Below are 890,207 nucleotides of genomic sequence, written 5' to 3' on the forward strand. Positions count from 1 at the left end.
CGGCCGTTCAGCGATCCGTCGGGGGACCGGCTGCGCGACTGGATGGGGATCGGGGCCGAGGCGTTCTATGACCGCGCGCGCGTGGCCATCATCCCCATGGCCTTCTGCTTTCCCGGCTATGATGCGCGCGGGGCCGACCTGCCGCCCCCGCCCGTGTGCGCGCAGACATGGCGCGCCCCGGTTCTGAAGGCGCTTGGCCCGGTCGATCTGACGCTTCTGGTGGGCGGGGCGGCGCAACGCTGGCACTTGGGCACGCGCAACGTGACGCAGACGGTTGCCGCATGGCGCGCGCACGCGCCGCACGTCTTTCCCTTGCCCCATCCGTCCTGGCGCAATACGGGTTGGCTGAAACGCAATCCGTGGTTCGAGGCCGAGCTGATCCCCGCCCTTCGCGCCCGTGTGCAAGAGGTACTGCGATGACCCCCTATGACCGCGCCCATGCCGCGATGGAAGCCGCCCCCGAGGATGAGCGGCTGCGCCTTGCCGTCTATGACCGGCTGGCCGATGCCGAGCTGTTCGTCCTCTTGGAGGCGGAACCCGAGGGCGCGGATATCACCCCGCAGCTTTTCAGCACGGATGAGGGCGATTTCGTCCTTGCCTTCGATCTGGAAGAGCGTCTGGCCGCCTTCTGCGACGGCCCGGTGCCGTATGCCGCGCTGCCGGGCCGGGTGATCGCGCAGAACCTTGCCGGTGAGGGGATCGGGCTTGGCATCAACCTGGGGGTTGCGCCCTCGGCCATGCTCTTGCCGCCCGAGGCGCTGGAATGGCTGGCCGATACGCTCAGCCATGCGCCGCAGGCCGCGGCGGGCCGCCCGGTGGCGTTTCACGAACCGGCCCTGCCGCCGGCGATCCTGGGCGCGCTTCTGCCCGCCTTCGAGGCCAAGTTCGCGCAGCTTGCGGGCCTGGCAAGCCATGCGCTTCTGGGCGGCGTCACCTATGAGGACAAGCGACGCGGCCATGTGCTGGCCTTTCTGGGCGCGCCCGAGGCCGCGCAGCCCGGCATCGCCAAGGCCATGTCCGAGGCACTGGCCTTTTCCGGGCTCGAGGCCGGAGAGATCGACGTGACCTTCCTGTCGACTGAAGATCCCGCCGCGCGGGCCCTGCTGGAAAAGGCGCTGGTGCTGGCCCTGCCCGAGCCGGAACAGCAAGAGGTGCAGGAACTGCGCGCGACCGCGCCGGGGATGGACCCGGCGCGGCCGCCGATCCTGCGCTAATAGCCCCGCCCGCGATCCACGAGATAAAGGAACGGCTCCCCGGCCTCGCCGCGGCGGATATTCTCGGCGATGATGCGCGCGGCCGAGGCGGGGCGCGTCTCGGCCGCGATATGCGGCGTGACGGTCACGCGCGGATGGTCCCAATAGGGATGATCGGGGGGCAGCGGCTCGGTGCGGAACACATCGAGCGTGGCCTGCGCCACATGGCCGCTCTCAAGGGCCTCCAGCAGGGCCGTATCGTCGATCAGCGTGCCCCGGCCGGGGTTCAGGATCACCGCCCCGCGCGGCATCCGGGCAAGGGCGGCCGCGTCGATCACGTTCTCGGTTTCGGGCGTATGGGGCAGGACGGTGACAAGGATCTCGGCGCGCGCCAGGGCGGCCTTCAGCCCCTCGGGGCCGGACAGGCAGTCGATCCCGGCCAGCGATTTCGGGCTGCGGCTCCAGCCGGTCACGCGGAAATTGAGCGTGCCGAGCATGGCCGCGCAGGCCGCGCCCAGCTCGCCCAGCCCCAGAACGACGACTTGCCGATCGCGCGCGAGGGGTGGGGTTTCTCCGTTGCGCCAGATGCCGTCCTGCGCCCCCAGCCAGCGGTCGATCCCGAGATGGCTGCGCAGAACATGGCCGGTGACCCATTCCACCATGCCCTCGCGCAGACCGGTATCGACCATGCGGCACAGCGGCTGGGTCAGGGTGGCGTTGCCCACGATCCGCTCGACCCCCGCCCAAAGGCTCAGGACGGCGCGGGCGCGGGTGAAGGGGGTGAAATCGGAAACGGGGCCGTTGGGGGCATAGATCAGATAGTCGACATCTGCGGGGGCGGTTCGGGGGCCGGCCATCGTGACCGAAAGCCCCGCCTCGGCGAAGGCTGCGGCAAGGGCCGGTTCATAGCTCGGCCAAAGCCGCTCGGGTGCGGCGAAAAGGACGGTGGGCATGTTACCTCGGGCGGTGAATATGGGCGCTTTGCACAAGCCCGAAGGCCATCAGCAGGATCATCATCGCCGTTCCGCCATAAGATACAAGGGGGAGCGGCACGCCCACTACGGGCATCAGCCCCGTTACCATCGCCATATTCACCGCGAAGAAAAAGAAGAACGTGCCCGCAATGCCAAGCGTCAGCAGGGCGGCGAAGCGGTCCTTGTTGCTGAGTGCTGAATGGATGCAGAAAGCGATGATCCCGGCATAGATCAGCAAAAGCGCGATCGCCCCGAGAAAGCCGAACTCCTCGGCCAGCGTGGTGAAGATGAAATCGGTGTGCTTTTCGGGCAGGAAGTTCAGCCGTGACTGGGTGCCCTGCATGAAGCCGCGCCCCGACCAGCCGCCGGAGCCAAGCGCGATCTGCGCCTGGGTGATGTTGTAACCCGCGCCAAGTGGGTCCGAGGACGGGTCGAGAAACGTGTCGATGCGGCGGAACTGGTAGTCCTTGATCAATTGCCAGCTGGTGCCCCGGCTTTCGAGCACGGCGAAAACCAGCCCCACCCCGGCCGCCATCACGGTGCCGAAATACCAAAGGCTGACGCCCGCGCAGAACATCACCAGCCCGCCCCCGGCCAGCAGCAGGATCGCGGTGCCGAGATCGGGCTGCTTGAGCACGAGGGCCGTGGGCAGAAGGATCAGCGCAACCGGGATAGCGACCCAAAGCGGGCGTGACACCTTCGAGACATCGAGCCAGTCGTAATAGGCCGCAAGCAGCATCACGAGCGCGATCTTCATCAGCTCCGAGGGTTGCAGGCGCAGGGGGCCAAGCTCGATCCAGCGCTGCGCCCCCATCCCGATCGAGCCGAACAGCTCGACCGCGATCAGCAGCAGAAGCGAGACGATATAGGCAAGGGCGGAAATGTTGCGCCAGAACCAGATCGGCACGAAGGCCACGATGAACATGGCCGCCATGCCGAAGCCGAAGCGCTTCATCTGCGGCTCGGCCCATGTCTCGATGCGTCCGCCGGCCACCGAATACAGCATCAGGAACCCGGTGCAGGCCACCGCTGTCAGCAGGATCACCAGCGGCCAGTTCAGGTAAAGCACCTTGCGAAAACCGGTGGGAACCGTCTTGAGGTTGGACTCGAGATAGCTCATGCGCGGGTCTTTCCGTCGCCGACGGTCTCGGGATCGACCAGATCGAGGCTTTCCTGCATCGAACGGATCCGCCCGCGCTGGCTTTCGGGATAGGCGGTCAGTGGCGGCACACCCCCGTTCAGTGCGAACAGAAGGATGTCGCGCGCGACCGGCGCGGCCGCGGTCGAGCCGCCGCCGCCATGCTCGACCACGACGCTGACCGCATAGCGTGGATTGTCGACCGGGGCGTAGGCCACGAACAGGCCATGGTCGCGCCGGTTCCAGGGCAGCTGGTCGTTGGAGATGACGCCGCGTGCACGCTCGGCGGCGGTGATGTTGCGCACCTGGCTGGTGCCGGTCTTGCCTGCCATGGTCCATTCCGCGGCGACGATGCGCGAACTTTTTGCCGTGCCGCGGCGGGAATTGACGACAGCGTCCATCCCCTTGCGCACATTGCCAAGCCAAGCCGGATCAAGGCCCAGATCCGCGGCCTGCGGCACCGGCATCTCGACCCCGTCGATCGAATGGATCAGCCGCGGCACCACCGCCTTGCCCGAGGCGATACGCGCCGCCATCACCGCAAGATGCAGCGGCGAGGATAGCACGAAACCCTGTCCGATCGAGGCGTTGATCGTATCACCGATCAGCCAGTCCTTTCCGTAACGCTCGGATTTCCAGGCCTTGGTCGGGGCGAGTCCTTCGGCCACGGCGGACATTGGCAGATCGTGGCGCACGCCCAAGCCAAGGCGCTGCGCCATCGCCGAGATCCGGTCGATCCCGACACGCTGCGCGATGTCGTAGAAGAACACGTCGCAAGATTGCTCGAGGCTCTGGATCAGGTTCATGCGGCCGTGGCCTGCGCGTTTCCAGCAATGGAATCTGCGCCCCCCGACCTCCAGGTGACCGGGACAATAGACGGTTTCATCGGGCGTGATAACGCCGGCCTCAAGAGCGGCAAGCGCGGTGACCATCTTGTAGGTCGAACCGGGGGGATAGACGCCCTGCACCGTCTTGTCGGCCAGCGGGCGGTGGTCGTCTTCGGTCAGCGTGCGGTAATCCGCACTCGAGATGCCGCGCACGAACAGGTTGGGGTCGAAGGACGGCGCCGAACTGATGGCGATCAGATCGCCGTTCTGCACATCCATCACTACGGCGGCGGCGCTTTCCTCACCCAGCCGGGCAAGCGCGTAGTTCTGCACGCGGTAATCGACGGTCAGTTGCAGGTTGACGCCGGGCGCGCCCTCGCGCCGGCCCAACTCGCGCATCTCGCGCCCGGCCGAGTTCACCTCGACCCGGCGTTGCCCGGCGCGGCCGCGCAGCCGGTCTTCCAGCTTCGCCTCGACCCCCAGCTTGCCAAGCTGGAACTTGGGGATGTTGAGCAGCGGATCGGGATTCTCGATCTGGCTCAGGTCATAATCCGAAACCGGGCCGACATAGCCAAGGATATGCGCGAAATCCTGTGCGCGCGGATAGAGGCGCGACAGCCCCACATCGGGCGTCACGCCGGGCAGGGCAGGGGCGTTGACCGCAACGCGCGAGAACTCTTCCCAGCTCAGCCGGTCGGCCACGGTGACGGGGGTGGTGGGCGCGCGGCGGCGAAATTCGGCCAGCAGCTCTTCGGTTTCGGCCTCGCCGATGGGGATCAGACGGCGCAGGTCGGACAGGACCTGTTCGACATCGCCCGCATCCTCGCGCGTGATGGTCACGCGGTAATTCTGCTCGTTTCCGGCCAGAAGCACGCCGTTGCGGTCATGCACCAGCCCGCGCGCAGGGGGGATCAGCCGGATCTTGACCGAGTTGCCCTCCGCCAGAAGGCGGAACTGATTGGCGCGCTCGACCTGCATGGTGTGCATACGCGTGCCGAGCACTGCCACCATCGCCGCCTGCGCCCCGCCCAGCATCAGCCCGCGGCGAGTAATCATGCGGGCGCTTTCCTGCGTGTCCTTGGGCGAGCGTCTCATAGCCGGTGCCCCAATGCATCCACCTCGCCCGGTGCCGCGCGGCGCAGGCCAAGCGCCAGGCGCGAGGCCACGACCACCAGCGGATAGGCCGCCAGCGTCACCAGAAGGCGCAAAAGCTCCATCCCCAGGGGCGGCTGCTCGATCATGACCAGCGCCAGAACCAGCCGCCGGGCAATCAGCATCGCCACCATGAGCCCGCCGACCACCGCCAGTTCAAGCACATGCGGCAGGTCCCGCAGGCCCTGTTCGCGGGCGCGCAGAAGCTCGGTCCCCAGCAGAACGATCAGCGGCCAGAGCCCCGGCGGGCGCATATACATCAGATCCTCCAGCAGGAAGACCGCGACGATCAGAAGCGCGGGCACATAGTCGGGCCGGCGCAGCACCCATGCAAGCGTCAGGGCCAGCATAAGGTCCGGCCCCGGAATGCCGCCCGCACCGGAGGACAGCGGCAGAAGGTGCAAGAACAGGATCACCGCGGCGATGCCGGCGAACAGCGCGCGGTGCAGGATGCGGCGGGTGGTCAGCGGATCAACCATCGCCCTCGCCCTCCGGGGCGGTCTCGGCGGTCAAGTCGGGGTCGGGCAGCGTGGCGGGCGGGATCAGCGGGCCCGCATCGTGCAACTGCTCGGCCGGGTGAGAGCGCAGCACGCGCAGGAAATCCAGCCGCTCGTAATCGGCCGACAGGCGCACGCGCAGGCGCTTGTCCTGGCCCTGAAGCAACTGCCCCACCAGAAGCCCGGCGGGAAACACCCCGCCATCGCCCGAACTGATGACCCGGTCGCCCGGCCGCACCTGTTCGGGGCTTTCGAGAAAGTCGATCAGCGGCAGCGCGGTATTGTCGCCCGCAAGGATGGCGCGCTGTCCCGACGGCTGGATCGTGACGGGGATGCGGCTGGAGGGGTCGGTCAGCAGGATCACGCGGCTGGTGGTGCGCCCCACGCCCGAGATCCGCCCGACAAGGCCCAGCCCGTCCATCGTCGCCCAGCCATCCACGATCCCGTCGCGCGACCCGACATTCAGCAGCACCGACTGGCGGAACGGGCTTCCGCTATCGGCCAGAACGACGCCCGAGACCGAGGTCAGCTTGGGGTCGAGCCGCACCTGGTTCTGCGCCAGCAGCTTGGCGTTCTGCTGCTCAAGCTGGACCGCGGCTTCTTTCCAGGACTTCATCTGCTGCAACTCGCGCCGCAATTCCTGGTTCTGCTGATAGATGCGGGCGTAGGACTGGAACCCCTCGACCATGCCAAGGAAATGCGTCACCGGCACCATGGCCCAGTCGAAGGTGGGCACGAAACGGTCGATGAAGGCCGCGCGCAGCCGCTCGACCCGCGGGCTGTCGATGCGCCAGACCACAAAGGTGGTGGCCAGCAGCAGAACCAGCACCGTCACAAGGATGCGGCGCAGCGGTCCTGCATAATCCTGATCGTCGCGATCTCTGGCCAAGGCGTCCTCGCGTCAGGCGCCGGTGCGGCGCTCAGCTGTCGTAGTCGATCACATGCCGGAGTTGCTTTTCATATTCCAGCGCCTTGCCCGTCCCGAGGGCCACACAATTCAGTGACTGGTCGGCGATGGAGATCGAGAGCCCGGTCTGTTCGCGCAGGCTCAGGTCCAGCTCGCCCAGAAGCGCGCCGCCGCCCGTCAGCATGACGCCGCGGTCGACGATATCGGCGGCCAGATCGGGGGGGGTGGCTTCAAGCGCCTGCATCACCGCATCGCAGATCTGCTGCACGGGTTCGGCCAGGGCTTCGGCAACCTGCGCCTGGTTGATCTCGGTTTCCTTGGGCACGCCGTTCAGCAGGTCGCGCCCGCGTACCAGAAGGCTGGCGCCGCGCCCGTCATCGGGCATGCGCGCGGTGCCGATGGTGGTCTTGATCCGCTCGGCGGTGGATTCGCCGATCAGAAGGTTCTGGTTGCGGCGCAGGTAAGAGATGATCGCCTCGTCCATGCGGTCGCCCCCCACCCGGACCGAGCGCGCATAGACGATGTCGCCAAGCGACAGCACCGCCACCTCGGTCGTGCCGCCGCCGATATCCACCACCATGCTGCCGGTGGGGTCGGTGATCGGCATGCCCGCGCCGATGGCGGCCGCGATCGGTTCCGCGATCAGGCCCGCGCGGCGCGCCCCCGCCGACAGGACCGATTGCCGGATCGCGCGCTTTTCCACCGGGGTCGCGCCATGGGGCACGCAGACGATGACCTTGGGCTTGGAGAAGGTCGTGCGCTTGTGCACCTTGCGGATGAAATGCTTGATCATCTCTTCGGCGCTGTCGAAATCGGCGATGACGCCGTCGCGCATCGGGCGGATCGCCTCGATCGAGCCCGGCGTCCGGCCCAGCATCAGCTTGGCATCCTCGCCCACGGCCAGCACCTGCTTCTTGCCGTCCTTGACGTGATAGGCCACGACCGAAGGCTCGTTCAGGATGATCCCGCGTCCCTTCACATAGACCAGCGTATTCGCCGTTCCGAGGTCGATCGCCATGTCAGACGAAAAGATACCGCCAAAGCCCGCCATTTGATTACCGTCCCCGAATGTCTGCTACAGGAAGATCCGGGGTCTGCTGGCGCGGGCCCCGTCATTCATCCCTGCACGATATAGGCAAAGCCCGCGAAATCTGGAAGGGGAAACCCTTTGGGGCGCCGCATGGGCAGCGGCGTTCCGCTTGGGGCAGGGGGATAAAGTTTCATTTATCAATCAAAGATGGTGATTAGTGGGAAGTTTGACGCACTGAATGTCACTTATCGAACAACTCACGAATCCGCGCGCAAAGCGCCGCATTCCGGGGGCATGGCGTTCAGGCAAGGCGCGCAGCCGAATCGGCCATGTCCGCAGGCATGAAAAAAGGGGGCCGTCGGCCCCCTTTCCGCGTCGCTGTCCGCCCGGATCAGAGCTTGTAGCTGACCTGCTTCATGTCCGCGTCGGGCGCGGTCTTCTCGCGGCGCAGGCGCAGCCGGTTGAGCGCACCGACATAGGCCTTCACGCTGGCCAGGATCGTGTCGGTATCGGCGGCCGAGCCGGTGACGATCCGCCCGTCCTCTTCCATCCGCACGCTGACGGTGGCCTGCGCATCGGTGCCTTCGGTCACGGCATGCACTTGATAGAGCTGCAACCGCGCGTCATGCGGATAGATCTGCTGCACCGCGCGGAAGGCGGCATCGACCGGCCCGTCGCCCGAAGTGTCGGCATAATGCTCGACCCCGTCGACCAGCAGCTTGATCTCGGCCGACTGCCCTTCCGAGCCGCAGATCACGCGCAGCCATTTCACCTGCAGGTAATCGCTGTCGGTATTGGCGGCCTGATCGGCCATCAGCGCGACAAGATCCTCGTCATAGATCTCTTTCTTGCGGTCGGCGAGCGCCTTGAAGCGCACGAAGACATCGTTGAGCTGGTTTTCGGCCATCTCGAAGCCCAGCTCCTTGAGCTTGGAGCGCAGCGCGGCGCGGCCCGAATGCTTGCCCATGGCGATGTTGGTTTCGGTGATGCCGATATCGGCGGGCTTCATGATCTCGAAGGTCTCGACATTCTTCAGCACGCCGTCCTGATGGATGCCGCTTTCGTGCAGGAAGGCGTTCTTGCCCACGATCGCCTTGTTGAACTGCACCGGAAAGCCCGAAACCTGCGCCACGCGGCGCGACAGGTTCATGATTTTGGTGGTGTCGATGCCGGTCTGGTAGGGCATGATGTCCTGGCGGACCTTCATCGCCATCACCACCTCTTCCAGCGCGGTGTTGCCCGCGCGTTCGCCCAGGCCGTTGATCGTGCATTCGATCTGGCGCGCGCCCGCCTCCACGGCGGCCAGCGCGTTGGCCGTGGCCATGCCCAGATCGTTGTGGCAGTGGGTGGCGAAGACGATCTCGTCCGCGCCGGGCACGCGCTCGATCAGCATGCGGATCAGCGCGGCCGATTCCATGGGCGCGGTATAGCCCACCGTGTCGGGGATGTTGATCGTGGTGGCGCCCGCCTTGATCGCGATCTCGACGACGCGGCACAGATAGTCATGCTCGGTCCGCGTCGCATCCATCGGCGACCATTGCACGTTGTCGCACAGGTTGCGCGCCTGGCTGACCGTGTCATGGATGACCTGCGCCATCTGGTCCATGTCCAGGTTCGGGATCGCGCGGTGCAGCGGCGAGGTGCCGATGAAGGTATGGATGCGCGGCCGGCGGGCGTGTTTCACGGCTTCCCAGCAGCGGTCGATATCGGCGGGCTTGGCGCGGGCGAGGCCGCAGATCACCGCATTGCGGGCGTTTTTCGCAATGTCGCTGACCGCCTCGAAATCGCCTTCCGAGGCGATGGGGAAGCCGGCTTCGATGATGTCCACGCCCATCTCGTCCAGGAGCTGGGCGATTTCCAGCTTTTCGTCATGGGTCATGGTGGCGCCGGGCGATTGTTCGCCGTCGCGCAATGTGGTGTCAAAGATCAGAACGCGGGATTTGTCGGTCTTGGTCATGGGAATCTCTCTTGTGTCCTCAGCTGTGGCTGTGGGCGCTGGTCACCTCTGAGCGGTCGCACCCGGGGGCACGCTCAGAGGCAGCTAAGGAGAAGCAGACCACGGAGAGACGGGGCGCGGGATGCGCCCAAGGCTGCGATGATATGCAGGGTCCGTGTCATGGAACCGGACTATAGGCCCCCGAACGGAAAAGAAAAGACCAAAACCGCAGCGGGAAGGGAAAGACCCTGGCGCGCAGCTATGGCTCAATTCGCGGGGGCGGTGCCTTCCGGCGCGGGCTCGGCGGGGGCGTCGGACGGCATCTCGGCGGCGGGATCGGCCGCCGGGTCGTCAGGCGCGGGGCTTGCCGTATCCGCCGAGGTTTCGCGCAGCGTGTTGTCCGACCATGTTCCCGAGGCGACCTCGCCGGTCTTGTAGCGCATCACGCCCGCGCCCTGCCGTTTGCCGCGCACGAAGCTGCCCTCATAGACATCGCCATTGGCATAGGTGGCCACGCCCTCGCCGTCGATCTCGCCATCGGTCCAGCCGCCCTCATAGACGAAGCCGTCGGGCATGGTGATCCGGCCCTGGCCTTCACGCTGGCCGTTCTGGAAGCCGCCTTCGTAGACGGTGCCGTCGGCATAGGTGGCGCGGCCCTGCCCGTGGCGCTGCCCGTCGGCCCAGTCGCCCTCGTAGACATAGCCGTCGGGATAGGTCATGCGGCCCTTGCCATGGTTGCGCGCGGCCAGGAACGCGCCTTCATAGACAAGGCCGTTGGCATAGGTTGCCATGCCCTCGCCCTCGATCACGCCCGAGACCCAGCCGCCTTCATAGCTTGATCCGTCGGGATAGGTGATCTTGCCCCGGCCATGCGGAACGTCCTGCGCGAATTGCCCCTGATAGACCGAACCGTCGGGATAGGTGACGGTGCCGACGCCCTCGATCCGGCCCTCGGACCAGTCGCCGTCATAGACATAGCCGTCCGTGCCGCGGAAGACGCCCTTGCCGTGGCGGCGGTCCAGCACGAAGCCGCCTTCGTAGATGTCGCCGTTGGTATAGGTCACCTTGCCCGGCCCCTGCCGCTTGCCGTTGACCATGGTGCCCTCGAAGACATCGCCATTGGCCTGCACAAGGCGGCCCGCGCCGTCCATCTGGCCCTCTTTCCAGCTGCCCTCATAGGTCAGCCCGTCGGCCATCGTCAGCGTCCCCTGACCGGCGCGCGCGCCTGCCAGCATGTCACCCTCGTAGACCGCGCCGTCGGGATAGGTGATCCGGCCCTTGCCCTGCTTCACGCCGTTGACCCAATCGCCCTCGTAGCGGTAGCCGTCGGTGCCCTCCATCACGCCGGTGCCGTGATGCAGCGCGTTGCGGAAGCTGCCGGTATAGCGCGTGCCGTTGGCATAATGCGCCACGCCCTCGCCCGAGATTTCCCCGTCAAGCCAGTCGCCTTCGTAGGTACCGCCATCGGCGAAGGTGATCTTGCCCTTGCCGTTGGGTTTTCCCTGCGCGAACTGGCCCTGATAGACCGAACCGTTGGGAAAGCGCGCCTGGCCTTCGCCAAGGATCTCGCCCATCACCCAGTCGCCTTCGTATTCGTAGCCCGAGGGCAGGGTGTATGTGCCACGCCCGTGCTGCTTGCCGTCCTTGAAGGTGCCGGTGTAAAGCCCGCCATCGTCATATTGCTTCGTCACGACCTCTTGGGCCGTGACCGGCGCGCCCGCCCCCCCCGCCAGAGCGGCCGCGAGTGCGATGCTTGCAAGCTGCCTGCGCAACATGGATGACCCTTTCCCGTTTCCTTGCGGCACCGCGCGGGGGCAACCCCTTGCGCCGCCGGTGAGATCAGAGATTAATGGCAGCGCGGGACAGTGACAAGCGCCGCGGCCCGCCGGGTCATGCTTGCGCTTTCCCTTGCCGAAGCATCTGCTAAATCAGGGGGGATGTGAAAGGACCGCGCGCATGACCGACCGTTTCCGCCTGACCCTGGCCCAGCTCAACCCGACGGTTGGGGCCCTTGCCGCCAATGCCGAGAAGGCGCATGAGGCCTGGCTTGCCGGGCGCGCGGCGGGGGCCGACATGGTGGCCCTGCCCGAAATGTTCCTGACCGGCTATCAGACGCAGGACCTGGTGCTGAAACCCGCCTTCCTGGCCGATGCCATGGCGCATCTGGACACGCTGGCCGCGCGCATCACCGATGGCCCCGCGCTCGGGATCGGCTGCCCCTATGTCGACGAGACCGGCAGCTACAACGCCTGGTGGGTGATCCGCGACGGCAAGGTCGTCGCCCGCATGCTCAAGCATCACCTGCCGCATGACGATGTGTTCGACGAGATGCGGCTGTTCGATGCCGGGCCGATTTCGGGGCCCTACCGGATCGGGCCGCTCAGGATCGGCACGCCGGTGTGCGAGGATGCCTGGCACCCGGACGTGGCCGAGACGCTTGAGGAAACCGGGGCCGAGATCCTTCTGGTTCCGAACGGCTCGCCCTATCGGCGCGACAAGCTGGGGCTGCGCATGAATGTCACCGTGGCGCGGGTGGTCGAGACGGGCCTGCCGCTTGTCTATCTCAATGCCGTGGGGGGGCAGGACGATCAGCTCTTTGACGGGGCAAGCTTCGTGCTGAACCCGCATGGCGCGCTTGCGCTGCAACTGCCGCCCTTCGAGGAGGTGATCGCGCATGTCGATTTCGTCCGCGGGGCCGACGGCTGGCGCGCCGAGCCGGGGCGGCGCGACCCGCAGCCCGACGGCTGGGAGCAGGATTACCGCGCCATGGTTCTGGGGCTGGGCGACTATCTGCGCAAGTCCGGTTTCTCCAAGGTCTTGCTGGGTCTTTCGGGCGGGATCGATTCGGCGCTGGTGGCCACCATCGCGGCGGATGCGCTTGGGCCGCAGAACGTGCGCTGCGTGATGCTGCCCTCCGAATACACCTCGCAGGTTTCGCTGGACGATGCGGCCGATGTGGCGCGCCGGCTGGGATGCCGCCTGGATACCGTCTCGATCGAGGGCGCGCGCGATGCGGTCGAGGGCGCGCTGTCACATCTGATGGAGGGCACGGCGCCCGACGTGACCGAGGAGAACATCCAGTCGCGCCTGCGCGGGCTGATGCTCATGGCGATCTCGAACAAGTTCGGCGAGATGCTGCTGACCACCGGCAACAAGTCCGAGGTCGCGGTGGGATATGCCACGATCTACGGCGATATGGCGGGGGGTTACAATCCGCTCAAGGATCTTTACAAGACCCGCGTCTTCGAGACCTGCCGCTGGCGCAACGCCAACCACCGGCCCTGGATGGCCGCGCCCGCGGGTGAGGTGATCCCGCCGCGCGTCATCGACAAGCCGCCATCGGCCGAGCTGCGCGAAAACCAGAAGGATCAGGACAGCCTGCCGCCCTATGAGGTGCTCGATGCCATCCTCGAACGCCTGATCGAGGGCGATCAGTCCGTGGCCGAGATCGTGGCGGCGGGGTTCGACCGCGCCACGGTCAAGCGGGTGGAACATCTGGTCTATATCTCGGAATGGAAGCGGTTCCAGTCGGCCCCCGGCCCGCGCCTGACCACGCGCGCCTTCTGGCTTGACCGGCGCTATCCGATGGTCAACCGCTGGCGCGATCCGGGCTAGGTTCCGAGCCTCAGATCGGTGTCACCGGACTGAGCGGCAGCAGCCGGCGCACGTCGCGCGCGCGGCACAGTTCCGTCGCGGGCGTCATCACGGCCGCACTGGCCGCCGCGGCGCCGTGTTGCAGCGCCTCGGGCAGCGATTGGTTGCGCGCAAGGGCCAGCACGAAGGCGGCCACGAAGCTGTCGCCCGCCCCCACCTTGGAAACCGGCTGGACGCGGGCGGCCTCGGCGTGCCAGCGCCCGGTTTCGGTGGCAAGGATGTTGCCGTCCCGGCCCCGCGCGACGATCACGGCCCTGGCCACCCCGCGCAACACCAGCGATTGCGCGAAATCCGCGCTGTCGCTGCGCGTGCTCAGGGGCTGGCCGGACAGATCCTGCGCCTCGGCGTCGTCCATGCGCAGCACATCCGCCGGGCGCGCCCCCGAATCGACCAGGCAATGCAGGGCCTTGCCCGAGGTATCCAGAACCAGCCGCGCCTTGGTGCGGGCGATGCGGCTTGCCAGGCGGGCGGGGAAATCGGCCGGGATGCCGGGCGGCTGGCTGCCCGACAGCACCACGAGTCCGTCCTCGGGGGCCACGCGCACGATCCGCGTGAGAACCCGCGCCGTATCGCTGGCGGACCATCCCGGGCCGGGCATGACGAAACGATACTGCTCGCCGGTGCTCATGTCGGTGGCGGTCAGGCTCTGGCGGGTTTCGCCCGGCGCGGGGAAGGGCACAAGCCCGATCCCGGCCTCGGCCAGAAGGCGCATGACCTTGTCGCCGGTGGGGCCGCCCACCGCCACGAAGGCGGTGGAGCGCCCGCCAAGCGCCATGATCGCGCGGCTCACGTTCAGCCCGCCGCCGCCGGGATCGGTATCGGGGCGGGTGCAGCGCAGCTTGCGCTCGGGCAGGATCGCGTCGGCCGCGATCGACAGGTCGACCGTGGGGTTGAGCGTGATCGTCAGAATGCTGGTCATCGTGGCCCCTTCCGCGCGGTCGGGGCAGAGTGCCAGCTTTGCCCTGTCATTCCAAGGATGCTTCGACCGTCCGCTACAGGCTGAGCTGGTAGGATGCGGGCACGAAGCGGAAGCCCGGCCCCCTGGCCTCCAGATAGCCCATGGCGGGGAAGGGCATGTGATAGCCGACGAAGGGCAGCCGCTCGGCGGCGATCATGCCCAGCAGTTCCTTGCGCGTGGCGGCGGCCTGGGCCTTGTCCGCGTCGAAGCGCACCTCCCAGTCGGGCTGTTCCAGCGACCAGACGTAATGGTTGGCCGCATCCGCGATCAGGATCAGGGCCTGCCCCTCGCTTTCGATGCGCCAGGCCATATGGCCGGGGGTATGGCCGAAGGCCTCGATCGCGGTGATGCCGGGGGCGGCCTCGGCGCCGCCCTCGACGAAGGTCATCTTGTCCCCGAGCGGCCTGACCTTCGTGTCGAATCCCTCGTCGCCGGCGGCCGACCAGTGGTTGTGCTCGACCGCGCCGGTGACGTAGCGCGCATTGGCGAAGGTGGGCGCGGTGCCGTCCGACAGCCCGCCGATATGGTCGCCATGCATATGCGTCAGCACCACGATGTCGATCTGTTCGGGGGTGACGCCGGCCGCAGCCAGTGCCGCGGTCATGCCGGCGGGATCGGTGCCGGTATCGAACAGCACCAGCCCCGCCCCGGTATTGACCAGCGTGGGCGTGAAGTAGAAGCGCGCGGCATCGGTGGGAATGAACGCGGCCTCCGAGGCAGCGGCGAATTCCTCGGCGCTTGCGTTCAGCCCGAAGATCTCCTGGGGTTTCTCGACGATGCGGGTGCCGGCGAGCAGCGTCGTGACCTCGTAACTGCCAAGCGTCGTGCGGTGGAAGGGGGCGATCATGGGGCCTGCCATCGGCGCCTTGGCGCGCGCCGGGCGCGCGATCAGGGCGGGCGCCGCGGCAAGGAAGGGCAGGGCGGCTGCGCCCAGAAGGGCGGTGCGGCGCGTCGTCATCACTTTGGTCATCTTGTCTTCCCGTCATGGTGTCATGGGAGGAGGATAGGGCAGGCGGGCCTTATGGCAATGTCGCGCGGGTGCACAGGTCTGTGTGCGGTGCCGCGCTATTCCCACCAGCGGTCTATGGTGGCGATGTCGTCATCCGACCAGCCGAAATGATGCGCCAGTTCGTGGACATAGACATGCGCCACCAGCCGGGCCAGCCCGATATCGCCTCGTGCCGCCCATTCATCGAGGATCGGGCGGCGGAACAGCCAGATCACATCCGGGCCGCCGCCTGGGTCCATCACCGATTTCTCGGTCATCGGCACGCCTTCGTAAAGCCCGGTCAGCTCGAACGGATCCTCGATCTCCAGCGCGTCGAGCAGGGCCTGGTCGGGAAAATCCTCGACGCGCAGCACCACATCGCGGGCGGCGTCGAGGAACGCGGCGGGCAGGGCCGCGCGCGCGGCTTCGGCCAAGGCCTCGATCGTGGCAAGATCCGGTGCCGCCTTTTCCTGCCAGTCTTCCATCACGATCCTCCTTCGGCCTTGTCCCGATATGGACAAAAGCGGCGCCTTGTGAAAGAGCGGAGACCAACAGGAGTTGCACCCATGACCACCGTTACCCGCTTTGCCCCTTCGCCCACCGGCTATATCCATGTCGGCAACCTGCGCACTGCGCTGATGAACTATCTGATCGCGCGCAAGTCGGGCGGCACCTTCATCCTGCGCATCGACGATACCGACCAGGAACGCTCGAAGCAGGAATATGTCGATGCGATCATGGAAGACCTCGAATGGCTGGGCCTGCAATGGGATCGCGTGGAGCGCCAGTCCGAGCGGCTGGACCGTTACGAAGCGGCGGCCGAAAGCCTGCGCCGGTCCGGCAAGCTTTACGAATGTTTCGAAAGCCCGACCGAACTGGACCTGAAGCGCAAGAAGCTGCTGAACATGCACAGGCCCCCGGTCTATGACCGTGCGGCGCTGTCGCTGAGCGCGGAACAGATCGAGCGTTACCGCGAAGAGGGGCGCGAGGGGTATTGGCGCTTCCTTCTCGATCAGGTGCGCACGGAATGGACCGACGGCATCCTCGGGCCGATCTCGATCGACGCGGGCTCGGTGTCGGACCCGGTGCTGATCAAGGCGGGCGGGCAGGTGCTTTATACCTTCGCCAGCTCGGTCGACGACATCCAGATGGGGGTCACGCATATCGTGCGCGGGGCCGACCATGTGACCAATACCGCCACGCAGATCCAGATCATCGAGGCGCTTGGGGGCAAGCCGCCGGCCTTCGCGCATCACAGCCTGCTGACCGGCGCGCAGGGCGAAGAGCTGTCCAAGCGGCTTGGCACGCTGTCGCTGCGCGACCTGCGCGCGCGCGGGATCGCGCCCGAGGCGCTTCTGAGCCTGATGGCGCGGCTTGGTTCCAGCCAACCGGTCGAGCTGCGCATGAGCCTGGACGAGCTGGCCGAGGGGTTCGATCTGGGCCAGTTCGGCGCGGCCCCCACCAAGTTCGATGCCGAGGATCTGATCCCGCTGACCCGTGCACGCAACCAGCATCTGCCCTTCGATGCCGTGGCCGAGCATATCCGCGGGCTGGGAATCCCCGACGATCTTGCGCCGCGCTTCTGGGCGGTTGCGTCGCAGAATATCGACACGCTGGAGGATCTGCGCCATTGGGCCGAGCTGGTCCTGGAAGGTGCCGCGCCGGCGATCGACGCCGAGGATGCCGATTTCGTGGCGCAGGCGCTTGCGATGCTGCCTCCGCCGCCCTTCACCGAGGCGACCTGGGGCGAATGGACCGCGGCGGTCAAGGCCGCGACGGGGAGGAAAGGCAAGGGGCTGTTCATGCCGTTGCGCAAGGCGCTGACGGGGCAGTCGCACGGCCCCGAGATGGCCGACCTGATGCCGCTTTTGCAAAAGGTGCGTGCAGCGTCCTGATCCGGTCATCGGGCTGCAAGGGCGCCGGGGCTCTGCCCCGGACCCCGGGATATTTCCGCGAAGATGAAGAGCCTGTGTACCTGTCGGGGGTCGTTTTTCGTGCCCGATGGGTCGGAAGCGATTTAGCCGCTTGCGCGGGGGCGCGCGCCTCGGGTAGCAAGGAGGGGTCAGGATCGGGAGAATCCGGCCGGGCCCTTCGGGGGCCGTCCGGTGCCGAAGGAGCAACCGCCCCGGTAAACTCTCAGGCGCAAAGGACCGTTCTGGCAACGGACTCTGGAGAGCGGCCTTGCGGCCCGCCGAAGGGATAACGATCTCAGGCGCCCCGGAACGGGCAGGGACAGAGGGGGCATCGGGTTGGACGGGAATGGCCTGTCCGGGATTCGGTGCCGGGATACGACCGGCGAACATAAGGGGGCGGCGATGGCTGACTTGTTGCGGACCGGTCTTCATGACCTGCATGTCGAACTGGGTGCGAAGATGGTGCCTTTCGCGGGCTACGAGATGCCCGTGCAATACCCGATGGGGGTGTTGAAGGAGCATCTGCACACCCGTGCGGCGGCGGGGCTGTTCGATGTCAGCCATATGGGGCAGGTGATCCTGAGCGCGCCGGGGGGTGTTCCGGCGGCCGCGCTTGCGCTTGAGGCGCTGGTGCCGGTGGATATTGCCGGGCTGGCCGAGGGGCGGCAGCGCTATGCGATGTTCACCGGTCCCGAGGGTGGCATTCTTGACGATCTGATGGTGGCCAACCGGGGCGATCATCTGTTCGTCGTGGTCAACGCGGCCTGCAAGGCGGCCGATATCGCGCATCTGCGCGCGCATCGGGGCCTTGAGGTGATCGAGATCACGGACCGGGCCTTGCTGGCCTTGCAGGGGCCTGCGGCCGAGGCGGCGCTTGAGCGGCTGGTGCCCGGCGTGGCCGTGATGCGGTTCATGGATGTGGCCACCTTCGGCTGGAACGGTGCGGAGCTGTGGATTTCGCGCTCGGGCTATACGGGCGAGGACGGGTTCGAGATTTCGCTGCCTGAAGAGCGTGCGGTGGAATTCGCCCGCGCGCTTCTGAAGGACGATGCGGTCGCACCGATCGGCCTTGGCGCGCGCGACAGCCTGCGCCTTGAGGCGGGGCTGTGCCTTTACGGTCATGACATCGACACCACGACCAGCCCGGTCGAGGCGGAGCTGAGCTGGGCGATCCAGAAGGTGCGTCGGGCAGGCGGCGCGCGCGCGGGCGGTTTCCCCGGCGCCGCGCGGATCCTGGGCGACCTGGCCGGGGGCGCGGCGCGCCGGCGGGTGGGCCTTTTGCCCGAGGGTCGGGCGCCGATGCGCGAAGGGGTGGAGATCTTTGCCGGGCCCGAGGGCGGGGCGCCGATCGGCACGGTGACCTCGGGCGGGTTCGGCCCCTCGGTCAACGCGCCCGTCGCCATGGCCTATCTGCCTGCCAGTCTGGCCGAAGGGGCCACCGTCTATGGCGAGCTGCGCGGCAAGCGTCTGCCTGCGCGGATCGCGGCCATGCCCTTCCATCCTACGAATTACAAACGCTGAGGAGCGACCCCATGAAATATACCGAAGATCACGAATGGCTGCGCGTCGAGGGCGACCTGGTCGTGGTGGGCATCACCGCACATGCAAGCGAGCAACTGGGCGATGTCGTCTTTGTCGAACTGCCCGAGCCCGAGACCGTGGTCGCCAAGGGCGACGAGGTGGTGGTGATCGAGTCGGTCAAGGCGGCCTCGGACATCCTGGCCCCGGTCGATGGTGAGATCGTCGAGATCAACGAGGCGCTGGTCGACAATCCGGGCCTTGTGAACGAAGACCCGACGGGGGCGGCGTGGTTCTTCAAGATGAAGGTCGGGGACATGGCCCAGCTTGACGATTTCATGGACGAGGACGCCTATAACGACCTTGTCGGATAATGGCGCCGCGCCGGGGGGCTCCCCCCGGCATATTCCCCGCGCGCGACACGCGGACCCCAGTTGACCGAGGTTGCTATGGCTTTCACCGCGACGAACTACAACACCTACGATTTTGCCAACCGCCGCCATATCGGGCCAAGCCCGGCCGAGATGGCCGAGATGCTGAAGGCGGTTGGCGCGGCAAGCCTTGATGCGCTGATCGACGAAACCGTGCCGGCATCCATCCGGCAGGCGCAGCCGCTGTCCTGGGCGCCGCTGACCGAACATGCGCTTCTGGCGCGGATGCGCGCGGTGGCGGCGAAGAACCGGGTGATGACCTCGCTGATCGGGCAGGGCTATTACGGCACCGTCACCCCGCCCGCGATCCAGCGCAACATCCTTGAGAATCCCGCCTGGTATACCGCCTATACCCCCTACCAGCCCGAGATCGCGCAGGGCCGGCTTGAGGCGCTGTTGAATTTCCAGACCATGGTGTCGGATCTGACCGGCCTTCCGGTCGCCAATGCCAGCCTTCTGGACGAGGCGACCGCCGCCGCCGAGGCGATGGCCATGGCCGAGCGCGTGGCGAAATCGAAGGCGCGCGCGTTTTTTGTCGATGAGAACTGCCACCCCCAGACGATCGCCGTGATCCGCACCCGCGCCGAGCCGCTTGGCCTTGAGGTGATCGTCGGCGCGCCCGACGATCTGGTGCCCGAGCAGGTCTTCGGGGCGATCTTCCAGTATCCCGGCACGCTTGGCCATGTGCGCGACTTCACCGACACGATCGCGGCGCTGCATGCCGCCCGGGCCGTCGCGGTGATGGCGACCGATCTTCTGGCGCTGTGCCTTCTGAAAGAGCCGGGCGCGATGGGGGCCGATATTGCCGTAGGCTCCGCGCAACGCTTCGGCGTGCCGATGGGTTATGGCGGGCCGCATGCCGCCTTCATGTCCTGCCGGGACGCGTTCAAGCGTGCCATGCCGGGCCGGATCGTGGGCGTTTCGGTCGACACGCGCGGCAACAAGGCCTACCGGCTTAGCCTTCAGACCCGCGAACAGCATATCCGCCGCGAAAAGGCCACCTCCAATGTCTGCACCGCGCAGGCGCTTCTGGCGGTGATGGCCTCGTTCTACGCGGTGTTCCACGGGCCGGTCGGGCTGCGCGCGATCGCCGAGATGGTTCATTTCAACGCCATCCGCCTGCGCGACGCGCTGCGCGCGGCTGGCGCCGAGGTCGGACCGGAGGCGTTCTTCGACACGATCACCGTGCATGTGGGGGTCGGGCAGGCCGGCATCCTTGCCGCGGCTGCGCAGCGCGGGCTGAACCTGCGCAAGGTGGGGCGTGACAGCGTCGGCATCTCGGTCGATGAGCTGACCGATGGCGACATCATCGCGCGGGTGCTCGATGCGTTCGGCATTGCCGATCCTGCGCCCGAACCCGCCGCGCCGGCCGTTCCCGCGGCGCTGCTGCGTCAGTCCGCCTACCTCACCCATCCGGTGTTCCACATGAACCGCGCGGAATCCGAGATGATGCGCTATATGCGCCGCCTGTCGGACCGTGACCTCGCGCTTGACCGCGCGATGATCCCGCTGGGGTCGTGCACGATGAAGCTCAACGCCGCGGCCGAGATGATGCCGCTGACCTGGCCCGAATTCGGCTCGCTGCATCCCTTCGCCCCGGCCGATCAGGCGCAGGGCTACCATGAGGCGATCGCGGATCTGACCGAAAAACTGTGCGAGATCACCGGCTATGATGCCTTCTCGATGCAGCCCAATTCCGGTGCGCAGGGCGAATATGCCGGGCTTCTGACGATCGCCGCCTATCACCGCGCCAATGGCGAGGGGCATCGCAAGGTCTGCCTGATCCCGGTCTCGGCCCATGGTACGAACCCCGCCTCGGCCCATATGGCCGGGATGGAGGTCGTCGTGGTCGGATCCGCCCCCAATGGTGACGTGGACCTGGAGGATTTCGAGGCCAAGGCACAGGCCGCGGGCGACCGGCTGGCCGCCTGCATGATCACCTACCCCTCGACCCATGGCGTGTTCGAGGAAACCGTGCGCCAGATCTGCAAGATCACCCACGATCTGGGCGGACAGGTCTATCTGGACGGCGCCAACATGAATGCGCTCGTGGGCCTCGTGAAACCCGGCGAGATCGGCTCGGACGTAAGCCACCTCAACCTGCACAAGACCTTCGCCATCCCGCATGGCGGCGGCGGGCCCGGCATGGGGCCGATCGGGGTCAAGGCGCATCTCGCGCCCTTCCTTCCGGGGCATCCCGCGACCGGCGGGGCCGAAGGGCCGGTCTCGGCCGCCCCCTATGGCTCGGCCTCGATCCTGCTGATCTCCTGGGCCTATTGCCTGATGATGGGCGGCGCGGGGCTGACCCAGGCGACGCGCGTGGCGATCCTGAATGCCAATTACATCGCGGCGCGGCTGAAATCGGATTATCCGATCCTCTTCATGGGCAATCGCGGCCGCGTGGCGCATGAATGCATCCTCGACACCCGCCCCTTCGCCGAAGCCGGCGTAAGCGTGGACGATATCGCCAAGCGCCTGATCGACAACGGCTTCCACGCCCCGACGATGAGCTGGCCCGTCGCGGGCACGCTGATGGTGGAGCCCACCGAATCCGAAACCAAGGCCGAGATCGACCGCTTCATCACCGCGATGCTGGCGATCCGCGCGGAAATCCGTGCCGTCGAAGACGGCCGGATCGCCCCCGGGGAGTCGCCGCTGCACCACGCCCCCCACACGGTCGAGGATCTGGTCGCCGAATGGGACCGCGCCTATAGCCGCGAAGAGGGCTGCTTCCCGCCGGGCGCCTTCCGGGTCGACAAATACTGGCCCCCCGTCGGGCGCGTCGACAACGTGTTCGGAGACCGCAATCTCGTCTGCACCTGCCCCCCGCTCGAAGCCTACGCCGCCGAGTGACTTCTTCAGAGCCGAAATATCCCCGCCGGAGGCCTCCACGGATTTTCACCCGCGCTTCCGGCGGAGGGCAGCACAGGCCGTGTCCCCCTTGAAAGCACGCCCGGGGCTTCCAATGTATTCGGAAAGCTGAATGCAAAAGGGTGCCATGACCGATTTCGTGAAACTCACATGCCTCGACTGCGGGCAGGGCAACCGCGTCCCGGCGGGCAAGCTGTCGGAGGCCCCGAAATGCGGGGTCTGCGGGGCGGGGCTCGTGTCGGGCAAGGTTGCAGCACTTGATCTGAAAACGCTTGAAAAGGCCGCCAAGGTCGACGGCCTTCCTCTGCTCGTGGATTTCTGGGCGCCCTGGTGCGGCCCCTGCCGCGCGATGGCGCCCGAGTTCCAGAAGGCCGCCCGGATGCTTGCGCCGAAGGTGCGGCTGGCCAAGGTCGACACGCAATCCCACCCCGACGCCGCGATCCGCTACGCCATCCGGGGCATCCCGGCCTTCATCCTGTTCCACAAGGGACGCGAGGTCGTGCGGCTTGCGGGCGCCCGCCCCGCCGCAGACCTCGTGGCGCTGGTCCACAGCAAGGTGCACGATCCCGCCTGACTGCGCCCGATTGGCGCGGGGGCGCCAAAAAAGCGAGCGGCGCAAAGAGCATCGCTTGACAACGCCCCGTGCTTGAGCGAAACACCCGCCCACGGTGAGGGGCAGTAGCTCAGTTGGGAGAGCGCGTCGTTCGCAATGACGAGGTCAGGGGTTCGATCCCCCTCTGCTCCACCAAACCGTCTCTGAAAAACACCGCATAGCCTTCCCTTTCGCCACAGACACTGCCTCTGACGGGGGCCATCGGCGTTGAAACGGCCTGCGCCGCATCGGGCATGGGCGGCAGCAGCGCGGACGGATGCGCGTCTGGCAGGACCATCCGCGTTCACGAGGATGTCGCGTTCCGAAAAACCTCGTATTGCGCGGCGAATGCGCGCTTGTAGGCGGGCCGGGCCTCGGCGCGGGCGATGTAGTCCATGAACACCGGATACGCCTCGAGCAGCCCCGAGCCTTCCAGCCGGCGGAGCGCATGGACCATGAGAATGTCGGCGGCGCTGAAAGCGCCGACCAGCCATTCCGCGTCGCCAAACGCGGCGGCAAGCTGATCCAGCCGTATCCTGATACGCGCGTCCACCATGGCGAAGCGCTCTGCCTGCCAGCTCTTGTCCGCTTCGAAATACGTCACATACTCGCGCTCCGCGATTGGCGGCTCGACAGTGTTCAGCGCGGCGAAGATCCAGCTTGTTGCCCTGGCGCGCGCGGCTTCGCCTTTGGGCAGAAGGCCATCGTGACGTTCCGCGATATGAAGGACGATGGCCCCCGACTCGAACAGGCAGATGCCCTCATCCTCGAAGGTCGGTATCTGCCCGAACGGCTGAAGCGCAAGATGCGCCGGTTGCTTCATCTCTTCAAACGTCACCAGGCGCAGGTCGTAAGGCTGCCCCACCTCTTCCAGCGCCCACCGGACACGCATGTCGCGCGCCAGCCCTGCGCCTTTGTCGGGCGAGGCCTTGAATGCCGTGATCGTAGGCATGTCATTCCCCCCAAGGCATGAAGTCGCGTTATCTTGCCAGTCCTTCCTATAACCGACATCCGTCAACTGCGCAGCATTGCCCAAAGCGGACCCCCGGCCGACTTTCGCCGTGCCTTGCACGGCCGGCCGCCTGGCTCGGGAATGGGCGCGGCAAGGCCGGCAAGGGGCAAACCTGTCTGATAGGCGCGGCGATCCCGGCTCTGCGCCGCCAGCCAGAGCCCCTTCACCATGTCTTGTCATTTCTCGGCGCGCGGGCTTGGATGAGCGGACATGCGGGAAGAGGGGGGGCATCGGCGCAATGGGTTTCGAAAGCTGGGCGGCCTATGTTCTGGCCTATGTCGTGATCTCGGCCTTGCCGGGGCCAAGCGTCCTGATGGTCGTGGGGCAATCCCTAGCGCGGGGGCGGCGGGCCGCCCTTGCCTGCATCGTCGGGGATCTGGCCGGAGGGGTAGTGGTCATGGTCACCTCATATCTGAGGCTGGGGCTGATCCTGTCGGTTTCCGGCAGCGCGTTCCATGCACTCAAATGGGCGGGGGTGGCCTATATGGCATGGCTCGGGATCGCGCAGATCCGGGCGGCCGGGCAGGCCGGCACGCCGGACGCATCACCGGCACGGGGCAGCCTGCGGGCGGGGTTCCTGACCGGGGTGCTCAATCCCAAGGCGATCATGTTCTACATGGCATTTCTGGCGCAGTTCATGGATCCCGGCGCCCCGCAACTGCCGCAATTTCTTATCCTCATGGCGACATCTTCGATGATCGTCGCGGGGGTGCTTGGGGGCTATGCCTGTCTTGCAGTGCGGATCGGGGGGCGGCTGCAATCGGCACGGGCGCGCCGGCGCATGGGGGTTGCGGGCGGATCGTGCCTTCTGGGCGGCAGCGCGGTGATGGCGATCAGCCGTTAGCTTGCCTTGCCGGGCAAACTCGGAAATGTTGGAAGGCGATAATTCTGTCGGCGTCATGTGGAACGTGTAGCAGCTTCGGCGCCGGAAAATGAAAAGACCGGGCTGCGCGCTGCATCCCGGCCATTCGGCGAATCTCCATGCAAGGCAGCGTGGCCGCCTGTCCTCAGCGGGAATAGCAGCGCGACTTGCGTCCGAACCCAGCGGGCGAGCAGACGTAGCGCCCTTTGCCAAGCGTGCGTGTCGGCGCCTTGGGCTTCGCGGGTGTTGTCGCGGCAGCGTTGCTCAGCTTGCCGCGCTTTGCCAGCCAGTCGAAGGTGGCGGTGCCTTTTCCGGCAACGCTCGAGGCCAACATCGGAAGCGTCCGTAGCTCGGCGAAGCCGCCCTGGGCGAGCGCTGCGCCCGAGGCGCCGATGCTGATGGCGGAGAACAGAATGATACCTTTGAGCGCGCGGCGGCCACGGGCTTTTACGTTCGTCATTTCTTGTTCCTCGCATTTCGGCATGCAACCACAGGGAGTGCCCGGGCAGGGGGCTCTTGAATTTCCGTGGGCATCTTTCAGGTTTGACGCAGACTATGTTTCCCGATGGCTAATGTGCAACTGCGGCAAAAATGCGAAGTTTTATGGGCCGCCCGCGATTTTCGTGGGCGGCCCATAATAATTAATGAAAGCAGGATGTTGCAATCATCACTCGTGCAGGCGGATTGTTGCCGCCTTGTGATCAATAGGCGCGGATCACTCCAGAATCTGGTTCTTGACCCGCCAGTCGGGCGTGCCGAATCCCTCAGGCCAGGGGTAAACCTCAAGTTGGTTGAAGTAGGAAATGCCCACAAGCGCCGGGTATTCGGGCTTGACCTGCCGGACCGAATTCTCCCACATCGCTACATAATCCGCATCGCCGACATAGCCAAGCTCGGCTACCACGACGGGTTTTCCGAAGGCGGCCGCGCGTTCATAGCGGGGGGCGAAGATCTCGTCGAAGGTGCGGTCATGGCCGTATTTGGCCTGATCCCAAGCTTGCAGGCCAAAGACCGAAACGCCCACCAGGTCGACATATTCGTCGCCGGGATAATAGTCCTGCATGCCCTCATCCCCCAGCGGCGACCACATCACGGTGATCTGGGGGGCGGATTTGCGGCAAAGGTCGACCACATGGTGATAGGCCGCGATGTAATCCTGGGGCTCCCAGCCGGCCCAGATGAACTGGCCGTTGTCATCATCCATTTCGTGGCCCCAACGCAGCGTGACGGGGCTTTTCAACGTGGCCAGCACGTTGCACACGGCGGCGACGTTCGCGTCATATTCCCCCGAGGAGATGCCGTTGCGCAGGTAGCGCGCGGTGTTGCGTTCGCTGCGCGACCAGGTCCACGGCTCCAGCGTCACAAGAAGCGCGCGGTTGCGTTCCTGGGCATAGGCATCGGCATCGTTCAGCGAGGGAAGGTAGACATCTTCCCACGGCAGGAAAAGATGCTCGATGACCACTTCGGTGTCGCGCGCGAAATCCCCGTCGGGATCGTAAACGCCGAAGGGCACCTCGCCCGGTGGCGCGGCAATTCCCGCACCCGCCGCCAGGATGATTGCGGCCGTCAGTGCCGCCGCCAGCCCCTTCCGGCCATGGCCGTTTCGGTTTTTCTGGTCAATTCCCTTCATGATCCAGTCTCCTTGCTTGCCCAATGTCGTGCCTTGCGCACGGTTCAGTTCCAATGCGGGTCAAATCTAAATCTGACCTCGCCCGTCTTTTTGCTGCCCGCCCCCGAGGCCGCATATTCCACCCTTGAAAGGCCGAAAGGCTCCAGCCCCACCAAGAGGGCGTGCAGGCTTTCCTTGCCGCGCAGGCCCACCGCGCCGATCAGCAGGGCCACCAGCATGACGAACACTCCGATCTGGCCGATGGCCGCACGCTTTTGCCCCTGCCAACCGGCGCCGTTGTCCCAAAGGTGACGCAACACGATCACCCCCACAACAATTGTGTAGAGAAGCGCGTTAAAAACAGAGAGAAGATAGAAACCGCGCGCCTCTGTCACACCCCCCACCAGTAGGACCGGCAAAAGCAGGAAGGCGGCAAAGCCCGCATAGACTGCGACGATGCGCCATGGCAGGCTGTGCCGGGCCGCCGCACCCTTCGGGGTAATGCGGAAATCCACGAATTTTCCGGTGATCCGGTCGCGGATGGCCATCGCGCAGCCCCAGAACACCCAGGGCCATTTCAGCGCAAGAAACAGCGCATGTTCCCACGCGATGACATGCGCGTCGCGCGGCCGGAAAAAGCCGTCCCGGCGCAGGGAGTAGGCGAAGACGATCATCGCCGTGACGGCAGGCAGCGAATGCCCGATGAAGCCCGGATAGGTGACATCGGCAAAGCGGATGTCGAACAGGATCGCCGCGATCGGCATCACGAACATCATCCCGATCACCGCCGCGAAGATCGGATACCAAAGCTGGCACAGCACGAAGAGGAATTTCAGCCGCAGCGGAAGTTTCGGCAGATACCGGGGCGTATAGCGCAGGAACAGCGACAGCAGGCTGCGCGACCACTGGAATTCCTGCGTGGCAAGGTCGGCCACATTGGCCGGCCCGTCGCCATAGGCGATCGCGTCGATCGCATGCACGCCCCGCCAGCCGCCCGCATTCATCAGCATCGTGGTCGAATGGTCCTCGGCCAGTTCGGGGCCAAGCCCGCCGACCTCTTTCAACGCGGCGGTGCGCACGGCGTAATGCGAACCGATGCACATCGGGGCAAGCGCGCCGGTATAGCCGGACTGGAAAACGCCATGAAACGCGGCTTCGGAATAAAGCCGGGTGCGCGCGGCCCAGCTTTGCCCCGCATTGGCCGAACAGATCGAAGGCGCGGTGACATATCCCACGCCGGGATCGGCGAAGGGCCGCAGAACCTCGCGCAGATAGCCCGGCTGGGGAACGTGATCGGCATCGAGCTGCGAGACGATATCGTAATCGCGATAGCCCCAGTGATCGTAGAAATAGGCTAGGTTGCCTTCCTTGCAGCGGGTACGGCGCGGCCATTCGGCGCGGTGGTATTCCGCCACGCCTTTGCGCGACGAGATCCGCACGCCATGCGCGGCGCACCAGGCCTCAGTCTCGGGCTGGGGGTCTTCGTCGGCCAGCCAGGTGTCATGGGGATAGTCCTGCGCCAGCATCGCCTGAAGCGTGTGGCGAAGCACCTCGAAAGGCTCTGACGGGGTCTTGGTGACGATCATCGCCACGCGCCAGCGGCCCGGCTCGGGCAGCGGCGCGACCGAGCGCTGCGCCATCAGGAACACGGTCATGAAATAGAACTGCATGGCATAAAGCCAGATCAGCGCCAACGTGGCCGCCCAATAGGCATAGGGATTGAGGATATGCCCCGGCTGTAACCACCAACCCCAGAAATATCCCGTTCCGATAGCCCAGAGCACCCCAAGCACAGTATATTTGAAGGCCCGGCCGCCTTGCAGGATAGGTGCAAGATAGACAGGCCGGTCCGGATCAGCCGCGGCGCGCATCGTCGGGCTCGGCGTCGGGCAGGGGGCCGACGAACCAGGGGGCCGCGTGGGCCACGATCGTGTCTATATCGGTGAACTCGGCGCGAAAGCCCAAAACCTGCGCGGCGCGGGCGGGATCGGCCGTCAGTTCGGGCGGGTCGCCGTCGCGGCGCGGCGCCTCGGTCACGGGAACGGGCAGGCCGGTCACACGCTCGACCGCGGCGATGATCTCGCGCACGGACTGGCCCTGGCCGGTGCCAAGGTTCAGCGCGACGCTGTCGCCTCCCTTTGCCAGGTAATCCAGCGCCATCACATGCGCACGCGCCAGATCGGCTACGTGGATATAGTCACGGATGCAGGTGCCGTCGGGGGTGGGATAATCAGTGCCGAAGACCTGGAGCGCAGGGCGAAGCCCCGCCGCCGCCAGAAGGGTCAGCGGCAGAAGGTGGGTTTCGGGCGTGTGACGTTCGCCAAGCGCGCCGCCGGGATCGGCGCCGGCCGCGTTGAAATAGCGCAGCGCGACATGGCGCATCCCGTAGGCCGGCGCGTAATCGCGCAGCATCCATTCGCAGACCAGCTTGGTGCGGCCATAGGGGTTGATCGGCGCCTGCGGCATGTCCTCGTGGATCGGCAGGGCGGCGGGCGTGCCATAGGTTGCGCAGCTTGACGAGAACACGATCTGATCGACGCCCGCCTCGCGCGCGGCCGACAGAAGCGACATCATGCCGCCCACGTTATTGTCGTAATAGGCATGCGGATCGGCCACGGATTCGCCCACATAGGCCGAGGCCGCGAAATGCAGGATGCCCTGGATGTCATGCGCCTTCAGCGCCGCCAGGACGGCCTCACGGTCGCGCAGGTCCGCCTCGACCAGCGGGCCCCAGCGGACATTGTCGGCATGCCCGGTCGAGAGGTTGTCGATCACCACGGGAACGGCCCCCGCCTCGGCAAGGGCCTTGCAGCTGTGTGAGCCAATGAATCCGGCGCCGCCGGTTACAAGAATGCGTCGTGCTTGTGGCATCAGGATACCCGCGCAGGGGCCTCTTTCTTCTGGCGCAGTTCCTGGGCGAAATGCGCGATAGTCCGGTCCAGTCCTTCGCTGAGCGGAACCGTCGGTGCCCAGCCCAGCCACGCTGCCGCACGGGAAATGTCGGGGCGGCGCTGGCGCGGATCGTCTACCGGCAGGGTTTCGAATACAAGCCCCGACGACGCGCCGGTCTTGTCCAGCACCAGACGGGCCAGTTCCAGAATGGTGAATTCGCCCGGATTGCCCAGGTTGACGGGGCTGACGCGCTCGGGCGGGGTGGCCATCAGCGCGATGAGGCCCGCGACCAGATCGTCGACATAGCAGAACGAACGGGTCTGCGCGCCATTGCCGTAAATCGTGATGTCCCGCCCGGTCAGGGCCTGCATGATGAAGTTCGACACGACCCGCCCGTCATCGGGGTTCATCCGCGGACCGTAGGTGTTGAAGATCCGTGCGATCTTGGTCACCACGCCGTAGCGGTCGTTGTAATCGTGAAACAGCGTTTCCGCGCCGCGCTTGCCTTCGTCATAGCAGGCGCGCGGGCCGAAGGTGTTCACCGAACCGCGGTAATCCTCGACCTGGGGCGAGATTTCGGGGTCGCCATAGACCTCCGAGGTCGAGGCCTGAAGGATCCGCGCTTCTTTCTCGCGCGCAAGATCGAGAAGGTTGAGCGCGCCCACGACCGAGGTCTTGAAGGTGTGGATCGGGTCGATCTGGTATTTCGGCGGCGATGCCGGGCAGGCCAGGTTGTAGATTTCATGCACATCGCCGGAAACCTGCAACGGCACGATCACGTCGTGCAGGCGGAATTCGAACCGCGGATGGGCGGTCAGATGCTCGATATTCGCCATGCGGCCGGTTTCGAGGTTGTCGACGCACAAGATGTTGTGGCCTTGCGCAATCAGCCTGTCGCACAGGTGCGATCCGACAAACCCCGCGCCGCCGGTAACGACGATACGCTTCTCGGACGGCGCAGACTGTCCGCCATCCCGCTTGGATGTTGCGCTGATCTTGACGACTTCACCCGCCATGGTAACCCCCCTCGGCCCCTCGCCGATACTGACAAACCGTTTTGAACCCGCTTTCCCCTTTTGTCCGCTCTCGCGGTCCGTCTGTTGCCGTTCGTAAGACAATTGGCCCACGGAAATGGGGTTAAGTGGATAAAAATCAACAGTATTTACGCGTTCACAATTTGATAACCAAAGCCTATCAACTGCCCGGTCGGAGTCAATGTGACGACATATTGCCGCCGCAAAAATGCTTCGAATGTGACATCGACTATCCACATTTTGTGGTGTGAAGCACGAATGGCGCAGGCCGACCTGTCTAAAAAGGCCGGTTCGTGAATCCGACTTCCCGTTGGGGTTGTGAGGCGCGTCGCTAGAACACCTTTGTCGAAGATTCGTTTTCCGGCAGAATCACCCGGTGCCGCCTTTGTGCCACCATATCTGGTAGCCTTATTCCGCGACACATCCCGAAAATCCTGTGGATGACTGGCCCCTCCGCCCTGCCGGCCGCCAGAAAGGGCTTTACAGAAGCGGCCTTTGGCTCCACCATATGTAGTAAGAAGAGGGCAGAAAACCTCCTCTTCTTGTAGGGGCGACAAGCCATTGGGGTGCTGCAACCCAAGGCGCAGACAGGCAGGAGAACGGGCATGGCGTTGAGCGAGGATTTCCTCCAGACCGAAGACCTACATCCGATCGACATCGTCGAAAGCCTGGCCGAACATCACGAATGGGATTTCGACCGCGTGACCGACGACCAGATTGCCATGTCGGTCGAGGGGCAGTGGCGCACCTATTCCATCACGCTCGCATGGTCCGCGCTGGACGAGACCCTGCGCCTGATCTCGACCTTCGAGATGGACCCGCCCGCGGAGCGCGAGGCGGCGCTGTATGATCTGCTGAACCGCGCGAACGATCAGGTCTGGACGGGCGCCTTCACCTTCTGGGCCGAACAGCGGCTGATGGTGTGGCGCTACGGGCTGGTCCTGTCGGGCGGGCATGTGGCGGGCCCTGAACAGATCGACCGGCTGATCGGTTCGGCCGTGGCGGCGGCGGAACGCTTCTACCCGGCGTTCCAGCTGGCCTGCTGGGGCGAGGAAAGCCCCGAGGCGGCGATGAATGTCGCCATTGCCGAAGCCTACGGCCGCGCATAGTCTGGCCCCCGCAAGAAGGGGGACGCGATGGATTTTTCAGAACTTTCGAAACGCGGCCTGGTCATTCTGGGCTGTGGCAAGATGGGGTCGGCCATGCTGGAACGCTGGCTGCGGCAGGGGCTTTCGCCCGATGCCGTCTGGGTGCTGGACCCGAACCCGTCTGACTGGCTGAGGGGCACGGGCGTTCATGTCAATGCGGGTGTGCCGAAGGCGCCTGCCGTGGCGCTGATCGCCGTCAAGCCGCAGATGATGGCCGAGGCGCTGCCGGTGTTGCAGCCCCTTGCGCAGGCGGGGACGCTGTTCATCACGGTGGCGGCCGGCACGCGGATCGCGGCCTATGAGGGCACGCTTGGCGCAGGCACGCGGCTGGTGCGCGCGATGCCCAATACCCCGGTCGCGATCGGACGCGGGATCACCGCGCTTTGCGGCAATGCCGCTTCGGGCCCCGCGGATCTTGACCTGGCCGAGGCGCTTTTGTCGTCGGTCGGGCAGGTCGTCCGCCTTGAGGGCGAACACCAGATGGATGCGGTCACCGGGGTGTCGGGCTCGGGTCCGGCCTATGTGTTTCACCTGATCGAGACGCTGGCCGCCGCGGCCGAGGCCGAGGGCCTGCCCGCGCCGATGGCGCTGCAACTTGCGCGCGCCACCGTTGCCGGGGCGGGAGCCCTGGCCGAGGAAAGCCCCGACGACCCCGCGCAACTGCGCCGCAACGTGACCTCTCCGGGTGGAACGACGGCGGCGGCGCTGGAGGTGCTGATGGAGCCGCAGACCGGGTTTCCCGGCCTGATGAAACGCGCGGTGGCAGCCGCCGTGCGCCGTGGAAAGGAGCTGGGCGGATGACGATCTCTTTCGACGATTTCATGAAGGTGGACATCCGTGTCGGCCGCATCACCCGCGCCGAACCCTTCCCCGAGGCGCGCAAGCCGGCCTACCGGCTCTGGGTCGATTTCGGCCCCGGGATCGGCGAGAAACGATCCTCCGCGCAGATCACGCGGCATTACGAATGCGACGAACTGGTCGGCCGTCAGGTTCTGGGCGTGGTCAATTTCCCGCCGCGCCAGATCGGCCCGGTGAAATCCGAGGTGCTGGTGCTGGGCGTGCCCGACGAGGCGGGCGAGGTGGTCCTGATCGGCCCCGGCCATGAGGTGCCGATTGGCGGGCGCCTGTTCTGATGCGCGTTCTGGTGACGCGCCGGATGACGCCACGGGTCGCGGCGGTGCTTTCTCAGGAATTCGGGGCCGAACTGAGCGACGATCCCGCGCCCCTGTCCTTGCAAGAGGCGCGCGCGGCCCTGGCCGGATATGATGCGATCCTGCCGACGCTTGGCGATGATTTCCGCGCCGAGGCCTTCGCGGGCGCGCCCCGCGCCCGGCTTCTGGCCAATTTCGGCGTGGGCTTCAACCATATCGACGTGGCCGCCGCGCGCGCGGCCGGCATCGCGGTGACGAACACCCCCGGCGCGGTCACCGATGCCACCGCCGACATCGCCCTGACGCTGATCCTGATGAGCGCACGCCGCGCCGCCGAGGGAGAGCGTCTTGTGCGTGCCGGAAACTGGGGCGGCTGGCAGCCCACGCAGATGCTTGGCCAGCAGGTCTCGGGCAAGCGGGTGGGGATTGTCGGCATGGGGCGGATCGGCAAGGCAGTGGCGCGGCGCTGTCATTTCGGCTTCGGCATGGAGGTGGTGTTCCACAACCGCTCCGAGGTGGCCGCGCCGGGCTGCCCCGCGCGTCAGGTGCCGCTGGCCGAGGCGATGGCGGCGGATTTCGTGGTGATCGCCGTGCCCGGCGGCCCCGCGACCCGTCACCTGATCGGCGCGGCCGAGCTGGCCCGCATGGCCCCGCATGCCCATCTGATCAATGTCGCGCGCGGCGATATCGTGGACGAGGCCGCGCTGATCGCCACGCTGAAGGCGGGCCGGATCGCCGGGGCGGGGCTGGATGTCTACGAGCGCGAGCCCCAGGTGCCCGCCGCGCTGCGCGCGCTTGGCAATGTCACGCTCTTGCCGCATCTGGGCACCGCCGTGGAAGAGGTGCGCGACGCGATGGGCATGATGGCTGTTGAGAACCTGCGCGCCTTCCGCGACGGCAGGGATCTTCCGAACCCGGTTTGACCGCTTGACCTTGCCCCGTGAGGGGTGGATTCTCGGGCGATACGAGGAGGCGCGGATGCACAGGCCGGTCATTGCGGGGGCAGGGGTCTTCACCCCGTCCGAGGTTATCTCGAACGACGAGCTGGTCGTGGCGTTCAATGCCTATGCCGACCTGTTCAACGCCGACAATGCCGCGGCGATCGCGGCTGGAACGCTGGCGCCGCTGGAGCATTCGTCCAGCGCCTTCATCGAAAAGGCCTCGGGGATCCGGCAGCGCCATGTAATGGACAAGAGCGGCGTGCTTGATCCGCGGCGGATGTATCCGCGCCTGCGGCAGCGCAGCGATGACGAACCCGGAATCATGGCCGAAATGGCGCTGGAGGCCTGCACCGGGGCGCTTGCCGCGGCCGGGCGCGACGGCGCCGCGGTCGACCTTGTGATCTGCGCGGCCTCGAACATGGAGCGGCCCTATCCCGCCATCGCGATCGAGATCCAGAAGCTTCTGGGCGCGGGGGGCTTTGCCTTCGACATGAATGTGGCCTGTTCCTCGGCCACGTTCGGCATTCAGGCCGCCGCGGACATGATCCGTGCGGGGTCTGCGCGCCGCGCGCTGGTGGTGAGTCCCGAGATCTGCTCGGGCCATCTGGAATGGCGCGACCGCGATTGCCATTTCATCTTCGGCGACGTGGCGACCGCGGTGCTGATCGAGCGCGCCGAGGAGGCAGAGGGCGGATTCGAGATCATGTCGACGCGCTGCGCGACCGAGTTTTCCAACAATATCCGCAACAATAACGGCTATTTGCGGCGCACCCGCCCCGACGGTCTGGCCGATCGGCGCGACATGCAGTTCATGCAAGAGGGGCGCAAGGTCTTCAAGGAGGTGCTGCCGATGGTCTCGGCGCATATCCTGGCGCATCTGGATGAAAGCGGCATCGCGCCGGATCGGCTGGCGCGGCTGTGGCTGCATCAGGCGAACAAGACGATGAACGATTTCATCGGCCGCAAGGTTCTGGGGCGCGATCCCTTGCCGGGCGAGCAGCCCAATATCCTTCAGGATTATGCCAACACCTCTTCGGCCGGCTCGATCATTGCTTTCGCGCAGAATTCGGACGATCTGGCGGCGGGCGAGCTGGGGCTGATCTGTTCCTTCGGTGCGGGCTATTCGGTGGGCTCGGTCATCCTCAGGCGGATCTGAGGACGGTGGGCGCAGGAGCCTCCGGCGGGGATATTTGAGCGAAGATGAAGATGGATCAGGGGGCGCCCACGGCCGCGCGCCAGTGGCGGCGGCACAGCGAGACATAGGATTCGTTGCCGCCGATCAGGATCTGGTCGCCATCGCGGGCGAAGCGGCCGTCGGCCCCCTTGCGCGCGACCATCGTCGCCTTCTTTCCGCAATGGCAGATCGTGCGGACCTCGCGCATTTCGTCGGCGAGGGCGAGGAGGGCGGCCGAGCCGGGGAACAGCTCGCCCCGGAAATCGACGCGCAGGCCGTAGCACATGACCGGCAGGGTCATGTCATCGACGGCGCGCGCAAGCTGCCAGACCTGTTCGTGGCTGAGAAACTGCGCCTCGTCGAGGAAGACGCAGGCGCAGGGGCCGGCCTTCAGCCGGGCGGAAAGCAGGGCGAACATGTCGGTCGTGGCATCGAAGGTATCGGCCTCGGCCCCGATGCCGATGCGGCTTGCGATGCGGCCGGGGCCGGCGCGGTCGTCGAGGCGCGCGGTCACCAGGTAGGGGGCCATCCCGCGTTCGCGGTAGTTATGTGCGGCCTGAAGCAGGATCGTGCTTTTGCCGGCATTCATCGTGCTGAAGTGGAAATATAGCTTTGCCATGGCGCGCGACTATCGTTTCCTTGTCCGGATTGCGCAAGCCCCGGTGCTGTTGGAATTCCCCGGCAGACGTGGTCTGCCGGGGATGACCATCAACAAGACACCATGAAAATCGTTATAAAAAACGGCCACCACACGACTGCGGTCTGCACCGCCCTGCCATCCCAAGCGGCGGGAATGCGGGGCCTTACTCTACCGACGCTGGGTCACCGGTTACTCTTTACGCGTTCCGGGTTACGGAACAATTTATGAATGACAAACTCTTGGCGGGTGATTAATGGGAAAGACCGGCATGATTTCCCCGCCGGAGAGTGCAATGTATGCGGAGTGCGGCGCGTGACGGACAAGATCGGCAGCTATCTGAAGAAGCACACAGAGGCGCTGGTGAAGGATGTGGGCGTCGAGGCCGCGGCCGAGGTTTCGGGCAAGTCGAAGGCGACGCTGGGGCGGTATTATTCCAACGATCCGGCGCATGGCGATCGTTATATGCCGATCGACGTGGTGGCGCGGCTTGAGACGGCGGCACGGTTTCCCCATGTCACCCATGCGCTGGCGGATCTGCGCGGGATCACCCTGTCCTATGACGAGGAGCGACGCAACGTCGCGCCCTCGGGCGGGATCAACTCCGACGTCGTGGCGCTGAGTCAGCGCTTTGCCATGCTGATGAGCGAGTATCACCAGTCGATCCAGGACGGCAAGATCACCATAAACGAGGCCAAGCGCCTTCTGGCCGAGACGCAGGCGATCCAGCGGGTCTTGCTGGATATGAAGCTGCATCTGGAGGACGAGACCGTCCAGAACTGAACAGGGCGCCCCGCGGGGCGCCCTTCGCTTATGCCGTCTGCGTGCGCTTGCCCTTGCGGGCGGGGCGCCGGGTCGGACGCCCTTCGCCGCCACCGCCACCGCCACCGGCCTTGGCCGTCTTGGGGGCGCCGACCGGCTTTGCAGGGCGTGCGGCGGGTTTGCCGTTGCCGCCGCGATTGCGGCCGGGGCGTTGGCCGGGCTTTGCGGCCTGCGTGGCCGCGGTGGAATGCGGCTCTCCGCCGATGACGGGGATCTGGGCTTTCATGGCCTTTTCGATGGCGCGCAGATCGCCCATTTCCAGCGGTGCGCAGAAGGCGACCGCGCGCCCGTCACGGCCCGCGCGGGCGGTCCGGCCGATGCGGTGGACATAGTTCTCGGGGACGTTGGGCAGGTCGTAGTTGTAGACATGCGCGACCAGCGGAATATCGAGCCCGCGCGCGGCCACATCGGTGGCGACGAGCACCTCGACATCGCTGGCGCGGAAGGCGGCAAGGGCGCGTTCGCGCTGTCCCTGAGACTTGTTGCCGTGGATCGCGGTAACCGAGAAGCCCCATTTGTCCAGAAGCTTCGCCAGCTTGTCCGAGCCGTGCTTGGTGCGGTTGAACACGACGGCAAGCTCTCCGGGGTGGCGCGAGAGGTATTCGGCCAGCAGCGTCGCCTTGTCGCCCTGCGAGACGAAATGCACGCCTTGGTCGATCTTTTCGGCCGCCTTTCCAGGGGCCGCGACCTGCACCCGCACCGGATCGGTCAGATAGCTTGCGGCAAGTTCCTCCATCAGCTTGGGCATCGTGGCCGAAAACAGGAGTGTCTGGCGTTCCGCGGGGATCAGCTTGGCGATCTTGCGCAGCGAGTGAATGAAGCCGATGTCGAGCATCTGGTCTGCCTCGTCCAGCACGAGGTATTTCGTTTCCGCCAGCGTCAGCGCGCGCCGGTCGAGCAGATCCAGAAGCCGCCCGGGCGTGGCGATCAGGACATCCGTGCCCTTGGCCAGCCGCTCGGCCTGCACATTGATCGACGCGCCACCCACGACGCGGAAGATCCGCACCGGAGAGCCGGCGGCGAAGGCGGTCAGGTTATCGTGGATCTGGGTCGCCAGCTCGCGCGTGGGGGCAAGAATGAGGGCGCGCACGGTCTTGGGCGCGGGGCGTTTGCCATAGGCCAGGATCTGGGTCAGCATCGGCAGGCCGAAGGCCGCGGTCTTCCCCGTTCCGGTTTGCGCCAGGCCAAGCAGGTCGCGCCCCTTGACGATATGCGGGATGCCCTGGGCCTGAATCGGCGTGGGTTTGACCAGCCCAAGCGCGTCCAGATTTTTCAGCAAGGCCGGAGCCAGGCCAAGGTTTTCAAAGTTTTCCAATAGTCTGTCCTTCACAGCCATGACTTCGCATGGCGAAATTCATCACGCCCCTTCGAAAAGGGGACGGTCTCTTGCGGGTGCGGGCCACCGGCCTGCTGGACCCCCGCGTGATTTGGGAACCGTTTCCCCGCGTCGGGCGCCATTCGGGGCGTGGCTGCTCACGCGGCAGCGGACATCGGGTGAGTGGCACATGCGCCCTGAGGCGGGAAAAGTCAAGGCTCTTGACCGATTTGCGCGAAGGGTCAGGCCCGTTCGGCGGTGTCCATCCAGATCGTGATCGGCCCGTCATTCACAAGCGCCACCGCCATGTCGGCCCCGAATTCGCCATTGGCGACGGCAAGGCCCTCGTCGCGCAGCGCCTGAGAGAACAGAAGATACAGCCGCTCGCCCTCGGCCGGGGGCGCGGCAGTGGAAAAGCCGGGGCGGTTCCCGCGCGAGGTATCGGCGGCCAGCGTGAACTGGCTGACGACAAGCGCCGCCCCGCCGGTATCGCGCACCGACAGGTTCATCTTGCCCGCCGCGTCCTTGAAGATCCGCAGCTTGGCGATGCGCGCGGCCAGCTTTTGCGCCTCGGCCCCGGTATCGCCGGCCATGGCGCAGACAAGGATCAGAAGGCCGGGGCCGATCTCTCCAGTCCGGCGCCCGTCCACGGTGACGCTGGCTTGTGTGACGCGCTGGATCAGGGCCCTCATGCCAGATCCTCCGCCCATGGCGGGTTGGCGCCCGCGCGTGCGACCGTGACCGCCGCGGCCGCGATGCCGCGTTCCAGCGCGCGGCGGATCAACGCGTCGTCCGCCACCTCAAGCGCGCGCTTGTCCAGCGCCCCGGCGCGGTCGAGCGCGTTCAGGACGCCCGCGTTGAACGTGTCGCCTGCACCGACCGTATCGACGACCTTCACCGCCTGGGCTGGCGCGAAAACCGCATGCCGGGCGGAAAACCCGTGCGCCCCCCGCGCGCCTTCGGTCACGAAAACCAGCTTCGGCCCGCGAGCAAGAACCCCCTTCGCGGCCGCGTCGATCGGCTTGTCCCCCTCCAGCCACCGAAGATCCTCGTCCGACAGTTTCACGATATCGGCCACCGCCATCATCCGGGCCAGCCGGGCGCGATAGGCGCCTTCGTCGCTTATGAAACCGGGGCGGATATTGGGGTCGAGCATCGTCACGCGGCGCGGGGCCTCTTGCAGCATCAGCACCTCGTAGGTGGCGCCGCAAGGCTCGACCGGAAGCGAGATGCCGCCGAAGAACAGCGCCCGCACCCGCGCGGGCAGGTCCGGCAGGTCGGCGGGGCTCAGCATGCGCCCGGCGGTGTTTTCGTCATAGAAGGCGTAAGAGGCCTGCCCGTCGCGCAGCGTCACGAAAGCCAGCGTCGTGGGCCGGTCCGAGCGATGCGCAAGGCGGGCGTCGACCCCCGAGACCTTCAGCGCGCTTTCCAGCATCTGCCCGAACAGGTCGCGCGACAGGCCCGAAAAGAACCCGGTTTCGGAGCCGAGCCGCCCGAGCGCGATGGCGGTGTTGAACACCGCCCCGCCCGGGTAGGGGGCAAAGGCGGCCTCGTCCGCGCGGGTTTCGCGTGGCAGCATGTCTATCAGGGCTTCACCGCAACACAGGATCATGGGGCCTCCCGCCTCTTTCCGTTATCGCTAACGCCATACATGCCGCCGAGCTTTCCGGCAATGCCGCGACAGGGGGAAAACGGCCTATCCCTGCTGCATCTGGCCGATATAGGCGCCAATGGCGAGTATGATCGCAACGGCGATGACCGCAAACGCGATTTTCCAGGCCGACCAAGGCCGCTCGCCCTGCACGCGCCCGGTCTGGCCGTTGACCACGAAGCGGAAGCTGCGGCCGCGATACTTGTAGGCGGCGGTCCAGACCGGCAGCAGGACATGCTTGAACGTCTCGTCCGAGAAATCCGTGTCGATGCGGTCTACCCGCTGCTCGTCGCCGCCGATGTCGCGGCGCACATCCGAGGCGATGACATGGGCCATCTCGGCCCGCGCAAGGTAGTGCCCCTCGCGCAGCTCGACCGTGTAGCCCTCGGCCTCGAAGCCGGACAGGTAGTCGGGGCGGTAGGGGCGCAGCGCCGAAAGATCCCAGGGTTTCAGTGCGTCGGTATAGCGCGTGGGAAGCGAGCGGGCGGCATAGATCAGCACATCGTCGAAGGCGCGCGCGACACGGCCGGCAACGCGGTGCCAGCGGACCTTGCGCACCTGCTGGGTGCGCCGCTCGGTCCGCCCGTCGACCCGCACATTGACCGTGCGGGTTTCGTAATAGTAATCGCCCCGATGCCCGGCATAGGCCGAGCGGGTGCTGGCGTCGAAGGTCCAGAACGGGGCATAGACGCCGCGCATCCGCCGCCCCTTGCGGGCATATTGCGTCAGCCCCGAGGGTGCGAACCACAACCGCCCCAGCCAGTTGCCAAGCGCCGCGCGGGCCTGCGCCTCGGGGAGGACGAAGGGGATCACGCCCTGGGGCTTGATCAGCCGCCGGCTGCCCGTATCCACCACGACCGGAGTTGCACAAAACGGACATTCCGACGCGTGATGCTCGCCCTCCAGGTCGAACTGGGCACCACAATTCGGACAGGAAAGCGTCTGACGCTCTTCCATCTCGGGTTCGGGAAGCTCGGCGCGCAGCGCGGTTTCCAGGTCCAGCTCGTGCAGATGCGCGACGCCGCGCCCGGTGGCGCGGGGGATGTCCTGGACATGGCCGCAATGGTCGCAGACCAGCCGCGTCTCCCCCGGAGAGAAGCGCAGATCCGCGCCGCAGGATTCGCACGGATAATGATGTTCGTCGCGTGGCCCAGCCATGGTGCTTTCGGCTTAGCCCGCGGCGGGGGGCGGGGGCGGCGCGATGGTGAAAAGCTGCGCCAGCTCGGCCACCTCGTCGGCGGGTTTCCAGCCATCGAGGCCGGGCGTCCAGACCAGCGTTTCGCGCGTGAAAGCGCCCTCGGCCACCATCCGGCCCAGATGGCCGCGCCCGTAGGGGCCCTGCGCCTGGCCGCCCTGCGCGATATGCCAGACCTTCTCGGCCACCGGGGGCAGGGGCGGCGGCGTTACGGCGGCGGGGGCCGGGGCCGCGCCCCAGGGGCCGGGCTGTGCCATCTGCTGGCCGAAGCCTGCCCCCATGCCCATACCGATCCCGGCGCCCACGGCCGCGCCCATCGCGCTGCCCGCGGCCCCGCCCGCGCCAAGCGCCTCGGCCGCGTTGAACTGCGCATAGCGCGTCAGATCGCCCACGATCCCCATCGAGGTGCGCTTGTCGAGCGCGGCCTCCACCTCGGCCGGCAGGCTGATATTCTCGATGTAGAATTCGGGGATCGACAGCCCGTAATTGGCGATGGTCTGGGTGATGGCCTTCGTCACCAGCCTGCCCAGATCGGCCGTATTGGCCGCCATATCCAGCACCGGGATCCCCGATCCCGCGATCATGCGCGAGAATTCCTGCACGATCACGTTGCGGATCTGGAAGCTGATCTCGTCGGCGGTGAATTCGCCATCCGTGCCCACGATCTCGGCTAGGAAACGCGCCGGCTCGGATACGCGCATCGAATAGGTGCCGTAGGCGCGCAGCCGCACCGGGCCGAATTCCGGATCGCGCGCGATGATCGGGTTGCGCGTGCCCCATTTGAGGTCGTTGAAGCGGGTGGTGTTGACGAAATAGACCTCGGACTTGAAGGGCGAGCGGAAGCCGTGGTCCCAGTGCTGAAGCGTGGTCAGCACGGGCATGTTGTTCGTTTCCAGCATGTAAAGCCCCGGTCCGAACACATCCGCGATCTGGCCTTCATGCACGAAAACGGCCGCCTGGCCTTCGCGGACGGTCAGCTTGGCGCCGTATTTGATGGCGTGCCCCTCGCGCTCGAAGCGCCAGACCATCGTGTCGCGGGTGTCGTCGGTCCAGTGGATGACGTCGATGAACTCGCCCGTCAGGAAATCGAGAATGCCCATGATTGGCCTCCTTCAGCTTTCTCCGCCAAGCATTTCGGCGGCAATCGTTTCGATGACGGGGCGCGCGTCGCGCTCGGTCATGCCCGGTGTCAGACGTGGGTCGTAAAGGATCTTCAGCAGCATTTCGTCATGCCGGGTCAGCAGGGCGAACTCCTCGTCGTCGTTGAAGATCGAGGGGCGCGCGCGCGGGCTGTCATTGGCAAGGCCCATGCCCTGCGCCAGTTCCTCGTGAAGGCATGACAGGCGCAGCGCGTCGGGATGTTCGCCCCGGATTACCGCGACCGCGCGGGTATAGCTGGAGGATTGCCCCTCGGAAAAGGCAAAGACCACGCAGAAGGTTGCGGGCGAAAGGTCGGTGATGGCGCGCACCGAGGCGCCGTCGATCCCCGGCACCAGTTCGCGCAGCCGTGGTGCAAGGGCGCGGCGTTCGTCCTCGTTCACCACGAAGATCGAGAAATTCCCGCCCGAGGGCACGAAGCGGACCGAATGCCCCGTCGCGCGCCCCAGACGCCCGGCGTAAGAGGATATCGCGGCGCTGTCGCTGCGGCGCTGCGCAAGCGGAACCGAGGCCCCGAACTCGACCGACATGCGCACCGGCCCGCCCCAGCGGCGCAGATGGCTGGGGCTTTGCCGCGCGACGATATTGCCGCCCGCGCTGGTATATTCGTCGTAAAGCGCGATGCGGATGAAATTCTCGGTCAACTGCCTTGCGCCGAAAGGGGCATCGCGGGGGGCGACATCCTGGCGCAACAGCCCCTGATCCAGAAGCGTCGCCTGGATCTGCGCGTAATAGGTGCGCATCGCCTGCGACTGGGCCGAGGGCGCGACGGGCGGCGGGTTGCCGATCCCGCCCGAGGGGGCGGGCACCGGGCGCGGCGTGGAGGCCGGGGCAAGGCCCGAGCCGTCGGCCACGCATCCCGCCAGCATCAGGCACATGCCCCACACCCCCGCCACCCGCGACAGGTGCCCGCCTTTGGGATGGGCAGAGGTCCGGCCGCGCCCCATGTTCAGACGGAACCGCCGATGGTGGCGCCGGTCTTGTCCGCGCGGGCGGTGGCCGAGGCAAGCGTTTCGCGCAGTTCGGATTCCATCTTGCGCAGGTCTTCTTCCGCGGCGGCGCGCTTGCGCTTGCCCTCGTCGGCGATGCGCAGGCTGTCCTCGATCGTGGCGATCAGTTCGGCATTGGCGGTCTTTACCGCCTCGATGTCGAACACACCGCGTTCCATTTCCTCGCGCACGATCTGGTTGGCTTCGCGCAGGTTCCTGGCATTCGCGGTCAGCAGCTCGTTGGTCAGGTCGTTGGCCTCGCGCACGGCGCCCGCGGCCTCGGCCGAGCGCTGGATCGTCACCGCCTGCGCCAGTTGCGTTTCCCACAGCGGCACGGTGTTGACGAGGGTCGAGTTGATCTTGGTCACCAGGCTCTTGTCGTTTTCCTGCACCAGCCGGATCGAGGGCAGCGACTGCATCGTGACCTGCCGCGTCAGCTTCAGGTCATGCACCCGGCGTTCCAGATCGTCGCGCGCGGCGCGCAGATCGCGCAATTCCTGCGCGCGTATGACCTTGGCCTCCTCGGCCGCGCCCTCGACCGCAGCCTCGAGCGCGGGGATCTCGGTCGCGTCCAGCGCGCGCAGCTTTTCCTCGCCCGCGGCGATGTAAAGCGCAAGCTCGTTGTAGAAATCGAGCGTCTTGTCATAGAGCATGTCGAGCGACTTGATATCCTTGAGCAGCTTGTGCTCGTGGCTCAGAAGATCGTCGGTGACCTTGTCGATCTGGCCCTGCACCTCTTCGTAGCGGGCGACGAACTTGCTGAAAGGCGCCGCGCGGCCCAGAAGCTTGTCCCAGAAGCTGCGCTTGCGCCGCACGTCAAGCTCGGAGACCGAGAAGCCGCGGATCGTGGTGACGATGTTGCGCAGGCTGTCGCCGGCGGGGCCGACATCCTTGTTCTTGACGCCCGAAAGCATCTCCTGGCTGATCGTCTGCAACTCGGCCTGCGCGCGCGAGCCGAACTGCACGATCGAGCCGGTATCGCTCATGTCCAACTCGGCCATGCGGGTGCGGATTGCCTCGGCCTTGGCCGGGTCGGCCTCGCCCAGTGCCACCACGGCGCCCGCATCCTCGGGCTCGGGCAGGATCACCGCACTCACGCTTTCGATTTCGGCCAGGGCCAGTGCAGCCTTTTCGCGGGTGGTCTCGGTCATCGCCATTCCTTTCGCGGCGACGATGCCCGGCGCCTCTGTGCCGGCCTGTCGCCCAACATACCCATTTACTGCCCGGTTCGCGTGACGCCGCGGCCCGAAGCCTGTTCACACAGCCCTGCGCCGCCATCGTCATCCGGCCCAAGGCTGCCAAGCGCATCTTCGTTCGGCCCGGCGGCAAGGACAACCGAAACTTTCCCGGCGATGCGTTCCGGCGCCCGAAGTTCAGGGCCGGCAGGCGCGCAGGCCCGGCAGGCGGGACCGCCGGGTCCGGCCATGTCGCGCAGATCGCCCAACTTAGCCCGTAACCCGCCGGTTCCGCCTGCAACAGGGGCGGCTTGCGATTCGATCTGCCGGCCGGTGCTGTCCCCGAATGGTCCGATTCCCGATGTCGATGCGCCTGCCCTCGGGGAACGGAGGCTAACCGCCGTTCTGAAGGCGCACGCCCTCACGGGCAAGACGCTCGCGCAGCACGTCGATTTCCACGTCCAGCCCCTCGCGCCCGTTTTCGATCAGGCTGCGGGTGCGGGCGTTGAAATTGCGCTCAAGATCGCTCAGCAGCGCCTCGTAATCGGTGCGGGCCTTGCTGTCGCGGGTGGCCGTCCACAGATCGACGAACTTCACCGTCGCGTCGCGCGCGCCCATCAGGTAGACGCCCATGTAGCGCCGCGCCGCCGTCAGGTCCGAGGGGTCGGATTCGACCGCCTCGAAGAGGTTGCGCGCACTGGCCGCAAACAGCGCCACGCGCGCCTCAAGCTGACGGTCGCGGGCGCGGGCGATGGCATCCTTCATCGCGGCAAGGTGCTTTTCGCCCTCTTCGATGGCACGGGCAACGCGGTCCTGCTGGTAGGGGTCGATCCCCTCCATGCCCTTGTCCTTCATCGGGTCGGGGCCGAAGGTCAGCATATGCACGAAGCCGCCCACAAGCCCCAGGATCGCCGCGCCCACAGGCCCGGAGGTCAGCCAGGCCCCCGCACCAAGCGACAGCGCGAAGATCAGGGCGCCAAGCGCCTTGCGCGGCAGGGCGGGGCGGCGCGCGGTGCGGCGCGCCTCATATTGCACTTGCGCCCGAAGCCCCTCACGCGTGAGGAACGAGGACAGCGCGATCCCGGCAAAGGCGCCAAGGCTGAGGACAAGCGAAACCGGCCCGTCGCCGAATGCGCCAAGAAGGAAGGGTGTCGCGCAAAGCACAACCCAGAAGGGGCGCCCCTCATGCGGGTGGCGCAGCGGCGCCACGGCCAGTTCTGCCGGGATCTCGCGCCCCGCAAGCGGCGGGTCCGTGCGATCGGTTCTGCCGGGGGGCGGGCTGTATTTTCCGCCGAAACGTTGGGCCATCGCTCTGCCTTTCAGACGCTGCCGGTCAGCGCGACCGACAGGGTCAGCGCCAGAAGCAGGTAAAAGGAGATGCGCCTGACAGCGGATTGAGACATGAGGCCCCCGATGGTCCGCGCGGGTCTGAACGCCCCGCCTTCCCCGTGTTATAAGCACGTTTCCCGTGTTATAAGCACGAAAACGCCCATCTTCCAGTGGCATGCGCCGATTTCCGCCGGGAAGGGCGGAGCGCAATTCATGCAGGCCCCGTCCCGCGCCTATTCAGAGCTGCGCGGCTTGGGCCGTCCGCCGGGCTTGCCCGCGCCGCCATCCTTGCCACGATGTGATTTGAACCCGGCCGAGCGCCCGCCCGCTCCGTCACCCGGCTTGCCGCCATGCGAGCGGTATCCGGCAGATTTGCCGAAGGGTTTTGCCCCCGGTTTGCCGCCGCCCTCGGGCTTGCCACGCGCGCCCGAAGGGGCGGGCTTGCCCGTCGCCCGCGGCTTGCCGCCAGCCGGCCGACCGGCCCCGTCCCGGTCATCGCGGTCCGCATGTGAGCGGAACCCCTCGGCGCGCGCCTGCGGCTTGCCCTTGTCCGACCAGCGCGGCTTGCGATCATCGCCCCCCGCGCGCTTGGCATAGGGTTTACGGTCCCCGTCCTCCCGCCGGGCATAGGGCTTGCGATCCCCGTCCTCACGCTTGGCATAGGGTTTACGCTCTCCATCCTCGCGCCGGGCGTAGGGTTTGCGATCCCCGTCCTCCCGCCGGGCATAGGGCCTGCGCTCTCCGTCTTCCCGCCGGGCGAAGGGTTTCCGGTCTCCTTCCCCGCGCTGCGCATAGGGCTTGCGTGCAGGGCGGCTTTCAGCGCCGTCCGAGTCGCCATCGAACAGGCCGCCAAGCTGGTCGCGCAGGATCCGCCGCTTTACCTCGACCACATCGCCGGGCTTCATGGTATTAAGGCGGAAGGGGCCGTAACTGACCCGGATCAGCCGGTTCACCACCAGCCCCACAGCCGCCATCGCGCGGCGGATCTCGCGGTTCTTGCCCTCGCGGATGCCGACGGTCAGCCAGGCATTGGCGCCCTGCTGGCGGTCCAGCGTCACCTCCATCGGCTGGAACTCGTCGCCCTCGATGGTGATGCCCCGGCGCAGCGGATCGAAGGTGGCATCGTTCGGGCGCCCGTTCACGCGCACGCGGTATTTGCGCAGCCAGCCCGTTTCGGGCAGTTCGAGCCGCCGCTTGAGCCCGCCATCGTTGGTGAGCAGAAGCAACCCCTCGGAATTGAGGTCGAGCCGCCCGACATTCAGCACCCGCGGCATGCCCTCGGGCATTTCGTCAAAGATCGTGCGGCGGCCCTGCTCGTCCTTCTCGGTGGTCACAAGGCCAAGAGGCTTGTAATACAGCCAGACGCGGGTCTCCTGCGGCGCGTCGATGGGTTTGCCGTCGATCGTCACCCGATCCTTCGGCCCGACATCGAGCGCGGGGCTGAGGATCGCCTTGCCATTCACCGCCACGCGCCCGGCCAGAACCATCTTCTCCGCATCGCGGCGCGAGGCCACGCCGGACCGCGCGATGACCTTTGCGATGCGTTCGGTGGCGGGGGATGTGTCGTCGGCGGCCATGTCGGGCTCCTGTGGGCGGGTGCAAGGAGCCTCTCTAGCGCGAAGCGCGCGCAAGGGGAAGCATCTTGCACAAGCCGGGCGGCGCCGTCATGAAAGATGTCATGAGCCGTTTCACAAGTTATATGGAGATCGCGCTGGACGAGGCGCGCGCCGCCGCGTCGCGGGGCGAAGTGCCGGTGGGCGCGGCCGTGATCGCCCCGGACGGGCAGGTTGTGGCGCGCGCGGGCAACCGCACCCGCGAGCTGAACGATCCCACGGCACATGCCGAAATCCTCGCGCTGCGTGCAGCCTGTGCCGCGGCGGGGTCCGAACGGCTGCCCGGATACGATCTCTATGTCACGCTCGAACCCTGCCCGATGTGCGCGGCCGCCCTTGCCAATGCCCGTATCGCGCGGATCTATTACGGCGCTGCGGACCCGAAATCCGGCGGGATCGCGCAGGGGCCAAGGATTTTTGCGCATCCGCAATGCCACCACCGCCCCGAGGTCTATGACGGCATCAACGCCGCCGAGGCCGAGCGCCTGCTGAAAGACTTCTTTCAGGAAAAACGCTGATCCCGTTCATCTTTGCATAAATATCCCGGGGGTCCGGGGGCAGCGCCCCCGGCCTTGGCGCGAGTTACGAAGGCCGGGGGTTTTGCACCCCCGGACCCCCGCAGGATATTTGCACGAAGCTGAAAATGCGGTCCGGTATTCCTAGAAGGAGATCGGTTCCATCACCTGCGGTTCGATGACCTTCACGCCCGGCAGGCCCGCTATCAGCGCGTCGGCGGATTGTTCGAGCAGCGGGAAGGTGCGGTAGTGGCAGGGGATCACCGTATCGAAGTTGAAGTAGCGCCTTGCCGCATAGGCCGCGCGTTTCATGTCCATCGTGTAATGCCCGCCCGCGCAGAGGATGCCGATATCGGGTTTGTGATAATCGCCCATCCATTCCATGTCGGCCATGATGTCGGTATCGCCCGACACATAGATCGTGTGACCCTCGCCCGCGATCATGAAGCCCGCTTCGCCGCCCGCCGGATGAAGCCCGCCCTGCTGGAAGTCGATGCTGTTGGAGTGCGAGGCATTCACCATGGTGACCCTTGCGCCGTTCAGCTCGATCGTGCCGCCCTTGCCGAACCCGTTGGCGGTGACGCCTTCCTTGCCGCCAAGCGCGACCGAGAGTTCATGTCCGCAGGCGATCGGGATGCCGCGTTCGGCGGCGATGGTGATGGCGTCGCGGGCGTGATCGCCATGCCCGTGGGTCAGCAGGATATGGGTTGCCCCCGCGATCGCCTCGGGGCGGCGGTCCTCGGGGAATACGGGGTTTCCGGTCACCCACGGGTCGATCAGGATCACGGCTGTCTCGATCTCGAGGCGGAAGCCGGAATGTCCAAGCCAGGTCAGTTTCATCGGGGTCCTCCTGATTTGCCTTGCCCCAAGACTACCGTGGCGGGCGCGAAAGGGAAGCCGTGCTTGAAGTGCCGCCCCTTGGGCGCTAAACCCGGCGCCGAGAACAGCGGAGAGCCCAATGTCCATTGACATCGACACCGCCCGCAAGGTGGCGCATCTGGCACGCATCGCCGTGGCCGAAGAGGACCTGCCGGCGCTTGCCGGCGAATTGTCCGGCATCCTGACCTTCATGGAGCAGCTCAACGAGGTCGATATCGACGGGGTGGAGCCGATGACCTCGGTCACGCCGATGCGGCTCAAGCGGCGCGCGGATGTCGTGACCGACGGGAATTACCAGGACAAGATCCTGTCCAATGCGCCCGATGCCCGCGAGGGTTTCTTTGCCGTGCCGAAGGTGGTGGAATGAGCCTGAACGAACTGACGATTGCCGATGCCCGCGATGCGCTGCGCAAGGGCGATGTGACCTCGGCCGAGATCACCGAAACCTGCCTGAAGGCGATCGAGGGGGCGGGCGCGCTGAATGCCTTCGTGCACCACACGCCCGAGATCGCGCGCGAACAGGCGCAGGCGGCCGATGCGCGGATCAGGGCGGGCGAGGCTCCGGCGATGTGCGGCATCCCGCTTGGGATCAAGGACCTGTTCTGCACGAAGGGCGTGCCGTCGCAGGCGGCGTCGCGCATCCTGGAAGGGTTCCGGCCGGAATACGAATCCACCGTGACGCAGAACCTGTGGGATGCGGGTGCGGTGATGCTGGGCAAGCTGTCGATGGACGAGTTCGCCATGGGCTCGTCGAACGAGACCGCGTGCTATGGCAATGTGGTCAACCCCTGGCGGCGTGGCAATGACCCGACGGCGCTGACGCCGGGCGGGTCTTCGGGCGGTTCGGCCGCGGCGGTGGCGGCGGATCTGTGCCTTGGGGCGACGGGCACCGATACCGGCGGCTCGATCCGGCAGCCGGCGGCCTTTACCGGCATCGTCGGGATCAAGCCGACCTATGGGCGGGTGTCGCGCTGGGGTGTGGTGGCCTTTGCCTCCAGCCTCGACCAGGCGGGTCCGATGACCAAGACGGTGCGCGATGCGGCGATCATGCTGGGGGCGATGTGCAGCCACGATCCGAAGGATTCCACCAGCGCCGACATCCCCGTGCCGGATTTCGAGGCCGCGCTGAGCGGCGACATCCGCGGCAGGAAGATCGGCATCCCGCGCGAATACCGCATGGACGGCATGCCCGCCGAGATCGAGAAGCTGTGGTCCAACGGGGCGGCGATGCTGAAGGATGCAGGCGCCGAGATCGTCGACATCTCGCTTCCGCATACCAAATACGCGCTGCCGGCCTATTACGTCGTGGCCCCGGCCGAGGCGTCCTCGAACCTCGCGCGGTATGACGGGGTGCGCTATGGCCACCGCGCCCGGCTGGGCAAGGGCGACGGCATCACCGAGATGTATGAAAAGACCCGCGCCGAGGGGTTCGGCAAAGAGGTCCAGCGCCGGGTGATGATCGGCACCTATGTGCTGTCGGCGGGCTTCTACGACGCCTATTACAACCGCGCGCGCAAGGTCCGGGCGCTGATCAAGCGCGATTTCGATCAGGCCTTCGCGGCCGGCATCGACGCGATCCTGACGCCCGCCACGCCGTCCTCGGCCTTCGGTCTGGGCGAGATGGCGGATGCCGATCCGGTGGCGATGTATCTCAATGACGTGTTCACGGTGACGGTGAACCTTGCCGGTCTGCCCGGGATCTCGGTCCCGGCCGGTCTGGATGGCAAGGGGCTGCCGCTGGGGCTGCAATTGATCGGCCGCCCGTGGGAAGAGGGCGATCTGCTCAACCATGCCTATGTGCTGGAAAAGGCGGCGGGTTTCTCGGCCAAGCCGCAGCGCTGGTGGTAAGCGGGACAAGAGGAACGGAAGGGACAGGCGATATGCGGGCTTTCTGGGCGGTTCTGCCGATGGTCGTTCTGGGCGCGTGCAGCCCGGTGCCAGGCAATCCCGATGCCGGGGTGGGGTTCTCGGATTACGAGACCTACCTGCAACAGCGCGAGGCTGCGCTGCGCGGGAACCGCCCGGCGCCGGCCCCGATCCTGTCGCCCGCCGTCGCGGCAACGCCCGCACCGCAGAGAGCGCCGGTCGCGGCTGTGCCGACACGTATGACGCCCGGCCAGCCGATGTCGGCGCTTGCGCCGGGAGTGCTGCCGGGGGCGACGACACAGATATCCGACGAGAACAGCTTCGAGGCGGTTTCCGGGCGCCGCTCGATCGCCGCGGATGCCGAACGCATCGCGGCCAACCGCGAGATGTATCAGCCGGTGACGGTGACTGCGCTGCCCGCGCGGCCGGGCGACAGCGCGCCCAACCTGGTGGCCTATGCGCTTTCCGCGCAGAACCGGCTGGGTCAACCGGTCTGGAAGCGCGGCGGGTTGAGCCTTGCGCGTCATGACAAGGCCTGTGCGAAATATACCTCGGCTGATCTGGCGCAGATGGCGTTCCTCAAGCGCGGCGGCCCGGAGCGCGATCCGGGCAATCTCGACCCCGATGGCGACGGCTTTGCCTGCGCATGGGATCCGACGCCGTTCCAGGCCGTGCGCAACTGATCCGATGGCGGGGGGCGGCTCTCCGAATTTCGGCGAAAGGCGCGGTGGCGCGACCCCCGAACTGATCGTGATCCATTACACCGCGATGGAAAGCTGCGCGGCCGCGCGTGCCCGCCTGTGTGACCCGCAGGCCGAGGTGTCGGCGCATTGGCTGATCTCGGAAACTGGCGAGGCGATCGCCCTCGTGGCCGAGGAGATGCGCGCATGGCATGCCGGGGCAGGGGCCTGGGGCGGGCTTGAGGATGTCAATTCGCGCTCGATCGGGATCGAGCTGGCCAATCGCGGCGATGCCCCTTTCCCCGAGCCGCAGATGGCCGCGCTGGAGCGGCTGTTGCGCGCGATCATGGCGCGCTGGGGTATCCCGCCCGAAGGCGTGATCGCGCATTCCGACCTTGCGCCGGGGCGCAAGTCCGATCCGGGCCCGCGCTTCGACTGGCGCAGGCTGGCGCTTCAGGGGCTTGCGGTCTGGTCCGATGCGCAGAGCGGGCCTTTGCCCGCACTGCCGGTCTTTGCCGCGCTTGCCCAGACCCTCGGCTATCCGCCCGTGGCCGATGACACGCTGCTGGCCGCCTTCCGGATGCGCTTCAACCCGCGTGCCGAAGGGCCGCTTTCGGATCTCGACATGGCGCGCATGGCCGATCTGGCCGCCCGTTTCGGCGCCGATGGCGATCAGTGGCGCGGCGCCTGACGGGGCGGCGGGCTGCGGGGGGCCATTGACGCCGTGCGCGCGCCCGCCTATCTGGGCGCTGCGCGGATCGCTGGATGACCGCGCGCATGCATAGGTCCGGGTTCGCCCCGGATACCTGCCTGCGCGAGGAAAGTCCGGACTCCATGAAGTGACGGTGCCGGGTAACGCCCGGCGGGGGCAACCCCAGGGAAAGCGCCACAGAAAACAGACCGCCCTGCGTGCAGGGTAAGGGTGAAACGGTGGGGTAAGAGCCCACCGCGGGACTGGCAACAGGACCGGCACGGCAAGCCCCACCGGGAGCAACGCCGAATAGGGACCGCAGGCGGGCCGCAAGGCACCGCAGGGGAGCTTCGCCCCGGGCGGTCCGGGTTGGCGGCTTGATCCCGCAGGCAACTGCGGGGCCAGAGGAATGGTCATCCAGAGGGGGCAACCCCTTGGACAGAATCCGGCTTACAGGCGATCCGCGCATTTCCGCCTGCGACAGGGTGGCGCCTTGATCGGGCGGCGCGCAGCCCCCAAGTTTTCTTTCATGAACCGACGGAAGGACGGCGCAGCCATGAGCTATACGATTGATCGCATCATCGCGGGGCAGGATCTTGAGGCCGTGGAGGCCCGCCTGCGCAAGGCGCTGTCCGAAAAGGGGTTCGGCGTGCTGACCGAAATCGACGTGGCCGCGACGATGCACAAGAAGCTGGGCCGCGACATGGCCCCTTACCGCATTCTGGGCGCATGCAATCCCGCGCTTGCCTGGGACGCGATCGGGCATGAGCCGAAGGTCGGCGCGATGCTGCCCTGCAATGTCATCCTGCGCGCGGTCGAAGGCGGGGTCGAGGTTTCGGCCATCGACCCGGTCGCCTCGATGCAGGCGATCGACAACCCCGCGCTGACCGAGGTTGCCGCGCGCGTGCGCGGCCTTCTGGGCGAGGTGGTCGGCGCGCTCTGAGCCCTTTCGCGTCACGGGAATTTTTGTCTTGGCGCTTTCGGCGCCACACGGCAATATCGCCACATCACTGCAATCCGGGGGATTTCATCATGAGTTTCGTCAAGACGCTTGCCACGCTGGCCGTTGGCTTTGCCGCTGCGCGCGGCGTGGACAAGTTCCGCAAGGGCGGCGGCATGGAGGGCATGAAGGACGCCCTGCGCAATGCCGGCAAGGCCGGGGGCGTGGCCGACCAGATGGGCGATTTCGCCGAGAAGATGGGCGTGCCGGGCGGCAAGGATGCGGTGCGCGACATGTTCACCCGTTTCGGCACCCAGGCCGCAAGCGCCACCGAGGCGACCGAGGCGGGCCTTGGCAGCCTGATGGATGCGATGACCGGGGCCGCCACGGCGGGCGCCAAGGGGCTTGGCGACATGATGAGCGCCGTCACCGGCGCGATGCCCGGCAATGCGATGCTTGAGGAAAACGCGAAGCTGATGATCCGTGCGATGATCCAGGCCGCCAAGGCCGATGGCGAGATCGACGCGACCGAACGGGCCAAGATCATGGATCACCTCTCGGATGCCTCGGACGAGGAGATCGCCTTCGTCGCGGCCGAGCTGGATGCCCCGATCGACATCGACGGGCTGGCGCGCGCGGCCGGCGACAGCGCCAAGGCGCAGGTCTATTCCGCCGCGCTGATGGCGATCAGCGTCGATACCGACATGGAGCGGCAATACCTTGCCAATCTTGCCGCCGCCCTCGGGCTGGAGGCCGGGAAGGTGCTCGAGATCCACCGCGCGATGGGCAAGCCCGAGGTTTGAGCCGGGGCCCATTTTTCTGCGCGCGGCACGGGTTTCCCGGTTGACTCTGGGCGGGGCCTCGCTAAAAGGCGGGCTTCAAGGATTTCGCGGGCGGCTTTCCGCCCGACTCTAGGAGACGTAAGATGGCGAAGCCGACGACGATCAAGATCCGTCTGAACTCGACGGCGGGCACCGGGCACTTCTATGTGACCAAGAAGAACGCCCGCACCATGACGGAAAAGATGACCGTGAACAAATACGATCCGGTCGTGCGCAAGCATGTCGAATACAAGGAAGGCAAGATCAAGTAAGATCTGCCGACCGATCCGGTTGAACAAGGCCGCGCCCCCGGGTGCGGCCTTTGTCGTTTTCACGGGCGGCAAAAGAATCTGACTGAAAAAATCGGGTTTACATTTCCGACTTTTTGACTAGGTTTTGGCGAAATGCCGCTGGTCAAAGGAATCCCCCTCGTATGAAACCCGTCCTGTTCGCCTTGTCCGCCACGACCGCACTTGCGGCTTTCCCCGTTTACGCGCTGGAGAAGGCCGATGTTCTTGCGCACTACGCGGATATCGCGGCCGCCGGATATGCCGACAGCCTGGCGACCGCGCAGGCGTTGCAGGCTGCGGTCAGTGCTTTCATCACCGCCCCGTCCGAGGAAAGCCAGGCGGTGGCCAAGGCGGCCTGGGTGGCAGCGCGCGTGCCCTATCAGCAGACCGAGGCGTTCCGCTTCGGCAATGCCATCGTGGACGACTGGGAAGGCCGCGTGAACGCCTGGCCGCTTGACGAGGGGCTGATCGACTATGTCGACATGGACTCGGCCGCGGTGAACGAAGAGAACGAGCTTGCGCTGCTCAACATCGTTGCCAACAGCACCGTGACGATCGGCGGCGAGGCGATCGACGCGACCGAGATCACCCCCGAACTTCTGGGCGAGGTGCTGCATGAGGCCGAGGGGATCGAGGCGAATGTCGCCACCGGCTATCACGCGATCGAATTCCTGCTCTGGGGGCAGGATCTGAACGGCACCAAGGCCGGGGCAGGCGCGCGCCCCTTCACCGATTTCGTTGTGGGCGAGGGCTGCACCGGCGGCAACTGCGACCGCCGCGCCGCCTATCTGAAGGCCGCGACCGACCTTCTGGTGGCGGATCTTGAAGAGATGGCCGCGAACTGGGCCGCCGACGGCGCCGCGCGCACGGGCCTTCTGGACGATCCCGATGCGGGCATTTCGGCCATCCTGACCGGGCTCGGCTCGTTGTCCTATGGCGAGCTGGCGGGCGAGCGGATGAAGCTGGGCCTGATGCTGCACGACCCCGAGGAAGAGCATGACTGCTTCTCGGACATGACGCATCTGAGCCATTATTACGACGGTCTGGGCATCCGCAACGTCTATACCGGCAGCTATACCCGCGTGGACGGAAGCGTGGTTTCGGGGGCGTCGATCTCGGATCTGGTGAAGGCGGCCGATCCGGCGGTGGACACGCAGCTGCGTGCCGAGCTGGACGCCTCGGTCGCGGCCTTGGGCCGGCTGAAAGAGACCGCCGAGGCGGGCATGGCCTATGACCAGATGCTGGGCATGGGCAACGAAGAGGGCGCCGCGCTGATCAACGCCTCTGTCGAGGCGCTGGTGACGCAGACCCGCTCGATCCAGCGCGCGGTTGCCGCCCTTGGCGCCCAGATCGAGGTCGAGGGCTCGGACAGCCTCGACAATCCCACGGCGGTTTTCCAGTAGGAGAGTGCGATGATCGTCTGCCAGTGCATGCATATTTCCGACCGCGATATCAATGCCGCGATCGAATGGATGCGCGCCGCCGACCCGGCGACGATCATCACGCCGGGCAAGATCTATCACGCCCTTGGAAAGCGGGCGGATTGCGGCGGATGCATGCCGCTGTTCCTTGACACAATGCGCCGAAACGGCAGTCTTGAAGTGCCACTGGAGCTTCGCGGCATGCGCCGCAAGCGGGTAGCGAACAGAAAGGAAAGATCATGAAGGGCGACAAGAAGGTCATTGATTACCTCAATGCGGCGCTGCGCTCGGAACTGACGGCGGTCAGCCAGTATTGGCTGCATTATCGCCTTCAGGAGGATTGGGGCTATGGGCGCATCGCCGCCAAATCCCGCGCCGAAAGCATCGAAGAGATGAACCATGCCGACCGGCTGATCGAGCGTATCCTGTTCCTGGAAGGGCATCCGAACCTGCAAAAGCTTGATCCGTTGCGCATCGGGCAGGATCTGCGCGAAACGCTTGAATGCGACCTGGCGGGCGAGCATGACGCGCGCACGCTTTACATCGAGGCGCGCCAGCATTGCGACAAGGTGGGCGATTACGTCAGCCGTGCCCTGTTCGACGATCTGATCCAGGACGAAGAGGGGCATATCGACTTCCTCGAAACGCAGATCGACCTGCACGACAAGATCGGTGCGGAACGCTATGGCCTGTTGAACGCCAAGCCCGCGGACGAGGCCGAATAGCGCGCAACCTTCCCGCCCGCGCTGTCCGGGCAAAGATCAAGGACCCGGCGGCCCGCACAGGGCCGGATAGTTCATGGCATCCTTCGACAACATGCTCTCGGCCGCGCGGGCGATGCTTCTGGTCGCCGGCGCCGGATTGATCGCGGGGGCGGGTGCGGGGCCGCTGGCCGAGCCGCATCTGCGCCCCGTACCCCGCACCGGGGCCGAGGCCGCGCGGATCGCCGCCGCGATCGGCGCGCCTGCGGGGTTCGATGCGGCCGAAGCTTACGAGGCCCTGCCCGCGGGCGCGGCCACGCTGCGCGGCGGGGCGGATTTCGCCTCTCCCGCGCCGGGGATCGCGGATGCGCGGCGGATGGAGTTCGAGCTGGGCAAGGCGCTGTTCGAAAAGCTCTGGGTCGCCGCGCCCTCGGCCACGCGGGCCTCGGACGGGCTGGGGCCGCTTTTCAATGCGCGCTCTTGTGCGGGGTGCCATCCGGGCAATGCGCGCATGCCGATTCCTGAGGCGGGGGCGGAGAATACCGGCCTCGTGCTCAAGCTGTCGCGCAGCGCGCCCGCGGTTGACGCGCCTGCGATTGCCGGCTGGCACCCCACGATGCCCGATCCCGCACTTGGCCGGCAGGTGCAGGACCGCAGCCTGCCCGGCCTGCCCATCGAGGGGCGTCTGCGCGTGGCCCATGACGAAATCGCGGTGCCGCTTTCGGGGGGCGAGACGGCCATGCTGCGCGCGCCCCGCTACGGGCTGGAACGTGCGGGGGACGGGGCCGGGCAGGGCGACGATCCGGGGCTGATGCAATCGGTGCGGCAGGCGCCGCAGCTGATCGGGCTGGGACTGCTGGAGGCGATCCCCGCGGCCGATCTGCTGGCCGCCGCCGATCCCGAAGATGCGGATGGCGACGGCATCTCGGGCCGTGCCGCGGTGGTCTGGTCGGCCGCGCACGGGCAGGCGATGCTTGGCCGGTTCGGCTACAAGGCGGGGACGGCCACGCTGCGGGACATTGCCGCGATGGCCTTTGCGGACGATCTGGGCCTTTCCAGCCCGCTGCGCCCGGACCCCTGGGGCGATTGCACCCCGGCCCAAGCGGCCTGCCTTGCCCTGCCCTCGGGCGAGGATGCGGGCCTGCGCGACGGGCGCGAGGTGTCGGGCGAGGCGCTGGATCTTGTCGCCTTCTACACCGCCTCGCTTGCGGTGCCCGAACGGCGTGCGCCGGGCGATCCCGAGGTGCTTGCCGGCAAGCGCGCCTTCCATGCGGCGGGCTGCACCGCCTGCCACACGCCGCGCCATGTGACCCATCGCCTGCCCGACAGCCCCGAACGGTCGTTCCAGTTGATCTGGCCCTATAGCGACCTGTTGCTGCACGACATGGGGCCGGGCCTGGCCGACGGGCGGCCCGAAGGGCTTGCGACTGGCCGCGAATGGCGCACCGCGCCGCTGTGGGGCATAGGGCTGAATGACGCGATGCGCGCGGGCGGCGTGGGCTATCTGCATGACGGGCGCGCCCGGACCCTGCTGGAGGCGATCCTGTGGCATGGTGGCGAAGCCCGTCTGGCGCGTGATAAGGTGGCCGCGATGCCGCCCGAGACACGGGCCGCCCTGATCCGATTTCTGGAGAGTCTCTGATGCGTTCTGCACTTGTGGCCCTGTTCCTGCTGGGCGCCTTGCCCGCCGCCGCCGATACCGCCGAGGCGATCTCGGACCATGTCCTGCCGGGCTATGCCGAGTTCGCCCGCGCAAGCACGGATCTGGCCGGGGCGGCCGCGCAGGATTGCAGCGCCGCGCCGCTCAAAGAGCCGTGGAACCGTGCCTTCGATACCTGGATGGGCGTGGCCCATCTGCGGCTTGGCCCGGCCGAGGATGGCGGCCGCGCGCTTGCCATCGCCTTCTGGCCCGACCCCAAGGCGACCGGCGCGCGCCAGACGGCGGCGATGATCGCGGCGGCCGATCCCGCGCTTGCCACGCCAGAGGGGCTTGCCGGGGCATCGGTTGCCGCGCGCGGCTTTTACGCGCTGGAGCGGCTGCTTTGGGGCGCGCCCTACGGGCCGGGGGACTACAGTTGCGCGCTGGTGCGCGGGCTTGCGGGCGATCTGGCCGGGTTGGCGGAGGCTCTGGCGCAGGACTGGGGGCAGCCGGGATCGGGGGGCTATGCCGATCAGCTTCTCAGCCCCGGCGCCGAGGGCAACACCCGCTTTCTGACCCCCGATGAATCGCGTCAGGCGCTGTTCACGCAGCTGATCACCGGCCTTGAGTTCAACGCCGACCAGCGTCTGGGCCGCCCCCTTGGCAGCTTCGACAAGCCGCGCCCGGAACGCGCCGAGGCGATCGCCTCGGGCCGGTCGCTGCGCAATGTCACTCTGTCGGTGATCGCGCTCAGGGATCTGGCCCGCAGCCTTGCCGGAGAGCATCCGGCGACCGAGGCGGCCTTTGCGCGCGCCATCGCGCTTGCGCAGGATCTGGACGATCCGGTCTTTGCCGGCGTGGCCGAGCCCGCTTCGCGCCTGAAGGTCGAGATCCTGCAACAGGCGATCCGGGCCGCACAGGAGGCGGCCCTTGCCGAAGTGGGCGGCGCGCTTGGCGTCGGGGTCGGGTTCAATTCAGCGGACGGAGATTGACGGGATGCGGCGGCGGATGTTTCTGGCGGCCCTTGCGGCCTCGGGCGGGATGCCCCTTCTCAGCTGGGCCGATGCGGGCAGTCCGGCATTCCTTGCGGCCGCGAAAGAGCCGTCGGGCGGATATGCGCTGTTCGGGATCGGCCGTTCGGGCGCGGTGCTGTTCCGCCAGCCTTTGCCTGGGCGCGGCCATGCCGCCACCGCCCATCCGACCCGCCCCGAGGCCGTGGCCTTTGCCCGCCGGCCGGGCACCTTCGCGCTGGTTCTGGATTGCGTGACCGGGGCCAGCCTTGCCCGGCTGACGCCGCCCGAGGGGCGCCAGTTCAATGGCCACGGAGCCTATTCCGCCGATGGCGCGGTGCTTTACACCTCGGAGGTGGTGGCCGAAGGTTCCGAAGGGCGGATCGGGCTGTGGGATGCGGGGCGCAGCTATGCGCGGATCGGAGAGTTCGCCTCGAACGGGATCGGCCCGCATGAAATCCGCCGACTGCCGATGTCGGACATGCTGGTGGTGGCGAATGGCGGGATCCAGACCGACCCGCTGGACCGCACGCCGCTGAACCTTGACAGCATGCGCCCGAACCTGAGCTACCTGTCCCCGGAGGGCGTGGTGGAAGAGGTCGTGGAACTGCCCGATCTTGCGCAGAACTCGATCCGCCATCTGGCGCTGCGCAGCGACGGGCTGGTGGGGTTTGCGATGCAGTGGCAGGGCGATCTGGCCGAGCCCGTGCCGCTTCTGGGCCTGCACCGGCGGGGCGAAGACCCGACTCTCGCCTGGCCCGCGGATGCCGAGATGTTTGCGATGAAGGGCTATGCGGGCTCGATCGCCTTTGCGCCGGGCGGGCAGGAGGTGGCGATCACCTCGCCCCGTGGCGGGCGCGTGCAGGCCTTCAGCCCCGAGGGCGCACCGCTTTGGAGCGTGGCGCGTGGCGATGTCTGCGGCATCGGCCCGGCGGCGGGTGGGGACGGCTTCGTCATCACCGACGGGCAGGGCCTTGTGGCGGGGCTGGCGGGCGGGCGCATCGCGCCCCTTGCGCAGGCCGGGCTGGCCTGGGACAACCACCTGATCGCGCTGTGAAGATCGCGCCGTGAAGACGGCGGCGGGCCGCCGGGGCGCAGATTGCCCTGTTGCCTGCCCCTGCCTGCGGGGCTAGTCTGTGGCAAGCCCCCGTCACGGAGAAGATTCATGCGCCTTCCGGCCCTTGCCATCGCCCTTTCGCCGCTGCTTGCGGCCTGCATCCCGATGAAGGATGCGGTGTCGGTTCCAACCGCGGCCGAGGATTATTCCGACATGTGCGCGGTTTGCCATGGCCCCGCCGGCAAGGGCGACGGAGAGGTCGCGCGCGATCTGGGCCTGACGCCGCCCGACCTGACGCGGCTTGCGGCCGATAACGGGGGCGTCTTTCCCAAAGCGCGGGTGATGTCGCAGATCTATGGCTATACCCAGAAGGGCCCCACCGGCGAGATGCCCGCCTTCGGCGAGCTTCTGGAGGGCGAGACCGTGCTGGTCGATACCGGTGACGGCATTGCCACGCCCACGCCGCTGCGCCTTGTGCAACTGGCCGAATATATCGAGGCGCTCGGCCGTTAGTCAGGCCGCGCGCGCAGGCGCCGGATCAGACATCCAGCTCTTCCACGAACTGCGCGTTCTCCTGGATATACTGAAAGCGCAGTTCGGGCTTCTTGCCCATCAGCCGTTCCACCAGATCGCCGGTTTCGCCGGGGATGTCGTCATGGATCGTCACGCGGATCAGCTTGCGGGTCTCGGGGTTCATCGTCGTGTCCTTGAGATCCTTGGCGTCCATCTCGCCCAGACCCTTGAAGCGCTGCACGTCGATCTTGCCCTTGCCGCCCAGGCCCTTGGCCAGCCAGGCCTCTTTCTCGGCGTCGTCGGCCACATAAAGGCGGCGCGCGCCCTGCGTCAGCCGGTAAAGCGGCGGGCAGGCCAGATAGAGGTGCCCCTTGTCGATCAGCGGGCGCATCTGGGTGAAGAAGAAGGTCATCAGCAGGCTTGCGATATGCGCACCGTCGACATCGGCATCGGTCATGATGATGATCTTGTCGTAGCGCAGATCCTCGATGTTGAAGCGCGTGCCAAGCCCGACGCCAAGCGCCTGGGACAGATCGTTGATCTCCTGGTTCTGGCCCAGCTTGTTCGAGGCCGCGCCCAGAACGTTCAGGATCTTGCCGCGCAGGGGCAGCAGCGCCTGGTTCTTGCGGTCGCGCGCCATCTTGGCGCTGCCGCCGGCCGAGTCGCCCTCGACGATGAACAGCTCGGTTCCTTCACGGTTGGTCGCGCTGCAATCCACGAGCTTGCCCGGTAGGCGCAGCTTCTTGGTCGCCGATTTGCGCGCGGTTTCCTTTTCCTGCCGGCGGCGCAGCCGTTCTTCGGCGCGCAGCACGAGGAAATCGAGGATCGCGCCGGCCGATTTCGTATCCGAGGCCAGCCAGTTGTCGAAATGGTCGCGCACCGCGCCCTCGACCAGGCGCTGCGCCTCGACGGTGGCAAGGCGGTCCTTGGTCTGGCCCACGAATTCGGGCTCGCGGATGAAGCACGACACCAGCGCGCAGCCGCCCGCGATCAGATCCTCGCGGGTGATCTGTTCGGCCTTCTTGTTCCTGACCAGATCGCCATAGGCGCGCACGCCCTTGAGGATCGCGGCCCAGAAGCCCGCCTCATGGGTGCCGCCCTCGGGCGTGGGCACGGTGTTGCAATAGGACTGGATGAACCCGTCGCGCGACGGGGTCCAGTTGATCGCCCATTCGACCGAGCCGGGAACGCCGAACTTTTCCTGGAACTGGACCTTTCCGGCAAAGGGCCGGTCGGCATAGGTCGAGGCCTTGCCAAGGGTCTCGGTCAGATAGTCGGCCAGGCCGCCGGGAAAGTGGAACACCGCCTCGGCGGGTGTTTCGCCGTCGTCGATGGCGGTTTTCCAGCGGATCTCGACGCCCGAGAACAGGTAGGCCTTGGAGCGCACCATCTTCAGCAGCCGCGCGGGCTTGAAGCGGTGATGGCCGAAGATCTGCTCATCGGCATGGAAGGTGACGGTGGTGCCGCGCCGGTTCGGCGCCGCGCCCAGCTTTTCAACCGGGCCAAGCGGGATGCCCCGCGAAAAGCGCTGCTCGAACAGCTCCTTGTTGCGCGCGACCTGCACCACCATCGAATCCGACAGCGCGTTCACCACCGAGGCCCCAACCCCGTGCAAACCGCCCGAGGTCTGATAGGCATCGCCCGAGAACTTGCCCCCCGCATGCAGGGTGCACAGGATGACCTCCAGCGCCGATTTGCCGGGGAACTTGGGATGCGGGTCGATCGGGATGCCGCGCCCGTTGTCGCGGATGGTGATCGAATGATCCTCGGCCAGTTCGACCTCGATGCGGGTGGCGTGGCCTGCCACGGCCTCGTCCATCGAGTTGTCGAGAACCTCGGCCACAAGGTGATGCAGCGCGCGTTCATCCGTGCCGCCGATATACATGCCCGGCCGCTTGCGCACCGGCTCCAGCCCTTCGAGCACCTCGATGGAAGAGGCGTCGTAGGTCTCGGGCTGGGAGGACAGAAGGTCGTCGGCCATGCTGTTCGTCTTTCTGTAGTAGGACTGGCCCGAAGGGATACAGCATCTGCCGCCCAAGGGGCAAGGGCGGCTGGCCGGTGCGCTGCCGGCTCAGGCCGGTTCGGCCTCGCGCAGGGTCCACATCTTCTTGAAGGTGGCGCGGTTCTGGCACAGTTCCAGCCAGCTTTTCACCCGCGGGAAGCGCTGCATCAGCGCATCATGCGGCTGTGCGTAGCGCACGATTTCGGCCATGTCGATATCGGCCGCCGTGAAACGTCCGCCGACCATGTGGCTGTGCATCGACAGGTGCTTTTCCAGCGCGCCGAACGGGCGCAGCAGCTTGTCCGCAAGCGCCGCGACGGCGGCCTGCCCGGCCTTGGTTCCGGTTTCCTTGCGGGCATAGGCCATCATGATCTCAAGCGCGGGGGTTTCGATCCAGGTCGCCGCGAACAGCGCCCATTGCACCATCTGCGCATCCTCGCGCAGGTCCGCGGGGGCCAGCGGTCCGCCATGCTTGCGGGCGATGTAATGGTTGATCGCAAGCGATTCCGACAAGATGAGCCCGTCATCCTCCATGACCGGGATCGCGCCCGCGGGCGAAAGCTTCAGGAACTCGGGGCTGAGCGTGTTGAGCGGGGCGTCCGGCGCCTTCGGATCGGGCAGGCGATAGGCCTGGATGATCGGCTTGAGCACATATTTCGCCCCCAGCTCTTCCAGCAGCCAGATGTTGCGCGACGCGCGCGAACGATACATCCCGTAAAGTGTAAGCATGGCCTCTCCTGTTAGCTTTGCGGCAACTTTGCCTTGCGGCCCGGCAAATGGAAAGGGGCGCTTCAACCGGCCGGAAAGCAGTTTGAAAGATGCGCCTTTTTGACACGCATCAAGGCGGCAAAGCTGGAACCGTTGTAAAATGGTTGGGTAAATTGTTTGGAGGGAGCGCATGGAAGATCAGATCGGAAAGGAAGCGGTGCAGGCCAAGCCTGAGGCGCCGCAGGGCGTGGTGACTGCCGCCAAGACCGATGGAGCGCAGAAGCCTGCGGCAAAAGCCATCCGGCCGAAGGCGGCAGTTGCGAAAGCGGCGCCCGAGGCGGTGCCCGGACCGGTGGATGAGCCGGCCGGGGAGGCGTCGCAGGGGCCGAAGACCTTTCCTCGTGTCGATCCCAACCAGATCCGGCTTGCCTTCGAATCCGGCCGCTACCCTTACGCGCATCGCATGGGGCGCGCGGCATACGAGAAGGAAAAGGCCAGGCTTCAGGCCGAGCTTCTGAAGGTTCAGAAATGGGCGCTCGAGACCGGGCAGAAATTCGTGATCCTGTTCGAGGGCCGCGATGCGGCCGGCAAGGGCGGCACGATCAAGCGCTTCAACGAACATCTCAACCCGCGCTTCGCCCGCGTCGTGGCGCTGAACAAGCCCACCGACGAAGAACGCGGCCAGTGGTATTTCCAGCGCTATCTGGGCCATATGCCGACGCGTGGCGAAATGGTCTTCTACGACCGCAGCTGGTATAACCGCGCGGGGGTGGAGCGCGTGATGGGCTTTTGCACGCCCACCGAATACCTTGAGTTCATGCGTCAGGCCCCCGAGCTGGAGCGCATGCTGGTCCGTTCGGGGATCCGGCTTTACAAATACTGGTTCTCGGTCACGCGGGACGAGCAGCGCCGCCGCTTCAAATCGCGCGAGACCGATCCGCTCAAGCGCTGGAAGCTGTCGCCCATCGACCTGGCCTCCCTTGACAAGTGGGACGACTATACCGAGGCGAAAGAGGCGATGTTCTTCTATACCGACACCGCCGATGCGCCCTGGACCATCGTGAAATCCAACGACAAGAAGCGCGCGCGGCTGAACTGCATGCGGCATTTCCTGTCGACGCTGGATTATCCCGACAAGGACCTGTCGATCGCTACGCCCCCAGATCCGCTGATCGTGGGCAAGGCGAGCCATGTGGTGCATCAGGCCGACCATATTCTGGGCGCGTCGCTGCATCCCGATCAGCGCCGGGTGCGCGCCAGGGACGAGGCACCCGAAACCAAGGCCTGACGGGCCGCACGATTCAGGATTGATCCTTGCGCGACGGGGGCGGGCCGGTGACAGGCCCGCCCCAGGTCGCTTGGCGCTGGACGCGGATCACGCCGCTCTGTAGCGTCGGCGCCATGAGCAACCCCGCCCCCCTGAGCACGGGCGCGCATCTGCGTGCCACGCTGAGCCTTGGCCTGCCGCTTGTCGGCTCGCATCTGGCGCAGATGCTGCTGCATGTCACCGATACGGTGATGCTGGGCTGGTATGGCGTGACCGAGCTTGCCGCCGTGGTGCTGGGCGCCTCGGTCTTCTTTATCGTGTTCATCCTTGGCTCGGGTTTCGGGATCGGGGTCATGGGCATGGTGGCCAACGCCCTGGGCGCGGGCGACGATACGCAGGTGCGGCGCGACACGCGGATGGGGCTGTGGCTGTCGTTGCAGTTCGGCGTCCTCTGTATGCCGGTCATGTGGTGGTCGGGGCCGCTGCTGATTGCGGCCGGCCAGCAGGCCGATGTCGCGGCGCTCGCGCAGGATTACCTGCGCATCGCGGGATGGGGCATGGTGCCCGCGCTTCTGGTGATGGTGCTGAAAAGCTACCTTGCCGCCAATGAGCGCACGCAGGTCGTCCTGTGGGTCACGCTGGCGGCCGTCGTGGTGAATGCGGCGATCAACTGGGTGCTGATCTTCGGCAAGCTCGGCGCGCCCGAGATGGGCGTGCGCGGCGCGGCCATCGCCTCGCTCGGGGTGCAGTGGCTGACCTTCGGCTTCCTGGCGCTTTATGCCGCGTGGGAACCCTCGCTGCGCCGTTTCGCGCTGTTTCAGCGCTTCTGGCGGCCCGACTGGCCCGCCTATGCGCAAGTCTTCCGGCTGGGCTGGCCGATCGGCCTGACGGGGCTGGCCGAGGGTGGGCTGTTTCAGGCCTCGGCGCTGATGATGGGCTGGATCGGCACGCGGGAACTGGCCGCGCATGGCATCGCGCTTGAGATCACGGCGCTGACCTTCATGGTGCATCTTGGCCTGTCCAACGCGGCCACGGTGCGCACGGGCCGCGCACTTGGCGCGCGCGATCCGCGGGGCCTGCGTGACGGGGCGCTGGTGGCGATCGGCGTTTCGGCGCTGTTCGGGGGCGCGATGGTGGTGCTTTTCCTGGCCGTGCCCGAGTTTCTGGTGGCGCTGTTTCTGGATGCCTCTGACCCCGAAAGCCCGCCGATCATCGCCTTCGGCGCAAGGCTTCTGGCGGTGGCGGCGCTGTTTCAGCTGTTCGATGCGATGCAGGTGATGGCGCTTGGCCTGCTGCGGGGGGTGCGCGACACGCGCGTGCCGATGTGGATTGCGGCCTTCAGCTACTGGTGCGTAGGGATCCCCGCAAGCTATCTGCTGGCCTTCCGCATGGATCTTGGCGGGGTCGGGCTGTGGCTGGGGCTGGTGGTGGGGCTGGTGCTGGCGGGCGGCCTTCTGATGGCGCGGTTCTGGCGCGGCGGCTGGACGCGCGCGCAGGTCCTGGCCTGAGCCCTAGGCCTCGTCCTCTGCGGGGGCCGCTTTCATCAGCCGGTCGGCCTTCTTGCGCACCAGGACCGAGCGCAGGTCGTGCATCGCCAGCAAAAGCGCATCCGTCACCTCGTCCAGTTGCGCGTCGCTGGCTTTCGATTGCACCCATTGCGTCGTCAGGTTGAGGTGATCCACCGCGCGGTGGATATCGTCCATGTCGCGCGCCGCCAGTTGGGCGATGCGGCGCGCGAGCCAGTCGCGGATCACGGCCAGGTCGGCCTCGGACAGCGTGCCATCGCCCTGCGGCTTGATCTCGCCGTTGCGGACATTGACGACGGCGATCTGGTCCATCTCGATGCGGCGCTGACGGTTTTCGGTATCGACCCGAAAGACCGCGGCGCCATTCTCGCGGATACGAAAGTAGTATTCCGGCAGATCGCCCGACATCTGGCCCCCTGGGTGCTATTTCAGGCCTTCGCAGAAGGTCTTGATACGCGCGCAGGCCTCTTTCAGCGCGGCGTCCGAGGTAGCGTAGCTGATCCGGAAATTGGGCGAAAGACCGAAGGCCGCGCCGAAGACCACCGCCACGCCGGTCTCGTCCAGCAGGGCCGAGGCGAAGGCTTCGTCATCGGTGATCTTCCTGCCGCCGGCCGAGGTCTTGCCGATCAGCGCACGGATCGAGGGATAGACATAGAACGCGCCTTCCGGGGTGGGGCATTCGATGCCGGGGCAATCGTTCAGCGCCGCGACCACCAGATCGCGTCGCCGTGCAAAGGCCACGCGGCTTTCGGCGATATAGTCCTGCGGGCCGTTCAGCGCCTCGACCGCGGCGGCCTGGCTGACCGAGCAGGGGTTCGAGGTGGATTGCGACTGCACCTTGCCCATCGCCTTGATCAGCTCTTTCGGGCCGCCGGCGTAACCGATCCGCCAGCCCGTCATCGCATAGGCCTTGGAGACGCCGTTGCAGGTCAGCGTGCGGTCGTAAAGCGCGGGTTCCACCTCGGCAGGGGTGACGAATTCGAAATCGTCGAAGACGAGGTGTTCATACATGTCGTCCGACATCACCCAGACATGGGGGTGACGCAGCAGCACATCGGTCAGCTCTTTCAGCTCGGCCCGGCTGTAGCCCGCGCCCGACGGGTTCGAGGGCGAGTTGAAGATGAACCATTTGGTCTTCGGCGTGATCGCGGCCTCAAGCTGCTCGCCGGTGATCTTGTAGCCGGTCTGCATCGGCCCCTCGACGAAGACGGGCGTGCCGCCGGCCAGCAGCACCATGTCGGGATAGCTGACCCAGTAGGGCGCGGGGATGATCACCTCGTCGCCGGGGTTCAGCGTGGCCACCAGCGCGTTGTAAAGCACCTGCTTGCCGCCCGAGCTGACCGTGATCTGGTCGGGCGCATAGCTCAGCCCGTTTTCGCGGGCGAACTTCGCGCAGATCGCCTTCTTCAGTTCGGGGGTTCCGTCGACGGCGGTGTATTTCGTCCGGCCCGCCTCGATCGCGTCGATGGCGGCGCGCTTGATATTGTCGGGGGTGTCGAAATCGGGCTCGCCCGCGCCAAGGCCGATCACGTCGCGCCCGGCCTCCTTCAGCTCGCGTGCCTTGTTGGTTACGGCGATGGTCGGCGAGGGTTTTACGCGCGCCAGCGTGTCAGAGAGAAAGGCCATGGCGAAGCTCCGGTTTGTATCTGCCGGAGGCATGTCTTAGGCTCTGCCCCGACATCGTTCAAGCACGAAGAGGAGAATTCGCCATGAGTGCAGACAAGGGAACGGACTGGTATGGCCCCGAAACCGCAACCTTCGGGGACCGTCTGGCGGACGCGCGCGAGGCTGCGGGGCTGAGCCAGGCGGATCTTGCCGCTAAACTGGGCGTGCGCCTTGAAACCCTGGAAAGCTGGGAGGACGACGCCTCGGACCCCCGTGCCAACCGGCTGTCGAAGCTGGCGGGGCTTCTGGGCGTGTCGATGATGTGGCTTCTGACCGGAGAGGGAGAGGGGCTGGAAGGCCCGCCCGAGGCCGGGTCCGATCCGGGAAGCGAACGCGAAACCGTGCGCGAGATCCGTGCGATCCGCGCCGTTCTCGAAGAGCTTGACGCCCGCCTCGGGCGGCTTGAGCGGCGCCTTGTGACGGGGGACGCATGATGGCCGAGACGGCGCAGGAACGACTGAAGCGGATGGCGATGCGCAGCTGGCGCCGCGGCACCAAGGAGATGGACCTGATCCTCGGCCCCTATGCCGAGGCGAACCTGGCAGGGATGGCGCCGGCGCGGCTGGACCTGTTCGACGCGCTTCTGACCGAGAACGACCAGGACCTTTATCCCTGGATCACCGGCGCGGCCCCGTGCCCCGCGCAGTACCGCGACCTGCTGGATGAGATCGGCGCCTTCGCCCGCACCCGCCACGGCGCGGCCTGAGGCCTGTCAGGTCGTGATTTGATCGGCATTTGATCCCTATTTGTTTCGTTTAACGAAAAGTTTGGTCTTTTCCGTCAGGGTCGCCTTCGGGCAGCGACGCTGACGGAGAAGACGATGACCTTGCAACGAAACGTGGATGGGGCCCCGGGGCCGGGGCTGATGGCCACCTATCTTGAAACCCTCGCTCTGGTAGAGCGGCTGCACCGCCTGCTTCTTGATGTCATCAAGGATGAGTTCGAGCGGCTTGGCATCCTTGAGATCAACTCGGTGCAGGCGCTTTTGCTGTTCAATATCGGCGACAACGAGGTCACCGCCGGAGAGCTGCGCTCGCGCGGGTATTACCAGGGGTCGAACGTGTCCTACAATCTCAAGAAGCTGGTCGAGACGGGCTACATGCACCACCAGCGCTGCGAGATCGACCGCCGTTCGGTCCGTGTCCGGCTGACCGCGAAGGGCAGGGCGCTGCGTGACGCGGTGGGCACATTGTTCGAACGCCACGCCACGGGCCTCGACGACCAAGGGGTGATCGGCCAGGCCGGCATGGAAGAGGTGAACCAGGTGCTGCGCCGGATGGAACGGTATTGGGGCGACCAGATCCGCTATATCTATTAGGCGCCCCGTGCCGCCCGCCTACCAGTGGCCGGTATTGCCCATGCTGGCCCAGGGTTCGGCCGGGGGCAGCGCCTCGCCCATCTGCAACAGCTCGACCGAGATATTGTCGGGGCTGCGCACGAAGGCCATGTGCCCGTCGCGCGGGGGGCGGTTGATCGTCACGCCGTTATTCATCAGATGCTCGCACATGTCGTAGATATTCTCGACGGCATAGGCGAGATGCCCGAAATGGCGGCTGTCCGAGGGCAGGCCGGTATCGCCGTCCCAGTTCCATGTCAGCTCCACCGGGCAGTCCGGCTGGCCGGGCGGCGCCATGAAGATCAGCGAAAAGCGCGCCGCCTCATTGTCGATGCGGCGTGTCTCTTCCAGACCGAGCAGCCGGAAGAAGGCCATGGATTTCTCAAGGTCCAGAACGCGGACCATCGTGTGCAGGTATGTCACTTTCATCGCAATCTCCCTTGTAATCGGTGCCGGCGCGGGGCCGCGCCGGGCGGGCAGGCGGCCCGGCCTAGAAGGCCGAGCGCAGGCCGATGCTGACGCCAATATCGCGCGTTTCGAACAGGGCGACGTTCGAGTTGGTGCGCGTGGCGTTCAGGGAAACCTCGGGTGCAAAGCCCATATAGTCAAGATCCTGCAACAGGGCCGAGACGCCGATGCCCAGCTTCAGATCCTCGCGCCCCGACGGATCGTAGGGAGAGGCGTCGTAATCGCGGGCCTCGGCACTGGCATGCAGTCCGAGCCGCGCCCCGCCCACCGGCCGGGCAAGCGCGTAATCCGCGCTGAGGCCAAGCGCGGTGTGGTCGATCGAGCTTGAGGCAGAGCGCACGCGCGCGGCCTTTACCCCGAAGGCCAGCCCGCCCCCCGCGACCGCGCGGCCATAGCGCGCCTGAACCGTCTGCACGGTGGCCGAGCGGTCCGCGCGATCCTGCCGCCATTGCCGTTCGAGCCCCGCCGACACGCGCGCGCTTTGCTTGCCCTCAAGCGCCAGATCCTTGCCCAGGTCGACGCGGGCATAGTTCGACAGCGCCGCGCCGCCATAGCTGTTATGGCCAAGCGTCAGCCGCACGTCCCATGGCGCCTTCCAGTCCGCGGGCCGCGCCTCGTGTGATACGAAAACCTCGGCGGCGGCGAAGGCATAGTCGTCCGCATCCGCCATGGGCGCCTGCCGCCTGGCCTCGGAGGAAAGCCAGTAGCGCTGCGAGCTGAGATTGGCGCCGATCCGGGTCTGATGCGTCTTGTCGGACGAAATCCGGTAATCGACGCCGAAAGACAGCCGCGCCTCGGTACCCGACAAGGCCTGGGCATCGCCCGACAAGGTGAAAGGAATGCCGTAAAGCCAAAGTGTCTCTGCCGACGATCCGCCGTTGATGTTCGACGAGGGCGCGATCCCGAAGCCGAAGGACAGCCGCAGCGGATTGCGCGCACGCACATAGCGGAAATCGCGCATGGCCTTGGCATGTGCGCGTTCGTCCGGTGCTTCCTGAATGGCGCGGCGCAGCCAGAACTGCGAGGTCGTGCGCCGCCCGTCCGAGGCTTCGGCCTGTGCGCGGGCAAGGGCGGCCTCATGCCGTTCGGGTCCGGTCCGAGCCTGCCCCCAAGCCGCTTTCGCAAGGGCGCGGGCTTCGTCGAACCGTCCCAGATCGCGCAGCGCCTGCGATTTCAGCACCAGTGCCCCGGTATCCTCGGGGTTTCGCCGCAACAGTGCATCGGCGATCTGGGCCGCCACATCGGGGCGGCGCGCGTCGATCGCCATCTGCCCGGTGCGCAGAAGCTGTTCGGGCGTCAGGGCAAGTTCCCCGGCGGGCGCGGAATGCACCCCGCCGAGAAGACATAGCGCGCAAATGGCAAGAAAGCGCCGCATCGGCTCAGGGGCGGGTCAGGATGAAACCGCCGGTTTCGCGCACGACGACCCCTTCGTAACGGGCATCGGGCGCCTGCGCGACGATCACGCCGACGATCTCGTCCACGCCTTCGCCCGACAGCAGCGCATAGTATTTGCCGCTTTCAAGCCGCACGTCCGCACCATCGCCGTTGACCACGGTCGAGTATATGTCGCCTGCCATTTCGCCATTCCTGTCGACATGGCCGGGACCGACCTCGAACCTGAGGTTCGGGAGCACGGCGATCGCCGGGTTGTCGTATTCCGTCCGCAACCCGGCGAGGACCGAGTCGGTGATGTCGGTGCCGTCCACGTCATAGACCCGGCGGTTGAACACCGCCCCGTTGACCGCATCGCCATCGTTGAAGTCTTCGAAGTCGATGTCGATATACATGTCGCCCGAGGCATATTCGAGGCCGCCGCGGTTCTGGAAGTCGCGCAGCGCGCGATATTCGCCTTCGAAATGCGCCTGCCCGGTGGCCGGAAGCGGCAGGGTTACGCGGCCCTCGCGGCTGTAGATGAAGCCGCCGAAGCCGTAATCGACGTAAGAGCCGGTGCGCACGATGGCGAATTCGACCTCGCCGCTGTCCGAGGTGCCAAGAATCGCGCGATGCAGGAATTGCTCGATCGGCGCGCCGGTCACGTCATCCGCATAGGTCGAGGGGCCTTCGTAAACGCGGAAAGGGCCCGGATCGAAGGCGCCCAGGGTGGTGACGGGTATATAGGGGCTGTTGGCGCCGTCGAAGGCAAGGTTATCGACATAGAAGCGGTCAGTGCTTTCTTCGTAGCGGAAACTCTGGGCGAAACCGTTGCCGTTGGTTTCGTCCCGCGCCTCGTAGCGGGTGATGCCGCTGTTGGCCGAGGGGTTTTCCGTCCCGGGGGGAAGCTCGTCAGCGATCGGGGATGTGGAAGAGCCGTCATCATCAAGGGCACGTTCGACCACTGCCGGGCCATCGCAGGCCGCAAAGGCAAAAAGTGCCGCGAACGGCAGTGCATATCTCGACATTATTGTTTCTTTCGTTGAACCAGCCTCAGGGCGAATGCTGTCGAAAATGTCGAAAAAAGTCAATTATCTGTGGTTCCGGCGTGTTGCCGCGTCACGACCCGTGCCTGATCTGCGACACCTTGCATGGCCTGCCACATCATCTCGCGGTTTCGTGACGGCGATTGGGAAGATATAGTTGCGGCGATTCTTGGATTGGAGGACCCCATGCCGCTTACCCCCGAGCAGACCGCCGAAATCGAAGCCCAGAGGGCGGAGCGGAGCGAGACCCTTCGCTCCACCGCGCCGGGGATGGAGGCGCGCCTCTATACCGCGCATGAGGTGCTTGATCATGGGCTGGTCCGCGTGATCGACTATATGGGGGACGATGCCGCAATCTGTCAGGCCGCCCGCGTCAGCTATGGCCGCGGCACCAAGGCGGTCAGTGATGATCGCGGACTGATCCGTTATCTTATGCGGCACTGGCACTCGACCCCGTTCGAGATGTGCGAGGTCAAGTTCCACATCAAGCTGCCGGTCTTCGTGGCGCGCCAGTGGATCCGGCACCGCACGGCGAACGTGAACGAATACTCGGCCCGCTACTCGATCCTCGACCGCGAATTCTACATCCCCGCGCCCGACGCGCTTGCCGCGCAGTCCACGGTCAACAACCAGGGCCGAGGCGAGGTTCTGCAAGGCGCCGAGGCGCAGCGCGTGCTGGACATCCTGCGCGACGACGCGATGCGCGCCTATGACCATTACGAGGATATGCTGACCCCCGACGAAGGCGCGGGCAAGAAGGGGCTGGCGCGCGAGTTGGCGCGCATGAACCTGCCCGCCAACGTCTATACGCAATGGTATTGGAAGACCGACCTGCACAACCTCTTCCACTTCCTGCGCCTGCGCGCCGACCACCACGCGCAATACGAGATCCGCGTCTATGCCGAGACGATGTGCGAGATCGTCAAGGACTGGGTGCCCGCCGCCTACGAGGCCTTCGAGGATTATCGCCTGGGCGGCCAGACCCTGTCGGGCAAGGCGGTCGAGGTGCTCAAGCGCCGCCTGGCAGGCGAGACCGTGACGCAGGAGACGAGCGGCATGAGCAAAGGCGAATGGCGGGAGTTCGTGGGGGTTTGGGGGTGAAGAACCAAATAACCTTCTGCGTCTATATCGACGAGAGTGGCGATACCGGTCTTCAAAAGGTGCGGAGCGATAGCTCACCCTGCGCTAAACTCATCCAATGGTGATCCGCTTCCACGCCCCCCAAGGCCGTGACTACCCCACCGCCCTCGCGGAACTTCGGGCGGGGCGTAAGCTGACCCACTGGATCTGGTGGATCTTTCCGCAGCTTACCTCCCTCGGCCATAGTCCGCGCGCAGTGGAATACGGCCTCCGTGATCTGGACGAAGCGCGCGCCTATCTCGCCGATCCGGTTCTGCGCGCAAACCTGATCGCCGCGGCCGAGGCCGTGCTGACCCACCCCGAAACGCCCATCGAGGACATCATGGGCCCGGTCGACGCGCTCAAGCTGCGTTCATGCGCAACCCTGTTCAAGGCGGCCTCGGAGGGGTGTGAGCCGGTTTTCGCGCGCCTTCTCAATACCTTCTACGCGGGGGAACGCTGCCCGCTCACGCTTGCGGCGCTGCGCGGACACGGTCGATCCAGGCGCTGATCGCGGCCACCGCCTCGGGTTCGTCCAGAAAGGGGATATGCGCGCGGTCGGGCACCTCGGCGAAGATCATGTCGGGGCGGCGGGCGCGCATCTCGGCGGTGGGGCCGGGGCCCAGCAGGTCGGAATTCGCGCCCCGGATCAGGCAGAGCGGCAGGCCCGCACAGGCGTCGAACAGCGGCCACAGATCGACTGGCGGCCCCTGGAAGGCCGCAAGGAAAGCCTCGCGCAGGGCAGGGTCGTAGTTGATCCGCAGGCCCTGCGGGGTTTCGTCGTAATGGTGGCGCACCTCTTCCAGCCAGCGGGTGGCGGGCACATTGGCAAAGCCCGGCATCAGGCCGGGCAGGCGGGCGGCGAATTCCTCGGCCGTGCGGGCCGAGGGGCTGCGCCCGACATAGTCGAAGATCCGCTCCAGCCCCGCGCGCTCGATCACCGGGCCGACATCGTTCAGGCACAGGCCCGTCAGCCGGTCATGCGCGGTCGCGGCCAGATACATCCCGATCAGCCCCCCGCGCGAGGTGCCAAGGATCGCCGCGCGCTCCAGCCCCAGGTGATCGAGAAGCGCAAGCGCATCGGCGGCCTCTTGCGGGACGGTATAGCTCTCTGCGCCGGTCTGGGCCGAGGCCCCCCGGCCGCGATAATCGGGCCGGATCAGGCGGATGCCCGCGGGCAGGTGCGCCACGAGGTAGTCGAAATCCCGCCCCGTGCGGGTCAGCCCGGCAAGCGCCAGAATCGCCAGCCCCTCGCCCTCGTCCCGATAGGCCAGACGGGCGCCATCATCGGCGGTAAAATAGTGCAAATCCATGGCGTTACCCCTTTGTTTCGGCGCATCCTTGCACGGATTTCCGGCTTGGGAAACCCCGCCTCTGGCGATGTGCCCGCCTCGCGTCCATACTGGGCCGATCGCGGAGGGCGGAATGACCGAGACACTGGAAAAGCTTCAGCAGCGTCTGGCGCAGATCGAGGATCAGATCGAGGCCGAATTCGCGCGGCGGCGCGCAGAGCTGCGCTATCACCTGGACCGCCGCCGCGTGGTCTTCGAGGAAGGCGTGCGCGAGGCGCATCGCGCGGCCCGGGTGCGGCTGTGGCTGTTCCTGCGCCGGACCCGGCCGATGGTGGTGCTGACCGCGCCGGTGATCTACATGCTGATCGTGCCCTTCGCGCTGCTGGACCTGTGCGTGACGCTGTATCAGGCGATCTGCTTTCCGGTCTACGGCATCGCGCGCCTGCGCCGAAGGGATTACATCGCCATCGACCGCCAGCATCTGGCATATCTGAACGGGTTGCAGAAGCTCAACTGCATCTATTGCGGCTATTGCAACGGGGTGATCGGCTTCGTGCGCGCCGTGGCGGGCCGGACCGAGCAATACTGGTGCCCGATCAAACATGCCCGCCGGGTGCGCGGGACGCATGACAACTATGCCGGCTTTACCGATTACGGCGATGCCGAGGTCTTCGTGTCGCAACTGATGCCGCTGCGGCGCGCGCTTAAAGAAGATCCGGAATCGCCGTCAGATCGGCAAGCTGATGATGCGGGCGATGGGGCAGACGCTCCATCGGGGCCCCCGCGCGATTGACCCAGGCGACGCGGAAGCCCGCCCGCGCGGCCCCCGCCGCATCCCAGCCGTTGGACGAGACGAAAAGCACCTCGGCAGGGTCGAGGCCGAAACGCTCGGGGATCATGCTGTAGACCGCCGCGGCGGGCTTGTAGCGCCGCAGGTCGCTGACCGAGATCGTCGCATCCAGCATCCGGTCGATCCCGGCCGAGACGATCGCCGCGGTCAGCATCTCGGGCGAGCCGTTCGACAGGATCACGCGGCCCACCCCCATGTCGCGCAGCCGTTCTAGCATCGCGGGAACCTCCGGATAGGCCGGAAGCTCGCGGTAAAGGCGCATTAGGCGGGGGTGCAGGTCGGGGCCGGACAGGCCCGCGGCCTCAAGCGCCCAGTCCAGGGCGTCCGAGGTCAGCTGCCAGAAATCGGCATATTCGCCCATGATCTCGCGCAGCCAGCTGTATTCCAGCTGCTTGCGGCGCCAGTCCTCGGCCAGGCGCGGCCAGACGGCGGCAAGCGCGGGATCGTCCTCCGCCGCGATCCGCGCGGCCGCGTTCACGTCGAACAGGGTGCCATAGGCGTCGAACACGCAAAGCCTGAGTGTCATGCGATCCTCCCTCGGATGCGGGGCCGCGGCAGGGTATCACGGCGGGCCCGCGCGACCAGGCGCAAAGTGACGCGTCAGATATTGTCGGGCTGCGGCATGCCCAGGACGTGATAGCCGCTGTCGACCATCAGGATTTCGCCCGTGGTGCAGGCGCCCAGCTCCGAGCACAGATAGACCGCCGTGCCGCCGATCGCCTCAAGCGTCGCGTTGTGGCGCAGCGGCGCGTTCGCCTCGGTATGGCGGAAGGTCTTGCGCGCGCCGCCGATTGCCGCGCCGGCCAGCGTCTTCATCGGGCCGGGCGAGATCGCGTTGACGCGGATGCCGTCGGGGCCGAGGTCGTTGGCCAGGTAGCGCACCGCGCTTTCCAGCGCCGCCTTGGCCACGCCCATCACGTTGTAATAGGGCGTCACCCGGTTCGATCCGGCATAGGTCAGCGTGATCAGACTCCCGCCCTCGGGCATCAGTTCGGATGCGCGCCGCGCCACGTCGATGAAGCTGAAGCAGCTGATGGAAAGCGAGTTCTTGAAGTTCTCGCGCGAGGTGTTGATGAACCGGCCGGCAAGCTCGTTCTTGTCGGAATAGGCGATGGCATGGACCAGGAAATCCATGCTGCCCCATTCGGCCCTGATCTTGGCGAAGGCCGCGTCGAGGCTGGCATCGTCGTTCACATCGACATCCACCAGAAGGCTGGAGCCGACCGAGGCCGCCAGCGGCTCGACCCGCTTGCCGAAGGCCTCTCCCTGATAGGAGAAGGCAAGCTCGGCGCCCTCGGCGGCAAGTGCCGCGGCGATGCCCCATGCGATGGAGCGGTCATTGGCGACACCCATGACAAGCCCGCGCTTGCCCTTCATCAGATCGGCCATCTTTTGCCCCCCGGCGCAGATCAGTCGTTGAACTTGCTCATGACGAGCGTGGCATTGGTGCCGCCAAAGCCGAAGCTGTTGGACAGGACCGAGTCGAACTCCACGTTCTCACGCAGGGTCGTGGCAATTTCCTCCGGGCGGATCGCCGGGTCCAGCTGGGTGACGTTGGCCGATGCGGTGATGAACCTGCCCTGCATCATCAGCAGGCAATAGATCGCCTCGTGCACGCCGGTGGCGCCCAGGCTGTGGCCGGTCAGCGACTTGGTGGACGAGATCGGCGGCACGCCATCCTCGCCGAAGACGCGGCGCACGGCCTCCACCTCGGTCACGTCGCCCGCGGGGGTCGAGGTGCCGTGGGCGTTGATATAGCTGATCTTGCGCCCCTGCGGCAGCGTCGAAAGCGCCAGCCGCATGGAGCGTTCGCCGCCCTCGCCCGAGGGGGCGACCATGTCGTAGCCGTCCGAGGTGGCGCCGTAGCCCGTCAGCTCGGCATAGATCTTCGCGCCGCGGGCCTTGGCATGTTCCAGTTCCTCAAGCACCACGACGCCGCCGCCGCCCGCGATCACGAAACCGTCGCGCGTGGCGTCGAAGGCGCGGCTGGCCGTGGCGGGGGTGTCGTTGTATTTCGACGACATCGCCCCCATCGCGTCGAACAGGCAGCTCAGCGTCCAGTCAAGCTCTTCGCCGCCGCCGGCAAAGACCACGTCCTGCTTGCCCATCTGGATCAGCTCGGCCGCGTTGCCGATGCAATGCGCGCTGGTCGAACAGGCCGAGGTGATCGAGTAGTTCACGCCCTTGATCCGGAACGGCGTCGCAAGGCAGGCCGAGTTCGTCGAGGACATGCAGCGCGTCACCATGAACGGGCCCATCCGCTTGGGGCTGCCCTTTTCCATGACGATGCGATGCGCCTCGAAGAAGTTCGAGGTGGACGGCCCGCCCGAGCCCATGATCAGCCCGGTGCGCGGGTTCGACACATCGCCGTCCTCAAGCCCGGAATCGGCGATCGCCTGCTCCATCGCCAGGAAGTTGTAGGCCGCGCCGGGCCCCATGAAGCGCAGGTTGCGCTTGTCGATATGGTCTTCCAGCACGATCTGGGGCATGCCGTGGATCTGGCTGCGGAAGCCGTGCTCGGCATATTCCGGGGCAAAGACAATCCCCGAACGGCCGGCGCGCAGGCTGGTGGATACTTCTTCGGCATTGTTGCCGATGGGCGAGACGATGCCCAGTCCGGTGATGACGACGCGGCGCATTGAGGCCTCCTTGTTGGCGTTCGGTCTCAGCTTTCGGAAAGCGCGACCTTCATGTCCTTGACCTGATAGATGACCTCTCCATCAGCCTCGACGATCCCATCGGCCACGCCCATGGTCAGGCGGCGCGTCTGGATGGCCTTGGTGAAATCGACCTTGTAGGTCAGCATCTTGCGATCGGGGCGGACCATGCCGGTCAGCTTGACCTCGCCCACGCCAAGCGCGTAGCCGCGCCCCTGCCAGCCGCGCCAGCCAAGGTTGAACCCGGTCAGCTGCCACAGCCCGTCCAGTCCCAGGCAGCCCGGCATGATCGGGTTGCCGGGAAAGTGGCAGGCGAAGAACCACAGGTCCGGCGTGATGTCGAATTCTGCGACGACATGGCCCTTGCCGTGCAGGCCCCCATCCCCGGAGATCTCGGTGATGCGATCCATCATCAGCATCGGAGGCTCGGGGAGCTGGGCGTTGCCGGGGCCGAAAAGCTCGCCGCGTGCACATTTCAAAAGATCCTCGCGGTCGAAACTTGTCGCAAAGCCTGCCATAAGCACCTGTTCCTATCCGGTGTTGCCTTTCCAACCCTCTAGCACCGGGCCGCCCGCGCACGCAAGTGCCACCGCCTGCGGCGTGATGCTTCGCAACGGGTTCTGCCGCGCGGCCATTGAAATTCCGCCTGTCTTCTGCATATAGTGCGACAGGAAAGCACATGGACACGCCCATGAAGAAACTATCGTTCGAGCGCGGCCAGGACTGGCTGTCGAAGGGGGGGCTTCGCCCGACCCGCCAACGGCTTTCGCTTGCCTCGCTTCTGGTCGGGGACGGCATGGACCGCCATGTGACCGCCGAGGGCCTGTTCGCCGCCGCGCAAGAGGCCGGGGATGGCGTGTCGCTTGCCACGGTCTACAACACCCTGCGCGCCTTTTGCGATGCGGGCTTGATGCAGGAAATCACCGTCGACGGCACGCGCAGCTATTTCGACACCCGCATGGACGACCATCCGCATTTCTACTGGGAAGACAGCGCCGAGCTGAGCGATGCCCCCAGCGACGAACTTGAGATCACGCGCGTGCCCCGCGCCCCCGAAGGCGCCGAGGTGACGCGCGTCGACGTGGTGATCCGGGTGCGCAAGACCTGAGGGTCACGCGGCGGTTTCGGGGGCACCCCGACCAATGCCGCGTTTCGCATGAATGTCAGGTTTCGGGTTACTTTTTGCGCCCGGGTTCATTCGGCTCGTTGGAAAATAGCGCAATCTTGTTGCCATGCGGGTCACGAAGGTAGGCGACATAGAAGTGGGGGCTATACGAAGCACGGAAGCCAGGCTGCCCCTCGTCAGAGCCGCCCGCAGTCAGCGCAGCCTCATGAAGGTCTCGGACCTGTTTCTGTGACCTCGCCTGAAACGCGACCATGACGCCATTCCCTGCCGACGCAGATTGTCCATTGAAGGGCGACTTGACATAGAATTCTGGCTGAACGGAGGATTGATCTGGCTCTATGGGCAGGATGTAACTCAAGTCTCCATGATACTTTTCAAGCCTGTAGCCAAGAGCTGGGAGGAACGCTGAGTAAAAGCGCTCTGCCTTCGTAATATCGTCTGCTCCGACCGTGACGTAGGCAATCATGCGGTGGACCCCTCCAATAGTTTGCGCGATGGCAGTTGGATCGCCGTAAATCAGGAGGGTAGCATAGTCGGAAGCGGCCATTAGAGTAGCCGTAACGATGGCTCACTCCGCCCCGAACGCCCCCGTCAAACCGAAAAAGGCGCCCTGCGGGGCGCCTTCGTTACTAGATCGGGCCGAAAGGATCAGTCCTTCGCGCGCTCGACGTAAGAATTGTCTTCGGTGTTGATGACGATGCGCGTGCCCGCCCCGATATGCGGCGGCACCATCACGCGGATGCCCCCCGTGCAGGTCGAGGGCTTGTAGCTTGACGAGGCGGTCTGGCCCTTCACCACCGGTTCGGTCTCTTCGACCTCGACGGTCACCTTTTGCGGCAGTTCGATCGCGATGGCGACCTCTTGGTAGGTTTTCAGCCAGACGCGCAGCCCGTCGCGCAGGTGCACCTTGGCATCGCCCACCACATCCTCGGAAACGGTAAGCTGTTCATAGCTTTCGGGCTCCATGAAGTGATAGCCCTCGCCGTCTTCGTAAAGGAAATCGTATTCCTTTTCCTCGACATGGGCGCGCTCGACCTGTTCGGTGGTCTTCCAGCGTTCCGACACCTTGGTCCCGTCCGAGATGCGGCGCATGTCGACCTGGGTCACGGGGGTGCCCTTGCCGGGGTGGAAGTTCTGGGCGGTCAGAACGACATAAAGATGGCCGTCGATCTCGACGACATTGCCCTTGCGCAGCGAGGAGGCGATGACTTTCACGGATGCTCTTCCTTGTGATGGTTCGGCCCGCGGCGTAAGTCAGGCGGGCGCTTGGCACCGCGCCTAGCGCATCTGAACCGGAATTTCCAGCCGAAAGCCGCAGCGATGACCGATACCCCCTGGTGGAACCGCGATGCCCATGCCGACCGGCGCCCGCTTCTTCTGGCGCGCAACCGCATCCAGGCGGCGATCCGGGGCTGGCTGGCCCAAGAGGGCTTTGTCGAGGTCGATCCCGCCGCGCTGCAACTCAGCCCCGGCAACGAGGCGCATCTGCATGCCTTTTCCACCGAGGCGATCGGCAATGACGGGCAATCGCGGCGGATGCATCTGCATACCTCGCCCGAATTCGCCATGAAAAAGCTGCTCGCGGCCGGTGAGACGCGCATCGCCGCCTTCGCCCATGTCTGGCGCAACCGCGAAAGGGGCGTGTTGCACAGCCCCGAATTCACCATGCTGGAATGGTATCGCGCGGGGCAGGACTACGCGGTTCTGATGGAGGATTGCGCGACCCTTCTGGCCCTTGCCGCGCGTGCCGCGGGAACCGGCCTTCTGCGCTTTCGCGGGCGGGAATGCGATCCCTTCGCCGCCCCGGAACGGCTGAGCCTGGCCGAGGCCTTCGCGCGCCATGCCGGGATCGACCTGCTTGCCACCGTGGCTGGGGATGGCCGGACCGATGCGGCGGGCCTGCGCGAACAGATCCTGCGGGCGGGGCTGCGGGTGGCGCCCGATGACACATGGTCCGACATGCTCAGCAAGGTTCTGGTGGACCGGATCGAGCCCCGCCTGGGGCTGGGCCGCGCCACGATCCTTGACCGCTATCCCGTCCCCGAGGCCGCCCTTGCCCGCCGCGCGCCCGACGATCCGCGCGTGGCCGAACGCTTCGAGCTTTATGCCTGCGGGGTCGAGTTGGCCAATGGCTTCGGGGAGTTGACCGACGCGGCCGAACAGCGCCGCCGTTTCACCCAGGAGATGGACGAGAAACAGCGCGTCTATGGCGAGCGCTACCCGCTGGACGAGGATTTCCTTGCCGCCCTTGCGCAGATGCCCGAGGCGTCGGGGATCGCGCTCGGCTTCGACCGGCTGGTGATGCTGGCCACTGCCGCGCCGCGGATCGACGCGGTGATCTGGGCGCCGGTGCCGGGCTAGGCGCCCTCGGCCGCGTATTGGCGTAGAAGGGCCAGCGGCACGACCTCCAGCGCACGCTGATGGGTGGCGGAAAGCACCACGCGCGGGGCGCAGCCCTCGTCATGCGCCTCGAGGAAGCGCGCGGCACACAGGCACCAGCGATCGCCGGGGTGCAGGCCGGGAAAGGCGAATTCCGGGCGCGGGGTGGTCAGGTCGTTGCCGATATAGCGCGACCAGGCAAGGAATTCGGCCGTGGTGATGACGCAGACCGTGTGGCTGCCGCGATCCTCCCAGCAGGTATTGCACAGCCCGTCGCGGAAAAACCCGGTGCGCGGGCGCATCGAGCAGGGCTCTAGCACGGTGCCGAGCACGTTGATCGAGGGGACCATTTCCAAAAGGCAGCCTCCGTTGGCCAAGCTTCGGCCAAGGCGGGGGCCGTGACAAGCCTTTCCGTGACGCGGCGGGGGATCTAGCGGCGGAACCTGTCCACCAGGCGTTCCAGCGGCGAGCGGGCCTCGGGTTCGGGCGTTGCGGCATCCGCGGCGTCCGGGGCGGGCTTGTCCGGGGCGGCGGGCTTGCCCTGCTGGCCGCTTGACGGGCGCGGCGGCGCGGTGCGCAGCGCGACGGCATTTAGAAACCGCGCGCCGTCATCGGCCGCAAGGGCCGGCGCCCCGTCCGAGATCCCGCGCAGCAGGTCGTCCAGCCAGTCCTGATCGGCCTTGGCGAAATCGGCCAGCACATAGCCCGAAACGCGGTCCTTGTGGCCCGGATGGCCGATGCCCAGGCGGACGCGGTGATAGCCCTCTCCGATATGGGAATGCAGCGAGCGCAGCCCGTTATGGCCCGCATGCCCGCCCCCCGTCTTTACCCGGCAGCGTCCGGGGGCAAGGTCCAGCTCGTCATGGAAGACGGTGACATCGGCGGGGTCGATCTTGTGAAAGCGCATCGCCTCGCCCACCGATTGCCCCGAAAGGTTCATGAAGGTGCCGGGCTTGAGCAGCACGATCCGCGCCGCGCCGATCCGGCCCTCGCTGATCTGGCCCTGGAACTTGGCGCGCCAAGGGCCGAAGCCGTGATCCTCGGCGATGCGGTCCACCGCCATGAAGCCGATATTGTGCCGGTTTCCGGCGTATTTCGCCCCCGGATTGCCCAGTCCTACCCAGAGTTTCATCGCGCCCTCCGATTGCGGCGCGACTTTAGGGGCGGGCGGGGGCGCGTGCAAGCATGCTTGCACGCGCCCCCGGGGCGGCGCCGTCAGGCGGCGCAATGGTGACACGGCGTATCAGGCGATGGGGAAATGAAAACGCGGGGTCCACACATTTGCGGCCCCGCGTTCGGCAGTTCTGTCGGCAATGCCCGCAGATTATTCCGCGGTGTCGCCCTCTTCGCTGTCGGCTTCGTTATCGGCCGACCGCAGGCCCGAGGGCGCCGCGATGTTGGCGATCACGAAGTCACGCTCGATCGTCGGCTTGGCGCCGGCGGGCAGTGCGACATCGCTGATGTGGATCACGTCACCGATCTGCTTGCCGGTCAGGTCGACCACGATCTGCTCGGGGATGTCACCGGCCAGCACGTCAAGCTCCACCTCGGGGCGCACGATGGTCAGCGTGCCGCCGCGCTTCAGGCCGGGGGCCTGTTCGTGGTTGATGAACTCGACATGGATGAACAGCGCGATGCGCGAGTTGCGATGCGTGCGCATCAGGTCGATATGCGTCGGCAGGTCCTTGACGACATCGCGCTGCACGCCGCGGCAGATCACGCGCACGTCTTCCTGGCCGTCCACCTTGAGGTTGAACAGCGTCGACATGAAGCGGCCCTTGCGCAGGCGCGTCAGCAGCTTGTTGAAGTCGAGGCTGATCGGCATGGGGTCTTTGCCGTCGCCATAAACGATACCGGGTACGTTGCCCTCACGACGAGCTTGACGAGCGGCCCCCTTGCCTGTCCCCGTCCGCACCACAGCTTCGAGATTCTCGATCTCTTTGGCCATTGGTCTCTCCATAGGTCAATAGGTTACCGGGCCTCCTCCAAGGGTGCAGGCCCGCAAGGCCGCCCGGTTATCCGCCTTGGCGGGGAAAGGCAAGCGGAATGTCATGGCAAGGCGCGCGGGTGGAGGGGTGCTTGGCAGCGCCCCGCGCGCATGATAGCGCAAACGTCAGGTGGGAACGACAGTCCGGGGGCAGGAACATGCAGCTGATCGCGGTGGCGCGCTCCAGCCGCGCGGCGGGCGCGGGGTTGGCGGCAATCGGCATCTTCTGGGGCGGGTTTGCCGCCTGCCTGCCCGAATACAAGGCGCGGGCGGGGGTGGATGACGCGGGGCTGGGGGCGCTTCTGCTGTTGGCCGCCGTTGGCGGGATGACGGCGATGGCGCTTGCGCCGCGCGTTCAGGCCCGGCTGGGCGGCGCGGTTCTGCCGGTGCTGGCGGCGGGCGTGGTTCTGGCGGCGCTTGGCCCGCTGCTGATCGCCTCGCCCGCAAGCCTTGGCGCGGTGCTTCTGGTGATGGGGCTGGCGATGGCCGCGCTCGATATCGCGGCGAATGTGCGCATTTCGGTCGATGAGGCGGAGACGGGGCTGCCGCTGATGAACTTCAACCACGCGCTGTTTTCCTTTGGCTTCGCGGGGGCGGCGGCGCTGACGGGCCTTGCGCGGCGGACAGGCGCCGGGCCCGAACTGATCGCGCCGGCGCTTGCGGGGGCGCTGGCCGTCTTCGCCCTCTTGATGATCGAGCGTTCGCGGCGCCCGGTGCCGCCCGCGCCCGCCCATGACAGCGCCCCGGCATCGCCATGGCGGGCGATCCTGCCCGCGGCGCTGATCCTTTTCGCGGCCTTCGTGGCCGAGAACGCCACCGAAACCTGGTCCGCGCTGCATATCGAGCGCACGCTTGGCGGCCCTGCGGGCGAGGGCGCCTTCGGCCCCGCCATGCTGGGGCTGACCATGGGGATCGGGCGCCTGTCGGGGCAGATGCTGGCCTCCCGGCTGGGCGAGGCGCGGCTGGTCGCGTTCTCGGCGGCTCTGGGCATGGCGGGGGCGCTGGTCGTGGCGCTTGCCCCGGTGCAATGGGTTGCGGTGCTGGGAGTGGCGCTGATCGGGCTTGGCTGCGCGGTCGTGGTGCCCTCGGCCAATTCGCTTCTGGGGCGGGCGGTGCGCGCCGATCAGCGCGCCTTCGCCATCTCGCGCGCGTGGCTTCTGGGGTTCACCGGCTTCTTCATCGGGCCGGTGGCGATGGGGCTTATCGCGCAGGGCGCGGGGCTGCGCTGGTCCTTCGCGGCCATCGTTCTGGTGCTGTCGCTGATCCTGCCGGGCCTTGCGCGGCTGTGCGGGAGGACAGAGCAATGAGCCTGAAGATTGAAATCTGCGATCCGCGCGATGCCGATGCGCTCTGGTGCCTTGGCCAGTATTACGCCGAACTGAACCGCCGTTTCGCAGGCGGTTTCGACGTGAACCTGTCGCGCGATCCCGAGGCGGGTGCGATGGTGGCCCCGCGCGGTGCCTTTCTGGTGGCGCGCGATGCGGCGGGGCCGCTTGGCTGTGTCGGGCTCAAGGGGGGCAAAGATTATGCCGAGATCAAGCGGCTTTGGGTTGCGCCGCACGGGCGGGGCAGGGGGCTGGCACGGGCGCTGATGGCGGCGGTCGAGCAGGCGGCGCGCGGGCTTGGCATCACGCTTCTGCGGCTCGATACCAATTCCGCCCTGCCCGAGGCGGCGGCGCTTTATCGTGCCACCGGCTGGATCGGGATCGCGCGGTTCAACGACGATCCCTATCCCGACCTGTTCTTTGAAAAGCGCCTGACGCCCGGACCCGGCCCGCGCGCTCAGGAATAGCAGTCGAAAAACCCGTTGGGGATCAGCAGGTTGTCGCGCGACAGCTCGGTCACCTTGCGTTCGCCGCAGAGCGCCATCGAGATATCGAGCTCTTTCTGGATCACCTCAAGGGCGCGGGTCACCCCGGCCTCGCCCATCGCGCCCAGCCCGTGCACGAAGGCGCGCCCGATGAAGGTGCCATGCGCGCCAAGCGCAAGCGCTTTGAGCACGTCCTGGCCCGAGCGGATGCCGCTGTCCATATGCACCTCGATCCGGTCGCCGACGGCTTCGACGATGCGCGGCAGCATGCGGATCGCGCTCAGCGCGCCGTCAAGCTGACGCCCGCCATGGTTCGACACCACCAGCGCGTCGGCCCCGAAATCGGCGGCGATGCGCGCATCCTCTTCGTCAAGGATGCCCTTCAGGATCAGCTTGCCGCCCCATTTGTCGCGGATCCGCGCGATCTTGCCCCAGTCGAGCTGCGGGTCGAACTGCTCGGCGGTCCAGCTCATCAAAGACGCCGTGTCGCCCACGCCCTTCGCATGGCCCACGATATTGCCGAAGAAGCGCCGTCTGGTGCCCAGCATCCCAAGCCCCCAACGCCATTTCGTGGCCAGATCCAGAAGCACCGGAAGTGTCAGCCTGGGCGGGGCGGAAAGGCCGTTCTTCAGATCCTTGTGGCGCTGCCCGAGGATCTGGAGGTCCAGCGTCAGCACCAGCGCCGAACAGCCGGCCTTCTGCGCCCGCTCGATGATGGCATCGACGAATTCCTCGTCGCGCATCACATAAAGCTGGAACCAGAAGGGCTTGTCCGTATGCGCCGCGACATCCTCGATCGAGCAGATCGACATGGTGGAAAGCGTGAAGGGAACGCCGAAGGCCGCGGCGGCGCGCGCAGCCTTGATCTCGCCATCGGCATTCTGCATGCCCAGAAGCCCCACGGGCGCAAGGGCCACGGGCATTGCCACATCCTGCCCGATCATCGTCGAGGCGGTCGAGCGGCCGGTCATGTCCACCGCCACCTTCTGGCGCAGCCGGATCTGCGCGAAATCGGTCGTGTTCTCGCGGAAGGTCTGTTCGGTATAGGACCCGCTTTCGGCGTAGTCGTAGAACATCCGGGGCGTGCGCCGCCGGTGCAGCCGCTTCAGATCGTCGATGCAGGTAATCACAGGCATGTCGCGCACCCTCCCTATTGGTAAGTTTCCTTTACCAAAGCTGGGGTGCCCTGCGCAACCGTTCTGATCGGCCGAGACGGGCGAAGGCGGGTTTCCGCGTGCCTCAGGCCGAATGCGCGCCTTCGGCAAGGGCCGCGACGCCGGCCAGAACCTCGGCCACGGGCTTGCCCTCGCTGATCTGCTTGACGATGGCCGAGCCGATCACGCAGCCATCCGCGACCCCGGCGATGGCGCGCGCGGACTCGGGGGTGGTGATGCCGAAGCCGACGATCACGGGCAGGTCGGTCACCGCCTTGATCCGCGCAACCTCGGGGGCAACGTCGCTGGCCTGCGCCGCGGCCGCCCCGGTGATGCCGGTGATGGAGACGTAATAGACGAAGCCCGAGGTGTTCTGCATGACCTTGGGCAGGCGCTTGTCATCGGTGGTGGGCGTGGCCAGCCGGATGAAGTTCAGCCCCGCCGCCTGGGCGGGCAGGCACAGCTCCTCGTCTTCCTCGGGCGGCAGGTCCACGACGATCAGCCCGTCGATCCCGGCCGCGCGCGCATCCTGAAGGAACGCCGCGATCCCGCGATTGTAGATCGGGTTGTAATAGCCCATCAGGACGATCGGCGTGGTGGCGTCGGTCTTGCGGAACTCGGCGATCATGTCGAGCGTGCGTTGCAGCGTCTGCCCGCCCTCCAGCGCGCGCTGACCGGCAAGCTGGATCGTCGGGCCATCGGCCATCGGATCGGTGAAGGGCATGCCCAGCTCGATGATGTCGACCCCTGCGCCGGGCAGGCCCTTCATCACCGCAAGCGAGGTCTCGGCATCGGGGTCGCCCGCCATGATATAGGCGACGAAGGCTTTCTTCCCCGCGGCCCGCAGGTCCGCGAATTTGGCGTCGATCCGAGTCATGGCATCCCCTTTGGCTGTCGCAAGGGGTTTGCGGTATGGGCGGCGGAAAATCAAGCGCCGCGCGACGCTCAGGCGAACTCCTTCATGGGGCCGCCGATCATCCAGTGCGTGCCGAACCTGTCGCGCACCATCCCGAAGCCCTCGCAAAAGAAGGTTTCGCCAAAGGCCATGATTTCGGCGCCGCCCTCGGACAGCGCGTCAAAGACGGCGCGGGCCTTTTGCGCATCGGGCAACGTGTGGCTAACGGACACGGACTGCTGCGGCAGGCCTGGCATTCCGGGCGGGTAGTCCGACGCCATCAGCACCCGCCCGCCAAGCACCAGCGACGCATGGAGGACAAGATCGCTGCCGGCAAATTCGGGCGGGCCGTCGGGGGTCTGGCTGTAGCGCATGATCTGCAGGTCGTCGGCGCCGAACAGGCTGGAATAGAAGGTCATTGCCTCGGCGCAGTTGCCCTGGAAGTGGATATAGGGATCGAAGCTCATCGGAACCTCCTGATCTGTAGGGCCAGTGTGCCAGCGGCGCGGGCGCGTGGCAATGCGGGAAGGTTGGGACGGGAATATCGGGCGGGCAGGTGGCGGGGCGGTCCTTGCGCGGTGGGACGCGCTTGTCTATGAAGCGGCGGATCATTCAGCAGGGGAACGCGATCATGGGCTTCAAGATGGGCATCGTCGGGCTGCCGAACGTGGGAAAATCCACCCTGTTCAACGCGCTGACCAAGACCGCCGCGGCGCAGGCCGCGAACTTTCCCTTCTGCACGATCGAGCCGAATGTGGGCGAGGTTGCGGTGCCCGACGAACGGTTGGATCAGCTGGCCGCGATCGCCGGCTCGAAACAGATCATTCCGACGCGCATGACCTTCGTCGACATCGCGGGTCTGGTGAAAGGCGCGTCCAAGGGCGAGGGTCTGGGCAACCAGTTCCTGGCGAACATCCGAGAGACCGACGCGATCGCCCATGTTCTGCGCTGTTTCGAGGATGATGACGTGACCCATGTCGAGGGCCGTGTCGATCCGATTGCCGACGCCGAGACGATCGAGACCGAGCTGATGATCGCCGATCTCGAAAGCCTCGAGAAGCGGCTGGCCAACCTGCAGCGCAAGATCAATTCGGGCGACAAGCAGGCCAAGGAGGATGCGCGCCTGATGCAGGCCGCGAAAGAGGCGCTCGAGGCAGGGCGCCCCGCGCGCACCGTTGCGGTGGCCGAGGATGACCGCAAGGCCTGGGGGATGCTGCAACTGCTGACCGCCAAGCCCGTCCTCTATGTCTGCAACGTCGAGGAAGAAAGCGCCGCCAAGGGCAATTCGAAATCCGACGCCGTGGCGAAGATGGCTGCCGCCAGCGGGGCTGCAAGCGTCGTGATCTCGGCCAGAATCGAGGAAGAGATCAGCCAACTGGACGCAGAGGAAGCCGAGATGTTTCTGGGCGAGATGGGCCTGCAAGAGGCAGGCCTCGACCGTCTGATCCGTGCCGGTCACACGCTTCTGGGCCTTCAGACCTATTTCACCGTCGGCCCCAAGGAGGCCCGCGCCTGGACGATCCGCAAGGGTACGCTGGCGCCGCAAGCCGCCGGTGTGATCCACGGCGATTTCGAACGCGGCTTCATCCGCGCCGAGACCGTCGCCTACGCCGATTACGTGCAGTACAAGGGCGAGGCGGGCGCCAAGGAGGCGGGTAAGTTCCGTGTCGAAGGCAAGACCTACGAGGTCAAGGACGGTGACGTTCTGCACTTCCTGTTCAACGCCTGAGGGGATGCTGGTCTGGAAAAGTGTTTGGCGGATTGGAATTTTCTCTGCTCCCCACCGCGCCTTTCCCCTTGCCCCCGCCGTTGGCCCCGATTAAACGGGTCGGCGGAGACGTGGCCGAGTGGTCGAAGGCGCTCCCCTGCTAAGGGAGTAGACGGGAAACCGTCTCGAGGGTTCGAATCCCTTCGTCTCCGCCACATATCATTGAAAATTAAAGAAAATTTCAGTGTTGTGAGGAGCTACCCGCCTAAGCGCCCGCCTTTGATTTTGCGCTTGGCCGCGACCAGTTGCGACAACCGTCGATCAAGATTCGGGCTCGGCCACATTGGCGCACCGGTGCGGCAGGGTACAACGTTCATCGAAACTTCTCTCGAATGGCGGGCATCGGGGCGTTGCCATGCTCGTCCTCGAAGAAGTCGTACGCGCTTCCCGTCCCGGGCGGCACAGCTGATAGGTTTCAAGCTGCTTCGACTGAATTCAGCCCCCTCACTATCTCGATGATCTGCGTCGCTCGGTCCTTCGGGAAGACGCTGACGATGCCCTGACTGTCGAACTCCGTGAGGGGGTTTCGACAGTGGCGTACATGGTGCCAAGAACGTCCTGCGCCTTGGAGATCCGCTGTTCTGCGACGAAGCAGATCAATCCAAATCACCTTCGTTGGGGCTAGAGATGACGAAGCGAGACTTTCCGATCTTCTTATGAATGAAAGAAACCGTTGTTTTCGTGTCATTCTGCTTCTTGCGAAACTTCGCGACCTCCTCAGGGGACATAGCCGCGAGTAGTTTCTTACGCCGCCGCCGCTGGGCCGCTCGGCTAGGTTGCCTTTCCATTCCAGCCTCACCAACAGTTTCCATGCAAATTCTGTATAGAGATTTTGTCTCCTTAGTATTTTTCTGCACCCTTGCGCATTTCCGCAAGTACACATGTGTGAAGACATACACGCTTCACGCGCGAAAAAGTTCATAATGAGAACGGCGGTGAGAAAGTCGACCACGGTAGCGGCGGGATGAGCCCGCTGCGGGCGGCGTAAAAGTCGTCCACCTTTACCCTTTCTGGCGACAGGGAGGGCGGGAGGATTTTCACCGTGGATTTGTATCGGAAGGTTCGCCTGGCTTGTTCAGAAGGCATGAGCCAGCGCGAGGCTGCGCGTCAGTTTGGGGTTTCCCGCGACAGCGTTCGGAAGATGTTGGCGTTCTCGGTTCCGCCTGGATACCGGCGGACGGCGCCGGTGAAGCGACCGAAGCTGGATGGGTTCACCGAGATCATCGATGGCTGGCTGGAAGGGGATCGCGAGGTCCATCGAAAGCAACGGCACACGGCGAAGCGGGTATTCGAGCGGCTTCGCGATGAGCATGGCTTCACCGGCGGCTATACGATCATCAAGGACTACATGCGGGAGCGCGAGCGGCGCGGCCGAGAGATGTTCGTGCCGCTGGCCCATCCGCCAGGACATGCCCAGGCCGACTTCGGCGAGGCTGTGGTCGTCATCGGCGGCGTCGAGCAGAAGGCGCACTTCTTCGTTATGGACTTGCCGCACAGTGATGCCTGCTTCGTGCGCGCCTAGGCATGGCGAATGTTGATACAGAAGAGTTACCACTGCTAAGCGCCATTTAGAGATGGCTAGTAGAAGCGACTGCTTGGACGAAATAGCCCCTACGGATGGTCGGGGACACTGAAGCAAGCCTTGCTACCTTTGCTTTTTAAGTACCCGCATCCACGCCAAAGCAAGGGAATAGCGAATACGCCAGCAAACCCGCATCAGATCAGCGATCAACTGCCCCTGCAGTCCGAGCCAGCATCCTTTTCAACTCGGGCCGGCATGATCCGCAATTCGTCCCCGCACCCAGGGCAGCGCCGATTTCATTAAGGGTAGCTGTTTTCCGGGTCGCGATGAAGCGCGCGATCCTGTTAGCACCGATTCCAAGACAGGCGCAAACGACAGCGCCTTCGTCCTGCCGATCGCCTCCCGGCCTGCCCGCAAGGATGTCTGCAGTCTGATCGCTGTCCAATGCCTCGGCGATATGACTGCGGGACAGGGCCACTGGCCCGGGCGAAACAAACAGAGCTGCCTGCAGGCGGCCGTCTTGAAGAAAGGCCAGCCGGACAGTCCCGTGATGGCGGTCACGCATGATCATTGGCGTGGTATCCAGGCCGAAAAGTTTTGCGGCCTCTTCTATCCAATCACGGGGGGGTTCCTTCCACGCAAGTTCTGCCTGATGGCCTTTAGGAAGTTTGGCGATGGCCAAGTAATCGCCGGCCGCGTTGATCTCTGATTTCGACACGGCAAACCCGTAACAGCCTGCCCGGAAGGCGCTTATATTCACGGCGGCGGATTTCAGGGCGGGCTGCCCCGAGATCGGATCGGTCAGACCCGGAACAAGCGAAGATACACGACCCGCCGATGACGTCTCGCCGGTCCAATGAATGGGCGCAAAAGGATGGCCGGGTGCTGCACGATCCGTGATCAGAACCCGCAGGATTGCGCGGCCATGTTCGTTCTCGACCTGCGCCAGACCGGCCGGGGCAAGACCCAGCCGCTCGGCATCGCGTGGGTGAAGCTCAAGGAAAGGCTCGGCGATATGGCGGGACAACCTGGCAGCCCGTCCCGTCCGTGTCATGCTGTGCCAATGGTCGCGCACGCGCCCGGTATTCAGCGTGAAGGGTGCCGCAATATCGACCGGCCGCCGGTTGGCGGGAAAGATCGCGACCATGCGCCCGCGCCCCGATGGCGTCTGAAAAAGCCCGTCTCCGAAAAGGCGCCCACCCTGGCGCGACGGAGATTGCGGCCAGAGGAACGGCTCCATCCTGTCATATTCAGGCGCTGTCGTCTCACGATAATCCGAGATGTCGAAGTCGCTGCCAAGCCCGCCAGCCACGCCGGAAAGCGCCGCATGTTCCGCGAAAATCTGCGCAGGCCCCGTCCAATCAAAGGCATCGGCCCAGCCCATCCGCTTGGCCACATCCGCCATGATGCGCCAGTCGTCCCGGGTCTGCCCCGGAGCGGCAAGAGCACGGCGCTGGCGGCTGACCCGGCGTTCGGAATTGGTGACGGTTCCGTCTTTTTCCGCCCAGCCGGTCGCAGGCAACAGCACATCCGCCAGACGCGTTGTGTCGGTTTGCGCCACAATGTCTGAAACGACCGTGAAGTCGCAGCCCTTGATGGCACGGGCCACGCGGTCGGCCTCTGGCATGGACAGGGCGGGATTGGTGCACATGATCCAAAGCGCCTTGATCCTGCCTTCTTCGACGGCCCGGAACATGTCCACCGCTTTCAAGCCCGGTTTCTCGGCGATACGCGGCGCCTGCCAGAAACCCCGGACGGCGTCGCGGTGATCCGGGTTGTCGATATCGAGATGGCAGGCCAGCATATTCGCAAGCCCGCCAACCTCGCGCCCGCCCATGGCATTGGGCTGACCGGTGACCGAAAACGGCCCCATGCCGGGCTTGCCAATCCGGCCGGTGGCAAGGTGACAGTTCAGGATCGCGTTGACATTGTCGGTCCCGCTTTCGGATTGGTTGATGCCCTGGGAATAGACCGTCACCACACGCTCGCTTGCGGTCCACAGGTCCAGAAAGCGGGTCAGATCGGCATCGGGCAGACCGGTCGAGGATAGCGGAATTGCCTGTGCTGCGGCCAGCGCATCCTCCATCCCGTCCAGATTGGCGGCGAAACCGTGATCGATCAGGCCACGGCGCGCGATTTCCGCCAGCAACAGGTTGAACAGGACGGTATCCGTTCCCGCTTTCAGCGCAAGGTGCAGATCGGCGATGTCGCAGGTGGCCGTGCGCCGGGGATCGACGACGACGACCTTTGTCCCGCGCGTCTCTCGTGCCGCGGCCAGACGCTGATACAGGATCGGGTGACACCAGGCGAGGTTCGAGCCGACAAGGACCACCGTATCGGCAAGCTCAAGATCCTCATAGAGCCCCGGCACCGTGTCGCTGCCAAAGGCGCGCTTGTGACCCGCCACCGACGACGCCATGCAAAGCCTTGAATTGGTGTCGATATTGGCGCTGCCGATAAAGCCCTTCATCAGCTTGTTGGCGACATAGTAATCCTCGGTCAGCAATTGCCCCGAGACGTAGAAGGCGACCGAATCCGGCCCATGTTTGGCGATGGCATCGCTGAAACGCTGCGCGACCAGATCGAGCGCCTGATCCCAGCTCGATCTTTTGCCGTGGATATAGGGATCGAGCAGGCGTCCCCGCAGGCCCAATGTCTCGCCAAGCGCGGCGCCCTTGACGCAAAGCCGGCCCTTGTTCGCGGGATGATCGGGATCGCCCTCGATCGCCAGCCCGCCATTGGCCAGCGGCGTGGCCAGAACGCCGCAGCCCACTCCGCAATAGGGGCATGTCGTCCGGATCGGTTTGGTTGCGGGCTGCATGTTCATGGTCCGGGCCCTTTATTCGGCGGGCATGACGGCGGGTTGCGGCTTGACCGGCTCATCCCGGTCAAGCTCGGGCGAGGTCTTGTAATGCGTGGCATAGATCATTGCGCCGACAAAGGTCAGCCCGCCGACCAGATTGCCGATGACCGTCGGGATCTCGTTCCAGATCAGATAGTCGGCGATGGTGAAATCGCCGCCCAGCAGCAGCCCCGAGGGGAACAGGAACATGTTCACGATGGAATGTTCGAAGCCCATGTAGAAAAACACCATGATCGGCATCCACATCGAGATGACTTTGCCCGACACGCTGGTCGACATCATCGCCGCGACCACCCCGGTCGAGACCATCCAGTTGCACATCACCGCACGGACAAAAAGCGTCAGCATGCCGGCCGCGCCATGTGCCGCATAGCCGACGGTCCGTCCTTCGCCGATATGGCCGATCCGCTGACCGACTTCGTTCGGGGCCTCGGACCAGCCGAAAGTGACGATGATCGCCATGAAGATCGCCACGGTGAAGGCGCCAGCGAAGTTCCCGCAGAACACAAGGCCCCAATTGCGCAGCATCCCCTTCATGGTGACGCCGCGCCGCTTGTCCAGCAACGCCAGCGGGACCAGCGTGAACACCCCCGTCAGCAGGTCGAAGCCCAGCAGATAAAGCATGCAGAAGCCGACCGGAAAAAGTAGCGCACCGATCAGCGCATTGCCGGTATTGACGGTGACGGTCACGGCAAAAGCCGCAGCAAGCGCCAATATCGCGCCTGCCATAAAGGCGCGGATCAGCGTGTCCTTGGTGGACATGAAAACCTTCGCCTCACCGGCATCGACCATCTTTTTCGCGAAATCGCTGGGTGTCACGTAAGACATCTTGAAACTCCTCAGGCTACGCGGCGGGCCATCAGCCCCGCGCTGATCAGAATGCGGCCATGCTCGACACGGATCGGATAGGTTCGGACATGGCCTTCATCCGCGCCCTGCGCTTCGCCCGAATTCATGTCGAAGACCCAGTTATGCAGCGGACAGGTGACCGAGCTGCCATGCACGATCCCCTCAGAAAGCGGCCCGCCCTTATGCGGGCAGCGGTCGTCCAGCGCGAAGACCTGGTCATCCGCGGTGCGGAAGACGGCGATGCAGCCCTGCGCGGTATTCACCACCCGTGCGCCCTGTTTCGGCACATCATCCAAAGCTCCGATATCGACGAAATGGGTCATTCGGCGGCCTCCAGTGTGAAATCGGCAAGCGGCGCCCATTTGGGCGTCTCCAAGGTGGTGGAATGCTCGGCCCAGGGATCCTTGCGATAGACCGACTGGCTGATCTCGAACCGCGCGACCAGATCGCGGCGATTGTCGAGATCATCGACGACCTGTTCCTTCACCCAGTCCAGCCCGACCTTTGCGACCCATTTCCAGGGGCGATGCAGATATTGCGCATGTTCGCGGTAAAGCTGGACAAAGGCGGTGATGATCTCGACCGTTTCGTCCTCGGTCGCGGCATCGGCCAGATGTTCGGTTTCCTTCACCTCCATCCCGGCGGCACCGGCCACGCTGATCTTGAAGCCGGAATCCACGCAGATGACGCCGACATCCTTGCAGGTCGCCTCGGCGCAGTTGCGGGGGCAGCCAGAGACACCCAGCTTGACCTTGTGCGGCGTCCACGAGCCCCAGAGCAGCTTTTCCAGACGGATGCCCAGCCCGGTCGAATCCTGCGTGCCGAAACGGCAGAATTCCGACCCGACACAGGTTTTGACGGTGCGCAGCCCCTTGGAATAGGCGTGACCGCTGACCAGTCCGGCCTGGTTCAGATCGGCCCACATATGCGGCAGATCCTCTTTCTTCACGCCCAGCAGATCGATCCGCTGACCGCCGGTGACCTTGACCATGGGAACGTTATATTTGTCCGCCGCATCGGCGATGGCGCGCAACTCATCCGGGGTGGTCACACCTCCCCACATGCGGGGCACGACCGAATAGGTGCCGTCTTTCTGGATATTCGCATGGTTGCGTTCGTTCACAAACCGCGACTGGCGGTCGTCCCGATATTCCAGCGGCCATTCGGCCAGCAGATAGAAATTCAGCGCCGGACGGCAGGAATGGCATCCGCCGACCGATTTCCACCCCAGTTCCTGCATGACGGCGGGGATGGATTTCAGACCCATCGACTTGATCAGGCGGCGCACATCCTCATGCGTGTGATCGGTGCATTTGCACATGCCTTCCGGGGCCTCGGCCACGTCACCGCCAAGGGTAAAGGCCATGACCTGCTGCACCAGTCCGGTGCAGGTGCCGCAGGAACCGCTGGCCTTGGTGGTTGCGCGCACCGCATCCAGCGTGGTCGCGCCGTTCTGGACGGCCTCGACGATCGTGCCTTTGCATATGCCGTTGCAGCCGCAGATCTCCGCCTCAGGCGGCAATGCTGCAACGGCCGCCATAGGGTCCGGTGCGGCACCCCCCTGATAGGCCGGACCGAAGATCAGCGTGTCGCGCATCTCGCCTATATCCGTGCCCTCCTTCATCAGCCCGTAGAACCAGTTGCCATCCACTGTGTCGCCATACATGACGACGCCGATGATGCGATTGTCCTGAAGGACCAGGCGCTTGTAGATACCGCGCCCCGGATCGCGGAAAACGATATCCTCGCGGCCTTCTCCCTCGGCAAAATCGCCGGCGCTGAAAAGGTCGCAGCCGGTGACTTTCAGCTTGGTCGCGGTCTGGACGGGCTGGAACGCGGCCTCTTCTCCCAGCAGAGTTTTCGCCAACACCTTGGCCTGATCGTAAAGCGGCGCCACCAGCCCGAACAGCTGCTGACGATGTTCGACGCATTCGCCAAGCGCGAAGATATGCGGATCGCTGGTCCGCAGCGCGTCATCGACGGCAATCCCGCGTTCGACATCAAGATGCGCGTCGACGGCGATGCGGGTTTCGGGGCGGATACCGACCGCCATACAGACCAGATCGGCGGGATAGACGGTGCCGTCTTCCAGCAGCACCGCCTCGGCCCGGCCGTTGCCCATAATTGCCTTGGTCGCGCCCTTGCAGTGAACGGTGATACCGCGCTTTTCCAGATCCTTTTGCAGCAGATAGCCTGCGGCCGGATCCAGCTGACGCTCCATCAGGTGATCCATCAGATGAATGACGGTCACTTTCGCCCCGCGCGACGCCATGCCGGCGGCGGCCTCCAGCCCCAGCAGGCCGCCACCGATCACGACGGCATCCTTGCCGGCCATGCCCGCCTCGATCATGGCATTCGTATCCTCAAGGTCGCGATAGGTGACAACGCCGGGCAGTTCTTTTCCTGCCACAGGAATGATGAAAGGGGCTGAACCCGTCGCAATCACAAGCGCATCATATTCCGCGCTGGAATGGTTGGAATGAACCACGCGGTTCTTGCGGTCGATCCTGACCACCGGCTGCCCGAAGCGGCAATCGACGCCATGCGCGACATACCAGTCTTCGTCATGGGTGACGATGTCGTCGTATGTTTTCTCGCCCGACAGAACCGGGGACAGCATCAGCCGGTTATAATTTCCGCGTGGCTCGCCGTTGAACAGCGTCACGTCATAGGCGTCCGGATTCGCGTCAAAAAGCTGTTCCAGCATCCGGCCAGAGGCCATGCCTGCACCGATGACAACCAGTTTCCTTTTCATCGCTCGTTCTCCTTCAGGTCAGGCGGCTTGCGGCGCGGCAGCACGATCCATCAGGCGGATCGAGGCATGCATCCAGATCAGGCAACCGATCACCAGCACGAAGATCACCATGAAGCAGGTGGACCAGAGGCCGGTTTCCTCTTTCAGCCAGCCGAACAGCAATGGCAGGACAAAGCCGCCCAACCCGCCGATCATGCCGACAAGCCCGCCGACTGCGCCGACATTGTCGGGGTAATAGCTGGGGATGTGCTTGTAGACGGCGGCCTTGCCCAGGCTCATGAAGAAGCCGAGGATGAAGATCACGATCAGGAAGATGGCCACCGAAACCCCGGCGGGTATCGACAGGATCGCCGCGCAGGCCGCCGAGACGAAAAGCGTCCAATACATGACCATTCGCGCGCCGACGCGGTCCGACAGCATGCCGCCCCAGGCGCGGAAGATCGAGGCCGGGATCGAATAGGCTGCACCGACAATGCCGGCGGTTTTTACGCCAAGACCGTATACCCCGATCAGATAATGCGGCAGCCACAGAGCCAAAGCGACGAAGCCGCCGAAGCTGAAGAAGTAATATGCAGAGAACCGCCAGACCTGCCCATTCTTCAGCGGGGCCAGTTCGGCCTTCATACTGCGCAGCGGGGCCTTGCCTTCATGGCGCGCAGAGGTGACCGGATCATCCTTGCTGAGAAGCCAGAAGAGGATCGCCGTAACGACCAGCACCGCGGCCCAGATTTGCGCCGTGGCCTGCCATCCGAAGGCGACCATGACGAAGGGTGCGACGAATTTCGTGACAGCCGCGCCGACATTGCCGACGCCAAAAATGCCAAGCGCGGTGCCCTGCTTCCTGCCATCGAAGAAGCGCGAGACATAGGCGACCCCGACGGCGAAGGACCCTCCTGCAAGCCCGACGCCAAGTGCTGCGATCAGCATTTGCGCATATGTTTCGGCCCAGCCCAGAAGGAATGTCGCAAGCGCGGCGGCCAGCATGGTCAGCGTATAGACAAGGCGCCCGCCCAGCCGGTCGGTCAGCACGCCAAGCGCAAGCCGGACCAGCGATCCGGTCAGGATCGGCATCCCGATCAGCAGGCCGAATTGCGTTTCAGAGAGGTTAAGCTGTTCTTTTATCTGCAGACCGATGATGGAGAAGATCGTCCAGACGGCGAAGCAGATGGTGAAGGCGATGGTCGAAAGCGTCAGTGCCTGACGCGATTCCCTAGGGGATGTGGTTGTCATTATTGCGGTGCTCCGATGGCAAAACTGGGTTTCAGTGGCTGTCGGAAAGCGCGGCCATACGGCAAAAACCTGCCGGAATTGGGACAAAACGGCGAACCGCAGTCACGCTTTCATGAAGAATACCGCATCGTTGCGAGCAGACTGCAGGTACGCCATTGCACCAAGCCTTGCCTCAACATCGCCCCCCGGCCGCCGCCGCCGCAAGCACCAATGCTGCAGAGCAGCAATTTTTGACAGGCGAGAGGCGCCAGCGCTGAGAATTCATGCGGCAAACGCGCGGCCTGCCTAAATTTTGATCAGCTTATTGACGAAAACTGTTCCGGCGGCTCGAATGTGAAGCCGTCGAAGAACCCGTCGGCGCGCAGAATCATCTGCCCGCTTTCGGCTGCGACCATACGGTCCTCGACCAGCATTCCTTCCAGCCGCGAGGACGCACCAGGCAATGCCGCCCCCGCCGGACGAAGATGCTTACGATAAAGATCGGTGCGGAAATGCTGCATCGCGCGGGCCATGGCAACGTCAATGTCTTTCCCATAGCGCAGCGCGATCCGCTTTGCGATCAGGGCGGCAATGCTGCGCCACGGGAAACTGGCGGCACCCGCATTGAATGCGATGAAACGTGGCGCCTCTCGCAATTCGCCATCCGCACACAGCAGCAGACGCCCGCTCAGGCCCCTGTCCGCCAGTTCCGGCGGCAGATCCAGATATCCGGCGCGCGAGATGATCTCGGCGGCGAGGCCACGCTGGTCGGGCTGATCCAGCCAGCGCCCCGCCCGCCAGACCGCCCGCATCAGCGCGCCGGTCTCATCCGGGCGTACGGCGGTGAAATCGCGCCGCAGGACAAGGCCCTTTTCCGGAGGCGCAGCCCAGATAGAAGTTCCGGGCAGCAACAGCGCTGCGGCCTCTCGTTCAACCGCGAAAGAGGCCCAGGGTTCGCCCACGCAGAACATGTCCACCTCGCCTGCCGCCATGGCATCGGTCATCCGCGGCGGCGGCACGGTGATCAACTTGACCTCTTCCGGCGCAAAGCCACTGACCCGCAGCCAGTAATCCGTCAGCTCCAGATGCGTTGAGAAGGTGAACGGGACACCCACGCGCAGAGGTGCCGCAACCACATTACGCAAGGCCTGCCCTGCGGCGCGAGGGTCGGCAAAATCGAACCCATAACCGATCCCGCGCAGCCGCGCCTCGATCGTGCGATTGACCGCGATGACCTGCCCGCCCTGGGACATGAACATCACCAGATCCATAGGCGGCAGCGGCGGCCCCAGCCCAAGCGCCTGACCAATGGGTATCGGCATCAGCATATGGGCTGCGTCGATCATTCCAGCGCCCAGCATGTCGCGAGCCTGCGTCCAGGCGCCCAATCGCACCAGCTCCAGCCGCAGTCCCTCTTCGGCGGCAAAGCCAAGTTCCTGGGCAACGATCAGCGGTGCCGCGTCGATCAAGGGCACATAGCCAAGGCGCAGCGAGATCATTTGCCCAACAGTCCCGCAGCCATGACCAGTTGCTCCGCGATCTCAGCGAGGCGTTTGCCCTGATCCATCGCCGCCTTGCGTAACAGTGCATAAGCTGCTTCCTCGTCGATTCCCCGCACCTTCATCAGCACCACCTTGGCACGGTCAATGACTTTTCGTTCTTCCAGCGCGGCGCGCGTCGCAGCCAGTTCGGCCTTTATCCGTTGCATGATGTGAAAGCGCGCGATGGCGGCGTCGAGGATTGGCTTGATCCGTTCAGGCCGCAGCCCATCGACGACATAGGCCGATATTCCCGCCTCTATGGCAGAACGCGTCAATTGCTCATCCGTGCTGTCCGTGAACATCGCGACCGGCCGCTCGGAAGGCCCCGAGGCCAATGCCAGTTCCTCAAGAACGTCCCGGGACGGATTGGCCATGTCGATCAGCACCACATCCGGCTGCAGGCTGGCAACCTGGCGGGCCAGTCCGGCCTGCTCGGCCATCACACGAATCTCATGATCCCCAGCTTGACGAAGCCCATCGACGATGGACTTGGCCCGGTCGGAATCGGGCTCAACGACAACGATCAAAAGCTTCTTGTGCATTTGGATCGCAGATTGCTGTTGCAGTAAGCTGAATACAATATCGAGAACGATATGTAGTTGCCGCTGGACCATCGCTGCCCAATTTTTCGACGGTTGCTGAAAATTGCATCAACAGTTCAACGCGACCACGACACTGCGCAGGTTCGGCGGAAAAAGACCTGTCGCGGTACAGTATAACATCCGCAGCGATTGGGGTAAATTTCGTTCCAGAGCCGCGTAGCAGAATAGGGGCGATTACAGGTCCGGCCGGTGTAAAGCCGACATCGGCGGGTTGTGCGGCGAAAGTCCGCTGTCCGCCCTTTCCGGCAGTCGCCCGCGTTGGACAACGCAAGGCATTGCGCCACATTGAAACGTCACCTCCATTTCAGCTAGCTGGCTTCAGGCTCATCTGCTCATTTGGATACCTCCCGATCGGGCAGTGCCACGGGAACAGCTTATGATACTCTGCCAGCGGTAGCTTCGCCGCGATCTTCTCGAACACCCAAGTCAAATAGGCATACGGTTCGACACCGTTGAGCTTGCAGGTGCCGATAAGACTGGACAGCATCGCCCAAATCTCGCCGCCGAGTGTTGAACCCGCAAATAAGGAATTCTTCCGGATCAGCGCCAAAGGGCGGATCACGTTTTCCACGAGGTTGTTATCCATTTCGACCCGCCCATCGGAAAGGAATATCCGCAGGCCGTCTCGCAGTTTCAGTGTGTAGTTGATCGCGTCACCAAAGGCATCTTTCATCAAAATTTGGCCTTGGATGGCACCCAGCTCCAAGAAAAGCCTATCGACAATAGGCTCACTGAGACGCTTCCGCTCAGCCAGTCGAACGGCTGGTGCCTGCCCCTTCAGTTCACGCTCGATCTCGAAAAGTCTGTCTATGGTTTGAACGACTTTCTTGGCATCGGCCCATCTTGGCCCCCGGACCTCCCACGCGTGGTGGAATTTACGGCGCACATGCGCCCAACAATAGGCGAGCACCATCGGCCCTCGATCCCGGTCAAGGGCCATCAGCCGATTGTAGCCCTTGTAACCATCCACCTGAAGAATGCCGGTGGAGTTCTCGAGAAGGGCTTCGGCATGCAGGCCGGCACGAGAGGGCGCAAAGCGAAAAACCACAGCTGGGGGCTGCCTGCCTTTTGAACGCCTATCGTCTCGACACATGGCCCACATATAGCAGGTCTTGGTCTTGCCCCGCCCGGGGTCCAGAAGCCGTGCCGTCGTTTCATCCATGAACAATTTCGTGCAGGCTTGCAGATCCGCAAGTAGTGCCTCGTAGAGTGGTTTCAGCGCTTCGCCGGCACGTTTGACGAGGCGCCAAAGGGTCGATCGATTTATCTGCACTCCGTTACGCCCGAAAATCTGCTGAAGACGATAATGGGGGAGGAAATCCGCGAACTTTGAAATCACCGCGGCCAGCGACATGCTGTCGTCATAGCGCGAGTAATCAAACACCCGCTCCGGAACCTTGGCCTGAACAAAATGACCGCATTTCCGACAGGCGTATTTGGGGTATCGCTCCTCGACGACGTAAACTTCTGCCGGCTTGTAAGCCAGTTTTTCAATGACCTGCTCGCTCATTCGAGCGGTTGCACACCCGCAGGCGCAAAATTGCTCGACCTTCGGTTCGCGGACGACGATCTCGCGCCGAAGATGGGTGGGAATGCAACCGCCGCCGCCGACCTTATGTGCGCCTTCGTCCTGATAGCCGTGAAATCTGGTGGCGACCCGGAAAAGGCGCTGGCGGCGATGTGGGACAACGCGAAAGTCGTGGTGTCCGACTTTTGGCCTGACGCCAAGATCAACTGAACTAAGCCAACCCCCGGAGACCTTATGAACCGCGCTCGATATACTCGCTTGCTGGCCAACCTGAATTCCAGGGTTGCCTCGGCAGTCTCCAACAGCGGGGACATGTTGGAGGTAGACGAACCTCCTTCCGAGGTATCGCAGGAAGAGGTTCTGCGGTTCACCGATGACATTCGCAAGACGCTATTGTGGATCGAGCGGGCGAGTGCCGGGGTGAACTGACATCATCCTCCATATAGCGCAGGAGGCTGATCACCGCGCAGGCGCTGGTTCAGCTTCGGGTTCAACGCCACGCCCATCTCGTTTCTCTGGCTGGCCCGCTGTCGCGACCGCACAGACTGGCGGATCGTGTCTGCGGTGATCGCCCATTCAGGGATTTCAGAGTTGAACTGGCCCATGCGTTCCAACGCATCCTGCGGGATCTCTTCACCCGCCCGCACCGCGTCACCGATTTCGCGAACAATGTCCTTGCGGCGGTCCTCGATGCGGTTTTGCTTGTTGCGCAGGCGGTTGTTGATCTTGTAGCGCTCTGCGACCTCGGCCGGTGTGAACCCCTGCAACTGCATGAGCAACTGCCAGGCGCGCCATCTGGTGGGCGCCATGGAACATCGAGGATGCGAATGCGCGCACCGCATCCTTGTTGTAGCCCTTGCGGCCCTTGCGGTGGATCTTGTTCGTCCGAACCGACTGGTCGGGCAGGGTTTCCAGCCAGCGTTGCCAGACCTGATCCATCAGCTCTTTCGAGGCCCCGGCGTCAGCCAGAAGGTCTTCCACATCAGCGAGGAAGCGCGGATCGACCTGTTCGCGCAGATCGACATCGCCACCAAGCACGCCGCTTTCCACCTTGCCCAGCCCGTCCTTCTCGGCCTGGGCCATCCATTCCTTCTGCTGGCGCGCCGTCTCAAAGCGCGAGAAGGAGGTGACCTTGCCGGCCGCGTCACGGATCGTGACGAAGTAGTTTCCGAAGCGCGCCAAGGGGAAATAGGGGCCTTCCAGCCGGTTGGCCTCGAACAGCTGACGCAGCTGCTTCAGTTTGGCCCCCTCGCCGCGGGCGGCGCGGGCATGGGCGGCGGCCTTCTTCTCATTGGCCTTCTCAAGCGCTTCGGCGCGGGCCTGTCCGGTCAGGCCTTCGTCGCGGATACGATCCAGTTCCTTGCGGTGTTCCCGGTCGGCCTTCTTGATCAGGATCTTCGACATGGAGCGGATATTCTCCATGAGCGCCGCATCCATCGCGTCAGCCATGGCCGAGTATTCATCGCGGATCTCGGCATAGAGATCCTTGAAGGGTTTCGGCAGGCGGTCATAGGTGGCTACCAGATCACCATGGGTCTCGCGGCGTTCGGCGGCTTCCTTCCTGACCTTCTTCGCCCATTCCTGCCGTTCCGAGCTATCCTTGGCGGTGACGCGCGCGGCCTCGTTGTCCACCAGGCGCTTCCAGCCATCTTCCTTGGTCGGGTCGATCCCTGTCAGGGTGGAATCGTGCATCAACTCCATGAGCGCCTGATTGGCTTCCGGGTTGCGCCGTGCTGCGGCGGTCCACTTGTCCACCATCTTGGCGGAACGGGCCTGCCAGTCGTTGCGATCGGCGTCCATGCGCTCCTTCAGCCCAAGATACTCTGCGGCGGCCGGCAGGTTCTTTCCGAGTTCGGCGAAGAGAGCGCGACCGGGAACCAGCCCAAGGACGTTCCAGCGCGCATCCTTGCCCATCGCGTCAGACAGCCAGTTCGAGAAGAGGGCAGGGGTGGTCTTCCATCCGTCCTTGCCGATCATGCCCAGCGCCCGGCCCTTGGATCGCGACAGGCGCGCCTTCAGCGCGGAGAGATCGCGCTGTTCCTTGGCCACGATCTCAATCGTGCTGTCGTCATAGACCACAAAATTGCTTGTGCCCGAACTGTCCGCTCGCGAACCGGCATCGAGGTAACGGTGACCGGGAATGCCCGCAGCGCGCAAAGCCTCTGATGCGGCGCGATCCGGGTGATCATATCTGCCTCTGATTTCCTGATAGCGGGCCATGTTTTCCGGCGTCCAGCCTTCACGGGTTCGCGCCATATCCGCGGTCATGGTCAGCCCATCATCATAGGCGCGATCTCGGAACTTCTTGGCCAGGTCTTCGTAGATCTCAAAGCCGGGCTTGCGTTCATCTACGGGCCCGTCGAAGGCCTTTACAAGCGCCTTGTAGATATGACCGGGCTGGGCGGCAATCGGCTTTTCCCAATCCAGAAATTGATCGGGTTCGGGGATTTCAACCTCATACAACTGGCCAACAGGGGTTTGCCGGTAATCATCGAGGGAAAGGCTTTCCAGCATATCCAGCGCGGCGTTCAATTCTCCCACATCATCGCCAAAGCGCGCGGCGTTTTCCTTCCTGAACTCAAGATCGCCCCGGATTTCGGCCTTGGAGTCGGCGATGGATTTACCTGCCTTCACATCATCCATGATCGTTCGCAGGATCGAGTATTCCCAACTATCCGGGTTGACCTCTGTGTCGCCGCGCATCAGTTTTTGTCGAGATCCCGACAGTTTGGATCGGTAGAACTGCGCAACGTCCTTATTCTCGGCAAAATACAGGCCCCATCCGAAGGTCTGATTGCCTTCGCCGGAACCAATGCTGTTCAGGGAGAACCGATCAAAGAGATGCGGCGTGCCGTGATAGGCGCGCTGTTCCTTGGCTACGTCTTGAGAAGTTCCTTGATCCGCACGCGCGCCTCCGCGGCGTCCTTCCTCAATGACTCGATCTCGGAGTCGCTCAGCCGGTTTGAAATTCGTGAGGTATCGGGCTTCGGACTCGGTGAGCGCGTCGAAGCCGTGGCCTGTTGCCGCGATGAACTCTTGCTCAAGGTCGCCATGTTTCTCACGAAGCGCGGTAAGGGTATCGGGATCGGGTTGCAGTTTCGCGCTATATTGCTTCCCGGTCAAGGCCAGGGCGCCGACAACACGGCCGCCACCTGCCTCGATGTGGCTTGAAAGCGCCGCGAAGGTGGCGCCCTGGGTCAGGGTGTCGTCCAGGATCAGATAATCCCGCCCGGCAACGACATCCCCATCGAACACTGGCGAGGCAAAGATTCGGTCGAGACCGGACATCGCAGTGCGGCGCGGCGCGTTTGCTTGCACGATTTCTGCATTGATTCCAGCGCCGAGGCGCGCTGCCAGAACCTCGGCGGCCGCGAGCGGGATCTTGTTCCTGCCGCTCGCCTCTTCCGACACCACCGGCACGACAAGGGGATCTGATTTGCCAATCATGTCACGCACGCGCTGCACCAGATCGTCTGTCACGATGTCGCGCGCGAGGCGAACCGCAGCTTCCACGTCGCCAGCCTTTGCTGCGGCATAGTCCGGATGGCTGGACAGGGACGCAAGGTCTCCGCCGATCTCTGCGGGACGAAGGTGAACCGGCGTGCGCTGATACATGTTCCGCTCTTCGGAACCGGTCTCGAGCCCGCCATTCGGCCCGTCCGGTCCTCTGTCCCCGATCTCGCCATTGGCGATACGGCGCATGACGGCGGCGGCATCCACGAACCCTTCGCCGCGCAGGGCTGAGGCCATGGCGCGGAAGAAGGATTGCATGCGTTCCAAGGCGCGGCCGAGAAGGCCGGGTGGCGCGGCATCGCGCGCGCGTGCCCAGTCGGCATACATCTCGGCCACCATCTCTTCGGTCTGGGCGGTTGCGCCCTGATCGGCATAGGCGGTCTCCACGGCCTTGCGCAGCGCCGTGTCGGCGCGGGCGGCGCGCACCAGTGCCTGCCACTCTCGCTGGGTAAAGAGGCCATGGGGCGTGCCCCAGAGGCGCGCATCGCGCAGGGCGTGGATGATCTCGTGCCGCACGACATGTGCTGGGTCTGCGGCCAGCGCGTTCACCCTCATGGTGCCGGCACGATATGAACCCAGAACCGGCACGCCGGAGGATGACAGAATGCCCCGCACCACGCGGGGCGAGATCTTGGCGCCCAGCCCATGCGCGTCGAGGATCTTGCCCACCAGTGCGCCGATGTCGCGCAGGGAAGCGGCGGGCACGCCATTGATTTTGGGGCCTGCGAAGGCTCTATTGAGGGAGACGGAGGGGCGATCGCTCATGTCGCGTTGATAGAGTTCGATCCCCTGATCGGTCTCGCGGGTCTGGATCGTCTCGAAGAGCGCATCGAACGCCGGGCGCACGATGTCGATCTCGTCGTTCTTCAGGTATGGATAGCTGTCGCCGGTCTTGTCAGAGGAACTTGTCTTGAGGCGGGCAGGGGGCTTTCGTAGCCTTTGAAGATGACCAAACGCTCGCCTTTCAAGTACTTCAAAACCAGCCCCGAGATCATCCGCCTGGCGGAGATTGGTGCTAATGGACATGTCAAAGGAACTTGGCTTGCGGCGGGGCAGGGGGCTGGATAGCGTCCCGGTATGACGAAACGCGATCCATTCAAGTACTTTAAAACCAGCCGGGAGGTCATCCGCCTGGCGGTGATGTTGTACGTCCGGTTCCCGCTGTCGCTGAGAAATGTCGAGGATCTGCTCCATGAACGGGGTATCGATGTCAGTCACGAAGCCATTCGATTTTGGTGGCATCGGTTCGGGCCGATGTTTGCATCGGAAATCCGAAAGCGGCGGATTGCCAGGATGAAATCCAGCCACTGGCGCTGGCACCTGGACGAGATGTTCGTGAAAATCAACGGTGAACGCCATTACCTCTGGCGGGCTGTGGATCACGAAGGCGAAGTCCTGGAAAGCTTCGTGACCAAGACGCGAGACAAGAAGGCGGCGCTAAAATTCTTAAGGAAAGCAATGCGCAAGCACGGGCGCCCAGACGTCATTGTTACGGACCGGCTGCGCTCATATGGCGCCGCACTGAAGGAGATCGGCAACGCCGATCGACAGGAAACGGGGCGTTGGCTGAACAACAGGGCAGAGAATTCACATCTGCCGTTTCGGCGACGGGAACGGGCCATGCAACGCTTCCGCCGGATGCGAAGTTTGCAGAAATTTGCCTCGGTCCACGCCTCGGTCTTCAACCTGTTCAATTCGGAACGCAGCCTCACCACAAGATCACATTTCAAGCTGAACCGAGCCGCCGCCCTGGCTGAGTGGCGCGGTCTCTGTGCGGCATAAGGGACAGGTCTACTGTCCTTGCGGAGACTGGTTCGAATTTGTCTGGCAGCACCTGCCGAGGCGCTCGAGATCAGCGGATTGCGGACATCGCATCTTGACAGACATGCTTCCGTCAATCAGACGTATGTAATTACTTACTCACTTATCAACGTCCATGCGAAAGTCAGCTGAGCGGCGCAAGGCCGAGATCGTCACCGTAGTTCTCGCTCTGGCCGACAGGATCGGGCCGGACCGGGTGACGACCGGGGCGGTGGCTACGGCAATCGGGGTGACGCAGGCGGCGTTGTTCCGGCATTTCCCCACCAAGGCCGCGTTGTGGCAGGCCGTCGCCGAACATGTCGCCGAAGGGCTGGCAGCGGCCTGGAAGGACGCGCTTAGCCGCGGCAATGGGCCGATTGTCCGGCTGCGCGCGCTGATCGCGGCGCAATTCGCGCAGATCGCCGCGACGCCAGCGCTGCCGATGCTGCTGTTCTCACGCGAGTTGAACGTCACCAACGCGGAACTGCGCGCCACGTTTCATGGCCTGCTGACGGCTTATCGCGGCTTGCTCGCGCGCGAGGTCGGCGCCGGGCAGGAAGCGGGCATTCTGCGCGGCGACATCGAGACGGTGGATGCGGCGGTGCTGCTGACCTCGCTGGTGCAGGGTGTGGCGATCCGCTGGGCATTGGGTGCACGCGATTTCGACCTGCAGGGTGAGGGGTTACGGCTGTTCGAGGTGCAATTGCGGCTGCTGGCCGCGAAAAGGGAATAGGCGATGCGGCGCGTCTGGCTGTTCGGGTTCCTTGTGGCGCTGGCGATCGCAGCGGGCTTCCTGTTCCTGACCGAAAGGCCGCTGACGGTCACGGTCGCGCAGCCCGAAAGCGATGTGGCCCTGCGCATCTACGGGCTTGGGACGGTGGAGGCGCGCATCCTCAGCCGCGTGGGGTTCGAGGTCGGCGGGGCGTTGACGGCGCTGGCCGTCGATGCCGGCGACCGGGTGGCATCGGGTCAGGAACTGGCCAGCCTGCACGCCGCCGAACAGGAGGCGCGCGTGGCTCGCGCCCGCGCGGCGGTGGCGGCGAACGAGGCCAGCCTTGCCAAGGCAGAAGCGGCGGTCGTGCGCGCCCGCATCCTGCTGGCGCAGCGCGAGGCGGCGAACCGCCGCCAGCAGGGGTTGGCGCAGCGCGATGTCGCCTCGGTTCAGCGCGCCGAGGAGGCGCAGCGCGACGAGGACGTGGCGCGCGCCGACCTGGCCGTGGCCGAGGCCGATGTCGCGGTGATCCGGGCCCAGGGCATGGATGCGGCGGCGGGATTACGCCAGGAGGAAACCCTGCTGGCCCATCACCGCCTGATCGCCCCTTATGAGGCACTGGTCGTAGCCCGGCAGGTCGAGGCGGGAACCGTGGTCAAGGCGGGCGATCCCGTCCTGACCCTGATCGACCCGTCGTCGATCTGGATCCAGGCCTATGTGGACGAGGAGCGCGCCGGGCAGCTTGCCCTTGGCCAGCCCGGCACGATCCGGTTGCGCTCGCAGCCCGCGGCCGAGTTTCACGGCAGCATTGCCCGCATCGGCATCGAAAGCGACCGGGTGAACGAGGAACGCCGCGTCTGGCTGACCTGCGCCGACTGTCCCGCCGAGATGTTTCTCGGTGAACAGGCCGAGGTGCGCATCCTGACCGGCACCCGCGCGACCGCGCTGATGGTGCCGGAACTGGCGATCACCGGCTTTGACGGGCATCGCGGCACGGTCTGGACGGTTGCGGATGGGCGCCTGAACCGCGCGGAACTGACCTTCGGCGCCCGCGACGATCGCGGTCGGGTCGAGGTCATCGGCGGCCTGCCCGAAGGGGCCATGATCGTCGCCCGGGTGCCGAAGGGCGCGGCCGAGGGGCGGCGGGCGCGGATCGCGGAGGCGCCATGAACCTCGCGCTCAAAGACATCCGCCACGGGCTGTTCCGCTTCGTGCTGACCTGTTTCGGACTCGGGCTGCTGATGACGGTCGTCCTCGCCATGATCGGTATCTACAACGGCCTCGTCGCGGACGCGCTGGCTGTGGTGGAGGCGCCGGCGGCCGATGTCTGGGTGGTGGAGGCCGGCACCAAGGGCCCCTTCGCCGAAGCCTCCAGCATTCCCGCCGACACCCGCGATGCGGTGGCGCGGATGCCCGGCGTGGCCGAGGCCGGCGCGGTCAATTTCCAGAACATCGAAGCGCCCCATGGCGGACAAACGCTGCGCCTCTACGTCGTCGGATACGAGCCGGGTCGCCCGGGCGGGCCGCAGACAATCGCCGAGGGGCGCGGCATCGGCGCCAGTCATTTCGAGCTGGTGGCCGACCGCAAGACCGGCCTTTCGCCCGGCGAGACCATCCGCCTCGGGCGCGACCGCTTCACGGTGGTCGGGCTGGTCGAGGGGGCGATGAACTCGGGCGGCGATCCGGCGGTCTATGTGACGCTCTCGGACGCGATGGCGCTGCAGACCGAACTCGACCCGGCGGCCCAGCGGGTGCAGGCGGCGCGTGGCGCAACCTCCGTCAAGTCCGCCTCGGTCGCCGCGGTGATCGCCCGCATGGCGCCGGGGGCCGATGTCGAGCTGCTGACCGCGACCGTGCGCCAGTGGAAGCACCTTGCCGCCATGACCCAGGGCGAACAGGAGGAATTGCTGCTGGCCTCCGTGGTGGACAAGGCGCGCAGGCAGATCGGCCTCTTCCTCGGCATCCTGCTGTCGGTCAGCGCCGTGGTGATCGCGCTGATCATCTACACCATGACCATGGAGAAGCTGAAGCAGATCGCCACCCTGAAGCTGATCGGCGCGCCCGACCGCACCATCGTCGCACTGATCGTCGAGCAGGCGCTGATCCTCGGCGCCGCGGGCTGGGGGATCGGGCTGGCGCTGATCCTGACCGTCAAGGACTACTTCCCGCGCCGCGTGGTGCTGGAGCCGTTCAACGTCATGGTGCTGGCCGGTATCATCGCCGCCGTCTGCCTTCTGTCCTCCGCGCTCGGCGTGCGGGCGGCGATGAAGGTCGATCCGGCCACCGCGCTCGGGAGCTGACATGGCGCTTGGCGACACGCTGATCGAGGTTGCGGCCGTGGCCAAGCATTTCGGCGAGGGTGAGACCCGCGTCGATGCCCTGCGCGAAATCAACCTTACCGTGCGCGCCGGCGAGGTGATCGCGCTGCTTGGCCCCTCCGGCTCCGGCAAGACCACGCTTCTCAACATCATCGGCTGCATCCTTGCGCCCTCCTCGGGGAGGGTGGTGCTGGACGGAGAGCCGGTGTTCGACGGCAGATGGCTCAGGCGCGACCTGCGACGCCTCAGGCTCGACAAGATCGGTTTCATTTTCCAGGCCCACAATCTCCTGCCGTTCCTGACCGCCGAAGAAAATGTCGCCGTCGTCCTCGACCTTGCCGGGCGGCCCGCTGACGAAGGCCGGGCGCGGGCGCGTGAACTGCTGGACTATCTCGAGGTCGGTCACCGGGCGCGCGTCAAGCCCGCGCTCCTGTCGGGCGGCGAGGCGCAGCGCGTGGCGATCGCCCGCGCGCTGGCCAACCGCCCCCGCATCATCCTGGCCGACGAGCCGACCGCCGCGCTCGACAGCGCGCGCGCCGGGTTGGTGATGGACCTGTTGCGCAAGCTGGCCGTCGAGCAGGAGGCCTGCATCGTCACAGTCACCCATGACGAGAAGATCTTCGACCGTTTCGACCGCCTGATCCACCTGCGCGACGGCCGCCTGGCCGACGCCTGACCCGGAGGAACCCCATGAGCCGCCGCCCCCTCTCGCTGACCGTCGCCGCGGCCGTCGCCGTGATCTTCGGCCTCTTGACCATCGTTTCGGGAGGCCGCGCGCTTTTTGGCGGCGTCGACATGGGCGCGGTGGTGCCCTTCGTGCTATGGTTCAACTTCGGTGCCGGCTTTGCCTATGTCCTGGCCGGGATCGGACTTTGGCGCGGCGGGGCTTGGGCGCCGATGCTGGCGCTTGGAATTGCCGTGGCGACAGCGCTGATCTTCGCCGCCTTCCTCTGGCATGTCCTGACGGGCGGCGCCTGGGAGGCGCGCACCATGGGCGCAATGATCCTGCGCACCGGCATCTGGACTGCCATCGCCGCGCTTGCGTTGCGGGGCAAGAAGCCCACCTGAACGATTCTCGAACCCAGCCAGCACTTGTGCCAGCCAGGAGCCTGACATGAAGCGATCCCTGCCCGTGGACCTGTCGCTGGTCCTCTCGCTCGCCACCGTTCTCGGCATGGCGATGGCCGTGGCCGGACAATGGCCCGCGCACGAGCTTCTTGGCGCCTTGCTGGCTCCGGGGCTGGCTCTGGTCTATCTGGCGGGCGGGTTGCCAACCGCTTGGCGCGCGGTTTCGGAGCTGTGGCGCGAGCATGTTCTCGACATCGACCTCCTGATGATCGCCGCCGCCATCGCCGCGGCGGTCGTCGGCGCGCCGTTCGAGGGCGCGGTGCTGCTGACGCTGTTCAGCATCTCCACCACGCTTGAGGAGCGCGCACTCGGCCGGGCGCGGCGCGCCATCGAGGCGCTGATGGCGCTGCGCCCCGAGACGGCGCTGCGCAGGACCGCGGGCGGCGCGGTCGAGGAAGTCGCCGCCGGCGAACTGGCGATCGGCGACGTGGTGGTGCTGCGCCCCGGCGCCCGGGTGCCCACCGACGGCGTGATCGTCGCCGGGCGCGGCGGCGTCGACGAGGCCAACATCACCGGCGAATCCATGCCGGTTTCCAAAGAGGCGGGCGCGCAGGTCTTCGAGGCCACGGTCAATCTCGACGGCGTGATGGACATGACCGTCACCAGGACGGTCGGCGACAGCACCATCGCCCGCATGATCCGGCTGGTGACCGAGGCTCAGGCCGCCCGCGCCCCCTCCGAGCGGTTCAGCGAATGGTTCGGACAGCGCTATACGGTCGCGGTCATGGCCGGGGCGGTGATCGCCTTCGCCGCCTTCTGGTGGATGGGCCGCGACTGGGAGCAGGCGCTCTACCGGGCGGCGACGCTGCTGGTCGCGGCCAGCCCCTGCGCCATCGTCATCTCGGTTCCGGCCGCGATCCTGTCGGCGCTCTCGGCGGCGGCGCGCGGCGGCGTGCTCTTCAAGGGCGGGGCGGCGCTGGAAACCCTGGCCAGTGTTGACACCTTCGCCTTCGACAAGACCGGCACCCTGACCAACGGCCGCGCGGAGGTGACGCGGGTGGTGGCGCTCGACGGCGACGAGGCCGACTTCCTGTCGCTGCTGGCCGGGCTGGAGGCCGGGTCCGAACATCATATCGCCGCCGCCATCGCCCGCGAGGCCGGGGCGCGCGGGCTTGCGGCGGCGAAGGTCGTGGACGCAACGGCGCGACCCGGGTTCGGCATCCTCGGGCGGGACGATCACGGCCCCCTCTGGGCCGGCAACCCCTATCTGGCCGAGGAGATGGGTGCCCGGATCGACCGGCACGAGCTTCGCGCGCTGGCGGATACGGCGCAGACCGTGGTCTATTTGGGGCGAGGCCAGAGGGTTCTCGGCGCAGTCTGCGTCGCGGACGAGGCGAGGCCGAGCTCGGCCGCCGCCTTGGCCGCCCTGCGTCGGGGCGGGGTTCGTCGCATCGTGATGATGACCGGCGACCGTCGTCCGGTGGCGCTGCGGATCGGCGGCGAGCTGGGGCTCGCGCCCGACGAGATCCATGCCGGGATGCTGCCCGAGGACAAGGTGGGCCGGATTGCCGAGCTGACCCGAGACGGCAAGGTCGCCTTCGTCGGCGACGGCGTCAACGACGCGGCCGCGCTCGCCCGCGCCGATGTCGGCATCGCCATGGGCGCCGCCGGGTCGGAGGTCGCGCTTCAGGCGGCCGATGTCGCGCTGCTGTCCGAGGACATGGAGCGGCTGGCCGACGCGCACCGCCTGTCGCGCCGCGCTTCCGCCGTCATCCGCCAGAATCTGGTCTTCGCCATCGGCGCCATGCTGGTGCTGGTCACCGGCGGCCTCTTCTTCGACCTGCCGCTGCCCTTGGCGGTGATCGGCCATGAGGGCGGGACGGTGCTGGTGGTGCTGAACGGGCTCAGGCTCCTGTCCGACCCGATCCGCCGGCCGAAGCTGCGGGCTGAGCCGACTGCGGCGCCGGTCGCCCAGCCGTTGCCGGCGATGGCGACGCAGAGCGACGGCGGCGATCGGGCCTGCCCAGAACGGGTACGCGAGGCCGGATAGCAGGCCGCCGACCGCGGATCAGCCGGGCGCGGCGGCGCCGACCATCGCGTCGCCGCCGAACAGGGCGCCGATGGCGCGGGGTCGGATGCCCTCCGCCTCGCGCATCAGAAACAGCGCGTCGAGTCCGAGGCGCGCCGCCAGGTCCCCGCTTACCCGGGGACCCAGCACCATCAGCGCGGTCGCCCAAGCATCGGCCCTGGCGCAGTTGCGGGCAAGGACGGTGACCGAGGCGGCGGAAGCGCGCAACGGTGCGCCGCGCCCGGGGTCCATGGTATGCGAGAGGCTCTGCCCCCGAACCTCGACGCGGTGACGGTAGTCGCCGGAGGTCGCAACAGCACAATCCTCGAGCGCGAGGATCGAATGCGCCGCGCGTCGCTCCGGGTCGGGGGCTTCGACCGCGACGGTCCAGGGGCTGCCGTCGGGGCGCAGCCCGGTGGCGCGAATCTCGCCGTCGATTCCGGTCAGCGCGGCGGTGATGCCGTGGTCGCGCAGGGTTTCGGTCAGCCGATCTACGCCGTAGCCCTTGGCGATGGCGTTGAGATCGAGCGCGATGGGAGCCCGTTTGCGCACAAGCTGGCCGTCGATATCCAGCACCTCATGCGCGGGGCGCCGGGGCGCGGCCATGGCGGCGCAGATCGCCCGAGCCTCGGCCGCATCGGGTCCGAAGCCCCAAGCGCGCACGGCATCGCCCATGCCGATGTCAAAAGCGCCGCCCGAGGCGCGGCCGATCTCCAGCCCCAGCCGCAGCACCTCGGCCAGCCGGGCCGGAACGGCAAACCATTCATCCAGCGGGGCGCGGTTCAACCGCATCAGCGCGCTGTCCGGCTTCCAGGTGGACATTTGTGCGTCCACCTCATCGACGGCGGCCTGCAGCGCCGCGCGCAGCGGGTCCGGATCGAAGCCGGGCGCGGCGTGGAACACGGCTTGCCAGCACGTGCCCATGGTCGGGCCGTTGAGGGCATGGCGGACCGGATCAGAAGACGTCTTCGACATAGCGTCCCTCGGCTTTCAGCACCGCGGGCGTCAGACCCGCCGGGGCAAGGATATCGGTCAATGCAGCGGTCACGCCCTCCGCCATCGCGCGCCCGCCACAAACCATGATGCGGGCGCCCGAGCCGATCATCGCCAGCACCTCGGCCGCCTCATGGCGCAGCGCGTCCTGGACGTAGTACGGGCGCGGCCCGCGCGAGGTGGCGGTGGTCAGCCGGGCAAGGCGGCCGTCCCGCTGCCAGCCGGCGAGCTCGTCGGCAAAGAGGAAGTCGCTATCTCGGGCGCGCAGGCCGAAAAACAGATGCACCGGCCGGGCGTGGCGGTTGGCGCGGATCATGCCCGCCAACGGTCCGATTCCGCTGCCGGCGCCGATCAGGATCAGCGGGGCGCGCCCGTGGCCGGCGTGAAACCCGGGGTTGGGGCGGATGAAGGCGCGGATGCTGTCGCCGGGCTCCAGCGCCACCAGTTGCCGCGAACACAGCCCGCCTGGCTGCTTGCGCACGACGATCTCGACAAAGCCGTCGCGGCGGCCTGAGGCCAGCGAATAGAGGCGCGGCATGGGTGCGGCGCCCGGCGCGCCCACGGGCAGCACCGCCAGCAGATCGCCGGCCTGGAACCGCACGAATCCGCGCCGCATCAACCGCTGCCAAAGCCCCGCGCGCGGCAGGGCAAAACGCAGGATCGCGGTCGGGGCCTGAACCTCCGCGCCGTAGTCGCGCCGCGAGACCAGTGTCAGCGCCTCGGTGGCGGGCTGGACCGGCAGATGGACCAGTTCCAGCGCGAGGCCGAGTGTCCGCCCGAGCGCGCGGCCCCAGCGAGCGAAATCCTGCGGCGACTGGCGGTCCACCGCGTCAGGCGGCAGAAGTTCCGTCCAGCCCTTCGCGGTCAGCAGCTGCGCGACCTCGTCGGCAAAGGCGCAGAAGGCCGGAAAACCGCGATCACCGAAGCCCAGCACCGCGACCGGTACGCCGGAAAGGGCCGGCGCATGTTCCAGCCGCTCGATGAAACCCTTGGCCGAGGCCGGGGCCATCCCGTCGCCATAGGTGGCGGCAAGGATCAGCAGGCGCTCTGCCGCCCGGTAGCCTGCGGGATCGAAGGCGGTCATGGGCGCCACATGGACGGACTGCCCGGCCTCGCTCAGCGCGCCGTGCAGCGTGGCGGCAAAGCCCCAGGTGCTGCCGGCCTCGGAGCCGACGAGGATGACAGTCTCGGCCCGGCTCACAGACGCGTTTCCGCGGATGCGCGGGCGTGCCCGCCAGCCTGCCAGCCAGAGGACAAACCCGCTCACTGCCAGTGCCGGCACCGCGAGCGCCATCAGACCCAGGACGAGTCCGATGACCGCCGCTCCGCGCCCGGTATGCAGCATCGTGATGGTATCCGTGACCCGCGACAATGCCGGAGCATCGGTCCAGGCCAGCACCTCGCCGCTGCCTTGGTCGAGATAGCCCGCGCCCCGGTCGGTCTTCAGCGTGAAGGCGTCGGTGGGATCGGTCGGGTCGGGAAAGCTCAGATCGCGCAGGCTATCCACCGGCAACGCGGCAAGCGTCGCGATGTGGTCGGGGGCGATGCCGGTCTGGCCGCTGGTCGTGGCCGGAAAGCGCGGCGCCCTCGCCTGATCGGGCAGCAGCCCGAAGGTCGAGGCGGTCATCCACAGCGCGGTCAGCGCGGAAAGCGCCAAACCCCCTACCGCGATACGCGCCAGTTCGACATGCAGCCGGGCCGTCAGCCCGCCGCGCGTTGGGCCGAACCAGCGGCGCCAGCCGCCCATGCGCCGCGCTATCAGAACCGCACCCGAGGCGCACAGCAGCAGCATGACCCCCGCACCCGCCGCCATGACCAGTCGGCCGGTATCGCCCGCGAAAAGCTGCCGATGCAGGTTGACCAGCCAGCGCTCGGCAGGACTTGCGTCGGCCGGAGCCACCCCTTGTCCGGTCGCCGGGTCGATCACCGCCGCGCCCGGTGTGCCATCCTGAAACCACCAGGCGATGATGCGTCCCGAGGGCGCGCGGCGGATCTGCTCGACCCCCGGATACTCGGCCTGCACGCGGGCGGCGAGCTCGCCGACGCTCAGCCCGGCCGCCGCCTGCGGCGAGGCAAGTTGCTCGATCGCGGGAAAGACCGACAGCGCCGCGCCGCTCACCGCGAGGAGGACGACAAGCAGCAGGCCGGCCACCCCCGGCCAGCGGTGAAGTACACGGATCATCGGTCGGCTCCGTCACATGTCGTATTTGAGGCTGGCGACGTAGCGGCGGCCTTGCGTGGCCTCGCCTGCGCCTTGCGTGGTCAGGGGCACCGCCACGTCATCGGGGCTGTCGCGCATATCCTCGACGGCGGCATCGACATGCAGAACATAGCCTGCGTCAAACAGCGCATCGGCCAGGTCGAGGGTGATTTCCAGCGTCCGGCCCGCGCCGACACTGGCGCCGGTGATGCCGTCGATCTGCGCCGGATCGCCACCAGTGGCGCGATACCAGCCGGCAAGCGAATCGTAATACTTCGACTTGCCCCCGGCCACCCACAACGTGCCGGCATAGCCGCCCGACGCGTCGGTGAGGTAGAGCGCCAGATAGGCGCCGTCGCCGCCGTAGCTGTTCAGCGTAGTGGTGAAGGTGACTGGCTGGGCCGCGGCGAGGCCGGGCGCCACGAGGGCCGAGGTCAGTGCAAATGCTGCAATAGCGGATTTCATCTTGTTATCTCCCTTCATTGGGGGTGTCAGTTCACCTGCACCACGGGTGGCTTGCCGTTCTGGAACAGCGGATTGGCGGGCGGGGCGGCCAGGGGGGCGGCCGGTGCGCGCACGTCCTCGCGCCGGCGGTCGTGCTCGCCGTCGCGGTGGCGCAGCCTGACGACGTTCAGCGTGGCGGGGTCGAGCTTTGCCTTGATGCGCCGGCCTTCGGCATCGCGGCCCTCGATCTCCCAGCAGCCGTCATCGGCCTCGATTTCCTCGACGCGCCAGCCAAGGCGGCTCGCGGCCTGCATGGCCGCCTCGCGCGGCTGCCAGGCGGCACGAGGCGCATGGCAGTCATCGTCCGCCAGCGCCACCGTTGCCGGCAGCGCCGCAAGGCAAGCGGCGGCAATCCACGGAATCCTCATGGTCAGTTCATCCTTTTGAAGTGTGTGTGGGGCGACCTTCCCGATCACCGATCTGAAGGCTGGCGCCCGATTGAAATGGCTCCGCGACAACGGGGCCGCGGAGCACTGGCGGGATCACTTCGTTTTTTCGGGCTTGGTGCCGTCGCTCCAGCGCTCGACCTTGCCGTCGATGACGTCGAGCGTCTGGGGATCGACGATCATCTCCAGGTGATTGCCGCCCTGATCGATGACATTGAGTTCGTAGCAGCCATCGTCGAGCTCCATCTTCGAGATGGACCAGCCGAAATCCTTGGTCAGCTGGATGAGCGATTCCCAGGACTGCATGTTTGCGGTCGGCACGTCGCAATGGGTGTCCGCAAGCGCCGCCCCGGCCGGGATCGAAAGGGCAAGTGCAGCGGCGGTGAGCAGGGTCTTCATGGCGTTTCTCCTCGGTTCGGGTTGCCTGATGTGACCAACCTGGAGGGCGTGACTGACGGGGTGCTGACGCCTGCCGGGAATCTGCTTCAGCTTGCTGTCAGGGCGGCGGGCGAACCGAGGGGTTCTTCCGCGCCGAACCGGGGGCGGAGGTCGATCTTTGTTTCCTGCGTGATCCCGATGCAATCTTTAACGCCGAGGGCAGAAGGATTTCGCAATGAGACTGATTCTGATGCGCCACGGCGAAACCATCTGGAATGCCGAGCAGCGTCTGCAAGGGCATGACAACGCGCCGCTTTCGGCGCGGGGGCGGGAACAGGCGCTGGCCTTCCGCCACCTGCTTCACGAACTGCGGTCGAAGGCGGTGGTGTCCTCGGACCTCGGGCGCTGCCGCGAGACGGTGGGGCTGATCGGCTTTCCCGAGGCCCCTTCCGATACCCGCCTGCGAGAGTTGAACATGGGCGAGTGGACCGGGCGGCGCAAGCCCGACCTGATCGCCGAGCATCCGCGCGAATATTGGGCGTGGCGTGCGGGCACGCATTATCCGGCGGGCGGTGAAAGCTGGCAGGATTTCCGTGCGCGGGTCGAGGAGGGGCTGCGCGACTGGCTGGCCCGTACCGGGGGAGATCTGCTGGCGGTCGTTCATAGCGGCGTGATCCGGGCCGCGCTGTCGGCTTTTCTCGACCTGCCGCAGGGACGGATCGTGCCGGTCACGCCTGGCACGGCGACGATGTTGCAATTCGGCGCTGCTTTTGATGAGGATGTGAAGCTGGAAGGCTATAACCTGGGCCTTTTCGCGCCCCAGGGTGCGGAAACCGTTCCGGATTGATCCCACCCGCGCGGGCGCGATCCCCTTGCCTCCGTTCCGCGCGGCGCAAGGGGGGCTATCGAAAGAAGGAGGCGCGGCGATGTCGGTAAGCACGGTTGTCATCATCGAGTTGCTGGGCGGTATCGCGCTTCTGCTCTGGGGGGTGCGGATGGTGCGCACGGGCGTGGTGCGGGGCTGGGGCGACCAGCTCAGGATCCTTCTGGAGCGGCAGTTGCGCACCCGCCTGCGCGCCTTCGGCAGCGGCGTGGCCCTGACCGCGATCCTTGGCAGCTCGACCGCGATGGTGCTGATCGTCACGGGGCTGGTGGGCGGGGCGACGATGACGCCGCTGACCGGGCTGGCGGTGATTCTGGGGGCCGATGTCGGCTCGGCCCTGATCGCGGCGGTGCTTGCCTCGGGGGCGGGATATACCGCGCTTCTGGCGCCGGTCGCGCTGTTTGCGGGCTATGTCGTCTTCACCTTCTCGACCGGGTTCCGGCCCCGCGCACTTGGCCGCGTCCTGCTGGGCCTTGGCATGATGCTGTTCGCGCTGCGCCTTGTGGTGGGCGCGGCCGACCCGCTGCGCGAGGCGACGATGTTTCACGCCGTCGTCCAGGCCCTAGCAGCCGAGCCCTTCCTTGCCTTCCTGATCGCGGCCTTGCTGACCTGGCTTGTCCATTCCTCGCTGGCGATCCTGCTCATGTTCGCCTCCTTCGTGCTGACCGGCAGCCTCGAGGCCGCGCAGGCGGTGCCGTTCATCCTCGGGCTGAACCTCGGCGCGGGGCTGCCGGCGGTGACGGCGTCGCTGGACCAGCCCCCGGCGGCACGGCGCTTGCCCGTCGCCAATCTTTCGGCCCGCGGGGGCGTTGCCATTGCCGGGCTGGTTCTGTCGCCCGAGCTGCGCTTTCTGGCCGGGGCGACCGGGCTGCACGGCATGACCCTGCTGGCGGCCACGCATCTTGCCTTCAACCTCGTGGTCGCGGCGATCTTCGTGCCGCTGGCGCCGCTGGTCCTTGGTGCGGTCGAGCGGCTGATGCCCGACAGGGAACAGCCCGCCGACGCAATCGGCCCGCCGCGCTATCTCAATATCGAGGCGGTCATCGGCCCGCAGCAGGCGCTGTCCAACGCCTCGGTCGAGACGCTGCGCATGGCCGAGATCGTGGAGCGGATGCTGAGCCTTGCGATCGCGGCGCTGCGCGGCGGGCGGCTGGAAAACCTTCGGCAGGTGAACGAGGCACATGACCTGCTGCAAAGCTATGCCGGGGCGGTCAACAACTATCTGGGTGCCTTGCCCGATGCTTCGTCGGCGGATGCCCGGCATGCCTTCGTGATCATGAATTGCGTCAGCAACCTTGCCCACGCGGGCGACGTGATCAAACGCAACCTGTCGCGGCGGATCACGACGAAAACCCGCATGGGCGTGGTCTTCGACGACAGGCAGGAGGCCGAGATCGACCGCCTGACCCACATCATCGGGGATTCGCTGCGCCTTCTTGCTCCGGCGCTGACGGCGTCCGATATCGAGACCGCCGCAGAGCTTGCCCGCCAGAAGGACCGCTTCCGCGCCGCCGAGAACGAAATCGTCGAAACCTATCTGACGCTTTCGCAGCCGCACGCGAACCCCGCCGCCATCTCGGTCACCGTGTTCATCGACATCGTGCACGACCTGCACCGCATCAATTCCCATGTCGCCTCGTCCGGCTATCCTGTCGTCTCCGCCGCCGGAAGGCTCAAGGAGAGCAGGATCGCCGACCCGGCCGATGAAAGGCTCGGATGACCACCTCTTCTCATGTGCGCGCAGTATGTCGAAGGGGAAAACGGCGCCATCCATGATATCGGCTTTCAGGTCATGGCCTAGTCATGTCAGAGGAACCTTGATTGATGCGCGGCGATGCGCCGGCTGGCCTCCGTTCATGATCAAACCCCGCCCTTTCAAGTGGTTCAAGATGAGCCCAAAGATCATCCCTTTGGCGGTGATGTTGTACGTTCGGATCCCGCTGTCGCTTCACAATGCTGAGGAATGGCTGCACGAGCGAGGCATCGATATCTGCGATGAGACAGTCTGATTTTGGTAGCATCGGTTCGGCCCGATATTCGCCTCGGATATTCCACGGCCCACCCGCTGGCCTGACCCCTACAACCCGAGGAGAGAACCATGGCACGAGCCCAAGGGGCGCGAGCGCAGATGGCGCTGGCGTTCGAGACGACATACGGCACGCCTCCGGTGAGCGGCTTCACCAAGATGCCTTTTGCCAGCACGACGCTGGGGGCCGAGCAACCGCTGCAAACCTCGGAACTCTTGGGCTACGGCCGGGATCCGCAGGCCCCTATCAAGGATGCGGTGACGGCGGATGGCGATGTTGTCGTGCCACTGGATGCTGAGGCTTTCGGCTTCTGGCTGAAGGCTGCGTTCGGCGCCCCGACAACCACCGGGACCGGATCCTACACCCACGAGTTCCGCTCTGGAAACTGGGCACTGCCGTCGTTCTCGGTCGAGTCCGGAATGCCGGAGGTGCCGCGCTATGCCATGTATTCCGGCTGCATGGTGGATTCCTTGAGCTGGCAGATGGCGCGCTCCGGGCTGCTCACCGCGACGGCCAGCATCGTGGCCCAAGGCGAAGCGGTCGCCACGAGCACCGCGGCGAGTACGCCCGCCAATATCGCCCTGAAACGGTTTGGTCATTTCAACGGTTCGATCACGCGGGATGGGGCCAACATCGGTAACGTTGTCTCTGCCGACCTTACCTATGCCAATAACCTCGACCGGATTGAGACGATCCGTGCCGATGGGAAGATCGATGGCGCGGACCCGTCGATCGCTGCGCTGACCGGTAATGTCGTTGTCCGCTTCGCCGATCAGACTCTGGTGAACCAGGCGATCAACGGCGAGGCCTGCGAGTTGGAGTTCTCCTATACCCTGCCCACCGGCGAGACCCTGACCCTGACGGCCCATGCCGTTTACCTGCCGCGCCCCCGGATCGAAATCTCCGGTCCGCAAGGTGTACAGGCCACCTTTGATTGGCAGGCGGCCAGCGATCCCGTTGTGGGTCGTATGTGCACCGTCACGCTCACCAATGACCGCGAGGTGTACTGACCATGCTGCGCTTGAACCTTTCGACTGAGCCGCGCTGGCTCGACCTTGGTCATGGTGTCCGCCTGCTTGTCGAGCCGCTGACCACGGCCATCATGCTGGCTGCGCGGAGCGACCCGGCGATCATCGCCACAGCAGCCGATGCTGAAAACAGCGCGTCCAACGATGACCTCGCCCGGATCGTTGCCAAGGCCGTCGCGCGCATCGTTGTAAAGGACTGGGAGGGCGTCGGCGACGAAGATGGGAAGCCGCTGACGCTGACGCCTGAGGGCATCGACGCGCTGCTCGAACTCTGGCCGATCTTCGAGGCCTTCCAGACCAAATATATCGCTGGCGCGCTCATCCTGGATGCGGAAAAAAACGCCTGACCGCTCTCGCCGAATGGGCGTTCGGCGGGGGCGGAGACTATTGCGCGGCATGCCCATCTGTTTGCGCGGAATGCCCACGCACTCTCCATCAACCCATGACCCTCGAGGGCTGGCAGATCTGGGATCTGGTGCAGCGCCTCGGTGGACAGGTGCGCGTTGCTGGCGGCATGAGCGGCGGCGCTGTCCTCGGCTGGGACATGGGCGCAGCCCTCCAACTCGGTGCGGCCCTGGGGCTCTCGCCCCTCATCATCGCGGAACTGCTGCCGCCGATTGAGGCGGTGATGGTGCGCAAGATCAGTGAAACCCTGCAGGCCAGATCAGGCCTGACCTGACCTCGTTTCCATTGGGAACGAGGTGTGACCGACCAAGGAAATGTTCCGATGGCAGAAAAGCGCGTTTCCGTCCGGCTTTCCGCGACGGGCGGCCGCCAAGTGCGCGCCGAGCTGGAAGGCGTCGGCGAGGCCGGGTCGCGGGGCTTCGGCCGTCTCAGCCGTGAAATGGAACTCGCAAACGCCCGTATAGCCGCCTTCGCGCGTCGGGCCCGGATCGCGGCGACCGCTGCGGCCACGGCGCTCGCTGCTGCCGTCGTGTCGATGACCCGCTCGACAGTCGCGGCCGCAAATGAGATCGGCCAACTCTCCCAGGTTGCTAATGCCAATCCGGAGATGTTCCAGCGCTGGTCGGCTGCATCCGCCACCGTCGGCATCGAGCAAGAAAAGCTGGCCGATATCCTGAAGGACGTGAATGACCGCGTGGGGGATTTCCTGCAGACCGGCGGCGGCCCGATGGCCGACTTTTTCGAGAACATCGCGCCAAGAGTGGGGGTGACGGCGGACCAGTTCGCCAGGCTTTCGGGGCCGGAAGCCCTGCAACTCTATGTCGACAGCCTCGAGCGCGCGGGAGTCAGCCAACAGGAGATGACTTTCTATCTCGAGGCGATGGCCTCGGACGCGACGCGGCTGATCCCGCTCTTGCAAAACGGCGGGGCAGAGATGACCCGGCTTGGGGCACAGGCGCAGGCCCTTGGGGCGGTGCTCGACGCTGATGCCATCGCCGCCATGCGCCGTTCCGAATTGGCGCTCGTCAGCATTGGGCAAGTCTTCACCGGCGTGCGCAACCGGATTGCCGTGGCGCTCGCCCCGTCGCTGGAGGCAGCGGCCAATGCGTTTGTCGCCCTTGCGTCCAGTACCAGCCCGATCAGTCGGGCGTTCGATTCGGTACTGGCCAACCTTGACCGGCTGGCGATCTACGCTGGGACTTTCGCCACCTTCCTCGCTGGTCGCTGGGTGGCCGCGATGGCTGTCGCGGTGCTCTCGGTCCGCGGGCTTGCCACCACGCTGGTGGTCCTGAAGGGCGCGCTGATCCGCACCGGCATCGGTGTGCTGATCGTGGGCGCAGGCGAACTGGTCTATGTGGTGATCGAAGGCCCAGGCGAAGAACGGCGTGACGATAACAATGCCGATGAACTCGAAACTGAGAGCTTGGCGAATTCGGTCTACGGCGCTGCACATGAGGGCTCCGATTGTTGTTCGGGCCATCCCGCGTGTCGACCATCTGGCCGGCGAGGCCGTCCTCGCTTGTCGATAGGATGTGTTCGGGATGCTTGCTTTTCGAGCGACCTTCATGCCGCAGAGCGTTCCTCTGCCCCAGCAAGCAGTAGCCGCATGATATCGGATCGGGTCAGGATCCCGACCAGTCGCTGCTCCCGGGTGACCGGCACCACCTCGCTTCCCTGCGCCGCCAGCCTGTTGAGGAGCACGCCAACAGGCATATCGTCCGGCACCGCACGGTCGGGGGGTCGCATCACGTCTGATATGGTGCGACGCCGAGATCTCTGCCGCCGGGCCGGCGGGCGGTCCTGCGCCGCGACGGCGTGCAAAAGATCGACCTGGAGCACGAGGCCGCGCAGTATCATGTCTTCGTCTACGACCGGGAGGCTCTTGATAGAATGCCTGCGGAAAAGCCGTGCCGCATTCGAGAGCGGCGTGTCGGGCCGGACCGTAATCAGACCGGTGGTCATGACGTCAGCACAGGTCGTTCCGTCAAAACGGTGCTGGGCCGCCTCTGCTTCGGCAGCCGCCAGCAACCGGCCGAGGTCTGCCACACCAAGGTTGGTCGTCTGGTTGAAGCGGTCGAGCAGCTCGCCGAGTTGCTCGGTCGTCAAACCCAGGCGCAGCGCGGGATTTCCCGTTTCGTCCGTCTCAGGCTGGCGGAACGGATATACCCGGCCCGTTGCCTTGTTGTAGACGACGGCGGCAAGGACCAGCACGGCGGTGGTCAGCCCGACCGGCATCAAGACGAAAAGCGGTCCCGCTTCCAGGGCCACGCCCGGATCGAGGGCGGTGAGCAATGCCACTGCCCCTCCCGGCGGGTGCAGGGCACGAACGAACATCATGGCGGTGATCGCTGCGCCGACGGCGACGCCGACAGACCAGGGAGCGGGCACGATCTGGAGAACAAGGAGGGTGACAAGTGCTGCCGTCATATTGCCGACGACCGCCGACCATGGTTGGGCGAGGGGCGAGTTCGGAACGCAGAATACAAGCACTGCCGTCGCCCCAAGCGGTGCCATCAAGAAGAAGGACGATGCACCCAGCCCGGCAGCCAAGCTCACTACGAGAGCGCACAGGCTGATCCCGAGAACCGCCCCAAGGCCAGCCCGCAGCTGCTCGCGACCGTGGAATGCCGGCAGCGCCGGGTAGAGATAATGCCAAGCCCGCATTTGAAGGACTCCTGCGCCGCCCGAAAAGAGAGCAACATCCGCCTCCTATGCCTCAAATGGTGGCGGAATGTGAACACCGGAAACCGACGAAAAGGACATTAGTCCTATCTGCAATTGAATGGGGGGATCGAGGTCCCGCGTAAAGGTCAGGATCGAAACGACCGATCGCGCGCAGGCTCCCGCTTGTCTTCAGTAGTGAATGGTCTGAATATTGGCCTGGATGGGGGATGGCATGCGCACAGACAAGGAGACGGCGCGGGCGCGCCTCTGGCAAGTGCTCGAAGAACGTGCGCCGGCGTCGGGAGATCGGTTGCCACCAGAGAGGGTGCTGAAGGATCTCGTTGGATGCAGTCGTGAGACGCTTCGTGACGCACTCGCCGCCCTCGAGGCGCGCGGGGAGATCTGGCGTCATGTCGGACAAGGAACTTTTCGGGGCCGAGCGCCCCTGGGTCGTCCGGTGAAGGATACGCTCCTACTCGAGGCGACAACACCCGCGGACCTGATGGACGCACGCCGTCTACTTGAACCGCAGGTCGCAACGGCTGCCGCGATGCGGCGGGCGCCGGAGGACGTTGCCCTGCTGCGCCAGCACGTCGCCAACGGACGTGCCGCACGAGATCGCGCCGAATGCGAACGTGCCGATGACGCCTTCCATCAGTCGATCGCGCAGGTCGCTCGCAACCCGCTCTTGATGGTGTTGTCACGTTAACTTGGCTTCGTTGAGAAATGAGGCGGATCTTCCGGATTTCAATCGAGGCTGGCTGCGACCTTCCATGCGTCGAAGGCCTCGAGACGATGGCAACGGGTGGCGATGGCGCTGCGGCGGCTGGCGGGGACGGAGAAGCAGTTTCGGATGGCGGAATGCGCTGACACGAAGCGCTGCAATCCGCCGGGCGAGCGGAAGCCTTGCATCGTTCGTTCTCGTTTCCGGAACGGTAGGTGGCTGTTTTCGGCCCGATTGTTGAGGCCTTTGTGGGAGCGATGCTCCAAGCTTGGCACAATCGCGCGCCTGGCCGCGCCGTAAGACGCCAATTTGTCGGTCACGATGCGCTTTGGCACAAAACCATGTCGCTTCATCAGCTTAACCAGCAGGCGTCTGGCAGCCCGCGTATCCCGCTTGCGTTGCAGGATTTCCTCCAGCACGACGCCATGCTGATCAACCGCCCGCCACAGCCAGAATTTCCGGCCGGCAATCTTTACCTGCACCTCGTCCAGATGCCAAATATCACCGGGTCGCGCTTGTCGGCGACGGAGGCCTTGGGCAATCCGTGTGGCGAACTTGTCGATCCATCGCCGGATGGTCTCGTAGGAAACGTCGACCCCGCGCTGCATCAGCATCTCTTCGACCTCGCGTAGGCTGAGGTTGAAGCGGACATAGAGCCAGACGGCATGTGCGATGATTTCGGGCGGGAAACGGTGACGTTTGTAGCTGATCGGCGGATGGGTCATCCGCATCGGCTACGCCGAAATCGGGCCGACGCCAATGAACCGATGAGTTAACGTGACAACTCCACTGATAATGGGTTGAAAACACATATCAGCACTATGAAGCTTCGGACGGCTGCACTCCAATCCATATGATCGGGCTCCTAGGGTTTCGGTAACGGCTTCATTCTGCCGATACAATCAAAGTACAATTCACGACGTTTTTTGGCTGAAGGTACTCATTCCACCACTACCACGATCATCATGCCCCTTGAGCCTCTTCCGTTTCGATGGACGGGATCTCGGTCCGCTCTTCCTCCGCTGCGCCGCAGAGCAGGTCTACTGCACGGTCGGCCGCGTCCTGGAACGGCTCCAGCACCATGTCCGCGCCGGAGGCGAAGAGTTCCTCGGTGTCCTTGGGGTGATGAGATGCGACCGCCACGCGCCCGCGGAACCCCGAAGTCCGTGTGAGTTGGATCAGTGTCGTGCGCGTGTCCTCGTGGCTGAGGCCGGTCGGGTGAATCGGCACGGTCGAGACGATCCATTCAGCCCGCGACAGAGGAAGCTCGGCCACGAACTCCGGGTCAGTGGCATCGCCGAACTCGGTCTCGAGCCCAAGTTCCCGCCAGCGCCGGACCGCGAGCGGGTTGAAGTCGACCCCAAGCACCCGGATGCCCCGCTTCTTCAGGCGCATCCCGATGGCGGTGCCGAACCGCCCCAGCCCGAAGACGATGACATTGTATCCGTCATCGCGATGGGCGCCGGCCTCAGAAGGCTCGCGCGGCGTGCCCTTGCGCTCGAATACACCCAGGAACCTCTCGAACACGGCATAGAGTTGATGTGAATAGGTGATCATGTAGGTCGAGGCCGCGATGGTCACGAGGCCGACCATGGTGACGAGGCCGAGCGCGTCCTCCTGCACATGGCCGATCGACACGCCCATAGCAATGAAGATCAGGGAAAATTCGCTGATCTGCGCCACCGTCAGTCCGGCCAGGAAACCCGTGCGCTTGCGGTAGCCCATCGCCCCCATGATCGCCAGCACGATGAGCGGGTTGCCGATGAGCACGAAAAGCGAAAAGATGATCGCCCCGCCGACATGCGCGCCCAGTAGCGAAAGGTCGAGTGCGGAGCCGAGCGCGATGAAGAAGAACAGGAGCAGGAAGTCGCGCAGCGGCGCCAGTCGTGCGGCGATGGTCTCGCGATAGGGTGTCGAGGCAAGCGCGACGCCTGCCAGAAGGCCGCCCACCTCCTTGCCCAGCCCAACGATGTCGCCGGCCGCCGCGAACATCGCCGCCATGGCGATTGCGAAGATCACCAGAAGCTCGGGCGCGCGCGCCAGCCGCTCGGTCAGGGGATTGGCGACGTAGCGTACGAAGAGGACGACCAGCGCCACCATTGCCACACCCGAGGCCAGGACCAGCGGGACCGACCCGCCGCCATGGCCGCCATCCGCCGCACCGATGCCGATGGCCGAGAGCACGATCATCGCCAGCACGACGACGAGGTCCTGCACAATCAGGAAGCCGAGCGCGATCTGGCCGTGCAGGCTGTCGATCTCTCGTTTGTCCGAGAGCAGCTTCACGATGATGATGGTCGAGGAGAAAGTCAGCGCCACGGCGACATAGAGGCTGGTAACATGTCCGAGTCCGAGCGCGAGCCCGATCAGGTAGCCAAAGATCGACGTGAACGCGACCTGGCCGAGTCCAGTCAGAAGCGAGACCGCCCCGAGAGAGCGGATGAGCTTAACGTCAAGTTTGATCCCGACGAGGAAAAGAAGCACCGCAATCCCGAGTTCGGAAAGAAGGCTGATCTGTTCGTCCGACCGTACCAGGTCAAGCGCCGAAGGGCCCGCGATCAGGCCAACGGCGATGAAGCTGACGATAAGCGGCTGGCGCAAAATAATCCCCAAAAACCCGATCACCGCCGCCAGCACGAGCAGTGCCGCGATCTCCGCAAACGGCGACTGAACAATAACTTCCATCAATTCTTCTGTTCCTTCGTGTTCTTTGCTTCGGTCAAATCCGGGGCAGTATTCGTCGCGCCATTAGGCCTGGCGGCTGGCCGCGTCGCGTGACCTTCCAGGAAGGCATAGAGGTCCTCCGGGCCGATCCGCCATCCCTTGCCGATATCGATCGCCCGAAGCTCGCCGTCCTTGATCCAGCGTCTGACCGTGGCCTCATTGACCTTCAGAAGATCTGCAATTTCCTTGACGGTCTGATATTGCTCGCGTGACATGTTGAACGCCTTTTCACCGGGTTTAGCTTAATATAGCGTATTATAGGACAGATAAGATGATTCAGACAAAGCTTGATGCGTCGCAGCGTGTCGCTCGCAGATGAGAGGCCACGGCCCGGGACCGGAAACGATGAAGACAATGATGGTGGCGACGGACTTTTCGGAACGGTCGGATCGGGCGCTGCGGCGTGCGACCCTCCTGGCCCGTCAATTCGAATCCGCCATCCTGCTCGTTCATGTGGTTGACGACGATCAGCCGCGCCGGATCGTGGACGCTGAGCGCGACGAGGCCACGACGCTTCTTCGCCAGATGGCCGCCACACTGCGCGACGTGGACGGTGTGACCACCGAGACGCGGGTCATACTCGCGTCCCCATTTGTTGGCATCGCCCAAGCCGTGAAGGACGTGACGCCCGACCTTCTCGTCATCGGCCCGCATCGACGCCAGGTGCTCAGGGACGTGTTCGTCGGCACAACGGCGGAGAGGACGATCCGGTCGGTGGATTGCCCGGTCCTGATGGTGAATGCCACCCCGGCCGGGCACTATCGCCATGTGCTGCAGACAACCGACCTGTCCGACAGCTCCCGCGACGCGTTGCTGCGATTCCGAGAGCTGGGGCTTGCCGACCAATCCCGGACGTCGTTGCTCCATATCTTTGATGCTCCTGCGCTCCGTCTTGTCTTCAGTCATTCGATTCCGAAGGACGATCAGAAGCACTACCTCGAGGAAGAACAGCGCGATGCTTCCCTCGATCTTGCTCGCTTCCTCTCCTCGACAGATCTGGGCCGTCTGAGGCAGATTGTGCGCTATGAGGCTTCTCCAGCACAGCACGAAATCCTGAAGGCGGCCGGTGAAGAGCAGGCAGACCTGATCGTGATGTCGACGCATGGCCGCAGCGGACTGGCCAGGATGCTCATCGGCAGCGTCACGGAGCAGGTGCTCAAGACAGCGCAGATCGATGTCCTCGCCATTCCTTCACAACGCGGAGAATGAGCCAGGCGTCGGGTTTGGCAACACCGAGTGCGGGTCGTGGGTCAGTCTTCGAGTGCCAACCAGATTTGCCGTGCGACCGTCCGCGGTCCGCGGAGCGCGTCCCGCAAGGTCATGAGGCGTTGTTCTAGGAGCTGAGAAGCGGTGGCATTTTCGGGGTTGTGAGCCTCGAAGAGAATCTTGCGTTCCCCACCGACCTCCACGAGGGACCACTTCTCATGCCGCGATGCGCCGCCTTCACCGTGCGACCGTTCGTGCAGCGTCCTGATGCGGGTCAACGAGCGGTGAGGCGCGTGGAACTGTCTTCCGCCGCCGCCTGTCATGTGCCGAGTAGCGGATTGCCAAAGATCGTCGCGAGCAGATTACCGACCTGGATCCCCAGCAGATGCAGGAAGATCGCCTCCACGAACGCCATCGACCAAACCCGTCTGGCGAACATGCCATCATAGTAGGACCAGACGAGGGCAACGATGTAGGAAACGCCGTTGAGCTTGAGGTTGGCTTCAGGATCCTCGCCGAGAAGCAGATAGAACGCGGTTCCAAGCAGAACGCCACGCCAAAGCAGCGCGCCGGTGGCACGCAGCGTGTCCGCGCTGATCCCGGCTTGCTGTAGACGTTCTACGGTTGTGGTGAAAGGTCTCGTGTTGCTCATATCTTTTTCTTACCACAATAACTTATAGAAGGACACCACCACGGTGGTGTTCCGTCAGCCACGAGGTGCTTGGGACACCCTGTTCGAAGGATTACATAGATTCTGATGTTCAGCGGTCATGAACTACAGGGAACGAGGCTGCTCGGTGACTCCAGCCATGCTGGACACCGGGTCCTTACGCCACGTTTCTGTCAATATTGGCCCAACTGCAGCTCATGTTGAACTCCAGTTCTGAAAGCTGCCGTCCACCGCAGCACCGTTGGCGGCACTGTCGAGAGACGGTTCTGGACCGTTCATGATCTGGTTGCGGACGATGGCTCCCGGTTCCGCAAAGCGCGCTTCCTGCGCATCGCTGCCGCCTCCGAAGCCACCATGACTTCCAATTTTACTCTGTTGCGCATTGCAATTGAATCAACTTGCGAAAAACGGTGTTGTCACGTTAACTTGGCTTCGTTGAGAAATGAGGCGGATCTTCCGGATTTCAATCGAGGCTGGCTGCGACCTTCCATGCGTCGAAGGCCTCGAGACGATGGCAACGGGTGGCGATGGCGCTGCGGCGGCTGGCGGGGACGGAGAAGCAGTTTCGGATGGCGGAATGCGCTGACACGAAGCGCTGCAATCCGCCGGGCGAGCGGAAGCCTTGCATCGTTCGTTCTCGTTTCCGGAACGGTAGGTGGCTGTTTTCGGCCCGATTGTTGAGGCCTTTGTGGGAGCGATGCTCCAAGCTTGGCACAATCGCGCGCCTGGCCGCGCCGTAAGACGCCAATTTGTCGGTCACGATGCGCTTTGGCACAAAACCATGTCGCTTCATCAGCTTAACCAGCAGGCGTCTGGCAGCCCGCGTATCCCGCTTGCGTTGCAGGATTTCCTCCAGCACGACGCCATGCTGATCAACCGCCCGCCACAGCCAGAATTTCCGGCCGGCAATCTTTACCTGCACCTCGTCCAGATGCCAAATATCACCGGGTCGCGCTTGTCGGCGACGGAGGCCTTGGGCAATCCGTGTGGCGAACTTGTCGATCCATCGCCGGATGGTCTCGTAGGAAACGTCGACCCCGCGCTGCATCAGCATCTCTTCGACCTCGCGTAGGCTGAGGTTGAAGCGGACATAGAGCCAGACGGCATGTGCGATGATTTCGGGCGGGAAACGGTGACGTTTGTAGCTGATCGGCGGATGGGTCATCCGCATCGGCTACGCCGAAATCGGGCCGACGCCAATGAACCGATGAGTTAACGTGACAACTCCTCTCCGTCCCCGCCAGCCGCCGCAGCGCCATCGCCACCCGTTGCCATCGTCTCGAGGCCTTCGACGCATGGAAGGTCGCAGCCAGCCTCGATTGAAATCCGGAAGATCCGCCTCATTTCTCAACGAAGCCAAGTTAACGTGACAACACCCTGACGGGCTGGGTAGAGGGATGACGGTGCTGGACGCCCCGAGTTCCCGATCACGCGTGACCGACCGCATGCGCCATGAGATATGACGAAAGGACCGCCCGAAGGCGACCCCGTTATGGCCATCACGCGCCCAAGCTGTCGAGCATCCCCCTGGTATCAGGCATTCGGTTCAGCGAGTTGCCGATGTGTTCCCGCCAGCGCGGCCCAACCTCCAATGCGGTGGCATAGGCCCGAGCCAGATCATCGGGCCGGTCCTCGGCCATCGCTTCGATAAGGAAAGCCGCCTGCTCGCGGTCCTTCGCGGATTTCAGGCTTCCTGCCCCATCACGGCGCCGGTCGGCAATGATCAGTTTGTGGACTGCATAACGCTCCGGGCGGGGCACCTGCACCAGAACGCCGGATCTATAGATCGCCGCCGCGTGGATCGGCTCAGCGATCAGGAAGTTGAGATAGTTCAGTCCTTGGGCGTTCACGCCCAAGGCTGGCAGATCACGGAGGGTCTCATCTCCGAACGCCGGTGTGAGAAACTCGACCAACTGGCCGCTGCCACCCTGGGCCCATCGCCATGTCCGACCTTGGTCAAGAGATGGCAGAGGATCGAATTTGAGCGCCGAGAACGTCTCGGCAAGACCCGGGTCGACCTGATCCTGCAACGCAACGCTGAGCTTCTCGAACTGCGCGATGTCGATGTCGCCAGTATTGGCCATACCGCCAATTGGCAGACGGATACCAAGCTCGCCTTCATAGAGGCGAAATGCATTGGTTCCGACGATGGTGCCACCCAAACGGAAGGTTCCGGCTGCCGCCATGGCCGACAGGATGGACCCGGTTGCCCGGTCGGTGGGGGTCATGCCTTCGGCGCGCAAGAGGCGGACAAGCCGAGACCGTTCCGCCTGCCGATCCTTGGCCGTTGCGCGCAGCTCTTCGATCCGGTCGATGCGCGCGCGCGTCTCGTCGCTGTCTTCGCCGATATAGATGAACCGCATCTCCGTCCCGACACGGCGCGCGGCGTACCAATAGGCCTTGTCGCCGCGTTCCTTGAGCGTGGGCTTGCCTTCGACACCGGACAAAGCGTCGTCCTTTAGAAGACGCACCAGGTCGGTATAGGCGCTCATCGCGATGCTGCTGAGTGGGGTCATGCCTATCATTTCCAAGTTTTGCTTGGCATACATATACCTATCAAAACAGGAAAATGCTAGGCAAAGCAATTTGGGCCCCGCCACGCGCATGAGAAACAACGAAAGGGCCGCCCGAAGGCGACCCTCGCAACGGTGTTGTCACGTTAACTTGGCTTCGTTGAGAAATGAGGCGGATCTTCCGGATTTCAATCGAGGCTGGCTGCGACCTTCCATGCGTCGAAGGCCTCGAGACGATGGCAACGGGTGGCGATGGCGCTGCGGCGGCTGGCGGGGACGGAGAAGCAGTTTCGGATGGCGGAATGCGCTGACACGAAGCGCTGCAATCCGCCGGGCGAGCGGAAGCCTTGCATCGTTCGTTCTCGTTTCCGGAACGGTAGGTGGCTGTTTTCGGCCCGATTGTTGAGGCCTTTGTGGGAGCGATGCTCCAAGCTTGGCACAATCGCGCGCCTGGCCGCGCCGTAAGACGCCAATTTGTCGGTCACGATGCGCTTTGGCACAAAACCATGTCGCTTCATCAGCTTAACCAGCAGGCGTCTGGCAGCCCGCGTATCCCGCTTGCGTTGCAGGATTTCCTCCAGCACGACGCCATGCTGATCAACCGCCCGCCACAGCCAGAATTTCCGGCCGGCAATCTTTACCTGCACCTCGTCCAGATGCCAAATATCACCGGGTCGCGCTTGTCGGCGACGGAGGCCTTGGGCAATCCGTGTGGCGAACTTGTCGATCCATCGCCGGATGGTCTCGTAGGAAACGTCGACCCCGCGCTGCATCAGCATCTCTTCGACCTCGCGTAGGCTGAGGTTGAAGCGGACATAGAGCCAGACGGCATGTGCGATGATTTCGGGCGGGAAACGGTGACGTTTGTAGCTGATCGGCGGATGGGTCATCCGCATCGGCTACGCCGAAATCGGGCCGACGCCAATGAACCGATGAGTTAACGTGACAACTCCGATCGATTAGGCATCGAATGGAGAAACCAATACAACATATTTCGCTATTACTAAAATCTTTTTTAGTTACCGTCCAAATTTCACGACCCGCCGGCCTGCTCCTATCTTGAGAACGCGCCGAGGCTGCTTGAAAGCGCACGGCTGGGTGTCGTGCTGACCCACAGTTCGGTGGTCTCGATGTCGCCCGTAACACGGGAGAAATGAGGCTTTTCGGTACTGTGATGGATCGTGTCACCAGCCCGCATCTGGAAGATCTCGTCACCGAGATGATATTCCATTTCGCCAGCCATCAGGTAGCAGAACACCTCGCCGGGGTGGCACATGTGCTCCGACTCGTGGCCGGGCGGGCGATGGATGAGTAGCGGGTAAAACAAGGCACCGGAGAAGCCTGGACCCAGTCTCTCATAGAGTCGGTTATCAGCGCCGATCGCGTAGGTCTGGCGCCTGTTCGCGGGAATGTATTCGCGAAACTCTTCCTTCACCCGCACCAGTTCTTCAACACTTGTATCGAGCGCTGTAGCGATCGCCATGAGGGAGCTGACCGAAGGCGCGCTTATGTTTCGCTCCACCTGCGAAATGAAACCGATTGTCAGTTCCGCTGTCTGAGCCACCTCGCTCAGTGTCTTTCCCAATGCCTTGCGCCGCTTGCGAATCGTGGCGCCGATGGTGGGGGCGGTATCGGTTGGTGTGGAGACCGATTGGTCGGACAAGGATTGGTTTGAGAGGGGTGTTTTCTTTCTTGGCATTATCGGTCCCTGAAAATTGTGTCGCCTCGCGGAGACATAGCATGGAAATCTGCTTTCCTCCGGGAGCATGAAGCGAATGTAAGGGGGGGGCTTTGATCCGTCACTAAAAAATGTTTTAGTGGCGTTCCCATGCGTTTTTCGCGGGGTGGGTGAACCCTGGCCTTGGGTCAGATCAGGAACCGCAACAGAAATCAATGCATCCTGACCCTAGCCGTCAGCATCGCTCGGGCCTGCATCCGGCGCGGCAAGCGGGGGCGCTTCTTCAATGTCGTAGACCTGGTAAACAAGCTCGATGCCGAAGCCCGTGCCGATCGACAGGGGCGCACCGCAGACCTGCTGTGCCGCCTCGACTTCCTGATCCTTGACGAGCTCGGCTATCTTCCCTTCGCTCAGACCGGTGGCCAGCTGCTGTTCCATCTCATCAGCCGCCTCTACGAGCGCACCTCGATCATCGTGACAACCAATCTCGACTTCGGAGAATGGCCTTCGGTCTTTGGCGACGCCAAGATGACCACTGCGCTGCTCGACCGCCTGACCCATCACTGCGACATCGTCGAAACCGGCAACGAGAGTTGGCGCTTCAAGACCCGTGAATGACCGAGAACCCGCTGGCCCGATACGGCTGCGCTGTCTGAGGGCTACACCGCATCGGGCCAGCTACCCGGGCGCTCCACGGGGGGCATTTTTGGATGCCGATAGGGGGTCACGATTGGCTGCCGATTGACAAGAGTCGCAGACTGCGTCTTCCTCTTGATAAACACACGCGGAATGCCGATATCTCAGTCATGACCGTGTTCCTTCTTCATACGAGGTTCCTGCTCAACGCAGGAAACACACTGAACCGCCGGTAGCCCCGGGCGGGATCAGGCCGCGTGCCGGTCCGCGCCTCGGGGTCTTCTCGATCTCTTAAAGATCAGTCGAAGTGACAAACGCGCCAACCTGGCCGGAAGACCACGCCTGTGCGGGTCGTCCGGCTGACGTGGTGCGTGCGTCTCGGTTCAGTTTCTTCGTCATGGAGCATGACATGCACCCCCACGTCTTCAAATCCAATAACCATCACTTCCCACCCCCTCGAGCGGCCAGTCCGCGCAACCGCAAGCCCGGAGCGTTTCGACATTGGCTCCGGACCGCATTCCACCGCTGGCAACGCCGGAAGATGATCGAAACTCTTCGAGGCATGGACGATCGCCTGCTGCGCGACATCGGAATTGATCGCAGTGATATCCCGCGCATCGTCGATGGTCTCACGGATCGCGAACTGAGCATGCGTCCAGTTTCTCCGGATGTGGAGGTCGATGCGCGGTGGCGCGGCGGCCGAGCGGCATAGCCGGGCCAATTCTCGAGAACCCGCACCACGGTACTACCGTGGTGCGCAGCCTTCGCCGTGTAGTAGCTCTCTATGCAACGATGAAAAGGAGTGACAAAATGATGATTTGCAAGGCAGATTTCGAAGAACTGTTTCCGGAGCTTTTCCGGCCAAGTGACATGGAGAGGTCGGTCGCTGAGCCGAGCGCCAAATGCCTGGCGCAGTGGGAAGACGATGGTGGTCGCACGACGTCGACAAACATCATCCCGCTGCCACACCGCTGGCGGATGCAGGAAGCTCGACGTGACTCAAACTTCGAGGTGCGTAGTCGGTGACCCCCTGACGTCGAAGTCCGCCTCATGGACCTCGTCAATAATCCGCCTTCTTCACCTTTGCGGGATCTGTGCATCCTTGTCCGTTCCAATACCCGCCCGGTCTCGATGATTGACCGGTTGCGCCCAAAGACTAAGGTCTCCTCATGGTCACGCACGAAAACCTCTTCCGGTTTCTGCTTCTGAACCGCCCGGGGACCCGGGCGGTCTGCGCATAAGCGCGTCTTCGACCACCCGGGGCTTTCTCACATCCTTGCATCTGAGAACGCGGGCTTTACCGCTCCGGGAGACATATCATGACCATTACCAGGATCACCCACCTGCCTGCTGGCAGTGACTTTCGATCGCTCTTTGAACGCTCCGCTGTCGAGACAGGCTTTCTTCTCACTGTCGACGACCGGCTCGGTATTGATCGCCTGCTCCGCCATCGCGGAACCAGGAATTCGCCAAACCCACCTCTTCTAAATGGGCTGCTGCGCCACAAGCTGCGGATCTCGCGCGGAACTCCCGAGCCGGCCTCGCCTGATCTTGTCGTGGCCGGATGCCACGTCACCTACATGATCAGCGGTGAGGGCGCTCGCAGCGGCGTGCTCTCCATGAACCCCACGCCGGTCCCGGGACATATTCTCGTTGCTTCATTGCTTGGGGCGACCCTGATCGGGATGCGAAAACTGCAGAAGGTTCCGCTTCTGCGGGACGACGGTCAGATCGAAGTCGTCGTGGTGTTGGATGTGCATCCGTCTCCGGACCAAGCCGCGGCCTGATGCTCTGATCCACTCCTGGCGGATCAGGGACCATGGCCACCTATAGTTCACTCACACCACCAGGTGGTGGAAAGGAAACTACGATGAACAAACAATTCTCTACGTCACGCGGCACCGGCCGGCGGCCCAGGGTCGTCATAGGTGCGGACTGCCTGGAAAGGCTCGAGGCACTTGCGGAGGGCGCGATCCAGCGCAATCCGGACCTTGCCGACCGGCTGCTCGGCGAAATCGGCCGGGCCCGTATCGTTCCGGCGGCGAAACTCCCGCAGAACGTCGTGGCCATCGGTCGCGCGGTCACCTATCGGGATGAGTCGACCGGCCAGGAAAAGATGGTAACGCCCGTCTATCCAGAGGACGCCGACATCGCACGCGGGCGGATCTCGATCCTGACACCGATCGGGGTTGCCCTGATCGGACTGGCAGAGGGCGCATCGCTCCACTGGGATACCAGGGATGGAATGCGGCGGGTTCTGACCGTGCTCCACGTCGCGTCCCAGGATGCCCCCGAAGGCCTGGAGGCACAATGAACGGACATTCCCTGGGCCCTGCCGAAGCCCATGCTCTGCCCGGAAGGAGCCGCTCGATGCGCTGACGAAGCCACGACGCTCCTTCCGGGATATCGGCAATCGCCGCTTCGGCGTCTTTTCTTCCCGTTGAAAGAGGGTCTCATGATTCGTCACCTTCCGCTTGCCTGCCCGTCCTGCAAGACATCGCTTCCCCGGGCGGCCGCCCATCGGTGTCCCAGCTGTCGGCACATTCTCGGGGGCAATACCCCCACTATCCGAATTTCCTGTCGTCGTTGTGGCTCTGCCGTCGAGCGACATGCCGGCGCTGCCGTGACCTGCCTCCAGTGCCGGTCTCGCCGACCATCGCGGCACCAGCAACAGGGCTGCTGACATGAGACGTCTCTCTTTTCTCCGTCGGCTGATGTGGCCTACCGTTCTGCTTATTGTCGCCGCCGGTCTGGTATTCTTCGACCAGGATGTCGAGCAGCGGGTCGGACTATCTCTCCGCCTGCTTGGCGGCGTTGTCAGCTGCCTTGCTGCGGCCTGGCTCGGTAGCCGACTGTTCGGCCTGTTCGCAGATCGCCGGAGACGCGACAAGCGCCCATACCCGCGCCTGTTTCGGGATCTCGTGGCGGTTCTGCTGTTCTTCGCCGCCATCGTTGCCTCTGCCGCGCTTTTGCTGGAACAAGGTCTCCTTGGCGCGCTTGCTGGATCGAGCTTGATACTCGCGGTGCTGGGGTTCGCAATTCGGAACGTCGTGGCTGACACGCTGTCCGGCATTGCACTGGGGGTCGAGGCCCCCTATCGGATCGGTGACTGGGTCGATATCGAGCAGGTCGCACGAGGCAAGGTCATCGAGATCGGCTGGCGCACGACACGGGTGTTGACCTTGGACTCGACCTACATGATCCTGCCGAACAGCCAGATTGCGCGCCGACGCATCATCAACTACTCCGCTCCGAAACCGCAGTATCGTGCGCAGCTGTCTCTGAAGCTATCGCATGAGATTTCCGTGGACACCGCCAAGGAAATGATCCTGAAGGCGGTGAGAGAAGCGCGCCTGATCCAGTCCGAACCGGCACCGGATGTCCGCGTTCAGGAGCTGGGGAGCGACGGCAATTCCTATGCGGTCCGGTTTTGGCTGTCGCGCTTCGAACGGGACGTCGACTGCCGGGACGAGCTTCTATCTCTGATCGACCGCGCGATGCGGCAAGCGAAAGTCCCGACCCCACGCATGCAGATCGAGCTGAACCGTCCCCACGGGAAAGCCATGCTTCCCGTCGATCATGAAACGGAGGTCGCAGGGATATTCGCAGCGCCGCCCAAGGCAGAGCACATCGGGGCGTGAGGAGCGGCTGACAACATGGCGAGACATCCGATGAAAACGGCCATGGCGGCCAGCACGTGGTCCTTTCCGGCTGCTCGGGAGGGGCGGGAAGTCGACGTTGCTGGCCGAACTTGCTTCACGAGGCTTCGAAACTCTCCAGGAGCCTGGCAGGAAGTTCGTGTGGCAGGAGCTGAACGGCGCAAGCGTGGCATTTCCCCGGGGTCTATCTCGAAGGCTTCGCAAGACGCGCCATCGACATGGCGACCGGAGACCGCAACCGCGTCGCGTCTTCGCAGGGTTGGGTGTTCTTCTATCGCGGGCTGCTGGGTGCGTCCATCGCGCTGGAACATGCAACCGGATTGGCGGCCTCCTCCACCCTGTCGGGACACGCCCGCTTCCACCACCACGTGTTTCTGGCCCACCCCGCCCAGAAATCCACCACAGGGACAGTGAACGCCTACAAGACGTGAAGGACAGTATCCACGAATATCATTGGCTGATCGAGGCTTCCGACTGGCTTGGATAAGATCCGGTCATTCTGCCAAAGCCCAAAATCGAAGCGCGCGCCGATTTCATTCTGAACGCTCTTACCTGACGCCACGGGCCTTGCTGAGCAATTGGACCAGAGATCTGCTTGCTCCCGGATTGGACAAAACCTTCGAAGATCCCTATACGCTCGTTGTAAGGCAGCATGCGATGGCGTCGCGAGTCCGCTGCCCAGCCCCTGTATTGTCAACCGATGTCCTGAACGCCCGGACTTGCTCCCGCGCATACCGTGCGGAGCCTGAAGTGATGAGGTGTCCTATGTCTCTTGCCTTGCTCGACAGGTCGCAGACCATGTGGACGGGATCTTTCGCAGGAATGACCTGCATGGCCGCGGCGATGCTCCTACTACCATTGGGCGACACATTGTCGAAGCTTCTGACAGAGAAACTGAATCCGATTGACGTCGCGACCGCGCGCGTTCTTGCCCAAGCGGCCTTCCTCCTGCCGGCGGCGGTGTTACTACGCAGGCGCCTCCGTGGCGCAATGCTCTCTCCGATTGTCGCGCTGTCCGGTCTGCTGGTGATAATCACCCTCGTCTGCCTGATAGGCGCCTTCGCGGTCATGCCGATTGCCACCGCGATCGCCATTTTCTTCGTTGAGCCATTGATCCTGACGTTGCTGGCAGCTCCACTCCTGGGCGAGACAGTCGGACCGCGGCGTCTCGCAGCAGTCGCCGCAGGGCTCGTCGGTGCCCTTATCGTGATCCGGCCGGGACCAGAGTTCGAGATCGCCGCGCTACTCCCGCTCCTCGCTGCCGCCTCCTATGCGCTCAACACGATCGTCCTCCGCCGTGCCTCGCGCACGCGCTCCGGGTTGACCATTCAGTGCGGCGCCACAACCTATGCCTGCCTCGGGATGTTAGCGCTTTCGTTCGGGCTTCACGCATCGGGGTTTTCAGCCCCGGACCATGGCGCCCTTACGACTTCGGCCTGGGCCCTGATCTTGGGAAGTGGCCTCCTCGCCGCTGCAAGCTATGTGCTGATCGCCGAAGCCTTTCGCAACGCTGAAGCCGGTCTCCTGGCTCCATTCCAGTATCTCGAGATCATCGGCGCCACCGCCGCCGGCTTTCTGGTTTTCGGAGACTTTCCAGATCGGATGACCTGGCCCGGGATCGCAGTCATCCTCGCCTCGGGCCTTTACGTCGTCTACCGGGAGAGATCACGTGCACCGGCCTCTATGCTGCCGACCGCCCACAAGACCCGGAGAGTCCGGCCTCGGTGATAGTGTCATCATCAGCGTGACGGCATGGGGCTGAGAACGCCCATGTCGATGCTGACAGCCTCGAGATGATGGGCCATGGCATGATGAGCGGCTCTCCCGTCGCCGGCGGCAATCGCGTCGACGACCTGTTCGTGATGATCGCCATGCACCCGAGTGAATTCTTCCACGCCAACTCGCCGATAGGTGCGATCCCATTCCCTCTGCCAGACCGCACGGCATCGGGCACTCGAGAAATGACGCAGGAGGGCAATCAAGAGGGAGTTGTCACGTTAACTCATCGGTTCATTGGCGTCGGCCCGATTTCGGCGTAGCCGATGCGGATGACCCATCCGCCGATCAGCTACAAACGTCACCGTTTCCCGCCCGAAATCATCGCACATGCCGTCTGGCTCTATGTCCGCTTCAACCTCAGCCTACGCGAGGTCGAAGAGATGCTGATGCAGCGCGGGGTCGACGTTTCCTACGAGACCATCCGGCGATGGATCGACAAGTTCGCCACACGGATTGCCCAAGGCCTCCGTCGCCGACAAGCGCGACCCGGTGATATTTGGCATCTGGACGAGGTGCAGGTAAAGATTGCCGGCCGGAAATTCTGGCTGTGGCGGGCGGTTGATCAGCATGGCGTCGTGCTGGAGGAAATCCTGCAACGCAAGCGGGATACGCGGGCTGCCAGACGCCTGCTGGTTAAGCTGATGAAGCGACATGGTTTTGTGCCAAAGCGCATCGTGACCGACAAATTGGCGTCTTACGGCGCGGCCAGGCGCGCGATTGTGCCAAGCTTGGAGCATCGCTCCCACAAAGGCCTCAACAATCGGGCCGAAAACAGCCACCTACCGTTCCGGAAACGAGAACGAACGATGCAAGGCTTCCGCTCGCCCGGCGGATTGCAGCGCTTCGTGTCAGCGCATTCCGCCATCCGAAACTGCTTCTCCGTCCCCGCCAGCCGCCGCAGCGCCATCGCCACCCGTTGCCATCGTCTCGAGGCCTTCGACGCATGGAAGGTCGCAGCCAGCCTCGATTGAAATCCGGAAGATCCGCCTCATTTCTCAACGAAGCCAAGTTAACGTGACAACACCCTTCCGGTAATACCAGCGGTCCGTCATCCCATACCCGTTCTTTCCTCGACCCGGCTGCCGTTTGGGGTCGAGCGCACGTAAAAGCCTTGTGGAATAGCCTCCTGCACCAGCGCGACATGCGAGATCAGGCCCACAGCCCGGCTGCCCTCTGTCAGCGCAGCAAGAACTTGGATCACCTGATCCAGCGTGCCCGCCCCACTCGCGACCACCTTCTTCAAGTGGGATGCTCGCGCATCAATCCTTCCTTTGAAAGCCGTTTTGAGCGGCAAGGCTCATAATGGAAGGGCGGTCGCCATGGTAACCCCTACCACTATTTCATATCCAGCATCTGTGTCTTTATTCCGGAAAAGAAAGTTTTTACAACTCTGGTTACGGTATCATCAATGTTCAAGGGAACTGGGGTAGTATAAATATACTTGCGTATAGCCAGATAGAATACCCCGCCATGCAATCCCCAAAACAACTCTTCCTCGACTTCTGATGGGACGCCGTCAGGGAGATTCAATTCACGCCGCATCTCAACGACTGCAGGACGTAGGACACGACTACGAATTATTGCAAGATAACGTTCGGGCAAGCCATATGATTTAAGCCCCGACGAAATGAATATCCTTACCCATTCGTATTCAAAGACGCACTCCGCATACTCGCGATAAAATCGAATCAGGCGCTTCTCCAGTGGAATGCTTCTATCGACAATCAGTTCGTCCCAACTCGCGCGCCAGCGGCTAGTATAAACGCGCTCGTAAACACGCTCAATCAGCTCCTCTTTGCTGGAAAAGTGTCGGTAAATGGCCGCATGCGACAAGCCAAGTCGCTTGGCAAGTTCTCTTGTCTGCCCTTCGAAACCACACTCAGCGAAGAACCGTACGGCCTCGTTGAGGATCTGCTCTCCTCGTTCCTCAGCCCGCATGTTCTTACGGCGCGAAGGCTTTTCGATCTGTTGTGTCATCACCTCACCTCCCGATGCGCCAGACTACCGCCAGCGCAAAAAAATTACCAAGTGGTTACTTTTTTGCTTGCGCCGAATCGCTCCGAGGCTCACTTTGTTACCAGATGGTCACAAGTGGGCGGAGGAGCTCGCGACGACCACATTACGGGGGGGAAGATGAAGCCGCCACCTTTCGGCTACAGGCTTGCGGAGAGCATTCCGCAAGCCCTGGATTGGTATGCAGAATTTGAGGGTGAAGCGATCTGGCTTTCGGGGGGGCACAGTGTCGTGCCCTCGCTGGCCCTGAGACTCCAGGCGCCCGCGATGCTTATCGACATCTCGCGCCTGCCCGATCTTGCGGGGATCACGTCGACCGAGGCCGGCCTCAGAATCGGCGCCGCGACGACGCATGCGGAAATCCTCGACCATCCCTCGATACGCGAACACGCCCCCATGCTGGCCCAGGCCGCGCATTTCGTCGCACATCCTGCAATTCGCAACAGGGCAACCTTCGGCGGCAACCTTGCGCTGGCGGATCCGGCCTCGGAATTCCCCGCCGTCGTGCGCTGCCTTGGCGCGGTATTCGACATCGTCGGACCGGACGGCGCCCGCGAGGTCGAGGCGGAGGAGTTCTTCATCGACCTGTTCACCACGGCAATCGAACCCGGCGAGATCCTGCGCTCGATCCTCATCCCACCGCTCCCCGCCGGCGCGCTGACACATTTCGACGAACTGGCGCGGCGTCACGGCGATTTCGCCATGGTGGGGTCGGCCGTGCGCCTCCAAGTGGAAGCGGACAGCGTCGTCGATGCTAGGATCTGCTTCCACTCGGTGGGGAGCACGCCCATGCGGGCCGATGCCGCCGAGGCCGCCCTGGCCGGCCAATCGCTTTCGGATGCCGCCATCGAGGCGGCGACGCAAGCACTGCCCGAAGACCTGGAACCGGCAGACGACGCGAGCTTGCCCGGATCCGCCCGGTTGCATCTGGCCCAGGTCCTTCTTGGCCGGATCCTGCGCCACCTCGCCGCACAACTTCAGGAGAAAGCATCATGAAGATCGCCGTCGAGATGACCGTAAACGGCGAGGAGGTGATCGAGCTGATCGAGCCTCGGATGAGCCTTGCCGATCTTCTGCGAGATCGGCTGCGTCTGACCGGGACGCATATCGGCTGCGAGATGGGGGTCTGCGGGGCCTGCCTGGTGATGCTTGACGGCAAGCCAGTGCATGGCTGCCTGGTCCTGGCTGCGCAGGCCGCAGGCGGCTGCGTCCTTACCATCGAGGGCCTGGCGGAAAGCGGTGCCATAGCCGATCTGCAAGCGGCCTTTCATGACCGCAACGCGCTGCAATGCGGCTATTGCACGCCGGGGATGATCGTTACCGCGCACAGCCTGCTGCAGAAGCAGCCCCAACCCGACCGATCGGCGATCCGCACCGCCCTGTCGGGCAATTATTGCCGCTGCACCGGCTACGAAGCCATCGTCGATGCCATCTCCGCCACCGCCGCGGCCCGTGCCGGCGGAGCTGCCGAATGACCATGCGCGCACCCTATCAGGATCGGCCCGGCCATATCGGTCATCCTCACCGGCGCCAGAACGCGCTACGCCATCTGTCCGGGCGCGGCAATTACGTCAGCGACCTGAAATTGCCGCGCATGGTGCATGCCGCGTTCCTGCGCAGCCCCATGGCGCGCGCGCGCATCGTCACCATGGATGTAGAAGACGCCCGCACGGCACCGGGGGTCGTCGCGGTGTATACCGCCGTCGACCTGAACCCACTTTGCGAAAGCTGGACCAGCAATCTCGACCATTTCGCCGGAATGATCAGCACGCCGCAGAACATCCTGGCCGAGGAAGACGTGCTTTGGACCGGCCACCCCGTCGCGATGATCCTGGCCCGCAGCAGGGCCGAGGCCGAGGATGCGCTGGAACGTATCGAACTGGACTTGGAGGAACTGGAGCCAGTCTGTGGCGTCGAGCCCGCGCTGGATCCGCATATCGCCCCGGCCGCGTCCGGTCTTCAACACAACATCTGCTATCGCAACGAGCTGGCCACCGACGGCGTGAAGGCGGCCTTTGCCGCCGCGGCGCTGGTGGTCGAGGAGGAGTACACCTTCGGGCGCCATACGGCGGTGACGCTGGAGCCGCGCGCCATCGTCGCCGATTTCAACCCGTCGATCGGGCAACTGACGGTGCATCACGGGACGCAGACGCCGTTCCAGTTCCAGGACATATATGCCCGTCATTTCGGCCTGCCCGATCACAAGGTGCGGGTGGTCACCCCTGATGTGGGCGGCAGCTACGGAATGAAGCTGCATCTTTACAACGAAGAGATGGCGGCAGTCGCGGCCTCGCTGAAACTGCATCGACCGGTGCGGTTCGTGGCAGACCGGCTGGAGAGCTTTCAGTCGGACATCCATGCCCGCGATCATCACGTCAAGGCCCGGATGGCGCTGGATGGCGACGGCGTCATCCTAGCGATGGATGTCGATGACTATGCCCCAATCGGCGCCTTTTCCGCCTATCCCCGCACCTCTGTCGTCGAGGGCAATCAGGCATATCGCCTGATGGGCGCCCCCTATCGGATGAGGGAGTATCACGGGCGGCTGAACGTCCTGTTCCAGAACAAGGTGCAAACCAGCCAGTATCGGGCGGTGGGCCATCCCATCGCCTGTTCGGTGACTGAAGCCCTTCTGGATCAGGCCGCGGACAAGCTGGGCATCGATCCGTGGGAAATACGCGCACGCAATGTCATTCCTGATGACGCCTATCCCTGCGCTTCGGCCACGGGCTACAAGTTCGAGAAGCTTTCCCATCAGAAATGCCTGCGCAAGCTGCGCGAGTTGATGGACTATGACGCACTGCGCAAGCAACAGGCGGAACTGCGCGAAAAGGGCATTCATCGCGGTATCGGGCTTGCCACATTCGTCGAAATCACGAACCCTGGGGCGGCCTTCTATGGGGTGGGCGGCGCCCGCATTTCGGCTCAGGACGGCGCGGTGGTCCGGCTGACGCCCGGAGGCGAGGTTCATTGCGCGATTTCGGTCAGCGAACTCGGGCAGGGGACGGAAACCATCGTCGCCCAGATCGTGGCGGATGAGCTGGGCGTTTCCCCGGATGACGTCAAGGTTGTGACGGGCGATACCGACGCCACGCCATCGGGCGGCGCGACGTGGGCCTGTCGCGGGGCTGGGATCGGCGGCGAAACCGCGCTTCGGGCGGGACGCGGGCTGGCAGAGCGGATCATCTCGATTGCCGCCGCGGTGCTGCAGGCGGATCCGAAGACGCTTGCCTTGCGGGGCGGCGCCGTGGTCGATGCCGATACCGGCAACCCGCGCCTGCCGCTCGGCGAAATCGGCCGCATCGCGACCTATCGTCCCGATACCCTGCCGGAGGGTGTCGACAATTCGTTGACCGTCGCCAGGCATTTCGCGCCCTCGGGCTATCCTTTCGGCTTCACCAACGGCATCCAGGCCGCTTGGGTCGAGGTGGATCCCGAAACCGGCCTGGTGCGGCTATTGAAGCATTGGGTGGTCGAGGATTGCGGGCGCATCATCAATCCCTTGCTGGTCGATGAGCAAATCCGGGGCGGCGTGGTGCAGGGCATCGGCCCGGCCCTGTTTGAGGAATGCCTTTACGACGAGACGGGGCAGCTTCAGAACGGTTCGCTTGCCGATTACCTGGTGCCGATGGCCTGTGAAATGCCCGACATCGAAATCGGCCATGTCGAGACGCCGACCGAGGACACGATCCTGGGGGCCAAGGGTGTCGGAGAGGCAGGCACTGCAGCCGCCGGAGCGGCCGTATTGAATGCGGTGAACGATGCCCTGTTGCCGTTCGGCGCGAGGCTTACGCAAACACCAATGACCCCGGCGCGCATTCTGGCCGCACTCGGGATCGGAGAGCTCTAGGAGGAGGAAATATGGAACTGACCGGAACACATGAACTTAACCAGCCGCCGGAAGTCGTCTGGGCCGCCCTGTTCGATCCCGATACGCTGCGGAGCGCAATTCCTGGCTGCGAGGAACTCGACCAGACGGGTGAGAATGCCTTTGCGGCCACCGTCAGGGTCAAGATCGGACCCGTCAAGGCTCGGTTCAAGGGAGAGGTCGAGCTTTCGGAAATGGTCCCGCCGCAGTCCTGCCTTCTCTCGGGTAAGGGTTCGGGTGGAATTGCGGGATTCGCCAAGGGTTCTGCCAGAGTCGAATTGACGCCACAGAATGGCTGCACCGTGCTGACCTATACGGCCGATGCGGCTCTTGGCGGAAAGCTTGCCTCGCTTGGCAGTCGCCTCATTCAGTCAACCGCCAACAAACTGTCGAATGAGTTTTTCACCAGCTTCAGCCAGGCATTGAATGGTGAAGTCAATACCGAGAAGCAGGCAGACCAAGACTAAAACATTTATACTTGGGCCACTTCCCGGAACCATAATCCGAAGCGCAGGCCCGCACATGGGAGGATGCAACATGAATACCACGAGACGGACTTTCCTGACCGCCAGCACCAGTATACTTGCCCTGCCGTTCCTTGGTCGGCGGGTCAACGCGGCAGAGACAATCAGCATTCAGATTGGTTCCAGCCATCCGACAACCAACATCTGGGCCCACGCTATGCAGGCCGCCCTGCAGCCGGAGGTGGATCGTATCCTGGCCGAAAAGGGCAACTATCAGGTCCGTTGGCATGAAAACTACGGTGGCACGCTCTACAAGTTCAGCGATACCCGCGCCGCGGTGCGGGACGGGATCGTCGATATCGGCATGGTGGGCACTCTCTGGGAGGGCTCGGCCATGCCGCTGCAGAATATCACATACTACACCCCCTTCGCGAATTCTGACCATGTCGCAGTGATCGAGATTTTCGATGAACTGACAGCGAACCTTCCCGAACTGAAGGACGGCTGGACTGCGCAGAACATGCTGCATCTCTCCTCTCTGATAACCGACAGCTACGATATCTACGCCAACTTCCCGATCCGTTCGGTGGCCGATGTTGCCAACCGTCGGCTCTCGGCGCCCGGCAGTTCGGCCAACTGGCTGGGAGGAACTGCCGCAACCCCGGTCGATGGTGCGCTGACCACATACTACACCGATATCCAGACCGGTGTATCCGAGGGAACCCTTTCCTTTGCCTCTGGCATCCAGCCCACCCGTGTCTACGAAGTTGCTCCACACCTTGCTCGAGTCGGTTTCGGAGCGATGTATTTTGGGGGTATCGCAGCCAATCTCGATTTCATGAAGCGCATTCCGGAAGAGGTGGCCCAGGCCATTGTGGAAGCTGGCAAACGCACATCGATCGCCCATGGCACCTATGTGACCGAGCGCACGACGGCCGCGATTACCGAAATGCAGGAAGCCGGATTGGAGATCATCGAGTTCGATGCATCGGCCCGCGCCGAATGGGCGGAAAAGCTGCCCAATATCGTTCGGCCTTGGGTTGATGCCAATGGCGAAGCAGCGGTCAACGTATTGCATGCCTATTTTTCCGCCCTGTCCGAGCGCGGGCTTACGCCCGCCCGTGATTGGACGGCCGGTTTCTGAGTTAGGGAAAGGGAGACGGTGATGGCTACTCCATCATTGGTCCATGGGGCCGGCAATCTTCATCCGTTCCGACGGAGGCTTCAAGCCGTTCTCGACGTCATGGCAGCGGTCGGGACTTTGTGGATATTTGCGCTCATGCTCATGATCATGACGGATGTCATGGGACGAAACCTGCTGCAGATGCCGGTCACCGGTGTGGCCGAAATCGCTTCGCGATCCGTTGTCGCCATCGTTTTCCTCATGCTGCCGGCAGCCGCGCTGCGCGGAAACATGATCCGCGCGGATTTCCTGGTCACCCGCCTAGTGAGGTTCTTTCCGGGCTTCATCCGCACGCTTGACTGGCTGTTTTGCCTGGTGGGTGCCGCAATCTTCGTGCTGGTTGCGCTTTCTGCCTGGCCCGATACGGCTGATGCGTGGCACAGCCGCGAATTCTTCGGTGTTCAGGGTGTCTGGACGCTGCCGACCTTTCCGTTCCGATTGATCATCGTGGTCAGTGGCTTTGCCACAGCCCTTGCCCTTCTGGTCGCGCAAATCCTGCCCGTCGCGTATCCCGAAGCTCCTGCGGAGATTTGACATGAGCAGCATTACCCTTGGCGTCCTGCTGATCGCACTTCTTCTGGTTCTGATCCTTCTGGGGATGCGGATTGCCATCGCCTTGATCTCCGTCGCCTTTCTTGGAGTCTGGTTGATCCGGGACAACTTCACCCTGGCGATGAAGCTGATGTCGATGGCGACGTATAACGGCGTTGCCAACTATCTCTTCGCGACGATCCCGCTTTTCGTCCTAATGGGCCAGCTCGTCAGCGTTTCGAATGTCGGCAAGGATACATTCGAGGTGGCCGACACGCTTCTGCGGCGCATTCTGGGCGGGCTGGGCATCGCCACCGTGGCCGCCAATTCCGTCTTTGCCGCCGTGACCGGGGTCTCCATAGCTTCGGCTGCGGTGTTCACCAAGGTCGCCGTCCCCGAAATGACACGGCATGGTTATCGTGCCTCGTTCGCAACGGGGACGGTTGCAGGCAGCTCGGTCCTCGGCATGTTGCTGCCGCCCAGCCTATTGCTCATCATCTATGGCGTCTTGGCCGAGGTCTCCATCGGCAAGATGTTCATCGCTGGGCTGGTGCCGGGCCTGCTTCTTGCCATGGGCTTTATCATCATGATCATGACGGCCGCACGCCTGTCGCCGAACATGGTGTTCGATACCGCGAGGCTGCAGGAAAAGCAGCGGATCGCGGCAGAGCTACCGCGTCTTACCGTCGTCCAGCTTCTGGGCAAGAGCCTGCCGATCCTGCTGCTGGTGTTCCTGGTGATCGGCGGCCTTTACAGCGGTTACTTCACGCCGACCGAGGCGGGGGGCGTCGGCGCCTTCGCGGCGCTGCTGGTGGCCCTTCTGCGGCGCAGCCTGACCGGGACGAAACTGTGGCGGGTCATGACCGACACGGGCGCGGTTTCCGTCAGCATCCTCATCCTGCTGGTGGCGGCAAGCTTCTACGGGCAGATGCTTGCGGTCGCCGGAATCCCGGCGGCAATCAGTGACTTCGTTCGCGACATAGGACTAGGGCCGGCGGGCTTTCTTGTCGTCCATATCCTGCTGGTGCTGCTTCTGGGCATGATCCTCGACAGCAGCTCGATTCTGCTGATCTTCGTGCCGATCGCTGCGCCGATCGCTCAGAACCTCGGCTTCGATCTGATCCAGTTCGGCATCCTGACCGTCATCGCCGTCGAAGTGGGCCTGCTTACCCCGCCTTTCGGCATCTCGATCTTCACGGTCCATGCCGCCCTGGCGGATCGAAGGGTTTCCCTGGAATCGATCTTCGCCGGGGCCTTGCCCTTCACAGGGGTCATGCTGCTGGTGCTGATACTGCTGGCGGTCTTTCCCGGGCTGATCGTCTATTGACCGCAGTGCCCTACCCCTTTCCGGGGTAGGGCTCGACCGTCTCCCTGGAGGACTTGCCGTTGTCTGCTCCTGCCATGATCCTTCCCTTTGCACATCCCCCCGGCTCCGCCGGCCCGCCTCCCTATGCCGATCCCGTGCAAGCGCTGGCATCCGAGCAGGCCGAAGGGATCCTTGCAATGATCACTGGCATAGACGGACCCTCGTATCGCCCTCTCGGCGCGACCATGGCCCTTTTTCCAGATGGGCGGCGCGTTGGCAGCCTTTCGTCGGGCTGCATCGAGGCCGATATCCATCGCCATGCAGAGCAGGCGCTGATCGACGGCCGCCCGGTGCAGCTTCGCTATGGCAAGGGCTCGCCCTATTTCGACATCCGCCTGCCCTGCGGCGGCGGGTTGGAGATCATGCTGCTGCCGCGCCCACCTCTCGTGCTGCTCAACCGGGCGGTGGCGCTTCGGCAGGCTCGCCAGCCTTACGCCCTCTCGGTTTCCTACGACCGCGGATTGTGCCACATCGCTCCGGACCGGCCGACCGGGTTCGAGAACGGTCTGTTCCACGCAGCCGTCCGCCCCGAGCCACGGTTCCTGATCTTCGGAAAGGGCCCTGAGACGATCGTCTTCGCCGGCCTCGTCCGATCCGCGCATTTTCCCTGCCTTCTCTTGTCGCATGACCCCGAGACGCTGGAACTGGCCGCGCAGGGCGGTGTGCCGACGCGCTGCCTTTCGCGCGACGGGCTGCCGACCGATGTTGCGGTCGATCGCTGGACAGCCGCCATTCTCTTCTATCACGACCATGATCACGAGCCTCCGATCTTGAGGGACTTGCTAAAAACGGATGCCTGCTATATCGGCGCGCAAGGCAGCCGCCGGACCCGTGACAACCGCCTGGTCGCTCTGCGCACGCTTGGGGTCAGCGATATCGATATTGCCAGACTGAAGGGGCCGATCGGGCTGGTGCCCTCGGCACGAGATCCTCGGATCCTTGCCATCTCGGTCCTCGCCGAGGTTCTCAGCCTGATATAAGTCGTCTGTCGCGAAGAATTGGAAAGGCAGATGGAGCCCAATTCCCCGTTGCATATCCTGATCCTGGCGGCGGGCCTGTCCGTTCGCATGCGCGGCGCGGACAAGCTCCTCATCGAGATCGACGGCGTGCCGCAGCTTCGCCGTCTTGCAGAAGCGGCACTGGCAACGAAATCCCCCACGCATGTGGTTCTAGGTCCGGCGCAAGAGGAGCGGCGAAGGGCCTTGGCCGATCTTCCCGTCAACCTAAGCGAGGTGCCTCCGCCGGCGGGCAGCATGGCGGAAAGCCTGAAGGCTGGCCTTGCGGCGGTTCCCCCGCGGTCGGCCGTCATGCTACTGCTTGCCGATCTACCCGACCTCGGCGCACGGGAGATCGCGGCCCTGGTCACTGCGCACGCAGCTGATCCGGCCGCCATCCTGCGCGGCGGGACGATTTCGGGTCGACCGGGACATCCGGTCATTCTGCCCGCATGGCTTCGCCCCGAGCTTTGCGGATTGGAAGGTGACATCGGCGCGCGCGAAGTGCTTGCCGGACACGCAGACCAGATCCAACTGGTGGCACTTCCTGATCAGGTCGCAACTACCGATCTCGACACTCCTGAAGACTGGGCCGCCTGGTGGGCCCGGCGGCGAGCGAAGTTCGATGGTTAGGTAAGGATGTCCCAAACCCGACTTCCGACCGGCATTGCGGCGCTTAATCAACGGATTGCCCGATGGCCCATGCGAGGTTCCAGATGCGCCGATGCGGGTATGAATCACCGTCGGGCTGCAAGATTCGGCATCGCCGGCTCGGCCTAGCCCGACCTTACAGCAGTTGCCCTGCCATCCATCTGCCTTTTTGTGCGTCCTTGAATGACACTCGCGGAAATTGCCCCCGGATCAACCAATTCGAAGCAGGATCTCGTGCCGCAAAGAAGTCGGACCAACCTAGCACTACTTTGGCAGAAGTGCATTTTCAGGATTGAACGAACCCGCTGACGCGGGAGAGGCCTCCTGTCGCGTAGCCCTTAATTGTGAGATGAGAAATCCAACGAAATCAACGGCCACCCTTTGCCCTTAAATATGAGATTTTGTCTTCAATTCCGATATTTTGCCCTTAAACCTGAGACAGGGTTCGGCCAGATACTCTATGGTAAGACGCGGAAACTCCGCTCGAAGGCGCTGGAATATCGTATTTAAGGGCAAATTTGACGCTCAAAGCGTCATGTCTCGGAATTAAGGGCTACGCGACACAAGGCATCAGTTTTGCATGTAGATGCTCACAAGGGGTCCGTTCAGACCGTCTGTCGTGCAGCGGCTGGAAGGCGACGCATCGAAATGGTGACCGTCCGCCCGACGCCGCGACTTCGTGCCTTGGGTGTGGTATCCTTTTTGGGTCGGCGTGACCGAAGAAGGGTGGGCCCGGTGGACTGGAGGTGTTCTCATGTCCGTCGATTTTCTCCCCGCTCTCCGTCCCGCTCGCGTCGCTTGGAACAAGGGCCGCATCGTTGGGCAGAAACGCCCGCTCTTGCCGCGACATGTCTGGTCGATCCGCGTCCGGCTCGAAATGGCGTGCAACGCCCGTGACCTCGCGCTGTTCAACATGGCGGTCGACAGCAAGCTCCGCGGGTGCGACCTCGTGGCCCTGCGGGTCCGGGATGTTTTCGCGGCAGGTCATGTGAAGGAACGCGCCTCGATGACCCAAAGCAAGACAGGCAAGCCTGTCCGGTTCGAGATCACCGAGACGACCCGTCAATCTCTGGAGCGCTGGATCCGGGACCCCGAGATGATCGGCCTCGAATTCCTGTGGCCAAGCCGGATCCACGGCAGCCCGCACCTGTCGACACGGCAGTATGCCCGGATCGTCCGGGGCTGGGTCATGTCGCTGGGTCTGGAGCCGAGCGCCTACGGCACCCATTCGATGAGGCGCACCAAGGTGGCCCAGATATACAAGAAGACGGGTAACCTCCGGGCGGTGCAACTGCTGCTGGGCCATACGAAGATGGACAGCACGGTGCGCTACCTCGGCGTCGACATCGAGGACGCACTTTCGTTGTCAGAGGGAATCGACCTGTAGCCATCCCGCCGACGGGCACCTTCTGTGCCGGTCGGCCCAAAGCTGCCCCTCGATTTGCTCTGCGGAATTCACCAGAGCGGCCATTCATCTTTTTTGCCGCAATTGCTAAAGGCACCCCAAGCCACTGAGTGTGATACGGGGCAGCAGTGCATCGCGAGTCATCAATAGTCGTGTGAGACGCAGTCCGGAAAGTTTCGACGCGCTGATGCGAAGCTATATCAGAAGGGCAGGACCAGCGGAACCAGGACCACACTGGTGGCCATGCAGATCGCGGCGAAAGGCACGCCGATCCGCACGAAATCTGCGAACCGGTAGTTGCCAGGCCCCACGACCAGCGTGTTCACCGGCGAGGAGACAGGGGTCATGAACGCAGCCGATGCCGCAAGCGCGACGGTCATGGCGAACGGATAGGGCGAGGCGTCGAGGGCGCTTGCGACGGCCAGCGCCACCGGGGCCATAAGGACGGCCGTGGCCGTGTTGGAAATGAACAGCCCGAGCAGCCCGGTGACAGCGAAGATCGCGGCCAGCACCAACCGGGGCGAGGCCCCGTCGAGCGCGCCGAGCAGCGCCTGCGCCGCGATCTCGACCCCGCCGGTGCGTTGCAGCGCCAGCGAGAAGGGCAGCATGCCGACGATCAGGATCAGGCTCTGCCAGTGGATCGAGCGATATGCACCCGCCATGTCGATGCAGCGAAACAGACCCAGCAGCAGGCAGCCGAACAGCGCCGCCTGCACATTCGGCACGATTCCCCAGACCATCAGCACCACCACCAGTGCCAGAACACCGACGGCCAGCGGCGCGCGGTGGCGCGCAGGCACGGCCTCATCCGACTCTGCCGGCAGGTCCAGCAGCACCAGATCGCGCCGTTCATCGGCCAGCTTGCGGATCGCGCGCCAGGGACCGACGGTCAGCAGCGTGTCGCCTGGGCGCAGCGGCTCGTCGATCACACGATCGGGCTGGGGTTTTGTGCCATGCTTCATGCCGATCACTGACAGGTCATAGGTGCTGCGGAATCGGGCCTCGGTGACAGTTTTGCCGATCAGGCGCGACGTCGGCGGCACAATGATCTGCGCCATGCCGATTTCCTGCGCCGTGTCCGTGAACCACTGACCAGAGACCGGCAGCGCGATCAGATCGTGCGCCTTCGTGAGGTTGTCCAGATCGAAGCCAGCAGAGCCATTCGCGCGCCGGTCGATCAGCAGGATGTCGCCCGCTTCCAGCACTGTCTCGGCGCGGGGCTGGATAAGCTTGCGACGGAACCGAGTGCCGCGCTCGATGGCGACGATATTGATGCCCGCGCTGGCGCGCAGGTCCAGGGCGTCCAGCCGCATTCCGGCAAGGTCAGAGCCCGCGCGAAGTTGCAGCCTGTGCTCGCGCCCGGCAAGACAGTAATCCGCGACCCAGCCCGTCAACGCGGCGCGCTTGGGCAACTCGGGTGCCGGGCCCGGGGCGAGGAAGCGGCGTGCGACCAGCATGTAAAGGATGGCCAACACCAGGATCGGGACGCCGAAGGGGGTGAAGGCGAAGAAGCCGAAACCTTCGTGCCCCTGCCGCATCAGTTCGGAATGCACCACCAGATTGGGCGCCGTGGCGACCAGCGTCATCATCCCGCTGATCAGCGCGGCCATCGAGAGCGGCATCATCAGCCGGCCCGCAGGAATGCGGGCGTTGCGAGCGATGCGCAGGACGATGGGGATGAAGATCGCCACGACGCCGGTCGAGGACATGAACGACCCCACGCCCGCCACGATCACCATCAAGAGGAAGATCAGCTTCGCTTCGCTGGCACCGGCGCGTGCCGTCAGCCAGTCGCCAAGGCGTTGCGCAACGCCTGTGCGCACCAGCGCCTCGCCGATCACGAAGAGGGCTGCGATTAATACGATATTCGGGTCCGAAAGACCCACCAGCGCCTCGGACATGGTGATCACGCCTGTCATCGGCAGCGCGACCATCATGATCACCGCCACCACATCCATGCGCGGGCGGTTGAGCGCAAACATGACCACCGCCGCGCCCAACAGGGCCAGCACCATTGCGAGCGGAGACATCAACTACACCTCGGGCAGCGGCGCGGTGCAGCGCGGGATATCTGTGATACAGCCGATCATGCCTGCGGCGGAACCGCGAGCACGTCGATCTCGACGCTACCCATTAGTTCTTGCGCCACGCTGCCGAGGAACAGGCGCCTGATCCCGGATAGCCCGCGCGTCCCGATCACAAGAAGATCGGGCTTCGCCTGTTCGACAAGACCGGCGATGGCATCCGCACCTACCCCCTCGATGATGCGGGCATTGTAGTCCAGATCACCAAGGTCGAGGCTCTGAATGAACCGGCCAAGCTCGCGGCGTGTGGACTGGAAGTCCCGCTCGGCCTCCTCATGAACCCGCTCGGCCGGGATGCCGGCATGGGTCATCATCTGGCGCGAAATTGGCGCGTAGCCATGGACGAAGGAGACATCGGCATCGTTCAGCAGGCCAAGGTCATGGGCCTTGCGGGCTGCATGGCCCGAGGCTTCGGACATATCCGTTGCGATGAACACCTTCCGCCACCGCGCGGCAGTCTTCGAATTTGCCATCAGAACCGGTCGCCCCGCCGTGCGGGTGACACGCTCGACCGTCGTGCCGACAAACACGTCGCGCAGAAACTGGCGCCGATGCGCGCCCATGACGATCAGATCGGCCTCGCGAACGCGCGCCTCTTCCCCGATGACATGGAAGGCGTGGCCGGTCATGACCGCGACCTCGCCGCTCTGCGGCTTGCCGAAACCCGCGACCTGATCGGTCAGGTAATCCTCGGCGCTCCGGATCTCATCGCGCATCCGGTCTTCGAACAGGTCGTCCTCGACCACATGCAGAACGCAGAGCGCCGCGTCGAAACCCTGGGCAAGCTGCACGGCGCGCTGGACAGCGGGCGTGGAGCGGGTCGACAGGTCAGAGGCGGCGAGGATCGATTTCAGCATGGCATGCGGGCTTATGGTCAAACATCGGATATCCCGGCAGTATGGCAGTGAAGCACAAATGATAAAACCCGAAAGCGCCCGGGGCCCATGCATGGATTCCCCCCATTCGTGATCGCGCTGGCGATGATCCGCTCGGGTCTCTCTGTGCTGTCTGCAGCGATTGTGACCGAACGCATGCGCCGCAGGGTGCCAATCGCCCGCGATTACGAATGGGAGAATCCATGACATTCCAGCTGATCCTTGCCTTCCTGCCTGACGATCACCTTGATGAGCTGCTCAAGGCGGCGCGCCGCCGGGATTGCCGGTCAGATCGACGTCGAGGAAGCGGTCGGATTGATGCGGCAGATCAAGGCACTGGAAGGCAGAAATCAGATGCGTGAGGATTGACCCAGAGGGCGAAACAAAGCATCTGGGGGCGGGCTTTCCGATCTTGTCGTTTACATGACAGCAATCGCAGTCACCGGGTCTGTCATGGACGTCATCTCGCTCGTCAGCATCGTTGCTGCGTTGTTCATCGTCATCTCCCTGAGCGAGCCCCTGGCCGACCGCACCCGGCTACCTTACACGGTGGTTCTGGCCATCATCGGCACGCTGATCGGCCTTGGTGCGGTCCTGCTGGTCGAGCATGGCCGTGAAACCCTCGGCCTGCCGCTTGCCGTCGAAATGTTCGAGATCAACATCCGCGCCAGTGTCTTCCTCTATGTCCTGCTGCCGACGCTGCTGTTTCAGGTTTCGCTGGGGCTGAACCTACGCCGGATGGCCGATGACTGGTGTCGCGTAGCCCTTAATTGTGAGATGAGAAATCCAACGAAATCAACGGCTATGCTTTGCCCTTAAATATGAGATTTTGCCTTTAATTCCGATATTTTTGCCCTTAAACCTGAGACAGGGTTCACAGATATGTGCGGCAAATGTCGATGGATAGTGATGACGAAGACTCCGTTGCCGTTGGTGCTGAAGAGGCGCGCAGGGCCGTCGTGCTGCGTCCGCTTGTTCAGGCATATCTGAAAGGTACTGGCAGTCTGGAACGTGGCATCAATGACGCCGTTTGGGAGCTTGGCGTCAGCAGGGCGACGGTCTGGCGTTGGATAAAGCGGCTGGTCGAAGAAGGTGGACGCACCAGTGCCCTTGCTCCGCGGAAACGGGGTCGTCCAGCCGGTACGGCCTTGATATCCAGCAAGGTCGAAGCGGTGATCGAAGAGCACCTTCGCCGCTATTTCTTGCGCCGGGAGCGTCCGAGCCTCTCGCGCGTCGTGACAGAAATCCGCAGCGCGTGCTGGCAACAGGGCTTGCAGCCGCCGACACGGCGGACCGTTCAGCGTCGCCTGGATGCGATGGATGCCCGCGAAGTTGCGAAGGCACGAGAGGGCGCAAAGGCGGCCCGCCAGAAGTTTGCGCCGGTCACGGGTGAAAACAAGGCAAATCATCCTCTGGAAATCGTGCAAATCGACCATACGCCGGCGGACATCATTCTTGTCGACAGCTTTGAACGCCAACCAATTGGGCGGCCTTGGGTCACGCTGGCGATCGACATCGCAACGCGGATGGTAACCGGATACTACACTTCTCTCGAGGCGCCTTCGCGACTGTCAGTGGCGCTTTGCCTGACACAGGCGGTTGCCCCCAAGGCGGAACTTCTGACGGAATTGGCGTGCAATATTCCTTGGCCCGCACAGGGCAAACCGCAAAGCATCCACGTCGACAATGGCCGCGATTTCCGGTCGCGGGCCTTTCGGTCGGCATGCGCGGAATGGGGGATCGATCTGGTCTATCGACCGCCGGGAAGTCCTCACTTCGGTGGTCACATCGAACGGTTGATCGGGACGATGATGGGGGCCGTTCACCTGTTGCCGGGAACAACGCAAGCCTCGATCGCGGCGAAGGGCGACTATGACGCCGAAGGCATGGCCACAATGACCTTGAGCGAATTCGATCGCTGGTTTGCTTTGGAAATCTGCCGCTACAACAATAGCATTCATTCAAGTCTTGGCTGCACGCCCGTTGCCAAATGGGAGGCGCTCTCAGAGCAAATGACGGGCGACATCCCCTTCGAGATGGAAGCCTTTCAGGTGAGCTTCCTGCCCAGCGAACCGCGCAAGATCAGGCGTGACGGCATCCATCTGTTCCAGATACGGTACTGGTCCGATGCCCTTGCAGGCCACATTGGGCGCGGGGATGGAAAGGTAATCGTTCGCTACGATCCTCGCGATATCTCGATGATCTGGGTCGAACTCGACGATCGCCGATATGTTGAGGCGCGGTACAGAAACCTGGAAATTCCGCCCGTGTCACTCTGGGAATATCGCGAAGCCATGAGGAAGGCTCGGGCCCTTGGCAAGTCCGGGTCCAATGAGCTGGTTCTGGCTGAGCTGATCCGACAGCAACGCCAGATCGAAGCTGAAAGCCGTGGCCTGACGAAGGCCGAACGCCGATCCCGTGAAAGAAAAGGGACATTGGAGGGCGCCAACTCGGCCGTCTCGTCAACCGAAGGGCTGCGCCCAATCGATACGGGTGATACATCGCGCCCATTGTTCAAGGTGGAGAGATGGTGAATTGAGGGCAGGAACAACTGAACAAGACGGCCGGATCGCCCTCATTCAATCGGATATCTGGATCGGCTTTCCACGGGCCGAACAGGTGTTGGACCGCTTGCAGGGCATGATCGAAGCGCCACGACAAACCCGTATGCCTGGGCTTCTTGTGCACGGCGCCTCTGGGATCGGAAAGACGATGATTGCCCGAAACCTGTCGCGCAAGTACGCACCAGAATACGATCCGGCGTCGGGCATCACCCGCACACCGCTTCTGCTGTTGCAAGCGCCGCCCGCACCTGACGAACGGCGGTTTTACCTGCACATCCTGGCCGCGGTCGGCGCCCCTGCGACGGCACTGAGCGCGCGCGCTCAAAATGTGGCTTCCCTAGAGGTCCGTGTCATCGCGCTCTTGCGCGACCTTGGCCTGCGGATGATCATGATCGACGAGGTTCACAATCTCTTGGCCGGGACCCACCGCGAACAGCGCCGCTTTCTCAATGTTCTGCGGTATCTCAGCAATGAACTCGAAGTGTCGCTGGTCTGCCTCGGGGTCAGCGAAGCCGTCGATGCCATCCGTGGTGATATCCAGCTTGCCAGGCGGTTGGATGAACATCACCTGCCGAACTGGCGCGACGATGCCGAGTTCTCGGACATGATCCAGACACTCATCGCGGCAATGCCCCTCGAGAAGAAATCCAATCTGAAGGTCAAGTCGCTCAAGCAGATACTGGCGCTGAGCGGCGGGGTGACTTCGCGCATCTTCGCCCTGATCAAAGATCTTTCCATCGACGCCATTGTCACCGGTGAAGAATGCATAACTGATGACGCGATCGGAAAATGGACACCGGTTTGGTCGCGCCATGCGAAGGCCCATCGGCGGCTCGAGAAATCCGGCGTGTGAAGCCGCTGCCCAAGATTGTCGCACCGTTGCCAGACGAGTTGTTGTCAGGTTGGTTGTCTCGCTTGGCTGCGGCCAACTACTGTGATGACGCCGAACTGCTGGCTCATATCGAAGTCAATATCACGCATGGCACCGCCTTGGACTTCAGCATCGATGCGGCAACGGCGGAGAAGATTGCCAACGCCGCACGGGTCGCCCCAGATGTTGTACAGGCTTTGGTCTTTCCGGCCATGACGCCACGCGAAGCCTCGCTGACGGCCCAGATGCCATTCCAGCATTGTCTGCAATGCTCCCGAGAGGGCCTTTCGCTCAGGCATTGGAGGCGGGCCTGGGCATTCGACTGTCAAGTTTGTGGGACGAGACTTGTGCAGACCCTCGGCAAAACCGGTGACGAACAAGTATCCGAGAAACTGATATACCGCGCGCGCCGCGGGGCAGGGATGCTTGAATGCGCCGCGCGATCGCAAGGCCCCAGGCAACTTCGGCGCGCAATGCGCGCGGTCACCTTTGCCATGTCACTTAAGGGCTGCCACGGGGGGCCGTTGTTTGCTCTTCAGAGCCACAAACCGGAAGTGAGGCTGTTCTGCCTTGCCGCAATCGCCGCCGCGCGATCTCATCCCTTGGCTAAGGCAGCCATCGTCAGCTCCGCCATAGACGACTTTGCCAAGGTTGCTCTCTTGCGCGCCTTTGAGAAGGAGCATCGATTGCTAGCCGCGGTCGATCACATCGCGCAAAGGCACGCGAGAAGCAAAGGCCCCATGACAGCCGAATCTCGCATTTAAGGGCAAAACACGATGCCGAAAGCGTCTCGTCTCAGAATTAAGGGCTCTGCCTCAACAGGAAATAGCCCTTGATGCAGTTGAGGCCCCGGTTCACCGGCGCTTCCGGGTCGCCCTGGGTGGCGACGACGCGGCCGTCCTTGACGCCGACCAGAACCGAGCAGCCCGTGCCGCAGAACCGGCACACGGCCTTGTCCCAGCGGATATCCGCACCCGGCGCGGCCGCCTGCGCGCCAACGGGAAGCGAGATTCCGGCAGCCGAGGCGGTCGCGGCCGCGGCGGTTGCCTTGAGGAAAGAGCGGCGAGAAGTTTCAAGGGTCATGGGTCAGTCTCCCGGTCAGGAAAGGGTCTGGGGCGCGTTTTCGTCTTCAAGCGCCTCGAAATGGTGGTAGGTCAGCGTCACGGCGAGCACGCCGGGGATCTGGTGCAGGGCCATGATCTGATCGGAGGCCAGGCAGGAGGGGGTATCCTCGACGGTCACGACGATGCGGGCATCCTTGTGGGCGTGCACCTCTCCGCCCTGTGTGGCGTTGATCGCATTGATGACGGCCTCGGTATGATCCGGGTGGGTCCGGACAAGGCAGCCGCAGATGTTCAGCATGGGCGGGTCTCCATCGGCTCGGAAACGGGAAGGGGGGTGGCGCGGACGGTGCCGATCGCGCCGCCGGGGCAGGCGCCGATGCAGGCGCCGCAGCCGGTGCAATCGTCCGTCTCGATGATCGGCATGGCCCGCCCGCCGGTCAGCAGCCGGAAGCGGATCGCCTGTTCCGGGCAGAAGGGCGCCGGCGGTGCAGGCCTCGGTGCAGGCGCCGCAGAAGGTGCAGGCACCTTCGCGTAGATCCACGACGGGAAGCCCGTCGGCATCTTTAAGAATGATGGATGCGGGGCAGGCGCGGGCGCAATCGCCGCAACCGGGGCAGGCCTCACCGAAGGCAAGGCTTGCCAATGCCCCCGGCGGGCGCGGAACCTGAGGATCGTTCGGCCGACCGCGCAGCAACGCACGCCGGTCCGGCATCGCGTCAGCACGCGCAGCTTGCGGATTTTCGGAAACACCACCCCGTATCGCTGCGCCGCGTGCGGCAGGATTTGACGAGGTGATACACATGGCTGGCCAGACATTCGTTAGGCGTGCCGATTGCCATGTTCGCTATCAACATCTTGTGAGCCCCTCCTTGACCAAAGTCATTTGGGTGGGGTTCTATTTTCTGGCACCGATGTGACGGGATGGCATTCCGGCGTCCGGGCGCATCATTTCGGATCGCCTCTTGCGTCCGGCTCTGGCATTATGGCGTCCTGATGCAAAAGAATTGACAACGGCAGAGAAAGAATGTCGCAGCCACAGCCGATCGTCCCGCTTGGGGCGGCCTATTTCCCCCTGTCCACCCGCGAGGGCACCCGGAAATACGCCTTCGTCCTTGTGCCGGGGTTCACGCTGCTTGCCTTCAGTTCGGCAGTCGAGCCGCTGCGCATCGCCAACCAGCTGTCCCAGCAGCCGCTTTATCAATGGCGGCTCTTGTCGGAAACCGGCGCGGCGGTCAGCAGCTCTTCGGGGATTTCGGTTTGCGTCGATGGCCCTTTGGAGGCATTGCCGCGCGACACGGGGCTGTTCGTCTGTTCGGGCAACCCGGCCCGCGCGGCGGCGGCCCCCGCCGTCGTCGCGGCGGTCAGCCGCCATGCGCGGTTCGGCGGCGCGGTCGGCGGGATTTGCACCGGTGCGGTCGCCCTGGCCAAGGCCGGGTTGCTGAACGCGCGCAGCTTTACCCTGCACTGGGAAAACCAGCCCGCCTTCTGCGAGGATTTCCCCACGCTGATGCCGACCTCGGGCATGTATGAGATTTCCGGCCGGACCATGACCTGCGGCGGCGGCGCGGCCTCGACCGACATGATGCTGTCGGTGATCGCGCGCGATCACGGGGCGGAATTCGCGGCCATGGTGTCGGACATGTGCCTGCGCAAGGTGATGGTGGGGGTCGAACCGGAACAGCGCAGCTCGCTTTCGGTGGTGATCCGCTCGCGCAATCCGGGCCTGCTGGCGATCGTCAACCTGATGAACACCCATCTCGAAGACCCGCTGACGCTTGAGGAGCTGGCGCAGGTGGCGGGCTATTCGCGCCGCCATATCGAGCGGCTTTTCACCTCGGTTCTGGGCGAAACCCCCGGCGATTTCTACCGCGGCCTTCGGCTGGATCGCGGCCGCAACCTGATGAGCACGACCAACATGAGCCTGCTCGAGGTCGCAACCGCCTGCGGGTTCAGCTCGGTCGCGCATTTCTCCAAAAGCTTCAAGGCGCGCTTCGGGATCGCGCCCACGAAATACAATCACAGCATCGGCACGCTGCGCAGGCGCGACGGCTGAGGCCGGGCAGGCGGCTTGCCTGTCGTGCGGATTTCTGTCCTACTCCGGCGCGGAGGAGGGGCCATGATGCTGAAATCCGGTCAGAGTTTCGAACAGGTGCGCGCGGCATTTCGATGGGAGGTGCCGGAGTTCTACAATATCGGCGTGGATGTCTGCGACAAATGGGCAAAGGCCGATCCCGGCCGCCTTGCCATCATCGACGTGGACCCGGCCGGGCAGGCGCACGATTACAGCTTTGGCGATCTCAAGGAGATGTCGGACCGCCTGGCCAATGCGCTTGTGCGGCGCGGCGTGCGCGGGATCGGTGCCGCGCCGGGGGACCGGGTGGGCGTGCTTCTGCCCCAGCGGGTCGAGACGGCGGTGACGCATATCGCAGTTTCCAAGCTGGGCGGGATCTCGATTCCGCTGTTCACCCTGTTCGGCCCCGAGGCGCTGCTGCACAGGCTGCGCGATTCCGGCGCGAAAGTGGTGGTGACCGATGCCGCGGGCGTGGAAAAGCTGGCCCCGCTTTTGCCGCAGCTTCCCGATCTGCAAACCCTGCTTTGCGTCGACGGGGCCGTGGCGGGCGCCGAAAGCTATGCGCAGGCCTGCGCGGCCGAACCCGCGCAATTTGCGCCCCTGCGCACGCGGGCCGACGATCCGGCGATCCTGATCTACACCTCGGGCACGACCGGCAACCCCAAGGGCGCGCTGCATGCCCATCGCGTGCTGCCGGGCCATCTGCCGGGGGTCGAGATCAGCCACGATTTCCTGCCGCAGCCGGGTGACAGGCTCTGGACGCCGGCCGACTGGGCCTGGATCGGCGGCCTGCTGGATGTGCTGATGCCGGGCCTGCATCACGGGATCGCCGTGGTCGCCTGCAGGTTCCAGAAGTTCACCGCCCGCGCCGCGGCAGAGCTGATCGTGCGGCACGGGATCCGCAACGTCTTTCTGCCGCCCACCGCGCTGAAGATGATGCGCGCCGATGAGGGGATTGCCGATCTTGGCGTCGATCTGCGCTCGATCGCGAGCGGGGGCGAGACACTGGGCGCCGAGCTGATCGACTGGGGCCGCAAGACCTTTGGCGTGACGATCAACGAATTCTACGGCCAGACCGAATGCAACATGGTGGTGTCGTCCTGTGCCGCGCTGGAACCTGCGGTGCCCGGCGCCATGGGCCGCGCGGTGCCCGGCCATGTCGTCGAGGTGGTCGACGCCGAAACCGGCGCGGTCCTGGCCGATGGCGAGGAAGGGGCGATCGCCGTGCGCGCCCCCGATCCGGTGATGTTCCTTGGCTACTGGAACAACCCCGAGGCGACCGAGGCGAAATTCGTGGGCGGCAGGGCGGATGGCTGGCTGCTGACGGGCGATTGCGGCATGCGCGGGCCCGACGGCCGGCTGCGCTTTGTCGGGCGCGACGACGATGTGATCAGTTCGGCCGGCTATCGCATCGGCCCGGCCGAGATCGAGGATTGCCTGATCGGCCATCCCGCGGTCCGGCTGGCCGGGGTCGTCGGCATGCCCGATCCGGTGCGCGGCGCGGTGGTGGCGGCCTATGTCGTGCTCAATGACGGCCACGCGCCTTCGGAGGCTCTGGCCGGGGAAATCGCGGCCCATGTGAAGACGCGGCTTGCGGCCTATGAATATCCGCGCGTCGTGCGCTTCATCGACGAAATGCCGATGACCACCACGGGCAAGATCGTGCGGCGAAGCTTGCGCGAACTGGCCGAGGCAGAGGCGCGCGGCCGGGGCGGGAACTGAACGGAGGCAGGCATGCAGACAGGAACCGAGATCGAATTCGAGACGCGGGGGCCGGTGGCGCTCATCACCCTCAACCGGCCGGGGCGGCGCAATGCCGTCGATGCGGCCACCACCCGCGCCTTGCGCGCGGCGCTGGAGCGCCTCGAGGCCGATGACGGGCTGGCCGTCGGCATCCTGCGCGGCCATGGCCCGGTTTTCAGCGCGGGCATGGACCTGCGCGCCTTCGTCGATGGCGAGGCCGACGAGATCCTGTTCGGCCCCGGCCGCTTCGGCGGCTTCGTCAGCCATGCGCGCAAGAAGCCACTGATCGCGGCGGTCCATGGTGCGGCTCTTGCGGGCGGGTTCGAGCTGATGCTGGCCTGCGATCTGGTCGTCGCGGCCGAGGGCTGCCGCTTCGGCCTGCCCGAAGCGGGGCTCGGGCTGGTGGCGGGGGCGGGCGGTGCCTTCCGGGTGGCCGCGCGCCTGCCCCGCGCGATCGCCAACGAAATCGTGCTGGGCGGTGCGCTGTTCGATACCGAACGCGCGCTGCAATTCGGCCTGGTCAACAGGGTCGTGCCCGAAGAAGACCTGCTTGAGGCGGCACTGGTCCTGGCCGAACGGCTTGCCGCGAATGCGCCCCTGTCGCTTCAGGCGGGGCGCGCGCTGGTCGAGGCAGGGTCTGCGGGCGGGCGCGAAGATGATCTGTGGCGGCTTAACGACGAATGGCTGCGCCGCTGCATCGCCTCCGAGGATGCGCGCGAGGGGGCGATCGCCTTTGCCGAAAAGCGCCCGCCCGTCTGGCGCGGGAAATAGGCGCGATCGGGCCCGCCCGGCTGTGCGTCAGCCCTCGCCGGACGTTTCGTCCGTGGCCTTCTTGAGCAGCCGGTAGGTGTTGCGTTCCGAAATGCCCAAGGTGCGCGCCAGCATCTGGCGGTTTCCGCCGAACCGGTCGAGCAGAAGTTGCAGGTAGCTGTCGCGGATCTGGTCCAGCGTCGGCGGTTCGGCAAAGCGCAGCACGACGCCGGTTCCGGTGACGGGCGTGGCGGCGGTGCTGCGCCCGGCAAGGCCCACGTCTTCGGGCAGGATCTCGGCGCGGCCGGCCGACATGATCAGGCCGCGCTCCACGGCGTTGCGCAGCTCGCGCATGTTGCCGGGCCAGTCGTAGCTTTGCATCGCCGCGATGGTTTCGCGCGCCAGATGCTTTTCCACGCCGCGCTGAAAGCCGCGTTTCTCCAGAAGGAAAGCCACAAGCTCGGGGATGTCGGCGGCGCGTTCGCGCAACGAGGGCACATGCAGCGTCAGGCCCGACAGGCGGTAGAACAGCTCGGCGCGAAAGCTGCCTTCGCGGACCGCCTCTTCCAGGTTGACCGAACAGGAGGCGATGATGCGCACCGGGCAGCGGATCGTGACGGCCGAACCCGCGGGCCGGTAGCTGCCCTGTTCGATCACACGCAGCACCTGCCCCTGAAGCGCGGAGGGCAGCTTTTCCACCTCGTCGAGGTAGAGCGTGCCGTTCTCGACCGCCGCGATCAGCCCCTCGTGCCGGGGGCCGCCGGCCGAGGGCAGGGTGCCGAACAGATCGGCCGCATCCAGCCCGGCATCGCAATCCACGCTGAGAAAGCGGGCATTGGCGCGCGGGCTCTGAGCGTGGACCGCCTCGGCCACCGCCGCTTTGCCCGAGCCGTTCTCGCCCGAGATCAGCACCGGCGCGTCCGAGGCCGCGATCAACCCCACGATCCGGCGCAGCTCGTTCATCGCGGGGCTGTCGCCGATCAGGACCGAAGGCTCGGTGCTTTGCGCCTTGGCCTGCCAGAAGGCCAGGTCGCGGCGCAGGGCGGCGGTCTCGAAGAACCGCGCAAGCGCGAGTTCGAGCCCCTCGGAGGTGATCGGCTTGACCAGGTATTCCACCGCGCCCGCCTTGACCGCCCTGACCGCCTGATCGATCGAGCCATAGGCCGTCAGGATCATCACCGGGCTGTATTCGCGCAGCTCGGGCAGGAAGGACAGCCCGTCGGTATCGGGCAGCCGCATGTCGAGGATCGTCAGGGTGGGGACGAAATAGCTTAACGCGTCCAGCGCCTCGGCGCGGCTGCGCACGCCCCGCACGTCATGGCCCAGCCCGCCAAGCTGCGTGCACAGCAGGCGGTTGAGCGTCGGATCGTCCTCGATGACGAGGATCGGGCGGCTTTGGGGGTGTTCAACTGGCGTCATGGGGCAAATGTTTCGGGTTGCCGGGGGTGTCTTGCACGGGGTCGGGGGCGTCGGGGTCGGGGAAGGATACGGTAAAGGTAGAGCCGGCCCCGAGGCGGCTGTCCACGACAATGCGCGCCTTTTGCCGTTCGAGGATGGCGCGCACGATCGACAGGCCAAGGCCGCGCCCCGAAGAGCTGTCGGCCCGGCGCGACCAGAACGGCATGAAGATGCGCTCCAGATCGGCCGGGGCGATGCCGACGCCGGTATCCGCGATGGCCAGGTGCACCTCGTGTCCGGCGCGCCAGCCGCGCACGAGAACCTGTCCGCCGCCGGGCATCGCGTGGAAGGCGTTGAGCAGAAGGTTGGTCAGCAGCATCCGCAAGTCGCTGTCCGAGGCGATGACGCGCAGACCGGGTTCCAGCGCGACCCGCACCGCGATCGCGCCTTGCCCGGCCTGATAGTTGAGCAGCGACAGCACCCCGTGCACGACGCGCTCGAACTCGACCAGGGTGCGCCCCTCGCCGGGCGGGGCGGACAGCAGCAGCAGGTTGTCGGTGATCTCGATGCATTTGGCGATCTCGGCGCGGATCGCGTCGAAATGCTCGGCCTCGGGGCCGGCCTCCACCGGCATCGCCCGGCGCTCGATCTCGGACAGAAGAAAGCCGACCGAGGAAAGCGGGTTGTAGATCTCATGTGCAACGCCGGCGGCCAGAAGGCCGATCTCGCTCAGCCGTTCTTCCTGCGAAATCCGCGCCTGCACGTCGAGATCGCGGATCGCCTCAAGCACGCAGGGCAGTTCCGCCCCGTCTTCGCGCAGGGTGATCCGGGCCGAAGACACCTCGACCACATGGGCCTTGCCGTCCGGGGCCGCGGTAAAGTGGCGGTCGCGGAAGGTGACTGCCCGGCCGCCCTTTTCGATCAGCTCGACGACCGGGCAGGTCACCAGCGTATGCGGGCAGGGCGTGTCGCGGCCGTGGCTGACCGCATGGCAGGGGGCGCCCAGAACCTGCTCGGGGCTTTGGCCGACCTGTTCGCAAAAGGCGCGGTTGGCATGGCGGATGCGGAAATCGGGTCCGATCACGCGCAGCCCGTCGGGAACCGCGTCGATCAGCGCCTGAAGATCCGCCTCGGAGCGCGAGATCGTGTCGAGGTGGTGCGATATCTCTTGCGACATCTGGTTGAAGGCGCGGCCAAGCCCGGCCATCTCGTCGCGGCCCCTGACGGCGATCCGGGTGCGCATCTCGCCGCGTCCCAGGGCGTCATTGGCCCGGGTCAGTTGCGCAAGCGGCCGCAGCACCATGCGCCGCAACGCCACCCACATCGCGCTTGAGGCAAGGGTGATGGCCAGCAGTCCCAGAACCGCCAGCCCGAACGCCCCGCCAAGCGCTTCGCCGCGGATCCTGTCGGCGCGGTAATCGACCACCAGAAGCCCGTTGACGGGATGGGTTTCCTTTTCGTCATGGCAGGCGCGGCATTCGTCGCGGTTGAGAACCGGATTGACCGAGCGCAGCACCGTCTCGGTTCCTCCATGCCCGGTTTCGGCCAGATAGCGGGTTCGGGGGGTTCGCTCTGTCAGCGCGCGGGCCGTGTCCGCATTGTCCAGCACGGTGCCCACACGGTCCGGATCGGTCGAGAAGCGCACCTCGAACTCGGGGTTGAGGATCATCACCCTTGCGATATCGTCCTGCCCGCCCACCCCCTCGAGGATCGCTATCAGGCCGGGGATGTCGCGCTTGAGCATCGCGTTTTCCAGCGTGCCCTGCATCAGTTCGTTGATCTGGCTGGCGGCGCGGGCATGGACCGAGATCAGCTGATGGCGGTAGATCGCGCTGACCAGAACCAGAAACAGCGCCGAGACCAGCACCAAGGGAATGCCCAGCGCCAGGACAAGCTTGCGCTGGATACGGGTCTCTGCCCAGTTGGCAAGCCGTGTAACGATCATTCCAGCACCAGAACCGGCTGGCGATGACGGGCAGAGCGGTGGCAGGCAGGGCATAGGCCCTTTGCCGCAAATCGGGCGGAAGGGTGGTGCATCTGCGCGCGGCAACTGCGGCAGGTATACGGAAAAAGGGTCACTCTCGAAACTGTCCCGGCAGGCCGCTGCACATCCACGGCGTCTTCGTCGCAAATCTCCTCACATAGCCCACAACCGGTGCAGGCCGGGGCGTCGATATCGTAGCGCATTGTGCTATTGCTGTCTTTGACAAGGATCAGGGCGCCCTCGGGGCAGATCCGTGCGCAGGCATCGCAGCCCGTACAGTGTGCGGGCGCGATCCGGGGAGCGGCGGCGAAAAGCGCCGCCTGCCCGGGGGCGGGGGGCAGGTCTTGCAGGCGGCGCAACGCTCCGGCAGGGCCGAGGCCTGCGGCGGTGTCCGCGGTGCTGTGGCGGGGAAGGCCCAGGGCCGCGCGGCGGGCGGTGTCGTCGGCGTGGTCCTGCGGAAGGGCAAGCCTGCGGATCAGCGCCGGCGGGGCGACGCGGGCATGCAGAGGGGGGCGCCCGCGCGTGGCCAGCAGTGCGTCCAGAAGATCAATCCGTTCGGCAAGCCCGTCCCGACCGGCGGGCGTGGCCTCGGGGCAGGTGCCGCAATCGCCGGTGGCAAGCGCCAGCACCCGCACCCCGTCCAGCCAGAGCCGCGCCAGATCGCCCAGCCCGAGCGCCTGCGCGCAAGGGGCAGCGTGCGCGGGCGCGTGGGCTGCACGGGCGCAGGCGATCAGCGCGACCTGCCCGGCCCTGGCCCGGATGGGGGAGGGGAGGGCCGGGGCCAACGACAGCGCGCCCGGCGGGCAGGCGGCAGTGCATTGGCCGCAGCCGGTGCAGCGCGCGGGATCAAGCGCGAGCCCCGCCCCGGCGGTGTCCAGCGCGTCATGCGGACAGGCCAGGACACAGGCCATACAATCCGACATCGGCATATGCGCCGTCACGCACCGGCCTGCGGCAAGTTCGACCGGCCCGCGCGTCTGCGCCGTGCCGCTCACCAGCTTTCACTCAGCCCCGGCACATAGGGGCGTTCGGCGGGGACAATACCGCAGGTCTTTTCCGCCACGGCCCGCGTCACCGGGCGCGGGTTCGGCGCTTCGCCGGTGATCTGCTCCAGTTGCGCGCGCAGCGCCTCCAGAAGCTCGGCGGTCAGCATACCGGTTGCGGCGTAAAGCTGCGTCTCCGCGCGCTGCGCCACGCGGCGGCCCATCTGCGGCACCCAGGGCAGCACGCAGCGGTCTAGAAACCGCGCAGCGTCGCGGATGGCGACCGCGCTGCCCTCGGCCAGAAGGAAGGCCACGAACTGCAATTCGTGCACGATGTGATCGTCGGCGCGCTTGCGCCAGTCGGGCACGGCGATGCCGTAATGGGTATACCAGTCGCGCACCTCGAACATCGGCTCCTGCCGCTCCAGCCCCTCATCGGTCAGCCAGACCGAGGCCTCGGGCGCGATGCGAAAGCCGTTGGTCAGGTAGATCTCGGCATAATCGACGGCCAGACGGTCGAGCACATGCGGATCGGCCGCCTCGGGCAGCGCATCAAGCGCCGATTGCAGCAGCCCGGCCGCCTGCTTTCCGATGCGCGAGCCCAGAAGGGCCGCGAAAAGCATGCCGGCCTGGATGCCCTTCAGCCCGGTGATCAGCGCGGCATCGGCCTCGCGGTCATGCAGGCGGATCAGGATCGCAAGGGCCTCTTGCGCGGCATCCAGGGCCGCGCGGGCCGCAGCATCGGGTTCGGGCAGGGCGGGCGCGCGTTCATTCATCGACGCGGCCCTTCGAATGCGGCACGAAACGGATCGAGGGGTTCGTCAGTTCGGGGCTGGCCATCGACCTGACCTGGCGGACGATCTCGTCATTGGGCCCGCGCGCCTTGGTCTCGAGGCTGCCCGCATCCATCTGGTCGATCGGCCCGATATCCAGCACCCGCATCATGCAGGCCGAGACGCAGTAGGGATCGCGCCCGGCCTCCAGTTCGTCGATGCACATGTTGCACTTCTGCACGATGTTCAGCTCGACATTGAATTGCGGCGCGCCGAAGGGGCAGGCGGCTTCGCATTTGCGGCAGCCGATACACAGCGTGCTGTCGATGTCGACCACGCCGTTATCGGCGCGCTTGAAGATCGCGCCGGTCGGGCAGGCCGGCAGGCAGGCCGGTTCCGCGCAATGGTTGCACGACATGTTGATCTTGAAGGCAAAGACCTCGGGATAGGTGCCGCCCTCGATATACTGCACGCGGCGGAAGCGCGGCCCCGCGGTAAGGCCGTTCTTGTCCTTGCAGGCGATCTCGCAGGCGCGGCAGCCGATGCAATCCACGTTGTTGTGGATGAAGCCAAGCTGAAGGTCGGGCACCACGGGGGTATAGCCCTCGCGCTTGCGCCGGGCGGCATTGGCCTTGATCTGTTCCTTGTTGATATTGCCCATGGCCTGCCCTCCTTACTCGTCGCGCCGGAAAATGAAGGACCGGGCCGTCGCCAGCTGGTCCCAGCCGGGCCGGTGGGCCAGCTCGGTCTTGCGGATATCGCACAGCACCGTGTTGTAGGCGAAGGCGCCCGAGGGGCTGGGATCGTCCTTGGTCAGGAAATCGGGGTTGCCCGAACGGTCCACGCCGTCGCTGTCCAGATCCATCCAGGCCCCTTCGTGCAGGACCGCGACGCCGGGCATGCAGCGCTCGGTCACATAGACCGGCACCACCACGCGGCCGCGGTCGTTGAACAGTTCGACCGTGTCGCCGGTTTCGACGCCAAGCCTGCGCGCGTCGGCGGCGTTCAGCGTCACCTCCTGGGTGAAGGTTTCGCGCAGCCAGGGGATGTTGTTGAATATCGAATGCGTGCGCCAGCGGGGATGCGGGCTGATCAGGTGGAAGGGGAACTGTTCGGTCAGCGCGCTGTTGAGGCTTTCCCACGGCTCGATCCATTTCGGGATCGCGGGGATCTCGTAGCCGTATTGCGTGCGCGTCCAGTCGTCGATCTGCGCAAGCTGGCCCGAGAGGATCTCGATCTTGCCCGAGGCGGTCTGGAACGGCAGCCCCTGTTCGATCTGCGCGCGGAAGGCCACATGGGGCTGCGGCAGGATGAACTTGTAGACGCCGCGGCGCTTGAACTCTTCCCAGCTTATCTCGACATGCTGGTGGTCCTGCACACGGTGCCACCAGTCGACCAGATAGGCCTCGTCCACCGCGTCGGGATTTTCGAAATACGAGGCATCGGCCTTGGGATTGTATCCCGGCCCGAACCCCAGCCGCCAGGCAAGCGCGGTATAGATCTGGAAGTCGGTCTTGCTTTCGCCCAGGGGCTCGATCACCTTCGGGCGGTGGATGTAGTAATGCCCCTTGTACCAGGGCAGGGCCACGTCGTGGCGCTCGAAATGGGTGGCGACGGGCAGCAGGTAATCGGCCCAGATGCCGGTGGGCGTGATGGTGCTGTCGGAACAGACGAACAGGCTTTCGCTCTCGCCCTCGGCATCGAGCTTGCGGATCGCCTCGATCTCCTTGTTGATGTTGGTGAGCTGGTTGAACCAGTCCGAGCCCTGCCAGAAGATGCCGCGGATATTCGGCACCACCCCGTCCCACTGGTCCGAGCGGGGCCAGAGGCCGATCTCCTCGCGCCTCACATCGGGATAGTTGAGCACCGCATGCGCCCAACGGTCCGACTTGATCGAGGCGAACCAGACATTGGCGAACTGGTCGTAGGGATAGGCCACCGCCTCGGCATGCCAGCCCTTGCCCACGCCCTCGGCGCAGCCGCCCAGGATGCCGATATTGCCGGTCATCGCCTGAAGGGCGGCGGCCATGCGGTTGTATTGCTCGCCATAGGCGTTGCGGCCGGGCGCCCAGCTTGCCTTCAGCGCGGCGGGCTTGGTGGTGGCATACATCTCGGCCAGCTTGCGGATGTCATCGGCGGGAGCGCCGCAGATCGCGGCGGCCCAGTCGGGGGTCTTGGGCACCCCGTCATTGGTCCCCTCGATATATTCGCGGAAGCTTTCATGCCCGCGCTGATAGGCCCAGTCGGGCGTGGTGCCGGGGTCCATGCCCTGCACGAAGCGGTCGATGAAGCCCTGGTCGTGCCAACCGTTGGCCCAGATGTGATGGGCCATGCCCGCCATCATGGCGGCATCGGTGTTGGGTTTGATCGGGATCCACCAGGCATCGTAGGCGGCGGCCGAGTCGGTATATTGCGGATCGACCAGCACGAACTTGCAGCCGCGCTGCTTGGCCATGCGCAGGTAATAGAAAGTATTGCCGCCGTGGAAGGTGTAGGCCGGGTTCCAGCCCCACATGATCATCAGTTTGGAATGGGCATAGGCATCGTCTTCGTTGCCGTCCTCGATCGTGCCGAAGGTCATGCGGCTGGAGAATGTCGTGGCCTGATACGAGGGCACCGACCAGCTTGAGGTGCGGCAGCCGAACATGCCCAGAAAGCGGCCCAGAAGCCCCTCGATCTGGTCGGACTTGTGCAAGACGCCATAGGAGGCGCCGGCATAGCTTTGATCGAGCAGGGCCTGGGGGCCGTATTTGTCGCGCAGATAGACCATCCGCTCGGCGATCTCGGTCAGGGCCTGATCCCAGCCGATGCGCTTGAACTTGCCCTCGCCGCGCCGGCCGACGCGCTTCATCGGATACAGCAGCCGCTCGGGGCTGTAGAGACGCGAGCGGTAGCTGCGTCCGCGCAGGCAGGCCCGTAGCTGCGGCTTTTCCTCGGTATCGGTGCCATAGGCATCGCCCTGATAGCTGCCGTTATCGGTGGACAGGCGCACGATCACGTCGCCCTTCTTGTGCGCGACCAGCATGTGCCGCGAGCCGCAGTTATGCGCGCAAGAGGTGACGACCGTCTCGAGATCGTCGTCGCGGGGATAGGGCTCGTAGGCGAAGGCCCCGGCCCGGCGCGCGGTGGCGGGCAGCACCAGCGTCGTGGCCGCCACGGCGGCCGAGCTGCGCAGGAACTCGCGCCGCGTGGGGGTAAAGAGCCGCGCCCAGGCCGAGGGGTTGAAGCTGTTCATGGCGCTCTCCTGTTACTGGCCGGCTGCGGTAGGCAGGCGATAGGCTTCGTCGGATTGGGTGGGGCGGCCGGCGACCCATTCGGGCGGCTCGGGGTCCATGCCGGGCCAGGCGTGGCGCGGATAGGGATAGGCCGTGCGATACCATTGCCGCCCGCCGTGGCAGCCGTGGCAGGTGTCCGAGGAGACCTCTTTCGCAAGCGCCTCGATATTGGCGGCCCTGAGATAGGTGACGTTGTGGCGGTTGGTGCGGAACAGCTCGGCATGGCAGCTCAGGCAGCCGTTCGTCATGTCGGGGTCTTCGGGATCCTCCAGGTCCAGCCGCGCCTCGTGCCAGGGACCCGGCAGGCCCATGATCCCGACCGGATCGGGCATCGCGCCATGGCAGCGCAGGCAGGTGGTTTCGGGGTTCACCATCTTGCGGTTGGTAAATTCGGGCTGCGGCCCGGCCGAAAAGGCCGCGCGCAAGGGCATCATGTCGGGGCTTTCCTCGCGCGGGTCATTGCCGCGGTGGCAGAAGTTGCATTTCAGATCCATCACCTCTTGCGCGAAGTCGCTTTGCAGGTGGCGGAAGTGAAAGCTTTCCTGATCGCCCATGTAGGTATCGAGCGTCTGATACCAGGCCAGGCTGTCGGCGGCCTTCACGCCCGCGGGGCTTTCGTCGCGGGGCTTCGCGGTCATGATCTCCTGGTGGCAGACAAGGCATTCCGCGTTCGAGGCGCTGTCGATCGCGGGCGGGAAATGCAGCGGGTGATGGCGCGCGCGCTCATAGTCGAGGCCGGGCAGTTCCCCGGTCAGCGCGGCGACCTTCGCGGCAATCGCGGCCAGCTCTTCGGCGGTCGGGTCGGGCGGGTTCGCATAGGCGATCTGGGCGATCGGGTCTTCCTCGGGTTCGGTGGGGGCTTCGGCGTTGTCCGCAACCTGCGTTGCCCCGCCGAAGGGCAGGGCGTCGGGGGCTACCGGCGTGTCGGATTGCGCGCCGAGCCAGGCGATCAGGTTGTGCCGGTCGGCGGATTTGGGCAGGCCCGCAAAGGCCATGCTGGTGCCGGGCACGATATCCTTGGGTTTGCTCAGGTAGATGTCCAGACGCTCGGCGCTCCAGCTTTCGCCGGATTGGGCGGCCATCGCCTCGGAATAGGCAAAGCCCGCATGCGCGGCCACGGGGCGGTTCAGGATCCCCCAGAGATTGGGGCCGGTGCGGTTCGCGCCGTCCTTTCCGGCAGTGTGGCATGCCGCGCATTTCTTGAAGACCTTCTCGCCTGCGGCAAGGTCGATCCCGGCCGCAGAGGGTGCCGGGGGTTCGGCCGCGGCGACCGTTCCCGGGGCGGGTTCCCCTGTTTCTTCTGCGCCCTGGTCTTGCGCGTCTTGCCCGGCCGGTTGCGCCAGTTCCGCCTTTGGTCCATCGCCGGTCGAGACCCGGTAGATCAGGTTCGCGGCCGCGTTGAGCGAAAGAAGGACCGTTCCGGCGAAGCCGATACCGGCAAGAAGTCCGAGAAGGTGTTCTAGCTTTTTCATGGCGAGATTCCAGACAGGGGGGTGCCAGAGGCGGCAAGCCGCCTCTGGCTGTTTTTGACGGGCGATCCGGGGCTTACTGCGCCCAGCTGGTGCAGACCCAGCCATCGCCCATACCGGACATCCCCGACATGCCGCCCATGCCGGATATACCGCCCATGCCGGACATCCCCGACATACCGCCCATGCCGGACATGCCACCCATGCCAGACATTCCCGACATGCCGCCCATTCCGGACATACCGCCCATACCGGACATGCCGCCCATCCCCGACATGCCGCCCATGCCGGACATACCGCCCATGCCGGACATCCCCGACATGCCGCCCATGCCGGACATGCCACCCATACCGGACATTCCCGACATGCCGCTCATGCCTTGCATGGCGGGGGCGTAGGTCCATTGCACGCAGGTGCCGCTGCCCGACATCCCCGACATGCCGCCCATACCCGACATGCCGGACATGCCGGACATTCCCGACATACCGCCCATGCCCGACATGCCATCCATGCCCGACATCCCGGACATGCTGTCGGCATGGCCGGCCGTGGCCAGAGCAGCGGCGCTCACGGCGACGGCAACGGCTCCCTTGATCGCTTTCATCATGTCTCTCGACTCCTTGTTGATGTTGCGTGGCCGGGGCTCCGGCCCACGCCTGTTTCCCGGGTCTCTCCGGATCTCTGCTGCGAGGGGGTGCGCCGAGGCACGGCCCCGCCTATTGCGGGCTGTGCCAGCCGCGAATGTCGTAAGGCCCGGTCATGCCGGGATGGATGAACGGGGTGAACCAGGCCCCCTGATCGTCCAGCCAGGACAGGCTGGGCGGATAGGGCTGCGCGACGCCGTGCAGCGCCTGCGCGCGCCATTCCGGCGCGGGCGTGAAAACCGTGATCTGCGGCGCCTCTGCGGGGCGGGCCGAGGGGGCCGTCCCGGCAATGAAGCTCGTCTTTTCCGCCGCGGCGCTCGTTACGCAAAGTGCCATCGCAATTACTGCGGCGGTCCCTTTCAAAGCGAATTCACGGATCACGTTCGGCCCCCTCTTTGATCGGCTCCGATGTGGAGGCGGAGCAAGCAAACAATAGCATCCGATGTGCGACGATGTTAAAAAATTATTTAATAACAGTATGTTGCTGGGTATTTTGGCAGGATTTCAACCTGCCAAATTGGCACGCCGCGATGCGGCAAGCGGAAAAATCCTTTCCGTCGACATGTCGCCGGCTGCCAAATTGGCAGTCGGTGAGTCAGGAAACCGGCATGCGACAAACCGCCGCATATCCTTTGCGGATGCGGGAAATCGCGTCCTGCGCGGACCAGAGGGCCGCGCGGGAGGGGGGAATCGCTGCCCCGAAGCTTCAGTGGAAGTCGCGCGATTTCGGGATGATCCGAACATTGCGGGGATGGCGATGCGCGGGGGGCTGTGCCGAACGGGCAAGGTGGTCGGCGCGGGCGGTCTGGACGGGCAACGGATCATCGGCCAGCCGCCACAGCGCATCGCTGCGATCGCAAAGCGCGCGCACCACCACATGGATCACATCGCCGTCACGCTGGACATAGCCCCGCACATCCATCAGCCGTGCGGTCATGATCGTCTTGCGAAACCGTGCCATCACCTTGGGCCAGACCACCAGATTGGCGATGCCGGTTTCGTCCTCGAGTGTGATGAAGCACACGCCCTTGGCGCTGCCGGGACGCTGGCGGATCAGCACAATCCCGGCCAGCCGCACATGCGCGTGGTTGCGCAGGCTGACCAGATCACGGGCCGGGCGGTAGCCCTGCCGTGTCATGCTGGCACGCAGGAAGGATATCGGATGTGCCTTCAGCGACAGGCGGAGCGTCTGGTAATCGGCCACCACCTGCTCGCAGACCGGCATGGCGGGCAGGAGGGCCGGCGGTTCGTCGCCCTCGTCCTGCGTTTTGCGGAACAGCGGCAGGTCGGACGTGTCCCTGAGCGCATGCGCCTGCCACAGCGCGGCGCGCCGATCGAGCGATAGCGAACGGCAGGCATCTGCCGCGGCAAGCCGGTGAAGAGAACCCGCATCCACCCCGGCCCGTGTCCGGATATCCTGAAGGTCGCGGTAGGGCCGATCCCGCGCGGCGATGATGGCATGGGCACGCGCGGCCTGCATCCCGTCGACCTGACGCAGCCCCAACCGCAGCGCCCATCCGGTGCCTGCCGGTTCAAGCGTATTGTCCCATTCGCTGAAGTTCACATCGGGCGCGCGCACCTCGACCCCATGTTCGCGCGCATCGCGCACGATCTGGGCGGGCGCATAGAACCCCATCGGCTGGGAATTCAGAAGCGCCGCGGCGAAGGCCGCCGGATAATGGCATTTTAGCCAGCTTGAGACATAGACCAGAAGCGCAAAGCTGGCGGCGTGGCTTTCGGGAAACCCGTATTCCCCGAAACCCTTGATCTGGTTGAAGCAGCGTGCCGCGAATTCGGGGTCGTAGCCGCGCTCGACCATGCGCCCGACCATCTTCTCCTCCAGCTTGTGGATCGTGCCGCGCGAGCGGAAGGTGGCCATCGCCTTGCGCAACTCGTTGGCTTCGGCGGGACTGAAGCGGGCGGCCTCGATCGCGATCTTCATGGCCTGTTCCTGAAAGATCGGAACGCCCTTGGTGCGGCCAAGGATGTTGCGCAACTCGTCCGGATCATGCGGGGGCGCAGGGGCGGGATAATCCTCGGGTTCCTGCCCGTTGCGGCGGCGCAGATAGGGGTGGACCATGTCGCCCTGGATCGGGCCGGGCCGGACGATGGCGACCTCGATCACCAGATCGTAGAACACGCGCGGCTTCAGGCGCGGCAGCATGTTCATCTGTGCGCGGCTTTCCACCTGAAAGACCCCCACGCTATCGCCCCGGCAAAGCATGTCGTAGACCGCCTCATCCCCCTGCGGGATCGAGGCCAGATCGTGCTTGATCCCGTGATGCACGCGCAAGAGTGCAAGGCATTTTCGGATGCAGGTCAGCATACCAAGCGCCAGCACATCGACCTTGAGGATGCGCAGCTCGTCTATGTCGTCCTTGTCCCATTCGATGAAGCTGCGCTCGGGCATGGCGCCGTTGCCGATCGGCACGCTTTCGCTCAGATGCCCTTCGGTCAGAATGAAGCCGCCGACATGCTGGGACAGGTGCCGCGGCATGCCGATCATCTGTTCGGCCAACACGATCGCGCGTTTCAGCACCGGATCGGACAGGTCCAGCCCGGCCTCGTTCACATTGGCCTGCCCCATCTCGCGGCCATGGCTTCCCCAGACGGTCCTGGCCAGGGCCGAGGTCACGTCCTCGGACAGGCCCATGGCCTTTCCGACCTCGCGGATGGCCGAGCGGGGGCGGTAATGGATCACGGTGGCACACAGGCCCGCGCGATGGCGGCCGTATTTGCGATAGATGTGCTGGATCACCTCTTCGCGCCGTTCGTGCTCGAAATCCACGTCGATATCGGGCGGTTCATCGCGTTCTTCGCTGATGAACCGTTCGAACAAAAGCTCGTGTTGCGCGGGGTCGACCGAGGTGATCCCCAGCACATAGCACACCGCCGAATTGGCGGCCGAGCCGCGCCCCTGACACAGGATGCCCGCGCCGCGTGCGAACTGGACGATTTCGTGGATGGTCAGGAAATATTGCGGGATCTTCTTCTGCGCGATCATCGCAAGCTCTTTGACAAGCGTGGCGCGCACCTTTTCGGGCAGGCCTTCGGGATAGCGCGTGGCCGCGCCGGCCCATGTCAACTTTTCCAGCTGGCTTTGCGGGGTTTCGCCCGGCGGGATGGTCTCGTTCGGGTAGTGATAGGCCAGTTCGCGCAGGTCAAAGCGACACATGTCGGCCACCGCGCGGGTGGCGGTGATCGCATGGGGCCAGTCCGCGAACAGGCGGCACATCTCTTCGGGCGATTTCAGGTGCCGTTCGGCATTGGCATGCAGCAGGAACCCGGCCTTGGCGATGGTTGTCTTTTGGCGGATGCAGGTCATCACATCCTGCAAGGGGCGACGTTCGGGGGCATGGTAATGCACGTCGTTCGTGGCGAGGATGCCGATCCCGTGGGTGCGCGCCAGCCGGTCCAGCCGGTTGATCCGCGCCCGGTCGTCCCCCCGATAGAGATAACTTGCCGCGATATGGCGCAGCGTGGGCAGGCGGCGCAGCAGGCCGGGCAGGCGGTGGGGCAGATCATCGCCGGGCAGCACGATCAGCTCCACCCCCTCGGCATGGGCGGCCAGATCCTCCAGCGAGATGTCGCAGCGCCCCTTGGCTTGCCATGTGCCCTGCGCGTCATGCATCTTACCCTTGGTCAGCAGTGCGCAAAGCCGGCCATAGGCCGCCCGGTCGCGCGGATAGGCCAGGAACTCCTCGCCGCTTTGCAATTGCAGGCGGCAGCCGATCACCGGGCGCAACCCGGCCTTCAGGGCTTCGCAATGTAGCCGCACGACGCCCGCCATCGTGTTCAGGTCGGCAATGCCGAGCGTGTCATACCCGTGGGCGTGGGCCTCGGATGCCAGATCCACGGCATCCGAGGCCCCCCGCAGAAAGGAAAAGCAACTGCTGACGCCCAGCTCTACGAAAGGCGCGCGCGGATTGGGGGGCAGCGTTTCGGTCAGGCTGCGGCGGGGGCGGTGGTTGTACATCTCGGGCATCAGAAGAACATCCCGTGCAGGAACCAGCGCGGAGGGCCGCCGCGCCCGTCGGCAGGCAACCCCTCTCGGTAAAGCCACAGCCGCCGACCGTCATGATCCTCGACCATGAAGTAATCGCGCAGGCGGGTGCCGGGGCGGTCCTGCCACCATTCCGGTGCGATCCGTTCGGGGCCCTGATAGCGCGCCACCCGGTGGGTCTGTCTGCGCCAGACGAATTGCGCCGGCGGCCCTTCGGGAACCGCGTATAGCACGCGGATTTCCTCGGGATGATCCAGCAGCCGTGCGGGGCGGTTCGGTAGGGGCGGGCTATCCTGGGGGGGGGCCAGCAGCGGGGCCGTGACCTCTGCCCGTTCGGGGATGTGGCTTTGCCGGGCTGCAGGGCGCGAAAGTGCGCGTGCGCCGAAACGGGCGGTCAGCCGGTCGATCAGGCGCGGCAGTTCCAGCGCGGCATCCTTCCGTCCACCCAGCATGGGCTGCGTCCGGTCCAGTAGCTCTGCCCCCGGCGCCTCGAGCGTGATCAGGTCGAAGCCAAAGCCGGGGTCGATCCGTTCCAGCCGGTCGCGGAAAAGGCTGTGCAAATGTGCGGGGTCACGGCTTGGTGCGGCGGTCGAGACCTCGATCCGGCGCCGTTCTCCGTCTGTGCGGTAGACGCAAAGTGACAGGCGCCTTGCGCCCTGTCCGGCGGCTTCAAGCCGGGCGCAGAGGTCGTGGCACAGGGCGGGCAGGTGGTGCGCGGGGTCCATGATCGGCTCGGCCAGCCGGGCAATGGCGCGAAACGAGGGGGGCGCATCGGGCGGGGCCAGCGGTTCGCCCATGCGTCCCGTCGCCTGATCGAGACGCAGCAGCGGATTTGCGTCCAGCTTCGCGCGCGAGAACCGTCGCGCCAGCGACAGGCGCGGCATCGCGGCCAGGTCGCCCACGCATTTCAGGCCCAACCGGTGCAGCAGCAACGCGGTGTCCCCGTGCAGGCGCAGCGCGGCGACGGGCAGGGGGGCCAGGTCGGCCGTGTCATGGCAGATGGCGCGCACCGGACCAAACCGCGCGAGCGCCCATGCTGCGCCCCAAGTGGGCGCGAGGGCAAGCTGCGCCGAAAATCCAAGGCGGGACAGGCGGGTTTCCATATCCACCAGCATCGCGGCCTCGCCCCCCCACAGATGGTCGGCGCCGGTCGTGTCCAGAACCAGCCCGTTCGTGCCGTCGACCGCGCTCCAGGGGCACCAGCGCCGCATCCACAGGTTCAGCCGCGCAAGCAGCCGGGAATCGCCCTCTGGGTCGGCGTGTTCGACCCGCAATCCGGGGCAAAGCGCCTGCATGTCCGTCACGCGCGCGCCTTCGCGCACGCCCGCCAGCCGGGCGGCCCTGTTCGTGGCATGGATGACGGGGCCGTGCGGGCCTTCGGTACGCAGCGCCACGGGCACCTCTTGGGGGGGCGGATCACCCGCCTGCGTGGCCTGCTTTTGCCAAAGCTCCATCGGCAAATGGGGCAGAAAGATCGACACGATCCGTCGCCGGGTCATAACACATTACCCATGTTCCGGGACGCCTGTCGCGGGCGCGGAACAGTTCCGCCCGCCAGCGTGGTGCGCCCGGTGCGGCCGGATCGTCGGGATGGGGCGCCGATGGCAGGGAGACCACGCGCCAGCGTTCGCGCGCCGCGCTGAGATCGGGGCTGGCGCCGCGCCGGATCAGCCAGCAGGGCAGGCCGGATGCCTCGGCGCGCAGCGCCAGGCGCTTGCTGGCGGTGAAGCTCAGTGCCGGGGGATCGCCCCAGATTTCGGCCACCACGGCCGAAAGCGCGGTGCAGTGCAGCCCGTCTTCGGCCGCGCTGAGTACATCGGCCGCGCGCGCCACATCCACCCGCAGGATGGGGCCCGGCAGACCGAGGCCGGGCAGATAGGGCCGCCCTGCCTCCTGCCGCGACACGCGGTCCTGCACCCATAAAAGCGGCGCGGGACCGCGTGGAAGTTGTGCCAGAACAAAGCCCGAGGCGGCCCCGTCGCCGGGCGTGAGCGCAAAGACCTCTGAAAGCATCGCGCGCCCGGGCATTACCGCGTAACGGCCAGCCCTGGCGGGCAGGGCGACGTTTCGAAGGCGGTATATCCGGGGCATGGGGCACAGAATCTCCGACTCGCATGTTCATGAAATGTTCTCATTGTTACCGCACCGTTCCCTGTCCCGCAAGGTCGCACCTTCATGGTACGGGCATGCGGGGCAGGGGTGTCGATGTCAGGGGGCGATGCCGAATGCCGCGTGATGCGCGATCTCGCCCTGTGGCGGGCGGCCGTGAAAGACAAGGGCCTGCACGGCCTCATCGGGCACGCCCGAAAGGGTCAGGCCGGGCAGGGCGCGGAACCCGAAGCGGCCGTAATAGGCCGGGTCGCCCACCAGAACCACGCCGCGAAACGCCCCGCGCAACTGCCCGAGTGCTGCCCGCATCAGCGCCGAGCCGACCCCCTGGCGTTGCCTGTCGGGCAGAACCGCAAGCGGGCCGATCAGTGCCCAGCCCGCCTCTCCGCCCACCTCGGCCGATGAGGCGGCGACATGGCCGAGGATCCGCCCTTCCCCCTGCGCCACCAGCGACAGCGTCAGCGCATCGGCGGCGCGCAACGCCGCAACGATGCGCGCCTCGTTCCCGCCGGAATGGGGTGCGGTGCGGAATGCCGTGTCGACGACATCGGCGATCGCGCCATGGTCGGCCGCGGTTTCAGGTCGGATCGTCAGCATTTCGTTCCCCCTTGATTGTCAAGCTGTGCCCGGACCGAGCGCCGCCCGCGATAGGAAATCGTGTAAGGCGCGCCGTTGCGGGATTCGATCAGCCGTTTTCGGCGAAGGCTTTGAAATGTCCTCAGGTCGCAATCGTCAAGGATCATCCCTTCGCGCGTCACGCAGGTGACATCGACGATTTTGCGGCCTGCGCCGCGTTCATGCAGGATGCGGCCCCCCAGGGCCAGAACGTGCAGCGCACGTTGTTCGCTTCGGGAAATATTCATGGAAGTCTCGTGTGATTGTATGAAAAACAAGGCCAGCCGCCGTGCGGCCCGCCGTTTCCGGATCACCTGGCTCTCTGATCTTCAGAGAACCCGATCACACAAGCTCTGACATCCAGTCTCCATCATTGCGCAACAAGGGCGCGGGGACATCATATGCCGGTGCGTCCGAGAATCAATGCCCGGCGCCGGATCCCCGTTCTCAAGCGGGGATTGCGTCCGTTCCGCCACGTTTCGTCGGGCCGCCGTCACCGATCCACGGGGCTGGATGTGGGTCTCGAAGGCGCAAAGTGCTGATTTTCAACGGTAGTTGCACCGTATCTGTAGAGGGAAAATGATGCTTGACGTATCTTATACATAACATGTTACATGTTTTGCGGGAGGAGATGGCATGTATGATGCAGCACCGGATTGCGGGGCGATCGGATGACGATGTCGGCAAAACGATTCCGGCAGCGGCTGTCTGATCCGCGTATTCTTGCGGCGCCTGGCGCGATTGACGCGCTTGGAGCACGGCTGGTCGCGCAGGCAGGGTTCGAGGCGGTCTACATGACCGGGCTTGGCGCGACGGCAAGCCGGATCGGCATGCCCGATCTTGGCCTCATGACCCAGACCGAAATGGCCGAGCATGCCCGCGCGATGTGCCGTGTGGCCGGGGTTCCGGTGATTGCCGATGCCGATACCGGCTATGGCGGGCCACTTAACATTCGCCGTGCCGTGGCCGATTACATCCAGGCCGGGGTTGCTGCCCTGCATCTCGAAGACCAGGTCTCGCCCAAACGCTGCGGCCAGCTGGCCGGCGTGAGGGTGGTGCCCGTCTCCGAGGCCGAGGCCCGGCTTAAGGCCGCGTTGGCCGCGCGCGAAGAGTTTGGCGACATCGTCGTGATCGCGCGCACCGATGCACTGCCCGGGCAGGGGCTTGACGCCGCGCTCGAACGGGCGAAGCGCTATGCAGGCCTGGGCGTCGATCTGGTTTTTGTCGACGGGGTGAAAACCCGAGCCGAGGTAGAAGGCATCGCGCGCGGCCTTGCCGGGCGCAAGGTCATCAGCATTGTCGATGGCACCGATGCGGCACAACTGTCTCTGCAAGGCCTTGAGGAGATGGGGTTTTCTATTTGCCTCATGGCGGTGCACGGGCTTTTTGCATCGCTTGGCGCGCAAGCCGCAAGCCTTGCCGAACTGGCCCGCAGTGGCCGCCTGCCGCAAACGGGTTATGACTATGCCCGCTTCTGCGACCTGATCGGTCTTGGCCCCCATCAGGACTTTGCCCACCGCTTCGAGGTGGATGAGGAAGTCGGGGGGGCTTGATGATGCAGGATGCGGTCGTTCTGATTACTGGCGGAGCAAAGGGGATCGGCCTGGCGATTGCCGAGCGCGTGATCGCGCGGGGGGCGCGGGCAATCCTTTGGGATGTCGACCCTGCGGCCCTGGACCATGCGGCGGGGCATCTTGGCGCGCGCGCGCTTGTCCAGCAGGTCGATATTTCCGACCCCGAGGCGGTTTCGCGTGCCGAACTCGCCCTGACTGTCGCTCCCACGCATCTGGTGAACAATGCCGGCATCATCGGACGGAAGATGGATCTTGCCGCACTGGATGTGGCCGAGGTCGACCGGGTGCTCGGCATCAATCTGCGCGGCACGCTTCTGGCGACGGCGGCGTTTCTGCGGGCCCGCAGCGCACATCCGGCTGCCGGCATCGTCAATATGGCCTCGATCGCAGGGATGAACGGCGGCGCGCCCGGCCACGCGATCTACGGGGCGACCAAGGGCGCGCTTCTGGCGCTAACGGCGGCCATGGCGCGCGATCTGGCGCCTGGTCTGCGTGTCAATGCCCTGGCGCCGGGCATCATAGATACCGAGATCCAGACTCAGCTTTTTGCCAGCCGCACCGCGCTCGAGGCGACAACCGCGGGCATTCCTGCCGCACGGCTTGGCACTGTGCAAGAGGTGGCCGAGGCGGCCGAATGGCTGCTGTTCGGCGCGGCCTACGTCTCGGGCGAGGTGATCCGCGTTGCAGGAGGCCGCAAATGAAACAGATCGAGATCCTGTTCTTTCGCCTTGTCGACATTGCGCTGGTGGGGCTCTTGGCGGCGATGACCGTGATGGTCTTCGTCAATGTCGTGCTGCGCTACGGCTTCGGTTCAGGCATCGATATCTCGGAAGAGATGTCGCGCTTTTGCTTCGTCTGGCTAATCTTCCTGGGGGCGATGACGGCCAGCAGGCGCAACCTGCACATGGGGTTTGACCTGCTTGTCACCACCGCCTCGCCGGGGATGCGGCGGGTGCTTCTGACCATCGCGAATGCGCTGGTGCTTGGGGTTTGCCTGCTGATCCTGGTCGGCACGATCCAGCAATGGCATGTCAACGCCACCAACACCGCGCCTGTTACCAAGCTTCCGATGATCTGGGTCTTTGGCGTGGCGCTTCCCATGAGCTTCGTGATCGGGCTGATCGCGGCAGCGCGGATGCTGGGCTATGCGACCGGACGGCTGGTCGATCCGCCGCGCCCCCTGGGAGAGTTGCACCAATGAGCCTGATTATCTTCATCGCAACCCTCGGGGCGACGCTTGCGACGGGTGTGCCGGTCGCCTTCGCGCTGGTGATCTGCGCGGTCACGATGGGGCTTGAGCTGGATCTGTTCGATCCGCAGATCATCACGCAGCGGCTTGTCGTGGGGGCCAACAACTTCTCGCTGCTGGCAATTCCCTTCTTCCTGCTGGCGGGCGAGTTGATGAATGCAGGCGGCATGTCCAAGCGCATCATCGCCTTTGCCATGGCCTTCGTGGGCCATCTGCGAGGTGGGCTTGGCGTGGTGGCGATCTTTGCCGCGATTATCCTGGCCTCGCTGTCGGGCTCGGCCGCGGCCGATACGGCGGCGCTGATCTCGATTCTGGTGCCGATGATGCGCGCCGCAGGTCATGACGAGGCGCGCTCGGTCGGCCTGATGGCTTCGGGGGGTATCATCGCCCCGATCATTCCGCCGTCCATCGCCTATATCATCTTCGGTGTGGCCACCAACCTGTCGATCAGCCAGCTGTTCATGGCAGGGATCGTGCCCGGCGCGATGATGGGGATCTCGGCGCTTGCGGTGTGGATTTTCGTCGCCCGGCGCGAGAATGTGAAACCGCTGCCGCGCCAGCCCTGGTCCGCGCGCCTCAGGGCCACGCGAGAGGCGGTTTGGGCGCTTGGCCTGCCTGCGATCATTCTTGGCGGTATTCGCTTTGGTATCGTGACCCCGACCGAAGCGGCGGTCATCGCGGCAGTCTATGCGCTGTTCGTCGGCCTCGTGATCCACCGCGAGCTGAAGATCGCCGAATTGTTCATGGTGTTCCGCAATGCCGCGCTGACCACTTCGGTGGTGATGATGCTTGCGGCGGCGGCCCTGGCGACATCGTGGTTCATCGCCATTGCGGATCTGTCGGGGATCGTTCTCGATCTGGTCGCGCCGCTGGTCGATCACCCCCGGATTCTGCTGCTGGCGATCATGGCGCTGATCCTTGTCATCGGGACCATGCTCGACATGGGGCCGACGATCCTGATCCTGGCGCCGGTACTTTTGCCGGTGGTGGAGGAAGCCGGGATCGACCCGATCTACTTTGGGGTGATCTTCGTGATCAACACGGCCATCGGCCTTGTGACGCCGCCCGTCGGCATCGTGCTTTCAGTTTCCGCCGGAGTTTCGGGTGTGCCGATGCACAAGGTTGCGCATGGCTCGCTGCCGTTTCTTGCCGCGCAGGTCGGTGTGCTTCTGCTTCTGGTCATGTTTCCGCAACTCGTGCTCACCCCGCTTGGGTGGCTGCGATAACTGCCGCTTCCCGCGGCCTTTCACACGACATATCCATGGGAGGAAAGTCGATGAACACCAAGATCACCAAAGGGCTTCTGGCCGTAGCCCTGACCTGTTCGGTTGCGTTCCCGGCCTCGGCCGAGATTGGCAGCCATACGTTCAAGGTCTCTAACGGCGCGTCCGAGGATCATCCGGTTTCGGCCGGGATCGATGGCATGTCGGCCTGCCTTGAGGCGGGCTCCGAGGGCAAGATGAAGCTCAAGGGTTTCTATAACGGCCAGCTTGGCGACGATGCCGAGGCGACGCAGTCCGTGCGCTCGGGCTCGATCGAGATGGTGGTGACGGGCGCGGCGGCGATCGGCGGGATCGAGCCTGCGATGTCAGCCTTCGAGTTGCCTTTCATGTTCGCCTCGGACGAAGAGGTCGATGCGATCATGACCGGCCCATATTACGACCATGTCGCCGCCAAGATGCCGGCGCATGACCTGATCTTGCTGTCGATCTGGGAAAACGGCTTCCGCAATGCCACCAACTCCAAGCATCCGATTGACGAGGTCGGGGGGTTCAGCGGGCTGAACTTCCGCGTGATGCAAAACCCGATCTTCCTGGATACCTTCCGCCGGCTTGGCGCAAACCCGGTGCCGATGGCCTTTGGCGAGGTCTTCACCGCGCTGGAAACGGGCGCCGTGGACGGGCAGGAAAACCCGCTGCCCCTCATCCTCGCGACCAAGTTCTTCGAGGTTCAGAAATATCTGACGCTGACCCGTCATGCCTATTCTCCGACACCGGTACTGATGTTCCGGCAAGTCTGGGAAGGGCTGAATGCCGACGAGCAGGCGCTGGTGCAGCAATGCGCCGACGAAGGGCGCGATGCGCAGATCGCCCGATCGCGTGCGGCCACGGGCGAGGCGCTCGAGGAACTCAAGGCGCATGGCATGGAAGTGTCCGAGCTGTCGGCCGAGGAAATGACGAAGCTGCGCGAACTGGTCGCCCCGGTCTATGAAGCCAGCCTCGAAAGTGTCGGCAAGGAGAACTTCGACCTGCTGATGGCAGAGCTTGCCAAGCTGCGCGGGCAGTAAACCCGATCACATGTCCGGCGCCGCCTTCCGATGCGGCGCCGGACCATTCTTTGATGGATCTCCGGATGACCCAGATGCCCCCTCTGTCTTCTTCGCGCGGCGACGCCTGCCTGGCCGCATTGCGTGCCACGTTCGACGCGCGCGCGCTGCTGTGCGGCGATGCGATCCCGGCGCGCAACCTTCAGGACACCAGCTACCTGGCGCCGGTGCGTCCGCTTGCGGTGGTGCGCCCCGACAGCGCCGAGGGTGTGGCCGAAGCCATGCGTATCTGCGCCGCGCACGGTGTGGTCGTGGTGCCGCAGGGCGGGCTGACCGGTCTGGCCGGCGGCGGGCATCCGATCGCCGGTGCGGTCATGCTCTCGCTCGAACGTTTTGCCGGCGTGGAAGAGATCGACCCGGCTTCGGCCACGATCACGGTGCGAGCCGGCACGCCGCTTGAGGTGATCCAGAAGGCGGCGGACGAGGCCGGGTTTTTCATCGCGCTCGATCTGGGCGCGCGCGGTTCGTGCCAGATCGGGGGGAATCTGTCGACCAATGCCGGCGGCAACCGCGTTATCCGCTATGGCATGGCCCGCGAGATGGTGCTCGGGCTGCAATATGTGCTGGCAGATGGCACGCTGGTCACCAGTCTCAACAAGATGCTCAAGAACAACGCGGGCTATGATCTCAAGCAGCTGATGCTGGGATCCGAAGGCACGCTTGGCATCATCACGCGCGCGGTGCTGCGGCTGCATCCGAAGCCCGGCTCGACCCATGCGGCGCTGTGCGGGGTGGAAAGCTATGACGATGTCATGGCGCTGCTTGCGGCGGCCCGGCGCGGCCTTGGCCCGATGCTGTCGGCCTTCGAGGTGATGTGGCCCGATTACTGGCACGAGGCCACGGTCACCGTGAAGGGCGTTCGCCGCCCGGTCGAGGGGGCGCATGCGTTCTATGTGCTGGTGGAGATGCAGGGGTTGGGCGGCGAGGTGGACGCGCACCGCTTCATGGGCTGGATCGAGGGGCTGTTCGAGCAGGGCGTGATTGCCGATGCCGCGATTTCGCAAAGCGTGGCCGATGTGGCCGCATTTTGGCGCACCCGTGATGCGGCCGCGGAATTCGGCACCGTACTTGGGCCGCATTGCGCCTTCGACATCGGCTTGCCGGTCACCGCCATGGACGCCTTTGCCCGGGCTTGCCGTGCACGGCTTGCGGCGGAGATCCCGCAGGCGCTGTCGGTTTATTACGGGCATATCGGCGACGGCAACCTGCATATCGTGGCGTTGTCGCGCGGTGCTGCACAACAGCCGATGGCTGCGATTGCGGGCATCGTCTACAGCACCGTGCGCGAATTCGGCGGCACCGTTTCAGCCGAGCATGGAATTGGACTGCTCAAGAAGCCTTATCTGGGCTATACCCGATCTTCCGAGGAGCTTGCCCTGATGCGCCGCCTCAAGGCTGCGCTGGATCCCGCGGGGGTGCTCAATCCGGGCAAGGTTTTTGACATGACAACAGGTGACGTATGAGAAACCGTCTTAAATCCCGCATGCAGGCAGGAGGGATGATTCCCGCCTGCTGGATCGAACTGATCAACCCGGACGTGGCCGAGATTCTGGTCCGCCACGGCTGGGACGTGATGGTGATCGACGGCGAGCATGGCCGCGGAGAGCTGGAAGACTGGGTCGCCTGTGCCCGCGCCATCGAGGCCGCCGGGGGCGAAGTCGTACTGCGCCTGCCCGATGGGTCGGATACGCTGATCAAGCGCGCACTCGACCGGGGGTTCCGGTCCTTCATCGTGCCGATGGTCAATACCCGCACGCAGGCCGAACATATCGTCTCGGCCTTCCGCTATCCGCCGCGCGGCCATCGCGGCTATGCCGCGCCGATCGTGCGCGGCTCGGACTGGGGGGCGCGGCCGGAATATGCGCGCGATCAGGCGCATGACGAACTGGTGCTGATGTTGCAATGCGAGCATGTCGAGGCAGTCCGCAACCTCGAAGAGATCGTCACGGTGCCGGGCATCGACGCGATCTTCATCGGCCCGAACGATCTTGCCGCATCGGCCGGTCATCTGGAGCGGATGGAGCATCCCGAAGTGCAGGCGCTTCTGGCGCGGATCGAAGAGATCGCCGCACGTCACGACATGCCGCTGGCGACCGTGCGCGGGGCGGGGCGCGACTGGGCCGATCTGGAGCGTCTGGGCTATCGGCTGGTTGCCGGGATCAACGAGGTTTCGCTGCTGATCGAAGGTGCGCGCCGCGCGCATGACGAGTTGACGGGCCAAAGCCCCAAGGTCGCGCTGCGGAGCTACTGAGCGGGCCCTTGTAAAGTGCGTCGCGCGAGTTTTGCATAATTGACGTCGGCCCCGCTGCGCGTCGTGTCATGAATAACAAGGGAGAGCTGCGAAAGCCGAGGCTTCGCCACGAGACCACCATGCCGCTCAAACGTATCGAACCCCAGCCGTCTCTGGCCCAGATCGTCGCCTCGCAGGTCCGCGAGGCGATCATCACCGGCGCGTTGCATATGGGCGAGAACATCTCGGAGGACCGTCTGGTGGCGCAGTTCGGCGTTTCGCGCACGCCCATCCGGGATGCGATGGCGGCGCTGTCGAAAGAAGGGCTGGTCGTGGTGCTGCCCAAGCGCGGCAGCTTCGTGTTCCAGACCTCGCCCGAGGATATCGCGCAGATCTGCGACTATCGCCAGATGCTTGAGGCCCAGGCCGTGCGCGCCGCGCTGTGCCATGCACGCACAGCTTATCTCGACGACATGTCCGGGGTTCTGACGAAAATGGACGAAGCCCTCGGGCGCGGTGACGATTGCGGCTATAGCCTGCTGGATGACCGCTTTCATGCGCTTGCCTTCGAACATTGCGGAAATAGCTACCTGCGCGACGCCTTCAGCCTGATTTCGGGGCGTATTTCGGCATTGCGGGCCAACGTCACCGCGCCCTATGCCGAACGGCGCGCGGAATCTCTGCGCGAGCATCACGCGTTGCACGGGATGCTTGTCGACGGGCGTCTTGAGCAGTTCGATGCGGCGCTTGCGGTCCATGTCCAGCGCACGGGCGAGGTCTATCTCCAGGCGCTCAGGGACGGGCATCTGCGGCAGGCGGATGTCATGGCCGCGGCCGGAGGGACGGCCGCACCGCGGGGCTACTGACTCAGGCCCTCGCCCGGTCTTCGGCGGCCTTCGCATCGAAACCGAAACGGGCGTGAAAACGGGCCAGTTCGCGCGCGTCCGGCGGCTGGCCGGAATAGGTTTTCACATAGGCGGGGATGCGCGCCATGCGCGTGGCAAGGCTTTCGCGGGTTTGCAGCGCGATATAGCCGATCTGCACAAGATAGACGGTGCGGGCGCGCACATCGGCCTCGTCCGGGTCAAAGCCGAAACGCCGGAACATGGCGCGGATCGCATCCAGCCGCGCCTCGTCGGCGGCGGTGACACGGGCCATGACGGCATCGGACCGATGCGCCCATCCGCGCACCGCGAAATCGAAGCGCGGCTCGAAGCGGGTTTCGTCCAGAAACACCCCGATCACGTTCAGGACGGCCTCGGCGATCGTGTCGGCATAGGCCTCGCAGGCGGCGATCAGCGCGCGGGTATTGGTGGCCTCCCAATCCTCGAGAAGCGCATCGAGAATGGCCGCCCGATCCTTGAAGAACCAATAGAAACTGGTGCGCGACAGGTTCAGCCGGCTGGCCAGGGGCTGGATCTTCACCGCGTCGATCCCGCTTTCCAGAAGCGCCGCGCGCGCCGCCGCCAGCCACCCCTCGCGCGAGCCGCGCCAGCCCGAGGGCCTTGCCGCCTCATCATCGGTTTTCTGCTTGTCCATGGGGGCACTCTAGGGCCGCGGCGCGGTGGGCTCAAGGAAAATGGTCATCACTGAACAAAAACTTGACGTATGTGAACATTTTTGCAAATCTCCGCTGGAACCGCACGGAGAGCCCCATGTCCGCCGATCCGCTTTTCCAGCCCTATGCGCTGAAGCACCTGACGCTGAAGAACCGGCTGATGATCACCAGCCACGAACCCGCCTATCCCGAAGACGGCATGCCGAAGGAACGCTACCGCGCCTATCATGCCGAGCGTGCGCGGGCGGGGGTTGCGCTGACGATGACGGCGGGGTCGGCCTCGGTCTCGCGCGATAGTCCGCCGGTCTTCAACAACATCCTGGCCTGGAAGGACGAGGTGGTGGGCTGGATGCGGCAACTGACCGACGAATGCCACGATCACGGCTGCGCCGTGATGATCCAGTTGACCCATCTGGGCCGCCGCACCCGCTGGGACAAGGCCGACTGGTTGCCCGTCGTCTCGGCCAGCCACGCGCGCGAGGTCGCGCATCGCGCCTTCCCCAAGAAGGCCGAGGACTGGGACATCGCGCGCATCATCCGCGACTATGCCGACGCGGCCGAGCGGATGAAGGAAGCCGGTCTCGACGGGATCGAGCTTCAGGCCTATGGCCACCTGATGGATCAGTTCTGGTCGCCGCTGACCAACGATCTTGACGGACCTTATGGCGGCCCGCTGGACAACCGGCTGCGCTTTACCTTCGATGTGCTGCGCGCGATCCGCGAACGGGTCGGGCCGGATTTCATCGTGGGCGTGCGCTATACCGGGGACGAGGATCTGCCCGGCGGGCTGACGCGCGCGGACGGGCTTGAAATCTCGCGCCGGCTGAAGGCCTGCGGGATGGTCGATTTCCTCAATGTGGTGAAGGGGCATATCGACACCGATGCGGGGCTGACCGATGTGATCCCGGTGCAGGGCATGCGCAGCGCGCCGCATCTGGACTTTGCCGCCGAGATCCGCGCGGCGACCGCCTTTCCCACCTTTCACGCCGCCAAGATCCAGGACGTGGCCACCGCGCGCCACGCCATCGCCAGCGGCAAGCTGGACATGGTGGGCATGACCCGCGCGCATATGGCCGATCCGCATATCGTCGCCAAGATCCTGCGCGGCCAAGAGGACCGCATCCGCCCCTGCGTCGGCGCGAATTACTGTCTCGACCGGATCTATCAGGGCGGCATGGCGCTGTGCCTGCACAACCCCTCGACCGGGCGTGAACTGGAACAGCCGCATGAGGTTGCCCCGGCGGGCCGTGCCGCCCGCGTCGTGATCGTGGGCGCCGGTCCCGCGGGCCTTGAGGCGGCGCGCGTGGCCGCCCTGCGCGGGCATGAGGTCATCGTCCACGAGGCCGCGAACGATCCCGGCGGGCAGGTCCGCCTGACCGCGCAGACGCCGCGCCGGGCCGAGATGATCCAGCTGATCCAGTGGCGCTTCGAGGAATGCCGGCGGATGGGCGTGACCTTCCGTTTCAACAGCTTTGCCGATGCCGAAACCGTCCAGGCCGAGGCGCCCGATGTGGTGATCGTGGCCACCGGCGGGCTGCCGCATACCGAAGTGCTGGCCGAGGGCAACGATCTGGTCGCATCGGCCTGGGACATCCTGGCAGGCGATGTGGCGCCGGGGGCCAATGTGCTGATCTATGACGATGCGGGCGATTACGCCGCCCTTCAGGCCGCCGAGAAGATCGCGGCGACCGGCGCGCGGCTTGAAATCGTGGCGCGGGACCGCATCTTCGCGCCCGAGGTCATGGCGATGTCGCTGACCCCGGCGATGCGCGCGCTGCAAAAGCATGATGTGACCTTCACCGTGACATGGCGCCTTGATGCGGTGCGGCGCGAGGGGAACGGGCTGATCGCCACCCTTGGCAGCGACTATGGCGGCGTCGCTCAGGAAAGGCGGGTCGATCAGGTGGTGATCAATCACGGCACGCGGCCGCTGGATGACCTGTATTTCGATCTGCGTGCGGCCTCGGTCAACCTGGGCGAGGTGGATTACGACGCCCTGATCGCCGGGCATCCGCAGACGGTTTGCCGCAATCCTGCGGGCCGGTATCGGCTGTTCCGGATCGGGGATGCCGTCGCCGCCCGCAACACCCACGCGGCGATCTATGATGCCCTGCGGCTGGTGCGTGGTCTTTAGCGCCCGAAGCCTGTCACAAAGGTTAACAGAATGCTGGTCAAGCCGATTCGGGCATGCTAGATATTGCGTGGAACGGGCCAAAAAGGTTCGAAATATACAAGAAGCGGCGGGACAGGCGGCATGAGAACGGGCTATCAAGGCACGTTTGTCATATCTTGGGGGCAGACCGATCTTGACGGTGTCTTGGCGCCGCCGATCGAGGCATTGACGATTGGTGCCTCCTGGCGCTGGACGGGCGAAGCGGTGCGTGTCGACGGACCGCAAGACGTTCTGATCCTGACCGGGGCCGAGGGCGAGGCCGAGATGCGCCGCCGCGCGGCCAGAACCGTGCGCCGGCTTCTGGGGGCCGCGATGGAGGGTCGCGCCTTTTCAGACCTCGAGGATGATCCCGGTCTTCCCGAACAGGGCTTTACCGTGACCGACGGCCATCAGGCCTGGGTGGTGGGGGTGGTGGAAACGCCCGATCTTGCCGCGCGGCTTCTGGTCTTTACCGGTCAGGTGCCGCCGGTGAACGCCGATCTGTGGGTCGTTGACCGGATGGTCGAGCTGCGCCCCGCCCCGGCGGGGCCCGAAGGGGCCGGCGTCATCTGCTTCACCCCCGGCACGCTGATCGACACGCCCGAGGGGCGCCGCCCGGTCGAGGCGCTGCGGCCCGGCGACCGGGTGCAGACCCGTGACGACGGCGCGCAGGACATCCTGTGGGTCGGATCGCGGCGCATGACCGGCGCGCGGCTTTACGCGCTGCCGCATCTGCGGCCCGTTCGCATCCGCTCGGGCGCGCTTGGCCTTGGCCGCCCCGAGGGCGACCTGCTGGTGTCGCCGCAGCACCGCATGCTGATCCGGGGCCCCGCCGCCCGCGCATTGTTTAACGAGCCCGAGGTTCTGGTTCAGGCCATGGACCTGGTGAACGGCGCCTCGGTCCGCATCGAGCAGGGCCTGCCCGAGGTGACCTATATCCACCTTCTGTTCGCGCGCCATCAGGTGCTTTGCGCCAACGGGCTCGATTCGGAGAGCTTTCACCCGGCCGGTACCGCGCTTGGGATGGTGGCCGAGGATCAGCGCGCGGGCCTTTTGTCGATCTTCCCCGATCTGGCGCGCGACCCGCTGTCCTACGGCGCATTCGCCCGGCGCGCGCTGCAACCGGCCGAAGCCGCGATCCTGCGCCACGATCTGGTGGCATGACCGGCCGCCGAGGCTGTTGACACCCCCGTCCGTGCCTGTATAAGCCCGCCATCCCGGGCCGCAGCCGCGTCCCGGGGCTTTCATTGGTGTTGGTGGACCCCGCAAGGGGAAGCCTGTCGCCCAAAACCCTCGCGGATGGGGGTGCGGGAAAGGACAACGCCCTTCTGAAGACTGAAGAAGGAGATCAGCCGTGACCAAACGCACGTCTGCCAAGTACAAGATCGACCGCCGCATGGGCGAAAACATCTGGGGCCGCGCCAAGTCGCCGGTCAACAAGCGCGAATACGGCCCCGGCCAGCACGGTCAGCGCCGCAAGAACAAGCTGTCGGACTTCGGCACCCAGCTGCGCGCCAAGCAGAAACTCAAGGGCTATTACGGCGACCTGACCGAAAAGCAGTTCCGCCGCATCTATGGCGAAGCCGAGCGTGTGAAGGGCGACACCGGCGAGAACCTCGTGGGTCTGCTGGAGCGCCGCCTGGACGCGGTTGTCTACCGCGCCAAGTTCGTGCCGACCATCTTCGCCGCGCGCCAATTCGTGAACCATGGCCATGTCACCGTGAACGGCAAGCGCGTCAACATCGCGTCCTACCGTGTCAAGGAAGGCGACGTGATCGCCGTGCGCGACCGCTCCAAGCAGCTTGCCATCGTGCTCGAGGCCGTGCAGCTGGCCGAGCGTGACGTGCCCGATTACCTGGAAGTCGACCATTCGAAAATGACCGTGACCTTCGTGCGCACCCCGGCACTGTCGGACGTGCCCTATCCGGTCGTGATGGAACCGAACCTGGTCGTCGAATTCTACGCGAAGAACTGATCCCTTACAGTTCACCGAAATTCGAGAAGGGTCGGGTTTTCCCGGCCCTTTTGCTTTGCGCCTTTCCGGCTGCGGTTTGGAATATGCCGCTGGAAATGTGACCGCCCGCCCGCTAGAAAGCCCTCACATCCTGGAGACCGCCATGAACGATCACATCCGCCCGCAGCCCGGCATCATGGAAATCGCGCTTTACGAAGGCGGGGCCGCCCATGTCTCGGGGCTGTCGGATGCGGTCAAGCTGTCGTCCAACGAAAACCCGTTCGGCCCTTCAGACAAGGCGAAAGAGGCGTTCCAGCGCGCCGCGCACAAGCTGCACCGCTATCCCAATACCGACCATGCCGCGCTGCGCCAGGCGATCGCAGAGGTGCACGGGCTGGACCCGGACCGCATCATCTGCGGCGTCGGCTCGGACGAGATCATCCATTTCATGTGCCAGGCCTATGCCGGCCCGCGCGACGAGGTCGTGTTCACCGAGCACGGCTTCCTGATGTATCGCATCTCGGCCCATGCGGCGGGCGCGAGCCCCGTTCAGGTCCGCGAGCGCGAGCGGACGACCGATGTCGACGCGATCCTTGCCGCCTGCACCAAGCGCACGCGGCTGGTCTTCGTGGCCAACCCCAACAATCCCACCGGCACGATGATCGGCCTGGCCGAGCTGGAGCGGCTGGCGCGTGGCCTGCCGAAACAGGCGATCCTGGTGCTTGACGGGGCCTATGCCGAATATGTCGAGGGCTATGATGGCGGCGCCGAACTTGCCACGCACCTGCCCAATGTCTTCATGACGCGGACCTTCTCCAAGATCTACGGGCTGGGCGGGTTGCGGATCGGCTGGGGCTATGGTCCGCGCCAGATCATCGACGTGCTCAACCGTATCCGCGGGCCTTTCAACCTGTCGAACGCGCAGCTTGACGCCGCCGAGGCCGCGGTGCGCGATCAGGACTGGGTCACCCGCTGCCGCGATGACAATACGCGGCTGCGCGCGTGGCTGGCCGAGGCCCTGGCGGAGAAGGGCGTGCCGTCCGACACGTCGACGGCAAACTTCATCCTTGCGCGCTTCGCCTCGGAAGCCGAGGCCGGGGCCTGCGACGAATTTCTCAAATCCGAGGGGCTGATCGTGCGCCGGGTTGCGGGCTATGGGCTGCCCAACTGCCTGCGCATCACGGTGGGCGACGAGGCGTCGTGCCGCCGCGTTGCCTATGCGATCGGTCAGTTCAAGGCCGCAGGCGCGCAATCATGAGCGCGCCGGTCTACAACCGGGTGGCGCTGGTCGGGCTTGGGCTGATCGCCTCGTCCATGGCCCATGCCATCCGCTGGAAAGGGCTGGCGGCCGAAATCGTGGGCCATGCCAAATCGCCCGAAAGCCGCGCCACGGCGCTGGAAATCGGGCTGTGCGACCGTGTCTGCGACACGGCGGCCGAGGCCGTGAAGGGTGCCGATCTTGTGGTGCTTGCGGTTCCGGTGGGCGCGATGGGCGACATCGCGGCCGAGATCGCGCCGCATCTGGCCGCGGGGGCGACGGTGACCGATGTCGGCTCGGTCAAGCAGGCGGTGATCGAGGCGGTTGCCCCGCATATCCCCGAAGGCGTGCATTTCATCCCCGGCCACCCGCTTGCGGGGACCGAGCATTCGGGCCCGCGCTCGGGCTTTGCCACGCTCTTCGTGAACCGCTGGTGGCTTCTGACCCCGCCCGAGGGCTGTGACGATGCGGCGCTGTCGCGCCTGATCGCGCTGTGTCAGGGCATGGGCGCCAATGTCGAGACGATGGAGGCCGGGCATCACGATCTGGTTCTGGCCGTTACCTCGCACACGCCGCACCTGATCGCCTATACGATGGTCGGCGTTGCCGATCACCTGCGCCGCGTGACGCAATCCGAAGTCATCAAGTATTCCGCAGCGGGCTTTCGGGATTTTACCCGGATCGCAGCCTCGGACCCGACGATGTGGCGCGACGTGTTCCTGACCAACCGCGAGGCGACGCTGGATATCCTGGGCCGCTTCACCGAAGAGCTGTTCGTGCTGCAACGCGCGATCCGCATGGGCGACGGGCCCTTGCTGCACGACTATTTCACGCGCACCCGCGCGATCCGCCGCGGCATCATCGAGGCGGGCCAGGACACGGCCGCCCCGGATTTCGGCCGTGGTGCCCCGGTCCCCGCCGAGGGGGAAACCCCGTGATCGCCGCCGCCCTGCGCGGGGCCGCGCTTGCGGCCATGCTGGGCTCGGGGGCGATGGCGTTCGCGCCGGCGGATTCGCCCCGTCCCGTCCCGCGCCCGCACGGCGCGGTGGCCGCGGATGCAGTGCAGGAAACGGCGCCGGCCGCCACGATCCCGGTATTGCGCCCGCTTGCCAAGCCGCGCGGCGGGGCCGTCAGGCTTGCCGCCGCCGCGGTGGCGGCCAAGCCCGGCAAGCCGGGGCGCAAGGGCGCGGTATGCGGCGTGCCGGGCATTGTCGGGGTGCCGGTCGCGGCCATTCCGGGCAAGGCGAAGGGCTGCGGATTGCAGGACGGCGTCAAGGTCACCTCGGTCGCGGGCGTGCCGCTTTCGCAACCGGCCACGATCGATTGCACCACGGCGCGCGCGCTGCATGACTGGGTCGAGAAGGGGATCCGCCCCGCTATCGGCAAGACCGGCGGCGGGCTGGCGGGCCTTGAGATCGCGGCCAGCTACAACTGCCGGCCGCGCAACAACCAGAAGGGCGCCAAGATCTCGGAGCATGGCCGGGGCCGCGCGGTCGACCTGTCGGGCGTGCGGCTGGCCAATGGCGAGGTGATCTCGGTCCTCAAGGGCTGGAGCGCGCGCCCCAAGATCGTGAAGGCGATCCACCGTTCGGCCTGCGGCACCTTCGGTACGGTCCTGGGCCCCAATTCAGACCGCTTCCACAAGGACCACATCCACGTCGACACCGCGCGCTATCGCAGCGGCTCCTATTGCAGATAGGGCGCGGGCCCCAGGGGAAGGGGGCCAAGCGACGTCATTCCGTTGTGAAAGCTCAGCGGCAGTTCGACTGCCCCGTCATCGGTCTGCGCGGCCATCTGCCCGGCGATCGCCCCGAACATGATCATCCGCTCGGGCGGCACGAGGCCCGCCTGCAAGGCCAGTTGCAGCATCTTCTGCCAGTCATGGGTGCGCAGCATGATCCGGCCCTCGGGCTGGCCGGTGGCGGTGATCTCGACCTGGCCATGGGCCAGAACCGACAGGCCGGCCCAGTCCAGCCGCGCCTCGGCCAGATCGAAGGCGGTCATGCGGGGCAGGGCGGCCCATTGCACATGACGGTCAAGCGGGGCCGAAAGGCGCATGCGCCCGTCCAGATGCAGCCGCGCGATCCGCCCCGACAGTCCGGTCTCCCGGCCAAGGGCGGCAAGGACGGCGGGCGGCAGGTCGAGGTCAAGAACCTCCAGGCCGATCTCATACGCGTTCGGGGTCTCGACGGCGCGGATCGCGGCGCGCAGCTCGCGCGCGGCAAGGGTCTGGGCGGGATCGCCGCCATCCGCGGGCGCAAGGCGCGGGGCGGTGACGATGGCGGTGGCGCGGTCCAGGGGCAGATCGCCGCCGATGCGCAGCGCTGCCGAGGCGCGCATGTCCTCGTTCAGCAGCCGGAACTCCCCCGCGCCGATGCGCAGGCTCTGCTCGGCCGGGGCATAAAGGATCACCTCGTTCGGCCGGTAGGACAGCGCGAAGACCTGCGCGAAAGGGGCGGACCAGGCGATCGCGCCATCGCCCGATTGCAGGCGCGGGGCCTCGAATGTCAGATCGAAGCGCGAGGGGAAACCCGCAAGCGATACCCCCGCCGCATCGGCCCGCCCATCGGCGCGCGCCAGCTCCAGCGCCGCTTCGGCGCCGCGCTCCACCGCCCGCGCGCCCACGAACCAGTAGCCGCTGTAAAGCGCCATCAGGGCAATCACCAACCAGATCAGACGCCGCATGGCTTCCCTTTCCATCCATCCGGATTGCGTGTTTATCTTGACCCGGACAGGAGGGCCAGTGCCATGGCGGACACATTATGGGTATTCGGCTACGGCTCGCTGATCTGGCATCCGGGGTTCGAGCCGGCCGAACGCGTGCTTGCGCGGGCCGAGGGCTGGCACCGTTCGTTCTGCATGCTGTCGGTGCATTACCGCGGAACGTCCGAGCGGCCGGGCCTTGTGCTTGCGCTGGATGCGGCCGAGGCGGCGGCCTGCGCGGGGGTGGCCTTCGCCGTGCGCCACGGCGAAGAGGCGCGGGTGCTGGAAGATCTGCGCGCGCGCGAGCTGATCTCGTCGGCCTATCTGGAACAGACCCTGCCCTTGCAGCTTGCTGACGGGCGGCGGGTGACGGCGGTGACCTATGTGATCAACACCGCACATGCGCAATATTGCGGCGGGCTCGATCTTGAACGGCAGGCGCGGATGATCGCCGCGGCCCATGGCGGGCGCGGCCCGAATGCCGAATACCTGTTCAACACGGCCGAGCATCTGCACGCGCTCGGCATCGCCGATCCCGATATCGACTGGCTGGCCGAAAGGGTGCGGGCCTTGCGCGCTTAGCTCTTGGCACGGGCTTCCGCCCCGCCTATCCTCGCAGCCAAACAGGCATGTGAAGGGGCAGTCATGCGTGCGCCGGTCCGGCAAGCAGAGCCGCAATTTTCCCAGCCCGTCCGTCAGGTTACGCTGATGATGGTGGTCTTGGGGCTGGTCGGCATGGGGGGCTGGTTCGCCTATGCCCGCATCTATCCGATCTTTCTGGCAAATCCCTATCTGAACGGGCTGATCCTTGCGGTCTTCGTTCTGGGGGTGCTGTCGTGTTTTTGGCAGGTGGTGCAACTGGTCAAGTCGGTCAGCTGGATCGAAAGCTTCGCCGCTGACCGGCCGGGCCGGCCGCAGATCGCCGCGCCCTCGCTGCTGGCGCCGCTGGCGGCGCTTCTGGGCAGCCGGGGCGCGCGCCACCAGATCGCCAACTCGTCCGCGCGCTCGATCCTCGAATCCGTCGCAACCCGGATCGACGAGGGGCGCGACATCACGCGCTATGTCTCCAACCTGCTGATTTTCCTTGGTCTTCTGGGAACGTTCTACGGGCTTGCGACGACCGTCCCGGCGGTGGTCGAAACGATCCGCGCGCTTGCCCCGCAGGAGGGCGACAGCGGCATCGCGGTGTTCGACAAGCTGATGACGGGGCTGGAGGCGCAGCTTGGCGGCATGGGCACGGCGTTTTCCTCATCGCTGCTGGGGCTTGCGGGCTCGCTGGTGGTGGGGCTGTTGGAGCTGTTCGCAAGCCACGGCCAGAACCGCTTCTACCGTGAGCTGGAGGAATGGATTTCTTCGATCACGCGGCTGTCCTTTGCCGCCGGCGATGCCGAGGGCGAGGCGAACATGGCCGTGGCCGTCCTGGACCACATGTCCGAGCAGATGGAGGGGCTGCGCGACATGTTCGCCCATTCCGATGCCGGCAACCGCGAGCTTGGCGAACGGGTCGGCCATCTGATGACGGGGGTCGAACGCCTGACCCACCGCCTTGAGGCCGATACCGGCCTTGGCGAGCAGATGACGCGGCTGGCCGACGGGCAGGAGCGCCTGATCGCCGCCTTCGGCGTGCTGGCCGAGCGGCTTGATACAAGTTCCGAGACCGAGGCAGAGATGCGCATGCGCCTGCGGTCGATCGACGTGCAGCTTCTGCGCCTTCTGGAAGAGGTCTCGGCCGGGCGGCAGGAAAGCATGGCCGAGCTGCGCCATGACTTTGCCGGGCTGACCCGCGCGATCCTGTCGCGGCGCAACGACCAGGGCCAGGAGGGCTGAGGCGATGGCCCTTGCACGGCGCGGCGGGCAGCAACGCTTTTCGGCCACGATCTGGCCGGGCTTCGTCGATGCGATGACGGCACTTCTGCTGGTGCTGATGTTCGTGCTGACCATCTTCATGGTCGTGCAATCGGTGCTGCGCGAGACGATTTCGTCGAAAGAGGACGAACTTTCCGCGCTGTCGGCGCAGGTGGCGGGGCTGGCGCAGGCGCTTGCGCTGGAGCAGACGCGGGTGTCCGATCTCCAAGGCGATCTGGCGAACATGCGCACCGAGGCCGCGGCCCAGACCGCGCTGATCGCAACCCTGAGTTCGCAGCTGGAAACGCGCGAGGCCGAGCTGGCCGAGGCGGGGCAGAAGATCACCGCCTTCGAGGCGCAGGTCGCCACGCTTCTGGCCGCGCGCGCCGCCGCCGAGGACGCCGCCCGCAGCACCGCCGAGGAATTGCGGCTGGACCGCGAAACCATTGCCGAGCTGCGCGCCAAGCTGCAATCCTCGGGCGACGAGCTGGCGGCGATGACGCTTGCGCTGGAGGAAAGCCGCCGCAAGGCCGAAGAGACGCTGACCCTTCTGGCCGCCGCCGAAGCCGCGCGCGACAAGTTGCAGCTTGATCTGGAAAGCGGCACTTCCGAGGCCGAACGCGAAGCCGCCCTGCGCGCCGTGGCGGAACGGGCGCTTGCGAACGAGCAGGAAATCTCTGCCGAAGCCGCGCGCCGGGTGGCGCTTCTGAACGAACAGATCGCCGCGCTGCGCGGCCAGCTGGCCGAGTTGCAGGGCATTCTGGATGCCGCCGAGGCGCGCGATTCCGAAGCGCAGGTTCAGGTCGAGGCCCTGGGAACGCAACTGAACGCGGCACTTGCACAGGTGGCGGCCGAACAAAAACGCCGCGCGGCGCTGGAAGAGGCCGCCCGCCTCAAGGCCGAGGAAGAGGCCCGCGATCTGGCGCGCTACCGTTCCGAGTTCTTCGGCCGGCTCTCGGCGCTTCTGGAGGGGCGCGAGGGCGTGCGCGTGGTGGGCGACCGTTTCGTCTTTTCCTCGGAGGTGCTGTTCGAGCCCGGCTCGGCCGATCTTGCCCCCGAGGGGCGCGCCCAGATCGCGCAGGTGACCGCGATGCTTCAGGATCTGGCCGACCAGATCCCGCCCGAGATCGACTGGATCATCCGCGTCGATGGCCATACCGACGATGTGCCCCTGTCGGGCGCCGGCGCGTTCGCGGATAACTGGGAGCTGAGCCAGGCGCGCGCGCTGTCGGTGGTGCGCTACATGATCGGCCAGCTTGGCTTTGCGCCGCAGCGCCTTGCCGCGACCGGGTTCGGCGAATTCCGCCCTGCGGTCGAGGGCACCTCGGCCGCCGCGCGCGCGGCGAACCGACGGATCGAACTCAAACTGACCGAACGATAGGCGCGCCGGGCGCACGTTGCGGCACGATGAAAAAGGCCCGCCGGAATGGCGGGCCTTTCGTGTCTGCGCTTACTCGGCCGTCAGAAGGGGTGGCTTCGATCCGGTCAGGCGCGGTTTTTGAGGCTCTTCCACGTTCAGAACGATCGCGCCGTCCTTCACCGCCACCTTCACCACGCCGCCCTTGGTCAGCTGGCCGAACAGAAGCTCTTCGGCCAGCGGCTTCTTGATGTGCTCCTGGATGACGCGGCCAAGGGGGCGGGCGCCCATCTTGTCGTCATAGCCCTTTTCGGCCAGCCAGTCGGCGGCTTCCGGGGTCAGTTCGATATGCACGTTGCGGTCGATCAGCTGCGCCTCGAGCTGAAGGACGAATTTGTCGACCACCTGAAGGATGACCTCACGCGACAGGGGCGCGAAGCTGACCACCGCATCCAGACGGTTGCGGAATTCGGGCGTGAAGGTGCGCTCGATCGCGGCCGTATCCTCGCCCTCGCGCCGGTCGCGGCCAAAGCCGATCGCGGCCTTCTGCATGTCCGAGGCGCCCGCGTTGGTGGTCATGATCAGGATCACGTTGCGGAAATCCACCTGCCGGCCGTTATGGTCGGTCAGCTTGCCGTGATCCATCACCTGCAACAGGATGTTGTAGACATCCGGATGCGCCTTCTCGATCTCGTCCAGAAGCAGCACGCAATGGGGGTGCTGGTCGACGCCATCGGTCAGCATGCCGCCTTGATCGAAACCGACATAGCCCGGAGGCGCGCCAATCAGGCGGCTGACCGCGTGTTTCTCCATGTATTCCGACATGTCGAAGCGCAGAAGCTCCACCCCCAGCGTATCGGCCAGTTGCTTGGCGACCTCGGTCTTGCCGACGCCGGTGGGGCCGGCAAAGAGGTAGTTGCCGATCGGCTTTTCGGGTTCGCGCAGGCCCGCGCGGGCCAGCTTGATCGCCGAGGACAGCGCCTCGATCGCCTTGTCCTGACCGAAGACCACGCGCTTGAGCGTCTTTTCCAGATCGCGCAGCACCTCGGCATCGTCCTTCGAGACGTTCTTGGGCGGAATGCGGGCGATCTTGGCCACCACGGCCTCGATCTCTTTGGCGCCAAGGGTCTTGCGCCGCTTGCTTTCGGGCAGCAGGTGCTGCGCCGCGCCGGCCTCGTCGATCACGTCGATCGCCTTGTCCGGCAGCTTGCGGTCATGGATGTAGCGCGCCGACAGCTCGACCGCCGTCTTGATCGCGTCATTGGTATAGCGGATGTCGTGATGCTGTTCGAAATAGGGCTTCAGCCCCATCAGGATCTTGATCGAATCCGCCGTCGACGGCTCGTTCACGTCGATCTTCTGGAACCGGCGGCTCAGAGCGCGGTCCTTCTCGAAATGCTGGCGGAACTCCTTGTAGGTGGTAGAGCCCATGCAACGCAGCTTGCCGCCCTGCAACGCGGGCTTGAGCAGGTTCGAGGCATCCATCGCCCCGCCCGAGGTCGCGCCCGCACCGATCACGGTGTGGATCTCGTCGATGAAGAGGATCGCGTCGGGATGGTCTTCCAGCTCCTTGACCACGGCCTTAAGGCGTTCCTCGAAATCGCCGCGATAGCGGGTGCCGGCCAGAAGCGCGCCCATGTCGAGCGAGTAGATCGTGGCATCCTTCAGGATCTCGGGCGTTTCGCCGCGCGTGATCTTGAGCGCGAGCCCCTCGGCGATGGCGGTCTTGCCCACGCCGGGATCGCCCACCAGAAGCGGGTTGTTCTTGCGCCGGCGGCACAGCACCTGGATGCAGCGCTCTACCTCGTCCCCGCGGCCGATCAGCGGATCGACATCGCCTTTCATGGATTTTGCGTTCAGATCCACGCAATACTTGGCAAGCGCGGATTCCTTGGCTTCGCCCGGCGGGGTTTCGGCCTTGGTTTCCTCTTCGGTGCCGCTGACCTGCCGGAAATCGCCGAATTCGGGGTCCTTGGCCACGCCATGGGCGATGAAATTCACCGCGTCATAGCGCGTCATGTCCTGTTCTTGCAGGAAGAAGGCGGCATTCGATTCGCGTTCGGCGAAGATTGCCACAAGGACGTTCGCGCCCGTCACCTCGCTGCGCCCCGAGCTTTGGACATGGATCGCCGCGCGTTGGATTACGCGCTGGAAGGCGGCGGTGGGTACGGCTTCCGAACCCTCGACCTCGGTGATGAGCGTCGAGAGATCGTCGTCGATGAATTCGGTCAGCGTCTGGCGCAATTCCTCAAGATCGACCGAGCAGGCCTGCATGACGCGCGCGGCGTCGGGCTCGTCGATCAGGGCCAGAAGCAGGTGTTCCAGCGTGGCAAGTTCATGGCGGCGTGCATTTGCAAGCGCGAGTGCACCATGAATGGCTTGTTCGAGTGTGGTCGAGAACGAAGGCATCTGGTGCTCCTTTCCTTCGGGGCAGGTGCGATCCGGGGAAGCCCCGGGTTTTTCCTGGCCTCATACAGTTAAACTTCGGTGGAAATTGCCGGGCTTCAAGTCCTTTCTCACGCAAAATTCGGGTTCGAACAGGTTGTTGCGTGAAAAGTGAACAATCGGGCCGGGAAATGCGGGCGGATTGGGTCGGGTTTGCGCCATTCAGATAGGTGCGTCCCCGGAACTTTCAATGGGCGCCCCACCCCGATCAAGCAGAAGCCGGATCAGATCGGTGCGGGTAATGATGCCGATCAGCCGGCCCGCTTCGGTCACGGGAACGACGCGCGCGCGGCGCATCGCAAGGCGTTCCAGAAGCGCGCCCACCGTGGTTCCCCGTTCGACCGGCGCGATGCCGGACACCATGATGGAGGCCGCCTCGGCCTCGGTCGGGGAGGCGCGCAGGCCGGCAAAGCGGCGCCGTTGCGCGGTAAGGTCCTGCGCAAGGCGGACCATTACCGCCTCCTGGTCGACAAGGCCCAGATAGGTGCCCTCGCTGTCGGTCACGGGCAGGCTTTTCGTGCCAAGATCGGCCAGCCTGCGCACGATCTCCGAGATGGGGGTGTCCGGGCCGATGGCCACGGGGGCGGGGGTCATCACCTCTTCGACCAGGGTGCCGGTGAACAGGATCGCCTCAGCGCGCGCTTCGGCGGCTTCGAGCAGGCGCGCAAGATCGGCCGGGCCGAGGTTTGCGGACTGGTTGAATTCCAGTAGCAGCGCTTCAAGCGTATCGCGCGGCAGCGCGCTTGCCCTTGCGCGCGTGCCGGGGCTGGTCCTGGGGGCGTCGGGGGCCGCCGCCTTCAGCCGCCGCAGCGGATAGACCCGGCCCGTTGCCGCATGCCACAGCGTCCCGAGCAGCACGAGAAATACCGTGATGGCGGCCACGGGGGTGAAGGCAAAGCCGAAGCCCAGTTGCCGGCCGGCCTCGAATTCCAGCACGGCCAGCAGCGCGATCCCCGCCGCCGGCGGGTGCAGCGCGCGCAACGCCATCATGGCCACGATCGCAAGCGCGACGGCCAGCCCGTCGGCATAGGGCGGGGGCACGACATATAGCACCGCCACCGAGACCAGCGCCGAGACGGTATTCCCGACAAGCGCCGACCAGGGCTGCGACAGAGGGCTGTTTGGCAGCACGAAGATCAGCACCGCCGTCGAGGCCAGCGACGACACGAGGTAGATCCCCGTCACCCGCGATCCGGGCATCGCATAGACCAGAACCGCGGCGGCCAGCAGCCCCAGCCCGGTGCCCGCCGCGGTGCGCAGGATGTCCACCATCGGCCGGCGCCCCATCGCGGGGGCGAAGCCGCGGGAAAGGCGCGCAAGACGGGCAAGGATTTGGCGGCGATGGGCGATCTGCGGGGCGCTCCGTTGCGGATTGGCCTTTGGGGGGGCGGTCTTCGGACCGGGGGTCAGAAACGGTCCTTGCGGGCGCGGGCCTCGGTAAAGACCGCGAGGTCGGTGGCGGTCTCCATCCCCAGGGCGCGGCGCAGGCCGGGATCGGCGGCGCGCAGGAAGGGGTTCGTCGCCTTTTCCAGTGCAAGCGGCACCGGAACCGTCGGCGCGTTGCGCGCGCGGCGGGCGCGCGTGTCGGCCATGCGCGCCTGAAGGGCGGGGTTGTCGGGCTCCAGGCTGAGGGCGAAGCGGCCGTTCGCCTCGGTATATTCATGGCCCGAACAGATCAGCGTGTCGTCGGGCAGCGCGGCCAGGCGCGAGAGCGTATCGAACATCTGCGCGGGGCTGCCCTCGAACAGGCGCCCGCAGCCCCAGCTCATCAGGCTGTCACCGGTGAAGGCCAGCCCCGCATTGGGGAAATAATAGGCCAGATGCCCGACGGTATGACCCGAGGCCGCGATCACGCGCACGGCCTCCATGCCGATATGAAGATCTTTACCGGGCTCTGCCTCTTCGGTCAGGCGCGGCAGGCGCGGCGCATCCGCCGCGGCCCCGATCACCCGTGCCCCGGTTGCGGCGGCAAGGGCCCGGACGCCGTCGATATGGTCATGATGGTGGTGGGTCAGCAGGATATGGCTCAGTTTCCAGCCACGCTCCGACAATTCACGGAGCACCGGGACGGCATCGGGCACGTCGACGGCGGTCGTGGTGTCGGTGGCGGGGTCATGCACGATATAGCAGTAGTTGTCCGCAAGACAGGGGACGATGGCCAGGTCAAGGGGCATGGTGTTTCGTGTCCGTTTCCGTATTCTGGGCACAGCTTCGCCCAAGGGACCGCCGCGTGCAATGCATCTTGATGTACTTGACCTGCGTAATTTCTACTATCGCACGCAACTCGGCCGTGCCGCGCAAAAGGCGGTGCGCGACCGGATGCTTGGCCTCTGGCCGGCCTCGGCTTCGGAAAGCGCGGGCCAGACCTATGTCGGCTACGGATTCGCGGTGCCGCTGCTGCGGCCTTATCTGGAACATGCGCGCCGGGTGATCGGGTTGATGCCGGGCGAGCAGGGGGTGATGCCCTGGCCGGCCGGCATGCCCAATGTCTCGGTCCTGTGCGATGAGATTCGCTGGCCGATCGAAACCGGCATGGTGGACCGCCTGGTGCTTCTGCACGGGCTTGAGACCTCGGATCATCCGGGCGCGCTGATGGAGGAATGCTGGCGCGTCCTCGGCCCCGGAGGGCGCGCGCTTTTCATCGTGCCGAACCGGGCGGGCCTGTGGGCCCCGCGCGAAACGACGCCCTTCGGCTTTGGCCGCCCTTATACGCCGGGGCAGCTGGATGCACAGGCGCGCCGCGCCGGGTTCGTGCCCGAACGCCACGCGGCGGCGCTTTACATTCCGCCCTCGGACCGCCGCTTCTGGCTGCGCTCGGCCCCGATGTGGGAACGGATGGGGCAGAAGGTGTCGGGCTTCCTGGCGGCGGGCGTCATCATGCTCGAGGTTTCCAAGCAGGTGCATGCGCCGCGCCGCCCCGGTCTTCCCGCCGCCGTTCGCAAGCCGCTGTCGATTCTCGAAGGGGCCGCAAAACCCGCCGCGGACCCGGTCTGAGCGGGCGCGAGGCGACTCGGGCGGCGCCACTTTTGCGTGCATCGGGCGGCCGCTTGCCGCCGTTAGCGCCGCAACCTTTCGGACGAAACCGGAACGGGCCGGGATCCGCCCCAAATAAGCGCATCTCGCATTCACATTCTGTTGTCCAAGACGGTTGCGAGGGGGGGATTGCTCTGCTACATGCGAGGCCGATTGAGGCGTGCGGAGCACTGCACGCCACTGGGGGCCTCTGGCCCGGCGCCATCCGGGCCGGGAGCATGGGGCGAAGTCATCGGAAGGGTGGACGTGTCCGAACCAGCTTCGATTTCCGCAGCCATCGCCGAGCGTTATGCTACGGCTGTTTTTGAACTCGCACGCGAAGCCAAGGGCCTCAAGGCGCTCGAGGCCGATGTGGAGGCGCTTGGCGCCGCCATCGACGCCTCGGCCGACCTGCGCGATCTGATCGGCTCTCCGATCTATCCGCGTGAGGCGCAGGAAAAGGCGATCGGGGCCCTTGCGGCCAAGATGGGCCTGTCGGCGCCGGTGGCCAATGGCCTGGCGCTGATGGCGCAGAAGCGCCGGCTGTTTGCGTTGCCGCAACTGCTGAATGCGCTTGCAGCGCAGATCGCAGAAGAAAAGGGCGAGGTGACGGCCGTCGTCACCGCCGCCACCGCGCTGAGCAAGGCACAGGCCGACAAGCTGGCCGCCGCCCTCAAGGCGCAGACGGGAAAAACCGTCAAACTCGCCATGTCCGTCGATGAAAGCCTTATCGGCGGGATGATCGTCAAGCTGGGCTCGAAAATGATCGACACGTCGGTCAAATCGAAACTCGCATCTCTCCAGAATGCCATGAAAGAGGTCGGATAATGGGAATCCAAGCCGCAGAGATCTTCGCTATCCTCAAAGAGCAGATCAAGAATTTCGGGCAGGACGCCCAGGTTGCCGAAGTCGGCCGCGTGCTGTCGGTCGGTGACGGTATCGCCCGTGTGCACGGGCTCGACAACGTCCAGGCGGGCGAGATGGTCGAATTCCCCGGCGGTATCCGCGGGATGGCACTGAACCTCGAGATCGACAACGTCGGTGTCGTCATCTTCGGTTCGGACCGTGACATCAAGGAAGGTGACACCGTCAAGCGCACCCAGTCCATCGTGGACGTGCCGGTGGGCGAGGGCCTTCTGGGCCGCGTCGTGGACGGCCTTGGCAACCCGATCGACGGCAAGGGCCCGATCAAGGCTGAAAAGCGCCTTGTGGCCGACGTCAAGGCGCCGGGCATCATCCCGCGCAAATCGGTGCACGAGCCGATGGCGACGGGCCTGAAATCGGTCGACGCCATGATCCCGATCGGCCGCGGCCAGCGGGAGCTGATCATCGGCGACCGTCAGACCGGCAAGACCGCGATCGCGCTCGACACGATCCTGAACCAGAAATCGTATAACGACGCCGATCCCAAGAACAAGCTGCACTGCTTCTATGTCGCCATCGGCCAGAAGCGTTCGACCGTGGCGCAGCTGGTCAAGAAGCTCGAAGAATCCGGCGCGATGGAATACACCACCATCATCGCCGCGACCGCATCCGACCCCGCGCCGATGCAGTTCCTCGCGCCCTATTCGGCGACCGCCATGGCCGAGTATTTCCGTGACTCGGGCCGCCATGCGCTGATCATCTACGATGACCTGTCGAAACAGGCCGTGGCCTACCGCCAGATGTCGCTGCTGCTGCGCCGCCCGCCGGGCCGCGAAGCCTATCCGGGCGACGTTTTCTACCTGCATTCGCGTCTGCTGGAACGTTCGGCGAAGCTGAACGAGGATTTCGGCGCCGGCTCGCTGACCGCGCTGCCGGTCATCGAAACCCAGGGCGGCGACGTGTCGGCCTTCATCCCGACCAACGTGATCTCGATCACCGATGGCCAGATCTTCCTTGAAACCGAACTGTTCTACCAGGGCATCCGCCCGGCCGTGAACACCGGTCTGTCGGTGTCGCGCGTGGGGTCCTCGGCGCAAACCAACTCGATGAAGTCGGTGGCCGGCCCGGTGAAACTCGAACTCGCCCAATACCGCGAGATGGCCGCCTTCGCGCAGTTCGGCTCGGACCTCGACGCCGCCACGCAGAAGCTGCTGAACCGCGGCGCGCGCCTGACCGAGCTGATGAAGCAGCCGCAATATTCGCCGCTGACCAACGCGGAAATCGTGGCCGTCATCTTCGCGGGCACCACCGGCTTCCTCGACAATGTCGCGGTGCGGGATGTGGGCCGTTGGGAAAAGGGGATGCTCACGCATCTGCGCACCAACCGCAAGGACATCCTCGAGTGGCTGACCAACGACGATCCGAAGATCAAGGGTGAGGCTGCGGACAAGCTGAAGGCCGCGATCGAAGAATTCGCCAAGACCTTCGCGTAAGCGCCTGAAAGGACAGGGAAATGCCCAGCCTTAAGGACCTTAAGAACCGGATCCAGAGCGTCAAGAACACGCGAAAGATCACGAAGGCGATGCAGATGGTCGCGGCCGCAAAACTGCGCCGCGCCCAGGAAGCCGCCGAGAACGCCCGGCCCTTCGCCGAGCGGATGAATGCCGTCATGTCGGGGCTTGCCGCCTCGGTCGGCGGCTCTGACAGCGCGCCCCGGCTTCTGGCCGGGACGGGCTCGGATCAGACCCATCTTCTGGTGGTGATGACCGCCGAGCGTGGCCTTTGCGGCGGCTTCAACGCCAACATCGCAAAGCTGGCCCGCGTTCGCGCCAACGAATTGCTGGCCAAGGGCAAGACGGTGAAGATCATCACCGTCGGCAAGAAGGGCCGCGACGCGCTGCGCCGCGACCTGGGGCAGTATTTCGTGGCGCATGTCGACCTCTCCGAGGTCAAGCGCATCGGCTATGCCAATGCCCAGGACATCGCGCGCGACATCCTCGGCCGCTTCGAGGCCGGCGAGTTCGACATCGCGACGATCTTCTACTCGGAGTTCGAAAGCGTGATCAGCCAGGTGCCGACCGCGAAACAGATCATCCCCGCTTCGTTCGAAGCCGGCGGCGAGGCCGGTGCCTCGGCCGTCTACGACTACGAGCCGAGCGAGGAAGAGATCCTGGCAGACCTTCTGCCGCGCGGTGTTGCAACTGCGATCTTTGCCGCCCTTCTGGAAAACAACGCCTCGTTCAACGGCGCCCAGATGTCGGCAATGGACAACGCGACCCGCAACGCTGGCGAGATGATCGACAAGCTGACGATCGAGTTCAACCGCTCGCGTCAGGCCGTGATCACGAACGAGCTCATCGAAATCATTTCGGGCGCCGAGGCGCTCTGACGGAATCGGAGATAGGAAAATGGCAATCAAAGGCAAAGTGACCCAGGTCATCGGCGCCGTCGTCGACGTGCAGTTCGAAGACGGTCTCCCCGCGATTCTCAACGCGCTGGACACGACCAACAACGGCAAGAAGCTGGTGCTCGAAGTGGCGCAGCACCTGGGCGAGAACACCGTCCGCACCATCGCCATGGACGCGACCGAAGGTCTCGTGCGGGGCGAGACTGTGGTCGATACCGGCGCGCCGATCACCGTTCCGGTGGGCAACGCGACGCTGGGGCGCATCCTGAACGTCATCGGCGAGCCGGTGGACGAAAAAGGCCCGGTCGCCAAGAAAGAGGCCCGCGCCATCCACCAGCCGGCCCCGGAATTCGCCGAACAGTCGACCGAGTCGGAAATTCTGGTCACCGGCATCAAGGTCATCGACCTTCTTGCGCCCTATTCGAAGGGCGGCAAGATCGGCCTGTTCGGCGGCGCCGGCGTGGGCAAGACGGTTCTGATCATGGAACTGATCAACAACATTGCCAAGGTGCACTCGGGCTTCTCGGTCTTCGCCGGTGTGGGCGAACGGACCCGTGAGGGCAACGACCTTTACCACGAGATGATCGAATCGGGCGTCATCAACACCGACAACCTCGAGGAATCGCAGGTGGCGCTGGTCTATGGCCAGATGAACGAACCTCCGGGCGCGCGGGCGCGCGTCGCGCTGACCGGCCTGACGCTGGCCGAGCAGTTCCGCGACCAGTCGGGCACCGACGTTCTGTTCTTCGTGGACAACATCTTCCGCTTCACCCAGGCGGGGTCCGAGGTGTCGGCGCTTCTGGGCCGTATCCCTTCGGCCGTGGGCTACCAGCCGACGCTGGCCACCGACATGGGCGCGCTTCAGGAGCGCATCACCTCGACCAAGGCGGGCTCGATCACCTCGGTGCAGGCCATCTACGTTCCGGCCGACGACCTGACCGACCCGGCGCCGGCGACCTCGTTCGCGCACCTCGACGCCACCACGGTTCTGTCGCGTGCGATCTCGGAACTCGGGATCTACCCGGCGGTGGACCCGCTCGACTCGACCTCGCGGATCCTGGATCCGGCCGTTGTCGGTGACGAGCATTACCAGGTTGCCCGCGACGTGCAGGGGATCCTTCAGCGCTACAAGTCGTTGCAGGACATCATCGCCATTCTGGGCATGGACGAGCTGTCCGAAGAGGACAAGCTGACCGTGGCCCGCGCGCGCAAGATCCAGCGTTTCCTGTCGCAACCCTTCGACGTGGCCAAGGTCTTCACCGGCTCGGACGGGGTTCAGGTTCCGCTGGAAGACACGATCCGTTCGTTCAAGGCGGTCGTGAACGGTGAATACGACCACCTGCCCGAGGCGGCCTTCTACATGGTCGGCGGCATCGACGAGGTGATCGCGAAAGCCCAGAAACTCGCCGCTGCGGCGTAAGGAGGCTTGACCATGGCCGATATGATGCAATTCGACCTGGTGTCGCCCGAACGGAAGCTGGCTTCCGTTCAGGCGCGCGAGGTTCGCATTCCGGGCGCCGATGGCGACCTGACCGCGATGCCGGGCCATGCGCCGCTGATCACGACGCTTCGTCCGGGCCTGCTGACGGTGGTCGGCAGCGACGGCACCGCCGATTATGCGGTGACGGGCGGTTTTGCCGAGATCGGCCCCGAAGGGGTGACCGTTCTGGCCGAACGCGCGCTGCCGAAATCCGAGCTGAGCGCGGTGATCCACGCCGAGATGGTCGAACAGGCCCGCGCGGCAAAGGAAAAGGCGCCCTCGGACGCCGTGGACGCCGCCGCCAAGCTTCTGGCGGATATGGAGGCCCTTGGCACCCATATGGGGATCTGACCCGCCTGGCGTTACTGCCTTGAATAGGCCCCGGCATCAGCCGGGGCTTTTTTCTTTTACGCGGCGGGGTTACATCTTTTGACAGGAGGCGGCATGCAGCGGTTCACCAGTCATAGTGTCGGGGTCGATCACGGCTCTCTCGTGCTGTTCTCGGACTTCCAGGACGGCGGCGCGATGTGGACGGGCGAGGGGCCGCGCCTGTTGCGCCGCAAGGTCGCCTTCTCGGGGTCGTTCCTGGCGCCGCCGGTCGTGCAGGTCTCGTTGTCGATGTGGGATCTTGACAGGAAGCATAACGGACGGGTGGACATTTCCGCCGATGCGATCACGGCGGCGGGGTTCGAGATCGTGTTCCGCACCTGGGGCGATACGCGCGTGGCGCGGGTGCGCGCCGACTGGCTGGCGATCGGCGCGCTTGCCAATGAGGATGACTGGGAAATCCGCTAGCCGAGGTAGTCGTCGATCACCGCGCGCGCGCCGCGCGCCCAGATCGCGGAGAGCGTCTGCCCGAAGGCCTTGGACAGCCCATTGTTCTGCCCCAGATCGCCATAGATTTCAGGCATTTCCAGCCAGGCTTCGGGGCGTTCGCGTGCCCGCCGGGCCTGCGCCTGCAAGCGCTCCCAGCTGGGATCGTTCGGCGCGATGGCAGCCCCCGCCTCGGTCGTGCCGTAGCAATAGCGGCACCAGAGCGCAGAGGACAGGATCAGGCCCGGCGCCGGCGCCCCCGCCGCAAGCCTGTCGCGGATCGAGGGGATGATGAATTTCGGCTGCCGGTTCGATCCGTCAAGGCACAGCCGGCGCACCGTATCGGCCACTTCGGGGTTCGAGAAACGCTCGATGATGAGCGCCTTGTAGTCGTTGAGGTCCTGTCCGGGCACGGGCGGCACGATGGGCAACACCTCGGTGCTGAGCACCTTGTCGAGAAAGGCACGGATCTGCGCATCAGCCATCGCCTCGTGCACATGCTCGATCCCGGCCAGCCCGCCGGGATAGGCGATGATCGCATGCCCGCCGTTGAGGATGCGGATCTTCATCGTCTCGAAGCGGTCGACATGGGGGGTGAAGGTCACGCCCACCTTTTCCAGCGCGGGCCGGCCGGCGGGGAAGTTGTCCTCCATGACCCATTGGCGGAAGGGTTCGCAGGTCACGGGGGCCGCGTCCTCAAGCCCGAGCGCGGCCGCCATGGCGCGTTCGCGCGGGCCGGTGGCGGGGGTGATGCGGTCCACCATCGAGTTCGGAAAGGCCACATGGGCGGTGATCCAGTCGGCCAGTCCGGGGTCCGACAGGCGGCACAGGCCGGTCACCGCATCGCGCGTGACATGGCCGTTATGCGGGACGTTGTCGCAGCACATCACCGTGAAGGGGGCGATGCCCGCCGCGCGCCGGGCCTTCAAGGCGGCAATGATCGCGCCGAAGGCGGTGCCGGGGCTGTCGGGATTGGCCGCATCCGCGCGGATTTCGGGATGGTCGGGGCTGAAGGTGCCGGTCTTGGGGTCGATGAAATAGCCCCCTTCTGTCACCGTCAGCGAGACGATGCGGATCGCCGGGTCCGACATCGCGGCGATCAGCGCGGCATTGTCGGGCGCCACCTCGACAAAGCCGGTCATCGCGCCGATCACGCGGGCGGAATGCGCGCCGGGGGCCAGCTCGATCACGCTTGAAAGATAGTCCTGCGCGCCAAGGGCCGCGCGCATCGCCGCATCGCCCGCCCGCACGCCCGCGCCCAGCAGGGCCCAGTCCTGTCCCTCGCCAAGGTTGAACAGATCGTCAAGGTAGACGGCCTGATGCGCGCGGTGGAAATTGCCGCAGCCGATATGCACGATGCCGGGTGTCAGGCCCGCGCGGTCATAGCGGGGGCGGGCGATCCGGCCGGGCAGGCCGGCAAGCGTGGCGTTCGAAAGTTTCATCTCAGCTCATCCAGTTCCCGCCGTCGACATTGTAGGTTTGCGCGACGATGTAATCGGCCTCGGACGAGGCCAGGAAAACGGCCATGCCGGTCAGGTCTGCCGCGGTGCCCATGCGGCCGTAAGGGACTGCCTGGCCGACCTGGCGTTTCTTTTCGCCGGGGGCGAGGCCCTCGTGGCGCGCGAAAAGCGCATCGACCCCGTCCCAGTGATCGCCTTCGACCACGCCCGGCGCGATGGCGTTCACGTTGATGCCATGCGCGATGAGGTTCAGCCCCGCCGATTGCGTCAGGCTGATGACGGCGGCCTTGGTCGCGCAATAGACGGCCACCAGCGCCTCGCCGCGCCGCCCGGCCTGGCTGGCCATGTTGATGATCTTGCCGCCGCGGCCCTGCGCGATCATTAGCCGCGCGGCGGCCTGAAGCGTGAACAGCGTGCCCGCCACGTTGATCGAGAACAGCCGGTCATAGCTGTCGCGGGTGATCCCGACGATCGGGGCCAGATCGAAAACGGCGGCGTTGTTGACCAGGATGTCGATGCCGCCGGTGGCCTCCATATGGGCGAAGGCGCTGTCGATGCTGTCCTGCCGCGTCACGTCAAGCGCGACGGCGGTGGCGCCGATGCGTGCGGCGGCGGCCTCGGCCGCGGCGGTGTTCACATCGCCGATCATCACCTCGGCGCCTTCGCGCAGATAGGCCTCGGCAAAGGCCAGCCCGATGCCGCGCGCCGCCCCGGTGATCAAAGCGCGTTTGCCCCGAAGTCTCATCTGATGGCCAGCCCCTGCGCGTCGAAGCGGTGCAGTTGCGCAAGGTCCGGGGTCAGGAACACCGTGTCGCCATGGTGCAGGTTGACCTCGCCCCCGCCGCGCACGTTGATCAGCCCGTGATCGGTGTTCACATGCAGGAACGTGTCCGAGCCGAGATGCTCCGAAACCCCGACCGTGCCCTTCCACATCCCCTCGGTGCTTGAAATGGCGATATGTTCGGGGCGGATGCCGATGGCGTCGGCGCCGTGCCGCGCGGCCTCGGCCCCGTCGATGAAGTTCATCTTGGGGCTGCCGATGAAGCCCGCGACAAAGCGGTTGGCCGGCGTGCGGTAAAGTTCCAGCGGGCTGCCCACCTGTTCGATCCGGCCGGCATGCAGCACCACGATCTTGTCGGCCATGGTCATCGCCTCGACTTGGTCGTGGGTGACGTAGATCATCGTGGTCTTGAGGGTCTGGTGCAGTTCGGAAATCTCGAGGCGCATGTTCACGCGCAGCGCGGCGTCAAGGTTGGAAAGCGGCTCGTCGAACAGGAAGGCCGCGGGTTCGCGCACGATGGCGCGCCCGATCGCCACGCGCTGTCGCTGCCCGCCCGAAAGCTGGCCGGGGCGGCGCGAAAGATAGTCGGTCAGGTTCAGCACCTTGGCGGCACCGGCGACCTTGGCGTCGATCTGGTCCTGCGGCATGCCGGCCATCTTCAGCGGGAAGGCGATGTTGCGGCGCACCGACATGTGCGGGTAAAGCGCGTAGCTTTGGAACACCATCGCCAGCCCGCGTCTGGCCGGAGGCAGGGCGGTCGCGTCCTTGCCGTCGATCTCGATCATGCCGCCCGAGACATCCTCGAGCCCCGCGATCAGCCGCAGCAGCGTGGATTTCCCGCAGCCCGAGGGGCCGACGAAAACCACGAACTCGCCATCATTGATCTGCAAGTCCAGCGGCGGGATGACTTCGGCCTCGCCGAACCGTTTGGTGACGCCTTTGAGAGTGATCTGTCCCATGCTTTTTCCTTATTTCACGGCGCCGAAGGTCAGACCGCGCACCAGTTGTTTCTGCGAGAACCAGCCCATGATCAGGATCGGTGCGATGGCCAGCGTGCTGGCGGCAGAGAGTTTCGCGTAAAACAGCCCCTCCGGGCTTGAGTAGCTGGCGATGAAGGCGGTCAGGGGCGCGGCCTTCGCGGCGGTCAGGTTCAGCGTCCAGAAGGCCTCGTTCCAGGCCAGGATGATGTTGAGAAGCAGCGTCGAGGCAATGCCGGGCACCGCCATCGGCGTCAGCACATGGATGATTTCCGCGCGCAGCGAGGCGCCGTCCATGCGCGCGGCCTCGAGGATCTCGGAGGGGATTTCCTTGAAATAGGTGTAAAGCATCCACACCACGATCGGCAGGTTCATCAGCGTCAGCACGATCACAAGGCCGATGCGCGTATCCAGCAGCCCGAAATCGCGGAAGATCAGGTAGATCGGCACCAGAACGCCCACGGCGGGCATCATCTTGGTGGACAGCATCCACATCAGCACGTCCTTGGTGCGCCGGCCCGGCACGAAGGCCATGGCCCAGGCCGCCGGAATGGCGATGGCAAGCGCGCAAAGCGTGGAGCCGACCGAGATCACCACCGAGTTCCAGAAATGCCGGAAGTAGTTAGAACGCTCCTGCACGGTGAAATAGTTCTCAAGCGTCCAGTCGAAGAACAGGAACTTGGGCGGGCTTGCGATCGCGTCGCCCTCGGTCTTGAACGAGGTGAGGATGGTCCAGAGGATCGGGAAGAAGATCGCCAGCCCGATCCCCCAGGCCAGGACGGTCACGATGGCCTTGCGGCGGGTGGAAACTGCGCGTGCCATGGGTCAGGCCTCCAGGTTCTTGCCGATCATCCGCATCAGGAAGATCGCAACGATATTGGCCAGAACCACCGCAACGATGCCGCCCGCGGCCCCGCCGCCCACGTCGAATTGCAGAAGGGACTGCACATAGACAAGGTAGGTCAGCGTGGTCGACGCCGTTCCCGGCCCGCCATTCGTCGTCACGAGGATCTCGGCGAAGGTCGACAGAAGGAAGATGGTCTGGATCAGGATCACCACGGTCGCGGCACGGGCAAGGTGCGGCAGCATGATGTGGATGAAGCGCGAGACATGCCCGGCGCCGTCCATCTCGGCCGCTTCAAGCTGCTCGCTGTCAAGGCTTTGCAGCGCGGTCAGCAGGATCAGCGTGGCGAAGGGCAGCCATTGCCAGGCGACGATCAGGATGATCGAGGCCAGTGGCGCCTGCGACAGAAAGTCGAAAGGCTGCATTCCCAACGCCTTGGCCAGATAGGCGAAAAGGCCGTTCACCGGGTTCATGAACATGTTCTTCCACACCAGCGCCGAAACGGTCGGCATGACGAAGAACGGGGCGATCACCAGAACCCGCACGATGCCCTGGCCCCAGAACGGCTGGTCCAGCAAAAGCGCAAGCGCCATGCCGCCCACGACCGTGATGACCAGCACCCCCCCCACAAGCAGAAGCGTGTTCTTCAGCGCCGCGAAGAAGGCGGGGTCGGTCAGGAAGTAGCGGTAGTTCGTCAGGCCCGTGAACTCTTCCATGCCGGGCATCAGCAGGTTGTAGCGCTGAAGCGAGAACCAGAAGGTCATGCCAAGCGGCACGATCATCCAGGCCAGCAAAAGCAGGACCGCGGGGGATATCATCAGGCGCGCGGCGGCGCGTGAGGCTTGCGTGGCCATACGGGATCTCCTGACGGGGTGGAAAGGGCAGGGCGGTATGCAGGCCGCCCTGCCAGTCGGGGAGGAATGCGGTTACTTGATGTAACCGGCCTTCGTCATTTCACGCGTGGTCAGGTCCTGCGCGTTCTTCAGCGCATCCTCGGCCGAGGTGGTTCCCGCAAGCGCCGCCGAGAACTGTTGCCCGACCGCGGTGCCGATGCCCTGGAACTCGGGGATGGCCACGAACTGCACGCCGACATAGGGCACCGGGTCGACCGTCGGCTGCGTCGGGTCGGCCGCGTTGATGCTTTCCAGCGTCATCTGGGCGAAGGGCACCTTCTGATATTCGGCATTCTCGTAAAGCGAGGTGCGCGTGCCCGGCGGCACGTTGGCCCAGCCCTCTTTCTCGGCCACCAGCGCAAGATATTCCTTCGAGGTCGCCCATTCGACGAATTTCAGCGCCGCGTCGGCCTTTTGCGTGCCCGCGGGGATGCCCAGGCTCCAGGCCCAAAGCCAGTTGCCGCGCTTTCCAAGGCCCTTGTCGGGCGCGAGGGCGAAGCCCACCTTGTCGGCCACGGTGGAATCGGTGGGGTTGGTGACGAAAGAGGCCGCGACCGTGGCGTCGATCCACATGCCGCATTTGCCCTGCTGGAACAGCGCGAGGTTTTCGTTGAAGCCGCTATTGGCCGCGCCCGGCGGGCCGTATTCGTTCATCAGCTCCAGATAGTCGGTCAGGGTCGCCTTCCAGGCCTCGCCGTCGAATTGCGGCTTCCACTCCATGTCGAACCACTTGGCGCCATAGCTGTTGGCCATGGCCGACAGGAAGGCCATGTTCTCGCCCCAGCCGGCCTTGCCACGCAGGCAGATGCCGTAGATCTCGGCGCCCTTGTCGGTCATGGCTGCGGCGGCGGTCTTGATCTCGTCCCAGGTGGGGGCGTCGGGCATGCTCAGCCCGGCCTTTTCCATCAGGTCGGTGCGATACATCACCATCGAGGATTCGCCGTAGAACGGGGCGGCGAAAAGCTGGCCGTCGACCGTCAGCCCGCCCCGGATCGCGGGCAGCAGATCGTCGACGTCATATTCCGCCGAAAGCCCTTCAAGCGGCATCAGCCAGCCCTGCTTGCCCCAGATCGGAACCTCGTAGGTGCCGATGGTCATCACGTCATACTGGCCGCCCTTGGTGGCGATGTCGGTGGTCACGCGCTGGCGCAGGACGTTTTCTTCAAGTGTCACCCATTCGACGTCGATATCGGGGTGCTTAGCCTTGAAGGCATCCATCAGGCCCTGCATGCGGATCATGTCGCCATTGTTCACGGTGGCGACGGTGATGGTTTCGGCCGTGGCGGCGCCTGCAATGGCCCCGACGGCGCAGGCGCCAAGAAGCGCCGCAAACTTGAGTTTCATGTCTTCCTCCCAATGGTATGAGCAAATGCCCAACCAATGGGAAAATACTCACTTAACCCCGTAAGTGAGTCAACGACAAATTTTGTCGGGCCTTAAGCGGGCCATCCTGAAGGGGAATTAATCCAGGAGCGCGCGGGCGGTGCGTTCGTCCGTGATCAGGCCGTTGATCAGCCGGCCGGCAAGCGCGCCGCGAATCGCCGGCACCTTGGTGGGGCCGGCGGCGATGCCGATCACCGGGGCGCTGCGCCCGGCCTCGATCCGCACCGACCCGATCAGCGAGGTCGTCTCGGTTTCGATATATTGCCCGGCGCTGTCGAAGACGCCGCCCACGATCTCGCCCACCGCGCCGGCCTGCTGCATCTCCAGAAGCTGGTCGCGGGTGATGAAGCCGTCCAGGAACAGCGGCGCGTCCTTGCCCATCTGCCCGATGCCGACGAAGGTGGCATCCGCGCCGCTGGCAAGGCTGAGGACCGATTGCACCGGGCGCAAGGCGTTGAACAGCGCGCGCTCGGCCGGGGTTTCGCTGATGACGGGGACCAGCATCGGGTAATGCGGCACCTTCAGCTTGTCCGAGATACGCATGATCACGTCGTAGAAGCTGGCCGATCCGTCCGGGGCGATATTGCCGATCAGCGAGACGACCTTGTGCTGGCTTGCCGGTTGGGGGGCCAGCTCCTCGACCATCGCGCTTAGTGCGCGGCCGGTCCCGAAGGCGATCACCTGCGGCTCGGCGCGCGCAAGGAAGCGTTCAAGCAGCGTTGCCGCGATCGGGGCGGTGGCGCGGGCAGGGTCGATGCCCTCGGCCAGGGCCGGGGCGACGCGGCACCGGCTTAGCCCGAAGCGCCGGGTCAGCGCGGCCTCGAGTTCCAGACAGGCGCTGATGCGATGCTCCAGCCGCACATGCACCAGCCCGTCGGCGGTGGCGCGGCTGACCAGCCGCTGCGCCCGCTGGCGCGAAACGCCAAGCTCGGTGGCGATTTGGTCCTGCGTCATGCCGCCGACATAATAGAGCCACCCTGCGCGGGCGGCCTCGTCTTGCAGGCTCGGCTCGGTTTCGGCCATCCGGTTCACGACACTGATTGCTTCAGACCCGGATCAATCTGGAAGATTTCCCCGAAAGTTGCAAATGTGCGGTGCGGCCGGCTGCCTTCGGGTGCGGTCAGATCGCGCCCGGCAAGGTGGCTTCCGCCGGTGAAACGCCAGACCGTCATGCCCGCGGCAAGCCCCGCGCGGATGCCGTTCAGGCTGTCTTCGATGACAAGGCAGCGGGCAGGGGCGACGCCCATCGCCTGCGCGGCCAGCAGGAAAAGGTCGGGGGCGGGCTTGCCCTGCGCGACCTGGCTGGCCGTGAACAGCCGCGCGCCGACACGGCCGGCAAGACCGGCGATCTGCAACGAGCGTTCGGCCCGCGGGCGGCTGGACGAGGTTGCCACGCACCACGGCACCGAAAGGCGGTCGAGCACCTCCACCGCGCCCGGCATCACCTGCAACCCCGCCTCGAACGCCTGCAACAGGCGCGTGCGATACTGCATCTCGAACGCGGCGGGCAGATCCAGCCCGAATTCCTTGCGGATCTGCTGCATCACGGTCGGATAGCTGCGGCCCAGAAAGTGCCGCGCGACATAATCGAGGTCGATCCGCACCCCAAGGCGCGCGAGTTCCTTCACCAGCATTCGGGCAGAGATGATCTCGGAATCGATCAGCACGCCGTCGCAGTCGAATATGATCAGATCGAACATTTCCTGCCCGCCTTGGCCGATATTCCGGGGATATATTGCATATTTCCAACCTTCATGCGGTTCGCGTGCGGCCCCCTTTGTCCCCAAGGCTACTGCCTTCGCGGGCAAAGAAAAAGGGCGCCCGAAGGCGCCCTTTCCCGTCATGCCTGTGGCAATGGCTTACATCATGCCGCCCATGCCGCCCATGTCGGGCATGCCGCCCGCGGCGGGCTTCGGCTCGGGCTTTTCGGCCACCATCGCTTCGGTGGTGATCAGCAGGCCCGCAATCGAGGCCGCATCTTCCAGCGCGGTGCGCGTGACCTTGGCCGGGTCGATGACGCCGAACTTGAACAAGTCGCCATATTCCTCGGTCTGGGCGTTGAAGCCGAAGGTCAGGTCGGCCGACTCGCGGATCTTGCCGGCCACGACGGCGCCGTCGACACCGGCGTTCTCGGCGATCTGGCGCAGCGGGGCTTCCAGCGCGCGGCGCACGATGGCGATGCCCGCTTCCTGGTCCGAGTTCGCGCCTTTCAGGCCTTCGAGCGATTTGCCGGCCTGAACCAGCGCCACGCCGCCGCCCACGACGATGCCTTCCTGAACGGCCGCGCGGGTTGCGTTCAGCGCGTCATCGACACGGTCCTTGCGCTCTTTCACTTCGGTCTCGGTCATGCCGCCGACGCGGATCACGGCAACGCCGCCGGCAAGTTTCGCCACGCGCTCTTGCAGCTTCTCGCGGTCGTAATCCGAGGTGGTTTCCTCGACCTGGGTGCGGATCTGGGCGACGCGCGCCTCGATCTCGGCCTTGTCACCGGCACCGTCGACGATCGTGGTGTTGTCCTTGGTGATCGAGACTTTCTTGGCCGAACCCAGCATGTCCATGCCGACATTCTCAAGCTTCATGCCCAGATCTTCCGAGATCACCTGGCCGCCGGTCAGGATCGCGATGTCCTGCAGCATGGCCTTGCGGCGATCGCCGAAGCCCGGCGCCTTCACTGCGGCGATCTTCAGGCCGCCCCGCAGCTTGTTCACCACGAGGGTGGCAAGCGCTTCGCCTTCCACGTCCTCGGCGATGATCAGCAGCGGCTTTTGCGACTGGATCACGGCTTCGAGCAGCGGCACCATCGGTTGCAGCGACGAAAGTTTCTTTTCGTGCAGCAGGATGAGGCAGTCTTCCAGATCCGCGACCATCTTGTCGGGGTTGGTCACGAAGTAGGGCGACAGGTAGCCGCGGTCGAACTGCATGCCTTCGACGACTTCGACTTCGGTCTCCATGCCCTTGTTTTCTTCGACAGTGATCACACCCTCGTTGCCGACCTTCTGCATCGCGTCCGCGATCTGGCGGCCGATGAAGGCTTCGCCGTTGGCCGAGATGGTGCCGACCTGCGCAACCTCGTCGCTGTCCTTGACCGGACGCGCCGCGGCCTTGATCGTCTCGACCACTTTCGAGGTGGCCAGGTCGACGCCGCGCTTGAGGTCCATCGGGTTCATGCCCGCGGCCACGGCCTTCAGGCCTTCCTTGATGATCGCCTGCGCAAGCACGGTCGCGGTGGTGGTGCCGTCGCCGGCCTCGTCATTGGTGCGCGAGGCGACTTCTTTCACCATCTGCGCGCCCATGTTCTCGAACTTGTCCGAAAGTTCGATTTCCTTGGCGACCGACACACCGTCCTTGGTGATGCGGGGCGACCCGAAGGATTTTTCGATCACCACGTTGCGGCCTTTCGGGCCGAGCGTGACCTTGACCGCATCGGCGAGGATGTTCACGCCCTTGAGCATGCGATCGCGGGCATCGGTCGAGAATTTGACGTCCTTGGCTGCCATATCATTGGCTCCTGTCTGTCTGTAATTGCGTTGGAAAAGGGCTCAGGGGGACGGCGTTCAGCCGATGATCCCCATGATGTCGCCTTCTTTCATGATCAGCAGTTCTTCGCCGTCCAGCGTCACTTCGGTGCCCGACCATTTGCCGAACAGAACGCGGTCGCCTGCCTTGACGCTCGGTGCGATCAGCTCGCCCGAATCCTTGCGTGCGCCTTCGCCAACGGCGACAACTTCGCCCTCGGCGGGTTTTTCCTTGGCGCTATCGGGGATGATAAGCCCGCCCTTGGTCTTTTCGTCGCTCTGGACGCGGCGAACCAGCACACGGTCATGCAGCGGTTTGAAAGCCATCTGGTAACACTCCCTTAGGTTCCAGGTTCAATGAGATTAGCACTCATCCTCGGTGAGTGCTAACGGCAGGAGAGTTAGGCAGACCCGGCGCGGCTGTCAACGGCCCCGCGCAGAAAAAAATCATCCCTTGGCCCTGCCGGGCGGGCATGGCAGCTTGGGGCCGGAAAAAGCCGGAGGTCTTCATGCTGCGCTGGGTTCTGCTGTTTGCGCTTCTTCTTGTCAGCCCGGCCGCGCGGGCGGCCTGCGCGGGCGAGAACCTGTTCGATCGGCTTGATGCGCAGACCCGTATCGCGCTGCGTGTGCGTGCGGATGTGGCCCCCTTCGCGCGCGGGCTGGTCTGGCGCGCGACGCGGGGCGATCAGGTGCTGACGCTGGTGGGAACCTATCATTTCGACGATCCGCGCCACGCCGCGCTGCGCCGGACCGTCACGCCGCTTCTGCGCGATGCCGCGCTGCTTCTGGTCGAGGCCGGCCCCGAGGAAGAGGCCGCGCTGATAGCCGAGATCGCGCAAAATCCCGAGGCGGTGTTCGAAACCGGCCCGACCCTGCCCGAGCGGATGGAGGAAGCGGACTGGAAGCGGTTGTCCGCAGCGACCGCCGAGCGCGGCATCCCCGGTTTTCTGGCCGCGAAGATGAAGCCCTGGTATCTGGCGATGACGCTTTCGATGTCGCCCTGCGCGATGGCCGAGACCGCCAAGGGCGTGCGGGGGCTGGACGGGCAGGTGATCGCGCTTGCCCAGGCGCAGGGCCTGCCGATCCGCGCGCTTGAACCCTATGACACCGTGCTCGGGCTGTTCGCCCGGATCCCCGACGAGGATCAGATCAACATGATCCTGGCCGCGCTTGCCACGACCGGCATGGCCGACGACTATACCCGCACCCTTGCCGACGCCTATTTCGACGAGGAGCCCCGCCTGATCTGGGAATTCACGAAACACGAGACCGAGCGCCATTCCGGCCTGTCCCCCGAAGAGGCCGCCGCGCAGATGGAACTGACCGAAGACCTTCTGATGACGCAGCGCAACATCGCCTGGCTTGCGGTGATCGAAGAGGCGCTGGACAGCGGCCCCGTGGTTCTTGCGGCCGGGGCGCTGCACCTGCCGGGCAGGACCGGGCTTCTGGCGCTTTTGCAAGAGCGGGGCTTTGCGCTGGAACGGCTGCCGCTTGCCAGACCCTGAGCGGTGCGGCGGGCGCGAATTCCTGCAGCCCACGGGATGACAAGCCCCGCGCCACGGCCTATAACCCGCGCGAAACACACCCATCCCGAGGTTCTCATGACGATCAAGGTTTTCGGCCACAAATCCCCCGATACCGATTCCACCGGCTCGCCCATCATCTGGGCGTGGTATCTGAGCGAGATCAAAGGCACGCCGGCCGAACCCGCCCTGCTGGGCGAGCCGAATACCGAAGCGGCCTTCGTGCTGAAGCGCTGGAACCTGCCCAAGCCGCAGATCATCGCCGATGTCGCGGCGGGTGAGGCCTGCGTCGTCGTGGATACCAACAACGTGGCCGAGCTGCCCGCCTCGATCAACGAGGCCAATGTCATCCAGGTGATCGACCACCACCTGCTGGCGGGCGGGCTGAAGACCAAGGGTCCGATCGACATCACCATCCGGCCGCTGGCCTGCACCGCCACCATCATGCACGACCTGATGGGCGCCGATGCCGCGAAGATGCCCGAGGCGGTCAAGGGCGCGATGCTGTCGTGCATCCTGTCCGACACGCTGGAATTCCGCAGCCCCACCACCACCGCGCATGACCGCGCCGTGGCCGAGGATCTGGCCGCGCAGCTCGGGATCTCGATCCCCGGCTATGCCGAAGAGCTGTTCGCCGCGAAATCCGATGTCTCGGCCTTTGCCGATGCCGATCTTCTGCGCATGGACAGCAAGGAATACGAGGTGGCCGGCAAGCAGCTTCGCGTGAGCGTGCTGGAAACCACCGCGCCCAAGGTGCTGCTGGAGCGCAAGGCCGCGCTGATGGCCGCCATGCCGGGCGTCGCGGCCGAGGACGGCGCGGATCAGGTGCTTTTGTTCATCGTCGACATCCTGAACGAAGAGGCCACGCTTCTGGTGCCCAACGATCTGGTGAAGCAGATCGCCGAAGCCTCGTTCCCCTGCAAGGTTGCGGGTGACAGCGTGGTCCTTCCGGGCATCATGAGCCGCAAGAAGCAGATCATTCCGGCGCTGAAACTCTGACCGGCGGGCGGGGGAAGGGGCATCGAGCCCCGCCCCCCGCCACGCGCTTTCGCGCGTATCGGCGGATGCTGCGCCGTCACGATACGCATCCCGGCCGCAGCAACAGGGTAGCAACAGGGTTGGCTTCGATGACGCAACTGATCGCCTCGCTTTCCGAAATCTCGGGCCGTTATGACGCGCTTTTCTGCGATCTGTGGGGATGCCTGCACAATGGCGTGGCCCCGTTTCCCGGCGCGGTTGCCGCATTGCGGGCGTTCCGCGCGGCGGGCGGGAAGGTCGTTTTGCTGACCAACGCGCCGCGCCCGGCGGCGGCGGTGGCGGCCGGGCTCGACCGTCTGGGGGTTCCGCGGGAGGCCTGGGATCTGATCGTGTCTTCGGGCGATGCGGCGCAGGATGCGATGTTCGCGGGCGCCGTGGGGCGCCGGGTCTGGCACCTTGGCCCCGAAAAGGACAGCGGCTTTTTCGACGACGTGCCAGCCGAATGGGCCGATGCGCCCCCGATCCGACGGGTCGCGCTGGACGAGGCCGAGGGCATCGTCTGCACCGGCCCCTTCGACGAGATCAACGAAGTGCCCGAGGATTACCGTCCGCAATTCCTGCTGGCCAAGACCCGCGGCCTGCCGATGCTTTGCGCCAATCCCGATATCGTGGTCGATCTTGGGCACCGGCGGATCTATTGCGCCGGCGCGCTTGCCGCGCTTTACGAGGAGATGGGCGGCACGGCGCTTTATTTCGGAAAGCCGCATCCCCCGATCTATGACCTTGCGCGCCGCCGCATGGCCGCGCTTGGCGGTGTGGATGACGGGCGCATCCTTGCGATCGGCGACGGGATCGCCACCGACATTGCCGGGGCCGCGGGCGAGGGGATCGACGCGCTGTTCGTGACCGGCGGGCTGGCCGCGGATCAGTTCGGCCCCGATCCCGCGCATCCCGAACCCGAGGCGCTGCGCGAATGGCTGAGCACCCGCCAGCAGGCGCCGCAATACGCGATCGCCTCTCTGCGCTGATTCGCTTCCATCCCCCGATTGCCGGAAAACGCAGGGCATCCGCGCGCAGCGGGGGCTTGGGGAATGGCGCGTTGCGCGGAGTCGGGCAAAACAGTGCGGCAATTTTGTTGCGCACATTGGCACCATTCGATACATATCTTGCGCGATGGCTTGCGCGATCCGTGCTGCATGTGCTATGCCGCAGTGCAACATAACTCTCTGGCAGGGACCCGATGACGATGCTCGACAACCTTCCCCGCGGCACGATCTGCATCGAAGATCTGGAAATCGGCATGGTGCGCTATCTGCGCAAGGAAGTGACCGACCGCGATATCGAGATGTTTGCCGAGGTGTCGACCGACCGCAATCCGGTGCATCTTGATGACGATTACGCGCAGGACACGATCTTCGAGGGCCGCATCGCGCATGGCATGCTGACCGCCGGGCTGATTTCGGCGGTGATCGGAGAGCAGCTTCCCGGCCACGGCACCGTCTATCTGGGGCAGTCGCTGAAATTCATGGCGCCGGTGCGGCCGGGCGATGTGGTCTATGCCGAGGCCAAGGTGACGGCAATCGACCATGCGCGCCGCCGTGTCACCCTTGAAACCCACTGCACGGTGGGCGATACGGTGGTGGTGAAAGGCGAGGCGCTGGTTCTGGCGCCCTCGCGCAAGTTCGACTGACCGGCGGTTCCCGCCGGCAAAGGCGGGAATGATGCAGATCTTTACCCATTGGCGGAGCCTTCCCGATGCTGCGCGTGGCGCCTCGGTGGCCATGGGGAATTTCGATGGCGTGCATCTGGGCCATCAGTCGGTGATCGACGCGGCGCGCGCGCATGCCCCCCTGGGCATCATCACCTTCGAGCCCCACCCGCGCGAGTTCTTTGCCCCCGGCGCGCCCGCCTTCCGGCTGATGAATGCCGAGGCGCGCGCGCACCGGATGGCGAAGCTGGGGGTGGAGCGGCTGTATGAGCTGCCTTTCGGTGCCGATCTGGCCGCCATGACGCCCGAGGAATTCGCCCGCATCGTGCTGTCCGAGGGGCTGGGGGTGTCCCATGTCACGGTGGGGCAGGATTTCTGCTTCGGTAAGGGGCGCGCAGGCGGGGTGGCGGATTTGCAGGCCTTCGGGGCGCGCTTCGGCTTCGGCGTCACCATCGCGCCGCTTCTGCATGTCGAGGGGGTCGAGATTTCCTCGACCGCGATCCGCAACGCGCTGTCCGAGGGGCGCCCGCGCGATGCCGCCGCCATGCTGGGCCATTGGCACCGCATCGAGGGTGCGGTGATCCACGGTGAAAAGCGCGGCCGGGAACTTGGCTTTCCCACCGCGAACATGGGCGTGCAGGGGCTGCACCTGCCGCGCCTTGGCGTCTATGCGGTGAAGGTGGATGTGATGGGCGGGCCGCAAGCGGGCAGCTATTCGGGCGCGGCCAGTCTTGGCGTGCGGCCGATGTTCGGCGACAACCTGCCCAATCTTGAAACCTATCTGTTCGATTTCGACGGCGATCTTTACGGCCAGCACCTCTCGGTCGCCTTCGTCGAATATCTGCGCCCCGAGATCGCCTTCGACGGCCTTCCCGCGCTGATGGCGCAGATCGCGCAGGATTGTGCCCGTGCGCGCGATGTGCTTTCCGCGCTCTGATCCCTGTTCATCCATGCCGCGATCAGGCAGGTTGCCCCGATGACCAAGCTGCGCCCCGAATTCTGGAAACTGCCGCTGCGCGCGCTGACCCCGCCGGAATGGGAGGCGCTGTGCGATGGTTGTGGCAAGTGCTGCCTGAACAAGCTGGAATACGAGGATACCGGAGAGGTCGCCTTCACCCGCGTCGCCTGCCGCCTTCTGGACGGCGAAAGCTGCCGCTGCATGCAATACGACACCCGCCACCAGTTCGTGCCCGAATGCGTGCGCCTGACCCCCAAGAGCATTGCCGACATCGCCTACTGGATGCCGGCGACCTGCGCCTACCGCCTGCGCTTCGAGGGCAAGCCGCTGGAAGACTGGCACTATCTCATCTCGGGGGACCGGAACTCGATCCACGAGGCGGGCGTTTCGGTGCGCGGCTGGACGGTGCCCGAATTCGAGGTGCCCGAGGAGGAGTGGGAAGATTATATCATCGAGGATCTGTCATGAATTTCGCATCCGACAACACTTCCGGCGCGGCGCCGCAGATCATCGAGGCGGTGCTTGAGGCCAATCGCGGTCATGCCTCGTCCTACGGGGCCTGCCCCCTGACGCAGCGCGTGGGCGACATGCTGCGCGAGATTTTCGAGGCCCCGCAGGCGGCCGTTTACCTCGTGCCCACCGGAACGGCGGCGAATGCGCTGTCCTGCGCGGTGCTGACGCCGCCCTGGGGGGCGATCTTCTGCCACCGCAACGCCCATATCGAAGAGGACGAATGCGGCGCGCCCGAGTTCTTTACCGGCGGCTCGAAACTGGTGCTGGTGGATGGCGGGCATGCGAAGATGGCGCCCGAGGCGCTTTCACGGGCAATCTCGCATACCGCGCGGGCCGGGGTGCATAACGTGCAGCGCGGCATGGTGTCGATCACCAACGCGACCGAGGCCGGCACGATCTACCGCCCCCAAGAGGTGCGCGCGCTGTGCGAGGTTGCGCGCGGCTTCGGCCTGCCGGTCCACATGGACGGCGCGCGCTTTGCCAACGCGCTTGTCACCGCCGGGTGCAGCCCGGCCGAGATGACGTGGAAGGCCGGGGTGGACGTGCTGTCCTTCGGCGGCACCAAGAACGGCTGCATGGGGGTCGAGGCGGTGATCCTGTTCGATCCCGCCCGCGCATGGGAATTCGAGCTGCGGCGCAAGCGGGCGGGCCATCTTCTGTCGAAGCACCGCTATCTTGCCGCCCAGATGGAGGCCTATTTGCGCGACGGGCTGTGGCTGAAGCTTGCGCGCCACGCCAACGAGGCCGCCGCCCGCCTGTCGGAACGGATCGCCACCCTGCCGGGTGCGGGGCTTGTGCACCCGACCGAGGCGAATGCCGTTTTCGCCCGTTTCCCGCGCCGGGCGCATCGCAACGTGATGGCCCGGGGGGCGCAATATTACCTCTGGCCTTTCGACCAGCCGCTCGAGGGCGACCCGGAAGAGGCGCTTGCCGCGCGGCTGGTCTGTTCGTGGTGCACCGCGCAGGAAGAGATCGACGATTTCCTGGCGGCGCTTGACGGCTAGGCGCGCTCCAGGTTCAGCGCGATCAGCTCGGCCACCTGCCGGACATGCGTCATCGGCGCCATGTGCCCGGCACCGGGAATGCGCGCGGTTCCGACATCGGCCAGCCGCGCGGCCAGGGCGGCGTTGATGCGATGCACGATCGCGGGGCTGTCGGCGCCCTCGATCAGCATGACCGGCGCGTCGATCGCCTCGAGCCCGCCGGGGCGCAGCACCTGCCCGGCATCGTCGAAGGTGGCCGCCCCCGCCGCTTCGACCAGCACCATGCGCTCGGCCATTGCCGCCTGTTGCGCGGGCGACAGCCGGTCCCATGGCGCGGCGCCCCAGCGGGCGACGAACCGGGCCGCGGCCCCCGCCGGGTCCAGCCCGCGCAGACGCGCGCGCTCTTCGTCCTCGGCCGCGCCTTCGGGGGTGCCGCGCGCGGCCGCGAAAAGGACCGGTTCGATCAGCGTCAGGCTGCGCACGGCCTCGGGGGCGGCGACGGCAAGGCGCAGGGCCACCGTCGCGCCGAAGCTGTGCCCGATCAGGTCGACCGGACGCGAGACGAAGCTGGCCAGGATCTGGGTTGCCAGCTTCTGGTAATCCTCGCCCCCGTCATAGGGGCCGCTTCGGCCATGGCCCGGCAGGTCGAAGGCCGTCAGGGAAAGCTGGGGAAGCGCGGCCGCGATGGCCGTCCAGTAGCTTGCGCTTGCCAGCATGCAATGCACGGCAAGCGCGGGGCGCGGCCCGTTGCCCCAGCGATGCCAGTGCGCCTCGTGCCCGGCCCGGATATCCTGCGCCATCAAAGGCTTCCCAGATGATGGTCGAGCATGTCGAGCCGGTCCTGCCCCCAGAACCGCTGATCGGTTTCGCGCACGATATAGAAGGGCGCGCCAAAGACCCCGCGCTCTACCGCCTCTTCAAGGTTGCGCGCATAGGTTTCCGCGCCGACAAACAGGCCCGAGCTGACAAGCCCGCCGTCAAAGCCGTTCGCCTCAAGGCATGCGCGGATCACGTCATCCTCGGCGATGTTGCGCTCTTCGGCCCAGCAGGCGCGCAGGACGGCGTGGCACAGCCCGCCCAGATCGCCCCCGCCGCCTTCCCCGAAAGCCTTTTGCGCCGCGATGATCGCGTAAGAGGCGGGCGCGGCATTGGCCGGGAAGAAGGCCGGTTGCAGGGTGATCGGCATCCCCAGACGCTCTGCCCATCTGGGCAGTTCCTGCATGCGATAGGCGGTGCGGCTGGGATGGCGCTCGGCCGGGCGCTTGCCGCCGGTGCGGTCGAACAGCGCCAGCACGTCCACCGGCCGGTAATGGACCGTCGCGCCGTGGCGCGCCGCGATTTCCTCCATCCGAAGGCCCGCCAGATAGCACCAGGGCGAGATCGTGGAGAAAAAATAGTCGATATGCGCCATTCGATGTCCTTTCACGCGCGCGTGACGTTTGCGGGCAGGCTAGCCGGGTGCTAAGGCAGGCGCAATCTTCCCGAATCCGCCGGGCATGCCCGGCGCATGTGCCAAGGATGCCCAGGATGCCCGCCATGACCGAACCGAAGCTTATCTCCGGCAACGCAAACCGCCCGCTTGCCGGCTCGATCGCGCGGCGCATGTCGATGCATCGCGGCATGAGCGTGGGCCTTGTCGAGGCGCGCGTTGAACGGTTCAACGATCAGGAGATCTTCGTCGAGGTCTACGAGAACGTCCGCGGCGAGGACATGTATATCATCCAGTCCACCTCGAACCCGGCCAATGACAACCTGATGGAACTGCTGATCATGACCGATGCGCTGAAACGCTCGTCGGCGGATCGCATCACCGCGGTGATCCCCTATTTCGGCTATGCCCGGCAGGACCGCCGCGCCAAGGCGCGCACGCCGATTTCGGCCAAGCTGGTGGCCAACCTGCTGACCGAGGCGGGCGTGGACCGGATCCTGACGCTGGACCTGCATGCCGCGCAGATCCAGGGCTTTTTCGACATCCCGGTGGACAACCTCTATGCCAGCCCCGTCTTCGCGCTGGATATCCTGCACCATTTCAAGGGGCAGCTTGACGACGTGATGGTGATCTCGCCCGATGTGGGCGGGGTGGCGCGCGCGCGCGAGCTGGCCAAACGGATCAGCGCGCCGCTGGCCATCGTGGACAAGCGCCGCGAAAAGGCGGGGGAGGTTGCCGGCATGACGGTGATCGGCGACGTGTCGGGCAAGAAATGCATCATCGTCGACGATATCTGCGACACGGCCGGTACGCTGTGCAAGGCGGCCGAAGTGCTGATGGAGGCGGGCGCGACCGAGGTGCACGCCTATATCACCCATGGCGTGCTGTCGGGCCCCGCGGTCGAGCGTGTGACCAATTCGGTCATGAAGTCGCTCGTCATCACCGACTCGATCGAGCCGACCGACAAGGTCAAGGCCGCCCGCAACATCCGCATCGTGCCGACCGCCCCGATGTTTGCCCAGGCGATCCTTAATACCTGGTCCGGCACCTCGGTCTCTTCGCTTTTCGAGACCGACACCCTGGTTCCGATCTACGAAGGTTTCTACTCGCAGGGCTGAGGCGGATGCGCGCGGCGCGGCAGTTGCTGCTTCGGGCCGGGGCGTTTCTTCTGGCCTGCCTGATGCCCGTGCCCGCGATGGCGGCCGATTGCGTGGTGCTGCTGCACGGGCTTGCGCGCAGCGCACAAAGCCTGAGCGTGATCGAAGAGGTGCTGAAGCGCCGTGGCCTGCGCGTGATCAATGCCGGTTATCCCTCGACCAAAGAACCGCTGGAGGTGCTGGTCGGACATGTCGGGCAGGCGGTCGAGGCCTGCGGCAGCGCGCCGGTGGATGTGATCACGCATTCGATGGGCGGCATCCTGTTGCAGCTTTGGGCCGCGCAGGAGGACAGCGCGCGCCGGATCGCGCGCGCGGTTATGCTGGCGCCGCCCAATGGCGGTTCGGAAATCGTGGATGCCTTTGGCGATCAGGCCTGGTTTGCCTGGATGAACGGCCCGGCGGGGCTGCGACTTGGCACCGATGCCGAGGGCGTGGCGGCAAGCCTGCCGCGCCCGGAGTTCGAATTCGCGGTGATCGCGGGCAGCGACAGCCTGAACCCGGTAACCTCGATGCTGATTCCGGGGGCGGATGACGGCAAGGTCTCGGTCGCGCATACGAAGGCGCCGGGGATGGCCGCGCATCTGGTGCTGCCCGTCACCCATACCTGGATGATGAACGATCCGCGCGTGATCCGGCAGGCGCTTGCCTTCCTGCAAGAGGGCGCCTTTGCCCCGCCCGCCACATGGGGCAAAGCCTTTGCAGAGCTGATGCGGGGCGCGCCGGCGCGCTGAGCGGCCTCAGAGTACGCGGTTCACATGGCCCATCTTGCGCCCGGCCTTAACCTCGGCCTTGCCGTAAAGATGGATCGCGCAGTTCTTCTCGCGCGCAAGCTGCGGCACCTGCGCCACGTCTTCGCCGATCAGGTTCGTCATCTCCACATCGGCAAAGCGCGATCCGTCGCCAAGCGGCCAGCCCGCAACGGCGCGGATATGCTGCTCGAACTGGTCGACGGTGCAGCCCTGCTGCGTCCAGTGCCCCGAATTGTGCACGCGGGGCGCGATCTCGTTGACCAGAAGGCCCTGCGGCGTGACGAACAGCTCCACCCCCATCACGCCGACATAATCGAGCGCGTTGAGGATGCGTGCGGCGATCAGCACCGCGTCGCTGCGCAGCGCGGGCGGGATGCGCGCGGGCACCGTCGTGGTATGCAGGATGCCGTCGCGGTGCACGTTCTCGCCGGGGTCGAAGCAGGCCACCGCGCCATCGGCCCCGCGCGCCGCGATGACCGAAATCTCGCGGCTGAACTCGACGAACCCTTCCAGCACCGCCGGCGCGCCCTGCATCGCGGCCAGGGCGGCGGGCGCGTCGGCCGGGGTGATGATCCGCGCCTGCCCCTTGCCGTCATAGCCAAGCCGCGTGGTCTTGAGGATCGCGGGCATGCCGATCTGCCCAAGCGCGGCCTCGAGGCTGGCGGCATCGCGCACCTCCGCCCAGGGGGCGGTGGCAAGGCCGATCTCGTTGAGAAATCCTTTCTCGGTGATCCGGTCCTGGCTGACGGCAAGCGCGCGGCGGCCGGGGCGGATCTGGCGGGTCGCCTCCAGGATGTCGAGGGCGGCGGTGGGGATGTTCTCGAATTCGTAGGTGATGACATCGACCGAGGCGGCGAACTCGGCAAGCGCCACCTCGTCGTCATAGCCGGCGGTTGTCACGCGCTCGGCCACATGGCCGGCGGGCGGGTTCGCGCCGGGTTCGTAGATATGCGTGCGCAGCCCCAGCCGGGCCGCCGCGACCGACAGCATCCGCCCCAGCTGCCCGCCGCCAAGAATGCCGATCACCGCCCCGGTGCGCAGAGCCTCAGGCATCGGAGGGCTCATCGGGGATCGAGGCCGACAGCGCCGCGCGCCAGGCATCAAGCCGCGCGGCAAGCGCCGGATCGCCGATCGCCAGGATCCCGGCGGCCATCAGCCCGGCATTGGCCGCGCCCGCCGCCCCGATCGCCATGGTGGCCACCGGATAGCCCTTGGGCATCTGGACGATGGAATACAGGCTGTCCACCCCGGAAAGGGCGCGCGTCTGGACCGGCACCCCGATCACCGGCACCCGCGTCTTCGAGGCCATCATGCCGGGCAGATGGGCCGCGCCGCCCGCACCCGCGATGATGACATGCAGCCCGCGTCCGGCCGCGGCCTTGCCATATTCCCACAGCCGGTCGGGCGTGCGATGCGCCGAGACGATCTTGGCCTCATAGGCCACGCCAAGCTCATCGAGGATTTCTGCTGCCTCGCGCATCGTGGGCCAGTCCGACTGGCTGCCCATGATGATTCCAACCTTCACGCCCATTGCGGCCCCTTGCGTCACTTTGCGCGCACTATAGCCACGGGGCGGCGCGGTGCAATGCTTGCCCGTCAGGCGATGATGTCGGGGGTCAGCTGGTCTTCCAGCCGCGCGATCCTGTCCTTGAGCGCGAGCTTTTGCTTTTTCAGCCGCACAAGGGACAACTGGTCGCCGCGCCCGCCTTCGGCGAGGGCGTGAATGGCGGCATCGAGATCGCGATGCTCGCGCCGCAGCACTTCCAGCTTCACGCGAAGCACCTCTTCGGGGTTCATCTCGATATAGGCATTCATGTCCGGTTTCCGGCTGGCTGATCTGACCCTTGCCGCGCATCGGGCGCATCAGGACTGAGTCGCGTGCAGGGTGTGACCGATAATATAGCAATTTCCACGCATTGCGGCATGAAAATCTGTGTGCGTCGGAACGGTGCCGGCCCTTGCGGTGGGGCGCCGCGCTGCCCATATTCATTGCAGGGCCGCCGATGACCGGGGCCAGACGATACGCAATGTCGCTTGTTGAAGGGCTTGCAGATGACAAAACCGAGCTTTGGAGCACATCCGCACCTGCTGGGCTTCGACCAGTTGGAGCGGCTTGTGGAACGGACCGCGAAAAGCGGGTCGGATGCCTATCCGCCTTACAATATCGAACAATCCGGCCCCGATGCGTTTCGCATCTCGCTTGCGGTTGCGGGGTTTTCGGATGCCGATCTGACGATCACCATGGAGAACCGCGCCCTCGTGATCCGCTGCCGCCAGGCCGAGGATGCGGCGGAACGGGTGTTCCTGCACCGCGGGATCGCGGCGCGGGCCTTCCAGCGCAGTTTTGTGCTGGCCGAGGGGATTGAGGTGACGGGGGCAGCGCTGTCCAACGGGCTTTTGCATATCGACCTGCAACGGGCAGAGCCCGAACCGGTCGTGCAGACCATCCCGATCCGGCGGCGTTAGGTTGATGAAGGAGATGTGCGATGGATACGAAATACGATTTCGGCACGCCCGAGGCTGGTGAACGGATCGTCTATGTCCGCCCCGTGGCGGTGGCCGATCTGCCCGAAGAGATCCGCTCGCAGGCGATGGGGCTGAACACGCTTTACGCGCTGCACGATGCCAGCGGCGAAAGGCTTGCGCTGGTGAAGGACCGCTGGATGGCCTTCGCCCTGGCGCGCGAGAACGACATGGCGGCGGTGAACGTGCACTAGGCCGCAGGCCCGCCACATGATCCGCAAAAGGAAAACGCCGCCCCCGTGAGGGCGGCGTTTCGCATTCCGGGTGCGGGGGCCGCGATCAGGCCCGGATCAGCCCCATCGATTCCAGCTTCAGCACGACCTGATGGGCGCAGTGATCGACATCGACATTCTCGGTATCGACCACGAGTTCGGCCTGGACCGGCGCCTCATAGGGGTCCGAGATGCCGGTGAACTCTTTGATCTTGCCCTCGCGCGCCAGCTTGTAAAGGCCCTTGCGGTCGCGGCGTTCGCATTCCTCAAGGCTGGTGGCCACATGGACTTCGACGAAGGCGCCATATTGCTCGATCATCTCGCGCACGGCCCGGCGGGTCGCGGTATAGGGCGCGATCGGTGCGCAAAGCGCGATGCCGCCGTTCTTGGTGATCTCGGAGGCGACATAGCCGATGCGCTTGATGTTGATGTCGCGGTGCTCCTTTGAGAAGCCCAGCTCCGAGGACAGATGCTTGCGCACCACATCGCCATCAAGCAGCGTCACCGGGCGGCCGCCCATCTCCATCAGCTTGACCATGAGCGCGTTGGCGATGGTCGACTTGCCCGACCCCGACAGGCCCGTGAAGAACACGGTAAAGCCCTGCTGGGCGCGCGGCGGGCTGGTGCGGCGCAGTTCCGTCACCACCTCGGGGAAGCTGAACCATTCGGGGATCTCAAGGCCTTCGCGCAGGCGGCGGCGCAGTTCGGTGCCCGAAATATCCAGCACGGTGCAGCCCTCGGGCACCTCATTGGCGGGATAATATTGCGCCTTTTCCTGCACGTAGACCATGTGCTTGAAGTCCACCATCTCGATGCCGATCTCTTCGGCGTGTTTCGAGAACAGCTCTTGCGCGTCATAGGGGCCGTAGAAATCCTGGCCCTGGCTGTTCTTGCCCGGTCCGGCATGGTCGCGCCCCACGATCATGTGGGTGCAGCCGTGATTGCGCCGGATCAGGCCGTGCCAGACGGCCTCGCGCGGGCCGGCCATGCGCATGGCAAGGTTCAGCAGGCTCATCGTCGTGGTGGACGAGGGGTATTTGTCCAGCACCGCCTCGTAGCAGCGCACGCGGGTGAAATGGTCCACGTCGCCGGGTTTCGTCATGCCGACCACGGGATGGATCAGCAGGTTGGCCTGCGCCTCGCGCGCGGCGCGGAAGGTCAGCTCCTGATGCGCGCGGTGCAGCGGGTTGCGGGTCTGGAAGGCCACGACCTTGCGCCAGCCCAGTTTGCGGAAATAGGCGCGAAGTTCGTTGGGCGTGTCGCGGCGGGCCTTGAAGTCATAGTGCACGGGTTGCTGGATGCCGGTGACCGGGCCACCCAGATAGATCTTGCCTGCGGTGTTGTGCAGATAGTTCACCGCAGGATGGGCCAGATCGTCCGCACCAAAGACCTTTTCGGCCTCGTGCGCCTTGTTCGGTTCCCATTTGTCGGTGACCGACAGGATCGCAAGGATCACGCCTTCCTGATCGCGCAGCGCGATGTCCTGGCCGGGCTCGATCGTTTCGGCGAAGGCCTCGGAGACATCAAGCGTGATCGGCATCGGCCAGAGCGACCCGTCGGACAGATGCATCGTGTCCACGACGCTGTCGTAATCGGCCTGCGACAGGAACCCCTTGAGCGGGTAGAAACCGCCGTTCATCAGAAGTTCCAGATCGCAGATCTGGCGCTGCGTCAGATCCCAGGAGGGCAGATCGCCGGCCTCGGCCTTGAGCTTCTGCGCGGATTCATACGAGACGTAAAGCTCGGGGATCGGGGCAAGATTGGGGAGGGACATCGTTCGACCTGCGTTTTCTGCCAAGAACATGACGCGGCCACGATGCCGCGCTTGCGCGGGGGCTTAGCCCGTGAATGCGGCCGGATTCAAGCGAAACAAGGGATTTTACAGCAAAGAAGGCGGTTATGCCCGGATGCTGCGCCGCGGCGGTAATTCATTCCTTGCCCGGCGGATTGCGCAGGCCGGATGTTTTCCGGCCCGCCCGATAGATGGGGGAACGGTTCCGGGCCTAGGCCTCGGCGGCAAGGAAGTGCTCGGCGTCAAGGGCTGCCATGCACCCCATGCCCGCGCTGGTCACGGCCTGGCGGTAGGTGTCGTCGGTCAGATCGCCGGCGGCGAAGACGCCCGGCACCGAGGTGCGGGTCGAGCCCGGTTCGACCTTCACATAACCGCCCTCGTGCAGATCGAGCTTGCCCTTTACCAGTTCGGAAGCCGGGGAGTGGCCGATCGCCACGAAGAACCCGTCGCAGGGCACCACGGTCTCGGCGCCGGTGGTAACGTCGCGGGTGCGCACGCCGGTCACGCCAAGTGGTTCCGTGTTGCCCAGAACCTCCTCGACGGTGTGGTTCCACAGGATCTCGACCTTGGGGTTCTTGAACAGGCGGTCCTGCATGATCTTTTCCGCGCGCAGGCTGTCGCGGCGGTGCACCAGCGTCACCTTGGTGGCGAAATTGGTCAGGAAAAGCGCCTCTTCCACGGCGGTGTTGCCGCCGCCGATCACCACGACCTCCTTGCCGCGGTAGAAAAAGCCGTCGCAGGTCGCGCAGGCCGAAACGCCGAAGCCCTTGAACTTCTCTTCCGAGGGCAGGCCAAGCCATTTCGCCTGCGCGCCGGTGGCAAGGATCACCGCATCGGCGACATAGGTGTTGCCCGAATCGCCCGTGGCGGTGAACGGCCGTTGCGACAGGTCGAGATCGCTGATGTGATCGCCGATGATCTCGGTGCCCATGGCGCGGGCGTGCTCTTCCATCTTCACCATCAGGTCGGGCCCCTGGACATGGGTTTCGCCCGGCCAGTTCTCGACCTCGGTGGTGATGGTGAGCTGTCCGCCGGGCTGGATGCCCTGCACGAGGATGGGCGAAAGCATGGCGCGCGCGGCATAGACCGCCGCGGTATAGCCCGCAGGCCCCGAGCCGATGATAAGCACCCTGGTCTTCTTCGTGTCCGACATGTCCCGCCCCTTGCTGGTGTTCGATCCGTCCGCATATAGGCCTTGGGGCAGGGCGCGAAAAGCCCCGTATCGTCGCATGCCCGCGCGGCGCCGGTTCGTTTCCGCGACGACCCGTTCAGCGAAACAATATTGCGCATCCTTCAGGTCGCGGATAAGTTCCGGCAAAATTTCGGAGGACACCATGGCCAACACCAAGCTTGACGAGATCGACCGGAAGATCCTGGCCGAGCTTCAGGCCGATGGCCGCATGACGAATGTGGAACTTGCCAAGCGTGTTGGGATTTCCGCGCCGCCCTGTCTGCGCCGGGTGCGGACGCTGGAAGAGGCGGGCTATATCCGGGGCTACCATGCCGATGTCAATCCGCGCGAGCTGGGCTTCGAGGTGCAGGTGTTCGCCATGGTGCGCCTGCACAGCCAGGCCGAGACGGATCTTTCGGCCTTCGAGGCGCGCTGCCGCGCCTGGCCGCTTGTGCGCGAATGCCACATGCTGAACGGCGAGATCGACTTCGTGCTGAAATGCGTGGCGCCCGATCTGTCCACCTTCCAGAGCTTCCTGACAGGCGAGCTGACCGCGGCGGCCAATGTGGCCAGCGTCAAGACCTCGCTGGTGATCCGCTGTGCCAAGGATGAGCCGGGTGTGCCCTTCGACGTGCTGGAAGACCGGCTGGCGAAGCTGGCCTGAGAGGGCCCGGGCAGGGGGCTGTCTGCCCCCTCTGGGCTGCGCCCATTCACCCCCGAGGATATTTGCGGCGAAGATGAAGGTCAGATCTCGCTTGCGAAGATCCGGTCGATCATTGCTTGGCCGGCGCGCGCATCTTCGAGCGTCCAGGGGTAGGGGGTGCCGTCGCGGATCGTGCGGACGGCGTTTTCGACCTGAAGGATGTATTGGTTCACCATCGGGTAGCGGATCACTTGGGTCGGCTTGCCCGGGCGTTCGAGATGCAGTTCGGCCTCGCGGAAGGTGCCGGCGTTGAACGGGGTAAGGACGCGGATTAGGCCGGCATCGCCCTGGAAGGTGGCCTCCTGGCGCGGCGCGAGGCGGGTGGAGGTCATCGCGCCATAGGTGAAGGTTCCCTTTGGGCCCTCCATTTCGCCGATGATCTGGGCGAAGGTGTCGACGCCGTTTTCGCGGTGGATGGAGGCGTGCATCTGCCGCGGTTCGGCCCGGGCGGCAAAGCGCACGGAAGAGCAGGCATAGACGCCGATATCGGGAAGCGCGCCGCCGCCGGTATCGGGGCGGTTGCGGATATTCGCGGGGTCGGGGTTGTTGAAGCTGAAGGCGACATCGGCGTGGCGCAGGGTGCCGATCGCGCCGTCGTCAAGCAAGGTCCGGACCTGGTGCCATTGCGGATGGTGGACGATCATATAGGCTTCGGCCGCGAAAAGGCCGGTCTTGTCGCGCAGGGTGATCAGCGGGTCGATCTCGGCTGCGCCGAGGGCCAGCGGCTTTTCGCACAGCACATGCTTGCCCGCCGCGAGGGCCTTCATCGTCCATTCGACATGGAGCGTGTTGGGAAGCGGGATATAGACAGCCTCGACCGCCGGGTCGTCCAGCAGGGCGGCGTAGCTGTCATGCACCACGAGATCGGGGCAGAAGGCGCGAAACGGCCCGGCCTTTTCGGCATGTGGGGTGGCAAGTGCGTAAAGGCGCGCCCCGGTTGCGGCATGGAGCGCAGGCCCCATATGCCGCAACGCGAAATTCGCAGCCCCGAGGATCCCCCAGTTCACCGGTCCCATGGTCTTCCCCCGTCGCCTCCCCCGTATCAGGCAAGAAGCCTAGCGGGGGTGCCTTGCGGTTTCAATGCGGCGCCGGGGCTCAGGACGGGATGGTCATGCCCTTGTCGCGGGCCAGGATCCGCATCCTGTCCTGAAGCTTTTCGAAGGCACGCACCTCGATCTGGCGGATCCTTTCGCGCGACACCTCGTATTGCGTGGACAGCTCTTCCAGCGTGACGGGGTCGTCGCGCAGGCGGCGCTGCATCAGGATGTCCTTCTCGCGCTCGTTGAGCACGTCCATCGCGGCCACGAGCATGGCGCGGCGGATCTCCAACTCGTCGGATTCGGCGTAGGCCTCGGCCTGGTCGGCATCCTCGTCCTCGAGCCAGTCCTGCCATTGCGTGGCGCCATCGCCATCGGCCGCCCCGACCTGCGCATTGAGCGAGGCATCGCCCCCCGACAGGCGGCGGTTCATCGAGATGACCTCATCCTCGGTGACGTTCAGGTCATGCGCGATCTGGGCCACGTTCTCGGGCCGCAGGTCGCCCTCTTCCAGCGCGCCGATCTTGGATTTCGCCTTGCGCAGGTTGAAGAACAGCTTCTTCTGCGCCGAGGTGGTGCCCAGTTTCACCAGGCTCCAGGAACGCAGGATATATTCCTGGATGGCGGCGCGGATCCACCACATCGCATAGGTGGCCAGACGGAACCCCTTTTCGGGGTCGAAGCGCTTGACCGCCTGCATCAGGCCCACATTCGCCTCGGAGATCACTTCGGCCTGCGGCAGGCCATAGCCGCGATAGCCCATGGCGATCTTGGCCGCCAGCCGCAGATGCGAGGTGACAAGCTTGTGCGCGGACTCCGAATCCTGATGGTCGACCCACGCCTTGGCCAGCATGTATTCCTCTTCCGGTTCCAGAAGCGGGAACTTCCGGATTTCCTGCAGGTAGCGGTTCAACCCCTGTTCGGGGCTGGGGGCCGGAAGATTGGCGTAACTGGTCATGGATTCTCCTTCTTCCTTGGGCCGCATCGAAGGGGGCCGCGGACCCGGACGGATGTGAAACGAAAAACCGGCGGGAAAGTTCCCCTGATCGTGCTGCTGACACAAGATCCTTAACGAATGATGTCGCGCATTCCGTCGCTTCGCAATAACTGAACAGGTCGGTTCACGTCTTTATGACCCCGTGTCATCGCCGCGCAGCCGGGCGATCAGGCCGCGGATATCGGCGGGCAGGGGCGAGGAGAACGCCATCTCCTCTTGCGTGACGGGATGCGTGAAGCCAAGCGTCGCGGCATGCAGCGCCTGACGCGGGAAGGCGGCCGCCGCCGCCGCACCATCCGCGCCGATCGCCCCGCGCGGCAGCTTGCGCCGCCCGCCATAGGTCTGATCGCCGATCAGGCCGTGTCCCGCATGGGCCATATGCACCCGTATCTGGTGCGTCCGGCCGGTTTCGAGCCAGCAATCGACCAGGGCGGCAGCCGGGGGCGTGCCGAAGGCCTCGACGACGCGGGCGCGCGTGACCGCATGACGCCCGCCCTGGAACAGAACCGCCTGGCGCTGCCGGTCGGTCTTGTGCCGCGCCAGATGCGAGGTGACCTTCAGCACGTTGCCGCTTTCGAAACTGACGCCCCGCGTGCCGCGCAGGCGCGGATCGGCGGCATCCGGCACGCCATGAACCACGGCCATGTAATGGCGGTGCACGCTGTGCTTTTCGAACTGGGCGGCAAGACCGTGATGCGCGCGGTCGGACTTGGCCACGACCAGCAGGCCCGAGGTGTCCTTGTCGATACGGTGTACGATGCCGGGGCGGGCCTCGCCGCCCACGCCCGAAAGCTGCCCGCCGAAATGATGCAGCAAGGCATTCACCAGCGTGCCATCGGCCGATCCTGGCGCGGGATGCACGACCATGCCCGCCGGCTTGTCGATCACGATCAGGTCGTCATCCTCCCACAGGACCGTCAGCGGAATGTCCTGCGCGATGGTCTCGACCGGGCGCGCCGGTTCGAGGGCGATCTCATAGACCTCGCCTTCCGCGACCCTGGCCTTCTGATCCACCACCTGCACGCCATCGCGCGTGATGGCGCCCCCGGCGATCAGCCGCGCCAACCGCGAGCGTGAAAGCGCCGCCGCCTCTGGCACTTCGGCGGCAAGCGCCTTATCAAGACGGTCAGCCGGGTCCGGCCCGATCACAACCCGAAGGATACGCTGTTCCATGTCCGACATGATGCCTTCCGACGGACCCCAGGCCCCGTTGCCCGAAATCCGGTTCCTCAAGATACTTGTGACGGCGCTCACCGTCACGATGATTGCGGGGCTTGTAACGATCGTGGCGCTGCTTGTCATCCGCCTGCCCGACGGCGCGCCGCTTCCCGAACTGCCCGCCGCGATCCGCCTGCCCGATGGCGCAAAGGCCGAGGCGGTGACGTTCGCGCGCAAGGCGCTGATCGTGCTGACCGACCGGGGCGACGTGCTGGTCTATGCGCCCGACGGGCAGCTCTTGCGGCAGATCCGGCTCGAATAACTCCGCCTGCTTCTTCAGAGATCCAAATATCCCCGCCGGAGGCTCCCCTGATCTCCGTTTGCGCAAGCGGGTAAGGTAGAACGCTCCGCGGGGGATATTTTTGCTCTGAAGAAACGCTCAGGATTCGGATTTGCGGGCGCGCGGTTTGGGGGCGGGTTTGGAGGTGGCTTCGAGTGCGGCGATCCGGGCCTTCAGCGCCTCATTCTCCTCGCGGGCCTTTTGCGCCATGGCGCGAACGGCATCGAATTCCTCGCGGGTGACGAAGTCACGATCGGCCAGCCAGCGGTCCATCCAGGATTTCATCGCGGTTTCCGCCTCGGTCCTGGCGCCCTGCGCCACGCCCATGGCATTCGTCATCAGCTTGGACATTTCGTCGAACAACTTGTTGGGCGGCTGCATGGGGATCTCCGGTCACGGGGTTTTGGTCACGGGGTTTTGCCTTATATGGGACGTTGGGCGGGAAAGCTCAAGGTTGACTTCGGCGCGGGGGCGGGGCTTTCTCCGCGCGATCCAAGAGGACCGAGATGGCCATTCCCTTTCCAGATATCGACCCGAATGTTTTCGTGATCCCGGGGCTTGGGCTGCCGCTGCGCTGGTATGCCCTGGCCTATATCGCGGGTCTGGTGATCGGCTGGCGTCTGATCGTGGGGCTGATGAAGCGCCCCGCGCTGTGGGGCGGGCAGGCGCCGATGGAGCCGCGGGCGGTCGAGGACCTTCTGACCGCTGTCATCCTTGGCGTCGTGATCGGCGGGCGGCTGGGTTTCGTGCTGTTCTACCAGCCGGCCTATTACCTGGCGCATCCCCTTGATATCGTGAAGGTCTGGCAGGGCGGCATGTCCTTTCACGGCGGGTTTCTCGGGGTGGTTCTGGCGGGGCTGTGGTTTTGCCGGCGGCGGGGCATTGCGCCCCTTGCGGTGGCCGATGCCTTTGCGCTGGTTGCGCCTGTGGGGCTGTTCTTCGGGCGGGTTGCGAATTTCATCAATGCCGAGCTTTGGGGCCGCCCAACGGATCTGCCATGGGGGGTGATCTTTCCAGGGCAGGCGGCGCAGGATTGCCCCGGTGTGGTGGCCGGGCTGTGCGCGCGCCACCCCTCGCAGCTTTACGAGGCGAGCCTTGAAGGGCTGCTTCTGGGCGCGGTCCTGTGGCTTTTGCTGGCACGCGGGGCGCTGTTGCGGCCGGGGTTGCTTCTGGGCCTGTTTCTGGCCGGATACGGGCTTGCGCGTTTCGTGGTCGAGTTCTTCCGCCAGGCCGACGGGCAGTTCATCACGCCCGAAAACCCGATGGGGCATGTCCTGTCGCTGGGCGGTTTCGGCCTGTCGATGGGGCAGATCCTGTCCTTGCCGATGATCGCGATCGGGGCGGTTTTCGTGATCCGCGCGTTGCGCCGCGAGCGGGTGGCGCCGTGACGCTGCTTGCGGGCCTTCTCGGGCGGCGGATCACGGCCGAGGGGCCGCTGCGGCTGGATCAATACATGGCCGAATGCCTGCTGCATCCGCGCCATGGCTATTACGCCACGCGCGATCCGTTCGGGCAGGCGGGCGATTTCATCACCGCGCCCGAAATCTCGCAGATGTTCGGCGAGATGCTGGGCCTTGCGCTTGCGCAGGTCTGGGCCGATGAGGGGCGCCCCGACAGGTTCGTTCTGGCCGAGCTGGGTCCGGGGCGGGGCACGCTGATGGCCGATGTGTTGCGCGCGATCGGGGCCTTGCCGCAGATGGCGGCCGCGGCGCAGGTGCATCTTGTCGAAGCGTCGCCGGCCCTGCGCGCGGTGCAGCGGGCGCGGCTGGCCGGGCAAGAGGTTGTCTGGCACGACACGGTGGACAGCCTGCCCGATGCGCCGCTTTACCTTCTGGCGAACGAGTTCTTCGACGCCCTGCCGATCCGCCAGTTCCTGCGCCGGGGCGGGGCCTGGGCCGAGCGTCAGGTCGGACTTTCGCCCGAGGGTCTTTTGCAGCCGGGGCTGTCGCCCGTGCATCCTGTGGCCGCGCTGGAGCATCGCCTTGCCGACACGCGGGAAGGCGATGTCGTCGAGATCTGCCCGGCCGCGGCCCCGGTGATGGCCGCGCTTGGCGCGCGCATCGCGGCGCGGGGGGGCGTGGCGATCGTGATCGACTATGGCAACTGGCGCAGTCTGGGCGATACGTTCCAGGCCCTGCGCGGCCATCGCCCCGAGGACCCCTTTGCCCATCCCGGTGAGGCCGACCTGACCGCGCATGTCGATTTCGAGGCGCTTGCCATTGCCGCGCGGGGCGCGGGGGCGGCGGTCTCGGGGATGACGGCGCAGGGGGTGTTGCTGGAACGGCTGGGAATTACGGCACGCGCCCGCGCGCTTGCGCCGAAACTTGCAGGTCCGGCGCATGAGGCGCATGTCGCGGCGCATCGGCGCTTGACCCATCCCGAGGAAATGGGAAACCTGTTCAAGGCGCTTGCCGTCTTTGCGCAGGGCGCACCGCTGCCACCCGGTTTCGATCAAGGTTAGCCGATGTCGCATACGCTGGAAATACTGACCTCGCCCGCGCTGGACGGCGTGCACCACGGGTTCTTCACCCGCAAGGGGGGCGCCTCTTCGGGCGTGTTCCAGGGGCTGAATTGCGGCCATGGCTCGTCCGATCAGACCGAGGCGGTCGCGCTGAATCGTGCCCGCGTGGCCGCGGCGATGGCGGCGGCCCCCGAACAGCTTGCCGGCGTGCATCAGGTGCATTCGGCCGATGTCGTGACGCTGGCGGCGCCGCCCGAGGCGCCGCAGCGCGCCGATGCGCTGGTGACCGCGACGCCGGGCGTGGTGCTGACGGTTCTGACCGCCGATTGCCAGCCCGTTCTGTTCGCCGACCGCGAGGCCGGGGTCATCGGCGCGGCCCATGCCGGCTGGCGCGGGGCGCTTGACGGCGTGCTCGAGGCCACGGTCGACGCGATGGAGGATCTGGGCGCAAGGCGCGGGCGGATCGTGGCGGTGGTCGGGCCCTGCATCTCGCAGGCGGCCTATGAGGTCGGCCATGACTTCATGGAGACCTTCCTGGTCGAAGACCCGGAATACGGCCGCTTCTTCTCGGGCGGACCGGGGGGGCGGCCGATGTTCGACCTGCCGGGATTTGGCCTGCACCGGCTACGTGCGGCGGGCGTGCAAGAGGCGCTCTGGATCCGCCACTGCACCTATGGCGATGCCGAGCGGTTCTATTCCTACCGGCGCACGACTCATGCCCAAGAGGCCGATTACGGGCGGCTGATCTCTGCCATCCGGCTGTGATTGCGGCCTGATTGTGCCCGATCTTGCCGTGGTGCTGCCATTGTTGTGGCCGCCTGATCGCCAATACCCGAAAAAACCCTTGATCTTGCAGGTTTGGGAACCGGCGGCTTTGCCTTGATTGGGCGCACCGAATGTGGCCGCGTCCGGCCGCCGCGTCAAACCCATGCCGCAAATCTCTGGGACAAAGGGGGCAGGGACCGGGCGGCTGCCACGCCCGTCCAAGCAGGAGAAACCCGATGACCCAAAGACCTCAGAGCCGCTGGATGAAGGCATTGCTGAGCACCAGCGCCGATGCGTTTTGTGCTATGCCGTGGAAGCGCGGGGCCGGGCGTGTCCGGGCGGGGCGTCCTTGAGGGGGGCACGCGATCCCGCAAACCCATCCCGTTCGTGTCCGGCGGCCGGGGCCGGGGGCTGCCATCCCCGGCCCGTGACGGATACGGGCGACATCAGGTGGCACGCCTGGACTATTGGCAGGCCACAGGTCCGTCCGGCCATTCCATTCGCCCGCGATCCGAACACGCGCGCGGCACAACGTCACTCTCAATTGGTCGATCTGCACCCGGTGGGGCCCGGTGCGACCATGACCAGACTGAAAGGCTGAGCCTATGTCATTCCCTCACCGCACCGGCCCCGGAAACGCCGTGCTTCGCCCCCGGACGGCCGATGCCGGGCCGGGTATCCGCCCCGTCGAAGGGCCCGATCCGCGCGCACCGCGCGCCACGCCACTGACCCGGCGATACGAGGCAAGTTGGCTGGCACCGGACGGCGAGGTCCGCTCCAGCGCGCGCATCGCGCCTGCGACACCGCTCTTCGAGGCGGCCTTCGCGGCCCTGGCGCGCGGCGCGGTGGTGCAGACCGACGAGGGCCCCGTCGCGGTCGAGGATCTGGTGCCCGGCATGCGCGCCCAGACCGTCGAGGGCGGGGCCGAGACGATCACATGGATCGGCGCGATGACCCTTTATCCCGCCCGAATGGGGCCGGACCCCCGCGCCGCCGCCGCGCTGGTGCGGGTGACGGCCGAGGCGTTCGGCCTTGGCAGGCCCGCGCAGGACGTGGTGCTTGGCCCCTATGCCCGGCTTTGCCTGCAAGGCGCGCGCTTGCAGGCGCGCACCCGGATCCCCTCGGCCTATATACCCGCGCGGGCCTTTCTGGATGGCCTCGGCGTGATCGAGCTGAGCCCGGCCTCGCCGGTCACGGTCTATCATGTCGCGCTTGCCCGGCAGGCCTCGTTGCGCGTCATGGGCCTTGAGGTCGAAAGCTTTCACCCCGGCGAAGCCCTTGCCGAAACCATCGACCCGCGCATGCTTGCCCTTTACGAGGCGCTGTTTCCCCATCTTGATCGGCTGTCCGATTTCGGCCCGATGGCGCATCCGCGCCTGACCCGTTCCGAGATCGAGGCGTTCTTCGGCTGAGCCTCAACCCTCGGGCAGGGTTTCGGCCAGATAGCGCATCATGTTGCCGCCCATGACCTGCGCGATCGCGGGTTCGGGCAGGCCCTCGTCCATCAGCGCCTGCGTCAGCGCGGCCAGTTCCGAGGAATCGAAGGCGGTTTCCACCGCGCCGTCGAAATCCGAGCCGAGCGCGACATGATCGGCCCCGACAAGCGCAACCGCCGCCATGATGGCGCGGGCGACGCCCTGCGGGCTTGCATCGCAGGTGACATCGGCCCAGAAGCCGATGCCGATCAGCCCGCCCTTCGCGGCGATCGCCTGCATCAGCTCGTCGGGAAAATTCCGCTGCGTCGGGCAATGGCTGTAGATCCCGGTATGCGACACGATGGGCCGCGCGCCGTCCTGCGCCAGCACCTCGCGGGCCATCTGCGGCGAGGCATGGGCAAGGTCGATCACCATGTCGCGCGCGATCATCTGCGCCAGCACCTCATGGCCGAACGGGCTTAGCCCGGCGCCGCTGCCGCCCTCGCCATGCAGGCTGCCGCCCAGTTCGTTGTCGAAGAAATGCGTCAGCCCCAGAAGGCGGAAGCCCGCGTCATGAAGCCGGGCCAGATTGTCGATATCGCCCGAAAGCGCGTGCCCGCCCTCGGCGCCAAGCAGCCCGCCCGTGACCGTGGCGCCGGCCGCGCGCGCATCGAGCAGGGCCTGAAGATCGGCCCGCGTGCGGATGATCCGCAACTCGTCCGGCGCCTGTCCGGCAACGCGGGCCAGCCGCGCGGCCTGGTCCAGCGCGCGTTCGGTCAGGTCGAACCAGCTTGTCGGGGGGCGCAGCTGCACCATCACCAGCGGGGTGATGTTGTCGGGCGCGTCGGCGGTGTTGTGTTCGTAATTCTGGCCCTTGGGGCTTTTGGTGACGGTGGTGAAGACCTGAAGCGCCACATTGCCGTCGCGCAGGCGCGGCAGATCGACATGGCCGCGATCGGTGCGGCGGCGCAGGTCGCGGTCCCACAGCAGGGCATCGGAATGCCAGTCCCCGATCACCAGCCCGGCATGCAGCTTGCGCGCGGCCGCCGAGACCGGCCAGGGCTCATGCGCCGTGGTGCGGTTCTGGCCGTTCTCGACGATCCCCGGCGCAACACCGAAAAAGGCCACGACGCCCAGTGCCACAAGGCCCGTTCCGATCTTCACCCATTTGCGCATGATGCCCTCCGCCCCTTGGGCGGAAGGCTAGCGTGCGGGCGCGCGGGCGCAAAGTGCCGCGCGCCCTGACGTGGGGTCACGCCTCCATCGCCTCCAGCTCGTCGATGAACCCCGCGATCATCGACAGCCCCTTGTCCCAGAAGGCCGGATCGCTTGCGTCAAGGCCGAAGGGCGCGAGCAGTTCCTTGTGATGCTTGGAGCCGCCGGCCCTGAGCATGTCGAAATACTTCTCCTCGAAGCCGGGAAGCCCGCTTTCATAGGCGGCATAAAGCGCGTTCACCAGCCCGTCGCCGAACGCATAGGCGTAGACATAGAAGGGCGAGTGCACGAAATGCGGGATATAGGCCCAGAAGGTCTCGTATCCGGGCATGAACTCGAAGGCATCGCCAAGGGATTCGCCCTGCACCGACATCCACAGCGCATTGATGTCCTCGGGGGTCAGCTCGCCCTCGGCGCGCGCGGCATGCAGCTTGCATTCGAAATCGTAGAACGCGATCTGGCGCACCACGGTGTTGATCATGTCCTCGACCTTGCCCGCCAGCAGGGTCTTTTTCTCGGCCGGGGTGGCGGCCGCTTCCAGCAGGCGGCGGAAGGTCAGCATTTCGCCGAAGACGCTGGCGGTTTCGGCAAGCGTCAGCGGGGTAGAGGCCAGAAGCTCGCCCTGACCGGCGGCCAGCACCTGATGCACGCCGTGGCCCAGTTCATGCGCAAGGGTCATCACGTCGCGCGGCTTTCCAAGGTAGTTGAGCATCACATAGGGATGCACCGTCGTCACCGTGGGATGCGCGAACGCGCCCGGCGCCTTGCCGGGCTTTACGCCCGCGTCGATCCAACCCCTGGAAAAGAAGGGCAGTGCAAGGCGCGCCATTTCCGGGCTGAAGGCGGAATAGGCCGACAGCACCGTTTCGCGCGCCTCGTCCCAGTCGATCTTGCGCGGGGCTTCGGTCGGCAGCGGCGCGTTGCGGTCCCAGATCTGAAGCTTCTCAAGCCCCAGCCATTTCGCTTTCAGCCGGTAGTAGCGATGCGACAGCTTCGGATAGGCCGCAACCACCGCGTCGCGCAGCGCCTGCACGACCTCGGGCTCGACATGGTTGGACAGGTGGCGGCCATGCTGCGGGCTGGGCATCTTGCGCCAGCGGTCCTCGATTTCCTTTTCCTTGGCCAGCGTGTTGTGGACCCGCGCGAACAGCTTGATTTCCTGCCCGAAAACCTGCGCAAGGGCCTTCGCCCCCGCCTCGCGCCGCGCGCGGTCGTGATCGGACAGCAGGTTGGTGGTGGCCTCAAGGTTGAGCGCCTCGCCCTCGACCTCGAATTCGAGGCCCGCGACGGTTTCGTCGAAAAGCCGGTTCCAGGCGGCGGCGCCCACCACGGACTGGTCGTGCAGGAACTTCTCCAGCTCGTCCGAAAGCTGGTGGGGTTTCATTGCGCGCATCCGGTCGAAGACGGGCTTGTAGCGCGCGATCCGCGCATCGGCGAAAAGCGCCTCATAGGCGGCATCGCCGATGCGGTTGAACTCGAGGCTGAAGAAGACAAGCGGCGTGGTGAAGCCGGTGATGCGGTCCTGCGCGTCGGCCATGAACTTGGCGCGCGCGGCATCGGTGGTGTTCTGGTAGTAGCGCAGCCCCGCATAGGACATGAGCCGCCCGGCCGTGATGTCGATTTCCTCATAGCGGCGGATGCATTCGGCCATGCCCGCGGCATCAAGCCCTGCAAGCCTGCCTTCGTAATCGGTGGCGAAACCGGCGCAGGCGCTTTCAAGCCAGGCCATGTCCCGCGTGAATTCGGGGGCGTCGGGGGCGGCATACAGATCGCTCAGATCCCAGTCCGGCAGGTCTCCGAATCCGCCCGAAGTTGCGTTGGCATCGAATACGGGGCGGGGCAGGGGCAGGGTCATGGCGTCCTCTTGTCTGTTGCATCTCTCAGATAGGGGCAGGGGGGCGCGCAGCGCAAGGGCCGCCACCCCTGCAACATCTGCCCGATTTATGCGCATTCGGGTGCCGGGCGCCCGCAAAATGGGCGGTGAATTGCCCAAGAACCGGGCAGCGCCGTGCCCGAACCGGCCGAAGCGCTTTCTTTGCGGGCACTGGCTGCCTAAGCTTTCCCTACAGGTCCGAGGAATCAGTGCAGCATGTCCCCAAGCTATTTCAACGAGATGTTCGACGGCGATCAGGTCCGCCCCCCCTATGCGCGGCTGGAAGACTGGACCCGGCAGATGCCCGCCGAGCTGCGCCAGATGAAACAGGCCGAGGCCGAGGTGCTGTTCCGCCGTATCGGCATCACCTTCGCGGTTTACGGCGAGGGCGGCGATCCCGACCGCCTGATCCCCTTCGACATGTTTCCCCGCGTCTTCACCCAGCCCGAATGGCGCCGCCTGGAAAAGGGCATCAAGCAACGCGCGCGGGCGCTCAATGCCTTCCTGCTTGATGTCTATGGCAAGGGAGAGATCGTGCGCGCGGGGCGCGTTCCCGCCCGGCTGGTCTATCACAACGAGGCCTATGAGCGTGCGGTTGCGGGCTTTACCCCGCCGCGCGGGGTGTATTCCCATATCGTGGGGATCGACCTCGTGCGCACCGGCCCGGACGATTTCTTCGTGCTCGAGGATAATTGCCGCACGCCCTCGGGCGTCAGCTACATGCTGGAAAACCGCGAGATCATGATGCGCATGTTCCCCGACCTGTTCGGCGAGAACCGCATCGAGCCGGTGGACGGCTACCCCGAGCTTCTGCGCCGCACGCTGAGTTCGGTCGCCCCCGCGAAATGCGACCGCGATCCGACGGTGGTGATCCTGACGCCGGGGCATTTCAACTCGGCCTATTACGAGCACAGTTTCCTGGCCGACATGATGGGTGTCGAGCTGGTCGAGGGGGCGGACCTGTTCGTCGAGGGCGGGTTCGTCTGGATGCGCACGACCGAGGGGCCGAAGAAGGTGGATGTGATCTATCGCCGCCTCGATGATGCCTTCCTTGATCCGCTGTGCTTCCGGCCCGATTCCATGCTGGGCGTGCCGGGGCTGATGGATGTCTATCGCTCGGGCGGGGTCAGCATCTGCTCGGCGCCCGGCGCGGGTGTGGCGGACGACAAGGCGATCTATACCTATGTGCCGGAAATGGTGCGCTTCTATCTGGGGGAAGAGCCGATCTTGCAGAACGTGCCGACATGGCAATGCGGCAAGGCCGGGGATCTGTCATATGTCCTCGACAACCTTGGGGAACTGGTGGTCAAGGAGGTGCACGGCTCGGGCGGGTATGGCATGCTTGTCGGGCCGCGCGCCAGCAGCGACCAGATCGCGCTGTTCCGCCAGAAGATCTCGCAGGACCCGGAGAACTATATCGCGCAGCCGACGCTTGCCCTGTCGACCACGCCGACCTTCGTGGAAGAGGGGATCGCGCCGCGCCATGTCGACCTGCGCCCGTATTGCCTTGTGGGCGACACGATCGAGCTGGTGCCGGGCGGCCTGACGCGGGTCGCGCTGACTGAAGGCTCGCTTGTGGTGAACTCGTCCCAGGGCGGGGGCGTCAAGGATACCTGGGTTCTGGCGGAGTGACCTGACATGCTGAGCCGGACGGCGGAAAATCTTTTCTGGATCGGGCGCTATATCGAGCGCGCCGAAACCATGGCGCGCCTGCTGGAAGTGGGCGGGCGGATCGCGCTCATGCCCTCGGCGGGGCGCGGGTATCGCAGCGAATGGGAAAGCCTGCTTCAGGCCTCGGGCACGGCGGCGGGCTTTGGCGCCAAATATGACGATGCGGTGCAGCGCAATATCGAAAGCTACCTGTTCTTCGATCTCGACAACCCCTCGTCGGTGGCCTCCTGCATCGGCAAGGCGCGCGAGAATGCGCGCATCGTGCGCACCGCGCTGACGACGCAGGCCTGGGATGCGATCAACACCGCCTTCCAGGAGATGCGCGGCCTGGAACGCCGCCCCAGATCGGACCTGAGCCTGACCGAGATCACCGAATGGACCATGCGCAAGACCGCGCAGATCCGTGGCGCGATCGACGCCACGCTCTTGCGCAATGACGGGTATGACTTCCTTGGCCTCGGGCTTGCGCTGGAACGGGCGGACAACACCGCGCGGCTGATGGATGTGAAGTATTTCGTGCTGCTGCCGGATGTCGATCTGGTGGGCTCCAGCCTTGATCGCTATCAGTGGCACACGCTTTTGCGGGCGCTTTCGGCGCATCGGGCCTTTCACTGGGCCTATGGCGGAGAGATCAGCGCCGGCAAGATCGCCCATTTCCTGATCCTCAATCCGCAGATGCCGCGCTCGCTTATCGCGGCGTCAAGCGTGGTGCTGGAGCATCTCAACCGCCTTGCGCGCGATTACGACCGCCGCACCCCCGCCCAGACCCGCGCCCGCGCCTTGCAAAGCGAACTGACCGATCTGACCGTGCAGGAGATCTTCGACGAGGGCCTGCACGAATTCCTGTCCCGCTTCATCGGCGAGATCGGAGAGCTGACCGAACTTGTCCAGCAGATCTACCTGAGCGGAGAAGCGCGATGATCCTGACCGTCAATCATGTCACGCATTACCGCTACGATGCGCCGATGCGTTCGGCCGTCCAGTCGCTGCGCCTGTTTCCGACGCGCTTTGCCGGGCAGCGCGTGCTGGACTGGAAGGTCGAGATTCCGGGCGGAACGCGGGGCGGCGCCTTTCGGGACGGGGCGGGGGACCGGGTCGAAGGCTGGTCCGTGCGCGGCCCGGTGACGGCCCTGGCCGTCAGCGTCACGGGAACCGTGGAAACCGAGGACACCGCCGGGGTGCTGCGCGGCCACCGCGAAACCGTGCCGCCGATGGTCTATCTGCGCGACACGCCCGCGACCGAGCCCGACATGGCGATCCGTGATCTGGCGGCCGGGGCCGTTGCGGGCGCATCGGACGATCTGGACCGTGCGCACCGCCTGGCAAGCGCGGTGCGCGCCGCGGTGGCCTATCGTCCGGGCGTGACGCATGCCCATACCTCCGCCGCCGAGGCGCTGGAGCTGCGCGAGGGCGTTTGCCAGGACCACGCGCAGGTTCTGATCGCGGCGGCGCGCAGCCTTGATCTGCCCGCGCGCTATGTGTCGGGGTATCTTTATGCCGCCGAGGATGGCACCCCGCACGAGGCCGCCCATGCCTGGGCCGAGATCCATGTGCCCGATCTGGGCTGGATCGGGTTCGACGCGGCCAATGGTTGCTGCCCGAACGAGCTTTATGTCCGCCTCGGTTCGGGCTATGACGCCGCGGATGCGGCACCGATCCGGGGCATTGCGCTTGGTGCCGGACGGGAAAGCCTTGACGTGACGGTTGCACTTGAGGCGACGCAGCAATAATCTGCCGGGCGCGCCGGTGCCGAGGAACGAAGATGACCTATTGCGTGGGCCTGCTGCTGGAAGCAGGCATTGTGCTTTTGTCCGATACCCGCACCAATGCCGGGCTCGACAATATCTCCACCTATCGCAAGATGTTCACCTTCGAGGAACCGGGGGAGCGGGTGATCGCCATCCTGACGGCGGGCAGCCTGTCGGTGACGCAGACCACCATGGCGCGCCTGCACGAGGCCGCCGAGGATGCCGAGGCCACGCCCGACAGTTCGGTCCTGCTGGCGCCGACGATGCTCAAGGTGGCCGAGATCGTCGGCAACACCCTTGCCTCGGTGCGTCAGGACATCGAGCACAAGATGAACGCGACCAAGGTCTCGACAGCGGCCTCGATGATCGTGGCGGGGCAGCGTGCGGGCGGCGCGATGCGCATGTTCCTGATCTATCCCGAGGGCAATTTCATCGAGGCGACCACCGACACCCCCTTCCTTCAGATCGGCGAGCATAAATACGGCAAGCCGATCCTCGACCGGGTCGTGTCGCGCGAGACCTCGCTGGCCGATGCGCAGAAGGCGGTGCTTCTGTCGATGGATTCGACCCTGCGCTCGAACCTGTCGGTGGGGATGCCGCTGGACCTTGCGGTGATCGAGCGCGATGCCTGCCGGATGAGCATGATCCGCCGGATCGAGGCGGGCGACAAGGATTTCGCCGCGATGAGCGGGGCCTGGTCGCGGGCGCTGCGCGACGCCTTTTCGCAGATCGAGCTTTAGCGCGGGGCAGCGTCGAAAAGCGCCGCACAGGCATCGTAGAACCGCGCGCGGGCGGGGGGCGTTTCCATCATCAGCTCGTGCTCGGCCCCGGTGATGATTTCAAGCCTGCCCCCGGGCCAGCCTGCCATCCGCCGATGGACCGAGCCGATCTCGACGATCTTCTCAAGCCCGCCAAGGGCGCAATAGCAGGGCAGGTCCGGCGCCGGCAGCGCGGCAAGCGCCGCGCATTCGTGCAGCGACTGCGTCAGCCATCGGATCGTCGGGCCGGCAATCGTCAGCTCGGGCTCGGCCGCGACCTGCTCGATCATGAAGGCCCACATCGCCGGGTCCGTGGTCAGCCGGTTGCGGTTGAAGGCGGTGCGCAGCACATAGGTTTCGGGCGAGGTCGTGGGAACATAGATCTCGTCCAGCCCGACCCGTTCGAGCGTGCGGGCAATCGCGCGCGACAGGGGCGGCAGGGGCAGGCGAATCCCCCACATCGGCGCCGAGAAGGCCGCCGCCGCGAAGGGATTCGTATCCATCAGCCGGCGCAGGCCGATCGCGCCGCCCATCGAATGGCCCAGAACGAACCACGGCCGGGGCAGGCCAAGCGTTTCGACGCAGCGCAAGACCGCGTCGAAATCCAGCTGATATTCCGGGTAGCGGGACACATGGCCCTTGGCCGGGTCCGCCACCAGCCGGTCGGCAAGCCCCTGTCCGCGCCAGTCCACCGAGATCATGGCATAGCCGCGCGCGGCGAATTCGCCTGCGGCGGGGCCGTATTTCTCGATGTATTCCGTGCGTCCAGGCAGCAGGAATACCGTTCCCCTGGCCGCCTCCGGCCCCTGCCACGCGGCCAGCCGGATGCGCACGCCATCGGCGGCGCGCAACCAGAAGGCGCGTCCGCCCGCGGGGGCGCGGGCGATCGCATCGAACAGGGGGGCCGGGTCCATCACGCCAGGGCGGCGCCCAGTTGCATCGCCAGCCCCATCGCGCCGTCGACCTTCAGCTTGCCGCTCATGAAGGCCATCGTGGGGTTCACGTCACCCTCCAGGATGCCCTTGAAGGTATCGGCCGAGGCGGTCAGCGTCACGTCCGCCTCATCGTCGCCGATGCGCACGCCCTCGGGGTCCGCGATGATCGCGCCTTCGCCTTCGATGCAGAATTTCGCGGTGGACGAAAAGCCCTCGGGCAGTTTCGCCTGCAATGCGGCCAGTGCGGTGTCGAGAACGTCGCTCATGAATTCCTCCGATTGTGAATGCCGGGCTATCGCATTTTCCGGCAGTTAGGTTACATCTTAGATATGCGTGAGCGATCTGCCTTCTACAAATGTGCCGTGGCGGCATTTTTTGGCGCACTGGTTGCCGGTGCGCCCCTGCGCGCCGAAACCGATGGGCTGGATCGGTATTTCGAGGAACTGGCCGATCCCGACTATCCGGGCTGGGCGCGTGCCGAATCCGACATCCGCAGGGCGTGGTCGCGTTCGGGCTCTCCGGCGATGGACCTTCTGCTCAAGCGGGGCGAAGATGCGCTGGACGGCGGCGATGCACAAGCCGCGATCGAGCATCTGACCGCGCTGACCGATCATGCGCCCGATTTCGCCGAAGGGTGGAACGCGCGCGCGACGGCCTATTTCCTGGCCGGGCAATATGGCCCCTCGCTGTCCGACATCGCACGCACCCTTGCGCTTGAGCCGCGCCACTGGGGTGCGCTTGCCGGCCTTGGGGCGATTCTGGACGAGATGGGCAACCCCGAGGGCGCGCTCGAGGCGTTTCGCCGCTCTTATGCCTTGCACCCGCATCAGCAGGATGTGAAAGACGCCATCGACAGGCTGGAAAGACAGCTCGCGGGCATTACGCTCTGAGCGGGGAACGGAATGGCGCAGGGGCGGATCACCGCGGTCCTCGGGCCGACGAATACGGGCAAGACCCATTACGCGATCGAGCGGATGCTGGCGCATCGCACGGGCATCATCGGCCTGCCGCTGCGCCTGCTTGCGCGCGAGGTCTATGACCGGATCGTGAAGGCGCGCGGCCCCTCGGTCGTGGCGCTGGTCACGGGCGAAGAGCGCATCGTTCCCGAACGCACGCAATACTGGGTCTGCACCACCGAGGCGATGCCCGAGGGGATGGGCGCGGATTTCGTTGCGCTGGACGAGATCCAGCTTTGCGCCGACCCCGAGCGCGGCCATGTCTTCACCGACCGGCTGCTGCATGCGCGCGGCCTGCACGAGACGCTTCTGCTTGGTTCGGAAACCATGAAGGGGGCGATTGCCGCTCTGGTGCCGGGCGTGCAGTTCACCCGGCGCGAGCGGTTTTCCGAATTGCGGTGGGCTGGTTCGAAAAAGACAAGCCGGATGCCCGCACGCAGCGCGATCGTGGGATTTTCGGTTGATAATGTCTATGCCATCGCCGAACTCGTGCGCCGCCAGAAGGGCGGTGCCGCGGTGGTGATGGGGGCGCTCAGCCCGCGCACGCGCAACGCGCAGGTCGAGCTGTATCAGAACGGGGATGTGGATTACCTGGTCGCCACGGATGCCATCGGCATGGGGTTGAACCTCGATATCGACCATGTCGCCTTCGCGGCCACCTCGAAATTCGACGGCCGCCGGATGCGCCACCTTTTCCCGCATGAGCTGGGCCAGATCGCGGGCCGCGCGGGGCGGCACACGCAGGACGGCACCTTCGGCGTGACGGGCGACGCAAGCCCGTTGCCGCCCGAGGTTGTCACCGCCGTGGAGGAGCACCGCTTTGCCCCGATCCAGCGGCTGCAATGGCGCAATCCGCAGCTGGAATTCGGCACCGTCGCGCGGCTGATCCGCAGCCTGGAAGAACAGCCGCAAGAGGCGTGGCTGACGCGCGGGCGCGACGCGGATGACCTGATCGCGCTGCGCACGCTGGCCGAATATCCCGAGATCCAGGACAGGATCGGCCACCCCGCCGATGTGCGCCTGCTGTGGGATGTCTGCCGCATTCCCGACTTCCGCTCGATTTCGCAGACCGAACATGCGACCCTGCTGGCGCGGATCTTCGGGTTCCTGCAAGGCGGCAAGGGTGTTCCGTCGGACTGGCTTGCCGGGCAGATCGCCCGGATCGACAAGACACATGGCGATATCGACGCGCTGTCGCGCCGGCTGGCGTTTATCCGCACATGGACCTATGTGGCGCAGCGCAGGGGCTGGGTCGATGACGAAAGCCATTGGCGCGGGGAAACTCGCGCGGTAGAAGACCGCTTGTCGGATGCGCTGCATGGCGCGCTGACCCAACGATTTGTGGACCGGCGCACCTCTGTGCTGTTGCGCCGGCTCAAGCAGAAGGAGACCCTCGTGGCCGAGGTGAACGACAAGGGCGAAGTGACGGTCGAGGGCGAATTCGCCGGCCGTCTTGAGGGGTTCCGTTTTCGGCAGGACGACACGTCCTCGCCCGACGAGGCGAAGATGCTGGCGCGCGCGGCCTATGAGGCGCTGCGCCCCGAGTTCCACCTGCGTGCGGACCGCTTCTACAACGCGCCCGATACTGAGATGGACTTTACCGAACAGGGCGGCCTGATGTGGGGCGAGATCGCCGTGGGCAAGCTGGTGAAGGGCGCCGAGGCGATGCGCCCCTCGGTCGAGGCTTTCGTGGACGAAGAGGCGGGCGCGGATGTGGCCGAGAAGGTCAAGCGCCGCCTTCAGCACTTCATCGACCGCAAGGTCGCCACCCTGTTCGAGCCGCTTCTGGCCATGGGGCGCGATGAAACGCTGACCGGCCTGCCGCGCGGCTTTGCCTTCCGCCTGGTCGAGGCGCTTGGCGTGCTGCCGCGCGAAGGCGTGGCGGCCGAGGTGAAGGAACTGGATCAGGATGCGCGCGGCGCGCTGCGCAAGCATGGCGTGCGGTTCGGGCAATACACGATCTTCCAGCAGGCGCTTTTGAAACCCGCGCCGACGCGGCTGCGGCTGGTTCTCGCATCGCTTTGGGAAGGGCTGGACGAGTTTCCCGAAAGCCCGCCGCCCGGTCTTGTGACGATCCCGAACCTGCCCGAGGTTCCGGCCGCGGCCTATACGCTGTCGGGCTATCGCGCGGCGGGCGCGCGTGCGATCCGTATCGACATGCTCGAACGTCTGGCCGATCTGCTGCGCGGCCAGGATACGCGCGGCGGGTTCGAGGCCACGCCCGACATGCTGTCGATCACCGGCATGACGCTGGAGCAGTTCGCCGACCTGATGGCCGGGCTGGGCTACAAGGCCGAACGCGGCGAGCGTGAGAAGGTGAAGCCCCCGGCCGAGCCGGTGCCGCCCGCCGAGGGCGCCGAGAACCCGATCCCCGAGGAAAGCTCTCCGGTGGCCGAGGCTGCGGCGGATGCCGAAGCGGCCGCGCCCGAGACCGAGGTGTTCTATACCTTCGCATGGGCGCCGCGCCCGCGCGCCCCGCGCCCCGACCGCGCGCCGCGGCGCGAGGGGGCCGAGGGGCGCAATGCCGGCGGCAAGTCCGGCGCCCGGCGCGAGGGCGGCAAGCCTGAGGGCAAGCGCGGCGGCAAGGGCAAGCATGGCAAGGGCGGCAAGCCCGACGAGCAGCCCCGCAACTTCCAGGCCCGCCCGCCCAAGAAGGACCGCCCGATCGACCCCGACAGCCCCTTCGCGGTGCTGGCGGCGCTGAAAGGCAAGACCTGATCCATGACCGGGGCCGTCGACCGGATCCGGATCGACAAATGGCTCTGGCACGCGCGGCTGTGCAAGACGCGCGGGCTGTCGGCTTCGGTCGTCAGCGGCGGACGGCTGCGCCTGAACGGGCAGCGGATCGAAAAGCCCGGCCGCGCGGTGGGGCCGGGCGACGTTCTGACGCTGCGCCTTGCCGGCCAGGTGCGCGTGCTGCGCATCCTGGCCTGTGGCACCCGCCGCGGCCCCGCGCCCGAGGCCGCCACGCTTTACGAAGAGATCGCCCCCGCCGGCGAAACCGCCGTTCCGGGGGAGGCATCGGTTCAGGAAGATCCGTCCGCGGACAGCGCCGGATCGCCGCAGGATGCCCTTTCGATATCGCAGCGGCTTGATTGATCGGCAAGTCAGGGCTAGGTAACGGGCGAACGAACAGCCTTCGGGGTTATCCATGACCTATGTCGTCACCGACAACTGCATCAACTGCAAATATACCGATTGCGTCGAGGTATGTCCGGTCGACTGCTTCTATGAAGGCGAGAATACGCTTGTCATCCATCCTGACGAATGCATCGATTGTGGCGTTTGCGAGCCTGAATGCCCCGCGGATGCGATCCGCCCGGATACCGAGCCGGGAATGGAGGACTGGGTCGAGTTCAACCGGAAATACTCGGAGCTTTGGCCGGTCATCACCCAGAAAAAAGACCCGATGGACGAGGCCGAAAAGTTCGACGGCGAGGCCGGCAAGCTGGAGAAATACTTCAGCCCCAAGCCCGGCACGGGCGACTGATTCCCGGCACGCAGGCCGGTCCGGGGGGCGATTCGGGATGAACCGATCGGTTCGGATGGGGTTGCGGCCCGCCAAGCCCCTGATTTCAAAGGGAATTGAGGCCTGATCGCAGAGCCGTGCTTTGAAGGCGGGCTTTTTCGTGTTATACTACCGTCATAAAGGTTCCCAAATCCGGATCCACCGCAGGTCCACTCGCTTGCGGTGGTTTTTCAGTGACAGTCGGCACCGATGCGAAAGCCCTGGCTTTCGTAAAGGTGCGGTGCGGTTTCTGAGGCGTATTTCGGCAACCGAACCCGTGGCCGCCTGTTAAGGAAGCGAAATGACCAAGACCAAGAAGAACGAGTTCCACCCCAACGACTTTGTTGTGTATCCCGCCCACGGCGTCGGAAAGATCGTGTCGATCGAAGAACAGGAAATCGCGGGCATCCGGCTTGAGATGTTCGTCATTTCCTTCGAGAAGGACAAGATGACGCTGCGCGTGCCGACCAACAAGGCCAGCGATGTGGGGATGCGCAGCCTGTCCACGCCCGACATCGTCTCGAAGGCGCTCGATACGCTGCGGGGCAAGGCCAAGGTGAAACGCGCGATGTGGTCGCGCCGCGCCCAGGAATACGAGCAGAAGATCAACTCGGGCGATCTTCTGTCGATCGCAGAGGTGGTGCGCGACCTGCACCGTAACGACGATCAGCGCGAGCAGTCCTATTCCGAGCGTCAGCTTTACGAAGCCGCGCTGGAGCGTCTGACCCGCGAAGTGGCCGCCGTTTCGGGCACCGATGAGGTCGGCGCCGCGAAGAAGGTCGACGATGTGCTTCTGAGCCGCGCCGCCTGAGCCACACCCCGGCACGACATTTCAACCCGCATGCGCCCGAGGGTGCGTGCGGGTTTTCATTTGCCCTGTTCGGCGCCGCCCGGAACAGAGGGCGGGCCTTGGAACCGCTCCATCAGCGCGTTCTCAAGCTCTTTGTTCAGCTCATGCGTCCGCGCGATATATTCGTCATTGTCCTCGATGGCGACGCCGGGCTTCCAGACCTGCGCAAGGTCGCGTACCGCGGCGCGGTCCAGCTTGAAGAAGATCTTTTCAAGCTCGGCAGCTTCGAATTCGGACAGCCCCACGTTTTCAAGGACATAGCGCCCGACCCTCAGGCTTGAATCGAACATTTCGCGCACGATGTCATCGGCCCCCGCGCGGTAAAGCTCGAACACATGGATGCGGTCGCGGGCGCGGGCGATGATGTGCAGGTCGGGGCGGATGCGGCGGGCATAGGTAACAAGCCGCGTGGTCGAGTTCTTGTCGTCCAGGCACACGACCAGAACCTGCGCCTTCGAAAGGCCCGCCGCCGCCAGAAGATCGGGGCGCGAGGGGTCGCCGAAATAGCCCTTGAAGCCGAATTTCCGCATCAACTGGATGGTTTTCAAGTCGCCGTCCAGAACCGTGGTGCGAAAGCCCGACATGGTGACCATGCGGTTCACCACCTGCCCGAAGCGGCCCACGCCGGCGATGATGATGGGCTGCTGGTCCTCGATCGCATCGGCATCCGGCCCCTTGCTGGAGCTTGTGAACCACTTGGCGATCCGGTCGTGCAGGATGAACAGCAGGGGCGTGATCAGCATCGACAGTGCAACCACGACCAGAACCTTTTCCGCAATGGCGGTGGGCAGGATGCGCTGCGAGACGGCGAAGGACACCAGGACAAAACCGAACTCGCCCGCCTGGGCAAGGCCAAGGGTGAACAGCCACTGGTCGCGCTCTCGTAACCCGAAGGCATGGCCCAGAACGAAGAGGATCGCGGCCTTCAGCGCCACCAGGCCAAGCACCAGCCCTACGATCTGGAATGGCGCGGCGGTCACGATGCCAAAGTTGATACCCGCGCCGACGGTGACGAAGAAAAGCCCCATCAGAAGGCCCTTGAACGGCTCGATATCGCTTTCAAGCTCGTGCTTGAATTCGCTTTCGGCCAGCACGACCCCGGCCAGAAACGCCCCGAGCGCGGGCGAAAGCCCAACCAGCAGCATCAGCGAGGCGATGCCGACAACGATGACCAGCGCCATGGCGGTGTTGATCTCGCGCAGCTTGGCGCCCTGCACGAAGCGGAACAGCGGATGCACCAGATAGCGCCCCATCAGGATCACCGCGCCGACCGCGGCGATGGTGACCAGCGTCACCCCCCATCCCGGCAGGCTGTGGATCAGGTCGGCGGCAACGTGATCCGCGCCGTTCTCGGCCTTGGCAAGGGCGCGCGCGCCCGGCAGCGCCAGCAGCGGCATCAGCGCGAGCATGGGAATGACCGCGATGTCCTGCATCAGCAGCACCGAAAAGGCCGAGCGCCCGCCCGCCGTCTGCATCAGCCGCTTTTCGTTCAGCGTCTGAAGTACGATCGCGGTCGAGGACAGCGCGAAGATCATCCCGAGGGGCAGGGCTATGCGGAACGGCTGCCCCATGAGCATCGCAACGATCGTCACCGCTGCCATGGTCAGCACCGTTTGCAGCCCGCCAAGCCCCAGAAGCTTGTCGCGCATCGCCCAAAGCGCGCGCGGCTCAAGCTCCAGCCCGATCAGGAACAGCATCATGACCACGCCGAATTCGGCGAAATGCTGCAAATCGTCCATCTCGGACCCGGACAGGCCCAGTGCCGGACCGATCAGGATGCCTGCCAGAAGATACCCCAGAACCGAGCCAAGCCCCGTCCGCGTGGCAAGGGGCACCGCGATCACGGTGGCCAGAAGATACAGGGTTGCCTGAAGCAGAAAGCTTTCCATTCCCTCGAATTCCGCTGTGGCAGGACTGCCGCCGATCCCGTTTTGGCCCGCCGCGGCAGGGCAGCGGGTTCGGGATACGTTCTATGGTCTAAACGTAACGGTTGGCCGATCAGGCGCAAGCAGCAACGGCGCCAGATTTCAGCGCTGTTACCAATATTGAACATAGAACGCGATCAGCTGCCCTTCAGAAGCTTGAGAACGATGTTGCGTCCGCCCTTCTGGTAGGTCAGTTCGCTGTTGCCGATGCCGGTGACGCGCCCGCCATCCAGCCTGTCCCCGACCGAGACCTTGACGAAGCGCCCATTGGGCATTCGCACCAGGGCGCGGCGCTTGTTCGAAGAGCCGTAAAGCCCGATCAGGTTCATCTTGCCAAGGTTAAGCACGTTCTTCTGGGTTGCCTGCTTGGCGACCGAGGCGCTGGTGGGAACCTTCGGGGCGACGGCAACGGGTTCGGGCTCGTCGATCTCTTCGGGTTCGGGGGTAGGGGCGGCAGCGGCGGCGGCCTGTTTCGGGGCAGCCCTCGGGGCAGGTTCCGGGGCGGGGGCCGAGACCCGGATGGTCGTTTCGGCCACCGCAGCGGCTACTGCCGCCGCGACAGCATTCGAGAAATCGCGTGGCTTCGAGGGCGGCCTGCGCGACACGGCAACGGCCAGTTTCGTGGCGCTCTCCATCGCGGCGCGGCTGGCTTCGGCGGCGGCTTCTTCGGCTGCGCGCTGTTCGGCCAGGCGGGTATTGGCGATCGCCACGGCCTGGGGGCGGGCGCGGGGCTTGATGGCCGCAAGGCGTTGCTCTTCGGCAGAAGAGGGGGCAGGGACAAGGGCGGCGCCATCATCCTCGGCGGGGAGGGCGCCGGTGTCGGGCGCCGCCTCTTCGGGCGCCGGTATCGCAGGCACGATCGCGGCCGGGCGTGCCGCGGGCCGGAAGCCGGCAAGTGCCGGATCGGCATAGGGCGCCTCTTCTGTTGCAGGCGCGTCCTGTGCCGCTGGTGTCTCTTCCGCTGCGGGCGGGGGCTCGGTAGCGGGCTGAAGCCCAGCGGCAATCGCAGCGGCGGTGACGGCCTCGGGGCGGGGGGCCGGCACAAGATCGGGCTGGCCGGAATAAAGCGTGAAGCCGCCCGGCATCGCCACACCTTGTGGGGTTGGTTCGATCTCGCCGTCCGGGTTGATGCGGGCAAGCTGCTCGAACGGGGCGGGCAGCGGCAGCGGCGCAGGCACGGCGTCGGTGACAAGGCTTTCGACCGGAGGCAGTGTGGTTTCGGAAGCTGTGGGGCGGCCCGGATCGACGCTGCTCGACACCGCCGAAAGGCCAAGCTGCGGCGCGCCTGGGGCGTTTCCGCTGGCCAGTTCGCCCCAGACATCGGGGGCCTCGACCGAGGGCATGGCAAGTTCGGCCGGATCGGGTTCGGCCTCTGCCGGTGGTTCGGCCACGACGGATGCGGGGGCTTCGTCCGGAACGGTGTCGGCCGTCTGTGTTTCGGGCGCTGGCTGGGCGGGATCGGTCTGTGCGCTGTCCGGTTCGGGCGTGGTCGCTGCCGGCAGCGGGGCAGGTTCCGGCGGAAGCTGTCCGGTGCTGGCGGTCTGCTGCGGTTCGGGGGCGTCGCTGCCGAGGAAATTCGACCACAGAACGACGATGCCCATGAAGATGAGCAGCCCGAGTGTCAGCGCAAGACCAAGGAATTTCGGCTTACCGCCAACGGGTTGCAGCTTGCGGCTGCCAAAGACCGTGCGATCGGGATCCGTTGTGCCGGCCGTTGCAGGGGCCTTGCCGGTTACCGGGGCCGCAGGCGTTTCGGGTTTGGCTTTCTTGCGGTTTGCAATGCCACGAGCAAGCGCCTTGCCCGCCGCGCCGCCAATGGCCGCTGTGCTGCGCGCGGCCGAAACGAAGCGCGCGCGGGCCTCGGCCTTTGCCTTCTTCACGCCGCCGCGCCGTGCCGGTTTGGCCGGTTGCGGCGGATCTTCCTTGGGCAGGGCAAGTCCGGGGGCGACGACGCTGGCATCCGTTGCCGATCCGTCCAGGGACAGCCGTTTGCCCTGTGGCAGCGGCGGCAGGCTGTCACGCGCCCCGGCGCCGCCAAGACGCCGCGCCCCTGCCGTGCCGAGAGGCGGCAGCGGCGGGATCTTTGCCGCCGTATGCCCCAAAGCCGCACCCTTCGGATCCGCCGGAGTTTCGGGTTCGGTGAGGGGCAGGTCTTCGGTGCCGGTGCCCTTCTCCGGATCGGAGGGGACCTCTGCCGCAGGGGGGGCGGCGTTGTCGGGAATTCCGGTGCGGGCATCCGGTGCGGGGTCGTCGGCCTCGGGTTCGTCGGCTTCGGGCTCGTCGACCGCCACGAAAGGCGCTTCGGTTACGGCTTCGGCCTCGGGCAGGGGCGCGTCGGCCTCTGCCTCAGCCACGGCTTGCGGCGCGTCGAGGCTGGCGGCCTGTGACTCATGGGCCTGCGGCGCGTCCGCTTCCGCGGGGGGCGCTTCCGCGTCGGTCATTTCCGGCGCGGGGGAAGGGGATGGGGCGGCCGTGTCGGTAGCAACCTCGGCAGGCAAGGCTTCGAGGGTCTCAGGTGCCGGCACCGGCCCGGCCTCGGGTGCCGGCTCTGCTGCCGCCTCGGCCAGGGGCTCGGGTGCTTCCGAACCCTCGGGGTCCGCCGGGATCTCCGGCTCGGGTTCCGGGGCGGTTGCTTCCGGCTCGGGCGCGGGTTCTGCCGGCGCTTCCGGTTCGGGTTCCACCTCCGGCGCGGGTTCCGGTTCGGCCATCACCGCAGGCGTCGGTTCCGGGGGCGCGGTCATCTTGGGCGCGGGCGGCGCCTCTGCTTCGATCTCTGCCACCGGTTCGGCAGGGGCTTCGGCCAGGGTGTCCGCCGTCGCCGTGGCGATGGGTGCGCGGATCACGCCGCCGGGGCGCACCGGGTCCTGATCGCGATCCAGCCGCGCCCCCTCGGGCAGGTGTTGGGCCGCGCGCGAGGTCAGGCCGAAGAACGGCTCGCCCCCGAATTTTCCAGGTGCGGGGCTGGCGACGAAAGCTACCGGGCAAAAGCCGTAGGTCTCGGCGAAATCCTCGGCCTCGGCCAGGGTGTCGCGCGCGACGACGGCCACCTGGACCACGTCGCCATGGCCCGACCAGTCGAAGACCAGATCCTCGACGGCATAGGGCGTGCGCCCTTCAAGGGCCGCCGCGATCTGGGCGCGCCGGGCGGCCGCATCGGGGCCGGGGGCCTCGATCTCGCTGTAAAGGATCTGGGTGTCGGGGATGATCAGCTTGCTGGTCAGGCCCTTCGGCTCCAGCTCCAGCGCGGTGCGCCGCAGCCGTGCAAGCGCCCCGGCCAGATCGGCATCGTCAAGCGATACCTCGCCCACGGTGAACCAGCCGGGCCCCGCGCGATGCAGAAGGCCGATACCGTCATGCGAGAGATTGAGCGTGAAGCCTGGTTTCATTCCGCGGATCTAGCACAGAGTTTCGGGCCGCCGAAACCGGCGGAAGCGACTGCACCCTTTGGTAAAGCAGTTTTCCGCGCATGGAAAGACGCGGCCCGGAACGGTTGCGTGACCGGCAGCCGGGGCAGGGGCCGGGGGACGGGCGCGCGAGGGTGCGCCCGTCGGGGAAAATTCAGGCCGTTGCGGCGCTCAGCGCCTGGTCGAGATCGGCGATCAGGTCGTCCGCATCCTCGATCCCGATCGACAGGCGCACCACGTTCGGCGCGGCACCCGCGGCGCGCTGCTGATCCTCGGTCAGCTGGCGGTGCGTGGTCGAGGCCGAATGGATGATGAGCGAGCGCGTGTCGCCAAGGTTGGCCACATGGCTGAACAGCTTGAGGCTGTCGACCAGCTTGACGCAGGCCTCGTATCCGCCCTTGACCGCCACGGTGAACAGCGCGCCCGCCCCCTTGGGGCAGACTTTCGCCACGCGCCCGTGCCAGGGCGAGGAGGGCAGCCCCGCATAGGTGACGAAGTCGATGCGCGGGTCCTTCTCCAGCCATTCGGCCACCTTGCGGGCGTTCTGCACATGGCGCTCCATGCGCAGCGACAGGGTCTCGATCCCCAGCAGGGTGTAATGCGCGCCCTGCGGGTTCATCGTCATGCCCAGATCGCGCAGGCCCACGGCGATCGAATGGAAGGTGAAGGCCATCGGGCCAAGCGCCTCGTGGAATTTCAGGCCGTGGTAGGCGGGCTCTGGCTCGGAGAGCGAGGGGAACTTGCCGCTGGCCGACCAGTCGAACTTGCCCGAATCCACGATGATGCCGCCGGTGACGGTGCCGTTGCCGGTAAGGTATTTCGTGGCCGAATGCACCACCAGCGTCGCGCCATGTTCGATCGGGCGGCACAGATAGGGCGAGGCCAGCGTGTTGTCCACGATCAGCGGCAGGCCGGCCTTGTTGGCCACCGCCGCGATGGCGGGCAGGTCGGTGATGTAGCCGCCGGGATTCGAGATCGACTCGCAGAAGATCGCGCGGGTATTGTCGTCGATGGCCGCTTCCAGTGCGGCGGTATCGTCGAAATCCACGAATTTCGCCGACCAGCCGAAGCGCTTGATGGTCTGCCCGAACTGCGTGATCGTGCCGCCGTAAAGCCGGGTCGAGGCAACGATGTTGCAGCCCGGCCCCATCAGCGGGAAAAGCGCCATGATCTGCGCCGCATGCCCGGACGAGCAGCACACCGCCCCCGCGCCGCCTTCCAGCGCCGCAACCCGGTTGGCAAGCGCCATGACGGTCGGGTTGGTCAGCCGCGAATAGATGTAGCCGACCTCTTGCAGGTTGAACAGGCGCGCCGCATGTTCGGCGTCTTTGAACACATAGGCCGTGGTCTGATAGATCGGAACCTGACGGGCGCCGGTCGCGGGGTCGGGCTCGGTCCCGGCATGGACTTGCAGCGTGTCGAAGGAAAGGTCGGTCATGTGCGGGGCTCCCTTGAAGAAATCGGGCGGAGCCTAGCCGCGGCCCTCATGGGCTTCAATCATATTCGCATCGTCGCATGTCGCAGGCTCAGCGCAGCCAGAGCCCCTCGCGCCGGATGGCATTGCGCAGCGCCTGTTCGCGCCGGGGCAGGGCCTTGCGGTCGAACAGGGCGCGCAGCTTCTGCCCCTTGCCTTGATAGACCAGCTTGCGCATCGCCTCGGACCCGCGCAGCACCTTCTTCACCGGGTTCGGGCGCGCGATCTCTTTCAGCACCGCGACCGCGCGGTCGCTTTCGCGCGCATAAAGCAGCGGCAGCGCGCGCCAGTGGCAGCTGACATCGCCGTCAAGCCCGTCCAGATCCGGTCCCGGCCTGCCGCCGCCAAGCGCGTGGATCACCAGCGGCAGGGCGATCTGGTCAAGCCAGGGAAACAGCGCCTGGCTGGCAAGCGCGTCGGGCGGGTCGTCGCGGATGGATTGCGCGTAACGCAGGAAAAGCGTCCCGAATTCCGCCGGGTCCGCGCCGAAGAACCAGCCCGCATTGAAATACAGGTAGCGCCGCCAGTATTCGTCGGGTTGCGACAGATCCAGCGAGCTTTCGAATTCAAGGCCGAAGCGGTCGTAAAGCGATTTCCAGATCGCGCCGAAGCCGGGGCCGTAAAGCGGCGGATCGGGCCAGGTGCCCTCGCGCCGCATCGAGGCCGAGGGGCGGGTGAAATCGAAGCGCACCGTGTCGATCGGCGCGGTGAAAAGCGTGTCGGTGTCGAAAAAGACGAAGGGCTCGTTCGCGGGCAGGATGCCAAGCGCCTCGATCTTGTTGCCCTGCGGATAGTCCTGCCCGAAGACGCGGGCCTCGAAGGGCAGGATCTCGGCGCCGGCGGCTTCAAGAAGCGCGCGCACGGGCGAAGAAAGGCGCGTCTCTCCCTTCCACAGGGGGCCGGGCTGCGGCTCGGCCACGATCAGGCGGCCTTTGAAGCCGGGATTGGCCGCGCGGAACGACAGGGTCAGCAGGACGGCCTCGTATTCAAGGCGGCCGGCCTGTGCCACGCATAAAAGGTTAAATGCTTGCCCCTTCACCCGTTTGCCCGCCATAGTGCGCCTTGCCTGCCGATTTTGCGTTACCTTAACGGGGAATGGGGCCGGGCAAAAGGGATCGGAAGGAATACGGATGCGCATTCGGGCGGCTTTCTTGCTTGGCCTGTGTCTGGCGGCGGGCGGTGCCGCGGCGCAGAACTTCACCACCGCGGCCGAGGTGCGCCCGGTTCTGGGCATGACGCGCGCCAACTGGGTGACGCTGCGCGAATATAACGGCCGGGACCTGATCTATTTCTCGCATCTTCTTGCCTGGCGCTGCGGCCTGTCGGAAATCCGCTATGGCCTGAACGGCGCGGCCGCGCAGCAGGTGCTCAAGATGGAGCCCTGCCACGAGGGATCGGCCCAGCCCAATGCGCTGTCGGGCGATGGCGTCTTCGTGGCCGCGCCGCCCGGTTCGGTCGCCTCGGTCCGGGTGCGGCTGATCTATGACGACGGCGGCAGCGACGAGGCCGCCTTCGACCGCGCCGACATCCTGCGCCGTTAGGCCGCCCGCCGCGCCAAAGCTGTTGACGGGCGCGGCAATAAGTGCGACCCGTTGCCCTGCGACAGGGGCGCCCGCACTGCCGGGCTGAGAAGCACCCTTTGAACCTGAACCAGATAATGCTGGCGGAGGGAGGCGCGGGTGCAATGCCCCGGTTCGGCGGATTTGGACCCAGGTCTTTCTCTTCGGTGGCACCGAAAGGAAGACGCGATGATCGACACCGGGGCCTCGCTTGCGCGGATGCGCCAGACCGCGCCGCTTGTGCAGAATATCACCAATTACGTTGCGATGAACGTCATGGCCAATGTGATGCTGGCCGCGGGTGCCTCGCCCGCGATGGTGCATGCGCGCGAAGAGGCGGCCGAATTCGCCGCCATCGCCTCGGCGCTCAGCATCAATATCGGCACCGCGTCTGCGCATTGGGCCGTGGCGATGGAAGAGGCCGCGAAGGCGGCGGTCGGGGCGGGACGGCCCTGGGTGCTTGATCCCGTCGCGGTGGGGGCGACGGCGTTTCGCCGCGATCTGGGCGCGCGCCTGCTGGCGCTTTCACCGACGATCCTGCGCGGTAACGCCTCTGAAATCCTTGCGCTGTCGGGGGCCGCGGCGGCGGGCAAGGGCGCGGATGCCGCCGATCCGGTGGCGGCGGCCGAAGCGGCCGCAGGGGCGCTTGCGCGCCGCCACGGGGCGGTGGTCGCGGTGACGGGGCCGGTCGATTTCGTCACCGACGGTGTGCGCGCGGCGCGGGTGTCGAACGGCCACCCGACGATGCCGCTGGTCACGGCGCTCGGCTGTTCGCTGACCGGGATCATGGCCGCCTTCGCCGTTGGGCAGGACCGGTTCGAGGCCGCGGTTTCCGCCCTTGCCTATTTCGGCCTTGCCGGAGAGGTCGCGGGGGCCTCCGCCTCCGGGCCGGGTTCGTTCCAGGTGGCGTTCCTCGATGCGCTGCACGCGATCACGCCCGATGATCTTGGGGCCCGCGCGCGGATGGCCGCGGCATGATCCCGCCCCTGTGTTTTGTGACCGATGCCGGCGCGCCCGCGGCGATGGTGGATCAGGCGCTTGCGGCGGCGCAAGGCGGCGCGCGCTGGGTGCAGCTGCGCCACAAGACGCTGCCGGACCCGGAATTCGCGGCGCTTGCCCGCAGCCTGATGCCGCGCCTTGCCGCATTCGGCGCGCTTCTGGCGGTCAATGACCGTGTGGGGGTGGCCATCGAGATCGGCGCCCCGGTGCTGCATGTCGGGCAAGGCGATGGCGATCCCGCCGCGATCCGCGCGCGGCTGCACCCCGGAACGATCCTTGGCCTCTCGGTCGAGACGGCCGGGCAACTGGCGGCGGTCCCGGCGGGGGTGGATTACCTGGGGGTCGGACCGCTGCGCGCCACGGCCTCGAAACCCGATCACGCGTCGCCGATCGGCCTGGACGGCTTTGCCGCAATCGCGGCGCGGACCACGCTGCCCTGCCTTGCCATCGGCGGGATGGGGGCGGCGGATGCGGGCGCCGTGAAGGCCGCGGGCGGGGCCGGGATGGCCGTCGTCTCGGCCATTTCGCGCGCACCGGACATGCGCCGCGCCACGCAGGAGATTCTGGACGCATGGAGGCGCGCATGATCCCCAACATCCTCAGCATCGCAGGCTCGGACAGCTCTGGCGGGGCCGGGATCCAGGCCGATATCAAGGCGATTTCGGCCAATGGCGGCTATGCGATGACGGTGCTGACCGCGCTGACCGCACAGAACACCCGCGGCGTGAGCCGGATCGAGCCGGTCTCGACCGCGATGATCCGCGCGCAGATCGCCGCGCTGCGGGCCGATCTGCGCATCGACGCGGTCAAGATCGGGATGCTGGGCACCGGCGCGATCATCGCCGCCGTGGCCGAGGGGCTTGAGGGGCTCGACTGTCCGGTCGTGCTTGACCCGGTGATGGTGGCCAAGGGCGGCGACCGCCTGCTGGATGCCGAGGCCGTGGCGGTGCTGCGCGATCTGTTGTTGCCGCGCGCCACCGTCATCACCCCAAACCTGCCCGAGGCGGCCGATCTTCTTGGCCGCCCCGAGGCCCGCGGCGCCGATCAGATGCTGGCCCAGGCCGATGCGCTGATCGGGATGGGCCCCAGGGCGGTGCTGCTGAAGGGGGGGCACCTTGGCGGGGCGGAAAGCCCCGATCTGTTGCTGGGGGCGGCCGGGCCGCTTTGGCTGAAGGCGCCGCGCGTGGCCACGAAGAACACGCATGGCACGGGCTGCACGCTGTCCTCGGCGCTTGCGACATGGCTCGGCCGCGGGCTGCCGATGGCGCAGGCGGTGCAGGCAGCGAAACGCTATATCGGCGGCGCCATCGCCGCTGCCGACCGGCTGAGCGTGGGGCAGGGCCATGGCCCGGTTCATCATTTCCATGCATGGGACAGGGGCACGAGATGACATTCACCCAAGAGCTGTGGCGCGAAACAGAAGCCTTGCAGCACAAGATCCGCCACATGCCCTTCAACCGTGAGCTGGCCGCGGGCACGCTGCCGCCCGAGGTCTTTCGCGGCTATATCGTTCAGGATGCGCATTACCTGGAAGGTTTCGCCCGTGCCCTTGCGGTCGCGGCCGCGAAGGCGCCCGATCCGCAAGGCGTGGCGCAGCTTGCAGCTTCGGCCGCCGGGGCGATCGCGGTCGAGCGCGGGCTGCACGACCACTATCTGGGCCATTTCGGCGTCAGCCCCGAGGCCTTCGCGCAGGCCGAGATTTCGGCCGCCTGCGACCACTACCTGTCCTTCCTGTTGCGCACCGCCTCCCTGGGCGATTTCCCCGAGGCTCTGGCGGCACTTCTGCCCTGTTTCTGGATCTATCACGAGATCGGAACCGGGATCGCGCGCGATGCGGCCGGGGCCAACCCCTATCGCGCATGGATCGACACCTATTCCGGCGCGGCCTTTGCCGAAAGCGTGGGGCGGATGCTGGCGCTGGTGGATCGGGTGGCGGCCCTTTCCGACGCTGCCACACACCTGCGCATGCATCGCGCATTCGCCACAAGCAGCTGGCACGAGTGGCATTTCTGGGACAGTGCCTATCACATGCGAGGTTGGGCGGGGTGAATGCGCCGCCGGCTTGCCCCGCGCGCAAATGACAAAAGGCGCCTTTCTCGGCGCCCTTTGCAAACACGATCCCGATCCCTGATTACCAGGCCATGCGGAAGCCGCCCTCGACCGACAGGCCGTGATTGTCGGACCCGCCGTCAAGCGAGGTGCGATAGGCCGTTTCGGTATAAAGCGTCTTGTTGCCGTCCCAGACGATCGAGCCGCCAACGCCAATCTCGGCCCATGTCCGGCCATAGTCGGCGGCAAGCTCGGTCCCGCTCAGCGTGACGCGGCTGTCGGCCGAGAAGTCGCGCAGCAGGTTGCCGATCACATAGGCCTTTTCGCGGTGACGCTGCGGGCCGGCCGCCTTGCGGTCTCCGAACAGCCAGCCTTCGCTGTATTCGTATTCATAGGCAAGGCCGACGCGCCCGGTCAGGCTTGTGTTGTTGCCCGGATCGACAGAGTTGCCGAGGCTGTCGGTGAAGGCGTCGCCGGATAGGCGCGCCCAGCTAAGCTGGGCCTGCGGCACAAGCGCGGTATTCGGTCCGGTAATATAGCGATGACCCACTTCGGCACTCAGGGCTAGGGCGGTGGCATGCGTGCCGTCGGCCAAGGTGCCGAAGCTTCCGGCCTCATAATCGGCACGGATCCGCGTCACCTGCGTTTGCAGGTCAAGATAGCTGCCCGCATCGCCATACCAGGTGCCGGTCAGGCCAAGCCCGAGGCCGCGCCCCGAGATCCGCCCGGTGCCGACCGAATTGCTGACATCGCCCGTGATCCGGCCGAATTGCGCGGTCGCGCCCAGAACCCAGACGCCGTTCTCGCCCTCGCGGACCAGCGCATCGAGCCCCGCCTGAAGCTGCCAGCTTGTGGTTTCAAAGCTGGCGCTGGAGGCGCTTGTGTCGGGCTTCACATCGCTCCTGTCGCCGCTCAGCCGCAGCCAGGCGCCGCGTCCGGGTTCAAGCGGCCCGCGCGTCGCACTGTCGCGGCCAGCCCATTGGCGTTGTCCGACGCGCTGTTCCAGCGTCGGCAGGTCGGCAAAGCCCATGAGAACCCCGGGCGCGCTTTCATAGATCGAGGCGTTGCCACCCATTACCTCGGTCGAGCGCAGATACCAGCTTTGGTCAAGCGCATCGGCGGGGTTGCCGAATTCAAGTGCGTAGACGAAGGCTCCGCGTTCAAGCGGCGCGCCATTGGCAAGGAAGAAGGCGTCCGCCGAAGACGTGCCCCCCACCGCGACAAGCTGGATGCCCAGGGCCGTTTCGGCCCCCGCGCCGCCTGCCGGGCTGACCAGAAGGCCAGTGCTGCCGGTGGCGTCGCCGCTGATCGTGACCCGGTCGGTGGCCGAGGAATCGCCCCCCAGAACGGTGTCGAGCGTGATCGTGCCACCGGTGCCGGTATAATCTCCGGCAATGGTCAGCCGGTCGCCCACGGCGCCGTCGCCAAGCGCGATGATGCCGCCGTTAGATACGTTGCCGGTGATGGCGAAGCTTGTGCCCAGCTCGATCGCGCCACCATTGGCAAGTGTCAGGCCGAAGCCCGGCTCTGCCCCCACGGCAAGCGCGCTGTCGGTAAAGCGCAGCGCACCCCCGTCCACGAGAACGCTTTCCCAGCCCGTCAGGTTCGTGCCCGCAGGTGCCCCGGTGACACCGGCGAAGGTCAGCCTGTCGATGGCGCCATCGGCCGTGGACAGATCGTCACCCCCGTCGAGAAGCGTGACCGCAGAGATGTCGGCCCCGTCGAAGGTGAGTGTATCGCTGCCCAGCCCCAGCAGGAACTGCCCCGCAACGCTTGCGCCGCTTTCCACCAGGACCGTGGAATCGCCCGGATCGTTCACGACGGCCACGCCAGAGGCCGCGCCCACATCCGCGCCGCTGCGCAAGGTGATGGTCGACAGGGCGCCGGCCCCGGTCGTCGTGGTGATTGCCGCCCCGCCGCCCGAGCCACCCGTGACCGTGCCGGCAACATCGACGGTAATGCCGCCGACCGCCAGAGCGGAAATCCCGTCTGCATCCGCGCCCGAAGCGGTGATCGTGCCGCCCGCGCCCTGCGTGACAGAGGCGCTGTTGAAGCTCGACACTGCCAGAATGCCGCTGGAGCCCGCGCCACTCGTCGTGATGCTGCCGGCGTTCTGTTCGGCCATGGCATCGCCCGAGGAAACCGCGACGATCCCGTAGGCGCCCTGGAAGGCACCGCCAAGTGCGCCTCCGGTCGTGCTGATCGTACCGCCATTCTGGACCGCCTGTGCACTGCCGCCCGTCGAGGTGACGAAATTGCTTTGCGCGACGATCCCGGCCGAGCCGTCGCCGCCGGTGGAAATGCTGCCCGCATTCATCTCGACACTGGCGTCGCCCGTCAGGAGTGTGGAGACCACGGAGACAAGGCCTTCGGAATCCACCCCCGAGGTGGAAACCGTGCCGCCATCCATGGTGATCGAGGCCGCCCCGGTGCCCGCCGTAACATGGGCATAGGCGCCCTCGGCATTGTCACCCGAGGTGGTGATCGTCGCGCCGGGGCCGATTTCGATATCGGCGCTGCCGCTGCCGGCGGGGGTGGTGACCCGCGCATAAAGACCGTGCGCGTCATCGCCCCCGGTGGTGAAGTCGCCGTGCCGCGCGACGATCAGCGTGTCCGCGCCGCCCGTGCCGTTGCTGGCCGTCGGGTCGACGATCACATTGCCGCCGTTCTGCGCGTGGGCGGCATGCCCGGAATCGCCGGTCGTCTCTACGTCAAGGGCGCCGTTCACGACGATGGAGTTGTTGAACGGCCCCTCTGCATGCAAGCCGTTGCCGACCGAGGTGCTGTCGAGTGAGTTCAGCCAGACGAGCGACGATCCCGCCGTGCCGCCGCCCGGCATCGTGCTGGTGGGGGCAGAAGTAACACCGCGCCCGGTTGAGACAATCGTCGTATGTCCGCCGATCCCGATGACGCTGCCGGAGTTGGCGAAGATACCATGCCCGCCTGCCATGTTTTGCGAGGTAACGGTTGCATCCCCCTCGACCACGATGCTTGATCCGCCCGAGGCCTCAACCACGGCCGACGCCGGTGTGCCGAACAGGAAGAGGTCTGCGGTCAGATCGCCCTGGAACAGCATGGAGGAGCCGTTGGAGGCAAGGACGGTTCCGCCCCCGAAGCCAAGCCCGAAACCTTCCGACCACGCGGTCATATCGCCTGTTGCGACAATACGTCCGCCGAAATCGGCCCAGAGGGTGGTTTCGATGGACCAGGTCTCGACCGTGGGGGAGATGTAGGTCAGGACAGATCCGGGATCCCTGGCCTCGCCGGCGGGGAACGTGTCGAAATAGGCCCCGCCGACCGCAACGCAGGTGTCACCGGCCGTCGCAATTGCAACCACACCCGGAAGGTCGATGCAAGCGGCCTGGGCGGTGCTGCCGATGCCCGTGGCGATGGCGAAGGCCAGCGGCGCGATGCTGACGACCCGCCCTTTCCATTTTACGATCCGGCCGCCCACAAGGGACGTGCCGCCCAGTTTTGATCCACTCATACTGCCCGCTTCTCCGATGCAATCGTCGCGCGGTTCCCGGGGCTTTTCCCCCGCTGTAGCGCGCCCGATCGCGGTTTTTTCTGTTCTTGCCGGAGTATCCGTTCTGCTTCGTGGCGCAAAATGCGAGAAGGCTTGACGGATGACCTGCCAGAAATTTCCAACTTCGTTCAAACATTAGTCTATTGCTGATAATATTGACAAAAGTAAGATCTGCCCTGCGGATTATTGGCTGAGTCTTGTTGGAAATCGGCAACGATCTTGCCACCTTAGCGGGTGTTTTGTCCTGCGGGTGTTGCTTTCGGGGCAGTTCGCAACCACGCCCAAAGGGAGAAACGCATGACCACCATCCTTGGCCTCAGCGGTAGTCTGCGCCGCGCCTCCTACAATGCCGGCCTGTTGCGCGCGGCGCGCGAGGTGGCCCCCGAAGGGGTCGAGATCGTCATCGGCGATATCCGCGGGGTGCCGCTTTACGATGGCGATGCCGAGGCGGCCGGGGGCACGCCGCCGGCGGTTGCGAAGCTGAATTCTCAGCTGGCTGCGGCGGATGGGTTGCTGCTGGTTTCGCCCGAATACAACAACGGCATTCCGGGCGTTTTCAAGAACGTCATTGACTGGATGTCGCGGGGCGAGGGTGCGCGGGGTTTTGTGGGCAAGCCTGTCGCCGTCACCGGTGCCTCGCCGGGGAATTTCGGCACCGCGCATGCGCAATCGCACTGGTTGCCGGTGCTGCGCACGCTCAAGACGCGGTCCTGGCATGAAGGGCGGCTGATGGTGTCGGGTGCGGGCAAGCTGTTCGATCAGGACGGTAACCTGACCGATGACGCTACCCGCACCCGCCTGGCCGAGTTCGTCGCGGGTTTCGCCGCGGCGCTCTGACCGCCCTTTCACGGATGGCCACATATTCGCACAGCCCATGCGCGGCGCGGCACAGGCGCGGGTGCTATGCGCCGGGCGGCGCGGTGCCTATCTGTGCCGGGCAGATGCAGCGGCGTTTTGCCCTGCGGGCGGGTTCTGCCTGAAAGGAAAAGGTCATGACCACGAAATCCATCGACCACGTCGCGCTGAGGGTGCGGGATCTTCCCGGCATGGTGGCATTTTACCAAACGGCGCTCGGGCTGCGCCCCCTTGGGGGCGGGGACGGGGCCACGCGCAGGCTTGGCGCGGGGGAAAAGGTGCTGCTGGAGCTGCGCGGCGATCCGGCCGCCACGTTGCGAGATCCGCGTCAGGCCGGGCTGTTTCACACCGCGTTTCTCTTGCCTGCACGCGCCGATCTGGGCCGCTGGCTGCGCCATGCCGCCGAGACCGGCGTGCAGTTGACGGGCGCGTCCGATCACGGCGTGAGCGAGGCGATCTATCTTGACGACCCCGAGGGCAACGGCATCGAGATCTATTGGGACCGCCCCGAAAGCGCCTGGAACCGGCAGGGTGACCGGGTCGAGATGTTCACGCGCCGGCTGGACCTGAACGGGCTGGCGGCGGCCGCGCCGGGCACCTGGCAGGGCGCGCCCGAGGGCGCCACCGTGGGCCATGTCCACATGCAGGTGGGCGATCTGGACACGGCGGATGCCTTCTTCCGGGGCGATCTGGGGCTGACGCGCAGCTTCGACGGGCCGGGCGGGGCGTGGTATGGCTGGAACGGCTATCACCACCATCTGGCGGGCAATGTCTGGAACAGCCGGGGCGCGGGCCCCCGCGATCCCGCCATGGCGGGGCTGGCCGAGGTGGTCGTCTCTGACCCCGGCCGCGCGGGCCGCCATGCCGCCGACCCCTGGGGCACGGCCTTCCGCTTCGTCTGAACGCGTGGCGCGCGCCGGAGAAGAGGTTTCCGGCCGCGGTCGTCTGGGCTAAGGTTCCCCCCTGCGGCACGCCCCGATCCCCGCGCCGCCATGGAGCCCCCCGATGCGCCTTTCCACCGTGATCCTGTGCGACATGGTCTTGCAGCAGAACGGTATCCGCGCGGCCGGACGCCTGGTCGTGGCGCCGCCCTCGACGGTGACCGCGGCCCTTGCGCGGCTGGAAAAGGAACTGTCGGTCGCCCTCGTGCGGCGCGGCCCGGCAGGGATGTCGCTTTCGGTTCAGGCCGAGCAGATCCGGCCGCAGCTCCACAAGCTCGCCCTGCTGTGCCGCAAGGTCTATCGCCTGGGCCCCGAAGCCCCGGCCGAGGGGGCGCTGCAAAACCCGGTCACCTTCGAGGCGCTGTTCCGCCTGCAAGAGGTGCTGCGCAGCGGCAGCATCCGCAAGGCCGCGCAGATCCTCCGGATGGGCCAGCCGCAGCTGACGCGCACCGTCACCCAGATCGAGGCCCGCCTTGCGCGCCAGTTCCTGCTGCGCACCCCGCAGGGCACAAGGCCGACCCCGGCCGGGGTCGCGCTCATGGATACGATCGAGGATATCCGCGCAAGCTGGAACCGCCTGCGCGCGGCCTCGGACATCCGCTTCGAGCGCAGCCTGCGCGAACGCTCGCTCGGCTCGGTCATCCCGTCGGGCGCGCATAGCGAGATCGCGGACATGATGGCGCGCGTCTCGCTGCAATGGCACCACCGTTACAGCACCTCGTTGCTGGTGGCCTCGGCCACGGCCGAGGAGTTGCTGGCGGGCCTGGACGAGGGGCGTTTCGATGCGGTCCTGCTGGATGGCGAAACGGTCGAGCGGCGCTATCACTGCACGCCTTTCCTCGCCGGGCGGCTGGCGCTGTTCGGCCATGAGCTTCCCGACGAGGCGACCGATCCGGGCCTGCTCGAGGCGCTGTCGCGCCGCCCCATGGCGATGCAAAGCCTGCGCAGCGGGTTGCGGCAAAGGTCGACCCAGTTCCTTGAGGATGTCTGCGGCCCGGACTGGCGCCGGCGGATCCCGCTGATGGAAATCGACTCGGTTCCCGTCACGCTGAACGCGGTGCTGTATCAGGGGGTGAACTCGATCCTTCCCGCCTCGCTGATCCTTCCCAAAGGGGTTGACGTGCAGCGCAGGATCCTGCCCACGGGCTATTTGCAGTCGCTCTCGCTGATTTCGCGCACCGACGCGCAAAGCCTTCGTTTCATTGACAGATTGCTGGAACTGTTCTGACGGAAAGGGGCCTTGCGCCCGATCTTTTCCGCCCGGATTCCGGCCCGCCGAATGCGCTGCGCGTAACATCGCATCGGGTGTTCACATTTTGGGATATGCCATCTTCTCTTTCGGCTCGCTAGCCTTCTGTCATCCACTGGCAATGAAAGTGTGCGAACGTGTCCGACTTCGATCTGGTTCTGACAGGACGGGTAATTCTGACCGACCGCGAGGTCGAGGGCGGCTTTGTCGCCGTGCGGGATGGCCGTGTGGCGATGCTTGGCCAGGGGGCGGCCCCGGCGGCGCGGGAACGTCACGATCTGGGTGCCGCGCTGATCCTGCCCGGTGCAGTCGATGCGCAGGTCCATTCCCTGTCGCAACGCGGCGCCGAGGGGTTCGCGGCCTCGACCGCGGCGGCCGCGGCTGGGGGGGTCAGCACCATCGTCGACATGCCCTATGACGAAGGCAATCTGGTCTGTTCGGCCGAGGCGGTCAGGCGCAAGGCGGCCGAAGCCGAGGCCGAAGCCCGCGTGGATGTGGCCCTTTACGGCACGATCGCGCCGGAGGAAGGCCCTGCGCGGATCGCCGAGCAGGCCGAGGCCGGGGTTGCAGCCTTCAAGTTCTCGACCTTCGGGACCGATCCGAAGCGCTTTCCGCGCATCCCGCCGCAGCTTTTGATGGATTGCTTTGCCGCCGTGGCGCGCACCGGCCTTGCGGCGGGCGTGCATAACGAGGACGACGCCTTCGTGCGCGAGGCGATGGCCGCCGTCGCGGCCTCGGGCATCACCGACTGGCGCGCGCATGGCCTGTCGCGCCCGCCGATGACCGAGATCCTCGCGCTGTTGCAGATCTACGAGACCGGTGCCGCGACGGGCTGCCCCGCGCATGTGGTGCATTGCTCGCTTTCGCGCGGATACGAGATCGCGCGGCGCTACCGCGACGAGGGGCATCACGCCACCGTCGAATGCTGCATCCACTATCTGGTGCTGGACGAGGAAAACGATGTCGCCCGGCTGGGCGGCAAGGCCAAGATCAACCCGCCCATCCGTCCGCGCGCCGAGGTGGAGGCGCTGTGGCGGCAGGTCGCGGCGGGCAATGTCAGCATGGTGTCCACCGATCACGTCAGCTGGACCGAAGAGCGCAAGACCGACCCCGATATGCTGCGCAACGCCTCGGGCGTGCCGGGCCTTGAGGTGATGGTGCCGCTGTTCGTGAAGGGCGCCGAGGCGCGCGGCATTCCGCTGACCTGGGCGGCGCGGCTTCTGGCCGAAAACCCCGCGCGGCATTTCCGCATCGACGACCGCAAGGGCGGGATCGCCGTCGGCCGCGATGCCGATCTTGTCGTGCTTGAACCCGTGTCGCGGGTCTATCAGGGCGCGGCGTCGCGCCATTCGGTGGCCGGGTGGTCGCCCTATGACGGGATCGAGCTGCCCTGGACGGTGGCGGCAAGCTGGCGGCGCGGCGCGCAGGTCTTCGACGGGGCCGAGGTGCTGGCCGCGCCCGGCTCGGGGCGATTCGTCCGGCCGGGTCTTCCGCTGGCGCTCAGAAAGCCGGTGCACTGATGCGCAACCTTCGTGTCAGCCCTGCGCGGATCGAGGCCGATCTTCAGGCCATGGCCGCGATCACCGATCCTGGCCGGCCCTGGACCCGGCGCGCCTTTTCGCCGCGTTTCGACGCAGGCCGGGACTGGCTGCGCGCCCGTTTCGGCGCGGCCGGTCTTGCGGTTTCGGTCGATGCGGGGGGCAATCTGCTGGGCCGGCTGGCCGGAAGCGCGGGCTGCGGCGCGATCATGCTGGGATCGCATTCCGACACGGTGCCCGATGGCGGCCGGTTCGACGGAATCGCCGGGGTGATCGTCGCGCTCGAGGTGGCGCGCGTGCTGCAAGAGCGGGGCATCCGGTTGCGCCATGACCTCGTGGTGGCCGATTTCCTGGCCGAGGAGGTCTCGGTCTTTGGCGTGTCCTGCATCGGCTCGCGCGCGATGGCGGGCGTGCTGCCGCAGGACTGGCTTTCGCTGAGCCATGAGGGCCGCGACCTGGCCCGCGCCCTTGGCGATGTGGGCGGGGATGCCGCGCGCATCGCCCCGCGCGACGATGTGAGGGCCTTTCTGGAGCTGCATATCGAGCAGGGGCCGGTGCTGGAGAACGGCCCCGAGGATATCGGCATCGTCACGGCCATCGCCGGGATCACGCGCATCGAGATCGTCATCGAGGGGCGGCCCGATCATGCGGGCACCACGCCGATGACCGGCCGGGCGGATGCGCTGGTCGCGGCCGCCGCGCTGGTCGGCGCGATCGAGGCCGAGGCCCGCCGCCGCGCCGGGGCGGCCAGCCATTTCACCGCGACGGTGGGCGAGTTCGCCATCGAACCCGGCGCGGCCAATGTCGTCCCCTCGCGGGCGCGCCTGCTGATCGACGCCCGTGCGGCCGAACGCGAACAGATGCAGGGGTTCCTTGGCTGGCTTTCGGCCCGTGCGGGTGCGCTGCCCGAAGGCGTGTCGGCGCAGGTGAAGGTGTTGTCCGACAATCCCCCGGTGGCGATGGATGCGGGTCTGGTCGATCAGTTGGGTGCGGCGGCCGGGCGCTGCGGCGCAAGCGGCCGGCGCATGGTGTCCGGGGCGGGGCACGACGCGGCCTTCATGGCCCGCATCGCCCCCGCCGCGATGGTCTTTGTCCCGTGCCGGGGCGGGCGCTCTCATTGCCCCGAGGAATGGGCTGAAACGAACGATATCGCCCTTGGGGCGGAGGTGCTGGCCGAGGCGGTCATCGCGCTAGATCAGGCATAAGCAGGAGAACAGGATGCGCCGGATACTTACCGAAAAGGATGTGGAGCCCGCGGTTCGTGGCGGCTCGGTCTATGCCGCGGGTGGTGGCGGATGGGCCGATCATGGCCGCAGGCTGGGCTATGCCGCGGTGGGGGCGGGCACGCCCGAGCTGGTCTCGGTCGACGAGCTGCGCGAAGAGGACTGGATCGCCACGGCCGCGGCCATCGGCGCGCCGGCCTCGACCACCCCCTGGGAGATGCAGGGCGTCGATTACGTCAAGGCGGTGCGGCTTCTCAACGAGGCATTGGGAACCCCGGTCGCGGGGCTGATGGTGGGCCAGAACGGCAAATCCTCGACGCTGAACGGCTGGCTGCCGGCCGCGATCCTGGGTTGCAAGGTGGTCGATGCGGTGGGCGACATCCGCGCCCATCCGACGGGCGACATGGGCTCGATCGGGATGGCGGGGTCGGACGCGCAGATGATCCAGACGGCGGTGGGCGGCAACCGCGCCGAGAACCGCTATATCGAACTGGTGGTGCGGGGCGCGACGGCGAAGGTCTCGCCGGTGCTGCGCACGGCGTCGGACATGTCGGGCGGGTTCATCGCCTCGGCGCGCAACCCGCTGCGCGCGTCCTATGTGGCGCAGAACGCCGCCCTTGGCGGGATCTCGATGGCGCTTGATCTGGGGCAGGCGATCCTTGCGGCCGAGCCGAAGGGGCCGGGCGCGATGATCGACGCGATCGTGGAAAAGACCCGCGGCGCGATCCTGATCGAGGCCGAGATCACCCGCAAGGACGTGCGCTATACCAACGAGGCCTTCGATATCGGGCAGGTCGTCGTGGGCCATGGCGACAAGGCGCTGACGCTGCATGTCATGAACGAATACATGGCGATCGACGATGCCGGCGGCAACCGCATCGCCAGCTTCCCCGATGTCATCACCACCCTGTCGGCCGAGGCCGAGCCGCTGTCCGTGGGCCAACTTCGGGTGGGCATGCGCGTTCATATCCTGCATGTGCCCAAGGCGCTGATCCCGCTGGGGGCGGGCGTTCTGGACCCGGCCGTCTATCCGCCGGTGGAAAAGGCCATGGGCATTGATCTTGCAACCTATGCGCTGGAGGGCCAAAATGGCTAAGCCGAACCCGCGTCACCCCGATTTTCCGATCCCCGGCGGCCCCGAGATGCGCGCGGCCGACTGGCGCAGCGAGGGGCTTTTGCGGCTTCTGGAGAACGTCCTTGCCGTGGGCGAGGCGCCCGAGAAGCTGATCGTCTATGCCGCCCTTGGCAAGGCGGCGCGCAGCTGGCCCGCGCATGCGGCCATCGTGCAGACGCTGAGCGATCTGCAAGAAGACGAGACCCTGATCATCCAGTCCGGCAAGCCCGTGGCGCGGCTGAAGACCGGAACCGCCGCGCCCAAGGTCATCATGGCCAACTGCAACATCGTGGGCCAGTGGGCCAAGGCCGAAACCTTCTACGAGCTGGAGCGCAAGGGCCTGATCTGCTGGGGTGGGCTGACCGCCGGCGCCTGGCAGTATATCGGCAGCCAGGGCGTGATCCAGGGCACCTACGAGATCTTCATGCGCATCGCCGAGCGCCGCTTCGAGGGCAGCCTGAAGGGCCGCTTCATCCTGACCGCCGGGCTTGGCGGGATGGGGGGCGCGCAGCCGCTGGCCGGGCGGCTGGCGGGGGCGGCCATCCTGTGCGTCGATGTCGATGCCGAGCGCGCGCGGATGCGCCAGCAGATCGGCTTTCTCGACGAGATCGCGCCCGACCTCGATGCCGCACTTGCCAGGATCGCCGCCGCGCAGGCCGAGGGGCGGGCGCTGTCGGTCGGCCTTGTGGGCAACGCCGCCGAGATCTACCCCGAGATTGCCGCGCGCGGCATCACGCCCGACATCGTCACCGACCAGACCTCGGCCCACGATCTCGTCTTCGGCTATGTGCCCGCGGGCTATGATCTGGACCGGGTGCGCCGGCTGCGCGAACAGAACCCGGACGAGCTGATCGCGGCGGGGCGGGAAAGCATCGCGCGCCATGTGACGGCCATGCTCGAATTCCAGAAGCGCGGCGCCGAGGTCTTCGACAACGGCAACCTGATCCGCACGCAGGCACGCGAGGGCGGGGTTGCCGATGCCTTCGACATCCCGATCTTCACCGAGGCCTATCTGCGCCCGCTTTTCGCCCGGGCCATCGGCCCGTTCCGCTGGATGGCGCTGTCGGGCGCGCCGTCGGACATTGCCCGGATCGACGATCTGGTGCTTGAAATGTTCCCGCAGAACGCCATCGTTACGAACTGGATCCGTCTTGCGCGCGACCATGTGCCCTTCGAGGGGCTGCCCGCGCGCATCGCCTGGCTAGGCCATGGCGAACGCACGGCCCTTGCGCGCGCGGTGAACGCGCTGGTGGCCGATGGCACGCTGGCCGGTCCGGTCGCGTTCTCGCGCGATCACCTCGATGCGGGGGGCATGGCCCACCCGAACATCATGACCGAGAACATGCGCGACGGATCGGACGCGGTCGCAGACTGGCCGCTGCTTGACGCGATGACGCTTTGCGCGTCGGGGGCGGACCTGGTCGCGGTGCATTCGGGCGGGGGCGGCTATGCCGGCTACATGACTTCGGCCGGGGTGACGGTCATCGCGGACGGAACCGATGCCGCCGACCTGCGGCTGGACCGTGCGCTGAGCAACGACACCGCGCTGGGGGTCGTGCGCTATGCCGATGCGGGATATCCCGAGGCGCTCGACGAGGCCCGGACGAAGAAGATCGGTCACATTCCGACCTGACAGAACAGGCGGCAGGCGACATAAGCCGCCTGCTGCCGCCAACATCCAACAACGGGGAACCAAGATGTCCAAACTTGCGAAATTCGTGACGGCCGCCATGCTGATGGCCACGCCGGTCCTTGCCGAAGATACGGTGACGCTGAAATATTCGTCCTTCCTGCCCGCGGCGACGGTGAACAATGCACTCTCTGCGCCCGCGCTGGTGGCCAAGGCCGATGAGCTTTCGGGCGGCACGCTGAAGATCGAGCTTTATCCCGGCGGCTCGCTGGTGTCGGGCGGTGAGGTGCAGCTGAAACTGGTGCAGGACGGCGTGGCCGACATTGCTGAGATCCCGATCCCCTACACGCCTGGCCGCATCAGCGGGCTGGACGTGTTCGAACTGCCCAACCTTGCCAAAAGCAACTCGGACGGCGCGCTTGCCAGCATCAAGCTGATCGAGGACGGCCTGATCGGGGGGATGGACGATCTGGTGGCGCTTGGCATGCTGCAATCGGGGCCCTACTACATCCACACCAAGGACCCGATCGAGAACCTGGCCGACCTGCGTGGGCTGAAGCTGCGCGTCTCGGGCAAGACCCAGGCGCAGATCGTCAGCCGCCTTGGCGCGGTTCCCGTTTCGAACATCGCCGCCAACGCGATGGCCGAGAATGTCAGCCGCGGGCTGATCGACGGGGCGCTTGTCGATACGGGCAACCTTTACAACTTCGGCGTGGGCGACTTGCTGAAATACCATGTGACCAACCTGCCGCTGGGGTCTTTCGCGGTGCTGTTCGGCATGTCGAAGGCGCGCTATGACAGCCTTCCCGAGCAGGCGAAAACCGCGATCGACCAGATCAAGGGCGAGTGGTATACCACCGAGCTTGGCCGCAACATGGACCAGCAGACCGCCGATGTGACCGCGCGCCTTGAGGCGGCGGGCGATCACCACTTCGTCGAGCTGAGCGCCGAAGACCTTGCCCATGCCGACGAGGTTCTGGCCGAGGTTGCCGAGGACTGGGAAGCCCGCTCCGACGCGAACCCGGCGATCCTTGCGGCCGCGCGCGCCGCGCTTGGTATGTGACCGGAGGGCGGGGCGGTGCTGAAACTGGCCAACATGATCGCAGTGATCGGCCTGACCGCCCTGCTTGCGGTAACCGGGCTGGTGCTTTTGGAAGTGTTGTTGCGCACGGGTCCGGTTCTGGCGCTGCGCGATGCGCTGCCGGGGCTGGACACGGTGCTGCGACGCTGGGGGATGGACGGGCTGTCCGATCTATATGCCCCCCTTGGCATCGTCGCGGTTGCCGCCTGCCTGCCGGCGATGCTGGCCACGCGCAGCGCGATCACCGTGCGCTTCATCGCCCAGGCCCTGCCCTGGCGGCTGCGCGAAACGCTCGAGGCGGCGGGGGCACTGCTTCTTTTGGCGATGTTCGCGCTCATGTCCTGGTGGCTGGGGCTTTACACCGCCGATCTGTGGCGCTCGGGTGAAACCACCTGGCTGCTGGAGATCCCCCGCTGGCCCGCCTTCGCCATCGCCTGCGCCTGCCTTTGGATCGGCGTGGTCATTCAGGCGCTGGTTTGCGTGCAACAGATTTCGCGGATGCTTGCCGGAACCGAGCCCGAACCCCTGCCGCACAGCGCCGGCGAAATGGAGTAACCCATGTCTTCAATTCTTGTCGGTGCACTGGGGCTTCTGGTCCTTCTTGCGGTGATCCTGCTCAACGTGCCGATCGCGGCGGCGATGGCGCTGGTGGGGGCGGTGGGAACGCTGGTTCTCGATGCGCATGCCTCGGTCTTCTCGCTGTTCGGGACGGCGACGGTGCAGGCGCTGTCCTCGCAGGATCTGATCGTCATTCCGCTGTTCATCCTGATGGGGGGCTTTGCCATCGTGGCGGGCCTGTCGAACGAGATCTACCGCCTGGCCCATGCCTGGTTCGGGCATCTGCGCGGCGGGCTGGCGATGACGACGGTCGGCACCAGCGCGGTGTTCGGCGCGATCTGCGGCTCGTCCGTGGCCACCACCGCGACCATGGTGCAGGTGGCGCTGCCCGAGATGCGGCGCCGCGGCTATTCCGATGCGCTGATCGCGGGGTCGATCGCGGGGGGCGGCACGCTCGGCTCGCTCATCCCGCCCTCGGTGATCATGGTGGTCTATGCCATCCTGACGCAGCAAAGCGTGCTGGACCTGTTCCGCGCGGCCATCGTGCCGGGCATCGCGGCGGTGCTTCTCTATTTCGTGGCGATCCGCATGTTCATGCTGTGGAACCCCGGCGACGGGCAGGTCCTGCCGCGCGCTACCTGGCGCGAGCGGGCCTCGGCCACGGGGCAGGCGCGGCTGACGCTGATGGTGGCGGGCGTGATGCTGGGGGGTATCTATTCGGGTGTCTTCACGGTGAACGAGGGGGCTGCGGTCGGCGTCCTGCTGGTCTTTGTCGCTTGCCTCTTGCGCCGCCGCCTGACGCGCGAGAACTTCGTGCAGACGCTGATCCGCGCGGCCTCGAATATCGGGATGATCTACCTCATCCTGATCGGCGCCGAGATCTACAAGAGCTTCCTGACGCTGTCGGGGCTGCCTGCGGCCACGGTGGCCTGGGTGGGCGGGCTCGATCTGCCGCCGATGCTGATCGTGGCGGTGGTGATCGTGCTCTACATCGCGCTTGGCTGCGTTTTCGACGCCATGGCGGCAATGATCCTGACCATGCCCTTCGTCTTTCCGCTGGTCGTGGGGCAGCTTGGCTTCGATCCGGTCTGGTGGGGCATCATGAACGTGATGATCATCGAGATCGGCATGATCACGCCCCCCGTCGGCATCAACATCTTCGTGCTGCACGGCATGCGGCCGGACCTGAAACTGGCGCAGATCTATCGCGGCATCGTGCCCTTTATCGTGGTCGATGTGGTGCGGATCGCGATCTTCTTGCTCTTCCCCGGCCTGATGCTGGTCTTCGTCTGAAGGAACCTGACATGAACACTGTGACCCGCCGCCCTCTGGACGGCGTGAGGATACTTGACCTCACGCGGGTGCTTTCGGGGCCGTTCTGCACCGCACTTCTGGCCGATATCGGCGCCGAGGTGATCAAGATCGAAAGCCCCGCAGGTGACGATCAGCGCCATATGGGGGCGATGCGCAACGGCCGCTCGATCAATTTCGAGCTGATCAACCGCAACAAGAAAAGCCTCTGCGCCGATCTGAAATCCGCGGCGGGGCAGGCGGCCATCGCCGATCTGGTGCCGCATTGCGATGTGGTGGTGGAGAATTTTCGCCCCGGCGTCGCCGCCCGCCTCGGGCTTGGCCCCGACGCGCTTTGCGCGCTGCGCCCAGACCTGATCCATTGCTCGATCTCGGGCTTCGGCCAGGCGGGCCCGTTGGCGGCCCGGCCCAGCTATGACGTGGTGGCCCAGGCCATGAGCGGCTTCATGAGCGTGACCGGAGAGCCCGACGGCCCGCCCGTCTTCGCCGGCGATTCCATCGGCGATACCGTGCCGGGGCTATACGCGGCCTGGGCGATCTGTGCGGCGCTGTTCCGCCGCGAAAGAACCGGGCAGGGCGAGCGGATCGACATTTCGATGTTCGACAGCCTGTTCTCGCTTCTGCCCACGGCGCTGTCGCAATACCAGTTGACCGGAAAGGCCCCGCCCCGCACGGGGGCGAACCATCCGCTTTCCGCGCCCTTCGGCGCCTATCGGGCGGGGGATGGCTATTTCGTTCTGGCGGTGGCCAATGGCGCGCTGTTCCGCAAGCTCTCGGCCGCGATCGGTGCGCCCGAGCTGCCCGATGATCCGCGTTTCGCCTCGGATCAGGCGCGGAGGACGAACGAACCCGCGCTGCGTGCCGTGATCGAGGCCTGGGCCGCGCCGCTAGGCGCCGCCGAGGCGATCGCGCGGCTGGAGGCCGAGGGCATCCCTGCCGCGCCGATCTGGGATCTGGCGCAGGCCGCCCGCAGCCCGCAGATCGCCGCGCGCCAGTTGCTGTGCCGCCGGGAAACCGCCGCGCTTGGCGCGCTTGATCTGCCCGAACAGCCCGCGCTTTTCGCAAGCTATGCGCGCGGCGCGCAGGCCCCGGCCCCCGATCTGGGCGCCGATACCGCCGATATCCTTGCCACCGTGGCGGGCTGGGACCAGGCCCGCATCGCCGCTTTCGTGGATCTCGTCTCGACATTGAAGGAGACCGACTGATGGATCTTGCATTCTCCGCCGGGGATCAGGCCTTCTTCGCGCAGGTGCGCGATACGCTGGCCCGCGAAGTGCCCCCCGACATCTCGGCAAAGGTGCGCCGCAACGAGGTGCTGGAGCGCGCCGACTATCTCCGCTGGCAGGACGTGCTCGTGCGTTATGGCTGGTTCGCGGCGGGCTGGCCGGCCGAATATGGCGGGCCTGGCTTTTCGCCCACGCGGCGCTACCTGTATGAGCAGGCCTATGGCGCGACCTATGCCCCGCCGCCGGTGCAGTTCGGCATCACGATGGTGGGGCCGATCATCTTCACCTATGGCACGCCCGCGCAGAAAGAGCGCTTCCTGCCCGACATCCGGCAGAACCGCGCCTGGTGGTGCCAGGGCTATTCCGAGCCGCAGGCCGGGTCCGACCTTGCCGCGCTGCGCAGCTTTGCCGAACGCGATGGCGACAGCTATGTGGTCAACGGGCAGAAGATCTGGACGACATGGGCGCAATGGGCGGACTGGATGTTCTGCCTGGTCAAGACCGACCGCAGCGTCAAGCCGCAGGCCGGGATCAGCTTCCTGCTGATCGACATGAAATCGCCCGGCATCACCGTGCGGCCGATCCGCACCATCGACGGCGATGCCGAGGTCAACGAGGTCTTCCTTGATAACGTGCGGGTGCCCGCCGAAAACCTGATCGGAGAGGAAGGCGGCGGCTGGACCTATGCCAAGGTCCTGCTGGAGCATGAGCGGTTCATCATGTCCGGTGCCGCCCGGTCGCGCCGCGACCTCGAGGCGCTTCGGGTGCTGGATGCGGGGGGCGCGTTCGCGGGGCGCATCGCGCGGCTCGATACCGATCTGCTGGCGCTGGAATATCTGGAGCTGCGGCTGCTTTCGACGATGAATGCCGGGCAGAATCCGGGGCCGCGCGCCTCGGCGCTCAAGATCCGCGGAACCGAGATCGCGCAGGCGATCTCGCGGCTGCGGCTGGACATGGCGCGGGCCACGCGCGGCCCGCTGCCCGATGTTCTGCACAATGCCGAAGAGATGTGGCTGAACCTGCGCAAACTGACGATCTGGGGCGGTTCGAACGAAATTCAGCGCAATGTCATGGCCAAGGCCGTGCTGGGGCTGGGGGGCTGAGGGTCATGGATTTTGAACTGAACGAAACCGAACGACTTTTGCACGACAGCCTGCTGCGCTTTGTCCAGGCCGAGGCGCCGCGCGATGCGGCGCAGGACTGGGGGCATGCGGTTGCGATGGGCTGGCACGCGGCGGCCACGCCCGAGGCGCAGGGCGGCTTCGGCATGGGGCTTGTCGGCGCGATGCTGATCGCCGAAAGCCTTGGGGCGGCGCTGTCGGCGCTGTCGTGGCGCGACGCGGCGGTGGTGCCGGCCCTGGCGCTTGCGGCCCTGGCCGACGAGGGTGATGCTGATTGCGCGGACTGGCTGGAAGGTTTCCTGGCCGGTGATCTGGCGGTGCATAGCGCGTATCTGGACGCGCCGCCCGCCGCCGGGGAATTGGTTCTGGAGGTGGTGCCCGAGGGGCCGGAAATCGGGCTGGTCCTGCTGCGCTATCGCAAGGGCGGGCAGGGCCATGTCGCGCTTGCCGGGGCGCCTGCGCTTCGGCGCGACGGCCCGTCACGCGGCAATCTTCGGGTCGATCCGACCGGGCTGCGCTGCCTTGCCCTTCCCGCGGCGCTCGAGGGGCGGCTCGATACGGCGGCCCGCATCACCGCGGCGGCCGATCATCTGGGGGCGATGCAGGCGCTGATGGACATGACGCTGGACTATGTGCGCACGCGCCAGCAGTTCGGCCGCCCGCTTGGCGCGTTCCAGGCCTTGCAGCACCGTCTGGTGGACATGTTCGTGGCGCTGGAAGAGGCTCGCGCGCTGATCATGGCCGCGGCGATGGCGGCCACGGCAGCGCGCGCCGATGCCGCGCGGCTGGCGGCGGCGGCATGGGACTGCGCGCGCCGCGCGGGTGCGAAGATCGCCGAAGAGGCGATCCAGATGCATGGCGGGATCGGCATGACCGAGGAATGCCGGGTCGGCGCCTATGTCAAACGCATCCTGCGCAACGAGGCGTCCGTTGCCTAGCTCTGCCCGGCGATGGCGGCAGCGATACGGCGGATGCCTTCGGGAATGCGGCTGGCCGCGATCGACGAATAGGCCAGCCGGTAAAATCCCGCGCCCTGGGCGGGATCGTTGAAGAACGGCGCGCCGGGTTCGATCAACACGTCATTCCGGCCAAGGATACGCGCCAGCTTGGCGCTATCGAGCCCCTCGGGCGTCGCCATCCAGAAGCTCGATCCGCCCGCGGCACCCTGGAGGGCGGGGCGGAGCCCTTCCTGCAAGATGGCCTCGCGCATGACCGCGCGGCGGGTAGCATAAGCGCGCCGCATCCGGTTCATCTGGGCGTCGTAATGGCCAAGTGCCAGAAAATGCGCCAGCGTGCGCTGCATGTGCCCGGGTGGGTGGCGCAGCACAAGGCCCCGCAGCGCGCGCGCCTCGGCGATGAAGGCGGGCTCGGCTACGATGTAGCCGAGGCGTAACCCCGGAAAAACCGATTTCGAGAACGAGCCAACATAGATCACCGTCCCGGCCGCATCCATCGCCTTGAGCGCGGGCGAGGGTGCCCCGGCAAAGGACATCTCAAATTCGTAATCGTCCTCGATGATCGCGAAACCGCGGGCCATCGCGTGATCCAGAAGCGTGCGGCGGCGCGCAAGCGGCATGGTCGAGTTCGTCGGGCATTGGTGGCTGGCGGTGGTAAAGACGGCGCGAACCCCTGCAGGGATGGCCTCGGGGGGCAGGCCCGCGGCATCGACGGCAACGGCGCACAGTTCTGCCGGGGTTTGCGACAGGATCTGGCGCAGGCCGGGATAACAGGGCGCCTCGATCGCACAGCGCCCGCCCGCACCCAGAAGGATCTGCGCGGCCAGCCATAGCCCGTTCTGCGCCCCCAATGTCAGCAGGATCGCTTCTGGCGGGGCGTGGATGCCGCGCCGGGGAAGGATGTGGCGCGCGATGTAATCGACCAGTTCGGGGTCGTCCTCGTCGTAAAGGTCGCCGGTCAGGCTGTTGAACTCGCGCCGGCCGAGCGCCCGCATCGCGCAGTGGCGCCATGCCGCGTGATCGACAAGGTCGGGATCGGCCTGGCCATAAACGAATGGATAGGCGAAGCGGCGCCAGTCGGGGCTTCGGTCGGTGCGCCTTGCACGGCTGAACTGGCCGCCAAGATGGGCGGCCCAGTCGAAGCGGGGTGTGTCGGGTGCGCGCGGGCCGATGTCGAGCCGCGCCTCGATCCGGTCAGAGATATAATGGCCTGACCGTGCCCGGCTGGTCAGGTAATCGGTTGCCAGAAGTTCGGCGAATGCCTGCGCCACGGTGACGCGCGCCACGCCGAGATGGCGCGCCAGGCGGCGGCTGGAGGGCAGCTTTTCGCCGGGGCGAAAGCGCCCCTCCAGGACGCCGCTGATGATCTGGCGGCGCAACTGCACCTGAAGCGGGATTGCGGCGTTGCGGTCAAGAAAGAAGGCGTCGGCGGGGATCGGCATCTTGGACCTTTCGGGCAGGCCGGGCCATCAAGCCCGACCCATGCGCCGCGATCAACCCCGCAGGCCGCGCCCTCAGCCGAAGACGCGCGTCAGCGCGGCGTCGATCGCGCCGGTGATCTGGTCGATATCGTCCGGCGTGGCGATCAGCGCAGGGCTGAGGCAAAGGACATTGTTCATTCCCGGGATCGAGCGGTTCGTGGCCCCGATGATCACGCCTTGCGCCATGCAGTCGGCCACCACGGCCTGCACGCGCTTTTCGTCCACGGGTTCCTTGCTGGTGCGGTCGGCGACCAGCTCGGCCCCGCAAAACAGCCCCTTTCCGCGCACATCGCCGATAACGGCGTGTTTTTCCATCAGCACCTCGAGATTGGCAAGGCAGCGCGCGCCCATGGCAAGCGTGTTGTCCAGAAGGCCCTCTTCCTCGATGATGCGCATGTTTTCCAGTGCGGCCACGGGGCCCGCAGTGCAGCCGCCGAAGGTCGAGATGTCGCGGAAATAGCCAAGCTGGTCTTCCGGGACGTCCTTGAACATCTCGAAGACGCGCTCGGTCGTGACGGTGCAGGAGATCGCGGCATAACCCGAGGCGACACCCTTGGCCATGGTCACGAAGTCGGGCTCGATGCCGTAATGCTGATAGCCGAACCAGGTGCCGGTGCGGCCCACGCCGCAGACCACCTCGTCGATATGCAGCAAGATGTCGTATTTGCGGCAGATGTGCTGAACACGCTCCCAATACCCCTTGGGCGGCACGATCACGCCGCCGCCTGCGGTGACAGGTTCCAGAACGATCGCGCCCACGGTATCGGGGCCTTCGCGCAGGATGACCTCTTCGATGGCGTCGGCCGCGCGCTCTCCGTAATTCTCGACATCCCATTGCTTGCGGTATTCCAGGCAGTGGGGCACGCGCACGAAGCCGTCGGGGAAGGGGCCGTATTGCATTGCGCGCTGATCCTGCCCCGAGGTGGCAAGCGTGCCGATCGTGGTGCCGTGATAGTCGCGGTCGCGGTAGAGGATCTTCCACTTGCGCCCGCCGTGATGGCGCTGTGCGATCTGGCGCACCATCTTGTAGACCTTCTCATTCGCCTCGGAGCCGGAGTTGGAGTAGTAGACCCGGCTCATGCCCGGCATCTTGCCGATCAGTCGCTGGGCGAAAAGTGCCCCCGGAATACTGCCGGCCGAGCCTGCGAAATAATTGAGCTTCAGCAGCTGGTCGCGCACGGCGTTGGCGATGCTTTCCCGCCCGTAGCCCACGTTGACCGTCCAGACCCCGCCCGAGACCGCATCAAGATGCTCCTTGCCTCGGGCGTCCCAGATGCGCATCCCGCGCCCTTCCACCATGACCCGCGGGTCGATCGTCTCATAGGGTTTGTGCTGGCTGAGGTGGTGCCAGATATGGGCGCGGTCGGCTTCGACCACCTTGCTCAGGTCATTGGGGGAAACATCAAGCGACATGGCGGGCTCCTGTGGGAAGGGGTTGTGCCAGTCTCGGCCCCCTTCATGCGCGCGAATAGAGCCAGTTGAAAAGAGCTGATGGGGCCAGTTTTCCGTGTGTCGTCCGATAGGTCTGTGCGACAGGGTGGAGACATGCTTGGAACACGATTCCGGCATTTTCGAGAGGGAGGGTGACAAATAAGAACGCTGTTCTTCCGTTCGGGGTGTGGTGGAACAAACGTCCCGGACGATCCCTGCCACAAAACCCCGATTTCATGCGCCCCGCGCCTGCGCGAATTTTGGCCTTGGTGCAACCGGCCGAGCCTCCCCCGCCGGGCTTGCCGCGCGCGCGTATTGGCGCCAGATGCAGGACAGACCGATCAGGAGCTTCCGATGAAAACGCTTACCATGTCCACGGCCGTCGCGCTTGCCTTCGCGCTGCCCGCCTTTGCCGAAACGGACGGTTTCGGCCCGCTGCTCAGCCCGACCGAGCTTGCCCAGGTGCTTGAGGCGGGCGATCCGCTCGTGCTCGATATCCGCCCCGCCGATGACGAGGGCTATGCCAGCGGCCACCTGGCCGATGCGGTCAGCGCGCCCTACGGGCTGTTCCGCGGCCCCGAGGACAACCCCGGCCAGCTGCCCCTGGACGCCGATCTGACGCAGGTTCTGCGCGGCCTTGGCGTGCGGGCCGACCTGCCCGTGGTGATCGTCAACCAGGGCAAGGACGCCACCGATTTCGGGGCCGCCGCGCGGGTCTACTGGACGCTGAAATCCAGCGGTGTGCAGGATCTGGCGATCCTGAACGGCGGCGTGAATGCCTGGACCGAGGCGGGCTATGCGCTGGAAAAGGCCCCCGTCGCCCCGCAGCCCAGCACCATCGACGTGCAATTCTCGCACCAGTGGCTGGCCACGACCGAGGATGTCGCCGCCGTGGTCGAGGGCAAGGACAGCGCGCTGTTGCTGGATGCGCGGCCCGAAAGCTTCTGGAAGGGCGATCAGGGCCATCCGGCCGCCGCCAAACCGGGCACGCTACCGCAGTCGCAGTATTTCACGCATAGCGGATGGTTCTCGAACGGTCCGGCGATCGTGGATGCCGAGGCCGCCAGGCGCCTTGCGCAGGAAAACGGGCTGTCGGAATCGGATCAGCTGATCTCGTTCTGCAATACCGGCCACTGGGCCGCCACCAACTGGTTCGCGCTGAGCGAGCTGGCCGGGGTGGAGAACGTCAAGCTTTACCCGGACTCGATGGTCGGATGGTCCAATGCGGGCTATGAGATGGCCAATGTGCCCGGCGTGTTCCGCAACCTGTGGAACCAGGTTACCAGCGTTTTCTGAGGCTGAGCGATGACCGACCAATCCGTTGAGCTTGCCGCGCGGCGGCCCTTTGCGGCGATCCTGCCGCGGGGCGCGCTGATTGCCGCCGCGCTGCTGGCCTGCCTGTTCGTCGCCGCCACAGCCGGGGCGCGCTACGGCCTTCTGCTGCTGCTGGGGGTCGGCTTCGGCGTCACGCTCGAGGGGTTGCGCTTCGGCTTTGCCGGGCCGTGGCGCGCGATGATCCTGCGCCGGGAGCCGGCGGGCATTCTGGCGCAGCTTCTGTCCATCGGGATCGTGGCGGTCGTGGCCTTCCCGCTGCTGGCCAGTCACGGCGCGGAACTGAGCGGCGCCCACGCGCCCGTGGGCTTTGCCATGATCGGCGGGGCCTTCGTCTTCGGGGCCTGCATGCAGATCGTCCTGGGCTGCGGCTCGGGCACGCTGGTCAATGCCGGAAGCGGCAATCCCGTCAGCCTGCTCGCCTTGCCTTTCTTCATTCTGGGAAGCTTCTTCGGCGCCTCGCATCTTCTGTGGTGGACGGGGCTGGGCAGTGCGCCGGTGGTCGCGCTTGGAGGCACCGAGGGGCTTGTCATCACGCTGGCGGGGCTGGTTGCGGTGGCAGCACTTCTGCTTTGGCTGGCCGCACCGGGCAACCGCAAGATCCCGCGCCGGATGCTTTGGGCGGCCGTCCTGCTGGCGGTGCTGGCGCTTGGCAACCTTGTCGTGGCGGGCCAGCCCTGGGGCGTGGTCTACGGGCTTGGCCTTTGGGCGGCCAAGGGGGCGACGGCGCTTGGCGTGGATCTGTCGGGCTCGTCCTTCTGGGGCGCGCCGGGCAATGCCGCCCAGCTTGGCCAGAGCCTTCTGACCGATGTCACCTCGCTGACCAATATCGGCATCATTATCGGTGCCTTCGTCGTGGCCGCGTGGCGCAAGGGCCTGTCGCAAGGGCTGCCCGCGCTTCCGCTGCGGGCCTGGGGGGCGACGGTGGTCGCGGGGTTCTTGCTGGGCTATTCCTCGCGGCTGGCCTTCGGCTGCAACGTGGGGGCGTTCTTCAGCGGCATTTCCACCGGAAGCCTGCATGGCTGGGTCTGGTTCGTGGCGGCCTTCGCGGGCGCGTTCCTCGGGGTGCGCCTGCGCCCCGTGCTCGGACTGGAGGGACGCTGATGAAGACCCGCCGTCTGACGGCCATCGTTGCGCTTGCGTCGCTTGGGGCGCTGATCGCGCTGGATCTGGGCTGGAGCAAGCCCCTCGATCCCTACAAGGCGCCGCCGCTGCTGGCGCTTGGCTCGGGGCAGGCCGCAAGCGGGGCGCATTGCGCGGCGCTGCCACACTGAACGCGACAGGCGCGGGGGGACGGGTGCCCCCCCGCGCCTGTCCCTTGGCCATGTGAGCACGGCTTGCGGGGTTGATTTCTGCGCAGCAGCATGCGAACAGGCGCCCGCGAACATGGATCCCGGGGATGCGCCCGGGTGGCTCTTCCGGCCGCCGATCCGCCGGACAACAGATCAGACCCGAGCTGACACAGACCTGCGTGGCCGATCCGTCACCGGGCCATGATGTGGACACCTGCATGATTTCCCTTGCTTCCTACCGGCGCCAGTGGACCGGCAACATCCGCGGCGACCTTTTGTCGGGCCTTGTCGTGGCGCTTGCCCTCATCCCCGAGGCGATTGCCTTCTCGATCATCGCGGGGGTCGACCCGAAGGTGGGGCTCTATGCCTCTTTTTCGATCGCGGTGATCACCGCCATCGTGGGGGGAAGGCCCGGCATGATCTCGGCCGCGACGGCGGCGACGGCGGTGCTGATGGTGACGCTGGTACGCGATCACGGGCTGCAATACCTGCTGGCGGCAACGGTTCTGGCAGGGCTTTTGCAGATCGGGATGGGGGTGCTGAAGCTGGGTTTCGTCATGCGTTTCGTGTCGAAATCGGTGATGACGGGCTTTGTCAACGCGCTTGCCATCCTGATCTTCATGGCGCAACTGCCCGAGCTTGATCCCGCGCGGGTCACTTGGCTGACCTATGCGATGGTCGCGGGCGGGCTGGCCATCATCTACCTGTTTCCGCGGCTCACCCGAGCGGTGCCCTCGCCGCTGGTGACGATCGTCGTGATGACCGCGCTTTGCCTTGGCTTCGGATGGGATGTGCGGACGGTGGGCGACATGGGGGCACTGCCCGACACGTTGCCGGTCTTCCTCTTGCCACAGGTGCCTTTGACCCTCGAGACACTGACCATCATCTTTCCCTATGCCCTGGCGGTGGCTGTCGTGGGGCTTCTGGAAAGCCTGATGACGCAGCAGATCGTGGATGAACTGACCGACACGCCAAGCGACCGAAACCAGGAATGCGTGGGGCAGGGGGTGGCGAATTCGCTGACCGGGTTCATCGGCGGCATGGCGGGATGCGCGATGATCGGGCAATCGGTCATCAACGTGAAATCCGGCGGGCGCGGGCGGCTCTCGACCTTCACCGCGGGGGTGATGCTGCTGATCTTCTGCGTGGGGCTTGGCGATTGGGTCAGCCGCATTCCGATGCCCGCGCTGGTGGCGATCATGATCATGGTGTCGATCGGCACGTTCAGCTGGTCTTCGATCCGGGCGCTGTGGACGCATCCGAAATCCTCCTCCATCGTGATGCTGGCGACGGTTGCGGCGGTGGTCTGGACCCATAACCTTGCCATCGGCGTGCTGACCGGGGTGCTTTTGTCGGGGCTGTTCTTCGCCGCCAAGATTGCGCAGCTGTTCCGCGTCAGCGCAGATCTGAGCGCCGACGGGCGGGTGCGGACCTATGTGGTCGAGGGGCAGTTGTTCTACGGCTCGGTCGAGGATTTCATGGCCGCCTTCGATTTTCGCGAAGTGCCCGAGCGCGTGGTGATCGACGTCAGCCGCGCCCATATCTGGGATATCTCTTCCGTGGCGGCGCTTGACATGGCGGTGCTGAAATTTCGCCGTGAAGGGGCCGAGGTCAAGATCATCGGCCTGAACGAAGCCTCTGAAACCATCGTCGACCGGCTTGCCATTCACGACAAGCCAGGCGCGCTGGACAAGCTGACGGCGCATTGAAAGGATGGCAGCCATGACCGACAAGATCATCGCCCTTGTGGATGGATCGGCCTATGCCGAAAGCGTGTGCGAACATGCCGCCTGGGTGGCCCGCTTTACCGCGCGGCCGGTCGAGCTGTTGCATGTTCTGGGGCGGCGCGAGGTGCCGGAAAAGACCGACCTGTCCGGTGCGATCCGGCTTGGCGCGCGCAGCGCGCTTCTGGCGGAACTGGCGGAACTGGATGAGGCGCGGGCGAAGCTGGTGGCGCAGAAGGGCCGCGCCATTCTGGACGATGCGCGCGCGATCGTCATGCATGCCGGGGCAACGCAGGTAAGCGCGCGGCTTTTGCAGGGCGATATCGTCGAGACCCTCGCCGCCGAGGAAACCGGCGCGGGTCTGATCGTGATCGGCAAGCGCGGCGAGGCCGCGGATTTCGCGCGGGGGCACCTGGGTTCGAACCTGGAACGGATCGTGCGGGCCTGCCACCGGCCGGTGCTGGTGGCTGCGCGCGCGTTCCGGCCCATCGGGAAGGTGCTTGTTGCGCAGGACGGCGGGGCTTCGGCGCAAAAAGCGGTCGCGCATCTGGCTCAGGACGCTCTTTTCGCAGATCTCTCCATCGAGCTTGTCACCATCGGTGCCGAGACGCCCGAAACCCGGGCGCAGCTTGAAGCGGCCCGCAAGGTTCTGGCCGATGCCGGACGGGCAGCCACCGCGCGTATCCTGCCCGGCCAGCCCGAGACCGCCCTGGGCGATCTGGTCGAGGCCGAGGGCTTCCACATGGTGGTGATGGGCGCCTATGGCCACAGTCGCATCCGCAGCCTGATTATCGGCTCGACCACGACTGCGATGATCCGTTCGTGCAAGGTGCCGGTCTTGCTGATGCGCTAGGCCCGCGCCCGCGCGCCCGACCAGTTCGCCCCGGCCGAGCCATCGAGGAAGCCGTCCGACAGCGTGCCGCCCGGCACCATGCCGCGCAGGCTTTCGGCGAGGTCGCCGGGGGCCGTGCGCCCGGCCAGAAGATCGGCATAGCCCCGGCAGATCGCGCCGAAATCGCGGCTTTGCGGCGACAGGCGCAGGGCCGAGACGCCGGCCGCGGCCAGGTCCGCGGCATGGTGGACCATGCTGGCGGTGCTTTGGCTCAGCGTCTGCACGCCGTTCACCACAAGGAATTTCTGCCCGTCCAGCGTGTCGACCTCGCGCCCGTCGGGATCGTCGCCGCAGACGAACTGGCAGCTGTCCTTGGCGCGGTCGTGCAGCCTTGCGTGATAGCACCGCCCCGAGATCGCAAGCGGCAGGCGGCCATGCCCCCAGACCTCGATGGCAACGCCCGCATCCTGCCCCGCGCGCGCCAGCACCGCGACCGAGTCCAGCGTCAGTTCGGGCGGCAGGCAGATCCGCGTGGCGCCGCGCCGGGCCAACCATCGCAGCGTGCCCTCGTTATAGACATTGACCAGCGGGCCCACCCAGAAGGGCGTGCCCTCGGGGATATGGTGCAGCGCGCTGAGGTCGTTGATCTCGATCGGCAGGCCCATGTCCGGCAACTCGCGCGTCAGCTTGCGTTCGCGCGGCAGGGTGATGAGGCCGAGCGAGCTCAGCGCGACCTCTTTCCCGGCGGCCTGAAGGGTTTCGATCGCGGTGGGGATCTCGGCGGCCCAGAAGGGCAGGCGCTTGGAGCAGACCTGCTCGCCCAGCACCACGCGCGCGACGGGGGCCTGGGCAAGATCGGCATAGAAGGCGCGCACGGCCTCGGCGGTCCAGAAGAACGGGTTGGCCCCGACGGTCAGATCCATGGGGTCACCTCCAGGTCTTGGCATAGGCGCCGGTGGTGGCGGCCTGCCCCTCGGTCAGGCGCGCCAATGTGCTTTCGGGAAGCGGCAGGCCCGCGGCCTGCGCCTCGACGGCGGTGCGGAAGGCGCGGACCACCTGGCCCACATAGGCGCGCGAGCGCTGCCGCCCCTCGATCTTGAGGGCGCTGACGCCGGCGCGGGCAAGCGCGGGGATCAGCCGCGTCGCATCGAGGCTGACCGGGTCTTCGAAGATATGGCCGGTCTGCGCGCCCGAGGTGAAGCAGCCCTTGCACAGCGTGGGGTAGGGGGCGGGGGCGGATTTCGGCGTGCGGTGGATGGTAAAGCCCCCCAGACGGGCGGCAAGTTCGGGCCCCTCTTCGGCATAGACCACCGCCTCGGCGGGCGAGCAGACGCCGTTCATGTTGGGCGATTTGCCGGTGGCGAAGGAGGACAGCGAACACCGCCCCTCGGCCATCACGCACAGGCCACCAAAGACGAAGACCTCGGTTTCCACGTCGATCTCGCGGTTGATGGCGGCGATCTCGTCCACGGTCAGGACGCGCGGCAGCACCACGCGGCGCACGCCGAAGGCGCTTGCATAAAGGTTGATCGCATCGGGATTGGCGGCGGCGGCCTGCACCGACAGATGCAGCCGCAGGTCCGGATGCGCCTCGGCGGCATGGGCCAGCAGGCCCGGATCGGCAAGGATCACCGCATCCGCCCCGGCGGTTTCGGCGTCGCGCACCGCGGCATGCCACAGCGCCTCGGCCCCGGCGCGGGGGAAGGTGTTGATCGCCACCAGGACCTTCGCGCCGCGCGCATGGGCGAAGGCGACCGCCTCGGCCAGCTCCTCGCGCGAGAAGTTGAGGCCCGGAAAATTGCGCGCATTGGTTTCGTCGGCAAAGCCGCAATAGACGGTATGGGCCCCGGCCTCGACTGCGGCGCGCAGGGCGGCCGGGGTGCCCGCGGGGCAGACCAGTTCCATCATGCCCAGGCCTCCGTTTCGGTGCGATGCAGGGAAAGCCCGGTCAGGCGTTCGGTCCGGCCAAGCGTGTGGCGCGCAAGGCTGGCAAGGGGGCCGGCCATCGCCGCGATCTCTTCGGTCAGGTCCAGTTCGCTGTCGTCGATGGCGTTGCGCAGCGCAAGCACCGCGCCGGTATCGCCCTCGATCACCAGATCGCGCGAGAAGAACAGCGCATCGCCGTCCTGCGCGCCATGCATCATCGCCAGAAAGGCCGAAAGCGGCCCGGCGATGCGCGCGGCATGATCCAGCCCCTGCCCGCGCCGATGTGCACTGACCTCGGCCGTCTGCGGCACGATCAGCAGGACGAAGGGCAGGTCGGTCGGGTCCACCAGGAAGCGCTGCGCGGCATAGGGGCCAAGGCGGCGCAGAAGGCCCGGATGCCTGGCGCTGACCCGGCGGCCAAGGCGGCCAAGCCCAAGGCTCAGCGGCGCAAGCGGCAGGGGCCGCGCGGCAAGAAACAGGGCGCGCGGAAAGCGCGGCAGGGGGGAAGCGGTCATGGGCACCTCTTGCGTGGCTCCGGCGGTGATAGACCGGCACGGAGCCGAAGGACTTGACGTATATCAAGACGATAGCGCAGGCGCTCTGCTAACCCGATGCGGCCCGTCACCGCAGGAGGCCGCCATCCGCTCGCTCCCCGTATTTGCCGATCTGCGCGCCTTCCTTGGCTGGGCCGAGGCGGGGGGGCAGCTTCTGACGCTGCGCGATCCGGTGGCCCTGCGCCACGAGATGACGGCACTTCAGCAAGGCGCGCTGCGGGCCGCAGGGCCGGTCTTGCGCTTTGACAATGCACGGGACGCGGCGGGCAAGGCGGCGGCGATGCCGGTCGTGGCCAATCTGTTCGGAACGCCCGATCGCGTGGCCGCGGGCCTGGGGCTGACGCGGGCCGAGCTGCCGGAATTCGGTGCGTTCCTTGCCGCCCTGCGCAGCCCGCCCCCGGTCGAGGGGATGCGCGACGCGCTGTCACGCTGGCCGATGCTGAAGGCCGCGCTGTCGACCCGGCCGCGCCTCATGCAGCGCGCGCCCGTGCAGCAGGTCCAGCCCGAACCCGACCTGCGCGCGATCCCGGTGCAGACCTGCTGGCCGGGCGATGCGGGCCCGCTGATCACCTGGCCCGTCGTCGTCACCCGCCCGCATGACAGCCAGCCGGGGCAGGTGGCGCGCTACAATCTTGGGGTCTACCGCGCGCAGGTGCTTGGCCCCGACCGGCTGATCCTGCGCTGGCTTGCGCATCGTGGCGGGGCGGCCCATGCGCGCGGCTGGGCGCGGGCGGGCGCGCCGATGCCCGTGGCGATCGCGCTTGGCGCCGATCCCGCGACGCTTCTGTCCGCCGCGCTGCCCCTGCCTGAAACCGTTTCCGAGATGGCGTTTTCGGGCGTGCTGCGCGGGGCGCGCGCCGATCTGGTGCCCGCGCGCACCGTGCCGCTTCTGGTGCCCGCGCGGGCCGAGATCGTGCTGGAGGGCTGGGTGCATCCGGGCGAGACCGCGCCCGAGGGGCCGTTCGGCGACCATACCGGCTATTACAACGCGGTCGAGCCGTTCCCCGTGATGCGCCTGTCCGCCATCACCCACCGGCGCGATCCCTTGTATCTGACCACGGTGACGGGCCGCCCGCCGGACGAGCCCTCGGTCATCGGAGAGGTGTTCAACGAGCTTGCCCTGCCGGTGATCCGCGCCCAGATCCCCGAGGTGCGCGACCTGTGGCTGCCGCCGGCGGCCTGTTCCTACCGCATGGCGGTGGTGGCCATCGACAAGCGCTATCCGGGCCAGGCGCGGCGCGTGATGATGGCGCTTTGGGGGATGCTGGCGCAGTTCAGCTATACCAAGACGATCGTGGTGGTGGATGACGATATCGACCCGCGCAACTGGGACGATGTGGTCTGGGCGATGGCCACGCGGATGGACCCGGCGCGCGATGTCACGGTGATCGACGGCACGCCGATGGATTACCTCGATTTCGCCTCGCCGCGCGAAGGGCTGGCGGGCAAGCTGGGGATCGACGCCACGAACAAGATCGGGGCCGAGACGACGCGGGAATGGGGCCGCCTCATGGCGCTGGACCCCGCGCATGAGGCGCGGGCGGCCGACATCCTTGCGCGCCATCTGCCGAAAGACGGGGGGAGGGCATGAGCGTGCGCGTGGTGCTTGGGGTGTCGGGGGCGTCGGGGGCGGTGCTGGCGCTGGAATGCGCGCGCGCGCTGCATGCGGTCGGCGCGGCGGTGGATCTGGTGCTCTCGCCCATGGCCAAGCGCACGCTGACGCTCGAGATCGGCCCGGATGCGGGGGCAGAGCTGCGCGGGCTTGCGGACCGGGTGCACGGGATCGGAGATCTGGGGGCGGCGATCGCCTCGGGCTCGTTTCCGGTGGCGGGGATGATCGTCGCGCCCTGCTCGATGCGCAGCCTGTCGGCGATTGCGCAGGGGCTGGACGACAACCTGCTGATCCGCGCCGCCGGGGTGCAGCTGAAAGAGCGCCGCCCGCTGGTCCTGCTTGCACGCGAGGCGCCGCTGACGCTTGCGCATCTGCGCAACATGACGGCGGCGACCGAGATGGGCGCCATCGTCCTGCCGCCGGTTCCGGCCTTCTACCTGCGCCCCGCGACCACCGAAGAGATCGCGCGCCAGATTGCCGCGCGCGCGGTCGACCTGCTGCGCGTCGCGCCGCCTGCGGCCAGGGCCTGGACGGGCGGCTGAATCGTCCTGCGACGGCCCCTGATTTTTCAACATGTTGAAAAGGCAGGCCGGGCCGTTTGCGGGGCACATGTGTCGCTTCCTTGCCGTCCCCGGGCCGCAGCCATGCGAAAGATGACCGTGAAATGTGCAATTGGCACGGCCAGGGCTTTATCCTCCGACGGATTTCTGCCAATGATCCGCCCCAGAAGGGAGCGCGCCATGGACACCGAAATCTTCAGGATCGCCCGCAAGTCGCTGTTGCTTGCCAGCCTGCCCGAAGCGGCGGTCAAGAGCGTCATGGCCACGGCGCGCGTGCGCGACATCGAGCGCGGCACGACCATCTTTCTGCAGGGCGAACGCGCGGCCGCGATCTATGTGGTGATCGAAGGCTGGGTCAAGCTTTACCGGATCGCGCCGAACGGGGCCGAGGCCGTGGTGGGCGTGTTCACCCGCGGCCACTCCTTCGGCGAGGCCGTGGCCTTCACGCAGGACAACTATCCCGTCTCGGCCGAATGCGCGACGGATTGCCGGCTGGTGCGGATCGAGACCGAGGCGATCCTGCGCATGGTGCGCGAGCATCCCGAGATGTCGCTGTCGCTTATCGCGGCGACCTTCGCGCATCTGCACCGCCTCGTGGCGCAGATCGAGCAGCTCAAGGCGCAGACCGGCGCACAGCGCGTGGCCGAATTCCTGCTGGAACTGGCACCCTGCGGCGAGGGCCGGTGCGAGGTGACGCTGCCCTATGACAAGGTTCTGATCGCCGGGCGCCTGGGGATGAAGCCCGAAAGCCTGTCGCGCGCCTTTGCCAAGCTGCGCGAACAGGGCGTGCAGATCCGCCAGAACGTGGCGGTGATCGACGATGTGGCGGACCTGCGCGAATTCGCGGACGAAGACCCGGCGGGGGCCTGGTCGCGGGGCTGAGGCTCAGCCCATCAGGTAAAGCGCCAGAAGCAGCAGCGCATAAAGCCCGAGCACGATGGCAAAGCCCCGGTTCCAGAACGGCGCCTGCGCAAGCCCCAGATAGCTGCGCAGGATGACCCGCGCCTTGGCCCAGGCCAGAAACAGGATCGCGGCCCCGCCCGCGGTGATCCCCGCACCGTCGATTCCCCCGCGCGACACGGCAACGGCAAGCGCGGTGGACAGCGCGGAAAAGGCAAGCAGCCAGCCCCAGGCCCGGATCAGCGGATCTTTGGTCATGGCTTACCTCAGCAGATAAATGACCGGGAACAGCAGGACCCAGACCAGATCGACCATGTGCCAGAACGCGGCCCCGACCTCGACGGTGCGCGGCACGCAGCGCAGCGAGACAAGGCCCAGGATCACGATGCCCGCCACGACATGGGCGGCGTGAAAGCCGGTCAGAAGGTAGTAGAAGGTGAAGAACGGGCTCGTCTCGATCCCGATCCCGCTGCGGGCCTTGTCGGCATATTCGATCCCCTTGAGCACCAGGAACACGACGCCCAAGGCGGCGGCGGCGGCCAGCCACATCCGGGTGGCGGCCTTGCGCGCGGCCTCGGCGGCGCGCACGGCCAGGGCCGCGAAGAACCCCGATGTGACCAGCACCAGCGTGTTGATCCCCGCGCCGGTGCGGTGCAGATGGTCCTGCGCCGCGGCAAAGCCCGCGGGGTCGGTGATGCGCACGCCCAGAAATGCCGCAAGCCCCGCGCCGAAGACCAGCAGCTCGGACACGATCAGCACCCACATCATCAGATCGCCGGGCAACTGATCCAGTGGATGGGCCTCGGGGGCGGGTCCGGTCGCGGATGGGGGGCGCGGGCTCATGCGCCGACCAGCTGGCGATAAATCTCGGGCAGGGCGGCAGTCAGGTGGTCGGCATGCGGGATCACGGTGAACCCGCCCCGCCCGAAGATGCGCGGGAACCACGATTTTCCCTGCCGGTCGATGGTGATGCCAAAGACCGAATGCCCCGCCCGGCGCGCCTCGAGCACGGCCATGCGGCTGTCCTCGATCCCGTGGCGGCCCTCGTAATGGTCCAGGTCGTTGGGCTTTCCGTCGGTGATGACAAGAAGCAGCCGCCGCTTGCGCGCCTGTTCCGAAAGCTCGACCGAGCTGTGGCGGATCGCGGCGCCGAGGCGGGTGTAGAAGCCCGGCCTGAGGGCGGCGATGCGCGATTCGACCGTCGCGCTCATGGGTTCGCCGAAGCGCTTGCAGTTCATCACATAGACGCGGTGCCGCTTGAGCGAGGAGAACGCGTTGACCGCGAAATCGTCGCCGCAGGCATCAAGCCCCCAGGCAAGCGCGGCAAGCGCCTCGTGCTCAATCTCGATGACCGACCGGCCCGCCACCGCGCTTTCGGTCGAGCGCGAGACATCGAGCAGGATCGAGACCGCAAGGTCGCGTTTCTGCGGGCGGCTCTGGCGCCAGATGCGGTCGCGCGATGCGCCGGTGACGCTCAGCTCGACCTGCGCGCGCACGGCGGCTTCCATGTCCAGCTCTTCCCCGTCCAGATGGCCGGTGGTGAAGACGCGGCCGGGGCGCAGCGCCTCGAACTGGCGCTTGACCGCGCGGATGCGGCGCATGCTGCGCGGATCGGCGCGGAAATCGGGCAGGCCATCGCCGGGCTCGACCTGCGAGGCGAGAACGCACGCATGGGCCGGAAGATAGGCACCGCTTCGCACGTCCCATTCAGGATAGGTGAAGCGGCCGGACACGGCTTCGCGGTCGACATCCTCGGGCGCGAGGTCAAGATGCAGCTTCAGCCGCGTGGCGGGCGCCTTGGAGATCTGGCCAAGGCCGATCTCTTCCTGATCGTCGGCGGCCTTCTTGGCGCTGTCGGGATCGTCGTCCTCGACGCGGCGGTTGAGGTTGATGAATTCGGCCCAGCTCAGGATCGCCTCGAACTTGTGCAGGATGAAGCTGTCCTTGCGCTCGGCCTGATCAGCGCGGCGGCGGCGGGCGCGGTGCATCATGTTGCCCTCGCCCTCTTCGGGGGTGCCGTCGGTGGCGCGGGTCTCGACCTCGGTGGGGGCGGACCAGCCGGCCTCGCGCAGATCGGGCCAGAGCGTGACCGGGCGGAAGGTCTGATAGCCGCGCGGGGCCTGAAGGGCCGCGATATCCCCCGCGACAAGCGCGTCGCGCAGGCGCCGTGCCTCGGGCGGCAGGGGGGCGGGATCGCCCAGCTCTGCGCGCAGGATGGCCTCGACCGCAGCCTCGGTCGTGGGCAGCTTGGCAAGGGGGCGCAGCGAAAGGGTTGCGGCGCACAGGTCGGTGTAAAGCGCGCGGAACCCCGGCGCATCTTGCAGCGTGGCGCGCACCATGCGGTTGGCGCGGGCGATACGTTCCAGGTCGGCTTGCAGCGGATCCTCGGGCAGGGGGGATTCCGCGCTGCCCTGGGCATGCGCGGCCATGCCGGCAAGCCAGACATAGGCGGCGGCATTCGCCTCGCGCGCGGGGAAAAGCGCAAGCGAGGCGGGCAGGCGCAGTGCCGCGCCGTCGAAACTGGCGCGCGGGGTGGCCTCGGCCTCGGTGCCCAGCCGGCGCAGGAAGGACAGCCGATGGCGGCTGACCTCCTCGGCGACGGGTTTCACCTCGACCGATGGCGCACCACCAAGCGCGCGGAAAAGGACAGCCAGCCGTCCGCCGACCTCGGAAAGGTCGACACGGGCTCCGTCATACGCCTCGGGGGCGTCAAGACGGCTGGCCAGGACGTGCCACAATTTCCCGACGGATTCTTCGGGTTCCCATGGCTCGAACTCGATCCTGGTCACGGCCTGCCTCACCCGAAAACGGCCGTTACAAGATCGCGGAGCCCGCGTTTGACATCCGCATCATCGCTGAGCGGTTCAATCATCGCGGCCGTGATCGCACGTTCGACCGGCATGCCACCCGCGATCAGCGTGGCTGCATAGACGACAAGGCGGGTCGAGACGCCTTCCTCCAGATCCTGCCCCTTGAGCGCGCGCAGCTTGCCCGCCAGACGCACCAGCGGCTGGACGCGGTCTTCGGGAAGGCCGCTTTCGCGCGCGACCACCGGCACTTCGTGCGCGGGGCCGGGGAAGTCGAATTCCATCGCCACGAAACGCTGCCGGGTCGAGGGTTTGAGGGTCTTGAGGATGTTCTGGTAACCGGGGTTGTAAGAGGCCACGAGCATGAAGCCGGGGGCGGCCTCCAGTTCTTCGCCGGTGCGGTCGATCGGCAGGATGCGCCGGTCGTCGGTCAGCGGGTGCAGAACCACGGTCACGTCCTTGCGGGCCTCGACCACCTCGTCGAGATAGCAGATCGCGCCCTCGCGCACCGCGCGGGTCAGCGGGCCGTCGACCCAGACGGTTTCGCCGCCCTTCAGAAGGTAACGCCCGATCAGGTCGGCCGCCGACAGGTCGTCATGGCAGGCCACGGTGTAAAGCGGCCGGCCAAGCCGGGCGGCCATATGCGCCACGAAGCGGGTCTTGCCGCAGCCGGTCGGGCCTTTCAGAAGCACGGGCAGATCGTTTGCCGCCGCAGCGGCAAAGATGTCGCATTCGTCGCCCTGGGGCAGGTAGAAGGGGGCATCAGCCGCCCCCTTCAGGTTGATATGCGCGTTCATCGCCATCACTCCGCCGCGACGTGCTCGGCGTCCAGCCGGGCCTGTTCGGCCGGACCGGGCTCGATCACTTCGCGCCGCGGCACGAGCAGGGCGTAGATGAACAGCAGCGCACCCAGCACCACCGCAACGCCCGAGCCGAAGCGCATCGCGTAGAAGACCCAGATCTGGTCCTGCACGTCCATGTAGAACTCGCCGTTCACGCGTTGCAGGTGGGTTTGCACCGTGCCCGCGAAGGTCAGCGTGAAGGTCATGAACAGCATGCCGCCCGACATCAGCCAGAACGAGGCCATGTTGAGCACCTGGTTGTAGGGATCGCGGTTCTTCAGTAGCGGCATGGCATAGGACATGATCGCCAGGTTCAGCGCGACATAGGCCCCGAAGAAGGCCAGGTGGCCGTGCGCGGCGGTGACCTGCGTGCCGTGGGTGTAGTAGTTGACACCGTGCAGCGTGTGCAGGAAGCCCCAGACACCCGCGCCGAAGAAGGCCAGCGTGGCGCAGCCAAGGCTCCACAGCAGGGCGGCCTTGTTGGGATGGTCGCGGCGCCCTTTCCAGACCATGACGAAGGCAAAGGCCATCATGGCGAAGAACGGAATCACCTCGAGCGAGGAGAAGATCGACCCGATCCACTGCCAGTAGCCCGGCGCGCCGATCCAGTAGTAGTGGTGCCCGGTGCCAAGGATGCCCGAGAAGAGCGCGGCGGCGACGATGACGTAAAGCCATTTCTCGACGATCTCGCGGTCCACGCCGGTCAGCTTGAGCATCAGGTAGGCCAGGATCGAGGCCATGATCAGTTCCCACACGCCTTCGACCCACAGGTGGACGACATACCACCAGTATTGCTTGTCGAGCGCGACGTTACCGGGGTTGTAGAAGGCAAACAGGAACAGCAGCGCCAGACCCCAGAGGCCCAGAAGCAGGATGTTGCTGATTGCGGTCTTGCGCCCTTTCAGCACCGTCATCGAGACGTTGTAGAGGAAGATCAGCGCGGCCACGACGATGCCGGCCTTGACCCAGCGGGGCTGCTCAAGGAACTCGCGCCCTTCCTTGCCCAGAAGGAAGTTGCCTTCGAAAAGGTTGAACAGGTAGGTCACGACGACGCCCGCCGTGCCCAGCACGAGGATCGCAAGCTGAATATAGGCCAGCTTGGTCGAGTGGATTTCCCGCTCGGATTCCTCGGGGATCAGGAAATAGGCGGCGCCGAAGAAGCCGGTGATCAGCCATACGATCAGGCTGTTGGTGTGCAGCATCCGGGCCACGTTGAAGGGCAGGATCTCGGACAGGAAATTGGGTGAGACATAGATCCACCCAAGAACCAGCCCCATCGTGACCTGCACCGCGAAGAGTGCGAGCGCGGTCGCCATATAGACCAGCGCGATTTTCTGCGATTGGTATTTCATCTGGTTGCTCCTTCCCGCTTAGCCGGCGTCATTCGGCGGCCAGTCCTGCGCGTCGATCGTGTCGACCCAAAGCAGGAAATCGGCGAGGTTCTGGTATTCGTCGTCGTTCAGGTTGAACTGCGGCATCTGCCGGCGGCCTTCGATGCCCGTGGGCATCGCATCCATCCAGGCTTTCAGCGCCTCGGTGCCGCCTGCATGGTCATCGCTCTCGATCCCCCAACGCGTCATGACGTTCATCAGTTCGGGCGCGAAGTAGGCGCCTTCCCCCATGAGCGTGTGGCAGTTGATGCAGCCGTGCTTTTCCCACAGATGCTTGCCGGCAATCACCGACTCGGTCAGCGTCGCCTCGTTGGTCGAGGTGTTTCGGATGTAGAAGTGGCTGTGGGCCGATAGCCCCAGGAAGATGAGAATGAAGAACAGTGATCCGCCGTAGAAAATATTGCGGGCCATGCTCTTGGTCATGACTTCGCGCATTGCGCTCTCCTCTTTGTGGAGCAGTTGAAGGTGCCTCACATGATCGTGACGGGGGGCGACTCGCCTTAACGAAAGTCAATCCCCCGCCGAAGACCGGGCGTTTTGCTCAAGTTTCGCCGGGACGGGGCAGGCGGGGGCCCAGCAGGATGGGCAGGAAGGCGGCCAGGAACAGCGTGAAGGCAAGGATCCACAGCGCCCCCGAGGCCAGCACCGCGGGGTAGTAAAGCCCGATCTCCGTGGAGCCGATCCAGCGCAGCGCGGCGGCCCCCGCAACAAGCCCGTATCCCCATGCCAGCGAGGCCGGGGCGATCAGCGGGCGGCCCGAATGGCCCAGGCTTGCGCGGCTCATCACCGCAAGGATCATGCCCCCCGCCGCGCCGATGCCCAGGACGTGCAGGGCCGCGATCTCGGAGCCGTGGCCGAATGCGGCCAGCCCGACCAGAACGTAGCCCAGCCCGAGCGCGCCATAGGCGACATGCATCGCCCAGAGAATCGGGTAGGGCAGGGTCCAGCCCGGCCGCCACAGCGACAGGCGGACAAGCGCGCCTGACCCCGCGACAAGGGCGACGGCGCCGCTCAGCGCCTCGGGGGCGTCGGCCAGAACGACGAGCGGCAGCGCGACGGCGCCGATCATGGTGGCAAGCTCGACGGGTTTGCGCGCCTCGGGCAAGCCGATATGGCGGCCGGCGCGCTGCATCGCGTTGCGCGTAAAGGCCGGGGTGATCCGGCCACCAAGCACGGCGATCAGCGCGACGACGCCGAACAGGCCCGCGCGCAGGCCGCGGGCCTGATCGCCCCAGCCGAAGCCCATCCAGTCCGCCTGGACCAGAAGATCGGCCAGCCAGATGATCGCCAGGATCCCCAGGAACATGATGTTCTGCGGCTTGGGCCGCCGCACCAGCTGCACCGCGATCTGCGCCGCCAGCACGGGCAGGAAGGACAGCGCCGCGGCCGCGACCAGCGCGGGCGGCAGGCTGGCCGAGAACCAGACCGCCAGCCGCCCGGCAAGCCACAGCGCCGAAACCAGCGCGATGAACATGTGCCGCGCGGCGGGCGCCCCGGTCCAGTTCGGCACGGCGGTCAGGAAAAAGCCGCCAAGCGCCGCGCCGGCAAAGCCGAAGATCATCTCATGCGCGTGCCAGACATGCGGGGCCGGCGCGAAGGGCGTCAGAGAGACCATTCCCCCAAGGGCATGGACGCCCAGCCACCCCTCCCACACGATCAGGGTGAAGACGGCGTAAAGCCCCGCCGCAAGAAAGAAGATGCGAAAGCCTTCGCCGAACAGGCGAGCCAGCATGGTCATGGGAAATCTCCTTATCCGTATGGCCCTTGGCCAGGGCGCCGGAACCGCGCGTCTTGGCATCAGGATGGGGCCCGCGCGGCGGCGGAACCTTAACGAAAGTCAAGCTGCGCGGCGCTCATAAGGTGAATCTTGAAAATACATTTAAAACAAGGAGATGGGCGGAGGATTTTCTGGCTTTCCGGGCTGCGACACCTTGCTCACGAATTCTTGACTTTTATCAAGGTCGGTCCGGGGGATCGCAGGCAGGTTCCGGGGGCCTCATTTGCCCACAGGAGAGTGATGATGTCACCAAAGACCATGAACAAACCTCGAATGGCTCTCGGCGCCGGGCTTGCGATATTTCTGACGAGTGTCGCGCTTCCTGCCCTTGCGCAGGAACAGCCGACCTTGAGCCCCGAAGCCTTCGAACACTCCAAGGAGATCTACTTCCAGCAATGCGCGGGCTGCCACGGCGTGCTGCGCAAGGGCGCGACGGGCAAGAACCTCGAGCCGGCATGGAAACAGACCGCCGCCGATGGCACCGTCACCGAAGGCGGCACGCTGAAGCTTGGCCAGGAGCGTCTTGAAAAGATCATCGCGTTCGGGACCGAAGGCGGGATGAACAACTTCTCGGACATCATGACCGAAGAAGAAATCAAGAACATGGCCACCTATATCCAGATGGATGCGCCGAAACCGCCGGAATGGTCGCTGGAGCAGATGAAGGCTTCGCGCAAGGTCTATGTGGAGCCCGAAGACTACCCGACCGAGCCGCTGCACGGCCGCAACTGGGAAAACTTCTTCGTCGTCATCGAGCGTGATGTCGGCAAGGTCGCCATCATCGACGGCGATACCAAGGAAGTGCTGACCCACATCCCGACCGGCTATGCGGTGCACGTCATCAAGGCCTCCGAGCACCACAACGTGGAGCACATGGAGAATCCCGGCCGCTTCTGGTACACGATGGGCCGCGACGGCAAGATGACCAAGATCGACCTCTGGCAGACGCCGGACAAGATGCTGGTCGCCGAAGTGGACATCGCCCATGACGCGCGCGACGTGGCGGTGTCGGGTGACGGCAAATACGTCATCGGTGGCGGTTACTGGCCCCCGCATTTCGTGATCGCCGATGCCCATACGATGGAACCGCTGAAGGTCGTCTCGACCCGTGGCGTGAACATCGACGGCAACTATGTCGAAGAGGCCCGCGTGGCCGCAATCTACACCACCCCGAACGAGCCGACCTTCCTGGTCGCCGTGAAGGAGCTGGGGCAGATGTGGCAGGTGGACTATTCCGACCTCGACAACCTGCGCATCGAGCAGATCAACTCGTCCAAGTTCCTGCATGACGGGTTCTTCGACACCACGGGGCGTTACTTCCAGATCGCCGCGAACGCATCGAACCAGATGGTCGTGGTCGACACCAAGGAGCGCAAGCTTGAAGCGCTGATCGATGTGGGCGCGCTGCCGCACCCCGGCCCCGGCGCCAACTGGGAAGATCCCAATTGTGGCCCCGTTGCCGGCACCACCCACCTGGGTGAAGGCACCGTGACCGTCTGGGGCAACGATCCCGAAGCCCATGCCGATCAGGCCTGGAAGGTCTGCTACACAGTCGAGACGGACGGCCCCGGCCTGTTCATCCGCACCCATCCGAATTCGAAATATGTCTGGGCTGACCAGACCAAGCACCCGGATCCGGAAGTGCAGCAATCGATCCAGGTGATCGACAAGGCCACCGGCGAGATCGCGAAGACGATCATGGTGACCGAGGATGAAGGTTCGGCTGCGGTGCACTTCGAGTTCAACAAGGACGGCACCGAGGTGTGGGTGTCCAAGTGGAACATGTCCGACTCGAAAGAACCCAATGGTCAGATGGTGATCTACGACGCCGAGACGCTTGAGGAAAAAGCCCGGATCGACGGCCTCTATGCGCCGACCGGCAAGTTCAACGTCTTCAACCGCACCAACCACGTCACCTGATGTGACTGATCCCGGGGCAGGCCGCAGTGACGCGGCCTGCCCGCCCTTACCGGAATTGACAGACAGGGCGGCGTCCGCATGGCGGCGCCCCTGTCCGCGCAGGAGCCATCGCCGATGCCGAATGAAAGCAACGACACACCGAAAACCGGCAGCCTGTGGCGCCGCTATGTCTATTTTGGCGTCCCCGTGGTGGGCGCCGCTGCCGCGTTTGTCGCCGGCATCCTTTTCTGGGGTGGTTTCAATACCGCCATGGAAGCGACAAACACGATGGATTTCTGCATCTCGTGCCACGAGATGGAGGATACCGTCTATCAGGAATACACCGGCACGATCCATGACGTGAACCGCTCGGGCGTGGGGGCTGTCTGTTCGGACTGCCACGTTCCGAAGGACTGGACGCACAAGATCATTCGCAAGATCCAGGCCTCGAGAGAGCTTTACGGCAAGGTTGTCGGCACGATCAGCACGCCCGAGAAGTTCGATGCCAAGCGGCTCAGCCTTGCGATGCACGAATGGGAGCGGATGAAGAAGACCGACTCGCGCGAGTGCCGCAATTGCCACGACTTTGAATCGATGCTGCCCGAAAAACAGCGCCCCCGCGCGCGCCAGCAGCACCTGAACGCGATCGAGACGGGCCAGACCTGCATCGACTGCCACAAGGGGATTGCCCACAAGGATCTGCGCGACCGCGCGGATGAGGAATACCTTGAGGCGCTGGAAGCCCCGAACCCGAAATTCGCGCGCGACATTCCGCAGCTTTATCTGGATAGCCTTGAGCGGGTAGAGGCCATGGAGGCCGCCGAGGTCGAGGCCGCCGCCGCCGCAACCAAGGCCGCGGAAGAGGCCGTTGCCGCGCGCATCGCCTCGGCCGTCGAAAAGGCCGTCGCCGAAGAGCAGGCCAAGGCCGGCGCTTCGGGCGGAGAGGCCGCGTCCGCGGCAACCCCTGCTGCCGCCGCTGCTTCCGGATCGGGGCAGGAGGTTGCCTCGGATGTCGACTGGTCGGCCGTCGCGCCGATTGCGATGACGATGTTCTATCCCGGCCAAGCCTCGTTTGAATGGGTGCAGAACGGCAAGGAACATGGCGGCGCACGTCCCTTCACGAAGGGCGGCGACAACTGCACCACCTGCCACGGCAAGGAGCTGAAGGATATGGGGCAGCGGATCGTCACCGGCGAGAAGCTTGAGCCCACCCCGATCCCGGGCAAGCGTGGCTCGATCGACGCCACTGTTCAGGCAACCCACGACAACGAGAACCTGTATATCCGCCTGCAATTCCAAGCCGCGCCGCATACCCCGGTGCCGTTCGTGGATGGCGGCATGATGGACCCCGACAATCCGGTCAAGGTGGCGATGATGATCGCCGGAACGGGGATCGAATATGTCGAGCAGGCCGGTTGCTGGGCTACCTGCCACAACGACAACCGCTTCATGCCCGATGCACCCGACGGGGCGGCCTTGTCTGCGGCCGGGGACATGGCTGCGCGGATCGGCGCGACCGAGTATGTGACCAAATACATCCCGGAAAGCCGCACCGAGATCGAGCTGAAGGGGCGCAACGACAAGCCGCTTGGCGGTTGGGACAAGCTGAAGGAAGAGGCCGAGATCACGGCGCTTCTTGAAGGCGGAACCTTCATGGACGTGCTGCGCGCAAATCCTTCGGGCGGTGACAACGGGCATATCCTCGATGCACGCCGGAGTGCGACCGGCGGTGAGATTGAGACTTCGGTCACGCAGGACGGGGATACCTGGACCGCGGTGATCAAGCGCCCGCTCGATACCGGCGCGCCCGGCGACATCACGATCGAGCCCGGCAAGACCTACACCGTCGGGTTTGCGATCCACGATGACTACACCATCGGCCGGTTCCACCACGTCTCCATGGACTGGCACATGGCGCTGGATAATCCGGAAGCGACGATCAACGTGGTTGCACGCTAAGCGCATCCGCTAAAGAATGGGGGCGGCCGGGAAACCGGCCGCGCCCTCTGCATTCATGAAGGGGAGTGAACGCCATGAAACCGGCCATGAAACTGATTGTTCCGCTGATCCTTGCCATCGGGATTGCACTCCCGGCGCTGGCGGAAACCGACCCCGACAAGATTGCCGCGATTTGCGCCGAGGCGGATGCACGCTATGCCGAAGCCTATGGTCATCCCGCCGCAGAGGAAGAGGGCGTGGCCGTGGTTTTGATGTATAAATACACCTTCTGCCCCGAGCGGGTCGAGGTGCCTGTCGGCGGCACCGTGCGTTGGGTGAATGTCGACAAGCGCACCTCGCATTCGACATGGTTCCGCGATGCCGGAGAGGCCGAGAGCGACCGGCTTTTCCCCGAGGAATCGGCCGAGCAGACCTTCGAGATTCCGGGCGAGTTCGATTATCTCTGTGGCCCGCATTGGGAAAGCCACGATATGATCGGCAAGGTTTTCGTGACGCCCTGAGGGGCATTCGCGGTGCATTTTTTGCAATCAATCTGATCGGCGGGCGCGCTTATTGACTTCTGTCAAGGGCGCGCCCGCCGCCGTTTGGCATGGTTCCTCAACGGCTGGAAACGTGAAAGGAGCGTCGCATGCCAAGTGTTGGAATGGTCACGCTCGTCGGTGCGGGACCCGGGGATCCGGAACTTCTGACGATGAAAGCGGCCCGGCTGATCCAGACTGCCGATGTCGTGGTCTATGACCGCCTGGTGGCGCCTGCGATCCTTGCCCTGGCTCCCGTCGGGGCAGAGATGGTGAATGTGGGCAAGCGCACCCATCACCACCCCGTCCCGCAAGAGGAGATCAACGAGATCCTCGTGCGTTATGCCCAGGCCGGGCGCGACGTGATCCGCCTGAAGGGGGGCGATCCGTTCATCTTCGGGCGTGGCTGCGAGGAAACCGCACGCCTGTCCGAGGCGGGGATTCCCTTCGATATCGTCCCGGGGATCACCGCCGCGCAGGGTGCCTCGGCCTCGACGGGGGTCCCGCTGACGCATCGCGGGCTTGCGCGCTCGGTGCGTTATGTGACCGGCCATTGCAAGGCGGACGAGATCCTTGACCTCGACTGGGACGGGCTGGCCGATCCCGAAACCACGCTGGTGGTCTATATGGGTAAGGCATCGATCAACCTGATCGCCACGAAGCTGATGGCGCACGGGTTGCAGCCGGACATGCCGGTTCTTGCGGTGGCGTCTGCCACCTCGCCCAAGGAGCGCAGCGTGACAACCCGGCTGGACCGGATCGAGGCCGATATCGCCGAATCCGGCCTGGAAAGCCCGATCGTCTTTATCATCGGTCATGTCGCGGGGCTGGCGGAATCCCGTATCCCCATGCGCCTGATCTCGCAGGCGCGCGCCATGCGCGAGGCGGAGACGTTCCATGCCTGACCCGCGCGCGCTCTTCATCCTGATGTGCCTTGGCGCGGTGCAGATTTCTGCGGCCGCGGCCGAAGGGATCGCACCCGACCACGCGGCCCGGCTGGAGCGCCTTGTCACGCAGGATTGCGGCTCGTGCCACGGGCTGACCCGAAAGGGCGGCCTGGGCAGTCCGCTGACCACCGAAGCGCTTGACGGCGTGGATCGCGAAACCCTTGCAACGATCATCCTCGATGGTGTGCCGGGAACCGCGATGCCGCCTTGGCGCCCCCTGATGACCGAGGCGGAAGCCTACTGGATTTCGGACTATCTTCTCAAGGACACCACGCAATGACCCGTTTTGCCGCCCTGCTGCTTTCTTCCGCCCTGAGCCTTCCTGCCATGGCCTCGGATCTGCGCGCGACGGGCGATCTGGGCGTGATCGTCGAACGCGCCACGGGATCGGTGCTGATCGTCGATCAGTCCGAACATGCCGCGATCGGCCGGATCGAGGGGCTGGGCGATCTGTCCCATGCAAGCCTCGTCTTTTCGCCAGATGAACGTTTCGCCTATCTCTTCGGCCGCGACGGCGGGCTGACCAAGATCGACATCCTGGCCCAGACGGTCGTGAACCGTGTCATCCAGGGCGGCAATTCCATCGGCGGGGCGATCTCGGATGACGGCAGGCTGGTGGCGGTTGCCAATTACGAGCCGGGCGGGGTCAAGATCTTCGACGCCGACACACTGGAGCTGGTGGCCGACATCCCGGCCGAGGGCAAGGCGCTTGGTCTTGAGGACGCGCCGGGGCGCCGTTTCGTCTTTTCGGTCTGGGACACGAACGAGACCCGGATCGTCGACATGTCCGGCCCCGAGCCGGAGGTGACCGTTCTGCCCGAGATCGGGACCAACCCCTATGACGCGCTGATCACCGATGACGGACGCACCTATATCGCGGGGCTGTTCGGCGAAGACGGGCTGAGCGCGATCGATCTTTGGGAAGAGCCGCCGGTGGCACGCCGTATCCTGCCGGGATATGGCCGCGGGCAGGTTGAAATGCCAGTTTACAAGATGCCCCACCTTGAGGGGTGGGCAAAGGCGGGCGAACAGATCGTGTTGCCAGCGGTGCATCACGCCGAGGTGCTCTGGGTCGATTCCCGCACGCTCGAGGAAACCGGCCGCACCGCCACGCATGGCCAGCCGGTCTTTGCCATGGCCCGGCCCGGCGGGCGGCAGGTCTGGGTGAACTTCGCCCATCCCAAAAACGACACCATCCAGGTGATCGATTCGATGAGCCACGAGATCACGGGCGAGCTGAAACCCGGCCCGGCAGTTCTGCATATGGAATTCACCTCGCGCGGGACCGAAGCGTGGGTTTCGGTCCGCGACGACAACAAGGTGGTGATCTACGACACCACGACCCTTCAGCAGATCGGCGAGATTGCGGCGGAAAGCCCCTCGGGGATTTTCTTTACCGCGCGCGCCCACAGACTCGGGCTTTGATGATGACAGTTCTGACCCCGGCCGCATCCCGCATCCTTGACGACTGGCAGCGTGACCTGCCGTTGCGATCGCGTCCCTTCGCAGTCATGGCCGAGCGATCGGGGCTGAGCGAGGATGAGGTTCTGGCGGAACTTGCCGGGATGCAGGCGAACGGGACGATTGCCCGTGTCGGGGCGACGGTGCGGCCCAATACCGTCGGGGTGTCCACACTTGCCGCGCTTGCGGTGCCGGATCTGCGCGTCGAAGAGGTCGCGGCGCTTGTCGGGCAGGAACCGGGCGTCAACCATTCCTACCTGCGCGAACATGAATGGAACCTGTGGTTCGTGGCCACCGCCCCGGATGCGGAGGAACTGGCCGCGACGCTGGCGCGGATCGAGGCGCGCAGCGGACTGCCGGTCCTGAACCTGCCGCTGCGCCGCGCCTTCAACATCGACCTCGGCTTCGCGCTGGAAGGCCCGCGCCACGCGATGCAGCAGGACGCCGCCCCCGACATCTCGGTCATCGAGCCGCGCGACAAGGCGCTGCTGCATCGCCTGACCCGCGGGCTGCAAATCGTCGAGTGCCCCTTCGCCGTGCTTGCCGAACAGCTTGGCCGCAGCGAGGAGGAGGTGCTGGACCGGATCGCCGTGTTGAGCGCGGCGCGGATCATCACCCGGATCGGGGTGATCGTGCGCCACCGCGCGCTTGGCTGGCGCTCGAACGCGATGGTCACCTGGAACCTGCCCGATGCGCGGATCGAGGCCGCCGGCAAGGCGCTGCTTGGCCATCCGGGCGTGACGCTGTGCTACGAACGCCGCCGGATTCCGGGCATATGGGAGTATCCGCTGTTCTGCATGATCCACGCAAAAAGCCGCTCCGAGGCGTTGCAGATCCTTGAAACGGCGGCCGCGCTGCCGGAACTCGCCGGGGCCACGCATCAGGTGCTGTTCTCGATCCGCTGTTTCAAGCAGACCGGCGCGATGATCGTGCCCACAGCTGCCGAGGCCGTGTCATGAGATTGCGGCGCGACCCTCTGCCTGCCACGGCGCTTGATGCGACCGACAGGAAGATTCTTAATGCGCTTCAGGCGGGTTTTCCGATCTCGTCGCGCCCTTTCGCAGAGGCCGGGGCGGCGCTTGGCATCGAGGAAGAGGATCTGATCGCGCGCATCCTCAACATGCGCGAAATCGGAGCGATCACCCGGTTCGGCCCGTTCTACGACGCCGCCGCCATGGGGGGCGCGTTCTGCCTTTGCGCGATGGAGGTGCCCGCCGCGCGTTTTGACGAAGTCATGACTTTGGTCAATGCCCATCCCGAGGTTGCGCATAATTATGAACGTAATCACCGTCTGAACATGTGGTTCGTGCTGGCCGCGGTAGCTCCGGAAGGTATCGAACAGGTGGCGCGTGAGATCGAGGGGGAAACGGAGCTGTGCGTCCTCCGTTTCCCCAAACTCGAAGAATTCTTCGTCAACTTCAGGGTTGAGCTATGAGCATTGATGCGATCGACCGGCGCCTGATCGGGGCCACGCAGGCAGGGCTTCCGCTGACCCCCGCACCCTATGCCGCCATCGCGCAGCATATCGGCCTGAGCGAGGATGAGGTGATTTCCCGCATGCAGGCGTTGCAGCACCAGGGCGTGATCCGCCGCGTGGCGCTTGCCCCCAATCATTACGCGCTTGGCATGACCGCGAACGGCATGTCGGTCTGGGACGTAGAGGATAGCCATGCCCACGACCTTGGGGCTGCGGTCGGTGCGCTCGATTTCGTGTCGCATTGCTATCTGCGCCCGCGCGCCGAGGGCTGGCCCTACAATCTTTTCGCCATGGTCCATGGAAGCACCGGCGACGAGGTCGAGACCAAGCGCGCCCAGATCGCGGCGCTTCTGGGCGCGCATTGCCGCGCCAGTGATATTCTTTATTCAACGCGGATCCTGAAGAAAACCGGGATGCGCATCAAGGAGGGCTGAGCCATGTTTCGCCTGACACAGTACATGCGCGAGCTGGTCGCGCCGACACCGGTGCGCGTGCGCGGACCTGGCCCGGTCAAGCCGGTGGTCATCTGGAACCTGACGCGACGCTGCAACCTGCGTTGCCGGCACTGCTACACGACATCGGCCGATACGCATTTCCCCGGCGAACTGAGCCACGAGCAGGCGATGTCCGTGCTTGATGATCTTGCTGGGTTCGGGATTCCCGCGTTGATCCTGTCTGGGGGCGAGCCGCTGTCGCGTTTCGATTTCTTCGAACTTGCCGAACGCGCGCGCGCATTGCGTTTCCGCCATCTGTCGCTGTCGACCAACGGCACGCTCATCAACGCGGAAAATGCCGGACGTATCGCGGATCTGGGCTTCGACTATGTCGGGATCTCGCTTGACGGGATCGGGGCCACGAATGACTGGTTCCGCGGCTTGGACGGGGCGTTCGATGCGGCACTTGGCGGCGTGCGCGCGCTTTTGGCGCGCAACGTCAAGGTCGGGCTGCGCTTCACCATCACCGCCGACAATGCCGAGCAGCTTTCCGCGATGATGGACCTGTGCGACCGAGAGGGCGTGGACAAGTTCTACCTGTCGCATCTTGTCTATGCCGGGCGCGGGGACAAGCATCGCGGCGAGGATACCGAGCACCGCCGCACCCGCGAGGCGATGGACGAGCTGATCGACCGCGCCTGGGTGGCCGTGGCTGAAGACATGCCGCTGGAAATCGTCACCGGCAACAACGATGCCGACGCGGTCTATTTCCTGCGCTGGGTCGAGAAGAACTTCCCCGACAAGGCCGACCATGTGCGCGCCCATCTCGAGGCCTGGGGCGGCAACAGCTCGGGTCTGGGTGTAGCCAATATCGACACGCAGGGCCGCGTTCACCCCGATACCTACTGGTCGGACTACACGATCGGGTCGGTGAAGGAACGCGCCTTCTCGGAACTCTGGACCGGCGATGACCGCATGCTCGCCACCCTGCGCCAGCGGCCCCGCCCGCTCAAAGGGCGCTGCGGTGCCTGCGCCTATCAGTCCGTCTGCGGCGGCAATACCCGGATCCGGGCGCTGCAATTGACCGGCGATCCCTGGTCGGAAGATCCGGCCTGCTATCTTTCCGCTCAGGAAATCGGCCTTTCGGCCGAGGCCGAGCGCGTGACCGTGACCCCCTTCCGAGGCAAGAGCCATGACCCGCAGCACCGCTTCTTCTGAAACCAATGCGCCGGTGACGGGCTTGGGGAGCCTCCGGCGGGGATATTGGGGCAAAGATGAAAGCCCCTTTCAGCTTCGCATAAATATCCCCCGCGGAGCGTCGGTCCTTCTGGGTCTCGTTCTGGGGCTGGGCGGGGGCGCGGCCGGCGCGACCGAAGCCGGTGCCGATGCGCCAGCGCTTTATCAGGAGCATTGCGCGGCCTGCCATTCGGAAAACCGGCTGGGCGGCACCGGCCCCGCGCTGATCCCCGAGACGTTGGGCCGGATGTATGGCCCGCAGCTCGAGAAGGTGATTTCCGAGGGCCGGCCTGCCACGCAGATGGAGGGTTTCGGCGCCGTTCTGAAAGCCGAAGAGATCGCCGCGATCGCCTCGTGGCTGGAGACGCCGCTGGCCGATGCGCCGGACTGGACGGTCGAGGATGCCAATGCAAGCCGAGATATGGCGGCGGATTACACGCCTGCGGACGCACCGGTCTTCGCGGCCGATCCGATGAACATCACGCTGGTCGTCGAGACCGGGGATCACCATGTCAGCGTGCTCGATGGCGACACGTTCGAGGTTCTCGACCGGTTCGCTACCCCCTTCGCGGTGCATGGCGGCCCGAAATTCTCGCCCGACGGGCGGTTCGTTTTCGTCATGTCGCGCGACGGGTGGGTTCAGAAATACGATATCTGGTCGCTGTCGGTCGTGGGCCAGGTGCGCGCCGGGCTGAACGCGCGCAACATCGCCATGTCGGGCGACGGCAATTGGCTGGCCGTGGCCAATTACCTGCCGCAGACGCTGGCCATCCTGTCGACGGAGGATCTTTCGGTCGTCAAGGTGATCGACGTTGCCGGTCCGGATGGCGTTCCCAGCCGGGTTTCGGCGGTGTATCAGGCCCCCACGCGGGAAAGCTTCGTTCTTGCGCTCAAGGACATCCCCGAGGTCTGGGAGGTGTTCTACGGCGCGAACCCGCCGCATTACGGGTTTGTCCATGACTACCGGATCGAGGGGGCGCCGAAGCCCGCGGGCCCGTTCCCGCTGCGCAAGATCAAGGTCTCGGACATCATGGACGATTTCTTCTTCGACCTGTCCTACGAGCATCTGATCGGCGCCTCGCGCGATGGCGAGCGCGGGCTCGTGCTCGACATGGTGCTGGGCAAGGAAGTGGCCGAGATCGACCTGCCCGGCATGCCGCATCTGGGGTCCGGCATCACATGGGAGCGGGACGGAACGACCGTCATGGCGACGCCGCACCTGAAAGAGGGCGTGATCTCGGTCATCGACATGGAGGGCTGGAAGACCGTCAGGCAGATCAAGACCATGGGGCCGGGCTTCTTCATGCGCAGCCATTCGACATCGCCCTATGCCTGGGCGGATGTGTTCTTCGGGCCGAACAAGGACAAGATGCACATCATCGACAAGCAAACGCTTGAGATCGTGCGCACGCTCGATCCTGCGCCGGGCAAGACGGTGGCGCATGTGGAGTTCACGAAAGACGGCAGCCACGCGCTTGTTTCGATCTGGGAAGACGATGGCGCGGTGATCGTCTACGATGCCAGGACGCTTGAAGAGGTCAGGCGGCTGCCGATGAAAAAACCCTCGGGAAAATACAATGTCTGGAACAAGATCAGCTTTGACGCCGGAACCAGCCACTGATCCGCACCGCGCCGGGCGGTGGCCGGTCTGGAAGCTGGGGGTGCTGCTTTACCCGTTCTCGGCCGCGGCGGTGGCGATCAACCTGTTCATGCTGTCGCTGATGTGGCAGGCGATCGGCTGGTCCGCGATTGCGCCGATGACGGCGATCTGGGTCTCGGTCGGGCTGGGCCTGCCCGCGACATGGGCGGCGGCGCGCTGGACGCGCCACCTGATCGACGAGGCCGAAGGCTGGTGATGGGCGGGGCCGTTCTTGCGGACAGGGCGGGGCGGCCGGTCACGGTGGAAGGACAGTTCATGCAGCTTGCCTATGTGGATGCGCCCCTGCGCGGAGAGACGAACCGTCTTCTGGCCGGGCTTGCCGGGGCGGCGTTGCGGCGCGGCCTGCGGGTATGCGGCACGGTGCAGTTCAACCATGACCAGGCCGACGGACATCATTGCGACATGGATGTCGAGGTGCTGCCCGCCGGCCCGCTGTTGCGCATTTCGCAATCCCTGGGCACGGGCGCGCGCGGCTGCCGGCTGAACCCCGAAACGCTGGAACAGGCCGTCGAGATCACGCGGCAGCGCATGGCGGCGGGGTGCGACCTGCTGATCGTCAACAAGTTCGGCAAGCACGAGGCCGAGGGCCGCGGGTTCCGCGCGCCGATCGCCGAGGCGCTTGGCCGTGGCATTCCGGTGATCGTCGGGGTGAACGGCCTCAACCGCGCGGCGTTCGAGGGGTTCTCGGAAGGCCTCGCGCAGCTTTGCGCGCCGCAAGAGGCGGCCCTTGCGGCCTGGCTTGACGGGGCGTTGGCGCAGCCCGCAAGCGGTTAAAGGCGCTGCCCCGCCCGCCAGACGCCTTGCAGCGACCAGTCGGGCCCCAGATGGACGAAATCCGCGCCGCGGCCCGGCGCAAGATGGCCAAGCGTGTCCGCGCGTCCGATGATGCGGGCGGGGGTGGCGCTTGCCATGGCAAGGGCGCGGGGCGCGGGCAGGCCCACCTCGTTCACCAGATAGCCGATCGCGCGCGGCAAGGTCAGGTCGGCCCCGGCCAGCGTGCCATCGGCCAGCGTCAGCCGCCCGTCGCGGCGCAGGATGCGCCGCTGGCCAAGCGTCATCTCTGTCATCTCCGTGCCCGCGATCGCCATGCAATCCGAAACGAGGAACATCCCCTCGGGGCGCGCGGCAAGCGCCACGCGCAGCGCGGTCGGCGCGACATGGATGCCATCGGCGATCAGCCCGCAGGCGGCGTCCGAGGCAAGCGCCGCGCCGACAAGGCCGGGGGCGCGGCTGGAAAGCTGGCTCATCGCGTTGAAAAGATGCGTCACGGCGCGCGCCCCGGCGGCGAAGGCGGCGGCGGCCTCGGCATCGGTGCAATCGCTGTGGCCAAGCGACACGATCACGCCCGCGCGGGCAAGCGCGCCGATCTGGGCGGGGGTCGCGGCTTCGGGCGCGACGGTCAGCATGAGCGTGGGCAGTTGCGCCGCCGCGTCCACAAGCGCCTCCAGATCGGCGCCGGACATCGGGCGCAGAAGGCGCGCGTCATGCGCGCCCTTGCGGCGCGGGTCGAGATGCGGCCCCTCAAGATGCAGGCCGAGAAAGCCCGGTATCCGCGCGCGCGCCGCCGCGATGCCTGCACGCAGCACATGGGCGGTGGCCTCGGCGCTGTCCGAGATCAGCGTGGGCAGGCAGCCGGTCGCGCCAAGGCGGGCCTGCGTGGCGCAGATACGCTCCAGCGCCGCCGGATCGGCCGTGCCGTCGACCGCGATCCCGCCCGCGCCATTGACCTGAAGGTCCAGAAATCCGGGGGCGAGCGTGCCGCGGGGCAGCTCGACCCGGTCGCCCTCGGGCGGGCCGATGCCCAGAACCCGGCCCCCGGCGACGATCAGCGCGGCATCGTGGTGCAGCCGGGTGCCGTCGAAGATTGCCGCGCCGGTATAGCTGATGCGCGTCATACCCCCCCCTCCCGCGCAAGCGCGAGCGCGCCGTCAAGCGCCGTGCCTTGGGCCGGGCGAATCTGCCACCGCGCCGCAAGCCGTGCGGCGAAGGCGGGACCGAGCCCGCCCAGAAACACCACCGGCAGCGCCGCGCCCTGCTGCAAAAGCGCGATGGCGGCGTCGATCTCTTGCGTGGCGGCGGCCATGACCGATTGCGCGGCCGGATCGTCGCTGTCCGCGATCCGGGCGGCAAGGGCCGCGAAATCGACCGGACGCGCCGAAAGGGATTGCAAAACAATGGCTTCCGCGCCGCCTGCCTCGTCCAGCAGCGCCGCCAGAAGGGGGGTCATCGGCACGAACCCGTCCAGTGCGCGCAAGGCCCGCGCCATTACCGCGCGCCCGATCCAGGCGCCGCTGGCCTCATCCCCCAGCACGAGCCCCCAGCCGCCGATCTGGCGGACCTGCCCCGCGCGCTGCACCGCAAAGACCGAGCCGGTGCCGATGGCCGCGACGATCCCGTCCGCCCCGCCAAGCGCGCCTTTCACGCCCGCCACGGCATCGGTTGCGATCGTGGCATGGGCGAAGGGCAGGGCCTGTTGCAGGCGCTCGGTCCGGCCCGCCGCGTTGACGCCAGCCAGCCCCAGCCCCGCACGCAGGGTAAAGATCGTTTCGGCGCGCGCGCCCGCGCGTTCCAGTGCCGTGCGCGATGCCGCCAGGATATTGGCAAGCGCCCCCTCGAAATCCGAGGCGATATTGGCCGGACCCGCCTCGGCCTGCCCAAGGATGGTGCCCGCCGCATCGGCCACCGCCGCGCGGCAGCCGCTGCCCCCGCCATCGATTCCCAGCCAAAGCCGCATGTTCCGAACCTCCTGCGGGCGAAGGTCTCAGAACCGGGGGGAAAGGGAAAGCCGCGTTTTGCCACGGGCGGCGTTTTGTGGGCGGGTCCGTGCCGGGGCGCGCGGATCGGGCCGGGGGCATCTTGGCGCGGGGCGCGGGGCTGGATAGAAGGGGCTTTCCCGCAACACAGGAAACAGGCTGCCCGTGGATACCGCAAAACGCATTGCCCAGACCATCGCCCAGGAAATCAACGCGCGCGCCGATCAGGTTTCGGCCGCGGTAGAGCTGCTGGACGGGGGCGCCACGGTGCCTTTCGTCGCGCGCTACCGCAAGGAGGCGACGGGCGGTCTGGACGACACGCAACTGCGGCTCTTGTCCGAGCGGCTGGCCTATCTACGCGAGATGGAGGCCGGCCGGGCGACGATTCTGGACACCATTCGCGGGCAGGGCAACCTGACCGACGCGCTGGAAACCGCGATCCTGCGGGCCGCGACCAAGGCCGAGCTTGAGGACATCTATCTGCCCTACAAGCCCAGGCGCCGCACCAAGGCGACGATCGCGCGCGAAAACGGGCTGGAGCCGCTGGCGCAGGCGATCCTTGCCGATCGGGGTGCCGATCCGCAGGCGCTTGCGCAGGGCTATCTGTTGGACGCCGTGCCCGAGGCGAAGGAGGCGCTGAACGGCGCGCGCGACATCATCGCCGAGGGGCTGTCCGAGAATGCGGCGCTGCTGGGCGATCTGCGCGCCTTCATGCACAAGGAGGCGTGGATCTTGGCCAGGGTGATCGCGGGTCAGGAAGAGAAGGGGGCGAAGTTCTCGGACTATTTCGCGCATCGAGAGCGTTGGGCCGATGTGCCAAGCCACCGTGCGCTTGCGATGATGCGCGCCGCGAACGAAGGCGTGCTGACGCTGGACATCGCCCCCGAGCCCGAGACGGGGGCGGCGCGCGCCGAGGCGATGGTGGCCGCGGCACTTGAGGTGCGCGCGGGCGGTCCGGGCGATCAGTGGCTGCGCGGCGTTGCGGGCTGGACTTGGCGGGTCAAGCTGAGCCTGTCGATGATGCTGGAACTGATGGGCGATCTGCGCGCCCGCGCCCAGGATGAGGCGATCGCCGTTTTCGCACGCAACCTCAAGGATTTGCTTCTGGCGGCACCGGCCGGCGCGCGCCCCACGCTGGGGCTTGATCCGGGGATCCGGACGGGGGTGAAGGCGGCGGTGGTCGATGCGACCGGCAAGCTGGTGGACACGGCCACGGTCTATCCGTTCCAGCCCAAGAACGACCTGCGCGGGGCCGAGGCCACGCTGGCCGCGCTGATCGTGAAGCACGGGGTGGAGCTGATCGCCATCGGCAACGGCACCGCCAGCCGCGAGACCGAGCGCCTGGTGGCGGACCTTCTGAAAAAGCTGCCGGGCACGAAAAAGCCGACCAAGGTGATCGTGTCAGAGGCGGGGGCCTCGGTCTATTCGGCCTCGGAACTGGCCGCGAAAGAGTTTCCCGGCCTCGATGTGTCGCTGCGCGGCGCGGTGTCGATCGCGCGGCGGCTTCAGGATCCGCTGGCCGAGCTGGTGAAGATCGAGCCGAAATCCATCGGCGTGGGGCAGTATCAGCACGATGTCGACCAGCACCGTCTTGGCCGTTCGCTGGAGGCGGTGGTCGAGGATGCGGTGAACGCGGTGGGGGTGGATCTCAACACCGCGTCGGCGCCGCTTCTGGCGCATGTCTCGGGGCTGGGCGAGGCTTTGGCCGAGGCGATCGTGGCGCATCGTGACGCGCAGGGCGCCTTTGCCAGCCGCAAGGACCTGCTGAAGGTGGCGCGGCTTGGCCCGCGCGCCTATGAGCAATGCGCGGGCTTCCTGCGCATCCGCGACGGGGCGGAACCGCTGGACGCTTCGGCCGTCCACCCCGAGGCCTATGGCGTTGCGCGGCGCATCGTGCAGGCCTGCGGGCGCGATATCCGCGCGCTGATGGGCGACACGGCCGCGCTGCGCCGCATGCGGCCCGAGGAGTTCGTGGACGACACCTTCGGCCTGCCCACCGTGCGCGACATCCTGGCTGAGCTGGAAAAGCCCGGCCGCGACCCGCGCCCCAGCTTCGTGACCGCGACCTTCGCCGACGGGATCGAGGAGATTGGCGATCTGCGTCCGGGCATGTTTCTGGAAGGCACGGTGACCAATGTCGCGGCCTTCGGCGCCTTCGTCGATATCGGCGTGCATCAGGACGGGCTGGTGCATGTCAGCCAGCTTGCCGACCGTTTCGTGAAAGACCCGCATGAGGTGGTCAAGGCGGGCGATGTGGTGAAGGTGCGCGTGGTCGAGGTGGACGTGCCGCGCAAGCGCATCGGGCTGAGCATGCGCAAGGACGGTGGCGGGCGCGAGGATCGTGCCGCGCCGAACCCGCGCGACGACAGGGGCGCTCGGCCGGGCAAGGCCCGGCACACGGCCGCGCCGAAATCCTCGGGGGACGCCGGGACGGGCGCGCTTGGCGCGGCGCTGCTGGATGCGATGAAGCGCCGCTGATGCGCGGATGCCGTCGCGGGGGGGCCACCCCCCGCGACGCAGCGTCAGCCTTTGCATGCGCGCGCCGGTAGGGACAGACTGGCGCGAAAGTTCAGGGGGAGGGGAGAACATGGACAGGATCGACGCGCTCGGGCTGGTCAATCTGAAGGTCACGATGGACGGGCAGGGGATCTGCACCGTCACGCTGGACCGCGCGGCCAAGCGCAACGCGCTGGATGCCGCCACGATCGAGGAACTGATCGCGCTGTTTTCGCTTTTGCCGCGCGCCGGGGCGCGGGCGGTCGTGCTGCGCGCCGAGGGCCCGCATTTCTGCGCCGGGCTCGACCTGGTCGAGCATCACCGCGAGGATCGCCGCCCCGAGGCCTTCATGCATCTGTGCCTGCGGTGGCACGAGGCGTTCAACAAGATGGAATATGGCGGCGTGCCGATCATCGCCGCGCTGAAGGGCGCCGTGGTGGGCGGCGGGCTGGAGCTTGCCTCGGCCGCGCATGTCCGGGTGGCGGATGACAGCACCTATTTCGCGCTGCCCGAAGGCCAGCGGGGCCTGTTCACCGGCGGCGGCGCGACGATCCGCGTGGCCGATCTGGTGGGCAAGGCGCGGATGATCGACATGATGCTGACGGGCCGGGTCTATCGCGGGCAAGAGGCGGTTCAGGTGGGCTTGTGCCAGTATCTGGTGGAGGATTCAGAGGCGAAGGCCCACGCGCTTGCCGCGGCCGCGGCCGGCAATCCGCCGCTGTCGAACTTTGCCATCTGCTCGGCCATCAGCCATATGCAGAACATGTCCGCGCTGGATGCGGCCTATGCCGAGTCGGTCGTGGCGGGCATCGTGAACACGCAGGAGGCCGCGCGTGAACGGCTTGCGGCCTTCGCGGGCGGCACGGCGGCAAAGATCCGGCCGGAATAGCGCCCCGGCCCGCAATCTTGCGTTCGTGTGGGGGCGCACCCTTGCGGCCCCCGGATCGCGACACTAAGACTCCGGTAAAGTTTCGAAGGCTATGGACCCCCAAGGCAGCAAGAGGCAGCGCGATGAAAGACCCGATCGACCTTTACATGAACACGCTGGTGCCGATGGTGGTGGAGCAGACCTCCCGCGGTGAACGCGCCTATGACATCTATTCGCGGCTGCTGAAGGAAAGAATCATCTTCCTGTCCGGCCCGGTGCATGACGGCATGTCGACGCTGATCTGCGCGCAGCTTCTGTTCCTCGAGGCCGAGAACCCCTCGAAGGAAATCGCCATGTATATCAACAGCCCCGGCGGTGTCGTGACCTCGGGCCTGTCGATCTATGACACGATGCAGTATATCCGCCCGAAGATCTCGACGCTGGTGATCGGGCAGGCGGCCTCGATGGGCAGCCTGCTGCTGACGGCGGGTGAAAAGGGGATGCGCTTCTCGCTTCCCAACAGCCGCGTGATGGTGCACCAGCCCTCGGGCGGGTATCAGGGGCAGGCGACCGACATCATGATCCATGCCCAGGAAACGCAGAAGCTGAAGAATCGGCTGAACGAGATCTATGTGAAACATACCGGGCAGGATCTTGCCACGGTCGAGGCCGCGCTGGAGCGCGACAACTTCATGTCCGCCGAAGACGCCAAGACCTGGGGCCTGATCGACGAGATCCTTGAAAGCCGCGGCAAGTCTGAACCCGAGAAGTGATGGCCGGCGGGGTGCGCCGGGTCATTTTGACGTTGTGGTGAAAGGGGGGCTGTCCTAGTCTTGGGCTCAGGACAGCTCATCAAAGGCCCCGGTCGCGGACCGGGCCAATGCAGAGGAAGACGATGGCGAACAATTCCGGCTCTGACAGCAGCAAGAACACGCTTTACTGCTCGTTCTGCGGCAAGAGCCAGCACGAGGTGCGCAAGCTTATTGCGGGACCGACCGTGTTCATCTGTGATGAATGTGTCGAATTGTGCATGGACATCATCCGCGAGGAGACGAAGTCCACCGGGCTGAAGTCCACCGACGGGGTGCCCACGCCGCGCGATATCTGCAAGGTGCTGGACGATTATGTGATCGGGCAGGAGCATGCCAAGCGCGTGCTCTCGGTCGCGGTGCACAACCATTACAAGCGGCTCAACCACGGCTCCAAGGCCGATATCGAGCTGGCGAAGTCGAACATCCTGCTGATCGGCCCCACCGGCTGCGGCAAGACGCTTCTGGCGCAGACGCTGGCGCGCATCCTCGATGTGCCCTTCACCATGGCCGACGCCACCACGCTGACCGAGGCGGGCTATGTCGGCGAGGATGTGGAGAACATCATCCTCAAGCTGTTGCAGGCCAGCGAATACAACGTCGAACGCGCGCAGCGCGGCATCGTCTATATCGACGAGGTCGACAAGATCACCCGCAAGTCCGACAACCCCTCGATCACGCGCGACGTGTCGGGCGAGGGGGTGCAGCAGGCGCTTCTGAAGATCATGGAAGGCACCGTGGCCTCCGTGCCGCCGCAGGGCGGGCGCAAGCATCCGCAGCAGGAATTCCTGCAAGTGGACACGACGAACATCCTGTTCATCTGCGGCGGTGCCTTCGCGGGGCTGGAGCGGATCATCGCGCAGCGCGGCAAGGGCAGCGCCATCGGCTTCGGCGCCGAGGTCAAGGACCCCGATGCGCGCAGCGTGGGCGAAATGTTCCGCGAGCTGGAGCCCGAGGATCTTCTCAAGTTCGGGCTGATTCCCGAATTCGTCGGCCGTCTGCCGGTGATCGCCACGCTGACCGATCTGGACGAGGCGGCGCTGATCACCATCCTGACCGAGCCGAAGAACGCGCTGGTCAAGCAGTATCAGCGGCTTTTCGACATCGAAGGCGTCAAGCTGACCTTCACCGAGGATGCGCTGAGCGCGATCGCCAAACGTGCGATCAAGCGTAAGACCGGCGCGCGCGGCCTGCGTTCGATCATGGAGGATATCCTGCTCGACACCATGTTCGAACTTCCGGGGATGGACGGGGTGCAGGAAGTGGTGGTCAACGACGAGGCCGTGGACAATGCCGAGGCCAAGCCGCTCTTGATCTACGCCGACGCGAAGAAGGAACCGAAAACCGCCGGTTAAGCGGTGTGCGCGGCGGGCCATGGGCCCGCCGTTTCGATTCCGGGCGCGACATCTTGTAACCGGGCTGGACCTTGGCGATGCCTGCGCTATAAGGGGCGGGCACAGTCCGCGGAGGATAGACATGAAATTCCTGCTTCGCCTTCTGACCTGGTGGAACAGCCAGACCCTTGGCACCCAGATCTTCACCGCCCGCAAGGGCGTGAAAGTCGGTGAGGACGAACAGGGCAACGTCTATTACCAGACCCGCGACGGCAAGCGCCGCTGGGTCATCTATAACGGCGAATGCGAGGCCAGCCGGATTTCCCCGGAGTGGCATGGCTGGATCCATTTCACCTGGGACGAGCCGCCGACCAAGGCGCCGCTGCCCCACAAGGCCTGGGAACTTCCGCACAAGGAAAACCTGACCGGGACCGCCGGCGCCTATCTGCCCGCGGGCTCGGTGCGCCGCGCCGCGCCGCTGGAACGGCGCGACTACGAGGCCTGGCAGCCGGAATAAGCCCGGAGGACCGCGATGAGCGAAAACCGCACCGAAGTGCTGACCGGCGCGGCCGTGCTGGCCGTTGCCCTGGGCTTCCTGATCTGGGCCGGGCAGGGCGCGGGCCTGACGCGGCCTGCGGGCGAATACGAGCTGCGCGCCTCGTTCCGGTCGGTCGAGGGGGTCACGGTGGGCAGCGATGTGCGCCTGGCCGGGGTGAAGGTCGGCACGGTGACCGCGCTTGACCTCAACCCCCAGACCTTCTTTGCCGATGCAAAGGTGGCGCTGAAGAAAGAGGTTCTTCTGCCGACCGATTCCGCGATCCTGATCTCGTCCGACGGGCTTCTGGGCGGCGCCTTCGTCGAGATCCTGCCCGGCGGCAGCCCCGACAACCTTTCCCCCGGCGACGAGATCGAGGACACGCAGGGCGCGGTCTCGGTCATCTCGCTGATGATGAAATTCGTCGATGGCGATTCTTCGGACAGCGAAGAGGCGGCGCAATGATCCGCGCGGCGCTGATCGCCGCGGCGCTTGCGGCGCTTCCGGTCCAGGCGCAAGAGGCGGCCGAGGCGCCGGGCGCCGTCCTGCGCGGGCTGGACAAGGTTGCGGGCACCACCTCGGATCTTGAACTGGCGGCGGGCCAGTCGGTCGCCTATGGCCATATCGTGGTGACGCTGCGCGAATGCCGCTACCCGGCCGAAGACCCGTCCTCGAACGCCTTCGCCTATCTCACGATCACCGACCGCACCCAGACGCAGGTGGTGTTCGACGGCTGGATGATCGCCGACAGCCCCGCGCTTTCGGCGCTTGACCACCAGCGCTACGACGTCTGGGTCATCCGCTGCAAGATCGACTGAGGCGCGGGCGTTTCCGGCCCGGTGAAATCGCCCTTGCGCTCCAGCGCCGTGGCCAGCCGCGCGCGATACTCGGCGCGCGGGATCTCGATCCCGCCAAGGCTGGCCAGATGCGGCGTCAGGAACTGCGTGTCCAGCAGCGAAAAGCCCCCCACCTTCAGCCGCTCCACCAGATAGGCAAGCGCGATCTTCGAGGCGTTGGGCGCGTGCGAAAACATGCTTTCCCCGAAGAAGGCCCCGCCAAGCGCGATGCCGAAGACCCCGCCGGTCAGCCGGCCGTCCTGCCAGACCTCAAGGCTGTGGGCGAAGCCGCGGCGAAACAGCGTCCGGTAAAGCGCGAAAAGCGGCGCGTTGATCCATGTCTCGGGGCGCTCGCCGCAGGCCCTGACCACGGCCTCGAAGGCGGTGTCGATCCGGATCTCGTGCCGGCCCCTGCGGATCTGGCGGGCCAGCGAGCGCGAGACGTGAAAGCCGTCCAGCGGGATGATGCCGCGCGATTCGGGGTCGATCCAGTGCAGATCGGCGGCCTCGCGGTTGGAGGCCATAGGAAAGATGCCCCGCGCATAGGCCAGAAGCAACAGATCCGCATTCAAGCCCTGCACCATTCCTTGCCCGCCCCGACCGCCTTCATTAACCTGCCGCAGAATGAACCAGAATGACGCCGGGGGCAAATATGGGCTTCTTCGATTTCCTTTCAGGTATCGGGCGTTACAGCGAAGATCCCGACACGATTGCGCGGATGAATGCCCGCCACGAGATGATCCTGGCCCCCCTGATCGAAGAGATAGCGGGCGCCACGATCCTCGATCTTGCCGCGCATGACGGGCGCTGGTCCTTCGCCTTTGCCGCGGCGGGTGCGCGGGCGGTGACGGGGATCGAGGGGCGCGCGGATCTGATCGCGCGCTTCGACGAGTTTCCCGACGCCCCGATGCGCGACCGCATCACCCTGCGCTGCGAGGATATCTTCGACGGCATGGCCGCCGATGCCGCGCGCGGCCGCCAATACGATATCGTTGCCGTTCTGGGCATCCTCTATCACGTCATGGATCATTTCCGCCTGTTCCGGCTGGTGCAGAAGCTGCGCCCGCGGCTGGTCATCGTGGACAGCGAATTCATGCTGCGCCCCGGCCCGGTGATCGTGTTGCAGCGCGAAAGGACCGACAAGGATCTGAACGCGATCGCGCAGGTCGCGGGGCAGGAGAAGGCGCTGATCGGTATCCCGTCCTTTCCCGCGATGGAGGCGATGGCCGACGCGCTTGGCTATCGCTGCGACTGGATCGACTGGAGCGCCCTTCCCGAAGGGCACCGCGCCGCGGTGGGGGATTATTACCGCCCCGAGCACAAGCGGCGCGGCACATGCCTGCTGCGCCCCGCAAAACCCGGCAAGGCCCCGCGCCGGGCCTGAGGGCGAACCGGCGCGAAACGGACGGGGGCTTAGCCGAAGGTCCGGGCCAGCCACTTCTCCAGCCAGTGGATCGAGTAGTTGCCCGCGCGGATGTCCGGCTCGGCCAGAAGCGCGTGGAACAGCGGCACCGTGGTATCGACGCCATCCACGATCAGCTCGGACAAGGCGCGCGACAGGCGCGCAAGCGCCTCGGGGCGGTCCCGGCCATGCACGATCAGCTTGCCGATCAGGCTGTCATAATAGGGCGGGATCGAATAGCCGTCGTAAAGCGCGCTGTCCATCCGCACGCCAAGCCCGCCGGGGGCGTGATACTGCGTGATCTTGCCCGGACAGGGCGAGAAATTCGGCAGCTTCTCGGCGTTGATGCGCACCTCGATCGCGTGGCCCCGGATCGACAGGTCCTCTTGCGTGAACTCCATCGGCAGGCCGGCGGCGACGCGGATCTGCTCGCGCACGAGGTCAACGCCGAAGATCGCCTCGGTCACCGGGTGTTCCACCTGAAGGCGGGTGTTCATCTCGATGAAATAGAACTCGCCATCCTCGAACAGGAATTCGATCGTGCCCGCGCCGATATAGTTGATCGCGGCCACCGCATCGGCGCAGATCTTGCCGATGCCGGCGCGCTGCTCGGCGGTGATGACGGGGCCGGGGGCCTCTTCGAACACCTTCTGGTGGCGGCGCTGGAGCGAGCAGTCGCGTTCGCCCAGATGGACCGCGCGGCCCTTGCCGTCGCCGAACACCTGAATCTCGATATGGCGCGGTTTTTGCAGGTATTTCTCGATATAGACTTCGTCATTGCCGAACGCGGCCTTGGCCTCGGAGCGGGCCGTGCGGAAGGCTACTTCCAGCTCGTCCTCGTCCTTGGCGACCTTCATGCCGCGCCCGCCGCCGCCGGCGGTGGCCTTGATGATCACCGGATAGCCGATCTCTTTGGCGACCTTCCTGGCGCTTGCCACCTCGGGCACCCCGCCATCCGATCCCGGCACGACCGGAATGCCAAGGTTCCGGGCGGTTTCCTTGGCGGTGATCTTGTCGCCCATGATGCGGATATGTTCCGCGGTCGGGCCGATGAAGGTGATGCCGTGATCCTCCAGCACCTGCACGAAGGTCGCGTTCTCGGACAGGAAGCCATAGCCCGGATGGATCGCCTGCGCGCCGGTAATCTCGCATGCGGCCACGATGGCGGGCACCGAAAGATAGCTGTCGGCCGAGGCGTTGGGCCCGATGCAGACCGATTCATCGGCCATGCGCACATGCATCGCATCCGAATCCGCGGTGGAATGCACGGCGACCGAGGCAATCCCCATCTCGCGGCAGGCGCGGATCACGCGCAGCGCGATCTCGCCACGGTTGGCGATCAGGATCTTGTCGAACATCCGCGCGCCCTCACTCGACGATCATCAGGGGGGTGCCGAACTCGACGGGGGTGCCGTCCTCGACCAGGATCCGTTTCACCGTGCCCGATTTCGGTGCGGGAATGTGGTTCATCGTCTTCATCGCCTCGACGATCAGCAGCGTCTGGCCTTCCTTCACCGCGCTGCCCACCTGAACGAAGGCATCTGCGCCGGGTTCGGGCGAAAGATAGACCGTGCCGACCATGGGCGAGGGCACCGCGCCGGGATGGCTTGCCGGGTCCGAGGGCGCACCCTCCGCAGCCGCGGGGGCCGGGGCGGCCGCGGGGGCGGGCGCTGCGGCCGGGGCGGCATAGGTCACGGGGGCCGCTGCCGCCTGCACGACAGGCGCCTGTTTCACGACGCGCACCTCGAGGCTGTCATCTTCGCCATATTCGCGCATGACCGAAAGCTCGGTCAGGTCGTTCTTGTTCAGAAGTTCGGCGAGTGCCTGGATGAAGGCCACGTCGTTTTCATGGGGTTGTTTGGTCATGCCGTCCTCAAAGGATCCGTTGTTCGGGTCTTGTCCCGCCCGTCCGGCGCGGGCGGTGTCATTCTTCCCTGGCGTTTATACGCGAGCGAAACGGGGGATGAAAGCGCGAAGCGACCCGGGCAGGGCGCGATGATTCCCGGAGGCGGCATGCATTTTACCACTTGATAAAATTTCACGCTGTGGCAGCGTGGAACGATAACAAGCAAGCCAGGGAGGTCACCCGTGACCAACAGCCAGCTCAGCCCCGGCGTTGTGCCGGGGCGTCTAGACGCCGATTCCTACGAGAAGAACTTTGCCGATGTCGCGCCGCCGCTGGGCCGGCATGAGGCCAGCGTTGCCGCCGACAGGTGTTATTTCTGCCATGATGCGCCCTGTGTGACGGCCTGTCCGACCTCGATCGACATTCCGCTGTTCATCCGCCAGATCGCAACCGGCACGCCCGAGGCGGCGGCGCTGACGATCTTTTCGCAGAACATCCTGGGCGGCATGTGCGCGCGGGTCTGCCCGACCGAAACCTTGTGCGAGGGCGATTGCGTGCGCCAGACCGCCGAGGGCAAGCCGGTCGAGATCGGCGCGCTTCAGCGCTATGCGACGGACCGGATGATGGCGCGCAACGCCCATCCCTTCACCCGCGCGCCTGCGACCGGAAAGACGGTCGGGGTGGTGGGCGCGGGGCCTGCGGGGCTGGCCTGCGCGCACCGGCTGTCGATGCTGGGCCATGACGTGGTGATCTACGAGGCCCGGCCAAAGCCCGGCGGGCTGAACGAATACGGCATCGCGGCCTACAAGACGACCGGAGGCTTTGCCGGGGCCGAGGTCGACTGGCTGTTGCAGATCGGCGGGATCGAACTGATCGAGAACTGGCAGCTTGGCCGTGCGGGCGATGGCACGCTTGACGATCTTCTGGCCCGCCATGACGCGGTGTTCCTGGGCATGGGGTTGTCGGGCGTGAATGCGCTGCGCCTTGCGGGGGAGGATATGGAGAACGTCACCCCCGCCACCGATTTCATCGCCGAGCTGCGCCAGGCCGGCGATCTTTCGGCCCTGCCTGTCGGGCGCGATGTCGTGGTGATCGGGGGCGGCATGACCGCCGTCGATGCGGCGGTGCAGGCCAGGCTGCTGGGGGCCGAGAACGTGGCCATCGTCTATCGCCGTTCCCGCGCCGAGATGCCCGCCTCGCTGCACGAGCAGGAGCATGCCCTTGGCGTGGGCGTGCGCATCATTCCCAATGCGATGCCGGTGGCGATCCACGGCAACGGCGCGCTGCGCGAAATCGAGTTCGCTTACACGAAGAACGGCCCGAAAGGCCTTGAGAAAATTTCGGAAACCTTCCGCCTGAAGGCCGATCAATGCTTCAAGGCGATCGGCCAGACGCTTGGCGATACGCCCGCCGCGGTGAAGGTTGCGGGCGGCAAGATCTGGGTCGACGGCGCCGGCCGGACCACGGTGCCCGGCGTCTGGGCGGGCGGCGACTGCGCCGTCGGCGGCGAGGATCTGACCGTCACCGCCGTGGCCGAGGGGCGCGATGCCGCGCTTGATATTCACCAATTCCTGCTGGGGGGCTGAGACATGGCTGACCTGCGTTCCGACTTTATCGGTATCAAATCGCCCAATCCGTTCTGGCTGGCCTCGGCCCCGCCCACGGACAAGGCCTATAACGTCACGCGCGCCTTCGAGGCGGGCTGGGGCGGCGTGGTGTGGAAGACGCTCGGGTCCGAGGGGCCGCCCGTCGTCAATGTCAACGGGCCGCGCTACGGCGTCGTGCACGGGGCGGACCGGCGCCTGCTGGGGCTGAACAATATCGAGCTGATCACCGACCGCCCGCTTGAGGTGAACCTGCGCGAGATCAAGCAGGTCAAGCGCGCCTGGCCCGACCGCGCGCTTGTCGTCAGCCTCATGGTGCCCTGCGACGAGGAAAGCTGGAAGGCGATCCTCGCCCATGTCGAGGATACCGGCGCTGACGGGGTCGAGCTGAATTTCGGCTGCCCGCATGGCATGAGCGAGCGCGGCATGGGCGCCGCCGTGGGGCAGGTGCCGGAATATATCGAGATGGTGACGCGGTGGGTAAAGCAGCACTCGCGCATGCCCTGCATCGTCAAGCTGACGCCCAACATCACCGATATCCGCAAACCGGCCGAGGCCGCGATGCGCGGTGGCGCCGATGCGGTCAGCCTGATCAACACCATCAACTCGATCACCTCGGTCGATCTGGACCTGTTCGCGCCCGAGCCCACAATCGACGGCAAGGGCGCGCATGGCGGCTATTGCGGCCCGGCGGTCAAGCCCATCGCCCTGAACATGGTGGCCGAGATCGCGCGCAGCGAACAGACGCGGGGGCTTCCGATTTCGGGGATCGGGGGGGTGACGACATGGCGCGACGCGGCCGAATTCATGGCCCTTGGCGCGGGCAATGTGCAGGTCTGCACCGCCGCGATGACCTATGGTTTCAAGGTCGTGCAGGAAATGATCTCGGGCCTGTCGCAATACATGGACGAGAAGGGCTTCGCCGCGACCTCGGAGCTTGTGGGCCGCGCGGTGCCCAATGTAACCGACTGGCAGTATCTCAACCTCAACTACGTCACCAAGGCGGTGATCAGCCAGGAAGACTGCATCAAATGCGGCCGCTGCCATGTGGTCTGCGAGGATACCAGCCATCAGGCGATCGCCATGTCCGAGGATCGCGTCTTCACCGTCAAGGACGAGGAATGCGTGGCCTGCAACCTGTGCGTCGATGTCTGCCCGGTCGAGAATTGCATCAGCATGAAGACCCTGCCGCAGGGCGCGATCGACCCGCGCACCGGCGAGAAGGTCGGAAGCTATGCCAACTGGACGACGCATCCGAACAACCCGATGGCCAGGGCGGCGGAATAGCCGCCGTTCTCAGCGCGTCAGGTCAAGCTTTCCCGGCGGCGTATCTTCAAGCCGGGGCCAGGCGGGCGGCGCGTCCGCGCGATTTCCCCGGACCGGGTTGTCCTCCCCCTGGTCCGGGGAAGGGTCCGGGGCAGGCGGGCGGGTGGCTGCCCGTGTCTCGCCCGCTGCCCCGGACGGGTTCTCGGGCCGCTCGGCCGCGCCAAGGGGGGCGGCCCGGCGGCGCAGCGCCTGCGCCTCCAGATAGGTCAGCTCGAATGTCGGGGCGGGGCCGGTCGGCTGATCCGCGTCGGGGGCCTCGGGGGCGGATGCCGCCTCATTGCCCTGTCCGCCGCCGGCATGGGCCGGCGGGCGCAACGGCGCGCGCGGCTGCCCGGAATGCGTGTCGACCCCGGCATCCGCCCCGCCCCCGGCGCGCGCGGCGCCATGCGGCGGTTCGACGGTGCTGGCAGGTGCTTTCGCGGGCGGCGGCGCTTCGGAAAGCGGCGACCACCCGATCTGGGGCAAAAGCCCCGATATCCGGTCCATTGCTGTCCCCATGACTCGTTTTCCCCACCGGGCAGTCTGCGCCCGCCGGGTAAAGCAACCGTTAACGCCCGTGCTCAGCCGGTCGCCAGAAGCCGCGTGAACAGCAGGTCCAGAAAGGCCCCCGCCTCGGAATAGGGATCGTGGCCGGGGCCCAGGACGGCGCGCACCTGGGCCTCGAAATCGGCGTAGTGCTGTGTCAGCGCCCAGATCGAGAAGATCAGGTGATAGGGATCGACCGGCGCGATCCGCCCGGCCTCGGACCAGCCCCGGATCACCGCCGCCTTTTCATCGACAAGGCTTTTCAGGCCGGTCTCGATGGCGGGCATCATGTGCGGCGCGCCGCGCAGGACCTCATTGGCGAAAAGGCGGCTTTCGCGCGGCATCTCGCGGCTCATCTCCAGCTTGCGGCGCATATAGCCCATGATCTCGTCGCGCGGTTCTCCGGCCGGGTCGAGCGCGTGCAACGGCGCAAGCCAGTCATCCATCAGCCCGCGCAGCAGCTCCAGATGGATCGCCTCCTTCGACGGGAAATAGTAAAGCAGGTTGGGCTTCGACAACCCCGCCGCCGCGGCGATCTGGTCCAGTGTGGCCCCCCGGAACCCCTGCGCGGAAAAGACCTCGAGCGCGGCCTCGAGAATCGCCGTGGTGTTGCGCTGCTGAATGCGTGTCCGCGGGCGCCTGGCCCGGCCTTCGTCGTTCACCTGATCCTCCGCCTGCATGCCCTGCCGGTGGTTCCGGCCATCCCCTCATGACCGGCGGGCCGCAATCGCGCCGTCGCGTTATTGACTGGCCCTTGCCCTGTGCTAGCGTGAACCTGACCGCGTGGTCAAAGAAAACCAGCCCCGGTGCACGGCCGGGTGCCTTACCGGGGAGAAGTCTCAATGGCGCTCGATCGCAAGTCGCCCAATGATCTCAATGCATTCTGGATGCCGTTCACCGCAAACCGGCAGTTCAAGAAAAATCCGCGCATGTTCGTGGCGGCCAGGGATATGCACTATACGACCGCTGACGGGCGGCAGGTGCTGGACGGCACGGCGGGCTTGTGGTGCTGCAATGCGGGCCATTGCCGGCCGAAAATCACCGAGGCGGTCCAGAAGCAGGCGGCCGAGCTGGACTATGCCCCCGCCTTCCAGATGGGCCACCCGATTGCGTTCGAGCTGGCCAACCGCATCATCGACATCGCGCCGCCGGGCATGGAGCATGTGTTCTATACCAACTCCGGCTCGGAAAGTGTTGAAACGGCTCTAAAAATTGCCATTGCCTACCATCGTGCGCGGGGTGAGGGCGCGCGCACCCGCCTGATCGGGCGCGAGCGTGGCTATCACGGCGTGAACTTCGGTGGCATCTCGGTTGGCGGAATCGTGGCCAACCGCAAGGTCTATGGCACGATGCTGGGGGGCGTGGACCATCTGCCCCATACCCATCTGCCCGGCCAGAACGCCTTTTCCAAAGGACAACCCGAACACGGCGCGCATCTGGCCGAGGATCTGGAGCGGATCGTGGCGCTGCATGGCGCGGAGACCATCGCCGCCGTGATCGTGGAGCCGATGGCGGGCTCGACCGGGGTTCTGCTGCCGCCCAAGGGCTATTTGCAGAAGCTGCGCGAGATCACGGCGAAGCACGGGATCCTGCTGATCTTCGACGAGGTGATCACCGGGTTCGGGCGGCTGGGATCGGCCTTTGCCGCGCAGCATTACGGCGTGCAGCCCGACCTGATCACCACCGCCAAGGGGCTGACCAACGGCGTCATCCCGATGGGCGCGGTGATGACCACCGCCGCCGTGCACGACGCCTTCATGACCGGGCCCGAGCATATGATCGAGCTGTTCCACGGCTATACCTATTCCGGCAACCCGATCGCCTCGGCCGCCGGGATCGCCACGCTCGAGACCTACAAGGAAGAGGGCCTGTTCGAGCGCTGCGCCGAGCTTGCCCCCTATTGGCAGGACGCGCTGCATTCGCTCAGGGGCACGCGCCATGTCATCGACATCCGCAACGAGGGGCTGATCGGCGCGGTCGAACTTGAACCCATCGCGGGCGAGCCGACGAAGCGCGCCTTCGCGGCCTTCCTCAAGGCCTATGAGAAGGGCATCCTGATCCGCACGACGGGCGACATCATCGCCATGTCGCCGCCGCTGATCATCTCGAAGGAGCAGATCGACGAGCTGATCGGAACGCTGAAAGAGGTGCTCGACACGCTGGAATAAGGCGTGCCGGGCAAAGCGCGCGCGGCTGGCCCGCGCGCCCCTCGCCAAAGCGTCATTTCCCCGGCGGGGCGGCTTTTGCTAGCCTGCCCTGAAGCAAGATGGGGCGCCGAGCATGCTTCGAACCTTCCTGACACTGGTCGCGCTGACCCTTGCCGGAAGCGCGCAAGCCGGGCTTGTCGCCTGCGACACCTCGATCCGGGGCGAGGACCTGCATTTCGTCTATGACCCGGAGAATGCCGCGCTGAAGGCCAGCCGCTCGATGCGCGACAGGCTGATGGGGGCGCATGGGGCGATCAGTTGTCCGGGGCTGGTGACGCTGCGCGCCATGACGCCCGAGATGGACGATGCCGCGCGGGCGCCCTTCTGCCTGCAATGGGATCGCAAGGCAAAGACCTATATCGGTTATGCGCAGGGGCCGCGCGACGCCTGGCTTGGCTGCCGCAAGCCCTCGCGCAGCTTTTGTGAACGGGTGAACGGCTCGAAGGCGGCGGCGCTGTATCTGGCCTCCGAAACCGGGGCGGGGCTGCGCGATCTGGGGCTGGCGGTGATGCGCGATCCCTCGGGGGCGGTGCTGGTGCAGGGGTCGGCCCCGGCCATCGGGGCGCAGCTTTCGGCCTGGGGGGCGAGTGCGGCGGGCACGCTTTCGGCACCTGCCACGCTTTCGGCGCTTGCCATTACCGCGGTTGCGGTGGGGGGCGCGGTTTATGTCTGTTCGGACAGCGGTGCAGCGGGCGCGGCCCTTGAGGGCGCGGGGCCGGCGCATCTGGAAGACGGCGCGAGAGTGACCGGCGAATAGGCAGCCGCCGCGGGTTGCGGATGCCGGCGGCACCCCGTTGGCCGCGCCGGTGCGGTTCTGCGGAAACGGGCGGAAAAACCGTTGACCCACGCGCGGAACCATGCCCTCCTGATCCTGACCGGATGGTCAGAAAAGATTCGTCGCGCAAGAGGGCAGAAGCCCCGCATCCGACAGGGAGTAGCCATATGCCAGCACCCGGGGAAAACCTCCGTATCGATTCCACGCGCCTTTGGGACAGCCTGATGGAGATGGCCCGGATCGGGCCGGGTGTGGCGGGGGGCAACAACCGGCAGACCCTGACCGATGCCGATGCCGAAGGGCGCGCGCTGTTTCGCAAATGGTGCGAGGCGGCGGGGATGACGCTTGGCGTCGACCAGATGGGCACGATGTTCGCCACGCGCGCGGGCGAGGACCCCGAGGCGCTGCCGGTCTATATGGGCTCGCATCTCGATACGCAGCCGACGGGGGGCAAGTATGACGGGGTTCTGGGGGTTCTGGGCGCGCTGGAATGCGTGCGCACGATGAACGACCTCGGGATCCGGACGAAACACCCGGTCGTGGTGACGAACTGGACCAACGAAGAGGGGACCCGCTTTGCCCCGGCGATGCTTGCCTCGGGGGTGTTTGCGGGCATGCATACGCAGGACTGGGCCTATGCGCGGACCGATGCCGAGGGCAAGCGCTTCGGGGACGAGCTGGCGCGGATCGGCTGGATCGGCGAGGAAGAGGTGGGCCGCCGCAAGATGCATGCGATGTTCGAGCTGCATATCGAACAGGGCCCGATCCTGGAGGCCGAGGGCCGCGATATCGGCGTGGTGACGCATGGCCAGGGCCTGTGGTGGCTTGAGGTTACGCTGACCGGCAAGGAGGCGCATACCGGATCGACCCCGATGGGCATGCGCGTCAATGCGGGGCTGGGCATGGCGCGGATCATCGAGCTGGTGCACCGCATCGCGATGGACAACCAGCCCGATGCCGTGGGCGCGGTGGGGCAGGCCAATGTCTATCCCAACTCGCGCAACGTGATCCCGGGCAAGGCGGTGTTCACCATAGATTTCCGCAGCCCCGACCAGGCCAAGCTTGACGGGATGCGCGCGCGGCTGGAGGCCGAGGCGCCCGCGATCGCGGAAGGGCTGGGGCTGGGGATCTCGATCGAGCCGGTGGGGCATTTCGATCCGGTCACCTTCGATCCCGGCCTTGTCGGGGTGGTGCGCGCGGCCGCCGGGCGGCTGGGATATGCGCATATGGATATCGTCTCGGGGGCGGGGCATGATGCGTGCTGGGTCAACCGTGTGGCGCCGACGGTGATGATCATGTGCCCCTGCGTCGACGGGTTGAGCCATAACGAGGCCGAGGAGATCAGCCCGGAATGGGCGGCGGCGGGCACGGATGTGTTGTTGCACGCGGTTCTGGAAACCGCGCAGGTCGTGGGCTGAGGCCGGCGCGGCCGGGGGTTTTGCACCCCCGGACCCCCGCAGGATATTTAGGCGAAGATGAAGCCGGATGGGCGCAGAAAAGGATGAGGGCGGTATGACGACGGTCATCAGGAACGGAACGATTGTGACGGCGGATCTGAGCTATGAGGCGGATGTGCTGATCGAGGACGGCCGGATCGTGGAGATCGGCAAGGGGCTGCAGGGGGATGTCGAGCTTGATGCCTCGGGCTGTTATGTGATGCCGGGCGGGATCGATCCGCATACCCATCTTGAGATGCCGTTCATGGGCACCTATTCCAGTGACGATTTCGAGAGCGGCACCCGTGCGGCCCTGGCGGGCGGCACGACGATGGTGGTGGATTTCGCGCTTCCCAGCCCCGGCCAGGGGCTGATGGATGCGCTGAAGATGTGGGACAACAAGTCCACGCGCGCGAATTGCGACTATTCCTTCCACATGGCGGTGACATGGTGGGGCGAGCAGGTCTTTGACGAGATGCCGAAGGTGGTGGAGAGAGGGATCAACACCTTCAAGCATTTCATGGCCTACAAGGGCGCGCTGATGGTCAATGACGACGAGTTGTTCGCCTCGTTCCGGCGTTGTGCGGAACTGGGGGCGGTGCCGCTGGTCCATGCCGAGAATGGCGATGTGGTGGCCGAGCTGTCGGCGCGGCTTCTGGCCGAGGGCAATACCGGCCCCGAGGCGCATGCCTATTCGCGCCCCGCGCAGGTGGAGGGTGAGGCCACGAACCGCGCCATCATGATCGCCGACATGGCGGGCGTTCCGCTTTATGTGGTTCATACCAGCTGCGAGGAGAGCCACGAGGCGATCCGGCGGGCGCGCCAGCAGGGCAAGCGGGTCTGGGGCGAGCCGCTGATCCAGCATCTGACGCTGGACGAGAGCGAGTATTTCAATCCCGACTGGGACCATGCCGCGCGGCGTGTGATGAGCCCGCCCTTCCGCGACAGGCGCCATCAGGACAGCCTTTGGGCGGGGCTTTCGGCGGGATCGCTGTCGGTGGTGGCCACCGATCACTGTGCCTTCAGCACCGCGCAGAAGCGTTACGGTGTGGGCGATTTCACCAAGATCCCGAACGGCACCGGCGGGCTTGAGGATCGCATGCCGATGCTGTGGACCCACGGGGTTGCGACGGGGCGGATCACGATGAACGAGTTCGTGGCCGTCACCTCGACCAATATCGCAAAGATCCTCAATATCTATCCCCGGAAGGGGGCGATCCTGGTGGGTGCGGATGCCGATATCGTGGTCTGGGACCCGAAGGCGAGCAAGACGATCACCGCCGCGGCCCAGCAATCCGCGATCGACTACAACGTTTTCGAGGGCAAGGTCGTGACGGGGTTGCCGCGCTATACGCTGACGCGGGGCCAGGTGGCGGTCACCGAGGGCAGGGTCGACACCCGCGAGGGACATGGACAATTTGTCGCCCGCCCGCCCGGAGCGCCGGTCAGCCGCGCGCTTTCGGCCTGGAAGGAGCTGACCGCGCCGCGCCCGGTGCAGCGTTCGGGCATTCCGGCGAGCGGGGTGTAGAATGCGGGCCGGATTTGCGGTGCGAGACATGGGGGGCGACGGGGGCAAGGTGCGAAGAGCATGATGCAACAGGAGGTGATCGAGGCGCAGAACCTCGGCTTGACGTTCCAGACCGGCGACGGGCCGGTTCATGCGCTCAAGGATGTCAACCTGACGATCGGCAAGGGTGAGTTCGTTTCCTTCATCGGGCCCTCGGGCTGTGGCAAGACCACCTTCCTGCGCTGCATCGCGGCGCTGGAGACGCCGACCGAGGGCCGCCTTCGGGTCAATGGCATGAGTGCGGAAGAGGCGCGCAAGGCGCGTTCCTATGGCTATGTGTTCCAGGCGGCGGGGCTTTATCCGTGGCGCACGATCGCGGGCAATGTGAAGCTGCCGCTTGAGATCATGGGTTATGGGCGCGCGGAGCAGGAGGCGCGCGTGGCGCGGGTCCTGTCGCTTGTCGATCTGGACGGGTTCGGCAGGAAGTTCCCCTGGCAGCTTTCGGGCGGGATGCAGCAGCGCGCCTCGATCGCGCGGGCGCTGGCATTCGATGCGGACATCCTTTTGATGGACGAGCCGTTCGGGGCGCTGGACGAGATCGTGCGGGATCGGCTGAACGAGGAGTTGCTGAAGCTGTGGGCCGCGACGGGCAAGACCATCGGCTTCGTGACCCATTCGATCCCCGAGGCGGTCTATCTGTCCACCCGCATCGTGGTGATGAGCCCGCGGCCCGGGCGGATCACGGATGTGATCGAAAGCACGCTGCCGCGCGAGCGCCCGCTGGATATTCGCGATTCCGCCGAGTTCCTGGCGATTGCGCACCGTGTGCGCGAGGGATTGAGGGCGGGGCATGCCTATGACGAATGAGATGCCGCGCGCGCGAGGAGGCCGGGACGGGGGGCTGTCTGCCCCCCGCGCCTGCCGCCCCCCTGCCGGGGTCGGCAGGCGTGCCCCCCGAGGATATTTCTGCTCTGGTGAAAGGGGGATGCGATGAGGCATGTCCTGCCGGTGCTGTGCGTTCTGGGGGCGATCGTGGTGCTGTGGTATGGTGCGGCGGTCGGGCTGAACAGCAAGTGGGCCCTTGATCAGGCCGCGCGGGCGGGGACGGAGCTGACCTTTGTGGATCTGGTCAATGACACGATGCGCCAGGAGCGCCCGGTCCTGCCGGCGCCGCATCAGGTGGCCGGTGGGCTGTGGGACGGGGTGGCGGGGCAGAAGATCACCTCGAAGCGCAGTCTGGTCTGGCATGGCTGGATCACGCTGTCGGCCACGCTTCTGGGTTTTGCGATCGGCACGGGGCTTGGGATCGTGCTGGCTGTCGGGATCGTGCATAACCGGGCGATGGATCTGAGCGTGATGCCGTGGGCCATCGCCTCGCAGACGATCCCCATTCTGGCGATCGCGCCGATGGTGATCGTGGTGCTGGCTTCGCTTGGGGTGACGGGGCTTTTACCGAAGGCCGTGATCTCGGCCTATCTGTCGTTCTTTCCGGTGCTGGTGGGCATGGTGAAGGGCCTGCGCGCGGCCGACGGGATGCAGCTGGATCTTTTGCGCACCTATAATGCGAGCGCGTCCGAGGTGTTCTGGAAGCTGCGCCTGCCGCGCTCGATGCCCTACCTGTTCGCAAGCCTGAAGGTGGGGATCGCGGCAAGCCTTGTGGGCGCCATCGTGGGGGAATTGCCGGCGGGCGCCACTGCGGGGCTTGGGGCGCGGCTTTTGTCGGGCTCTTACTACGGGCAGACGATCCAGATCTGGGCGGCGCTGTTCGCGGCGGCGATCCTGGCGGCGGGGCTGGTGATGATCGTGGGCGCGATCGAGCGGGCCACGCTGGCGCGGATGGGGATCGGGCGATGATCCTGGCGGTCGGTGCGATCCTGTTCTGGCTTGCGGCCTGGGCCTTCAACAGCTGGCTTGCCGCGCATCATGGCCGCGCACGCGCCGTGCGGGCCTTCATCCCGACGCTGTTCGGCGTGACGCTGCTGATCCTGTGGGAGGGGCTGGTGCGCGGGCTGGAGGTCAGCCCGGTCATCCTGCCGCCGCCCTCGCTGATTGCGGTGCGGTTCGTGGAAAGCATCCCTGTCCTTTGGGGGGATTTCGTGCAGACGATCCTGAAAGGCGCGCTTGGGGGCTATCTGATCGGCTGCGGCGCGGCGGTCGCGGTGGCCATCCTGATCGACCGCTCGCCCTTCCTGCAACGGGGATTGCTGCCGGTGGGGAATTTCGTGGCGGCCCTGCCGATCGTCGGGATCGCGCCGATCCTTGTGATGTGGTTCGGGTTCGACTGGCAGTCGAAGGCGGCGGTGGTGGTGGTCATGGTGTTCTTTCCGGTGCTGGTGAACATGGTGGCCGGCCTTCAGGCCAGCGACCGTTTGCAGCGCGACCTGATGGCGACCTATTCGGCCAGCTACTGGCAGACGCTGGCCAAATTGCGCCTGCCTGCGGCGATGCCGTTCCTGTTCAACGGCCTCAAGATCGCCACCACGCTGGCGCTGATCGGGGCGATCGTGGCCGAGTTCTTCGGCAGTCCCACGCGCGGCATGGGGTTTCGCATCTCGACCGCGGTGGGCCAGCTCGACATGCCGCTGGTCTGGGCCGAGATCACGGTTGCGGCGCTTGCCGGATCGGCCTTCTATGGGCTCATGGCGCTGATAGAGAAGGGGGTCACGTTCTGGCACCCCTCGCAACGGGCACGAGCATGACCGTTTCAAAAAGCCCGGCGGCAAAAGCCGGGATGCAACAGTGGAGAAACAGATGAAGAAATTGATGATGGGTGTGGCGCTGAGTGCCTTCGGTGCAAGCGGGGCCTGGGCGGCCGATGAGGTCAAGCTGCAACTGAAATGGGTGACCCAGGCGCAGTTCGGCGGCTACTATGTGGCTAAGGACAAGGGCTTTTACGAGGAAGAGGGGCTGGATGTGACGATCCTGCCTGGTGGCCCGGACATCGCGCCGCCGCAGGTCATGGCGGGGGGCGGGGCCGATGTCATGGTCGACTGGCTGCCCTCGGCGCTGGCCGCGCGCGAGAAGGGGCTGCCGATCGTCAATATCGCGCAGCCGTTCAAATCCTCGGGGATGATGCTGACCTGCCTGAAGGAATCGGGCGTTGCCAGCCCGGACGATTTCAAGGGCAAGACGCTTGGCGTCTGGTTCGGGGGCAACGAATACCCGTTCCTGAGCTGGATGGCGACGCTCGGCCTGCCGACAGGGGGCGGCGCGGACGGGGTCGAGGTGCTCAAGCAGGGCTTCAACGTCGATCCGCTGCTGCAAAAGCAGGCGGCCTGCATTTCGACCATGACCTATAACGAATACTGGCAGGTCATCGACGCGGGGATCACGCCAGAGGAGCTTGTGACCTTCAAATACGAGGATCAGGGCGTCGCCACGCTGGAAGACGGGCTTTATGTGCTTGAGGAAAACCTTGCGGACCCGGCCTTCGAGGACAAGATGGTGCGCTTTGTGCGGGCCTCGATGAAGGGCTGGAAATACGCCGAGGAGAACCCCGACGAGGCTGCGATGATCGTTCTCGACAATGACGAGACGGGTGCGCAGACCGAAACCCACCAGAAGCGGATGATGGGCGAGATCGCCAAGCTGACCGCAGGCTCGAACGGGACGTTGGACCCGGCGGATTTCGACCGCACGGTGGCGACGCTGATGGGCGGCGGGTCGGACCCGGTCATCTCGAAGGTGCCCGAAGGGGCATGGACGCATCAGATCACCGACAAGGCGCTGCAATAGGCGCCTGACCGGCGCGCCCTGACCGGGGCGCGCCGTTTCATTCAGGGGCGAAGCGGCCGCCAGGGGCTGTAAATTCCTTTGTTAATCCTGTGCCGGGTTGTAAAATGCCCGGCGGAGGACAAGCATGCCACGTTCCGCCCTGACCGGCACCCGTATCCGCGAACGCCGCACCGCACTGCGCATGAAGCAGGCCGATCTGGCGCGCGATGTGGGGATTTCGCCGGCCTATCTGAACCTGATCGAGCACAACCGCCGCCGCGTGGGCGATGCGCTTCTGGAGCATCTTGCGCAGGTGCTGGGGGTCGATCCCGTGGCCCTGGCCGAAGGCGCCGAGGGCGTTTTGTTCGACGGCCTGCGCGAGGCTGCCGCCGCCGCCGCGATGGGCGAGGCCGAGCCCGAGCTGGAGCGGATCGAAGAATTCGTCGGCCGCTTTCCCGGCTGGGCGGCGCTTCTGGCCGGGCGGCAGGCGCGGATCGGCCAGCTTGAGCGCGTGGTGGAAAGCTATGCCGAACGGATGGCACAGGATCCGTTCCTGCTGACCTCGCTGCACGAGGTGCTTTCGGCGGTGACCTCGCTGCGCTCGACCGCGGCGATCCTGACGGATACCGACGATATCGAACCCGTCTGGCGCACCCGCTTCCTGACCACGATCCGCGAGGAATCGCTGCGTCTTTCGGATACGGCCGAGGCACTGGTGGGCTATCTCGACACGCAGGAAGAGGCCGAGACGGGCCTGTCCTCGCCGCTGGAAGAGGTGGAGGCGTGGCTGGCCGCGCGCAACTGGCACCTGCCCGAGCTTGAAGGGCCGCGCCCGGCCGATGGCGAACGCCTTATCGCGGGGGTGGCGGAACTGGCAAGTTCGGCCGGGCGCAGGCTTGCCCTGATGCATATCGCGCAGGCCGCGCAGGATGCGCGCGCGCTGCCGATGGAGCCGCTGCTTGCGGCCCTGGCCGCCGAAGGGCCAGAGCCCGCGCGGATCGCCGCGCGGACGGGGGCGCCGATCCCGGTGGTGTTCCGCCGGATGGCCACGCTGCCGCCCGGCATCGAGGGGATGCCGCCGGTGGGCCTTGTGGTCTGCGACGGGTCGGGCACGCTGACGTTGCGCCGCCCGATCGCGGGCTTCGTGCTGCCGCGCTTCGGTGCGGCCTGCCCGCTCTGGCCGCTTTACGAGGCGCTTGGCCGCCCGATGCAACCGATCCGCGCGGTGGTGGACATGGCCGGGCGCCTGCCGCAGCGCTTTCTGACCTACGGGTTTTGCCAGCCCAGCCAGCCCGGCGGGTTCGACGGGCCGCTGCTGATGCAGGCGATGATGCTGATCCTTCCCGTGCCGCGCGACATGGCGCAAGAGGCGCGGCCGGTCGGCTCGTCCTGCCGGATCTGCCCGCGCGCCGCATGTCCGGGCCGGCGCGAGCCCTCGATCCTGACCGAAGCCTGAGCGTCAGGGCGTTTGACACACGCCGCGCGCCCCGCGATAGTCGGCGCAGGGGAAGAGGAGTTTTGCGCGAATGGCGGGCAAGCATGTCCTTCTGATCGAGGATGAACCGCATATTGCCGAGGCAATCCGTTTCATCTTGTCGCGCGCGGGTTGGCAGGTCACGCTTCACAATGACGGGCAGGACGCGATCGGGGTGATCGCTTCGGCGCAGCCCGATGTCCTGATTCTGGACCTGATGCTGCCTGGCCGTTCGGGCCTTGAGATTCTGGCCGACCTGCGCAGTGGCAATGGCGGGCAGAAGGCGCTGCCGGTGCTGATGCTGACCGCCCGCGGCCAGCTGCGCGACCGCGAGGCTGCCGAGCGTGCGGGCGCAAGCGCCTTTCTGGCCAAACCCTTTGCCAATGCCGATGTTCTGGCCGCCGTCCGGACCTTGGCGGGCGAAGAGGCGGGCTGAGAAGATGCCAAACGCCAGACAGCCGCTTTTCCTGGCCAGGCAATCCTACCGGCGCCGCCGGATGATGGATGCCGCGCGCCTTCTGCCGGTCCTGGGATCGGTGCTGTTCATGATGCCGGTGCTATGGCGGCCGGCGGAAACGCCGCTGGCCGATACGGGGCCTGGCGCGGTCTACCTTTTTGCGGTCTGGGCGCTTCTGATCGGCTCGGCGGTGGTGCTGGCCCGTGCGCTTGCACCCGCGATGGAGGACGAGGACGAGGGCGGTGGCCCGTCGGCCGAGGAGGGCTGAACTCATGCCCTTCGATATTCTTGTCGCGGTCTGTCTGGCCTATGTGATCTTGCTATTCGCGGTGGCCTTCGCGGTCGAGCGGCGCTCGAAGCGCCGGCGCGTGCGGTTCCTGCACAGCCCCATTGTCTATACGCTGTCGCTGTCGATCTACTGCACCGCCTGGACGTTTTACGGCGCGGTCGGCTATGCCGCGCGCTCGGGGCTGGAATTCGTCACGATCTATACCGGCCCGACGCTGGTTTTCGTGGGCTGGTGGTGGTTCCTGCGCAAGCTGGTGCGGATCGGGCGGGCGCATCGGGTGACTTCGATCGCGGATCTGATTTCGTCGCGCTACGGTAAATCGAACCTGCTGGGCGTGATCGTGACCCTGATGGCGGTTTCGGCGGCCACGCCCTATATCGCGTTGCAACTGCAATCCGTCACCCTGAGTTTCGGGGTCTTCGCCGCCGACACGCCCGAGGGCTGGGCGCTGCCCGACCAGGGGTCTACCGCGCTTTGGATCGCGGGGGGGCTTGCGCTGTTCACCATCCTGTTCGGCACGCGCAACCTTGATGCCAACGAACGCCATCACGGCGTCGTCATGGCCATCGCGCTTGAGGCGGTGATGAAGCTGGTGGCGCTGGTGGCGGTGGGGGTGTTCGTGGTCTGGGGCATGGCCGATGGCGTCGCGGACGTGCTGGCGCGGATCGACGCCTCGCCGATTTCCGAATGGAACCTTCAGCCGGGCCGGTGGGCGGGGCTGACTTTCGTGTCGGCCGCCGCGATCCTGACCCTGCCGCGCATGTTCCAGGTTCTGGTGGTGGAAAACGTCGACGAGCGTCACCTGGCCACCGCAAGCTGGGCCTTCCCCGCCTATCTGATGCTGATGAGCCTGTTCGTGGTGCCGATTGCCGTCGTGGGCCTTCAGGTCATGCCCGAGGGCTCCAACCCCGATCTGTTCGTGCTGACCCTGCCGCTGTCGGCGGGTGAGGGGAATCTGGCGCTCCTGGCCTTTCTGGGCGGGTTCTCCAGCGCCACCTCGATGGTGATCGTGGCGGCGATCGCGCTGTCGACGATGGTGTCGAACCATATCGTGACGCCGGTCTGGCTTGCCCTGCGGCAAAGGAACGCGCGCGAGCCGGGCGACGTGCGCGGGCTGGTGCTGATCGCGCGGCGCATCTCGATCATCGCGGTGCTGGCGATGGGCTATGCCTATTACCGGCTTTCGGGCGGGTCTTCGGCGCTTGCCGCGATCGGCCTGATCGCCTTTGTGGGGGCCGCGCAGGTGCTTCCGGCGATGGTGGGCGGCATCGTGTGGCGCGGCGCCACGCGCATCGGGGCGACGGCGGGGCTGCTGACGGGGTTTGCGATCTGGCTTTACGCGCTGTTCCTGCCCTCGGTCGGCGAGGCGGGGCTGATCTCGGCGCAGGTGATGCAGTCGGGGCTGTTCGGCATCGGCTGGCTCCGGCCGCAGGCGCTGTTCGGGATCGAGGGGCTCGATCCCCTGCTGCATGCGCTGCTGTGGTCGCTTCTGCTGAACACCGCCGCCTTCCTCGTCTTTTCGCTGCTCAGCTTTCCGGGCCCGATGGAGCGGCTTCAGGGTGTGGCCTTCGTCAATATCTTCGACCGCACCTCGGGCACGCGCAGCTGGTCGCGCGGGCAGGCCGAGGCCGAGGACCTTCTGTCCATGTCGCAGCGTATCCTTGGCGTGCAAGAGGCGCAGCAGTTCTTCCAGGCGCAGGCCGCCGCGCAGGGAAAAGAGGGCTATCTGCCCGATACCACGCCCGATTTCATCGCCCGGCTGGAACGCCAGCTTGCCGGTTCGGTCGGGGCCGCGACGGCGCATGCGATGATCGCGCAGCTTTCGGGCGAGGCGAGCGTTTCGGTGCAGGATCTGATCGCGGTGGCGGGCGAGGCGGCCGAGATCAAGGAATATTCCGCCCAGCTCGAGGCTAAGTCCGAAGAGCTGGCCCGCACCGCCCGCGCGCTGCGCGAGGCCAATGACCGGCTGACAGAACTGTCGGTGCAGAAGGACGCCTTCCTGGGCCAGATCAGCCATGAGCTGCGCACGCCGATGACCTCGATCCGCGCCTTTTCCGAGATCCTGATGGAGCCGGACCTGCCCGACGCCATGCGCGCCCAATATGCCGAGATCATCCACGAAGAGGCCCGCCGCCTGACCCGCCTGCTGGACGATCTTCTGGACCTCAGCGTGCTGGAAAACCGCAAGGTGCAGCTGAATGTCTCGGTGGCCAACCTGCACGACCTGATCAACAAGGCGGTCAGCGCGGCCTCGTCGACCCGGCCCGAGCGCAGCTTCCGGATCGAGCGCGATTTCCCGTCCGAGCATATGCCGGTCTTTTCGGATACCGACCGTCTGGTGCAGGTCTTCATCAACCTCATCTCGAACGCGCGCAAATATTGCGACTCCGAGCGCGCGGTCCTGCGGATCGAGGTGAAGAAACGCGGCCAGAACGTGCAGGTCGATTTCATCGACAACGGCTCTGGCATCCCGAAAAAGTCGCAAGGTCTGATCTTCGAGAAATTCTCGCGCCTGACCGATACCAGCCGCGCCGGGGGCGCGGGCCTTGGCCTTGCGATCTGCCGCGAGATCATGGCCAATCTGGGCGGCACGATCGACTACCTGCCGGGGCAGGGCGGGGCCGCCTTCCGCGTGACGCTGCCCCTGCGGCGGGGCGAGAAAAAGGCCTGAGGGGCGAAACTCCGCAGACGGATCAATGATTTGTAAACCCCGCTCTGGCATCGCTGGGGCGGGCGCCATCGTGGCACCGGGATCGGAGTGGCATGGCAGAAGATCGGGGCAGTTCCGTATTGATGCGCAAGACCGGGGCGGATGCGCCTTCGGCCGGGGGCGCCCCCCTCACGCCGGGGCGCGCGCTTTCTCATGCGCTGGAACGTGCGGCGCAAGATCTGATGGGGCTTGCGCTGCGCGTCACGGCGCTGCGCGAGGATCGGATGGGGCTTGCCGAGCTGCCCGAGCTTCTGGAAGAGCGCAGCCTGCTTGCGGTGATCGAGGGCGCGGGCACGGCGCTTGGGCTGTTCGCCCTGGGTCCGGCCGCCTTTCCCCCGCTGATCGAGATGCAGACGATGGGCCGGCTGTCGCCCGCCGCGCCCGTGCCGCGCCGCCCGACACGCACCGATGCCGCGATGTCGGCCGGGTTCATCGACGCGGTTCTGGCCGGGCTGGAAGCGGCGCTTTCCGGGCAGGACTCCGCGGCCTGGGCGGTCGGATACCGCTATGCCTCGTTTCTGGACGATCCGCGCCCGCTTGGCCTTCTGCTCGAGGATGTGGGCTACCGGGTGTTTCGCGCGGACCTCGCCTTCGGAGAGGAGGATGCGCGGCAAGCCGCACTGGTCTGGGCGGTGCCGGCAGCCGCGCGCAAACCCGCCCTGCCGCATTCCGGCGCGCCGCCGCGCCCCGGTCCGGCGGAACTGGCCGCGCAGGAAAGCTGGGGCCGGCGGATGGAGCACTCGGTGATGGGCGCGCAGGTTACGCTTGATGCGGTGCTCCATCGCGTCACGCTGCCGTTGTCTTCGGTTCTGGCGTTGCGGCCGGGGGCCGAGATCGCGCTGCCTGCCGCCTCGATCGAGACGATCGGCCTTGAGGGGGCGGACCGACGGGTGCTGAGCAAGGGGCGCCTGGGGCAGTTGCGCGGCCAGCGGGCGCTGCGCCTTGAGGCCATGACTTTGTCCGACGGGGCCGAGGCGCCCGCCGCAGAGCACCCCGGCCCGCCCGCCGCGGGGGCCGCCCCGGGGTCCGCCGCGCGGGAGCTGAAAACGACGCAGCCCAAATTCCTTGCCGCGCAGGTGCAGGCCCCGCATGGGGCCGAGGCCGCGCTTTCCTCTGCGGCGCCTGTGGCAGAACCTGCAAGGTTGCGTGCTGGCGGGGCCTGATCCGCGCGCGTTGGTCAGTAGTCAGACAGGGGGGCTGCGGGATTCCCTTTGTCCAGCCTTGCGCGAAGCGGGGGCATGATCGCCATGCCCGCGATCATCGCCGCCACGAACAACGCCCCCTGCCAACCGCCGAAGCCAAGTGAGGCAAGCGCGGGGCCGGGGCAAAGCCCTGCGATACCCCATCCCGCGCCGAACAAGAGCGAGCCGAGCACCAGATTGCGATCGACCAGGGGTGCGGCGGGACGGGGTAGCGGGTTGCCCAGAAAGGACTGGCTGCGCCGCGCGGCAAGGCGCCAGACGAAGAACATCGGCACCACTGCTCCGCCCATCACAAAGGCCAGCGTCGGATCCCAGGCACCGAAGACATCAAGCCAGCCCTGCACCTTGGCCGTGTCGACCATGCCCGATACCAGAAGCCCGGCACCGAAAAGGCTTCCCGACAGGAATGCAAAGAGATTGCGCATCAGATCACCCCCAGAACGTGCCGACCCAGCACAAGGGCAAGACCGCCGCCAAGCAGGTAGAACACCGTCGCCACGAAGCCGCGCAGCGACAGGCGCGACATGCCGCAGACCCCGTGCCCCGAGGTGCAGCCATTCGCCAGACGGGTACCGAACCCGACCAGCACCCCGGCAAGCACGATCACCGCCACATTCGAGGTGATATGTGTATCGACCACGCGATACAGTGGCACCAGTAGCGGAGGTACCACGATCAGCCCGGCCAGAAAGCTTAGCCGCTCGGCCCCGCTGGAGCGGCCCGAGCCGTCGACAAGCCCGCCCAGAATGCCGCTTGCCCCCATGATCCGGCCGTTTGCCAGAAGATAAAGCCCCGCCGCCGCGCCGATCAACAGCCCGCCGACCAGGCCCCAGACCCAATCCTGTTCCATGCGTTTCCCCTCTGCCTCTCCCGTGGGGAAGGTAGCGGGTGGGGGAGGGCGCCGGCAAGCCGGTTTGACTTGCATCAAGGTTGCGCGCGCCCGCGTGGCCTTACATGATAAGGATCTACAGGAGAACGCCATGAAATCCATCGAATCCCGAAAGGCGCAGCTGGAAGAACGCCGCGCGCAGCTCAATACCCGCATCGACCGGATCGAGGCCGAGTTCGACGAACACGAGGCGAAGGACTGGGAAGAGATGGCGACCGAGCGTGAAGGGGACGAGGTTCTGGAAGACCTCGGGCTTTCGGCACAGCAAGAGCTGCGCATGATCGACGCGGCCCTGCAACGCATCGCCGAAGGCGAGTATGGCTATTGCGTCACCTGTGGAGAGCGCATCCAGGAAGAACGGCTGGACCTTGTGCCCGCGACGCCGTTTTGCCGGGAACATGCCGCGCGGCGCTAGGCGCGGTCAATTCTTTGCCGACAGGGCGCGCAAGGCGCTGGAATTATGCGCAAATGCGTTGCGTCGCCGGGATCTGCCCGTAAACTGGACATGCGTGCGGGGCGCGTGTGCAGGCTAGTAAGTGCAGGGCGGTGTAAAGCATGTCGGAACGGGTCGGGCTTGAATGGCGTGAAGGGGTCGCACTTCTGAGCCTGCAAGAGGCCGGCCCGCGTGGCAGGCGTCTGGGCTTTGACGCGGGGCTGCGCGCGGAACTTGCCCGAACCCTCGATGCCGTTCTGGCCGAAAGAGGCCTGTCCGGGCTGATCGTGCAGGGCGCGGATGGGGCCTGGCCAGTCTCGGACGATCCGGCGCGCGATTACGATGCAAAAGCGCCGCTTCTGCGCGATCTCGCGGCGCGGCTGGCCGGGGCGAGGGTGCCGGTCTTGGCGGTGCTGGGCGGCGTGATCTCGGGCGGAGGGCTTGCGCTTGCGCAGGCGGCGACGCTGCGGATCGCGCTGGACGATGCGGTCTTCCACGCCCCCGAGCCGGCCCTTGGCATCCTGCCGGGCGGCGGCGGTCTGGTCCGCCTTGCGCGGCGCGCGGGCCCGGCGGGGGCGCTTGCGCTTCTGGGCGCAGAGGATGGGGTGCCGGCGCCGCAGGCGATGCGCGCAGGACTTTGCGATGTGGTTCTGTCGGCCGATACGGCCGAACCCGCGGTTCTGGTGCGCGCGTTGCGCGAGGATGCCCTGCCGCCGGGCCGCCCGGCCGATGCCGGACTGGCCGATCCGGCGAAGGCCCTGTCCACGATCGCGGAGGTGCGCACCAAGATCCCCGCGGGCCCCCTGGCCGAGGCCGCGCAGCGCGCCGCGGACTGCCTGGAGGCCAGCCTGATGCTGCCCTTCGAAGAGGCGCTGGATTTTGCCGACATCGCCTATGAGGATCTGGCGGCCAGTCAGGTTTCGCAAGGCTTGCGCCACGCGGCCGCGGCGCGGCGGCGGCTGGCCACGCTGGCCGGGCTGCCGCCCGGCACCGTGGCCGATCTGGCCCCGCCGATCCGGATCGCGCTGTGGAACCAGCCCGAGACGCTTGCCCTTGCGCTGATCGGGGCCGGCCATGCCGTGACTTTCGGCGCCTCCGATCCTGCGCGGCTGCAAACGGCGTTTTCGCGGATTGCGCATGTGCAGGAAACCGGGGTGCATGCTGGCACGCTTGACGGCGCGCAGCGCGATGCGGACTGGGCGCGCCTTGGGGCCGCGACCGATCTGGCGGGGCTGTGGGGCGGCGCGGGGCCCGGCCCGGCGATGGTGATCGCAACGCTTGAAGGCCCGCCCGAGACCCGCGGGGCCGAGCTGTCGGCGCTGCGCGCGACGCTGGCGGCCCATGGTGGTGCTGCGCCGGTTCTGGTGCTTCAGGGCGCCCCCCTCGCGCCCGGAGAGATCGGGCTGCGTCGGGCGGCACAGGGGGCCATGGCCGAGATCTTTGCCGGGGACGAGGTTGCGCCCGAGGCGCTTGCCCGCGCGCAGGGGGTGCTGGATCTGGCGGCGGATGCGGTGATCCGGGGCGGGGTTTCGGGGGCCGGGATCGTGCCCGGCCTGGTGGCCGCCTTCTTTGCCGCCGCGGAACGCGCGGTGATGGCGGGCGCGCGCCCGGCCGATGTGGATCAGGCGGCAAGGGCGCTTGGCTTTGCGCAGGGGCCGCTTTTGCGCGCCGACAAGGCGGGCCTTGCGCATATGGCCGAGATCCTGGCCCAGGCCCACCGCGCGCCGGGCCCCGCGACCCTGTTCCTGATCGAAGAGGGGCAGGGTTTCTACCGCACCGAGGGCGGGGCCACGCGGCCCGCGCCGGGGCTTGATGCCACGCTGGAGGCGCTGCGCACCGAGGCCGGCATCGTTCCGCGCGCCCTGTCGCGCATCCAGATTCAGGCGCGCCTGTTGGCCGAACTGGCGGCCGAAGGCGCCGCCTTGTTGCAGGACGGGGCCGCGCATCGCGCGCTGGATGTGGATGTGGCGGCGGTGCTGGCCCTGGGGTTTCCGACCGCCCTTGGCGGGCCGATGTTCCAGGCCGACCAGATGGGACTTCTGGCCACGCGCACGCTATTGCGCACGCTTCAGGACGAGGGCGCCCCGGCCCCCGCCGCACTATGGGATGTGCTGGTGCGCAACGGGCGGCATTTCGGCGATCTGGACGACTAGCCCAGCATCACGCCGACCACCACTATCATCAGCCCAATGACCGACACGAAAAGCGCGGCAAGGTTGATGGTGACCACGCGTTGCAGGCGCGCGCGCAGGGTTGTGTCATCCAGCCCCGCGCGGCGTGCCTTTGCGATGGCAAGGATGCACCAGACGATGCCCGCAAGCCCGGCCAGCGACACCACCGCGCCCGTCCAGATCAGAATGTCCATGGCCTGCCCTCCCGCGTTGCCCGCGCCGGGGGTAGCGCGAACCCGCCCGCAAGACAAGACCGCCGCAGCCCGCCCTTGAAGCCCGCCGCCCGAGCGTCTAGTCAGGCGGCAGAACATCCCGTCAGGACGAGGACGCCATGCCCAGTGATGCCACCTACAACGTTGCCGCCGACGAACTGCGCCAGTTCATCGAGCAGTTCGAGCACCTCGAAGCCGAGAAGAAGGACATCACCGAGCAGCAGAAGGACATCATGAGCGAGGCCAAGGCCCGCGGCTATGACACTAAGGTGATGAAGAAGATCATCGGCCTGCGCAAGCGCGACAAGAACGACCTGGCCGAGGAAGAAGCCATCATGGATATCTACAAGGCCGCGCTCGGCATGGTCTGAACGTGGGCTGCGGCCGGGCTCAGGGGGTGATGAACGCCACCCCCGGCATGGCCGCGATCTCGGCCACGTCGGCGTCATAGGCGGCGGTGATGTCGTCCACCAGGGCTTCGGTCCAGCCGGGCAGGGCGATTTCGGTCTCAAGTCGGTCGGGCAGGGCGAACTTGTCCAGAAAGGCCGTGACGATGCGCCGCCGCCGCGCCACCGATTGCGGCGGGTGGCTGGCAAGGTAGGTCTTCAGCCGTTCCAGCCCCTCGGGCGACATGATCATGGCAAGAATCGTGAAATCGCCGGCCAAAAGCTGATCGGCGGGCAATCCGGCAAGGTTGCGCAGCACCTCGGGCCAGATCAGCGGCGTATCCTCGTGGCACCAGATCACGAAGCGCCGCCCGGCCGCCGCCCGCACCATCGCGCGCACCACCGGCGCCCATCGCAGGGCGCGCGGGTCATGGCCCGACAGCACGCTTTCCGCGCTTGCGCCCTCGATCCGGCCGATCAGCGCGGGGATCAGCACGGCGGGATTGACCAGCGCCATGTGAAATTCGGTCTCGGCCTCGGGAAAGAGATTGGCAAGCGGTTGCAGCTTGGCCGCGGCATGGCCGTAGAACCCGTCTTCCGAGATCACGCGCTGCGGAATGCCCAGAAAGAACTCGTGGCTGAAGACGATGCGGCGCAGGTTGTCCTGCTCGGTCACGGCATCCAGCACGGTTTCCTGCGTCGCGTGGTCCGCCGGGTGGCCCTTCAGCGCCACCAGCGCATCGCGCAGCACCATCCGGTAGCGCATGGGCGAAGGCACGGCGATGTCGGCGGCGGCCAGCACATCGTTGTTGCGCAGCAGCGTCTTGACCAGCCGGTCCTCGTCGGTCGAATGGGCGCCGAGATGGAATGCGACCTGCATGAATGTGTCCTGCCTGATTTCGGGCAGAGATTACAGGGGCTTTTCTGGACAGGCAAACGGCTTTCCTGTAACCCCCGAGTCATGGTCTCCGAGAGAAACGCTCAAGCACTTTCCCCGCGCACCGCCACAAGCGGTTTGCGCACCTCCGGCAGCGGGCTGTGGTCGGCGGGGGCCTTCGTCATTGCCGCGCTGGTGGTGGCCCCGATCGTGGCGGTGCTGTGGATCGCGCTCAACCCGTCCGAGAATATCTGGCCGCATCTGATGGCCACGACCTTGCCGCGCTACATGGCCAACACCGCGTTCCTTGCGGGGGGCGTGGGGCTTTTGTCGGCGGCGGTTGGTGCCGGGGCGGCCTGGCTTGTCTCGATGTATCGCTTTCCGTTTTCGCGGCTGCTGGAGTGGCTTTTGCTGCTGCCGCTTGCGATTCCGGCCTATGTCGGGGCCTATGCGCTGGTGGATTTCCTGGATTATTCCGGCCCGGTGCAGATCGCGCTGCGCGAAGCCTTCGGATTCGCTTCGGCGCGGGATTACTGGTTTCCCGATGTCCGCTCGCGCGAGGCGGCGGTGATCGTGCTGTCGGCGGCGCTTTATCCCTACAGCTACCTTCTGTCGCGCGCGGCCTTTCACGAACAGTCCGGCGGCAGCTACGAGGTGGCCCGTGCCCTGGGCGCAGGGGCGTTCGGGCTTTTCTGGCGCGTGGGCCTGCCGCTGGCGCGCCCCGCCATCGCCGCGGGCGCCGCGATCGCCATGATGGAGACGGTGGCCGATTACGGCGTGGTGGATTACTTCGGCGTGCAGACCCTGACCACCGGCATCTTCACCACCTGGCTCGAGGCCGGCAATGCCGGCGGCGCGGCGCAGATCGCAACGGTGATCCTGGCCGTCGTCTTCGCGCTTCTGGCGCTTGAGAAGGTCAGCCGGCGCAATTCGCGCTATTACCAGTCGGCCCGCCAGCCGCGCCCCATCGCGCGCACCCGGCTGGGCGGCGCGGCGGGCTGGGGGGCGACGGCACTGTGCACGATGCCCTTCGCGCTTGGCTTCGTTCTGCCGGTCGGCGTGATCGGGGCGCATGCGCTTGCCAATCCCGAAAGCTGGTTTGGGCCGGGCCTGCTGCGGGCGCTGTGGCACACCATTGCGGTGGGCGGAATCGCCGCCGCGCTGACGGTGGTGGCGGCGCTTTTCATGGTTTACGGCGTGCGGATGACGGGGCGGCGGCTGCCGCGCCTTGTGCTGCCCTTTACGACGCTTGGCTATGCGGCCCCCGGCGCGGTGCTGGCGGTCGGGATCCTGTTTCCGCTGGCCGCGTTGGATCACCGGCTTGCGGATCTGGTGCTGGCCGTCACCGGGCACGATCCGGGCCTGATGCTGACCGGCTCGGCGCTTGCGATCATCCTGGCCTATGTGGTGCGTTTCTTCGCCATCGCGCAGGGTGCTGCGGACAGCGCCTTCGGGCGCGTGTCGCCGTCGCTGCCGATGGCGGCGCGCTCGCTGGGGCGCACGGCCGGGGGCGCGCTGCGCGAGGTCTATCTGCCGCTGATGCGCGGCTCGGTCGGTTCGGCGCTGCTGCTGGTCTTCGTGGATTGCGTCAAGGAACTGCCCGCGACGATGCTTTTGCGCCCGTTCAACTATGAGACGCTGGCCACCCGCGTGCATGAAAAGGCGAGCCTTGAGAATCTGGGCGATGCCTCGCCCGCCGCGATCCTTGTCATGGCGGTGGGACTTGCGGCCACGGCGGTTCTGGCGCGCACCAATCTGGGGCGCCAGGGCGGGCATTAGCCGCGCCCTCGGGCCTTGCGTCGCCGCCCGATGCGCTTTATCTGCGATGAGGTGGTTGGCCGGTGTAGCTCAGCTGGTAGAGCGGCGATCTTGTAAGTCGAGGGTCGGGGGTTCGAGTCCCTTCTCCGGCACCACCATATCCGGCGGCGGCCGCCGGATGCCCTTGGGTCCCGCGATCAGGATTTCTTCACGAACTGGGTCAGGATCACGATCCGCTGCCCTTCGACCCGGCCTTCGATATGCTCTGCATTGTCGGCCACAAGGCTGATGTTGCGCACCGCGGTGCCGCGCTTGGCGGTGAAGCCCGCGCCCTTGACCGGCAGATCCTTGATCAGCGTCACCGTATCGCCCGCCGCAAGGACCGCGCCGTTGCTGTCGCGGTGGATCACCTCGGGCAGGGCGGCAAGGCCGGCCTCGGCCCAGGCAAGGGTTTCGGGCTCCAGATAGGCGATCTCAAGCACCTCGCGCGCCCAGGGGGCCTCGGGCAGGGCCTTCAGAAGCCGGTAGGCCAGCACCTGAACGGCGGGCTCGGTGCTCCAGATCGCTTCGTTGAGGCATTGCCAGTGCGGCCCATCCTCGGGGCCCTGTTCAAGCCCGGCGCGGCAGGTGGCGCAAAGCGGAACGGTTTCGGGTTTCGGCGCAACCTCGTAGGCTGCGGCCTCTGCGGCGTTGCAAAGCGCACAATGCGTCATGATCCATTCCATCTGTCAGGTCAGGGGGCTGGATACGCCGCATTGCCCGCCCTGTCCATGCCGAGCGCTAGCGGCCGCGGATCCGCGGGTCGAGCGCATCGCGCAGCCCGTCGCCGATATAGTTCACCGACAGCACCGCAAGCGAGATCGCCACCCCCGGAATGACCACGCGCGAGGGGTAAAGCTGCATCTGGTCGATCGCGTCGTAAAGCAGCCGCCCCCATGTCGGGAAATCGGGCGGAAATCCGAGGCCAAGGAAGGACAGCGCGCTTTCGGTGATGATCGCCGATGCGATCCCGAGCGTGGCCGAAACCATGATCGGAGAAAGCACGTTGGGCAGCACATGCCGCGTCACCACGCGCCGCGCGGGCGTCCCGATCGAGCGCGCGGCAAGGACGAATTCACGCTCTTTCAGGGCCAGCACCTCGCCGCGCACGATGCGCGCGGTCTGCATCCAGCTTGTGGCGCCGATGGCGCAGACGATCAGCAGGAAGATCCCCGATTCAGGCCCGAAGCTGCGCGACAGGCTTTCGCGGAACAGCGTGACCATCAGCAGAAGAAGCGGCAGCAGGGGCAGGGCCAGAAAGAGGTCGGTCAGCCGCATCAGCGGGCCTTCGAGGGCGCGGAAATACCCCGCCAGAACCCCGATCGTGGTGCCCAGCAGGATCGAGAGCGACATCGCCGTCATCCCCACCGCGATCGACACCTTTCCCCCCGCCATCACGCGCGCCAGAACGTCGCGGCCCAGTTGGTCGGTGCCAAGCGGATGGCTGGCCGAAAAGCCCTGATTACGCGCGCGCAGGTCCACGAAGGTGGGATCGACGCGCCAGACCAGCGGCCCGATCAGGATGGTCAGCACGATCAGAGCGAAGACCGAAAGCCCGACAAGCGCGCCCTTGTGCGTCTTGAACTGGTCCCAGACATCCCACCATTGCGAACGCGGCGGGCGCGGTGCGGCGGTCACGATATCAGTCATAGCGGATCCTCGGGTCAAGGATGCCGTAAAGCAGGTCGGCGATCAGGTTGAACAGGACGATCAGGATGGCGAAGATGAAGGTCAGCGTCATCACCATGGGCAGGTCGTTGGCGTGGATCGACGAGATCAGCTGCTGCCCCAGCCCGTTCACCTTGAAGACCTGCTCGGTGATGATCGCGCCGCCGAAGATCGTGGGCACGCCAAGCGCGATCACCGTCACCACGGGGATGAGCGAGTTGCGCAGCACATGGACCAGCACCACGACCTTTTCGGTCAGCCCCTTGGCGCGGGCCGTACGCACATAGTCCTGTCCCAGATTGTCCAGCATGGACGAGCGCATGAAGCGGCTGATCTGGGCGGCATTGTAAAGCGCCAGCACCGCGACCGGCATCACCATCTGGCGCACCTGCTGCACGAAGCTGGACCAGTCGGTGACCTTCAGCGTCGTGTCATAGACCGAGGGGAACCATTGCAGGTTCACCGCGAAGACGATGATCAGCACCACCCCGGTAAAGAAGGTGGGCACTGAAAAGCCGACCATCGAGACGAAGGTGCCCAGGTTGTCGAACCATGAATATTGCCGATAAGCCGACAGGATGCCGATCGGCAGCGCGATGAGCACCCCGATCACATAGGCCAGCCCCACCACCATCAGCGTCTGGGGCAGACGCTCGGCGATGATCTGCATCACCGGCTGGCGCGACTGGAACGAGATCACGCGCTGCATGCCCTCGCCATAGGTCGTGCCGAAGAGGTGGTCGACCAGGTGCAGCGGCTCGACCCAGAAGAACTGCTTGAGCCAGAGCGCGTAGCGCACATACCACGGGCTGTCGAGGCCAAGCGCCTCGCGCATCTTCGCCTTGACCTCGGGCGGGACGGTCAGGGGCACCTCGCCCAAAGGGTCGCCGGGGGCGGCCTCGAGCAGCAGGAAGATCACCAGAGAGATGATCAGCAGCGTCGGAATGGCGATCAGCAAGCGTCGCAGCGTGAAGGTGAACATCGGCGCCTCGGGTCAGGTCTTGCGCCCTTGCGGGCAAGGTTGGCGGGGCCGCCGGGGCCCTGGCTGACGGCTGTCACGGCCCCGCCTGCCCCCGGCCGCGACAGGCGCGGCCGGGGCCTTCGATCACTTGATCCGATACCAGTCGGATGCGTTCCAAAGCTCGGAATCCCAGGTGTTCAACACCACGCCGCCAAGCGTGTTGGAATGGGCCGACAGGCGGCCACGGTCCACCAGCGGCACGATGGTGAAGCTGTCCTTGGTCAGCATGTCATTGAGCTTCTTGGCAATTTCAGCGCGCTGATCCATGTCGCGGGTTTTCACCAGCTCGGCCACCAGCGCGTCATAGGCGGGATCGCAGAAGCGGTTGACGTTTTCACCCTGCCACTGGGTTTCCGGGCGCGGGGCCTTTTCGCAGGTATATTGCGCCAGGTAGGGCTCGGGGTCGGTGCCGTCGAAGTTGTTGGCATACATCTCCACGTCCGCATAGAATTTCTGGAACGTATCGGGCGAGCCCGCATCGCCGCCGAAGAACACCGACGGGTCGATCGACTTCAGCTCGACCTCGACGCCGATATCGTTCCACCACTGCTTGATGATGGCCTGGAAATCCTGGCGGATCGCGTTGACCGAGGTCTGGTAGACAAGGCTCAGCTTCTTGCCGTCCTTGTCGCGCACGCCGTCACCGTCGCTGTCGGTCCAGCCCGCCTCGTCCAGCAGGGCCTTCGCTCCCTCGACATCCTGCGTCAGGCAGCCGGTATTGTCCGAGGCGAAGAACTCGGGCGCGGGCACGAGGTTGCAGGTGGGCCGCCCGGCATTGCCATAGCCGATATCGACAAGGATCTGCCGGTCGATCGCCATCGACAGCGCCTGGCGCACGCGGATGTCCGACAGGATCGGATGGGGGTGCTTCGTGGTGGCGCGCTCGCCCTCGGGCAGGTCGGGCGAGGGGTCGGTCATGTTCATCTCGATGCGTTCGACCAGCGTGCCGAAGGCGCTGACGAACTGGCCCTTGCCGCCGCCTTCCATCTGGGCCTGCACCTCGGGCGAGATCTGGGTGTTCCAGGCATAGTCGAACTCGCCCGTCTCCATCACCGCGCGCGCGGCTGCGGTGGCATCGCCCCCGCCCTTGACCAGCGCCGTGGCGAAGGCCGGTTTGGCCGGATCGCGGTATTCGGGGTTGGCCTCCAGCATCACGGTGTCATTGGTGCGGAACTCGGTCACACGGAACGGGCCGGTGCCGATCGGCTTGAAGTTCTGCTCGGTGCAGGTCGAGGCCGCCGGGCCGAGGCAGTTGGCGAATTGCGCGGCCTGAAGCAGCGGGGATTGCGCGCCGACAAGCGTGGTGAAGGGGTTCGGCTTGGCGTCTACAAAGGTGATCTTGATGGTCAGGTCGTCGACCGCCTCGACCTTCTCGACCCCCTCGTAACGCGCAAGCTGCGCACAGCCGCCTTCGGGATGCATGCAATAGCTGGCGGTGAACACCGCGTCATTGGCCGTCACGGGCGTGCCGTCGGACCATTTCAGGCCGGGGATCAGCTTCCATGTGATGGATTTGAGGTCTTCCGAAATGCCGCCGTTCTCAAGGCTCGGGATCTCGGTCACAAGGCGCGGGATCACCTCGCCCTTTTCGTTGAAGCCCGCCAGGGCTTCCAGCACGAGGCTGCCGACCTCGACATCCTTTGTGCCCGAGGACAGGTAGGCATTCATCGTCGAGACGGCTTGGGCGTAAAGGATTTTTACCTCGCCGTCGGTGCCGCGTTCGGCAAGGGCCGCAGGCGCGAAGGCCATTGCTGCGGCAGCGCCCATCAGGGCGGTTCTCAGTTTCATGTCACTCTCCTTGTTGCGTCGGTTTTCTTGTTTTTCCGGGCGTCGTCTTGCGCGTGGTCCGGTTCGCGGCTGGTTTGCGCCGCGCGGCGGGCGCCTTGGTCGGGGCGGGTTTGGCCGCGGCGGGGCGGGGCGGAAGACCGTCATTGTAAAGGTGGCAGGCGACGAAGCGGTCGGGGGCCACCTCGCGGAAGGCTGGTTCGTGCACGCGGCAGGTGTCCATCACCCTGGGGCAACGGGTCGAGAAGTTGCAACCCTTCGGCGGGTTCGCGGGCGAGGGCACGTCGCCCTTCAGGATGATGCGCTGTCGCGTGGCCTCGGTCTCGGGGTCGGGTTCGGGCACGGCGGACAAGAGCGCTTGCGTATAAGGATGCAGCGGTTCGGCATATAGTACCTCGCGCGGGGCAAGCTCGGCGATCTGGCCGAGATACATCACCGCCACCCGGTCCGCGATATGGCGTACCATCGACAGATCGTGGCTGATGAACAGATAGGTCAGGCCAAGGCTGTCCTGCAACTCCTCAAGCAGGTTCACGACCTGCGCCTGGATCGACACGTCAAGCGCCGCGATCGGTTCGTCGCACACGATGAACTTGGGGTTTAGCGCAAGTGCACGGGCGATGCCGATCCGCTGGCGCTGCCCGCCCGAGAATTCGTGCGGGTAGCGGTTGGCGAAGTCGCGGTTCAGGCCCACCTGGTCCATCAGCTCATAGATCCGGGTCAGCTTTTCGGCCCCCGACATGCGGGTGTGTTCGTCCAGCGGTTCCCCTATGATCGCGGCGACCGTCATGCGCGGGTTCAGGCTGGCCTGCGGGTCCTGAAACACCATCTGCATCTTCGGTCGCATCTTGCGCAGCCGGTCCGAGGGCATGGACAGGATGTTCTGGCCGTCGATCATGACCGAACCGGCCGTCGGTTCATAAAGCCGCAGGATCGCGCGCCCGCAGGTGGACTTGCCGCAGCCGGATTCGCCGACAAGGCCAAGCGTCTCCCCCTCGCGGATGGTGAAAGAGACGTTGTCCACCGCCTTCACATCGCCGATCCGCCGCCGCAGCAGCCCCGAGGTGATCGGGAAATACATCTTCAGGCCCTTGACCTCGATAAGGGTCTTTCTGTTCGCGGTATCAAACATCGCGCGGCCCGTCCTTGTCGAAATCCCAGAAACAGGCCGCATCATGGCCCGGACCCACGTTGAAGCGCGGCGGATTCTGGATCGAACAAAGGTCGATCGCATGCGGGCAGCGCGCGCGGAACGCGCAGGAAATGGGCGCGGCCCACAGGATCGGGGGCTGGCCCTCGATCACGTTCAGCCGGGCTTCGCGGGCGCCGCGCACCGAGGGCACGGTCTTCAGCAGCGCGCGGGTATAGGGGTGGCGGGGGCGGGTGAAAAGCTCGCGCGCAGGGGCATGTTCGACGATCTGGCCGCCATACATCACCATCACCCGATCGGCGATGCCCGCGATCACGCCAAGGTCATGGGTGATCCAGATGATCGCCATGCCCAGCTTGTGCCGCAGATCCTTCACCAGTTCCAGGATCTGGGCCTGGATCGTCACGTCCAGCGCGGTGGTGGGTTCGTCCGCGATCAGGACCTTGGGGTCGCAGGCAAGCGCGATGGCGATCATCACCCTTTGCCGCATCCCGCCCGAGAACTGGTGCGGATAATCCTTCAGGCGGCGCGCGGCATCGGGAATGCCGACCAGCTCCAGCAGTTCCTGCGCGCGCAACTGCGCCTGCGCCTTGCTCATGCCCATGTGCTTGATCAGCGGCTCGCGCAGCTGATAGCCCACCGTGAAGACCGGGTTGAGCGAGGTCATCGGGTCCTGAAAGATGAAGCCGATGCCGGGGCCGCGCACTTCGCGCAGGGTGTCCTCGTCGCTTGCCAGAAGGTCGATCCCGTCGAAACTGACGCTGCCCTTGCGCACCTCGGCCGGGGGCGAGGGCAAAAGCCCGATCAGCGACATCATCGTAACCGACTTGCCCGAGCCGGATTCCCCCACCACGCCCAAAAGCTCTCCGGGGCGCAGCTCGAAGCTGACGGAATTGACGGCATGGACTTCGCCGCCGCGGGTTTTGAAGATCGTCTTCAGCCCGTCCACTTCAAGGACGGGACGCGCGCCATCCGGCATCGTCTTCCCCCAGCTGTTGGTTCTTTTATTATTGTTTTATCTGGTCTTTTGCCCGTTTTCGGGCAGCCATTTTCCTTGAGTGTCGGGGATTTGCCGATTTTGCGCAACATTCTTGTGCAGCATTGGCGTCACGTCAGACTGTCCTGCTGGCCTGGCGTGACAATGGGTCCATAGGGATGTGTTTGTATCCTTATCGGAAACGTCGATCGGCGGCTTCGTGGGGGCTTGCGGGGCGGCGGTCTTTGCCACAGGCTGGAAAAAGGGGCATCATGCCCGTCCGTTTTCCCATCCGACAGGAGCGTCCGCCATGCCCGTCAAGAACCGTTTTGCCGAACTTCTGCCCGAGATCACGGCCTGGCGCCGCGACTTCCACGAAAACCCCGAGCTGCTTTTCGATGTGCACCGGACGGCGGGAAAGGTTGCCGCGCTGTTGCGGGATTTCGGCTGCGACGAGGTGGTCGAGGGGATCGGGCGCACCGGTGTCGTGGGGGTCATTCGCGGGCGCAGCGACAGCAAGGGCCGCGTGATCGGGCTGCGCGCGGATATGGACGCGCTGCCCATTCACGAGGCGACGGGGGTCGACTATGCCTCGAAGGTGCCGGGCAAGATGCATGCCTGCGGCCATGACGGGCATACCGCGATGCTTCTGGGGGCCGCGAAATACCTGGCCGAGACGCGCAATTTCGACGGCACGGCGGTGGTGATCTTCCAGCCCGCCGAAGAGGGCGGCGGCGGCGGGCGCGAGATGTGCGCCGATGGCATGATGGAGCGTTTCGGCGTTCAGGAAGTCTATGGCATGCACAACATGCCCGGCATTCCGGTGGGTCATTTCCATATCCGCGAAGGTGCCATGATGGCGGCGGCCGATCAGTTCGACATCCTTGTAACGGGCAAGGGCGGCCACGCCGCCAAGCCTCATGACTGCATCGACACGACCCTTGTCGCCAGCCATATCGTCGTGGCGCTGCAATCCATCGCCAGCCGCAATGTCGATCCGCTGAAGCAGGTCGTGGTCTCGGTCTGCACCTTCCGCACCGAATCCGAGGCGCATAACGTCATCCCCCAGACCGTCTTCCTGCGCGGCACCGTGCGCAGCATGGACCCCGAGGTGCAGGATTTCGTCGAGGCGCGCGTGAAGGCCATCGCCGAGGGCACGGCCGCGACCTTCGGGGCCAGTGCAAAGGTCGACTACATGCGCGGCTATCCGGTGACCATGAACGCCCCCGACAATACGCGCTACGCGATCGAGGTGGCGCAAAAGATCTCGGGGCAGGTCAATCCCGATGCCGCGCCGCTGATGGGCGCCGAGGATTTCAGCTTCATGCTGAACGAACGCCCCGGTGCCTATATCTTCCTTGGCAATGGCGACACCGCGATGGTGCACCACCCGGCCTATAATTTCGACGACAACGCCATCCCCTTCGGCTCAAGCTGGTATGCCGGCATGGTCGAGGAACGCATGCCGGCCGCCTGAGCCGCGAGCGGGTCTGCGCGGGGCCTAGCGGAGCACCATGACCGAGCAGGGCGCGTGGCGCACCACCCGCGACGCGGTGGAGCCAAGCAGGTAGTCCTGCAAGCCGGGCTGGTGCGAGGCGACGATGATGCAATCGGTCGGGTTTTCGTCGATCCAGTCGAGGATCTCCTGCGAGGCGTGGCCGTTGCGGATCACGGCCGCGCCCTCGGGGAAATCCGCGGCCAGGCGGTCCAGCTCGGCCTGGATCGAGCGCTTCAGTTCGATATCGTAGCCCTCGGGCATGTAGCTGATGGCATAGCCCGGCACATCGGGCATGACATGCAGAAGCGTCACGCGCGCACCTTCGCCGGCCAATGCGCGCGCCGCCTTCAGCGCCGCCTCGGGCGAGTGTTCGCCATCCAGCGCGATCGGAACCAGAATATTCTTGAACATCGGCATCTCCTTCCGTTTCGGGCCAAGCCTGTCAGGGCGCGGCCATGTCTGCCTTGATCCGGGTCAACCGCCGGTATGGCTCATGTGGCGGCTGACCTGACCGCTGACGGTTTGCCGGGAATAGTCGAAGTCATGACCCTTCGGCTTTCGCGCGATGGCCGCGCGGACCGCCGCGATCAGGGCGGCGTCGTCCGGGGCGGTGCGCAGGGGCGCGCGCAGGTCGGCCATGTCCTCCTGGCCCAGGCACATAAACAGCTCGCCCGTGCAGGTGACGCGCACCCGGTTGCAGCTTTCGCAGAAGTTATGCGTGAGCGGGGTGATGAAACCGATCTTCTGCCCGGTCTCTTCCAGCCGCACATAACGCGCCGGGCCGCCCGTGCGTTCGGCCAGATCGTGCAGCGTGAACCGTTCGGCCAGACGCGCGCGCAGATCCTTCAGCGGCCAGTAACGGTCAAGCCGCGCCTCTTCGCCCATGTCCCCCATCGGCATGACCTCGATGAAGGTCAGATCGTGCCCCTCGGTGGCGCACCATTCGGTCAGGCCGAACAGCTCGTCCTCGTTGAAGCCCTTCAGCGCGACGGCGTTGATCTTGACCCGGATGCCGGCGGCGCGGGCCGCGGCGATGCCGTCCAGCACCTGCTCCAGCCGGCCCCAGCGGGTGATCTCGGCGAATTTGGCGGGATCGAGCGTGTCGAGCGAGACATTGACCCGTCGCACCCCGATTGCCGCCAGTTCGGGTGCGAAACGCTTCAGCTGCGAGCCGTTGGTCGTCAGTGTCAGCTCATCCAGCGCGCCCTTCTCGAGATGGCGCGCGATGGTGCGAAAGAAGGTCATGATGTCCTTGCGCACCAAGGGCTCGCCCCCGGTGATGCGCAGCTTGCGCACGCCAAGTCCGATGAAGGCGCTGCACAGCCGATCAAGCTCCTCCAGCGACAGCAGATCCTTCTTGGGCAGGAACTGCATGTGTTCGGCCATGCAATAGGTGCAGCGGAAATCGCAGCGATCGGTGACGGATACCCGCAGATAGGTGATCGGGCGGGCGAACGGGTCGATAAGGGGCGCGGCGTTTTCCATGCCCGGAAGGTAGGGCCTGACCGCAGGCGCGGCAAGGGGGAACGCCCCCGCAGGCCTGCGGCAAGAGTGCGTGATTGCGCGCCTGCGTCACCGGCGCTAGGCTTGGCTTCCAAAGTATCGGGAAAAGGGCCGGTCATGCGCGTCTGGAGTGTGGTGCCGTTGGTTGTGGCGGTCTCGGCCTGTGGCGTGTTGCCCCGCCTCGGGCGGGCGCCGGAAAGCCCCGCGCCCGTGCCGGCCGCACCGCCCGTGGCGGTAGCCCCCTTGCCCAGGCCGACCGCGCGCACCCCGGATGCGCTTGACACCACCACGCCCGCGGAGCGCGCCGAAGCGACGGCCGGATCGCCGGTGCAGGGGGCGCGGCTTGGCACCACCATCGCCTCTCTTGGAAATCCGACCGAGCCCGGCTTCTGGATTCGCACGCCGCTTGCCCGCAACGAGGGGCCGGGCCGGATCGAGGACCCGGCGACCGGCAAATCGGTGCGGCTGCATCTGATCCCGCTTGATGCCCCTGCGGGGGCGGGCAGCCAGGTGTCGCTTCCCGCGCTCAGGCTTCTGGGGGTGTCGCTGACGGCGCTGCCCGAAGTGGTGGTCTATGCCGAGTGACGCGCCGCGCTAAAGGTATTTTCCGGCCTCGCGCCGCGCAAAGGGCTTGAGCTGCGCGCCATGTGCCTCAAGCCAGGCCGCGGTGCGGGGGGCATCGTGCCGCGACAGATCGCGCAGCCACCAGCCGATGGCTTTCTGGATGAACCATTCCCGTTCGGGCGCTAGCCGGGCGCACCAGCCCAGGACCCGGTCGCGGATGGCCAGATCGGCGGGCTTTGGATGGTTCTGCCGTGTCCAGGGCAGGGTGATGACCAGCGCGGCGCGGCGGGTCCACATGTTGTCATGGGACAGCCAGCCCTCGACCGTGTCCAGACGCGCGGGCTCGGCCAGAAGCCGGCGCCCGCCCGCCTTGCAGGCCTGATCGGCAAGCGCCCAGCCGTCGAAACCCGGCACCCAGCCGGCGATCAGATCCCAGGCCGCCGCATCGGGGCGCAGGCGCGCCTGGGTCAGCAGCTTGGCGGCGGCGACCCGCGCCTCGTGGACATCGCTTTGCCACAGCGCATCGGCAAGGGCCACGCGCCCGGCCACGTCGAGGCCCGTGCGCCATTCGGCCACCAGTTCCTCAATCTGCGGCACCGGAAGGCCCAGATAGCGCCGGGGGGCCTTGTGATAGGTGGCCATTTCGGCCGCCTTCGCGGGATCGGCGCGCGCCCCAAGCGCGGCAAGGGCCGCGGCCGCATCCGGCGTGGTCATTCCACCGTCACCGATTTGGCAAGGTTGCGCGGCTGGTCGACATCCGTGCCCTTGGCGACCGCGGTGTGATAGGCCAGAAGCTGCGCGGGCAGGGCGTAAAGGATGGGCGCGAAGGGCTCGGCCACCTCGGGCATACGCAACTGCGCCCATGTGCCGTCGCCCGCCTCGCGCAGCCCGCGCCCGTCCGAGACAAGCACGACCTGCCCGTGCCGGGCCATCACCTCCTGCATGTTCGACACGGTCTTGTCGAACAGCCGGTCATGGGGCGCGAAGACCACAACGGGAACCGTCCGGTCGATCAGCGCGATCGGCCCGTGCTTGAGTTCGCCCGACGCATAACCTTCGGCGTGGATATAGCTGATTTCCTTCAGTTTCAGCGCCCCTTCAAGCGCCAGCGGATACAGCGGCCCGCGGCCAAGGAACAGTACGTCCTGCGCCTCGGCGATGCCATCGGCAAGGGCCGCGATCTCATCCGAGGCCGACAGCGCGATGTTCATCAGGCCCGGCAGCGCGCGCAGCGTATCCAGATGGCCGGAAAGTTCGGCCGGCGCGATATGGCCCCGGTCCACGCCCGCCTTCAGCGCCAGCACCGCCAGCACCAGAAGCTGGCAGGTGAATGCCTTGGTCGAGGCCACGCCGACCTCGACGCCCGCAAGGATGGGCAGCGTCACCCCCGCCTCGCGCGCGATGGACGAGGTGGGCACGTTGACCACCGCGACGGTCTTTTCCACCCGTTCGGTGCAATAGCGCAGCGCGGCCAGCGTATCGGCGGTTTCGCCCGACTGGCTGACGAAAAGCGCCCAGCTTCGCGGCGGGATCGGCGGCTCGCGGTAGCGGAATTCAGAGGCCACGTCGATTTCGCAGGGCAGGCCCGCGAGGCTTTCGAACCAGTATTTCGCCACCGAGCAGGCATAATAGGCCGTGCCGCAGGCCACCAGGGTCAGCCGGTCGAGCCCCTTGAAATCCAGCTCTTCGGGAAGGTTCAGCCCGTCCGCGCCCAGATAGTGGCGCAGGGCATCGCCCAGAACGCCGGGCTGTTCGGCAATCTCCTTGGCCATGAAATGCTTGTAGCCCGCCTTCTCGACCTGCGCCTGCCCGGCGTCGATGCGCGTGGCCTCGCGGTTGGCGCGGCGGCCTTCGGCATCGAAGATCTCGGCGCCGGCGCGGGTCACGAAGGCATGGTCGCCCTCTTCGAGATAGGTGATGCGGTCGGTCATCGGCGCCAGGGCGATCGCGTCCGAGCCCACGAACATCTCGCCCTCGCCATGACCGATCACAAGGGGCGAGCCCTTGCGCGCGGCGATCATCAGATCCTCTTCGCCGTCGAAAAGCCACAGCAGGGCAAAGGCGCCCTCAAGGCGCTTCAGCGTGGCGACGGCGGCTTCGCGGGGCGGCATGCCCTGATCCATGTAAAGCCGGGTCAGCAGCACGACGGTTTCGGTATCGGTTTCGGATTCGGGCGCAAGCCCCGCTCCGGTCAGTTCCGCGCGCAATTCGCGGAAGTTCTCGATGATGCCGTTATGCACGACCGCCACGGGCCCCGAGCGGTGCGGATGCGCGTTCCCCTCGGTCGCGGCGCCGTGGGTGGCCCAACGGGTATGGCCGATGCCGGATTTACCCAGAAGCGGCTGATGCACCAGAAGATCGGACAGGTTCACCAGCTTGCCCACCGCGCGGCGCCGGTCAAGCCGGCCCTCGTTGACGGTGGCGATGCCCGCCGAGTCGTAGCCGCGATATTCCAGCCGCTTGAGCGACTCGACCAGCAGCGGCGAGACTTCGTGTTTTCCCAGAACGCCGATAATTCCGCACATGGTTCAATGATCCTTTTTCGCGCTGCGCCGCGCTTTTTCCGCGCGCAGCATCTCAAAGAGTTTTCCCGCAAGGCCGGGCTTGTTGACCTGCTTGGCACGGCCAAGCGCCACCGCGCCCGCGGGCACATCCTCGGTGATCACCGACCCCGAGCCCGTAAGCGCATCATCGCCCACCGTGACCGGCGCGACCAGCATCGTGTCCGAGCCGATGAAGGCGCGCGCGCCGATGGTGGTGCGGTGCTTCATCACGCCGTCATAGTTGCAGGTGATCGTGCCCGCGCCGATATTCGTGGCCTCGCCGATATCGGCATCGCCCAGATAGGTCAGGTGGCCGACCTTCACGCCCTCGGCCAGGATGGCGTTCTTCACCTCGACAAAATTGCCGACATGCACGTCCTCGGCCAGTTCCGCGCCCGGCCGCAGCCGCGCGAACGGCCCCACCGTCGCCCCGCGCGAGATGTGGCAGCCCTCAAGATGGCAGAAGGGCAGGATCTCGGCGCCGCTTTCGACGGTCACGCCGGGGCCGAAGACGACATTCTGGCCGATGATCGCATCGCGCCCGACATGGGTGTCGAGGGCGAAGAAGACGGTGTCGGGGGCGCTGAGCGTGACACCGTTCTCCAGCGCCTCGGCCCGCATGCGCTGCTGGAAAAGCGCCTCGGCGCGGGCAAGCTCGGCGCGGGTGTTGATGCCAAGCGTCTCATCCTCGGGGCAGGTCACGACGGCGGCGCGGCGCCCCTGTGCGCGGGCGGCGGACACGATGTCGGTCAGGTAATATTCGCCCGCCGCATTGTCGTTCGACAGGCCGGCCACCAGGTCGGCCAGAAGCCCCGCGTCACATGCAATAACACCGGAATTACAAAGTGTTATGGCGCGCTCTTCATCCGTTGCGTCCTTGAATTCCACGATCCGCTCCAGCATTGCGCCATCGGCCACCAGCCGGCCGTAGCGGCCCGGATCGGCGGCTTCGAATCCCAGAACCGCCACATCGGCCTCGGCCGCAAGCATCGCCTCCAGCGTCTCGGGGCGGATGAAGGGCGTATCGCCGTAAAGCACCACCACGCGACCCTCGAAGCCCTCAAGCGCGGGCAGCGCCTGTGCCACGGCATGGCCGGTGCCCAGTTGCTCGGTCTGAAGGACGACCTCGGCCTCGGGGTCATGGGCGGCAAGCGCGCGCGTCACCCGTTCGGCGCCATGGCCGGCCACGACGACCACGCGCGCCGGCTCCAGCGCGCGCCCGGCGCGCAGCGCATGCGCCACCAGCGGCGCCCCGCCCAGACGGTGCAGCACCTTGGGCAGGTCCGAATTCATGCGGGTGCCTTGCCCGGCGGCCAGAACGATCAGCGCGATTGACATATTGGTGCCTTTTCTTCCGTGTCGGCCCGTTTTACCCATGGCACGGCGCGCCGCAAGGGGAAGCGCTTCACACAACCTTTCGCCCTGTTACGATCGGAGCCCTCATGCGCACGGTGATTTTCGACCTCGACGGCACGCTGGCCGATACCTCGGCCGATCTGATCGCGGCGGCGAATGCCTGTTTCCGGGCGCGGGGGCTGGGCGATCTGCTGGACCCCGCCGCCGATGCGCTGACCGCGTTCCACGGCGGGCGGGCGATGCTGCGGCTGGGTTATGGCCGCGCCGGTCTGCCCGAGGATCTGGTCGATGCGGATTATCGCCCGCTGCTGGCCCATTACGCGGCCGCGATCGACACCCACACCCGGCTTTATCCGGGCGCGCCCGAGGCCGTGGAGGCGCTGCGCGCGGCCGGGTTCGCCACCGGCATCTGCACCAACAAGCCCGAGGGCCTTGCGCGCGATCTGGTAGCGCGGCTGGGGATCGCGGAGCTGTTCGGAAGCCTGATCGGCGCCGACACGCTGCCCGTGCGCAAGCCCGACCCCGCGCCCTACCGTGCCGCGGTCGAGGCGGCGGGGGGTACGGTCGCGCGCTCGATCCTGGTGGGGGACACCGCCACCGACCGCGACACCGCGCGCGCCGCCGGCGTGTCCTGCGCGCTGGTGACCTTCGGCCCCGAGGGGCGCGAGATTGCGCGCCTCGCCCCCGAGGCGCTGCTGGAGCATTATGCCGAGCTGCCCGCGATTGCCGAGCGCCTGATCGGCCCCCTTTGACAGCGTCCACCCGCTGGCCTAGCTTGCGCAGAAGGAAACGGGGCTGCCGAAATGCAAGGATCTTCCAGCCCGCATGCGGTCGGCTTCGTCCTGCTTGCGGTCTTTCTAGATATGGTCGGGTTCGGCCTGATCATCCCCGTTCTGCCGCGGCTGATCGAGGATGTCGGCGGGCTTGATCTTGCGCGCGCCTCGCTGATCGGGGGGTGGATGTTTGCCGCCTTCAGCCTTGCGCAATTCGCCTTTGCGCCGCTGATGGGCAACCTGTCGGACCGCTATGGCCGCCGGCCGCTTCTGCTTCTGGCGATCTTCGGGCTGGGGGTGGATTACCTGTTCCACGCCTTCGCGCCCACGGTCGGCTGGCTGTTCGTGGGGCGGATCGTGGCGGGGATCTGCGGCTCGTCCTATGTCATCGCCAATGCTTTCCTCGCCGATGTCACCCCGCCCGAGGGGCGCGCGCGCGCCTTCGGCCTGATGGGGGCGGCCTTCGGGCTGGGCTTCGTGCTGGGCCCCGCACTAGGCGGCCTTCTGGGCGAGCTGGACCCCCGCATGCCGTTCTATGTGGCTGCCGCCCTGTCGGGCTGCAACCTGATCTACGGCGTCTTCGTGCTGCCCGAGACGCTGCCGCCGGAAAAGCGGCGCCGCTTCGACTGGGCGCGCGCCAACCCCCTGGGCACCTTGCGCGTGTTCCGGCGCCATAGCGGCGTGCTGCCGATGGCGGCGGTGCTGCTGGTCTATTTCTTCGGCACGGCCGTCTATCCCGCGATCTGGGCCTTCTGGGGCATGGCGAAATTCGGCTGGAGCGAGGCGATCGTCGGGCTGACGCTTGCGGCCTTCGGCATCGTGATGGCCCTGTTCCAGGGCGCGCTGACCGGCCCCGCGGTGCGGATATGGGGCGAATGGCGCGTGGCGCTGATCGGGCTTGTGATTGCGGCGGCGGCGGCGGTGGGCTACGGGCTTGCCGGCGGGCTCTGGGCGGTGCTGGTGCTTCTGGTGATCCACGGCCCCGAAGGCTTCGTGCACCCGATGCTGACCGCGCTCATGTCGCGCGCCGTCCCCGAGGATGCGCAGGGCGAGCTTCAGGGCGGCATCGCCGCCGCGATGAACCTGGCAATGCTGGCGGGCACGATTTTCTTCACGCAGGTCTTCGGCTATTTCCTGTCGCCCGGCGCGCCGTTCCGCTCGGCCGATGTGGCGTTTCACAGCGCCGGCGCGGTGCTTGCGCTGTCGCTCCTGATGTTCCTCGCGCTCGTGCCGCGCGCGCCAGCAAAGGCCTGATCCCGATGTCCGAGCGTTTCACCGGCAGCTTCACCCAGCAGGAGCCCCTCTCCGAAAGCGCGATCGAGGCGGCCGTCGCGGTGCTGCGCCACGGCCGGCTGCACCGCTACAACCTCGCACCGGGCGAGGCGGGCGAAACCGCGCTTCTGGAAGAGGAATTCGCCGCCTTCACCGGCGCGCGCTATTGCCTTGCGGTGGCCTCGGGCGGCTATGCGCTTGGCTCTGCGCTGCGCGCCCTTGGCGTGGGGCCGGGCGACCGGGTGCTGACCAACGCCTTCACCCTGGCCCCGGTGCCGGGGGCCATCGCCAGCCTCGGCGCCGCGCCCGTCTTCGTCGAAAGCACCGCGGATCTGGTGATCGACCTCGACGATCTCGCGGCGAAGGCCGGGCAGGCCCGCGTGCTGCTGCTCAGCCATATGCGTGGCCATATCTGCGACATGGAGGCCCTGATGGACCTGGCCCGCCATCACGGGCTGAGCGTGATCGAGGATTGTGCCCATACGATGGGGGCCGCCTGGGCGGGCACGCCCTCGGGGCGGCACGGGGTGATCGGCTGCTACTCCACGCAGACCTACAAACACCTCAACGCGGGCGAGGGCGGCCTGATCGTGTCGGATGACGCGGCGCTGATGGCGCGGATGATCCTGCAATCGGGCAGCTACATGCTTTACCCGCGCCACCGCGCCGCGCCGCCGCCCGAGGCGTTCGAGACGCTGAAATGGACGGTGCCCAACATCTCGGGGCGGATGGACAATCTGCGCGCGGCCATCCTGCGCCCGCAGCTTGCCGACCTGCCGCGCCGGATCGAACGCTGGAACACGCTGTATCGCAGCTTCGAGGCGGCCCTCGCCGGCGCCCCCGGCCTCCGCCTCGTCACCCGGCCGCAGGCCGAGGCCTATGTCGGCTCCTCGTTCCAGTTCCGCCTGCCCGATACCCCGGCCGCGGCCATTCCCGATTTCGTCGCGCGCTGCGCCGCCCGCGGGGTCGAGCTCAAATGGTTCGGCGCGCCCGAACCACAGGCCTTCACCTCGCGCCATGACAGCTGGCGCTACGCGCCCCCGCAATCGCTGCCGCAAACCGACCGCGTCCTCGCGGGCCTTCTCGACATGCGCCTGCCACTCACCTTCTCGACCGAAGACTGCGCGCTCATCGCCCGCATCATCGGGGAAGAACTGTCGCGGACCGCGCGCTAAGCCCCTTCATCTTCGCCCAAATATCCCGGGGGTCCGGGGGCGGCGCCCCCGGCTTTACCGGCATGTCCTACGGCGCCCCGTCGTAAAGCGGCACGGTCGAGATCGCCATCTTCGCCGATCCCTGGCTCAATTCGTTGGCATGGGTCAGATAGATCAGCGTCTGCGTGCCCTCGTCGAAGATCCGCGTCACGCGCAGCGACTTGAACACCAGCGAGCGGCCCTCGGAAAACACCGTCTCGCCCTTCGGTCCCCGCACAATATCGCCCAGCACCACCGGCCCGGTCTGCCGGCACGAGATCGCCCCGTTCGAGGGGTCCTCGAACCAGTTTCCCTGGCTCAGCCGGTCGATGACCGAGCGGCTGAAATAGGCGACATGGCAGGTCACACCGCCGACCTTCGGATCGGGAATCGCCTCGATGACGATATCGTTTCCGATCCAGTCCACCCCGACCCGGCCAACCTCCTGCGCCGCGGCGGGCAGGGTGAATGCGATCAGGGTCGCGGTCAGGAACATGCGCATGGGGAATCCTCCAAAGAAATTTTGCCCAGCATGCACCATCCCGCCCGCCACATACAGACCAAGCCTGCCGCCCCCCCCAATCACAAGGCTTGACGCGACTCGCTTCCCGTGGGCATAAATGAACAAGCGTTCAATAACGGGGGGAGGAGACCCAATGTTCACCGCTTCGATGAGCTTTGACCTGGGCGAGGATGTGAACAGCCTGCGCGACATGGTGCATCGTTGGGCGCAAGAGCGCATCAAGCCGATCGCCGCCGAGGTTGACCAGGGCAATGTCTTTCCCGCAGAGCTGTGGCGCGAGATGGGCGAGTTGGGCCTGCTCGGTATCACCGTGTCCGAGGAATATGGCGGGGCGGGCATGGGGTATTTGGCCCATGTCATCGCTACCGAGGAAATCGCGCGGGCCTCGGCCTCGGTCTCGCTGTCCTACGGGGCGCATTCGAACCTTTGCGTGAACCAGCTCAAGATCAATGGTTCGGACGAGCAGAAGCGGAAATACCTGCCCGGCCTGATCTCGGGTGAGAAGGTCGGCGCCCTTGCCATGAGCGAAAGCGGCGCGGGCTCGGACGTGGTGGGGATGAAGCTGCGCGCCGAAAAGCGCAACGGCTACTATGTCCTCAACGGCCACAAATACTGGATCACCAACGGCCCGGATGCCGACACGCTGGTGGTCTATGCCAAGACCGACCCCGAGGCGGGATCGAAGGGCATCACCGCCTTCATCGTCGAGCGCGACTTCAAGGGCTTCTCCACCAGCCCGCATTTCGACAAGATGGGCATGCGCGGCTCGAACACGGGCCAGCTTTTCTTCGAGAATTGCGAGGTGCCCTTCGAGAACGTCCTGGGGGCCGAGGGCAAGGGCGTGCGCGTGCTGATGTCGGGCCTCGATTACGAGCGTGTCGTGCTGTCGGGTATCGGCACCGGCATCATGGCGGCCTGCCTCGACGAGGTCGTGCCCTATGCGAAAGAGCGCCAGCAGTTCGGCCAGCCGATCGGGAACTTCCAGCTGATGCAGGCCAAGATCGCCGACATGTATGTGGCGATGAACACCGCGCGTTCCTACACCTACGAGGTGGCGAAGGCCTGCGACAAGGGGCAGGTCACGCGCCAAGATGCGGCGGCGACGGTGCTCTATGCCTCCGAACAGGCCATGGTGCAGGCGCATCAGGCGGTGCAGGCGCTTGGCGGGGCGGGGTTCCTCAACGACTCGGTCGTCAGCCGGCTGTTCCGCGACGCCAAGCTGATGGAGATCGGCGCCGGCACGTCCGAGATCCGGCGCATGCTGGTGGGCCGCGAATTGCTGGCGCAGGGATGAGCGGCGGGCATGAAAAAGGGCGCGGCGAGGGTCCGCGCCCTTTCCCGGCGTTCGTCGCGGTGGCCGCGTCAGAACTTCATGACGTAGGACACACCAGCGACCAGCGGGTCGATTTCGACCTCGCCGATCTTCACGCCGTTCAGGTTCACGTCGGCGTCGATGTCGATGTAGCGCAGGTCCATGCGCAGGGCGCTCTTGGCGCTCAGCGCGTAGTCGAAGCCAACATGCGCGGCCAGGCCGAAGCTGTCGTCGATTTCCAGTTCGCCAAGCGGCGAGCGGTCTTCAAAGAAGGTGGTGTAGTTCAGGCCCAGCCCGACGAACGGCGTCAGCGGACCGCCGGTCGGGATGTGGTAGTTGATCGAGATGGTCGGCGGCAGGTGCTTGGTCTCGCCGATACGCGCGCCAGCGATGTTGATGTCATGCTTGAAGGGCAGCGCGCCAAGAACCTCGATACCGATATTGTCGCGGATGAAATATTCGAACGTAATGGTCGGGCGGGTGTTGGTGCCGATCGTCGTCGCGCCGCCGGCAACGGTGCCGTTGTCGGATTTTGGGTCGACATAACCCAGACCGAAACCAAGCGTCATGTCTCCGGCCGATTGGGCGAAGGCGGGTGCGGCAAGGGCGGTGAAGGCCAGCAGGGCAAGGGATACGGTTTTCATGTTATTTCTCGCTGTTGTAACGCGCCGCGACACTGCGCCCGGACAGGCGCGCCATCTTTGACCTGAATCAATATGGTCATATTTGGGTGTGCGACATTCTGACACGGACGCAAAAGTGTAAGGCATTGGAAAGAAACGGAAAGATGCTTATAAAATCGCAAATCCTTCCTGCGTCGGAAAGCTATCGTGCAAATCGTGCGGCGCATCTCGACATGCTGTCCACCATCGGGCAGGCGGCCGCCGTGGCCGCCGCCGGCGGCGGAGCCGAGGCGACCGCGCGCCATGTCGCACGGGGCAAGATGGCCCCGCGCGAGCGGGTGGCGGGGCTGCTCGATCCGGGCTCGCCCTTCCTGGAGATCGGCGCTACGGCGGCGCATGGCATGTACGACGGCGCCGCGCCCTGCGCGGGCGTGATCGCGGGGATCGGCCGGGTCATGGGCCAGGAGGTGATGGTCATCGCCAACGACGCCACCGTGAAGGGCGGCACCTATTACCCGATGACGGTAAAAAAGCACCTGCGTGCGCAGGAGATCGCCGAGGAATGCGCGCTGCCCTGCGTCTACCTGGTCGACAGCGGCGGCGCCAACCTGCCCAACCAGGATGAGGTCTTCCCTGACCGCGACCATTTCGGCCGCATCTTCTACAACCAGGCGCGGATGAGCGCGAAGGGCATTCCCCAGATCGCGGTCGTCATGGGCTCGTGCACGGCGGGCGGGGCCTATGTGCCCGCGATGTCGGACGTGACGATCATCGTGAAGGATCAGGGCACGATCTTCCTTGCCGGCCCGCCCCTCGTGAAGGCCGCCACGGGCGAGGTCGTCAGCGCCGAGGATCTGGGCGGCGGCGACGTGCATACCCGGCTTTCGGGCGTGGCCGATTACCTGGCCGAGGATGACGCCCACGCCCTTGCCCTTGCGCGCCGCGCGGTGGGCCATCTGAACCGCGCCAGGCCCGCAACGGTGCAATGGCAAAGCCCCGAAGACCCCGCCTACGACCCCGAAGAGATCCTCGGCGTCGTGCCCGCCGACCTGCGCACCCCCTACGACATCCGCGAGGTGATCGCGCGGCTCGTCGACGGCTCGCGCTTCGACGAGTTCAAGCCGCGCTTCGGGGAAACCATCGTGACGGGCTTCGCCCATCTCAAGGGCTGCCCCGTGGGCCTCGTGGCCAATAACGGGGTGCTGTTCTCCGAGGCGGCGCAGAAGGCCGCGCATTTCATCGAACTGTGCTCGCAGCGCGGCATCCCGCTGGTGTTCCTGCAAAACATCACCGGCTTCATGGTGGGGCGGAAATACGAGAACGAAGGCATCGCGCGCCACGGGGCCAAGATGGTGACGGCGGTCGCCACGACGAACGTGCCCAAGATCACCATGCTGGTGGGGGGCAGTTTCGGCGCGGGGAATTACGGCATGGCCGGGCGCGCCTACGGGCCGCGGTTCCTGTGGACATGGCCGAACTCGCGCATCTCGGTGATGGGGGGCGAACAGGCGGCCGGGGTGCTGGCAACGGTGCGCCGCGACGGGATCGAGCGCAAGGGCGGCACCTGGTCGGCCGAGGAAGAGGCCGAGTTCAAGCGCCCCACGATCGAGATGTTCGAGCGCCAGTCGCACCCGCTCTATGCCTCGGCGCGGCTCTGGGACGACGGCATCATCGATCCGCGCAAATCGCGCGACGTGCTGGCGCTGTCGCTTTCCGCAGCGCTTTGCGCCCCGATCGAACCGACGCGCTTCGGCGTGTTCCGGATGTGAACTTTTTGCCTCCGGCGGGGATATTTGGGCAAAGATGAAAAGGCGCTTTCACCTTGTCCAAATATCCCGGGGGGCTCCGAAGGAGCGGGGGCAGAGCCCCCTGCAAGATTGAAACCGGGAGAAACCGATGTTCCGCAAGATCCTGATTGCCAATCGTGGAGAGATCGCCTGCCGAGTGATCGACACGGCGCGGCGCATGGGCGTCGCCACCGTGGCGGTCTATTCCGATGCCGACGCGGGCGCGCGCCACGTCGCCATGGCCGACGAGGCGGTGCATATCGGCGGGCCTGCCCCGAAGGACAGCTACCTCAGGGGGGAGGCGATCATCGCGGCCGCGCGGGACACGGGCGCAGAGGCGATCCATCCGGGCTATGGCTTTCTGTCCGAGAACCCCGATTTCGTCGATGCGGTCGCGGCGGCGGGACTGGTGTTCATCGGGCCTTCGGGCGATGCGATCCGGGCGATGGGACTCAAGGATGCGGCCAAGGCGCTGATGACGAAGGCGGGCGTTCCCGTGGTTCCGGGCTATCACGGCGAGAACCAGGACCCCGAGCATCTTTCGGGCGCCGCCGACGCGATCGGGTATCCGGTGCTGATCAAGGCTGTGGCCGGGGGCGGGGGCAAGGGCATGCGCCGGGTCGACCGGCCGGCCGATTTCCCGGCGGCGCTGGAAAGCGCGCAGGGCGAGGCGCAGACGGCCTTCGGCAACCCCGCCGTCCTGATCGAGAAATATGTCGAGAAGCCGCGCCATATCGAGGTTCAGGTCTTCGGCGACGGCACCCGCGCGGTGCATCTGTTCGAGCGCGACTGCTCGCTTCAGCGCCGCCACCAGAAGGTCATCGAAGAGGCCCCCGCGCCCGGCATGACCGAGGACATGCGCGAGGCGATGGGGCAGGCGGCGGTGCGCGCGGCCGAGGCGATCGGCTATGCCGGTGCGGGCACGGTCGAGTTCATCGTGGATGCCTCTGACGGGCTGCGCGCGGACCGCTTCTGGTTCATGGAGATGAACACCCGCCTTCAGGTCGAGCATCCGGTGACCGAGGCGATCACCGGCGTCGATCTTGTCGAATGGCAGTTGCGCGTGGCCAGCGGCGAGCCCTTGCCCGCGCGGCAGGAGGATCTGGCGATCACCGGCCACGCCTTCGAGGCGCGGCTTTATGCCGAGGATGTGCCCGCCGGTTTCCTGCCGGCCACGGGCACGCTGGGCCATCTGCGCTTTCCCGAAGGCGCGCGCGCCGATACCGGGGTGCGCGCGGGCGACACGATCAGCCCGTGGTATGACCCGATGATCGCCAAGGTCATCACCCATGGCCCGACCCGTGCGATCGCCCTTGCCGCGCTGACCCGCGCGCTGGAGCGCACGGAGGTGGCGGGCTCGGTCACCAACCTGGAGTTTCTGGCCGCCCTGTCGCGCCATGCGGGCTTTGTTGCGGGCGATGTCGATACCGGCCTGATCGGGCGGGATCTGGACGGGTTGATCGCGCCGGCCGCTGACAACGGCGTGGCCGAGGCGCTTGGCGTTCTGGCCGCGGCGGGGTTGCAGGCAGGCGGGGCTTCGGGCTTTGCCCTCTGGGCGCCGCTGCGGCGCGCGGTGCCCTGGGCGCGGCCTGCCTGGATTTCGGTTCTTGCCCCCGGACGGGTGGAGGTGGAGATCGAGGGCACCCGCCATCTGTGCGTGTTGCACGGCGATGGCTGGTGGGTCGACGGCGCCAAGACGGATGCGCGTTTCGCCTGTGCGCCCGATGCCGTGACGGTGTTCCTGCGCGGCGCGCATCGCTTTGAAATCCCCGACCCGCTGGACCGCGCGACCGAGGCCGCGGGCGGCGGGCTGACGCTTGCGCCGATGCCAGGGCTGGTGAAGGCGGTGTTCGCCGCGCCGGGGCAGGCGGTGGCGGCGGGCGACCGGCTGGCCATCCTCGAGGCGATGAAGATGGAGCATACGCTTCTGGCTGCGCGCGACGGCATCGTGGCCGAGGTCCTGGTCGAGGCCGGCGCGCAGGTCGAGGCGGGCGCCGCGCTGATCCGGCTGGAGGACGAGGCGTGATGCGCCTGCATCATGTGCCGCAGGCGCGCAGCTTCCGCATCCTGTGGCTTCTGGAGGAACTGGGGCTTGAGTTCGAGCTGGCCGAACATTCCTTCTTCGACAAAAGCCTGCGCGGGCCGGATTACCTGTTGCTTTCGCCCGCGGGCCGTGTGCCGGCGCTGGAAACCGGGGGGCGGGCGATCTTCGAATCCGGGGCGATCACGCAATTCCTGTGCGAGCGCGAGGGCGCGCTTCTGGGCGCGCCGCAGGAGCGTGTCGACTGGCTTGAATGGCTGCATTACGCCGAAACCATCGCCGCCCATGTCGCCAACCTGACCCAGCAGCATATCGTGCTGCGCGAAGACTGGATGCGCAGCCCCACCGTGATGCGCCTTGAGGCCGCGCGGCTTGGCAAGACGCTCGAGGTGGTCGAACGCGGGCTGGCGGGAGACTATCTTCTGCCCTCGGGCTTTTCGGCGGTGGACATCGCGGTCAGCTATGGTGCGATGATCGGGCAGCGGTTCACGTCGCTTGACGGCTTGCCGCGGCTGCGCGACTGGCTGGGCCGGCTGGGCGACAGGGCGGCCTTCCGCCGCGCGGTGGCGCGCGACGGGCGCGCGCAGATCTATACGCGGGACTTCTACCCCGCACCGGAGGCATGAGATGGCATTCGTCGAGATATTCGAAATGGCACCCCGCGACGGGTTGCAGAACGAAAAGCGCCAGATCCCTACTCAGGAAAAGGTCGCGCTGGTCGATCTTCTGGGCCGGGCCGGGTTCCGCCGGATCGAGGTGGCCTCTTTCGTCAGCCCGAAATGGGTGCCGCAGATGGCGGATTCGGCCGAGGTCCTGGCCCGCATCCGGCGCGTGCCGGGCGTATCCTATGCCGCGCTGACGCCCAACCTGAAGGGTTATGAGGGCGCGCGCGCCGCCCGCGCCGACGAGGTGGCGATCTTCGCCTCGGCCTCCGAGGGGTTTTCGCGCGCGAACCTGAACTGCACGATTGCCGAAAGCCTTGAACGTTTCGCGCCGGTGGTGGCGGCGGCAAGGGCCGACGGGGTGCCGGTGCGGGGCTATGTCTCGGTCGTGACCGACTGCCCCTATGACGGCCCGACCCCGCCGCAGGCGGTGGCCCGCGTGGCGGCGCAGCTGCGCGACATGGGCTGCTACGAGATCAGCCTGGGCGACACGATCGGCCAGGGCCGCCCCGAAACCATCGACGCGATGCTGCGCGCCGTGCTGGACGAGGTGCCGGCCGAACGGCTGGCGGGGCATTACCACGACACGGCCGGGCGGGCGCTTGCGAACATGGAGGCCTCTCTGGACCTTGGCCTGCGGGTTTTTGATGCAGCGGTCGGCGGGCTGGGCGGCTGCCCCTATGCGCCCGGCGCCGCGGGCAACGTGGCGACCGAGAAGGTCGCGGCCCGGCTGGCCGAACTGGGGTATGAGACGGGGCTTGACATGGAGGTTCTGGCCGAGGCGGCGGAACTGGCACGGAGGATGCGCGATGGCCTATAAAACGATCCGGATCAGCACGGATGCGCGCGGCGTGGCGCGGCTGGAACTTGCGCGGCCGGAAAAGCACAACGCCCTGAGCGGGCAGATGATCGACGATCTGACCGCCGCGGCGGGCGCCTTGGGCCAGGACGCCTCGGTGCGCGTGATCGTGCTTTGCGCCGAGGGCGAGACGTTCTGCGCGGGCGGCGATCTGGACTGGATGCGCCAGCAGATGGCCGCCGACGGGGCCACCCGCGCGACCGAGGCAACAAAGCTTGCCATGATGCTCAATGCCTTGAATTTGCTTCCAAAGCCGCTGATCGGGCGGGTCCATGGCAATGCCTTCGGCGGGGGCGTCGGCATGATGAGTGTGTGTGACGTGGCGATCGGTGCCGCGCCCGCGCGCTTCGGCTTTACCGAAACCCGGCTTGGCCTGATCCCGGCGACGATCGGCCCCTATGTGCTGGCCCGGATGGGCGAGACCTTCGCCCGCCGCGTCTTCATGTCGGCACGGCTTTTCGGCGCCGAAGAGGCGATGCGGCTGAACCTTCTGGCGCGCGTCGTGGCCCCCGAGGATCTGGACGCCGCGGTCGAGGCCGAGGTGGTACCCTACCTCTCCTGTGCCTCCGGCGCCGTGGCCGAGGCGAAGGCGATGACCCGCCGGCTTGGACCCAGAATCGACGAAGAAGTCATCCGCGACAGTATCGCGGCGCTGGTGAAACGGTGGGAAAGCCCCGAGGCCTCGGAGGGAATCGGCGCATTTTTCGACCGCCGGAAACCCGGTTGGCAGAAATAAACTTGCGGGGAGGAGGGCAAGGGCCCGGATTTCCCGGTGCACAATCGTATACATTCGCCACCCAAAGGCCGCGAAAGCGCAAATTCCACACCGCCTTCGGTTGACCCGGCGCGGGCGCGGGTCTAAACCACGCTCAGCCGGAACCTGCATGGCGTCGCGCCATGTCCTGAGGGAGCCAACCATGCACGATCTACTTCGTGAATACCTGCCCATCCTCATTTTTCTTGCCATGGCGACTGCACTTGGGCTTGTGCTGATCCTCGCGGCGGTCGTGCTTGCGGTGCGAAACCCCGATCCCGAGAAGGTCTCGGCCTATGAATGCGGGTTCAACGCCTTCGACGACGCGCGGATGAAGTTCGACGTGCGCTTCTACCTCGTCTCGATCCTGTTCATCATCTTCGACCTGGAAGTGGCCTTCCTGTTCCCCTGGGCGGTGGCCTTCGGGTCGATCAGCATGGTGGCCTTCTGGTCGATGATGGTGTTCCTTGCCGTGCTGACCGTGGGCTTTGCCTATGAATGGAAGAAGGGGGCGCTGGAATGGGCGTGATGACAGGGGCCAATACCGCTGCGGCCGACATGGACGTGGCGACCGCCGCGCTCAACCGCGATCTTCAGGACAAGGGCTTCATCCTGACCTCGGTCGAGGATGTCATCAACTGGGCCCGCAACGGCTCGCTCCACTGGATGACCTTCGGGCTGGCCTGCTGCGCGGTCGAGATGATGCATACCGCGATGCCGCGCTATGACGTGGAACGCTATGGCTTCGCCCCCCGCGCCAGCCCGCGCCAGTCGGACGTGATGATCGTGGCCGGCACGCTGACCAACAAGATGGCGCCCGCGCTGCGCAAGGTCTACGACCAGATGCCCGAGCCGCGCTATGTGATCTCGATGGGTTCCTGCGCGAATGGCGGGGGCTATTACCATTACAGCTATTCGGTGGTGCGCGGCTGTGACCGGATCGTTCCGGTCGACATCTATGTGCCGGGCTGCCCGCCCTCGGCCGAGGCGCTGATGTATGGCATCCTGCAGTTGCAGCGGAAGATCCGCCGCACCGGGACGCTGGTGCGCTGAGGAGGGAACGATGAGCGAAGCACTTCAGGAACTTGCCACGCATATCGAACTCAAGCGCGGCGCCGACGTGGTCTCGACCGAGGTCGCCTTCGGCGAGCTGACGGTGACGGTGACGGCCTCGGGTATCGTGGGGTTCGTCGAATTCCTGCGCGACGATCCGAATTGCCGCTTTTCGTCACTGGTGGATCTCACGGCGGTGGACTGGCCCTCGCGCCCTGCGCGTTTCGACGTGGTCTGGCACTTCCTGTCGATGTATCGCAACCAGCGCATCCGCGTGAAGGCGGCGCTGCGCGAGGACGAGATGTGCCCCTCGATCACCGAGGTGCACCCGGCCGCCAACTGGTTCGAGCGCGAGGTGTTCGACATGTTCGGCATCCTCTTCTCGGGCCATCCGGACCTGCGCCGCATCCTGACCGATTACGGCTTCCGCGGCCATCCGCTGCGCAAGGACTTCCCGACCACCGGCTATGTCGAGCTGCGCTATGACGAAGAGCAGAAGCGCGTCGTCTATGAACCCGTGCAACTGACGCAGGAATACCGCCAGTTCGATTTCCTCAGCCCGTGGGAAGGCGCGCATTACGTTCTTCCGGGTGACGAGAAGGGCGAGGAAAAGGCGGGGGCCAAGTGATGGGTGAGCGCCTGAAAGGGACATGCCTTTGCGGCGCATGCACCTTTACCGCGGTGCCGGGTGCCGAAGCCGGGGTGTGCCATTGCGGCATGTGCCGCAAATGGTCCGGCGGAATGCTGATCGTGGCCGATTGCGGCGACAGTCTGGTCTTTGACGACGGCGCGCCGGTGGTCCGCTATTCCTCGAGCGACTGGGGCGAGCGGGCCTTCTGCGGCAAATGCGGCTCCAGCCTGGCGTGGATGTCGAAGGACGGCAGCATGGCCGTGGCCTCGATCCAGGCTTTTGAAGACCCTTCGCGGTTCCGGATCTCCACGCAGATCTGCATCGACCGCAAACCCGACAATTACGCACTTGCGAACGAGACGGCGACCGAGACCGAAGCCGAGCTTTTCGCCAAATTCGCGCCCAGCACGGAGAGTGACGCATGATGGACGGCGACATCCGGCAGAATACCTATGATGACGGCTCCAGGGACGCCCTGACCGGCGAACAGCGTATCCGCAACTTCAACATCAACTTCGGCCCGCAGCACCCAGCGGCCCACGGCGTGCTGCGCATGGTGCTGGAGCTTGACGGCGAGATCGTGGAACGTGCCGACCCGCATATCGGGCTTTTGCATCGCGGCACCGAAAAGCTGATGGAAAGCCGCACCTACCTGCAAAACCTGCCCTATTTCGACCGGCTCGACTATGTGGCGCCGATGAACCAGGAACATGCCTGGTGCCTGGCGATCGAGAAGCTGACCGGCACCGCGGTGCCGCGCCGGGGCCAGCTGATCCGCGTGCTCTATTCGGAAATCGGCCGCATCCTGAACCACCTGCTGAACGTTACCACGCAGGCGATGGACGTGGGCGCGCTGACCCCGCCGCTCTGGGGCTTCGAAGAGCGTGAAAAGCTGATGGTGTTCTATGAGCGTGCCTGCGGCGCGCGCCTTCACGCCAACTATTTCCGCCCCGGCGGCGTGCATCAGGATCTGCCGCCCGCGCTGATCGACGATATCGAGGACTGGTCCACCAGCTTCCCGAAGGTTCTGGACGATATCGAGGGGCTGCTGACCGAGAACCGCATCTTCAAGCAGCGCAACGCCGATATCGGCATCATCACCGAGCAGGACATCCTCGACTGGGGCTATTCGGGCGTGATGGTGCGCGGATCGGGCCTTGCATGGGATCTGCGCCGCGCGCAGCCCTACGAATGCTATGACGAGTTCGAGTTCCGGATTCCGGTCGGCAAGAACGGCGACTGCTATGACCGCTATCTTGTCCGCATGCAGGAAATGCGCGAGTCGATCTCGATCATCCAGCAGGCGATCGGCAAGCTGCGCCGCGAAAAGGGCGATGTGCTGGCGCGCGGGAAGATCACCCCGCCCAAGCGCGGCGACATGAAAACCTCGATGGAGGCGCTGATCCATCACTTCAAGCTTTACACCGAGGGCTTCCACGTCCCCGCCGGCGAGGTCTATGCCGCCGTCGAGGCGCCGAAGGGCGAATTCGGTGTCTATCTGGTGTCGGACGGCACCAACAAACCCTATCGCGCAAAGATCCGGGCGCCGGGCTATCTGCACCTGCAATCCATGGATTATGTGGCGAAAGGCCACCAACTGGCGGATGTCGCCGCCATCATCGGCACGATGGATGTCGTGTTCGGGGAGATTGACCGCTAATGCTGCGCCGCCTTCATCACGAGCAACCCGAAAGCTTCGAATTCACGCCCGCGAACCTTGAATGGGCCCAAGGGCAGGTCACCAAATATCCGGTGGGCCGCCAGGCCTCGGCGATCATTCCGCTGCTGTGGCGCGCGCAGGAGCAGGAGGGCTGGCTGAGCCGCCCGGCCATCGAATATGTCGCCGACATGCTCGACATGCCCTATATCCGCGCGCTCGAAGTGGCGACCTTCTACTTCATGTTCCAGCTGCAACCCGTTGGTTCCGTTGCGCATATCCAGATCTGCGGCACCACGTCCTGCATGATCTGCGGCGCCGAGGACCTGATGAAGGTCTGCAAGGAAAAGATCGCGCCGCATCCGTTCGAGCTTTCGCAGGACGGCAAGTTCTCGTGGGAAGAGGTGGAATGCCTCGGGGCCTGCGCCAATGCGCCGATGGCGCAGATCGGCAAGGACTATTACGAGGATCTGAGCGAGGAGAGCCTTGCGAAGCTGATCGACGAGATGGCCGCGGGCAAGACGCCGCGTCCGGGCTCGCAGATCGGGCGTTTCGCCTCCGAACCCGCCTCCGGGCTGAGCTCGCTGACCGATGTGCCGGGCGAGAAGACGCCGTTCAACGGGTCGGTCCAGCGCGCGGTCGAGATCGGCGATACGCTCAAGCGGATCGACGGGACCGAGGTTCCGCTGCGCATGCCGTGGCAGATGTCGGGGCAGGCCGGGCCGATCGGCGTGATGGGCGCGGGGCAGCGCCCGATGTCGGCGGTGCAGCAGGCGGCCGCGCAGAAGGCCGCCGCGCCGAAACCTGCGAAGGGCAAGCCCGCCGACAAGACCGGCGTGACCGTGCAAGAGGCGCAGGCGGTGTCCAAGGGCGTGCCGGCCTCGAAGGCGGAGCCCGCCGCGGCCAGCCGCCCCAAGGCGTTGAAGGCTGCGCGCAAGGGCGGTGCGGATGACCTCAAGATGATCAAGGGCGTTGGCCCGAAGCTTGAAAAGCTTTTGAACTCGCTCGGGTTTTTCCATTTCGACCAGGTCGCGGCCTGGACCGCGGCGGAACTGGCCTGGGTCGATGAGAACCTTGAAGGGTTCAAGGGCCGCGCCAGCCGCGACGAATGGGTCGCGCAGGCAAAGCTTCTGGCCGGGGGCGGCGAGACCGCCTTTTCTGCGAAGGCCAGGAAAGACGGCATTTACGACGCGTAACAAGGTATGACCCCGTATAGGGGCGATTGGAGGGACGGATGGCTGAGGTTGATAACGGGTGCCGGGGCAAGGCTTGGGCAGGCGGTGCGGTGACGGGGCTTGTCGTCATGGCCTTCCTGCTGGCGGTCGGTCATCTGTCGTTCCTTGCCGCCCTGTTCCTTGGCCTCGTGACCTTCGGCCTGTTCGGGGCGTTCCTTGTCTGGGCGTTCTGCTCGGGCGGCACCGTGGCCTCGGCGCAGCCCGCGCCGGCCCCTGCGCCGGTGGTGGATCTGCCCCCCGTGCCGACGCCCGCGCCGAAACCGGCCGCACCCGCGGTGCCCGAACCGAAGCCCGCGCCCGCCGCGGCCCCGGCAGCCGCCCCCACGGCGACGGTGGCAAGCGCCGCCCCGGCCAGCCTGGCCGACATTCCGGCGACGCCCGCGCCTGCGAAGGCGGCCAAGCCCGCCGCCAAGGCGGAAGCCGCGCCCAGGCCTGCGGCTGCGAAGAAAGCAGCAGCCAAGCCCGCGAAAGAGGCCAAACCTGCGAAAGAGGCGAAGCCTGCAAAGAAATCCGCGGCGAAGCCCGCCAAGGCGGCCGCGAAAGCCGCGGAACCCGCAGCGAAGCCCGTGCCCGAGGGCGGCAGCAAGCCGCGCGGGCTCAAGGCGCCGCGCAAGGCCGGTGCGGACGATCTGAAGCATATCGAGGGCATCGGCCCGGTTCTGGAAAAGCTCTGCAACGACCTGGGCATCTGGCATTTCGACCAGATCGCGAAATGGGGCGCGGCCGAGATCGCCTGGATGGACGGCAATCTCAAGGGCTTCCGTGGCCGGGTGACGCGCGACAAATGGGTCGCGCAGGCCCGCATCATCGTGGACGAGGGGCTGGAGCGCTTCCTCGAACGCGCGAAGACGAACGATTACTGAGTGTGAGTGATGGCGCAACCGGACCGGCAGACGAATGCGAACGCGCGCGAGGGGCGGCTGGCCGCCCTCGTGATCGCGCTTGCGACCGTGCTTTGGCTGGGCGCGCAATGGCTGGGAAAGCGGCAGGGCTGGGACCCGAGCTATGCGTTCCTGGCCGATCTGGCGGCAATCGCCGCGTATATCTTTGCGCTGGTCGTGACCTGGCGCATCTGGCGCCGGGGCTCCGGCGGGCCGGGGAACTAGGTCAGGGCAAATGAGGGACTTCACATGCTGAAAGATCAGGACCGGATCTTTACCAACCTCTACGGGATGCACGACCGTTCGCTGGCGGGCGCGAAGATGCGCGGCCACTGGGACGGCACGGCCGCGATCCTGGCCAACGGGCGCGACTGGATCGTGGAGCAGGTGAAGGCCTCGGGGCTGCGCGGGCGCGGTGGCGCAGGCTTTCCGACGGGGCTCAAGTGGTCCTTCATGCCCAAGCAGTCGGACGGCCGCCCCGCCTATCTGGTGGTGAATGCCGACGAATCCGAGCCCGGCACCTGCAAGGACCGCGAGATCATGCGCCATGACCCGCACACGCTGGTCGAGGGCTGCCTGATCGCGGGCTTCGCCATGGGCGCGACCGCGGGCTACATCTATATCCGCGGCGAATATATCCGCGAGCGCGAGGCACTTCAGGCCGCCATCGACGAGGCCTATGAGGCCGGGCTGATCGGCAAGAACGCCTGCAAGTCGGGCTATGATTTCGACCTCTACCTTGCCCATGGCGCGGGCGCCTATATCTGCGGCGAGGAAACCGCGCTTCTCGAAAGCCTCGAGGGGCGCAAGGGCATGCCGCGCATGAAGCCGCCCTTCCCGGCGGGGGCGGGGCTTTACGGCTGCCCGACCACGGTGAACAACGTGGAATCGATCGCCGTGGTGCCTACGATCCTGCGCCGCGGCGCGACCTGGTTCGCGGGCTTCGGCCGCCCCAACAACGCGGGCACCAAGCTGTTCGGCGTTTCGGGCCATGTGAACACGCCCTGCGTCGTCGAAGAGGCGATGTCGATCCCGCTGAAGGACCTGCTGGAGCGGCATTGCGGCGGCGTGCGCGGCGGCTGGAAGAACCTCAAGGCGGTGATTCCGGGCGGCTCGTCCGTGCCGCTTCTGCGTGCCGAGCAATGCGACGATGCGATCATGGATTTCGACTGGCTGCGCGAGCAGCGCTCGGGCCTGGGCACGGCGGCGGTGATCGTGATGGACCAGTCGACCGACATCATCAAGGCGATCTGGCGGCTGTCGAAATTCTACAAGCACGAAAGCTGCGGCCAGTGCACGCCCTGCCGCGAAGGCACCGGCTGGATGATGCGCATCATGGATCGCCTGGTGCGCGGCGAGGCCGAGCTGGAAGAGATCGACATGCTTCTGTCGGTCACCAAGCAGGTCGAGGGGCACACGATCTGCGCCCTTGGCGATGCGGCCGCCTGGCCGATCCAGGGCCTGATCCGGCAGTTCCGCGAAGAGATCGAGGACCGTATCAAGGCCCGCAAGACGGGCCGAATGGGCGCGATGGCGGCGGAGTGACCCGGATGCGCGCAGCCCTTCCCCTCGGTTTCGGCGCCCTGGCCCTTGCGGCCTGTGCCGCGCCCTCGGGCGCGCCGCGCCCGGCGTCCGAGGTTGCGGGCTATCGCGCGGGCAACGGGGCGGACGGGGCGTTGATCGTCACGCGCACCGCCGCGCCCTTCTCCTATGACGAGGGGGCCGAGGCGCGCCGCGCGGCCGATGCGCTGTGCGGCGGCAAGGTCGCCTCGGGGCCGAAGGACAATTTCAGGGACGGTGCCTGGCACTTCCCGGGGGGCTGCGCATGATGGCCCCGCAAAGCATGAATTCGCGCGCGGGCGACCGCGACGGCAGCAATTGACGGACAGGATCGGATCGGAACCATGTCGAACCCAAGAACGATCATCATCGACGGCCATGAAGTCGAGGTTGACCCGAACCTCACGCTGATCCAGGCCTGTGAGCAGGCGGGCATCGAGGTGCCGCGCTTCTGCTATCACGAGCGTCTGTCGATCGCCGGCAACTGCCGGATGTGCCTTGTCGAGGTCGTGGGCGGCCCGCCGAAGCCCGCCGCAAGCTGCGCGATGCAGGTCAAGGACCTGCGGCCCGGCCCGAACGGCGAGCCCTCGGTCATCAAGACCAATTCGCCGATGGTGAAGAAGGCCCGCGAAGGGGTGATGGAGTTCCTGCTCATCAACCACCCGCTCGACTGTCCGATCTGCGATCAGGGCGGCGAATGCGACCTTCAGGACCAGGCCGTGGCCTATGGCGTCGATTTCTCGCGCTTCCGCGAGGCCAAGCGCGCCTCGGACGATCTGGACCTTGGCCCGCTGGTCGCCACCACGATGACGCGCTGCATCAGCTGCACGCGCTGCGTGCGCTTCACCACCGAGGTCGCGGGCATCACCCAGATGGGCCAGACCGGCCGGGGCGAGGATGCCGAGATCACCAGCTATCTGAACATGACGCTAGATTCGAACCTTCAGGGCAACATCATCGACCTGTGCCCGGTCGGCGCGCTGACCTCGAAACCCTATGCCTTCACCGCCCGCCCGTGGGAGCTGTCGAAGACCGAGTCGATCGACGTGATGGACGCGCTCGGCTCGAACATCCGGGTGGATACGAAGGGGCGTGAAGTGATGCGCATCCTGCCGCGCAACAACGACGACGTGAACGAGGAATGGATATCGGACAAGACGCGCTTCGTGTGGGACGGGCTGCGCCGCCAGCGGCTGGACACGCCCTATATCCGTGAAAACGGCAAGCTGCGGAAGGCAAGCTGGACCGAGGCGCTTGGCGCCGCGGCCGCGGCGATGAAGGGCAAGACGGTCCTGGGCCTCGTGGGCGATCTGGCCCCGACGGAAGCGGCCTTCGCGCTCAAGAACCTGGTCGAGGGGCTGGGCGGGCGCGTCGAATGCCGCACCGATGGCGCGCGTCTGCCGGCGGGCAACCGCTCGGCCTATGTCGGCAATGCGGCGATCGCCGATATCGACCGCGCGAAAGAGATTATCCTGATCGGGTCGAACCCGCGCAATGAGGCGCCGGTGCTGAACGCGCGCATCCGTAGGGCCTGGGCCGGCGGGGCGAATGTCTCGGTGATCGGCCCGGCGGCGGATCTGACCTATGACGTGACCCATCTGGGCGACGATCGTGCGGCGCTGCTCAAGGCGCTTGGCGCGGCGAAACCGGCCGAGGGCGTTCTGGTCATCGTGGGGCAGGGCGCGGTCGGCGAGGCCGATGGCGAGGCGGTTCTGGCCCATGCCATGGCCCTGGCCGAGAAATCGGGCGGCAAGATGCTGGTGCTGCACACCGCCGCGGGCCGCGTGGGCGCGCTGGATGTGGGCGCGGTGACCGAGGGTGGCCTGCTGGCCGCGATCGAGGGCGTCGAGGTGATCTACAACATGGGCGCGGACGAGGTGGAGATCGCTCCGGTCTCGGAAGGCGGCCCCTTCGTGATCTATCAGGGCAGCCACGGCGACCGGGGCGCGAACCGCGCCGACGTGATCCTGCCGGGCGCCGCCTATACCGAAGAGAACGGGCTTTTCGTCAATACCGAGGGGCGCCCGCAACTGGCCTTCCGTGCGGGGTTTGCACCGGGCGCGGCGAAAGAGAACTGGGCCATCCTGCGCGCGCTGTCGGCCGAGCTGGGCGCGACCCAGCCCTGGAACGACCTGGCCGGCCTGCGCCGCGCGATGGTGGCGGCGGTGCCGCATCTGGCGAAGGTCGATGCCGTGCCCGAGAACGCCTGGCAGCCGCTTGCGCTCGTTGCGCCGGGGCAGGCCAGCTTCCGCCACGCGATCCGCGATTTCTACCTGACCAACCCGATCGCCCGCGCCTCGACCCTGATGGCCGAGCTTTCGGCCATGGCCAGGGCGCGCCGCGAAGCCCCAATGGCGGCGGAGTAAGCCCATGGCCCGCCTCCTGTCCCTTGCGCAACTTGTTCCGGCCTCGCTGGCCGGGCTGGTTGCCTGCGCCCCGGCAGAGGGTGCAGGGACGCAGGATGTGGGCGCCGTGGTCTATGGCGGGGTGGAAACCCGCCTGCTGGACAGCGATCTGGTGAACCTGCACCTGAGCGTGCAGGGCGGGCAGGACGATACGGCCGTGACGGCCTATGCGGGCTGCGCGGTGGCGCAATTCGCGCTCGATCACGGGTTCGGTTTCGTGCGGCATGTCCGCACCACCATCGAAAAGAAAGGCGACATCCGGCGGGCGGATGCTGTCTATACGCTATCGCCCGCGCTACCCCGCGGTCTGCGCACGATCGACGCCGAAGTGACGGTTGCCGATTGCGCGGATCAGGGAATACCGACGGTTTGAATAAAAGGCGGTCTGAGGGACAACATGGCTGAGTTTCTGGCAACACCACTGGGCACCGCGCTTCTGATTGCGGTGCAGGGTCTGGGGATCATCGCGTTCGTGATGCTCTCGCTTCTGTTCCTTGTCTATGGCGACCGCAAGATCTGGGCGGCGGTGCAGATGCGGCGCGGTCCGAACGTGGTGGGCGCCTTCGGCCTTCTGCAATCGGTGGCGGATGCGCTGAAATATGTGGTCAAGGAAATCGTCGTGCCCGCGGGCGCCGACAAGTTCGTGTTCTTCCTGGCCCCGATGCTCAGCCTTGTTCTGGCGATCCTTGCCTGGGCGGTGATCCCGTTCAACGAAGGCTGGGTGATGGCCGATATCAACGTGGCGATCCTGTTCGTCTTCGCGGTCTCCTCGCTTGAGGTGTATGGCGTGATCATGGGGGGCTGGGCGTCGAACTCGAAATATCCGTTCCTCGGCTCGCTGCGCTCGGCCGCGCAGATGATTTCCTACGAGGTCAGCCTTGGCCTGATCATCATCGGGGTGATCATCTCGACCGGCTCGATGAACCTGAGCGCGATCGTGGAGGCGCAGCGCGGCGATCTGGGCCTGTTCAACTGGTATTGGCTGCCGCACCTGCCGATGGTGGCGCTGTTCTTCATCTCGGCCCTGGCCGAGACGAACCGCCCGCCTTTCGATCTGCCCGAGGCGGAATCCGAGCTCGTGGCCGGGTTCATGGTCGAATATTCCTCGACGCCTTACCTGCTGTTCATGGCGGGCGAGTATATCGCCATCTTCCTGATGTGCGCGCTGATCTCGCTTCTGTTCTTCGGCGGCTGGCTGTCGCCCATTCCGGGCATCCCCGACGGCGTGTTGTGGATGGTCGGCAAGATGTGGGTGATGTTCTTCATGTTCGCCATGGTGAAGGCCATCGTGCCGCGCTACCGCTATGACCAGTTGATGCGGATCGGCTGGAAGGTGTTCCTGCCGCTCTCGCTCGCCTGGGTGGTGATCGTGGCGTTCCTTGCGAAATTCGAAGTGTTCGGCGGCTTCTGGGCGCGCTGGACGATGGGGGGCTGATCAATGGCTTTCGACTACGCGCGCGCAGCGAAATATTTCCTGCTGGTCGATTTCATCAAGGGCTTCGGCCTGGGGATGCGATATTTCTTCGCGCCCAAGCCCACGCTGAACTACCCGCATGAAAAGGGGCCGCTGTCGCCCCGCTTCCGCGGCGAGCATGCGCTGCGCCGCTACCCGAACGGCGAAGAGCGCTGCATCGCGTGCAAGCTGTGCGAGGCGATCTGCCCCGCGCAGGCCATCACCATCGACGCCGAACCGCGCGAGGACGGCTCGCGCCGCACCACGCGCTACGACATCGACATGACCAAGTGCATCTATTGCGGCTTCTGCCAGGAGGCCTGCCCGGTCGACGCGATCGTCGAGGGGCCGAATTTCGAATTCGCCACCGAAACCCGCGAGGAGCTGTTCTACGACAAGACGAAGCTTCTCGATAACGGCGCCCGCTGGGAAGCCGAGATCGCGCGCAACATCGAACTGGATGCACCCTACAGATGACCGAGGAATTCCAGAAACTTTTCAGCTCGATGCTGGAGCAGGGCCAGGAGATGGCCCGCGCCTTCAACCCGGCGCTGGAAAGTTTCAATCCGGCCGCGTTCGAGAAATTCTTCCCCACCATGTCCAAAGACATGATGGAGATGTGGTTCGGCAAGACCTTCAACCGCGACGGTCTGGATGCGCGCACGCGGCTTCTGGTGACGGTGGCGGCGCTGACGGTTTTGGGCGCGCAGGCCGATGCGCAGCTGCGCCTGACGATCCGGCACGCGCTGGAGGCCGGCGCCACGCAACGGGAGATCGCCGAGGTGATCTTCCAGATGAGCATGTTCGGCGGGGTGCCCGCCATGACCCGTGCGCTGGAAATCGCGCAATCGGTCTTTGACGAAAAATCGGGGGAAAACACATGACGGTGTTTGCGTTCGCCTTCTACCTCTTCGCCGTGTCGGCGGTGGTCGCGGGCTTCATGGTGGTCGTGTCGAAGAACCCGGTCCACTCGGTTCTGTGGCTGATCCTGGCCTTCCTGTCGGCGGCGGGTCTGTTCGTGCTTCTGGGGGCCGAGTTCGTGGCGATGCTGCTGATCATCGTCTATGTCGGCGCGGTCGCGGTGCTGTTCCTCTTCGTGGTGATGATGCTCGACATCGACTTTGCCGAGCTGAAGGGCGAGCTGGCGCGCTATATGCCGCTTGGCCTTCTGATCGGGGTGGTGATGCTTCTGCAACTGGGCGTGGCCTTCGGTGCCTGGCAGATGTCGCAAGAGGCGCAGAACCTGCGCCTCGCACCCGCGCCCGACGGGGTCGAGAATACGGCCGCGCTCGGCCTGCTGATCTATGACAAGTATCTTTACCTCTTCCAGGCGGCGGGGCTGATCCTGCTGGTGGCGATGATCGGCGCCATCCTTCTGACGCTGCGCCACCGCAAGGATGTCAAGCGCCAGAACGTGGTGGCCCAGATGCACCGCGATCCGGCCAAGGCGATGGAACTGGTGGACGTGAAACCGGGGCAGGGGCTGTAGATGCAACGCTTCGGAACGAATGAAAGAACGGGCATTACCCCGGAGGGACAGCGATGATCGGACTTGAACATTACCTTGGTGTGGCGGCGGCCCTGTTCGTCACCGGCATCTTCGGCATCTTCGTGAACCGCAAGAACGTCATCGTCATCCTGATGTCGATCGAGCTGATCCTGCTGTCGGTCAATATCAACCTTGTCGCCTTTTCGGCCCATCTGGGCGATCTGGCGGGGCAGGTCTTCACCATGTTCGTGCTGACCGTGGCCGCGGCCGAGGCCGCGATCGGGCTGGCGATCCTCGTGGTGTTCTTCCGCAACCGCGGCACCATCGATGTCGAAGACGTCAACGTGATGAAAGGTTAAGGGCAAATGGAACAGATCATTCTCTTTGCCCCGCTGGTGGGGGCGGTCATTGGCGGCTTTGGCTGGCGCATGATCGGCGAGAAGGGCGCGATGGCGCTGACGACGGGGCTTTTGTTCCTGTCCTGCCTGCTCAGCTGGATCGTCTTTCTGGGCCATGACGGCACGACGCAGCATATCCACATCCTGAACTGGGTGCAGTCGGGCACGCTTGATACCTCGTGGGGGATCCGGGTGGACCGGCTGACGGCGATCATGCTGATCGTGGTGACCTCGGTCTCGGCGCTGGTGCACCTGTATTCCTGGGGCTACATGGCCCATGACGAGAACTGGACCGAGGGCGAGCATTACAAGGCGCGCTTCTTCGCCTACCTGTCCTTCTTCACCTTTGCGATGCTGACGCTGGTGACGGCCGACAATCTGGTGCAGATGTTCTTCGGCTGGGAAGGCGTGGGCGTGGCCTCGTATCTGCTGATCGGGTTCTACTACAAGAAGCCGAGCGCGAACGCCGCCGCGATCAAGGCCTTCGTGGTCAACCGGGTGGGGGATTTCGGCTTCATCCTGGGGATCGGCGGGCTGTTCCTGATGGTCGACTCGATCCGTCTGGACGACATCTTCGCCGCCGCCCCCGTGCTGGCGGAAACGCAGCTTCATTTCCTGTGGACCGAGTGGAACGCGGCGAACCTTCTGGCCTTCCTTCTCTTCGTGGGGGCGATGGGCAAGTCGGCGCAGCTTTTCCTGCACACCTGGCTGCCGGACGCGATGGAAGGCCCGACCCCGGTGTCGGCGCTGATCCACGCGGCGACCATGGTGACGGCGGGGGTGTTCCTTGTCTGCCGCATGTCGCCGCTGTTCGAATATGCCGCCGATGCCAAGCTGATCGTGCTTTACATCGGTGCGGCCACCGCCTTCTTCGCGGCGACGGTGGGCCTGGTGCAGAACGACATCAAGCGCGTGATCGCCTATTCGACCTGTTCGCAGCTTGGCTACATGTTCGTGGCCGCCGGGTCGGGCGTCTATTCGGTAGCGATGTTCCACCTGTTCACGCATGCCTTCTTCAAGGCGATGCTGTTCCTTGGCGCGGGTTCGGTCATCCACGCGATGCATCACGAGCAGGACATGCGCAACTACGGCAACCTGCGCAAGAAGATCCCGCTGACCTTCTGGGCCATGCTGATCGGCACGCTGGCGATCACCGGGGTGGGCATTCCGCTGACCCATATCGGTTTCGCGGGCTTCCTGTCGAAGGATGCGGTGATCGAAAGCGCATGGGCCTCGGGCCACGGTTTCGCCTTCTGGGCGCTGGTGATCGCGGCGATGTTCACCTCGTTCTATTCCTGGCGGCTCATGTTCATGACCTTCTGGGGCAAGGAACGCGGCGATCATCACGCGCATGAACATGCCCATGAAAGCCCGACGGTGATGCTGGTTCCGCTTGGCGTGCTGGCGATCGGCGCGGTGTTCTCGGGGATGGTGTGGTATAATTCCTTCTTCGGCGATCACGCCAGGGTCCTGTCCTTTTTCGGCATGCCGAGCCATGAGGTCGTCGCCTCGGGCGATCATGACGCGGCCGCCCCCGCCGAGCATGCCTCCGAGGCCCCGGCCGAGGCCGAGCATGCCGCCACGGATGCGGGCCATGGCGCGGTGGCCGGCACCGCCCCGCAGGGCGCGATCTTCATGGCCGAGACCAACACCGTCATGGACGATGCGCATCATGCGCCGGTCTGGGTGAAGATCTCGCCCTTCATCGCGATGCTGATCGGCCTTGCCACGGCATGGCTCTTCTACATCCGCAGCCCCGCGCTGCCCGGCCGGCTGGCCGAGGCGCAGCCCGGACTTTACCGGTTCCTGCTCAACAAGTGGTATTTCGACGAGCTTTATGACGCCATCTTCGTGCGTCCGGCGAAATGGCTTGGCGGGTTCCTGTGGAAGAAGGGCGACGGCGCGGTGATCGACGGGGCGCTGAACGGCGTGGCGATGGGGATCATTCCCTGGTTCACGCGGCTCGCGGGCCGGGTGCAGTCCGGCTATGTGTTCCACTACGCATTCGCCATGGTCATCGGCATCGTGGTTCTTATGTTCTGGGTCGTTCTGGCCGGGGGGTCGCACTAATGGAAAACCTGCTTTCCATCATCACGTTCATTCCCCTGGTCGCGGCGCTGATCCTGGCGCTGGTGCAGCGGGGCGGGGGGGCTGCGGCCGACCGCAACGCCAAGTGGTTCGCGCTGACCGCGACCACGGCGACCTTCCTTGTGTCGCTGTTCGTGCTGGCCAAGTTCGACCCGGCCAATACCGGCTTCCAGATGGTCGAGGACCGCAGCTGGATCATGGGGTTTCACTACAAGCTGGGCGTCGACGGGATCTCGGTCCTGTTCGTGATGCTGACCACGTTCCTGATGCCGCTGACGATCGCGGCCTGCTGGGGCGTGGAGACGCGCGTCAAGGAATACATGATCGCCTTCCTCGTGCTCGAGGGGCTGATGATCGGCGTCTTCGTGGCGCTGGACCTGGTGCTGTTCTACCTGTTCTTCGAGGCCGGCCTTATCCCGATGTTCCTGATCATCGGCATCTGGGGCGGCAAGGACCGCATCTATGCGGCCTTCAAGTTCTTCCTTTATACCTTCCTCGGCTCGGTCCTGATGCTGGTGGCGATGATCGCCATGTATCTCGATGCGGGCACGACGGACATGGTGGTGCTGCTCAAGCATGAGTTCGCCTCGGAAAGCTTCCGCATTCTGGGCGTGCAGGTGGTGGGCGGCATGCAGACGCTTCTGTTCCTGGCCTTCTTCGCCTCTTTCGCGGTGAAGATGCCGATGTGGCCGGTGCATACCTGGCTGCCCGACGCGCACGTTCAGGCGCCGACGGCGGGCTCGGTCGTGCTGGCGGCGGTGCTGCTGAAGATGGGGGGCTACGGCTTCCTGCGCTTCTCGCTTCCGATGTTCCCGGTCGGCTCCGAGGTTATGAGCGGGCTGGTGCTGTGGATGTCGGCCATCGCGATTGTCTACACCTCGCTCGTGGCGCTTGCGCAGCAGGACATGAAGAAGCTGATCGCCTATTCCTCGGTCGCGCATATGGGATATGTGACGATGGGGATCTTTGCGGTGAACCAGCAGGGCATCGACGGCGCGATCTTCCAGATGCTCAGCCACGGCTTCATCTCGGGGGCACTGTTCCTGTGCGTGGGCGTCATCTACGACCGCATGCACACGCGCGAGATCGACGCCTATGGCGGGCTTGTGAACCGCATGCCGGCCTATGCGCTGATCTTCATGTTCTTCACCATGGCCAATGTCGGCCTGCCAGGCACCTCGGGCTTCATCGGGGAATTCCTGACGCTGGTCGGGATCTTCCAGGCCAATACCTGGGTGGCGGCAGTCGCGGCGACCGGGGTGATCCTGTCGGCGGCCTATGCGCTGTGGCTTTACCGCCGGGTGGTGCTGGGCGATCTGATCAAGGAAAGCCTCCGCTCGATCACCGACATGGACCGCCGCGAAAAGGCGATCTTCGCGCCCCTGGTGGCCATGACCCTGTTGCTGGGTGTCTATCCCAGTCTCGTCACCGATATCATCGGGCCTTCGGTCGCCCAGCTGATCACCGACTATAACGCAAGCCTGCCCGCCGCCGGAATGGCGATGGCCGGGCACTGAGGGAGAAACAACCATGACTTCTGCGGATTTCTCCACGGTCCTGCCGGAATTCCTGCTGGCACTTTTTGCGATGGTGGCGCTTCTGGCCGGTGTCTGGACCGGCAAGGACCGGGTCGCGGGCCTTGTGCTTTGGATCACGGTTGCGGTGCTGGTCGTGCTGGCGGCCTGGATCGGCCTGAACGGCGGCGGAGCCCGGCAGGCCTTTGGCGGGCTGTTCATCGACGATGCCTTCGCGCGCTTCTCCAAGGTGGCGATCCTGGTCTCGGCCGCCGCCGTCCTGGCGATGAGCGCCGATTACATGGGGCGTCGGGGCCTTCTGCGCTTCGAATACCCGATCCTCGTGGCGCTTGCCGTCGTGGGCATGATGATGATGGTTTCGGCCGGGGACCTGATGGCGCTTTACATGGGGCTGGAGCTTCAGTCGCTGGCGCTTTACGTCGTGGCCGCGCTGCGCCGCGACAGCGCGAAATCCTCGGAGGCCGGGCTGAAATACTTCGTTCTCGGCTCGCTCAGCTCGGGGCTGCTGCTTTACGGCGCCTCGCTGATCTACGGCTTTGCCGGCACGACCTCTTTCGCGGGGATCATCACCGTGGTCGAGGAAGGCCATCTGCCGATCGGCGTGCTGTTCGGCATGGTCTTCATGCTGGTGGGGCTGTCGTTCAAGGTGTCGGCCGTGCCCTTCCACATGTGGACGCCGGATGTCTACGAGGGTTCGCCCACGCCGGTCACCGCCTTCTTCGCCACCGCGCCGAAAATGGCCGCGATGGCGCTTCTGGCGCGGCTGGCGCATGATGCGTTCGGCCAGGTGCCGGGCGACTGGGGGCAGATCATCGGCCTTCTGGCCGTGGCCTCGATGCTGCTTGGGGCGGTGGCCGCGATCGGTCAGCGCAACATCAAGCGCCTGATGGCCTATTCCTCGATCGCGCATATGGGCTTTGCGCTGCTGGGTCTGGCCGCGGGCACCGAAGAGGGCGTGCAGGCGATGCTGATCTACATGGCGATCTATGTCACCATGAATGTCGGCACCTTTGCCTTCATCCTGTCGATGGAGCGTGACGGCCAGCCCGTGACCGAGATCGCCGCGCTGAACCTTTATGCCCGGCGCGAGCCGCTGAAGGCGCTTGCCATGCTGGTGCTGCTGTTCAGCCTTGCGGGCGTGCCGCCGATGCTTGGCTTCTTCGCCAAGTTCGCGGTGCTGAAGGCCGCGCTGACGGCGGGGTATGTCTGGCTGGTGGTGATCGGGGTGATTTCCTCGGTGATCGGGGCGTTCTACTACCTGCGCATCGTCTACTTCATGTATTTCGGCACCGAGACCGAGGCGCTCGATACCCGCATGCCGGCGGTGCAATGGGCGCTCCTGATGGTGTCGGCCTTCATCATGGTGGCGGGCGTTCTGAACCTGTTCGGGGTCGAGGGCGCCGCGGCGGCGGCGGCAAGCGCACTTGTCCGCTGAGCCGTCCAACTGGCCCGAAGGCGTGGCGCGCCACGTCCTCGGGCGGGTGGACAGCACCATGTCCGAGGCGGCGCGGCTGGCCCCGCAACTGTCGGGCCCGGCCTGGATCATGGCGCGCGAACAGACCGCCGGGCGCGGCCGTCGCGGCCGCGGCTGGCATACCCAGGGCGGGAATTTCGCGGCGACCCATGTCCTGCGCCCCGGCGGCGGACCGGCCGAGGCCGCGCTTTATTCCTTTGTGACCGCCCTTGCGCTGGACGAGGCGCTTGCCCGCGTGGCCGGCCCCGCGGCGCGACTGTCGATCAAATGGCCCAATGACGTGCTGCTCAATGGCGGCAAGGTGGCGGGGATCCTGCTGGAAAGCCTTGGCACGGGGGGCACGCTGTCGCATCTGGCGATTGGGGTGGGGGTGAATCTGGACCACGCCCCCGGCACCCAGACGCTTGACCCCGGCGCGCTTTCGCCGGTCAGCGTGCTGGGCGAAACCGGCATCCGCGTGACCCAGGACGAATTTCTGCCCGTCCTCGCAGAGGCCTTCGCGCGCCATCAGGCCCGCTTCGTGACCTATGGCTTTGCCCCGATCCGCACCGCATGGCTTGCACGCGCCGCCCGGATCGGCCAGACCGTGCGGGCGCGCACCGGAACCCGGACCCATGAAGGCGTGTTCGAGACCATTGACGACAGCGGGGCGATGATCCTCAGGACGCCGGAAGGCCGGTTTGCCATCACCGCCGCCGAGGTCTTTTTCTGAAAGGAGCAGGCATGCTCTTGTGCATAGATTGCGGCAATACCAACACGGTGTTCTCGGTCTGGGACGGGGTCGAATTCACGGCGACGTGGCGGATCGCCACGGATCACCGGCGCACGGCGGATGAATATTTCGTCTGGCTTTCCACGCTGATGGCGCTAAAGCGGCTTGATGCGCATATCTCCGAGGTCATCATCTCCTCGACAGTGCCGCGCGTGGTGTTCAACCTGCGGGTCCTGTGCAACCGCTATTTCGACTGCCGGCCACTGGTGGTGGGCAAGCCCGAATGCGCGCTTCCCGTCGCGCCGCGCGTCGATGCCTCGACCACGGTCGGGCCGGACCGCCTTGTCAATACCGTTGCCGGGTTCGACCGCTTCGGCGGCGATCTGATCGTGGTCGATTTCGGCACCGCGACCACCTTCGACGTGGTCGCCCCCGACGGCGCCTATATCGGCGGCGTGATCGCGCCGGGCGTGAACCTGAGCCTCGAGGCGCTGCACATGGCCGCCGCCGCCCTGCCGCATGTGGATGTGACCCATCCCGAGAAAGTCATCGGCACGAACACGGTTGCCTGTATCCAGTCGGGGGTGTTCTGGGGTTATATCGGCCTGGTCGAGGGCATCGTGCGCCAGATCCGGCGCGAGCGGGACCGCCCGATGAAGGTGATCGCCACGGGGGGCCTGGCCGCGCTTTTCGATCAGGGCTTCGATCTGTTCGACGCGGTCGAGGACGACCTGACCATCCACGGGCTGCGGCTCATCAACGATTACAACAAGGGGTTGAGCGCGTGAAAGACCGACTGATCTACCTTCCTCTGGGCGGCGCCGGCGAAATCGGCATGAACGCCTATGTCTATGGCTACGGTCCCGAAGGCAAGGAGCGGCTGATCGTCGTCGATCTGGGCGTGACCTTCCCCGACATGGATACCACCCCCGGTGTCGACCTGATCATGGCCGACATCGCCTGGCTGCATGAAAACGCCGCGCGGATCGAGGCGATCTTCATCACCCACGCGCATGAGGATCACATCGGCGCGCTTGCCCATTTCTGGCCGAAGCTGAAGAAACCCGTCTATGCGCGCGCCTTCACCGCGCTGATCGGGGCCTCGAAGCTGGAAGAGGCGGGGCTGCCCACCGACGATCTGCATGTGGTCGAGCCGCGCCCGCACACGATCGAGGCAGGCCCCTTCCGGGTGCAATTCGTGCCCGTGTCGCATTCCATCCCCGAAAGCTCGGCCCTGGTGATCGACACCCCGGCCGGGCGCATCGTGCATAGCGGGGATTTCAAGCTCGACGGCAATCCCGTGGTGGGCGAGGCCTTCGATCCCGTCCTGTGGCACGAGATCGGCCGCGAGGGCGATGGCGTCAAGGTGCTCACCTGCGATTCCACCAATGTCTTCTCGCCGCATCCGGGGCGGTCGGAGGCGACCCTTGCCGCCCCGCTGACCGAGCTGATCGCCGCGCAGGACGGCATGGTCGTGGCCACCACCTTCGCCTCCAACGTGGCGCGACTGAAAACCCTGGCCGAGGCCGGGCAGGCCGCGGGCCGCTCGATCTGCCTTCTGGGGCGCGCGATGCGCAAGATGACCGCCGCCGCCACCGAGGCGGGCGTGCTGAGCGGATTTCCCGCCACCGTGCCGGTCGAGGAAGCCGCCGAGATCCCGCGTGCCAACCTGATGCTGATCGTCACCGGCAGCCAGGGCGAACGCCGCGCGGCCTCGGCACAGCTGTCGCGCGGCAAGTATCTGGGCCTCCAGATGAAAGAGGGCGACAGCTTCCTCTTTTCCTCCAAGACCATTCCGGGCAATGAACGCGGCGTGATCCGGATCATGAACGCCTTCTCGGAGATGGGGGTCGAGGTGATCGACGATCGGGGCGGGCTCTATCACGTCTCGGGCCATGCCAACCGCCCCGACCTCGAGGCGGTGCACGACCTTCTCAAGCCGCAGATCCTGATCCCGATGCACGGCGAACACCGCCACCTGCGCGAACATGCCAAGATCGCCCGCGCAAAGGGCATCGCCTCCGAGGTGGCGACGAACGGCATGATGCTGGACCTGACCGGCACGAAACCCAAAGTGGCCGAGTATATCGAGGCGGGGCGCACCTATCTGGACGGCCGCGTACTGATCGGCGCGATGGACGGCGTGGTGCGCGACCGTATCCGCATGGCGCTGAACGGGCATGTCCTTGTGACGGTGATCATCGACGAAGACGATACGCCGCTTGGCGATGCCTGGGTCGAGATGATGGGCCTGCCCGAAACCGGCAGCCGCGGCGCGCCGGTGGCCGACCAGATCGAGGAAGAACTGGCCGAATTCCTCGAACGCGCCAGCAGCAAGGTCATCGCCAATGACGACAAGATCGACGATGCGATCCGGCGCATCGTGCGCCAGGTGACGATGGAGGAAATCGGCAAGAAGCCCGAGGTGACCATCGTCGTGTCGCGGCTGATGGCGGAATAGTTTCTTGCCTCCGGCGGGGATATTTCCGCTCTGAAGATGCGCATTTCTTCAGAGAAACAAATATCCCCGCCGGAGGCTTCCAAAGCCGCAAGACGAGACCGGTTCACATGAAAACGGGCCCGCGACACGATGTCGGGGGCCCACTTCGTTTCAGCATGTGGCCGATTGCCTAGTGCTCGTCGGCCTTTTCGGTATCGTCCTGCTTCGTGCTTGCCGTGGTGCGGAAGCTGCGCAGGATGAAGTCGGGGACATGCTCGCCCATGCCGACGACGCTCGGGCCGCTGTCGCGGTCGCGGCGGTGGCTGCCGCGGTCACGCCGCTCTTCCTTGCGCTCGGGGCGGTCTTCGCGCCGGGGCTCGGGCTGTGCGGCCTCGGTGGGGGCGGCGGTGGCGGGTGCTGCGGCGGTTTCTTCGCCCGGCGCGCGGCGGTTGCGGTCTCGCCCGCCGCGGCTGCGGCTGCGCGAGGAGCTGCGCTCTTTCTCGTCCCGGTCGCGCGGGGGGCGTTGGGCGGCTTCGGAAAGCGTGAAATCCTCGGGGGTCTCGGTGCGCGGGATCTGCTGTTTCACCAGGCTCTCGATTGCCGAGAGGTATTTGTCATCGGCCGGGGTGGCGATGGTGAACGCCGTGCCCTTGCGCCCGGCGCGGCCGGTGCGGCCGATGCGGTGCACATAATCCTCGGCGTGGCTGGGCACGTCGAAGTTGAACACATGGCTGACGGCCGGAATGTCCAGCCCGCGCGCGGCCACGTCCGAGGCGATCAGAAGTTGCAGCGAGCCGTCGCGGAAGGCGTCGAGGGTGCGCATCCGCTGGCTCTGGTCCAGGTCGCCATGGATCGGCGCGGCATTCAGGCCATGCGCCTTGAGCGATTTGGCCACGATGTCGACATCGGACTTGCGGTTGCAGAAGATGATGGCGTTCGTGCAGGTTTCGCCCTCGGCACGGATCAGGGCGCGCAGAAGTTCGCGTTTCTGCTTGGCGGCCTGATCGCGCCGGGTGGGCGTGATCTGCACCAGTTTCTGCGTGATCGTTTCCGAGGTGGTGGCCTGGCGGGCAACCTCGATGCGCGCGGGGGCGTGCAGGAAGGTGTTGGTGATCCGCTCGATCTCGGGCGCCATGGTGGCCGAGAAGAACAGCGTCTGGCGGGTGAAGGGCGTGAGCTGGAAGATCCGCTCGATATCGGGGATGAAGCCCATGTCGAGCATCCGGTCGGCCTCGTCCACGACCATGATCTGCACCCCGGTCAGCAAAAGCTTGCCGCGCTCGAAATGGTCCAGCAGGCGGCCGGGCGTGGCGATCAGCACGTCGACGCCGCGGTCGATCAGCTTGTCCTGCTCGCCAAAGCTGACGCCGCCGATCAGCAGGGCCTTGGTCAGCTTGGTGTTCTTGGCGTAGATGTCGAAATTCTCGGCAACCTGGGCGGCAAGTTCGCGCGTCGGGCACAGCACGAGGCTGCGCGGCATCCGCGCACGGGCGCGCCCCTTGGCCAGCATGGTGATCATCGGCAGCGTGAAAGAGGCGGTCTTGCCCGTGCCGGTCTGTGCGATCCCCAGCACATCCTTGCCTTCCAGCGCGGGCGGGATTGCGCCGGCCTGGATCGGGGTGGGGGTTTCATAGCCGGCATCGGCAATGGCAGAAAGGACCTTGGGGTCCAGCTTCAGGTCGGTAAACTTGGTCATCAGCGTCCTATATGCGGTATCGGACCGCAGGGTGAAGGGACGCGAGTTTCGGGCGCCCCGGAGCGATCCCGCCGGATGCGGGTCCAGATGCCCTACTGTATCTGCAAAAAAAGGTCAATCTTGCGTAGGGTGACGCGCTGCGCGCATTTTCGCCAGCCGCCGCAGCACCGTGCGGTTCGAGCGGTCAAGCTCGTCCAGCAGGACGCAGGCCAGATGCGCCATGGCACCCGGCCCGGCATCCAGCGCCATGCGCCAGATCCGGGCCAGCAGATTGCCCGCCAGATCGCCATCGGCAATGCCGAACGGCTCGATCCCCAGGGGCAGGGGGCCGGGCTGGGGGCGGGGTGCGGGAAAGACCTTCCAGCCGGGCAGGCCGGAAAAGCGCCGCTCGGTTTCATAGAGCTTCACCATGCCGAACAGCAGCGCGATTTCCCCGCCAAGCCTGCGCTCGGTTTCGGTGGCGCCATGATCGGCGAAGGTCTGCGCGGCCGAGATGCGCCAGCGGGTGGGCAGGGTCCGGGCCAGATGCGTGCCCTCTTCGTGCCAGAGCCGCAGGAACAGATCGCGCGCGGCGGCCGGGGCCTCGCGCCGGCGCAGCGCCATGACCAGTTTTGCATGCAGGAATTCCAGTTCGGTCGTGGCGGGGTCGGCGGCCATGCGGCGCGCCAGGTTGCGCGCGCGCATGGCGAAATCGGTGAAGGCCTTGTCCTCGATCGGGCCGGGGGGCGGCACAAGGGGGCGGTTGCGCAGGGCGCGCAGGTCGCAATCGGGCGGGGGCAGGTCGCCGGGGTGGTAATCGAAGGGCCGCTCGGCCCGCTCCAGCCGGTGCAGCGCGCCCGCAAGCCCCCCCTCCAGAGAGGCGGCGCCGGGCGGGTCGAACTCGCCGGGGGTGGACAGCGCGCTGCGCGGCAAGGGGGTGTCGGACATCGGCGTGACTCCTGTCTGCGGGCTGGGCCGGCCGGGGGGCGGCCGGGGTGCAGCGCCCTTATTCACCACGAAAAATCTTGCAATTCAAAGGGGAACCTGCGCCTTTTGGGCGGGTTTTGGTGCGACGGATTCCGGCGAAGGGGGTGGCGATGGCGGTTGCGGAGACGATGGACGGCCTTGGCCCGGTCATGGCCTTTGCCCTGGTGGGCGTGGTCGGGGTTGGCGCGCAATGGCTGGCCTGGCGCTTCCGCCTGCCCGCCATCGTGGTCATGCTGGTGGCGGGGATCGTGGTCGGGCCGCTGACCGGGCTGTTCGATCCGATGCGCGATATCGGCGATCTGACCGGGCCCCTGATCTCGCTTGCCGTTGCGGTGATCCTGTTCGAGGGCGGGCTGAGCCTTGATCTGCACCGTCTGGGCGATGCGCGCGCGGGCGTCCAGCGGCTTGTGCTGATCGGCGCGCCGGTGGGGTGGCTCTTGTCGACGCTGGCGCTTGCCTGGGGCGCGGGGTTGAGCTGGGAGGCCTCGGCCGTCTTCGGGGGCATCATGATCGTGACGGGGCCGACCGTGATCGCGCCGCTCTTGCGTCAGGCGCGGCTGTCGCGCCGCCCCGCGCAGCTTTTGCAATGGGAAGCCATCGTGAACGACCCGATCGGCGCGCTTGCCGCCGTGCTGGCCTTCGAGGTGGTTCTCGTCTCGCGCTCGGGCCTGTCGATGGGCGAGGCGGTGATGGACCTCGCGCTTGGCATCGGCTTCGCGCTGATCGTCGGACTTCTGGGCGGGTTCGGCATCGCGCGGGCCTTCTGGCGCGGCTGGGTGCCCGAATACATGAAGGTGCCGGTGCTGTTCAGCGCGCTTCTGGCGGTGTTCGCGGTGGCGGATACGGCGCTGCATGAAAGCGGGCTTCTGGCAGTGACGGTGATGGGGCTGGTGATCGCCAATGCCGATCTGCCCTCGTATGTGGAGCTGCGCCGGTTCAAGGAACATGCCACGATCCTGCTGGTATCGGGGGTGTTCATCCTGCTTGCGGCCTCGCTGGATTTCACGCAGATGGCGGGGCTTGACTGGCGGGCGATCGTGTTCGTGGCGGCGGTGGTGCTGGTGGCGCGCCCGGTGACGGTGCTCTTGTCGCTGATCGGCACCTCGATCCCGCGGGCCGAGCGGCTGCTGATCGCCTTTACCGGGCCGCGCGGGGTGGTGCTTGTGGCGGTGGCGGGCCTTTTCGGGCAGCGGCTGGCCGAGGCGGGGGTGGCGGATGGCGCGCTGATCGGCCCGCTGGCCTTCGTGCTGGTTCTGGTGACCGTGGTGTTGCACGGCTTCACGCTGGCCCCCGTTGCGCGCGCGCTTGGCCTTGCCGGGGCCGAGGTGCCGGGCGTTCTGATCGTGGGGGGCTCGCGCTTCACCACGGCCCTGGGCGAGGCGCTGGTGAAGGCCGAGGTGCCGGTCCTGCTGACCGATCCGAACCATGCCCATCTGATCCGGCCGCGCGCGGCGGGGCTGCGCACCTTCTATGGCGACATTCTGGGCGAGGCAGCAGAGGATACGGTCGAGCTGATCCAGTATGGCACGGTTCTCGTGGCAACGGATAACGATGCCTACAACACGCTGGTGGCCACCGATCTGGGCCCCGAGGTGGGGCGCGATGCGGTCTGGCAGATCGCGCGCCAGAAAGAGGACCGCCCGCGTCATGCCCTTCCCACCCAGCTTGGCGGGCGCTCATTCGGGGGCGGGCGCACGCTGGAGACCTTCGAGACCCTGATCGCCGAGGGCTGGCGCTTCCGCTCGACCCGCCTCACGGCCGAGTTCACGCAAGAGGACTGGCGCGCGAAACGCCCCGATGCGATCGCGCTCGTGCGGGTTTCGGACAAGGGAGAGCCGCGTTTCGTCAAGGCCACGGACGAGATGAAGGTGGGGCCGGGCACGCGGATCCTGTCGCTTCTGCCGCCCGGCGCGATCGCGTCCGAGGCCGCGCCCGAGGGGGCCGCGCCGGATGCCGCGCCGCCCGCCACGGAAGCGGGCACGCCCGAGCATTGACGCCGCGCGCGGGCTCTGGCAGGGGAAGGGCAACGATAGGATGGACCGATGAACCTCTTTGCCGATATCCGCCAGACGGTGATTGCAGCCCTTGATGCCATGGTGACCGCGGGCGATCTGCCGCGCGGGCTCGACATGACCAATGTTGCGGTCGAACCGCCGCGCGACGCGGCCCATGGCGATATGGCGACGAATGCCGCGATGGTGCTGGCCAAGCCCGCGGGCAAGCCGCCGCGCGCCATCGCCGAGGCCCTGGCGCTGCATCTGGCCGCCGATCCGCGCATCACGCAGGCCGAGGTGGCGGGGCCGGGCTTTCTGAACCTGCGCCTCGATCCGGTGGTCTGGGCTGACCTGTGCCGCGCGGCGCTTGCGCAGGGGCGCGATTTCGGCCGATCGGCCATGGGGCGCGGCACGAAGGTCAATGTCGAATTCGTGTCGGCCAACCCCACCGGGCCGATGCATGTGGGCCATACCCGCGGCGCGGTCTTCGGGGATGCGCTTGCCAGCCTGTTGGATTTCGCGGGCTACGATGTCACGCGCGAATATTACATCAACGATGGCGGCGCGCAGGTCGATGTGCTTGCGCGTTCGGCCTATGAGCGTTACCGCGAGGCGAACGGGCTGGAGCCCGAGATCCGCGAGGGGTTTTATCCGGGCGATTACCTGATCCCCGTGGGCGAGGCCCTGAAGGCGAAATACGGGGCAAGCCTGCTGGACAAGGGCGAAGAGGTCTGGCTGGCCGAGTTGCGCGAATTCGCCACCGAGGCGATGATGGCCATGATCCGCGAGGATCTGGCCAGCCTGGGCGTCAGGATGGATGTCTATTCCTCGGAAAAGGCACTTTACGGCACCGGCAAGATCGAGGCCGCGATCCAGACACTGCGCGACAAAGGCCTGATCTACGAGGGCGTTCTTGAGCCGCCGAAGGGCAAGCTGCCCGAGGATTGGGAAGAGCGTGAGCAGACGCTGTTCCGTTCGACCGCCTATGGCGACGACGTGGATCGCCCGGTGCAGAAATCGGACGGAAGCTGGACCTATTTCGCGCCCGATATCGCCTATCACTATGACAAGGTGAAGCGCGGCTTCGATCTGCTGATCGACGTTCTGGGCGCCGACCATGGCGGCTATGTCAAGCGCATGAAGGCCGCGGTGGCGGCCTTGTCGGAAAATCATGTGCCGCTGGACATCAAGCTGATCCAGCTGGTCAAGCTGTTCAAGAACGGCGAGCCCTTCAAGATGTCCAAACGCGCGGGCACCTTCGTGACGCTGCGCGACGTGGTCGAGCAGGCGGGGGCCGACGTGACGCGCTTTCACATGCTGACCCGCAAGAACGACGCGCCGCTGGATTTCGATTTCGACAAGGTGCTGGAACAGTCCAAGGACAACCCCGTCTTCTATGTGCAATATGCCCATGCGCGTGTCTGCTCGGTCTTGCGCAAGGCGGCCGAGATGGGGGTGGATGTCTCGGACGCGGAACTGGCGAAGGCCAATCTGCGGCTGAACGGCCACGAGGCCGAGATCGCGCTTGCCAAGAAGCTGGCGGAATGGCCCCGGCTGGTCGAGATCGCCGCCCGCGCCGGAGAGCCGCATCGCGTGGCCTTCTATCTCTACGAGCTGGCATCGGACCTGCATGCGCTGTGGAACCGGGGCAATGACGATCCCTCGCTGCGCTTCGTGCAGGACGGCGATCCGTTGCTGACAGCGGCGAAAATCGCCCAGGCGCGGGCCACGGCCGTTGTTATTTCCGCAGGTCTTGGTATTCTTGGCGTGACCCCTGCGGAAGAAATGCGCTGAACGCACCATCGCCGGGGTCTGACAGGCGGGGCCGATCCCATGGCCCGACAATGGCAGACCGGGACAGCCCGGCGATGAGGCGAGCATGGCAAGCATTCACTACCGCGACGGCGGTGCCGCAGGACATGAGGCAGACGGCCCGCATGTCATGGCGCCCGTTTCCCGTTGGGTCAGCCTGGCAGGCGCAGCGACTTCGGTCGCGCTGATCGCGGGGCTGGCCGTCTGGGGCTACAAGCTTGCGGTGCGCGATGTGACCGGGGTGCCCGTGATCCGCGCGATGGAGGGGCCTGCACGTATCGCGCCCGAGGATCCGGGCGGCGATCTGGCGCGCCATGTCGGCCTTTCGGTCAATGCGGTGGCGGCCCATGGCCTTGCCGCTCCGGTCCCCGATCAGGTCATGCTCGCGCCGCGCGATCAGGGCCTGTCGGACGAGGATATGACGATGGCCGCGCTTGCTCCGCTGGAGCGTGCCGAAGAGCCTGCGTCCGCGCCCGAAACGGTTATGCCGGCCGCGATGCCGGTGCCCGTGCCCGATCTGCCCGAGGAACAGGACGCCGTGACCCGTGCCCTGGCCGAGGCGATGGCCGAGGACAATGCCGCCGCGACAACCGATGCCGCGCCCGAGCCGGTCTCGGAGGTCATTCCAGCATCGGTGCCCGGTGTCGTGCGCTCTCCGCGCCCGCTGGCACGGCCCGCGCGCGATCTGGCGGCCGAAACTGCCGCGGCCGCGCAGGTGGCGGCCCCTGCCGCGGCGGTGGATGTCGATGCGGCCAGCCTAGCCGAAGGCACGCGGCTTGCCCAGATCGGCGCCTTCGACAGCCCCGATTTGGCCCGCGCGGAATGGGACCGGGTCGTGGCGCAGTTCGGCGCCCTGATGGAGGGCAAGCAGCGCGTGATCCAGGAGGCCAGCAGTGGCGGTCGCGTCTTCTACCGCCTGCGCGTGCACGGTTTCGACGATCTGGCTGCGGCGCGGCGGTTCTGCGCGGCACTGGTGGCGGAACAGGCCAACTGCATTCCCGCCGCGGTGCGCTGATGCCCGCAGGCGCCACGATCTTCGGCCTGTCCGGCCCCGTGCTGACGCCGGCCGAGGCCGATTTCTTTCGCGCCGCCAACCCCTGGGGCTTTATCCTGTTCGCCCGCAATGTCGAAACCCCCGCGCAGTTGCGCCGCCTGACCGGCGATCTGCGCGCCTGCCTGGGCCGGGACGCGCCAATCCTGGTCGATCAGGAAGGCGGGCGGGTGCAGCGGCTGCGCGCGCCGCACTGGCGGGAATGGCTGGCCCCGCTCGATCAGGCCCGCGATGCCGGGGCAGGGGCGGCGCGCAGCTTCTGGCTGCGCTACCGGCTAATCGCGGCCGAGCTGCATGCCGCCGGAATCGACGTGAACTGCGCGCCCACCTGTGACATCGCCGGGCCGCGCACCCATCCGTTCCTGCACAACCGCTGCCTTGGGCAAAGCCCGGCCGAGGTGGTCGCCAATGCCCGCGCCGCTGCCGAGGGGCTTCTGGCCGGCGGCGTGCTGCCCGTCATCAAGCATATGCCGGGCCATGGCCGGGCCGAGGCCGACAGCCACCTGCACCTGCCCGTGGTCGAGGCCGCGCCCGAGGATCTGGCGCAGAACGATTTCGCTCCTTTCGCGGCGCTTGCCGACCTGCCCCTGGGCATGACCGCGCATATCCGCTTTCCCGCGCTTGACGATGCGCCGGCCACCCAGTCGGCGCCTGTGATCGGCCTGATCCGTCAACAGATCGGCTTTCGCGGCCTGTTGATGACGGATGACATCGCCATGCAGGCGCTTGCAGGGCCTGTGGGCGCGCGCGCGGCGCGCTCGCTTGCCGCGGGCTGCGATCTGGTGCTGCATTGCAACGGCGATCTGCCCGAGATGGAGGCGGTGGCCGCCGCCTCGGGCGTGCTGGGCACCGATGCGGCCCTGCGCGCCGAGGCGGCGCTTGCCCGCCGCGCCGCGCCCGCGCCTGTTGACATCGCCGCGCTGGAAGCCGAATTTGAGACGCTTCTAGCCGGCCGGTTGCATGTCTGAACCCGAGGAAACCCATCTGTTCGAGGCGCAGAGCGTCAGCGAGCGGCTTCAGGCCGAAGCGCTGATCGTCGATGTCGAGGGGTTCGAGGGGCCGCTGGACCTTTTGCTGACGCTGTCGCGCACGCAAAAGGTGGACCTGCGCAAGATCTCGGTGCTGCAACTGGCCGAGCAGTATCTGCTTTTCGTCAACCGCGCCAAGCAGTTGCGCATCGAACTTGCGGCCGATTACCTGGTGATGGCGGCTTGGCTCGCCTTTCTGAAATCGCGCCTGCTGCTGCCGCCCGATCCCACGGCCGAGGGCCCCTCGGCCGAGGACATGGCCGCGCATCTGGCGTTCCAGTTGGAACGCCTTCAGGCCATGCGCGAGGCCGCCGCCCAGCTTATGGCGCGCGACCGGCTGGGGCAGGACGTGTTCGGGCGCGGCGTCTCGGAAGAGGTCGCGCGGGTGCGCAGGATCAACTATTCCGCCACGCTTCTGGACCTGATGCAGGCCTATGCGCGCATCCGCACGCGCGACGAGTTTCGCCCCTATGCCTTTGACCGGCGCGATGTCTACACGCTTGAACAGGCGCTGGACCGGCTGCGCGGCCTGATCGGCTATGCCGGTGACTGGACCGATCTTTCAAGCTATCTTCCCGATGGCTGGGGCGCCGAGCCGTCGCGCCGTCGCTCGGCCACGGCGGCGACCTTCGCGGCCAGCCTGGAACTGGCCAAGCAGGGCCAGATCGAGATCCGCCAGAACGATACCTTCGCCCCCATCTCCATTCGACGGAAACCGACGTGACCGAGACCGAAACCGAGAAATCGCTATTCGAGGCGCCGCCGATCGCCGAGCAGGAACGCATGGTGGAGGCGATCCTGTTCGCCTCGGCCGAGCCGGTGACGATTTCGGAAATGTCCGACCGCATGCCGCACGGCTCCGACCCGGCCGAGGCGCTGGTCTATCTGCGCAAGCGCTATGAGGGGCGGGGCGTGCGCGTGGTCCGGGTGGGCGATGCCTGGGCGATCCGCACCGCGCCCGATCTGGGTTTCCTGATGCAGAAGGAAACGGTCGAGCAGCGCAAGCTGTCGCGCGCCGCGATCGAGACGCTGGCGATCATCGCCTATCACCAGCCCGCCACCCGCGCCGAGATCGAGGAGATCCGCGGCGTCGCAGTGTCGCGCGGCACGATCGACCAGTTGCTGGAGCTGGAATGGATCCGCTTCGGGCGCCGCCGCATGACGCCGGGCCGACCCGTGACCTTCGTGGTGACGCAAACCTTCCTGGACCATTTCAGCCTTGAATCCGCGCGCGACCTGCCCGGCCTGAAAGAGCTGCGCGCCGCGGGGCTTCTGGACAACCGCCCGCTTCCGGGCCTTGAGACCGGCGGCGAGGAAGACGACGACGAGGCCGTGGGCCAGTCGGAACTGTTCGAGGATTGAGGGGGTTACGCGATGAACCTGAACCAACTCATCAACATGGCGGTCAATAGCGTCACGCGCCGCCTGATGAATATCGGTATCAACAAGGGGATCGACGCGATCTTGCGCCGGGGGAACGGCAAGGCGCCCATGACCCCCGAAGAGGCCCGGCAGGCAAAGACCGCGCGCGCGGCCGCCAAGCGCGCCCGTCAGGCGGCGCGGATCACACGGCGGATGCGCTGAACCCGCCGCTATCCGGCGCGGAAATGCTTGCCCAGTTTCAGGCCCTGTCCCTGATAGTTCGACGCGATGCCCGCGCCATAAAGCCGTTCGGGCCGCCCGGCCATCCGCTCATAGACCAGACGGCCGACGATCTGCCCGTGCTCCAGCACGAAGGGGGCCTCGTGGCAGCGCACCTCAAGCACCCCGCGCGAGCCTGCGCCGCCCGCCGCGCCATGGCCGAAGCCGGGGTCGAAGAACCCCGCGTAATGCACCCGGAATTCGCCCACCATGGCGAGGTAGGGCGCCATCTCGGCGGCGTGGTCGGGCGGGATCGTCACCGCCTCGCGCGAGACGAGGATGTAGAAGGCGCCGGGGTCGAGGATGATGCGCCCGTCGCGGGTGCGGATCTCTTCCCAGAACTCCGAGGCGGGGTAATGCGCAATCCGGTCCAGGTCGATCACGCCGGTGTGGGGTTTGGCGCGATAGCCCACCAGATCGCCCGCCTCGGGGCGCAGATCGACCGAAAAGCCAAGCCCGTGGTCGATCACCGCCGGGCCGTTGACCAGCGGCTCTTCGGCATGCAGGCGCGACAGCTCGGCATCGCTGAGCGCGGCATGGCCCTTGCGGAATCGGATCTGGTTCAGCCGCATGCCGGGGCGCACCAGAACCGAGAAGCTGCGGGGGCAGATCTCGGCGTAAAGCGGGCCGACATAGCCTTCGGGGATGCGGTCGAACTCGGCCCCGCCATCGGTGATGACGCGGGTCAGAAGATCCAGCCGCCCGGTGGAGGATTTGGCGTTGGCCACTGCGGTCACGCCTTCGGGCAGGGCAAGGCGTTCCATCAGCGGCACAAGATAGACGCAGCCCTTTTCCAGGACCGCGCCCTGCGAGAGGTCCATGCGGTGCATCTCGAACTCGGCCAGGCGGGTATCGACGCGGCTGTTGCGTCCGGCAAGGAACGAGGCGCGGATGCGGTAGGCGGTCTGGCCAAGGCGCAGGTCGAGGCTGGCGGGCTGCACCTGTTCGGGCGTGACGGGCAGGTTTGCTGCGATCTCGCCCCGGCCGATCATCGCCTTCAGTTCGGCATCCGGCAGCACACCCGTCGTCATCGCATCGCCTCCTGATACAAGAACGCCCACCCCGGAACGGGATGGGCGGTTCTCGTGATGGTCGGGCCGGTGAGATTCGAACTCACGACCTTCCGCCCCCCAGACGGACGCGCTAACCAGGCTGCGCCACGGCCCGACGAGGGGCATATAGAGCGAATGTGACGGCGGGGGCAAGCGGCAAAACGCATCTTTTTCCGAAGCCTTTCCAAGTCCTGTGCCCTTGATGTGCCCGATCAGGGCGCGGGCGGGCGTGCAGGGGCGGAAAGCCGGTCGCGCAAGGCCGCGATCCGTGTGCGCAGAAGGCCAAGCGTGGCAAGCGATTCCGCCGTAAGCGGGCCGTCGGAAAGCGCATGCAGGCGCGCGGCGATCCGGTCGGGCTGGACCGTGCCTTCGGTCGGGGCAGGGGGCGCGGGCTGCGGCGCCTTCGGCGCGGCGGGGGCCGGCTCAAACGCGATGACCTGCGGGGCCTCGGGCTCTTCGGGGGGGACATCCTCGGCCATCGGCGCTTCGGGAATGCGGGGCGTTTCTTCGGCGGGGGGCGCATCGAAAAGCGTGCCGGCGGGCCAGCGGTCGGGGGCCGGCGCTGCCTGCGCGGGAACCGGGTCCTCGGGGTCGGCGGGGAAGGTGGCGCCCCGAGGCGCGGGATCGGGGTTGGACGTGACGGGCCAGGGCGCGGCCGCCTCGGGCGCGGTTGCCTCCGGGGGTAGGGCCTCCGCATCGGCATTGGCCACGGCGGCGCCCTCCTGCACCAGTTCGGCCACATGGCGCACGCCATGTTCGCGCAGGATCTTCTGCACGCCGCGAATGGTCAGGCCATCCTCGTGCAGCAACTGCTTGATCCCGGCCAGAAGGGCCATGTCGGCGGGGCGGTAATAGCGCCGCCCGCCCGCCCGCTTCACCGGCTTGATCTGCGGAAAGCGGCTTTCCCAGAAGCGCAGCACATGGGCGGGCGTCTCAAGCGCCTCGGCCACTTCGCTGATCGTGCGGAATGCATCGGCTGATTTCGTCATCCGCGCGGGCCCCTCCTGTCGCGGGTCAGCGGGCGTTTCCGGCGGCCACGCGATGCTTCATCAGATGCGAGGGCCGGAACGACAGAACCCGGCGCGGCGAGATCGGAACCTCTTCGCCGGTCTTCGGATTGCGCCCCATGCGCGAGGCTTTCTCGCGCACCGAGAAGGTGCCGAAAGACGAGATCTTCACGGTCTCCCCCTGCACCAGCGCGTCGGAAATATGTTGCAGCACGCTTTCGACAAGCTGCGCGGATTCGTTGCGCGACAGGCCCACCTCACGAAACACGGCTTCGCTCAGGTCCATGCGCGTCAGAGTCGTTTCGCTCATTCTGTTCCCCCGGGTTGGTTGCCCCACGATGGGGGCATTGAATTCCCGAGTCAATATCAATGGCTTGCAGGGCGGACTTGAGGCCGCCCGCAGGCAATTACCAGCGCAGGACGACCGATCCCCAGGTCAGACCGCCGCCGATCGCCTCGGTCACGATCAGATCGCCCTGCCTGATCTGGCCGCGGGCCTTGCCGACTGAAAGCGCCAGCGGGATCGAGGCGGCCGAGGTGTTGCCGTGATCCTGCACCGTGACCACGACGCGCTCCATCGGGACCTGCATCCGCTCGGCCGTGGCCGAGATGATGCGCAGGTTGGCCTGATGCGGCACGATCCAGTCGACATCGCCCACGTCGAGCCCGCTTTTCTCAAGGGCCTTGTGCGCGGTTTCGGCCAGTTTCTGCACCGCGTGGCGGAAGACCTGGTTGCCCTGCATCCGCAGATGCCCCGCAGTGCCCGAAGTCGAGACCCCGCCATCGACGTAAAGCAGATCGCGGTAGCGGCCGTCGGAATTCAGGTCCGTCGCCAGGATGCCGCGATCGGTCTTGTCGCCCGTGCCCTGCGCGGCCTCAAGCACCAGCGCGCCGGCGCCGTCGCCGAACAGAACGCAGGTGCTACGGTCGCTCCAGTCCATGATCCGGCTGAAGGTTTCGGCCCCGATCACCAGCACGCGGGCGGCTTGTCCGGACACGATCAGCGCATTGGCATTGGCAAGCGCATAGACGAAGCCTGCGCAAACCGCCTGCACGTCATAGGCAAAGCCGTTGCGGCTGCCGAGCCCGGCCTGCACCATCGAGGCGACCGAGGGGAAGGTATAGTCCGGGGTCGAGGTGGCCACGATGATCGCGTCGATCGCATCGGCCGCCATGCCCGCGTCGCGCAGCGCCGCTTCGGCGGCGCGGATCGCCATCTGCGAGGTGGTCTCGCCCTCGGCTGCGAAATGGCGCCGCTCGATCCCCGAGCGGGTGCGGATCCATTCGTCGCTGGTATCGAGCTTCGCTTCGAATTCCGCGTTCTCGACTACGCGCTCGGGCAGGTAATGCCCGACGCCTCTGACCACCGCGCGAATTGTCATGTGAGGGATCCATCCTCCGTATCACCCGTCGCGGCATCCTGCCCCGAGACTGACGCCGAGGCAACCCGTGCCGCCAGCTTCGCCCCAAAGCCCGATTGCGCCAGCGTGAAGGCAAGTTTGAGCGCGGCCGAAACCGCCGTGGCATCCGCCGAGCCGTGCGATTTGACCACCGTGCCGTTCAGGCCAAGGAACACGCCGCCATTGGCGCGGCGCGGGTCCATGCGCTTTTGCAGCCGCCGGAGCGCGCCCATCGCCACAAGCGCGGTCAGCCGCGACCACGGCGTCGCGCGGAACGATTCCTTCAGGAAATCGCCGATCAGCCGCGCCGTTCCCTCGCCCGTCTTCAGCGCGACATTGCCGGTGAAGCCGTCGGTGACGATCACGTCCACGCGATCCGAGGGTAGGTCGGTCCCCTCGACGAAGCCGACGTAATCGAAGGCCCCGGCCTGCTGCGCGGCGCCGATCATCTCATGCGCGGCCTTCAGCTCGGCATGGCCCTTGTGCTCTTCGGTGCCGACATTGAGCAGCCCGACCCGCGGCCGCGCCAGCCCAAGCGCGTTGCGCGCGTAAGAGGTGCCCATCAGCGCATAGGTCAGAAGGTCGGGCGCCTCGGCCTTCACGTCGGCGCCCATGTCGAGCATCACGTTGAATCCCGAGGGGTTGCGCGAGGGCCAGAACGAGGCGATGGCGGGGCGGTTCACGCCCGGCAGCTTGCGCAGGCGGATCATCGACAGCGCCATCAGGGCGCCGGTATTGCCGCAGGACACCGCCACCGTCGCCTCGCCGTTGCGCACCGACTCGATCGTGGACCACATCGAGGTGTCCTGGCCGTGGCGCAGAACCTGGCTTGGCTTGTCATCCATCGTCACGACACCGGTGGCATCGCGGACTTCGCAGCGCGCGGAAAGGCCCCGTGCCGCGATCAGGCGGACGAGTTCGTCCTTCGGGCCATGTACGATGAAGCGGATCGCCGCGTTCTTCTCGGCCGAGGCCGCAATGCCGTCGATGACCGCGGCGGGGCCGTGGTCTCCGCCCATGGCATCGACAGAAATGACGACGGCGCCGGTTTCTTCCGGCGCCTGTGCCTGCGCGTGTCGATTCGGGTGCTCTGGGTCGTGCGCTGATGGCATGACGAGGCGTTGGAAGGGACGGGCTTACGCCGCGTCTTCGTCCAGATCGACCTCGGCGGCCTGCGCCACCACTTCACGGTCGTCATAGTGACCGCAAGCGCCGCAAACGTGGTGCGGGCGCTTCAGCTCGCCGCAGTTCGGGCATTCCGCCGGATTGGCGGCGACAAGAGCATCGTGCGCGCGGCGCATGTTGCGGCGGGAGCGCGTGACTCGGTTCTGAGGGACAGCCATGTCTCAACCTCGGGTGTTCGGGGGCGTTACAGCCCTGATTTTCCTGGAGTTTCGTCACTGGCGCCACAGGGCGAACCGGGTGCGAACCCAAACTTCGAATGAGGCCGGGAACATACTGCGATTCTGCGGGCGCGCAAGTCCTTTCTTCCACCCCGCCGGAAGGGTCAGGTTTCGCCCTTGTCCGGGCCCGGCTTGTCGCCCTTCAGCAGATCGGCAAGGCCCGCGAAGGGGCGGGTATCCTCGTCGCGCAGCGGCGTGACGCCCTTTTCGGCCACGCGCACCGTGCCCAGCTCGGCCCCCGGCGCGCGGGGTTGCAGCGGCAGCGCAAGCTCCAGCACCTCCAGCGCAAGGGCGCCAAGGTCGATCACGGCGCCGAGCTGTTCGGCCGAGTCGTCCTCGGGCATCTCGATCTCGTCGCCCTCGGGCACGGGCATTTCGGCCAGGTAGCGGCGCGTGACGGTTTCGGACAGATCGCTGTGCACCGGCGCCAGCGTGATCGCGCAGGGCTGCACGACGCGCGCGCTGAACGCGGCCTCCAGCAGCCAGTCAGAGCGCCCGGCGGGGCTGAGCGCGCCCTTCAGGCGCAGATCCTCAAGCGCGTCGATCCCCGCCCAACGGGCGATTTCGGCGCGGATTTCGGGATCGGGCGCAATGTCGAAGCGCGTGGGCTTGCGCGTCGCAAGTTCAGAGACGCGCAGCGGATGCGACCAGGGCATCGGGGGAAAATCGGTCATCGGGCAACTCCTTGAACGGGCGCGGCTCTCGGCGGGGGCTTGCGATGCATTCGACGCATGAGCAACCTTGAGGGCCAGCCCCGAGTGTTGTAAGCGGGATAAAAGGCCCGAAGCGGCATGGCAAGAGGGGGTTCAGGTGAGGATTGGTTCCGTGACACGGCATGCTGCCTTGGTGATTGCGCTTGGGGCGGCCCTTCTTGTCGCGGCCTGCGCACCGGTCTACCGCAACCACGGCTATGTTCCGACCGATGAAGACCTCGCTCTGGTCGAGGTTGGCAAGAGCACGCGCGACGAGGTTGCCACGGCGATCGGGCGCCCGTCCTCCTCGGGGCTGCTTTCGGGGGGCGACTGGTATTATGTCGGCAGCCGCTGGAAGCATTTCGGCGCCCGAGCTCCGCAAGAGATCGAGCGTCAGGTCGTGGCGGTCAGCTTCACCGAGGCCGGCCTTGTCAGCAATGTCGAGCGTTTCGGCCTTCAGGATGGTCAGGTCGTCGTGCTGTCGCGCCGCGTGACGGAAAGCAATATCCGCAGCCTCGGCCTTGTCCGCCAGCTGATGGGCAGCTTGGGCCGCGTGTCCGCGGGGCAGCTGTTGAACTGATCCCGGCGGCGCGTTTTGCGGGCCTGTTACACGCGGGTTGCATAGCCATCTGGCCCCGCAGCACGCCTTGCGGGACATCGGTTCGACAGTATGCGAGGCAAGGATGCTTTCCGCCCCCCTCGTCAAGGGACGTTATGTGGTGCGCTTCAGCCGCGACGCGGCCGATGTTGCGCGCGCCCAGCACCTGCGCTGGCAGGCCTTTCGCGCGCCGCGCGGTGGAGCAGCGGCGGCTGCGGCAGGGGGGCGGGATGCCGATTCCCATGACAGGCGCTGCCTTCACGTCCTGATCGAAGAGGCGTGCAGCGGCGCGCTTGCCTGCTGCTTCCGGCTGATGGCCCTTGCCGACGGGCGCGCGATTCCGAAAAGCTATTCCGCGTGGTTCTACGATTTGTCGGGGCTGTCGCGCTATGGCGCGCCCATGGCCGAGATCGGACGTTTCTGCATTCGGCCGGGGCTGCACGATCCCGACATCCTGCGCATCGCATGGGGCGCGATCACGCGGTATGTCGATGACAACGGTGTGGGGCTTTTGTTCGGCTGCTCGTCCTTCCGGGGCACGGATTGGCGCGCCCATGCAGAGGCCTTTGCCGCGCTTGCCCAGGGCCATGCCGCGCCGCCGCAATGGTTGCCGCGCGCGAAGGCGCCCGAGGTCGTTGACTTCGCGCCGCTCCGCGCCGGCCAAGTCTGCGATCCGAAGCGGGCGATGGCCGCCATGCCGCCCCTTCTGCGCAGCTATCTGGCGATGGGCGGCTGGGTCGGCGATCATGCGGTGGTGGACCGGGATCTGGGCACGCTGCACGTCTTTACCGGGCTGGAGATCCGCGCCATCCCGCCCGGTCGGGCGCGGCTGTTGCGGGCCATCGGGGCCTGAGGCGCGTGGCCTGTTGACCTTGCGCACGCGCCCGGATAGCTCGGCGGGATGGCACGCGCACCGCTTTTGCAGCTTTCCGGCATCTCGCTGACCTTCGGCGGCAATCCCGTTTTCGACGGGCTCGATCTGGTCGTGCAGCCGGGCGACCGGCTGGCGCTGGTGGGGCGCAACGGGTCGGGCAAGTCCACGCTGATGAAGGTCATGGCAGGGCTGGTCGAGCCCGACCACGGAGAGCGCATCGTGCCGCCGGGCGTGCGCGTGGGCTATATGGAGCAAGAGCCCGACCTGTCGGGCTTTGCCACGCTTGGCGATTTCGCGGCCTCGGCGCTGGAAGAGGCGGATCGCTACCGCGTGGAGATGGTGGCCGAGGGGCTGAAGTTCCGCCCCGAAACCCCTGTCGCCACCGCCTCGGGCGGCGAGCGGCGCCGCGCCGCGCTTGCCAAGCTGTTGGCCGAGGCGCCGGAACTGATGCTGCTCGACGAGCCGACGAACCACCTCGATATCCAGGCGATCGGCTGGCTTGAGGCGCAGTTGCGCGAAACCCGCACGGCCTTCGTGCTGATCAGCCACGACCGCGCCTTCCTGCGCGCGCTGACGCGGGCCACGCTGTGGATCGACCGGGGGCGCACGCTGCGCAACGAACGTGGCTTCGACGCCTTCGAGGAATGGCGCGAACAGGTCTGGGCCGAAGAGGACGAGGCGCGCCACAAGCTTGATCGCAAGATCAAGGCCGAGGCGCGTTGGGCGGTCGAGGGGATCTCGGCGCGGCGCAAGCGCAATCAGGGCCGGCTGCGCGCGCTTGAGGCGATGCGCGCCGAACGGGCCGGGCAGATCCGCCGCCAGGGCACCGCCGCGATGGAACTGGACAGCGGCGCGCAGTCGGGCCGCCGGGTGATCGAGGCGAAGGGGCTGTCCAAGCGCTTCGGCGACAAGGAGATCGTGCGCAATTTCGACCTGCGCGTGATGCGCGGCGACCGCGTGGCCTTTGTCGGGCCGAATGGTGTGGGCAAGACCACGCTTCTGAAGATGCTGACCGCAGAGATCGCCCCCGATGCGGGCACCGTCACGCTTGGCACCAAGCTTGAGATCGCGGTGTTCGATCAGGCGCGCGCCACGCTCGATCTGTCGATGTCGCTTTGGGACGGGATGGTGAACGATCCCGACATGCGCGTCTCGGGGCGGTCGGATCAGGTGATGGTGCGGGGCGTGCCGAAACATGTGGTCGCCTACCTGAAGGATTTCCTGTTCGACGAGGCCCAGGCCCGCGCGCCCATCGGCTCGCTTTCCGGGGGAGAGCGCGCGCGGCTGTTGCTGGCGCGGATCATGGCGAAGCCCTCGAACCTGCTGGTGCTGGACGAGCCGACGAACGATCTGGATGTCGAGACGCTGGACCTGTTGCAGGACATCCTGGGCGATTACGACGGCACCGTGCTGCTGGTCAGCCACGACCGCGATTTCATCGACCGCGTGGCCAGCACCACGATCGCCATGGAGGGCGATGGCCACGCCACCGTCTATGCCGGCGGCTGGAGCGATTATCAGGCGCAAAGGGCGCTGAGCGCCCCCCCCGAGACCGCCAGCCCCGCCCCGAAGAAGCCCGGCACGCCGAAACCCGCCACGGCGAAGGAGGCCCCGCGCAAGCCGGGGCTGAGCTTTACCGAGAAGCACCGGCTCGAGGCCTTGCCCGGTATCATCGAGAAGCTGGAATTCGAGATCGGCAAGCTGTCGGAGCTGCTTTCCGAGCCCGATCTTTTCACGCGCGCGCCCGCCAAATTCGCCAAGGCCACCGAGATGCTGGCCGAGCGGCAGGCCACGCTGTCGGCCGCCGAAGAAGAATGGCTGGAGCTTGAGGAAAAGGCCGCAAGCTAGGCCCCGGCGCGCCCGCGATTGCGCTTGACAGCGCAGGCCCGATCCACGATATACGCCCAACCCGGCGGAAGGTCCGACTTTCCGCCGGGAATGCATTTTCAATCTCGCCCCGAACGGGGCGCGCTGTCCGAGGCGGGGAAACCCGGAAAACCGCAAGGTGCCACAGGGCGCGGCCAATACGAAGGAATGACCCATGTTCGCGGTCCTCAAGACGGGCGGCAAGCAATACAAGGTTCAGGCGGGCGACGTGCTGCGCGTGGAACTGATTGCGGCCGAAGCTGGCGACAAAGTCCAGTTCAACGAAATTCTGATGGTCGGCGGTGACAAGCTTACCGTTGGCGCGCCTTTCGTCAAAGGTGCGGCGGTTCAGGCCGAAGTCATCGACAACATCAAGGCCGACAAGGTCATCACCTATCACAAGCGCCGCCGGAAGCATTCGTCGCAGCGCACCCGTGGCCACCGTCAGAAACTGACGCTGGTGCGCGTGACCGAGGTTCTGGCCTCGGGCGGCGACAAGACGGATGTGCGCGAAGCCGTCGGCACCGCGCTTGCGCGCCGCGCCGCGCATGGCGGCGAGGCCGTGAAGGCCGAAGCCCCGAAGAAAGCAGCCAAGCCGAAAGCCGCGAAGGCCGAGGCCCCGGCCAAGGCCGACGCCGCCGAGAAACCGAAGCGCGCGACGAAAAAAGCCGCTGAAGCGAAGGAGTAATCCCCCATGGCACACAAGAAAGCAGGCGGTTCTTCCCGCAACGGCCGCGACTCGGCCGGTCGTCGCCTTGGCGTGAAGCTCTTTGGTGGCCAGGCCGCCATTCCGGGCAACATCATCGTGCGTCAGCGCGGCACCCAGTGGTGGCCGGGCGAAGGCGTCATGATGGGCCGTGACCATACCATCTTCTCGGTTGCCGAGGGCCGTGTATCGTTCCGCAAGGGACTCAAGGGCCGCACTTTCATCTCGGTTCTCCCTGTTGCGGAGGCGGCCGAGTAAGCCGAACCAGACCCGGACGAAAAAAGGGGGATCGGCTGAAAGGCCGGTCCCCTTTCCTTTTGCCGCGCGCCGAACGGGCAGACCGCCGAACGGGCAGACCGGCCGGACACGAATTTTTCAAGGCCTGGGGGTTGGTATTGTCATCCCTTCGCCCAATTTCAGAGGTAAGCCCCGTTGAAAAGGGGGCGCCATGCGCTTCGAGGAGGGAAGGCATGTATCAAGAACAGATTACCCCGCAGCCGGTGATCGAGGCCGAGCGGTTCATCCTGCGCCCGTTGCGCAAATCCGATGCCGGGCTGATCGCGATGTATACCGCCGACCGGCGCGTGGCCGAGGGGACGCGCGCGATCCCCCATCCGCTGCCCCCCGGCGCGACCGAGGGCTATATCGCCCGCGCGCTTGCCGAGAACCGCATCGAGGATGTCTGGGCGCTGGACGGCTCGGCCCACGGGCTGGCCGAGGTGCTGGGCGTCGTGTCGCTGACGCGGATCGAGCCGGACCAGTCCGAGGTGGGGTTCTGGGTCGGCCCCGGTTTCTGGAATACGGGCTTCGCCTCCGAGGCGGTGCAGGCGCTGGTCGCGGAGAACCCGCATCAGGCGCGCACGCTGATGGCCGAGGTGTTTCAGGACAATCCCGGTTCGGCCCGTGTCCTGACCAATGCGGGCTTCGAATATCTGGGCGATGCGGAAAGCTGGTCGGTGGCGCGCGGCGCGCGCGTGCCGACCTGGACCTACCTGAAGAAGATGGCCTGAGCGCGCATGACCGGCCGGGCCATCCTTCGGACGGCGCGGCTGGAGCTGCGGCCGCTTTGCGCCTCGGACGAGGCGGTCTGCGTGGCCGCGCTTGGTGATGGCGCGATGCGGGCCGCCGTGCCCGATCTTGCGCATGCCTACACGGCCGAGGATTTCCGTGCCTATCTTCCGCAGGACTGGCCCGGCCGGCGTTGGGCGATCGAGCATGAGGGCGCGATGATCGGGCTGGTGACGCTTGATCCGCAGCCTGGCTACTGGATCGTGCCGCAGGCGCAGGGGCGCGGGTTCATGACCGAGGCGCTGCGCGCGGTCCTGGATGCGCATTTCGCCGATCCCGAGGCGGCGGGGCTGGTCACGCATCATCTGGCGGACAATCATGCCTCGGCCCGGGTCCTGCAAAAGCTGGGGTTCCGTGACGGGGGCGCGTCCGGGGCCGGCGGGCAGCGCGCGGCGGTGCTGTCGCGCGCGGATTTCGCCAAGGCCAATCCGCTGGTGATCGACACGCCGCGCCTGCGGCTCGATCCGTTGCAGCCCGGCGATGCCGCGCCCTTCCGGCGCATAGTCACCCGCCCAGAGGTGGGGCGGATGCTGTTTCTCTTTCCCGCCGACTGGAGCATGCGGGCCGCGCGCGCCTTCGTGCATGACTGGCGCTGGACCGGCGCGCCGCCCTTCCGCCTTGCGATCCGGCGCGAGGGGCGCTTCATCGGCTCGGTCGGACTGGGCCGGGGGGCGGCCCCGCCGATCTTCTATTTCCTTGATCCCGCCGAGGCCGGGCAGGGCCTGATGCAAGAGGCGGTCAGCGCATTTTGCGACCGGGTCGTCGCGTATTTCGCGCTGTCGGGGCTTAGTGCGGATGTCTTCACCGATAACCCCGCCTCGGCCCGGATCCTGGAAAAGGCGGGGTTTTCGCGCGGCGGCACCGCCGAGGGGCATTCCGCACAGCGCCCCGCGCCGCATCCGGTCTGGACCTGTCACCGCCCCTGAAAGCGGGCGCCCGCAGGGCGGTTTCGGGGGCATTTCTCTTGAACAATGGCGCGGCAGGCACTATCGCGGGGCCTTGCAACCTTGAAGGCGAATGTCATGAAATTCCTCGACCTTGCCAAAGTCTATATCCGCTCGGGCGGCGGCGGGGCGGGCTGCGTGTCCTTCCGGCGCGAGAAGTTCATCGAATTCGGCGGGCCGGATGGCGGTGACGGCGGCAAGGGCGGCTCGGTCTGGGCCGAGGCGGTCGAGGGGCTGAACACGCTTATCGACTTTCGCTATCAGCAGCATTTCTTCGCCAAGTCCGGCCAGCACGGCATGGGCAGCCAGTGCACCGGCAAGGACGGCGATGATATCGTTCTGAAAGTGCCGGTGGGCACCGAGATCATCGACGAGGACGAAGAGACCGTCATCGCCGACCTGACCGAGGTGGGCCAGAAGGTCCTGCTGGCGCGCGGCGGCAATGGCGGCTGGGGCAACCTGCGGTTCAAATCGGCCACGAACCGCGCGCCCTCGCGGGCCAATCCGGGGCAGGAAGGGGTCGAGCGGACGATCTGGCTTCGGCTGAAGCTGATCGCGGATGCGGGGCTTGTGGGGCTGCCCAATGCCGGCAAGTCGACCTTTCTTGCCGCCGTGTCGAATGCACGGCCCAAGATTGCGGATTATCCCTTCACGACGCTGGTGCCGAACCTTGGCGTGGTGGGCGTGGACGGCAAGGAATTCGTGATGGCCGATATTCCGGGCCTGATCGAGGGCGCCTCGGAGGGGCGCGGCCTTGGCGATCAGTTCCTGGGGCATGTGGAGCGTTGCGCGGTGCTGCTGCATCTGGTCGATGGCACCTCGTCGACGATCACGAAGGATTACCGCACCATCGTGGCCGAGCTTGAGGCCTATTCCGAGGCGCTGTTCGCCAAGCCCCGGATCACCGCGCTAAACAAGATCGACGCGCTGGACGCGAAAACCCTGTCGGCGCGCAAGCAGGCGCTGGAAAAGGCCTCGGGCGGGCCGGTCCTGCTGATGTCGGGGGTGTCGCGCAAGGGCGTGCCCGAGGTCTTGCGCGCGCTTTGGGCCGAGATTTCCGAGGATCGCCGCGATACCGGGGGGGCCGCGCCGTGGCAACCGTGACACCGGCGCGGGCGGCAGGCATGCGCCCGCAGGTCATTGCCGCACGGCGGCTGGTGGTCAAGATCGGATCGGCATTGCTGGTGGGGCCGCAGGGGCTGCGCGTCGACTGGCTGCGCGCCCTGGCCGAGGACGTGGCGGCCGCGCGGGCGCGGGGCACGGATGTGGTCCTGGTCTCTTCGGGTTCGATCGCGCTTGGGCGGCGTGTGCTGGACCTGCCGGGCGGCGTTCTGGCGCTGGAGCAATCGCAGGCGGCCGCGGCGGTGGGGCAGATCCGCCTTGCGCGCGCCTATGAAGAGGCGCTTGCGCCCCATGGCGTGACGACCGCGCAGGTTCTGGTCACGCTTGAGGATACCTCGGATCGGCGGCGCTATCTGAACAGCCGCGCCACGATGGAGACGCTTCTGTCGCTTGGCGTCGTGCCGATCGTGAACGAGAACGACACCGTGGCCACCGACGAGATCCGCTTTGGGGATAACGACCGGCTGGCCGCGCAGATCGCGGTGACGATCGGGGCCGACCAGCTGGTGCTGCTGTCGGATGTGGATGGGTTCTATTCGGCCAATCCGAAAGAGGACCCGTCGGCCACGCGCTTCGATCTGGTCGAGCGGATCACCCCGGCGATCGAGGCGATGGCGGGTGATCCGATCTCGGGGCTGTCGAAGGGCGGGATGAAGACCAAGCTTCTGGCCGCAAAGACCGCGGTCGCGGGCGGCTGCGCCATGGCGATCATGGAGGGGTCCGTCCCGCGCCCGCTGCGCGCGCTGTCCGAGGGGGCCGACTGCACATGGTTCCTGCCCGAGGGCGATCCGCAGGTGGCGCGCAAGCGCTGGATCGCGGCGATGAAGCCGCGCGGCGAGGTCGTGGTGGATGCGGGGGCCGTTCAGGCCCTTCAGCGCGGCAAGTCGCTGTTGCCTGCCGGTGTGGTGCGGGTGAATGGCAGCTTCGGGCGGGGCGATCCGGTGTCGATCCTGGGCCCGGACGGCGCGGCGCTTGGCAAGGGGCTGGTGCGCTATACCGCGGCCGAGGCGCGCGCGATTGCCGGGCACCACTCGGCCGAGATCATGCAGATCCTGGGCTATCCGGGCCGGGCGGCGCTTCTGCACCGCGACGACATGGTGCTGTGAGCGGGGAGGGGGGCGCTGCCCCCCATGGCCTGCGGCCATTCCCCCCGGGATATTTCCACGAAGATGAAAGGGCGCGCGGGGGTCAGCCCGCGATCCGGTCGAGCACGCGCACCCAGCTGCGGATTCCCTTGTGGAAGGAGCGCAGGTCGTATTTCTCGTTCGGGGAGTGGATCGCGTCGTCGTCATTGGCGAAGCCGATCAGGAGCGCGTCCATGCCGAGGATCGACTTGAAGTAATAGGCGATCGGGATCGAGCCGCCCATGCCGACGATCACCGCTTCGCGCTGCCATTCGTCGGAGAGCGCCTTGCGGGCCGCTTCGAATTCGGGGCGGTCGGTGTTCATCACCGCAGCCGGGGCGCCGTCGAGGTCGCTGTCCCAGCTGATGCGGGCATCGGTGGGCAGGCGGGCCTCGAGATGGGCGCGCAGCTTGCGGCGGATATCGGCGGGGTCCATGTCGCCGACGAGGCGGCAGGTGATCTTGCAATGCGCCTCGGCCGGGATCACGGTTTTCGAGCCCGCCCCCTGGTAGCCGCCCCAGAGCCCGTTGATTTCCAGCGTCGGGCGCGCCCATTGCTGTTCGAGCGTGGAATAACCCTTTTCGCCATGCGGGATGCTCATGCCGACGCTGCCGAGATAGTCGGCCTCGTTGAAGCCGCAGCTTTCCCATTGCTGCCGGAGCGGTTCGGGCACCTCGTGGACGCCGTCATAGAAGCCCGCGACCGCGACGCGGCCCTGGTCGTCGTGCAGCGAGGCGATGAGATGCGAGATTTCGCGCAGCGGGTTGAGCGCGGGGCCGCCGTAATGGCCCGAATGCAGGTCGATCCGGGGGCCGTGCAGGGTGAATTCTTCCTTCAGCATGCCGCGCAGCTGCCCCGCGATCGAGGGCACGCCGGGCGAGACCATCGAGGTGTCGCAGATCAGCGCGATATCGGCGGTGAGTTCGGCCGCGTTTTCCTTCAGGAAGGGGATGAGCGAGGGCGAGCCCGATTCCTCTTCGCCCTCGAGAAAGATCGTGAGGTTGCCCGGCAGGGTGCCATGTTCGGCCTTCCATGCGCGGCAGGCCTCGATGAAGGTCATCAGCTGGCCCTTGTCGTCCGAGGAGCCGCGGCCGCGGATCACCTTGCCGTTCGGCGTATCCTCGAGGGCGGGATCGAACGGGTCGCGGTGCCATTGCGACAGCGGGTCGACCGGCTGCACGTCGTAATGGCCGTAAAACAGGATGTGGCGGCCGGGGCCTTCGTGGCGCGCCACGACCATGGGGTGCCCCTTCGTGGGCCGGGCAGAGGCGGTAAAGCTAAGTGAATTCAGCTCGTTGACAAGCCATTCCGCGCTGCGGGCGCAATCTTCCCGATAGGCCGGATCGGTCGAGATCGAGGGGATGCGCAGCAATTCGACAAGGCGGTCGAGCGCTTGCGGAAGGGTTTGATCCACGCGGGCGAGGGTAGCGTCCAGGGTCATCGTCATCTCCGGTTTTTCGGGCGGAGAGTATCAGCCGGGCAGGCACTGTCCAGCAGCCGGGCAGCGGGAATCCGGAGGTGGGCAACAAATCGCGAAAAATGAATGTTTGCATTTCGATGCAAGACGCGACATTTTTTACCCTCCCATTGTCGTAGTTTGACCTTTATCAAGGCCCGGCGCGACATGGGCCGGTATGGCTTACCCCAGCGAACTTGGCGAGGGAAACGGATATGAACTACGACCACGCACTCGACATGGCGATTGGCAAGCTGCACGAGGAGGGGCGTTACCGCACCTTCATCGATATCGAGCGTGCGAAGGGCGCTTTCCCCAAGGCCGTCTGGAACAAGGCCGACGGGACGAAGAAGGATATCACCGTCTGGTGCGGCAACGACTATCTTGGCATGGGGCAGAACCCGGTGGTCCTTGCCGCGATGCACGAAGCGCTGGATGCAACGGGCGCCGGTTCGGGCGGCACGCGCAACATCTCGGGCACGACGGCCTATCACAAGCGGCTTGAGGCCGAGCTGGCCGACCTGCATGGCAAGGAGGCCGCGCTGGTCTTTTCCTCGGCCTATATCGCCAATGACGCGACGCTGAGCACGCTGCCCAAGCTGTTTCCCGGTCTCATCATCTATTCGGACGAGCTGAACCACGCCTCGATGATCGAGGGGATTCGCCGCAATGGCGGGGCCAAACGTGTGTTCCGCCACAATGACGTGGCCCATCTACGCGAGCTTCTGGCCGCCGACGACCCGGCCGCGCCGAAGCTGATCGCTTTCGAGTCGGTCTATTCGATGGACGGCGATTTCGGCCCGATCACCGAGATCTGCGATCTGGCCAAGGAATTCAACGCGCTGACCTATCTTGATGAGGTGCATGCGGTGGGCATGTATGGCCCGCGCGGTGCCGGCATCGCCGAGAAGCTGGGCGAGATGGACCGGATCGACATTTTCAACGGCACGCTCGGCAAGGCCTTTGGCGTGTTCGGCGGCTATATCGCGGCCTCCGCGCGGATGGTGGATGCAGTGCGCTCTTACGCGCCGGGCTTCATCTTCACCACCTCGCTTCCGCCGGTTGTCGCCGCGGGGGCGGCGGCCTCGATCGCCTTCCTGAAAACCGCCGAGGGGCAGAAGCTGCGCGATGCGCAACAGCTGCACGCGAAGGTCCTCAAGATGCGTCTCAAGGCGCTTGGCATGCCGATCATCGACCATAGCAGCCATATCGTTCCGGTGGTCATCGGCGATCCGGTGCATACCAAGGCGCTGTCGGACATGCTGCTGGAAGAGTTCGGCGTCTATGTCCAGCCGATCAACTTCCCCACCGTTCCACGCGGGACCGAACGGCTGCGTTTCACGCCCTCTCCGGTGCATGATCTGGGGCAGGTCGATCATCTTGTGCGCGCAATGGACAGCCTCTGGTCGCGCTGTGCGCTGAATCGTGCCGAAGCGAGTGCCTGACGCTTTTTCTGCGGGTGCACTGCTCATCACCTTGTGATAGGAAGACGGTAATTTTCGGGGGAGCAATCCCCCGAATCGACTATCTATAGCTATTGGGGCAGGGACAGGCGCATGATCGGGCGGAAGGCGATGCCTTCGACGGAGGAAACGGATAAGCCGAAAGGCTTTGACGATTTCGAGTTGCGCCTTGGGGACGTCATGCGTGGCGAACGCGCAACCTTGTCTAAATCGCTTCTGGATGTGCAGCGCGAATTGCGCATCAAGGCGGCCTATATCGCCGCGATCGAAAGCGCCGATGTCGCGGCGTTCGAGACCCCTTCCTTCATCGCGGGCTATGTGCGCTCCTATGCGCGCTACCTGGGAATGGACCCGGACTGGGCGTTCAGCCGCTTCTGCTCCGAGGCCGGTTTTGCGCCGACCCATGGCATGGCGCCCGCCGCCTCGGGGCCTAAACCGCAGCGCCGCCCCGCCGATGTGGCCGAGGCGCTTGCCAACCCCAATGCCAGCTTCGTTCCCCGGACCGAGGCGTTCTGGGCCAAGATCGAACCGCGTGCTATCGGCTCCCTCATGGTGCTGGCGGTTCTGGCGGGTGCCTTGGGATATGGTGGCTGGACCGTCCTGCAAGAGGTGCAGCGCGTGCAGCTTGCCCCCGTCGACCAGACCCCCGGCGTCGTGGCCGAGCTTGACCCGCTGCAATCTGTGGCGCCCGTGGCCGTGGCTTCGGCCGGGCGCGACGTGTTGCCCGACCTGCCCACGCCCGAGGCGCTGGACCGCATCTATCGTCCTGCGGCACTTGAAACCCCGGTTCTGGTGGCGCGCGACGGCCCGATCTCGGCCATCGACCCGCGCCGTGCGGGCGCTTTCGCCGATGACACGGTCGAGATGGCCGCCAATGACACGGCCGTTCAGGCCGAGGACGCCCAGCCCGACGGCAGCGTGGTGCGCACGCTTGGCGCCGACGCCCCCGAGGTCGAGATTCTGGCCGTGCGCCCGTCCTGGGTGCGGGTGCGCGCCAGCGACGGCAGCGTGATCGTCGAGAAGGTCATGGATGCGGGCGAGCGTTTCGCGCTGCCCAAGCTTGAGGAGCCGCCGGTACTGCGCACGGGCGAATCGGGCGCGATCTATTTCGCGGTGAACGGCGTGGCGCATGGCCCGGCGGGCGATCGCGGTGCCGTGACGAAGAACATCGTTCTGTCGCCCGAGGCGCTGTCGGAAAGCTATGCGGTTGCGGATCTGACGCAGGATCAGGATCTGGCGCAATTCGTCGCGGTGGCCGATGCGGGCGCGGCGGCGGTGCTTCCGCCCGAGGCCGGGCAGTAAGCGGCTGTTGTCCTTTCCCCAATGCTGACCTATCTGTGACCCGGACCCAACCGGAGGGAGTTCCCATGTCTCTCAACCCCGTTCGCCCGTGGCGCAACATCTACCGGCGCAAGTCGCGCCAGATCATGGTGGGCAATGTGCCGGTGGGGGGCGATGCGCCGATTTCGGTGCAGACGATGACGAATACCGACAGCTCGGACGTGCGCGCCACGCTGGCGCAGGTGATCCGCGCCGCCGATGCGGGGGCCGATATCGTGCGGGTCTCGACGCCCGACGAAAGCGCGACCGCCGCGCTGCGCGAGATCGTGCGCGAAAGCCCGGTTCCGATCGTGGCGGATATCCATTTCCATTACAAACGCGCCATCGAGGCGGCCGAGGCGGGCGCGGCCTGCCTGCGCATCAACCCCGGCAATATCGGCGATGCCCGGCGCGTCAAGGAGGTGGTGAAGGCCGCGCGCGACCATGGCTGCTCGATCCGCATCGGGGTCAATGCGGGCAGCCTGGAAAAGCACCTTCTTGAGAAATACGGTGAGCCGTGCCCCGACGCGATGGTCGAATCCGGGCTCGACCACATCAAGCTGTTGCAGGACAACGATTTTCACGAGTTCAAAATCTCGGTGAAAGCCTCTGACGTGTTCCTTTCGGCGGCCGCCTATCAGGCCCTGGCCGAGGCGACCGACGCGCCGATCCACCTGGGCATCACCGAGGCGGGAGGGCTGATTTCGGGCACGGTGAAATCGGCGATCGGGCTGGGCAACCTTTTATGGATGGGGATCGGCGACACGATCCGCGTCAGCCTGTCGGCCGATCCCTCCGAAGAGGTGAAGGTGGGCTTCGAGATCCTCAAGTCGCTTGGCCTGCGCACGCGCGGGGTGCAGATCATCTCGTGCCCGTCCTGCGCGCGGCAGGGTTTTGACGTGATCAAGACGGTCGAGGCGCTGGAAAAGCGCCTGGAGCATATCAAGACGCCGATGAGCCTGTCGATCATCGGCTGCGTGGTGAATGGGCCGGGCGAGGCGCTGATGACCGATATCGGCTTTACCGGCGGCGGGGCCGGGTCGGGCATGGTCTATCTGGCGGGCAAGCAAAGCCACAAGATGACCAATGCCGAGATGATCGACCACATCGTGCAACTGGTCGAAGAGCGTGCCGCCACGCTCGAGGCCGCGCCCGACGCCGCCGAATAGATCCTGCCGGAAGGGGCGAACGAAAAAAGGGGCCATCGAGGCCCCTTTCTTCGTGGGGCCCGCGGGGGCCCCGGCACCGGATCGGCGGTCAGCCGCGCTGATCGTCGACCATTTTCTGCATCGTTGCCTCGGGGGCGTAGCCGCGCAGCAGATCCCCGCCGATCACGAAGGCCGGCGTGCCCGAGATGCGCATCCGTTCGGCCAGCTGGTGATTGGCGCGCAGCACGGCCGTCACCTCTTCCTCGTTCATGCGCTTCATCACCGCCTCGGCATCCAGCCCCAGATCACCGGCAAGCCGGGTCAGGCTTTCAAGCGTGATGTCGCCGCGGAAGTCGATCAGCGCGTCATGTGCCTTGCTGTAGACCTCGTCCCCGCCAAGCTGTTTCACCGCCACCGCGAAACGCGCCGACAGGTCGGATTGCTGGCCGAGGATCGGGAACTCCTTCACGACGAAGCGGATATTGCCGTCCGATTCCAGCAGCGCCTCGACCTCGTCATAGGCCTTGCGGCAGTAAGAGCAGCGGTAATCCATGAATTCGACCACGGTCACGTCGCCATCGGGATTGCCGCCCACCCAGGAATGGCCGTCGTTGAAGATGTCCTCGGCATTGGTCTGGACCAGAACCTTGTCATTCTCGGCCTCGGCCTCGGCCTGGCGTTGTTCCAGAACGCCGATCGCCTCGACCAGAACCTGCGGGTTCTCCATCAGGTAATCCTTGACGGCGGCGCCGAAGGCGTCCTTTTCGGCCGGGCTCATGGCGGAAAGATCGAAGGCCGAGGCGGGGCCGGTCAGAAGGGCGGTGGACAGCGCCATCGCGGCGATCAGCGTGCGGGTCATCGGGTCTTCCTGTTCATTCTGGCCCTGTCTGGGCGGTGTCTTGTCCGTGCCGGACGGCTTCGGGGCGGAGCATCGCGGTTTGGCGGGCCAAGCGCAAGCCTTCGGGGGTGCGGCTTTCTTGACCTTGCCCGCCCTTGGGCCTATCCGCGTTCACGCAGAGAATACGGAGGAAACGATGCGTTTCTCAAGCCGCGGACAGGTTGATCCCTTCATTGTGATGGATGTGATGGAGGCCGCGCGCGCCGCCGAGGCCGCCGGGCGCCACATCATCCACATGGAGGTGGGCCAGCCCTCGACCCCCGCCCCGCAGGGCGCGCGGGCGGCATTGGCGCGCGCGCTGGAGGGCGATCCGCTTGGCTATACCGTGGCGCTTGGCCTGCCTGCGCTGCGGCAGGGAATCGCGGCGCTTTACGCGCGCTGGTATGGCGTCGATCTGGACCCTGCGCGGGTCATCGTCACCTCTGGCTCGTCGGGGGCGTTCCTTCTGGGCTTCGCGGCGCTTTTCGATGCGGGCGACCGCGTGGCCCTGGGCGAGCCGGGCTATCCCAGCTATCGCCAGATCCTGCGCGCCATGTCGATCGAGCCGGTGGCGATCCGGACGCAGGCCGAAAACCGCTTCCAGCCGCGCCCCGAAGAGATCCCGCAGGATGTGCAGGGGCTGATCGTGGCCTCGCCCGGAAACCCCTCGGGCACGATGCTGGGCCGGCCCGAGCTGGCCGCGCTGATGGCGGCGGCCGAGGCGCGCGGCCTCGCCTTCGTCTCGGACGAGATCTATCATGGGCTGCATTACGAACACCGCGCAATCAGCGCGCTGGAAATCTCGGACGCGGCCTATGTGGTCAACTCCTTCTCCAAGTATTTCTCGATGACGGGCTGGCGCGTGGGCTGGATGGTGGTGCCCGAGAATCACGTCCGCACCGTCGAGCGGCTGGCGCAGAACATGTTCATCTGCCCGCCCCATGCCAGCCAGATCGCCGCACTTGCCGCGCTGGACTGCATCGACGAGCTGGAGGCGAACCGCGCGGTCTATGCCGAGAACCGCCGCCTGATGCTGGCTGGCCTGCCCGAGGCGGGGTTCTCGAAGATCGCGCCGCCCGACGGGGCCTTCTACATCTATGCCGATGTCTCGGAGCTGACCGAAGACAGCCGCGCCTTTGCCGCCGAGATCCTCGAGAAAGCCGGGGTCGCGGTGACGCCGGGGCTGGATTTCGACCCGCATCGCGGCGCGCGCAGCCTGCGGTTTTCCTATGCCCGTGCCACCGCCGACATCGCCGAGGGGCTGGCGCGGCTGCGCGCCTTCATGGCCGCGCGCGGATGACGGTTTCCCCGGCCGCCGCCGCGCCCTATACTGGCGCGCAAAAAGAGGCGGGCATGAAACGGCATATCCTGACGATCCTTTCGGTGGCGCTGCTTCTTGGGCTGGCGCTGGTCCTTCCCGGCGCGCCGCGCGCGCAGGATCTGTCGGCGCTTGCGCGGCTGGACCCCGCGCGCTCGGCCGTCGCGGCGCAGGGCGACAGGACCGAGGTCACGCTGGGGCTGAGCCAGCCGGTGGCCTTCCGCAGCTATCTACTGGATCAGCCGCCGCGCCTTGTCGTGGATTTCCGCGAGGTCGATTTTTCCGGCCTGCGCCCCGACGCGCTTGGCCTTTCGGGGGCGGTCGCTTCGCTGCGCTGGGGGCCGTTCCGGCCCGGCTGGTCGCGGCTTGTGGCCGAGCTGTCGGGGCCGCAGCGCATCGTTTCGGCCGAACAGAAGACCGGCGGGCAGCCCGCGATCCGCGTGGTTCTGGAAACCGTCGCGCCACGCGATTTCGTCGCCCGCGAGGGGGCCGCGCAATCGGCGCTGTGGGATCTGCCGCAGCCCGCCGTGGTGGACCCGCCCAAGCGCCGCCAGAACGGCGAGGCGCCGCTGCTGGTCGTCCTTGATCCCGGCCATGGCGGCATCGACCCCGGCGCCGAGGCCGGCGTGCTGAGCGAGGCGGTGCTGGTGCTGACCTTCGCGCGCGAGCTGAAAGAGGCGCTGACCCGCGCCGGCATCCGGGTTTTCATGACCCGCGAAGAGGACGTGTTCGTGCCGCTTGAGACGCGCATCACGGTGGCGCGCGCGGCTGGGGCGGATCTGTTCCTGTCGTTGCATGCCGATGCGCTTGCCGAGGGGGTGGCGACGGGGGCCACGGTCTATCTGCTGGACGAAGAGGCCTCGGACAGCGCCTCGCAGGCGCTTGCCGAACGCCATGATCGGGCCGATCTTCTGGCCGGCGTCGACCTTGAGGGGCATGACGATGCGGTGGCCTCGGTGCTGATGGATCTGGCGCGCACGGAAACGCAGCCCCGCGCCGTCCGGATGGCGCAGGTCCTGGCGGGGGCGATCAAGGCCGAGGGCCTGAAGATGCACAAGCATCCGGTGCAGGGGGCAAATTTCTCGGTGCTGAAATCGCCCGATATCCCCTCGATCCTGCTGGAGCTGGGCTTCATGTCCTCCGAGGCTGACCGCGACCGCCTGAACGATCCGCAATGGCGCGCGCGCATGGCCGCGGCCATCGTGCGGGGGGTGCAAAGCTGGGGCCAGGCCGACGCGGCCGAGGCGCGCCTGCTGCGCCAGTAGCTGCGCGGCTTCGGCAAGAGGCCGCAGCCTGACGCCAAGTTGTTTTGACGCATCCGCGCGCGCGCGTTATAGCCGGGTGGTTCGGGCCATAAGGGGCCCATGGAGTTGACCGTTGATCCGTTTTGTCCTGTCTTCGATCGGGGGCCTGTTCTCGTGGATCGTCACCGCGCTGTTTTTCGGTGCGCTGACGCTTGGCGCGATTTTCTGGATGTATTCGCGCAACCTGCCCAGCCACGAGCAGCTGTCGCAATACACCCCCAAGACGATCAGCCGGATCTATAACGGCGAGGGGCGCCTGATCGACGAATTCGCCGAGGAGCGCCGCCTTTTCGTGCCGATCGGGGATGTGCCCGATCTGGTCAAGAACGCCTTCATCTCGGCCGAGGACAAGAACTTCTACATCCATCGCGGCTATGATGCGCGCGGCATGGTGGCCGCCCTTCTGGATGCGGTGAAATCGGGCGGGCGCGATCTGCGCGGCGCCTCGACCATCACGCAGCAGGTGATGAAGAACTTCCTTCTGTCCTCGGACCGCTCGGTCGAGCGCAAGATCAAGGAACTGATCCTTGCCACCCGGCTTGAGGAATCGCTGAGCAAGGACAAGATCCTTGAACTTTACCTCAACGAGATCTTCCTGGGGCAGAACTCTTACGGGGTGGCGGCCGCGGCGCAGACCTATTTCAACAAGACGCTGGCCGAACTGGTCCCGCATGAGGCCGCGACCCTTGCCGCGATGCCCGCGGCGCCGTCGAATTTCCACCCCGTGCGGAACATGGAAAAGCTGCAGGGCCGGCGCAACTATGTGCTGCGCGAGATGTGGCAGAACGGCTATATCAGCGAAGAGACCTATCAGTCCGAGCGGCTCTTGCCCGTGAAATCGGTGCAGAACGGCGATTACGCGCCCTTCCGCCAGGCGCTGCCGCCGCGCGACTATTTCACCGACGAGATCCGCCGCCAGCTGTCCAAGACCTTCGGGCAAGAGGAATTCTTCGGCGGCGGCCTGACGATCCGCGCGACGGTCAACCCCTCGATGCAGGATCAGGCCGCGAAGGTGTTGCAGGACGCGCTTGAGAATTACGACCGCGGACAGGGGATCTGGCGCGGCACGCGCGGCACGAAGATCGCCGCGGACCAGCTGGGCGACGAGCGTTCCTGGCGCGCGGCCCTGGCCGAGGTGCCCACCGACAAGGCGCCGCGCGACGTGCCGGGCTGGCACCCGGCCGTGGTGCTGGCGCTTGGCGAGAACGATGCCCGCATCGGGATCGAAGGCATCGAAGAGGACGAAGACGGCCACTGGATCCCGGCCGAGGATGTCACCTGGGCGCGCAAGCGTCAGGAGGACGGCCGGCTTGGATCGAAGGCGCGGCGCGCCTCGGACCTGCTGGAGGTCGGGGATGTGGTTCTGGTGCGGGCCGTGACGAGGGATGCCGATGGCTCTTTCATGCGCTGGTCCCTGCGGCAGGTGCCCGAGGTCCAGGGCTCGTTCATGGCGATGGACGTCAATACCGGGCGGGTGATTGCGATGCAGGGCGGGTTCTCGTATCAGTCCTCGGTGTTCAACCGCACCACGCAGGCGATGCGTCAGCCGGGCTCGTCCTTCAAGCCCTTCGTCTATGCGGCCGCGCTTGATTCGGGCTTTTCGCCCGCCACCATCGTCGTCGACGCCCCGATCGAGGTGAACACGCCGCAGGGCCTGTGGCGGCCGAAGAACGCCTCGAACAAGTTCTACGGGCCGACGCCCCTGCGCACCGGGATCGAACAGTCGCGGAACCTCATGACGGTGCGGATCGCGCAAGAGATCGGGATGGAAACGGTTGCCGGCTATGCCGAGCGTTTCGGCGTCTATCATCCGATGAACGCGTTCCTGGCCAATGCGCTTGGCGCGCAGGAAACCACGATGTTCCAGATGGTTGCGGCCTATGCGATGTTCGCCAATGGCGGCGAGCGGGTGGAGCCCACGCTGGTCGACCGCGTGCAGGACCGCTGGGGCAAGACGATCTACCGCCACGACCAGCGCGTCTGCGAGGATTGTGCCGATCCCGCGATCGCGCCGGGGCAGGAACCGCATATCGTGTCGAACCGCGAGCGGGTGATGGATGCGATCACGGCCTATCAGCTCACCTCGATGATGGAAGGCGTGGTGCAGCGCGGTTCGGGCAAGGGGGTGAACCTGCCGGTTCCGGTGGCGGGCAAGACCGGCACCACGAACGACGCCAAGGACGTGTGGTTCATCGGCTATACCTCGAATATCGTCGCGGGGTGCTACATGGGCTTCGACCAGCCGCGCAGCCTCGGCTCGCATGCCTATGGCGGCACGCTGTGCGTTCCGGTCTTCAATGCCTTCATGCAGCAGGCGGTGAAGGAATATGGCGGCTCCAAGTTCCGGGTGCCCGAGGGTGGTTATTGGGTGAAGATGAACCGTTTCACCGGCGAGCGGCTGCCCGATGACGCGGCGGGCGATTACGTCATCACCGAATACCTGCGCGAGGGGCAGGGCGACATGTTCGGCTTTGGCATGATGGTCGATGGCGGCTTCGGCATGGGCCAGAACCTGCCGCTTTTCGCGCAGGGCGAAAGCGACAATGGCGGCACGGCGATCACCACCTCGACCGGGCAGACCCGGATCATCCCGAAGAAGGCCGATTTCGGAACGGTCAGCTCGGGCGGGCTTTACTGATCACGCGCATGGCCGGGCAGGGGGCGCGGGTGCTTGCCCGCCGCCGCCCAAGCCTGTATCAGGGCCGCCAATACCTGCAAGAGGAACCCCGTCATGCGCGCCGAGACGCAGAACTCCGTCGATGCGATCCGCAAATCCCTGACCCTTCTGGCCCAACGGATGGATTGGGAGACCGCCCCGCACCGGCTTGAGGAATTCAACGCCATGATCGAGGACGGGGATCTGTGGTCCGACCCCGCACGCGCGCAAAAGCTGATGCGCGAGCGGCAGATGCTGATGGACAAGGTCGAGACCTATCGCAAGATCGACCGCGAGCTGACCGACAATGTCGAACTGATCGAACTGGGCGAGATGGAGGGCGATGACGAGATCGTCTCGGAGGCCGAGAAGGCACTGAAGGAGCTGCGCGAATTCTCGGCCGCCAAAGAGCTGGAGGCGCTTTTGGACGGCGAGGCGGACGGCAACGATACCTTCCTTGAGATCAACGCCGGGGCGGGCGGCACGGAAAGCTGCGACTGGGCCTCGATGCTGGCGCGCATGTATGTGCGTTGGGCCGAGAAGAAGGGCTACAAGGTCGAGTTGCAATCGGAAAGCGCGGGCGAAGAGGCCGGGATCAAGTCGGCCTCCTACAAGATCTCGGGGCCCAATGCCTATGGCTGGCTGAAATCGGAATCGGGCGTGCATCGCCTGGTGCGGATTTCGCCCTATGACAGCGCGGCGCGGCGGCATACCTCGTTCTGCTCGGTCTGGGTCTATCCGGTGGTCGACGACAATATCGAGATCGAGATCCCCGCCTCGGACATCCGGATCGACACCTACCGGTCTTCGGGTGCAGGCGGCCAGCACGTCAACACCACCGACTCGGCAGTGCGGATCACCCACCTGCCCACGAATATCGTGGTCACCAGCTCGATGAAGTCGCAGCACCAGAACCGCGAGATCGCGATGAACGCGCTGCGCTCGCGGCTTTACCAGCTTGAACTCGACAAGCGAAATGCGGCGATCAACGCGGCGCATGAAAGCAAGGGCGATGCGGGCTGGGGCAACCAGATCCGTTCCTACGTCCTGCAACCCTATCAGATGGTCAAGGACCTGCGCACCGGATACGAGACATCGGACACGCAGGGCGTTCTGGATGGCGATCTGGACGGGTTCATGGCGGCCACGCTGGCGCTGGATGTGGCGGGCAAGTCGCGCGCAGATGCGCAGGCCGAAGACTAGGATCTTCACCTCTGGCGCCAACAATTTTGTTGCTCTGCCCGGCACCCGCCGTCTAGCCTTCCCGAAACAGGGGAGAACAGCATGAGCAATATCGAGGACAGCGGGCCATCGCCCCTGCCCACCATCCGGCAGGTTTCGGTTTCGGATATTCCCGAGGTCCTGCGCGCCGGGCTGCGCGATTTCCTGCGTGCGCCGGCCTTCGGCATCTTCTTTTCGGCGGTCTATGTGGCAGGCGGCATCACCTTCTGGATGGTGTTCTCGGCAGCGGGGCAGGAATGGTGGCTGATCCCCTTCATCCTTGGGTTTCCGCTTCTGGCGCCCTTCGCCGCGATCGGCCTTTACGAGGTCAGCCGCCGCATCGAAGTCGGGGAACCATTGTATTGGCGCGAGGTTCTGGGCGTTGTCTTCGCCCAAAAGGACCGCCAGCTACCCTCGATGGCGATGGTGATCCTGCTGATGTTCATGTTCTGGGTGTTCGTCGCGCATACCACCTTCGCGCTTTTCATGGGGCTTTCGGCGCTGACCAACATCACCTCGTCGCCCGGCGTGCTGCTTGAGGGGAACGGCCCGCTCATGCTCATTGTCGGAAGCCTGATCGGGGCGGGCTTCGCGCTTGCGCTGTTCGCCTTTACCGTGGTGGGCCTGCCGCTCCTGCTGGAGCGCGAGGTGGATTTCATCACCGCTATCATCACCTCTGTCCAGGCGGTGCTGGGCAATCCGGTCACGCTGCTGATCTGGGGGGCGGTGATTGCCGGGTTCCTGTTTCTGGGGATGCTGCCGCTGTTCCTTGGCCTTTTCGTCATCCTGCCGGTTCTGGGCCATGCAAGCTGGCACATGTATCGCCGCCTGACGGCCTGAGCGGGCGGCAACCGGGACGAAAACGAAAAGGGCAGCCGCGGGGCTGCCCTTTCATCATGGGAACGGGTGCGCCTTCTGGCGATCAGTCGTCCGACGCGCTCGGCGGGGCCAGTTTCGGCGTGCCCTGGCCGTTCGACAGCGGATCGTCCTGACGCTGGACCGAGCCTTCGAAATGCGCGCCCGATTCAATGGCGATGGTCTTGTGGATGATGTCGCCCTCGACCCGGGCCGAGGAGGTCAGGCGCACCTTGAGGCCGCGCACGCGGCCGACGACACGGCCGTTGACCACGACATCGTCCGCCACGATCTCGCCCTTGATGGTGGCGCTTTCGCCGACCGTCAGAAGATGCGCGCGGATATCGCCTTCGACCACGCCCTCGACCTGAATGTCGCCGGTGGTCTTGATGTTGCCCGTCACCGTCAGGTCCGACGACAGGACAGAGGCTGCCGGCTTCACACGCGGCGTCGTGGGAACATAGTCGCCCGCAGGCTTGGGCGCCACCATGTCGGTGGACTTGGATTTTTCGGTCTCGGCTGTGGCTTTGGGGCCCGGTTCGTTGATCCTGCTTTTAGAAAACATCTTTTGCCGCCTTGATGAAGGTCATCGGGTTGATGGGTGAACCGCCCACCCGGATTTCATAGTGCAGATGCGGTCCTGTGGACCGACCGGTATTGCCCATATCACCGATCCGATCCCCGCGCGAGATCTTTTGGCCCTGCTTCACGTGGATTTTGGACAGGTGGCCGTAGACGGTGATGATGCCGAAGTCATGTTGCACGCGGATCATGTTGCCATAGCCCGATTCCCAGCCCGCCTTGATCACCCGGCCGTCGGCCGGCGCATGGATTGGCGTGCCCACCGGCCCCGCCAGATCGACGCCCGCATGCAGGCGACCCCAGCGATAGCCGAACGGAGAGGTGAAGCGGAAGTTCGACTTCACCGGCAGCGCGAAGGGCAGCTGATCGACGGCGATGCGATACATGTTCATCTCGTCAAGCTTGCTCAGGATGCTGTTGGCGCGCTCTTCGTCATGGGTCAGCGCGGCGCGCCCCTTGCTGGACAGCGCGACGGGCATCAGCGGGCCGCCCGAGCCGGAATAGCCGCGCCGCACCTGCGACAGGATATCGTCGGGGTTCATGCCGGCGGCCTTGAACATCTTGTCCAGCGGCGCCATCGACACCGTCACGGCGCCTTCCAGCGTGGTGAAGATCTCGTCGTTGCGCTGTTCCAGAAGGCGTTTTTCCAGCGTGATCTCATCCGCCTCGCTGCGCGCCTGATCGGCGGCCACGCGCATGTCGTCACGCTGTCGGGCGGTATCGCCCAAAGTCGCTGTCAGGAAATCGACGGTTTGGGCCATGTCGGAGGCGCGCGACATCGCGGTGGGCGTGCCATTGCCGTTCGACTGCGCCTCGGCCAGGACGCTCGCGGCCTCTTCGCGTGCGGTGTCGCGTTCGGCCATGGTGCGGCGCAGGGTAGACTGGATCACCTTGATGCCGGTCTCCAGTTCGCGCCGGCGCTCTTCGCTGTCCAGAAGTGTGGACTGCATCTGCGATACCTGCTCCAGCGCAAGCTGAAAGCGGTTCTGGGCGGCAAGTGCTTCGGCAGCACGATTGTCGCGTTCGCGCGACAGGCTGTCGAGTCGGCGCTCGAACGCGGCCTGGGCGATGGCCGCCTGATCGCGCGCGGACCCCGAGCTGATGCCGTCGATGAACAGAAGCGAGGTCGCAATCACCGACCAGCCGAAAACGACCGCCCCGACCAGCAACGCCGTCGCCTGCGTGACCGGCCGCAGCCGAACGAAGCGCGTCGTGGTGGCGGATTTCAGAAACAGCCGCTGTTCGGGCAGGCGACGCTCCAGCGCCGTGTTCAGTCGATCGATAATGCGTCTGGGCAAACCGCGTGTCCTGTGTTGATCATGCCAATGTTCCGCTGGCGGCAAGCGTTCACGGAACCATCGCCCCCCCGGACGACCCTTCGGATTTGAAAAAGGGCTTAACAAGCGGCGGCGCCTTCGCGCAACCGGTTTTGCCAGCCTGCGGCGATCGGGCGCCCGCAGCGCGGGGTGATGCGCGGTTTCCTGCCGACCTTCGGGCGCCCTTCCAGGCGCGCGGTTCAGCCCAGGGTGCGCACGGCCTCCAGCACCTCTTCGGCATGGCCCTTGACCTTCACCTTCGGCCAGACCTGCGCCACGGTGCCATCCGCCCCGATCAGCACGGTGGCGCGCTGGATCCCCATGTAGCTGCGGCCATACATGTTCTTCTCGACCCAGGTGCCGTAGCGTTCGCAGGTATCGGAGGCCTCATCGGAGACAAGGATGACCCCAAGCCCGTGCTTGGCGCAGAACTTCTCATGCCGGGCGGGGCTGTCCTTCGAGATCCCGATCACCACCGCGCCGGCGGCCGCGAATTCAGCTGCAAGGCGGGTGAAATCCAGCGCCTCGGTGGTGCATCCGGGCGTGTCGTCCTTGGGGTAGAAGTAAAGCACCACCGGCGCGGGGCGCAGCGCCGAAAGCGTCAGCATGTTCGATCCGCTGCCGTTATCGGTGCGGGGAAGGGTGAAATCAGGCGCCGTTTCGCCGATCTTGATCATTGGGACCTCCGTTCCGGGCTTCGGGACTTACGTTTTACGCGACACTGCGCGAATATGAAGGGCATGACGGACAAAAGCCTGCGAAGGGCTGTTTCAGAGGTGGGATGACGGAACCTGACCCCGAGGCGCAACAGCCGCCGCCCCCTGCCGAACAGGGCCGGTCCCGGCGCAGCCCGCCGCACCGGCGGCTGCGGCGTGCGCGGCTTGGGCTGTGGCTGCTGCTCAGCCTGCCGGTCATGATCGTCGCGGCGGTGTTCGCGGTGATGGTTCTGACCCACCGCCCGCTTTCCGCGCCCGACTGGCTGATCGCGCGGATCGAGGCACGGGCGAATGCCGCGCTGTCTGGACGGTTGTCGGTGCGCCTGACCGAAGGGGCCGCCGTCATCGTGGACGAGGGTTTCGTGCCGCGCGTGCGCTTCAACGGTGTCGTGGTTTTGCGGCCCGACGGGCGCCCGCTGGCGGTCCTTCCGGAATTGCGCAGCACGCTCTTCGCCCAACCCCTTTTGCGCGGCAAGATCGTGCCGCGCAGCTTCCGCATCATTGGTGCGTCTGTGGCGATGCGGCGGCTGCCCGATGGCGCGCTGGACCTTGATCTTGGGACCGGGGGCGGGCTACCCTTCTCGCGTCCCGAAACGCTGGCGCAGGGGGTGGATCTGTTCGAGCAGGTCTTTGCCTTGCCCGCGCTGTCGCGGCTGGAACGGATCGAGGCCGAGGGGATCGCGCTGCGCCTGGACGATACCCGGATCGGGCAGGTCTGGCAGGTGTCCGAGGGCAAGCTGAGCATCGTGCAGGATGCCGAGCGGATCTCGGTCACGCTGGGGCTGTCGGTCGGGGCCGAGGCCGAGGTGCCGGCAAGCGTGGTTCTGACGGCGACCTCGCTCAAGGGATCGGCCGAGACCTCCTTCGGGGCGGCGGTGAACGCGATGCGCGCGCGCGATCTGGCGGTGCAATCGCCTGCGCTTGCCTGGCTGGGGGTGCTGGATGCGCCGATCTCGGGGGCGCTGCGCTCGGGGATCGACGCGGCGGGGAATGTGGGGCGGATGGATGCCATGCTGGAGATCGGCGCGGGCGCGGTCTCTCCGGCCGAGGGCGCGCGGCCGCTGCCGTTCGATGGCGGCAAGGTCTATCTGGCCTATGACCCGGCCGCGCAGCGCGTCAGCTTCACCGACCTTGCCTTTGAAAGCCGCGCGCTGCGGCTGCGCGCCAACGGGCATGCGCTTCTGCGGGACATGGCGGCGGGGCTGCCGGGCACGCTTCTGGGGCAGGTCGCCATTACCGATCTTCAGATCGACCCAGAGGGCCTGTTCGAACGGCCCGCCCGTTTCGCACAGGGCGCGATCGACCTGCGCCTTGGCCTTGCGCCATTCCGCATCGACCTGGGGCAGTTGCAGCTGGTGCAGGACGATCGCCGCCTGTCGGCCGAGGGCACCGTCAGCGCCGATGCGACGGGCTGGCGGGTGGCGCTGGACCTGGGGGTCGACCAGATCGCGCAAAGCGATCTTCTGGGCCTCTGGCCGCCCGCGCTGGTGCCGCGCACGCGCGCCTGGCTTGCCGACAACGTCACCACCGGAGAGCTGCACAACGTGCGCGCCGCACTGCGCCTGAGTCCGGGCGCCGATCCGCGCCTTGCGCTCGGCTATGAGTTCCGCGGCGCCGAGGTGCGGGTGATCCGCTCGCTTCCACCGGTGTCGGACGGGCGCGGCTTTGCCACGATCCTGGACACCACCCATTCCCTTCTGGTCGAGCAGGGCCATGTCACCGCCCCCTCGGGCGGGCGCATCGACGTGCGCAATACCGAGATGATCGTGCCCGACATCACCATCAAGCCTGCGCCTGCGACGGTGCGGCTGGTGACCGACTCGACCATCCCCGCCGCGCTTTCGCTGCTGGACGAGCCGCCCTTCGAGTTTCTAAGCAAGGCCGGCCAGCCCACCGATATCGCCGAAGGGCGCGCCCGTGCCGAAACGCATCTGAATCTGGTTCTGAAAAACAAGATACCGCCCAATGAGGTGCAATACAGCGTGGACGCGCGGCTGAGTGATGTACGCTCGGACAAGATCGTGCCGGGACGGGTGCTGACGGCCGATGCGCTGCGGCTGAGGGCAGACCCGGAGGGGATGGTGCTGTCGGGCAAGGGTGCACTGTCCGGCGTGCCGTTCGAGGCAAGCTGGAACCAGCGCTTCGGGCCCGAGCATCGCGGCCAGTCCAGCGTCGAGGGCACGGTCGAGATTTCGCCCGAGGCGCTGGACGCCTTTGCCATCGGCCTGCCGAAAGGATCGGTTTCGGGCAAGGGCAGCGGCCGGATCACGCTGGACCTGCGCAAGGACGAGGCCACGAAATTCACGCTCGGCTCGGATCTCAAGGGGCTGGGCCTGCGCATCCCCGAGATCGGCTGGTCCAAGGCGGCGGGCAGCGCGGGCAGGCTGGAACTGGCGGGACAGCTTGGCGCGCCGCCCAGGGTCGAGACCCTGCGGCTGAGCGCGCCGGGGCTGGAGGCGGGCGGCGCGATCAGCCTGCGTCCGGGCGGCGGGCTGGAGCTTGCGCGCTTCGACACGCTTTCGATCGGAAGCTGGTTCAAGGGCGCGGCCGAGCTGCGCGGCCAGGGGCCGGGGCGCGCGCCGTCGGTCTTTGTCGCGTCGGGCCGGGCCGATCTGGGCCGTGCCGATTTCGGCAAGGGCGGCAGCGGCGGCGCGGGCGGCGGCAGCGCCATCGAGGTTGCGCTGGACCGCCTGAACGTCACCGACAAGATTGCGTTGACCGGGTTTCGCGGATCGTTCACGACGCGGGGCGGGTTCAACGGCCAGTTCACCGGGCGGGTGAATGGCGAAACCCCGGTGGCCGGTACCGTCGCCCCCGGCGAGGGCGCGCGCGTGGCGGTGCGCATCACCTCTGCCGATGCGGGGGGCGCGCTTGCCTCGGCCGGGATCTTCACCCGCGCGCGCGGCGGCTCGCTCGACATGGCGCTGAACCCGGTGGGTGGGCCGGGCAGCTATTCGGGCACCGCCGCGATCCGCGACATCCGCGTGCGCGACGCCCCGGTCCTGGCCTCGATGCTGTCGGCGGCCTCGGGGATCGGATTGCTGGAACAGCTGAACGGCGAGGGGCTGGCTTTCGGTTCGGCCGATGCCGCCTTCCGCTTGACGCCCCAGGGCGTCAGCATCACAAGGGGCGAGGCGGTGGGGGCCTCGCTTGGGGTCACGCTGACCGGCAATTATTATCCCGCGAACGGAACGATCGACATGCAGGGCGTGGTTTCGCCATTCTACCTGATCAACGGGATCGGCCAGGTGCTGACGCGCCGGGGCGAAGGCGTATTCGGCTTCAATTACACGCTAACCGGCACGGCCGCCGCGCCCCAGGTCTCGATCAACCCGCTGTCGATCCTGACGCCCGGAATGTTCCGCGAGCTGTTCCGCCGCGCGCCGCCGAAGGTCGTGCAATGAAGCTTTCGGATTTCGACTTTCACCTGCCCGAGGCGCTGATCGCCACGCGGCCCGCCCGCCCGCGCAGCGCGGCACGCCTGCTGCTGGCCGAAGGGGACGGGATCGCGGATCGTCATGTGGCGGATCTGGTCGGGATCTTCCGTCCCGGCGATCGGCTTGTGCTGAACAACACCAGGGTGATCCCCGCACGCCTTTCGGGCACGCGCCGGCGCATGACGGGGCAGGGCGAGGCGGTGGCGAAGATCGAGGTGACGCTGCTGGAACCCGCGCCGGGCGGGGAGTGGAGCGCGCTCGCCAAACCCCTGCGCAAGCTGCGCGAGGGCGAGACGATCACCTTTTCCAGCGCGCTTTCGGCCGAGGTGCGCGCCATTGGCGATGCGCAGATGCGCCTTGCCTTCAACCTGACCGGCCCGGATTTCGACGCCGCCCTGGCCGAGGCGGGGGCGATGCCCCTGCCGCCCTATATCGCGGCGCTGCGGGCACCCGACGCGCAGGACCGCGACGATTACCAGACCGTCTTCGCGCGCCATTCGGGCGCCGTGGCCGCCCCGACGGCCAGCCTGCATTTCACCCGCGATCTGCTGGACGCGCTTGCCGCCAGGGGGGTGGAGTTCACCGAGGTTACGCTGCATGTGGGCGCGGGCACCTTCCTGCCCGTCAAGGTCGAGGATGTGACCACGCATCGCATGCATGCCGAATGGGGCGAGGTCAGCGCCCGCGCCGCGGACGAGATCAACGCCACGAAAGCGGCGGGCGGGCGGGTGATTCCGGTCGGCACCACGGCCCTTCGGCTGATCGAAAGCGCCGCCGCCTCGGGCCGGGTTCAGCCGTTTTCGGGCACCACCGACATCTTCATCTATCCCGGCTACCGATTCCGCGTGACCGATGCGCTGATGACCAATTTCCACCTGCCGAAATCTACGCTTCTGATGCTGGTCTCGGCGCTGATGGGCAAGGCGCGGATCGAGAAGATTTATGCCCATGCTGTAGACAAAGGCTATCGCTTCTTCTCATATGGGGATGCGTCGCTTCTGATCCCCGAGGGTCGCAATCGCGCCTGACCCGGCGCCGTCCCGATGCCAGACATGGCGTTCACCCGACAAAAGGCTTTTCCCATGCTTTCGGTTCTGCGCAATTCCTGGCCCCTGCTTCTGGGTATCATGTTGCTGATGGTCGGCAACGGGATGCAGGGCACGCTTCTGGGCATCCGGGGTCAGATCGAGGGGATCTCGACCTTCCAGATGTCGCTGGTCATGTCGGCCTATTTCGCGGGGTTCCTGCTGGGCTCGCGCACCGTGCCGGACCTGATCCGCAATGTCGGGCATGTGCGGGTCTTCGCGGCGCTCGGCTCGCTGATCTCTGCGGTGCTGATCCTTTATGCAACCGCGCCGAACTGGATCGCCTGGACCTTCATGCGGGTGCTGATCGGGTTTTCCTTCTCGGGGGTCTATATTACGGCCGAAAGCTGGCTGAACGCGGCCTCGACCAACGAGAACCGGGGGCAGGCGCTGTCGGCCTACATGATCGTGCAGATGATCGGCATCATCGCGGCGCAGCTCCTGATGAACACGGGCGATCCGTCGGGCTATCTGCTGTTCGTCATTCCCTCGGTGCTGGTGTCGCTGGCCTTCACGCCGATTCTGCTGTCGGCCGCCCCCGCCCCCGCCTTCGAGACGATCCAGCGCATGAGCTTCGGGCGGCTGTGGCAGGCCTCGCCCCTTGGCTGCGTGGGGATCTTCCTGATGGGCGGGGTGTTTTCGGCGCTGTTCGGGATGGCCTCGGTCTGGGGCACGCAGGCGGGGCTGAGCGTGAAAGAGATCTCGGCCTTCGTGGCGGCGATCTATGTGGGGGGGCTGCTCTTGCAATATCCCATCGGCTGGGCCTCGGACCGGATGGACCGGCGCAAGCTGATCCTGGGGCTGGGGGTGGTGGGCGCGCTGTCGATGGCGGCGGTCTTCGTCACCGACCCGCCCTTTGCCGTGCTGCTGGTGATGGCCGCGCTGATCGGCGGCGTCGCCAACCCGCTTTATTCGCTGCTTCTGGCCTATACCAATGATTTTCTTGACAATTCAGACATGGCCGCGGCCTCGGCCGGGTTGCTGTTCATCAACGGCGTGGGGGCGATCACCGGGCCCATCGTCACCGGCTGGCTGATGGAGGCGGTGGGAACCAACGGCTTCTTCCTGTATCTCGCGCTGCTCAACGCGGGGCTGGCGGGCTATGCGGGCTGGCGCATGACCCGGCGCCCGGCGCTTTCGGCCGAAGAGACAGGCGCCTTCGCGGTCATCTCGCCCGCCGCCACGCCCTTCGCGGTCGAGGTCGCGCTGGAGGCCGCGCAGGATGTCACGCATGACGATGCCGGGGAATCCGCCGTCAACAAGGATTGATCCCGCCGCGCGCCTCTGTCAGCCTGTGACAAGGCAGAGGAGGGGGGAGCGATGGCAACCGCCGAAGACGTCATCCGATTCTGGGAGGAGATCGGGCCGGAGGGCTGGTATTCCGGCACGGCCGAACTGGACGAACGGGTCCGGGCGCAATTTCTGCCGCTGTGGCAATCCGCGCGCGAAGGCGGGCTGGACGGCTGGCGCGATACGGCGCGGGGGGCGCTTGCGCTGATCCTTGTCCTCGACCAGTTCCCCCGCAACATGTTCCGCGACCACGCGGACAGTTTCGCCACCGATCACCAGGCGCTGGCCGAAGCATCGCGGGCGATCGCCGCCGGGCATGACCTGACGATCCCGCCGCCGATGCAGCAGTTCTTCTATCTGCCCTTCATGCATTCCGAAGACCTCGTGGCGCAGAATCGCGGCGTTGCACTCTTCGCCGAGCGGATGCCCGGCGATAACCTGCGCCATGCCCGCGCGCATGAAGCGGTGATCGCGCGCTTCGGCCGCTTTCCCTGGCGCAATCCGGCGCTTGGGCGCGTCAGCACCGGCGAAGAGCAGGCCTACCTGGAGGCCGGGGGCTATGCGGCGACAGTGAAGGAAATGCCCGGCATTGAACCATCCTGAAAAATAGTTTAATGCCAAACTAATTTAACCTGAGGGGGAACCATGGCCGCGAAAAGCTTCGACATGATCGTGATCGGTGCCGGTCCGGGCGGCTATGTGGCCGCGATCCGGGGGGCGCAACTTGGCCTGAACGTGGCCATCGTCGAACGCGAGCATCTGGGGGGCATCTGCCTGAACTGGGGCTGCATCCCGACGAAGGCGCTGTTGCGCTCGGCCGAGGTGTTCCACCTGATGCACCGCGCGAAGGAATTCGGCTTGAAGGCGGACGGGATCGGCTATGACCTTGACGCCGTGGTCGCGCGCTCGCGCGGGGTGGCCAAGCAGCTTTCGGGCGGCATCGGCCATCTGATGAAGAAGAACAAGATCACCGTGTTCATGGGTGCGGCGACGCTGCCCGCCAGGGGCAAGGTCTCGGTCAAGACCGACAAGGGCACCGAGGAGCTGACCGCGAAATCCATCGTGCTGGCCACCGGCGCGCGGGCGCGCACCCTGCCGGGGCTTGAGGCGGATGGCGATCTGGTCTGGACCTACAAGCACGCGCTGCAACCCAAACGCATGCCCAAGAAGCTTCTGGTGATCGGCTCGGGCGCGATCGGGATCGAATTTGCCAGCTTCTTCAACACGCTTGGCGCCGACACCACCGTCGTCGAGGTGATGGACCGCGTCCTGCCGGTCGAGGACGCGGAAATCAGCGCCTTCGCCAAGAAGCAATTCGTCAAGCAGGGGATGAAGATCCTTGAAAAGACCACGGTGAAAAAGCTTGACCGGGGGCAGGGCAAGGTCACCGCTCATCTTGAGGATGCCAAAGGCACCACGACGCAGGACTTCGACACCGTGATCTCGGCCGTGGGGATCGTCGGCAATGTCGAGGATCTGGGCCTCGAGGCGCTTGGCGTGAAGATCGACCGCACCCATGTCGTGACCGACGAATACTGCCGCACCGGGGTCGAGGGGCTTTACGCCATCGGCGACATCGCGGGTGCGCCCTGGCTTGCGCACAAGGCCAGCCATGAGGGCGTGATGGTGGCCGAACTGATCGCGGGCGGCCACCCGCATCCGATCAAGCCGGGCTCGATCGCCGGCTGCACCTATTGCCACCCGCAGGTGGCCAGCGTCGGCATGACCGAGGCGAAGGCGAAGGAGGCGGGCCATGAGGTCAGGGTCGGCCGCTTCCCCTTCATCGGCAACGGCAAGGCCATCGCGCTTGGCGAATCCGAGGGGCTGGTCAAGACCGTGTTCGACGCGAAGACGGGCGAGCTTCTGGGCGCGCATATGGTGGGCGCCGAGGTGACCGAACTGATCCAGGGCTATGTCGTGGGCCGCACGCTCGAGACGACCGAGGAAGACCTGATGAACACGGTCTTCCCGCATCCGACGCTGTCCGAGATGATGCACGAGGCGGTGCTGGACGCTTACGGCCGCGCGCTGCACTTCTGAGGCGTTGCGCGCCTAGCGCTCGATCTTGCCGCCGCCGGCGTCCCAGTCGTAAAGGCCGCCAAGGTTGTAGACCGTGCCGTGGCCCAGTTGCAAAAGCATCTGGGCCGCACCGGCACTGCGGGCGCCGCTTGCACAGTAAAGCGCAATCGGCTTGCCCTGTTTCAGCTCGGGCAGGCATTCTGGGCTGGCCGGGTCGCATTTCATCCGGAACGCCATCAGCGGCACATGCAGCGCACCCGCCGCCTTGCCGCTGGCGCGCAGCTCCATCCCGTCGCGCACGTCGATCACGATCAGCTCACCCGCCTCGGCCATGCGCACGGCTTCTTGCGGGGCGATGCGCCCGACGCGATTGCCCGATGGGGCAGAGGAGCGAAGGAAATTCAGCATGCGGTGGCCTTTCCGGGGGATGCGGCGTCGAATGATGCAGATCTGGCAAATGCCCTGCCAGAATCAAGGGCTGTGCCGAAATTACATTCATGAAAATGAATTTAATATGGCGAACGTGCCATCCGGTGCCGTGCGGGCGCAAAAAATTGCCGGCATGGGCGGCCATCCGCCATGGCAGCGGGGATCACGCCTTGTAAAAGTTCACCATTCGTTCACATTATCGAGTTGGAGACTCGGAAGCGTTGCCCTATCTAGGGCTGGGGTAAACGGGGGCTGGCATGGCCGAGCAGAAATTCATCGAGGTGCGCGGCGCGCGCGAGCATAACCTCAAGGGCGTGGATCTGGATATTCCGCGCGACCAGTTCGTGGTGATCACCGGGCTGTCGGGCTCGGGCAAGTCCTCGCTCGCCTTCGACACGATCTATGCCGAGGGGCAGCGGCGCTATGTCGAAAGCCTGTCGGCCTATGCGCGCCAGTTCCTCGACATGATGGGCAAGCCCGATGTCGACCATATCTCGGGCCTCAGCCCCGCGATCTCGATCGAGCAGAAGACGACCTCGAAGAACCCGCGTTCGACCGTGGGCACGGTGACCGAGATCTACGATTACCTGCGGCTTCTGTTCGCGCGCGCGGGCACGCCCTACAGCCCCGCGACCGGCCTGCCGATCGAGGCGCAGCAGGTGCAGGACATGGTGGACCGCATCATGGCGCTTCCCGAAGGCACGCGCGGCTATCTGCTGGCCCCCATCGTGCGCGACCGCAAGGGCGAATACCGCAAGGAATTCGCCGAGCTGCGCAAGCAGGGCTTCCAGCGCGTCAAGGTCAACGGCCAGTTCCACGACCTGGAAGAGCCGCCGGTCCTGGACAAGAAGTTCCGTCACAATATCGACGTGGTGGTCGACCGGATCGTCGTGCGCGAGGGGCTTGAGACGCGGCTGGCCGACAGCCTGCGCACCGCGCTGAACCTAGCCGACGGGATCACGCTGTTTGAAGAGGCGCCAAGCAGCGAGCAGTCCGAAGCCGGGCAGGAGCCGCTGAAGCTGACCTTCTCCGAGAAATTCGCCTGCCCGGTTTCCGGCTTCACCATCCCCGAGATCGAGCCGCGCCTGTTTTCCTTCAACGCGCCCTTCGGAGCCTGCCCGGTCTGCGACGGGCTGGGGGTGGAGCTGTTCTTCGACGAACGCCTGGTCGTGCCGGATGTGACGTTGACGCTGGCCGGCGGCGCGCTTGCGCCCTGGGCCAAATCCAAAAGCCCGTATTTCACCCAGACGATCGACGCGCTGTCGAAGCATTATGGATTCGATAAACGCAAGCGCTGGAAGGACTTGCCGGAAGAAGTTCAGAAACTTTTCCTCTATGGCTCGGGGCAGGAGGAGATCCGTTTCCGCTTTGACGAAGGTGGCCGCGTCTATGAGGTCAGCCGCAGCTTCGAGGGCATCATCCCCAACATGGAGCGCCGCTACCGCGAGACCGACAGTGCCTGGTCGCGCGAAGAGATGGAGCGGTATCAGAACAACCGCCCCTGCGGCGCCTGCTCGGGCTACCGCCTGAAGCCCGAGGCGCTTGCGGTAAAGATCGGGGGGCTGCATGTCGGCCAGGTGGTCGAGATGTCGATCAAGGAGGCCTTCGCCTGGGTCGAAACCGTGCCCGCGACCCTGAGCAACCAGAAGAACGAGATCGCCCGCGCGATCCTTAAGGAAATCCGCGAACGCCTTGGATTCCTTGTGAATGTCGGGCTTGAATATCTGACGCTTTCGCGCGCCGCGGGCACGCTTTCGGGCGGGGAAAGCCAGCGGATCCGGCTGGCAAGCCAGATCGGTTCCGGCCTGACCGGGGTGCTTTATGTGCTGGACGAGCCCTCGATCGGCCTGCACCAGCGCGACAACGACCGCCTTCTGGGCACGCTGAAGAACCTGCGCGACCAGGGCAACTCGGTCCTGGTGGTGGAGCATGACGAGGATGCGATCCGCCATGCCGATTACGTCTTCGATATGGGGCCGGGTGCCGGTGTGCATGGCGGGCGCGTCGTGTCCCAAGGCACCCCGGATGAGATCGCGGCCGATCCGGCAAGCCTGACGGGGCAGTATCTGTCCGGCACGCGGGCCATCGAGCTGCCGGCCGAACGGCGCAAGGGGAACGGGAAAAAGGTAACGGTGGTAAAGGCTTCGGGCAACAACCTGAAGGATGTGACGGTGGATTTCCCGCTTGGGAAGTTCATCTGCGTGTCGGGCGTGTCGGGGGGCGGCAAGTCGACGCTGACCATCGAGACGCTGTTCAAGACCGCCTCGATGCGGCTGAACGGCGCGCGCCAGACACCCGCGCCCTGCGATACGGTGAAGGGGCTGGAGCATCTCGACAAGGTGATCGACATCGACCAGCGCCCGATCGGGCGCACGCCGCGCTCGAACCCGGCCACCTATACCGGCGCCTTCACCCCGATCCGCGACTGGTTCGCGGGCCTGCCCGAAGCGCAGGCGCGCGGCTACAAGCCGGGCCGGTTTTCCTTCAACGTCAAGGGCGGCCGCTGCGAGGCCTGCCAGGGCGATGGCGTCATCAAGATCGAGATGCACTTCCTGCCCGATGTCTATGTGGAATGCGAGACCTGCAAGGGCCATCGCTACAACCGCGAAACGCTGGAAATCAGGTTCAAGAACAAAAGCATAGCCGATGTTCTTGAGATGACGGTCGAAGATGCGCAAGCTTTCTTCAAGGCGGTTCCTGCGATCCGCGAGAAAATGGATGCGCTGGTCGAGGTGGGGCTGGGCTACATCAAGGTCGGCCAGCAGGCCACCACCCTGTCGGGCGGCGAGGCGCAGCGCGTCAAGCTGTCCAAGGAACTGTCGCGCCGGGCGACGGGCCGCACGCTCTATATCCTGGACGAGCCCACCACAGGGCTGCATTTCGAGGATGTGAAGAAGCTGCTGGAGGTGCTGCACAGCCTTGTCGATCAGGGCAACACCGTCGTGGTGATCGAGCACAACCTCGATGTCATCAAGACCGCCGACTGGATCATCGACATCGGTCCCGAAGGCGGCGATGGCGGCGGCCGGATCGTGGCCGAGGGCACGCCCGAGAAGGTCGCGCAGGTCGAGCGCAGCCATACCGGGCGTTATCTTGGGCCGATGCTGAAGCCGCGCCGCGTGGCGGCCGAGTGACGCGGGCGGCCCCGGCCTAGTTCATGACGCGGTGCAGGGCGCCCAGCAGGTCGAGGATTTCGCCGGTCTTGCGGTTCACGCGGTAGAAGTCATCCCCGACCCGGTAATAGGTCTCGTCCCGGTCCAACCCATAGGCCCAGGGGTCGCGCACCAGAACGTAATCGTCGCGGATATGATCGCCCCGGCGATAGCGCGCCATCTTCTTGGCCTGTCCGGGCGGAATGCAGGGCGGGTTTTTCTTGGCAAGGCCGGGCGGGCAGCCTTGAACGCGATGCTCGTAACGGGCGTTCTTGCCGTTGTTATGTTTGAACTTGTGCTTGCCGCCATCGGCGAAGGCGATGGCCGGGCCAAGGGCGACAAGCGTGGCAAGGGCGATGAGTCTCATGATCTGGCCTTTCGCGGAACTGCGACGGGACAATGCCCCGCCGCATCGCGTGGTTCCACTCACCTGCGCGTGACCGGCGAAAGATTGCCGGTGCGACCGCTTATTTCTTCATCGGGCAGGTGTTGAACCCGAAGATCGAATAAAGCGGGCAACTGCCCATCAGCCCGGTGGCCAGCGGCACGATACCGATCAGGTAAAGCCAGCGATAGGCTCCGTCGGGGGTGAGGAAGAAGCCCAGGATCAGGGCCAGCCCCACCACGATGCGAAGGATGCGGTCGATGCCGCCGACATTGCTTTTGAACATTGCAAGCTCCTGTTTTCGGTTGCGTTCAGGGCAGTCATGGCCCGATGCGCAGATCCTACAGGCGCGTGGCGCGACCGTCTGTGACTAGGTCACCGCCGCCGGGGTGCCGGAGGCGGCCAGCCGTTCCAGCGCGGGCCGGTCAAGGATATGCACCGCCCCGCGTTCGGTGCGCACAAGCCCCGCACGCGCAAGCGCCTCGAGCCGGCGCGAGACGACCTCGCGCGCGGTGCCGATCCGGGTGGCCAGATCCTGATGCGTGGTCTCGGCCAGGCCGGTGCCGGCCGCGCGCTCGATCAGCAGGGCCGCCAGACGGCATTCGACGGACTGGAAGGCCACCCGCTCCAAAAGCTGGATCATGCCGGTCATGCGGTCGGCGAAGGCGGCAAAGACGATGTGGCGGAACCCGGCCGAGCGGTCCATCAGCTCCAGAAACATCGCGCGCGGCACCATGACAAGGCGCACGGCGCCCGCGGCGATCGCCTCGGCGCCGTAATGGCCGCCGCCCATCAGCCCGAGCGTCGTCTGCACGCAACTCTGGCCCGGTTCGACGGCGTAAAGCAGCACCTCGCGCCCGGTCGGGCCGGTCAGGAACACCTCGATCCGGCCCGAGATCACGATGGCGAAGGCCTGCACGCTGTCGCCGGGGCGGAACAGCACCGCGCCCTGCGGCACATCCATCGGGACAAGGCCCGCAAGCCTTGCGCGGGCAGGGGTCTCCAGCCCGCGCAGCATCGGCGCGTCAAGGGTCCAGTCGTGGTGCATCATGCCGCCTTGTCCGACAGATCCCCGCCGTGCGCAAGCCCTCAGCCCTGGTGGTGGCGCTTCTCGAAGCGCGGCAGCATGGCCGAGAAATCCTGCCCCTTACCGTCCTCTTCCTCGACAAAGCGGGCATAAAGCGCCGTGGCAAGCCCGCCCATGGGCGTGTCGGCATCGGCGGCTTCGGCGGCCTGCTGGCTCAGCCGCAGATCCTTGAGCATCAGCTCGGACGCGAAGCCGGGCTTGTAGCCATTGTCGGCGGGCGAGGTCGGCCCCACGCCCGGCGCCGGGCAATAGGCGTTCATCGTCCAGCTGTAACCCGACGAGGTCGAGACCACGTCGAACATCTTCTGCCGGTCCAGCCCCAGCTTGTCGGCAAGCGCGAAGGCTTCGCAGGTGGCGATCATCGTCACGCCAAGGATCATGTTGTTGCAGATCTTGGCCGATTGCCCGGCGCCTGCGACGCCGCAATGCACCGCCTTCTGGCCCATGATGTCGAACAGCGGCCTGACCTTGGCGAAGGCGTCATCGCCGCCGCCGACCATGAAGGTCAGTGTGCCCGCGCTTGCGCCGCCCACGCCGCCCGAAACCGGCGCATCAAGCGCGCCAAGGCCCGCGGCCCCGGCATCCGCCGCAACCGCGCGCGCGCTTTCCACATCGACCGTCGAGCAGTCGCACAGCACCGCGCCCGGCGCCATGGCCGGGATCACCTCGGCCGCGACGGCGCGCAGGATCGCGCCGTTGGGCAGCATGGTGATGACCACCTCGGCTCCTTGCGCCGCCTCGGGGGCGGTCGCGGCCTTGGTGACGCCCTCGGGCATGGGGGCGGCAAGGTCGAAGCCGCGCACCTCATGCCCGGCCCTGGCCAGGTTGGCGGCCATCGGTCCGCCCATGTTTCCAAGTCCGATGAATCCGATCTTCATGTCTTACTCCTCCCAAATGGCAGCGTTCGGCCCCAATGGCGCAAGCATGGCGGCCACGTCCTCTTCGCGCAGATCCGCCAGCGTGTTCTTCCAGTTCGGATTGCGATCCTTGTCGATGATCTGGGCGCGCACGCCTTCCAGAAAATCGCCCTGGTCAGAGGCCCGCCAGGTGAACCGGAATTCATTCGTCAGGGCCGCGCGGATATTGCCTTCCGCACGGTTCATGCGCACAAGCCGCAGCGTCGCCGCCATCGACAGAGGAGAGTTCCGCGCGATCGTCTTCAGCGTCTCGGCCGCGAAGGCGGTGCTGCTTGCCTTCAGCCCGGCAACCACGCCCGTCAGATCGGGGGCGCCGAAAATCTCTTCGATCTCGTGGCGCAGGACGGGCAGGCGGCCTTCGGGGGCAGGGCGCGCGGGGATCTGCGCGGGATCGGCGGTCTCGATCAGCCGGGTCTTGAGCGCCTCCCATTCGGCCTCGGGCAGGTAGGTATCGGCAAAACCCGCGTGGATCGCGTCGCCCGGGCCCATTCGCGCGCCGGTCAGGCCCAGATATTCGCCGATCCGGCCCGGCGCGCGCGCCAGCAGAAGCGAGCCGCCCACGTCCGGAATCAGGCCGATGCCACTTTCGGGCATGGCCACCTGCGTGGTGTCGCCCACGATCCGGTGGCTGGCATGGCCGCCCACGCCGACACCGCCGCCCATCACGAAGCCCTGCATGAAGGCGACGATCGGCTTGGGATATTCCGCGATCTTGGCGTTCATGCGGTATTCGTCGCGCCAGAAATCCCGGCCAAGCGCGAAATCTCCCGCGCGGCCCGCATGATAGACCGCCGCGATATCGCCGCCGGCACAGAAGGCGCGCTCGCCCACGGCGTCGATGATCACGATCTGCACGGACTCGTCGCCGCGCCACGCATCCAGCGCGCCTTCGATCGCCATTGCCATGTCATGGCCAAGCGCATTCAGCGCCTTGGGGCGGTTGAAGGTCAGCCGGCCGGCGCGGCCTTCCTTGCGCACGATCATCGCGGGTTCGGTGGTCTCGCCCATCGCTCAGCCCCTTTCCGCCAGAAGCGCGCGCCCGACGATCAGGCGCATGATCTCGTTCGTGCCCTCAAGGATCTGGTGCACGCGCAGGTCGCGCACGATCTTCTCGATCCCGTAATCGGCCAGATAGCCATAGCCGCCATGCAGTTGCAGGCACTGATTGGCCACGTCAAAGGCCGCGTCGGTGACGTAAAGCTTTGCCATCGCGCAGAATTTCGTGGCATCGGGCGCCTGGTTGTCCAGCTTCCACGCCGCCTGGCGCAGGAAGATGCGCGCCGATTGCAGCTTGACCTCCTGCTCGGCCAGGCGGAACTGCAACGCCTGGAACTGATCGAGCGTTTTGCCGAAGGCCTTGCGCTCGCCCATATAGGCCAGCGTCGCATCCAGCGCCGCCTGCGCGCCGCCAAGCGCCCCCGCCGCGATATTGAGCCGCCCCCCGTCCAGACCGGCCATGGCATAGACGAAGCCCTTGCCCTCTTCGCCCAGCAGGTTGTCATGGGGGATCTGGCAGTCGTCGAACTGAACCTGCGCGGTGGGCTGGGCGCGCCAGCCCATCTTGTCCTCAAGCCCGCCGAAGGACAGCCCCGGCGCCTTGTCCTCGACGATTACGGTCGAAATGCCGCGCGGCCCGTCCTCGCCGGTGCGGACCATGGCGATATAGACATCCGAATAGCCGCCGCCCGAGATGAAGGCCTTGGTGCCGTTCAGCGTCCAGCCCTCGTTCGTCTTCTCGGCCCGGGTGCGCAGCGCGGCCGCGTCCGACCCCGATCCCGGCTCGGTCAGGCAGTAGGAGAACACCTTCTCCATCGAGCACAGATCAGGCAGCCAGCGGGCCTTGTCCGCGTCCGAGCCGAACTTGTCGATCATGCCGCCGCACATGTTGTGGATTGACAGGAAGGACCCGACCGCGGGACAGGACATCGCCAGGGCCTCGAACACGAGGGTCGCATCCAGGCGCGACAGACCCGAGCCGCCATATTCCTCGGACACATAGATCCCGCCCAACCCCAGTTCCGCGACCTTCTGCCAAAGCGCGCGGGGAATGGTCCCCGCCGCCTCCCAGTCGCGGGCATGCGGGGCGATATGCTCCTGCCCGAATGCCCGCGCCATGTCGAATATGGCCTGTTGCTCTTCGCTCAGTGCGAAATCCATCTTCTCCCCCCTCGAATTCGACGAATTGAACGCCTGTTTAGTTTTCAATCCTTGCAGGAGTTTTGCAAGCCCTCCGTCCCGCAAAGCCGGATCGCGGAAGGGGGCGCTGCCCCCGGTGCGTTCCGCACCTCCCCCGGGATATTTCTCTCAGGAGAAGCGGGGTTCTTCAGAGCTGAAATATCCCCGCCGGAGGCATCCTCCGGCGGGGCCAGGCGTGTCGTCAGTCGAACGCCTTGAAGTTGAAGGCCGCGCCTTCCTTGATGCCCGAGGGCCAGCGGGAAGTGACGGTCTTGGTCCGGGTGTAGAACCGGAAGGCATCCCCGCCGTGCTGGTTGAGGTCGCCGAAGGCCGATTTCTTCCAGCCGCCGAAGGTGTGATAGGCCAGCGGCACCGGGATCGGCACGTTGATCCCGATCATGCCGACATTCACCCGGTTGGCGAAATCGCGGGCGGTGTCGCCATCGCGGGTGAAGATCGCGGTGCCGTTGCCGTATTCGTGATCCATTGCCAGGCCAAGCGCCTCTTCGTAGGATTTGGCGCGCACGGTGGACAGGACGGGACCGAAGATCTCGTTCTTGTAGATGTCCATGTCGGGAGTGACGTGATCGAAGAGGTGGGGCCCCACGAAGAAGCCGTTCTCATAGCCTTGCAGGGTGAAGCCGCGCCCGTCGACGACCAGCTTGGCGCCCTGGTTCACGCCGGTTTCGACCAGCCGCTCGATATTGGCCTTGGCGGCGGCGGTGACGACGGGGCCGTAATCGATGTCGTCGCCTGCGGTCCAGGGGCCGACTTTCAGCTTCTCGATCCGCGGCACGAGCTTTTCGATCAGGCGGTCGGCGGTTTCATCGCCCACCGGCACCGCGACCGAGATCGCCATGCAGCGTTCGCCCGCCGCCCCGTAGCCTGCACCCACCAGCGCGTCGGCGGCCTGATCGAGATCGGCGTCGGGCATGATGATCATGTGGTTCTTCGCGCCGCCGAAGCATTGCACACGCTTGCCGTTCGCGGTTCCGCGCGAATAGATGTAATGCGCGATCGGGGTCGAGCCGACGAAGCCGATGCCCTGGATGGTCTCGTTGTCAAGGATCGCGTCGACCGAGTCCTTGTCGCCGTTGATGACCTGCAACACGCCATCGGGCAGGCCCGCTTCCTTGAACAGTGCCGCCAGCATCAGCGGGACCGACGGATCGCGTTCCGAGGGCTTGAGGATCATCGCGTTGCCCGCGGCAAGCGCCGGGCCCATCTTCCACAGCGGGATCATGGCGGGGAAGTTGAAGGGCGTGATGCCCGCGGCCACGCCAAGCGGCTGGCGCATGGAATACATGTCGATGCCGGGGCCGGCGCTGTCGGTGAACTCGCCCTTCAGCATGTGCGGCGCGCCGATGCAGAACTCGATCACCTCAAGGCCGCGCTGGATGTCGCCCTTGGCGTCGGGGAAGGTCTTGCCGTGCTCGGCCGACAGAACCTCGGCCATCTTGTCCATGTCGCGGTTGATCAGGCGGACCATCTCCATCATCACGCGGGCGCGGCGCTGCGGGTTGGTGGCGCCCCAGGCGACCTGGGCTTTCGCGGCATCGGCCACGGCGGAGTCGAGCTCGGCCCTGGTGGCAAGGGCGACCTTGGCCTGCACTTCGCCGGTGGCAGGGTTGAAGACATCGGCGAAGCGGCCGGACGTGCCTGCCACCAGTTTGCCGTTGATCCAGTGTCCAATCTCTTTCATGGCATCCTCCTCCCGAAATGTGATGCTGGCATCTTAGGCTTGCGTTTTTCACCGGGAAAGAGGCAGGTTGGCAAAAGCGTTTTGCATTATTGCAAAGGTGGCGGGATGCCGGACTGGGACGATCTGCGTATTTTCCTTGCTGTTGCGCGCAGCGAAAGCCTGTCGGCGGCCGGGCGCGGGCTGAAGATCGACGCGGCCACCGTGGGGCGCCGGATCGCGCGGCTGGAAGAGGCGCTGGAGGTGCCGCTTTTCGTCAAATCCCCGCAGGGCTATGCGCTGACCGATGCGGGCGCGCGCCTGGTGCCGCATGCCGAGCAGGCCGAGCAGGCGCTTGCCGGCGCGGTCGAGGATCTGGGCGGTGCGGCGGGGCAGTTGACGGGGCAGTTGCGCATCGGTGCGCCGGACGGTTGCGCGAATTACCTGCTGCCGCAGGTCTGCGCCAAGCTTTGCGATGCCCATCCGGGGCTTGAAATCCAGATCGTGGCGCTGCCGCGCGTCTTCAACCTGTCGAAACGCGAGGCCGACATGGCCATTGCCGTATCGCGGCCCAATGCCGGGCGGCTGACGGTGCAGAAGCTGGCCGATTACAAGCTGCATCTGGCCGCGCATGAGGATTATTTGCGCCGCCACCCCCCGATCCGCTCGAAGGCCGATCTGCGCGGCCATCGGTTGATCGGCTATATTCCCGACATGATCTTCGACAAGGAGCTGGACTATCTGGCCGAGACCGGGGTGGACCGGCTCGGGCTGTCGTCGAACTCGGTTTCGGTGCAGATGCAGGCGGTGCGGGCGGGGGCGGGGCTGGCCATCGTGCACGACTTCGCCATTCCCTACACGCCGGGGGTGCGCAAGGTGCTGGTCGATCAGATCGCGCTGACGCGCACCTTCTGGCTGATCCGGCACGCGGATGACCGCCGATCCGAGCGGCTGCGCCGCCTGACCGATGCCCTGGGGCACGAAATCCGCCGGGAAGTCGCGCGATTGGAAGGGCTTACCGCGCAACCCTGACTTGACAGACGGCGCCGCTGGGGTGACGCTGATCCCATACCTTTGGGAGGATGCAATGATCGTTCAACAGATCCTGAAACTGAAGGCCGATGGCGGGGCGGGCGACGGCGTTGTCACCATCGCCCCGACGGCGACGGTGGGCGAGGCCACGAAACTGCTGTCCGAAAAGCGGATCGGCGCGGTGATCGTTTCCAGCGACGGCAAGCGGCCGATGGGGATCCTGTCAGAGCGCGATATCGTGCGCGCCATGGGCAAGCTGGGCCCCGGCGCCATGGACGAGAAGGTGCAGGACCTGATGACGGCCGATCTTGTCACCTGCACGCGGGCCGACGGCGCGCTCGATGTGCTGGAGCGCATGACCGAGGGCCGGTTCCGGCACATGCCGGTGGTCGAGGATGGCATCATGATCGGGCTTATCTCGATCGGGGACACGGTCTTCGCGCGGCTGAAAGAGCTGGCGATGGAGAAGGACGCCCTGACCGGCATGATCATGGGCAACTGAGGTATTTCGCCGCCAATTACTTGCAATCCGGGGCGCGGTGGTGTTGCTTTCGCGCAGCATCGTTCCGGCTTAGGAGGACTTGCCCGCATGCGTATCGGCCTTTACCCGGGAACCTTCGATCCCGTGACGCTGGGACATATGGACATCATCCAGCGCGCCATGGCGCTGGTCGACCGTCTGGTGATCGGCGTGGCTATCAACCGCGACAAGGGGCCGCTGTTCTCGCTTGAAGAGCGGGTCGAGATGCTTCAGGCCGAATGTTCGCGGATCGTGACGCCGGGCAGCGCCGAGATTGTCGTGCATCCGTTCGACAACCTGCTGATCGACTGCGCGCGCGATGTCGGCGCGCAGGTCATCATCCGCGGCCTGCGCGCGGTTGCCGATTTCGAGTATGAATTCCAGATGGTTGGCATGAACCGCGCGCTGGACGCCTCGGTCGAGACGGTGTTCCTCATGGCCGATGCGCGCCGCCAGGCGATCGCCTCGAAACTGGTCAAGGAGATCGCCCGCCTGGGGGGCGACGTGTCGAAATTCGTCACGCCGGATGTGAAGCTGGCCCTGACGGAGCGTTATGCCGGGGCAGGGGCCTAGAGCAGTTTTCCCATCGCCACGGCCGTATCGGCCATGCGGTTGGAAAAGCCCCATTCGTTGTCATACCAGCTGAGGATCCGGCACATCCGGTCCTCCATCACTCGCGTCTGGTCCATGTGGAAGACCGAGGAATGCGGGTCGTGGTTGAAGTCCGAGCTGACATTGGGCCGGTCGGTATAGCCCAGGATGCCTTTCAGCGGCCCGTCGGCGGCCGTGCGAATCGCGGCGTTGATCTCGTCCACGCTGGTGTCGCGGGTTGCCTCGAAGACCATGTCCACCACCGAGACATTGGGCGTGGGCACGCGGATCGCCACGCCGTCCAGCTTGCCGTTCAGCTCGGGCAGCACGAGGCCGACGGCCTTCGCGGCCCCCGTCGAGGTCGGAATCATCGACAGCGCGGCGGCGCGGGCGCGGTAGAGATCGCGGTGATAGGTGTCCAGCGTGGGCTGGTCGCCGGTATAGCTGTGGATCGTGGTCATGAAGCCCTTGGCGATGCCGATGGCGTCGTTCAGCACCTTGGCCACGGGCGACAGGCAATTCGTGGTGCAGGAGGCGTTCGAGACGATCAGGTCGTCGCGCGTCAGCGTGTCGTGGTTCACGCCGTAGACCACGGTCTTGTCGGCGCCCTTCGACGGGGCCGAGACCAGAACGCGGCTTGCACCGTTCTCCAGGTGGATGGCGGCCTTGTCGCGGTCGGTGAAGATGCCGGTGCATTCCAGCACGATGTCGACATGCTTCCAGGGCAGTTCCGCGGGATTGCGAAGCGCCGTCACCGCGATCGGGCCGCGCCCCACGTCGATGGTGGTCTCCGTGGTCGTCACCTCGGCGGGAAAGCGGCCATGCACGCTGTCGAAACGCAGCAGGTGGGCGTTCGTCTCGACCGGGCCAAGATCGTTGATCGCCACCACCTCGATATCGGTGCGTCCCGATTCGATGATCGCGCGCAGCACGTTGCGCCCGATCCGTCCGAAGCCGTTGATTGCCACCTTGATCGTCATTCTCGCCTCCTTGGGGTGAAGATGTTGCGACGCGGGGCCGGCGCGTTTGCGCTAACATGTGTATTTTGGCGCAAAGGTCAACCGAAACTATCGTCGGCTCAGCGCCAGAAGGCGACGTAATCGACCAGGATCAGGAATTTTTGGGCAAGGAAGAGCAGCGCGCCCCCGCCGTTGGCAAAGCCATCGACGAGGGCGAGAAGCAGGATCAGGGCGCCAAGGCCCAGAGCGACGGCGTTGTTCATTGCACTCCTGTTACAGGAGCCGCCCCATCGCGCCGGCCACATCGGCCATCCGGCAGGAGAAGCCCCATTCGTTGTCATACCAGGCCAGCACCCGCACGGTGCGGCCGCCGACAACCTTGGTCTGGTCGGGGGCGAAGATAGACGAGTAGGGCGTGTGGTTGAAGTCGATCGAGACCTTCGGCTCGGGGTCATAGGCCAGAACCATGCCCATGTAACCCTGCGCCGCTTCGCGCACGATCTCGTTCACCTCGTCGCGGGTGACGGACTTGCCGGCCTCGAAGGTCAGGTCGACGGCCGAGACGTTCGGCGTGGGCACGCGCAGCGCGGTGCCGTCCAGCTTGCCCGACAGCTCGGGCAGCACTTCGCCAAGCGCCTTGGCCGCGCCGGTCGAGGTGGGGATCATCGCCATGGCGGCGGCGCGGGCGCGGTAAAGGTCCTTGTGGCGGCGGTCCAGCGTGGGCTGGTCGCCGGTATAGGAATGCACCGTGGTCATGATGCCGCGCTCGATCCCGATCGTGTCGTTCAGCACCTTGGCCAGCGGCGCAAGGCAGTTCGTCGTGCACGAGCCGTTCGAGACGACAAGATGCTCGGGCAGAAGCTGGCGGTGGTTCACGCCGTAGACCACGGTCTTGTCGGCATTCTTGGCAGGGGCAGACACCAGGACGCGCTTGGCGCCGCGGGTCAGGTGGACGGCGGCCTTGTCGCGTTCGTTGAACTTGCCGGTGCATTCCAGCACCACGTCGACGCCTTCCCAGTCCAGCTCGTCAGGGTTGTAGGTCGACATGACCTCGATCGGGCCGCGGCCGAGGTCCAGCGTGTTGCCGCTGACCTTCACAGGGCCGCCGAAACGGCCATGCACGCTGTCATATTTCAGCAGGTGGGCGTTCGTCTCGATCGGGCCGGTCGCGTTGATCTTCACGACCTGCACGTCGTTGCGCGTCGCTTCGGCGATATGGGCCAATGTGCAACGGCCGATGCGGCCGAAGCCGTTGATTCCGACGGTGACGGTCATGTGCGCTCTCCAAATGTGCGACGCCGGGCTGTCGCGCTTGTCCTGCCTTCAGGAAATATCATGGCATGCCTTTTCGGAAAACCCGGCAGATCAATGTGTTAGCGAAAACATCCCGCCGTTGGCGGTAACGGTTGCGCTGACTCGGCGTGCGGGCCCGCGGGATTTTGCGCAAAGCCCGCCATCCGGGCGACCGTAGGCGCGTGGTGCGGTCGAGTCGCCGGCCTGCCGGATGCTGTCCTCGGAGGCATGCAAAGGGGCAGTTGCACGTCGAAAAAGCGGGGGGCAAGATCGCGCCTTCCGGCGGCTTCATGCGGCAGGACAGACCGGGAGGAAAGGCCATGAGCGGCGAGAGCGATCTGCGCACCCTGCTTCGCACGATGTCGGCGACGCTCGACACCGGGCTATACGTCTTTGTGACGATGCCGGAGGGGATGGCACTGGACGGGCTTCGCCCCAGGATGATGTTTCGGGAAACCGAAGGTGTGACCTGCATCCTGCGGCGGGAAGAGGCCGAGGCGCGGGGCCTCGCCCATGAATTTCCCTGCCGGATGATCACGCTCAAGGTTCACTCCGCGCTGGATGCGGTGGGCTTTCTGGCGCGGATCACCACCGCGCTTGCCGCCCATGATATGGGTGTGAACCCCGTTTCAGGCTTCTTCCATGACCATCTGTTCGTGCCGGATGGCAAGGAGGATCTGGCGCTGGAGGTGTTGCGCGCTCTGGCGCGGGATGCGGCTTAGTCGCCCTGCGCTTCGGGCGGGCGGGCAGGACCGCGGGGGCAGGCGGCCCCCGATCCGGCCATGTCTGCGGATCTTTGCGTCCCATGGGGGGCTCCCGCTCAGCCTGCTTCCTCCACCTGTGTCAGGGTCAGTTCGCCCGCCTCTTCCAGCCTGCGAATGGCAAGGATAATCGCGGTCATCGCCTCTTCGGCATCTTTGGCGCGCACCGGGGCGCGGGCCTGCATTTCCTCGCGCAGATTGGCCGCCATGCGCTGCGAGATGTTGCCGAGCACGAATTCGGCGGCCTGCGCCTCTGCCCCCTCTGCGCCTGCAAGCGCGGTGACAAGCACGGCCTGATCGACCTCGCGCAGCAGTCGGGGGATGTCGCGCGGTGCGATCCGGGCGGGGATGTCGGCGAAGACGAAGATGGCGCGGCGCACCTCGTCGGCGAAGGCCTGATCCTCTTCCTCCAGGCCGCGCAGCACCGCCTCGCGCGTGGCGGCGGGCGAGACGTTCAGGATGGCGCCGACGCGCGCGCCCGCGCCGGTATCGAAGGCGCGGGGGGCGGCGGTGTCCAGCCGTGCCGCAAGGGCGCTGCCGATATGGGCCACCGCAGCGGGGGCGATATTGCCGGTCAGCGAAACGGCATAGGCCAGCCGGCGCGCCCTGTCGCCGGGCAGGCGGCCGATCAGCTCGGCCGCCTTCTCGACCGACAGCTTCGAGAGCATGACGGCGCCGATTTCGGCGCTTTCCTCCTCCAGCAGGGGCAAGAGCGCCTCGGGCGGCGCGGCGGTGATGCAATCCCACGGATCGCGGCGCTGCCCGGCCGATGCGATCCGCCGCAACCGGGTTGCGGCGGGGGCGGAAAGATGCCCGTCCAGCATGCTCAGCGCGCCGTCGAGGCCGCCGGGAAAGGACAGGCCCACGGCTTCCAGAAGATCGCCGAACTCGGCCACCACGGCGGCTAAGGTTTCACGGTCGATCATCCGCATCGCGTCGATCTCTTCGGTCAGCGCGGTCTGGACGGACTCCGGCAACTCGGCAAGGGGCAGTTGCGCACCCTCTGCCATCAGAAGCCGCACGATCACGGCGGCCTTCTGTCTGCTGGACAGATCAAGCGGCACAATCCGCGCCTTCACCGGCGCGAAATCGCGGGTGCCGTCAAGAGATGTGATCGCGTTCACCCCGTCCTCCGCTGGCTGTGCCTGATGCAAGCTGGCAGAGGCGGGTTAACGGCGGGTTACGTCAGCTGGACTGGATCACGCAGTTGCGTGCGGTTTCATCCCAGACATGGCCGGCAGGGCAGGACATCGACGCCGTCTTGTCCTTGTAGGGGCAGGCCGCAGCGATCGCCGGCAGGAGCGTCAGTGCCAAGGCCGCGAAAATTGTGGTCTTCATGGTCGTCTCCTTTCCTTGAGCCTTCATGAGACCACGAATCGCCCCGCCCCCCGTGTCACGCTTGCGTGATCAGTCTCCGAAGACGCGGTGGAAGATCGTCTCCACATGCTTGGTGTGATAGCCGAGGTCGAATTTCTCCTCGATCTCGGCGGGCGAGAGCGCGGCGGTGACTTCGGCGTCCTTGAGCAGTTCTTCCTTGAAATCTGCGCCCTGTTCCCAGACCTTCATCGCGTTGCGCTGCACGAGGCGATAGGCGTCCTCGCGCGATACGCCGGCCTGGGTCAGCGCCAGAAGCACGCGCTGCGACATCACGAGGCCTTTGAACTTGTTCATGTTCGCCAGCATGTTGTCGGGATAGATCACGAGGTTCTCGACCACGCCCGCAAGCCGGTTCAGCGCGAAATCGAGCGTGACGGTGGCGTCGGGGCCGATGGCACGCTCGACCGAGGAATGCGAGATGTCGCGTTCATGCCAGAGCGCCACGTTCTCCATCGCGGGGATCACGGCCATGCGCACGAGGCGGGCAAGGCCGGTGAGGTTCTCGGTCAGCACGGGGTTGCGCTTGTGCGGCATGGCCGACGAGCCCTTCTGGCCCTTGGAGAAGAATTCCTCGGCCTCGAGCACCTCGGTGCGCTGCATGTGGCGGATCTCGATCGCGATATTCTCGATCGAGGAGGCGATGACGCCGAGCGTGGCGAAGAACATCGCGTGACGGTCGCGCGGGATGACCTGCGTGCTGATCGGCTCGGGGCGCAGGCCGAGTTTTTCGCAGACATGCTCCTCGACCGCGGGGTCGATATTGGCGAACGTCCCGACCGCGCCCGAGATCGCGCCGGTGGCAACTTCCCAGCGGGCCTTTTCGAGGCGGTTCTTGTTGCGGTCCATCTCGGCGTAGAAGCGCGCGAAGGTCAGGCCCATGGTGGTGGGCTCGGCGTGGATGCCGTGGCTGCGGCCGATGCGGATGGTGTCCTTGTGCTCGTGGGCGCGCTTTTTCAGCGCGGCGAGCACGCGGTCCATATCGGCCAGCAGGATGTCGGCCGCGCGCACGAGCTGGATGTTGAGCGTGGTGTCGAGCACGTCCGAGGAGGTCATCCCCTGGTGCACGAAGCGCGCGTCTTCCGACCCGATATGCTCGGCCAGGTGGGTGAGGAAGGCGATCACGTCATGCTTGGTCACGGCCTCGATCTCGTCGATGCGGGCCACGTCGAATTCCACGTCCTTCGCGCGCCAGACGGCTTCGGCATTCGCCTTGGGGATCACGCCGAGTGCGGCCTGCGCGTCGCAGGCATGGGCCTCGATCTCGTACCAGATCCGGAATTTGGTCTCGGGCGACCAGATATTCACCATTTCGGGGCGGGAATAGCGCGGGATCATCGGCGGACCTTTCGTTGATGGGCTTGGCGGGCTTCTAGACCGGGGCGGGCGGCGGGGCAAGCGCCGGGGCGGGCGTCGGGGTGGCCGGGGAGCGGGCAACGGGGGGGCGCTGCCCCCCGGACCCCCCGGGATATTTACGCTCTGGTGAAAGGGTGGGGATTGCGCTTGCATCGGGGCGGGGTTTTCCCTAAGAACCCGCATCCTTTCCGCATTTGCGAAACCGGCGTGGCCTCTCGTGGCGGGGCGTGGAAAGGGTGACCCGCCTATGAAGCGCGCCCGAAGAGACAGAGGAGCACACATGCCGCTTTACGAGCATGTCCTTATCGCGCGTCAGGACCTTTCCAACGCGCAGGCCGAAGGCCTTATCGAACATTTCACCACCGTACTCGCGGATAACGGCGGCAAGGTTGTCGAGAACGAGTATTGGGGCGTGAAGACCATGGCCTACAAGATCAACAAGAACCGCAAGGGGCATTATGCCTTCCTGAAATCGGACGCGCCCGCCGCGGCCGTTCAGGAGATGGAGCGCCTGGCCCGTCTGCATGACGACGTGATGCGCGTTCTGACCGTGAAGGTCGAAGCGCATGAAGAGGGCCCCTCGGTCCAGATGCAGAAGCGCGACGAGCGTGAAGGCCGTCCCGAGCGCGGCGAACGCCGCGAGCGCCGTTGATCGCTGAGAGGAGCTAAGACATGGCAAACAAACCGTTTTTCCGTCGTCGCAAGGTCTGCCCGTTCTCGGGCGAGAACGCGCCGAAGATCGACTACAAGGATGTGCGTCTGCTTCAGCGCTACATCTCCGAGCGCGGAAAGATCGTGCCTGCGCGCATCACCGCCGTTTCGGCCAAGAAGCAGCGGGAACTGGCCCGCGCGATCAAGCGCGCCCGGTTCCTGGCCCTGCTGCCCTATGCCGTGAAGTAAGGAGAGACCCCGATGCAAGTCATCCTTCTGGAACGTGTGGCCAAGCTTGGCCAGATGGGCGAAGTCGTGAATGTCCGCGACGGTTATGCCCGCAACTTCCTGCTGCCGCAGGGCAAGGCGCTGCGCGCCAACGAGGCCAATATCGCCTCGTTCGAGGCCCGCAAGGTGCAGCTTGAGACCCGCAACCTGGAGACCCGCAAGGAAGCCGAGGCGCTGGCCGACAAGCTGAACGGCGAGGTCTTCATCGTGATTCGCTCGGCCTCGGATGCCGGTGCGCTTTACGGTTCGGTTACGCCGCGCGATGCCGCCGATGCCGCGACCGCCGCGGGTTTCAGCGTCGACAAGAAGCAGGTCGCGCTGAAGGCGCCGATCAAGGAGCTGGGTCTGCACGAGGTGCATGTGATCCTGCACCCCGAGGTCGACGTGTCGGTCACGCTGAACGTCGCGCGCTCGAACGAAGAGGCCGAACTTCAGGCTTCGGGTAAGTCGATCCAGGAACTGGCGGCCGAAGCCGAGGCGCAGGCCGAGTTCGAGATTGCCGAACTGTTCGACGAGATCGGTGCGGCGAACGAGGACGAAGGCGAAGCCTGAGCCCTTCGGGCCATCACGAAAGCACACAGAGGCCGCGCCCTTCGGGGCGCGGTTTTTCGTTGAGGGCTGGAAAAGTCGGCCCCATCCGCTACCTTCGGGAAAGACCGAACCGGAGGTAATGATGCGCGCGATCCGGGTTGCGATGCTGGCATGGATGCTGGCGCTTCCCGCCCTGGCGCAAGGGGCGGACAACAATGCGGGCGGGCGGGAGGCGGTTGCCCCGGCCTTCCGGCAGGACATTCTTGCGCGCTTTGACACGCCCTGGGCGATCGCGCCGCTGCCCGGGGGCGGGGCGCTGATTACGGAAAAGCCGGGTGGTTTGTGGCATGTGACCGCGACGGGCGGGAAGACCCGGATCGGCGGGGTGCCGCAGGTCGAGGCGCGGGGGCAGAACGGCCTGCTTGACGTGGCGGCCGGGCCGGACGGGCGGATCTGGCTGAGCGCGGTGGTGCCCGGCGCGCCGGGCGGCGATCTGGCCCTGCTTTCGGCCCGCCTGGGGGCGCAATCGCTTGAGGATCTGCGCGAGCATTGGCGCCAGGAACCCGGCGGCGGGGGCGGGCAACCCGGCGGGATCATTGCCTTTTTGCCGCAGGGAGATCTGTTCCTGACGGTCGGAGACAGGATGCGCCCGGAGGAGATGGGGCCGGGGATCCTGCGCGGCGTGATCCTGCGTTTTCCCGCCGGGGGCGGGGCGCCCGTGGTGCATTCGCGCGGGCACCGCAACCCCTACGGCCTTGTCTTCGACGACCAGGGGCGGCTTTGGGCCCATGAGATGGGGCCGCGCGGCGGGGATGAGCTGAACCTGATCCGCGACGGTGCGGATTACGGCTGGCCCGCGGTATCGAACGGTCGCCAGTATAGCGGCTGGCCCATTCCTGACCATGCCACGCGGCCGGAATTCGCGCCGCCCGCGCTTTACTGGACGCCGGTCATCGCACCGGCGGGGATGGTGTTCTATGAGGGGGCGGATTTTCCCGACTGGCGCGGCAACCTGCTGATCGGCGGGTTGCGCAGCCGGGCGCTCGTGCGCGTGGGGATCGACGCGGACGGCCGCGCGCAGGAACTGGAGCGTTTTGCCATGCAGCGGCGCATCCGCGATGTCGCGGTGATGGCCGATGGCGCGCTTTGGGTGATCGAGGACGACAATCCCGGCGCGCTGATCCGCATCACGCCCTAGGCGTCCGGCGCCATGAAAAAGGGCCGCATCCCGAAGGTGCGGCCCTTTTCCTGTCGGGCGGATACCGCCTTAAAGCTCGTCAAGCGCTTCGATGGCCTTTTGCAGGTCGTCCTTGGAGACTTCCTTCTCCGAGACCTTGGCGCCGGCGATGATGAAATCCACCACCTTGTCCTCGAAGATCGGCGCGCGCAGTTGCTGCTGCATCTGCGGGTTCTGCTGCACGAATTCGAAGAAGGCGCGTTCCTGCCCCGGATACTGGCGGGCCTGGTTCATCACGGCCTGGGTCATCTCGGAATCGGTGACCTCGATCTTCTGGGCGCGGCCCAGTTCGGCCAGCAGAAGGCCAAGGCGCACGCGGCGTTCGGCCAGGGCCTTGTGCTCGTCGGTGGCTTCGATCGAATCGTGGTTGTGATCGTGCACGTCGGGGTTTTCCTCGTGCCACAGCTGATGCGCGATCTGGCCTGCCTCGGCCTCGACCAGCGAGGGGGGCAGCTCGAACTTCACCTTCGCGTCAAGCTGATCGAGCAGCCCGCGCTTGAGAACGGCGCGCGCGGCACCGCTGTATTCGGCCTCCAGACGCTCGGCGATCTGGCCTTTCAGCGCGGCCAGATCCTCGGCGCCGTAGCGCTTGGCCAGTTCGTCGTCCAGTTCGGCGGGCTTGGGGGCCTTGACCGCCTTGACGGTGCATTTGAACACCGCGTCCTTGCCGGCCAGGTGTTGGGCGCCGTATTCGGCGGGGAAGGCCACCTTCACTTCGACATCCTCATCGGCCTTGGCGCCGACAAGCTGATCCTCGAAGCCGGGAATGAACGAGCCCGAGCCGAGCACGAGCGGATAGTCTTCGCCCTTGCCGCCCTCGAACGCCTCGCCATCGACGAAGCCCTCGAAGTCGATCACGACCTGATCGCCGTCCTTGGCCTTGGAGCCTTTCTTGCGGTCCTCGAAGTTCTGCGCGTTCTTGGCAAGGTTCTCGAGCGCCTCGGTCACGGCGGCGTCCTCGGCCTTGACGACCATGCGCTCAAGCGTGATGTCGCCCAGGTCGACCTCGGGGATCGCGGGCAGGGCCTCATAGGCGACGGTCACGACGACATCGTCGCCCTCTTTCCAGTTCTCGCCGCCTTCCATCTCGATCTTGGGCTGAAGGGCGGGGCGATCGCCGCTTTTCTCGAAATGCTCGGACATGGCGGCGTCGACAAATTCCTGCATCGCATCGCCCAGAACGCGGGCGCCGAACTGTTTGCGCAGCATCGGCAGCGGAACCTTGCCCTTGCGAAAGCCCTTGATCTCGATCTCGGGCTGCGCCTCGAGCAGCTTTTCGGTGACTTTGGCGTCGAGTTCGGCGGCGGCGATGGTGATCGTGTAGCCGCGCTTGAGGCCTTCGTTGAGGGTCTCGGTGACCTGCATGGGGTTTCCTCTGTTCTGCTGTCGGGCGGCGCAAGCGCCTTGATGCTAAATCAGCCGCCCTTCTATTGGCCGCGCGCCTTGGAAGCAAGGCGAAAACGGGCAAATGCCGCGCGCTTTTCGCCCCAAATCGCACCATGCGCCGATGCGCGGGGTTTCGCCGGGGGAAAGGCGCGCGCGCGAATATCCGCCGCTTTTCCCTTTCGCGCACGGCACCGTGTTTTGTCGGGTCGGAACCATGCGGCAACTGTTGCGTTGGGATGCAGCATTGCCGAGGTGGCGATGGATCAAGGCCCAAACCACAGGAGAGACACGATGAAAAAGATCCTTCTTGTTCTGCCTTTCGCCGGGCTCCTTGCCGGTTGTGAAACGCCGCAGCAGACCGCGCTTGCGGGGGCGGCCACGGGCGCGGCGCTTGGCGCGGCCGTTTCGGGCGATGACGACCGGCTGGCCGGTGCCGCGATCGGCGGCACGCTTGGTGCGATCGCCGGCGATTATGTCGGGCGCACTCAGGATGGCAACCAGTGTATCTATCGCGATGCCTATGGTCGCGAATACCGCGCCGCCTGTCCGTAAAACATGACCGGTCTTGGTGTTGCAGGCGGTGGGGCCGTAGGCCCCACGCCTTGCGGCACCGGCCCCTCTTGGGGATTTCGCAAGCCCGTGTTGGCGTTCGTTATAAAAGAAACCCCAAGGCGATACCCAACAAGGATGAGGCCCCCAATATCCTGATGATGCCCCAGTGCAGTTGGAAGGCCAGAACACAACTGAGGGCGAACAGAACCACGGCGCGCCACTCGACCGAGGACAGGGTGGGCGACCAAAGCGCAAGCGGACCCCAGCCCCGCCTTGTGACCTCCGCGAAGAGAACATGGAGTGCGAACCAGATCGAGAGGTTAAGGATCACGCCCACCACGGCAGCAGTGATCGCCTTGAGGGCGCCACGCAGTCTGGGCTGGTTCGAAATCCAGTCGATATAGGGAGCACCGACGAAAATCCAAAGGAAGCACGGCGCGAACGTTACCCAAAGCGCCACGAGGGCGGCGGCGAAACCAAGGGGCAGGCCGCCTTCCCTGAACCCTGCCAGAAACCCGACAAACTGGGTCACGAGGATCAGGGGGCCGGGGGTCGTTTCGGCAAGGCCGAGCGCGTCGACCATTTCCCCCGCCGTCAGCCAGCCGAACTCTACCACTACGTCCTGTGCCATGTAGGCGAGGACGGCATAGGCGCCGCCGAATGTCACGACGGCAAGCTTGGAAAAGAACGCCCCGATCTCGATCAATATCGGGTTCGCGTCCAGAACCATGAGCACTAGGAATGGCAGCGCCCAGACACCCAGCCAGATTGCCACCGTGCCGATCGTCCGGCCTGTCGGAACGGGCCTGGGTGTCTCGGTTTCGGGGGCGGTTTCAGGGCTGGCCGTCAGCCATCCGAAGAGCGCGGCCAGCAGAACGATCAGCGGGAAGGGGATCGACAGAAAAAAGATGCCGGCAAAGGCCAGCCCGGCAATCATCCAGTGCACCCGCTTCGAAAGGGCTTTCTTCGAGACGCGCAAAAGCGCCTCGACCACGATCACGAGAACTGCGGCCTTGATCCCGTAGAACAGGCTTTCCACAAGCGGCACATCGCCCAGAAGAGCGTATATCGTGGCAAGCGTCATGATGACAGCGGCACCGGGTATCACGAACAGCAATCCCGCGATCAATCCGCCAAGGATGCCATGAAGGCGCCAGCCGGCATAGGTTGCCAACTGCATCGCTTCCGGTCCGGGCAGCAGCATGCAGAAACTGAGTGCATTCAGGAATTGTTGCTCGGTCAGCCATCTTCTGCTCTCTACGATTTTCTTGTGCATGAGGGCGATCTGCGCGGCCGGACCACCGAAAGAGAGGACGCCGATCTTCCACCAGACACGGGTGGTGTCGGCGAGGCTTGGCCCTTCGGATGCCGGGGTGTCTGCGGGATGTGACATCGTTCAGGCCCGCGTCGATGCCGCAGGCCAATCGTGACATTCCCCGGTGGCATCCCTCGCCCAACGGTAAAGCGCATCGTAAAGCAGCATCCCGGCCTCGAGTTGTTCGAGGTCGTCGCGGAACATGCGGGACAGACCCAGCGACGCCGCCAAAAGCCCGGCCGCCTCGGGCGCAAGGTCGTGCCTGTCGGTATCCGCGCCGCGCACGATCGTGGCAAGCCGGTCGAGCGGTTGGTGGTCGATCCCGAATTCCTCGATCATCGTGTCGAAGGTGCATGCCGCGCCGCGATGGCTCCAGAATACATCCTCCATGTCGAATGGAGTCGCGCTGAAACGATCGGCGACATTCAACACCTGCGATGGCGAGACGAACAGGAACTGGGCCCGCGGGTCGACAAATCGGCGGATGAGCCAGGGGCAGGCGATGCGGTCGATCTTCGGGCGGTGGCGGGTCACCCAAAGGGTGCGGCCATCCGCATCGCGTGGCGGCAGTTTTGCGGCCGGCACCATCGGTTGTCCCGCATCGCGCCAGGCAAAATGCCCACCTTCAAGCACCTCTGCCCGGACCCCTTCTGTCCGCAGAATGGCGGCCGCTCCCTGGCTGATCTTCAGCCCTTTCTGGCAATAGACGACGACCGCCCTGTCACCGAGTTCCGGTAAAAGCCCCGCCACCGCGTCGAACGGGTGGCGCAATGCCCCGGGAACAAGGCGTGGGTCGGCATCGAAATCTTCGTCCAGGCGCAGATCGAGCAGGACGGGACATGCCGGTGTGCCCATTAGTCGGGCCAGGGTCGATACGGTGATCTCATTGTAAGACGCCATGAAGCACCCTCCCTGCAAGTTCTAAATCAGAAGGATGCAAGATTGGGCTGGCGCCTCACGGGGTTCTTGCCTACCCCTGCTCCCTCAGAAATAGCACAGGTGTCATATCTGTCAAACCCGGAAGGGTCTTCGCTGCGCAGTGACTGGAGGGATCACCGGCTGACCGGAAACATTACGTCGAACGCCTTTGCGCCCTTGGCCGAAAACGTCACGACGCGTGTTTTCTGGTCCCGCTTTGCCCAGGACAGTTCCTCGAAACGGCCGAGGAACGCGCGGCCCAGGCTTCCTGCCAGATGCGATCTGCGCTCGCTCCAGTCCAGGCATTCCCGGCAGAGCGGGGCGCGGGCCTTTCGCAAACCGTCGATGTCGATCTCGAAACGTTCGGCAAAGGCTGCGCCCGCCTTTGTCAGCACGATATGTTCGCCGTCATGCCTGAGGTATTCCTGCGCGATCAGGCTGTCGAACAGCTGCGTTCCCTTGTCGCCGGCCAGATGATTGTAGCAGACGCGGGCCTGGCGCAGTTCTGCATCCCTCGGGCCGATGCGTTTGCGCAAATGTCCCGACCCGGCCGCAAGCCCCATCAACCCTTCGAGAACATGTGCGACATCGTCGCTCGCAAGGCCGAAATACTTGTGCCGTCCCTGCTTTCTGGGGCGCAGCAACCCGCCCTCGTCAAGCTTCGACAGGTGTGAACTGGCCGTCTGGATCGTTACCCCGGCCTCTTCTGCAAGTTCGCTTACCGTCAGGGCCTTCCCGCTCATGAGGGCGGTCAGCATGTTGGCGCGCGCGGGATCGCCGATCAGCGCGGCGACGCGGGCAATATCGGGGCCTTCTTTCATCCTTCGACAATAATCGAAGTATTGGCTGCTCGCAATGCTCTAGTCTGCCGGAAGACATCCCGAAGGAGACAGCCATGCTGACCTGTATCATCCGCTACCACATCGACCCGGCGAAGAAGGCCCAGTTTGCGGAATATGCCCGCAACTGGGGGCAGGCCATCCCGCGCTGCGGCGCTGATCTGATTGGCTATTTCGCCCCGCACGAAGGGTCTTCGACACTTGCCTACGGCATCTACAATGTCGCCAGCCTTGCGGAATACGAAGCCTATCGTGCCCGTCTGGCGGACGACCCGCTGGGCCGCGAGAACTATGCCTTCGCCCAGAAGGAGAGATTCCTGCTGCGTGAGGACCGGACATTCCTGAAGCTTGCCTCGGCTCCGCATGGAGAGCGGGCATGATCGCGGTGATCTTCGAGGTCGAACCCGCCGACGGGCGAAAAGAGGAATACCTCGGCATCGCCGCCGAAATGCGCCCCTTGCTGGACGAGATCGAGGGCTTCATCTCGGTCGAGCGGTTCCAGAGCCTGACCGATCCGCGCAAGATCCTGTCGCTTTCCTTCTTCGAGGATGAGGCGGCCATCGAACGCTGGCGCAACCTGAGTGCGCACAGGACGGCGCAGGAAAAAGGGCGCGGCGGGGTCTTTGACGATTATCGTCTTCGTATCGCAAGCGTCATTCGGGATTATGGCATGTTCGACCGCGCCGCGGCCCCGTTCGATAGCCAAAGGGCCCACCGGCCATGAATTCGGCCATACTGCGGACCGAATTGCCGCTGCTGGGGCTTTTGGCCCTCCTTTGGGGGGCGTCCTACCTGTTCATAAAGGTGGCAGTGGCCGAAATACCGCCTGTCACGCTCATTGCATTCCGTGTTCTGGGGGCGGCGGTCTTCCTGTTGCTCATCATGCGCGGCCGCGCCGAGACATTGCCGCGCGATCTGCGCACATGGCGGATGCTTCTGTTGCAGGCCGTGTTCAACAGCATTGGCGCGTGGACGGTTCTGGCGTGGGGGCAACAATATGTCGATGCCGGCCTCTCCAGTGTCCTCAACTCGACTTCTCCGATCTTCGTCTTGCTGATAACGGCATTTGTCACACGTCATGAAACGCTTGGGGGGCGAAAGCTGGCAGGGGCCGCCCTTGGTATAGTCGGCGTGATCCTTATTGTGGGCGTGGATGCGCTGCGTGGCCTTGGTCATCAGGTCGCCGGGCAAATCGCCTGTCTCGTCGGGGCCGCGCTTTATGCCGGTGCAGCCATCTATGGAAATCGCTTTGGCCATATCGGTGCCGTAGCGACCGCGACGGGAACGATGATCTGGGCATCGATGGTTCTTGTCCCGCTTGCTCTGGTGCTGGAGCGCCCTTGGACATTGTCACCGGGTTTCATGGCGATTGGCGCGGCGGTTGTCTTGTCGGTTGCCTGCACCGGTGTTGCCCTTCTGATCTATTTCCGTCTGGTCCGAACCCTTGGGTCAATGGGTGTGGCCAGCCAAAGCTACCTTCGCGCGGGGATCGGCGTGATCCTGGGAATGGCGTTTCTGGACGAGAGTTTCTCGTTTCCCGTGGGTCTTGGACTGGTTGCCGCCATCGCGGGGGTCGTGCTGATCAACTGGCCTAGGCCACGAAGCAAACCAAGGCCTTTTGTCGAAGCGACCGGGGCAGGCGGTGAGGCATCAAAGCGAAACCCGGTGATTTCAAATGGTGCGGGTGGAGGGACTTGAACCCCCACGCCTTACGGCGCCAGAACCTAAATCTGGTGCGTCTGCCAATTTCGCCACACCCGCATCGGGGGGCCTTCTAGCAAGGCTCGCGCCGTGTGGCGAGTGGAAAAACGTGCTCCCTCGGGTTACAGGCCGAGCGTGCGGAAGACCGCAGGCAGTTGCTCGGGCAGATCCTCGGAGATCAGGCCTGGGCCAAACTGCCGGGCGCATTGCACATGCAGGACCGTGCCGGTTCCGGCCGCCTCGAACGGGGAAAACCCGCGCGCCAGAAGGCCGGTGATTAACCCCGCCAGAACATCGCCCGACCCCGCCGTGGCCAGCCAGGGCGCCGCCCCGGTGCCCGTGGCCGAATGGATCGCGGCCGCGCCGGTTCCATCGGCAATCACGGTATCGGGGCCCTTCAGCAGAACGGTGCAGCCCGCACGGCGGGCGGCCGCGCGCACCGCATCGAGGCGCGAGACGGCGGGCCCCCGCAGGGGCGGGGCCTGAAGCTGCTTGGCCAGATCGGGGAAGAGGCGGCGGAATTCGCCCATATGCGGGGTCAGCACGGCGCCGGCATGCAGCCGGGCGAAAAGCTGCGCGGGGTCATCGGCAAAGGCGCTGAGTGCATCGGCATCCAGAACCGTTGCACGCCGTGAGGCAAGCGCGACCGGCACCAGGGCGCGGGCGGCATCCTGTCCAAGACCGGGGCCAAGGCACAGCGCGTTCAGGCGCGCATCCACAAGCAGATCCCCCAGTGCCGCGGGGTCGGAAAGGGGTGCCAGCATGACGGCGGTCAGCCGGGCCGCGTTCTCGGCCAGGGCGGCCTCGGGGCAGGCGAGGGTGACAAGCCCCGCCCCCACCCGCAACGCAGCCCGCGCCGCAAGCCGCGCCGCGCCGCCCTTGCCAGGCCCCCCCGACAGGACAAGCGCATGGCCGTGGGTGTATTTGTGCCCGCTTTCGCGCTTGTCCAGCTGGTGTGCCGAAAGCGTGTCCGGGCCGATCTGCTGAAGCGGCGCGCCGGTCTTCCCGGCGGGCGCAAGGCCGATGGACTTGACGACAAGCCGGCCGCAATGGCGCGGCCCTTCCGCCAGAAGATGGCCGGGTTTCGGGGCGTGGAAGGTGACGGTCAGATCCGCCACGCATCCCGGCGCGTCCGGTTCGGCAGGCCCCTCGGGGCGCAGCATGCGGCCGCTATCGGCATCAAGGCCGGAGGGGATGTCGATGGCGACGCAATGCCGGGCCAGCCTTCCGCCGGACTGGGCGGCGAAGACACCGCGCAGATCGTCTGCCAGCGGGCGGGTCAGGCCGATCCCGAACACTGCGTCGATGAACAGGCTGTCCGTGCGGCCGGGGCCGGTGCGGCAGGTCTTCAGAAGCGCCGTGAGCGAGGGGACGGGGTGGTCCTTTGCCCATCGGTCGTAATTCGTCCGCGCGTCGGGGGGCAACGTGTTGGCGGTGCCATAAAGATAACAGTCGACCTGCCACCCCATCGCCTCCAGCAACCGCGCGACCACGAAGCCGTCGCCCCCATTGTTGCCCGGCCCGCACAACACCGAGGCCGTTCCGGGGGTGGTTTCCAGCTCTGGCCAATGCTCGAAGATCGCCTCGACGACCCCGCGTCCGGCGCGTTCCATCAGTTCCAGCCCGGAAACCGCACCGGAGGAGATCGCGGCCTCTTCAACGGCGCGCATTTGGGCGCTTGTCAGTATTTCGCTCATTTTCCAGCCGTAAATGTTTTCAAAACGCCGCATAAAAGCGCGAGAAGCACAAAAAACAGGCATGACGCCGGGAATCCGGATGCAACTCTTGCCGTGCCGAGGCTAGCCGATTGCGGGGGGGCGGCGAAAGTGGTGTGAGGGTGCGACACGCACCAAAGGGGGAGTCGGCGGCATGAAGAAAGTTGAGGCGATCATCAAGCCCTTCAAGCTCGATGAAGTCAAAGAGGCGCTGCAAGAGGCCGGCATCCAGGGTCTTTCGGTGATCGAGGTGAAGGGGTTCGGCCGCCAGAAGGGCCATACCGAACTTTACCGCGGGGCCGAGTATGTCGTGGACTTCCTGCCCAAGGTGAAGGTCGAGATGGTGCTGCCCGACGACATGGTCGAACCGGCGATCGAGGCAATCATCTCGGCGGCGCGCACCGAAAAGATCGGTGACGGCAAGATCTTCGTCTCTCCGGTGGAACAGGCGATTCGCATCCGCACCGGCGAAACGGCCGACGACGCGCTCTGAACAATTTCGAATTCGGGCCATCCGGCCCGCGGACCCATGCTCAACGAAAGGGTAAAGTCACATGAGCAAGATCAAGGACGCTCTCAAGCTGATGAAGGAAGAGGAGGTCGAATATGTCGACATCCGCTTCACCGATCCGAAAGGCAAGCTGCAACACGTCACGCTGGTGGTCGATCTGGTCGACGAGGACTTCTTTGAAGAAGGCTTCATGTTCGACGGCTCTTCGATCGCGGGCTGGAAATCCATCGACCAGTCGGACATGAAGCTGATCCCGGATGCCGGTTCGGTCTATATCGACCCGTTCTATGCCGAAAAGACGATGTGCGTGCATTGCAACGTGGTGGAGCCCGACACGGGCGAGCCCTACAGCCGTGACCCGCGCGGCACCGCGGCCAAGGCCGAGGCCTACCTGAAAAGCTCGGGCATCGGCGATACGGCCTATTTCGGCCCCGAGGCCGAGTTCTTCATCTTCGACGACGTGCGCTATTCGGTGACGCCGGGCAAGGTGGCCTACCAGATCGACGCCGAAGCCGCCGCCTGGAACACCGATACCGAAATGGAAATGGGCAACCTGGCCCACCGCGCCGATCACAAGGGCGGCTATTTCCCGGTGAACCCGGTCGACGAGGCGCAGGATCTGCGCGGCGAGATGCTGTCGACCATGAAGCGCATGGGCATGAAGGTCGACAAGCACCACCACGAAGTGGCGACCTGCCAGCACGAGCTGGGCCTGATTTTCGGCGGGCTGACCGAGCAGGCCGACAACATCCAGAAATACAAATACGTCATCCACAACGTGGCCCATGCCTATGGCAAGACCGTGACCTTTATGCCCAAGCCCATGAAGGGCGACAACGGCAGCGGCATGCATGTAAACATGTCGATCTGGAAAGACGGCAAGCCGCTGTTCGCGGGGGACAAATACGCCGACCTGTCGCAAGAGGCGCTGTATTTCATCGGCGGCATCCTCAAGCACGCCAAGGCGCTCAATGCGCTGACCAACCCGGCGACGAACAGCTACAAGCGCCTCATCCCCGGCTTCGAGGCCCCCGTTCTGCGCGCCTATTCGGCCCGCAACCGGTCGGGCTGCGTCCGTATTCCGTGGACCGAGTCGCCCAAGGCCAAGCGCGTGGAAGCCCGCTTCCCCGATCCCTCGGCGAACCCCTATCTTGCCTTTGCGGCGCTGCTGATGGCCGGCCTTGACGGCATCAAGAACAAGATCGACCCGGGCCCGGCCTCGGACAAGGATCTTTACGATCTGCCGCCCGAAGAGCTCGCCGCGATCCCGACCGTCTGCGGCAGCCTGCGCGAGGCGCTGGAGGCGCTGGAGGCCGATCACAACTTCCTGCTGGCCGGCGACGTGTTCACCAAGGACCAGCTTGAGGGCTACATGGCGCTCAAGTGGGAAGAGGTCTACGCCTACGAACACACGCCGCACCCGATCGAATACAAGATGTATTACTCGTGCTGAGATCGGGCACGGAGTGACGCGAAAGGGCGCCCCGCGGGGCGCCCTTTTTCATGGGCTCAGCGCGCGGGGTCGCGGTAGCGGTGGGTCTGCCCGCGCGGATCGCGCAGCAGGTGCGCGCCGGGCTCGGTCTCGGGCTGAACGTAGTCCGGCCCGATCGGAACCTTTCCGTATCCGCCAGGAATATCAATAACATAGCTTGGCAGTGCCAGGCCCGAAAGCCGCATGCGCAGGCGTTCCATTATGGCTTGCCCTTCGGCAATGGTGGTGCGGAAATGGCCGGTGCCGCGCGCAAGGTCGCAGTGATGCAGGTAATAGGGTTTCACGCGCAGCGCGATCAGGGCGCGAAACAGCGCCTCGAGCGTGTCGGCATCGTCGTTCACGCCGCGCAGGAGCACGCTTTGGGACAGAAGCGGAATGCCCGCATCGACAAGCCTGCCAAGCGCCGCGCGGGCTGCGCCGGTCAGTTCCTGCGCGTGATTGGTATGCACCACGACATGGCTGGCGGGATGGCGCTTCAGCGCGCCGATCAGGGCGGGGGTGATGCGTTCGGGCGCGACCACGGGCACGCGGCTGTGCACGCGCACCACGCCCAGATGCGGGATGGCGCAAAGCCGCCGCATCACGTCATCCAGCCGCCGCGCCGACAGGACCAGCGGATCGCCGCCGGTCAGGATGACCTCGAAGATCGCGGGGCGGGCGGCGATATAGTCGAGCGCGGCTTGCAGCTCGGCCTCGGGCAGGGCGCCGTCAGCGCCGACGGTCTCGCGCCGGAAGCAGAACCGGCAATAGACCGCGCAGGTCTGGGTGAGGTGCACGATCACGCGGTCGGGGTAGCGATGCGTCAGCCCCGGCACCGGGCTGTGGGTGGCGTCTCCGATCGGATCGTGCAGCTCTTCGGGGCGGATCTGCAATTCGCGGGCATCGGGCACGAACTGGCGCGCGACGGGATCGGCGGGCGGCGTGTCCGGCGCGATGGCCGCGTGCATTTCGGGCGTCAGGCGGATGCGGAACTCCTGCGCCACGGCCTCAAGCCCGGCGCGCGCGTCTGGCGGCGCAAGGCGGGCTTGCAGCAGGTCGTCCACGCTGGCGATGGCGCGGCTTTGGGGGGCGGGGGTGTCGGGCATCGGTGTCATGTCGCTGGGGGGAATGCCCTCCTAGCCGCAAGACGCGCGCGTTTCAATGGTGCGCAAGGGCCCTGGGATCCGTGCATGAGCGAACAGCCTCTGTTTGGTGGCGGTGAATTGAGTGACCGGGGCGGGGACGGCATGTTCCCGCGTGCAACGCATTCACCAAGGAGTTTTGCGAATGAAATCCGTTCTTCTGGCCGCCGGTCTTGCCTTCGGCCTTGCCTCGGCTGCCGCCGCCGCCCCCGAGACCTATACGCTCGATCCCAGCCACAGCCAGATCGTGTTCAGCTATAGCCACCTCGGGTTCTCGACCACGACGGGCATGTTCTCGGGGTTCGAGGGCACGATCCGGTTCGATGCCGAGGATCCGGCGGCCTCTTCGGTCGAGGTGGCCTTCCCGACCGCCTCGCTGATCACCGGCTGGGATGAGCGGACGGCGCATTTCCTGACGGCCGATTTCTTCGGCGCGGAAGAGGCCCCGGAAATCAGCTTCACCTCGACCGCGATTGAGGTCACCGGCGAGAAAACCGGCAAGATCACCGGCGATCTGACGATCAACGGCATCACCAAGCCGGTCGTGCTGGAAGCCGAGATGACGCAGATGGGCGAGCATCCGATGGCGAAGGCGCCCTGGGTCGGCTTCAACGCCACCACGACGATCGTGCGTTCGGATTTCGACATGGGCCAGTTCGCGCCCTTCGTCGGCGACGAGGTTTCGGTCTTGATCTCGATCGAGGCGATGAAGGCCGAGTAAGCCGGCTCCGTCAGGGAAAAAGTGAAAGGCCGCCGGGGTTCGGCGGCCTTTTTCATGTGCGGGTTGCGGCGCGCTCAGTCGGTGCGCCGCGCGTCCAGCACCGCCCGGACCGTGACGCCGAAGCCCACGGTCAATTCGTCGCCATAGCTGACCCCCATCCCGAAATCGCGCCGATCCAGGGTCAGTTGCCCTTCCATATGCGCGTTCCCCTCTGCAAGCTCGAGCGTGAAGGGCAGGCGCACGGGCAGCTCCACCCCGCGCAGGCTCAGCGTGCCGATGGCGGCGAAGCTGTCACCCTCGGGCGCGATATCGGCGCGGAACAGGGCGGCGGGATGGGCTTCGGTATTGAAGAATTCCGGCCCCCTGGCCTGATCCGTGACCGCGCCAAGCGACAGCGTTGCCGTATTGATCGTCACGAGGACGGACCCGGTGCCGGTTTGCGGATCGAAGGCGATCTCGGCGGTCCAGTTGGGGAAGCTTCCGGTGACGGCGCTGCCCATTTGCATCACCTCGAAGGACAGGCTTCCGCCCTGCACCTGCCAGTTGCCGCCTGTCTCGGCCTGTGCCTGGGACTGCGCGGCGGGCGGCGGGGCCGCGGCATCCGAGGGGCGCGCCGAAAGGGCGCCGTAACTGATGACGCCGGCCCAGAGCAGAAGTGCCGCGACGGGGGCCAGAACGCTTGCCCTCCGGATCAGGGCGGGGCTGCCGGCGGCGATGCCGCGCGTCATCCGCCCCAGCGTCGCGTCCCGGTCGATCAGCACATGTTTCAATGCGCCAAGGATGTGCAGCACAAGCGTTCCGTAAAGCACCCAGCCCGCTAGGTGGTGCACATGGCCCGACACCCGCGCCAGCGATTCGGAGGGGCCGACCAGCACGAGGCCTTGCCCAAAGGGCCACAGGATCGGCGCGAATCCGGGCTGGGCCGCGTGATGCACCCAGCCCGAGAGGGGCAGGACCACGATCGCCGCATAAAGCGCCCAGTGCACCGCCGCCGCGGCGAAGGTCTCAAGCCGTTTCTGGGGATGCAGCGGCACCGGATGGGGCTGCACCAGCGCCCAGAGGATGCGCAGCAGGGCCGCGGCAAAGGCGGCCATGCCAAGCGTCTTGTGCAGCGAGAAGATGCGGATCGCCGCCGCGGCCTCGGTCTCCGAGCCGGTGGGCATGTTGTTGGCATAAAGCCCGAGGACCACGGCGCCCAGGATCAGAAGCGCCACCAGCCAGTGCAGCGCGCGGGCCAGGATGCCGTAGCTTTGGGTCGTGTTGGTCAGCATGTCGGTTCGCCTGTAAGGGATCGTTCGCGCGGAAAATAGGGCGTGCGCGCCCACCGGGCCATGCCGCGCGGTGCACAGGGGCTGTGCGCGGGCGGTTGTGTGAACGCCCGCGCCGCGCTAGATCGGGGCTGGTTCAAGGAGGATGGCATGAGCAGGGCATTCGTATTTCCGGGGCAGGGCGCGCAGACGATCGGCATGGGGCGGGCGCTGGCCGAGGCCTATCCGGCCGCGCGCGCGGTTTTCGACGAGGTGGACGCGGCGCTGGGCGAAAAGCTGTCCGCGCTGATCTGGGAGGGTCAGATCGAAGAGCTGACGCTGACCGCGAATGCGCAGCCCGCGCTGATGGCGACCTCGCTTGCGGCGATGCGCGCGCTTGAGGCCGAGGGGGTGGGCGTGGAAACGGCCGCTTTCGTGGCGGGCCACAGCCTGGGTGAATATTCGGCGCTCTGTGCCGCGGGCGCACTGAGCCTGTCCGATACCGCGCGGCTGTTGCGCCTGCGCGGGCGGGCCATGCAATCGGCCGTGCCGGTCGGCGAGGGCGCGATGGCCGCGCTTTTGGGGCTGGATTTCGAGACGGCGGCCGCCGTCGCCGCGGAGGCCGCGCAGGGCGAGGTCTGCCAGGCCGCCAATGACAACGATCCCGCCCAGGTCGTGGTTTCGGGCCACAAGGGCGCGGTCGAGCGCGCGGTCGAGATTGCCAAGGGCAAGGGCGCCAAGCGCGCGCTTCTTCTGCCGGTCAGCGCGCCGTTCCATTGCGCGCTGATGCAGCCCGCCGCCGACGCCATGGCCGAGGCGCTGGCCGGTGTCACGATCGCGGCGCCGGCCGTGCCGGTGGTGGCCAATGTTCGCGCCAAAGCGGTCAGCGATCCGGAAGTCATCCGCGAATTGCTGGTGCGCCAGGTGACCGGCTCGGTCCGGTGGCGGGAATCCGTGGCATGGATGGCCGCGCAGGGCGTCACCTCTTTCTGGGAGGTCGGCGCGGGCAAGGCGCTGTCGGGCATGATCCGGCGCATCGCCAAAGAGGCCGAATGCAAGGCCATCGGCACCCCCGAGGATGTGGCCGCCGCGATCGCCTGAACCGGACGCGTTGCCGGATCGCGCGGGGCGTGCGTGCGATTCGGTCCACAATACCCTGGGTGGTGTTTGCGCCCATAGGCGGTGCAAACCGGTGGAAATGGCCCCGATGCGCTGTTAAGGAGGCGCATCATTTGGCATTGGATGAGGGGCCTCATGTTCGATCTGACAGGGAAATGCGCGCTGGTGACCGGTGCGTCGGGCGGCATCGGCGGCGATATTGCGCGCGCGCTTCATGCGGCCGGGGCCACGGTCATCCTGTCCGGCACGCGCGAGGCGCCGCTGCGCGCGCTGGCCGATGAGCTGGGCGCGCGCAGCCATGTCGTGACGGCGAACCTGTCGGACCCGGCTTCGGTCGAGGCGCTGCCGAAGGCGGCTGCGGATGCGGCCGGCGGGCTCGATATCCTTGTCAACAATGCGGGCATCACCCGTGACGGCCTGCTGATGCGCATGTCCGACGAGGACTGGCAATCGGTGATCGATGTCAACCTGACCTCGTCTTTCCGGCTTATGCGGGGCGTCCTGCGCGGCATGATGAAGGCGCGCTGGGGCCGGATCATCAACATCACCTCGATTGTGGGGCAGACGGGCAACCCCGGCCAGGGCAATTACAGCGCGGCGAAGGCGGGTCTTGTGGGGCTTTCGAAAAGCCTTGCGCAGGAAGTTGCCAGCCGCGGCATCACGGTAAACTGCGTGGCCCCCGGCTTCATCGCCACCGCGATGACCGAAAAGCTGAACGAGGAGCAGAAAGCCAAGATTTCCGGCCAGATTCCGGCCGGCCGCATGGGCACGCCCGACGAAATCGCCGCGGCGGTCCTGTATCTGGCCAGCCCCGAGGCGGGCTATGTCACCGGCGCGACGCTGCATGTGAACGGCGGCATGACGATGGTTTGACGCAGGTCTGGACGCTTGCGAAACGGCTTGCCTTGAGGCATGACTGTGCTATAGGCGGCGTGACTGGCCGGAGGGCTATGCCCGTCGGCGGCCTTGCGAAAGCGGGGCGCTTGAGCCGCTCGGAATGAGCAAGGAAGTGACAGGGCGCAAGGCCCTCGAATTTGAGGAATTGACATGAGCGACATCGCAGATCGCGTGAAAAAGATCGTCGTGGAGCATCTGGGCGTGGAAGAAGACAAGGTCACCGAGACCGCGTCCTTCATCGACGATCTGGGCGCCGACAGCCTTGATACCGTTGAACTGGTCATGGCGTTCGAGGAAGAATTCGGGATCGAGATCCCCGATGACGCCGCCGAAACCATCCAGACCTTCGGCGACGCGGTGAAGTTCATCACGGAAGCCTCCTGATCCTTTCGGGATCGGATGCATGCGGCGCCCAATGGGCGCCGCTTTGCATTTGGGGCACCGGCCAGACGCGGAGGAGGCATGCGGGCATTCGTGGCGCTTGATCTGCCCGAGCCGGTGGTCGATGCCATCGGGGCCTTGCAGGAATGGCTGCCGCTTGGCCGCCATGTGGCGCCCGACAACCTGCACCTGACGCTGGCCTTTCTGGGAGAGCAGCCCGACGGCGTTATCGCCGAGGCCGATGCCGCCTTGCAGGGCCTGCGCCTTCCGGCCTTCGAGCTTTCGCTGTGCGGTGTCGATGTGTTCGGGGGGCCGGCGCCGGGGCTGGTCTTTCTTGGGGTTGCCCCCAACCCCGCGCTGGGCGCGCTGCATCACAAGGTCATGGGCGCGTTGCGCGGCGCGGGGCTTGGGCTTGGGCGCGTGCGCTTCCGCCCCCATGTCACGCTGGCGCGGCTGCCGAAACGGCTTGGCGCGGGGGATCGTGACCGGCTGGGCCAGTTCCTGGCCGCGCATGCCGATCTGCGCCTGCCGCCGTTCCGGGTTGGGCATTTCACGCTTTACCGCTCGACCCTCGGGCGGGGGGCGCCCTTTCACGAGGTGCTGGCGGACTATCCGCTGGGTGCCGGAACATAGGCAAAGTTCGACGCAGTGCAAAGCGCATCAGTTGCACGGTTCCCCGCCCGCGTGTATCAACTTGCCGACAGAGAAATTACCTGAAGAGGTGGGGCATGCGTCGGGTCGTAGTCACGGGTTTGGGGATGGTTACACCGCTTGCGTGCGGTGTGGAGGAAACGTGGGCGCGGCTGGTTGCGGGGCAATCGGGCGCAGGGCCGATCACGCGGTTCGACACCTCGAACGTGGTGACGAAATACGCCTGCGAGATCCCTTATGGCGATGGCAGCGACGGTACCTTCAACCCCGATGACTGGATGGAGCCGAAAGAGCGCCGCAAGGTCGACGATTTCATCCTTTACGGGATGACTGCGGCCGAACAGGCGGTGCGCGATGCGGGCTGGATGCCCGAGGACGAGGAAAGCCGTCTGCGCACCGGCGTCATGATCGGCTCGGGGATCGGCGGGCTGAGCACGATCGCGGAGACCGCGGTCCTGATCAAGGAAAAGGGCCCCAAGCGCGTGTCGCCCTTCTTCATTCCGGGGTCGCTGATCAACCTCGTGTCGGGGCAGGTTAGCATCCGCTTCGGCTTCAAGGGGCCGAACCATGCGGTGGTGACGGCCTGCTCGACCGGGGCGCATGCCATCGGCGATGCGGCGCGGCTGATCGGCCTTGGCGATGCGGATGTGATGGTGGCGGGCGGGGCCGAGGCGCCGATCTCGGAAATCGGGATCGCGGGGTTCAACGCCTGCAAGGCACTGTCCACCAAGCGCGAGGATGAGCCGCAAAAGGCCAGTCGTCCCTATGACGCGGACCGCGACGGGTTCGTCATGGGCGAGGGCGCAGGTGTCGTGGTGCTTGAGGAATATGAGCACGCCAAGGCGCGCGGCGCGAAGATCTATGCCGAGGTTCTGGGATATGGCCTGTCGGGCGATGCCTATCACATCACTGCCCCGTCCGAGGATGGCGATGGCGGCTTCCGCTCGATGAGTGCCGCGATCGCGCGCGCGGGCATCAATGCGGCGGATATCGACTATATCAACGCGCATGGCACCTCGACCATGGCCGACACGATCGAGCTGGGCGCGGTGGAGCGGCTGATGGGCGATGCTGCCGCAAAGGCCACGATGTCCTCGACGAAATCGAGCATCGGGCATCTTCTGGGCGCGGCGGGCGCCGTCGAGGCGATCTTCTGCGTGCTAGCGATCCGCGACCAGATCGCGCCGCCGACGCTGAACCTTGAAAACCCGGCCGTTCAGCCGAAGCTGGACCTTGCGCCCTTGAAGGCGGTCAAGCGTGAGATCAACGTGGCGCTGTCCAACAGTTTCGGCTTTGGCGGAACCAACGCCAGCCTGGTGCTGGGCAAGGTTCGCGGCTGATGTGGCGTAACATCGTATCGAACTTCTTGACGCTTCTGGTGGTGATCCTGATCGCGTTGGGCGGTCTTGCGGCTTGGGCCAAGCGTCAATACGACCAGCCGGGCCCGCTTGCGCAGGCGGTGTGCCTTCAGGTCAGGCCGGGGGCCAGCCTGTCGGCAGTGTCCGAGGATCTGGCCGAGCTGGGGGCGGTCTCGTCGCCCTATATCTTCCGTGCGGGTGCCGACTATACGGGCAAGGCGGACGATCTGAAATTCGGCTCTTACCTGATCAAGCCGAATGCGACCATGGCCGAGATCGTGGATCAGGTGACGGCGGGCGGCCCGTCGACCTGCGGAACCGAGGTGAACTTCCGCATCGGCGTGAATGCAACCGACATGATCCTGCGCGAGCTTGACCCGGCCTCGGGGCGCTATGAGGAGAAGGCGAAATTCGACCCCGCCACCGAGGCGGCACCCGCGAATTTCGTGGATGAGGCGGCCCGGCCCGACGTGCGGCTGCGCGTGACACTGGCCGAGGGCGCGACCAGCTGGCAGGTGGTCGAGGCACTGAAACGTGCCGATTTCCTGAGCGGCGAGGTTGCCGGGCTTCCCCCCGAGGGAAGCCTTGCGCCCGACAGCTACGAAGTGTCGCGCGGCTCCGAGCGCGCGGCGCTTCTGGCCGAGATGCAGCGCCGTCAGGCCGCCACGCTGGAAGAAGCCTGGGCCGGCCGCGCCGACGGGCTGCCCTATCAGACGCCGGAAGAGGCGCTGATCATGGCCTCGATCGTCGAGAAGGAAACCGGCGTCCCCGAAGAGCGCCGGCAGGTCGCCAGCGTCTTCGTGAACCGGCTTGAGCAGGGCATGAAGCTGCAAACCGACCCCACGGTGATCTATGGCGTGACCGGGGGGCAGGGCGTTCTGGGGCGCGGGCTGCGCCAGTCCGAGCTGCGGCGCGAAACGCCCTACAACACCTATGTCATCGACGGCCTGCCGCCGACGCCGATCGCCAATCCGGGGCGGGCCTCGATCGAGGCCGCGCTGAACCCCGACAGCACGAACTTTCTGTTCTTCGTGGCCGACGGGTCCGGCGGGCATGCGTTCGCCGAAACGCTGGACGAGCATAACCGCAACGTCGCGCGCTGGCGCGAGATCGAGGCGCAGCAATCCCAGGGCGCATCGGGGAACTGAAACGGGAAACCCGGCATGTGCCGGGTTTTTTTCATGGCACCGCACTCAACCTTGAATTTATATATTGACTTTGCAAACGCCTTAAGGTAGAGACATGTCATGCTAGGAGAAGTGGGCAAGCGGCACGGGGCAACCCGGCGCCGCTTTTTCATTTCGCTCGTGCGGAACAGGCATGAGAGGCGGGACCAGCAATAGATGAAGATGACTTTCTCGGCTGAGGAAGCGGCTCCGGCAGATCTGCTGGCGGAGACCGAAGTTCTGTATCGTGAAATCGCCGGCGAACTGGCGGCCGTGATGGACAGGGTCCGGCGCGGCGAGATCGGTGAGGCCAAGGCCGCGCAACAAGCCGTGCGCGACCTTCGCGCGGCGTTTCAGATGGTAATGGATGAGAGGACCAGAGTTGAAAAACTCCGCAAGCAGGTTGCCGGAGTCGTCCGCGATCACGCGCTCGACTTCGACGCGGCGCGAGATGAGATCGGGCGCCGCCTGGCTCGCCTCCGCGACGCAGCAGGAGGTGGATAGCTTTCTGGAAGGGCTGGATGACAATGCGTTCCTGGCCCTTCCCTGGATGTTCGAATTCTGGGCGCTGCCGCATCAGCTGCCCCCCGAGGGTGCCTGGAAAAGCTGGGTCATCATGGGCGGGCGCGGTGCGGGCAAGACGCGGGCCGGGGCCGAGTGGGTGCGCAGCGTGACCGAGGGCGCGCGCCCGCTCGACCCCGGCAAGGCAAGGCGCGTGGCGCTGGTGGCCGAAACCTTCGATCAGGCGCGCGAGGTGATGGTGTTCGGCGAAAGCGGGATTCTGGCCTGTTCGCCCCCCGACCGGCGCCCGGACTGGGAGGCGGGGCGCAAGCGCCTTGTCTGGCCCAACGGGGCGGTGGCGCAGGTGTTCTCCGCCCACGAGCCCGAGGCACTTCGCGGCCCGCAATTTGATGCGGCATGGGTGGATGAGCTAGCCAAGTGGAAAAAGGCCGAGGAAAGCTGGGACATGCTGCAATTCGCGCTGAGGCTGGGCGATCATCCGCAGCAGGTCATCACCACGACCCCGCGCAATGTGAGGGTTCTGAAGGCGATCCTGAAAAACCCCTCGACGGTGGTGACGAACGCCCCGACCGAGGCGAACCGCGCCTATTTGGCGGCCTCGTTCCTGCAAGAGGTGCAAAGCCGTTACGCCGGCACGCGCCTTGGCCGGCAAGAGCTTGACGGTGTGCTTCTGGAAGATGTCGAGGGCGCCCTCTGGACGACGGCGATGCTTGAAGGGCTGCGGATCGAACAGGCGCCGCCGCTCGACCGGATCGTGGTCGCCCTCGATCCGGCCGTGACGGGGCACGCGCATTCCGACGAATGCGGTATCGTGGTGGCAGGCGTGCGGATGCAGGGCCCGCCGCAGGACTGGCAGGCCGTCGTGCTCGAGGATGCGACGATCCGCGCGACCTCCCCGGTGGAATGGGCGCGCGCGGCAATCGACGCGATGGCGCGCCACGGGGCCGAGCGTCTGGTCGCCGAGGTCAACCAGGGCGGGGATCTTGTCGAAAGCGTCTTGCGCCAGATCGACCCCTTGCTGCCCTTCCGCGCCCTGCGGGCCGGCCGCGGCAAGGGGCTGCGGGCCGAACCCGTCGCCGCACTATACGAGCAGGGCCGTGTCAGGCACCTCAAAAACGGCCGCCTGGGCGCGCTCGAGGATCAGATGTGCCGCATGACGGTCCGGGGCTATCTGGGAACGGGCTCGCCCGACCGGGTGGATGCCTTGGTCTGGGCGCTGCATGAACTGGTCATCGAACCCGCGTCCCGCTGGAGCCGGCCGCAGATGAGAAAACTTTGATGCCTCCGGCGGGGATATTTGGACAAAGGTGAATCTGCTTTCATCTTCGTGAAAGTATCCCGCGGGGGTCCGGGGGCGCGAAGCCCCCGGCGATCTGGAAAAAAGCGCAGGGCCGGGATTTCCCGGCCCGTTTCTTTTCGCAGCCGGGCGCGGTTGCCGCGCGTTGAGGAGAACGGGATGGTAATGCAATATTTTCGAAAGGCTGCCGCGGCGCCTGCACCGGAGCGCAAAGCTTCGGCGACGGGGCGGGTGGTGGCCATGGCGGCCGGGTCGGGCCGCGTTGTCTGGAGCCCGCGCGACAATGTCAGCCTAGCGCGGTCGGGTTTCACCGGAAATCCGGTCGGGTTTCGCTGTGTGAAGCTGATCTCGGAGGCGGCGGCGGCGATGCCGCTGGTCTGTCAGGACCGCGCGCGGCGCTATGAGCAGCACCAGATCCTCGATCTTGTGCGGCGTCCCAATGCCGGGCAGGGCCGGGCCGAGCTTTTCGAGGCGCTTTACGGCCAGATGCTCTTGTCCGGCAATGGCTACCTCGAGGCGGTCGCGCCCGAACCGGGGCTGCCGCGTGAGCTGCATGTCCTGCGCTCCGACCGGGTCAGTATCGTGCCGGGGGCGGATGGCTGGCCGGTGGGCTATGACTATTCGGTCGGCGGGCGCAGGCATCGTTTCGACATGACGGGGCATCCCGATCCGATCTGTCATATCCGGGCTTTCCATCCGCAGGACGACCATTACGGCCTGTCGCCGCTTCAGGCGGCGGCGACGGCGATTGATGTGCATAATGCGGCCAGTGCGTGGTCGAAGGCGCTTCTGGACAATGCGGCGCGGCCCTCGGGGGCGATCATCTACAAGGGCGTCGACGGGCAGGGCACCCTGTCGTCCGATCAGTATGACCGGCTCGTCTTCGAGATGGAGACCCATCATCAGGGCGCGCGCAACGCGGGGCGGCCGATGCTTCTGGAAGGGGGGCTGGACTGGAAGCCGATGGGGTTTAGCCCCTCGGACATGGAGTTCCACGAAACGAAGGCCGCCGCCGCGCGCGAGATTGCCGTGGCGTTCGGGGTTCCGCCGATGCTTCTGGGCATTCCGGGCGACGCGACCTACGCGAATTACCAGGAGGCCCATCGCGCCTTCTACAGGCTGACCGTGCTGCCGCTGGCGACGCGGGTGACCGCGGCGGTGGCCTGGTGGCTCTCGTCCCATATGGGCGAGGTGGTCGAGTTGCGCCCCGACCCCGATCAGGTTCCGGCCCTTGCCGCCGAACGCGATCAGCAATGGAAGCGCATCGGCGAGGCGGGCTTTCTCAGCGATGCCGAGAAGCGCGTGCTGCTTGGGCTTCCGGCGGTGGCGGAGGACTAGGGCCCATGGCGGAAGGCGGGTCGCGCTACCTCAAGGAGCCGTTCGAGATTCACGAGCAGCGTTTCGAGGCGACCGAGCGGATCATGGATCTGCAATTCAGCCAGGTCGACCGGCGCCTGGGCCGGATCGAGACGATGATCGAAGGGTTGGAGCGGCGCTTGTGGATGACGGTCTACGGCGTTGTCGCCGTGATCCTGACGCAGGCAGTCCAGGGCATTCTCGAATATGCCCCCAGATAAGGAAATCACATGAAAACAACTGATAACGGGCTGGAGTTGAAGTTCTGCCAGGGCGGCGTCCTTCAAGTGGCCGATGGCACGCGCGTCGAGGGCTATGCGAGCCTTTTCGGCCTTGCCGATCAGGGTGGCGACATCGTGCAGCCCGGCGCCTATGCCCGCTCGCTGGAGCGGATGGCGGCGCGGGGCGGCTCGGTCAAGATGCTTTGGCAGCATGATCCGGCGCAACCGATCGGCATCTGGGACGAGATCCGCGAGGACACGCGCGGCCTGTTCGTCAAGGGGCGCCTGCTGCCCGATGTGGCGCGCGCGCGCGAGGCGGCGGTGCTGATCGCGGCCGGGGCGATCGACGGGCTGTCGATCGGATATCGCACGATCGCGGCCGAAAAGGATACGAAGGGCCGCCGGCTTCTGGCGGAGCTCGACCTTTGGGAAATCTCGCTCGTGACCTTCCCGATGCTGCGCGAGGCGCGGGTTTCGGCCAAGGGCGCGACGCCGGACGCCCCTTTTCTGCACGATCTGGCCGCCACACTGGATGCGGCGGCCCGGATACTGGCCGACCGCTGAGCGGTTTGCCCCCTTTCACCAGCCACAGATGGAGAGACGATGAAAACCGAGACGAAGGCTCGGGCGGGGACGGGCATGGCCGAAAGCCCGGACCCGGCCGCCGAAGTGAAGACCGCGATCGCGGGTTTCCTGAAGGAAGTCAAAAGCTTTCAGGACGAAGTGAAGACCAGATTTCAACAACAGGATGAGCGTTTGACCATGCTTCAGACCAAGACCACGCCCTTCGGGCGCCCCGCCCTTGCCGCTGCCGCCGAAGAGGCGCCGCACCAGAAGGCCTTTGCCGCCTATCTGCGTTCGGGCGATGATGACGGCCTGCGCGGCCTTGTCCTCGAGGGCAAGGCGCTCAATACCCAGGTGTCGGCCGAGGGCGGCTATCTGGTCGATCCGCAGACCTCGGAAACGATCCGGGGCGTGCTGAAGGCCACGGCCTCGATCCGGCAGATCGCCAATGTGGTGAATGTCGAGGCGACCTCGTTCGACGTGCTGGTCGATCATTCCGAGATGGGCTCGAGCTGGGCCACGGAAACCGCCGCGCTGAGCGAGACGGGCACGCCGCAGATCGACCGCATCTCGATCCCGCTGCACGAGCTGTCGGCGATGCCGAAGGCCAGCCAGCGGCTGCTGGACGACAGCGCCTTCGATATCGAGGGCTGGCTGGCGGGCCGGATCGCGGACAAGTTCGCCCGCGCCGAGGCTGCGGCGTTCGTGAATGGCGATGGCGTGGACAAGCCGAGGCGTGGACAAGCCGACGGGGTTGCTGACCCATGCGAGCGTGCCCGAGGAGACCTGGAGCTGGGGCAACCTGGGCTATGTCGCCACCGGCAATGACGGCGATTTCGCCGCCTCGAACGCGAGCGACGCGATTGTCGATCTGGTCTATGCGCTGGATGCCGAATACCGCGCGAATGCGACCTTCGTCATGAACTCGAAAACCGCGGGGGCCGTGCGCAAGATGAAGGATGCGGATGGCCGCTTCCTGTGGACCGACGGCCTTCAGGCCGGGGAACCCGCGCGCCTGATGGGCTATCCAGTGCTGATCGCGGAAGACATGCCCGACATCGCTTCGGACGCGCATGCGATCGCCTTTGGCGATTTCCGCAACGGCTATACCATCGCCGAGCGCCCCGAGCTGCGCGTGCTGCGCGATCCGTTCTCGGCCAAGCCGCATGTGCTGTTCTACGCCTCCAAGCGCGTGGGCGGGGATGTGAGCGATTTCGCCGCGATCAAGCTGCTGAAATTCGCCACCGCGTAAAGGGGGCGGATCGGGCCGGGGGCATGCCCCCGGTTTCGGCCGGGCGCGGGTTCGACCGCTGTCGTCTAGCTGCTCCCTCCGTCCGAGCGATGGCGGGAGGGTCCGCGCCCAATTCCCCTGCGGGGGCGACGCGAAATCCGGAGAAACTCCATGATGCTGAACGAAGAAACGGCGGTTCCCTCGGCGGCGCTGCCGGTCGCGGAATTCCGCGATCATTTGCGGCTGGGCACGGGCTTTGCCGATCTGGGCGCCGAGGACGCGGCGCTTGAGGGCTATCTGCGCGCGGCGCTTGCCGCGATCGAGGGGCGGACCTCCAAGGTGCTGCTGGCGCGCGACTTCCTGCTGGAGCTGGAGCACTGGCGCGGCGAGGGGGGCCAGCCGCTGCCGCTGGCGCCGGTCAGCGCGCTGCGCGTGCTGCGGATGCGCGACCGCGAGGGCAATCCGACCGTCATCGACCCTGCCCGCTACCGGCTGGTGCGCGACATGTCGCGCCCGCGGCTGGAGGCGGTGGCGGGGCTTTTGCCCGGCATTCCGGTGGGCGGGGTGGCCGAGATCGCCTTTACCGCGGGCTTCGGGCTGGGTTGGGCGGATCTGCCCGTGGACCTGGCGCAGGCGGTCTTTCTGCTGGCCGCGCAATATTACGAGACCCGCCATGAGGGCGCGGCGCAGGGTGGCGCTGCGATGCCGTTTGGCGTGATGGCGCTGATCGCACGCTGGCGCACGGTGCGCAGCATCGGCGGTGCGCTGTGAGCGCGCCGCAGCTTGGCCGCAGGCTGGCGCTGGAGGCGGCGGTGCGGATGCCCGATGGCGCGGGCGGGCATGTGCTGGAATGGCAGGTCCTGGGGCATCTGTGGGCCGCGGTGAAGTCCGGCGCAGGACGCGAGAGGGCGGGCGAGTTCGTGACGCTGGCTACGGTGCCCTACCGCATCACCGTGCGCGCGGCCCCGCCCGGCGCGGCCAGCCGCCCGCAGGCCGACCAGCGTTTCCGCGACGGCACGCGGGTGTTTCGCATCCTTGCCGTCAGCGAGGCCGACCCGCGCGGCCGCTATCTGACCTGTTTCACCCATGAGGAGGTCGTTGCATGAGTTATGCCGTCAGCGCCGCACTTCAGGCGGCGATCTATCAGCGCTTGCGGGCCGCGGCCCCGCTTGCCGCACTTGTGGGCGAGGCGATCCATGACGCGGTACCGCCGGGCACGCCGACGGGCACCTATGTCAGCCTCGGGCCGGAGGATGTGCGCGATGCCTCGGACGCGACGGGCGCGGGGGCCGAGCATGATTTCGTGGTCTCGGTCGTGACGGACGAGGCCGGGTTCCAAGCCGCCAAAGCGGTGGCCGCGGCGGTGTCGGACGCGCTGGTGGGGGCGAGCCTCGTGCTGGCGCGCGGGCGTCTGGTGGGGCTGTGGTTCCTGCGGGCGCGGGCACGGCGCACCGAGGCGGGCACGCTGCGCCGCATCGACCTGACCTTCCGCGCCCGCGTCGAGGGCTGAGCGCACAAGGTCACATCGGGCCGACCGCCGCGTTCCGGCGGCGCCCATTTTCCATTCACACAACCGGAGAGACAGCCATGGCGGCGCAGAACGGCAAGGACCTTCTGATCAAGCTTGACCTGAACGGGGGCGGGCAATTCGAGACAATCGCGGGGCTGCGGGCCACGCGCATCAGCTTCAACGCCGAAACGGTCGACGTGACCAGCCTTGAATCGCAGGGCGGCTGGCACGAGCTTCTGGGCGGGGCGGGGGTGCGCTCGGCCGCGATCTCGGGCTCGGGCGTGTTCAAGGATGCGGCCACGGATGAGCGCGCGCGCCAGATCTTCTTCGACGGAGAGGTGCCGCTTTTCCAGGTCATCATTCCCGATTTCGGGATCGTCGAGGGGCCTTTCATGATCACGGCGGTGGAATATTCCGGCAGCCATAACGGCGAGGCGAGCTATGAGCTGAGCATGGCCTCGGCCGGGGCGCTTGGTTGCACGGCGCTTTGATGGCGAACCCGTGGGCAGGAGAGGTGGCGGTCTGGCTGGACGGCACGCGCCATGTGGCCAAGCTGACGCTGGGTTCCCTGGCCGAGCTTGAGGCCGAACTGGCCGAGGGCAGCATGATCGCGCTGGTCGAGCGGTTCGAGAAGGGGGCGTTTTCGTCGCGCGATGTGCTGTTGCTGGTGGTGGCGGGGCTGCGGGGCGGCGGCTGGAACGGCACCGCGGCGGATCTGCGCACCGTGGAGATCGGGGGCGGCGCGGTCGGCGCGGCGCGGGTGGCCGCAGAGCTGCTTGCCCGCGCCTTCACGGTTCCGGGCGGCGCATGAGCGGGCTTGATTGGGTCGGGTTGATGCGGGTGGGCATTCGCGGGCTGGGGCTTGCGCCCGCGGCCTTCTGGCGGCTCAGCCCCGCCGAACTGGCGCTGATGCTGGGCGAGGCGGCGGGTGCGCCGCCGCTGACGCGCGCGCGGCTGGACGCGCTGGTGGCGCAATGGCCGGACGAAGCGAAAGGAACGGGTGATGATCGAGGTTGACGGGCTGGACGGTCTGGGCCAGCAGGCGGCGGCGCTTGAACGCGCGCTCGGCGGGGCCGAGACGATGGCGGGGGCGTTCAATCAGGAGCTGGCGCGGATGCGGGAAAGCATGGTCTTTACCGGCCGCGAGGTCAGCACGCTGAGCAACGGTATTGGCCGCGGGCTGCGACGCGCATTTGACGGGCTGATCTTTGACGGGATGAAGCTGTCGGATGCGCTGGAAAGCGTGGCGCGCACGATGAGCGACAGCGTCTATGCCGCCGCGATGCGGCCGGTGCAGAACGCGGTGGGCGGCGCGATTGCGAATGGCATGAACGCGCTTCTGAGCGGCGTTCTGCCCTTTGCCGACGGGGGCGCCTTCTCGCAGGGGCGGGTGATGCCTTTTGCGAAGGGGGGCGTGGTTTCCTCGCCCGTCCGTTTCCCGATGCGGGGCGCGACGGGCCTGATGGGCGAGGCCGGCCCCGAGGCCATCATGCCGCTTGCGCGCGGCCCCGACGGACGGCTGGGCGTGCAGGCCGCGGGCGGAGGGCGCGCGGTCAATGTCGTGATGAATGTATCGACGCCCGATGTGGCGGGGTTTGCGCGCAGCCAAAGCCAGATCGCCGCGCAACTGAACCGCGCGCTTGCGCGGGGCGAACGCAACCGCTGAGTAGCAGCCATGGCCTTTCACGAAATCAGATTTCCCGCCAATCTCAGCTTCGGCTCGGTCGGCGGGCCCGAACGGCGCACCGAGATCGTGACGCTTTCCAACGGTTTTGAAGAGCGCAACACCCCCTGGGCGCATTCGCGCAGGCATTACGACGCAGGCGTTGGGCTGCGCAGCCTGGACGATGTGGAGGCGCTGGTCGCGTTCTTCGAGGCGCGCCAGGGCCAGTTGCACGGGTTTCGCTGGAAGGACTGGGCGGACTACAAATCCTGCCCGGCCTCGAAACAGGTGGATTTCGAGGATCAGCTGATCGCGGTGGCCGATGGCGCGGCGCGCGCGTTCCAGCTGGTCAAGACCTACCGCTCGGGCGGGGTGGAGTATGTCCGCCCGATCCTCAAGCCAGTTGCGGGGACGGTGAAGGTGGGCCTTCAGGGCGACCGGCAATCCGAGGCGGTGCCTTTCACCGTCGATACCGAAACCGGGATCGTGCTGTTCCAGGACGCCCCGGCCGAGGGTGTGCGGGTGACGGCGGGCTTTGAGTTCGACGTGCCGGTCCGCTTCGATACCGATCGCATTCAGGTTTCGGTTGCCTCCTTCCAGGCGGGCGACCTGCCGCAGGTTCCGGTTGTGGAGGTGCGTCTCTGATGGCCTATCCCGAAAGTCTGAAAACGCATCTGGCCTCGGGCGCGACGAGTGTGGCGCGGGCCTGGGCGGTGACGCGCACGGATGGCACCGTTCTGGGCTTTACCGACCATGACCTGCCGCTGAATTTCGAGGGGATCGCCTTCGCGCCGCAAAGCGGGATGACCGCCAGGGCGATTTCGCAGACCACAGGCCTGTCGGTCGACAATACCGAGGCTTTCGGTGCGCTGTCCTCCGACGCGATCAGTGAGGAGGACATTCTGGCGGGCCGCTTTGACGGCGCAGAGGTGCGCGCCTGGCTGGTGAACTGGGCCGCGCCCGAGGAACGCGCGCTGGTCTTTCGCGGCCATATGGGCGAGATCACGCGCGGCGACGGCGCCTTCACGGCCGAGCTGCGGGGCCTGTCCGAAAAGCTGGGGGCCGAGAAGGGGCGCATTTTTCATCCGCGCTGCTCGGCCATTCTGGGTGACGGGCACTGCCGCTTCAACCTCGACCGCAGCGGATATGCGGCGCAGCTTGAGGTCGAGCGGATCAGCGAGGCCAAGGTTTTCCACTTTGCCCAGGTGGCGGGATTTGCGGATCGCTGGTTCGAGAAGGGCCGGCTTCGGGTTCTGACGGGCAAGGCGAAGGGGCTGGTCGGTCAGATCAAGAACGACCGGGTTCAGGGGCAGGGCGCAAGGACGATCGAGCTGTGGCAAGGCCTTGCCGCCGGGGTCGCGCCGGGCGATCGGGTGCGGATCGAGGCCGGCTGTGACCGGCGCGAGGACACCTGTCGGCTCAAGTTCAACAACTACCTGAACTTTCGTGGCTTTCCGCATATTCCGGGTGATGACTGGCTGATGTCCTACCCGGTGTCGTCGGGCACGAATGACGGCGGAAGCCTGTTCCGATGAGCGGGCAGCAGGTTGTAGCGGTCGCGCGGGACTGGCTGGGCACGCCGTATCAGCATCAGGCCTCGGTCCGGGGGGCGGGCACCGATTGTCTGGGCCTTTTGCGCGGCATCTGGCGCGCGATTCATGGCGAAGAGCCAGAGCCGATGCCGGCCTATACCGATGATTGGGACGAAACCGGGCGGGAGGAGCTGCTTTGGGCCGCCGCCCGGCGGCACCTTCGGGCCCTGCCGTGCGGGTATCCGGAAGCGCCGGGCCAGGTGCTTTTGTTTCGCATGCGCGAGGGTGCCGTGGCCAAGCATCTGGGGATCTTTGCGCAGACCGGCGCGCAGGCGACATTCATCCATGCCTATAACGGCCACGGCGTGATCGAGAGCCCCCTGTCGCTTCCCTGGCGCAGGCGGATCGTGGCGCGTTTTGATTTTCCTGAAGGAGCCTGAGAATGGCGACGATTTTGCTTTCCGCCGCGGGTGCGGCGGTCGGGGCCGGCTTTGGCGGCACCGTTCTGGGGCTTTCGGGTGCGGTGATCGGGCGCGCGATCGGGGCGACGATCGGGCGCGCGATCGACCAGAAGCTGCTGGGCGCGGGCTCGGGCTCGGTGGAAACGGGGCGGGTGGACCGCCTGCGCCTGTCGAGCGCCGGAGAGGGCGCGCCGATCGGTCGGCTGTGGGGGCGGATGCGTATCCCCGGTCAGGTGATCTGGACAACGCGTTTCTTCGAAACCGCCACCCGGCAGAAGGGCGGCAAGGGTGCGTCCCGTCCGACGGTCACCAACTACAGCTATTCCGTCAGCCTGGCGCTTGCACTTTGCGAGGGAAAGATCACTCGTGTCGGGCGGGTCTGGGCCGACGGGATCGAGATCGCTCGCGGCGATCTGAACATGCGCGTCTATGATGGTTCCGAAGACCAGCTTCCGGACCCCAAGATCGCGGCGGTCGAGGGGGCGGACCGCGCCCCGGCCTATCGCGGGATCGCCTATGTCGTGCTGGAGGATCTTGCGCTGGAGCGGTTCGGCAACCGCGTACCGCAATTCACCTTCGAAGTGGTGCGCCCGGCGCAGGGCGCGGGCATCGGCGATGTTCCCGACCTGATCCGGGGCACCCGCGCGGTGGCAATGATCCCCGGCACGGGGGAGTATTCGCTGGCCACTACGCCGGTTCTCTATAATTTCGGCCTGGGCGAGCAGAATGTGGCCAATGAGAACACACCCTCCGGCATGACCGACTTTTCGACCTCGCTGTCGATCCTGGATGAGGAACTGCCCAACTGTGAGGCGGTGTCGCTGGTCGTGTCGTGGTTCGGTGACGATCTGCGCTGCGGATCGTGCGAGATCAGGCCGAAGGTCGAGGGTAAGTCGGTCGATGGCACGCCCATGCCCTGGGTCGTATCGGGGCTTGTCCGCGCCGATGCGCAAGAGGTCGTGCGGCGCGAGGGCAAGGCGGTCTATGGCGGCACACCCGCGGACGGCGCCGTCCTGGAGGCGATTGCGGCGCTGAAGCAGGCGGGCAAATCCGTGACCTTCTACCCGTTCATCCTGATGGAGCAGTTGACGTCAAACACCCTGCCGGACCCGTGGACGGGGGCCGCATCGCAACCCGCGCTGCCGTGGCGGGGGCGTATCACCCTGTCGGCGGCTCCGGGGCAACCGGGCAGCCTGGATGGCACGGCCGCGGCGGCAACGCAGGTGGCAGCCTTTTTCGGAGGGGCCCGGCCTGAACATTTCATTCGCTACGGCCAGACGCTTGGCTATCACGGCCCGGCAGAGTGGTCGCTTCGCCGGTTCGTTCTGCATTACGCCCATTTGTGCGCGATGGCGGGCGGGGTGGATGCCTTCTGCATCAGCTCGGAAATGCGCGCGCTGACGCAGATCCGGGGGGCGAATGACAGCTTTCCTGCCGTGGCGCAGCTTGTGCAGCTTGCTGCGGATGTGCGCGCAATCCTCGGGCCAGAGTGCAAGATCGGCTATGCCGCCGACTGGTCGGAATATTTCGGCTATCAGCCCGGCAACGGCGACAGGTTCTTTCACCTCGATCCGCTTTGGGCGAGTCCGGATGTCGATTTCGTAGGGATCGACAACTACATGCCCTTGTCGGACTGGCGCGACGGTGACGATCACGCCGATGCCGGATGGGGCAGCATCTACAATCTGGACTACCTGCGCGCCAATATCGCGGGGGGCGAGGGGTTCGACTGGTATTACGAAAACCAGACCCATCGGGATTTGCAGATCCGCACGCCCATCACCGATGGCGCGCATGACGAGCCGTGGATCTGGCGCTACAAGGACATCCGCGCGTGGTGGGAAAACCCGCATCACGAACGGATCGGCGGGGTGCGCCAGAACCTCCCGACGGCGTGGGAGCCGCGCTCGAAGCCGATCTGGTTTACCGAGATCGGTTGTGCGGCCGTCGACAAGGGAACGAACCAGCCCAACAAGTTTCTTGACCCCAAAAGCTCGGAATCCAGTCTTCCGTGGTATTCCGACGGGCGACGGGACGAACTGATCCAGCAGCAATATCTGCGGGCCATGTCGGATTACTGGTCGCAGCCGGAAAACAACCCGCTGTCAGACAGTTACGGTGGGCGGATGGTCGATGCCGGGCGCAGCCATGTCTGGGCATGGGATGCGCGGCCCTATCCGCAGTTTCCGGCCAACGGCACGCTTTGGACGGATGCCGGGAATTACCCGCGCGGGCACTGGATTTCCGGCCGGGTGACGGCGCAGCCGCTTGCCAGCGTCGTGGCCGAGATCTGCGCAAGCTCGGGGTTGGTGAATTTCGATGTTTCCGACCTTTACGGGCTGGTGCGCGGGTATATGCCGCCGCCGGGGGTAACCGCACGCGGGGCATTGCAGGCGTTGATGCTTGCCTACGGGTTCGAAGCGGTCGAGCGTGACGGCCAGTTGCGGTTCCAGATGCGTCTGGGCCGCGTCGATGCGGTCTTGCAGCCCGATCTGCTGGCGGTCGGGGATGCGCCGACCCTGGAGACCCTTCGCGCGCCGGAGGCCGAGACCGCCGGGCGGGTTCGCCTGTCCTATGTGGAAGCGGATGGCGATTACGAAACCCGCGCGGTCGAGGCGATCTTCCCCGATGAGGTCGATGGCCCGGCCGCCGCGTCCGAGCTGAACCTCGCGATGACGCGCAGCGAAAGCCAGGGCATCGTCGAGCGGTGGCTGTCCGAGGCGCGTGTGGCCCGCGATGGTGCGCGCTTCACGCTTCCGCCATCGCTTGGCCATATCGGGGCGGGCGATGTCGTCGAGATCGCGGGGGATCGCGGTGCCCTGCGCTACCGGCTTGACCGGGTGGAAAGCGCAGGCGTCAGTGCGGTCGAGGCGGTGCGGATCGAGCCCGGCGTCTACCTGCGCTCGGACGAGGCCGAAGAGCGTGCCCTGCCCAAGCCGTTCGTGCCGCCGATCCCGGTGCTGCCGGTCTTCATGGACCTGCCCTTGCTGAGCGGCGAAGAGGTGCCCCACGCGCCCCATCTGGCGGTCACGGCGACGCCCTGGCCGGGAAACGTTGCCGTCTATACCTCGGGCGAGGACAGCGGCTATGCGTTTTCGCGCCTGATCGAGCGGCGGGCGATTGTCGGGGAAACCCTGTCGCCGCTGGAGGCCGCAAAGCCCGGTCTATGGGATCGCGGCGCACCGCTGCGGCTGCGCCTGAAGGGCGGAGAGCTGCAATCCGTTTCCGTTGCGCGGCTTCTGGACGGGGCGAATGCGATGGCCATCGGTGACGGCAGCGCCACGAACTGGGAGGTGATGCAATTCGCCAATGCCGAACTTGTCGCCCCGGATACATGGGAGCTGTCGTTGCGCCTGCGCGGTCAGGCGGGAACCGACGCGATCATGCCGCCGGTCTGGCCCGTGGGCAGCCGCGTGGTCATTCTTGATGGTGCGCCGCAGCAGATCGAACTGTCTTTGCAGGCGCGCGAAGTGACCCGCCACTACCGGATCGGTCCGGCGCTGCGGGGATATGACGATCCCTCCTATACCCATGTCGCGCAGGCCTTCAGCGGGATCGGATTACGCCCGCTGAGCCCGTGTCACCTGCGATGGGTGCGCAATGCGGCCGGCCTTGATCTGAGCTGGATCCGGCGCACCCGGATCGGCGGCGATAACTGGAGCGCGCTCGACGTGCCGCTTGGTGAGGGCTCGGAGGGGTATCTGCTGCGCGTCAGACAAGGCGGTGCAACGCGCCGCGAGGTGCTTTTGGCAAGCCCCTTCTGGCTCTATTCGGATGCGGCCCGCGCGGCGGACGGCATAAGCGGCCCCTTCGCCATCGAGGTCGCGCAGATCTCTGAGACATTCGGACCCGGACCTTTCACAAGGATTGAAATCAATGAGTGAGACCCATCGCCTGTCGCTTCCGCTTTTGCAGCCCGCACAGGCGCAAAAACATGTCACCGTGAACGAGGCCTTCGCGCGTCTGGACGGGCTGGTGAACCTTGTCCTGCAATCGGTCACGATGGCGACCCCGCCCGCGGCGATCATCGAGGGCGCGGCCTATGGCGTGCCTTCGGGGGCCGTCAATGCCTGGTCGGGGCATGAAGGGCAGGTGGCGATCGGTGCGAACGGGGGGTGGGTCTTTGTTACTCCCGTGCCGGGTTGGCGCGCCTTCGTGCAGGACCGTGGGCTGGAGGCGATCTGCGGCCCTGCGGGCTGGATCGTCGGGGCCATGACCTGCTCGGCCCACGGCGCCGGCATGAAGGCCGGTGTTCTCGAGATTGATCACGTCATCGGCGCCGGACCTGTTTCGGCAAGCTCTGCGATGATCCCGGGCGGGGTTCTGGTTCTCGGCGTCACGGCGCGGGTGATCGAGGCGATCGAGGGCTCGTTGAACAGCTGGTCACTGGGCAATGCGGGGGCCGAGGACCGCTTCGGTTCGGGGCTGGGTGTGGCGGCCGGGTCATGGGCGCGGGGGCTCTTGTCGCAACCTATGGCCTACTGGGCGCCCGAGGCGCTGCAACTGACCGCGGCCGGCGGGGAGTTTGCCTCGGGGCGCGTTCGGCTGGCAATTCATTATCTTGAGTTGATGCTGCCAACCGCGTGACATTTTGGCCTGTTGACCGGTCCGTTAGCGATTTGCGCTTTTTGTGCTTGCGCCCTTCCACTATGTCACGAGGCAACTATGTGTTAGGTTCGTCAGATCACGAAGGAGCAGGTCATGGCCAAAAGCAATGCGCACGTCGCTGCGGTGGACCCGGTTTGGGACCGTATCTGCGACGAGGCGCGCGCGGCGGTCCGGGATGAACCGTTGATGGGCGGCATGATCCATTCGGGTGTGCTGCACCACGGAAGCTTCGAGCGGTCGCTCGCCTACCGCTTCTCGCTCAAGCTCGCCTCGGGCGAGATGAGCGAGCAGATCCTGCGCGAGATCGCGGATGAAGCCTATCAGTCCGACCCGAGCCTGAGCCAGGGCGCGCGTGCCGACCTGGTGGCCGTTTACGAACGTGATCCGGCCTGCCATCGGCTGCTGCAACCCTTGTTGTTCTTCAAGGGCTTCCAGGCGCTGCAATCCTATCGGGTCGCGCATTGGCTTTGGCGTGAGGGCCGCCGTGATCTTGCCTATTTCGTGCAGATGCGCACGTCCGAGGCCTTTGGCGTCGACATTCATCCCGCGGCGCGCATCGGCAAGGGCGTGATGATCGACCACGCCCATTCCATCGTGATCGGGGAAACGGCGACCGTGGGCGACAATGTCTCGATGCTGCATTCGGTGACGCTTGGCGGGACCGGCAAAGAAGAGCAGGATCGTCACCCGAAGATCGGTGACGGGGTGCTGATCGGGGCCGGCGCGAAGGTGCTGGGCAATATTCGCGTGGGCGCGAACAGCCGGATCGCTGCGGGCTCGGTCGTGCTGAGCGAGGTGCCGCCGTGCAAGACCGTAGCCGGTGTGCCCGCCAAGATCGTGGGGGAGGCCGGGTGTGACCAGCCTTCGGTCCGGATGGATCATCGCCTCAAAGGCTGTGACTGCGATTGACGGCTGTTATACGGGCCCCAAAAGCGCGGCAACAAGGTCGTCAATCCGACCGATGGGGGTGAACCGGCGAAGCGAAACCCGGCGGTGCGCGGGGCGTTCCGCCTTTATGCCCTTCACATTCGCCTTTGTGTGCCTGGTAACCGCGAATTCATCCATCGGCGGGACCGGCAGCCTTGGCTTCGCGCCGAACCAAAGGTAGCCGTTTACACCGAGTGTGTCGTCGATCTCAAAGCAGATGACGCATCCTGGAGGCCGTTCGGCAAGCTTTGTGCCAACCGAGACATGGGTAGTCTTGCCCGCCATTCGTGTGGATTTCAGCTGAACGTGGTGGGTGATGTCCTTGAAGCTGACGATCAGGTCATAACCGCCTGCATCGAATTCGGATCGTAGCACCTCTACGTCGAAGGTGTTTCTGTTCCAGAAATATGCCAACGGGTCCGTAATAAAACGGTGCTCCAGGATGATTTCCCGGAGCACCGAATGTCGTGAATGATGGGCAAGACCGTCGGTCAATATCAGGCCAGCATTGCCATCGGGTTTTCAAGATTGTCCACGATGGCGGCAAGCAGCTCTGCCCCAAGCGCCCCGTCGATGACGCGGTGATCGACCGAGAGCGTCATCGACATGACGGTGGCCACGGCGATCTCTCCGTCTGCATTCACCACGGGCTTGCGGATGCCGGCGCCCACGGCCAAAATCGCGCCATGCGGCGGGTTGATCACGGCGTCGAAATTTTCGACCCCCATCATGCCGAGGTTCGAGATGGCGAAGCTGCCGCCCTGATATTCGTGCGGAGCAAGCTTGCGGTTGCGGGCACGCGCGGCAAGATCCTTCATCTCGGCCGAAAGCTTCGACAGGCTCTTGCTTTCGGCATCTTGCAGCACTGGGGTGAACAGCCCGCCTTCGATCGCGACGGCCACTGCCACGTCCGAGGCCTTCATCTTCAGCACCCGGTCGCCGGCCCAGACGGCATTGGCATCGGGTACCGCCTGAAGGGCAAGGGCGCAGGCCTTGATGATGAAGTCGTTTACCGACAGCTTGACGCCGCGCGCCTCGAGCTTCTTGTTGAGATCGGCACGGAAGGCCATCAGATCGTCCAGGCGCACCTCACGGCGCAGATAGAAATGCGGGATCGTCTGTTTGGCCTCGGTCAGGCGGGCGGCGATGGTCTTGCGCATGCCGTCCAGCGGAACTTCCTCGTAGCTGCGGCCTTCGTAGATCCTGGCGATCGCACTGGCCGATACGGGTGCACCGGCCGCGGGGGCCGGGGGCGCCGCGGCGGTTGCCGTGGTCGTGGCCGGTGCAGCGGCAGAGGGCTTGGCACCCTCCACATCGGCCCGGACGATACGACCATGCGGCCCGGAGCCCTTGACGTTCGCCAGATCCAGCCCCTTTTCGGCGGCGATACGCCGGGCAAGGGGAGAGGCGAAGATGCGCTTCCCGTCCGCTTTGGGGGCGGCCGGCGCGGCCTGGGCCGGAGCGGCGGGCGCCGCTGCCGGTGTGGGGGCCGCCGCAGGGGCCGCCTTTGCCGGGGCTGCCGCCTTCGGCGCGGCCTCCACGCTTTCGCCTTCTTCGATCAGGACGGCAATGGGGGTGTTGACCTTCACGCCCGCCGTGCCCTCGGCCACGAGGATCTTGCCGACGATACCTTCATCGACGGCCTCGAACTCCATCGTCGCCTTGTCGGTCTCGATCTCGGCCAGGATGTCGCCGGAGGAAACGGTATCCCCCTCTTTCACCAGCCATTTCGCCAGCGTGCCCTCTTCCATCGTGGGTGACAGCGCGGGCATCAGGATTTCGGTTGCCATGGCGTTTTCCCCTCAGCGGTAGGTGACTTTTTTCACGGCGGCCACGACCTCGTCGGTCGTCACCAGCGCAAGCTTTTCAAGGTTGGCGGCATAGGGCATCGGCACATCCTTGCCCGTGCAGTTGATCACGGGGGCGTCGAGATAGTCGAAGGCGCGCTCCATGATCGTGGCGCTCAGGTGATTGCCGATGGACCCGACGGGCCAGCCTTCCTCGACGGTCACGCAGCGGTTGGTCTTCATGACCGAGGCCAGCACCGTGTCATAGTCGATCGGGCGCAGGGTGCGCAGGTCGATCACCTCGGCCGAGATGCCATCGCCGGCCAGCCGCTCGGCGGCTTCGAGCGCGTAGCCCATTCCGATCCCGAAGGAGACGATGGTCACGTCGCTGCCCTCGCGCCAGATCCGGGCCTTGCCGAAGGGGATGGTGAAGTCCTTCAGGTCCGGCACCTCGAACGAGCGGCCATAGAGGATTTCGTTTTCAAGGAAGATCACCGGGTTCGGATCGCGGATCGCGCTTTTCAAAAGCCCCTTCGCGTCCGAGGCCGAATAGGGCATGACCACTTTCAGGCCGGGGATCTGCGCATACCACGCGGCATAGTCCTGGCTGTGCTGGGCGGCCACGCGGGCGGCCGCGCCGTTGGGGCCGCGGAACACGATCGGACAGCCCATCTGCCCGCCGGACATGTAAAGCGTCTTGGCGGCCGAGTTGATGATCTGGTCGATCGCCTGCATGGCGAAGTTGAAGGTCATGAACTCGACGATGGGCTTGAGCCCGCCAAAGGCCGCGCCGACCGCGATGCCGGTAAAGCCGTGCTCGGTGATCGGCGTGTCGATCACGCGCTTCGGGCCGAACTGGTCCAGAAGCCCTTGGCTGATCTTGTAGGCGCCTTGGTATTCGCCGACTTCTTCCCCCATCAGGAAAACGCTGTCATCGCCCGTCATCTCTTCGGCCATGGCCTCCCGCAGGGCTTCGCGCACAGTCATGGTTTTCATCGCCGTGCCCTCGGGCCAGTCCGGGCTGTTGTCGGTCTTGGGTGCGGCGGGGGCGGCCGCGACGGGGGCTGCGGCGGGCGCCGCGGGGGCAGGGGCCTCTGCCGCGGGCTTGGCCGCGGGCACGGCATCCGCGCTTTCGCCTTCCTCGACCAGCACGGCGATGGGGGTGTTGACCTTCACCCCTGCGGTGCCTTCGGCCACGAGGATCTTGCCGACGATACCTTCGTCGACCGCCTCGAACTCCATCGTCGCCTTGTCGGTCTCGATCTCGGCCAGGATCTGGCCCGAGGTGACGGTTTCGCCCTCTTTCACCAGCCACTTGGCAAGGGTGCCTTCCTCCATCGTGGGCGAAAGGGCGGGCATCAGGATTTCGGTTGCCATTCTGCTATCTCCCTTACGCGTAGATGTCGGTCCAAAGCTCCGAGACGTCCGGCTCGGGGCTTTCCTTGGAATATTCGGCGGCCTCGTTCACGATCGCCTTGATTTCCTTGTCGATCGCCTTGAGATCGTCATCGCCCGCGTGTCCGCCCTGAAGCAGCAGTTCGCGCACATGCTCGATCGCGTCGCGCTCTTCGCGCATCTTCTGCACTTCCTCGCGCGAGCGGTATTTTGCCGGGTCCGACATCGAATGCCCGCGGTAGCGATAGGTCATGACCTCAAGGATATAGGGGCCGTCGCCTGCGCGGCAGTGGGCCGTGGCGCGTTCGCCCGCCTCTTTCACCGCCAGAACATCCATGCCGTCGACGGATTCGCCGGGGATGCCGAAGGCCTGGCCTCGGGTGTGGATCTCGGGCGTGGAGGTCGAGCGTTTCTGCGCCGTGCCCATGGCATACTGGTTGTTCTCGATCACGAAAACCACCGGAAGCTTCCACAGCGCGGCCATGTTGAACGTCTCGTAGACCTGGCCCTGGTTCGCCGCGCCGTCACCGAAATAGGTGAAGGTGACGCGGCCGTTCCCCTTGTATTGATCGGCAAAGGCCAGACCCGCACCAAGCGGCACCTGCGCGCCCACGATGCCATGCCCGCCGTAGAAGTGCTTTTCCTTGGAGAACATGTGCATGGAGCCGCCCTTGCCCTTGGACAGTCCGCCCTCGCGCCCGGTCAGTTCGGCCATAACGCCCTTGGGGTCCATGCCGCAGGCCAGCATATGCCCGTGGTCCCGGTAGGAGGTGATGCGCTTGTCGCCGTCTTCTGCCGCGGCCTCAAGGCCCACGACTACGGCTTCCTGTCCGATATAGAGGTGACAGAACCCGCCGATCAGCCCCATGCCGTAAAGCTGGCCCGCCTTCTCTTCGAAGCGGCGGATCAGCAGCATCTCGCGGTAATATTTCAGAAGATCGTCTTTCGAGACATTGGCGCGTTTCGTGGCCTTGGTCTCGGGGTTCTTTCGTGTCGCCATCGGGCAGCCTCCCCACTACGCGGAATAGTTCAACGTTAAACCATTCCATAACGCAAGGGCGGCCGCGATGCAATCAGCGGATCACGATCTCATCGGCGCGGATCGTTCCCAGCACATCGCGCGCGCGTTCGTCCAGAAGATCGAGGTCAAGATAGCCGTCCGACAAGCGCGTTGTCAGGTTGGCCATGCGCGCAACCTCTTCGCGAAGTGCGTTGCGCTCGGCGGTCAGTTCGTCGATTTCGGCTTCGATCTGCACGCGGCGGAACACGCCGTAAGATCCCTGCACGGCGGCAAAGGTGAAATAGATCGCCATCGCACCTGCAACGGTGAAGAAGATCAAGGGCCCGACGGTGGGTCGCTTGTTGCTCATGTTCTGCCTCGTGCTGCGCCTCTTGCCGGGCGTCGGACGAATCATGCCATAGCCGATTCGCAAAGGGAATCCCCGCAACCCCCTGTTTCGCTAATAATTCCGCGATCGTGCGTGGCTGAGTCCAAACGGCAACGGGGGCCACATGGGCCCCCGCTTTCGTCACAGGAGGTGCGTTTCGCGCCTAGCCCGCCACCGAGGCCGCGTGGATCGAGGTGATCGCCGCGCCCAGAAGCGCGTCGAATTCCGCATCGCTCTGCCCTGCGCTCAACCCCTCGGTCAGGGCACGGCTGAACGAGGCGATGATGCCGGTGTTCTGCGCCAGAAGCGCGTTCGCCTCGTCGCGGCTGTAGCCGCCCGACAGCGCCACGACCTTCATCACGCGGGGATGGTCGACCAGCGGCTTGTAGAAATTCGCAACACTCGGCAGGGTCAGCTTCAGCATGACCTGCCGGTCGGCGGGCAGGGCGTCCAGCCGGGCCAGGATCTCGTCGCGCAGGATCGCCTCGGCCTCGGCCTTGTCGGCGATCGAGATCGTCACCTCGGGCTCGATGATCGGGATGAGCCCGTGCGCCAGAACCTGCGCGCCCAGCTCGAACTGCTGCGCCACGACGGCCCTGATCCCTTCGGCATTCGCCGCAGAGATGACCGAGCGTTCCTTGGTGCCGAAAATGCCCGCCGCCGCCGCGCGCGCCAGAAGCGCGTCTAGGCCGGGGATCGGCTTCATCAGCTGGCAGCCGTTCGCCTCGGCCTCAAGGCCCTTGTCGATCTTCAGGAAGGGCACGACGCCGCGGGTTTCCCACAGATAGGTGGCGGTGGGGGTGCCGTCGATCTTGCGGTCCATGGTCTGTTCGAACAGGATCGCGCCCACCACCTTGTCGCCGGTGAAGGCGGGGGATTTGATGATCCGGGCGCGCATCTCGTGGATCAGGTCGAACATCTCCTCTTCCGAGGCATAGGCGGTCTCGGGCACGCCATAAAGCCGCAATGCCTTCGGCGTGGAGCCACCGGACTGGTCGAGCGCGGCGATGAACCCGGCCCCTTTGCGCATCTGTTCGGCTTGCTTCGCGTTCGACATGATGATCCCCCGGAAATGGATTGGCTGCGGGCCTTCGCCCCTTGGCATGCAGATAACCTGTTGACGTTTCAGGCGCAATTCTGGTGGCGCTAACGGCCCATTGAAGAAAAGGCGGCCCGAAGGCCGCCTGTCGCCGCTCAGCGTGTCAGGGCCGCGACGCCGGGCAGCTCCTTGCCCTCCATCCACTCGAGGAAGGCGCCGCCCGCGGTCGAGATGTAGCTGAAGGATGCCGCGCCCCCCGCCTTGTTCAGCGCCGCGACGGTATCGCCGCCCCCCGCGACCGAAACCAGACGCCCGGCCTTGGTCAGCTCGGCCGCCTTCCGCGCGGCGGCATTGGTCGCCGCATCGAAGGGCGCAATCTCGAACGCGCCAAGCGGGCCGTTCCAGATCAGCGTGCGCGACGCCTCGAAGACCCGCACGATCGCTTCAACCGAGTCCGGCCCCGCATCGAGGATCATTGCATCGGGCGGGCAGGCCTCGGCAGGCACCACCTCGCTTGGCGCGCCGGCCGCGAATTCGCGCGCAACGACCACATCGACGGGCAGCACGATCTGGCAGCCTTCAGCATCGGCCTTGGCCATGATCGCGCGCGCGGTGTCGGCCATGTCATGCTCGGCCAGCGATTTGCCCACGTCGATCCCCTTGGCGACAAGGAAGGTATTGGCCATGCCGCCGCCGATGATCAGGTTGTTCACCTTGCTGACCAGGTTGCCCAAAAGGTCGAGCTTGGTTGAAACCTTCGCCCCGCCTACAACGGCCGCAACCGGGCGTTCGGGATGGCCGAGCGCGGCCTCCAGCGCCTTCAGCTCGGCCTCCATCAGCCGCCCCGCCGCCGCGGGCAGCACATGCGCGATCGCCTCGGTCGAGCTGTGGGCGCGATGCGCGGCCGAGAAGGCGTCGTTCACATACACCTCGCCCAGGGCCGCCAGAGAGGCCGCAAGTTCGGCGTCGTTCTTTTCCTCGCCCGGATGGAAGCGGGTGTTTTCCAGCAAGAGCACCTCGTCCGGGCCCAGGGCCGCCACCGCGCGCTTTGCCGGGCCGCCGATGCAATCCTCGGCGAAGGCGACCTTCACCCCAAGCGCGCTTTCCAGCGCGGGAACCAGCGGGCGCAGGCTCATCTCGAGGACGACCTTGCCCTTGGGGCGCCCGAAATGGGCCAGAAGGACGGGTTTGCCGCCCTTGGCCATGATGTCCTTCACAGTGGGCACGATCTTTTCGATGCGGGTGGCGTCGGTGACGCGCCCGTTTTCGACCGGCACGTTGATATCGACCCGCACAAGCACGACCTTGCCGTCCATGTCGATGTCATCAAGCGTTTTCCAGGCCATACGGAATCTCCATACCTAATACTCACGCAAACTTGCCCCGCAGGCGCGCGAAAGGCAACGGCAAGCGCGGCTTTCCCCTTTCATTGCCCGAACTCGCGCCCTAAGTTCCGCCCAAAGCCAGAGGAGACAGAGATGGCCGATATCAAGGATCCGGAAAACACGATCATCGTCGAGCTCAAGGACGGCCCCGTCGTCATCGAGCTTCTCAGCGAGGTTGCCCCCAAGCATTGCGAACGGATGAAGGAACTTGCCCGCGCAGGCAAATACGACAACGTCGCCTTCCACCGCGTGATCGAGGGGTTCATGGCCCAGACCGGCGATGTTGCCCATGCCAACATGGAGAACAACTACAATCCCGGCCGTGCGGGCACGGGTGGGTCGGATCTGCCCGACCTTCCGGCCGAGTTCTCCAAGCTTCCGCATGACCGCGGCACGCTTGGCGCGGCGCGTTCGATGAACCCTAATTCGGCGAACTCGCAGTTCTTCATCAATTTCAAGGATAACCACTTCCTCAACGGGCAATACACGGTTTACGGCCGCGTGATCTCGGGGATGGAGCATGTGGACCGCATCGCGCGCGGCGAGCCGCCGGCGAATCCCGACCGCATGATCTCGGTGAAGGTGGCGGCCGATGCGTAAGCTGCTTCTGTCGCTGGCGGTCGCGGCCACCCTTCCGGGGGCTGCGTTTGCCGAAGGGTCGGGCGTGGCCGACGGGCCGGGTCCCAATCTGGTGCTGGAACTGGGCGGGTCGCTCAGCGGCCAGGTGGTCATCGACCTGCTGCCCGACGTGGCCCCGAAACATGTCGAACAGATGACCGCGCTTGCAGAGGCCGGGGCCTATGACGAGGTGGTCTTCCACCGTGTGATCGACGGGTTCATGGCGCAGACGGGCGATGTGCAGTTCGGCAAGCGCGGCGGCGATATGTCGCTGGCGGGGATGGGCGGCTCGGACCGCCCCGATCTTCCGGCCGAATTCTCGAACCGGTCGTTCCAGCGCGGCATGGTCGGCATGGCGCGCAGCCAGGATCCGAACTCGGCCAACAGCCAGTTCTTCATCATGTTCGACGCTGCCCCCCATCTGGACGGCCAATACACGATCGTCGGCCATGTCGTCGAGGGGCTGGAGCTGATCGACGCCATCAAGAAGGGCGACAGCGGCCGCAACGGCCTTGTCGAGGACCCCGATTACATCGTCAGCGCAACGGTCGAGTGAGCGCCGCCAAAGCCGAAAACGGAAAGGCCCGGCCGCATTGGCCGGGCCTTATTCATGCTGGCGTCAAGGCGCTCAGCCGATCGTCACCAGCGCATGGCGCTTCTTGCCCGCGGTCAGTTTCAGCGGCTCGGCCAGCTCGCCCGCGCCGAACATGCGCCCGGCATCGGTCTCGATCTCGTCATTGACCCGCGCGGCCCCCTCGGCGATCAGCCGCTTGGCATCCTTGCCCGATTTCGCAAGGCCCGAGCGCACGACAAGCTGCGCAAGGCTGATCCCGTCGGCCACCTCGGCCGCAGCCAGGTGCAGGGTGGGCAGATCCTCGCCCACGCCGCCCTTCTCGAAGACCTCGCGCGCGGTGGCCTCGGCGGCGGCGGCGGCCTCGGGGCCGTGCAGAAGCGTCGTCACCTCATTGGCCAGGATGATCTTGGCATCGTTGATCTCGGCGCCCGGCAGTGCGCCCAGACGCTCGCATTCCGCCACCGGCAATTCGGTGTAAAGCTTCAGGAAGCGCCCGACATCTGCATCGGTGCTGTTGCGCCAGAACTGCCAGAACTCGTAGGGGCTCAGCATCTCGCCGTTCAGCCAGACCGCGCCTCCCGCCGACTTGCCCATCTTGCGCCCGTCCGAGGTGGTCAGCAACGGCGAGGTGAGGCCAAAGACCTCGTGGTCGATCACCCGGCGCGTCAGGTCGATGCCGTTGACGATATTGCCCCACTGGTCCGAGCCCCCCATCTGCAACAGGCAGCCGTAGCGGCGGTTCAGCTCCAGGAAGTCATAGGCCTGAAGGATCATGTAGTTGAATTCAAGGAAGCTCAGGCTCTGCTCCCGGTCCAGCCGCGACTTGACCGATTCAAAGCTCAGCATCCGGTTCACGCTGAAATGGCGCCCGATATCGCGCAGGAATTCCAGGTAGTTGAGCCCGTCGAGCCATTCGGCATTGTTGAGCATGATGGCATCGCCCGCCCCCGTGCCATAGCGCAGGTAGCGCGCGAAGACCTGCTTCATGCCCGCGATGTTCTCGTCGATCTTCTCGGGCGTCAGCAGCGGACGCTCGTCGCTGCGGAAGGATGGATCGCCCACCTTGGTGGTGCCCCCGCCCATCAGGGTGATCGGCTTGTGCCCGGTCTTCTGCAACCAGCGCAGCATCATGATGTTGAGAAGATGCCCCACATGCAGCGACGCCGCCGTGGCGTCATAGCCGATATAGGCCGGCACCGTTCCCGCGACCAAAGCGTTATCCAGCCCCTGATAGTCGGTGCAATCGGCCAGAAAGCCGCGCTCGATCATCACGTTCAGAAAGTCCGATTTCGGTTGGTAGGTCATGGTGCTTGTCCCTCTTCGACGCACATGCGTATATCGGGGCAGGCGATGAAGGGGAAGGGCATGTTGAGTGCGGGGCCTGTCTGGTCGGTCGGCGCGATGTCGGGCACCTCGCTCGACGGGGTGGACGCCGCGCTTCTGCTGACCGACGGGCAGCGCATCGTCGAGTTCGGCCGCCACGCCTACCGCCCCTATGACGATGCCGAACGCGCGGTGCTGCACGCGGCCCTTGGCTGCTGGCCCGGCGCCCCCGAGGTCGCCGCCGCCGCCGAGGTGATCGAGACCGCCCATGCCGAGATCCTGTCGGAATTCCCCGAGGCCGCGATCGTGGGCTTCCACGGCCAGACCCTCGCGCATGAGCCGCGCGGGCGCGGCACGCATCAGGCCGGCGACGGCGCGGTCCTGGCCGAGATTCTCGGCCGCCCCGTGGTGTGGGATTTCCGCTCGGCCGATGTCCGGATGGGCGGGCAGGGGGCGCCGCTTGCACCCTATTTCCACTTCGCCTGCGCGAAATGGGCAGGGCTCGCGGCGCCGGTCGCGCTGCTCAATCTGGGCGGCGTCGGCAACCTGACCTGGATCGACCCGCGCCTGCCCGGCCCCGAAAGCCCCGGCGCGCTGCTGGCCTTCGACACCGGCCCCGCCAATGCCCCGGTCAATGACCTGATGGCCGCGCGCCTTGGCCTCCCGCGCGACGAGGGCGGCGCGCTTGCGCTGTCGGGCAAGGCCGATCCCGAGGTGGTCGCGCGCTTCCTCGAACATTCCTATTTCATGAAGATCCCGCCCAAATCGCTCGACCGCAACGATTTCCACGGCCTTCTGGACCGGGTCGCGGGGATGCCGGACGCCGATGCCGCGGCCACCCTGACCGCCTGCGCCGCCGCCGCCGTCGCGCGCGGCGCCGAACATTTCCCGATCCCCCCACAGTCGGTCTATGTCTGCGGCGGCGGGCGGCTGAACGAGGCGATGATGGTGGCCCTCGCCCAAAGGCTCGATTGCCCGGTCGCGCCGGTCGAGGATATCGGCCTGAACGGCGACATGCTCGAGGCGCAGGCCTTCGCCTGCCTTGCGGTGCGCGTCGCGCGCGGCCTGCCCACATCGGGCCCCGCAACGACCGGCGTCGCCGCCCAGGTCGGAGGCGGCCAGATCAGCCGCCCCGGAAGTCCCGCCTGACCTTCACCAGAGCGCAAATATCCCCGCCGGAGGCTTCCACGTCATGCGCGGGCGCCTGTGGTGGGGGTATCTCGACGAAGCTGAAGCTCAGCCCTTCAGGATCGAGCGGCCGGCATATTCGGCGGTCTCGCCCAGCATTTCCTCGATGCGGATCAGCTGGTTGTATTTCGCAAGCCGGTCCGAACGGGCAAGGCTGCCAGTCTTGATCTGGCCGCAATTGGTGGCGACGGCGAGGTCGGCGATGGTCGCGTCCTCGGTCTCGCCCGAACGGTGGCTCATGACGTTGGTATAGCGCGCGCGGTGCGCCATCTCGACCGCCTGGAGCGTTTCGGTCAGCGTGCCGATCTGGTTCACCTTCACGAGCATCGAGTTCGCAACGCCCTTGCGGATCCCGTCGGCCAGGCGTGCGGGGTTGGTCACGAAGAGGTCGTCGCCCACCAGTTGCACCTTGTCGCCGAGCTTTTCGGTGAGGATCTTCCAGCCTTCCCAGTCATCCTCGGACATGCCGTCCTCGATCGAGATGATCGGGTAGGCGGCGCAGAGTTTCGCAAGGTAGTCGGCGTTTTCCTCGGAGGAAAGCGACAGGCCTTCGCCCTTCATCTCGTATTTGCCGCCCTTGTAATACTCGGTCGAGGCGCAATCGAGCGCGAGATGGATGTCTTCGCCGGGCTTGTAGCCGGCCTTCTCGATCGAGGCGAGGATCAGGTCCAGCGCGGCGGTGGTCGAGCTGAGGTTCGGCGCAAAGCCGCCCTCGTCGCCAAGGCCGGTCGACAGGCCCTGTGCCGACAGTTCCTTCTTCAGCGTGTGGAATACTTCGGACCCCATGCGCACCGCGTCGCGGATATTGCCGGCCGAAACCGGCATGATCATGAATTCCTGGATGTCGATCGGGTTGTCGGCATGTTCGCCGCCATTGATGATGTTCATCATCGGCACCGGCAGGACGCGGGCCGAGGTGCCGCCGACATAGCGGTAAAGCGGCAGGGCCGAGAAATCGGCGGCGGCCTTGGCGCAGGCCAGCGACACGCCGAGGATCGCGTTGGCGCCGAGGCGCGCCTTGTTGGGGGTGCCGTCCAGCTCGATCATCATGCGGTCGATCTCGACCTGCTCGGTCACGTCCTCGCCCACGAGGTTCTCGGCCAGCTCGCCATTGACGGCCATCACCGCCTCGAGCACGCCCTTGCCCATGTAGCGCGCCTTATCGCCGTCGCGTTTCTCGACCGCTTCATGCGCGCCGGTCGAGGCGCCCGAGGGCACGGCGGCGCGGCCCATGGTGCCGTCCTCGAGGATGACATCGACCTCGACGGTCGGGTTGCCCCGGCTGTCGAGGATCTCGCGGGCGTGGATGTCGATGATCGTGCTCATGGCGGGGCCCCCTGGCTCGTTGTAAGGTCAGCCGCTCTATAACCGCTGGTCCGGGCAACGAAAAGAGGCATGGCGGGGCAAGCGGCACTGTTAGCGCCGCAAGCGCGCCTCGCGCATCAGCGTATAGAGACCCGAAGCCACGATCACCGCGCCGCCAACCAGCGTGGCGCCGTCCACGGGTTCGGAAAAGATCAGCCAGCCGATGATCAGCGCGAAAAGAAGCCGCGTGTATCGGAACGGCGTGATGAAGGAGACCTCGCCGATGCGCATGGCCGCGATCAGCGCGTAATAGCCAAGCGTTCCGAAGACCAGCGCGCCGGCAAGCTGCGCAAGCTCTGGCGGGGTGGGCATGACGAGCGGTGTGTCCATGACCGCGGCAAGGGCAAGCCCGGCGGGGACGATGACGCCGAAGCCATAGGTCGCCAGCTGCATCGAGGTGATCGAGCGCGGCACCCGGCGGGTGGCCACGTCGCGCGCGGCCAGCCCCAGAACCGCCACCACGGCGAAAAGCGACAGGCCCGAAAAGCCCTCGGTGCCGGGGCGGATCACGATCAGCACGCCCAGGAAGCCCACCGCGATGGCCGACCAGCGCCGCCAGCCCACCTTCTCGCCCAGAAACAGCGCCGCCCCCAGCGTGACGGCCAGCGGCGTGGCCTGAAGGATGGCCGAGGCCTCGGCCAGCGGCGTGAAGGCCACCGCGCTGACAAAGCAGATGGTGCCCAGCAATTCGCCCAGGTTGCGCAGCACCACAGGCCCGGCCAGCAGATCGCGCGAGAAAAGCCGGTCGCGGCGGTAGATCGCGATCGCGGCGAAGATCGTTGCGCCACCCGCCCCGAGAAGTGCGAGGATCTCGCCCACGGGCAGGCGCAGGGCGAGCGCCTTGACGAACATGTCTTCAAGCGCAAAGCCGGCCATGGCCGCAATCATCAAAAGGCTGCCGCGCAGGTTTTCCATCATGCTCTCGGGCGGGGAAGGGCGATCGTCTCGGGTCCGATTATCGCCGCGCGCGGCGCGGGTAAAGCGGACTATTGTGCGCGCACAATTCCGCCCGCTGCGGGGGGCTAGCCGCGCAGCCCGCCAATATCGGCCCAGACCGGCAGGTGATCCGAGGCGCGGCGCGACAGCGGGGTATCCAGAACGCCCGCGCGCAGGATGCGCAGCCCTGGCCCCAGAACGAAACGGTCGAGATGGCCGATGGGCGCGCGGGCCGGAAAGCTGCGGCCGGGGGCGTGCACGGTGAAGCCGTGCAGCGGCTCGAACCCGCGGCGCAGGGACCATTCGTTGAAATCGCCCATGGCAAGCGCGGGGCGCGGGGCGGCGGCGGCCATCTCTGCGCCGATGCGATGCAACTGGGCGCGCCGGTCTGTGCGGCGCAGGCCAAGATGCGCGGCGATCAACCGGAAGGGCGGCAGGCCGACCTCGCTGATCTCAAGCGAGATCGCACCACGCGGCTCCAACCCCGGCAGGGTCAGCGGTGTCACGGCCGAGATATGCATCCCGCGCCGGGCAAGCACCGTCTGACCGTGCCAGCCAAGGCTGCTTGGGCTGGTGCGGTCGAAATCGAGCACGACGAAATCGGTCTCTTCCTCGATCACGCGGTTGGGCAGGGCGGCGGGGCGGCTGCCCATGCGGCGGTCGACCTCTTGGAGGGCGACGATATCGGCCGAAAGCGCATTGACGACCATGATTGCGCGATGGGGATCATGGCGCCCGTCGGAACCGATGCATTTGTGCACGTTGTATGAGGCGACGCGAATTGTCATGGCGTTGATATGTGTGCTTGCACCGCTGATTGCACCCCGTGATCGTGCATCCTATGTAAACTCCATGTGGATCAAACGACAATGGTGCCGTGGCCGGCTGCAACCTGTGGCGGTTCAGGTGATCTGGGCCGTTCTGGCCTTTGAATTCGTGGTGGCGCTGTGGGAACGGCAATGGCCACTGGCGGGCGTTGCGATGATCACATGGTGGCTGACGCTGGTGCCGATGTATCTGTCAAGCCGCACGGGAATTCGTCTGCCGACCGCCTTTCTGGTCGGCATCACGGTCTTCATCTTCGCCACGATCTTCCTGGGCGAGGCCTTCGATTTCTACAACCGCTACTGGTGGTGGGATGTGGTGCTGCACGGGGGCTCGGCGCTCGGGTTCGGGCTGGTCGGGTTTCTCTTCGTCTTCACCCTGTTCGAGGGCGACCGCTACGCCGCGCCCGCCTGGGCCATCGGTCTGATCGCCTTTTCCTTCGCCGTCACCATCGGCGCGCTATGGGAGATATTCGAGTTCGGCATGGACCAGATCTTCGGGCTCAACATGCAGAAATCGGGCCTTGTGGACACGATGTATGACCTGATCGTCGATGTCGTGGGGGCCAGTATCGGTGCGCTTGCCGGGGTGCTTTACCTGCTCGGGCGCGGCCCCGGCGTGATGTCGCGCCTGTTCGAGGAGTTCGTGGACCGCAACCGCCGCTTCTTCGGAAAGTTCCGCCGCTAGGTGCCGCAGAAGGTGCGCCGGACCACCTCGTCCTCGGTGGGCGCGTCGCCGAGGTCTTCAAATCCGGGTAGATCCTCGAAGGGCCGGGCAAGCGCGCTGTTCAGCCGTTCGAACGGCGCCAGATCGCCCGCGACGGCCGCGGTGATCGCCGCCTCGATCCGGTGGTTGCGGGGGATGCGGACCGGGTTGGCGGCGGCCATGAGGGCGTGCGGATCGGTTTCCTGCGCAAGGCGGGCCTGCCAGGTTCCGGCCCATTGGTCGAAGGCCTCGGGCTCGGTGAATTCCGCGCGCGCCTGTCCGGTGCCGAGGCCGCGGAAGGTGCGGGTGAAATCGGCGCGCAGCGTGGCCATGCGGCTCAGCAGGGCCTCGATCAGGGGCAGGTCGGCCTCGGTCGGGGCGGCAAGGCCGATCTTGGCGCCGAAGCGGCCCAGCCATTCGGCCTGAAAGACCGGGGCGAAACCGTGCACGGCCTCGGTTGCGGCCTCGATGGCGGCCTCGCGCTCGCCCATCAGCGGCAAGAGGCAGGTCGCCAGTTGCGCCAGGTTCCATGCCGCGATCTGGGGCTGCGCGGCAAAGGCATAGCGGCCATAGGCGTCGATCGAGGAAAACACCTTGTGCGGGTGGTATTCGTCCAGAAAGGCGCAGGGGCCATAGTCGATCGTCTCGCCCGAGATCGCCATGTTGTCGGTGTTCATCACGCCATGGATGAAGCCGAAGGACATCCAGCCGGCGATCAGCCGGGCCTGCGCCGCGACCACCGCGCGCAACAGCCCAAGCGCGCCGTCGGCCTGCGGATAGTGGCGCGCGATCACATGGCGCGTCAGCGCCTCCAGCGCCTCTTCGTCGCCCCGCGCGGCGAAATACTGGAACGTGCCCACCCGGATATGGCTTGCCGCGATGCGTGCCAGAACCGCGCCGGGCCGGGCCGAGGCCTCGCGCAGGACGGGCTCGCCCGTCGTGACGGCGGCAAGGGCGCGGGTGGTGGGCAGGCCAAGCGCCGCCATCGCCTCGGAGACGATGTATTCGCGGATCACCGGGCCGATCCAGGCCCGCCCGTCGCCCCGGCGCGAGAAGGGCGTCTGCCCCGCGCCCTTCAGTTGCAGATCGAAGCGCGCGCCATCGGGGGCAACGACCTCTCCCAGCAGGATCGCGCGGCCGTCGCCGAGGCTGGGCACCCAGCCGCCGAACTGATGCCCGGCATAGGCCTGCGCCAGCGGCGCCGCCCCGGCGGGCACCGCGTTGCCGGCCAGAACCGCCACGCCTTCGGGGCCTGCCAGCCAGTCGGCATCCAGCCCCAGCCGCGCCGCAAGATCGCGGTTCACCGCGATCAGGCCGGGTTTCTGCACCGGCACCGGGTCCTGCCGGGCGAAGAAGCGCTCGGGCAGGCGGGCATAGGAATTGTCAAACGGGATCGTCATGGCGCACCTTCCGCTTGGCGATATAGGGCGGCCCCGCGCGGATGCGAGGGGCGGGGGCTAAAGCCGCGCAAGCCGTTCGGTCAGTAGCGCATAGAACCCCTCGGCATCGGCCGCGCCCATGAACATCGCATTGGCCGGCCGGTCGGTGACGCGCCACCAGTCGGCGACGGTCATGCCTAGGGTCAGCGCGCCTTGCGTCTCGATCTCCACATTGATGTGGCGGCCCTCGAACAGCGCGGGGTTCAGCAGATAGGCGATCACGCAGGGGTCGTGCAGCGGCGCGCCCTGGCTGCCGTATTTCGCCATGTCGAAACGCTCGAAGAAATCGGTCCAGCTTGCGACGGCATGGCCGACCTGCGTGCCAAGCGCGCGGAACGCCTCGACGCGAGGGCGCGTGGTCAGCACCTTATGCGTGACATCAAGCGGCATCACCACGATGGGCGCGCCGGATCCGAACACGATTTCAGCGGCTTGCGGGTCGACGTAAATGTTGAATTCGGCCGCCGGGGTGACATTGCCCACCTCGAAATAGGCGCCGCCCATCAGCACGATCTCGGCCACCTTGGCAACGATGTCGGGCGCGCGCGCGAACGCCGTGGCGATGTTGGTCAACGGCCCCAGCGGGCAGAGCGTGACCGCGCCCGCAGGTAGTTCGCGCAGGGTCTCGATGATGAAATCGACGGCATGCTGATCCTGCACGGGCATCTGCGGATCGGGCAGCGCGATCCCGTCCAGCCCGGTCTTGCCATGCACATATTCCGCCGTGACCAGCGGGCGTTCCAGCGGGCGGTCGCAGCCGGCGAAGATGCGCGTGCCGGGCCGCCCGGCCAGTTCGCAGATCACGCGGGCGTTGCGCGTGGTCAGCGGCAGCGGCACGTTTCCGGCCACCGTGGTGAGGCCCAGGACCTCCAGTTCGGGGCTGGCAAGCGCCAGAAGGATCGCCACCGCGTCATCCTGCCCCGGATCGGTGTCGATGATGATCTTGCGCGGCTGTGCCATGGCGTTCCCCCTGCTTCGCGGGGGCAGAGTGGCGCGCGGTCTGAGGAAAGTCCAGAAGGGCACGGAAAACGGGAACTTCGCCATTTTCTGGCGCGCCTTACGGTTGTAGGCTGGTCCTGCGGCGGGACGATTTTCCCGCCTTGCAGCGCGCGGCGGCGGGACGGAACGTGACGGACAGCGAAGGGCAGGACATTCTGATCGCGCCGCCGGCCTCCGGCCCCTGGGCGGAATGGCTGTGCGCGGCCACGGCCCGCGATGGGCGGCCCTTCGGGAAGGGCACGCTCGGCCGCCTTTTCGCGGGCATGTCGGGCTTTTATCCCGAAGCCGGGACGCAGGCGCGCGCCTTGCTGGCAGCACCGGACATGCCGGTGGGCACGCTGGCCCTGCTGATCGAGCCCTATGAGACGCATTTCCCCGCACTGTGGCGTGCGCAGGCCTGGCGGCGCGCGGTGCCCGGTTTTGAGTCGCTTGCGCCGGGGCTTGTCACGATGGCACGGGGCTGGTGCGATGTGGTGGGGGATCTGCGCGATGCCTTGAGGCCGCGCCGGATCGTGATCCTGGCGATGCCCTTCGATCCGGCCAGGGCGGTTGCGGCGCTGTGCCCACAGGCCGCGCCGCCCCTGCCGCCCGTGGAGCCCGTGCCCGACACCGCCCTTGCGATGCTGCAACGGCTTTACCGGCAGGGCATTCGCCTTGGCCCCCGGCAGCGTGCCCGGCTGACCGCGTTTCACGCAACCCAGCCGCAACCTGCGCCGCTTGCGGCCTTCACCCCGGCCCAGGCCGAGGCGCTGCGCGCGCGCTATGGCGATGATCTCGAATGCCTTGCGGCGCTTGAGGGCGCCGTGCTTGTGACCGAAGCACGGCGCGCATGAAAAAACCGCCCCGAGGCGTGACCCTGGGGCGGTTCTTTATGGTTTCAATAGATTATCCGTCGAAGTTCACTTCCTCGATCAACTTCAGCGCGGCCGGGCGTAGCTTGGCGACATCGGTCAGGCCAAGCGCATCGGGGGTGAATTCGCCCCAGCTTTGCACCAGCTCCGAGCGCGCCACGCCCGCCTTTACGGGGAATTCGTGGTTGGTCTCGGCATAGATCTGCTGCGCCTCGTTCGAGGCAAGGAACTCCATCAGCTTCAGCGCGGCGTCCTTGTTCGGGGCCGCCGAGGTCATCGCCACGCCCGAGATGTTCATATGCGTGCCGCCGCCCTCGAAGACCGGGAAGGTGATGCGCACGCTGTCGGCCCATTCCTTCTGTTCCGGGTCGGCGACCATCTGGCCCATGTAATAGGTGTTGCCAAGGCTGATGTCGCATTCGCCCGCCCAGATCGACTTGACCTGACCGCGATCGTTGCCCTCGGGCTTCTTGGCAAGGTTGGTCTTCACCCCTTCAAGCCAGGTCTTCGTGGCCTCTTCGCCGTGATGGGCAAGGTAGGCCGCGGTCAGCGCCACGTTGTAATCGTTGGTGAAGGGGCGGGTGCAGATGCGGCCCTTCCATTTCGGGTCGGCCAGATCCTCATAGGTCGTCACTTCGCCCTCGGCGACGCGTTCCTTGCTAGCATAGATGATGCGCGCGCGGGTGGTCAGGCCGAACCACTGGTTGGCCGGGTCGCGGAACTCGGCCGGAATCGCGGCATCGAGGGCGGCGTCCTCGACCGGCTGGGTGACGCCGGCTTCCACCACCTGCGACAGGCGCGCGATGTCCACCGTCATAACCAGATCGGCGGGGCTGCGTGCGCCCTCGGCCTGAAGGCGCTCGACCATGCCCTTGTCGACGAAGGCCACGTTGACCGCGATGCCGGTCTCGGCGGTGAAGGCGTCAAACAGCGGTTGCACCAGTTCGGGCTGGCGGTGGGAATAGACGTTCACCTCTTCGGCAAGGGCCGGCAGGGCGATGAGGGCCGTCGAGAGGCCGAGGAAGATTTGCGCGTTCATAGTTGACTCCTTTGCTCGGAATTTGGGCGAGCTTAGAGCCGACATCACGCACCCGGTCAATACCCGACAGGAAAAATCGGAAAATTTGCCGCAGCCCGCCTTACCCGGCCTCGGCGGTCTCCAGTGCTTCCAGCGCCTCCAGCCAAAGCGCCTCGGCGCGGGCCAGCCCGTCGCGGGCCTCGGCGTGCTTCTTCATCCATTTTTCCGCCTCGGCGGCCTTTCCGGGTTCGTAAAGTGTCGCATCGGCAAGAATAGCGTCAAGCTTTTCAATCATTTCCGACAGCTTGCTCACGCGCTCTTCGCATTTGCGGGCCTCGGCGCGCAGCGCAAGGATCGCATCGCGCGACGGGCGCGCGGGCTTGTCCTTCGGCTTCGCGGGCGGCTTTTCCGCCGGGTCGCCCGCCAGCAATTCGGCGCGATAGGCTTCCAGATCGCCGGAATAGGGTGCGACGGCGCCGCCCTTCACCAGCCACAGCCGGTCCGCCACAAGGCCCAGAAGGTGCATGTCGTGGCTGACCAGAATCACCGCGCCGGAATAGGCGGTCAGCGCCTCGACCAGCGCCTCGCGGCTTTCGATGTCGAGATGGTTCGTCGGCTCGTCCAGGATCAGCAGATGGGGCGCATCGAGCGTGGCCAGAAGCAGCGACAGCCGCGCCTTCTGGCCGCCCGACAGCTTGCGCACCTGGGTTTCGGCCTGATCGGCCAGAAGGCCGAACCCCGCCAGACGCGCGCGCAGGCGGGGCTGCGCCTCGGCCGGGCGCAGCCGCTGGATGTGCTGCAAGGGGGTCTCGTCCAGATCCAGCTCGTCGACCTGATGCTGCGCGAAATAACCGATGCGCAGCTTGCCCGAGCGCGTGACATGCCCCTCGGATGGTTGAAGTTTGCCTGCCAACAGCTTGGAAAGTGTCGATTTTCCTTCACCGTTACGACCCAGAAGCGCGATCCGGTCATCCTGGTCGATACGCAGCGACAGCCGGCGCAGGACGGGCGGGCCGCCATAGCCCACCGCGCACCCCTCCATCGAGATGATGGGAGGGGAAAGCTGCTCGGGCGCGGGGAAGGTGAAGACCTGTTTTGCGGCTTCTTCGGGGGCGGTGATCGGCTCCATCTTCTCCAGCATCTTCACCCGCGCCTGCGCCTGCACCGCCTTGCTGGCCTTGGCCTTGAAGCGGTCGACGAAGCTTTGCAGATGGGCGCGTCGGGCCTCTTGCTTCTTGGCCTCGGCGGCCTGCACGGCGCGCGCGGCGGCGCGTTGGCGGACGAACTGGTCATAGGGGCCGTTCCACAGCGTCAGCTTGCGGTCTTCCAGATGCAGGATCGCCCCCACGGCGCGGTTCAGAAGGCCGCGGTCATGGCTGATGATGATGACGCTATGGGGGTATTTCGCCAGATAGCTTTCCAGCCAGAGCGCGCCCTCGAGGTCCAGGTAGTTCGTCGGCTCGTCCAGCAAGAGAAGGTCCGGCTGCGCGAACAGCACCCCGGCAAGCGCCACGCGCATGCGCCAGCCGCCCGAGAAATCCGAACAGGGGCGGCGCTGCGCCTCGGCGTCGAAGCCAAGCCCGCGCAGGATCGCGGCGGCGCGCGCCTCGGCCGACCAGGCGTCGATATCGGCCAGCCGGGTCTGGACCTCGGCGATGCGATGCGGATCGGTGGCGGTCTCGGCCTCGGCCAGAAGGGCGGCGCGCTCGGTATCGGCGGCCAGAACCGTGTCGATCAGGCTGGTCGCGGACGCGGGCACCTCTTGTGCGACACCGCCGATGCGGGCGCGCGCGGGCAGCGAAATCTCTCCGCCTTCCAGCGCCAGGTCGCCCCGGATCAGGCGGAACAGCGTCGTCTTGCCGGCGCCGTTGCGCCCCACAAGGCCGACCTTGTGGCCATCGGGGATGGTGGCCGAGGCGCCCTCGAACAGGGGGCGACCTTCGACGGAATAGGTGATGTCCGAGATCTTGAGCATGCGGCCGGGATGAACGACCGCGCAGGCCTTGTCAATCGCGGCTCAGTCCAGCAGCCCCGCCATCAGGTCGACCGGCCAGGAGTGGAAGGCGATCATCGGCTGCTCGCCCTCTTCCGAGAAGACGAAGACGTGGATTTCGTCGTTCAGAAGCGCCATGCGGCAGAACTGCCCCTCGGCCGCAAGGTCGACCGGGCAGACCGCCATGTCGACATGCGGCACCGCGGCCTCGAAGATCTGGTAGCTGAGCGGCAGGGGCGCGGGCTCGGCCATGGCGGGCAGCGGCAGGGCGAGGGGCAGGGCGGCAAGGAATGCAGCGGCTTTCATGGGGGTTTCCTGTCTGGAGTCTCTGTCCCGCTTATTCTTGATTGAAATAATCGGAATAAGAATGTGGCGCGTTGCCGCGCCTGCCCGTTTCGCGCGCCGTGGCGGGGTTCCCGGCGCGGCGGGGCTTTTCAACGGCACGGGCGCGTGCTAGCAGGCGCGCAGAATTCGGCCGGGCGTCCGCCCCGTCTTATCCCAACAAGCAAAGAGGCATCAGCCATGGCGATCGAACGCACGCTTTCCATCATCAAACCCGACGCGACCCGCCGCAACCTGACCGGCAAGATCAATGCCAAGTTCGAGGAAGCGGGCCTGCGCATCGTGGCGCAAAAGCGCATCAAGCTGAGCATGGAACAGGCCGGCAAGTTCTACGAAGTTCACAAGGACCGCCCCTTCTATGGCGAGCTGTGCGAGTTCATGGCCTCCGAGCCGGTCGTCGTACAGGTCCTGGAGGGCGAGGGCGCCATTGCCCGGAACCGCGAAGTGATGGGCGCGACCAACCCCGCGCAGGCGGCGGATGGCACGATCCGCAAGGAATTCGCGCTGTCGGTCGGTGAAAACTCGGTCCACGGGTCGGACGCGCCGGAAACCGCCGCGGTCGAGATCGCGTTCTTCTTCTCGGGTCTCGAACTGGTCGGTTGAGCCCGCCACGGGATCTGCGGATTTCAGGGGCCGTCCCGAAAGGGGCGGCCTTTCGCGTTCGCGTCGGGCGGGTCAGCCGCGCCGCAGGCCAAGCCCGATCTGGTCCAGAACCGCCTCGATCGCGCGGGCGGGGTCCACGCCTTCGGCGCGTGCCTGGGCGCGGAGCGCGTCGAACCGCTGGCGCAGCGCAAGCTTTTCGGCGCCCCGGCAATCGTTCCAAGGGCGGCCCTGAAGCCCCATCACAAGCGCATAATAGCCGATGAAATGCGCCGTGCCGCCGGCCCTGAGGAAGGCGCCATAGGCCGCATCCGCCCCCATGGCGCGCAGCGTCTCGGCATCGGTTATGCCGGCCTGTTCGAACCCCGCCGCGGTGGCGGGGCCGATATTGGGAATGTCGGTCAGCGGGCTTGGCACCTGGGACTCCGGGGTCTGCGGGTGCAGAGTGTTCCCCGGACGGCCCGCCCGCGCAAGCCTCAGATCGAGGCCCAGTCCGAGAACTGAACCGCGCCGCCCTGCTGCTGTTGCGGCGTGGTCGCGGATTGTTGCTGCTGTGCGCCGCCCTGCGATTGCTGCGCGCCCTGTTGCGTCTGACCATGCTGCTGGGGCTGGTCCTGCGTGCCGCCCGATTGTTGCATGAACTGCATCTGCCTACCTCGTTGCTCCGCCCCCCGTTTCGGTATGATACGGGTTGAAAACGGCGAAATCGCGGCGCGGATAGTCCCGTGGCGCGCTTGGGTCAAGCACTATGATCGGGAAGGCGCGCGGCTCGCGCGGATGTGACCCGGAGTGAGGCTTTCGGGTCAGCCGCAGACCCGTATCGCCTCTTCGTCCGGCAGGCTCAGCAGGGCGCGCAGGGCGCAGTTGTCGCGCACCATATCGGCCAGCGTCAGCCGGTCCATCGAGGTGTAGAACGCCTCAAGCCCCGCAATCAGCGCGTCGCGGAACAGGCAGGCATCGCGTAGCGGGCAGGTATTGGCGTGTTCGTCGAAACATTCCGCGAAGGGGACATCGGCCTCGAAGGCGCGCAGGACGGCGCCCACATAGATTTCCTCCATGGGCCGCGCAAGTTTCAACCCGCCCGCGCGCCCCCGATGGGTCTCCACAAAGCCAAGCTGCCCAAGCGTGTTGACCACCTGTGCAAGGTGGTTTTCCGAGGCATTGCAACACACCGCGATCTCGTGCTTGCGCACGATCCGGTCCTTGTTGATGGCGCAGAACATCAACGTGCGCATGGCAAGATTGGTGCGTGTCGTCAGTCTCATCGAACTCTCCGGACGGCGGCGGCCTGACTAAACTAGCGCATTTTGGTGACTGTGAATTTGACTAAGGTCATGTTGCGCGGGGTCGGGGCGGTCACGGCGCAATTTGTTTGACGGACGCGATGGGGCAGGGGCCGCAATGGAAAAAGGCGCAAGGATCCCCTTGCGCCTTTGCTTTGCGTGGTTGCCGCGTGGCGGGCCGAACCCACCGCGGCGGCGCTTACATTTCTTCGGGCTTCGGCGTGGTCGCGGTGCGAACCGGAAGGATGGGGTGAACCACCTCGGGCTGTTCGCCCGTCAGCGTGCCGAGGAAGGCGACGATATCGTCGATGGTGCCTTCCTCCAGCTTCTCGCCAAGCTGCGATTCGGCCATGATGTCCACCGCAACCTTCAGATCCCAGACCCGGCCCGAGTGGAAATAGGGCGCGGTGATCGCCACGTTGCGCAGCGGTGCGGCCCGGAAGACGTATTCGTCATCCGCGGTTTCGGTCACGGCAAAGCGGCCACGGTCGCCTTCGGGCAGAACATCCGCACCGGGCTTTTCGATCAGGCCGAAGGGGAAGTACCCCTCGCCGCCGACGTTGATCCCAGCGTGGCAGGCGGTGCAGCCGGTATCCATGAATGCCTGCAGGCCGCGTTTTTCCTGCTCGCTCATGGCGCCGTCCTGCCCCATCAGGAACTGGTCGAACTTGGAGTTCGGCGTGATCAGCGTCGCCTCGAAGGCCTCGATGGCAAGCGCGAAGTTGTCGAAGGTCACCGGATCGGCTTCACCGGGGAACGAGGTCTTGAACGCGTCGACATAGGCGGGCATCGAGTTCAGCGTCGCCACGACCTGCTCGGGCGTGTTGTTCATCTCGACCCCGGCCTGAACCGGGCCTTTGGCCTGTTCGGCAAGGTCGGCCGCACGCCCGTCCCAGAACTGGGCAACGTTGAACACGGCGTTCAGCATCGTCGGCGCGTTGCGCGGACCTTTCTGCCAGCCGTGGCCGATCGAGGTTTCAAGCCCGTCCACGCCGCCGATGCCCACGTTGTGGCACGACTGGCACGAGAACAGACCCGATTTGGACATGCGCGGGTCGAAGAACAGCTTCGCCCCCAGATCCACGCGATCGCGCGTGATCACGTTGTTTTCCAGCATCGGCGCCTGCAGCGGGATCGCTTCGAAAAGCTCCTTGGCAGAATCGCGCAGCGCCGCATCGTCAGCATAGGCCGGGATCGCCAGGGCAAGCGTGGCGATCGGGGCAATGTACCGTTTCATGACTTTAGTCCTCCGTAGCTCCGAAAGGTAGAGTCATTCTAAGGTAACGCGGCCGTGAACGAACTTGATCTAGATCAGATTTGCCCCCGGCCTACCTGCGACAGGTTGTCCTGCTGCGGCTTGACCTTTTCGGCGCCGCAAGTCACCAGTTGGTTAGAACGGAGGCGGCGATGGCGCTGGAAGACGCAAAAAATCAGGTCGATACCGCTTTTACGCGCACCGATCCGCGCGGCCTTGCCTATGAAAACGCATTCGGGGGTGCGACAAGCTTCCTGCGGCGGCGCTACAGCAAGGATCTGGCCGGGGTTGACCTGGCGGTGACGGGCGTGCCCTTCGACCAGGCCGTAACGCACCGCCCCGGCACCCGCTTCGGTCCCCGCGCAATCCGCGAGGCCAGCACCCTTCAGGCCTTCGATGCGCCCTATGGCTGGGGCTACGACCCGCTCTCGGAACTCTCGATCGTGGATTACGGCGACCTGGCTTTCGACTACGCCCATACCGCCAGCTTTCCCGACCGCGTCACCGCCCATATCGCCGGGATCTTGGCTGCGGGGGCAGGGGCGATCACGCTGGGGGGCGATCACTTCATTACCTTGCCGATCCTGCGCGCCTATGCCGAGGCCTACGGACCCATGGCGCTGATCCAGTTCGACGCACATTCCGATACCTGGGCCGATGACGACATGAGCCGGATCGACCACGGCACCTTCCTCTACAAGGCCATCAAGACCGGTGTGGTCGATCCCGCCGCGACCGTCTCGGTCGGGATCCGCACCGACAATCCCGACACGCTCGGGGTGACCATCCTCGATGCGCCCTTCGTGCATCAGGCGGGCGTGGCCGACACCGTCGCCCGCATCCGCGAGGTGGTGGGCACCCGCCCGTGCTACATCACCTTCGACATCGACGCGCTCGATCCGGCCTTCGCGCCGGGCACCGGAACCCCGGTCTGGGGCGGGCTGGCCAGCTGGCAGGCGGCGGCCATCCTGCGCGACCTTGCGGGCATCGACCTCGTGGGCGGCGACGTGGTCGAGGTCTCGCCCCCCTATGACACGACCGGCGCCACCGCGATCGCGGGCGCCCATGTCGCCACCGAACTGATCGCGCTTTATGGCTGGTCCCGGCGCAAGCCCGCCGCCGGATAACCTGCCTGCATTCACCAGAGCGGAAATATCCCGGGGGAGCTGCCCGGCCCAGCAGGGGCGGGGCAGCCGGGGGCAGCGCCCCCGTACCCCGAACCACCGGCCCCGAAATCGCAGCACCTTGACCGCGCGCCGCGTTCGCGCCAAACCCCACCCATGTTGCCGCAAGATAAACTTGACCAGATCCGCGCCCGCTTCGAGTTTCTCGAGGCGAAGCTGACCACGGGCGCCGCCCCGGCAGAGATTGCGCAGATCAGCCGCGAATATGCCGAGCTCAAGCCCGTCGTGGCCGAGATCGCCCGATACCGCCAGGCCGAGGCCGATCTGGCCGAAGCCGAAGGCTGGCTGCACGACCCCGAGATGCGCGTGCTTGCCGAAGAGGAACTGCCCCGCCTCAAGGCGCGCCTCCCCGAGATGGAGCAGCAGCTGCGCCTGGCCCTTCTGCCGCGCGACGCGGCCGATGCGCGCCCCGCCATCGTCGAGATCCGCCCCGGCACGGGGGGCGAGGAAGCGGCCCTTTTCGCCGCCGATCTTCTGCGCATGTATCAGCGCTACGCCGAACAGATGGGCTGGCGCTTCCAGCTTCTGGAACACAGCGAAACCGAACTCGGCGGCATCAAGGAGGCCGTCGCCCGGATCGAGGGCGAGGGCGTCTTTGCCCGGCTCAAATACGAATCCGGCGTGCATCGCGTGCAGCGCGTCCCCGAGACCGAGGCCGGCGGGCGCATCCACACCTCGGCCGCGACGGTCGCGGTGCTGCCCGAGGCCGAAGAGGTCGATATCGACATCCCCGCCTCGGATATCCGCATCGACACGATGCGCAGCTCGGGCGCGGGCGGACAGCATGTCAACACCACCGATTCGGCGGTGCGCATCACCCACCTGCCCACCGGCATCGTCGTGACCAGCTCCGAGAAATCGCAGCACCAGAACCGCGCCAATGCCATGGCCGTCCTGCGCGCGCGGCTTTATGAGGCCGAGCGCCATCGCGCCGATGCCGAACGCGCCGCCGACCGCAAGGCGCAGGTCGGTTCGGGCGACCGCTCCGAACGCATCCGCACCTACAACTTCCCGCAGGGCCGGATCACCGATCACCGCATCAACATGACGGTCTATGCGCTGCCGCAGGTCCTGGCGGGCGATCTGAACGGCTTCATCGACGCGCTGATCGCCGACGATCAGGCCAGCCGCCTGGCGGAGATGGAGGGATGACCGGCGCCGAGGCGCTGCGCAGGGCGATCCCGCGGCTGACGGAGGCCGGGGTCGAGGGGGCCGCGCGCGACGCCCGCCGCCTTCTGGCGCATGCGATGGGGCTGCCCGCGGAGCGCTTGTCGCTGCACCTGCATGACGGGCTGAATGCCGCGCAAGAGGCCGGGTTCGCGGCCGCGGTCGCCGCGCGCTGCGCGCGCCAGCCGGTCAGCCAGATCACCGGAGAGCGGCTTTTCTACGGCCGCGCCTTCCGCGTCACGCGCGACACGCTCGACCCGCGCCCGGAAACCGAAACGCTGGTGGAACGGGCGCTGGAGGGGGCGTTCGTGCGCGTGCTCGACCTGGGCACCGGCACCGGGTGCATCCTGCTCAGCCTCCTGGCCGAACGGCCGGGCGCGACGGGGATCGGCGTCGATCTGTCGCCCGCCGCGCTGGATGTCGCGCGCGGCAATGCGCAGCGGCTGGATCTGGCGGGGCGCGCGGAATTCCATCTTTCGGACTGGTTTGCCGCCGTTCCGGGGCCCTTCGACCTGATCGTGTCGAACCCGCCCTATATCGCCGAGGCGGAATGGCGCACCCTTGCCCCCGAAGTGCAGCTGTGGGAGCCCCGCACCGCCCTCACGCCGGGGGGCGACGGTCTTGCCCCTTACCGGCTGATCGCGGATGGCGCGCGGGAATTCCTGACCCCCGGCGGGCGCATCCTGGTCGAGATCGGGCCGACGCAGGCCGCAGCCGTGGGCGGATTTTTCCGCGATGCAGGGCTTGAAGACGTGCAGGTTCATCCCGATCTTGATGGAAGGGACCGCGTGGTTTCGGCCTGCAATCCAAGGTGATCTGGCGCTTTTGGGCCGCAAGATCCGCAAAAATGCGCCAGTTCGCACGAAAAACGTGAAATCCTACTTGTCAGCACGCGCCCTGCATGGTTAGTCAACCACGCGTTCGGCGGATGGTTATGCCTCCCCCCTGCGCGGCTCAGCTTCATATCGCGGGTCGAAGGTTCCGGTCAGGCTTGTTTCCCAGCCCTATCCGGTGCGCGATCCGCACAGGCACGGCCCGGCAAGGGCCAAGACACACGAAAGCACATGAGATCATCGAAATCCCGTTCGCGTTCCAAGTCGAACCGCCAGCGCTCTATCGGCAATATCATCAACCGGGTCTTTGACAGTTCCGGTCCCGAGGGCAAGGTGCGCGGCACACCGCAGCAGATCATCGACAAATACCTGATGCTTGCGCGCGATGCGCAGCTGTCGAACGATCGCGTGGCCGAGCAGAACTTCCTGCAACACGCCGAGCATTACACCCGGATGCTGGGGGAAGCACAGCGTGAACAGGCGCGCGAACAGGAAGCCCGGCAGCAACAGCACAATCAGGGTGGTGGCCAGGGTAGCCAGAACCACAATGGCAACGGCAATGGCGGGCAGCAGGGCCATTCGCAGAACGGCCAGCACAACCCGCGTCCGCGCCGCGAGGCAGAGGCCTCCGACGATCAGCCCGAGCTTCCCTCGGCCGTCGATACCGGCGAGGGCGAGGGCTCCGGTCTGGTCGAAACGCCCGAGACCCGCGCCCCGCGCCGCGAGCGTCGTGCCCGCCCCGCCCCCGAGGCAGAGGGCGCCCCGGCGGCCGGGCAGAGTGATGGCGCCGCACCGGAAGACACGCCCGCGCAGCCGGAGGACAAGCCCGCACGGCCGCGCAACCGCACCCCGCGCAAACCCCGCGCGCCCAAGGCCGAGAATGCCGGGGCAGAGGGGGCCGCGGCCGCGGATGAAAAACCGGCGGCCGAATAGGCCCCGTTCGGAAGCGGAACACCGGAAGGGCTGCGCCACCAAGCGCGGCCTTTTTTCTTTTTCGGGCGGGGTTTCGGGGCGGTTCAGCCGGCGGCGATGATGCGCGCAAGTGCGCAGAACCGTTCCAGCGGGACTTCCTCGGCCCGGGCGGTGGGGGCGATTCCGGCGGCGGCAAGCTTGTCCTCGATCTGCGGGGCGACGCCACGCAGCGAGGCCCGCAGCATCTTGCGGCGCTGATTGAAGCCCGCCGCGACGACGCGGTTGAGGATGGCCGGATCGGCGGGAAAGCGCGGCGCGGGCAGGGCCTGAAGGCGCACGACGGCGGAATGGACCTTGGGCGCGGGCACGAAGGCCTCGGGCGGCAGGGTCATCACGATCTTCGCCTCGCAGCGCCATTGCGCCAGAAGCGCAAGCCGCCCATAGGCCTTGGAGCCGGGCAGCGCCACGATCCGCTCGGCCACCTCTTTCTGGAACATGAGCGTGAGGCTTTCCCAGAAGGGCGGCCAGTGCTGCGGCGTCAACCAGCGGACGAGCAGTTCGGTGCCCACGTTATAGGGCAGGTTGGCCACGATGCGCACCGGCGGGCGCAGATGCGCGAGCACGTCGACATCGAGCGCGTCGCCATGCACGACGTGCAGCCGGCCGGGGTAATGCGCCGCGATCTCTTCCAGCGCGGGCAGGCAGCGGGCATCCTTTTCTACTGCCAGGACCCGGCGCGCGCCTTCGGCCAGAAGCCCGCGCGTCAGCCCGCCGGGGCCGGGACCGACCTCGAGCACGTCCACGCCGCTCAGATCGCCCGCCGCCCGCGCGATCTTGGCCGTCAGATTCAGGTCGAGCAGGAAGTTCTGGCCAAGCTGCTTCTTCGCCACGAGGCCATGGGTGTTGATGACCTCGCGCAGTGGGGGCAGGCCGTCGATGGTGCTCATGCGCGGGCCTCCTGCGGTGGGAGGGATGGCCGATGCCGGTTGCCTCCGGCGGGGATATTTGGGCAAAGATGAAGGCGCATCACGGTTCGGCCCGGGCGGCCCCCATATCGGCGGCCATGCGCAAGGCGGCGATCAGGCTGGCGGGGTTGGCGATGCCTTGTCCCGCGATGTCATAGGCGGTGCCGTGATCGGGCGAGGTGCGCACGAAGGGCAGGCCGAGCGTGACATTGACGCCGCCGTCGAAATCGAGCGTCTTGATCGGGATCAGCGCCTGGTCGTGATAGGCGCAGATCGCGGCGTCGTAGCGGGCGCGGGCGGCGGGGTGGAACATCGTATCGGCCGGAAGCGGGCCCGAGATTGCGTAGCCCTCGGCGCGCAGGTCGGCGATTTCCGCGGCGATCCAGTCGCGTTCCTCATGGCCCATGGCGCCGCCTTCGCCGGCATGGGGGTTGAGGCCCGCGACCGCGAGGCGCGGGTTGGCGAGGCCGAAATCACGGCGCAGCCCGTCGGCGGTGATGCGCACGGTGTCGCGCAGAAGCGCGGGGGTGAAGGCGCGGGGCACCTCGGACAGCGGGATGTGGATCGTGGCCGGGACCACGCGCAGGAGCGGCGAGGCCAGCATCATCACCACGCGCGCCCCGCCCGCGAGATGGGCCAGGAATTCGGTATGGCCGGGGAAGGCGAAACCGGCCCCGTCCTTCAGCGCCTTCTTGTGGATCGGGGCGGTGCTCAGCGCGGCGCCTTCGCCGCGCATCACCAGATCGACGCCGCGCGCGATGGCGCCGATGACGGCTTGGGCGTTGGCCGGGTCGGGCTGGCCGGGCGCTGCGGCGGCGGGGAAGGGGTGGGGCAGCACCGGCAGCCCCTGTCCGGCATGGGCCATCGCCTCGGCCGGGTGGGCGATTTCGCGGATGCGCGTGCCGCGCGGCAGATGCGCGGGATCGCCGATCCAGACGAAGGGCAGCGCGGTGCCGAGCGCCTCCCAGGCCTTGGCGGCGATCTCGGGGCCGATGCCCGAGGGATCGCCGCAGCTCAGGATCACGGGCTTTTGCATCGTGGCCGCCATGCGGGCGGGTCAGTCGTTGCGCACGATCACCGCATCGGCGATCAGGTCGGCAAGGCGCCCCTCGGCCATGGCGGCGATGCGTGCGTTCATCAGCTGTCCGCGCACCTCGTCGCGCGAGGGGGCAAGATCCTCCTCGCCGTAGATCCGGTCGCGCTTGCACAGCATCAGGAAGACCTGATTGCCCCCGCGCACGATCGCGGTGGAGCTTTCGCCCGCGTCGAGATGCGCCAGTTCCAGCGCGATGTCCTGCGGGATCCGGGTCTGCGGCAGGGTTTCGCGCTGGATCTGCTCGGGGGGGATGCCCTTGGCCACGGCGTAAAGATCGTCACAGGTGTCGGCCCTGGCGCGCAGCGTGGCGATCAAGGTCGCGGCGGTTTCGGTCCCGGCGCCGGGGATCAGAAGCTGTGCGAAGTCGATCTGTTGCGGGGTATCGGCGATGGGGCCGCCCTCGTCGATGGCGCGCAGCATGAAGACGGCGACCGCGTTCGGGATCTGGATCGGCTGCGAGGCTTCGCCCGGCTCAAGGCCAAGCACGGCGCCGCGCAGCGCGGGGGGCATGTTCTCGATCGGCATCCAGTCGAGCCGGCCGCCGCGTGCGGCCGAACCGGAGGCGGAGGACTGGCGCGCCGCCGCGCCGAAGGCGCCTTCGCCGCGCAGCTGCGAGATGCGCCGGGCCTCGGCCATGGCGGCTCCTTCCTGACCGGGCGGGGCGGGAAGGATGATCTCGGACAAGAGCACCCGCGTGCCCTTGCCGCGATCGGATTCGAGCGCCATTGCACGGTCGATATCGGCATCGGTGATGCGAACCCGGGGGGCGATTTCGGCGCGGACCAGATCGCGCCAGACGACGCCCGCGGTCACGAAATCGCGGAATGTCTGCGGCTCGACCCCGTTTTCGGCAATCGCCTTGAGGAATTCGTCGACCGGCAGGTTGGCGCGTCCGGCAAATTCTTCCATGCCGGCATTGACCGCCTCTTCGGTGATGCGGATGCCCGCGCGCTCGGCGGCGAAGACGCGGATGCGATCCTCGATCAGTGCCTTTTCGGCGGCTTCGCGCAGATCGCCCGGCGCGCGCAACAACTCAAGGAAGCGCATGCGCTGGTCAAGCTCGTATCCGGTAATGCCGAGGTCGTTGACCGTGATGACCGGGGCGAAGGGATTGCCGCCCGCGCCCTGCGCCTGCGCGGATGTGCCTGCGGCCATCGTGCCAAACGCCAGAAACCCTGTCAGAAAGATGAAAGCCCGTAGCATATTCCGTCCGTCCGTTTTCTGCTCTGTCCGGTTCGCGCGCCATCGGGCGCCTTGGGGGCGCGGCTCAGCGCGCGCAACTCCGTCTGGGCGCCCGATCGGCACCGCCCGCGCCAAAGCCCGCAAGCTGCACCGAAAGGCCGAAACCGGTTTCGGGCTCCACACTAGAGGAGGAAGTGAAGCGACGCGAGAGGGAAAGATCCACGGTGACGCATTCATTCGCATATTGCAGGCCGAAAGCGGCGCGTGCGGCGCGCTCGGCGGTGAAATCGTAGCGCGCATCGATGACCCCGGCCCATCCGTTGCCCCAGCGCCAGCCGCTTTCGAAGGTCAGCTCCGAGGTGCGCTCGGGCCGGCCTTCGGCGGGATTCGCCTCAAGCCAGATATAGCCCGCGGCAAGGTCGTAACGCGGCCGGTTGAAGGCAAGCCGCAGCTCTTCGCGGGTGATGGACAGGCTGTCATCCAGCAGCATGCGGTTCGACAGCACCAGCCCCGCATCGGTGCGCAGATGCGTGGCCAGAAGCCAGTCCGAGCGCGTGCCCGTCAGCCCCGAGCCAAGCGGAAACTGCCCCAGGTCGCGCGCGCGCAGGACGCGCCCCGCGGTCACGCCGATGGACCACCCGGCCGCGTCGTTGCGCGTCCAGCTGATGCCCAGATTGGCGCGCAGGCCGCGTTCGCGCAGGTCCGCCCCCGGATAGCGCGACAGCGAGAACAGGTTGCCTTCGTCGAATTCGACAAGGCGGCTGTCCTCGTTGGGCACGTCGCTGCGGTCGTTCGGGCTCCAGACAAGCTGGGCGACGGGTTCGATCACATGCGAGGCCTGCCCGGCGGTCCGCACCCAGGGCCACCGCAGCTCAAGCGCGAGCGTGGGCGTGGTGCGCAGCGTGCTGCCCGACAGAAGCGGGTCTTGCGAAACGTCGAACGCGTCGACGGCAAGCTGGCTTTGCGCGCTTGCCAGGATGCCCGCGCCCACCAGCCAGTTGCGCCGCCAGTCTGCGACCAGCGAGGCGCGCACCATGTCGCGCCCGTCCGGGTCCATGTCCAGATCCGCCCCGTCGAACGCGAGCCCCGACGAGCGGCGATGGGCATGCACCTGGGCGTTCACCGTCAGCTCTCCGCCGATCGTGGCGGGGCGGTAGACGCGCACCCATTCGACATCGGTGGCAAGGGCGGGCTGGGTCGAATTGACCTCGCCCTCGCGGATCGTGTGGGTATGGCCCGCGCGGCCCCAGATCATCCGGTCGGCGCGCACCCGTTCCAGCGTCAGGCCCGACCACAGCCGGTCATTGTCGGTGATGCCGTAGTTCAGCAGGTAGGACCGGTCCGAGACCAGCCGCGCCTCAAGCCCCAGCCGGTAGTCGCGCGGCAGCACGAAGGCGCCCTGCGCGAACAGGTAGCCGCGGGTCTCGCCATCGCGGATGTCGTCGCGGGTGATGGCACCGTCAAGCTGCAACGCGCCGAAGCGGAAGGCCTGGCGAAAGCTCATCTCCATCGTGGCGGTGCGCGAGGTGGCGACATAGGGCGTCAGCGTCAGGTCCGAGCTGGAGCCGAGCGCGAAGAAATAGGGCAGCTTGATCCCGGTGCCGAGGCTGGAGGTCGTGCGCAGCCGTGGCGGAAGAAAGCCGCTCATCCGTTCGACCGTGGGGTCGGGCATGCGCAGGTGAGGCAGATACATCAGCGGCACGCCCATGGCGCGGAACTGCGCGCTGTCGAACAGGATCTGGCGGGTCTCGGCGTCATGGGTGACACGGCGGGCGCGGATTTCCCAAAGCGGCGTGGGGCGGTCCGCGCAGACCTGGCAGGACGAGGCCACCACATTGTCGAGATAGGTGTAGCGCCCCGCGTCGCGTCGGATCGTGGTCGCGGCCAGCTGCATCTCGCGCGCAAGGACCAGCCGCGCGCCGGTCAGGATGCCGTTTTGCAGATCGCGCGCCAGTTCGGCCTGATCGGCGATCAGCACCGCGCCGGTCTGGCCCGGCTCCACCAGGCGGATTGGCCCCTCGATGCGCAGCATGTCGGTCGACTGGTCATAGCTCAGCCGCGAGGCGGTCAGCCGGTTGCCGCGATAGAAGATTTCGACCGCGCCGGCCGCCTCGATCCGGTTCGAGCCGGTAAGCGTGATGCGGTCGGCCAGCAGCGTTGCGGCCTCGGTGGGGTCTTGCGCGGTGGCGCCCTGGGGCAGGGCGGACACGGCCAGAAGCAGCGTCAGGGCAAACAGAAGCGCGCGCGCCAGCATCAGCCTTCCTCCAGGTGCAGAAGCAGCGCAAGCGCCAGCATGAGCGCGATCGCCGGCGGCGCCCAGGCCGCAAGCGCCACGGGGATCTGCCCGTTATCGCCCAGAACCTGCGCCATGCTGCGCAGGAAAAACACCCCCATGCCGGCGGCAAGCGCGAACAGCACCATCATCCCGGTGCGTCCGAAGCGCACATGGCGCATGGTGAAGCCCGCCGCGATCAGCACCATCGCCGCCAGAACCAGCGGCAGCGCCAGTTCCATCTGGAACCAGACCATGTGGCGGCGCGCCGAGAAGCCCGCGTTCTCCAGCCCCGCGATGAATTCGGGCAGGTCCCAGATCGGCACGGCCGACGGGGTGCCGAAGCTGTCGCGGATGCGGTCGGCCGTCAGGTCCGAAGGCAGTTCCAGGCGGGCGGAGGTGGTGGCCGCGCGCTCGGGGTTGCCGGTGGGGGCCAGCATCCAGTCCTTGACGCCGCTCAGCTGCCATGCGCCGGGGGTCAGCCGTGCCTCTTCGGCCCAGATGCGCCGGATCGGGCCCTGGCCGGGGGCGAAGACAAGGAAGGTCACGTCGAAAAGCTGCGTGGCGTCCAGATTGGCACGCGCGGCGCGGATCACGGCCTGCGTGTCGCCGCCATCGCCCGCGCCCTGACGCATCCACACGCCCTCGGTGCCGATGGACACGGCCTGCCCGCCGCCGGTGCGATAGCTGTCCGACAGGCTTTCGAAGCGCTTCGAGGTGGCCGAGACGATGGGATTGCCCACCGCGATGGCCAGCAGTCCGAACAGGAACGCCACCGCGACCGGCGCCACCAGCATGCGCAGCGCCGAGCGCCCGGCCGCCCGGATCACCACCAGCTCGGACGAGCGGGCAAGCCCCAGGAACAGCACCACCGCCGCCAGCACCACGATCAGCGGCAGGATGGTGTAAAGCGAGCCGGGCACGTTCAGAAGCGCAAGGAAGGCGGCCTGCGGCAGGCCGACCTCGGCGGTGTCGAAGCGGCGGATCTGCTCGACCATGTCGATCAGGAAGAGGATGCCGTAGAAGGCGGCGCCCACAAGGATCAGCGCGCGCAGGAAGCGCCGTGCGATGTAAAGCGAAAGCGTCATGCCGCGGCCTCCGCCGCCCTGCGCGCGGGCGGGCGCACCCGCCGCGGTCTGGCCGCAAGCCAGAGCATCACCGCGACTGCGGCAAACCCGGCAAGCGCGGGCAGATAGGCCAGCGGCCAGAGGCCCGGATCGCGCCGGATCACATCATCGGCCGCGTTGCTGAGAAACTGGACCACGATCAGCGCGACCACCGCGATGCCGATCTGGCGCCAGACGCCAAAGCGCGAAAAGCCGCCCAGCATCAGCGCGGCGAACCCCAGAAGGGCCGCGACGGGCGCCAGCAGGGGCTGGGTCAGGCGGTTCTGCAACTCGATCCAGGCCTCGTCGGCATTGCCCCGCGTCAGCGCCAGCACCTCGCTGCCCGGTGCGATCAGCTGCCATGTCGGCAATTCGCGCCAGTCGCGTTTCAGCCGCCCGCCGGGGGCGATCAGCGCACCGATATCATAGGTGAAATCCGCGAATTGCGTGACCGCCAGCCGGTTGTCCGAGCTGCGCAGCGTCTGCGCCATGCCCTCGATCATGATCAGCTTCGGTCCCGTATCGGACCGCACGATCAGCGCCTTTTCCGCGGTATAGGTGGTGCGCACGGCCGGATTGCGCGCATCCGACAGGAACAGGTCGAGCAGCTCCCCCGTCGGCGCGACTGAGCGGATATAGATCGTCACCCCGTCGCCGGGATGCTGGAACGTGCCTTCCTTGAGAAAGCGCGCGGTGACATTCTCGGCGATCTGTGACTGGCGGTCGGCCAGCTGCGCGCGCGAGGCGGGCACCAGAACATGCACCAGCACCAGCATCAGCGCCGCCACGATCAGCCCGAACACCGCCACCGGCCGCGCCAGCCGCCAGGGCGAGGCACCGGTGGCCTGCATCGCCACAAGCTCGGATTCGCCCGCCAGCCGGTTGATCGCATAGACCGTGGCCGCGAAGGCCGCGATCGGCAGCACCAGCCGGATCACATAGGGCAGGGTCAGCGCGGTGAATTCCAGCACCACCCAGGCGGTCTGGCCGTCCGAGATCAGCTGGTCGAACAGCCGCACTGCGCGGTTGACCCAGTAGACCGACACCAGCACAAGGGCGAAAAAGCCGAACAACGCCATGAGCTGTGACAGCAGATATCTGTCTAGTCGCGTCAAACTCTGATCTTCCCCTGGCAGCGGTTCCCCCTCTTACCCCGATGCGCGGCCCGGGAAAAGAGGCGCGGGGCGCTCTGGCTTCCCATTTTCCCGCGGCCTCGCTAGGGTCGGGCGAAAGCCCGCCGGAAGCGGCCGGGCGCAGCCAAGCGGAGACCCCCATGACCGATCCCGTCGCGATCCAGTTTCGTGAAACCGACCTGACCAATCTTGCCGCACGCGCGGGCCGCATCGCGGTTCTGGCCGAGGCGGGGGCCAAGCTGCCGCCGGGCGCGCGCAGGCTTGACCGGCTGATGCGCGGGGCATTGGCGCGCGCGGCGGGCTCGGCGGCGTTCGGCAAGCTCAAGCCCGGCGAATCGCTCGACCTGTCCTGGCCCGCGGGGCTTGAGGCCGAGGCGGTGCAACTGATCGCGCTGCCGCGCCGTGCAAGCGTGGCCGAGGCGCGCAAGGCCGGGGCCGCGATCGGCAAGGCGCTTGGGACGAAGGGTGCGCTCGTGCTGGCCGAGGGGCATCCGCGCGCGGCCGAGATTTCCTTCGGGCTGGCGCTGCGGGCCTATGGTTTCGACTACCACACCAAGGAGAAAGAGGCCCCCGGCGCGGTCGAGATCATGGTCAACCGCCCCGAGGAGGTTGCCGCGAAGGCCGGCCCGCTGGCCGCGCTGACCGAGGGGGTGTTCTTCACCCGCGATCTGGTGAACGAGCCGGCCAATATCCTGACCACCGACGATTTCGCCGCCCGCCTCGGCGCGATGCACGAGCTTGGCCTCGAGGTCGAGATCCTCGAAGAGGCGGATCTGGAAAAGCTGGGCATGCGCGCGCTTCTGGGGGTGGGGCAGGGCTCGGAAAGCCCCTCGAAGGTGGTGGTGATGCAGTGGAAGGGCGGCGCGAAGGATGCGCCCCCGCTGGCGCTGGTCGGCAAGGGGGTGGTGTTCGACACGGGCGGCATCTCGATCAAGCCGGCCGGAGGCATGGAAGAGATGACGATGGACATGGGCGGCGCGGGGGTCGTGGCGGGCGTGATGCGCACGCTTGCGCTGCGCAAGGCCCGCGCGAATGTCGTGGGCCTTGTGGGGCTGGTCGAGAACATGCCTGACGGGCGCGCGCAACGGCCCGGCGACATCGTGAAATCCATGAAGGGCGACACGATCGAGGTGATCAATACCGATGCCGAAGGCCGCCTCGTTCTGGCCGATGTGCTGTGGTATGCGCAGGACCGCTTCGCGCCCGCGGCGGTGATCGACCTTGCCACGCTGACCGGTGCGATCATCATCGCGCTCGGGCATGAGAACGCGGGCGTCTTCAGCAATGACGACGCGCTTGCGCAGGATCTGCTGAAGGCCGCGGGGGCCGAGGGCGAGGGCGCCTGGCGCATGCCGCTGGCGCCAGCCTATGACGCGCTGATCAAGTCGCGCCTGGCCGATATGAAGAATACCGGCGGGCGGCCCGCCGGGTCGATCACCGCGGCCGAATTCCTGCACCGCTTCATCAAGGAGGGCACGCCCTGGGCGCATATCGACATCGCCGGTGTGGCGCTGCCGCCCGCCGAGACCGCCTTCGCGCCCAAAGGCCCGTCGGGCTGGGGGGTGATGACGCTCGACCGGCTGATCCGCGACCGTTACGAGGGCTGAGCGCTTGGGCGCCGCGCTGTTCTACCACATCACCCGCAGTCCGACCGAAGAGGTCGTGGCAAGCCTTCTGTCGCGCGCGGTGGCGCAGGGCTGGCGGGTCGAGCTGCGCGGCGTGACGCCGGAATATCTCGACATGCTCGACCAGCGGCTGTGGCTGGGCGCGGAAGAGGGGTTCCTGCCGCATGGCCGCGCGGGCGGTCCGCATGACGCGCTGCAACCGGTGCTGATCGGCACCGGACCGGGGCCCGCGGCCAACGATCCCCAGGCGCTGATGACGGTGCAAAGCGCCCCCCTGACCCCCGACGAGATCGCCGCGCGCGAACGGGTCTGGATCCTGTTCGACGGCAACGACCCGGCCGCGCTTGAGGCCGCGCGCGCGCAATGGCGCGGCCTGACCGCCGCCGGCGTCGCCGCGCAATACTGGAGCGAGGAGTCCGGCCGCTGGGAAAAGAAGGCCGAAAACCAGGCCGCAACAGTCTGAAGATTCCCCTTTGCGCTCCTCGCGCCGGGGGTTGTGGGGCGCCTGCGCCGCTCCTATCTCGTGCCAGAGCGCGAACGGAGAGCCCGATGAGAACCGCACTGCACTATTTCCGTTGGCCCTTCGCCGTGACGGCGCTTGGCCTGCTGCTCGCCTTCTGGCTGGGCTGGGGCTATTCGGGCAATATCGGCGGGGCGGTGTCGTTCTTCCTGATCGCGGCGGTGCTGGCGGTTCTGGAAATCTCGCTGTCCTTCGACAATGCCATCGTCAATGCCAACAAGCTTGAGAAGATGACCCCGGAATGGCAGCACCGCTTCCTGACCTGGGGCATCCTGATCGCGGTGTTCGGCATGCGGGTGCTGTTTCCCCTTCTGATCGTGGTGGTCGCCGCCGGGATCGGCCCGATCGAGGCGATCTGGCTGGCCGCGACCAAGCCCGCGGAATATGCGCGCATCATTTCGGGCGCGCATCTGTCGATCGCGGCGTTCGGCGGCGCGTTTCTGATGATGGTCGCACTGAACTACTTCATCGACGAAGGCAAGGACGTGGACTGGATCGCCGCGCTGGAGCGTCGCCTGCGCAGCTGTGCCAGCATCCGCGGCCTTGAGATCGGGCTGCTGCTGGCGGTGGTGATGCTGTTCACATGGGTCCTGCCGCCGGGGGCCGAGGGGCGCTTTCTTTTCGCCGCCATCTCGGGGCTTCTGACCTTTCTCGGGGTCGAGGTGCTGGGCCAGGTGCTTGACCGGCAGGCGGCAAGCGCCGAGGTGGCGAAGGCCGGGATCGGCGCGTTCCTCTATCTCGAGGTGCTGGACGCCTCGTTCAGCTTCGACGGCGTGATCGGCGCCTTCGCGCTGACGCAGAACCTGTTCCTGATCGCCATCGGCCTGGGCATCGGCGCGATGTATGTGCGCTCCATGACGATCATGCTGGTCGAGCGGAACACGCTGGCCGAGTTTCGCTATCTCGAACATGGGGCGTTCTGGTCGATCCTGATCCTGTCGGGCGTGATGTTCGCGCAGACGCTGTGGCATATTCCCGAACTGGTGACGGGGCTTCTGGGGGCGTGCTTCATCGGCTTCGCGCTGATGTCCTCGATCCGCCACAACCGCCGCACCGCCTGAGGGCGCGGCGTGCGGCCTCGCGCAAATGATATTCGCCTTGGCGTGGTTTGATTGATAAACTCTATCAAGTGACGGATCGGCGAAATTGATCGCCGATGATGTGTCCCTATGATCGCCGCCAGATCGGAGGAGGTTTCATGGCGGAAATCGAGACAGAGTCGTTGCGCGACCGGATTGCGAAAATCCTGGCGGATCATGCTGCGGTCGAAGGGCCGCTCCTGCCGGTCCTGCATGCCGTGCAGGCCGAATTCGGGCATGTTCCCGCAGAGGCGCTTCCGCTGATTGCCGAGGGGCTGAACATCAGCCGCGCCGAGGCGCATGGCGTGATGTCCTTCTACCATGATTTCCGCGCCGCGCCCGCCGGGCGCCATGTCCTCAAGATCTGCCGGGCCGAGGCCTGCAAGTCGATGGGCGGCGATGCGCTTGCCGATCAGGCCCGCGCGCGCCTTGGGGTGGACTGGCACGAAACCACCCGCGACGGTGCCGTGACGCTGGAGCCGGTCTTCTGCCTGGGCCTGTGCGCCTGCGGGCCCGCGGCGCTGGTCGACGGCAAGGTCGTGGGCGCGGTGGATGCCGCGCGGCTGGAGCGCATCCTTGCGGAGGTCGGGGCATGAAGATCTATCTTCCCATGGATGCCGCCGCAAAGGCCCTCGGGGCCGAGGACGTGGCCGATGCGATCCGCGAAGAGGCCGCGCGCCGGGGCGTCGCGCTGACCCTTGTGCGCAACGGCTCGCGCGGGATGATCTGGCTGGAGCCGCTGGCCGAGGTGGTGGCCGATGGCGTGCGCCTGGCCTTCGGCCCGATGCAACCCGCCGATGTGCCCGCGCTGTTCGACGATCTGGCCGCCCATCCCAAGGCGCTTGGCCCGACCGGGGATCTGCCCTGGATGCGGCGCCAGACGCGGCTGACCTTCGCGCGGGTCGGGCTGACCGATCCGCTCGATTTGGATGAATATGCGGCGCATGGCGGCCTTGCGGGCCTGCGCAAGGCGCTTGCCATGACGCCCGGGGCGATCGTCGAGGAGGTCACCGCATCGGGCCTGCGCGGACGGGGCGGCGCGGGCTTTCCCACGGGCATCAAGTGGAAGACCGTTGCCGGGGCGACTGCCGCGCGCAAATACATCGTGTGCAACGCCGATGAGGGCGACAGCGGCACCTTTGCCGACCGCATGCTGATGGAGGGCGATCCCTTCGTGCTGATCGAGGGGATGGTGATCGCGGGGCTGGCCGTGGGCGCCGACAAGGGCCTTGTCTACATGCGCTCGGAATATCCCGATGCCATCGCGGTGCTGTCCGAGGCGCTGCGTCGCGCCGGGCAGACGGGGCTTCTGGGTCCGTCGGTGCTGGGCTCCGGCCGCGCCTTCGACCTTGAGCTGCGCGTGGGCGCGGGCGCCTATGTCTGCGGCGAGGAAACCTCGCTTCTCAACTCGCTTGAAGGCAAGCGCGGCGTGGTGCGCGCCAAGCCGCCGCTGCCCGCGCTCGAGGGGTTCATGGGCCGGCCCACCGTGGTCAACAACGTGCTCAGCCTTGCCGCGGTGCCGTGGATCATGGCCCATGGCGCGGCCGCCTATGCCGAAATCGGCGTCAACCGCTCGCGCGGGACGATCCCGTTGCAGATCGCGGGGAACGTCAGGCATGGCGGCCTGTTCGAGACGGGCTTCGGCATCACCCTTGGCGAGATCGTGAACGAGATCGGCGGCGGCACCGCGACGGGGCGGCCGGTCAAGGCGGTGCAGGTGGGCGGTCCCCTGGGCGCCTATCACCCGGTGGGCGATTTCGACCTGCCCTTCTGCTACGAGGAATTCGCCGGGCAGGGCGGGCTGGTGGGCCATGCCGGCCTTGTGGTGCATGATGACAGCGCCGACATGCTGGCGCTTGCCCGTTTCGCCATGGAGTTCTGCGCCATCGAATCCTGCGGCAAGTGCACGCCCTGCCGGATCGGCGCGGTGCGCGGCGTGGAAACGATCGACCGCATCGCGCGCGGAGACGCGGCGGCCACGCCGCTCTTGCAGGATCTTTGCGCCACGATGAAGGCGGGCTCGCTTTGCGCGCTTGGCGGTTTCACCCCCTATCCGGTGATGTCCGCGCTGACCCATTTTCCCGATGATTTCGCCACCTCAAAGGAGGCAGCCGAATGAAAGACCTCATCATTCCCTGGCCGTCCGAGCGTGACATGGGCACGCCTGCCGTGCGCGCCGACCAGATGGTCACGCTGACGATCGACGGTTTCGACGTGACCGTTCCCGAGGGCACCTCGATCATGCGCGCCGCCGCCGAGGCGGGCATCCCCGTGCCCAAGCTGTGCGCCACCGACAGCCTTGAGGCGTTCGGATCGTGCCGCCTGTGCCTTGTCGAGATCGAGGGTCGGGCGGGCACGCCCGCCTCGTGCACCACGCCGGTCGCGCCGGGGCTGGTGGTGCATACCCAGACATCGAAGCTCAAGGATCTGCGCCGCGGCGTGATGGAGCTTTACATCTCGGACCACCCGCTGGATTGCCTGACCTGCGCGGCCAATGGCGATTGCGAATTGCAGGACATGGCCGGGGCCGTGGGCCTGCGCGATGTGCGCTATGAGGCGATCGAGACGCATTTCCGCCCGCGCGAAGCCGCCGGCGGGGCCAACCCGGCCTATATCCCCAAGGATGAAAGCAACCCCTATTTCACCTATGACCCGGCGAAATGCATCGTCTGTTCGCGCTGCGTGCGCGCCTGCGAAGAGGTGCAGGGCACCTTCGCGCTGACGATCGAGGGGCGGGGCTTCGACAGTCGCGTCAAGGCCGGCATGGCAGGCGACGATTTCCTCAGCTCGGACTGCGTGAGCTGCGGGGCCTGCGTGCAGGCCTGCCCGACGGCGACCCTGCAAGAGAAATCTGTGATCGAGATCGGCACACCCGATCGTTCCGTGGTCACCACCTGCGCCTATTGCGGCGTGGGGTGCAGCTTCCGCGCCGAGATGCGCGGGGACGAGTTGGTGCGCATGGTGCCCTGGAAGGACGGCAAGGCCAATCGCGGCCATTCCTGCGTCAAGGGCCGGTTCGCCTGGGGCTATGCGCAGCACCGTGACCGCATCCTCAAGCCGATGATCCGCGAACGCATCACAGATCCGTGGCGCGAAACCAGTTGGGAAGAGGCGCTTGCCTTCGCGGCGGGGCGGCTCAAGGACATCCAGGCCCGCCACGGGCGGCAGTCGGTGGGGGTCATCACCTCGTCGCGCTGCACGAACGAGGAAACCTATCTTGTCCAGAAGCTGACGCGCGCGGTCTTTCGCAACAACAACACCGACACCTGCGCGCGGGTCTGCCATTCGCCCACCGGTTACGGGCTGGGCCAGACCTTCGGCACCAGCGCGGGCACGCAGGATTTCGACTCGGTCGAACAAAGCGATGTCGTCGTCATCATCGGGGCCAACCCGACCGACGGGCACCCGGTCTTCGCCAGCCGCCTGAAAAAGCGGCTGCGCCAGGGTGCGCGGCTGATCGTGATCGACCCGCGCCGCATCGACCTGGTGAAATCGCCCCATATCCGGGCGGCGCATCATTTGCCGCTGCGTCCGGGCACCAACGTGGCCGTGGTCACCGCGCTTGCCCATGTGATCGTGACCGAGGACCTGTTCGACGAGGCCTTCATCCGCGAGCGCTGCGACTGGGACGAATTCCAGGATTACGCCGAATTTGTCGCCGATCCGCGCCACGCCCCCGAGGCGATCGAGGATCTGACCGGCGTGCCGGCCGCCGAGCTGCGCGCCGCCGCGCGGCTTTACGCGACGGGCGGCAATGGCGCGATCTATTACGGGCTTGGCGTGACCGAGCATTCACAGGGCTCGACCACCGTGATCGGGATCGCCAACCTTGCCATGCTGACCGGCAATATCGGCCGCCCCGGCGTGGGCGTGAACCCGCTGCGCGGCCAGAACAACGTGCAGGGCAGTTGCGACATGGGCTCGTTCCCGCATGAACTGCCCGGCTATCGCCATGTGAAGAACGACGACGTGCGCGACGTCTTCGAGGCGCTCTGGGGTGTCGAGATCGACCCCGAGCCCGGCCTGCGCATCCCCAACATGCTGGATGCCGCGATCGAGGGCAGCTTCAAGGGGCTCTACTGCCAGGGCGAGGATATTTTGCAATCCGATCCCGACACGAAGCATGTCTCGGCGGGGCTGGCCGCGATGGACTGCGTCATCGTGCATGACCTTTTCCTGAACGAGACGGCGAATTACGCGCATGTCTTCCTGCCCGGTTCGACCTTCCTGGAAAAAGACGGCACCTTCACCAATGCCGAACGCCGCATCAACCGTGTGCGCCGGGTGATGGCACCGAAGAATGGCTATGCCGACTGGGAGGTGACGCAGCTTCTGGCCAATGCGATGGGCGCGGGCTGGTCCTATGGCCACCCCGAAGAGATCATGGCCGAGATCGCCGCCACCACCCCCGGCTTCGCCGGCGTGACCTATGATCTGCTGGAACAGATGGGGTCCGTGCAATGGCCCTGCAACGACAGTGCGCCGGTCGGCACGCCGATCATGCATGTGCCGGGCTTCGTGCGGGGCAAGGGGCGGTTCATTCGCACCGAATATGTGGCCACGGACGAACGCACCGGGCCGCGCTTCCCGCTGCTGCTGACCACCGGGCGGATCCTGTCGCAATATAACGTGGGCGCGCAGACCCGCCGCACCGAAAACGTGGTGTGGCACGAAGAGGACGTGCTGGAGATCCATCCCCACGACGCCGAGAACCGCGGCGTGAAGGAGGGCGATCTGGTCCGCCTGGCCAGCCGCTCGGGCGAAACGACGCTGCGCGCGCATCTCACCGACCGTGTGGCGCCGGGTGTGGTCTACACCACCTTCCACCACCCCCAGACGCAGGCCAACGTGATCACCACGGATTATTCCGACTGGGCGACGAACTGCCCGGAATACAAGGTGACGGCGGTGCAGGTCGGCCTGTCGAACGGACCCTCGGACTGGCAGGAGGATTATACCGCGCTGAGCGAACGTGCGCGGCGCATCCTGCCAGCGGCGGAATGATGCCGGGTAATCGCCGTGCCCATAGCGCCTATGCCGTAGCCATCGGCACTGGCCGCCATGCGCTTTGCCGTCAGTTGCCCGAGGAAACGGCGGTCGCGCTGAGCTATAATGGCGCGACCCAGGCGGTGATGATGGCCACGCCCGCCGATCTTGAGGATTTTGCCCTTGGCTTTTCGCTGACCGAGGGGCTGGCCAGCCCGACCGAGATCGACCGGGTGGAGCATGTCGAAACCCCGGAGGGCATCGACCTGCGGATCTGGCTGCACTCAGAGGCGGGTGCCCGTGTGGCGGAGCGGCGGCGCTCGATGACCGGGCCGGTGGGTTGCGGCCTTTGCGGGATCGACAGCCTGGCCGAGGCGATGCGCCCGCCCGGCGTGCTGCCCGAGACCGGGCTGCGCCTTGGCGTGGCGCAGGTGCTTGAGGCGGTGGCGGCGCTGCCGCAGAAGCAGCCCCTGCATGACGCGACGCGCGCTGTTCACGCGGCGGGCTTCTTCGTGCCCGGCCAGGGCCTTGTCGCGGTGCGCGAGGATGTCGGGCGACACAACGCGCTCGACAAGCTGGCCGGTGCACTTTTGCGCGCGGATCAGCCCGCGGGGCAGGGCGCGGTCGTGCTGACCAGCCGGGTGTCGATCGACATGGTGCAGAAATGCGTCCGCCTTGGCGCGCCGGTGCTGATCGCGGTTTCGGCGCCGACCGCCTCGGCGCTGGATCTGGCCGACCGCGCGGGGCTGTGCGTGGTGGCGCTTGCCCGTCCCGAACGTTTCGAGATTTTCACCCATCCCCACCGCATCACCGACCCGGAAGGAGCCGCCGATGTCGCATGACAAGCTTGTCCGCATGGCCAATCAGATCGCGATCTTCATGGAGACGAAACCCCATGCCGAAGGGGTGGCGGGCGTGGCCGACCACATCAACGATTTCTGGGAACCGCGCATGCGCACACAGCTTTTCCAGATTGCCGCCAGCCCGGAAAACGGCCTGCACGCCCTTGTGCAGGAGGCGATGGCGCGGATCCGCCGCCCCGAGGGCGTGGCGGGCTGAGGGATCAGATCTTGCGCTTGCGCCGGACGTGCAGCTCCATGCGGTGATGCACGATCTCATAGCCCATTTCGGCGGCGATTTCGGCCTGGAGGCGCTCGATCCGGTCCGAGCAGAACTCCATCACCTCGCCGGTCTCCACGTCGATCATGTGATCGTGGTGCGAGCGGTCGGCGGTTTCGAAACGCGATGACTGGCCCTCGAAGGCAAGGCGGTGAACGACGCCCTGCGCCTCAAGCTCGGCCAGCGTGCGGTAGACGGTGGACAGCGAAACGCCCGGCTCCACCTGCCGCGCGCGGCGCAGAAGCTCGGGCGCGTCGGGGTGATCCTCTGCATCGGCCAGCACCTGCAATAGCGCGGCCCGCTGGCGCGTGATGCGCACCCCGGCCCCGCGCAGGGCGGTCTCAAGCTCGTGCTGGCGGTCCTGTGGGCTCAGATCGTTCATGGTGACATTTTGCCCCGGATTTCATCTGCGGTTCAAGTGCGCGCAATGCCTCAGATGGGAATCATTCGCAAGAGGCTTGACCTTTCCCGATCCAGATGCAAATCATTCGCATGTAGCCCGCAGGATGGGCAAGATCGGAGACCGTGATGCCAATGCGTTCCTTGCTGATGGCCCTTGCCATGTTCCTAGGCCTTCCGGCGGTCGCGCAGGCGGCGGACCGCCTGAAGGTCGTGACAACCTTCACGGTCATTGCGGATATGGCGGCGAATGTGGCGGGCGACGCGGCCGAGGTCGTGTCGGTCACCAAGCCGGGGGCCGAGATCCACGGCTATGAGCCGACCCCGCGCGACATCCTGCGTGCGATGGATGCCGACCTGATCCTGTGGAACGGGCTCAATCTGGAACGCTGGTTCGAGCAATTCTTTGCCAACATGCCCGATGTGCCCGCGGCGGTCCTGTCCGACGGGGTTGAACCCATGCCCATCGCCGAGGGCGCCTATGAGGGCAAGCCCAATCCGCATGGCTGGATGGCGCTCAGCTCGGCGCTGATCTATGTCGACAATATCCGCGATGCCCTGAGCGACGCCGATCCCGGCAATGCCGCCACCTATGCCGCCAATGCCGAGGCCTACAAGGCCCGGATCGAGGAAACCATCGCCCCCCTGCGCGATGCGATCGCCGCCTTGCCCGAAGACCGCCGCTGGCTGGTCACCTCGGAAGGGGCGTTTTCCTATCTGGCGCGGGATTACGGGCTGAAAGAGATGTATCTGTGGCCCGTCAACGCCGATGCACAGGGCACGCCGCAGCAGGTGCGCCGGGTGATCGACGCGATGCGCGACAATGCCGTTCCGGCGATCTTTTCGGAAAGCACCGTGTCGGACAAGCCCGCGCGCCAGGTCGCGGCCGAGACCGGCGCGCGCTATGGCGGGCTGCTTTACGTCGACAGCCTGTCCGAAGCCGGCGGGCCGGTGCCCAGCTACCTGGACCTTCTGCGCGTGACCTCGCAGACCATTCTGGAAGGGCTGCGGCCATGAGTGCACCCGACACCGGACAGGAGGGGCTTTTCGTCGACGGGCTGAGCGTGACCTATCGCAACGGCCTGACCGCGCTGCGCGATGCAAGCTTCACCACCCCGCGCGGCACGATCACCGCGCTCGTGGGGATGAACGGAGCAGGGAAATCCACTCTTTTCAAGGCTTTGATGGGCTTTCTTCCAGCGGCTACGGGGCAGATCCGCATCCTTGGCCTTGGCGTGGCCGAGGCGCAGCGGCGCAATCTTGTGGCCTATGTCCCGCAATCGGAGGACGTGGACTGGAGCTTTCCGGTGCTGGTCGAGGATGTCGTGATGATGGGGCGCTACGGCCATATGGGCTTTCTGCGCCGACCGCGCGCGGCCGACCGCGCCGCCGTGGCCGAGGCGCTGGAGCGCGTCGGAATGGCCGAATTCGCCCGCCGCCAGATCGGAGAGCTGTCGGGCGGCCAGAAGAAGCGCGTCTTCCTGGCCCGCGCGCTTGCCCAGGGCGGGCAGGTGGTCTTGCTGGACGAGCCCTTCACCGGCGTCGACGTGAAGACCGAAGAGGCGATCATCGCGCTGTTGCGCGACATGCGCGCCGAGGGGCGGGTGATGCTCGTCTCGACCCACGATCTGGGCTCGGTCCCCGAATTCTGCGACCGCGTGGTGATGGTGCGCGGCACGGTGCTGGCCCATGGCCCCACCGCCGAGGTCTTTACCCCCGCCAATCTGCGCATGGCCTTTGGTGGCGTGCTGCGGCATCTGGAGCTTGCCGGCGCGGACCTGCATGACGATGACGATGCGCGCGGGGTCAGCGTCTTCACCGATGACGAGCGCGCGCTGGTCTTTTACGACGACAGGGCGCGCAGGGCCGGGGGCAAGGATGCTTCTTGAGCCGTTCAGCTATGGCTACATGACCAATGCGATCTGGGTCTCGGCGCTGGTGGGCGGGGTCTGCGCCTTCCTGTCGGCGTTCCTGATGCTCAAGGGCTGGTCGCTGATCGGGGACGCGCTGTCGCATTCGATCGTGCCGGGGGTGGCGGGGGCCTACATGCTCGGGCTGCCCTTCGCGCTTGGCGCCTTTCTTTCGGGGGGGCTTGCGGCGCTGACCATGCTGTTTCTGAACAGCCGCACCGGGTTGAAGGAGGACGCGATCATCGGGCTGATCTTCACCTCGTTCTTCGGGCTGGGGCTGTTCATGGTGTCGCTTTCGCCGATGTCGGTTTCGGTGCAGACCATCACCATGGGCAATATCCTGGCCATCAGCCCCTCGGACACGCTGCAACTGGTGCTGATCGGGGGGGGGTCGATGCTGATCCTGCTGGCGAAATGGCGCGACCTGATGGTGACCTTCTTCGACGAGACCCATGCCCGCGCCATCGGCCTGCGGCCAGAGCGGCTGCGCGTGCTGTTCTTCACGTTGCTGGCGGGTTGCACGGTGGCCGCGATGCAGACGGTGGGGGCGTTTCTGGTGATCGCGCTGGTGGTGACGCCCGGCGCCACGGCCTATCTTCTGTCGGACCGCTTTCCGCGGCTGATCGCGCTGTCGGTGGCGATCGGCGCGGGGACAAGCGCCATCGGCGCCTATCTGAGCTATTTCCTCGACGGGGCGACGGGGGGCGTGATCGTCTGCCTGCAAACGCTGCTGTTCGCCGCGGCCTTCGTGTTCGCCCCCAAGCACGGCCTTCTGGCGGCACGGCGCCGCGCCGCGCAGGCGCTTCGCGCGCCGGGGCCGGGGATGGGGGCGTGATGGAAAGCCTGCTTTTACCCTTCCAGTTGCCCTTCATGCAGAATGCCTTTGCGATCACCGCCATCATTGCGGTGCCGGCGGCGATCCTGTCATGCTTTCTGGTGCTGAAGGGCTGGTCGCTGATCGGCGATGCGATCAGCCATGCGGTCCTGCCTGGGGTGGTGCTGGCCTATGTGGCGGGGCTGCCGCTGATCCTCGGGGCCTTCGTCGCGGGAATGCTCTGTGCGCTTGCGACGGGGTTCGTGGGCGATAACAGCCGGGTCAAGCCCGATACGGTGATGGGGGTGGTCTTCTCGGGGATGTTCGGGCTTGGCGTCGTGCTTTACACGAGCATCGAGTCCGACGTGCATCTGGACCACATCCTGTTTGGCAACATGCTGGGCGTGGGGCGGGGCGACCTTGCGGTTTCGGGCGCGATCGCGACGCTGGTGGCGGCCCTGCTGCTTCTGAAATGGCGCGACCTGCTGTTGCACGCGTTCGACCCGGTGCAGGCGCAGGTGATCGGCCTGCCGGTGCGGGCGCTGCATTACGGGCTTCTGGCGGCGGTTTCGGCAACCGTCGTGGCGATGCTCAGTTCCGTGGGCATCATCCTTGCGGTCGGATTCCTGATCGCACCGGGCGCCATTGCCTTTCTGCTGACGCGGCGTTTCGCGGCGATGATGGCGGTTGCCGTGGGCGTGACGCTGAGCGCGGGAACGGGCGGCATCTGGGCCAGCTTCTGGCTCGACAGCGCGCCCGCGCCGACCATCGTGCTGATCCTGACCGCGATGTTCCTTGCGGCCTTCGCCATTTCCGGCTGGCGTGCGCGGCGGGCGATGCGCGCCCTTTAGGCGCGCTCAGCCGCGCTGATAGCCGCCGAACTGCGCAATCCGGCTTTCGAAGGCGTTGATGTTGCGCGCCGCCATGTCCGAGCGCGAGGCCATGCCCGCCAGCAGCATCTCGACCACCGCGAAGGCTGAGCTGAGCGAGGGCACGATCTGCGGCCCGCCCATCGGCAGGGGCACCACCCGCCACGCGCCCGCCGCGATGGGCGACATGTGGGTATCGGTCAGCGCAAGCACGCGCGTGCCGCACTCATGCGCAATCTGGCAGGCGCGCACGACCTCGGTCGAGTAATGCTCGAAGGTGATGGCGACCAGGATGTCCTCGGGGCCCGAGAGCGAGATCTGGTCCATGATCGCGCCGGGAAGCGAGGGCACCTCGACGAAGTTCGGGAAGGCCATGCTGCCGACATAGGCGAAGTAATGCGCGATCGAATAGCAACTGCGCACCCCCACCGAATAGATCCGCCGCGCCTGCAAAAGCGGGTCGATGCAGGTCTCCAGAAGGCCCAGCATCTCATTGGTATAAAGATGTTCGGCATTAAGGCGGTTGGCCTGGACCATCTCGGAAAAGATGTCCGCGCCGGGCCGGTTCAGAAGCGCCTGCGCGCGCGCGGCATAGATCGTCTGCTGGCGGAAGGCCTGCTGCACGTCGGCGCGAAAGGCGTCGAACCCGTCATAACCCAGTTCCCGCGCCAGCCGGGTGACCGTGTTGGGGTTGACCTCGGCCTTATGCGCCAGCCCGCGCACCGAGTTGAACGCCACGTCCGACATGTGATCCAGAACCCATGTGGCAAACCCCGAAATCGTGGGGGCGCCCGTCGACGCGATGCGGGACAGCTTTTCGCGAAGCGGGATCTGCGTCGACATGGGCATGGGTAATGTCTTTTCCGATTTTCCTCAGCCTAATCGTGGTCGAGGGCGGTTGACAATACAATTGAATTATATCTTGCTGGTTCATGAAACAAACGTGTCAACGAGTGAAGATTCTCGATTAACCACAGAGAGGAAATACCATGTACATGAAGTCTCTCGGGGCGGCGGTTGCCCTGTCCATGCTCGCGGCCCCCGCGATGGCACAGGATCAGCAGTTCGTGTCGATCGGCACCGGCGGCGTGACGGGCGTCTATTACCCGACGGGCGGGGCGATCTGCCGGATGCTGGCGAAGACCCGCGCCGAACATGGCATCCGCTGCGGCGTGGAATCCACCGGCGGTTCGGTCTACAACGTAAACGCCGTCCGTTCGGGCGAGCTTGAATTCGGCGTTGCCCAGTCGGACGTGCAGTTCAAGGCCTTCAACGGCGAGGGGTCTTTCGCCGAGCAGGGCGCGAATCCCGATCTGCGCTCGGTCTTCTCGATCCACCCCGAGCCCTTTACCGTGGTGGCCCGTGCCGATGCCGGGATCACGAATTTCGAGGATCTGAAGGGCAAGCGCGTCAATGTCGGCAACCCCGGTTCGGGCCAGCGTGACACGATGGAAGTGCTGATGAACGCGCTTGGCTGGACGATGGGCGATTTCGCCCTGACCTCCGAGCTTCAGGCCGCCGAGCAAAGCCAGGCGCTGTGCGACAACAATATCGACGCGATGGTCTACACCGTGGGTCACCCGTCCGGCTCGATCCAGGAGGCGACGACGGCGTGCGACTCGGTCCTGGTGAACGTTGCGGGCGATGCGGTCGATCAACTTGTGGCCGAGCATCCCTATTACCGTAAGGCCACCATTCCGGGCGGGATGTATCGCGGTTCCGACGCGGATGTGCAGACCTTCGGCGTGGGCGCGACGCTTGTGACCTCGGCCGCGGTGTCCGAGGATGTCGTCTATGCGCTGGTCAAGGCGGTGTTCTCGGATATGGACCAGTTCCGCGGCCTGCATCCGGCCTTCGCCAATCTCGACCCCAAGGAGATGGCCAATGACGGGCTTTCGGCCCCGCTGCATCCGGGGGCGGAGAAGTATTTCCGCGAAGCCGGCCTGATCGAGTGATCTTGTCTCCGGGCGGCGCGGGCCGTCCGGGCTGATACGGGACGGGCCGCCACGACGCAGAAGCGTGGCGGCCCTTTTTTCGCAGCATGTTGCCGCAGGGGGACCAGTATGACCGAAGATGTAAAAGATGCCGGCCGCGAATTCACCGATGCCGAACTTCAGGATCTTGTCGCAAGCACCGATAGCGGCGGACGCGCGCCCACGAACCGCAATGTGGCGCTGTTCATATCGGTGATGGCCTTCCTGTGGTCGCTGTTTCAGCTTTGGATCGCGCAGCCGCAGCTTTGGTTCGCCAAGTTCCTGCCGGTCCTGAATTCGTCCCAGACGCGGCCGGTCCACCTGGCCTTTGCGGTGCTGCTGGCCTATCTGGCCTATCCGGCGTTCAAATCCTCGCCCCGTGACCGGATCCCGGTCGTGGACTGGGTACTGGCGATCGTGGCGGCGGGCTGTGCCTTCTATGTCTTCCTCTTCTCGCGCGATCTGGCGATGACGGCGCGGGCGGGGCTTCCCACGCAGGTGCAGATCGTGATTGGCGCCGTGGGCATCGTGCTGCTGCTCGAGGCATCGCGCCGCGCGCTTGGCCCGGCGCTGACGGTGGTGGGGGCGCTGTTCCTGGCCTATGCCTATATGGGCACGGGCTGGCTGATCCCCGACATCATCGAACATGCGGGCCTGTCCTTCACCGCGATCATCAACGCGCAATGGCTTGATACCACGGGCGTTTTCGGCATTCCGCTTGGCGTTTCGACGGCCTTCGTCTTTCTTTTCGTGCTGTTCGGCGCCATCCTCGACAAGGCGGGCGCGGGCAACTATTTCATCCAGCTTGCCTTCGCGGGGCTTGGCGCGCTGCGCGGCGGGCCGGCCAAGGCCGCGGTCGTCGGTTCGGCCATGACGGGGCTGATCTCTGGCTCGTCCATCGCCAATGTGGTGACCACGGGCACCTTCACCATTCCGCTGATGAAGCGCGTGGGCTTTTCCTCGGAAAAGGCTGGCGCGGTCGAGGTGGCAAGCTCGGTAAACGGGCAGATCATGCCTCCGGTGATGGGGGCCGCGGCCTTCCTGATGGTCGAATTTGTCGGCATCTCTTACGTCGAGGTCATCAAGCACGCCTTCATCCCGGCCGTGATTTCCTATATCGCGCTGGTCTATATCGTGCATCTTGAGGCGCTGAAGAAGGACATGCCCGCGCTTGGCGCGGCGGCCAGCCTGTCACGGATGTTCCTCAAGATCTTCGTGGGGTTCGTCGTGTCGGGGATTGCCTTCACGGCGCTGATCTACGGCATCCAGGGGCTGCGCGCGGCGGCCCCCGCGATCGCTGATCCGATCGTCCTTGCCGTGATCGGTGTGGTCTATGTGCTGGCCGTGCGCACCGCCGCGCGCCACCCGGACCTCGAGCTTGACGACCCCAACTCCAAGAAGTTCTCGCTGCCCACGGTGGCCGAGGTCTTTCCGACCGGCCTGCATTACCTGCTGCCGATCCTCGTGCTGGTCTGGTTCCTGATGGTCGAGATGCAGTCGCCCGCCAAATCGGCCTTCTACGCGGTTGCGGTGATGCTGCTGATCATCGTCACGCAGCGCCCGCTGAAGGCGATGTTCCGGGGCGAGAACACCTCCGAGGCGTTCCGCGCCGGCATCAGTGACCTGATCGAGGGGATGATCGCGGGGGCGCGCAACATGATCGGCATCGGCGTTGCCACGGCGGCGGCGGGCATCATCGTGGCCACCGTCACCAAGACCCCGATCGGGACCGAACTTGCCGGCCTGGTCGAGATGCTGTCGGGCGGCAACCTGATGATCATGCTGCTGCTGATCGGGGTGTTCTCGCTGATCTTGGGCATGGGCCTGCCGACCACGGCGAACTATATCGTGGTGTCCTCGCTCATGGCGTCGGTGGTGGTGACGCTTGGCGCGCAGGAAGGGCTGATCGTGCCCTTGATCGCGGCGCATCTGTTCGTGTTCTATTTCGGGATCATGGCCGATGTGACGCCGCCCGTCGGGCTTGCCTCTTTCGCGGCGGCGGCCGTATCGGGGGGCGATCCGATCCGCACGGGGTTCACGGCGTTCTTCTACAGCCTGCGCACCGTCGCGCTGCCCTTCCTGTTCATCTACAACCCCACGCTGATCCTTTACGGCGTCGATCTGGGCACCTGGGCGGGCATGCTCCACGCGATCTTCGTGTTCTTCGTGGCCACCATCGCCATGCTTCTCTTTGCCGCCGCGACGCAGGGCTATTTCCTTGCGCCGTCGAAATGGTGGGAAAGTGCCGCGCTGCTGCTGGTGGCCTTCACGCTGTTCGTGCCGGGCTTCTGGCTTGACCGGATCCAGCCGCGCTTCGAGGAACGGCCCGCGACGGAACTTGCCGCGGCCTTCGATGCCGCCGAACCGGGCGAGAACATCCGCTTCGTGGTGTCCGGCCCGTCCTTCACCACCGGGCAAGTGACGCAGACCACGCTGGTCCATTCCGTGGCCGAGGCCGATCCGGCCACCGGGCGCGCCGATGCCGCGGGCCTTCTGCTGATGCCCGAGGGCGACAGGCTGTTCATGGAAGAGCCGATGTTCGGCACGCCCTATCAGGAAAAGCTGTCGGGCTTCGACTTCTACCTTGATGAACGGGTCGAGGTGCTCAGCGTGCTCAGCCCCGCGCATCGCATGCCCAAGCAGCTGTTCTACATTCCTGCGCTGTTGCTTCTGGCCGGGGTCGTGCTGATGCAGCGCCGCCGCCAGACCAAGCCCGCATTCTGAGGAGATCCCGTCATGGCGAAGACTGTCCTTCTGACGATCGACCTGAGCAACCCCGAGGGAAACAAGGCCCCGCTGGACGCCGCGCTGGAGCTTCTGCGTGACGGGGGCGTGCTGCATGTCGTATCGGTGATGCCCGATTTCGGCTTTGCGCAGGTCAGCGGCTATTTCCGCAAGGGGTTCGAGAAAGAGGCGCTTGCCTCTTTCGGCGCCACCCTCAAGGAGTGGGTGAACGCGAACGTGTCCGACGGTGTCGAGGCCCGTCCTCACGTTCTGCACGGCACGATCTATGACGAGATCCTGCGCGCCGCCGACAAGCTTTCGGTGGACGTGATCGTGATCGGCTCGCACCGGCCCGAACTGAAAGACTACCTGCTTGGCCCGAACGCCGCGCGCGTCGTGCGCCATGCCCGCCAATCGGTTTATGTTGTCAGGACCTGAAAATGCCTAGCCATATCTTCGGCCGCTCCACCAGGGGTGCGCTTCCCGTCGCCGTCGCGGGCGACGGCTGCTATCTGATCGACGCCTCCGGCAAGCGCTACCTTGACGGTTCGGGCGGGGCGGCGGTGTCGTGCCTTGGCCATTCCAACGCAGCCGTGCGCGCGGCGCTTCATGCGCAGCTCGATCAGGTGGCCTTTGCGCATACCGGCTTTTTCACCTCGGAACCCGCCGAGCGGCTGGCCGATACGCTGGTGACGCACGCGCCCGAGGGGATCGAGCGGGTCTATCTCGTCTCGGGCGGGTCCGAGGCGGTCGAGGCCGCGCTGAAGCTTGCGCGGCAGTATTTCCTCGAGATCGGCCAGCCGCAGCGCCACCGCGTGATCGCGCGGCGCCAAAGCTATCATGGCAACACGCTTGGCGCGCTTGCCACGGGCGGTAACGAATGGCGGCGCGCGCAATTCGCGCCGATGCTGGTGGAAACCAGCCATATTGCGCCCTGCTACGAATACCGCGAGCGTGCCGAGAGCGAGAGCCCCGAGGCCTATGGGTTGCGCGCCGCGAACGAGCTTGAGGCCGAGATCGAGCGGCTTGGCCCCGAAACCGTGATGGCCTTCGTGGCCGAGCCTGTGGTGGGCGCCACTGCCGGCGCCGTGCCCGCCGTGCCCGGCTATCTGAAGCGCATCCGCGAGATCTGCGACCGCCACGGCGTCCTTCTGATCCTGGACGAGGTGATGTGCGGCATGGGGCGCACCGGGCGCCTGTTCGCCTGCGAAGAGGACGGCGTGGCCCCCGACATGATCACCATCGCCAAGGGGCTGGGTGCGGGCTATCAGCCCATCGGCGCGCTGTTGTGCCATGGCCGGATCTACGATGCCATCGCCAAGGGATCCGGTTTTTTCCAGCACGGCCACACCTATATGGGGCATGCGATGGCGGCGGGGGCCGCGAATGCGGTGCTGGAGCAGATCCTTGACGGGGGGCTTCTTGCGCGGGTGCGCGCGCAGGGCGACAAGCTGGATGCCGCACTTCATGCTGCGCTTGGCCAGCATCCGCATGTGGGCGACATTCGCGGCCGGGGCCTGTTCCGCGGCGTCGAGCTGGTCGAGAACCGCGACACGAAGGCCCCGTTCGATCCGGCGCGCAAGCTCAATGCCCGCATCAAGGCCGAGGCCTTCGCGGCCGGCCTCATCTGCTATCCGATGGGCGGCACGATCGACGGGCAGCGGGGCGACCATGTGCTGCTTGCGCCGCCCTTCATCATCGAGGACGCCCAGATCGACGAGTTGGTCGGCAAGCTGTCGGGCGCGATCGACAGGGCGCTTGCGGCATGACCGCGCTGCCGCGCATCATGGTGGCCCCGAACGGTGCGCGGCTGACGCGCGCCGATCATCCGGCGCTGCCGGTCAGCGTTCCGCAGATCGTCGATTGCGCGCTGGAGTGCCAGACAGCGGGGGCGGACGGGCTGCATGCCCATGTGCGCGATGCCGACCAGCACCATGTGCTGGATGCGGGCCTCTACCGTGAGCTGCTGGACGAGCTGGCGCGCCGCGCGCCGGGGCTTTACGTCCAGATCACGACCGAGGCGGTCGGCCGCTACAGCGCCGCCGAACAGCGCGCGCTGGTCAGGGCCGTGCGCCCGCGCGCGGTCTCGGTGGCGCTGCGCGAGATTACCACCGAACCCGACGCGCGGCTGACGCGCGACTTCTTCGCCTTCTGCCAGGAGGCGGGGATCGCGGTGCAGCACATCCTTTACGATCCGGCCGATGTGCAACGGCTTGGGGCGCTGGTGGCCGATGGCACGATCGCGCGCGAAGGGCTCGCGGTGCTTCTGGTGCTGGGGCGCTATGCGCAGGGGCAGGTTTCTGCGCCCGCCGATCTGGAGGCGCCGCTGGCCGCGCTGCGCGGGCTTGGCCTGCCGGTCGACTGGGCCGTCTGCGCCTTCGGCCCGCAAGAGACCGACTGCCTGATCCGCGCCGCCGCGCTTGGCGGCAAGATGCGCATCGGGTTCGAGAACAACCGCATCAATTCCGATGGCCGCATCGCGCCCTCCAACGCCGCGCGGGTGCAAGAGCTGGTGGCGCGCCTTGCCACCGCCGAGGAACGCATTTCCTGAGCCGGGGCGCCTTGCGGTGCCAATGGTCAAACTTGGGGTAAGTATCGAATGTTCAATGATCTTTTCCGCTACTCGGCCCTCGCTCTTGCGGCGGCGCTTGCGCTTTTGTCCGCGATCCTGCTGCTCTGGTCGCACTGGATGGTGCTGCCGCTGGCGCTGTTCGGCTTTCTGACCGCGCTTGGCATCAACGACCTGCGCCAGAAGCGCCATGCCATTTTGCGCAACTATCCCGTGATGGGGCACATGCGCTTTCTGTTCGAAGGCATCCGCCCCGAGATCCGGCAATACCTGATTGAAAGCGACCAGGACGAAGAGCCGTTTTCGCGCGACGAACGCTCGCTCGTCTATCAGCGCGCCAAGAATGTCGAGGACAAGCGCCCCTTCGGCACCCGGATGCGCGTCTATGACAGCGGCTATCAGTGGCTGACCCATTCGATCCATCCCAAGAAGATCGAGAATACCGATTTCCGCGTCACCATCGGCGGGCCCGAATGCACGCAACCCTATGAGGCCTCGATCTACAACATCTCGGCCATGAGTTTCGGCGCGCTTTCGGCCAATGCGATCATGGCGCTGAACCGGGGCGCCAAACTGGGCGGATTCGCCCATGATACCGGCGAGGGCGGGATCAGCCGCTATCACCGCGAAGGCGGAGACCTGATCTACGAGGTCGGCTCGGGCTATTTCGGGTGCCGCACGCCGGACGGGGCGTTCGATCCCGAGAAATTCGCCGCCGTCGCAGCGGATCCGCAGGTTAAGATGATCGAGCTGAAGCTGAGCCAGGGCGCGAAGCCGGGGCAGGGCGGGATGCTGCCCGCCTCGAAGATCTCGCCCGAGATCGCCGAGGCGCGGGGCGTGCCGATGGGGCAGGACTGCATCTCTCCGGCCTCGCACAGCGCGTTTTCCACACCGCTGGAGATGATGGAGTTCATCGGCCGCCTGCGCGAGCTGAGCAAGGGAAAACCCGTAGGCTTCAAGCTGTGCATCGGGCATCGGCGCGAATTCATGTGCATCCTGCGCGCGATGCTGGCCACCGGCATCACCCCCGATTTCATCGTGATCGACGGCAAGGAGGGCGGCACCGGCGCCGCGCCGCTGGAATTCGCCAACCATATGGGGATGCCGTTGGTCGAGGGGCTGACCTTCGCCCATAACGCGCTGCGCGGGGTGGGGTTGCGCGACCGCGTCAAGATCGGCGCCTCGGGCAAGCTGGTGACCTCGTTCGACATCGCCCGCGCGCTTGCGCTTGGTGCGGACTGGGCCAATTCCGCGCGCGGCTTCATGTTCGCCATCGGCTGCATCCAGGCGCAGGCTTGCCACACCAACCGCTGCCCGGTGGGCGTGGCCACGCAGGACAAGCTGCGCCAGCGGGCACTGGTGGTGCCCAACAAATCGGTGCGGGTGGCGAATTTCCACCGCAACACGCTCAAGGCGCTTGGCGCGATGACGGGGGCGGCGGGGCTCGATCATCCGGGCAAGTTCCTGCCCCACCACCTGCTGATGCGCGAGACCGACCGCGACATGGTGGTGGGCGACGAGGTCTATCCCTACATGCCCGTGGGCTTCCTGCTGCGCGAGGATGACGACAGGTTCGGCTATCTCAAACGCTGGCGCCGGTCGCGCGCCGAAAGCTTCGAGCCGTTCGACGACGGCGTCTGAGAAGGCGCAAGCAGTGCATTGCGCAGGCGCGGCTTCGCGGGCAGTCTGGCCCCCGGGCGTATCGGGGCGCCGGGGGCTATGGGGCGGATGCCGGACAAGCACGATGTGATGAAATGGGGGTTTCTGGGGGTGGCCGCCGGTGGGCTTGCGGCGGGTCTTCTGCTGCTTGCGGCGGGATTTCCCGGCGCGGCCCGGATCGTGTGGAGCGCGGGCACGCTGCCCGTTCTGGCCGGGCTTGTGCTCGAGATCGTCCAGAGCCTGCGGCGCGGCGATGTCGGGCTTGATGTCGTGGCCGCCCTGTCGATGAGCGCCGCGCTGATCTTCGACGAAACGCTGGCGGCAGCCGTTGTCGCGCTGATGTATTCCGGCGGAAGTTTCCTTGAAAGCTATGCCGAAGGGCGCGCCCGGCACGAGATGCGCGCCCTTCTGGAGCGGGTGCCGCGCAGCGCGATGCGCCACCGCGACGGCACGCTGGAAGAGGTGGCGCTGGACGATGTCGCGCCGGGCGACCGCTTGCTTGTGCGCCGCGGCGATGTGGTGGCGGTGGACGGCACGGTCGCGGGGCAGGGGCAGGCGGTGCTCGATCTGTCGGCGCTGACCGGAGAGGCCCTGCCGCAGCGTTTCGCCTCCGGCGAGGCGGTGATCAGCGGCGCCACGAATCTGGGAGAGGCCTTCGATCTTGTCGCCACGCATCGCGCGGCCGAAAGCACCTATGCCGGGATCGTGCGGCTGGTCGAGGCGGCGCAGAGGTCGAAGGCGCCGATGGCGCGCATGGCGGATCGCTACTCGGTTCTCTTTCTGCTGGTGACGGTGGCGATCGCGGGGGCGGCTTGGCTGCTGACGGGCGATCCGATCCGCGCGGTGGCGGTTCTGGTGGTGGCGACGCCCTGTCCGCTGATCCTTGCGGTGCCGGTCGCGCTTGTGGCGGGGGTGTCGCGTGCGGCGCGGGCCGGGGTTCTGGTGAAGGGGGCCCGCGCGCTTGAGATGATGGCTCGCGTGCGCACGATGATCCTCGACAAGACCGGCACCCTGACCGAGGGGCGGCCGCGCATCGCCACGATCCTGCCCGAAGAGGGATTCGCGCAGGGCGATGTGCTGCGGCTGGCAGCGGCGCTGGATCAGGGGTCCAAGCATCCGATCGCGCAGTCCATCGTGGCCGAGGCGCGGACGCGCGGCCTGACGCTTCCGGTGCCCTCAGACCTGCGCGAGGCGCCGGGCGAGGGCGTGACCGGCCGGATCGACGGGCAGGAGGTTGTCGTGGGCGGGCTTGATTTCGTGGCCCGCACGCTGGGGCACACGCCGCCGCCGGCCGCGGGGATCACGGCCGATCAGCTTGGCGTGGGGCTGGGTGTCGGCGGCCGTTGGGCGGGGCGGCTGATACTGGCCGACGGGCTGCGCACGGGCACCGCCGGGTTCCTGCAATCGGTGCGCGATCAGGGGGTGGAGCGCATCGTGCTGGCGACCGGCGACCGGCGCGCCGTGGCCGAGGCGGTGACGCGCGATCTGGGCCTTGATGCGCTGCACGCGGACCTGACGCCCGACCAGAAGGTCCTGACGGTGCTGAGCGCGCGCAAGGATGGCCCGGTGATGATGGTGGGCGACGGGGTGAACGATGCCCCCGCGCTTGCCGCCGCCGATCTGGGTGTGGCGATGGGCGCGCGCGGTGCGGCGGCCTCGGCTGAGGCGGCGGATGTGGTGCTGCTGGTCGATCACCTCGACCGGATCCTGCCGGGCATGGTCGTGGCGCGGCGCAGCGTGGCGATCGCGCGCCAAAGCGTGGTGGCGGGGCTTGGCCTGTCGGTGCTGGGCATGGTCGCGGCGGCGTTCGGCTATCTGAGCCCTGTGCAGGGCGCGATGCTGCAAGAGGTCATCGACGTCGCCGTCATTCTCAATGCCCTGCGGGTCTTGCGCGTGCGTCCGATGCCGGGCGAGGCGCAATCCGCCCCGCCGCCCGAAATCGCGTGGGGCTGAGGGCGGTTTCGCGGCCCGACCCCTTGCCGCGCCGCGCCCCGCATCCTAGTCTCCGCCCCGACAAGGAGACGGTGGATGAGCCAGAAACGCAGCATCTTCGAAGAGGTCGCAGAAACCGCCAGGCCGGAGGCGCGCGGCGGCATGATCGACGCCCGCCCGCGCGGCGCGCGCAGGGCGATCCGGACCTGGCTTTTCGTGCTGTTCGCGCTGGTCGTGGCGATGATCGCCGTAGGCGGGGCGACGCGGCTGACCGACTCGGGGCTGTCGATCACCGAATGGAAACCCGTCACCGGCGCGCTGCCGCCCGCGTCCGAGGCCGCCTGGCAGGCGGAGTTCGACAAATACCGCCAGATCCCGCAATACGAGTTGATGAACAAGGGCATGACCCTGGCCGAGTTCAAGCAGATCTACTGGTGGGAATGGGGGCACCGGCAGCTTGGCCGGGTTATCGGGTTGGTCTGGGCGGTAGGTTTCGTCGCCTTCTGGGCCACAAGACGCATTCCCGCGGGCTGGGTGCCGCGGCTTCTGGGCCTGGGCGTGCTGGGCGGCGTGCAGGGCGCGATCGGCTGGTGGATGGTGTCCTCGGGCCTTGAGGGGCAGATGATCGCCGTGGCCTCCTACCGGCTGGCGGTGCATCTGGGGCTCGCCTTCGTCATTCTGGGCCTGATCGCGTGGTATGCGCTGCAACTGTCGCGCAGCGAGGCCGAGCTGTTGCAGGCCCGCAGGCTGGCCGAGCCGCGCCTGTTCGCGCTCTCGACCGGGGTGATGCATTTCGCTTTCCTCCAGATCCTTCTGGGCGCGTTGGTGGCCGGGATCGACGCCGGGCGAGGCTATATCGACTGGCCCCTGATGGGGGGCGAATTCTTCCCCTCCGAGGCCTTCGCCTATAGCCCGCTCTGGACCAATTTCTTTGAAAACCCGGCGCTTGTGCAGTTCGTCCACCGCATGGCGGGCTATCTGCTGCTGGCCTTCGGCATCGTGGCATGGCTGCGCGGGCGGCGCTCGGCCCATGGGCGCACGCAGGTGGCGTTCGGCTGGATGGGGGCGATGCTTCTGGGGCAGGTCGTGCTGGGGATCGTTACCGTGATGCATGCCGCGCCGCTGGCGCTTGGCCTTCTGCATCAGCTTGGCGCCGTGGTGCTGTGGGTGCTGATCATCCGCGCGCGGCATCTGGCCCGTTATCCGATCGCGCAATCCATCCGGGGGACGAAGACATGAACGCCTTTGCCGAGCTTATGGCCCATCAGCGCGAGACCGAGGCGCTGAGTTTCGTTGCCGAGCGTCTGGGCTGGGATCAGGAAACCGTCATGCCGCGGGGCGCGACCGCGCAGCGCGCCGAAGAGATCGGGGCGCTGGAAAGCGTGCTGCATGCGCGCCGCACCGATCCGCGCATCGAGGACTGGCTGGCGCGTGCCGAGGCCGAGGATGCGACGGGGGCCCGTGCGCTTGACCTGATCGGGCGGTCCTACAACCGCCATGCGCGCATTCCCGCGCGGCTGGCAAGCGAGCTGGCGCGGCTGACTTCGCTGTCGCAATCGGTCTGGGCCGAGGCGCGCGCGGCCGACAAGCCCGCCGATTTCCTGCCCACGCTGGCGGAGGTGGTCCGGCTGAAGCGCGAAGAGGCGGCGGCCCTTGCCGATGGCGGCGATCTTTACGACGCGCTTCTGGACGATTACGAGCCCGGCGCCACCGGCAAGACGCTTGGCGCCATGTTCGACCGGATGCGCCCGCGTCTTGTCGCGCTGTGCGAGGCGGTTCTGGGCTCGGGGCGCAGCCCTGCGGCGCTGAACCATGTCTTTCCGGAAAACGCGCAGCTGCGCCTGGCCCGGATCTGTGCCACGGCCTTCGGCTATGACTGGACGCGTGGGCGGCTGGACATCGCGGTGCATCCGTTCTCTTCGGGGTCGGGCAACGATGCGCGCATCACCACCCGGATCAGCGAGACCGATCCCTTCAACTGTCTCTATTCGACGATTCACGAGGTCGGCCATGCCTGCTACGAGCTGGGCATCGACCCCGATTATCACTTCACGCCGCTGGGGCGCGGGGTGTCGATGGGGGTGCATGAAAGCCAGAGCCGAATCTACGAGAACCAGCTTGGCCGTTCGGCCCCGTTCACGGGCTGGCTGTTCCAGCGCATGCGCGAGGCCTTCGGCGATTTCGGCGTGGCCGATGCGGCGGCCTTCCATGCCGTCGTGAACCGCGTGGCGCCGGGCTATATCCGCACCGAATCCGACGAGCTGCATTACAACTTGCACATCATGATGCGTTTCGATCTGGAGCGCGAGCTGATCGCCGGGCGGCTTGAGGTGGCCGATCTGGAAGAGGCCTGGAACGCGCGTTTCGCCGCCGATTTCGGGGTTGCGGTCGATCGTCCCTCGAACGGGTTCTTGCAGGATGTGCACTGGGCGGTGGGGTTGTTCGGGTATTTTCCGACCTACACGCTTGGCAATGTCTATGCCGGTTGCCTGGATCGGGCGATGCGCGCGGCGGTGCCGCAGGTCGATGTGGCGCTTGCGCGGGGCGATGCCGCGCCCGCGACGGACTGGCTGCGCGAGAACCTTCAGCGCCATGGCGGCCTGCGCCCGCCGGCCGCGACGATCGAAGCCGCCTGCGGGTTTGCCCCCGATGAGGGGCCGCTTCTGGACTATCTGGAGGCGAAGTTCGGCGCGATCTACGGGTTGTGAGCGGGGAAGCCTCCGGCGGGGATATTTTGCTCTGAAGAAGCGGGGGGGGCGGTGCGGCGCTCCAGCCGCAGCCAGATGCCGTCGCGCCCGCGCACGGTGAGATGTGCCACGGGCATCGCGGGGCGGGTGGCCACCGGGAGGATGCGGAAGTCGCGCAGGATCATCGCCAGGAAGAGTGGCCCCTCGGCCATGGCGAAGCCCGCGCCGGGGCAGACCCGTGCGCCGGTCGAGAAGGGCAGGTAGGCGCGGCGCAGGCAGGACTTGCCGTTTTCGGTGTCGAAGCGGGCGGGGTCGAAGCTGTCGGGGTTGTCCCAGAGCCGTTCGTGGCGGTGCAGGTGCCAGGGCGAGATGACGACCTGCGCGCCGGATGGCACGGGGCGGCCGCGGAAGGTTTCGGGGCAGCGGGCCTCGCGCACGAACATCGGGACGGGGGGGTAGAGGCGCATCGCCTCGCGGAAAATGGCGCGGCAGGTCTTCAGCCGCCCGATCGTGGACATGGTGGGGGCGGCGGTCCCGGGCAGGGCCCCGGCGGCCTCGGCGGCGGCGCGGTCCTGCCAGTCGGGGAAGAGGGCAAGCAGGTAGAGCGCCCAGGCAAGTGCCGAAGCCGAGGTTTCGTGCCCGGCCAGAAAGAAGATCGCGACCTGGTCGACCATTTCGTCGGTTTCGAAGCAGCGGCCGGTCTGTGGGTCCGGCGTGGTCATGATCTTGGTGGCCAGATCGTCGGGCGCGGCGCCGGCGCGGATCATCTCGGCCCGCGCGGCGGTGAGTTGCGCGATCAGGTCGCGGATCCGCGTGGCGGTGCGCCGGGTGGCGCGGGAATGCAGGCGCGGGAACCAGCGCGGCAGCGGCATCAGCGCGCCGAGGTTGAAGATGGGCTGGGCGCGCTGATGGGCGCGGAATTCGTGGAACACCGCGCTTGCGGTTTCGTCCTGGATCGGAATCGAGAAGAGCGTGCGGAAGATCACGTCCGCGGCGGCATGGGCGGTTTCCTCTTCGATGTCGATCGGGTCGGGGCCGGCGCGCGCGGCGAGGCGCGCGACGCAATCGCACCCGGCCTGCCACATCGCGGGCAGCGCCTGGTTCAGGCGGCCGCCCTCGAAGGCGGGGTCGATGATGCGCCGTTGCCGCGCCCATGTCTGGCCATTCGTCACGAAGACCGAGTTGCCCAGAAGCGGGCGCAGCCCTTCGCCCACGCGCTGCGATTTCGGGAAATCGGCGGGGCGGGCCTTGAGCACCGTCTCGATCAGATCGGGGTCGTTGCACATGTAGGAGCGGAAGAAGGGCGTGCGGAATTCCGCCATCCAGGCGCGGTAGAGGCGGGCGGGCTGCGCAGAGAGAATATCCTTGCGGAACAGCTGCATATAGCGCCAGAGCGGCACGCGGTCGGGGCGGGCGGGGGGTTTGGGCGGGATCATGGGCATTGGCTGTGCGGGTTTGCGGCGCGCGTGATGCGCGATCTTGAGGGCGGGCGCCCGGCGAAGCGGCGGGCAAGGCTGAGCGGGCCCGCCGTGATGCGGAAATAATCGTAATCGGCCGGGCGGTCGAAGGCGCACATGTATTGGAAATGCAGCCGGAAGAAGCGCCAGCGAAGGGCGGCCCACCGTTCGGGCGACAGCGTTCGGGTGAAGGCAGCCGAGATCACCAGCGGCCAGCGTTTGCCTTCGGGCGCGACGCCGCTGACCGAGACGGGATCGCACAGCGCGAAGGCGCAGCCGTCGCCCGGTGCCGTGACATCGACCCAGGTCAGCTCGTCCCGCGTGCTGAGATCGCGCAGATCGGCGCGCAGGCGCGTGGCGCGGGGCAGGAAGCTGACCATGGGCACGACCTGCCCGAGGCTGAGAAAGCCGAGCGCCGGACCGTCGGGGGGAACCCGCCCCGCGCGGATCAGGCCGGCCAGGACCGACACGGCCAGATGCGCGCCCGAGGAATGGCCGATCACCAGAACCTCGTCGCAGCGGCCCGGTTGCAGGGCCTCGGCGATCCGGTCGGCAAAGGCGTCAAGCCGGGTGTCGAGCGCGGCGGGGCTGGCGCCCCATTCGCGGGCCGTGAAGGCGTAGTCATGCATCAGGTAATAGGCATAGAACCAGCGGTCACGCGCGCGAAACCAGCGCAGCACAAGAAGAATGATGCCCCCCGCCAGAAGCGCGGCCAGCAGTGCCGAAACCCCGCCATCGGGCAGGAACCGGCGCAAGAGCGCCGCCCCGCCAAGCCCCGCGCCCAAGGCCACGCCCGCCTGCAAAAGCAGGACCACCACGGGATAGAGCGCCGCGATCGTCGGCCCCTTGCGCAGCCCGATCAGCCCGCGCAGCGCCCCCGAGGCCAGATAGACCCGGCAGGTATGCAGCAACTGGGCATAGGTCGCGGGGATCGACTGGCTCATGCTGTCGCGCACGATGTCGGACCAGACCAGCACCTCGATATCGGTCTCGGTGTCGTGCCCGTCCTGCGTCGAGTGGACATGCCAGCCATAGGGGCCCGCGCCGCGCCGGGGCGTGAGGTCAAGCGCATATCCCGAAATCCGCGCCTGCGCGGCCCCTTCGGTGCGGTAAAGCTCGCGGTAGCGGCGGGGATGGAACGGATCGTAGCCGGGGATGTAGAACACCCGCCGGCGCCTTACACAACTGTCCTGATCGGGCTGAATTCCGTTCATCGCGGCGCTACGCTAGCGGCAAAGGATGGCCAATGTAAGGGCCCTGCGCGGATCAGCCGCTGCGAATGCCCCAACGTGCCTCGTTCGCCTCGATGGCGGCGATGCGCTCGGGCGATTTGGGGTGGGTCAGCAGCCAGGCGGGGATGCCCTCACCGGGGCTCGAGGTCAGGCGGTCCAGCTTGTCAAACAGCGATTTCTGCGGCCCGGTGCCGATCCCGGCCTTGACCAGCAGTGCCGAGGCATATTCGTCGGCCTCGAACTCGTCGCGCCGCGATAGGCGCGCGGCAAGGGCGGTGGCTAGGATATTGGCGATCCAGATGCCGATGAAGGGCAGGATCCGGCCCAGAAGCGTAATCAGCAGGATGCGCAGCGCGTTCTGGCCGGTAAAGTCGATCATCCGGCGGCGCGAATGGCCAAGGGCCACATGGCCCAGCTCATGCGCAATGACGGCGCCGATCTCGTCGGCGCTGACAAGGCCGCTTTCGTATTTGCGCAGGAAGCCGCGGGTCAGGAAGACGCGCCCGTCGGGGGCCGCGAGCCCGTTCACGGGGTCGACCTCGTAGACATGGACCGGAATGCCCGGCAATCCAAGCGCAAGCGCGAGGCGCGCGATCACCGGCTTCAGGCCGGGGTCGCTTAGCGGGCGGGATTGCGCGTCAAGCTGCTTGCCCAGTTGCCATGCTGAGAATTTCCACAGCGCGAAGCCGTAGAGGATGAGCAGGATGAAGGGCAGAAACTTGAGCATGTCCGGAATGTGGGGCGTGGGTCGGGCCGGGTCAATGGCCGCGATGCGCACTGCGCCATAACCATGTGCCCAAACCGGCCGCCACCGCACCTGCCGCCAGCAGGCCCAGCATGCTTCCTGCCAGGTCGGCGGCGGCCTGAAGGTTGGCCCCGAAGACGAAACCAACCGTGACGTAAAGCCCAACCCAAACCGCCTCTCCCGCGATGCCGGCCAGGGTGAAGCTGCGATGCGCAAAGCCCGAGGCCCCGGCAGCGATGTTGACCCATGGTCCAAGCGGCGAGAACAGCCACCGCGAGAAGAACACCGCGACCCCGCCGCTGCGGCGCAGTTTCGCGGCGGCAGTTGCGACCAGATCCGCCCGGTGCCCCCGGCGGGCCATGCGGTCCAACCTGCCCGAGGCCCGCCTGCCAAGGGCAAAGCCAATCTGATCGCCCAATACCGCGCCGCCGAACGACGAGAGCGTTGCCTGCGCAAGCGTCAGGTCGTCGGAGGCGACGAAAGCGCCGGCCGCGATCATCATCAGCGACGAGGGCACGGGCATGGCAAGGCAGCTCAGGAAGGTGACCGTCGCCAGAAGCCAGGGTCCGAAGGCCGCAAGGTAGATTGGAACAAGATCCGTCATCGCCCGGCCTGAAGGGCGCGCAGCTCTTGTGACAGCGTGTCGATGAACTGATCGGTCGGGATGCCGCGTTCGCGGGCAATGCGTGCCAGCGTCGGGCGACCGTCCACCCGTATCTCACCCACCAGCGCGGTTACTTCGTGACGATCGAGGTGCCAGCTGCGCGCGATGTAGCCCGGCGTCATCCATGGTTCGGGCTGTTGCATCAGATGTGCGGGGTCGGACCAGTAGATCGCCGAGATCACGATCCGCACGGCAAAGAACCCCACCACAATCAGCGAGATCGCAAAGCCGATGACCGCCAGTTTCTGCTGCCGCCAGAGCCGGGCAAGCCGTCTCATCCCAGCACCTTCATCGCCCGCGTGATCCCGTCCAGCGTAAGCGGGAACATCCGGTCCTCGAAGGCATTGCGGATGATCTGGGTCGACTGGGTGTAGGGCCAGGCACGCTCGGCCACGGGATTGAGCCAGGCATTGTCGGGCCATTGCTCGCGCGCGCGTGCCAGCCACAGCGCGCCCGGCTCGGCGTTCCAGTGTTCGTTCGCGCCGCCTGCATGGGTGATCTCATAGGGGCTCATGGCGGCGTCGCCCACGAAGATGCATTTGTAATCGGGGCCGTAGCGGTTCAGCACCTCCCATGTGGGGGTGGTGGCGTCCCACCTGCGGCGGTTGTCGCGCCAGACGGCCTCGTAAAGGCAGTTGTGGAAATAGTAATGTTCAAGATGCTTGAACTCGGATTTCGCGGCCGAGAACAGCTCTTCCACCAGCCGCACATGCGCGTCCATCGAGCCGCCGACATCGAGAAACAGCACCACCTTGACGGCATTGTGCCGCTCGGGCCGGGTCTTCACGTCGATGAAGCCCGCTTCGGCACTGGCGCGGATGGTGGCGGGCAGGTCCAGCTCTTCCTCGGCGCCGTGGCGCGCCCATTGCCGCAGCCGTTTCAGCGCCACCTTGATGTTGCGGGTGCCAAGTTCGACCGTGTCGTCGAAATCGCGGAACTCGCGCTTGTCCCAGACCTTGACGGCGCGCTGGTGGCGGCTTTCGCTCTGCCCGATGCGCACGCCCTCGGGGTTGTAGCCATAGGCGCCGAAGGGCGAGGTGCCGGCCGTGCCGATCCACTTGTTGCCGCCCTGGTGGCGGCCTTTCTGTTCCTCAAGGCGCTGCCGGAGCGTTTCCATCAGCTTGTCGAAGCCGCCTAGCGCCTCGATCGCGGCCTTTTCCGCGTCGCTCAGGTGCTTTTCGGCCAGCTTGCGCAGCCAGTCCTCGGGCAGGTCGAGCGCCTCGAGGACCGTCTCGGGCGGGATCGCCTCGAGGCCCGCGAAACTGGCCGAGAAGGCGCGGTCGAACCGGTCGAGGTGGCGTTCGTCCTTCACCATCGCGGCGCGGGCGAAATAGTAGAACCCGTCGATGTCATAGGTGCACAGGCCCGCCGCCAGCCCTTCGAGAAAGCTCAGGTATTCGCGCAACGAGACCGGAACCCCGCCGCGCCGCAGATTGTCGAAGAAGGGCAGGAACATGGCCGGGCGCCTCAGGCCGCGCGCAGGATGAAGATGGTGATGAACAGCCCCGCCAGGCCGAACAGGATGGCGTGGACGGCGGCATACTGGGCCTGGTCGAAGCCGTTGCCGCCGCGTTTGCGTGCGCGCACGACGCCCAGAAGGGCGCCAAGGACAAGGGCGATGAAAACGATGGGCATGGTTCCCCCGATAAGCGTTTCGCGGCCGCTACCTGAGGCGTGGCGCCGTCCGGGTCAGCGCCGCCACCTCGGCCGCGCGCCTGCGCATGGCCGCGTCAGAGCCGAAGCCATAGCGCGCCCAGCCCGCCGAGTCGAGCCGCGCCTGCGCGGCCTCGGCGCGATGGCCAAGCGTGTCGTAGGATTGCGCGCGGATCAGATAGAGCGTGGCCAGAAGTGCGGCGTTCTGGCTTTCGGCGGCCGGGCCAAGCGCGCGCGCCACCAGCGTCAGCGCGTCCTGCGCGCGCCCGCCAGAGAGCGCGAAGGCCGCCATCTGCATGTCGACATGCGCGACCTGGATCGCCCCGCCGGGCAGCGCGCGGTAAAGCTGCCCGGCACGCAGGAAGGCGGCAAGGGCGCCCTCGGGGTCGTCGGGCAGGCTCAGGCGGCCAAGCGCATACCAGGCAAAGCCCGCGCGCGTGTCGCGCCAGCCCTCGGCCCGTGCGATGTCGACGGCGCGCTCGGCGGCGGCCTTGCGCCGCGCGCCGTTGCCGCCGGGGGTCAGCGCGGCCTCGATCGCGCGGGTGAAGGCCTGCGGCGTGGGCGCGGGGTCGGTCAGGAGGCCGACGGGGCCGCCTTGCGGGTTCAGCCGGGCAAGGATCGCGGGCAGGCGGGCGGCGACCTCGGGTGCGGTCATGCCCGAGCGCAGCTCGGCCGCGTTGTGGATGCGCAGCATCGTCATGTCGAAGCCGGTCAGCACGGTATGGAAATTGTCGTCGTTGAAGACGGAATCGGACAGGCGGTAAAGATCGTTCAGCGGGCCGAGCGCCTGGGCGATTTCCTCGTGCAGGCAATCGCGCACCTCTTGCGGCGGGCTGTCCGAGGGCACGAAGACCGATACGGTGTGGCGTTGCTCCAGCGCGGCCCAGTCGGTGCGCGCGCTGCGCCTTGCGCGGCGATAGTCCTGCCAGCCCGTGACATTGGGCGCCACGAAACAGGCCGCGTTAGGCACCAGCGCCTGCATCTTGCGCCGGGGCAGGAATTCCACGGTGATCGTGTCGGCCGTGCCGGGCCGTGCCGCGATGTCGATCCCGGCCTCGGCGCGCAGGCGCGCGAGCAGGGCGGCAAGGTCTTGCGGGGCGGTGGCGGGCACGTCGCCGGTCAGCCGCACCGAGACGGGCCCTTCGAACCGCGTCAGGCGGGGCAGCTCACGCCCGCTTTCAAGGCGGAAAGACAGCGCCATGAAATCGCGTGCAAGATCGGCATTGGAATGGGTGCGCGCGGGCAAGGCCACAGCGGCGGGCGATACGCGGGGCATCTGCAAGGGTTCGGTTCGGGCGCGGTCGGGGGGCAGTGACCCGGTGGGCGGCGCACAGCCCGTCAGGCTGAGCCCCACAGCCAACAGCGCGGCGCCAAGGGGCAGCCGGGCAGAACGGGGCACAAGGGCAAGGCGGGCGGAAACCATGGCGGCACTTTCGGCAGGATCTGCGCCAAGGGTGCCGCAACGCCCTGGCCGCGGCCAGTATATATTTGCGATCCTTCGGAAATGTTGCGCGCGGGTCATCCTGCGCGCGGCATGAAAAAGGCGCCGCGGCCGGGCCGGGGCGCCTTTGGCGTTCAGGTGCGGCTCAGCCGCGGGCGCGCCGCCGTCCGCCGCGCCCCGATCCGGCCGCAGCCGCCGCGGCCGAGGCTTCGGCAAAGCTGGCGCCGTCCTTCATCGCGTCCAGGATGCGGGTGAACTTGATCCAGTCGCCGCCATTGGCGTCGTGATCCATCAGCAGGTTGGCGGCGCGGATCGCCTCCATCTCCTGGCTGCGCACGGGGTTCATGATGGCGCTTGTCATGCCTGCGCCGATCGCCATCGGCAGGAAGGCCGCGTTGACGCCGTGCCGGTTGGGCAGGCCGAAGCTGATATTCGAGGCGCCGCAGGTCGTGTTCACGCCCAGCTCGTCGCGCAGGCGCTGCACAAGCGTGAAGACCTGGCGCCCGGCCGAGGCCATCGCACCCACCGGCATCACCAGCGGATCGACCACGATGTCATGGGCGGGAATGCCGAAATCGGCCGCGCGCTGCACGATCTTCTTGGCCACGGCAAAGCGCACGTCGGGGTCTTCGGAAATGCCCGTGTCGTCGTTCGAGATGGCGACGACCGGGACGTTGTATTTCTTGACCAGCGGCAGCACCAGCTCCAGCCGTTCCTCCTCGCCGGTGACCGAGTTGAGCAGCGGGCGCCCCTCGCAGGCCTCGAGGCCGGCCTTCAGCGCCTCGGGGACCGAGCTGTCGATGCACAGCGGCACGTCGACCAGCGCCTGCACGCGGGCGCACAGGTCGCGCATCAGCGGCGGCTCGACGAAGTTGTTGTCGGCATAGCGCGGGTCGGTGGCCATGCGGTTGGTGAAGACCGCGCCCGAGTTGATGTCGAGCACCATGGCGCCGCAGGCGACCTGTTCAAGCGCGTCACGCTCCACGGTCGAGAAGTCGTCGGCCTCAAGCTCGGCGGCAAGCTTCTTGCGGCCGGTGGGGTTGATGCGTTCGCCGATGACGCAGAAGGGTTCATCGAAACCGATCACGACGGTTTTCGATTTCGATTCCAGGACGGTCCGGGTCATGTGGCTCAGCCTTTCGTGTGATCCGCCAGCCAGGCGGCGTTGGTCTTGATCCCCCCGAGGGGGAAGAAATGCACCGCCTCGATCCCGAAACCGGGATTGGCGGCCTTGTGCGCGGCCAGTTCGGCGACAAGGTCGGTCGGCTCGAACGGCAGCAGCAGCTTGGTCACATCGCGGGCGCGCTTTTGCAACACGCGAAGCGAGGGGCCGACGCCGCAGGCGATGGCGAATTTCAGCAGGGTCTGAAGCTTGGCGGGGCCGGCGACGCCGATATGGATCGGCAGCTCGATCCCCGCGGCGGCCAGCCGGTCGGCCCATGCGATGACCGGGGCGGTCTCGAAGCAGAACTGGGTGACGATGGCCATGCGCGCATCGCTGCGGGCCGCGAAATCCTGCTTGAGGCGCAGCGCCTCCATCACCACGCGGTCCGAGCCGTCGGGGTCGATGTCGCGGTTGCCTTCGGGATGCCCCGCGACATGCAGCCGCGCAAAGCCGTCGAAGGCGCCGTTTTCCAGAAGCTGCATCGCGCTGTCATAGGCGCCCGCGGGGGTGGCCACGCCACCGCCGAGGATCAGCGCCTCGCGCACGCCGGCCTCGGATTTGTAGCGCCCGACCCAGTCGCGCAGGGTCGCGGCATCGGGAATGATGCGCGCGGGGAAATGCGGCATCGGCTCATAGCCTTCCTCGCGCAGGCGGCGTGCGGTGGCCACCATGTCCTCGATCGGGGTGCCCTCGATATGGGCGATATAGACACGCGTGCCCTGCGGAAGAAGCGGGCGGAAATCCTCGATCCCGGCGGCGGTGCGGGGCATCACCTCGATCGAGAAACCGTCGAGGAATGCCGCAACCACACCGTTGGTCGGGGTTTCGGGGCGTGCCTCGCGGCGGAAGTTCAAAAGCGCCATTGCGGTCTCCGTCAGGCGGTGCGGGGATCTTCCCAACCATTGTTTGCGATCAGCGCGGCAAGCCGCGCGGCGTCGTATTCGGCCACGATCCGGGCAAGTTCACCCTCGGCGGCGGTGGCGTCGTCTCCGGGGCGTTCGCCAAGCGGCGCCTTGCGCCATTCGGCCAGATAGGCATCGCTGTCCTTGGCGCCGATCTTCATCGCGCAGCGGTCGATGGCCTGCTCGAACCGCTCCGGCAGGGGTTTCTTGACCCCGCGACGACCTTTCCCCGCGATGATCTGCGCGGGGATGTCGCGCCAGTAGACGATGGTGATTTCTGCCATGGGTGATTCCTTCCTTGCCTCACAGATACGCGCGATAGCGACAAAGCCGATGACGGTTTTCGACATGTTGCGCGGAGATGGCGACGTAATGGCGGCTTGCGGGCGCGCGCGTGGGCAGCGCCCGCATCGGGGCGCGACGGGATGCGCTCTTGCGTCGGCGGATTGCAGCCGATAGTTTGGGGATAACTTGAAATCGGAGGGCGTGCTGATGGCGCCCAGGCGTCGCAGGTCTGCGGGTGCGTTCCCGAAACCGGTAGAGCCACCCGCGACCGACACCGCCGAATCGACCGAGCTTTATGCCGCGCTCGATCTCGGCACCAACAGTTGCCGCATGCTGATTGCCCGTCCGAAGGGCCATCAGTTCCATGTGGTCGACAGCTTTTCCAAGGCTGTCCAGCTGGGGCATGGGCTTGAGGCCTCTGGCCGGCTTTCCCGCAACTCGATGAACCGCACGGTGCAGGCCTTGCAGATCTGCCGGCGCAAGATCGACACGCATGGCGTCAAGCGCATGCGGCTGGTGGCGACCGAGGCGTGCCGCCGCGCGGCCAATTCGGCGGAGTTCATGCGCCAGGTCCGCCGCGAGACCGGCCTGCCGCTGGAAATCATCAAGCCCGAGGAAGAGGCGCGCCTTGCCGTGATTTCCTGTGCCTCGCTGGTCAACCCCAAGACCGAACAGCTTCTGGTCGTCGATATCGGCGGCGGCTCGACCGAGCTGGTCTGGATCGACCTGGCCGACGTGCCGCCCGCGGACCGCGCGCGGGCGATCATGCGGATGTCGGGCGGGTTCAACCCCGGCGGCCCGGTGATCGAGCCCGCGGCGCGGGTGGTCGACTGGATCTCGGTCTCGCTCGGGGTGGCCACGCTGAAGGACCAGTTCGCCGATGTCGAGGACGATGCCGCGCGTTTCGCGCTGATGAGCTGGTATTTCGAAGAGAAACTGGCCGATTTCAGCCCCTATTCGGCGGGCTCCCCGCGTGAGGGGTTCCAGATCGTGGGAACCTCGGGCACGGTGACGACGGTGGCGGCCTGCCATCTGGGGCTGAAGCGCTATGACCGCAACAAGGTCGACGGGATGACGATGTCCACCGCGCAGATCGACGCGGTGATCCGCGGCTTTCTGGCGATGGGCCCCGAGGGGCGGCGCGCCGATCCGCGCATCGGGCGCGACCGGCATTCGCTGATCATGTCGGGGGCCGCGATCCTTCAGGCGCTGATGCGCGTCTGGCCGACCGACCGCATGAGCGTGGCCGATCGCGGCCTGCGCGAGGGGCTGCTTTACGCACAAATGGCCGCCGATGGCGTGCTGGAAGAACTGGGACCGATCTGATGGCCAAGACACCGACGGGCAAGAACACATCCGGGCGCGGGCAGCGCGATCTGCGCGTGCGGGTCAAGACGGCCAAGGGGCGCAAGCTGTCCTCGACGCTGTGGCTCGAACGGCAGTTGAACGATCCCTATGTGCAGCGCGCCCGCAAGGAGGGTTATCGCGGCCGCGCGGCCTTCAAGATCCTCGAACTGGACGACAAGTATCGCTTCCTCGTGCCCGGCGCGCGGGTCGTCGATCTGGGCTGCGCGCCCGGCGGCTGGTGCCAGGTGGCGGTCAGGCGGGTGAACGCGCTTGGCGAGAAGTCGGGCAAGAAGGTGGGCACCGTCCTCGGCGTCGATCTGCAAGAGGTATCGGCCATACCGGGGGCCGAGATCCACCAGCTCGATTTCCTCGAGGAGGGCGCCGACGAAAAGGTCAAGGCCTGGCTGGGGGGCAAGGCGGATGTGGTGATGTCGGACATGGCCGCGGCCTCCTCGGGGCATCAGGGGACCGACCATCTGCGCATCATCGCGCTGTGCGAGGCGGCGGCCGAGTTCGCCTTCGACGTGCTGGAAGAGGGCGGCACCTTCGTGGCCAAGGTGCTGGCCGGCGGGGCCGAGAACGAATTGCAGGCGATCCTGAAGAAGAATTTCACCAAGGTCGCCAATGTCAAGCCGCCCGCAAGCCGGCAGGACAGTTCCGAGAAATTCGTGGTCGCGCAGGGCTTCCGCGGCCGCCGGCACGATGCGGCGGCCGGGCAGGGGGACGAGGCCGACTAAAGCGTGATGCGATAGCGGGCATGGCCCTCGGGGCCTTCGCCCGCAGGCTCGATCGCAAGGCCGCGCGCGCGGACCTCGTCCAGATAAGTCGCGGATTTCGGCCCGGTATCGAACAGCACCGTCGCGCCACCTGCGGGCGCCAGCGTCCAGTTGCCGTCTGCCGCGGGGCTGATCGTGCCCTTCTCCACGATATAGCGCACGATCACGTCACGGTTCGTGTCGGGCGCCTGAAGGATCACGGTCGAGCCGTCGGCACCGGGGAAATGCCCCCCGCCCGAGGCCCGGTAGTTGTTCGTCGCCAACACGAATTCCTGCGCGGGGTCGACCGGCGCGCCGTCGAAGTGCAGCTCGGTGATGCGATGCGCCTCGGGGGCGACGACCTGTCCGTCATTGTCGTAGCGCGCGGGCTGGGTCAGGTCGATCCGGTAGCTGACACCGTCGATCGTGTCGAAGTTATAGGCCGGAAACTCGGGGTTGATCAGCGGCTGATCGGCCCCGCCCGGCGTGATCTGGTTGAAGATCCCGGCCGAGCGCTCCAGCCATTCGCGCAGATCGGCGCCGGTGATGCGCACCGCCTGCAAGGTGTTGGGATAAAGGTAAAGATCGGCCACGTTCTTGATCGCCACGGGGCCGGCCGGCACGTCGGTGTAATAGTCCGGCCCGCCGCGCCCGCCCGCCTTGAAGGGGGCGGCCGCCGACAGAAGCGGAAGGCCCGCATGCTCGGACCCGGCCAGAAGCTGCGCGACATACCATGTCTGGGCAAGGCTGACGATCTGCACCGAGGGATCGTCGGTCACCAGCGCGAAATAGCTGTGCAGCGGCGCGGTGGTCTGGCCTACCTCGGCGCGCACATAGGCCAGGGTTTCGTCATGGATCGCGGCGGTGGCCGCGATCGCGGGGGCGTAATCGCCGACAAGCGGGGCGATCTTGCGATCCTCGCCGCGCTCATAGATCGGGCGCACCGCGCTTTGCGAAGCGGCGATGCGCCAGCCGGTCCCGTCACGCTCCAGCATCAGCTCGATCAGCCCCAGATGCGAGCCCCAGAACCCCGCCATGACCGCGGGCTTGCCGTTGATCGTGCCGGTTTCCGCGTCGAACCCCTCGCCGTTGTAATCCTTGCCGGGCCAGACACGATGCGCGTGGCCCGTCACCACGGCGTCGATACCCTCGATCCCCGCAAGGTGGAACGAGGCGTTCTCCATCCCCTCGGAGGCGGGGCTCGCGTCGATGCCCGAATGCGACAGCGCGATCACCAGATCCGCGCCCTCCTCGCGCAGTTGCGGCACCCAGGCGCGCGCGGCCTCCAGGATGTCGCGCGCGTGAAAGCTGCCTTCCAGATGCGCGCGGTCCCATTGCATGATCTGGGGCGGCACGAAGCCGATCAGGCCGATGCGGATCGGATGGGTGTCACCCGCGCCATCGGTCAGGTTGTGTTCAAGGATCACATAGGGCGGGGCGAAAAGGTCGTCCTCGCGCGGGGTGGCGCCAAGGCTGCGGGCGAAATTCGCGCAGACGATGGGATAGTTCGCCCCGGCATTCACCTTTTCCAGAAAGTCGATGCCATAGTTGAACTCGTGGTTGCCAAGCGTGCCCGCGCCATAGCCAAGCGTGTTCATCCCCGCGATGACGGGATGCAGGTCGCCTTCGTTCATGCCGCGCGCATAAGCGATGTAATCGCCCATCGGGTTGCCCTGAAGATAGTCGCCATTGTCGACCAGAAGGGTGTTCGTGGCCTCGGCCCGGATCGCCTGGATGATCGAGGCGGTGCGCGCAAGGCCCATCGTGTCATTGGGCTTGTCGGCGTAATAGTCATAGGGCTGGACGTGGCAATGCAGGTCGGTGGTGGACAGGATGCGCAGGTGCGCCTGCCCGGCCTGCGCGCGCGCCGAGAAAGGATGCAGCGCGACAAATCCCATGGCCGATCCTCCGGCCAGAACTGCGCGGCGTGAAATGGTCAGTGTCATGGCGATCCCCCAAAGCGTTGCGGCCCCCGAAACCTGGGGGCCAAAGGTGACGCGCCGGTGACGGTCCGGATCAGCCCGTGCGACGGAATTGCGACGGCGTCTTGCCGATCCTTGCGTGGAAGGCGCGGGTGAAATAGGCGGGGCTGGTGAAGCCGAGCGTGCGGGCGATGGTCTTCACCGGCTCGCGGGTTTCGCTCAGCAGGCGGCGGGCCTCGTAGAGGCGGCGGTCCTGGAGCAGTTCGGATGCCGGCCGGCCACAGCTTTCGCGGCACACGCGCGACAGATGCGTGGGGGTCACGCCCAGTTCCGCGGCATAGTCCGCCACGCCATGCCCCGAGCGGAAATCGCGTTCCAGAAGGGCGGTGTAGCGCGCGACAAGGCGCTTGGCGGCGGTGGGGCGCTTGACCTCGGACTGATGCGCCTCGACCTGGCGTTCCAGCCAGACGCTTAGCAGGCCCAGATGGTGGCGCGCGGCGCGGTCCGATCCGGGGCGGGTGCTGTCCAGCTCGCGCGCGACGGCCTCGATGATGCCCGACAGCTCGGCCTGCGCGGCGCCTTCGCGCACCCGCAGATGCTGGGCCGAATGGGGCAGGGTGATGTCGCTGCCCCGGCCAAGGAAGACCGCCTGCCCGTGGGTCTGCGGCCCGACCTCGAAGCCGTGCATCACGCCGGCGGGGATGAACACCGCGTTATGCGCGCCATAGCCGCGGGTCACGCCGCCAAGGGTCATGCGGCCCTGACCGCGGGTGAACCACAAAAGGCAGGGCTCGGAAAGCGCGCGCATCGCCTCGACCCGCCAGCGGCCGCCCTGCGCCAGGCGCGGGATCGGCACGATCCGCGCGGCGGGGGGCGTTTCCGGCAGCGCACTGCGCGGAACGGTGACCTCGGGTTTCGGGCGCGGCGGGCTGTCGGAGAACTGCGACAGCGGAGGGGCGGAGAACAGCTTCACGAGAAAGCCTTTCCATTGGGCAAGACAAGCGTGAAGATTATGCCGGAAACCCTTATTTTCCAACAGATTTATAGGCTGTCGGCAAAAGCGCGCCGGGCTGGCGTTAGGGACGCGCTATCTTGTGCCACCGTCCCATGCGGGCACGAAACCATGTGCGCTGACGCTTGGCATATTGGCGCGAAGCGGCCTGTGCGGCGGCCGTGGCGACCTCCAGCGTGCATTTCTGTTGCAGATAGGCCACCAGTTCGGGCGCGCCGATCGCCCTGGCCCAAAGGGCGGTCCGGTCCCAGTGCGGCAGCATCGCGCGCACCTCGTCCAGCGCGCCCTCGGCCAGCATCTGCGCAAAGCGCCGGTCGATCCGTTCGGCCAGCCAGTCGCGCTCGGCCTCGATCAGAAGGGGCGTGCAGGCCGACAGCGGCAGAAGGGCGGGAGGCGTCTCGGCCTGCCAGGCGGCCAGGCCCTTGCCGGTGGCGGCCAACACCTCCCAGGCGCGCTGGATGCGCGCGGGGTTGAGCGGGTCGACCTTCGCGGCGGTCGGGCCGTCCAGCTCGGCCAGCAGGGCGGCGGGACCCTCGGCCGCAAGGCGCCGGTCGGCAAGCGCGCGCAGCCCGGGCGGCGTGGGCGGGATCTCGGCCAGCCCCTCGGTCAGCGCGCTGAGGTAAAGCCCGGTGCCGCCCACGATGATGGGCCGGATGCCGCTGTGCAGAAGCGCCGCGACCTCGCGCAGCCAATGGCCCACGGAATAGTCCTGCCCGGGTGCGACATGGCCGTAAAGCGCGTGCGGGGCGGCGGCCTCGTCCGCGGCCGAGGGGCGCGCGCTCAGCACCCGCCAGCACGACCAGACCTGAAGCGCATCGGCGTTGACCACGACCCCGCCCTGCGCCCGCGCGATCGCAAGCGCCAGGCCCGACTTGCCGCTTGCCGTCGGGCCGGCAATCAGGACCGGGCGCGTGGCGTCAATATTATCAAGCAGTTGCAAACTGGTGCCCTGTCGTTCCTGTCCGCCTGCGCGGATTTTCCGCCATTCCGCCGTCCGGCCCAAACGCGTGGTTGAACCCGCGCTCCATTTGCGACATTTTGCGCGGCGATGACAACCGCAGCGATGAGGACCCCCGATGAGCGCGCAAGCCGACGCAAAAGTAACCTACAAGAGGGTCCTGCTGAAGATCTCGGGTGAGGCGCTGATGGGCGATCAGGGCTTCGGGCTGCACCCGCCGACCGTGGCGCGCATCGCGCAAGAGGTCAAATCGGTCCATGACATGGGCGTCGAGATCTGTATGGTGATCGGCGGCGGCAACATCTTCCGCGGCCTTCAGGGCTCGGCCCAGGGGATGGAGCGGACGACGGCCGATTACATGGGGATGCTGGCTACGGTGATGAACGCGCTTGGCATGCAGGCCGCGCTCGAGGCGCTTGGCATCCATACCCGCGTGATCAGCGCGATCCCGATGGATCAGGTCTGCGAGCCCTATATACGCCGCCGCGCCGTGCGCCACCTTGAGAAGAAGCGGGTGTGCATTTTCGCCGCCGGCACCGGGAACCCCTATTTCACCACCGATACCGCGGCTACGCTGCGCGCCAACGAAATGGGCTGCGAGGCGATCTTCAAGGGCACCAAGGTCGACGGTGTCTATGACAAGGATCCGAAAAAATTCCCCGATGCAAAACGCTTCGACACGATTTCCTATGACGAGGTTTTGCAAAAACACCTTGGCGTGATGGATGCTTCGGCGATCGCCCTTGCGCGCGACAACAACCTGCCGATCATCGTATTCTCGCTGGATGAACCCGGCGGCTTCCGCGGCATTCTTGCGGGGCAGGGCACCTATACGCGGGTGCAGGGCTGACGCTATCTTTCTGGCGTGACCTTCGCTATGAGGGGGCACGCCGCAAATCAGAAGACGGAAAACAGAACATGTCCGACGATATCGAGATCGACATTGACGACCTTTCGCGCCGCATGGACGGGGCGATGGTTGCGCTCAAGCACGAATTCGCCAGCCTGCGCACCGGCCGCGCCTCGGCCACGATGGTCGAGCCGATCATGGTCGATGCCTATGGCCAGATGACCCCGATCAACCAGATCGGCACCGTCAACGTGCCCGAGCCGCGCATGGTCACGATCAATGTCTGGGACAAGGCGCTGGTCGGCAAGGCCGAGAAGGCGATCCGCGAATCCGGGCTTGGCATCAACCCGCAGCTCAACGGCACGATCATCATGCTGCCGATCCCCGAACTGAACGAGGAACGCCGGCGCGAACTGACCCGCGTGGCCGCGCAATATGCCGAACATGCACGTGTTGCCGTGCGCAACGTGCGCCGCGATGGCATGGACCAGATCAAGAAGGCCAAGACCGGCGGCATGTCCGAGGATGATCAGAAGATGTGGTCCGACGAGGTGCAGGCCCTGACCGACAAGATGATCGCGCAGGTCGACAAGGCACTTGAGGCGAAGCAGGCAGAGATCATGCAGGTCTGACCTGCCGTCTTCACCCATCCGCGAAAGGCGGGCCTATGGCCGTTACCGAACCAACTTCTGTTACCAGTTCCGTGGACTACGGAGTCCCGCATGTTGCCGTTATCATGGACGGAAACGGCCGTTGGGCCAAGAACCGCGGCTGGCCACGCCTTGTAGGCCACCGCCGCGGGGCCGAGCGCGTCAAGCAGATCGTGCGCGCCTGCCCCGATCTGGGGGTCCGCTGGCTGACCGTCTATGCCTTCTCGACCGAGAACTGGAAGCGTTCGACCGAGGAAGTCCTTGGCCTGATGGGGATTTTCGCCCGCTATATCGAGAAGGAGGCCGATGCGCTTGCCGCCGAGGGCGTGCGCATGCGCTTCATCGGGGAGCGGAGCAGGCTGGAACCCCGGCTGCAAAAGCTGATGGTGGGGATCGAGGCGAAAACCGCCCCGAACAGCCGCCTGAACCTGACCGTGGCGATCAATTACGGCGGCCGGGACGAGCTTGCGCGCGCCGCAGCACAGCTTGCGCGCGATTATGCGGCGGGAAAGATCGGCGCGGACGAGCTGAACGAGGAGGCGCTTGCCGCGCGACTCGATACTGCGGGGCTGCCCGACCCGGATCTGGTGATCCGCACCTCGGGCGAGACGCGCACCTCGAATTTCCTGCCCTGGCAGTCGGCCTATTCCGAATACGAATTTACGTCGACGCTCTGGCCCGATTTCACCATCGACGATCTGGCCAGGATCCTGGAGCGCTTCGGCGGGCGCGACCGGCGTTTCGGCGGGGCCAAGGCATGACGGGCGAGCCCGCCCCGGCACGTTGGAACGATCTGCCGGCCCGGGTTGCCTCGGGGGTGGCCATGCTGGCGGTCGGGGCCCTGGCAATCTGGTGGGGCGGACTGGTCTTTGCGGCGCTTGCGGTTTTGGTGACCGCGCTGATGATCTGGGAACTTTCGCTCATGACCGCGCCCGGACGGCGCGACGAGGCGCTTGGCCTTGCGCTGCTTGCGGGCGGCGTTCTGGCGGTGGTGCTGTGGCTGCACATGCCGTTCGTCCTTGCGCTTCTGGCCCTGCCGCCGGTTCTGGGCGCGCTGCGGCCGCGCCGCGACCCGGCGATCTTCGGCCTTTACGCGCTTGCGGTGATGCTGACCGGCTATGGCCTTGTGGCGCTGCGCGAGGGGCAGGGGCTGGCCGCGATCGCGTGGATCGTCGCGGTGGTGGTGATCTCGGATGTGGCGGGCTATTTCGCCGGGCGGATGCTGGGCGGGCCGAAATTCTGGCCGGCCGTGAGCCCGAAGAAGACCTGGTCGGGAACGGTTGCGGGCTGGGTCGGTGCCGCGCTCGTGGGGTTGTGCTTTGCGCTTGCGGGCGGGGGCTGGGCGCTGGTCTGGCTGTCGCCGCTTCTGGCCTTTGCCGGGCAGATGGGCGACATCGCGGAAAGCGCGATCAAGCGCCGGACGGGGGTCAAGGACAGCTCGACCCTCATTCCGGGCCATGGCGGCGTGCTGGACCGGTTCGACGCGCTTCTGGGCGCGGTTCTGCTTGTGCTGCTGGTCGTGCAGATCATGCCGCTGCCGCTTGCGGGGATCTAGGGCATGCGGCGGATCTCGGTCTTCGGGGCGACCGGCTCGATCGGGGAAAGCACCTACGATCTGTTGATGCGCCAGGGCGGCAGCGCGCGGTTTCACACCGTCGCGCTGAGCGGGGGACGCAATGTCGCCCGGCTGGCCGCGCAGGCGCGCGACCTGCGGGCCGAACTGGCCGTCACCGCCTATGACGATTGCCTGCCCGCGCTGCGTGCCGCGCTTGCCGGATCGGGGGTCGAGGCCGCGGCGGGACCGCAGGCGCTGATCGAGGCCGCCGACCGCCCCGCCGACTGGGTCATGAGCGCGATCGTCGGCGCGGCGGGCCTTGCGCCGGGGTTCCATGCGCTGCGCCACGGCGCGACGCTGGCACTTGCCAACAAGGAATCGCTGGTGACGGCCGGTCCGCTTCTGATGGCCGAGGCCGCGCGCCACGGCGCCCGCATCCTGCCCGTCGACAGCGAGCATTCGGCCGTCTTCCAGGCGCTTGTCGGGGAAGACATGGCCGCGGTCGAGCGTGTCATCATCACCGCCTCGGGCGGGGCATTCCGCGACTGGCCGATGGAGCGCCTGGCCCATGCCACGGTTGCCGAGGCCTCGAGTCACCCGAACTGGGCCATGGGGCAGCGGATCACCATCGACAGTGCCTCGATGTTCAACAAGGCGCTGGAGGTTATTGAAACAAAGGAATATTTCGGAATCGCGCCGGAGCGAATCGAGGTGCTGGTGCATCCCGAAAGCTTGGTCCATGCGCTGGTGGGGTTTTGCGACGGGGCGCTGATGGCGCATCTGGGCGCGCCCGACATGCGCCATGCGATCGGCTATGCGCTGAACTGGCCCGAGCGTGCCGAACTGCCGGTGGCGCGGCTTGACCTTGCGCAGATCGGTGCGCTGAGCTTCCGTGCGCCCGATCCCGGCCGTTACCCCGCGCTGCGCCTTGCGCGCGAGGTGATGGCGATGGGCGGCACGGCCGGCGCCGCGTTCAACGCCGCGAAAGAGGCCGCGCTGGACGGCTTTGTCGCCGGGCGCATCGGGTTTCTGGACATGGCGCGGCTGGTCGAGGCGGTGCTGGCGGAAATGTCATCGCGTCAGGGTCTTGGAAATGCCGCACTCAGCCTCGATAACGTCATGCATACCGATGCCGAGGCCCGCAGGCTGGGCCGCGCGATGATCGAGACGGGAAGGATCTGAGTTTTGGATTTCATGGGGTTGCTGCCGGATTTCGGCAATGTGCTTTACACCGTCGCGGCTTTCGTCATCGCGCTTTCGGTCATCGTCACGGTTCACGAATACGGCCATTACATCGTCGGGCGCTGGTCGGGGATCAAGGCCGAGGTTTTCTCGCTTGGCTTCGGGCCCAAGCTGTTCAGCCGGGTGGACCGGCACGGCACCCGCTGGCAGGTGGCGCTGTTGCCGCTTGGCGGTTATGTGAAGTTTCTGGGCGATGCCAATGCCGCCTCGGCCGGGGCCGACGATACCGCGATGGCGGAACTGAGCGCGGAAGAGCGGCGCCACACGATGCATGGCGCGCCGCTTTGGGCGCGCGCGGCGACGGTTGCGGCGGGGCCGGTCTTCAACTTCATCCTGTCGATCGTGATTTTCGCGGGTCTGATGCTCTGGACCGGGATGGCCACCGACAAGCCGGTGATCGGCGGGCTGGTGGATCTGCCCGGCGGCACCTACGAGCTGCGCGAGGGCGACGAGGTTCTGGCCATCGCGGGCCAGCAGATCGCGGATTACGCCGCCCTGGGCGATGCGATCGAAACGATGCCCGAGGGCGAGAGTCTGCCCTGGCGGGTGCGCCGCGACGGCTCCGAGATCGAGATTGCCGGCCCGCAGCCCTATCCCCCGCGCGTGGCGGGGGTTGCGATGCAATCGGCCGCGCAAGAGGCGGGGCTTCAGCCCGGCGATGTGATCACCGGTGCCGATGGCCGGCCCTTCCACCGCTTTTCCGATCTTCAGGCCGCGGTGAAGGCCGCCGAGGGTGCGCCGCTGACGCTGGATCTGTGGCGCCCGGCGGGCGAGGGCGCCGGCGCCGATACGCTGCGCGTGACGCTCAGCCCCAAGGTCACCGACCTGCCCCTGCCGGGCGGCGGTTTCGAGACCGATTACAAGATCGGCGTGGCGGGGGGCTTCGTCTTCCTGCCCGAAACCCGCCCCACCGGGCTGGGCGAGGCGGTTCTGGGCGGCATGCGCGAAACCTGGGGGATCGTGACCTCGTCTCTTTCGGCGCTTGGGCACATGATCACGGGGGCGATCTCGTCGTGCAACCTGCGCGGCGCGATCGGCATTGCCGAAAGCTCGGCCGCGGCGGCGCAATCGGGGGCGGACAATTTCATCTGGTTCATCGCGGTGCTGTCGACGGCGGTCGGGTTTCTCAACCTCTTCCCGATCCCGGTTCTGGATGGCGGGCATCTGATGTTCCATGTCTGGGAGGCGGCGGCGGGCAAGCCGCCATCGGACCGGGTGATGAATGTCCTGATGGCGATCGGCCTGGCGCTGGTGCTGACGCTGATGCTGTTCGGCCTGTCGAACGACCTGTTCTGCTGACGCTCTGTTTTGCGGGCATGGACAATGGCGCGCTGCCCTAATTCGGCCACAAAAACGCGCTAGGTATCCGGCACCGAGGCAGGAGGTTTCGATGACGGATATCATTGCGAACGGCTACCGTGGAGCATCCTTCATGCTGGGCATGGCGGTCGACCGGCTTCTGCTGCCCGCGGCGATCATCGTGGCGCTGCTCGGGGCCTATCTGATCGGCGTCCAGCTGGCCGAAATGGGCATTCCTTCCGGCCCCGCCCCTTACCAGCTTTGATCGGCGCGCGCGGCGCCCGACCGGCGCCCATCGGCTTTTGACAAAGACCCCCAATCCCGCTAGTCACGTCAGTGATAACGGATTTTTGTGTCACTGGATCGCGGCGGGGGAAGTGGTATGACGCTCAGGCAGATCAAGGCCGGCAGGATCGGCATGGCGCGCGTGCTCTGCAAAGCCGCATTTGTTTTTCTTTTCATGGCAATGGCTTGGACGATGGCCCCCGGCGAGGCCGAGGCGCAGAGCTATCGTTTCGACCGCGTCGTGATCGAGGGAAATGAGCGGATCGAGCCGCAGACGATCCTGACTTATGCCGGAATCGGCCGGGGTGAGGCGGTGACGGCGGGCGGTCTGAACGACGCCTATCAGCGCATTCAGGGCTCTGGCCTGTTCGAATCGGTCGAGATCGTGCCGCAGGGCGGAACGCTGCTGATCCGGGTCCAGGAATACCCCACCATCAACATCGTCAATTTCGAGGGCAACCGCCGCCTGAAGGACGAGGCCCTGGCCGAGGTGGTCGAGTCGCGCTCGAACCGGGTCTATTCGCCGGCTACCGCCGAGGCCGACGCCGCCCGCATCGCGCAATCCTATGCCGAGGCCGGCCGTCTGGCCGCGCGGGTCACGCCGAAGGTCATCCGCCGTGACGGCAACCGTGTCGATCTGGCCTTCGAGATCCGCGAAGGCAAGGTCAGCGAGGTGGAGCGCCTTTCGTTCACCGGAAATCGCGCCTATTCCGACCGCCGCCTGCGTCAGGTCGTTCAGACCAAGCAGGCCGGGATTTTCCGCGCGATCATCCAGCGCGACACCTTCGTGGCCGATCGCGTCGAATTCGACCGCCAGTTGCTTACCGATTTCTATCGCTCGCGCGGCTATGTCGACGCGCAGGTGACCGGGGTGTCCTCGGAAATGCCGCGCGAACGCGACGGCTTCTTCATGACCTTCAACATCCGCGAGGGGCAGCAGTTCCGTTTCGGCAAGGTCACCACGGTCTCCGAGGTCGAGGGCGTCGATGCCGAGGAATTCCGCCCGCTGGCGAAGATCCGTTCGGGCGTGGTCTATTCGCCCTCGGCGGTGGATAACGCCATTGGCCGGATGGAGGCGCTTGCGCTGCGCAAGGGACTGAACTTCGTGCGGGTCGAGCCGCGCATCACCCGCAATGCCAGCAACCAGACGCTGGACCTTGAACTTGCGCTGACCCGTGGTCCGCGCGTCTTTGTCGAGCGCATCGACATCGAGGGCAACACCACGACCCTCGATCAGGTGATCCGGCGTCAGTTCCGCACGGTCGAAGGCGACCCCTTCAACCCGCGCGAGATCCGCAACGCAGCCGAGCGCGTGCGTGCGCTTGGTTTCTTCTCGGATGCGACCGTCGATGCCCGCCAGGGCGGGGCGGAAGACCAGGTCGTGGTCGATGTGAACGTTGACGAACAACCCACCGGCTCGCTGACCTTCGGGGCCAGCTACGGTGTGTCCTCAGGCTTTGGCGTCAACGTCGCGCTGAACGAGGCGAATTTCCTTGGCCGCGGCCAGTTCCTTGGCGTTCAGATCGGCACGACCTCGGACAACTCGCAATCCTCGCTGACCTTCGTGGAACCGTTCTTCCTTGGGCGCGATCTGAAGTTCCGCTTCAACGTCTATTACAACATCTCGGAAAACGACAACTCGGACTATTCGGCGCGTTTCATCGGATTCTCACCCTCGATCGAGTTCCCGGTGTCCGAGAATGGCCGTCTGGAACTGCGCTACAAGATGTCCAAGGACAAGCTGTATGACGTTGGCCTGAACGACAACGACACGCCGGACGATCCGTCGGACGATTTCTCCGACAGCTCGCCCATCCTGCTGTGCGAAGCGGGCGAGGCGCCGGCCGGCTATGCCTGCGATTTCACCGATGGCGACCTGCTGACGAGTGCCGTGGGCTACACCTACAGCTATGACACGCGCACCACCGGACTGAACCCGAATGCCGGCGTGCTTCTGCGCTTCGGTCAGGATTTCGCGGGCCTTGGCGGCGATGTCGAGGCGATCACCACCACGGCCCTCGTCTCGGCCCAGACCAAGGTGCTTCAGGAAGAAGTGACCCTGCGCGCCGAGCTGGAAGGCGGCGCGATCCACATGATCAACGGCAACAGCCGTGTAACCAACCGCTTCTCGGGCAGCGGCAAGATCCGCGGCTTCGAATATAACGGCCTGGGTCCGCGCGATCTGGCCGCACCGAATGCCGACGCGCTTGGCGGCAACTATTTCGCGGTTGCGCGGCTTGAGGCGGAATTCCCGATCGGCCTGCCCGAGGAATACGGGCTGAGCGGCGGGCTGTTTCTGGATGTCGGCTCGGTCTGGGGGCTGGACAACAAGGTTGGCACCGGCGGCGCGATCGTCGATGACAGCCTGATCTGGCGCTCGGCGATCGGTTTCTCGCTGTTCTGGGATACCGCGATCGGGCCGCTGCGGTTCAACTTCTCCAAGGCGCTGCGCAAGGAAGATTACGACCTCGAGCAGAGCTTCGACCTGACCGTTTCGACCCGGTTCTGAGGTCATGGGCGTGCGGGCGTGGCTTGTGGCGGGGGCTTTCGCCCTTGCCCTCTTGCCCGGCGCCAATGGCGTCGCCGCGCAAGAGGCCGGTTCCGCCGCCACCGACGACAACGTGATCGTGCTTCCCAGTCCGGTCCTGACATTGGACTGGGAACGGCTTTACGAAGGATCCCGGTGGGGCCGCCGGGTGCGTGCGGATATCGAGGCTGCCTCGGCCGCGCTGAGCGCCGAGAATACGCGCATCGCCGACCTTCTGGTGAAGGAAGAGCGCGCCCTGACGAACAAGCGCCCGACCATGGACCCCGAAGCGTTCCGCGCCGAGGCCGATGCGTTCGATCAGCGTGTGGTGGGCATCCGGGAGGCCCAGGAAGAGAAATCCCGCGCCCTTGCCCGCCAGCTCGAGGATGAACGCACGGCCTTTGTAGAGGCCGCCTTGCCCTTGCTTGACAGCGTGTTACAGGCGCGCGGCGCTGCGGTGATCCTGGATCGCCGGGTCATCATCCGAGGCCTCGCGCAGGTAGATGTCACCGAAGAACTGGGCGCACGAGTCGATGCCGTCCTTGGGGAGGGGCCGGCCATGGCAAGCCCGTCGCCTGACGGGGATGTAGCGCCCTCCGACGCGGGTGACGTTCCGGCTGACGCAACGGAAGGCGCGCCGCCCGTGCCCTCCGCCACCGGCGAAACGGCGCCGCCTGCGGCATCGGGGAACTGACCCCGCTTCTTGCCAAGGCGCGGTTGCGTTGCTAGCAACGATCAAGCACCCTCGTGCGCGATGTTCTGGACCTCACGGAGATCAGATGACCGAGCCCGCCCCCTACACCTTCGCCGACCTTAGCCTGATCAAGCGGATCATTCCGCATCGCTATCCGTTCCTGCTGATCGACAAGGTGCGCGACATCGTGCCCTTCAAAGGCGCGGTCGGCATCAAGAACGTGACCTGCAACGAGCCGCATTTCCAGGGCCACTTCCCGAACGAGCCGATCATGCCCGGCGTCACCATCGTCGAGGCGATGGCGCAGACCTCGGCCGTGGTGGTGGGGATCTCGCTCGATGTGATCGACAAGCCGCTTTTGACCTATTTCATGGGGATCGACGCGTGCAAGTTCCGTCGCAAGGTTGTGCCGGGCGACGTGCTGGAGCTGCATGTCACCGTCAAGCGCGGCGGCGGCAAGATCTGGAAGTTCTACGGCGAGGCCACGGTCGAGGGCCAGTTGGCCGCGCAAGCGGAATTCACCGCGATGATGGACCTTCAGGGGTAAGCGATGCGTATTGACGCCACGGCGCAGATCCACCCCTCGGCCGTGGTCGAAGAGGGCGCGCAGATCGCGGCCGGCTGCAAGATAGGTCCTTTTTGCATGATCGGCCCCGAGGTCGTCCTTGGCCCGGAGGTCGAGATCAAGTCCCATGCCATCGTGACCGGCGCGACCGAGATCGGCGCGCAGACCGTGATCTTCCCCTTCGCCTCGGTTGGCGAGATCCCGCAGGACCTGAAATTCGCGGGCGAGCATACGCGACTGGTGATCGGGGTGCGCAACCGCATCCGCGAACATGTCACGATCAACACCGGAACCGAGGGCGGCGGCGGCATTACCCGGATCGGGGACGATTGCCTGTTCATGGCGGGGGCGCATGTCGCGCATGACTGCCAAGTGGGCAACGGGGTGATCCTTGTGAACAACTCGGCCATCGCCGGGCATTGCGTGATCGAGGATCAGGTGATCGTCGGGGGCCTGTCGGGCGTGCATCAATGGGTGCGCATCGGGCGCGGGGCCATCATCGGCGCGCTGTCGATGGTGACGGCGGACGTGATTCCGCATGCCATGGTGGCGGGGCCGCGGGCGCAGCTTGAAGGGCTCAATCTTGTCGGGCTGAAGCGGCGCGGCACCCCGCGGGCCGAGATCACCGCGCTGCGCGATCTTTATGCCGCGCTGTCCGAAGGCGGCAGCTTCCGCGAAACCGCCCGGCATCTGGCCGAAAGCGGCGCAGAGGATGCGCTGGTGCAGGAAGTCCTGAGCTTCATCCTGGGGCCGTCGGACCGGTCCTTCCTGACCCCGAAATGACGGATACGGCGCTGATAGCGGGAACCGGCGCGCTGCCCGCGCTTCTGGCGGCAGCCTGTCCGGGGATGCTGATCTGCGAGATGGAGGGCTTTGCCGCCGCCGTGCCGGGGGCCGCGCCGCTGCGCTTCCGGGTCGAACGTCTGGTGCCGTTTCTCGACGGGCTGGTGGCACGCGGCATTCGCCGGGTGGTCTTTGCCGGGGCGATGCGCCGCCCGCGGCTGGAGCCTGAGCTGTTCGATCCGCAGACCGCGATGCTGGTGCCGCGCCTTCTGGGGGCGATGCAGGCGGGCGACGATGCCACGCTGCGCGCGGTGATCGCGCTGTTCGAGGAATGGGATCTGAAGGTCGTGGGCGCCGATGCCATCGCCCCCGATCTGGTGCCCTGCGCCGGCGTTCTGTGCGGCACGCCGGGCCCCGCGGACGAGCTGGACGCCGCCCGCGCGGCCACGATCGTGGCCGCGCTTGGCGCGGCCGATGTGGGGCAGGGTGCGGTGGTGGCGCAGGGCCTGTGCCTTGCCGTCGAGGCCTTGCCGGGAACCGATGCGATGCTGGATTTCGCCGCCCTGCACCAGGGGCTGCGCCCCGATCCGGCAGGCGCGCGCGGGGTGTTCTACAAGGCGCCGAAGCCCGGCCAAGACCGGCGCATCGACCTGCCGGCCATCGGGCCGCAGACCGTGGCGCGCGCGGCTGCCGCAGGGCTTGCCGGGATCGCGTGGGAGGCGGGCGGCGTCCTGCTTTTGGGGCGCGAAAAGACCCTTGCCGCCGCGCAGGAGGCCGGTCTGTTCCTGTGGTCGCGCAGGCCATGAGGATCTTCGTGATCGCGGGCGAGCCTTCGGGCGACAAGCTGGGCGCCGCGCTGATGGCGGGCCTGAAAGCGCTTGCCCCCGGCGTCGAGTTCCACGGCATCGGCGGCCCCCTGATGGAGGCCGAGGGGCTGGCAAGCCGCTTTCCCATGGAAGAGCTGTCGGTCATGGGCCTGTGGGAGGTCTTGCCGAAATACCGCCACCTGAAGCGCCGCATCGCCGAGACCGCGGCGGCGGTGGCCGATCTGGCGCCCGACGCGCTGATCACGATCGACAGCCCCGATTTCACGCTGCGGGTGGCGCGGGGCGCCCGCGCGGCGCGCCCGGATCTGCGCGTGATCCATTACGTTGCACCCTCGGTCTGGGCCTGGCGGCCGGGTCGCGCGGCGCGCATGGCGCAGGTTGTCGATCATGTGCTGGCGCTGCTGCCCTTCGAGCCGCGCTACATGCAGGCCGCCGGGATGAGCTGCGATTTCGTGGGCCATCCCGTGGTGGCCGAGCCCCGCGCCACGCCCGCCGAGGCCGCGGCATTCCGCGAAGCGCATGGCATCGCCGGGGACCAGCCGCTGGTCCTGTGCCTGCCCGGCTCGCGCGAGGGGGAGGTGGCGCGCCTCGGCCCCCGCTTCGACGAGGCGCTGATGCGCGTGCGCGACCGCGAACCGGGGCTGCGGGTGGTGCTGCCCACGGTGCGGGGCGTGGCGCCCATGGTGCGCGGCATGGCCGACCGCTGGCCGGTGGCGCCCATCGTCGTCGAGGACCCGTCCGAAAAGCGCGCGGCCTTCGCCGCGGCCGATCTTGCGCTTGCGGCCTCGGGCACGGTCAGCCTGGAACTGGCCGCCGCGCGCACGCCGATGGTGATCGCCTATGACATGGCGCCGCTCAGCCGGCTGATCGTGGGCTGGCTGCTGAAGATCGACACGGTCACGCTGGTCAATCTGGTGGCCGAGACCCGCGCGATCCCGGAATTTCTGGGCCGCGATTGCCGCGCCGATGCGATCGCCCCCGCGCTTTGCGCCCTGATCGAGGACGAGGGCGCGCGCGCCGCGCAGATGGCCGCGATGGAGGTCACGATGCAGCGCCTTGGCGAAGGCGGCGAGGCACCGGGCCTGCGCGCGGCGCGTTCGGTTCTGGCCTATCTGGCGCGCGCCTAGCGCCCGCGCCAGATCCAGCCGCCGCCAAGGATGCGGCTGCCGCCGGTTTCATAGAATACGCAGGCCTGTCCGGGGCTGACGCCTTCCTCGGGGCTTAGCAGTTCGACCTCTGCCTCGGTCTCCGAAAGCGGGCGGATCACCGCCTCGCGCGGGGGGCGGGTGGAGCGGACCTTGACCGAGACGTGCCATTCCGCCCGGCTGGTCAGGGGCGCATCGCCCAGCCAGTTGATTTCCCGCACCGGGATGACGCGGGTGGAAAGCGCCTCTTTCGGCCCCACGATCACGCGCCGGGCGTCGGGATCAAGCTTCACGACGTAAAGCGGATCGCCAAGCCCGCCGATGCCCAGTCCGCGCCGCTGGCCGATCGTGTAATGGATCACGCCCTTGTGGCTGCCCAGCACGTTGCCGTCCATGTCCACGATCTCGCCCGGATCGGCCGCGCCGGGGCGCAGCTTCTCGATCACCGAGGCATAATTGCCGTTCGGCACGAAGCAGATGTCCTGGCTGTCGGGCTTGTCGGCCACCGCCAGCCCGTATTTCGCGGCAAGCGCGCGGGTCTCGGCCTTGGAGGCCAGATGCCCGAGCGGGAAGCGCAGGAAGGCCAGCTGCTCGGGCGTGGTCGAGAACAGGAAATAGCTCTGGTCGCGGTTCGGGTCGGCGGCGCAATGCAGCTCGGGGCCCTGCGCGCCCATCTTGCGCTGGATGTAATGGCCCGTCGCCATGCAATCGGCCTCAAGATCCTTCGCCGTTTCCAAGAGATCCTTGAACTTCACCCGCTCGTTGCAGCGGATGCAGGGCACGGGCGTCGCCCCGGCCAGATAGGCATCGGCGAATTCGTCGATCACGGCTTCCTGAAAGACGTTTTCGTAATCCAGAACGTAATGCGGAAAGCCCATCGCCTCGGCCACGCGGCGCGCATCGTGGATGTCCTGGCCCGCGCAGCAGGCCCCCTTTTTCGCAAGCGCCGCGCCGTGGTCGTAAAGCTGAAGCGTCACGCCCACCACGTCATAGCCTTCCTCGGCCAGCACTGCGGCCACGACCGAGCTGTCGACACCGCCCGACATTGCGACGACGACCCGCGTATCCTGCGGGCGCTTGGGCAGGCCAAGCGAGTTCAGGGGCATGTCCTTGGGCATGGGGAGGCATCCTTTCGGCAGATCCGAAGGAATATAGGAACATGCGAGCTACTCACAACCCCGCGTTTCATTCCCCGTTAAGGGGAATTGCGCATTCTGGCGGCGTGCAGTCGATGGGGGGTGTCATGTATCTCAAGAAAGTTGATGGCCGGCGCGCCGTCACCTTGCCCGATGGCTCGATCCTGACACGGGCGGACCTGCCGCCGAAAGATACGCAGCGATGGGTGGCAAGCCGGAAGGCGGTGGTCGTGCATGCGGTGACATACGGCCTTCTGCCCCTGACCGAGGTGTTGGAGCGTTACAGCCTGTCCGAGGAAGAGTTCGATCTTTGGTCGGATGCGGTCAGCCGGCACGGGGTTGCTGGCCTGAAGGTCACGTCTATTCAAAAGAATAAACAATCATAGGTTGTATTATGGCTAAAAATGCCACAGTAACGTGTGGTTAACCATTTGATGAAAGTGTCAGTGCTATCGAGGGATTAACGTGGAGAACCCATAATGCGCATTTTGTTGGTGGAGGACGATCCCACGACTTCACGCAGCATCGAGTTGATGCTTACCCATGCCAATTTGAATGTTTATTGCACCGATCTGGGCGAAGAGGGCATCGACCTTGCCAAGCTCTATGATTACGATCTGATCCTTCTGGATTTGAACCTGCCCGACATGAACGGACATGAGGTGTTGCGCCAGTTGAGGCTGGCGCGTGTCGATACGCCGATCCTGATTCTCAGCGGGGCGGACGACACCGAGAACAAGATCAAGGGATTCGGCTTCGGCGCCGATGACTACATGATCAAACCGTTCCACCGCGAGGAACTGGTGGCGCGCATTCTGGCGATCATCCGCCGCTCCAAGGGGCATGCGCAGTCGGTTATCCGCACCGGCAAGATCGCGGTGAACCTCGATGCCAAGACGGTCGAGGCCGAGGGGCAGCCCGTGCATCTGACCGGCAAGGAATACCAGATGCTGGAACTGCTGAGCCTGCGCAAGGGCACCACGCTGACGAAAGAGATGTTTCTCAACCACCTTTACGGCGGCATGGATGAACCGGAGCTGAAGATCATCGACGTGTTCATCTGCAAGCTGCGCAAGAAGCTGGCCGAGGTGACGGGCGGCGAAAACTACATCGAAACGGTCTGGGGGCGGGGCTATGTGCTGCGCGATCCGACCCCGGTCGAAGCAGAGCGCAGGCTGGCAATCGGCGCCTGATCCTCTGGACGGCCCCGCCCGCTGCCCCTATCACTTCGGGGCAGCCGATGGGGGAAGCGATGCAGAACGAACGCCCTGTAGAGGATCTTGCGGCCGCCGAGGCCGAGGCGGAACTGTCCAGGCTGGTCGCGGCCGTGCGGGCCGCGAATACGGCCTATCACACGCATGACGCCCCCGAGATTTCGGATGCGGAGTATGACAGGCTCAAGCGCCGCCTTGCCGCGATCGAGGCGCGTTTTCCTGTCCTTGCCAGGCCCGACAGCCCGACCGGGACCGTGGGCGCGGCGGTTGCCGAAGGTTTCGGCAAGATCGTGCACGACGTGCGCATGCTCAGCCTTGAGAATGCGTTCTCCGAAGAGGATCTGGTCGATTTCGACGCGCGGGTCAGATCCTATCTCGGCCTCGGGGCAGAGGCCGGGCTTGCCTATACCGCCGAGCCGAAGATCGACGGATTGTCGCTTTCCCTGCGATACGAAGGTGGGCAGCTAGTCCAGGCGGCGACGCGGGGCGATGGCGAGGTGGGCGAGAATGTCACCGAAAACGCCCGCACCATCGCCGATATTCCGCAAGAATTGCGTGGCGCGCCGGACCTGCTCGAGGTGCGCGGCGAGGTCTATATGAGCCATGCCGATTTCGCCGCCCTGAACGCGCGGCAAGAGGAGAGGGGCGACAAGACCTTCGCCAATCCGCGCAACGCCGCGGCCGGATCGTTGCGCCAGCTCGATGCTCGGATCACCGCCGCGCGGCCGCTGCGCTTCTTCGCCTATGGCTGGGGCGCGCTCAGTGCCCCCTTGGCCGATACGCAGCACGGCGCGATCGCGCGCCTGTCCGAACTGGGCTTTCAGACCAATCCGCTGACCCTGCGCTGCATGGGCGCCGCGGCCCTGATGGCGCATTACCGCCAGATCGAGGCGCAGCGCGCCACGCTTGGCTATGATATCGACGGCGTGGTCTATAAGGTCGACGACCTGGCGCTGCAACGGCGGCTCGGGTTTCGCTCCACCACGCCGCGATGGGCGATCGCGCACAAGTTCCCGGCCGAAACCGCATGGACATTTCTTGAAAAGATCGAGATCCAGGTTGGCCGCACCGGCGCGCTCAGCCCGGTTGCGCGGCTGACGCCGGTTACGGTGGGTGGGGTCGTGGTGTCGAACGCCACGCTGCACAACGAGGATTACATCGCCGGGCGTGACGCGAAAGGTGCTACGATCCGCGGCGGCAAGGATATCCGCGAAGGCGACTGGGTGCAGATCTACCGCGCGGGCGATGTCATCCCCAAGGTCGCGGATGTGGATCTTTCGCGCCGCAACAATGACGCGCAACCCTATGTATTCCCAGAGAAATGCCCCGAATGCGGCTCGGACGCGATCCGCGAGGAGGGCGACGCCGTGCGCCGCTGCACCGGTGGCATGATCTGTCCCGCGCAAGCCGTTGAAAAGCTGCGTCATTTCGTCAGCCGCGCAGCCTTCGACATCGAGGGGCTGGGCGCGAAGCAGGTCGAATTCTTCTACTACACCTGCCGCATCTCCGAGCCGGCCGACATCTTCACCCTTGCCGCGCGCGACGGAGGGCCCGACGCCCTTGTCGCCTCGCCGCGCGCGCGGCTTTCGCACCAGCTTTCCCTGCCGGGCCGGGGGGCGGAACTGCTCGACCGGCTGTCGGACATGCTGCGCGCCGCGGGCGTGCCGGTGACGGATGGCGATGCCGATCACCTCATCCAGAGGATCGAGTATCTGGCGGGCAAGCCGCTGGCCCGCGTCAAGGGCTGGGGCGAGAAATCGGCGCAGAACCTGTTCGCCGCGATCGAGGAGCGGCGGGCGATCCCGCTGCCCCGGCTGATCTTTGCGCTTGGCATCCGCCATGTCGGGGAAACCGGCGCGGCCACCCTGGCCAACCACTACACGAGCTGGGCGGCGTTCGAACACGGTATGAGCCACGCCAGGATCGGCGAAGGCCCTGAATGGGAAGAACTTTTATCGATCGACGGGGTCGGGGCCACGCTGGCCGCCTCGGTCGTCAGCGCCTTCCAGCAAGAGGCCGAGCGCGCCTCGATCGACCGGCTGGTCGCCGAGCTTTCGGTGCAGGACAGCGTGCGCCGCGTGGCGGCCGACAGCGCGGTGGCCGGCCTGACGGTGGTGTTCACCGGCACGCTGGAGCGGATGACCCGCGCCGAGGCGAAGGCGCGGGCCGAGGCGCTTGGCGCGAAGGTGGCGGGGTCGGTCTCGGCCCGGACGGATCTTCTGGTGGCGGGGCCGGGCGCGGGCTCGAAGGCGAAGAAGGCGGCCGAGCTTGGCGTGCGGGTGATCGACGAAGACGAATGGATGCAGATCGCGGGGCAGGCATGACGGGGCGCCCGCCGGTTCTTTTTCCGCTGTTCGCCGGGCTTGAAACGCTGCCCGGCATCGGCGAGAAGACCGCGCGCCTGTTTGCGCAGATTGGGGTGGAGCGGCCGCGCGACCTTTTGTTCACGCTGCCCTATTCGGTGATCGACCGCCGCCCCGTTCCCACCATCCGCGAGGCCCGCTCGGGCAGCATCGTCACCGTCGAGGTCGAGATCGGCGCGCACAGCCCCGCGCGGCGCAAAGGCGGGCCGGCGCGCGTGACGGTGCGCGACAGCGAGACCGAATTTCAGCTGGTGTTCTTCCACGCCAAGGGTGACTGGCTGCAACGGCAGTTCCCGACAGGCGCGCGGCGGGTGATTTCGGGCAAGCTCGAGATTTTCGACGGAGTGGCGCAGATCGTGCACCCCGATCATGTGCTCGCGCCCGAGGATGCCGGCGATCTGCCCCGGCATGAGCCGGTCTACCCGCTGACCGCGGGGCTGACGCAGCGCGTGGTGGCGCGCGCGGCGGCGGGGGTGCTGGCACATCTGCCCGAAGATCTGCCCGAATGGGTTGACCCTGCGCTGAAGGTGCGCGAAGGCTGGCCCGACTGGGCCGAGGCGCTGCGCGCGGCGCATGCGCCGCAGGGTGTGGGCGATCTTTCCGCCACCGCGCCCGCCCGCGCGCGGCTGGCCTATGACGAGCTTTTCGCCCATCAGTTGACGCTTGCCCTGGCGCGGCGGCAATTCCGGCGTGGCAAGGGGCGGGCCAGTGTCGGCAGCGGGCTTCTGTCCGGCAAGGTGTTGAAATCCCTGCCTTACAAGCCGACATCGGCGCAAAGCCGCGCGGTGGCCGAGATCGCGGGCGACATGGCCTCGGACCGGCGCATGAACCGGCTTTTGCAGGGCGATGTCGGCTCGGGCAAGACGCTGGTCGCGTTCCTTGCGCTGCTGACCGCGGTCGAGGCGGGCGGGCAGGGCGTGATGATGGCCCCGACCGAGATCCTTGCGCGCCAGCATATGGACAGCCTTGCCCCCCTGGCCAGGGCGGCCGGGGTCCGGCTGGACCTGCTGACCGGCCGCGACAAGGGGGGCGATCGCGCGCGCAAGCTTGAGGATCTGGCGCGGGGCCGGATCGACGTGCTGGTCGGCACGCATGCGGTGTTCCAGAAGGACGTGACCTTCCACGATCTGCGCCTTGCCGTGGTGGACGAACAGCACCGCTTCGGCGTCGCGCAGCGGATGGAGCTGGGCGCCAAGGGCCGGGCCGCCGACGTGCTGGTGATGACCGCGACGCCGATCCCGCGCTCGCTCAGCCTTGCGCAATATGGCGACATGGATGTCAGCGTGCTGGACGAAAAGCCGCCCGGCCGCAAACCCGTCCGCACGGCGCTGATCTCGACCGCGCGGCTGGAGGATGTGGTCGATCACCTGCGCAAGGCGGTGGCCGAGGGGCGGCAGGCCTATTGGGTCTGCCCGCTGGTCGAGGAAAGCGAGGTCGTGGACCTGATCTCGGCCGAGGACCGCTTTCGCCTTCTGCGCGCGGCCCTGGGCGAGGGTGTGGTGGGGCTGGTGCATGGCCAGATGCCGCCCGCCGAAAAGGATGCGGCGATGGCCGAATTCGTCGCGGGCCGCCTGCGAGTTCTGGTGGCGACCACGGTGATCGAGGTGGGGGTGAACGTGCCCAATGCCTCGATCATGGTGATCGAACGGGCCGAGACCTTCGGCCTTGCGCAACTGCATCAGCTGCGCGGGCGCGTGGGCCGGGGGGGCGCCGAGTCCACCTGCCTTCTGATGTATCAGCCGCCGCTGAGCCAGAGCGGAGAGCGGCGCTTGCAGATCCTGCGCGAGACCGAGGACGGGTTCCGGATCTCGGAAGAGGATCTGGCGATGCGGGGCGCGGGCGACCTGATCGGCACCGCGCAATCGGGCCTGCCGAAGTTCCGCATCGCGGACCTTGAGGGGCAGGCCGGGCTGATGGCGGTGGCGCAGCGCGATGCGCGCGCGCTTCTGCTGGCCGATCCCGGCCTCGAATCGCCGCGCGGCCTGGCGGTGCGGGTGCTGCTATGGCTGATGGAACAGGACCGTGCGATCCGTTTGATCTCAGTAGGTTAGCATTTTGTTCGCAAATGTTCTTAAAAAGTTCTTTACAGGGCGGCGAAGAAATGAGAACAAAGTGGCAACAGATCGCCGAAAGGAGAGTCCGATGGCCGCCCAGATCAGATCCGTCCTGACCCGCAGCTCCGACACGTTCCTGCAAGATGCGCTTGGTGCCGTCTCGCTCTGCGTCATGCTGGTGGTCGGCCTGCACCTGCCGGCGTTCTTCTAAGGTTTCACGGTTACTGCCTCGCGCTTTCGTTCGCCGCGCCTGTCCGGTTTTCGCGGCCCGCCTGTCCCCGGGCGCCCCTTCGGGGCCCCGAAAGCGCATACCTCGCCGCCGCCATCCTTCGGGATGCGCGGCGGTTTTTTTCAGGCATCCGCCAGGGCCGTGTCCATCGCCTCCAGCGTGGCTTCGGGCGCCAGCAGGATCGAGGCGTGGCGGTTGCGGTAATCGCGGGCGGCACGCAGCACCTCGTAGCCGTCGAAGGGCGGCTGCGGCGTGGGGCCATCCTCGCGCAGCATGGCGGTCAACTCGTCGCGCAGCGTGGCCACCTGATCGCGCGTGCAGCCGGGAACCGCCGCGCCGAAGATCGCGGCCGAGGCCTGGCCAAGCGCGCAGGCCCGGATTTCCTGCGCATATTCGGTGATGCGCCCGTCCGCGGTAACGATGTCCACCGTGATGGTCGAGCCGCAAAGCGGTGCGCGCCGCGTGACGCTGGCGGTGGGGCTGGGCAGGCGGCCCACATGCGGGATATCGGCCGCAAGGGCGAGGATGCGCTGCGAATAGAGCTTGATAAGATCGGTTTCGCTCATGGCTTTTCCCCGGCTGGACTCAGCGTTAGATAGTGGGACCGGCCGGATAAGGAAAGAGACGATGCCCTTCGATCCCGCAAGCTTGAAATACGATGCCAACGGCCTTGTGCCCGCGATCGCGCAGGATGCGGCCACGGGCGAGGTGCTGATGATGGCGTGGATGAGTGCCGAAAGCCTCGCGCGGACGTTGCAGACGGGGCAGGTGACCTACTGGTCGCGATCGCGCCAGGCGTTCTGGGCGAAGGGGGAAAGCTCGGGCCATGTTCAAAGCCTCAGGGAGGTGCGGATCGACTGCGACCGCGACTGCCTGCTCTTGCTGGTCGATCAGGAGGGGCCGGCCTGCCACACCAACCGCCGCTCGTGCTTTTATACAGCGCTGCGCGACGGGGAGGAGCAAGAGATCCTCAAACCGATCCAGGACTAGCGGGGCGGCAGCCCGACCATGCGGCGGATATCCTGCGGGGTGGTGCCGCCGGCGCGGTAGGTGGCAATGGCGCGGGCGTCGTCGCGCTTGGCCAGGCGCTTGCCATTCTCGTCGCGGATCAGCGTGTGATGGTGATAGGTCGGCACCGGCTGATCCAGCAACGTGAGCAGGATCACCTGAATGACGGTGAAACCGAACAGATCTTCGCCCCGCACGACATCGGTGATCTGCTGAGCAACATCATCGAGGGCCGAGGCGAGAAAATAGGCGACCACCTCGTCTCCCTTGCGCCAAAGCACGACATCGCCGATCTCGGCCAGGGCGCGGGCGTGTTCGATGACATGGTGTCCCGCATGGCGCGCGCCGGTTTCGGTGAAGGCCGCCTCGCGGTTTTTCAGCAGATCAAGCGCGCGATCCAGATGCAGGCGCAGCGCGTCCCCGGATTTGCGATCGCGCATCGGGCGATGTTTGCATGTGCCCGGATAGACTTCATGTGGCACACCTTCCTGCGGCGCGGCAAGCGCCGCGCGGATATTTGCGCGGGTGCAGGAGCAGGGATAGAGCAGTCCCATCTCTTCCAGCCGCGCAAGCGCAGGGACATAGCGATCGAGATGGGCGGCTTGCGACCAGGCGGGATCGTCCCATGTCAGGCCGAGCCATGTCAGGTCTTCTTCGATCAGAGCCTTCCATTCCGGCTTCGACCGTTCCAGATCGGTGTCTTCGAAGCGCAGCAGGAAACGCCCCCCGGCGGCGCGCGCCATGTCATGCGCTAGCATCGCGCTATAGGCATGGCCCAGATGCAGCGGCCCGGTGGGCGAAGGGGCGAACCGCGTAATCACCTTAGCCTTGACCGGCAAGCCATTGAACAAAGGCCTCTTTCCCGCGATCCGTATAGGCCTTGTAGCGATCTTTCCGGCCCTTGCGCCCGCCCTTGGCGTCGATCGGCGGGAAGAGGCCGAAATTGACGTTCATCGGCTGGAAGGTCTTCGCCTCGGCGCCGCCGGTGATGTGATGGATCAGGCTGCCCATCGCGGTTTCGTTCGGCGGCGGGGCCAGATCGCGCCCCATGATGCCCGCCGCCGCCATGCGCCCCGCCAGAAGCCCCATCGCGGCGCTTTCGACATAGCCCTCGACCCCGGTGATCTGCCCGGCAAAGCGGATATTGGGCCGCGATTTCAGCCGCATCCGGTCATCCAGCAGCGTGGGAGAGTTGATGAACGTGTTGCGATGGATGCCGCCAAGCCGCGCGAAGTTCGCATTCTCAAGGCCGGGAATCATCCGGAATACAGTGCCTTGCGCGCCATACTTCATCTTCGTCTGGAAACCGACAATATTGTAAAGCGTGCCAAGCGCGTTGTCGCGGCGCAACTGGACCACGGCATAGGGCTTGTTCGCGGGATCATGCGCATTGGTCAGCCCCACGGGCTTCATCGGGCCATGGCGCAGGGTTTCGCGCCCGCGCTCGGCCATCACCTCGATGGGCAGGCAGCCGTCGAAATAGCCCGCGGTCTCGCCCTCGTGGAACTCGGTCTTCTCGGCGGCCAGAAGCGCGTCGATGAAGGCCTCATACTGTGCCTTGTTCATGGGGCAGTTCATGTAGGCCGTGCGCTCTTCCTCGGTCTCGCCCTTGTCATAGCGCGATTGCATCCAGGCCACCGACATGTCGACCGTGTCGGCATAGACGATGGGGGCGATCGCGTCGAAGAAGGCAAGGCTGTCGGCGCCGGTCTCGGCCCGGATACTTTGGGCAAGCGCGCCAGAGGTCAGCGGACCCGTGGCGACGATCCAGTTCCCGCTTGAAGGAAGCGATGTAACCTCTTCATAAGACGTGGAAACAAGGGGGTGGGATTTCAGCGTTGCGGTGACCTCGGCGGCGAATGCCTCGCGGTCGACGGCAAGCGCGCCCCCGGCCGGAAGGCGGTGCTTTTCGGCCATGCGCATCAACAGCCCGTTGGCGGCGCGCATCTCCCAATGCAAAAGGCCCACGGCATTACGCTCATCATCGTCCGAGCGAAACGAGTTCGAGCAGACCATTTCCGCGAAATCGCTGCCGGTATGGGCGAAGGTGCCGACCTTCGGGCGCATTTCGTGGATGGTCACGGGCACCCCGGCCTCGGCCGCCTGCCAGGCGGCTTCGGATCCGGCCATGCCGCCGCCGATGATGTTAAGTGTTTCCGTCATGCGCGGGGTGATACCCCCCCGCGCAGGCCGGTGCAATGCGGATCAGTCCTCGATCACCTCTTCGCCATCCTCGCCCTGATCGGCGACGCGGGCGACCGAGACGACTTCTTCCCCCTTGGCGGTGTCGAACACCTTGACCCCGCCGGCCGAGCGCGAGCGGAACGAGATCTGGTCCACCGGGCAGCGGATCGACTGGCCGGTCGAGGTGGCCAGCATCACCTGATCGCCGGGCTCGACGGGGAACGAGGCCACCAGCGCGCCGCCGCGCATGGTCTTCTCGATCGCGGTCACGCCCTGGCCGCCGCGCCCGCGCAGCGGATAGTCGTGCGAAGAGGACAGCTTGCCCGCGCCCTTCGCGGTGATGGTCAGGATCAGGTCCTCGGCCGCCGACATCTCGGCATAACGCTCGGGGCTGAGCTGGCCGCCTTCGACGGCCTCGTCATCCTCGTCCGCGGGCTCTTCCTCGGTCACGCCGGCCATCAGGCGGCGCTGCTTGAGATAGGCGGCGCGTTCCTGCGGGTCGGCCTCGAAATGGCGGATGACCGACATCGACACCACCGCGTCGCCCCCGGCCAGCCGGATGCCGCGCACGCCGGTCGAATCGCGGCCCTTGAACAGGCGTACATCGGTGACGCGGAAGCGGATCGCCCGGCCATTGGCGGTGACCAGCATCACGTCGTCATCGGCGGTGCACATGCGCGCGTTGACCATGCTGACGCCCTCGGGCAGCTTCATGGCGATCTTTCCGTTGCGCTTCACATTGGCGAAATCGGACAGCGCGTTGCGGCGCACGTCGCCCTCGGAGGTGGCGAAGAACACCTGATAGTCGTCCCATTCCTCTTCGGGCGCGTCCACCGGCATCAGCGCGGCGATCGACACCCCCATCGGGATCGGCAGGATATTGACGATCGCCTTGCCCTTCGAGGTGCGCCCGGCCAGCGGCAGGCGCCAGCATTTGAGGCTATAGACCATGCCGTCGGTGGTGAAGAACAAAAGCTGCGTATGGGTGTTGGCCACGAAAAGCGTGGTGACGACATCGTCCTCCTTGGTCGCCATCGAGGCCAGGCCCTTGCCGCCGCGGCGCTGTGCGCGGAACTCGGCCAATGGGGTGCGCTTGATATAGCCGCCCGAGGTGATGGTGACGACCATGTCCTCGCGCTCGATCAGGTCTTCGTCGTCCAGATCGCCCGCCCAGTCCACGATCTCGGTGCGGCGCGGCACGGCGAACTGCTCCTTCACCTCGCGCAACTCGTCCGAGATGATCGCCATGATCCGCTCGCGCGAGGCGAGGATGGCAAGGTATTCGCGGATCTTGCCGGCCAGTTCGGCCAGCTCGTCCGTGACCTCCTGCACCCCCATCGCGGTCAGGCGTTGCAGGCGCAGCTCGAGGATCGCGCGGGCCTGTGTTTCGGACAGGTTGTAGGTGCCGTCATCGTTCACCGGATGCAGCGGATCGTCGATCAGGCGCAGATATTCGACGATGTCATGCGCGGGCCAGCGACGCTCCATCAGCCGGTCGCGCGCCTCGGCCGGATCGCGCGAGGCGCGGATCGTCGCCACGACCTCGTCCACGTTCGAAACCGCAACCGCAAGGCCGCACAGGATATGGCTGCGCTCACGCGCCTTGCGAAGTTCGAACGCGGTGCGGCGCGCCACAACTTCTTCGCGGAAGGTGATGAAATAATGCAGGAAATCGCGCAGCGTCAACTGCTCGGGGCGGCCGCCGTTCAGCGCCAGCATGTTGCACCCGAACGAGGTTTGCAGCGGCGTGAAGCGGTAAAGCTGGTTCAGGACGACATCGGGCGTCGCGTCGCGCTTGAGCTCGATCACCACGCGCACGCCGACGCGGTCGGATTCGTCCTGCACATGGGCGATACCCTCCAGCCGCTTTTCGCGCACCAGATCGGCGATCTTCTCGATCATCGTGGCCTTGTTCACCTGATAGGGGATCTCGTCCACGATGATGGCAAAGCGGTCCTTGCGGATTTCCTCGATGCGGGTTTTGGCGCGCAGGATGACGCTGCCGCGGCCCTCCAGATAGGCCTTGCGCGCGCCGCCACGCCCCATGATCTGGCCGCCGGTGGGGAAATCGGGGCCGGGCACGATCTCCATCAGCGCCTCGGAGGACATGTCGGGCGTTTCGATCAGCGCAAGCGTCGCATCGACCACCTCGCCCAGGTTGTGCGGCGGGATGTTCGTGGCCATGCCGACCGCGATGCCGCCCGCCCCGTTGACAAGCATGTTGGGATAGCGCGCGGGAAGGACCGTCGGCTCCTTGTCCTTGCCGTCGTAATTGTCCTGGAAATCGACGGTATCCTTCTCGATATCGGCAAGAAGGGCCGAGGCGGGCTTGTCCATCCGCACCTCGGTGTAACGCATCGCCGCCGCCGAGTCGCCATCCATGGAGCCGAAGTTGCCCTGACCGTCGAGAAGCGGCAGCGACATCGAGAAATCCTGCGCCATCCGCACCAGCGCGTCATAGATCGCGGCATCGCCATGGGGGTGATACTTCCCCATGACATCGCCCACCGGACGGGCGGATTTGCGGTAGGGCTTGTCATGCGTGTTCCCGGTCTCGTGCATCGCATAAAGGATGCGCCGGTGCACCGGCTTCAGACCGTCCCGCAGGTCCGGAATCGCGCGCGATACGATCACGCTCATCGCATAGTCGAGATAGGCCGTCTTCATCTCGTCGGCGATCGAGACGCTGGGGCCGTCGTAATGCGGCCGCGCGGGGCCTTGATCCATGGATTCCGGCGTTTCGGGGGTATCGGTCACGGGGGGCTCGCATTCCAAGATATTGTTGCCCCGGCTTATAGCCTATCCCAGCCATGGGGTGCAATGCGCGAAGACCCGGCCATGCGCGAAGCGGAGATTTCGGAACGCTCCGCGGGGGATATTTGCGCAAAGGTGAGGGGCATTCATCTTCGCAGAAATATCCCCGCCGGAGGCTTCCGGCGCCGGGATCAGGCGCGGCGGCGCGCGGTCAGGAAAGCGGCCAGCCAGAGGGCCAGGAAGGCCGCCGAGGCCAGGGCATTCAGGTTCGGCATGGTGACGCCGAACATCTGCCAGGCGATCTCGTCGCAGCGCACGAGGGGCGCGGCGGTGATCTGTGCCAGAAGGTCATCGGTCGACAGGGTCGTCAGCCCGCCCGAGGTGCAGCTGTCCGGCCCCTCGAAGATGCCGCGCTCGACGCCCGAATGGTAGACGGCGAGGGCCCCCGTCGCGGCCACCGAGGTCGCGCCCAGCAGGGCAAGGCCCATCGGCAGGCGGAAGATCACGATGAGCGCGCCCAGAATGGCGGCGGCCAGATGCGGCCAGCGTTGCTGGATGCACAGATCGCAAGGTGCCACGCCCATGGCCTGAAAGCCAAGGGCGCCAAGCAGCACCGCCGCGGACCCGGCGGATGCCAGAAGCACCAGCATGCGGGGGGACAAGGTGCGGAAAAGCTCAGAGATAGCGTGTCGCATAGAAGCCTCCGATCAGCAGCACGACGAAGAGCGTGAACAAGAGCCCCAGGCGCCTTTCGATGAAGTCGCGGATCGGTGCCCCGAATTTCCACAAGAGCGCGGCCACGATGAAGAAGCGCAGCGCGCGGGCAAGGACCGACACCCCGACAAACAGCGGCAGCGAGAGTTGCGTGGCCCCCGAGAATATCGTGATGACCTTGTAGGGGAAAGGTGTCACGCCCGCGACAAGGACCGCCCATCCGCCATAGGTGTTGAAGCGCGCGGCAAGATCCTCGAACTTGTCGGCCTTGCCGTAGAATTCCAGCACCGGACGTCCGATCGCATCCATGAAGCCGTAGCCGATCGCATAGCCCAGAAGCCCGCCCAGGACCGAGGCCACCGTCGCCACCGCGGCGATGTGGAAGGCGCGCCAGGGCATGGCAAGGATCATCGGGATCATCAGCACGTCGGGCGGAATCGGGAAGACCGAGGATTCGATGAAGGCCACCGCCGCCAGTGCCCAAAGCGCGCGCGGATGCCCCGCGAGTCCCATCGTCCAGTCATATAGCCTGCGTATCATTCGTGCCTGTCCGGGTTGCCTCCCGCGCTCCATCGCGCGCGCGGCGCGCGGCGTCAAGCATGCGGGCGCGGAATTGGACTGTTGCGGCGGCGCGCGGGGCGCTAATCTTGGCAATGTGATCGACGAGGAGTGTGGTTTCATGAAGTGGAAAGGTCGCCGCGGCAGCCGCAATATCGAGGACCGTCGCCGGATGGGGGGCGCACGCGGGGCCGCCGGGATCGGCGGGTTCGGCCTTCTGGCGGTGCTGCTTCTGGGGGTTGTGTTCAACGTCGATGTGACGCCGCTTCTTCAGGGCGGTTCCGGCGGACCGCAGGTATCGGGGGAACTGAGCGAGGAAGATCGCGCGATGGGCGATTTCGTCTCGGTCACGCTGGCCGATACCGAAGAGGTCTGGGCGCAGATCTTCAGCGAGGATCTGGGGCGCAGCTACACGCCCGCGACGCTGGTGCTGTTTTCGGGCGTGACGCAATCGGCCTGCGGCGGGGCGTCGGGCTCGACCGGGCCGTTCTATTGTCCGGTGGACCAGAAAGCCTATCTTGACACCGCGTTCTTCACCACGCTGTCGCGCCAGCTTGGTGCCAAGGGCGATTTCGCGGCCGCCTATGTCGTCGCGCATGAGATCGCGCATCATGTGCAGAACGAGCTGGGCATTCTGAGCCAGGTCAACGAGCTGCGCGCGCGCTCGAACGAGGCGCAATCCAATGCGCTTTCGGTGCGAATCGAGTTGCAGGCGGATTGTTTCTCGGGGGTCTGGGCGCGGCGCGCGGCCGAAAGCTTCGGTTCGATCGACCGGCAGGACGTGGCCGAGGCGATGAACGCCGCCCGCCGGATCGGGGACGATACACTTCAGCGCAATGCCGGGCGGGTGCCGATGCCCGACAGCTTCACCCATGGCAGCTCCGAGCAGCGCGAGGCCTGGTTCGCACGCGGTTTCGAAAGCGGGCAGATCGCAAGCTGCGATACTTTCGCCGCGCAGGATCTCTAGCGTCCCCGGCCTCTTGCCATGCGGGCAGAGCGGCGGTAGATGCATGCGGGCTGGCCCGAGTGGCGGAATGGTAGACGCAGGGGATTCAAAATCCCCCGCCGCAAGGCTTGTCGGTTCGAGTCCGACCTCGGGTACCAGCTTGAGATGAAAGCGCTTTTTGCCATTCTGTCGCTTTTGTTCTTGGGGTGTAAATCTGCCAACTCACACGTCCGACTCACAGAGTCATGTTTCGGACATGTTCTGTTCTTCATCATCATCGGGGTTCGATTCGATAAGCATTTCGACTGCGTAGTCTGCCATGTCGATCAGATTTCTCATCGATTCCGCGTCGATGCACACCCACTCTGCGCCCTGGTCGTTGAAGATGTAGACGTAGCCGTCGTCGTCGAACTGGGCAAAGTTCGGGTCATATTCCACATCCATGAAAAAGACGGTCGGCATGGCAAAGCCCGGAAATGGCCCGAAATCAATCTTCGCCATCGTCAGCTTCCAAGGTTCAAGTCCCCCGGACAGAGCCATTTTCAGATCTTTGAGTGTGTCTTTCTTGGTCATCACCTTCGCCTTTCCTGCGCCGCGCGGCTCAATTTTCTGCGGCTTGCTTTCGATCTGTAATAGGCCACCATCTCGGCACTCTGGCCGGTTACGGCTTGAATTTCCGCATCGCTCGCGCCCGCCTCGGCCAGCTGCACGATTGCCAGCTTGCGCAGGCCATGCAGCGAATATTGCGCGGCGCGATCTCCTATACCCTCGCGCCACGCGCGGAACGCCTTTTCGACGGCACTGTATCCGAGGGGCTGCGACAGGTTCTTCGGCAGCATGTGGGCGCCTTTGACGGGCAGGGCGTCAACATAGGCGCGTAGCGATGGCGGGCAGTAAATTTCAAACTCGGTATCGCCCTTCTCGTCGCGCACCAGCATCCATTCACCGTCGAACTGATCGCGGCGCATGGTGATCGCGGCATTCGGCCGCTGTCCGGTGCCAAGGATCAGACGTGCCGCCGTCTGGACGGTCGCCGGGGCGCCGTCGAGGGCTTTGATCATCCAATCAGGCCACGGCTCATAGGTGCGCTGCGGCTTATGCTGACCCAGCCCGCGGGCGGGGTTTTCACCCAGGGGCCAGTCCAGTTCTTTCGCGGCATAGTTCCACAGCAGGCTGACGGTCTGCGCAAATCGAGAGGCCTTGCGCGGGGTGTCTGACAGGGTGCCAAGCGCGGCGCGCACAGCCTGACGCGTGGTGCGCCGCATGTCCTTAGCGCCGTTCTTCTCCATCAACCGATCCATCGGCAGGCGGTAGCTGCGCTTCGTGCTTTCGGCCAGATCGCGCTGCACCGTCTGATCGCGTCGCCACGTCTCGATGCATTCGCGCCAGGTATAGCGCGCCGGCATGGCCTGCTTCTTGTGCTGGCCGGATTGGGCCTCCCAATAGAGGCGGTCGAGCAATTCCGGATCGTCCTTCCAGTCCAGCTTGATTTCTCGAGCGCGCTGCTTCCCGCCATCCGTCCAGGTGATGCGGTGATACGGGGCCCAGGCCTTTCCGCTCCAGCGCCAGACGAGGCGAGGCTTTGCGATGCGGGGACGTGGCGGGCGTCTCATAGCGTGAAATCCTGATCGGGCTTTGCGGCGTCACCCGTCAGAATGGCCTGCAACCGCTCGACAAGCCAGCGATCATGGCCGCCGATTTTCGTTGGCGGGGGGAGGGCGCCTGCCGCGACCAGGCGCAGGAACTCTGGCGTGGGCAGATCCAGCAAGCGGGCTGCGGTCACGTCACGGACGGCGATCGGGAATGCCTTGCTCATCTGCGCCTCCTGGCCTGAGATATGGTGGTGCGCGCGGTCATGCTGACATGGCCTCCATGGCGTGACCGCACCATTGTTCGGCGGCGGCGGCCATCATGCCGGGGAATGACCTGCTGCGCAGGCGTGTGCGTTCTGGTCCCGGCGTCATGCGATGTACGCGGTTCCAAGACTTCCATTCATCGCTGCCGCGCTCCGGCTCGGGCAGGCGATCTGTCGGCTCGAGCGCAGGAAGGCCGCGCAGATACCAGCCGGTCGATTTGTATTGCGGTTCACCGAACCAGAACGGTTGCACCATCTGCGGTGTGGGCAGATCAACCGGCATCCGGGCGCGGGCCAGATCGTTCATTTCCGGGTTCTCGATCGCCACCCGTTCGATGGGCGCATTCCAGCAGGCCGTGAAGATCGAAACGCCGTCCTCGAATTCCGCGCGCAGGTCCGCCCAGGTCCGCCCGCGCGGAAGCTGCTTCGGTGGCGTCCACTTGCCCGGCCCGCTCATCCAGCGACGGCCCGAGCGGCACAGTCGGGTGCAGGGCGGATGCATGACGGCCAGCATATCCCAACCTTCGTGCAGAACGCCGTCACGCACGTCGCAGACGATGTGCCTGTTCGAACCGTCCTCGGCGGGTTCCAGATCGCAGGACCAGACATCGTGCCCAAGAGCGGCAAATGCGCGGCGGCCGATTCCGCTGGTTTCGCAGGCAATCAGGATCCGCATGGGGCGCGTCATTCTGCCGTCCCCTCGATAGCGCGCGGTGGATCGTCAGGGTTGGGGCGCAGGTTGCCCTTGGTGCCGTGCGCGACGATATACAGCCGCACGCCGTTGAAAATTTGCTTTGCCAATGCCGCCCGGGCCAATGCTTCGGGCGGTGTTATTCTGCCGTTGCGCAGGTCTTGCAGGTCACAGGCCAGCCCGTCGATGATCGTCCTGAGGCCCAACGTGTCCGAGACGGGTTGGGCGGCATAGTCACGCTCGGCCATAAAGCGCCCCCTCTTTGTGTGAAATTCGATAGGCCTCGACCTCCATGATCGCCGTGATGGCAATGATCTGACGGGCGGTGCGGCGATCCCTGTTCAGGTCTCCAAATCCGCCAACGGCCTTGCCCCAGTCCTTTTCGCAGCGACGGCAGATCGGCGGGATGTCGTATTCCGCGGCATATCGCCAGCGGATCCGCTCGTCGCCATCCTGCGACCAGTCCTGATATTTCAGGCAGATCGCGCAGGTGAAGCTGTAGGGACGGGACGGGTAGATGGTCATTCCTCGCCCTCTCTCGCCTCTGTATGGCCATCAATCTGCGCGATGATCTCGTCTTTCACGGATTGGACCGCCAGAATGAACGACAGAGCGGCCTTGGCGAGTTTGACCTGTTGCCGCAGACCATCGCTATTGATAGCGCGGCGGTAGAGGGTCGGATCGGTGATGTGCATGTAGCTGTGCATCGACCGCTCGGCCTTGACCAGCGCCTCAAGCGTCTCGGCCTGCGGGGTCAGGATCTGGGCAGCGAAGCCGATAGCGTCCATCGCCGTTTTGTGGAGCGGATTGTTCATAGCTACCCCCTCGCGTCCAGGAAGCGCACCGCTGCTCCGAGCAGCTGATCCGCATCTTCGTTGACCTCTTCGTGCCATGGCACGTCCTGCATCGCCTCGATCAGCAGGCGCAGCGCGTCGGTCATGGAATACAACGCGTCGCCGCCGCCAACGGCATCGTGCTGTCTGATCGTGCCGTCCCTGACGGTCTCGATAATGTCCATCGCCGCGCCGGATGCGCAGCTGGCCGCGGCAAGGAGCTTGGTTGTGGGGTCAGTCATGATAGATCCTGACCGGCCGTACGCGCGGCACATTGTAGGCGGGTATAGATTGCTGGGTGCACCAGCAGGCCGAACGGAGTTTTGTATGCGAGCGGTTTCATGCGATCCAATCGACCGAATTTTCCACGGGTCCGGCGCTGTCGGCGTTTCGTGGCCGGTTTGTCTGGAAAAATCGGAACCATCTCGTAGGCCTCTGCAGAAACTAATATTTTGGTTCCATTGAACGTTCCTGGGGTCATCTCGAACATCGTCACGACCTCCTCTGACCGAGCGGCAGCCCGGCCTCCTCGTAGCGCTGCACGATCCGGGCACCAAATGCCCGCAGTTCCTGGTTTGTTGCGATTGCCTCGTCATCGTCAGCGGCAAATCCGTGATAGAAACCGGCCGATGCGCCTGCATAGAATGCGTCCTCCGCCTCGAGGCGTTGCCGGGCGGGAAGTTCGGCCGGATCGGCAACGCCATACTGAGCGGCGCAAAACGAGCGGAACCTGTCTACGAAGAAGGTTTGGTCAGCCATCACCGCCCCTCCAGCCAACGCAGGCAGCGGTCGCGCGCGCCGTGTTTCGTGGCACCGGCCGGGATCGAGTAGCGCAGGCCTCCCCACCAGGTGCGCGCGCAGACCTGCGGCAGGGGCGTGTATTTGGCCGGCGCATAGGTCTGATCCGAAATCGCCGCCAGGCTGTAGGGGCGCGGCTGCGGGCGGGGCTGGCAATCGGCAGGGAGGCCCGAGATCCACACTCCGCAGGCGGCCTCGCGCTCTCCGCGATCAGGCGCCGGCCTGGCCGGGCGATCCGGTTCCGGCGTGGGCGCTGGTTTTTCGGGTTCCGGGGCAGGGCTTTCAGGTTCGGGTGCAGGCTGTTCGGGTTCCGGCTGCGGCTCAGGCTCGGCCGGTTTCTCGGGGGTCTCGATGCCGGGTTCGTCTGGATGCGGATCGCACTCGCCGTGTCCGCAGCTCCACGCCGGGGCGTAGAGGATGCTCAGGGCGGTGCTGAGGAGGATTATTTTCATGCTGCTGCGGCCTTCGTTTTCGGGTTGGTTGATCGTGCCGGTTGCTCAGGGGCCCCAGCGGTGGAAATCGGTCGGCGGTTCATCATCGGGCAGCATCGCCATGACGATGACGCCCAGCACGAATCCGGCGATCGTGCAGCCGAGGCACAGGCCGGTGATGGCGAGCACGCTCATCACTCAATCCCTCGGGTAATGGGGTGGCGGGGCGGCACCTGGTCGAGGACCGTGTGGATGTCGATCTCGGACAGCCCCATGCTGGTGCCGCGGCGTATCAGGCACTCGCGGTCCTGCGCGTTCAGATGTCCGCCCGGCGTGTGGTTTCTGGCCGTGGCAACGATCGCTTCAAAGGCGGGTCTGTCGGTCATTGTCGCTTCTTTCTGAAAAGGCCCCCGGCCTTCTTGGTGTGGTGCGGCCGGGGGCAGTTGGCCGCGCGCTGGGCGGAGAACCTGAGGTCAAGCGCGCGGCTGGCAATTACTCAGGGATCAGCGCAGGTCGCCCTGACGACCGAGGAAGACCGGCAGGCCGGTCTCTTCCGAAGCGGCAAATGCGATGGCGCTGAAATGCGCCCGGCGGTGGTATTCGACGCGGTGCCATTCCAGGGCAAAGACCACACTGCCGCCGCCCGTGCCGCGCCAACGGAAGCGCGCCTCGATGTCCGAGGGCTTTTCGCCGTTGTAGAAGGGGATGTTCAGCGTGATCTTCTGCGGGATCACCACGTCATTGGTCGCGCGGGATTCGCTTTCGAAGGTGATCCGGCGGTCGCCATTGTCGAGGCGGGTCGAGGTTTTGTAGGTCTGACCCACCGTCGCCTCGAAATCGCGGCTGATCTCGATCAGCGTCGCAGGATCGGGCCAAAGCACATCGGCCGAGTTTTCCTCGAGGAAGCGGGCGAAGGTCTCCTGATCGACGAAGCCCTTCTTCACGAACTCGTTCCAGCGGACGAATTCTTCGGATGGGCGCAGTTTCAGCGTGACGCTGTGCGCATCGGGGCCGGGCTTGATAGCGTCTTCGCCGTCCTGATTGTGGTGGTGCCAGTCCAGCCGGGCCGAGATCGTCAGCGCGTCGTAATCGGCGATGATGATCGAGCGGTCATCCGAAAAGCGATTGGCATAGGTCGAGAGGCTGCTGCGATCGTCGACCGTCACCCGCTGGCGCGTCCAGGAAAGCAGGCGGCCGTCGTTCTCCAGGTGGTGCAGCGCAAAGCCCTCGGGCAGCGCCAGATATTCGCGGCCATCCGGCCCGACATGGTGCGGCGCAGCCAGTCGCGCCGCCTTCAGCACGGTTTCCAGCGTCTCGCCGGGGCTGCAGATGTCCATCGGCGCGGCCAACTCGGCCAGCGGCTCCGCGGGAGGTGTCTTGGGGGCCATGATTGTGTCCTTTCAGGGTTGCAAGCGGATCAGGCGTCCATCGAGCGGCGGCGCTCGATCTCGTCCTCGATGTCCATCTGGCGGGGGTCGCGGCGTGACAGGCGGCCGTCATCGCTGACGAAATAGATCCCGGCGCCAAGCGAGCGGGTTGGCTTCTTGATCGTCAGATCGGGCGTGACCTCAAGCTGCCCCGCCTTGTTGACCTTGAACTTCATCTTGAGCGTCAGGTAGCCGTCGCCGCCGGTGTTCTGGATCGCATCCATCAGCTCGTTGAGCTTCTGGTTGCCTTCGTCCAGCAGTTCTCCGCGCCGGAAGCCGGAGACGAATTCAAGGAAGTTCAGTTCGTCCTTTGCCATGGGGGTTCCTTTCAGCAGCAGCCCGGCACCATCGCCGGGTCGGTCAGGATGGGGAGGGCTGTGATCGTCCGCAGGGCCGCATGCGCCAGGATCGTCGCCACAAGGGTGGTGATGGCGATCAGGGCGAGGTGTTCGCAGGCGCGAATGACGCGCCGGGCCAGCAGGTCGCGCCGCAGGGGTCGGGTGTAGGAGGGGAGCGGGGTCATTGTGCCTCCATCGGGGTTAAGAACCTCTCCAGCGATCGGCCCGTGGGGGGGGCGTCTTCGGCTGGTGATGGGGGCATCATATGGGGAACATGATCCCTGTCAATAGAAAAGGGGAACATGATCCCCATTCCAAGCTTCACATTCCGATTCGGCCTGCTATGTTGTTCCGGTCAGCGCGGTGCTGGCGGAGGCGGGCGCATGGCCGAGAATCGTTGCTATTTGATCGAATGGGACGAAACCTTCTGGCGGATAATCCAGAAGGGGGCCTACATGCGGCGCGATGACGACTACCTGCGGGAACTCTTGTTCAAGCTCGAAGCGAAAGAGGATTGGAACTACATATTCTCGTCCGACACGGAAGAAGACGATCGGGAGTATTATCACCTGATGCTGCTGGCTGACGCCGACCTACTGGAGCAGAGCGGGTCATTTGGTGAGAGTTGGCGGATCACCAATGCTGGCCACGACTTCATCGCCCTAACCCGCCAGAACGAGGCATGGGCTAAGGTGAAGGCCGCAAGCGCCAAGATCGGCGGCGGCAGCGTGCAGATGCTATTTCGCATCGCTGAGGGCTATGCCCGGCAGAAGCTGACAGAACTGGGTATTCCGCTGGCGTAGATGCCAGCGGACAGCAAGGCGCCCGCCGCATGACCTCTGCTCAGTCATGTCACCCACCTAGCTCTACCACTTGCAGGATTCTCGCAGCGGAGTGATGGCGTCGTCCAGTCCGATCAGGTTGAAGGCAGCTGTTGTTGCGGATTCGTTATACGGCGTGAACCTGATGATCATGCGTTTCTTGCCAACCATCTTTTTGATGAATGGAATCGCCTTGCCCCCGCTCCAATGGCCAAGAGATCTATTGTTGGTGCTTTCATCCATTGCGATGGTGAAGCTCTTTTCCTCATCCAGACGCACGTCAACATCGCCGTAACCGCCATGGCCAGAGGTCAGGTGGCAGCTGGTGGCGAAAAAGATCGAGGTGGTGTTTTCCATACAGCGGATCACCAAGGTTGCGGTCTCTGGAGCGCGAAACTGGCCGCAGCCCACCGCCTCTTCGGATGCCAACTGCAGGTAGACATCGGTGGTGTCTTCGAAGTCAGACTTCTTGATCTGAACAGACCACGCTCCGGCTGCCTCCTCCGATACTGAGACAGCCGTGCGACCTGCGACCCGGTCGTAGCAGGCGAGGCGATCAAGATCTGTCTCCAGTGCCGCGCAGCTCTCAAGTTCCGCATAAGCTGCGCTTGCCATCAGCAACGTCAAGGCTGCTCCGAACACAATTCGCATATTTCCCCCTACATCTTCTTCCCTGCCCAGATCACCCGGCCGACGGTTTCGATTTCGGCCATCGGGCGCTCGAAGGCCGGATATTCTGCCTGGTTGTCGGAGATGATCCTGACCATGCCTCGGGTCGAGGACCGCCCGATCCGCTTGATGTGAAGCGCATCGTCCAGCCGGATCACATAGATGCCGTCGTGGCCTAGGTGGCACTTGGTCGTGTCGATCATGATCACGTCGCCATCGTCCAGCGTGGTCAGCATCGATCGTCCCCTCACGGTGATAATCTGGAGGTGTCGTGGGCTCGTGCCAGTGATGGATCTGAGATAGTCGACTGGCATAGCGAGCCTGTCAGCGACCGTCTCGCCGTGCGGAACCACCGATCCATCGCCGGCGCTGGCCTCGATATCCCAGATGTCGATGAGTTCGGCCTTGGTGTCCGATTGATCTGTTACAGGCTGCGTAAGTGCGAATATCTGGCTGTCCAAGAGCATCGAATCGACCGTTGTGCCCAACACTCGAGCCAAGCTAGCTGCGTCTTCGGCGCTTGTCGTCGGCTTCAGCCCGGCCTTGTGCTTCTGGCCAAACTTTTTCAATCGATCATATGGGATACCTGCTTCCTTGGCTAGCGCATGAAGCGCTAAGCCGCGCCGCTCTACTTCGGCAAAGAAAACATCACTGAACAATCTGTCGGGCATAGGGGAAATCTATCCCTGCGTTATCCAAAGAAGAAATGGAGACAGAGTTCCCCAAGCGGTCTTGACAAAGATAGGGAACATAGTCCCTATATGTGCTCTATGGAGCACCTCATCCGCGAAATCGAAGACTACGCCCGTGCTACCGGCCGCAAGCCGCAGTGGGTCCTGCGGGCGAGCGTGGGCTACGGCTGGGGGGTCTGGGACCAGTGGGTTTCCGGCTTGAAGAGCCCCACGATGGTGACGGCGGATCGCATCCGGGAGTGGATGGCCGCCAACCCTCCAAAAGACGCCACTGCTTCCTCCACCCAAGAGGATGCCGCGTGATGCCGTCCGATATGACCGTTCTTGTTCCATCCTCGAACCCTGCCACGCATGCGCGCCGCGCGCACGGAAACAAAGTTTCCGATCACAACTATGAGGTTGCCCATGTCGACGCCTAAACACCCGAGTCTCGAACTGGCGCAGGCCATCATTGCCGTGATCGCGGAAAAAACCGGCTGCGAGGTGCGCGCAGCCGAGATCCATGCGTTCAGCGACTACCTCTCGGTCTCCGTGGCGCTCTCGGAGGACGGCGCGCTGGAGGTGGAGTTTTCCGATCCGCTCGATCCGTATGGCGCCCCGACTGACGACGATTCCGGTCAAGAGGTGATTCATGTCTGAGGCTGCGATGATCCGGGCCTTCATGGCGGGGCTTGTTGACCGCGCGGGCGGCGTCGATGCCGCCGCTGCGGTGATCGGCGCGCGCCTTGGCCACGAGGTGTCGAAGGGTTCGATCTCCAAGCGGTTGGCGGGTCAGCTGGACTGGCCGCTGATCGAGATCATGGCTCTGGAAGATGCGGTCGGGGACCGCTGTGTGCGTCGTTGGCTGGCCCGAAGCCTGCCGGAAGTGTCTGAGGGCCAGTCCCTGATGCAGGCCGCGGCCGATGTGGTGCGCGAGCATGGAGAGGCGATCAGCGCCGTGATGGATTTTGCCGCCGGGCGCGACTGCCGGGCGAAGGCGCGGAAGGAAGTCGCGGACGCCGTCATAGCCAGCAACCGCCTGGCCGCTTTGATGGAGGGCGATGATGGCTAATCGCAGGCGCAGACCAAGTGATTTTCGCACCGACATGGCCCCCTGGTCGCGATGCGTTGCCGAATTGATCCGGCTGGCCAATGCCCTGCCAAAGCCCGAGGGCCTGGACCGGCTGCGGGCCTTTACCTCGGCCACGCGGGATTTCTGCGAAGAGGTCGAGCGGATCGAGGATGACGTTCTCGTCGTCACCATGGTGCCCACGGCGCGGACGCTGGAATTCCTCGATGACCTGCGCGCGCGGGCGGGGGCGGCACCATGACCCGCCGGAACCTGATGGCGATCCTGCGCGGCGGCTACTGCACCCGCTGGCATGCCAACCCCGATATGGCCCATATCCGCGAGACTTTGGCCGAGCATCACGCGCGTGTGGCGCAGATCATTCTGGCCCTGCACCCGGATCCGATGCTCGATCTGATCGACGCCGCCCTGCATCACGATGCGGGCGAGCCGACGGTCGGAGATCTGCCGCAACCGTTCAAGGCCTCGCACCCCGAACTGGCCGCCGCCCATGCTGAGGCTGAAGATGTGGCGCTCGAAAGGATCGGCTGCCGGTTCGACCTGTCCGGGGATGACCTGAAATGGCTGAAATTCGCGGACCGGCTGGCAGCCTATGCCCATGCCGCACAGGTCGCGCCCGCGCTTCTGCGGCGCGATGACTGGGTTAATGCGTGCATCGGTTTGAGGATCCTCGGCTCGGCGCTTTTGGGTGACAGGGGCGCGGCCGAGGTTCTGCGCCAGGTCGAAGGGAGGGTGTGATGACCGCGCTCTCCTATATCGATTTCCTGCGAGCCAAGGCGGCGATCGCGCCGAAGTTTGGCGGGCTGTCGATCGAGGAAGCGGATCTGAACCCCGCCCTGAAGCCGCATACGCGCCGCATGGTGGCCTGGGGCCTGCAGGGCGGAAGGCGGGCTTGGTTCGCCAGTTTCGGGTTGCACAAGACCGCGACGCAACTGGAAGCGATGCGGGTCATCTGGCGGCAGACCAATCGGCCGGTGCTGATCGTCGCGCCGCTCGGCGTGCGACGTGAGTTCATCCGAGAGGCGGCGGAGCGCTTTACCGGCGAATTTGCGATCGACCTGCGCTTCATCAGGTCCGACGCCGAGGTTGATGGCCCGGCGGTCTACCTGACCAATTACGAGACGGTGCGCGACGGCAAGCTGCGCCCCGATCATTTCGAGGGCGTCAGCCTGGACGAGGCGGCGGTGCTGCGCGGCATGGGTGGAACCAAGACGTTCCGGACGTTCATCCGCACGTTCATGGACGTGCCCTACAGGTTCGTCGCCACCGCCACCCCAAGCCCGAACGACTATATCGAGCTGCTGTCCTATGCCGGTTTCCTCGATGTGATGGATATCGGCCAGGCGAAAACCCGGTTTTTCAAGCGCAACAGCGAGAAAGCCGACCAGCTGACGATCATGCAGCACAAGGAGCGCGAGTTCTGGTTGTGGGTGGCAAGCTGGGCGCTGTTCGTGACCCGGCCCTCCGATCTCGATCCGGGCTTTGACGATACCGGCTATGACCTGCCGCCGCTCGACGTGAACTGGCACGAGCTGCCGACTGATCACCTCGCCCATGCGGTGACCGAGAAATCCGGCCAGATGCGGATGTTCCGCGATAGCGCGGTCGACCTGCAAGGGGCGGCAAAGGAAAAGCGCGACAGCCTGCCGCAACGGATCGGAAAGCTCATGGAGCTGCGAGCCGAGGATCCATCGGCGCATCGGATCATCTGGCACGATCTGGAGGCCGAGAGGCTGGCGATCGAGAAGGCGGTCCCGGCCGTGGCCTCGGTCTATGGCAATCAGGATCTGGACCTGCGCGAAGGGATCATCGGGGATTTCGCCGATGGCCGCCTGTCCGAGCTGGCCGCAAAGCCCGTGATGCTGGGCTCGGGCACCAACCTGCAGCGGCATTGCGCTTGGCATGTGTTCCTCGGGATCGGCCACAAGTTCAACGATTTCATCCAGGCAATCCACCGACTGCGGCGCTTTGGACAAACCGCGGCGTCGGTGCGGCTGGATCTGATCTACACCGAGGCCGAGCGGGGCATCCGCCAGAACCTCGAACGCAAGTGGAAACAGCACAACGAGATGGTGGCGAAAATGGTGGAGATCATCCGCGAATACGGCCTTTCGGAAATCGCCATGATGCAGGCCCTGCAGCGGTCGATGGGGGTGGAGCGTGTCGAGGCGCATGGCGCGCCCGCCGTCGGAACAGACGAACCGCTCTGGCGGGCGGTGCACAACGATTGCGTGGAAGAGGTGCGCAGGATGCCCGCAGATTCCGTCCACCTGATCGTCACCTCGATCCCGTTCTCGACCCAGTACGAGTATTCCCCCAACTATGCCGATTTCGGGCATACCGATGACGACGCTCATTTCTGGCAGCAGATGGATTTCCTGACGCCCGAGCTGCTGCGCGTGACCGAGCCGGGGCGGTTGGCCGCGATCCATGTCAAGGATCGGATCGTTCCGGGCGGCATCAACGGGTTCGGGTTTCAGACGCTTTCGACACTGCATTGCGACTGCATCCGGCATTTCGCCCAGCATGGCTGGGCCTATCTCGGGATGAAAACGATCACGACCGACGTGGTGCGCGAAAACAACCAGACCTATCGCCTGGGCTGGACCGAACAGTGCAAGGACGGAAGCCGGATGGGGTTCGGCGTGCCGGAATACCTGCTCCTGTTCCGCAAGCCTCCGTCCGATCGGTCGAATGGTTATGCCGATGCGCCGCCCTCCAAGGACAAGAAGTTCTGGGACAGCGAGGCGAAGGCATGGATGAACGAGGGCGGCTATTCGCGCGGCCGGTGGCAGATCGACGCGCATGGCTATACGCGGTCCTCTGGTGACCGCCAGTTGACGCCCGAGGAACTGGCAGGCCTGCCGGCGGATGCGGTCTACAAGGTCTGGAAGGCATTCAACTTGGATGCGGTCTATGACTTCGAGCATCACGTCAGGATCGGCGAGCATCTGGAAATGTCGGGCCGTCTGCCCTCGGATTTCATGCTGTTGCCGCCGCATTCCAGCCATCCCGATGTCTGGACCGATATCGCCCGGATGCGCACGCTGAACGGGCTGCAGGCCGCCAAGGGCAAGGAAATGCACCTTTGTCCGTTGCAGTTCGATATCGTCGACCGCGCCATCGCCCAGTTCACCATGAAGGGCGAATTGGTGCTGGACCCGTTCGGCGGGCTGATGACGGTGCCCTACCGTGCGATCAAGCAGGGCCGTAGGGGGATCGGGATCGAGCTGAACCCGGGATACTGGCGTGATGGCGTGACCTATTGCGAGGCGGCCGAGCGCGAGATGGCGACGCCGGGCCTGTTCGACTTTCTCGATGCCGAAACTGGCAATGGTGAAAAGGGCGATGCCGAAGCGCCCGGGATGGCGGCGGAATGAGCGCGCGTCGGAAAAAGCCCGCGGATGCCGGGCGGATTATTCGGGCCGCGCAGGCGGCCGAGCGCCTGGCCCCGGTGTTTCACCCGCTCTGGTCATCTGCCGATGACCACGCAGTCCTGAGCGCGCGGGCCGCGGGCGAGAATTTCACGATGATCGCAGCCCGGTTGGGTCGGCCGCGCCTGGCGGTCGAGCAGCGTTGGCACCGTCTGCGGATGGTGCGCGATGCGCTGCGGCTGCTTGAGGCCTATGGCCTGTCGGATGAGCCATATCCTGAAGATACGGCGGTGAGCTATGGCTAAGGCAAAATATCGAGATATCGAGGTGCGCGGAACGGTCTATGCCGACGCCAATGCGGCGGCGGCCGCGCTCGGAGTATCCCCACAAACCGTAAGAAATGCTGTGCGAAGCGGTCGGACGCATCGTGTCGGGACGGGGGAAAGTTGGCCCGAGCCCCTACCTGTCCGCGTACGAGGAAAAGTCTTTAAGTCGGCGCGTGCGGCGGCGGCGCACTTTGGTGTCAAGCCGCCCGCAATCTATCGTGCAATCCTGCAAGGACGTGAGGATCGGTTTCTGTTGCCCAGAAAGCAGCGAAACGGAATGTCCAAGCCCATAACCATCGGACCGTTGTCGTTTTCATCGATGGATGAGGCGGCGCGCGTCCTCGGGTTCAAGCAGGGATACGTTTCGAGGTCGCTGCGAAGTGGCCGCACCTCGGCGATAGAGCGCATCCTTGGCGCCGCGATGCGAGAGGCGCGCAGGCGGCAGATGCAGGCGAGGAAGGAGGGGCCCGATGGCTGAACGGTTGGATCAGGTTCTACCCAGCGATGAGCAGGCGGCAGCGATGATCGCTAGCCTCTCGCCCGAAGCCTACGCGGCATGGCGCGCCGTCTGTCCGATGATCGGCACCGATGGCAATCGCTTCATCGCAGCACTGGTCGAGGCCGCTTGCGTCACCGCCCTGGCCGCAGGTTGCGACCCGGTGGATTTCGCGCGGGGCGTCAAGGTGATCTGGGATGATCGCGCGGCCGAGTTCTTCGGCACCGGGCGCGTGAATTGATCAGGGGCGATGGGCAGGATGGCTGAGGCAGAACGACTTATGCGGCTGGTCGATACCGACGATCTGTTTGAATACCCGATCCCGTCAGGCGAACGGTTGGACAGCCATTTCTTCATCGCCTGGCGCTTCGACTGGTGGCTGCACTCCGAATTTCGCCTGCTGGCGGACAAGGAGGTCCGCGCGGTCGGGTTCGATCTGTTCAACATCGCGCAGAAAGAAGATCCGGTCGGCACGCTGCCGGTGGACGAACGTCTGCTGGCGCGGCTGGCAGGGGAATCTCTGGAAGAGTGGCGCCGGCTCATGGCGCGGCCGATCGGGCCGCTCTACAACTGGAAGCCCTGCCGCAGCGACAGGGGCCAGCATCGCCTCTATCATCCCGTGGTTCTGAGGATCGCGCAGGATGCGCTTGGACTGCGCGAGGACAGGCTGGCAAAGCGGGATGCTGACCGTGAGCGCAAGCGGATGGAAGCGCTGCCAGACAAGATGCTGCGCGCCGGCGCGCCCAAGCGGATGACCGAAGACAAGGTCATCGTCTTGCAGTTCGACCAGTTCCTTGTCGATCATTTCGATACGCTCGGGCAGCGCCGCCCGACCCTGATCCGCAAGGCGCTCGAAGCATTCTCGCTGGCGCAGGAAGGCATCGACTGGAAGGCCGAAATGGACGGGTGATTTTCTTCCGCGTTTTTTCCAGCGGAAGGAACTCGGAATTCCTGCGGAAGGAACTCGGAAGGAAATCGGAAGAAAACCGGAAGGATTCGGATGGATTTGGCACGTTTTGCGCCCTCTTCGCTCCGAAAAATTCCGCTCTGATAAGACAAGAGAAGAAAAGACAAAAAAAGACGTTCCGAAACCGCCCAATACCAGCCGGGCCGCGAGCCGAGGCCGCAGGGCAGATGCAAAGAAGGAGGTGAGACCGATGGACAGTGCTGAACAGGCAACGGGTGAGAAGAGGGTCAGGAATGTGCTGGTTGAACCGCTGCTGCGGCGCGGATTGGCGAAGCCGCCCAGCCTGACCAAGGCGCAGTTTGATGACATGGTGGCGGATCTCTGTGCCCGGCTGGCCTACATGAACGATGCCAACCTGATGGCGCTGGAAGAGCAGGTGGCCTCCAATCCGGGCGGCAAGGATCGGGATCGCCTGCCCATCGCCAACCGCATCCTCGAATGGGCCGCGCAGATCCAGCCGCCGGGCGACGATGCGTCTCCGCTGATCCGCGCGGTATTTTCCAACCATCTGGGGCTGGATGCCTTGGCGGGCGGATGGGCGCCCGAGCTTCTGGCCGAGTTGCGCCAGACCCGCCGCTGGCCCGGCGCGTGGTCTGTCAAGACCGTAAGGGACAAGGCCGAAGGCCCGGTGCGCCAGTTGCGCGAACTGGAGGCGCGGTTGGCGCGTGGTGACACCCTCGATCCCGCCGAGGATCAGTGGCGGACACGGCGGCTGGCGTTGATCGCCAAGTGCCAGAGGATCGCGGATCTCGGACAGGGGGGCGTGGCGTGATGAACGATGCAACCATCGAGGATATCGGCGCCTGGCTGATCGACCATGGCCACGAGCGTGGTCTGGCCGCGACGGCCGCCATCGTGCTGCGCGCCGCGCGGGCCGAGGCCGTGGCCATCCTGTCGCGGGCGATTGCCGGACTGGCCGGGTCGGTGCGCCGCTCGGCCGAGGCCGCGCGGATCTCTGGCATGCTAGCCGCTGCCACGCCGCCCGAGGATCTCGCCGCAGCACCCGTGGCCCCGGCCCGTGGCGCAATGCGGCTGGTGGACAATATCGAGCGGCTGCCCGGCGGGGCCCGGCGCCGATCCGGCCGGCATGGTCTGGTTCTCGATCAGCTGACGATCATGTGCCGCCAGGCGTATGAGCGGCATCAGGCCAGCGGCAGTGCTCGGGATTTCGTTCCACCGTTCGAACCCGCCCATATCGCCATGGCCCTGCGCTATCAGGCGCTGGTCGAACGGCACGATGCGGCAGGCATGAAATGCGCAAGCGCCGAGGTGCGCGCGGTTGCTGCCTCGGGCGGTGGCGGGGATTTCGTGGCGGCATACCTGTCAGAAAGCCGGGAACTGGACATGATCCGTCAGCGTATCGGCCCGGGCATCGCACTGGATGTGCAGCGGGGCAGGGGTGCGCGGCGTGATATCACCGATCGTGCACTGGTCGATGCCGTATGCCTGCACGGCATGGATCTGACGGCCGTTCTGCGGGCGCATGGCTGGGCGCCTAAGGGTGGGCAGCGTGAGGTCTTGCGCTGCGCCTTGGCGGCTGCGCTGGACAGGATGCAGGGCTACCACCAGAAAGGGGCTTGACGCTTAAGTCCGCCGCGTGCATCTTCCTTGTCATCATCTACAGGTGCGCCCGACGGTAAGACCGTTCGGGCGCTTTCTGTATCGGCCTGCAGGTCCCGAAGACCTGCGGTCTGTTTTCTCGGCATTCTCCGGCGCGCCCGCCGACAGGCGCGGATATATCGGCCAGCTGCAGCGGCGGGGCGGCTGGCCACCTGTCTGGTAGGGGGATGCGGTGCGCTTCGACATATCCTCGAACCTCGACGAGGTCCTGAAAGGGCTGGACGACTTCACCACGCGGCAGGTGCCGTTTGCTGCGGCCATGGCGCTGAACGATACCGCGGAAGACGTGAAGATCTCCGAAGAGGAAGAGATCGAGAAGAGCATCGACCGCCCGATCGGCTTCACCAAGCGGGGCATCTACAAGACCCGGGCGAGCAAGTCGAAGCTGGTGGTGGAAGTCGGGGTGAAGCGGATACAGGCCGGATACCTGGTCTGGCAGGTCAAGGGCGGAACGCGCGGGCCCAAGCGCCGGGCAATCCCGGTGCCTGTCGGCGTGGTGCGCAATGCTTATGGCAACATGCGCAAGGGCGCACTGGCCAAGATGCTGGCGCGTCCCGATGTCTTCATCGCATCCGAAGGGGCGCCAAAGACGAAGCACCTGCCGCCGGGCATCTATCAGCGCGGCAAGAAGGGTAAGCGGAAAAGCAAGTCCGCGGCGCGTGGTGGCGAGTATGGCACCAAGGGCAACAACTGGCAGGGCAAGGGCAAGAAACGCTCGACGATCAAGATGTTGGTCGCATTCGAGAGTAGCGCCACATATGAGGCCAAGCGCCTCGACTTCTACGGGGCTGCCGACAAGAAGGCCAAGGCTGAATTCCGAAAGAACATCGAAAAGAGGCTGGCCGAGGCGATCAGAACCGCCAAATGACCCGCGCGGGTCCTTCCAGGCGGGACCGGCACGCGGGTAATTCGCGCCCCGGGGGTTCCGCCCCGCTAAACGAAACAGAAAGCCTTAACCAGCTTAACCATTGATCGGAAAGGAAGATGGCTGATCTAAACACGACGCAGCTGGCAGAACGGCTGTCCGTCTCGAAGGCCAGGGTCAGCCAGTATGTTGCCGAGGGGAAGCTGGAGGGCTGCTATTCGGGCGACGGCCGGGCCCGGCGCTTCGATCTGTCAAAGGTGGCCGAAGCCTTGGGACGGAAGCTCGACCTGGGCCAGATGACTGGCAACGGTCTTTCTACGCGCCGTGCGATCCGCGACATCGAGAATGATGATGCGCCGTCTGCTGCACCGCTTCGGGATGGTGGTGAGCTGTCACCGCGCGATCCTGATCGACTTGAACTGGCGACTATCCAGATCAAGGAGGAAGAGGCGCGCCGCCGCCGCCGGGACAACGAGCGGGACGAAGGGCGGTGGGTGCTGGCCGAAGAAGTTCAGCGACACACCGCCCGGGCGATCTCGAGGGAGATCGGCCAATTCGAAACGGTTATCCGTGATGCGGCCCGAGCCGTTGCCGATCAGTTCGGTGTCGATTTCCGCGAGGTGCGCAAGGTGATGATGGATCAATGGCGCCAGCATCGCGGCTCCCGCCGTGACGGGCTTAGGCAGGCGGCCGAACAGGCAGACCTGTCCGATGCCGAGAAAGACGCAACGGTCTGACATGGGGTTCCTTTCTTCGGCCGAGGCCGCGGTGCTGCATGGAATCGCAGATGCGATGGACCCGCCGCCGCCGCCAGACATTACGCGCTGGTGTGAAGAGAATATCGTTTTTGACGAGAGGTCGCCGTTTCCCGGGCACTTCAGGATTGACCGGTTCCCCTTCCTGCGGGAGATCCACGAAGTCCTGAGCCCGGAACACCCCGCCCGCGAAGTAACCGTTCGGGGAAGTGCCCAATGGGGCAAGACCGTGTCGGTGCTGAACCCTGCATTGGCGGCATGGCACGAATATGGTCCGCTCGACAGCCTGGTCGTCCATCCGACCACCTCGGCCGCGACGGAGTGGGTCCGCACGAAATGGATGCCGATGCGGCGGTCAGCGCCAAGCCTCCGCGCGATCTTCGGCGATGGCCGCGGTGAGCAGACCGACACGTTGCACAATCAGGAGACCATCCGGAGAGATGGCACGCTGAAGGTGGTCAGCGCCGGATCGCCCGACGATCTGGCCGGCACCACGCGGAAGTTCGTCGCGATGGACGATGTTGCGAAATTCGAGATGACCCCGAAGGGCGACCCGGAGAAACTGGCCGAAAGCCGGGCATCAGGGTTCGAAGACGCGAAGATCGCGCGGATCTCGACACCGCAGATCGCGGGCACCTGCCGGATAACGCGGGCCTTCAGTCGATCGGACCAGAGGTTCTACCATGTCCCATGCCCGCATTGTGGGAACATGGCGCCCCTGACCTGGGAGAACTTTCGGCGCAATATTGACCCGGAACGGCTGCACGCAGCCTGCTTCACCTGCGACAGCTGCGGCAGTGTCATCGGCCATCAGCATAAGGTCGCCATGGTCGCGGCCGGAAGGTGGGTGGCGCACAACCCGCGTGGAGATCATCCGGGTTTCCATCTCTGGCGCGCCTATGTTCCACAGCGGGATTGGGCCTCGATCGCCGTCGAATACGCGCAGGTGATGGGGTGGACCGGCGTCCAGGCGCGGATCGAAACCGAGGAAGAGGCCAAGGACAAGGTCGAGGCCGAGACCGAACAGACGTTCTTCAACGATGTGCTGGGGCTACCCTACGAACAGGCATCGAAAGGGCCGGACTGGGAAAAACTGCGCGACCGCGTAGAAAATGCCGAAGAAGGCCAGTATCTGCCAAAGGGGATCGTGCCAGCGTGCGGCGTGCTGCTGACCGCCGGCGTGGACTTTCAGGGCGACCGGATCGAGGTGACGATCTGCGCATATGGCAGGAACTACCGCCGATGGGTCGTCGATCATATCGTGATTCCGCATTACATCGGCGACCAGGAGGGGCGCGAAGCGCTAGATGCGCTCCTGAAGGCAACCTGGCGCACGGAACTCGGGTTGCGGTTGCCGCTCGATATGATGGCGGTCGACGAAGGAACGTTCACGGCCGACGTGAAGGACTGGGCCAAGCGGCACCCGTGGACGCGGGTCATCATGGTCAAGGGTGGATCGTCGGCGAACGGTCCGGTGCTGCGCCCGCAGCAGGATCGCAAGGACAGCGGGCGCGCGATGCGGGTTCAGCGCCGCCGCTGGATCGCAAATGTCAGTCAGTTGAAAGCGGACTTCTATGGTTGGCTTGCGAAGGAAGATCCGCAAGAGCGCGGGTTCGTCGCCTTCGCGGTCGGAATGGGCGACGAATACTACCGCCAGGTGACGTCCGAAGTGCGCGTCCTGAAGCGCGCGTCGTCGGGCACGATGGTGTCGAAATGGGAGCTTGTCGAAAGCACCCGGCGAAACGAATGCCTCGACACCATGAACTATTCCGAGGCGGCTGCCCGTAAGAAGGGATGGGCCGCAATGACCGACGAACAGTGGGGCAAGCTCGAGGCGGATCGCGGGATCGCGCCGCCGGATGCGCAGCCCGATCTGTTCGATGCGGCGATGCCGGCTGTGCCGCTTTCGGAGCAGGCGATGCCCGCGGAGCCGCGCGAGGCTCCGGTCCAAAGGGAGCGGAAACCTGATCCGAAGCCGGTGCCAGAAGATCGGCGCGGCTGGATAGGCGAAACCAAGGATGACTGGATTTAGGAGGGCGACAGATGAGCTACACCGCCGAAGATATCGCCCGACTGCGCGCGGCCATTGCCAAGGGCGCGAGCCAGGTGAAGATGGGCGAAGAACAGGTGACGTTCCGCAGCCTGGCCGAAATGCGCTCCCTGCTGTCCGAGATGGAAGCCTCGGTAGCCGGGGCGGGTTCAGCCAGTCGCCAGCACTATCCGCAGTTCGTCGAGCGGCCGTGACATGAACCTGCTTGACCGAGCCATTGCAGCCTTCAGTCCGAGGGCCGGGTTGCGGCGCGCGCAGGCGCGCGCGTCGCTCGATGCCATGATGCATTATAAGGCCGGGTCCATCACGCGGCGGAGCGGGTCGATCAGGCCTGTTGCTGGCGATGCTGACGCGGTAGCGACCTTCGCCCGGCGTCAGATCATGCTGGCCGCTCGCGACGTGGTCCGCAACAACGCGGTGGCCGAGCGTGCCGTGCAAGTGCTGGTCAATAATATCGTCGGCACCGGGATCGAACCGAAGCTGATTTCGGACAATGACGGTCTGCGCGCTGGCTGGCCCGCGGTGAAGCGGATGCTCGACAGCACCGTGATTGACGCTGATGGCAGGTCCACGCTTGCCGGGATCCAGCGCATGGCCGTGCGGGCAATGGTGGTGGATGGCGAAGCGTTGGTGTTGTTCCCCGATCCGCTCACCAACGGCCAGTCGTTCCGGGTGCGGGTCCTCGAAGCCGATTATCTGGACGATCGGGTGCAGAGCCGTTGGGCCGAAACCGGCAACGACATCTATGACGGGATCGAATATGGGCCTGACGGCCGCGTGGTGGCCTATCACATCTATGATGAGCATCCCGGCAGTGCGGTCTGGCATCAGGACTGGAAGGGGATGACATCCTCGCGCGTAGACGCTTCGCGCGTGGTGCACCTTTACCGTTCCGACCGGCCGGGACAGCGGCGGGGGGTAAGTTGGTTCGCGCCGGTGCTGGACGATCTGGTCGCCCTGGCAGACAACGACGAAGCGCAGCTGATGCGCCAGAAGATCGCCGCGTGTTTCGCCGCCTTCTGGAGAACCGACAAGGAGCCAGGTGCGTCTGGTGTCCCGACCAAGCTGGCGCCCGGGCTTATTCAGCAGATCGGATCGGATGACGAAGTGTCCTTCGCCAATCCGCCTGATGTTACGGGTTATGACGATTTCGCCCGGATCCATCTGCGCCGGGTATCCGGCGGGCTTGGCATTACCTACGAGGCCCTGACCGGTGATCTGACCAGTGTCAATTTCTCGTCGGGCCGCCTCGGCCGGATCGAGATGGGCCAGAATGTCGAGGCATGGCAATGGTCGCTGGTGATCCCGGTTCTCTGCAACGCGATCGCGCGCGAGCTTCTGCGTTCCTGGCTGCGCGAGGATCCGCGCTCGGGGCTGGCACTGAAAGCGGCGAGCATTGGCTGGACGCCACCGCCGCCGGTGATTGCTGACCCGAAGACAGAAACGCAGGTCTCCGTTCAGAAAATCGAGGCAGGTCTGTCCAGCCGACCGGCTGAAATCCGCAAGCTTGGCTATGACCCTGCCGAAGTCGATGTGGAAATCCGCCGCGATGAAGAAATTCGCCAATCGCTGGCTGCTCTGAAGGCGCCGGCGGTTTCCGCCGCCAAGGCTGAACAAGACGAGGAACAGAAAAATGAATGAGCTCTTGCTTTACGGCACGGTCGGATCGTCCTGGTGGGACGAGGAGTTCTTCACGGCGAAGACCGTAAGAGAGGCCCTGGCAGGAATGTCGGGGCCTTTGACTGTCCGCATCAACTCGGGCGGGGGCATCGCGACTGAGGGTCAGGCGATCTACACGGCGCTGCGTGGCTACGACGGGCAGGTTGATGTCATCGTCGAGGGCGTTGCCGCGTCGGCCGCAAGTCTGATTGCCATGGCCGGTGACACGATCACCATGACGCCGGGTGCCCTCATGATGATCCATGACCCGGCCAGCTGGTATATCGAAGGGCGCGGCACCGAAGATGACCACCTCAAGGCGGCCCAAACTCTGGGCGTTATCGCCAATGCCTATGCCGGAATCTACGCAAAGCATGCCGGGATCAGCGTCGATGATGCCCGCGCGATCATGAAAGCCGAAACCTATTACGATCCGCAGGGCGCCTATGATGCCGGCTTCGCGACAGCAATCGACGAAGACGGCGACGAAGCTGCGCCTGCCGCCTTCGATTACCGCATCTACCAGCATGCGCCCGCGCGCCTGCTGTCCGCCGCGGGTGCGATCCAGCGCCAGCGGACCCAAGCCGAGGTCTTCGCCATGATGGCGGGAGCCGCAACGCAACCAGCCAAAGGAGCGAAAGCCATGGCGAAAACCAAACCCGCCCCGAAGGGCAGGATCACGGCCTCGACCGCTGCGGACGAGGATGAAGTCACCGCCGCAGAAGAAGAGGAAGATACCTCGACCACGGCCGAAACCGAAGATGAAGTCACCGCTGAAGAGCAGACCGACGCCGAGGACACCACGGCGGAGGAAGAAGACGGTGACGAGGAGAACCCTGATGAGGACGGCAATGACGATGCCGTTGCCATCATGGACCTGGTGGAAATGCACGGCGACCCGATCGGTGTCGCACGCGATTTCCTTGCCAGCAACGCCAGCGTGGCGACCGTGGTCGCCCACTACCGCAAGAAAGGACCGAGCGTGACCAAACACAAGCCCGGCGGTGCGACCGCCCGGATCACGCGCGATGAGCGCGAAACCCGCCGCATCGGCATGACCGAGGCGCTTGCCGCACAGATCGGCCGCCGCGATCCCAAGGATGACCGGGCGCGGCCCTTCATGACCATGTCTCTGGTCGAAATGGCAGCGATCAGCACCGGTTACAAAGGGTCGATGCGCACCGCCTACGAGCGTGAGCAGGTCTTCATGGCGATGCATACGACCAGTGACTTCCCGCTGTCGCTGCAGAACGCGCTCAACAAGGAGCTCGACAACCGCTACCGCGAAGCCGAGCCGACCTATCGTCGGATCGCGCGCCAGAAAACCTTCCGCGATTTTCGCCCGCATCCGATGATCCGCCCCGGTGACTTCCCGATGCTTCAGCCGGTCGGCGAGGGTGGCGAAATCAAGTATGGCACCATCGGTGAAAAGGCCGAAACCGTTGCGCTGGCGCCCTATGGTGTCGCCATCTCGATCAGCCGTCAGACCCTGATCAACGACGATATCGGCACCATTGCGGATATGATCGCCGATCAGGGCCGGGCAGTGACGCGGTGGGAAGACAAGACCTTCTACGAGATGGCCCTTGGCGGCGCCAATGGCGATGGCCCGACCCTGACGGAAACCACGCGCCAGGTGTTCAATACGACGGACAAGACCAAGGCCAGTGCGGCCGCCGCGATCAGCATCGCCTCGCTTTCCGCTGGCCGCGCCGCGATCATGACCAAGCAATCGGTTGATGGGAATGATCTCGGGCTGCTTCCTGCGATCCTCCTGGTCGGTCCCAACAAGCTGACCGAAGCGCAGCAGATCGTCGCGCCGATTCAGGCGGATCAGGCTGGCAACGTGAACCCGTTTGCGGGCCGTCTCGAAGTCGTTGCGACGGCGAAGATCACCGGCAGCGCGTGGTATCTCTTTGCCGACCCTGCCGACGCGCCTTGCTTCGTCTACGGCTACCTCGAGGGTGCATCGGCCCCTCGCGCGCGGATGGAAGAGCCGTTCGGCCGCCAGGGCATGCAGATCAGCCTCGAACACGATTTCGGTGTCGGCGCGATCGATTACCGCGGCGGCTGGAAGAACGCCGGCGCCTGATTGGCGCTGACATGACCTGACGAATGGGCGCCTGCGGGCGCCCTTCGTCGTTTTCATCATCCAGAAAGGTAAATCCAATGGCGAAGAACTTCATTCAGCGGGGCGAAACCGTCAGCGTGCCCGCCCCGGCCGACGTGATCAGCGGCGCTCTGGTCAGGGTCGGCGTGCTGGTGGGTGTGGCCCAACATGATGCCGCTTCCGGAGATCCGGTCGAACTGGACCTTACGGGCGTATTCGACGTGCCGAAGACTTCGGCGCAGGCCTGGACCGTCGGTGCGGCAATCTACTTCAACCCGACTTCGGGCGAGGCAACCACCGCCACCACGGCGGGCAACGTGTTCATCGGGGTGGCTGTCGCCGCTGCCGCGAACCCCTCCGCCATTGGCCGTGTCCGCCTGAACGGCTCGGCGCCGACGGCCACCACCTGATGACGTCGGTCTTTGACGGCATGGCTGGGCTGCTGAACGATGTGTTTGGCGGCCCTGTCATGCACCGCCCGCGCGGTGGGGTGCCGCAGTCGCGACACTGGGTCTTCAGGGAACCGCCGGTCGAGGTGATGGATGATGACGGTCATGCTGTCCTCGACATCATCCCGGTCCTGCGGGTGCCGGGATCTGAAGCGGCACTGGTCTCGATCGGTGACCAGGTCGATCCCGACAACGGCAAGACCTATCGCATCATCAACCGTCAGCCGAGCGGCAGCCCGGCGGCTGACGCCGCGGTCATCTTCGGACTGGAGCTGGTGTCGTGATCCACTACCGCGCCAGATACCGCGCCGCTGTGCGCGCCGCGATCGAGGGATATTCCGAGTTTCTGGATTTCACCTTCCTCCCGGCATGGTCGCAGAAAATCGACCCCTCGCAACTGCCGGTCTTCGGGGTGTCGACGCCTGCGGAATCGTCGTCCAGGCAGGGTGGGGACACCGTGCACAGGATTACCACTGTGCAGGTTTCGGTGATGATCCTTGCCGAGGATGACATCGAGGCCGAGCTTGATGACCTCAGCCTGACATTGGAGGCAGTGGCTTTGACCGCCCTGGAGCCAGTCTCGCACATTGTCGAACTCAGCCGCACCCGTGCGGTGCCCGAGGCCGGTGCCGAGCAGAAGATCGGCACGCTCCTCATGGAGTTCAGCGTCACCCGCTTTACCGACGCGGGTTCCGCAACCTGAAAGCATCTTTCCCACAGGAGAAACGGATATGCCCAAACAGGCAGGCCGCTTGGCCACCTTCAGTTCTGGCGGAACCCCCATCGCGGGGGTGCGCGTCACCAATATCAACTGGAACGGCACGCCGATCGATGTCACCGATCAGAACGATGCCGGGATCCAGACGTTCCTCAATAGCGTCATCGCCACCGATACGCTGGAGCTCAGCGTGGAAGGCCTTGAAGAGGATCAGGTGATCCGCAAGGCGGCCCTCAAGAACGGGGAGACCGCGAAGTTCTTTGCGGACGCGGAATTCGCCTTCCCGAATGGCGATGAGATCACGGGCGATTTCATCCTCACGGCCTATTCCGAGGGCAACCCCTACGACAACGCCACCACGTTCACCGCCACCTTTGTTCGCAACGGTGCGCATGTCTTCACCGACGCGCCGGTGGGTCCCTGATCATGGCGGGCTTTGAGGACGTGACGCTCTCCTGGGCGGGCCGGGACTACGTTGTCCCGGTCAACCGGGTGATGGGGCTGCTGTACTTGATCGAGAACACGTTGATCGGCGACAGCGACGAGGATGCGATGACTGTCCTCATGGATGGTCGTCGCCGGGTTCCGATCGCATCGGCGTTCGAGAAGGCACTGGCCTACGCGGGTGCAGAGTTTCCGCCCGGCGAAGTCTATCTGTCGGTGATGCAGAGCCTCGCCGAGGATCGTGCTGATCACGTCAAGCAGATGTTCGAGGCGACCATGAACCTGCTCGCCGTTCTGGCGCCGCCGGTTCATGCGCAAATCACGGCCAGAGAACCGTCGGAGGATGGTGAAGCTGGAAAAAAGTAACAGGCGGTCTGGTTCGTAGCCTGCACCGCATTCTCGTCGGACAGGGCTGGGTCGGCGCGACCGAGTTCTGGTCGCTGCCGCCGGGACAGGTCTGGTGGATCATCGAGGATCGCATGCCACGCGAGGCGGTCGCCTCCCGTGCTGATCGCGACACCCTGCTGCACATGCTCAGAGAGGCAAAGAAGAATGTCCCTGCCCGAACTTAAGTTCCGCATGGGTGCCGATCCCTCTGGCGTGGAGCAGGGGGCGGCACGCGCGAAGCGCAGCATCAAGGATGTCGACAATTCGTTCGGCGACATGGCGAAGCGGGCCGCCAAATTCGGGGCCATGATGGCGACGGCATGGGCCGCCTTCAAGACGGCGGCGGTCGCGGCCGGCGTTTCGGCCGCGAAGACGGCGGTTGAAATCGACAACCTGTCGCGGGTGGCCAATACCAACACGACGGAATTTCAGAAATGGGCGATCGCTTCCAAGACGGTCGGGATTGAACAGGAAAAGCTGGCCGACATTCTGAAGGACATCACCGACCGCGTCGGGGAATTCCTCTCGACGGGCGGCGGCCCCATGAAGGACTTCTTCGATAATATCGCCCCGAAGGTCGGCGTGACGGCCGAGCAATTTGCCCGCCTGTCCGGGCCAGAGGCGCTGCAGCTTTATGTCAGCTCGCTTGAGAAGGCGGGCTTGTCGCAGCAACAGATGACCTTCTACCTCGAGGCGATGTCGGGCGACCTGACCCGCATGATCCCGCTGCTTCGCAATGGCGGGGCAGAGATGAAGCGGCTGGGTGATGCTGCTGAAGACGCGGGTAACATCCTTGGCCGGGATATGATCGAGGGCGGCAAAGAGCTTGATCGCGTGTTCGCGGAGATCGCGGATACGCTGCGCACCTCGGCCACCAGGGCGATCCTCGAGCACAAAGACGAACTGCTGGCACTGGCGAACTGGATTTCGAACACCGTCATCCCGGCGATTTCGGACCTGTTCGCCAAGGTCGGAGAAACCTGGGAGGCCTTGCAGCCAGCAATTCAAGCGTGGCGGGATTTCGGAAATGCCATTGGCAGGGCGATGGGCCTTGCTTCGGCCTTTGATGGCGCAACTGCTAATACCCCGAATTCCACTGAGGCTGATCTTCTGGGACAGGATGAAGAGTGGGCCAGGCAGGACAGGTTGAGTGGTGGGCAATCTACTACGGGCACCTGGCCGCTCGATGAGAACGGAAACGTTCTTCTAGACGACGGCACGACCCTTGAAACAAAGGTTACTCCACCAACTTTTTCCGGTTCGAGTGGCAGCAAGGGTAGCAAAGGCGGCGGCGGCCGTGGCGGCGGCGGTGGTCAGGATCGCGGACTGCGCGAGCTTGAGCGCCTGCGCGAACAATACATGACCGAGCAGGAATTGCTGGACGAGCATCTGGCCGCGCAGCTTGAAAAGCTCGAGGAATTCCGGGCTCGGAAGCTTGCGGGCGAAGAGGAGCTGGCCGCGCTCGAGCAGAACATCCGCGAAGATCACCACGACAAGATGCGCGCCATCGAACAGGCCGCATTGCAAGAGCGTCTGGCCGCCTGGTCTGGCGCGCTTGGCGATCTGTCGGCGCTGATGAACAGCGAGAACAAGAAGATGTTCGCGATCGGGAAGGCCGCAGCCATGGCGCAGGCCATCGTCGATGGGTGGTCGGCGGCCACCACGGCCTACAAGAAGGGTATGGAAATCGGCGGTCCCCCGGTTGGCGCGGCCTTCGCCGCGATGTCATTGGCACGGACCGGCGCGATGCTGGCGCAGATCCGGGCCACACAGATCGGCAGTGCCAGCTCGATGTCCGGTGGCGGCGGAAGCAGCGCGGCGCCGGCCGCCGCAACCCCGGCCGCTGCGGCGCCCAGCACCTATGTGAACGTCTCGCTTACCGGCGGCGATCAATACGGTCCCGGGGCAATCCGAAGCCTCATCTCGCGGATCAACGAAGAGATCGAGAATGGTGCGAACATCAAGGGGATCAAGGTAGTCTGATGGCGATCTATTTCCAACCCGGCTATGCGCTGCCGGACGGCGATCAGCCCTTGACGCACGCGCGGATCGGACATGCCGGGAACTGGCTGGCCGGGGGCGTGGCCGACGCGTCCGACACGCTTCTGGGCTATTTCGAAGGCGGCCCGATGAACAGCCTCACCTATGAGCGATGGATGCCCGCGTCGCTTCCGGCCGTGTGGTGGTATGAGCATACCGCTGTCGCCGAGGCCGATTATTGCGGGATCGCGGCGCACACGGCGGGCAGTTCCGGCAGCACGCTTGTCATCGAGTATTTCGACGGAACCGACTGGCAGGCCATCATGACGGTGGTGCCGGTCGACGATGCGCCCATCTTCTGCATTTTCGAGCCGCTGGTTGCACAGTTCTGGCGCGTGACGGTGCAGGATGCGGAATGTGAGATCGGCGTCATCCGCTTCGGCAAGGCTTTGCAGATGCCCCGGCCGATCTATAGCGGTCATACGCCTGTCGATCTTGCGCGCCAGACCCTGCTGCGGTCAAACTACAGCGAGACCGGCGAATTTCTGGGGCGTTCCAGGCAACGCCTGCAGCTCGCCACCAGCTATTCCTGGGCACATCTTACCGCGCCATGGGTGCGCGCGAACTGGCCGTCGTTGCAGCGCGCCATCGAGGCCGAGCCGTTCTTCCTTGCCTGGCGTCCACAGACCTTCCCGGAGGTCACCTATTGCCAGACAGACGCGGCGCCCGTGCCCTCCAATATGGGCGTGCGCGACATGATGCAGGTCGGTCTTTCGGTGCGCGGGTTGGCCTATGACTGAGACCACGGTGGGCCGAGAGGTCATCCAGATCGTCGAGTTGCGGCAGCCTCTCTGCGCGCGCGTCTACGGCACCGCGCCGTGCACTGCGACGGGTGCGGGCGATGAGAAGTGCTTCAATACGCGCGTGACCTGCCAGGTTCCTGAGGCCTTCAGCCTTGGCACGCCGCTGAGCCTGTTCTTCTCGCGCGGTGGGGTCGCCGACAAGGTGCCCGGCGTGCCCTACATCATCCCGTCGCTGGTCAGCGTGTCGACCGCGCCGACGCAGATCAACCTGGCCGGATCCAACCTGGACCGGCAGGGCCTTGGCAGCCGTGCCGTCTGCAACATCACCTTCATGGATCATGCCCACAGCGACCGGGTCGTGGATCCCTACAAGGAAGAGCGCTCTTGGGATGCGCTTTCGGGGGCGCGCGGATCGTTCTGGACCCGGTGGCGGGCCAGAAACCAGTATCGACAGAACGTCGTGATCAATGTCTACGAGGGCTATGCGGGGCAAACGCTCGGCGAGATGGTCAAGCGGACCTATTTTTTGCAAAGCATCTCGCCCCCGAATGCCGGCGGTCAGGTCACGCTGACGGGAAAGGACATTCTGTCGCGCCTCGAGGAGCGGAAGGCGCAGATCCCCATCGCCTCGCCGGGGCGGCGCCCGGCGCCGTTGACGACCGCTTCCTTCAGTGACTTCACGGCAACCAACTGCGTGATCGCTGACTACCCCTCCACCGGCTATCTGCGCATCGACAAGGAGTGCTTCTATTACTCCGGCCGAAATCAGTTCAACGCAAACACGGTGCAGTTCACCGGCGTGCAGCGTGCGGTGCTTGGGACGGTCGCCGCGACCCATGACACCGATGCGGTCGTTCAATCGGTGTATCGGTTCACCGGACAGACGGTAGCGGATGCCTATCGCAATGTCCTGAGGGACTACGGCAACATCCCGCAATCGTGGATGGATTATGCGAACTGGGTGATCGAAGGCTCGACCTATCTGACCGGCTATCAGCTCTATGGCTATATCACCGAGCCGACATCGGTCTCGCAGATCATCTCGGAGATATCGATCCAGACCCTCTCCTACCTCTGGTGGGACGAGCGTGCGGCACTGATCAAGATGAAGGCGGTGCGGGGTGCCGATGTGCTGCCGCCGCTGCTGACGGAAGAGCTCAACATCGTCGAGGACAGCTTCTCGCTGCAGGAAATGCCACGCGAGCGGGCATCGCAGGTCTGGATCTATTATGGCCAGCGGACCCCTGTCGAAGGGTCTGAGGACGCGAAGAACTACAAGCAGCTCGCGATCAACGCGAACCTCGAGTCCGAGACGGATGAACTCTATGGCGAGCCCTCGATCCGAAAGATCTTTGCCCGCTTCCTGACGTCAACGGCGATCATCGACTCGGTCGCCTCGAAGACGATTACGCGATACGTCGATATCCCGCATGCCTGCGAGTTCATGCTGGATGCGAAGGACCGGCAATATTGGGTCGGGGATTCGGTGCGGATCAGCCATCACCTGGACGTCAAGCCCGACGGCACAAGGCTGGTTCGAACCTGGCTGATCACCTCGGCGGAAGAGGTCGTCCCGGGCGAGCTGGTCCGTTACCGGGCCGAAGACACGTCGCTCTACGGTCTGATCTACTACGTCATGGCGAATGGTGCGGCGGACTATCCGGGCCCCGGCCTCGGGCCTGAAAAGCACTGCTACATCGGAAACAACCAGGGCCTTCTGTCGGACGGAACGCCCTGCGGGAGAATTAGCTAATGGCAACCTGGCGCACCATCGCGAACGGGGAGATCGATCTTGATAGCCCCGTCACCCAGCAGCTTCTTTCTGCGCTGCGGGACAATACCGTTGCGGTCACTGAAGGGGCATCTGGCGCCCCGCGCGTTCAGGACGCCGCGCTGCATACGACCGTGACAACGGCTGGCCGGAACTGGGTTGCGAACAGGGTGGAAGTGAGCACGGTAGCCGCCCGAACGGTATCGATCGGGGCGGGCGGAGTTGGCAGCTACGCAATGCTGAGGGCAACGGCTTCGTCCGTCTCATACTCCGCAGGGAATGCGGTGGCCGGATCGGCACTCCGCTATTCGGACGCCTCCGGTCGATACACCACGCAGACACCAACCGGGACATGGCGGTGCCTTGGGAATATTCAGGGGAATGGTTCCGGCACCGGTGCCGCGCCGGAATGCACAACAGTCTTTTTGAGGATCAGCTGATGCCCGAACTGACAGACGTCAGAAACCCGCGTTACAACCACATGGGCACCATCGACTGTGAGCGTGACCACCCGATCTTCGGCTGGATCCCGTTCACGGCAAGCCCCGACGATGTCGAGGAGCATGGCCGCGCCATTCACGCGGCGATCATTGCATCGGGCATGCCGATCGCGCCCTATGTGCCGCCCGAGCCGCAGCCCGATCCCGTCCCGCCGGTGATCTCCCGCTTTCAGGCGCGCGCGGCGCTGATGGATGCAGGTCTCCTGGCCGGGGCCGAGCTTGCGATCGCGGACGCAGGGCCGCTTGCGCAGCTTGCCTGGGCCGAGGCAACCGAATGGCACCGAGACAGCCCGACCATTGCGGCCATCGGTGCGGAACTCGGCCTGACCGAAGCGCAGATGGATGATCTGTTCCGCGCGGCTGTGCTGATCACGGCGTAATCTCGGAGGCCTCGAAATGAATACCGTCCTGACCGCGCTGTGCGCCATGGGCATCGCCCTGCAATACCTCGACTACTGGACCACGCGCGAGATCATCGAGCGCGGGGGTTATGAGAAAAACAGGATCATCGCCGCCGCAATGAACCGTCTCGGGACGCTGCCTGCGTTGATCCTGTTCAAGTTGATCGGTGTGGCGATGTTCGTGGCGCTCTACGCGGTGGGCGCGGATCATCCGTTCCGCCTGCCATACGGCATTGGGATGATCCGCTGGCCGGAAACCTCCACCGCAGTCGCCGCCATTCTGGTCGGCGGCTATGCCCTGCTGATCCGCCACAACTGGCGCGTCTATCGCCGGATCAATCCGCGCTGACCGCGCCCTAACGGGATTTCCCCGCAACCTGACCTGCCACACCCCGCCCTCGGCGGGCTTTTTCATGGAGACTGAGATATGCCGGCAATTACCCTGTTCAACGCGTTCAAAGAGAGGGCCGTCGAGGACATGAATCTCGGCACCGATCAGTTCGCGATCGCCCTGACCAATACCGCCCCGGTCGTTGGCAACAGCGTGATCGCCGATCTGACACAGATCGCCTACACGAACCTCAGCGCGCGGGCGCTGACCACGGTTTCGTCCGGTCAGACCGCCGGAACCTATGAACTGGTGTTCGCGGACCTGACGCTGACAGCATCGGGCGCGGTCGGTCCGTTCCGCTATGCCGTGATCTACAACGACACGCTGACCGGCGATCCGCTGGTCGGGTTCGTTGACCTGGGTTCGGCGATCACGATGGCGGCGGCCGAGGAGATCACGCTCGATTTCGATGGCGCTGCGATCACGCTGAGCTGATAGGCGCCCGCGATGCCCACCGTCTCGGGTTATACCGGCAGTCCGACGATCGTTCCCGATGTCTCGTTCGCGGGGCTGACGGGAACGAGCTACATCTACACCGGTAACGGGTCTCTGTCGTTCTCGGCTGGTGGTCTGATCCATTACCTGGTTGTCGGCGGCGGCGCGCCTGGTGGTTCTGCCGGCTATGCGGCCGCCGGCGGCGGTGCTGGCGGTGATGTCGTTCCGGGTAGCGACACGGTCGATGCGGGCACGCTGAACATCACCGTCGGGGCGGTGCGGGCTGGCGTCGGGTATTTCGACACCCGGGTGGCTGGCAATCCGTCGACCCTGACCGGCCTGCTGTCCGTCACGGCTTATGGTGGCCAATACGGCGATGGCGGCTTCAGCAACAACCCCGGTGGATCTGGAACCGGCAACGGTGGCGGCGGTGGCAACGGCGGTGCGGGGGGCACATCGAGCAGCGGTGGCAACGGCGGCGGCGGATCGTCGACCGACAACGGTGGTGGCGGCGGCGGTGCTGGCGGAGCTGGTGGAGACGGCTACTATTCAGAGGAGGATGGGTTCGTCGGCGGCCTGGGCGGCCTGGGGGTCAGCAGCGACATCTCGGGCGCATCGGAGGTTTATGGCGAGGGCGGCTGCGGTGCGGCGCGGTGGGGTGCCAGCCGCACCTCTGTCGCAGGAAATGGCGGCTACGGCGGCACGGATGCCGCCCGAGCGGGCGGCGACGGTGCGACTGGCACCGGGGCAGGGGGCGGTGGCGCGTCGTCAGACGATACCCTCGGCGGCGATGGTGCATCCGGCGTGGTCATCGTGTTCGTTCCCGATGCAGGCGGCGGCGGAACGACCGTAGAGGTAACTGGCGCGACCGCGTCATTCGCGGGCGGATCGGTTGCGCCGCTGCTGTCACGCCGCGCCTCTGTGACGGGCGCGGATCTGACGGCTGTGGGTGGCAATGTCGCGCCCCGCCTGCATCGCGTCGTCACGATCTCTGGCGTGACGATTTCGGCGATGCCTGGCGTTGTATCGCCCCGGATTTCACGGCGCGTCGTCGTGACAGGTTCCGATGCTGCGCTTGGCGCCGGGGCGGTGACCTCGGTCAGGTCCAGACGGGCCGTGATCGATGGCGCCGCCATGACCGTGACGGGCGGAAATCTGACGCAGCGCCTGGTCCGGCGGTTCCAGATTACCGGTGCCGAACTGGCATCCACGCCGGGCCAGATGGCGGCGCGGATCGGCCGCGTGGTGCAGATCACAGGCGCGGTGCTTTCCACGTCACCCGGCGCTGTCGGCCTGCGCCGCTCGATGATCGTGGTGGTCACCGGTGCATCGGCTGGTCTGGATGGTGGCTCGGTCAGCCTGCGCACGGCAGGGCGGATCCAGATCACGGGCGCGGCCGTGACGAGCACTGCCGGAACGATCAACGTCCGGCGTCGTATCGTCGTTGCCGGTGCGAGCCTGAATGTGACCCCGGGGGGTGCATCGGCCAGTCGCGGTCGGCGCGTTGTGATCGATGCGGCGACGATCGGAGTAATCCCCGGCGTTGTCACCCCGCGGCTGGCCCGCAGGGCGGTGATCTCCGGGTCGGAGATCGTGATCGCGCCGGGCGTCATTATCCTCCGCGTCGGACAGCGCCGCATCTTCGGTTCCATGGGCGGCGGGCGCGCCGGAACGGTGATCGGCACCGGGGCAGAGGGCAGGCTTATCAATAACCCAGCGAAGGGATCCATTCTATGAGTTCGGTCTATGTCACTAAGCGCGGCGATGTCGGCCGCGCGCTGTTCTGGCGCCTGTCCGCGATTCCGGACGGGCTGGAGGGGGCAACGATCCGGTTCTGCATGCGTGATCAAAGCACCGGCGCATCGGTGATCGACCGCGCCCCGGCCGCCGTTGCTGACGGCACCTATCTGATTGACGGGGATGAGGTCACGTTTGGTCCGTCCGATGGCGTCCTGATCTACGAGTGGCAAGAGGGCGATCTTGCCTCGGCGCGTCGCTGCGTGGCGGAATTCAAGATCGCGGTGCCGGGTGTCGGAGAAATCACCGACCCGAGCGATGGGTTCATCTATGTCGTGATCGGCCGCGATCTCGACCAATGACCCGGGCGTGATCGCCCGGCCGAACGACCAGCGGAGAGCGGAATGAACAAGGAAGACGTGGGATTTTGGAACAGCCTGGTGGTCTGGGCCACGCTGTCGGGCGCCTGGCTGACGGGCGAGACTGGGCGCGTGGTGATCGCCAGCGGATTGGGCGGACTGGCCCGGTGGATCGCCAGCGAGCGCCGCAGGATCCGCGATGGCATCATCGCCATCATCGGGGGCGTGATCACCGGGCAATACCTGTGGCCGCTCGGCCTGCATATCCCGCGCATCGTGGGTGCCGAGGCGTTCCCGGAAACCGACAGCAACATTGCCATGAGCGCGTTCGTCGTCGGCACGATGGGGGTTTCGGCGGTCAAGATCATCACGGCCGTGATCGAGCGCCAGGCGGCCAAATTCACGGGGAGCGATGGCGATGGCAGCGAAGCATAAGTGCGGCCGCGATCCGGTGCGACGGGTGCTGCGCGAAGAGGCACGCACCCTGGCGATCATCGCGGTGATCGTAATCATCTATCTGGGGGCCAAGGCATGGCTATGAGCAGCTATCAAATTCGCATGCTTCAGGCGCGCTGCGCCGCGCTCGGGTTCTGGCCCGGGCCGATCGATGGCAAATACGGCCCGCGCACCCGCGCGGCCGAGGCTGAGGCGCGCGCGGCGCAGAAACGGCGCGGACGGCCGCTCATCCACCCGTCCGGGCTCAGCATTATCCGCTGGCACTGGACCGGCGGGGCGCACACGGCCAATGGGACGGATCGCCGTGCCTATCATCGCCTGTATCAGGGCGACGGCAGCGTGATCGCGGCCCACCCGCTGACTGCGCATCTGGCCCACACGCGCTATGCCAATGACGGTGCGATCGGGCAATCGCTCTGCGCGATGCGGGAGGCTGTCGAGCGGCCGTTCGATGCCGGGCGGTCGCCGATCACCGAGGTGCAGCTGGATGCGATGCTGATCGACAGCGCACGGTTCGCGCTCGAATACGACATCCCGGTGTCGATCTGGTCGACGCACAGCCACGCCGAGGTGCAGCCGACGCTAGGGATCGCGCAGCGCCAGAAGTGGGATATCTGCTGGCTGCCCGGCATGTCCCGGCCCGGCGATCCGATCGAGGTGGGCAACATGCTGCGCGACATGCTGCGCTCCAAGCTGAGGGCGATGGCATGAGCCTGTTCTGGACCGTGGTCGCAATTCTGGCCGCCGGCGCCGCCGGGGTCGTGATCGGCATCGTGGCGGTGGCGCTGCTGATCCATGCCGGGCTGCGCCGTCGATGACCCGCGGCCTGCTGATTTTTGCGCTGCTGGCAGCCCTTGGCCTCGGGGGGCTGTCGTGGCACCTGAAATCGCGCAATGCCCGGCTGTCGGCCGCCCTGACGGCCGCTGAGGCGCAGGTGGCGTCCTATGCCAAGACGGCAGAGATCCACGCCGCACATATCAAGCGGATGGCGGCCGAGGCCGAGGCCTGGGTCGCCATCGAGCATGACCTGAAATCCATGGAGGACCGCGATGCGCCGCTGTCTGATCATCTGCGCCGGGCTGCTGGCCGGCTGTGGCCCTGACCCTGCGCCGGATCTGCATATCCCGCCTGATCTACTCCAGCCGGTGGCGGGTTGGACCGGCCCGACGCCGCAGACTGAGGGCCAGCTGATCGATGCCGCCGCCGCCGAAAGGCGCGGCCGACAGCGCGCGAATGCGCAGCTCGGGGCGATTGCGGAGATCGTGGAAGCCAAAGCGAGGTGATGCGCCCGGCCCCCACGATTGTGGCAGTGATGCAGGGCCGTCACCCCGCCGCGCCGAACAGGATCAGCCGCGCGCGGGCCGGTTTGAGGCTGAGTTCGACGTGCTTACGGCGCTGGCGCGGTCGAGACCTTCCCGTCTAACGCGTTTGCCCGCCAGCTTTCCCCGTCATCAGGAATTCCCGATCTTCCCTTCGGTGGGCAGTTCCCTTGACAGGGTGATGTTGAAAATACACGTTAAGGTTGTGTTTAAGTTCACTTTAATGCACATTGTAGATGAATCGTTAAGCAGGAAGGACGTTTGGATGTCGTCAGTGAACATCTTTCCAACCGAGATCGCGCTGCAGCGGGATACGGCGGTAAAACGCTCGTGGTTCCACCTGTTCAGTGATGTTTTCGTGCTACTGGCTGCAGGCCTGTGCTTCGCATGCTGCGGTCTGTGTGACCTGTGCTCGCAGGTTCGCCGCTTCATCCGGGTCCGAGGCTGTTCTGGGGACCAGATGCTTGGTGCCAAGGCGTTTGACAGGAGCATTCCTGCACGCTCCCGCCAGTTCCAGCCGCTTCATCGGTCCTGAGCTGCCGCTGGGGTCCTTGATTGGCAGCGATACCCTATCCCCGAAATTTGCAATTCGGGCCGATACGCCGCACTGTGCCGAGTAATCGTTGACCGGATCCGGTCACCCTCCCGGGCACAGGTTTTCGCAAGGCACGCCGTCATTGTCGCGATCCAGCCGCCCGCCCCAAGAGCAGTTCCGGTATAGCCAATAGGCCTCCTCGCAGCTGCGTATCGTTTTCGAGCAGGTCTTTTTCGGGCTGCAAGAATATGACGATGCCAGCCGTAGGTCATCGGCATCGCCAAGGCCTGCAAGAGCCGACATCATCCCGGTTGACGCGACTGCGATCAGGGTCGCAAATCCACCCATCACGACCTTCCCTTATTGCTTCCTCTGCGCCCGTCGCCAGTCCCACGGCATAGCGAACTCGGCCGCCCAAATACCGCGGCCGGCGGCGCGCGCCTCTCCCTCGACTGCCACATAATCCCGGCCATACTGCCGGTAGGCCACCGCCCAGCCGTTCCGCACGAGCCAGGCATTGAGATCGGCCCCACCCTGACGACAGACCGCCACGGCCCGGCCGTAGCGGTCGACATCGCGGACTTCGCAGGAAACAGGAGAGCGGCCGATCCGGTCGGCCAGTGCCCGCGCCGCATCACGCCCGCAGTTCCACGTCCGACCGTCGGGAAGCGTGCAGCGCTGGCGGCTCTCGATCGCGTCGACGGCGTGCAGCCTGATCCGCTGGCCGTGGATTTCGATCGTGTCGCCATCGATCACCGAGGCCGTCCCCGCGATCGTCTGGGCAGAGTGGGCCGCCGCGGGCGCAAGCATCGTGAAGATCAGGAAAGCAATCAGTCTGGTCATACAACCAAAGTTGCACGGTTTCGGGGGAACGGCAAGCTCGCCTGGTGTCGCATCCAGTTCGGATAGACCAGGGCCGCATGAGAAAGGGGGCCGAGACCGGCCCCCACGATTGTGTTAGTGATGCAGGGCCGTCACCCCGCCGCGCCGAGCAGGATCAGCCCGAGCGCGATCAGAGACAGGGCGACAGACACCCACGCCATTCGCTTCGTCATGCTTCCTCCTTTCCATTGCCCCAAGGGCGGAGGCCCGCCGCAACCGCAGCCATGGCAAGCGCCATCGACCTCTTGACCGGAACGTCTTCACCGGCAGCCGCTTGCCGCATCATCACCTCGGCCGAGGTGCGGGCGCACCCAACGGCCCGGACAATGTCGGCGGCATAACGAATGCCCGCCTCGTCCATCCAGTCTTGAAACTCTTGCGCGGTCACGGAAAGCCTCCTATGTTTGGAGAGTTGCCAGCCCCGGTGCAACGGGGCTGGCTCTCCTTCCTATCACCAGTGGTGGATCATGTTGATCGCAAGGGCCACCACGGTGATGATCTGGAGGATGATCGCGACGTGTTGGATTTTCATCGCTTTTTCCTCCTGTGCGGGGAGGGCCAATCCCTCCCCCTCAGCACATAAATAGTATGCTTATTTTTGCGCACTTTTGCAATAGGAAAAGTTACGCATTGCGTGTTTTTATTTGGGGGCCGAACCGCCGATGACGCCAGATGATTTCAGGGGCGCGCGCCAGAAACTCGGCCTCGATCAGGCGCAGGCGGCACGGGTGCTCGGCTATGGTGCGCCTCAACGGATTTCGGAAATCGAAAGCGGAAAGCGGTCACCGTCCGACGCGGTCGTGCGGCTCATGCGCGCATATCTGGCCGGGTATCGGCCAGATGACTGGCCTGAATAGGCCGAGGCGTCACTGATCAAGCGCCGCTTGATTATGGCGGCCAATCCCGCCGATAAATGAAGCATGGATGATCAATCGATCTGGACGATGCGGCCCTGCGTCATCGGCGGCCAGACCGCGCCCGGCGATGTCGTCGTGCTGCGGCGCGGGCAGTCCGTTGGCCGCGTGGTGCCGGCGCCGCACATTCCCGGAACCCTCCCCTATGATTGGTCGACCTGGACCTACCCGGCCGATAACGGCAAGGCCAATGACATCGAGGATGCTCTGGCCCAGCTGCGCGCCGCGATCCGGCGCCGGTGGCCCGACGATGTCGGCCGGGTGCCGATCGCATCCGAGATGGGGAGGTCCTGATGTGCGGGCGCTTCGTTGACCCGAACCTGCGCGGGACGGAATTCGAGCTGTCCGAGATCAAGATCAACCCGATCCCCAGGCGCTTCAACGTCAAGCCGACGCAGGACGTGCTGATCTTTGCCAAGGATCCGCTCGAGGCGATGATGGCGCGCTGGTGGCTGATCCCGTCTTGGTTCAAGGGCGACGACCCAAAGGACTGGAAGGCCACCACCTTCAACGCCCGGATCGAAGAGGCGAAGGACAAGCCTACCTTTCGTCAGGTCTGGCGCCATGGGCGCTGCCTGATCCCGGCCGGCGGCTATTACGAGTGGACCGGCACGGCGGGGCAGAAACAGCCGCATTTCATCGGCTCGGCCGGGAATGAGGAGACGTTGTGGTTCGCCGGGCTGGCCTCTCGCTGGCGCGATACCCTGACCTGCACCATCATGACCCGGGCCGCGACGGCCGATGTTTCGGCCGTGCATACCCGGATGCCGGTTATTCTGGACGCGGCCGAGCGGGAGGCCTGGCTGTCCGGGACCGACGAGACCGCAGACCTCGGCGCGGGCGCCCGCCTGCGGCACTATCCCGTGGCGCGGTTCGGGATCGCAGATGACGGGCCGCAGCTGATCGAGGAGGCGCTAGACTGACCTTATCGGCCTCCGGCGTGGGCGGGGCGACAATCGCGACTAGTTAGATCGTGTAAATGTGCACAGCCGCGCGAATTCCGCAACCTGAGGCGCGCGGCGGCTGGAAGGGCTGAGTGAAGAGGGTAAACCTACTTCGGGTTGCTCTTCGCTTTCTTAAGCTGACTGCATTACAGCATTTCTCTAAGCATCAGATCAAACGTCGGGCTAAAGAGCTTGGGGACATGAAACAGCGGAATCTTCAGGCGAAGCGCGATTTCGTAGTCGTCAATCTTCACATCGGTGCGCTCTGCGGCAAACTCTCGCCGTTTGGCCTCCGGGCACAAAAGGGCCAATGCGCGCCAGACAGCCGTAGCTTCTGAGACCCACTGAAGAGACCGATCATTGATCGGCCCTTGGCTCGCAAACTCGCCAAGCAGATTGTCAAACGCCTCGGCAGATGCGGTACGACCCTCATCGGCATCGAATATGTGCGTCAGCTCCTTGACGTACACAAACCTGTCCCAACATGTGTTTAGGCCCCGCTCTGTGACGATGATATGGCAGCCAAGCTGTTGGACTAACTGATGTTCAGTGTTCGTCGGTGTTAGCCAGAGACCGCGCGAAACACCGAGATCCGCGCCTGTACGAACATGCGCAATTTTGTTGACGCCTGTTATAGAAACAGCTTTATCCCGCAACACGTTGCGGGATACATACTGCTTTCCAGTTTCGTATACTTCTACCGTTTGCGCGAAGTCGTACAGGTCACGATAGGGCACAAATCCCTCTTAACTTGCGGATTAGTCTTCATACTGTTCCACAAGTTCATAGTCCCCGGCCTCAATCTGGGCAAGGACCTTGTTGATCTGCTCTGCAAACTGTTCCTTCGACACGTCACGGGACGTTCCAGGATACATCTTGAAGTCAGACACAGCAAGACCGTCCGCCCCGTAGAGGCGGTTCTGGGCCAGCGTGAGTTGGTTAGCCATTCCGATTCCCTCTCAGTTAAGACGGGACGCCTGCGCGACCCGATAGCTACATGTTGACACGCGTTGCACTTATCCACAGATACATGGCAGATTTAGGGCAAGGTTGTGAACATTGCTCTTGACTGCCGCAGACTCAGTACCGCGCGTGCGGTTTCCCATGACTTTCCCTTACACTTGTCCGCCTCACTTAGACAAGAGAAACCGTTGGATTCGCCCCTCAAAACGGCAACTTTCCTCATGTCAAGATTAAATTTCGGTTGACGCCGTGTTCGGTCTCAGACCTGTCAGTACATAGTTCCGCAGGGCAACATAGCAACCTCTGACCACAGCCTTGTGAAGCACAACGTCGCTCCGATGCACGGTAGTGGCAAGCTGCAAGCCCTCCATATGTGATCCCCTACAATCGCTTGCAAGAAGCCTGCCATATCGGCCTCCGTGGTCAGTTGGTCTGGGGCGGCGGCAGGCGCAGGGGCCCGTCCGTCGATGTGATCGCGTGACCACTCACTGATTTCCGATTCGTTTCCGTTTCGTCCAGGTGAGCAAAATTGAGCAAGGCTTTGCGCTGCCTCAATTCCACCTGATTCAAAATCCTCCGCCGCAAGGCGTGCGAGTTCGAGTCTCGCCTCGGGCACCAGCTTTCTCTGACAAGGATGTGCCGTGCCGGTCATGAAAAACCCGGCACCTGCGGGGTGCCGGGCGGTGATGCGGTGCCTTTCGGGCGCCGGTTCAGGGGCCGAAGAGCACGCCGGGCAGCCACAGCGCGATCTGCGGGAAGATCACCACCAGCGCCAGCCCGAGAACCTGCAACAAGACGAAGGGCAGGGCGGCCATGTAGATGTCGTTGATGCTGACCTCGCGCGGGGCGACCGAGCGCATGTAGAACAGGTTGTAGCCGAAGGGCGGCGTCAGATAGGCTGACTGCATCGACAGCACGAACAGCACCGCGAACCATGTCGTGTCGAAGCCCAGATCGCGCACGATCGGCACGAAGATCGGCACCGTAATGAAGATGATGGCGAAATCGTCCAGGAACATGCCCAGCAGGAAATAAACCGCCAGCATGGCCACGATCACGGCCATCGGGGCCACGTCGAAATCCTCGATCAGCTCGCCCACCACGGCGCCTGCGCCAAGGCCGACATAGATCTTCGAGAAGAACACCGCCGCAAGCGCGATCCACATCAGCATGCCCATCAGCTTGGTCGTCGACAGCATGACGTATTTCAGCATCGGCCAGTCCACCTTGCCGCGCAGCGCCGCGATCAGAAGCGCGCCGAAGGCGCCGATCGCCGAGGCCTCGGACGGAGAGGTGATGCCGCCGATGATGCAGCCCAGAACCGTCGAGACCAGAAGCCCCGGCGCGATCAGGTGGCGCAGCGCCTTCAGCTTTTCGATCCCCGAGACTCGCTCTTCCGGCGGGGCGGGCGGCCCCATGGCGGGGCGCAGGCCGCAACGAAGAAGGATATAGCCGATATAGATCCCCGCCAGCATCAGCCCCGGCACAACACCCGCGGCAAAAAGCTTGCCCACGGAATCGCGCGACAGGAAGGCATAGATGATCATCAGCACCGAGGGCGGGATCAGAAAGCCAAGCGCGCCGCCCGCCATGATCGTGCCAGTGACGAGGCGCTTGTCATAGCCACGCTTCAGCATCGAGGGCAGGGCGATGATGCCAAGCGATACCGTTGCCGCGCCCGACACCCCGGCCATCGCCGCGATAAGCGCGCAGATCAGCACCGTGCCCACCCCAAGCCCGCCGGGCAATCCGCCCATCAGCTTGTGGATCATGGAAAACAGATCGTCAGTGATCCCCGACCGCTCCAGCACCAGCCCCATGAAGATGAAAAGCGGAAGCGAGACGAGAAGGAAGTTGTCCATGGCCCCGAAGGCCGAGGCGACCAGAAGGTCGAGCCCGCCGGGGCCGAACATCATATAGGCCGCGCCCATGCCGGAAATCATCAGCGCGAAAGCCAGCGGCGCCCCAAGGATCATCAACACCAGCATCGAGGCGAACATGATCGCGGTGATCGTCATCGGATCAAGATCAGACATATGTGTCTCCTGTCTGGCGCGGCTGCGCCGTCAGGTCAGAAGGGGAAAGGCTCAGTCCTGCGGCGCGAGCATGTCTTCGGATGCCCCCGCCAGGCGCAGAAGCGCGCGCAGGAACTCGGCCAGCACCTGAAGCATCAGCAGGCCGACCGCCACGGGCACCACGGTCTTGAACGGGTAAAGCGGCGGCTGCCAGGTCGAGCGCGACGAGAATTCCCTTGCCGCCCAAGAGGTTGCGGCGAAATCCCAGGCCATGCGCAGGAACACGAACAAGACCAGAAGCGTCAGCCCGAAGACGATCACGTCGCACAGCGCGCGGATGCGCGGCGGAAACAGCGCATAGACCACCTCGGAGCGCACATGCCCCTGATGGCGCAGCGTGTAGCTGCCCGCGAGGATGCAGAAACTGCCGTAAAGCATGGTCGACAGCTCATGCGCCCAGATCGTCGGGGCGTTCAGGAAGTAGCGCGCGCAAATCTCCCAGATGAGAACGCCGACCATCACCAGCGTCAGCCACGAGATGGCCCGCCCGACATGGTCGGACAGGCCATCCTGTGCCACGAAATACCGGGCAAGCCAGCTCACTTCAGGCGGCCCTGCGCCTTGGCGTTCTCGACCAGCAGCCCGATGGCCTGGGCGTTGCGCTCGGACTTGTCGGCCTCTTCCTGCCAGACGGTCTGCGCGGCCTCGGTCAGGCGGGCGGAGTCTTCCGCGGGCAGGGTGGCGAAGGTGAAGATGCCGCCATCGCCCGCATCCTTGATCGCGCCGTTGCCGTCTTCCAGCCAGGCGTGGATGTCGGCGGCATATTGGTCGATCGCCTCTTGCAGGATGGCGCGGTGTTCCTCCGACAGGCCGTCCCAGACGGCAGGGTTGGCGATGATCGTATCGGTCCAGCCGGGGTTGAGCATGTTCAGGAAGGTGTAGTTCTTCGCCACTTCATGCAGCTTGAGCTGTTCGTATTCCACCGGGCCGCCATAGATCGCGCCGTCGATCACGCCGGTCGACAGCCCGATATACAACTCTTGCGCGGGCAGGTAGACGGTAGGGATGTCAAAGGCTTGCAGGACCTTCGCAACCTGGCCGGTGGCGCGGATCTTCATGGATTTCAGGTCGTCCAGGCCGGTGACCGGCGCCTTGGTCAGCAGGTCGTAATCCGAGCCGTAGCCGCGCCCGATGAACTTCGCGCCCTTTTCGGCATAGGCTGCGTCAAGCATGCTCAGGAAGGCGTCGCTTTCGAGGATCGCCGCTGCCTCGTCCTTCGAGGTCCAGAAGCCCGGAAGCCCGGCCTCGATATTGCCGATGTCGATCATGCCGGGCCAGTAGCTGCCCACGCCATAGGCCACGTCGATCGAGCCCTTGGCGATCGCGTCCACGAACTGGTCCGAGGCAACCAGCTCGCCCCCGCGGAAATACTGGATGCGCAGCGTGCCGCCGGATTTCTCTTTCACGGTTTCCTTGAACTTCTCGGCGATATCGTCGATTTCGGTGCCGTAGAAGGTGTGAAAGCGGATGCGCGTGGTGTCGGCCTGCGCGGCCGTGCCCAGCATCAGCGCGGCCGCAAGGCCGGTGGCGATGCGCCCGAATGTGCGTTTGGTGATCATGATCTCTCTCCCCTTCAGACATGAGGGGGCCGTGGCCCGGCAACGCCGTGCCGGGCTTGCCCGCCCATGCGATCAAGCAGCGCAATGTGAAGTGCTGCGCAAATTGTCGAACACAGCATCGAAAGGGGCGAGGCCCCATCGAAACCCGTCGAAAACCTCCTCGATTTCCGTAACGTCTTCGTAGTTGCGCTTTGAATATTGCGCAACATGATTCGGTATTGTTGTGCAATATTTTGCGCAAAATGAGTGGAATTCACGAATCCATCGGGCGAATCCCTGCGCAGATCACAGGTATGGTGGAGAGCAGGCCGAGACCACCGTCGCCTCGCGGTCGCTGATATTGCGGAAGCGGTGCGGTTGGGTCGAGTTGAACAGGTAGCTGTCGCCGGCCTTCAGGATCGCGGTCTGATCGCCCACCGTCACCTCGATCTCGCCCGCGATCACGATGCCGCCTTCGCTGGCGACATGCTCCAGCATGGTTTCGCCGGTATCGGCGCCGGGCTCGTAGCGTTCATAGAGGATTTGCAGGTTGTGCGCCTTGGCGTCGCCCACCTGTTGCAGGGTCATGCGCCCCTGCGGCCCTTCAAGCGCGCTGTAAATCCTTGAAGTCAGGTCGCGCAGGTCGCCCGGCTTGAAGAACACGGCCGAGTTGGCGGGGCTGTCGGGCTCGAAGAACTCGGACATGGTGACATTCAGCCCGCCAAGGATCTTGCGCAGCGAGGCCACCGAGGGGCTGGAGCGGTTCGTCTCGATCATCGAGATCTGGCCATGCGGCACATCCGAAAGCTCGGCCAGGCGGCGCTGTGACAGGCCTGCCTCGATGCGCATCGTCTTCAGTCGTGTGCCTACGTCGAAATCCTGCATGGTGCCTCCTGCGATCCTGCCAAAGATAGGGTCGCTTGCATGTTTGCGCAACGATCAGGAATCACTTGCTCAAAATATTGAGCGCGGTTAGAGGTGGAATATCCATGCAGGAGCCGCACCATGACAAAGAATGCCGATCTGTCCGCCCGTAAATCCGCCGCAGTCGCGCGCGGTGTCGCCACGCGCGGGATCTATGCCACCCGCGCCGAGAATGCCGAACTGTGGGATGCCGACGGGCGCCGGTTCCTCGATTTCGCCGCCGGGATCGCCGTGAACAATACCGGCCATCGCCATCCCCGCCTGATGGCCGCGATCGCCGAACAGGCGCAGGCCTTCACCCATACCTGCTTTCACGTCGCGCCCTATGAAAGCTATGTCGCGCTTGCCGAACGGCTGAATGCCGCGACGCCCGGCGATTTCGCCAAGAAGACCATGCTGGTCACCACCGGCGCCGAGGCGGTCGAGAATGCGATCAAGATGGCGCGCGCGCATACCGGGCGTTCGGGGATCGTGGCGTTTTCGGGGGCGTTCCACGGCCGCACGCTTCTGGGCATGGCGCTGACCGGCAAGGTCGCGCCCTACAAGAAGGGCTTTGGCGCCATGCCGCCCGAGATTGCCCATGCGCCCTTCCCGAACCCGCTGCACGGAATCACGGAAGAAGAGGCGCTGCGCCATCTTGACCGCATCTTCGCCTCGTCGGTCGACCCCGAGCGCGTGGCCGCGATGATCATCGAGCCGGTGCAGGGCGAGGGCGGTTTCACCATCGCGCCCAAGGGCTTTTTGCAGCGGCTGCGCGAGATCTGCGACCAGCACGGCATCGTCATGATCCTGGACGAGGTGCAGGCCGGGATGGCGCGCACCGGGCGCATGTTCGGCTGCGAACATGCCGGCGTGGTGCCCGACCTGATCACGATGGCCAAGGGTCTGGCCGGGGGCTTTCCGCTCTCGGCCGTCACTGGCCGCGCCGAGATCGTCGATGCGCCCAATCCCGGCGGCGTGGGCGGCACCTATGCCGGCAACCCGCTGGCGGTTGCGGCGGCCCATGCCGTTCTTGACGTGATCGCAGAGGAAAAGCTGTGTGCGCGCGCCGATGAGATCGGCGAGAAGATCCGCGCCCGGCTGAACGCGATCGCCGCGCGGCAGGGGATGGAGTGCATCGGTGAGGTGCGCGGCCTTGGCGCGATGAACGCGTTCGAGCTGGTCACCGACCGGGCCGGAAATGCCCCCGACGCGGCCCTGACCACCGCCATCGTGGCCGAGGCCGAGGCGCGCGGGCTGATCCTTCTGTCCTGCGGCACACGCTACAACGTCATCCGGCTGCTGCCGCCGCTGACCATCCCGATGGACCAGCTGGATGAGGCGCTGGACATCATCGAGGCGTCGATCGAGGCGGCGGTGATGAAACAGGCGGCCTGAGCCCCCCGCACCCCTGAACGCCAATCGCCCGCGCCGGCCCCTCCGGCGCGCGGCCCCGCCATGCCCCGGAGGAGACCATGACCAAGCCGCATCTGAACCTTATCGCCGGGCAATGGTGTCCGGGCGAGACCGCCACGATGAACCGCAACCCCTCTGACCTGTCCGACGAGATCGGGCTTTATGCCGCCGGAGGGGCGGAGGATGTCGCGCGTGCGGCGGCGGCCGCGGCCGAGGCACTTGCGGGCTGGAACGAGGCCGGTCCGCAGCCGCGCGCCGACCTTCTGGACCGCGTGGCAGCGCTGATCGAGGCGCGCGCCACCGAAATCGGCACGATGCTGGCGCGCGAAGAGGGCAAGATCCTGCCCGAAGCCATCGCCGAGACGCGCCGCGCCGCGCAGGTCTTCCGCTTTTTCGCGGGCGAGGCGTTGCGCATCCCCGGCCAGGCGCTTGCCTCGGTGCGGGCGGGGGTGGATATCGAGATCACGCGCGAACCCGTGGGGGTGGTGGGGCTGATCACGCCCTGGAACTTTCCCATCGCGATCCCCGCCTGGAAGATCGCGCCCGCGCTTGCCTATGGCAATACGGTGGTCTTCAAGCCGGCCGACCTGACGCCGGGCACCGCCCATCTTCTGGCGCGCATCCTTCATGAGGCGGGCTGCCCGCCGGGGGTGTTCAACCTTGTGATGGGGGCGGGAAGCCGCGTCGGCGCGGCGATGCTGGACGCGCCGCTGATCGACGCGATCTCGTTCACCGGCTCGGTCCCGACCGGGCGGATGCTCGCGCGCAAGGCCGCCGAGGGCATGAAGAAGGTGCAGCTGGAGATGGGCGGCAAGAACCCGATGGTGGTTCTGGACGATGCCGACCTGCCCACCGCCGTCGCGGCCTGCCTCAACGGGGCGTTCTTCTCGACCGGGCAGCGTTGCACGGCCTCGTCGCGGTTGATCGTGCAGGCGGGCATCCACGACGCCTTCGTGGCCGAACTTGCGCGCCAGGCGGCGGCGCTTCGGGTCGGCCCCGCGCTTGATGCGGCCAGCCAGGTCGGCCCGGTGGCCAGCCTGTCGCAGCTTGAGGGCAACCTGGATTACGTCCGCCTTGCCGCCGAAGAGGGCTGCGAGGTCGTCGGAGGAGAGCGCCTGAACGGCCCGACCGAGGGGTATTTCCAGCGCCCGGCGCTGTTCGTGAACGCGCGCCCCGCGATGCGCGTCAGCCGCGAAGAGATCTTCGGGCCCTGCGCCGCGGTCATCAGGGTTGCGGATTTTGACGAGGCGCTTGCCGTGGCGAACGATACAGACTTCGGCCTGTCCGCCGGGATCTGCACCGCCTCGCTGAAACATGCGCGCACCTTCCGGCGGCGGGCGCAGGCGGGGATGGTGATGGTCAACCTGCCCACGGCGGGGGTGGATTACCACGTCCCCTTCGGCGGGCGAAAGGGGTCAAGCTACGGGCCGCGCGAACAGGGTAGCTACGCGGCCGAGTTCTACACGGTGGTGAAAACCGCCTACAGCTTCGCGGGCTGAGCCATGGACCTGATCCTGACCGTCAACCCCGGCACCACGACGACGCGCGTGGGCCTGTTTGCCCCGCAAGGCGCCACCGTCCGCCCCGTGCATGAAGACACCATCGAGCATGACGAGGCCGTCATGGCCGGCTTTGCGAGCATCGCAAGCCAGCTTGAGTATCGCGCTGCCTGCCTTCAGGGATTTCTGGAAGACAGGCTGGCGGGCGGCCGGCTGGTCGCCGTGGCGGGACGGGGCGGGATGCTGTCGCCCGTGCCCGCGGGAGTGATTGCCGTCAATCCCGAACTGGTGGCCTTCGCGCTGCACACGCCGCGCCATCATCACGCCTCGAACCTTGGCGCGCCGCTGGCCGATGCGGTGGCCGCGCGCGCCGGCTGCCCGGCCTATATCGTCGATCCGGTCAGCGTGGATGAGCTGCCGGCCGTGGCGCGGATTTCGGGCTGCCCCGAGATCGCGCGGTTCTCCTTCGTGCATGCGCTGAACATCCGCGCCTGCGGGCGGCGCCTCGCGCAAGAGCTGGGCCGGCCGTTCGGGGATCTCGATGCCGTCGTGGCGCATATGGGGGCGGGGTTCTCCATCGCCGCGCTGAAGGGCGGGCGGATCGTGGACAGTACCAACCGGATGGAAAATTCTCCCTTCACGCCGGAGCGTTCGGGCGGGTTGCCGCCCATTCCGCTGATCGAGCTGTGCTATTCGGGGAAATACGAAAAGGCCGACCTGATGAAGCGGCTTTACGGGCAGGGCGGGGTCTTCGCCTATCTGGGCACCAAGGACATCCGCAAGGCCGAGGCGATGGCCGCGGCGGGCGATGCGCGCGCCGCGCTGGTGCTGGATGCGATGGTCTATCAGACGGCCAAGGCGATCGGGGCCATGGCGGCGGTGCTGGACTTCCGCCCCGCCGCCATCGTGCTGACCGGGGGCATCGCGCAATCCGCCCGCATCAGCGCCGATCTGTCGGCGCGCTGCGGGGCGCTTGCGCCGGTCCGGGTCTATCCGGGGTCGGATGAATCGCGGGCCCTGGCCGAGGGCGCGGCCCGCGCGCTGTGCGGCGCCGAGCCGCCGATGCACTGGCCCGTCGCGCCGCAGGCCGGGGCGGTGCCGGCATGGTGATCCGCAATTTTCAGACGCTGCGCCGGGCCATGGCCGCCCGCGCGCCGCTGCACCTGGCGGTGGCGGGGGGCGGTGATGGCGCGGTGATCGCGGGCGTCGTCGCGGGGTTCGAGGCCGGGCTGGTCGCCTCGGCCGTGATCTCGGGGCAGGGCGATGCGATCCGCGCGGCGCTGCCGCAGGGGCTGCGCGACCGGGTGCGCCTCCTGCCTGCCGATACGCCCGAGGCCTGCGCCCGCGCCGCCGTGGCCGAACTGCGCGCGGGCCGCGCGCAGGTGTTGATGAAGGGCCATGTCGACAGCGCGGCCTATTTGCGCGCCGTGGTGGACCGCGACACCGGCATTCGCGGCGCGGGCGTTCTGTCGAACCTGACGCTGGCCGAAATGCCCTCGGTTCCGCGGCTGATCGGGGCCACCGATAACGGGATCGTCCCCGCTCCGACGCTGGAGCAGAAACGCGCGATCCTGCGCAATGCGCTGCCGCTGTTTCGCGGGCTGGGGCTGGAGCAGGTCCGCGTGGCCGCCATCGCCGCCTCGGAGAAGGTGTCCGAGCGTCAGCCTGCAACGGTGGATGCCGCCGCCCTTGCCGCCGAGGCGCGGGCAGGCGCGCTGCCGGGGCTGATCGTCGATGGCCCCTTCGGCTATGACGTGGCGCTCAGCGCCGATGCGGCGCGCGCCAAGGGGCTTGGCGCGTCGCCCGTTGCGGGGCAGGCCGACCTGATCCTGTTTCCCAATATCGAATCCGCCAATGCCACCGCCAAGGCCTGGAAGCTGCACGGGCAGGCGCAGACCGGCAGCCTCGTGCTGGGGGCGACGGCGCCGGTCCTGCTCAACTCCCGCGCGGACGGGCCGGAGCGGCGGGTGATCGGGCTGGTGATGGCGCAATGCGTGCTGGCGGGACAGGAGGCGCAGGCATGAGTATCGAGACTGTGGGGATTGTGGGTGCGGGTCAGATGGGCAACGGGATCGCGCATGTCTTCGCGCTTGCGGGGTTCGAGGTGCTGATGACCGATATCAGCCAGGACAGCCTGGACAAGGCGCTTGAGCTGATCGACCGCAACCTGGAACGCCAGGTCTCGCGCGGGAAGATCCCGGCTGCGGACAAGGCCGCCACGCTGGGGCGCATTTCCACGACGCTCAAGCTGACCGATCTGGGCCGCTGCGATCTGATCATCGAGGCCGCGACCGAGCGCGAGACCGTCAAGCAGGCGATCTTCGAGGATCTGCTGCCGCATCTGAAGCCCGAGACGATCCTGACCTCGAACACCTCGTCGATCTCGATCACGCGGCTGGCCTCGCGCACCGACCGGCCCGAGAAATTCATGGGCTTCCATTTCATGAACCCCGTGCCGGTGATGCAGCTGGTGGAACTGATCCGCGGCATCGCCACCGACGAGGCGACCTACAAGGCACTTCTGGCGGTGGTGGAGAAGATCGGCAAGACCGCGGCAAGCGCCGAGGATTTCCCCGCCTTCATCGTCAACCGCATCCTGATGCCGATGATCAACGAGGCGGTCTACACGCTTTACGAGGGGGTGGGCAACGTGCGCTCGATCGACGAGTTGATGAAGCTGGGCGCGAACCACCCGATGGGGCCCTTGGAGCTGGCCGATTTCATCGGGCTCGACACCTGCCTTGCCATCATGAACGTGCTGCATGACGGGCTGGCCGATACCAAGTATCGCCCCTGTCCGCTCTTGACAAAATATGTCGAGGCGGGCTGGCTGGGACGCAAGAGCGGACGCGGCTTCTACGACTATCGCGGCGAAATCCCCGTCCCCACACGGTGATCGGCGCCCCGGATGCCCCGCGAAAGGGGCGAATGATCACCAGGATTTCTTCAGGAAAAGGTGCAGGAAATGTCCAATCTCTCGTTTCGTGAATCCGTCGATGTGATGTTCCGCCGCGCGGCGGCGCTTCTGGACCTGTCGCCCGGTCTGGAAGAGAAGATCCGGGTCTGCAACTCGACCTATACGGTGCGCTTCGGGGTGCGGCTGCGCGGCCAGATCCAGACCTTCACCGGCTATCGCTCGGTTCATTCCGAGCATATGGAGCCGGTGAAGGGCGGCATCCGCTATGCCACGGGCGTCAACCAGGATGAGGTCGAGGCGCTTGCCGCCCTGATGACCTATAAATGCGCGCTGGTGGAAACGCCCTTCGGCGGCTCCAAGGGCGGGCTGTGCATCGACCCGCGCGAATGGGAACCACATGAGCTTGAGCAGATCACCCGCCGCTTCACCTACGAACTGGCCAAGCGCGGCCTGATCAGCCCGAGCCAGAACGTGCCCGCCCCCGACATGGGCACGGGCGAGCGCGAGATGGCCTGGATGGCCGACCAGTATGCGCGCATGTTCACCACCGACATCAACGCCCATGCCTGCGTAACCGGCAAGCCGCTGAACGCGGGCGGCATCGTCGGCCGGGTCGAGGCCACGGGGCGCGGCGTGCAATATGCCCTGCGCGAGTTTTTCCGCCACCCCGAGGATACCGCGCGCGCCGGGCTTTCGGGCGGTCTGGAGGGCAAGCGCATCGTGGTGCAGGGGCTGGGCAATGTGGGCAGCCATGCCGCGCGCTTCCTGTCCGAGGAGGATGGCGCGAAGGTGATCTGCGTGATCGAGCGCGACGGCGCGATCAGCAACCCCGACGGGCTGGATATCGAGGCGCTCGGCGCGCATCTGCGGGCCACCGGGGGCGTGTCGGGCTTTGCGGGCGGCACCCATTCGGTCGATGGCGCGGCCGCGCTCGAAACGCCATGCGACGTGCTGATCCCGGCCGCGATGGAAGGGGTGATCCATGACGGGAATGCCGCGCGCATTGACGCCCGGCTGATCGTCGAAGCCGCGAACGGCCCCGTCACCGCCGAGGCCGACCAGATCCTGCGCGAACGCGGCATCGTCATCATTCCGGATCTTTTCGCCAATGCGGGCGGTGTGACCGTGTCCTATTTCGAATGGGTCAAGAACCTGTCGCACATCCCCTTCGGCCGCATGCAGCGCCGCCACGAAGAGGCGCGCAGCCTGATGCTGGTGAACGAGCTGGAGCGGCTTTCGGCCGACAAGGGGCTGGGCTGGACGCTTTCGCCCAGCTTCAAGAGCGATTTCCTGCGCGGCGCGTCCGAGCTGGAGCTGGTGCGCTCGGGTCTCGATGACACGATGCGCGCGGCCTATCAGTCGATGCGCGCGGTCTGGCATGACGATCCGCGCGTGTCCGACCTGCGCACCGCGGCCTATTGCATCGCCGTGGGCCGGGTGGCCGATGCCTATCGTTCGAAAGGGTTGTGACGGCGGGCGCGGTGCAACAACGGCAGGGGCGATGATCGCAAGGTCATCGCCCCTGCCGTGACCTCAGAGGCCCAGCTTGTCGCGCAGCGCATACCACCACGATCCGATCACCGAATAGGGCACGCGCAGCGCCCGCCCGCCGGGGAAGGGATACCAGGGCAGGGCGGCGAAGACATCGAAACGCGCAAGATCGCCGTCGATCGCCTCGGACAGGATGCGCCCGAATGTGTGCGAGCCCGTCACCCCGTGGCCGCTATAGCCGTGGGCGAAATAGGTATTCGCCCCGATTCGGCCCATCTGCGGCACGCGGCTGAAGGAAAGCGCGAAGTTCCCGCTCCAGGCATAGTCCACGCGGACGGATTTCAGCTGCGGGAACACCTTGTCCATGTTGCGCCGCAGCTTGGCCTCGATATCGCGCGGATCGGCGCCGCCATAGACGGTGCCACCGCCGAACAGCAGCCGCTTGTCGGCGGAAAGCCTGTAGTAATCAAGGATATAGCGCACGTCCTCGATGCAGCCGTCATTGGGGATCAGCGTATGGGCCAGCTCTTCGCCCAGGGGCTCGGTCGCCATGACCTGCGTGGAGACGGGCATCACCCGCGGCGCAAGATCGGGCACGACATTGCCAAGATAGGCATTGCCGCACAGCACCAGCGTCTTGCAGGTGATCTGCCCCGCCGCGGTGCGCACCACCGGCTGCGCCGCCGCGGTATCGACCGAGGTCACGGGCGACATCTCGTGGATCACGCCACCAAGGGTTTCGAAGGCCGCTGCCTCGCCCAGGGCAAGGTTCAGCGGGTGGATATGCCCGCCGGTATAGTCGATCAGCCCCCCGGCATAGAGGTCGGAATTGACGTGCTTGCGCAGCTGGTCACGGTCCAGAAGCTCCTGGTTGGTGATGCCGTAGCTGGCCCAGAGCGCGCGCCGCGCCTCCAGCTCGCGCATATGCGCGCCGGTCAGGCCGACGAAGACGTTGGTCTCTTTCAGGTCGCAGCGGATGTCATAGGTGGCGATGCGTTCGCGGATGATCTGCCCGCCTTCCTGCACCATGCCCGCGACGAAGCTGGCCGTGTCCTGACCGTAGCGCCGCGCGATGGTCTGGAGGCTGGCGTTCAGCCCGTTGACGATCTGCCCGCCATTGCGCCCCGAGGCGCCCCAGCCGACGCGCGCGCCCTCAAGGATGACGACCTTGTGGCCCTTTTCCGCCAGATGCAGCGCGGTCGACAGCCCGCTATAGCCCGCGCCGACCACGCAGATATCGGCCGTCACATGGCCCGCAAGCGGCGGGCGTTCGGGCGCGGGATTGGCGCTTGCGGCGTAATAGCTGGCGGTGTGCCGGCCGTCTCCGGCATAGGATGTGCTGGCTGCGTTCATCAGACCGTCTCCAGATAGCTGTGATATTCGAATTCGGTGACCTGCCGGGTAAAGCGGAATTGTTCCTGGCGCTTGCAATCCACCAGCATGCGTTGCAGGCGCGGCGAATAGATCGAACGGACATGCTTGCCCGAGCGGAACGCCTCGATCGCCGAGGCCCAGTCCAGCGGCAGGTGCGGCAGTTCCTTGGCCTGCGTATAGGCGTCACCGGCCAGCGGCTCGGCCGGTTCCCATTCCTGCTCGATCCCCAGAAGCGCACCGCCAAGGATACTGGCCAGCACGAGGTAGGGGTTGGCATCCGCGCCCGCCACGCGATGCTCGATCCGCCGGGCCTTGTGATGGCCGCCCGGAATGCGCACCGCGACGGTGCGGTTCTCATAGCCCCAGGCCACGCTGGAGGGCGCGTGCATCCCCGGCAAGAGCCTGCGGAACGAGTTTTCGTGCGGCGCGAAGACCAGCGCGTTCTCCTGCATCGTGTTCAGAAGGCCCGCGACGGCATGCAGCATCAGCGGCGTTCCGGCCTCTCCGCCATCGTCGAAGACGTTGTTGCCGGCGGCGTCCTCAAGCGAAAAATGCACATGAAAGCCGCTGCCCGAGCGGTGGCCATAGGGCTTGGCCATAAAGGTGGCGGCAAAGCCGTGCTGGCGCGCGATGCCGCGCACGAGGCGCTTGAACAGCACCGCGTCATCGGCCGCGCGCAGCGCATCGCCCACATGGCGCATGTTGATCTCGAACTGGCCCGCGCCGTTCTCGGAAATCGCGCTGTCGGCGGGAATGCCCTGCGCGTGGCAGGCGGCATAGACATCGTTGAGGAACTCGTCGAAATGCTCAAGCTCGTCCAGCGACAGCGCGCCATCGGTGTCCAGCCGCCGCCCGGTGACGGGCGAGAGGGGCGGCTGCGGGATCGGCTCGCTCGGGTCCACGAGGTAGAATTCCAGCTCGGTCGCCACCACCGGGGTCAGGCCGCGCGCGGCGTATTTCTGCACGATATTGTCCAGCGCGTGGCGCGGATCGCCAAGGAAGGGCGTGCCGTCATCGCCAAAAAGCCACAGCGGGATCAGTGCCGTGGGGCGCGAGGTCCAGTTGATCGGCACGATGCCGCGCCCGGTATGGCGGCAGATGCCGTCCGCGTCGCCGGTCTCGAAGACCAGCGCGCTGACCTCGATATCCTCGCCCCAGATATCAAGCCCGGCCAGCGACAGCGGCATGCGGATGCTGCCGTCAAGGATCTTGTCGGCCTGTTCCACGTCCACGCGCTTGCCGCGCAGCGTGCCGTTGAGGTCGCAGATGCAGGCAAAGACATTCTCGATGTCGTCCTGCTGGCGCAGCCATTCAAGGGGATCATGTTCCTGCATTGCACCCTCGGGTCTTGATTTTGTGATACCAATTAGGCAAATATGATCATGAATAGGCGCAAGTCAACTGATCTCTGTCAGGCGGGCCGCGCCAGCCGCAGCAAGGATGGGCCGCCGATGACCGACATTCCCGCCCTCCCGCAGGTGCCGCTGCCCCCCGGCGCGACCGAACAGGAAAACGTCTATCGGCGGCTGCGCGCCGCGATCATGACGGGCGCGCTTGCGCCCGAAACCGTGCTGACCATCCGAGGCCTGGCCGCGGCGCTTGCATGCAGCCCGACGCCGGTCCGCGAGGCCGTCCGGCGGCTGAGCACCGAGTTTGCGATCGAGGTTCTGGGCAACCGCCGGATGCGGGTGCCCGCGATGACGCCCGCGCGGTTCGAAGAGGTGCTGAGCCTGCGCATCGCGCTGGAAAGCCATGCCGCGGAGCGCGCCTTGCCCTATATTTCAGATGTCATCATCGCAGAGGTCGCGGCGATCGACAGGCAGATGGACGGGGCCCTTGCGCAGGGGGATCAGGCGCGGCTGACCGTCCTGAACCACGATTTCCACCGCCGCATCTATGGCGCGAACCCGCATCAGGCCGCGATGCCGATGATCGAGAGCATCTGGCTGCAACTCGGCCCGTTCCAGCGTCAGGTGATCGAGAATGGCCTGGAATTCTATCTTGTCGACCGCCACAAGGAGATCATCCGGGCGCTGCGCGCCCGCGATCCCGTTGCCCTTGCCATCGCCATCGAGGCCGACATCCGCGACGGCATCTACCGCTCGGGGCGGCAGTTCCTGCAACGGCGCGCGACGGGCGGGGCTGCAGCCGTCATTTTGTGATACCATTCTGACGGCCGGGCAAGGTCGGCGGCGGGGGGGCGACGGCCTCTGCCCCCGCTCCGGCCAGTTCCGCCCGGCATGTCGGGCAGCGTCCGGCATGGGCGCGCGGAATGGCGCCCCGGCAGCGGGGGCAGGTCGCATGGATGCGCCCGGTTTCGGTGCCGCAGCGCGGGCAGGTTCCGGCGGCGGCACCGGGCAGCCGGGCGTGGCATGCGGGGCAGAAGGACGGGGCCGCGCGCCTCATCGTTCGGGGCCGTCATCTGCGGCGGGCTCCACACGCAGCACGCTCAGCGTCTTGCGCTGATGGTCGCGGGTATCCCACTGGAAGCTTGCGCCCTCGGCCAGGCCGAGAAGCGCGGTGCCGATCGGCGTCATGACCGAAATCCGCCCGCGGGTGATGTCGGCATCCTCGGGGAAGACAAGCGTGACGGTCTGTTCCTGCCCGGTCGCTTCGTTGCGGTAGCGCACGCGGCTGCCGATGCTCACCACATTCGCGGGCAGCTTGTGGGCGGGCACGATCCGCGCGCGGCCGATCTCTTCCAGCAGACGCTCGGCAAGGGCGGGGTTGCGGTGCATCGTGCCGTCGACCAGGGCTTCGAGATGGGCCAGCGTGGCGTCCGAGATGATGACGGCGGGGCGGCGGGCGGTGCCGCGCTTTTTCACGGTGGGTTGGTTCATGACAGTTTCCTTCGAATGTGAAATCGGGTTGGGGCGGGGCCTTGGTCAAGGGGTGCCACGCCCTCGGGGTGCGGCGCGGCCTTCAGCAGCGCCAGCGTGACGGTGCTGCCATCGGGGCGGGGCAGGCTGGCGCGCTGCCGCGGGTGCATCCCGATCAGCGTGGCGCCCAGAAGCGAGGCGAGGGGGATCGTGCGGCTGTCCGAAAGCCCGCCGCCATGGCGCAGCACGCCCCGCCGGGCGCCGCCGCCCGCGATCATGTAGCTGACCCAGCCGTTCACGCGGGCGGTGCTGTCCAGCTCATGCTCTTCCGCGTGCTCGGCGATGCGCAGCTTGTCGCGCAGGATGCCGGCGACCTGCCGCGCCGGGGGCGCGCCGTCGCAATGGCGCAGCAGCGTGCGGATCAGCGCGCGGTCGGCCGCGCCGAGCCTTGGGATCTGCGGGATCGGGGTGCCGCCTTGCGGGCGGTGGGGATGCGATGGCGGAAGACTGGACATGACGAAAAACTCCTCGGGCGATCGGACTGTCGCCTTGCGTTCGGATCAGGATGTGAGGAGGCCCCGGGAGGAGGTTCAGGCGCGCGCGCCTATGCCGCCCGGGGGTGCGGGCGGGTCAGCAGCAGGAACCGGGATTGATCTGCATGAACCTTCATGCCCCAGACCTAGGCACGCGCCCCCCCGAAGTCAATCACGCCCCGCTCAAAAGGCCGTGGCCTGTGGCTCGGCCAGCATCATGCGCGCCACGTTCTCGGCGATGGCCATCGTGGGGGCGTTGGTATTGCCCGCGATGATCGTGGGCATGATCGAGGCGTCGACGATGCGCAGCCCGTCGATCCCGCGCAGCCGGGCCTGCGGGTCGACGACCGAGGCCGGATCGCGCCCCATGCGGCAGGTGCCGACGGGGTGATAGATCGTCTCGGCCCGCGCGCGGATGTCGGCGATCAGATCGGCATCGCCTTGCAGGGCGGGGCCGGGCAGAAGCTCGGCCCGGACATGGGCGGCAAGGGGCGGGCTGGCCAGAACGTTGCGCGCCAGTTTCAGGCCGTGCAGCATCACCTGCACGTCGTCGGGATGCGAAAGGTAGTTCGCGGCGATGCGCGGTGGTGCGTCGGGCGCGGGGCCGGTCAGGCCGATCTCACCCCGGCTTTTGGGCAGCAGCGCGCAGACATGCAGCGTCATGCCATAGCCGGGTGCGATGCGGCGGCCGTGATCGCGCAGATAGCAGGGCAGGAAGTGGAATTGCAGGTCGGGGCGCCCAAGGCCGGGGGCAGAGCGCGCGAACCCGCCCGCCTCGGCCACGTTCGAGGTGAGTTCTCCGGTGCCGTGGCGTGTGTAATGCCAAAGCCCGCGCAGCGCGCGCGGCACGAAGCCCGGCGCGACCCCGATCGCCGTGCGCCCGCGTGCCCGCGCCATGACCGCGATGTCGAGGTGATCGGCCAGGTTCTGGCCCACCTGCGGCAGCTCGTGCAGCACCGGAATGCCGTGGCGGCGCAGCTCGTCCGCCGGTCCGATGCCCGACCGCATGAGAAGATGCGGCGATCCCACGGCCCCCGCGCTCAGGATCACCGTGCCGCCGGGGCGCAGGCGGATCTCGCGCCCGTCACGCAGCGCGACGGCGGCGGCGCGGCGGCCCTCAAGGACGATCCGCGCGACATGGGCGCCGGTTTCGATGACAAGGTTGCGCCGCCCGCGCGCCGGGTCGATGAAGGCGCGCGCCGCGCTGAAGCGCCGCCCCCGCGCCTGGGTGACCTGGTAAAGCCCGAGGCCCTCCTGCTCGGCGCCGTTGAAATCGCGGTTTTCGGCCAGCCCCACCCCCGCGCCCGCCGCCGCGAAGGCACGGCTGAGCGGGTTGGGGCAGCGCAGGTCGCTGACGCAAAGCGGCCCTGCGGTGCCGTGATGGGCGTTATCAAGCGCGGTGTTGCCCTCCATCCCGATGAAGATGCCGCGCATCCGCGCCCATCCCCAGTCGGGGCCCGCGGCGGCGGCCCAGGCCTCGTAATCGGCGGGGTGGCCGCGCATGTAGATCATCGCGTTGATCGCGCTGGAACCGCCAAGCGTGCGCCCGCGCGGCCAGTAAAGGCGGCGGCCGTTCAGGCCCGGTTCGACCTCCGTTTCAAAGGCCCAGTTGAGCCGCCGGTTGCGCGCCAGAAGCGCCAGCCCGAGCGGCATGTCGATCAGCGGGTTGGTGTCGGGCGGGCCGGCCTCCAGCAGGCAGACCCGCGTGCCGGGATCTTCCGAAAGCCGGTTGGCCATGACCGCCCCGGCCGATCCCGCACCGATGATGATATGGTCGAACATGGCTAGCCAAGGACCCTCCGCGCCAGCCCCACCAGCCGCCGCGCCCGCGCGCCATAGGGTGCGAACAGCAGCGGCAGCGCCGAGAAGCGGTTGCGCAGGATCGCCTTTTCGTGGCTGAAGGCGCGAAAGCCGTAGATCCCGTGCGCCGCCCCGATCCCCGAGTTGTTGACCCCGCCGAAGGGCAGCCGGGAATGCGAGAATTGCAGCGCGGTCAGGTTGATCCCGACGCTGCCGGAGCTTGTTTCCGAAAGGATGCGTTCGGCAAAGGCGCGGTCGCGCTCGAAGACATAAAGCGCAAGGGGCTTGGAGTGGGCGTTGATGCGCGCGATCACTTCGGACAGTTCGGTATAGGGCAGGATCGGCAGGATCGGGCCGAAGATCTCTTGCCGGTCGATCTCCATCTGCGGGGTGATGGCCTCGATCAGCGTCGGGGGCAGGGCGGTGCCCTGGCCCGGCCCGCCGCTGATCAGCCGCGCGCCTTTCGCGGTGGCGTCATCCAGAAGGCCGCGCAGCCGTTCGGCATGGCCGGGCGTCACGATGCGCGCCATGCCCGTCGGCGCGGTGCCCTCTGCGCCATAGGCCCGCGCGATCCGGTCGCGCAAGAGGCCGGTAAAGCGCGCGCGCACGCTTTCATGCACGAAAAGGTGGTCGGGCGCGATGCAGGTCTGTCCGGCATTGATGAACTTGCCGAAGGTCACCCAGTCGGCCGCCTGCGCAAGATCCGCGCCGGGGCCGATGATCGTGGGGGACTTGCCGCCCAGTTCCAGCGTGACCGAGCCAAGATGCCGCGCCGCCGCCGCCATGACGATGCACCCGACCTCGGGGCTGCCGGTGAAGAAGATGTGATCGAAGGGCAGATCCAGCAGCGCCTGCGCCGTCTCCTTGCCGCCGGTGACGACGGCCACAAGCTCGGGCGGAAAGCTGTCCGCCACGATCCGGGCGATCACGGCCGAGGTCGCCGGGGTCATCTCGGAGGGCTTGAGGATCGCGCTGTTGCCCGCCGCCAGGCAGGAGACAAGCGGCCCGAAGCTGAGCGAGACCGGGTAGTTCCAAGGTGACACGATCAGGCAGGTGCCCCGCGGTTCGGGCCGCAGCCGGGCCTGGGTGCCGAAGGTGGCCAGATCGGGCAGCACCCGGCGCGGGCGCATCCAGCGGCGCAGATGGCGCAGCGTGTGCCGGATTTCCTGCTGGACGGGCAGCAGTTCGGTCAGGACCACCTCGATCTCGGGCTTGCCGAAATCGGCGGCAAGGGCGGCGACGAGGGCGCCCTCGTGCCGCGCCAGCCCCTCGCGCAGCCCGATCAGCGCCGCGCGCCGCGCCGCATGGCCGAAATCGCGCCGGCGCGCCTCGGCCCCCGCCTTCTGGGCGGCGAAGATCGGGGCGATCCCGGCGGCCGGGAAGTCCGTCGGCGCGGCAAGCGGCGTGGCGCCGCTGTCGGGTTTCACGGGGGGGGCCATCGACATGAGCATTCATCCTTGGGTTCGGGGAATTGAGGGACAGCCATCCCGCGCCGTCAATCAAATAAGCCCCGCCTTCCGCAACGTCGCGGCCGCGCGTCAGCCTGCATTACCCCGCAGATAGCTTTGCGGGGGGCTGCCGAAGTTCTGGCGGAAGGCGGCAACGAAGGCGCTTGCGCCGCGATAACCAAGCGACAGCGCGATCGAGGTGCTGCTTTCGCCGCGCTCCAGCCGTTCGATTGCGCCCAGAAGCCGCGCGCGGGTGCGCCATTGCCGGAACCCCAGCCCCGTCTCGGCGCGAAACAGCCGCTCCAGCGTGCGCACGCTGGCCCCGGCTTCGGCGGCCAACGCGGGCAGGGGGCGCGGATCGGCGGGGTTGCGGCCAAGCTGGCTGGTGACGCGGCACAGGCGCGGATCGCGCCCCGCGGGCAGGCAAAGGGGGGCGGGCCGGGCCGCCGCGATCTCGTCAAGCGCGACGGCGCCAAGCCGGGCGATGCGGCCGGGGTCCTCCTCTTGCGACATGGACAGGATCACCTCGCGCAGGAGGGCAGACACCGGGATCACCTCGCATCCCGCCGCGGCATCGCGCACCGGCACCGAGGGGTCGACGTAAAGGTTGCGGGTATGGGCCGCGGTCTCGACCCGCACGGCATGGGGCGTGCCGCCGGGGATCCACACGCCGAACCCCGCGGGCACCAGCCACACATTGCCCCGCGACGAGATCCGCAAGAGCCCGCCCCCCGCCCAGAGCAGCTGGCCCCGCGGGTGGCTGTGTTCGGCCACCACGGCGCCGGCCGCCAGATCGCGCCCATGGCTGAGGACCGGGCGCGCGGGGTCGCGTAGAAAGGCGGTGGCGCTTGGCTCGAATTGCAGCGGGTTTGGCGGGTTTGCGACATCTTTTGTCATGATGGCTCATTTGCGCAGGGGCTTTGGTCGAATTAGGGTCGCGCGATCCATCAATCAAGCCGGTCCGACGATGAAATCCCTGCCGATCCGCATGATCTTTTTCTACGCAAGCGTTGTTGCGGGGCTTTTTCTGGTGCTTGGCCCTTTGCCGCAGCCGATGGGGGCAAGCGCGGCGGTGGTCCTGCTGACGCTTGTGCTGTGGAGCACGGGGCTTCTGCCGCCTTTCGTCACGGCGCTGATCTTTTTCGCCGCCGTGCTGATTCCGGGGCTGGCGCCGCCCGATCTGGTCTTTTCGGGCTTCGGCTCCGAGGCGATCTGGCTGATCGTTTCGGGTTTCGTGATCGGCGCCGCGATCCGCGAGGCGGGCTTGGGCGCGCGGCTGGCGGGGGGCATTGCGCCGCTGGTGGGCCAAAGCTATGTGCGCCTTGTGGCGGCGATGACGGTCGCGGCGATGGCGCTTGGCTTCGTGATGCCCTCGTCGGTGGGACGCGCGGTGGTGCTGGTGCCGGTGGGCATGGCGCTTGCCCGGCAGTTGGGCTTTGCGCAGGGCTCCAACGGGCGGATCGGGCTGGCGGTGGCGCTTGCGCTTGCCTGCAACATGCCCAGTTTCGCCATCCTGCCCTCGAACATTCCCAACATGATCCTTGCCGGCGCGGCCGAGACCTTGCACGCCGAGCGTTTCGGCTACACCGCCTATCTGGCGCTGCATTATCCGGTGCTGGGGGTGCTGAAATCGGCCATCGCCATCGCGCTTGTCGTGATCCTGTTTCCCGACCGGGTGACCCGGGACGCGACAGAGGCCGCCGAGGCGAAACCCGTGCATGACACGCGCCTTCAGGGCCGGGTCGCGCTGATCCTTGCGGGCACGCTGGCGCTGTGGATGACCGACAGCCTGCACGGCGTGGGCCCCGCCTGGATCGGGATCGGCACGGCGGTGCTGCTGCTTTTGCCGCGGATCGGGGCGGTCACGCCGCGCAGCTTCAACGCTTCGGTCGATTTCGGCATGGTGCTGTTCGTGGCGGCCGCGCTCGGGCTTGGGGCGCTGGTCAATGTCTCGGGGCTGGGGGCGGTCGTGGGGGCCGCCTTGCAGGACATGCTGCCGCTGGCCCAAGGGCGCAGCTTCGTGAATTTCTTCTCGCTCAGCACGATGTCGGGGCTGACCGGGCTGGTGGCCACCACGCCCGGCGTGCCCACGGTTCTGACGCCGATGGCGCCCTCGCTGGCCGAGACCACGGGAATGAGCCTTCAGGCCGTGCTGATGACGCAGGTGGTGGGCTTCTCGACCGTGGTCTTCCCCTATCAGGTCGGCCCGCTGGTCCTGGCGATGCAACTGGCCGAGGAACGCCTGGGCCATGTGCTGCGGGTAACCTTGCCGCTGGCGGCGATCACGATCTTCGTGCTGATCCCGGTCGACTGGCTCTGGTGGCGGCTTCTGGGCTGGCTGTAGGGCGCTCAGCGGTAGGTGCGCGCCTCCAGATCGACCGAGGCGATCATGCCCTCGCAGGCGGCAAGGAAGGCGGTCTCGGCCTCGGACATGCGCCGCTCGGGATTGCTGAGCAGGTAGATGTTCACCAAAGGCAGGTTGTCATAGGGCGGCAACTGGCGCAGCCGGCCAAGCGCCACGTCGCGTTCGGCAACATGAACCGGCAGTGCCCCGATGCCGATACCGGCCACGATCATACGCCGCAACTCGTGCAGGTTCGATGACACACCGCGCCAGCCGCTGGCGATCTTCGCGCGCGCGCGCAGCCGCGCCACGGGCTCCAGGGGGCCGTCATTCGCCTCGGTCTGGAAAGCGACCGAGGCCTCGCCTGCAAGGTCCGACAGGGCAATCTCGGGCCGGTCGAACAGCCGATGGCGCGGGCCGCAGAACAGCGCGAAATATTCCCGGTAAAGCACCGAGGCCTTCAGCCCCGCCGGGATGTCATGCATCAGGCAGATGCCTACACTTGCGCGGTTCTGGCTGACCCGGCCCATGACTTCCTCGCTTTCCGCGACCGAGAAAGAGAAAGTCACCTTTGGATGGCGCTGCGAGAAATCGTGCAGCATGTCGTCGAAATGCGCCGAGATCACATGCGAGGCGACCGCCACGAAGATATGGCCGCGCAGATCCTCTTTATTGGTCTGCAAAAGCGAAGGCAGCTGTGACACCGCCCCGAAGATCGAGGAGCATTCGGAATACAGCACCTGCCCGGCGCGTGTTACCTTGAATTCATTGGGTTTTCGGATGATCAGCACCTGGCCCGTCGTCTGTTCCAGCCGCTTGAGCGCGGATGAGATGGTTGGCTGTTTCAACCCCAGGAAATCGGCCGCGCGCGAGATGCCGCGCTGTTCGACCACCACCATGAAGGTGCGCAGCAGGTTCCAGTCAAGCTGCCAGGGGAAGCGCTGTTCGTAGGGCTTAACCATTGATTTTATCTATGATCACAATTCCTGATATTTATTTGCGCAATGGCTTTGCCTGTGCAAGCCTTTTTTCCAAGGGGCTCCGAACAGCGGTCCCGCGAAACGGGCAAGGCCCGAAAATCCGTCAAAGACCAACAGTGGAGACAAAGAATGACCAAGCGCAGAAGCTTTCTGAAGGCCGCCCTTGCCGTGGGCGCCTTTTCCCTTGCCGGGATCACGGCGGCCGCGCCCGCCCTTGCCGACGAGCTTGAGACGCTGAAGGAAAAGGGCGCCATGCGGATCGCCATGTCCGGCGCCTATCCGCCCTTCAACTTCGTCAACGACGCCAACGAGGTGGTGGGCTTCGACCCCTCGATCGGGATAGAGATCGCCAAGCGCATGGGCCTTGAGGCCGAGATCGTGACGACTGCGTGGGACGGCATCATCGGCGGGCTTCTGGCCAACAAATACGACGCGGTCGTGGGTTCGATGTCGATCACGCCCGAACGCGCCGAGGTGGTCGATTTCGTCGGCCCCTATTACAACACCAAGCGCGCGATCTTCGTGAAATCTGACAGCGGCATCGGGGCCGTGCCGGAACTGGAAGGCAAGAAGATCGGCGTGACCCTGGGGGAGACGCATGAGGAATGGGCGCGCGAGCGCGGCTATGACGTGCGCACCTACAAGGGTCTGCCCGAACTGCTGCTGGAGCTTCAGAACGGCCGTGTCGACGCCATCGTGAACGACTCGATCGCCGCGATCCTTGCCATGAAGGAGAACGGCTACGACTTCGTCTCGCTCGACGATCTGGAGACCGAGGCGATCGGCGCCGGCATCGCCATCCGCAAGGGCAATCCCGAGTTGAAGGCCGCCATGCAAGAGGCGCTCGATGCCATGATGGAAGACGGCACCTATCTTGAGATCGCCAATGAATGGGTGGGCGGCGACATTCGCTGACCCTTTCCCTGACCCCGCCGGACCCGATCCGGCGGGGCCCCGTTCATCGGAGACGCAGATGACCACCGCTTATGGCAAGCTCACCTGGGAAGAGGTGCGCGACATCGACAAGGATCGCGTGGTGATCCTGAACGTGTCGGCGACCGAGGATCACGGCCCCCACATGCCGCTGGACACCGACACGGTGTTGGGCATGGCGGTCGCCGAAGGCGTGGCCGCCGCCGCCCCGGACGAGGTTCTGGTGATGCCGCCCATCGCCTATGGGTTCAACGAGCACCACAAGGATTTTCCGGGCGTCATCTGGATCCAGCCCGAAACGCTGATCGCCTTCGTCACCGATGTCACCCGGTCGCTTGCGCATCACGGGTTCCGGCGCATCCTTTTGCTGAACTCGCACGGCTCGAACCATCCGGTTTTGGACCTTTCGGCGCGCAAGACGGTGATCGAGACGGGGATCATCTGCGTCTCGGCCTCTTACTGGAACCTCTGCGCCGACCGGATCAACGAACACCGCAAATCCGCGACCGGCGGCATCGCCCATGCGGGCGAGTTCGAGGCGGCGATGTATATGCACCTGCATCCCGAACAAGTGCATCTGGAGAAATCCGCCGCGCAGAACCTGCACGATCCCGACAGCCGCTTTTTCAACCTCGATCTGGCGCGGGGCGGCGGCAAGGCGATGCTGATGCGCTGGTGGTCGGCGGTCTCGCCCGACGGCACGATGGGCGACCCGACTGTGGCCGACCCCGAGACCGGCGCCCTTTTCCTGCGCGCCGCGATCGAGGAAACCACCGCGCTGGTGCGCGAGATCCGCGCATTGCCGTGGCTTGCGCGCAAAGACCACCACTGAGCCGAAACGACGAACAGGACGGGACAGGGCATGGATATCGAACTGATGATGCGGGTCTGGCCGTTCTTTCTCAAGGCGGCGTGGGTGACGATCCAGCTTTCGGTGCTGACCACGATACTGGGGCTGATCTGCGGCGCATTGGGGGCGGCGGCGCGGCTGTCGCGGCTTGGCTGGCTGCGGTTTCTGGGCGCGGCCTATGTCAGCCTGTTTCGCGGCACGCCGGCGCTGATCCAGCTGTTCATCCTGTATTTCGGCGGCCCGCAGATCGGCATCCAGCTGGATGCGTTCGAGGCCGGGGTGATCGGCCTTGGCCTGAATATCGGCGCCTACATGACCGAGACGATCCGCGGCGCGATCATCGCCATCGACAAGGGGCAGCGCGAGGCCGCGCGCACGCTTGGCCTGTCGCATTTCCAGGCCTTCCGCAAGGTGACGCTGCCGCAGGCGCTGCGGCTGATGATCCGCCCGCTTGGCGTGAACATCAATGCGCTGATCAAGGGCACGGCACTTGTCGCCGCGATCTCGGTGATCGAGCTGACCTATACCGCGCAGCGCTATATCGGCTCGACCTACAAGCCGTTCGAGATGTTCTTCCTCGCGGGGGTTCTTTACATGATCATCATCTACGGGACCGGCCGGGGCATTGCCTGGCTGGACCGAAAGGTGCGGATCGTATGACGGCTTTTGCAAGGAAAGGGCCGCGTCATGGGTCTTGATTTCTCGGTTGTTCCCGGCTTTTTCGACATCCTTCTTCTGGGGGCGCTCTGGACCATCGCCATCACCGTGGCGGCCGCATTGCTGAGCTTCTTTGGCGGGATCTTCTTTGCCGTGATCGCGCTTTACGCGCCCTGGTTCGTCCGCCTGCCGTTTCGCGCCTTCGAATGGCTCTTCATGGGCACGCCGCTGCTGTTGCAACTGTTCCTGATCTATTTCGGGCTGGTGCAGGTGGGCATCGACCTTCCGGCCTTCGTCGCCGGCGTGATCGGGCTGGGGCTGCATTTCGCGGTCTACAACTCGGAACTGATCCAGACCGCGATCGTGGCGGTGGATCGCGGCCAGATGGAGGCCGCGCGCACGCTTGGCCTGTCGCGCGGGCAGGCGCTGCGCAAGGTGGTGGTGCCGCAGGCGGTGCGCGACGTGATCCCGCCCATCGGCAACAACATGATCGCGCTTCTGAAGGATTCGGCGCTGGTGTCGGTGATCGGCGTGTCCGAGCTGACGCTCTCGGCGCAGCGCGCGATCGGCGCCACCTACCGGCCGTTCGAATTCTACCTTGCCGCCGCCGCGGTCTATTACGTCATCAACCTGGGGATGGAGGCGGTCATGCGCCGGATCGAACGCCGCATCCGGCTGTCCCGCTGACCCGCAAAGGAGCCGTCATGACCGAACAGCGCCATTTCGTCGACATCCGCCACGCCCAGAAATCCTATGGCTCTCTGGAGGTGCTGAAGGATATCTCGCTGACCGTCGAACGGGGCCAGATCGTGGCCATCATCGGGCCGTCGGGTTCGGGCAAGTCCACGCTTCTGCGGGCGATCAACGATCTCGATCCGCTGACCGGGGGCGAGGTCTGGCTGGACGGGGTGCAGGTGAACAAGTCCCTGCCGCATCGCCAATATGAAAAGCACATCAACGCGATGCGCCAGCAGATCGGCATGGTGTTCCAGCATTTCAACCTGTTTCCGCATCTGACCGTGCGCCAGAACGTGACCATGGCGCCCCGGCTTCTGAAGGGCATCTCCGAGAAAGAGGCCGACCAGCTGGCCGAGGAGCAGCTTGCCCATGTCGGCATGCTGGAGCGGATCGACTATTTCCCCTCGCAACTCTCGGGCGGGCAGAAGCAGCGCGTGGCGATCGCCCGCGCGCTTGCCATGAAGCCCAAGCTGATGCTGTTCGACGAGGCGACCTCGGCGCTCGATCCAGAGCTGGTCGAAGAGGTCAACCTGGTGATGAAGAAGCTGGCCGAGGAACACATGACGATGATCATCGTCACCCATGAGATGGATTTCGCGGCCTCGGTCTGCGACCGCGTGCTCTTCATGGATGGCGGCGTGGTGGTCGAAGAGGGCCCGCCCGGCGTGGTCTTCCGCAACCCCACGCAAGAGCGGACCCGGAATTTCCTGCGCAAACATCTTGAAGGTGCGAAATGACCACAGGGCAGTCTCATCTGTTCTACCAGTCCCGTCAGCCCAGGCCGTTCCTTGATCGGGGCGAGGGGATCTATCTCTACGACACGGAGGGGCGGCGCTATATCGACGGGTCGTCCGGGGCGATGGTGTCCAATATCGGCCATTCCAATCCGCGCGTTCTGGCCGCGATGAAGGCGCAGATGGACCGCGCGACCTTTGGCTACCGGCTGCATTTCCGCACCGAGGTATCCGAAAGGCTGGCCGCGAAGACCGCCGCGCTGATGCCCGAGGGGCTTGACCGGGTGTTCTTCGTCTCGGGCGGGTCCGAGGCGGTGGAGACCGCCGTCAAGCTTGCGCGCCAATATGCGCTCACGCAGGGGCAGGGCGGGCGCTGGAAGGTGATCTCGCGCTTTCCGTCCTATCATGGCTGCACCCTGGGCGCGCTTGCACTGACCGGCTATGACCCGCTGGCGCGGCCCTTCGATCCGATGATGCGCGACATGCCCAAGGTGCCCGCGCCGCGCACCTATCTGGACCGCGACAACCTGAGCGAGGAAGAGCGCGGCCTGAAATATGCCGAGATGCTGCGCGAGAAGATCGAGGCCGAGGGCCCCGAGACCGTGCTGGCCTTCCTGATGGAGCCGGTGGGCGGCGCCTCGACCGGCGCGCTGGTCGCACCCGACAGCTATTATGGCCGCGTGGCCGAGATCTGCTGCGACTACGGCATCGCGCTGATCTATGACGAGGTGATGACCGGCGCGGGCCGCACCGGCCGTTTCCTGGCCGCCGAGCACTGGGGCGTCACGCCCGACATCGTGGCCATGTCCAAGGGCTTCGGGGCGGGCTATGCGCCGCTGGGGGCGGTGGTGGCGCGCGCGGACATGGTCGAGGCGATCCTGGATGCGGGCGGCTTCCAGCACGGCTTCACCTATGCGGGCAACCCGCTGGCCTGCGCCGCCGGGCTTGCCGTTCTGGAAGAGATGGAGGCGCAGGATCTTGTCGGCAATGCCGCGCGGATGGGCGATCTGCTGAAGGCGCGGCTGAACGGGCTGATGGCGCGCTATCCCTTCATCGGCGATGTGCGCGGCAAAGGGCTTTTGCTGGCCTTCGAACTGGTGTCCGACCGCGAGACGATGGCCCCCCTACCCAAAGAGTGGAACGCCTATCTGGAACTGGTCGAGCTGGCCTATGCGCGTGGCCTGATCATCTATTCGCGCCGCACGCGCGGCGGGGCCGAGGGCGATCATTTCCTGATCTGCCCGCCGCTCATCATCACCGAGGCGCAGATCGACGAGCTGATGGCGATCCTGACCGACAGCCTCGATGCCTTTGCCGCCGCGCGCGGGCTTGGCGTGCTGGAAGAGGCCCCCGCGTCATGAAGCTGCCCGACAAGAGCACCGCGCTGGAAGAGGCGGTCGCCCGCATCCCCGACGGCGCCACCGTCATGGTGGGGGGCTTCGGCGTTCCGGGCACGCCCTTCGCGCTTTTGCACGAATTGCGCCGCCAGGGGCGCAAGGATCTGACGCTCATCAAGAACGATGCGAACGAGGCCGGGATGGGCATCGACCATCTGCTGACGGGCGGGCAGGTGCGCCGGCTGATCTCTACCCATATCGGGCTGAACCCCAACGCGGTCGCGCTGATGAATGCGGGCACGCTGGAGGTGGAGTTCTGCGCTCAGGGCATCCTGGCCGAACGTATCCGCGCGGGCGGGGCGGGGCTGCGCGCCATCGTCACCGATATCGGCGCGGATACCGACCTGGCCGAGGGTAAGGCGCGCCTCGAGATGGAGGGCCAGAGCCTTCTGGTGGAAACCGCGCTGCGCGCCGATGTGGCGCTGATCCATGCCGCCGCGGCGGACAGTTTCGGCAATCTGGCCTATCTTGCCACCGCGCGGAACTTCAACGTGGCCATGGCCATGGCCGCCGATACCGTCATCGCCGAGGCCGAAACCCTTGGACCGCCGGGATGCCTTGCCCCCGATGCGGTCCATACCCCCGGCGTCTTTGTCGACCATGTGGTCGAGCTGTCCGAACTGTCCAGGGAATATGGCGTTGTCCGACGTTGAACCGAAAAAGCCGGGCGGGGCGGACCCCCGCGCCCGCATGATCGCCCGCGCCGCGCGCGAGATCGCGCCGGGCATGGTCGTCAATCTGGGGATCGGATTGCCCACCCGGGTGGTCGATCACCTTCCCGCCGACATGCCGGTCTGCCTGCATACCGAAAACGGCATGACGGGGATCGGCCCGACGCGCCCCTACGAGACGGCGGACCGCAACCTGATCGACGCGGGCGGGGCCTATATCTCGACGGTTCCCGGCTCGGCCTATTTCGACAGCGTGGTCAGCTTTGCGCTGGTGCGCTCGGGGCGGCTGGACCTGACGATGCTGGGCGCCTTCGAGGTGGCCCGGAACGGCGATCTGGCGAACTGGAAGATCCCGGGTCGCTTTTCGCCCGGCGCGGGCGGCGCGATCGAGCTTGCGCAGAAGGCGCGGCGCGTCGTGGTCATGACCACCCATACCGACCGCAAGGGCAACCCCAAGCTGCTGGAACGCTGCACCCTGCCGCTGACCGCGCGCGGCCATGTCGCGCGCATCTTCACCGATCTCGCGGTGGTCGACGTAACGCCGCAGGGCTTCGTTCTGCGCGAACTGGCGCAGGGCATCAGCGCGGCGCAGGTTGCCGGGGCCACCGGCGCGCCGCTGCACATCCCCGATACCGACATCCCGATTTTCTGAGGCCGAGACGATGGAGCAGGACCTTTCCCCCCGCATCCTTGGCGCCGTCGACGCGCTGTTCGACCGCGAGATCGCGTTTCTTGCGGCGCTGACCGCGTATCCCTCGACGCGCGGCAACGAACAGGGCGCGCAGGCCTTCATGGCGTCCGAGCTTGCCGCGCGCGGGATGGAGGTGGACGAATGGCGGATCGAGCTGGATGCGATCCGCGATCTGCCGGGCTTTTCACCGGTGATCGGGGATTATGAGGATGCGCGCAATGTCGTGGGCACGCACCGCTCGCGCAGCCGCAAGGGGCGCTCGCTGATCCTGAACGGGCATATCGACGTGGTGCCCGCCGGGCCGCTGGATATGTGGGACAACCCGCCTTTCGCGCCGGTCCTTGACGATGGCTGGCTTTACGGGCGCGGGGCGGGGGACATGAAGGCGGGGCTGGCCTCGAACCTCTTCGCGCTGGATGCGCTGCGCCATATCGGGCTGGCCCCGGCGGCGGATGTGTTCTTCCAGTCGGTGGTGGAAGAGGAATGCACCGGCAACGGCGCGCTTGCCTGCCTTCAGCGCGGCTACAGGGCCGATGCCGCGCTGATCCCCGAACCCTTCGAGGAGGCGCTGGTAACCGCGCAGCTTGGGGTGATCTGGTTTCAGGTGCACCTCAAGGGCCTGCCGACCCATGTCGCCTATGCCGGCAGCGGCGCGAATGCGATCGAGGCCGCGATCCCGCTGATCGCCGCGCTGCACGAGGTCGAGGAACGCTGGAACGCGCCCGCCTGCCGGCATGGTGACTATGCCCATGTGCATCACCCGATCAACCTCAATATCGGCCGGATCGAGGGTGGGGACTGGGCAAGCTCGGTCCCGGCATGGTGCGTCTTCGATGTGCGCATCGCGGTCTATCCGGGGCAGGATCTGGCCGCGGCCCGCGCCGAGCTGGAGGCCGCGCTGAGCGATGCCGCGCGCGCCAATGATTTCCTGCGCAATGCGCTGCCCGAGATCGTCTATCACGGCTTTCTGGCCGAGGGCTATGCGCTGTCCGAAGACCGCTCGTCCACCGCGCAGGCGGCGATCGGCACGCTGGATGCCGCCCATGCGATGGTAACGGGGCAGGCGCTGGAACGCCGCGCGATCACGGCCACGACGGATGCGCGCTTCTTCGGCCTTTATGCCGATACGCCCGCGCTGGTCTATGGTCCGCGCGCCGAGGCGATCCACGGTTTCAACGAGCGGGTCGAGCTGGAAAGCATCCGCCGCATCACCCAGGCGACGGCGCTGTTCATCGCCGGATGGTGCGGCCTCGAACCGGTATAAGGAGCATCCCATGCCATCCCCCACGGGCCGCGAGGCCGTCATCGTCTCGGTTGCGCGCACGCCGATCGGCAAGGCCTTTCGCGGGGCGTTCAACGCCCTTGAAGGTCCGGCGCTTGCGGCGCATGCGGTGCGCGCCGCCGTGGCGCGCGCCGGGCTCGAGGGCGGAGAGATCGAGGACGCCGTGTTCGGATCGGCGCTGACGCAGGGCAGCACCGGGATCAACGTGGCGCGCCATATCGCTCTTGCCTCGGGCCTGCCCGACAGCGTGGCGGGCGTCACGCTGGACCGGCAATGCGCCTCGGGGCTGAATGCGCTTGCCGTGGCGGGGCACATGGTCACCGCCGAAGGGGCAGAGGTCGCGCTTGCGGGCGGGCTCGACAGTATCTCGCTGGTGCAGAACGACCATTGGAACGGGTATCGCTACCGCTGTCCGGGCGTGAAGGACAGCTATTACATGTCGATGATCGAAACCGCCGAGGTTGTGGCCGCGCGCTGCGGGGTGGGGCGTGCGGCGCAGGACGCCTATGCGCTGCAAGGCCAGCAGCGCACCGCCGCCGCGCAGGCCGCAGGGCGTTTCGACGCAGAGATCGTGCCGGTCGAGGCGGTGATGCAGGTCACCGACAAGGCCAGCGGAGAGATGCGCGCGCAAACCGTGCGGATCGCCGCGGACGAATGCAACCGCCCCGCCACCACGCTTGAGGGGCTTGGCGCGCTGAAGCCGGTCCTGGGGCCGGGCAAGACGGTGACGGCGGGCAATGCCAGCCAGCTTTCGGACGGCGCGGCCGCGCTGGTCGTGATGTCGGGGGCCGAGGCCGCGCGCCGCGGCCTTGCGCCGCTTGGCGCACTTCGGGGCTTTGCCGTGGCGGGTTGCGCGCCCGACGAGATGGGCATCGGCCCGGTCCTGGCCATCCCGCGCCTGTTGCAGCGCGCCGGGCTGAAGCCCGAGCAGATCGACCTGTGGGAAATCAACGAGGCCTTCGCCGCCCAGCTTCTGCCCTGCCGCGACCGGCTGGGCATTCCCGACGCACGGCTGAACGTCAATGGCGGGGCCATCTCGATCGGCCATCCCTATGGCATGTCGGGGGCGCGGATGGCGGGGCATATCCTGCTTGAGGGCCGCCGGCGCGGCGTCCGCTGGGGCGTGGTGTCGATGTGCATCGGCGGCGGGCAGGGCGCCGCGGGCCTGTTCGAGATCTTCTGAGCGTCGGCCGGTGCGGGCGCTGCCCTGATCGTTTTGCAGGCTAACGCTACGGAAAACCCGGTCTTTCGTGCGAAACCCGCGATCCGGGCTTGATCGCGGGACCATGTCGCCGCAACCTTGGGCAGGGCCTGCGGGAGAGCGGGCCAACTGACAGTTCGGGAGGTATCATGACCAGACATCTGACCATCGCGGCGATTGCCGCGACGCTTGCGCTTGGCGCTCCGGCCGTGCGGGCCGAGCAGTTCATCAACGTGCTGACGGGCGGCACCTCGGGCGTTTACTATCCGCTTGGCGTTGCACTGTCCGAGATCTACGCGCAGGGCATCGCAGATGCGCGCACACAGGTGCAGTCCACCAAGGCCTCGGTCGAGAACCTGAATCTGATCCAGCAGGGCAAGGGCGAGATCGGGTTCGCGCTTGGGGATTCGGTGAAGTACGCTTGGGAAGGCAATGCCGATGCGGGGTTCAAGGCGCCGTTGAGCAAGCTGCGCGCGGTTGCGGCGATCTATCCCAACTACGTGCAGATCGCGGCCTTGGCCGAGGCGGGCGTGAGCACGGTCGCCGACCTCAAGGGCAAGACCCTTTCGGTGGGGGCGGCGAAATCGGGCACGGAACTTAATGCCCGCGCGATCCTCGATGCGGCGGGGCTGAGCTATGAGGATCTGGGAAAGGTGGAATACCTGCCCTTCGCGGAATCGGTCGAGCTGATGAAAAACCGCCAGCTCGAGGCGACGCTGCAATCCTCGGGGCTGGGCAATGCCGCGATCAAGGATCTTGCCTCCTCTCAAGAGATCACGATCGTTTCGGTTCCCGCCGATGTGGTCGAGAAGATCGGCGCGCCCTACATCGCCGGTGTGATCCCCGCGGGCACCTATCAGGGCCAGGCCGAGGACGTGCCGACCGCGGCGGTGGTCAACTTCCTTGTGACCAGCGAGGATCTTTCCGAGGAGGTCGTCTACCAGATGACCAAGCTTCTGTTCGAGAACCTCGACAAGCTGCAGGCTGCCCACAGCGCGGCGGGCGGCATCAGGCTTGAGGATGCGCCGAAGGGCTCGCCCATTCCGCTGCATCCCGGTGCCGAGCGGTATTACAAGGAACAGGGCCTGATGTGATCTTTACGCCTGATCCCACCGAGACCAGGGGCGGCCCGCCGCGCCGCCCCTTTTGCAGCAAGAGGGAGTGAGGAATGACTGACGGTGCCGTCCGGCCCGTGGCCACGCTTGAGGCGCCGCCCGCCGACAAGGGGCATGACGGGGGCCACGATCCGCTTGGGGCGGGCTTTCCCGCCGGGCCCTGGGGCAAGGCGCTGTTCTGGCTGGCCGTGGCGTTCTCGACCTTCCAGATCGCGCTTGCCGCCCATCTGATCGACATGCCCAGCCAGGTGGCGCGCGCGGTCCATGTGGGCTTCCTGATGGCGCTTGGCTTTCCGCTTCTGGCCTTCGCGCGGGGCATGGGCGGTCTTGGGCGGGGGGTGATGCTGTTGCTGGCGGCGGCGGGCATCGCCATCGCCGCCTATCAATGGGTGGAATATACCGAGCTGCTGCTGCGCGCGGGCGATCCGCTGCCGCGCGACATCTGGTTCGGGGTGGCGGCGCTGGTGACCGTGTTCGCCGCCGCCTGGCTTCTGATGGGGCCGGCCCTGCCGCTGATCTCGGGCCTGTTTCTGGCCTATGCGCTTTTCGGCCAGCACCTGCCGTCGCCGCTCAACCATCGCGGTTACGATTTCGCGCAGGTGGTCGAGCACATCACCTACGGCACCGAGGGGATCTACGGCATCCCGATCTACGTCTCCTCGACCTATATCTTCCTGTTCATCCTGTTCGGCGCCTTTCTGGAAAAGGCCGGGATGATCCGGCTTTTCACCGATGTCTCGCTTGGGCTTGTGGGGCACCGGACGGGGGGCGCGGCGAAGGTGTCGGTGCTGACCTCGGGGCTGATGGGCACGATCTCGGGCTCGGGCGTGGCTAATGTGGTGACGACGGGGCAGTTCACCATCCCGCTGATGAAGCGCTTCGGCTATCGTCCGGCCTTCGCGGGCGGGGTGGAGGCCACGGCCTCGATGGGCGGGCAGATCATGCCCCCGGTGATGGGCGCGGTGGCCTTCATCATGGCCGAAACCCTGGGCGTGGAATATGTCGAGGTGGTCAAGGCCGCGCTGATCCCGGCGGTTCTCTATTTCCTGGGCGTGTTCTGGATGGTGCATCTGGAGGCGGGCAAGCGCGACCTGCGCGGCCTGTCGCGCGACGAATTGCCCTCGGCCATGGCGGCGTTCCGGCGCGGCTGGTATCTGATCCTGCCGCTGGCGGTGCTGGTCTATCTTCTGTTCTCGGGCTACACGCCGCTTTTCGCGGGCACCGTGGGGCTTGCGCTGACGGGGCTTCTGATCCTTGGCGGCTCGGCCGTCCTTGGCCTGCCCGAGGGCGTGCTGCGCGTGATCTTCTGGATCATGCTGGGCCTTGTGGCGGCGGCCTTCTTCCGCTTCGGGATCAATGTCATCCTTCTGGCCCTGGCCGCCCTGATCGCGGTCAGCGCCTTTTCGCGCGGCGGGCGGCAGGTTCTGATCGACTGCCGCGACAGCCTGGCCGAGGGCGCGCGGACCGCGCTGCCGGTCGGCATTGCCTGCGCGCTGGTGGGCGTGATCATCGGGGTCATGACGCTGACCGGGGTGGCCAATACCTTCGGGCAGTTCATCGTGGGGGTGGGCAAGCACAGCCTTCTGCTGTCGCTGGTGCTGACGATGATCACCTGCATCGTGCTGGGGATGGGGATCCCGACGATCCCGAACTACATCATCACCTCGTCCATCGCGGGGCCGGCGCTGCTGGATCTGGGCGTGCCGCTGATCGTCAGCCACATGTTCGTCTTCTATTTCGGCATCCTCGCCGATCTGACGCCGCCCGTGGCGCTTGCCTGTTTCGCGGCGGCGCCGATTGCCAAGGAAAGCGGCCTGCGCATCAGCCTCGAGGCGGTGAAAGTCGCGGCGGCGGGGTTCGTCGTGCCCTTCATGGCCGTCTATACGCCGGCGCTGATGTTGCAGGATGGCGGGCCGCTGGCCGGTGCGATCGGCTACTGGCCGGCGGTGGGCTATATCGTGCTGAAGGCGGTTCTGGCGCTTGGGCTGTGGGGCGTAGCGGTGATCGGCTGGCTTGGCCATCCGCTGCGGCTTTGGGAACGCGCGCTTGCCATGGCGGCGGCCTTCATGCTGGTGGCGGCCCTGCCGGTCACGGACGAGCTGGGCTTTGCCCTTGTCGCGGCCTTCGGCGTGGTGATGTGGCTGGGCCGCAGGCGGGCCGCCGCGGCATGAGCGGCTGCCTTCTGGCCGGCGCCATGGCGATCGCGCTTGCGCCGGGCGGCGCCTTCTCGATCGAATGGAGCCATTCGGTCGAGAAGATCCGCTGGCACGAGGATTGGCAGCTTGCCCCCGAGGGACTGATCCTGCGCCGCGCGGCGGTCAAGGGATCGGGCGCGGGGATGGAGCCGGGGCCGGGCGGGCATCTGGAGGACGGCTGGTGGGTCTGGGTGCCGGACCTGCCGCCACAGCGCGAATTGCGGCTGGCCGCCTCGGGCGAGACGGGGCAGGGCTGGCAGGTCTGCGGCACGGAATGCGTGACGCTTGGCGCCGATGCGGGGGCGCCGCTGGTTTTGCGCCCCTGTCCCGAGGGATAGGAGGCCGACTGATCCGCAAACCCCGGCCCGCGGGCTTGTCTCGGGGCGTTGGGGATGGTTATCTGGCCCCGCCGCCGGTGGAGGAATTCATGACCAGTCACGTCGGGGCCGATGATATGCGGTCCAGCTCGGTTACGGGTATTGCGCTGATGTGCGTGGGGGTTGCGTGCCTTTGCGTGAACGACGCTATCGGCAAGACCCTGACGGCGAATTATTCGCCCTTGCAGATCCTGTTCCTGCGCAACGCCATCGCGTTGCCGGTGGCGGCGCTTGTGGCGCTGCGGCTGGGTGGCGCGCGGGCGCTTCGGTCGCATCGCCCGGCCGCGCATCTTCTGCGCGGCGCGCTCTGGCTTTGCGCGGCGACCCTGTTCTTCACCGGCCTCAGCCATCTGGGCCTGGCCGAGGCGACCACGCTGGTCTTTGTCGCGCCGGTCTTCATCACGGCACTGTCCGCGCTTTTCCTGAAAGAGCGGGTAGGCTGGCGGCGCTGGTCGGCGGTGCTTCTGGGCTTCGTCGGTGTCCTTGTGGTGGTGCGCCCCGGCAGCGCGACCTTTCAGCTTGCCTCGCTCTATCCGCTGTCGACCGCCTTCTTCTATGCGGTCCTGATGCTCAGCGCGCGGTGGGTCGATCCGCGCGAAAGCGTCTGGACCTTGATGCTTTACCTTGTCGGCGCGGGCGGGCTGCTGAGCGGGATCGCAAGCCTTTTCGTCTGGGTGCCGATCCGCCCCGAGGATCTGTGGCTGTTCGTGGCGATCGCGCTTTTCGGAACCGCCGGGATGACGATGATGACGCAGGCGTTCCGCGTGGCGCCCGCGGCGATGGTCGCGCCCTTCGACTATACCGCGCTGATCTGGGCGTCGCTTCTGGGCTGGCTGATCTGGGCCGAGCGGCCCGACCTGTTCACATGGATCGGCGCCGCGATCATCATCCTCAGCGGCATGATCATCGTTCTGCGCGAAGGGCGCGCGGGCCGCTAGGCCGCGCGCGCCCCTGCTGCCCGTCAGCCCATCTGGTAGCCGGGGGTCGAGCGCGAGATCTCAAGCTCGGCCGCGTCCATCTCTTCGGGGATTTCCTGGAACAGGGGGGTGGAAAGGTAGCGCTCGCCCGTGTCGGGCAGCATCGCAAGGATCGCGGTGCCGGGGGGTGCGCTTTCGGCCACCCGCATGGCGACCGCGAAGGTCGCCCCGCCCGAAATGCCCGTCAGGATCCCCTCGCTTGCCGCAAGTTTCTGCGCCCAGGCGATGCCCTCGGGGCCGGGCACGGTGACGAGATCGTCAAAGCCGCGATTGTCCAGCGCCTCTTGCAGCACGAAGGGGATGAAATCCGGGGTCCAGCCCTGGATCGGGTGCGGCTCGAACGCGGGATGGCTGATGGCGGGCGATCCGTCCTCGCCCCGCGCCTGGGCCTGCCCGCTTGAGACGAGGGCGGCATTGGCGGGCTCTGCCAGCACGATCTTCGTGTCCGGGAGCTCCTTGCGCAGCACGCGCGACACGCCGGTCAGCGTGCCGCCGGTGCCATAGCCCGTCACGACGTAATCCAGCCTGCGCCCCGCGAAATCGCCAAGGATTTCTTGCGCGGTGGTGTTTTCGTGGATGTCGGCATTGGCGGATGTCTCAAATTGCCGGGCCAGGAACCAGCCGTGCTTGCGCGCCAGTTCGACCGCCTTGTTATACATGCCCGTGCCCTTTTCGGCCCGCGGCGTAAGGATGACCTTCGCGCCGAACATCCGCATCAGCCGGCGCCGCTCGACCGAGAAGCTTTCGGCCATCGTCACCACCAGCGGATAGCCTTTCTGCGCGCAGACCATGGCAAGGCCGATGCCGGTATTGCCGCTTGTCGCCTCGACCACGGTCTGGCCGGGCTTCAGCGCACCGGAACGCTCGGCCGCCTCGATGATGTTCAGCGAGAGCCTGTCCTTGACCGAGGCGGCGGGGTTGAAGAACTCGGCCTTCACGAAAAGCTCGACCCCTTTCGGGGCAAGCCTGTTGATGCGGATGACCGGGGTGTCGCCCACGGTGTCGAGGATGGTGTCATAGATCCGGCCACGGCCCTTGGTCTTGCGTATCGTTCCTGTCGTCATCTGGGGTGTCCTTCCTGCTGTTGCGGCAGGGACCGGCGGCGCGGCAGGGGGCAGATTCGCCCGCCCCGCGCGGCCGTGCCCGGGCCCGGTCCTGCGGGGATCATGCCCCAAGCGTGCCAAACGGCCAAGCCCGCCCGTGCGCGGGGTGCGGCACGGACGCCCGGTCAATCCATCGGATGGATCACGCGGTGCAGGAAATCCTGCGTGCGCGGATGCTGGGGGTTGCGCAGGATGTCCTGCGGCGGCCCCTGTTCGACGATCGTGCCCGATTCAAGAAACAGGACACGGTCCGCCACCGCACGGGCAAAGCCCATCTCATGGGTCACGACCACCATGGTCATGCCTTCGGCCGCCACGTCGCGCATCACCGACAGAACCTCGCCCACCAGCTCGGGATCAAGCGCCGATGTCGGTTCGTCGAACAGGATCGCCCTGGGCTGCATGGCAAGCGCGCGCGCAATGGCCACGCGCTGCTGCTGCCCGCCGGACAACTGGCCCGGAAAGCTGTCGTATTTCCCGGCAAGCCCCACCTTTTCCAGCAGGCTTGCGGCCAGGTCGCGCGCCTCGGCGCGTTTCATGCCCTTGACGTAGACCGGGCCTTCCATGACGTTCTCGATCGCGCTGCGATGCGGAAACAGGTTGAAGCGCTGGAACACCATCGACACCTGTGTGCGCAGCTTTGCGATGGAGCGATCCGCCGGATCGACCTTCGTGCCCTCGACCGTGATCGCGCCGCTGTCATAGGTCTCCAGCCCGTTGATGCAGCGCAGGATCGTCGATTTCCCCGACCCCGAGGGGCCGATGATGCAGACGACCTCGCCCTTGTCCACCTCGAAGGAGACGCCCTTGATTACCTCGAACGTGCCGAAAGACTTGCGAATGTCCTGAACCGAAATCATGACTGCGAATACCTCCGTTCAAGATGGCGGGTCAGGAAAGTGAGCGGCAGGCTCAGCGCCAGGTAGATCAGCGCGACCAGCGTGAACACCGTCATGTTGTCGAAGGTCGAGGCCGCGATAAGCTGGCCCTGCCGTGTCAGCTCGGCCACCGTGATGGTCGAGACGAGCGAGGAATCCTTGAGCATCATGATGATCGTGTTGCCGAAGGGCGGAAGCACGATGCGCACCGCCTGCGGCATGATCACCCGGCGCATGACAAGCCCGTCGGTCATGCCGATGGAATGGGCCGCCTCGATCTGGCCGCGGTCGATGGCCTCGATCCCGGCGCGGAAATTCTCGGCCTGATAGGCGGAATAGGCGATGCCAAGGCCGATGATCCCGGCCTGCACGGCGGTCAGGTTCAATCCGATGTCGGGCATCACGAAGTAGATGTAGAACAGCTGGACGATGATCGGGATCCCCCGGATAACCGTGATGAAGGTCCGTGCGAACCCGGCAAGAAGCGGGATGCGCGACCACATCATGATCGCCCAGGCAAAGCCCAGCACCGTGCTGAGAACCACCGAGAACAGCGTGACGACCAGGGTAAGGACAACCCCCTCCATCAGGATTGGAAGGTAGTTGCCCGCGCCGGTGATAAAACCTGACATTCAATCTCCTGCGGATATAGATGTAGGGGGTGGGCGGCAGGCATTCCCCGCCGCCCGCGGGGGGCGGGTCAGTTGATGCCCCACTTCTGGACGATCTCATCCAGCTTGCCCGAGGCCTTGATGGCCGCCAGCCCCGCGTTGATCTTGGCCAGAAGTTCGGTGTCGTCCTGACGCACGGCGATTGCGACATTGCCTGTGACCTGGCTTTCGTATTCCGCCACCAGGCGCACGTCCGAGGCGCCCTGCGAAAGCTGGTAGCCCACGATCGGGCGGTCGCCGAAGCCTGCGTCGATTCGGCCAAGGGACACGTCGCGCATGATGTCCGCGATGGTGTCGTAGACCTTGACCTCCGCGAACTTGCCGCTGGCCTTCAGGGGCTCGATATAGGCGGTGCCGACCTGCGCGCCCGCGACCTTGCCCTCAAGATCGTCAAGCGAGGTGTAGGTGCCGGTGTCGTCGGCCTTGACGAAAAGCCCTTCGCCATAGGTGTAGACGGTATCGCTGAAGCTGACGACCTTGGCGCGTTCTTCGGTGGCGTACATGGCTGCGGCGATGATGTCGATCTTGCCGCTGGTCAGCGAAGGGATCAGCGCGCTCCATTGCGTCGCCTCGACCTCGGGGGTGAAGCCCTCGACCTCGCCGATGGCCTTGATGATGTCGACCATCACGCCGTCGATCTGGTTGGTGTTCACGTCAAGAAAGGTGAACGGAACGCCCGAGGGCGTCGAGCCGACCTTGTAGGTCGTGTCCTGCGCGAGGGCGGTGCCGGTCAGCATGCCACTGGTCAGCAGCGCCACCGCGGCACCGCGAACAATGCGAGTGAAGTGTGTCATGGTATCTCCCGTTGCGTTGCGCGACCTGTGTTGGTTTGATATATATTGAAATTCAGGCCGAGTTATTTCAGTCTGACGAAATCAGACCGGGGTTGTCAACCAAATGAATCCGTTCAAACCACCTCTTGCAGAAGATGCCACGCCCGCGGGGCCGGAAGATGCCGACAGCATCGGCGCACGGCTGCGCCTGCGCCGCAAGGTGCGGGGGCTGTCGCTGAAAGAGGTGGCACAACGGGCCGAAATCTCGATCGGGCTGCTCAGCCAGATCGAGCGCGGACTGACGATGCCCTCGGTCCGTTCGCTTGGGGCGGTCTGCGCGGCGTTGGAGATGCCGGTCGGCTGGCTTTTCGATGCGCCCGATTCGGGGGGCGGGAATGGCATTGTTGTGCGCAGCCATCACCGCAGGGTTCTGGATCTTGGCTCCAAGGGCATGGTGAAGGAGCTGATGACGCCCGACAGTTGCGGCGGCATCCAGATGATGCGGCTGGTCATCCGGCCTGGCGGATCGACAGGCGATACCCCCTACAACCATCCCGAAGGCGCCAAATGCGGCACCGTCCTGTCCGGTGTGCTGGGCCTTGAGGTCGACGGTGAGGTGTTTCGCGTGGCGGCCGGCGACAGTTTCGCCTTCGAGGCGAAGCGGATGATCCGCTTCTGGTGCGACGGCGACCAGACGACCGAGGCCTTATGGGTGGTGACGCCCGCAGTCTACTGAATGGCAAGGATGGAAACGGGAATGATCAGCAACGAAACCGAAGTGATCGCCAATTCACTCTGGACGGCCACCGCCAACCCGGCCCCGGATTGCCCGCCCTTGCAGGGCGCGGCAGAGTGCGACGTGGCGATCATCGGTGGTGGTTTCACCGGGCTTTCGGCCGCGCTGCACCTGGCCGAGCGCGGCACGCGTGTGGTGGTGCTTGAGGCGCAATCGCCCGGATGGGCGGCCTCGGGGCGCAACGGGGGGCAGGTGAATCCCGGCCTCAAGGAAGATCCTGATACCGTCGAGGCGCGCTTCGGGGCGGATATGGGCGGGCGCATGGTCGCCCTGTCGGGTGGGGCGGGGCAGCTCGTCTTCGATCTGATCCGCCGACTGGACATCCGCTGCGATGCCCGTCAGACGGGCTGGATCCAGCCAGTGCACAGCGCCCAGTCCGAGGCCGTGGTGCGCGAGCGGGTCGCGCAATGGACCCGCCGCGGCGCGCCACTGCGCATGCTCTCGCGCGAGGACACGGCGGCGCTTCTGGGTACCGACCTCTATCGCTCGGCCATGATCGACGAGCGGGGCGGGAACCTGCATCCGCTGAACTACGCGCTTGGCCTGGCCGAGGCCGCGCAGCGTGCCGGGGCCGCGATCCACGGGCAAAGCCGCGTGACCGGCTTTGAAAGCCGCGCGGATCATCATGTGCTGCGCGCGGCCGGCGGGCAGGTGCGGGCGAAAAAGGTTCTTCTGTGCACCAACGGCTATACCGACGGGCTGATCGCGCCGATGCGCCGCACGGTGGTGCCGATCCGTTCGGTTCAGGTGGCGACCGACATCCTGCCCGAGGAGATCGCGGGCAAGATCCTGCCGCAGGGGCATTCCGCCTCGGACAGCCGGCGGCTTCTGCTTTACTTCCGCAAGGACGCGGCGGGGCGTTTCGTGATGGGCGGGCGCGGGGATTACAGCGACCAGGGCACGCTGCGCCAGATGCAGGCGCTGCGCGAAGCCTCGGTGCGGCTTTATCCCGCGCTGCGGGACGTGCGCTGGTCCTATTCCTGGGGCGGGTTCGTTGCGATGACGCAGGATCACTATCCCCATCTGGATCTGGTCGGGCCGGGGGTGATGGCGGCCATGGGGTATAACGGTCGTGGCGTGGCGATGGCGACTGCGCTTGGCAAGGTGATGGCGGACTGGGCCGGTGGAACGCCCGAGGCGGCGCTGGACTACCCCGTCACGCGCCCGCGCCCGATCCCGTTCTATTTCATGCGCAAGCCTGCGGTGATGGCGACCGTCGCCTGGTCGCGTTTCCGCGATTCGCTGGAACGCTGAGCGTCGGTTTCCACGGAACCACCGGAAGATCTTTGGGGTTTTGCGTTGTGAAGGGGGGCGGATCCGTGCTTGGCTGTGCGGACGCCGCCGCCCGACCCACCAGCACCGGAGCCCCGCGCCGATGTTCGAACTTGCCGGACCGTTTGCCGCCTATCTCGCGCTTGCGATCCTTTTTGCGCTGTTTGTCGCCTTTACCATCGAGAAATACCCGCCCGAGGTGACCGCCGCCGGGGCAGCGGCGCTTTTTATCGTCCTTGGCCTGGTGCCCTATGACCGGGTGATGGATGTCTTCGCCAATTCGGCGCCGATCACCATCGGTGCAATGTTCGTCGTCTCTGGCGCGCTGGTGCGGACGGGGGTGCTGGACGCGCTGGCCAACATGGTGATCGCGCGGGCGCAGGAACGGCCTTTGCTGGCGGTGGCAATTTTTCTTCTGGCGGCGGTGGCGGCCTCGGCCTTCATGAACAACACGCCCGTCGTTCTTGTGCTGATCCCGGTGGTGGTGCGGCTGGCGGCCAGCATGAAGCTGGCGCCGACCCGGCTATTGATCCCGCTGTCCTACATGGCAATCCTTGGCGGCACCTGCACGCTGATCGGCACCTCGACGAATATCCTTGTCGACGGTATCGCGCGCGAGAACGGGCTTGCGCCCTTCTCGATCTTCGAGATCGCGCCCGTGGGGCTGATCGCCACGCTGGTTGGCGGGGTTTCGCTTCTGGTGCTGGGGCCGTGGCTGCTACCCGACCGGGAAAGCGATGGCAGCACCGATGCCGGCGAAGAGACCGAGTTCCTGTCAGAGATCACCATCCGCGAAAGCTATCCGCATATCGGCACGCCACTTGGCGAGATCGCGGATTTTCAGCGCGACGGCGTGCGGGTGCGTGGTGTGCGGCGCGCCGGGCAGATCGGGCGCGGTGGCCTTGATGACCTTGTGCTGCAAAAGGGCGATGCGGTCATCGTCGTCACCACGACGTCCGAACTTCTGACCTTCGCCGAACAGCCCGGCCTGTTCGTCGGCATGCGCCGCCGCTTCGAGCTTGACCCCGAAGAGCCGGTGAAGGTGGCCGAGGCCTTCGTCACCCCCAACCGCTCGAACGTGGGGCGGCGCATCGCGGATCTGGCGCTTGGGCGCAATACAGGCGTGCGCGTGCTGGGGGCGCACCGGCACGGCCATATCGCGGGGGCGGACCTGTCGAGCGTGCATCTGCGCCCGGCCGACAAGCTGCTTCTGGAAGGCCCGCCCGAGGGGCTGCGGTTGTTGTCCGAGGCGGGCCATCTGGTGGCGATCTCGGAACCCGGCGGGCGCGCCTACCGGCGGCGTCAGGCGCCGGTCGCGGTGCTGGCGCTGGTCGGGATCGTGGCGCTTGCCGCGCTTGACGTGATGCCGATCGGGATTCTGGCGCTTGTCGCGGTTGCGGCGATCCTGATCCTGCGTTGCATCGACAGCGACGAGGCGTGGAAATCCATCGACGGCGGGATTCTGGTGCTGATCTTCGCCATGCTGATCGTGGGCGCGGGGTTGGAGCATACCGGCGCGGTCGAGATGATCGTGGCCTTCGTCGCGCCCTGGCTTCAGGGGATGTCGCCCTTCGTGACGCTTCTGGCGGTCTATGCCATCGCCTCCTTCCTGACAGAGATCGTCACCAACAACGCCGTGGCGGTGCTGTTCACGCCCGTGGTCATCGCGCTTGCGGGTCAGCTTGGGGTGGACCCGCGCCCCTTCGCGGTGGCCGTGATGATGGCCGCAAGTGCCAGCTTCGCAACGCCCATCGGCTATCAGACGAACACGCTGGTTTACGGCGCCGGAAACTACCGCTTCGTGGATTTCCTGCGCATCGGCATCCCGATGAACGTGATCATCGGGGTGACCTCTGCGGTTGCGATCAGCATCTTCTTCCCGCTCTGAAGAGGCGCGTTCAGCCCATGCGCAAAAGCGCCGCCAGCACGTCCGCGCGGCGCAGCATGCCCGCGAACTGCCCCCCTTCAAGAACCGGGAAGACGCGGTGGGGATGGGTCTGGAAGGCCTCGGCCGCGGTGATCAGATCGTCCGAGGCGGCAAGGGTGACAACCCCTTTCGTCATGTGATCGGCGACCGTGCCGGTCCATTCCTGATAATAGCTGGCATGCAGGGCAGGGCGGAAACAGTCCTTCTGCGTCAGGATGCCGGTCAGCGCGCCGCTGGCATCGGTGACCGGGGCGGCGGCGGCGCCATGCTCGACCAGCAGGGCGACGGCGCGGCGGATCGGCATATCGGGGGTCAGCACCGGGCCGCCGGTCTGCATCAGGGTGCGGATGCGGGCTGCGGTGCTCATGTCCGGCCGGCCCTTTCGCTGTCGGCGCGGTTGGGGCAGGTGTCGCAGGCGCCCTTGCCGATGCAGGACATCCCCCCGCACGAGGTCTGCACCGGCTCCTTGCCGAAGGCCAGCCGAAGCGCCAGCCCGCCGGCGGCCAGCACGAAAATGCCGATGGCGAAGATCACCTCCATGCGCGCTCCTTTCCCGTCGGGGGCATCATAGCAGATGGCGGGCGATGTCGCCCGTGCTCTCGTGGCGCAGGCCCGCGCCCTCGCGGATCAGGAACAGCGCCGAAAGGCTGTGTCGCCGGGCAAGGGCCGGGCCGTCGGTGGCCCCGGCGGCGGCAAGCGCCGTGGCCCAGCCATCGGCCAGCATCGCCGATGGCGCCATGACCGAGACCGAGGCAAGATCGCCCGCGACGGGCTCGGCCGTGCGCGGGTCGATGATATGGCTGTAGCTGCGCGCGCCTGCGCCGAAGCTTTGCGCCCGCCCGCCCGAGGTGGCCACCGCCATGCCCGCAAGGCGCAGCACCGCCGCGGTGCCGTTTGCATCGGGGCGCGGGTCTTCGACGGCCACCTGCCAGGGGCCGCCCGAAGGGTGGGTGCCGTGGCCGGCAAGCTCTCCGCCCAGGTCGATCAGGAAATCGTCGTGGCCCGCGCTCCGCACGAGTGCGGCGATCGCGTCAAGCGCGCGCCCCTTGGCGATGCCGCACAGATCGAGCGTCAGGCCCGCGCGCGCCTTCGTGCCATGCCCCGCGCCAAAGCCGAGCCCGTGCCAGTCGGGCGCGCCCTCGCCGGTGATCGGGCCAAAGCCCCAGCGGGCGACCAGCGGGCCGACGGTGGGATCGAACCGCCCGCCGCTTGCCGCGGCGATGCCAAGCGCGCTGCGGGCGACCATTGCGGTTTCCGCGGGCAGGGGGTGTTCGCCCGCGCCCGCGCGATTGAAGCGGCTGACCGCGCTGTCCGCGCGCCAGGGCGACATCTGGGCGTCGATCCCCGCGAGACGCGCGGCAATGGGCGCGCGCAGCCGTTCGGCCCCGGCCCCCGTGGGCAGCGCCAGCCGCCATGTGGTGGCGAAGGCCGGGCCGGCGATCATCTCGAGCGCGGGCGTGCCGGCGCGAAGCAGCCCCGGCGCGGCAAGGGCCGCCCCGGTCATGCCAAGAAAGGCGCGGCGGCTGGTGCGGATGGGCGGGTGCGGCATGGCTTACACTCCGAAATCGTCGTTGAAGATGGATTGCGGCTCGACCCCGAGGCGCTCCAGCGTGGCCAGCACCGCCGAGATCATCACCGGCGGGCCGCACAGGTAGTATTCGCAATCTTCCGGCGCGGGATGCCCGGCAAGCACGCGGCGCACGGTGTCATGGATGAAGCCGGTGGCGCCGGTCCAGCGGTCCCCCGGTGCGGGATCAGAGAGCGCGGGCGTCCAGGTGAAATTCGGATGCGCCTTGGCGATGGCGTCGAATTCCTCGGTATAGAACAGGTCGGCGGCCGTGCGCGCGCCGTAGAAATAGCGCATCTTGCGGCCGGTCTTCCGGCCGATCTGTTCGTGGATCATCGCGCGCAGCGGGGCCATGCCCACGCCGCCGCCGATGAACACCATCTCGCGCGTAGTGGGCTGGACGTGGAACTCTCCGAACGGGCCCGAAACCGGGATTTCGTCGCCCGGCTGGCGCGCGAAAAGCCAGGACGAGACGATGCCCGGCGGGATCGCGTCCTCCTGCCCGGCGGGGGGAACGGCTAGGCGGATGTTGAACACCAGCCGGCCCGCGGCGGCATCCTCGGGGCGGCAGGCGATGGAATAGGCCCGCGTCACCGGCCCCTCCGAGGCGCCGCGCAGCCCCGGCCAGCCCGCGATGCGCCAGGCCTCGGCAAAGGCGGGGTCAAGCGCGATCTGCGCGAAATCGAGCGTATAGGCCGGCGCGGTCAGCTGCATGAAGCCGCCCGCGCGAAAGTGCAGATCCTGCCCCTCGGGCAGTTGCAAAACCAGCTCGCGGATCAGGGGCGCCATCATCCGGTTCGAGACGACGCGGCAGGCAAACCCGCCGCCCGCGCCCAGCATATCCTGCGGCACGGTCACGTTGCAGGGGCCGCGCAGCACGGTCTGGCAGGCCAGGCGCATATGCGCGCGCCGCTCGGCGGCCGAAAGGATGCCGCGCTCGGTCGCCTGCGGCTCTCCCGCGCCCGCGCCGGTGACGGTTACGCGGCACAGCCCGCAGGTGCCCGAGCCGCCGCAGGCCGCCGGAATGCCGATGCCCGCGCCATGCAGCACGCCCAGAAGGCGGTCGCCGCGCGCGGCCTCGATCTGCGTGGCCTCGTTCACCGTCACCTGAAGCGCGCCCTGCGGGATCAGGCGGCGGCGCGCGGCCAGAAGCCCCAGCGTCAGCCCGAGCATGAGCGCGATCACGACAAGGCTGGCCAGCACGATCTCGGTCATGGCGCCACCATCTGGGCGAAGGCGGAAAAGCCAAGCGACATCATCCCGGTCAGCACGAAGGTGATGCCAAGCCCGCGCAGCCCCGCGGGCAGGTCGGCATAGGCCAGCCTGCGGCGCACCGCGGCCAGCATGATCACGGCAAGCGCAAAGCCCGTGCCGCTGCCAAGCCCGAAGACGGCCGACTGGGTCAGCGTATAGCTGCGCTCGACCATGAAGAGGCTGCCCGCCAGGATGGCGCATTGCACCGTCAGAAGCGGCAGGAACACCCCGAAGGCGGCGTGGATCGCGGGGAAGAACCGCTCCAGCAGCATCTCGAGCAGTTGCACCGTGGCGGCGATCACCCCGATGAAGGCCACCAGCGACAGGTAGGACAGGTCAAGGTCCGGCAGCCCCGCCCAGGCCCAGGCCCCCGGCGCCAGAAGCGCGGAATGCACGATCTGGTTGAGCGGCACCGTCACCCCCATCACCCCGATCATCGCCACGCCAAGGCCGATCGCGGTTTCGGTGCGCCGCGACAGCGCCAGAAAGGTGCACAGCCCCAGAAACAGCGTCAGCGGCATGTTCTCGACGAAGGTGGCGCGCAGGAAAAGGCCGGCCAGATCGTTCATTCGGCGCCCTCCCCGAGGGCGGGCGGGGTGAACTCGGCCGGTTCGGCCTGTTCGGGGCGGATCGTGCGCAGCGCCCAGACCAGCCCGCCCAGAAGGAAGAACGCGCTTGGCGCCAGCAGCATCAGGTTCAGCGGCGTGAACCAGCCGCCCTGATCGGCCAGCGGCAGCACCTGCCAGCCCAGAAGCTTGCCCGCGCCGAACAGTTCCCGCAGCCCGCCCAGAACCGCCAGCACCAGCGAATAGCCCAGCCCGTTGCCAAGCGCGTCCAGCATCGAGGGCAGGGGCGGGTTCAGCCGCGCATAGGATTCCGTGCGCCCCAGGACAAGGCAGTTCGTGGTGATCAGGCTGACAAAGACCGACAGTTTCCGGCTGATCTCGAACAGGTAGGCCTGAAGCAACTGGTCGATCACGATCACCAGCGAGGCCACGATGACGATCTGCACGATCAGCCGGATCGAATCGGGAATATGGCGCCGGATCAGGCTGATGATCCCCGCCGAAAGCACCAGCACCGCCGTCAGCGAGGCCGCCATCGTCAGCGCGGTGGCAAGCGAGGTGGTGACCGCAAGCGCCGAGCAGATCCCGAGGATCTGGAGCATGATCGGGTTCTGCCGCACCAGCGGATCGGTCAGGGTGGACCACAGGGGGGAGGGCGCGGTCATGCTCAGAACTCTCCGCGCCGGATCGCCGCGATCAGCGGTCCATAGCCGTCGGGGCCCAGCCAGAAGCGCATGATCCGGGTGATCGCGTTGCCGGTGCGCGTGGCCCCGGTGATGCCGTCGACCTCGTGGCTGCTGGAGGCCGGCCCGCGCGCCACGGCAAAGCGCACCGTGCCGCTTTCATCGGCGAATTGCTTGCCTGCGAAATGCGCCTGCCAGGCGGGTTCCTCGATCCGGGCACCAAGGCCCGGCGTCTCGGACTGGCGGGTCACGGCCATTCCGGCGATGGTGTTCATGTCGCCGCGCAGCGCCACGATCGCGTCGATCCGGCCGTTGAAGCCCGCGCCGCCCACCGGCAGCAGCACAAGCGAGATCCGGTCGCTTTCGTCGCGCAACAGGAAGATCTGCGCGTAATCGGGCCGCTGGCCCAGCTCGGCGATGTCGGCGGCGGGGTCAAGGGCGGTCCAGTTGCCCGGATCGGCAAGCGCGGCGCCAAGCGTGTCGGGGGTGACATCGCCGGCCGCCGCGCCGCGGGCCAGGTCGATCACCACGGTGCTGAGGCTGCCGCCCGCGCTGTTCAAAAGTTCGGACATGCCGGGGATGCCCGCCACCAGCGCCTCGATGCGGGCCTGTTCCTCGGCCGCGCGGTTGGCCGTCTGGATCGGGCGCAGGATCACCGTCGCCGCGCTGACCAGCACCGCGCAGACCGCCGAGACAAGGAAGGCCATCACGATCGTCTTCGTGCGGCTTTCGTTGGGCATGGCCAGCAGGCGGCGCCAGGCCGCGATGGGGCTGAGGTCAGCCATGACGTCTCCTTCGGCGCAAAAGCCAGATTGCGATGGTGGACTCGTCCAGAAGCGGCGCGGCGAGCGAGGCGAAAAGCGCCGCCGACACCGCGATCTGCACGGGGGCCGCGCCTTCCCAGTGCAGGGCGAACAGCACCACGAGGCCACCGTAGAGGATCCCGTTCAGCCAGCGGCCCGGCCGCGTGGCGGCACTTGCCACCGGGTCGCAGACCAGCAGGACCAGCACCAGCGCCGCGGCGGGCAGCGCCTCCGCCGGATCGGCGCCAAGCGCCAGGGCGGCGGCGGGCGCAAGCGCCGCGCCCAGGATCACGCGCCCCGGCATCACGCCCGCCAGCACGCCGATCAGCGCGGCGGGGATCGCGGCCCAGATCACCGGGATCGCAGGCTCGGGCCAGGGCGCGGCCGGAAAGCCGAAGCCAAGGAAGGCCAGCGTGACCGTGGCCGGGTTGAGCACGTTGCGCCCCCAGCCGCCAAAGACCAGCTCGGCCATGACCGACCCGAAGCTGATGCCAAGGATCAGGCGCAGCAGGCCAAGCTCTTCGGGGGCAAGGATCGCCACGGCAAGCGCCGTCACCGCACCCGCAAAGGACGGGGGCTGGGCGCGTGCCAGCATGAAGATCAGGTGCCACAGCCCCGATACGATCAGCGCCAGCACCAGCCGCAGGAATGCCTCGGCCCCGCCGAACCACAGCCAGACGAGGGCCACGGGCATGAAGGCGGCCAGCAGCATCAGCGCGACGGTCTCGCGGTCCCATATGCCGCGGATCATGGTGCCTCCTCCGCTTCGATGCGCGCCAGCATCCCGCGCAGCAGGGCCGCAAGGCGGGGCTCGGCGCCGGTGACGTAATCGGCAAGGGCGAGGTCTTCCTCCAGAAGCGACAGCGCCCCCAACCGGATCGCGGTTTCGTCATCGCCCGCGGACAGCGCGCGCACCAGCGCCGCCGCCGGAAAGGCCGCGCCAAGCGCTTGTTCCAGCGCCGCGGTGGGGATGATCGGGCGCGGGCGGGCGGCCCGGCCAAGTGCCGCGCGGAACCAGTGCGCGCGGGCCCCGCCGCCCGGCACCCGCGCCAGCACCGAGACCTGGCGGTCGCGCAGGCCAAGCCAATGGGCCTTGCGCCCGTCAAGCGGTGCGCCCGACAGCAGCACATGATTGCCCGGCCGCACGGCCCCATGGCTCAGCCCGCGCAGATCCGCGCCGGGCTGGCAGCGCAGGAGGCGGGTCTCCGCAAGCGCGGGGCCGGCCAAGCTGACCAGCCGCGTTTCGGGCAAAAGGCCGGTTTCCAGCAACGCGCCCAGACCGGCCACATCCTCGGCATGGATGTCCCAGACGGTGGCGGTAATGCGGGCCGGATGGTGGTGATGCATCTGCAACCCGGCAAGGCCCTGCGGATGGCGCGCGCCCACATGGACGATCCGCAGCCTGCCGCGCGCGGCCCCGGCCTCGGCCAGCGGCGCGCCCTTCGGCTGGCACAGCACCACGGGCCCGCCGGTCAACCGCGCAAGCGCGTCAAGCCCGCGCGCAAACGCCTCGTGCCGCCCGGTAAGGGCCTGCGCGGGGTCCGGCGCGAAGGGGCGGGTATCGGCGGCCATCACGAAGATCGCGGCGGGCACCTCGTCGGGGCGGGGCATGTGACCGAAGGGGCGGCTGCGCAACAGCGGCCAGAGCCCCGCGCCCTGCAACAGCGCCCGCAGCGCCCCGGCGCCGGCATCCCCAAGCGCGGCGGCGGTGTCGAAGGCGTGGCGGCCGGCCGCATCCTCGCGGAACAGCACGATCTCGCCCAGCTTGCGGCCCGGGCGCAGATCGACCGAGGCGATACGGCCCGCCATCGGTGCGCCCAGAACGATGCCGGGCGCGGCGCGCAGCCGGGCCACGGGCGCCCCCTGCGCCACAAGCGCGCCTTCGGCCGCGATCATCTCGATGCGCAGATCCTGATCGGGGGCGGCGCTGATCGCGGCCTCTTCGGTCAACAGGACCGCCCCCGCCCCGGCGGCGCGCGGCGCTGTCCTGATCGGCAGGCTCAGGCCTGCGCGGAATTCTGTGCCCAGCATCTGTCCTCCGGCCTTGCCACCAGAACGGTAGTCATGCTGCGATTGCCCGGACGGGTATCTTGGGTATCATGCATATCAGCCAGAATTCGTAATTCCAGCCTCAGGAGCAACCCAAATGCGAAATACAGCTACCGTATTTTCCCTGATCGCCGCGCTGAGCGTGAGCTTCCTGGTGCTTGGAAACGCCCGAACGGGGGACGCGCAAGAGACGAGTGGCGATGCGCCCGCCGTGCCGCCGCCCTATGTGATGCCGCAAAGTGGGCCGTTCCACCCCGAGAGGATCGCGGTCGAGAACGCGGCGGCAATCGCGGCCTGGTCGCGTTCGGGGCATTCGGATGCCGCGGCCGAGGCCTTCGCCCACTGGAACGAGGACGGAGAGATCCCGGCGGTCTGTTCGGTCTGCCATTCGGGGGCAGGGTTCCGCGCGTTCCACGGGCTGGACGGCAGCGCGCCGGGCCTGCCCGAAAACCCGATGCCGATCGGTGGCGTGGTCGATTGCGAAACCTGCCACAGCCCCAAACTGTCCAGCGTGACCGAGATCCGCTTTCCAAGCGGCATCGCCCATCCGGTCAGCGCGGCCGAGGCCGCCTGCCTGACCTGCCATCAGGGCCGCGCGGCGGGGGCCACCGTGGCCAAGGCCATCGGGACGCGCGGCGACGACACCCCCGATCCCGAGCTGGGCTTCGTCAACCCGCATTATGCCACGGCCGCGGCCACCTGGCTGGGCGGCTATGGCGGGGCGGGCTACCACTATCCGGGCAAGGAATATTCGGGCCGCTTCTTCCATGCCCGCCCGCTGGCGACCTGCGCATCGTGCCACGAGCCGCACAGCCTTGAAGTGGCGAGCGCCACCTGCGGCACCTGCCACGAGAACGCCACCCCGCGCGAGATCCGCCTGTCGCGCCAGAGCTATGATGGCAGCGGCAACCTGTCGGTCGGCATCCGGTCGGACATCCTGGGCAATGCCGACCGCCTGATGCAGCTTCTGAAGGAATATGCCGCCGGGGTTGCCGGCACGGCGATGGTCTATGACGGGCACCGCCATCCTTATTTCTTCGCCGATGCCAATGGCGACGGGCAGGCCGATCAGGCCGAGGGTAAGCCGGTTGCCTATAATGCCTGGACGCCACGGTTGCTGCGGGCCGCCTTCAACTGGAAGCTGGTCACGGCCGATCCGGGCGCCTATGCGCATAACCCGCATTACGCGCTGGAGCTGCTTTACGATTCGACCGAGGATCTTGCGCAGCGCCTCGGGCTGGACGTGGCGGCCATGGGGATCCGGCGCTAGGGGGCCTCAGCCCCCCGTCCGAAGCGCGGGAAGGCCGACGCCGGTTGCGTCGAACCCGCCGTCCGAGGCGATGGTCTGGCCGGTCACATAGCTCGCGCGATCCGAGCACAGGAAGGCGATGACCTCGGCGATCTCGGTCTCGCTGCCATAGCGGTTCAGCGGGATCGCGTCGTGATAGGCCGCGCGGATCGCGGGCGTGTGGACGGCAAGGGCCAGCTTGGTGTCGACCGGGCCGGGGGCCACACAATTTGCACGCACCCCCCATTCGCCCAGTTCCGCCGCCTGCTGGCGCGTCAGGTGGATCACCGCCGCCTTCGAGGTGCCATAGGCCACCCGCAGCGTGCTGGCTCGCAGCCCCGAGATGGAGGCGATGTTGACGATCGCGCCGCGGGTCTTCTTCAGATGCGGGATCACGGCCTGCGAAGTCAGGAAGACACCGTCGAGATTGGTCTCCATCACCCGGCGCCAGATCTCGAAATCGGTCTCGCCCATCGGGCGGAAATCGGCCACGCCGGCATTGTTCACCAGAGCGTCGATCCGGCCGAATGCGGCGGCGACCCCGACCGCCATGGCCGCGACCTGCGCGGGGTCCGAGACATCGCAATCCACCGCCAGAGCGTTCGGCCCCAGCTCGGCCGCGGCGGACATCAATGCCTCGGTGTCGCGGTCGATCATGGCGACGCGGCGCCCCTCGGCCAGGAAAAGGCGGGTGGTGGCCAACCCGATGCCGCGCGCGGCGCCGGTGACGATGGCGGTTTTCTCGGTCATTCCAATCTCCTGTGAAGGGCGGAGGGGCTAGCGCAGCCAGCCCACCAGAACCTGCGAAAGCGACGGCACCGCCGCGATCACGGCAAGGCCGACAAGGCTGGCCAGAAGGAAGGGAAAGGCGCCGCGCGCCACCTTCTCGATCGACAGGCGGGTGACATTGGCGGCCACATAAAGGTTGATCCCGACCGGCGGCGTGATCAGCCCGATGGCCAGGTTGACCATCACGACGACGCCGAACCAGACCGGATCCCACTCCAGCTCATGCACGACCGGCATGAAGATCGGAAGCGAGATGAACATCACCGTGACCGCATCCATGAACATGCCCGCCAGAAGCAGGATCAGCATGATGACCAGCAAGATCACCCATTCGTTGTCGCTCAGGCCCAGAAGCGCGGTGGAGTAGCTGCCTACCAGATCCTCGACGGTGACGACCCAGCCGAAAAGGCTCGCATAGGCCACGACAAGCATGACCACGGCCGACGAGGCGGCGGCATCGCCAAGCGCGTCGTAAAGCCCGCGCAGGGTCAGCGTGCGATAGGCAAGCGCGCCGACGGCAAGGGCATAGACGGTGGCGACCAGCGCTGCCTCGGTCGGGGTGAAGACGCCCGAATAGATCCCGCCAAGGATCACGACCGGGGTCATCAGGCCCCAGAAACTGTCGCGGAACGAGCGCCACAGCTTGCGCCCGTAGCTGGCGCCGGCATAGGGATCGGGGCTGAGCGCGGCAAGGCTGGGTGCGCCTTTGCGCCCGGCCAGCGGCAGCACGGCCAGCATTGCCAGCCCCATGAACAGCCCCGGCACGATCGCCGCAAGAAACAGCCGCGAAATCGAGGCCTCGGCGATCACGCCATAGATCACAAGCCCGATCGAGGGCGGAATCACGATCGACAGGGCCGCGCCCGTGCAGACCAGCCCCGCGGCGAAGGCCCGGCTGTAGCCGTCCTCTTCCATGCCCTTGATGATCATCGGCCCGATCGCCGCGACAGAGGCCGGCCCGGATCCGCTGACCGCGCCCCAGAACAGGCACACCACCGTGCCCACGACCCCCATGCCGCCGGGCAGATCGCCCACCAGCACGCGGAAGAAGCGGATCATCCGCTCGGCAATCCCGAGCGAGCCCATCAGCGTGCCGGCAAGGATGAAGAAGGGAATCGCCAGCAGCGAGTATTTCGAGATGCCCGTGGCGATCAGGTCGCCCGCCAGTTCGAACCCGAATCCGATCTGCCACATCGCGTAAAGTGCCGAAAGGCCAAGCGAAAACGCCACTGGCACCCGCAGGGCCATCAGCACGAAAAACACCACGATCATCTGCGTGCCGGCCGAGGCATCGGTGAAGGGATCAAACATCCGGCACCTCGTCATGGGCGCGCCCGGCCAGCGTATCGAGCGCGTGTTGCAGATAGCGGATGATGATGAGGGCGAAACCGAACGGCACCGCGGCTTGATAATACCACGCCGGAATGCCAAGCGCGTAGGACCGCATCCCGTTGCCGTAGAGATTGGCAAGCGCCTGCCACGAGAACCAGGCCGACATCGCCAGAAGGCCCACCGACAGCAGGACCGAGACGATGAAGACCGCCTTTTGCAGCACCCGCGGCAACAGATCATGCACCAGCGTCACGGCCAGATGCTCGCCCCGCTGCGCGGCGATTGCGGCGCCGAAAACCGTCAGCAGCAGAAAGCCGTTTGTCAGAAGCTCTTCGGTCGAGGCCAGTGACATGTGCGTGGCGTAGCGCACGAAGACATTGGCGAAGCCCAGCAGGGTCATGCCCAGAAAGATGATCGCGCAAACGATCTTTTCCGCGTCGCGCAGAAGAAAACTCATCGCCGAATGCCTCCCGTGCGGCCCGCGAAAGGGGGCGGGCCGGTCAGGCCCGCCCGGACTGGCAGCCGATCAGTTGGCGGCCGCGATCGCGTCCTGGAAGGCGCCCACGATCTCGGGGCCGACCTTGCCGGCCCATTCGTCGAAGGCGGGCTTGGTGGCGGCGCGGAAGGCATCCAGTTCTTCGGCAGAGGGTTCGTAGATTTCCATGCCCTTTTCGCGCAGGAAGTCGATGCCGTTCGCCGTACCCTCGCGGGTGATCTGGCGCTGATAGGCCATCGCCTCTTGTGCGGCCTCGGCGATCTTGGCCTGGGTGTCGGCGTCGTAGCCGTCCCATTTCGCCTTGGCGATGCCCAGGAAGACCGGGTCATAGGAATAGTGCCAGGCGGTCAGGTATTTCTGCACCTCGTAGACCTGCTGCGGGATGATCACCGCGCCGATCGGGTTTTCCTGGCCATCCACCACGCCCTGTTGCAGCGCGGTCATCGTCTCGCCCCATTGCATCTGCTGGGGGTTGGCGCCAAGCGCGTTCATCACGTCGATATACATCGGGCCGGCGACGCGCAGGTTGAGGCCCTTCATGTCCTCGGGCGATTTCACCGGGCGGACGTTGTTGGTCAGCTCACGAAAGCCGTTTTCGCCCCAGGCCAGAACGACGATGCCCTTGTCCAGCAGGATGTCGGCCAGCATCTGGCCCGGTGCGCCCTGGGTGGTGGCGTCGACCTGCTCGTAGTTGGAATAGAGATAGGGCAGCGAGAAGGCCGCCATCTCGGGCACGAGCGGGGTGACGTTGATCGCCGAGGTCACGACGAGATCGAGCGCGCCGCGGCCCACCATCTCGGCCTGGCGCATCTGGTCGCCGCCCGAAAGCTGGGCGTTGGGAAAGACGCGCACGTCCAGATCGCCGCCGGTCTTCTCGGCCAGAAGCTCTCCGAATTTCTCGGCGCCCTTGTGCCAGGTGGTGCTGTCCCCGGTATTGTGCGACAGGCGCAGCGTTTCCGCCGAAACCGCGCCGGCCATGAAGGCACCGGCAATCATCGAGGCAACCGCGGCGCGGCCGGTTTTGCTAAAACTCATCGTGTTTCTCCTCCCAAAAGATCCCCCGGATCGGGGGCAAGGTCATTCCGGCTGCGGCGGCGCACAGCAAGCGTCCACATAATGAACCCGATTTTTTCAGCGTTACAAGAAAAACTTGCCAAACTGCCCAATAAATCGCCTATAGTGCTGAAAGTCCGGTCATGGGGCCGGAATCTTTGATTTCAAAGGTTCATATAGTGGAACTTTCGCAAGACCTCGGCCAGCTTAGCGGTGCGCAAAGCGTCGATCGCGCGCTCGCGCTTCTGGGGCTGGTGGGGCAGCATCCGGGCGGGGCGACGCTGACCGATCTGGTCGGGCGGTCGGGGCTGAACAAGGCCACCGTGCGGCGGCTGCTGCTTGCGCTGATCCGCGCGGGTCTGGTCGAGCAAAGCGGTGACAGCCGGCTGTATCACCTTGGGGAAGAGGCCTACATTCTGGGCCTGCGCGCGGCCGCGCGGCATGGCCTTGTGAAACAGGCGATGGAGGTGCTGGTGCATCTGGCGCGCGACACGGGCGATGTGGCCTTCGTGTCGGTGCGGCGGGGCTTCTCGGCGGTCTGCCTGCACCGCGAAGAGGGCGGCTATCCGGTGCGGACCTATGCGCTGATGCCGGGGGCGCAGCATCCGCTTGGCGTTGGCGCGGGCGCGCTTGCGATGCTGTCGGCGCTGCCCGACGACGAGGTAGAGGCCGTGCTGGAGGCCAATGCGGCGCTGCTGGCCGGGAAATATCCCAACCTTCCGCCCGAGGCGATCCGCGCCCATGTCGCGCAGGCGCGGGCGGATGGCTATGCGCTCAATCCCGGTTTGATCTTCGCCGATTCCTGGGGGCTGGGCATGGCGCTGCGCCGCCCGGACGGCAGCCTTGCCGGGGCGCTTTCGCTGGCGGCGGTGGAAAGCCGGATGCGCCAGCCGCGCCGCGACGAGCTGGTGGCCAAGCTGCGCACCGGCGCCGCGGCAATCGAGAAACGGCTGGCGCAGCCTTCCGGCGCGCGGCCCGCATATCAGGAGAGGAGAGAGAAATGACCAAGGCTCAGATCGTCGGCTGGGGTCACACCCCTTTCGGAAAATCGGAACATCCCGATACCGAAAGCCTGATGGCGGCCGCCGTCGGCCCCGCGCTCGATCATGCCGGCATCACGCCCGAGGATGTGGACGGCATCTTCGTGGGGGTCTTCAACAACGGCTTTTCCAGGCAGGATTTCCAGGGTGCGCTGGTGGCGATGGGGGATGAGCGTTTCGCAAACACCCCGGCCACGCGCTATGAGAATGCCTGCGCGACGGGCTCGGCCGCGCTGCATGGCGCGATGGATTTCATCGAATCGGGGCGCGGGCGCATCGCGCTGGTCGTGGGGGCGGAAAAGATGACGGCCACCCCAACGGCCGAGGTCGGCGACATCCTTCTGGGCGCCAGCTACCGCAAGGAAGAGGCCGATATCGACGGCGGTTTCGCGGGCCTCTTCGGTCAGATCGCGGCGGGTTACTTTCAGCGCTACGGGGACCGCTCCGAAGAGCTGGCGATGATCGCCGCCAAGAACCACGCCAACGGCATGGCCAATCCGCTGGCCCATATGCGCAAGGATTTCGGGGTCGAGTTCTGCAACACCGTCTCGGACAAAAACCCCCGCGTGGCGGGGCCGCTGCGCCGGACGGATTGCTCGCTCGTCTCGGACGGGGCGGCGGTGCTGGTTCTGGCCGATGCAGAAACCGCGGCGGGGATGCAGCGCGCCATCGCGTTTCGTGCGCGCGTCCAGGCCAATGACATCATGGCTCTGTCGCGCCGCGACGTGCTGGAATTCCGCGGCGCGCGCCTGGCCTGGCAGGCGGGGTTGCAGGCGGCGGGCGTCGGCCTTGGGGATCTGTCGCTGGTCGAAAGCCATGACTGTTTCACCGTGGCCGAGATGCTGGAATACGAGGCGATGGGCCTTGCCGCGCCGGGCGAGGGCTATCGCGTGATCCGCGAGGGCATCAGCCGCAAAGAGGGCCGGCTGCCGGTCAACCCCTCGGGGGGGCTGAAATCGAAGGGGCATCCGATCGGCGCCACGGGCGTGTCGATGCATGTCATGGCCGCGATGCAGCTGACGGGGGACGCGGGCGAGATGCAGATCCCCGGCGCGACCATGGCGGGGGTGTTCAACATGGGCGGCGCGGCGGTGACGAACTATGTCTCGATCATGGAGCGCGTGAAATGATCGACCTGTCCGGCGGGATGCAGCCCGCCTCGACGCGGGTGATGAACCTGTCCCATTTCCTGACCGAAAGCGCGCGCCGCCTGGACGACGCGATCGGCTTCGTCTGGGGCAATGCCACCTGGTCATGGGCCGAGATGGAGGCGCGTTCCGCCGCCTTCGCCCATGCGCTGATCCACGATTTCGGCGTGCGGAAGGGCGATCGCATCCTTGTCCAGTCGGCCAATTGCAACCAGATGTTCGAGGCGATGTTCGCCTGCTGGCGCGCGGGCGCGGTCTGGGTACCCGCGAATTTCCGCCAGTCCGCCGAAGAGGTGGCCTGGCTTGCCGGTTCGTCGCAGGCGCGCGGGCTGATCTGCGGGGCGGGGTTTGCGGGCCATGCAACGGCCTGCGCGGCGCAGGTGGATTTCACCGTCGCCATCGGCGCGGCCGGGTTCGCCGAGGATTACGAGGCAATCGTCGCGCGCCACATGGGGCAAGCGCCTGCCGCCGTTGCGGTGAACCGCGACGATCCGGCCTGGTTCTTTTTCACCTCGGGCACCACGGGGCGGCCGAAGGCGGCGGTGCTGACCCATGGCCAGATGGCCTTTGTCGTCACCAACCACCTGTGCGACCTGATGCCCGCGACCGGGCCCGAGGACGCCTCGGTCGTGGTGGCGCCCTTGTCGCATGGTGCGGGCGTGCACCAGCTTGCGCAGGTCGCGCATGGCGTGAAGACGATCCTGCCCGCGGGCGAGAAGTTCGACCCCGCCGAGATCTGGGCCCTGATCGAGAAATGGCGCGTGACCAATCTTTTCACCGTGCCCACCATCGTCAAGCTTCTGGTCGAGCACGAGGCCGTCGACCGCCACGATCACGGCGCGTTGCGCTATGTGATCTATGCGGGTGCGCCGATGTATCGCGCCGATCAGGTGCGTGCGCTGGAAAAGCTCGGCCCCGTTCTGGTGCAGTATTTCGGCCTGGGCGAAGTGACGGGCAACATCACCGTCTTGCCGCCCGCCCATCACCATGCCGCCGACGCGGCGATGCGCATCGGCAGTTGCGGCTTCGCGCGCACCGGCATGCAGGTGCAGATCCAGAACGAGGCGGGCGAAGAGCTGCCTCCGGGCGAAACCGGAGAGATCGCCGTGATCGGCCCGGCCGTCTTCGCGGGCTATTTCGACAACCCCGAGGCCAATGCCAAAAGCTTCCGCAACGGATGGTTCCTGACCGGCGATCTGGGCCATATGGATGCACAGGGCTTCGTCTACCTGACCGGGCGCGCCTCGGACATGTATATCTCGGGCGGGTCGAACATCTACCCGCGCGAGATCGAGGAAAAGCTGCTGATGCACCCCGCGATCTCGGAAGTGGCGGTGTTGGGCGTGCCCGATCCGGTCTGGGGCGAGGTCGGCCTTGCGGTCTGCGTGCCGCGCGCGGGCACCACGCCCGATGCGCCCGAAATCCTTGGCTGGCTTGAAGGCAAAATCGCGCGTTACAAGCTGCCGCGCGGCGTGGTCTTCTGGGACGAGATGCCCAAATCCGCCTATGGCAAGATCACCAAGAAGATGATCCGCCAGGAGCTTGAGGCCCGCGGGGAACTGCCCGGCAGCGCGGCATGAGCGGGGGCAGGGGCGCGCGCGCGATCCGGCATCCGGGCCCGGTTGCGCCGGATCGTGCGGCGGTGGTGCCGTGCCGCGCGCATCCGGTGACGGTGCGCCTGCGCGCGGGGCTGGGCTTTGGTGACGCCGTGGCGCGTGGGCTGGCCGAGGCGGGCCATGCGGCGGGCTATCTGCGCCTGTCCGATATCCCGATGGCGCGGCTGGACTATGTGATCCCGGCGCCCGCGCCCGGCGATGGCCATGCCGCGTGGTATAGCGCCCCGCGCCGGATCGCCGACGCGCCGCGCATCGTGACGGCGGGCGTGCATTTGGGCCTGCGGGACGGTGCGCCCTTCACCCATTGCCACGGGATCTGGGCCGGGCAGGGCGTTGCCCCCGCCATGGGGCACCTTCTGCCCTTCGACAGCGTGATCGGTGAGGATTGCGAAGCGGCGGGCTGGGGCATTTCGGGCGCGGCACTGGTGGTTGCCGACGATCCCGAGACGCAGTTTTCGCTGTTCCGCCCGCAGGCCATGGGCGATGCGGGCCGGGGCGGGCAGGCGGCGCATCTGTGCACGCTGCGGCCCAATCAGGACATCGCTGAGGCGCTTGCAGCGCTTGCCGCCGCGCAGGGGTTGGTGGACGCGCAGATCGAAGGCATCGGCAGCCTTGTCGGCACCCGCTTCACCGATGCGCCCGAACTGGACAGCTATGCGACCGAGGTCCTGCTGCATGCCGCGGCGGTCAGGGCCGGGCAGGCGCGGCTTGAGGCGTTTTCGGTCGGGTTCGACGGGCGCCATGCGGGCGGCATCCTGGCGCCGGGCGAGAACGCGGTCTGCGTCACCGCCGAGATCCTGATGATCGGCGCGTAGGCACGCGGCCCCTCAGGCCCCCGGAGGGCGGGTTTCGCCCAGATGGCGCACGCGGTCGGCGATCCGGGCCAGTTGATCGGCCAGCGGCGTGGTCTTGCGCCACACCATGCCGATCGTGCGCATCGGGCGTGGCTGGCCAAGCCGCACGACCGAGACGGGTGCCGATCCGGTCTCGATCCCGACCGCCATTTCGGGGATCAGCGTCACCCCGATTCCCGCGCCCACCATCTGCACCAGCGTGGTGAGCGAGCTGCCCTCCATCAGGTCGCGCGGCAGGGCCGAGCTGACGCGGCAGAACGAAAGCGCCTGATCGCGGAAGCAATGCCCCTCTTCCAGCAAAAGCAGGCGCATCTCGCGCAGGGTTTCGGGCTTGGGAACGGGCTTGGCGGCATCCTCGCCGGGGCGCACGAGCATGAACTCTTCCCGAAACAGCGGCTCTTCGTGCAGCGCAGGTTCGGAGACGGGAAGCGCCACGATGGCCACGTCCAGCCGCCCATCCGACAGATCGCTGATCAGCTTTCCGGTGATCGCCTCGCGCGGCTGCACGTCAAGATCGGGGTAATGCGCGCCCAGATCCTTGATGAGGCGGGGCAGCAGATAGGGGGCGACGGTGGGAATCACCCCGATCCGAAGCCGCCCGGCCAAAGGCCCCTGCGCGGCGCGGACCAGATCCTCGATCTCTTCGACATCGCGCAGGATGTCGCGTGCGCGCAGGGCAAGGGCTTCGCCCATTGCGGTCAGGCGGATCTGGCGCGCGCTGCGTTCGATCAGCGCCACGCCAAGCAGCGCCTCCAGCTCTTTCATCTGCACCGACAGCGCGGGTTGCGAAATGGCACAGGCATCGGCGGCGCGTCCGAAATGGCCGTGGCGTGCAAGGGCCTCGAAATAGCGCAGGTGCTTCATCGTCAGATTTAGCATAATAAAAACTTATCACTATGATTATAAAATCCAAATTTTAATAATTCTAATTCCTGATACAAGCAATTCATAAACGGGGTGCAAGTTGAACGGACCGGCCCGCATGAACATATGCGGACAAGGCGGCATCCCGCGACGATCAGGCCACCCTGCACGGTGGCACAGCTAGCAAGGAGAGCACTCTTGGACGGAAACGACATGAAAACGGCGGGCAAATGCCCTGTGATGCACGGCGCGAATACGGCGATGGGCACCTCGAATATGGATTGGTGGCCCAACGCGCTCAACCTCGACATCCTGCATCAGCACGACACGAAGACCAACCCGATGGGCGCGGATTTCGATTACCGCGAAGAGGTCAAGACGCTCGACTATGACGCGATCAAGAAGGACGTCCATGCGCTGATGACCGACAGTCAGGACTGGTGGCCGGCGGATTGGGGCCATTACGGCGGGTTGATGATCCGCATGGCCTGGCATTCGGCCGGGTCCTATCGCACGGCGGACGGGCGCGGCGGTGGCGGCACCGGCAACCAGCGTTTCGCGCCGATCAACAGCTGGCCCGACAACGTCAGCCTGGACAAGGCGCGCCGCCTGCTGTGGCCGATCAAGAAGAAATACGGCAACAAGATCTCCTGGGCAGACCTGATCATCCTCGCCGGCACCGTCGCCTATGAGAACATGGGCCTGAAGACCTTCGGCTTCGGTTATGGCCGCGCCGACATCTGGCACCCCGAGAAGGACACCTACTGGGGCGCTGAGAAGGAGTGGCTGGCCCCGTCCGACGAACGCTATGGCAATGTCGAGGATCCCTCGACCATGGAAAACCCGCTGGCCGCCGTGCAGATGGGCTTGATCTATGTGAACCCCGAAGGCGTGAACGGCAAGCCGGATCCGCTGAAGACCGCCGCCCAGGTCCGTGAGACCTTCGCGCGCATGGCCATGAACGATGAAGAAACCGTGGCGCTTACCGCAGGCGGGCATACCGTCGGCAAGACCCATGGCAATGGTGACGCAAGCGTGCTTGGCGCCGACCCCGAAGCCGCCGATGTGTGCGAGCAGGGGATGGGCTGGACGAACCCGAAAATGGGCGGCAAGGCCGCGAATGCGGTGACCTCTGGTCTTGAGGGTGCCTGGACGACCCACCCGACCAAGTGGGACATGGGGTTCTTCGAAATGCTGTTCGGGCATGAGTGGGAGCTGCGCAAATCCCCCGCGGGCGCCTGGCAGTGGGAACCGGTCAGCATCAAGGACGAGGACAAGCCGCTTGATGCGTCCGATCCGTCGAAGCGCCACAACCCGATGATGACCGATGCCGACATGGCGATGAAGGTCGACCCGGTCTATAACGCGATTTGCCAGAAATTCATGGCCGATCCGGCTTATTTCGACGATGTCTTCGCCCGCGCCTGGTTCAAGCTGACCCACCGGGACATGGGGCCGAAGGCGCGCTATGTCGGCCCGGAAGTTCCGGCCGAGGACCTGATCTGGCAGGATCCGGTGCCCGCGGGCAGCACCGCCTATGACGTGGCGGCGGTAAAGGCGAAGATCGCGGCTGCGGGCCTTTCGGTGGCCGACCTTGTCTCCACCGCCTGGGACAGCGCGCGGACCTTCCGCGGCTCGGATCTGCGCGGCGGCGCCAATGGCGCGCGTATCCGTCTGGCCCCGCAGAAGGACTGGGAGGGCAACGAACCCGCCCGCCTGCAAAAGGTGCTTTCGGTGCTTGAGCCGATCGCGGCCGAAGCGGGGGCCTCGGTGGCTGACGTGATCGTGCTGGCCGGTGGTGTGGGGATCGAACAGGCCGCGAAAGCCGCGGGCTTCGACATCACCGTGCCCTTCGCTCCGGGCCGGGGCGATGCCACCGACGCGATGACTGACGCGGAAAGCTTCGAGCCGCTCGAACCGATCCATGACGGCTATCGCAACTGGCTGAAAAAGGACTATGTGGTCAGCCCCGAAGAGCTGATGCTGGACCGCACGCAACTGATGGGTCTTACCGCCAACGAGATGACCGTCCTGGTCGGCGGCATGCGGGTTCTGGGCACCAACCACGGCGGCTCGGCGCATGGCGTTCTGACCGACCGTGTAGGCGCGTTGACGACCGATTTCTTCGTCAACCTGACCGACATGGCAAATACCTGGAAACCGGCCGAGAACGGTGTCTACCAGATCTGCGACCGCAAGAGCGGCGCGGTGAAGTGGACGGCGACACGGATGGATCTTGTCTTCGGCTCGAACTCGGTCCTGCGCTCTTACGCCGAGGTCTATGCCCAGGACGACAACCACGAGAAGTTCGTGCGCGATTTCGTGGCGGCCTGGACCAAGGTGATGAACGCCGATCGCTTCGATCTGGCCTGATCGACGAAAATGCCCCCGCCTGCATCCTGCGGGCGGGGGCCGATCTTTTCGCGGGAGGGTCTAACCCGCCTGGCGCTTGGCCGTCGCCCCCCTGACCCGCCGGACAAGCCGCCCGGCCTTGCGACGCAGCCCCCCAAGGATTTCGCGCGGTGTAGGCGGCGGAACGCGGCGCCCTTCGGTCAGGGCCCCGATGATCTTCTTCAGCATCAGCGCACCATAGCGCGCATCGGCGTGATAATCCCCGATACCCTTGCGGTTCACATAGTCTTCCTTCAGCCACGGGCCGTCGAAGGTGCTTTCCGGCGGCGTGAAGTAGCGTACGCCAAGCCGGTCAAGTTCGGCTGCGAAGGTCTGACGGTAAAGCTGGTGATAGGCCAGGATGTCATCTTCGGAAATTAGCGGCCGCCGCTCTTCGGTGATGAAGCTGCGCGGCAGCGGGCAGCACATCACGACCGAAAAGCGCACGTTCATCTTCTGCATCAGGCGGAAGAAATCCAGCATCGGGCGGGTATGCTCCTGCACCGCCGCCCGGACCAGCGCCTCCGAGATATATTGTTTGCCGGGTGTGCTGCGCGCGGCCGTATGGGTCAGCCAGCGTTTCACATCCATCGTCGCGCTTGGATGAAAACCGAAGCAGAACAGGAAATCCCGCGGATCGTTTGCCGTGATCGGGGCGAAGCCGCCGGGAAGTTTCGAGAGAATGCCCACGGCGCGCGGATCGGTGAAACGCACACCCTGATCGTCAAGTTCGAAGAACGGCTCAAAGAACTTGTAGCCGTGGCTGAGGTCGCGCACCACGACCTCGCCGAAACTGCCCCGCGCGGCGCGCCTGGTGCGCGAATCCAGCTTGGCCAGACCGTTGTGAAGCGCGATCGTGTGGGAATCGCCCAGGATGACCAGCATGCTACCTGCCCGTATCCAGCATCATCTCTTCGCAGACGATCTCGACATCGCTTCGCTCGGCCGCCGATGGCGTTTCCGACGCCGGGGCGGGGGCGGGGGCGCCGGCTTGCGGTGCGTGCTGGCGGAAGAAATGCGACATGACGTAATCCACCCCGGCGGGGTTCACCTCGCGCATGTTCGGCTCGAAGAACATGCCCCGCATCGGCGCTGCGGCAATGATCTCGTATGACGGGAATTAATCGACGAAATCGAGCTCTTTCGAGACCTGCCCGGCAACCGCCCGCAGCACCGATTTCGAATAGGACGTGGCCGAGAGCACATGGTCGCCCGACATCGTGGCCACCAGCGGCACGGGCGAGACCGTCAGCAAAAGCCGCACGCCCGGATTGACGCCGCGCAGCCGCTCGATGAAGGCCATGAGGTCGGCATGGATCTCGGGGTAGGTGAAGTTCACGAACTGATAGGCATCGGGGTCGAAGCTGCCGGCTGCGGTGCCGGGGCAAAGCGGGAAGACCGCGCCGTCGCCGCGCGACACCCAGCCTTCGGTTAGGCCCATGGTGAAGACGAAAAGATCAGATTTTTCAAATACGTCGCGGACGGACTTCAAGTGGCTTTCGCGGGCGACCTCAAGCTCGTCCACATCCTTGAAGGGCTCGGGCTCAAGCGCCGGGCGGAACGGGTCGACGACACCGCCGTCCTTGCTCCAGGCGGGTTCCTGCGGCGTGAAATGGCCATAGGCCCGGTCGAAGGTCTGCAGCAACTGGCGCACGGTGTAGATGTTGCAATAGCGCGCGGAATAGACGCCGTAATTGAACGCGCCGTGCAGATGCGCGGGCAGCAGCGGCGGGGCGGGCTCGTAATCGCAGAAGGTGAAGCCGCTGGCCTTGAGCTTGCGGGCGATATGCTGGGCAAAGCAGCTTCCGGCAGTGACGATCCGGTCGCTCTGCGTCAGTTCGAACTTCTTTTCGTAAAGATCGACAAGCGAAAGCGGGTTGCGCGCGCTGATCGAAGGGCGCCAGAAGGCACGTTCGGGCAGATCGGAATAGGGATTGTCGCTCATGGTCGGTGTCCTTGAGGTATGGCCAAGCACTATCACACCTGGGAGGTTGTGCAACCGGGCAGGCGCCGGGCCGGGGGATCGCCGCCTAGTCGCCGCGTTCCAGTGCGTCGAGGCCCGAGACAAGCGCCGCCCCCATGCCATGGCCCTGCATATGTGCGCGCAGGCGCTGGTTGTAGCCGCCGGGCGTGTCCAGCGCCTGCAAGAGTGGCGCGACAGCCGACCCAAGCAGGCTGGTGCCGATCAGCGTGCGCAGGAATGCCTCGGCCTGGGCGGCGTTTTCGACCCGCGCGCCTAGCCAGCCGGCGGTTTCGCCCACCAGCGCGGCCGCCGGGGACAGGACCGCCTGCGCACAAAGATAGGCCTGAAGTTCCTGCGCGTTCTGCATCCGGAAGATCGGGTTCCGGGCGCCCAGGATCGTCCGGGCGGGCTCGTCCTCGCCCATCAGCAGGACGGGCGATCCGCCCCGGGCGATGCCGGGAAAGGGCAGGGCGATGGCCACCGCCCGCGCCGGCGCGACAAGGGGGGCCAGCTCGGCCAGTGTCGCGCCCGCCATCAGCGAGATGATGCGCTGATCGGGCCGGAAGCGCAGCCCTTTCAGGACCTTGGGGGCGGCCGCAGCCAGAAGCCCGAGAAACACCACCTCGCTTGTGTCGAGCACCTCCTGGTTGGGGGCCACGCGGACATTTGCGAACATGCCGGCCAGCCGCGCCGCGCGAGGGGCGCTGCGCTCCGAGACGGTGATGCGGTGGCCGTCGGGCGCGATGCCCTCGACCAGTGCCGAAGCGATGCTGCCGGTGCCGAGAATGCCGATATCCATGCTGCCGCCCTTTTTTCACAAGAAAGTTCGGGCAGTTTTGCGCGCAGGTCTTGCGGGGGCAAGGCTAAGGTTTACCTGCCTCGATGACCGATGCGCCCGCAGCCTCGATCGCGGTGGCCATGGTCCCCGTGGGGGCGATGTCGCAGATCAGTTGTACGCGGGGCGACCACGGGGTGATGCCTTGCAGCGCCCGGCGGTCATATTTGGAGCTGTCTGCAAGGATCAGAGCGCGGTCTGCATTGGCGATCATCTCAGAATAGACCTGTGCCGCGGCCAGAAGGGCCTCGCTCACGCCGCTGGCGTCCAGTCCCGAGGCGCCGATGACCGCAAGCGGCGGGCGGTATCTGCGGATCGCGGCCAGGGTTTCGGGCCCCTGAACCATGCCCTCCTTCGCCTCGACGATGCCGGGCAGGGCCATCACCTGGATCAGCGGGTTCGAGGAAAGCTCGGTGGCGATGCTGAAGGACGAGGTGATGACGGTCATGGGCCGCGTGCTTGAACGCAGGGCGCGCGCGAAATGCAACGTCGTGGCACCGCCGCCGATGAACATGCTTTCGACATCCTGAACGGCCGTCACGGCCGTCGCCGCGATCAGGCGGCGCTCTTCGATCCTGAGCTTGAGCCGCTCGGTCAGGGCCGGCTCGAAGACCTGGCTTCGCACGGCGCCGCCATAGGTGCGGTTGATCCGGCCCGCATCGTCCAGCTCGCTCAGGTCGCGGCGCACTGTTTCGGCCGAGACCGAAAGCAACTCGGCAAGTTCGGTCACGCGCAGTGCCGGATTGGCATCGAGTGCCGCAAGGATCCGTTCGTGCCGCGTAACTTTCTTGGACTTTTTCTGGGTCATCACGCCCTCCAATGCCCGAAATATAACCAAAAAGGCAGGTAGTCGACAGATAAAATGCCCGACTTGCCACAAAAATGGTTGCAAGGCAGGCGCTGGATGCTAGCCTGACGTTGCAACATGGGAGAATCAGGTGTTCAACTACGGTTACTTCTCCTTCGAGTCGAAGAAGGAACTTCTTGAGAAGGCCGCCGAGTACTGGAACCCCGGCAAGACGCGGTTCTGGGAAGAGGCCGGCACGCCGATGGTGATCGACCGGCGCGAGGGGTATCTGCTTTACGACATGTCGGGCAAACGCCTGATCGACCTGCATCTGAATGGCGGCACCTATAATTTCGGGCACCGCCACCCCGAGCTTGTCGAGGTGCTGAAGTCCGGGCTCGATTATTTTGACATGGGCAACCACTGGTTCCCCTCGGTCGCGCGCGCCGCTTTCGCCGAAAAGCTGGTCAAGACCGCGCCCCACATGAAATACGCCATCTTCGGCTCGGGCGGGGCGGAGGCGGTCGAGATCGCTCTGAAAACCGCCCGCTATGCCACGAAGAAGCGCAAGATCGTATCGATCATCAAGGGCTATCACGGCCATTCGGGTCTGTCGGTGGCCACCGGCGACGACCGCTTCAGCAAGATCTTCCTTGCCGACCGCCCCGAGGAATTCGTGCAGGTGCCCTTCAACGATGCCGATGCGCTGGAAGCGGTGCTGCGCAAGGGCGACGTGGCGGCCTTCATCATCGAGACGATCCCCGCCACCTACGGCTTTCCGATGCCGGCCGAGGGCTACCTGAAGACCTGTCAGGATCTGTGCCACAAATACGGCGCCAAGTTCATCTCGGACGAGGTGCAGACCGGGCTGATGCGCACGGGGGTGATGTGGGGCTGGCAGGGCTATGGCCTGCGCCCCGACATCTTCGTGACCGGCAAGGGCCTTGGCGGCGGCATCTACCCGATCAGCGCCTGCCTTGTGAACGAGGAATGCGGCGGCTGGCTGCACGAGGATGGGGCTGCGCATATCTCGACCTCGGGCGGGGCCGAACTCGGCTGTCTCGTCGGTCATCATGTGATCGAGATGCTGGAGCGTCCCGAGGTCATCTCGAACGTGGCCTTCGTATCGGAATTCTTCGCCCGCTCGATGCAGGAGATGATGGCCCGCCACAGCGATATCTTCGTGGGGGTGAGGCAGCGCGGCGTGGTGCTGGGGCTGGAATTCGACCACCCCGAAGGCGCGGTCGCGGTTTCGCGGGCGCTTTATGAAAACGGGGTCTGGGCGATCTTCTCCTCGCTCGACAAGCGGGTGCTGCAATTCAAGCCCGGCGTCGTTCTGGATGTCGACCTGTGTCAGGAGATCATGGACAGGTTCGATGCCGCGATGCCGCGGGCGCGACAACTTCTCAAATCTCCGAGGCGCGCGGCATGACGGTTCAATCTCCCTCTGAAATGGCCCGGCTGAACGTTCCTGACCGGGATCTGTCCTCGGCGCGCATGAAGGTCGGGCGCGCCGGCTGGGCGGTGCGCTACTACAGCAGCTTCCCGCGTGAGGCGGTTCTGAAGATCGCCGAGGCTGTGGCGCGTGCGGCGCATGAGAAGGCCGGGTTCTATGCCGACTGGGCCGTGCGCGAGACCGGCTTCGGCGTGGTCGAGCACAAGAAGATCAAGAACGAACTCAGTGCGCTGCCGCTTCTGGACTATTACCGGGATATCGATCTTGTCTCGCCGCGTGTCGATGCCGCGCGCAAGATCGTGGAACTGCCCAAGCCCGCGGGCGTGGTCTTTGCGCTTGCGCCTGCAACAAACCCGGTGGCGACCGTCTATTACAAGACCATGCTGGCCATTCTCAGCCGCAACGCGATCGTCATCAGCCCGCATCCCGCCGCGAAGGACGTGTCGGTCGATGCCGCCAACACGCTGGCCCGTGCGGCCGAGGCGGCGGGCGCGCCCTCGGGCCTGATCCAGTGCATCGAGAACCCCTCGGTTCCGCTGGTGCAGGACATCATGGGTTCGGACAAGATCTCGGTCATCATGGCGACGGGGGGCGGCGCGATGGTGCGCGCGGCCTATTCCTCGTCGAACCCCGCGCTTGGGGTGGGGCCGGGCAATGCGGTGGCCTATGTCGACCCGACGGCGAAGGTCGACCAGACGGCGCGGCGGCTCGTGGCGTCCAAAAGTTTTGACAATTCGGTGCTGTGCACCAACGAAAGCGTCGTGGTGACGCTGCATTCCAACCGCGGCAACCTGGAACGGGCGCTGCGCACCGCGGGCGCCCATGTCTGCAACGCGGAAGAAACCGACCGGCTGCGGGACTACCTGTTTACCGACAAGGGCTTCAACGTCGCGGCCATCGGCAAAAGCGCGGCCTGGATTGCGGATCGTGCCGGACTGCGGGTCAGCCCCTCGGTCAAGATCCTCGTTCCCGTGGTCGCGGAACCGGGGCAGGACGATATGCTGTTCAAGGAAAAGCTCTGCCCGGTGCTGACGCTGACCTCGGCGGTGGATTTCCAGCAGGCCGTGACCTTCGCCAAGCATACCGCGCGCAGGGGGGCGGGCCATTCGGCGGCCTTCCATGGCGACGATCCCGCGCGGCTTTTGCATTTCTCGCAGGCGATGCCGGTTTACCGGGTGGTGGTCAACGCGCCCTGTTCGCAGGGGGCTGCGGGGTTCCAGACGCATTTGCCGCCCTCGTTCATGATCGGCACCGGCTTCAAGGGCCGGTCCTCGGTGGGCGAGAATGTGGGGCCGCAGCATTTGGTCCACTGGACCCGGATCGCCTATAACAGCGACGCCGACGTGCCGATGGGCCAGTTCGATTTCTCGGCGCTCGATGCGCCGCCGCCCACCATCGCATCCCCCGATCCCGCGCCGGGCTTCGCGGCGCAACCAGCCCCGTCTTCGACGAGCCTTGACCGTGATCTTCTGCGCCAGCTGATCCTTGAGGAACTGCGCGGCATGAAAGGGGGTGCCTGATGGCCGATCTTCGCGCGTCGATCTTCATCGACCAGCTTCAGCCGCAGACGCTCGCCTATGTCTCGACCTGGATGCGCGGCTCGCTTCCGCGCGCGCGTATGGCCGCCCAGATCGTCGAGATCGCGCCCGGCCTCGATATCGAGGCGCTTACCGATGTGGTGCTGAAAAGCGCCGATGTGCGCGCGGGCCTTTTGGTGGTCGAGCGGCAGTTCGGCACGCTGCAATTCCATTCGCGCTCGACCGCCGAGGTGCATGCCGGTGCCGCCGCGATCCTGGGGGCGCTTGGCAAGACCATGGACGACATCGCCGCCCCGAAGATCCTTGCCTCAAAGCTGGTGACGCGGATCGACGACCAGCATGCGTTCCTGATGAATCGCAACAAGCTTGGCTCGATGGTGCTGGGCGGCGACAGTGTCTACCTGCTGGAATGCCAGTCGGCGGCCTATGCCATCCTTGCCTGCAACGAGGCCGAGAAAGAGGCCGACGTGAAGGTCATCGACATGCGCATGATCGGCGCGAACGGGCGGCTTTACCTTGCCGGCGCCGAGGCGGACGTGCGCAATGCGCGCAACGCCGCCGAGGCCGCGCTGCGACAGGCGGGGGCCGAATGATGTCGGCGCTGCGCGAAGAGATACGCGCCATCCTGCGCGAAGAGATCGCGGGTCTTGGCCTTGGGGCGGGCCGTCCGGTCAGCGAAACCGTGCAGATCCGCAATGGCGAGGATCTGACCCGGTTCGCGCAGGACATCCTGGCACGCGCGGCCGATCCGGCCTTTGTCGCCGCACTCGCGGGGGGCACGCATCGCTTCGATCTGCGCATGGCGCCGGCTGTGCCATCGGGCTTTGCGGCGGCGGTGCGGCCGGGCGCGGCCAACAGTGCGGCCGCCATCCCCGACGCAGTGCAGAAATCATTGATCACCGAGCGCGACATCGCCGCTTTGCGCCCCGATCAGAAGGTCCTGCGCATCGGTCCGGCCAGCCGCCTGACCCCGCTTGCCCAGGACGAGGCGCGCCGCAAGGGCATCAGAATTGAAAGGTGTGCAACATGATACGAGGACGCGTAAGCGGGAAGCTTTGGTCTTCGCGGCGGGTTCCCAGCCTGCCCGTCGGGGCGCTGCTTGAAATCGAGATCGACACCGGCGGCAAGCTGATCGCGTTCGACCCGCTGGGATGCGCGCCGGGCGAGGCCGTTCTGGTCGTGCAGGGATCTGTCGCGGCCAGCTACTTCAGCGGTGTATCCGCGCCGATCGACGCGCTGGTGATCGGTTCAATCGACGAAGAAAAGAAATCCAAAACCTGAAGGAAACCTCCAATGGCAAATCTGGCAATCGGAATGATCGAAACCAAGGGCTACGTGCCGGCGCTGTCGGCGGCGGATGCGATGGTCAAGGCGGCCAATGTCGAGATCGTGGCCCGCAACGAAGTGGGCGGCGGGCTTGTCTCGGTCGTCGTGCGCGGCGATGTGGGCGCGGTCAAGGCCGCGACCGAGGCGGGCGCCGAAGCGGCCTCGCAGGTCGGCGAGGTGACGGCGGTGCATGTCATCCCGCGCCCGCATGGCGATCTGGGCAAGTATTTCGAAGCTGCCGCGACGAAGTAATCCAAAGATGCACCGGCCGGGAGCCAAGCGATGACAGAACTGCGCGTCTATCTGCCGATCGAAGACCTGCAACCGCAATTCGCGGCCTATCTGTCTTCTCCGACACGGGCGCGGGGATACCCCGCGTTTCGTGGGCAAAATTCGCTGATCATCGAGGTGGCCCCCGCGCTCAGCATCCACCGGATCACCGACCTGGCGCTGAAGGCTGCGCCGGACATGGAGCCGGGGATCCTGTTCACCGAACGCCAGTTCGGCCTGCTGGAACTGCATGCCGACCGGATGAGCGACCTCGAGGCGGCAGGGCGCGCGATCCTTGACGGGATCGACGCCAAGCCCGCCGATCAGCTGGCGCCGCAGATCCTGTATCACGACATCATCGAGGATCTGTCGGACCAGCACGCGATCATCCTGAACCGTTCGCGTGACGGCTCGATCCTGGTTCCGGGCGTGGCGCTTCTGATCTACGAGATGGCGCCGGCGCTTTTCGCCTGCGTCGCCGCCAACGAGGCCGAGAAGGCCGCGCCGGGGGCGGTGCTGAACGACGTCCAGATGATGGGCGCGACCGGACGGATCTTCATGTCCGGCACGCCTGCGGAAATGGCGGTCGCACGCGACACGATCACCCGCAAACTGGAAAGCATCAAGGGCCGCAGAGCCTGACTACCCAAGCGCCCGAAAGAAGGTAAACATCCCGCCGGGCGCAGAACAAAAGAGGTCACAACGACCCTGTCGGCACGTTCCCGATGTCGGCTTATCTGTGCAACAGGAGGACTTAAAAATGGCCAATACACTTTCAAGACGTCAATTCGTCGGCAGGACGATGGCCCTGACCGGGCTTGCGGCAGCGGGCCCCCTGTCGCCCGCCTTCGCCGCGCGCAACGACCAGCTGAATGTTCTGTGCTGGGAAGGCTATAACTCGGATCAGGTTCTGGGGCCGTTCCGCAAGGCCAATCCGGGCGCCTCGGTGCGGGCCGAAAGCGGCACGTCCGACCCCGACATGATCAACAAGCTGCGCGCGGGCGAAACCTCGGTCTGGGATCTGATCAACGTCAACCAGCCCTGGGCGCGCGACCAGCTTTATCCCGAAGGCCTGATCAAGCCGCTCAGCAAGGACCGCTTCATGCCGCATATCGAAAAGATGCTGCCTGAATTCGCGGCGCCCTATCCGCTGGCCTTTGCCGATGACGGCAACCTGATCGGCATGCCGCAGCGCTATGGCCCGTTCTCCTTCGTGGTCAATACCGACGTGATCAGCCGCGACATGGCCGAGGATCAGGGCTGGAACCTGTTCCTCGATCCCGCGATGAAGGGGCGTTACGGCGTTCTGACCTATGACAACTGGAACGTCATTCACATGTGCCTCACGGCGGGGCTGAACCCCTTTGCCCCGGTCGAGGGCGCCGATCAGGAGAAGTTCCGCGAAACCGCGACGGCGATTTTCGGTGGTGCAAAGCTTTTGACCGATGACCTGGTGGCCATGAACACCGCGCTTATCAATGGCGAGATCGACGCCTATTTCACCGGCGGCACCTATACCGCATCGCCCGCGCGCTATGACGGGGCGACCAATGTGCGTGCCATCACGCCGCGTTCGGGGCCGGTGGACGGGAAGGGCGGCTGCACCTGGATCGAGCTGACCTCGGCGGTGAACAATCCCGATCCCAGCTCGCTGGCCGAGGATTTCCTTGAATTCGTGCAACAGCCCGAAATCGCCAAGGCCGTCGCGTTCACCGAAGGCACCTATAACCCCGTCAGCCAGATGGGCAATCCCGACGTGATGGCGCTGTTCGACGAGGAAGAGCTGGACGCGATCCAGATGGACAGCCTTGCCGAAGAGATGGAGCGGTCGCTGGATTACGATGTGGTGACATCCTATGACTCGCTGATCGAGATCTACACGCAGGCCCGGCGCTCGTGATCCGTTCGGCCCCGGGGGGCAGGCACATCCCGGGGTCGTCCCACCCATACTCTTGCGGAAGTCATCAATGGACGCACAGAACATCTTGCGCCTGCGGAATGTCGTAAAGGATTTCGGCACGTTCCGGGCGCTTCACGGTATCGAGCTTGATATCAAGGAGGGCGAGTTCTTCACGATCGTCGGCCCCTCGGGCAGCGGCAAATCCACCCTGATCCGCCTTCTCGTCGGCATGGAGGAGCTGTCAGAGGGCGAAATCTGGCTGCGCGACAAACGTATCGACCAGACGCCCGCCAACCAGCGCCCCACCTGCATGGTGTTCCAGTCGCTCGCGCTGTTCCCGCACATGACCGTGGGGCAGAACATCGAATTCCCGCTGAAGCTGCGCAAGGAGGCCCCGCAGGTCCGGCGCAAGCGCGCGCTCGAGCTTCTTGATCTTCTGCGCCTTCCGCAAAACTATTATGACAAGCGCATCTCGCAATGTTCGGGCGGTGAGCGGCAGCGCGTGGCGCTTGCCCGCGCCCTGGCCTTCGACCCCGAAATCCTGTTCTTCGACGAACCGCTTTCGGCGCTGGACTACCGGCTGCGCAAGACGCTTGAGAAAGAGTTGAAGGATCTGCACGCCCGCACCGGGAAGACCTTCGTCTACATCACCCATTCGCTGGAAGAGGCGATGGTCATGTCGGACCGGATCGCTATCATGAAAGAGGGCCGGTTCGAGCAGATCGCCGTGGCCGATGTGATCTATGGCAGCCCGGTCAGCCGCTTCGTGGCCGAGTTCATGGGTGAGGTGAACCTTTTCGAGGTGACGGGCACGCCCAGGGGTGCCCCCGAAGGCCCCGGCCTTGAAAGCCGCCTGGACGGAAAGGCCGCCGGGGCGGGGCTGATGCTGGCCCATGGCGAGGCCGGCACGATCATGGTGCGCCCCGAATATGTTCGCTTCCTGCCCGCGGGACAAAGCACCGATTTCATGGTGCGCGGCACGCTGGTGGGGCAATACGCCCTTGGCTCGCGCATCCAGTATGAGGTGGAGACCGCCGAAGGGCAGGTGCTGACCGTCGAGAAACTGCGCGAGGACCGTTTCGCAGGCGCAGAAGGCGCGGCCGTCGTGCTGGGCTTCGAGGCGGAACATGCGCATATGATCCGGGGGGCGTGATGGAACGGCTCGACAACAGGCTGGGGTTCTTCAGCGCGGTGCCACTGGGCCTGATCCTTCTGCTCAGCTTCCTTGCGCCCCTTGTGGTGGTCGCCTTGTTCTCGATCATGCCGCAGAAGGTGTTCAGCCTTGCCAATATGCCTGACTTTTCGGCCTATTCGGTGTTCTTCGCGCAAGGCTATTACCGTTCTCTTCTGTGGGCGCTTGGCATGGCCTTCGCGGCAAGCCTCGTGCTGTTCGTGCTGTGCTGGCCGCTGGCCTATGGCATGGCGAAGGTCTTCGGGCGCTTCTCGCTGGTGCTGACCATCGCCGTCGTCATGAGCCTGTTCGTGTCCGAGAATATCCGGCTTTTCGGCTGGGTTCTGACGCTGATGAAGGGCGGGCTGTTTGAGGGGTATATCCGCGCCTGGACGGGGACGGGCTTTGAAAGCCCGCTTTACAATACCGGCATCATCATCTTCGGGCTGGTCTATGTCTATTTCCCGTTCATGCTGTTTCCGCTGGCGCAGGGGATCTCGATGGTGCCCGACGATACGCGCCAGGCGGCGGCGGATCTGGGCGCCACCCGCTGGCAGATCCTGCGCCATGTCGATCTGCCGCTGGCCGCGCCCGGTATCGTGGTGGGCACGCTTCTGACCTTCGTGCTGGGCGCGGGGGCATTGGCCGAGTCCAAGATCCTGGGCGGGCAGGCGGTCATCGTGATCGCCGACGACATCGAGACCGCCTTCACGTTCGGGCAGAACTGGCCGCTTGGTTCGGCGCTGTCGATGATCCTGATCTTGATCATCGGGGGGCTTGCGCTGTTTGGCGTGAACCGCGTCGACCTGGATGCGATCATGGGAAGGAAACGCTGATGCAACCCAGCCGCTCAACCCGGATCGCCCTTCTGATCTATGGCATCGTGACCATCGTGGTGCTGTATCTTCCACTGATCTCGGTCGGTTTCGCCTCGATCTCTCAGGCACGCTACCTGAGCTTTCCGATCAAGCGCTATTCGACGAAATGGTATGCCGAGGCGCTGCAAAGCGACACGGTGCGCGACCTGCTGACGACCTCGCTGAAGGTGGCGGTGATCGTGACGGTGATCTCGGTCGCGGCGGCCTTCTTCGGCGCGCTAGCCTTCGCGCGCTATCACTGGAAATTCCGCACGCTGTTCCAGAAATTGATCCTGCTGCCGATCTTCTTTCCGCAAACGGTGCTGGGGCTGGCGCTGCTGATGTGGTTCAACGCGGTCGGGGTCATTCCCACATGGAAGACGGCCGTGGTGGCACATCTGGTCTGGATCGCCCCGATCGCCACGCTGATCGTGGCAATCCGCGCCTACAGCTTCGATCCGGCGCTGGAAGAGGCCGCGCGCGACATGGGGGCGGGCACCCTGACCATCCTGCGCGAGATCACGCTGCCGCTTCTGATGCCGGGGCTGGTCTCGGCGGGGCTGTTCGCCTTCCTGCTGAGCTGGGGGAACTTCCCGCTGTCTCTATTCACCACGGGCGCGGATTCGACCTTGCCGGAATGGCTTTATGCCAAGATGGTCTCGGGGTACTCGCCGCTGGTGCCGACGCTTGGGGTGATGTCGGTGGTGGGATCTTTCCTGGTGATCATGGTGGCGTTCACAGTCACCTGGCTGGTTCGTGCAATGCGTGAAAGTCGCACCGCAATGGATTGAAAATACGGACAAACCGGCAACATGAAAAACAAGCCGGGCAACGCCTGAACGACAACAAGGGAGAATATCGCATGCTTACCTCGCTAAAAGGCAAAAGCGTCATCGTTACTGGCGGCTCGAAAGGGATCGGGCGCGGGATTGCCACGGTCTTTGCCCGTCAGGGCGCGAATGTGACCATTGCCGCGCGTGGCGAAGACAGCCTGAAGGCCGCGGCGGCGGAAATTCCCGGCAATGTCTCCTATGAGGTCTGCGATGTCTCGGATTGGGACAGCGTGCGCGACATGGTGGATCGCGTCGCCAGGGCGCAGGGCGGGGTCGATGTGATGTGCGCCAATGCCGGGGCCTTTCCGCAAACCAAGATCGTCGAGATGGATCCGGCGGAATGGGATCGAGTGATGGCCACGAACCTGCGCTCGTCCTTTTTGGCGGTCAAGGCCTGCATCCCGCATTTCGAGAAGGCCGGAAAGGGCCGCGTGGTGCTGACCTCGTCGATCACGGGGCCGGTGACGGGCTATCCCGGCTGGGCGCATTACGGTGCCTCCAAGGCGGGCCAGCTTGGGTTTCTCAAGACGGCGGCGATGGAACTGGCGCGCTACAACACCACCATCAACGCCGTGATGCCGGGCAATATCTATACCGAGGGGTTGCAGGATCTGGGGCAGGACTACCTGGATACGATGGCGGCCTCGATCCCGCTGAAACGCCTTGGCGCTGTCGAAGATATCGGCAATGCGGCCCTGTTCTTCGCCTCGGACGAGGCAGGCTATATCACCGGCCAGCAGATCGTTGTGGATGGCGGCCAGATCATCCCGGAATCGCTGGAAGCGATCCAGGAAATCTGAGGCGGCGCGCAGGAGGACGAGAGATGGCCGGAAGCGACATGCCGCTTGAGGAACTGCTGGAACATCTGAACCGGCTTGCCAATGACTCGCTGTCCCTGTGGGATCTTCCCGAAGGGGCGCGGGCGCGGCTGATCAACGTATCGGAAAATGCGACCTATCTGGTCGAGGCGCCCGGCGGCTTCAGGGCCATCCTGCGCATCCACCGCGAGAATTACCACACCCGCCGCGCCATCGAGTGCGAGCTGGAATGGATTGCCGCGCTGGACGAGGCCCGCGCCGTCGTCACCCCTGGCCATTATCTTGGCCGGGACGGTCAGGCGATCCAGGTGGGCCGTGCGCCGGGGCTTGAGGCCGCGCGCTTCATGGTGCTGTTCCATTTCGTCGAGGGCACGCAGCCCGACGAAGAGGGCGACCTGTTCGCCCCCTTCGAGGAACTGGGCAGCATCGCGGCGCAGACACATCTGCACTCGATCGGGTGGGTGCGCCCGGCCGGTTTCGAGCGCCTGACATGGGATGCCGAGGCGGTCTTCGGTGACAATCCCACCTGGGGTGACTGGCGCGCCGCGCCCGAGGTCGACGATCGCGTGCGCCCCACGCTCGAACAGCTTGAAACCACGGTGCGTCAGCGTCTTGCGACCTATGGCAAGGGGCCGGGCCGTTACGGCCTGATCCATGCCGACATGCGCCTGACCAACCTTTTGACTGATCGGAACGGCACCCGCCTGATTGATTTCGACGACTGCGGCTTTGGCTGGTTCATGTATGATTTCGCTGCCGCCGTCAGCTTCATGGAGGACGATCCACGCGTGCCCGACCTGAAAGAGGCGTGGGTGCGCGGCTATCGCAAGGTGCGCCCGCTCAGCCCCGAGGATGAGGCCGAGATCGACACTTTCGTGATGCTGCGCCGCATGGCGCTTCTGGCCTGGATCGGCAGCCATATCGAGGCGCCCGAGCCGCAGGCCCTGGCCCCCGGTTTCGCCGCGACCACGGCGCGGCTTGGCGCGGCCTATCTTGATCGGCTTGGCGTGGCGCTGCCCGCCGGAACGGTTTGATAGGGGCGGCGACATGCAGGATTGGAAAACCGCCTTTCGCAGCTTCTATTACGCAAACGCGGCCCCGCCCGACGATATCGTGCTGGTGCCCGCGCGCACCGCGCTTTTGGTGATCGACATCCAGAACACCTATCTGGAGCCGAAGGAAGATGACGCAGAAACAAAAAGATGGGGGCCGTTCTTCAAGCGGATGAACGACACCGTCATCCCCAATACCGTCCGGCTGGTCGACTGGGCGCGCGACCGGGGCATCGAGGTCATCTTCGCGCGTATCGCCTGCCTGACCGAGGACGGGCGCGACCGTTCGCTGAGCCAGAAGAAGCCGGGCTTCAACTACCTGCTGCTGCCCAAGGACCGCCCCGACAGCCAGTTTGTGCCGGCCCTGCAGCCCAGGGGCGACGAGATCACCGTCCTCAAGACGACCGACAGCGCGCTGACTGGCACCAACCTGCGCCTCATCCTGCGCAATATCGGGATCACCGATGTGATCGTGGCGGGGATCTTCACCGACCAATGCGTCAGCTCGACCGTGCGGTCGCTGGCCGATGAGAGCTTTGGCGTGATCGTGGCCGAGGATTGCTGTGCCGCCGCCACCGATGAATTGCACCGCCACGAGCTTGAGATCATCAACATGATCTACTGTCACGTCATGTCCTCGGACGAGGTGCGCGCCTGCCTGCCCGCGGGCCAGCCGGCTCAGGCAATCAGCACATAGCGCGCGATCCCGTAGACATAAAGCGCGGTTAACATCAGGTTGATGTATTTCAGCTGCCTTTCGCGGTGCAGCCAGCCGCAATAGACCCAGATCAGGCAAAAGGGCAGGCTGAACAGCATCGCGGCCAGTTGCCAGCCCTGCACCACGCAGACCGTGCTGCACAGGCCCAGGCCGAAGGCCAGCCATTTCAACTGCTGCTCATAGGCAGCAAGGCGCAATAGCGTCATCTTTTCAGTGCTTTCAGGTGATCAGCGCCGTGGACCCGGCGATCTGATGCCCAAGCGATAGCGGATTGCCCGGCCGCGCGCAACATCGGCCCGCTTTCTGCCTGCGACATCTTGTCATTTGCCGCGTTTGGGCCGAAGACGCTTGGGACGAACCGAGGGCGACGGATGACGCATCTGCATTCATGGCATCGGGCGCTGACAGTGCTCATCGCGGCGGGCGGGGCCGCGCTTTTCAGCGTTGCGGGCCTGCCGTTGCCGTTCCTGTTCGGGCCGATGTCCGCCTGCCTGATCGCCGCGCTGATGGGGGCGCCGCTGAAGGGGCTGGGTGTGGTTTCAGTTGGCGCGCGCACCATTCTGGGGGTTGCGGTCGGGGCCTCGGTCACGCCGGCGCTTGTGCATCAACTGCCGCTGATGGCGGCCTCTGTCGCGCTGATGCCGGTCTATATCGCGCTGATCGCGCTGATCGGGGTGCCGTTCTTCAACCGCTATTGCGGCTTCGACCCGGCGACCTCGTTCTATGCGGCGATGCCGGGCGGGCTTCAGGACATGGTGATCTTCGGGCAGGAGGCGGGCGGCAATGTGCGCGTGCTGTCGCTGATCCATGCCACGCGCGTGCTGATCATCGTGACGCTGGCGCCCATCCTGATGACCCAGCTTTACGGCGTGACGCTGAGCAACCCGATCGGGGCGCCGCTCGATACGATCCCGCTGCGCGAGCTGGCGCTGATGGCGGTGGCGGCGCTCGTGGGCTGGAAGGGCGGCGAAAGGCTGGGGCTGTTCGGGGCCTCGATCCTTGGGCCGATGATCGTGGCGGCGGTCTTCTCGCTGGCGGGCTGGATCCATATGCGCCCGCCGAAAGAGGCGATCCTGACCGCGCAATTCCTGATCGGCATGGTGATCGGCACCTATTACGTCGGCGTGACGCTGCGCGAGGTGCGCCAGGTGGTGCTGTCGGGCGTGGCCTTCGTGGTCATCCTTGCGCTGCTGGCCGCGGTCTTTACCGAGATCGTGACCCTGGCGGGCTTTGCCCGGCCGCTCGAGGCGTTTTTGTCCTACGCGCCCGGCGGGCAGGCCGAGATGACGGTGCTGGCCATCGTCGCGGGGGCCGATCTGGGCTTTGTCATCACCCATCACCTGACGCGGATCATCCTTGTCATCACCGGCGCGCCGATCGCCGCGCGTTTCCTTCGCATGCGCAAGCGCTAGCCGGCAAAGCGCTGCACGTCGTCATCGCCCAGATAGGTGCCGGTGCGCACCTCGATCAGCATCAGCGGGGCATCAGTCGGGTTCGTCAGGCTGTGCGTGCGGCCCGCGGGGATATGCGCCGACTGGCCGGGTAGCAGCGCCGATTCCGCGCCGTCCAGCGTGACCCGTGCCTGACCCTCGATCACCACCCATGTCTCGGAGCGTTGCGCATGGCTTTGCGTTCCAAGCGTGGCGCCGGGCTGCAACAGGATCTTGCGCAGCTGGAAGCGTTCGGTGCGCGCAAGGGTCTCGAACCAGCCCCAGGGGCGATGCTCGCGCGGGAAGGCCACGGATTGCGCCGCCCCGCGCGCCTTCAGCGCGGCGACCGCCTCCTTGACGCGTTGGCTGTCGTCGCGCCGGGCCACAAGGACCGCATCGGTCATGGCGATGGCGATCATGTCCTCAAGCCCGATCCCGACCAGCTCCAGCCCCTCCGCCTCGGAGCGCAGAAGGCTGCCGCGGCAGTCGATGGCCGTGGCCTGCGACGAGACGACATTGCCCGCCGCGTCGGGGCCGGTCTCCTGCCAGACGGCCTCCCAACTGCCCAGATCGGACCAGCCGGCCGCGAAGGGCATCACCGCAAGGCCGGGGGTCTTTTCCATGATCGCGTAGTCGATCGAGATGTCTTCGGCGTGGCGCCACGGGGCCTCGGCCAGGCGCGTGAAGCCCAGATCGCGGCGTGCCCCGGATACGGCCTCGGCCACGGCATCGCAAAGCGTGGGGGCATGGGTGCGGAACGCCTCCAGAACCGCCTGGACGGAGAACAGGAACACGCCGGCATTCCACAGGAAATTCCCCGCCTCCAGCATCTGCGCCGCGCGGGCGGCATCGGGCTTTTCGACAAAGCGCGCAAGCGGTTGCGGCGTTGATGCAGTGCTTGAAGATCCCGGCGCAAGCTCCAGATATCCATAGCCTGTTTCGGGCCGGCTGGGAGTGATGCCGAAGGTCACAAGGTGCCCCGCGCGCGCGGTTTCGGTCGCGGCCTGCACGGACGCACGGAAGGCGGCCGCATCGGGAATGACATGATCGGAGGGCACGACAAGCATCAGCGCATCGGGCGCGTCCTGCGCAAGATGCAGCGCGGCGGCCAGAACGGCGGGGGCGGTATTGCGGCCCTCGGGCTCGATCAGGATCGCACCGGCGCCCATCTCGATCGCGGCAAGCTGCTCGGCCACGATGAAGCGGAACGGATCGCCCGTCACGATCAGCGGATCGGCGAAGCCGGGGCCACGGGTGCGGCGGGCGCAGGCCTGAAACAGGCTTTCCTCGCCCAGAAGCCGCGAGAACTGCTTGGGGTAGCTTTTGCGCGACAGCGGCCAGAGCCGCGTTCCCGAACCGCCGCAAAGGATCACCGGGTGGATCATGGGGGAAACGGTCATGCGCAATCCTTCGGCAGGGGAATTGGCATGGGTTTAGGAGATGGGGCGCCCGAAAGTCCATGGAAATCTGCGGCTTCGGCGGGGCGCGAACCGGGGCGTGTCGGGCGCGCATCGCGCCGCGATGGCGGGGGCGATGCGCGCGCGGAGCTCAGGCGCGGGTGCGGCCGGCCAGCCAGCCCTCGACCGCAAGGGCCTCGGGGGCGGCCAGGTCCGAAAACCAGGCAAGGCCGCCGAAAAAACGGCCCATCGCGCGTTCGGAGTAGTTGCGCCCCCGTCCGATGGCAAGCGTGGCGGGCAGCGCCGGCGCGCTGGTCGAGCTTGCCCCGGCATGGGTTTCGCTCGCATGGATCGAGAACGCACCGGACACGCCTGTGAAACGGCCCCGCAGCACCAGCGCGCCCGCGGGAACCGTGGCCTGCGCCACCGTGCTGCCCGAAAGCGCGCCCACGATTTGCGCGCCGGGGCCTGCCGGGCCGCAATGCAACGCGCGCGAATAGCTGTTGCCGGAATAGACGGCCATGATGCCCTCGTAGCCCAGGCTTCCGGCCCCGTCGCCCTGCCACTCCCACCCTGCGATCAGCGTCAGGGCCGTATCGCCGGGCGTGACGGCGCAGCTCAGCGTATCGTTCACGCCATCCAGCTCCAGCCAGAGCCGTTGCCCGTCGCCTTGCAGGACCGGCCGGGCCGAGGCCGTGGCCTGCACCAGATGATGCTCGTTCCCCGACAGATCGCGCATCTGCCCGACCGGCTGCCCCGGCGCCGTGACGGGCACCAGCCCGGCGCTGTCCTGGAACAGCGTGGACAGATCCGAGGGGTCAGACCAGGCCGCCGGCAGAAGGGCGGAGGGGTCGAAGCGCCCCGCCGCGCCATGCCTTTGGCGCAGCGCGAGCGCGCCGTATGAAAAACCCGCACCCGTCATCAGATCACCGAGAATGCATGGATCGTGGTCGCGGTGGTGCCCGTGGCGTTCACCCGGCGCACGCCGACCGGCAGGATCGAGAAATCCGCCACATTCACGCTGCGCACCGCGCCCGAGACGGTCACGAAAGACAGCGTGCCCGCGCCTTCGACGTAAAGCGCCACGGCCACATGCTCAAGCTCCGTGCTGTCCGAGGGGATGACGGGAACCAGGTCGCGGGCCGGATCGCTCAGTGCTGCGTTGCGGTTGGAAAAGGGGTTGCTCATGTCAGGGTCCTCGCTCGTGTCGTTCAGGGAAAAGGGCGCGTTGCCGATTGCCGCAAAGTCCTAGGGCGCAACGGTTAATTCACCGTGGCCGGGCCGTGCGCCGCGGCCCGCCGCGAAAACGCTTGTCAGCCCGTCCCGATTGTGCGACGCGAAGGGTAACTATCGCAAAGGTAGAGATATTCGATTGCGGCACACCGTTGAGAATACCGCAGGGACGCCCCGACGATGATGGGGCCGGCAGCCAGGGTGACGGCGGCCTTCGGGCGCGGCGGGGCGGCGGGGGTGCTGTTTTCCGGCGCGCTTGCCGGGCGCCTGATCGGGCTGGCCGCGATGCCCGCCGTGACGCGGCTTTACGGGCCGGCCGATTTCGGGCTGCTCGCGGTCTTCTCGGCCATGGTCATGGTGCTGTCGCCCGCGCTTGCGCTGCGCCTGGAAGAGGGGGTGGCGCTTTTGCGCAGCGACTGCACCGCCTTCGCGCTTCTGGCGGCAACGGCGCTGATTGCGGCGGGCAATGCCTTCGTTCTTGGTGCGGCCCTGTGGCTTGGCATCCGCCTTCTCGGCCCGGCGGCCCCCGCTATCGCCGCGCTTGGCCCCTGGCTTTGGCTGTTCCCGCCCGCGCTGATGCTGCTTTTCGCCTATACGGTGCTGGCCCATTGGGCGGCGCGGCGGCGCGATTACGGGCTTTTGGCGCAGACGCGGGTGGCGCAGGCGCTGTATGGGGCGGGGGTCAAGATCGGGCTGGGGCTGTTCGGGGCGCAGCCGGTGGGGCTGCTGCTTGGCCAGATCGTCGGGCAAAGCGCGGGGATCGGGCGCACGCTGCGCCGGTTCGCCCCGGAATTCGCGGGGCTTGCCCGCGGGCTGCGGCGGCGGCGCCTGATCGCGGCGCTTGGGGCAAGCAGGGCTTTCGCCCTTTACCGCTTTCCGGCCGATCTGGTGCTTTATGCCTCGATGCAGGCGCTGGTGCTGGTGGTGGCCTTCCGCTTCGACCCGGCCACCGTGGGGCAGGTGGGGCTTGGGGTGATGGTGGTGACGGTTCCGGTCAACCTGATCGGCGGCTCGCTGGCGCGCGCCTATCATGCCGAGGCCGCGGCGCGCTGCCGCGCCCGCCGGGGCGTTGGCGATCTGACGCGGCACTATGCCCGGCGCGGCGCGCTTGCCGCGCTGCCTGTGGTGGCCGGGATCGCGCTTGCCGGGCCCTTTGCCTTCGGCCCGCTTTTCGGGGAAGACTGGGTTCTTGCGGGGCAGATCGCGGCGCTGATCTCGGTGCATCTGCTGACGCAGTTTCCGGCCTCGGCCATCGTCGGATTGCTGACGGTGACGGGCCGCCAGAAGCTGTTCCTGTGGTTTCAGCTGCAACGCGCCCTTCTGGTGATGGCGGCGCTTGGGGCGGGGGCGGTGCTGGACCTCGGGTTGACGGGCATGGTGCTTGGCTATGCGCTTGTGCTTTTGGTCCATTACGCGGCGCTGCTTGCCACCTGCCTGCGGCTGGCGCGAGCATGAGCGGCCCCGCTTGCGTCTTTCATGTGATCGAGGCGCCGGGCCATGGCGGAACCGAGGTCTATGTAGAGGCCCTGGCCCGCCATCTCGCCCCCGAAATCCCGCAGGTCATCGTGCCCCTGAGTGGAACCGCCGAGGCCGCCCGCGCGCGGTTCGCGGGGCTTGAAACGCATGCGCCCGGCGGGCTTGGCGGCTTTGCCCGGCTGCTGCGCGGCCTGCCCGAAGGGGCGCTGGTGCAGTTCCATCTTTATTCGCGGCTGCTTCCGGCCATCGCCGTGCTGCGCCTGCGGCGCCCGGGCGGGGTGCGCAGCCTTGTGACGCTGCATCAGCCGCTGGCGAACTGGTCATGGCGCCACCGGCTGGGCTGGCGGCTGGCGCTGCGCATGGCCGACGGGGTGGTCTGCGTCTCGGGGGCGGTGCTGGATGAGGTCGCCGCGATCGTCGGCCCGGCGCGCCCCGCCGAGGTCATCTCTGCGCCGCTTCCCGCCGCGCTCTTGCGTGAGGATCTGCCCGCCGGGCCGGGGACGGCCGCGCGTTTTCGCGTTGTCGGGGCCGGGCGTCTTGCGCCCGAAAAGCACTGGCACACGCTGGTCGCGGCGGTGCGCGACGTTCCGGGGGCCGAGCTGCTGATCGCGGGCGAGGGGCCGCAGCGCGCAGCCTTGTCCGAACGCGCCCGCGCCGCCGGGGTGGCGCTGTCCTTGCCCGGCCGCATGCAGCGGGCCGAGCTTTTCGCGCTGTTCCGGGGGGCGGATGTCTTCGTCCTGCCCTCGCGCTTCGAGGGGCTGGGGCTTGCCGCGATCGAGGCGATGGCGCTTGGCCTGCCGGTCGTCACCGCCGATTATCCCGCCGCGGCGGATTACATCCTGCCCGGCCGCACGGGGTTCAGCTTTCCGGCGGGCGATGCCGAGGCCCTGGCCCGGATCCTGACCCGCCTGCGGGACGATCCGGCGCTGCGCCACCGCATCGCGCAGGCCGGGGCCGCCCATGTGCGCGCCCGCTATACGACCGTAGCGCAATTCGCCCGCTATCCCGCGCTTTATGCAAGGATCGCCGCATGCGCATCCTGATGGTCGATCGCGCCGGGGCCCAGTCGATCTGGAGCCTGCTTGACCCCATCGCCGCCGGGGCCACGGCCGCCGGGCACGAGGTGCATTCCTGCCGGTGGGACGATGGCCGCGCGCCCTTTGCAATGCCGGGGCCGGCCGGCGTGCAAGATCATCCGATCCGCGTGCCGCGCGCGCATTGGCCGGGGCAGGTGCTGCATCAGCATGCCCGCTTCGCCCCCGCTTTCGCGCGCCTTCTGGACCGGCTTCGCCCCGATCTGGTGCATACGAACTTTATCGTTCCGGGGGGGATCGCCCGCTGGCAGGCGCGGCGGGCGGGGGCGCGCGTTATCTCGACCTGCCACGAGGTCCGGGGCGGGATGTCGCCCCATCTGCGCGCGCTTGGCCGCCTGACCCAGGGGGCGGCCGATCACATCGTGCATGTCTCGCACCATGTCGCGGCCAGCTACGGGGCGGCCGAGGCGCCGCTCTGGCCTGGGACGGGGGTGCCCGCGCGGCATCTGGTCATCCGCAACGGGCTGGATCTGGCCGCGCTTGGGCAGGTGCGCCCCTGGCCGCGTCCGGGGGCGCGGCGCGTGCTGGTCGTCGCGGGGCGCATGGTGGCGGCCAAGGGCCAGCGGATCGCGCTTGAGGCGTTTGCCCGCGCGGCGCCGGGGCTGCCCGATCTCGACCTGGAACTGATCGGTGATGGCCCCGACCACGCGGCGCTTGCGGCCCGCGCCGCGGCGCTCGGGCTTGCAGACCGCGTGGTCTTTGCCGGGTGGCGCCCGCGGTCCGAGGTGCTTGCCCGCATGGCCTCGGCCGCCGCCGTGCTGGTGCCCAGCCTGCACGAAGGCTTTGGCCTTGCCCTTGCCGAGGCCATGGCCCTTGGCCGGCCCGCGATTGCCGCCGACATTCCCGCGCTTCGGGAAACCGCCGGGCTGGGGCAGGGGGTGCGGCTGGTCCCGCCCGGCCGCCCCGACGCTCTGGCCGAGGCCCTTGCCGCGCCTTTCGGGTTGACGGGGCTGCACGCCGGGGCCTGCGACATCTCGGCCATGGTCGCGCGCTACCTTGCGCTTTACGCGGCCTGCGACGCACGCATTGATCGTTGATTGCTGAAAGATAAACAACTATAAGTTGTCAAGCCCTTGTGGAAATTCCATGCCGCGCGTTACCGCCCTTGTCACCGCCTATAACGAACAGGCCCGGATCGGGTCCGCGCTGGACAGCCTCTTTGCCCAAAGCTTCGACGATTTCGAGGTGCTCGTGGTCGATGACGGCTCCGAGGACGACACCCCCGCGATCCTGGCCGCGCTGCGCGATCCGCGCCTGCGGGTGATCCATGCGGGCCGGCTCGGGCGGGGCGGGGCCCTCGCTCTTGGCCTGCAAGAGGCGCGGGGGGACTATGTCGCCATCCTCGATGCCGATGACGCGGCCTATCCCGAACGGCTTGCGCGGCAGGCGGCCTTTCTCGACGCCCATCCCGATGTCGCCTGGCTCGGCTGCGGCGAAGAGCGGTGCGACACGCAGCGCGGCGAACATGCGATCCGCCTTTACCCGCAAGACGATGCCGCGATCCGCGCCATGGCCGCGCGCTGCATCCCCTACAGCCATTCGGGCGTGATGCTGCGCCGCGCGATCGTGGCCGAGGGGCTTAACTACGATCCCTGGCAAAGCTGCCTGATCGATTTCGACCTGTTCCTGCGGGTCGCAAGCCGCCACCGCGTCGCCAACCTGCCCGAGCCGCTGGTGCTGCGCCGCCTGCGCGATGACAGCTTCTTCCAAAGCCGCTTCCGGCGACGCGCGCAGAACCGCGCGCTTGCGCGGATGCAGGCCGATGCGGTGCGCCGCTTCGCGCTTCCGGCGCGGTTCCACCTCTTTCCGCTGGCGCGGCTTGGCTATGACCTCGTGCCCGACCGCGCCAAGCGCCTCTTGCGCCGCATGGCCGGGCTGCGCGAGCGTATCCTGCCCGCGGCCTGAAGCATCCATGAGGCGGCGCGCGCGATGATCCTGATGGTGGCCCTTCTTGTGCCGGTTCTGGCTGTCCTTGGCGCGCGGATCTTTCGCAATCCGGTCGAGGGGGTTTACCTTTTCGTCGCCCTGTCCGGCATCACCATCGCACCGGCCTTCCCGGTCATCGGAGACCGGCTTTCGGTGGCCGATCTCGTGATGGTGCTGACCATCGCCGCCACCGCGCTGCGCGGCGAGATCTTCGCCCCGCCGCCGCCCGGGCGCAGGCTGGCCGACCAGCTGGCCGCGCTTTTCGTGGCGCTCTGCACGCTGTCCTCGGCCGCCGCGCTGATCCACGGGCAGGACCCGGCGCGGGTGGTGCTGTTCTCGGCGATCTATCTTTACGGCTATCTCTGCCTGCGGGTGATGCTGCGCCTGATCGACACCCCGGAGCGTTTCGCGCGGATGTGCCTGTTCTGGGCGGCGGGGGCGGTGCTTGTCTCGGCCGTGGGGGTGCTCGCGGCCAGCGGCATCTGGCGGCCGGGCTGGAGCGTGGACCCGCTGACCGGACGGCTGAGCGCCACGATGAAGATGTCGGGGCAGGTGGCCTCGTATCTGGGGCCGGCGCTGTTCATCCTGTTCTGGCTTGGCACCGGGCGGCGGCTGGGGATCCGGCGCAACCTGCTGGCGCTTGGGGTTCTGGCGATGGCGCTGGTGGTGATGATCGGCACGGGCAGCCGGCTGGCCTTCGGGATCGTGGTGCTTGCGGTGGCCTATATGGCCGCGCTGCTGGCGGGGGCGGATCGCGGGCTTCTGCGCCGGGGGCCGGCACTGGGGGCGCTGTTCCTTGGGCTCGGGGTATTTCTCGCCTTTGCCGCCCCGGTCTGGACGGACGAAAGCGAAAGCTACAGCCTTGCCCGGACCTCCCCGTTCGAGCGCGCGCTGCGCATCTTCGCCGAGACGAGCCGGGACGGGCGCGCGGGCCTCGCCGATTGGGGCGGCACCCGCTATGACGAGGTGTCGACGGCCGCTGCGAACCTCTGGCGCGATCCGCTTTTCGGCACCGGATCGGGCATGTTCAGCGCCACCTACCGCCTGAACGAGGTGCACAACACCTATGTCGGCATCCTGGCCGAGAACGGCCCGCTTGCCCTGCTGGCCTTTCTTGCGTGGTGGGGCTGGATCGCGGCGCTACTGCTGCGCGCGGCATCCGGTGGCGGCGGGCCGGGCGCGCGGCTGATGGCGCGGCTTGCGCTTGGGGCCTTCCTGTCGCTTGCGCTGTACCAGATCACGACGAACGGGCTGCGCCAGCGGCCCTTCTGGTTCGTCTCGGCCGCGGCGGTCTGTGCGGTGACGCTGCGCCCCGTTCGGCAGGTGGCCCACCCACCCGCAAAGGCCATTCCGGCATGAGCGCGCCCGTGCCCGTCCTCTTCGTCGAAAGCTATCCGCAAGCCGTGGCGGGGCAGCAGGAAACACTGCTGGCGCTGCTTGGTCGCTGCGCGGGCGCGGGCATCGTCCCCACCGTCGCCACCCCGGCCGAGGGGCCCTTTACCGCCCGCCTGCGCGAAGCGGGCCATGCGCCGATTGTGATCGCACAGCCCGCCGCGCTTGCGCGCTATGGCGGCGCGGTCTATCGGGACGGGGTGTTGCGCAGGCTGGCCGTGGGGGCGGCGGCGGGGGCGCATGCCGCCCGCCTGCGCGGGGTGCTGCGCAAGGGCGGCTGGCGCGCCGTTTTCTGCAACGACCTTCGGGGCCTGCTCAGCCTTGGCCTGGCCGCCCGGCTGTGCGGCATCCCCACGCTGATCTGGGACAAGCTGGACCGCCCGCACGGGATTTACGACGCGCTGCAACTGCCGCTGGCCAGCCGCAACCTGATGATCGGACACAGCGTGGCCGCGAAATATCCCCGCTGGCAGCGCCGCCTCTGGCCGGGGCGGATGGTGCTGTGCCGCAACGGGATCGACACCGCCCGCGTCGCGGCCAGGGCCGCCGCCGGAGCAGGGGATCTGCGCGCGATGCTGGGCCTTGGCCCCGAGGCGGTGGTCGCGGGGCTGATCGGGACGATCTCGGTGCGCAAGGGGCATGACGTGGCGCTTGCGGCCATGCGGCAGGCGCTTGCACAGCACCCCGGCCTTCATCTTGCGGTGATCGGCGCGGCCACGCCCGAAACCGCCGATTTCCACCGCCGCCTTCGACAGGGCGCGCCGCCGCAGGTGCATTGGCTGGGGCAGCGCGCGGATGTCGCGCGGCTTCTTGGGGGGCTCGATCTGCTGATCTCGCCCTCGCGGCACGAGGGGATGGGCCGCGTCAACCTTGAGGCGATGGCCGCGGGCCTGCCGGTCATCGGCACCGCCGCGACCGGGATCGCCGAGGTGGTGCGCGCGGACAAGACCGGGTTTCTTGTCCCGCCGGGCGATGCGGGGGCGCTTGCCGCGCGGATCGTGCAACTGGCGCGCGATCCCGGCCTGCGCCGTCGCATGGGGCAGGCGGGGCGCGCCTGCGTGGCCGAACATCACGAGGCCGCGGCCTGCCATGACGCGGTTATGCGCGAAATCCGCGCCCTGGTGCGCGCATGAACGGGGCCCGGCATATCGCGCTGATCGGCAATGCCGCCGCGACCATGGTCGCGTTTCGCGGCCCGCTGATCGCCGCGCTGAGCGGCGCGGGCCATCGCGTCAGCGCGATCTGCCCGCCGGGAAGCCCCGCCGATGCCGCCGCCTTGCACGCGCTTGGTGCGCGCCACATCCCGCTTGGCGCGCTGTCGCCCGGCGGGATCGCCCCGGCGGCCGAGCTGGCCGCGCTGCGCGAGCTGACGCAGATCTTGCGCGACGCCCGGCCCGATATCGTCTTTTGCTATTTCCTCAAGCCCCTGATCTGGGGCGCGATCGCGGCGCGGCGGGCCGGGGTTGCGCGCGTGACCGGCATGATCGAGGGGATGGGCTACGCCTTTTCGCACCCGCCCGCCGGCGCGGCGGGGCGCGCGCGTCAGTTGCTTGCGCGCGGGGCGCTTCTGGCCTTGCTGCGCCCGGCGCTCGCGCGGCTTGATGCGCTGATCGTGCTGAACCCTGCGGACCGCGATCTTGCGCAGCACCGGGGCGCGATCGCGCCGCAAAAGCTGCACCTGATCGACGGGATCGGGGTGGATCTGGCGCATTTCGCACCCGCGCCGCTGCCCGATGGCCCGCCGCGCTTCGTGCTGGCCGCGCGGCTGATCCGCGAAAAGGGCATCGCCGAGTTCCTGGCCGCCGCCCGCGCGCTGGAGGGGCAGGCGCGCTTTCGCCTTCTGGGGGCACCCGATCCTGCGCGGGGCGCGGCGTTGGCGGCAGACCTTGCCGCGGCCCGCAGCCGCGGCCTGATCGAATGGCCCGGCCATGTGGCCGATATCCGCCCGCATCTGCGCGACAGCAGCGTGTTCGTCCTGCCCACCCTCTATCGGGAGGGGTTGCCCCGCTCGGTCATGGAGGCGATGGCCATGGGCCGGCCGGTCATCACCACCGACATGCCCGGCGCGCGCGACGCGGTGACCGATGGGCAAAGCGGGCTGGTGGTGCAAGCGGGCGACAGGCCGGCGCTGATCGCCGCCTGCCGGCGCTTCATCACGACCCCCGGACTGGCCGCAAGCATGGGCGCCGCCGCCCGGTCCGAGGCGCTTCGGCGCTATGACCTGCCCCGCAGCACCGCGTTGCAGGCCGCCGTGGTTCTGGGGGATGGGGATTTCGGGAAACGGTGTGTTGCACTCTGACAGGGGTAGAAAGTGATTGATAAATATGCAACCTAAGCGCGAAACCCGGATCGGATGGATGCCCAAAGTGCAACCCGGACAGGCGATGACGAACAGGCGGCCATTGCGCCGGCGCGGCCGGGGCTGAGCATGGAACATCGCCTGCCGCAGCTTTTCACCCCGGCCGAGCCCGCCCGCACCCTGCCGGAACCGGACCTTGCGATGATCGGGCGCATTCTGGCGCGGGGCTGGCGGGTGATGGCGGGGGCGCTTCTGCTGTCGCTGGCGCTTGCCGCGCTTTATGCCTACGGGCTTGCCCCGTCGCGCTTTTCGGCCACCACGGTGCTTGCGATCGAGGCGCGTTCCGCGCGCGTGGTGGATCTGCAAAGCGTGGTCTCGGGCGTGGCCACGGACGATGCCAGCATCAATACCGAGCTTGAGGTGATCCGTTCGCGCGGGGTGCTGGAAAAGCTGGTGCAGCAGATGGGCCTGATGGCCGACCCGGAATTCAACCCGACCCTTTCGCAGGGCCTGTGGGACAGGCTTGCGCGCCATGAGATGACCCCCGCGCCGCAGGACGCGCAGCTTCTGGCTACCACGCGCCGGCTGCGCGCGGCCATCGCGCTCCATGCGCCGCGCAACACCTTCCTGATCGAGATTTCGGCCCGCGCCGCCGATCCCGCCAAGGCCGCCGCGATCGCGGATGCGCTTGCAGCGCTTTACATCGCCGAGCAGATCGCGGTGAAGTTCGACGCCACCGAGGATGCGGTGCTGTGGATGTCCGAACGCGTCGCCACGCTCGAGGCCGAGATCGCCGCGAAAGAGGCCGCGATCGAGGATCTGCGCGCGCGCGCGGGCCTGCTTGACGCGGCCGATCTTGACGCGCGCGGCGCCCAACTGCGCGAGGTCCGCCTGAACCTGGCAGAGGCGCGCGCCACGCGCACCCGCCTTGACGGGGCCATCGCCACCGCCGATGCGGCCCTGCGCGACCGCGATTTCGTCCGCGTGGCCGAGGCCCTGGCCGAGCCCTCGCTGCATCTGCTTCTGCCCCGCATTGCAGAGGGCGCGGCCAGCCCGGCGCAGTTCGCGGCGCAGGCGGATCAGGTGCTCAACCGGCGCCGGGCCGAGGCGATCCGCGCCGGCGCCGAGGCATCGGTTCTTGCCGGGACCGAGGCCGGGATGCTGGACGAGATCGGCGCGCAGGCGGCCGATCTGAGCGCGCTGCAACAGCTTCAGCGCGAACGCGATGCGACGCGTGTGCTGAACGAGACCTTCCTTGCGCGGCTCAAGGAGGTCAGCGTGCAGCGCGGGCTGAACCAGGCCGATGCGCGCATCCTTTCGGCCGCCGCGCCGGGCAGCCGGATCGCGCCGCGCCGCGGGCTGATCCTTGTTCTGGCGGCGATCGGCGGTGCGGTGGCCGGGGCCGCGATCCTGCTGGCGCGGCATTTCCTCTATTCCGGCTATCGCACCGTCGACGAGCTGGAGCGCGATACCGGCCTCAGGGTTCTGGGGCAGATCCCGCAGCTTCCGGTCACATCGCCCGATGCGCTTGTGCCCTATCTGCGGGGGCATCCCGGCGCGGCCGCGCTTGAGGCGGTGCGTGATCTGCGCAGCGCTGTGCTGCCCGGCGATGGCGGCCCGATGCCGGGCGTGGTGATGATCACCTCGTCCCTTCCCGCCGAGGGCAAGACGACGCTGGCCATTGCGCTTGCGCAAAGCGTGGCCGGGCTGGGGCGGCGGGTTCTGCTGATCGAGGGCGACATCCGCCGCCGCACGCTGCCGCGCTATCTTGGCCAGACCGCCGAGGGGGGGCTTCTGTCGGTCCTGCGCGGCGGCAGGACGCTGGCCGAGGTGGCGGTGCCGGTGCCCGCGCTCGGGTTCGACCTGCTTCTGGGCGAGGACCGTCCGGGCCTGAACGCCACCGACATCTTCGCCGCAGAGCGTTTCGCGGCGCTGGTCGCGGAGGCGCGCGAAAGCTACGACCTCGTGGTGATCGACACGCCGCCCGCCGGGATTGTTGCCGATGCGCGGGTGATCGCGCGCGTGGCGGATGCGGTGCTGCATGTGGTCGCCTGGAACCGCACCCCCCGCGCGCGGGTGGCCGAGGCGCTGCGCCCGTTCGCGGGCCTTCGGGGCGGGGTCTCGGGGCTTGTGCTGACCCAGGTCGATCCGCAGCGCCTGCATCGCTACGGCTATGAGGCCGGTTGCGGCGATTACGGCGCGGGGGCGGGCTATTACAGCGGCTGAACCGTTCGATCCGGGCGTTTTCGGGGGCATCCTTGCCCGCAAAAGGCCATCAAAAGATTGCGAAAACAACTTAAAGAATAATAAACTCGTTCGCACATCCACAAGTTGATTCGAGGAGCCCATGCCGCGCAGCGCCAGATCCCGAAGCCCCGGTGCACGGCCTGTCCTGTGGCTGCGGCGAAGCGGGGTCGCATGATGGCGCCGCTTTTCTCCGACATGGTGGTTCCCGCCCTTGCCTTCGGAATTTCGCTGACGATCTCGGCCTTGCTGGCCGCGACCCGCAGTCGCCATCTGCACCGCAGTTCCCGCCCCGAGGATCAGCGCGCTGTGCAGGCCGCCCATCACGGCGCCCGGCCGCGGATCGGCGGGATCGGCGTTGTCGCCGCGATCCTGCTGGTGCTGCCGCTTTTCGCGCCCGAGGCGCTTGGCGGGCGGGTCGCGGGGTTCGTGCTGACGCTGCTTCCGGTCGCGGCGGCGGGGCTTGCCGAAGACCTCGGCCTGCGCATCAGCCCGCGCGGGCGGCTGCTGGCAGCGGCGCTATCGGGGGCGCTTGCGCTTTCGGTCCTCGATGTCTGGATCTGGCGCGCGGACCTGCCGCTGATCGCGCCGCTTCTGCACATCGCGCCGCTGGCGATGCTGTTCACGATCTTCGCCACCAGCGGGATCTGCCATGCTTTCAACCTGATCGACGGAATGAACGGGCTGGCGGGGGTGACGGCAATCCTGATCGCGCTCGGGCTGGCCTCGGTGGCCAGCATCGCCCAGGAGCCGGAGCTTGCGCGGCTGGCTTTCTGGGTGGTTCCGGCGGTGGCGGGGTTCATGGTGCTGAACTTTCCCATGGGGCGGATCTTTCTGGGCGATGGCGGGGCCTATGCGCTTGGCCATGTGCTGGCCTGGCTGGGGGTTTTGCTGGTTGCGCGCACGACCGAGGTGACGCCCTGGGCGATCCTGCTCATCTTCTTCTGGCCGGTGGCCGATACCTGCCTTGCGATCTGGCGCCGCCGCCGGGCCGGACGCGCCGCGGATCAGCCCGACCGTCTGCATGTCCACCAGCTCGTGATGCGCGTGCTGGAGCTGAAGGTGACGGGGCGCGGCGCGCGCGGGCTGTCGAACCCGCTGACCACGCTGGTGCTGACGCCCTTCATTTCACTGCCGGTGCTGAGCGGCGTCCTGCTGTGGAACAACCCGCTGGCCGCCGCGCTGAGTTTCGGCCTTTTCGCGGCGGGTTTCGTCTGGGCCTATGCGGCCTGCCTGCGCTTTGCACGGCGCGGGCGGCGTGTGGCGGGCACGCCCGACAACTTCCTGCCCGCGTTGCTGCCCGCCTGACGGCGCCTAGTGATCGGAAGCGGGCGGCACGCCGATCAGCGCGCCCAGTTCCGCAACCCTGCGCGCAACAAGATCCGCGTCGCCCCGCGCCTCGACATTCAGCCGCAAGAGCGGCTCGGTGTTCGAGCTGCGCAGGTTGAAGCGCCATTCCGCGAAGGTAAGGCTCAGCCCGTCGGCATCATCGCGCGACAGTGCCTGCGGGGCGAAATGCGCCTCGACCCGCGCGACGGCGCCCGCCGGATCGTCCAGCCGGAAGTTGATCTCGCCCGAAGAGGGGTAATCCGCGCGCAACTGCCCCACCAGATCGGCCAGCGGCTTGCCCTTGCGGCCGATCAGGCCGACCACCAGGAGCCAGGGGATCATGCCGCTGTCGCAGCAGAAGAAATCGCGGAAATAGTGATGTGCCGACATCTCTCCGCCATAGACCGCGCCGGTATCGCGCATGGCCTGCTTGAGGAAGGCGTGCCCGGTGCGCGATTGCACCGCCCGCCCGCCCGCGCGGGCCACCGTGGCGGTGGTGGCCAGCACGACGCGCGGGTCATGCACGATGGCCGCCCCCGGATCGCGCGCCAAGAACGCCTCGGCCAGCAGCGCCACGAGGTATTCGCCGTCGATGAAGGCGCCGGTGTGATCGAAGAAGAAGCAGCGGTCGAAATCGCCGTCCCAGGCCAGGCCAAGATCGGCGCCGGCCTTGCGCACCGCCTCGGCCGTGGCATGGCGGTTTCCGGGCAAAAGCGGGTTCGGGATGCCGTTCGGGAAGCGCGGATCGGGATCGTGATGGATGCGGGTGATACGCAGCTTCGCGCCCGCGGCCTCAAGCGCGGCGGCGATCGCGTCAAAGCTGGGCCCGGCCGCGCCGTTGCCCGCATCCGCCACGATATGCAGCGGCCCCAGCGTGGCCGGATCGGCGAACGAGAGGACGCGCGCGACATAGGCGGCCCGCGCCTCGGGAAGGGCACGGCGCGCGGCGCCCCCGGCGGGGGGCGGCACCTCGGCAAGGGCCTCGGCCCGGCGGCGGATCGCGCCAAGCGTTTCGGGGGAAAGGGGGGCCGACCCGCGCGCCACAAGCTTCATTCCGTTCCAGTCGATCGGATTGTGCGAGGCGGTGACCATGATCCCGCCGCAGGCCTCTTGCAGGGCAGTTGCGCAATAGACCTCTTCGGTGCCGCACAGGCCAAGGTCCAGAACCTCCGCCCCGCAGGACATCAGCCCCTCGGCCACGGCATCGGCCAACTCGTTGGAAGAGGCGCGCACATCGCGGCCCAGCACGACACGGCGTGCGCCAAGCTCCTGCGCGAAGGCTGCGCCAATGCGCCGCGCGATGCCCGCATCAAGGTCCGGCCCAAGCCGGCCGCGGATGTCATAGGCCTTGAAACAGTTCAGATCGCGCATCGGATGCCCCCGGAAATGATTTGCGGCAATTTGGCGGGAAAGCCGCCTGCCGTCCAGTGCCAGGGGTGACGATCTTGGCCCGTTGCGGCGCTGCGGCACTGGAAATGCCGCGGCCGCGTTCCGATATTGCGGGAAAGGCCGCCGCCGGCCCACGGGTGTCCGGGGGCGGCGCGGGCAGGGGTAACGGCATATGGATGACGATCTTTACAAGGTGTTGGGGGTGGCGAAGGACAGCCCGCAGGCCGATCTGAAAAAGGCCTATCGCAAGCTGGTCAAGACGCTGCATCCCGACCTGCATCCCGGCGACAAGGCCCGCGAGGCCGAGTTCCAGAAGATCTCGGCCGCCTATGACATTCTGGGCGACCCGGAAAGGCGCGCGCGCTATGACGCGGGCGAGATCGACGCAAGCGGGCAAGAGCGGCCCGAACGTCAGTATTACCGCCACTATGCCGGCGCCGATCCGCAGAACCGCTATTCCCAGGCCGGTGGGCATGGCGATTTCGAGGATCTGTCGGACGTGTTCGCCGATCTGTTCGGCGGCCGGGCGCGCAGTGGGCAGGGCGGCGGGCAGGGCGGCGGGTATGCCGCGCGCGGGGCGGATCTGCGCTATCACCTCGATGTCGAGTTCATGGATGCGGCGCGGGGCGCGCGGCGCGCGGTGCCGATGCCAGGCGGCAGCACGATCGAGCTGTCGATCCCCGCCGGGGTGCGCGACGGCCAGGTGCTGCGGCTGCGCGGCAAGGGTCAGCCGGGGATCGGCGGCGGCCCTGCGGGCGACGCCTATGTCGAGATCGGCCTGCGCCCGCATCCGCTGTTCACCCGCGACGGCAACGATATCGAGATCGACCTGCCGATCCGCTTCGACGAGGCCGTTCTGGGCGCCCGGATCGAGGTGCCCACCATCGACGGCCCCGTCAGCATGAGCGTGCCGCGCGGTGCCTCGTCAGGGCAGCGGCTGCGGCTGAAGGGGCGGGGGATCCGGTCCGCGAAGGGTGCCGCGGGCGATCAGTATGTGCGGCTGAAGATCGTCCTGCCTGAAAAGATTTCCGAGGGCATGGAAGAGGCCGCGCGGCGTTGGCGCGATCTGGCGCCTGACGATCCGCGCGCGAAACTCTGGAGGATGGCGACATGAAACTGGGGGAACGCGAAGTCGTCGCGGCCGTGCGCCGGGTGCAGCTGCGCGAGCTGCGGCTTTGGGTGCGCGAAGGCTGGGTGCGCCCCGCGCATGGCAAAGACGGCCCGGTCTATGACGAGCTTGACGTGGCGCGGATCCGGCTTGTCTGCGACCTGCGCAAGGAAATGTCGCTGCCGCCCGATGCGGTTCCGGTCGTGCTGTCGCTGCTGGATCAGTTGCATGGGCTGCGTCGCGACATGCACGGATTGCTGCGCGCGGTCGGCCGCCAGCCCGACGCAACCCGCCAGGCGATTGCGCACGCCCTGCGCGAGGATACCGGCGGTGCGCAGTAGTGCGGCATGGTGTCCAGTTTGATTTACCCTAAGGCAACCATGCCGGGTTATCTGCTATGATCGCGCCGCATTTGCACAAGGAGGAAAGACGATGGCGAAGACACAAGGATCGGTCGGCTGTTTCGGCCCCGTTCTCGGACCGCAGGCGGCACATTTTTGGCGGATGCAGGAGATGATGCTGAACGAGGCGGAAGCCTTTTCCGCCCACTGGTTCCAGCGCCGCCACCAGGCCACGCGCAGTGCGCTGCGGGCGGGGGCTGCCTTCGGCGGAGGCGATCCGCTGGCCGGGATGAAGGCAATCACGGAATGGCAGGCGCAATCCGCGCAGCAACTCGTGGAAGACGCCCGTGAATACTGGGAAATGGTGGCGCGTTGCGCAGGGCTGGCGATCCGCGAAGAGATCGAGGCAACGGGCGATGCGGCCGGGCAGGTGGTCAAGACCGCCCGGGGGCCGGCCTCAGCCCACGCCGTCCCGGTCTGAGATCGGGCGCCGGATGCGGTTTGCGTGACAAGGTGGCCCGCCGGGATTAGCAAAACCGTTGCCTTTCGGTGCGAAGAAGGCAGCGATGCGTAAAGAAGAAGGACGACGGCGATGGCCAGAGCAGAACCCAGAACCGACCGCCGCAAAGCGGGGGCGCGGCCCCGGCCGGTCGCGCGTGCCGATCATGATGGCACAGGCGCGCTTGGCGGCGCCGCCCGGCATTCCGAGGCGGAAAAGGCGGCCGAACGCCTGCGGGGGGTGACGCTTGCGCAGGGTGTGCCGGGGCAGGGTGCTGTGCCCTCGGACATGGTGGCGGACCTGCTTGACCGCGCGACGCATGCCGGGATTGCGAAACTGACCAACGGCCTGTCCCCGGCGGCGCTGACGGCGGCCTATCTCGACTGGCTGGCGCATCTGTCCATGTCGCCGGGCAAGCAGCTTGAACTGACGCGCAAGGCGATCCGCAAATGGGCCCGGCTTGCGCATTACATGTCAAGCTGCGCGCTTGCCGCGAACGGCTCGGCGCCCTGCATCGAGCCGCTGGAACAGGACCGCCGCTTCCGGGGCGAGGCCTGGCAGAAATGGCCCTATAACCTGCTTTACCAGTCCTTCCTTCTCAATCAGCAGTGGTGGCACAACGCCACCACCGGCGTGCGCGGCGTGACCCGCCAGCACGAGCATGTGATGGATTTCGCCACCCGGCAGATCCTTGACATGTTCTCTCCGTCGAACTTCCTGATGACCAACCCCGAGGTTCTGGCCAGGACGCGCGAGGAAGGCGGCCAGAACCTCGTGCGCGGCTTCCAGACATGGCTTGATGATCTGGAGCGGATGCAGACCGGCAAGCCCCCCGCCGGGGCCGAGGCCTTCCGCCCCGGGATCGAGGTGGCCTGCACGCCCGGCAAGGTGGTTTACCGCAACCACCTGATCGAGCTGATCCAGTATGCCCCCAGCACCGGCGCCGTGCACCCCGAGCCGGTGCTGATCGTCCCGGCCTGGATCATGAAATACTACATCCTCGACCTCTCGCCCGAGAATTCTCTGGTGAAATACCTTGTCGGACAGGGCTTTACCGTCTTCATGATCTCGTGGCGCAACCCCGGCGCGGCCGAGCGCGACCTGGGGATGGAGGAGTATCGCAAGCTGGGGGTGATGGATGCCGTCAGCGCCGTTCAGGCAATCGTGCCGGGCCGCAAGATCCACGGCACCGGCTATTGCCTTGGCGGCACGCTTTTGTCGATCGCCGCCGCCGCGGCCGCGCGCGGCGGTGAAGAACCCTTTGCGACGCTGACCTATTTCGCCTCGCAGATCGACTTTACCGAGCCGGGCGAATTGCAGCTTTTCGTCAATGAAAGCCAGCTCGCCTTCCTTGAGGACATGATGTGGGAGCAGGGCTATCTGGACACGACCCAGATGTCGGGCGCGTTCCAGATGATCAGCTCGGCCGATCTGATCTGGTCGCAGGTGCAGCGCAACTACCTGATGGGGGAAACCCCGGCGATGTTCGACCTGATCGCCTGGAATGCCGATGGCACGCGCATGCCCTACCGGATGCATTCGGAATACCTGCGCTCTCTCTATCTCGACAACGACCTGACCGAGGGGCGTTTTGCGGTCGAAGGGCGGCCGATCTCGATGCGCGACATCACCGTGCCGGTCTTTTCCGTGGGCACGACCAAGGACCATGTCGCACCCTGGCATTCCGTCTACAAGATGCACCTGTTCTTCGACACCGACCTGACCTTCGTGCTGACCAATGGCGGGCATAATGCGGGGATCCTGTCGCAGCCCGGCCACAAGGGCCGCAGCTATCAGATCGCAACCGCGCATCATGGCGAGCGTTATCTCGACCCCGACAGCTGGGCGGTGCAGGTGCCGTTGCAGGAAGGATCGTGGTGGCCGGCATGGACCGCATGGCTGGGTGAGCATTCCGGCGTACCGGAAGCCCCGCCGCCGATGGGGTGCGAACAGGCCGGCTGCGCGGCGATCGGGGATGCGCCCGGCACCTATGTCTTGCAGAAATAGCGCGAGCGCCCGTTTTCGCGGCAGGACGTGTCAGTGATTGCAACGGTTTGACCGTGCACGGTAATGTTGTTTGTCGCATGCCCCGCTGGATGGCACGATGGGTAGACCTGCGCGGGAAGGGCGGTATCCCCCGCGCGCCGGACGGGGAGAGCGGCCTATGCGCCTGATACGGATCGTCATTGGAGCGGCGCTGATTGCGGCGGCAGCAGTCTTCGGTTTCGACAGCACCTCGGCCCTGCTTTCCGCCGCACCCGAGAACCCCGCACCCCGTGCCGGGGGGGGACAAGCGGCGCTTGCCGTGCAGACGGTGCCGGCCAGCATGATGACATTCGCCGACACGGTCGAGGCGGTGGGCACCACGCGTGCGGTGCGCGCGGTGGAACTGCACCCAGCCACCACCGGCCGCGTGAGCGCGCTTCACATCATTCCGGGCGCAGAGGTCCGGGCAGGCGCGGTGCTTTTGCGGCTTGAGGACGCGGCCGAGCGCGCCGCGCTCAAATCCGCCGAGGCGACGCTGGCCGAGGCGCGGGCCGCCTATGACCGTCAGGCGCGTCTGGACAGTTCGGGCAGCACCACCGGCGCCGCGATCGAGGCCGCGCAGGCCACCCTTCTGCGCGCCGAGGCCGAACGCGACATGGCGCAGGCCGCGCTGGACGACCTGGAGTTGCGCGCACCTTTCGCGGGCGTGGTCGGGTTCACCGACCTTGCGCCCGGCCAGCTTGTGACCCCGGCCGATATCGTTACCTCGCTTGACGATCTGTCGCGCATCGAGGTTGGCTTTCGCGTGCCCGAGCGGGTGATCGCACGGATCGCGCCCGGGCTTGGGGTCAGTCTGGTCTCCGCTGCGTGGCCCGGGCGGGTCTTCGACGGCACGATCAACGCCGTCGACACGCGTGTCGATCAGGCGACGCGCTCGATCGCGTTGCGGGCGGTGGTCGATAACGGCGACGGCGCGATGGTGCCGGGCATGTTCATGGAGGTTTCGCTGGTGCTCGACCGCCGGCAGGCGCTTGCGGTGCCGGAACGCGCGCTTATCATCTCGGGCACGCAGGCCCATGTCTTTGCCGTGCAGGATGGCCGCGCCCGCCGGGTCGAGGTCGTCACCGGCCAAAGCCGCGACGGGCTGATCGAGGTCAGCGGCGCGCTGGAAGAGGGCACGGCCGTCATCGTCAGCAACCTGCACCGCGTCACGGAGGGCGCGGATCTGCGCCCGGCAGAGGAGGTGGCGCAATGACCCTTCCCGCCCTGTCGCTGCGGCGGCCGGTTCTGGCCACGGTGCTCAACCTGCTGATCGTGCTGATCGGCGCGGTGGCGCTGACGCGGCTGCCGGTGCGCGAGCTGCCGCAGGTGGATACCGCCCGCATCACCGTGCGGGTCGACTATACCGGCGCCGCGCCCGATGTCGTCGACAGCCAGGTGGCCAGCGTGATCGAGGGCGCGCTTGCCGGGATCTCGGGCCTTGAAAGCATGTCCACCGAAAGCGAGCGGGGACGGATGCGCACGGTGCTGATTTTCGATCCCTCGCGCGATATCGACGGGGCGGCGAACGATGTGCGCTCGGCCATCGACCGGGTGGTGCATGACCTGCCTGCCGCCGCCTCGGCCCCGGTGGTGCGCAAGAACGACGACGAGGGCGACCCGGTGGTACGGGTGGCGCTGTCCTCCAGCACGATGAGCGCGCTTGAACTTTCGGACTATGCCGACCGCTATCTGGTGGACCGCCTGGCGCGCCTGCCCGGCGTGGCGAATACCGCGGTTTATGGCGAGCGCGCGCCCGCGATGCGTGTCTGGCTGGATACCGGGCGGATGGCCGCGCACGGGATCACGCCCGCGGATATCACCGCCGCCCTGTCCGCTAACAATGTCGAGCTGCCCGCGGGCGAGATCGAAACCCCCGCGCGCCAGTTGCAGCTTCTGGCGCGCACGCGGTTTTCCTCGATCGAGGAGTTCGAGCGTCTTGTCGTGCGGGCCGACGGCATGCGCCCCTTGCGCCTAGGCGACGTGGCGCGGATCGAAGAGGGGGCCGAGGGCTCGGACACGATCTTCCGCTCGGACGGGGTGACCGGGCTTGGCATGGGCATCCAGCCGCAGGCGCAGGCCAATACGGTGGCGATTTCCCGCGCCGTCCATGCCGAGCTGGACCGCATCCGCCCGACCTTGCCCGAGGGCATGGCGCTGACCGTTACCGCGGATGAGGCCGTCTTCATCGAGACCACGTTGCAGCAGGTGGCCTATGTGTTCCTTGAGGCGGTGATCCTGGTGACATCGGTGATCTTCCTCTTTCTCGGCTCGGCGCGGCTGTCGATGATCCCGCTGGTCACGATCCCGATCTCGATCCTGGGCGCGTCGCTGGCGATGCTCGTGCTGGGCTTTTCGGTGAACATCCTGACGCTGTTTGCCATGATCCTTGCGATCGGCCTTGTGGTCGATGACGCAATCGTGGTGCTTGAGAACATCCAGAGGCTGCGCGCGCAGGGCGTGTCGCGGGCCGAGGCGGTGCGCCAGGGCGCCGATCAGGTCAGTTTCGCGGTCATCGCCACCACGGCGGTGCTGATCGCCGTCTTCGTGCCGGTCAGCTTCATGGAGGGCGAGATCGGCAAGCTGTTCGGGGAATTCGGCATCGTGCTTGCGGTGTCGGTCGCGGTGTCGGGGTTCGTGGCGCTTACGCTGTCGCCGGTGCTGGCCGAACGCCTGATGGCACAGGAAGAGCGTGCCAATCTGCTCAGCCGTGGGGTGAACCGCGCCGTTGCCGGGGCCGAGCGGCTTTATCGCGCGGGCCTGCGCCGCGCCATCGCTGGCCCTGAGGTTGTGCTGGCCGTGACCGCCTTTGCCATGGCCGTGGCCTTCGCCCTTTACCGCAGCCTGCCGCAGGAAGTGACCCCCGAAGAGGACCGGGGCGGTCTGCGCATCTTCCTCAGCGCGCCGCAGGGCAGCAACCTTGCCCAGACCGATGCCGCCGCCCGCAAGGTCGAGGCCGTGCTGGAGCCGCTGCGCGCGGACGGCGTGATCGACAACGTCACCACCATCGTCGGTACATGGGGAGAGCTGCGGCGCGCGCTGTTCATCGTCAACCTCGTGCCCTGGTCCGAGCGCGACGAAAGCGTTCAGGACGTGATCTCCGCGCTGCGTGGCCCGCTTGGCGCCATCACCGAGGTGCAGACCTTCCTGCGCCCGGCGGGGGGCCTCGGGATCGGGGGCAGCCGCGGCTCGATCGACTTCATGCTGGGCGGCCCCGATGTGGACCGCGCCGCCGCCTGGGCCGAGGATCTGGCCGCGATGATGACGGGCGACCCCGATCTTGGTCCGCTTGAGGTTGCCCATGATGCCAACCAGCCGGGCGCCACGCTAAACGTGGACCGGCTGCGCGCGCAGGATCTGGGGCTGGATGCCGAGGCGGTGTCCTCGGCCCTTCAGGCGCTGGTCGCCTCGCGCAGGGTCGGAGAGTTCAGCCGGGACGGTCGGCAATATCCCGTCATCCTTCAGGCCGAGCCGGAAAACCGCGACGCGCCCGAGGATCTGATGTCGGTCCTGTTGCGCAACAATCGCGGTGACCTGATCCCGCTTTCGGCCTTTGCCAGCATCGAGACGGGGGCCTCTTTGCCCGCCATCACCCGGCAGGATCGCGTGCATTCCGTCGCGGTCGAGGCCGATCTGGCCGACGGCGCGGACCTGGCCGGGGTGATCGCGCGCGTCGAGGCCGCGGTGGCGCAGCTTCCCGCAGGGGCCACGCTGAACTGGGAAGGGCTGGCCGCCGATTACCTTGATGCCTCGGGCGGGGTCGCCACGCTTTTCGCCATGGCGCTTGCGATCGTCTTCCTTGTGCTCTCGGCGCAGTTTGAAAGCTTCCGCACACCGCTGGTCATCATGCTCACCGTGCCCCTGGGCCTTGCGGGCGCGGTCGTGACCCTGTGGCTTGGCGGGCAGAGCGTGAACATCTTCAGCCAGGTCGGGCTGGTGCTTCTGGTCGGGATCATGGCCAAGAACGGCATCCTGATGGTCGAGTTCTCGAACCAATTGCGCGCGCGCGGCATGGCGCTGCGCGAAGCCGCCATCGAAGGCGCCGTCACCCGCCTGCGCCCCGTCACCATGACCTCGATCGCCACGGTGCTGGGGGCGATGCCGCTGGCCCTTGCCACCGGCGCCGGGGCCGAGGCCCGCCGCGCGCTTGGCCAGGTGATCGCGGGCGGGCTGAGCGTGGCCTTCGTGCTGACGCTGGTCGTGACGCCGGTGATCTATGTGCTGGTCGAAAGCATCGGGCGCGACAGGCGCACCGCCGGGGCGGCCGACCAGCCCGCCGAATAGACGTTTCGCTTGCAGGGAGTAACGCACAACACAGGAGGGAACTGCGATGAACACCCCGGACCGCCGCCTGACGGCGAAGGATTTCAGCCCCGAATTGCTGGAACTTTATGACTTCTATGCCCATGGCATCATCACCAAGCGCGAATTCCTTGATCGGGCCGCGAAATTCGCCATCGGCGGGCTGGGTGCCGCGGCCATCCTGTCGATGATGGGCCCCGACTATGCCCTTGCCGAAAAGGTCAGCTTCAACGATCCCGATATTCGCGCCGAATGGATCAGCTATCCGTCCCCGAACGGCCATGACCCCATGCGCGCCTATTTCGTGCGCCCGACCGGGGCGGCATCCGCGCCGGGCGTGGTCGTGGTGCACGAAAATCGCGGGCTGAACCCCTATATCCAGGACGTGGCGCGCCGGCTTGCCAAGGCGGGGTTCATCGCCATGGCGCCGGACGGCCTGACGCCGATGGGCGGTTATCCCGGCAATGACGAGGACGGCCGCGCCTTGCAGCAGCAGGTCGACGGCGAAAAGCTGATGAACGATTTCTTCGCCGCGGTCGAGTTTCTCATGGCGCATGAGGCGGTTGTCGGCAAGGTGGGGATCACCGGCTTTTGCTATGGCGGGGGCGTGGCGAATGCCGCCGCCGTCGCCTATCAGGATCTGGGCGCCGCGGTGCCCTTTTACGGCCGCCAGCCCGACCCGGCCGATGTGCCGCGCATCTGGGCGCCGGTCCTGTTGCATTACGCGGCGCTGGACGAGCGTGTGAATGCCGGATGGCCCGCCTACCAGGCCGCGCTCGATGCCGCCGGAACGACCTACGAGGCCCATATCTACCAGGGCGCCAACCACGGCTTCCACAACGACTCGACCCCGCGCTACGACACCGAGGCCGCCGGACTGGCCTGGAGCCGCACGATCGACTGGTTCCGCAAATACCTGATCTGAAGGCGCCGCGCGCAACGGTGGCTGGAAATCCGCCCTCTATCGGTGCTAGAGGGCGCGGGCCGGGCTGCGTGATGCGGCTCTGAAGCGGCACGGGTGCGAAGCGGGCTGGACTATGGCGGAACGGAACAGATCGGAAATCCGTATGGCGGCACGGTTGTCCGTAGCCCCCATGATGGATTGGACGGACCGGCATTGCCGGGTCTTTCATCGCCGGATCTCGCGTCATGCGCTGCTTTATACCGAGATGGTCACGGCGCCTGCGGTGATCCATGGCAAGCGCGCGCAGCTTCTGGATTTCGACGCGGCCGAGCATCCCGTCGCGCTGCAACTGGGGGGATCGGACCCGGCCGAGCTGGCCGAGGCCGCCCGGATCGCGCGCGACTGGGGCTATGACGAGATCAACCTCAACTGCGGCTGCCCCTCGGACCGGGTGCAGTCGGGCTGTTTCGGGGCGGTGCTGATGAAGACCCCCGAACTTGTCGCCGATTGCGTGGCCGCGATGATCGCCGTCTCTGAGGCCGAGGTCACCGTCAAATGCCGCATCGGCGTGGACGAGCAGGCGCCCGAAGAGGTGCTGCCGCGTTTTCTTGAAACCGTCTCGGCCGCGGGCGTCACGCGCTTCACGATCCATGCGCGCAAGGCCTGGCTGCAAGGGCTGAGCCCGAAGGACAACCGCGAGATCCCGCCGCTGGATTACGACCTCGTGCATGAGATGAAGGCGGCCTTCCCGCATCTGCACCTGTCGCTGAACGGCGGAATCGCCACGCTGGAGGCGGCCGAGGACGCGCTTGCGCGGGGGCTTGACGGGGTGATGCTTGGCCGCGCGGCCTATCATGAGCCGATGAATGTGCTGGGCCAGGCCGATGCGCGGATCTGGGGGCAGGTCGCGCCCGCCGATCCGTTCGAGGTGGCCGAGGCGATGAAGCCCTATATCGCGGCGCATCTGGCGCGCGGCGGGCGTCTGCATCAGATCACGCGCCACATGCTGGGCCTGTTTCACGGGCAGCCCGGCGCGCGCGGCTGGCGGCGCGTCCTGTCCGAGGGCGCCACGCGCGACGGCGCGGGGCTTGCGCTTTACGACAAGGCACTGGCGGAACCCGCGCGAAGCCGCTACACGGCCTGAAACGACGGAGACCCCAAGATGCCCGATATCGCCACGCTGGTGCCGCTTGTGCTGATCCTCATGGCGGTGGGGGCCTTCGCGGGCGTTCTGGCCGGGCTTCTGGGCGTGGGCGGCGGGATCGTCCTGGTGCCGGCCTTCTTCTATCTTTTCAACGGCATGGGATACGGATCGGACGATCTGATGCAGGTCTGCCTTGCAACCTCGCTGGCCACGATCATCGTGACCTCGGCACGCTCGGTGTTGGCGCATCACCGCAAGGGCGCGGTGGTCTGGCCGATCCTGCGGGCCTGGGCGCCGGGGATCGCGCTTGGCGCGCTGGTGGGGGTGATGGTGGTGGCGCAGCTGCGCACCACGACCTTGCAGGTGATCTTCGGGGGGCTGGTCTTCCTGATCTCGCTCTACATGGCCTTCGGCAAGACCGAATGGCGGCTTGGCGATCAGATGCCCGGCGGTCTTGTGCGTGCCGCAATCTCGCCGGTGATCGGGTTCCTTTCGGTGCTGATGGGGATCGGCGGCGGCTCCTTCGGGGTGCCGCTGATGACGCTGCACGGCGTGGCGATCCACCGCGCGGTGGCCACGGCGGCGGGGTTCGGCATCACCATCGCGCTGCCCTCGGCCATCGCCTTCCTTCTGACCCCGGTCGAGGGCGCGCCGCCCTATACGGTGGGGGCGGTCAACATCCCCGCCTTCCTGATCGTCATCGCCATGACCACGATCACCGCGCCGCTTGGGGCGACGCTTGCGCACCGGCTGAACGCGCGGGTGCTGAAGCGGGTCTTTGCGGGCTTTCTGGCGATCGTGGCGCTGAACATGCTGCGCAAGGCGCTGTTCTAACGGATGCCGCGCGCCTTGGCCTTGTTCCAAAGCGCGTCCATCTCGGCCAGGTCGCTTTCGGCGGGGCGCTTACCAATCGCTTCAAGTTCGCCCTCTATGAAACGGAAACGATTGTAGAATTTCGCGTTTGCTGCGCGCAGGGCGGCCTCTGAATCAACGCCCAGGTGGCGGCCCAGATTGACCATGACGAACAGCAGATCGCCAAATTCCTCGGCAATCGCCTCGGGGCCAAGCGCGTGGCGCGCCTCGGCCAGTTCCTCGGCCTCGTCGCGGATCTTGTCGATCACCTCGTCGGTCGAGGGCCAGTCGAACCCCACCCGCGCCGCGCGCCTTTGCAGCTTTATCGCGCGCGTCAGCGCGGGCAGGCCAAGCGCCACGCCGTCCAGAACGCCCGCCGGGCCACGCTCGGCCGCCTTGATCCTTTCCCAGTCCTCGGTCTGCTGATCGGCCGACTTGTCGCGGTTCTCGCCGCCGAAGACATGGGGGTGGCGCGCAACCATCTTGGCGTTGATCGCGCGCGCGACCGAGGCAAGGTCGAAATGCCCCGCCTCGCGGCCCATCTGGCTGTGATAGATCACCTGCAACAGCAGATCGCCCAGCTCTCCCTCCAGCTCGTCCCAGGCATTGCGCGCGATGGCGTCGGCAACCTCATGCGCCTCTTCGATGGTGTAGGGAGCGATCGAGGCGAAATCCTGTTCGATATCCCAGGGGCAGCCGGCTTCGGGATCGCGCAGGCAGTCCATGATCGCCGAAAGCCGCGCGATCTGCCGCTCGGCCCCGCCGGTTTCGTCGAAGATCAGCGGATCGGTCGGTTTCGCCATTGCCCTTGCCTCGTCTTTCGGGTGATCTGGCCGAAGTATCCCCAGCCGCCGACAAGAGTCCACCATGCCCGTGATCAACCGCATCGCCGCCCTTGCCCCCGAGATGACCGAATGGCGGCGCCATCTGCACCAGCACCCCGAGCTTGAATTCGACTGCCACGGCACGGCCGCCTTTGTGGCGGCGCGGCTGCGCGAATTCGGCGTGGACGAGATCCACGAAGAGATTGCGAAGACCGGGGTCGTGGCGCTGATCCGCGGCCGGCTTGACGGCCCGGTGATCGGGCTGCGTGCCGATATGGACGCGCTGCCCATCCAGGAGGCGACGGGCGCGGCCCATGCCTCGCGCGTGGCGGGCAAGATGCATGCCTGCGGCCATGACGGGCATACCGCGATGCTGCTGGGGGCCGCGAGATACCTGGCCGAGACGCGCAATTTCGCGGGCACCGTCGCGCTTCTGTTCCAGCCCGCCGAGGAAGAGGGCGGCGGCGGCGAGGTGATGGTGCGCGAAGGCGTGATGGAGCGTTTCGGCATTGCCGAGGTCTACGGCATCCACAACGCGCCCAATGTCCCCTTCGGCCATTTCCACACCACGCCGGGCCCGCTGATGGCGGCGGTCGACACCGCCTGGGTCCATGTGACGGGCAGGGGCGGGCATGGCGCGACACCGCATGACTGCATCGACCCGGTGGTGGCGATCGCGGGCATGGTGGGGGCGGTGCAAAGCATCGTCAGCCGCAACGTCTTTGCGCTGGACGAGCTGGTGATCTCGGTCACGCAGATCCATGTGGGCACGGCCTCGAACATCATCCCCGAGGAGGGCTGGTTCTGCGCCACGATCCGCTCGTTCACGCCCGAGGTGCGCGACCTGGCCGAGCGCCGCCTGCGCGAGATCGTCGAGGGCCACGGCGCCGCCTATGGCGTGCAAGTGCGCATCGACTATGACCGGGGTTATCCGCCCACGGTGAACGACCCCACCCGCGCGGCCTTTGCCGCCGAGGTCGCGCGCGAGGTTTCGGGCGCTGACGCCGTTGAGGACAATGCCGGACGCGAGATGGGGGCCGAGGATTTCTCCTACATGCTTGAGGCGCGTCCGGGGGCCTATCTGTTCCTTGGCAGTGGGCCGGGGGCCGGGCTGCACCACCCCGCCTATGATTTCAACGACGAGGTGGCCCCGGTCGGCGCGTCGTTCTTCGCGCGCCTTGTGGAACGCGCCCTGCCGGTCGGCTGACCCCGCCCGCAAGGGCGCGCGCCCGCGAGTTTCGATGGCACGGAATTGATCGCCGCGCGGGCGCGATGCGGCCATGGGTGCCTTGCCAAGGGGCAGGGGGGCAGATAGGGTGCCGCCGAATTCGGCACCCCGCCCGCGGCGGGGCCTTCCGCCGAGCGAAACCGACGAAAACACGACCATTCATAACGACAAGAACGCAGAGGTTCCCATGTTCGCATCCCCCGCTTTCGCCCAGGCCGCCGGTGGCGCCGGTGGCGCCGCCGCTTTCGGCCAGTTCATCCCGCTGATCCTGATCTTCGTGATCATGTATTTCCTGCTGATCCGTCCGCAGCAGAAGAAGGTCAAGGAACACCGCGCGATGGTCGAGGCGCTGCGCCGGGGCGACCAGGTGATCACCCAGGGCGGCATCATCGGCAAGGTCACCCATGTGCGCGAGGATGGCGAGCTTGAGGTCGAGATCGCGCAGGGCGTCAAGGTGCGCGTGGTCAAGTCCACCATCGCTCAGGTGCTCAACAAGACCGAGCCCGCCGCCAACGCCGGCTGATCGCATTTCAACCTGATCTGACAGGGGCCCGACCGCGCCATGTTGCATATCCCGCTTTGGAAGCGCGTGCTGATCGTGGGGGTTTGCGCCCTTGGCATCATCACCGCCGCGCCCAACCTGTTCTATCCGCGCGTCGAGGCGCATAACGACGCCATCGTCGCGCTGGAAAAGAGCGGGGTGAACACCCCCGAGCAAGAGGCCGCACGCGCGGCCTGGCCCGACTGGCTGCCCTCGGGGCTGGTCAATCTGGGGCTCGACCTGCGCGGGGGCGCGCATCTTCTGGCCGAGGTGCAGGTGGGCGATGTCTACAAGGCGCGCATGGACGCGTTCTGGCCCGAGATGCGCCGCGCCCTGGCCGAGGACCGCGCCACGATCGGCGCGGTGCGCCGCGCGCCCTCGGAGCCTGACGCGCTGCGCATCCAGATCGGTGAGCCGTCGCAAATGGCCCGCGCGGTGGAAATCGCGCGCGGCCTGGCAAGCCCGGTGGTCACGCTGACCGGCGTGGGCCAGAACGATATCGAGGTGCGCGCCGAGGGCGATCAGCTTGTCATCGGCCTGTCCGAGGCCGAACGCGCCGCCTCGGACGACCGCACCATGCAGCAATCGCTCGAGATCATCCGCCGCCGCGTCGACGAGGTCGGCACGCGCGAGCCGACGATCCAGCGCCAGGGCACCGACCGCATCCTGATCCAGGTGCCGGGCATCGGCTCGGCCGAAGAACTCAAGGCGCTGATCGGCACCACCGCGAAGCTGACCTTCCATCCGGTGATCGGTTCCAGCGGCGACGGTAATGCCAATCCGGGCGTGGGCAACCTGCTTTTGCCCGATGCCGAGCAGGAGGGGCTTTTCTACATCCTCGAAGGCAGCCCCGTCGTGACCGGCGAAGAGCTGGTGGATGCGCGCCCCGATGTGGACCAGAACGGCTTTCCCGCCGTCGCCTTCCGCTTCAACCCGACCGGCGCGCGCGCCTTCGGCGACTATACCGCGAACAATATCGGCCAGCTTTTCGCCATCGTGCTGGACAATCAGGTGATTTCGGCCCCGCGGATCAATTCGCACATTCCGGGCGGTTCGGGCATCATCACCGGCCGCTTCACGGTCGAGGAATCGACCAATCTGGCGGTGCTGCTGCGCGCGGGCGCCCTGCCGGCCAAGATGGTCTTCCTTGAAGAGCGCACGATCGGCCCCGAACTGGGGCAGGACAGCATCGACGCGGGGCGCATCGCCTCGATGGTCGGGATGGTCGCCGTGGTGTTCTTCATGATCGCCTGTTACGGCCTGTTCGGCGTGCTTTCCAGCGTCGCGCTGCTGATGAACATCGCGCTGATCTTCGGCGTCCTGTCCATGATCGGCGGCACGCTGACGCTGCCGGGCATCGCCGGGATCGTGCTGACAATCGGCATGGCGGTCGATGCCAACGTGCTGGTGTTCGAGCGTATCCGCGAGGAACTCAAGACGGCCAGGGGGCCAGCCCGCGCGATCGAGCTTGGCTATGAAAAGGCGATGTCGGCCATCGTGGATGCCAACATCACCACCTTCATCACCGCCGCGATCCTGTTCATGCTCGGCTCGGGCCCGGTGCGGGGCTTTGCGGTGACGCTTGGCATCGGCATCGTCACCTCGGTCTTCACGGCGATTTTCGTCACGCGCCTTCTGATCGTGCTGTGGTTCGAACGCCGCCGCCCGAAGACGATCACGGTGTAAGGGGGATAAACCATGGCATTCCGTCTGAAGCTCGTCCCCGACAACACGTCCTGGGATTTCTTCCGCGCCCAGAAGCTGACCTTCGGCTTTTCGGTCCTCCTGATGATCGCCTCGGTGATCGCGGTTCTCACCTTCGGGCTGAACTTCGGCATCGACTTCCGCGGCGGCACCACGATCCGCACGGAAAGCGCCTCGGCCGTGGATGTGGGGGAATACCGCTCCGCGATCGCGCCGCTGGGGCTTGGCGATGTCTCGATCACCGAGGTCTTCGATCCCACCTTCGCGGCCGACAGGCATGTGGCGATGGTGCGCATCCAGGCCCAGGACGGCGCCGAATCCGTCACCCCCGAGGTGATCGCGGCCGTCGAGGCGGCGTTGCAGGGCGTCGATCCGTCCGTCACCTTCCCCTCGGTCGAATCCGTGGGCCCGAAAGTCTCGGGCGAGCTGATCAAAACCGCATTCCTGGCGGTTCTTGGCGCCACCACGGCGATCCTGATCTATATCTGGCTGCGGTTCGAGTGGCAGTTCGCCGTGGGCGCGGTTGTCGCGCTGATCCATGACGTGCTGGTCACGGTGGGCATTTTCGCGCTGTTCCAGATCAAGTTCGACCTGGCGATCATCGCGGCGCTGCTGACGATCCTGGGCTATTCGATCAACGATACCGTCGTGGTGTTCGACCGGCTCCGCGAAAACCTCGTGAAGTTCAAGACGATGCCGCTGCGCGACGTGATGAACCTGTCGGTCAACGAAACCCTCAGCCGCACGGTGATGACCTCGGGCACCACGCTGATCGCGCTGATCGCGCTGCTGGTGCTGGGCGGCGACGTGATCCGGGGCTTCGTCTTCGCCATGACATGGGGCGTTGTCGTGGGGACCTATTCGTCGGTCTTCGTGGCCAAGAACATCGTGCTGTTCCTTGGCCTGAACCGCGACCCGAAGAAGAAGGATGACGGCGACGCCAGGTTCTTCACCGAGAAGGTGACCGATGCCGCTGACTGAAACGAGTTTCGGCTCGGCCGTGCCGATCGACGGATACGGGCCCGGCTTCTTCCGGGTCGGCGGGCAGGTCTGGCGGGGCGGGATTGTCGTTCATGCGGAAGGGCTGTCGACATGGGGCGGGTATGACGACCTTGCGCCGCTATTGGCCCTGTCGGGAAAGGTCGATGTGCTTTTCGTCGGCACCGGCCCCGAGATCGCGCATCTTCCCAAGGGGTTCGTGGCCGAACTCGAGGCCGTCGGCGTGATGAGCGAGCCGATGGGAACGCCCGCCGCCGCACGCACCTACAACGTGCTTCTGTCCGAGGGGCGGCGCGTGGCTGCGGCGCTTCATCCCATGCCCGAAGAAACCGGCGGCTGAGGGCTTTCCGCCCCGCACCGCATCGGGTAAGCCTTCTGCCATGAACGCGCTTTCTGTCACCGATCTTGCCGTCAGCCGCGGCGGCCTTCCGGTTCTCGAAGGGCTGGGCTTCACGCTCGCGCCCGGCCGGGCGCTGGTGCTGCGCGGCCCGAACGGCATCGGCAAGACAACGCTCCTGCGCACGCTGGCGGGATTGCAGCCGCCGCTTGCCGGACAGATCTCGGTTCCGCCCGAAGCGATGGCCTATGCCGCCCATGCCGACGGGCTGAAGGCCACGCTGAGCGTGACCGAGAACCTGCGCTTCTGGGCCTCGGTCTATGGCACCGGAACGATCGCGCGGGCGCTTGACGACATGAACCTGCGCCAGCTTGCCGACCGCGCCGCCATGAGCCTTTCGGCCGGACAGAAACGCCGCCTCGGCCTTGCGCGGCTTCTGGTGACGGGCCGTCCGATCTGGGTTCTGGACGAACCGACCGTGTCGCTCGATGCCGCCTCCGTCGCGCTTTTCGCCGAGGCCGTGCGGACTCATTTGGCCGGGGGCGGGGCCGCGCTGATGGCGACGCATATCGACCTTGGCATCCCTGAGGCCGAGGTGCTCGACCTTGCCCCGTTCAAGGCGCGCACCCCCGAAGAGGGCGGAATGAGCGGCGGATTTGACGAGGCTTTCGAATGATGCCGCCGCGCGCCTCTTGCTCTGTCGGATGCCTCGGGCGGGGATATTTAAGCAAAGGTGAAAGCGGCTTTCATCTTTGCTTAAATATCCCCCGCGGAGCGTCCTGCCGGGGCCGCATCGAAAGGGGGCGGGCATGATCGCGCTGTTGCTGAGGGACCTGCGGCTTGCCATCCGTGCGGGCGGCGGCTTCGGGCTGGGGCTTGCCTTCTTCCTGATCGTCGTGACGCTGGTGCCCTTCGGGGTCGGCCCCGAGGGCGGGGTGCTGGCACGCATTGCGCCGGGGATCCTGTGGGTCGGCGCGCTTCTGGCCTGCCTGCTGTCGCTCGACCGGATCTTCGCGCTCGATTTCGAGGATGGATCGCTTGATCTTCTGGCGACCGCGCCTATCCCTCTGGAGGGGGTAGTGACGATCAAGGCCGTGGCGCATTGGCTGACCACGGGGTTGCCGCTGGTGCTGGCGGCGCCGGCCTTCGGGGTCTTGCTGCATCTTGAGGGGAGTGCCTATTTCTGGCTTGTGCTCTCGCTGGCCCTGGGCACGCCGGCCCTGTCGGTTCTGGGGGCGTTCGGGGCGGCGCTGACGGTCGGACTGAAGCGCGGGGGGCTTTTGCTGTCGCTGCTCGTGTTGCCGCTTTATGTGCCCACGCTGATTTTCGGGGCCGAGCTGGTGCGCCGCGGCGCCAGCGGGATGGAGACGCAGGTGCCGCTTCTGATGCTGGCGGGGATCACCGCGGCCTGCATCGCCGTCGTGCCCTTTGCCTCGGCCGCGGCCATCCGCGTCAATCTGCGCTAGAGACGCGGGTGCCTGTCGTGATAGTGATTTGAGCGCGAAAGAACAGGAAAGTAGCTAGGCCCCATGTCGATCTGGGAATACGCAAACCCGAAGAAGTTCATGCAGACCTCGTCCTGGGCCTTGCCCTGGGTGGCGGGGCTGGCCCTCATTGCCCTTGTGACCGGCCTTGTCTGGGGCTTTTTCTTCACGCCCGAGGATTACAAGCAGGGATCGACCGTCAAGATCATCTACCTGCATGTGCCAAGCGCGATGATGGCGATCAATATCTGGGTGATGATGCTTGTCACCTCGCTTGTCTGGCTGATCCGGCGCCACCATGTCAGTGCGCTTGCCGCGAAGGCGGCCGCGCCCGTGGGAATGGTGATGACGTTGATCGCCCTTGTGACCGGCGCGATCTGGGGCCAGCCGATGTGGGGCACCTGGTGGGAATGGGATCCGCGGCTGACCTCTTTCCTGATCCTGTTCCTGTTCTATCTGGGCTACATGGCGCTGTGGGAGGCGATCGACAATCCCGATACCGCCGCCGACCTGACGGGGGTTCTGTGCCTTGTGGGATCGGTCTTTGCGGTACTCAGCCGGTATGCGGTGAACTTCTGGAACCAGGGCCTGCATCAGGGGGCGACGCTGTCGATGGACAAGGAAGAGAACATCTCGGATGTCTACTGGTATCCGCTGCTCTTGTGCATCGCGGGGTTCATCCTGCTTTTCGTGACGCTGGTCCTGATCCGCACCCGGACCGAGATCCGCGCCCGCCGCCTGAAGGCGCTTGAAGCAAGGGAGCGGATGGCATGATGACCGATCTTGGAAAATATGCCGATACGGTGCTTGCGGCCTATGCCGTGTCGATCGGCCTACTGCTGGCCATCGTGATCTGGTCGCTCTGGAAGGGCGCGCGGGTCAAGCGCGCGCTTGAGGCGCAGGAAACGCGGATGGGGCGCAGGAATGGTTAAGCCGCTGGTTCTTCTGCCGCCGCTGATCTTTGCCGGCCTTGCGGCGGTGTTCATCTGGGGTATGGGGCGCGAGGATCCCAAGCAGCTGCCGACCGCGTTTGCCGGCAAGCCGGCCCCCGACATCCAGTTGGCCCTGCTTGGAAGCGAGCCGCTTTTCACCCGGGAAGACCTGCGTGACGGGAAGGTCAAGCTGGTGAATTTCTGGGCAAGCTGGTGCGCGCCCTGCCGGGTGGAGCATCCCAACCTTCAGGCCCTGTCGAACGAAGGCGTGCCCGTCTATGGCGTCAATTACAAGGATCAGCCCGACAAGGCCCTTGGCTTCCTGGCCGAGCTTGGCAACCCCTATACCGCAATCGGCGCCGACCCGAGCGGGCGCATGGCGCTGGACTGGGGCGTCTACGGCGTGCCCGAAACCTTCGTGATCGACGGTGAGGGGACGGTCCTGTTCCGCTTTGCCGGCCCGGTGACCGAGCGCGTGATCGAAAAGGACCTGCGCCCGCTTCTGGACGCGGAGTGAGGGCGGCCATAGTCGCAATGATTGGGTGACTGTTCGGATGCCGGCTTTGCGGGGCGGAGCGGTGGTTTTCTGCGACTGCGCGAAGGTCAGCTCTAGGATTGTGCTACGGCTATTGATCGTTGATCCGTTGTTCCTTAACTCTCGCGTGCCAAGTTTCAATCAGAAACAGTGCCATGGAACCAGCAAGGTTAACCGTCAAAGCGGCATGGCGCGGTTTGAATTGAACTCGTGAGCGCCCCCCGGCATGGGCATCACCACTTTTATTACGCAGAGAACCAATACTCTGGACGACGTTTTGGCAGTTTCCCAAAATTGTTTTGAACACTTCCTCCTGATGCTGCGAAGGTGCGAGTTTCAAGACCTTTGCGGCTTCAGAATAGAGTTTCGGCACATTCCATTTTGCCTCCCACTGTGCACCACTGTCCTCGATGATGTGTTTGCAGACCTCTTCAAGCAACGTACTGGCGGCGGTAACGGCGCCGTCCGGATCCGTTTCGCGTCTTTCCAAAGCCTTTGCCCAAAAAGCTTGGACAGCAGGAGCATCATAGGTGGCGAGACCGTCTGTGATCGTCGCGTCTGCCGCACCGCCACCTGACTCTAGGAAGATCAAGAGCGGAGCGAACTCATCAATAACATGGCGTCGGCGAATAGCCCACGAACCTGAACCGCTTGCAACGCTTGACAACGATGCCTGCAAAGAAGCGGCGTCATTTGAGAAACGGACAAATTTCGGCAGAAACCGCTTGCTCGCCGGGTCTTCTATTAACTTTCTTCTGGCCAGTTTGTACGCGGTCTCCGATTCCCCGTAGGTCGTCAGGCCAATGATGATGTTTCTCAAAAATAGTGCACACTCAAGAGGGTCGTCAGGAACCTCAGGTTCACCGAATTCGCCATGGGTCATCAGCTTTCCTCGAACTAAAGGCTGTCCGAATGTGATCCAAGTAGCGCCCCTCGTGCAAGGTCTCGAACGTTTGAGCGATCCTGCCAGCGGATCTTCTAGGAAACCGCAGTAGTCAACTTGACCCCGCAACCGCCCCTCGCACAAAGCGCAAAGGCCCCGGATCGCTCCGGGGCCTTTGGCATTGTCCTGAAGGTTGGATCAGGCCTTGGCGAGGTTGCGCAGCACATAGTGCAGCACGCCGCCGTTCTCGAGATACTCGATCTCGACCTCGGTATCGATCCGGGCCTTGATCTGGATCGTCTTCGAGCTGCCGTCCTTGTAGGTGATGGTGCAGGGCACCAGGCTCAGCGGCTTGATCTCGCCTTCCAGCCCCTCGATCGTCACGGTCTCGTCGCCGGTCAGGTTCAGCGTCTTGCGGTTGTCGCCGCCGGTGAACTCGAACGGGATGACGCCCATGCCGATCAGGTTCGAGCGATGGATGCGCTCGAAGCTTTCGGCGATGACCGCCTTGACGCCCAGAAGGTTGGTGCCCTTGGCCGCCCAGTCACGCGAGGACCCCGCGCCGTATTCGATGCCGCCGAAGATCACCAGCGGCACGCCGGCGTCCTGATAGGCCATCGAGGCATCGTAGATCGAGGTCTGCGCGCCGTCGGGGCCCTTGGTATAGCCGCCCTCGACGCCGTCCAGCATCTCGTTCTTGATGCGGATGTTGGCGAAGGTGCCGCGCATCATGACTTCGTGGTTGCCGCGGCGCGAGCCGTAGCTGTTGAAGTCCTTCGGCGCGACCTGACGTTCGGTCAGATACTGGCCTGCGGGCGTGGTGGGCTTGAACGAACCGGCCGGAGAGATGTGGTCGGTGGTGATCATGTCGCCCAGAAGCGCTAGCACGCGCGCGTCGCGGATGTTCGAGATCGTGCCCGGCTCTTTCGCCATGCCGCGGAAATAGGGCGGGTTCTGGATATAGGTCGAGGCGGCGGGCCAGTCATAGGTCTCGCCCTCGGCCACGTCCACGGCCTGCCATTTCGCGTCGCCCTTGAAGACGTCAGCATATTTCTCGATGAAGGCTTCGCGCGTGACGGTCTTTTCCACGAGTTCCGCGATTTCCGCGTCGGTCGGCCAGATGTCCTTGAGGTAGACCAGCTTGCCGTCTTTCGAGGTGCCGAGCGGCTCCGTGGTAAGGTCGATATTCATGTCGCCCGCGATGGCGTAGGCCACGACCAGGGGCGGTGAGGCGAGGAAGTTCGCGCGCACGTCCGGGCTGATCCGGCCTTCGAAGTTGCGGTTGCCCGACAGCACGGCGGCGGCGACAAGGTCATTGTCGTTGATCGCCTTGGAAATCGCCGGATCGCCAAGCGGGCCGGAGTTGCCGATACAGGTGGTGCAGCCAAAGCCCACGATGTTGAACCCGAGCGCGTCAAGATCGTCCTGCAGGTTGGCGGCCTTCAGATACTGTTCCACGACCTGGCTTCCGGGCGCGAGCGAGGTTTTCACCCAGGGCTTGCGGTTCAGTCCAAGCGCGCGCGCTTTCTGCGCGACCAGACCGGCGCCGATCAGGACATAGGGGTTCGAGGTGTTGGTGCAGGAGGTGATCGAGGCGATAACGACCGACCCGTCGCCGACCTTGAAATCCTTGCCCTCGACCGCGACCGAGCGGCAGATCTCGACCGGTTTGGTGGCGACCGGGCCTTCGTCGGCCATGTCCTTCGCTTCGTCCGAGATGTCGATCCCGCGGTATTCCGCGACGACGTTCTTGAACGCGTCTTTGGAGTCGGTCAGCGGCAGGTAGTCCTGCGGCCGCTTCGGGCCCGAGATTGCCGGCACGATGGTGCCCATGTCGAGTTCCAGCGTCGAGGAATAGACCGGTGCATAATCCGGGCCACGCCACATGCCGTTTTCCTTGGCATAGGCCTCGACCAGAGCGATGCGGTCTTCGTCACGCCCGGTCTGGCGCAGGTAGCGCAGGGTTTCGTTGTCGATCGGGAAGAAGCCACAGGTCGCGCCGTATTCGGGCGCCATGTTGGCGATGGTGGCACGCTGCGCCAGCGGCAGCTTGTCAAGGCCGGGGCCCCAGAATTCGACGAACTTGCCCACGACGCCGTGCTTGCGCAGCATCTGCACGACTTTCAGCACGAGGTCCGTGCCGGTGACGCCTTCGACCATCTCTCCGGTCAGCTTGAAGCCCACGACCTCGGGGATCAGCATCGAAATCGGCTGGCCCAGCATCGCGGCCTCGGCTTCGATGCCGCCCACGCCCCAGCCCAGAACGGCCGCGCCGTTGACCATGGTGGTGTGGCTGTCGGTGCCCACAAGCGTGTCAGGATAGGCGACGGTTTCGCCGTTCTGGTCCTTGTCGGTCCAGACGGTCTGGGCAAGGTATTCCAGGTTCACCTGGTGGCAGATGCCGGTGCCGGGCGGCACGACGCGGAAGTTCTCGAACGCGCCCTGGCCCCATTTGAGGAACTGGTAGCGCTCCATGTTGCGCTCATATTCCAGGTCGACGTTCTTCTGGAAGGCGCGGGGGTTGCCGAATTCGTCGATCATGACCGAGTGGTCGATGACCAGATCCACGGGAACCAGCGGGTTGATCTTTTTCGCGTCGCCGCCAAGCGCCTTGATGCCGTCGCGCATCGCGGCAAGGTCGACCACGGCGGGAACGCCGGTGAAGTCCTGCATCAGCACGCGGGCAGGGCGGTAGGCGATCTCGCGCGGGTTCTTGCCGCCCTGCTTTGCCCATTCGGCGAAGGCCTTGATATCCTCGACCGAGACGGTGAACCCGCCATCCTCGAAGCGCAGCATGTTTTCCAGAACGACTTTCAGCGAAGCGGGCAGCTTCGAGAAATCGCCCAAGCCGGCCTCTTGCGCGGCCGTGATCGAGTAATAGGCAATGCTGGTGCCGCCCGCGGTCAGCTTGCGGCGGGTCTTGGCGGTATCATTTCCGGTGACGATGGGCATGGGTGGCCTCCCTTGAACATGATAGGGGTCTCGCTGACAGGCTTTTGCCCCATCGGGCAGAGTCGATCAAGGGGGGCAGTCTTATTTTGTATACCATTGTGCACAAAAAAATCCGCACAAGCCGCGTTGCCATGCAGTTTGCGCAAACGTGGAGGAAAATCGCAAAACCTTGATTGGCAAAGGTAGGGTGCTCGGCATAGGAAGAAGGTCGGTTCTGCAAATGAGGCGACATGAGACGCGCGATCATCAGCACCGTGATCGGGGCATGGCTCGGATGCGGGTTCGGGGCAGGGGGCATCGCCCTTGCGCAGGCTGTGCCCGAGGGCGGGGATGCGCCCGCGGCGGTGCAGGCCGCGCCCGAAATGCAGGGCGCGCCCATGGCCGGGGCGCTGCCCGACGCCGCGGGCCTTGCGGCACCTGTCGCGGAAGGCACCGCGCCGGACGGGGCGCCCGTGGCGCGCGAGGGAACCCCTGGCGGTGACGTGGCGCAGGCCATGGCACCTGCCGTCATCGCCCCCGTGGCGCCGCCCGCGCCAAGCCCCGTCGTGGTCGAGCTGTTCACCTCGCAGGGGTGTTCGTCCTGTCCGCCGGCCGATGCGCTTCTGGCGGATCTTGCGGCGCGCAAGGACGTCATCGCGCTCGCGCTGCATGTCGATTACTGGGATTACCTGGGCTGGGAAGACCCCTTCGCGCAGCCCGCCTTCACCGCGCGCCAGAAGGCCTATGCCCGCGCGGCGGGCGAGCGGTCGATCTACACGCCGCAGATGATCGTGGGCGGGGCCGATACGCTGGTGGGGCCGCGCGCCGCCGATCTGGCGGGGCTGATCTCGGCGCATCTGTCGGCGCCGGCGCGGGTGCGGCTGCATGTCGACCGCACCGACGGGCGCTATGTGATCGAGATTTCGGCCGATCCGCCGCTCGAGACCGGCGCGGTGGTGCAGATCGTGCGCTATGCGCCGCAGGCGCGGGTCGAGATCCTGCGCGGCGAGAACCAGGGCCGGGTGGTCGATTATGCCAATATCGTCACCGCCTGGCATGCCGTGGCCGAATGGGATGGCCGCGCGCCGCTGAAGCTCAATGCCGTGGTCGAGGGCGAAGAGCCCGCCGTGGTGATCGTGCAGGCCGCGCGGCCGGGAAAATCCGCGCCCTTGCCCGGCCCGATCCTTGCGGCGGACTGGCTGCGCTAGCTTGTGGGCCTAGCCCGGCTTGCGCCTCGCCACACTTTCGCGCAGCCACACATACAACCCCGCCGCGACGATGACCCCCGCGCCAAGCACGGTCCAGCGATCGGGCAGCTGGTCGAAGAACAGCCAGCCCCAGACGCTTGCGAAGATCAGACCCAGATAGCCGAACGGTGCGATGACCGAGGCCGGCGCCAACGTGAAGGCACGGATCAGGCAAAGCTGCGCCACGGTGCCCAGCACCCCCACGCCCGCAAATCCCCACAGGTCGCGGGGCGCGACCGGCGCCCAGATCATGGGCATCAGCGCGCTTGCGATCACCGTGCCGAACAGCGCCGTGTAGAAAAGCGAGGTCCAGATGCTTTCCCGCTCGCCCACGACCCGCGTGACCAGCGCGAAACCGGCATAGCAGAACGCGGTGCATAGCGGCAGAAGGGCCGCCGGCTGAAACACCCCCATGCCCGGCCGGATCACGATCATCGCCCCGATCAGCGCCGCAACCACGCCGGCCAGGCGGCGCGGGCCGATCCGCTCGCCCAGAAACAGCGCGGCGCCAAGCGTGATCAGCACCGGGTTGAGGTCGGTCAGCGCGGTCGCCTCGGCCAGCCCGATATGCGGCAGCGCCATGAAGAAACAGGCCGTGGCGCCGAATTGCAGGACCGAGCGCACGGCCTGAAGGCCCGGCAGCCGGGTGCGTAGGACTGCCGTGCCCTGCGGCAGAAGAATCACGAAGACCAGAAGCGCCTGCCCGGCATAGCGCGCCCAGACCACCTGAAGGGGCGGATAGCTGCCCGACAGGTGCTTGGCCAGCGAATCCATGAGGGTGAACAGCAGCACCGCCGCAAGACAGAACAGGATCCCCCGCCCCGCAGGCGTAAAAGAGGGGGCCAGTGGCCCCCCCGGTTCCGCATGGATTTTCAGCGGCCTCACAGAAGCGCCTTGACCTTCGCGGCAACGGCCTCGGGGGTGATGCCGAATTCGGCGTAAAGCCGTTCCGCCGGGGCCGAGGCGCCGAACCCCTCCATGCCGACAAAGCCGGCCTTCGCCTCCTTGCCGCGCTCGCCCAGAAGCCAGCGGTCCCAGGGCTGGCGCACGGCGGCCTCGACGGCCACGCGCACCGGGCCCGCGGGCAGGATCCTGCGGCGGTAGGCCTCGTCCTGGGCGGCGAAAAGCTCCATGCAGGGGACCGAGACGACGCGGGTGCCGATGGCCTCGGCCTGAAGCAGCTCGCGCGCCTTCAGCGCGATCTCCACCTCGGACCCCGAGGCCATCAGGATCGCCTGGCGCTTGCCCGCGGCCTCTTCGATCACATAGGCGCCCTTGGCCGTCTGGTTGGCATTCAGATGCGTCTTGCGCAGCGTGGGCAGGTTCTGGCGCGACAGGGCCAGGACCGAGGGCGTGGACTTGGTGCCAAGCGCCAGTTCCCACGCCTCGGCGGTCTCGATCACGTCGGCGGGGCGGAAGGTCCAGGTGTTGGGCGTGGCGCGGCAGATCGCCAGATGCTCCACCGGCTGGTGGGTCGGGCCATCCTCGCCCAGGCCGATGCTGTCATGCGTCATTACATAGACGGCGGGCACCTGCATCAACGCCGAAAGCCGCATCGCGCCGCGCGCGTAATCGGTAAAGCAGAAGAAGGTGCCGCCATAGGGGCGCACGCCGCCATGCAGCCACAGCCCGTTCATCGCCGCCGCCATGCCATGTTCACGGATGCCGTAATGCACATAGCGGCCCTTGCGGTTCTCGGGGCAGAACACGCCCAGATCCGCCGTCTTGGTCAGGTTCGAGCCGGTCAGGTCGGCCGAACCGCCCAGGGTTTCGGGCATCACCGGGTTCACCGCGCCCAGCACCATTTCCGAGGCCTTGCGGGTGGCAACCTTCGGCGCGGCCTCGGACTGCTCTTTCTTGAAGGCGCGGATGGCCGAGGTCAGCTTCTTGGGCGCATCCCCCGCCATCTGGCGCGCGAACTCGGCCTGTTTCGAAGGGGAAAGACCGGCAAGACGGGCCTCCCATGCGGCGCGCTCCTCGGCGCCGCGGGCGCCGATCTTCTCCCAGGCGGCCTTCACGTCGGCCGGAATCTCGAACGGGCCATGGGTCCAGCCATAGACGGCCTTGGTTGCGGCCAGTTCGGCATCGCCCAAGGGGGAGCCGTGAACGGCATGGCTGTCGGCCTTGTTCGGTGCGCCAAAGCCGATCACCGTCTTGCAATCCACCAGCACCGGGCCCTTGGCGGATCTGGCCGCGCCAAGCGCGCGTTCGATATCGGCGGGATCATGGCCGTCGCAGGACAGCACCGTCCAGCCCGAGGCCGCGAAGCGCGCGCGTTGATCGGTCTTGTCCGCGATCGAGACGCGGCCGTCGATGGTGATGTTGTTGTTGTCCCACAGGACGATGAGGTTCTTCAGCTCCTGCATGCCGGCAAGGCCGATCGCCTCTTGGCTGATCCCCTCCATCAGGCAGCCGTCGCCCGCGATGACCCAGGTGCGGTGATCCACCACCTTCTTGCCGAAGCGCGCCTGAAGCGACTGCTCGGCGATGGCCATGCCGACGGCGGTGGCGATGCCCTGGCCAAGCGGGCCGGTCGTCGTTTCGATCCCTTCCATATGGCCGTATTCGGGATGGCCCGCGGTGCGCGCGCCCCATTGGCGGAAGTTCCTGATCTCATCGAGCGTGGCCTGCTTGTAGCCCGTCAGGTGCAGCAGCGCGTAAAGCAGCATCGAGCCGTGCCCGGCCGACAGCACGAAGCGGTCCCGGTCGGGCCAGTGCGGGGCCGAGGCGTCGAATTTCAGGTGGTTGCGGAACAGCACCGTGGCCACGTCCGCCATGCCCATCGGCATGCCCGGATGGCCGGAATTGGCCGCCTGCACGGCATCCATGGCAAGCGCGCGGATGGCGGCCGCGAGGGTCCAGTGTTCGGGATGGGCGGCGCGAAGCTGGGCGATATCCAAGGCAATGACCTTTCGGCTGATCTGTTCAGGGTTGCCCCCTGATAGCACCCCGGCGCGCAAGATCAAGCGCGCCCCCCAAGTGATTGATGCAAAAGGGTGGGCCTGCGGCGGGTTCTTTGTTTAAGATCGGTGTTGAAGGGCAGGCGTGCGATTCGTGCGCCATCTGCGCCCCGCAGGCCGGGACATCCGGCAGGAACGATCAAGGACCGGGCATATACCGGAGGCAGGCAGGATGAGCGATATCGCCGAATACGAACGCCGGATCAGCTTTGCACTGGAGCGGATTGGCCGGGGGGTCGAGGTTCTTGGCGCAAGGAACGGCGCGCCCGCACCCCGCCCCGAGGCCGAGGCGCCGCCGGCGGCCGGCGCGGCCGCGCAGGACGATGCCGAACTGGCCGCGCTGCGCGACGCCCTGGAGGCCGAGCGCACCGCCAATGCGCAGCTTTCCGAACGGGTCCGCGCGATCCGCGAAAAGCAGGAGACCACGCTCTCTGCGCTTGAGAAAAAGCTGGCGCAGGCGACGCGGAACCTTGACGCCGCGCAATCCGAGATCACGCGCCTCAGGCGGGCCAATGCCGAGCTGGTGGCCACGAACAGCCTGCTCAGCGATGCCGAGGGCGCGGTGGAGCCGCATCTGATCAACCGCGCCATGCAGGCCGAGCTTGAGGCGCTGCGCGCCGCGCGCGCGGCCGAGGCGCAGGAGATGGGGACGATCCTCGGGGCGCTGGACCCGATCCTCGAGGCGGCGGAAAAGGCGACGGAGACTGGCCATGGCTGAGCTGAAGATCACGATCGGCGGGCGCGATTTCGAGGTGTCCTGCCAGGACGGGGAAGAGCATTTCCTGCGCGCCGCGGCCGAGCTGCTGGATGCCGAGGCGAATGCGCTGATGGGCGCGATCGGCGGGCGCGTGCCCGAGGCGCGCATGCTGCTGATGGCGGGGCTGATGCTGGCCGACAAGACCGCCGGGATCGAGGATCAGCTGCGCGAGGCCCGCAATCGTGCCGACGCGGCCGAGGCGGCGCTGGAAGAGGCGCGGGCCAATCCCGCGCGCACCGAGGTGCCGGTCATTCCCGCCGATGTCACCGAAACGCTGGCCGAGATCGCGGCGCGCGCCGAGGCGCTTGCCGACCGGGTCGAGGAAGCCGTCTGAGGCCCGTCCGGGCGGGGCGCAGGGCGGCCTATTCTGCCGCCTTCATCTGAAATCCCGCCGCAAGCTGGTCCGACGGGGCGACCGGGTATTCCCCCGAGAAACAGGCATCGCAATATTGCGGGCAGGCGGCATCGCGCCCCGATGCCGCGCCCGCCGCGCGATACAGCCCGTCAAGCGAGACGAAACGCAGGCTGTCCACGCCGATCCATTCGCGCATTTCCTCTTCGGTCATGCGCGCGGCCAACAGCTTGGCGCGGTCAGGCGTGTCGACGCCGTAAAAGCACGGCCAGGCGGTGGGCGGGCTTGCGATGCGGAAATGCACCTCGGCCGCGCCGGCCTCGAGGATCATCTCCTTGATCTTGCGCGAGGTGGTGCCGCGCACGACCGAGTCGTCCACCAGCACGACGCGCTTGCCGCGCACCAGCCCCTTGTTGACGTTCAGCTTCAGCCGCACGCCCATGTTGCGGATATGCTCGGTCGGTTCGATGAAGGTGCGGCCCATATACTGGTTGCGCGTGATGCCAAGCGCGAAGGGAATGCCGCTTTCCTGGCTGTAGCCGATGGCCGCGGGGGTGCCGCTGTCGGGCACGGGGCAGACCAGGTCGGCCTCGACCGGGGATTCGCGCGCCAGTTCCACCCCGATCTGCAACCGCGTCTCATAGACCGAGCGGCCGCCGATGATACTGTCGGGGCGCGAGAAATAGACATGTTCGAAGATGCAGAAACGCGACTTGGCCACCGGGAAGGGGCGGGTGCTGTCGATCTTGCCGTCCTGGATCACCACCATCTCGCCCGGCTCGATCTCGCGCACGAATTCGGCGCCGATGATGTCCAGGCCACAGGTCTCTGACGAAAGCACATAGCCTGCCTCGCCGATCCGGCCAAGCACGAGCGGGCGCACGCCAAGCGGATCGCGCACGCCGATCAGCTTGGTGCGCGTCATGGCAACCACCGAGAACGCGCCCTCGACCCGGCGCAGCGCATCGGCGATGCGATCCGCGTGGTGCTTCTGGATCGAGCGCGCCATCAGGTGGATGATGCATTCGCTGTCCGAGCCGGACTGGAAAATCGCCCCGCGCTCGATCAGCTCGCGCCGCAGCGCGTCGGCATTGGTCAGGTTGCCGTTATGGGCAACCGCACAGCCGCCCATCGAGAATTCGCCGAAGAAGGGCTGGATGTCGCGGATCACCGCGCCCTTCGCCCCGGCGGTGGAATAGCGCACATGCCCGATTGCCAACTGGCCGGGCAGGGTTTCCATCAGGCTCGCCTTGGTGAAGTTGTCGCGCACATAGCCGAAGCGATGCGCCGAGTTGAAACCCTGTTGTGGGTCATGGGCGACGATGCCGCCGGCCTCTTGCCCCCGATGTTGCAGCGCGTGCATGCCAAGCGCCACGAAATTCGAGGCGTCGGCCACGCCGATCACGCCGAAAACGCCGCATTCCTCCTTCAGTTTGTCATCGTCAAAAGGGTGCGACAGGAAGGGGCGCGCCGGGTTGGTCATGGGGGAGGCTCCGAATCCGGGGAGGTCACGGCGTCATTTAATGGCAAACCGCGGGACTGTCACGCCCCGCGGCCCGGTATTTCTGTTACAGAACGGTCACGTTTTCCGTAACGCTCAGTTGGCTGCCGCCGGTGCAGCGCATTTGCTGACCAGTTGTTCATAGCGCGAAACGATCCAGCCGGGCGCATCCTCGGGCATGGAGTCGTCGACCTGGCCGCTCATGCGTTCGAACACCTTGGCGGAACGGGAATCGTCCACCATCGGGATCGCCTCGTTCACCACGACGCGGTCATAGACGACGAAAGCCACCGCCACGAGAACGACGCCCCGCAGCACACCAAACAGAAAGCCCAGCCCCTGGTCGATGCCGCCAAGCGCCGAGCGCTGCACGACCGAGGCAAACAGCGGCGTCAGGATCGAGAAGACGACAAGCGCAAGCGCGAAGACCGCCGCGAAGCCGCCGATTGTGGCCAGTTCGCAGCTGTCGCCCAGGAACTTGTCCAGCACCGGGATCTGCGCGATCAGCGGGCGGGCCGCATCGGCAAAGACATAGGCAAGCACCGCCGCCGCGATCCAGCCCGCGATCGAAAGCCCCTCGCGCACGAAGCCGCGGCTGTAGGCAAGCACCGCGGACAAGACGATTATGGCCGCCACGATGGCGTCGATGATGGTAAAGCCTTCCATGCTGTCCTTCCTGCGGCGGCGCGCGTCAGCCCGCGCCAAACATGTCCCCAACAAATGTCACGAGATCGGGCAGCTTGCGCAACGCCATCCCGCCGCCCCCTTCGGCCTTTGTCCGTTCCGGGGCGATCGCTTGTGAAAAACCAAGTTTCTCGGCTTCTTTCAACCTGTTTTCGGCCTGACCGACCGGACGCAGCGCGCCAGACAGGCTGATTTCGCCAAAAATCACCATATCGGGCGGAAGTGCAACATCTTCGCGCGCGCTCAGAAGGGCCGCGGCAAGGGCCAGATCGGCGGCGGGTTCCTGCACCTTCATGCCGCCCGCCACGTTCAGGAACACGTCCAGCCCCGCGAAGGGAATGCCGCAGCGGCTTTCCAGAACCGCGAGGATCGTCGACACGCGCCCCGAGTCGAGTCCCACCACCGTGCGCCGCGGCGAGGCGAGCGAGGAGGGCGCGACCAGCGCCTGGATCTCGGTCAGGACCGGCCGCGTGCCCTCGATCCCGGCAAAGACGGCCGAGCCGGGCGCGGCCTGTCCGCGTTCGGACAGGAACAGCGCCGAGGGGTTCGCCACCTCGGACAGGCCCCCGCCGGTCATCTCGAACACGCCGATCTCGTCGGCGGGACCGAAGCGGTTCTTCACGGCGCGCAGGATGCGGAACTGATGGCCGCGCTCGCCCTCGAAATAGAGCACCGTGTCGACCATGTGCTCGACCACGCGGGGGCCGGCGATCTGGCCCTCCTTGGTGACGTGGCCCACAAGGATCACGGCGGTGCCGCGCTTCTTGGCGAAGGTCACCAGCTCGTGGCAGGCCGCGCGCACCTGACTGACAGATCCGGGCGCGCTGTCGACCATGTCGGCCCACATGGTCTGGATGGAATCGATCACCACCAGATCGGGGCGCTCGGCATCGAGCGTGGTCAGGATGTCGCGCAGGTTGGTCTCTGCGCCCAGTTGCACGGGCGCGTCGGCAAGGTTCAGGCGCTGCGCGCGCATGCGCACCTGAGCGGCGGCCTCTTCACCGGAAATGTAAAGGGATTTCAGCCCGTTGCGCGCGAAACTTGCAGCGCCTTGCAACAGCAGCGTGGATTTCCCGATGCCCGGATCGCCGCCCACAAGGATGGCCGAGGACGGCACCAGCCCGCCGCCCAGAACGCGGTCCAGCTCTTCCATGCCCGAGCGGGTGCGCGGGGGCGGCGGCTCTTGCGTGGCAAGGCTGCTGAGCGGGATCGCCCGCCCCTTGGCCGCGCCAAGGCTGCGCGTGCCGGGCCCCGAGGACAGGGCCGCCTCTTCCACGATGGTGTTCCATTCGCCACAGGCATCGCAGCGCCCGCTCCATTTGGAATGGGACGCCCCGCAGGCGGAACAGGTGAATGAGGATTGAGCCTTGGCCATGTGCCTTCCTGCCCGATCGTCGCGGGCGCTTCAAGACCGGGGCGCGGGGCGCCGCGCCGCAAGGTGGGAAATCGCCAGGCTGGTCAGCACGCAGCCGGTGAAAAGATAAAGGCCCCAGCCGGTCTCGATCCGGCCGACGCCCACGCCCTTGGCCAGCACGATGTAAAGCGCGATCAGGAAGATGTCGGCCATCGCCAGTTTTCCCAGGATTTGCAGCGCCGGCAGGATGCGGGGCGAGGCCAGCCGGAACTGCACCATCGCAAGGCCGAGGGTTTTCACATAGGGCGCGAAAAGCGCGAAGAGCGTCACCAGAAGCGCAAGCGCCACATCCTTTTCCCACAGCGCCTGAAGCCCGGTGATCACCGAGATCGCGTCAAGCTCGAAGAACGGCAGAAGGCCCGCGCGCAGAAGCGGCGCAAACCACGCGATCGGGAACAGCACGAGGAGGGCAAGGTTTGCCCACCGCAGCATCAGCGCACCGACTCGATCGGCCCTTCGGCGCGGCCGTGGATGAATTGCTGGACGTAAGGGTCGGATGTTGCATCCATTTCCTGGATCCGGCCGGTCCAGCGCACCTTGCCGCCATGCAGCATCGCCACCTTGTCGGCGATGGCGCGGACAGAGGTCATGTCATGCGTGATGGTCATCGCCGTGGCCCCCATCTCGACCACGATCTCGCGGATCAGCTCGTTGATGACGCCGGCCATGATCGGGTCAAGCCCGGTGGTGGGTTCGTCGAAGAAGATGATCTCGGGCTCGGCGGCGATGGCGCGCGCAAGGCCCACGCGCTTTTGCATTCCACCCGACAGTTCAGCGGGAAAGAGGTCCGCCACCTCGGGTTTCAGGCCCACGCGGCGCAGCTTTTCGATGGCGATCTCGCGCGCTTCGGCCTTTGGGCGCTTCTTCAAGCCGCGCAGCAGCCGGAACGCGACATTTTGCCAGACGGGGAGGGAATCGAACAGCGCGCCGCCCTGAAACAGCATCCCGAAGCGGGCCAGAAAGGCATCGCGGGCGGCTTTCTCCACGTCCTGACCGTCCAGCGTGATGGCGCCGCTGTCTGGATGAATAAGGCCGAGTATACACTTGAGAAGAACGGATTTTCCTGTTCCGGAACCGCCGATGATGACCATGCTTTCGCCGCTCGGGACGGTCAGGTCCACCCCGCGCAGCACCGCGTTGGCACCAAAGGATTTATGCACGGATTTCAGTTCGATCATGCCGAGAAGAACGCCTCCGTCAGAAGGTAGTTCGCCGCCAGGATCAGCACCGAGGCACCGACCACCGCCGATTTCGTGGCGCGGCCCACGCCCTGCGCGCCGCGGCCCGAGTTCATTCCGTGATAGCAGCCCATCACCGCCACGATGAAGCCGAAGGCCGCGCCCTTCACCAGGCCCGAGCCGACATCCCAGAATTCAAGGAAATCCCAGGTGTTCTTGAGATAGCTGGCCGAGTTGAAATCAAGCCGGTTCACCCCCACGAGCCAGCCCCCCATGATGCCGATCACATCGCCCACGCCGACCAGCACCGGCACCGTCATCGTCGCCGCAAGGACACGCGGAACCGTAAGGTATTTCATGGGGTTGGTGGACAAAGTTACCAAGGCGTCGATCTGTTCGGTCACTTTCATCGTGCCGATTTCCGCCGCGATGGACGAGGCCACGCGCGCCGCCACCATCAGCCCGCCCAGAACAGGGCCAAGCTCGCGCGTCATGCCGATGGCCACGATCGAGGGCACCACGGATTCGGCCGAGAACCGCGCGCCCCCGGCATAGATCTGCAACGCAAGCGCCGCGCCAGTGAAGACCGCCGTCAGCCCAACCACGGGCAGCGACAGCCACCCGATCTGAAGGCAGGCATAAAGAAACTCGCGCAGGTAGAACGGCGGGCGCAGCACATGGGCCAGCGTATCGAGGCAGAAAAGCGCGAACCGCCCCGTGGCGGCCAGCCCGCCCAGAACGGTGCGCCCAAGATGCGCAAGGGGGGTGGCAAGGCTCACGCCGCGCTCCCGCCATAGTGGCGCTGATAGCGTTGGCCAAGCGAGGTCAGGATCTCGTATCCGATGGTGCCGGCGACATCGGCCAGATCGTCCACGCCCTGATCGGCGCACAGGATGTCAAGGGCCTTTGGGGCCTCGGGCAGGTGGGTGATGTCGACGGTGATCAGGTCCATCGAGACGCGCCCGACGATCGGGCAGGGCGTGCCGTCGGCCCAGAGTGTGCCAATCCCCGACAGGGTGCGCATCAGCCCGTCGGCATAGCCGGCGGCCACCGTGGCGATGCGGCTGTCGGCTTCGGCCTGCCAGGTGTTCGAATAGCCCACGGTCTCGCCCGCCAGCACGTCGCGCACCTGCACGACGGGCAGCGTCAGGCGCACGGCGGGGCGCGCCTCTTCATAGGGCAGGCCGCCATACAGGCCGATGCCGGGACGGGTGAGGTCGAAGTGATAGTCCGGCCCCAGCAGGATGCCCCCCGTCGCCGAAAGCGAGCGCGCCACGCCAAGACCGTCGGTCATGCGGCGAAACTCGGCCAGCTGGCGGGCGTTCATCGCATCGGCGGGATCGTCGGCGCAGGCCAGATGGCTCATGACAAGGCGGGGCCCCGAGGCCAGCACGATCGGCGCCACGGCCTCCCATTCGGCCGCTTCCATACCCAGGCGGTTCATGCCGGTATCCAGCTGCACCCCGAAGGCCGCGCCGGGCAGGGCCTCGAAATGCCGCGTGACCTGTTCGAGAGAGTTCAGCATCGGCGTCAGGCCAAGATCGCCGATCATCTCGGTATCGCCCGCCATATGGCCCGAAAAGACAAGGATCTCGGGCCCTTCGCCAAGGGCCTGGCGCAGGGCCGCGCCTTCCTCGGCGGCGGCAACGAAGAACTGTTGTGCGCCCGCCCGCAGCAGCGTGCGCGCCACCCGCGCCGCGCCAAGGCCGTAGCTGTCGGCCTTGACCACCGCGCCGGTGCGCGTGGAAGGCCCGCTCAGCGCGTCAAGCGCGCGCCAGTTGGCGACGATTGCGTCAAGGTCGATACGAAGCGATGCAGTAGCCATGGCGCTGTTTTGACAGCCCGACCGCGAAGGTCAAGGGGAATTGGCCGGGCGCGCGCGCATGCCGCCTAGAATGCGTCCGAACCGTCGCCCTGCCAGGCCTTCGCCAGATCCGAAAAGCGGGTGAAGCGCCCCTCGAAGGCCAGCTCGACCGAGCCGATGGGGCCGTGGCGCTGCTTGCCGATGATCACCTCGGCCTTGCCATGCACCTGTTCCATGATCTGCTGCCAGGCGGCCATCTTTTCCAGTTCGTGATCGCCCGGCTTCTCGCGTTCCTTGTAGTATTCGTCGCGGTAGACGAACATCACCACATCGGCGTCCTGCTCGATCGAGCCGGATTCGCGCAGGTCCGCCAGCTGCGGGCGCTTGTCCTCGCGGCTCTCGACCGTCCGGCTCAGCTGCGAAAGCGCGATGACGGGGATGTTCAGCTCTTTCGCAATGGCCTTGAGGCCCTGCGTGATCTCGGACACTTCCTGCACCCGGTTCTCGCCCTTGCCGGTGCCGCGCAGAAGCTGAAGATAGTCCACCATCACGACATCGAGCCCATGCGTCCGCTTCAGCCGCCGGCAGCGCGCGGCAACCTGGCTGATCGGCAGGGCGGGCGTGTCGTCGATGTAAAGCGGGCAGCTTTCCAACGCCTTCGCGGCCTCCACGAAGCGGCGGAATTCGCCCTCGGTCATGTCGCCGCGGCGGATCTGCTCCGAGGGAACCTCGGACGCCTCGGACAGGATCCGCGCGGCCAGCTGCTCGGCCGACATCTCGAGGCTGAAAAAGCCCACCACGCCGCCCTCGACGGCGCCTTCGCTGCCATCGGGGCGCTGCCCGCGCTTGAAGGCCTTGGCGATGTTGAAGGCGATGTTCGTGGCCAGCGAGGTCTTGCCCATCGACGGGCGCCCCGCAAGGATCAGAAGGTCGGAGGGATGCAGCCCCCCCAGCTTCTTGTCCAGATCGCGCAGCCCCGTGGAAACGCCCGCCAGCCCACCGTCGCGCTGATAGGCGGCATTAGCCGATTGCACGGCCTCGGTCACGGCCTTGAGGAAAGAGACAAAGCCCTTTTCGGCCTGGCCCTGCTCGGCCAGCCGGTAAAGCGACTGCTCGGCCGCGACGATCTGCTCGCGCGGGTCGTCCTGCACCACCACTTGCGCTGCGCGCGCCGAAATGTCGCCGCCCAGCCGGATCAGTTCGCGTCGCACGGCCAGCTCATAGATCATCTGCGCATAATCGCGCGCCGCATAGGCCGCGATCGCCGCGCCCGCGATGCGCGCCAGATAGGCCGGGCCGCCAAGTTCCTTCAGCCCCGGATCGTCCTCGAGAAACGCCTTGAGCGTGACCGGAGAGGCAAGCGCGTTCTTCTGGATGCGCGCGATGGCAACCTCGTAGATGCGCTGGTGGACCGGCTCGAAGAAGTGCTCGGGCTTGATGATCGCGGCCACGCGGTCATAGATGTCGTTATTGGTCAGGATCGCGCCCAGAAGCTGCTGCTCGGCCTCGATGTTATGCGGAAGCGTGTCCGCATTTGCCGGAAGGGCCGGGGAATTCGCGATTGCGCCGCCGTCGTTCATGATCTGCCTCTGCTTGCCCGCCGCGTTGCCTTATCCCGTATGCGTCGCCCAGGCCATCTGGATAACTCGGGGGACAACCGGCCCGTTCCGGGCCGGTCAGGTGGCGCTTCTTGTGGGTCTTTTGCGGCAGGCTACCACCGGTGGTGCCCGCTTGTCCAATTCCGCGAAGATCCCCGATTCGGCCCCGAAACGCTCCACAGCCGGTCCACAGGGATACCCCCGGATTTCTCGCTCCCGCTCAGCCCTTCTTGCGGGCCTGCTGCCAGGGGCGCGGGTTGGTCAGGAAGGCCTCCACCTCGTCAAGCGTGTCCGCATCGAAGGCACCCTGCGCGCGGGCCTCGGCCAGAACGTCCCACCAGGTGCACAGGAAATGCAGCTTCACCCCGTGCTTCTCCAGCGTGGGCACGGTTTCGGGGAAGATCCCGTAGTAGAAAATGACGGCCGTATGCGCGCAGCTTGCCCCGGTTTCGCGGATCGCATCGACAAAGCTCAGCTTCGAGCCGCCATCGGTCGTCAGATCCTCGACCAGAAGCACGCGGTCGCCCTCGGACATCGCGCCCTCGATCCGGGCGTTGCGCCCATATCCCTTGGGCTTCTTGCGCACATAGCTCATCGGAAGGGCAAGCCGCTCGGCCACCATCGCGGCGAAGGGGATGCCCGCGGTCTCGCCGCCCGCGATATTGTCGAACGCCTCGAACCCCGCATCGCGCATCACGGTGACGGCCATGAAATCCATCAGGGTCGACCGGATGCGCGGATAGCTGATGAGCTTGCGGCAATCGATATAGGTCGGCGAGGGCAGCCCCGAGGCCAGGACGAACGGCTCGGCCGCATTGAAATGCACCGCCCTGATTTCCAGAAGCATCCGCGCGGTCAGCCGGGCAATCTCTTCGCGGGCGGGAAACGAGCTGGGGATCATGTCATAAGTCCTTGTCGTGCGGTTTTCATCTTCGTTCAAATATCCCCCGCGGAGCGTCCGGCGCCCGAGGGGGGCGGGGGGCGTCACGCCCCCGCGCGCGGTTATCCTTGGCCGGCCTGCGCCTCCGGCGGGGATATTTCCGCAAAGGTGAGGGGGTCAGTCGAGCACATGCCAGAAGACCGGAAAGCCCGGATCGAACACCGTCACGGGGCCGGCGCCGGTGATGATCCTGGCGGGCCAACTGGCCGGGGTTTCGGTTTTCGCCAGTGTCAGGGTCCGGGTGTTTTCCGCAAGGCTGTAGAATGCCGGGCCATTGCGGCTTGCAAAGGCTTCGAGGTTCTCCAGCCGGCCTTCCTCGTCGAAGACATGCGCCAGAAGCTGCATCGTATTGGTTGCGGTGAAGCAGCCCGCGCAGCCGCAGGCATGTTCCTTCAGGTGGTCGGCATGGGGGGCGCTGTCGGTGCCGAGGAAAAAGCGCGCATCGCCGCTGGTCGCGGCCTCGCGCAGGGCCAGGCGGTGGGTCTCGCGTTTGGCCACGGGCAGGCAGTAGTAATGCGGCTTGATCCCGCCCACGAGAATGTGGTTGCGGTTGATGATCAGGTGGTGGGTGGTGATCGTCGCGCCCAGATCGTCGCCCTGGCTGCGGGCGTAGTCCACCCCGTCGCGGGTGGTGATATGTTCCATGACCACGCGCAGCCCCGGCGTTGCGCGGCGCAGCGGGTCGAGCACGGTGTCGATGAAGACGGCCTCGCGGTCGAAGATGTCGACCTCGGGCGTCGTCACCTCGCCATGCACGCAAAGCGGCAGGCCGATTTCGGCCATGGTTTCCAGCACCGCACGCACCTTGTCGAAATCGCGCACGCCCGAGGCGGAATTGGTCGTGGCACCCGCGGGATAAAGTTTCACCGCCTTCACAAGCCCCGAGGCGGCGGCGGCCGCGACGTCGGCGGGGTCGGTCTCTTCGGTCAGGTAGAGCGTCATCAGCGGCTCGAAGCTGCTGCCTTCGGGCAGGGCGGCGCGGATGCGGTCCCGATAGGCCTCGGCCTGGGCGGCGGTCACCACGGGCGGCACCAGGTTCGGCATCACGATGGCGCGGGCGAAATGGCGCGTGGTTTCGGGCAGTACGCCTTGCAGCATCGCGCCGTCGCGCAGGTGCAGGTGCCAGTCGTCGGGGCGGCGGAGGGTGATCTGGGTCATGGCTATTGGCCTACACCGGCTCTGGTCCCGAATCCAGAGGCGGATTTGCGCCCGCGCGGATTTGCGGGGCTTGCGATGTGCGGTCGGCGGGGGCAACCTTTGACCAGCCCGTGACCCGATCAGAGAAAGGCCGTCAGATGCGCCGCTACATGTTGCTATTTCCCTTGCTTGGCGTGACCGGCTGCAACGATCCCGGCTTTACCGGGGTGGGCGGCGTCCTGGCAGTCGAGGAAGGCGAGGTGGCCGCATGCCGGCTGGTTTCGCATATCTCGATGGAGCCCGGCGTCTATGGCCCGGTTCTGGCCGAACAGGGGCTGCGCTATGCGCGCAACAAGGTGCTGGAGCAGGCGCGTCAGGACGGCGCCAACCGCGTCGTGTTCGATCGTGTCGAACCCGGCGCCGATGTCTACGAGGTCCGCGCGCGCGCTTTTGCCTGCTGAGGGACGTTTGGTGGGCCGTGCATTTGCTGCATGGCGGCGTTGCGGAAATGTCGATTGTTGCGGCAGGAATGCCATACTATTCCCTGTCGCAGGGGGGAAACTGTCCTGTCCTAATCCATCAGGGGTTTCCAAATGGCACATACGTCCGCTGTCGCACCGCGCGAACAAAGCTTCTTCAAGGCCATAGGCCTGAACACCGAGGCGATCACCCGCTTCATCAATGCCTATTTCGAGCGTCGCTGCCGCACCGGCGAGATCGCGCGCCTTGAGGCGATGAGCGACGAGGAATTGGCAAAGCAGGGTATCCGCCGCGACCAGATCGTGCTGCATGTCTTCCGCGACCGCCTTTACGCCTGAACCTGCGGCACCTTATCGCTTGCCCCGCGATTGCGGGGCGCCGATACTCTGACCGATGGTCCGTCAGTCGGGCCGGGAAGGAGAGGCCATGTCCAGCGATGCCGAACCCAGAAGCCTGACCGAAGTTCGCGGGGATCTTGTCCTCGCAGCGCTTTGCGTCGGGCAATTCCATGCGCCCTGCCAGATCGAGGAGGATTGCCTTCTTGTCAGGGCGGATGCGAGCCTGCTCGAGTCGCTGCGGGCCCTGGGGCTGCGGCTGCGTCAGGTGACACGCGCCTTCAATCCCGCGCCGATGTTTGCGCCCACGGGGTCGACGGCAGGCCATGGGCGGCGCTCGGTGCATCACCATGTGTCGCATCTGCATCCCGAGGATGACGAAAGCGAACCGCCCGCCTCGAACGCCTGATTGCGTCAGGCGCGCGGGCGTGACGGGGGCAGGACTGTCCCGAATTCCTGCAATTTCTGCTCAAGTTGCGTCAGCCGGGCGCGGAAACGCGGCGCGTTCAGCCGTTCGGCGACGTTGCGGCACAAAAGCGCGTTTAGCAACGGGCGCTGTGCCTCTTCCAGCCGGGCAGACAGCGCGCGCAGATAGCGCGGCAGGTTGCGGCGCGTGCGGTAATGGCGCCAGAAGGCGAGCGCGTCGAACCGCCCGGCGCAGGCATCGGCAAGGATTGGTTCCAGAATGCCCATCTCGGCCAGAACGGCGGTTGCCGGTTCGCCAAGATGGCGGCAGGGCAGCAGCGTGACATGCGTGCGGTAGAACAGCGCGGCGTGCATCGCATCGAAAGGCAGATCTGGATCGAACAGGATAAAGGCGGTTTCGGCCCCCTCGATCATCTCGGGGGCAAAGCCGTAGCGGCTGGTAAAGTCGATGCGGCGCATGTCACGAAAGCGCGTGTCCCAGCCCGCCAGACGCGGATCAAGCGTCGCCTGCGGTTGCAAGGCGATTACTGTGCAGCCCGGTGCGGTGACGGAAAAGGCCGCCGCCGCATAGCCGCACGAACCTTCGCCGAAAAAGATCACGCGCTCGAAATCATCGTAGAACCCTTCGTCCACGAGGCGGTCGAAGAAGGCAAAGACCTCGGGGGTGCGGAACCAGCTGACCTCGTCGGCGATCAGCGTAAGGCTGGAGACGCCTTCGCCCTGCGCGACGGAATATCCCAGCGGGATCTGGTCGTGCCGCCGCGTGCGGATGTCGGCGCGCAATTCGAAGCTGACCAGAAGCACGGGGCCGCGCTCGGCAAATATCGCGCGGTGAGATGTGCCGAGCGGCGTATGAAAACCGGCTTTGTTACCGATCTCTCGCAGCCGGTCATTCCATTCGGCATCGTTATATTCGCGCATTTTGGTCCCGGTCTTTCCTGAAATAACCAACCTCATGTCCACCGGGTCGGGGCCTGACCGGCGGTTTAACTTCTTATCTGCCTGCAAACAGGGCAAAAATTCGATGTTGTCTGGTTTTATGCGTGGACTGTCTCCGAACCGCCTGACAATTGTCAGGTCTGGCTCAATTTGTTTCCTGTGTGGCTTCACGGGCACGCAGGCCCAGCTTGGTCATCCGCGCGGCCCCCTCCGCCGACAGCGGCAGGCTTGGCGGGGTCAGCATCAGGCGGCCGAAAAGCGCGCGGAATGGTTCTTCCAGCATCAGCCGCGTGAACCTGTCGTGACGCCAGGCCACGGCGGCGGCGTGCAGGGGGCCAAGCACCGGGTCGGCGTGCAGCTCCGCCACCCCCTGGGCCGTGGCCTCATCGTAGCGGCGGATCGTCGCGTCCAGCTCGGAGCAGAAGTTCCGCTCGACCCAATAGGACAGATCGAAGGCCGAGGCATCGCGGTTGGCCCGCCCGCGATCGCATTTCAGCACATAGCTTTCCATCGCGCCAAGCGCGTAGTGGTTGATCTGCGCAAAGCGGTAATTGTCCTGCCCCGGCACGGAAAAGACACGGCCGTTAAGGAAGGCGGCAGGCAGTTCGCGTCCCGAACCGTCGAACCAGCGCGGTGCGCCGGGATGGTCCGGGTCAGGATTGCGCGGGCGATGGACACCCAGTTTGCGGTAACGTCCGTTGTTGCGAAACAGCGTCTTGAACATCACCGCCCGCCACGGCCAGAGCATCCGCGCGGGCGCCGCGCCGGGAAAGCAGGCGGTGACGGGCGTATCGGTGAACCCGACCACGCCGCAATTCCCGAACAGCCGCCAGGTCAGCGGGATCGCGTCGGCCTTTGGCAGAGCGGCCAGAAGGTCGTCCAGCCGGCCCGCGCCGGCATGGATGTTCACGAATTCGTCGATGTCGAGGCTGATCGCCCAGTCGGCGGCGCGCAGGGCAGGGTGCGTCTCGGCCCGTTTCAGCGCCGCCCATTGCGGGCCTCGCGGCCACGGGCCGGGATTGGGGATGTGCACGATGCGCCCGATTTCCGCCAGCCGGTCCAGCATCCGGTCGGTGCCGTCGTCGCAATCGTTGGAAAAGACAAGGAAATCCGTGAACCCCACCGCAAGGTGATGGGCCAGCCATTCCAGCAGAAAGGCGCCTTCATTCTTGACTGTCAGAACCGCAAGAAACCGCATGGCGCACCATGTCACGCCGGGGGCGTAATGGGCAAGGGCGCGCTCAGTGGCGGGCCTCTCCGTCGTGATGGACGGTGAAGAAGAAATCGGGCGGCAGGTCGCGCAGATGCAGGTCGGGGGGGATGACGCCGGGGCCTGCGTTGAACACGGCCGAGCCGAAGACATGCAGCATGCGCGACAGTTTCTCGAACCGCTCCGAGGTCAGTTCACCATAGAAATTCTCGTAGTTTTCCGTGGCGCGTAGTTCGGCAATCTTGGCGCGATGCGCCGCGACTGCCGCGGCATGGGCCGCCGCGATCTCGGGGTCGGCCATCAGCCGGTTCCACTCGGTGCGTAACGCGGGCAACATGCGCTGGATCGAGCGATCCTCGACCGCGTTGTGGTTCATGCGAAACCAGTAGTTCAGCCCCTGATCGCGGTCGACATGGTTCACCCGGCCGCGATCGCGCTTCACAAGGAAGCTTTCGGCCGAGCGCACGGCATAGTGGTTCAGCTGCACCCAGTCATAGCCATAGGTGTCCAGCGAGGAGCGCCAGCCGTTGCGGAACATCGCGCGCGGCATCGGGCGGCCCGAACCGTTCAGCCATTTCACCTGGTCCCAGAGGTCGGGGATCAGCCCCTTGGGGCGGTGCACGCCAAGCTTCTTGTAAAGGTCGATATTGCGAAACAGCGTCTTGAAGCCCCAGGCCTGATGCGGCTTGCGCACCAGTTCGGGCGCGCAGGTGTCGAACTGCTCCAGCAGGAAACGGTCCTGGTATTCGTGCACGTCGCAATTGCCGAACAGCCGCCAGGTCAGGCTGATCATGTTGGCCTCGCCCATGGCGGCGTAAAGCGCGCCAAGCGTGCCGTCGCCGATCTTGATGTTGATGAACTCATCCACATCCATGCAGATCGCCCATCCGCAATTCTGGATCACGGGCTCGGATTCGGCGGCCTGAAGGGCGGCATGCTGGGGCCGCAGGTCCATCGTCCGGAACGGGTTTTCGCGGTGCTGCACGATGCCCTTGGCTTCCAGCATGGACAGCATCGTATCGGTGCCGTCGGTGCAGTCATTGGTGTAGATCAGGAAATCCTCGACCCCGATCGCGCGATGATAGGCCAGCCATTCCAGGATGAAGGGGCCTTCGTTCTTCATCGTGGTCACGATGCAGGTGCGCCCGCCCTCCAGCGCGTGCGCGGGCGCCGCGCGGGGTTTGGAGACGGGGGGGCGGATCGGCTTGTGGCCCCAGACGCGCGTGGCCAGATCCAGCAGCCCCGCGTCCTCCACCAGCGAGGTCTTGGGCGCCAGCTCCGAGGCCGCGCGGCCGGGCACGCGCAGCGCCATGGCGCGCCAGAAGGGGAAAATCGCGTCCGGCGCGGGCTGTGCATAGGCCACGCGCACCATGCGCCAGGTGGCGTTCAGTCCGGCCTTTTCGGGCGCCACACCCCAGCGTGCGATACCGCGCCGGGCGTCGAACTGGCGGCAGACATGATCACCGAAGCGCGCGGGCTGACCGGTGCGCACGCGCCAGGGGTAGATCCGCCGCCCCACAAGCATCACGACGCCCGATTCCGCCCGCTGGCAGGCCTCGAAGGCCGAGGGCGTGCCATGCGGATGCGGTGCCAGAAGGTCGGTCACATCCAGTGTCAGCACCGCGCGGGCGCGGGCCAGGAAGCGCCACTTCACGATCTCGGGCAAAAGCCCCTGCCCAAGCGGCGCGCGCCAGGGATCGGGGGCGGGGGGCTCCATCCGGTCCTTGCCGGGGGCGTCGGGGGCCAGGAACAGGTGGCTTTCGGGGCCAAGATCGGGCTTGCCAAGCGGCACCGGGCTTTCAAGGATCGCCACCGCCATGTGCAGCTCGCGCGCGCGCATCCCTTCTTCCAGGGCGCGGGCAAACTCCTCGGGCGTGCCTGCGGGGCTGTCGGGCGGAGCGCGGTTCACGATCACCGCCCCTTCGGCACCGTGCAAATCCTCGTGCCAGGACAGCCAGTCGAGCACGCTCTCCACGCTTTCCTCAAGCCGCTGGCCAAAGAGGCAGTTGAGCCCGGCGAAAAGCGCCGTGTCGGGGGCGTCGGGGCCGATCGGGCGGGCCGTGCCATCGGCCAGAAGCAAGGGGCAGGGCGCGGCGGTGGGCCATTCCGCCACCACCATCACACCGCCCGACACCGCGCGCCTTTCGCGCAGGACGGGGCCGCCCTCGGGCCAGGTTTCGGCAATCGCCTCGGGTTGGCTGGGTGCGGCGAAAAAGGCCCGTACTTCATGGCGTTGGCCGTTCGGGCCGGCCTCGGACCACGCCACCGCATCCAGAAGCGCGGGGGCGCCGTCATCGACCCGCATCTGCCGCCGGATCACGACCAGTTCGACCATCCGCCCGTTGCCCTTTCCGCAGCCTTTGTGCGCCCCGCTTTCCTAACACGAAGCGGCAGGGGTGCAAACGCAGGCGCATGCAGGCCAATCCCTTGCCATTTTGTCGCAGCCCCCGCGAAACGCAACTTGACCTAAGTCAAAGTAGGTTCGCCCGGACAGGCATAGGACTTGCCTATCGGATCCCCGATCTCCCTGAAACTGCGGCTCTCCCGCCGCCGGGATCCGACCGAGGATAGTGACGGTCTCCCTCGTCCTATCCCCCAATGCGCTGCGGGCCTCCCTCCCGCAGCGCTTTAATTTTTAGCGCCCCGAATTTTCAGAACCCCGACCCGAACTTTCAGAACCCCGAATCGTGATCCCGGCAAAGGGCGGCAGGCAGATCTTCGCGCAGGGCCGGGCGGGCGCCGCAAAAGAAAAACCTCCCGCAGGGCGGGAGGTTTCGTGCAGTCTCTCGGTGATCGGCGCCTTATGCGGGGGCGATCATCATCACCATCTGGCGGCCTTCAAGCTTGGGCATCGATTCAATCTTGCCCGCATCGCCCACATCGGCGGCAACCCGGTTGAGAAGCTCAAGCCCAAGCTGCTGGTGCGCCATTTCGCGGCCGCGGAAGCGCAGCGTGACCTTCACCTTGTCGCCTTCGCCCAGGAACTTCATCACCGAGCGCATCTTGACGTCGTAGTCATGCGTATCGGTGCCGGGGCGGAACTTGATTTCCTTGATCTCGATGATCTTCTGCTTCTTGCGCGCCTCGGCCTCGCGCTTTTGCTGTTCGTATTTGAACTTGCCATAATCCATGATCTTGCAGACCGGGGGAACGGCGTTGGGCGAGATCTCGACCAGATCCAGCCCGGCTTCCTCTGCCATCGTCATAGCGCGTGCGGGGGTCACGACCCCGACATTTTCGCCATCGGCCCCGATCAGGCGGATCTCGGGCGCGCGGATACGGTCATTGACACGGGGGCCGGTATCGCGCTGCGGCGGGGCATTATGGGGTCTGCGGGCTATGGTGGCGCTCCTTCTATGGCCATGTGCGGAATGGCGCGCAAAATAGTCCCGCAATCGGCAGCTTTCAACCGGATTCGCGTTTTACCGCCTATCCGCGGCATTTAAGCAGGCCCAAACCTTTTCATCCAGTCAAAGCAATGCCATATACAGCGCGCTTACATTGTTCTCCTGACAAAAGGGAGTAGGAAGATGAACAAGGCACTGGCACTTGTAGTCGTTGTCGCAGCGATCGCTGCGGGGGCCTATTTTTACATGAATTCGCAAGAAGCGCAGGAAGCGGTGAATGATGCCGCGACCACGGCGACCGAGGCAGCGGACGCTGCCGGTGAAGCGGCAAGCGAAGCGGTGAACGATGCCGCAACCGCAGCCGAGAACGCGGCAGAAGCCGCCGGCGACGCCGCAAGCGAGGCTGTCGATGCCGCGGGCGAGGCGGTGGATGCCGCGGCAGAAGCGGCCGGCAATGCCGTCGATGCCGCAACCGAAGCGGCCGGCGATGCCGCCGATGCGGCGGCTGAAGCAGCCGGCGACGCGGCCGGGGCGGCCATGGATGCGGCCAATGACGCGGCAAGCGCCGCGGGCGAAGCCGTCGACGCCGCCACCGATGCGGCCGGCGAGGCTATGGATGCCGCAGGTCAGGCCGTCGAGGGCGCAGGCGATGCCGCCGGTGAAGCTGCCAGCGACGCGACTGAAGCCGCGGGCGATGCCGCCAATGCTGCCACCGAGGGCGCATCGGATGCGATGTCGACCTCGCTCGACGATCTGTCGGGCATGATTGAATCCTCGTCGCTCGATCCGGCGATGAAAGGTTCGCTCCAGCAACTGATCGAGTCCGCGAAAGCCAACCCGGCGATGACCGATCAAGTCGTGGCCGAGGTCAAGAAAGCGCTCGGGATGTGATTTCGTGCAGGCTCTGGCGGGCGGTCTGCCTGCCGGAGCCTTGCGCGACGCAAATCGAAAAGGCCGCCGGATGCATCACGCTCCGGCGGCCTTTTCATATCTTCGCATCCGGTGACGCGGCCGTTCAGATGCCGTCGCCCACGAAGGCCTTTTCGACGACATATTCGCGCGGCTCGGAATTCGCGCCCTCGCGTAGGCCAAAGCTTTCCAGAACCGCCATCACGTCCTTGTTGAAGGCCAGGCTACCACAGACCATGGCGCGGTCGTGTTCACGGTCCATCGGGGGGATGCCGAGATCCTCGAACACCTTGCCCGAGCTGAGATTGTCGGTGATCCGGCCGCTGTGATGGAACTCTTCGCGCGTGGTGGTGGGGTAGTATTTCAGCTTGTCGCCCACCAACTCGCCGATCAGGGGATCGTTGCGCAGGTTCTCGACCAGCTGGCGGCCGTATTCCAGCTCTTCCACGGTGCGGCAGGTGTGCATCATCACGACATCCTCGAACTTCTCGTAGGTTTCGGGGTCGCGCATGAGGCTGGCGAAAGGGGCGATGCCGGTGCCGGTGGCCAGGAACCAGACCCGCTTGCCCGGCAAGAGCGCATCCAGCACCAGCGTGCCCACCGGCTTCGGGCGCAGGATGATCTCGTCGCCCGGCTGGATATGTTGCAGCCGCGAGGTCAGCGGCCCGTCCGGCACCTTGATCGAATAGAACTCAAGCTCTTCATCCCAGCTGGGCGAGGCGATGGAATAGGCACGCAGGAGCGGCTTGCCCTTGTCGTCCAGCAGGCCGATCATCACGAACTCCCCCGAGCGGAACCGCAGCGTCTGCGGGCGCGAAACCCGGAACGAGAACAGCCGGTCGGTCCAATGCGTGACCTCGGTCACGGTCTGGGCATCGGGCAGGGTGCGCAGGGGCGGGATCGTCTTGGCGGTGGAGGGTGCTTCGGTCACGGAAATCTCGGTCATCGTTTCTCTACGCACGAGGGGGGTGTCCCCCGGCGCTCCTTACATAAGCGTCAAAAGCTATATCGGAAAGGCAGAATTCAGCCCCGAAGCCGCGACCTATAGTCATGGGCGCGCCAATCGGCGCGCGCGCGCCACTGATCCTCGGGCTGGCGGGCGGCCAGTTCGGGCGCGATCTCGACCTCGTCGAACCCCGACCGGCGGGCCATGGCGTATTGGTCGGCAAGGACATGTCCGGCCGCCCGCAGCCGCCCGGTATAGCCCGCCGCCCGCAGCCGGCGCGCAAGGGTAAAGCCGCGCCCGTCGCTGAAGGCGGGGAAAGCCACGCGCACCAGCCCCGCATCGCGGGTCAGTTCGGGCAGCGCCGCGGGGTCGGTCTCGGGCGCGATCTCGGTTACGGCGCCGTGCCAGTCCTCGGGGTGGAAGCCGTCGTCGCGCACGATCACGCTCATGCCACTTTCTCCTTGCTATCAATGTCTTGCTCGGCGTTCTTCACCCGAACGGCCTTGCCGTCGATGAAGTGGATGCCGCATTCCGTCTTGGCCGAGTTGCGCCAGCGTCCCGCGCGCGGATCCTCGCCGGGTTTCACGGGGCTGGTGCAGGGCGAACACCCGATCGAGGGATAGCCCTTCGCCACCAGCGGATGGCGCGGCAGCCGGTTCTGGACGATGTATTCCTCAAGATCGTCGCGGCCCCAATGCGCAAGCGGGTTGATCTTCATCCGGGTCTCGGTCTCGACTTCGAAGAAATCGAGCGCGGCGCGCGTCTGCCCCTGGTAACGCTTGCGCCCGGTGATCCAGGCGTCAAAGCCCGAAAGCGCGTTTTCCAGCGGCACGGTCTTGCGCAGGGTGCAGCAGGCATCGGTGTCGAATTGGTGCAGCGTGCCGTCCGGATCGTCGACATTCAGCGCGCTTTCGGCGGCGCGGATCGTGCGGATATCCGTAAGGCGCAGCTTTTCGGCCAGAGTCTGCTGATATTCCAGCGTCTCGGCAAACAGCATCTGCGTGTCGATGAACAGCACCGGCGTGCCCGGCGCGATGACCGAAACCATGTGCAAAAGCACCACCGATTCCGCCCCGAACGAGGAAACCAGCGCCACCTCGCCCACGGCTGGGTCTTTCAGCGCGCGCTCCATGACCGCCACCGCCGCGTGGTGGCGGTAGCGCTCGTTCAGATCGTCGACGCGCGCGCCGATATCGTTGCGCGGATCAAGCGGCATCGCGTTGTCCTTCGCCGTAAAGCGCGGTCTTGAAGGGCGCGGGGCCAAGCCTGCGGAAGGCCGCGATGAAGCTTTCCGACGCGTCGCTGCGCAGCGCCAGATAGGCGCGCAGGATCCGTTCGATCGCGGGCACGACCTCGTCATAGGCAAAGCCCGGCCCCGCCCGCTCTCCGATGGCCGCGGTTTCGGTGCCGTCGCCGCCAAGCGTGATCTGATAGTTCTCCACCCCCGCGCGATCCAGCCCCAGAATGCCGATATGGCCGACATGGTGATGACCGCAGGCATTGATGCAGCCCGAGATCTTGATCTTGAGCTGGCCGATTTCCTCTTCCAGGCCGATGTCGCGGAAATGCGTGGCAAGCTGCTGCGCGATCGGGATCGAGCGTGCGGTGGCAAGCGCGCAGTAATCCATGCCGGGGCAGGCGATGATGTCGGACAAAAGCCCCACATTGGCCGTGGCCAGGCCCGCGCGCAGCAGTTCGGCATGAACCTGCGGCAGGTCGGCCCTGGCGACATGGGGCAGGATCACGTTCTGCTCGTGGCTGATGCGCAACTCGCCATAGCCGTAGCGCTCGGCCAGATCGGCCAGCACGCGCATCTGCTCCGAGGTCGCATCGCCCGGCGTCTGGCCATGTTCCTTGAGCGAGACCGTGACGATGGCGTGATCGGGCTGCTTGTGCGCGGCCAAGTTGCGGCTTGCCCATGTGCGCAGCAGCGGATCGACCTTCAGCGCGGCCTCGAACGGGGCCGGGTCGGCGGCGCGGAAGGCGGGCGGGGCGAATTGCGCCTCGATCCCGGCCAGCCAGTCCTGATCGACCCCGGAAAAGGCCGGGCGCGTGCGCAGGAATTCCTCTTCCACGGCGGCGCGCAGGGTCTCAATCCCGTTTTCGAACAGCGTGATCTTGATACGCGCCTTGAACTTGTTGTCGCGCCGCCCCATCAGGTTGTAGGTGGCCACGATCGCCTCGAGATAGGGCAGAAGGTCGGCCTTGGGCAGGAAGTCGCGGATCACCTGGCCCAGCATCGGCGTGCGGCCAAGCCCGCCGCCCACCAGAACGGCAAAGCCGATCTCGTCCCCGCGCTGCACGATTTGCAGGCCGATGTCATGGGCGCGGATCACCGCGCGGTCGGCCGCGGCCCCGGTGATGGCGATCTTGAACTTGCGCGGCAGGAACTGGAACTCGGGGTGATCGGTCGACCATTGCCGGATCAGCTCGGCCACGGGGCGCGGATCGGCGATCTCGTCTGCGGCGGCACCGGCGAAATGATCGGCGGTCACGTTGCGGATCGTGTTGCCCGAAGTCTGGATCGCGTGCAGCTGCGTATCGGCAAGCGCATCGAGGATATCGGGCACATCGGTCAGCCGGGGCCAGTTGAACTGGATGTTCTGGCGCGTGGTGAAATGGCCATACCCCTTGTCCCAGCGGTCCGCGATATAGGCAAGCTGGCGCATCTGTGCCGCGGAAAGCGTGCCATAGGGGATCGCCACGCGCAGCATGTAGGCATGCAGTTGCAGGTAAAGCCCGTTCATCAGGCGCAGCGGGCGGAACTCTTCCTCGGTCAGGCTGCCGTTCAGGCGCCGCTCCACCTGGCCGCGAAACTGGGCCACACGGGCACGGACGGTCGCGGTATCGAAATCGGAATATTTATACATTCGTCGCTTCCTGCTTGCCATGCGCATAGTTCGAGGGGCCGCGCGTGCGGAAAGCCTCGCGGAAATGAACCGGTTCCGGCCCCTGGGTACCCTGCCGGGCTTCGGCCAGATAGGGCCCGACGACGATATCGCCCTGGCCAAGCGCACGCAGCAGGCGCAGCTCGGCGATCGCCTCGTCCTCAAGGAATTCGGCCTCGTGATGATGGCGCGACCAGTCGTCCGAGGCAGTCAGATAGACCACGTCGCCCGCGCGCAGGTCATTGGCGGTGACGATCTTCGGGGTGAACTTGCGACTCATCGGGCGGCCTCATGCAGGAAGGGAAGGTTCAGGGCAGCACCCCCGCGCGGCGCAATGCCCAGAAGCAGGACGGCCGGGCCGTCCACCGCTTCAAGCGCGGCGGGCAGGGCGGAAAGCGGCGTGGCGATCACGCGCTGATCGGGGCGCGCGGCGTTCTCGACGATGCTCAGCATCGTGTCGGGGGCCGCGCCATGCATCATCAGGCGGCCTTGCAGGAACCGCGCGGCGCGCTTGCCCATATAGATCGCGGCAACGGCGCCAGGGCGGGCGAGGGCGCGCCAGTCCTGTTCGGCAAAGCCCTTCATGTCATGCCCGGTCAGGATGCGCAGGTCGGCATTGCGCCCGCGCTGCGTCAGGCTCTGGCCGATCGCGGCCGCGGCGGCCGATGCGGCGGTGATGCCGGGCAGGACCGAATAGCCAAGCCCCGCCGCCTCCACCGCGTCAAGCTCTTCGCCAAGGCGGCCGAAGACGCCCGGATCGCCCGATTTCAGACGCAGGACCGACCGGCCCGTGCGCGCGAACCCGACGATCAGCGCCGAGATGTCCTCTTGCGGCATGGCGGGGCCGAATCCCTGCTTGCCGGTCTCGATCAGAACCGCCTGCGGTCCGGCCAGAGCCAGGACCGCGGCACCGACCAGACGGTCGTGCAGCACGACATCGGCGCCGGCAAGCGCGCGCGCCACCGCCAGCGTCAGCATGTCGGGATCGCCCGGCCCGGCCCCCGCAAAGGTGACATGGCCGGCATGCAACGCGGTCTTTCGGTCGTCTGTGGTCATTGCACACCTCGGATTTGCTTGCTGTAATATAGGAAATTTTCCCCTGTTTTGCCTATACGCCCTTGCAGATAAGGAACTTTGTTCCGTAGGGTGCGCCTGACAAAACAGGCTTCCCGATAATCGGAGAAAACGCGAATGGCAGTTCGTTTGGACGAGATGGACAGGAAAATCCTCTCTCAGTTGCAGGAGGACGCAAGCCAGTCTCTGGACGAGATCGCCCGGAAGGTCGGCTCCTCCAAGACGCCGGTCTGGAACCGGATTCGCAAGATGAAGGATATGGGCGTGATTGGGCGGCAGACCGTCCTGCTCGACGCCGAGGCGCTCGGGCTCGAGGCCTGTTTCTTCGTCCTGATCCGCACCTCCGAACACGAATCCGACTGGCAGCGCAAGTTCCTCGCCACCCTGCGCGCGCGCCCCGAAGTGCTCGAGGCGCACCGGCTCGCGGGCGATATCGACTATATCCTGAAGGTCCGGGTCAAGAACGCGCGCGCCTATGATCAATTCTACCAGGCGCTGATCGGCGAGGTGAAGATCCACAACGTCACCGCACTGCTGTCGATGGAGGAGATCAAATCCACCACGCTCCTGCCGCTCTGAGGCCGGCAGGGTGACAGCTTCCTTCCCGCGCGCCCCAAAACGCGATGCGCGCTTCTTCAGGGCAGAAATATCCCGCAGGGTGAATGGCCGCAGGCCAGAGAGGGCGCGCAGCCCCCTGCGCCCCCGGACGGGCAACCGGAGGTAAGATGAAACCCAAAAGCATCAATCTCGCGCTTCAGGGCGGGGGCGCGCATGGCGCCTTCACCTGGGGCGTGCTCGACCGGCTTCTCGACGAGGACTGGCTCGAGATCGCCGCGATCTCAGGCACCTCGGCGGGGGCGCTGAACGGGGCCGCGCTGAAATCGGGTCTGGTGCGCGACGGGCGGCAGGGCGCGCGGGACGATCTCGACTGGCTCTGGTCGCAGGTCTCCGAGGTGCACGATCTGCGGCTCACCCGCTGGATCGGGGCGCTGTTCCCGGTGCCCGAGATCGTGAACCGCTGGATGGAGGCCTTCACCCCCGTTGCGATGGCCGATGCCTTCGGGCGCATCGTCTCGCCCTATGACAGCGGGCCGTTCTACGTCAATCCGCTGGCCCGCATCGTCGAGCGGTTCCACTATGACGAGGTCTGCGCCGAGGCCGGGCCGCGGCTGTTCGTCTCGGCGACGAATGTGCGCACCGGCAAGATCCGCGTCTTTTCGGGCGCCGAGATTTCCTGCGATGCGATCCTCGCGTCGGCCTGCCTGCCCAACGTCTTTCGCGCCGTCGAGATCGAAGATCCCGCAACCGGCCGCACCGAGGCCTTCTGGGATGGCGGCTTCACCGGCAACCCCGCGCTGTTTCCGCTGTTCGAAGCCGACCTGCCGCGCGACATCGTGGTGGTGAACATCAATCCCCTGATGCGCGACGGGATTCCCAAGACCCCCGCCGAGATCGAGGACCGCATCAACGAGATCAGCTTCAATTCCTCGCTGCTGCGCGAATTGCGCGCGATCAGCTTCGTGCGCCGCCTGATCGCCGATGGCAGCGTGATCGAGGGGCGGATGAAGGATGTCCTGATGCATCTGGTGGCCGATGACGCGGTGATGACCTCGCTGCGCGCCGACAGCAAGATCGCGCCGGGGCAAGGCACGCTGTCGCGCCTGAAGGCGGCGGGGCAGGCGGCGGCGGACCGCTTTCTCGACGCCCATGCCGACGATCTGGGTCAGCGCGCCTCGGTCGACCTGGTGGCGATGTTTTCCTGAGCGGGCCGGGCGCCCGGCGCCGCCTTGGGGCTGGGATAGACCAGCCCGGCCGAGATGATCAGCTTGGCCGCATCCTCGACGCTCATGTCCAGATAGGTCAGCTGCGAACGCGGCACGAACAGCAAAAAGCCCGAAGTCGGGTTCGGCGTGGTGGGCAGAAAGACCGAGATCAGCGGATCGCCCGGCTCTGCCCGGCGCGCGATCTCGCCCTTGGCGGTGGAAGAGACGAAGGCGATCGCCTTCAGGCCCGGCCGGGGATATTCGATCAGGCAGGCACGGTCGAACTTGGCCTCGCTCTGGCTCAGCACCGTTTCGGCGATCTGCTTGAGCCCGTTATAGACCGTGCGCACGATGGGCATCCGGTCGACGATATGCTCGCCCCACCGCAGAAGCGACCGCCCGATCAGCCCCTTGGCAAGCCAGCCCACGATGGCCGTGAAGATCAGGAAGATGATGACGCCGACACCGCGCAGGTTGATGCCGATATATTGCTCGGGCTGCCAGCGTTCGGGCACCAGCGGCAGCACCCAGCCGTCGATCCAGCCCGTCACCGTCCAGATCAGCCAGACCGTCAGCCCGATCGGCGCGATCACCACAAGCCCGGTCAGAAACGAGGCGCGCACGCCGTGAAAGAGGCCGCGTCTGCGCGGGGCGCGGGGGGATTGCGAAACCTCGTCGTCGTGCTCGGTCATGTCGTGATGCGCCTGAAAGACCCCGCCAGCCGGGGCCTTTGATACTTAGGGGCTTTCGCGGGGCGCGACAACAAGCCTGCTGCGGCAATCAGCTTCCGCGCGACAGTTCCGTGGCAATATCCGCGGCAAGGCGGGCATTGTTCAGCACCAGCGCGATATTGGCCTCGAGCGAGCGGCCCGCGGTCAGCTCATAGATCCGTTGCAGCAAGAAGGGCGTGACCGATTTCGCGGCGATGCCCTGTGCCTGCGCCTCCTCCAGGGCCTGTTCGATCACGGGCAGGATCTCTTCGCGGGGGATTTCGGCATCCGTGGGGATCGGGTTCGCAATCAGTTGCCCGCCGGGCAGGCCAAGGCGCACGCGCATCCGGTGCGCGGCGGCGATCACCGCGGCACTGTCGGCCTGCAAGGGCGCGCCAAGGCCCGAATCGCGCGACCAGAAGGCCGGAAAGGCCGCCTGGCGATAGGCGATGACCGGCACCCCAAGCGTTTCAAGCACTTCGAGCGTTTTGGGCAGATCGAGGATCGCCTTGGCGCCCGCGGCAACCACCGTGACCGGCGTCGCGGCCAGTTCGTGCAGGTCGGCCGAGACATCGAAGGACAGTTCCGCGCCGCGATGGACCCCGCCGATCCCGCCCGTGGCAAAGACCCCGATGCCCGCCAGATGCGCGCAGATCATCGTCGCGGCGACAGTGGTCGCGCCGGTGGCCCCGGTGGCCAGGCAGGCGGCCAGATCGGCACGCGACAGCTTCATGACGTCCTTCGCCTGGGCAAGTTGCACCAGCCCGTCCTGTGTCAGGCCGATATGGATGCGCCCGCCCATCACCGCGATGGTTGCCGGGGTGGCGCCCGCGGCGCGGACCTCTGCCTCGACCCTTTGGGCGGTCTCGAGGTTTTGCGGCCAGGGCATGCCATGGGTGATGATGGTGGATTCCAGCGCCACGACCGGCCCGCCGTCATCAAGGGCGGCGCGCACGTCGGGGGCATAGCTGAGGGGGGTGTTCATCATGCGGTCATCTCTCCGGAAACGTAGCGGGCGGCGGCCTGAAGCGCGGTTTCAAGCGCCTCGGACCGCGAGGCGCCCCGGCTTTCGGCCACGATATGGGCGGCCATGAAGGTATCGCCCGCGCCGGTGACGCGGGTCACCATGACTGGCGGCGGGGCGGCGACAATGACGCCCTCGGACGCGCCATCCGCCGTGGCGCGCGCGCCGTCGGTCACAAGAACCCGGCCCGCGCCGCGCGCAAGCAGCCCCTCGGCGGCGGCCCCGGCGGTGGCGAAGGGCTGCTGACACAGGATCGCGGCCTCTTCGAGGTTGAGGTAAAGCACCGCGCGGCCCGCGCCAAGGAAGGGCGACAGGCGGTCGGCCTTGCCGGGGCTGGCAGGGGCCACGCGCAGATCGGCCGCAGCGAAAAGGGGCGAGCCCGCGATCCCGGCCAGAAGCGCCTCGGTCAGGTTGCCGTCAAGCGCCACGGGCCCGGGCCAGGGCGCCTCGGCCGTGCCCAGCCGTCCATCGGCCAGCGGGCGCAGGATCTTGTCGCCCGCGCTTTCCAGCGAATGGGCATCGGCAATGGCCGCGATCAGGCCGTTCGCGCCCTCGATCGCCATGTAGCGATCCGTCGGCAGATCGTCCGAGCGGTAGGCAAGCGCGCAATCCACGCCCAGCACCCCGGCCGCGCGGATCAGCTCTTTGCCCTGGCTGTCGCGCCCGATCGCGCTGAGAACCGCCGGGCGCAGCCCGAAGCGGGCCAGCGTCATGGCGATGTTCATCGCAACGCCGCCCGGCAGGCGCGTGATGCGGCCCGGCACGTCGGCGCCCTGCCGCATGTGGACGGGCGCGCGGCCGATGATGTCCCACAACACCGAGCCGATGCACAGGATATCGGGCAGGCCGCCCGGCGCGGACCGATCCATCCTAGGCCCCCGGTCCGCGCAGCGCGTAGCGATCGGCCTCGGCGAAAACGTCAATGGCGCGGGTGCCTGCGGTCACGCGAACCGCATGTTCCACCCCCGCGGGGATCGAATAGCTGTCGCCCGGCCGGCAGATGCGGGTATCCCCGGCGATGGTCAGGGCGACCTCTCCGGCGATCACGGTGCCCCATTGCGCGCCATGGCTGTGCGGCGGGATCTCGGTATCGCGGTGGAAGGTGAAGAACACCGCCAGCCCCTGGTCCGAACGGATCGCGCGGGCCGAGACCACATCCTCGCCGAAGGGCAGCTCAAGCCCCGGCAGCGCCTGGATGAAGGCGGGGAAATCGGTCATGATGGACTCCTTGCGGTGGGGAAAACGCGTCCGGGGACGGGTTTTCAAGGGAACCTGCGGGCAGGGGGCTTGTCAAGGCACGGCTTTTGGCTTATCGCGCCCCTACTTCACAGGCGGGGTTGGGCCTTCGGGAGAGACATCCCCTTGGGTCCGCCGGTTGGGCAACAGCCCTCATGCCCCGCTCAGGCGCAAACCGGAAAGGAACATGGACATGGCGCTTCCTGATTTTTCGATGCGTCAGCTTCTTGAAGCTGGCGTCCACTTCGGCCACCAGACGCAACGCTGGAATCCGCGCATGGCGGAATTCATCTATGGCGAGCGGAACGGCATCCACATCCTCGATCTGACGCAGACCGTTCCGATGCTGGACGCGGCGCTCCAGGTCGTGCGCGACACCGTCGCCAAGGGCGGCCGCGTGCTGTTCGTCGGCACCAAGCGTCAGGCGCAGAAGGCCGTGGCCGAAGCCGCCGAGAAATCGGCGCAATACTACATGAACCACCGCTGGCTGGGCGGTACGCTGACCAACTGGAAAACCGTTTCCCAGTCGATCTCGCGCCTCAAGCAGATCGACGAGGTGATGGCTTCGGGCGCCGAGGGTCTGACCAAGAAAGAACGTCTTGGCATGGAACGCGAGCAGGCGAAACTTCAGGCCTCGCTTGGCGGTATCCGCGAGATGGGCGGCCTGCCGGACCTTCTGTTCGTGATCGACGTGAACAAGGAAGACCTGGCCATCCTGGAAGCGCAGAAGCTGGGCATCCCGGTCGTGGCCGTGGTCGATACCAACTGCTCGCCCAAGGGCGTGGATTACATTATCCCCGGCAACGATGACGCCGCCCGCGCCATCGCGCTTTACTGCGATCTGGTGTCGCGCGCCGCGCTGGACGGCATGACCGCCCAGATGGGCGCCGCGGGTGTGGACCTTGGCGCGCTGGAAGAAGCGCCGGCCGAGGACGCCGTCGAGGAAGCCGAGGCCTGAGCCTCTGTCATCGCGATGACACAAGGGCGGGGGAAACCCCGCCTTCACCCCAATGATAGGAGAGGTCCAATGACCATCACCGCCGCAATGGTGAAAGAGCTGCGCGAAACCTCGGGCGCAGGCATGATGGACGCGAAGAAAGCGCTGACCGAAACCAATGGCGACATGGAAGCCGCCATCGACTGGCTGCGCACCAAGGGGCTTGCGAAAGCCGCGAAGAAAGCCGACCGCGTGGCCGCCGAAGGCCTGATCGGCGTGGCCGTCGACGGTGGCCGCGGCGTCGCGATCGAGATCAACTCGGAAACCGATTTCGTCGCCAAGAACGCTGACTTCCAGCAACTGGTGCGCGACATCACCGATATCGCGCTGCAAACCGGCGACTCGGTCGAGGTGGTGAAAGCCGCCGACCTGAACGGCGAAACCGTCGAGCAGGTGCTGACCAACGCGATCGCCCGGATCGGCGAGAACATGACCCTGCGCCGCATGCACATGCTGGAAGGCGACACGGTCGTGTCCTATGTCCACAACGCCGCCGCGGAAGGCATGGGCAAGATCGGCGTTCTGGTCGCGGTCAAGGGCCCGGCCGACAAGGCGCAGGAACTGGGCAAGCAGTTCGCGATGCATATCGCCGCAACAAGCCCGCTGTCGCTTTCGGAAGCGACCCTGGACCCCGATCTGGTGGAGCGCGAGCTTCAGGTCCAGACCGCCAAGGCGCTGGAAGAAAACGCTGCCTCGGCCAAGCCGAAGCCCGACCAGGTGATCCACAACAACATCATCCCGGGCCGGATGAAGAAGTTCCTCGCCGAGAACACGCTGCTTGGCCAGGCCTTCGTCATCAACCCCGACCTGACGGTCGAACAGGCCGCCAAGGAAGCCGGCGTCGAGATCACGGGCTATGCCCGCGTGGCCGTCGGCGAAGGCATCGAGAAGAAAGAAGAAGATTTCGCCGCCGAAGTGGCGAAAACCCTGCAAGGCGCCTGAGCGCGCGTCTTTTCGACTATCAAGCAACGCCGCCCTGTTTCGGGGCGGCGTTTTGCTTTGTTCGCCTTGCCAACCCCGGAAAATAACGATGCGGGCGCACTTTCGCGGCCCGCATCGCATCTTGGCCGCACCACCACTGGGATGAGGATCACGCGCCAAACTTATTGGCCCTGCCAGACGAAAATGCGCCAGACAGGACCGGGTCCGGTTGCCCGGTCAGGAAACAAGCTGCAGCCGGACTATACTCGGCACAACCTCCGCCCCGACGTCCCTGGTCAAAACCATCACTCTTGGAACTCTCCGATCTAACCGCGAACCTGGCGATCTTGGAAAGTGGGGAAAACCTGACCTAACGTCATCTTCTGATGCCGACCGGCACCTCCTGGGATGAGCTGAGAAAGATCTGGTTCTGGAACGAGGCCTTGAGAACCGCCTGCGCGGTGGTGTCCACGTCCAGCGCCTCGCGCGCAAGGCGCAGGTGCTTTTCCACGGTGGCGACGGTCAGCCCCATGATGATGGCGATATCGGCGGTGGTCTTGCCGTCGCCCACCCATTCCAGCACTTCGCGCTGCCGCGAGGTTAGTGCGCGGCGCGCCGTGGCGAAGGGCATGGAGCTGATGCGCAGATGGGTCAGGGTGTTGAGCACGAAGATCTCGCGGCCATGGCTTTGCCAGATCTCTTCCACATCGTGCTGGAACAACCCCTCGCGCGCGCAAAGACCGATCGCCCCCTTGGCGCGCCCCGACTGTTCCGGAAACGAGATCGAATAGCCCGCGCGAATCCCGTATCGCAGGTTCAGCTCCTGCACCTTTCGTTCGGCCTGCGTCAGCTTGCCTGCGTGGGCCTGCTGCTCGACCCAACGCCACGAACACGCCCCCTGATTATCTGCCGCCCAACGCACCATGGGCGCGTGGTTGAAGATACCGCCGTCAAGAAATGCGCGAAGGTAATCGGGATGATGGTTGGAAAGGATCAGCGTATCTTCGATATTCCCGAAGCTGTGCGCCGTGCGGAACCGGGTAAAGCCATACAGCAACCGGTCAAACCCGTAGTCGGCCATGCGGTCGCAATGCAAAGCCCAGATATCTTCGACTGTCCGCGCCTCAATAAGCCTTTCCAAGTGCGCCAGCATGGATATCCTCGATCCCGAATGGAAATGCTCTGACGACGCCATCGGATCGCGGCAATAACGACATGACATTTCCGATCGTCACTTTTGCCACGCCGGAAAGGGTATTTTCAAGGGGCGCTGGACTAATCCGACGGGGCACATTGCTTTTGAGGCATGAATTGTCTTCTTTTCTGGGGGTAATGTGGATAGTTATGATGTGATTGTCGCCGGTGGCGGCGTAATGGGTGCCGCTGCAGCATTCTGGCTGACGCGCCTTTCGCCCGGTCTCTCCGTTGCGGTTATCGAGCGCGACCCAGGACATGCGCGCTCATCTACGGCGCTGTCCGTGGCTTCGATCCGGTCTCAATTCTCGCATCCCGTCAATGTGCAGATTTCGCGCTTCGGGATCGGTTTCATCCGTGACTTCGCCCGACATTGCCCGCAGGGCGGGGTGGCCGATCTGGGCCTGCGCGAGAACGGGTATCTGTTTCTGACCGGGCGGGCGGATCAGGCCGCGCTGATGCGGGATCTGGCCGCGATGCAGCGCGGGTTCGGCGCGGGAACCGAGGTGCTTGATGCCGCGGCCCTGCGCACGCGTTTCCCCTGGCTTTCGCTGGACGATGTCGTGGCGGGCTCATTCGGACCGCGCGATGAGGGCTGGTTCGACAATATGGGCCTTCTGGCCGGGCTGCGCGCGCAGGCCCGCGCTCAGGGCGCCCGGTTCATCGCGGATGAGGTGACGGGCGTCGTGGCGCAGGGCGGGCGTATTCAGGCCTTGCGGCTTGCCTCCGGCCAAAGCCTTGCGGGCGGCGCTTTCGTCAACGCCATGGGCACCCGCGCGGCGCATCTTCTTCGCTGGCTTGGCCACGACCTTCCGGTCGAGCCGCGCAAGCGCACCGTCTTCGTGATCGACGCCCCCAATGCACGCCATCCGGATGCGCCGCTTCTGGTCGATCATACCGGCTTTTACCTGCGTCCCGAAAGCGGGCACTGGATCTGCGCCACGGTTCCGCAAGAGGACGGCCCCTGCGACCCCGAGGATTTCACCCCCGACCACCGGCTGTTCGAGGATGAGATATGGCCCGCCCTCCATGCCCGCGCGCCGGGTTTCGATCAAGTGAAGGTGGTGCGCATGTGGGTCGGGCATTACGCCTATAACCGGCTGGACCAGAACGCGATCCTTGGCCGCCATCCAGATGTCGGGAACCTCTTTCTGGCGAACGGATTTTCCGGCCACGGCCTGCAACAGGCCCCCGCCGTCGGGCGTGGGCTGGCCGAGCAGATCCTGACCGGCCGCTGGCAGGCGCTGGATCTGTCGGCGCTTGGCGTCGAGCGGATCCTGAGCGGCTCTCCGTGCCTGGAACGCGCGGTCGTCTGATCCTAGCGCGTCGTCTCTGTCCGGGTTGCGGCCATCGTGGCCGCAGTAATATCCGGGGCAAGTGCGTTCAGCGCATCACATTGGGTCAGGAATATGCGCCCCGTCAGATGGGTAATCAGATCCGAACGGGTCAGCCTGTCCATGACCGGACCCTTCACCTCGGACAGGTGCAGGCAGACGCCCGCATCTTTCAGTTGCTGATTCACCGCCTCAAGCGCCTCAAGCGCCGAGGAGTCGATGAAATTGATTGCCGGACAGTTCAGCACGACATGGCGCAGCGCCGGATCGGCGGCCACGCAGTCATAGATCAGGTCTTCGAGAAAACGGGCATTGGGAAAATACAGGCTTTCATCGATGCGGATCGACAGGATCTCGGGCACGGTGGTGACCCGGTGGCGCGCGATGTTGCGGAAATGCTCTGTCCCTGGAACCTGGCCCAAAATCGCAACATGCGGGCGCGAGGTGCGCCACAGATGCAGCGCGATCGACAGGCCCACGCCCGCGCCGATGCCGGTCTCGACCCCGCCGATCAACGTCACGAGTATCGTCGCCAGCATCGCGGCCCCGTCACCGCGTGAATAGGACAGGGTGCGACGCAGCGCAGACAGATCCACCAGCGTCAGGACCGCGACCACGATCGTCGCCGCAAGCGTTGCCTGTGGCAGATAGTAGAGCGCGGGTGTCAGCGTGAGTGTTGCCAGGGCCATCCCGATCGCGGTGAATGCGCCGGCAGCCGGCGTCTCGGCCCCGGCATCGAAATTCACGACCGACCGCGCGAACCCTCCGGTTACCGGAAACCCGCCCGACAGCGCCGCGCCGATATTCGCGCCGCCCAGGGCCACCAGTTCCTGATCCGGGTCGATACGCTGCCGCCGCTTTGCTGCCAGCGTCTGCGCAACCGAGATGGACTCGACATAGCCCACGATCGAGATTAGCAGCGCGGGCACGGCAAGCTGGGCCCAGAGCCCGGCATCCAAAGGGGGCAGGGCGGGAACAGGAAGGCCTGCGGGCACGTCGCCCACCACCCGGACCCCCCAATTCTCGAGGCCCAGACCCCAGGTCAGCAAGATCGTCACCGCGACCGCGATCACGGGGGCCGTGCGCGTGCCAAGCTGCGCAAGCCTTGGGCTTAGCCCGCGCGCCCGAAGAAGGGGCTGTAACCCTTTGCGAGACCAGAAAAGAAATGCCGTGGCCGTGACCCCGATCGCAACGGTGGGCAGGTTGATCTCGGCGATATGCATGGCCAGAGAACGTGCAATATCGGGCAGGGTCTTGCCATTGGCGCCGATGCCAAGGAGGTGCTTGATCTGGCTTGCGGCAATCAGGATGCCCGAGGCCGTGATGAAACCGGAAATCACCGGGTGGCTGAGGAACGAGGCGATGAACCCCATCCGCAGCATCCCCATGACCAGCAGCATGAGCCCCGACAGGAAGGCAAGCGCGATCGCGGCCCCCAGATATTCGGGGGTACCTTTGGCCGCGATCTCTCCGACGGCGGCGGCGGTCATGAGGCTTGCCACTGCCACAGGCCCCACGGCAAGTGTGCGCGAGGTGCCAAGGATCGTGTAGATCACCAGCGGCGCGATCGAGGCATAAAGCCCGACCTCGGCCGGAAGTCCCGCCAGAAGCGCATAGGCCAGCGATTGCGGGATCAGCATGATGGTCACGATCAGCGCAGCCACCAGATCGGCTTCAAGGGTCGCACGGGAGTAGGTGCGCGCCCAAGTTGTGATCGGGAAATACGTTTTTATCATACGCAGTTAAGGCGCACAGTTAACGTCGTGCCGCATGTTCTTCCAGCAGCGGAACCAGCCCGGAATGGTCATACCCGGCCTCGGCCGCGGCCGAAAGGATCTGTGTGACGGGCCGCTTTCCGGCCTGCTCCATCGCCCAAAGATGGGACGAACGCGTGCCCGAACGGCAATAGGCCAGCACCGGCCCCTCGACCGTGGCCATGACTGCCTCGAACGCCGCCACGAGATCGGGCGTCATCTGGCCGGGAAAATAGGGCAGGTGATGGTAGGCAAGCCCCGCCTCGGCGGCAGCAACGGCCATCGCATCGCTGTCGAGCGCGTCTTCGATCTCGTCATCGGGGCGGTTGTTGATCAGCGTGCGATAACCGAGTGCTGCGATCGCGGCCACCTCTTCGGGCGTGATTTGCGGCGCAACCGCGAAGTCCGGCGTAATCTGCCGCAGATCCATCGTCATCTCCCTGTTCCTGCCGGTGGCTCCGGCGGTTTCGTATCCCTGTCAGAGACCGTTCACCGGAACCTTCAGATAGGTCTTGCCGTCCTCGTCCGCGGGCGGCATCTGGCCTGCGCGCATGTTTACCTGCAGCGATGGGATGATCAAGCGCGGCATTGCAAGCGTGGCATCGCGCTCGGTGCGCATTTGCACAAACTCATCCTTCGTGCGCCCGGCACCGACATGGATGTTACGCGCCTTTTCTTCGGCAACGGTGGTTTCCCAGGCATATTCGTCGCGCCCCGGCGCCTTATAGTCATGTGCCACGAAGATGCGCGTCTCGTCCGGCAGTGTGAGGATTTTCTGGATAGAGTTGTAAAGTGCCTCGGCCGAACCGCCCGGAAAGTCGCACCGGGCGGTGCCGAAATCGGGCATGAAGAGCGTATCACCCACGAAGGCCGCATCGCCCACCACGTAGGTCAGACACGCCGGCGTATGCCCCGGCGTATGCAGGACGCAGCCCTTCAGCGCGCCGATTTCGAAGGTATCCCCTTCTTGGAAAAGCTGGTCGAACTGCGAGCCGTCGCGCTGGAACTCGGTCCCCTCGTTGAAGATCTTGCCGAAAGTGTCCTGCACCACCATGATGCGATCCCCGATGCCGATCTTGCCGCCGACGCGCTGCTGGATATATGGCGCGGCGGACAGGTGGTCGGCATGGACATGGGTTTCCAGGATCCACTCGACGCGCAGATCATTGTCGCGCACATGGGCGATGACCCGGTCGGCCGAGCGGGTATCGGTCCGCCCCGAGGCGTAGTCGAAATCCAGCACGGAATCGACTATCGCACAGGCATCGCTTCGCGGATCCCGAACCACAAAGGTAACGGTGTAGGTGGCCTCGTCGAAAAAGGCCGTCACGTCAGGTTTGAGCATTCGACGCCTCCTTGTCTGCATTGCCCTGATATGGGGTTTGCAGGGCGGGACGGTAGGGCATGTCCGCAGTTTCGCAACCGGCAACCAGGCCCGGCAGTTGTGCGAAATCGGAAAACACCGCGCTGTGGGGAAGATCCTGCACCGGGGTCTTGCGATAGCCCTCGGTGAACAGCAGGAAGGGCAGCCCGGCGGCGCGGGCGGTTTCGGCATCCACCTCGCTGTCGCCGACAAAGATTGCGCGGGGGCGCCCGATCCTGTCCACGGCATGAAGCAGCGGAGCGGGATCCGGCTTGCGCGTGGGCAGGCTGTCGCCACCGATCACGGTGCCAAAGAACCCGTCAAGCCCCAGATGGGCCAGAACCGCGCGGGTGGGGGCGAGGGGCTTGTTCGTGCATATTCCTAGGAGATGCCCGGCCTCCGCAAGGGCCCGAAGCGCCTCGGGCACGCCGGGATAGACTTCGGTCAGCGCGACCGCCTCTTCATAGCGCGCGCTGAATGCCGCAACCATCCGTGCATGCAGCGCCCCCTGCGGATCCTCGCCCGAGGCCGCCAGCAAACAATCTACCAGATGCGGCACGCCGCGCCCAACGAAGCTGCGCACCTGCGGCAGGCTGAGCGGCGCAAAACCGTGCTCGGCCAGCACCGCGTTCGAGGCTGCATGAATGTCGGGGGCGGAATCGATCAACGTGCCGTCGAGGTCGAAGATCACTGCGGGCAGGTGCATCACGCGTCTTTCCATTTTATGGAACAGCCCATCGAGGGGATCTGTTCGGCTGGACCGCGGCCGGTTTCGGCCACTTGGCACATGGCTTCGTAAAGCTCCCTGCGAGCATCCGCAGCCCCCGCCTGGCGACCCGAGGCATCAAGGCGCCCGCGATACTGCAACTCTCCGGCCGCATTGTAGCCGAAGAAATCCGGTGTGCAGGCAGCGCCGTAAGCCTTTGCGACAGCTTGAGTTTCGTCATGAAGATAGGGAAAGGGCAGGGCACGATCCCGCGCCAGTCGGACCATATTCTTGAAGCTGTCTTCAGGATAGGCCACCGCATCATTCGCGCTGATCGCCACAACACCGATCCCCGTTTTTACAAGCGCTTCTGCATCGCGGATGATCCGGTCAAGAATGGATTGCACATAGGGACAGTGATTGCAGATGAACATCACCAGCGTGCCGCGCGGCCCGGCAATATCGTGCAAGGACCACAGGCGCCTGTCGGTTCCGGGCAAGGTGAAGTCGGGGGCAGGGCGCCCGAAATCGCAAACTGGGGGGGATACAGCCATCCGTGCTCCTATTCGAACTCCATCTCAGCATAGACGACACCGGCATTCTTTGTCGCCAGTTCCTCGAATGTATCGAGATGCGTATAGGGGGTCTGGTCGACATAATAGGCCTGCGAAAGATCTCCGCCAGACTCGATATGCTCGGCGATCCTTTCGCGCAGATAGACAAGGTAGTCGCGCGTATAGCGAGTAACCTGGGCAAGGTTCGTCGGATGGCCGTGTCCTGGGATGACAAAGGTCGGCTCCAACGGCACGAAGGCGGTTTCCCATGTCTCGATCCAGCATGAGGTGCAGGTGCCTTCGAAGATCGGCGGCATACGCTCATGAAAGGCGATGTCGCCCGCGATCATGAAACTTTGCCGGGGCAACCAGACCTGAGTGTCACCCGGACTGTGGGCGGGGCCAAGATGCAGGACCTCGATCGTGAAATCGCCCATCTCGATGCTGCGGCGATCCTCGAATGTCTCGGTCGGGCCCATCGGATCCGTGCCTTCGGCGTTCTCTCGGGCATAGTTTTGCAGCGCGGCAAGGTCGCCTCCGGCCTCATGGGCGAACTCGGCCGCGGCATCGACATGGGCCAGCACCGGCACGTCCTGTTCGATCCAGTAGTTGTTGCCCAGCATCGCATGGCCCTGACCGTTTTCATTGATCACCAGCTTCACGGGCTGATCGGTCACGGCCCTGATTTCGTCGTGCAACGCCTTGGCCAGAAGGTAGGAGGCACCCGAGTTCACGACGACGACACCCTCGCCGGTGACGATGAAGCTGAGGTTGTTGTTATGGCCGGCATTTTCGTAGGTCGGCGGGGCAGTGGCGCCGATCGCGGAATAGACTCCGGGGATGACCTCATAGGGTTTGGCATAAAGCACCGATTGTGGATACTGGTCGGCAATATCTTCGGATGCCATTGCAGGAGCGGAAAGCAAGATACTGACAAGAATAGAATATTTCATGAATCAAACACCCCCGAAACGATAGGATTCTCCATCGCGTTCAACCCGGCCGATCCCGCCGTCCGGCAGGTGGTAGCCGATCATCGGCATCTGCTGATCGGTCAGCCGCGCCAGAAGATCTGCACGGGTCTTGCTCCCAAGTTCCGGATCCTGGTCCGAACCCGATGCCCAAAGCGGCTGCGCGAAAGCCAAATGATGATTGCCGATCGCATCGCCCACGATCATGCAGGCATCATTGCCTTGACGCACTTCAAACGACATATGGCCCGGGGTGTGACCATAGCTTGCCACGGCATTGATACCTGGAAGGATTTCCATTTCTGGATCGAACGTTACGATGCGATCTTCAAGCAATTGAAGGCGCCGGATCGCACCCGCAGCAAAACTTTCACGGCCCGCGCCGATAGTGCTGGCCGTTTCCGGGTCGATCCAGTAATCCCATTCCTGCTTGCCCATCATATGCGTCGCATTGGCAAAAAGAGGTTCGTCGAAGTCGTCCAGAACCCCCCAAAGGTGGTCAGGATGGGCGTGCGTGAAAACCACATGGGTGACATCATCGGCCGTGATGCCAAGCGCGTCCATCGCCTCGGACAGCTTTCCGGCGGTGGGCATGAAATCAGGGCCTGCGCCAACATCGAACAGCACCGTATTGGTGCCATCCCGAAGAAGCGTGACGTTGCAAGGCGGCTCGACCGCATCGCCGGTCATGCCGTAGGTCGCCATGATTTCCCTCGCGCCGTCATGGTCGGTCACGAAGCTCATCGGCAGGACTAGGTGTCCGTCCGAAAGCGTATCGACACGGATATTGCCGATCTCCATCGTGCTTGCGGCCCAACTGCGGCGTGCAAACATCGGCGTAAGCAGCGCGGCGGCACCTGTCTGAAGAATAGTTCGTCGCGTGAGGGTCATTCGCTGTCCTCCCAAACAAGGTATTCATTCATGCGAATATGACCTCGGCTCCGCGCGAGGGCAAGCTGATCCTTTCAGCGCAAATTCGAAGGGACGGCTGAAAGTTTGCCGCGTGTTGTGCCTGGTGTAGTAATTTTCATCGTAATATCCGTTTGTCGAAAGCCGCTTCTGAATACCGTTTTAAAGGCACCATACGCTGCTTTAACGTGTTGTGAGGCGATCCGATGGGTATTCTACGCTCTCTGGATATAACTTTTATTTACATAATACCGATTATGAGACTTTGAAATGCCATTGGAATACCCCGACCTACCGCTCGATAACAGTCAGGTCACGACATCCGGCCCCTTGCGGCCGCTGCGCGCGCGGATGCCCACGATCTCTTCGCAGGCCGTGATGATCGGTGACAGCGCCTGCTGCGGATCGAGGTCGAGCCCCTCTGGACCGGCTACGAAATGTTCCAGATAGACGCGCAGCGTCGCGCCCTCGGTTCCGGTGCCGGACAAGCGCAGCACCACGCGGCTGCCGCCCTCGAACAGGATGCGGAACCCCTGATTGCGCGAGACCGCCCCGTCGACCGGATCGGTATAGGCGAACTCATCTGCGGCCGCGATGCGCAGCGCGCCGACCTGCGTGCCGGGCAAACGGTCCAGCCGGTCGCGCAGGTCCTTCAGCATGGCGGTTGCGGTGTCGACAGCAAGCGCCTCGTAATCGTGGCGGGAATAGTAGTTGCGCCCGAACCGCGCCCAGTGATCGGCCATGATCTCGGCCACGCCCTGCCCGCGCGCGGCAATGATATTGAGCCACATCAGCACGGCCCAAAGCCCGTCCTTTTCGCGCACATGGTCCGATCCGGTGCCAAAGGATTCCTCGCCACAAAGGGAAACACGGCCCGCATCCATCAGATTTCCAAAGAATTTCCAGCCCGTCGGCGTCTCGTAGCAATCGAGGCCAAGCGCCTGCGCCACCCGGTCCACCGCGGCCGATGTCGGCATGGAACGCGCAACCCCCTTCAGCCCGCGGGCATAGCCGGGCACCAGATGCGCATTCGCCGCGATCACCGCAAGGCTGTCCGAGGGGCTGACATAGATGCCCTGCCCCAGGATCATGTTGCGATCGCCGTCCCCGTCCGAGGCGGCGCCGAAATCGGGCGCCTCCGGGCCCATCATTTCCGCCATCAGCTCATGCGCCCAGGTCGGGTTCGGATCGGGATGCATGCCGCCGAAATCCGGAAGCGGCTGGCCATGGGCCACGGTGCCGGGCGCCGCCCCGAGGCGATTTTCCAGGATCTCGGTCGCATAGGGGCCGGTGATGGCACACATGCTGTCCATGCGCATCGTGAAACCTGCGTGAAAAAGCCCGCGCAACGCTTTGAAATCGAATATGGTTTCCATCAGGTCCGCATAGGCCAGAACCGGGTCCACGACCTCGACCGCCATGGTGCCCAGATGGCTTTCGCCGGGCATGGACAGGTTCACGTCGGGCGCGGTCAGGATGCGATAGGTGTCGATCGTGGTGGTGCGGGCAAAGATCGCCTCGGTCACGGATTCGGGCGCGGGCCCGCCATTGGCGGTGTTGTATTTCACGCCGAAATCCTCGTCCGGGCCGCCGGGATTGTGTGAGGCCGACAGGATGATCCCGCCATCCGCCCCGCGCAGCCGGATCAGATGCGAGGCCGCCGGAGTCGAGAGCCACGCGCCCTGCCCCACGATCACCCGCGCGGCACCGTTGGCGGCGGCCATCTTCAGGATGATCTGCGCGGCCTCGGCCCCGAAATAGCGCCCGTCGCCGCCCAGAACGAAGGTCTTGCCCGCAGCCCCGCCGATCGCGTCGAACGTGGCCTGGACGAAATTCTCAAGGTAGCGCGGCTGCATGAAGATCGCGGTTTTCTTGCGCAGGCCCGAGGTGCCGGGCTTCTGGTCGTCGAAGGGGGTAGTCTTCTCGATACTCATGACATCTCCTGAATACCCGTCGCGCGGGTGAATACCTGAACCGATTGCGGTGCGACGCGCGTCACGGGGCCGGTCTGGTCCCGTTCTGCCGCGTCGGGGCGGGCGCTGTCCAGCAGTTGCCGCCAGCGGCCTTCGGGCAGGCACACATCCGCCGCACCGCCTGCGTTGAGGATGACGAAGACCGCGCGATGCGCGGCAAGGCCGGGCGGGCCCTCGGCGGCGCCACGGATCTCGGCGCACAGGCACAGCGCGGCGGGGTCGTGCCAGTCCTGCACGCGGGGCTCTGCGCCCGAGGGCAGGCGCCAGATCAGATCGCGCATGCCGTCCTGCGCCCGGATCCTCGAATGCAGGAAGCGCGTCTGGCGCAGCACCGGATGCGCACGCCGCAGCGCGATCAGCCGCGCCGTGAACGCGATCAGCGCGGCATCGGGCGCGCGCCAGTCGAGCCAGCCGGTGGCATTGTCCTGGGCATAGGCATTGTTGTTGCCGCCCTGCGAATTGCCGAACTCATCGCCCGCCAGAAGCATCGGCACCCCCTGCGACAGCATCAGCGTGGCCAGCATCGCGCGTTTGCGGGCAGCGCGGGCGGCGGGATTTTCCAGCGCCTCGGAGAAGTTCGCGTCATGGCCGTCGCGGTTGCCCTCTCCATTCGCCTCGTTTCGCTTTTTGTCAAAGGAAACAATATCCTGAAGGGTGAAGCCGTCATGCGCCGCGATGAAATTGACCGAGGCCGTGGCGGGCCGGCCGGAATGGTCGAAGGTCTCGGCGCTGCCCGCGATGCGGCGGGCCAGCTCGGGCATCTGGCCCGCATCGCCGCGCCAGAAGCGGCGCGTGCCGTCGCGGAAGCGGTCGTTCCATTCCGCGAAAGGATGCGGAAATCCCCCCAGACGATAGCCGCCGGGACCGATATCCCAGGGCTCGGCGATCAGCTTCACCCCGGCCAGGACCGGGTCCTGGCACAGCGCCGACAGAAAGGCCGCACGGCCCGAGAAATCTCCGGCATCGCTGCGGCCAAGCGTTGCGGCCAGATCGAAGCGGAACCCGTCCACCCCCATCCGCAAGACCCAGTGGCGCAGGCAATCCATCACCATGCGCAGCACCGCCGGATGGGCAAGGTTCAGCGTGTTTCCCGTGCCCGTATCGTTGACATAGCTGCGCCCGCCCTCGGCCAGCCGGTAATAGCTGGCATTGTCGATCCCGCGCAGCGACAGGGTCGGGCCGTGGCCGTCGCCCTCTCCGGAGTGGTTGAAGACGACATCGAGGATCACCTCGATCCCGGCCGCGTGAAAGCGGCGCACCATGGCGCGGAAGGCCTCGGGCGTGCCGTAGCGCGGCTCGGGCGCGAAAAAGCCGATCGGCTGATAGCCCCAGTAGTTGCGCAGGCCCTTCTCGACAAGGAAGCGGTCGTCGAAGAAGGCCTGCACGGGCAAAAGCTCGATCGCGGTGATGCCAAGGCGGTTCAGATGGGCCAGAACCGGATCGCTGGCCAGCCCCGCCCATGTGCCGCGCATGTCAGGTGGCACGTCGGGATGGGTCATGCTCAGGCCCTTCGGATGCGCCTCATAGATCACGCTGTCGCACCAGCGATGCGCGGGGCGCTGCCACTGCGGGGCGGTCTCGGCCTCGACGATGCCCTTGGGCACAACGGCGGCACTGTCGCGCCGGTCAGGCCGCGCCATGCCGCTGCCGCCCTGCATCTCGGGGTGCCAGCGAAGCGGGGCACTGAGCGCGGTGGCGCAGGGATCGACCAGCAGCTTGGCGGGGTTGAAGCGGTGGCCAAGCTCGGGCGCCCAGGGCCCCGACACGCGATAGCCATACTGCCCCCCCGCCCCCAGCCCCGGCACGAACCCGTGCCAGATGTCGCCCGAGCGTTCCGGCAGCACTAGCCGCACCTCGCCGGTTTCGGTAAAAAGGCACAGCTCCACCCGTTCGGCATGGGCCGAGAATAGCGCGAAATTCACGCCACCGTCGCAAGGCCGCGCGCCCAGCCGGGCGGCCGATCCAGGGTCGATCTGCCAGTTCATCGCGCCAGCAGGCTTTCATACAGCGCGCCGTAACGCGCCGCCGACGCCCCCCAGCCCAGATCCGCCTTCATCGCGCGGCGCTGCATCGCGGCCCAGAGCTTCGGCCGGGCGAAAAGCTCGGTCAGGCGGCGCAGGGCCTGGCGCAGGGCAAGCGCGTCGACCGGGTGAAAGACGATGCCCGTTGCCGCGTCCGCGCCAAGGCTGGCCGGGGTCGCGCCGATCACCGTATCGGCCAACCCCCCGGTGGCCGCCACGACCGGCAGGCAGCCATAGCGCAGCCCGTAAAGCTGGGTCAGGCCGCAGGGCTCGAAGCGCGAGGGCACGAGGACCGCGTCGCCCCCCCCAAACATGCGGTGGCTCAGCCCCTCGTCATAGCCCAGGCGCAGGCCCACGCGGCCGGGATGGCGCGCGGCAAGATCCCGAACCATCTCTTCGGCCCATGGCTCGCCCGACCCAAGGATGCACAGCGTGCCCTCGGCGGCCAGAAGCGGCGCGATCGCCTCGGGCACAAGGTCGATGCCCTTCTGCGCCGTCAGCCGCGAAACGAGGATGACCAACGGCCCTGCCCCGGACACGCCGAATTCCTGCATCAGCCGGGCGCGGTTTTCCTGTTTGCGGCCAAGGGCGCGGGCGGAATAGGGCGCAAGCTCGAGGTCGGTCTCGGGGTTCCAGACCTGATCGTCGATCCCGTTGAGGATGCCGTGCAGATCGCCCGCGCGCGACTGGATCACCCCTTCCAGCCCAAGGCCGAATTCGGGGCGCATCAGCTCTTCGGCATAGCGTGGGCTGACAGTGGTCACCGCATCGGCCGAAACCAGCCCCGCCTTCAGCGTCGAGATATTGCCCCAGTATTCGAATCCGTCACGGTGGAACCCTTCACGCGGGAGGCGCAGGCTGCCGATCCGGTCGGCGCCGGCATGGCCCTGGAAGGCGATGTTGTGGATCGTCATCACGCTTGGCACGGGGATGCCCTGCTGGCACAGATAGGCGGGCGCAAGGCCGGCCTGCCAGTCATGGGCATGCAGAAGATCGGGGCGCCAGCCGTCGCGCGCCCCGCCCGCGGCAATCGCGGCGGCGGCCCAGCAGAGGGCGGCGAAACGCTCGGGGTTGTCGCCGTAATCGCCGCGCGCGTCGGCATAGGGCCCGCCCGCGCGGTCGAACAGATGCGGCGCGTCCAGAAGCATGACGGCCATCCCGCCCGCGGCCTGCCCCGCCAGAACCCGGCCCGGCCCGCCGAAAAGATCGCTCTCTGCCCAGATCTCTTTCGGCGCCCGCAGCTTTTCGGCAAGGCCCGGATAGGCCGGCAGCAGGGTGCGCATCTGCCACCCCTGCGCGGCAAGCGCGCCGGGCAGCGCGCCGCACACATCGGCCAGCCCGCCGGTCTTGACCAGCGGCACCGCCTCGGAGGTGACCGAAAGCACCCGTCCCTTCAGATCCGCCATGGCCCGCCCATCCCGTTTTCGCCTTGTTCAGCCCTGCCCCGCGGCCGCGCGCCGGTCAAGCATGTCCTGCGTTATCAGCACGATACCGCCGCTGCTGCGGCGAAACCACCTGGCATCTTCCTTTGGGTCTTCGCCCACCACAAGGCCCGCGGGGATCTGCACGCCCCGGTCGATCACGCAACGCGCAAGCTGCGCCTTGCGGCCGATATCGACATAGGGCAAGGCCACCACATGATCGAGGCTGGACCAGCTATGCGCCCGGCAGCCCGTGAACAGCAGCGAGTTGCGCACCTCTGAGCCCGAGACGATGCAATCCCCCGCCACGAGCGAGGACACTGCCGAGCCGCGCCGCGCCTCCTCGTCATGGATGAATTTTGCGGGCGGGACCAGCTCGGCATAGGTCCAGATCGGCCAGGCATTGTCGTAAAGATCAAGCTTCGGCGTGAAATCGGTCAGGTCGATATTGGCCTGCCAGAAGGCGTCGATCGTGCCCACGTCGCGCCAGTAGGGCTCGGTCTCCAGGCCGCTTGTCACGCAGCTTTCGGAAAAGCGATGCGCCATGGCCTTGCCGTTCCGCACGATCTCGGGGATCAGGTCATTGCCGAAATCATGGCTGGAATTGGGGTCCTGCGCGTCGCGCAGCAGCAGATCGCGCAGGAAGGCCCAGTCGAAGACATAGATCCCCATCGAGGCCAGCGAATGTGCCGGATCGCCGGGCAGGCCCGGCGGATCGGCGGGCTTTTCCAGGAATTCGGTGATGCGCCCGCCCCTGTCCACTGCCATCACGCCAAAGGCCGAGGCCTCGGCGCGCGGCACGGTCAGGCAGCCGATGGTGACATCGGCGCCGGTGTCGGCATGCTGGCGCAGCATGATCTCGTAATCCATCTTGTAGACGTGGTCGCCCGCCAGGATGATGACGTACTTCACCCCGTAACTATCGACGATATCTATGTTTTGCGTGACGGCATCGGCGGTTCCAAGATACCATTTGCTTTCGTCCACCCGCTGGCTGGCGGGCAGGATGTCAAGATATTCGTTGCGCTCGGCCCGGAAAAAGTTCCAGCCGCGCTGCATGTGCCGGATCAGCGAATGGGCCTTGTATTGCGTGGCGATCGCCATCTTGCGGATGCCGGAGTTGAGCGCGTTGGACAGGGCGAAGTCGATGATCCGCGTCTTGCCGCCGAAATAGACGGCCGGCTTGGCGCGCCGGTCCGTCAGTTCCTTCAGGCGCGAGCCGCGCCCCCCCGCCAGAACGAATGCCATGGCCTGCGCCGACAGGCGCGCGCTGCGCTGCGGTTTCATGTCGTCCCTCCGTTCCCGGTGCCGTCGCCCGGCACGAACATCACCACCGAAAGCGGTGGCAGGTAAAGCTCGGCGCTCTGCGCGCGCCCCATCCAGGGCTGCGCCTTGGCGCGGATCGCCCCCATATTGCCCCGGTTCTGTCCGGCGTAATGGGCGGAATCGGTGTTGAGAACTTCATGCCAGTCGCCGGTTTCGGGCAGACCGATGCGCATCCTGCGCTCGACCGGGGTCAGGTTCGCGGCCACCACGACCGGGGGCACGCCCGGCGCCCGGCGCTCGAACACATAGACCGAGCGGGCGGCATCGTCGGCCTCGATCCAGGCGAACCCCTCGGGGCGGCAATCGCCCCAGTGCAGCGCCGGATTGCCGCAATAAAGGCGGTTCAGATCGCCGATCAGGCGGCGCATGCCCGCATGTTCGGGCAGGTCCGCCTGCCCCCAGTCCAGCGCACCGGCCTGCGCCCATTCGCCGCCCTGGGCGAATTCCTGCCCCATGAACAGAAGCTTCTTGCCCGGATGCGCCCACATCAGCGCATAGAAGGCGCGCAGATTGGCGAATTTCGCGCCCCCCGCACCCGGCATCTTGCCCAGCATCGAGCCCTTGCCGTGCACCACCTCGTCATGGCTGACGGGAAGGATGAAGTTCTCCGTGTAAGCATAGGAACTGGCGAAGGTAATCTCGTTATGGTGATGGCGGCGATGGACCGGATCGCGGGCGAAATAGCCCAGCCAGTCATTCATCCAGCCCATGTTCCACTTGTAGCCGAAGCCAAGCCCGCCCGCATGCACCGGATGCGACACGCCGGGAAAGGCGGTGCTTTCCTCGGCCACCGTCATGATCCCGGGATGCGCGCCATAGGCAACCTTGTTGACGTTTCGCAAAAACTCAATCGCTTCAAGGTTTTCCCGGCCGCCGTGAATGTTGGGAACCCACTCGCCGCGGGGCCGCGAATAATCGCGGTAAAGCATCGAGGCCACGGCATCCACGCGCAGCCCGTCGAGGTGATATTCCTCAAGCCAGAACAGCGCATTGGCCAGAAGGAAATTCGCCACCTCGCGCCGCCCGTAATTGTAGATCAGCGTGTTCCAGTCGCGGTGAAAGCCCTCTTTCGGATCGGCATGTTCGTAAAGCGCGGTGCCGTCGAACCGTGCAAGACCGTGCGGATCGGTGGGAAAATGGCCGGGCACCCAGTCCAGGATCACGCCGATCCCGCGCGCATGGGCGGCGTCGACAAGGGCCGCGAATTCCTCGGGGCGGCCATGGCGGATCGTGGGGGCAAAAAGGCCCACCGGCTGATAGCCCCAGCTTCCGTCGAACGGATGTTCCGAGATGGGCAGGATCTCGATATGGGTAAACCCAAGATCATGCACATAATCAACAAGTTGCGATGACAACTCAAAGTAGGAAAGCGGCCGCCCGCCCTCGGAGTCCACGCGCCGCCACGATCCAAGATGCACCTCGTAGATCGACACCGGCGCCGTGCTGTCCTGCGCCGTGGCGCGGCTTTGCATCCATTCGGCATCGCGCCAGTCATGCAGGCCCAGTTGCCGCACGACCGAGGCCGTGGCGGGCGGGTGTTCGGCCCCGAACCCGACCGGATCGGCCTTGAGCGGCAAGGGCCGCCCGTCGGGGCCGAGGATCTCGTATTTATAGGCCTCGGTGGGGCCGAGACCGGGCAGGAAAATCTCCCACACGCCGGTTGCGCCGCGCCGCCGCATCGGGTGGCGCCGCCCGTCCCAGTTGTTGAAGCCCCCCACGACCGAGACCCGGCGGGCATTGGGCGCCCAGACCGCGAAATGCACGCCCGCCACGCCCTCGTGGCGGATCGGATGGGCGCCAAGCGCCTGCCAGAGCCGGTGATGCGCGCCCTCTCCGATCAGGTATTCGTCGATCTCGCCCAGGACGGGGCCGAAGCGATAGGGATCGTCGAACTCCCATTGCCCCGCGGCCCCTTCGGCGCGCAGCCGGTAAGGGCCGCCGGGCCAGTCACCCGCGAAAACCCCTTCGGCCAGCGGCGTCAGCGCAACCTCTTGCGCGCCCCTGGCCCAAAGCCGCGCGGCATCGGGCACGAAGGCCACGATCCGCCCGTCATGCGGGCCGAGAACGGCAAAGGGATCGTCCGTCCGGCCCTCGGCCAGGTCGCGCAAGACCTTCGGATCAATCCCCGGCATCGCTTCCCTTTCACAGGGCCGAATCCGTGCCCCATATGTCCTTCATGTAACCACGGATCGCCCGGTCGGAGGAAAAGAATCCCATGCGCGCGGTATTCAGCGCGGCCATATGCCACCATCTGTCGCGCGCAAGATAGGCCGCATCGACGGCGCGCTGCGCCTCCTGATAGGCGGTGAAATCCGAGGCGACGAGGTAATGGTCCGAATGCCACATGTTATGCACAAGGCCATGATAACGCTCGGGTTCGTCGGGGCTGAAGCGGCCCTCGGCGATCATCTGAAGCACGTCCTGAAGCGGCTGGCTTTGCATGATGGCGTGGCGCGCATGCTGCGGGTCGCGCCGCGCGGCCACGACCTCGTCGGCGCTCAGCCCGAAGAGGAAGAAGTTCTCGGGCCCCACCCGCTCGCGGATTTCCACATTCGCGCCGTCCAGCGTGCCGATCGTCAGCGCGCCGTTCAGCGACAGTTTCATGTTGCCCGTTCCCGACGCCTCCTGCCCGGCGGTCGAGATCTGCTCGGAGAGGTCCGCGGCGGGGATCAGGCGCTCGGCCATCGAGACGTTGTAATTCTCGGGATAGACCACGCGCAGAAAACCCCGCACCTTTGGATCATTGTTAACAACGCGCGCCACATCATTGATAAGGCGTATGATTTCCTTTGCCGCATGATAGCCCGGCGCGGCCTTACCGCCAAAGATCTTGACGCGCGGCACATGTTCGGCATTGGGGGTTTCACGGATCTCGTGCCAGGCCGCGATGGTTTGCAGGATATTGAGAAGCTGGCGCTTGTATTCGTGGATGCGCTTGACCTGCACGTCGAAAATCGCGTCGGGATCGACCGAAATCCCCTGCACGCGCCCGATCCAGTCCGAAAGCGCCACCTTGTTGGTGCGCTTGGCGCGGGCGAATTCGGCGCGGAACGCGGCATCCCCGGCATGGGGTTCAAGGTCTTGCAGGCGGTCAAGGTCGGCCTCCCAGCCCGGACCGATCGTGTCGGTGATCAGCGTCGAAAGCGCCGGATTGGCCATGCGCAGCCAGCGACGCGGCGTTATCCCATTGGTTTCGTTGATGATCCGGCCGGGATGCAACGCGTCAAGCTCGGGAAAAAGGGTGCGCTTCACCAGGTCTGTATGCAGCGCCGAGACCCCGTTCACGCGATGCGCGGTGATGAAGGCCAGCTCGCCCATGCGCACCTCGTTATGCTTCACGATGCCGATATGGGCGGGGCGCGCGGGATGCGCCGCAAGGTGCCAGGCGTCGATCTTTTCGATGATCTGCATATGCCGTGGCAGGACCGAGCCGAACAGGTAGGTCGGCCATTTCTCCAGCGCCTCGGGCAGCAGCGTGTGGTTGGTGTAACCCAGGCAGTTCTGCGTAATCTCAATGGTTTGCGCGAAGTTCATGCCATGGATGTCGACCAGCACCCGCACCAGTTCCGGCCCGGCGATCGCGGGATGCGTGTCGTTCATCTGGATTGCGACGTGATCGGCCAGACCGGTAAGCGGCAGGCCCGCCGCCAGATGGCGGCGCAGGATGTCATGGAGCGCGGCGGCCGTCAGGAAATATTCCTGCTTCAGCCGCAGCTCCTTGCCCTGATAGGTGGTGTCGTCGGGGTAAAGCACGCGGCTGAGCGTGCGGGCAAGCGCCTCGGGCGCGGCGGCGGCGGCATAGTCGCCGTGGTTGAACCGCTCCAGATCGAAAAGCGTGGTGGGCTTGGCCGTCCAGAGCCGCAGCGTATTGGCCCAACGCCCGGCCCATCCGATGACCGGCATGTCATAGGCCTCGGCCAGGACGGTCTCGGCCGGGCGCCAGCGGGCGCGGCCCTGCGCGTCGGTCTCGACCGTGCCCTTGAAGCCGATCTCATAGGCGGCTTCGGGGCGCTCGAACTCCCACGGGTGGCGCTGCGAAAGCCAGTCCTCGGGGCTTTCAACCTGCCGCCCGCCCTCGAACCGCTGGCGGAACAGGCCGTGTTCGTAACGGATGCCATAGCCGTAGCCGGGGCAGCCAAGCGTGGCCATGCTTTCCATATAGCATGCCGCCAGCCGTCCAAGCCCGCCATTGCCAAGGGCGGCGTCGGGTTCATCCTCGACCAGGGCGCGGAAATCGACGCCAAGCCCCGCCATCGCCTCTTCGGCGACATCGTGCATGCCCAGATTGATCGCGGCATCTTCCAGAAGCCGGCCGATCAGGAATTCCATCGACAGGTAATAGACGCGCTTGCGGCGCTGTTCCCAGACAAGGCGCGTCGCCTCGAACCACGGCTCCACGATCCGGTCGCGCAGCGCGAAGGACAGCGCCATGCGCCAGTCATAAAGCGCGGCATGCTCCGGGTCCTTGCCCATAGAATAGGTCAGGTGGCGTAACACGTCGGCGCGCAGGGTTGCGGGGGTCGGGGCAATCAGATCTTTCACGCAAGGCCTTCCTGTAGCAATGCCTTTTGATGGCCGCATGCCCTGCCCGCGTCAAGCGCGCGCCCGTCAAGTGATTGCGACTTTCGCGCAAAGCGATACCATTCGCGCAGGGCATGCTTGGAAAGGCGGCAGATGGGGCGGGAATGGTGGCGCGGCGCGGTGATCTACCAGATCTATCCGCGCAGTTTTCAGGACGATGACGGGGACGGTCTGGGCGATCTGCGCGGCATTGCGCGCAGGCTCGATCATGTGGCCGGTCTGGGGGCGGATGCGATCTGGATCTCTCCGGTCTTTCCCTCACCCATGGCCGACATGGGCTATGACGTGGCGGAATATTGCGATATCGACCCGCGCTTCGGCACATTGGCGGATTTCGACGCGCTTCTGGCACGCGCGCATGATCTGGGGCTGAGGGTCATCCTCGATCAGGTGATCAGCCACAGTTCGGACCGCCATCCGTGGTTTCAGGACAGCCGCAGGCGCGGCGGCAAAGCCGACTGGTATGTCTGGGCCGATCCGCGCCCCGATGGCAGCCCGCCCAACAACTGGATGTCGGTCTTTGGCGGGCCGGCCTGGGAATGGGATGCCGGGCGGCGGCAATACTACCTGCACAATTTCCTGCCCGCGCAGCCCGACCTGAACCTGACCAACCCCAAGGTGCAGGAGGCGATGCTGAACATCCTGCGCTTCTGGCTCGATCGTGGCGTGGACGGCTTTCGCCTTGATACGGTGAATTACTACATGCACGATCCGGGGCTGGCCGACAATCCGCCCGCCCTGCCGCACGGGGCCCGGTGGCCGCCGCTCAATACCTACGACATGCAGGACCATGTCCATGACAAGAGCCGCCCGCAAAACATTGATTTCCTGAAGAGGATCCGCGCCCTGACCGAGCGTTACGAGGGCCGCTGCCTGATCGGCGAGGTCGGCGACGATCCGGGCAAGGCGCTGCGGCTGATGGCGGAATATACCGCCGGAACCGGGCGGCTGCACATGGCCTACAGCTTCGACATGCTGGGCCCCGATTATACGCCCGCGCATTTCCGCACCTGCATTGAGGCCTTCTTTGCCGCCGCGCCGGATGGCTGGCCAAGCTGGGCGTTCTCGAACCATGACGTGATGCGCCATGTCAGCCGCTGGCAGGACTATGGCGCGCCCGATGCGGTGGCGCGGCAGGCGATCTCGCTTCTGGCCAGTTTCGAGGGCACGATCGGCCTTTATCAGGGCGAAGAGCTGGGCCAGACCGAGACCGGGCTGGACTATCACGAACTGACCGACCCGCCCGGCCTGCGTTTCTGGCCCGAGAACAAGGGCCGCGACGGCTGCCGCACGCCGATGGTCTGGGATGACGGGCCGCATGGCGGCTTTACCACCGCCGCGCGGCCCTGGCTTCCGGTCAAGCCGCCGCAGGCCGCGCGCGCGCTTTCGCTGCAAGAGGCCGACCCGCAGGCGCCGCTGCATCACTATCGCCGGATGCTGGCCTTTCGCCGCGCGACACCGGCCCTGCGGACCGGCCGGACGCGGTTCCTGGACCTGCCCGCCCCGGTTCTGGGATTCGTGCGCGGCGAAAGCGCCGGGGCGGTCACGGCGGTCTTCAACCTTTCGGGCGCGCCGGTGCGGATCAAGGCGCCGCCGGGCCGGGCCGTGGGGCCGGTCTTGGCCGCCACGGTCGAAGGCGACATGCTGGAGCTGGGTCCGAACGGCTGCATCTGGCTTGCCGCCGGGCCGGATTAGGCCACCGGCAGGATCACACTGAAGCGGCTGCCCTTGCCCTTCTCGCTTTCGATGCGCAGCCGGCCGCGATGGCGGGCGATGATGTGCTTGACGATGGCCAGCCCCAGCCCCGTGCCGCCCTGCTCGCGCGAGCGGTGGCTGTCGACGCGGTAGAAACGCTCGGTCAGGCGCGGCAGGTGCATCGCCTCGATCCCCTCGCCCTTGTCGATCACATCGACCCTGATCGCGGCGCCGCGCAGCACCGGCTCATGCGCGACGGGGGCGATCTCGATGCGCACTTCGCCCCCCGAGCCGCCGTATTTCATGGCGTTCTCGATCAGGTTGGTGAAGACCTGCGTCAACTGGTCGGGGTCGCCCGGAACATGGGCCGGGCCGCTTTCGCCCGCGCGGATCAACGCGACGCCGCGCGCCTCGGCCTCGGATTTCAACAGTTGCATCGCACCCGCGACCACGGCCGACAGATCGACCTTCTCGGCCGGGCGCCGGCGGGCCTCGGCCTCGACGCGGCTGAGCGACAGAAGATCGCCGACAAGGCGGTTCATGCGGCTGGCTTCGCGCTCCATGATCGACAGGAAGCGGTCGCGCGCCGCCGGATCGTCGCGCGCCGCCCCGCGCAGGGTTTCGACAAACCCCATCACGGCGGTCAGGGGGGTGCGCAACTCGTGGCTGACATTCGCCACGAAATCGCGCCGCATCGCCTCGGCGTCCTCAAGGGCCGTGACATCCTCGAAGGCCAGCATCGCTCCGCCATTCGAAATCAGCGGATCGGGCAGCGCAGTGACCGAGACCTGGTAGATCGCCTCTTGCGGGCCGCTCGTGCGCAGCCGCACCCGCTCGGCCCCGCCATTTCGCAGCACAACCTCGAGCGCCTCGCCAAGCGCGGGCTGGCGCAGCACCGTGACAAGTGCGCGCCCCGCCAGCCCCTCACCGAACAGCGCCTCGGCGCGTGTATTGGCAAGCGCAATCCGCTCCTCACGCGCGACCAGCAGGACGGGCATGGGCACCGCGTTCAGGATAATCTCAAGATTTTCGAGGGGCATACACAACCTTCATGAAGTGCGGATCGAATAGGTCAAAGAATTGCCCATATTGGACACTAAGTAAACTGGCAGTATATTTGTGCTTGAGTGTGTTGAGATGCCCGTTACCCTTATAGGTGTGACAATGCTTAACAAATCTCCCTCTGCGCGATTCCGTTTCGATTGCGCCATTCAAGAGGCGTAATCCGTGAACTCGTCCGCCCGCCACGGGCAGGAATTTGGGACAGGTGGAATGAGCGGTCCAGGGGCCTTGTCAGGCCGCCGCATCCTTGTGGTCGAAACCACACAAAGCTTGCCGCTTGCGTTGCAGGGCACGACCGGCACGCAGGTTACCGTCGCGCGCTATGCCGAGATTACCCGAAAATTGCTGGACGACCTTTGTCCTGACATCGTGATCGCGCCCTTGATCGCGCAGGATCACGACATCCTCGACCTTGCGCTGCTATTGCGCAATACGGGCTTTGCCGGGGCGCTGCGCGCCTTCACCCGACCGCTGCCCAACAGCGCAATCATCCGGGCAGAGGTGGCGTCGATCTACCCACATCTGGATTTCGACGTGATCGAGCTGTCGGGGCCGATGCCCCCGAAGCGACCCTACTGAGCGCGCCCCGATCAGCCCGCTAGGCGCAGCCCGGCCGCAAAACGGCGCGCATTGGCGCGGTAGCTTTCGGCCGATTTCAGCAGCCGTTCGCGCGCCGCTTCGTCCAGCACCCGCACCACCTTGCCCGGTGCGCCCATGACCAGGCTGTAATCGGGGATTTCCTTGTTCTCGGTGACCAGGGCGCCCGCGCCGATCAGGCAACCCTTACCGATCTTCGCACCGTTCAGCACCGTCGCACCCATGCCGATCAGGCTGCCATCACCGATGATGCAGCCATGCAGCATTGCCTTGTGCCCGATAGTGCAATTCGCGCCGATCACCAGCGGATAGCCCATATCGGTGTGGCAGATGACGTTTTCCTGCACGTTCGAGCCCGCGCCAACGCGGATTTCCTCGTTGTCGCCGCGCAGGGTGCAGCCGAACCAGACCGAGGCAGCCTCTTCCAGCACGACCTTGCCGATCAGATTGGCGTCGGGGGCGACCCAGGCGCCCTGCCCCAGTTGCGGCGTCACGCCGTCCAGTTCATAGATCATCTTTCCTCGAACTCCTTGTTGAGACCGCGCACGAAGTCGTTCAGGCCGGGTTGGCGGTCGGCGCGCGCGCGTTCGGCCATGAGAATCGTTTTCAGTTCCGCCTCGGCGGCCTCCACATCGCGGTTGATGATGACGTAATCGTATTCCGCCCAATGGCTGATTTCGTCACGGCTTTTGGCCATGCGCCCGGCGATCACCGCGTCGCTGTCCTGCGCGCGGCTGCGCAGCCGGGCCTCCAGATCCGCGATCGAGGGCGGCAGGATGAAGATCGACACCACGTCCTTGGCCAGGGCCGAGCGGCGGATCTGCTGGCCGCCTTGCCAGTCGATATCGAACAGCGTGTCGCGCCCGGCGGTCATCGCGGCCTCGACCGGGCCCCTGGGCGTGCCGTAGAGATTGCCGAAGACCTCGGCATGTTCCAGCATCTCGTCTGCCGCAACCATGTCCTGAAACTCGGCGCGGCTCTTGAAATAATACTCGCGCCCCTCTTCCTCGCCTGGTCGCGGGCTGCGCGTGGTGGCAGAGACCGAGAATTTCAGCGTCGGATCCCAGGCCATCAGCCGCCGGGCCAGCGTGGACTTGCCCGCCCCCGAGGGCGAGGACAGGATGATCAACAGGCCGCGCCGCTGCATGGGTCTACTCCACATTCTGGATCTGCTCGCGCATCTGGTCGATGACATGCTTGAGGTCAAGCCCGATCGCCGTCAGCCGCGCGGCGCCGGATTTGGAACACAAGGTATTGGCCTCGCGCACGAATTCCTGGGTCAGGAACTCGAACTTCCGTCCAACGGGGGCGATGTCGGCCAGAAGCGTGTGCGCGGCCTTGATATGGGCGCGCAGGCGGTCGATTTCCTCGGTCACGTCGGATTTGACGGCCAGCATCGCAAGCTCTTGCGCGATGCGGGCGGGGTCGGCGCCCGGCGCCCCCTCCATCACGCGGTCGAGGTTGGCTTGCAAGGCGGCGGCGGTTTCGGGGCGACGGGCCTCGGCCGCTTCGGCGGCGGCCTCGGTCAGCGCCGCGATGCGGGTCAGCTGCCCCTCGAGGACGGTGGCGATCTGCGCCCCTTCGGCCGCCCGCATCGACATGAAATCCGCCAGCAGCAGATCCAGATCGGACATCAGAAGCGCGCGCAGCGCGCCCGTGTCGGCCGGCACCGGCGCGCCCTGTTCCAGAACGCCCCGCATCGTCAGCAGATCGGCCGCAGAGGCGGGGCGCAGCACCAGCCCGCGATCGCGCGCCGCCTCTTCCACCTGGATCAGCCCGGCGATTGCCGCGCCAAGCCCCGCGGGGCTGATCCGCAGCGCCTCGGCCCCCTCGCTCCGGCCAAGCCGTAGCCCGAGCGTGATGTTCCCCCGCGCCGCGACGCGCCCGACAGCGGCGCGGACCTCGGCCTCCAGCCCGTCGATTCCGTCGGGCAGCCGCAGCCGCAAATCCAGCCCCTTGCCATTGACCGAGCGGATTTCCCACGCCCAGTCATGCCCCGCCCCGGTTCCGCTGCGCGCGGCAAAGCCGGTCATTGAGATGACGCGATGCCCGTTGTCGGCTTTAACCATTTGTAAACTATTTCCCCCAATCGGCCCGGAAAATATCGTATCAACACCTGAGTAAGCATTTCGCCTGCCGGGTCAACCGTGACCCGGCGCTTCGCAGAAAGCGATGCGGCCAAGGGCGCGGAAAGCGCGCCACGCAGGCTTTCACCGATGCCGGAAGAGGTGCAGGATGGATCACGATACGCGATATCACGAGGACCCGGCCATGAGCGATACAGGCGCACGCCGAACCCGCCAGATCATGCAGGAGCTGCGTGCCTATTGGGAAGGGTTGCGCGCCGGGCGGCTGGTGCCGCTGCGCGCCGAGGTCGATCCGCGCGGCATCGAACGCGCGCTGGAATATGCCTTCATCCTGGACCGTATCGCCCCCGGCATCGCGCGCTTTCGCCTTGCGGGGATGCATCTGAACGACCTGATGGGCATGGAGGTCCGCGGCATGCCCATCAGTGCGATGCTGGTGCCCGCCAGCCGCGACCGGATGTCAGAGGTTCTGGAGCAGGTCTTTGCCGGCCCCGCGATTGCCACGATCGACCTGGCCGCCGAAACCGGCCTTGGCCGGCCCGCGCTTGGCGCAAGGGCCCTGCTGTTGCCGCTGCGTAGCGACGCCGGCGCGGTCAACCGCTGTCTTGGCGTCCTGATCTCGGAGGGGGTGCCGGGGCGCACGCCGCGCCGCTTCGCGCTGACCGACAGCCACATCACGGCGCTTCGCGCCGCCACCGCCCCGCCCGGCCTTGCCGAACCGGCGGCCCCGTTCGCGGCGCGCGCCCCCCTCAGTCCCGAAGAACGGCGCGCGCAGCTGCGCCTTGTCGTGTCGCGGGACGGCACCTGACCCGGCGCCACACTCGGCGGCATGCGCAATTTCCCGCCGCCTGACGGGTGGGTGGTCCCATGCCGCGAAAATGATGCTATCTTCGCCGTGGGGTTGAAAAAAAACGGGATTCGAATGGGTGTCTGGGCCTATCTGAGCGCGCTTGCCGTCTTTGCCGTGACGGCCCTGATCTTCGTGCGCCTTGGCGATGCGCGGACCGAGCGGCGGGCCTGGGTGCAGCTTCAGGATGTCGATGCGCCCGACGGCTCGGTGTTCGATCCCGAGATGGTTGCCGACCTGCCAGAGCCGGTGCGGCGCTTCTTCCTGTTTTCCATTCGTCCCGGCGCGCGCATCTACCGCGTGAGCGAGATCGAGATGCATGGCCAGATCGGCCTGGGCACGAAATCCGACCCGCGCTATCAGGCGATGCTTGCGCGCGAGCTGCTGGCGCCGCTGCACGGTTTCATCTGGCTGGTGCGGACGCCGCGGCTGCGCGGATCGGATGGCATGATCCCCGGATATTCCTGGACGCGTATGGCGCTGTTCGGCCTTTTGCCGATGGCGCGCGCCACCGGGCCGGACCATCTGCGCTCCAGCTTCGGGCGGGCCGTGGCCGAGGGGTTGCTGTGGTGCCCCGGTGCGTTTCTGCCCGGCCCAGGCGTCAGCTGGCAGGCCACCGGACCCGACCGCGCCCGCGTCACCGTGCGCCAGGGCGACCTGAGCCAGACCGCCGAGATGCGCCTTGCCCCCGACGGCCGCCCCGAGGCGGTGGCGATGCTGCGCTGGAGCAATGCCAATCCTGGCCGGCGCTGGCAGATGCAGCCCTTTGGCGCCAAACTGTCGCAATTTCGCAATGTGAACGGCTATTGCCTGCCCACGCAGGTCGTGGGCGGCAATTTCTTCGGCACGGAGAACTACTTTCCGTTCTTCCGCGCCGAAGTCAGCTCCATTCGCTTTCCGGACCGCGACTAAGCCTTACAGCCCGGCCGCCTTCTGCATCTTGCGCCGGTCCTGCAATTCTTCGGCGACAAGGAAGGCCAGTTCCAGCGATTGCGAGGCGTTCAGCCGCGGGTCGCAGGCGGTGTGGTAGCGATCCGACAGATCCTCGTCCGAGACGGCGCGCACGCCGCCGGTGCATTCGGTCACGTCCTTGCCGGTCATCTCGAAATGCACGCCGCCGGGGATCGTGCCCTCGGCCTTGTGGATGGCGAAGAACTCGCGCACCTCGCGCAGGACCGAATCGAAGGGCCGCGTCTTGTAGCCCGAGGCCGATTTGATCGTGTTGCCGTGCATTGGATCGCAGGTCCACACGACATTCGCGCCCTCTTCCTGCACGGTGCGGATCAGCCGAGGCAGGTGATCGCCCACCTTGCCCGCGCCGAAGCGCGCGATCAGCGTCAGCCGGCCGGATTCGTTGTCCGGGTTCAGCTTGGCCATCAGCACGCGCAGATCGTCCGGCGTGGTCGTGGGCCCGCATTTGAGCCCTATCGGGTTCTGCACGCCGCGGCAGAATTCGACATGCGCGCCGTCGGGCTGGCGCGTGCGGTCGCCGATCCAGATCATGTGGCCCGAGCCCGCCACCGGAAGGCCCGAGGTGGAATCGATCCGGCAAAGCGCCTCTTCGTATTCCAGCAGCAGCGCCTCGTGGCTGGTGTAGAAATCCACCGTGGCCAGTTCATGCGCGGTCTCGGAGGTGACGCCCGAGGCCGCCATGAACGCCATGGCATCGGAAATGCGGTCGGCAATCTCGCGGTAGCGCTCGGCCTCTTCTTCCTGGGTGAAGCCCGAGATCCAGCTTTGCACGCGATGGATGTCGGCAAAGCCGCCGGTCGAGAAGGCGCGCAGAAGGTTTAGGCTGGCCGCGGCCTGGGTATAGGCCTGCAACATGCGCGACGGATCGGGAATGCGTGCTTCCTGCGTCGCCTCGAACCCGTTCACGATATCGCCGCGATAGCTGGGATATTCCACGCCGCCGATCATCTCGGTCGGGGCCGAGCGCGGCTTGGCGAACTGACCGGCCATGCGGCCGATCTTGATGACGGGCAGCTTGGCCCCCCAGGTCAGCACGACCGCCATCTGCAACAGCACCTTGAACGTGTCGCGGATATTGTCGGCCGAGAATTCCGAGAAGCTTTCGGCGCAATCGCCCCCCTGAAGCATGAAGGCACGGCCCGCGGCCACCTCGCCCAGGGCCGCCTTTAGCCGGCGCGCCTCGCCCGCGAAGACAAGCGGCGGCATCTTGGCAAGCGTCGCCTCCACCGCGTTCAGCACGGCCTGGTCCGGATAATCCGGCATCTGCACCCGCGGCTTCGCGCGCCAGTCCGATTTCGTCCATCCCTTGCCCATTTTCGCCTCCGGCTCTCAACGTGATCGGGGCTGCTTATACGCGCCCGCGTTAGCGAGAACAAACGCTTCTTGCCCCTGCCCCTTTCCCGCCCGGCGCGGGCGGCCACTTGCGGCGCCGCGAAAGGCGTGGTTCTGTGTTTGCAAGCGACATTGAAAAGGTCGGAAATGCGCCATCCGCACACCCCTAATCCGCCACGCCAAACGGCCTCCGTCAGTCGGACCGAGCCGGCCGCGAAACCGCGGCGCTTCATCTTTCTTCTGCTTGACAGGTTCACGCTCATTTCCTTTGCCGGCGCGATCGAGCCGCTGCGCCTTGCCAACCGCGTCGCAGGGCGCAAGCTTTACGAATGGAAGCTGGCAGGAGAAGGCGGCAAGGAGGCGCGGTGTTCCAACGGCAGCGTCATGCGCCTTGAAATGGGGCTGGAAGAGATCGCGCGCGACGACACGGTGCTGGTTTGCGGCGGCGTCGAAGTGGCCGAAGCGACGACCAGGCCGATCCTGAACTGGCTGCGCCGCGAGGCGCGCCACGGCGCGGCGATCGGCGGGCTTTGCACCGGGGCATGGGCCATCGCGCGCGCGGGCCTTCTGCAGGGCAAGCGCGCCACCATCCACTGGGAGAATCAGGACAGCTTCCAGGAAGAGTTCGAAGAGCTGACCCTGACCAAATCGGTCTTCGTGATAGACGGCAACCGGATGAGCAGCTCCGGCGGGATCTCTTCGATCGACCTCATGCTGAAGATCATCGCGCGCGACCATGGCGAGGGGCTGGCCAACACGGTGGCCGATCAGCTCATCTACACCTCGATCCGTACCGATCAGGACAGTCAGCGCCTGTCGATCCCCACCCGGATCGGCGTGCGCCACCCTAAACTGGCGCAGGTCATCGGCCGGATGGAGACCAATATCGAAGAGCCGATCAGCCCCGCCCGGCTGGCCGAAGAGGTGGGCATGTCGACCCGACAGCTCGAGCGGCTTTTCCGCCGCTATCTCAACCGCAGCCCGAAACGCTATTACATGGAGATCCGCCTGCAAAAGGCGCGCAACCTGCTGATGCAGACGGAAATGAGCGTGATCAACGTGGCGCTTGCCTGCGGCTTTGCCAGCCCTTCGCATTTTTCCAAATGCTACCGCGCGCATTACTCGACCACACCGTATCGGGAGCGCGGCGCCTCGGGCATGGGGGGAACCATGGACGGGGAAGAAGCGTTTGACCTGGACGATCTGTCCGACGAGGACGACCTCGCGGACGAGGACGAATGACCCTGCGTCAGGCGCCGGACCCCTGCCCTGACAGGCGTTTATCGGCGCAGATGGGGATTTTCTTTTGCTGACAGGGGCACTAACCTGCCGCGTCAGGACGATGTTCCAACTATGGGAGTGAACTTATGAAAAAGCTGCTTCTGGCGACTGCCGCCACCGCCCTTGTCGCAGGTGCCGCGCAGGCCGAAGAGATCAAGATGGGCATTTCGCTCGGCTTCACCGGGCCGCTTGAATCGATGTCGCCCGCCATGGCCGCGGGCGCCGAGCTTGCGATGAAGGAAGTCTCGGACTCGGGCAAGCTTCTGGAGGGGTCGACCGTCACCCCCGTGCGCGCCGATTCGACCTGTATCGACGCCGCCGCCGCCACCGCCGGCGTGGAGCGCCTGATCACCTCGGACGGGGTGAAGGGGATCGTGGGCGGCATGTGCTCGGGCGAGGCCACCGCCTCGCTGCAAAACGTCGCCATGCCGAACGGCATCGTGATGATCTCGCCCTCGGCGACGGCGCCCGCGCTCTCGACGATGGAAGATAACGGGCTGTTCTTCCGCACCTCGCCCTCGGACGCGCGCCAGGGTGTGGTGATGACCGAAATCATCATGGAGCACGGCATCAACGAGGTCGCCGTGACCTATACCAACAACGACTACGGCAAGGGTCTGGCCGACAGCTTCCAGGCGGCCTTCGAAGCCGCGGGCGGCAAGGTCACGATCAACTCGGCGCATGACGACGGCAAGGCCGACTATTCGGCCGAGGTCGGCGCGCTTGCCGCCGCGGGCGGCCAGGCGCTGGTCATCGCGGGCTATGTCGATCAGGGCGGCTCGGGCATCCTGCGCGGCGCGCTGGACAGCGGCGCGTTCGAGACCTTCGTGTTCCCCGACGGCATGGTCGGCGGCGCGCTGGAAACGAATTTCGGCCCCGAGCTGACCGGCTCGTTCGGGCAGCTTCCCTCGTCGGAAGGCGAAGGCAAGGACAAGTTCGTGGAACTGGCGACGGCGGCCGGCTTCGACGGCACGGCCGTATATTCGGGCGAGGCCTATGACGCCGCCGCGCTCATGATGCTGGCCATGCAGGCCGCGGGCACCAGCGATCCGTCGGCCTACAAGGAAAAGGTCATGGACGTGGCCAACGCGCCGGGCGAGCCGATTTATCCGGGCGAGCTTGGCAAGGCGCTGGAGCTTCTTGCCGCGGGCACCGATATCGACTACGTCGGCGCGACCTCTGTGGAACTGATTGGTGCGGGCGAAAGCGCCGGCACCTTCCGCGAGATCGAGTTCAAGGACGGCAAGATCGAAACGGTGAAATATCGCTGATCGCGTCGGTCGAAACAAGGAACAGCCCGGTTCATGCCGGGCTGTTTCCGTTAAATAAAAAGGCCTTGAAGGCGATGCTTCATGAAAAACATGAAGTTCGGGGGATGACATGATCCGGGTTGAGAACCTGCACAAGCACTTTGGCGGCTTTCGCGCCGTCGATGGCGCTTCGCTGGAGATCGCCACAGGTTCGATCACCGGGTTGATCGGACCGAATGGCGCGGGAAAATCCACGCTTTTCAACGTGATTGCCGGGGTGCACACGCCGACCTCGGGCAAGGTCACGATGGATGGCGAGGATATCACTGGCCTTGCACCGCACCAGCTTTTCCACAAGGGCCTGTTGCGCACCTTCCAGATCGCGCATGAATTCCCTTCGATGACCGTGCGCGAGAACCTGATGATGGTGCCCGCCGGACAATCGGGCGAGACGCTGTGGAACACATGGTTCGGCCGCGGCCGCATCGCCCGCCAAGAGGCGGATCTTCTAAAGAAGGCCGACGAGGTTCTTGATTTCCTGACGATTTCCCATCTTCGGGATGAGAAGGCCGGCAACCTTTCGGGCGGGCAGAAGAAGCTTCTGGAACTGGGCCGCACGATGATGGTCGAGGCCAAGATCGTGTTTCTGGACGAGGTTGGTGCGGGCGTGAACCGCACGCTTCTCAACACGATCGGCGACGCGATCGTGCGGCTCAACAAAGAGCGCGGCTATACCTTCTGCGTGATCGAGCATGACATGGATTTCATCGGCCGCCTGTGCGACCCGGTCATCGTCATGGCCGAGGGCAAGGTGCTGGCCGAGGGCTCGGCCGAAAGCATCATGCAGAACGAAGCGGTGATCGAGGCCTATCTGGGCACCGGGCTGAAGAACCGCGTCAAGGCCGAGATCGCGTCCGAGACCGCCCATCACGAAAGCCACGGCGCGCAGCCTGGCCTGGGCGACGAAGCCGGCAAGGAGGCCGAGGCATGAGCTTTCTTCTGGCCGAGAACATGACCGGCGGCTACGGCGCCACAGATATCCTGCACGATTGCACGCTGCGCGTCGAAAAGGGCCAGATCGCGGTGATCGTGGGCCCGAACGGCGCGGGTAAGTCCACCGCGATGAAGGCGGTCTTCGGCATGCTCAACCTGCGCGAGGGGCATGTGGTGCTGGGCGGCGAGGACATCACCCGCCTCTCGCCGCAGGACCGCGTGGCCAGGGGCATGGGCTTCGTGCCGCAGGTCAACAACGTCTTCCCCACGATGAGCGTGCAGGAAAACCTCGAGATGGGGGCCTTTCTGCGCGACGACGATTTCAGCGACACGATGGAGCAGGTCTTCGATCTGTTCCCGATCCTGAAGGACAAGCGCCACCAGAACGCGGGCGAGCTGTCGGGTGGGCAGCGACAGCAGGTCGCCGTCGGGCGCGCGCTGATGACCCAGCCCCGGCTTCTGATGCTGGACGAGCCCACCGCCGGCGTCAGCCCCATCGTGATGGACGAGTTGTTCGACCGCATCATCGAGGTCGCGCGCACCGGCATCTCGATCCTGATGGTCGAACAGAATGCCCGCCAGGCGCTCGAGATCGCCGATATGGGCTATGTGCTCGTGCAGGGCGCGAACAAATACACCGACACCGGGGCCGCGCTGCTGGCCGACCCCGAGGTTCGCCGCACCTTCCTGGGGGGCTGAGATGGATATCCTGAACGCATTGGTCGCGGTTCTGAACTATGTGGTCATCCCGGCCAGCTCTTACGGCGCGCAGCTTGCGCTTGGCGCGCTTGGCGTGACGCTGATCTATGGCATCCTGCGGTTTTCCAACTTCGCCCATGGCGACACGATGGCCTTCGGCACGGCCTTCACCATCCTCTTCACATGGGCGTTCCAGGCCATGGGCCTGTCGCTCGGGCCGCTGCCGACGGCGCTGATCGCCCTGCCCTTCGGCATCGCGGTCACCGCGGGGCTGGTGCTGCTGACCGACCGCATGGTCTATTCCTATTACCGCCGCGTGCGGGCGGCGCCGGTGATCCTCGTGATGGTGTCGGTGGGCGTGATGTTCGTGATGAACGGGCTGACGCGCTTCATCATCGGCGTCGACGAGATCCAGTTCGCCGATGGCGCGCGCTTCGTCATTTCCGCGCGCGAGTTCCGCGCCGCGACCGGCCTGGCCGAACCGCTGTCGCTGCGCAGCTCTCAGGTCATCACCCTTGTCGCGGCGGCACTGGTGGTCTGGGCGCTGTTCTGGTTTCTCAACCGCACCCGGACCGGGAAATCCATGCGCGCCTTTTCCGACAACGAGGATCTGGCGCTCCTGTCCGGCATCAACCCCAACCGCGTCGTCGCGGTGACATGGGTGATCGCGGCGGCGCTTGCCACCACCGCGGGCGTTCTCTACGGGCTGGACAAATCCTTCAAGGCCTTCAACTACTTCCAGCTTCTTCTTCCGATCTTCGCCTCGGCGATCGTGGGCGGGCTTGGCAATCCGCTCGGGGCGATCGCGGGCGGCTTCATCATTGCCTTCTCCGAGGTCGGCGTGACCTATGCCTGGAAGAAGGTGCTGGGCTATCTCGCCCCCGCGGGGCTGGAACCCGAGGGGCTGATGCAGCTTTTGTCCACCGAATACAAATTCGCCGTCAGCTTCGCGATCCTGATCATCGTGCTGCTGTTCAAACCCACGGGCCTGTTCAAGGGGAAAGCGGTATGAGCATTCGTCAACCCGATGCCGCCTCGGGCGGCCGCTTCCGCACGCCGCTCCTGTTTGCCGCGATGGCCGCGCTGATCGGCCTCGAGGCCCTGACCGGCGGCTGGAACACCGCGCTCGGCATCCTCAACATGGGGCTGATCTCGGCGATCCTTGCGCTTGGCGTGAATATCCAGTGGGGCTATGCGGGCCTCTTCAACGTCGGGATCGTGGGCTTCGTGGCGCTTGGCGGGCTGGCGCCGGTGCTCGTGTCGATGCCGCCGACGCCGGGCGCCTTCGCGGGCGGCGGCCCCGGCCTCCTGCTGGCCATCGTGATCGCAACCGCAACGGTCCTGGCCGCGATCTGGGCCAATACGCGGCTGGCGGGCACGGCACGGCTGCTGGCGATCCCGCTGATCCTGATCCTGGGCTTCTTCCTTTATCGCGCGGTCTTCGACCCGGCCGTCGCGGTGATCGAGGCGATCAACCCCTCCGCCCAGGGCAATCTCGGCGGGCTCGGCCTGCCGGTGCTTCTGGCCTGGCCGGTGGGCGCGCTCTTCGCCGCCGGCGCCGCCTGGGTCATCGGCAAGACGGCGCTCGGCCTGCGCTCGGACTATCTGGCGATCGCCACCCTCGGCATCGGAGAGATCATCGTGGCCGCCCTCAAGAACGAGGAATGGCTCGCGCGGGGCGTGCTGAACGTCAACGGCATCCCCCGCCCCTGGCCCGTCCCCTACGAGATCGACCTGCAAGGCGATCCCGCCTTCGTCGAACGCATGGCCAGCCTCGGCACCGATCCGGTCACCGGCTCGACCGTGCTGGTCAAGCTGCTCTATACCGGGCTGTTCGTCGTGGTCCTGCTGGCACTGATCTGGGCATCGCAAATGGCGCTGAAATCGCCCTGGGGCCGGATGATGCGCGCCATCCGCGACAACGAGACCGCCGCCGCCGCGATGGGCAAGAACGTCACCCGCCGGCACCTCCAGATCTTCATCCTCGGCTCGGCTGTCTGCGGCCTCGCGGGGGCCATGATGATCACGCTCGACGGCCAGATGACACCGGGCAGCTACAACCCGCTGCGCTATACCTTCCTGATCTGGGTGATGGTCATCGTGGGCGGTTCGGGCAACAACTGGGGCTCGGTGCTCGGCGGCCTCCTGATCTGGTATCTCTGGGTCAAGGCCGAAGCCTGGGGTCCGGCGCTGATGACCCTCGTCACCGCCAATATGGAGGCCGGCGCGCTCAAATCGCACCTGCTTGATTCGGCGGCCCATATGCGCCTGCTGACCATGGGCGTGATCCTGCTGCTCGTGCTGCGCTTCAGCCCGCGCGGATTGCTGCCGGAAAAATAGCGCCGCTTTCTTCATCTTCGCGCAAATATCCCGGGGGGACCGGGGGGCAGAGCCCCCCGGCCTCTTGCATCAGGCCCCGCGCCCGCCTATTCCCCGCTCATGACACAGCACCAGCGCCTCCTCATCATCGACTTCGGCTCCCAGGTCACGCAGCTCATCGCGCGCCGCCTGCGCGAACTGAACGTCTATTGCGAAATCCACCCCTATCAGAACGTCACCGATGCGTTCCTGAAGGACTTCGCCCCCCGTGCCATCATCTTCTCGGGCGGACCGGACAGCGTCACCCGTGAAGGCAGCCCCCGGCCACCGCAAAGCGCCTATACGCTCGGCGTGCCGATCCTCGGCATCTGCTACGGCCAGCAGGTGATGATGCAGGACCTGGGCGGCCTGGTCGAAGCCGGCCAAAGCCACACCGCCGAATTCGGCCGCGCCTATGTCACGCCCGCCGAAAAGCGGATCGGCCTGCTGGACGGGTGGTTCATGGACGGCATGGGCCGCGAGCAAGTCTGGATGAGCCATGGCGACCATGTTTCCCAGATCGCCCCGGGCTTCGAGGTCTACGGCACCTCGCCCGGCGCGCCCTTTGCGATCACCGCGGATCTTGCGCGCAATTTCTACGCCGTGCAGTTTCACCCCGAGGTGCACCACACCCCGAACGGCGCCACGCTCTACGAGAATTTCGTCCGCATGGCCGGCTTCACCGGCGACTGGACGATGGCCGGCTACCGGAGCCAGGCGATCGCGCAGATCCGCGCCCAGGTGGGCGACAAAAAGGTGATCTGCGCGCTTTCGGGCGGCGTCGACAGCTCGGTCGCGGCGGCGCTGATCCACGAGGCGGTGGGCGAGCAACTGACCTGCGTCTTCGTCGATCACGGCCTTCTGCGCCTGCACGAGGCCGAAGAGGTCGTGGGCATGTTCCGCGATCACATGAACCTTTCGGTGATCCACGCCCAGGAACAGGAATTGTTCCTGGGTGCGCTCGACGGTGTTTCCGATCCGGAAACAAAGCGCAAGACGATCGGCAAGCTCTTCATCGACGTGTTCCAGAAATACGCCAATGAAATCGACGGCGCCGAATTCCTCGCCCAGGGCACGCTCTATCCCGACGTGATCGAAAGTGTGTCCTTCAGCGGCGGCCCCTCGGTCACGATCAAGTCGCATCACAATGTGGGCGGCCTACCCGAGAAGATGGGCCTGAAACTGGTGGAACCGCTGCGCGAGCTCTTCAAGGACGAGGTTCGCGCCCTTGGGCGCGAGCTTGGCCTGCCCGCCTCTTTCATCGGCCGCCACCCCTTCCCCGGCCCCGGCCTTGCCATCCGCTGCCCCGGCGAGATCACCCGCGAAAAGCTCGAGATCCTGCGCAAGGCCGATGCGATCTATATCGACCAGATCCGCAAGCACGGGCTTTACGACGATATCTGGCAGGCTTTCGTGGCGATCCTTCCGGTCAGGACCGTGGGCGTGATGGGCGACGGGCGCACCTATGACTACGCCTGCGCGCTGCGCGCGGTGACCAGCGTGGACGGAATGACGGCGGATTACTATCCGTTCAGCTACGAATTCCTGGGCGAAACCGCCACGCGGATCATCAACGAGGTCAAGGGCATCAACCGCGTGACCTATGACATCACCTCCAAACCCCCCGGCACGATCGAGTGGGAATGAGCGTGCGGGCGGGTGACCTTCCCGGCCCGACCGTCGGGACGGCGGGGTAAGGCCATGCCACGGATCGCGCTTGTCGGAACCCTTCGCTGCCGCAACGCGGCCGAGGCAGGGATCGTGCGCACGCACCTGCCCGAGCATATACGGCTTAGCCGGGCCGAGCCCGGCTGCCTGAAATTCGAGGTGACGCAGGATGACGATCCGCTGATCTGGCGGGTTTCGGAATGCTTCGCCTCGGCCGCCGATTTCGAAGCGCATCAGGCGCGCGTGAAGGCGTCCGAATGGGGCCTTGCGACACAGGGGATCGCGCGGGACTACCGCATCGAGGCGCAGGACTGACCCCGCGCCACCGCGCCCCGCGCGCCTCAGCCGCGCGCGCGCAGCGCCTCCTCCAGCGTGGATTTCAGCACAGCGCGCGGCACGTCGGATGTCACGAAGGCCGCACCGATCCCGTGCGCAAGGATGAAGCGCATCTGCCCGTCCAGCACCTTCTTGTCCTGCGCCATCAGCGCAATCAGCCCCTCGGCATCGGGCAGATCGCCCGGAATGTCGGCCAGGTCGGTCTTCATCCCCATGGCGCGCAGATGCGCACGCACGCGGCTTGGCGCCTCTTGGGCGCAGAGCCCGAGACGTTGGCTCAGTTCGAAGGCAAGCGCGCAGCCGATGGCCACGCCCTCGCCATGCAAAAGCCGGTCGGAATAACCCGTTGCGGCCTCGAGCGCGTGGCAGAAGGTATGCCCAAGGTTCAAAAGCGCGCGGTCGCCCTCTTCCGTCTCGTCGCGCGCGACGATTTCGGCTTTCATCTGGACCGAGCGGGTCACGGCATGCAGGCGCAGCGCGTCATCGCCCTCCAACAGGCCGGGGCCGTTCGCCTCCAGCCAGTCGAAGAAGGCCGCGTCGCCCAGAAGGCCGTATTTCACCACCTCGCCATAGCCTGCGCGGAAATCGCGCGGCGTCAGGGTATGCAGCAGCCCGATATCGGCCAGAACCAGGCTGGGCTGATGAAACGCGCCGATCAGGTTCTTGCCATGGGGCGAGTTGATGCCGGTCTTGCCGCCCACCGAGCTGTCGACCTGCGCCAGAAGCGAGGTCGGGATCTGCACGAAGCGCACGCCCCGGCGCAGCACCGCGGCGGCAAAGCCCACCAGATCCCCGATCACCCCGCCGCCTAGCGCGATGACGATGTCCTTGCGCTCCACCCGCTGCTCCAGCAGCCATTCGACGGTGCGTGAGAATTGCGGCCAGCCCTTCGTGGCCTCGCCCGCGGGCAGGCTGAGGCTGACGGTCTCGATATCGCCCAACCCCGCGCGCAGGGCCTCCAGATGCAGCGCGCCCACGGTGTCGTCGGTCACGATGGCCACGCGCGGGCGGCGCAGCAGCGGCGCGATCTCGGCGCCCGCATTGTCCAGAAGGCCCGTGCCGATCCGCACCTCGTAGCTGCGTGTCCCAAGCTCCACCCCAACCGTTTCACGCATCATGATGTCCTTTCCTGCGGCGCTTCGGCAAAGACGCCGCCGCGCACCTCAAGCGCACGAATGACCTTTTGCGCCATTTTCTCGATTGGCAGGCCGTGTTCGGCATCCACCACCACCTGCGCCAGCGAATAAAGCGGCGCGCGCTGTTCCAGCAGGTTGGCCAGCGTCTGCCGCGGATCGGCCGTGCGCAGAAGCGGGCGCGTATTCTTGTGGCGCACGCGGTTCCACAGCAGGTCAAGATCCGCCCGCAGCCAGACCGACACGCCAAGCTTGGCGATCGCGCCGCGATTGCGCTCGGACAGGAAGGCGCCGCCGCCGGTCGACACGACGGCCGGCGGACCGGACAGAAGGCGCAAAAGAACCTCGGCCTCGCGGTCGCGGAAGAAGGGCTCGCCGTCGCGGGCGAAGATCTCGGCCACGCTCATCTGCGCGGCGCGTTCGATCTCGTGGTCGCTGTCCAGGAAGGGCACGCCAAGCATGCGTGCAAGCGCGGTTCCCACCGCAGTCTTGCCCGAACCCATCATGCCGACCAGCACGATGGTCTTTGCCGGTTTCTGCTCTGCCTGCCCTTGCGGCACCCGTCCCGCCCTTTCATTCGCCGATCCGCGATGACGCAGCGTCTTTCCGCCGGTGGGCGGGTGCTTGCGCATTCGTGATCGGCCGCCCCTTGAATGGCGTGATCTTCCGCGAAATGCCATATATAATCGACACGAAACACCTAGAACAGGCCACGCGGCAAGTGGCCGGAAAGAAAGGCATATGGGGCGCATCTTCAAGGCAGTCATCGTTCTGATCATTCTGGCGGGGGTTGGAATCGCCGGTTACGCCTATCTGGGGGACATGCAGCCCGATACCGCCGAACAGCGGCTGGAGGTTGACCTGAATGGGGGCGACTGATGGCGCAACCGCCGTGGCGCTGGTGCTTGTGCTGATGGCGCAGGCGCCCGCAGCACTTGCCCAAGGCTCCGGATCGCAAGAGCCGATGTCCGCGATCGACTGGCTGTCGCGCTCGGTCGTGACGCCGGCGGGGGCGCCGGTGCCTCCGGGATTCGCGCCCGAGCCGCCGGTCTCGCAGGGCGCGGGGGTCGAGTCGGTCTCGGTCACGCCGCTTGACCGGCCAAGCGCGAACGGGCTTGGCCTGCTGCCCGTGGCGCGCACGGGGCTGCCGCGCGGCCTTTGGGGCGAAACGCCCGAGCCGCAGCTTGCAACCCTGCTGCGCAAGGAGCGGCTGGACACCCTGCCCGCGATCCAGTCGCTGCTGATGACGCTGCTTCTGGCCGAGCTTGACCCGCCGCGCGTGCCCGACCCGTTGCGCCGCGACACGCTGTTTCTGGCCCGCATCGACCGGCTTCTGGATCTGGGCGCGCTGGAACCGGCGCTTGCGCTGTTGCAGCAGGCCGATTCCGCGGACCCCGAGGTCTTTCGCCGCCGCTTCGACGTGGCGCTGCTCTTGGGCGAAGAGGATCGCGCCTGCACCATCATGCACGAGACGCCGGGCATCGCGCCCTCGTTTCCCGCGCGGATCTTCTGCCTTGCGCGCGAGGGCGACTGGAACGCGGCGGCGCTGTCGCTGGCCACCGGGCGCAGCCTGGGCCGGATCGACGCCGAGATGGCCGCCCTGCTGGAGCGTTTCCTTGACCCCGAACTGGCCGAGGAAAGCGACCTGCCGCCCCCCGCCCATCCCACGCCGCTGGTCTTCCGGATGATGGAGGCGATCGGCCAGCCGATGCCCACCACATCGCTCCCGGTCGCGTTCTCGCAGGCCGACCTGCGTTCCAACACCGGATGGAAGGCGCGGATCGAGGCGGGCGAGCGTCTGGCGCGGATGGGCGCGATCGACCCGAACCAGCTTATGGGCCTTTATACCGAACGCCAGGCGGCGGCCTCGGGCGGCGTGTGGGACCGGGTCGCGGCCGTCAGCGCGCTTGACCGGGCGGTGAGCGCAGGCGATGCCGAAGCCGCGGCGCGCGCCCTGCCCGCAACCTTCGCCGCGCTGGAATCGCATGAGCTGGAGCCCGTTCTGGCCGCGCTTTACGGCGCGCGGCTTGCGGCGATGAAATTGCCCGGCGCGGCGGGCGATCTGGCCTTCCGGCTGGGGATCCTGTCGGACGACTACGAATCCGTCGCGCGGGCGCGCAGCCCGAAGACCACCGATGAACAGCTTCTTGTCGGGGTGGCGCAGGGCGACACTTCGGGCGTGCGGGCGCAGGATCAGCTTGGGCTGATGCTCAAGGAGGTGTTCGACGCCCCGCCCACCGCCGCGCCCACGGCCTTTGCCGGGCTTTTGCCCGCACGTCTGGGCGAGGCAGTGCTGCTTGCCACGGACGAGGTCACCGAAGGCGCGCGCGGCGAATACCGCCGCGTTAGCGCCGGGCTGCAACTGTTGCGCTTCGTGGGGCTTGAAAGCGTGGCGCGCCGCGCGGCGCTTGAGCTTGTGGTGCTGGAGCGGCGCGGATGAGCGCGCCCGAAGGCCCTGCCCCCGATCACCGCTGGGTCGAAACCTTCCTTGAAGCGCAGGCCGCCGAAGCGGGCGCCGCGCGCAACACGATCCTTGGCTATGGCCGGGATCTGGAGGATTTCCTTGCATGGATGGCCCATCACGGCCATGGCCTTGCCGGGGCCGAGCGCGACATGATCGAGGCCTATCTGATCGCCTGCGAGGCGCAGGGACTTTCGCGCGCCACCCGCGCGCGGCGGCTGTCCTCGATCCGCCAGCTGTTCCGTTTCGCCTATGAGGAAGGCTGGCGCGGCGACAATCCCGCGATCCGCATCGCGGGGCCCGGCCGTCAGGCCCGCCTGCCCAAGACGCTTGGCGTGGACCAAGTCGAGGCGTTGCTGGAAGCCGCGCGCGATCAGGGCCGCAACCTTGACGATCAGGTCCGCAACCGCTGCCTGATGGAACTGCTTTACGCCACCGGCATGCGCGTCTCGGAACTGGTATCGCTGCCCGTCGCCGCGGCGCGGGGCGATCCGCGCATGCTGTTGATCCGCGGCAAGGGCGACAAGGAGCGCATGGTCCCTCTGTCGCCGCCTGCGCGCGCGGCACTTGCCGACTGGCTTGCGCGCCGCGACGCCGCGCAGGAAGAGGCGCGCGTGAAACACCGCAAGCCGCTTTCGCGCTTCCTGTTCCCGTCTTCAGGCAAGGAAGGGCACCTGACGCGGCAGGGCTTTCACGGATTGCTGAAGGACATCGCGGTCGCGGCCGGGATCTCGCCCGCGCGCGTCACGCCCCATGTGCTGCGCCATGCCTTCGCCACGCATCTGCTGCAAGGCGGCGCGGACCTTCGCGCGATCCAGACGCTTCTGGGCCATGCGGACCTGTCGACCACCGAAATCTATACCCATGTGCTGGACGAACGCCTGCGCGATCTGGTGCTGAGCCACCATCCCCTTGCGCGCCGCCCTTGATTGCCGCGCCCGGGATGCCCATAACCAAGCTCAGCCATGGAAAACGACATGACCCCCTTTCTTGATTCCGCCTTTTGGCTGACCGTGTTCGCCATTATCGCGCTTTTGATGTTTTCGGCCTTCTTTTCCGGCTCTGAAACCGCGCTGACGGCCTCCAGCCGAGCCAAGCTGCGCTCACGCGCGGACAAGGGCGACCGGGGCGCGGAACGCGCGCTTGCCGTCACCGAGGATAGCGAGCGGCTGATCGGAGCCATCCTTCTGGGCAACAACGTGGTCAATATCCTGTCGGCCTCGCTTGCCACGGCGCTGCTGACCAAGGTCTTCGGCGATAGCGGCGTGGCGCTTGCGACGCTGGGGATGACGGCGCTGGTGCTGGTGTTCTCCGAGGTGCTGCCCAAGACCTATGCCATCACCCTGCCCGAAACCGTCGCCTCGCGCGTGGCGCGGCCGATCCAGATTCTCACCTACCTCCTTGCCCCCGTGGTCAGCGTGGTGCGCGCCATCGTGCGCGGCCTGCTCTGGCTTTTGGGGGTGCGCACGGATGCCGATCAGCACATGTTCTCGATCCAGGAAGAGATCGCCGGCGCGCTTGCGATCGGGGCCTCGGAAGGCACGATGCAGAAGGAAGACCGCGACAGGCTTCTGGGCGCGCTCGACCTTGGCAACCGCACGGTGGACGAGATCATGCGCCACCGCAGCCAGATTGAGATGATCGACCTTGAGGACGCGCCCGACGCGATCCTGTCGGCGGTGCTGGCCTCGCCCCATACCCGCCTGCCGCTTTACAAGGGCGAGCGCGAGAATGTCGTGGGCGTGATCCACGCCAAGGATCTGCTGCGCGCGGTGGAAAAGGCCCTGCGCAGCGGCGACGGCACGTTGCAGGCGGTCAGCGCGATGGATGTGCTGAAAGTGGCGATGAAGCCCTATTTCATCCCTGAAACCACGCCGCTGGACGAACAGATGCGCGAATTCCTGAAACGGCGCACCCATTTCGCGCTGGTGGTGGATGAATATGGCGATCTGCGCGGGCTTCTCACGCTTGAGGACATTCTGGAAGAGATCGTGGGCGAGATTACCGACGAATTCGACCCCAAGGCCGAAAAGCAGCTACGCCGCACCGAGACGGGCGACTATCTGGTCGAGGGCGCGATGACCATCCGCGACCTCAACCGCGAAACCGACTGGAGCCTGCCCGACGACGAGGCCAACACCGTCGCCGGGCTGGTGATCCACGAAGCGCAGACCATCCCGAACGAGGGCCAGGTGTTTTCCTTCCACGGCTTCCGTTTCGAGGTGGTCTCGCGCAAGGACAACCGGCTGACGCGGCTGAAGATCCGCCCCCTGATCCGCGACGACAGCGCGAATAAATAACGTGTTTTGAAAGGATTGCGGCGCGATCTTGAAGTGATCGCGCCGCCTGTTCCGGGCTTACATGAAGGCGTCGGGCACGGCGGCCTTCTTGCGCGCCACATATTCGCCAAGCGCCTCGGCGATGCCGGGGTCAAGTGCGGGGGCCTCATACTCGCCCAGCATCCGGGCGACCTTGGCCTGCGCAAGCGCCACCGTATCGCGGGCGCCTTCCTCTTCCCAGGTCTCGAAGGGCTTGTAGTCCAGAACGCCGGTGCGCCAGAACGCGGTCTGATAGTTCGCCTGGGTATGCGCACAGCCAAGATAGTGCCCGCCGGGGCCGACCTCGCGGATCGCATCCATGCCCTGGCCGTTCACGCTCATGTCGACGCCCGCGGCAAGCCGGTGCAGCACTCCAAGCTGATCGGCATCCATCACGAATTTCTCGTAAGAGGACACCAGCCCGCCCTCAAGCCAGCCGCAGGCATGCAGCATGAAGTTCACGCCCGACAGAAGGCCGATATTCAGGCTGTTGGCGGTTTCATAGGCGGCCTGCGCATCAGGCAGCTTGGAGCCGCAGAACGACCCGGCCGAGCGGTAGGGCAGCCCCAGCCGGCGGGCAAGCTGCCCCGCGCCAAGCGTGATCTGCGCCGCTTCGGGCGTGCCGAAGGTGGGCGCGCCCGAGTTCATGTCGATCGAGGTCACGAAAGCCCCGAAGATCACCGGCGCGCCGGGGCGGATCAGCTGGCTGTAGGCCACGCCGGCCAGAACCTCGGCCAGAACCTGCGTCAGCGTGCCCGCAACGGTGACCGGCGCCATCGCGCCGCCCACGATGAAGGGCGAGATGATACAGGCCTGCCCGGCCTTCGCATAGACCTCCAGCGCGCCCATCATCACCGAATCGAAGGTCAGCGGGCTGTTGATGTTGATGAGCGAGGTCATGACAGTGTTCTGGTCGACGAATTCCTCGCCAAACAGGATCTTCGACATCTCGACCGAATCCGCCGCGCGCACCGGTTCCGTGACCGAGCCCATATAGGGCTTGTCCGACAGCGTCATATGCGCGTGCAGCATGTCCAGATGGCGCTTGTTCACCGCCACGTCGGTCGGCTCGCAGACCGTGCCGCCGGAATGGTGAAGCCATTTGGACATCTGGCCCAGCTTCACCAGATTGCGGAAATCGGCAATCGTTGCATAGCGCCGCCCGCCGTTCAGATCGCGCACGAAGGGCGGGCCGTAAACCGGCGCCAGCACAAGATTTTTGCCGCCGATGACCACGTTGCGATCGGGGTTGCGGGCGTGCTGGGTGAACTGGCTGGGCGCGGTCGCGCACAGCTTGCGCGCAAGGCCCTTGGGGATGCGCACGCGCTCTCCCTGCACATCGGCGCCCGCATCGCGCCAAAGCTGAAGCGCGGCCGGGTTCTCGACGAAATTCACGCCGATCTCTTCCAGAACGGTTTCGGCATTGGCTTCGATGATCGAAAGCGCCTCTTCGTTCAGGATCTCGAGATTGGGGATGTTGCGCTCGATATAGCGCGCGAATTCGATCTTCACCGCCGAGCGTTCCGCCCGCCGCGCCGCACCGCCGCCACCGCGCGCCCTGCGCCCGCCGGAACCGGCCTCTGCTACCGGGGTTTCACTCATTGCGTATGTCCTCCGCCTGGGTCCTGGTGCCATCCTAACCCGCCCGACGGCCGCGCCTTGCGCGGTTTACGACATCACCGGTAAAGAAGCGACCGCCCCTGATGGAAGAGATGAAGGCGCGCGGGGTCCGCGCCAAGCGTGACGGTGCTGCCGCGCAGCCCGTGATGAATCCCCGGCAGCTTGGCAATCGGGCCGGTTTGTGCGCCCTCGGCCGCGAAATAAAGCAGCGTCACCTCGCCCAGGGCCTCGACGATCTCGACCTTGCCGGTGAACAACCCCGGCCCGGTTGCGGGGCGCAGATCCTCGGGGCGCACGCCAAGATTGACGGCCAGGCCCCGATCTTCCGGCACGGTCGGAATCGCGGCCTGCGCGGTGCCGCCATTGTCCAGCGTGACGGTGGTGACCGGCCCGGTCGCGGTGATCGTGCCGGACAGAAGGTTCATCGCCGGGCTGCCGATGAATTGCGCGACGAACGTGTTCTCGGGGCGTTCATACAGCTCCAGCGGCGTGCCGACCTGGCTGATTCCGCCGCCTGCAAGCACCACGATCCGGCTGGCCAGCGTCATCGCCTCGACCTGATCGTGGGTGACGTAGATCATGGTGCGTTCGGGCATCGCCTCTTTCAGCTGCGCGATCTCTATCCGGGTGGCGACGCGCAGCGCCGCGTCGAGATTCGAAAGCGGCTCGTCGAAAAGATAGACCTTCGGATCGCGCACGATGGCCCGGCCGATGGCCACCCGCTGGCGCTGCCCGCCGGACAAGGCCTTGGGAAGCCGGTCGAGATAGGGCGTGAGCTGCAAGATCCGCGCGACGTTTTCCACTGCCCTGTCAATATCTTGCGCAGGCTTCTTCGCAATCCTGAGGGCGAAGGCCATGTTCTCGCGCACGGTCATGTGCGGGTATAGCGCGTAAGACTGAAACACCATGGCGATGCCGCGTTGCGCGGGCGGCACGTCGTTCATGCGTTGCCCGTCGATCGTCAGATCGCCGCCGCTGATCCGCTCCAGCCCCGCGATCATGCGCAAGAGCGTGGACTTGCCGCAGCCCGAGGGGCCGACGAAGACGATCAACTCCCCGGCCCTGATGTCGAGGTCGATGTTCGACAGAACCTTCACCTCGCCATAGGATTTCGCAACGTCGCTCAGTCGAAGATCGGCCATCTTTTTCTCCGCTCAGGGTTTTTCAAGGATCCGGATGCTGGCCTGCCAAGGCTCCATCCGCGCGGCCGGACTATCCGAAAGGTTGAAGCTGCACAGGATCGCCTCGACCTCTGCTTCGCGCAGGAACGAAAGGACGTTGCCCGCGACCCTTATATCCCGCATCGCCCCCTTGCGCAGGGCCGGATGCGCCCGGCGCAGGGCGATCGCGCGGCGATAGTGATGCAGCAGCGCGCCGGGATCGGCCTCTTGCCGGTCGACGGCCCTGTCAAGATGTGAGGAAGGCACTGGAAGCCACGGTTTTTGCGTGGAAAACCCGGCATGCGCCTGATCGTGGCTCCAGACCATCGGCGTGCGGCATCCGTCACGGCCCCGGAATTCGGGCCAGAACTCGATCCCATAGGGATCTTGCAGATCCTCATAGACGATCTGGGCCTCGGGCAGGCCAAGTTCCTCGCCCTGATAGAGGCAGACCGATCCCCGAAGGCACATCAGCAACGTAACATAAGCCCTTGCTGCAGCATCAGAAAGATTCCAGCGACTGACATGGCGCATGACATCGTGGTTGGAAAAGGCCCAGCACGCCCAGCCATCGCGCGCGACGGCCTCCAGCTGCGCGAAGACCTCGGCGATGCGGGCGGCGGAAAGCGTGTCGCCGGAAAGGAACTCGAACGCATAGGACATCTGCATCCGGTCACCGCCCGAGGTGTATTCGCCCAGAATCTCCAGCCCGCGCTGACTGTCGCCCACCTCGCCCACGGCGGCGGCGTTGCATTCATCCATCACGGCGCGAAGTTTCTTCAGGAATTCAATGTTCTGCGGGTGGTTCTTGTCGTAGATGTGGCGCTGGTGGTTATACGGGTTCACCCGCGGCGCGGTGGAATCGTTGCGCTCGGCCGGCGGCAGCGCGGGATTGTCGCGCAACGCCTTGTCATGCATGTAGAAATTGATCGTATCAAGGCGGAATCCGTCGACGCCGCGCGCCAGCCAGAACCGCGCGATATCCAGAAGCGCCGCCTGCACGTCCGGGCAGTGGAAGTTCAGATCGGGCTGCGCGGCAAGGAAGTTGTGCAGGTAATACTGCTCGCGCCGCGCGTCCCACTGCCAGGCGGGTCCGCCAAAGATCGACAGCCAGTTGTTGGGCGGCGTGCCGTCGGACTTGGGATCGGCCCAGACATACCAGTCGGCGCGCGGATTGTCGCGGTTGGCGCGGCTTTCGCGGAACCATGGGTGCTGATCCGAGCTGTGGCTGAGCACGAGGTCGATCATCACCTTCAGTCCAAGCGCATGCGCCGCGGCAATCAGCCGGTCGAAATCGGCAAGGCTGCCGAACAGCGGATCGACATCGCGGTAATCGCTGACATCATAGCCGAAATCCTTCATCGGAGAGGTGAAGAACGGCGAAATCCAGATCGCATCGACCCCGAGGCTGGCGATATGCGGCAGCCGCCGGACGATCCCCGGAAGGTCGCCCACCCCGTCGCCATTGCTGTCCTGATAGCTGCGCGGATAGATCTGGTAGATCACCGCGCCCCGCCACCAGTCGGGGGCCTTCTTCATCTGGTTCATACGTCACCCCCCCTTGACCGAGCCGGCCAGAAGGCCGCGCACGAGGTATTTCTGCATTGCGAAGAAAACGATCAGCGGCACCGAGATCGACAGGAAGGCCGAGGCGGCCAGGATCTCCCAGTCGCCGCCGCGCGATCCCATCAGCTCGCGCAGGACACCCGTCATCACCAGCTGGTCCGCGCTGTTGCCCAGAAAGACCGTCGCCACCAGAAGATCGTTCCAGACCCAGAGGAACTGAAAGATCGCAAAGCTGGCCAGTGCCGGGAAGGACAGCGGCAGGATGATGCGGCGGAAGATCTGGAACTCGGTCGCGCCATCGACGCGCGCGCTCTCGATGATCTCGCGCGGCAGACCCACCATGTAGTTGCGCAAAAGGTAGATGGCGAGCGGCAGGCCAAAGCCCGTATGCGCCAGCCAGATCCCCAGATAGCCCTTGCCCAGCCCGATATCGTTGTGGAACTTCAAAAGCGGGATCAGCGCCAGTTGCAGCGGCACGACCAGCAGGCCGACCACCGCCGCCACCAGAAGCGCGCGGCCCGGAAACTCCATCCAGGCAAGCGCATAGGCCGCGAACGCCGCGATCAGGATGGGGATCACGGTGGCGGGGATGGTGACCGTGAAGGTATTGAGGAAGGCGCGCCCCAGCCCCTCGGCCCCGATCACGCGGGCATAATTCTCGGTGGTGATGCGCGGCGGCGCGCTGGTGGTGACAAAGATGCGCATGCCGCGCGTTTCGGTGAATTCCGTGGGCGCGCTCAGCCGGTAGCGGCCGTCGGGGGCAACGCTCAGCCGCCGCCCCTCGCCCAGATCGGCCACCTCCCCCGGCGCGAAACCCGACGGCGCGCGCGACGAGGTGCCCCAGGCCCGCAAGGCCTGCCCTGCCCCCAGCACGGTGCCCGTGATGACGTATTCGCCCCCCTCCTGCACCTGGTCGGGGGCCGCGCCCGCGCGCACGAAGCCCGTCTGCGTGGCCGCGAAGGGCGTGCGCCACCAGCCCGAGGCCGCGATCTGGTCCCGGTCGCGGAAGGACGAGACCAGAAGCCCGAAGGTCGGGATCGTCCAGAGCAGCACGAGGATCAGCGCCGCAAGGTTCACCGCCCAGATCAGGCGCGGCCGGGTGCCCGCGATCGTGCCCATCAGGCCATCTCCTTGCGTGCGTTTCGGATGTTCCAGATCATGATCGGGGTCACGAGCGCCATGATCACGATGGCGATGGCCGAGCCGCGCCCGTAATCCGGCGCGCCCCGGAACATCCAGTCGTACATCAGGTTGGCCAGAACCTGCGTGCCCCATTGGCCGTTGGTCATCACGAAGACGATGTCGAACACCTTGAGGACAACGATGGTGATCGTGGTCCAGACCACCGCGATCGTGCCCCAGATCTGCGGCACTTTGATGCGGAAGAAAAGCTGCCAGGGGTTCGCGCCGTCAAGGATCGCGGCCTCGACGGTTTCCTCGGGGATGCTGCGCAACGCGGCCGACAGGATCACCATGGCAAAGCCCGTCTGGATCCAGATCAGCACCGCCATCAGGAAGAAATTGTTCCACAGCGGCAGCGCCAGCCATGTCTGCGGCGCCTGGCCAAGCGCGGTCCAGAGCGCGTTGAGAAGGCCGATCTGGTCCTGCCCCTCGCCGCGATAGTCGTAGATGAATTTCCAGATCACGCCCGCGCCCACGAAGGAAATCGCCATCGGCATGAAGATCAGGCTTTTGGCAAGGTTGCCCCAGCGGATGCGGTCGGTCAGTTGCGCCGCCAGCAGCCCGAAGAATGTGGACAGCGCCGGCACCACCAGAAGCCACAGAAGGTTGTTCAGGATCGACTCGCGGAACTTGGCGTCCCCCAGCAGCCAGCGGTAATTCTCCAGCCCGACGAATTCGCGGCTGCCCGCATCCATCACGCTGCGCATGGCCGAATTGAGGACCGGATATACAAGATAAAGCGCCAGGAACAGCACCGCGGGGCCCACGAACAGCCAGGGGCGGATCATGTTGGCGCGCAGGATGTTGCGCCCCGCATCCGGCCCACGCGGCGGCCAGAGCGTATCAAGCAGCAGGTTCGCGCCCCAGAACCACGCCACGCAGCCGAAGACGCCCGCAACGATCGTGCCCGCGGCAAAGCCGAGCTGTTCCATGATCCCCCCCCATTGCGACACGCACCCGGCCGGGCGGCGGCGCTCAGTTCAGCGTGTCCCAGGTTTTCTGGATCCCGGCGCCGACGGCTGCGGCCTCCTTGCCGCCCGCGTAATCGACCATGCCGGTCCAGAACGCCCCGGCCCCGATGGCGCCCGGCATCAGGTCGGACCCGTCGAAGCGGAAGGTCGTGGCGCCAAGCAGGATCTCGCCCATCTTCGTCAGCGTCGGATCGCCGTAAAGTTCGGCATTAACGCCCTTGTGCGGGGTGAGGAAACCCGATTGCGCCATCCAGACCTCATGCGCGATGGGCGATTGCAGGAAGCGGATGAATTCTGCCGCGACCGGGTTGTCGGTCAGGGCCGCGAACATCGTGCCCGCGCCCAGGACGGGCTGGCCCAGATCCTTTTCCGCGAAGGTGGGGAAATAGAAGAAATCGGCATCCTGCCCGATCACCGTGCCCTCGGGAAAGAACGAGGGGATGAACGAGGCCTGCCGGTGCATGTAGCATTGCGGTGGCGCGGCAAAAAGGCCCTTCGGACTGTCGCGGAAATCGGTCGAGGCGACGGCGCGCGCACCACCGGCGACGAAGGCGTCGTTACGCGCGAACCAGCCGAATTCCTCGATCGCGGCAATCACCTTCGGATCGTCGAATTTCAGGGCATTGCCGACCCAGGCGTCATACTCCTCGGGCGTGTTGAGGCGCAGCATCAGATCCTCGACCCAGTCGGTCGCGGGCCAGCCCGTCGCCCCGCCAGAGCCAAGCCCGATGCACCACGGCACCTCGCCATCCGCGGCGATCTGTTCGGTCAGCGCCTTCAGTTCCTCCATCGTCCGGGGCACCTCATAGCCCGCATCCTCGAAATTCTCGGGGACATACCAGACCAGAGATTTCAGGTCGGCCTTGAAGGGGAAGGCATAGAAATGGCGCGCGCCATCCGGCCCCTCATAGCTGCCAAGATCGGCCCAGCTTTGTCCGGCGGCATAGTTTTCGGCAAGCCATGCGGCGATGTCCTCGCCAAGCGGGCGCAAATGGCCCTTACGGGCCAGATCGGCGGCCAGCCCCGGCTGCGGAAAGGCCGCGACATCGGGCGGGCTGCCGGCCTCGGCGTCGATGACGATCTGCTGCTCGAAACTGTCCGAGCCGGAATATTGAACATCGGCGCCGGTTGCGGCCTCGAAATAGGCCACCACACTTTCGACCAGATCTTTGTCTGGACCAAGCCACGGGCCAAGCAGCGTCATGCGCTGCCCGGACAGGTTGGTGGTCTTCAGCGCCTCATAGGCGTCCCAGTTGAAGCGCGCATCCTTACCGGGCGGGAAGGTCAGATCCTGCGCCATGGCGGGGCCCGCTACAACCATAAGGGTTGCAATGCCATTCCAGAATGCGTCTCTCATATATCCCCCATCCAGAAATTCGCCACACCCGAAGGCGGGGCTGCCCTGCGCGTCTGGAGACCGGATGGCGACTCGGAATTCAAAGCGATTTGGGTGGCGCACAATCAGTTACACATCAGATAAAGTCAATCCATCCGATAGGTATAACCAATTTTCTAAGGTTAGATGTCGCAAGTTTAGTGCGGAACAGCTCAAGGCACGATGATTGACGAAACGCCCTTCACGGCTTAACCTGTTCTAATTCAAAGCGCTTTGAAGGCCGAGAATGAACCTCAAGGATCTTGCAAACTCACTTGGCCTGTCGCCCACGACGGTCAGCCGTGCGTTGAACGGCTACCCGGAGGTGGCCGAGGAAACCCGTCGCCGCGTTACCGAGGCCGCGGCTCAACTCAACTACAGGCCGAACACGCTGGCCAAACGGCTGGCCACCGGGCGCGCCATGGCGATCGGTCATGTCATCCCGATCTCGACCGGGCACGAGATCGTCAATCCCGTCTTCGCCGATTTCATCGCCGGCGCGGGCGAGGTCTATTCCCGCGCGGGCTATGACCTTGTGCTGAGCATGGTGCCCGACAGCGAGGAGGAACGCACCTACCGCGAGATCCGCTCTAAGGGGAATGTCGACGGGGTGATCGTGCATGCCCCAAGCCGGAACGATCCGCGCATCACGCTGCTGCACGAACTGGGGCTGCCCTTCGTCGTGCATGGCCGCGCCACCGGCACCGCCCTGCCCTATAGCTGGCTGGACTTGAACAACAACCGCGCGTTTGAACGCGCAACACGCTTCCTGCTGGACCTCGGGCACCGCCGAATCGCACTGGTCAACGGGATCGAGACGATGGATTTCGCCATCCGCCGCCGCGAGGGCTATGAACAGGCGCTTGCCGCGCAGGGGATGGCGGCCGATCCCGCGCTGATGGTGTCGGGCGAGATGACCGAGGCGCAGGGCTACGACACCGCGCGGCGCCTGCTGGCCCTGCCCGCGCCGCCGACCGCTTTTCTGACATCGTCGCTTCTGTCGGCCATGGGCGTGCGGCGCGCGGTCGAAGAAGCCGGCCTGCGCATGGGGCGCGACATCTCGATCGTCACCCATGACGATGAGCTGGGCTATCTGAGAAACGGCGCCGAAGAGCCCATCTTCACCGCCACACGCTCCTCGGTCCGCGCGGCCGGACGGCGCGCGGCGGCGATGCTGCTGCGGATGATTGCCTCGGGCGACGACGGCCCACATCATGAATTGCTGGAAGCGGTGCTGGTGGTCGGCGGTTCGACCGGGCCGGCCCCGCCCGCCGCCTGACGCCACGGCTGGCCCGACGCTGCCCACAAGACGCGACTTTCCCGAAGGCTTCGTCTTCGGCGCCGCGACCTCGGCCTATCAGGTCGAGGAGCACGGGTTCGGCGGCGCCGGGCCCACGCATTGGGACAGTTTCGCCGCGACGCCCGGTAATGTGCCATGGTGCCGATGGCACGCGAAGGCCCGCTCGACAAGACCGTGACGGGTTGGGAGATCTACCCCGTGGGTTTGCATCACTTCCTGACCGCCACCGCGCGGGACTTCACGGGCGAACTGCCGCTTTACGTCACCGAGAACGGCATTGTCGCACCCGACACGACCCTGCGCGCATGTCGGATCGAGGATACCGCGCGGATCGCCTATCTCGCCCGGCATCTTGGGGCATGCCGGGCGGCCACTGCCGAAGGCGTGCCATTAAAGGGCTATTTCTGCTGGTCGCTTCCGGACAATTACGAATGGATACTCGGCTACGACGCGCGCTTCGGCCTTGTCCATGTCGACTATGACAGCTTGCGGCGCACCCCGAAGGCGTCCTATCACACTTTGGCCGCAGCCTTGGAAAGACCGTGATGCCCCATCCCGCGCCCAATCTCTATTCCCTGCTGGCCGATATCGGCGGAACCAACACGCGCGTGGCCCTGGCCGAGGGCGGACGGCTTCTGCCGCGCACGATCCGGCGCTTCGCCAATGCCGGGCACCGCTCGCTCGATGAGGTTCTGGGGGCCTTTCTCGCGGCCGAGGGCAACCCCGATTGCGCGGGTGCCTGCGTGGCGGCGGCGGGGCCGGTGCGCGACGGCGTGGCCTCGATGACAAATCTCGACTGGACGATCGACGCCGGGGCCGTGGCGCGGGCCGCGCGGGCCGAAACCGTCGCGGTGCTGAACGACCTTCAGGCGCAGGGCCACGCGCTTGGCCATCTTGCCCCCGAGGCGCTGCGCGAGGTGGTGGCAGGTCCGCCCCCGGCCCCCGGCGCAAGCCAGCTTGTGGTGGGCGTGGGCACCGGGTTCAACGCCGCCCCCGTCCACGAGGCACCGGGCGGCCGCATCGTCGCGGCCTCGGAATGCGGCCATACCAGCCTGCCCGTGCGCACCGAGGCCGACCTGCGCCTGCTGCGTTTCGTGGAAACCGTGCACGGCTTTCCGGGGGTCGAGGATGTGCTCTCGGGGCGCGGCCTCGAGCGGCTTTACACCTTCGTGACCGCCGAGGCCGGGGCGCGCACCGACCTGCCCGCCGCCGCGATCATGGAGGCCATGAACGGGCGCGCGCCCATGGCGCTGGAAACCGGGCGCATCTTCGCCCGCCTGCTGGGCGCGGTGGTGGGGGATCTCGCGCTCAACCACCTGCCCTTCGGCGGGGTCTATCTGTGCGGCGGGGTCGCGCGGGCCTTCGCGCCGTGGTTCGCGGAATTCGGCTTTGCCGATGCCTTCCACGACAAGGGCCGCTTTTCGGGCTTCATGCAGAACTTCCGCGTCGCGGTGATCGAGGATGACTATGCCGCCCTGACCGGCTGTGCGGTCCATCTGCAAAGCCTGATGGCGGCGCCCCGATAGACGCCTACCACCGCCCCGAAAGCGCGGCCCAGGCCAGACGCGCGCGGCGCGCGAATTCCGATCCCTCCAGCCGCCCTTCGGCAACCCGCGCCGGGGCGGCATGGGCGCGGCGCAGGACCGGCCCGGCCTCAAGCCCCGGCAGAAAGGCCGCAAGCGCGCAGCGCGGCACATCGCCCCGCGCGGCCCGCGCCCGGGCAAGTGCCTCAAGCCCCCCGGCGGCAAGCGCGGCCACGGCCTTTGGCCGGCCATCGGGCAGCGGCAGGCGGCCCCGCGCCTCAAGCGCGGGCACGGCGCGCAGATAGGCGGCCAGCCCCGCGGCATGGCCGAACCGGCCGGCGACCTCTTGCGCGGCCGGGGGCGCACCAAGCGCGGCCACGCTCAGCCGGTAAAGGTTGCCCGAGGTCTCGTCGATATAGCGCGCGAAGGCCGCCTCATCCTGAAACGGCTCGTGCCAGCAATCCCATCGCCGCGCCTCGGCCAGCCGAAGCATCGGCGCGAAATCCAGCCCGCCTTCGGCCATCTGCGCCAGGGCCGGGCCGATCGCATGCGCGGGTGCCCGCCGCTCTTTGCACAGCGCCTCCAGCGAGTCGACCCACCATTGCAGGCGCATCTCGGCCACCATCGGCTCGGCCGAGGCCCATGGCGCGCCCGCGATTTCAAGGTTGAGCGCATAAAGCGCCAGAAGCCCGCCGCGCCGCTCCGCAGGCGCCGCCATCGCGGCCGAGAACCGGAGCGGATCGTTGCCGCGCACCAGATCGGCGGCCACGGCAAGGCTTTCCTGCGGCGTCATGCCGGGCGCACCCCGTCGCGCACCAGCTTCCACAGCATCGCATCCAGAAGCGCCTCGAAAGAGGCGTCCACGATGTTGGGCGACACCCCGACCGAGGACCAGCGTTGCCCCTTGCCGTCCTCGCTGTCGATGATGACGCGGGTCACGGCCTCGGTCCCGCCCTGCGTGATGCGAACGCGGAAATCCACCAGCTTCATATCGTCGATGCAGGCCTGATAGGGGCCAAGATCCTTCGCAAGCGCCTTGGCTAGGGCGTTCACCGGGCCGCGGTCATGCCCCGAATTGTCCATGCTTTCGGACACCGACAGCATCTTGCGCCCGCCCAGCTTCACCACGACCACCGCCTCCGAGACGCTGACCATCCGGTCATAGCGGTTCTTGCGCCGCTCCACCGTCACGCGATAGCGCTTGACCTCGAAATAGTCCGGCAGCAGGCCAAGCTCGCGCCGCGCGACCAGCTCGAAGCTGGCCTGCGCGCCGTCATAGGAATAGCCCTGATCCTCGCGCTCCTTGATGACCTCAAGGATGCGCGCAAGGCGCGGGTCCTTCGGGTCGACCTCGATCCCCGCGCTTGCCAGCCGTGCGCGCAGGTTCGACTGGCCGGCCTGGTTCGACATCGGGATCAGCCGCGTGTTGCCCACCAGCGCGGGGTCGACATGCTCATATGTCGAGGGGTCCTTCAGGATCGCGCTTGCATGCAGCCCGGCCTTGTGGGCAAAGGCGCTTGCGCCGACATAGGGCGCGCTGCGCAGCGGCACGCGGTTGAGGATATCGTCCAGCTTGCGCGACAGCTTCGTGATCCCCTCCAGCGCGCCTTGCGACACGTCGGTCTCGAAGCGGCTGCGGAACGGTTCCTTCAGGATCAGCGTCGGGATCAGCGTGGTCAGGTTGGCATTGCCGCAGCGCTCGCCCAGGCCGTTCAGCGTGCCCTGCACCTGGCGCACGCCCGCCAGGATCGCCGCCAGAGAGCAGGCCACCGCATTGCCCGTATCGTCATGGCAGTGAATCCCCAGCCGCTCGCCCGGAAGGCCCGCGTCGATCACCTCGGCGGTGATGCGCCCCACCTCTTCGGGCAGCGTGCCGCCATTGGTATCGCACAGCACGATCCAGCGCGCGCCCTCGGCATGGGCGGCCCTCAGACACTCGAGCGCATATCCGGGGTTGGCCTTGTAGCCGTCGAAGAAATGCTCGGCATCGAACAGCGCCTCGCGCCCGGCCGCCACCATATGCGCCACCGAGGCGCGGATATTCTCAAGGTTTTCCTCAAGCGTGATGCCAAGCGCGGTGGTGACATGGTATTCATGCGTCTTGCCGACCAGACAGACCGCCGGAGTGGCGGCATTCATCACGCCCGCCAGAACCTCGTCATTGGCGGCCGAGCGCCCGGCCCGCTTGGTCATGCCGAAGGCGGTAAAGGTTGCGCGGGTCCGGGGCCGGGCCTCGAAGAAATCGCTGTCGGTGGGGTTCGCGCCGGGCCATCCGCCCTCGATGTAATCCACCCCGATCGCGTCGAGCGCCTCGGCGATGCGGACCTTCTCGGCCACCGAGAACTGCACGCCCTGCGTCTGCTGCCCGTCGCGCAGCGTGGTGTCGTAAAGGTAAAGGCGTTCGCGGGTCATCACAGCGCCTCCAGTTTTACGGGGTCGAAACCGGGGCCGGGCAACAGCTCGACCCCGGCCTTGGACATGCGCACCTCGACCCCGGCGTCGATCAGCGCGGCCTTCATCGCATCCACACCAGAAAAATCATTCGTTTCCATGGCCTTGGCGCGCAACCCGGCGAGTTTTCCGGCAAGCCCGGACAGATCGGCCTGCGGCGCTTCGGCCCAAGCGCCCATATGATCCTCCAGCAGCCCCAACAGCCGGGCCGAGGCCTTCAGCAGCGCCGGATCGCCCGTCAACGCATGCAGTTCGGCAATGGCGCCCGCCGTGTTCAGGTCATCGCCAAGCGCCGCGACGACCGAGGGCGCCGGGCCTGGCGCGGGCGCGATACCCGCGACAAGCCCCCGCCACTTGCGCAATGTCGCCTCGGCCTGTGCGGCCTTCTCGGCGGTCCAGTCCATGGGCTTGCGGTAATGCGTGCCCAGATAGACCATGCGGATCACCTCGCCGGGGATGCCCTGATCCAACAGGTCGCGCACCGTGAAGAAATTGCCCAGGGACTTGGACATCTTCCTGCCCTCGACCTGGAGCATCTCGTTATGCAGCCAGTAGCGCGCGAAATCCGCGCCGGGATGGGCGCAGCAGCTTTGCGCGATCTCGTTCTCGTGGTGGGGGAATTGCAGGTCGATCCCGCCGGCATGGATGTCGAAGCTTGCGCCAAGCAGCTCATAGCTCATGGCCGAGCACTCGATATGCCAGCCCGGCCGCCCGCGCCCCCAGGGGCTGTCCCAGCCGGGCAGATCGTCCGAAGAGGGCTTCCAAAGCACGAAATCCATCGGATCGCGCTTGTAGGGCGCCACCTCGACCCGTGCGCCCGCGATCATGTCATCGACCGAGCGGCCCGACAGCTTGCCGTAATCGGGATAGCTGCGCACATCGAAAAGCACATGCCCCTCGGCCGCGTAGGCATGCCCCGCGGCGATCAGCCCCTCGATCATGGCGATCATCGCGCCGATGAAATGGGTCGCGCGGGGTTCGTGATCGGGGCGCGCGGCGCCAAGCGCGTCCATATCCGCGTGATACCAGCCGATCGTCTCGTCGGTGATCGCGCCGATGGGACGGCCGGTTTGCGCGGCCCGCGCGTTGATCTTGTCGTCCACATCGGTGAAATTGCGCACATAGGTGACGTGACCGGCGCCGTAGACATGGCGCAGCAGGCGCACCAGCACGTCGAACACCACCACCGGGCGCGCATTGCCGATATGGGCGCGGTCATAGACGGTGGGGCCGCAGCAATAGATCCGTACATGGCCCGGGTCGATGGGCACGAATGTCTCGTCGCGGCGGGTCTTGGTGTTGTGCAGGCGGATTTCGGTCATGCGCAGTCCTCGCGAACGGTCCCGGCGGCGGGCTTAGCAGGTTCAACGAGGTTTTGGAAACTGAAGAAACCGCCCGCCTGACGAATGTCAGCCGGTAATGCAGATGCAAATGGTGAAGGCGGTATTCATGGCGGCCACAGTAGTGCGGGCGCGCGCTGGTGGCAAGCGTCACGCGGCCGCGGCGCAGGCGGTGGGGCGGAACGGTTCGATCGAAACCGAGGCCCCCTCGAAGACGCAGAAACTGCCGGCCGGAACGGCGGCCCAATCGCCCTCGTCACTTTCAAGCGGCTCGGACACGACGGCGCGCCCGCCCCTGCTGTCGGACCAGCGGTGATAAAGCGTGGGGGCGTGCTCGTCGGTCGCGTAGCGGATGGCGTAAAGCCGTGCGCCATCCGACAGCGCCGCGGTCAGGCGCATGTGGGGCATGGCGCCGCGCGCACGGCTGAGCGCCTCAAGCCGGGCGGTGGCGCGTTCAAGCGCGCCCTTCGGGTCGTCCTCCAGCCCCTCGGCCAGGGCCACGAGGAACAGCGCCTCGCTGTCGGTCGCGCCCTTGCGATGCGGATAAAGCGCGTCGGGGATCATCATCTCGGCATCGCGGCGGCAGGCGTCATAGCCGCCGATCTGCCCGTTATGCATGAAGCTCCAGCGTCCGACGGCGAAAGGGTGGCAGTTGTTGCGGCTGGTCGCGCTGCCGGTCGAGGCGCGCACATGCGCCAGAAACAGCCCCGAGCGGACCTGCGCGGTCAGGCTGCGCAGGTTGGGGTCGGACCAGGCGGGCATCACGTCGCGGTAAAGGCCGGGCTCGGGCCGCTCGCCATACCAGGCCAGGCCGAAGCCGTCGGCATTGATCGCCGTGTGGCATTGCGTGGCGCATTGGCTTTGATGGATCAGCGAATGGCCCGGACGGCTGACGATTTCCTCAAGAAAGATCGGTTGCCCGATATAGGCGGCCCAACGGCACATGTCCCTGCCCCTTTGCGAAGGCGGTTGGCTCCGCCCCCTTCCGAGAACTGTTCGATGAACGCCTTATACCCTATCCGCGCGGGGCGCGGAAGATCAGGCGTTTTCCTCGACGATCAGAAGATCGCGCTCGGACGCGCCCTTGGCATGCGACAGCGCCTCCTGGTATTCGGGGCTGTGATAGCAGGCCTCGGCGGCCTCGAGGCTGGGGAAGCGCGCGACGACATGGCGCGCGCGTTCCTTGCCCTCAAGCTGCACATAGCGCGCGGCGCGGGCCAGGAACACGCCGCCATGCCTGGCGATCGCGGGGCCCGCAAGCTCGGCGTATCGGCCGTAGGCTTCGGGGTCGAGAACCTTCACATGGGCAATCCAGAGGGCCGTGGCCATCAGTCCGCTCCTGCAATGACGGCCTTGACGGCGGATACCGCCTCGTCGGCCTTCGACGGGTCGGCCCCGCCTGCCTGCGCCATGTCGGCGCGCCCGCCGCCCCCCTTGCCGCCAAGGGCGGCCGCGGCGGCCTTGACCAGATCGACGGCGCTGATCCGGGCGGTGGCGTCCTGCGTCACGCCGGCCGCCACAGCCGCCTTGCCGCCGGTATCGGCCACGACCAGCACCACGCCGCTGCCCACACGGGCCTTCAGATCGTCCACAAGCGCGGGAAGATCCTTGCCCGACACCCCGGAAACCACCTGAGCAATGAAGTTCAACCCGTTGATTTCCTGAACTTCCGGCCCGCCTGCGGCACCGCCGCCCATGGCAAGCTCGCGGCGCAGTTGGGCAACCTCATTGGCAAGCGCGCGGCGTTCCTCGGCCAGGGCGCGCACGCGTTCGGCCACATCACCGGGCTGGGTCTTGAGCACGCCCGCCACCTCGGACAGGCGCGCGGCCTGCGCCCGAAGATGGTCAAGCGCGGCCTGCCCGGTCAGCGCCTCGAAGCGCCGCACCCCTGCCGAGGACGCGCTGTCACCAAGCGCCACGAAGGCGCCGATATCGCCGGTGCGCTTCACATGCGTGCCGCCGCACAGCTCCAGGCTGTAGGTCTTGCCATCCGCACCCTTGCCCGAGCCGAGCTGCGTGCCCATCGAAACCACGCGCACCTCATCGCCGTATTTCTCGCCGAAAAGCGCCTGCGCGCCAAGCGCACGGGCATCGTCGGGCGTCATGATGCGGGTCTCCACCGGGCTGTTCTGGCGGATATAGGCGTTCACCTCGGCCTCGACCTGCGCCACCTCGTCGGGCGACATCGCCTTGGCGTGGCTGAAATCGAACCGCAGACGGTCCTCGGCGTTCAGGCTGCCGCGCTGCGCCACATGCGCCCCAAGCGCGCCGCGCAGCGCCTCGTGCAGCAGGTGCGTGGCCGAGTGGTTCGCCCGGATCGCGGTGCGGCGCTTGTGGTCGACCTCGAGCTTGGCGGGCTGACCCTTGCGGATCGTGCCCTCGGTCACGGTGGCCATGTGGATGAAGATGCCCGCCACCTTGCGGGTATCGGTCACATGCGCCTCGCCGGTTTCGGTGCGGATGATGCCCTGGTCGCCCACCTGCCCGCCGGATTCGGCGTAGAAGGGCGACTGGTTCGTCACCACCTGCACGCTGTCGCTGGCGCTGTCCACCTCGGCGCCGTCGCGGATCAGCGCAACGATCTGCCCTTCGGCGGTTTCGGTGTCATAGCCGAGGAACTCGGTCACGCCATGCTTTTCGGCCAGATCGTACCAGATCGTGGCATCCGCCGCCTCGCCCGAGCCCGCCCAGGAGGCACGCGCCTTGGCCTTCTGCTCGGCCATGGCGGCGTCGAACCCCTCGGTCTCGACCGTCAGGCCTTTTTCGCGCAGCGCATCCTGCGTCAGATCCAGCGGGAAGCCGTAGGTGTCATAAAGCTTGAACGCCGCGGCGCCCGGCAGCGCCGCCCCCTCGGGCAGGCCCGCGACCTCGTCGTCAAGCAGCTTCAGCCCGCGGTCGAGCGTCTGGCGGAACCGGGTCTCCTCAAGCTTCAGCGTCTCTTCGATCAGCGCCTGCGCGCGGGTCAGTTCGGGATAGGCTGCGCCCATCTGGCGCACGAGCGCGGGGACCAGGCGGTGCATCACCGGGTCTTTCGCGCCCAGCATATGCGCATGGCGCATCGCGCGGCGCATGATCCGGCGCAGCACATAGCCGCGCCCGTCATTCGAGGGCATCACCCCGTCCGCGATCAGGAACGAGGTCGAGCGCAGATGGTCCGCGATCACGCGGTGATGCACCTTGCCCGGCCCGTCGGGATCGGCGCTGGTGGCATGGGCCGAGGCCTCGATCAGCGCGCGCATCAGGTCGGTGTCGTAGTTGTCGTGCTTGCCCTGCAAGAGCGCGCCGATCCGCTCCAGCCCCATGCCGGTATCGATCGACTGCATGTCGAGCGCGCGCATCGAGCCGTCCTCGAACTGCTCGTTCTGCATGAAGACGATGTTCCAGATCTCGATGAAGCGGTCGCCATCCTCGTCGGCGCTGCCCGGCGGGCCGCCCCAGATGTGATCGCCGTGGTCATAGAAGATCTCGGTGCAGGGGCCGCAGGGGCCGGTCGGGCCCATCTGCCAGAAATTGTCCGAGGTGGCGATGCGGATGATCCGATCCTCGGGCACGCCGACTTTCTTCCAGATTTCAAAGGCTTCATCATCGGTATGATAGACGGTGGCCAGAAGGCGCCGGGCGTCGATGCCGAAATCCTTCGTGATCAGTTCCCAGGCGAAGGGGATCGCCTCGGTCTTGAAGTAGTCGCCGAAGGAGAAGTTCCCCAGCATCTCGAAGAAGGTATGGTGGCGCGCGGTGTAGCCCACATTGTCGAGGTCGTTGTGCTTGCCCCCCGCACGCACGCATTTCTGCGCGGTGGTGGCGCGGACATAATCGCGCTTTTCCAGCCCGGTGAAGCAGTTCTTGAACTGCACCATGCCCGAATTGGTGAACATCAGCGTCGGGTCGTTGCGCGGCACAAGAGGAGAGCTTTCGACGACGCGGTGGCCGTTGCGCTCGAAATAGCTCAGGAAGGTAGAGCGGATGTCGTTCAGGCTGGGCATGTTCTTTCGGCCTTCATAGGGCGGGTTTTCCCCCGTTTAACGCCCGCCCCTGCCCCTGTCCAGAAAGCAAACGGCCGGGCATCGCGCCCGGCCATCCGTTTTTGTGCATGCCTCCGGCGCCTTGCGGCGGCTCAGTCCTCGGTGACGGCGGCATCCTCTTCATTCGTGCCGAAATCGAGCCCGTGGCTGGCGCGGATCTTGTCCTCGATCGCATAGGCGATATCGGGATTGTCGCGCAGGAACTGCTTGGCGTTTTCGCGCCCCTGGCCGATGCGCTCGTCGCCATAGGAATACCAGGCGCCCGATTTCTCGACCACGCCGGCCTTCACGCCAAGGTCGACCAGCTCGCCCATCTTCGAGATGCCTTCGCCATACATGATGTCGAATTCCACCTGCTTGAAGGGCGGCGCCACCTTGTTCTTGACGACCTTGACGCGCGTGGCGTTGCCCACCACCTCGTCGCGGTCCTTGATCGCGCCGATGCGCCGGATGTCCAGCCGCACGCTGGCATAGAATTTCAGCGCGTGCCCCCCCGTCGTGGTTTCGGGGTTGCCGAACATCACGCCGATCTTCATGCGGATCTGGTTGATGAAGATGACCATGCAGTTGCTGCGCCCGATCGAGGCGGTCAGCTTGCGCATCGCCTGGCTCATCAGGCGGGCCTGGGCGCCGACCGTTGCGTCGCCCATATCGCCCTCGATCTCGGATTTCGGGGTCAGGGCCGCGACCGAGTCGACCACCACAAGGCTGACCGCGCCCGAACGCACCAGCGTATCGACGATTTCCAGCGCCTGTTCGCCCGTATCGGGCTGCGAGATCAGAAGCTCGTCAAGATTCACGCCCAGCTTGCGCGCATAAGTCGGGTCCAGCGCGTGCTCGGCATCGACGAAGGCGCAGACGCCGCCCTTTTTCTGCTCTTCGGCCACGACATGCAGCGTCAGCGTGGTCTTGCCCGAGCTTTCGGGGCCATAAATCTCGACGATGCGCCCTTTCGGCAACCCGCCGATCCCAAGCGCGATATCAAGCCCCAGAGAGCCGGTCGAGGTCGCCTCGATCTCCTGCACGGGGTTGTCCGCGCCGAGCTTCATGATCGACCCCTTGCCGAACTGACGTTCGATCTGCGCCAGGGCGGAATCCAGGGCCTTCTGCTTGTCTGCCGATTTTTTGTCGTTCATCTCAAATAGGTTCGCCATTGCCATCATTCGTTTCCTTATCCCATAGCCGGGAGGCCACGGCAATCAATGCCTGCGCGGGGCCGATGTTCTGCCAATGTTCTAGTTTCGATCCCGGGGAAAAACAAGAACATTTAAAACAAGGTCTTCCGAATCCACCATCCGCAGGATTGGTTAAAGAGTGGTTTACGCCTGCCGGCACCAACGGTATGCAGGCGAAAACAATACCAAAGGGCATCATGCTGATCTTCTGGGACCAAAGGCTCGTCTTTCTTGCCACGCCAAAAACAGGCTCGACTGCGGTCGAGGTCGCATTGGAATCCCTGGCCAGCGTCAGCATGCAGCGCCCCGCCGCGCTGAAGCACCTGCCCGCACGCGCCTATTCCGCCCATTTCGGGCCGCTGCTGCATTCCAGCGCCGGTGGCCGGTTTACCACCGTCGCCCTCATGCGTGAGCCGCTGGACTGGTTGCGGTCCTGGTATCGGTTCTTGCAGCGCGACGATTCCGAATCCCCCGATCACCCGATGCGCGGCCGCAGCTTCGATACATTCGCAGCAGATTACGCCGCCGAAACCCGCCCGCCCCATGCACGGATTGCTGGACAGGCCGAGTTCCTGTGCGATGCACAGGGCGCGCCGCTGGTCGACCGGATCTTTCGCTACGAAGACATCTCCGCCTTCGTGCATTTCCTCGAGGATCAGCTCGACTGTGCGCTGACCCTGCCGCGGGTCAACGTGCCGCCCGCCGCCGATGTCGCCCTGTCGGCGAAGAACGAGGCCGCGCTGCGCGCGCGGATGGCCGCGGATTTCGCGCTTTACACGACGCTTTCCTGACCTTCGGGTGCCCCCTCATCCCAGTTGTTTCTGCACCGTCGCGGTCAGCTCGCTCAGCGAGAAGGGCTTGGGCAGGAAGACCGAATTCGGCACCGGCGGGCGGCCGTCCTGGAACACGTCCTCGGCATAGCCGGAAACGAACACCACCACCGTCTCGGGCCGTTTGCCAAGCGCCGCGCGCACCCATGTCGGGCCGTCTATTCCCGGCATGATCACATCGGTGACGAAGGCATCCACCACCAGCCCGTCATCTTCCAGGATGCGCAGGGCTTCCTCGGCATTCTCGGCCTCCAGCACGGTATAGCCCCGCAGCTTCAGCGCGCGGGAGGCGAAGGCCCGCACCGGCGCCTCGTCCTCGACCAAAAGGATCGTGGCGGTCGCGGCGTCCCCCGGCAGCGCGGCGGCAACGGGCCGCGCCTCCTCGGGTTCGGGCAGCGTCTCGCGGTCATGTGCGGGCAGGAAGATCGAGAACTCGCTTCCCGCACCGACCACGGAATCGCAGAAGATATAGCCGCCGGTCTGCTTCACGATTCCATAGGCCGTCGAAAGCCCCAGCCCGGTGCCCTCGCCCGTGCGTTTCGTGGTGAAGAACGGCTCGAAGATCTTGCCGATCTTGTCGGCGGGGATGCCGATGCCCCCGTCAGAGACCGTGACAAGAACATAGTCGCCCGCCGGCAGCGTGACCCTGTCGCGCTTCTGGTCCTCGCCAAAGCGGCGGTTCGTGGTTTCGATCCGGATCTCTCCGCCCTCGGGCATGGCATCGCGCGCATTGACCACAAGGTTCATGATGACCTGTTCAAGCTGGCGCTTGTCCGCGCGAATCAGCCGCAGGTCCGGATCATGCGTCAGCGACAGGCGGACCTTTTCGCCCACCAGACGATTCAGCAGATGCGTCAGATCCGAGAGCGTATCGCGCAGGTCGATGACCCGCGGTTTCAGCGTCTGTTTCCTGGAGAAGGCCAGCAACTGCCCGACCAGGCTGGCCGCACGATTGGCATTCTGGCTGATCTGGTCGAGGTCGGCATAGTCCGGATCGCCCTTGTCGTGGCGCAGCATGAGAAGATCGCAATGCCCGGTGATGGCGGTCAGCAAGTTGTTGAAATCATGCGCAACGCCGCCGGCAAGTTGGCCGATCGCCTGCATCTTCTGGCTCTGGACGAACTGCGCCTCGAGCGTCTTGAGCTGGGTCGCGTCGGACAGCACCGCGATCAGGCCGGGGCGGCCGTCCTCGACGAAGCGGCTCAGCGTCACCTGAAGGAAAACCTCCTTGTCGCCGCGCCGCGCGCGCAGGACTTCGGGGCGGCGTTCGGACCGGCCGGTTAGCGCGTCGGAAACCCAGTCACCCACCGGGCGGCCAAGCCCCTCGAACAGCCCCGACAGATGGGCATGGGACGGAATGTCGCCCAGAAGCCCCCGCGCGGCCCGGTTCACGGCCACGACCTCGCCCTGCGCGGTCAGCCGCATCAGCGCGACGGGAAGCGCCTCGAACGCGGCCGGGTCATGCGCGGTGGCCCGGCCGGTGGCCATGGGCAGCAGATAGACCTCGCTGCGCCCGCCGGGGCCCTCGACCTCGGCAATGACGGCGCGCAGCGGGCCGGTCGCGGTGGAAATCTCGTGCTCCTCGCCGGATTTGAGGGGCAGCACGGTGAAAATGCGGTCCAGCGTGCGCACGCGTTCCCCGACAAGGCGGCGCAGCGCCTCGTTCATGAACAGGATCGTGCCGTTGCGCGACACCGTCAGCATCGGCAGGCTGATCGTCTCGGCCCCGCGCCCGCCGACCGGACGCTCGGCCATTTCCTCCAGCCGCCACAGAAAGCCAGCATCCGCGATCTGATGCACCGAAAGGCGCACATGACCCCGCCGCGTCACCAGATCCTCGCGCGCGGAGCCGAGCGAGGCCGCCTTGCTTTGCAGGCGGCGCAGAACGGCGGCCGGATTGGCAAAGACCTCTCCCAGGGCGCGGGTCAGCATCTGCCCCCCGCGCGAGCCGAAACGCTCAACAGCCGCGCGGTTCTGAAAGCCGATGGCGCCGTCGGGATCGGTCGTGAAGCTGGGCGCGGCATCGTTGGCGATAAACGCGGCGATCTGCCCCTGAACGCGCCCGCGCCGCCATACCTGCCGCCGTCCCGCCAGATGCAGCGCGAGCGCCAGCACCAGAAGCGAGCCCGCCACCGACAGCAGAAACAGCATCGCGATCCGGTCCGCCGCAAATGCGCCCAGAACCAGCGCAACGGCAGCAAATCCCGCCAGATACCCCGCACCCGAGGCCAGTTGCGCAAGGCCGCGGCCGGCAGAGCGGTAGGGTTGCACCGGATAGGTCACACGAAAGCCCCCAAGATTACAGAATCGGCTTCCTGCATTCCGGCTGGAAAGTCTTAAGGCACGATTAAGCGGTTATCTTTTCACCCTTCGGTTGTGTCAATCTTATGGCGCAGGTGCGTCGAGACATGCGACAAAAAAGCCGTCGCCACCATCCGGCGGAAGGAACCGCGCAGCGTGCCGCAGGGTGCATGAGAAACGCTGCGCAACCCATTCCACCTGCGCGATATTCTCGGCCTCCAGAAGCGAGCATGTCATATAGGCAAGCACGCCGCCCGGCGCCAGAAGCGCCGCGGCCTGCTCCAGGATTTCGCGCTGCACGCCGATCAGTTCGTTCAGCCTGTCGCGCGTCAGCCGCCATTTCGCATCGGGCGTGCGCCGCCAGGTGCCCGAGCCCGAACAGGGCGCATCCACCAGCACCAGATCATAGCGCCCGCTGGCCGTGCCCGGCGGCAGGATCGTGACCTTTGCGCCCGCGCGGGCGGCGCGGGCGGGCAGATCGCGCATCCGGCCTGCATCGATGTCATGGGCGAAATACCGGCCCTCGGCCAGGGCTGCCATCGCCAGAACCTTGCCGCCCCCGCCCGCGCAATAATCAAGCACGCGCATGCCGTCCCGCAGCGGAAGCGACGCGATGGCGGCCTGGGACGAGGCGTCCTGAAGCTCGACCAGCCCCGATCCATAGGCGGTTGAGTTTTGTATTTTCCGTGCGTTTTCCGTAACTTCAAGTGAGGTCTTCACCAAGGGATGTGGCTGCGCCACGATCCCTTCCCGCGCAAGGGCGGCGATGGCGTCATCAGTGCTGGCCTTGCGCAGATTGACGCGCAGGAAGACCGGCGCCCGCATCTGCTGGGCGGCCATGACAGGCGCATAGTCCGCCCCGAGGCTGTGCATGAGATCCGGGGCAAGCCATGCGGGCACGTCAAGCGCATCCGCCCCCGATGGCATGGCGCCGCCTGCGGCCTCGGGTCCGGTCAGGGGCGCGGGGGCGAAACGCTCACCAGTGAAAATGGAATTGAGATCAATGCCCTGCGCGCGGCAATGCCCGATCAGAAGCGCCCGGCCGGTCGTGCCCCCGCCCCGGATCGCGCAAGAGGACCGGCGGCGCAGCACGTCATAGACCAAATCCCGGATCGCCGCCCGGTCGCCCGAGCCCGCATAGCGGTTGCCGCGCGCCCATGTGGTCAGCACGGCCTCGGCCGGGGCGACGGCCTGAATACGGTCGAGGATCTCGATCGCGGCCGAGGCGCGGGCGGCGGGCGTCATCGCCCCCCTGCCCCGCAACCTGCATGAAGATTACCCCGCAACGCCATGACAGGATTAGCCAATCCGGTAGTTCGGGCTTTCCCGCGTGATCTGCACGTCATGGACATGGCTTTCCTTCAGCCCGGCGCCGGTGATGCGCACGAAATTGCATCCGCCGCGCATGTCGCTGACGGTGCGGTTGCCGGTATAGCCCATCGCCGCGCGCAGGCCGCCCACCAGCTGATGGATCACCGTGCCCGCGGGCCCCTTGTAGGGCACCTGGCCCTCGATCCCTTCGGGCACCAGCTTGTCCGAGGCCGCGTCCTTCTGGAAATAGCGGTCGGCCGAGCCGCGCGCCATCGCCCCAAGACTTCCCATGCCACGATAGCTTTTGTAGCTACGCCCCTGATAAAGAATGACTTCACCCGGAGACTCATCGGTCCCCGCAATCGCCGATCCGACCATCGCGCAAGAGGCGCCCGCCGCGATCGCCTTGGCGAAATCGCCCGAGAACTTGATCCCGCCATCGGCGATCACCGGCACGTCGCCCGCGCCCGAGACCGCATCCATGATCGCGGTCAGCTGCGGCACGCCCACACCGGCCACGATCCGCGTGGTGCAGATCGAGCCCGGCCCGATCCCCACCTTCACCGCATCGGCCCCCGCGCCGATCAGCGCGCGCGTGGCCTCGGCGGTGGCGACATTGCCCGCCACGACCTGGACCGAGTTCGACAGCGCCTTCACCCGCTCGACCGCAAGGGCCACGCCCTCGGAATGGCCATGCGCCGTGTCGATCACGATCAGATCGCAGCCCGCCTCGATCAGCGCCTGCGAGCGCTCGAACCCCGCATCGCCCACCGTCGTCGCGGCAGCCACGCGCAGCCGGCCCAGCTCGTCCTTGCAGGCCAGCGGGTGCAGCACCGCCTTTTCGGTATCCTTAAGGGTCAAAAGGCCGGTCAGCTTGCCCTTGCCGTCGGTGACAAGCAGCTTCTCGATCCGGCGGGCCTTCATCAGCTGCTTGGCCTCGTCCAGATCCGCAGGCTCGGTCAGCATCGCCAGGTTGTCGGCGGTCATCATGGCGCGCACCGGCGTGCGGTCGTCCGAGGCGAAGCGCATGTCGCGGTTGGTCACGATCCCCACGACGCGGCCATCCGCGTCGACCACCGGAAAGCCCGTGACGTTGAAGCGTTCCTGAAGATCCTTTGCATCGGCCAGGGTCTGATCGGCGCGCAGCGTGATCGGGTTGTAGACGATGCCGCTTTCGAAGCGCTTCACGCGCCGCACTTCCTGCGCCTGCTGGTCGACGGTCAGGTTGCGGTGGATCACGCCCATGCCGCCGGCCTGCGCCATGGCAATGGCCATGCGGGCCTCGGTCACGGTGTCCATGGCGGACGAAAGAAGCGGGATGTTCATGCGGATCGACCGCGTCACATGGGTCGAGACATCGGCCTCGGACGGCAGCACCGATGAGGCGGCCGGGACAAGGAGAACATCGTCAAAGGTAAGCGCCTCGCGAATCTGCATCGGGGTCCTCCGGACTTGCATTCGTTTGGCGGTTCCCTGTTTCACGCATGGGCGCGCTTGGCAAGACCCTAGGCGGTTGCGGCGTTGGTTTTTACCGCCAGCTGCCCCTTTGCCCAAAGCTGCATCACCTTGATGGCGATCGGCGGGATCACCACCGTGGCCGCCACCAGCGCAAGGCCGCCGGGCAGCCGCCAGGCCCCGCCCAACACCAGCCAGAAATTCGCCACCGCCGCGAGGGGAAAGGTGAAGCCCCCCCAGAGCGGCGAGAATCCGGCCTCCAGAAGCCAGCCGGCCCGCATCAGCAGCGCCGCCAGAAGCCCCGCGGTCAGCACGGCGAAGGCAAGTGCCAGCCCCGTCGCCCCGAACCCGGCGGCAACCGTGCCCAGAAGGGCCGCCGGCGCAAGGTGGATCGCCAGCAAGGGGCGCAGCGGCGCGGGTACCGAACTTTTGGCGAATTGCTGCAACGAGACCAGCCAGATGCCCGCCGCCGCAACCAGTGCGACCCAGAACAGGACCACGGCCAGCGTCGCCTCGCCAAGCCCCTGCGCGACCATCGCCGCGACGATCGGCCCGGTGAAGGTCAGGTGCCAGACCGGATTCACGCGGCGCTGCTCGGCAGGGCCGGTGGCAAAGACATACAGGACCGCCGCGATCAGCGCGGCGTGCAGCACAAGCCCGGCCAGAAGCACCCCGTGGGCAAGGCCGGGCGCAAGCGGGCCAAGTACCCCGGCGAACAGATAAACCGACAGCGCCCCCGCTGCGAGGCCCGCGCGGCCGGGCAGGATCCGCAGATCCTCAACCAATACGGCCGGGCGGCGCAGGATCTTTGCGACGAAGGCCACCGCGGCGAACAGGAACAGCAGCGTGACCGCCCCAAGCAGCAGATCGGGCAGCGCCTGCGGCAGGCCGAACTCCCCGGCCCCGCGCCGCCATCCAAGCCCAAGCCCGAGAAGCCCCAGGATCGGCGGAAAGATCGCCGGCGGGGTGCGCCGCCAAAGCCCTTTCGGGGCGGGTGCCGGGGGTTTGAATGCCATGCTCTGCCTCCTGTTTCGGCTGTTTGTGACGTATTTTCACGCCGCGCGCCAGCTTCCGCGATGACGCAGCTTGCGCCGGGCGCGCGGGCGGCGAACTCTGGGGCAAATCGGCGTGGAGGATTCGATGGAACGGCATGGCTATGAAACCGGCAGGCTCAACCTGCCCTTCGTGGGAATCGCGACCTTTGGCAAAAGGCCCTTTATCGAGGATTGGGATGCCATCGCCGCCGATGTGGCGATTCTGGGCGCGCCGTTCGATTTCGGCACCCAGTTCCGGGCGGGCGCGCGCTTCGGGCCGCGCGCGGTGCGTGAGGCCTCGACCCTGTTCAGCTTCGGGCATGCCGGGGCCTATGACCACGAGGATGACTGCACCTATCTGGGCCACGATGTGCGCATGGTCGATATCGGGGACGCCGACATCGTGCATACCGATACTGAGAAAAGCCACGCCAATATCGAGGCCGGCGTGCGCGCGATCCTGCGTGCGGGCGCGCTGCCCGTGGTGATCGGCGGGGATCATTCCGTCAACATCCCTTGCATCCGCGCCTTCGACGATCAGGGGCCGATCCACATCGTGCAGATCGACGCGCATCTGGATTTCGTCGACGTGCGCCACGGCGTGCGCCACGGGCACGGCAACCCGATGCGCCGCGCGGCCGAGAAGGACTATGTCACCGGCATCACCGCGCTTGGCATCCGCAACGTCAGCTCCACCACCCAGGAAGGTTATGAGGCCGCGCGCGCGATGGGCGACGACATCCTGTCGGTGCGGCAGGTGCGCAAGCTGGGTCCCGAGGGCGTTCTGGCGCGCATTCCCGAAGGCGCGCGGGTCTATGTCACGATCGACATCGACGGCTTCTGCCCCTCGATCGCGCCGGGAACGGGCACGCCCTCGCATGGCGGTTTCCTGTATTACGAGGTGCTGGAAATCCTTCAGGGGCTTGCGCGCAACCACGATGTCGTGGGGGTAGATCTGGTCGAGGTGGCGCCCGACTACGACCCGACCGGATCGACCGCGATCCTTGCGGCGCAGGTGCTGCTGAATTTCATCGGCTTCATCTTTCACGCACGCGCCCGTCGCACCGGCGGCTGACCGGGCCGGGCAGCACCAGGCAAAAGGCGCCAAGCGCATGCGGCCTGGCTCCGGTGCCCAGCTTGAAGCGCATCCGCCCCGCGCCGTCCCCGTCCTCGATCGCGCCCAGATCGAGGCTGCGCACGCCCCGCGCCCGCAGCCGCAGCGCCGCCTGCCACAGAAGGATCTGATGCGCCCCGGCGGGCCGGCAGGGGGCAGGCGCGCTCCAGCCCGCGTGCCAGCTTGCCTGCGTGCCATGGCACAGAAAGACCATGCCCGCGACCGGCGCCCCGTCCGCCCCGGCGATCTGCAGGGCCAGCAGGCCGCCGGGCACCCTTTGCGCCCAACCCTCCACGAAGCCGGGCGGCAGGTTGCGATAGCCCCTCTGCCGCTGCTGCGCGGCCTCTGCCCGCAGGATGGGGCCGGGATCGCAGGCCTCGGCGGGGTGCAGCCCGGCCCGCTCGGCCCCGGCCAGGCGGTTGCGCCATTTGCCCGACAGACCCGCCCGCAGATCCTCGGGCGGCGCGGCCAGATCCCAGATCGCGTGATGGCGCGGGGTGATCAGCGGCACCAGCCCAGGGCCGCCAAGCGGGCCGTCCGGCATGGCCAAAAGCGGCCGCAGCCCGCGCCCGAGTCCGCGCAGCGCGCGCAGCCGAACATCCCCGGCCACGCCCGGCATCCAGACCGGCCCGCGGTTGAGCACCCGCAACCCGCCGATGCCGATCACCTGCGCAACCCCGACCAGCGCGCCCCCCTGCCACAGCGCCACGCGCGCCGCATCGCGCCCGGTCGCGCGCGCGATCTCTCCGTAGGCCCAGTGCTGTTGCAGCGCCGCGCCACCCGCCCGTGCCAGTGCCGCAGCCCAGGGGCCGGGGTCGGTGACGGGGCTGAGCGTGATCTGCGTCATGATCATCATTAAGCCGGTCTTTACCTAACGCGCGCTTAATGGCGCCATGAAACGGACCCGGACCTCGCTTCCCGCCATTCCCGCGCCGCGCCCCACGCCCTGGGCCGCGAGTCTTCTCGCATTCGGGCTTTCGCTGCTTTACCTGCTGGCGCTGCTGGTCTGGTCGCTCATCGGCGCGCTGCTGGCGCTGCCGTGACGCTGGACAAAAGGCCGCAGCCGCGCCATCAAGGGCGGCCTTTCGAACGGAGCCCCCTGCGATGCCCACCCAATACCACCCCGGCAAGGCCGCGCTCTGGATGCTGGGCGCCATGACCGGGATGATCTCGATGGCCATGGCGGGGCGTGCGGTGGCCGATTCTCACGACACGTTCGAGATCATGGCCTGGCGCTCGCTTGTGGGGATGATCCTCGTGCTGGGCGGCGCGGCCGCCACGGGCCGGCTGTCCGAGATCCGGGCCCGCCGGCTGAAGCTGCACGCGCTGCGCAACGTCTTCCATTTCGCCGGGCAGAACCTGTGGTTCGCGGCGCTCAGCATGATCCCGCTGGCACAGCTTTTCGCGCTGGAATTCTCGACCCCGATCCTTGTCGCGCTTGCATCGCCTTTCGTTCTGCACGAGGCGCTGACGCGGCGGCGGCTGGGGGCGGCGGCGCTCGGGTTCGCGGGGGTGCTGATCGTGGCTGATCCGTGGGGCAGCGGGGGCATCGGGCTGGGCACGATATTCGCCATGCTCTGCGCGTTCGGGTTTGCCGGCTCGATCCTGTTCACCAAGGTGCTGACCCGGACCGCCCCGGTCACCGAAATCCTGTTCTGGCTGACCGTATTCCAGTTTGGCTTCGGCCTGGTGCTGGCACTTGCCGATGGTCAGACCGCCTGGCCCACGGCGCGGTCGTTCCCGTGGCTCGTGCTGATCGGGGTGGCCGGGATCGGCGCGCATCTGTGCCTGACGCGCGCCCTTTCTCTGGCGCCCGCATCGGTGGTGGCGCCGATCGACTTCGCGCGCCTGCCGATGATCGCCATCGTCGGCGCGCTGTTCTACAACGAACCGCTGGCAGCCCCGATCTTCGTCGGCGGCGCGATCATCCTTCTGGCGAACTGGATCAACATCCGCCGCGGGCGCGCCGCAAGCCCCAGTGCAACAATGCCATAGGACGCGACGTAACAGATTCGCTTCATTGATTCACGGCTTGTTGATGATAGCGTAACAAGATGAAACAGATCGACACGCAGGGATGAGGATCAAATGAGACGTGTGATGATGATGGCGGGCGCCCTTGCCCTGGGCGCCGGGACCGCCACCGCAGGGGGGATCGAACGGAGCAACCAGTCCGTCGGCATCCTGTTCGAGCAGGGCAATTACGCAGAGCTGAATTTCGGCGCCTTCTCGCCCGACGTTTCCGGCACGGTCGCGGGCGGCCTTGTCGGCTCGGGCGATATGGGGCTTGGCTATGGCACGCTCAGCCTTGGCTACAAGCGCGCGCTGACGGACAAGCTGGACATGGCGATCATCCTCGACCAGCCGGTCGGGGCCGATCTGAACTATAACCCGGCCAATGCGCCCTACCCGCTTGCGGGTTCGCGCGCCTCGATCGATTCGACGGGCATCACCGCGCTGCTGCGCTACAAGCTGCCCAACAACTTCTCGGTCCATGGTGGCGTGCGCGCCGTGCGCACCTCGGGCGAGGTGGCGCTGTTCAACGGCGCCTATACGATGGACACCTCGACCGAGACCGATTTCGGCTATGTGCTGGGCGTGGCCTGGGAAAAACCCGAGATCGCGGCCCGCGTCGCGCTGACCTACAGCTCCGCTATCACCCATGCCTTCGACGCGAACGAGAACGTCGTGCCCGTGCCGACCGCATTCGAAACCGAAATCCCGCAATCGGTGAACCTGGAGTTCCAGACAGGGATCGCGGCCGATACGCTGCTTTTCGGCTCGATCCGCTGGGTTGACTGGACCGCCTTCGACATCTCGCCCGTGGGCTATGTCGGCGGCTTCGGCTCGCCTCTGGTCGAATATGACAACGATGTCATCACCTACACGCTCGGCCTGGGCCGCAAGTTCAACGAGACGTGGTCCGGCGCGGTCATTCTTGGCTATGAAAAGCACGAGGGCACCACGACCGGCAACCTTGGCCCGCATGACGGGATGAAGTCGATCGCGCTTGCCGCGACCTACACCAAGGACAACATCAAGGTGACGGGTGGCCTGCGCTATGTCGATATCGGCGATGCGACCACCAATCCGCCGGTCAGCGGCGCCTTCAGCGGAAACTCCGGCTGGGGCGCGGGTCTGCGCGTCGGCTTCAGCTTCTGAAGACAGCTTGGGATGAGCACCCCAAAGCCCCGCCCGACCGGCGGGGCTTTTTTCGTCCGCGATTGTATCTGGCACAAGTTCCGGGTGGCCGCCCCCTTCCGCGCGGCATAGCTTGGCCGGCATGAGCCAGACCGTCGCCCGCCCCGCCTCTGCACAAACCGAGATGTCCCCCCAAGCCTGGGTGCTGTTGGGGGCGCTTGCGGTGATCTGGGGCGGATCGTTCCTGTCCAACCGCGCCGCCCTGTCCGAGGTGGGCGTGCTTGGCGTCGTCACGCTGCGGGTTGCGGGCGGCGCCGTCCTGCTGTGGCTTTATGTGGCGCTGCGCCGCCTGCCGCTGCCGCGCGACCCGCGCCTTTTGCCGCGCTTCCTGATCATGGGGGCGCTGAACAACGCCATCCCCTTCTCGCTGATCGTCTGGGGGCAGCAGCATATCGACAGCGGGCTTGCGGCCATCCTGAATGCCTCGACCGCGATCTTCGGGGTGCTGATCGCCGCGGCGGTCTTTTCCGACGAAAAGCTGACCCCGCGCAAGATCACCGGCGTGCTGATCGGCTTTGGCGGTGTCGTGCTGGCGGTCGGCCCCGGCGCGCTTGCCGGGCTGGACCCGACCTCGCTTGGCCAGATCGCTATTCTGGGTGCCTCGATCTCTTATGGCTGCGCGGGGGCCTATGCGCGCGGCGCGATCCGCAACCTTGCCCCCGAGGTCGCGGCGGCCGGGATGCTGACCGGGGGCACGCTGTGGCTTCTGCCCGCGATGCTGTGGGCCGAGGGCGTGCCGGCCTTCGACTGGTCCGCCCCGGTCTGGGCCGCGCTTGCCTGGCTGATCGTGGGCTGCTCGGCCCTTGCCTACCTGATCTATTACCGCATCCTTGCCATGGCGGGCGCGGGCAACCTGTCGCTGGTGACGCTGCTAATCCCGCCCGTGGCGATCGTCGCAGGCCACCTGGTCTATGACGAGGCCCTGGCCCTGAACGCCCTTGCCGGGTTCGCCATACTGGCCGCGGGGCTTCTGGTGCTGAACGGGCGCATCGGGCGTTTCGGGCGCAAAACCCCGTGACGCCGCGCGGCCTGCGCGCTAAACCCGGACCGGCGGCACCGCAAGGCAGGCAAGGACGGGCGGAATGATCTACGCAAACAGAAGCAGCTGGCTGGTGGCCGCGCAAAAGCGCGTGCTCCTGTTCGGCATGTCCGGGCTGGGCAAGACCTATCTTGCCTCGATGCTGCGCGGCACGGGATCGTGGTTCCACTACTCGGTCGATTACCGCATCGGCACGCGCTACATGGGCGAATACATCGCCGACAACTTCAAGCGCGAGGCGATGAAGAACGCCTTCCTGCGCGAATTGCTGCTGTCCGACAGCGTCTATATCGCCTCAAACATCACCTTCGACAATCTTGCGCCGCTGTCGACCTATCTGGGCAAGCCCGGCAGCCCCCCAAAGGGCGGCCTGCCCTTCGACGAATACATGCGCCGCCAGAACCAGCACCGCGCGGCCGAGATGGCCTCGCTTCTCGATACGACGCGCTTTGTCGCGCGCGCCCGCGAAATCTATGACTTGCCGCATTTCGTCTGCGATTCCGGCGGCTCGATCTGCGAGGTGGTGGACCCCGAGGACCCGATGGACCCGATCCTGACCGAGCTGTCGCGCAACCTGCTCATGGTCTGGATCGAAGGCTCCGAGGCCCATACCGAAGAGCTGATCCGCCGCTTCGACCGCGCGCCCAAGCCGATGTATTACCAACCCGAGTTCCTTGAACGCAAATGGGTGGAATACCGGGTCGAGCGCGGGCTGAAGGAAGACGAGGTCAACCCCGACGCCTTCGTGCGCTGGACCTATTCGCAGGCCCTTGCCCACCGCCAGCCGCGCTATGAGGCCATGGCGCGCAACTGGGGCGTGCGCGTGCGCGCCGAGGACGTGGCCCTTGTGCGCGACGAGAAAGATTTTACATCGCTGATTGCGGGCGCCCTGCCCGCAGGCTGAACTTTTCCGGAGACCATCATGCCCATCACCCTGCCCGAGACGCTTCCCGCCTTTGACATCCTGTCGAAGGAAGGCGTCATGGTGATGAGCCCCGGCCGCGCCGCCACGCAGGATATCCGCCCGCTGCGGATCGGGCTTCTGAACCTGATGCCGAAGAAGATCCAGACCGAGAACCAGTTCGCCCGGCTGATCGGCGCGACGCCGTTGCAGATCGACTTCCAGCTGATCCGCATGAGCGAGCACCAGACCAAGAACACCGCCGCCGAGCACATGGAGGCCTTCTACCGCCCCTTCACCGATGTCGAGGCGACGGGCGAGAAGTTCGACGGCCTCATCATCACCGGCGCCCCGATCGAGCATCTGCCCTTCGAGGAGGTCACCTACTGGGACGAATTGCGGCGCGTGTTCGACTGGACGCAGGGCCATGTGCAATCGACCTTCGGCGTGTGCTGGGGCGGCATGGCGATGGCCTACCATTTCCACGGCGTGCAGAAATACATGCTCGATCACAAGGCCTTCGGCTGTTTCCGGCACCGCAACTGCGTGCCTGCCTCGCCCTATCTGCGGGGGTTTTCGGACGACCTGCTGATCCCGGTCAGCCGCTGGACCGAGATGCGCGCGCCCGAGATCGACGCCGCACCCGGCCTGCGCACGCTGATCGCCTCGGACGAGGTGGGGCCCTGCCTTGTCGAGGACGGCTGCCACCGCGCGCTTTATGTCTTCAACCATTTCGAATACGACAGCGGCACCCTCAAGGAGGAATATGACCGCGACGTGGCCGCCCACAAGACGATCAACGTGCCGGTGAACTATTACCCCGAGGACGATCCCGCGCGCGTACCGATGAACCGCTGGCGCAGCCACGCCCACCTGCTTTACGGCAATTGGGTGAACGAGATCTATCAGAGCACGCCCTACAATCTGGCGGATATCGGCACCTGATCGGGCGCGCGCCGCTCTGGCAAGTGGCGCGCGCGCGGTCCATACTGGACCGGGCCCATCAGGCCAGTGCTTTCAGGACAGTGCCATGACCATCGAGATACCTTTCGTCGGCGACATCACCCGCTTTCTGGAAGAGGAGGCGCCGAAGGCGATCCGCAAGCAGATCCACGAGGCGGGAAAGGACGACATCCTGTCCTCCAGCTACCCCTATGGCGAAGAGCTTGGGAAGAAGGCCTATGGCGCACTTATGGAGGCGCTTCAGGTCGAGCTGGTGAAGATGCTCTGGGATCTGCGCGACAGCGGCAAGCGCCTTGCGGTGTTGTTCGAGGGCCGCGACGCCGCCGGAAAGGGCGGCACGATCGAACGGGTGCGCGAAAACCTCAACCCGCGCTCGGCCTATATCGTCGCGCTGCCCAAGCCGACCGAGCGCGAGGCGACGCAATGGTATTTCCAGCGCTATGTCGACTGGC

At 66.1% G+C, this 890,207-nt stretch carries 886 protein-coding genes, 6 tRNA genes, 1 other RNA gene, 10 pseudogenes, 2 riboswitches and 1 other annotated feature (2 of these 906 only partly in view); of the genes and pseudogenes, 519 read left to right on the top strand and 384 right to left on the bottom strand.

Annotation, left to right across the window (positions count from 1 at the left end; translation table 11 throughout):
* Positions 1-420, top strand: the 3' portion of a protein-coding gene (locus tag AC4PTO_RS04030) for a uracil-DNA glycosylase family protein (protein WP_492732122.1). 168 nt of this gene lie to the left of the window's left edge; 420 of the gene's 588 nt are visible here — the last part of the coding sequence; the start codon falls outside the window, past its left edge; its stop codon occupies positions 418-420.
* On the top strand, positions 417-1,214 hold the full coding sequence (locus tag AC4PTO_RS04035) for an SseB family protein (RefSeq protein WP_492732124.1): 798 nt from the start codon (positions 417-419) through the stop codon (positions 1,212-1,214). The genes AC4PTO_RS04030 and AC4PTO_RS04035 overlap by 4 nt, the downstream gene beginning before the upstream one ends.
* Here AC4PTO_RS04035 and AC4PTO_RS04040 read toward each other — a convergent pair.
* The 8 genes from AC4PTO_RS04040 to AC4PTO_RS04075 form a co-directional block, all read right to left on the bottom strand.
* The gene (locus AC4PTO_RS04040) at positions 1,211-2,146 is read right to left on the bottom strand and encodes a 2-hydroxyacid dehydrogenase (RefSeq protein ID WP_492732126.1); all 936 of its coding nucleotides are present in this window, start codon (positions 2,144-2,146) and stop codon (positions 1,211-1,213) included. The two genes, AC4PTO_RS04035 and AC4PTO_RS04040, sit on opposite strands and share 4 nt — an antisense overlap.
* A 1-nt stretch (position 2,147) precedes the next feature.
* Positions 2,148-3,287 carry a rod shape-determining protein RodA gene (rodA, locus tag AC4PTO_RS04045; protein WP_492732128.1) on the bottom strand — a complete coding sequence of 380 codons (1,140 nt, stop codon included), beginning with the start codon at positions 3,285-3,287 and terminating at the stop codon, positions 2,148-2,150.
* Positions 3,284-5,227: a penicillin-binding protein 2 gene (mrdA, locus tag AC4PTO_RS04050; RefSeq protein ID WP_492732129.1), complete on the bottom strand. Its 1,944-nt coding sequence runs from the start codon at positions 5,225-5,227 to the stop codon at positions 3,284-3,286. Before mrdA ends, rodA begins: the two co-directional genes overlap by 4 nt.
* Positions 5,224-5,763 (bottom strand): rod shape-determining protein MreD, encoded by a 540-nt coding sequence (locus tag AC4PTO_RS04055; RefSeq protein ID WP_492732131.1) that lies wholly within the window; start codon positions 5,761-5,763, stop codon positions 5,224-5,226. Before AC4PTO_RS04055 ends, mrdA begins: the two co-directional genes overlap by 4 nt.
* Positions 5,756-6,670 carry a rod shape-determining protein MreC gene (mreC, locus tag AC4PTO_RS04060; protein WP_492732132.1) on the bottom strand — a complete coding sequence of 305 codons (915 nt, stop codon included), beginning with the start codon at positions 6,668-6,670 and terminating at the stop codon, positions 5,756-5,758. Before mreC ends, AC4PTO_RS04055 begins: the two co-directional genes overlap by 8 nt.
* Positions 6,671-6,701: 31 nt before the next feature.
* Entirely contained in the window at positions 6,702-7,739 is a 1,038-nt protein-coding gene (locus AC4PTO_RS04065) for a rod shape-determining protein (RefSeq protein ID WP_492732134.1), read from the bottom strand.
* Between the two features lie 370 nt (positions 7,740-8,109).
* Positions 8,110-9,675, bottom strand: a complete 1,566-nt coding sequence (locus tag AC4PTO_RS04070) for a 2-isopropylmalate synthase (RefSeq protein WP_492732135.1) — start codon at positions 9,673-9,675, stop codon at positions 8,110-8,112.
* Positions 9,676-9,920: 245 nt separating this feature from the next.
* The gene (locus tag AC4PTO_RS04075; RefSeq protein WP_492732137.1) at positions 9,921-11,429 is read right to left on the bottom strand and encodes an MORN repeat-containing protein; all 1,509 of its coding nucleotides are present in this window, start codon (positions 11,427-11,429) and stop codon (positions 9,921-9,923) included.
* Positions 11,430-11,610: 181 nt separating this feature from the next.
* Between AC4PTO_RS04075 and AC4PTO_RS04080 the strand changes: the two genes are divergently transcribed.
* Positions 11,611-13,269, top strand: coding sequence for an NAD+ synthase (locus AC4PTO_RS04080; protein WP_492732139.1), 1,659 nt, complete (start codon positions 11,611-11,613; stop codon positions 13,267-13,269).
* Positions 13,270-13,279: 10 nt separating this feature from the next.
* Here AC4PTO_RS04080 and AC4PTO_RS04085 read toward each other — a convergent pair whose 3' ends face one another.
* The 3 genes from AC4PTO_RS04085 to AC4PTO_RS04095 all read right to left on the bottom strand — a co-directional run bounded on the left by AC4PTO_RS04085 (position 13,280) and on the right by AC4PTO_RS04095 (position 15,739).
* Positions 13,280-14,227, bottom strand: coding sequence for a 1-phosphofructokinase family hexose kinase (locus AC4PTO_RS04085; protein ID WP_492732141.1), 948 nt, complete (start codon positions 14,225-14,227; stop codon positions 13,280-13,282).
* A gap of 73 nt (positions 14,228-14,300) precedes the next feature.
* Positions 14,301-15,236 (bottom strand): MBL fold metallo-hydrolase, encoded by a 936-nt coding sequence (locus tag AC4PTO_RS04090; protein WP_492732143.1) that lies wholly within the window; start codon positions 15,234-15,236, stop codon positions 14,301-14,303.
* Positions 15,237-15,331: 95 nt separating this feature from the next.
* The gene (locus AC4PTO_RS04095; RefSeq protein WP_492732145.1) at positions 15,332-15,739 is read right to left on the bottom strand and encodes a metallopeptidase family protein; all 408 of its coding nucleotides are present in this window, start codon (positions 15,737-15,739) and stop codon (positions 15,332-15,334) included.
* 81 nt (positions 15,740-15,820) lie between these two features.
* Here AC4PTO_RS04095 and gltX point away from each other — a divergent pair, with 81 nt between their 5' ends.
* From gltX to AC4PTO_RS04125, 6 genes are all read left to right on the top strand, one after another.
* Positions 15,821-17,149 (top strand): glutamate--tRNA ligase, encoded by a 1,329-nt coding sequence (gene gltX, locus AC4PTO_RS04100; protein WP_492732147.1) that lies wholly within the window; start codon positions 15,821-15,823, stop codon positions 17,147-17,149.
* Between the two features lie 164 nt (positions 17,150-17,313).
* A riboswitch (glycine riboswitch) is annotated at positions 17,314-17,417 on the top strand.
* Positions 17,418-17,569: 152 nt separating this feature from the next.
* On the top strand, positions 17,570-18,688 hold the full coding sequence (gene gcvT, locus AC4PTO_RS04105; protein ID WP_492732149.1) for a glycine cleavage system aminomethyltransferase GcvT: 1,119 nt from the start codon (positions 17,570-17,572) through the stop codon (positions 18,686-18,688).
* An 11-nt stretch (positions 18,689-18,699) separates the two neighbouring features.
* A complete protein-coding gene (gene gcvH / locus AC4PTO_RS04110) occupies positions 18,700-19,059 on the top strand; it encodes a glycine cleavage system protein GcvH (RefSeq protein ID WP_492732152.1) in 360 nt (119 codons plus the stop codon).
* 75 nt (positions 19,060-19,134) lie between these two features.
* On the top strand, positions 19,135-21,969 hold the full coding sequence (gene gcvP, locus AC4PTO_RS04115; RefSeq protein WP_492732154.1) for an aminomethyl-transferring glycine dehydrogenase: 2,835 nt from the start codon (positions 19,135-19,137) through the stop codon (positions 21,967-21,969).
* 130 nt (positions 21,970-22,099) lie between these two features.
* On the top strand, positions 22,100-22,561 hold the full coding sequence (locus tag AC4PTO_RS04120; protein WP_492732156.1) for a thioredoxin family protein: 462 nt from the start codon (positions 22,100-22,102) through the stop codon (positions 22,559-22,561).
* Positions 22,562-22,659: 98 nt separating this feature from the next.
* A tRNA-Ala gene (locus AC4PTO_RS04125) sits at positions 22,660-22,735 on the top strand.
* A 148-nt stretch (positions 22,736-22,883) separates the two neighbouring features.
* Here AC4PTO_RS04125 and AC4PTO_RS04130 read toward each other — a convergent pair.
* Positions 22,884-23,531 carry a glutathione S-transferase family protein gene (locus AC4PTO_RS04130; RefSeq protein WP_492732158.1) on the bottom strand — a complete coding sequence of 216 codons (648 nt, stop codon included), beginning with the start codon at positions 23,529-23,531 and terminating at the stop codon, positions 22,884-22,886.
* A gap of 298 nt (positions 23,532-23,829) precedes the next feature.
* Here AC4PTO_RS04130 and AC4PTO_RS04135 point away from each other — a divergent pair, with 298 nt between their 5' ends.
* Positions 23,830-24,435, top strand: coding sequence for a LysE family translocator (locus AC4PTO_RS04135; RefSeq protein ID WP_492732161.1), 606 nt, complete (start codon positions 23,830-23,832; stop codon positions 24,433-24,435).
* Between the two features lie 163 nt (positions 24,436-24,598).
* Here AC4PTO_RS04135 and AC4PTO_RS04140 read toward each other — a convergent pair whose 3' ends face one another.
* From AC4PTO_RS04140 to AC4PTO_RS04160, 5 genes are all read right to left on the bottom strand, one after another.
* Positions 24,599-24,913, bottom strand: coding sequence for a hypothetical protein (locus AC4PTO_RS04140; RefSeq protein WP_492732163.1), 315 nt, complete (start codon positions 24,911-24,913; stop codon positions 24,599-24,601).
* 255 nt (positions 24,914-25,168) lie between these two features.
* Positions 25,169-26,083 carry a glycoside hydrolase family 26 protein gene (locus AC4PTO_RS04145; protein WP_492732165.1) on the bottom strand — a complete coding sequence of 305 codons (915 nt, stop codon included), beginning with the start codon at positions 26,081-26,083 and terminating at the stop codon, positions 25,169-25,171.
* Between the two features lie 44 nt (positions 26,084-26,127).
* Positions 26,128-27,933, bottom strand: a complete 1,806-nt coding sequence (locus AC4PTO_RS04150) for a glycosyltransferase family 2 protein (RefSeq protein ID WP_492732167.1) — start codon at positions 27,931-27,933, stop codon at positions 26,128-26,130.
* Complete coding sequence (gene galE, locus AC4PTO_RS04155; RefSeq protein ID WP_492732169.1) at positions 27,917-28,933, bottom strand: UDP-glucose 4-epimerase GalE; 1,017 nt, start codon at positions 28,931-28,933, stop codon at positions 27,917-27,919. Before galE ends, AC4PTO_RS04150 begins: the two co-directional genes overlap by 17 nt.
* Complete coding sequence (locus AC4PTO_RS04160) at positions 28,933-29,970, bottom strand: UDP-glucuronic acid decarboxylase family protein (RefSeq protein ID WP_492732171.1); 1,038 nt, start codon at positions 29,968-29,970, stop codon at positions 28,933-28,935. The genes galE and AC4PTO_RS04160 overlap by 1 nt, the downstream gene beginning before the upstream one ends.
* 623 nt (positions 29,971-30,593) lie before the next feature.
* Between AC4PTO_RS04160 and AC4PTO_RS04165 the strand changes: the two genes are divergently transcribed.
* Genes AC4PTO_RS04165 through AC4PTO_RS04185 form a run of 5 tightly spaced genes read left to right on the top strand, consistent with a single transcriptional unit; the run spans position 30,594 to position 34,384 of the window.
* Complete coding sequence (locus AC4PTO_RS04165; RefSeq protein ID WP_492732173.1) at positions 30,594-31,097, top strand: type III secretion system chaperone family protein; 504 nt, start codon at positions 30,594-30,596, stop codon at positions 31,095-31,097.
* Positions 31,098-31,124: 27 nt separating this feature from the next.
* Positions 31,125-31,937: a pyrroline-5-carboxylate reductase gene (gene proC, locus AC4PTO_RS04170; protein WP_492732175.1), complete on the top strand. Its 813-nt coding sequence runs from the start codon at positions 31,125-31,127 to the stop codon at positions 31,935-31,937.
* Positions 31,934-32,269, top strand: a complete 336-nt coding sequence (locus AC4PTO_RS04175) for a tRNA-binding protein (protein WP_492732177.1) — start codon at positions 31,934-31,936, stop codon at positions 32,267-32,269. The genes proC and AC4PTO_RS04175 overlap by 4 nt, the downstream gene beginning before the upstream one ends.
* Complete coding sequence (locus AC4PTO_RS04180) at positions 32,269-33,210, top strand: 2-hydroxyacid dehydrogenase (protein ID WP_492732179.1); 942 nt, start codon at positions 32,269-32,271, stop codon at positions 33,208-33,210. Before AC4PTO_RS04175 ends, AC4PTO_RS04180 begins: the two co-directional genes overlap by 1 nt.
* Positions 33,211-33,265: 55 nt before the next feature.
* Complete coding sequence (locus AC4PTO_RS04185; protein ID WP_492732181.1) at positions 33,266-34,384, top strand: beta-ketoacyl-ACP synthase III; 1,119 nt, start codon at positions 33,266-33,268, stop codon at positions 34,382-34,384.
* 55 nt (positions 34,385-34,439) lie between these two features.
* On the opposite strand, the gene AC4PTO_RS04190 is transcribed toward AC4PTO_RS04185, so the two are convergent.
* Positions 34,440-35,021, bottom strand: a complete 582-nt coding sequence (locus AC4PTO_RS04190; protein ID WP_492732183.1) for a thymidine kinase — start codon at positions 35,019-35,021, stop codon at positions 34,440-34,442.
* Between the two features lie 333 nt (positions 35,022-35,354).
* Here AC4PTO_RS04190 and AC4PTO_RS04195 point away from each other — a divergent pair, with 333 nt between their 5' ends.
* Positions 35,355-35,822, top strand: coding sequence for a hypothetical protein (locus tag AC4PTO_RS04195; RefSeq protein WP_492732184.1), 468 nt, complete (start codon positions 35,355-35,357; stop codon positions 35,820-35,822).
* A 28-nt stretch (positions 35,823-35,850) separates the two neighbouring features.
* On the opposite strand, the gene AC4PTO_RS04200 is transcribed toward AC4PTO_RS04195, so the two are convergent.
* The 9 genes from AC4PTO_RS04200 to AC4PTO_RS04240 form a co-directional block, all read right to left on the bottom strand.
* A complete protein-coding gene (locus AC4PTO_RS04200) occupies positions 35,851-37,176 on the bottom strand; it encodes a DEAD/DEAH box helicase (RefSeq protein WP_492732186.1) in 1,326 nt (441 codons plus the stop codon).
* A gap of 242 nt (positions 37,177-37,418) precedes the next feature.
* The gene (gene dtd / locus AC4PTO_RS04205; RefSeq protein ID WP_492732188.1) at positions 37,419-37,868 is read right to left on the bottom strand and encodes a D-aminoacyl-tRNA deacylase; all 450 of its coding nucleotides are present in this window, start codon (positions 37,866-37,868) and stop codon (positions 37,419-37,421) included.
* Entirely contained in the window at positions 37,865-38,788 is a 924-nt protein-coding gene (locus tag AC4PTO_RS04210) for a carbohydrate kinase family protein (protein WP_492732190.1), read from the bottom strand. Before AC4PTO_RS04210 ends, dtd begins: the two co-directional genes overlap by 4 nt.
* 84 nt (positions 38,789-38,872) lie before the next feature.
* Positions 38,873-39,985, bottom strand: coding sequence for a TFIIB-type zinc ribbon-containing protein (locus AC4PTO_RS04215; RefSeq protein ID WP_492732192.1), 1,113 nt, complete (start codon positions 39,983-39,985; stop codon positions 38,873-38,875).
* 12 nt (positions 39,986-39,997) lie between these two features.
* Complete coding sequence (locus AC4PTO_RS04220) at positions 39,998-41,122, bottom strand: SPFH domain-containing protein (RefSeq protein WP_492732194.1); 1,125 nt, start codon at positions 41,120-41,122, stop codon at positions 39,998-40,000.
* Positions 41,123-41,134: 12 nt separating this feature from the next.
* Positions 41,135-42,058 carry a DUF2927 domain-containing protein gene (locus tag AC4PTO_RS04225; RefSeq protein WP_492732196.1) on the bottom strand — a complete coding sequence of 308 codons (924 nt, stop codon included), beginning with the start codon at positions 42,056-42,058 and terminating at the stop codon, positions 41,135-41,137.
* Positions 42,059-42,129: 71 nt separating this feature from the next.
* Positions 42,130-43,320 (bottom strand): toxic anion resistance protein, encoded by a 1,191-nt coding sequence (locus AC4PTO_RS04230; protein WP_492732198.1) that lies wholly within the window; start codon positions 43,318-43,320, stop codon positions 42,130-42,132.
* Between the two features lie 417 nt (positions 43,321-43,737).
* Positions 43,738-44,652 (bottom strand): 5-bromo-4-chloroindolyl phosphate hydrolysis family protein, encoded by a 915-nt coding sequence (locus AC4PTO_RS04235; RefSeq protein ID WP_492732200.1) that lies wholly within the window; start codon positions 44,650-44,652, stop codon positions 43,738-43,740.
* A gap of 254 nt (positions 44,653-44,906) precedes the next feature.
* Positions 44,907-46,250, bottom strand: a complete 1,344-nt coding sequence (locus AC4PTO_RS04240) for a pseudouridine synthase (RefSeq protein WP_492732202.1) — start codon at positions 46,248-46,250, stop codon at positions 44,907-44,909.
* 101 nt (positions 46,251-46,351) lie between these two features.
* On the opposite strand from AC4PTO_RS04240, the gene AC4PTO_RS04245 reads away from it, so the two are divergent.
* Entirely contained in the window at positions 46,352-46,804 is a 453-nt protein-coding gene (locus AC4PTO_RS04245; protein ID WP_492732204.1) for a nucleoside deaminase, read from the top strand.
* Positions 46,805-46,945: 141 nt separating this feature from the next.
* On the opposite strand, the gene AC4PTO_RS04250 is transcribed toward AC4PTO_RS04245, so the two are convergent.
* Positions 46,946-47,641: a metal-dependent hydrolase gene (locus AC4PTO_RS04250; protein ID WP_492732206.1), complete on the bottom strand. Its 696-nt coding sequence runs from the start codon at positions 47,639-47,641 to the stop codon at positions 46,946-46,948.
* A gap of 118 nt (positions 47,642-47,759) precedes the next feature.
* Here AC4PTO_RS04250 and gatC point away from each other — a divergent pair, with 118 nt between their 5' ends.
* The 15 genes and pseudogenes from gatC (at position 47,760) to AC4PTO_RS04325 (ending at position 59,309) form a co-directional block, all read left to right on the top strand.
* Positions 47,760-48,047: an Asp-tRNA(Asn)/Glu-tRNA(Gln) amidotransferase subunit GatC gene (gene gatC, locus AC4PTO_RS04255; protein ID WP_492732208.1), complete on the top strand. Its 288-nt coding sequence runs from the start codon at positions 47,760-47,762 to the stop codon at positions 48,045-48,047.
* Positions 48,044-49,528: an Asp-tRNA(Asn)/Glu-tRNA(Gln) amidotransferase subunit GatA gene (gene gatA / locus AC4PTO_RS04260; RefSeq protein ID WP_492732210.1), complete on the top strand. Its 1,485-nt coding sequence runs from the start codon at positions 48,044-48,046 to the stop codon at positions 49,526-49,528. Before gatC ends, gatA begins: the two co-directional genes overlap by 4 nt.
* Before the next feature lie 32 nt (positions 49,529-49,560).
* Positions 49,561-50,229, top strand: coding sequence for a hypothetical protein (locus tag AC4PTO_RS04265; protein WP_492732212.1), 669 nt, complete (start codon positions 49,561-49,563; stop codon positions 50,227-50,229).
* Positions 50,230-50,233: 4 nt separating this feature from the next.
* Positions 50,234-50,917 (top strand): N-acetylmuramoyl-L-alanine amidase, encoded by a 684-nt coding sequence (locus tag AC4PTO_RS04270; protein WP_492732214.1) that lies wholly within the window; start codon positions 50,234-50,236, stop codon positions 50,915-50,917.
* 62 nt (positions 50,918-50,979) lie between these two features.
* Positions 50,980-51,386, top strand: an RNA gene (rnpB, locus tag AC4PTO_RS04275) — RNase P RNA component class A.
* 87 nt (positions 51,387-51,473) lie between these two features.
* Positions 51,474-51,860, top strand: coding sequence for a DUF302 domain-containing protein (locus tag AC4PTO_RS04280; protein WP_492732216.1), 387 nt, complete (start codon positions 51,474-51,476; stop codon positions 51,858-51,860).
* 89 nt (positions 51,861-51,949) lie between these two features.
* A complete protein-coding gene (locus AC4PTO_RS04285; protein ID WP_492732218.1) occupies positions 51,950-52,660 on the top strand; it encodes a tellurite resistance TerB family protein in 711 nt (236 codons plus the stop codon).
* A 122-nt stretch (positions 52,661-52,782) separates the two neighbouring features.
* Positions 52,783-52,950, top strand: coding sequence for a 50S ribosomal protein L33 (rpmG, locus tag AC4PTO_RS04290; protein ID WP_011750518.1), 168 nt, complete (start codon positions 52,783-52,785; stop codon positions 52,948-52,950).
* 161 nt (positions 52,951-53,111) lie between these two features.
* A complete protein-coding gene (locus tag AC4PTO_RS04295) occupies positions 53,112-54,371 on the top strand; it encodes an imelysin family protein (protein WP_492732224.1) in 1,260 nt (419 codons plus the stop codon).
* A gap of 9 nt (positions 54,372-54,380) precedes the next feature.
* Positions 54,381-54,654 (top strand): annotated as a pseudogene (locus tag AC4PTO_RS04300) ((2Fe-2S)-binding protein).
* Positions 54,629-55,114 carry a bacterioferritin gene (gene bfr, locus AC4PTO_RS04305; protein ID WP_492732226.1) on the top strand — a complete coding sequence of 162 codons (486 nt, stop codon included), beginning with the start codon at positions 54,629-54,631 and terminating at the stop codon, positions 55,112-55,114. Before AC4PTO_RS04300 ends, bfr begins: the two are co-directional and overlap by 26 nt.
* Before the next feature lie 112 nt (positions 55,115-55,226).
* The gene (locus AC4PTO_RS04310; protein WP_492733528.1) at positions 55,227-56,732 is read left to right on the top strand and encodes a di-heme oxidoreductase family protein; all 1,506 of its coding nucleotides are present in this window, start codon (positions 55,227-55,229) and stop codon (positions 56,730-56,732) included.
* Positions 56,732-57,721 (top strand): imelysin family protein, encoded by a 990-nt coding sequence (locus AC4PTO_RS04315; protein WP_492732227.1) that lies wholly within the window; start codon positions 56,732-56,734, stop codon positions 57,719-57,721. The genes AC4PTO_RS04310 and AC4PTO_RS04315 overlap by 1 nt, the downstream gene beginning before the upstream one ends.
* A 4-nt stretch (positions 57,722-57,725) precedes the next feature.
* Positions 57,726-58,796 carry a DUF1513 domain-containing protein gene (locus AC4PTO_RS04320; RefSeq protein WP_492732229.1) on the top strand — a complete coding sequence of 357 codons (1,071 nt, stop codon included), beginning with the start codon at positions 57,726-57,728 and terminating at the stop codon, positions 58,794-58,796.
* Between the two features lie 108 nt (positions 58,797-58,904).
* The gene (locus AC4PTO_RS04325) at positions 58,905-59,309 is read left to right on the top strand and encodes a c-type cytochrome (RefSeq protein WP_492732233.1); all 405 of its coding nucleotides are present in this window, start codon (positions 58,905-58,907) and stop codon (positions 59,307-59,309) included.
* A gap of 25 nt (positions 59,310-59,334) precedes the next feature.
* On the opposite strand, the gene parE is transcribed toward AC4PTO_RS04325, so the two are convergent.
* Positions 59,335-61,290, bottom strand: coding sequence for a DNA topoisomerase IV subunit B (gene parE / locus AC4PTO_RS04330; protein ID WP_492732236.1), 1,956 nt, complete (start codon positions 61,288-61,290; stop codon positions 59,335-59,337).
* 90 nt (positions 61,291-61,380) lie between these two features.
* A complete protein-coding gene (locus AC4PTO_RS04335; protein ID WP_492732238.1) occupies positions 61,381-62,040 on the bottom strand; it encodes a glutathione S-transferase family protein in 660 nt (219 codons plus the stop codon).
* Between the two features lie 169 nt (positions 62,041-62,209).
* Here AC4PTO_RS04335 and ppk2 (AC4PTO_RS04340) point away from each other — a divergent pair, with 169 nt between their 5' ends.
* Both ppk2 (AC4PTO_RS04340) and AC4PTO_RS04345 read left to right on the top strand, forming a co-directional pair.
* Complete coding sequence (gene ppk2, locus AC4PTO_RS04340; RefSeq protein ID WP_492732240.1) at positions 62,210-63,307, top strand: polyphosphate kinase 2; 1,098 nt, start codon at positions 62,210-62,212, stop codon at positions 63,305-63,307.
* A 113-nt stretch (positions 63,308-63,420) separates the two neighbouring features.
* Positions 63,421-64,794, top strand: a complete 1,374-nt coding sequence (locus tag AC4PTO_RS04345) for an MATE family efflux transporter (RefSeq protein ID WP_492733530.1) — start codon at positions 63,421-63,423, stop codon at positions 64,792-64,794.
* Positions 64,795-64,797: 3 nt separating this feature from the next.
* Here the strand turns inward: AC4PTO_RS04345 and AC4PTO_RS04350 are convergent, their stop codons facing one another.
* Positions 64,798-65,220 (bottom strand): hypothetical protein, encoded by a 423-nt coding sequence (locus AC4PTO_RS04350; protein ID WP_492732242.1) that lies wholly within the window; start codon positions 65,218-65,220, stop codon positions 64,798-64,800.
* Between the two features lie 15 nt (positions 65,221-65,235).
* Positions 65,236-66,438 (bottom strand): pyridoxal phosphate-dependent aminotransferase, encoded by a 1,203-nt coding sequence (locus AC4PTO_RS04355; RefSeq protein ID WP_492732244.1) that lies wholly within the window; start codon positions 66,436-66,438, stop codon positions 65,236-65,238.
* A gap of 83 nt (positions 66,439-66,521) precedes the next feature.
* Between AC4PTO_RS04355 and AC4PTO_RS04360 the strand changes: the two genes are divergently transcribed.
* From AC4PTO_RS04360 to AC4PTO_RS04370, 3 genes are all read left to right on the top strand, one after another.
* Positions 66,522-66,911 (top strand): helix-turn-helix domain-containing protein, encoded by a 390-nt coding sequence (locus AC4PTO_RS04360; RefSeq protein WP_492732246.1) that lies wholly within the window; start codon positions 66,522-66,524, stop codon positions 66,909-66,911.
* Positions 66,911-67,183 (top strand): FAD assembly factor SdhE, encoded by a 273-nt coding sequence (locus AC4PTO_RS04365; protein WP_492733532.1) that lies wholly within the window; start codon positions 66,911-66,913, stop codon positions 67,181-67,183. Before AC4PTO_RS04360 ends, AC4PTO_RS04365 begins: the two co-directional genes overlap by 1 nt.
* Before the next feature lie 114 nt (positions 67,184-67,297).
* On the top strand, positions 67,298-67,795 hold the full coding sequence (locus AC4PTO_RS04370; RefSeq protein WP_492732248.1) for a MarR family winged helix-turn-helix transcriptional regulator: 498 nt from the start codon (positions 67,298-67,300) through the stop codon (positions 67,793-67,795).
* Between the two features lie 18 nt (positions 67,796-67,813).
* On the opposite strand, the gene AC4PTO_RS04375 is transcribed toward AC4PTO_RS04370, so the two are convergent.
* The 3 genes from AC4PTO_RS04375 to AC4PTO_RS04385 all read right to left on the bottom strand — a co-directional run bounded on the left by AC4PTO_RS04375 (position 67,814) and on the right by AC4PTO_RS04385 (position 70,680).
* Positions 67,814-68,242 carry a VOC family protein gene (locus tag AC4PTO_RS04375; protein WP_492732250.1) on the bottom strand — a complete coding sequence of 143 codons (429 nt, stop codon included), beginning with the start codon at positions 68,240-68,242 and terminating at the stop codon, positions 67,814-67,816.
* Between the two features lie 61 nt (positions 68,243-68,303).
* Positions 68,304-69,656, bottom strand: coding sequence for a hypothetical protein (locus AC4PTO_RS04380; RefSeq protein WP_492732253.1), 1,353 nt, complete (start codon positions 69,654-69,656; stop codon positions 68,304-68,306).
* 4 nt (positions 69,657-69,660) lie between these two features.
* On the bottom strand, positions 69,661-70,680 hold the full coding sequence (locus AC4PTO_RS04385) for a hypothetical protein (protein WP_492732255.1): 1,020 nt from the start codon (positions 70,678-70,680) through the stop codon (positions 69,661-69,663).
* Positions 70,681-70,884: 204 nt separating this feature from the next.
* Between AC4PTO_RS04385 and thyX the strand changes: the two genes are divergently transcribed.
* A complete protein-coding gene (thyX, locus tag AC4PTO_RS04390; RefSeq protein WP_492732256.1) occupies positions 70,885-71,799 on the top strand; it encodes an FAD-dependent thymidylate synthase in 915 nt (304 codons plus the stop codon).
* 97 nt (positions 71,800-71,896) lie between these two features.
* Entirely contained in the window at positions 71,897-72,328 is a 432-nt protein-coding gene (locus tag AC4PTO_RS04395; RefSeq protein WP_492732257.1) for a DUF1810 domain-containing protein, read from the top strand.
* On the opposite strand, the gene AC4PTO_RS04400 is transcribed toward AC4PTO_RS04395, so the two are convergent.
* Positions 72,285-73,130 carry an alpha/beta fold hydrolase gene (locus AC4PTO_RS04400; RefSeq protein ID WP_492732261.1) on the bottom strand — a complete coding sequence of 282 codons (846 nt, stop codon included), beginning with the start codon at positions 73,128-73,130 and terminating at the stop codon, positions 72,285-72,287. The two genes, AC4PTO_RS04395 and AC4PTO_RS04400, sit on opposite strands and share 44 nt — an antisense overlap.
* Before the next feature lie 112 nt (positions 73,131-73,242).
* On the opposite strand from AC4PTO_RS04400, the gene AC4PTO_RS04405 reads away from it, so the two are divergent.
* On the top strand, positions 73,243-73,902 hold the full coding sequence (locus AC4PTO_RS04405; RefSeq protein WP_492732263.1) for a hypothetical protein: 660 nt from the start codon (positions 73,243-73,245) through the stop codon (positions 73,900-73,902).
* Here AC4PTO_RS04405 and AC4PTO_RS04410 read toward each other — a convergent pair.
* The 4 genes from AC4PTO_RS04410 to fabA form a co-directional block, all read right to left on the bottom strand.
* Complete coding sequence (locus AC4PTO_RS04410) at positions 73,814-74,485, bottom strand: haloacid dehalogenase type II (protein ID WP_492732265.1); 672 nt, start codon at positions 74,483-74,485, stop codon at positions 73,814-73,816. The two genes, AC4PTO_RS04405 and AC4PTO_RS04410, sit on opposite strands and share 89 nt — an antisense overlap.
* 74 nt (positions 74,486-74,559) lie before the next feature.
* A complete protein-coding gene (locus tag AC4PTO_RS04415; RefSeq protein ID WP_492732267.1) occupies positions 74,560-75,348 on the bottom strand; it encodes an enoyl-ACP reductase FabI in 789 nt (262 codons plus the stop codon).
* 20 nt (positions 75,349-75,368) lie between these two features.
* Entirely contained in the window at positions 75,369-76,598 is a 1,230-nt protein-coding gene (gene fabB / locus AC4PTO_RS04420; protein ID WP_492732270.1) for a beta-ketoacyl-ACP synthase I, read from the bottom strand.
* A gap of 26 nt (positions 76,599-76,624) precedes the next feature.
* Positions 76,625-77,134, bottom strand: coding sequence for a bifunctional 3-hydroxydecanoyl-ACP dehydratase/trans-2-decenoyl-ACP isomerase (gene fabA / locus AC4PTO_RS04425; protein WP_492732272.1), 510 nt, complete (start codon positions 77,132-77,134; stop codon positions 76,625-76,627).
* 161 nt (positions 77,135-77,295) lie between these two features.
* On the opposite strand from fabA, the gene irrA reads away from it, so the two are divergent.
* Complete coding sequence (gene irrA, locus AC4PTO_RS04430) at positions 77,296-77,724, top strand: iron response transcriptional regulator IrrA (protein WP_492732274.1); 429 nt, start codon at positions 77,296-77,298, stop codon at positions 77,722-77,724.
* A 67-nt stretch (positions 77,725-77,791) separates the two neighbouring features.
* Here the strand turns inward: irrA and AC4PTO_RS04435 are convergent, their stop codons facing one another.
* Both AC4PTO_RS04435 and efp read right to left on the bottom strand, forming a co-directional pair.
* Positions 77,792-78,208, bottom strand: a complete 417-nt coding sequence (locus tag AC4PTO_RS04435) for a VOC family protein (RefSeq protein ID WP_492733534.1) — start codon at positions 78,206-78,208, stop codon at positions 77,792-77,794.
* 182 nt (positions 78,209-78,390) lie between these two features.
* Positions 78,391-78,957, bottom strand: a complete 567-nt coding sequence (gene efp, locus AC4PTO_RS04440) for an elongation factor P (RefSeq protein WP_492732278.1) — start codon at positions 78,955-78,957, stop codon at positions 78,391-78,393.
* A 105-nt stretch (positions 78,958-79,062) separates the two neighbouring features.
* Between efp and epmA the strand changes: the two genes are divergently transcribed.
* Positions 79,063-80,103: an EF-P lysine aminoacylase EpmA gene (gene epmA, locus AC4PTO_RS04445; protein ID WP_492732280.1), complete on the top strand. Its 1,041-nt coding sequence runs from the start codon at positions 79,063-79,065 to the stop codon at positions 80,101-80,103.
* On the opposite strand, the gene AC4PTO_RS04450 is transcribed toward epmA, so the two are convergent.
* The 3 genes from AC4PTO_RS04450 to AC4PTO_RS04460 form a co-directional block, all read right to left on the bottom strand.
* Positions 80,100-80,471: a DUF2237 family protein gene (locus AC4PTO_RS04450; RefSeq protein WP_492732284.1), complete on the bottom strand. Its 372-nt coding sequence runs from the start codon at positions 80,469-80,471 to the stop codon at positions 80,100-80,102. The genes epmA and AC4PTO_RS04450 overlap by 4 nt on opposite strands.
* A gap of 80 nt (positions 80,472-80,551) precedes the next feature.
* On the bottom strand, positions 80,552-81,253 hold the full coding sequence (gene pth / locus AC4PTO_RS04455; RefSeq protein WP_492732287.1) for an aminoacyl-tRNA hydrolase: 702 nt from the start codon (positions 81,251-81,253) through the stop codon (positions 80,552-80,554).
* A 192-nt stretch (positions 81,254-81,445) separates the two neighbouring features.
* A complete protein-coding gene (locus AC4PTO_RS04460; RefSeq protein ID WP_492732289.1) occupies positions 81,446-82,069 on the bottom strand; it encodes a 50S ribosomal protein L25/general stress protein Ctc in 624 nt (207 codons plus the stop codon).
* A gap of 197 nt (positions 82,070-82,266) precedes the next feature.
* Between AC4PTO_RS04460 and AC4PTO_RS04465 the strand changes: the two genes are divergently transcribed.
* Positions 82,267-83,415, top strand: a complete 1,149-nt coding sequence (locus AC4PTO_RS04465; protein WP_492732290.1) for an MFS transporter — start codon at positions 82,267-82,269, stop codon at positions 83,413-83,415.
* Positions 83,412-83,900: a GNAT family N-acetyltransferase gene (locus tag AC4PTO_RS04470; protein ID WP_492732292.1), complete on the top strand. Its 489-nt coding sequence runs from the start codon at positions 83,412-83,414 to the stop codon at positions 83,898-83,900. The genes AC4PTO_RS04465 and AC4PTO_RS04470 overlap by 4 nt, the downstream gene beginning before the upstream one ends.
* Here AC4PTO_RS04470 and AC4PTO_RS04475 read toward each other — a convergent pair.
* The 3 genes from AC4PTO_RS04475 to AC4PTO_RS04485 all read right to left on the bottom strand — a co-directional run bounded on the left by AC4PTO_RS04475 (position 83,891) and on the right by AC4PTO_RS04485 (position 86,434).
* The gene (locus tag AC4PTO_RS04475) at positions 83,891-85,054 is read right to left on the bottom strand and encodes an alpha-hydroxy acid oxidase (protein WP_492732294.1); all 1,164 of its coding nucleotides are present in this window, start codon (positions 85,052-85,054) and stop codon (positions 83,891-83,893) included. The genes AC4PTO_RS04470 and AC4PTO_RS04475 overlap by 10 nt on opposite strands.
* Positions 85,055-85,157: 103 nt before the next feature.
* A complete protein-coding gene (gene trpA, locus AC4PTO_RS04480; protein WP_492732296.1) occupies positions 85,158-85,949 on the bottom strand; it encodes a tryptophan synthase subunit alpha in 792 nt (263 codons plus the stop codon).
* Between the two features lie 68 nt (positions 85,950-86,017).
* Positions 86,018-86,434, bottom strand: coding sequence for a VOC family protein (locus AC4PTO_RS04485; RefSeq protein WP_492732298.1), 417 nt, complete (start codon positions 86,432-86,434; stop codon positions 86,018-86,020).
* A gap of 164 nt (positions 86,435-86,598) precedes the next feature.
* On the opposite strand from AC4PTO_RS04485, the gene ychF reads away from it, so the two are divergent.
* The 3 genes and pseudogenes from ychF to AC4PTO_RS04500 form a co-directional block, all read left to right on the top strand.
* Positions 86,599-87,696 carry a redox-regulated ATPase YchF gene (gene ychF / locus AC4PTO_RS04490; RefSeq protein WP_492732300.1) on the top strand — a complete coding sequence of 366 codons (1,098 nt, stop codon included), beginning with the start codon at positions 86,599-86,601 and terminating at the stop codon, positions 87,694-87,696.
* Between the two features lie 104 nt (positions 87,697-87,800).
* Positions 87,801-87,890: transfer RNA gene (locus tag AC4PTO_RS04495), tRNA-Ser, on the top strand.
* An 887-nt stretch (positions 87,891-88,777) separates the two neighbouring features.
* A pseudogene (locus AC4PTO_RS04500) lies at positions 88,778-89,254 on the top strand (IS21 family transposase); the annotation flags it as partial.
* A gap of 202 nt (positions 89,255-89,456) precedes the next feature.
* On the opposite strand, the gene AC4PTO_RS04505 reads toward AC4PTO_RS04500, so the two are convergent.
* Genes AC4PTO_RS04505 through AC4PTO_RS04525 form a run of 5 tightly spaced genes read right to left on the bottom strand, consistent with a single transcriptional unit; the run spans position 89,457 to position 96,954 of the window.
* Positions 89,457-92,084, bottom strand: a complete 2,628-nt coding sequence (locus tag AC4PTO_RS04505) for a molybdopterin-dependent oxidoreductase (protein ID WP_492732302.1) — start codon at positions 92,082-92,084, stop codon at positions 89,457-89,459.
* 12 nt (positions 92,085-92,096) lie between these two features.
* On the bottom strand, positions 92,097-92,948 hold the full coding sequence (locus AC4PTO_RS04510; protein WP_036744094.1) for a formate/nitrite transporter family protein: 852 nt from the start codon (positions 92,946-92,948) through the stop codon (positions 92,097-92,099).
* An 11-nt stretch (positions 92,949-92,959) separates the two neighbouring features.
* Positions 92,960-93,292, bottom strand: coding sequence for a nitrite reductase small subunit NirD (gene nirD / locus AC4PTO_RS04515; RefSeq protein WP_492732304.1), 333 nt, complete (start codon positions 93,290-93,292; stop codon positions 92,960-92,962).
* The gene (gene nirB / locus AC4PTO_RS04520) at positions 93,289-95,724 is read right to left on the bottom strand and encodes a nitrite reductase large subunit NirB (RefSeq protein WP_492732306.1); all 2,436 of its coding nucleotides are present in this window, start codon (positions 95,722-95,724) and stop codon (positions 93,289-93,291) included. Before nirB ends, nirD begins: the two co-directional genes overlap by 4 nt.
* 18 nt (positions 95,725-95,742) lie before the next feature.
* Positions 95,743-96,954 carry an MFS transporter gene (locus tag AC4PTO_RS04525; protein WP_492732308.1) on the bottom strand — a complete coding sequence of 404 codons (1,212 nt, stop codon included), beginning with the start codon at positions 96,952-96,954 and terminating at the stop codon, positions 95,743-95,745.
* 15 nt (positions 96,955-96,969) lie between these two features.
* Here AC4PTO_RS04525 and AC4PTO_RS04530 point away from each other — a divergent pair, with 15 nt between their 5' ends.
* Positions 96,970-97,188 carry a hypothetical protein gene (locus tag AC4PTO_RS04530; RefSeq protein ID WP_492732310.1) on the top strand — a complete coding sequence of 73 codons (219 nt, stop codon included), beginning with the start codon at positions 96,970-96,972 and terminating at the stop codon, positions 97,186-97,188.
* A 62-nt stretch (positions 97,189-97,250) separates the two neighbouring features.
* On the opposite strand, the gene AC4PTO_RS04535 is transcribed toward AC4PTO_RS04530, so the two are convergent.
* The 3 genes from AC4PTO_RS04535 to tnpC form a co-directional block, all read right to left on the bottom strand.
* The gene (locus AC4PTO_RS04535; protein WP_492732312.1) at positions 97,251-98,432 is read right to left on the bottom strand and encodes an ABC transporter substrate-binding protein; all 1,182 of its coding nucleotides are present in this window, start codon (positions 98,430-98,432) and stop codon (positions 97,251-97,253) included.
* Positions 98,429-99,016 (bottom strand): ANTAR domain-containing response regulator, encoded by a 588-nt coding sequence (locus AC4PTO_RS04540; RefSeq protein ID WP_492732314.1) that lies wholly within the window; start codon positions 99,014-99,016, stop codon positions 98,429-98,431. The genes AC4PTO_RS04535 and AC4PTO_RS04540 overlap by 4 nt, the downstream gene beginning before the upstream one ends.
* Before the next feature lie 364 nt (positions 99,017-99,380).
* Positions 99,381-100,670, bottom strand: a complete 1,290-nt coding sequence (tnpC, locus tag AC4PTO_RS04545) for an IS66 family transposase (RefSeq protein ID WP_492733536.1) — start codon at positions 100,668-100,670, stop codon at positions 99,381-99,383.
* On the opposite strand from tnpC, the gene AC4PTO_RS04550 reads away from it, so the two are divergent.
* Positions 100,617-100,814 carry a hypothetical protein gene (locus AC4PTO_RS04550; protein ID WP_492732316.1) on the top strand — a complete coding sequence of 66 codons (198 nt, stop codon included), beginning with the start codon at positions 100,617-100,619 and terminating at the stop codon, positions 100,812-100,814. The two genes, tnpC and AC4PTO_RS04550, sit on opposite strands and share 54 nt — an antisense overlap.
* Before the next feature lie 441 nt (positions 100,815-101,255).
* Here the strand turns inward: AC4PTO_RS04550 and AC4PTO_RS04555 are convergent, their stop codons facing one another.
* Positions 101,256-105,143, bottom strand: a complete 3,888-nt coding sequence (locus AC4PTO_RS04555; RefSeq protein ID WP_492732318.1) for a PLxRFG domain-containing protein — start codon at positions 105,141-105,143, stop codon at positions 101,256-101,258.
* Between the two features lie 51 nt (positions 105,144-105,194).
* Between AC4PTO_RS04555 and AC4PTO_RS04560 the strand changes: the two genes are divergently transcribed.
* The 7 genes from AC4PTO_RS04560 (at position 105,195) to AC4PTO_RS04590 (ending at position 112,065) form a co-directional block, all read left to right on the top strand.
* Positions 105,195-105,899, top strand: a complete 705-nt coding sequence (locus AC4PTO_RS04560; protein ID WP_492732320.1) for an IS6 family transposase — start codon at positions 105,195-105,197, stop codon at positions 105,897-105,899.
* Positions 105,900-106,053: 154 nt separating this feature from the next.
* The gene (locus AC4PTO_RS04565; RefSeq protein ID WP_492732322.1) at positions 106,054-106,650 is read left to right on the top strand and encodes a TetR/AcrR family transcriptional regulator; all 597 of its coding nucleotides are present in this window, start codon (positions 106,054-106,056) and stop codon (positions 106,648-106,650) included.
* Between the two features lie 3 nt (positions 106,651-106,653).
* Positions 106,654-107,799 (top strand): efflux RND transporter periplasmic adaptor subunit, encoded by a 1,146-nt coding sequence (locus AC4PTO_RS04570; protein WP_492732324.1) that lies wholly within the window; start codon positions 106,654-106,656, stop codon positions 107,797-107,799.
* Entirely contained in the window at positions 107,796-108,929 is a 1,134-nt protein-coding gene (locus AC4PTO_RS04575) for an ABC transporter permease (RefSeq protein WP_492732325.1), read from the top strand. Before AC4PTO_RS04570 ends, AC4PTO_RS04575 begins: the two co-directional genes overlap by 4 nt.
* A 1-nt stretch (position 108,930) precedes the next feature.
* Positions 108,931-109,623: an ABC transporter ATP-binding protein gene (locus AC4PTO_RS04580; RefSeq protein WP_294983340.1), complete on the top strand. Its 693-nt coding sequence runs from the start codon at positions 108,931-108,933 to the stop codon at positions 109,621-109,623.
* A 14-nt stretch (positions 109,624-109,637) separates the two neighbouring features.
* Positions 109,638-110,015, top strand: coding sequence for a hypothetical protein (locus AC4PTO_RS04585; protein ID WP_492732328.1), 378 nt, complete (start codon positions 109,638-109,640; stop codon positions 110,013-110,015).
* 46 nt (positions 110,016-110,061) lie between these two features.
* The gene (locus AC4PTO_RS04590; protein WP_492732330.1) at positions 110,062-112,065 is read left to right on the top strand and encodes a heavy metal translocating P-type ATPase; all 2,004 of its coding nucleotides are present in this window, start codon (positions 110,062-110,064) and stop codon (positions 112,063-112,065) included.
* A gap of 18 nt (positions 112,066-112,083) precedes the next feature.
* Here the strand turns inward: AC4PTO_RS04590 and AC4PTO_RS04595 are convergent, their stop codons facing one another.
* The 5 genes from AC4PTO_RS04595 to AC4PTO_RS04615 all read right to left on the bottom strand — a co-directional run bounded on the left by AC4PTO_RS04595 (position 112,084) and on the right by AC4PTO_RS04615 (position 116,565).
* The gene (locus tag AC4PTO_RS04595; RefSeq protein ID WP_492732332.1) at positions 112,084-113,058 is read right to left on the bottom strand and encodes an FAD:protein FMN transferase; all 975 of its coding nucleotides are present in this window, start codon (positions 113,056-113,058) and stop codon (positions 112,084-112,086) included.
* Positions 113,039-115,258, bottom strand: a complete 2,220-nt coding sequence (locus AC4PTO_RS04600) for a PepSY domain-containing protein (RefSeq protein ID WP_492732334.1) — start codon at positions 115,256-115,258, stop codon at positions 113,039-113,041. Before AC4PTO_RS04600 ends, AC4PTO_RS04595 begins: the two co-directional genes overlap by 20 nt.
* A 12-nt stretch (positions 115,259-115,270) precedes the next feature.
* Positions 115,271-115,741 (bottom strand): DUF2271 domain-containing protein, encoded by a 471-nt coding sequence (locus AC4PTO_RS04605; protein ID WP_492732336.1) that lies wholly within the window; start codon positions 115,739-115,741, stop codon positions 115,271-115,273.
* Positions 115,742-115,767: 26 nt separating this feature from the next.
* Positions 115,768-116,148 carry a PepSY domain-containing protein gene (locus tag AC4PTO_RS04610; protein WP_492732338.1) on the bottom strand — a complete coding sequence of 127 codons (381 nt, stop codon included), beginning with the start codon at positions 116,146-116,148 and terminating at the stop codon, positions 115,768-115,770.
* A 114-nt stretch (positions 116,149-116,262) separates the two neighbouring features.
* The gene (locus tag AC4PTO_RS04615; protein ID WP_492732339.1) at positions 116,263-116,565 is read right to left on the bottom strand and encodes a PepSY domain-containing protein; all 303 of its coding nucleotides are present in this window, start codon (positions 116,563-116,565) and stop codon (positions 116,263-116,265) included.
* A 214-nt stretch (positions 116,566-116,779) separates the two neighbouring features.
* Here AC4PTO_RS04615 and AC4PTO_RS04620 point away from each other — a divergent pair, with 214 nt between their 5' ends.
* The 6 genes and pseudogenes from AC4PTO_RS04620 to AC4PTO_RS04645 form a co-directional block, all read left to right on the top strand.
* Positions 116,780-117,391 (top strand): histidine phosphatase family protein, encoded by a 612-nt coding sequence (locus AC4PTO_RS04620; protein WP_492732341.1) that lies wholly within the window; start codon positions 116,780-116,782, stop codon positions 117,389-117,391.
* Positions 117,392-117,470: 79 nt separating this feature from the next.
* Entirely contained in the window at positions 117,471-119,147 is a 1,677-nt protein-coding gene (locus AC4PTO_RS04625; RefSeq protein WP_492732342.1) for a Na/Pi cotransporter family protein, read from the top strand.
* 378 nt (positions 119,148-119,525) lie between these two features.
* Positions 119,526-120,464 (top strand): phage tail tube protein, encoded by a 939-nt coding sequence (locus tag AC4PTO_RS04630; RefSeq protein WP_492732344.1) that lies wholly within the window; start codon positions 119,526-119,528, stop codon positions 120,462-120,464.
* A gap of 2 nt (positions 120,465-120,466) precedes the next feature.
* Complete coding sequence (locus AC4PTO_RS04635; protein WP_492732346.1) at positions 120,467-120,829, top strand: phage-derived protein YdaY family protein; 363 nt, start codon at positions 120,467-120,469, stop codon at positions 120,827-120,829.
* A gap of 95 nt (positions 120,830-120,924) precedes the next feature.
* Positions 120,925-121,161: a DUF7697 family protein gene (locus tag AC4PTO_RS04640; RefSeq protein WP_492732349.1), complete on the top strand. Its 237-nt coding sequence runs from the start codon at positions 120,925-120,927 to the stop codon at positions 121,159-121,161.
* Between the two features lie 48 nt (positions 121,162-121,209).
* Positions 121,210-122,241 (top strand): annotated as a pseudogene (locus AC4PTO_RS04645) (phage tail tape measure protein); the annotation flags it as partial.
* A gap of 36 nt (positions 122,242-122,277) precedes the next feature.
* Here AC4PTO_RS04645 and AC4PTO_RS04650 read toward each other — a convergent pair.
* Together AC4PTO_RS04650 and AC4PTO_RS04655 are read right to left on the bottom strand one after the other, a co-directional pair.
* A pseudogene (locus AC4PTO_RS04650) lies at positions 122,278-122,454 on the bottom strand (hypothetical protein); the annotation flags it as partial.
* Positions 122,451-123,551: an HPP family protein gene (locus AC4PTO_RS04655; RefSeq protein WP_492732351.1), complete on the bottom strand. Its 1,101-nt coding sequence runs from the start codon at positions 123,549-123,551 to the stop codon at positions 122,451-122,453. The pseudogene AC4PTO_RS04650 and the gene AC4PTO_RS04655, both read right to left, overlap by 4 nt.
* Positions 123,552-123,783: 232 nt before the next feature.
* Here AC4PTO_RS04655 and AC4PTO_RS04660 point away from each other — a divergent pair, with 232 nt between their 5' ends.
* Positions 123,784-124,260, top strand: a complete 477-nt coding sequence (locus AC4PTO_RS04660; RefSeq protein WP_492732354.1) for a FadR/GntR family transcriptional regulator — start codon at positions 123,784-123,786, stop codon at positions 124,258-124,260.
* Positions 124,261-124,298: 38 nt separating this feature from the next.
* Here AC4PTO_RS04660 and AC4PTO_RS04665 read toward each other — a convergent pair whose 3' ends face one another.
* The 3 genes from AC4PTO_RS04665 to AC4PTO_RS04675 form a co-directional block, all read right to left on the bottom strand.
* Positions 124,299-125,000, bottom strand: a complete 702-nt coding sequence (locus AC4PTO_RS04665) for an IS6 family transposase (RefSeq protein ID WP_492733538.1) — start codon at positions 124,998-125,000, stop codon at positions 124,299-124,301.
* A 238-nt stretch (positions 125,001-125,238) separates the two neighbouring features.
* Complete coding sequence (locus tag AC4PTO_RS04670; RefSeq protein WP_492732355.1) at positions 125,239-126,960, bottom strand: cation:proton antiporter; 1,722 nt, start codon at positions 126,958-126,960, stop codon at positions 125,239-125,241.
* The gene (locus AC4PTO_RS04675; RefSeq protein WP_492732356.1) at positions 126,960-127,214 is read right to left on the bottom strand and encodes a helix-turn-helix domain-containing protein; all 255 of its coding nucleotides are present in this window, start codon (positions 127,212-127,214) and stop codon (positions 126,960-126,962) included. The genes AC4PTO_RS04670 and AC4PTO_RS04675 overlap by 1 nt, the downstream gene beginning before the upstream one ends.
* A gap of 130 nt (positions 127,215-127,344) precedes the next feature.
* Here AC4PTO_RS04675 and AC4PTO_RS04680 point away from each other — a divergent pair, with 130 nt between their 5' ends.
* Positions 127,345-128,208: a universal stress protein gene (locus AC4PTO_RS04680; RefSeq protein WP_492732358.1), complete on the top strand. Its 864-nt coding sequence runs from the start codon at positions 127,345-127,347 to the stop codon at positions 128,206-128,208.
* 316 nt (positions 128,209-128,524) lie between these two features.
* On the opposite strand, the gene AC4PTO_RS04685 is transcribed toward AC4PTO_RS04680, so the two are convergent.
* From AC4PTO_RS04685 to AC4PTO_RS04705, 5 genes are all read right to left on the bottom strand, one after another.
* On the bottom strand, positions 128,525-128,857 hold the full coding sequence (locus AC4PTO_RS04685) for a hypothetical protein (protein WP_492732360.1): 333 nt from the start codon (positions 128,855-128,857) through the stop codon (positions 128,525-128,527).
* 481 nt (positions 128,858-129,338) lie between these two features.
* Positions 129,339-130,040, bottom strand: coding sequence for an IS6 family transposase (locus AC4PTO_RS04690; RefSeq protein ID WP_492733538.1), 702 nt, complete (start codon positions 130,038-130,040; stop codon positions 129,339-129,341).
* 334 nt (positions 130,041-130,374) lie between these two features.
* Positions 130,375-131,367 (bottom strand): nucleotidyltransferase family protein, encoded by a 993-nt coding sequence (locus AC4PTO_RS04695; protein WP_492732362.1) that lies wholly within the window; start codon positions 131,365-131,367, stop codon positions 130,375-130,377.
* Positions 131,368-131,576: 209 nt separating this feature from the next.
* The gene (locus tag AC4PTO_RS04700; protein WP_492733538.1) at positions 131,577-132,278 is read right to left on the bottom strand and encodes an IS6 family transposase; all 702 of its coding nucleotides are present in this window, start codon (positions 132,276-132,278) and stop codon (positions 131,577-131,579) included.
* A gap of 164 nt (positions 132,279-132,442) precedes the next feature.
* Positions 132,443-133,087 (bottom strand): helix-turn-helix domain-containing protein, encoded by a 645-nt coding sequence (locus tag AC4PTO_RS04705; protein WP_492732365.1) that lies wholly within the window; start codon positions 133,085-133,087, stop codon positions 132,443-132,445.
* Between the two features lie 207 nt (positions 133,088-133,294).
* Here AC4PTO_RS04705 and istB point away from each other — a divergent pair.
* The 8 genes and pseudogenes from istB to AC4PTO_RS04745 all read left to right on the top strand — a co-directional run.
* A pseudogene (gene istB / locus AC4PTO_RS04710) lies at positions 133,295-133,684 on the top strand (IS21-like element ISPkr1 family helper ATPase IstB); the annotation flags it as partial.
* Positions 133,685-134,243: 559 nt separating this feature from the next.
* Positions 134,244-134,414 (top strand): YjiS-like domain-containing protein, encoded by a 171-nt coding sequence (locus AC4PTO_RS04715; protein WP_492732367.1) that lies wholly within the window; start codon positions 134,244-134,246, stop codon positions 134,412-134,414.
* Between the two features lie 98 nt (positions 134,415-134,512).
* Positions 134,513-134,728, top strand: coding sequence for a hypothetical protein (locus AC4PTO_RS04720; RefSeq protein ID WP_492732369.1), 216 nt, complete (start codon positions 134,513-134,515; stop codon positions 134,726-134,728).
* 293 nt (positions 134,729-135,021) lie between these two features.
* Positions 135,022-135,489 (top strand): hypothetical protein, encoded by a 468-nt coding sequence (locus tag AC4PTO_RS04725; RefSeq protein ID WP_492732373.1) that lies wholly within the window; start codon positions 135,022-135,024, stop codon positions 135,487-135,489.
* Positions 135,490-135,572: 83 nt separating this feature from the next.
* Positions 135,573-136,016, top strand: coding sequence for a nucleoside diphosphate kinase regulator (rnk, locus tag AC4PTO_RS04730; protein ID WP_492732375.1), 444 nt, complete (start codon positions 135,573-135,575; stop codon positions 136,014-136,016).
* Between the two features lie 370 nt (positions 136,017-136,386).
* Positions 136,387-137,343: a mechanosensitive ion channel family protein gene (locus tag AC4PTO_RS04735; RefSeq protein ID WP_492732377.1), complete on the top strand. Its 957-nt coding sequence runs from the start codon at positions 136,387-136,389 to the stop codon at positions 137,341-137,343.
* 236 nt (positions 137,344-137,579) lie between these two features.
* Entirely contained in the window at positions 137,580-137,792 is a 213-nt protein-coding gene (locus tag AC4PTO_RS04740; RefSeq protein ID WP_492732380.1) for a hypothetical protein, read from the top strand.
* A 400-nt stretch (positions 137,793-138,192) separates the two neighbouring features.
* Positions 138,193-139,089, top strand: a complete 897-nt coding sequence (locus tag AC4PTO_RS04745) for a DMT family transporter (RefSeq protein ID WP_492732382.1) — start codon at positions 138,193-138,195, stop codon at positions 139,087-139,089.
* Between the two features lie 11 nt (positions 139,090-139,100).
* Here AC4PTO_RS04745 and AC4PTO_RS04750 read toward each other — a convergent pair whose 3' ends face one another.
* Entirely contained in the window at positions 139,101-139,343 is a 243-nt protein-coding gene (locus AC4PTO_RS04750) for an FCD domain-containing protein (RefSeq protein WP_492732384.1), read from the bottom strand.
* 66 nt (positions 139,344-139,409) lie between these two features.
* Here AC4PTO_RS04750 and AC4PTO_RS04755 point away from each other — a divergent pair, with 66 nt between their 5' ends.
* A complete protein-coding gene (locus AC4PTO_RS04755; RefSeq protein WP_492733538.1) occupies positions 139,410-140,111 on the top strand; it encodes an IS6 family transposase in 702 nt (233 codons plus the stop codon).
* A gap of 77 nt (positions 140,112-140,188) precedes the next feature.
* Here the strand turns inward: AC4PTO_RS04755 and AC4PTO_RS04760 are convergent, their stop codons facing one another.
* Both AC4PTO_RS04760 and AC4PTO_RS04765 read right to left on the bottom strand, forming a co-directional pair.
* Positions 140,189-140,383 (bottom strand): hypothetical protein, encoded by a 195-nt coding sequence (locus AC4PTO_RS04760; protein ID WP_492732386.1) that lies wholly within the window; start codon positions 140,381-140,383, stop codon positions 140,189-140,191.
* Positions 140,384-140,475: 92 nt separating this feature from the next.
* On the bottom strand, positions 140,476-141,117 hold the full coding sequence (locus AC4PTO_RS04765; RefSeq protein ID WP_492732389.1) for a TetR/AcrR family transcriptional regulator: 642 nt from the start codon (positions 141,115-141,117) through the stop codon (positions 140,476-140,478).
* Positions 141,118-141,273: 156 nt separating this feature from the next.
* On the opposite strand from AC4PTO_RS04765, the gene AC4PTO_RS04770 reads away from it, so the two are divergent.
* The 10 genes from AC4PTO_RS04770 (at position 141,274) to AC4PTO_RS04815 (ending at position 151,598) form a co-directional block, all read left to right on the top strand.
* Positions 141,274-142,149 carry an FAD binding domain-containing protein gene (locus AC4PTO_RS04770; protein WP_492732393.1) on the top strand — a complete coding sequence of 292 codons (876 nt, stop codon included), beginning with the start codon at positions 141,274-141,276 and terminating at the stop codon, positions 142,147-142,149.
* Complete coding sequence (locus AC4PTO_RS04775) at positions 142,146-142,628, top strand: (2Fe-2S)-binding protein (protein ID WP_492732397.1); 483 nt, start codon at positions 142,146-142,148, stop codon at positions 142,626-142,628. Before AC4PTO_RS04770 ends, AC4PTO_RS04775 begins: the two co-directional genes overlap by 4 nt.
* On the top strand, positions 142,625-145,003 hold the full coding sequence (locus AC4PTO_RS04780) for a xanthine dehydrogenase family protein molybdopterin-binding subunit (protein WP_492732400.1): 2,379 nt from the start codon (positions 142,625-142,627) through the stop codon (positions 145,001-145,003). Before AC4PTO_RS04775 ends, AC4PTO_RS04780 begins: the two co-directional genes overlap by 4 nt.
* A gap of 11 nt (positions 145,004-145,014) precedes the next feature.
* Positions 145,015-145,488, top strand: coding sequence for an SRPBCC family protein (locus AC4PTO_RS04785; protein ID WP_492732402.1), 474 nt, complete (start codon positions 145,015-145,017; stop codon positions 145,486-145,488).
* A 70-nt stretch (positions 145,489-145,558) separates the two neighbouring features.
* On the top strand, positions 145,559-146,629 hold the full coding sequence (locus AC4PTO_RS04790; RefSeq protein ID WP_492732404.1) for a C4-dicarboxylate TRAP transporter substrate-binding protein: 1,071 nt from the start codon (positions 145,559-145,561) through the stop codon (positions 146,627-146,629).
* A 21-nt stretch (positions 146,630-146,650) separates the two neighbouring features.
* Positions 146,651-147,202 carry a TRAP transporter small permease subunit gene (locus AC4PTO_RS04795; protein ID WP_492732405.1) on the top strand — a complete coding sequence of 184 codons (552 nt, stop codon included), beginning with the start codon at positions 146,651-146,653 and terminating at the stop codon, positions 147,200-147,202.
* Position 147,203: 1 nt separating this feature from the next.
* A complete protein-coding gene (locus AC4PTO_RS04800) occupies positions 147,204-148,526 on the top strand; it encodes a TRAP transporter large permease (protein ID WP_492732406.1) in 1,323 nt (440 codons plus the stop codon).
* 176 nt (positions 148,527-148,702) lie between these two features.
* Complete coding sequence (locus AC4PTO_RS04805; protein ID WP_492732407.1) at positions 148,703-149,545, top strand: XdhC family protein; 843 nt, start codon at positions 148,703-148,705, stop codon at positions 149,543-149,545.
* Positions 149,546-149,575: 30 nt separating this feature from the next.
* Positions 149,576-150,193, top strand: coding sequence for a nucleotidyltransferase family protein (locus tag AC4PTO_RS04810; protein ID WP_492732409.1), 618 nt, complete (start codon positions 149,576-149,578; stop codon positions 150,191-150,193).
* A gap of 772 nt (positions 150,194-150,965) precedes the next feature.
* Positions 150,966-151,598: a tyrosine-type recombinase/integrase gene (locus AC4PTO_RS04815; RefSeq protein WP_492732411.1), complete on the top strand. Its 633-nt coding sequence runs from the start codon at positions 150,966-150,968 to the stop codon at positions 151,596-151,598.
* A 218-nt stretch (positions 151,599-151,816) separates the two neighbouring features.
* On the opposite strand, the gene AC4PTO_RS04820 is transcribed toward AC4PTO_RS04815, so the two are convergent.
* Together AC4PTO_RS04820 and AC4PTO_RS04825 are read right to left on the bottom strand one after the other, a co-directional pair.
* Positions 151,817-153,646, bottom strand: coding sequence for an SLC13 family permease (locus AC4PTO_RS04820; protein ID WP_492732413.1), 1,830 nt, complete (start codon positions 153,644-153,646; stop codon positions 151,817-151,819).
* A 56-nt stretch (positions 153,647-153,702) separates the two neighbouring features.
* Positions 153,703-154,557 carry a universal stress protein gene (locus AC4PTO_RS04825; RefSeq protein ID WP_492732415.1) on the bottom strand — a complete coding sequence of 285 codons (855 nt, stop codon included), beginning with the start codon at positions 154,555-154,557 and terminating at the stop codon, positions 153,703-153,705.
* A gap of 221 nt (positions 154,558-154,778) precedes the next feature.
* On the opposite strand from AC4PTO_RS04825, the gene AC4PTO_RS04830 reads away from it, so the two are divergent.
* From AC4PTO_RS04830 to AC4PTO_RS04850, 5 genes are all read left to right on the top strand, one after another.
* A complete protein-coding gene (locus AC4PTO_RS04830; protein ID WP_492732417.1) occupies positions 154,779-154,937 on the top strand; it encodes a hypothetical protein in 159 nt (52 codons plus the stop codon).
* A gap of 91 nt (positions 154,938-155,028) precedes the next feature.
* Positions 155,029-155,394, top strand: a complete 366-nt coding sequence (locus AC4PTO_RS04835; RefSeq protein ID WP_492732418.1) for a hypothetical protein — start codon at positions 155,029-155,031, stop codon at positions 155,392-155,394.
* Between the two features lie 80 nt (positions 155,395-155,474).
* Positions 155,475-157,109, top strand: coding sequence for a TnsB C-terminal domain-containing protein (locus AC4PTO_RS04840; RefSeq protein ID WP_492732420.1), 1,635 nt, complete (start codon positions 155,475-155,477; stop codon positions 157,107-157,109).
* Position 157,110: 1 nt separating this feature from the next.
* Positions 157,111-157,992, top strand: coding sequence for a TniB family NTP-binding protein (locus tag AC4PTO_RS04845; RefSeq protein ID WP_492732422.1), 882 nt, complete (start codon positions 157,111-157,113; stop codon positions 157,990-157,992).
* Complete coding sequence (locus AC4PTO_RS04850; RefSeq protein WP_492732424.1) at positions 157,989-158,774, top strand: TniQ family protein; 786 nt, start codon at positions 157,989-157,991, stop codon at positions 158,772-158,774. Before AC4PTO_RS04845 ends, AC4PTO_RS04850 begins: the two co-directional genes overlap by 4 nt.
* A gap of 55 nt (positions 158,775-158,829) precedes the next feature.
* On the opposite strand, the pseudogene AC4PTO_RS04855 reads toward AC4PTO_RS04850, so the two are convergent.
* The 4 genes and pseudogenes from AC4PTO_RS04855 to AC4PTO_RS04870 form a co-directional block, all read right to left on the bottom strand.
* Positions 158,830-159,093 (bottom strand): annotated as a pseudogene (locus AC4PTO_RS04855) (twin-arginine translocation signal domain-containing protein); the annotation flags it as partial.
* A gap of 15 nt (positions 159,094-159,108) precedes the next feature.
* Positions 159,109-159,372, bottom strand: coding sequence for a chaperone NapD (locus tag AC4PTO_RS04860; protein ID WP_492733540.1), 264 nt, complete (start codon positions 159,370-159,372; stop codon positions 159,109-159,111).
* A complete protein-coding gene (locus tag AC4PTO_RS04865; RefSeq protein WP_492733542.1) occupies positions 159,366-159,497 on the bottom strand; it encodes a 4Fe-4S binding protein in 132 nt (43 codons plus the stop codon). Before AC4PTO_RS04865 ends, AC4PTO_RS04860 begins: the two co-directional genes overlap by 7 nt.
* A 112-nt stretch (positions 159,498-159,609) precedes the next feature.
* Positions 159,610-159,876: pseudogene (locus AC4PTO_RS04870) on the bottom strand (hypothetical protein); the annotation flags it as partial.
* Between the two features lie 222 nt (positions 159,877-160,098).
* On the opposite strand from AC4PTO_RS04870, the gene AC4PTO_RS04875 reads away from it, so the two are divergent.
* The 3 genes from AC4PTO_RS04875 to AC4PTO_RS04885 all read left to right on the top strand — a co-directional run bounded on the left by AC4PTO_RS04875 (position 160,099) and on the right by AC4PTO_RS04885 (position 163,659).
* On the top strand, positions 160,099-161,127 hold the full coding sequence (locus AC4PTO_RS04875) for a GlxA family transcriptional regulator (protein ID WP_492732426.1): 1,029 nt from the start codon (positions 160,099-160,101) through the stop codon (positions 161,125-161,127).
* A 66-nt stretch (positions 161,128-161,193) separates the two neighbouring features.
* Positions 161,194-162,867, top strand: coding sequence for an AMP-binding protein (locus AC4PTO_RS04880; protein WP_492733544.1), 1,674 nt, complete (start codon positions 161,194-161,196; stop codon positions 162,865-162,867).
* A 12-nt stretch (positions 162,868-162,879) separates the two neighbouring features.
* Positions 162,880-163,659 carry an enoyl-CoA hydratase-related protein gene (locus tag AC4PTO_RS04885; protein WP_492732428.1) on the top strand — a complete coding sequence of 260 codons (780 nt, stop codon included), beginning with the start codon at positions 162,880-162,882 and terminating at the stop codon, positions 163,657-163,659.
* 27 nt (positions 163,660-163,686) lie between these two features.
* Here the strand turns inward: AC4PTO_RS04885 and AC4PTO_RS04890 are convergent, their stop codons facing one another.
* The 14 genes from AC4PTO_RS04890 to AC4PTO_RS04955 form a co-directional block, all read right to left on the bottom strand.
* Positions 163,687-165,057 carry a sigma-54-dependent transcriptional regulator gene (locus tag AC4PTO_RS04890; protein ID WP_492732431.1) on the bottom strand — a complete coding sequence of 457 codons (1,371 nt, stop codon included), beginning with the start codon at positions 165,055-165,057 and terminating at the stop codon, positions 163,687-163,689.
* The gene (locus AC4PTO_RS04895; protein ID WP_492732436.1) at positions 165,044-166,981 is read right to left on the bottom strand and encodes a sensor histidine kinase; all 1,938 of its coding nucleotides are present in this window, start codon (positions 166,979-166,981) and stop codon (positions 165,044-165,046) included. Before AC4PTO_RS04895 ends, AC4PTO_RS04890 begins: the two co-directional genes overlap by 14 nt.
* Entirely contained in the window at positions 166,978-167,943 is a 966-nt protein-coding gene (locus AC4PTO_RS04900; RefSeq protein WP_492732438.1) for a 4Fe-4S binding protein, read from the bottom strand. The genes AC4PTO_RS04895 and AC4PTO_RS04900 overlap by 4 nt, the downstream gene beginning before the upstream one ends.
* Before the next feature lie 68 nt (positions 167,944-168,011).
* Positions 168,012-168,779, bottom strand: a complete 768-nt coding sequence (locus tag AC4PTO_RS04905) for a TorD/DmsD family molecular chaperone (RefSeq protein WP_492732440.1) — start codon at positions 168,777-168,779, stop codon at positions 168,012-168,014.
* Positions 168,772-169,437 (bottom strand): 4Fe-4S dicluster domain-containing protein, encoded by a 666-nt coding sequence (locus tag AC4PTO_RS04910; protein WP_492732442.1) that lies wholly within the window; start codon positions 169,435-169,437, stop codon positions 168,772-168,774. Before AC4PTO_RS04910 ends, AC4PTO_RS04905 begins: the two co-directional genes overlap by 8 nt.
* Before the next feature lie 12 nt (positions 169,438-169,449).
* Positions 169,450-172,011, bottom strand: a complete 2,562-nt coding sequence (locus AC4PTO_RS04915) for a molybdopterin-containing oxidoreductase family protein (protein ID WP_492732444.1) — start codon at positions 172,009-172,011, stop codon at positions 169,450-169,452.
* Between the two features lie 12 nt (positions 172,012-172,023).
* Complete coding sequence (locus AC4PTO_RS04920) at positions 172,024-173,523, bottom strand: c-type cytochrome (protein ID WP_492732446.1); 1,500 nt, start codon at positions 173,521-173,523, stop codon at positions 172,024-172,026.
* A gap of 73 nt (positions 173,524-173,596) precedes the next feature.
* Positions 173,597-174,127 (bottom strand): hypothetical protein, encoded by a 531-nt coding sequence (locus AC4PTO_RS04925; protein ID WP_492732448.1) that lies wholly within the window; start codon positions 174,125-174,127, stop codon positions 173,597-173,599.
* A gap of 109 nt (positions 174,128-174,236) precedes the next feature.
* Positions 174,237-174,500 carry a hypothetical protein gene (locus tag AC4PTO_RS04930; RefSeq protein ID WP_492732450.1) on the bottom strand — a complete coding sequence of 88 codons (264 nt, stop codon included), beginning with the start codon at positions 174,498-174,500 and terminating at the stop codon, positions 174,237-174,239.
* A gap of 370 nt (positions 174,501-174,870) precedes the next feature.
* Positions 174,871-178,149 (bottom strand): error-prone DNA polymerase, encoded by a 3,279-nt coding sequence (locus AC4PTO_RS04935; protein ID WP_492732452.1) that lies wholly within the window; start codon positions 178,147-178,149, stop codon positions 174,871-174,873.
* Positions 178,149-179,621 carry a Y-family DNA polymerase gene (locus AC4PTO_RS04940; RefSeq protein ID WP_492733546.1) on the bottom strand — a complete coding sequence of 491 codons (1,473 nt, stop codon included), beginning with the start codon at positions 179,619-179,621 and terminating at the stop codon, positions 178,149-178,151. Before AC4PTO_RS04940 ends, AC4PTO_RS04935 begins: the two co-directional genes overlap by 1 nt.
* The gene (locus AC4PTO_RS04945) at positions 179,584-180,258 is read right to left on the bottom strand and encodes an ImuA family protein (RefSeq protein WP_492732454.1); all 675 of its coding nucleotides are present in this window, start codon (positions 180,256-180,258) and stop codon (positions 179,584-179,586) included. The genes AC4PTO_RS04940 and AC4PTO_RS04945 overlap by 38 nt, the downstream gene beginning before the upstream one ends.
* A 117-nt stretch (positions 180,259-180,375) precedes the next feature.
* Positions 180,376-180,873, bottom strand: a complete 498-nt coding sequence (locus AC4PTO_RS04950; protein ID WP_492732456.1) for a GNAT family N-acetyltransferase — start codon at positions 180,871-180,873, stop codon at positions 180,376-180,378.
* Positions 180,867-181,205: a YjhX family toxin gene (locus AC4PTO_RS04955; protein ID WP_492732459.1), complete on the bottom strand. Its 339-nt coding sequence runs from the start codon at positions 181,203-181,205 to the stop codon at positions 180,867-180,869. Before AC4PTO_RS04955 ends, AC4PTO_RS04950 begins: the two co-directional genes overlap by 7 nt.
* Positions 181,206-181,562: 357 nt before the next feature.
* On the opposite strand from AC4PTO_RS04955, the gene AC4PTO_RS04960 reads away from it, so the two are divergent.
* The 8 genes from AC4PTO_RS04960 (at position 181,563) to AC4PTO_RS04995 (ending at position 189,136) form a co-directional block, all read left to right on the top strand.
* Positions 181,563-182,444: an isocitrate lyase/PEP mutase family protein gene (locus AC4PTO_RS04960; RefSeq protein ID WP_492732462.1), complete on the top strand. Its 882-nt coding sequence runs from the start codon at positions 181,563-181,565 to the stop codon at positions 182,442-182,444.
* Positions 182,444-183,166 (top strand): SDR family NAD(P)-dependent oxidoreductase, encoded by a 723-nt coding sequence (locus AC4PTO_RS04965; protein ID WP_492732465.1) that lies wholly within the window; start codon positions 182,444-182,446, stop codon positions 183,164-183,166. Before AC4PTO_RS04960 ends, AC4PTO_RS04965 begins: the two co-directional genes overlap by 1 nt.
* Positions 183,163-183,666: a TRAP transporter small permease gene (locus AC4PTO_RS04970; protein ID WP_492732466.1), complete on the top strand. Its 504-nt coding sequence runs from the start codon at positions 183,163-183,165 to the stop codon at positions 183,664-183,666. The genes AC4PTO_RS04965 and AC4PTO_RS04970 overlap by 4 nt, the downstream gene beginning before the upstream one ends.
* Positions 183,663-184,940 (top strand): TRAP transporter large permease, encoded by a 1,278-nt coding sequence (locus AC4PTO_RS04975; protein WP_492732469.1) that lies wholly within the window; start codon positions 183,663-183,665, stop codon positions 184,938-184,940. The genes AC4PTO_RS04970 and AC4PTO_RS04975 overlap by 4 nt, the downstream gene beginning before the upstream one ends.
* A 50-nt stretch (positions 184,941-184,990) precedes the next feature.
* On the top strand, positions 184,991-186,001 hold the full coding sequence (gene dctP, locus AC4PTO_RS04980) for a TRAP transporter substrate-binding protein DctP (RefSeq protein ID WP_492732471.1): 1,011 nt from the start codon (positions 184,991-184,993) through the stop codon (positions 185,999-186,001).
* Positions 186,002-186,066: 65 nt separating this feature from the next.
* Complete coding sequence (locus AC4PTO_RS04985) at positions 186,067-187,503, top strand: FAD-binding oxidoreductase (protein ID WP_492732473.1); 1,437 nt, start codon at positions 186,067-186,069, stop codon at positions 187,501-187,503.
* On the top strand, positions 187,500-188,291 hold the full coding sequence (locus AC4PTO_RS04990) for an HpcH/HpaI aldolase family protein (protein WP_492732474.1): 792 nt from the start codon (positions 187,500-187,502) through the stop codon (positions 188,289-188,291). Before AC4PTO_RS04985 ends, AC4PTO_RS04990 begins: the two co-directional genes overlap by 4 nt.
* A gap of 119 nt (positions 188,292-188,410) precedes the next feature.
* A complete protein-coding gene (locus AC4PTO_RS04995) occupies positions 188,411-189,136 on the top strand; it encodes a GntR family transcriptional regulator (protein ID WP_492732476.1) in 726 nt (241 codons plus the stop codon).
* Between the two features lies 1 nt (position 189,137).
* Here AC4PTO_RS04995 and AC4PTO_RS05000 read toward each other — a convergent pair whose 3' ends face one another.
* Positions 189,138-189,809 (bottom strand): TetR/AcrR family transcriptional regulator, encoded by a 672-nt coding sequence (locus AC4PTO_RS05000; protein ID WP_492732478.1) that lies wholly within the window; start codon positions 189,807-189,809, stop codon positions 189,138-189,140.
* Positions 189,810-189,925: 116 nt separating this feature from the next.
* Between AC4PTO_RS05000 and AC4PTO_RS05005 the strand changes: the two genes are divergently transcribed.
* The 6 genes from AC4PTO_RS05005 (at position 189,926) to AC4PTO_RS05030 (ending at position 196,891) form a co-directional block, all read left to right on the top strand.
* Complete coding sequence (locus AC4PTO_RS05005) at positions 189,926-191,962, top strand: oxidoreductase (protein WP_492732482.1); 2,037 nt, start codon at positions 189,926-189,928, stop codon at positions 191,960-191,962.
* A gap of 120 nt (positions 191,963-192,082) precedes the next feature.
* A complete protein-coding gene (locus AC4PTO_RS05010; RefSeq protein WP_492732485.1) occupies positions 192,083-193,144 on the top strand; it encodes a Hint domain-containing protein in 1,062 nt (353 codons plus the stop codon).
* Between the two features lie 190 nt (positions 193,145-193,334).
* Positions 193,335-193,955, top strand: coding sequence for a 30S ribosomal protein S4 (gene rpsD / locus AC4PTO_RS05015; protein ID WP_492732487.1), 621 nt, complete (start codon positions 193,335-193,337; stop codon positions 193,953-193,955).
* A 142-nt stretch (positions 193,956-194,097) separates the two neighbouring features.
* On the top strand, positions 194,098-195,192 hold the full coding sequence (gene hisC, locus AC4PTO_RS05020; protein ID WP_492732489.1) for a histidinol-phosphate transaminase: 1,095 nt from the start codon (positions 194,098-194,100) through the stop codon (positions 195,190-195,192).
* Entirely contained in the window at positions 195,189-196,130 is a 942-nt protein-coding gene (locus AC4PTO_RS05025) for a prephenate/arogenate dehydrogenase family protein (protein ID WP_492732491.1), read from the top strand. Before hisC ends, AC4PTO_RS05025 begins: the two co-directional genes overlap by 4 nt.
* Positions 196,127-196,891: an extensin-like domain-containing protein gene (locus tag AC4PTO_RS05030; RefSeq protein WP_492732493.1), complete on the top strand. Its 765-nt coding sequence runs from the start codon at positions 196,127-196,129 to the stop codon at positions 196,889-196,891. The genes AC4PTO_RS05025 and AC4PTO_RS05030 overlap by 4 nt, the downstream gene beginning before the upstream one ends.
* Here AC4PTO_RS05030 and AC4PTO_RS05035 read toward each other — a convergent pair.
* A complete protein-coding gene (locus AC4PTO_RS05035; protein ID WP_492732495.1) occupies positions 196,879-197,877 on the bottom strand; it encodes a DUF2125 domain-containing protein in 999 nt (332 codons plus the stop codon). The genes AC4PTO_RS05030 and AC4PTO_RS05035 overlap by 13 nt on opposite strands.
* Before the next feature lie 63 nt (positions 197,878-197,940).
* Here AC4PTO_RS05035 and AC4PTO_RS05040 point away from each other — a divergent pair, with 63 nt between their 5' ends.
* The 3 genes from AC4PTO_RS05040 to AC4PTO_RS05050 all read left to right on the top strand — a co-directional run bounded on the left by AC4PTO_RS05040 (position 197,941) and on the right by AC4PTO_RS05050 (position 201,121).
* Positions 197,941-198,477, top strand: coding sequence for a gamma-glutamylcyclotransferase (locus AC4PTO_RS05040; protein ID WP_492732498.1), 537 nt, complete (start codon positions 197,941-197,943; stop codon positions 198,475-198,477).
* 63 nt (positions 198,478-198,540) lie between these two features.
* Positions 198,541-199,722: a biopolymer transporter ExbB gene (locus AC4PTO_RS05045; protein ID WP_492732499.1), complete on the top strand. Its 1,182-nt coding sequence runs from the start codon at positions 198,541-198,543 to the stop codon at positions 199,720-199,722.
* A gap of 4 nt (positions 199,723-199,726) precedes the next feature.
* Complete coding sequence (locus AC4PTO_RS05050; RefSeq protein ID WP_492732501.1) at positions 199,727-201,121, top strand: peptidoglycan -binding protein; 1,395 nt, start codon at positions 199,727-199,729, stop codon at positions 201,119-201,121.
* 69 nt (positions 201,122-201,190) lie between these two features.
* Here AC4PTO_RS05050 and clpA read toward each other — a convergent pair whose 3' ends face one another.
* The 3 genes from clpA to gloB all read right to left on the bottom strand — a co-directional run bounded on the left by clpA (position 201,191) and on the right by gloB (position 205,716).
* Positions 201,191-203,506, bottom strand: coding sequence for an ATP-dependent Clp protease ATP-binding subunit ClpA (gene clpA, locus AC4PTO_RS05055; protein WP_492732503.1), 2,316 nt, complete (start codon positions 203,504-203,506; stop codon positions 201,191-201,193).
* Positions 203,507-203,704: 198 nt separating this feature from the next.
* Complete coding sequence (locus tag AC4PTO_RS05060) at positions 203,705-204,814, bottom strand: HPP family protein (protein ID WP_492732505.1); 1,110 nt, start codon at positions 204,812-204,814, stop codon at positions 203,705-203,707.
* Between the two features lie 134 nt (positions 204,815-204,948).
* Positions 204,949-205,716, bottom strand: a complete 768-nt coding sequence (gene gloB, locus AC4PTO_RS05065) for a hydroxyacylglutathione hydrolase (RefSeq protein ID WP_492732507.1) — start codon at positions 205,714-205,716, stop codon at positions 204,949-204,951.
* 61 nt (positions 205,717-205,777) lie between these two features.
* Between gloB and AC4PTO_RS05070 the strand changes: the two genes are divergently transcribed.
* The 7 genes from AC4PTO_RS05070 (at position 205,778) to AC4PTO_RS05100 (ending at position 212,100) form a co-directional block, all read left to right on the top strand.
* Complete coding sequence (locus AC4PTO_RS05070) at positions 205,778-206,536, top strand: methyltransferase domain-containing protein (RefSeq protein ID WP_492732509.1); 759 nt, start codon at positions 205,778-205,780, stop codon at positions 206,534-206,536.
* A gap of 285 nt (positions 206,537-206,821) precedes the next feature.
* On the top strand, positions 206,822-207,382 hold the full coding sequence (locus AC4PTO_RS05075; protein ID WP_492732511.1) for a F0F1 ATP synthase subunit delta: 561 nt from the start codon (positions 206,822-206,824) through the stop codon (positions 207,380-207,382).
* A complete protein-coding gene (gene atpA / locus AC4PTO_RS05080; RefSeq protein WP_492732512.1) occupies positions 207,382-208,911 on the top strand; it encodes a F0F1 ATP synthase subunit alpha in 1,530 nt (509 codons plus the stop codon). Before AC4PTO_RS05075 ends, atpA begins: the two co-directional genes overlap by 1 nt.
* A gap of 20 nt (positions 208,912-208,931) precedes the next feature.
* Positions 208,932-209,807 (top strand): F0F1 ATP synthase subunit gamma, encoded by an 876-nt coding sequence (locus AC4PTO_RS05085; protein WP_492732514.1) that lies wholly within the window; start codon positions 208,932-208,934, stop codon positions 209,805-209,807.
* Positions 209,808-209,826: 19 nt separating this feature from the next.
* Entirely contained in the window at positions 209,827-211,245 is a 1,419-nt protein-coding gene (gene atpD / locus AC4PTO_RS05090) for a F0F1 ATP synthase subunit beta (protein ID WP_492732516.1), read from the top strand.
* A gap of 12 nt (positions 211,246-211,257) precedes the next feature.
* Positions 211,258-211,656: a F0F1 ATP synthase subunit epsilon gene (locus AC4PTO_RS05095; protein WP_492732518.1), complete on the top strand. Its 399-nt coding sequence runs from the start codon at positions 211,258-211,260 to the stop codon at positions 211,654-211,656.
* Positions 211,657-211,749: 93 nt separating this feature from the next.
* On the top strand, positions 211,750-212,100 hold the full coding sequence (locus AC4PTO_RS05100; protein WP_492732520.1) for an H-type lectin domain-containing protein: 351 nt from the start codon (positions 211,750-211,752) through the stop codon (positions 212,098-212,100).
* Here AC4PTO_RS05100 and AC4PTO_RS05105 read toward each other — a convergent pair.
* The 10 genes from AC4PTO_RS05105 to AC4PTO_RS05150 all read right to left on the bottom strand — a co-directional run bounded on the left by AC4PTO_RS05105 (position 212,097) and on the right by AC4PTO_RS05150 (position 222,298).
* On the bottom strand, positions 212,097-213,560 hold the full coding sequence (locus tag AC4PTO_RS05105) for a mannitol dehydrogenase family protein (RefSeq protein WP_492732522.1): 1,464 nt from the start codon (positions 213,558-213,560) through the stop codon (positions 212,097-212,099). The genes AC4PTO_RS05100 and AC4PTO_RS05105 overlap by 4 nt on opposite strands.
* A 1-nt stretch (position 213,561) precedes the next feature.
* Complete coding sequence (locus AC4PTO_RS05110; protein WP_492732524.1) at positions 213,562-214,323, bottom strand: L-iditol 2-dehydrogenase; 762 nt, start codon at positions 214,321-214,323, stop codon at positions 213,562-213,564.
* The gene (locus AC4PTO_RS05115; RefSeq protein WP_492732526.1) at positions 214,320-215,318 is read right to left on the bottom strand and encodes an ABC transporter ATP-binding protein; all 999 of its coding nucleotides are present in this window, start codon (positions 215,316-215,318) and stop codon (positions 214,320-214,322) included. The genes AC4PTO_RS05110 and AC4PTO_RS05115 overlap by 4 nt, the downstream gene beginning before the upstream one ends.
* Before the next feature lie 9 nt (positions 215,319-215,327).
* The gene (locus AC4PTO_RS05120; RefSeq protein ID WP_492732528.1) at positions 215,328-216,158 is read right to left on the bottom strand and encodes a carbohydrate ABC transporter permease; all 831 of its coding nucleotides are present in this window, start codon (positions 216,156-216,158) and stop codon (positions 215,328-215,330) included.
* 3 nt (positions 216,159-216,161) lie between these two features.
* Positions 216,162-217,034, bottom strand: coding sequence for a carbohydrate ABC transporter permease (locus AC4PTO_RS05125; RefSeq protein WP_492732530.1), 873 nt, complete (start codon positions 217,032-217,034; stop codon positions 216,162-216,164).
* A 72-nt stretch (positions 217,035-217,106) separates the two neighbouring features.
* On the bottom strand, positions 217,107-218,417 hold the full coding sequence (locus AC4PTO_RS05130) for an ABC transporter substrate-binding protein (protein ID WP_492732532.1): 1,311 nt from the start codon (positions 218,415-218,417) through the stop codon (positions 217,107-217,109).
* A 117-nt stretch (positions 218,418-218,534) separates the two neighbouring features.
* On the bottom strand, positions 218,535-219,479 hold the full coding sequence (locus tag AC4PTO_RS05135) for a sugar-binding transcriptional regulator (protein WP_492733548.1): 945 nt from the start codon (positions 219,477-219,479) through the stop codon (positions 218,535-218,537).
* Positions 219,480-219,484: 5 nt separating this feature from the next.
* Positions 219,485-220,156 (bottom strand): HAD family hydrolase, encoded by a 672-nt coding sequence (locus AC4PTO_RS05140; protein WP_492732534.1) that lies wholly within the window; start codon positions 220,154-220,156, stop codon positions 219,485-219,487.
* A 159-nt stretch (positions 220,157-220,315) separates the two neighbouring features.
* Positions 220,316-221,953 (bottom strand): chaperonin GroEL, encoded by a 1,638-nt coding sequence (groL, locus tag AC4PTO_RS05145; RefSeq protein ID WP_492732536.1) that lies wholly within the window; start codon positions 221,951-221,953, stop codon positions 220,316-220,318.
* A 57-nt stretch (positions 221,954-222,010) separates the two neighbouring features.
* Positions 222,011-222,298, bottom strand: coding sequence for a co-chaperone GroES (locus AC4PTO_RS05150; protein WP_492732538.1), 288 nt, complete (start codon positions 222,296-222,298; stop codon positions 222,011-222,013).
* Between the two features lie 182 nt (positions 222,299-222,480).
* On the opposite strand from AC4PTO_RS05150, the gene AC4PTO_RS05155 reads away from it, so the two are divergent.
* The 7 genes from AC4PTO_RS05155 (at position 222,481) to AC4PTO_RS05185 (ending at position 228,655) form a co-directional block, all read left to right on the top strand.
* A complete protein-coding gene (locus tag AC4PTO_RS05155) occupies positions 222,481-223,476 on the top strand; it encodes a TraB/GumN family protein (protein WP_492732540.1) in 996 nt (331 codons plus the stop codon).
* Positions 223,477-223,572: 96 nt separating this feature from the next.
* Entirely contained in the window at positions 223,573-224,493 is a 921-nt protein-coding gene (locus AC4PTO_RS05160) for a manganese-dependent inorganic pyrophosphatase (protein WP_492732542.1), read from the top strand.
* 128 nt (positions 224,494-224,621) lie between these two features.
* Entirely contained in the window at positions 224,622-225,500 is an 879-nt protein-coding gene (locus tag AC4PTO_RS05165) for a TIGR01459 family HAD-type hydrolase (protein ID WP_492732544.1), read from the top strand.
* 218 nt (positions 225,501-225,718) lie between these two features.
* Complete coding sequence (locus tag AC4PTO_RS05170; protein WP_492733550.1) at positions 225,719-226,162, top strand: MaoC family dehydratase; 444 nt, start codon at positions 225,719-225,721, stop codon at positions 226,160-226,162.
* Between the two features lie 31 nt (positions 226,163-226,193).
* Positions 226,194-227,117 (top strand): bifunctional riboflavin kinase/FAD synthetase, encoded by a 924-nt coding sequence (locus tag AC4PTO_RS05175; protein WP_492733551.1) that lies wholly within the window; start codon positions 226,194-226,196, stop codon positions 227,115-227,117.
* 39 nt (positions 227,118-227,156) lie between these two features.
* Positions 227,157-227,606, top strand: a complete 450-nt coding sequence (locus AC4PTO_RS05180; RefSeq protein WP_492732545.1) for a YcgN family cysteine cluster protein — start codon at positions 227,157-227,159, stop codon at positions 227,604-227,606.
* Positions 227,603-228,655, top strand: a complete 1,053-nt coding sequence (locus AC4PTO_RS05185) for a threonine aldolase family protein (RefSeq protein WP_492732547.1) — start codon at positions 227,603-227,605, stop codon at positions 228,653-228,655. Before AC4PTO_RS05180 ends, AC4PTO_RS05185 begins: the two co-directional genes overlap by 4 nt.
* Here the strand turns inward: AC4PTO_RS05185 and AC4PTO_RS05190 are convergent.
* Positions 228,652-229,434 carry an alpha/beta fold hydrolase gene (locus AC4PTO_RS05190; RefSeq protein WP_492732549.1) on the bottom strand — a complete coding sequence of 261 codons (783 nt, stop codon included), beginning with the start codon at positions 229,432-229,434 and terminating at the stop codon, positions 228,652-228,654. The two genes, AC4PTO_RS05185 and AC4PTO_RS05190, sit on opposite strands and share 4 nt — an antisense overlap.
* Positions 229,434-230,045, bottom strand: coding sequence for a 2-hydroxychromene-2-carboxylate isomerase (locus AC4PTO_RS05195; RefSeq protein WP_492732552.1), 612 nt, complete (start codon positions 230,043-230,045; stop codon positions 229,434-229,436). Before AC4PTO_RS05195 ends, AC4PTO_RS05190 begins: the two co-directional genes overlap by 1 nt.
* Before the next feature lie 116 nt (positions 230,046-230,161).
* On the opposite strand from AC4PTO_RS05195, the gene AC4PTO_RS05200 reads away from it, so the two are divergent.
* Positions 230,162-231,181, top strand: a complete 1,020-nt coding sequence (locus tag AC4PTO_RS05200) for a ribose-phosphate pyrophosphokinase (RefSeq protein ID WP_492732553.1) — start codon at positions 230,162-230,164, stop codon at positions 231,179-231,181.
* A 5-nt stretch (positions 231,182-231,186) separates the two neighbouring features.
* Positions 231,187-231,951, top strand: a complete 765-nt coding sequence (locus AC4PTO_RS05205; protein WP_492732555.1) for an alpha/beta hydrolase — start codon at positions 231,187-231,189, stop codon at positions 231,949-231,951.
* Positions 231,952-231,957: 6 nt separating this feature from the next.
* Here the strand turns inward: AC4PTO_RS05205 and AC4PTO_RS05210 are convergent, their stop codons facing one another.
* From AC4PTO_RS05210 to AC4PTO_RS05220, 3 genes are all read right to left on the bottom strand, one after another.
* A complete protein-coding gene (locus AC4PTO_RS05210) occupies positions 231,958-233,022 on the bottom strand; it encodes a 5-(carboxyamino)imidazole ribonucleotide synthase (protein ID WP_492732557.1) in 1,065 nt (354 codons plus the stop codon).
* Complete coding sequence (gene purE, locus AC4PTO_RS05215; protein ID WP_492732559.1) at positions 233,015-233,500, bottom strand: 5-(carboxyamino)imidazole ribonucleotide mutase; 486 nt, start codon at positions 233,498-233,500, stop codon at positions 233,015-233,017. Before purE ends, AC4PTO_RS05210 begins: the two co-directional genes overlap by 8 nt.
* 65 nt (positions 233,501-233,565) lie before the next feature.
* The gene (locus AC4PTO_RS05220) at positions 233,566-233,784 is read right to left on the bottom strand and encodes a YdcH family protein (RefSeq protein ID WP_492732561.1); all 219 of its coding nucleotides are present in this window, start codon (positions 233,782-233,784) and stop codon (positions 233,566-233,568) included.
* Positions 233,785-234,021: 237 nt separating this feature from the next.
* Between AC4PTO_RS05220 and AC4PTO_RS05225 the strand changes: the two genes are divergently transcribed.
* Complete coding sequence (locus tag AC4PTO_RS05225; RefSeq protein WP_492732564.1) at positions 234,022-234,435, top strand: Hsp20 family protein; 414 nt, start codon at positions 234,022-234,024, stop codon at positions 234,433-234,435.
* 20 nt (positions 234,436-234,455) lie between these two features.
* Positions 234,456-234,686, top strand: a complete 231-nt coding sequence (locus AC4PTO_RS05230) for a DUF1150 family protein (protein WP_492732566.1) — start codon at positions 234,456-234,458, stop codon at positions 234,684-234,686.
* 85 nt (positions 234,687-234,771) lie between these two features.
* Here the strand turns inward: AC4PTO_RS05230 and AC4PTO_RS05235 are convergent, their stop codons facing one another.
* Positions 234,772-236,478: a bifunctional sulfate adenylyltransferase/adenylylsulfate kinase gene (locus AC4PTO_RS05235; protein WP_492732568.1), complete on the bottom strand. Its 1,707-nt coding sequence runs from the start codon at positions 236,476-236,478 to the stop codon at positions 234,772-234,774.
* A 229-nt stretch (positions 236,479-236,707) separates the two neighbouring features.
* Complete coding sequence (trxB, locus tag AC4PTO_RS05240; protein WP_492732570.1) at positions 236,708-237,649, bottom strand: thioredoxin-disulfide reductase; 942 nt, start codon at positions 237,647-237,649, stop codon at positions 236,708-236,710.
* A 181-nt stretch (positions 237,650-237,830) separates the two neighbouring features.
* Between trxB and AC4PTO_RS05245 the strand changes: the two genes are divergently transcribed.
* A complete protein-coding gene (locus tag AC4PTO_RS05245; protein ID WP_492732572.1) occupies positions 237,831-238,331 on the top strand; it encodes an Lrp/AsnC family transcriptional regulator in 501 nt (166 codons plus the stop codon).
* Between the two features lie 80 nt (positions 238,332-238,411).
* On the opposite strand, the gene AC4PTO_RS05250 is transcribed toward AC4PTO_RS05245, so the two are convergent.
* The 3 genes from AC4PTO_RS05250 to AC4PTO_RS05260 form a co-directional block, all read right to left on the bottom strand.
* Positions 238,412-239,386 carry a Gfo/Idh/MocA family protein gene (locus AC4PTO_RS05250; protein WP_492732574.1) on the bottom strand — a complete coding sequence of 325 codons (975 nt, stop codon included), beginning with the start codon at positions 239,384-239,386 and terminating at the stop codon, positions 238,412-238,414.
* A 79-nt stretch (positions 239,387-239,465) separates the two neighbouring features.
* Positions 239,466-240,365 carry an RNA polymerase sigma factor RpoH gene (gene rpoH / locus AC4PTO_RS05255; RefSeq protein WP_492732575.1) on the bottom strand — a complete coding sequence of 300 codons (900 nt, stop codon included), beginning with the start codon at positions 240,363-240,365 and terminating at the stop codon, positions 239,466-239,468.
* 171 nt (positions 240,366-240,536) lie between these two features.
* Positions 240,537-241,577 carry an RluA family pseudouridine synthase gene (locus tag AC4PTO_RS05260; protein ID WP_492733552.1) on the bottom strand — a complete coding sequence of 347 codons (1,041 nt, stop codon included), beginning with the start codon at positions 241,575-241,577 and terminating at the stop codon, positions 240,537-240,539.
* Here AC4PTO_RS05260 and AC4PTO_RS05265 point away from each other — a divergent pair.
* Positions 241,576-241,884: a DUF6476 family protein gene (locus AC4PTO_RS05265; RefSeq protein ID WP_492732577.1), complete on the top strand. Its 309-nt coding sequence runs from the start codon at positions 241,576-241,578 to the stop codon at positions 241,882-241,884. The two genes, AC4PTO_RS05260 and AC4PTO_RS05265, sit on opposite strands and share 2 nt — an antisense overlap.
* A 117-nt stretch (positions 241,885-242,001) precedes the next feature.
* Here the strand turns inward: AC4PTO_RS05265 and AC4PTO_RS05270 are convergent, their stop codons facing one another.
* Entirely contained in the window at positions 242,002-242,283 is a 282-nt protein-coding gene (locus tag AC4PTO_RS05270; protein WP_492732579.1) for an accessory factor UbiK family protein, read from the bottom strand.
* 125 nt (positions 242,284-242,408) lie between these two features.
* Between AC4PTO_RS05270 and lgt the strand changes: the two genes are divergently transcribed.
* The 4 genes from lgt to AC4PTO_RS05290 all read left to right on the top strand — a co-directional run bounded on the left by lgt (position 242,409) and on the right by AC4PTO_RS05290 (position 246,540).
* Positions 242,409-243,290, top strand: coding sequence for a prolipoprotein diacylglyceryl transferase (gene lgt / locus AC4PTO_RS05275; protein ID WP_492732582.1), 882 nt, complete (start codon positions 242,409-242,411; stop codon positions 243,288-243,290).
* On the top strand, positions 243,287-244,363 hold the full coding sequence (locus AC4PTO_RS05280) for a class I SAM-dependent methyltransferase (RefSeq protein ID WP_492732584.1): 1,077 nt from the start codon (positions 243,287-243,289) through the stop codon (positions 244,361-244,363). The genes lgt and AC4PTO_RS05280 overlap by 4 nt, the downstream gene beginning before the upstream one ends.
* Positions 244,364-244,366: 3 nt before the next feature.
* Positions 244,367-245,128 (top strand): peptidoglycan editing factor PgeF, encoded by a 762-nt coding sequence (gene pgeF, locus AC4PTO_RS05285; RefSeq protein ID WP_492732586.1) that lies wholly within the window; start codon positions 244,367-244,369, stop codon positions 245,126-245,128.
* Positions 245,129-245,769: 641 nt separating this feature from the next.
* A complete protein-coding gene (locus AC4PTO_RS05290) occupies positions 245,770-246,540 on the top strand; it encodes a Hint domain-containing protein (protein WP_492732587.1) in 771 nt (256 codons plus the stop codon).
* Positions 246,541-246,543: 3 nt separating this feature from the next.
* Here the strand turns inward: AC4PTO_RS05290 and AC4PTO_RS05295 are convergent, their stop codons facing one another.
* Together AC4PTO_RS05295 and AC4PTO_RS05300 are read right to left on the bottom strand one after the other, a co-directional pair.
* Positions 246,544-247,719: a dipeptidase gene (locus AC4PTO_RS05295; protein WP_492732588.1), complete on the bottom strand. Its 1,176-nt coding sequence runs from the start codon at positions 247,717-247,719 to the stop codon at positions 246,544-246,546.
* Positions 247,720-247,795: 76 nt separating this feature from the next.
* Positions 247,796-249,613: a M3 family oligoendopeptidase gene (locus AC4PTO_RS05300; protein ID WP_492732589.1), complete on the bottom strand. Its 1,818-nt coding sequence runs from the start codon at positions 249,611-249,613 to the stop codon at positions 247,796-247,798.
* A gap of 234 nt (positions 249,614-249,847) precedes the next feature.
* On the opposite strand from AC4PTO_RS05300, the gene AC4PTO_RS05305 reads away from it, so the two are divergent.
* The 4 genes from AC4PTO_RS05305 to AC4PTO_RS05320 are packed head-to-tail and all read left to right on the top strand — an operon-like array spanning position 249,848 to position 253,790.
* Positions 249,848-251,263 carry a circularly permuted type 2 ATP-grasp protein gene (locus AC4PTO_RS05305; RefSeq protein WP_492732591.1) on the top strand — a complete coding sequence of 472 codons (1,416 nt, stop codon included), beginning with the start codon at positions 249,848-249,850 and terminating at the stop codon, positions 251,261-251,263.
* 6 nt (positions 251,264-251,269) lie between these two features.
* The gene (locus tag AC4PTO_RS05310) at positions 251,270-252,223 is read left to right on the top strand and encodes an alpha-E domain-containing protein (protein ID WP_492732593.1); all 954 of its coding nucleotides are present in this window, start codon (positions 251,270-251,272) and stop codon (positions 252,221-252,223) included.
* Positions 252,220-253,032 carry a transglutaminase family protein gene (locus tag AC4PTO_RS05315; protein ID WP_492732595.1) on the top strand — a complete coding sequence of 271 codons (813 nt, stop codon included), beginning with the start codon at positions 252,220-252,222 and terminating at the stop codon, positions 253,030-253,032. The genes AC4PTO_RS05310 and AC4PTO_RS05315 overlap by 4 nt, the downstream gene beginning before the upstream one ends.
* A 32-nt stretch (positions 253,033-253,064) precedes the next feature.
* The gene (locus AC4PTO_RS05320) at positions 253,065-253,790 is read left to right on the top strand and encodes an Ntn hydrolase family protein (RefSeq protein WP_492732597.1); all 726 of its coding nucleotides are present in this window, start codon (positions 253,065-253,067) and stop codon (positions 253,788-253,790) included.
* Here AC4PTO_RS05320 and AC4PTO_RS05325 read toward each other — a convergent pair.
* Positions 253,787-254,722 carry an alpha/beta hydrolase gene (locus AC4PTO_RS05325; protein ID WP_492732599.1) on the bottom strand — a complete coding sequence of 312 codons (936 nt, stop codon included), beginning with the start codon at positions 254,720-254,722 and terminating at the stop codon, positions 253,787-253,789. The two genes, AC4PTO_RS05320 and AC4PTO_RS05325, sit on opposite strands and share 4 nt — an antisense overlap.
* The gene (locus AC4PTO_RS05330) at positions 254,722-255,009 is read right to left on the bottom strand and encodes an SCP2 sterol-binding domain-containing protein (RefSeq protein WP_492732601.1); all 288 of its coding nucleotides are present in this window, start codon (positions 255,007-255,009) and stop codon (positions 254,722-254,724) included. The genes AC4PTO_RS05325 and AC4PTO_RS05330 overlap by 1 nt, the downstream gene beginning before the upstream one ends.
* A gap of 63 nt (positions 255,010-255,072) precedes the next feature.
* On the opposite strand from AC4PTO_RS05330, the gene AC4PTO_RS05335 reads away from it, so the two are divergent.
* The 5 genes from AC4PTO_RS05335 to AC4PTO_RS05355 all read left to right on the top strand — a co-directional run bounded on the left by AC4PTO_RS05335 (position 255,073) and on the right by AC4PTO_RS05355 (position 260,018).
* A complete protein-coding gene (locus AC4PTO_RS05335) occupies positions 255,073-255,633 on the top strand; it encodes a tetratricopeptide repeat protein (protein ID WP_492732603.1) in 561 nt (186 codons plus the stop codon).
* A gap of 12 nt (positions 255,634-255,645) precedes the next feature.
* Positions 255,646-258,417 carry a helicase-related protein gene (locus tag AC4PTO_RS05340; RefSeq protein WP_492732605.1) on the top strand — a complete coding sequence of 924 codons (2,772 nt, stop codon included), beginning with the start codon at positions 255,646-255,648 and terminating at the stop codon, positions 258,415-258,417.
* A 3-nt stretch (positions 258,418-258,420) separates the two neighbouring features.
* Positions 258,421-258,798 carry an RNA-binding S4 domain-containing protein gene (locus AC4PTO_RS05345; protein WP_492732607.1) on the top strand — a complete coding sequence of 126 codons (378 nt, stop codon included), beginning with the start codon at positions 258,421-258,423 and terminating at the stop codon, positions 258,796-258,798.
* A 52-nt stretch (positions 258,799-258,850) separates the two neighbouring features.
* A complete protein-coding gene (gene fdxA, locus AC4PTO_RS05350; protein WP_492732608.1) occupies positions 258,851-259,189 on the top strand; it encodes a ferredoxin FdxA in 339 nt (112 codons plus the stop codon).
* A 319-nt stretch (positions 259,190-259,508) separates the two neighbouring features.
* A complete protein-coding gene (locus tag AC4PTO_RS05355) occupies positions 259,509-260,018 on the top strand; it encodes a CarD family transcriptional regulator (protein WP_492732610.1) in 510 nt (169 codons plus the stop codon).
* Between the two features lie 56 nt (positions 260,019-260,074).
* Here AC4PTO_RS05355 and AC4PTO_RS05360 read toward each other — a convergent pair whose 3' ends face one another.
* From AC4PTO_RS05360 to AC4PTO_RS05375, 4 genes are all read right to left on the bottom strand, one after another.
* A complete protein-coding gene (locus tag AC4PTO_RS05360; RefSeq protein ID WP_492732613.1) occupies positions 260,075-261,946 on the bottom strand; it encodes a cation:proton antiporter domain-containing protein in 1,872 nt (623 codons plus the stop codon).
* 173 nt (positions 261,947-262,119) lie between these two features.
* Positions 262,120-265,368 carry a hypothetical protein gene (locus AC4PTO_RS05365; protein WP_492732615.1) on the bottom strand — a complete coding sequence of 1,083 codons (3,249 nt, stop codon included), beginning with the start codon at positions 265,366-265,368 and terminating at the stop codon, positions 262,120-262,122.
* 172 nt (positions 265,369-265,540) lie between these two features.
* On the bottom strand, positions 265,541-266,824 hold the full coding sequence (locus AC4PTO_RS05370; protein WP_492732617.1) for an O-acetylhomoserine aminocarboxypropyltransferase/cysteine synthase family protein: 1,284 nt from the start codon (positions 266,822-266,824) through the stop codon (positions 265,541-265,543).
* An 88-nt stretch (positions 266,825-266,912) separates the two neighbouring features.
* Positions 266,913-267,914 carry a GT-B fold glycosyltransferase domain-containing protein gene (locus AC4PTO_RS05375; RefSeq protein ID WP_492732620.1) on the bottom strand — a complete coding sequence of 334 codons (1,002 nt, stop codon included), beginning with the start codon at positions 267,912-267,914 and terminating at the stop codon, positions 266,913-266,915.
* Between the two features lie 76 nt (positions 267,915-267,990).
* On the opposite strand from AC4PTO_RS05375, the gene AC4PTO_RS05380 reads away from it, so the two are divergent.
* The 5 genes from AC4PTO_RS05380 (at position 267,991) to tenA (ending at position 271,467) form a co-directional block, all read left to right on the top strand.
* On the top strand, positions 267,991-268,401 hold the full coding sequence (locus AC4PTO_RS05380) for a hypothetical protein (RefSeq protein ID WP_492732622.1): 411 nt from the start codon (positions 267,991-267,993) through the stop codon (positions 268,399-268,401).
* Positions 268,402-268,454: 53 nt separating this feature from the next.
* A riboswitch (TPP riboswitch) is annotated at positions 268,455-268,549 on the top strand.
* Positions 268,550-268,608: 59 nt separating this feature from the next.
* Positions 268,609-269,397 carry a hydroxyethylthiazole kinase gene (thiM, locus tag AC4PTO_RS05385; RefSeq protein ID WP_492732624.1) on the top strand — a complete coding sequence of 263 codons (789 nt, stop codon included), beginning with the start codon at positions 268,609-268,611 and terminating at the stop codon, positions 269,395-269,397.
* A complete protein-coding gene (gene thiE / locus AC4PTO_RS05390) occupies positions 269,394-270,005 on the top strand; it encodes a thiamine phosphate synthase (protein ID WP_492732626.1) in 612 nt (203 codons plus the stop codon). The genes thiM and thiE overlap by 4 nt, the downstream gene beginning before the upstream one ends.
* Complete coding sequence (gene thiD / locus AC4PTO_RS05395) at positions 270,002-270,808, top strand: bifunctional hydroxymethylpyrimidine kinase/phosphomethylpyrimidine kinase (RefSeq protein ID WP_492732628.1); 807 nt, start codon at positions 270,002-270,004, stop codon at positions 270,806-270,808. The genes thiE and thiD overlap by 4 nt, the downstream gene beginning before the upstream one ends.
* Entirely contained in the window at positions 270,805-271,467 is a 663-nt protein-coding gene (tenA, locus tag AC4PTO_RS05400; RefSeq protein ID WP_492732630.1) for a thiaminase II, read from the top strand. Before thiD ends, tenA begins: the two co-directional genes overlap by 4 nt.
* An 82-nt stretch (positions 271,468-271,549) precedes the next feature.
* Here the strand turns inward: tenA and AC4PTO_RS05405 are convergent, their stop codons facing one another.
* Complete coding sequence (locus AC4PTO_RS05405; RefSeq protein ID WP_492732632.1) at positions 271,550-274,954, bottom strand: autotransporter family protein; 3,405 nt, start codon at positions 274,952-274,954, stop codon at positions 271,550-271,552.
* Positions 274,955-275,290: 336 nt separating this feature from the next.
* Here AC4PTO_RS05405 and AC4PTO_RS05410 point away from each other — a divergent pair, with 336 nt between their 5' ends.
* The 13 genes from AC4PTO_RS05410 to AC4PTO_RS05470 all read left to right on the top strand — a co-directional run bounded on the left by AC4PTO_RS05410 (position 275,291) and on the right by AC4PTO_RS05470 (position 289,778).
* A complete protein-coding gene (locus tag AC4PTO_RS05410) occupies positions 275,291-275,830 on the top strand; it encodes an NADPH-dependent FMN reductase (protein WP_492732635.1) in 540 nt (179 codons plus the stop codon).
* Positions 275,831-275,985: 155 nt separating this feature from the next.
* Complete coding sequence (locus AC4PTO_RS05415; protein ID WP_492732637.1) at positions 275,986-276,750, top strand: VOC family protein; 765 nt, start codon at positions 275,986-275,988, stop codon at positions 276,748-276,750.
* 103 nt (positions 276,751-276,853) lie between these two features.
* Positions 276,854-278,017 carry a LysR family transcriptional regulator gene (locus tag AC4PTO_RS05420; protein WP_492732639.1) on the top strand — a complete coding sequence of 388 codons (1,164 nt, stop codon included), beginning with the start codon at positions 276,854-276,856 and terminating at the stop codon, positions 278,015-278,017.
* Positions 278,018-278,175: 158 nt separating this feature from the next.
* A complete protein-coding gene (ertD, locus tag AC4PTO_RS05425; protein ID WP_492732641.1) occupies positions 278,176-279,558 on the top strand; it encodes a hydantoin-5-propionate amidohydrolase in 1,383 nt (460 codons plus the stop codon).
* On the top strand, positions 279,558-280,781 hold the full coding sequence (locus tag AC4PTO_RS05430) for a Zn-dependent hydrolase (RefSeq protein ID WP_492732643.1): 1,224 nt from the start codon (positions 279,558-279,560) through the stop codon (positions 280,779-280,781). Before ertD ends, AC4PTO_RS05430 begins: the two co-directional genes overlap by 1 nt.
* Positions 280,782-280,794: 13 nt before the next feature.
* Entirely contained in the window at positions 280,795-281,895 is a 1,101-nt protein-coding gene (gene ertC, locus AC4PTO_RS05435) for a thiohydantoin desulfurase (protein ID WP_492732645.1), read from the top strand.
* Positions 281,888-283,546 carry a thiourocanate hydratase gene (gene ertB / locus AC4PTO_RS05440; RefSeq protein WP_492732647.1) on the top strand — a complete coding sequence of 553 codons (1,659 nt, stop codon included), beginning with the start codon at positions 281,888-281,890 and terminating at the stop codon, positions 283,544-283,546. The genes ertC and ertB overlap by 8 nt, the downstream gene beginning before the upstream one ends.
* A gap of 64 nt (positions 283,547-283,610) precedes the next feature.
* Complete coding sequence (gene dctP / locus AC4PTO_RS05445; RefSeq protein ID WP_492732649.1) at positions 283,611-284,606, top strand: TRAP transporter substrate-binding protein DctP; 996 nt, start codon at positions 283,611-283,613, stop codon at positions 284,604-284,606.
* 15 nt (positions 284,607-284,621) lie between these two features.
* Positions 284,622-285,179, top strand: a complete 558-nt coding sequence (locus tag AC4PTO_RS05450) for a TRAP transporter small permease subunit (protein WP_492732651.1) — start codon at positions 284,622-284,624, stop codon at positions 285,177-285,179.
* A 3-nt stretch (positions 285,180-285,182) separates the two neighbouring features.
* On the top strand, positions 285,183-286,475 hold the full coding sequence (locus AC4PTO_RS05455; RefSeq protein WP_492732655.1) for a TRAP transporter large permease: 1,293 nt from the start codon (positions 285,183-285,185) through the stop codon (positions 286,473-286,475).
* Positions 286,476-286,486: 11 nt separating this feature from the next.
* On the top strand, positions 286,487-287,698 hold the full coding sequence (locus AC4PTO_RS05460) for a CaiB/BaiF CoA transferase family protein (protein WP_492732657.1): 1,212 nt from the start codon (positions 286,487-286,489) through the stop codon (positions 287,696-287,698).
* Complete coding sequence (locus tag AC4PTO_RS05465) at positions 287,698-288,822, top strand: acyl-CoA dehydrogenase family protein (protein ID WP_492732659.1); 1,125 nt, start codon at positions 287,698-287,700, stop codon at positions 288,820-288,822. Before AC4PTO_RS05460 ends, AC4PTO_RS05465 begins: the two co-directional genes overlap by 1 nt.
* Positions 288,823-288,827: 5 nt before the next feature.
* Positions 288,828-289,778: an acyl-CoA dehydrogenase family protein gene (locus tag AC4PTO_RS05470; RefSeq protein WP_492732663.1), complete on the top strand. Its 951-nt coding sequence runs from the start codon at positions 288,828-288,830 to the stop codon at positions 289,776-289,778.
* Here AC4PTO_RS05470 and pdxR read toward each other — a convergent pair.
* Both pdxR and tpa read right to left on the bottom strand, forming a co-directional pair.
* The gene (pdxR, locus tag AC4PTO_RS05475) at positions 289,775-291,238 is read right to left on the bottom strand and encodes a MocR-like pyridoxine biosynthesis transcription factor PdxR (RefSeq protein ID WP_492732667.1); all 1,464 of its coding nucleotides are present in this window, start codon (positions 291,236-291,238) and stop codon (positions 289,775-289,777) included. The genes AC4PTO_RS05470 and pdxR overlap by 4 nt on opposite strands.
* 72 nt (positions 291,239-291,310) lie before the next feature.
* Positions 291,311-292,690 carry a hypotaurine--pyruvate aminotransferase Tpa gene (gene tpa / locus AC4PTO_RS05480; RefSeq protein WP_492732669.1) on the bottom strand — a complete coding sequence of 460 codons (1,380 nt, stop codon included), beginning with the start codon at positions 292,688-292,690 and terminating at the stop codon, positions 291,311-291,313.
* Positions 292,691-293,062: 372 nt separating this feature from the next.
* Here tpa and AC4PTO_RS05485 point away from each other — a divergent pair, with 372 nt between their 5' ends.
* The 5 genes from AC4PTO_RS05485 to AC4PTO_RS05505 all read left to right on the top strand — a co-directional run bounded on the left by AC4PTO_RS05485 (position 293,063) and on the right by AC4PTO_RS05505 (position 297,909).
* Complete coding sequence (locus AC4PTO_RS05485) at positions 293,063-294,004, top strand: sulfurtransferase (RefSeq protein ID WP_492732671.1); 942 nt, start codon at positions 293,063-293,065, stop codon at positions 294,002-294,004.
* A gap of 9 nt (positions 294,005-294,013) precedes the next feature.
* A complete protein-coding gene (locus AC4PTO_RS05490; RefSeq protein WP_492732673.1) occupies positions 294,014-295,144 on the top strand; it encodes a YeeE/YedE family protein in 1,131 nt (376 codons plus the stop codon).
* Positions 295,144-295,314 (top strand): hypothetical protein, encoded by a 171-nt coding sequence (locus AC4PTO_RS05495; RefSeq protein ID WP_492732675.1) that lies wholly within the window; start codon positions 295,144-295,146, stop codon positions 295,312-295,314. Before AC4PTO_RS05490 ends, AC4PTO_RS05495 begins: the two co-directional genes overlap by 1 nt.
* A 111-nt stretch (positions 295,315-295,425) precedes the next feature.
* Positions 295,426-295,483, top strand: a sequence feature (sul1 is cis-regulatory element that is thought to sense ions involved in sulfur or methionine metabolism; They are found in Alphaproteobacteria).
* Positions 295,484-295,550: 67 nt separating this feature from the next.
* On the top strand, positions 295,551-297,041 hold the full coding sequence (locus tag AC4PTO_RS05500; RefSeq protein WP_492732677.1) for a SulP family inorganic anion transporter: 1,491 nt from the start codon (positions 295,551-295,553) through the stop codon (positions 297,039-297,041).
* 13 nt (positions 297,042-297,054) lie between these two features.
* Positions 297,055-297,909: a universal stress protein gene (locus tag AC4PTO_RS05505; RefSeq protein ID WP_492732680.1), complete on the top strand. Its 855-nt coding sequence runs from the start codon at positions 297,055-297,057 to the stop codon at positions 297,907-297,909.
* On the opposite strand, the gene ubiV is transcribed toward AC4PTO_RS05505, so the two are convergent.
* The 3 genes from ubiV to ubiT are packed head-to-tail and all read right to left on the bottom strand — an operon-like array spanning position 297,906 to position 300,329.
* A complete protein-coding gene (gene ubiV / locus AC4PTO_RS05510; RefSeq protein WP_492732682.1) occupies positions 297,906-298,811 on the bottom strand; it encodes a ubiquinone anaerobic biosynthesis protein UbiV in 906 nt (301 codons plus the stop codon). The genes AC4PTO_RS05505 and ubiV overlap by 4 nt on opposite strands.
* Positions 298,812-298,815: 4 nt before the next feature.
* Positions 298,816-299,793, bottom strand: coding sequence for a ubiquinone anaerobic biosynthesis protein UbiU (gene ubiU, locus AC4PTO_RS05515; RefSeq protein ID WP_492733554.1), 978 nt, complete (start codon positions 299,791-299,793; stop codon positions 298,816-298,818).
* Positions 299,793-300,329 carry a ubiquinone anaerobic biosynthesis accessory factor UbiT gene (ubiT, locus tag AC4PTO_RS05520; protein ID WP_492732684.1) on the bottom strand — a complete coding sequence of 179 codons (537 nt, stop codon included), beginning with the start codon at positions 300,327-300,329 and terminating at the stop codon, positions 299,793-299,795. The genes ubiU and ubiT overlap by 1 nt, the downstream gene beginning before the upstream one ends.
* A gap of 124 nt (positions 300,330-300,453) precedes the next feature.
* Here ubiT and AC4PTO_RS05525 point away from each other — a divergent pair, with 124 nt between their 5' ends.
* From AC4PTO_RS05525 to AC4PTO_RS05535, 3 genes are all read left to right on the top strand, one after another.
* On the top strand, positions 300,454-301,959 hold the full coding sequence (locus AC4PTO_RS05525) for a UbiD family decarboxylase (RefSeq protein ID WP_492733556.1): 1,506 nt from the start codon (positions 300,454-300,456) through the stop codon (positions 301,957-301,959).
* 2 nt (positions 301,960-301,961) lie between these two features.
* A complete protein-coding gene (locus tag AC4PTO_RS05530; RefSeq protein WP_492733558.1) occupies positions 301,962-302,522 on the top strand; it encodes a UbiX family flavin prenyltransferase in 561 nt (186 codons plus the stop codon).
* A 198-nt stretch (positions 302,523-302,720) separates the two neighbouring features.
* The gene (locus AC4PTO_RS05535; RefSeq protein ID WP_492732686.1) at positions 302,721-303,422 is read left to right on the top strand and encodes a Crp/Fnr family transcriptional regulator; all 702 of its coding nucleotides are present in this window, start codon (positions 302,721-302,723) and stop codon (positions 303,420-303,422) included.
* A gap of 3 nt (positions 303,423-303,425) precedes the next feature.
* Here the strand turns inward: AC4PTO_RS05535 and AC4PTO_RS05540 are convergent, their stop codons facing one another.
* From AC4PTO_RS05540 to AC4PTO_RS05570, 7 genes are all read right to left on the bottom strand, one after another.
* Positions 303,426-303,698 (bottom strand): hypothetical protein, encoded by a 273-nt coding sequence (locus AC4PTO_RS05540; protein ID WP_492732687.1) that lies wholly within the window; start codon positions 303,696-303,698, stop codon positions 303,426-303,428.
* Between the two features lie 3 nt (positions 303,699-303,701).
* Positions 303,702-304,283 carry a cytochrome c oxidase subunit 3 gene (locus AC4PTO_RS05545; protein ID WP_492732688.1) on the bottom strand — a complete coding sequence of 194 codons (582 nt, stop codon included), beginning with the start codon at positions 304,281-304,283 and terminating at the stop codon, positions 303,702-303,704.
* Complete coding sequence (locus AC4PTO_RS05550) at positions 304,280-306,229, bottom strand: nitric oxide reductase activation protein NorD (RefSeq protein WP_492732690.1); 1,950 nt, start codon at positions 306,227-306,229, stop codon at positions 304,280-304,282. The genes AC4PTO_RS05545 and AC4PTO_RS05550 overlap by 4 nt, the downstream gene beginning before the upstream one ends.
* An 8-nt stretch (positions 306,230-306,237) precedes the next feature.
* Positions 306,238-307,044, bottom strand: a complete 807-nt coding sequence (locus AC4PTO_RS05555) for a CbbQ/NirQ/NorQ/GpvN family protein (RefSeq protein WP_492732692.1) — start codon at positions 307,042-307,044, stop codon at positions 306,238-306,240.
* A 5-nt stretch (positions 307,045-307,049) separates the two neighbouring features.
* On the bottom strand, positions 307,050-308,441 hold the full coding sequence (locus AC4PTO_RS05560) for a cbb3-type cytochrome c oxidase subunit I (protein ID WP_492732694.1): 1,392 nt from the start codon (positions 308,439-308,441) through the stop codon (positions 307,050-307,052).
* A gap of 18 nt (positions 308,442-308,459) precedes the next feature.
* Positions 308,460-308,915, bottom strand: a complete 456-nt coding sequence (locus AC4PTO_RS05565) for a c-type cytochrome (RefSeq protein WP_492732696.1) — start codon at positions 308,913-308,915, stop codon at positions 308,460-308,462.
* Positions 308,916-309,021: 106 nt separating this feature from the next.
* On the bottom strand, positions 309,022-310,218 hold the full coding sequence (locus AC4PTO_RS05570; protein ID WP_492732698.1) for an NnrS family protein: 1,197 nt from the start codon (positions 310,216-310,218) through the stop codon (positions 309,022-309,024).
* Between the two features lie 312 nt (positions 310,219-310,530).
* Here AC4PTO_RS05570 and AC4PTO_RS05575 point away from each other — a divergent pair, with 312 nt between their 5' ends.
* The 13 genes from AC4PTO_RS05575 (at position 310,531) to AC4PTO_RS05635 (ending at position 322,622) form a co-directional block, all read left to right on the top strand.
* A complete protein-coding gene (locus AC4PTO_RS05575) occupies positions 310,531-312,177 on the top strand; it encodes a cytochrome D1 domain-containing protein (protein ID WP_492732700.1) in 1,647 nt (548 codons plus the stop codon).
* A 114-nt stretch (positions 312,178-312,291) separates the two neighbouring features.
* On the top strand, positions 312,292-314,115 hold the full coding sequence (locus tag AC4PTO_RS05580; RefSeq protein WP_492732702.1) for a NapC/NirT family cytochrome c: 1,824 nt from the start codon (positions 312,292-312,294) through the stop codon (positions 314,113-314,115).
* 86 nt (positions 314,116-314,201) lie between these two features.
* Positions 314,202-314,615, top strand: coding sequence for a cupredoxin domain-containing protein (locus tag AC4PTO_RS05585; RefSeq protein WP_492732704.1), 414 nt, complete (start codon positions 314,202-314,204; stop codon positions 314,613-314,615).
* 128 nt (positions 314,616-314,743) lie between these two features.
* Positions 314,744-315,538 (top strand): uroporphyrinogen-III C-methyltransferase, encoded by a 795-nt coding sequence (gene cobA / locus AC4PTO_RS05590; RefSeq protein ID WP_492732706.1) that lies wholly within the window; start codon positions 314,744-314,746, stop codon positions 315,536-315,538.
* Entirely contained in the window at positions 315,531-315,860 is a 330-nt protein-coding gene (locus AC4PTO_RS05595) for a c-type cytochrome (protein WP_492732709.1), read from the top strand. Before cobA (AC4PTO_RS05590) ends, AC4PTO_RS05595 begins: the two co-directional genes overlap by 8 nt.
* Positions 315,857-317,005, top strand: coding sequence for a cytochrome D1 domain-containing protein (locus tag AC4PTO_RS05600; protein ID WP_492732711.1), 1,149 nt, complete (start codon positions 315,857-315,859; stop codon positions 317,003-317,005). Before AC4PTO_RS05595 ends, AC4PTO_RS05600 begins: the two co-directional genes overlap by 4 nt.
* Entirely contained in the window at positions 317,005-318,000 is a 996-nt protein-coding gene (gene ahbB / locus AC4PTO_RS05605; protein WP_492732713.1) for a siroheme decarboxylase subunit beta, read from the top strand. Before AC4PTO_RS05600 ends, ahbB (AC4PTO_RS05605) begins: the two co-directional genes overlap by 1 nt.
* Positions 317,997-318,476, top strand: a complete 480-nt coding sequence (locus AC4PTO_RS05610) for an Lrp/AsnC family transcriptional regulator (RefSeq protein WP_492732715.1) — start codon at positions 317,997-317,999, stop codon at positions 318,474-318,476. The genes ahbB (AC4PTO_RS05605) and AC4PTO_RS05610 overlap by 4 nt, the downstream gene beginning before the upstream one ends.
* A complete protein-coding gene (ahbB, locus tag AC4PTO_RS05615; RefSeq protein ID WP_492732718.1) occupies positions 318,473-318,952 on the top strand; it encodes a siroheme decarboxylase subunit beta in 480 nt (159 codons plus the stop codon). The genes AC4PTO_RS05610 and ahbB (AC4PTO_RS05615) overlap by 4 nt, the downstream gene beginning before the upstream one ends.
* A 3-nt stretch (positions 318,953-318,955) precedes the next feature.
* Entirely contained in the window at positions 318,956-320,170 is a 1,215-nt protein-coding gene (gene nirJ, locus AC4PTO_RS05620; protein ID WP_492732721.1) for a heme d1 biosynthesis radical SAM protein NirJ, read from the top strand.
* On the top strand, positions 320,145-321,809 hold the full coding sequence (locus AC4PTO_RS05625; protein ID WP_492732723.1) for a cytochrome D1 domain-containing protein: 1,665 nt from the start codon (positions 320,145-320,147) through the stop codon (positions 321,807-321,809). The genes nirJ and AC4PTO_RS05625 overlap by 26 nt, the downstream gene beginning before the upstream one ends.
* Positions 321,787-322,044, top strand: a complete 258-nt coding sequence (locus AC4PTO_RS05630; protein WP_492732725.1) for a hypothetical protein — start codon at positions 321,787-321,789, stop codon at positions 322,042-322,044. The genes AC4PTO_RS05625 and AC4PTO_RS05630 overlap by 23 nt, the downstream gene beginning before the upstream one ends.
* Positions 322,044-322,622, top strand: coding sequence for a DUF2478 domain-containing protein (locus tag AC4PTO_RS05635; protein WP_492732729.1), 579 nt, complete (start codon positions 322,044-322,046; stop codon positions 322,620-322,622). The genes AC4PTO_RS05630 and AC4PTO_RS05635 overlap by 1 nt, the downstream gene beginning before the upstream one ends.
* On the opposite strand, the gene nagA is transcribed toward AC4PTO_RS05635, so the two are convergent.
* Both nagA and AC4PTO_RS05645 read right to left on the bottom strand, forming a co-directional pair.
* Complete coding sequence (gene nagA / locus AC4PTO_RS05640; protein ID WP_492732731.1) at positions 322,619-323,743, bottom strand: N-acetylglucosamine-6-phosphate deacetylase; 1,125 nt, start codon at positions 323,741-323,743, stop codon at positions 322,619-322,621. The genes AC4PTO_RS05635 and nagA overlap by 4 nt on opposite strands.
* Positions 323,740-324,582 (bottom strand): glucosamine kinase nucleotide-binding domain-containing protein, encoded by an 843-nt coding sequence (locus AC4PTO_RS05645; RefSeq protein ID WP_492732732.1) that lies wholly within the window; start codon positions 324,580-324,582, stop codon positions 323,740-323,742. The genes nagA and AC4PTO_RS05645 overlap by 4 nt, the downstream gene beginning before the upstream one ends.
* A gap of 184 nt (positions 324,583-324,766) precedes the next feature.
* Here AC4PTO_RS05645 and AC4PTO_RS05650 point away from each other — a divergent pair, with 184 nt between their 5' ends.
* The 7 genes from AC4PTO_RS05650 to AC4PTO_RS05680 all read left to right on the top strand — a co-directional run bounded on the left by AC4PTO_RS05650 (position 324,767) and on the right by AC4PTO_RS05680 (position 331,461).
* Positions 324,767-327,079, top strand: coding sequence for a Tex family protein (locus tag AC4PTO_RS05650; RefSeq protein WP_492732734.1), 2,313 nt, complete (start codon positions 324,767-324,769; stop codon positions 327,077-327,079).
* A 109-nt stretch (positions 327,080-327,188) separates the two neighbouring features.
* On the top strand, positions 327,189-327,986 hold the full coding sequence (locus AC4PTO_RS05655; RefSeq protein ID WP_492732736.1) for a crotonase/enoyl-CoA hydratase family protein: 798 nt from the start codon (positions 327,189-327,191) through the stop codon (positions 327,984-327,986).
* A 122-nt stretch (positions 327,987-328,108) separates the two neighbouring features.
* The gene (locus tag AC4PTO_RS05660; protein WP_492732738.1) at positions 328,109-328,738 is read left to right on the top strand and encodes an ATP-dependent Clp protease proteolytic subunit; all 630 of its coding nucleotides are present in this window, start codon (positions 328,109-328,111) and stop codon (positions 328,736-328,738) included.
* A 122-nt stretch (positions 328,739-328,860) separates the two neighbouring features.
* Positions 328,861-330,129, top strand: a complete 1,269-nt coding sequence (clpX, locus tag AC4PTO_RS05665; protein ID WP_492732740.1) for an ATP-dependent Clp protease ATP-binding subunit ClpX — start codon at positions 328,861-328,863, stop codon at positions 330,127-330,129.
* Between the two features lie 121 nt (positions 330,130-330,250).
* Positions 330,251-330,625: an NADH:ubiquinone oxidoreductase subunit NDUFA12 gene (locus tag AC4PTO_RS05670; protein ID WP_492732742.1), complete on the top strand. Its 375-nt coding sequence runs from the start codon at positions 330,251-330,253 to the stop codon at positions 330,623-330,625.
* 15 nt (positions 330,626-330,640) lie between these two features.
* A complete protein-coding gene (mlaD, locus tag AC4PTO_RS05675; RefSeq protein WP_492732744.1) occupies positions 330,641-331,108 on the top strand; it encodes an outer membrane lipid asymmetry maintenance protein MlaD in 468 nt (155 codons plus the stop codon).
* The gene (locus AC4PTO_RS05680) at positions 331,105-331,461 is read left to right on the top strand and encodes a DUF2155 domain-containing protein (protein ID WP_492732745.1); all 357 of its coding nucleotides are present in this window, start codon (positions 331,105-331,107) and stop codon (positions 331,459-331,461) included. Before mlaD ends, AC4PTO_RS05680 begins: the two co-directional genes overlap by 4 nt.
* On the opposite strand, the gene aat is transcribed toward AC4PTO_RS05680, so the two are convergent.
* A complete protein-coding gene (gene aat / locus AC4PTO_RS05685; protein ID WP_492732747.1) occupies positions 331,425-332,063 on the bottom strand; it encodes a leucyl/phenylalanyl-tRNA--protein transferase in 639 nt (212 codons plus the stop codon). The genes AC4PTO_RS05680 and aat overlap by 37 nt on opposite strands.
* 50 nt (positions 332,064-332,113) lie before the next feature.
* Here aat and AC4PTO_RS05690 point away from each other — a divergent pair, with 50 nt between their 5' ends.
* Positions 332,114-332,863 (top strand): class I SAM-dependent methyltransferase, encoded by a 750-nt coding sequence (locus AC4PTO_RS05690; protein ID WP_492732749.1) that lies wholly within the window; start codon positions 332,114-332,116, stop codon positions 332,861-332,863.
* A 29-nt stretch (positions 332,864-332,892) separates the two neighbouring features.
* Here AC4PTO_RS05690 and accC read toward each other — a convergent pair whose 3' ends face one another.
* Together accC and accB are read right to left on the bottom strand one after the other, a co-directional pair.
* Entirely contained in the window at positions 332,893-334,239 is a 1,347-nt protein-coding gene (gene accC, locus AC4PTO_RS05695) for an acetyl-CoA carboxylase biotin carboxylase subunit (RefSeq protein WP_492732751.1), read from the bottom strand.
* Positions 334,240-334,249: 10 nt separating this feature from the next.
* Positions 334,250-334,747, bottom strand: a complete 498-nt coding sequence (gene accB, locus AC4PTO_RS05700) for an acetyl-CoA carboxylase biotin carboxyl carrier protein (protein WP_492732753.1) — start codon at positions 334,745-334,747, stop codon at positions 334,250-334,252.
* A gap of 222 nt (positions 334,748-334,969) precedes the next feature.
* Between accB and AC4PTO_RS05705 the strand changes: the two genes are divergently transcribed.
* Both AC4PTO_RS05705 and preA read left to right on the top strand, forming a co-directional pair.
* Positions 334,970-336,313, top strand: a complete 1,344-nt coding sequence (locus AC4PTO_RS05705; protein WP_492732755.1) for an NAD(P)-dependent oxidoreductase — start codon at positions 334,970-334,972, stop codon at positions 336,311-336,313.
* A gap of 3 nt (positions 336,314-336,316) precedes the next feature.
* Positions 336,317-337,618: an NAD-dependent dihydropyrimidine dehydrogenase subunit PreA gene (preA, locus tag AC4PTO_RS05710; RefSeq protein WP_492732757.1), complete on the top strand. Its 1,302-nt coding sequence runs from the start codon at positions 336,317-336,319 to the stop codon at positions 337,616-337,618.
* 9 nt (positions 337,619-337,627) lie between these two features.
* Here the strand turns inward: preA and AC4PTO_RS05715 are convergent, their stop codons facing one another.
* Positions 337,628-338,143, bottom strand: a complete 516-nt coding sequence (locus tag AC4PTO_RS05715; protein ID WP_492732759.1) for a hypothetical protein — start codon at positions 338,141-338,143, stop codon at positions 337,628-337,630.
* Between the two features lie 74 nt (positions 338,144-338,217).
* Entirely contained in the window at positions 338,218-338,844 is a 627-nt protein-coding gene (locus AC4PTO_RS05720) for a TetR family transcriptional regulator C-terminal domain-containing protein (RefSeq protein WP_492732761.1), read from the bottom strand.
* A gap of 180 nt (positions 338,845-339,024) precedes the next feature.
* Between AC4PTO_RS05720 and aptA the strand changes: the two genes are divergently transcribed.
* From aptA to AC4PTO_RS05785, 13 genes are all read left to right on the top strand, one after another.
* The gene (aptA, locus tag AC4PTO_RS05725) at positions 339,025-340,350 is read left to right on the top strand and encodes an omega-aminotransferase AptA (RefSeq protein WP_492732763.1); all 1,326 of its coding nucleotides are present in this window, start codon (positions 339,025-339,027) and stop codon (positions 340,348-340,350) included.
* A gap of 112 nt (positions 340,351-340,462) precedes the next feature.
* The gene (locus AC4PTO_RS05730; RefSeq protein ID WP_492732764.1) at positions 340,463-341,146 is read left to right on the top strand and encodes a hypothetical protein; all 684 of its coding nucleotides are present in this window, start codon (positions 340,463-340,465) and stop codon (positions 341,144-341,146) included.
* Positions 341,147-341,331: 185 nt separating this feature from the next.
* Positions 341,332-342,582 carry a Zn-dependent hydrolase gene (locus AC4PTO_RS05735; protein ID WP_492732765.1) on the top strand — a complete coding sequence of 417 codons (1,251 nt, stop codon included), beginning with the start codon at positions 341,332-341,334 and terminating at the stop codon, positions 342,580-342,582.
* A 94-nt stretch (positions 342,583-342,676) separates the two neighbouring features.
* Positions 342,677-344,128, top strand: coding sequence for a dihydropyrimidinase (hydA, locus tag AC4PTO_RS05740; protein WP_492732767.1), 1,452 nt, complete (start codon positions 342,677-342,679; stop codon positions 344,126-344,128).
* 63 nt (positions 344,129-344,191) lie between these two features.
* Positions 344,192-344,974: an ABC transporter ATP-binding protein gene (locus AC4PTO_RS05745; protein ID WP_492733560.1), complete on the top strand. Its 783-nt coding sequence runs from the start codon at positions 344,192-344,194 to the stop codon at positions 344,972-344,974.
* A 123-nt stretch (positions 344,975-345,097) separates the two neighbouring features.
* Positions 345,098-345,961 (top strand): ABC transporter permease, encoded by an 864-nt coding sequence (locus tag AC4PTO_RS05750; RefSeq protein WP_492732771.1) that lies wholly within the window; start codon positions 345,098-345,100, stop codon positions 345,959-345,961.
* A complete protein-coding gene (locus tag AC4PTO_RS05755; protein ID WP_492732773.1) occupies positions 345,958-346,806 on the top strand; it encodes an ABC transporter permease in 849 nt (282 codons plus the stop codon). Before AC4PTO_RS05750 ends, AC4PTO_RS05755 begins: the two co-directional genes overlap by 4 nt.
* 52 nt (positions 346,807-346,858) lie before the next feature.
* Positions 346,859-347,842, top strand: a complete 984-nt coding sequence (locus AC4PTO_RS05760) for an ABC transporter substrate-binding protein (protein ID WP_492732775.1) — start codon at positions 346,859-346,861, stop codon at positions 347,840-347,842.
* A gap of 124 nt (positions 347,843-347,966) precedes the next feature.
* Positions 347,967-349,277 carry a helix-turn-helix domain-containing protein gene (locus AC4PTO_RS05765; RefSeq protein ID WP_492732776.1) on the top strand — a complete coding sequence of 437 codons (1,311 nt, stop codon included), beginning with the start codon at positions 347,967-347,969 and terminating at the stop codon, positions 349,275-349,277.
* Between the two features lie 70 nt (positions 349,278-349,347).
* Positions 349,348-349,731: a response regulator transcription factor gene (locus AC4PTO_RS05770; protein ID WP_492732777.1), complete on the top strand. Its 384-nt coding sequence runs from the start codon at positions 349,348-349,350 to the stop codon at positions 349,729-349,731.
* Positions 349,732-349,735: 4 nt separating this feature from the next.
* A complete protein-coding gene (locus AC4PTO_RS05775; RefSeq protein WP_492732778.1) occupies positions 349,736-350,020 on the top strand; it encodes a hypothetical protein in 285 nt (94 codons plus the stop codon).
* A 4-nt stretch (positions 350,021-350,024) separates the two neighbouring features.
* The gene (locus AC4PTO_RS05780) at positions 350,025-352,712 is read left to right on the top strand and encodes an ATP-binding protein (protein WP_492732779.1); all 2,688 of its coding nucleotides are present in this window, start codon (positions 350,025-350,027) and stop codon (positions 352,710-352,712) included.
* A gap of 92 nt (positions 352,713-352,804) precedes the next feature.
* A complete protein-coding gene (locus AC4PTO_RS05785) occupies positions 352,805-353,914 on the top strand; it encodes a FliM/FliN family flagellar motor switch protein (protein ID WP_492732780.1) in 1,110 nt (369 codons plus the stop codon).
* Positions 353,915-353,928: 14 nt separating this feature from the next.
* Here AC4PTO_RS05785 and AC4PTO_RS05790 read toward each other — a convergent pair whose 3' ends face one another.
* Together AC4PTO_RS05790 and AC4PTO_RS05795 are read right to left on the bottom strand one after the other, a co-directional pair.
* A complete protein-coding gene (locus AC4PTO_RS05790; protein WP_492732781.1) occupies positions 353,929-354,378 on the bottom strand; it encodes a DUF6691 family protein in 450 nt (149 codons plus the stop codon).
* On the bottom strand, positions 354,378-354,803 hold the full coding sequence (locus AC4PTO_RS05795; protein WP_492732782.1) for a YeeE/YedE family protein: 426 nt from the start codon (positions 354,801-354,803) through the stop codon (positions 354,378-354,380). The genes AC4PTO_RS05790 and AC4PTO_RS05795 overlap by 1 nt, the downstream gene beginning before the upstream one ends.
* A gap of 130 nt (positions 354,804-354,933) precedes the next feature.
* Between AC4PTO_RS05795 and AC4PTO_RS05800 the strand changes: the two genes are divergently transcribed.
* Together AC4PTO_RS05800 and AC4PTO_RS05805 are read left to right on the top strand one after the other, a co-directional pair.
* Entirely contained in the window at positions 354,934-355,257 is a 324-nt protein-coding gene (locus AC4PTO_RS05800; protein WP_492732783.1) for a TraR/DksA family transcriptional regulator, read from the top strand.
* A 140-nt stretch (positions 355,258-355,397) separates the two neighbouring features.
* Positions 355,398-357,428 (top strand): enoyl-CoA hydratase-related protein, encoded by a 2,031-nt coding sequence (locus AC4PTO_RS05805; RefSeq protein ID WP_492732784.1) that lies wholly within the window; start codon positions 355,398-355,400, stop codon positions 357,426-357,428.
* Here AC4PTO_RS05805 and AC4PTO_RS05810 read toward each other — a convergent pair.
* Positions 357,425-357,640 (bottom strand): hypothetical protein, encoded by a 216-nt coding sequence (locus AC4PTO_RS05810; protein ID WP_492732785.1) that lies wholly within the window; start codon positions 357,638-357,640, stop codon positions 357,425-357,427. The two genes, AC4PTO_RS05805 and AC4PTO_RS05810, sit on opposite strands and share 4 nt — an antisense overlap.
* Positions 357,641-357,777: 137 nt before the next feature.
* Between AC4PTO_RS05810 and AC4PTO_RS05815 the strand changes: the two genes are divergently transcribed.
* Positions 357,778-358,029: a DUF2312 domain-containing protein gene (locus AC4PTO_RS05815; protein WP_492732786.1), complete on the top strand. Its 252-nt coding sequence runs from the start codon at positions 357,778-357,780 to the stop codon at positions 358,027-358,029.
* A gap of 19 nt (positions 358,030-358,048) precedes the next feature.
* On the opposite strand, the gene AC4PTO_RS05820 is transcribed toward AC4PTO_RS05815, so the two are convergent.
* A complete protein-coding gene (locus tag AC4PTO_RS05820; protein WP_492732787.1) occupies positions 358,049-358,924 on the bottom strand; it encodes a hypothetical protein in 876 nt (291 codons plus the stop codon).
* Between the two features lie 81 nt (positions 358,925-359,005).
* Between AC4PTO_RS05820 and AC4PTO_RS05825 the strand changes: the two genes are divergently transcribed.
* Complete coding sequence (locus AC4PTO_RS05825) at positions 359,006-360,700, top strand: ABC transporter permease (RefSeq protein ID WP_492732788.1); 1,695 nt, start codon at positions 359,006-359,008, stop codon at positions 360,698-360,700.
* 58 nt (positions 360,701-360,758) lie between these two features.
* Positions 360,759-360,834: transfer RNA gene (locus AC4PTO_RS05830), tRNA-Thr, on the top strand.
* Positions 360,835-360,876: 42 nt separating this feature from the next.
* On the opposite strand, the gene AC4PTO_RS05835 is transcribed toward AC4PTO_RS05830, so the two are convergent.
* The 6 genes from AC4PTO_RS05835 to AC4PTO_RS05860 form a co-directional block, all read right to left on the bottom strand.
* Positions 360,877-361,392 carry an alkylphosphonate utilization protein gene (locus AC4PTO_RS05835; RefSeq protein WP_492732789.1) on the bottom strand — a complete coding sequence of 172 codons (516 nt, stop codon included), beginning with the start codon at positions 361,390-361,392 and terminating at the stop codon, positions 360,877-360,879.
* A gap of 67 nt (positions 361,393-361,459) precedes the next feature.
* A complete protein-coding gene (locus AC4PTO_RS05840) occupies positions 361,460-362,368 on the bottom strand; it encodes an ABC transporter permease (RefSeq protein ID WP_492732790.1) in 909 nt (302 codons plus the stop codon).
* Positions 362,361-363,368: an ABC transporter permease gene (locus AC4PTO_RS05845; RefSeq protein ID WP_492732791.1), complete on the bottom strand. Its 1,008-nt coding sequence runs from the start codon at positions 363,366-363,368 to the stop codon at positions 362,361-362,363. The genes AC4PTO_RS05840 and AC4PTO_RS05845 overlap by 8 nt, the downstream gene beginning before the upstream one ends.
* Before the next feature lie 123 nt (positions 363,369-363,491).
* A complete protein-coding gene (locus AC4PTO_RS05850; protein ID WP_492732792.1) occupies positions 363,492-365,195 on the bottom strand; it encodes a peptide ABC transporter substrate-binding protein in 1,704 nt (567 codons plus the stop codon).
* A 1-nt stretch (position 365,196) separates the two neighbouring features.
* Positions 365,197-366,324: an ABC transporter ATP-binding protein gene (locus tag AC4PTO_RS05855; RefSeq protein ID WP_492732793.1), complete on the bottom strand. Its 1,128-nt coding sequence runs from the start codon at positions 366,322-366,324 to the stop codon at positions 365,197-365,199.
* On the bottom strand, positions 366,317-367,321 hold the full coding sequence (locus AC4PTO_RS05860; RefSeq protein ID WP_492732794.1) for an ABC transporter ATP-binding protein: 1,005 nt from the start codon (positions 367,319-367,321) through the stop codon (positions 366,317-366,319). Before AC4PTO_RS05860 ends, AC4PTO_RS05855 begins: the two co-directional genes overlap by 8 nt.
* A 307-nt stretch (positions 367,322-367,628) precedes the next feature.
* On the opposite strand from AC4PTO_RS05860, the gene AC4PTO_RS05865 reads away from it, so the two are divergent.
* A complete protein-coding gene (locus tag AC4PTO_RS05865; RefSeq protein ID WP_492732795.1) occupies positions 367,629-368,795 on the top strand; it encodes a M20 aminoacylase family protein in 1,167 nt (388 codons plus the stop codon).
* A 24-nt stretch (positions 368,796-368,819) separates the two neighbouring features.
* On the opposite strand, the gene AC4PTO_RS05870 is transcribed toward AC4PTO_RS05865, so the two are convergent.
* Entirely contained in the window at positions 368,820-369,227 is a 408-nt protein-coding gene (locus tag AC4PTO_RS05870; RefSeq protein WP_492732796.1) for a universal stress protein, read from the bottom strand.
* Positions 369,228-369,290: 63 nt separating this feature from the next.
* Positions 369,291-370,301, bottom strand: a complete 1,011-nt coding sequence (gene moaA, locus AC4PTO_RS05875; protein WP_492732797.1) for a GTP 3',8-cyclase MoaA — start codon at positions 370,299-370,301, stop codon at positions 369,291-369,293.
* A gap of 135 nt (positions 370,302-370,436) precedes the next feature.
* On the opposite strand from moaA, the gene AC4PTO_RS05880 reads away from it, so the two are divergent.
* Positions 370,437-370,904, top strand: coding sequence for a D-galactarate dehydratase (locus tag AC4PTO_RS05880; protein WP_492732798.1), 468 nt, complete (start codon positions 370,437-370,439; stop codon positions 370,902-370,904).
* 9 nt (positions 370,905-370,913) lie between these two features.
* On the opposite strand, the gene AC4PTO_RS05885 is transcribed toward AC4PTO_RS05880, so the two are convergent.
* Genes AC4PTO_RS05885 through glmU form a run of 3 tightly spaced genes read right to left on the bottom strand, consistent with a single transcriptional unit; the run spans position 370,914 to position 374,764 of the window.
* Positions 370,914-371,597 carry a DNA alkylation repair protein gene (locus AC4PTO_RS05885; RefSeq protein ID WP_492732799.1) on the bottom strand — a complete coding sequence of 228 codons (684 nt, stop codon included), beginning with the start codon at positions 371,595-371,597 and terminating at the stop codon, positions 370,914-370,916.
* Positions 371,594-373,408 (bottom strand): glutamine--fructose-6-phosphate transaminase (isomerizing), encoded by a 1,815-nt coding sequence (glmS, locus tag AC4PTO_RS05890; protein ID WP_492732800.1) that lies wholly within the window; start codon positions 373,406-373,408, stop codon positions 371,594-371,596. Before glmS ends, AC4PTO_RS05885 begins: the two co-directional genes overlap by 4 nt.
* A gap of 3 nt (positions 373,409-373,411) precedes the next feature.
* A complete protein-coding gene (gene glmU / locus AC4PTO_RS05895) occupies positions 373,412-374,764 on the bottom strand; it encodes a bifunctional UDP-N-acetylglucosamine diphosphorylase/glucosamine-1-phosphate N-acetyltransferase GlmU (protein WP_492732801.1) in 1,353 nt (450 codons plus the stop codon).
* A 104-nt stretch (positions 374,765-374,868) separates the two neighbouring features.
* Here glmU and AC4PTO_RS05900 point away from each other — a divergent pair, with 104 nt between their 5' ends.
* The 3 genes from AC4PTO_RS05900 to AC4PTO_RS05910 are packed head-to-tail and all read left to right on the top strand — an operon-like array spanning position 374,869 to position 378,002.
* Positions 374,869-375,534, top strand: coding sequence for an HAD-IA family hydrolase (locus AC4PTO_RS05900; protein ID WP_492732802.1), 666 nt, complete (start codon positions 374,869-374,871; stop codon positions 375,532-375,534).
* Between the two features lie 51 nt (positions 375,535-375,585).
* Positions 375,586-376,809 carry an MFS transporter gene (locus AC4PTO_RS05905; RefSeq protein WP_492732803.1) on the top strand — a complete coding sequence of 408 codons (1,224 nt, stop codon included), beginning with the start codon at positions 375,586-375,588 and terminating at the stop codon, positions 376,807-376,809.
* Between the two features lie 5 nt (positions 376,810-376,814).
* The gene (locus AC4PTO_RS05910; protein WP_492732804.1) at positions 376,815-378,002 is read left to right on the top strand and encodes a DegT/DnrJ/EryC1/StrS family aminotransferase; all 1,188 of its coding nucleotides are present in this window, start codon (positions 376,815-376,817) and stop codon (positions 378,000-378,002) included.
* Between the two features lie 67 nt (positions 378,003-378,069).
* On the opposite strand, the gene AC4PTO_RS05915 is transcribed toward AC4PTO_RS05910, so the two are convergent.
* Complete coding sequence (locus AC4PTO_RS05915) at positions 378,070-378,522, bottom strand: CreA family protein (protein WP_492732805.1); 453 nt, start codon at positions 378,520-378,522, stop codon at positions 378,070-378,072.
* 154 nt (positions 378,523-378,676) lie between these two features.
* Between AC4PTO_RS05915 and AC4PTO_RS05920 the strand changes: the two genes are divergently transcribed.
* On the top strand, positions 378,677-379,837 hold the full coding sequence (locus tag AC4PTO_RS05920; protein WP_492732806.1) for an isovaleryl-CoA dehydrogenase: 1,161 nt from the start codon (positions 378,677-378,679) through the stop codon (positions 379,835-379,837).
* Positions 379,838-379,905: 68 nt separating this feature from the next.
* Here the strand turns inward: AC4PTO_RS05920 and AC4PTO_RS05925 are convergent, their stop codons facing one another.
* Entirely contained in the window at positions 379,906-380,499 is a 594-nt protein-coding gene (locus AC4PTO_RS05925) for an OmpW/AlkL family protein (protein WP_492732807.1), read from the bottom strand.
* A gap of 143 nt (positions 380,500-380,642) precedes the next feature.
* On the opposite strand from AC4PTO_RS05925, the gene AC4PTO_RS05930 reads away from it, so the two are divergent.
* The 28 genes from AC4PTO_RS05930 to AC4PTO_RS06065 all read left to right on the top strand — a co-directional run bounded on the left by AC4PTO_RS05930 (position 380,643) and on the right by AC4PTO_RS06065 (position 407,613).
* Entirely contained in the window at positions 380,643-382,247 is a 1,605-nt protein-coding gene (locus AC4PTO_RS05930) for a carboxyl transferase domain-containing protein (protein WP_492732808.1), read from the top strand.
* Positions 382,248-382,374: 127 nt separating this feature from the next.
* The gene (locus tag AC4PTO_RS05935) at positions 382,375-384,291 is read left to right on the top strand and encodes an acetyl/propionyl/methylcrotonyl-CoA carboxylase subunit alpha (protein WP_492732809.1); all 1,917 of its coding nucleotides are present in this window, start codon (positions 382,375-382,377) and stop codon (positions 384,289-384,291) included.
* Positions 384,291-384,932: a glutathione S-transferase family protein gene (locus tag AC4PTO_RS05940; RefSeq protein ID WP_492732810.1), complete on the top strand. Its 642-nt coding sequence runs from the start codon at positions 384,291-384,293 to the stop codon at positions 384,930-384,932. The genes AC4PTO_RS05935 and AC4PTO_RS05940 overlap by 1 nt, the downstream gene beginning before the upstream one ends.
* A gap of 1 nt (position 384,933) precedes the next feature.
* Positions 384,934-385,788, top strand: a complete 855-nt coding sequence (locus tag AC4PTO_RS05945; protein WP_492732811.1) for a hydroxymethylglutaryl-CoA lyase — start codon at positions 384,934-384,936, stop codon at positions 385,786-385,788.
* Entirely contained in the window at positions 385,778-386,563 is a 786-nt protein-coding gene (locus tag AC4PTO_RS05950; RefSeq protein WP_492732812.1) for a crotonase/enoyl-CoA hydratase family protein, read from the top strand. Before AC4PTO_RS05945 ends, AC4PTO_RS05950 begins: the two co-directional genes overlap by 11 nt.
* A gap of 181 nt (positions 386,564-386,744) precedes the next feature.
* Positions 386,745-387,110 carry an NADH-quinone oxidoreductase subunit A gene (locus AC4PTO_RS05955; protein WP_492732813.1) on the top strand — a complete coding sequence of 122 codons (366 nt, stop codon included), beginning with the start codon at positions 386,745-386,747 and terminating at the stop codon, positions 387,108-387,110.
* The gene (locus tag AC4PTO_RS05960; RefSeq protein WP_492732814.1) at positions 387,101-387,634 is read left to right on the top strand and encodes a NuoB/complex I 20 kDa subunit family protein; all 534 of its coding nucleotides are present in this window, start codon (positions 387,101-387,103) and stop codon (positions 387,632-387,634) included. Before AC4PTO_RS05955 ends, AC4PTO_RS05960 begins: the two co-directional genes overlap by 10 nt.
* A 10-nt stretch (positions 387,635-387,644) precedes the next feature.
* Positions 387,645-388,262: an NADH-quinone oxidoreductase subunit C gene (locus tag AC4PTO_RS05965; RefSeq protein ID WP_492732815.1), complete on the top strand. Its 618-nt coding sequence runs from the start codon at positions 387,645-387,647 to the stop codon at positions 388,260-388,262.
* On the top strand, positions 388,262-388,690 hold the full coding sequence (locus tag AC4PTO_RS05970; protein WP_492732816.1) for a GFA family protein: 429 nt from the start codon (positions 388,262-388,264) through the stop codon (positions 388,688-388,690). The genes AC4PTO_RS05965 and AC4PTO_RS05970 overlap by 1 nt, the downstream gene beginning before the upstream one ends.
* Positions 388,687-389,925 carry an NADH-quinone oxidoreductase subunit D gene (locus tag AC4PTO_RS05975; protein ID WP_492732817.1) on the top strand — a complete coding sequence of 413 codons (1,239 nt, stop codon included), beginning with the start codon at positions 388,687-388,689 and terminating at the stop codon, positions 389,923-389,925. Before AC4PTO_RS05970 ends, AC4PTO_RS05975 begins: the two co-directional genes overlap by 4 nt.
* Positions 389,925-391,118 carry an NADH-quinone oxidoreductase subunit E gene (locus AC4PTO_RS05980; protein WP_492732818.1) on the top strand — a complete coding sequence of 398 codons (1,194 nt, stop codon included), beginning with the start codon at positions 389,925-389,927 and terminating at the stop codon, positions 391,116-391,118. Before AC4PTO_RS05975 ends, AC4PTO_RS05980 begins: the two co-directional genes overlap by 1 nt.
* A gap of 38 nt (positions 391,119-391,156) precedes the next feature.
* Positions 391,157-392,020 (top strand): helix-hairpin-helix domain-containing protein, encoded by an 864-nt coding sequence (locus AC4PTO_RS05985; RefSeq protein ID WP_492732819.1) that lies wholly within the window; start codon positions 391,157-391,159, stop codon positions 392,018-392,020.
* Positions 392,021-392,029: 9 nt separating this feature from the next.
* Entirely contained in the window at positions 392,030-392,263 is a 234-nt protein-coding gene (locus AC4PTO_RS05990; protein WP_492732820.1) for a DUF5337 domain-containing protein, read from the top strand.
* Between the two features lie 24 nt (positions 392,264-392,287).
* A complete protein-coding gene (gene nuoF, locus AC4PTO_RS05995; RefSeq protein WP_492732821.1) occupies positions 392,288-393,583 on the top strand; it encodes an NADH-quinone oxidoreductase subunit NuoF in 1,296 nt (431 codons plus the stop codon).
* 5 nt (positions 393,584-393,588) lie between these two features.
* Complete coding sequence (locus tag AC4PTO_RS06000) at positions 393,589-393,867, top strand: hypothetical protein (protein ID WP_492732822.1); 279 nt, start codon at positions 393,589-393,591, stop codon at positions 393,865-393,867.
* 75 nt (positions 393,868-393,942) lie between these two features.
* The gene (nuoG, locus tag AC4PTO_RS06005) at positions 393,943-395,964 is read left to right on the top strand and encodes an NADH-quinone oxidoreductase subunit NuoG (RefSeq protein WP_492732823.1); all 2,022 of its coding nucleotides are present in this window, start codon (positions 393,943-393,945) and stop codon (positions 395,962-395,964) included.
* 4 nt (positions 395,965-395,968) lie between these two features.
* Positions 395,969-396,376: a YNQ4 family lipoprotein gene (locus AC4PTO_RS06010; RefSeq protein ID WP_492732824.1), complete on the top strand. Its 408-nt coding sequence runs from the start codon at positions 395,969-395,971 to the stop codon at positions 396,374-396,376.
* A 24-nt stretch (positions 396,377-396,400) separates the two neighbouring features.
* Positions 396,401-397,438 (top strand): NADH-quinone oxidoreductase subunit NuoH, encoded by a 1,038-nt coding sequence (gene nuoH, locus AC4PTO_RS06015; protein WP_492732825.1) that lies wholly within the window; start codon positions 396,401-396,403, stop codon positions 397,436-397,438.
* A 3-nt stretch (positions 397,439-397,441) separates the two neighbouring features.
* Positions 397,442-397,933, top strand: coding sequence for an NADH-quinone oxidoreductase subunit NuoI (nuoI, locus tag AC4PTO_RS06020; protein ID WP_492732826.1), 492 nt, complete (start codon positions 397,442-397,444; stop codon positions 397,931-397,933).
* Positions 397,930-398,340: a carboxymuconolactone decarboxylase family protein gene (locus AC4PTO_RS06025; protein WP_492732827.1), complete on the top strand. Its 411-nt coding sequence runs from the start codon at positions 397,930-397,932 to the stop codon at positions 398,338-398,340. The genes nuoI and AC4PTO_RS06025 overlap by 4 nt, the downstream gene beginning before the upstream one ends.
* The gene (locus AC4PTO_RS06030) at positions 398,337-398,945 is read left to right on the top strand and encodes an NADH-quinone oxidoreductase subunit J (protein WP_492732828.1); all 609 of its coding nucleotides are present in this window, start codon (positions 398,337-398,339) and stop codon (positions 398,943-398,945) included. The genes AC4PTO_RS06025 and AC4PTO_RS06030 overlap by 4 nt, the downstream gene beginning before the upstream one ends.
* Positions 398,946-398,998: 53 nt before the next feature.
* The gene (gene nuoK, locus AC4PTO_RS06035) at positions 398,999-399,304 is read left to right on the top strand and encodes an NADH-quinone oxidoreductase subunit NuoK (protein WP_492732829.1); all 306 of its coding nucleotides are present in this window, start codon (positions 398,999-399,001) and stop codon (positions 399,302-399,304) included.
* A 6-nt stretch (positions 399,305-399,310) separates the two neighbouring features.
* On the top strand, positions 399,311-401,413 hold the full coding sequence (gene nuoL / locus AC4PTO_RS06040; RefSeq protein ID WP_492732830.1) for an NADH-quinone oxidoreductase subunit L: 2,103 nt from the start codon (positions 399,311-399,313) through the stop codon (positions 401,411-401,413).
* Entirely contained in the window at positions 401,413-402,948 is a 1,536-nt protein-coding gene (locus AC4PTO_RS06045; RefSeq protein WP_492732831.1) for an NADH-quinone oxidoreductase subunit M, read from the top strand. Before nuoL ends, AC4PTO_RS06045 begins: the two co-directional genes overlap by 1 nt.
* Positions 402,949-402,961: 13 nt before the next feature.
* Positions 402,962-404,401 carry an NADH-quinone oxidoreductase subunit NuoN gene (nuoN, locus tag AC4PTO_RS06050; protein WP_492732832.1) on the top strand — a complete coding sequence of 480 codons (1,440 nt, stop codon included), beginning with the start codon at positions 402,962-402,964 and terminating at the stop codon, positions 404,399-404,401.
* Positions 404,391-405,152 carry a biotin--[acetyl-CoA-carboxylase] ligase gene (locus AC4PTO_RS06055; RefSeq protein ID WP_492732833.1) on the top strand — a complete coding sequence of 254 codons (762 nt, stop codon included), beginning with the start codon at positions 404,391-404,393 and terminating at the stop codon, positions 405,150-405,152. Before nuoN ends, AC4PTO_RS06055 begins: the two co-directional genes overlap by 11 nt.
* A gap of 11 nt (positions 405,153-405,163) precedes the next feature.
* Positions 405,164-405,940: a type III pantothenate kinase gene (locus AC4PTO_RS06060; protein ID WP_492732834.1), complete on the top strand. Its 777-nt coding sequence runs from the start codon at positions 405,164-405,166 to the stop codon at positions 405,938-405,940.
* 47 nt (positions 405,941-405,987) lie between these two features.
* Positions 405,988-407,613 carry a ribonuclease J gene (locus AC4PTO_RS06065; protein WP_492733562.1) on the top strand — a complete coding sequence of 542 codons (1,626 nt, stop codon included), beginning with the start codon at positions 405,988-405,990 and terminating at the stop codon, positions 407,611-407,613.
* A 169-nt stretch (positions 407,614-407,782) separates the two neighbouring features.
* Here the strand turns inward: AC4PTO_RS06065 and AC4PTO_RS06070 are convergent, their stop codons facing one another.
* Together AC4PTO_RS06070 and AC4PTO_RS06075 are read right to left on the bottom strand one after the other, a co-directional pair.
* The gene (locus AC4PTO_RS06070) at positions 407,783-409,288 is read right to left on the bottom strand and encodes a DEAD/DEAH box helicase (RefSeq protein ID WP_492732835.1); all 1,506 of its coding nucleotides are present in this window, start codon (positions 409,286-409,288) and stop codon (positions 407,783-407,785) included.
* A gap of 114 nt (positions 409,289-409,402) precedes the next feature.
* Positions 409,403-410,215 carry a hypothetical protein gene (locus AC4PTO_RS06075; RefSeq protein WP_492732836.1) on the bottom strand — a complete coding sequence of 271 codons (813 nt, stop codon included), beginning with the start codon at positions 410,213-410,215 and terminating at the stop codon, positions 409,403-409,405.
* 149 nt (positions 410,216-410,364) lie between these two features.
* Between AC4PTO_RS06075 and AC4PTO_RS06080 the strand changes: the two genes are divergently transcribed.
* The 7 genes from AC4PTO_RS06080 to AC4PTO_RS06110 all read left to right on the top strand — a co-directional run bounded on the left by AC4PTO_RS06080 (position 410,365) and on the right by AC4PTO_RS06110 (position 417,723).
* Positions 410,365-412,248: a cation:proton antiporter gene (locus AC4PTO_RS06080; protein WP_492732837.1), complete on the top strand. Its 1,884-nt coding sequence runs from the start codon at positions 410,365-410,367 to the stop codon at positions 412,246-412,248.
* A 48-nt stretch (positions 412,249-412,296) separates the two neighbouring features.
* Complete coding sequence (gene argS, locus AC4PTO_RS06085) at positions 412,297-414,042, top strand: arginine--tRNA ligase (protein ID WP_492732838.1); 1,746 nt, start codon at positions 412,297-412,299, stop codon at positions 414,040-414,042.
* An 85-nt stretch (positions 414,043-414,127) separates the two neighbouring features.
* Positions 414,128-415,075, top strand: a complete 948-nt coding sequence (locus tag AC4PTO_RS06090) for an SPOR domain-containing protein (RefSeq protein WP_492732839.1) — start codon at positions 414,128-414,130, stop codon at positions 415,073-415,075.
* On the top strand, positions 415,075-416,079 hold the full coding sequence (locus AC4PTO_RS06095; RefSeq protein WP_492732840.1) for a glycoside hydrolase family 3 N-terminal domain-containing protein: 1,005 nt from the start codon (positions 415,075-415,077) through the stop codon (positions 416,077-416,079). The genes AC4PTO_RS06090 and AC4PTO_RS06095 overlap by 1 nt, the downstream gene beginning before the upstream one ends.
* Positions 416,072-416,863 (top strand): segregation and condensation protein A, encoded by a 792-nt coding sequence (locus AC4PTO_RS06100; protein WP_492732841.1) that lies wholly within the window; start codon positions 416,072-416,074, stop codon positions 416,861-416,863. Before AC4PTO_RS06095 ends, AC4PTO_RS06100 begins: the two co-directional genes overlap by 8 nt.
* Positions 416,860-417,501 carry an SMC-Scp complex subunit ScpB gene (gene scpB, locus AC4PTO_RS06105; RefSeq protein ID WP_492732842.1) on the top strand — a complete coding sequence of 214 codons (642 nt, stop codon included), beginning with the start codon at positions 416,860-416,862 and terminating at the stop codon, positions 417,499-417,501. The genes AC4PTO_RS06100 and scpB overlap by 4 nt, the downstream gene beginning before the upstream one ends.
* A gap of 12 nt (positions 417,502-417,513) precedes the next feature.
* Entirely contained in the window at positions 417,514-417,723 is a 210-nt protein-coding gene (locus AC4PTO_RS06110; RefSeq protein WP_492732843.1) for a hypothetical protein, read from the top strand.
* 8 nt (positions 417,724-417,731) lie between these two features.
* On the opposite strand, the gene AC4PTO_RS06115 is transcribed toward AC4PTO_RS06110, so the two are convergent.
* From AC4PTO_RS06115 to AC4PTO_RS06150, 8 genes are all read right to left on the bottom strand, one after another.
* A complete protein-coding gene (locus tag AC4PTO_RS06115) occupies positions 417,732-418,811 on the bottom strand; it encodes a 2'-deoxycytidine 5'-triphosphate deaminase (RefSeq protein ID WP_492732844.1) in 1,080 nt (359 codons plus the stop codon).
* Positions 418,812-418,869: 58 nt separating this feature from the next.
* A tRNA-Pro gene (locus tag AC4PTO_RS06120) sits at positions 418,870-418,947 on the bottom strand.
* A 97-nt stretch (positions 418,948-419,044) separates the two neighbouring features.
* Complete coding sequence (locus tag AC4PTO_RS06125; RefSeq protein ID WP_492732845.1) at positions 419,045-419,821, bottom strand: MerR family transcriptional regulator; 777 nt, start codon at positions 419,819-419,821, stop codon at positions 419,045-419,047.
* A 25-nt stretch (positions 419,822-419,846) separates the two neighbouring features.
* Entirely contained in the window at positions 419,847-420,149 is a 303-nt protein-coding gene (ihfA, locus tag AC4PTO_RS06130; protein WP_492732846.1) for an integration host factor subunit alpha, read from the bottom strand.
* Positions 420,150-420,246: 97 nt separating this feature from the next.
* On the bottom strand, positions 420,247-421,221 hold the full coding sequence (locus tag AC4PTO_RS06135; RefSeq protein ID WP_492732847.1) for a beta-ketoacyl-ACP synthase III: 975 nt from the start codon (positions 421,219-421,221) through the stop codon (positions 420,247-420,249).
* Complete coding sequence (gene plsX, locus AC4PTO_RS06140; protein ID WP_492732848.1) at positions 421,218-422,258, bottom strand: phosphate acyltransferase PlsX; 1,041 nt, start codon at positions 422,256-422,258, stop codon at positions 421,218-421,220. The genes AC4PTO_RS06135 and plsX overlap by 4 nt, the downstream gene beginning before the upstream one ends.
* 117 nt (positions 422,259-422,375) lie before the next feature.
* The gene (rpmF, locus tag AC4PTO_RS06145; RefSeq protein WP_492732849.1) at positions 422,376-422,582 is read right to left on the bottom strand and encodes a 50S ribosomal protein L32; all 207 of its coding nucleotides are present in this window, start codon (positions 422,580-422,582) and stop codon (positions 422,376-422,378) included.
* A 164-nt stretch (positions 422,583-422,746) separates the two neighbouring features.
* The gene (locus tag AC4PTO_RS06150) at positions 422,747-423,316 is read right to left on the bottom strand and encodes a YceD family protein (RefSeq protein ID WP_492732850.1); all 570 of its coding nucleotides are present in this window, start codon (positions 423,314-423,316) and stop codon (positions 422,747-422,749) included.
* Positions 423,317-423,467: 151 nt separating this feature from the next.
* Here AC4PTO_RS06150 and AC4PTO_RS06155 point away from each other — a divergent pair, with 151 nt between their 5' ends.
* The 9 genes and pseudogenes from AC4PTO_RS06155 (at position 423,468) to proB (ending at position 431,618) form a co-directional block, all read left to right on the top strand.
* Positions 423,468-423,914 carry an outer membrane protein assembly factor BamE gene (locus AC4PTO_RS06155; RefSeq protein WP_492732851.1) on the top strand — a complete coding sequence of 149 codons (447 nt, stop codon included), beginning with the start codon at positions 423,468-423,470 and terminating at the stop codon, positions 423,912-423,914.
* 103 nt (positions 423,915-424,017) lie between these two features.
* Positions 424,018-424,785, top strand: coding sequence for a GNAT family N-acetyltransferase (locus AC4PTO_RS06160; protein WP_492732852.1), 768 nt, complete (start codon positions 424,018-424,020; stop codon positions 424,783-424,785).
* Positions 424,786-424,833: 48 nt separating this feature from the next.
* Complete coding sequence (locus AC4PTO_RS06165; RefSeq protein WP_492732853.1) at positions 424,834-426,654, top strand: ABC-F family ATP-binding cassette domain-containing protein; 1,821 nt, start codon at positions 424,834-424,836, stop codon at positions 426,652-426,654.
* A gap of 193 nt (positions 426,655-426,847) precedes the next feature.
* Positions 426,848-427,234 (top strand): annotated as a pseudogene (rplU, locus tag AC4PTO_RS06170) (50S ribosomal protein L21); the annotation flags it as partial.
* A gap of 132 nt (positions 427,235-427,366) precedes the next feature.
* Entirely contained in the window at positions 427,367-427,636 is a 270-nt protein-coding gene (rpmA, locus tag AC4PTO_RS06175; protein ID WP_492732854.1) for a 50S ribosomal protein L27, read from the top strand.
* 212 nt (positions 427,637-427,848) lie between these two features.
* Positions 427,849-428,388, top strand: coding sequence for a GNAT family N-acetyltransferase (locus AC4PTO_RS06180; RefSeq protein WP_492732855.1), 540 nt, complete (start codon positions 427,849-427,851; stop codon positions 428,386-428,388).
* A 6-nt stretch (positions 428,389-428,394) separates the two neighbouring features.
* On the top strand, positions 428,395-429,372 hold the full coding sequence (locus AC4PTO_RS06185; protein WP_492732856.1) for a GNAT family N-acetyltransferase: 978 nt from the start codon (positions 428,395-428,397) through the stop codon (positions 429,370-429,372).
* A 96-nt stretch (positions 429,373-429,468) separates the two neighbouring features.
* The gene (gene obgE, locus AC4PTO_RS06190) at positions 429,469-430,494 is read left to right on the top strand and encodes a GTPase ObgE (RefSeq protein ID WP_492732857.1); all 1,026 of its coding nucleotides are present in this window, start codon (positions 429,469-429,471) and stop codon (positions 430,492-430,494) included.
* 20 nt (positions 430,495-430,514) lie between these two features.
* Positions 430,515-431,618 (top strand): glutamate 5-kinase, encoded by a 1,104-nt coding sequence (proB, locus tag AC4PTO_RS06195; RefSeq protein ID WP_492732858.1) that lies wholly within the window; start codon positions 430,515-430,517, stop codon positions 431,616-431,618.
* 82 nt (positions 431,619-431,700) lie between these two features.
* Here the strand turns inward: proB and AC4PTO_RS06200 are convergent, their stop codons facing one another.
* Positions 431,701-433,077, bottom strand: coding sequence for a M20/M25/M40 family metallo-hydrolase (locus AC4PTO_RS06200; RefSeq protein WP_492732859.1), 1,377 nt, complete (start codon positions 433,075-433,077; stop codon positions 431,701-431,703).
* 230 nt (positions 433,078-433,307) lie between these two features.
* On the opposite strand from AC4PTO_RS06200, the gene hemA reads away from it, so the two are divergent.
* The 3 genes from hemA (at position 433,308) to ispG (ending at position 437,044) form a co-directional block, all read left to right on the top strand.
* On the top strand, positions 433,308-434,537 hold the full coding sequence (hemA, locus tag AC4PTO_RS06205) for a 5-aminolevulinate synthase (protein WP_492732860.1): 1,230 nt from the start codon (positions 433,308-433,310) through the stop codon (positions 434,535-434,537).
* A gap of 111 nt (positions 434,538-434,648) precedes the next feature.
* Positions 434,649-435,857 (top strand): helix-turn-helix domain-containing protein, encoded by a 1,209-nt coding sequence (locus AC4PTO_RS06210; protein ID WP_492732861.1) that lies wholly within the window; start codon positions 434,649-434,651, stop codon positions 435,855-435,857.
* A gap of 65 nt (positions 435,858-435,922) precedes the next feature.
* Positions 435,923-437,044, top strand: a complete 1,122-nt coding sequence (gene ispG / locus AC4PTO_RS06215) for a flavodoxin-dependent (E)-4-hydroxy-3-methylbut-2-enyl-diphosphate synthase (RefSeq protein WP_492732862.1) — start codon at positions 435,923-435,925, stop codon at positions 437,042-437,044.
* Between the two features lie 88 nt (positions 437,045-437,132).
* Here ispG and AC4PTO_RS06220 read toward each other — a convergent pair whose 3' ends face one another.
* Positions 437,133-437,882 (bottom strand): DsbA family protein, encoded by a 750-nt coding sequence (locus AC4PTO_RS06220; RefSeq protein WP_492732863.1) that lies wholly within the window; start codon positions 437,880-437,882, stop codon positions 437,133-437,135.
* A 175-nt stretch (positions 437,883-438,057) separates the two neighbouring features.
* On the opposite strand from AC4PTO_RS06220, the gene AC4PTO_RS06225 reads away from it, so the two are divergent.
* The 5 genes from AC4PTO_RS06225 to AC4PTO_RS06245 all read left to right on the top strand — a co-directional run bounded on the left by AC4PTO_RS06225 (position 438,058) and on the right by AC4PTO_RS06245 (position 445,239).
* The gene (locus AC4PTO_RS06225; RefSeq protein ID WP_492732864.1) at positions 438,058-439,200 is read left to right on the top strand and encodes a pyridoxal phosphate-dependent aminotransferase; all 1,143 of its coding nucleotides are present in this window, start codon (positions 438,058-438,060) and stop codon (positions 439,198-439,200) included.
* A gap of 53 nt (positions 439,201-439,253) precedes the next feature.
* Positions 439,254-440,483 (top strand): N-acetylmuramoyl-L-alanine amidase, encoded by a 1,230-nt coding sequence (locus AC4PTO_RS06230; RefSeq protein ID WP_492732865.1) that lies wholly within the window; start codon positions 439,254-439,256, stop codon positions 440,481-440,483.
* Between the two features lie 112 nt (positions 440,484-440,595).
* On the top strand, positions 440,596-443,160 hold the full coding sequence (locus AC4PTO_RS06235) for a penicillin-binding protein 1A (RefSeq protein ID WP_492732866.1): 2,565 nt from the start codon (positions 440,596-440,598) through the stop codon (positions 443,158-443,160).
* Positions 443,161-443,253: 93 nt separating this feature from the next.
* Complete coding sequence (gene prfB, locus AC4PTO_RS06240; protein ID WP_492732867.1) at positions 443,254-444,381, top strand: peptide chain release factor 2; 1,128 nt, start codon at positions 443,254-443,256, stop codon at positions 444,379-444,381.
* An 81-nt stretch (positions 444,382-444,462) separates the two neighbouring features.
* Positions 444,463-445,239: a DUF2189 domain-containing protein gene (locus AC4PTO_RS06245; protein ID WP_492732868.1), complete on the top strand. Its 777-nt coding sequence runs from the start codon at positions 444,463-444,465 to the stop codon at positions 445,237-445,239.
* Positions 445,240-445,321: 82 nt separating this feature from the next.
* Here the strand turns inward: AC4PTO_RS06245 and AC4PTO_RS06250 are convergent, their stop codons facing one another.
* The 3 genes from AC4PTO_RS06250 to AC4PTO_RS06260 all read right to left on the bottom strand — a co-directional run bounded on the left by AC4PTO_RS06250 (position 445,322) and on the right by AC4PTO_RS06260 (position 447,829).
* Entirely contained in the window at positions 445,322-445,819 is a 498-nt protein-coding gene (locus tag AC4PTO_RS06250) for a bactofilin family protein (RefSeq protein WP_492732869.1), read from the bottom strand.
* Positions 445,809-447,134 carry a DUF5930 domain-containing protein gene (locus AC4PTO_RS06255; protein WP_492732870.1) on the bottom strand — a complete coding sequence of 442 codons (1,326 nt, stop codon included), beginning with the start codon at positions 447,132-447,134 and terminating at the stop codon, positions 445,809-445,811. The genes AC4PTO_RS06250 and AC4PTO_RS06255 overlap by 11 nt, the downstream gene beginning before the upstream one ends.
* A gap of 218 nt (positions 447,135-447,352) precedes the next feature.
* Positions 447,353-447,829, bottom strand: coding sequence for a peroxiredoxin (locus AC4PTO_RS06260; RefSeq protein WP_492732871.1), 477 nt, complete (start codon positions 447,827-447,829; stop codon positions 447,353-447,355).
* A 104-nt stretch (positions 447,830-447,933) separates the two neighbouring features.
* On the opposite strand from AC4PTO_RS06260, the gene AC4PTO_RS06265 reads away from it, so the two are divergent.
* Genes AC4PTO_RS06265 through lpdA form a run of 5 tightly spaced genes read left to right on the top strand, consistent with a single transcriptional unit; the run spans position 447,934 to position 455,720 of the window.
* On the top strand, positions 447,934-451,272 hold the full coding sequence (locus tag AC4PTO_RS06265; RefSeq protein ID WP_492732872.1) for an AsmA-like C-terminal region-containing protein: 3,339 nt from the start codon (positions 447,934-447,936) through the stop codon (positions 451,270-451,272).
* A complete protein-coding gene (gene queA, locus AC4PTO_RS06270; RefSeq protein WP_492732873.1) occupies positions 451,269-452,333 on the top strand; it encodes a tRNA preQ1(34) S-adenosylmethionine ribosyltransferase-isomerase QueA in 1,065 nt (354 codons plus the stop codon). Before AC4PTO_RS06265 ends, queA begins: the two co-directional genes overlap by 4 nt.
* Before the next feature lie 54 nt (positions 452,334-452,387).
* A complete protein-coding gene (locus AC4PTO_RS06275; protein WP_492732874.1) occupies positions 452,388-453,659 on the top strand; it encodes an MFS transporter in 1,272 nt (423 codons plus the stop codon).
* A 51-nt stretch (positions 453,660-453,710) separates the two neighbouring features.
* Complete coding sequence (locus AC4PTO_RS06280; RefSeq protein ID WP_492732875.1) at positions 453,711-454,283, top strand: DUF924 family protein; 573 nt, start codon at positions 453,711-453,713, stop codon at positions 454,281-454,283.
* A 42-nt stretch (positions 454,284-454,325) separates the two neighbouring features.
* Positions 454,326-455,720: a dihydrolipoyl dehydrogenase gene (lpdA, locus tag AC4PTO_RS06285; RefSeq protein ID WP_492732876.1), complete on the top strand. Its 1,395-nt coding sequence runs from the start codon at positions 454,326-454,328 to the stop codon at positions 455,718-455,720.
* Between the two features lie 12 nt (positions 455,721-455,732).
* On the opposite strand, the gene AC4PTO_RS06290 is transcribed toward lpdA, so the two are convergent.
* Positions 455,733-456,107, bottom strand: a complete 375-nt coding sequence (locus AC4PTO_RS06290) for a rhodanese-like domain-containing protein (RefSeq protein ID WP_492732877.1) — start codon at positions 456,105-456,107, stop codon at positions 455,733-455,735.
* Between the two features lie 278 nt (positions 456,108-456,385).
* On the opposite strand from AC4PTO_RS06290, the gene uvrA reads away from it, so the two are divergent.
* A complete protein-coding gene (gene uvrA, locus AC4PTO_RS06295; protein WP_492732878.1) occupies positions 456,386-459,262 on the top strand; it encodes an excinuclease ABC subunit UvrA in 2,877 nt (958 codons plus the stop codon).
* Between the two features lie 16 nt (positions 459,263-459,278).
* Here the strand turns inward: uvrA and AC4PTO_RS06300 are convergent, their stop codons facing one another.
* The 7 genes from AC4PTO_RS06300 to AC4PTO_RS06330 form a co-directional block, all read right to left on the bottom strand.
* A complete protein-coding gene (locus AC4PTO_RS06300; protein ID WP_492732879.1) occupies positions 459,279-459,647 on the bottom strand; it encodes a hypothetical protein in 369 nt (122 codons plus the stop codon).
* A gap of 100 nt (positions 459,648-459,747) precedes the next feature.
* A complete protein-coding gene (locus AC4PTO_RS06305) occupies positions 459,748-459,951 on the bottom strand; it encodes a YgaP family membrane protein (RefSeq protein WP_492732880.1) in 204 nt (67 codons plus the stop codon).
* Between the two features lie 84 nt (positions 459,952-460,035).
* Positions 460,036-460,716, bottom strand: a complete 681-nt coding sequence (locus tag AC4PTO_RS06310; protein WP_492732881.1) for a Crp/Fnr family transcriptional regulator — start codon at positions 460,714-460,716, stop codon at positions 460,036-460,038.
* Between the two features lie 38 nt (positions 460,717-460,754).
* A complete protein-coding gene (gene mmsB, locus AC4PTO_RS06315; protein WP_492732882.1) occupies positions 460,755-461,630 on the bottom strand; it encodes a 3-hydroxyisobutyrate dehydrogenase in 876 nt (291 codons plus the stop codon).
* Between the two features lie 3 nt (positions 461,631-461,633).
* Positions 461,634-462,677, bottom strand: coding sequence for an enoyl-CoA hydratase/isomerase family protein (locus AC4PTO_RS06320; protein WP_492732883.1), 1,044 nt, complete (start codon positions 462,675-462,677; stop codon positions 461,634-461,636).
* 3 nt (positions 462,678-462,680) lie between these two features.
* Positions 462,681-463,826, bottom strand: coding sequence for an acyl-CoA dehydrogenase family protein (locus AC4PTO_RS06325; RefSeq protein ID WP_492732884.1), 1,146 nt, complete (start codon positions 463,824-463,826; stop codon positions 462,681-462,683).
* 220 nt (positions 463,827-464,046) lie between these two features.
* Positions 464,047-465,546, bottom strand: coding sequence for a CoA-acylating methylmalonate-semialdehyde dehydrogenase (locus AC4PTO_RS06330; RefSeq protein WP_492732885.1), 1,500 nt, complete (start codon positions 465,544-465,546; stop codon positions 464,047-464,049).
* A gap of 105 nt (positions 465,547-465,651) precedes the next feature.
* Between AC4PTO_RS06330 and AC4PTO_RS06335 the strand changes: the two genes are divergently transcribed.
* From AC4PTO_RS06335 to coaD, 3 genes are all read left to right on the top strand, one after another.
* Positions 465,652-466,554, top strand: a complete 903-nt coding sequence (locus AC4PTO_RS06335) for a LysR family transcriptional regulator (protein ID WP_492732886.1) — start codon at positions 465,652-465,654, stop codon at positions 466,552-466,554.
* Positions 466,555-466,609: 55 nt separating this feature from the next.
* Positions 466,610-467,056: a CBS domain-containing protein gene (locus AC4PTO_RS06340; RefSeq protein WP_492732887.1), complete on the top strand. Its 447-nt coding sequence runs from the start codon at positions 466,610-466,612 to the stop codon at positions 467,054-467,056.
* 87 nt (positions 467,057-467,143) lie between these two features.
* Positions 467,144-467,647, top strand: coding sequence for a pantetheine-phosphate adenylyltransferase (gene coaD, locus AC4PTO_RS06345; protein WP_492732888.1), 504 nt, complete (start codon positions 467,144-467,146; stop codon positions 467,645-467,647).
* On the opposite strand, the gene gap (AC4PTO_RS06350) is transcribed toward coaD, so the two are convergent.
* The 3 genes from gap (AC4PTO_RS06350) to gap (AC4PTO_RS06360) form a co-directional block, all read right to left on the bottom strand.
* Complete coding sequence (gene gap / locus AC4PTO_RS06350; protein WP_492732889.1) at positions 467,644-468,645, bottom strand: type I glyceraldehyde-3-phosphate dehydrogenase; 1,002 nt, start codon at positions 468,643-468,645, stop codon at positions 467,644-467,646. The two genes, coaD and gap (AC4PTO_RS06350), sit on opposite strands and share 4 nt — an antisense overlap.
* 98 nt (positions 468,646-468,743) lie before the next feature.
* Positions 468,744-468,887, bottom strand: a complete 144-nt coding sequence (locus tag AC4PTO_RS06355) for a hypothetical protein (protein ID WP_492732890.1) — start codon at positions 468,885-468,887, stop codon at positions 468,744-468,746.
* A gap of 10 nt (positions 468,888-468,897) precedes the next feature.
* Complete coding sequence (gene gap / locus AC4PTO_RS06360; RefSeq protein WP_492732891.1) at positions 468,898-469,899, bottom strand: type I glyceraldehyde-3-phosphate dehydrogenase; 1,002 nt, start codon at positions 469,897-469,899, stop codon at positions 468,898-468,900.
* 338 nt (positions 469,900-470,237) lie between these two features.
* Here gap (AC4PTO_RS06360) and AC4PTO_RS06365 point away from each other — a divergent pair, with 338 nt between their 5' ends.
* Complete coding sequence (locus AC4PTO_RS06365; RefSeq protein ID WP_492732892.1) at positions 470,238-470,639, top strand: ACT domain-containing protein; 402 nt, start codon at positions 470,238-470,240, stop codon at positions 470,637-470,639.
* A 98-nt stretch (positions 470,640-470,737) separates the two neighbouring features.
* Here the strand turns inward: AC4PTO_RS06365 and AC4PTO_RS06370 are convergent, their stop codons facing one another.
* The 3 genes from AC4PTO_RS06370 to purB all read right to left on the bottom strand — a co-directional run bounded on the left by AC4PTO_RS06370 (position 470,738) and on the right by purB (position 473,390).
* A complete protein-coding gene (locus AC4PTO_RS06370) occupies positions 470,738-471,802 on the bottom strand; it encodes a FliG C-terminal domain-containing protein (RefSeq protein ID WP_492732893.1) in 1,065 nt (354 codons plus the stop codon).
* Between the two features lie 61 nt (positions 471,803-471,863).
* Entirely contained in the window at positions 471,864-472,016 is a 153-nt protein-coding gene (locus AC4PTO_RS06375) for a hypothetical protein (protein ID WP_492732894.1), read from the bottom strand.
* A 69-nt stretch (positions 472,017-472,085) separates the two neighbouring features.
* A complete protein-coding gene (gene purB / locus AC4PTO_RS06380; protein ID WP_492732895.1) occupies positions 472,086-473,390 on the bottom strand; it encodes an adenylosuccinate lyase in 1,305 nt (434 codons plus the stop codon).
* 298 nt (positions 473,391-473,688) lie between these two features.
* On the opposite strand from purB, the gene rpsF reads away from it, so the two are divergent.
* The 4 genes from rpsF (at position 473,689) to AC4PTO_RS06400 (ending at position 476,076) form a co-directional block, all read left to right on the top strand.
* Positions 473,689-474,060 (top strand): 30S ribosomal protein S6, encoded by a 372-nt coding sequence (rpsF, locus tag AC4PTO_RS06385; RefSeq protein WP_492732896.1) that lies wholly within the window; start codon positions 473,689-473,691, stop codon positions 474,058-474,060.
* Between the two features lie 20 nt (positions 474,061-474,080).
* On the top strand, positions 474,081-474,308 hold the full coding sequence (gene rpsR, locus AC4PTO_RS06390) for a 30S ribosomal protein S18 (RefSeq protein WP_068765176.1): 228 nt from the start codon (positions 474,081-474,083) through the stop codon (positions 474,306-474,308).
* 12 nt (positions 474,309-474,320) lie between these two features.
* Positions 474,321-474,899, top strand: coding sequence for a 50S ribosomal protein L9 (rplI, locus tag AC4PTO_RS06395; RefSeq protein WP_492732897.1), 579 nt, complete (start codon positions 474,321-474,323; stop codon positions 474,897-474,899).
* Positions 474,900-475,020: 121 nt separating this feature from the next.
* Positions 475,021-476,076 carry a PQQ-dependent sugar dehydrogenase gene (locus tag AC4PTO_RS06400; protein ID WP_492732898.1) on the top strand — a complete coding sequence of 352 codons (1,056 nt, stop codon included), beginning with the start codon at positions 475,021-475,023 and terminating at the stop codon, positions 476,074-476,076.
* Positions 476,077-476,145: 69 nt separating this feature from the next.
* Here AC4PTO_RS06400 and tig read toward each other — a convergent pair whose 3' ends face one another.
* Positions 476,146-477,480, bottom strand: coding sequence for a trigger factor (gene tig, locus AC4PTO_RS06405; protein WP_492732899.1), 1,335 nt, complete (start codon positions 477,478-477,480; stop codon positions 476,146-476,148).
* Between the two features lie 312 nt (positions 477,481-477,792).
* On the opposite strand from tig, the gene AC4PTO_RS06410 reads away from it, so the two are divergent.
* Positions 477,793-478,053, top strand: a complete 261-nt coding sequence (locus AC4PTO_RS06410; protein WP_492732900.1) for a YMGG-like glycine zipper-containing protein — start codon at positions 477,793-477,795, stop codon at positions 478,051-478,053.
* A 100-nt stretch (positions 478,054-478,153) separates the two neighbouring features.
* Here AC4PTO_RS06410 and chrA read toward each other — a convergent pair whose 3' ends face one another.
* The 3 genes from chrA to AC4PTO_RS06425 form a co-directional block, all read right to left on the bottom strand.
* The gene (gene chrA, locus AC4PTO_RS06415; protein WP_492732901.1) at positions 478,154-479,446 is read right to left on the bottom strand and encodes a chromate efflux transporter; all 1,293 of its coding nucleotides are present in this window, start codon (positions 479,444-479,446) and stop codon (positions 478,154-478,156) included.
* 3 nt (positions 479,447-479,449) lie between these two features.
* Positions 479,450-480,268, bottom strand: a complete 819-nt coding sequence (locus AC4PTO_RS06420; protein WP_492732902.1) for a chromate resistance protein ChrB domain-containing protein — start codon at positions 480,266-480,268, stop codon at positions 479,450-479,452.
* Positions 480,269-480,420: 152 nt separating this feature from the next.
* The gene (locus tag AC4PTO_RS06425) at positions 480,421-481,107 is read right to left on the bottom strand and encodes an ArsR/SmtB family transcription factor (RefSeq protein WP_492732903.1); all 687 of its coding nucleotides are present in this window, start codon (positions 481,105-481,107) and stop codon (positions 480,421-480,423) included.
* Between the two features lie 74 nt (positions 481,108-481,181).
* On the opposite strand from AC4PTO_RS06425, the gene AC4PTO_RS06430 reads away from it, so the two are divergent.
* From AC4PTO_RS06430 to AC4PTO_RS06440, 3 genes are read left to right on the top strand one after another with little or no spacing between them, the layout of a single operon-like run.
* On the top strand, positions 481,182-481,505 hold the full coding sequence (locus AC4PTO_RS06430) for an NIPSNAP family protein (RefSeq protein WP_492732904.1): 324 nt from the start codon (positions 481,182-481,184) through the stop codon (positions 481,503-481,505).
* On the top strand, positions 481,502-481,849 hold the full coding sequence (locus tag AC4PTO_RS06435; protein WP_492732905.1) for an antibiotic biosynthesis monooxygenase family protein: 348 nt from the start codon (positions 481,502-481,504) through the stop codon (positions 481,847-481,849). Before AC4PTO_RS06430 ends, AC4PTO_RS06435 begins: the two co-directional genes overlap by 4 nt.
* Before the next feature lie 23 nt (positions 481,850-481,872).
* Positions 481,873-482,823, top strand: coding sequence for a DMT family transporter (locus AC4PTO_RS06440; protein ID WP_492732906.1), 951 nt, complete (start codon positions 481,873-481,875; stop codon positions 482,821-482,823).
* Here the strand turns inward: AC4PTO_RS06440 and AC4PTO_RS06445 are convergent.
* Together AC4PTO_RS06445 and AC4PTO_RS06450 are read right to left on the bottom strand one after the other, a co-directional pair.
* Positions 482,802-482,886: transfer RNA gene (locus AC4PTO_RS06445), tRNA-Leu, on the bottom strand. The genes AC4PTO_RS06440 and AC4PTO_RS06445 overlap by 22 nt on opposite strands.
* A gap of 62 nt (positions 482,887-482,948) precedes the next feature.
* On the bottom strand, positions 482,949-484,523 hold the full coding sequence (locus AC4PTO_RS06450) for an NAD(P)H-hydrate dehydratase (protein ID WP_492732907.1): 1,575 nt from the start codon (positions 484,521-484,523) through the stop codon (positions 482,949-482,951).
* 172 nt (positions 484,524-484,695) lie between these two features.
* Between AC4PTO_RS06450 and AC4PTO_RS06455 the strand changes: the two genes are divergently transcribed.
* Together AC4PTO_RS06455 and glnA are read left to right on the top strand one after the other, a co-directional pair.
* Positions 484,696-485,034 (top strand): P-II family nitrogen regulator, encoded by a 339-nt coding sequence (locus tag AC4PTO_RS06455; RefSeq protein WP_492732908.1) that lies wholly within the window; start codon positions 484,696-484,698, stop codon positions 485,032-485,034.
* 61 nt (positions 485,035-485,095) lie between these two features.
* Positions 485,096-486,505, top strand: a complete 1,410-nt coding sequence (glnA, locus tag AC4PTO_RS06460; protein ID WP_492732909.1) for a type I glutamate--ammonia ligase — start codon at positions 485,096-485,098, stop codon at positions 486,503-486,505.
* A gap of 56 nt (positions 486,506-486,561) precedes the next feature.
* On the opposite strand, the gene AC4PTO_RS06465 is transcribed toward glnA, so the two are convergent.
* Positions 486,562-487,629 carry a lysine-2,3-aminomutase-like protein gene (locus AC4PTO_RS06465; protein WP_492732910.1) on the bottom strand — a complete coding sequence of 356 codons (1,068 nt, stop codon included), beginning with the start codon at positions 487,627-487,629 and terminating at the stop codon, positions 486,562-486,564.
* Between the two features lie 181 nt (positions 487,630-487,810).
* Between AC4PTO_RS06465 and AC4PTO_RS06470 the strand changes: the two genes are divergently transcribed.
* The gene (locus AC4PTO_RS06470) at positions 487,811-488,386 is read left to right on the top strand and encodes a YceI family protein (RefSeq protein WP_492732911.1); all 576 of its coding nucleotides are present in this window, start codon (positions 487,811-487,813) and stop codon (positions 488,384-488,386) included.
* A 74-nt stretch (positions 488,387-488,460) separates the two neighbouring features.
* On the opposite strand, the gene AC4PTO_RS06475 is transcribed toward AC4PTO_RS06470, so the two are convergent.
* Positions 488,461-489,657: a cytochrome b/b6 domain-containing protein gene (locus AC4PTO_RS06475; RefSeq protein WP_492732912.1), complete on the bottom strand. Its 1,197-nt coding sequence runs from the start codon at positions 489,655-489,657 to the stop codon at positions 488,461-488,463.
* A gap of 147 nt (positions 489,658-489,804) precedes the next feature.
* Here AC4PTO_RS06475 and fabD point away from each other — a divergent pair, with 147 nt between their 5' ends.
* From fabD to cysE, 25 genes and pseudogenes are all read left to right on the top strand, one after another.
* On the top strand, positions 489,805-490,734 hold the full coding sequence (fabD, locus tag AC4PTO_RS06480) for an ACP S-malonyltransferase (RefSeq protein ID WP_492732913.1): 930 nt from the start codon (positions 489,805-489,807) through the stop codon (positions 490,732-490,734).
* A 153-nt stretch (positions 490,735-490,887) separates the two neighbouring features.
* Complete coding sequence (gene fabG, locus AC4PTO_RS06485; RefSeq protein ID WP_492732914.1) at positions 490,888-491,625, top strand: 3-oxoacyl-ACP reductase FabG; 738 nt, start codon at positions 490,888-490,890, stop codon at positions 491,623-491,625.
* A 174-nt stretch (positions 491,626-491,799) separates the two neighbouring features.
* Entirely contained in the window at positions 491,800-492,033 is a 234-nt protein-coding gene (locus AC4PTO_RS06490) for an acyl carrier protein (RefSeq protein WP_096434201.1), read from the top strand.
* Positions 492,034-492,111: 78 nt separating this feature from the next.
* Entirely contained in the window at positions 492,112-492,663 is a 552-nt protein-coding gene (gene thpR / locus AC4PTO_RS06495; protein WP_492732915.1) for an RNA 2',3'-cyclic phosphodiesterase, read from the top strand.
* A gap of 95 nt (positions 492,664-492,758) precedes the next feature.
* Positions 492,759-494,021 (top strand): beta-ketoacyl-ACP synthase II, encoded by a 1,263-nt coding sequence (gene fabF, locus AC4PTO_RS06500; RefSeq protein WP_492732916.1) that lies wholly within the window; start codon positions 492,759-492,761, stop codon positions 494,019-494,021.
* Positions 494,021-495,187 (top strand): endolytic transglycosylase MltG, encoded by a 1,167-nt coding sequence (mltG, locus tag AC4PTO_RS06505; protein WP_492732917.1) that lies wholly within the window; start codon positions 494,021-494,023, stop codon positions 495,185-495,187. Before fabF ends, mltG begins: the two co-directional genes overlap by 1 nt.
* A 195-nt stretch (positions 495,188-495,382) precedes the next feature.
* Positions 495,383-495,709 carry a hypothetical protein gene (locus AC4PTO_RS06510; RefSeq protein WP_492732918.1) on the top strand — a complete coding sequence of 109 codons (327 nt, stop codon included), beginning with the start codon at positions 495,383-495,385 and terminating at the stop codon, positions 495,707-495,709.
* Positions 495,657-497,006: a DNA-packaging protein gene (locus AC4PTO_RS06515; RefSeq protein ID WP_492732919.1), complete on the top strand. Its 1,350-nt coding sequence runs from the start codon at positions 495,657-495,659 to the stop codon at positions 497,004-497,006. The genes AC4PTO_RS06510 and AC4PTO_RS06515 overlap by 53 nt, the downstream gene beginning before the upstream one ends.
* A 177-nt stretch (positions 497,007-497,183) precedes the next feature.
* Entirely contained in the window at positions 497,184-498,362 is a 1,179-nt protein-coding gene (locus AC4PTO_RS06520) for a phage portal protein (protein WP_492732920.1), read from the top strand.
* Between the two features lie 5 nt (positions 498,363-498,367).
* Complete coding sequence (locus AC4PTO_RS06525; protein ID WP_492732921.1) at positions 498,368-498,601, top strand: GTA head formation protein, RCAP_rcc01685 family; 234 nt, start codon at positions 498,368-498,370, stop codon at positions 498,599-498,601.
* Between the two features lie 9 nt (positions 498,602-498,610).
* Positions 498,611-499,165 (top strand): HK97 family phage prohead protease, encoded by a 555-nt coding sequence (locus AC4PTO_RS06530; RefSeq protein WP_492732922.1) that lies wholly within the window; start codon positions 498,611-498,613, stop codon positions 499,163-499,165.
* A gap of 39 nt (positions 499,166-499,204) precedes the next feature.
* Positions 499,205-500,417: pseudogene (locus tag AC4PTO_RS06535) on the top strand (phage major capsid protein).
* Between the two features lie 150 nt (positions 500,418-500,567).
* Entirely contained in the window at positions 500,568-501,167 is a 600-nt protein-coding gene (locus tag AC4PTO_RS06540) for a head-tail connector protein (RefSeq protein ID WP_492732923.1), read from the top strand.
* The gene (locus AC4PTO_RS06545; RefSeq protein ID WP_492732924.1) at positions 501,164-501,502 is read left to right on the top strand and encodes a head-tail adaptor protein; all 339 of its coding nucleotides are present in this window, start codon (positions 501,164-501,166) and stop codon (positions 501,500-501,502) included. The genes AC4PTO_RS06540 and AC4PTO_RS06545 overlap by 4 nt, the downstream gene beginning before the upstream one ends.
* Entirely contained in the window at positions 501,499-501,906 is a 408-nt protein-coding gene (locus AC4PTO_RS06550) for a DUF3168 domain-containing protein (RefSeq protein WP_492732925.1), read from the top strand. Before AC4PTO_RS06545 ends, AC4PTO_RS06550 begins: the two co-directional genes overlap by 4 nt.
* A gap of 77 nt (positions 501,907-501,983) precedes the next feature.
* Positions 501,984-502,397, top strand: coding sequence for a phage major tail protein, TP901-1 family (locus AC4PTO_RS06555; protein ID WP_492732926.1), 414 nt, complete (start codon positions 501,984-501,986; stop codon positions 502,395-502,397).
* A complete protein-coding gene (locus AC4PTO_RS06560) occupies positions 502,397-502,717 on the top strand; it encodes a gene transfer agent family protein (protein ID WP_492732927.1) in 321 nt (106 codons plus the stop codon). The genes AC4PTO_RS06555 and AC4PTO_RS06560 overlap by 1 nt, the downstream gene beginning before the upstream one ends.
* Positions 502,714-502,923, top strand: a complete 210-nt coding sequence (locus AC4PTO_RS06565) for a rcc01693 family protein (protein ID WP_492732928.1) — start codon at positions 502,714-502,716, stop codon at positions 502,921-502,923. The genes AC4PTO_RS06560 and AC4PTO_RS06565 overlap by 4 nt, the downstream gene beginning before the upstream one ends.
* Positions 502,910-503,572, top strand: coding sequence for an RcGTA-type gene transfer agent tail tape measure protein (locus tag AC4PTO_RS06570; protein WP_492732929.1), 663 nt, complete (start codon positions 502,910-502,912; stop codon positions 503,570-503,572). The genes AC4PTO_RS06565 and AC4PTO_RS06570 overlap by 14 nt, the downstream gene beginning before the upstream one ends.
* Before the next feature lie 9 nt (positions 503,573-503,581).
* Entirely contained in the window at positions 503,582-504,214 is a 633-nt protein-coding gene (locus AC4PTO_RS06575) for a phage distal tail protein, Rcc01695 family (RefSeq protein WP_492732930.1), read from the top strand.
* Positions 504,214-505,104 (top strand): phage/gene transfer agent baseplate hub protein, encoded by an 891-nt coding sequence (locus tag AC4PTO_RS06580; RefSeq protein ID WP_492732931.1) that lies wholly within the window; start codon positions 504,214-504,216, stop codon positions 505,102-505,104. Before AC4PTO_RS06575 ends, AC4PTO_RS06580 begins: the two co-directional genes overlap by 1 nt.
* Positions 505,101-505,541 carry a C40 family peptidase gene (locus tag AC4PTO_RS06585; protein WP_492732932.1) on the top strand — a complete coding sequence of 147 codons (441 nt, stop codon included), beginning with the start codon at positions 505,101-505,103 and terminating at the stop codon, positions 505,539-505,541. The genes AC4PTO_RS06580 and AC4PTO_RS06585 overlap by 4 nt, the downstream gene beginning before the upstream one ends.
* A 2-nt stretch (positions 505,542-505,543) precedes the next feature.
* Entirely contained in the window at positions 505,544-509,446 is a 3,903-nt protein-coding gene (locus AC4PTO_RS06590) for a baseplate multidomain protein megatron (protein WP_492732933.1), read from the top strand.
* Positions 509,439-510,149 (top strand): DUF2793 domain-containing protein, encoded by a 711-nt coding sequence (locus tag AC4PTO_RS06595; protein ID WP_492732934.1) that lies wholly within the window; start codon positions 509,439-509,441, stop codon positions 510,147-510,149. The genes AC4PTO_RS06590 and AC4PTO_RS06595 overlap by 8 nt, the downstream gene beginning before the upstream one ends.
* A 114-nt stretch (positions 510,150-510,263) precedes the next feature.
* The gene (gene cysE, locus AC4PTO_RS06600) at positions 510,264-511,079 is read left to right on the top strand and encodes a serine O-acetyltransferase (RefSeq protein ID WP_492732935.1); all 816 of its coding nucleotides are present in this window, start codon (positions 510,264-510,266) and stop codon (positions 511,077-511,079) included.
* 6 nt (positions 511,080-511,085) lie between these two features.
* Here the strand turns inward: cysE and AC4PTO_RS06605 are convergent, their stop codons facing one another.
* The 7 genes from AC4PTO_RS06605 to AC4PTO_RS06635 all read right to left on the bottom strand — a co-directional run bounded on the left by AC4PTO_RS06605 (position 511,086) and on the right by AC4PTO_RS06635 (position 518,052).
* Entirely contained in the window at positions 511,086-511,592 is a 507-nt protein-coding gene (locus tag AC4PTO_RS06605; RefSeq protein ID WP_492732936.1) for a hypothetical protein, read from the bottom strand.
* Positions 511,593-511,594: 2 nt separating this feature from the next.
* On the bottom strand, positions 511,595-512,887 hold the full coding sequence (locus tag AC4PTO_RS06610) for a pyruvate dehydrogenase complex dihydrolipoamide acetyltransferase (protein WP_492732937.1): 1,293 nt from the start codon (positions 512,885-512,887) through the stop codon (positions 511,595-511,597).
* A 12-nt stretch (positions 512,888-512,899) separates the two neighbouring features.
* The gene (locus AC4PTO_RS06615) at positions 512,900-514,261 is read right to left on the bottom strand and encodes a pyruvate dehydrogenase complex E1 component subunit beta (RefSeq protein ID WP_492732938.1); all 1,362 of its coding nucleotides are present in this window, start codon (positions 514,259-514,261) and stop codon (positions 512,900-512,902) included.
* Positions 514,262-514,274: 13 nt separating this feature from the next.
* Complete coding sequence (gene pdhA / locus AC4PTO_RS06620) at positions 514,275-515,279, bottom strand: pyruvate dehydrogenase (acetyl-transferring) E1 component subunit alpha (protein ID WP_492732939.1); 1,005 nt, start codon at positions 515,277-515,279, stop codon at positions 514,275-514,277.
* Positions 515,280-515,352: 73 nt separating this feature from the next.
* Positions 515,353-515,649: an FtsB family cell division protein gene (locus AC4PTO_RS06625; protein ID WP_492732940.1), complete on the bottom strand. Its 297-nt coding sequence runs from the start codon at positions 515,647-515,649 to the stop codon at positions 515,353-515,355.
* Between the two features lie 181 nt (positions 515,650-515,830).
* Positions 515,831-516,724: a fructose bisphosphate aldolase gene (locus AC4PTO_RS06630; RefSeq protein ID WP_492732941.1), complete on the bottom strand. Its 894-nt coding sequence runs from the start codon at positions 516,722-516,724 to the stop codon at positions 515,831-515,833.
* Between the two features lie 137 nt (positions 516,725-516,861).
* Positions 516,862-518,052, bottom strand: coding sequence for a phosphoglycerate kinase (locus AC4PTO_RS06635; protein ID WP_492732942.1), 1,191 nt, complete (start codon positions 518,050-518,052; stop codon positions 516,862-516,864).
* A gap of 132 nt (positions 518,053-518,184) precedes the next feature.
* Between AC4PTO_RS06635 and AC4PTO_RS06640 the strand changes: the two genes are divergently transcribed.
* Together AC4PTO_RS06640 and AC4PTO_RS06645 are read left to right on the top strand one after the other, a co-directional pair.
* Positions 518,185-518,691, top strand: coding sequence for a peptidylprolyl isomerase (locus tag AC4PTO_RS06640; protein ID WP_492732943.1), 507 nt, complete (start codon positions 518,185-518,187; stop codon positions 518,689-518,691).
* Positions 518,684-519,265: a peptidylprolyl isomerase gene (locus tag AC4PTO_RS06645; protein ID WP_492732944.1), complete on the top strand. Its 582-nt coding sequence runs from the start codon at positions 518,684-518,686 to the stop codon at positions 519,263-519,265. The genes AC4PTO_RS06640 and AC4PTO_RS06645 overlap by 8 nt, the downstream gene beginning before the upstream one ends.
* A gap of 72 nt (positions 519,266-519,337) precedes the next feature.
* Here the strand turns inward: AC4PTO_RS06645 and tyrS are convergent, their stop codons facing one another.
* Entirely contained in the window at positions 519,338-520,588 is a 1,251-nt protein-coding gene (gene tyrS, locus AC4PTO_RS06650) for a tyrosine--tRNA ligase (RefSeq protein WP_492732945.1), read from the bottom strand.
* Between the two features lie 60 nt (positions 520,589-520,648).
* Between tyrS and AC4PTO_RS06655 the strand changes: the two genes are divergently transcribed.
* The gene (locus tag AC4PTO_RS06655) at positions 520,649-521,755 is read left to right on the top strand and encodes an anhydro-N-acetylmuramic acid kinase (RefSeq protein ID WP_492732946.1); all 1,107 of its coding nucleotides are present in this window, start codon (positions 520,649-520,651) and stop codon (positions 521,753-521,755) included.
* Positions 521,756-521,842: 87 nt separating this feature from the next.
* Here AC4PTO_RS06655 and eno read toward each other — a convergent pair whose 3' ends face one another.
* The 3 genes from eno to AC4PTO_RS06670 all read right to left on the bottom strand — a co-directional run bounded on the left by eno (position 521,843) and on the right by AC4PTO_RS06670 (position 524,883).
* Positions 521,843-523,120, bottom strand: coding sequence for a phosphopyruvate hydratase (eno, locus tag AC4PTO_RS06660; protein ID WP_492732947.1), 1,278 nt, complete (start codon positions 523,118-523,120; stop codon positions 521,843-521,845).
* Positions 523,121-523,210: 90 nt separating this feature from the next.
* Complete coding sequence (locus tag AC4PTO_RS06665; RefSeq protein WP_492732948.1) at positions 523,211-524,074, bottom strand: DMT family transporter; 864 nt, start codon at positions 524,072-524,074, stop codon at positions 523,211-523,213.
* Positions 524,075-524,181: 107 nt separating this feature from the next.
* Positions 524,182-524,883, bottom strand: coding sequence for an endonuclease/exonuclease/phosphatase family protein (locus AC4PTO_RS06670; protein WP_492732949.1), 702 nt, complete (start codon positions 524,881-524,883; stop codon positions 524,182-524,184).
* A gap of 64 nt (positions 524,884-524,947) precedes the next feature.
* Between AC4PTO_RS06670 and AC4PTO_RS06675 the strand changes: the two genes are divergently transcribed.
* Positions 524,948-525,607 (top strand): DUF2238 domain-containing protein, encoded by a 660-nt coding sequence (locus tag AC4PTO_RS06675; protein WP_492732950.1) that lies wholly within the window; start codon positions 524,948-524,950, stop codon positions 525,605-525,607.
* On the opposite strand, the gene AC4PTO_RS06680 is transcribed toward AC4PTO_RS06675, so the two are convergent.
* Together AC4PTO_RS06680 and AC4PTO_RS06685 are read right to left on the bottom strand one after the other, a co-directional pair.
* Positions 525,604-527,025 (bottom strand): protein adenylyltransferase SelO, encoded by a 1,422-nt coding sequence (locus AC4PTO_RS06680; protein ID WP_492732951.1) that lies wholly within the window; start codon positions 527,023-527,025, stop codon positions 525,604-525,606. The two genes, AC4PTO_RS06675 and AC4PTO_RS06680, sit on opposite strands and share 4 nt — an antisense overlap.
* 57 nt (positions 527,026-527,082) lie before the next feature.
* Entirely contained in the window at positions 527,083-528,024 is a 942-nt protein-coding gene (locus AC4PTO_RS06685; RefSeq protein WP_492732952.1) for a nucleoside hydrolase, read from the bottom strand.
* Between the two features lie 167 nt (positions 528,025-528,191).
* On the opposite strand from AC4PTO_RS06685, the gene AC4PTO_RS06690 reads away from it, so the two are divergent.
* A complete protein-coding gene (locus AC4PTO_RS06690; protein ID WP_492732953.1) occupies positions 528,192-528,896 on the top strand; it encodes a hypothetical protein in 705 nt (234 codons plus the stop codon).
* 52 nt (positions 528,897-528,948) lie between these two features.
* Here AC4PTO_RS06690 and AC4PTO_RS06695 read toward each other — a convergent pair whose 3' ends face one another.
* From AC4PTO_RS06695 to AC4PTO_RS06705, 3 genes are all read right to left on the bottom strand, one after another.
* Entirely contained in the window at positions 528,949-529,953 is a 1,005-nt protein-coding gene (locus tag AC4PTO_RS06695) for a Fe(3+) ABC transporter substrate-binding protein (protein WP_492732954.1), read from the bottom strand.
* Between the two features lie 100 nt (positions 529,954-530,053).
* Entirely contained in the window at positions 530,054-531,907 is a 1,854-nt protein-coding gene (locus AC4PTO_RS06700; RefSeq protein WP_492732955.1) for an ABC-F family ATP-binding cassette domain-containing protein, read from the bottom strand.
* A gap of 42 nt (positions 531,908-531,949) precedes the next feature.
* Positions 531,950-532,231 carry a hypothetical protein gene (locus tag AC4PTO_RS06705; protein WP_492732956.1) on the bottom strand — a complete coding sequence of 94 codons (282 nt, stop codon included), beginning with the start codon at positions 532,229-532,231 and terminating at the stop codon, positions 531,950-531,952.
* Between the two features lie 216 nt (positions 532,232-532,447).
* On the opposite strand from AC4PTO_RS06705, the gene ndk reads away from it, so the two are divergent.
* The gene (gene ndk, locus AC4PTO_RS06710; protein ID WP_492732957.1) at positions 532,448-532,870 is read left to right on the top strand and encodes a nucleoside-diphosphate kinase; all 423 of its coding nucleotides are present in this window, start codon (positions 532,448-532,450) and stop codon (positions 532,868-532,870) included.
* Positions 532,871-532,942: 72 nt separating this feature from the next.
* On the opposite strand, the gene AC4PTO_RS06715 is transcribed toward ndk, so the two are convergent.
* The 4 genes from AC4PTO_RS06715 to AC4PTO_RS06730 form a co-directional block, all read right to left on the bottom strand.
* Positions 532,943-533,284, bottom strand: a complete 342-nt coding sequence (locus tag AC4PTO_RS06715; RefSeq protein ID WP_492732958.1) for a TfoX/Sxy family DNA transformation protein — start codon at positions 533,282-533,284, stop codon at positions 532,943-532,945.
* 59 nt (positions 533,285-533,343) lie between these two features.
* Positions 533,344-533,514, bottom strand: coding sequence for a hypothetical protein (locus tag AC4PTO_RS06720; RefSeq protein ID WP_492732959.1), 171 nt, complete (start codon positions 533,512-533,514; stop codon positions 533,344-533,346).
* 156 nt (positions 533,515-533,670) lie between these two features.
* On the bottom strand, positions 533,671-534,132 hold the full coding sequence (locus tag AC4PTO_RS06725) for an RrF2 family transcriptional regulator (RefSeq protein ID WP_492732960.1): 462 nt from the start codon (positions 534,130-534,132) through the stop codon (positions 533,671-533,673).
* 217 nt (positions 534,133-534,349) lie between these two features.
* Positions 534,350-535,387, bottom strand: coding sequence for a cytochrome-c peroxidase (locus AC4PTO_RS06730; protein WP_492732961.1), 1,038 nt, complete (start codon positions 535,385-535,387; stop codon positions 534,350-534,352).
* A gap of 170 nt (positions 535,388-535,557) precedes the next feature.
* On the opposite strand from AC4PTO_RS06730, the gene speB (AC4PTO_RS06735) reads away from it, so the two are divergent.
* From speB (AC4PTO_RS06735) to AC4PTO_RS06750, 4 genes are all read left to right on the top strand, one after another.
* A complete protein-coding gene (gene speB, locus AC4PTO_RS06735) occupies positions 535,558-536,532 on the top strand; it encodes an agmatinase (protein WP_492732962.1) in 975 nt (324 codons plus the stop codon).
* Positions 536,533-536,685: 153 nt separating this feature from the next.
* Complete coding sequence (prfA, locus tag AC4PTO_RS06740; RefSeq protein ID WP_492732963.1) at positions 536,686-537,741, top strand: peptide chain release factor 1; 1,056 nt, start codon at positions 536,686-536,688, stop codon at positions 537,739-537,741.
* A complete protein-coding gene (gene prmC / locus AC4PTO_RS06745) occupies positions 537,738-538,571 on the top strand; it encodes a peptide chain release factor N(5)-glutamine methyltransferase (protein WP_492732964.1) in 834 nt (277 codons plus the stop codon). Before prfA ends, prmC begins: the two co-directional genes overlap by 4 nt.
* Positions 538,572-538,820: 249 nt before the next feature.
* A complete protein-coding gene (locus tag AC4PTO_RS06750) occupies positions 538,821-539,522 on the top strand; it encodes a DUF4167 domain-containing protein (RefSeq protein WP_492732965.1) in 702 nt (233 codons plus the stop codon).
* Between the two features lie 83 nt (positions 539,523-539,605).
* On the opposite strand, the gene rsmA is transcribed toward AC4PTO_RS06750, so the two are convergent.
* From rsmA to lptF, 6 genes are all read right to left on the bottom strand, one after another.
* The gene (rsmA, locus tag AC4PTO_RS06755) at positions 539,606-540,448 is read right to left on the bottom strand and encodes a 16S rRNA (adenine(1518)-N(6)/adenine(1519)-N(6))-dimethyltransferase RsmA (RefSeq protein ID WP_492732966.1); all 843 of its coding nucleotides are present in this window, start codon (positions 540,446-540,448) and stop codon (positions 539,606-539,608) included.
* Between the two features lie 79 nt (positions 540,449-540,527).
* Complete coding sequence (gene pdxA, locus AC4PTO_RS06760; RefSeq protein ID WP_492732967.1) at positions 540,528-541,502, bottom strand: 4-hydroxythreonine-4-phosphate dehydrogenase PdxA; 975 nt, start codon at positions 541,500-541,502, stop codon at positions 540,528-540,530.
* A gap of 21 nt (positions 541,503-541,523) precedes the next feature.
* A complete protein-coding gene (locus AC4PTO_RS06765; RefSeq protein WP_492732968.1) occupies positions 541,524-542,765 on the bottom strand; it encodes a peptidylprolyl isomerase in 1,242 nt (413 codons plus the stop codon).
* 64 nt (positions 542,766-542,829) lie between these two features.
* Complete coding sequence (locus tag AC4PTO_RS06770) at positions 542,830-544,998, bottom strand: LPS-assembly protein LptD (RefSeq protein ID WP_492732969.1); 2,169 nt, start codon at positions 544,996-544,998, stop codon at positions 542,830-542,832.
* On the bottom strand, positions 544,998-546,104 hold the full coding sequence (gene lptG, locus AC4PTO_RS06775; RefSeq protein WP_492732970.1) for an LPS export ABC transporter permease LptG: 1,107 nt from the start codon (positions 546,102-546,104) through the stop codon (positions 544,998-545,000). Before lptG ends, AC4PTO_RS06770 begins: the two co-directional genes overlap by 1 nt.
* Positions 546,101-547,237 (bottom strand): LPS export ABC transporter permease LptF, encoded by a 1,137-nt coding sequence (lptF, locus tag AC4PTO_RS06780; protein ID WP_492732971.1) that lies wholly within the window; start codon positions 547,235-547,237, stop codon positions 546,101-546,103. Before lptF ends, lptG begins: the two co-directional genes overlap by 4 nt.
* 158 nt (positions 547,238-547,395) lie before the next feature.
* Here lptF and AC4PTO_RS06785 point away from each other — a divergent pair, with 158 nt between their 5' ends.
* The 8 genes from AC4PTO_RS06785 (at position 547,396) to AC4PTO_RS06820 (ending at position 556,524) form a co-directional block, all read left to right on the top strand.
* A complete protein-coding gene (locus AC4PTO_RS06785; RefSeq protein ID WP_492732972.1) occupies positions 547,396-548,862 on the top strand; it encodes a leucyl aminopeptidase in 1,467 nt (488 codons plus the stop codon).
* Positions 548,863-548,866: 4 nt separating this feature from the next.
* Positions 548,867-549,343 carry a DNA polymerase III subunit chi gene (locus tag AC4PTO_RS06790; RefSeq protein ID WP_492732973.1) on the top strand — a complete coding sequence of 159 codons (477 nt, stop codon included), beginning with the start codon at positions 548,867-548,869 and terminating at the stop codon, positions 549,341-549,343.
* An 86-nt stretch (positions 549,344-549,429) separates the two neighbouring features.
* Positions 549,430-550,461, top strand: coding sequence for a DUF475 domain-containing protein (locus AC4PTO_RS06795; protein ID WP_492732974.1), 1,032 nt, complete (start codon positions 549,430-549,432; stop codon positions 550,459-550,461).
* Between the two features lie 137 nt (positions 550,462-550,598).
* Positions 550,599-551,075, top strand: a complete 477-nt coding sequence (locus AC4PTO_RS06800; RefSeq protein WP_492732975.1) for a formate dehydrogenase subunit gamma — start codon at positions 550,599-550,601, stop codon at positions 551,073-551,075.
* Positions 551,072-552,598: a formate dehydrogenase beta subunit gene (locus AC4PTO_RS06805; protein ID WP_492732976.1), complete on the top strand. Its 1,527-nt coding sequence runs from the start codon at positions 551,072-551,074 to the stop codon at positions 552,596-552,598. The genes AC4PTO_RS06800 and AC4PTO_RS06805 overlap by 4 nt, the downstream gene beginning before the upstream one ends.
* Entirely contained in the window at positions 552,595-555,483 is a 2,889-nt protein-coding gene (fdhF, locus tag AC4PTO_RS06810; protein WP_492732977.1) for a formate dehydrogenase subunit alpha, read from the top strand. The genes AC4PTO_RS06805 and fdhF overlap by 4 nt, the downstream gene beginning before the upstream one ends.
* Positions 555,483-556,307 carry a formate dehydrogenase accessory sulfurtransferase FdhD gene (gene fdhD / locus AC4PTO_RS06815; protein WP_492733564.1) on the top strand — a complete coding sequence of 275 codons (825 nt, stop codon included), beginning with the start codon at positions 555,483-555,485 and terminating at the stop codon, positions 556,305-556,307. The genes fdhF and fdhD overlap by 1 nt, the downstream gene beginning before the upstream one ends.
* Positions 556,297-556,524 carry a formate dehydrogenase subunit delta gene (locus tag AC4PTO_RS06820; protein ID WP_492732978.1) on the top strand — a complete coding sequence of 76 codons (228 nt, stop codon included), beginning with the start codon at positions 556,297-556,299 and terminating at the stop codon, positions 556,522-556,524. The genes fdhD and AC4PTO_RS06820 overlap by 11 nt, the downstream gene beginning before the upstream one ends.
* A gap of 4 nt (positions 556,525-556,528) precedes the next feature.
* Here the strand turns inward: AC4PTO_RS06820 and AC4PTO_RS06825 are convergent, their stop codons facing one another.
* Positions 556,529-556,966: a Fur family transcriptional regulator gene (locus tag AC4PTO_RS06825; protein WP_492732979.1), complete on the bottom strand. Its 438-nt coding sequence runs from the start codon at positions 556,964-556,966 to the stop codon at positions 556,529-556,531.
* Between the two features lie 146 nt (positions 556,967-557,112).
* Here AC4PTO_RS06825 and AC4PTO_RS06830 point away from each other — a divergent pair, with 146 nt between their 5' ends.
* Genes AC4PTO_RS06830 through AC4PTO_RS06845 form a run of 4 tightly spaced genes read left to right on the top strand, consistent with a single transcriptional unit; the run spans position 557,113 to position 560,558 of the window.
* Positions 557,113-558,000, top strand: a complete 888-nt coding sequence (locus AC4PTO_RS06830) for a metal ABC transporter substrate-binding protein (protein WP_492732980.1) — start codon at positions 557,113-557,115, stop codon at positions 557,998-558,000.
* Positions 557,997-558,872, top strand: a complete 876-nt coding sequence (locus tag AC4PTO_RS06835; protein ID WP_492732981.1) for a manganese/iron ABC transporter ATP-binding protein — start codon at positions 557,997-557,999, stop codon at positions 558,870-558,872. Before AC4PTO_RS06830 ends, AC4PTO_RS06835 begins: the two co-directional genes overlap by 4 nt.
* The gene (locus AC4PTO_RS06840; RefSeq protein WP_492732982.1) at positions 558,862-559,728 is read left to right on the top strand and encodes a metal ABC transporter permease; all 867 of its coding nucleotides are present in this window, start codon (positions 558,862-558,864) and stop codon (positions 559,726-559,728) included. The genes AC4PTO_RS06835 and AC4PTO_RS06840 overlap by 11 nt, the downstream gene beginning before the upstream one ends.
* Positions 559,728-560,558: a metal ABC transporter permease gene (locus AC4PTO_RS06845; RefSeq protein ID WP_492732983.1), complete on the top strand. Its 831-nt coding sequence runs from the start codon at positions 559,728-559,730 to the stop codon at positions 560,556-560,558. The genes AC4PTO_RS06840 and AC4PTO_RS06845 overlap by 1 nt, the downstream gene beginning before the upstream one ends.
* 6 nt (positions 560,559-560,564) lie before the next feature.
* Here AC4PTO_RS06845 and AC4PTO_RS06850 read toward each other — a convergent pair whose 3' ends face one another.
* Positions 560,565-561,425, bottom strand: a complete 861-nt coding sequence (locus AC4PTO_RS06850) for a MurR/RpiR family transcriptional regulator (RefSeq protein WP_492732984.1) — start codon at positions 561,423-561,425, stop codon at positions 560,565-560,567.
* A 140-nt stretch (positions 561,426-561,565) separates the two neighbouring features.
* Between AC4PTO_RS06850 and AC4PTO_RS06855 the strand changes: the two genes are divergently transcribed.
* The 9 genes from AC4PTO_RS06855 (at position 561,566) to AC4PTO_RS06895 (ending at position 574,141) form a co-directional block, all read left to right on the top strand.
* Positions 561,566-562,531, top strand: coding sequence for a TAXI family TRAP transporter solute-binding subunit (locus AC4PTO_RS06855; RefSeq protein WP_492732985.1), 966 nt, complete (start codon positions 561,566-561,568; stop codon positions 562,529-562,531).
* A gap of 108 nt (positions 562,532-562,639) precedes the next feature.
* A complete protein-coding gene (locus AC4PTO_RS06860) occupies positions 562,640-565,273 on the top strand; it encodes a TRAP transporter permease (protein WP_492732986.1) in 2,634 nt (877 codons plus the stop codon).
* Between the two features lie 12 nt (positions 565,274-565,285).
* The gene (locus tag AC4PTO_RS06865) at positions 565,286-565,711 is read left to right on the top strand and encodes a universal stress protein (RefSeq protein ID WP_492732987.1); all 426 of its coding nucleotides are present in this window, start codon (positions 565,286-565,288) and stop codon (positions 565,709-565,711) included.
* A 2-nt stretch (positions 565,712-565,713) separates the two neighbouring features.
* The gene (locus AC4PTO_RS06870; RefSeq protein ID WP_492732988.1) at positions 565,714-567,042 is read left to right on the top strand and encodes an aspartate aminotransferase family protein; all 1,329 of its coding nucleotides are present in this window, start codon (positions 565,714-565,716) and stop codon (positions 567,040-567,042) included.
* Positions 567,039-567,824, top strand: coding sequence for a beta-keto acid cleavage family enzyme (locus AC4PTO_RS06875; RefSeq protein ID WP_492732989.1), 786 nt, complete (start codon positions 567,039-567,041; stop codon positions 567,822-567,824). Before AC4PTO_RS06870 ends, AC4PTO_RS06875 begins: the two co-directional genes overlap by 4 nt.
* 48 nt (positions 567,825-567,872) lie before the next feature.
* The gene (locus AC4PTO_RS06880; RefSeq protein ID WP_492732990.1) at positions 567,873-569,483 is read left to right on the top strand and encodes an FMN-binding glutamate synthase family protein; all 1,611 of its coding nucleotides are present in this window, start codon (positions 567,873-567,875) and stop codon (positions 569,481-569,483) included.
* An 87-nt stretch (positions 569,484-569,570) separates the two neighbouring features.
* Positions 569,571-571,454 carry a heavy metal translocating P-type ATPase gene (locus AC4PTO_RS06885; RefSeq protein WP_492732991.1) on the top strand — a complete coding sequence of 628 codons (1,884 nt, stop codon included), beginning with the start codon at positions 569,571-569,573 and terminating at the stop codon, positions 571,452-571,454.
* Positions 571,455-571,529: 75 nt separating this feature from the next.
* The gene (ctaA, locus tag AC4PTO_RS06890; protein WP_492732992.1) at positions 571,530-572,672 is read left to right on the top strand and encodes a heme A synthase; all 1,143 of its coding nucleotides are present in this window, start codon (positions 571,530-571,532) and stop codon (positions 572,670-572,672) included.
* Positions 572,669-574,141, top strand: a complete 1,473-nt coding sequence (locus AC4PTO_RS06895) for a carboxypeptidase M32 (protein ID WP_492732993.1) — start codon at positions 572,669-572,671, stop codon at positions 574,139-574,141. The genes ctaA and AC4PTO_RS06895 overlap by 4 nt, the downstream gene beginning before the upstream one ends.
* On the opposite strand, the gene AC4PTO_RS06900 is transcribed toward AC4PTO_RS06895, so the two are convergent.
* The 11 genes from AC4PTO_RS06900 to AC4PTO_RS06950 form a co-directional block, all read right to left on the bottom strand.
* Positions 574,129-575,556, bottom strand: a complete 1,428-nt coding sequence (locus tag AC4PTO_RS06900; protein WP_492732994.1) for a cytochrome P450 — start codon at positions 575,554-575,556, stop codon at positions 574,129-574,131. The genes AC4PTO_RS06895 and AC4PTO_RS06900 overlap by 13 nt on opposite strands.
* Positions 575,553-576,791 (bottom strand): hypothetical protein, encoded by a 1,239-nt coding sequence (locus AC4PTO_RS06905; RefSeq protein ID WP_492732995.1) that lies wholly within the window; start codon positions 576,789-576,791, stop codon positions 575,553-575,555. Before AC4PTO_RS06905 ends, AC4PTO_RS06900 begins: the two co-directional genes overlap by 4 nt.
* 52 nt (positions 576,792-576,843) lie before the next feature.
* The gene (locus tag AC4PTO_RS06910; protein ID WP_492732996.1) at positions 576,844-577,536 is read right to left on the bottom strand and encodes a M48 family metallopeptidase; all 693 of its coding nucleotides are present in this window, start codon (positions 577,534-577,536) and stop codon (positions 576,844-576,846) included.
* A gap of 31 nt (positions 577,537-577,567) precedes the next feature.
* Positions 577,568-578,158 carry a DedA family protein gene (locus AC4PTO_RS06915; protein ID WP_492732997.1) on the bottom strand — a complete coding sequence of 197 codons (591 nt, stop codon included), beginning with the start codon at positions 578,156-578,158 and terminating at the stop codon, positions 577,568-577,570.
* A complete protein-coding gene (locus AC4PTO_RS06920; protein ID WP_492732998.1) occupies positions 578,155-578,496 on the bottom strand; it encodes a hypothetical protein in 342 nt (113 codons plus the stop codon). The genes AC4PTO_RS06915 and AC4PTO_RS06920 overlap by 4 nt, the downstream gene beginning before the upstream one ends.
* Complete coding sequence (locus AC4PTO_RS06925) at positions 578,493-579,674, bottom strand: vWA domain-containing protein (RefSeq protein WP_492732999.1); 1,182 nt, start codon at positions 579,672-579,674, stop codon at positions 578,493-578,495. The genes AC4PTO_RS06920 and AC4PTO_RS06925 overlap by 4 nt, the downstream gene beginning before the upstream one ends.
* An 11-nt stretch (positions 579,675-579,685) precedes the next feature.
* Positions 579,686-579,853: a hypothetical protein gene (locus AC4PTO_RS06930; protein WP_492733000.1), complete on the bottom strand. Its 168-nt coding sequence runs from the start codon at positions 579,851-579,853 to the stop codon at positions 579,686-579,688.
* Between the two features lie 28 nt (positions 579,854-579,881).
* Complete coding sequence (locus AC4PTO_RS06935; RefSeq protein ID WP_492733001.1) at positions 579,882-581,294, bottom strand: DUF2927 domain-containing protein; 1,413 nt, start codon at positions 581,292-581,294, stop codon at positions 579,882-579,884.
* A 163-nt stretch (positions 581,295-581,457) separates the two neighbouring features.
* Entirely contained in the window at positions 581,458-582,438 is a 981-nt protein-coding gene (locus AC4PTO_RS06940) for a methyltetrahydrofolate cobalamin methyltransferase (RefSeq protein ID WP_492733002.1), read from the bottom strand.
* A 5-nt stretch (positions 582,439-582,443) separates the two neighbouring features.
* The gene (locus tag AC4PTO_RS06945) at positions 582,444-583,340 is read right to left on the bottom strand and encodes a methylenetetrahydrofolate reductase (protein ID WP_492733003.1); all 897 of its coding nucleotides are present in this window, start codon (positions 583,338-583,340) and stop codon (positions 582,444-582,446) included.
* An 11-nt stretch (positions 583,341-583,351) separates the two neighbouring features.
* Positions 583,352-583,663: a virulence factor gene (locus AC4PTO_RS06950; protein WP_492733004.1), complete on the bottom strand. Its 312-nt coding sequence runs from the start codon at positions 583,661-583,663 to the stop codon at positions 583,352-583,354.
* A gap of 208 nt (positions 583,664-583,871) precedes the next feature.
* Between AC4PTO_RS06950 and AC4PTO_RS06955 the strand changes: the two genes are divergently transcribed.
* Both AC4PTO_RS06955 and AC4PTO_RS06960 read left to right on the top strand, forming a co-directional pair.
* Positions 583,872-584,990, top strand: a complete 1,119-nt coding sequence (locus AC4PTO_RS06955; protein WP_492733005.1) for a Ppx/GppA phosphatase family protein — start codon at positions 583,872-583,874, stop codon at positions 584,988-584,990.
* Positions 584,990-585,748: an RlmE family RNA methyltransferase gene (locus AC4PTO_RS06960; RefSeq protein ID WP_492733006.1), complete on the top strand. Its 759-nt coding sequence runs from the start codon at positions 584,990-584,992 to the stop codon at positions 585,746-585,748. The genes AC4PTO_RS06955 and AC4PTO_RS06960 overlap by 1 nt, the downstream gene beginning before the upstream one ends.
* On the opposite strand, the gene AC4PTO_RS06965 is transcribed toward AC4PTO_RS06960, so the two are convergent.
* From AC4PTO_RS06965 to miaA, 3 genes are all read right to left on the bottom strand, one after another.
* Entirely contained in the window at positions 585,745-587,712 is a 1,968-nt protein-coding gene (locus AC4PTO_RS06965) for a bifunctional 2',3'-cyclic-nucleotide 2'-phosphodiesterase/3'-nucleotidase (protein ID WP_492733007.1), read from the bottom strand. The genes AC4PTO_RS06960 and AC4PTO_RS06965 overlap by 4 nt on opposite strands.
* A gap of 70 nt (positions 587,713-587,782) precedes the next feature.
* A complete protein-coding gene (locus AC4PTO_RS06970; RefSeq protein ID WP_492733008.1) occupies positions 587,783-588,661 on the bottom strand; it encodes a helix-turn-helix domain-containing protein in 879 nt (292 codons plus the stop codon).
* A 103-nt stretch (positions 588,662-588,764) separates the two neighbouring features.
* Positions 588,765-589,676: a tRNA (adenosine(37)-N6)-dimethylallyltransferase MiaA gene (miaA, locus tag AC4PTO_RS06975; RefSeq protein WP_492733566.1), complete on the bottom strand. Its 912-nt coding sequence runs from the start codon at positions 589,674-589,676 to the stop codon at positions 588,765-588,767.
* A 100-nt stretch (positions 589,677-589,776) separates the two neighbouring features.
* Here miaA and pyrH point away from each other — a divergent pair, with 100 nt between their 5' ends.
* From pyrH to lpxB, 13 genes are all read left to right on the top strand, one after another.
* Entirely contained in the window at positions 589,777-590,508 is a 732-nt protein-coding gene (pyrH, locus tag AC4PTO_RS06980; RefSeq protein ID WP_492733009.1) for a UMP kinase, read from the top strand.
* Positions 590,509-590,576: 68 nt separating this feature from the next.
* Positions 590,577-591,140, top strand: a complete 564-nt coding sequence (frr, locus tag AC4PTO_RS06985; RefSeq protein ID WP_492733010.1) for a ribosome recycling factor — start codon at positions 590,577-590,579, stop codon at positions 591,138-591,140.
* A gap of 35 nt (positions 591,141-591,175) precedes the next feature.
* Positions 591,176-591,919, top strand: a complete 744-nt coding sequence (uppS, locus tag AC4PTO_RS06990) for a polyprenyl diphosphate synthase (RefSeq protein WP_492733011.1) — start codon at positions 591,176-591,178, stop codon at positions 591,917-591,919.
* Positions 591,916-592,713: a phosphatidate cytidylyltransferase gene (locus AC4PTO_RS06995; RefSeq protein WP_492733012.1), complete on the top strand. Its 798-nt coding sequence runs from the start codon at positions 591,916-591,918 to the stop codon at positions 592,711-592,713. The genes uppS and AC4PTO_RS06995 overlap by 4 nt, the downstream gene beginning before the upstream one ends.
* Positions 592,714-592,716: 3 nt before the next feature.
* Complete coding sequence (gene dxr / locus AC4PTO_RS07000) at positions 592,717-593,895, top strand: 1-deoxy-D-xylulose-5-phosphate reductoisomerase (RefSeq protein WP_492733013.1); 1,179 nt, start codon at positions 592,717-592,719, stop codon at positions 593,893-593,895.
* Positions 593,896-593,898: 3 nt separating this feature from the next.
* Entirely contained in the window at positions 593,899-595,254 is a 1,356-nt protein-coding gene (rseP, locus tag AC4PTO_RS07005) for an RIP metalloprotease RseP (RefSeq protein WP_492733014.1), read from the top strand.
* Between the two features lie 91 nt (positions 595,255-595,345).
* Positions 595,346-595,519, top strand: coding sequence for a hypothetical protein (locus tag AC4PTO_RS07010; RefSeq protein ID WP_492733015.1), 174 nt, complete (start codon positions 595,346-595,348; stop codon positions 595,517-595,519).
* A gap of 117 nt (positions 595,520-595,636) precedes the next feature.
* The gene (gene bamA / locus AC4PTO_RS07015) at positions 595,637-598,048 is read left to right on the top strand and encodes an outer membrane protein assembly factor BamA (protein ID WP_492733016.1); all 2,412 of its coding nucleotides are present in this window, start codon (positions 595,637-595,639) and stop codon (positions 598,046-598,048) included.
* 10 nt (positions 598,049-598,058) lie between these two features.
* The gene (locus tag AC4PTO_RS07020) at positions 598,059-598,760 is read left to right on the top strand and encodes an OmpH/Skp family outer membrane protein (protein ID WP_492733017.1); all 702 of its coding nucleotides are present in this window, start codon (positions 598,059-598,061) and stop codon (positions 598,758-598,760) included.
* A gap of 85 nt (positions 598,761-598,845) precedes the next feature.
* Positions 598,846-599,307: a 3-hydroxyacyl-ACP dehydratase FabZ gene (fabZ, locus tag AC4PTO_RS07025; protein ID WP_492733018.1), complete on the top strand. Its 462-nt coding sequence runs from the start codon at positions 598,846-598,848 to the stop codon at positions 599,305-599,307.
* 3 nt (positions 599,308-599,310) lie between these two features.
* Positions 599,311-600,108, top strand: a complete 798-nt coding sequence (gene lpxA, locus AC4PTO_RS07030; RefSeq protein ID WP_492733019.1) for an acyl-ACP--UDP-N-acetylglucosamine O-acyltransferase — start codon at positions 599,311-599,313, stop codon at positions 600,106-600,108.
* Positions 600,105-600,914, top strand: a complete 810-nt coding sequence (locus tag AC4PTO_RS07035) for an LpxI family protein (protein ID WP_492733020.1) — start codon at positions 600,105-600,107, stop codon at positions 600,912-600,914. The genes lpxA and AC4PTO_RS07035 overlap by 4 nt, the downstream gene beginning before the upstream one ends.
* Entirely contained in the window at positions 600,911-602,062 is a 1,152-nt protein-coding gene (gene lpxB, locus AC4PTO_RS07040) for a lipid-A-disaccharide synthase (protein ID WP_492733021.1), read from the top strand. Before AC4PTO_RS07035 ends, lpxB begins: the two co-directional genes overlap by 4 nt.
* On the opposite strand, the gene mnmA is transcribed toward lpxB, so the two are convergent.
* Complete coding sequence (gene mnmA, locus AC4PTO_RS07045) at positions 602,059-603,198, bottom strand: tRNA 2-thiouridine(34) synthase MnmA (RefSeq protein WP_492733022.1); 1,140 nt, start codon at positions 603,196-603,198, stop codon at positions 602,059-602,061. The genes lpxB and mnmA overlap by 4 nt on opposite strands.
* A gap of 125 nt (positions 603,199-603,323) precedes the next feature.
* On the opposite strand from mnmA, the gene sciP reads away from it, so the two are divergent.
* From sciP to AC4PTO_RS07070, 5 genes are all read left to right on the top strand, one after another.
* Complete coding sequence (gene sciP / locus AC4PTO_RS07050) at positions 603,324-603,602, top strand: CtrA inhibitor SciP (protein WP_492733023.1); 279 nt, start codon at positions 603,324-603,326, stop codon at positions 603,600-603,602.
* 93 nt (positions 603,603-603,695) lie between these two features.
* Positions 603,696-604,409 carry a response regulator transcription factor CtrA gene (gene ctrA / locus AC4PTO_RS07055; RefSeq protein ID WP_492733024.1) on the top strand — a complete coding sequence of 238 codons (714 nt, stop codon included), beginning with the start codon at positions 603,696-603,698 and terminating at the stop codon, positions 604,407-604,409.
* A gap of 59 nt (positions 604,410-604,468) precedes the next feature.
* Positions 604,469-606,754 carry an NAD-dependent DNA ligase LigA gene (ligA, locus tag AC4PTO_RS07060; RefSeq protein ID WP_492733025.1) on the top strand — a complete coding sequence of 762 codons (2,286 nt, stop codon included), beginning with the start codon at positions 604,469-604,471 and terminating at the stop codon, positions 606,752-606,754.
* The gene (gene recG, locus AC4PTO_RS07065; RefSeq protein WP_492733568.1) at positions 606,751-608,844 is read left to right on the top strand and encodes an ATP-dependent DNA helicase RecG; all 2,094 of its coding nucleotides are present in this window, start codon (positions 606,751-606,753) and stop codon (positions 608,842-608,844) included. Before ligA ends, recG begins: the two co-directional genes overlap by 4 nt.
* Positions 608,845-608,935: 91 nt before the next feature.
* Positions 608,936-609,058 carry a hypothetical protein gene (locus tag AC4PTO_RS07070; RefSeq protein ID WP_492733026.1) on the top strand — a complete coding sequence of 41 codons (123 nt, stop codon included), beginning with the start codon at positions 608,936-608,938 and terminating at the stop codon, positions 609,056-609,058.
* Positions 609,059-609,198: 140 nt separating this feature from the next.
* Here the strand turns inward: AC4PTO_RS07070 and AC4PTO_RS07075 are convergent, their stop codons facing one another.
* Entirely contained in the window at positions 609,199-609,642 is a 444-nt protein-coding gene (locus tag AC4PTO_RS07075; RefSeq protein ID WP_492733027.1) for an iron-sulfur cluster assembly scaffold protein, read from the bottom strand.
* Positions 609,643-609,703: 61 nt separating this feature from the next.
* On the opposite strand from AC4PTO_RS07075, the gene hisI reads away from it, so the two are divergent.
* Positions 609,704-610,066, top strand: a complete 363-nt coding sequence (gene hisI, locus AC4PTO_RS07080) for a phosphoribosyl-AMP cyclohydrolase (RefSeq protein ID WP_492733028.1) — start codon at positions 609,704-609,706, stop codon at positions 610,064-610,066.
* On the opposite strand, the gene gluQRS is transcribed toward hisI, so the two are convergent.
* The 5 genes from gluQRS to AC4PTO_RS07105 all read right to left on the bottom strand — a co-directional run bounded on the left by gluQRS (position 610,063) and on the right by AC4PTO_RS07105 (position 616,276).
* Positions 610,063-610,905 carry a tRNA glutamyl-Q(34) synthetase GluQRS gene (gene gluQRS / locus AC4PTO_RS07085; protein WP_492733029.1) on the bottom strand — a complete coding sequence of 281 codons (843 nt, stop codon included), beginning with the start codon at positions 610,903-610,905 and terminating at the stop codon, positions 610,063-610,065. The genes hisI and gluQRS overlap by 4 nt on opposite strands.
* Position 610,906: 1 nt before the next feature.
* On the bottom strand, positions 610,907-612,247 hold the full coding sequence (gene trmFO / locus AC4PTO_RS07090) for a methylenetetrahydrofolate--tRNA-(uracil(54)-C(5))-methyltransferase (FADH(2)-oxidizing) TrmFO (protein ID WP_492733030.1): 1,341 nt from the start codon (positions 612,245-612,247) through the stop codon (positions 610,907-610,909).
* A 42-nt stretch (positions 612,248-612,289) separates the two neighbouring features.
* On the bottom strand, positions 612,290-615,025 hold the full coding sequence (gyrA, locus tag AC4PTO_RS07095; protein WP_492733031.1) for a DNA gyrase subunit A: 2,736 nt from the start codon (positions 615,023-615,025) through the stop codon (positions 612,290-612,292).
* A gap of 188 nt (positions 615,026-615,213) precedes the next feature.
* A complete protein-coding gene (locus AC4PTO_RS07100) occupies positions 615,214-615,717 on the bottom strand; it encodes a disulfide bond formation protein B (protein ID WP_492733032.1) in 504 nt (167 codons plus the stop codon).
* Positions 615,698-616,276, bottom strand: coding sequence for a YqaA family protein (locus AC4PTO_RS07105; RefSeq protein ID WP_492733033.1), 579 nt, complete (start codon positions 616,274-616,276; stop codon positions 615,698-615,700). The genes AC4PTO_RS07100 and AC4PTO_RS07105 overlap by 20 nt, the downstream gene beginning before the upstream one ends.
* Positions 616,277-616,415: 139 nt before the next feature.
* Here AC4PTO_RS07105 and ypfJ point away from each other — a divergent pair, with 139 nt between their 5' ends.
* Together ypfJ and AC4PTO_RS07115 are read left to right on the top strand one after the other, a co-directional pair.
* Entirely contained in the window at positions 616,416-617,261 is an 846-nt protein-coding gene (ypfJ, locus tag AC4PTO_RS07110) for a KPN_02809 family neutral zinc metallopeptidase (RefSeq protein WP_492733034.1), read from the top strand.
* A gap of 53 nt (positions 617,262-617,314) precedes the next feature.
* Positions 617,315-617,398, top strand: a tRNA-Leu gene (locus tag AC4PTO_RS07115).
* A gap of 85 nt (positions 617,399-617,483) precedes the next feature.
* On the opposite strand, the gene AC4PTO_RS07120 is transcribed toward AC4PTO_RS07115, so the two are convergent.
* The 16 genes from AC4PTO_RS07120 to AC4PTO_RS07195 form a co-directional block, all read right to left on the bottom strand.
* The gene (locus AC4PTO_RS07120) at positions 617,484-617,813 is read right to left on the bottom strand and encodes a hypothetical protein (protein WP_492733035.1); all 330 of its coding nucleotides are present in this window, start codon (positions 617,811-617,813) and stop codon (positions 617,484-617,486) included.
* Entirely contained in the window at positions 617,813-618,853 is a 1,041-nt protein-coding gene (locus AC4PTO_RS07125) for a tyrosine-type recombinase/integrase (RefSeq protein WP_492733036.1), read from the bottom strand. Before AC4PTO_RS07125 ends, AC4PTO_RS07120 begins: the two co-directional genes overlap by 1 nt.
* Entirely contained in the window at positions 618,850-619,056 is a 207-nt protein-coding gene (locus AC4PTO_RS07130) for a hypothetical protein (protein ID WP_492733037.1), read from the bottom strand. Before AC4PTO_RS07130 ends, AC4PTO_RS07125 begins: the two co-directional genes overlap by 4 nt.
* 37 nt (positions 619,057-619,093) lie before the next feature.
* The gene (locus AC4PTO_RS07135; RefSeq protein WP_492733038.1) at positions 619,094-619,783 is read right to left on the bottom strand and encodes a hypothetical protein; all 690 of its coding nucleotides are present in this window, start codon (positions 619,781-619,783) and stop codon (positions 619,094-619,096) included.
* Positions 619,780-620,034 carry a hypothetical protein gene (locus tag AC4PTO_RS07140; protein ID WP_492733039.1) on the bottom strand — a complete coding sequence of 85 codons (255 nt, stop codon included), beginning with the start codon at positions 620,032-620,034 and terminating at the stop codon, positions 619,780-619,782. Before AC4PTO_RS07140 ends, AC4PTO_RS07135 begins: the two co-directional genes overlap by 4 nt.
* The gene (locus tag AC4PTO_RS07145; RefSeq protein ID WP_492733040.1) at positions 620,021-620,311 is read right to left on the bottom strand and encodes a hypothetical protein; all 291 of its coding nucleotides are present in this window, start codon (positions 620,309-620,311) and stop codon (positions 620,021-620,023) included. Before AC4PTO_RS07145 ends, AC4PTO_RS07140 begins: the two co-directional genes overlap by 14 nt.
* Positions 620,308-620,601, bottom strand: a complete 294-nt coding sequence (locus tag AC4PTO_RS07150; RefSeq protein ID WP_492733041.1) for a hypothetical protein — start codon at positions 620,599-620,601, stop codon at positions 620,308-620,310. Before AC4PTO_RS07150 ends, AC4PTO_RS07145 begins: the two co-directional genes overlap by 4 nt.
* Before the next feature lie 2 nt (positions 620,602-620,603).
* Positions 620,604-620,861 (bottom strand): hypothetical protein, encoded by a 258-nt coding sequence (locus AC4PTO_RS07155; RefSeq protein ID WP_492733042.1) that lies wholly within the window; start codon positions 620,859-620,861, stop codon positions 620,604-620,606.
* Positions 620,858-621,109, bottom strand: coding sequence for a hypothetical protein (locus AC4PTO_RS07160; RefSeq protein WP_492733043.1), 252 nt, complete (start codon positions 621,107-621,109; stop codon positions 620,858-620,860). The genes AC4PTO_RS07155 and AC4PTO_RS07160 overlap by 4 nt, the downstream gene beginning before the upstream one ends.
* Positions 621,110-621,111: 2 nt before the next feature.
* Positions 621,112-621,378: a hypothetical protein gene (locus tag AC4PTO_RS07165; RefSeq protein WP_492733044.1), complete on the bottom strand. Its 267-nt coding sequence runs from the start codon at positions 621,376-621,378 to the stop codon at positions 621,112-621,114.
* Entirely contained in the window at positions 621,378-621,869 is a 492-nt protein-coding gene (locus tag AC4PTO_RS07170) for a hypothetical protein (protein WP_492733045.1), read from the bottom strand. Before AC4PTO_RS07170 ends, AC4PTO_RS07165 begins: the two co-directional genes overlap by 1 nt.
* Before the next feature lie 45 nt (positions 621,870-621,914).
* Positions 621,915-622,043 (bottom strand): hypothetical protein, encoded by a 129-nt coding sequence (locus tag AC4PTO_RS07175; protein ID WP_492733046.1) that lies wholly within the window; start codon positions 622,041-622,043, stop codon positions 621,915-621,917.
* Complete coding sequence (locus AC4PTO_RS07180; RefSeq protein ID WP_492733047.1) at positions 622,043-622,234, bottom strand: hypothetical protein; 192 nt, start codon at positions 622,232-622,234, stop codon at positions 622,043-622,045. The genes AC4PTO_RS07175 and AC4PTO_RS07180 overlap by 1 nt, the downstream gene beginning before the upstream one ends.
* A gap of 117 nt (positions 622,235-622,351) precedes the next feature.
* Positions 622,352-623,236 (bottom strand): DUF2303 family protein, encoded by an 885-nt coding sequence (locus AC4PTO_RS07185; protein ID WP_492733048.1) that lies wholly within the window; start codon positions 623,234-623,236, stop codon positions 622,352-622,354.
* A gap of 29 nt (positions 623,237-623,265) precedes the next feature.
* Entirely contained in the window at positions 623,266-623,592 is a 327-nt protein-coding gene (locus AC4PTO_RS07190; RefSeq protein WP_492733049.1) for a YfdP family phage-associated protein, read from the bottom strand.
* An 11-nt stretch (positions 623,593-623,603) separates the two neighbouring features.
* Positions 623,604-623,798, bottom strand: a complete 195-nt coding sequence (locus AC4PTO_RS07195; protein ID WP_492733050.1) for a hypothetical protein — start codon at positions 623,796-623,798, stop codon at positions 623,604-623,606.
* Between the two features lie 198 nt (positions 623,799-623,996).
* Between AC4PTO_RS07195 and AC4PTO_RS07200 the strand changes: the two genes are divergently transcribed.
* Entirely contained in the window at positions 623,997-624,416 is a 420-nt protein-coding gene (locus AC4PTO_RS07200) for a DUF2513 domain-containing protein (RefSeq protein WP_492733051.1), read from the top strand.
* 63 nt (positions 624,417-624,479) lie between these two features.
* Here the strand turns inward: AC4PTO_RS07200 and AC4PTO_RS07205 are convergent, their stop codons facing one another.
* Both AC4PTO_RS07205 and AC4PTO_RS07210 read right to left on the bottom strand, forming a co-directional pair.
* Positions 624,480-625,061, bottom strand: a complete 582-nt coding sequence (locus AC4PTO_RS07205) for a type VI secretion system-associated protein TagO (RefSeq protein WP_492733052.1) — start codon at positions 625,059-625,061, stop codon at positions 624,480-624,482.
* A gap of 32 nt (positions 625,062-625,093) precedes the next feature.
* Complete coding sequence (locus AC4PTO_RS07210; protein ID WP_492733053.1) at positions 625,094-625,774, bottom strand: S24 family peptidase; 681 nt, start codon at positions 625,772-625,774, stop codon at positions 625,094-625,096.
* 99 nt (positions 625,775-625,873) lie between these two features.
* On the opposite strand from AC4PTO_RS07210, the gene AC4PTO_RS07215 reads away from it, so the two are divergent.
* The 34 genes from AC4PTO_RS07215 (at position 625,874) to AC4PTO_RS07380 (ending at position 653,019) form a co-directional block, all read left to right on the top strand.
* Positions 625,874-626,098, top strand: coding sequence for a hypothetical protein (locus AC4PTO_RS07215; protein ID WP_492733054.1), 225 nt, complete (start codon positions 625,874-625,876; stop codon positions 626,096-626,098).
* Positions 626,099-626,200: 102 nt separating this feature from the next.
* Positions 626,201-626,434 (top strand): hypothetical protein, encoded by a 234-nt coding sequence (locus AC4PTO_RS07220; protein ID WP_492733055.1) that lies wholly within the window; start codon positions 626,201-626,203, stop codon positions 626,432-626,434.
* Positions 626,427-626,846, top strand: coding sequence for a hypothetical protein (locus tag AC4PTO_RS07225; RefSeq protein ID WP_492733056.1), 420 nt, complete (start codon positions 626,427-626,429; stop codon positions 626,844-626,846). The genes AC4PTO_RS07220 and AC4PTO_RS07225 overlap by 8 nt, the downstream gene beginning before the upstream one ends.
* A gap of 34 nt (positions 626,847-626,880) precedes the next feature.
* Positions 626,881-627,105 (top strand): hypothetical protein, encoded by a 225-nt coding sequence (locus tag AC4PTO_RS07230; protein ID WP_492733057.1) that lies wholly within the window; start codon positions 626,881-626,883, stop codon positions 627,103-627,105.
* On the top strand, positions 627,102-627,602 hold the full coding sequence (locus tag AC4PTO_RS07235) for a YfbR-like 5'-deoxynucleotidase (protein WP_492733058.1): 501 nt from the start codon (positions 627,102-627,104) through the stop codon (positions 627,600-627,602). The genes AC4PTO_RS07230 and AC4PTO_RS07235 overlap by 4 nt, the downstream gene beginning before the upstream one ends.
* Positions 627,602-630,244, top strand: a complete 2,643-nt coding sequence (locus AC4PTO_RS07240) for a DNA methyltransferase (protein ID WP_492733059.1) — start codon at positions 627,602-627,604, stop codon at positions 630,242-630,244. The genes AC4PTO_RS07235 and AC4PTO_RS07240 overlap by 1 nt, the downstream gene beginning before the upstream one ends.
* The gene (locus AC4PTO_RS07245) at positions 630,241-630,543 is read left to right on the top strand and encodes a hypothetical protein (protein WP_492733060.1); all 303 of its coding nucleotides are present in this window, start codon (positions 630,241-630,243) and stop codon (positions 630,541-630,543) included. The genes AC4PTO_RS07240 and AC4PTO_RS07245 overlap by 4 nt, the downstream gene beginning before the upstream one ends.
* Before the next feature lie 491 nt (positions 630,544-631,034).
* A complete protein-coding gene (locus AC4PTO_RS07250) occupies positions 631,035-631,301 on the top strand; it encodes a hypothetical protein (protein WP_492733061.1) in 267 nt (88 codons plus the stop codon).
* 18 nt (positions 631,302-631,319) lie between these two features.
* Positions 631,320-631,970 carry a hypothetical protein gene (locus tag AC4PTO_RS07255; protein ID WP_492733062.1) on the top strand — a complete coding sequence of 217 codons (651 nt, stop codon included), beginning with the start codon at positions 631,320-631,322 and terminating at the stop codon, positions 631,968-631,970.
* A 247-nt stretch (positions 631,971-632,217) separates the two neighbouring features.
* Positions 632,218-632,799, top strand: coding sequence for a hypothetical protein (locus tag AC4PTO_RS07260; RefSeq protein WP_492733063.1), 582 nt, complete (start codon positions 632,218-632,220; stop codon positions 632,797-632,799).
* Entirely contained in the window at positions 632,799-633,608 is an 810-nt protein-coding gene (locus AC4PTO_RS07265; RefSeq protein WP_492733064.1) for a hypothetical protein, read from the top strand. The genes AC4PTO_RS07260 and AC4PTO_RS07265 overlap by 1 nt, the downstream gene beginning before the upstream one ends.
* Positions 633,609-633,819: 211 nt before the next feature.
* Positions 633,820-634,515 (top strand): hypothetical protein, encoded by a 696-nt coding sequence (locus tag AC4PTO_RS07270; RefSeq protein ID WP_492733065.1) that lies wholly within the window; start codon positions 633,820-633,822, stop codon positions 634,513-634,515.
* 116 nt (positions 634,516-634,631) lie between these two features.
* Positions 634,632-635,249, top strand: a complete 618-nt coding sequence (locus AC4PTO_RS07275) for a hypothetical protein (protein WP_492733066.1) — start codon at positions 634,632-634,634, stop codon at positions 635,247-635,249.
* 31 nt (positions 635,250-635,280) lie between these two features.
* Positions 635,281-637,299, top strand: coding sequence for a phage terminase large subunit family protein (locus AC4PTO_RS07280; protein ID WP_492733067.1), 2,019 nt, complete (start codon positions 635,281-635,283; stop codon positions 637,297-637,299).
* An 11-nt stretch (positions 637,300-637,310) separates the two neighbouring features.
* Positions 637,311-637,511, top strand: coding sequence for a phage head-tail joining protein (locus AC4PTO_RS07285; protein WP_492733068.1), 201 nt, complete (start codon positions 637,311-637,313; stop codon positions 637,509-637,511).
* A gap of 1 nt (position 637,512) precedes the next feature.
* Positions 637,513-638,958: a phage portal protein gene (locus AC4PTO_RS07290; protein ID WP_492733069.1), complete on the top strand. Its 1,446-nt coding sequence runs from the start codon at positions 637,513-637,515 to the stop codon at positions 638,956-638,958.
* Positions 638,959-638,962: 4 nt separating this feature from the next.
* Positions 638,963-641,068 (top strand): head maturation protease, ClpP-related, encoded by a 2,106-nt coding sequence (locus tag AC4PTO_RS07295; RefSeq protein WP_492733070.1) that lies wholly within the window; start codon positions 638,963-638,965, stop codon positions 641,066-641,068.
* Positions 641,069-641,145: 77 nt separating this feature from the next.
* A complete protein-coding gene (locus AC4PTO_RS07300; protein ID WP_492733071.1) occupies positions 641,146-641,496 on the top strand; it encodes a DUF2190 family protein in 351 nt (116 codons plus the stop codon).
* Positions 641,496-641,819 carry a head-tail joining protein gene (locus AC4PTO_RS07305; RefSeq protein WP_492733072.1) on the top strand — a complete coding sequence of 108 codons (324 nt, stop codon included), beginning with the start codon at positions 641,496-641,498 and terminating at the stop codon, positions 641,817-641,819. The genes AC4PTO_RS07300 and AC4PTO_RS07305 overlap by 1 nt, the downstream gene beginning before the upstream one ends.
* Positions 641,816-642,238, top strand: a complete 423-nt coding sequence (locus AC4PTO_RS07310) for a hypothetical protein (protein ID WP_492733073.1) — start codon at positions 641,816-641,818, stop codon at positions 642,236-642,238. Before AC4PTO_RS07305 ends, AC4PTO_RS07310 begins: the two co-directional genes overlap by 4 nt.
* A gap of 28 nt (positions 642,239-642,266) precedes the next feature.
* Complete coding sequence (locus tag AC4PTO_RS07315) at positions 642,267-642,677, top strand: phage tail protein (protein ID WP_492733074.1); 411 nt, start codon at positions 642,267-642,269, stop codon at positions 642,675-642,677.
* 2 nt (positions 642,678-642,679) lie between these two features.
* Positions 642,680-643,063: a hypothetical protein gene (locus AC4PTO_RS07320; protein WP_492733075.1), complete on the top strand. Its 384-nt coding sequence runs from the start codon at positions 642,680-642,682 to the stop codon at positions 643,061-643,063.
* Between the two features lie 186 nt (positions 643,064-643,249).
* Entirely contained in the window at positions 643,250-645,067 is a 1,818-nt protein-coding gene (locus tag AC4PTO_RS07325; RefSeq protein ID WP_492733076.1) for a hypothetical protein, read from the top strand.
* Entirely contained in the window at positions 645,067-645,864 is a 798-nt protein-coding gene (locus AC4PTO_RS07330; RefSeq protein ID WP_492733077.1) for a hypothetical protein, read from the top strand. The genes AC4PTO_RS07325 and AC4PTO_RS07330 overlap by 1 nt, the downstream gene beginning before the upstream one ends.
* Positions 645,857-647,620: a hypothetical protein gene (locus AC4PTO_RS07335; protein WP_492733078.1), complete on the top strand. Its 1,764-nt coding sequence runs from the start codon at positions 645,857-645,859 to the stop codon at positions 647,618-647,620. Before AC4PTO_RS07330 ends, AC4PTO_RS07335 begins: the two co-directional genes overlap by 8 nt.
* A gap of 457 nt (positions 647,621-648,077) precedes the next feature.
* Entirely contained in the window at positions 648,078-648,518 is a 441-nt protein-coding gene (locus tag AC4PTO_RS07340; protein WP_492733079.1) for a hypothetical protein, read from the top strand.
* Between the two features lie 16 nt (positions 648,519-648,534).
* A complete protein-coding gene (locus AC4PTO_RS07345) occupies positions 648,535-648,888 on the top strand; it encodes a hypothetical protein (RefSeq protein WP_492733080.1) in 354 nt (117 codons plus the stop codon).
* 78 nt (positions 648,889-648,966) lie between these two features.
* Positions 648,967-649,365, top strand: coding sequence for a hypothetical protein (locus AC4PTO_RS07350; RefSeq protein WP_492733081.1), 399 nt, complete (start codon positions 648,967-648,969; stop codon positions 649,363-649,365).
* 12 nt (positions 649,366-649,377) lie between these two features.
* Positions 649,378-651,102 carry a glycine-rich domain-containing protein gene (locus AC4PTO_RS07355; RefSeq protein ID WP_492733082.1) on the top strand — a complete coding sequence of 575 codons (1,725 nt, stop codon included), beginning with the start codon at positions 649,378-649,380 and terminating at the stop codon, positions 651,100-651,102.
* Entirely contained in the window at positions 651,099-651,464 is a 366-nt protein-coding gene (locus tag AC4PTO_RS07360) for a hypothetical protein (protein ID WP_492733083.1), read from the top strand. The genes AC4PTO_RS07355 and AC4PTO_RS07360 overlap by 4 nt, the downstream gene beginning before the upstream one ends.
* A gap of 42 nt (positions 651,465-651,506) precedes the next feature.
* Positions 651,507-651,896: a hypothetical protein gene (locus AC4PTO_RS07365; RefSeq protein ID WP_492733084.1), complete on the top strand. Its 390-nt coding sequence runs from the start codon at positions 651,507-651,509 to the stop codon at positions 651,894-651,896.
* A complete protein-coding gene (locus AC4PTO_RS07370; protein WP_492733085.1) occupies positions 651,880-652,002 on the top strand; it encodes a hypothetical protein in 123 nt (40 codons plus the stop codon). Before AC4PTO_RS07365 ends, AC4PTO_RS07370 begins: the two co-directional genes overlap by 17 nt.
* Positions 651,999-652,628: a peptidoglycan-binding domain-containing protein gene (locus AC4PTO_RS07375; RefSeq protein WP_492733086.1), complete on the top strand. Its 630-nt coding sequence runs from the start codon at positions 651,999-652,001 to the stop codon at positions 652,626-652,628. The genes AC4PTO_RS07370 and AC4PTO_RS07375 overlap by 4 nt, the downstream gene beginning before the upstream one ends.
* Positions 652,629-652,731: 103 nt before the next feature.
* On the top strand, positions 652,732-653,019 hold the full coding sequence (locus AC4PTO_RS07380; protein ID WP_492733087.1) for a hypothetical protein: 288 nt from the start codon (positions 652,732-652,734) through the stop codon (positions 653,017-653,019).
* Positions 653,020-653,873: 854 nt separating this feature from the next.
* On the opposite strand, the gene AC4PTO_RS07385 is transcribed toward AC4PTO_RS07380, so the two are convergent.
* The 3 genes from AC4PTO_RS07385 to AC4PTO_RS07395 all read right to left on the bottom strand — a co-directional run bounded on the left by AC4PTO_RS07385 (position 653,874) and on the right by AC4PTO_RS07395 (position 655,041).
* The gene (locus AC4PTO_RS07385; RefSeq protein WP_492733088.1) at positions 653,874-654,119 is read right to left on the bottom strand and encodes an excalibur calcium-binding domain-containing protein; all 246 of its coding nucleotides are present in this window, start codon (positions 654,117-654,119) and stop codon (positions 653,874-653,876) included.
* Positions 654,120-654,131: 12 nt separating this feature from the next.
* The gene (locus tag AC4PTO_RS07390; RefSeq protein WP_492733089.1) at positions 654,132-654,614 is read right to left on the bottom strand and encodes a thermonuclease family protein; all 483 of its coding nucleotides are present in this window, start codon (positions 654,612-654,614) and stop codon (positions 654,132-654,134) included.
* Between the two features lie 208 nt (positions 654,615-654,822).
* A complete protein-coding gene (locus AC4PTO_RS07395; protein WP_492728126.1) occupies positions 654,823-655,041 on the bottom strand; it encodes a hypothetical protein in 219 nt (72 codons plus the stop codon).
* Positions 655,042-655,315: 274 nt separating this feature from the next.
* Here AC4PTO_RS07395 and AC4PTO_RS07400 point away from each other — a divergent pair, with 274 nt between their 5' ends.
* From AC4PTO_RS07400 to AC4PTO_RS07410, 3 genes are all read left to right on the top strand, one after another.
* Positions 655,316-655,510: a helix-turn-helix domain-containing protein gene (locus AC4PTO_RS07400; protein ID WP_492733090.1), complete on the top strand. Its 195-nt coding sequence runs from the start codon at positions 655,316-655,318 to the stop codon at positions 655,508-655,510.
* Between the two features lie 63 nt (positions 655,511-655,573).
* Positions 655,574-655,861, top strand: a complete 288-nt coding sequence (locus tag AC4PTO_RS07405; protein WP_492733091.1) for a hypothetical protein — start codon at positions 655,574-655,576, stop codon at positions 655,859-655,861.
* The gene (locus AC4PTO_RS07410; RefSeq protein ID WP_492733092.1) at positions 655,861-656,490 is read left to right on the top strand and encodes an SOS response-associated peptidase; all 630 of its coding nucleotides are present in this window, start codon (positions 655,861-655,863) and stop codon (positions 656,488-656,490) included. Before AC4PTO_RS07405 ends, AC4PTO_RS07410 begins: the two co-directional genes overlap by 1 nt.
* A gap of 167 nt (positions 656,491-656,657) precedes the next feature.
* Here the strand turns inward: AC4PTO_RS07410 and AC4PTO_RS07415 are convergent, their stop codons facing one another.
* From AC4PTO_RS07415 to AC4PTO_RS07440, 6 genes are all read right to left on the bottom strand, one after another.
* Positions 656,658-657,248 (bottom strand): hypothetical protein, encoded by a 591-nt coding sequence (locus AC4PTO_RS07415; RefSeq protein WP_492733093.1) that lies wholly within the window; start codon positions 657,246-657,248, stop codon positions 656,658-656,660.
* Positions 657,249-657,269: 21 nt separating this feature from the next.
* Positions 657,270-657,458 (bottom strand): hypothetical protein, encoded by a 189-nt coding sequence (locus AC4PTO_RS07420; RefSeq protein WP_492733094.1) that lies wholly within the window; start codon positions 657,456-657,458, stop codon positions 657,270-657,272.
* A 726-nt stretch (positions 657,459-658,184) separates the two neighbouring features.
* Positions 658,185-659,510: a TRAP transporter large permease gene (locus AC4PTO_RS07425; protein WP_492733095.1), complete on the bottom strand. Its 1,326-nt coding sequence runs from the start codon at positions 659,508-659,510 to the stop codon at positions 658,185-658,187.
* Between the two features lie 51 nt (positions 659,511-659,561).
* A complete protein-coding gene (locus AC4PTO_RS07430; protein WP_492733096.1) occupies positions 659,562-660,092 on the bottom strand; it encodes a TRAP transporter small permease subunit in 531 nt (176 codons plus the stop codon).
* Positions 660,089-661,108: a TRAP transporter substrate-binding protein DctP gene (gene dctP / locus AC4PTO_RS07435; RefSeq protein ID WP_492733097.1), complete on the bottom strand. Its 1,020-nt coding sequence runs from the start codon at positions 661,106-661,108 to the stop codon at positions 660,089-660,091. Before dctP (AC4PTO_RS07435) ends, AC4PTO_RS07430 begins: the two co-directional genes overlap by 4 nt.
* A gap of 285 nt (positions 661,109-661,393) precedes the next feature.
* Entirely contained in the window at positions 661,394-661,972 is a 579-nt protein-coding gene (locus AC4PTO_RS07440; RefSeq protein ID WP_492733098.1) for a cupin domain-containing protein, read from the bottom strand.
* Positions 661,973-662,092: 120 nt separating this feature from the next.
* Between AC4PTO_RS07440 and gabT the strand changes: the two genes are divergently transcribed.
* The 6 genes from gabT to AC4PTO_RS07470 all read left to right on the top strand — a co-directional run bounded on the left by gabT (position 662,093) and on the right by AC4PTO_RS07470 (position 669,292).
* Positions 662,093-663,388: a 4-aminobutyrate--2-oxoglutarate transaminase gene (gene gabT / locus AC4PTO_RS07445; RefSeq protein ID WP_492733099.1), complete on the top strand. Its 1,296-nt coding sequence runs from the start codon at positions 662,093-662,095 to the stop codon at positions 663,386-663,388.
* A gap of 77 nt (positions 663,389-663,465) precedes the next feature.
* Positions 663,466-664,905: an aldehyde dehydrogenase family protein gene (locus AC4PTO_RS07450; protein ID WP_492733100.1), complete on the top strand. Its 1,440-nt coding sequence runs from the start codon at positions 663,466-663,468 to the stop codon at positions 664,903-664,905.
* Positions 664,906-664,908: 3 nt separating this feature from the next.
* Positions 664,909-666,015, top strand: coding sequence for a butyrate kinase (gene buk, locus AC4PTO_RS07455; RefSeq protein WP_492733101.1), 1,107 nt, complete (start codon positions 664,909-664,911; stop codon positions 666,013-666,015).
* Positions 666,009-666,929: a phosphate acyltransferase gene (locus AC4PTO_RS07460; protein WP_492733102.1), complete on the top strand. Its 921-nt coding sequence runs from the start codon at positions 666,009-666,011 to the stop codon at positions 666,927-666,929. Before buk ends, AC4PTO_RS07460 begins: the two co-directional genes overlap by 7 nt.
* Positions 666,926-667,801 (top strand): 3-hydroxybutyryl-CoA dehydrogenase, encoded by an 876-nt coding sequence (locus tag AC4PTO_RS07465; protein ID WP_492733103.1) that lies wholly within the window; start codon positions 666,926-666,928, stop codon positions 667,799-667,801. The genes AC4PTO_RS07460 and AC4PTO_RS07465 overlap by 4 nt, the downstream gene beginning before the upstream one ends.
* A gap of 69 nt (positions 667,802-667,870) precedes the next feature.
* Complete coding sequence (locus AC4PTO_RS07470; protein ID WP_492733104.1) at positions 667,871-669,292, top strand: Glu/Leu/Phe/Val family dehydrogenase; 1,422 nt, start codon at positions 667,871-667,873, stop codon at positions 669,290-669,292.
* 63 nt (positions 669,293-669,355) lie between these two features.
* Here AC4PTO_RS07470 and AC4PTO_RS07475 read toward each other — a convergent pair whose 3' ends face one another.
* Together AC4PTO_RS07475 and AC4PTO_RS07480 are read right to left on the bottom strand one after the other, a co-directional pair.
* Entirely contained in the window at positions 669,356-670,666 is a 1,311-nt protein-coding gene (locus AC4PTO_RS07475) for an NAD(P)/FAD-dependent oxidoreductase (RefSeq protein WP_492733105.1), read from the bottom strand.
* A complete protein-coding gene (locus tag AC4PTO_RS07480) occupies positions 670,666-672,021 on the bottom strand; it encodes a glutamine synthetase family protein (RefSeq protein WP_492733106.1) in 1,356 nt (451 codons plus the stop codon). The genes AC4PTO_RS07475 and AC4PTO_RS07480 overlap by 1 nt, the downstream gene beginning before the upstream one ends.
* A 117-nt stretch (positions 672,022-672,138) precedes the next feature.
* Between AC4PTO_RS07480 and AC4PTO_RS07485 the strand changes: the two genes are divergently transcribed.
* Positions 672,139-672,849: a GntR family transcriptional regulator gene (locus AC4PTO_RS07485; RefSeq protein WP_492733107.1), complete on the top strand. Its 711-nt coding sequence runs from the start codon at positions 672,139-672,141 to the stop codon at positions 672,847-672,849.
* Positions 672,850-673,089: 240 nt separating this feature from the next.
* Here the strand turns inward: AC4PTO_RS07485 and rnk (AC4PTO_RS07490) are convergent, their stop codons facing one another.
* From rnk (AC4PTO_RS07490) to AC4PTO_RS07510, 5 genes are all read right to left on the bottom strand, one after another.
* Complete coding sequence (gene rnk / locus AC4PTO_RS07490) at positions 673,090-673,527, bottom strand: nucleoside diphosphate kinase regulator (protein ID WP_492733108.1); 438 nt, start codon at positions 673,525-673,527, stop codon at positions 673,090-673,092.
* Complete coding sequence (locus tag AC4PTO_RS07495) at positions 673,524-674,021, bottom strand: hypothetical protein (protein WP_492733109.1); 498 nt, start codon at positions 674,019-674,021, stop codon at positions 673,524-673,526. The genes rnk (AC4PTO_RS07490) and AC4PTO_RS07495 overlap by 4 nt, the downstream gene beginning before the upstream one ends.
* Positions 674,022-674,222: 201 nt before the next feature.
* Complete coding sequence (locus AC4PTO_RS07500; RefSeq protein ID WP_492733110.1) at positions 674,223-675,821, bottom strand: GMC family oxidoreductase; 1,599 nt, start codon at positions 675,819-675,821, stop codon at positions 674,223-674,225.
* A gap of 2 nt (positions 675,822-675,823) precedes the next feature.
* Complete coding sequence (locus AC4PTO_RS07505) at positions 675,824-677,284, bottom strand: aldehyde dehydrogenase family protein (RefSeq protein WP_492733111.1); 1,461 nt, start codon at positions 677,282-677,284, stop codon at positions 675,824-675,826.
* 93 nt (positions 677,285-677,377) lie between these two features.
* Positions 677,378-678,184, bottom strand: coding sequence for an AraC family transcriptional regulator (locus AC4PTO_RS07510; RefSeq protein ID WP_492733112.1), 807 nt, complete (start codon positions 678,182-678,184; stop codon positions 677,378-677,380).
* A 70-nt stretch (positions 678,185-678,254) separates the two neighbouring features.
* Here AC4PTO_RS07510 and AC4PTO_RS07515 point away from each other — a divergent pair, with 70 nt between their 5' ends.
* On the top strand, positions 678,255-679,631 hold the full coding sequence (locus tag AC4PTO_RS07515; protein WP_492733113.1) for an SLC13 family permease: 1,377 nt from the start codon (positions 678,255-678,257) through the stop codon (positions 679,629-679,631).
* Positions 679,632-679,636: 5 nt separating this feature from the next.
* On the opposite strand, the gene AC4PTO_RS07520 is transcribed toward AC4PTO_RS07515, so the two are convergent.
* Positions 679,637-680,593 carry a LysR family transcriptional regulator gene (locus AC4PTO_RS07520; protein ID WP_492733114.1) on the bottom strand — a complete coding sequence of 319 codons (957 nt, stop codon included), beginning with the start codon at positions 680,591-680,593 and terminating at the stop codon, positions 679,637-679,639.
* Between the two features lie 147 nt (positions 680,594-680,740).
* Here AC4PTO_RS07520 and AC4PTO_RS07525 point away from each other — a divergent pair, with 147 nt between their 5' ends.
* The 14 genes from AC4PTO_RS07525 (at position 680,741) to AC4PTO_RS07590 (ending at position 694,390) form a co-directional block, all read left to right on the top strand.
* Positions 680,741-681,526, top strand: coding sequence for a transporter substrate-binding domain-containing protein (locus AC4PTO_RS07525; protein WP_492733115.1), 786 nt, complete (start codon positions 680,741-680,743; stop codon positions 681,524-681,526).
* 58 nt (positions 681,527-681,584) lie between these two features.
* The gene (locus AC4PTO_RS07530; protein ID WP_492733116.1) at positions 681,585-682,376 is read left to right on the top strand and encodes a creatininase family protein; all 792 of its coding nucleotides are present in this window, start codon (positions 681,585-681,587) and stop codon (positions 682,374-682,376) included.
* A 30-nt stretch (positions 682,377-682,406) separates the two neighbouring features.
* Positions 682,407-683,054, top strand: coding sequence for an amino acid ABC transporter permease (locus AC4PTO_RS07535; protein ID WP_492733117.1), 648 nt, complete (start codon positions 682,407-682,409; stop codon positions 683,052-683,054).
* A 27-nt stretch (positions 683,055-683,081) separates the two neighbouring features.
* Complete coding sequence (locus tag AC4PTO_RS07540) at positions 683,082-683,738, top strand: amino acid ABC transporter permease (RefSeq protein ID WP_492733118.1); 657 nt, start codon at positions 683,082-683,084, stop codon at positions 683,736-683,738.
* Positions 683,739-683,755: 17 nt separating this feature from the next.
* Positions 683,756-684,526 (top strand): amino acid ABC transporter ATP-binding protein, encoded by a 771-nt coding sequence (locus AC4PTO_RS07545; RefSeq protein ID WP_492733119.1) that lies wholly within the window; start codon positions 683,756-683,758, stop codon positions 684,524-684,526.
* Positions 684,523-685,884 carry an aminotransferase family protein gene (locus tag AC4PTO_RS07550; protein ID WP_492733120.1) on the top strand — a complete coding sequence of 454 codons (1,362 nt, stop codon included), beginning with the start codon at positions 684,523-684,525 and terminating at the stop codon, positions 685,882-685,884. Before AC4PTO_RS07545 ends, AC4PTO_RS07550 begins: the two co-directional genes overlap by 4 nt.
* Positions 685,881-686,573: a CoA transferase subunit A gene (locus AC4PTO_RS07555; protein WP_492733121.1), complete on the top strand. Its 693-nt coding sequence runs from the start codon at positions 685,881-685,883 to the stop codon at positions 686,571-686,573. The genes AC4PTO_RS07550 and AC4PTO_RS07555 overlap by 4 nt, the downstream gene beginning before the upstream one ends.
* On the top strand, positions 686,560-687,243 hold the full coding sequence (locus tag AC4PTO_RS07560) for a 3-oxoacid CoA-transferase subunit B (RefSeq protein ID WP_492733122.1): 684 nt from the start codon (positions 686,560-686,562) through the stop codon (positions 687,241-687,243). The genes AC4PTO_RS07555 and AC4PTO_RS07560 overlap by 14 nt, the downstream gene beginning before the upstream one ends.
* A gap of 10 nt (positions 687,244-687,253) precedes the next feature.
* The gene (locus AC4PTO_RS07565) at positions 687,254-688,546 is read left to right on the top strand and encodes an ArgE/DapE family deacylase (protein WP_492733123.1); all 1,293 of its coding nucleotides are present in this window, start codon (positions 687,254-687,256) and stop codon (positions 688,544-688,546) included.
* Between the two features lie 10 nt (positions 688,547-688,556).
* Positions 688,557-689,747 carry an acetyl-CoA C-acyltransferase gene (locus tag AC4PTO_RS07570; protein WP_492733124.1) on the top strand — a complete coding sequence of 397 codons (1,191 nt, stop codon included), beginning with the start codon at positions 688,557-688,559 and terminating at the stop codon, positions 689,745-689,747.
* A 167-nt stretch (positions 689,748-689,914) separates the two neighbouring features.
* Positions 689,915-690,859 carry a TAXI family TRAP transporter solute-binding subunit gene (locus AC4PTO_RS07575; protein ID WP_492733125.1) on the top strand — a complete coding sequence of 315 codons (945 nt, stop codon included), beginning with the start codon at positions 689,915-689,917 and terminating at the stop codon, positions 690,857-690,859.
* Between the two features lie 74 nt (positions 690,860-690,933).
* Entirely contained in the window at positions 690,934-693,051 is a 2,118-nt protein-coding gene (locus AC4PTO_RS07580) for a TRAP transporter permease (protein WP_492733126.1), read from the top strand.
* A complete protein-coding gene (locus AC4PTO_RS07585; protein ID WP_492733127.1) occupies positions 693,048-693,413 on the top strand; it encodes a DUF1850 domain-containing protein in 366 nt (121 codons plus the stop codon). The genes AC4PTO_RS07580 and AC4PTO_RS07585 overlap by 4 nt, the downstream gene beginning before the upstream one ends.
* A gap of 89 nt (positions 693,414-693,502) precedes the next feature.
* The gene (locus tag AC4PTO_RS07590; RefSeq protein ID WP_492733128.1) at positions 693,503-694,390 is read left to right on the top strand and encodes a DMT family transporter; all 888 of its coding nucleotides are present in this window, start codon (positions 693,503-693,505) and stop codon (positions 694,388-694,390) included.
* Positions 694,391-694,413: 23 nt separating this feature from the next.
* Here AC4PTO_RS07590 and AC4PTO_RS07595 read toward each other — a convergent pair whose 3' ends face one another.
* The 4 genes from AC4PTO_RS07595 to AC4PTO_RS07610 form a co-directional block, all read right to left on the bottom strand.
* The gene (locus AC4PTO_RS07595; RefSeq protein WP_492733129.1) at positions 694,414-695,493 is read right to left on the bottom strand and encodes a PLP-dependent cysteine synthase family protein; all 1,080 of its coding nucleotides are present in this window, start codon (positions 695,491-695,493) and stop codon (positions 694,414-694,416) included.
* 164 nt (positions 695,494-695,657) lie between these two features.
* On the bottom strand, positions 695,658-696,392 hold the full coding sequence (locus tag AC4PTO_RS07600) for an amino acid ABC transporter ATP-binding protein (protein WP_492733130.1): 735 nt from the start codon (positions 696,390-696,392) through the stop codon (positions 695,658-695,660).
* Positions 696,389-697,042: an amino acid ABC transporter permease gene (locus AC4PTO_RS07605; RefSeq protein WP_492733131.1), complete on the bottom strand. Its 654-nt coding sequence runs from the start codon at positions 697,040-697,042 to the stop codon at positions 696,389-696,391. The genes AC4PTO_RS07600 and AC4PTO_RS07605 overlap by 4 nt, the downstream gene beginning before the upstream one ends.
* A 68-nt stretch (positions 697,043-697,110) precedes the next feature.
* Positions 697,111-697,875: an ABC transporter substrate-binding protein gene (locus AC4PTO_RS07610; protein ID WP_492733132.1), complete on the bottom strand. Its 765-nt coding sequence runs from the start codon at positions 697,873-697,875 to the stop codon at positions 697,111-697,113.
* A 103-nt stretch (positions 697,876-697,978) separates the two neighbouring features.
* Here AC4PTO_RS07610 and AC4PTO_RS07615 point away from each other — a divergent pair, with 103 nt between their 5' ends.
* From AC4PTO_RS07615 to AC4PTO_RS07625, 3 genes are all read left to right on the top strand, one after another.
* Positions 697,979-698,590: a helix-turn-helix domain-containing protein gene (locus tag AC4PTO_RS07615; RefSeq protein WP_492733133.1), complete on the top strand. Its 612-nt coding sequence runs from the start codon at positions 697,979-697,981 to the stop codon at positions 698,588-698,590.
* A gap of 21 nt (positions 698,591-698,611) precedes the next feature.
* Positions 698,612-699,904, top strand: a complete 1,293-nt coding sequence (locus tag AC4PTO_RS07620; protein ID WP_492733134.1) for an NAD(P)/FAD-dependent oxidoreductase — start codon at positions 698,612-698,614, stop codon at positions 699,902-699,904.
* A gap of 121 nt (positions 699,905-700,025) precedes the next feature.
* A complete protein-coding gene (locus AC4PTO_RS07625) occupies positions 700,026-701,810 on the top strand; it encodes an SLC13 family permease (RefSeq protein ID WP_492733135.1) in 1,785 nt (594 codons plus the stop codon).
* Positions 701,811-701,820: 10 nt separating this feature from the next.
* Here AC4PTO_RS07625 and AC4PTO_RS07630 read toward each other — a convergent pair whose 3' ends face one another.
* The 9 genes from AC4PTO_RS07630 to AC4PTO_RS07670 are packed head-to-tail and all read right to left on the bottom strand — an operon-like array spanning position 701,821 to position 708,753.
* Positions 701,821-702,216 (bottom strand): CBS domain-containing protein, encoded by a 396-nt coding sequence (locus AC4PTO_RS07630; RefSeq protein ID WP_492733136.1) that lies wholly within the window; start codon positions 702,214-702,216, stop codon positions 701,821-701,823.
* Positions 702,213-702,389 (bottom strand): (Na+)-NQR maturation NqrM, encoded by a 177-nt coding sequence (gene nqrM, locus AC4PTO_RS07635; protein ID WP_492733137.1) that lies wholly within the window; start codon positions 702,387-702,389, stop codon positions 702,213-702,215. The genes AC4PTO_RS07630 and nqrM overlap by 4 nt, the downstream gene beginning before the upstream one ends.
* Before the next feature lie 25 nt (positions 702,390-702,414).
* Entirely contained in the window at positions 702,415-703,398 is a 984-nt protein-coding gene (locus AC4PTO_RS07640) for an FAD:protein FMN transferase (RefSeq protein WP_492733138.1), read from the bottom strand.
* 3 nt (positions 703,399-703,401) lie between these two features.
* A complete protein-coding gene (nqrF, locus tag AC4PTO_RS07645) occupies positions 703,402-704,631 on the bottom strand; it encodes an NADH:ubiquinone reductase (Na(+)-transporting) subunit F (protein WP_492733139.1) in 1,230 nt (409 codons plus the stop codon).
* Positions 704,628-705,239: an NADH:ubiquinone reductase (Na(+)-transporting) subunit E gene (nqrE, locus tag AC4PTO_RS07650; protein WP_492733140.1), complete on the bottom strand. Its 612-nt coding sequence runs from the start codon at positions 705,237-705,239 to the stop codon at positions 704,628-704,630. The genes nqrF and nqrE overlap by 4 nt, the downstream gene beginning before the upstream one ends.
* The gene (locus tag AC4PTO_RS07655) at positions 705,236-705,901 is read right to left on the bottom strand and encodes an NADH:ubiquinone reductase (Na(+)-transporting) subunit D (RefSeq protein WP_492733141.1); all 666 of its coding nucleotides are present in this window, start codon (positions 705,899-705,901) and stop codon (positions 705,236-705,238) included. Before AC4PTO_RS07655 ends, nqrE begins: the two co-directional genes overlap by 4 nt.
* Before the next feature lie 2 nt (positions 705,902-705,903).
* The gene (gene nqrC / locus AC4PTO_RS07660) at positions 705,904-706,704 is read right to left on the bottom strand and encodes an NADH:ubiquinone reductase (Na(+)-transporting) subunit C (RefSeq protein WP_492733142.1); all 801 of its coding nucleotides are present in this window, start codon (positions 706,702-706,704) and stop codon (positions 705,904-705,906) included.
* Complete coding sequence (locus AC4PTO_RS07665; protein WP_492733143.1) at positions 706,697-707,473, bottom strand: RnfABCDGE type electron transport complex subunit D; 777 nt, start codon at positions 707,471-707,473, stop codon at positions 706,697-706,699. The genes nqrC and AC4PTO_RS07665 overlap by 8 nt, the downstream gene beginning before the upstream one ends.
* Entirely contained in the window at positions 707,470-708,753 is a 1,284-nt protein-coding gene (locus AC4PTO_RS07670) for a Na(+)-translocating NADH-quinone reductase subunit A (protein WP_492733144.1), read from the bottom strand. The genes AC4PTO_RS07665 and AC4PTO_RS07670 overlap by 4 nt, the downstream gene beginning before the upstream one ends.
* Before the next feature lie 115 nt (positions 708,754-708,868).
* Between AC4PTO_RS07670 and AC4PTO_RS07675 the strand changes: the two genes are divergently transcribed.
* Positions 708,869-710,041, top strand: a complete 1,173-nt coding sequence (locus tag AC4PTO_RS07675) for a cytochrome c3 family protein (RefSeq protein ID WP_492733145.1) — start codon at positions 708,869-708,871, stop codon at positions 710,039-710,041.
* A 6-nt stretch (positions 710,042-710,047) separates the two neighbouring features.
* Here the strand turns inward: AC4PTO_RS07675 and AC4PTO_RS07680 are convergent, their stop codons facing one another.
* From AC4PTO_RS07680 to AC4PTO_RS07695, 4 genes are all read right to left on the bottom strand, one after another.
* Positions 710,048-710,809, bottom strand: coding sequence for an SDR family NAD(P)-dependent oxidoreductase (locus AC4PTO_RS07680; protein ID WP_492733146.1), 762 nt, complete (start codon positions 710,807-710,809; stop codon positions 710,048-710,050).
* 27 nt (positions 710,810-710,836) lie between these two features.
* The gene (locus AC4PTO_RS07685; protein WP_492733147.1) at positions 710,837-712,159 is read right to left on the bottom strand and encodes a TRAP transporter large permease; all 1,323 of its coding nucleotides are present in this window, start codon (positions 712,157-712,159) and stop codon (positions 710,837-710,839) included.
* Entirely contained in the window at positions 712,152-712,637 is a 486-nt protein-coding gene (locus tag AC4PTO_RS07690) for a TRAP transporter small permease (protein ID WP_492733148.1), read from the bottom strand. The genes AC4PTO_RS07685 and AC4PTO_RS07690 overlap by 8 nt, the downstream gene beginning before the upstream one ends.
* A gap of 69 nt (positions 712,638-712,706) precedes the next feature.
* On the bottom strand, positions 712,707-713,711 hold the full coding sequence (locus AC4PTO_RS07695) for a DctP family TRAP transporter solute-binding subunit (RefSeq protein ID WP_492733149.1): 1,005 nt from the start codon (positions 713,709-713,711) through the stop codon (positions 712,707-712,709).
* A gap of 197 nt (positions 713,712-713,908) precedes the next feature.
* On the opposite strand from AC4PTO_RS07695, the gene AC4PTO_RS07700 reads away from it, so the two are divergent.
* From AC4PTO_RS07700 to AC4PTO_RS07715, 4 genes are read left to right on the top strand one after another with little or no spacing between them, the layout of a single operon-like run.
* Complete coding sequence (locus AC4PTO_RS07700; protein ID WP_492733150.1) at positions 713,909-714,733, top strand: IclR family transcriptional regulator; 825 nt, start codon at positions 713,909-713,911, stop codon at positions 714,731-714,733.
* Positions 714,730-715,899 (top strand): acetyl-CoA acetyltransferase, encoded by a 1,170-nt coding sequence (locus AC4PTO_RS07705; RefSeq protein WP_492733151.1) that lies wholly within the window; start codon positions 714,730-714,732, stop codon positions 715,897-715,899. The genes AC4PTO_RS07700 and AC4PTO_RS07705 overlap by 4 nt, the downstream gene beginning before the upstream one ends.
* Positions 715,896-717,497 carry an acyl-CoA synthetase gene (locus AC4PTO_RS07710; protein WP_492733152.1) on the top strand — a complete coding sequence of 534 codons (1,602 nt, stop codon included), beginning with the start codon at positions 715,896-715,898 and terminating at the stop codon, positions 717,495-717,497. Before AC4PTO_RS07705 ends, AC4PTO_RS07710 begins: the two co-directional genes overlap by 4 nt.
* On the top strand, positions 717,494-718,348 hold the full coding sequence (locus AC4PTO_RS07715; protein WP_492733153.1) for a hypothetical protein: 855 nt from the start codon (positions 717,494-717,496) through the stop codon (positions 718,346-718,348). The genes AC4PTO_RS07710 and AC4PTO_RS07715 overlap by 4 nt, the downstream gene beginning before the upstream one ends.
* A 12-nt stretch (positions 718,349-718,360) precedes the next feature.
* On the opposite strand, the gene AC4PTO_RS07720 is transcribed toward AC4PTO_RS07715, so the two are convergent.
* Positions 718,361-719,266 (bottom strand): hydrogen peroxide-inducible genes activator, encoded by a 906-nt coding sequence (locus AC4PTO_RS07720; protein WP_492733154.1) that lies wholly within the window; start codon positions 719,264-719,266, stop codon positions 718,361-718,363.
* 198 nt (positions 719,267-719,464) lie between these two features.
* Between AC4PTO_RS07720 and katG the strand changes: the two genes are divergently transcribed.
* On the top strand, positions 719,465-721,624 hold the full coding sequence (gene katG, locus AC4PTO_RS07725) for a catalase/peroxidase HPI (protein WP_492733570.1): 2,160 nt from the start codon (positions 719,465-719,467) through the stop codon (positions 721,622-721,624).
* A gap of 60 nt (positions 721,625-721,684) precedes the next feature.
* Here the strand turns inward: katG and AC4PTO_RS07730 are convergent, their stop codons facing one another.
* The 4 genes and pseudogenes from AC4PTO_RS07730 to AC4PTO_RS07745 form a co-directional block, all read right to left on the bottom strand.
* Positions 721,685-722,527 (bottom strand): hypothetical protein, encoded by an 843-nt coding sequence (locus AC4PTO_RS07730; protein WP_492733155.1) that lies wholly within the window; start codon positions 722,525-722,527, stop codon positions 721,685-721,687.
* Between the two features lies 1 nt (position 722,528).
* Positions 722,529-723,728: pseudogene (locus AC4PTO_RS07735) on the bottom strand (GSCFA domain-containing protein).
* Complete coding sequence (locus tag AC4PTO_RS07740; RefSeq protein ID WP_492733156.1) at positions 723,673-724,404, bottom strand: NAD(P)-binding domain-containing protein; 732 nt, start codon at positions 724,402-724,404, stop codon at positions 723,673-723,675. Before AC4PTO_RS07740 ends, AC4PTO_RS07735 begins: the two are co-directional and overlap by 56 nt.
* Before the next feature lie 64 nt (positions 724,405-724,468).
* Positions 724,469-725,248 (bottom strand): DeoR/GlpR family DNA-binding transcription regulator, encoded by a 780-nt coding sequence (locus AC4PTO_RS07745; protein WP_492733157.1) that lies wholly within the window; start codon positions 725,246-725,248, stop codon positions 724,469-724,471.
* Positions 725,249-725,378: 130 nt separating this feature from the next.
* Between AC4PTO_RS07745 and AC4PTO_RS07750 the strand changes: the two genes are divergently transcribed.
* The 14 genes from AC4PTO_RS07750 (at position 725,379) to AC4PTO_RS07815 (ending at position 737,145) form a co-directional block, all read left to right on the top strand.
* The gene (locus tag AC4PTO_RS07750; protein ID WP_492733158.1) at positions 725,379-726,659 is read left to right on the top strand and encodes a class-III pyridoxal-phosphate-dependent aminotransferase; all 1,281 of its coding nucleotides are present in this window, start codon (positions 725,379-725,381) and stop codon (positions 726,657-726,659) included.
* Positions 726,656-728,203: an aldehyde dehydrogenase family protein gene (locus AC4PTO_RS07755; protein ID WP_492733159.1), complete on the top strand. Its 1,548-nt coding sequence runs from the start codon at positions 726,656-726,658 to the stop codon at positions 728,201-728,203. The genes AC4PTO_RS07750 and AC4PTO_RS07755 overlap by 4 nt, the downstream gene beginning before the upstream one ends.
* Positions 728,203-728,814, top strand: coding sequence for a BMC domain-containing protein (locus tag AC4PTO_RS07760; protein WP_492733160.1), 612 nt, complete (start codon positions 728,203-728,205; stop codon positions 728,812-728,814). The genes AC4PTO_RS07755 and AC4PTO_RS07760 overlap by 1 nt, the downstream gene beginning before the upstream one ends.
* Positions 728,811-729,251, top strand: a complete 441-nt coding sequence (locus AC4PTO_RS07765; protein WP_492733161.1) for a hypothetical protein — start codon at positions 728,811-728,813, stop codon at positions 729,249-729,251. Before AC4PTO_RS07760 ends, AC4PTO_RS07765 begins: the two co-directional genes overlap by 4 nt.
* Positions 729,248-729,502, top strand: a complete 255-nt coding sequence (locus AC4PTO_RS07770) for a EutN/CcmL family microcompartment protein (protein ID WP_492733162.1) — start codon at positions 729,248-729,250, stop codon at positions 729,500-729,502. Before AC4PTO_RS07765 ends, AC4PTO_RS07770 begins: the two co-directional genes overlap by 4 nt.
* Before the next feature lie 12 nt (positions 729,503-729,514).
* On the top strand, positions 729,515-729,799 hold the full coding sequence (locus AC4PTO_RS07775; RefSeq protein ID WP_492733163.1) for a BMC domain-containing protein: 285 nt from the start codon (positions 729,515-729,517) through the stop codon (positions 729,797-729,799).
* 30 nt (positions 729,800-729,829) lie between these two features.
* On the top strand, positions 729,830-730,459 hold the full coding sequence (locus tag AC4PTO_RS07780; protein WP_492733164.1) for a hypothetical protein: 630 nt from the start codon (positions 729,830-729,832) through the stop codon (positions 730,457-730,459).
* Between the two features lie 118 nt (positions 730,460-730,577).
* Complete coding sequence (locus AC4PTO_RS07785; protein ID WP_492733165.1) at positions 730,578-731,717, top strand: ABC transporter substrate-binding protein; 1,140 nt, start codon at positions 730,578-730,580, stop codon at positions 731,715-731,717.
* A 67-nt stretch (positions 731,718-731,784) separates the two neighbouring features.
* Complete coding sequence (locus tag AC4PTO_RS07790) at positions 731,785-732,870, top strand: ABC transporter ATP-binding protein (RefSeq protein WP_492733166.1); 1,086 nt, start codon at positions 731,785-731,787, stop codon at positions 732,868-732,870.
* Positions 732,870-733,724, top strand: a complete 855-nt coding sequence (locus AC4PTO_RS07795) for an ABC transporter permease (RefSeq protein ID WP_492733167.1) — start codon at positions 732,870-732,872, stop codon at positions 733,722-733,724. The genes AC4PTO_RS07790 and AC4PTO_RS07795 overlap by 1 nt, the downstream gene beginning before the upstream one ends.
* Positions 733,724-734,536 (top strand): ABC transporter permease, encoded by an 813-nt coding sequence (locus AC4PTO_RS07800; protein ID WP_492733168.1) that lies wholly within the window; start codon positions 733,724-733,726, stop codon positions 734,534-734,536. Before AC4PTO_RS07795 ends, AC4PTO_RS07800 begins: the two co-directional genes overlap by 1 nt.
* 71 nt (positions 734,537-734,607) lie before the next feature.
* Positions 734,608-735,378 carry a 3-oxoacyl-ACP reductase FabG gene (fabG, locus tag AC4PTO_RS07805; RefSeq protein WP_492733169.1) on the top strand — a complete coding sequence of 257 codons (771 nt, stop codon included), beginning with the start codon at positions 734,608-734,610 and terminating at the stop codon, positions 735,376-735,378.
* 23 nt (positions 735,379-735,401) lie between these two features.
* Positions 735,402-736,430 (top strand): phosphotransferase enzyme family protein, encoded by a 1,029-nt coding sequence (locus AC4PTO_RS07810; protein WP_492733170.1) that lies wholly within the window; start codon positions 735,402-735,404, stop codon positions 736,428-736,430.
* 13 nt (positions 736,431-736,443) lie between these two features.
* Complete coding sequence (locus AC4PTO_RS07815) at positions 736,444-737,145, top strand: cysteine hydrolase family protein (protein WP_492733171.1); 702 nt, start codon at positions 736,444-736,446, stop codon at positions 737,143-737,145.
* On the opposite strand, the gene AC4PTO_RS07820 is transcribed toward AC4PTO_RS07815, so the two are convergent.
* Positions 737,127-737,372: a peptidase gene (locus AC4PTO_RS07820; protein ID WP_492733172.1), complete on the bottom strand. Its 246-nt coding sequence runs from the start codon at positions 737,370-737,372 to the stop codon at positions 737,127-737,129. The two genes, AC4PTO_RS07815 and AC4PTO_RS07820, sit on opposite strands and share 19 nt — an antisense overlap.
* A gap of 165 nt (positions 737,373-737,537) precedes the next feature.
* Between AC4PTO_RS07820 and AC4PTO_RS07825 the strand changes: the two genes are divergently transcribed.
* On the top strand, positions 737,538-738,578 hold the full coding sequence (locus AC4PTO_RS07825) for an AbrB family transcriptional regulator (RefSeq protein WP_492733173.1): 1,041 nt from the start codon (positions 737,538-737,540) through the stop codon (positions 738,576-738,578).
* Here the strand turns inward: AC4PTO_RS07825 and AC4PTO_RS07830 are convergent.
* The 3 genes from AC4PTO_RS07830 to AC4PTO_RS07840 form a co-directional block, all read right to left on the bottom strand.
* The gene (locus AC4PTO_RS07830) at positions 738,575-739,981 is read right to left on the bottom strand and encodes a mannose-1-phosphate guanylyltransferase/mannose-6-phosphate isomerase (RefSeq protein ID WP_492733572.1); all 1,407 of its coding nucleotides are present in this window, start codon (positions 739,979-739,981) and stop codon (positions 738,575-738,577) included. The genes AC4PTO_RS07825 and AC4PTO_RS07830 overlap by 4 nt on opposite strands.
* 163 nt (positions 739,982-740,144) lie before the next feature.
* A complete protein-coding gene (locus tag AC4PTO_RS07835; RefSeq protein ID WP_492733174.1) occupies positions 740,145-740,915 on the bottom strand; it encodes a hypothetical protein in 771 nt (256 codons plus the stop codon).
* On the bottom strand, positions 740,915-741,181 hold the full coding sequence (locus AC4PTO_RS07840) for a spike base protein, RCAP_Rcc01079 family (protein ID WP_492733175.1): 267 nt from the start codon (positions 741,179-741,181) through the stop codon (positions 740,915-740,917). The genes AC4PTO_RS07835 and AC4PTO_RS07840 overlap by 1 nt, the downstream gene beginning before the upstream one ends.
* Before the next feature lie 225 nt (positions 741,182-741,406).
* On the opposite strand from AC4PTO_RS07840, the gene AC4PTO_RS07845 reads away from it, so the two are divergent.
* From AC4PTO_RS07845 to AC4PTO_RS07885, 9 genes are all read left to right on the top strand, one after another.
* A complete protein-coding gene (locus AC4PTO_RS07845) occupies positions 741,407-742,681 on the top strand; it encodes a lipopolysaccharide biosynthesis protein (RefSeq protein WP_492733176.1) in 1,275 nt (424 codons plus the stop codon).
* Entirely contained in the window at positions 742,678-743,745 is a 1,068-nt protein-coding gene (locus tag AC4PTO_RS07850) for a glycosyltransferase family 4 protein (protein ID WP_492733177.1), read from the top strand. Before AC4PTO_RS07845 ends, AC4PTO_RS07850 begins: the two co-directional genes overlap by 4 nt.
* Positions 743,733-744,833: a glycosyltransferase family 4 protein gene (locus AC4PTO_RS07855; RefSeq protein ID WP_492733178.1), complete on the top strand. Its 1,101-nt coding sequence runs from the start codon at positions 743,733-743,735 to the stop codon at positions 744,831-744,833. Before AC4PTO_RS07850 ends, AC4PTO_RS07855 begins: the two co-directional genes overlap by 13 nt.
* Positions 744,834-744,882: 49 nt before the next feature.
* On the top strand, positions 744,883-745,701 hold the full coding sequence (locus AC4PTO_RS07860) for a glycosyltransferase family 2 protein (RefSeq protein ID WP_492733179.1): 819 nt from the start codon (positions 744,883-744,885) through the stop codon (positions 745,699-745,701).
* Positions 745,702-745,725: 24 nt separating this feature from the next.
* Positions 745,726-747,081 (top strand): O-antigen ligase family protein, encoded by a 1,356-nt coding sequence (locus tag AC4PTO_RS07865; RefSeq protein WP_492733180.1) that lies wholly within the window; start codon positions 745,726-745,728, stop codon positions 747,079-747,081.
* Positions 747,078-748,247 carry a glycosyltransferase family 4 protein gene (locus AC4PTO_RS07870; protein ID WP_492733181.1) on the top strand — a complete coding sequence of 390 codons (1,170 nt, stop codon included), beginning with the start codon at positions 747,078-747,080 and terminating at the stop codon, positions 748,245-748,247. The genes AC4PTO_RS07865 and AC4PTO_RS07870 overlap by 4 nt, the downstream gene beginning before the upstream one ends.
* Positions 748,244-749,413 carry a glycosyltransferase family 4 protein gene (locus AC4PTO_RS07875; RefSeq protein WP_492733182.1) on the top strand — a complete coding sequence of 390 codons (1,170 nt, stop codon included), beginning with the start codon at positions 748,244-748,246 and terminating at the stop codon, positions 749,411-749,413. Before AC4PTO_RS07870 ends, AC4PTO_RS07875 begins: the two co-directional genes overlap by 4 nt.
* Before the next feature lie 129 nt (positions 749,414-749,542).
* Positions 749,543-751,639 carry a polysaccharide biosynthesis tyrosine autokinase gene (locus AC4PTO_RS07880; RefSeq protein ID WP_492733183.1) on the top strand — a complete coding sequence of 699 codons (2,097 nt, stop codon included), beginning with the start codon at positions 749,543-749,545 and terminating at the stop codon, positions 751,637-751,639.
* A 192-nt stretch (positions 751,640-751,831) separates the two neighbouring features.
* On the top strand, positions 751,832-752,965 hold the full coding sequence (locus AC4PTO_RS07885) for an MraY family glycosyltransferase (RefSeq protein WP_492733184.1): 1,134 nt from the start codon (positions 751,832-751,834) through the stop codon (positions 752,963-752,965).
* A 6-nt stretch (positions 752,966-752,971) separates the two neighbouring features.
* On the opposite strand, the gene AC4PTO_RS07890 is transcribed toward AC4PTO_RS07885, so the two are convergent.
* A complete protein-coding gene (locus AC4PTO_RS07890) occupies positions 752,972-754,357 on the bottom strand; it encodes a phosphohexomutase domain-containing protein (RefSeq protein ID WP_492733185.1) in 1,386 nt (461 codons plus the stop codon).
* Between the two features lie 190 nt (positions 754,358-754,547).
* On the opposite strand from AC4PTO_RS07890, the gene AC4PTO_RS07895 reads away from it, so the two are divergent.
* The 9 genes from AC4PTO_RS07895 to AC4PTO_RS07935 all read left to right on the top strand — a co-directional run bounded on the left by AC4PTO_RS07895 (position 754,548) and on the right by AC4PTO_RS07935 (position 765,532).
* A complete protein-coding gene (locus tag AC4PTO_RS07895; protein ID WP_492733186.1) occupies positions 754,548-755,489 on the top strand; it encodes a DnaJ C-terminal domain-containing protein in 942 nt (313 codons plus the stop codon).
* Positions 755,486-755,824 (top strand): MerR family transcriptional regulator, encoded by a 339-nt coding sequence (locus tag AC4PTO_RS07900; protein ID WP_492733187.1) that lies wholly within the window; start codon positions 755,486-755,488, stop codon positions 755,822-755,824. Before AC4PTO_RS07895 ends, AC4PTO_RS07900 begins: the two co-directional genes overlap by 4 nt.
* 91 nt (positions 755,825-755,915) lie before the next feature.
* Entirely contained in the window at positions 755,916-756,305 is a 390-nt protein-coding gene (locus tag AC4PTO_RS07905) for a hypothetical protein (protein ID WP_492733188.1), read from the top strand.
* Between the two features lie 111 nt (positions 756,306-756,416).
* Positions 756,417-758,330 carry a PHA/PHB synthase family protein gene (locus AC4PTO_RS07910; protein ID WP_492733189.1) on the top strand — a complete coding sequence of 638 codons (1,914 nt, stop codon included), beginning with the start codon at positions 756,417-756,419 and terminating at the stop codon, positions 758,328-758,330.
* A gap of 157 nt (positions 758,331-758,487) precedes the next feature.
* On the top strand, positions 758,488-759,564 hold the full coding sequence (locus AC4PTO_RS07915) for an efflux RND transporter periplasmic adaptor subunit (protein WP_492733190.1): 1,077 nt from the start codon (positions 758,488-758,490) through the stop codon (positions 759,562-759,564).
* Positions 759,561-762,632, top strand: a complete 3,072-nt coding sequence (locus tag AC4PTO_RS07920) for an efflux RND transporter permease subunit (protein WP_492733191.1) — start codon at positions 759,561-759,563, stop codon at positions 762,630-762,632. Before AC4PTO_RS07915 ends, AC4PTO_RS07920 begins: the two co-directional genes overlap by 4 nt.
* Before the next feature lie 46 nt (positions 762,633-762,678).
* On the top strand, positions 762,679-763,575 hold the full coding sequence (gene yghX / locus AC4PTO_RS07925) for a YghX family hydrolase (protein ID WP_492733192.1): 897 nt from the start codon (positions 762,679-762,681) through the stop codon (positions 763,573-763,575).
* Between the two features lie 169 nt (positions 763,576-763,744).
* Entirely contained in the window at positions 763,745-764,698 is a 954-nt protein-coding gene (gene dusA, locus AC4PTO_RS07930; RefSeq protein ID WP_492733193.1) for a tRNA dihydrouridine(20/20a) synthase DusA, read from the top strand.
* An 18-nt stretch (positions 764,699-764,716) separates the two neighbouring features.
* Positions 764,717-765,532 (top strand): sulfite exporter TauE/SafE family protein, encoded by an 816-nt coding sequence (locus AC4PTO_RS07935; RefSeq protein WP_492733194.1) that lies wholly within the window; start codon positions 764,717-764,719, stop codon positions 765,530-765,532.
* On the opposite strand, the gene mazG is transcribed toward AC4PTO_RS07935, so the two are convergent.
* Entirely contained in the window at positions 765,529-766,353 is an 825-nt protein-coding gene (mazG, locus tag AC4PTO_RS07940; RefSeq protein WP_492733195.1) for a nucleoside triphosphate pyrophosphohydrolase, read from the bottom strand. The two genes, AC4PTO_RS07935 and mazG, sit on opposite strands and share 4 nt — an antisense overlap.
* A 64-nt stretch (positions 766,354-766,417) precedes the next feature.
* On the opposite strand from mazG, the gene AC4PTO_RS07945 reads away from it, so the two are divergent.
* The 10 genes from AC4PTO_RS07945 (at position 766,418) to AC4PTO_RS07990 (ending at position 774,116) form a co-directional block, all read left to right on the top strand.
* A complete protein-coding gene (locus AC4PTO_RS07945) occupies positions 766,418-767,581 on the top strand; it encodes a M20 aminoacylase family protein (RefSeq protein WP_492733196.1) in 1,164 nt (387 codons plus the stop codon).
* Between the two features lie 208 nt (positions 767,582-767,789).
* Entirely contained in the window at positions 767,790-768,125 is a 336-nt protein-coding gene (gene yajC / locus AC4PTO_RS07950; protein WP_492733197.1) for a preprotein translocase subunit YajC, read from the top strand.
* A 39-nt stretch (positions 768,126-768,164) separates the two neighbouring features.
* Positions 768,165-769,829: a protein translocase subunit SecD gene (gene secD / locus AC4PTO_RS07955; RefSeq protein ID WP_492733198.1), complete on the top strand. Its 1,665-nt coding sequence runs from the start codon at positions 768,165-768,167 to the stop codon at positions 769,827-769,829.
* A gap of 12 nt (positions 769,830-769,841) precedes the next feature.
* Entirely contained in the window at positions 769,842-770,828 is a 987-nt protein-coding gene (secF, locus tag AC4PTO_RS07960) for a protein translocase subunit SecF (RefSeq protein WP_492733199.1), read from the top strand.
* On the top strand, positions 770,815-771,186 hold the full coding sequence (locus tag AC4PTO_RS07965) for an Mth938-like domain-containing protein (protein ID WP_492733200.1): 372 nt from the start codon (positions 770,815-770,817) through the stop codon (positions 771,184-771,186). Before secF ends, AC4PTO_RS07965 begins: the two co-directional genes overlap by 14 nt.
* Positions 771,187-771,226: 40 nt before the next feature.
* A complete protein-coding gene (ccmA, locus tag AC4PTO_RS07970) occupies positions 771,227-771,859 on the top strand; it encodes a heme ABC exporter ATP-binding protein CcmA (protein ID WP_492733201.1) in 633 nt (210 codons plus the stop codon).
* A 133-nt stretch (positions 771,860-771,992) separates the two neighbouring features.
* Positions 771,993-772,649 (top strand): heme exporter protein CcmB, encoded by a 657-nt coding sequence (gene ccmB, locus AC4PTO_RS07975; RefSeq protein WP_492733202.1) that lies wholly within the window; start codon positions 771,993-771,995, stop codon positions 772,647-772,649.
* Positions 772,650-772,712: 63 nt separating this feature from the next.
* Complete coding sequence (locus AC4PTO_RS07980; RefSeq protein WP_492733203.1) at positions 772,713-773,441, top strand: heme ABC transporter permease; 729 nt, start codon at positions 772,713-772,715, stop codon at positions 773,439-773,441.
* On the top strand, positions 773,438-773,599 hold the full coding sequence (gene ccmD, locus AC4PTO_RS07985) for a heme exporter protein CcmD (RefSeq protein WP_492733204.1): 162 nt from the start codon (positions 773,438-773,440) through the stop codon (positions 773,597-773,599). Before AC4PTO_RS07980 ends, ccmD begins: the two co-directional genes overlap by 4 nt.
* Positions 773,592-774,116: a DsbE family thiol:disulfide interchange protein gene (locus AC4PTO_RS07990; RefSeq protein ID WP_492733205.1), complete on the top strand. Its 525-nt coding sequence runs from the start codon at positions 773,592-773,594 to the stop codon at positions 774,114-774,116. Before ccmD ends, AC4PTO_RS07990 begins: the two co-directional genes overlap by 8 nt.
* A gap of 109 nt (positions 774,117-774,225) precedes the next feature.
* Here AC4PTO_RS07990 and AC4PTO_RS07995 read toward each other — a convergent pair whose 3' ends face one another.
* A complete protein-coding gene (locus AC4PTO_RS07995) occupies positions 774,226-775,017 on the bottom strand; it encodes an abortive infection family protein (protein WP_492733206.1) in 792 nt (263 codons plus the stop codon).
* A 198-nt stretch (positions 775,018-775,215) separates the two neighbouring features.
* Complete coding sequence (gene acnA / locus AC4PTO_RS08000) at positions 775,216-777,969, bottom strand: aconitate hydratase AcnA (protein WP_492733207.1); 2,754 nt, start codon at positions 777,967-777,969, stop codon at positions 775,216-775,218.
* A gap of 230 nt (positions 777,970-778,199) precedes the next feature.
* Here acnA and AC4PTO_RS08005 point away from each other — a divergent pair, with 230 nt between their 5' ends.
* On the top strand, positions 778,200-779,156 hold the full coding sequence (locus tag AC4PTO_RS08005; RefSeq protein ID WP_492733208.1) for a DUF1223 domain-containing protein: 957 nt from the start codon (positions 778,200-778,202) through the stop codon (positions 779,154-779,156).
* Between the two features lie 9 nt (positions 779,157-779,165).
* Here AC4PTO_RS08005 and AC4PTO_RS08010 read toward each other — a convergent pair whose 3' ends face one another.
* Both AC4PTO_RS08010 and tkt read right to left on the bottom strand, forming a co-directional pair.
* A complete protein-coding gene (locus AC4PTO_RS08010) occupies positions 779,166-780,080 on the bottom strand; it encodes a DMT family transporter (RefSeq protein ID WP_492733209.1) in 915 nt (304 codons plus the stop codon).
* On the bottom strand, positions 780,077-782,095 hold the full coding sequence (gene tkt, locus AC4PTO_RS08015; protein ID WP_492733210.1) for a transketolase: 2,019 nt from the start codon (positions 782,093-782,095) through the stop codon (positions 780,077-780,079). Before tkt ends, AC4PTO_RS08010 begins: the two co-directional genes overlap by 4 nt.
* A gap of 232 nt (positions 782,096-782,327) precedes the next feature.
* Between tkt and AC4PTO_RS08020 the strand changes: the two genes are divergently transcribed.
* Together AC4PTO_RS08020 and AC4PTO_RS08025 are read left to right on the top strand one after the other, a co-directional pair.
* Complete coding sequence (locus tag AC4PTO_RS08020) at positions 782,328-782,873, top strand: hypothetical protein (RefSeq protein ID WP_492733211.1); 546 nt, start codon at positions 782,328-782,330, stop codon at positions 782,871-782,873.
* Positions 782,866-783,246 carry a cell division protein ZapA gene (locus AC4PTO_RS08025; protein WP_492733212.1) on the top strand — a complete coding sequence of 127 codons (381 nt, stop codon included), beginning with the start codon at positions 782,866-782,868 and terminating at the stop codon, positions 783,244-783,246. The genes AC4PTO_RS08020 and AC4PTO_RS08025 overlap by 8 nt, the downstream gene beginning before the upstream one ends.
* A 28-nt stretch (positions 783,247-783,274) precedes the next feature.
* Here the strand turns inward: AC4PTO_RS08025 and purF are convergent, their stop codons facing one another.
* The 10 genes from purF to pyrC form a co-directional block, all read right to left on the bottom strand.
* The gene (purF, locus tag AC4PTO_RS08030) at positions 783,275-784,747 is read right to left on the bottom strand and encodes an amidophosphoribosyltransferase (protein ID WP_492733213.1); all 1,473 of its coding nucleotides are present in this window, start codon (positions 784,745-784,747) and stop codon (positions 783,275-783,277) included.
* 114 nt (positions 784,748-784,861) lie between these two features.
* Entirely contained in the window at positions 784,862-785,431 is a 570-nt protein-coding gene (locus tag AC4PTO_RS08035; RefSeq protein WP_492733214.1) for a CvpA family protein, read from the bottom strand.
* A gap of 25 nt (positions 785,432-785,456) precedes the next feature.
* On the bottom strand, positions 785,457-786,824 hold the full coding sequence (gene radA, locus AC4PTO_RS08040) for a DNA repair protein RadA (protein WP_492733215.1): 1,368 nt from the start codon (positions 786,822-786,824) through the stop codon (positions 785,457-785,459).
* 30 nt (positions 786,825-786,854) lie between these two features.
* Positions 786,855-787,295: a paraquat-inducible protein A gene (locus AC4PTO_RS08045; protein WP_492733216.1), complete on the bottom strand. Its 441-nt coding sequence runs from the start codon at positions 787,293-787,295 to the stop codon at positions 786,855-786,857.
* The gene (locus AC4PTO_RS08050; RefSeq protein WP_492733217.1) at positions 787,295-788,041 is read right to left on the bottom strand and encodes an ABC transporter ATP-binding protein; all 747 of its coding nucleotides are present in this window, start codon (positions 788,039-788,041) and stop codon (positions 787,295-787,297) included. The genes AC4PTO_RS08045 and AC4PTO_RS08050 overlap by 1 nt, the downstream gene beginning before the upstream one ends.
* Complete coding sequence (locus tag AC4PTO_RS08055) at positions 788,038-788,820, bottom strand: MlaE family ABC transporter permease (RefSeq protein WP_492733218.1); 783 nt, start codon at positions 788,818-788,820, stop codon at positions 788,038-788,040. Before AC4PTO_RS08055 ends, AC4PTO_RS08050 begins: the two co-directional genes overlap by 4 nt.
* A complete protein-coding gene (gene alr / locus AC4PTO_RS08060) occupies positions 788,817-789,866 on the bottom strand; it encodes an alanine racemase (RefSeq protein WP_492733219.1) in 1,050 nt (349 codons plus the stop codon). Before alr ends, AC4PTO_RS08055 begins: the two co-directional genes overlap by 4 nt.
* 65 nt (positions 789,867-789,931) lie before the next feature.
* Positions 789,932-791,425: a replicative DNA helicase gene (locus tag AC4PTO_RS08065; protein WP_492733220.1), complete on the bottom strand. Its 1,494-nt coding sequence runs from the start codon at positions 791,423-791,425 to the stop codon at positions 789,932-789,934.
* A gap of 238 nt (positions 791,426-791,663) precedes the next feature.
* Positions 791,664-792,344, bottom strand: a complete 681-nt coding sequence (locus tag AC4PTO_RS08070; RefSeq protein ID WP_492733221.1) for an orotate phosphoribosyltransferase — start codon at positions 792,342-792,344, stop codon at positions 791,664-791,666.
* A 156-nt stretch (positions 792,345-792,500) separates the two neighbouring features.
* A complete protein-coding gene (gene pyrC, locus AC4PTO_RS08075; protein ID WP_492733222.1) occupies positions 792,501-793,541 on the bottom strand; it encodes a dihydroorotase in 1,041 nt (346 codons plus the stop codon).
* A gap of 137 nt (positions 793,542-793,678) precedes the next feature.
* Between pyrC and AC4PTO_RS08080 the strand changes: the two genes are divergently transcribed.
* The 3 genes from AC4PTO_RS08080 (at position 793,679) to AC4PTO_RS08090 (ending at position 794,744) form a co-directional block, all read left to right on the top strand.
* Positions 793,679-793,981, top strand: a complete 303-nt coding sequence (locus AC4PTO_RS08080; RefSeq protein ID WP_492733223.1) for a hypothetical protein — start codon at positions 793,679-793,681, stop codon at positions 793,979-793,981.
* Between the two features lie 132 nt (positions 793,982-794,113).
* A complete protein-coding gene (locus AC4PTO_RS08085; RefSeq protein ID WP_492733224.1) occupies positions 794,114-794,338 on the top strand; it encodes a hypothetical protein in 225 nt (74 codons plus the stop codon).
* A gap of 88 nt (positions 794,339-794,426) precedes the next feature.
* On the top strand, positions 794,427-794,744 hold the full coding sequence (locus AC4PTO_RS08090) for an urease accessory protein UreE C-terminal domain-containing protein (protein ID WP_492733225.1): 318 nt from the start codon (positions 794,427-794,429) through the stop codon (positions 794,742-794,744).
* Between the two features lie 5 nt (positions 794,745-794,749).
* Here the strand turns inward: AC4PTO_RS08090 and AC4PTO_RS08095 are convergent, their stop codons facing one another.
* The 4 genes from AC4PTO_RS08095 to infC form a co-directional block, all read right to left on the bottom strand.
* Positions 794,750-795,682: a phosphoadenosine phosphosulfate reductase gene (locus tag AC4PTO_RS08095; protein WP_492733226.1), complete on the bottom strand. Its 933-nt coding sequence runs from the start codon at positions 795,680-795,682 to the stop codon at positions 794,750-794,752.
* A gap of 163 nt (positions 795,683-795,845) precedes the next feature.
* Positions 795,846-796,898: a glycosyltransferase family 2 protein gene (locus AC4PTO_RS08100; protein ID WP_492733227.1), complete on the bottom strand. Its 1,053-nt coding sequence runs from the start codon at positions 796,896-796,898 to the stop codon at positions 795,846-795,848.
* 43 nt (positions 796,899-796,941) lie between these two features.
* The gene (locus AC4PTO_RS08105) at positions 796,942-799,245 is read right to left on the bottom strand and encodes a glycosyltransferase family 2 protein (RefSeq protein WP_492733228.1); all 2,304 of its coding nucleotides are present in this window, start codon (positions 799,243-799,245) and stop codon (positions 796,942-796,944) included.
* A gap of 466 nt (positions 799,246-799,711) precedes the next feature.
* Positions 799,712-800,305 (bottom strand): translation initiation factor IF-3, encoded by a 594-nt coding sequence (gene infC / locus AC4PTO_RS08110; RefSeq protein ID WP_492733229.1) that lies wholly within the window; start codon positions 800,303-800,305, stop codon positions 799,712-799,714.
* A 135-nt stretch (positions 800,306-800,440) separates the two neighbouring features.
* Here infC and AC4PTO_RS08115 point away from each other — a divergent pair, with 135 nt between their 5' ends.
* Positions 800,441-801,148, top strand: a complete 708-nt coding sequence (locus AC4PTO_RS08115; protein ID WP_492733230.1) for a hypothetical protein — start codon at positions 800,441-800,443, stop codon at positions 801,146-801,148.
* Positions 801,149-801,272: 124 nt separating this feature from the next.
* On the opposite strand, the gene AC4PTO_RS08120 is transcribed toward AC4PTO_RS08115, so the two are convergent.
* From AC4PTO_RS08120 to cobA (AC4PTO_RS08145), 6 genes are all read right to left on the bottom strand, one after another.
* Positions 801,273-802,112, bottom strand: a complete 840-nt coding sequence (locus AC4PTO_RS08120; protein ID WP_492733231.1) for a ferredoxin--NADP reductase — start codon at positions 802,110-802,112, stop codon at positions 801,273-801,275.
* 77 nt (positions 802,113-802,189) lie between these two features.
* A complete protein-coding gene (locus tag AC4PTO_RS08125; RefSeq protein ID WP_492733232.1) occupies positions 802,190-802,561 on the bottom strand; it encodes a DUF934 domain-containing protein in 372 nt (123 codons plus the stop codon).
* A complete protein-coding gene (locus tag AC4PTO_RS08130) occupies positions 802,558-803,328 on the bottom strand; it encodes a phosphoadenylyl-sulfate reductase (RefSeq protein WP_492733233.1) in 771 nt (256 codons plus the stop codon). Before AC4PTO_RS08130 ends, AC4PTO_RS08125 begins: the two co-directional genes overlap by 4 nt.
* On the bottom strand, positions 803,318-804,982 hold the full coding sequence (locus AC4PTO_RS08135; protein ID WP_492733234.1) for a nitrite/sulfite reductase: 1,665 nt from the start codon (positions 804,980-804,982) through the stop codon (positions 803,318-803,320). Before AC4PTO_RS08135 ends, AC4PTO_RS08130 begins: the two co-directional genes overlap by 11 nt.
* Positions 804,975-805,280 (bottom strand): DUF2849 domain-containing protein, encoded by a 306-nt coding sequence (locus tag AC4PTO_RS08140; protein ID WP_492733235.1) that lies wholly within the window; start codon positions 805,278-805,280, stop codon positions 804,975-804,977. The genes AC4PTO_RS08135 and AC4PTO_RS08140 overlap by 8 nt, the downstream gene beginning before the upstream one ends.
* Positions 805,277-806,056, bottom strand: coding sequence for a uroporphyrinogen-III C-methyltransferase (gene cobA / locus AC4PTO_RS08145; protein WP_492733236.1), 780 nt, complete (start codon positions 806,054-806,056; stop codon positions 805,277-805,279). The genes AC4PTO_RS08140 and cobA (AC4PTO_RS08145) overlap by 4 nt, the downstream gene beginning before the upstream one ends.
* Before the next feature lie 135 nt (positions 806,057-806,191).
* Between cobA (AC4PTO_RS08145) and AC4PTO_RS08150 the strand changes: the two genes are divergently transcribed.
* Together AC4PTO_RS08150 and AC4PTO_RS08155 are read left to right on the top strand one after the other, a co-directional pair.
* Complete coding sequence (locus AC4PTO_RS08150) at positions 806,192-806,653, top strand: Lrp/AsnC family transcriptional regulator (protein ID WP_492733237.1); 462 nt, start codon at positions 806,192-806,194, stop codon at positions 806,651-806,653.
* 146 nt (positions 806,654-806,799) lie between these two features.
* Positions 806,800-807,837, top strand: a complete 1,038-nt coding sequence (locus tag AC4PTO_RS08155) for a patatin-like phospholipase family protein (protein ID WP_492733238.1) — start codon at positions 806,800-806,802, stop codon at positions 807,835-807,837.
* Here AC4PTO_RS08155 and AC4PTO_RS08160 read toward each other — a convergent pair.
* From AC4PTO_RS08160 to AC4PTO_RS08175, 4 genes are all read right to left on the bottom strand, one after another.
* Positions 807,798-808,529 (bottom strand): DUF502 domain-containing protein, encoded by a 732-nt coding sequence (locus AC4PTO_RS08160; RefSeq protein ID WP_492733239.1) that lies wholly within the window; start codon positions 808,527-808,529, stop codon positions 807,798-807,800. The genes AC4PTO_RS08155 and AC4PTO_RS08160 overlap by 40 nt on opposite strands.
* An 88-nt stretch (positions 808,530-808,617) precedes the next feature.
* The gene (locus tag AC4PTO_RS08165) at positions 808,618-809,532 is read right to left on the bottom strand and encodes a pseudouridine-5'-phosphate glycosidase (RefSeq protein ID WP_492733574.1); all 915 of its coding nucleotides are present in this window, start codon (positions 809,530-809,532) and stop codon (positions 808,618-808,620) included.
* Positions 809,532-810,440 carry a PfkB family carbohydrate kinase gene (locus AC4PTO_RS08170; protein ID WP_492733240.1) on the bottom strand — a complete coding sequence of 303 codons (909 nt, stop codon included), beginning with the start codon at positions 810,438-810,440 and terminating at the stop codon, positions 809,532-809,534. Before AC4PTO_RS08170 ends, AC4PTO_RS08165 begins: the two co-directional genes overlap by 1 nt.
* 1 nt (position 810,441) lies before the next feature.
* Positions 810,442-810,789: a cupin domain-containing protein gene (locus AC4PTO_RS08175; RefSeq protein ID WP_492733241.1), complete on the bottom strand. Its 348-nt coding sequence runs from the start codon at positions 810,787-810,789 to the stop codon at positions 810,442-810,444.
* A 205-nt stretch (positions 810,790-810,994) separates the two neighbouring features.
* Between AC4PTO_RS08175 and rpsB the strand changes: the two genes are divergently transcribed.
* Positions 810,995-811,765, top strand: a complete 771-nt coding sequence (rpsB, locus tag AC4PTO_RS08180) for a 30S ribosomal protein S2 (RefSeq protein WP_492733242.1) — start codon at positions 810,995-810,997, stop codon at positions 811,763-811,765.
* A 69-nt stretch (positions 811,766-811,834) separates the two neighbouring features.
* Entirely contained in the window at positions 811,835-812,746 is a 912-nt protein-coding gene (gene tsf, locus AC4PTO_RS08185; protein WP_492733243.1) for a translation elongation factor Ts, read from the top strand.
* A 355-nt stretch (positions 812,747-813,101) separates the two neighbouring features.
* Here the strand turns inward: tsf and AC4PTO_RS08190 are convergent, their stop codons facing one another.
* Both AC4PTO_RS08190 and AC4PTO_RS08195 read right to left on the bottom strand, forming a co-directional pair.
* The gene (locus AC4PTO_RS08190) at positions 813,102-813,878 is read right to left on the bottom strand and encodes a helix-turn-helix transcriptional regulator (protein ID WP_492733244.1); all 777 of its coding nucleotides are present in this window, start codon (positions 813,876-813,878) and stop codon (positions 813,102-813,104) included.
* Positions 813,850-814,179 carry a hypothetical protein gene (locus AC4PTO_RS08195; RefSeq protein ID WP_492733699.1) on the bottom strand — a complete coding sequence of 110 codons (330 nt, stop codon included), beginning with the start codon at positions 814,177-814,179 and terminating at the stop codon, positions 813,850-813,852. The genes AC4PTO_RS08190 and AC4PTO_RS08195 overlap by 29 nt, the downstream gene beginning before the upstream one ends.
* Between AC4PTO_RS08195 and AC4PTO_RS08200 the strand changes: the two genes are divergently transcribed.
* Complete coding sequence (locus tag AC4PTO_RS08200) at positions 814,099-815,235, top strand: NAD(P)/FAD-dependent oxidoreductase (protein ID WP_492733245.1); 1,137 nt, start codon at positions 814,099-814,101, stop codon at positions 815,233-815,235. The genes AC4PTO_RS08195 and AC4PTO_RS08200 overlap by 81 nt on opposite strands.
* Positions 815,236-815,237: 2 nt before the next feature.
* Here AC4PTO_RS08200 and AC4PTO_RS08205 read toward each other — a convergent pair whose 3' ends face one another.
* From AC4PTO_RS08205 to AC4PTO_RS08265, 13 genes are all read right to left on the bottom strand, one after another.
* Positions 815,238-816,989, bottom strand: coding sequence for a SulP family inorganic anion transporter (locus AC4PTO_RS08205; protein WP_492733246.1), 1,752 nt, complete (start codon positions 816,987-816,989; stop codon positions 815,238-815,240).
* A gap of 19 nt (positions 816,990-817,008) precedes the next feature.
* Entirely contained in the window at positions 817,009-817,443 is a 435-nt protein-coding gene (locus tag AC4PTO_RS08210) for a TIGR01244 family sulfur transferase (protein ID WP_492733247.1), read from the bottom strand.
* 42 nt (positions 817,444-817,485) lie between these two features.
* Complete coding sequence (locus AC4PTO_RS08215) at positions 817,486-818,352, bottom strand: MBL fold metallo-hydrolase (protein WP_492733248.1); 867 nt, start codon at positions 818,350-818,352, stop codon at positions 817,486-817,488.
* Positions 818,339-819,076: a phosphoglycolate phosphatase gene (gene gph / locus AC4PTO_RS08220; RefSeq protein ID WP_492733249.1), complete on the bottom strand. Its 738-nt coding sequence runs from the start codon at positions 819,074-819,076 to the stop codon at positions 818,339-818,341. The genes AC4PTO_RS08215 and gph overlap by 14 nt, the downstream gene beginning before the upstream one ends.
* Positions 819,076-819,630 carry a thioredoxin family protein gene (locus tag AC4PTO_RS08225; protein WP_492733250.1) on the bottom strand — a complete coding sequence of 185 codons (555 nt, stop codon included), beginning with the start codon at positions 819,628-819,630 and terminating at the stop codon, positions 819,076-819,078. The genes gph and AC4PTO_RS08225 overlap by 1 nt, the downstream gene beginning before the upstream one ends.
* Before the next feature lie 8 nt (positions 819,631-819,638).
* On the bottom strand, positions 819,639-820,583 hold the full coding sequence (locus tag AC4PTO_RS08230; RefSeq protein WP_492733251.1) for an MBL fold metallo-hydrolase: 945 nt from the start codon (positions 820,581-820,583) through the stop codon (positions 819,639-819,641).
* Positions 820,584-820,586: 3 nt separating this feature from the next.
* Positions 820,587-821,402: an MBL fold metallo-hydrolase gene (locus AC4PTO_RS08235; protein ID WP_492733252.1), complete on the bottom strand. Its 816-nt coding sequence runs from the start codon at positions 821,400-821,402 to the stop codon at positions 820,587-820,589.
* Between the two features lie 416 nt (positions 821,403-821,818).
* Positions 821,819-823,444, bottom strand: a complete 1,626-nt coding sequence (locus AC4PTO_RS08240) for an alpha-D-glucose phosphate-specific phosphoglucomutase (protein ID WP_492733254.1) — start codon at positions 823,442-823,444, stop codon at positions 821,819-821,821.
* The gene (glgX, locus tag AC4PTO_RS08245; protein ID WP_492733255.1) at positions 823,441-825,468 is read right to left on the bottom strand and encodes a glycogen debranching protein GlgX; all 2,028 of its coding nucleotides are present in this window, start codon (positions 825,466-825,468) and stop codon (positions 823,441-823,443) included. Before glgX ends, AC4PTO_RS08240 begins: the two co-directional genes overlap by 4 nt.
* Positions 825,465-826,910 (bottom strand): glycogen synthase GlgA, encoded by a 1,446-nt coding sequence (glgA, locus tag AC4PTO_RS08250; RefSeq protein WP_492733257.1) that lies wholly within the window; start codon positions 826,908-826,910, stop codon positions 825,465-825,467. Before glgA ends, glgX begins: the two co-directional genes overlap by 4 nt.
* A gap of 27 nt (positions 826,911-826,937) precedes the next feature.
* Entirely contained in the window at positions 826,938-828,212 is a 1,275-nt protein-coding gene (gene glgC / locus AC4PTO_RS08255; protein WP_492733259.1) for a glucose-1-phosphate adenylyltransferase, read from the bottom strand.
* On the bottom strand, positions 828,209-830,383 hold the full coding sequence (gene glgB / locus AC4PTO_RS08260; protein WP_492733261.1) for a 1,4-alpha-glucan branching protein GlgB: 2,175 nt from the start codon (positions 830,381-830,383) through the stop codon (positions 828,209-828,211). The genes glgC and glgB overlap by 4 nt, the downstream gene beginning before the upstream one ends.
* A gap of 10 nt (positions 830,384-830,393) precedes the next feature.
* Positions 830,394-832,724, bottom strand: a complete 2,331-nt coding sequence (locus tag AC4PTO_RS08265; protein WP_492733576.1) for a glycogen/starch/alpha-glucan phosphorylase — start codon at positions 832,722-832,724, stop codon at positions 830,394-830,396.
* Positions 832,725-832,925: 201 nt separating this feature from the next.
* Here AC4PTO_RS08265 and AC4PTO_RS08270 point away from each other — a divergent pair, with 201 nt between their 5' ends.
* On the top strand, positions 832,926-834,527 hold the full coding sequence (locus AC4PTO_RS08270; RefSeq protein WP_492733263.1) for an alpha-amylase family glycosyl hydrolase: 1,602 nt from the start codon (positions 832,926-832,928) through the stop codon (positions 834,525-834,527).
* Here the strand turns inward: AC4PTO_RS08270 and AC4PTO_RS08275 are convergent.
* Positions 834,524-835,567, bottom strand: coding sequence for an ATP-binding protein (locus tag AC4PTO_RS08275; RefSeq protein WP_492733265.1), 1,044 nt, complete (start codon positions 835,565-835,567; stop codon positions 834,524-834,526). The two genes, AC4PTO_RS08270 and AC4PTO_RS08275, sit on opposite strands and share 4 nt — an antisense overlap.
* A gap of 232 nt (positions 835,568-835,799) precedes the next feature.
* Between AC4PTO_RS08275 and AC4PTO_RS08280 the strand changes: the two genes are divergently transcribed.
* Complete coding sequence (locus tag AC4PTO_RS08280) at positions 835,800-836,168, top strand: hypothetical protein (protein ID WP_492733267.1); 369 nt, start codon at positions 835,800-835,802, stop codon at positions 836,166-836,168.
* Positions 836,169-836,179: 11 nt separating this feature from the next.
* On the opposite strand, the gene AC4PTO_RS08285 is transcribed toward AC4PTO_RS08280, so the two are convergent.
* The 3 genes from AC4PTO_RS08285 to AC4PTO_RS08295 are packed head-to-tail and all read right to left on the bottom strand — an operon-like array spanning position 836,180 to position 838,255.
* On the bottom strand, positions 836,180-836,701 hold the full coding sequence (locus AC4PTO_RS08285) for a gamma carbonic anhydrase family protein (RefSeq protein WP_492733268.1): 522 nt from the start codon (positions 836,699-836,701) through the stop codon (positions 836,180-836,182).
* Positions 836,698-837,333, bottom strand: coding sequence for a guanylate kinase (gene gmk / locus AC4PTO_RS08290; protein ID WP_492733578.1), 636 nt, complete (start codon positions 837,331-837,333; stop codon positions 836,698-836,700). Before gmk ends, AC4PTO_RS08285 begins: the two co-directional genes overlap by 4 nt.
* 4 nt (positions 837,334-837,337) lie before the next feature.
* On the bottom strand, positions 837,338-838,255 hold the full coding sequence (locus AC4PTO_RS08295; RefSeq protein WP_492733270.1) for a YicC/YloC family endoribonuclease: 918 nt from the start codon (positions 838,253-838,255) through the stop codon (positions 837,338-837,340).
* A 202-nt stretch (positions 838,256-838,457) separates the two neighbouring features.
* On the opposite strand from AC4PTO_RS08295, the gene AC4PTO_RS08300 reads away from it, so the two are divergent.
* Both AC4PTO_RS08300 and AC4PTO_RS08305 read left to right on the top strand, forming a co-directional pair.
* Positions 838,458-839,081 (top strand): PAS domain-containing protein, encoded by a 624-nt coding sequence (locus AC4PTO_RS08300; protein ID WP_492733271.1) that lies wholly within the window; start codon positions 838,458-838,460, stop codon positions 839,079-839,081.
* 114 nt (positions 839,082-839,195) lie between these two features.
* On the top strand, positions 839,196-840,032 hold the full coding sequence (locus tag AC4PTO_RS08305; RefSeq protein ID WP_492733273.1) for a DUF6544 family protein: 837 nt from the start codon (positions 839,196-839,198) through the stop codon (positions 840,030-840,032).
* Positions 840,033-840,035: 3 nt separating this feature from the next.
* On the opposite strand, the gene AC4PTO_RS08310 is transcribed toward AC4PTO_RS08305, so the two are convergent.
* Positions 840,036-841,406: a class II 3-deoxy-7-phosphoheptulonate synthase gene (locus tag AC4PTO_RS08310; protein ID WP_492733275.1), complete on the bottom strand. Its 1,371-nt coding sequence runs from the start codon at positions 841,404-841,406 to the stop codon at positions 840,036-840,038.
* 165 nt (positions 841,407-841,571) lie between these two features.
* On the opposite strand from AC4PTO_RS08310, the gene AC4PTO_RS08315 reads away from it, so the two are divergent.
* The 8 genes from AC4PTO_RS08315 to AC4PTO_RS08350 all read left to right on the top strand — a co-directional run bounded on the left by AC4PTO_RS08315 (position 841,572) and on the right by AC4PTO_RS08350 (position 849,988).
* The gene (locus AC4PTO_RS08315) at positions 841,572-842,666 is read left to right on the top strand and encodes a GlxA family transcriptional regulator (protein WP_492733277.1); all 1,095 of its coding nucleotides are present in this window, start codon (positions 841,572-841,574) and stop codon (positions 842,664-842,666) included.
* Positions 842,667-842,791: 125 nt separating this feature from the next.
* Positions 842,792-843,976 carry an ABC transporter substrate-binding protein gene (locus AC4PTO_RS08320; RefSeq protein WP_492733279.1) on the top strand — a complete coding sequence of 395 codons (1,185 nt, stop codon included), beginning with the start codon at positions 842,792-842,794 and terminating at the stop codon, positions 843,974-843,976.
* A 109-nt stretch (positions 843,977-844,085) separates the two neighbouring features.
* Positions 844,086-844,946, top strand: a complete 861-nt coding sequence (locus AC4PTO_RS08325) for an ABC transporter ATP-binding protein (protein WP_492733281.1) — start codon at positions 844,086-844,088, stop codon at positions 844,944-844,946.
* Positions 844,943-845,647 carry an ABC transporter ATP-binding protein gene (locus tag AC4PTO_RS08330; protein ID WP_492733283.1) on the top strand — a complete coding sequence of 235 codons (705 nt, stop codon included), beginning with the start codon at positions 844,943-844,945 and terminating at the stop codon, positions 845,645-845,647. The genes AC4PTO_RS08325 and AC4PTO_RS08330 overlap by 4 nt, the downstream gene beginning before the upstream one ends.
* A 1-nt stretch (position 845,648) precedes the next feature.
* Positions 845,649-846,659 (top strand): branched-chain amino acid ABC transporter permease, encoded by a 1,011-nt coding sequence (locus tag AC4PTO_RS08335; protein ID WP_492733284.1) that lies wholly within the window; start codon positions 845,649-845,651, stop codon positions 846,657-846,659.
* On the top strand, positions 846,656-847,987 hold the full coding sequence (locus AC4PTO_RS08340; protein WP_492733285.1) for a branched-chain amino acid ABC transporter permease: 1,332 nt from the start codon (positions 846,656-846,658) through the stop codon (positions 847,985-847,987). Before AC4PTO_RS08335 ends, AC4PTO_RS08340 begins: the two co-directional genes overlap by 4 nt.
* 99 nt (positions 847,988-848,086) lie before the next feature.
* A complete protein-coding gene (gene guaA / locus AC4PTO_RS08345; RefSeq protein ID WP_492733287.1) occupies positions 848,087-849,652 on the top strand; it encodes a glutamine-hydrolyzing GMP synthase in 1,566 nt (521 codons plus the stop codon).
* Positions 849,653-849,706: 54 nt separating this feature from the next.
* Positions 849,707-849,988 carry a putative quinol monooxygenase gene (locus tag AC4PTO_RS08350; RefSeq protein WP_492733289.1) on the top strand — a complete coding sequence of 94 codons (282 nt, stop codon included), beginning with the start codon at positions 849,707-849,709 and terminating at the stop codon, positions 849,986-849,988.
* 26 nt (positions 849,989-850,014) lie between these two features.
* Here the strand turns inward: AC4PTO_RS08350 and aroB are convergent, their stop codons facing one another.
* Entirely contained in the window at positions 850,015-851,124 is a 1,110-nt protein-coding gene (aroB, locus tag AC4PTO_RS08355) for a 3-dehydroquinate synthase (protein ID WP_492733580.1), read from the bottom strand.
* Complete coding sequence (locus AC4PTO_RS08360) at positions 851,124-851,648, bottom strand: shikimate kinase (RefSeq protein ID WP_492733582.1); 525 nt, start codon at positions 851,646-851,648, stop codon at positions 851,124-851,126. Before AC4PTO_RS08360 ends, aroB begins: the two co-directional genes overlap by 1 nt.
* A gap of 235 nt (positions 851,649-851,883) precedes the next feature.
* On the opposite strand from AC4PTO_RS08360, the gene AC4PTO_RS08365 reads away from it, so the two are divergent.
* Genes AC4PTO_RS08365 through AC4PTO_RS08380 form a run of 4 tightly spaced genes read left to right on the top strand, consistent with a single transcriptional unit; the run spans position 851,884 to position 855,903 of the window.
* Positions 851,884-852,021: a hypothetical protein gene (locus AC4PTO_RS08365; RefSeq protein ID WP_492733291.1), complete on the top strand. Its 138-nt coding sequence runs from the start codon at positions 851,884-851,886 to the stop codon at positions 852,019-852,021.
* Complete coding sequence (locus AC4PTO_RS08370; RefSeq protein WP_492733293.1) at positions 852,008-853,582, top strand: hypothetical protein; 1,575 nt, start codon at positions 852,008-852,010, stop codon at positions 853,580-853,582. The genes AC4PTO_RS08365 and AC4PTO_RS08370 overlap by 14 nt, the downstream gene beginning before the upstream one ends.
* Positions 853,579-854,532, top strand: coding sequence for a site-specific tyrosine recombinase XerD (locus AC4PTO_RS08375; protein WP_492733296.1), 954 nt, complete (start codon positions 853,579-853,581; stop codon positions 854,530-854,532). Before AC4PTO_RS08370 ends, AC4PTO_RS08375 begins: the two co-directional genes overlap by 4 nt.
* A 48-nt stretch (positions 854,533-854,580) precedes the next feature.
* Entirely contained in the window at positions 854,581-855,903 is a 1,323-nt protein-coding gene (locus AC4PTO_RS08380; protein ID WP_492733298.1) for an HlyC/CorC family transporter, read from the top strand.
* A gap of 57 nt (positions 855,904-855,960) precedes the next feature.
* On the opposite strand, the gene AC4PTO_RS08385 is transcribed toward AC4PTO_RS08380, so the two are convergent.
* The 6 genes from AC4PTO_RS08385 to AC4PTO_RS08410 all read right to left on the bottom strand — a co-directional run bounded on the left by AC4PTO_RS08385 (position 855,961) and on the right by AC4PTO_RS08410 (position 863,777).
* A complete protein-coding gene (locus tag AC4PTO_RS08385) occupies positions 855,961-857,523 on the bottom strand; it encodes a trimethylamine methyltransferase family protein (protein WP_492733299.1) in 1,563 nt (520 codons plus the stop codon).
* 74 nt (positions 857,524-857,597) lie between these two features.
* Entirely contained in the window at positions 857,598-858,683 is a 1,086-nt protein-coding gene (locus tag AC4PTO_RS08390) for an ABC transporter ATP-binding protein (protein WP_492733301.1), read from the bottom strand.
* A 12-nt stretch (positions 858,684-858,695) separates the two neighbouring features.
* Positions 858,696-860,249: an alpha-glucosidase gene (locus tag AC4PTO_RS08395; protein ID WP_492733303.1), complete on the bottom strand. Its 1,554-nt coding sequence runs from the start codon at positions 860,247-860,249 to the stop codon at positions 858,696-858,698.
* A gap of 3 nt (positions 860,250-860,252) precedes the next feature.
* Positions 860,253-861,386 (bottom strand): carbohydrate ABC transporter permease, encoded by a 1,134-nt coding sequence (locus AC4PTO_RS08400; protein WP_492733305.1) that lies wholly within the window; start codon positions 861,384-861,386, stop codon positions 860,253-860,255.
* The gene (locus AC4PTO_RS08405) at positions 861,386-862,381 is read right to left on the bottom strand and encodes a carbohydrate ABC transporter permease (RefSeq protein ID WP_492733307.1); all 996 of its coding nucleotides are present in this window, start codon (positions 862,379-862,381) and stop codon (positions 861,386-861,388) included. The genes AC4PTO_RS08400 and AC4PTO_RS08405 overlap by 1 nt, the downstream gene beginning before the upstream one ends.
* Positions 862,382-862,424: 43 nt before the next feature.
* Positions 862,425-863,777 carry an ABC transporter substrate-binding protein gene (locus tag AC4PTO_RS08410; protein WP_492733309.1) on the bottom strand — a complete coding sequence of 451 codons (1,353 nt, stop codon included), beginning with the start codon at positions 863,775-863,777 and terminating at the stop codon, positions 862,425-862,427.
* A 265-nt stretch (positions 863,778-864,042) separates the two neighbouring features.
* Between AC4PTO_RS08410 and AC4PTO_RS08415 the strand changes: the two genes are divergently transcribed.
* The 4 genes from AC4PTO_RS08415 to AC4PTO_RS08430 are packed head-to-tail and all read left to right on the top strand — an operon-like array spanning position 864,043 to position 866,621.
* Positions 864,043-865,074 carry a substrate-binding domain-containing protein gene (locus AC4PTO_RS08415; protein WP_492733312.1) on the top strand — a complete coding sequence of 344 codons (1,032 nt, stop codon included), beginning with the start codon at positions 864,043-864,045 and terminating at the stop codon, positions 865,072-865,074.
* The gene (locus AC4PTO_RS08420; protein WP_492733314.1) at positions 865,010-865,273 is read left to right on the top strand and encodes a family 1 glycosylhydrolase; all 264 of its coding nucleotides are present in this window, start codon (positions 865,010-865,012) and stop codon (positions 865,271-865,273) included. The genes AC4PTO_RS08415 and AC4PTO_RS08420 overlap by 65 nt, the downstream gene beginning before the upstream one ends.
* Complete coding sequence (locus AC4PTO_RS08425; RefSeq protein WP_492733316.1) at positions 865,231-865,641, top strand: family 1 glycosylhydrolase; 411 nt, start codon at positions 865,231-865,233, stop codon at positions 865,639-865,641. Before AC4PTO_RS08420 ends, AC4PTO_RS08425 begins: the two co-directional genes overlap by 43 nt.
* Positions 865,641-866,621, top strand: a complete 981-nt coding sequence (locus tag AC4PTO_RS08430) for a glucokinase (RefSeq protein WP_492733318.1) — start codon at positions 865,641-865,643, stop codon at positions 866,619-866,621. The genes AC4PTO_RS08425 and AC4PTO_RS08430 overlap by 1 nt, the downstream gene beginning before the upstream one ends.
* A gap of 4 nt (positions 866,622-866,625) precedes the next feature.
* Here AC4PTO_RS08430 and AC4PTO_RS08435 read toward each other — a convergent pair whose 3' ends face one another.
* From AC4PTO_RS08435 to AC4PTO_RS08470, 8 genes are all read right to left on the bottom strand, one after another.
* A complete protein-coding gene (locus tag AC4PTO_RS08435; protein WP_492733320.1) occupies positions 866,626-867,411 on the bottom strand; it encodes a squalene/phytoene synthase family protein in 786 nt (261 codons plus the stop codon).
* On the bottom strand, positions 867,408-869,030 hold the full coding sequence (gene cimA / locus AC4PTO_RS08440) for a citramalate synthase (RefSeq protein ID WP_492733322.1): 1,623 nt from the start codon (positions 869,028-869,030) through the stop codon (positions 867,408-867,410). The genes AC4PTO_RS08435 and cimA overlap by 4 nt, the downstream gene beginning before the upstream one ends.
* Entirely contained in the window at positions 869,030-870,391 is a 1,362-nt protein-coding gene (gene cysS / locus AC4PTO_RS08445; protein ID WP_492733324.1) for a cysteine--tRNA ligase, read from the bottom strand. Before cysS ends, cimA begins: the two co-directional genes overlap by 1 nt.
* A 168-nt stretch (positions 870,392-870,559) precedes the next feature.
* A complete protein-coding gene (locus AC4PTO_RS08450) occupies positions 870,560-871,354 on the bottom strand; it encodes a class II glutamine amidotransferase (RefSeq protein WP_492733326.1) in 795 nt (264 codons plus the stop codon).
* A gap of 93 nt (positions 871,355-871,447) precedes the next feature.
* Complete coding sequence (locus AC4PTO_RS08455) at positions 871,448-871,738, bottom strand: DUF1330 domain-containing protein (protein ID WP_492733328.1); 291 nt, start codon at positions 871,736-871,738, stop codon at positions 871,448-871,450.
* Positions 871,738-874,392, bottom strand: a complete 2,655-nt coding sequence (alaS, locus tag AC4PTO_RS08460; protein WP_492733331.1) for an alanine--tRNA ligase — start codon at positions 874,390-874,392, stop codon at positions 871,738-871,740. Before alaS ends, AC4PTO_RS08455 begins: the two co-directional genes overlap by 1 nt.
* Before the next feature lie 131 nt (positions 874,393-874,523).
* On the bottom strand, positions 874,524-875,591 hold the full coding sequence (gene recA, locus AC4PTO_RS08465; RefSeq protein ID WP_492733333.1) for a recombinase RecA: 1,068 nt from the start codon (positions 875,589-875,591) through the stop codon (positions 874,524-874,526).
* Positions 875,569-875,805, bottom strand: a complete 237-nt coding sequence (locus AC4PTO_RS08470) for a hypothetical protein (RefSeq protein ID WP_492733336.1) — start codon at positions 875,803-875,805, stop codon at positions 875,569-875,571. The genes recA and AC4PTO_RS08470 overlap by 23 nt, the downstream gene beginning before the upstream one ends.
* Between AC4PTO_RS08470 and AC4PTO_RS08475 the strand changes: the two genes are divergently transcribed.
* Complete coding sequence (locus AC4PTO_RS08475; protein WP_492733339.1) at positions 875,804-876,397, top strand: hypothetical protein; 594 nt, start codon at positions 875,804-875,806, stop codon at positions 876,395-876,397. The two genes, AC4PTO_RS08470 and AC4PTO_RS08475, sit on opposite strands and share 2 nt — an antisense overlap.
* A 15-nt stretch (positions 876,398-876,412) precedes the next feature.
* On the opposite strand, the gene AC4PTO_RS08480 is transcribed toward AC4PTO_RS08475, so the two are convergent.
* The 4 genes from AC4PTO_RS08480 to AC4PTO_RS08495 all read right to left on the bottom strand — a co-directional run bounded on the left by AC4PTO_RS08480 (position 876,413) and on the right by AC4PTO_RS08495 (position 882,519).
* Positions 876,413-878,587: an ATP-binding response regulator gene (locus tag AC4PTO_RS08480; protein ID WP_492733583.1), complete on the bottom strand. Its 2,175-nt coding sequence runs from the start codon at positions 878,585-878,587 to the stop codon at positions 876,413-876,415.
* A 234-nt stretch (positions 878,588-878,821) separates the two neighbouring features.
* The gene (locus AC4PTO_RS08485) at positions 878,822-879,982 is read right to left on the bottom strand and encodes an RsmB/NOP family class I SAM-dependent RNA methyltransferase (RefSeq protein ID WP_492733341.1); all 1,161 of its coding nucleotides are present in this window, start codon (positions 879,980-879,982) and stop codon (positions 878,822-878,824) included.
* Between the two features lie 54 nt (positions 879,983-880,036).
* Positions 880,037-881,485, bottom strand: coding sequence for an IMP dehydrogenase (gene guaB, locus AC4PTO_RS08490; protein ID WP_492733343.1), 1,449 nt, complete (start codon positions 881,483-881,485; stop codon positions 880,037-880,039).
* Positions 881,486-881,553: 68 nt separating this feature from the next.
* Positions 881,554-882,519 carry a TDT family transporter gene (locus AC4PTO_RS08495; protein ID WP_492733345.1) on the bottom strand — a complete coding sequence of 322 codons (966 nt, stop codon included), beginning with the start codon at positions 882,517-882,519 and terminating at the stop codon, positions 881,554-881,556.
* 124 nt (positions 882,520-882,643) lie between these two features.
* On the opposite strand from AC4PTO_RS08495, the gene speB (AC4PTO_RS08500) reads away from it, so the two are divergent.
* Positions 882,644-883,612, top strand: coding sequence for an agmatinase (speB, locus tag AC4PTO_RS08500; protein ID WP_492733348.1), 969 nt, complete (start codon positions 882,644-882,646; stop codon positions 883,610-883,612).
* Here speB (AC4PTO_RS08500) and AC4PTO_RS08505 read toward each other — a convergent pair.
* Positions 883,575-884,507: a GNAT family N-acetyltransferase gene (locus tag AC4PTO_RS08505; RefSeq protein ID WP_492733351.1), complete on the bottom strand. Its 933-nt coding sequence runs from the start codon at positions 884,505-884,507 to the stop codon at positions 883,575-883,577. The two genes, speB (AC4PTO_RS08500) and AC4PTO_RS08505, sit on opposite strands and share 38 nt — an antisense overlap.
* Before the next feature lie 37 nt (positions 884,508-884,544).
* Here AC4PTO_RS08505 and AC4PTO_RS08510 point away from each other — a divergent pair, with 37 nt between their 5' ends.
* From AC4PTO_RS08510 to ppk2 (AC4PTO_RS08540), 7 genes are all read left to right on the top strand, one after another.
* Entirely contained in the window at positions 884,545-884,694 is a 150-nt protein-coding gene (locus AC4PTO_RS08510) for a hypothetical protein (protein WP_492733353.1), read from the top strand.
* Between the two features lie 61 nt (positions 884,695-884,755).
* On the top strand, positions 884,756-885,646 hold the full coding sequence (locus tag AC4PTO_RS08515) for a DMT family transporter (protein ID WP_492733355.1): 891 nt from the start codon (positions 884,756-884,758) through the stop codon (positions 885,644-885,646).
* Between the two features lie 93 nt (positions 885,647-885,739).
* Positions 885,740-886,813 carry a hypothetical protein gene (locus AC4PTO_RS08520; RefSeq protein WP_492733357.1) on the top strand — a complete coding sequence of 358 codons (1,074 nt, stop codon included), beginning with the start codon at positions 885,740-885,742 and terminating at the stop codon, positions 886,811-886,813.
* A 121-nt stretch (positions 886,814-886,934) separates the two neighbouring features.
* The gene (locus AC4PTO_RS08525; RefSeq protein WP_492733359.1) at positions 886,935-887,870 is read left to right on the top strand and encodes a DMT family transporter; all 936 of its coding nucleotides are present in this window, start codon (positions 886,935-886,937) and stop codon (positions 887,868-887,870) included.
* Positions 887,871-887,934: 64 nt separating this feature from the next.
* Positions 887,935-888,795: an ATPase gene (locus AC4PTO_RS08530; RefSeq protein WP_492733361.1), complete on the top strand. Its 861-nt coding sequence runs from the start codon at positions 887,935-887,937 to the stop codon at positions 888,793-888,795.
* An 18-nt stretch (positions 888,796-888,813) separates the two neighbouring features.
* Positions 888,814-889,737: a homoserine O-succinyltransferase gene (locus AC4PTO_RS08535; RefSeq protein WP_492733363.1), complete on the top strand. Its 924-nt coding sequence runs from the start codon at positions 888,814-888,816 to the stop codon at positions 889,735-889,737.
* Positions 889,738-889,828: 91 nt separating this feature from the next.
* A protein-coding gene (gene ppk2, locus AC4PTO_RS08540) for a polyphosphate kinase 2 (protein WP_492733585.1) crosses the window boundary here: on the top strand, positions 889,829-890,207 show its beginning. 491 nt of this gene lie beyond the right edge of the window; the window shows 379 of its 870 coding nt (coding positions 1-379); it begins with the start codon at positions 889,829-889,831; its stop codon lies beyond the right edge, outside the window.

The organism is Rhodobacter maritimus (assembly GCF_058747975.1).

Coding starts and splice junctions, on each gene's coding strand:
- AC4PTO_RS04035 (WP_492732124.1), top strand. CDS start 417: ATGACCCCCTATGACCGCGCCCATGCCGCGATGGAAGCCGCCCCCGAG.
- AC4PTO_RS04040 (WP_492732126.1), bottom strand. CDS start 2,146: ATGCCCACCGTCCTTTTCGCCGCACCCGAGCGGCTTTGGCCGAGCTAT.
- rodA (WP_492732128.1), bottom strand. CDS start 3,287: ATGAGCTATCTCGAGTCCAACCTCAAGACGGTTCCCACCGGTTTTCGC.
- mrdA (WP_492732129.1), bottom strand. CDS start 5,227: ATGAGACGCTCGCCCAAGGACACGCAGGAAAGCGCCCGCATGATTACT.
- AC4PTO_RS04055 (WP_492732131.1), bottom strand. CDS start 5,763: ATGGTTGATCCGCTGACCACCCGCCGCATCCTGCACCGCGCGCTGTTC.
- AC4PTO_RS04065 (WP_492732134.1), bottom strand. CDS start 7,739: ATGGCGGGCTTTGGCGGTATCTTTTCGTCTGACATGGCGATCGACCTC.
- AC4PTO_RS04070 (WP_492732135.1), bottom strand. CDS start 9,675: ATGACCAAGACCGACAAATCCCGCGTTCTGATCTTTGACACCACATTG.
- AC4PTO_RS04075 (WP_492732137.1), bottom strand. CDS start 11,429: ATGTTGCGCAGGCAGCTTGCAAGCATCGCACTCGCGGCCGCTCTGGCG.
- AC4PTO_RS04080 (WP_492732139.1), top strand. CDS start 11,611: ATGACCGACCGTTTCCGCCTGACCCTGGCCCAGCTCAACCCGACGGTT.
- AC4PTO_RS04085 (WP_492732141.1), bottom strand. CDS start 14,227: ATGACCAGCATTCTGACGATCACGCTCAACCCCACGGTCGACCTGTCG.
- AC4PTO_RS04090 (WP_492732143.1), bottom strand. CDS start 15,236: ATGACCAAAGTGATGACGACGCGCCGCACCGCCCTTCTGGGCGCAGCC.
- AC4PTO_RS04095 (WP_492732145.1), bottom strand. CDS start 15,739: ATGGAAGACTGGCAGGAAAAGGCGGCACCGGATCTTGCCACGATCGAG.
- gltX (WP_492732147.1), top strand. CDS start 15,821: ATGACCACCGTTACCCGCTTTGCCCCTTCGCCCACCGGCTATATCCAT.
- gcvT (WP_492732149.1), top strand. CDS start 17,570: ATGGCTGACTTGTTGCGGACCGGTCTTCATGACCTGCATGTCGAACTG.
- gcvH (WP_492732152.1), top strand. CDS start 18,700: ATGAAATATACCGAAGATCACGAATGGCTGCGCGTCGAGGGCGACCTG.
- gcvP (WP_492732154.1), top strand. CDS start 19,135: ATGGCTTTCACCGCGACGAACTACAACACCTACGATTTTGCCAACCGC.
- AC4PTO_RS04120 (WP_492732156.1), top strand. CDS start 22,100: ATGCAAAAGGGTGCCATGACCGATTTCGTGAAACTCACATGCCTCGAC.
- AC4PTO_RS04130 (WP_492732158.1), bottom strand. CDS start 23,531: ATGCCTACGATCACGGCATTCAAGGCCTCGCCCGACAAAGGCGCAGGG.
- AC4PTO_RS04135 (WP_492732161.1), top strand. CDS start 23,830: ATGGGTTTCGAAAGCTGGGCGGCCTATGTTCTGGCCTATGTCGTGATC.
- AC4PTO_RS04140 (WP_492732163.1), bottom strand. CDS start 24,913: ATGACGAACGTAAAAGCCCGTGGCCGCCGCGCGCTCAAAGGTATCATT.
- AC4PTO_RS04145 (WP_492732165.1), bottom strand. CDS start 26,083: ATGAAGGGAATTGACCAGAAAAACCGAAACGGCCATGGCCGGAAGGGG.
- AC4PTO_RS04150 (WP_492732167.1), bottom strand. CDS start 27,933: ATGCGCGCCGCGGCTGATCCGGACCGGCCTGTCTATCTTGCACCTATC.
- galE (WP_492732169.1), bottom strand. CDS start 28,933: ATGCCACAAGCACGACGCATTCTTGTAACCGGCGGCGCCGGATTCATT.
- AC4PTO_RS04160 (WP_492732171.1), bottom strand. CDS start 29,970: ATGGCGGGTGAAGTCGTCAAGATCAGCGCAACATCCAAGCGGGATGGC.
- AC4PTO_RS04165 (WP_492732173.1), top strand. CDS start 30,594: ATGGCGTTGAGCGAGGATTTCCTCCAGACCGAAGACCTACATCCGATC.
- proC (WP_492732175.1), top strand. CDS start 31,125: ATGGATTTTTCAGAACTTTCGAAACGCGGCCTGGTCATTCTGGGCTGT.
- AC4PTO_RS04175 (WP_492732177.1), top strand. CDS start 31,934: ATGACGATCTCTTTCGACGATTTCATGAAGGTGGACATCCGTGTCGGC.
- AC4PTO_RS04180 (WP_492732179.1), top strand. CDS start 32,269: ATGCGCGTTCTGGTGACGCGCCGGATGACGCCACGGGTCGCGGCGGTG.
- AC4PTO_RS04185 (WP_492732181.1), top strand. CDS start 33,266: ATGCACAGGCCGGTCATTGCGGGGGCAGGGGTCTTCACCCCGTCCGAG.
- AC4PTO_RS04190 (WP_492732183.1), bottom strand. CDS start 35,021: ATGGCAAAGCTATATTTCCACTTCAGCACGATGAATGCCGGCAAAAGC.
- dtd (WP_492732188.1), bottom strand. CDS start 37,868: ATGAGGGCCCTGATCCAGCGCGTCACACAAGCCAGCGTCACCGTGGAC.
- AC4PTO_RS04210 (WP_492732190.1), bottom strand. CDS start 38,788: ATGATCCTGTGTTGCGGTGAAGCCCTGATAGACATGCTGCCACGCGAA.
- AC4PTO_RS04215 (WP_492732192.1), bottom strand. CDS start 39,985: ATGGCTGGGCCACGCGACGAACATCATTATCCGTGCGAATCCTGCGGC.
- AC4PTO_RS04220 (WP_492732194.1), bottom strand. CDS start 41,122: ATGGGCATTCTCGATTTCCTGACGGGCGAGTTCATCGACGTCATCCAC.
- AC4PTO_RS04225 (WP_492732196.1), bottom strand. CDS start 42,058: ATGTGCCTGATGCTGGCGGGATGCGTGGCCGACGGCTCGGGCCTTGCC.
- AC4PTO_RS04230 (WP_492732198.1), bottom strand. CDS start 43,320: ATGACCGAGACCACCCGCGAAAAGGCTGCACTGGCCCTGGCCGAAATC.
- AC4PTO_RS04235 (WP_492732200.1), bottom strand. CDS start 44,652: ATGGCCCAACGTTTCGGCGGAAAATACAGCCCGCCCCCCGGCAGAACC.
- AC4PTO_RS04240 (WP_492732202.1), bottom strand. CDS start 46,250: ATGGCCGCCGACGACACATCCCCCGCCACCGAACGCATCGCAAAGGTC.
- AC4PTO_RS04245 (WP_492732204.1), top strand. CDS start 46,352: ATGAGCCGTTTCACAAGTTATATGGAGATCGCGCTGGACGAGGCGCGC.
- AC4PTO_RS04250 (WP_492732206.1), bottom strand. CDS start 47,641: ATGAAACTGACCTGGCTTGGACATTCCGGCTTCCGCCTCGAGATCGAG.
- gatC (WP_492732208.1), top strand. CDS start 47,760: ATGTCCATTGACATCGACACCGCCCGCAAGGTGGCGCATCTGGCACGC.
- gatA (WP_492732210.1), top strand. CDS start 48,044: ATGAGCCTGAACGAACTGACGATTGCCGATGCCCGCGATGCGCTGCGC.
- AC4PTO_RS04265 (WP_492732212.1), top strand. CDS start 49,561: ATGCGGGCTTTCTGGGCGGTTCTGCCGATGGTCGTTCTGGGCGCGTGC.
- AC4PTO_RS04270 (WP_492732214.1), top strand. CDS start 50,234: ATGGCGGGGGGCGGCTCTCCGAATTTCGGCGAAAGGCGCGGTGGCGCG.
- AC4PTO_RS04280 (WP_492732216.1), top strand. CDS start 51,474: ATGAGCTATACGATTGATCGCATCATCGCGGGGCAGGATCTTGAGGCC.
- AC4PTO_RS04285 (WP_492732218.1), top strand. CDS start 51,950: ATGAGTTTCGTCAAGACGCTTGCCACGCTGGCCGTTGGCTTTGCCGCT.
- rpmG (WP_011750518.1), top strand. CDS start 52,783: ATGGCGAAGCCGACGACGATCAAGATCCGTCTGAACTCGACGGCGGGC.
- AC4PTO_RS04295 (WP_492732224.1), top strand. CDS start 53,112: ATGAAACCCGTCCTGTTCGCCTTGTCCGCCACGACCGCACTTGCGGCT.
- bfr (WP_492732226.1), top strand. CDS start 54,629: ATGAAGGGCGACAAGAAGGTCATTGATTACCTCAATGCGGCGCTGCGC.
- AC4PTO_RS04310 (WP_492733528.1), top strand. CDS start 55,227: ATGCTTCTGGTCGCCGGCGCCGGATTGATCGCGGGGGCGGGTGCGGGG.
- AC4PTO_RS04315 (WP_492732227.1), top strand. CDS start 56,732: ATGCGTTCTGCACTTGTGGCCCTGTTCCTGCTGGGCGCCTTGCCCGCC.
- AC4PTO_RS04320 (WP_492732229.1), top strand. CDS start 57,726: ATGCGGCGGCGGATGTTTCTGGCGGCCCTTGCGGCCTCGGGCGGGATG.
- AC4PTO_RS04325 (WP_492732233.1), top strand. CDS start 58,905: ATGCGCCTTCCGGCCCTTGCCATCGCCCTTTCGCCGCTGCTTGCGGCC.
- parE (WP_492732236.1), bottom strand. CDS start 61,290: ATGGCCGACGACCTTCTGTCCTCCCAGCCCGAGACCTACGACGCCTCT.
- AC4PTO_RS04335 (WP_492732238.1), bottom strand. CDS start 62,040: ATGCTTACACTTTACGGGATGTATCGTTCGCGCGCGTCGCGCAACATC.
- ppk2 (WP_492732240.1), top strand. CDS start 62,210: ATGGAAGATCAGATCGGAAAGGAAGCGGTGCAGGCCAAGCCTGAGGCG.
- AC4PTO_RS04345 (WP_492733530.1), top strand. CDS start 63,421: ATGAGCAACCCCGCCCCCCTGAGCACGGGCGCGCATCTGCGTGCCACG.
- AC4PTO_RS04350 (WP_492732242.1), bottom strand. CDS start 65,220: ATGTCGGGCGATCTGCCGGAATACTACTTTCGTATCCGCGAGAATGGC.
- AC4PTO_RS04355 (WP_492732244.1), bottom strand. CDS start 66,438: ATGGCCTTTCTCTCTGACACGCTGGCGCGCGTAAAACCCTCGCCGACC.
- AC4PTO_RS04360 (WP_492732246.1), top strand. CDS start 66,522: ATGAGTGCAGACAAGGGAACGGACTGGTATGGCCCCGAAACCGCAACC.
- AC4PTO_RS04365 (WP_492733532.1), top strand. CDS start 66,911: ATGGCCGAGACGGCGCAGGAACGACTGAAGCGGATGGCGATGCGCAGC.
- AC4PTO_RS04370 (WP_492732248.1), top strand. CDS start 67,298: ATGACCTTGCAACGAAACGTGGATGGGGCCCCGGGGCCGGGGCTGATG.
- AC4PTO_RS04375 (WP_492732250.1), bottom strand. CDS start 68,242: ATGAAAGTGACATACCTGCACACGATGGTCCGCGTTCTGGACCTTGAG.
- AC4PTO_RS04380 (WP_492732253.1), bottom strand. CDS start 69,656: ATGCGGCGCTTTCTTGCCATTTGCGCGCTATGTCTTCTCGGCGGGGTG.
- AC4PTO_RS04385 (WP_492732255.1), bottom strand. CDS start 70,680: ATGTCGAGATATGCACTGCCGTTCGCGGCACTTTTTGCCTTTGCGGCC.
- thyX (WP_492732256.1), top strand. CDS start 70,885: ATGCCGCTTACCCCCGAGCAGACCGCCGAAATCGAAGCCCAGAGGGCG.
- AC4PTO_RS04395 (WP_492732257.1), top strand. CDS start 71,897: ATGGTGATCCGCTTCCACGCCCCCCAAGGCCGTGACTACCCCACCGCC.
- AC4PTO_RS04400 (WP_492732261.1), bottom strand. CDS start 73,130: ATGGATTTGCACTATTTTACCGCCGATGATGGCGCCCGTCTGGCCTAT.
- AC4PTO_RS04405 (WP_492732263.1), top strand. CDS start 73,243: ATGACCGAGACACTGGAAAAGCTTCAGCAGCGTCTGGCGCAGATCGAG.
- AC4PTO_RS04410 (WP_492732265.1), bottom strand. CDS start 74,485: ATGACACTCAGGCTTTGCGTGTTCGACGCCTATGGCACCCTGTTCGAC.
- AC4PTO_RS04415 (WP_492732267.1), bottom strand. CDS start 75,348: ATGGCCGATCTGATGAAGGGCAAGCGCGGGCTTGTCATGGGTGTCGCC.
- fabB (WP_492732270.1), bottom strand. CDS start 76,598: ATGCGCCGCGTCGTCATCACCGGACTGGGCATCGTCTCGCCCATCGGC.
- fabA (WP_492732272.1), bottom strand. CDS start 77,134: ATGGCAGGCTTTGCGACAAGTTTCGACCGCGAGGATCTTTTGAAATGT.
- irrA (WP_492732274.1), top strand. CDS start 77,296: ATGGACACGCCCATGAAGAAACTATCGTTCGAGCGCGGCCAGGACTGG.
- AC4PTO_RS04435 (WP_492733534.1), bottom strand. CDS start 78,208: ATGATTGCCTACGTCACGGTCGGAGCAGACGATATTACGAAGGCAGAG.
- epmA (WP_492732280.1), top strand. CDS start 79,063: ATGACCGATACCCCCTGGTGGAACCGCGATGCCCATGCCGACCGGCGC.
- AC4PTO_RS04450 (WP_492732284.1), bottom strand. CDS start 80,471: ATGGTCCCCTCGATCAACGTGCTCGGCACCGTGCTAGAGCCCTGCTCG.
- pth (WP_492732287.1), bottom strand. CDS start 81,253: ATGAAACTCTGGGTAGGACTGGGCAATCCGGGGGCGAAATACGCCGGA.
- AC4PTO_RS04460 (WP_492732289.1), bottom strand. CDS start 82,069: ATGGCCAAAGAGATCGAGAATCTCGAAGCTGTGGTGCGGACGGGGACA.
- AC4PTO_RS04465 (WP_492732290.1), top strand. CDS start 82,267: ATGCAGCTGATCGCGGTGGCGCGCTCCAGCCGCGCGGCGGGCGCGGGG.
- AC4PTO_RS04470 (WP_492732292.1), top strand. CDS start 83,412: ATGAGCCTGAAGATTGAAATCTGCGATCCGCGCGATGCCGATGCGCTC.
- AC4PTO_RS04475 (WP_492732294.1), bottom strand. CDS start 85,054: ATGCCTGTGATTACCTGCATCGACGATCTGAAGCGGCTGCACCGGCGG.
- trpA (WP_492732296.1), bottom strand. CDS start 85,949: ATGACTCGGATCGACGCCAAATTCGCGGACCTGCGGGCCGCGGGGAAG.
- AC4PTO_RS04485 (WP_492732298.1), bottom strand. CDS start 86,434: ATGAGCTTCGATCCCTATATCCACTTCCAGGGCAACTGCGCCGAGGCA.
- ychF (WP_492732300.1), top strand. CDS start 86,599: ATGGGCTTCAAGATGGGCATCGTCGGGCTGCCGAACGTGGGAAAATCC.
- AC4PTO_RS04505 (WP_492732302.1), bottom strand. CDS start 92,084: ATGAACATGCAGCCCGCAACCAAACCGATCCGGACGACATGCCCCTAT.
- AC4PTO_RS04510 (WP_036744094.1), bottom strand. CDS start 92,948: ATGTCTTACGTGACACCCAGCGATTTCGCGAAAAAGATGGTCGATGCC.
- nirD (WP_492732304.1), bottom strand. CDS start 93,292: ATGACCCATTTCGTCGATATCGGAGCTTTGGATGATGTGCCGAAACAG.
- nirB (WP_492732306.1), bottom strand. CDS start 95,724: ATGAAAAGGAAACTGGTTGTCATCGGTGCAGGCATGGCCTCTGGCCGG.
- AC4PTO_RS04525 (WP_492732308.1), bottom strand. CDS start 96,954: ATGACAACCACATCCCCTAGGGAATCGCGTCAGGCACTGACGCTTTCG.
- AC4PTO_RS04530 (WP_492732310.1), top strand. CDS start 96,970: ATGGCAAAACTGGGTTTCAGTGGCTGTCGGAAAGCGCGGCCATACGGC.
- AC4PTO_RS04535 (WP_492732312.1), bottom strand. CDS start 98,432: ATGATCTCGCTGCGCCTTGGCTATGTGCCCTTGATCGACGCGGCACCG.
- AC4PTO_RS04540 (WP_492732314.1), bottom strand. CDS start 99,016: ATGCACAAGAAGCTTTTGATCGTTGTCGTTGAGCCCGATTCCGACCGG.
- AC4PTO_RS04555 (WP_492732318.1), bottom strand. CDS start 105,143: ATGTCCATTAGCACCAATCTCCGCCAGGCGGATGATCTCGGGGCTGGT.
- AC4PTO_RS04560 (WP_492732320.1), top strand. CDS start 105,195: ATGACGAAACGCGATCCATTCAAGTACTTTAAAACCAGCCGGGAGGTC.
- AC4PTO_RS04565 (WP_492732322.1), top strand. CDS start 106,054: ATGCGAAAGTCAGCTGAGCGGCGCAAGGCCGAGATCGTCACCGTAGTT.
- AC4PTO_RS04570 (WP_492732324.1), top strand. CDS start 106,654: ATGCGGCGCGTCTGGCTGTTCGGGTTCCTTGTGGCGCTGGCGATCGCA.
- AC4PTO_RS04575 (WP_492732325.1), top strand. CDS start 107,796: ATGAACCTCGCGCTCAAAGACATCCGCCACGGGCTGTTCCGCTTCGTG.
- AC4PTO_RS04580 (WP_294983340.1), top strand. CDS start 108,931: ATGGCGCTTGGCGACACGCTGATCGAGGTTGCGGCCGTGGCCAAGCAT.
- AC4PTO_RS04585 (WP_492732328.1), top strand. CDS start 109,638: ATGAGCCGCCGCCCCCTCTCGCTGACCGTCGCCGCGGCCGTCGCCGTG.
- AC4PTO_RS04590 (WP_492732330.1), top strand. CDS start 110,062: ATGAAGCGATCCCTGCCCGTGGACCTGTCGCTGGTCCTCTCGCTCGCC.
- AC4PTO_RS04595 (WP_492732332.1), bottom strand. CDS start 113,058: ATGTCGAAGACGTCTTCTGATCCGGTCCGCCATGCCCTCAACGGCCCG.
- AC4PTO_RS04600 (WP_492732334.1), bottom strand. CDS start 115,258: ATGATCCGTGTACTTCACCGCTGGCCGGGGGTGGCCGGCCTGCTGCTT.
- AC4PTO_RS04605 (WP_492732336.1), bottom strand. CDS start 115,741: ATGAAATCCGCTATTGCAGCATTTGCACTGACCTCGGCCCTCGTGGCG.
- AC4PTO_RS04610 (WP_492732338.1), bottom strand. CDS start 116,148: ATGAGGATTCCGTGGATTGCCGCCGCTTGCCTTGCGGCGCTGCCGGCA.
- AC4PTO_RS04615 (WP_492732339.1), bottom strand. CDS start 116,565: ATGAAGACCCTGCTCACCGCCGCTGCACTTGCCCTTTCGATCCCGGCC.
- AC4PTO_RS04620 (WP_492732341.1), top strand. CDS start 116,780: ATGAGACTGATTCTGATGCGCCACGGCGAAACCATCTGGAATGCCGAG.
- AC4PTO_RS04625 (WP_492732342.1), top strand. CDS start 117,471: ATGTCGGTAAGCACGGTTGTCATCATCGAGTTGCTGGGCGGTATCGCG.
- AC4PTO_RS04630 (WP_492732344.1), top strand. CDS start 119,526: ATGGCACGAGCCCAAGGGGCGCGAGCGCAGATGGCGCTGGCGTTCGAG.
- AC4PTO_RS04635 (WP_492732346.1), top strand. CDS start 120,467: ATGCTGCGCTTGAACCTTTCGACTGAGCCGCGCTGGCTCGACCTTGGT.
- AC4PTO_RS04640 (WP_492732349.1), top strand. CDS start 120,925: ATGACCCTCGAGGGCTGGCAGATCTGGGATCTGGTGCAGCGCCTCGGT.
- AC4PTO_RS04655 (WP_492732351.1), bottom strand. CDS start 123,551: ATGCGGGCTTGGCATTATCTCTACCCGGCGCTGCCGGCATTCCACGGT.
- AC4PTO_RS04660 (WP_492732354.1), top strand. CDS start 123,784: ATGCGCACAGACAAGGAGACGGCGCGGGCGCGCCTCTGGCAAGTGCTC.
- AC4PTO_RS04665 (WP_492733538.1), bottom strand. CDS start 125,000: ATGACCCATCCGCCGATCAGCTACAAACGTCACCGTTTCCCGCCCGAA.
- AC4PTO_RS04670 (WP_492732355.1), bottom strand. CDS start 126,960: ATGGAAGTTATTGTTCAGTCGCCGTTTGCGGAGATCGCGGCACTGCTC.
- AC4PTO_RS04675 (WP_492732356.1), bottom strand. CDS start 127,214: ATGTCACGCGAGCAATATCAGACCGTCAAGGAAATTGCAGATCTTCTG.
- AC4PTO_RS04680 (WP_492732358.1), top strand. CDS start 127,345: ATGAAGACAATGATGGTGGCGACGGACTTTTCGGAACGGTCGGATCGG.
- AC4PTO_RS04685 (WP_492732360.1), bottom strand. CDS start 128,857: ATGAGCAACACGAGACCTTTCACCACAACCGTAGAACGTCTACAGCAA.
- AC4PTO_RS04690 (WP_492733538.1), bottom strand. CDS start 130,040: ATGACCCATCCGCCGATCAGCTACAAACGTCACCGTTTCCCGCCCGAA.
- AC4PTO_RS04695 (WP_492732362.1), bottom strand. CDS start 131,367: ATGAGCGCCTATACCGACCTGGTGCGTCTTCTAAAGGACGACGCTTTG.
- AC4PTO_RS04700 (WP_492733538.1), bottom strand. CDS start 132,278: ATGACCCATCCGCCGATCAGCTACAAACGTCACCGTTTCCCGCCCGAA.
- AC4PTO_RS04705 (WP_492732365.1), bottom strand. CDS start 133,087: ATGCCAAGAAAGAAAACACCCCTCTCAAACCAATCCTTGTCCGACCAA.
- AC4PTO_RS04715 (WP_492732367.1), top strand. CDS start 134,244: ATGATCGAAACTCTTCGAGGCATGGACGATCGCCTGCTGCGCGACATC.
- AC4PTO_RS04720 (WP_492732369.1), top strand. CDS start 134,513: ATGATGATTTGCAAGGCAGATTTCGAAGAACTGTTTCCGGAGCTTTTC.
- AC4PTO_RS04725 (WP_492732373.1), top strand. CDS start 135,022: ATGACCATTACCAGGATCACCCACCTGCCTGCTGGCAGTGACTTTCGA.
- rnk (WP_492732375.1), top strand. CDS start 135,573: ATGAACAAACAATTCTCTACGTCACGCGGCACCGGCCGGCGGCCCAGG.
- AC4PTO_RS04735 (WP_492732377.1), top strand. CDS start 136,387: ATGAGACGTCTCTCTTTTCTCCGTCGGCTGATGTGGCCTACCGTTCTG.
- AC4PTO_RS04740 (WP_492732380.1), top strand. CDS start 137,580: ATGGCGACCGGAGACCGCAACCGCGTCGCGTCTTCGCAGGGTTGGGTG.
- AC4PTO_RS04745 (WP_492732382.1), top strand. CDS start 138,193: ATGGCCGCGGCGATGCTCCTACTACCATTGGGCGACACATTGTCGAAG.
- AC4PTO_RS04755 (WP_492733538.1), top strand. CDS start 139,410: ATGACCCATCCGCCGATCAGCTACAAACGTCACCGTTTCCCGCCCGAA.
- AC4PTO_RS04765 (WP_492732389.1), bottom strand. CDS start 141,117: ATGACACAACAGATCGAAAAGCCTTCGCGCCGTAAGAACATGCGGGCT.
- AC4PTO_RS04770 (WP_492732393.1), top strand. CDS start 141,274: ATGAAGCCGCCACCTTTCGGCTACAGGCTTGCGGAGAGCATTCCGCAA.
- AC4PTO_RS04775 (WP_492732397.1), top strand. CDS start 142,146: ATGAAGATCGCCGTCGAGATGACCGTAAACGGCGAGGAGGTGATCGAG.
- AC4PTO_RS04780 (WP_492732400.1), top strand. CDS start 142,625: ATGACCATGCGCGCACCCTATCAGGATCGGCCCGGCCATATCGGTCAT.
- AC4PTO_RS04785 (WP_492732402.1), top strand. CDS start 145,015: ATGGAACTGACCGGAACACATGAACTTAACCAGCCGCCGGAAGTCGTC.
- AC4PTO_RS04790 (WP_492732404.1), top strand. CDS start 145,559: ATGAATACCACGAGACGGACTTTCCTGACCGCCAGCACCAGTATACTT.
- AC4PTO_RS04795 (WP_492732405.1), top strand. CDS start 146,651: ATGGCTACTCCATCATTGGTCCATGGGGCCGGCAATCTTCATCCGTTC.
- AC4PTO_RS04800 (WP_492732406.1), top strand. CDS start 147,204: ATGAGCAGCATTACCCTTGGCGTCCTGCTGATCGCACTTCTTCTGGTT.
- AC4PTO_RS04805 (WP_492732407.1), top strand. CDS start 148,703: ATGATCACTGGCATAGACGGACCCTCGTATCGCCCTCTCGGCGCGACC.
- AC4PTO_RS04810 (WP_492732409.1), top strand. CDS start 149,576: ATGGAGCCCAATTCCCCGTTGCATATCCTGATCCTGGCGGCGGGCCTG.
- AC4PTO_RS04815 (WP_492732411.1), top strand. CDS start 150,966: ATGTCCGTCGATTTTCTCCCCGCTCTCCGTCCCGCTCGCGTCGCTTGG.
- AC4PTO_RS04820 (WP_492732413.1), bottom strand. CDS start 153,646: ATGTCTCCGCTCGCAATGGTGCTGGCCCTGTTGGGCGCGGCGGTGGTC.
- AC4PTO_RS04825 (WP_492732415.1), bottom strand. CDS start 154,557: ATGCTGAAATCGATCCTCGCCGCCTCTGACCTGTCGACCCGCTCCACG.
- AC4PTO_RS04830 (WP_492732417.1), top strand. CDS start 154,779: ATGACATTCCAGCTGATCCTTGCCTTCCTGCCTGACGATCACCTTGAT.
- AC4PTO_RS04835 (WP_492732418.1), top strand. CDS start 155,029: ATGGACGTCATCTCGCTCGTCAGCATCGTTGCTGCGTTGTTCATCGTC.
- AC4PTO_RS04840 (WP_492732420.1), top strand. CDS start 155,475: ATGGATAGTGATGACGAAGACTCCGTTGCCGTTGGTGCTGAAGAGGCG.
- AC4PTO_RS04860 (WP_492733540.1), bottom strand. CDS start 159,372: ATGCTGAACATCTGCGGCTGCCTTGTCCGGACCCACCCGGATCATACC.
- AC4PTO_RS04865 (WP_492733542.1), bottom strand. CDS start 159,497: ATGCCGATCATCGAGACGGACGATTGCACCGGCTGCGGCGCCTGCATC.
- AC4PTO_RS04875 (WP_492732426.1), top strand. CDS start 160,099: ATGTCGCAGCCACAGCCGATCGTCCCGCTTGGGGCGGCCTATTTCCCC.
- AC4PTO_RS04880 (WP_492733544.1), top strand. CDS start 161,194: ATGCTGAAATCCGGTCAGAGTTTCGAACAGGTGCGCGCGGCATTTCGA.
- AC4PTO_RS04885 (WP_492732428.1), top strand. CDS start 162,880: ATGCAGACAGGAACCGAGATCGAATTCGAGACGCGGGGGCCGGTGGCG.
- AC4PTO_RS04890 (WP_492732431.1), bottom strand. CDS start 165,057: ATGACGCCAGTTGAACACCCCCAAAGCCGCCCGATCCTCGTCATCGAG.
- AC4PTO_RS04895 (WP_492732436.1), bottom strand. CDS start 166,981: ATGATCGTTACACGGCTTGCCAACTGGGCAGAGACCCGTATCCAGCGC.
- AC4PTO_RS04900 (WP_492732438.1), bottom strand. CDS start 167,943: ATGTCGGATTGTATGGCCTGTGTCCTGGCCTGTCCGCATGACGCGCTG.
- AC4PTO_RS04905 (WP_492732440.1), bottom strand. CDS start 168,779: ATGAATGAACGCGCGCCCGCCCTGCCCGAACCCGATGCTGCGGCCCGC.
- AC4PTO_RS04910 (WP_492732442.1), bottom strand. CDS start 169,437: ATGGGCAATATCAACAAGGAACAGATCAAGGCCAATGCCGCCCGGCGC.
- AC4PTO_RS04915 (WP_492732444.1), bottom strand. CDS start 172,011: ATGAACAGCTTCAACCCCTCGGCCTGGGCGCGGCTCTTTACCCCCACG.
- AC4PTO_RS04920 (WP_492732446.1), bottom strand. CDS start 173,523: ATGAAAAAGCTAGAACACCTTCTCGGACTTCTTGCCGGTATCGGCTTC.
- AC4PTO_RS04925 (WP_492732448.1), bottom strand. CDS start 174,127: ATGATGAAAGCGATCAAGGGAGCCGTTGCCGTCGCCGTGAGCGCCGCT.
- AC4PTO_RS04930 (WP_492732450.1), bottom strand. CDS start 174,500: ATGGCACTTTGCGTAACGAGCGCCGCGGCGGAAAAGACGAGCTTCATT.
- AC4PTO_RS04935 (WP_492732452.1), bottom strand. CDS start 178,149: ATGCCCGAGATGTACAACCACCGCCCCCGCCGCAGCCTGACCGAAACG.
- AC4PTO_RS04940 (WP_492733546.1), bottom strand. CDS start 179,621: ATGGAGCTTTGGCAAAAGCAGGCCACGCAGGCGGGTGATCCGCCCCCC.
- AC4PTO_RS04945 (WP_492732454.1), bottom strand. CDS start 180,258: ATGCCCCGGATATACCGCCTTCGAAACGTCGCCCTGCCCGCCAGGGCT.
- AC4PTO_RS04950 (WP_492732456.1), bottom strand. CDS start 180,873: ATGCTGACGATCCGACCTGAAACCGCGGCCGACCATGGCGCGATCGCC.
- AC4PTO_RS04960 (WP_492732462.1), top strand. CDS start 181,563: ATGACGATGTCGGCAAAACGATTCCGGCAGCGGCTGTCTGATCCGCGT.
- AC4PTO_RS04965 (WP_492732465.1), top strand. CDS start 182,444: ATGATGCAGGATGCGGTCGTTCTGATTACTGGCGGAGCAAAGGGGATC.
- AC4PTO_RS04970 (WP_492732466.1), top strand. CDS start 183,163: ATGAAACAGATCGAGATCCTGTTCTTTCGCCTTGTCGACATTGCGCTG.
- AC4PTO_RS04975 (WP_492732469.1), top strand. CDS start 183,663: ATGAGCCTGATTATCTTCATCGCAACCCTCGGGGCGACGCTTGCGACG.
- dctP (WP_492732471.1), top strand. CDS start 184,991: ATGAACACCAAGATCACCAAAGGGCTTCTGGCCGTAGCCCTGACCTGT.
- AC4PTO_RS04985 (WP_492732473.1), top strand. CDS start 186,067: ATGACCCAGATGCCCCCTCTGTCTTCTTCGCGCGGCGACGCCTGCCTG.
- AC4PTO_RS04990 (WP_492732474.1), top strand. CDS start 187,500: ATGAGAAACCGTCTTAAATCCCGCATGCAGGCAGGAGGGATGATTCCC.
- AC4PTO_RS04995 (WP_492732476.1), top strand. CDS start 188,411: ATGCCGCTCAAACGTATCGAACCCCAGCCGTCTCTGGCCCAGATCGTC.
- AC4PTO_RS05000 (WP_492732478.1), bottom strand. CDS start 189,809: ATGGACAAGCAGAAAACCGATGATGAGGCGGCAAGGCCCTCGGGCTGG.
- AC4PTO_RS05005 (WP_492732482.1), top strand. CDS start 189,926: ATGTCCGCCGATCCGCTTTTCCAGCCCTATGCGCTGAAGCACCTGACG.
- AC4PTO_RS05010 (WP_492732485.1), top strand. CDS start 192,083: ATGAGAACGGGCTATCAAGGCACGTTTGTCATATCTTGGGGGCAGACC.
- hisC (WP_492732489.1), top strand. CDS start 194,098: ATGAACGATCACATCCGCCCGCAGCCCGGCATCATGGAAATCGCGCTT.
- AC4PTO_RS05025 (WP_492732491.1), top strand. CDS start 195,189: ATGAGCGCGCCGGTCTACAACCGGGTGGCGCTGGTCGGGCTTGGGCTG.
- AC4PTO_RS05035 (WP_492732495.1), bottom strand. CDS start 197,877: ATGCGGCGTCTGATCTGGTTGGTGATTGCCCTGATGGCGCTTTACAGC.
- AC4PTO_RS05040 (WP_492732498.1), top strand. CDS start 197,941: ATGGCGGACACATTATGGGTATTCGGCTACGGCTCGCTGATCTGGCAT.
- AC4PTO_RS05045 (WP_492732499.1), top strand. CDS start 198,541: ATGCGTGCGCCGGTCCGGCAAGCAGAGCCGCAATTTTCCCAGCCCGTC.
- AC4PTO_RS05050 (WP_492732501.1), top strand. CDS start 199,727: ATGGCCCTTGCACGGCGCGGCGGGCAGCAACGCTTTTCGGCCACGATC.
- clpA (WP_492732503.1), bottom strand. CDS start 203,506: ATGCCTTCGTTCTCGACCACACTCGAACAAGCCATTCATGGTGCACTC.
- AC4PTO_RS05060 (WP_492732505.1), bottom strand. CDS start 204,814: ATGGTGGACATCCTGCGCACCGCGGCGGGCACCGGGCTGGGGCTGCTG.
- gloB (WP_492732507.1), bottom strand. CDS start 205,716: ATGCCCCTTGACCTGGCCATCGTCCCCTGTCTTGCGGACAACTACTGC.
- AC4PTO_RS05070 (WP_492732509.1), top strand. CDS start 205,778: ATGCATCTTGATGTACTTGACCTGCGTAATTTCTACTATCGCACGCAA.
- atpA (WP_492732512.1), top strand. CDS start 207,382: ATGGGAATCCAAGCCGCAGAGATCTTCGCTATCCTCAAAGAGCAGATC.
- AC4PTO_RS05085 (WP_492732514.1), top strand. CDS start 208,932: ATGCCCAGCCTTAAGGACCTTAAGAACCGGATCCAGAGCGTCAAGAAC.
- atpD (WP_492732516.1), top strand. CDS start 209,827: ATGGCAATCAAAGGCAAAGTGACCCAGGTCATCGGCGCCGTCGTCGAC.
- AC4PTO_RS05095 (WP_492732518.1), top strand. CDS start 211,258: ATGGCCGATATGATGCAATTCGACCTGGTGTCGCCCGAACGGAAGCTG.
- AC4PTO_RS05100 (WP_492732520.1), top strand. CDS start 211,750: ATGCAGCGGTTCACCAGTCATAGTGTCGGGGTCGATCACGGCTCTCTC.
- AC4PTO_RS05105 (WP_492732522.1), bottom strand. CDS start 213,560: ATGAAACTTTCGAACGCCACGCTTGCCGGCCTGCCCGGCCGGATCGCC.
- AC4PTO_RS05110 (WP_492732524.1), bottom strand. CDS start 214,323: ATGAGACTTCGGGGCAAACGCGCTTTGATCACCGGGGCGGCGCGCGGC.
- AC4PTO_RS05115 (WP_492732526.1), bottom strand. CDS start 215,318: ATGGGACAGATCACTCTCAAAGGCGTCACCAAACGGTTCGGCGAGGCC.
- AC4PTO_RS05120 (WP_492732528.1), bottom strand. CDS start 216,158: ATGGCACGCGCAGTTTCCACCCGCCGCAAGGCCATCGTGACCGTCCTG.
- AC4PTO_RS05125 (WP_492732530.1), bottom strand. CDS start 217,034: ATGGCCACGCAAGCCTCACGCGCCGCCGCGCGCCTGATGATATCCCCC.
- AC4PTO_RS05130 (WP_492732532.1), bottom strand. CDS start 218,417: ATGAAACTCAAGTTTGCGGCGCTTCTTGGCGCCTGCGCCGTCGGGGCC.
- AC4PTO_RS05135 (WP_492733548.1), bottom strand. CDS start 219,479: ATGGCCGAAACCGAGCCGAGCCTGCAAGACGAGGCCGCCCGCGCAGGG.
- AC4PTO_RS05140 (WP_492732534.1), bottom strand. CDS start 220,156: ATGTTCGATCTGATCATATTCGACTGCGACGGCGTGCTGATCGATTCC.
- groL (WP_492732536.1), bottom strand. CDS start 221,953: ATGGCAGCCAAGGACGTCAAATTCTCGACCGATGCCCGCGATCGCATG.
- AC4PTO_RS05150 (WP_492732538.1), bottom strand. CDS start 222,298: ATGGCTTTCAAACCGCTGCATGACCGTGTGCTGGTTCGCCGCGTCCAG.
- AC4PTO_RS05155 (WP_492732540.1), top strand. CDS start 222,481: ATGCTGCGCTGGGTTCTGCTGTTTGCGCTTCTTCTTGTCAGCCCGGCC.
- AC4PTO_RS05160 (WP_492732542.1), top strand. CDS start 223,573: ATGACGATCAAGGTTTTCGGCCACAAATCCCCCGATACCGATTCCACC.
- AC4PTO_RS05165 (WP_492732544.1), top strand. CDS start 224,622: ATGACGCAACTGATCGCCTCGCTTTCCGAAATCTCGGGCCGTTATGAC.
- AC4PTO_RS05170 (WP_492733550.1), top strand. CDS start 225,719: ATGCTCGACAACCTTCCCCGCGGCACGATCTGCATCGAAGATCTGGAA.
- AC4PTO_RS05175 (WP_492733551.1), top strand. CDS start 226,194: ATGCAGATCTTTACCCATTGGCGGAGCCTTCCCGATGCTGCGCGTGGC.
- AC4PTO_RS05180 (WP_492732545.1), top strand. CDS start 227,157: ATGACCAAGCTGCGCCCCGAATTCTGGAAACTGCCGCTGCGCGCGCTG.
- AC4PTO_RS05185 (WP_492732547.1), top strand. CDS start 227,603: ATGAATTTCGCATCCGACAACACTTCCGGCGCGGCGCCGCAGATCATC.
- AC4PTO_RS05190 (WP_492732549.1), bottom strand. CDS start 229,434: ATGGCGCAGGATATCCGGGCCGGGCACGAGGCGCACTGGCATCGCTGG.
- AC4PTO_RS05195 (WP_492732552.1), bottom strand. CDS start 230,045: ATGGCGCATATCGACTATTTTTTCTCCACGATCTCGCCCTGGTGCTAT.
- AC4PTO_RS05200 (WP_492732553.1), top strand. CDS start 230,162: ATGCCCGCCATGACCGAACCGAAGCTTATCTCCGGCAACGCAAACCGC.
- AC4PTO_RS05205 (WP_492732555.1), top strand. CDS start 231,187: ATGCGCGCGGCGCGGCAGTTGCTGCTTCGGGCCGGGGCGTTTCTTCTG.
- AC4PTO_RS05210 (WP_492732557.1), bottom strand. CDS start 233,022: ATGCCTGAGGCTCTGCGCACCGGGGCGGTGATCGGCATTCTTGGCGGC.
- purE (WP_492732559.1), bottom strand. CDS start 233,500: ATGGGCGTGAAGGTTGGAATCATCATGGGCAGCCAGTCGGACTGGCCC.
- AC4PTO_RS05220 (WP_492732561.1), bottom strand. CDS start 233,784: ATGAATGCCTATATCGAGATGAACCCCGAAGAGGTGCTTCGCGTGAAG.
- AC4PTO_RS05225 (WP_492732564.1), top strand. CDS start 234,022: ATGACAAAACCGAGCTTTGGAGCACATCCGCACCTGCTGGGCTTCGAC.
- AC4PTO_RS05230 (WP_492732566.1), top strand. CDS start 234,456: ATGGATACGAAATACGATTTCGGCACGCCCGAGGCTGGTGAACGGATC.
- AC4PTO_RS05235 (WP_492732568.1), bottom strand. CDS start 236,478: ATGTCCCTCCCCAATCTTGCCCCGATCCCCGAGCTTTACGTCTCGTAT.
- trxB (WP_492732570.1), bottom strand. CDS start 237,649: ATGTCGGACACGAAGAAGACCAGGGTGCTTATCATCGGCTCGGGGCCT.
- AC4PTO_RS05245 (WP_492732572.1), top strand. CDS start 237,831: ATGGCCAACACCAAGCTTGACGAGATCGACCGGAAGATCCTGGCCGAG.
- AC4PTO_RS05250 (WP_492732574.1), bottom strand. CDS start 239,386: ATGGGACCGGTGAACTGGGGGATCCTCGGGGCTGCGAATTTCGCGTTG.
- rpoH (WP_492732575.1), bottom strand. CDS start 240,365: ATGACCAGTTACGCCAATCTTCCGGCCCCCAGCCCCGAACAGGGGTTG.
- AC4PTO_RS05265 (WP_492732577.1), top strand. CDS start 241,576: ATGTCCGACATGATGCCTTCCGACGGACCCCAGGCCCCGTTGCCCGAA.
- AC4PTO_RS05260 (WP_492733552.1), bottom strand. CDS start 241,577: ATGGAACAGCGTATCCTTCGGGTTGTGATCGGGCCGGACCCGGCTGAC.
- AC4PTO_RS05270 (WP_492732579.1), bottom strand. CDS start 242,283: ATGCAGCCGCCCAACAAGTTGTTCGACGAAATGTCCAAGCTGATGACG.
- lgt (WP_492732582.1), top strand. CDS start 242,409: ATGGCCATTCCCTTTCCAGATATCGACCCGAATGTTTTCGTGATCCCG.
- pgeF (WP_492732586.1), top strand. CDS start 244,367: ATGTCGCATACGCTGGAAATACTGACCTCGCCCGCGCTGGACGGCGTG.
- AC4PTO_RS05295 (WP_492732588.1), bottom strand. CDS start 247,719: ATGCGCAAATGGGTGAAGATCGGAACGGGCCTTGTGGCACTGGGCGTC.
- AC4PTO_RS05300 (WP_492732589.1), bottom strand. CDS start 249,613: ATGACCCTGCCCCTGCCCCGCCCCGTATTCGATGCCAACGCAACTTCG.
- AC4PTO_RS05305 (WP_492732591.1), top strand. CDS start 249,848: ATGTCCCCAAGCTATTTCAACGAGATGTTCGACGGCGATCAGGTCCGC.
- AC4PTO_RS05310 (WP_492732593.1), top strand. CDS start 251,270: ATGCTGAGCCGGACGGCGGAAAATCTTTTCTGGATCGGGCGCTATATC.
- AC4PTO_RS05315 (WP_492732595.1), top strand. CDS start 252,220: ATGATCCTGACCGTCAATCATGTCACGCATTACCGCTACGATGCGCCG.
- AC4PTO_RS05320 (WP_492732597.1), top strand. CDS start 253,065: ATGACCTATTGCGTGGGCCTGCTGCTGGAAGCAGGCATTGTGCTTTTG.
- AC4PTO_RS05325 (WP_492732599.1), bottom strand. CDS start 254,722: ATGGACCCGGCCCCCCTGTTCGATGCGATCGCCCGCGCCCCCGCGGGC.
- AC4PTO_RS05330 (WP_492732601.1), bottom strand. CDS start 255,009: ATGAGCGACGTTCTCGACACCGCACTGGCCGCATTGCAGGCGAAACTG.
- AC4PTO_RS05335 (WP_492732603.1), top strand. CDS start 255,073: ATGCGTGAGCGATCTGCCTTCTACAAATGTGCCGTGGCGGCATTTTTT.
- AC4PTO_RS05340 (WP_492732605.1), top strand. CDS start 255,646: ATGGCGCAGGGGCGGATCACCGCGGTCCTCGGGCCGACGAATACGGGC.
- AC4PTO_RS05345 (WP_492732607.1), top strand. CDS start 258,421: ATGACCGGGGCCGTCGACCGGATCCGGATCGACAAATGGCTCTGGCAC.
- fdxA (WP_492732608.1), top strand. CDS start 258,851: ATGACCTATGTCGTCACCGACAACTGCATCAACTGCAAATATACCGAT.
- AC4PTO_RS05355 (WP_492732610.1), top strand. CDS start 259,509: ATGACCAAGACCAAGAAGAACGAGTTCCACCCCAACGACTTTGTTGTG.
- AC4PTO_RS05360 (WP_492732613.1), bottom strand. CDS start 261,946: ATGGAAAGCTTTCTGCTTCAGGCAACCCTGTATCTTCTGGCCACCGTG.
- AC4PTO_RS05365 (WP_492732615.1), bottom strand. CDS start 265,368: ATGAAACCAGGCTTCACGCTCAATCTCTCGCATGACGGTATCGGCCTT.
- AC4PTO_RS05370 (WP_492732617.1), bottom strand. CDS start 266,824: ATGACCGACCTTTCCTTCGACACGCTGCAAGTCCATGCCGGGACCGAG.
- AC4PTO_RS05375 (WP_492732620.1), bottom strand. CDS start 267,914: ATGGCGGGCAAACGGGTGAAGGGGCAAGCATTTAACCTTTTATGCGTG.
- AC4PTO_RS05380 (WP_492732622.1), top strand. CDS start 267,991: ATGCGCATTCGGGCGGCTTTCTTGCTTGGCCTGTGTCTGGCGGCGGGC.
- thiM (WP_492732624.1), top strand. CDS start 268,609: ATGATCGACACCGGGGCCTCGCTTGCGCGGATGCGCCAGACCGCGCCG.
- thiE (WP_492732626.1), top strand. CDS start 269,394: ATGATCCCGCCCCTGTGTTTTGTGACCGATGCCGGCGCGCCCGCGGCG.
- thiD (WP_492732628.1), top strand. CDS start 270,002: ATGATCCCCAACATCCTCAGCATCGCAGGCTCGGACAGCTCTGGCGGG.
- tenA (WP_492732630.1), top strand. CDS start 270,805: ATGACATTCACCCAAGAGCTGTGGCGCGAAACAGAAGCCTTGCAGCAC.
- AC4PTO_RS05405 (WP_492732632.1), bottom strand. CDS start 274,954: ATGAGTGGATCAAAACTGGGCGGCACGTCCCTTGTGGGCGGCCGGATC.
- AC4PTO_RS05410 (WP_492732635.1), top strand. CDS start 275,291: ATGACCACCATCCTTGGCCTCAGCGGTAGTCTGCGCCGCGCCTCCTAC.
- AC4PTO_RS05415 (WP_492732637.1), top strand. CDS start 275,986: ATGACCACGAAATCCATCGACCACGTCGCGCTGAGGGTGCGGGATCTT.
- AC4PTO_RS05420 (WP_492732639.1), top strand. CDS start 276,854: ATGCGCCTTTCCACCGTGATCCTGTGCGACATGGTCTTGCAGCAGAAC.
- AC4PTO_RS05430 (WP_492732643.1), top strand. CDS start 279,558: ATGCGCAACCTTCGTGTCAGCCCTGCGCGGATCGAGGCCGATCTTCAG.
- ertC (WP_492732645.1), top strand. CDS start 280,795: ATGCGCCGGATACTTACCGAAAAGGATGTGGAGCCCGCGGTTCGTGGC.
- ertB (WP_492732647.1), top strand. CDS start 281,888: ATGGCTAAGCCGAACCCGCGTCACCCCGATTTTCCGATCCCCGGCGGC.
- dctP (WP_492732649.1), top strand. CDS start 283,611: ATGTCCAAACTTGCGAAATTCGTGACGGCCGCCATGCTGATGGCCACG.
- AC4PTO_RS05455 (WP_492732655.1), top strand. CDS start 285,183: ATGTCTTCAATTCTTGTCGGTGCACTGGGGCTTCTGGTCCTTCTTGCG.
- AC4PTO_RS05460 (WP_492732657.1), top strand. CDS start 286,487: ATGAACACTGTGACCCGCCGCCCTCTGGACGGCGTGAGGATACTTGAC.
- AC4PTO_RS05465 (WP_492732659.1), top strand. CDS start 287,698: ATGGATCTTGCATTCTCCGCCGGGGATCAGGCCTTCTTCGCGCAGGTG.
- AC4PTO_RS05470 (WP_492732663.1), top strand. CDS start 288,828: ATGGATTTTGAACTGAACGAAACCGAACGACTTTTGCACGACAGCCTG.
- pdxR (WP_492732667.1), bottom strand. CDS start 291,238: ATGCCGATCCCCGCCGACGCCTTCTTTCTTGACCGCAACGCCGCAATC.
- tpa (WP_492732669.1), bottom strand. CDS start 292,690: ATGTCGCTTGATGTTTCCCCCAATGACCTGAGCAAGGTGGTCGAAGCC.
- AC4PTO_RS05485 (WP_492732671.1), top strand. CDS start 293,063: ATGAAAACGCTTACCATGTCCACGGCCGTCGCGCTTGCCTTCGCGCTG.
- AC4PTO_RS05490 (WP_492732673.1), top strand. CDS start 294,014: ATGACCGACCAATCCGTTGAGCTTGCCGCGCGGCGGCCCTTTGCGGCG.
- AC4PTO_RS05495 (WP_492732675.1), top strand. CDS start 295,144: ATGAAGACCCGCCGTCTGACGGCCATCGTTGCGCTTGCGTCGCTTGGG.
- AC4PTO_RS05500 (WP_492732677.1), top strand. CDS start 295,551: ATGATTTCCCTTGCTTCCTACCGGCGCCAGTGGACCGGCAACATCCGC.
- AC4PTO_RS05505 (WP_492732680.1), top strand. CDS start 297,055: ATGACCGACAAGATCATCGCCCTTGTGGATGGATCGGCCTATGCCGAA.
- ubiV (WP_492732682.1), bottom strand. CDS start 298,811: ATGGATCTGACCGTCGGGGCCAACCCGTTCTTCTGGACCGCCGAGGCC.
- ubiU (WP_492733554.1), bottom strand. CDS start 299,793: ATGGAACTGGTCTGCCCCGCGGGCACCCCGGCCGCCCTGCGCGCCGCA.
- ubiT (WP_492732684.1), bottom strand. CDS start 300,329: ATGACCGCTTCCCCCCTGCCGCGCTTTCCGCGCGCCCTGTTTCTTGCC.
- AC4PTO_RS05535 (WP_492732686.1), top strand. CDS start 302,721: ATGGACACCGAAATCTTCAGGATCGCCCGCAAGTCGCTGTTGCTTGCC.
- AC4PTO_RS05540 (WP_492732687.1), bottom strand. CDS start 303,698: ATGACCAAAGATCCGCTGATCCGGGCCTGGGGCTGGCTGCTTGCCTTT.
- AC4PTO_RS05545 (WP_492732688.1), bottom strand. CDS start 304,283: ATGAGCCCGCGCCCCCCATCCGCGACCGGACCCGCCCCCGAGGCCCAT.
- AC4PTO_RS05555 (WP_492732692.1), bottom strand. CDS start 307,044: ATGAACGCGCATATCAACCTGAAGGGGGCGGCTGATGCCCCCTTCTAC.
- AC4PTO_RS05560 (WP_492732694.1), bottom strand. CDS start 308,441: ATGAAATACCAATCGCAGAAAATCGCGCTGGTCTATATGGCGACCGCG.
- AC4PTO_RS05565 (WP_492732696.1), bottom strand. CDS start 308,915: ATGCGCGAAGTCATGACCAAGAGCATGGCCCGCAATATTTTCTACGGC.
- AC4PTO_RS05570 (WP_492732698.1), bottom strand. CDS start 310,218: ATGACCATGCTGGCTCGCCTGTTCGGCGAAGGCTTTCGCATCTTCTTT.
- AC4PTO_RS05575 (WP_492732700.1), top strand. CDS start 310,531: ATGGCTCTCGGCGCCGGGCTTGCGATATTTCTGACGAGTGTCGCGCTT.
- AC4PTO_RS05580 (WP_492732702.1), top strand. CDS start 312,292: ATGCCGAATGAAAGCAACGACACACCGAAAACCGGCAGCCTGTGGCGC.
- AC4PTO_RS05585 (WP_492732704.1), top strand. CDS start 314,202: ATGAAACTGATTGTTCCGCTGATCCTTGCCATCGGGATTGCACTCCCG.
- cobA (WP_492732706.1), top strand. CDS start 314,744: ATGCCAAGTGTTGGAATGGTCACGCTCGTCGGTGCGGGACCCGGGGAT.
- AC4PTO_RS05595 (WP_492732709.1), top strand. CDS start 315,531: ATGCCTGACCCGCGCGCGCTCTTCATCCTGATGTGCCTTGGCGCGGTG.
- AC4PTO_RS05600 (WP_492732711.1), top strand. CDS start 315,857: ATGACCCGTTTTGCCGCCCTGCTGCTTTCTTCCGCCCTGAGCCTTCCT.
- ahbB (WP_492732713.1), top strand. CDS start 317,005: ATGATGACAGTTCTGACCCCGGCCGCATCCCGCATCCTTGACGACTGG.
- AC4PTO_RS05610 (WP_492732715.1), top strand. CDS start 317,997: ATGAGATTGCGGCGCGACCCTCTGCCTGCCACGGCGCTTGATGCGACC.
- ahbB (WP_492732718.1), top strand. CDS start 318,473: ATGAGCATTGATGCGATCGACCGGCGCCTGATCGGGGCCACGCAGGCA.
- nirJ (WP_492732721.1), top strand. CDS start 318,956: ATGTTTCGCCTGACACAGTACATGCGCGAGCTGGTCGCGCCGACACCG.
- AC4PTO_RS05625 (WP_492732723.1), top strand. CDS start 320,145: ATGACCCGCAGCACCGCTTCTTCTGAAACCAATGCGCCGGTGACGGGC.
- AC4PTO_RS05635 (WP_492732729.1), top strand. CDS start 322,044: ATGGGCGGGGCCGTTCTTGCGGACAGGGCGGGGCGGCCGGTCACGGTG.
- nagA (WP_492732731.1), bottom strand. CDS start 323,743: ATGACGCGCATCAGCTATACCGGCGCGGCAATCTTCGACGGCACCCGG.
- AC4PTO_RS05645 (WP_492732732.1), bottom strand. CDS start 324,582: ATGCGGCTTTGGCTGGGAATCGATGGCGGGGGCAGCGGCTGCCGCGCG.
- AC4PTO_RS05655 (WP_492732736.1), top strand. CDS start 327,189: ATGGACAGGATCGACGCGCTCGGGCTGGTCAATCTGAAGGTCACGATG.
- AC4PTO_RS05660 (WP_492732738.1), top strand. CDS start 328,109: ATGAAAGACCCGATCGACCTTTACATGAACACGCTGGTGCCGATGGTG.
- clpX (WP_492732740.1), top strand. CDS start 328,861: ATGGCGAACAATTCCGGCTCTGACAGCAGCAAGAACACGCTTTACTGC.
- AC4PTO_RS05670 (WP_492732742.1), top strand. CDS start 330,251: ATGAAATTCCTGCTTCGCCTTCTGACCTGGTGGAACAGCCAGACCCTT.
- mlaD (WP_492732744.1), top strand. CDS start 330,641: ATGAGCGAAAACCGCACCGAAGTGCTGACCGGCGCGGCCGTGCTGGCC.
- AC4PTO_RS05680 (WP_492732745.1), top strand. CDS start 331,105: ATGATCCGCGCGGCGCTGATCGCCGCGGCGCTTGCGGCGCTTCCGGTC.
- aat (WP_492732747.1), bottom strand. CDS start 332,063: ATGGTGCAGGGCTTGAATGCGGATCTGTTGCTTCTGGCCTATGCGCGG.
- AC4PTO_RS05690 (WP_492732749.1), top strand. CDS start 332,114: ATGACGCCGGGGGCAAATATGGGCTTCTTCGATTTCCTTTCAGGTATC.
- accC (WP_492732751.1), bottom strand. CDS start 334,239: ATGTTCGACAAGATCCTGATCGCCAACCGTGGCGAGATCGCGCTGCGC.
- accB (WP_492732753.1), bottom strand. CDS start 334,747: ATGACCAAACAACCCCATGAAAACGACGTGGCCTTCATCCAGGCACTC.
- preA (WP_492732757.1), top strand. CDS start 336,317: ATGGCTGACCTGCGTTCCGACTTTATCGGTATCAAATCGCCCAATCCG.
- AC4PTO_RS05715 (WP_492732759.1), bottom strand. CDS start 338,143: ATGGACCGGATATCGGGGCTTTTGCCCCAGATCGGGTGGTCGCCGCTT.
- aptA (WP_492732763.1), top strand. CDS start 339,025: ATGGCGCTCGATCGCAAGTCGCCCAATGATCTCAATGCATTCTGGATG.
- AC4PTO_RS05730 (WP_492732764.1), top strand. CDS start 340,463: ATGCTTCGAACCTTCCTGACACTGGTCGCGCTGACCCTTGCCGGAAGC.
- AC4PTO_RS05735 (WP_492732765.1), top strand. CDS start 341,332: ATGCCAGCACCCGGGGAAAACCTCCGTATCGATTCCACGCGCCTTTGG.
- hydA (WP_492732767.1), top strand. CDS start 342,677: ATGACGACGGTCATCAGGAACGGAACGATTGTGACGGCGGATCTGAGC.
- AC4PTO_RS05745 (WP_492733560.1), top strand. CDS start 344,192: ATGCAACAGGAGGTGATCGAGGCGCAGAACCTCGGCTTGACGTTCCAG.
- AC4PTO_RS05750 (WP_492732771.1), top strand. CDS start 345,098: ATGAGGCATGTCCTGCCGGTGCTGTGCGTTCTGGGGGCGATCGTGGTG.
- AC4PTO_RS05755 (WP_492732773.1), top strand. CDS start 345,958: ATGATCCTGGCGGTCGGTGCGATCCTGTTCTGGCTTGCGGCCTGGGCC.
- AC4PTO_RS05760 (WP_492732775.1), top strand. CDS start 346,859: ATGAAGAAATTGATGATGGGTGTGGCGCTGAGTGCCTTCGGTGCAAGC.
- AC4PTO_RS05765 (WP_492732776.1), top strand. CDS start 347,967: ATGCCACGTTCCGCCCTGACCGGCACCCGTATCCGCGAACGCCGCACC.
- AC4PTO_RS05770 (WP_492732777.1), top strand. CDS start 349,348: ATGGCGGGCAAGCATGTCCTTCTGATCGAGGATGAACCGCATATTGCC.
- AC4PTO_RS05775 (WP_492732778.1), top strand. CDS start 349,736: ATGCCAAACGCCAGACAGCCGCTTTTCCTGGCCAGGCAATCCTACCGG.
- AC4PTO_RS05780 (WP_492732779.1), top strand. CDS start 350,025: ATGCCCTTCGATATTCTTGTCGCGGTCTGTCTGGCCTATGTGATCTTG.
- AC4PTO_RS05785 (WP_492732780.1), top strand. CDS start 352,805: ATGGCAGAAGATCGGGGCAGTTCCGTATTGATGCGCAAGACCGGGGCG.
- AC4PTO_RS05790 (WP_492732781.1), bottom strand. CDS start 354,378: ATGCGCAATCTCTTTGCATTCCTGTCGGGAAGCCTTTTCGGTGCCGGG.
- AC4PTO_RS05795 (WP_492732782.1), bottom strand. CDS start 354,803: ATGGAACAGGATTGGGTCTGGGGCCTGGTCGGCGGGCTGTTGATCGGC.
- AC4PTO_RS05800 (WP_492732783.1), top strand. CDS start 354,934: ATGAAATCCATCGAATCCCGAAAGGCGCAGCTGGAAGAACGCCGCGCG.
- AC4PTO_RS05805 (WP_492732784.1), top strand. CDS start 355,398: ATGTCGGAACGGGTCGGGCTTGAATGGCGTGAAGGGGTCGCACTTCTG.
- AC4PTO_RS05810 (WP_492732785.1), bottom strand. CDS start 357,640: ATGGACATTCTGATCTGGACGGGCGCGGTGGTGTCGCTGGCCGGGCTT.
- AC4PTO_RS05815 (WP_492732786.1), top strand. CDS start 357,778: ATGCCCAGTGATGCCACCTACAACGTTGCCGCCGACGAACTGCGCCAG.
- AC4PTO_RS05820 (WP_492732787.1), bottom strand. CDS start 358,924: ATGCAGGTCGCATTCCATCTCGGCGCCCATTCGACCGACGAGGACCGG.
- AC4PTO_RS05825 (WP_492732788.1), top strand. CDS start 359,006: ATGGTCTCCGAGAGAAACGCTCAAGCACTTTCCCCGCGCACCGCCACA.
- AC4PTO_RS05835 (WP_492732789.1), bottom strand. CDS start 361,392: ATGACGCATTGTGCGCTTTGCAACGCCGCAGAGGCCGCAGCCTACGAG.
- AC4PTO_RS05840 (WP_492732790.1), bottom strand. CDS start 362,368: ATGACTGATATCGTGACCGCCGCACCGCGCCCGCCGCGTTCGCAATGG.
- AC4PTO_RS05845 (WP_492732791.1), bottom strand. CDS start 363,368: ATGTTCACCTTCACGCTGCGACGCTTGCTGATCGCCATTCCGACGCTG.
- AC4PTO_RS05850 (WP_492732792.1), bottom strand. CDS start 365,195: ATGAAACTGAGAACCGCCCTGATGGGCGCTGCCGCAGCAATGGCCTTC.
- AC4PTO_RS05855 (WP_492732793.1), bottom strand. CDS start 366,324: ATGTTTGATACCGCGAACAGAAAGACCCTTATCGAGGTCAAGGGCCTG.
- AC4PTO_RS05860 (WP_492732794.1), bottom strand. CDS start 367,321: ATGCCGGATGGCGCGCGTCCCGTCCTTGAAGTGGACGGGCTGAAGACG.
- AC4PTO_RS05865 (WP_492732795.1), top strand. CDS start 367,629: ATGCCCGTCAAGAACCGTTTTGCCGAACTTCTGCCCGAGATCACGGCC.
- AC4PTO_RS05870 (WP_492732796.1), bottom strand. CDS start 369,227: ATGTTCAAGAATATTCTGGTTCCGATCGCGCTGGATGGCGAACACTCG.
- moaA (WP_492732797.1), bottom strand. CDS start 370,301: ATGGAAAACGCCGCGCCCCTTATCGACCCGTTCGCCCGCCCGATCACC.
- AC4PTO_RS05880 (WP_492732798.1), top strand. CDS start 370,437: ATGCGCGTCTGGAGTGTGGTGCCGTTGGTTGTGGCGGTCTCGGCCTGT.
- AC4PTO_RS05885 (WP_492732799.1), bottom strand. CDS start 371,597: ATGACCACGCCGGATGCGGCCGCGGCCCTTGCCGCGCTTGGGGCGCGC.
- glmS (WP_492732800.1), bottom strand. CDS start 373,408: ATGTGCGGAATTATCGGCGTTCTGGGAAAACACGAAGTCTCGCCGCTG.
- glmU (WP_492732801.1), bottom strand. CDS start 374,764: ATGTCAATCGCGCTGATCGTTCTGGCCGCCGGGCAAGGCACCCGCATG.
- AC4PTO_RS05900 (WP_492732802.1), top strand. CDS start 374,869: ATGCGCACGGTGATTTTCGACCTCGACGGCACGCTGGCCGATACCTCG.
- AC4PTO_RS05905 (WP_492732803.1), top strand. CDS start 375,586: ATGCAAGGATCTTCCAGCCCGCATGCGGTCGGCTTCGTCCTGCTTGCG.
- AC4PTO_RS05910 (WP_492732804.1), top strand. CDS start 376,815: ATGTCCGAGCGTTTCACCGGCAGCTTCACCCAGCAGGAGCCCCTCTCC.
- AC4PTO_RS05915 (WP_492732805.1), bottom strand. CDS start 378,522: ATGCGCATGTTCCTGACCGCGACCCTGATCGCATTCACCCTGCCCGCC.
- AC4PTO_RS05920 (WP_492732806.1), top strand. CDS start 378,677: ATGTTCACCGCTTCGATGAGCTTTGACCTGGGCGAGGATGTGAACAGC.
- AC4PTO_RS05925 (WP_492732807.1), bottom strand. CDS start 380,499: ATGAAAACCGTATCCCTTGCCCTGCTGGCCTTCACCGCCCTTGCCGCA.
- AC4PTO_RS05930 (WP_492732808.1), top strand. CDS start 380,643: ATGCTTATAAAATCGCAAATCCTTCCTGCGTCGGAAAGCTATCGTGCA.
- AC4PTO_RS05935 (WP_492732809.1), top strand. CDS start 382,375: ATGTTCCGCAAGATCCTGATTGCCAATCGTGGAGAGATCGCCTGCCGA.
- AC4PTO_RS05940 (WP_492732810.1), top strand. CDS start 384,291: ATGCGCCTGCATCATGTGCCGCAGGCGCGCAGCTTCCGCATCCTGTGG.
- AC4PTO_RS05945 (WP_492732811.1), top strand. CDS start 384,934: ATGGCATTCGTCGAGATATTCGAAATGGCACCCCGCGACGGGTTGCAG.
- AC4PTO_RS05950 (WP_492732812.1), top strand. CDS start 385,778: ATGGCCTATAAAACGATCCGGATCAGCACGGATGCGCGCGGCGTGGCG.
- AC4PTO_RS05955 (WP_492732813.1), top strand. CDS start 386,745: ATGCACGATCTACTTCGTGAATACCTGCCCATCCTCATTTTTCTTGCC.
- AC4PTO_RS05960 (WP_492732814.1), top strand. CDS start 387,101: ATGGGCGTGATGACAGGGGCCAATACCGCTGCGGCCGACATGGACGTG.
- AC4PTO_RS05965 (WP_492732815.1), top strand. CDS start 387,645: ATGAGCGAAGCACTTCAGGAACTTGCCACGCATATCGAACTCAAGCGC.
- AC4PTO_RS05970 (WP_492732816.1), top strand. CDS start 388,262: ATGGGTGAGCGCCTGAAAGGGACATGCCTTTGCGGCGCATGCACCTTT.
- AC4PTO_RS05975 (WP_492732817.1), top strand. CDS start 388,687: ATGATGGACGGCGACATCCGGCAGAATACCTATGATGACGGCTCCAGG.
- AC4PTO_RS05980 (WP_492732818.1), top strand. CDS start 389,925: ATGCTGCGCCGCCTTCATCACGAGCAACCCGAAAGCTTCGAATTCACG.
- AC4PTO_RS05985 (WP_492732819.1), top strand. CDS start 391,157: ATGGCTGAGGTTGATAACGGGTGCCGGGGCAAGGCTTGGGCAGGCGGT.
- AC4PTO_RS05990 (WP_492732820.1), top strand. CDS start 392,030: ATGGCGCAACCGGACCGGCAGACGAATGCGAACGCGCGCGAGGGGCGG.
- nuoF (WP_492732821.1), top strand. CDS start 392,288: ATGCTGAAAGATCAGGACCGGATCTTTACCAACCTCTACGGGATGCAC.
- AC4PTO_RS06000 (WP_492732822.1), top strand. CDS start 393,589: ATGCGCGCAGCCCTTCCCCTCGGTTTCGGCGCCCTGGCCCTTGCGGCC.
- nuoG (WP_492732823.1), top strand. CDS start 393,943: ATGTCGAACCCAAGAACGATCATCATCGACGGCCATGAAGTCGAGGTT.
- AC4PTO_RS06010 (WP_492732824.1), top strand. CDS start 395,969: ATGGCCCGCCTCCTGTCCCTTGCGCAACTTGTTCCGGCCTCGCTGGCC.
- nuoH (WP_492732825.1), top strand. CDS start 396,401: ATGGCTGAGTTTCTGGCAACACCACTGGGCACCGCGCTTCTGATTGCG.
- nuoI (WP_492732826.1), top strand. CDS start 397,442: ATGGCTTTCGACTACGCGCGCGCAGCGAAATATTTCCTGCTGGTCGAT.
- AC4PTO_RS06025 (WP_492732827.1), top strand. CDS start 397,930: ATGACCGAGGAATTCCAGAAACTTTTCAGCTCGATGCTGGAGCAGGGC.
- AC4PTO_RS06030 (WP_492732828.1), top strand. CDS start 398,337: ATGACGGTGTTTGCGTTCGCCTTCTACCTCTTCGCCGTGTCGGCGGTG.
- nuoK (WP_492732829.1), top strand. CDS start 398,999: ATGATCGGACTTGAACATTACCTTGGTGTGGCGGCGGCCCTGTTCGTC.
- nuoL (WP_492732830.1), top strand. CDS start 399,311: ATGGAACAGATCATTCTCTTTGCCCCGCTGGTGGGGGCGGTCATTGGC.
- AC4PTO_RS06045 (WP_492732831.1), top strand. CDS start 401,413: ATGGAAAACCTGCTTTCCATCATCACGTTCATTCCCCTGGTCGCGGCG.
- nuoN (WP_492732832.1), top strand. CDS start 402,962: ATGACTTCTGCGGATTTCTCCACGGTCCTGCCGGAATTCCTGCTGGCA.
- AC4PTO_RS06060 (WP_492732834.1), top strand. CDS start 405,164: ATGCTCTTGTGCATAGATTGCGGCAATACCAACACGGTGTTCTCGGTC.
- AC4PTO_RS06065 (WP_492733562.1), top strand. CDS start 405,988: ATGAACGCCTATGTCTATGGCTACGGTCCCGAAGGCAAGGAGCGGCTG.
- AC4PTO_RS06070 (WP_492732835.1), bottom strand. CDS start 409,288: ATGACCAAGTTTACCGACCTGAAGCTGGACCCCAAGGTCCTTTCTGCC.
- AC4PTO_RS06075 (WP_492732836.1), bottom strand. CDS start 410,215: ATGTCCGACACCCCCTTGCCGCGCAGCGCGCTGTCCACCCCCGGCGAG.
- AC4PTO_RS06080 (WP_492732837.1), top strand. CDS start 410,365: ATGGCGGTTGCGGAGACGATGGACGGCCTTGGCCCGGTCATGGCCTTT.
- argS (WP_492732838.1), top strand. CDS start 412,297: ATGAACCTCTTTGCCGATATCCGCCAGACGGTGATTGCAGCCCTTGAT.
- AC4PTO_RS06090 (WP_492732839.1), top strand. CDS start 414,128: ATGGCAAGCATTCACTACCGCGACGGCGGTGCCGCAGGACATGAGGCA.
- AC4PTO_RS06095 (WP_492732840.1), top strand. CDS start 415,075: ATGCCCGCAGGCGCCACGATCTTCGGCCTGTCCGGCCCCGTGCTGACG.
- AC4PTO_RS06100 (WP_492732841.1), top strand. CDS start 416,072: ATGTCTGAACCCGAGGAAACCCATCTGTTCGAGGCGCAGAGCGTCAGC.
- AC4PTO_RS06110 (WP_492732843.1), top strand. CDS start 417,514: ATGAACCTGAACCAACTCATCAACATGGCGGTCAATAGCGTCACGCGC.
- AC4PTO_RS06115 (WP_492732844.1), bottom strand. CDS start 418,811: ATGACGACGGGTGTGCTGCCGGATGCCGAACTGAAGGCGATGATCGGC.
- AC4PTO_RS06125 (WP_492732845.1), bottom strand. CDS start 419,821: ATGACGAAATCAGCCGATGCATTCCGCACGATCAGCGAAGTGGCCGAG.
- ihfA (WP_492732846.1), bottom strand. CDS start 420,149: ATGAGCGAAACGACTCTGACGCGCATGGACCTGAGCGAAGCCGTGTTT.
- AC4PTO_RS06135 (WP_492732847.1), bottom strand. CDS start 421,221: ATGACAATTCGCGCGGTGGTCAGAGGCGTCGGGCATTACCTGCCCGAG.
- plsX (WP_492732848.1), bottom strand. CDS start 422,258: ATGGGCGGAGACCACGGCCCCGCCGCGGTCATCGACGGCATTGCGGCC.
- rpmF (WP_492732849.1), bottom strand. CDS start 422,582: ATGGCTGTCCCTCAGAACCGAGTCACGCGCTCCCGCCGCAACATGCGC.
- AC4PTO_RS06150 (WP_492732850.1), bottom strand. CDS start 423,316: ATGACCGATTTTCCCCCGATGCCCTGGTCGCATCCGCTGCGCGTCTCT.
- AC4PTO_RS06160 (WP_492732852.1), top strand. CDS start 424,018: ATGCTTTCCGCCCCCCTCGTCAAGGGACGTTATGTGGTGCGCTTCAGC.
- AC4PTO_RS06165 (WP_492732853.1), top strand. CDS start 424,834: ATGGCACGCGCACCGCTTTTGCAGCTTTCCGGCATCTCGCTGACCTTC.
- rpmA (WP_492732854.1), top strand. CDS start 427,367: ATGGCACACAAGAAAGCAGGCGGTTCTTCCCGCAACGGCCGCGACTCG.
- AC4PTO_RS06180 (WP_492732855.1), top strand. CDS start 427,849: ATGTATCAAGAACAGATTACCCCGCAGCCGGTGATCGAGGCCGAGCGG.
- AC4PTO_RS06185 (WP_492732856.1), top strand. CDS start 428,395: ATGACCGGCCGGGCCATCCTTCGGACGGCGCGGCTGGAGCTGCGGCCG.
- obgE (WP_492732857.1), top strand. CDS start 429,469: ATGAAATTCCTCGACCTTGCCAAAGTCTATATCCGCTCGGGCGGCGGC.
- proB (WP_492732858.1), top strand. CDS start 430,515: ATGCGCCCGCAGGTCATTGCCGCACGGCGGCTGGTGGTCAAGATCGGA.
- AC4PTO_RS06200 (WP_492732859.1), bottom strand. CDS start 433,077: ATGACCCTGGACGCTACCCTCGCCCGCGTGGATCAAACCCTTCCGCAA.
- hemA (WP_492732860.1), top strand. CDS start 433,308: ATGAACTACGACCACGCACTCGACATGGCGATTGGCAAGCTGCACGAG.
- AC4PTO_RS06210 (WP_492732861.1), top strand. CDS start 434,649: ATGATCGGGCGGAAGGCGATGCCTTCGACGGAGGAAACGGATAAGCCG.
- ispG (WP_492732862.1), top strand. CDS start 435,923: ATGTCTCTCAACCCCGTTCGCCCGTGGCGCAACATCTACCGGCGCAAG.
- AC4PTO_RS06220 (WP_492732863.1), bottom strand. CDS start 437,882: ATGACCCGCACGCTGATCGCCGCGATGGCGCTGTCCACCGCCCTTCTG.
- AC4PTO_RS06225 (WP_492732864.1), top strand. CDS start 438,058: ATGCGTTTCTCAAGCCGCGGACAGGTTGATCCCTTCATTGTGATGGAT.
- AC4PTO_RS06230 (WP_492732865.1), top strand. CDS start 439,254: ATGAAACGGCATATCCTGACGATCCTTTCGGTGGCGCTGCTTCTTGGG.
- prfB (WP_492732867.1), top strand. CDS start 443,254: ATGCGCGCCGAGACGCAGAACTCCGTCGATGCGATCCGCAAATCCCTG.
- AC4PTO_RS06245 (WP_492732868.1), top strand. CDS start 444,463: ATGAGCAATATCGAGGACAGCGGGCCATCGCCCCTGCCCACCATCCGG.
- AC4PTO_RS06250 (WP_492732869.1), bottom strand. CDS start 445,819: ATGTTTTCTAAAAGCAGGATCAACGAACCGGGCCCCAAAGCCACAGCC.
- AC4PTO_RS06260 (WP_492732871.1), bottom strand. CDS start 447,829: ATGATCAAGATCGGCGAAACGGCGCCTGATTTCACCCTTCCCCGCACC.
- AC4PTO_RS06265 (WP_492732872.1), top strand. CDS start 447,934: ATGACGGAACCTGACCCCGAGGCGCAACAGCCGCCGCCCCCTGCCGAA.
- queA (WP_492732873.1), top strand. CDS start 451,269: ATGAAGCTTTCGGATTTCGACTTTCACCTGCCCGAGGCGCTGATCGCC.
- AC4PTO_RS06275 (WP_492732874.1), top strand. CDS start 452,388: ATGCTTTCGGTTCTGCGCAATTCCTGGCCCCTGCTTCTGGGTATCATG.
- AC4PTO_RS06280 (WP_492732875.1), top strand. CDS start 453,711: ATGGCAACCGCCGAAGACGTCATCCGATTCTGGGAGGAGATCGGGCCG.
- lpdA (WP_492732876.1), top strand. CDS start 454,326: ATGGCCGCGAAAAGCTTCGACATGATCGTGATCGGTGCCGGTCCGGGC.
- AC4PTO_RS06290 (WP_492732877.1), bottom strand. CDS start 456,107: ATGCTGAATTTCCTTCGCTCCTCTGCCCCATCGGGCAATCGCGTCGGG.
- uvrA (WP_492732878.1), top strand. CDS start 456,386: ATGGCCGAGCAGAAATTCATCGAGGTGCGCGGCGCGCGCGAGCATAAC.
- AC4PTO_RS06300 (WP_492732879.1), bottom strand. CDS start 459,647: ATGAGACTCATCGCCCTTGCCACGCTTGTCGCCCTTGGCCCGGCCATC.
- AC4PTO_RS06305 (WP_492732880.1), bottom strand. CDS start 459,951: ATGTTCAAAAGCAATGTCGGCGGCATCGACCGCATCCTTCGCATCGTG.
- AC4PTO_RS06310 (WP_492732881.1), bottom strand. CDS start 460,716: ATGATGCACCACGACTGGACCCTTGACGCGCCGATGCTGCGCGGGCTG.
- mmsB (WP_492732882.1), bottom strand. CDS start 461,630: ATGAAGATCGGATTCATCGGACTTGGAAACATGGGCGGACCGATGGCC.
- AC4PTO_RS06320 (WP_492732883.1), bottom strand. CDS start 462,677: ATGGGCGAGACCACCGAACCCGCGATGATCGTGCGCAAGGAAGGCCGC.
- AC4PTO_RS06325 (WP_492732884.1), bottom strand. CDS start 463,826: ATGGATTTCGCACTGAGCGAAGAGCAACAGGCCATATTCGACATGGCG.
- AC4PTO_RS06330 (WP_492732885.1), bottom strand. CDS start 465,546: ATGAAAGAGATTGGACACTGGATCAACGGCAAACTGGTGGCAGGCACG.
- AC4PTO_RS06335 (WP_492732886.1), top strand. CDS start 465,652: ATGCCGGACTGGGACGATCTGCGTATTTTCCTTGCTGTTGCGCGCAGC.
- AC4PTO_RS06340 (WP_492732887.1), top strand. CDS start 466,610: ATGATCGTTCAACAGATCCTGAAACTGAAGGCCGATGGCGGGGCGGGC.
- coaD (WP_492732888.1), top strand. CDS start 467,144: ATGCGTATCGGCCTTTACCCGGGAACCTTCGATCCCGTGACGCTGGGA.
- gap (WP_492732889.1), bottom strand. CDS start 468,645: ATGACGATCAAGGTGGCAATCAACGGCTTCGGACGGATCGGGCGCAAC.
- AC4PTO_RS06355 (WP_492732890.1), bottom strand. CDS start 468,887: ATGAACAACGCCGTCGCTCTGGGCCTTGGCGCCCTGATCCTGCTTCTC.
- gap (WP_492732891.1), bottom strand. CDS start 469,899: ATGACCGTCACCGTCGGAATCAACGGCTTCGGCCGCATCGGCCGTTGC.
- AC4PTO_RS06365 (WP_492732892.1), top strand. CDS start 470,238: ATGAGCGGCGAGAGCGATCTGCGCACCCTGCTTCGCACGATGTCGGCG.
- AC4PTO_RS06375 (WP_492732894.1), bottom strand. CDS start 472,016: ATGAAGACCACAATTTTCGCGGCCTTGGCACTGACGCTCCTGCCGGCG.
- purB (WP_492732895.1), bottom strand. CDS start 473,390: ATGATCCCGCGCTATTCCCGCCCCGAAATGGTGAATATCTGGTCGCCC.
- rpsF (WP_492732896.1), top strand. CDS start 473,689: ATGCCGCTTTACGAGCATGTCCTTATCGCGCGTCAGGACCTTTCCAAC.
- rpsR (WP_068765176.1), top strand. CDS start 474,081: ATGGCAAACAAACCGTTTTTCCGTCGTCGCAAGGTCTGCCCGTTCTCG.
- rplI (WP_492732897.1), top strand. CDS start 474,321: ATGCAAGTCATCCTTCTGGAACGTGTGGCCAAGCTTGGCCAGATGGGC.
- AC4PTO_RS06400 (WP_492732898.1), top strand. CDS start 475,021: ATGCGCGCGATCCGGGTTGCGATGCTGGCATGGATGCTGGCGCTTCCC.
- tig (WP_492732899.1), bottom strand. CDS start 477,480: ATGCAGGTCACCGAGACCCTCAACGAAGGCCTCAAGCGCGGCTACACG.
- AC4PTO_RS06410 (WP_492732900.1), top strand. CDS start 477,793: ATGAAAAAGATCCTTCTTGTTCTGCCTTTCGCCGGGCTCCTTGCCGGT.
- chrA (WP_492732901.1), bottom strand. CDS start 479,446: ATGTCACATCCCGCAGACACCCCGGCATCCGAAGGGCCAAGCCTCGCC.
- AC4PTO_RS06420 (WP_492732902.1), bottom strand. CDS start 480,268: ATGGCGTCTTACAATGAGATCACCGTATCGACCCTGGCCCGACTAATG.
- AC4PTO_RS06425 (WP_492732903.1), bottom strand. CDS start 481,107: ATGAAAGAAGGCCCCGATATTGCCCGCGTCGCCGCGCTGATCGGCGAT.
- AC4PTO_RS06430 (WP_492732904.1), top strand. CDS start 481,182: ATGCTGACCTGTATCATCCGCTACCACATCGACCCGGCGAAGAAGGCC.
- AC4PTO_RS06435 (WP_492732905.1), top strand. CDS start 481,502: ATGATCGCGGTGATCTTCGAGGTCGAACCCGCCGACGGGCGAAAAGAG.
- AC4PTO_RS06450 (WP_492732907.1), bottom strand. CDS start 484,523: ATGAGCGAAATACTGACAAGCGCCCAAATGCGCGCCGTTGAAGAGGCC.
- AC4PTO_RS06455 (WP_492732908.1), top strand. CDS start 484,696: ATGAAGAAAGTTGAGGCGATCATCAAGCCCTTCAAGCTCGATGAAGTC.
- glnA (WP_492732909.1), top strand. CDS start 485,096: ATGAGCAAGATCAAGGACGCTCTCAAGCTGATGAAGGAAGAGGAGGTC.
- AC4PTO_RS06465 (WP_492732910.1), bottom strand. CDS start 487,629: ATGCCCGACACCCCCGCCCCCCAAAGCCGCGCCATCGCCAGCGTGGAC.
- AC4PTO_RS06470 (WP_492732911.1), top strand. CDS start 487,811: ATGAAATCCGTTCTTCTGGCCGCCGGTCTTGCCTTCGGCCTTGCCTCG.
- AC4PTO_RS06475 (WP_492732912.1), bottom strand. CDS start 489,657: ATGCTGACCAACACGACCCAAAGCTACGGCATCCTGGCCCGCGCGCTG.
- fabD (WP_492732913.1), top strand. CDS start 489,805: ATGAGCAGGGCATTCGTATTTCCGGGGCAGGGCGCGCAGACGATCGGC.
- fabG (WP_492732914.1), top strand. CDS start 490,888: ATGTTCGATCTGACAGGGAAATGCGCGCTGGTGACCGGTGCGTCGGGC.
- AC4PTO_RS06490 (WP_096434201.1), top strand. CDS start 491,800: ATGAGCGACATCGCAGATCGCGTGAAAAAGATCGTCGTGGAGCATCTG.
- thpR (WP_492732915.1), top strand. CDS start 492,112: ATGCGGGCATTCGTGGCGCTTGATCTGCCCGAGCCGGTGGTCGATGCC.
- fabF (WP_492732916.1), top strand. CDS start 492,759: ATGCGTCGGGTCGTAGTCACGGGTTTGGGGATGGTTACACCGCTTGCG.
- mltG (WP_492732917.1), top strand. CDS start 494,021: ATGTGGCGTAACATCGTATCGAACTTCTTGACGCTTCTGGTGGTGATC.
- AC4PTO_RS06510 (WP_492732918.1), top strand. CDS start 495,383: ATGAAGATGACTTTCTCGGCTGAGGAAGCGGCTCCGGCAGATCTGCTG.
- AC4PTO_RS06515 (WP_492732919.1), top strand. CDS start 495,657: ATGAGATCGGGCGCCGCCTGGCTCGCCTCCGCGACGCAGCAGGAGGTG.
- AC4PTO_RS06520 (WP_492732920.1), top strand. CDS start 497,184: ATGGTAATGCAATATTTTCGAAAGGCTGCCGCGGCGCCTGCACCGGAG.
- AC4PTO_RS06525 (WP_492732921.1), top strand. CDS start 498,368: ATGGCGGAAGGCGGGTCGCGCTACCTCAAGGAGCCGTTCGAGATTCAC.
- AC4PTO_RS06530 (WP_492732922.1), top strand. CDS start 498,611: ATGAAAACAACTGATAACGGGCTGGAGTTGAAGTTCTGCCAGGGCGGC.
- AC4PTO_RS06540 (WP_492732923.1), top strand. CDS start 500,568: ATGATGCTGAACGAAGAAACGGCGGTTCCCTCGGCGGCGCTGCCGGTC.
- AC4PTO_RS06550 (WP_492732925.1), top strand. CDS start 501,499: ATGAGTTATGCCGTCAGCGCCGCACTTCAGGCGGCGATCTATCAGCGC.
- AC4PTO_RS06555 (WP_492732926.1), top strand. CDS start 501,984: ATGGCGGCGCAGAACGGCAAGGACCTTCTGATCAAGCTTGACCTGAAC.
- AC4PTO_RS06560 (WP_492732927.1), top strand. CDS start 502,397: ATGGCGAACCCGTGGGCAGGAGAGGTGGCGGTCTGGCTGGACGGCACG.
- AC4PTO_RS06565 (WP_492732928.1), top strand. CDS start 502,714: ATGAGCGGGCTTGATTGGGTCGGGTTGATGCGGGTGGGCATTCGCGGG.
- AC4PTO_RS06570 (WP_492732929.1), top strand. CDS start 502,910: ATGATCGAGGTTGACGGGCTGGACGGTCTGGGCCAGCAGGCGGCGGCG.
- AC4PTO_RS06575 (WP_492732930.1), top strand. CDS start 503,582: ATGGCCTTTCACGAAATCAGATTTCCCGCCAATCTCAGCTTCGGCTCG.
- AC4PTO_RS06580 (WP_492732931.1), top strand. CDS start 504,214: ATGGCCTATCCCGAAAGTCTGAAAACGCATCTGGCCTCGGGCGCGACG.
- AC4PTO_RS06585 (WP_492732932.1), top strand. CDS start 505,101: ATGAGCGGGCAGCAGGTTGTAGCGGTCGCGCGGGACTGGCTGGGCACG.
- AC4PTO_RS06590 (WP_492732933.1), top strand. CDS start 505,544: ATGGCGACGATTTTGCTTTCCGCCGCGGGTGCGGCGGTCGGGGCCGGC.
- AC4PTO_RS06595 (WP_492732934.1), top strand. CDS start 509,439: ATGAGTGAGACCCATCGCCTGTCGCTTCCGCTTTTGCAGCCCGCACAG.
- cysE (WP_492732935.1), top strand. CDS start 510,264: ATGGCCAAAAGCAATGCGCACGTCGCTGCGGTGGACCCGGTTTGGGAC.
- AC4PTO_RS06610 (WP_492732937.1), bottom strand. CDS start 512,887: ATGGCAACCGAAATCCTGATGCCCGCGCTGTCACCCACGATGGAAGAG.
- AC4PTO_RS06615 (WP_492732938.1), bottom strand. CDS start 514,261: ATGGCAACCGAAATCCTGATGCCCGCCCTTTCGCCCACGATGGAGGAA.
- pdhA (WP_492732939.1), bottom strand. CDS start 515,279: ATGGCGACACGAAAGAACCCCGAGACCAAGGCCACGAAACGCGCCAAT.
- AC4PTO_RS06625 (WP_492732940.1), bottom strand. CDS start 515,649: ATGAGCAACAAGCGACCCACCGTCGGGCCCTTGATCTTCTTCACCGTT.
- AC4PTO_RS06630 (WP_492732941.1), bottom strand. CDS start 516,724: ATGTCGAACGCGAAGCAAGCCGAACAGATGCGCAAAGGGGCCGGGTTC.
- AC4PTO_RS06635 (WP_492732942.1), bottom strand. CDS start 518,052: ATGGCCTGGAAAACGCTTGATGACATCGACATGGACGGCAAGGTCGTG.
- AC4PTO_RS06640 (WP_492732943.1), top strand. CDS start 518,185: ATGGCCGATATCAAGGATCCGGAAAACACGATCATCGTCGAGCTCAAG.
- AC4PTO_RS06645 (WP_492732944.1), top strand. CDS start 518,684: ATGCGTAAGCTGCTTCTGTCGCTGGCGGTCGCGGCCACCCTTCCGGGG.
- tyrS (WP_492732945.1), bottom strand. CDS start 520,588: ATGACCTACCAACCGAAATCGGACTTTCTGAACGTGATGATCGAGCGC.
- AC4PTO_RS06655 (WP_492732946.1), top strand. CDS start 520,649: ATGTTGAGTGCGGGGCCTGTCTGGTCGGTCGGCGCGATGTCGGGCACC.
- eno (WP_492732947.1), bottom strand. CDS start 523,120: ATGAGCACGATCATCGACATCCACGCCCGCGAGATCCTCGACAGCCGG.
- AC4PTO_RS06665 (WP_492732948.1), bottom strand. CDS start 524,074: ATGGAAAACCTGCGCGGCAGCCTTTTGATGATTGCGGCCATGGCCGGC.
- AC4PTO_RS06670 (WP_492732949.1), bottom strand. CDS start 524,883: ATGACAATTCGCGTCGCCTCATACAACGTGCACAAATGCATCGGTTCC.
- AC4PTO_RS06675 (WP_492732950.1), top strand. CDS start 524,948: ATGTGGATCAAACGACAATGGTGCCGTGGCCGGCTGCAACCTGTGGCG.
- AC4PTO_RS06680 (WP_492732951.1), bottom strand. CDS start 527,025: ATGACGATCCCGTTTGACAATTCCTATGCCCGCCTGCCCGAGCGCTTC.
- AC4PTO_RS06685 (WP_492732952.1), bottom strand. CDS start 528,024: ATGGCACAGCCGCGCAAGATCATCATCGACACCGATCCGGGGCAGGAT.
- AC4PTO_RS06695 (WP_492732954.1), bottom strand. CDS start 529,953: ATGAACGCGCAAATCTTCCTCGGCCTCTCGACGGCCCTCATCGCCCTG.
- AC4PTO_RS06700 (WP_492732955.1), bottom strand. CDS start 531,907: ATGCTCAAGATCTCGGACATCACCTATTCCGTCGAAGGTCGCCCCCTG.
- AC4PTO_RS06705 (WP_492732956.1), bottom strand. CDS start 532,231: ATGAAAGCCGCTGCATTCCTTGCCGCCCTGCCCCTCGCCCTGCCGCTG.
- ndk (WP_492732957.1), top strand. CDS start 532,448: ATGGCGATCGAACGCACGCTTTCCATCATCAAACCCGACGCGACCCGC.
- AC4PTO_RS06720 (WP_492732959.1), bottom strand. CDS start 533,514: ATGCAGTTCATGCAACAATCGGGCGGCACGCAGGACCAGCCCCAGCAG.
- AC4PTO_RS06725 (WP_492732960.1), bottom strand. CDS start 534,132: ATGAGACTGACGACACGCACCAATCTTGCCATGCGCACGTTGATGTTC.
- AC4PTO_RS06730 (WP_492732961.1), bottom strand. CDS start 535,387: ATGAAACGGTACATTGCCCCGATCGCCACGCTTGCCCTGGCGATCCCG.
- speB (WP_492732962.1), top strand. CDS start 535,558: ATGGCGCTGGAAGACGCAAAAAATCAGGTCGATACCGCTTTTACGCGC.
- prfA (WP_492732963.1), top strand. CDS start 536,686: ATGTTGCCGCAAGATAAACTTGACCAGATCCGCGCCCGCTTCGAGTTT.
- prmC (WP_492732964.1), top strand. CDS start 537,738: ATGACCGGCGCCGAGGCGCTGCGCAGGGCGATCCCGCGGCTGACGGAG.
- AC4PTO_RS06750 (WP_492732965.1), top strand. CDS start 538,821: ATGAGATCATCGAAATCCCGTTCGCGTTCCAAGTCGAACCGCCAGCGC.
- rsmA (WP_492732966.1), bottom strand. CDS start 540,448: ATGAGCACCATCGACGGCCTGCCCCCACTGCGCGAGGTCATCAACACC.
- pdxA (WP_492732967.1), bottom strand. CDS start 541,502: ATGCAAAAGCCCGTGATCCTGAGCTGCGGCGATCCCTCGGGCATCGGC.
- AC4PTO_RS06765 (WP_492732968.1), bottom strand. CDS start 542,765: ATGCTACGGGCTTTCATCTTTCTGACAGGGTTTCTGGCGTTTGGCACG.
- AC4PTO_RS06770 (WP_492732969.1), bottom strand. CDS start 544,998: ATGCTGGCGCGCGCGCTTCTGTTTGCCCTGACGCTGCTTCTGGCCGTG.
- lptG (WP_492732970.1), bottom strand. CDS start 546,104: ATGACGCTTTCGCTTTACATCGCACGGCGCTTCCTGCGCGCGCTGATC.
- AC4PTO_RS06785 (WP_492732972.1), top strand. CDS start 547,396: ATGACCGATCCCGTCGCGATCCAGTTTCGTGAAACCGACCTGACCAAT.
- AC4PTO_RS06795 (WP_492732974.1), top strand. CDS start 549,430: ATGAGAACCGCACTGCACTATTTCCGTTGGCCCTTCGCCGTGACGGCG.
- AC4PTO_RS06800 (WP_492732975.1), top strand. CDS start 550,599: ATGGCGGAAATCGAGACAGAGTCGTTGCGCGACCGGATTGCGAAAATC.
- AC4PTO_RS06805 (WP_492732976.1), top strand. CDS start 551,072: ATGAAGATCTATCTTCCCATGGATGCCGCCGCAAAGGCCCTCGGGGCC.
- fdhF (WP_492732977.1), top strand. CDS start 552,595: ATGAAAGACCTCATCATTCCCTGGCCGTCCGAGCGTGACATGGGCACG.
- fdhD (WP_492733564.1), top strand. CDS start 555,483: ATGCCGGGTAATCGCCGTGCCCATAGCGCCTATGCCGTAGCCATCGGC.
- AC4PTO_RS06820 (WP_492732978.1), top strand. CDS start 556,297: ATGTCGCATGACAAGCTTGTCCGCATGGCCAATCAGATCGCGATCTTC.
- AC4PTO_RS06825 (WP_492732979.1), bottom strand. CDS start 556,966: ATGAACGATCTGAGCCCACAGGACCGCCAGCACGAGCTTGAGACCGCC.
- AC4PTO_RS06830 (WP_492732980.1), top strand. CDS start 557,113: ATGCCAATGCGTTCCTTGCTGATGGCCCTTGCCATGTTCCTAGGCCTT.
- AC4PTO_RS06835 (WP_492732981.1), top strand. CDS start 557,997: ATGAGTGCACCCGACACCGGACAGGAGGGGCTTTTCGTCGACGGGCTG.
- AC4PTO_RS06840 (WP_492732982.1), top strand. CDS start 558,862: ATGCTTCTTGAGCCGTTCAGCTATGGCTACATGACCAATGCGATCTGG.
- AC4PTO_RS06845 (WP_492732983.1), top strand. CDS start 559,728: ATGGAAAGCCTGCTTTTACCCTTCCAGTTGCCCTTCATGCAGAATGCC.
- AC4PTO_RS06850 (WP_492732984.1), bottom strand. CDS start 561,425: ATGCCCATGTCGACGCAGATCCCGCTTCGCGAAAAGCTGTCCCGCATC.
- AC4PTO_RS06855 (WP_492732985.1), top strand. CDS start 561,566: ATGTACATGAAGTCTCTCGGGGCGGCGGTTGCCCTGTCCATGCTCGCG.
- AC4PTO_RS06860 (WP_492732986.1), top strand. CDS start 562,640: ATGACCGAAGATGTAAAAGATGCCGGCCGCGAATTCACCGATGCCGAA.
- AC4PTO_RS06865 (WP_492732987.1), top strand. CDS start 565,286: ATGGCGAAGACTGTCCTTCTGACGATCGACCTGAGCAACCCCGAGGGA.
- AC4PTO_RS06870 (WP_492732988.1), top strand. CDS start 565,714: ATGCCTAGCCATATCTTCGGCCGCTCCACCAGGGGTGCGCTTCCCGTC.
- AC4PTO_RS06875 (WP_492732989.1), top strand. CDS start 567,039: ATGACCGCGCTGCCGCGCATCATGGTGGCCCCGAACGGTGCGCGGCTG.
- AC4PTO_RS06880 (WP_492732990.1), top strand. CDS start 567,873: ATGTTCAATGATCTTTTCCGCTACTCGGCCCTCGCTCTTGCGGCGGCG.
- AC4PTO_RS06885 (WP_492732991.1), top strand. CDS start 569,571: ATGCCGGACAAGCACGATGTGATGAAATGGGGGTTTCTGGGGGTGGCC.
- ctaA (WP_492732992.1), top strand. CDS start 571,530: ATGAGCCAGAAACGCAGCATCTTCGAAGAGGTCGCAGAAACCGCCAGG.
- AC4PTO_RS06895 (WP_492732993.1), top strand. CDS start 572,669: ATGAACGCCTTTGCCGAGCTTATGGCCCATCAGCGCGAGACCGAGGCG.
- AC4PTO_RS06900 (WP_492732994.1), bottom strand. CDS start 575,556: ATGATCCCGCCCAAACCCCCCGCCCGCCCCGACCGCGTGCCGCTCTGG.
- AC4PTO_RS06905 (WP_492732995.1), bottom strand. CDS start 576,791: ATGAACGGAATTCAGCCCGATCAGGACAGTTGTGTAAGGCGCCGGCGG.
- AC4PTO_RS06910 (WP_492732996.1), bottom strand. CDS start 577,536: ATGCTCAAGTTTCTGCCCTTCATCCTGCTCATCCTCTACGGCTTCGCG.
- AC4PTO_RS06915 (WP_492732997.1), bottom strand. CDS start 578,158: ATGACGGATCTTGTTCCAATCTACCTTGCGGCCTTCGGACCCTGGCTT.
- AC4PTO_RS06920 (WP_492732998.1), bottom strand. CDS start 578,496: ATGAGACGGCTTGCCCGGCTCTGGCGGCAGCAGAAACTGGCGGTCATC.
- AC4PTO_RS06925 (WP_492732999.1), bottom strand. CDS start 579,674: ATGTTCCTGCCCTTCTTCGACAATCTGCGGCGCGGCGGGGTTCCGGTC.
- AC4PTO_RS06930 (WP_492733000.1), bottom strand. CDS start 579,853: ATGCCCATCGTTTTCATCGCCCTTGTCCTTGGCGCCCTTCTGGGCGTC.
- AC4PTO_RS06935 (WP_492733001.1), bottom strand. CDS start 581,294: ATGGTTTCCGCCCGCCTTGCCCTTGTGCCCCGTTCTGCCCGGCTGCCC.
- AC4PTO_RS06940 (WP_492733002.1), bottom strand. CDS start 582,438: ATGACCCGGACCGTCCTGGAATCGAAATCGAAAACCGTCGTGATCGGT.
- AC4PTO_RS06945 (WP_492733003.1), bottom strand. CDS start 583,340: ATGGCGCTTTTGAACTTCCGCCGCGAGGCACGCCCCGAAACCCCGACC.
- AC4PTO_RS06950 (WP_492733004.1), bottom strand. CDS start 583,663: ATGGCAGAAATCACCATCGTCTACTGGCGCGACATCCCCGCGCAGATC.
- AC4PTO_RS06955 (WP_492733005.1), top strand. CDS start 583,872: ATGGCGCCCAGGCGTCGCAGGTCTGCGGGTGCGTTCCCGAAACCGGTA.
- AC4PTO_RS06960 (WP_492733006.1), top strand. CDS start 584,990: ATGGCCAAGACACCGACGGGCAAGAACACATCCGGGCGCGGGCAGCGC.
- AC4PTO_RS06965 (WP_492733007.1), bottom strand. CDS start 587,712: ATGACACTGACCATTTCACGCCGCGCAGTTCTGGCCGGAGGATCGGCC.
- pyrH (WP_492733009.1), top strand. CDS start 589,777: ATGAGCGCGCAAGCCGACGCAAAAGTAACCTACAAGAGGGTCCTGCTG.
- frr (WP_492733010.1), top strand. CDS start 590,577: ATGTCCGACGATATCGAGATCGACATTGACGACCTTTCGCGCCGCATG.
- uppS (WP_492733011.1), top strand. CDS start 591,176: ATGGCCGTTACCGAACCAACTTCTGTTACCAGTTCCGTGGACTACGGA.
- AC4PTO_RS06995 (WP_492733012.1), top strand. CDS start 591,916: ATGACGGGCGAGCCCGCCCCGGCACGTTGGAACGATCTGCCGGCCCGG.
- dxr (WP_492733013.1), top strand. CDS start 592,717: ATGCGGCGGATCTCGGTCTTCGGGGCGACCGGCTCGATCGGGGAAAGC.
- AC4PTO_RS07010 (WP_492733015.1), top strand. CDS start 595,346: ATGACGGATATCATTGCGAACGGCTACCGTGGAGCATCCTTCATGCTG.
- bamA (WP_492733016.1), top strand. CDS start 595,637: ATGACGCTCAGGCAGATCAAGGCCGGCAGGATCGGCATGGCGCGCGTG.
- fabZ (WP_492733018.1), top strand. CDS start 598,846: ATGACCGAGCCCGCCCCCTACACCTTCGCCGACCTTAGCCTGATCAAG.
- lpxA (WP_492733019.1), top strand. CDS start 599,311: ATGCGTATTGACGCCACGGCGCAGATCCACCCCTCGGCCGTGGTCGAA.
- AC4PTO_RS07035 (WP_492733020.1), top strand. CDS start 600,105: ATGACGGATACGGCGCTGATAGCGGGAACCGGCGCGCTGCCCGCGCTT.
- lpxB (WP_492733021.1), top strand. CDS start 600,911: ATGAGGATCTTCGTGATCGCGGGCGAGCCTTCGGGCGACAAGCTGGGC.
- mnmA (WP_492733022.1), bottom strand. CDS start 603,198: ATGCCCAAGGACATGCCCCTGAACTCGCTTGGCCTGCCCAAGCGCCCG.
- sciP (WP_492733023.1), top strand. CDS start 603,324: ATGTATCTCAAGAAAGTTGATGGCCGGCGCGCCGTCACCTTGCCCGAT.
- ctrA (WP_492733024.1), top strand. CDS start 603,696: ATGCGCATTTTGTTGGTGGAGGACGATCCCACGACTTCACGCAGCATC.
- ligA (WP_492733025.1), top strand. CDS start 604,469: ATGCAGAACGAACGCCCTGTAGAGGATCTTGCGGCCGCCGAGGCCGAG.
- recG (WP_492733568.1), top strand. CDS start 606,751: ATGACGGGGCGCCCGCCGGTTCTTTTTCCGCTGTTCGCCGGGCTTGAA.
- AC4PTO_RS07070 (WP_492733026.1), top strand. CDS start 608,936: ATGGCCGCCCAGATCAGATCCGTCCTGACCCGCAGCTCCGACACGTTC.
- AC4PTO_RS07075 (WP_492733027.1), bottom strand. CDS start 609,642: ATGAGCGAAACCGATCTTATCAAGCTCTATTCGCAGCGCATCCTCGCC.
- hisI (WP_492733028.1), top strand. CDS start 609,704: ATGCCCTTCGATCCCGCAAGCTTGAAATACGATGCCAACGGCCTTGTG.
- trmFO (WP_492733030.1), bottom strand. CDS start 612,247: ATGACGGAAACACTTAACATCATCGGCGGCGGCATGGCCGGATCCGAA.
- AC4PTO_RS07100 (WP_492733032.1), bottom strand. CDS start 615,717: ATGCGACACGCTATCTCTGAGCTTTTCCGCACCTTGTCCCCCCGCATG.
- AC4PTO_RS07105 (WP_492733033.1), bottom strand. CDS start 616,276: ATGATACGCAGGCTATATGACTGGACGATGGGACTCGCGGGGCATCCG.
- ypfJ (WP_492733034.1), top strand. CDS start 616,416: ATGAAGTGGAAAGGTCGCCGCGGCAGCCGCAATATCGAGGACCGTCGC.
- AC4PTO_RS07120 (WP_492733035.1), bottom strand. CDS start 617,813: ATGACCAAGAAAGACACACTCAAAGATCTGAAAATGGCTCTGTCCGGG.
- AC4PTO_RS07125 (WP_492733036.1), bottom strand. CDS start 618,853: ATGAGACGCCCGCCACGTCCCCGCATCGCAAAGCCTCGCCTCGTCTGG.
- AC4PTO_RS07130 (WP_492733037.1), bottom strand. CDS start 619,056: ATGAGCAAGGCATTCCCGATCGCCGTCCGTGACGTGACCGCAGCCCGC.
- AC4PTO_RS07135 (WP_492733038.1), bottom strand. CDS start 619,783: ATGACGCGCCCCATGCGGATCCTGATTGCCTGCGAAACCAGCGGAATC.
- AC4PTO_RS07140 (WP_492733039.1), bottom strand. CDS start 620,034: ATGGCCGAGCGTGACTATGCCGCCCAACCCGTCTCGGACACGTTGGGC.
- AC4PTO_RS07145 (WP_492733040.1), bottom strand. CDS start 620,311: ATGACCATCTACCCGTCCCGTCCCTACAGCTTCACCTGCGCGATCTGC.
- AC4PTO_RS07150 (WP_492733041.1), bottom strand. CDS start 620,601: ATGAACAATCCGCTCCACAAAACGGCGATGGACGCTATCGGCTTCGCT.
- AC4PTO_RS07155 (WP_492733042.1), bottom strand. CDS start 620,861: ATGACTGACCCCACAACCAAGCTCCTTGCCGCGGCCAGCTGCGCATCC.
- AC4PTO_RS07160 (WP_492733043.1), bottom strand. CDS start 621,109: ATGTTCGAGATGACCCCAGGAACGTTCAATGGAACCAAAATATTAGTT.
- AC4PTO_RS07165 (WP_492733044.1), bottom strand. CDS start 621,378: ATGGCTGACCAAACCTTCTTCGTAGACAGGTTCCGCTCGTTTTGCGCC.
- AC4PTO_RS07170 (WP_492733045.1), bottom strand. CDS start 621,869: ATGAAAATAATCCTCCTCAGCACCGCCCTGAGCATCCTCTACGCCCCG.
- AC4PTO_RS07175 (WP_492733046.1), bottom strand. CDS start 622,043: ATGAGCGTGCTCGCCATCACCGGCCTGTGCCTCGGCTGCACGATCGCC.
- AC4PTO_RS07180 (WP_492733047.1), bottom strand. CDS start 622,234: ATGACCGACAGACCCGCCTTTGAAGCGATCGTTGCCACGGCCAGAAAC.
- AC4PTO_RS07185 (WP_492733048.1), bottom strand. CDS start 623,236: ATGGCCCCCAAGACACCTCCCGCGGAGCCGCTGGCCGAGTTGGCCGCG.
- AC4PTO_RS07190 (WP_492733049.1), bottom strand. CDS start 623,592: ATGGCAAAGGACGAACTGAACTTCCTTGAATTCGTCTCCGGCTTCCGG.
- AC4PTO_RS07195 (WP_492733050.1), bottom strand. CDS start 623,798: ATGACCCCGCTCCCCTCCTACACCCGACCCCTGCGGCGCGACCTGCTG.
- AC4PTO_RS07200 (WP_492733051.1), top strand. CDS start 623,997: ATGGCCGAGAATCGTTGCTATTTGATCGAATGGGACGAAACCTTCTGG.
- AC4PTO_RS07210 (WP_492733053.1), bottom strand. CDS start 625,774: ATGCCCGACAGATTGTTCAGTGATGTTTTCTTTGCCGAAGTAGAGCGG.
- AC4PTO_RS07215 (WP_492733054.1), top strand. CDS start 625,874: ATGGAGCACCTCATCCGCGAAATCGAAGACTACGCCCGTGCTACCGGC.
- AC4PTO_RS07220 (WP_492733055.1), top strand. CDS start 626,201: ATGTCGACGCCTAAACACCCGAGTCTCGAACTGGCGCAGGCCATCATT.
- AC4PTO_RS07225 (WP_492733056.1), top strand. CDS start 626,427: ATGTCTGAGGCTGCGATGATCCGGGCCTTCATGGCGGGGCTTGTTGAC.
- AC4PTO_RS07230 (WP_492733057.1), top strand. CDS start 626,881: ATGGCCCCCTGGTCGCGATGCGTTGCCGAATTGATCCGGCTGGCCAAT.
- AC4PTO_RS07235 (WP_492733058.1), top strand. CDS start 627,102: ATGACCCGCCGGAACCTGATGGCGATCCTGCGCGGCGGCTACTGCACC.
- AC4PTO_RS07240 (WP_492733059.1), top strand. CDS start 627,602: ATGACCGCGCTCTCCTATATCGATTTCCTGCGAGCCAAGGCGGCGATC.
- AC4PTO_RS07245 (WP_492733060.1), top strand. CDS start 630,241: ATGAGCGCGCGTCGGAAAAAGCCCGCGGATGCCGGGCGGATTATTCGG.
- AC4PTO_RS07250 (WP_492733061.1), top strand. CDS start 631,035: ATGGCTGAACGGTTGGATCAGGTTCTACCCAGCGATGAGCAGGCGGCA.
- AC4PTO_RS07255 (WP_492733062.1), top strand. CDS start 631,320: ATGGCTGAGGCAGAACGACTTATGCGGCTGGTCGATACCGACGATCTG.
- AC4PTO_RS07260 (WP_492733063.1), top strand. CDS start 632,218: ATGGACAGTGCTGAACAGGCAACGGGTGAGAAGAGGGTCAGGAATGTG.
- AC4PTO_RS07265 (WP_492733064.1), top strand. CDS start 632,799: ATGAACGATGCAACCATCGAGGATATCGGCGCCTGGCTGATCGACCAT.
- AC4PTO_RS07275 (WP_492733066.1), top strand. CDS start 634,632: ATGGCTGATCTAAACACGACGCAGCTGGCAGAACGGCTGTCCGTCTCG.
- AC4PTO_RS07285 (WP_492733068.1), top strand. CDS start 637,311: ATGAGCTACACCGCCGAAGATATCGCCCGACTGCGCGCGGCCATTGCC.
- AC4PTO_RS07290 (WP_492733069.1), top strand. CDS start 637,513: ATGAACCTGCTTGACCGAGCCATTGCAGCCTTCAGTCCGAGGGCCGGG.
- AC4PTO_RS07300 (WP_492733071.1), top strand. CDS start 641,146: ATGGCGAAGAACTTCATTCAGCGGGGCGAAACCGTCAGCGTGCCCGCC.
- AC4PTO_RS07305 (WP_492733072.1), top strand. CDS start 641,496: ATGACGTCGGTCTTTGACGGCATGGCTGGGCTGCTGAACGATGTGTTT.
- AC4PTO_RS07315 (WP_492733074.1), top strand. CDS start 642,267: ATGCCCAAACAGGCAGGCCGCTTGGCCACCTTCAGTTCTGGCGGAACC.
- AC4PTO_RS07320 (WP_492733075.1), top strand. CDS start 642,680: ATGGCGGGCTTTGAGGACGTGACGCTCTCCTGGGCGGGCCGGGACTAC.
- AC4PTO_RS07325 (WP_492733076.1), top strand. CDS start 643,250: ATGTCCCTGCCCGAACTTAAGTTCCGCATGGGTGCCGATCCCTCTGGC.
- AC4PTO_RS07330 (WP_492733077.1), top strand. CDS start 645,067: ATGGCGATCTATTTCCAACCCGGCTATGCGCTGCCGGACGGCGATCAG.
- AC4PTO_RS07335 (WP_492733078.1), top strand. CDS start 645,857: ATGACTGAGACCACGGTGGGCCGAGAGGTCATCCAGATCGTCGAGTTG.
- AC4PTO_RS07340 (WP_492733079.1), top strand. CDS start 648,078: ATGCCCGAACTGACAGACGTCAGAAACCCGCGTTACAACCACATGGGC.
- AC4PTO_RS07345 (WP_492733080.1), top strand. CDS start 648,535: ATGAATACCGTCCTGACCGCGCTGTGCGCCATGGGCATCGCCCTGCAA.
- AC4PTO_RS07350 (WP_492733081.1), top strand. CDS start 648,967: ATGCCGGCAATTACCCTGTTCAACGCGTTCAAAGAGAGGGCCGTCGAG.
- AC4PTO_RS07355 (WP_492733082.1), top strand. CDS start 649,378: ATGCCCACCGTCTCGGGTTATACCGGCAGTCCGACGATCGTTCCCGAT.
- AC4PTO_RS07360 (WP_492733083.1), top strand. CDS start 651,099: ATGAGTTCGGTCTATGTCACTAAGCGCGGCGATGTCGGCCGCGCGCTG.
- AC4PTO_RS07365 (WP_492733084.1), top strand. CDS start 651,507: ATGAACAAGGAAGACGTGGGATTTTGGAACAGCCTGGTGGTCTGGGCC.
- AC4PTO_RS07370 (WP_492733085.1), top strand. CDS start 651,880: ATGGCAGCGAAGCATAAGTGCGGCCGCGATCCGGTGCGACGGGTGCTG.
- AC4PTO_RS07375 (WP_492733086.1), top strand. CDS start 651,999: ATGAGCAGCTATCAAATTCGCATGCTTCAGGCGCGCTGCGCCGCGCTC.
- AC4PTO_RS07380 (WP_492733087.1), top strand. CDS start 652,732: ATGACCCGCGGCCTGCTGATTTTTGCGCTGCTGGCAGCCCTTGGCCTC.
- AC4PTO_RS07385 (WP_492733088.1), bottom strand. CDS start 654,119: ATGGGTGGATTTGCGACCCTGATCGCAGTCGCGTCAACCGGGATGATG.
- AC4PTO_RS07390 (WP_492733089.1), bottom strand. CDS start 654,614: ATGACCAGACTGATTGCTTTCCTGATCTTCACGATGCTTGCGCCCGCG.
- AC4PTO_RS07400 (WP_492733090.1), top strand. CDS start 655,316: ATGACGCCAGATGATTTCAGGGGCGCGCGCCAGAAACTCGGCCTCGAT.
- AC4PTO_RS07405 (WP_492733091.1), top strand. CDS start 655,574: ATGGATGATCAATCGATCTGGACGATGCGGCCCTGCGTCATCGGCGGC.
- AC4PTO_RS07410 (WP_492733092.1), top strand. CDS start 655,861: ATGTGCGGGCGCTTCGTTGACCCGAACCTGCGCGGGACGGAATTCGAG.
- AC4PTO_RS07420 (WP_492733094.1), bottom strand. CDS start 657,458: ATGGCTAACCAACTCACGCTGGCCCAGAACCGCCTCTACGGGGCGGAC.
- AC4PTO_RS07425 (WP_492733095.1), bottom strand. CDS start 659,510: ATGTCTGATCTTGATCCGATGACGATCACCGCGATCATGTTCGCCTCG.
- dctP (WP_492733097.1), bottom strand. CDS start 661,108: ATGATCACCAAACGCACATTCGGGCGCATCGCCACCGGCCTTGCGGCC.
- AC4PTO_RS07440 (WP_492733098.1), bottom strand. CDS start 661,972: ATGCAGGATTTCGACGTAGGCACACGACTGAAGACGATGCGCATCGAG.
- gabT (WP_492733099.1), top strand. CDS start 662,093: ATGACAAAGAATGCCGATCTGTCCGCCCGTAAATCCGCCGCAGTCGCG.
- AC4PTO_RS07450 (WP_492733100.1), top strand. CDS start 663,466: ATGACCAAGCCGCATCTGAACCTTATCGCCGGGCAATGGTGTCCGGGC.
- buk (WP_492733101.1), top strand. CDS start 664,909: ATGGACCTGATCCTGACCGTCAACCCCGGCACCACGACGACGCGCGTG.
- AC4PTO_RS07460 (WP_492733102.1), top strand. CDS start 666,009: ATGGTGATCCGCAATTTTCAGACGCTGCGCCGGGCCATGGCCGCCCGC.
- AC4PTO_RS07465 (WP_492733103.1), top strand. CDS start 666,926: ATGAGTATCGAGACTGTGGGGATTGTGGGTGCGGGTCAGATGGGCAAC.
- AC4PTO_RS07470 (WP_492733104.1), top strand. CDS start 667,871: ATGTCCAATCTCTCGTTTCGTGAATCCGTCGATGTGATGTTCCGCCGC.
- AC4PTO_RS07475 (WP_492733105.1), bottom strand. CDS start 670,666: ATGAACGCAGCCAGCACATCCTATGCCGGAGACGGCCGGCACACCGCC.
- AC4PTO_RS07480 (WP_492733106.1), bottom strand. CDS start 672,021: ATGCAGGAACATGATCCCCTTGAATGGCTGCGCCAGCAGGACGACATC.
- AC4PTO_RS07485 (WP_492733107.1), top strand. CDS start 672,139: ATGACCGACATTCCCGCCCTCCCGCAGGTGCCGCTGCCCCCCGGCGCG.
- rnk (WP_492733108.1), bottom strand. CDS start 673,527: ATGAACCAACCCACCGTGAAAAAGCGCGGCACCGCCCGCCGCCCCGCC.
- AC4PTO_RS07495 (WP_492733109.1), bottom strand. CDS start 674,021: ATGTCCAGTCTTCCGCCATCGCATCCCCACCGCCCGCAAGGCGGCACC.
- AC4PTO_RS07500 (WP_492733110.1), bottom strand. CDS start 675,821: ATGTTCGACCATATCATCATCGGTGCGGGATCGGCCGGGGCGGTCATG.
- AC4PTO_RS07505 (WP_492733111.1), bottom strand. CDS start 677,284: ATGTCGATGGCCCCCCCCGTGAAACCCGACAGCGGCGCCACGCCGCTT.
- AC4PTO_RS07510 (WP_492733112.1), bottom strand. CDS start 678,184: ATGACAAAAGATGTCGCAAACCCGCCAAACCCGCTGCAATTCGAGCCA.
- AC4PTO_RS07515 (WP_492733113.1), top strand. CDS start 678,255: ATGAAATCCCTGCCGATCCGCATGATCTTTTTCTACGCAAGCGTTGTT.
- AC4PTO_RS07520 (WP_492733114.1), bottom strand. CDS start 680,593: ATGGTTAAGCCCTACGAACAGCGCTTCCCCTGGCAGCTTGACTGGAAC.
- AC4PTO_RS07525 (WP_492733115.1), top strand. CDS start 680,741: ATGACCAAGCGCAGAAGCTTTCTGAAGGCCGCCCTTGCCGTGGGCGCC.
- AC4PTO_RS07530 (WP_492733116.1), top strand. CDS start 681,585: ATGACCACCGCTTATGGCAAGCTCACCTGGGAAGAGGTGCGCGACATC.
- AC4PTO_RS07535 (WP_492733117.1), top strand. CDS start 682,407: ATGGATATCGAACTGATGATGCGGGTCTGGCCGTTCTTTCTCAAGGCG.
- AC4PTO_RS07540 (WP_492733118.1), top strand. CDS start 683,082: ATGGGTCTTGATTTCTCGGTTGTTCCCGGCTTTTTCGACATCCTTCTT.
- AC4PTO_RS07545 (WP_492733119.1), top strand. CDS start 683,756: ATGACCGAACAGCGCCATTTCGTCGACATCCGCCACGCCCAGAAATCC.
- AC4PTO_RS07550 (WP_492733120.1), top strand. CDS start 684,523: ATGACCACAGGGCAGTCTCATCTGTTCTACCAGTCCCGTCAGCCCAGG.
- AC4PTO_RS07555 (WP_492733121.1), top strand. CDS start 685,881: ATGAAGCTGCCCGACAAGAGCACCGCGCTGGAAGAGGCGGTCGCCCGC.
- AC4PTO_RS07565 (WP_492733123.1), top strand. CDS start 687,254: ATGGAGCAGGACCTTTCCCCCCGCATCCTTGGCGCCGTCGACGCGCTG.
- AC4PTO_RS07570 (WP_492733124.1), top strand. CDS start 688,557: ATGCCATCCCCCACGGGCCGCGAGGCCGTCATCGTCTCGGTTGCGCGC.
- AC4PTO_RS07575 (WP_492733125.1), top strand. CDS start 689,915: ATGACCAGACATCTGACCATCGCGGCGATTGCCGCGACGCTTGCGCTT.
- AC4PTO_RS07580 (WP_492733126.1), top strand. CDS start 690,934: ATGACTGACGGTGCCGTCCGGCCCGTGGCCACGCTTGAGGCGCCGCCC.
- AC4PTO_RS07585 (WP_492733127.1), top strand. CDS start 693,048: ATGAGCGGCTGCCTTCTGGCCGGCGCCATGGCGATCGCGCTTGCGCCG.
- AC4PTO_RS07590 (WP_492733128.1), top strand. CDS start 693,503: ATGACCAGTCACGTCGGGGCCGATGATATGCGGTCCAGCTCGGTTACG.
- AC4PTO_RS07595 (WP_492733129.1), bottom strand. CDS start 695,493: ATGACGACAGGAACGATACGCAAGACCAAGGGCCGTGGCCGGATCTAT.
- AC4PTO_RS07600 (WP_492733130.1), bottom strand. CDS start 696,392: ATGATTTCGGTTCAGGACATTCGCAAGTCTTTCGGCACGTTCGAGGTA.
- AC4PTO_RS07605 (WP_492733131.1), bottom strand. CDS start 697,042: ATGTCAGGTTTTATCACCGGCGCGGGCAACTACCTTCCAATCCTGATG.
- AC4PTO_RS07610 (WP_492733132.1), bottom strand. CDS start 697,875: ATGACACACTTCACTCGCATTGTTCGCGGTGCCGCGGTGGCGCTGCTG.
- AC4PTO_RS07615 (WP_492733133.1), top strand. CDS start 697,979: ATGAATCCGTTCAAACCACCTCTTGCAGAAGATGCCACGCCCGCGGGG.
- AC4PTO_RS07620 (WP_492733134.1), top strand. CDS start 698,612: ATGATCAGCAACGAAACCGAAGTGATCGCCAATTCACTCTGGACGGCC.
- AC4PTO_RS07625 (WP_492733135.1), top strand. CDS start 700,026: ATGTTCGAACTTGCCGGACCGTTTGCCGCCTATCTCGCGCTTGCGATC.
- AC4PTO_RS07630 (WP_492733136.1), bottom strand. CDS start 702,216: ATGAGCACCGCAGCCCGCATCCGCACCCTGATGCAGACCGGCGGCCCG.
- nqrM (WP_492733137.1), bottom strand. CDS start 702,389: ATGGAGGTGATCTTCGCCATCGGCATTTTCGTGCTGGCCGCCGGCGGG.
- AC4PTO_RS07640 (WP_492733138.1), bottom strand. CDS start 703,398: ATGCCGCACCCGCCCATCCGCACCAGCCGCCGCGCCTTTCTTGGCATG.
- nqrF (WP_492733139.1), bottom strand. CDS start 704,631: ATGACCGAGATCGTGCTGGCCAGCCTTGTCGTGATCGCGCTCATGCTC.
- nqrE (WP_492733140.1), bottom strand. CDS start 705,239: ATGAACGATCTGGCCGGCCTTTTCCTGCGCGCCACCTTCGTCGAGAAC.
- AC4PTO_RS07655 (WP_492733141.1), bottom strand. CDS start 705,901: ATGACCGCGCCCTCCCCCCTGTGGTCCACCCTGACCGATCCGCTGGTG.
- nqrC (WP_492733142.1), bottom strand. CDS start 706,704: ATGGCTGACCTCAGCCCCATCGCGGCCTGGCGCCGCCTGCTGGCCATG.
- AC4PTO_RS07665 (WP_492733143.1), bottom strand. CDS start 707,473: ATGATCCGCGGCATATGGGACCGCGAGACCGTCGCGCTGATGCTGCTG.
- AC4PTO_RS07670 (WP_492733144.1), bottom strand. CDS start 708,753: ATGCTGGGCACAGAATTCCGCGCAGGCCTGAGCCTGCCGATCAGGACA.
- AC4PTO_RS07675 (WP_492733145.1), top strand. CDS start 708,869: ATGCGAAATACAGCTACCGTATTTTCCCTGATCGCCGCGCTGAGCGTG.
- AC4PTO_RS07680 (WP_492733146.1), bottom strand. CDS start 710,809: ATGACCGAGAAAACCGCCATCGTCACCGGCGCCGCGCGCGGCATCGGG.
- AC4PTO_RS07685 (WP_492733147.1), bottom strand. CDS start 712,159: ATGTTTGATCCCTTCACCGATGCCTCGGCCGGCACGCAGATGATCGTG.
- AC4PTO_RS07690 (WP_492733148.1), bottom strand. CDS start 712,637: ATGAGTTTTCTTCTGCGCGACGCGGAAAAGATCGTTTGCGCGATCATC.
- AC4PTO_RS07695 (WP_492733149.1), bottom strand. CDS start 713,711: ATGAGTTTTAGCAAAACCGGCCGCGCCGCGGTTGCCTCGATGATTGCC.
- AC4PTO_RS07705 (WP_492733151.1), top strand. CDS start 714,730: ATGACCAAGGCTCAGATCGTCGGCTGGGGTCACACCCCTTTCGGAAAA.
- AC4PTO_RS07710 (WP_492733152.1), top strand. CDS start 715,896: ATGATCGACCTGTCCGGCGGGATGCAGCCCGCCTCGACGCGGGTGATG.
- AC4PTO_RS07715 (WP_492733153.1), top strand. CDS start 717,494: ATGAGCGGGGGCAGGGGCGCGCGCGCGATCCGGCATCCGGGCCCGGTT.
- AC4PTO_RS07720 (WP_492733154.1), bottom strand. CDS start 719,266: ATGCTAAATCTGACGATGAAGCACCTGCGCTATTTCGAGGCCCTTGCA.
- katG (WP_492733570.1), top strand. CDS start 719,465: ATGAAAACGGCGGGCAAATGCCCTGTGATGCACGGCGCGAATACGGCG.
- AC4PTO_RS07730 (WP_492733155.1), bottom strand. CDS start 722,527: ATGCTGGTCATCCTGGGCGATTCCCACACGATCGCGCTTCACAACGGT.
- AC4PTO_RS07740 (WP_492733156.1), bottom strand. CDS start 724,404: ATGGATATCGGCATTCTCGGCACCGGCAGCATCGCTTCGGCACTGGTC.
- AC4PTO_RS07745 (WP_492733157.1), bottom strand. CDS start 725,248: ATGACCCAGAAAAAGTCCAAGAAAGTTACGCGGCACGAACGGATCCTT.
- AC4PTO_RS07755 (WP_492733159.1), top strand. CDS start 726,656: ATGACGGTTCAATCTCCCTCTGAAATGGCCCGGCTGAACGTTCCTGAC.
- AC4PTO_RS07760 (WP_492733160.1), top strand. CDS start 728,203: ATGGCCGATCTTCGCGCGTCGATCTTCATCGACCAGCTTCAGCCGCAG.
- AC4PTO_RS07765 (WP_492733161.1), top strand. CDS start 728,811: ATGATGTCGGCGCTGCGCGAAGAGATACGCGCCATCCTGCGCGAAGAG.
- AC4PTO_RS07770 (WP_492733162.1), top strand. CDS start 729,248: ATGATACGAGGACGCGTAAGCGGGAAGCTTTGGTCTTCGCGGCGGGTT.
- AC4PTO_RS07775 (WP_492733163.1), top strand. CDS start 729,515: ATGGCAAATCTGGCAATCGGAATGATCGAAACCAAGGGCTACGTGCCG.
- AC4PTO_RS07780 (WP_492733164.1), top strand. CDS start 729,830: ATGACAGAACTGCGCGTCTATCTGCCGATCGAAGACCTGCAACCGCAA.
- AC4PTO_RS07785 (WP_492733165.1), top strand. CDS start 730,578: ATGGCCAATACACTTTCAAGACGTCAATTCGTCGGCAGGACGATGGCC.
- AC4PTO_RS07790 (WP_492733166.1), top strand. CDS start 731,785: ATGGACGCACAGAACATCTTGCGCCTGCGGAATGTCGTAAAGGATTTC.
- AC4PTO_RS07795 (WP_492733167.1), top strand. CDS start 732,870: ATGGAACGGCTCGACAACAGGCTGGGGTTCTTCAGCGCGGTGCCACTG.
- AC4PTO_RS07800 (WP_492733168.1), top strand. CDS start 733,724: ATGCAACCCAGCCGCTCAACCCGGATCGCCCTTCTGATCTATGGCATC.
- fabG (WP_492733169.1), top strand. CDS start 734,608: ATGCTTACCTCGCTAAAAGGCAAAAGCGTCATCGTTACTGGCGGCTCG.
- AC4PTO_RS07810 (WP_492733170.1), top strand. CDS start 735,402: ATGGCCGGAAGCGACATGCCGCTTGAGGAACTGCTGGAACATCTGAAC.
- AC4PTO_RS07815 (WP_492733171.1), top strand. CDS start 736,444: ATGCAGGATTGGAAAACCGCCTTTCGCAGCTTCTATTACGCAAACGCG.
- AC4PTO_RS07820 (WP_492733172.1), bottom strand. CDS start 737,372: ATGACGCTATTGCGCCTTGCTGCCTATGAGCAGCAGTTGAAATGGCTG.
- AC4PTO_RS07825 (WP_492733173.1), top strand. CDS start 737,538: ATGACGCATCTGCATTCATGGCATCGGGCGCTGACAGTGCTCATCGCG.
- AC4PTO_RS07830 (WP_492733572.1), bottom strand. CDS start 739,981: ATGATCCACCCGGTGATCCTTTGCGGCGGTTCGGGAACGCGGCTCTGG.
- AC4PTO_RS07835 (WP_492733174.1), bottom strand. CDS start 740,915: ATGACGGGTGCGGGTTTTTCATACGGCGCGCTCGCGCTGCGCCAAAGG.
- AC4PTO_RS07840 (WP_492733175.1), bottom strand. CDS start 741,181: ATGAGCAACCCCTTTTCCAACCGCAACGCAGCACTGAGCGATCCGGCC.
- AC4PTO_RS07845 (WP_492733176.1), top strand. CDS start 741,407: ATGATGGGGCCGGCAGCCAGGGTGACGGCGGCCTTCGGGCGCGGCGGG.
- AC4PTO_RS07850 (WP_492733177.1), top strand. CDS start 742,678: ATGAGCGGCCCCGCTTGCGTCTTTCATGTGATCGAGGCGCCGGGCCAT.
- AC4PTO_RS07855 (WP_492733178.1), top strand. CDS start 743,733: ATGCGCATCCTGATGGTCGATCGCGCCGGGGCCCAGTCGATCTGGAGC.
- AC4PTO_RS07860 (WP_492733179.1), top strand. CDS start 744,883: ATGCCGCGCGTTACCGCCCTTGTCACCGCCTATAACGAACAGGCCCGG.
- AC4PTO_RS07865 (WP_492733180.1), top strand. CDS start 745,726: ATGATCCTGATGGTGGCCCTTCTTGTGCCGGTTCTGGCTGTCCTTGGC.
- AC4PTO_RS07870 (WP_492733181.1), top strand. CDS start 747,078: ATGAGCGCGCCCGTGCCCGTCCTCTTCGTCGAAAGCTATCCGCAAGCC.
- AC4PTO_RS07875 (WP_492733182.1), top strand. CDS start 748,244: ATGAACGGGGCCCGGCATATCGCGCTGATCGGCAATGCCGCCGCGACC.
- AC4PTO_RS07880 (WP_492733183.1), top strand. CDS start 749,543: ATGGAACATCGCCTGCCGCAGCTTTTCACCCCGGCCGAGCCCGCCCGC.
- AC4PTO_RS07885 (WP_492733184.1), top strand. CDS start 751,832: ATGATGGCGCCGCTTTTCTCCGACATGGTGGTTCCCGCCCTTGCCTTC.
- AC4PTO_RS07890 (WP_492733185.1), bottom strand. CDS start 754,357: ATGCGCGATCTGAACTGTTTCAAGGCCTATGACATCCGCGGCCGGCTT.
- AC4PTO_RS07895 (WP_492733186.1), top strand. CDS start 754,548: ATGGATGACGATCTTTACAAGGTGTTGGGGGTGGCGAAGGACAGCCCG.
- AC4PTO_RS07900 (WP_492733187.1), top strand. CDS start 755,486: ATGAAACTGGGGGAACGCGAAGTCGTCGCGGCCGTGCGCCGGGTGCAG.
- AC4PTO_RS07905 (WP_492733188.1), top strand. CDS start 755,916: ATGGCGAAGACACAAGGATCGGTCGGCTGTTTCGGCCCCGTTCTCGGA.
- AC4PTO_RS07910 (WP_492733189.1), top strand. CDS start 756,417: ATGGCCAGAGCAGAACCCAGAACCGACCGCCGCAAAGCGGGGGCGCGG.
- AC4PTO_RS07915 (WP_492733190.1), top strand. CDS start 758,488: ATGCGCCTGATACGGATCGTCATTGGAGCGGCGCTGATTGCGGCGGCA.
- AC4PTO_RS07920 (WP_492733191.1), top strand. CDS start 759,561: ATGACCCTTCCCGCCCTGTCGCTGCGGCGGCCGGTTCTGGCCACGGTG.
- yghX (WP_492733192.1), top strand. CDS start 762,679: ATGAACACCCCGGACCGCCGCCTGACGGCGAAGGATTTCAGCCCCGAA.
- dusA (WP_492733193.1), top strand. CDS start 763,745: ATGATGGATTGGACGGACCGGCATTGCCGGGTCTTTCATCGCCGGATC.
- AC4PTO_RS07935 (WP_492733194.1), top strand. CDS start 764,717: ATGCCCGATATCGCCACGCTGGTGCCGCTTGTGCTGATCCTCATGGCG.
- mazG (WP_492733195.1), bottom strand. CDS start 766,353: ATGGCGAAACCGACCGATCCGCTGATCTTCGACGAAACCGGCGGGGCC.
- AC4PTO_RS07945 (WP_492733196.1), top strand. CDS start 766,418: ATGCCCGTGATCAACCGCATCGCCGCCCTTGCCCCCGAGATGACCGAA.
- yajC (WP_492733197.1), top strand. CDS start 767,790: ATGTTCGCATCCCCCGCTTTCGCCCAGGCCGCCGGTGGCGCCGGTGGC.
- secD (WP_492733198.1), top strand. CDS start 768,165: ATGTTGCATATCCCGCTTTGGAAGCGCGTGCTGATCGTGGGGGTTTGC.
- secF (WP_492733199.1), top strand. CDS start 769,842: ATGGCATTCCGTCTGAAGCTCGTCCCCGACAACACGTCCTGGGATTTC.
- AC4PTO_RS07965 (WP_492733200.1), top strand. CDS start 770,815: ATGCCGCTGACTGAAACGAGTTTCGGCTCGGCCGTGCCGATCGACGGA.
- ccmA (WP_492733201.1), top strand. CDS start 771,227: ATGAACGCGCTTTCTGTCACCGATCTTGCCGTCAGCCGCGGCGGCCTT.
- ccmB (WP_492733202.1), top strand. CDS start 771,993: ATGATCGCGCTGTTGCTGAGGGACCTGCGGCTTGCCATCCGTGCGGGC.
- AC4PTO_RS07980 (WP_492733203.1), top strand. CDS start 772,713: ATGTCGATCTGGGAATACGCAAACCCGAAGAAGTTCATGCAGACCTCG.
- ccmD (WP_492733204.1), top strand. CDS start 773,438: ATGATGACCGATCTTGGAAAATATGCCGATACGGTGCTTGCGGCCTAT.
- AC4PTO_RS07990 (WP_492733205.1), top strand. CDS start 773,592: ATGGTTAAGCCGCTGGTTCTTCTGCCGCCGCTGATCTTTGCCGGCCTT.
- AC4PTO_RS07995 (WP_492733206.1), bottom strand. CDS start 775,017: ATGACCCATGGCGAATTCGGTGAACCTGAGGTTCCTGACGACCCTCTT.
- acnA (WP_492733207.1), bottom strand. CDS start 777,969: ATGCCCATCGTCACCGGAAATGATACCGCCAAGACCCGCCGCAAGCTG.
- AC4PTO_RS08005 (WP_492733208.1), top strand. CDS start 778,200: ATGAGACGCGCGATCATCAGCACCGTGATCGGGGCATGGCTCGGATGC.
- AC4PTO_RS08020 (WP_492733211.1), top strand. CDS start 782,328: ATGAGCGATATCGCCGAATACGAACGCCGGATCAGCTTTGCACTGGAG.
- AC4PTO_RS08025 (WP_492733212.1), top strand. CDS start 782,866: ATGGCTGAGCTGAAGATCACGATCGGCGGGCGCGATTTCGAGGTGTCC.
- purF (WP_492733213.1), bottom strand. CDS start 784,747: ATGACCAACCCGGCGCGCCCCTTCCTGTCGCACCCTTTTGACGATGAC.
- AC4PTO_RS08035 (WP_492733214.1), bottom strand. CDS start 785,431: ATGGAAGGCTTTACCATCATCGACGCCATCGTGGCGGCCATAATCGTC.
- radA (WP_492733215.1), bottom strand. CDS start 786,824: ATGGCCAAGGCTCAATCCTCATTCACCTGTTCCGCCTGCGGGGCGTCC.
- AC4PTO_RS08045 (WP_492733216.1), bottom strand. CDS start 787,295: ATGCTGCGGTGGGCAAACCTTGCCCTCCTCGTGCTGTTCCCGATCGCG.
- AC4PTO_RS08050 (WP_492733217.1), bottom strand. CDS start 788,041: ATGATCGAACTGAAATCCGTGCATAAATCCTTTGGTGCCAACGCGGTG.
- alr (WP_492733219.1), bottom strand. CDS start 789,866: ATGGCTACTGCATCGCTTCGTATCGACCTTGACGCAATCGTCGCCAAC.
- AC4PTO_RS08065 (WP_492733220.1), bottom strand. CDS start 791,425: ATGAACGACGGCGGCGCAATCGCGAATTCCCCGGCCCTTCCGGCAAAT.
- AC4PTO_RS08070 (WP_492733221.1), bottom strand. CDS start 792,344: ATGATCCCCAGCTCGTTTCCCGCCCGCGAAGAGATTGCCCGGCTGACC.
- pyrC (WP_492733222.1), bottom strand. CDS start 793,541: ATGACCCAGATCACCCTCCGCCGCCCCGACGACTGGCACCTGCACCTG.
- AC4PTO_RS08080 (WP_492733223.1), top strand. CDS start 793,679: ATGCGCCGCTACATGTTGCTATTTCCCTTGCTTGGCGTGACCGGCTGC.
- AC4PTO_RS08085 (WP_492733224.1), top strand. CDS start 794,114: ATGGCACATACGTCCGCTGTCGCACCGCGCGAACAAAGCTTCTTCAAG.
- AC4PTO_RS08090 (WP_492733225.1), top strand. CDS start 794,427: ATGTCCAGCGATGCCGAACCCAGAAGCCTGACCGAAGTTCGCGGGGAT.
- AC4PTO_RS08095 (WP_492733226.1), bottom strand. CDS start 795,682: ATGCGCGAATATAACGATGCCGAATGGAATGACCGGCTGCGAGAGATC.
- AC4PTO_RS08100 (WP_492733227.1), bottom strand. CDS start 796,898: ATGCGGTTTCTTGCGGTTCTGACAGTCAAGAATGAAGGCGCCTTTCTG.
- AC4PTO_RS08105 (WP_492733228.1), bottom strand. CDS start 799,245: ATGGTCGAACTGGTCGTGATCCGGCGGCAGATGCGGGTCGATGACGGC.
- AC4PTO_RS08115 (WP_492733230.1), top strand. CDS start 800,441: ATGAACAAGGCACTGGCACTTGTAGTCGTTGTCGCAGCGATCGCTGCG.
- AC4PTO_RS08120 (WP_492733231.1), bottom strand. CDS start 802,112: ATGACCGAGATTTCCGTGACCGAAGCACCCTCCACCGCCAAGACGATC.
- AC4PTO_RS08125 (WP_492733232.1), bottom strand. CDS start 802,561: ATGAGCGTGATCGTGCGCGACGACGGCTTCCACCCCGAGGACTGGCAC.
- AC4PTO_RS08130 (WP_492733233.1), bottom strand. CDS start 803,328: ATGCCGCTTGATCCGCGCAACGATATCGGCGCGCGCGTCGACGATCTG.
- AC4PTO_RS08135 (WP_492733234.1), bottom strand. CDS start 804,982: ATGTATAAATATTCCGATTTCGATACCGCGACCGTCCGTGCCCGTGTG.
- AC4PTO_RS08140 (WP_492733235.1), bottom strand. CDS start 805,280: ATGAGTCGCAAGTTCACCCCGAAGATCGTCACCGCCAATGACCTGCGC.
- cobA (WP_492733236.1), bottom strand. CDS start 806,056: ATGACCACAGACGACCGAAAGACCGCGTTGCATGCCGGCCATGTCACC.
- AC4PTO_RS08150 (WP_492733237.1), top strand. CDS start 806,192: ATGGCAGTTCGTTTGGACGAGATGGACAGGAAAATCCTCTCTCAGTTG.
- AC4PTO_RS08155 (WP_492733238.1), top strand. CDS start 806,800: ATGAAACCCAAAAGCATCAATCTCGCGCTTCAGGGCGGGGGCGCGCAT.
- AC4PTO_RS08160 (WP_492733239.1), bottom strand. CDS start 808,529: ATGACCGAGCACGACGACGAGGTTTCGCAATCCCCCCGCGCCCCGCGC.
- AC4PTO_RS08165 (WP_492733574.1), bottom strand. CDS start 809,532: ATGAACACCCCCCTCAGCTATGCCCCCGACGTGCGCGCCGCCCTTGAT.
- AC4PTO_RS08170 (WP_492733240.1), bottom strand. CDS start 810,440: ATGGATCGGTCCGCGCCGGGCGGCCTGCCCGATATCCTGTGCATCGGC.
- AC4PTO_RS08175 (WP_492733241.1), bottom strand. CDS start 810,789: ATGACCGATTTCCCCGCCTTCATCCAGGCGCTGCCGGGGCTTGAGCTG.
- rpsB (WP_492733242.1), top strand. CDS start 810,995: ATGGACATGGCGCTTCCTGATTTTTCGATGCGTCAGCTTCTTGAAGCT.
- tsf (WP_492733243.1), top strand. CDS start 811,835: ATGACCATCACCGCCGCAATGGTGAAAGAGCTGCGCGAAACCTCGGGC.
- AC4PTO_RS08190 (WP_492733244.1), bottom strand. CDS start 813,878: ATGCTGGCGCACTTGGAAAGGCTTATTGAGGCGCGGACAGTCGAAGAT.
- AC4PTO_RS08200 (WP_492733245.1), top strand. CDS start 814,099: ATGGGTGCCGCTGCAGCATTCTGGCTGACGCGCCTTTCGCCCGGTCTC.
- AC4PTO_RS08195 (WP_492733699.1), bottom strand. CDS start 814,179: ATGTCCTGGGTCGCGCTCGATAACCGCAACGGAGAGACCGGGCGAAAG.
- AC4PTO_RS08205 (WP_492733246.1), bottom strand. CDS start 816,989: ATGATAAAAACGTATTTCCCGATCACAACTTGGGCGCGCACCTACTCC.
- AC4PTO_RS08210 (WP_492733247.1), bottom strand. CDS start 817,443: ATGACGATGGATCTGCGGCAGATTACGCCGGACTTCGCGGTTGCGCCG.
- AC4PTO_RS08215 (WP_492733248.1), bottom strand. CDS start 818,352: ATGCTCAAACCTGACGTGACGGCCTTTTTCGACGAGGCCACCTACACC.
- gph (WP_492733249.1), bottom strand. CDS start 819,076: ATGCACCTGCCCGCAGTGATCTTCGACCTCGACGGCACGTTGATCGAT.
- AC4PTO_RS08225 (WP_492733250.1), bottom strand. CDS start 819,630: ATGGCTGTATCCCCCCCAGTTTGCGATTTCGGGCGCCCTGCCCCCGAC.
- AC4PTO_RS08230 (WP_492733251.1), bottom strand. CDS start 820,583: ATGAAATATTCTATTCTTGTCAGTATCTTGCTTTCCGCTCCTGCAATG.
- AC4PTO_RS08235 (WP_492733252.1), bottom strand. CDS start 821,402: ATGGAGATCGGCAATATCCGTGTCGATACGCTTTCGGACGGACACCTA.
- AC4PTO_RS08240 (WP_492733254.1), bottom strand. CDS start 823,444: ATGAGTATCGAGAAGACTACCCCCTTCGACGACCAGAAGCCCGGCACC.
- glgX (WP_492733255.1), bottom strand. CDS start 825,468: ATGAACTGGCAGATCGACCCTGGATCGGCCGCCCGGCTGGGCGCGCGG.
- glgA (WP_492733257.1), bottom strand. CDS start 826,910: ATGGCGGATCTGAAGGGACGGGTGCTTTCGGTCACCTCCGAGGCGGTG.
- glgC (WP_492733259.1), bottom strand. CDS start 828,212: ATGAAACCGCAGCGCAGCGCGCGCCTGTCGGCGCAGGCCATGGCATTC.
- glgB (WP_492733261.1), bottom strand. CDS start 830,383: ATGCCGGGGATTGATCCGAAGGTCTTGCGCGACCTGGCCGAGGGCCGG.
- AC4PTO_RS08265 (WP_492733576.1), bottom strand. CDS start 832,724: ATGGGCAAGGACCCGGAGCATGCCGCGCTTTATGACTGGCGCATGGCG.
- AC4PTO_RS08270 (WP_492733263.1), top strand. CDS start 832,926: ATGGGGCGGGAATGGTGGCGCGGCGCGGTGATCTACCAGATCTATCCG.
- AC4PTO_RS08275 (WP_492733265.1), bottom strand. CDS start 835,567: ATGCCCCTCGAAAATCTTGAGATTATCCTGAACGCGGTGCCCATGCCC.
- AC4PTO_RS08280 (WP_492733267.1), top strand. CDS start 835,800: ATGAGCGGTCCAGGGGCCTTGTCAGGCCGCCGCATCCTTGTGGTCGAA.
- AC4PTO_RS08285 (WP_492733268.1), bottom strand. CDS start 836,701: ATGATCTATGAACTGGACGGCGTGACGCCGCAACTGGGGCAGGGCGCC.
- gmk (WP_492733578.1), bottom strand. CDS start 837,333: ATGCAGCGGCGCGGCCTGTTGATCATCCTGTCCTCGCCCTCGGGGGCG.
- AC4PTO_RS08295 (WP_492733270.1), bottom strand. CDS start 838,255: ATGGTTAAAGCCGACAACGGGCATCGCGTCATCTCAATGACCGGCTTT.
- AC4PTO_RS08300 (WP_492733271.1), top strand. CDS start 838,458: ATGAGCGATACAGGCGCACGCCGAACCCGCCAGATCATGCAGGAGCTG.
- AC4PTO_RS08305 (WP_492733273.1), top strand. CDS start 839,196: ATGGGTGTCTGGGCCTATCTGAGCGCGCTTGCCGTCTTTGCCGTGACG.
- AC4PTO_RS08310 (WP_492733275.1), bottom strand. CDS start 841,406: ATGGGCAAGGGATGGACGAAATCGGACTGGCGCGCGAAGCCGCGGGTG.
- AC4PTO_RS08315 (WP_492733277.1), top strand. CDS start 841,572: ATGCGCCATCCGCACACCCCTAATCCGCCACGCCAAACGGCCTCCGTC.
- AC4PTO_RS08320 (WP_492733279.1), top strand. CDS start 842,792: ATGAAAAAGCTGCTTCTGGCGACTGCCGCCACCGCCCTTGTCGCAGGT.
- AC4PTO_RS08325 (WP_492733281.1), top strand. CDS start 844,086: ATGATCCGGGTTGAGAACCTGCACAAGCACTTTGGCGGCTTTCGCGCC.
- AC4PTO_RS08330 (WP_492733283.1), top strand. CDS start 844,943: ATGAGCTTTCTTCTGGCCGAGAACATGACCGGCGGCTACGGCGCCACA.
- AC4PTO_RS08335 (WP_492733284.1), top strand. CDS start 845,649: ATGGATATCCTGAACGCATTGGTCGCGGTTCTGAACTATGTGGTCATC.
- AC4PTO_RS08340 (WP_492733285.1), top strand. CDS start 846,656: ATGAGCATTCGTCAACCCGATGCCGCCTCGGGCGGCCGCTTCCGCACG.
- guaA (WP_492733287.1), top strand. CDS start 848,087: ATGACACAGCACCAGCGCCTCCTCATCATCGACTTCGGCTCCCAGGTC.
- AC4PTO_RS08350 (WP_492733289.1), top strand. CDS start 849,707: ATGCCACGGATCGCGCTTGTCGGAACCCTTCGCTGCCGCAACGCGGCC.
- aroB (WP_492733580.1), bottom strand. CDS start 851,124: ATGCGTGAAACGGTTGGGGTGGAGCTTGGGACACGCAGCTACGAGGTG.
- AC4PTO_RS08360 (WP_492733582.1), bottom strand. CDS start 851,648: ATGATGGGTTCGGGCAAGACTGCGGTGGGAACCGCGCTTGCACGCATG.
- AC4PTO_RS08365 (WP_492733291.1), top strand. CDS start 851,884: ATGGGGCGCATCTTCAAGGCAGTCATCGTTCTGATCATTCTGGCGGGG.
- AC4PTO_RS08370 (WP_492733293.1), top strand. CDS start 852,008: ATGGGGGCGACTGATGGCGCAACCGCCGTGGCGCTGGTGCTTGTGCTG.
- AC4PTO_RS08375 (WP_492733296.1), top strand. CDS start 853,579: ATGAGCGCGCCCGAAGGCCCTGCCCCCGATCACCGCTGGGTCGAAACC.
- AC4PTO_RS08380 (WP_492733298.1), top strand. CDS start 854,581: ATGACCCCCTTTCTTGATTCCGCCTTTTGGCTGACCGTGTTCGCCATT.
- AC4PTO_RS08385 (WP_492733299.1), bottom strand. CDS start 857,523: ATGAGTGAAACCCCGGTAGCAGAGGCCGGTTCCGGCGGGCGCAGGGCG.
- AC4PTO_RS08390 (WP_492733301.1), bottom strand. CDS start 858,683: ATGGCCGATCTTCGACTGAGCGACGTTGCGAAATCCTATGGCGAGGTG.
- AC4PTO_RS08395 (WP_492733303.1), bottom strand. CDS start 860,249: ATGAACCAGATGAAGAAGGCCCCCGACTGGTGGCGGGGCGCGGTGATC.
- AC4PTO_RS08400 (WP_492733305.1), bottom strand. CDS start 861,386: ATGGGCACGATCGCGGGCACCCGGCCGCGCCTGATCTGGGCGGTGAAC.
- AC4PTO_RS08405 (WP_492733307.1), bottom strand. CDS start 862,381: ATGGAACAGCTCGGCTTTGCCGCGGGCACGATCGTTGCGGGCGTCTTC.
- AC4PTO_RS08410 (WP_492733309.1), bottom strand. CDS start 863,777: ATGAGAGACGCATTCTGGAATGGCATTGCAACCCTTATGGTTGTAGCG.
- AC4PTO_RS08415 (WP_492733312.1), top strand. CDS start 864,043: ATGAACCTCAAGGATCTTGCAAACTCACTTGGCCTGTCGCCCACGACG.
- AC4PTO_RS08420 (WP_492733314.1), top strand. CDS start 865,010: ATGAATTGCTGGAAGCGGTGCTGGTGGTCGGCGGTTCGACCGGGCCGG.
- AC4PTO_RS08425 (WP_492733316.1), top strand. CDS start 865,231: ATGGTGCCGATGGCACGCGAAGGCCCGCTCGACAAGACCGTGACGGGT.
- AC4PTO_RS08430 (WP_492733318.1), top strand. CDS start 865,641: ATGCCCCATCCCGCGCCCAATCTCTATTCCCTGCTGGCCGATATCGGC.
- AC4PTO_RS08435 (WP_492733320.1), bottom strand. CDS start 867,411: ATGACGCCGCAGGAAAGCCTTGCCGTGGCCGCCGATCTGGTGCGCGGC.
- cimA (WP_492733322.1), bottom strand. CDS start 869,030: ATGACCCGCGAACGCCTTTACCTTTACGACACCACGCTGCGCGACGGG.
- cysS (WP_492733324.1), bottom strand. CDS start 870,391: ATGACCGAAATCCGCCTGCACAACACCAAGACCCGCCGCGACGAGACA.
- AC4PTO_RS08450 (WP_492733326.1), bottom strand. CDS start 871,354: ATGTGCCGTTGGGCCGCCTATATCGGGCAACCGATCTTTCTTGAGGAA.
- AC4PTO_RS08455 (WP_492733328.1), bottom strand. CDS start 871,738: ATGGCCACGGCCCTCTGGATTGCCCATGTGAAGGTTCTCGACCCCGAA.
- alaS (WP_492733331.1), bottom strand. CDS start 874,392: ATGCCCAGCCTGAACGACATCCGCTCTACCTTCCTGAGCTATTTCGAG.
- recA (WP_492733333.1), bottom strand. CDS start 875,591: ATGGCAATGGCGAACCTATTTGAGATGAACGACAAAAAATCGGCAGAC.
- AC4PTO_RS08475 (WP_492733339.1), top strand. CDS start 875,804: ATGCTGATCTTCTGGGACCAAAGGCTCGTCTTTCTTGCCACGCCAAAA.
- AC4PTO_RS08470 (WP_492733336.1), bottom strand. CDS start 875,805: ATGATGCCCTTTGGTATTGTTTTCGCCTGCATACCGTTGGTGCCGGCA.
- AC4PTO_RS08480 (WP_492733583.1), bottom strand. CDS start 878,587: ATGCTGTTTCTGCTGTCGGTGGCGGGCTCGCTTCTGGTGCTGGCGCTC.
- AC4PTO_RS08485 (WP_492733341.1), bottom strand. CDS start 879,982: ATGACGCCCGCCGCCCGCGCCTCGGCCGCGATCGAGATCCTCGACCGT.
- guaB (WP_492733343.1), bottom strand. CDS start 881,485: ATGCAGATTCGCGAGGCGCTTACCTTTGACGATGTTCTCCTTGTCCCG.
- AC4PTO_RS08495 (WP_492733345.1), bottom strand. CDS start 882,519: ATGGCATTCAAACCCCCGGCACCCGCCCCGAAAGGGCTTTGGCGGCGC.
- speB (WP_492733348.1), top strand. CDS start 882,644: ATGGAACGGCATGGCTATGAAACCGGCAGGCTCAACCTGCCCTTCGTG.
- AC4PTO_RS08505 (WP_492733351.1), bottom strand. CDS start 884,507: ATGATGATCATGACGCAGATCACGCTCAGCCCCGTCACCGACCCCGGC.
- AC4PTO_RS08510 (WP_492733353.1), top strand. CDS start 884,545: ATGAAACGGACCCGGACCTCGCTTCCCGCCATTCCCGCGCCGCGCCCC.
- AC4PTO_RS08515 (WP_492733355.1), top strand. CDS start 884,756: ATGCCCACCCAATACCACCCCGGCAAGGCCGCGCTCTGGATGCTGGGC.
- AC4PTO_RS08520 (WP_492733357.1), top strand. CDS start 885,740: ATGAGACGTGTGATGATGATGGCGGGCGCCCTTGCCCTGGGCGCCGGG.
- AC4PTO_RS08525 (WP_492733359.1), top strand. CDS start 886,935: ATGAGCCAGACCGTCGCCCGCCCCGCCTCTGCACAAACCGAGATGTCC.
- AC4PTO_RS08530 (WP_492733361.1), top strand. CDS start 887,935: ATGATCTACGCAAACAGAAGCAGCTGGCTGGTGGCCGCGCAAAAGCGC.
- AC4PTO_RS08535 (WP_492733363.1), top strand. CDS start 888,814: ATGCCCATCACCCTGCCCGAGACGCTTCCCGCCTTTGACATCCTGTCG.